Genomic DNA, 922746 nt, shown 5'->3' with positions numbered 1-922746 from the left:
GGCGAAGACGCCGCCGATGGGCTGGAATAGCTGGGATTCTTTCGCCACCACGGTCACCGAAGCGCAGACGAAAGCGCAGGCCGATTACATGGCGGCAAAGCTTAAGGCGCACGGCTGGGAATACATCGTCGTCGACATTCAGTGGTATGAACCGAACGCGACCGGCTTCAATTATCGCAAGGACGCCAAGCTCGTCCTCGATGCGAATGGTCGCCTGCTGCCCGCGGTAAATAAATTCCCGTCCGCCGCCGACAGCGCGGGCTTCAAGCCGCTCGCCGATTATGTGCATTCGCTCGGTTTAAAATTCGGCATCCACCTCATGCGCGGCATTCCGCGCCAAGCCGTCGTCGAAAATCTGCCGGTGCTCGGCACGAATGTCCGCGCCGCCGACATCGCGAACACCGCCAGCGTTTGCACGTGGAACACCGACATGTTCGGCGTCGATATGTCGAAAGCCGGCGCGCAGGAGTATTACGACTCGGTCTTCGCGCTTATCGCGTCGTGGGGCGTGGACTATGTAAAGGTCGACGATCTCAGCCGCCCGTATCACGACAACGAAAAGGAAATCGAAGCGATCCGGCGTGCCATCGACAAAACGGGCCGCCCGATGGTGCTCAGTCTTTCACCCGGCGAAACCGCCCTCACCGGTGCCGCGCACGTGCAGCAACACGCGAACCTCTGGCGCATCAGCGACGATTTTTGGGACAAGTGGCCGGAGCTCTACGCGCAATTCGCGCGGCTCGAAAAATGGAACCCACACCGCGTCAGCGGCGCGTGGCCCGACGCCGACATGCTGCCCTTCGGTGTGCTTGACATGGGGAAGCGCTCCACCCGTTTCACGCGCGACGAGCATTACACGGTGATGACGCTGTGGTCGATCGCCCGTTCCCCGCTCATGCACGGTGGCGACATGACCAAGATGGACGACTTCACGCTGTCGCTACTGACCAACGACGAAGTCCTCGCCGTTAACCAGCGCAGCTCAAACAACCGCCCGCTCTTCACTCACGACAAACTTATCGCGTGGATCGCAGATGCGCCGAATTCCGCCGACAAATACCTCGCGGTTTTCAACGCCAACGACACCTCCGCCCGCGTGCCCGTGAAGTTGAGCGAACTCGGCTTCGGCGACGATGTCACGATTCGCAATCTCTGGACCCACACCGCAGAAAAATTCTCAGGCGATCAGTTTTCCCCCGAAATCCCTGCACACGGCGCCGGCCTGTATCGCGTCACATCCGCGACGCCGTTTGCCGTCGAGATCAACGTTCACGCGGACAAATCGCGCGGCGAACTGAAACCGATCTGGCGCTACTTCGGTGCCGACGAACCGAACTATGCGACGATGAAGGACGGCCAGAAATTGCTCACTGAGCTCGGCGAACTTTCCCACGGAAACATTTATTTCCGTGCGCACAATCTCCTCACAAGCGGCGACGGAACGGCCGCGTTTAAATGGGGTTCGACCAACGCCTACACCGAAACCATCGACGGCAAACCGATCTACGATTGGCGCGGCGTTGATCACATCTTCGACACCTATCTGGCGCGCGGCGTGAAACCGCTCGCGCAAATCGGTTTTATGCCTGAAGCGATGTCGACCGAGCCGACGCCGTATCGTCACTCGTGGCGACCGGGTTTCCCGTATGAAGAAATCTACACCGGTTGGACGAAGCCGCCAAAAGACTATGCCAAGTGGGGCGAACTCGCTTATCAATGGGCCAGACACAGCGTCGAGAAATATGGCGCGGCCGAAGTGAACACGTGGTGGTGGGAAGTCTGGAACGAAGCAAACAACAATCCGAAAGGCTACTGGGGCGCCAGTTCTGAGGAGTTCCGCAAGCTGCACGACTACGCGATCGCCGGCGTGCGGCGCGCATTGCCGACCGCACGCGTTGGCGGGCCACACTCGGCCGGTCACGGCGGCCAGTTTATGAAAGATTTTCTCGAGCACTGTTTGCGCGGCACGAATTACGCGACCGGCGAAAAAGGCACGCCGCTCGACTTCGTGGCGTTTCACGCGAAAGGCTCTCCGACTTTCGTCGATGGACACGTGCGCATGGGCATCGCCAATCAACTCCGCGCAATCGAAACTGCATTCAACACCATCGGCTCTTATCCCGAGTTGAAAAACATCCCGATCATCATCGGCGAATCCGATCCCGAAGGCTGCGCCGCGTGTCAGGGGCCGCAGATGGCCTATCGCAACGGCACGATGTATTCGAGTTACACCGCCGCTAGCTTCGCGCGCAAACATGAGCTCGCCGCCGTCCACGGCGTGAATCTGGAGGGCGCGGTCACGTGGGCATTCACATTCGAAGACCAGCCGTATTTCGCCGGCTTCCGTCAACTTGCCAGCAATGGCGTGCCGCTCGCGGTTTTTAATGTGTTCCGCATGTTCTCGCTAATGGGCCCCGAGCGCCTCCACGCCACCAGCTCCGGCGAAATTGCGCTCGGCGACATCATCAAAGACGGCGTGCGCAACGCCCCTGATGTCGGCGTGCTTGCTGCGCGCGACCCCGCCAAAAAACAAATCGCCGCGATGGTCTGGCACTATCACGACGACGATCTCGCCGGCCCCGATGCCGCGGTGAAACTCGCGTTCGACGGATTGCCAACCGACGTCACCCACGCGCGCGTCACGCATTACCGCATCGATCAAACTCACGGCAACGCTTACGCGGAGTGGTTGCGTCAAGGCTCCCCCATCGCACCGAACCGGCAGCAATACGCCGCGTTGATCAAAGCGAGCGAACTCACGCGCCTCGAAGACGCACCCGACGCCGCCCAGATTGAAAACGGCCGCGCTCACCTGGAGTTTAAATTGCCGCGCCAAGGCGTCTCGTTTGTCGTCATCGAATGGAACTGAAACGAAAAATTGCGTGGCTTCTAAAAGGTAGGGCCGGATCTCCGAGCCGGCCGGAAGTTCGAATGTCCTTTTATCGTGCCCCGGCCCGCCCGGAGGTCGGGCCCTACCTTGCGTTGCTGCTGCTCACAATTACTTCAGCGTTTGCGGCGGCGCCTTGGGTGAAAGAGCAACCCGCGTCGAATGCGTTCCCGCTTTTTGACGGACGCATCGTTGCGACCATCGTGACTGCGCCGGAAGAGTTTGAAGTCGTGCAAGTCGCAAGTCGCGACCTCAGCGCCGACATCAATCGCGTCACGGGCCGTTCCGCCGAATTAAAAAGCTCCGCCGATAATGTTAAGAGTCCGGCCATCCTCGTCGGCACGCTTGGCAAAAGCCCGTTGATTGACGACCTCGTGGCGCGCAAAAAAATCGATGTTACGGAACTGCGCGGCGCGTGGGAAAGTTTTATCATCACCACCGTCGAAGCGCCTTCGCCCGGTATCGCGCAAGCGCTCGTCATCGTCGGCAGCGACCGACGCGGGACGGCGTTCGGCGTTTACGAACTCTCCCAGGCGATCGGCGTGTCGCCATGGTATTGGTGGGCGGATGTCACGCCGTCGAAAAAATCCGCGCTCTACGTCGATGCCGGCACGCGCCGGTTTGGGCCGCCATCGGTGCAATACCGCGGCATTTTTCTCAACGACGAGGACTGGGGCCTGCAACCGTGGGCCGCCAAAACGTTTGAGCCGGAAGTCGGCGATATCGGGCCGAAGACTTACGCGAAAATCTGCGAACTCCTGCTACGGTTGAAAGCCAACACGCTCTGGCCCGCGATGCACGCCTGCACGCAGGCGTTTAACCACTATCCGGAAAACAAACTCGTCGCCCACCGCTACGCGATCGTCATGGGCTCGTCGCACGCAGAGCCGATGTTGCGCAACAACGTCACCGAATGGACCGCGCCGCACGAGGACTATAATTATATCAAAAACCGAGAAGGCGTGCGCAGTTACTGGGAGCAACGCGTAAAAGAGAACGGCAAATTCGAGAACATCTACACGCTCGGCATGCGCGGCATCCATGATTCGAACATGCAGGGCGCGAAGACCGACGCCGAACGCATCGCCACGCTCGAAAAAATCTTCGCCGACCAGCGCGCGATGATTGCAAAGCATGTAAGCCCCCACGTCGAACAAGTGCCGCAGATGTTCTGCGCCTACAAGGAAGTCCTCGATCTCTACCGCCAGGGCCTGCAGGTGCCCGACGACGTCACGATTGTCTGGCCGGACGATAATTTCGGTTACATCCGCAACTTTGCGACGCCCGAGGAGCAGAAACGCAGCGGCGGCTTCGGCGTGTATTATCACATTTCGTATCTCGGCCGCCCGCTCTCGTATCTCTGGCTCAACACCACGCCGCCCGCGCTGATTTGGTCGGAGATGCACAAAGCCTACGAACACGGCGCGCGCAAACTCTGGATCGTCAACGTCGGCGATTTGAAGCCCGGAGAAATCGGCACCGAATTTTTTCTGCAAATGGCGTGGGACATTAATCGGTGGAAAGCGGACAACATTGATAAATTTCTGTCCGAGTGGGCGGCGCGCGAGTTTGGCGAAGCGAATGCTCAAAACATCGGCTTTCTCATGAGCGCCTATTATCGCTTTAATTTCCAGCGACGCCCTGAACACCTGCAATGGTGGTTATCCCGAGAGGCTCCTCAACCAAGCCCGTTTCCAAAACAAGAGGCCGGAGACCGCATTTTAAGCATGGGTCACCTGGCGATGATGGCCGACCACGTGCGCGCTTCTCTCCCACCCGATAAACAAGCGGCTTTCACGCAACTCGTGAACTACCCCGTCCGGGGATCAATGCTGGCGAATGGCCGGTATTTCTCGGGCGAGTTCGGAGAGAAAGAACGAGCCACAAAATTTGACCACGAACTCAAAGAGCTCACGCATAGTTTCAACGAGGAACTCTCCAGCGGTAAATGGCGCGGCTTCATGGCGCTCGAACCGGCGAACGACGAATGGAAGAGCATGCGCATCGCGCCGTGGAAAATGCCGGAGTTTCCACCGAAACCCGAGGACACGACCAAAACCGAAAAGATTTCCATCACCGAATTTCGGCCCGCTGCTTCAACGAGCGGGGTGCATTGGAAACCGCTGCCGGGCCTCGGCTACACATTGCTGCCTACGACTGCGTCGAGCTTTGATCGCGCTAAACTCAAGACGCATGCGCCGCAAATTTCCGCGCCCCTGACTCTGGCAGTCGGGACATATGAGGTGACCGTCCAACTTCTTCCCACTCATCCTTTGGTCACTGGGCTCGGTCTCAGTGTCGGCCTCGCCGTCAACGACGCCGAACCAACGGTGCTCACCTATTCGGGCAAAGACGGCTCCGCAGAATGGGCGCAGGGTGTGCTCAACAATTACGTCACCGTCAGCACGACGATCCGCGTGCCCTCGGCCGGTGAACACACGCTACGTCTCTACAGCATCGATGCCGGTGTGGTTGTTCGCAAAATCGAGCTTACGCCAGCTACGATTGCTACTGATACCAGTCACGCGACGCCTTGAGCCGTATTTGCAGGCTCGCCAAGCGTGCTTCGGGCATCGGAAGATGCGGGCATGACCGTTTCCGCCGGACGCAAACCTGCCGTTGGGTTTATCTTCGTCACCCTCACGCTTTCCATCGTGGGGTTCGGGCTGCTCATTCCTGTGCTGCCGAAGCTTATCGTAGGTTTCAGCGGTGGTGACATCGCTTCCGGTTCACATGCCTATGGCTGGATCATCAGCGTGTATGCGTTGATGCAGTTTATCGGTTCGCCGATTCTCGGGTCGCTTTCGGATCGTTTCGGACGTCGGCCCATCATCCTCATCGCCACCGCAGGCTCGGCGATCGACTACATGATCATGGCGTGGGCACCGAGTTATGCGTGGTTGTTCGTGGCGCGCATGATCGCGGGCTTTACGGGCGGTGTGTTGTCCACGGCTAACGCCTACATCGCTGACGTGACGCCACCCGAGAAACGCGCGGGAGCCTTCGGGTTGTTAGGCGCGGCGTTTGGCATCGGATTTGTCCTCGGGCCGGCCGCGGGCGGGTATCTCGGAAGCATCGATCTTCACCTGCCCTTCTGGGTCGCGGCGGGTTGCTCGGCGTTGAATTGGCTCTACGGCTTCTTCGTGTTGCCGGAATCCTTGAAGCCGGAAAATCGCCGCGCGTTTAGCTGGAGCCGCGCGAATCCCATCGGCGCGTTGATGGCGTTGAAACGTTTCCCGGCGGTGCTGTCGCTCGCGGAGGCGTATTTTTTCCTGATGCTGGCGCAGGGCATGATGTTCTCGATGTGGGCGCTCTACACGGATTACCGCTACCACTGGACGCCGCTGCAAGTCGGGCTGTCATTGATGCTGGCAGGCGTGTTGTCAGGCATGGTGCAGGCCACCCTCGTCAAACGCATCGTGCCAAAAATCGGCGAAACCAAGGCGGTCGTCATCGGCATGAGCATTTCGATTTTCGCGTTCACGAGCTACGGCCTGGCACCGAGCGGCGGATTTGTTTACGCGATTATCGTGATTGCCGCCTTCGCCGGCATCGCCGGTCCGGCCATGCAATCTTACATCACGAAACACGTGCCCGCCGACGAACAGGGCGCGGTGCAAGGCGTCTTTGGTGGCCTGCAAAGTCTCGCCGGCATCCCGGCGCCGTTCATCGCGACGTGGAGTTTCGGTTGGGCGATTTCCTCGGCGCGCACCGTGCAGGTTCCCGGCATCGCGTTTTTCGAGGCGGCGGCCTGCATCGCGCTCGCGTTAATCCTCGCGCTGCGCACCTTCCGCAAAAACGCGCATGAGACGATCGCCGTGACGGTGAACGCCAACTCGTGACCGCCGGTTTGTAACGTATTACATCACAAACCTGACCGGCTCACTTCGGCGGTGGTCCGCCGAAATGCGCTTTGTGCGCGGCGTAGGCGGCGGTATCGGCGAGCATGGCGTCGATGGTCGCCACGAGCGGCTCGAGGCGCACGAGGCCGGAGAACACCGCTTTGTCGCCAATCGCATCCGTCAACACAAACGATGGGCGCTGATTAAGTTGGTGGGCGAAAAATTCCGCGGTGCTTGCATCCACGCGAGTTTTTACCGCGGCAGACTCGGCGGCTTTGCGGAGTTTTTTCGCATCGAGCGTCGCGGCTTTGGCGGCGATTTTTACGGAAACAGCAATGTCGCCGACCTTCGCCCCCTCGAGGAGCGCAGCATTCGTGAGCGCGCGCCAGATGCGGTCATCATTCACGCCGAAATCACGCCCCGCTTCCGCCACGAGATTCGCGGCTTCGTAGCGGCCGGCGCGTTCGGCTTCGAACCAACCGGAGTTCAATTTGTAGCTCGAACGCATCACGGAGCCGCCACTGCGTTGATAAAACCAATCGCACTGCGCGCGCGACACGGGAAAATCCTCGGGCCTCATCGCGGCGATTTTCCACTCAAATTCCACGCGGCCCGCGTAGCGTTTTTTCAGTTCAATCCACACGGGGTCGACCCAGTGACACCATGACGAGAGCACTTCGAGATAGTAGGTGACTTTCATTGGCGCGAGTTTCTAGACGAGCCGGTTCCAACGTCAAACGCGTCACACCGAGACGAAAAACACTGTCGCACGTCTTCCACCGACACAGCCGGCTTGTCATATATTATATGACAAACGCGTCCGCGCATTTTTCTGCTTTTTCGCAGACGCTAGAGCGCGGGTAGCTTACTCGCCCTTGTTCAAAAGCTTGGTCGTGTCAGCTAGGACTTTTTGCGGCCCGAGGTAATTGCCGTCTTCGTAAGTGTCCGAAATCACTTTTCCCTTCGAGTCCACCAACACGAGGCAAGGAATCCCCGTGCCTTTGCGAAAAGACGCGAGATAGGAGCCATCATCTTTGGCTTCGTCGTATTTCACCGCCAGCCAGGTCATGCCGTCGTCCTTCATGTAATCCCGCATCGCACCGGCGGAATGATCGCGGCTGACAAAAATCACTTCAAACTGGGGGTATTTCGCTTTCATCTTATTATACGATGCCAGCAACTTCGGTGTGAACTCACGACACGGACCACACCAGCTCGCGGAATAATACAGCGCGTAATATTTCACGCCCGCGAGCGAGGAGTCGTCCGCTTTCTGGAGTTTGCCGTTCTGCATCCGCATCAATTTGCCCGCGAGTTTGCGCTGCATCAGCGAGGGCGCGCCAGACGGTGTCGCCGTTGCCGCCGTGGAAGCCACCGCCGCTGCCGGTTCAGCCATCGGCGCGACCGCGGCGGGACTGCCTGCGCGTTGCAACAAATCCGTTTTCTCAACCGGCACGCGCACCGAGGTGAGTCCCGATTTGCCGATGACACCGGTCGCCGTGACGCCGGTCACGACCAGACGTGTGCCTGCGCCGATCAACATCATGCCGCCGTCTTTGCCGTTGTTGATCACCGTGCCTTTGGCGACTGCCGTCACCGTGACTTCAGTCGGCCAGAGCTGCGGATCAGCGACGATTTCTTCGGGCGTCGCCGCGCTTGCTGCGATCACGCCAACCAGCCACATCAAAACCAGTTTCATGCCGCGTAGATTCATGGGGCGCGACCTTTGACGGTTTTCGCGCAGCCGTCACCCGCCAAATGAAGCAGACACCGCCACAGAATTGCGCTTGTCACGCCGCGCGGTCGGCACTCTGTATCTCGCACCACCCATGGCATCCAACTACACCGAAGCCAGCATCAAGACCCTCTCGTCTCTCGAGCACATTCGCCTCCGCCCCGGCATGTATATCGGCCGGCTCGGCAACGGCCAACACGCCGAGGACGGCATCTACGTGCTCCTCAAGGAAACCATCGATAACTCGATCGACGAGTTCATGATGGGCCACGGCAAGAAAATCGAAATCGAGCTCAACGAGCGCAGCCTCAAAGTGCGCGATTACGGTCGCGGCATCCCGCTCGGCAAACTCGTGGATTGCGTCTCCATCATCAACACGGGCGCGAAATACGATTCAAACACCTTCCAAAAAGCCGTCGGCCTCAACGGCGTCGGCCAGAAAGCGGTCAACGCCCTCTCCGTTTCTTACATCGCCCAAGCCGTCCGCGAAGGCGAAACGAAGGTCGTCGAATTCGAAAAAGGTAAACTCAAGAAAGAGTCGAAAATCACCAAGACCACCGACCGCAACGGCACGCTCGTCGAGTTTACGCCCGACGAAGCGCTCTTCGGCAAAGAATTCAAATTCCGCACGGAGTTCATCGAGGACATGCTTTGGAACTACGCGTTCTTGAATCGCGGCCTCACGCTCACGTTTAACGGCAAAGCCTTCAAATCCGAGAACGGCCTGAAGGATCTGCTCACCAAGGAACTCGCTGGCGAACCACTCTACCCGATCATCCACCTCGAAGCCGAGGACATCGAAGTCGCGTTCACGCACGGCAATCATTACGGCGAGGAATATTGGTCGTTCGTCAACGGCCAGCACACCACGATGGGCGGCACGCATTTGCAGGCCTTCCGCGAAGCGCTCGTCGAGACGCTGCGTAATCACTTCAAAAAAGATTTCGACGCCGCCGACGTCCGCCAGGCAATCGACGCCGCACTCGTCGTGCGCGTGCAAGAACCGGTGTTCGAATCGCAGACCAAAACTAAACTCGGCTCCGCCAACCTCGGCCCGGATGGCCCGACGATCAAGGAATTCGTCGGCAAGTTCATGCAGCAGTCGCTCGATACCTACCTGCATAAAAACCGCGAGACCGCGGAGATCATCAAAAAGAAAATCGAGGAAAACGAGCACGAGCGCAAAGAACTCGCCGGCATCCGCAACATCGCCCGCGAACGCGCCAAAAAAGCCTCGCTGCACAATCGCAAGCTCCGCGATTGCCGCCTCCACCTCGGCGACAAAAATCCGCGCGGCGAGGAAAGCACGCTCTTCATCGTTGAGGGCGATTCCGCCGCCGGTTCGCTCACCGCAACGCGCGATGTGCAGACGCAAGCCGTGTTCGCGTTGAAGGGCAAACCGCTCAACACCTACGGCCTCTCGAAAAAAGTCATCTACGAGAACGAGGAATTTCACCTCCTCCAGTCCGCGCTGAACATCGAGGAAGGCCTCGACGGGCTCCGCTACAACAAGATCGTCATCGCCACTGACGCTGACGTCGACGGCATGCACATCCGCCTGCTGTTGCTTTCGTTCTTCCTGCAGTTTTTTCCCGACGTCATCCGCAACAACCACCTCTTCATCCTCGAGACGCCGCTCTTCCGCGTGCGCAACAAGAAGAAGACGTTCTATTGCTACAACGAAGAGGAAAAGCAGAAGGCGATCGTTGAGTGCGGCGCCAGCCACGAGATCACGCGCTTCAAAGGCCTCGGCGAAATCTCCGCGAACGAGTTCAAGGATTTCATCGGCGAAAACATCCGTCTTGAGCCCGTGAATTTGAATCACCTCTCGAGCAGCGACGAACTTCTCAGCTTCTTCATGGGCAAGAATACGCCCGAGCGTCAGGACTTCATCATCGGCAACCTGAAGATCGAGAAAGACTTGGTGGAGGTTTAAGTCGTGCCGCGGTTTCCCGCGTTTTGGATTTTCGCGTTTGTCGTAGCGACGCAGCTGTTCACCGGCTGTGTCACGCGGCCGACGGAGTATCGCGAGCCGCCCGCGCTTTCGCTTAGCGAGCGCGCCACGCGTAACACGCAGACATTCGACCGCGTGTGGGAGTTGGTGAACGAAAAATATTTCGACGCTAATTTCCGCGGAGTGAACTGGCCGGCGATGCGCGAAAAACATCGCGCACACGCCGTCAACTCCGCCGATGACACTGCGCTCTATCGCGTCCTCAACGATCTCTGCGGCGAGCTAAAGGAATCGCACCTCACCGCCATTTCTCCACGCCGCGCGCACGAGCAACGCGTGGACGCCCGCGCGCTCATCGGCATCCGTTGGCGCGTCATCGACGGCCAGCGCGTCGTCAGCGACGTAATGCCCGGCGGAGCCGCGGCCGAGGCGGGCGTGCAAACTGGCTGGATTGCGATTTCGCGCGATGGCCAATCGCTCGACGAGTCGGACACGTTCGTCACCCGCCTCGGGAAAAAAGTGCGTATGGAATTCCTCGACCGCGCCACTCAACCGCGTTCGCTCGAACTCGAGCCACGCCTCCTGAATTTCCAGCACCTCGAATCACGCGAACTCGCCGGCAGCGTGCGTTACCTGCGTTTTGATCGCTTCGACACCGGGACGATGCGCTGGCTGAGCCGCGAATTGAAAACCCATCGCGCCGCGCCGGCCGTCGTTCTCGATTTTCGCCATAATCCCGGCGGCAATGCCTTCGTGCTGCAAGTCGCCGTCGCCGAGTTTTTCGATCATCGCGTGGCGACGGGTGCTTTCGTCAAACGCGACGGCGCCGAGCGCGACCAGCACGGGCTCGCTTGGTTCTCAGCGAACTACGCGGGTAAAGTCGTCATCCTCACGAGTCCCGCTAGCGGCAGTGCAGCGGAAATTTTCTCGCACGTCTTGCAGCACCACAAACGCGCGACGGTCATCGGTCAGAAAACGGCGGGCGCGGTGGTTCTATCGCGTTACTACCGGCTACCGGGCGGCGGGCTGCTTCAATTGCCGTTTCAAGATTACATCGGCCTCGACGGCCAGCGTCTGGAAGGTCGCGGCGTCACGCCCGACATTGCCACACCGCAGCCAACACTCGAAGATTTTCGAACTGGAAATGATTCGGAACTCACAACTGCGCTTCAATTTCTGGCAGCCGAACCGCAAGATTGACTTAAACTTAAAGTTCAACATCAACTTCAACTCATGAGAACCATTTCAGCCGTCGATTTACGTAATGACTTGGAAGGCATCGTGAAGCTACTTCGTAAGGGCGAACGCCTAGAATTGACCTATCGCGGTGAGCGCATTGCTGAAATGGTGCCTGCCAAACCTATCTCCAAGCTTACTCCGATGGAAGCTCTCAAGCGCGCTCAAGAAATCACGGCCCAAGACCCTGATTACCCACAGAAAGCGGAAACGTATCTGCGCGAACTACGAGAAGATCAAAAAGCGTGGGGCGAACGCGCGCCGTGATCCATCTCGACACCAACTACTTAATCCTCGCCAATCAGTCTGGCACACGGGAAGAACTCGACGTTCAACGCTGGCTACAGCGAGGCGACGCACTTTCCACATCCTCCATTGCCTGGATGGCGTTTGTCACGGGGCCGGTGCAACCCGAGGTCGTGGAAGCTATTCGTCAGGCCATCGACGACCGCGTTATCGCTTTTTCTCAAGAAGATGCCGAGCTCGCTGCTCAACTTTTCAACCTGACTGGTCGTCAGCGTGGGCTACGTTATGACTGCATGATAGCCGCTGCCGCCATCATGGCCGAAGCCCGACTAGCCACTGCAAACATTGCGGATTTCCAACTTTTCCTTCCCTACGGCCTGCGTCTGGCCACGTAAAAATTCACTCTCGACGCCGCACCTCGCTTCGTAACCTTCCCCCTTTCCAGTAATGGCTAAAAAGAAACCTTCCAAGAAATCCGATCAGCCCGAACTGCCGCTTGATGCCGCGGCAACCAACGTCGTCGTGCCCGCGACGCCGCCGGCCGCCGAACCTGTTTCGGAGTCGCTCACCGTTCCCATGGAATCTGTGTCGCTCGCGCCTACCCGCCCCAAAGGTGTCAAAGTCCAGGACGACCAGGCCCCGCTCGCGCTGCATTACCGCAATTGGTTTCTCGAATACGCCAGCTACGTCATTCTCGACCGCGCCGTCCCGCACATCGATGACGGCTTGAAGCCGGTGCAGCGCCGCATTCTCCACACGTTGTGGGAAATGGACGACGGCCGCTTCCACAAAGTCGCCAACGTCGTCGGCGCCACGATGCGCTTCCACCCGCACGGCGACGCCTCCATCGGTGCCGCACTCGTCGCGATCGGCCAGCGCGCCTGGCTCATCGAGCCGCAAGGCAACTACGGCAACATGCTCACCGGCGACGAAGCCGCTGCGCCGCGTTACATCGAGGCGCGCCTCACGAATTTCGCTAAAGACGTCCTCTTCAACCCGAAGACCACGACATGGCAGCTCAGCTACGACGGGCGCGCCAAAGAACCCGTCACGCTTCCCGCGAAGTTCCCGATCACGCTTCTCGAAGGCGCCGAAGGCATCGCCGTCGGTCTGATGACCAAGATCCTGCCGCATAATTTCAACGACCTCTGCCGCGCCGCGATCAATCACCTCCAAGGAAAAACCTTCCGCATCCTCCCCGATTTCGCCACCGGTGGCACCGCTGACTTCTCTGAATACAACGACGGCGAACGCGGCGGCAAAGTGAAGGTCCGCGCCAAGATCGAAGTCCGCAGCAAATACCTGCTCGCGATCACCGAACTTCCGTTCGGCGCCACCACCGAATCGCTCATCGAATCGATCCTCTCCGCGAACGCCAAGGGCAAGATCAAGATCAAGCACGTCGACGACAACACCGCTGACTCCGTCGAAATTCTCATTCACCTTCCCGCCGGCAGCGACCCCGATAAAATCATCCAGCAACTTTACGTGTTCACGAATTGCCAGATGCAGCTCTCGCCCGCCGCATGCGTGATCGAACACGACAAACCGCAGTTCCTCGGCGTCCGCGAAATCCTCAAACGTTCCGCTGAGAAAACGAAAGACCTGCTCAAGCAGGAACTCGATATCAAGCTCGGCGAGCTCGAACAGCAATGGCACTGGGATTCGCTGGAACGCATTTTTATCGAAGAGCGCATCTACCGGAACATCGAAAAATCGAAGACGTGGGAATCCGTCCTCGAAGAAATCCGCAGCGGCTTAAAGCCGTTCATTAAAAATCTCCGCCGTGAAGTCACCGCCGACGACATCACGCGCCTCACCGAAATCCGCATCAAGCGCATCTCCGCCTACAATCGTTTCCAGGCTGACGAGGCTATGAAGAAGATCGAGGAGAGCATGAAGGAGACGAAAGCCCACCTCAAGAACCTCACCGGTTACGCCGTCGCGTGGTTCGAGATGCTCCAGGAAAAATACGGCAAAGGCCACAAGCGCCGCACCGCCTACGACGAGATCGCGCAAATCGACGCGTCATCCGTCGTCTCCGTCAACCAGCGCCTTTACGTGAATCGCGAGGACGGTTTCATCGGCCTCAACTGGCGCCAGCACGAATTCGTCACCGAGTGCACCATTCTCGACAGCGTGCTCACGATCATGGAAGACGGCTCGCTCAAGGTCACCAAAGTCGCCGACAAAGTTTTCATGGGCCGCAACATTCGGCACATCGCGATCTGGCCAAAAGACGGCGACCAGAATTTCTACACGATGGTGTATCAGGACGGTGAAACCGGCAAAGCCTTCGCCAAGAAATTCCAGATCGGCGGCCTCTCCCGCGACAAACTCTACCCGCTCGCGAAGAGCGAAAATTCGAAGATCGTGTATCTCCACATCGCCAAATCCGAAAAAGAGATGCCGAAGAAGCTCAACGTCTTCCTCGACGGCCGCAGCGGCGCCCGCGTCCGCGAACTCGAATTCGACATGACCGCCGTCCCTGTCAGCACCCGCACGTCAAAAGGCCTCACCGTCAGCAAATGGGCCGTGAAAGAAGTGAAAAACGTAGACTGAGCGCTACGCTACGCTTCTCGGCCTCCTCGCAAAGCGCATCCAAGGGTGCGCTTTTTTGTGGCGCATAAAAACGGCAACCGCGCGCCTAAGGCTGATCAGAATCACTTACGATTTTCGGAGCCGGCACTTTGGCTTCCACCCAACGCTGCAAAAGCGACGTCACCTCACTGCCCACAATAAATTCTCCCGAGATCGCGTCACCGCTTACCCGCAACACCGAACCCAGCCACGATAAGCTGACCGAGTCCTGCCCTTGCTTCCAACCCCGGATCGTCCAACGCGTCGCCCAAAAACCAGGCGATTCAGATTCAAGACGAGCGTCCCTTAAAAAGGCGGCAATTTCACGCCGCGTGTTCTCATCCTTGAAAGACTTTCCTCGATAGAAAAGCGGATCGCTGAACTCCACCAGGATTTCATCACAAGTAAGAATCGCATCCGTGATTCGCGCCCTGATTTTCTGCTGCTGAGCTTCAGCCTGTTTTGCGTGGAGCGTTCGCTCCACGAGCACTTCTCTCTGCCCTTGCCATCGTCCCGTGAAGACACCCAACAAAGCCGTAATTGCGATCAAGGCTCCGATCATAATTCCTCGTTTCATGACAATCATGACGCACTCGCTTCACTTTTCTTAGTCGTCCCTGACAACCCGAGTGATGAGCGAAGCTCCGAAGTATAAAAAAGCACTTCGGAATACTCCCCGAGGCCGCGCAGAAGATTCTTTTCCTCGCCAGAATTCAAAACTGCGCGCAAGTCGTATGATGAGGAGTAACCGCGGCTGGCGTGCTCATGATAGCGGACTTCACGGATCTCCGACGGCGACACCCGCACTTCGCGGTGAAACGGAATCGGCCCGGTCGCGACGCGCAGCAAATCGGCGGAGACTTCGATCACCGTAGAATTAAAAAGCATTCCGAGCGACGCGTAGGTCAGCACGAGACCAAACGCCACGTGCAGCAGCGGAAACAGTAAAAGCCCCCACGAGAGGTCGCCTCGCGTGAGCCCGAAGGCATACCACATCACCAGAAACGCATCCCACACCACCGTGAAACCAACGACAATCCACGCGGCTCCCGTGCGCCATTTCCGAGTAAGCACTAAACGCTCGCCCACCAACGATCGGACTACATTTTTTGGCGCCGCGTGAGTGTGAGTTCGCATGCTCGACCAAGCTTCAAATCAATCGCGCAACGTCTTCATCCCGAGCCGTGCGATGCGATCTATTAATTGCGGATAAGATATACCAGCTTTCAACGCCGATTGCGCGAAATCTTCGTCGGGCGCGAGCGCGGGATTGGGATTCGCTTCGATGAAATACAGTTCGTTCTGCGCATTTAATCGCAGGTCGATGCGTGCGTAGCCGTCGATGGTCAGTAGGTGGTAGATACGCTTGCAGACGGACTCGATGTGACGCACGAGCGCGGGCTCCAAGCCTTCGGCAAAGCGGTTTTCCAAGCCCCATTTCGCGCGATACGCTTCGTCCCATTTCGCCCGATACGTGGCGATCTTTGGCTCGTCGGGCGGCACTTCCCGAAACACGAGTTCGCGAATCGGGAACACCTGCAAGCGGTGGTTGCCGATCACGCTGACGTAGAGCTCGCGACCGGCGATATATTCCTCCGCAATGACATCGTTGCCGCCGTTGCTCTCGTGGATGAACGCGACGCGCTCGCGGAATTGTTCATCGGTCTCGACAAACGACGCCTGCGAAATTCCGAATGACGCCTCCTCTTTGAGCGGCTTGATGAGGATCGGAAATTTGAGGTGCTTCGGTCGCACTGCCCGGCGACCGCGCGGGATCATCGCGAAGTGCGGCGTGTGGATGCGGTGATAGCTAAGAATTTTTTTGGAAATGCCCTTGTGCTTGCAGAGCGTCAGGCCGGTGGCGCCGCAACCGGTGAAGGGGATTTCGTTCATCGCGAGGAACGAGACAATGTGCTGGTCGAACGCGCGATTGTTACGGAATTGATCAGCCTGATTAAAAATCACGTCCGGCGTGAACGTCTGCAGTTTTTGCCGGAGCAGATCGAGGTCATCGAAAATCGCGAGCTGCTCGTGCTCATGGCCCAACTCCTTCAACGCGGCGAGGAGCGCGGCTTCGGTTTTCCAGTCGGGAGTTTGCAGCTCGGCGCTCAGATCTTGATCAAGCGTCATCGGACGCACGGCATCGAACAACGCGAGAACTTTGAGTTTTTTCGCCATGGTTATTTGGAGCGTTTGAATTTTCCGGTGAAGAGGTAGTTCATCACGAGCGTGGTCACGTAAGCCGCCACGGCCATGTCGGGCGGCGCCTCGCCGGGACTCAAGTGCAGCTCGAGTTGGTCGCAACGTTCGATCAGCCGCGAGAGGAGTTTGTTCACGCGGTATTTTTTTTCGTTCGAAGATTCGCAGACGGCATCCATCAGCTGGCGCCGTCGTTGGCGCAGATAAACGGAGGCTTTGCAGGCCGGGCCAGCTTCCGGCGGGCCGGCAAAAAGTTGGCGCAGGTCGCGATCATAGAAATCGGGATAGGTGTCTTCATACTGCTTCCGCTTCCGCACATAAAACGTGTTCAGCTTTAAGTTGAGGCAGTTGAAATCTTTTTCGAGATACCCGGGCTGATACGGCGGCGGCTGGCCGGCGAGCGTCTTCATGAGCTGGTCGACGTATTCGAGTTTCTCGAGCGCCTTCCAGCCTTTGAAACGCGTGCGCCAGTCGAGATCAGGCGTGAGCCACACGGCAAAGGTCTCCGCGAAATCCTCGTCGGGGTGGCTTTGCGCATACCAGTCGTCGAGGTGCACCACGTAGGAATGACTGTAAGGCCGCGGGCGATAAAATTCCGGCGTGGTTTTCACCGACGAGCGACCGAACACGCGCTGCCATTTTCGTTTTTGCGTGAGCTGGTAGGCGTAGGCGTAAGCGTGCGCCGCCTCGTGCCGGATCAGGCGCATAAACATTTTCGGAGTGTCGCCTTCAACCTCGAGCATCATCTTTGCCTCCAGTTTACGCAGGCGCTCATGCGTCAGGTAGAACGGCACAAAAATCGCCGGGATGCCCACCGGCACAAACCACTCATCGCCGACGTGACACGGCGGATGAAACACCAAGCCTTTCGCAGAGAGTTCGTCGTAGAGTTGCTGAATCAGCGGCTGGAGCGGCGTGCCCGTGAGCGTGAGCCCGAGTTGGGAAATCTTCCGCTCAAGCAGTAGCGCTTCGTCGAGATCGGGCCACGCGGGAGATTCCATCACAGAACCTTAGCGCAATCTCACGCCGCTAGAATCAAATTCTCGCGGTCACATTCCCCTACCTCAGCCGTGGGATTCTTCCGGAGAGCTGTTTTCGGAACGACGAATGCGCGCGCCAGTCAGAATAGCCGTTCAGTAATTCGAAAACCCAAAACTCAAACTATATGAAAGCCAGCACTACCAATCTCGCCCGTGGCAATGGCAACGTCGCCGCCGGTAAAGCCAAACAAGCCGTCGGCAAAGTCGTGAACAGCCCGAAGCTCCAAGTGAAAGGCGCGCTTCAGGAAGTCGGCGGCAAAATTCAAAAGGCGGTCGGCAAGGATCAAAAGTCTCGCGGCAAGTAAGCCGTTTCCCGTCCGTTTTAGAAAAGCGACAGGCGTTGTGTCCTGTCGCTTTTTTGCGTCCACGCTGAGCGCGCGCCTTGCGTATGCACCCGACCGCAGGGAGCAATGCGCCCGTCCTAAAGTCGACTCCTTGCAACAGCAAGCGGCTGTTCGTCACAAACTTGTGCTATCAGCCCCTCTGGAGTTGACCGGCTTCGATAACCGGCGCGCTATCGCCAGCCCACACACTCACCCCCCACAAAAATTCATGCTTGTTTCAACTGCCCGTAACCTCGCCGCGCTTTTGCTCGGGGCCGCGATTTTCACTGCACTACCTGCGCAAATCACCACCAGCACCGCCACGGGAACCCAAGGCACCTTCACGGTTTCCAGCACGGACCTTGCAAATGCGGGTCAACCGACCTTCGCCTCTTTGGTGATAAATATTGGCTCCGCGCTGTATGGCTCGAACGTCGCCAAGTTAAATGACGGCACCACCTACGAGGCCGCCGACAATTTAAATACGACACCTACTTTGACCCCCATGGAGGGTTCGATCATTATATTTAAGTTCAACACGTCGATCAACACCCAGGGTTACAACCTGGCCTCCATTGCGGTGCTCACAGGGTCTGGACAAGGTCGCGCCGGCCAAAACTTTGTCGCGTATTGGACTCCAGTCGGCTCAGAGTCTTTCAATCAATTGTTTAGCGTCAATCAACCCACCGGAGATATTGAGATGCGAACCAACACCTTCTTCGACGGAGGAGGCCCACTCGCAACCGGAGTCGGCAGCATGGCATTCGTTTTTCTCAACACAGGGGGCGCTGAAAGCATGTATCGCGAAATCGACATCTTCGGCACCGCCACGGGTGCGGCTCAAGCGATTCCTGAGCCCTCGACTTACGCAACGCTCATCGGCGCGATCTCGCTTGGATTGGTCTGGATGCGTCGCCGCAAGAGCTGAGTTCGGCTAATCTTCAATTTTCAACGCGAGTCCGGGAGCGATCTCCCGACTCGCGTTTTTGTTTTTTCGAAACGGCAGTTTTTATGCGAAGCGATGTCACACTTCGCGCGACTGTCTCGTCCTTGGTAATGAGCCCGGCTTTTCGGGCCGCCTTTATTACCATGAAAACCCGCCTCAATTACATCCAAGCCGCGCCCACGGTGTTCAAAGCCCAACTGGCTCTTTCTAATTTTTCCCACGAGCAGGGGCTTGAGCCTTCGCTCATCGAGCTCGTGAAAATCCGCGCGTCGCAGCTCAACGGCTGCGCCTACTGCCTCGAAATGCACACACGCGAAGCCCGCGCCGCCGGCGAAACGGACACGCGCCTGCACCTGCTCGCCGCCTGGGAGGAGTCGCCGCTCTACACCGATCGCGAACGGGCCGCGCTCGCCTGGACGGAAGCTGTCACGCTGGTCGCCACGTCACGCGTGCCGGATGCCGTTTATGAGAAAGTCCGCGCCCAGTTCAGCGAAGAAGAACTCGTCAAACTCACCCTCGCCATCGCGGTCATCAATTCGTGGAATCGTTTCGCCGTGAGCTTTCGCGCAATTCATCCCCTGCCCGCCAAAAATTAACCCCCGCATCTCACCATGGTGCAAACCCGCCAGTCCGATTTCGCCGACAGCTTCGAGCCGCATCGCGCGCACTTGATGGCGGTCGCATATCGCTTTTTGGGCACAGTGTCCGAAGCCGAGGACATCGTGCAGGAAACGTATCTGCGCTGGGCGGGGCGCGCCGAAACCGAGGTGCGCGAGCCCAAAGCCTTTCTCACCCGCATCGCCGCGCGGCTGTGCCTCGACCAGTTAAAATCCGCGCGAGTGCGCCGCGAACGTTACGTCGGTCCGTGGCTGCCTGAGCCGATCGTGCACGCGGCGGGCTTCACGACGTTGTTCGAGGAAAACCAGGCCGACGATATTTCCGTCGCACTCATGCTCGCGTTGGAACGACTCTCGCCGCTCGAGCGCGCGGCATTTGTTCTGCACGACGCATTTGGGCAGACTTTCGCAGAAGTTGCCGTCGCGCTTGACCGTTCGCCGGCCACGTGCCGGCAGCTCGCGACCCGCGCACGGGCGCACCTGCGCGCGGCGCGTCCGCGTTTCATCGTGCCGCCCGGCGAAGGCGAACGCATCGTCGAGGCGTTCATGCGCGCCACGCAGTCGGGCGAACTCACCGCGCTCACCCAACTGCTCACGGCGGACGCCGTGTTGCATTCTGATAGCGGCGGCAAAGTGCGCGCGGCCCGCCGCCACATCCTCGGGGCGGAGCGCATCGCGCGGATGTTTTCGATGCTGCGACGCAAACACGGCCCCGCGCGCAGCGTCGGCCCGGTGCTTGTCAACGGCCGGCCCGGGCTGCTCATGCAGGATGCCGCGGGCATTACCCAGACCCTTGCCTTCGATTTTCGCGACGGGTCCATCACGGCGATCTACCTCGTGCGAAATCCCGAGAAGCTCCGGCACTTGCAAACCGCGTTGGCGTGCTGACCTGCCTTATTTCCGTGAGTTCAACGAGCCGCCGACTAACTGAACGAAGGTCCATCGGTCATGACGACAATTGATCAGGGAACGGTTCACCGATCGCGCTTTTGGCAGCTAGTGATGATTATCGGAGTGATCGCAGCTGGCCTAGCCTCTCGGCGGTTTCCTGGAGTGTTGCCTTCGGTATTTGGGAAATATCCGGGAGACGTGTTGTGGGCGCTCATGGTCTACTTCGGATGGGGTCTGGTATGTTCGAAAGCGACGATCAGTAAGATCACAGGGCTAACGGCCGCGACCTGTCTCGCGATCGAATTTTTAAAACTATATCAGGCCACGTGGCTCGTGCAGGTGCGGCACACCACTTTTGGGCATTTGATTTTCGGCCATGTATTCTCCTGGCAAAATCTCGCGGCTTACAGCTTCGGCGTGATACTGGGCGTGTGCGTCGAATTTTTTGGCCCGCTGAAAAACAAAAAAGCCCGCGCTCAGTGAAGAACGCGGGCTCTGTTTCGAAACCGACGGGCGAGCGTGTGACTTTCGTCCGGACTCAACCCGCCGACTTCAAAGTGTGAAGATGAAACAACGAGAAGCTTACCACTTCTTGTCTTTCTTCATCTGTTTATGGGCATCCTTGAACTCGTCTTTGCTAAGCGAGCCATCGGCATCTTTGTCAGCAGCAGTGAACATCGCTTCGGACCCGGCGACATGTTCGGATTGTGAGAGCTGCCCGTCGCCGTTGCTATCGATGGCCGCGATCTTTTGCGAAGCAGACATTTCTTTTTTGTCGGCTTTTTTGCCTTCGCCAGCCCACGCGGCATCCATTTCCGCCGAGGTGACGTTACCGTCCATGTTGGTATCCAATTTGCTGAACATCGTCTGCGCACCGGCTGTATGCTCGGAGCGGGAAATCATGCCGTCGCTGTTGGTGTCCATCATCTTGAACTTGTCATCCGGATCGTGACCGCCGGCGAACGCCGAGACAGATCCGAGCGCGAGACCACACATGAGAGCGAGAGGAGTTTTCATCGATTTCATAACTAATCCTTTTGTTGAGGTTTCAGTTTTCGTTACGGGAAGTCTGACGCCATAACTTAGCCGCGGTTCGTTTTTTCACCACGGGGCCGGTCCCGTCGGAGGGCATCGGGCGTTTGCCCCATCCCGGTTTCGCGCACGGCGGCGCGGTAAAGTGCGATTGTGTTTTCATTGCCCGCTGCAATATTCGCCGCATGCGAAATCGTGTTTTCTCGTCGGCGCTGGCCATGGGGCTGGCGGTTATTTTTTCGTTCAATGATGTCAGCGCCGCTGAGCCGGAAAATCTCTACACGCTCAAGCAGGAGATTAACACCTACGTCGATTCCGGCGAATACACGCGTGATCTCGAGAAGGTTTCCGCCAGCGCGCACAAGTATCTCGTTAAGCGCATCGCGAAAGGCGCACCTGCCGGCAAGAAGCTCGCGATCATTTTCGACATTGACGAGACGACTTTGAGCAACATCGGGCACATCCGCACCAACGACTACGGTTACCTGCCACCGATTTGGGACACGTGGGTCGCCGAAGGCACCGCGCCCGCGATTCCTTCCGTGAAAAAAATCTACGATGCCGCCGTGGAAGGAAAAGTGACGGTGTTTTTCATCACCGGGCGGAAAGAGAGCGATCGCCGCGGCACGGCGAAAAACCTGCACGAAGCAGGCTACGCCACATGGGAAAAAGTTTATTACAAACCCAACGACGAAAAGAGCACCGCACGCGCTTTCAAGACGCGCGTGCGTGGCGAAATCGAAGCGGAAGGTTACGTGATCATCGCAAACCTCGGCGACCAGGTGAGCGATCTGGAAGGTGGCCACGCGGAAAAAACGTTCAAGCTCCCCAACCCGTTTTATATCGCCAACTGATCACGAGCTTTGCGCGAGCCATTGCGGAGGCCGGCTTGAGGAAGGGCGTTATTGGTGTGCGCTTACTACGCACGATCCGCCTCACGCCTCGAATTTTAAATATAGCAGGGACGGCACGACTCGGTGACCAACCCGTAATTGCCGCGCAGCAATTCTACCGCAGCATGCCGCCCCTGCTAAAATTGATTTAGAGCTGCTGAAAGTTGCCCGGCACCATTGGAAAAATCGGATGGCCCAAGCGTTTCGAACTCACCCGCTCCAACGTGAGCGCCACGGTGTAATTGTGGGCGACGAAGCGCAGGAATTCCTGGCGCGGGATACACAAGCAACGCGTGCCTTTGCCCGCCACGACTTGGGCGGTCGTATTGCTGTTTTGCAGCAACCCGATTTCGCCAAAGAAATTTCCGGCACGAATCGTCCCGACCTGCCGCCCTTTCGTGCTCATTATCCGGGCCTCTCCTTCGAAAATGATGAAGAAGCTTTCGCTGTAGTAGCCCTGGTTCAAGATCGTCTCGCCTTCGCGATAATCGAGCAGGCGCGATAATTCCGAGAAACGCTGGATCGCTTGCACATGCCAGTTTTGACAAAGGCTGATGCGCGAGAGGAACGGCAGCTTCTGCACTGGATTCGCGATGTCGATCGGGCCGAGCGGCGAGAGAATCATGTCCTTCGCTTGGTCCCAACTCACTTGCAGCAGCACGACTGGCGTCAGCGTGCGGTAGAGAAACACCGGATTTTTCGGATCGGCGACCGCATGCAGGCCGACGATGTCGTTTTCACACAGCACGTGGGAAAGTTCGCGGCGGCCGCTCGCGAGGCGACGGTAAACGCCCACCTTGCCCGATCGAATCAGCGACACGTTGACTGTCGGATCATCGAAGCTTTGTAGCGTCTTCCAAGCCCGTGCCGAAACCGGCGTGAGTGCATGCGCGAGCATCGCCTGCGACGGCGGCGAGAGCAAACGCAGCAGCGGCGAGCGCACCACCGCGCGCAGACGCTCCGCTTCATCATTGGCGAAACGCGCCTTGCCGAACCAGCGGGCCCACCATTGGCGCATGGTGTCGCGGCGAGCGAAGGCCCGCTCGCGTGCGAAAAGATAAAATTCCCCGCAAAGGTAAATCGCACCGAGCAGCGCGAGCGACGCTACGACGGCGAGGCCAATGGTCGGGCCGTGCTCTTCCCAGAAGACAGGTTTCCAAGGCGGCACTTCCGTGGAAGCACCGATGAGGTAGGTCACCGCAATAATCCAACCGACACCGTAACCGACTTGCAGCCACGTGCTGGAATTGCGCAATGACCGCAGGAGTAGCTTCACGCGCATACGCGCCGTTTTGTTGGGCGGGAAAATATAATCGTGCTCCGCATCGCTCAGGCGTTTACCAAAGCTGACGCGCATCATGCGGTTAATGACTCCGCTAAAAATCGGTCGCAGGTGGAAAAGCAACCCGAGCATCGGCAGGAAACCCCACGAGGAGCGATACCATGAAAGGAGCGCGGTCGTCAGCGCGAGAATCGCGAGCGGCGCGACGGCCACCCGCCGGTAATCCGCCGGCGAAATCATGCACGCGTCCTTCAGGTTGACGAAAATCTTGCGCGACACATACACCTCGCCTCCGGCTCCGCGCAGCAATGTCGCCGCCAACGCCGCACCGACAAAGGCTTTGACCACCAGCACGCCCAAGCCGATCGCCACCGCCTCGACGGTATTGGGAATCGCGGGCGGGCGCCACAGAACGAAGGCGCAGCTCACCAGAAAAATCGCCCAGAGCAATGAGCCCACCATCACGGGACGAACGGACACCGGCCAGTTGACCACTGGGTTTGGCGACGGTGTCTGGCGCGGTTCGATCAGGATGCGTGCCTCGATCGCCTTCAGCATGAGTTCGTAGAATTCGCCGAGCGCGGGACAGGTGCGATCTTCGATGATTTCCTGAAGCAACGCCGGCACGGTGCGCGGCTCGATAAATCTTTCCAGAATCGCCCACTGCTTGCGCGTCACTTTCAGGTAGGTGGCCTCGGGAATATTCTTCAGCCACAGCACGCCGCCAAACACGGGAGTGCGCTGGAGTTGCGTGGCAAGTTGCCAGCGATTCGCGGTGAGCTTGAGATTGGTTTCCACGTTAACGAATTCGCTTAGTCGCGTTTAAACTCGGCGCGCGCGGTCGCGACGAGTGCGGTGAGATCGCTGATGCGAAACGGCTTGGCGATGTAGGCGATCTCGCGCAACTCGACGGGCCACCACGCGATGTTGTTCAAATGGCCGCTCATGATGGCGAGTTTGCTGCGCTTGAGCATCGCGCTGAGTTTGCGCGCGAGCACGAGGCCGTTCGTCTCAGGCATCATGACATCCGTAAGCACCAACACCGGCTCCGTGGGCCGCTGTTTAATAATCTCCAAAGCTTCCGCTGCCCCGCCCGCCGCCACCACTTGCACTTCGGGCGTCGAAAGCGCGATGAGCAACATGCTGCGAATCGGCTCATCGTCATCGATGACGAGGATCCAGTCGTGCGAGGTCTCCGTGGGAGGCATTGGTGAGGAAGCGCGATGGCGTTAAATGGTTTAAGGGAATCCGAACCCCCTATCGATGTAGGGTTTTAACCCTACAATCAATAGGTAATCAGCCTACAAGTGGTAAACAGAGGTTTTGCGGGGGCGAACTGACTGAAAATCCGAGGCTTGCCGTTGAGCAAAGTGGCAGCTGACACTTTGTTATGCCGCTTTATGCTCTGACGATTTTCACCGGCGCGTTCCTGCTTTTTCTGGTTCAGCCGCTCATCGGTAAATACATTTTGCCTTGGTTTGGCGGCAGTCCGGGGGTTTGGACAACGTGCCTGCTATTTTTCCAAACGTTGCTTCTTGGCGGCTACGCTTACGCTCACCTGACGACCACCAAATTGCGTCCAAAACAGCAAGCAACGCTGCACCTCATCCTGCTCGTCGTGTCCCTCGCGTGGCTGCCAATCATCCCCGGAGCGAGCTGGAAACCGACGGGCGGAGAAGAGCCGACGTTGCGCATCTTGTTTATGCTCCTCGCCTGTCTCGGCATGCCGTATCTCGTGCTGTCGGCGACCGGGCCGCTACTGCAACGCTGGTTTAGCCTCACGCATCCGCACGTGCCACCGTATCGGCTCTATGCATTGTCCAACGTCGGCTCATTGCTCGCGTTGCTCGGTTATCCGTTTGTCTTCGAACCGTTGTTGTCGCGCACCGCGCAAGGTTACGGCTGGTCGGTCGCGTTGGTCGTGTTTGTGGGCTTATGCGGATTCTGCGCCTGGCAGGTGCGCAAGTTACCCGACGCGCCTGTTGCGAATCTCGCCGCGCCTTCAAATGAAACCGGCGACCTGGCCGACGCCGACTCCACGCCGAGCGCGCTCGATAAGTTCATGTGGCTCGCCCTGCCCGCGGTTGCGTCCGTGCTGTTGATGGCGACCACCAACAAACTCTGTCTCGACGTCGCGGTAGTGCCGTTTCTGTGGGTGCTGCCATTGAGCATTTATCTGCTGAGTTTCATTCTGTGTTTCGATCATCCGCGTTGGTATTCGCAGAAACTATTCGGTGCACTCTTCGCCGCGGGCTGCGGCTCCATCGTGTATCTCCTTCACGCGGGCTCGGGCATCCGGCTGCCGGTGCAGGTAAGCGTCTATTCCCTCACGCTGTTCGCTGCGTGCATGATTTGTCACGGCGAACTCTACCGCCTGAAACCCACGCCGAAACACCTCACGAAATTCTATCTCCTCATCGCGGCGGGGGGTGCGTTGGGCGGCCTCGTGGTCGCAGTGATCGCGCCGCTGATTTTTAATGAATACCGCGAACTGCAACTCGGCCTCGGCATCCTCGCCTACCTCACAGGCGTGATCTGCCTGCTTTATCGCAGTCGCTCGCTCGTGCTGGGCATTGCCGCAGGCGTGCTGGGATTGATCGTGCTAATTCCCATTTTGCGCACCGGCTTGAGCAACGACCTCGCGAAATGGTTCGGCCAACTCTACCTCGAAGGGAAATCATTCTACGCCGCGCGCTGGCGAGAAATTCTTGGGATGATCGTCGTGATGATCGTGACGTTGCGGGCGTCACGCGGCTTCCGGCTCAGCCCCGAATGGCGGCGGCGCATGGCGGCGTTTCCCCTCGTGTGCGCGTTGTTGCTGGGGGTGGTTTTCACGATCCAGGCCGCGGAAGATGCGCGCTCGGTCGTGTTGGCGAGCCGTAATTTTTACGGCACGCTGAAACTCCACGAATACAGCGCAGACGAACCCGACTCGCACTACTTGTTGCTCGCGCACGGCGAGACCACGCACGGCTTGCAGTTGCAGGCGTCGGCCTTCGCGTGGCGCACGACGAGTTATTATGGCGCGACCAGCGGCGTGGGCCGCGCGCTCGATCTCCTCAAAGGCCAGCGCCGCATCGGTCTCGTGGGCCTCGGCGTGGGCACGCTCGCCACTTACGGTCAGGAAGGCGACACGCTGCACTTCTACGAAATCAATGCCGACATCGTCTCGCTCGCACGTGAACACTTCACTTACCTCGACCAATCACCCGCGAAAGTGGAAATCGCCCTCGGCGACGCGCGTCTCGTGATGGAGCAGGAACTCGCCCGCGGCGAAAAACAAAACTTCGACCTGCTGGCCCTCGACGCGTTCAGCAGCGACGCGATCCCCGTGCATTTGTTAACGAAGGAAGCCTTCGGCATCTACCTGCAACACATGCGCCCCGGCGGCGTGATCGCGGTGCATATCTCGAATCGTTATCTCGACTTGCGTCCGGTCGTCGAAGCGCTCGCGAAACATTACCAACTCCATTTCGCCACGATCGATGACCAACCCGAACCGGATCAGTGGTGGCTCTACGGCAGCACGTGGGTGCTGCTCAGCACGGATAAAACTTTCCTCGAGCAAAGCGACATCGCCGACTCCGCGCAGGAACCACCCGACGCCACCGCCAACTACGTGCTCTGGACCGACGACCACGCGAGCATGTTGAAAGTGCTGAAATAAAAAACACGGGCACCGTAAGTTGCCCGTGTTGTTGAAACGCAGAATTTAATTCGCCGGCGCGACCGCCGCCGCCGGCTGAGCGGTCACCGGCTTCGGTTGAAACGGCCAGCTCCGCAGCCACCACGACGCCGCGACTCCGAGAACCAGGAGCACGAACAGCGTCGTCCAAATCCGTTTCTGGCGACGCACGGATTTATCCTCGTAAGGATCTTCGAGCGAACGCGTCGAACCCGGCGGAAGCGTAGCCAGATCCGTGAGCGCGGTGCCGAACGGAATGTTGATCTTCACGCGTCCATTGATCGCCCAACCGTTGCCTTCGAGAATCGGGCCGAGCGTGCGCTGACGGAGCTTGAGCCACGCAATAATCATCGAGGGTGCGGAGATCACCAGCATGAGGCCCACGAGCACGAGCGGATATTGCCACGCTTTAAGTTGAAACACGTAACCGAGGATCAAAGTAAACGCGGTGACTGCACCGGAAATGGCCACACCAATCGCGGCGACGGCCCCGACATCGACTTTCTTCGGCGTGGGCGGGGGCACGGGCGCAGCCTTGGTCTTGTCGGCGTTGGCGGCGGCATCGGCCGCGCCGGCGAGCTTCGCATTGGACTCAGCTTCGGCGGCGGCGGCGCGCTTGGCGACCTGCTCCTCGATCATGCGAATGAACTTTTTATACGGCGACCAAAACGCCTGCCGGATGCTGATCGGGTTATCGACGATGCTCGACACCGTCGCATCCCAATCGCGGCCCTTGCGGTCGTAGAAGATACCGTTGCGCCCGACGAAAAGATAATCGCTGTCACCCTGCGTCACGCACGCGGCGATTTTCATCGGCGGCAACCCAACGCGTTTGCAATCGATGTAGGCGATGTAGGCTTTGCTCATCGCCGCGAGTGGACTCACGGCGTCGACGCGCACGCACAGTTCAAGGCTGCGGCTATCGAAATACAACGTGCCCGCTTGAAACACCGCCCAGCGATCCGGTGAATAAAAATCCGCGAAGTTCACGAAATTGTGCAGCAGCGCACGCATGTCGCGATAGTAGTGGGTGAGACGGTCGACATCGCTGATGGCCTTGAATTCCGGCTCAAGCGCTTTGTCTTTCGCGAGCAACGTGGTGAGCACCGCGCGGGCTTTGCTGCTGAGCAACTCCTTCGCGCGCACGAGGCCGAGTTTCTCGACAGAGGTGCCGGCCTTGCCCCCGAGCCACGTTTCGTAAGCAGCGAACTTCGCGTTGAGCTCGCTCCACTCTTTCGCGTTGAGCGACGTTTTCGCCGCTCCAAGCACGGGCGTCACGACCGCCTTGTGCAGCGTCGCCAGCGCGGCGGTCCACGCAGGATTCACGCCTTCGATCAGCGGCAGCACGCCATCCGCGTGAACTTTAGAGAGCGGCAGGCCGGCGACTTCCTCCGCCGTGATCGACAGATCCTTCGCGGCAATCGCGAGGTATTCTTTTTCTTCGCGATTTAGCGCCGCGAGCGCGCGCGCATCGAACGCCGCCAGGCGGCAACGCGCGAAATAGTCTTCCACCTTCGTGCGCACTGCCTTGAGCGCCGCGACGGCGGCATCGGTGGCATCGCCGAGCACCGCAATGTCTTTCGAGGAACTTTGCTGCACCCAATCCAGATACGCCTGCAGCTCGACGAAGAATGCGTCGGCTTTTTCTGCACTCACGCCCGCGACGCCGGAACGGTCCGCGACGCCGCCCACGGTCGCAATGATGTCTTTGATCAGCGCCTGCGCTTCCGGATCGTCGGTGGCTTCGGGCGTAATGACGCCGTCGCCGTTCAGCGGACTCGCGGCAAAAATCTTCGCCGTGTTTGTTGTATCCGCAGGCGAGATCGTCACGGAATCTCTTTTGCCGACGTTAGCGAGAATCTGGCGCGCGGACGCGACCAGCACCTTGCCCTCGGGCGCGGAATCGTTGATCGCGGAAAGTGGCAGCGACTCCGCGCCTTTCAATAAATCACCGGTTTCTTTCAACCGCTCAGCCGCCCACTTGATGGCCGCGAGCAACTCGGGCACGCGAATGCGGCCGTCGTTATCCGTGTCGATCAGTGCGAGCGTTTTTTCATCGAGTTCGATGCCTTTGACCGGACAACCGAGCGCGACCCACAATTTCTGGTCGAGGTGCTCGAGGTTGAGCAGATCCGCACCCGTTTCGAGGGCGACTTGATCGAGTTCGCCCGTGCGAAAGAATTTCCAGTGATGTCCAGCGGGAGTTGAAGCGGCCATGATGAAGTGGGTGTGCGCCTATCACGTCAAACCCGCCTGCAATGGCAATTTCTAAGCTCGGCGCGAAAAGATTACCGGAATTTTTATCCGCCCACCGTGAACCCAATCCCGATTCGCGGGGTCTGAGTAGGCATGAAAACTCTGCTCGTCCCGATCGATTTCTCCACCGTCACCAAAAAAGTCGTGGCCGCGTCGATTGAGTTCGCACGCAGCCTGCGCGGGCGAGTCGTCTTGGTGCATGTCGTGATACCACCGCCACCCGTGACGACTGATTTTTCGCTGCCGGTCGGCACCATGCAGGAGGTCATCCTGATCGGCGAAAAGGTCGCCGCACGCCGCCTCGCTACTCTCGTTAAAAAATTCCGTGCCGCCCGCATCAAAACCGAAGCTCACGTCCTCCAAGGCCCGCCGGGTTACTGTATCGTCGAAGAAGCGAAGCGCACCAAAGCCGACTACATCATCATGGGCTCGCACGGGCACGGCAAACTCTACGACCTCCTCGTCGGCAGCACCGCGAGTAACATTCTAAAACACGCCACCTGTGGCGTCATCGTGCTCCCTCCGATCGAACGCAAAAGCACGCCGTCCACCACCAGGTAGTTTTTAAGCAGCTCGTCCCACCAGTTCAGGCACGAGCGGTTTGTCATATAATATATGACAAACGCGATTGGGTCGGATTGCTGAAATCGCGCGCTCGCGACGCGGTAACAATTCGCGGGTTGACGATACGAAAAGTTAACGTGAGCGGCGGCTTGCCGCGCCATGAAACGCGCTCCATGGTCTACGCGCTTCGCTTCGTTAACCCCTAATCCGTTTCGTTCATGCATTCCGAAATGAACCCTGTTGCCGGCGTCGATCGCCGCACGTTCGTGAAAACTCTCTCCGCTGCCGGACTCGGCATTGCTGCACTCAGTGCAGTGCCTTCGTCCCTGGCGCAGGCCGCCACCGCGCCGCGCCGCCGACGCTATGCCATCGTCGGGCTCGGCTCGCGCTATCGCATGTATCAAAGCGCCATCGAAGGCGCCTACAAGGAGCACGCCGAACTTGTCGCCGTGTGCGATCTCAACGCCGGTCGCGTGAAACTCTCGCAGAAACGCTCCGCTGCCGCCGGCGCAAAAATCCCGGCTGGCTACGCGCACACGGATTTTGAAAAGATGATCCGCGAGACGAAACCAGATTACGTCATCGTCACGACCGTCGATGCCACGCACGACGACTATCTCGTCCGCGCGATGGAACTCGGTTGCGACACGATCACGGAAAAGCCGATGACGACCACGCCGGAGAAATGCCAGCGCATCCTCGATGCCCGCCAGCGCACCGGTAAACAAGTGCGCGTGCTCTTCAATTACCGCTACTCGCCGCCGCGCACCCAGGTGAAGGATATTTTGATGTCCGGCGAAATCGGCGAAGTGCTTTCGGTCGACTTCCACTGGATGCTCAACACGACCCACGGCGCCGATTATTTCCGCCGCTGGCACGGCGAGAAAAAGAATTCCGGCGGCCTTATGATTCATAAAGCCACGCACCATTTCGATCTCGTGAACTGGTGGCTCGGCGCCGTGCCTGTCAGCGTCACCGCGACCGGCAAACGCGAATTCTACACGCCGGCGATGGCCAAACGTTTCGGCCTCCAATCGCATCACGAGCGTTGTCACACCTGCCCTGAGCAAGCCAAGTGCGGTCTCGCGCTAGACTTGAAGGGCAATGCCGAACTCAAGGAAATCTACCTCGATAACGAGAGCTACGACGGCTATTTCCGCGATCAATGCGTCTTTAATCCGCGCATCGACATCGAGGACACGATGAATGTCATCGTCGGCTACGACAACCACGCAACCCTCAGTTATTCTCTCAACGCTTTCAACGCGTGGGAAGGTTACCACATCGCCTTCAATGGCACAAAGGGCCGCCTGGAGCACACCATCGTCGAACAAGTTTACGCCAACGGCACCACGAGTCAGGACTCGCAAGGCGCCATCGCCGACGGCGGCGTGACGACGCGCATTATTCCCCTCCGTGGCGCTCCACGAAAAATCGAAGCCTGGACCGGCACCGGTTCGCACGGCGGCGGCGACAAGGTAATGCTCGACGACATGTTCCTGCCCTCGCCCCCGGCGGACAAATACCAGCGTGCTGCCGACGAACGCGCGGGGGCCAACTCCATGCTCATCGGCGCGGCAGCCAATATTTGTTTCAAAAATGGTCAGCCGGTCGACGTGCAGAAGCTCGTCAAAAATCTCGCTCGCCCCGATTACGCTCCCATGCCCTCACGCACCGGCCCAATCCCAATGCCCGAGCGTGCCAAGATCGTCCGCGGCTGATCGCCGCCTTCCTCTCGTCAGTAGTTACCTCAAACCCGGCCAGCCCAATCAGGTTTGGCTTAACACCTGCTGCCGTCATGATTCCAACCAACCACATGCATCGCGAAATTCATCACTGGCACAGTCCCCGCCTCAACAAGAACATGGAAGTCGCCGTCTACGGCCACTACGGGTTCGCCCTGCTGCTTTTCCCGACCGCCGCCGCCGACTATCTCGAATACGAACGCTTCCACGTCATCAATTCGATCTCGCACTTCATCAACAGCGGTTGGGTGAAAGTATTTTCAATCAACTCGATTAACAACGAGAGCTGGCTCAACAATCGCATGCACCCGCGCGACAAGGCGATCCGGCACCAGCAGTTCAACGCTTACGTCACCGAGGAAGTCATTCCATTCATCCACATGAAATGCGGCGGTCGCGTGCAAACCATCACTGCGGGCGCATCTTTCGGCGCATTACACAGCGCCAACCTGCTGTTCCGCCGCCCGGACTTGATCGACGGCTGCATCGCGATGAGCGGCGCGTATGATTTAAAAGATTACACCGACGGTTACTGGGACGAAGATGTCTATTTCAATTCGCCGATCGACTACCTGAAGAATCTCAACGACGACGGCACGCTCGCGCACCTGCGCGCGAAAAAACACATCCACTTTGTCGGCGGCCAAGGCGCGTATGAAAAGCCGTCTTCTGCAATCGAACTCGGCCACATCCTCACCAGCAAAGGCATCCCTCACACCATCGATCTCTGGGGGCAGGATGTAAATCACGACTGGCTGTGGTGGCGCAAAATGCTCCCGCATTACCTCGGCACGCGGTTTTAAAAAAAGTTTTTCTAAACCACGAAGGACACTAAGTTCACGAAGCAAGGCACCAAGTCAGCCTTCGTGAGATTCGTATCCTTCGTGGTTATTTTTTTGGAGCGTGCGCGCACATTTGCGAAATGAACCGTTCGACATAACCTCTGCATCCACCCACCACTTCCCATGAATCTCCAACTCGAAAATCAACTCGCCCTCGTCTCCGCCTCGACCAAAGGCATCGGTTTCGCCATCGCTCGCTCACTCGCCCGCGAGGGCGCCCGCGTAATCATTAATGGCCGCACAGCCGCGTCTGTCGATGAAGCCACTGCGCGCATCCAGTCCGAAGTGCCCGCCGCCAAGCTCGAAAAATTTCCCGGCGACCTCGCAAATGCCGCCGACGCGCAGAAGCTTTTCGCCGCGTTCCCGCAAGTCGACATCCTCGTCAACAACCTTGGCATCTTCGATCCGAAATCGTTTGCCGAAATCACCGACGCCGAATGGCAACGCTTCTTCGACGTCAATGTGCTGAGCGGCGTTCGGCTCAGTCGCCTCTATTTTGACGGCATGCTGCAACGCAATCGCGGGCGCATCGTTTTCATTTCCAGCGAAAGCGGCATTCAAATTCCCGCTGAAATGATTCACTACGGGATGACAAAAACCGCGCAAATTGCAGTGTCGCGTGGACTCGCCGAACTCACGGTTGGCACCGCCGTCACCGTCAACAGCGTGCTCCCCGGCCCCACGCGCTCTGAAGGCGTTGAGGAATTCGTCGGCAAACTCAGCGGGGGCAAGCCGTTCGCTGAGTTCGAAAAAGAGTTCTTCGAGAAAGTGCGCCCGACTTCGCTCATCAAACGTTTCGAAAGCGTCGACGAGATCGCGAGCGTGGTTACTTTCGTGTGCAGCCCCCTCGCCTCCGGCCTCAACGGTGCCGCGATCCGCGCAGAAGGCGGTTTACTGAAAGGCGCGTTCTAAAAGAGGTCGAGGGCGACCCTCCCAACAATTCCGATCAGTCCCCGAACTTAATGCCCTGTGCGAGCGGGAGCGCGTTTGAATAATTGATCGTGACCGTCTGGCGACGCATGTAGGCCTTCCACGCATCGGAGCCGCTCTCGCGACCGCCACCGGTTTCTTTTTCACCACCAAACGCACCACCAATTTCCGCGCCGCTTGTGCCGATGTTGACGTTGGCGATACCACAATCGCTGCCGCGCGCAGAAAGGAATTTTTCCGCCTCACGCAAATCTGTGGTGAAGATCGCCGAACTGAGGCCCTGCGGCACCGCGTTCTGCATCGCGATCGCATCGTCGAGTTCGCGATAACCCATCACGTAAAGAATCGGCGCAAAGGTTTCGTGCTGCACCACCGGCCAGTCGTTCTGCGCTTCGACGATACACGGTGTTACGTAATTTCCTTTAACAAGTTCGCCCCCGCAGAGCACGTTGCCGCCGAATTTCTTCACCTGCTTCAACGACGCCTGCATCATCGCGACGGCTGCTTCGTCGATCAACGGGCCAATCAGCGTCGTTTTTTCCAGCGGACTCCCAATCGGGAGTTGCGCGTAAGCTGCGACCAGCGACGCCACAAATTCCGCCTTGATCGACTCGTGCACAAAAATCCGCCGCGTGCTCGTGCAACGTTGCCCCGCCGTGCCGACCGCGCCGAACACGATCGCGCGCTTCGCGAGCTTCAAGTCAGCGGACGGCGTCACGATGATCGCGTTATTGCCGCCAAGTTCGAGCAGGCTGCGACCGAAACGTTTTGCAACCACTTCACCGACCCGCTGACCCATTCGCGTCGAACCTGTCGCTGATACCAGCGGGATGCGCCGATCGTTGCTCAGCAACTCTCCGACCGTCTTTCCCTCGCCGATGACGAGCGAGAAAATCGCGGGATCAACACCGTTCGCGCGGCACACCTTCTCGGCGATTTTAATGCACGCGATCGCGATCAGTGGGGTTTTCTCCGACGGTTTCCAGATCGTCGCATCGCCACACACCGCCGCGAGTGCGCTGTTCCATGCCCATACGGCCACGGGAAAATTAAACGCCGATATAATTCCGACCACGCCCAACGGCTGCCACTGCTCCATCATGCGATGGCCCGGGCGCTCCGAAGCAATCGTCAGTCCATGCAGTTGTCGCGAAAGACCGACAGCGAAGTCGCAGATGTCGATCATCTCCTGCACCTCGCCCTCGCCTTCGGATAAAATTTTTCCCGCTTCGAGCGAGACGATTTGGCCGAGTTCGGTTTTCAGTTCGCGCAACGCGTTACCGAGTTGGCGCACCACTTCGCCGCGCTTCGGCGCGGGCAAATCCCGCCACGCAAGAAAAGCCGCCTGCGCGGCCGTCATAGCTTTCTCATAATCCTCCGCCGAAGCCTGCTGCACGCGACCGAGCAGCGAGCCGTCGATGGGCGAGCGTTTTTCCAACACGGCACCGCTGCCGCTCCACGAACCGGAAAACACGCCGGAATTTAGTCCCTTGAGCGAGAGCCCGAGCTTGGGGAAAATTGTTTTTGCTACCAACGAGACGGTAACGGATTGAGGTTTCATAGGCTAATTAAACCACAGATGGACGCAGATGAACTCAGATAAACAAGTCCTGCCCAATATCTGTGTGTATTTGTGTCCATCTGTGGTTGGTAACGATTAATTTCCGTAAACTTTCCCGCCCCACTTCGTCGCGAGGAAGCTTTCGAGCGAAACCGATTCCTGTTTCACGAAGCCCGGGCCGAGTTTCTTTTTCGCGAACAGCTCCAGCACGCCAACGATACCCGCGGCGGTCGTGAGTTGGATGGCGTTGAGTTTGCGGCCGTGAATCACGTCGCCGTGCATTTTCTTGATGAAGCTGCGCTGCTTTAAGCCACCGCCGGCTTCGCTGCCGACTACGCTCACATAAAATACCACGACGTCGGACTCGGTCAGCGGCACTTCCTGATCGAAGATTTGCGTCACGAGTTCCTGGCGTGGCGCGAGATTCAAGTCCTGCAGCAAAAACTTCATCAGGTCGCGATGCCCTGGATAGCGCATCGTTTTGTAATTCAGATCACCCACCTTGCCAGCAAACGTCTGGCACATGGTGGCGACGCCGCCGGACGTGTTGAATGCCTCGTATTCCGTCCCGTCGATCGTGATGCGCTCCACGCCGTCGAGCGGCATCGTGGTCACGAGTTTGCCGCCGTGCAGCGCTTCGCCGACCTGACAGTATTCGTTGATGAGTCCGGCGGTGCTCCAACTCAGATAATATTTCATCTGGTTACTGGCATTGAGCGGCAACGCGCCGACGCGCATCTCGCAGTTCCGCACGAACTGCAACGATGACGCCAGCGAGCCACCGACGATGTTAATCGCACCTGGCGCGAGTCCGCATTGCGGCATGAACGTCGCTTTCGGCGCCTTGGCCGCGAGTTTCTGGATAAACGCGGTCGTCTCGACGTCCTCGGTGAGATCGAAATACGAAACGCCCGCCTTGGCGCAGGCGCTCGCGATCGTCTTGTTCAAAAAATACGGCGCCGCGCTGACCACGGCGTCCACTCCGCCGACAAACGCCGCGAGTTGCGCCGGTTTGTTCACATCGACTTGGACGAACTTCGATTTCTTCAAACCCTTCAAGTCGATGTTTTCGCGCGCATCCGCGAGCGCGATCGTTTTGCAGAATTTGCACGATTCCAACAGCGTGGCGATCGTGCCACCGACCTTACCTGCCCCGACAATGCCGATTTTCATAATTCTACTAGGATAGGGCCCGATCTCCGAGCGGGCCGATTGATTGCGTCAGTTTAGGCGGGTCGCCTCGAGGTCGGCCCCTGCTTCAATTAATTGTTAGTGCGTGGGCTGCACTTCGCGCACGTTGCGCGGGTCGACCGCTGCGATGATCGCGCTGACGGCTTTTTGGTTAAAACCTTTGAAACCGCCTTTGCGCTCAAGGTTTTCCAAGTGGCTGCCAATCGCGCCGTCTTTCACAAAAGTTTCCGCCTGTGCATTCGTAATCATGCCGCGCGTGCGCAGGAATTCGATGCGCTTCGGATCGAGCTTCCAGCGCTCGCCCTCGGTGAAAGCTTGTTTGAGAAACGGGAAATCCGAAAACGGCTTCATCGTAGTGATGCCCTCGGCGGCGAGTTGTTCTTTCAATGCAGGGTGATTGAAGCGCGCTTCCAAGTGGTGCATGCCCGATTGCAGCAGGCTGTCGCCGTGCAAGCCGCACCAGAGACCAATCGTGCGCATGAGCGGGATTTCCTCCAACGGGGCCGCCGCATAATCGATATCGACTTCATTCGGCATCAGATCGACGTCCGCAAACACCACGATGCCGACGGTCGGCGTTTCCATCACCTGCGCGCCCCAGCCCGCCTCCGAACCCGCATAAAAACGCTCACGCTTCGACAAGCCGAAGTTTTCCATGAAAATCACGAGGTCGCGAAAAAATTCCCGTGAGCAGCGGAACGTGTGGTGATCGTGATTTGCCCAACCGAGCCCGAGCAAATCCTGTCGCCGCTTCTGCACGCGTCCGGCGCGATTCTTCAACTCCCAGAAAGCGCGTTCCTCGGCGAAATACAGCTCGCACGCCACATCGACACCGACGAGTTCGATAGATTTTTTCTGCACATCGAAAAGATGCGCGATGCCGTCAGCGTCGTTCTCGAAGTTGCGTTTCCGCGCGCGCCACAGCTCACGCACTTTCAGCACTGCTTCCGAAAATCCCGGCATCGGCTCGTTCAAGAGAAAGCCACGATAACCCAACCGTTCGCACGCGCGCAGCGTCGCGCCGTTTTCTTCACCCACCGTGACGGCACGAAAACGCGCACACGGGGCACCTTCGATTTCGCCGCTTAAGTTGTGTCGCGCCATGAAATCCGCGACCGACTCCGTGCGCAGCAGTAGCGCGATCGGCGCTTCCGCCGCAGGGGAAAGCGTGCAGATCCGCACGCGCGGCAGCATGGCGTGCGGGTGAGCGAGCACGACGATGTGCGGCGGCGCTTCGACATTCTCTGTTAAAAATCCTGCGGCGCGAAACGCAGCTTCGTGGTCTTTCGACACCACAAAGCTATCCGTCCACTCGAAAATTTCCGTGCCCGTTTCTGCGTGCATCCGCTGCGCGAGTTGCGCGGCGAAGCTGTTTTTTGCGAGGAAGGCGTTGATGTAATTCGAGAGCAACGCCTCGGCTTCGTAAGCGAGCGGCCAGTTAAAATTATCGGGTGCGTTCAGCGCGGTCATGGGCGTTCGGGGTTAAATTGGACGAAGAACGCTTATGACATAAGCCTGCGCGCGAAGTTTCTCCAAGCCTCGAATCTCGTTTCGACTCCGCCGAAAGGACGAGTTCGCGCAGATGTGACGCCACCATGACTTCCTTCCTATATCGCCAAGCCGCGCGTCTGTGGTAATCTGCGGCGATGTCATCCGAAACCAGCGCAGCCCACCGCACCGGCAACCTCTACGGTTCCTTTGCGTATGCGCTCGTCGTCGTGACTTGCTATGCGGGTTTTCTGAACAACCAGCGCTACTACACCTCGGAATGGATGGTGCCGGTGGTGTTTGTGTGTGGCGCCATTTACGCGACCCTCGGCGTGCTAGGCGGAACGCTCCTCGAGTGCAATGGGCGCATGAGCCACGCGCTCTACTACCTCATTCAGTGCTCGTTATTGACCGCGATTATTTTCCTGAGCCCGGTGCGCGGATTTCTCGGCATCCTCGTGTTGCCCGCAATGAGCCAGGCCATTTTCGATCTGCGACCACGCTACGCGGCGCTGATCGGAGTTTATCTTTTCGGCATCAATATCGCGCTTTGGGCGATCCCCTACGGCTGGCAAAGCGGTTTGCAGGCCATAATCAACTACTCTGCCGCATTCACCTTCACGATCGCATTCACCCTGATCACGAAGCAGGCCCTCAACTCCCGTGAGCGCGAGGAAAAGCTGCGCCACGAACTCGAAGACGCGAATGCGCTCTTGCGCGCCAACGCTTCACAAGCGGAAGACCTCGCCACCACCCGCGAACGCAACCGCGTGGCCCGCGAAATCCACGACGGCGTCGGTCATTATCTCACAGTCGTAAAAACCCAACTCGACGCCGCCGCCGCGCTGCTTCCCGCCCATCCTGAAAAGGCGCGCGACGCTGTCGTGAAGGCTGCCAAACTCTCCGGCGACGCGCTCGACGACGTGCGTCGTTCCGTCGGTGCGCTGCGCACCGATGCGGAGCGTCCGCCTTTGCCCGAAGCGCTGCGCACGCTCACGCACGAGGCCGGTCTGCCCGTCACGTTAAAAATCGAAGGAGTTCCCCGCACGCTGCCGCCAGGCATCGAGCACGCGCTGTTTCGTTCCGCGCAGGAAGGTCTCACGAACATCCGTAAACATTCCGCCGCCACTGAATCGGAGGTCACGTTGCATTTCCGTGACGACGGACGCGTGACCCTGACGGTCGCCGATAATGGACGGGGTGCGAGCACTGTGGTCACAAACGGTTTTGGATTACTCGGTATCCGCGAGCGCATCGAGGTTCTCGGTGGTCGCGTCGCTTCCGGCAATCGCTCCACCGGCGGATTTTCCCTCAGCGTCGAGGTGCCCGCATGACAAAAAAACTCCGCATTCTTCTCGTCGACGATCAATCGCTCTTCCGCGAAGCCCTGCGCACGCTCCTTTCGCTTCAGGAGGATTTCGAGATCATCGCGGAGGCCGAAAACGGCGAGCGCGCCCTCGCGCTCGCGAAAGTGCACAAGCCCGACGTCATCCTCATGGATTTGCGCATGCCGGTGATGGGCGGCGTCGAGGCCACGCGGCGGATCAACGCCACGCTGCCAGGTTCGCGCGTCGTCGTGCTCACGACTTTCGAGGAGGACGAGGAAATTTTCGAAGCCATGCGCGCGGGCGCGTTGGGTTATCTTTTAAAAGCCTGCTCGGCCGACAAACTGTGCGAATCCGTTCGCGCCGCTGCGAAAGGCACGTCGGTGCTCGAACCGTCGGTCGCCGCGCGCATGATGGCCGAGTTGAATCGCCTCTCGGCGCGCGAGGGCAAACGTCCCGTGCAAACGCTGGCCGAGCCGCTTTCCGAACGCGAACTCGGCGTTCTGCGCCTGCTCGCGGAAGGCCGCAGCAACAAGGAGATCGGCTCCGCGCTGAATATCACCGAGGGCACCGTGAAAAACCACATGACCAACGTCCTTGGCAAACTTGGCGTGCTCGACCGCACGCAAGCCGCGTTGCGCGCGCGCGAAATGGGCCTGATTTGACGCTGATACCAGCGTGCCATCGTAAAGATTGACGGCACGAATGGCGCCGTGCTTGGTCAATGGCGCTCTCTTCCTCATGCGTTCATCCCTTCATTTTATTTTCGCGCTGATCGCTTCGAACCTGCTCACGCCAGTCTTCGCGCAAACACCCCAACAACAAGTGGCCGCGCTGTTGGAGAAAAAAGAATACCTCGCCGCCGAGCGGATCGTCGAACCTCTCGCGAATGCCAAAAACGCCGACGCGGTTTCTCTTTATCAACTCAGCGTGATTCGCTCCGCGCAGCACCGAAACCCGGAAGCCCTTAAGCTGGCCGAGCGCGCCATCAAACTCGACTCCTCGAAAGCGGAATACTTTTCTCACCTGAGCAAAACTTACGGATTTGTCGCTTCCGAAAGCACTGGTGGATTTTTCACCGATAAAATCCGCAAATCGCTCGAACAATCGCTGAAGCTCGATCCGAATCATGTGCCCGGCTTGGTGGGCATGGTGCGCTTCTACACCAACGCCACGGTGAAAGAAGGCGGCAGTTTTAAGAAAGCCCGCGAATACGCGGATCGCCTCCTCAAAGTCGATCCCGCGCAAGGAGAGCTCGAACACGGCTCCCTCGATCTGCGTCTCACGCATGTTGAAAGCGCGCTCGTGCACTTCGAGAAAGCCCTGCACCTCAAACCGAATGACGCGCTCGCCAATTATTTCACCGGGGTGGCGCTGCAAACTCTCGGTCGCAAAGTCGAAGCGCGTGCTCGGTTCACGAACGCGCTGAAACTCGATCCTTCGCTCAACGAAGTCCGCGAAGCGCTGCAAGCGCTCGATAATCAGTCGTAACGGACGCCAGTCATGCTGCGGCATGACCATGACCCTGACTTCCAGCCCATGTGCGGGAGTGCGTGATTTGTTACTGTGAGCGCCGTCAACCGCGCTCATGACTATTTTTCTCGCAGAACTCACCGCCGCCTGCCGCCACCTCCGTCGCGCGCCGGCGTTTTCCGCGCTCGCCATCGCGATGCTCGCCCTCGGCATCGGCGCCAACGTCGCGATCTTTTCGATCTTTCAATCCATCCTGCTGCGTCCGCTGCCTTATCCCGAACAGGAAGCACTCGTCGGTTTCAAATCGGTCAACGCCGCCAAGGCCATCACGCAACCCGCGCTTTCGCTGACCGACTTTCGCGACTTTAAGGAGCGCGCCCAATCCTACACCGCGCTCGGCGCGTTTCGCCCGGATTTTATCGGCTATGCGCCGCAAGGCGCCGAACCCATCCAGTTGGTCTGCGGCCAGGTCACTGAGGAATTCTTCAAAGTGCTCGCCGTCTCACCCCTGCTCGGGCGAGTTTTTAAGGACAGCGAGTTTTCCTACGGTGCCGAGCGCACGGTCGTGTTGAGCCAGACCGCGTGGCGTCGGTATTTCGAGGAGCGCGACGACGTCATCGGCCGCTCAATTATGCTCAACGATGAACCGGCCACGATCATCGGCGTAATGCCCGCCGAGTTTCGCGAACCTGAATTTGCCGACGTGTGGTTGCCGTTTCCAATCGAAGCGCCGGAAAACTTGGTGCGCGATTCACGTTTCTGGGCGACCATCGGTCGTCTTAAGCCTGACGCCACGCTCGGTGGCGCCCAAGCCGAAGCGACCACCCTCGCGACCGCGCTCGCCACGGAGTATCCGGGCACCAATCGCGGTTGGGGCGTCACGCTTCAACCGTTGCTCGAAATGCGCGTCGGCGGTATGCGCACGACGTTGCTCCTCCTGATCGGCGCGGTCGGCCTCGTGTTGCTCATCGCGTGCGTCAATCTCGCCAATCTCATGCTCGCGCGCGGCGTCGCGCGCTTGCAGGAACTCGCCGTGCGCCTCGCGCTCGGGGCCACGCCGCACACGCTCGCCCGTGGCGTGATGCTCGAGAGCCTGTTGCTCGCGCTCACGGGCGGCGCGCTCGGCATCGTGTTGGCCGCAGTCGGCCTACCGGCCATCGCACATCGTTTACCCGCCGGACTTATTCCTCGCTCGCAAACCATCAGCGTCGACAGCACCGCGTTGGCGTTCGCGGTCGGCATTTCAATTTTCACCGGGCTCGTCTTCGGCTTGTTGCCCGCGTGGCAAGTGCTGCGCGCCAACGTCAACGAAACCCTCAAATCCGGTGGCAGTCGCGGCGCGTCGGGACGTTTTGCCGCGCAAGCTCAAGGCGCGCTCATCTCGGGCCAGGTCGCCCTCACACTCGTCGTGCTCGCAGGCGCAGCGCTGCTGATGAAGAGCCTGCTGACTCTGCAACGCGCGCCGCTCGGCTTCGATGCGAGCAATATTCTCACGTTGCGCATCTCGCCGCCGCAGGCGCGCTGGGATAATTTCCAGCAGCTCGGCAACTACTACGAAACCGTGCTCGCCGAAGTGCAACGCGAACCGGGCGTCCTCAACGTCGCGCTCAACAGCAGTGCGCCGCTCACGGGCATCACGCTGCGCTATCCCTTCTGGGTCGAAGGTCGCCCCGTCGAAGAAGGCAACGCCGACGAAGCGGTGTTTAACTCAATCAGCACGGACTACTTCAAAACGCTGCGCATTCCGCTCATGCGCGGACGCTTCTTCGAAACCAGCGACGATATGAATGCTTCAAAAAATCGCCCCGTGTGCATCATCAATCAGACGCTCGCGAAACGGCTTTTTGGCGAAGCCGATCCGATCGGCCGCCGCATCCGCACGCTGCCGTGGATGGTGCGCAGCTACCGCGAAATCGTCGGCGTGGTCGGCGACGTGAAACAAGATTCGCAAGGCGACGACGCCACACCGCAACTCTATGTGCCGCAGCAACAATCGCCGTGGTTTTTCTCCACCGTGCTCGTGCGCGCGAACGGCGTCAGCGCCGCCACGATTCAAAACGCGATGCGCCGCGCCGATCCCACGCTCACGATGCGCGTAAACACTTTGGAAGAACACCTCGCGCGCAGTGCCACGCAACCGCGCCTTCGCACCGTGCTCTTCGGGATGTTCGCCGCCGTCGCGCTCGGGTTGTCGGCGTTCGGCATTTACGCGAGCATGGCCTTCACCGTTGGCCAGCGCACGCGTGAGATCGGCGTGCGCATGGCACTCGGCGCGACACCCGCAGACATTCTCCGCTGGGTATTGGTGCGCGCCGCCGTCTTCGCGGGAATCGGCGTGGCGGTCGGACTCATCGGCGCGGTCGCCGTGACGCAATTTCTGCGTGGCGTCCTCTACGGTGTCGCTCCCGCCGATCCGCTCGTGCTCGGCACGCTCGTCCTGTTCCTGCCCGCCGTCGTTACTCTCGCCGCATTTTTTCCGGCGCTGCGCGCTTCACTTTTGAAACCCACTCAAGCGCTCCAACACGAATAAAAATTTCCCCACGCATCATGAAGACAAAATCAATCCTCCTCGCGGCTTGCGCCGCTTTTTTCACCACGTTGACGTTCGCACAAACTCCCGCCGAGCCGACCGATGCCGCCGCGTTGAACAAACTCAGCCTCGAAAGCGGCCAGCAAAAGAAAACCAAGGAAGCGATCGACTACGCCGAGAAGGCCACCAAGGCAGACCCCACCAAGCCGGAATATTTTTCCCAACTCGGCATCGCGCTCGCCAACCGAATGAACGAAGTGAACTTCATGCAGATGGCCGCGCTCTCCGGTAAAATGAAGAAGGCCTTCGAGAAATCCATCGAACTCGACCCCAAGCATGTCCCGGGCTTGATCGGTCTGGCGCGTTTCTACGTCAACGCCCCGGAAATCGCCGGCGGTAGCACGGCGAAGGCCAAAACTTACGCTGAACGGATCAAGGCAATCGATCCACTCCTCGGCGAAGTCGAACTCGGCCGCATCGCGGAGAAAGATGAAAATTTTGCCGAAGCGCTCCGCCATTACGATGCGGCGCTGACCTTGAAACCCGACAGCTCCGGCATGCAATTCGCCAGCGGCCGGATGTTTTTGAAGCTCGGCAAAAAAGAAGATGCGCGGATCGCTTTCCAAGCGGCGCTGAAGCTCAAACCCGACCACGACGGCGCCAAGCAAGCCCTTGCGACGCTGGATACGCCTGTGGCGAAGTAAATTCAAACAAAGCTTCCTTCAGGGAGGGGCGGTTATTCTTAACCGCCCTTTTTCGTGCGCGAATTCTGAAGGGCCGTCAGTGCTAACCGCCCCGACCCACGTCAACACGGCCTGTTTGTGACAAGGCCACGCCTTGACTTTGCCCAAACGCTCTGCCCCAGTTTCGCCTTCTGATGCGATTTTTCGCTCTCACGCTTCTACGACTTACGTCCGCGCACGATCTCTGATTCGCCGCGTAGCGGTGCATCGTGCGCCAGCTGAGAGTTTGGTTTCCGTCGCGATTCGCGGCGTGTGTTCGTCCCTTAAAGTTGTCACCGTTAAGTCTATTTTCGCATCATGCAGTCCGCTCCTGTTAACAAATACGTTCAGTTTCCTCCGGTAAATTTGCCCAATCGCCAGTGGCCGAACCGCGTGCACACGCACGCGCCGCTCTGGTGCAGCGTCGATCTCCGCGACGGCAACCAGGCACTCGCCCAACCGATGAGCATCACCGAGAAGCTCGAATATTTCGACCTGCTCGTGAAAATCGGGTTCAAGGAAATCGAGATCGGTTTCCCGTCCGCGTCCCAGATCGAATTCGATTTCTGCCGCCGCCTCATCGATGAAAATCGCATCCCGGCCGACGTCTCCGTGCAAATCCTCTGTCAGTGTCGCGAAGACCTCATCACGCGCTCGCTCGAAGCGTTGCGCGGCGCGAAGAGCATCATTTTCCACCTCTACAACTCCACGTCGCCCAAGCAGCGCGAATACGTGTTCAGTGCAACCAAGGCTGACATCATCAAGATCGCCACGCACGCCGTGGGTTTCTTGAAAGAGAAAATGCAGCCGCTCGTCGCCGAGGGGTCGCGCATTCGCCTGCAGTATTCGCCCGAGAGTTTCACGAGCACGGAGTTGGAATTCGCGCTCGAAATCTGCGAAGCGGTTTCCGATGTCTGGCAACCCACGCCCGCGAACAAGATTATTCTCAACCTCCCCGCGACCGTCGAATACGCGACGCCCAATGTGCACGCCGATCAGATCGAGTGGATGTGCAACCACCTCACGCGCCGCGCTGCGAGCATCGTTTCTCTCCACACGCACAACGACCGCGGCACCGGCGTCGCGGCGACCGAACTCGCGTTGCTCGCGGGTGCGGATCGCGTCGAAGGCACGCTCTTCGGCAACGGCGAACGCACCGGCAATCTCGATATCGTGAACGTCGCGCTGAATCTCTACACGCACGGCATCCATCCGCAGCTCGATTTCTCGGACATCAATCACATCCGCGACGTTTACGAGCGTTGCACGAAACTTGAAGTGCCCGCGCGCCTCCCTTACGTGGGCGAACTCGTATTCACGGCGTTCAGCGGATCGCACCAGGATGCCATCAAAAAATCCTGGGATAAACAAAAGCCCAACGCGCCGTGGGACGTCCTCTACATCCCGATCGATCCCGCCGATCTTGGCCGGAGTTATCAGGCCATCATCCGCATCAATAGCCAGTCCGGCAAAGGCGGCGTCGCTTACATCCTCGAACAGGAATTCGGCTTCTCGCTGCCGAAACTCATGCACAAGGAAATCGGTCGCATCATCAACGATGTCGCTGACACGAAAGGCACCGAGCTTACGCCTGCGCAAATCTACGACGCGTTCCGCGCCGCCTACCTCGACCGCGCCGCGCCGCATATCGTGCTCGAACATTTCAAAACCGCCGAACGCGACAGCGCGGTGAAATCCGAAGCTCGCCTCGTCATCGACGGAAACCCCGCCACTCTCCACGGCGAAGGCAACGGCCCGATCGACGCTTTCGTGCGTTCGCTGGGTGCGTCATCACTCCCGAAATTCGAAGTCCTCTCCTATTCCGAACACTCGCTCGGCCAGGGCGCCGAGGCGCGCGCCGTTTCCTACATTCAGATCAAAACCGACCGCGGGCTCACCCTCTTCGGCGCCGGCATCGACACGAACATCGAACTCGCGTCGATCAAAGCCATCGTCAGCGCACTCAACCGACTGCTCGCGAAAGCCTGAGCGCACTCGAGGTCATTCTCCCCATCCTTTGCCAAGCGCAGCCGAAAGCTGCGCTTTTCTTTTTGCGCGCTTGTGGCCTTCTTAAGCAAAAAAAATCCCATGCAAATCGACCACGCCGCCCGTCGCGCCCGCATCGCTCCCGCCCTCGGCTTGCACGCTGACGAAATTCTCCTCGTCGGTGCCGGCCACCCAGTTCCTCGCCCTGAGTTGAGCGAGCAACATTTTCCATTCATCGCGCATCAGGAATACCTTTACCTCACCGGCCACGAGGAAGCGCCCGGCGGCGTCATTGCTTACGATGCGAAAGATAACACGTGGACATCGTTTGTGCCGGAAGTCACCGAGCTCGAAAAAATCTGGGACGGCACCGAACAGCTCCCCGGCGAATTCCTCGGCGCGCTGCCCGCGTGGCTCGACGCGCGCCGCGCACGCCGCGTGATCGCGCTCGGTGCCCCGCTCGCCGGAGTGCAGCCCGACGTCATCCGCACCACGCAAGTCCGCGAAACCTACAAACACGCGCGTCGCCCGAAAGAGCCCGGCGAACTCGCAATCATGCGCCGCTGCGCCACGGCAACAACCGCCGGCTACAAAGCGCTTCAACCGTTTCTCAAACCCGGCGTCAGCGAGCGCCGCATGCAGATCGAACTCGAAGCCGAATACTTCCGCCACGGCGCGCAAACCACGGGTTACAGTTCCATCGTAGGCGTCGGCGCACAGAGCGCGGTGTTTCACGGTTCCCCCTCAACTGAGCGCATCGCGAAAGACGGCGACTTTATCCTGATCGATTCCGGCGCGCAGTGGGATCGCTACGTCATCGACGTGACGCGCACGTATGTCGCCGGCACACCCACCGCGTTTCAAAAAGACTTTGCCCAAGCCGTGATTGACGCCCAGCAACGCGCCTGCGCCCGCTGCCTGCCCGGCGCCGAATGGGTCGATATTCACCTCGCGACTGCCGTCGATATGGTGAACAGCCTCATTTCGATCGGCCTTATGAAAGGAAACGCAACTGCGCTCGTGGAGCAGGAAGCGCACACCCTGTTTTTCCCGCACGGACTCGGTCACATGGTGGGCCTCGGCGTGCGCGACGCCGGCGGCGTGGAGCCCGGACGTATTAAAAACCCGCGTCCGAGCCTGAAGAGCTTGCGCATGGATTTGATCCTGCGGCCCGGCTACATCGTCACCGTGGAGCCCGGACTGTATTTCATTCCCGCATTGATTAATAACGTCTCGCTCCGCGAAAAATACCGCGACGCCGTCAACTGGCCGCTCGCGGAAAAATGCCTCGGCCTCGGCGGTGTGCGTTTCGAAGACAATCTCGTCATCACCGACGGCGAACCGGAAAATCTGACTGCGGCGATTCCGAAAACCCTCACGCCCGCACGCGAGTAACCGCAATCAGCTCTCAGAGTGAGCAAGACCAGTTTGTCATATAATATATGACAAATAATCGGGGCGCAGGAACTGAGTTTTTCAGGCATTAGCTCCATCCTGCCTCATCGCGTTTGTCATATATTATATGACAAACGCGCCAAGGTTGCGGCGAATTCAAAAGGTAGTAACGGGGCGTGCCGCGCCGGCGACGAGCAGGCTGGGAGAGTTATTATGGCGGGCCGATTGCGCCGTGGCGTCGGTGCGGCGACCGACGCCCACCTAAAGCTTAAACCGGCACCGTTTTCGCGGTGAACAACCGCGGGAAAAACACGGCAGCCAGCAAACCGATGACCAGCACGCCCATGACGATCATGAGCACGATCACGGCGAGCAACGGCCAGCCGGCGACGGCCAGCAACAATCCGCTGAACCAGCGGGATTCTTGGGCGTAGCGCGCGCGCAGGTCGTTACCCTCGCGCTCGACATAGTTCGCCACGTTATCAAGCGAGTCCATGTAGAGGTCGTAAGTGGGCCGCAGCACATCGATGTTGTGCTGGTTGGCTTCGGAAATCCTTTTGGCCCGCGCGAGCGCGAGAAATTCCAGCACCCGACTGTCGTAGATGCGGCCGGTCTCCAGCATCGTGGCGACATGTTTGTCGTCCTTGATGAGTTCCATCGAGCTGATCTCCGTCACGTGCTGCTTGGCGTTGCGACTGCCCTGCTCCATCTGGGGCAAAAGCGCCGGCCAGTCGGTTTCGTTTTGCGGATCGGAGATGCGGCGCGCGAGGCGCTGCACCGAGCCGAGTTCGCGGGTGAGCGTGCGTAGATTGTTGATGAGCGGCACACTGCGGTCGAACAGCACGGTGTAGCGCTCTTCCATTGACCGCAAAAAGTAGAGGCTGAGCACGCCGACCAGAAGATTCGACGCCAGCAAAGCGAGGATGATGACAAAGCGAAGGCGACCGAATTTCATGGAGTAAATTCCCTAAGTAAAACTGAGGGATACCAGTCGAACTTGGCAGTTAAAGACTGAAATACGTTTCGAATGGAAATCGCCATGCTTTAGCCCTGTCAGACGCGCTAATCGCGGCTAGCACGGCAGTTGTTGGGCGCGGGGGTGGCAAAGTTTCGGTTCGACAAAACCGGCGGCGCTCCCCTTCTTTTTCGCCATGGCCACGTCCGCGAAAAAGCCTTTCTCCCTCGTCACCCTCATCCTTGATCTGGCGCTCACCGCCATTGCGTTTGTCATTTTCTACTGGCTCGTGAATTCCCACGTCCCGTCGGAAGACCCGAAGATGATCATGCTTTTTGGCGGTTTGACGGCGGGCTGCATGGCCGGCGTCTTCTGGCTCGCCTGGCAGATGGTCAAAACGGTTTATCGTTTCCAGCGGGAATCGAAAAAGTAATCGCGCTGCGCCGGCTTGGGCGTCGCCTGACCACACCTGATTTTGGCCGCCGCTCAATCCAGTTCCGTCCGCGCTCGTCCGTCGGTCGCGGTTGAAGATTATCTCGAGAAAATCGAGCAGCTCATCGCGAAGAAAGGCTACGCGCGCGTGGTCGATATCGCGGCGGGGTTGAAAATTTCGCAGGCCAGCGTCACGGCCATGGTGCAACGCCTCGATGCCGAGGGCTTCATCAAATACGAGAAATACCGCGGTATGGTCCTCACCAGCAGCGGCCTCGAAGTCGCCCGCCGCATCGCGCACCGGCACCAGTTACTCACCGATTTTCTGCGCGTGATTGGCGTGGCAGATGAGAAAGTAATCTACGACGACGTCGAGGGCATGGAGCACCATATCAGCCCTGACACGTTCAAGGCGATCGAAGCGCTCACGCGCCACTTGGAAAAGAACCCCGCGATTATCGCGAAGGTTAAGTTGGAGAAGTAAGGGCAGAACGTCGAACAGCGAACGATCAACGTTGAAGTGTCGCGTTTCGCGCATGCCGTTCGGAGTTGGACGTTAAAAGTTTAGCGTTCGATGTCCTGCACTTTGAAGCCCGCCCGAAGGTCAGGCTCCACTTACGACACATTAAATATCCACCACGCCGCTTTCCTGCGCTTTCTTGCGCACGAGGTAAGCCGACACCCAGATCGCGATCTCGTAGAGCACGATCAACGGAATCGCGAAGATCGTCATGTTAAACGGATCCGGTGTCGGGGTGACGATGGCAGCGATTATAAACATCACCACGATCGCGTGACGGCGGTATTTGCGCAGCGTCGCGACTTGGATCAAGCCCATGTAAACCGCCAGCACCACGAGCAGCGGAAATTCGAAACCTGCCCCCACGCCAAGCACCAGCCAGAGGAGCAAGCTGTAGTAATTATCGGCGGTCCACATCGGGTCGACGCCCATGTAAGCGTTCATCTCATAAGCGAAGCGCACCGTGTTCGGCACGAGAATGTAGTAGCCGAACGCCGCACCGCTGAGAAACAACACGAACGCCGCCGTGCAGGTCGGAATGAGCACTTTCATTTCCTTTTTTGAAAGCGCCGGCGCGATGAATTGCGCCGCAAAGAAAAACCAAAACGGAATCGAAAGGCACACCGCGCCCATGATGCAGATGTTGATCATCATCGTGAAGATCCCCATCGGGCTGTTCGTGATCAGGCCGCTGTGAAACTGCGGAAAATCCACGCGCACCGTTTCCCACGGCAAAAGCAGCAAGGCCGACGCTTCCTGCACATAAATACCGATCAACGTCGCAAAAAGACCGAACACGACGGCGCACTTGATGAGCGTCCACCGCAACTCCTCCAGATGATCAAAAAAGCCCATGGGCTTCTCGTGCGGCGAATGCGTTTCGTCGCTATCATCGGGATTGTTCGAGGAATCTCTGCTCACAAGCCTGACCTAAATGCACGTTTGTCTGCGTGGCGCAACTCCGCGCTCAATCGCCATGTCGCACCTGTAAAGTAGGTTAGGTCACCCCTTTCCCCCGGCATCACGATAGAGCGCATCCGCTCGCTAAGCCCCAGCAGAACCGGTCTTTCCGGCCTACCCCTTAACTTCCCACGAATTCCGCATTCCGGACGCCTCCGCCGTTGACACTCCCCCTCTGAAACGCTGCTTTAACGACTCCTGTTTTCGGTCGGTAACCCTGCTCAAAATTTATCCACATGGCTAAGAAAACCACTGCTAAGAAACCCGCGGGCAAAAAGCCCGCTGCGAAGAAACCTGCTGCCAAGGCATCCGCCAAAGGCCCGAAATACGTTTACACGTGGGGCGCCGGCAAAGCTGACGGCAACGGCTCGATGAAGAACCTCCTCGGCGGCAAAGGCGCGAACCTCGCCGAGATGACGCGCATTAATTTGCCCGTGCCTCCCGGCTTCACGATCACCACGGAAGTCTGCACGTATTACTACGACAACAAGCGCACCTACCCGGCCTCGCTGCAGGCGCAGATGGAAGCGGGCGTCGTCAACATGGAGAAGATCATGGGCACGAAGTTCGGTGCCACCAATGGCATGCCGCTCCTCCTCGCCGTCCGCTCGGGCGCGCGCGACTCGATGCCGGGCATGATGGACACCATCCTCAATCTCGGTCTCAACGACCAATCCGTCCTCGCCCTCGTCGAAGCGACGAAGAACGAGCGTTTCGCGTGGGACTGCTACCGCCGCTTCATCCAGATGTTCGGTGACGTCGTCATGGGCGTGCAAAAACGCGAAGGCGAAGACCACGATCCGTTCGAGCACACTATCCACACTTTCAAGCACGAAAAATACCACGGCGACGTGGAAGACTCGAAGCTCACCGCCGCCGACCAGCAGGAACTCGTGAAGCGTTTCAAAGCGCTCGTGAAAGACCGCACCGGCAAAGCGTTCCCGAACAATCCGTGGGACCAGCTCCGCGGCGCCGCCGGCGCAGTGTTCGGTTCCTGGATGAACGACCGCGCCAAGGTTTACCGCGCGAAATACAACATTCCCTCCGAGTGGGGCACTGCCGTTAACGTCCAGGCCATGGTGTTCGGCAACACCGGCGACACGTCCGGTTCCGGCGTCGCGTTCACCCGCAACCCGGCCAACGGCGTCAACGAATTCTACGGCGAGTTCCTCATCAACGCGCAGGGCGAAGACGTCGTCGCGGGCGTCCGCACCCCGGAGCCGGTCCTCAAATTGAAGGACGCGATGCCGAAGTCCTACGCCGAACTTCTGAAGGTTCGCGCCACGCTCGAGAAACATTTCAAGGACGTGCAGGACATCGAATTCACCGTGCAGGAAGGCAAGCTGTTCATGCTGCAGACCCGCAACGGCAAGCGCACCGCCGCCGCCGCGTTGAAGTTCTCCATCGATATGGTGAAGGAAAAACTCATCTCGTGGGAAACCGCCGTGATGCGCAATCCGGCTGACCAGCTCGAGCAACTCCTCGCGCCGATCTTCGATCTGAACGAAGTCAAGAAAGCCACCGTCATCGCCACCGGCCTTCCCGCCGGCCCGGGCGCGGCGACTGGCAAGGTTTACTTCAACGCCGATCGCGCGGTGCAAGCCGCCGAGAAGGGCGAGAAGGTGCTCCTCGTGCGCGTCGAGACTTCCCCGGAAGATCTTCGCGGCATGATCGCGGCCGAAGGCATTCTCACCGCTCGCGGTGGTGTGTCCTCGCACGCGGCGCTCGTTGCCCGCCAGATGGGCAAGGTCTGCGTCTGCGGCGCCGCCTCCCTCGAAATCAACTACGACAAGAAGACCGTCACCGTCGCGGGCAAGTCCTACGGCGAAGGCGACTACCTTTCCATCGACGGCACGATCGGCGCGGTTTACGCCGGCCAGATCGCGACCGCTCCTTCGGAAATCATCGCCGGTCTCCTCAATGGCGACAAAGCCTCGCAAGCCACGGAAAAGTTCAAGAGCTACGTCCAGCTCATGAAATGGTGCGCGCAAGCCACCAAGCTCTCCGTCCGCACCAACGCCGACACCCCTGAGCAAACCCGCCAGGCCATCGCGTTCGGCGCCGTCGGCATCGGTCTCACCCGCACGGAACACATGTTCTTCGAAGGCGACCGTATCGACGCCATGCGCGAGATGATCCTCGCCGGCAACCTCGCCGACCGCGAAGCCGCCCTCGCGAAACTCCTCCCGTATCAGCGCGACGATTTCTTCGGAATCTTCAAGGCGCTCAAGGGCTTCCCGGCCACGATCCGCTTCCTCGATCCGCCCCTGCACGAGTTCCTCCCGAACTCGAAAGAGGCCCAGCTCGATCTCGCCAAGAAACTCGGCGTCGCCGTCGAGAAGATCGAACACCGCGTGCACGAGCTCCACGAGTTCAACCCGATGCTTGGTTTCCGCGGCTGCCGTCTCGGCATCAAGTTCCCGGAGATCACCCGCATGCAAGCCCGCGCTGTGCTCGAGGCCGCCGCTGACGCGACCAAGGCCGGCTTCAAGGCCAAGCCGGAAATCATGATCCCGCTCGTCGGCTTCAAGAAGGAACTCGATCTGCAAGTTGAGATCGTCCACGAAGTCGCCGCCGCCGTGCAGAAGGAGAAGAAGACCAAGATCAACTACTCCGTCGGCACCATGATCGAAATCCCGCGCGGTGCCCTCACCGCCGACGAAATCGCGCACACCGCGGAGTTCTTCAGCTTCGGCACGAACGATCTCACGCAAACCACCCTCGGCATGTCGCGCGACGACTCCGGTTCCTTCCTCGGTGCTTACCAAGAGTCCGAGATCATGAAGAAGAACCCGTTCGCTTCGATCGACCAGACCGGCGTGGGCCAGCTGATGCAGATCGCCATCGAGAAAGGCCGCCAGACCCGCCCTGACATCAAGCTCGGCATCTGCGGTGAACACGGTGGTGACCCGGATTCAGTGAAGTTCTGTCACAAGCTCGGCCTCAGCTACGTGTCCTGCTCGCCTTACCGCGTGCCGGTCGCCCGCCTCGCCGCCGCCCAAGCAGCGATCGCTGATTCGAAGAAGTAAGAATCGTTCTCGTTCTCTTACTCTTTCTCGTTCTCCGAGCCCCGCGTCTCAAAAGCGCGGGGCTTTTATTTTGTTAACCGGACCCGACCGCTTTCGTCACTCCGCCTCAGGGCGTAAGGTATATGCTTTCCATGGTCCCGACTCTCAGCTGACCGGCCAGCGTAAGTTCCACCGTGCTGTAGGTGAAGGGATAAGGTCTATCTATCACCGTGACCTCCTGATCGATATCCAACTCAGCGGTGGTGTCATCATCCAACTCGATTGGCGCTTTATCGGTGTTTACCTTGGATTCGAAGGGTGTTGAGGGTGTCATGGCGGTGGTGGGTTTAAATGATTAAGGTTGTTCCAGGCTGGCGGCAGTCGCCGCGAGTTGGGTGGCAAGTTTCTCCAGCTTGGCACGCGCCGCGCCAGGGTAGTCGGCCCAGTCGTTCTTGTCATCGGCCTTGAGCAGAGCGGCCAGCGCCGTGTGCTCATCCAGCAAAGAACGCAAGGAGGCCAGCAACTCGGCCCGCGTGGCTTTCTCACCGTTGGTAGCGCTCAGTTTGCGGGCTTCGAGGCTCATGAGGTTGAGTGACTCATCCGCCTTGCCGCTGGTGATGTCGGCGGCGGTCGGCGCGCCATAAACCTGTGCCACGATGCTGGTGGCCCGTTTGTAGATCTGGGCGTTCGCCAAGAGCAGTTGACTGGGGTCAAACGTGGCCGACTTCAGAACCGGCGTGAGCATGTTCTCAAAATAGATGATGGCGTTGTGTGTGCCCGCACTGCCTTTGCTAACGGCGGAATTGTAGGTTTTCCAGCGGCCGGGGTTACTAACGACCTGGTCGATCATCTTGCTCTGCGAGAACAACCCTTGAATCACTTCGTTCGCAATGGGCCCAAAATTGGCGCCCACGTTGACGCCGACGTAGGTCGCATCGTTAGCGGACTTGGCCGCCCGTCGGATCGCTCCGTCGATAAAACTGCCGTCCCAATAAAGCCTGAATTCACTTTCTCGGTCGATGGCGAACAACTGGCTGGCGTCGCCGTCAAATCCGAGCTTACCGATCATGCCGGCAATATTGCTCTTGGCGGTTTCGATCTGCGCTTGGGTAACCGCGTATTGCTTTTGATCAGCATCGATAAATTGCCGCTGGGATTTTTCTAACTGACGGATGAGTGAGACGGTGTGCCAGATCTGGCGCTGGACAGCCTCGGTCTGCGGCTCTCCTGGCTGCCGCAGTTCCGCCTTCGACCGAAGGGTCTCCTTGGTCAGCATGACCCGCTGCTTCGGCTGCAGAGCCAGCGGCTTCGCGTCAATCAGCAGCTTGTTCAAGTATGTCGTAATCCTCGATTGAAAGTAAGCGCCTAAGACCTCGGAGAAATCCTGAGCAACCGCCTGCGATGCCAGCCGGATGCCCAGGAGCTGCATTGCGGCGCTTTCCTGTTCTTCGGCGGAGAACACGCCGTCGCGTGAAGCCTCACTGACTTTCGCTTCGTAGGCGGAAATGGCAGCGATAGTGTTGCTAACTGCCTCGCGGCGTTGTTTGGCCTCCGCCAGCAATCCCGGCATCGTGGTCCAGAGTTTATTTTCTGCCAAGGTCGCTGCTTGCTTGATAAATCGGTCCAAGCCTTCGCCGCTGGCCTTGAGCTTCTCGCCAGCTACACCCAATTGCTGAGCGACCGCCGTCAAACCTGCGGCACTGGGCTGACTCACCGGATCTTTCAGTTCCGCCAGCAGGGCGCGCTGGCGCATTAAAGCGGTGGGTTGCTCCAGCCCGAACGCTTTTTGTCCATAATCCCAACGGATCAAAGTCTTATTGTCCGGAGCATAAATCGGCAGGGTGAAAGTCTCCCGATAGACATCAACCTTTACGCTCAGCGTGGATCGCGTGGCCGCTTGTAGCCCGAGCGGGATACCCACGGAAGCCACGCCGGTAATCCACGCCACATCCGTCACCGTGGAGGCAACACCCGGGACCGCTGCGCTGAAAGCAAGCGTCGCGACGCTGACGAGGAAAAATTTGGGTTTCATGACAGGAGTCCTCACTTGCCGGAATTATGCTGGAGCAGGTTGTAAAGTTGGGTCGCCTGGTCGAAACCCGTCGCAGGATCGTCATCGATCGGAGTGGACGAGCCGAGTTGCTTGGCGGTGGCTTGGACCAATCGCAGAAGCGCCTTGTCCACTTCTGCCGGCGCGAGCGAAGTGCGGGCCGCTTGGAAGGTGCGGACGGATGCCGCCGCCTTGTCCGCGGCAACCTTTGCGTTATCGGTGAGCACTTTTTTGGCGGCCGCGTTTTCCGCGGGCGTCTTACCCTCGACCTCCTCGAAGGCATCCACCTTGGCCTGGGCTTGCTTCGCCGCAGTATCATCTTCCGCGTTCTTGTCTGCGGCGATTTTCTCTGCCGTCACCCAACCGCTGATCGTGGTGCTCTCGGCCTTGAAATCGGCGGCAACCAGTTTCGCCTTGGCGAGTTGCTTTTTAAGATCCTGCTCGGCCGTGGCCGCCTCCCGGAATACGCCACTCCCCGCCGCCGCCGCCAGCAGACGACCGAGGGTCTGGCCCGCTTCATCCGAATCCGCATAAGCCTTGATGGCTCCTTCCAGCGCCTGCGCGTCCGCCCCGTAAATGATCGTGAACAGCTCCGAAGGTTGAACGTAACGCCACGCTTTCGTCGCTGGATCAAAGGCAAAGGCCAGTTCACCAGTATTGCGTTGGCTGTCCTGCGGCCGACTTGCCGCCCGCACTTCGCCAAAAGCATCGCGCAGCGTATTGGCATCGTAATAACCCATCCGCAGCGTCGACTTCAGATTCGATGACGACGCTTTGATCGTCAGCCGGTAGAATTTAACCGTGGGTTCGATCTTATCGATATCCGCGACGGCCAGATGCATGACCATTTTCTGCGACGATACGCAGCCGGTGCACAACCAAACGGTGCAGACGGCAACTGCGATGCACACCCGCTGCCACGTCGATCTGACAGGAATTTTATTTTGTTCGATTGGTCTCATTTGAATACTGCCTGATCTTCCCTGCTGATATTTGAAGAGTTCACTCCGCCTCTGCGCGGCCCACGTTCACCGAGATGACCGCATTTCCACCGCTCGTTGCAGGCTTGGAGTTGGGCGGCTGAACGGGCGCGGGCTGGTTTTCGCCAAAGCGCTGCACAACTTTTCCGCTCATGAGGATCCCGAGTATGGTCGTGATGCTGCTGTCAATTTTGGCGAGTTCCCCACCCCAACTGGAGGAAATCCACACCACCAACACCCCGATGGTCCAAAGTAAAAATGCGAGCCGGGTGGACGAAAAACCACCTGCGTTATCTTCCAAAAATGTGCCGAGCTTATTCATGTTGCATGGATTGCTTCGCCCTAAATCTAACTGAAAACCCTCCTCTTTCTCTCGGGACAAAAAATCCAAAGGGAGGGAATTTCTCCCGGAACGATTTTTCGACAGCCGCAAACGTGCGCCCAATTTCAAGGCGTGGCACCTTCACGCAAAACCGTCTTCGGCGCGCGTTGCGCCACGCACGTTTAATTTACTTCATCCGCCACGGCACCTTAGTTTGCCCGCAAAAATCCCCGCATTTCCCCCATAAAATCTCAGAGCCGCGCCGTCTTTTCCTACGCATGAAATCACCCTTCGTCACTACCCTGCTCGCCCTCACGCTTACGTTCACCATCTCTGCTCACGCCCAAACCGCCACCGGCGAAACCCACCCGCAACTCGCCGAACGCATCATCAAACGCCTGCGTTTCGCCGAGCCTGACAAAACTGATCGCATCATCACCGCCACCGTCGAATACCTCGACGCACTTAAAATCGTCCTCGATGCACGCCAAGTGGTGATCGACCAACTCGCCAAGGAAAGCCCGACTGGAAAACCCGACGACACCAAAGTCGCCGCCGCTTACGTCAAAACCAAAGCCGAGTATCTTCCGCTCCGTCGTGCCTACGTCGGAAAACTTGAAGCCGATCTCGTTCCATTCCTCATCGACCGCGTAAAGGATGGCCTCACCCAAGACGGCCTCCCGCGCTTCTGGCAGATGTATCAAGAAATGGTCCCGAAGCTGAAACCCGAAGAGAAAGCCCACATCTACGGCCTCCTCGTCGAAGGCCGCGAAAACGTCATGGTCGCCATCAGCGCCAAAGCGCAAAAGCAGTGGTGGGACAAATACCGCGGCATCACCAACAACTATATCGCCACCCAAGGCCACGACTTCCCCACCCTCAGCCGTGCCTGGGACGCTGCGAACGGCGTGAAATAATTCAGCCCACCACGGCTCATAAAATTAGCCTCACTTTCGAACTGTGAGCCTTTTTGCGCCTGAAAGTGTGACTCATCGTTCGTCGTCTCATAGTCGACATTACAGTAATGGCCGTGGGTGCCCGCACCTGATCCTACAGTCCGGGAATCGCAGCGTGGGAGTATGGCTGATACGGAAGAATGAGCCGAAGCTGATTCGGAAACTGCGAAAGTTTATTCCGGGAAAACAGGTATCGCAGGCCACAACTCGCGAGGCCGATGGCCCCGCCTCCAAATGGGCCAAATAAAAAAGCGCGCCGTTTCGGGCGCGCTTTTGGTAAGAGGAATTTTCGCGGCTGAATCCGTGCGCGAATGACTTTACGCCAGGCCCGGGTAATCGAGCGTGGCAAAGTGGTCGGCTAACGTTTCGGCGCGGCGGATTTGTTTCCACTGGCCATTGCCCTGCCAAAGCACTTCGGCGGAGCGGAGTTTGCCGTTGTAATTGAAACCCATCGCGTGGCCGTGGGCGCCGGTGTCGTGGATCACGACGAGGTCGCCAATCGCAGGATCGGCAATCTCACGATCGATCGCGAATTTGTCATTGTTTTCGCAGAGCGAACCGGTGACGTCGTAAACTTTGCGCACACCGCCTTCCTTGCCGGGCACGGTGATGTGGTGATACGAGCCATACATGCCGGGACGCATCAGGTTCGCCATGCACGCGTCGAGGCCGACGTAGTTTTTATACGTGGCTTTCTTGTGCAGCACGGTCGACACGAGGTAACCGTAAGGACCGGTGATCATGCGGCCGCATTCCATCGCGATGCGGATCGGGCCGAGGCCATTGGCAACAATGGTTTTGTTGTAAGCTTCCTCGATCTTCTTGCCGACGGACGCGAGGTCGACGGCAGTTTGCTCGGGCTTGTAAGGAATGCCGATGCCGCCGCCGAGATTCAGGAATTCAAATTTAATGCCGAGCTCGCGGTTCAATTCCACGACGAGATCGAACAACATCTGCGCGGTCTCGACGAAGTAGTCGGGATTGAGTTCGTTCGACGCGACCATCGTATGCAGGCCGAAACGTTTCACGCCTTTCTGCACGAGCAGGCGATAACCTTCGAAGAGTTGCTCGCGGGTGAAACCGTATTTCGCGTCCTCGGGTTTGCCGATGATCGCGTTGCCTTCTTTCAGTTTGCCCGGGTTGTAGCGGAAGCAGACCATCGCAGGCAGTTTGCCGCCGAGGGATTTTTCGAGGAAGTCGATGTGGCTGACGTCATCGAGGTTGATGATCGCGCCGAGTTCAGCCGCAGCCTGGTATTCGTAATCCGGCGTGTCGTTCGACGTGAACACGATTTTGTCGCCCGTGATGCCGACGGCTTTGCAGAGTTTGAGTTCAGCAAGGGACGAGCAGTCGCCGCCGAGGCCCTCGGCTTTGAGCGCGGCGAGCACGTGCGGATTCGGGAGCGCTTTGACGGCGTAGAAATTAATGAAACCACCCGGCACCCATTTGAACGCATCGTAGAAAGCGCGCGCGTTTTTGCGCATGGCGGCTTCGTCGTAAATGTGGAACGGCGTCGGCACCTGAGCCGCGATCGCTGCGAGTTGTGCCTGCGTGAAGGGAAGGGTCTTTTCAGTCATGGACGTAGAGGTCGAAAAGAGCCCATCAATCCCGCCAGCGTCAACGCCAGACCTGCGCCCCGCCATAAACGTTCGAAGGTCTCATGTTCTGCAAAAACGAAACGCGCATTCCCTTATTCCAGTGCGCCGTGAGCATTTGTTACCCGCGGCTGAAACTCAGGAATAAATTGCGCTAGTCGCGCTCCTAGACTTAGTTCACTCATCTCTTTTTTATGAAATTACGCTCTCTTTTCGCCATCTGTGTTCTGAGCATCGCGACCGTTCTTTCGTCCTTCGCCCAAGCCCCGGCGGCTCCCGTCCCAAGTCCCATCGTTACCGAGCTCAACGCGATTGTCGGCAAAGTGCGCACTAAAATTAGCGCCGGCAACAAAACCGCCGAAGCCCTCGCGCCGGAACTCGCAGAATTCGACGCGCTGCTCGCAAAATACGCGGAGAAGACCGAGGAAACCGCGCGCATCGCGTTCATGAAAGCGAGCCTTTACCTAGAGGTGCTCAACGATGAAGACAAAGCGCGCGAAGCGCTTAAGGGCATCGTTGCAGATTATCCGACCACCAAGATTGCCACTCAAGCCGCCCGCGTGCTCGAACAAACCAGCCCCGAAGGAAAAGCCAAAGCTGCTGCCGCTGCGGAAGCGCGCAAAGCGAAACTCGCCGGGCTCGTCGGCGCACCCGCTCCTGAATTGCATTTCAAGTGGTCGTCGAAAGGCGACCTCACGACGCTCTCTGCCCTCAAAGGCAAAGTCGTCGTCCTCGATTTCTGGGCGACGTGGTGCGGGCCGTGTATCGCGTCGTTCCCGCAAGTGCGCGAACACGTCGAACATTTCAAAGATTCCCCCGTCACCTTTATCGGCGTGACCAGCATTCAGGGTTTCGTCGCCAACATGGGCCCGCGCATCAACACCAAGGATGATCCAGCCAAGGAAATGGCGCTCATGCCTGACTTCATGAAAGCAAAAGAAATCACGTGGGACGTCGCCTTCAGCGAAGAGCAAGTGTTCAATCCCGACTACGGCATCCAAGGCATCCCTTACCTCGCGATCATCGCGCCCGACGGCACGGTCCGCCATACCGGTCTGCATCCGGGCAACAAAGCCGCCGACATCTCCGGCAAAATCGAAGCGATCTTAAAGGAGTTCAACCTGCCGCTCCCAACGAAGAAGGCCGAGTAAACTTCGGTTAATTTCCGAACTCACCCGCCCCGCGTTTTTCCACGCGGGGCTTTTTATTCTTACGCACTCAGTGCGAGGACGGCGCAGCCATCACTTGCTTGCGCACCATCGTGTGCCAGATCGCGAAACTCGCGACCGCACAGCCCGCGATGCCAATCGCCATCGGCATCGCCGTGCCGTTGTGCAATAATCCCACCATGGCGCCCGCGAGCGCGCCCACGCCAAACTGAATCGTCCCGAGCAATGCCGAAGCGCTGCCCGCGATCTCTCCAAACGGCGCCATCGCGATCGCTCCGATGTTTGGCCCGATAAATCCCGTCACGGACAAATTGAGAAACAGCAGCGCGATCACCATCGGCAGGCCGCCCCATCCAGTATTGCTCGTCACAATCAGCGCCGCGCCCACCAGCACGCTGCCCAACAACGCGCCCGAAAGCACCTGCCCCACGCGAAAGCGATTCAACAGCCAACGATTGACCTGCGACGCGAGGATCATGCCGATGCCGTTAAAACCGAACGCGAGCGCGTATTGCTGCGGCGTGAGCGCGTGTAGATCGATAAACACAAATGCCGACGCGCTCAGGTAAGTGAAAATCGTGCCTATCATAAATCCCGCCACGAGCGTCGCGCCGAGGAAGCGTTTATCTTTCAGCAGGCTCCAGTAAGTCTTCAGCGCAGATTTCAATCCGATGGTTTTCGGACGCGAATCGGGCGACGAATCCGGCAGCGCGGCCATGACCACCGCCGCGCACGCCACGCCAATCCCCGCGAGCACCCAGAAAATTCCCCGCCACCCCGTCACGCCGATCATCCAGCCGCCCAGCATCGGCGCAAAAATCGGCGAGATCCCGAGGATCAACATCAGCATGGAATACATTTTCGCGGACTCGCGCTGGTTGAACAAATCCCGCACCACCGCGCGCGGCACTACCAAGCTCGCCGCCGAACCGAGCGCCATCACCAGTCGCCACGCGAGCAGCGAGGCCATCGATTGCGCCTGTGCGCACCCAATGCACGCGACCACAAACACCGCGAGCCCGATCAACAACGGCGCGCGCCGCCCGTAACGGTCAACGATCGGCCCCATGAACGCCTGCCCCGCCGCCATGCCGATCAGGAACACTGAAAGCGTCAGCTGCACCTTGCCCACATCCACGCCGAGTTCGGTGCCGATCTGTGGCAACGCTGGCAGATACATGTCGATCGCGAACGGCGCGATCACCGTCAGCGCGCCGAGAATGAATACGAGCGATTTTCCCGGACGCGGCCGACTGGCATCGTCAGGTGAATAAGAAGAGGACGGTGCGTCCGGAATATCCATGAGCCCGTCAGAAGAGCCGGCCGCCTGCCAATTGCAACGAGCCGGATGTGATTATCACGCGTTTCACCTCGCTTAGTCGCGCCAACCACCCTCTCCATCGTTCGCGCTAATGTTTTTTCAGCGGAAATGAAAATTCAGTAAACGCCGAATCCCACCGGAAACTTCGACTGCCATAACCGAAACGCGTTGAATCGCCCTTTTCCCCGAGTTGCATAGCCGCTCCATGTTTCTCCCGCGCCCGCTGATCGTCGGCCTTTGGTTCATCCCCACGCTGCTTCTCGCCGAAAGTCCCTACCAATATCGCTACGGCTCCGCCGCCTACGAAAACGCCGTGCGCTCCAACGCCTATAACGATCGCATCAACGCGCCCGTCACCAATCGCGGCGGCTACACGCCGGATTTTTCGAACACAATTGCAGAGATTCGGAAAACGATGGGCACGAAACCAAAGTTCGATCGTCGCACTGGCCGCGAGCGTTACCAGGACGAACAAAGTGAACGGGACGCCTACGATTGGGTGAAGAGCGTCGAACGCTTCGCGCAGAGCCAGCGTGAAAATCCGCCGCCGCCGAAACCCTCGCTCGTCACGGTGCTGCGCAACGAAGCCAACGCGGGCAACGTCGAATCGATGCGTCGTCTCGGCATCCTTGAATTTTTCGCGTTCAGTTCGAATAACACCAAAGCTTCCGGCTTTGCGTGGTTGCAGCGCGCGGCTGAAGGCGGCGACAAGGAAGCGCGCAGCAAATTACTCGGCATCTACCTCGGCAAAGATGCCTACGCGAATTTCCCTGCTGCGCTGGAAATTCTCGCCGTGCTCGCGCTCGCCGGAGATCGCGATGCCACGCGCCAGCTCGCCGACGCTTACGCGACCGGCATTCCCGGCAAACTCGTCGCCGACGCGAACAAAGCGCGGCATTTCCAAGAACTCGGCGCTTCCCAAGGCATCGGCGTGTGCGCCATCGCGCTCGCGCGCGATTATCGCGACGGGATCAATTTTAAACCAGACACCCCCAAAGCCATCGCGACGTATCGCCAGCTCATCGAATTTCAGCGCGCAAATCCAAAGGTGCATGCGTATGACTACTACACGGGCGCCGCTGGCTGGGAGTGGTTCGAACTCGAACTCGCCGCGAACCCCACGCTCGCCGGCGTGCCCGCGGAGACGCTGGCACTCTGGGAATTTGCCGTTCGCCGCGACGAAGATTGCGCGCGCTCCTCGGCGCACCGGCTCGCCGCCGCGCTCGGCACTTTTTACGAGGAAGGAAAAATCCTCCCGCGTGATATCGATAAAGCGATCCTCTACCTGAGCATCGCCACTTCGGGCCATTTTAGAAACGTGAAACCGGAGTCGATGAACTCCGTGATCTTCGACGACTCGAAACAAGCGCGCGTCAAAGCTCACGTCGCTGACTTGCTGCTCACCCATCCGCTGCCGTGGCCGAACGTTTGCGTCAACGGTCAGATCCTCCCCGCCACGAAAGAACACCTCGTCCAATTCTACAGCGAAGCCGCTAATTACGCCGAGTTGTCCGGCCAGTGTTTCCCGCATCCCGTCGTGATGCTGCGCCGCTTGGTTCAGAAAAAAGATTATCCAATCCTCACGGAAAATTCCGTCTGGCTCGAGTGGACGGGCAAAGCGCTCGCGACGAAAGCCGTGCCGCTCGATCCCGCGCATCCTGATTTCGCCGAATACGGCGAACTGCTTTACGAGCACGCCACGCTATCGCGCGCCAACAGCGAAGCACTGGAGCCCGATACGCTGCACAAGCTCGCCGTGGAATATCAGCAATCCTGGACGTATGGCTTTCTGCCCGCCGCGCTGCCGCTCGCGCAACTCATCGATGATTTACGCCTGCCCGGTTTTGATCGCGAAGATGCCAAAAAAATTTGCCGCACCGCCGCTGAAAAAGGCGACGTGCTTTGCGCCGCGCAACTCGGCACTTGGTTGACCGGCGAGGTCGTCGCTCAGGAAATGCCAAATCCTGCACTCGTCGCCGAGGCCAAAAAATGGCTCGCCGTCGCCAGCGCCGCGAAGATCGCCCGCGCTACAGAAGACGCCGCCATGCTCGCGGCGGCCATCGGCGACTTTCCGCAGTCAGTCGCGTATTTCCAAACTGTCCTCGCCAAAGAGCCGACGCCCCGCAGCCAGGCCGGCTTCGCAGAACTGCTCGCGACGGGCAAAGGCGGGTTAAAAGCCGAGCCGGCGCGCGCCTTCCAACTCTTGCGCGAAGCAGCCGAGCAAGATCCGTTTCATTTCATCCGCATCGCCGAAATCATCCAGCACGCGCAATGGGGCACCACGAAAGACATGAACGAAGTCCGCGAGCTGCTCGAAACCGCGCTCTATGGTAACAACCAATGGCAAGCCGGACTGGCGCTCGCAAAACTTTATCACGACGGAATCGATCTGGAAAAAAATGAGGATCGCGCCTTCGAACTTCTCCAAGCTGCCGGCGCACGCGGCGATAACGAAACGGCGCGTGCCCTTGCGGCCGCTTTCGAGAAAGGCGAAATCATCAACCGTAGCCCGGAAGACGCGGCTCACTGGAAAAAAGCGTCCATCGAAGGCCTGCACCTCGACCCTGGTTAATTGGCCGGTTCGTTCATCGGCGTCACGGCAGGTTGTTTAACGGCGCCAGCTTTCCGCGCGACCTTGGGCGCTTGCTCCCACGCGTCTTCGAACGCTTCGCGCCACGACGGCACGATGAGCATCAAGCAAAGGGACAGCAGCCAGAGGACCCAGGGTTTCATAACGCGCGAGGATGTGTGCGCTTATTCGTAGCTCTGCAGCAACGACTCGAGCTCGCGTTTCCGCGGCAGCAACGTGCGTTGATAGTGCCAGCGCATACCGAGCAAAATTCCCGCCGACAACAACGGCCACACCACGAACGCCGGCACGATAATTTCGTTGCCCGCCTTGCCGACCCCACGCAGTTGATAGACCACCAGCGGCAACACGACGAGCAGGACGCCGTGTAACGTCGCGACGACTTTAAGGCGCGTCCGGCTGGCGTTATTTTCATCGAGCAACGCGCGCATGCTGTCCGCGAGCGAGCGGTCGAAATTCCCATGCGCGGTGCGATGACGAATCGTATTCCACGCGATCACTGCTGCGCCGGCCCAGGGAATGAGCAACAGCAGTCCCACGCCCCACTCGCGCGAGAAATCAAAATCACGCCCCGGCTCGTGCGCCCCAAACGCAAATGCCGCGAACGAAACCGTGATCGCCGTGAGCACGGTGACAATGACGCTGATAAAAATCGTGGTGCCGCGCCGACGGCGCAGCAGGTCGTTCGTGAAGTGATGTTTCATGGAGTCGAGTTGGGCCGGTGACGGCCCGTTGTGTGGCGAGCGCCACGTGGTTTGGATGTCAGCGAAGTTCATGGGAAATTTCCTGCATGGATTCGGTTAATTTTTGTTTCAGCCGCGTCAGCCGCGCGCCGACGTTGCTCTCGCTCAGGCCGTGGAGCTCAGCCATATCGGCGTAACTCACTTCATCGAGGTGCAGCAAAATCAGCGAACGATCCACCGGCGGCAATTGGCGGATGTGGGCGTAAATCGTCTCAAGCGTTTCCTGTTCACGACTCGCCACGGATGCGGCGGTTCGCGCGTCGCGCACCGTCAGCGCCTCGAAGCGATCGATGTGCTTGCGATAGTTGTGCTGCGTGCGCCGCCACGTGAGCGCGGCATTATGCACGACCCGGTAAATGAACGTCGATGCTTTGCTCCCACCTTGAAATGCCGGCACCGCCCGCCACAACGCCACCATTAGCTCCTGCAGTAAATCATCGCGATCTGTGCCGGTCGCAAAACCGTTCGCCACATGGTGGAGAATGCGCGCGTGATCGCGCATCCAGGCGTTAAAGCAGTCATGTTGTTCAGCGTGAGTCACAGGCAATCGAGTGCACCATAAGATGCCGCTCGAGGGATTTCCTTACACGAAAAAGCAACTCATCGAAAAAAACTAATTTGGAACTCAGGAAATCAGGAAAAAATTCAGCTCACTCCGGCTCGTTCCTGCTTTCCTGATTTCCACATAAATCACCTTCAGTTTTGTCCTCTAAAATTTCCGCGCTGGACAATGCGCGATTCTTCCGCCTCCTTGCTCACGAACTTCATGAACTGCTACGGCAAACAGCTCCTCAGCTCCCTCAATGGCCTCTCCGCCATTGTAGCCGTATCCGTATCCATTACGCGCACGCCGCGAGGAGCCTGATCGTTCACACGACTTTGCCCCTCCGGTGTTTTCACCGGAGGGGCTTTTTTTTGGCCTACGGTGAGACGGAGGGGAAAAGCACCACCACTTTTCCCATCATGAAAAACAAAACCAAACTCCACCGCCCGACGCGCCAGCCGCGTCGTTTCCCCACGCAAACGAATCCGACCACGCCGCAAAAGCGCGCGGGCGACCGCCACGAATTTCTCGTCCTCAGCTATTACCCTGGCATGCCTGCGCCGCAGACTCCAGTCGCGGCATGAGTCAACAACGCGTCTGGATCTTTTGCCCGCGGCGCGCCGCGCAAGCGGACGGTTTTTCGCCCGCCGGCGTTTACGCGCCAGAGCGCATGCTGGACTCCATCGCCGGATCTTGCGGGGCGGTGCTGTTCATGTGGCCGCGTTCGGCGGCGAGTGCCGCGACGTGTTCGCGGATGCTCGGGTGCTTCTTCAAGAACTGCCGGAAGTCCGCCTGATCGAGCGTGAGGAACTTGCTGTAATCGAGCGCGGTGACATCGGCCGAGCGACGTTCGCCACTGAGCAACGCCATTTCACCGAAAAAGCCGCCCGGGCTGAGCTTGATTTTGCGGCCGTCACGCAGCGCGACCTCGACCTGGCCTTCTGAAATAAAATACACGGCGTCGGCCTTGTCGCCGCGGCGGATGATGCGTTCGCCCGGCTGCGCTTCACGATTGTGAAAGTGCAGAATGAGCGTCTCGCGTTGCTCTGGAGACATCGTGCCGAACAACGGGAAATGGCTGACCAGTTCCTCCGGACTGACGGATTTGTGCGCGTGCGCTTTCTGCTCGATTTTGAGGCGCACGGCTTCGAGTTCGGCTTTGAGGCGCGCAAACGGACCGACCGCGCCATCGCGGGAATCCTCGAGCCGATGCTTCAACGCCGGATGGCGGCGCAGCCACCGGTTGCTGCGGTCCGCGAGGGTGAAGACCAGCGGGTTCAGCGGAATCGAGATCAACGCACCGGCGAGAATCAGGCTCAAACCGTCCGCTGGCATGAGCCCGTAAGTGATGCCGAGGCCGCCGAGAATGAACGAGAATTCGCCAATCTGCGCCAGCGCCGCCGAGGCCAGCACGGCGGTGCTAAACGGATAACCCACCACCCACACGATGCCGAAAGCGACCAACGATTTACCGACCAAAATAATCGACAGCACCCCGATCACTTTGAGCGGTTCTTGAAACAAGATCGCCGGATCGAATTGCATGCCCACCGAAACGAAAAACAACACGGCGAACGCGTCCTGCAACGGTAGCGAGTTGGCCGCGGCTTTATGGCTGAGTTCGGATCCGTTCAACACCACGCCCGCAAAAAACGCCCCGAGCGCAAACGACACGTCGAATAGTTTCGCCGAGGCAAACGCGATGCCGAGCGAGATCGCCAGCACGCCCAGCGTAAACAACTCACGCGAACCGGTGCGGGCGACTTGTTTTAACAACCACGGCATGACCTTCGGGCCAAAAAACATCGCGATCATCATGAACGCGGTGACCTTGATAAACGTATTAAGCAGCGTCAGCCAAAGCGGGCCGTGCGCGCCATGACCATCGTCCGGCACATGACCGCCAAGCACGCCGGCAAACGCCGGCAGCAACACGAGCGTCAGCACCATCGCGAGATCCTCCATGATGAGCCAACCGATCACGATGCGCCCATTCGGCGTCGAGACGCCGTTGCGCTCTTCGAGGGCTTTGAGCAACACCACCGTGGACGCCACGGAAAGACTTAACCCCAATACGAGCCCTGCACCGAATGACCAGCCCCACCACATCGCCATCCCGACACCAATCAACGTAGCCAGCACGATCTGGATGACCGCCCCGGGAATCGCGATGCGCCGCACCGCCAGCAAATCGGCCGCCGAAAAATGCAGGCCGACGCCGAACATCAATAACATCACGCCGATTTCGGCCAGTTGATTGGCCATTGTGGAGTCCGCCACATAACCGATCGTGAGCGGCCCGATCACAATATCCGGCGTGAACGGCCCGATTGCCACGCCCGCCAACAAGTAGCCGACGAGCGGTGGCAGGTGCACTTTGGCAACGATATACCCGAAGATGAAAGCGAGGACGAAACCGACCGCGACGGTCGAAATCAGAGTTAGATCGTGATGCATAGGCCCGTTAAGAATGAATGTTCAACTCCCAGCGGCAGCCCACGCCGCGCCAGTCGCGTAAAAAACTCGTTCTGTAAAACCTTCCCGCGCGCCCGAGTAAAGGCGCATTATTTTTGCGAGAGTTCCATGCACCACACTGCAATGAGCTTAGGTAAGGCTTTTGTGAGCCTCACCGTTCGCATCATCGTAAAATCCGAGCGCCTCAACGCACGCAAACCTCTCCCACCGAGTTTAAACCGGCGAAGGATTCCGCTCTGAAAAGAACGCCTGATGCCAATACGGATACGCCTTCGGCCGCTCGCTGGCGGCGTCGAGTTTCGCGACTTGTTCCTTGGTCAAATTCCAGCCGACGGCGCCCAGATTTTGGCGGAGTTGCTCTTCGTTACGCGCACCGATCACGATCGTGGAAACCGTCGGACGTTGCAGCAGCCAGTTGAGCGCGACCTGCGGCACGGTTTTGCCGGTTTCTGCCGCAATCGCGTCGAGCGCGTCGACGACCTGATAAAGGTATTCCTGATCAACCTGCGGGCCGGCATCGCGCGACGCCTGACCTTGCAAGCGGCTGTTTTCCGGCAACGGCTGACCACGGCGGATCTTACCTGTTAACCGTCCCCAACCGAGCGGGCTCCACACGACTGCGCCCACGCCCTGCTCAAGACCAAGCGGCATCAACTCCCATTCATAGTCACGGCCGACGAGCGAATAATAAGTCTGGTTCGCGACATAGCGCGACAGGCCGTATTTCTCCGAGGTCAGCAGCGACTTCATCAGATGCCAGCCCGAGAAATTAGAGACGCCGAGATAACGAATCTTTCCGGCGCGCACCAACCCATCGAGTGTCTGCAACGTCTCTTCGATCGGTGTCTGCGCATCGAAACCGTGGAGTTGAAACAGATCGATGTAATCCGTGCCGAGGCGCTTCAACGACCCTTCGACCGCAGCCGTCAAATGCTGACGCGACGAGCCGACCTCGTTCGGGCCTTCGCCGGAGCGGAAGGTCGCCTTGGTCGAAATGAGAGTTTTATCGCGTCGGCCTTTTATCGCCGCACCGAGAATTTTTTCGGCTTCGCCCGCAGAATAAATATCGGCGGAGTCGAACATGGTAACTCCCGCCTCGAGGCAGATATCCACGAGGCGCGTGGCCTCGGCGACATCGCTCGCGCCCCACGAGCTGAACATCGGCGGCTTGCCGCCAAATGTCCCCGTCCCGAACGTAAGCGCGGGAACCTTAAAACCTGAGTGACCGAGTCTGCGATATTCCATGATGAGTGTAGGTGGGTGAGCCGGTCACCATGCCCAGCTCATCGGAAAAAACAAACGTTCGAAATACGCCGCTGGAGCGATTTGCGAACCTCAGCCCTTCGTCGCTTCCAATTCTTCCCAGCGTGCGAATGTCACGGCGTGTTCCTTTTCGACGAGTTCGAGGCGTTTTTTCACTTCGGCGAATTTCGCGGCTTCTTTTTTGTAGAACGAAGGATCCGCGAGCTTCGCGGTGAGTTCGCCCTGTTCTTTTTCGAGCGCTTCGATCTTCGCGGGTAACGCTTCGAGTTCTTTCTGCTCCTTCGAGTTGAGTTTCCGCGCCGGCGTAACTTTCCCAGAAGCCGGTTTCGATTCAGCGCGCTGGACCGCTGGCGCAGGCAATGCCGCGCGCGCCGCCATCTTCTTTTTCTCGTGCTGCCAATCCGTGTAGCCGCCGACGTAATCGCCGATGCGCCCGTCGCCTTCGAACACGAGCGTGCTGGTCACGACTTCATCGAGAAATGCGCGATCATGGCTCACCACAAGAATCGTGCCTTTAAACTCCACGAGCAAATCCTCGAGCAGATCGAGCGTCTCTGCGTCGAGATCGTTGGTCGGTTCGTCGAGCACGAGCACATTGGCCGGCTGCGTGAACAGGCGCGCGAGCAGCAAGCGGTTGCGTTCGCCACCCGAGAGCACTTTCGCCGGCGTGCGGGCCCGCGACGGCTCGAACAGGAAGTCCTGCAGGTAGCTGATGACGTTGCGCGAGTGGCCTTCGATCGTGACGGTCGGATTACCGTTCGCGATGTTGTCGGCGACGGTTTTGTTGTCGTCGATCTGCGAGCGCAGCTGATCGAAGTAAACCACTTCGAGATTCGTGCCGTGCTTGAGCACGCCGCTCGTGGGCTGAAGTTGTCCTAAAAGTAATTTGATGAGCGTCGTCTTGCCGGCGCCGTTCGGCCCAAGGATGCCGATTTTTTCACCGCGTTGGACGATGAGGGAGAGATCGCGGATAACGACTTTCCCATCCGCCCACGCAAAGGAAACCTTCTCGGCGTCGATGACTTTTACGCCGGTGCGTTCGGCCTCGGTGACCTTAATCGTGGCGTTGCCAACGCGATCGCGACGAGCGCGCGCCTCTGCCCGCATGTCGTGCAAGGCATGGATACGCGCCGTGGCGCGGGAGCGCTGGGCCTTCACGCCGCGACGAATCCACTCTTCTTCCTGGGCGAGTTTTTTGTCGAACAACGCGCGTTGTTTTTCTTCCGCTTCGAGCACTTCCTGTTTGCGGACAAGATACGTGTCGTAATCGCACGCCCAGCCCGCGAGGCGGCCGCGGTCGAGTTCGACGATGCGCGTCGCAATCTTGCGCAGGAACGCACGATCGTGGGTCACGAAGAAAAGCGTGGGCTTTTTCTCCAACAAAAATTCTTCAAGCCAGAGAATCGATTCGAGATCGAGATGGTTGGTCGGCTCGTCGAGCAACAGCAAATCCGGCTGCGCCGCCAGCGCGCGCGCGAGCAACGCACGACGTTTCAATCCACCCGAAAGCTGCGAAAATTCCTGCTCAGGTTTCAGCCCGATGGCGGTGATCAAATCCTCCACGCGCACGTCGCGCTCCCAATCTTCCTCGTGATGGTCGTCGTTCGGGCGCAGTCCGGCGAACACGATGTCATGCACGCTGCCCGTCAGATCGGTCGGCACATCCTGGCTCAATTGGCGGTAAACCGCACCTTGCGGACGAAACACATCGCCGGTGTCCGGCTGCATGGCGCCCGTGATGACCTTCATCAGCGTGGATTTGCCCGCGCCATTGCGTCCTACCAAGCAGACGCGTTCGCCGGATTCGATTTGGAAGTTAACTTTTTCCAGAATCGCCGGGCCGCCGAAGTGGAGGTTTACGTCGAGTAAATTGAGCAGAGAAGCCATGAGAACGGTCAAAAGTAGGCTGCGGCTCGCCGTGTGCAACCCAAAGCTCGGTTTGTTTATCGACTCTACCAACGGCTCCCTTGCCGCGATCGCGGGGGCGGCCAGTCTCGCCCCACGCCCCGCCCCATGTCGCGCTTTCGCCTCCTGTTTTACCTGCTAGTCCTGCTTACCCTCGGCCTTACGGCCAACGCCCTCGACGCGCGTTACCGGCAGACGTTGTTGCAGTTGTGCGACACCCTAGTCGCCGCGCAAATCACCGATTCGACCTCGCCTGATTTCGGCGCGCTGGTGTGTCCGAGCACGAATCCGCAGCGCCACCCATTGCACTCGCGCGGCGCAGAGGCGGTTTATCCACTCGCTATCGCCTACCATGAAACCGGCGAAAGTCGCTACCGCGACGCTGCGCGGCACCTCGCAGCGTGGTTGCTTAAAATCCAACAACCCGGCGGGGCGTGGGGTGAAGAATGGCCAAATCACGATGGCTGGAAAGGCACGACTTCCGACCAACTCATCTCGCTGGCCGGCGCTTATCCGATTCTGCAACCGCATCTCTCGCTCGTGGAACGCGGCGCGTGGCAACAAGCAATGCGTCGCGCTGCCGATCATGTGGTCGCGACGTTTCCGATCACCAACATCAACTACCAACCGACCGGTTCCGTGGCGTTGTGGCTCGCGACCCAAGTCGTAGAAAATCCGCCGCCGGACTGGCTGGCCAAAGCGGACGCGTTGATGACGCTTATCGTCAACGCCACGAACGCTGACGATTTCATCGTGGGCGAAGGCTTGGGCGTCGATCTCGGTTACAACCTCGCGCAGTCCATCGGCTACATCGCGCTCTACGGCCAGCTCAAGTCAGACGAAACGCTCCGCGCGCACGCGGCGAAACTGCTCCGCGCTCATGCGACCTTTGTTTATCCCAACGGCAGCGTGGACAACTCGTGGGGCACGCGATCTTTCAAATGGACTTACGAGAGCGGCACGAAAACCGCGCCGGGCGTGTATTTTACGTTCGCGCTGCTTGCGGACCTCGATCCCACCTTCGGCCCAACCGGTGACCGGTGCCTTGATTATTTGATTCAACACAACCTGCGTGGCGGCGAAGTCATTCAAAGCCCGCAAGCGCATCGCCACGCCTCGACGCAACCACCCTGCCTCTATTCGACGTTCACGCGCGCGCAGAGCCTGGCGATGGCGCTCGCCTACGCGCCTGCGACCGCCGCTGCAGAAATAAATCCACCCGCCCGGACGCCGGTGACGTCATGGCATCGTTTTTTCCCGACTACGAAAGTCGCCGTGGTGCGCACGGAGAAATTCATGGCCACCGTGTCCGCTTACGACGGGATCGCGCGTTATGGCCGCGAACTCGTGAGCCGTGGCGGCAGCCTCACGAATCTCTGGATCCAAGGATTCGGCGCGACGGGCTTTGCGCAAACTTCCTCGGTCACCGTTTACCGGCGCGAAGAAAAAGCCCACATGCCGATCGAACAACCGCTGCGGCCGCTGACTCCGCGCATCGAATGCATCATCGACGGCGGGTATTTCACCAACTTGTTTGAAGATCAGGGACGCATGACCGTCACCGAAGAAAAAGACCACGTGCGCGTCATGACCACCGGTCGCTTACTCGCCGCTGACGGCCGCGTCAGCGATGTCGGTTACTCGCTTACGCATCGGTTTTTTGCGGGCAATCTCACCAAGGAATTCACCCTCACGTCGCCACGCGCACAGGCGATCCGCATCGTCGAGCCGTTCGTAAAACACGACGCCTTGCGGCTGGCGCAGATTTCTCCGCAGCAAATCAATCTTCAGCCCAACGCCTCGAATCAAACCTGGGCGTTGCGCGCCGATTCACAAGGTGTGCCATTTAACTTCGCCGCCGGCGCGGACGCGGACCGTTACTGGTGTCCGTTTCCTGCCCTCGAATGCGTGCCAATCGTGCTCGAAATCACCACGACGCCCGACGAGCCCACCGTCGTGACTTTGCAATTGGCGGAGACAGAAACCCGTTAAGCTTCGCCGGAAGCGCCCGAGTTGACTTGCGCGGTCCACCGCACACGCTGCGCCCCGTGAGCACGTCATCTGTAACTCCTTTCCAAAACACGCTGCGCTGGTTGTCCACGCACACTGGCTTCCCAGCGTCGCGCCTGCCCGATAAAGGTGAGTTGCTAGTGCTGATCGCGACTGCCGCTGCACAAGAAGAGCTCGATGCGAGGAAACCGGCCGTGAATGGCCAGATCCAATTCAACGCCAATTACGCCGCGCAAATGCGCAACTACACGGCACAGCGTCGCAAGACCCATATCATCTGCGACAACAGCGCGAAGACGTAACGTGGAGTGCGCTGACCCCAAGCGTGTTCGCTTGTGGCGCAAAAAAAGCCGGCGAATAATCGCCGGCGGGTTCTCGCTCCGGGCGCTTACTCGGAACTCTTTTTTGGCTTCGAGCTGCTCGACGACGAACCCTTGCCGCCATCGATGCTGAACCTGCCCGCGCCGGCGAAAAAGATCGCGACGTAACCAGCGAGGTAAATGAACGCGAGTTCGCCGTTCCCCTGGCCGGAGAGCACGCCTTTGTGCGAGATAAAAAACGCCACGCCCATCGTCACTGCCAGCGCGAAAGCCGCGAGGCGCGTGAACAAACCGAGCGCCAGCAAGAGGGCGCACACGGCTTCGGCGAACACCGCAAGAATCAAACTCGGGGTCTGGCCAATGCCCAACGGATCGGAAAATTTCGAAGAACCATTGAGCAGGTTCATGAACTTACCCGCGCCGTGCAGCCACAGCATGGAGATACCGAGCCAGAGACGAAGCGTGAGAAGCGCGAAGTCGGCGCTGGTGGGAAGGAATTCGAAGTTGAAGAGTTTTTTCATGGAAGTGGGTGTGGAGCGAACGTGGTGAGATGAAGCGCCGAAATTGCCAGATGCAAATCAGGAAAGTCTCTCCCTCCCCGGAGAATGCCCCATGCCTGACGTCGAGGAACCGCACGACTCACCACGGTGACTATAAGGCCATCTTTATGAAATCCCTCACGATTCTCTTTTTAGTCTGCGCGACCCTGTTCACCGGCTGTCAGTCGCGCACTTCTGGCAACTCCGACAAGCAAGCCGCCGAGAATCTTCCTCCACTGAAGACCGTCGCGCACGTCGACCTGCCACGCTACATGGGTGATTGGTATGTGATCGCCAACATCCCCTACTTCGCTGAAGAGGGCAAAGTCGCGAGCATCGAGCGCTACGAATTGCGTCCCGACGGCAAAATTGAAAACACCTTCATTTTCAAAAAGGACTCCTTCGACGCGAAAGAGAAGGAATGGAATGCCGTAGCTGAAATCACGAACACCACCACAAACGCAGAGTGGAACATCCAATTTTTTTGGCCGTTCAAAGTTGAGTATCGCATCATCGACCTCGCGCCCGACTACAGCTGGGCAGCCATCGGTCATCCGTCGCGCAAATACTTTTGGGTGATCGCGCGTGCGCGCACGCTCGATGAAAAAACTTATCAAGGCATCCTTGCGCGCGCTGCTGCGCAGGGTTTCAACATCAGCGAAGTCACAAAAGTGCCGCAGCCGACGAACTAAATAATTCATCCACGCATCACCCAGATGGCCCGGATTTGGAGAAGATCACAATTCACCGATGCCGCGTTCCGTATCCGTGAATCTCGTGTGATTCGTGGTTAGCTAAAAACCTGCGCCCAGTGGTGACTTTGCGTTTCTCACGGAGATGCCTAGTCTCCGCGGATGCCTGATTCTCGTCCTCCCATCGATGCCGGTGTCCGCATCGGCCACGTGCACCTCAAAGTGGCCGATCTCCACCGCGCGCTCGACTTCTATGTCGGCGTGCTCGGCTTTCAGCTTACACAACGTTACGGCGACCAAGCCGCGTTCATTTCTGCCGGCGGTTATCACCATCACATCGGCTTGAATACGTGGGAAAGTCTGGGTGGCTCGCCGCCGCCCCGCGGTTCGACCGGTTTGTTTCACACTGCGATTTTGTATCCGACGCGCGCCGCGTTGGCCGACGCGCTCCGCCGATTGATTGAAGCTGGCATTCCTCTCGATGGCGCTTCGGATCATGGTGTAAGCCAGGCGCTCTATCTCCGTGATCCCGACGAGAACGGCGTGGAGCTTTACTGGGATCGCCCGGCAACCGAATGGCCGCGCGACGAAAAAGGCGGCATCGCGATGGTCACCGCCCGACTGGATTTACAGGACCTGCTTCAAGCGAAGTAACCGCGCTTCAATTCAAGCCGGCAGCCAGAAATGCAGGAGCAGGCTCCGCTGGATGCAATTCGCCGCCGCCGAACTGCGTGACGAGTTGCCGCCCCGCTCGCTTGAATAACTCGTAGCGAGGTTCGCGCTCGGTGCCGCCATCGCGGCTCGTCTCAGTTTCAACGAGCGCGAAATTCACCAGCGTTGCTTGCGCTGACAACGCCACCACGCGAATCGAGGTCAGCATCATGCGTTCGCCGGCGATTCCCGTGCTCACGTCGATCACACCCGCCGCCGGGTGAATATCCATGTCGATCATCAACTCACCCTCGGCGGTCAGCGCCCACCAGCCGCCGCGCTGCAGATACACGCGCTCGCAAAACGTCCCGGCCCAGCGCGGCAGGTTTTCAATATTCGCGAGGAAATTAAACGCCGCGTTGCGCGGCGCGGTGAGAGTGACGGCAAACGTGCGGATCTTCATGATTTGTTCGAAGCGAGCAGAGTTCCTCAGGCTTTGGGTTTGCGGTGATGGATGCAGATGCCGTTTCCATCCGGATCTTTTACGACGACCATTTTGCATGACGGATAATCCTGAACGTCGACCGTGAAGGGCACGCCCGCGTCGCGCAGCGTGGCGACCACGCCATCGAAATCACTCACCTCCAACGCTGCCGCCGGGCCGTCGCTCGACGGTTTCCATTGCTCGCCGACTTTTACGAGGGCGAGCGTGTGCGGGCCGACATCGTATTCGATCCACGCGTGCGCTTCATCGTCGCCGCCGAAGCTCATGCTTTGCTTCAGGCCAAACAGGCCTTCATAGAAAGCGCGGGCGCGTTTGACGTTGGTGATCGGATAACCGGTGAAGGCGATTTCAGTGACTTTGCTCATGGTATTAATTGTGGGTTCGAGAATTTATTTCTGCGCGGGCGGCAACGGGAGCGAGGCTTGCCCGAAAACATATTTCCAGCCGGTCGGCGTGCGGACGTAGGTGTCGCTAAACCAGACTTTGTAATCGAACGGCTTACCGTCGGCGGTGCCTTTGCACCACAGCAACGCGGTCACGACGGCGGTGTCGCCCCACACGCGCACGGTCTGCGTGCCGGGAACTTCGTCTTGCTGCGCGTAGATGCGCTCACGTTTCCGTGCAGACACTAGGTGATCCTCACGCGTGAAAATTTTTCCGCGCCCCGTGACGAGCACCATGTCGTTTGCGAGATGCCGGCCGATCGTTTCGGCGTCGTTATTTTTCACCGCCGCCTGAAACTCGGTGTCGAGCGCAGCGACCACGCGAGCGTCATCGGCAGGGGCTACGCTCGCGCTCGCCGGCTCCACCGCCCACGCAATTCCTACAGTGAGCAAACCAATCATCGGGGCGCGACGCACGGTGGGGAATTTAATCATGCCCGCAGCTTAACACGACTCCCTGACATCGTTATGTCAGGAGTCGACGAACGCGGTGATTTTTGCGTTCAACCCAACCAATCGCGCGGCGTTGCGGGCCGTCCTCGCGTCAAACGTCCGCCGCGTGCTGCTTGGCCACTTTCTCCGCGGTTTGTCGCACGAGTTGCCGCAATTTCGGCGGCGAGACCACGCGCGCCTTGCCGCCATACGAGAGTAGCCAACGCGCCATCCAATCCAACGACCACGTGTAAAGTGAGAACTCCGCGCCGTCGCTGGTCTTTTTTTCCTCGATCAACGTCGCGTGACTTTCGCGCCGCGCGTGCGCTTGCACCTCTGACGCAAACCACACGCGCACCGCGATCGTGTCATCGCGCGTCACGGATGTTTTCATGTGCTCCGAAAGCGAAAAATCCGGTCGGTGGGAAAACTTTTCCTCCAACAATTCCAAGCGTTGAAAACGATCCACGCGAAAATGCCGAAAATCCGCGCGGAGCCGACACCACGCCACGAGATACCACGCACCGCCATAATACACCACGCCCAGCGGCTCGACTTCACGCGTGACGTTCTCCGCATGCTTCGCGCCGCGATAATCCATTTTCAACACGCGCCGCGCCACGACGCCTTGCTGCACGGTTAACAACCACCGTTGCGCCGCCGCGTCGGGCACGTGATGGCGCTCACCGTTGCCCAGCACGAGCGTCTGATTCACCAATCGTTCAACGTGGTCCTGACGCTCCCGCGGCAGCACTGCGCGCAACTTCGTCAACGCCGACGCCATCGGCGCTTGCAGCGAGGCGTCGGTAAATTGTTTCACGAGTTCACCACCCACAAACAGCGCCGTGGCCTCGTCCGCTGTAAACATCACCGGCGGCAACTGATACCCTTTCATCAAGCTGTAACCTACGCCCGCTTCGCCGATGACCGGCACCCCCGCTTCGCCGAGCGCAGAGATATCGCGATACACCGTGCGCTCCGTGATCTCAAAATGTTTTGCCAGCTCGCTCGCGCGCACGACCCGTCGCCCCTGCAAATGCAGCACCATCGCGACGAGCCGGTCGGTTCGATTCATAAGCCGACCATTCAACACACCCCGACTCACCGCGACAATCTCGTTTGCAGATTTGCCAAGCCTTTCGCGTTTTGTAACGTGGCGCCATGCTTACCTCCCCTCTTCGCCGCGTGATCTCCGCGTCGGTGCTCACCCTCGCCTTCGCGTCGATTGCCCTCGCCGCCGACACCAATCCCACGCAGGAACGCGCCGATCGCTTCCTCAACATCGTCAACTCCACCTACCAGGCAATGGTCACGCTCGAGTCGAACGCCCAGTGGGAAGCCTCCACTGATGTATCGCCCGTGCACGACGCCTCCGCGGAAACCGCCGGCAAAGCCCGCGCGGCGCTCGTCGGCAATCCGGCGATTATCAACGAAACCAAAGCGCTCCTCCTCAAACGCAGCGAACTTAACGAGCTCACCGTCCGCGAACTCGAACAACTCACGCTGATCTCGGCGGAAGGTCCGATGACGAATCCGAAGCTCGTCGCCAGTCGCATCGCGGCAGAAGTCGCGCAGGCGTCCACGTTGAACGGCTTCGAATTCAAGCTGCACGGAAAACCAATCACCGTAAACGAAATCGACAACCTGCTCTCGTCGAGCACCGACCTCGAAGAGCGTAAAGCCGTTTGGCTCGCCTCTAAGGAATCCGGCAAGGCGTTGCGCGAAGGCCTCATCAAATTGCGCGATCTCCGCAACGGCGTGGCGAAGGAGTTGGATTACCCGGATTATTTTGCCCTGAAGGTCGCCGGTTACGGCATGACCACGGAGGAGATGATGAAGATGAACGACGACTTCATTCAAGTGCTGCGCCCGCTCTACCTCCAGTTGCACACGTGGGCGAAATACAAGCTCGCTGAGAAATACAAACAGCCGGTGCCGAAGCGTATTCCGGCGCACTGGATCAACAACCGTTGGGGCCAGGAATGGGGCGGACTCGTGGAAGCCGCGGATCTCGATCCGTATTTTAAAGATAAGTCGCCCGAGTGGATCGCGAAATCCTCCGAGCAATTTTACGTCGGCCTCGGCTTTCCGAAACTGCCGCAAAGTTTCTGGGAAAAATCCGACCTCTATCCCGTGAAGGCCGGCGACACGCGGAAGAAAAATACGCACGCCTCTGCGTGGCACGTCGATCTCGATAACGATCTACGCTCGCTCCAGAGCATCGAGTCGAACCAATGGTGGTTTAACACCAATCACCACGAGTTCGGGCACATTTATTATTTCATCGGTTACACGCGTCCCGAAGTGCCGCCGCTGTTGCGCGATGGCGCGAACCCGGCGTTTCACGAAGGCTTCGGCGAACTCACTGCGCTCGCGTCGTCGCAGGTGCCCTACCTGAAATCGCTCGGCGTGCTACCCGCCGATCTCAAGACCGACGATACCGCGTTCCTCCTGAGCAACTCGCTCGGCACCGGCATTCCGTTTATTTTTTGGTCGTCCGGTGTGATGGCGCACTGGGAGGCGGATATTTACGCGAAAAATCTCCCCGCCGACCAATGGAACGCGCGTTGGTGGCAATACGTGCGCGACTTCCAAGGCATCGAACCGCCCGACGGCGTGCGCGGCGAAGAATGGTGCGACGCCGCCACCAAGACGCACATCAACGACACGCCATGTTACTACTACACTTACGCAATCGCGCAGGTGTTCAAACATCAGCTTCACGACTACATCGCGAAAAACATCCTGCACCAGCCGCCGCAAAACTGTAATTACGCCAACAACAAGGAAGTCGGCGACTGGATGCGCAAGATCATGGAAAAAGGCAAAACCGAGGACTGGCGCAAAGTCATCAAGGAAGCCACCGGCGAAGAACTCTCCACGCGCGCCATGGTCGAGTATTACGCGCCGCTCCTGAAGTGGCTCGAAGAACAAAACAAAGGCCGCCCGATCGGCTGGGAGAATTGAAGCTCGTTTGGTAGGGCCTGTCCTCCGAGCAGGCCGTCAGCGCTCCGTATCCCGAAGGCCCGCTGGGCGATCAGGTTCTAGCCGCGCCACCGTTCAGCCGTCCGATTTTTTGACTTCGACCGCATCACTTGGAACCGTTTCACTGCGAGCGCATGTCGAAAGTTTATTTCTATTACTCGGCCATGAATGCCGGCAAATCGACGGTCTTGCTTCAATCGAGCCACAACTACCATGAGCGCGGCATGCGCACGTTGCTGTTCAGTCCGGCGATCGACACGCGAGCGGGCGTCGGTCGCATCAAGTCCCGCATTGGTCTCGACGCCGCGGCGATGGCCTTGCCGGCAGACGAGAATATTTTTCACCACGTCCGCAGCGCGCACGCCGCGCAACCAGTGGCCTGCGTCCTCATCGACGAGGCGCAATTTCTTACCCGCGCCCAAGTCGAGCAATGCACCGACATCTCCGACGAACTGCACATCCCCGTGCTCTGCTACGGACTGCGCACGGATTTTCAGGCGCAACTTTTTCCGGGCAGCGCCGCGTTGCTCGCGCTCGCGGATAATCTCATCGAGTTAAAAACCATCTGTCATTGCGGTCGCAAAGCCACGATGAATCTCCGCGTCGGCCCCGACGGCCGCGGCCTCAAGGAAGGCGCGCAAGTCGAGATCGGTGGCAACGAGCGTTACGTCGCGATGTGCCGTCGACATTACAAAGAGGCGCTCGCGTGATTTCTTTATTCACTCGTTCTCGTAATCTTTCTCTTTCTCAAACTCAGGGAGAACGAGAAAGATTAAGCGCAAGAGAATGATTTTTTCGATGAATACCCTTCGTCTTACTTCCGTTAATCTGGTTTTTGGCTCATTACTCACTCTCACCATGTCCGCCGCCTCCCAACCCATATTCATCGGCACCTACACGCCCAAAGACGGCTCGAGCAAAGGCATTTACTCGCTCCACCTCGACTCGGTCACGGGCAAACTCGGCGAAGCCACCGTGGCGGCAACGACGCCCGCGCCGACGTTTCTGGAAATGCACCCGAACGGACGCGTGCTTTACGCGCTCGCCGAAGTGCCTGCCGCTGACAGCAAGATCGCCGGTGGCGTCGCTGCGTTTAGTTACGAACCAAAAACCGGCGCACTCACTTCGCTTGGAGTGCAATCCAGCGGCGGCGGCATGACGACTCATCTCGTCGCCGATGCGACTGGAAAAATGCTCATCACGGTCGCTTACGGCGGCAACCAAGTCACCGCGTTCCCGCTCAATTCCGACGGCACCGTCGGCCCGCGCACCACCGTCATCACGCACAGCGGCACGCCCGGCCCGAACACGAAGCGTCAGGACAAGCCGCATCCGCACTCCGTTACGCTTTCGCCCGACAATCGTTTCGCCTACGTCTGCGATCTCACCCTCGATAAAATCTTCTGCTACGCACTGAACACGGCCACCGCGACGCTTACGCCCGCCGGTGAGTTCGCCGCGTTGCCCGGCGCCGGCCCGCGTCACAGTAAAATTTCCAACGATGGAAAATTCTTCTACGCGATCAACGAACTCGGCAACACGCTCGCCGTATATTCGCGCGACCTTACTTCAGGCGCGCTGACGCCGTTGCAATCCGAGACCTCGCTGCCGGCCGACTTCGCCGCCGAAAGCATCACCGCCGAAGTGCGCATTCACCCGAATGGCAAATTTGTTTACGCCTCCAATCGCGGCCACGACAGCATCGCCGTTTTTTCGCGCAACCCCGACTCTGGTCTCGTCGCGTTGATCGAAGTCGTCCCTTGCGGCGGCAAACACCCGCGCAATTTCAACCTCTCGCCCGACGCGAAATGGCTCGTCTGCGCAAACCGCGACACGAACAACCTCACGGTTTTCAAAATCGACGCCATCACTGGCAAACTCACCGACACGAAACAATCTGTCACGGTGCCACAGCCGGTCTGCGTATTGTTCGCGCCCTGAGCCAGTCGCTGGTCGAAAACTACCCCTCGATGAAAACTGCATTCAGAATCCTCGTGCTGCTGCTCGGGCTCGTGTTGTTCGCCGGCATCGCACTTTATTTCGTCGGCATGGCCCTGCCGGAACGCCACACCCAGATCGCGAGCATCACCATGCACGCCAAGCGCAGCGCCGTGTGGTCGGTGATTACCGACTACGAAAAAATGCCCGAATGGTGGCCTGATGTGAAAGCAGTGCGTTTCGAAAAACGCCCCGATGGTGAAATCTGGACGTGGGAGCAAGGCTCCGATGGTGAAGAAATCGCCTTTCGCACGATTGCTGAAAAAGCACCCGAAAAACTCGTCCGTGAAATCGCGGGCGACAACCTGCCATTCGGCGGCGCGTGGACGTTTGAACTCAGCGACGTCACCGACGGTTATACGCGGCTCACCATCACGGAAGATGGCTTCGTCAAACCGCCCGTTTTCCGGGCCATCGCGAAATATTTTATCGGCCACGACAAGACGATGAAGAGCTTCATCAACAGCCTCGAAAAGCGCATCGCTGCGCAAAAATAGCGAGCGCGCTTGCCGCGGCACGTCGCGACGCTCAACCTCGCCGCCGTCGTGTCAGTGCCCGTCACCCCTCGCCCACCGTCAAAACGTCGCCGCATCGGCTGGTGGATTCTGCTCGGTGTGTTGTTTGGCTCCGTGCTGACGGTCGGCGTGTTATCGTTGCCGCCCGTGCAGGCGTGGATTTTACGACGCGCCCTGGCTACCCAGCCCGACACCGCGATGGATTTTTCGCGATTCACTTTCGGCCCGCGCGGCGCGGAAGCGACCGACGTGAAACTCCGCCTGCCCAATCTCACCGTCGAAGCGCGCGCGTTGCGATTGGCGATTTCGCCGTGGCAACTGCTCTCGCGCCGCCGGCTCGCCATCGCTGATCTGCAAGCGAAACAAATCGCGGTCCAAGCCACGCCTTCCACCGACGAATCCACGACCCCCTTCGAAGGCATCCTCGACAGTTTCCAAGCGCCACTCGCGTGGGCGTGCGATCGCGCCGAGGCCGACGGAGTAATCACTTTGCTGCAACCGGGCTCCCCGGCCATTCCAGTAAGCTTCCAACTCACCGGCGCCAGCCTCGACATGGCCAGGCCGGGCCAACTGCATTTTGATTTTTCCGCACCCGGCGAACTTGTCGCCGACTTCAAAGGACCCTGGAAATTCAAAGGCACGCTCGATTTCGTGCCCGGAGCAAACGGCCGGATTGATTCGCTCACCGTCAACGGCACGCTCACCCCCGCGCTCAGCGAAACGCTGCGCCTCCCCGCGGTCGCCGTGCGCTTTGCGACCGTGCGCACGCCGCTCGGCGAGCACTACGAGGTTTCCCTCAAGCCTGCCGGCATCGAACAAGGCTTCACTTTTTCTTCATCGGCGGATTTCAAAAAAGCAACCGGCACGCTCACCGGCGAATGGGATGTCCGCGGCGAAAGCAGTCTCGCGGCACTGCTGCTCAAGCGCACTGATCTGCCGCTAATCACCGCGAGCAATCACGGAAAATTTTCTCTCAACACCCGCACCGGCGACGCCGACGCGAGCACCACGGGCGAATTCACAGGCTCCGACTGGCAACGTTTCGAGCCCTCGCTCGCCGCCATCGGTCAGTTAAAAGGCGTCAATACCGCTCAACTGGGACGCCGTAACAATACGTGGTCGCTGGTGAAACTTGACGCCAAAGCCGACAGCGACGGCTCCGATGCGGCACTGCGCCTCACGTTGACACGCCTGGTCGCTCTTCCGCCGGGCAACGACGGCAACGCCCAACCTTGGGGCAAACTCACGCTCGAAAAATTTCCCCTGGGCTGGGCCGCCTCGACGCTCGGCGTCGCCCAACTCAGTAGCGACGGTTTTTCCGGCAGCTGGAGCATCACGTCGCCCAACGCATCGACGCTGCGCTTCGAATCGCTGGGGAAAATCGCGACCACGAACCTGCGCTTCGAGCATTCCTCGCTGCCTAAGGATAAAATTCCCCCGCTGTCAGTCGGGATGACTTCGCGACTGACGTTGACCGCGGAGGAAGCGCACGTGGAGCTGCCCGAAATTTCCATCGAGAGTGCAAAGGCCGATCGCTTCGACGCCACGGTCGATGCACGCGTGAAAATCGATTCGCTCAAGGGAGCCGTCACGGCGTCGTGGAGATCTCACCTGCCGACCTGGCTGGGCGGCGAACAAGCGCCGCGGCTGCGCGGCTCGATCACAGCGGACCTCGACACCGAAACGGCAGCCGTGCGCGCGCTGCGCGTCGAAGCCATACACGACCAGGCAAACGAAACGGCCTTCGCACTCGAACTGCTCACGCCATTTAAACTCAATTTCGAAAACCCTGCCGCCGTCGAAACGACCGAGGGTGACGTGCTGAAGTTTACGGCGCGCAACCTGCACCTCGACTGGGCGGCGCCGCTCCTGCCGGGCTTTACGCTCTCGGGCGTTGTCGCGCAGGGCTCGTCGACTCTGAGACGCGAAGGCCGTGAATTTCTCGTCGCGACCAGCACGCCGTGGACACTGCAAAACCTGAGCGTGGTGCAAGGTGGTGTGCCGCTCGTGCGCGCGTCCGAGTTCACCGCCGCACCCGAAGGACGCGTGCAACTCAACGCCGACTGGACGCCCGGAGATTTTCTCGGCTCGGTGAAATTATCCGGCCGCATCGCGGAGGTCTTCGGCCTGCGCGATCCAGCGGGAGAGTTTTCCGCGGAAGGACGTGCCACTGGCTCGCGCCGCGGCGAGGTGCTGGAACTCCGCGAATTTTCGCTCGCGGTTAACCAGCACGATGGCGCTCCGCTGCTGGAGGTCGCGACGCTACAGCCCGCAGTGCTCGGAAAGACTGCGAAGACCAACAACATCGAGCAAGCACCGGACTGGCTGCGCATCCGCAGCCGCGCGATCCCGCTCGCGTGGTTGCAGCCTTTTCTCCCCGAAGGCATGAGCGCGCGCGGCACGTTGGAGCCGACCGAATTCGCCCTGAAGATGGAATTACCCAACGCGATGCTCCGCGCCGCGAAACCGGTGGCGCTCACGATCGATGAATTACGCGACGAGTCAGGGCCGCTGTTGCGCGACACCCGCGTGGATTTCGTGCCGGGGGTCTTCGTCATCGGAATGTTTGCAGCCCTCGGCGTAGAAGATCTGCACATTTCGATGCAAGGCCGGCAGACCGGGAGCGGCGGCGCGAACCTACTCTATCTCACCAGCAGGCTCACCTTGCCGATGTCGACCCAGATCGATTTTTCGCACGAGGTCGCGGCGCTACGCGCGCAACCCGGCGCCGCCACGATGGCCCTGCCGACGGCCGGCACGGCGCGCTTCATCTACCAACACGATCTTTCCGCCAGCAAGAAACCCACCGGAACGTTCCTGCTCCAACAAGTGCCGACGGCGGATGGCTCGGGGATGTTGCCTCCACTCGGGATCCGCGTGACGCAGCTCGACAGTCAGGATCCAGCCAACCCGCGCTTTAAAATGGAATTCCAGTATCAAACCACGCCGACGTGGAGTCAGTTTAACGCCGAATTCAGCGGTCGCATGCGCGAAAAAGTCGCTGACATCAGCACGACTCTGAGTGGTGAATTTTTCGACCTCGGACAGTTCATGCGACTGGTGGACGCGTGCGTGCCCGCCACGCCAGCGCTGGGCATCACGCCAAAGAAAAGCGCTGCCGCGCCAACCGCGCCGTCTGCCGCGCCGGTGACCGAAACTCTCGCCGGACCTTTCTGGCAAACCCTGCGCGCAAAGTTCGACCTGGATTTTACCAAGCTCGTTTACGCCGACTACCAGATCGACCAACTCACCGGCCAGCTGACGGTCGACGAAGAAGGCATTCAACTGCGCAAACTTACGGGCAAGATGTTCGATGGCGAATGGAGCGGAAATTTTCGCATGGACTACGATTGGAAGAATGCCGCCACCCCTTACGGATTCACCGGCGGATTTAAAATCAAGGATTTCTCCGCCACGAAGATCGTGCAGGCGGCTTATCCCAACGAACTTGGTTCGTTCGACGTGCGCTTGAATTTTCTGTCGGAAATTTCCAGCCGCACGTGGTCACCGCTGGACGCGATCGACCAGAGCACAGCGCGCTTCGAGTTTGGCAGCAGCGAGGGAAGGTTAAAATTGAATGTCCCCTACGCCAATGTCGCCTCGGCGGGTTTGCTCGTCGGTGGCGCGATTACATTTTCGCCCGAGTTGCGCGCACTGGGGCGCTTAATCAGAAAATTCTCCGATCTGCCGGTGGACACGCTCTCAGGCAAGGGCCAGCGTGCCGCCGACGGCACGATCACGTTGGAAAGTTTCCAACTCGGCACGCCCCAACTCCGGCTTGTCGCGCATGGTAGCATTCCATTTCAGAAAGACAAAGAACTCGCCGCGCGACCGTTTGAGTTACCCGTGACGCTTTCCGCCAAGGATGAAATCGCTGTCATCATGCGCGGCATGAAGCTGCTGGAGAAGAAGCCCGACGCCGAGGGGTTCTACGCGATGACCCGAAAGCCCGCGTTGCGCGGCACGATTGGCGAGCCGGACACCACGGAGCTTTACGACACGTTCGCCCAAGCCGTCGACGCATCGTCGGGCACGTTCGGCTTCCTGATGAAGAAGGTGTTGAAAGAAGTGGAGAAAGCGCAAGCGGCTGAGGCGAAAAAGTAAATCGGGTTATCTCCGACTGTAGGTTGCCCGCTTGCGGGCAACGTGGCGTGCAAGCACGCCACCTACAAATGTCTCAATCAAAACCGCGCCGCTTCACCCGGCTCGAGCCTCGGGCGCTGGATTATTACGAGGGCGAAATAGCCGAGTGTCATCAGTGCTGCGCACACGAGAAGAAACCAATCACCGTGCTCGGTGTAGAAACTCAGCCGATGCCGCCAGCGGGCGTCGCGCGTGATGGCGATCGTTTCGGAGCCGCGAAAATAAACGCTGCCGTTCTCATCCTTGAGGGTTTTGCGGATGTAGCCGTATTCATCGATCCAGCCGCTCCAGCCGCCGTTGCCGACGCGCACGAGCGGACGGCGGTTTTCCACGGCCCGCAGCACGGAATGCGCCGCGTGTTGGTAAGCCGCGCCGCCTTCGCCGAACCATCCGTTGTTCGTGAGCACCGCGAGCAGTTCCGCGCCACTTTGCACGCTGTCGCGCGCGAGGTTCGGAAAAATATCTTCGTAGCAAATCAACACGCCCGTCGGCACGCGGTTGTCATTGCTCGCGGGCAGCATCAAGGACGTCGACTCCGTGCCGCGCTGAAAATCCCCGCCGATCGGCACGAATTTTTCCAGCCAGCCGAAAATCGGCCGCAGCGGAATGTATTCACCGAATGGCACGAGTTTGCGCTTCGCATAATTATCACCGGACACGCCGGTTTCCGGGTCGACGATGAAGGCGCCATTGAACCAGCGCTGATCCGCGTCACCTACGCCCTCGGTATAAACCGAGCCGAGGAGCAGCGGTTTTTTTGCGCGCTTGGAAACTGAACCGAGCCAGTCGGCCACCGCGGGATCGCGATACAACGCCCACGGCGTCACGGCTTCCGGCCAGATAATCACATCGCCCGCGCCGCGACGACTCGCGTCGAGCGTGACTTTTTCGATGGTGGCGAGCACGGCGTTCGCGCTGGCCGAATCCCATTTTTCATTTTGCGGGATGTAAGGCTGCACGAGCGTCGCGCGCACGAGCGGCTGGCGCTGCTGGTTAAACAGCTCGCCGAGGAAAGGAAACGACGCACTCATCAACACGAGCAGCGCGATGTTGAATTCCGGACTGCGCTTGCGGAGACCGGTCACGCGCTCAAAAAACGCGCGATGCGCATACGCCGCCGCGCCGATGTTAAAACAGATCAGCGCAAACGACACCGCCCAGCCGCCGCCGTAAGCCGCGACTTGCAGGATAAACGGGCGCTGCCATTGACTCACCGAGAGCGGCAGCCAGGGAAACCCGCCGAACAGCACCCCACGGAACCACTCCAGCAGCACCCATGCGGCGGCGAGGCCGAACACGACCAGCACGCGCACAAGCGCCTTATGCCCGAACATACGCGGAATCGCCCACCACGCCGCGAGAAACCACACCCCGACGATCGCGCCGACAAATGGCCCGAGTAGAAAAAGGCCCGGCCACGTGACATTGTGCAGCCACCACAACAGCGCGGTCCACGCCACCGCTTGCGCGGCAAACATCGTCCACGCAAAAACTTTAAACCCGGGGCGGCGAAACGCCCACAGCACGCCTGGTAACGCCAGCACGTAAGCCGCCTCACCCGTGTTGACCGGCGGAAATGAAACGTAGGTTAAAACCACCGTCGCGACAAACACCCCAATGACCCACGCGAGATTCGGGTGACGCTGCCAGAGCGTCGGTTTGGGATCGTAAGGGTCTACGTAGGGAATGGAGTCCGCCATGGTGGAAAAAAAGAGGCGCATCGGTGAGATGCGCCTCCAAGTGAGTGATCAGAATAGTTAGCCAACGCCGTGGCAGTTTTTGAACTTCTTGCCAGACCCGCACGGGCACGGATCATTGCGACCGACCTTCGGGGTTTCGCGACGGATCGTGATCGAGGGAAGTTTGATTTCTTCCTGCGGTGCCGCCGGAGCGTCACTGGCAGTCGGCGCAACGTTGCCCGTCGCTGCGGCGAGGGCCGTCGGCGCGGCGGCCGGGCCTTGCAGTTGGGCGCTACGCGAGAGGATCGCGAAGAGATTTTCGAAGGCGTCACGATTCGTCGCCGAGCGGAAGAGGCTCGTGCAAATCTGGAGACGCACGTTGTTCATCAACTCTTCGAAGAAACGAAACGCCTCGCCCTTATATTCGGAGAGCGGATCTTTCTGGCCGTAACTGCGCAGACCGATCGAGCGGCGCAACTCTTCCATCTCGGTGAGATGTTCCTGCCAGTGCTGATCGATCGCCTTGATCACGATGTAACGCTCCAGACCACCAAGCGCGGCGGGATCTTCCACCGATTCCTTGAGCGCGTAGGCCTGCCGGATGCGTTCGACGATTTCTTTTTGCAACGCATCGGCATCGCGGCGACCGGCGAACTCTTCGACTTTGGCACTGATCGGGAAATGCGAATTCAGCCAGCCGACCAAGCTTTCCATGTTGGACGCGGCCGAACCTTTTTCGTCGAGCTCGGCGGTCTCGAGACGCTTGGCGACTTCCTCGTCGATCATCTCGAAAATAATATCTTTCGGACGATCGTTATGGAGCGCGCCGTTGCGAATGCCGTAGATGACTTCGCGCTGCTTGTTGAGCACGTCGTCGTATTGCAGGAGGCGTTTGCGCTGGGCGAAATTCTGCTGCTCGACCTTCTTCTGCGCGGATTCGATGGAGCGGTTGAGCCACGGGTGCTCAAGTTCTTCACCTTCGTTCATCGCGCCTTCCATGATGCGCGAAGCGAGATTGCCTTGGAGGAAGAGACGCATGAGGTCGTCTTCGAGCGAGAGGAAGAATTTCGTGGTGCCCGGGTCGCCCTGACGCGAGCAGCGGCCGCGCAATTGGCGGTCGATGCGGCGGGATTCGTGACGCTCAGTGCCGACGACAAAAAGACCGCCGAGTTCGCGGACGCCTTCGCCGAGTTTAATATCGGTGCCGCGACCCGCCATATTGGTGGCGATCGTGACAGAACCGCGATGACCGGCGCGCGTGACGATCTCGGCTTCCTGCTCGTGGAATTTGGCGTTGAGGACGGTATGGATGACACCCGAGCGTTTGAGCATGCGGCTCAATACTTCAGATTGCTCGACGGTCACCGTGCCAACGAGCACGGGCTGGCCGCGCTGCTGCGCTTCCTGAATCTGTTTAACGACGGCGTTATACTTGTCGCGACGCGTCTTGAAGATGGAGTCGTTTTTGTCGATACGCTGCGACGGTTTGTTCGTCGGAATCTGCGTGACGGCGAGGCGATAGATTTCGTTGAACTCGCTGGCTTCGGTCTCGGCGGTGCCGGTCATGCCCGCGAGCTTCTCATACATGCGGAAGTAATTCTGGATCGTGACCGTCGCGTAGGTGCGCGTCTCGCGCTCGACGGTGACGTTTTCCTTGGCCTCGACGGCTTGGTGCAAGCCATCCGACCAACGGCGGCCATTCATGATGCGACCGGTATTTTCGTCGACGATGACGACCTTACCATCCTGCACGACGTATTCGACGTCGCGTTCGTAGAGGGAGTAAGCGCGGAGCAATTGCGAGAGCGCGTGGATGTCTTCGGAGACGACTTCGTAACGCGATTGGGCGTCACGCTTGGCCTGCTCTTTTTGCTCGGGCGTCAGCGCGGTGTCTTTTTCAATGTCGATGAAGATCGACGCAAGATCCGGCAACACGAAGGCATCAGGATCGTCGGGACGGAGTTTCTTGCGACCGACTTCAGTGAGATCGGCTTGGTGATTCTTTTCGTCGATCGTGAAGAAGAGCTCTTCCTTCCACTTGTAGAGTTCGTCCTTGTTAAAGTCGGAGTGCATCTCGACGTCGATTTTGTCGAGGGCCTTGCGCCACTCCGGACTTTCTTGAAGGCGGAGGAGCTGCTTGTTCTTCGGCATGCCCAGTTTGACTTGGAGCATCTTCATCGCGGCCGAGCGTTTTTCGTCAGCAGTAGCGTCTTTCTTTTCGAGAATATCGCTGGCTTCCTTGACGAGCTTGTTGATCAAGCGGAGCTGCACGCCCACGAGGGCTTCGACCGGAGGGCGGAGGCGCGTGAACGGCTGTTCGCGTTCGATCGGCGCCGGCCCGGAAATGATGAGCGGCGTGCGGGCTTCGTCGACGAGGATGGAATCGATTTCGTCCACGATACAAAACCAGTGATCGCGCTGAACCTGGTCTTCCTTGCGCGTGGCCATGCCGTTGTCGCGCAGGTAATCGAAACCGAATTCCGACGCGGTGCCGTAAGTGATGTCGCGGCTATACATTTCGCGACGTGTCTCGGAGTGCATCTGCTGCTGGATGCAACCGACGGAGCAACCGAGGAAATTATACAAATGCCCCATCCACTCGGAATCGCGGCGGGCGAGGTAGTCGTTGACCGTGACGAGCTGGGCGTTTTTCCCGACGAGAGAGTTGAGGTAAAGCGGTAGCGTGGCGACGAGGGTTTTGCCTTCGCCGGTGGCCATTTCGGAAATGCGGCCTTCGTGCAGGGTGATGCCACCGATGAGCTGCACGTCGAAGTGCACCATGTCCCACTTCAACTCGTGTTCGTTCACGATGATGGTGCGGCCGCACATGCGACGAGCCCCGTTCTTCACAACGGCGAACGCCTCGGGCAAAATCCCGTCGAGCGTCTCGCCGTTTTTGAGGCGCGTGCGGAACTCGTCCGTCTTGGCCCGCAACTGGTCATCAGTCAGCGACTGGTATTGCTGTTCGAGTTCGTTGATGCGCGCCACGATCGGGCGGCATTTTTCGACGTATTTACGGTGGTGACGACCGGCGAATTTCTTGAAGAAGAAGCTAAGCATTTAAGCGTGCGAATGAAAACTACGCCGGCGTGCTTGGCAAATGGCAAAATATGACCGGAAATACCCATGCAAATTGCTGGCTTCCAGCGGGCGCCCAAGAAAATTTCTGGGTTTGCACGCCGCCTGCTATTCGTAGCTTCTCTTTTCCCGCATGGCCACTACCCGCTCCCGTTCCCGCGCCCCCAGCCGTTCCGCCATTACTGCCGCGCTCCCCGAAGCCTTCCGCAAATACGTCACCGGCGAGTTTTATGACGAAATGATCGGCGGCGACGGCAAACCTCGCGCCCATTACCAGCATTTCCTCGAGCATTTCAGCGCGGTCACGCCCGAAGAATTTGAAGCCAAACGCCGCGCCGTCGACCTCGCCTTCCTCCGCCAAGGCGTGACGTTCAACGTCTACGGCGACTCGCAAGGCGCCGAGCGCGTATTCCCGTTCGACCTCGTGCCCCGCATCATTCCCGCCGACGAATGGGAACGCCTCGAAGCCGGTCTCGTGCAGCGCATCACGGCGCTGAATCTTTTCCTCCACGACATCTACCACGAGCAAAACATCATCAAGGACGGCACGATTCCCGCCCATTATGTGATGTCGGCAAAACATTTCCGCCGCGAGTTCGTGAACTGCAATGTCCCGAAGGATATCTACATTCACATCTGCGGCACGGACATCATCCGCGACGACAAAGGCCAATACCTCGTCCTCGAAGACAACGCCCGCTGCCCGTCCGGCGTCAGTTACGTGTTGGAAAACCGCCGCGCGCTCAAACGCACCTTCCCGGAAATCTTCGAGGCCGGCGGCGTGCGTCCCGTCGAGAACTACGCGACGGAGTTGCTGAAAATGCTCAACTACATCGCGCCGCCGCGCGCCGCCGAGCCCAACGTCGTGCTGCTCACGCCCGGCGCGTATAACTCCGCGTATTTCGAACACACTTACCTCGCCCGCCAGATGGGCATCGAGATCGTCGAAGGCCGCGATCTCGTCGTAAAAGATCAACACGTCTACATGCGCACCACGAAAGGCTTGCAGCCGGTGCATGTAATTTACCGCCGCATCGACGACGATTTTCTCGATCCGACGGTCTTCCGCCGCGACTCCGCGCTCGGTGTGCCCGGCCTGATCAACGCCTACCGCGCCGGCAACGTTTCGCTCGCCAACTCGATCGGCACCGGCGTCGCAGACGACAAGGTCATGTATTATTTCGTCCCGCGCATCATTAAATACTACCTCGACCAAGAGCCGTTGATCCAAAACGTGCCGACGTATCTCGCCAGCGAAGACACCGACAAGAAATACATGGTCGAAAATCTCGACAAACTCGTCGTGAAAGCCGCGAACGAAGCCGGCGGTTACGGCATGTTGATGGGCCCGCACGCCACGCAGGCCGAGCGCGATGATTTCAAACAGCGCATCCTCGCCGACCCGCGCAACTACATCGGCCAGCCGATGATTTCGCTCTCGCGCCATCCCACGCTTTGCGACGGCGAAGGCTTCGCCGGGCGCCATATCGATTTGCGTCCGTTCATTCTCTATGGAGAAAAAACGGTCGTCATTCCCGGTGGCCTCACGCGCGTCGCGCTCCGCAAAGGTTCGCTCGTCGTCAATTCGTCCCAAGGCGGCGGCTCCAAGGAAACCTGGGTGCTTTACGGCAACCACTAAGCTCTTCCGACCATGCTCTCACGCGTTGCCAACAGTCTCTACTGGATGAGTCGCTATATCGAGCGCGCCGAAAATATCGCGCGCCTCGTGGACGTGAACCTCCAGCTCCTCCTCGATTTCCGCAATCTCGACGACGCCGGCCTCGCCGCCCACTGGCTGCCGATTGTGCAGAGTTCCGGTGACGACGAGCTGTTCCAAAAACTCCACCCGCACACCACGGGGCAAACCGTCACCGAGTTTCTCGTTTTCCAAACGGAAAACCCCAACTCCATCGTCTCCTCCATTTCCCAAGCGCGCGAAAACGCCCGCATGGTGCGCGACCAGATCACCGCGGAATTATGGGAGGAGCTGAACCGCCTCTACCTTTTCCTGCGCTCCGATCGCGCTACGGAAATGTGGTTTGAGAATCCGGCGGATTTTTTCACCACGATTCGTAACGGCTCGCTGCTCCTTCAGGGCCTCACCGACGCCACCGCCGTGCGCAACGAAGGCTGGTCGTTCATCCAAGCTGGTCGCTACCTCGAACGCGCCGACAAAACGTCCCGCATCCTCGACGTCCGTCACGCTTCCCTTCCCTCGAAAGGCGTGCCCGCCGTCACCAATCAATCCGACGCGCTCGGCTGGTCCGCCGTGCTGCGTTCGTGCTCCGCGTGGGACGGCTACAAGGCGCTGCACGGCGCCGAAATCCAACCTGCGCTCGTCGCAGACTTTCTTCTATTGTCCGACGAATTTCCGCGCTCGGTGCGTTTCTGCGTCCGCCACTTGAACAACGCCCTCCGTCGGATCTCCGGCGTCGCAGAAGGTCGTTTCACGAACGACGCCGAAAAACTCGCCGGTCGCCTGCTCGCCGAATTCCAGTTCAGCACCGCCGACGACGTATTCGACATCGGCCTGCACACCTACATCGACGTCGCCCAAGCCAAGCTCAACGCCATCGGCGATGCGCTCTTCCAAGCTTACATTTTCCAACCTTTCCAAACCCCCGAAGACTACGAACTCCGCCAGCAAGAGGAACAACAGCAGCAATCTTTGTCTGAATTTCGTGTGAGCGAAACTCTCCGACAAATCCCGCGCAGCCAGCCCACGGCCACGCGACAGCGCTCTCCTCACGCATGAAGCTCCACGTCCTCCATCGGACCCGCTTCAAGTATGCCGGCACCGTTAAAGAAAGTTACAACGAAGCCCGGCTCCAACCCACCACGTCAGAGGGACAGGTTTGCCATAACTTCATCCTGAAGGTGCTGCCGACTTCGAAACTGTCGCACTACCTCGATTTCTATTTCAACTACGTCCACCTCTTCGACGTCTCGCAGCCGCACACCGAGCTCGTTGTCGAAGCGAACTCGACGGTGACGACAGTCGACACCCCCGCCCTTGGCGTCACCGCCACGCCCGCGTTGCTCGCCAACGCCGACGCCTGCGCGCGCATGGAGCGTTGCTACGATTTCCTCCAATCGAGCACCTACGTCGAATTGAACGCCGACGTGTGGCGCCTCGCGCTCGATGCGACCGATGGTCAGGCCGACATGTGGCAGGCCAGTCTCGCGATCATGCGCTACATCTATCGCGAATTTCATTACCAGCCCGCGTCCACCAATGTGCACACGCACATGCGCGAAGTGCTGAAAGCGAAACACGGCGTCTGCCAGGACTTCGCGCACGTGATGCTCGGACTTTGCCGCTCCTTGAAAATCCCCGCGCGTTACGTCAGCGGCTACCTTTATAACGGTCCCGCCGATCAGCTCAAAGGCGCGCAAGCCAGCCATGCGTGGGTGGAAGTGTATATTCCCAATCACGGTTGGTGCGGCCTCGATCCGACGAACAACCGCCTCACTTACAGCCACTACGTGAAAGTCGCCGTCGGCCGTGACTATGCCGACGTTTCCCCGCTGAAAGGCACTTACCGCGGCACTGCGAAACGCCAGCTCAGCGTCGACGTGCTCGTGACCCGCCTGGAAGACGATGCCGCAAGCGTGGCTTCACCCGCGGGCACGAAGCTCGCCCGGTAAAACATAAAAGGGCCCGGCTCACCAAAGCCGGACCCTTGCTATGCATCCCGAACCGACCCCTCGGTTCGGAAATTCAGTGTTCGCTCACGGGCGCGCCGCTTCGCGAAATCTACTTCGGCAACTTGGAGCGCTCGACCAAAGCCAGCGCCTCTTCGCGCAAACCGAGGAACGCCTGATATTGGGCCCACGTGAGCATTTTTTTCGCCTGCTCCATCGTCGCATCTGTGGTGAGCAGGCGAAAGTTTCCCATTTTCGTGAGATCATTACTTTCCGTCACCGCGTTCACGAATGCATCGAACTGCTCCGGCTGAAGCGGGTCATCGGAGTAAGCCAATCGGCGTTGCACCGCCTGCAATTCAGCAGTCATGCGCTGGGAATTTAAGTTACCAGTGAGCCGGTTAATATCGGCCTGAATTTCCCGCAATCGCTTCGCCTCCGCCGCTGTCATCTTGCCCGCCATCATCATCCCCGGCATGGCCGCCTCCAAATGCAGCTCCAGCACCTGTTCGATCACGGGCTCCGCGAGTCCGGCTTTGCGCAGCCGCGTTCCGACCGTGCGCTCCGCGTCTGCTCGCGCCATCTGCTCGAAACACTGCCGGTATTCAGGATCAGCCATGAGCTCAGGAAAAATTGTCCCCATGGCACCACGCGGTGGCCCGGGAATTTTCACCGGTGCGGATTTTTTTCATGCGCCATTTTCAAGCGCGTAATCAAATCGCCGACCGCCGGTCGCGCCCGTTCAGCCGGTGAAAGCGTCACCGTAGCTCGCGATTGCGCTTCGACAATTTTCCGCTCCAAACCGGCAATCTCCGCTCCCACCGTGGTTCGTCGCGCCTACGCATCGGCGCGCGCGCGTTGCAGCTGCGCGACCTCGTTCGCCAATTTCACGCGGTCGCGATGCACCTTTACCCAACCGCTCGCGAGAAGCACCGCTGTGATCCCAAAGAGAATCCTCACACCGATTTTCGTTTTGGAAAAACTCATGGCACCCTGATTTCAGTCGGAGCGCTGCTCTCGACGCCGTATTCCCTGGCCGATCCGGGCGTGAGTTTGAGTTTCCCGGCATACGCGGCCTGCACCGCGATATCCGTCATCCGCAGGAAAGCCTTCGTGTTGATCTGACCAGCGAGCATATTTTTGTATTCCTCCGGCGTCGCGATTGCTTTGGCCCGCTCGACAAATGCATCCGGCAGCGGCCACAGCGTGTTCGCAGAAAATTTATTTTCGTTATACTCCGACGCGTATTCGTCGAACAACGCCGCCATCGCTTCCGCGCGTTGCATCGCCTCAGGCTGGCCCAGCTGGTCGAACGGCACTTTCAAATAAGGATTATTTTCGTAGCGCAAAAATTCGCGATAGTTCGCGCTGCCGATGAGCGCCGAAATTTCCATGTCGATCTTCCGCGCCGCTTCGCGCGCAATTTCCTGCTGCTCCGCATAGGAGGCGATCACGAGATTGTCCTCCTTCGCCAACTGTTGGGCGTCGTAGATCGCCTGCTTGCGATTCACCACCATTTCCTTGAACGCATCCAAGCGCGCTGGATCGAGTTTTAGTTTCCAAAAGAGCGTGGTGTAATCGGCATCGAGTTCACCCTTGCGCACGATCAGGTCGAGGCGGCGACGTTCCAGCTTCACCGGATCGACAACTTCCGCGACGGCTGAAACGGCCAGCCGTTTCGCCACAACATCGAGCTTTGCCTGAGTGCCCTGTTCTCGCCCCAATTCGGCGCGCTCCACAGCAATGTTTTTCCGGAACTCCTCCGTCCCGACGATATCGCGATTCAGCGCGCGCACTTCGTGAGAAAGCCCCCAGCCTAACCCGACTAACACGGCAGTTGCCGCGACGTAATTTAGTTTCGCCATAATCAGTCCGCTCGCAGTTGCGCCACTCGCGAGTCCGCTCACCGTCGCCAGCGTGGTCGTAGTTACGCTCGAGGCCAAACCGGCGGGAGCCGCATGCACCGTGTTATTCGCGAGGATCAGGGTCATCGCCGTGGATGTGGTCGCGACGCCTTTCTTTCGCAGGATAATTTCGAGCTTTTCCAATGCACGCGTCACACGCATCCGGGCAGTGTTTTCCGGCACACCGAGATGCAGGGCGACGACCGCAAAAGATTGATTCTTAAAAAAACGGAGCAGCACCGCTTCGCGTTCGCTTTCACGCAGTTGATCAAGCGCCTCGTCCAGCCACGGCCGAATCTCGTGCCAGTCAGGCGTGGCGGCGTTTTCCACCTCGGCGCAGATTTCTTTAGCCGCTTGTTGCTCGTGCGCCGACCGGCGCGCTTCCGTGCGAAACAAATTGGACGCCGCCCAACTCGTGCTGCGATAGAGCCAGCCCACCAACAAGGTGTGACGAGTCAGCGACGACGCTTTTTTTGCGAGATCGATAAAGACCATTTGCGTCACTTCTTTCGCGCGATGCGGATCGCCGCGCGTGCGCCGCAGTGCCGCTGAGTAAACCAAATCGACATGCCGTTCCACCAACGTCGCAAACGCGCGCTGCGAACCGGTGTGGGCGTAATCGCGGAGGAGGTCGTTATCATCCATGGGGTGATTCATCCTTTAACATCCGGCCGACCGCAGACCGCACAAAAATTCCACTTGCCCAAAAACGAAGGGCGTTGTGCAACGGCCTTCGTTTTTCTGTCAGTTACGATCCGCTCAAACCTTCGTCTTGAAGTAAGCGATCGTCTTTTGGAGGCCTTCCTCCAACTGCACCTTCGGCTCCCAGTTCAGGTATTTCTTCGCGAGCGTGATGTCAGGGCGGCGTTGCTTCGGGTCGTCGGCCGGGAGTTCCTTGTGGATGATCTTCGACTTGCTGCCAGTGAGCTTAAGCACGGCTTGCGCGAGCTCGAGCATGGTGAACTCGCCAGGGTTGCCGATGTTCACCGGGCCGACGGTTTCGGTTTGGTTCATCAAGCGCACGAAGCCTTCGAGCAAATCGTCGACGTAACAGAACGAGCGCGTCTGTGAGCCTTCGCCATAAACAGTGAGGTCAATTCCCTTGAGCGCTTGCACAATGAAATTGGAAACGACGCGGCCGTCGTTCGGGTGCATGCGCGGGCCGTAGGTGTTAAAAATACGCACGATGCGGATATCGACTTTGTTCTCGCGGTGGTAATCGAAGAACAACGTTTCCGCGACGCGCTTGCCTTCGTCATAGCACGAACGGCGGCCAATCGGGTTGACGTTGCCCCAATAACTTTCCGGCTGCGGATGCACGCTCGGGTCGCCGTAGACCTCGGAAGTGCTCGCCTGAAACACGCGGGCTTTCACGCGTCGCGCCAGCCCGAGACAATTAATCGCGCCCATCACCGACGTCTTCGTGGTCTTGATCGGATTGTATTGGTAGTGTGGCGGCGAGGCCGGGCACGCGAGATTGTAGATCTGGTCGACCTCGTATTTGAACGGGTCGATGACATCGTGGCGGACGAACTCGAAGTTCGGATTGTCGAGCAGGTGCGCGATGTTCGATTTGCTGCCCGTGAAAAGGTTATCGAGGCAGATAATTTCGTGACCTTGCGCGATAAGCTTATCGCACAGATGACTACCGAGGAAACCGGCACCGCCGGTGATGAGAATACGCATGACGAGCAGCTTGTTAAGCTATGCCATCAAGCGTAGCCAGCAAAAGAAAACCGCTCCAAATTAAGCCAGCAAGACAGCCCCAGTCTCGGCGTCGAACACCGTCGTGCTTCTCTCTGCCAGCGTGGCAGTAAACGTTTTCCCATTCGGCAGTCGGAACGACCGCTCGCCCCCGGGAATCGTATGAATCAACAACATGCCATCGCCGAGCAATGTCGTTTCGTCGACTTCGTTAACGACCACGCAACCGGCTTGGCGCCCGATCGCGCGCCAGGTCGCCGGTGTGTTGGGCGGCAGTGCAAACGTCCACCATGTTGCGTCAGCTTCGGTGCGACACGCCGCACTCGTGGCGCCATCGGCCCAGCGTCCGACGGCTTGATCAGCACTCGCGTCAAACGCAGGCACGCCGAATTCACGCGCAAGCGATAGCTTTTCCCCGACGGCGCCAATTTCAATCGTGTGCGTGGCGTCAGCGGCTTGGTGCAATTGCGTATTAAAACCCGTCAGCGAAGCCGCGAGGTGCGGTCCGATTTTCTCGCCATCGCTCCAGCCCGCGTAGCCCAGAAACACCACGTGACGCCCGCCCGTCGCAATTTTATCACGGATGATTTCACGATGCTCCTCGGTAAGCACAACGGTCGTCGCGAACACCACGAGCTTGAAAGGCTTATAATCCAGCTTCGGCAATTCCTCGAGCAGCGCGTCCGTGTGAATGATGCCGGATTGGTGAAACGCCTCCACGACCCCATCAGTGAGCAAACGCGATACCGGATCGACGGATGAAATTGGCATGACGCCGAAAACAGTTTTCTCCGGAATATGCCGTGCGCCGGCGACGTGCGCGAACGACCACGGATCGTGGATGATCAACGCATCGCTCGGTCGCGTGAACGGACGCTCGTGCCGCGACTGCGCGAGCTTGCGAATCCCCGCCCACGTTTCTTGCAGGACCGGATGATCCCACCAACCGATATTCCCTAAGCGCGCGAACGCCGGCGTGCCGGAAATTGGTCCGAAATCAAAACACCACGCGCCGCCGTTGCGCGTCGCGGGCACGAGCAAATTGCGGCGCAACACCGCGACGTCCTCGACCAAAGCGGTGCCAAAATGTTTATCCCACGGACACGGTGCCACCACGGTCGCACGGTCCATTTCATCGATCCACAATTTCCCCGCGCGGCGCACGGCGTCGACGATTCCGCGTGAGTTCGCCGTGCCGCCCATCGGCATCGCGGTCGGCGTGTAGGCCGGCGTCGCGCACACACAGTCGAGATACGGCGATTTGATTAACCGTCCGATGCCCAGATGTCCGCCCGCCGCTTCACGCCCAAACAGACAATAAAAATAACCGAAGAACGACGCCGTCATGATAGGACGCGGCCAGTTATCCTTCACCGTCTTCGCCATCATGATGATGGTATCCGGCGTTTCCTCGTGGATGAACGTGAAATAATCGATCACGTCGCGCTGCGTCGCCGGGTCGCGCAAAATCGCCACAGCGGACGCTTCCCGTTCAGGCGATGTCGGAGCGCGCACGCCCGCGAACGTCGCGCCCGGTTTGGCCCAGACTTTCGCGAGAGTCGGTTCATCGCCGTATTTCGCCCGCAACCAACGACGAAACGCGCCTTCTGCCGCCGGACTCGTATCAGGATCGTGACAGAAAAATCCCCACTGATGCCACTCACCGTAAACGCCGTTGGCCACCTGAAGTGAGAAAATCGCATTACCTTCCGGCGTCGCCGCGAGCCCCACGCAAAAACGCGCGAGCTGACGCTGCGCCCACGCGCGCCATTTCTCCGAATAAAAACTCGCCCGCACCGGCATGTCGTTGTCACGACCGACCCAGCGCTCCAAACCCCAGCGCACTTCCGGTTGCGCCGGACCGTCCGCGTAAGCCACGCACTCATCCGGATTTTGCGCACACCACTCAGGCGGAGCGTTCAGGTGCACACGAAGCATCACATACGCGTCGGGTGCCGCCGCGAGCACGCCGGCGATCTGCTTCCGCACGAGCGCGAAATCCATCGCATCATTCTGATCGACTAGTTGCTCAAGCCAGATGTCGGCTTGGAAAAGCCGGCAGCCGCTTTTCGCGAAAAGCGCGATGTTGCGCGCCGGGACTTCCTCCCAGGTCCAGCGCGCGCCCGGACAATCCGTCAGCGCGTAGATTTGTGGCGCGTGGGGCTCACCGTTAATAACGAGCGTGGGACGGCCTAGCCGGTTTTCCACCGAAGCATGAACGGGGTTTCTCATGGGCAGGTGATGAGCATTTCCGTGGTTCGCGCACACACGCGAACTGAAAGATGATGAAAATTAAATCCTCAACCTTCGCTCGACGTAGTCCGCGATTTTCAACACCAATAAATTAACCCCATGAAAAACCCCTTTCTGGTTTCGCTGTTTGTTTTTTGCTTCAGCTGCGTTGCGCTTCGCGCGCAAACCCCGCTCCCGCGCAGTGCTCCCGAGCAACAAGGCGTGTCGTCAGTTGCCCTGCTGGAACTCATCACCGCGCTCGACGCAATCGACACCATGAACAGCGTCATGATCGTGCGAAACGGCCACGTCATCACTGAAGGCTGGTGGGCGCCCTACACCGCAGAAAGTAAGCACGAACTTTACTCACTCAGCAAAAGTTTCACTTCCACCGCAGTCGGACTGCTCATCGCGGACGGAAAGTTGAGCGTGGACGATGAAGTTCTGAAGTTTTTTCCCGAAGTCGCTCCCGCCGAGCCGAGCGCCAACCTGAAAGCCATGCGCGTGCGCGATATTCTGAGCATGGTCACCGGCCACCAGGACGAGCCACCTGTCTGGCCTCATGAGATTTCGACCAAAAGTTTTCTCGCCCAACCCGTCCCGCACAAGCCCGGCACGCATTTCAAATACAACACCGGGGCCACGTTCATGCAGTCGGCGATCGTGCAGAAACTCACAAATCAAACGGTGCTCGCTTACCTTCAGCCGCGGTTACTCGAACCGTTAGGCATCACTGGAGCCACCTGGGCGACCAACCTCGAAGGCATTTCACTCGGCGGTTACGGTTTGAAAATTCGCACAGAGGACATCGCGAAGTTCGGCCAGCTCTATCTGCAACGCGGTCAATGGAACGGCCAACAACTCGTGCCCGCGGCATGGGTCGACGCGGCGACTTCCAAACAAGTTTCCAACGGCAGCAATCCCGCCAGCGATTGGGATCAAGGTTACGGCTATCAATTCTGGCGTTGCCGCCACGGCGTCTATCGCGGCGACGGCGCATTCGGCCAGTATTGCATCGTGCTCCCCGAAGAAAATGCCGTCGTCGTCATCACGAGCGGAGTGCGCAACATGCAGGCGGTTCTCAACCTGCTCTGGGAACGCCTGCTGCCCGCGTTGCAAGCGCAGGCGATTTCTGCGGACACCACCTCTACGGCGAAGTTGAAAGAAAAAATAAAATCCCTCGCCGTGCGTTTCCCCTCCGGCACGCCGGAATCGCCACGGGCCAAAGAGATTTTTGGCCGCCAGTTTCTCATCGCAGACAACGCGCTGAAACTGCAATCGCTCACGCTTCGTCGCAGCGCCGACGGGCGCGGAGTCGAATTCGTCACCACCGTCGATGGCGTCGAAATGAACATCACGGGCGGTTTCGAAAACTGGCAGCCTGGTCGCGGTGCATTTCATTTCGCCGGTTCGCTCAGCCGTTACGATGATGAACCCCTCGCCACCAGTGCTGCGTGGGAAACCGACGACACGCTTGTCCTGAAAATCTGCGCTTACGAAACGCCGTTCTACAAAACGATCCGCCTGCGTTTCACGGGCGACACGGTGACGATTGATTCCGACCTCAACGTGGGCTTCGGGCCGACCAAGCAGCCGCAGCTGACCGGCAAGGCCCGTTGAGTTTTATTTCGCGGTTTTCGCGAGCATCGCACGTTCGCCGGCTTCGTAACGCTCCACCCACGCGCGGTGCCACGTGGCATAATCGCCGGCTTCGATGTGGGCGCGCGCTTGTGCGACCAGATCGAGATAGAAATGCAAATTGTGCATCGAGATCAGCGTGCTCGCGAGAATCTCGCCCGACATCACGAGGTGACGCAGGTAAGCGCGCGAAAAATTGCGGCACGTGTAATTGTCGAGTCCTTCGACGAGCGGCGCCGGATCATCGCGAAAACGTTCGTTGCGAAGATTGATCAGGCCATCGGGCGTGAACGCCGCGCCGTTGCGCGCCACGCGCGTCGGATGCACGCAATCGAACATGTCCACGCCCAGCGCGATCATTTTCAAAATCTGCGGCGGCGTGCCGAGACCCATCGTGTAACGCGGTTTGTCCGCCGGCATGAATGGCGTGGTCGCGCCGACTTGTTTCAACATCTCCGGCTCGGGCTCACCGACACTCACGCCACCCACGGCGTAACCCGGAAAATCCAACTCCGCCAACGTCTCCGCGGCCTCGCGCCGCAACTCGTCGAACGTCGAACCTTGCGCGATGGCGAACACGTGGTGACCGCTCGGCAGGAAACCGTTGTCGGTAGCGATTTGTTTGCACTCTTTTGCCCAGCGATAGCTGCGATCCACCGCGCGACGGCATTCTTCGAACGTGCACGGCCACGGCGGGCATTCGTCGATGACCATGGCGATGTCCGAACCGAGATTCGACTGAATCGTCATCACCTCACGCGGGCCGAGGAATAATTTTTTGCCGTCGATGTGTGACGCGAACGCGATGCCGTCGTCCCGGATGTCGCGCAACTTCGCCAAACTAAACGCCTGAAACCCGCCGCTGTCCGTGAGGATCGGGCCGTTCCAGCCCATGAATTTGTGCAACCCGCCCATGTCGCGCACGAGCTCAGAGCCGGGGCGCAGGTTGAGGTGGTAAGTGTTGCCCAACAGAATCTGCGTGCCGATTTCGCCGATCTGCGCCGGCGTGAGGGCTTTAACCGTGCCCTGCGTGCCGACGGGCATGAAAATCGGGGTCTCGATCACACCGTGCAAAGTCTTCAACCGTCCGCGCCGCGCCGCCGTGACCGTGTCGGTCTTTATTAGCTGGAAGTGTTCAGGCATCAGTAGGGGTGTCACCCTGCCCGCGCACTTGACCGTCTGTCAATGGCCCGTATCTTCGGCAAACGTGCTCCTCGTCATCGACAACTACGACTCGTTTACCTTCAACCTCGTCCAATATTTCGGGCAGTTGGGCGTGGAGATGCGCGTGTTCCGCAACGACGAAATCACTCCGGCTGAAGCGGTTAAACTTAATCCGTCGCGGGTGCTCATTTCACCCGGCCCGTGCACGCCTTCCGATGCCGGCGTCAGCATCGACATTATCAAAACGTTTGCCGGGAAAAAGCCCGTGCTCGGCGTATGCCTCGGCCATCAATCGATCGGCCAACTCTTCGGCGGTAATGTGATCCGCGCGCCGAGACAGATGCATGGCAAACTTTCGCCGATCACGCATCGCGGGACGGATATTTTTGCCGGCCTGCCCTCGCCTTTCACGGCCACGCGTTACCATTCGCTGGTGGTGGAACGTTCAAGCCTGCCCGATTGTCTTGAAATCACCGCCGAAAGCCCGGACGGCGAAATCATGGGATTGCGCCACAAACACTACGCGGTTTACGGCGTCCAATTTCATCCGGAATCCATCGCCACGGAAGGTGGCATGAAGATTCTGCAAAACTTTCTCGCCCTCAACTAATCGACCATGCGCTGCCCTAAATGCACTTCTATTGAAGACAAGGTCATCGATTCTCGCATCGGTCGCGACGGCAGTGTCACGCGTCGTCGCCGCGAATGCCTCGAATGCGGCAACCGTTTCACCACGACCGAGGTGCTCGTGCGTGACAGCCTGGTCGTCGTCAAACGCGACGGCCGCCAGGAACCGTTCGATCGCGATAAACTTTTGCGCGCCATCCGCGCCGCGTGCCACAAGCGCCCGATCGACAACGAGCAAATCACGATGCTCATCGAAGACACGCTCGACGCCGTGGAAGCGCTCTACGAAAGCCAGGTGCCGACCAGCGCGATTGGTGAACACGTCATGCAGCGCCTGCGCAAAATGGATCAGGTCGCCTACGTGCGTTTCGCCTCCGTCTACAAAGAATTTCGCGACGTCTCCGAGTTCGTGGACGAAATCACGAGTCTTGCGCCGAGCGATTCCTCCGATAATTCCAAGCTCAAGAAATGACGCGTTCCCCCAGACTGCGCCGGCTGCATTTTTTAAATTCGTTGTTCGCCCCGCTCACGGGACACGACCTCTACCTCGCGCAACAGATTGACGACGCGATCGCGACCTCGCTCGGCGAAGCCGAAGAACGCGCGCCCAACGATCCCTCGTTCGTCAAAGCAGCCTCTGAACTCTTTACGCGACTCTGCTCGGCGCAGACGAAGCACGGATTTTTCCATTGGGACGCCAGCGCTGACGCCGACACCGGTGCCGCGCCGCTCTTCGCCCGCGCCGGCGTGATGCAAGGCCTGCGCGAACTCGCAACCTTTCCGGAATCGACGTTGCTCGTCACCAATCTCCGCACCGCTCACTGCCCGCCGACCAAACGCTGGACCGAACGCCGCCGCCAGGAATACGACGAAGCCCTCGCCTTCATCCGCGACCTCGCCGCCGCCCGCTCCCGTCGCGGCGCGAACATGAATCTGCTGTTTCTGTAAGCTGGTTTTGCTTTTTACAGAAGGTAACGAAGAGAACGAAGTGTATGCATCCTCTCTTCAGTAAAGCCGATGAACTATCCCGAGTTGCAATCGCGGCAGCGATCGAGGTTCACCGCGACAAAGGCCCCGGATTGGTCGAGTCGATCTACGAATGGTGCTTGCTGCGAGAATTTGAGCTCCGCCACATCCGCGCTGCCAATCAAAAGCTGGTTTCGATATCCTACAAAGGCTTCACACGCGAAGACCCCTTGCGATTCGATGTCCTGCTTGAAGATTGTCTTCTGATCGAAGCCAAGGCGGTCGAAAGCGTTCTGCCTATCCACAAGGCGCAGCTTTTGAGTTACATGAAACTGCTTAACGTCCCCGTTGGGTTACTAATCAATTTCAACGAAGCTAAGGTGGTCGACGGCGTGAGTCGGCTAATTCTTCCCGGCTCAAACCAATAGCTTCGTTCCCTCCGTTGCCTTCTGTAAAATAAATTCTCTGCGCCTTTCATGTCCAAAACCATCTTCCAAAAAATCATCGACCGCGAGATTCCCGCGAAGCTCGCGCATGAGGATGAGCACTGCATCGCCATCCACGACATCAACCCGCAAGCGCCGGTGCATGTGCTCGTCATTCCCAAGAAATTGATTCCCCGCGTTGGCGAAGCCACGCCTGACGATCAAGTGGTGCTTGGCCATCTGTTGCTCACGGCGGGCGCACTCGCGAAAAAACTTGGCGTCGCCGAATCCGGTTACCGTCTCGTGATCAACAACGGCAAAGACGGCGCCGAAAGCGTCCCCCATCTCCACGTGCACCTACTGGGCAAACGCCAGATGTCGTGGCCGCCGGGCTAAATTTGTGCGTGGCGTGCAAGCCCGCCACCTCCACAAACAAAAAGCCCGCGATGATCGCGGGCCTCGTTTTGCGTTGGAGGCAGGGCCATCAGCCCCGCAGATTTAAACTCACGGGGCTGATGGCCCCGCCTCCCTTCATTTCACATATTTCTCCAGCCAGCCGCGCACCTCGCCATACCAATAGCGGCTGTTTTCGCCTTTGAGAATCCAGTGATTCTCCTCGGGGAAAATGAGGAATTTGCTCGGCACTTGCAGGCGTTGATTCAGCGCGAACCACATGTAGGCGTTGTTCGCCGGCACACGGTAATCGATTTCGCCCACCGTGATGAGAATCGGCGTTTTGAAGCCCGTGCCGTTGGCGTGATTGCCCGCTTGCAGCGCCGGGCTCTGCTCGCGCCACACCGGACTGTCGCCCCAGATCGGTGAGCCGGCGTTTACCTCGCGTCCGAAAATGCTGTCGCTCGTGCCCCATTGCATAATGAGATCCGCTTCGCCGGCGTGCGAGATGATCGCCTTGTAGCGCGTCGTGGTCGCCTGCAGCCAGTTCGCCAAATGTCCGCCGTAGCTCGCGCCGCCCGCGGCTAATTTCGACCCGTCGATAAATGAGTAACGTTTAACCGCTTCGTCCACCGCCTGATTTACTTGGTCAGCGGGGCCTTTGAGCGGATCGAGTTTGATGCTGCGCGCGAACGCTTCGCCATACCCGGTCGAGCCTTTGTAATCCGTGAGCAAAAGCACATAACCCGGCTGCGCGAGCAGGTGATAATTCCAGCGCAGCACAAACGAGTCGCGCCACATCGCTGCCGCTCCGCCGTGAATCACGGTGAACAGCGGATACTTCTTCGCCGCATCGAAACCCGCCGGTTTCACGATCATATTATGCACCATCTGGCCGTTCGCCGCTTTGAAGTCGAAATGCTCCACCGGCAGCCAATCGATCTGTTTCGCCTTCTCGGTGTTGATCGAGGTCAGCCGCTTCGGCGCGCCGTTGAGCGAATAGATTTCCATCGGCTCCACCGTGGAATCCCACGTGGCGACCAGCGCGGAGCCGCCGGCGGCGAGACCGCCCAGCACGCCCGTTTCAGGAGATTTTTCCGCGCGCACTTCCCCGCCGCTGTAGGCGATGGAATACAATTTCTCCAAGCCGGCGTGCTCATAGGTGAAATAGATGCGGTCGGAATTTTCCGGAGTCGCATAACCCGAAACCGAACGATCCAGCGCCGCCGTGAGCACCTTGCGCTCGTTCTTGAACGGCCAGGGAAACGCCGCGAGTCGCGATAGATCGTAAACTTCGCCGGGAGTTTCTTCCGACGTCACGCACAGCAGCCACTTACCGTCGGGCGAAAACGCGAGATTGCCGTAGCTATGCGCGTCATTCGTCAACCGCACGAACTCACCGCCCTCCACGGAAGCTTGCAGCAACTGCGTGTTAACATTCGCGAACGCCGAGTGGTCGCGATTCAGCGCCACCGCGATCACGACGGACTTCGAATCGGGGGCCCATTCGGACGTGAAATTTTCCGACGACCCGCCGAACCCGGCGCTTGCCGCGATTTTGCTTTCCGCAAAAAGATTTTTCGCTGCCGCGCCCGCTTTGACTTCCTGCACGAAAAGCGCCGTGCGCTTGTCGGTCAGCCAGCTGTCCCAGAAGCGCGCAGGAAATTGTTCGTAAGCACGCGCATTGTATTTCCGCTCTTTGCGTTCTTTGGCAGCTTTCTTGATCGCGTCTTCGTCGTTCGCGCCGGGGAAGGTATCGCTCGCAAACAAAACCAATTTCCCATCCGGACTCCACTTTGGGGCGCGCGCGCCTTGCGAGAGATTCGTGATGCGCTCCGCCTCGCCGCCCGCGGTGACATTCAACACGTAAAGTTGCGCCACTTCATCCCCGTCGCGCTTCGCGGAGAATACGACCTTCTGCGAATCCGGCGACCAGTTCGCGCCACTTTCGCCGCCTTTGCTGTAAGTGAGCCGACGCGCCGGCGTGTCGTCGGTAAGCGACTTAATCCATAAATCCGTCCACTGTTCCTTCGCGTCGTAAGCCGGATCGGTGACCGCGTAGATCACCCATTTTCCATCAGGACTCGGCGCCGGATTGCCGAGGCGCTTCATCAACCACACGTCTTCGTGCGTGATCGCTTTTTTGACCGACGCTTCAGCCGCACCGAGAGTTCCGGCGACACACGCCAGCAACGACGACAACACCAGCCAACGAATCATTTTCATAGGGGAAAGGTTAAGTTCAGACGCCTCACGTTCGAGCTACGAACGTGCCATCCCCGCGCACTGTGACGAGTTTTTTTAGCCCAACCCCGCGTATCCCGCGACCAGTTCCAGCGCAGGACTCCGCATCACTTCGCAGCAGGCGCGGCTGACGTCTTCGCCTTGGCGGCGGAAGCGGCGGCACCGCCCTGCGCGAAGGCTTTGTGCAACTTGGTCCATTCGAGCGAGCCGATATATTGCTCCACCTTCACTTTGTGCCGTTTGAAAATCGAAACGATCTCCTTGTCCGCATCGGTCAGCATTGCGGCCTCGCGCGCGAGGTGCATGCGGGCCTTGATAAATTCCTTATCTTTATCGGAAAGATCCGGCGCGATTTCCAAGTAGGAGTTGTAAGTGCGCTTCATGCCCGGGCTGCGACTCCACGCTTCCTTGACCGCATCGATCTGCTCGGGCGTCAGTTCGGCGGAAAGTTTGTTGATATAATTTTCGTAAGCGGGTTTGAGGGAAGCGTAGGTTTCCTCGATTTTTACCGCGATGATCTCGCCGGGGAATTCGTCCTTCGGCACGACTGAGCGAGCCTGATTCCATTGCGACCAAAGCGTGTTGATCTCGGCATCGTGTGCGTTGTGCCAGCTGAACAAGGTCGCGAACCACTCGTTGCCAATCGCCTTCACTTTCGCGATTTTTCCCGCGTCCGTGAGCTTGGCCGTTTCGATCAGCTTGGCGGTTTTCTGGTCGATCTTCTTCTGAAGCTTCTCGTCGGCGACTGGAACGGATGCCGTGGTCTCAGCCGCAAAGAGCTGACTGGCGGCGGGCGCGCTCAAAAAGGTAATGGTGACAAGCGTGAGGATTTTACGGTGCACGAGGGGTATTGGGTGAAAGTTAAGCCAAGGGGTTGCGCAGTCGAGTGACGCTACGCGCGCACGCGGAGTTTCACGCATCGTGTCTTAAAATCCCGGCCTATCCCCGCGCCTCGAACGATCCATCCGCGCGCTTTTGCACGAGTTTTTTGAGCTCCAAACCCATCAACGCCGCTGACACCTCGGGCGCGCGCAAGCCGGTGGCCGTCGTCAACGCATCGACGCCCAGCAGGCCGCCGCCTTTGAACGCATCCAAAATCTTCTGCTCGGTCGCGCTGAGTTGCGGCATCAACTGCGCCAGCACGCTTTCTTCGCCTGCCGTCTTGATTGCCTGTGGACGCAGTCCATCGAGGTAATTCAGTTCGCTGAGAATGTCGTCCACACTCGTTAGCAACGTCGCGCCGTCGCGGATGAGTTGGTGACATCCATTGCTCGTCGCTTGGTCGATGCGGCCCGGCACCGCAAAAATCAACCGCCCCTGCTCGCCCGCGAAACGCGCCGTGATCATCGCACCGCCGGCGGTGTCGCTTTCCACCACGACAATCGCTTCGCACATTCCGGACACCACGCGGTTGCGCATCGGGAACGTCTGTTTGTCGGCTTTACGCCCGAAGGGAAATTCCGAGAGCACCGCGCCCGTTTCGACGATGCGTCGATACAGCTCCAAGTTCTCCGGCGGATAAACAATATCAATGCCGCAGCCGAGCACCGCCGCCGTTTTCCCGCCGACGGACAACGCACCTTCATGCGCCGCCGTATCGATGCCGCGCGCCAGCCCGCTTACGACGCAGAAGCCGAGTTGCGCGAGCTGCGCGCCGAGTTTCTTCGCGACGGATTGCCCGTAAAGTGTCGTTCGCCGGCTTCCAACAATCGCGATGCACGGCGCGTCGAAAAGATAGTCCCCTTTGCGATAGAGACCGATGGGCGGGTCGTTGATTTCTTTCAGCCACTTGGGATAACCCGCGTCGCGCGCCGTGATGAACTTGGCATTCGCTTGGGCAAGCCGCTCTTCTTCGCGCGGTAAATTGAAATGCCCCTGCCACCCAATGAGCGCCGCGCTCGTTTCCGGCCCGACCCCGCGCACCGATTCGAGTCGCCGGCGATCCGCAGAGAGAATCAGCCGCGGATCATTGCCGAATTCTGCGAGCAACCGATTGAGCGTGATGGGGCCGATGTTAGGCAGGTCATTCAAGACCATGAAAGCCTGACGTTCTGTTGGGTATCTACCGCTTTCTCTACAGAAGTTGGGCCGCCCGCTGACGCGTGCGTAGGCATGTAAGCGAGGTCTATTGATATCGTTCCCTCGGTTCCCGTTCCGATGGTGATCTTCTCCGTGATGCTCTCGACCACGCTTCGGCGCTCTTCCGGTGTGAGCTTGGGCCAGCGCCCGTAAAGCGTGCCCGCTTCCGAGACAATCTCGTCGGCCGACATGCGGTTCACCTTCATGAAGTCGATCTCGGCCTCCGCCTTCGCGAGGTCGTCCTCGAGTCCCCTCTTGCGCTCTTGGAGCGGCTTGAAGAGTCCCGTGAAGTCCTCGCCCGTGAGCCTCTCGTCGACGTAGAGGCGGTAGACGCGCTCCGTCTCGCGCTGGAGCTTTTCGAGGTCCCGACGCTTGACCGCGATGAGTTCTGTCTTCTCCCCGGATTGGGAGCGAATCGGCCGCGATTTCACCTCGAGACACCAACTCAGCGAGCTTTAAGTAGTACTCAATGTCGCTGTCAGTTACTCGTAAAGCGACCGAGGGGTCACTTGAGTGCCCGCACTCACGATTTCACCTTTCGGCGCTATTCGCGAACCCTCGACGATCTCGCCCGTGCACCCGATGGCGAAATTCTGTCCTAACGGGGGTCGCTGCACGCGAATCCCGCCGCTCGCAAGTTCGCAATTCCAAGCCACCGATCGAACACATGTCCAACCGCGGCCCTCCTCATCATCATGCCTGTTACCCAAATCTAAAGCCGTTTCGATCGATGAGCCATCAACTCTGAAATTATCAAGCAAGATAGCGTGAGCCCAAGGACCAACGCTGACAAAACCTCCAATCCTATTGTCGCTAGATTGGCAATCTACAATGGCCACGCCCGAATCCCAACAGCCTCCCATGACAAACCCGTATCGAGCGCCAGTCGTCTTACATCCGCGGAATAGAACCAGCTCGGCGCCTTTGAGGCGAAACCCGTAGCCTCTTCCCGTTTCCTCGTCTTCGCAAAACGGTGCCGCCGCGGTGCATTTGTCGATAGTGATCCGACGGCAATGCCGACCGAGCTCGAAGCCGGATGTAGAATAGCCTTGGACAACAACGTTTCGGACTTCAGAATCAGCCACAGCTGAAAGCCGAATCCCTGTGCGGGTCCGGCGGTCATTATTCCCTCCGCTATCGCGAACCACAATATTAAGGTCCTCCAATAGGAACTTTCGCAGAACGGGTGACGTAGCCTTTTCGATTGTTGCACCGCTCACCGCCTGATCAAAATCTTCGTACAAAGGGGCATCGAACTCTAACCACGAACCGCTAGTCGAGGTGATGATCCTGTAATACGGAATATCGACCCAACCTGGTCGCCAGCTGTGCACGCCGTTCGTCTCGCCATTCCTGACTTGAGCAAGCCAAGCGCTCGTGCCGGGGTGCCATATAAGCACTTCATCTCCCACTTTGAAATCATGTTGCTCCGCGACATCGACACGACGTGCGCCCGCCGCTTGCGAGCTCGATATTGACAGTTTTTTCGGTTTTGTCTGAGACAGCGACGCGATTGGATCATCTTTTTTCTTCGTCTGAAAATCCGTTGGAGCGACTACTACAAGTGCTTCACCGTTTGTGCTAGTACTCACAAGCACTGTTCTTGCATTTGGATCGGTTGCCCCTCGGATAATGATGCCGCTTGCACTAATGCGAAGTGGATCACCCACCTCGTATCGCCCAGATTGAAGTTGCAGCACACCTCGCAATCCATTCGGGCTCGGTGACAGTTCGCTCAATTTGTCGATAGCATGCTGGAGGGAGCTTCGCATGTCGCCGGCCCCTGATGATACAAGCAAAACCGGAAGTCCGTCGAGTTGCCATTTCTCGCTGGCGCCGGCCGCTCCGAAATCGGGGAGAGCTGCGGAAATTTCTGGTAAAATGGTCGACCCTTGGCCGCTCACTATGCAGAGGAGAGATATGAGCAATAACTGGCCGCGCTCGTTGAACGCAAACGCGGCAACTAAACTTCGCTCGCCATCCTTGATAAGAAAGATCGAATGCTGCTCTGTTGTTCTCTCGATGTGAAAGATCTGGGTGCCGATAATCGCGCCAAACCAAATCCCGTCACGATAGAGGTAGGCGGCTAAGTGCCCGGGCCGCGAGACCTGCCACGTGCCGTCCGGCAGATGTTCTGCCACGAACGAACGATTTTTACCCAACTGAGGCGTCGGCTTTCGAATCGGAATCTCCTGGACGACGCCATCCGGTCTTTTCCACCAACGACTGTCGCGGGACGCTTCAGCTAGATACGAGGAGGAACCCAGCACGGCGATCCGGCTGAAATACCGTTCTCCATCGAAGACAAGGACGTGATTCAACATCACTGCTTCGAAAGGCGTTTGAGCCGCCGGATCAATAACCGTTCCAAGCGTCGGACGCCCGAAAGGATCAATCGGCATAGACGTGCCACCTTTTTTGTGTTCGGAAGCAACGGCCGAACACATACAGCTGAACGCCAGCACCCACGCCATGAGATGATTGTTTATAACGGTTTTCTCCTCGTGACTAGATTTAGCAACGCCGGAAGCTTTCCCCCTATGTCACGGCTCATGCCGCTCACTTCGATCACTTCGTAGCCATTTTTGATTCCCCTTAATTGCGTGTTCTCATGACTCAGATCGTCGAACTCGGGCAAAATGACTGTCAGGCTAGCGCTTGGCTGCAAGCTCTGGAGCCCATCCGTCTCGACCGGACACACCACCCACAGCGTCGCGTCTCTCGACTGCAACTTCGTGACTTCACGGGATCGGGACCCAAAAAAAAGCACTCTACCATTCACTTCAACTGCAGATATACCAGGCGGATAGATTATAACTGAGTTGAAATCGGTCCCTGCGGATTGGAACGCTCCACGCAGCCTTTGCCCATAATAAGGGCCGAGCGTTCGGAAATCTGCAAAAACTGTTGTCGTCGTCGAGGCCGGCGAGCCGGAGCGCGTTAGCTTTACCCCGCCGTCCGCCACGTGATTGGGTTGCAATCAATGAGGCGGTAAGCACGCATTCCGCGATAATTGCCAGGAAACGAAGAGCCCTCCTCCGTGCAAATAGAACCGTTGCCCAGCAATGGGGAAGAAGGCAGCAAATGGCAGCGGCTAGGTGATTCGGGTTCTCGAAAAATAAGCTAAGTCGCCCGAAAATAAACAACGAGGTCATCAGGCTCCTTTCTTCCGGCCGATTTCCTTTTGAGACTTGGTGTAAGCCTTGATCGCGTTTAATTGCTCTTTACTGAGACCACCTTGAATCTTTTCCAGTAAGTCATCATTGAGAATCCCTGACTCATAAAAATTGGAAACGGGCAGCGGGTTTTTTGTATGTTGCTGCTGAAGTTGCCTCCAAAGTTCAGTCTCTTGCTGCTTGCTTAAGTCTAAGCCTGAGAAAGCCAGTTGGTCGGAGATACCTGAAAACGATGCCTTGGCCGTCGGGGGTATAAGTTCAAACCAGCGCACGGATCTGTACGCCTCATCACTCAGTACTTCGCGCATCCGAGCGCGGATTTCATCATCGGCTTGGATGATCATATTGATATAGCTTCCGCGATCGCTAGAATCGTCTTTTATGAGCCTGGTCAGCTTTTTTTCTACAAGCATCTCTTGTAGCTTTCCCTGTTGTTCGGCGGGCAGGGCTAGAAGGCGAAACAATGGCGCATACTCGACGGCTACCCGTTCCTCATAAAAATCAGTGAGCAACCGCTGATATTCTTTGTCGCGCAGCGCAGGCTGGTATTCTATAGTTGAGGTGGCCTGCGTGGCTTCGGCGTCAGGCACTTCTAATACCCGCCCTGACCTGGCAGATGGGGTTCCTTGTCGATCCGGAGTGTAAGCGGAAACTTTTTGCGAGCGACTGAGCATTTTTTCCAGCTTTCTAGGCTGCTGCTCATCTGAAAAAAAGAGTTTCCATGTTAAAAATGCACCCAGTCCCACCAGGCAGACAAGTAATAGCCTCGGCAATCTGACGGGCGCCAATCGGTTATTGTTTTCCATCTTTGAAAACTCTTTCTCTTATCTCTTGCATACGCTTGAGGCCGTCATGAACAGCAATACTTTCTTGCAGTGCAGCCAATTGTAGCGGAGACAACGTCTGCTTAGCTTCCACCACGAAGCTCTCGCGGTTCGCAGCATGTGCGAGAATCTTTTTCAATCTCGCGGTTTGCTCCGGAGTCAGTGGCTCATCCGAATAGGAAAGTTTCGATTCAGCAGCTTCTGCCACACCAAAGCTGACACTGTTTTTCCGGTAGGCTTGGTATAGCTGTTCCCTTTCAGTCCCCAGCAATGTTGAAATGTCCTCGTCAATTGGCGCCATAATTTCCTGCTCGGCTCGAGAAATTTGCTCACTTGTCGGCCAGAAATTTCCTTGAGCTAAAAATTGCGCACGGATTCGGTCTTTGGCCATTTCACGGTCAGCTAACAATGCTCCGAGTATCGCAAATTCATTTTCAGAGAGATCGAGATATCTAAGCAAAGGCTTGAATCGTTTAATGGCGGTTGCATGCGCCACTAGTACAGCTCGCAAATTGTTATCCGGTTCAGTGCCGGTTACCACTCTCTTCGGGCTAGGGAGTTTTTGCGGTTGCTCGGAGATTTGAATCGGCGAACTTTCAATGACAGGCATCTCAGAATAACGGTGACCAAGAGGTACAAGGCCCGCATTATGTCGAAGCAACGTCAACAGGATGGCGTCCCCGAATGCAACGGCTACGACCAAGAACCATAATCGCGCTACGCGCGAATGCCTAAACATAATAGAGGAGTGCCTGCGGCGTGTTATACCGCAGGGCACTTGAAAATAAGTCTGAAAATCAGAACTCTACGACTAGCTGGGTATTAAAGTCCCAGAATGTAACCCAAGCTGTTCGCCATTCTTGAATAAGGCCGTGTCGATAAAAGTAATCAGATTCGTGATCTTCTAGTTCAACAAAGTTGTTATTCCATGGTCCTTCGTCTGGTGGGACGTACTGATACTCGGACGTACAATATTTTTCCCCTAAATTCCCTACAGAGTTGTTGTTAGCATCCTTTTTTGCCCAGTTCTTGGTATAATCGTAGAATTTTTTGGCTACTGGATTACCATTGTAGATTCGAATTGCAAATAGCGGCCTTGCAAAAAGGGCCACGAAACAAAAAACAACGAACACGGTCGCAATTTTACGCATGTTATTCATCAGATTAGATTATGTGAACGATTAATTTTGGCCCGATACGAGACTAGCTGACCTAGCACTTTAAAACCACCTGTTTTCCGGACTATTATCCCCGTATTCTAATGTATCTATAGGCGGCCGTCTGGACGAAAGATAGCGAAGCGCTGTAACGTTCGAAGATCTCGCGGGCCGACCTCGGCATCCAGATCGACTGCTCGGCGGTCGGCCGAATCGAAAACGGAGACCGACGCGTGCGAGAATTCGAGGTGAGGGCAATCGCGTCTACACTTGGCGTGCAGGTCTCCGACATCCTTCTCTAAAGGTCTGCAAATCTAAATTTGGTGGATCCGCCTTATGCCCCACCTGCTGCGATTGGTTGCCGCTCGCAAAGTGCCTCGGAGATTCGGGCGACGCTCTCGGGCGTGGGAACCACCCCGCCCTCCCAACCCACAACGGAGCAGACGTTAACTCGCAGGCGAACCGCAAGAGCTCGCTGAGTTAACCTATGCTTGAGCCGGAACGTCTGCAAGCGACTGCGCAGAGAAGCGGGGTCCGCTGCGGGCCGGGGGTCGTATCCTAGGAACTCCACAATCCCTGGCATGCACCAGAAGTCTGGTGTGTCTCCGCTGACCTCCCAATTCCAAACGGTCTGCACGTTGACGCGGAGTCTGTCCGCCACGTCCCGCTGGCGGAGGCCGAGGTCAAGGCGTCTCGAGCGAACATGGTCGCCCACGGTAACTAGCTGGCTCGGATAGGCCGAACTCCTCGGCTTCGAACACCTGAAGCCCAACTTGCAAAAGGCCAACAGACGAATGCCGTTCAGTCAGTGATTGGGACATGCGTGGAGACGAGCGCCGGCCCAAGCTGCTCTAAAAGTTGCGAGGTCTCTACGGCGACTTGCCCGCGAGCGCGAGCCAGTAAATCCGCCGCGAGCCCGTGCCACGTCACCGCGCGACACGCGGCGAGCAAAGGATACCCCGGTGTCTGCGCGAGCAACCCACCCGTTAATCCCGCGAGAATATCGCCGCTGCCACCGCGCGCGAGCACGGGCCCGCCCTGCAGGCTAAAATAGGTTTCGCGGCCGCTGAGCACCCGAGAGAGCGGCCCTTTTAAGATCACCACCGCCTGCGCGTGTTTTTTCAGCTCGTGCTCGATGCGCTGAAACTCCCCCGCATGCGGCGTGCAGACAAACGGTTTTTCTTTGAAATTCTTAACCACTTCCGGACGCAGCGCGTCCGCGTCCAGCACCACCGGCACGTGACTCAACGCGACCAGCTTCCCGGCCAGCGCGATCGTCTCGGGAGCCGCGCCCAATCCCGGCCCGATGAGCAACGCGTTCGCCCGCTTGATGCGTGCGCGCACCAGCGGGAGCGTCTTGCCATTAAGGCCGCCAGTTTTGCCGACCGGACAACCCACCCACATCACTTCCGGGTGCTCCGCCGCGTAATGCGCTACGAGTTTCTCCGGCACAAAAGCCGTCACCAATCCCGCTCCGCTCCGCAAGGCCGCGCGCACCGCCAACACCACGGCCCCCGGAAAACTCAACGAGCCACCCACGACGAAAACGTGGCCAAATTTTCGTTTATCGGTTTGCGACGAGCGCAACTTCGCGAGCGGCGCCAGCAGCGCGGGCGTCAACACGCGCGACGTTGCGGCGGGCGCGTGCTGTGCAAAGAAGCCCAATTCGAGGAAGCGCACCCGCCCCACCCATTTCGAATTCATCTCCGCCAAGACCGGCGCTTTCACGATGCCGGTCGCGTAAGTGAAATCAGCGCGAAATGCCGTGCGTGCACGCGCCTCGCTTATTCCACTCGGCAAATCGACGGCCGCGCGAAGTTGGATCGCCGGATGCGCGTTAACTTCGGACAACACAGCCGCCGTCGCCAAATCCATCGGCGCGCGAAACTGAAATCCAAACCCGCCGTCGAAACACACGGCATAATTCACCTTCGTCGCCTCCGATAGTTTCACTGATTTAACGCGCTTCGCGCCGAGGGTTCGCAACGCCTGCCACGAACGTTTCGCGAGTGGTCTAAACTTTTTTACCGGAAAAAGCAGCAGCACGTCAGCCCGCGCTTGCGGGAGCACGCGCAGAATTTCCCGCGCGGCCAAAATTGCATCGCCGCCATTGTGGCCCTTGCCAGCGAGAACCAGCACGCGGGCGTTTTGCGGCAGGCCACCGATCTCCTTAAAATCTTCTTTCACGGCCTCTGCAATCGCCGCCCCCGCGCGCTGCATCGCCTTCCATTCTGCGGCTGAGAATTTAAGCAGCGACGCTTCCCACTTCTTCGCTTCTTCACCTGTCAAAACAGGCTGAGATGTGAGCGGCGCCATGATTTAAAGAAATCAGCCGTTTTTCACCAAGGCCGCGACCGCCATCGCGTGACTGTCAATATGCGAGAGTGTGAGCCACACGTGCGTGGCACCGACGGAATGAAGCAGCGCGGTCGCCTTGGCGTCGAGGCGGACGAGCGGCTCTTTGCGTGTGCCGTGATACACTGAAACCGAGGTCCAATCGAGGTGCTCGCCAATGCCGGTGGTGAAACATTTCGAGACCGCTTCCTTCGCCGCCCAGCGCGCGGCGTAATGTTTGTGCGGGTATTTTAGTCCGCTGCAGTAGGCTTGTTCTTCCTCGGTGAAAACGCGTTTGAGAAACCGATCACCGTGGCGTTCGAGCACCGTTCGGATGCGCTCCGTTTCAATCAAATCGCAGCCAAGGCCGATCAATATGCCGCCGGGAGGAAGAGTAATCATGGGTTCATCAATTGTTTCATCGTGCTCACGGCTTCGTCGATGCCGCTGAAAAGGGCGCGACTGATGATGCTGTGACCGATGTTGAGTTCGTGCAAATGGGGAATCGTGCGCACTTCGGCGATGTTGACGTAATTGATGCCGTGGCCGGCATTCACCACGAGACCGGCGGCGTGACCTTGCTCGGCACCGCGACAGAGACGCGCAAATTCGTCGGTGCGCGCAGGCTGGTAATAAGCGTTAGCGTAAGCGCCGGTATGCAACTCGATCCAGGGCGCGCCAAGTTTAGCGGCGAGGGCGATCTGCGGTTCGTCGGCGTCGATAAAGAGGCTCGTTTTGATGCCGGCGGCGTTCATGGCGTCGGTGCAACGCGCGACTTTTTCGCGGTGTTTGACGACATCGAGCCCGCCTTCCGTCGTGATTTCCTCGCGGCTTTCCGGCACGAGGCAAACGGAGTGAGGTTTTAATTTCAGCGCAAATTCCGTCATGGCCGGCGTGCAGGCCATTTCAAGATTCAGGCGCGTGGTTTTCGAAGCGCCGAGACGCCACACGTCTTCGTCCTGAATGTGCCGGCGATCTTCGCGCAGATGCACCGTAATGCCGTCCGCGCCCGCGCGCTCGCAACGAAACGCAATCGCGACCGGATCAGGTTCGACGTAGCCGCCGTGCGTGACGCCGGCCTGCCGGTAGCGGGCTTGGCGGAGAGTGGCCGCGTGATCGATGTTTACCCCGAGCAAAATCATGAAGCCGCCAGCATGCTTAAAAGAGGAATTCAGGAAATCAGGAAATACAGGTTCGCACGTGCTTTCTTCCTTCCTGTTTTCCTGAGTTCCTCATTGCCTCGAAGGATGTCTTCCGTGCCCAAGCGCGAAAATCTCTGGCTCAACATCGGCTGCAACGTCGTCCTCCCCGGACTGATTCTCTCCAGACTGAGCACGCGACTCGGTTCAAAAGAAGCGCTGATCCTCGCCCTCGCCTTCCCGCTTGGCTACGGCATCTACGATTTGATCAAGCGCCGGAATTTCAATTTCCTGTCGGCGCTGGGTTTCGCGAGCACGCTAGCAACGGGCGGACTCGGTCTGTTGAAACTCTCACCGCTCTGGTTCGCGATCAAAGAAGCCGTCGTGCCGACGATCATCGGGTTGACGGTCATCATTTCTCAATGGACGAAAAAACCACTCGTGCGCTCGCTGCTGTTGAACGAGCAAGTCGTCGATGTGCCGCGCGTGGAGGCAGCCTTGGTGGCGCGCAATGCCCAGGTGGCGTTTAATGGGTTGATGCGGACATCGAGCGCTTTGCTGGCCTTTTCCTTCGCCGTAAGCGCCGTTCTGAATTTCGTGCTGGCGCGTTACCTCATCACCGCGATGCCGGACACGCCCGAGTTTAACGAACAACTCGGGCGCATGACGTGGATGAGTTGGCCGGTCATCGTGGTGCCGAGCATGGCGATGATGATGTTCGCACTCTGGAAACTTTTGAAAGGCATCGAAGGACTCACGGGGCTGACGCTCGAGCACATCATGCATCAGCCGGAGCTGAAGGCCAAGCCGATGACCTCGCCGGGCGAGGTGCTCGCGTCGCAGCCCGAGCCAAAGACGCCCACGGATAATTCGCAGCCTTGAGCGGAAAATAAAAAAGCGAGGCGCGGTGGCCTCGCTTGGAGTTTTCCGAGAATGACGCGCGGTTAAGCGCGTTTTGAGATCGGCACGTAATCGCGTTGCGTCGGGCCGACGTAGATTTGGCGCGGGCGGTAAATGCGGCCTTTGGCATTCGAAGCGACTTCGCGCCAGTTGGCGATCCAGCCCGGAGCGCGACCGATTGCGAACATCACGGTGAACATGCTCGTCGGAATACCGAGCGCGCGGAAGATGATGCCGGAATAAAAATCGACGTTCGGGTAAAGTTTGCGCGAGACGAAGTAGTCATCCTTGAGCGCGGCTTGCTCGAGGTTTTTCGCGATATCGAGGAGCGGGTCCGATTTGCCGAGTTTCTTGAGCACGACGTCGCACGCCGCACCGATGACTTTAGCACGCGGATCGAAATTACGATAGACGGCGTGGCCGAAGCCCATCAAGCGGTTGCCCTTCGTGCCTGATTTGGCGGCGGCGATGAAACGCGTGCCGTCGTCGCCCTCATCGTGGATCGATTGGAGCATGTGCATGACCGCGGCATTCGCACCGCCGTGCAGCGGGCCGGAGAGCGCGTTGATGCCTGCCGAAATAGAAGTGAAAAGATTCGCACCGCTGGAGCCGACCATGCGCACGGTCGAAGTGGAGCAGTTTTGCTCGTGATCGGCGTGCATGAGCAAAAGGAGATTAAGCGCCTTCGCGACTTCCGGAATCACGACGTAATCCTGATACGGCTCGGAGAACATCATGTGCAGGAAATTGTCGCAGAACGGCAAATCCTTCGGGTGCACGAATGGCAGGCCCTTCGAGTGGCGGTAAATCATCGCGCCAATCGTGCGGATCTTCGAAATCGCCATCGCTGCGGCTAGATCGAAATTCTGGAGATCCTTCTCGAAATTATTCGTCGCGAGCTCGGGATAATACGCGGCGAGCGAGTTGGCAATCGACGAGAGCATCGCCATCGGCGGAGCATCCTTCGGAAACCCTTCAAAGATGCGTTGCATCTGGGTTTCGATCACGGCGTTAGTGCGGAGCAGTGCGCCGAATTCCTTGCGTTTTTTCTCGTTCGGCAACTCGCCGTAAATCACGAGATACGCGGTCTCGATAAAATCGCTGTGTTCCGCCAGTTGGTCGATCGGATAGCCGCGGTGACGCAACACGCCGTTTTCGCCATCGAGGTAAGTCACGCTGCTCTCGCAAGAGCCGGTATTGCCGTAACCTTGATCGTAGAAAATATAGCCCGTGTCTTTGCGGAGATTGCGGGCGTCGACGGCCTTCTCGCCTTCCGAGCCAACCATGATTGGCAGACTGATTTCCTTATCGTCGATCTTGATGGAAGCGTTGGTCGTCATGGAGAAAGAAGAACTTCAAAAAAACAAAACCCAACGCCATTGCAAAGCAAAGCCTAGAGTCCATCCCCCCTAAAAATAATCATTAGGCCACTGCTTCAAGCCCGATAGAAAATGTGAAGGGCGGATGTCCGCGCTTCGTCACTTCGTTCGACTCGGCGCGCACTGCTTACTTCTGCGAAATATCGGAAGGCGCAGGGTCAAACGACGGCACCGCAAATTCACTCGCCGGTAAGGATTCATTCACCACGACCGTGTTAAAAGTAATCGTGGTGACCTGCCCATTGGGTGTTTTGTTAATCACCTTTTTCGGAAAACGGATTCCCTTCACGCGAATTTCACCTTCTTCGCGAATTTCGCCGCCATTTTCGGTTTCAGTTTTAACCAAACGCCCGGTGTCTTTGTCAAAATAACGAACGAAAACAAAACCCGAGCCGTGGTCGAACGAGAGCTTGGCGCACGCTTTGCCATCGACTGTCTCCTCACCCAAAACAGTGACCGTGCCGCCAGCTTTTTCGAGACCCGCAAAAAAGTTGAGATTCTCCCACGTATTGGCGCGCAAACGCTTGATTCCGCGCGCGTCCAGCAAGTTCAACCGCCATTGCTTGGTATTCTGGGCATTGGCATTACGCTGCCAGGCTTCGTAACTATCCAGCACCGTGGTCTCAATCACCGTGGGACGCGTAAGCACGATGCGTTGCTGGTAGGGTTTCTGGAAAACGATATCGATGGGAAATTCCACGTTCTTTTCCGTGAATTTAGTCGCGTCGCCCTCGATGGGCGTCCGCTCGACCCCGTTGAGATTACCCGTCAAATGCACCGACGTGAGTGCCGTCAACGCGCTCTCGCCGCCGAGGTAGGCACGGGCTTTGGCAATCACTTGTTCAGCGGAATCAGCGGCGCGCGATGCAACCACGAGCAGGGAGAGAGCGAGCAACGAAAAGGAAACAAGGCGCAGTTTCATACTGATTGAGGGAGACTTTTAGAGTGACGACAGGAAGACACTGAAAGTTGCCCTCAGTGCCCTGTTTCGCAACGGGAAACTCATTCCCACTCGATGGTCGCCGGGGGTTTCGAGCTAATATCAAGCACTACGCGGCTGACGCCGCGCACTTCGTTGGTGATGCGGCTCGAAATCTTTTGCAGCACATCATACGGCAGCTTCGCCCAGTCCGCCGTCATGGCATCGGTGCTTTCGACGATGCGCAGCGCGATCACGTAATCGTAAGTGCGCTCATCGCCGAAGACCCCGACCGTCTTGACGGGCAGAAACACGGCGAAGGACTGCCAGACTTTCCAATACCAACCTGAAGTCATCATCTCGTCTTGGAGCACAGCGTCAGCATTGCGGAGGATTTCGAGTTTGTCGGCGGTGATATCACCCATCACGCGCACCCCGAGCCCCGGGCCTGGGAACGGTTGACGCCAGACGACTTCTTTCGGGAGGCCGAGCGCTGCACCCACCTGACGAACCTCGTCTTTGAAGAGCTCGCGCAACGGCTCGATCAACTTGAGCTTCATGCGCTCCGGCAAGCCACCTACGTTGTGGTGAGTTTTGATGAGAGACGCCGGGTTGCCCTGAATCGAAACCGATTCAATCACGTCGGGATAAAGTGTGCCCTGTCCCAAAAATTCCGCGCCACCGATCGACTTGAGTGACTTCTCGAATACTTCAACGAACGTGCGGCCGATGATTTTGCGTTTCGTCTCAGGCTCGACGACGCCCTTGAGACGTTTCACGAAAAGCTTCGATGCATCGACAACCCGCAAGTCGATCTTGAAATTACGCGCGTAGAGCGCCTCGACGTATTCGCGTTCACCTTTGCGCAGCAGGCCGTTGTCGACGAAAACGCACGTGAGCTGCTTGCCGATCGCTTTGTGCAGCAACGCGGCGGCCACGGAGGAATCCACGCCACCCGACAAGCCGAGCAACACGCGCGACTTGCCGACCTTCTCGCGGATATCCGCGACCGCGTGCGCGATGAAATCCTTAGTCGTCCAATCCTGTTGCGCACCGCAGATGCCCACGAGGAAGTTGCGGATGATATCGACGCCGCGCTCCGTGTGGAAAACTTCGGGGTGAAATTGGATGCCATAGAAACCGCGTTTCGGATCGGCGATGCCCGAGAATGGAGAATTTTCCGACACCGCCGTCGCCACGAAACCGGGCGGTAGCTTCGTGAGCTTGTCACCGTGCGAGTTCCAGATGCGCAACTTTTTCGGCAAGCCTGCGAAAAGTTTACCCGGCTTCTTGATCGTCAGGTGACCGTGACCGTATTCGCGCGCTTTGCTGTTCGCGACGGTGCCTCCAAGGAAGTGTCCCATGAGTTGCACGCCGTAGCAAATTCCGAGCACAGGCACGCCGAGCTTAAAAATTTCCGCATCAGGATGCGGCGCGCCTTTCGCGTAAACACTTTGCGGGCCGCCCGAGAGAATGATGCCGATGACGCCATCTTCGCGCAACTTGGCCGCCGGCGTGGCGAAATGATAGATCTTCGAGTAGATCTGCGACTCGCGGATGCGACGTGCGATGACCTGCGTCAGTTGAGAACCGAAATCGAGAACAGCAATTGTCTGCGCCATGCGGGAAACTGGGCGGCTTTTTTGGGAAAAGAAACCTCAAAATCCGTCCGCGCGTGTCACGCCGCAGCACGACGGTGGGCGCGTAACGGCGATCAGTTATTGGCCAGTAAATCCAGCGCACCTGCGAGCACGGCGACGCCATTGGCGATCTCTTCCGGCGAAGAATACTCGTCTGGCCGGTGGCTGATGCCGTCTTTCGAAGGCACAAAAATCATCGAAGTCGGGCACACCTGCGCCATGAAAAGCGAATCGTGATACGCGCGACTGATCATGCGCTGTGAAGCTAAACCGAGCCGTTCCGACGACTCTTCCACCGCGGAAATAATATGTGGAGCACAGGCGGCGGGCGGATCGGCGTTGATCAACTGTTCTTTAAACCCGCACCCATAACGCTCCGCCGCAGTTTTTGCGGCCGCGCGAATCGCCACCAGCACACCGTCGCGGCGCGCACCGTCGATGTCGCGCACATCGATCTCAAGTTTCACTTCCCGCGGAATGCTGTTCACTGCGCCGGGCAACACGTGCACGAGGCCGCACGTCGCCACGGTATCGCGACTTTGCGTAGCTCGCGCCGCTTGGTCGACCGCGAGCATGATCTCGGCGGCAGCCAACGACGGATCGTGGCGATCCGTCATCAACACCGTGCCGGCGTGCCCGCCCGGCCCCGAGAGTTCGATGCGCACCGCCGCCGGGGCAGCAATCGCGGTCACGACGCCGATGGGCAATTTTTGCCGCTCCAGCAACGGGCCTTGTTCGATGTGCAGTTCGACAAACGAATCGTAGCATCCTTTCGGCAGCACCGTTTCTTCCAACGTGCCGTGCATGTAAGCGCGCGCACACGCGTCGTCGACCGACAGACCGAGAGGGTCACGCAGTGTGTTGATTTTTTCGCGCGACAATGTGCCCGCCATTAAACGACTCCCCAAGCAACCGAGCCCGAATCGCGTCGGTTCTTCGGCGGTGAACATCACGAGTTCGATCGAACGCCGCGGGCGCTTCCCTCCTCGTTGCAGCGCACGAATCGCTTCCAATCCACCCAACACGCCGACCACGCCGTCATACATGCCAGCATTCGGAATCGCGTCGATATGCGAGCCCGTCGCGACCGGCGCCGCCTCTGCATCAGTTCCGACCCAGCGAGCAAAGGTGTTGCCGACGGCATCTTCACGCACCACGAGGCCCGCGTCCGCGTAAAGTTGTTTCAACCACTCACGAGCGCGGAGATCGACTTCGCTAAATAACACCCGCGTGACCGAGGGATAAGGCGTGTCCGAAATTCGAGCGAGGTATTCAAGTTCAGCCGAAAGACGGGTGGAATCGATTTGCAGGCTCATGGTGACGCGAGCGCGAACTCGCACCTCCACCTAGCAGGACAGATGCCGAACCCATCAAAGTGTGCGTGCCGCCTGTCCGCTAAAATTTGAGTCGGGTATTTACATGCCCGCATTTGGGACACGGCGCGGTTTCAGTCCCTGCTTTCTGGGTGTAAAGGTGATCGCAGCGGATGCAGTGAAACGAAATTTTGCGCCGCTGCGCGTCGTAAAAACCGCGATCGCGCCGGTCGTAATACACCCATAGAAACGCGAACACGCCCAACACGAGCAATCCGTAGAGCAAAACCGGAAAAGTAAAATCGGGAGCGACAACCACGGCCACACGTTGGCCAAGCCAGATGAATTGGCCAAGGGGAAATAAAACTACGCGCAGCAAACGACAGACAGGCCTCCACGGCATGCCCGGTAGGTTGCGCGCTTGCGCGCCGCGTGGCCCGCGAGCGAGCCACCTACGAGGAACGCTCGAAGAGCACTAAAAAAAAAGCGCCGCTCTTTCGAGGCGGCGCGTTGAGAGTGTCGGAAGTTTTCGAGGAGCTTAGCTCTTCGCTTCGTCAGCCTTCGGGGCTTCGGCAGCGGGAGTTTCAGCGGCAGGAGCGGCTTCGGATTTCGCAGCGGCTTTTTTGCCACCGGATTTCTTCGTGCTCTTCTTGCCCTTGGACTTCGTGTAGCCCACGTCGTCAGCACCGATGAGTTCGATCAGCGCCATCTCAGCGGCGTCGCCGATACGTTGCTGGCCGAGCTTGTAGATGCGGGTGTAGCCACCCGAGCGCTTCGCGAATTGCGCAGCTTTTTCGTTGAAGAGGAGCGTGATCGCATCTTCGTCGCGGATGTCCTTGAGGGCCATACGACGGAGGTGGAGCGCGTCCGCTTTCACGGGAGCAGCGGCGGCATTCTTGGCCTTGGTGATGACCTTCTCGATGAAAGGACGGAGGGCCTTGGCTTTCGTGAGCGTGGTCTCGATACGACCGTGCTTGATGAGCGAGGCACCCATGTTGGAGAGCATCGCTTTGCGGTGCTCGCGGGTGACGCCGAGGGAGGCGTGATGTTTATTGTGACGCATTGTGGTGTTTTTTTAGGGGCTCCCGATCGGCAATCCGGTCGCAGCGTTGGGCGGCAGCGGACGGCGCGAGAGCCCGTTGAATTGATTAAGCTTCTTTCTTTGTTTCGAGGAGACGCTCGTCGAACTTCATGCCGAGTGAGAGGCCGAGGGCTTCGAGCTTTTCCTTGATTTCGTTGAGCGACTTCTTGCCGAAGTTGCGATACTTGAGCATCTCTTGCTCGGTCTTCATCGCGAGTTCGCCGACGGTGGTGATGTTCGCGTTGTTCAAGCAATTCGCCGCGCGGACGGAGAGCTCGATTTCGTTGACCGACATGTTGAGGAGCTTGCGGAGCTTGTTCTGCTCTTCGGAAACCTCAGCGGCCTGGCTCTCGAATTCGTAGGCCTCTTGCGAGACGCGATCGAACACATCGAGGTGATGCTTGAGAATGGAGGCGGATTGCTTGAGGGCGTCGTCCGGCGTGATGCGGCCGTCCGTCCAGACTTCGAGGACGAGCTTGTCGTAATCGGTGATCTGGCCGACGCGGGTGTTTTCAACGGCGTAGCGAACGAGGCGCACCGGAGAGAACAGCGAGTCGATCGGAATGACGCCGATGGCTTGCTCTTCCTTCTTGTTGTTTTCGCCGGGGCAATAGCCACGACCGGTCTTGATCTCGATCTCGGCTTCGAAGGTGCGCTTCGTGTCGAGGGTGCAGATGAGCTGCTCGGGATTGACGATCTTGATGTTGGCGTCGGCCTGGATGTCGGCGGCGGTGACGGCGCCTTCACGGTTGACCTTGAGGTGAAGTTTCACGGTCTCGCGTTTTTCGGAGACGATGAGTATCTTCTTCAGGTTGAGCACGATGTCGGTGACGTCTTCGACGACGCCGTCGACGCTCTGGAACTCGTGGTTCACGCCGTCGATCTTGATGGAGCTGATGGCGCTGCCTTCGATGGAGCTCAAGAGCACGCGGCGAAGGGAGTTACCGATGGTGTGTCCATAACCGGCCTCGAAGGGCTCAGCGATGAACTTGGCGTAGGTGGCCGTAGAGCCCTCTTCAACCTTGGTCAGTTTGGAGGGAATTTCGAACTTTCCGAGACGCTTGGGCATGGGAGTGATAGTTTTAGTAAATGTGGATGAAGCGAGCTGACGGAAACAAACTTAGAAACGCGAATAATATTCGACGATGAGTTGCTCGTTGATCCCGGGCTCCATCTCGTCGCGCGTGGGCAGGCGAGTAACGGTGCCTTTGAGGGCTTCGTCATTGCGCGTGAGCCAGGCCGGAACCACGCGGGCGCGGTTCTCTTCGATGGCCTTGGTGGCGAGTTGGCGGGAAGAATTCACATTCTTCATTTCGATCTCGTCGCCTTGAATGGCGTTGTAGGAAGCGATGTCGACCTTCTTGCCGTTGACGCGGACGTGGCCGTGATTGACCAGCTGGCGGGCGGCGGCGCGGCTCTTGGCGAAACCAAGGAGATAAACGACGCTGTCGAGACGGGTCTCGAGAAGCTGGAGGAAGCGTTCACCGGTGACGCCGCGCTCGCGCTTGGCGATGGCGAACGTGCGGCGGAACTGGCGCTCGAGCAGGCCGTAGATGAAACGGAGCTTTTGCTTTTCGTTGAGGCCGACGGCGTATTCGGAGAGCTTGCGGCGGGACTTCGGGCCGTGTTGACCAGGCGGGAAGTTGCGGCGTTCGAGCACCTTCGCGGAGCCAAGAATATATTGGCCGAAGCGACGGCTGACGCGGGTGGATGGTCCTGTGTAGCGAGCCATTTTAGTAAGTGTTTAAAGAGTTAAGAATTCGAGATGGACTCGGTCAGGTTAGACGCGACGGCGCTTGCGCGGACGGCAACCGTTGTGCGGCACCGGGGTAACGTCGATGATGGAGGAGATTTCCAAACCGATGGCTTGGAGGCCGCGGATAGCGGAGTCACGACCGAGGCCAGGACCGCTAACGCGGATCTGAACTTCTTTGAGGCCGTGCGACATGGCGTTACGGGCGGCGTCTTGAGCGACGACTTGCGCGGCGTAGGCGGTGGATTTGCGGGAGCCGCGGAAGTTGCACTTGCCGGCGGAAGACCACGCGATGACGGCACCTTTTTGGTCGGTGATCGAAACGATGGTGTTGTTGAACGTCGCCGCGATATTCGCGATGCCGGAGACGATGTTCTTCGAGCCCTTGGCCTTGCGGACCTTGACGGCGGACAACTCTTCTTTGAGCAGGTCTTCCGCGGTGAGGGCCTTTGGCACGCCACCAACGAGTTCGACCGGCTTTTCAGCGGCGGCCGGAGCAGCGCCTTCAGCACCAGCCTTGTCGGCTTTCGGAGCTTTCGGGGCCTTGGCAGGCTTGGCTTCAGCAGCCGGAGCGGCGGCGCCTTCAGCGGCAGCGACGACCTTCTTCGGGGCCTTTTCTTTTTTCGGAGCAGATTTTTCTTCAGCCATGATGTTTTAAATTTTTAAGGATTAGACTTCCTTGGCCTTCGTGACGCCAACGGTCTTGCGCGGGCCCTTGCGGGTGCGGGCGTTGGTGCTCGTGCGCTGGCCGCGGACCGGCAAGCTGCGACGGTGACGGACGCCACGGTAGCAATTGATGGCCTGGAGGCGCTTCAAGTTGCCCGCGATGTCACGGCGGAGATCGCCTTCCACCACCCACTTGTTGTCGGTGATGATGTGGAGAATCTTGTTGAGCTGCTCTTCGGAAAGATCCGAAGCGCGCATGTTGGCATCGAGACCGGCGGTTTCGATGATGAGATCAGCCCGAGCCGGGCCAATGCCGTAGATGTATCGGAGGGAGTATCCGATCTTCTTTTTGGCGGGGAGTTCTACGCCGAGGAGACGAGGCATGGTGTTTTTGGTTGAGAGTTAAGTGTTGAGAATTGAGAGAAAACGAAATGGAAAATCTTAAGAAACAGCTTTCGGAATCGTGAGGATTTCGGGGCCGGAATCGGTCGTGAGCACGGTGTGTTCGAAGTGCGCGGAAGGCAGGCCGTCCGCGGTGACGATCGTCCAGCCATCGCCCAAGGTGCGAACTTGGTAGCGGCCGGCGTTCACCATCGGTTCGATCGCGAGAGTCATACCGGATTTGATTTTTTCCAGCGTGCCTTTGCGTCCGAAGTTTGGGATTTGCGGCTCTTCGTGCATCGAACGGCCGACCCCGTGGCCGACCATTTCGCGGACTACACTAAAGCCGTGGGCTTCGACGTAGGTCTGAACGGCATTGGCGATGTCACCGATGCGATTACCGACCTGCGCTTGCTTGATGCCGAGGGCGAGGGCTTCTTCGGTCACCTTTAACAGCTGCGCTTTCTGCGGAGAGATCGCGCCGACTGGGACGGTGATGGCGTTATCGCCGATGTAGCCGTTGTATTCAACGACCACGTCGAGAGCGATAATATCACCGTCGCGCAAGATGCGCTTTAAGGAGCCGATGCCGTGGACAACCTCTTCGTTGACCGAGAGGCAGGTGTAAGCAGGGAAACGTCGCGAGTGCGATTCATAGCCGTAACAGGCGCTGCGAGCGCCGAACGAGGCGATGAGATCGCGGCCGATTTGATCCAAGTCGTAGGTCGTAATACCGGGGCGAACCTGTTCCTTCAGCCGCGCGAGAACCGTCGCGGCGATGGCACAGGATTCACGCATGCGCTTGATGGCTTCCGGATTTTTAATCGGGATCATATCAGGCGGCGGAGGCGTGGAGGACTTCCGTAAGGAGTCCTTGGGTGCGGTAGTGGGTGGCGACGGGATCAGTCGAGGACTGATCGGGCGTCAAAGCAGCGGTGAGGGTTTCACCACGGGCTTCGAGCCATTCGTCGAACACCAACGCTTGGAGCAGCGTAGCCGGGAAACCTTCGAGAAGGAATCCCGCATCGGGTTTGCGCGCCCAAAACCATTTTCGCAGGAGAGCGATTTGGAGTTGGTCGGAAGCGGCGAGGCCGCGTTTGAACGCTTGCTCGGCTTGTTGGCCGAGCGAGGTGCGTCGCGAAATCTCCTGTTGCACAAGTAGGCCAGGAGAGACGTGCTCAAGATTCAAAGAACGGATTTGGTTCATCAGTTCCGCAGAAAGCGGACCGGACAAACCAAGGAGAACAAGTTTCGCTTTCGCCGAGGCAAAAGCGGAAAAGGCGCTGGAGTGTTCACCCCCTTGCACCGAAGTAAAGGGTTAAAGAGCAAAATGCCGCACGGCCCACGCAATCAGGCCAATGGCGAGGATGACCACCATGACGGTTGTCAGCTGCATAACGGCCTTATCGCTGGCAGCTTCGCCCAAGGCGACGGTGCTGGCAGTGCTGCGGCCACGAATCCGGCCCTTTTTGAGGAAACCGTCGTAATGGCGTTGCAGAAGGAAGGTTTCGATCTGGCGCATCGTGTCGAGAATGACGCCGACGGTGATCAACATACCGGTGCCGCCGAAGAAATAGGCGACGCGCGGCGGAACATTCCACGCGAACAGCAGGATGTCAGGGATGATCGCGATGACCGTGAGGAAGATCGCGCCCGCGAGCGTGAGGCGGGTCATGATGAAATCGAGGAAGCTGGCCGTCGGTTCACCGGGGCGAACGCCGGGGATGTAGCCACCGTATTTCTTCAGATCGTCAGCGATCTGGATCGGCTTAAACATCACGGATACCCAGAAATAGCTGAAGAAAAGAATCAGCAACGTCATGAGCAGATAATAGGGCCATTGGCCGTGCACCAAGTTGTGCGAGAACTCGATCAGGAACGGCATGTTAAAGGCCGCACCGGCATACTGGAGAATTTGCTGCGGGAAGAGCAGGATCGCGCTCGCGAAGATCACCGGCATGACGCCCGAGTAGTTAACTTTGAGCGGCAGGAACGAGCTCTGGCCGCCGTAGACTTTCTGGCCGACAACACGCTTGGCGTATTGCACCGGAATCTTACGCTGACCTTGCGTGACGAGAATGATGCCCATCGTTACGACGAGGAATAGCGTGACCATCATGATGCCTTGTGGCAGGCCAAGACGGGCGACACCGATCGGAGCGAAGAACAATTGATAGGTCGCCATCGCGGCGCCCGGCAAGTCGGCAAGAATACCGATCGTGATGAGGAGCGAGACCCCGTTACCAATGCCACGCTGGGTGATTTGCTCACCGAGCCACATCAACAACATCGTGCCAGCGGTCATGTAGATCGTGGAGAACACGAGGAACGTCCACTTGCTCGCCACTACGATTTGGCCGTAGAGATTCACATCATAGCCCGGGAAAAGAATCGCCGGATTTTGCAGCGCGCGAATCAAGAGCACGCCTTGGATCAAACAGATGATCACCGTCGCATAACGCGTGTATTGCGTCAGCTTTTGGCGACCCACATCACCTTCCTGCTGCAGGCGGCTGAGCGCCGGCACGACTGCGGTGAGCAGTTGGAAGATAATCGACGCACTGATGTAAGGCATGATGCCCAACGCGCAAACCGCGCCCTTCGTGAGCGCGCCGCCGGTGAACATGTTATAGAGCCCCATCAAGCTGCCACCGCCCGCCGCCGTCTGAGCTTTGAAGAAAAGCTCAAGCGATTTCGGATCGATACCGGGCAACGGGATGTGCGCGCCGACGCGTGCGATGAAGAGCAGCGACAGCGTATAAAGAATCCGGGAGCGAAGCTCCGGAATCTTCAGTGAGTTGGCGAAAGCAGAAAACATTGTTTGGTGTGTGACGAGGTAAAGGCGTTACAAATGCGAGCCAGTGAGGCCCGCCCTACCCGGCTCAGGCTTCGATTGCCTGACCGCCAGCCTTCTCGAGCTTGGCTTTCGCCGAACCCGTGAATTTCTGAGCGGTGACTTTGAGCGCGCGGCTGATTTCGCCGTCGCCGAGCACTTTGAGCGAGGTGACGTCTTTGCGGACGAGACCGGCTTTGAAAAGCACTTCAGCGTTCACTTCGGAGATCGACGCATCGAGGCCGGCGAGATCGCCAACGTTGATGACGGCGTAGCCGGTGCGGAAATTGTAGTTGTTAAAGCCGCGATGCGGGAGTTTGCGGTAAAGGGGCATCTGGCCGCCTTCGAAACCGGGACGGATCGAGCCGCCGGAGCGACCCTTCTGGCCTTTGCCGCCGACGCCGGAAGTTTTGCCGTGGCCGCCGCCTTCGCCGCAACCTACACGCTTCTTACGGTGCACAGCACCTTTAACATTCTTGAGAGTATGGAGACGCATCTGAGTAATTCCTGTAATGGCGCCGCCTCCTTGGTGAGGGAGGCGACTCGGATTTTAATTTTTTGGTTTAGGCGCGAATCGCTTTGAAATCATCCGCGAGACGGAGCTTGCGGAGACCATTGAGCGTCGCGTGCACGACGGCGATGTGGTTCTTGGAACCCATCGATTTCGTGAGGACGTTATGCACGCCCGCAGCTTCGAGGACAGCGCGCACGCCGCCACCCGCGATCAAACCCGTGCCGGTCGTGGCCGGACGGAGAAACACTTTGCCGCCGTCGAATTGGCCGGTGACTTCATGGGGGATCGTGTCGCCCTTGAGCTTCACGAACACCATGCGCTTCTTGGCGGACTCGGTGGATTTACGGATGGCGTCGGGAACTTCGTTCGCCTTGCCGTAGCCGATGCCTACATTGCCCTTGCCGTCGCCGACGACGGAAAGTGCAGAGAAGCTGAAGCGACGACCGCCCTTGACTACCTTGGCGCAGCGATTGATGAAGACGACTTTTTCGAACATGCCCGGCTCACCGGAGTCGTCTTGGCGCGAGTTGGATTTCTGATTGTAATTCATGGGCGGAGATTAGAACTGGAGACCACCTTCACGGGCGGCATCGGCAAACGTTTTCACGCGGCCGTGGAAGAGACGACCGTTACGGTCGAACACGACGGAGGTGATGCCGGCGGCCTTGGCCTTGGCGGCGAAGGCAGCACCGAGCGATTTGGCACCGGCGACGTTGCCCTTCACGCTGGATTTGCGGGTGTCCGCATCGAGCGTGGAGAGAAACACGAGCGTCGTGCCGGCGTCGTCGTTGACGGCTTGGGCGTAGATGTGTTTGCCGGAGAATTTGACGGTGAGGCGCGGGCGAGCGGCGGTGCCGGTCACCTTTTTGCGAATGCGCCATTTGCGCTTCTGGAGGAGCTGGGCTTTGTAAACAGTTTTCATGGGTGCGGATGTTAGGCGACGGTCTTGCCTTCCTTGCGGCGGACGCGTTCTGCGTGCTCGCCAACGATACGGACGCCCTTGCCCTTATACGGCTCAGGCGGGTAGTAAGCGCGGATTTCCGCGGTGACTTGTCCGACGAGTTGCTTGTCAGCGCCTTCGATCTTCAACTTGGTCTGATCGGTGACGGTGACTTTGATGCCCTCGGGGATGTCGTGAAGAATTGCGTGCGAGTAGCCGAGCGCGAGATCGAGCTGCTTGCCTTTGAGCGCGGCTTTGAAGCCGACGCCTTGGATTTCGAGTTCCTTCAGGTAGCCGACGCTGACGCCTTTGATCATACCGGCGATCACGGAGCGGGCGGTGCCGAACATCGCGCGGGAGAAACGAGTTTCATCCGTGGGTGCGACGACGATGGAATTGTCTTTCTTCTCGATCTTCACGACGTTCGCGAAGGTCTTCGAGACTTTGCCCTTCGGACCTTCGACCGACACCGTGGTGCCGTTGATGTCGACTTTGATCTTGTCGGGAATTTGAACGGGTTGTTTGCCGATTCTGCTCATGGTGGTGGTGTCCTTTTTACCAGACGGTGCAGACGAGCTCGCCACCGAGCTTGTTGCGGCGTGCGTCCTGATCTTTCATGAGACCCTTGGACGTCGAGATGATGGAAATGCCGAGGCCGTTGAGGACGCGCGGGATTTCAGAGTAGCCGGCGTAGAGACGACGGCCGGGAGTGGAGGAACGCTTGATGCCGGTGATGACCGGGGCGGTGTCCACGTATTTCATGGCGACGATGATGGTCTTGTGACCGCGTTCATCGGTGCCGGAAGCGACGTCACGGACGTAGCCTTCAGACTTAAGGATAACCGCGAGGCTCTCCTTCATCTTGGAGTGCGGGGAAACGCACTGAGCGAGACCGGCCTTCGACGCATTGCGAAGGTGGGTCAGGAAATCACTAATTGGGTCTGTCATGGATGGATGTGTTTAAGAGGGCTGCGCGGGTCATATCCGACCCCCGTGAGCCAAATTGATTACCAGGAGGACTTGGTGATGCCCGGGATCTTGCCGGCGAGCGCGAGCTCGCGGAAAGTGATACGGGAAACACCGAAGCGGCGATGGAAGCCACGCGGGCGGCCGCTGAGTGAGCAGCGATTGCGAACGCGGACTTTGGAAGAGTTACGGGGAAGCTTGGCGAGCTTCTTCTGCGCGGCGAAGAATTCTTCGTCGGTGGTAGTCGCGTTCGCGAGGATGGCTTTCAGCTCGGCGCGTTTGACCGCGTGTTTTTCAACGAGCTTAATGCGCTTCTTGTTACGTTCGATGGCGGATGTCTTAGGCATGGCGCGTGATGATTAGTTTTTCGCAGAAGCGGCAGGGGCAGCATTTTCGATGCGGCGGAAAGGCATGCCGAGGAGCTTGAGCAATTCGCGGGCTTCGTCGTCGTTCTGGGCGGAGGTCACGAAGGTGACGTCGAGGCCCATCTGGCGCTTGTTGTTTTCAACGATGATCTCAGGGAAGATCGTGAAATCGGTGATGCCGAGGGTGTAGTTGCCCTGACCGTCGAGCTTGTTCGGCACGCCGCGAAAATCGCGAATGGTCGGGAGCGCAACCGCGAAGAAGCGCATCAGGAAGTGCCACATATTTTCACCGCGGAGGGTGACGTGGCAGCCCGTGATTTGATTGGGCTTCAGCTTGAAGTTGGCGATGGCCTTCTTCGAGCGGTTCAGCACCGGCTTTTGACCGGCGATGAGACCGATATCACGCGCCGTCTCGGCGATCGTATTTTTGTCGGCTTCAGCGCCGATACCGGTGTTGATGACGATCTTTTCAAGCTTCGGCACTTGGTGCTTATTCTTGTAGGAGCGCGAGGTGGTCAACGCGGGCACGACGGCCTCGTTGTAATGTTTCTGGAGAGGAGTGAGAGTTTTGCTCATGGTTGCGACCGGATTTCCGACCCGGATGCGGAGTGTTTATATTTTAAGTGGGATTCCCCTCGCCTGCTCAGGCTTCTTTCTTCTTCGCGGTCTTTTTGGCCGCGGTTTTCTTGGCAGGTTTTTCGGCGGGAGCAGCGGCTTCCGTCGAAGCGCTCTTGCCTTTGCCGGCTTTCGATTGCTCGAAGCGGGAAAGGAGCATCAGGTTCGAGACGTGCACAGAACCTTCGCGCTCGGCAATTTTGCCCTGCGGATTTTCCTGCGACTTCTTGAGGTGGCGCTTGATCATGGCGACGCCTTCAACGACAGCGCGTTGCTTGGCGGACAAAATCTCGAGGACTTTGCCTTGCTTGCCCTTTTGGGAGCCGGCGATAACGACCACGACGTCGTTCTTCTTGACGTGAAATTTCTGGGCCATGTTAGAGAACCTCGGGAGCGAGGGAGATGATCTTCATGTAGTTCTTGCTGCGGAGTTCGCGAGCAACGGGCCCGAAGATGCGGGTGCCCTTGGGATTGCCATCTTCACCGATGATGACGATGGCGTTAGAGTCAAAGCGCAGGTAGCTGCCATCAGCGCGGCGTAAAGGAGCGCGCGTGCGCACGATCACAGCCTTGACGACTTCACCCTTTTTAACGGTGGCGTCGGTGCTGCTCTCTTTGATGTTAACAGTGATGATATCACCCACGTGGGCGTAGCGCGACGGGTGGCCGCTCTTGCCGATCATGGACGCGCGGCGCGCGCCCGTGTTGTCGGCGATATCGAGAATGGAACGCATCTGGATCATGGTAGTAGTCTCCTGGGTGCGGGTTAGGCTTTGTTCGCCTTGGTGGTCTTCGTCGGGACGGTCTCAGCGACGTCCTTCTCGGTGACCGCGATGTCGTTCACGCCGACGGCGGCTTCGACGACGCGGATCACGCGCCAGCGCTTGAGGCGGCTGATCGGGCGGGTCTCCATGACCTCGATTTTGTCACCGATCTTGGCTTCGTTCTTTTCGTCGTGGACGTGGAGAACGGTCTTACGATTGATGACCTTGTGGTAAAGCGGGTGCGGCGTCTTGTAAGGGACGGTGACCTTGACGGACTTATCGCCCATCTTGGAGGTGACGAAACCGATGACGGTTTTGCGGGCGTTGTGGCGGACGTGAGTGGACATGGTGATGAGCGATTAGCGCCGAAGGACTCAGGCGGTCGTGGGAGTTGCTTTCTGCTTCAAGATCGTCTCGAGACGAGCAATGTCCTTGCGGTAGGTGCGGAGCAGATGCGGTTTCTCAACCTGGCCGGTATTTTTGCGCAGGCGGAGCTGGAGGAGTGCTTCGCGGGTTTCGCGAATCTTGGTGGTGATCTCAGCTGGGCTGAGGTCGCGGATTTCTTTGGAATTCATTTGGGCGGTTTCCGTATTGGGCCTTAAGCAGCGGTGTCTTCGCGCACGATGAAGCGGCAGCGGAACGGCAGCTTGGCGTCGGCGAGGCGGAACGCCTCTTTAGCGATGGTGGCAGGAACGCCGGCGAGTTCGAAAAGGACGGCGCCGGGTTTGATGACGGCAACGTAGAACTCAACGGGACCTTTACCTTGACCCATACGCACTTCGGCGGGCTTCTTGGTGACGGGTTTGTGAGGGAACACGCGGATCCAGAGCTTGCCCTTGCGTTTCAAGTGGCGGGAGATGGTGACGCGGGCGGCCTCGATTTGCTGACCGGTCATAGGACCGCGCGAAAGCGATTGAAGGCCGAATTCACCGAAGGCGAGAGTGTTGCCGCGCTTGGCATTGCCAGCGCGGGAGCCTTTCATCGTCTTGCGGTATTTGGTGCGGGCGGGAGCGAGAGCCATGGTATCAGTGGGCGTTAAGCGTTAAGCTTGGTGCCGAGTAAATGGTTAGTTGGATTCGTCTTTTTTGCAGATCCAGCATTTCACACCGATCTTGCCCCAGAGGGTCTGGGCTTCAGCGAAGCCGTAATCGATGTTCTCGCGCAGCGTGTGCAGCGGGATGCGGCCCTGGCGCTGCCATTCGCGGCGGGCGATGTCGGTGCCGCCGAGACGGCCGGAGCACTGGATCTTGATGCCGTCAATACCGAGCGCCATGGCGCTTTGGATCGACTTCTTGATGGCGCGACGGAAAGCGATGCGGCGTTCGAGCTGGAGCGCGACGTTTTCAGCGACGAGCTGAGCTTCGATTTCCGGCTTCTTCACTTCCTGGATGTCGAGGAGGACTTCCTTGCCGGTGATCTTGGCAAGTTGAGCCTTCATCAATTCGACTTCCTGTCCTTTCTTACCGATGACGATACCAGGACGGGCGGTGAAAATCTTAACGCGGACGCGGTTGCCGGCGCGCTCGATGAAGATGCGCGGCACGGAGGCCTGCTTCAGTTTTTCCATCAGCGTGGTGCGGATGACCTGATCTTCGTGGAGGAGCTTGGCGAAGTCCTTCTTGCGGGCGAACCAGCGGGATTGCCAGTTGCGACGGACGGCGAGGCGGAAGCCTGTTGGGTTTGTCTTTTGTCCCATGGTAGTAGGTTATTTGGATTTGCCGTCGGAGAGGATGATGCGGAGGTGCGACATGCGCTTGACGCGGGGCTTCGCGGAACCGCGAGCGCCGGCCTTGAAACGCTTTAGCACCGGGCCGGGTTCGACGAGCGCACGGTGAACCGTGAGCTGATCGACGGAGATGCTGTTGTTGTTCTCGGCATTGGCCACGGCGCTCTTGAGCGTCTTGACGAGAAGGCGGGCAGATTTGCGCGGGATGAGCGTGAGGAAGTCGATCGCTTCGGTCGCAGGACGACCTTGGATCTGGTTGGCGATTTCGCGCACCTTGCGGGGCGACATACGCGCATTACGGGTGAGAGCTTGGATTTCCATTGTGGTATTCCGGTTAGGCGTGAGCCTCAAATTTCCTTACGGGTCATGCCGCCGTGCGCCTTGAAGGAGCGCGTGAGGGCGAACTCGCCGAGCTTGTGCCCGACCATGTTCTCGGTGATGTAGACGGCGATGTGCGCCTTGCCGTTGTGGACGCTGATCGTTTGACCAACGAACTCGGGCGTGATCGTGGAGCGACGGCTCCAAGTCTGGATGGGCTTGCGGGAGCCGGTCGTCTTGGCCGCCTTCTGGATTTTCTCCAGGAGGTGGTAATCGACGAAGAAACCTTTCTTGATGGAACGTGCCATGGTGCGGAGTCGTTAAATTACTTCTGGCCGCGCGGCTTGCGGCCGTTGGCGCGAACGAGGATGAAGTTGCTGGAGAGCTTGGAGCGACGGCGAGTCGGGAAGCCCTTCGCGAGCTGACCCCACGGGGACACGAGATGTTGGCGACCGCCACCACCCTTCGATTTGCCCTGACCACCACCGTTCGGGTGATCGACCGGGTTCATCGCAACGCCACGCACGCGCGGGCGTTTGCCGAGCCAGCGATTACGGCCGGCTTTGCCAAGCTTGCGCTTGCTGTGGTCGGCATTGGAAACTTCGCCGATGGTCGCGCGGCAAGTGGCGTGGACGAGACGGGTCTCGCCAGAACCGAGCTTGATCTGCGCGTAACCGTCTTCGACCGCGATGAGCTCAGCGGAAGTGCCGGCTGCACGGGCCATCTGCGCACCGCGCCCAGGCAGCAGCTCAACGGCGTGCACCTTGGTGGCGGGCGGGATGACGGCCAGCGGGAAAGAGTTGCCCGGACGATAATCGTTCGAGTCGGTCTTGAGCGCGCTGTAGATGGAGTCGCCGACCTTCACACCTTGCGGGGCGAGGATGTAGGCTTTCGTGCCATCGGTGTAGGCGAGCAAAGCGAGGAGCGCGCTGCGGTTCGGATCGTATTCGATCGCTTGAACCTTAGCGGTCACGTCGAGCTTGTTGCGCTTGAAGTCGATGATGCGGTAAAGCTTCTTGTGGCCACCGCCGCGACGACGCGACGTGATGCGGCCATAGGCGTTGCGGCCACCGGTCTTGTTCTTAGGCTCGACGAGTGAACGTTCCGGGCGTTTGTCGGTGATCTCCTCCGGACGGTTCAACGTGGTGAACCGGAGAGAAGCGGTGAGAGGACGGAAGGATTTAAGGGCCATGGTGGTTTATCTCCTGGGCTCAGCTCGTGAGCTCGATTTTGTCACCGGTCTTGAGGGTGACGATGGCGCGCTTCGTGTCAGAAGCGTGGATGGGTTGACCACGGCGGGTCTTCTTCGGCTTACCGGCGCGGTTTTGGATATTCACGCGGGTAACGGTGACCTTGAACGTCTGCTCGACGGCCGCGCGCACCGTATATTTGGTGGCGGACGGGTAGATTTCGAAGGTGTATTGACCGTAGTTCGAAGAAAGCTTGTTGGATTTCTCCGTCAGACGGATGTGTTTAAGAATTTTGTCTGCTTGGATCATGACTGGCCTCCGTTGGCGCGGGCAATGATTTGCTCGAGGGCTTTGCTGGAAACCACGATCCAGCTGTAGGTGACGAGGTCGAGGGTGTTGAGCTTCGAAGCATCTTGCAGCGTGACGCGCTTGATGTTGCGAGCGGCCCGGTTGGCCTCGGTGGTGAAGGGAGCATCAACGACGAGCACTTTGCCCTTGGGGGCGATGCGGCCGATGATTTCGTTGAACAGCTTCGTCTTCGCTTGTTTCGGGGCGAAGGTCTCGATGACGCTGATGTCACCGGCGGAAGCGCGATCGAACAGGGCGCGGTTGAAAGCGAGCGCTTTCACCTTGCCGTTGATCTTCTTGGAGTAGTCACGGGGTTTCGGGCCGAACACGACACCACCGCCGCTCCAGATAGGAGAACGGGTGGAGCCAGCGCGGGCGCGACCGGTGCCTTTCTGGGCCCACGGTTTCTTACCACCGCCACGGACTTCGCCGCGGGTTTTGGTGGAGTGCGTGCCGAGGCGGGCGTTGGCGCGGTGAGCGACGACGACTTCCTTGACGGCTTGGAGACCTTTGTCGCCTTCGAACACCGGCAGGTTGAAATCCTGCTCAGAGCTGTTCGTGGCGTCGGTAGAGAAAAGTTTAAGCTTCATGTGATGATGATCTCCGTTGGTTAGGCTTTCTTGGCTTTCACGCCTGCACGGATGATCACATCGTCGCCGTTGGCACCAGGGATGGCACCTTTGACGAGGATGAGGTTTTTGTCGGCGATGATCTTCACGACGCGCAGATTTTGCACGGTGCGAGCATCAGTGCCCATGTGACCGGGCATGCGTTGGTTCTTCCACGAACGGCCGGGAGTCTGGCGCATACCGATGGAACCAATGCGGCGGTGGAACATGGAACCGTGAGTGGCAGGACCGCCGCCGACACGGAAACGTTTCACGACGCCCGCGAAGCCTTTACCTTTGGTCACGCCGAGGACATCGACGATCTGACCTTCAGAGAATGCCGCGACGGTAATCACGTCGCCGGCTTTACCGGAGAAGGCCTCGGTGAGGCGGACTTCATTCAACACGCGGGGCGTGGAATCGAGACCGGCCTTCTTGGCGTGAGCTGATTCGGCCTTGGAAGCGTTTTTCGCTTTCTGCGCGCCGAAACCCAGCTGGACTGCGTTATAACCATCGATTTCGACGGTCTTGATTTGGACAACCGGACATGGGCCGGCTTCGACCACGGTGACCGGGACTAAGACGTTTTGAGCGTCATAGACCTGAGTCATACCGATTTTTTTGCCTAATAATGTAGCGATCATGGGCTAAGTGGTAGGTGGAGCGGGGCTCCGTTTGTTTAGACCTACTTTAGCAAGGGCCGGGGTGAGCCGGCTGGCTTGGCTAAGATGTGGTTTGGTTAAAAGTTATACGTTGATAGTGATATCGACGCCGGACGGAAGGTTGAGCTTCTTGAGTTCGTCGACGGTCTGAGCGGTGGGCTCAAGAATGTCGATGAGGCGCTTGTGCGTGCGGGATTCAAATTGCTCCTGCGACTTCTTGTCGACGTGCGGGGAGCGATTGACCGTCAGCTTCACGATGTGAGTCGGGAGCGGAATTGGGCCGGAAACACGGGCGCCGGAGCGCTTGGCGGTTTCGACGATTTCCACGGCTGACTGATCGATGACTCGGTAGTCGAAGCCCTGGAGTTTGATGCGAATGCGTTGGCCTTTCATGGCGTATAAAGAACGAGGTTAAATTAGGTGCGAGCGGGAGCCTTCGAAGAAGTCTCGACGATCTTGGCAAGGAGAGCATTGGGCACCTGCGCGAAATGCGAGGGCGTGATGGAAGCACTAGCGCGACCCTTGGAGAGCGAGCGAATGTCCGTGACGTAACCGAAAAGCAGTTCGAGCGGGACGTGCGCGGTGATGATGCAAGCGCCGGATTTGTTATCCATGCCTTGGATCTGACCACGACGACGATTGATGTCGCCCATCAAGTCGCCTTGATAATCCTCAGGGGTCGTCACTTCGACGCCCATGATTGGCTCGAGCAAGATTGGGTTGGCTTTCTTCATCGCGTCCTTGAACGCGAAGATGCCGGCCATCTTAAACGCCATTTCGGACGAGTCGACGTCGTGGAACGAACCATCGACGATGCGCATGATGATATCGACGACAGGATAACCCGCGACGACACCGTTGTTGGCACCTTCGATCAAACCATCGGTTGCGGGCTTGATAAATTCTTTCGGAATAGAGCCACCGACCGTCTCGTTGATGACTTCAACGCCCTTACCTTTTTCATTCGGCTCGAGCTTGATGACGACGTGACCGTATTGACCCTTACCACCAGACTGACGGATGAATTTACCTTCGCCATCGGCAGACTTCAGAACGGTCTCACGATAAGCGATCTGCGGTTTGCCCGAGGTCGCCTCGACCTTGAACTCGCGCTTCATGCGATCGATGATGATCTCAAGGTGCAATTCGCCCATGCCGGCGAGAATCGTTTGGCCCGTGTCCAAGTCGGTCTTGACGCGGAGCGTCGGATCTTCGGCAACGAGACGTTGCAGAGCGATACCAAGCTTCTCTTGGTCAGCCTTCGAATTCGGTTCGATGGACATCGAGATAACCGGCTCCGGGAAGGACGGCGGCTCAAGACGGATATCAAAATCTTCGTCACACAACGTGTCGCCGGTGATGACATCCTTGACGCCCACGACGGCGCAAATGTCACCCGCGTAAGCGACTTCGATTTCTTCACGCTCAATGGCGCGCATAAGGACGAGACGCGAGACGCGTTCCGTGCGGCGGGTGCGCGGATTGTAGAGCGCCATGCCGCGCGGCAGCTGGCCGGTATAAACGCGGAAGAATACGAGACGGCCGACGAAAGGATCGTTCCAGAGCTTGAACGCGAGACCCGCGAGCTTGGCTTTGTCGTTAACGACGGCTTCAACCGTGTTACCATCGCTATCCTGACCTTGCATCGGCGGAACGTCGATGGGGTTCGGGAGGTAGTTAACTACGCAGTCGAGGAGACGCTGAACGCCTTTCTTCTTGAACGCAGAACCAGGAAACACACCGGTGAACTGGAGCGAGATCGTGGCCTTGCGGACCGCGAGCATCAGCTCATCAACACCGATTTCGTCACCGTTAAGGTATTTTTCGGCAAGTGTGTCGTCGAAATCAGAAACTGCTTCGATCAGCTTGTCGCGGTATTCTTTGGCCTGCGCTTTCATCGCGTCAGGAATTGCCACCGTGACTGGCTTCATGCCGAGCGGGTCGGCAGGATTATCTTCGAAAGAATAAGCAACGTTCTGCACGAGATCTACGAGACCCGTGAAGTTTTCCTCGGCACCGATCGGCAGATAGAGAGCGTGCGCGTTTGCCTTGAGCTTGTTGCGGATGTCGTCGATGCAACGGAAGAAATTCGCGCCGACGCGATCCATCTTATTGATGAACGCAATGCGCGGAACTTTGTATTTGTTCGCCTGACGCCAGACCGTTTCGGACTGGGGTTGCACGCCGGAAACGGCGTCGAACACCGCGACGGCACCGTCGAGCACGCGGAGGGAGCGTTCAACTTCAGCGGTGAAGTCAACGTGTCCGGGAGTGTCGATGATGTTGATGCGTTGCTTGATGCCCTTCCAAGGACCCCAAGAGGCGTTCCACGCGCAGGAAATAGCAGCAGCCGTGATCGTGATGCCACGCTCGCGCTCTTGCTCCATCCAGTCGGTCACCGTGGTGCCTTCGTGGACTTCGCCCATTTTATGGACAGCGCCAGAGTAGAAAAGAATACGCTCAGTCGTCGTGGTCTTGCCGGCATCGATGTGCGCGGCGATACCGATGTTACGCGTCCATTCCAACGGGAACGGGCGATCCTTCGAGTTGACAGGCGAGACTTTCGCTTTGTCGGTGACGACAGTGATATTGATGGGAGCGGACATTCTAAAAAAGTTTTCTTACCAACGGAGATGGGCGAACGCACGATTGGCTTGAGCCATCTTGTGCATTTCTTCCTTCTTCTTCACGACGGAGCCGGTGTTGTTGTAGGCGTCGATGATTTCGGAAGCGATCGCTTCGCGCATCGGGGTGCCTTTGCGGCCATTGGCGGCGTCAACAATCCAGCGGAGAGCCAAGGACTCTTGGCGCTCGAAAGAGATTTCGACCGGAACTTGATACGTGGCGCCACCGACCCGGCGGCTCTTCACTTCGAGTTTCGGACGGGCGTTTTCCATCGCGCCCATGAGCAGGTCGACCGGGTCGCCCTTCTGGAGCTTTTCGCTCACGCGCTCGAAAGCGCCGTAAACGATGCGCTCAGCGAGCGTGCGCTTGCCGCTCTTCATGATGACATTGATGAGGTGCGTGACCAACGTGCTGTTATAGCGAACGTCAGGAACGGTGGGACGGTGAGTAGCTCTGCGGCGACGTGACATGACTGATTAAAGAACGAGGGTTAGGCCTTGGCGGCTTTCGGGCGTTTGACGCCGTATTTAGAACGGGAACGACGACGCTTCTCAACGCCAGTGGCGTCGAGCGTGCCGCGAACGATGTGGTAGCGAACGCCAGGAAGATCCTTAACGCGGCCGCCGCGGACGAGCACGATGCTGTGCTCTTGAAGATTGTGGCCTTCGTCCGGGATGTAAGAAATCACTTCAGTGCCGTTCGTGAGGCGAACCTTCGCGACTTTGCGGATAGCGGAGTTCGGCTTTTTCGGCGTGCGGGTCATGACCTGCACACAGACGCCGCGACGGAAGGGATTTCCCTCGAGCGCAGGCGCCTTGGACTTCGCGACAACTTTGCGACGTCCTTTTCTCACGAGTTGGTTAATGGTGGGCATGTGTAAAGTGGATGGATGGAAAAGTAGAAAGGGGCGCGGAACCTACCGGAGACGAAGTCCCCAGCAAGCACTATTTCGCGCTTTTGGTAAAAACACAATTTTCAGAGGCGAAAACCTCCGAAACCGTGGCGTCTCAGGTGCCAGGGCAGTTTAGCTGCGACGGCTGTAAGTGACGAATGGAAGGGTTGAAAAAGCAGACGGCTTCCAATCACTTCAAGAGTTAAATAAACAAAACATGGAAAAGTTATTCACAAAACACGCCTTAGTATCTGTCGATGCAGTGCGTTTCGCCCCTTTCGTCTTTAAAATCGAATAATCAAAACTGTGTATAGCAGCGTCGAAGACTCCACCGGCTACGTCCTAATCGGGTAAAGGCTCGTCGGGACTACTCCCCTGCCTTAAAAGAATATTTTGAATCGTCTAAAGAATGACGAACGCAGCAGAAGCGATTTCGCAGGCAGGCAAAAATAAAAAAGCCGCGGAATTTCTTCCGCGGCTTTGAGAATATTTGAGGAAGCTTAGCTCGCTTCGACGACGGCCTTCGGAGCTTCGTCCATCGGGATTTCGCCACCGAGCGGGAGCGTGACCTTGAGTTTCTTGTAAGCAGGAAGGCCCGTGCCCGCCGGAATCAAGTGACCCATGATGACGTTTTCCTTGAAGCCCTTCAGCGTATCCACCTTGCCGAGGGTCGAGGCGTCGGTGAGGACGCGGGTCGTCTCTTGGAAGGAGGCTGCAGAGATGAAGGACTCGGTCTCGAGGGAAGCCTTGGTGATGCCAAGGAGGATCGGCTCAGCCTCGGCGGGTTTACCACCGGCGGCTTCGATGCGTTTGTTTTCACGGAGGAACGCAACGCGGTCGATCTGCTCGCCCCAGAACCACTCGGTGTCACCTGGGTCAGAAATGCGAACCTTGCGGAGCATCTGACGGATGATGACCTCGATGTGCTTGTCGTTAATCGACACGCCTTGGAGACGATAAACTTCCTGCACCTGGCCGATTAGGAACTCATACAGCGCGGTTGGCCCGAGGATTTCCAAGATCTCATGCGGATCGGCGGAGCCTTCCGTGAGATGCTGGCCCTTGTGGACGACGTCGCCGGCTTGCACGATGATGTGCTTGCCGTGCGGGATCAGATGTTCCTCTTCGGCACCGGATTCTTCCTGACGGACGATCAGCTTGCGCTTGCCGCGCAGAGTGCCTTCGAACGAAACGACGCCTTCGATGCGGGCCATTTCGGCGGCTTCCTTCGGACGACGGGCTTCGAAAAGCTCGGCGACGCGCGGGAGACCACCGGTGATGTCCTTCGTGACGGACGCTTGACGCGGCGTCTTGGCGAGGAGCGCGCCGGGGGTGATGATGTCACCTTCGGCGACGGAAACCTGCGCACCGGTCGGAATCGAATAAGCGGCAACAGGCTTGTTGTTGTCGTCGCGGACTTCGATCTGCGGATTGAGATCTTCCTTGTGCTCGATGACCACGGTCGCGATGCGGCCGGTGGATTCGTCGAGTTCGCGCTTCACGGTCACGCCAGGGATCATGTCCTTGAAGTGGAGCGTGCCCGCTTTTTCGGAGAGAACCGGAACGTTGTAAGGATCCCATTGCGCGATCGTCTGGCCCTTCGTGACCTTGGCGCCATCGTTCACAGAGAGGAACGTGCCGACCACAATCGGGTAGGATTCCAACTCGCGATCGTTTTCGTCGATGACTTGGAGCGAACCCGTCTTGTTGAGGACGATGTTAACGCCTTCGGAAATCGTGACCAAACGGAGACCGCGATATTTGATGATACCGCTGTTACGGATCTTGATTTCAGGATTCTTCGCACCGCCGGTGGCGACACCGCCGATGTGGAAGGTGCGCATCGTGAGCTGCGTGCCGGGTTCACCGATCGATTGGGCGGCGATGATACCGACGGAGTCACCGATCTTCGCGACTTTGTTGGTGGCGGGATTGATGCCGTAGGATTTCGCATCGAGGCCATGATCGCTGGTCGAGGTGAGCGGCGAGAGCACTTTGACGCGCTCGATGCCGGAATCGTCGATGCGCTTCGAAAGCTCTTCGGTGATAAGTTCACCGGAGCCAACGATCGCTTGCGTCGGGTTGAGCGGATCCATGACGTCATCAGCCGAGAAACGGCCGACGATACGTTCAGCGAGGGAAACGAGCATCGTTTCACCTTCGAAAATCGCGCGTTTCCAAATACCTTCGCGCGTGCCGCAATCTTCCTCGGTGACAACCGCGTCCATGGCCACATCGCAAAGCTTGCGGGTCATGTAACCGGCGTCAGCGGTCTTCAGCGCGGTGTCGGCGAGACCCTTGCGGGCGCCGTGCGTCGAGATGAAGTATTCGAGAACGGTGAGGCCTTCGCGGAACGAAGACAGAATCGGGCGTTCGATAATTTCGCCGGACGGCTTGGCCATGAGGCCGCGGAGACCGCACAGCTGACGAACCTGCTGTTTGTTACCGCGAGCGCCGGAGTCCATCATGATGTAAACCGGATTAACGTCGGGCTTGCCGTCGTTGTTCTCAAGTTTACCGAAGACCGCTTTCGCGATCTGGTCGGTGGCGGCAGTCCACAAGTCGATGACTTTGTTCTTACGCTCACCTTCCGTGATGATACCCTTTTTGTATTGGCCTTCGACTTCGTCGACCTTCTTACGGGTCGCCGCGACAATGTCCTTCTTGTTTTCAGGAATGATCATGTCGTCGATACCGATCGAGATACCGGCCTGCATGGCGGTCTGGAAGCCGAGTTCCTTGAGCTTATCAAGGGTCTCAACCGTGACGCGATCGCCGGCGACCTTGTAGGTATTGAGAATCAAATCGCCCAGCTTGCCCTTCGGCACCGGGAAATTGACGAAGCCCAAACCGGACGGCCAGATTTGGTTGAAGATAACGCGGCCAACGGTCGTGCGCAGAACTTTGCGTTCCTTGTTACCGTAGACGGTGTCCTTGCGGAAATCCGGATTCGGAACCTCGATCCAATCGTGGGTCTTGAGTGCGCCGTCAGCTTTGACGTATTGCACTTCTTGCAGACCCGAGAGCAACGGCACGCGCACACCCTTTTCAGGTTTAACGCGGGGCTCGATGGTGAGGTAGTAAGCGCCGAGCACGATGTCTTGCGACGGCGTGAGAATCGGTTTGCCGGAGGATGGCGAGAAGATGTTGTTCGTCGACATCATGAGCAGCTTACACTCGAGGATGGCCTCGAGGGAGAGCGGCACGTGAACGGCCATCTGGTCACCGTCGAAGTCGGCGTTGTAAGCCGTGCAGACGAGCGGGTGAACGCGGATGGAAGAACCTTCGATGAGCACGGGCTCAAACGCTTGAATGGACAAACGGTGGAGCGTCGGCGCGCGATTGAGCAGCACCGGGTGGCCCTTCGTGACTTCTTCAAGAATGTCCCACACTTCGGGAGACTTTTTCTCGATCATCTTGCGCGCACCGCGGACGGTGTGCACGAAACCGAGTTCCTTGAGGCGACGGATGATGAACGGTTCGAAGAGAACCAGCGCCATCTTCTTCGGGAGACCGCATTGGTGGAGCTTGAGCTCAGGACCGATGACGATGACGGAACGGCCGGAGTAATCGACGCGTTTACCGAGCAAATTCTGACGGAAGCGACCTTGCTTGCCCTTGAGCATGTCGGAGAGCGACTTCAACGCACGGTTGCCCGCGCCCGTGACCGGGCGGCCATGGCGGCCGTTGTCGAAGAGCGCGTCGACGGCTTCCTGGAGCATGCGCTTTTCGTTGTGAATGATAACGTCCGGCGTCTTCAGCTGCATCAAGTTGCGCAAACGATTATTGCGGTTGATGACGCGGCGATAGAGATCGTTGAGATCGGAGGTCGCGAAGCGGCCGCCTTCCAAAGGAACGAGCGGGCGCAAGTCCGGTGGGATGACGGGCAACACTTCGAGGACCATCCATTCCGGACGGGATTTCGAGGAGATGAAACCACCGATGACCTTGAGGCGCTTCGAGAGCTTCTTTTTGATCTGCTTCGAGCGCGTGGCGCGCATCGTCTCGTGGAGTTCGGCGACGACGGCTTCCATGTCGATTTGGGTGAGCACGTCGCGGACGGCTTCAGCGCCCATCTTGGCGGTGAAGGCATCAGCGCCGTATTCTTCGACGGCTTGCTGGTATTCGGTTTCGGTGAGGAGCTGCTTGAGCTCGAGCGGGGTTTTGCCCGCGTTGGTCACCATGTAGTTCTCGTAGTAGATGACGCGCTCGAGCGAACGAGCGGTCATGTCGAGCAAGAGACCGAGGCGGCTCGGCATGCTCTTCAAGAACCAGATGTGCGCGACCGGCACCGCGAGCTCGATATGGCCCATGCGCTCGCGACGGACGCGGGCGATGGTCACTTCGACGCCGCAGCGATCGCAGATGACATCCTTGTATTTGATGCGTTTGTATTTACCGCAGGCGCATTCGTAGTCGCGCACCGGGCCGAAGATCTTTTGACAGAAAAGACCACCCGGCTCGGGCTTGAAGGTGCGGTAATTGATCGTCTCGGGATTCTTAACTTCTCCCTTGGACCAGGAACGGATCGTTTCTGGTGAGGCGACGGTGATGGAAACGTTGTCGAACTGATTTTCATCCGATCCGAGGACGGACCGGACTTCTTCGCGGGCGTGTTCAGTGCTCATTATATGTGATGCTCCCAGTATTGCGTTAAAGATTAACCACCGAGTGCTTCGCCAAGCGCGGTGCGCTTAGCGAGTTTGATGTCGAGACCGAGGGCCTGCATTTCCTTGACCAACACGTTGAACGATTCCGGCGTGCCGGCGCTCAATGTATTATCACCCTTGACGAGTGATTCGTAGATCTTGGTGCGGCCGTTGACGTCGTCGGACTTGACCGTGAGGAGTTCCTGGAGGGTGTGCGCCGCGCCGTAAGCTTCGAGCGCCCACACTTCCATTTCGCCGAAGCGCTGGCCGCCGTATTGAGCTTTGCCGCCCAACGGTTGCTGCGTGACGAGGGAGTAAGGACCGACCGCGCGGGCGTGGATCTTGTGAGAAACCAAGTGATTCAGTTTCATCATATAGATGTAGCCCACGACGACCTCTTGATCGAGGCGCTCGCCCGTGCGACCGTCGTGAAGGACGCTCTTACCAGTAGAAGGCAGCTTAGCCTCCTTGAGGTATTCACGGACCTTCTTTTCAGGGATACCGTCGAAGACCGGCGTCGCGACTTTGATGCCGAGCTTTTTACAAGCCCAACCCAAGTGCGTCTCGAGAACCTGACCGACGTTCATGCGCGAAGGCACGCCGAGGGGGTTCAAGCAGATTTCGATCGGCGTGCCGTCCGGCAGGAACGGCATGTCGGCTTCAGGAACGATCTTCGCGACCACACCCTTGTTACCGTGACGACCGGCCATCTTGTCACCGACCTCGAGCTTTTGCTTCGTGGCGATGTAAACTTTGACCTGCTTGATGACGCCAGGACCGTTCTCGTCGCCGGTCTCGATGGTCGCGACTTTGCGTTCGCGATCGCCTTCGAGTTCGTCGAACTTCGATTGGAAGGACGCGATGATCTCCATGATCTTGATGCGAACCGGTGAAGGATCGATCTCGATGTGTTTCGCGACGGCCGCGAGTTTGCGGAGGAGCGTCTTGGTGATCTTGCGGTTGGCCGGGATGATGATTTCGCCGGATTGACCGTTGATGACGTCGAGCGGGATTTTTTCGCCGAGGAGGATGTTGGAGAGCGCCTCGGTCAACTGCTCGCGCAGTTTGTCCATTTGCGTCTTATAATCTTCCTGGATCTGCTTCACCTGGCGGCGGCGATCAGACGGGGAAAGGCGATCACGTTCCGCGTCGAGGCGGCTCGTGGAAACCTTCACATCCATGATGATGCCGTTTACACCGGAGGGAACGATCAGCGAGGTGTCCTTAACATCAGCGGCTTTTTCACCGAAGATGGCGCGGAGCAGCTTCTCTTCAGGAGCGAGCTCGGTCTCGGACTTCGGAGTGATCTTACCGACGAGGATGTCGCCGGGCTTCACTTCCGCACCGACGCGGATGACGCCGTTGTGGTCGAGATTCTTGAGTGCTTCTTCGCCGATGTTCGGGATGTCGCGGGTGATTTCTTCCGGCCCGAGCTTCGTGTCACGCGCGGTGACTTCGAACTCTTGGACGTGGATCGACGTGAAGATGTCTTCCTTAAGAACCTTCTCGGAGATGAGGATGGCGTCTTCGAAGTTGTAACCGTTCCACGGCATGAAGCCGACGAGGATGTTACGACCAAGAGCGAGTTCGCCGTGATCGGTCGAAGGACCGTCAGCGATACATTCGCCCTTCTTGACCTTCTGGCCCTTCTTGACGATCGGGCGCTGGCTGAAGCACGTGCCGGCGTTCGAGCGCATGAATTTGCGGAGCTCGTAAACGTAGGTGTGATTCTTCGGGTCGGTCTTCGGATTGCGCGGGAGTTCGCCGTCTTTGGTGACGATGATCTGTTTCGCGTCGACGGAAGCGACGACGCCCGCTTCTTCAGCGATGACGACAGTCTTCGAGTCAGCCGCGAGGCGCGCTTCGAGACCCGTGCCGACGAGCGGCGCTTCCGTTTGGAGGAGCGGCACGCCTTGGCGTTGCATGTTGGAGCCCATCAATGCGCGGTTAGCGTCATCGTGTTCCAAAAACGGAATCAAACCGGCAGCGACCGAAACGACCTGCTTCGGCGAGACGTCCATGAGGTCGACTTCGTCCGCGGCGACTTCGATGAAGTTGCCGGAGTTACGAGCCGTGACCTTGCCGATGAAGTGACCTTTGTCGTCCACTTCAGAGTTCGCTTGCGCGATGGTCTTGCCCTCTTCCTGGTCAGCCGTGAGGTAAACTACCTTGTCGGTGACGCGGCCTTTTTCTTTTTCAACGAGGCGGTAAGGCGCTTCGATGAAACCGAATTCGTTAACGCGAGCGTAGGTGGAGAGCGAGTTGATGAGACCGATGTTCGGACCTTCCGGGGTCTCGATCGGGCAGATGCGGCCGTAGTGCGACGGGTGAACGTCGCGCACTTCGAAGCCGGCACGTTCACGGTTAAGACCACCCGGCCCGAGTGCGGACAAGCGACGCTTGTGCGTGAGCTCGGCGAGCGGGTTGATCTGATCCATGAACTGCGAGAGTTGGCTGCGCGCGAAGAAATCGCGGATCACGGTCGTCAGAGCTTTCGGATTGATAAGCTTCTGCGGGGTGATCGAGTCCACGCTCTGGTCATAAAGGGTCATGCGCTCGCGAACGAGACGCTCCGTGCGGCTGAGACCGACGCGGCATTGGTTGGCGAGAAGCTCACCGACCGTGCGGACGCGGCGGGAACCCAAGTGATCGATATCGTCGACGATACCGTCAGCCTTCTTCAGGCGAACGAGGTATTTCGTAGCGGCGACCACGTCGGAAGCTTCGAGCACGCGGTTCTCAAGATCAACTTTGAGGTCGAGCTTTTGGTTGATCTTGTAGCGACCGACGCGACCGAGATCGTAACGCTTCGGGTCGAAGAACAAACGCTTCAACAACGCCTTGGCGTTCGCCGTGGTTGGCGGCTCACCTGGACGCAGTTTCTTGTAGATTTCCTTGAGCGCCTCTTCTTCGTTGCGCGTCGGGTCTTTTTTGAGGGCGCGGATGATGGCGCCTTCGTCGGAAGTCGTGTCGATGACGCGCATCGACTTGATGTCGTGCTTCTCGAACGTGCGAACGATGGCCTTGGTGAGCGGCTCGAAAGCGCGCGCGAGGACCACGCCCTTCTGGGCATCGATGACGTCTTCAACCAACACGAGCGTCGAAACGTTCTCTTGGTCGAGGGCCTTGGAAACCTTCAAATCCTGAATTGTGTAGAACAGGTTGAGGATGTCCAAATCGTTGCTGTAACCGATCGAGCGGAGCAACGTGGTGATGAGGAATTTGCGGCGACGACGACGGCGGTCGAGATAGACGTAAAGGAGATCGTTGTTGTCGAACTGCACTTCGAGCCAGGTGCCGCGGTCAGGGATGATGCGGAACGAGTGGAGCAGTTTGCCGTTCGGGTGCGTGGCAACTTCAAAGCAGATGCCGGGCGAACGGTGGAGCTGGGAGACGACGACGCGTTCAGCGCCGTTGATGATGAACGAGCCACGCTCGGTCACCATCGGGATGTCACCCATGAAAATTTCCTCGTCCTTGATGAAGTCTTCTTCGCGGAGGCGAAGCTTCACGTAGAGCGGGACGGCGTAGGTCGTGCCTTCGCGCAAGCACTCGATTTCCGAGCTCTTGGCGTCACCGATCGTGTAAGAAACGTATTCGAGCGTGAGGCGCTCGTCGTAGGAATTGATGGGGAAAACCTCGCGGAAAACCGCTTCGAGGCCGAAGGGCTTGCGCTGTTTTTCAGGAGTGTCTTTTTGCAGATACTCGAGATACGAGCTGATCTGGAGCTCGATAAGGTTCGGCGGCTGGATAACTTCGCGGAGTTTACCGAAGTTAATGCGTTCGGAATGAGTGCGGTCGGCCATGGAATTTCCCGTTTGGATGTGAGCGAAAGAAAATAAAAAACTCAGTTATTCAGCGAAGAATAACCGGCGTTGGTGCGCACGGACGCGGAGCCTCGTTGCGCGGAAAGAACGACTGAAACAAAGCCGAAAGACAGGCCGCGGTTGGACACGGCCTGTCTCGGTGAATTGAGAACTATTAAGGAACGTAACGCCAAGTGGTTACTTGATTTCCACTTTAGCGCCGGCCGCTTCGAGCTTCTTCTTGAGGTCTTCGGATTCGGCTTTGTTGACGCCTTCCTTGACATTCTTCGGAGCGCCTTCGACGAGGTCCTTGGCTTCCTTGAGGCCCAAGCCAGTGATGGCGCGGACTTCTTTGATGACGCCGATCTTGTTCGCGCCGGCTTCCTTGAGGACGACGGTGAACTCGGTCTGGGCTTCAGCAGCGGGAGCGGCGGCAGCAGCGCCGGCAGCGGCAGGAGCGGCGGCAGCGGCGGCGGAAACGCCCCATTTGCCTTCGAGGTCTTTAACGAGGGCAGCGAGTTCGAGAATCGGCTGTGCGGACAACCATTCAATGACTTGGTCTTTGGTGATATTGCTCATGGTATTTTCTCCTGAAGAGGATAGCGGCCTCGGGTGAGGTTCGTTTAAGGGACGTGTCCCCTAGCCTGCTTCGTTGGATATTTTGGATTCTCCGGCTTGCGCCGGAAAAAATTGGTTTAGTTAAGGTAGGTTTATTAAGCGGCCGGAGCAGCGGGCTGCTCGGGTTGCTCTTTCTTGATCTTGGCGTCGAGCACGCGAACGAACGCGGCACCCTGCATGGTGAGCATGCCGAGGAACATCGAGCGAAGGGCGTCGAAAGAAGGCAGGTCGGCAAGTTTAGCAAGGTCCGCAGCGGACATCAGCTTCTTGTCGAGCACGCCGACTTTGACTTCCAACTTCTTCTTTTCTTCGACGAATTTCTTCAGGGCCTTGGCGACGCCGGCGGGGTTTTTACCACCGACGACAACGGCCGTTTGGCCGCTGAGCGAAGCATCGAGATCGGGCAAGCCAAGGGCTTTGGCCGCGACGCGGAAGGAGCTGTTCTTCACGACGTGGAACTCAGCGCTCTCGGGAGCGAGGCGCTTGCGGAGTTCGGCGGTCTCGGCGACCGTCAGCGTGGTGAAGTTAGCGAGGATGACGTAGTCGGACTTTTTGAGGTGCCCGCTGACTTCATCGATCAAATATTGTTTTTCTGCTCTCATGGTGCGGGCTCCTTAGAATTTGTTGAACTCGGTGGAGGCGAGCTTGACGCCCGGGCTCATCGAGGACGAGAGCGTGACGCTCTTGATGTAGTGACCCTTGAACGCGGCCGGCTTGGCCTTGCCAATGGCATCGAGGACCGCGGACACGTTCTCGCTGATCTGTTCAGCGGTGAACGAGCGCTTGCCGACGCCGACGCCGATGTTGGCGGTCTTGTCGACTTTGAACTCAACGCGACCCGCTTTGACGGCTTTAATGCCGGCAGCGATGTCGTCGGTGACGGTGCCGGACTTCGGGTTCGGCATCAGGCCTTTCGGACCGAGGACGCGAGCGAGTGTGCGGACTTGCTTCATGGCTTCGGTAGTCGCGATCGCGACGTCGAAGTCGAGCCAGCCCTCGTTAATCTTGGTCATCAGCTCGGCGAGGCCGGCATGATCAGCACCTGCGGCGAGAGCCTTCTCCGGATCATCGGTGAAGACAACCACGCGGACTTTCTTGCCGGAACCATTGGGCAACGGCGTCGTGCCGCGAACCATCTGGTCGCCCTGGGCGGGATCTACGCCGAGGCGGAAAGACAATTCGATGGTCTCATCGAATTTGGTCTTCGGGAATTTAGAGAGGATCTCCACTGCTTCTTTCAGTGGATACTCCTTGGTGAGATCAGCGACGGAGACGGCGCTGCGGTAGCGTTTGCTTTGTTTTACGGGCATTTTTGACTCCTTGCGGTGCAGACGTTCTTGCGAACTCCCGCGGTGAGTTGCGGTTGAGGGAAATTATTCGACGACTTCGATGCCCATGTTACGGGCAGTGCCGGCGATCATGCGGATGGCGGCTTCTTCGCTGTTGGCGTTGAGGTCGGCCTTCTTGAGTTTGATGATCTCGATGATTTGTTTCTTCGTGACCTTGCCGACCTTGTCGGAATTCGGCTTGGCCGAACCGCTGGCGATACCGGCAGCCTTCTTCAGGAGCACGGAAGCCGGAGGCGACTTGAGGATGAAGGTGAAGGACTTGTCCGTGTAGACCGTGATGACCACCGGAATGATCATGCCATTCTGGTCTTTGGTCTTCGCGTTAAATTCCTTACAGAAGCCCATGATGTTGACGCCTTGGGCGCCGAGGGCTGGACCGACAGGAGGAGCTGGATTGGCCGCGCCAGCAGGGAGCTGGAGACGGACGTAACCTTGAATTTTCTTGGCCATGGTGAGCTGAGTTTGAGTAGTGGCGGTTTAGTGGGCGGCGGATCAGCTTTCAGAGGCGCGCTGGACCTGCCAGTATTCGAGTTCGACGGGCGTAAACCGTCCGAAAATGGAAACAGAAATTTTGAGCTTGCCGCGGGTTGGGTCGACCTCGTCGACGCGACCGGTGAGATTCGCGAAAGCACCATCAGTGATCTTGAGCTCTTCGCCGACTTCGAACGAGACCTTCGGGATTTCTTTACCGGAGGCCGCTTGGACGCGGTTCTTGATGTCGTCGATTTCAGCCTGACGCAGCGCGGCAGGCTTGTCGCCACCGACAAAACCGATCACGCCACCCGCATCTTTGACGAAATAGAAAGGCTTAATGATGACCTTCTTCTCAGCGTCGTAGAGACACATGTTGATGAACACGTAGCCCGGGTAGAGCTTGCGGACTTTCGTGCTCTTCTTGCCGTTCTTAACCTCGGAAATTACCTCGGTCGGCAGCAAGACCTCAAGAACGTAGTCGTCGAGTTCTTCGGCCTTTTTGAACTTCTCGATGTAGTTCTTCACCTTGTTCTCCTGACCGGAGAGCGTATGGAGGGCGAACCACTGGGCGCTGGCGGGCGCTGAAGTTTCAGTTGTCATCGCGCGAATAGGTTAACGGCTGACCAACTCGGTCACAGCGTCGACGACGTTGTAGAGTGCGAAGTCGCTGATGCTCGTGAAGAGGCCGAGCAGCAAGCAAGCGACGATCACGACGATCGTAGAATCCTTGAGTTCGGTCTTCGTGGGCCAGCTGGCCTTTTGCAACTCGCCAACGAGTTCCCCGAAGAAGATGCGGACGCTGCGGAACGGATTTGCCATGTTATTTATTCGGGCGGAAGTGGCAGGGGCGGAGGGAATCGAACCCCCAACCAACGGTTTTGGAGACCGCTACTCTACCAATTGAGCTACACCCCTGTGTTTATTTCTTTTAGACGACACAGCCGGGACCCCAAAAAGGAGCCCCGGCAGCGTCGGTCGGAAGAGGTTAAGGACGCGTTATGCGATAATCTCGGTGACACGACCGGCACCGATGGTGCGGCCGCCTTCACGGATAGCGAATTTCTGCGTCTTCTCCATGGCGATCGGCACAATCAGATCGATTTCAACAGAGATGTTGTCACCAGGCATGATCATTTCGACACCCGTCGGGAGATTTACAACGCCCGTCACGTCCGTCGTGCGGAAGTAGAATTGGGGGCGATAGCCGTTGAAGAACGGCGTGTGGCGACCACCTTCGTCCTTCGAGAGGACGTAGATTTCGGCCTTGGCCTTCTTGTGCGGGAGAATGGACTTCGGAGCAGCGATGACTTGACCGCGCTCGATGCCTTCCTTGTCGATACCGCGGAGGAGGATACCGACGTTGTCGCCAGCCTGACCTTGGTCGAGGAGCTTGCGGAACATTTCGATACCGGTAACGACCGTGCTCGTGGTGTCTTTAAGACCGACGATTTCGACGTTCTCGTTGATCTTGACGATGCCGCGCTCGATACGACCGGTGGCAACCGTGCCACGACCGGTGATGGAGAACACGTCTTCGACCGACATCAGGAAAGGCTTGTCGAGTTCGCGAGCCGGCTCGTCGATCTCAGAGTCAAGAGCTTCCATAAGCGCCTGAATAGCAGCATTGCCTTCAGGTTTGTTGTCGAGAGCAGCGGTGGCCGAGCCACGGATGATCTTGGCGGCCTTGCCGTCGAATTGATACTTCGTGAGGAGATCGCGAATTTCTTCTTCAACGAGCTCGAGCAGGTCAGGATCGTCGATCAAGTCGACCTTGTTCAAGAACACAACGAGCTTTGGCACGCCAACTTGGCGGGCAAGGAGGATGTGCTCACGGGTCTGCGGCATCGGGCCGTCAGCCGCGGAAACCACGAGGATACCGCCGTCCATTTGGGCGGCGCCAGTGATCATGTTTTTGACGAAGTCGGCGTGGCCGGGGCAGTCAACGTGCGCATAGTGGCGCTTGTCAGACTCATACTCCACGTGAGCAACCGAGATCGTTACGATCTTGGAAGCATCACGCACAGTGCCGCCCTTGGCGATGTCAGCGTAGGTCTTAACCTCAGCCAAACCTTTGCGTGCTTGGCACGCGAGGATGGAGGTGGTCAGAGTGGTCTTGCCGTGATCGACGTGGCCGATGGTGCCAACGTTAACGTGCGGCTTCTTGCGTTCGAATGTTCCTTTAGCCATGTGGGACTGGAGTATGTGGTTTTAGTTGAAGTTGTTGATCTTTATTAACGTCGGGGATCACCGACGTTGGCCTGGAGCCCAGAACCGGATTCGAACCGGCGACCTCGTCCTTACCAAGAACGTGCTCTGCCAACTGAGCTATCTGGGCAGACCAAGGCACAGACCAAAATTGAAAAGAATGTTCAGAGAATAGCTCCAAAAAATTAGCGTCAACTAGAATCTCGCAGAATTCCGGAAAATTCTACGGACCGACCACCACGCGATACCGGCCTGGCAACAGCCGTCCGCCGATTCTGAAAGTCTTCACCAAGTAATTTCTAAAAAACGTATCGACTTCTTCAATCCCCGAACCGCTGGCCAAGACCGGCTCCCCCACCGCCCCAAGCGCGTTCACCAATAACACGAACTCCACCGGCGAGAAATCCGGCGCCGGTAGGACAAGATTCACCAAGGGTTCACGAATGACTGACGTAATCCCATTAAACAGAAAAACTTCTACGAACCCCGAACGAGCCGGCAACACTGGTCTGGCGACATCAATTCGCCCAAACCCGGCAAACGGCACATCATTGCCTTGGGTTAAAACGTCCACTAACCCTTCCTTGATTGCAATCGGCGCAGAACCATAAAATCGCGGACCCGCCTCCTGAAAGGCAAACTGCGGCTCGATTCCCGCAAACATCTGCGCAGGAGTGCGTTTCGTAGAAATCAAATTCTGTTTTTGGCCGTAATTCCATTCTGTCGGGAAAAACAGCGGTGTCGGATCGAATAACTCCGACGTCTCGCTTAACACTTGGTCACTCGGATCACTCCCCTTGCCAGCCAACTGGAGGAACGACGACGACTCCGCTTTTGAAGGCATCGCCGATGGTGGTTTCGCCCGAATCCATGTCCACCACCCCACCCCAACCGCTAAAACGAGTGTGAGTCCGCCCCAAGCGAGCCGCTGAACTGAAATCTTTTTCGCGCTCACAAGTGTTTAGTTAGCCACATCCGCTTCCTCACGCGGCTCAGAAGCCACCACCACTCTGCCGAAACCCTCCTTCTTAACCATTTCAGCAAAATCAAGAAATGCCTGCATCGTGACCTGCCTGTCGATGCGCACGAGCATCACTGCGCCCGGATTCGCCTTCGCATACGCCCGCACACGCTTCTGCAAATCCGGTAACGAATAAATCGCTCCCTCAAACAAGATCACGTTATCGCGTCGGTAAGTCACCACGACCGACGCAGCCGCCGAACCGTTGGCCGCGCTGCCCGCACTTGGCAAATCCAACACGGATTTCCCACCACCCAATTGCATTTCCACTCCGGGCGACAAAATAAATCGCGATCCCAGCAACGCGAAAAAAAGCACAATCACCGCTACATTCACCCACGCCACGAAATCCAAATCCCGTGGCGGCGGACTCAGCCGCGACTCGAAATCCAGTGGCCGCGTGATCATTTCCCCTCTCCCGGATCACCCTTCTTATAATCACGCAGCAAAAAACGCATCAGTTCACTCCCGGCCCACTCCATATCTTGCACGATCGCTTTCACTCGACCGCTCAAAAAGTGCCTCGCGAGGTGCGCCGGAATCGCCACCACCAATCCTGCCGCCGCCGTGAGCAACGCTTCCCACATGCCGCCCGCCAACACCACCGGCGTCGCGTAATTACCGCTTTGGTTAAACAACCAGAACGTCTTAATCATTCCCAGCAACGTCCCGAGTAGCCCGAACAATGGCGCGACCTGTGCAATCGCCGACAGCGCACTGATGCGTCGTTCCAAAATTGGAATTTCCACCAGCGCCGCGTCCTGCATCGCGAGGCGCATCGCCTGTTCGTCTTCCGACGCGTGCCGCAATCCGGCCTTCACGGTCTTCGCGACGGGCCCCGGAGTTTCTTCGCTCAACGTCAGCGCTTCCATCAGACGCTCTTTTTGCAGCAGATTTTTAATGCCGCTCAAAAACTCCGCTGAACGAATCTGGCTGCGATGCAGATACAGCGCGCGCTCCACAAAAATAATCAGCGCGGTCAGCCCGAGCAACAGCAGCAGCCACATCACGGGGCCGCCTTTCGCGAATACACTGTAACTGAAATCACTCATGAAAGTGCGCGCATGATGCGTGGTGCGGAGGCGGCGTAAACGTCAAAGCTCATGACTTCGTCGTCTCCACCGGACGGAACCTCGCCAGTTTAGATTCGGCCAGCGCCGTGCCTTTAAGTTTATTATCGATGATCAACTGATACGCCCGCTGCGCTTCATCGAATCTTCCCGCGGCCTCGTGCAATTGCCCGAGTTCTACCAAGGCGCGCGCAACCCAGTCTCGTCCTCTGGGCCCAAGTTGTTTTGCGACATTTGCGTCGAGCAGGAAAGCATCCACCACCGACCACAATACCGTCTGAGCTTTCGCCGCCTGATCTTTCGCCACCTGGCCTTGCTGGGTCTGCGAGCGTTTCGCGAGCGCATAGCCCCACTTGAATCCGGCCTCCGCGCGCAAATCCACCGGTGCCGACGGCAAATCGCGCAACCGTTCATAGATCGCCGATGCCCCCTCGTAATTCACCGCGCTGTTCGCCGCTTGCGCAAACATGCAATCCGCGAGCGCGATCTGCGCGAGCAACACATCCGGGTGACGGCTTTCGTTGTTCACCAAATTTTCGTAGATCTGCCGCGCCGCCGCGAAATCATTTAATTTCCGCAGCAAATCGCCCTGCTTCAAACGCGCATAGAAAACCATTTCATCCCTCGGAAAATCCTGCACCAGCCGCTCGAGCACATTTTTTCCGTAAGCTTCCTGCAAATGCCGGTCGAGTCCCTGGCGCTCGAGAATCAGCGCAATCCGATAAAGCGCGAACGGCACGAACGGACTTTTCGCGTATTCCTTGGTGTCGACGAACGTCTGCAAGATGCGTTGTGCGCCCGCCAGGTCGCCGCGCTTTTCCAACTGACTCGCCTGCTCCAGAAAGGAATCCTGCGCCGCCGAGCTGCCTTGGTATTCCTTGCGCAATTTTTCCAACGTCACGAGTGCTTCCTGGTCGCGCTTCAATTCGAACAACGCCTGCCCTTTCAGGAGCAGTGACGTGCTCGCCACATCCCCGCGCAAGCCCGCCTCAAGGCCGTTCGCTTTCTCCAACACCCCGGTCAATTCGTCGGTTTGCTGCATCGCGATTTCAAATTGGCCGGTATCAAACGCGAGTCTCGCCCGCAGCCACATCAGTCGAATTCGCAAATCTTCCGGCACGCCTTGCGCACCACTCGCCAGCACTTTTTCCACGCGCGCTGCGGCCTGCGCACTGAGCCCGCGCACCTGCATCTCCTTCACCAAATTCCACTCCGCCTGCCAGCGATTGAGCGGATCAAGCGCGGGATTATTCGCCGCCGCATCTAATTGATTCGCGGCCGACTCAAGCTGGTTCGCGTGAATGTCCGACAACACGCGCTGAAAAATCAAAATCCCCGGAGCCACCACCGCCGGCGTCTCACTCAACGCAGCCCCGTAGGCATCCGACGCGCTCTTGTAATCCGACGCGCGGAAAAACGCTTCGGCCAGCAACACGCCTAATTCCGCGCGCTCTCGACCGGCCGGAAGCAGCGCCCGCAACTGCGTGCTCAAATCCGCCGCCGCCCGATAACGTTTTAAATCCCATGCGACCGCTAATCGCACGCCGAGCGCCTCGGCCTTCAACGGCGTGCCGGGAAACTGCCCCAACAACGAACGCGCGTCTTCTTCCGCCGCCGCATATTGTTTGTCGATCAAAGCGAGCTGCGCTCGCACCAATAACAAATCTTCGATGATGGGATGCGGTGTCGGCAAGCCGACTAACTCCGTCAAATCACGCCGCAGCTGCGCCCGATCCGGCTCGGTCGTCGCGCCGCGCGCCAACAGGTGCAACGCGAGGCGCTGCGTTTCCTGGCGCTGCGCGCTCTTCACCAATTCCTTCAGCGCATTCCGACCAATCGTGCTTTTTTCACCCGCAATCATGCCTAGCAAAAGCCGGAGTTGATCCGCCGTGTTGCGTTCGGTCGGCGGCACGGTCGCCAGCTGCCGTTGCAACAGCGCCTGCGCTTCCGGCACCCGTTGCGCGGTTGCTAATCCCGCCGCGTAATACCGCACATTTTCATAACCAATCCGCTGCCCCTGATAAGCATCAATGGTTTTCTTAAGATCGTTGAGCCGATTCTCATCCAAAGGGGCCCGCCGCAAAATCGCCAGATCCTGCCCGAGCGCGAAACGCGTGCGCTGCAACGCCGACACCGCCATGGCGCCCGCCTGCGCATACGCGGCATTGCGACGCTCGGTGTCATTTTCCGAATCGGCGATCTGTGCCTGCGCGAAGTGCCACCAGCCGATATCGCCTTCCGGCAATTCTTCGATCTTGCCGCTCGCCAACGCCGTTTTGGCCGGGCCGAAACGACGCTCGAAAACCGCCAGCAACGCGACGCGCAGTTGGTAAGTGGAGTTTTTCGGGCCGCTGTAAGCCTGCAGCACTTTCCCCGCTTCCGGAATTTCGCCCGCATCCAGCAACGCCGTGACCAGTGAAAGTGTCACGCGGCTTTTCGTCTCAACAGGAACTCCCGCCACACTCAAAATCTCGCGATAGCCTCCCGCTGCGGTCGCGGAGAATCCCATCTGCAACGCGATATCCGCGCGGCCTTCATCCAGCATCAACGTCGCCGGCACTGCCGCCGAAGCCGCCTGTTCGCTTGCCAGCGGACTCGGCCCCGCGACCTGCGCAACCAGTGAAACCGCCGCGAGCAAAAACGTAATCGATAAAACGTGCGCCGACTTACTCATGGATACATCGCAGCGTGCAGCCCTCCGCACACGTGGCAAGCGCGCCGTGCCGCCGCATCAAGCGACCAAGAAAATCTCCTGGTGCATGCCCATCGAAAGATCGGTCGGTTGTGTAACATGAAATTACTCGCGCTGCTCTTCGCGTCCGACATTCTCACGCTCGTTTAGTTCAAACCATCACAACCATGAGTGCCGCAATTATCGTTCTTCTCATCATCCTCGCTGTCGCCGTAGTTTTCGCAATGTGGGCCATCGGAGGCTACAACGCTCTCGTCTCACTGCGTAACCGTTTCAAAAACGCGTTCGCGCAAATCGACGTGCAGCTCAAACGCCGCTACGATCTCATCCCTAATCTCGTCGAAGTCGCCAAGGGTTACATGAAGCACGAGCGCGGCACGCTCGAAGCCGTCATCAAGGCGCGCAACATCGCCTACACCGCCTCGCAAAACGCCGCCGCGAATCCCGCCGACGCCGGCGCCGTGAAAAACCTCCTCGCCGCCGAAACCGGCCTCGCTGGTGCCATGTCACGCTTGATGGTCGTCTCGGAACAATATCCTGACCTCAAAGCCAACCAGAACATGATGCAGCTGACCGAGGAAATCACTTCCACGGAAAACAAAATCTCGTTCGCCCGCCAGGCCTACAACGATTCGGTGATGACCTATAACACCAAGCGCGAAACGTTCCCGACCAATCTCCTCGCGGGCATGTTCAACTTCAGCGAAGCGCAACTTTTCCAAATCGAAGACGCCGCCGAACGCACCGCGCCAAAAGTCAGTTTTGCTTGAGGACGCAGGCCGCCCTCAGCTTTCAGCGATCAGCTCAATCCTGACCTGGTTGATCGCTCTCATTCGTCGCTGGTTGCTGACCGCTGAAAACTGATCGCTCCCCTCCATGGATTTTTTCGAAGCCCAAGCCCGCGCGAAGAAACGCACCAACCGCCTCGTCGTGCTCTTCGCCTTTGCGGTGTTGGGCACCATCCTCGCGGGCTATGCCGGCGCGATGCTGTTCGTAAACCAACGCGAAGTTTTCAACAGCCAGCGAGACGGATATTATTCGAGTAATCCATCGACGCGGACGTCGTGGTGGAATCCGAAACTTTTTCTCATCACCGCTGGTGGCACGCTGGCCGTGGTCGGTTTCGCTTCTCTTTATAAGTGGTCGCAGATGCGCGGCGGTGGCCCCGCCATCGCCGAAATGGCCGGCGGACGTCGCGTCGATCCGCAGACCAGCGATCTGCGCGAACGCCAATTGCTCAACGTCGTCGAAGAAATGTCCATCGCCTCAGGCATTAGCGTGCCGGCGGTTTACATCCTCGACCAAGAGCCCGCGCTCAACGCTTTTGCCGCGGGTCTCAACACCAGCGACGCTGCCGTCGCCGTCACGCGCGGCACGCTCGAAAAACTCACGCGCGATGAACTGCAAGGCGTCATTGCCCACGAGTTCAGCCACATCCTCAACGGCGATATGCGGCTCAATGTCCGCATCACCGCGATCGTCTTCGGCATCCTTGTCATCGGCTTGATTGGCCGCGGCATCCTCTATTCGCTCGGACGCGGACGCGTTCGCTCCAGCGGAAAAAAAGGCGGCAACGTCGCGGCGCTGATTGGCATCGGCATCGCGCTCATGGTCGTCGGTTACATCGGCTATTTTTTCGGACGCCTCATCCAAGCCGCCGTCTCCCGCCAGCGTGAATTTCTCGCTGACGCTTCCGCCGTGCAGTTCACGCGCAATCCCACCGGCATCAGCGGCGCGTTGAAAAAAATTGGTGGCTACGCGCTCGGCGGCAACATCCTCAACGCACACGGCGCCGAACTCGGACACTTTTTCTTCAGCCAAGCTTTCAAATCCAACTTCGGCGGCCTCTGGGCGACGCATCCGCCGCTCGATGAACGCATCCGCGCGGTCGAACCCAATTGGGACGGCAAACTGTTCGAACCGAAAACCGTCGTCGATGTGAAGACCGAGAGTTTCCGCTCCGCCGGCCATAAAACCTGCCCGCTCCCGCGCACCGCGTCCGGCATTCCGCCGATCATTCCCTCCATTCCGTTCGCGCCGGCGGCGATCGTCGCCAACATCGGCGCGCTCACTGAAACGCATTTCTCGGAAGCGCAGGATATCCTGCAAACCATCCCGCCCGAACTCCGCGCCGCCACGCGCGACCCGGCCCAGGCACCCGCGTTGATCTTCGCCGCCGTGCTTGGCGCTTCAAAATCGGACAACGAAAAATCCGTCTCGCTTATCCGCACGCACGCCAGCGCCGAAGCCGCCGAGCGCGCCGCAGCGTTTGTCCCGCAACTCGCCGCGCTCCCGGAAACCGCGCGCCTGCCGCTCCTGCAACTCTGTCTGCCCGCGCTGCGCGCATTGCCGCAGCCGGAACTCGATAAATTTGCCACGGCACTCGACGAGCTCGTCCACGCCGACGCCGAAGTCACGACGTTTGAATTCGCGCTGCACAAAATGATTTTGCACCAACTCGAATCCGCCGGTCCCGCCAAATCACGCGCTGATTTCCACTCGTTCCACGCCGTCGCCGATGCGATCTCCATCATTCTTTCTTTTGTCGCTCGCACCGGTCAGCGCGATGAGGTCGCCGCCAACGCGGCTTTTTCGGTCGGCGCAAAACAGCTTCCGCTGATCGCCGACAAAGTCGCGTTGCTTCCCGCCGGCAGCGGACTCGAAGTATTTTCCGAAGCGCTTGATCGCGTCGCGCGCGGTTCGCTCCCGATCAAGAAACGCCTGCTCATCGCCGTCGCCGAAACGATCGGCGCCGACGGAAAAGTCACTGTCGAAGAGAGCGAACTCTTCCGGGCGCTCAGCGCGACGCTGGATATTCCGATGTCGTTGCCTTCTGCAGTTGCGTAAACGCATTCCATTTTCATTGTGCGCGTTGCCCCGCAATTATGAGGCAAAACGTCACCGCCACTGCTGAAAATTCCCAACGTCTGGCCACGCTGCGGTCATACGATATCCTCGATACCCCGCCCGAACAGGAATACGACGATCTCGTGGCGCTCGCCGCCCAGATTTGTGACGCCCCGACTGCGGCCATCACGCTCGTCGACGAAGCGCGACAATGGTTCAAAGCCCGCGTCGGGATCGACGCGCCGGAAACGCCGCTCGAACTTTCTTTTTGCGCCCACGCCATCGTGCCGGCTTCGGAGGAGCTTTATATCGTGCCCGACGCCAGTCGTGACCCAAATTTCCGCGACCTCTCGAACGTTACCAGCAATCCCGGTATCCGCTTCTACGCCGGCGCGCCGTTGATCGCCCCGAATGGGCACGCGCTGGGCACCTTGTGCGTGGCTGACAACAAACCACGCCAACTCACGGCCGACCAAGATCGCGCGTTGCGCATCCTGCGCCGCTACGTCGTCAACGCCATGGAACTGCGCCGCGCCGTCCGCGAACAGCGCGAAACCATCCAGCAATTGGAGATCACTCAACGCGCGCTCGAAACCGCCCGCCGCGAAGCCGAGGCCGCCACGCAAGCCAAGAGCCGTTTCCTCGCGACGATGAGTCACGAGATTCGCACGCCGATGAATGCCATCATCGGCATGTCCACGCTGCTCCGCGACACGCCGCTCAACGCCGAGCAACGCGAATTCAGCGAAACCATCCGCACCAGCGGCGAAATTCTCCTCACGCTTATCAACGACATCTTGGACTTTTCCAAGATCGAGTCCGGTCATCTCGAGTTGGAACGCATGCCGTTCATCGTCAGCGACTGCGTGCGCCGCGCGCTCGATCTCGTTTCCGGTGTCGCCAATTCCAAGGGACTCACGCTTTCATCCAAGATCGATCCCGCCGTGCCGCCGTGCATCGTCGGCGACGTCACGCGCGTCTGCCAGATTTTGGTTAACCTGCTTTCCAACGCGGCGAAGTTCACCAGTCAGGGCGGCATCGAAGTCAGCGTGGAGAGTAAATCGCTCGACGCGCGTTTTATCGAACTGCACTTCGCCGTCACCGACACTGGCATCGGCATTCCTCCGGAGAAACTCAATCGTCTCTTCCGCGAGTTCAGCCAAGTCGATGCTTCCACCACGCGCAAATACGGCGGCACCGGCCTCGGCCTCGCCATCAGCAAACTCCTCTCCGAACTGCATGGCGGCCGCATCTGGGTGGAGAGCACGGCCGGCAAAGGTTCCACGTTTCACTTCACAATCAAATCCGAGCCCTCCAACGCGGCCAGCGCCGCACCCGCGGAGGTGAAACTCGATGGCACGTTCGCCACGCGCAATCCCTGCCGCGTGCTCCTAGTCGAAGACAATCTCGTAAACCAAAAAGTCGCCGCTCGGCTGCTCGCCCGCATCGGCTACCAACCCGCGGTCGTCAGCAGCGGACGTGAAGCGCTCACGATTCTCAAAAGCCAGGATTTCGATCTCGTGTTAATGGATATCGAAATGCCCGACATGGACGGCCCGACCGCGGTGGCCCATATCCGCCGCGAACTTCCGCGCCACCGCCAGCCTGCCATCGCCGCGCTCACTGCGCACGCCGTCGGCGAAGACAAGGCCCGCTACATGGCCGCTGGCATGCAGGATTACATCGTGAAGCCGCTGCGCATCGACGACCTCACGCGCGTCATCGCCACCGTTCCGAAACTGAAAGCCGCCGTCGCGAATTGATTTCGCTCAGCTTGTCGGCCCGCGCAGCTTCGCGATTACCAGAGCGATGAGAATCGACGCCACAATCAATCCACGCGCGTAGAGCGTGCGTTTCTTTTCATCGGGAATCCACTGCGGCTCCATTTTGGCGAGAAACGAGAAAAAGAAAATCGGGACCAGAATGACGTAGAGCCAGTGCAGCCCGAGCGCGCGTAGCAATTTTGTAAAACCACCCGCAATCGACGCACCCAGCAACAGCGACGCGAACAACGCCGCAAACGTCACGCTCTTGCCCATAAAGCCACGCCACAACCACGAGATCGCGAAAGGATTCATCCGTGCATTCAAGCACCCGCGCAGTCGCTTGCAAGCCGCGCGCCGCCGGTCATCGTGGACGCGTGACCCTCGCGGAAAAACAGCAGCAGCTCATCGACGACTACGCGATCATCCCCGATATCCAGGAACGCCTTGGGGCCATCGTGGATCGCGCGCGCCGCACTCCCCCGCTTGTCGACGCCGAACGCATCGACGCCAATCGCGTCAAAGGTTGCATCTCGCAAGCCTGGGTCGTGGCCGCGCTCGTCGAAGGCCGGTGCCAATTTCGCACCGATGCCGATTCGCCGCTCGTGCGTGGGTTGCTGATGCTGATGTGCGATCTCTACAACGGCGCCACTCCCGCCGAAGTCGCCGCGACCGAACCGGTTTTGTTGGAAGAACTCGAGCTCACGAAAATCCTTTCCCCTACCCGCTTGAACGGCCTGCACAGCGTGCGCGCCAAGATTCGCGAGTTCGCCGCGCAGGTGAGCTAAAATTCTGTCGCCGATGACGGCGAAATTAGTCCGAAACCAAAGTGCGATGTCCGCGTCTCACCTTACAGCAACCCCTCGCCTATGTCCCACGATCATCACTCCCATCCGTGTTGCGGCGTTTCCACGAACATTGAGGACTACTTCCTCACGCGTCGGCAATTCCTCAGCCGAGTCGGCATGGGCATCGGCGGCCTCGGCCTCGCGACGATGTTGGATCCGCTTAACTTGATTGCCGCGCCCGGAGAAAACGCCACCCCGACGATCACCGGCTCGCTCGCGCCGCAGCAGCCGCATTTTCCGGGCAAAGCGAAAGCCGTCATCCACATCTTCGCTTCTGGTGCTCCTTCGCACATCGATACGTGGGATCCCAAACCGATGCTCACGCAGATGAACGATCGCACCATTCTCGGTTCGGACGGCGTCGCCATGGGCTCGCCCTTTAAATTCCAGCGCTACGGAAAATCCGGCACGGAGGTCAGCGATCTCTTCGCTAAAACCGCGCAGCACGTCGACGACATGACCGTCATCCGTTCGATGTATACCGATATCCCCGCGCACGAAGTCGCCACGGTCTTCATGAACACCGGCTCGGTGCGCGTGACAAAACCCAGTCTCGGCGCGTGGACTGTTTACGGACTCGGCACGGAAAACCAAAATCTGCCGGGCTTCATTTCGTTGCGCGCCGGCGGACTGCCTTCAGGCGGCGTCAGTAACTACGGCGCCGCATTTCTCCCAGGTGTTTATCAAGGCAGCAGCATCAACACGCAGGCGCAAAACGTGCAGCAGATGATCCAAAACATCCGCAACAGCTACGTTTCCCAAACCGAACAGCGCCGCCAACTGGACTTCATTCATTCGCTCAACGATCTCCACGCGCAAAATCTCCAGCGCGACGCCGCGCTCGAAACCCGACTTGAGACTTACGAAATCGCCTTCCGCATGCAGACCGAAGCAACGGACGTGTTCGATATCACCAAGGAATCCGTCGAGACCCGCGCTGCCTACGGCAATACGCAGCAAGGTAAACAACTTCTCATCGCGCGCCGCTGCATCGAACGCGGCGTGCGTTTCGTCCAAGTGTGGCACACGGGCTGGGATCACCATCAAGATTTGGAAAATCGCATGAGCGCGAAGGCCAACGAAATTGACCAACCGCTCGCCGCGCTCATGACCGATCTCAAAGAGCGCGGCCTGCTCGATTCCACCCTCGTTGTCTGGGGCGGCGAGTTTGGCCGCAAGCCCACCAAAGATCGCAACGGCGGCGAAAATCCCGGTCGCGATCACAACGCCAAAGCATTTTCCATCTGGATGGCCGGCGGCGGCGTGAAAGGCGGCATCGTTCACGGCGCGACGGACGAATTCGGCAACGCCGCCGTGCAGGACAAAGTCCACGTGCACGATCTGCACGCGACGATCCTCCACTGCCTCGGCTTCGATCACAAAAAACTCACCTACCGTTTCAACGGCCGCGATTTCCGCCTCACTGACGTCGCCGGTAACGTCGTCAAACCGCTGCTCGCGTGAAGAAATTAATCTCAGCGCGGCCGCTTATCTTGGGAGCGAGCTTGCTCGTGACGCTTACCATTCATGCCGCCGACAACAGCGCCGCCGCCACGCCACTCTCCGCGTCCGATCTCCAATTTTTCGAGAATAAAATCCGGCCCGTCCTCATCGATAATTGCTACAAATGTCACAGCGTCGAAACGCCGCGCCCCAAAGCACGCCTCGTGCTCGATACACGTGACGGCCTGCTCAAAGGCGGCGTCTCCGGCCCTGCCATCGTCGCAGGCAATCCCGACGAGAGCATCCTCATTCAAGCGATTCGTTACACCGACGCAGACCTCCGCATGCCGCCCGAAGAGCACGGCGGGAAGTTAAGCGATCAGCAAATCGCCGATCTCACTGAATGGGTGCGGCGCGGCGCACCAGATCCGCGCGTCCCTGCGATCGCTGCAAACAAGCCAACCGGCGACGCTGCACCCGCGCACAGCTACGGCGGCGACGGTCGCGACCATTGGTCGTTTCAACCGGTTAAAAATCCCGCCGTTCCTTCCGTGAAAGATTCCGGCTGGGGTCAGTCGCCGATCGACAATTTTGTCCTCGCGAAACTCGAAAACCAAAACCTTCACCCCAACGCGATCGCCGATAAACGAACCCTCATTCGCCGCGCCACGTTCGACCTCACCGGCCTGCCACCGACCGAAGACGACATTCAAAATTTTATCGCCGATGAATCGCCCGTCGCATTCGCCAAAGTCGTCGACCGTCTACTTGCCTCGCCGCACTACGGCGAACGCTGGGCGCGTTACTGGCTCGATGTTGCGCGCTACTCCGACACGAAAGGCGACCCCGCCCGCCGGGAAGACAATCGGTTTCCACACGCGTGGACGTATCGCGACTACGTGATCGACGCGTTCAACGCCGACAAACCTTACGATCAATTCATCACCGAACAGCTCACCGCGGATCGCATCGTCATCGAAGCGGAGCGCGCCGCAAAAAAGAAAAAACAGGAAGGCCCGGTAGATCAAAGCGTGCTCGCCGCGATGGGCTTTCTCACGCTCGGCAACCAATTTGACGGCCGCCGCGACGACGTCATCGCCGATCGCATCGACGTCACGACGAAAGCCTTTCTCGGCCTCACTGTCGCGTGCGCTCGCTGCCACGACCACAAATTCGACCCGATTCCCACCAAGGATTATTATTCGCTCTACGGCGTCTTCGCCAACACCGCCGATGCGCCGCGCGTCACCAGCCAGCCCATGCTGCTTACCAAACTTCCGAAGACACCCGAGTTGATCGAATATCTCATCAAGGCCGATGCCTACAAAACCGAGGAAGAAAAGGTAAAGGCCGAGTTCGCCGAACTCCGCCGCACGCGCAGCCTCACGCCAGAAATTCGCCGCGAATACCAACGCAAGGAGACACAACTCCAGCGCTCCATCACCGACCTCGAAACCTCGCATCCCGGTGCGCCCGCGCGCGCGAACGTCGTCGTCGATGTGCCGCGCTCACGTGATTACGCGGTGCTCGTCCGCGGTGAACCGCAGAACAAAGGCGACATGGTGCCGCGCCGTTTCCTTGAAATCCTTTCTCCTGATCCGAAAAAACGCCCCACTTGGAACGAGGGCTCGGGTCGCATCCAACTCGCGAAAGCCATCACCGATCCCAAAAACCCTCTCACCGCCCGCGTGATGGTGAACCGCATCTGGCAGCAACATTTTGGCGAAGGCTTCGTCAACACACCCGACGACCTCGGCACCATGTCCTCCGCGCCGGTTCATCCCGAATTGCTCGACTGGCTCGCCACGAAATTCGTCAGCTCGGGTTGGTCGCTCAAACAACTTCACCGCACCATCATGTTGAGCAGCACTTACCAGCAGAGCGGCGACGCGAACCCGACAGCCATCGCCGCCGATCCCGACAATAAGCTGCTGTGGCGCTCCAATCTCCGCCGACTCGATTTCGAAGAAATCTACGACGCCATCCTCGCGATCTCCGGCACGCTCGATTTCACCGTGGGCGGAAAATCCGTCCCGCCTTCGAGCGAAGCATTCGGCCAGCGCCGCTCGCTTTATACAATGATGGATCGGCGCAACCCGCCGGAACTCTTCACACAATTCGATTTTCCGAATCCCGACATGCCCTCGGGCAAACGTTACGACACCACGGTGCCGCAACAGGCGCTTTTCCTCATGAACAGCCCGCAGGTCGTCGAAACCGCTCGCAAGCTCACGCACCGTCCCGAGTTCACCGAACTTAAAACCGACCGGGAACGGGTCTCCTCGCTCTACCTCGCGATTTTCCAACGTCCGCCATCCGATCAAGAAGTGTCACTAGGCGTAAATTATGTCCGCGCCAATCCCGCCGGGAAAGCGCTCGAAATCAAAGAATCGCCCGCCGCCAAAACCGCGCGCGAAAAAGCCCGCGAAAAACGCCAAGCTCAACTCGCCGCCGCGAAGGCCGGCCGCTACGCCGACCAGCGCCCTATTGGCAGCAACATCGATAATCAAGGCCCCGCCGACGCGTGGACGAAACTCGCCCACGCACTGTTTCAAACCAACGAAGCCGTCTTCGTAAATTGATTCCGTTCAGGCCTGGCAATCCGCGCACGCGAAGTCCGGCCAGCGCGTGAGCGCGTAGTGCTGAACTCCCTCGATCGTCGCCTTCACGATCGGCGCAGCCTCGCCGCGCCACAACGCGCCCATCGTCACAAACGCCGGCGGCTCCAGTAACAAAGTGCGCACCTCGCGTGACTTCGCCTCGGGACTAATCATCACATTCAGGCCGATGCCGTCTCCGTTGGCCACATAGCGCGTCACCAGATCCAACGACGTGGCCTCGACCACATGCGGCCAGTTCACACCGGTTTTTTTCGACCCCTGCAAAAACTCGCGCACAAAACCATATTTCTCCGGCAGGCAAATCAACGGCTCCGTGATTTTTTTCTGCGCGAGAATCGCCGCCGCCGATTTTAGTTTTGATTTGGCGGGCACTTGTAACACGAGCGGCAGCCGCGCGAGCGGTTTCATTTTCAATCCCGCCGGCGCGCGCTCCGGCAACGGCACGAACGCGACATCGATCTGGCCTTCGCGCAGCCACTGTTCCATTTCCGATTGGAATCCGGTTGTGCGCAAACTGAAGCGCAACCCAGGGAATTCTTCGCGCACGCGCTGCATCACCGTCGGCAGGTGATCCCGTAGCACCAACTCCGCGCCGCCGATGCGCAACTCCGGCTGCGTGCCCGCGCGCATTTCTTTCTCCACCGCGCCCAAGCCTTCGAAGAACGGTTGCACATGCGCGAATAGACGCGCCCCAGCCGGAGTGAGTTGAAACGGACTGCGCTCAAACAGTTTTACCCCGACTTCTTTCTCAAGTTTTCCCATCTGTCCGCTCACCGCAGGTTGTTGAATCCCGTAAGGAATCTTTCGCACCGCCGCGCTGATGCCGCCGTGTTTCGCCACGTAGTAAAACAGCTCGAGGTGATGGACGTTCATGCGCGCTCCTAAAAGCCCGCTCGGCGCACCGCGTGCAACGCCGTTTTGCGCACGCCGTTCAGCCCATCACCAAAAACGATGCGGCGCATCAGACTTATCGAATAACGCCTCCACGGTGCTTTCGGATATTCTCAGGGCACTCCGGCCAGTTGCCGGTGCACATTCAAAAACATCATCCCATGAACACAGTGCTCACCGTTCTGTTCATCGCCCTGCAAATCGTCCTCATCGCCGCGCTCGCCGACTTCGTCGCGGGCGTCATTCACTGGCTTGAAGACGCTTACTTCACCGAAGACACGCCGATCATCGGCCCGCTTTTTATTCGTCCCAACATCGTGCACCATCACTTGCCTCGCTATTTTACCCGCAAGAATTGGTGGCAAAGCTCGCGCGACCTCGTGTTTGTCGGCGCCGCCTTGCTGCTTATCGCGTGGCCGCTCGGCTGGCTCAACTGGCAGCTGCTGCTCTTCGTCGCGATTTCGGTCAACGCCAACGAAGTTCACAAATGGTCGCATCGCACTCGTGCGGAGAACGGTCTGATCATTTCCAAACTTCAAGACTGGCACATCCTGCAAACGCCGCGTCACCACGGCCTGCACCACAAGGATCCGAAAAACACGTTCTACTGCCCGATCTTCAATTTCGTAAATCCCGTGCTGGAGCGTCTTCAATTCTGGACGCGCCTTGAAGCCGAGATCGAACAAATCACCGGCGTCGCACACCGCGAAGATACGGCAGTGCGCGGCCAAGGCCCCGGCCCGGATTGGCTCGCGGAATTCAAGCCCGCGCCCGCCGCCAGTGCTCACCAGCCCTGCGGCCGCTACTGCGCCGGCTGCCCACACTGTGCGAAACTAAAACACGCCGCTTAAACCACGCTCAGCCCGATCCGTTTGTCATATAATATATGACAAACGGGATTGGCGCTCTCTGCAAATTTGCGGTGCTGGCATCGATCGGCATCATCTCCATTTTGACGCGGAGCGGGAGATGCTTTAACTGAAACGCGTGAATCTCTACGACGCGCATCAGCATTTCCACTTTGAACAACTCACTCCGCATCGTGCACAGGTCGACCGCGATATTCGATCGGTCGGACTCAAATTTGCCGTCGTCAACGGCACCAACGAAGACGAATGGCCGCTCGTCGCCGCGTTGCCCGAAACTTACGATTGGGTGATGCCGAGTTTTGGCGTGCATCCCTGGGATAGCGGAAATCGCTCGCCGAGCTACCTCGAAACCTTACGCGCTCAACTCATCACCTGCCCGCGAGGACACGTCGGCGAGATCGGACTCGACCGCTGGATCATCGATGGTGTGCGCCCCGACGATCCGCGCATCGCCGGCCTGCGCGTCGCGTCGATCGAAGAGCAAAGCGAAGTGTTTGCCGCGCAGCTCGCACTGGCAGCCGAGTTTAACCGCGCCGCTTCAATTCACTGCGTTCAGGCGTGGGGCGCGTTGCTCGACAGCATTCGGAAAAACGCCAAACCCTCGCGCGGGTTTCTGCTCCACGGTTATCCCGGCCCGGCAGAGATGATTAAAGAGTTCACCGCGCTCGGCGCGTATTACTCGTTCAACATTCAATTGCTCGAACCGCGCTACGCTGAGCGCTTGGAAAATTTTCGCCACATCCCTGCGGACCGGCTGCTCGTGGAGACCGATGCGCCCACCAAATCGCCCACCGCCGATAAAATCCGTTTCCGTTTACCCGACGCTCCGGATCGCTCGCCCGTTAACAATCCGGCAAATGTGGTGGTCGCTTACGAAGCGCTCGCAAAACTCCGCGGCGTTACGACTGAAGCGCTCGCAGAAATCGTGGAGCTTAATTTCAACCGCTTATTCCTCAGCTAAGGCCACGCGGCGCACAATCTCACCGGCCGCCGCGAAGCCGAACGCGCCGGTGATGAACACCGCCGTGCCGAAACCAGTCGCGCAATCGAGCCGCAGGCTCGTGCCTCCCTCCGGCTCGGACGAACACGAACCGTCTGCCCAAGGATAAACCGGCTGCTCCTGCGTGGACACACACGGAATCGCGTAATGGTTACCCTCGCCTTTCGCGAAACCGTAGTCGCGTCGCAGTTTCTTCCGCACCTGACGAAGCAGTTCATCACCGTGGGAATCACCCAAGTCGGAAACTTTGATGCGCGTCGCGTCGCGTCGTCCGCCCGCCGAACCCACCGTCAGCACGCGCAGCCCTCGCTTCGTGCATTCGGCAATCAAAAGCGATTTATTCGACATGAGGTCGATGCAATCAACCACCCAATCGAATTTAGTTTCGAGCAACCGCTCCGCAGATTTTTCCGTGAAGAATTCCGATACGCAGGTCACGCGACAGCCCGGATTAATCAACTTAACGCGCTCGGCAATTGCATCGACCTTGGGCCGGCCGATATTGCCGTCGAGAGCAGGCAACTGGCGGTTGGTGTTGGTCACGCACACATCATCGAGATCAATCATCGTGATCGCACCGATGCCGGAACGCGCCAGCCCTTCCACCACCCACGAACCGACGCCACCCACGCCAACGACACACACATGCGTCGCATACAGTCGCGACAACGCATCCTTCCCATAAAGCCGGGCGAGTCCGCCAAATCTCTGCTGGTAATCTTCAGTTATCACGGCGCACTCAAAAATTTTCGCTGGTTAGTTTCACCACGCCAATCTCGAGTAACAGGTTTGCGAAACGCCGCTGCTCACCGGTCGCGATAATCAGCGTCGTGCGCGGCGAAGCGATCTGTTCGTAATATTTCCAGCGCTCCATCTCGCTCCAAGTAACGCTGGTGCCGAGTTTCTCGCGATACACCGCGTGCAATGGCGGCACATAATCCGCCGGCGGCGCCATCACCGTCGCCGCCTGGACAGGCACGCTTTCCAGCAGCACATCGAGCACGCTCACCGCGTCCACCATCCCTGGCGCGAGATTCAAATACACAATGCGGGCGTTCGGGCCGCGTCCGCTTGCGACGGGGAAATTACCATCAGCAATCAGCACTTGGGAAAAATGTCCCGAGCTCGCGAGGGCGGAGAGAACTTCCGGATGAATAAGGCGCGTCGTCAGCATGCAGCGGGTAGCTCTACGCGTCGACGCCAAGTTGGCAAACAACTTAGCGTCCACCCGATTTACTGCGACAACGCTCGATTATTTAATACCGAGAAGTTTTTTCACTTCCGCTTCCAACCGAGTTGCGCGCACGTTCGTCGAGACAAACATTCCGTTTTTATCGAAGAGCGCGGAAGCCGGCAGCGAGCGCACATTGAGTTTCTGGCTCAGTTCACCTTTGGAACCTTGCCCATCGAGCAAGACAGGCACCGCCAAGCGGGCATCTTTCATTTGTTTGATGACGGCATCTTTTGCCGCCTCCTTGTCGTGAGACACCGAAATAATTTCGAAACCGGGTTTTTTGTAGGTAAAATAAATTTCTTTCAGCGCGGCCAATTCCTTCACCGAGGCCTCGTTTGTCGTGGCCCAGAAAAAGAGGTAAACGACTTTTCCGCGGAGCTGGGCGACATCAACTGGTTTGCCATCCAACGCCGTGAACTTTAATTCCAGCGGCTGCTTGGCAATTTCGATCAGGTTTAATTCGTCCCGCGCCACCTGCACCACGGCTTTCTCAGAGTGCTTCAATAGCGCGTTGGCGTGTTGCTCCGCATTCTTCGGACTCGCCTGTTTCAGGACTTGAATGAAGGCACGCTCCTGCTCCGGTAAAAACCGACTCGCTCCCGGCAATTCCGCGAGGCGATCAATCTTTTCGCGGAACGCTTCGACGGTGGCGCGATTGGGCATCTCTTTCGCTTCCACCCCGGCGATTGACGCCGAGAGGGCCGCAAACGCAAGGCGCGCCGGCTCACTTTTGTCGCTGCCACCCTGATTAATAACTTCATACTTCAACAACGGAAGCCAGGCGGCGCGTTGCGGCGCCAACTTCTTGTCTTTGATCGTCGATCCAAACGTGGCCAGGCCAGTGATGACTCCGCTCGTGCGTTTCTCAGCCGGATATTGCGTGAGGAAACCGAGACCGCTTTTAATGATCTGCGCGAATCGCGCCTGACTCGGCACCGCGTCCTTCTCGTCGCGCAGTTTGAAAAATGCGTCAGCTGCGATGTCAGCCGGAGTTTTCTCCGCGGCATTTTTTGATTGAGACCAGACGGAGGCAACGCACGCGCAGGCGAGCAGCGCAACGCCGAGAAGACGTAAACGATTCATGGGGTTGGGGGCGGGAAGAATCCCTTGAGGTGTGTGCTGCTGAATCACCGAAACTCAGCGAACTGCGCCAGCCAAACCTGCGCGATCACCAGCGGCAAGTGAACAAACTCAGCGACCCTGCAGCAACTGCTCCACCGCTTGAATGGCCGCCGTTTCGCGCTGCGCCCAATCTCCCTGAATCAGCACGTAGGGCAGGCCACGCCGATCCAGTGCCCCTCGCCAGATGCGCATAGCTTTGTCGCGATCCTCGGGATTCGGGAAACAGCGCTGCGGATCCGGCGCGAACGGCACGTCGATATCGAGCAGCAGATAGAGCGCGTAGCTTCTGCACCGTTTCTCCGCACCACGCCGCAGTTCATCGGGCGTAGTGCCATACAGTAAATCGCTCCACAGCATCGTCGTCAGCGCATCGGTATCGCAGATCACTAAATCCCGTGCCTGCGCCACGGCGGTGTCCTCGCGCCGCCATTGTTCTTTCGCGACGGGCAACATGTCTTCGAGCGCCAGCACCCCGCCCTGATCTTCCCAGCGTTCGCGGGCGTATTCCGTGACCAGCGGACAACGAAAATGCGCCGCGAGTTTTTCCGCGAGCTGACTTTTCCCCGTCGACTCGGGGCCATACACCGCGACGCGCTTTGGATCGGTGCTCATCTTTACACCGGGAGCGTTAAACTTTTCTTCCACGCGCGCCAGCCGATCACGGCCAGCACCCAGAATACGACGTAAAGCCCCGCAGTCAGGTGCAGATCTTTCACCCAATACACGCCGATGGCGACCGAGTTGACGGAGATCCAGCCCAGCCAGTTCTCGATTTTTTTCCGGGCCTGCAGCCATTGGGCAATCAGACTGAACACGAGAATATACGCATCCCACCACGGCAACGACGCATCCGTCGTGCGGTGCATGAGCCAGCCCCAACCTGCAGTGAGCAACGCGCCGACCGCGATCCAACCTGTCAGCGCGGCCCAACTGAGCCGCGAAACGGGCAGCGCGACTTCGGCTGATCCTCGCTTACTGCGCAACCAGTGAGCCCAGCCGTAAGCCTGGATCACGAAAAACGCCGCCTGGAGAATTACATCGGAGTAGAGTTTGGCCTGGAAAAAAACCCAGGCGTAAACGGCCACTTGCACGAGGCCAACCGGCCACGTCCAGATGTTTTGCCGGATCATCAGCGTCACTCCGATGACCCCGAGCACCGTCCCGATGATTTCCCAAACGTCCATAGGTTGGCCTCATCAGTGCAATCTTCACCGCCCTGACGCAACTCCAGGCTTAATTCGCAATTCAGGAGGTTACTTCACGCGCCGCGGCAGCACGTCAACGGGCCGGCGCATATTCGGCGAGGAACTTCTCCAGCTCGGTATAAACTTTGAGTCGGCGCTTCTCGTTAGTGATGCCATGCCCTTCTTCACGCGGGGCGAAATGCACGAGCTTCTTCTTTTGTGTGCGCATCCGATCGATGAATTTTCTGACCTGCCGTTTATCGATCACTTCGTCTTCCGGCCCATACACCAAAAACACCGGAGCCTGGATCTTCGCGATCTGGTTGTTGGGTGAATGGGCCTCCATCTCGGACCGCTCCACAGCCGGGTCGCCCACGTGTTTCTTGAAATTTTCGATGTTTAAAATCCTCCAGTCTTCGCGGGAATACTGCTTGGCGTCATCTTGAAAATCGGTGAGCTGCTGCACTAAATCCGTGAGCGGAAACATCGCGATTCCCGCTCGGAACCGCGACGGGTTTTGAATCAGGCACATGAGCGTGGCGTAACCGCCGTAAGCCCCACCCGCGATCAAAAGGCATTTCGGATCGGCGATACCCTGCGCAATCGCCCAGTCCACGCTGTCGTCGAGATCGGTCTGCATCGTGCGGCCCAGTTGCTTCTTGCCCAAGGCTTCGAGCTGACGTCCATAGCCGGCGGACATGCGAAAATTCACCTGAAGCACCGCGTAGCCGCGGGTCGCGTAAAACTGCACCTCGGGATCGAAAACGCCGTAGTCTCGATTATCCCAAGGTCCACCGTGCACCATCAGCACCAGCGGCGTGCGAACGTTTTTAGCCGAATTCGGAGGACGCGTCAGATAGCCGGCGAAACAAATCCTTAACCGGCACCGGGGCCGGTGGAGCGGCGATCGTGTTACAAGCAAGCAGAGCCAATCCCAGCATCTGGGATAGATTTTTAATAAGCATACGAAGTGAAGTTGCGGCCCGCTGAGGACGATAGGCGGGAATTACCGACACTGAGCAAATAAAATCTTAAATGCTCAGGGCATCGAATCGGCCGCGGTTGCCCGCGCCCGATTCGAGCTTCTATTTCTTATGTTATTTCGAGGGACGTTACGCTTGCGCAACTGGTCATCGTCGCCCGGTGAGCCCTACTTCGCGCTTTGCACGAGGTAGGCCTCCATCGTTTCGCGCGAGATATTGTGGGCAGCGGCGCAGCGCGGACATTCGACGCGGATCATTTCACTGTCACCGAAAAGGTCCGCAAGGTCCCCGCGGGCGACCGGCGCCAGCGCGGCGAGGATTTTCTGCTGATTGCAGCCGCACTCCCAGCGATAGAGTCGCGTCTCGATTCGTCCGAGCGTTTCAGTTTCGGAAACTTTGCGAATAATCTCTGGCGTCGCTTGCTGCAGCCATGCTTCGTCACAATCAGGCTGTGAAATGAGCATCGCATAATGATCTTCGCCCATGTCGAAGAAACGCATCGGGCGCTGTTCGCTCTGTTCATAGTAATTGCTCGCAGCGGCGAACAGATCGGCCCCAGCGAAATTCACCACGCTGCGACGCGCTTCGCGTCCCCGCCGCGGCACGATGTCGCTGTAGAAAATATTTTTGTCAGCGGCTTTTACATTCTCAGTAAAGAGGCGCCCGGCGATGCCGTAGTCCTCATTATCGCCGGAGAAAAACAGATTCAGACGTGGCTCCTGCAAACCGATCGTCCACGCGAGGTGTTCGCCCTGCGGACGCGACGCGCAGTGCAACGCAAATACCGCGAGTGCATTCTTCAAGAGCTGGGCTTGCTCCGGCGTATGCTTGATCCCGTGTTCGGCGAGATGCAGGTAATAATCCACGAACAACGGACTAAGGTCGGCACGCACCAACATCACATTACGGTGGCGGATAAAATCCACCGTGACGACGGATCCATTGAGTTCAGGCTGCTGATTTTCTGACATGTGATGAGTGTAATCAAAATCCGCTAAAGTCCAGCAATGCACTCGGGACACAAAAAAACGGCGCCCGTGAAGGCGCCGTGATTGGCGGAAATCGAAGTTTTCGCTGCGCCGTTATTTCTTCGGAATGACGCCCTTCTTTTCGAGTTTCGAAACCTTGGGCTTGATCACGAAGGCGCAATATTGCCCGTTGGGATTCTTCACGAAGTAATCCTGATGGTATTTTTCCGCCGCGTAGAATTTCGGCAACGGGGAGATTTCGGTCACGATCGGATCGCTCAAGTGTGCTTGCGCGGCGGTCTTCGCACGGAGGGCGGCTTGGTGTTGCTCCTCATTGTGATAATAAATGACGGAGCGATACTGCGTGCCTTCGTCCGCGCCTTGGCGGTTCAGCGTCGTCGGATCATGGGCCTCGAAAAACACTTCGAGCACCTTCTCGTAACTCACCACCGCAGGATCGAATTCCACTTGGATTACCTCGGCGTGACCCGTTTGACCGGTGCACACTTCCTCGTAAGTGGGATTGGCATTTTTCCCGCCGGCGTAGCCGCTCACTACGGACTTCACGCCCGGCACGCGTTCGAGCACGGCTTCAGTGCACCAGAAACAACCGCCACCGACGGTCGCGAGTTCGGTTTTCGAGGCGGGTTTAGTTTCAGCGGTAAGGGTCATGGCGGTGGTGAAAGAGAGAAATAAACTCAGCAGGGATAGTTTCATGGAGTTAGGAGGACGCTAGCCACAATTTATTCCTGCGCAACCGAACGACTGGACGGCGCACAATAGTTCGCTAGTCGTAGGTGCCATGGACGATCCCCGTCTCGATAAATGGCTCTGGAGTGTGCGCGTTTTCAAAACCCGCCCTGAAGCCACCGCCGCCTGTCGCGCGGGCAAAGTTTTCATTGGCGAGCTCGAAGCAAAGCCGGGGCGCGATATCCATGTGGGTGAAACCGTGACCGTGCGCGTGGGCGTCGTCACCCGGACGTTAAAAGTCGTCGGGCTACCGAAGTCTCGCGTGGGCGCGAAACTAGTGCCTGATTTCATGCAGGACCTGACGCCGCCCGCCGAGTATGAGCGCGCCAAGCAAGCCACGCTTGAACACATGCTCGCCCGCGATCGCGGCCAAGGCCGGCCCACAAAAAAGAACCGTCGCGAAATGGGCAGGTTGTTCGGCTTCGATTAAACGCAGTCTCGACGCGTTCCGCTCAGACAACAAAAAGCCCGCGGAGTTAACCGCGGGCTTGGGTGTATGAAGATTTAAATTACGTAATTACGAAACCGTGACCGGCACGAGGGCGGCAGCGGCTTGCTGGCGCTTCACGTAGAGGCGGCGACCGACCAAGCCGGTAACAAAGAGCGCCGCGAAGCAAGCAGCGGCGGTCGACGGCTCAGGCACCGGCGTGATCACGAGCTGTTGGAAACCGAAATCGGAATTGTTGGAAATCGCCGAGCTGCTCGAGCTCGTTAAGGTGGAATAGCCGGAAGTTCCGCCCAACTGGTAGGCCGCACCGAAAGCAAAAGAATCGCGCGGGTTGCCATTGTAAGTGTCGGAAATGACTTGGAGGCCGATGCGGGTCGTCGCGCCCGGGCCAGTATTGCTCACGGCGCGGAGGATCATCGCATATGTGGCGCTCGAATTGAGCGCATTCTGACTCGGAGTGAGCGTATAGTCGTAGCCGAGGTAGTCCTCGCCATTACGATCCGTGTAGAGAGACCAGCCAACGGTGTTGGAAGCAGGAATGACTTGAAGAGTCACAGGCGACCAGATGGGGGTGCCTACGGCGCGATTGAGTGAAGGATCCCATTCCACAAAGTAAGCCTCGAGGGTGGTCGCATACGTCGTGCTGATGCTGTTGCTGACGAAACGATAGGTCATCGTTTCAACTCCCGTCACATTACGGAAAGTCTGCGTGAGCGATTGGTTGTTATTAAACTGCTGGATCGAACCATCGTAGTCTTGGACGGTTTGCAAGGTGACCATCTGCGCGTTGGCCGAGCCAATCGCGAAAGCGGCCAGAGCGGCCGCGAGAGATAATTTGATAAGCTTCTTCATACAGGGGTTATACCCTAGGAATTATAGGGCCTTCGCAAGTGTTTTTTAAGTTATTTGTTCACAACAACTGCCGCGAGATGGATTTTACAGCCCTTTTAAGGCACTGGCGTCACCAAGTCCTGGATAAGCGCCTTGAGCTCGACCGTATTGGTTGAGCCGGTGAGAAGCACCGCAACCATTTGGCCAGGCTGATCTTTACGAGCTTCCGTTACGTCGCTCCACTGCATTTTCAACCAGTCCAAGCGACTTTGAATCGCAGGCCGCGTGAGCGGTTGTCCGCGCAGCGGATCCCAAACGACGAAAGCGACCACAAATCGTTCGCTGCCGCGCCTAAACAAGAAGGTTTGAAACGGAATTTCGCCACCTGACCAAGGCACACGAATCTCACCAAGCGCCTCGACCAACTCGCACCCCACATAAGGAAGGCACACGGCGGGATTATGCAGGACCGGCACAAAACGCGCCGTTTGCCCACGCCGCCATTCTACGTAGTAAGCGCCGGCCTCTCGGTCACGTAACTGAGTCCACGTGCCTGCCGCGTAGAAATCCGGACGCAAAATATCCCGCGATACATCCGGCAGCGGCACGTCTTTAAAAGTCCGATGCGCAGACGGCAGGCGAATCGTCCACTGCGGCACGTCGCTCCGTGCGGCGCTCCCGCGTTGATACCAAATGAAATTAGTCAGCTCGATTAACAACAACCCCGCCGTCACCACCACGCACCACCGCGCCACGGAGTTCGCAATCGGAGAAACGACTCGCTGCGACAGCGTCACTTTTTCAACCGCGTGTGTCTTGGACCATCGCCACGCACACACCCCGACGAGCACCAAACTCAAACCCAGCGCGAGCCAGCCCGCGAGGTCGTGAGCATTTTGCACCGCTTCCTCACCGGCGGTTGCCCGCCAGGCGAGAAATAAAATCCGCAGAAAATTCCCCGCTAGCGCCGCACCGATGCCGACAACCACGAGCGCAATTCGGCGCTGCCATTTCAGACGCAACCACTCGCCGAAAAACAATGCCATCATCACCGACGCCTGTAACGAACGGATGCCTCCGCAGGCCTCGTCCACGCCGACCCAACCCGCGCCAAAGCGCACCGTGGTGCCGGACGCGATCGCCGGATGGCCGGTCAGATTAATTAACTCCGCCGCGATCTCCGCCAACCCTCCGCGCAACGGTTGAATAATCCCTTGGTCGATCTGTTGCGGCCACGGAATCGTGCCTGCGAGAATCAACAACGGCCCGCCGATCCAGCGCACGCCGCGTAGGCCGCCGACAAGATACGCACCCGCCATCACGAGCGACGCGACGCAACCCACGTAAATTAAAACCAACGCGGGCCACAGTGGAAAGGGCGTCACCCAAAGCCGCAGCGGCACCAGCAGGCACAAAATCGTCGCAGCACTCGTCCACCAAATTGCCGAGGCCCGCGCATTCACCGCGACTGTGGGCCGCTCATCCCATCGTTCCCAGTAAAGATAAGCGATTAAGAGTGGCGCGCCCCAACCGTGCCCCAGGTCGGTCGCCATGCCCCACGCCTTCATCAACGGCATGAGCAATGCCGCGACCACCGCGACTGCGAAAAACCACACCACAAAGACTGATCCACTTGCCGGACGCGCAGCGCTAGACGTCATTTTTTAGACGGGATCGTTTCCGCAGTGGTGGTCGAGGGCTTTGGGTTTGCCGCGAGTTCACGGGCGGCGGCAAAAAGCCGCGATTCCTCTTTTAGCAAATCCACTCCTTTCGTCGCTTCTTCGAGCGCGCCAATTTTGGCCGCCTGCCCGCCTGCCGCGTAAATGTAAGCAAGATACGGCGCACGCACCGGCCGGGCGAGTTCCTCCGCCGATACTTTCTCCAAAACCGCCGCGGCTTCCGTGCCGCGTCCGCTGCGGGCCAAGGCAAACGCATAACTGACCGCGAAATTGGGATTCGCGGGACTATCCGCCGCGAGCTTCTTCAACGTTTCTTTCGGTGGCGTCCAGGCGAGCGTGGGATCGGTGAGCAAACTCAATAACGCCCAGTCGTGTTGGTAACGTGACACCGTGGGCTCTGCTTCGCGCAGCAACGACATCACGTTGCGCATCGAATCGGCATCTTTGCGCGAACGATACGTGTTAAAAAGCAATTGATGAATCCAAGTCTGGTCCGGGTAGCTGCGCAGCGTCACCCACAACGTGCGCTCGGACTCTTCTTCCCAACCCCACCCGCTCGCGAGTTTCTGCAACACCCGCAACGACCCAAGGCTTGCATTCGTCGAGCGCACGGCTTCGTCCCACACTTGCGCGCGCAACGTTTTGTTTTCGCGCACCGGACTGACGTTCGCCGACATCGCCAGGCTGACCGTTTCTGCTTTAACCGGTCCCCACGCGCCGGCTTCGAGTAAAGGCGCGAGCCGCTCCCACTGCTTCAACGCTGCCGCGATATCGGCCTGCACCGTAATCAATGCAGCCGCCTTGCGTGACTCTTCGGGCAACCCGGCGATCCAGCGATCCGCTTCACTCACTTTACCTTGTGCCAGCAACCACTGCGTCCATTCGAGCGCATCGGTTTCTGAGGTGCCGACGGACTTCACCGTGGCCTCGTAAACTTCCTCAAACGGCCGTTGGTCGACCAGCAACGCGATATTTGCCTGATTCAACCGATCTCCCAATTTTGATTCAGGATCGGCGGCGATCTCACTGGCAAACGCCCGGGCGGCAGCGAAGTTTTTCCGGAGCAACGCTTCGTTCATCAATTCGCGTTTGATGCGTAGCCGGTATTTTGGATTCTCCGCGAGCGCGACCAACTGCTGGCGCGCCGCCTCCACGCGTTCGGCGCGGGGCGCGCGCAACGAAAGCACGAGTTGGGATATTTTTAACTCCGTGTCGTCCGGCGTGAGTTTTTTGATCTGGTCAAAAATCGCATCGGCAATCGGGGCGTTGTCCGTGGCGAGCGCATAAGCGAGTTGCGCGCGCAACGCGGGCAACTGCGACCCCTGCTCGACGGTCATGTCGCTGATCGCATCGCGCGCGGCGTTCATGTCCTTGAATTTCAGCGCCGACAGAATAAGCGCCGCGCGATCCTCGACCGAATTGGGCTGCATATCCACGACCCGACGCCGCAAACGCATCGCTTGCGGCGCGCCGACTTGCTCCAGCATCTCCGCCGCGAGCCGCCACGCATCGACGCTGTTCGGCACCGTGGTCAGAGCGAGTTCGAGCGCGATCTGCGCATTCTGCGGATCGTTTTTTTCAATAAATGTCTTCGCCTGCGCGAGCGCACGTTGCTGTTTCCACGTGCGGTATTGGTGCTTGAGCGGGCCGATCGATTTCCAACCGGCAAATAAAATTCCAGCCACGACCAACAGCTTCAAAGCCGGCAGCCATTTCGGCTTTCTCTTTTTTTTCCGCGAGAGTTGCAGCAGCGCCATGACCTAGGGCTAAAACCCTACGACCCTAAGTCCAGTGCTAATCTCTCCTAAGACTCAGCGCGTCAGCTTCCGGTATTTGATCCGGTGCGGCTGGTCGGCGTCTTTGCCTTTACGTTTCTTAAAGTCTTCGAGGTAGCTCGAATAATTTCCCGCGAACCAATGCACGTAACTGTCGCCTTCAAACGCCATGATGTGCGTCGCCACTCGGTCCAAGAACCAGCGATCGTGGGAAATAATCACCGCACATCCGGCAAAGGTTTCCAGCGCCTCTTCGAGCGCGCGAATCGAATTCACATCGAGATCGTTGGTCGGTTCGTCGAGCAGGATGAGGTTCGCGCCGCTCTTTAATACCTTCGCGAGCAACACGCGGTTGCGTTCGCCCCCGGAAAGCACGCCGACTTTTTTCTGCTGATCCGCGCCCGTGAAACCGAACTGCGCGCAATACGCGCGGCTGTTCACCGATCGATTTCCCAGCGGCATCAATTCCTGGCCGTCACTGATGACTTCCCAAATCGTTTTATTCCCTTCGAGCGAATCGCGCGATTGCTCCACGTAAGCCGACTTCACGCTCTCGCCGACCTTGAACGAGCCTGCGTCGGGCTTTTCGAGATTCGTGATAAGTTTAAACAGCGTCGTTTTGCCCGCACCGTTCGGCCCGATAATGCCCACGATGCCACCGGGCGGCAGCGAGAAAGACAGTTTTTCGAACAGCAGTTTGTCGCCATAGGCTTTCGTCACGTCCTGCCCTTGCACCACGAGCGTGCCGAGGCGCGGGCCGGGGGGGATGATGATTTCAAACTGCTTCTCCTGTTCCGCGACGTCGGCCTTCAGCATCTGTTCGTAAGCATTGATGCGCGCCTGTCCTTTCGCCTGCCGCGCCTTCGCACCCTGCCGAATCCACGCGAGTTCGCGCGCCATCGCTTTCTGGCGTTTGCTTTCCGTGCGCTCGTTGACGGCGGAGATTGCCTGCTTTTGCTCGAGCCACGACGAGTAATTACCCTTCCATGGAATCCCGTGCCCGTGGTCAAGTTCGAGAATCCAGCCCGCGACATTATCGAGGAAGTAACGATCGTGCGTCACCGCGATGACGGTGCCTTCGTAACGCGCCAGATGTTGCTCCAGCCAATGCACGCTCTCGGCGTCCAAATGATTTGTCGGCTCGTCGAGCAACAGAATCGACGGTTTCTGTAACAACAACCGCGCGAGCGCCACGCGGCGCCGTTCACCACCGGAAAGATTGTCCACGATCGCCTCACCCGGCGGACACCGCAGCGCTTCCATCGCCTGCTCGACCATCGGCGTCACATCCCACGCGCCGAGGCGCTCGATTTCTTCCTGAAGTTTCGCCTGCTTGTCGGAAATCGCGTCGCGCGCCTTGTCGTCCGCCGCTTCGGCAATTTCGTCCCAGCTCGCATCGTAAGCCGCCGTCAAATCCGTGAGGTGCTTCACTCCTTCCTCGACGCACGCGCGCACCGTGCTGCCGGGCGTCAACGCCGGTTCCTGCGGCAAAAAACCCACCGGATAACCCGGCTCGAAATGCACGTGACCATCGATGTCTTTGTCGATGCCCGCCAGGATGCGCATGAGCGACGACTTGCCGGAACCGTTCAGGCCGAGCACACCGATCTTCGCGCCGTAATAAAACGACAGCGAGATGTCGCGGAGGATTTCCTTGCGCTCGATTTTCTTCGAGACGCCGATCATCGAGAAAATGACTTTCGGGGCTGCTTCGGTTGCCATGAGTCCGCCCAGCAAACGAACGCCTCCGCCCGATGCAAACGCGAAGCGCGCTACAATTCCGCCTCCCGCGCGTTGACGCCTCCTTCGCAACTTTCCAACCTTCGCCCATGCCCTTGGATCGCCAGACGCTCATCGACACCGTGCGCGCCGCGCTCGAACCCCTCACTTTCGCGCACACCCTTTGGCTCGGCGGCTCGGTCGCGTTTAAGCGCAACGACGACTGGTCAGACGTCGATCTCCACGTCGTGGTGGACGACGATAAAATCGCCACCGCTTTCGAAGCAGTTGAAACCGCGCTCGCCCGCGTGGCGCCTGTCGACCTCATTTATTACGTGCCGGAACCGACGTGGCACGGGCACAGCCAGCGTTTTTATCGTTTCAAAGACGCGCGGCCGTGGCTGCTCCTCGATTTCTGCGTGATGCGGCTCGGCAACCCGCAGAAATTCACCGAGCGCGAATTTCATGGCGACGTGCACGTATTTTTCGACCGCAAAGCGATTTTCGCGAATACGCCGCCCGTCGATGCCGCCGCGCTGGCCGCGAAATTCCCCGCGCGCATCGCGTCGTTGCGCACGCGCGTCGACATGCTCGCGATCCTCGTGCCGAAGGAAATCTGGCGCCAGCAACCCATCGATGCCTTCAGCATGTATCACGGGCTGATCCTCGTGCCACTCGTGGAATTGCTCCGCATGAAACACGACCCGCTGCGCAGCAACTGGTCGATGCGCTACTTGCATCGCATTCTTCCGTCGACCGACGCCGCGCGTTTCACGCGACTGCTCTACGTCTCATCCCCCGCCGAGATCGAAACCAAAACCGCCGACGCTCGCGCCTGGTTCGATACGCTGGCGAACGAACTCAGCATCCCCCGCTAAAATCATTCTTCCGGCTCGACGCTTGGCTGCGTGCGCGTTGAAATCCAAGCGCGTGACCGTTTGGCTAATGAAAAAATTCTCCGGCGAATTCCTCGGCACGTTTCTTTAGATTCCCACTCCCTCGCATGAATAACGAAATCCTCTGGGTCATCCGCCTCGGTCTCGCCGAGAAGTTGTTCAGCCGCGAACAAGCGCTCGCTACCTTAAAGGCCGTCGGACGCGATGCGCAGATGATGGAATTTGCGCAACAGCTCATCGACGGCGACATCGTGCACGAACAGGAGATGAGCCGGCTCGAAACCCTCCTCGCCCAAGCCCATGAGCGCGCCCAAGTCGGCCCGCCGCCCGGCAACCCGTTGCTCGATGAAGACACGCCCGCGCCGGCTCCCGCGCCAAAATTGAGCGTCGCCAGTCACGTCGTAAAACCCGCCGCATCCGCGCCGGCCGCTCCGCCCGCCAACGTCAAGCCCTCCGGCCCGAAGCCAGAATTCGCTTTCGATAAAATCGGCACGATGGACGATGCCGCCCTCGCCGCCGGCCTGCGCAAACTTCTGATCGCCACCGGCGAACACGGCGCAAGTGACCTGCATCTTTCCGCCGGCTCGGCGCCGTTCATCCGCAAGCACCGCGCGATCACGCCGCTCAGCCCGCACCCGCTCAAACAAGAGGACGCGCTCCGCCTCAACACCGCGCTGCTCGCTTCCCACCAAAAGGAAATTTTCCTCGACCGCAAAGACTACGACTTCGCCTTGGCGCTCGATGCCGACCACCGCTACCGCGTGAACCTGATGTTTCACAAATGGGGCGCGTCCGGCTCCTACCGCATGGTGCCCGCCGGCATCCCGAAACTCGACGACCTCGGCCTGCGCAACCTCGACACGATTCGCAAACTCCTCACCTACCACAACGGCCTCATCCTGATCACCGGCCCCGTGGGCGCGGGCAAAACGACCACGCTCGCCGCGCTCGTCGCGGAATTAAATGAGAAGCGCGAAGATCACATCATCACCGTCGAAGATCCGATCGAAGTCGTGCAAATGCCGAAAGGCTGCAACGTCACGCAGCGCGAAGTCGGCCCGCACACGAAATCGTTTTTCACCGCCCTCAAAGGCGCGCTCCGCGAAGATCCCGACGTCATTGTCATCGGCGAATTGCGCGATCTCGAAACCATCGAGATGGCCATCAGCGCGTCTGAAACCGGTCACTTGGTCATCGGCACGATGCACACGAGCGACGCCGCCACGACGCTGAATCGCTTGCTCGACGTCTTCCCGCCCGCCCAACAAACGCAGATCCGTGCAAGTGTCGCGGAGAGTTTGCGCGGCATCATTTGCCAACGCCTCCTGCCCGCCCTCGACGGCGGCCTTGTGTCGGCGTGCGAGATCATGATTTCCAACACCGCCATCCAGGCGCTCATCCGCGAAGGCAAATCGCAGAGCCTCCGCAACGTCATGGAAACCGGCGTCAAGGAAGGCATGTGTATCATGGAAAACGTCGTCCTCGAACTCTATCAGCAAAAACGCATCTCTAAAGAGACGGCCCTCATCAACACCAGCACCCGCAACGTCCGCGCGAAAGTCGTTTAATCGCGCCAGCTTGGTTCGCCCCTCATCTCCCATCTTCCAACTCCCATCTCCGATTTCATGGCCGCCATCGACTCACTCCTTCGCACCATGCTCGACAAGGGCGGTTCTGATTTGCACCTGACCGTCGGTCTCCCCGCCAAGTCGCGTATCTCCGGTTCGCTCCAAGTCATCGGCGACAAGCCGCTCGACGCGAAACAAATGGAAGCCTACCTCAAGGAAATCTGCCCGCCGAAACGCTGGACGGAATTCCTGGAGAAAAAAGACCTCGACCTCGCGCACGAAGTCCCCGGCCTCGCCCGTTTCCGCGCCAACTTCCTCTACAACCACTGGGGCCAGGGCGCGGTGCTCCGCCAGATTCCCGCAAAAATTCTTTCGTTCGCGCAGCTGAATTTACCCGAGGCGCTCAAGAAACTTTGCCACCTCGACCAGGGCCTCGTCGTCGTCACCGGCCCGACCGGCTCCGGCAAATCGACCACGCTCGCCGCGATGATCGATTACATTAACGATAACCTCGCGCGCCACATCATCACGATCGAAGACCCGATCGAGTTCGTCCATCAATGCAAGAAGTCGGTCATCGTGCACCGCGAAGTCGGCGATCACACCGCGACCTTCGGTGCCGCGTTGAAAGGCGCGATGCGCCACGATCCCGACATCGTGCTCCTCGGCGAAATGCGCGAAATGGAAACCATCAAGCTCGCGCTTTCCTGCGCCTCGATGGGCATGCTCGTGTTCGGCACGCTCCACACCAACAACGCGCCGAAAACCGTCGACCGCATCATAAACACCTTTCCCGCCGAAGAACAAAACCAGGTGCGCGTCATGCTCGCCGGCGCGCTCGCGGGTGTCGTTGCCCAGCTGCTTTGCAAAAAAATTCCGAAGGGCCGCGTCGCCGTGCACGAGATTTTGCTCCAGCACGAAGCGCTGCCGAATACGATTCGCTCCGGCCAGATCGCCAACATCCGCAGCATCATCGAAAGCGGTGCGGCCGACGGCATGATCACGATGGACAACAGCCTCATGGCGCGCGTCAAAGACGGCACCGTCGAAGCCAAGGAAGCCTACATGAAAGGCTCCAACAAAGCGCTCTTCGCCCCGCTATTGAAGCCCGGCGACCTCGACGGCGACGGCCATTAATCAGGTAGGGCCCGACCTCCGGGCGGGCCGGTTAGGTAGGGGCGGTTATCCTTTGCCGGGCGACGGCCCGGACAAATCCTGGCCGGCCAGCAAGACCGGAACAGGGCTAACCGCCCTTTCGTTCAAAAATGATATCACGTTCGAGGGCGGTTAAGGATAACCGCCCCTACCTCGATGCAATCGTCACGCCCGGATTTATTTCCGGCTCAACTCCGCCACGCCCTCGATTTCCAACTTCGCGCCGTAATGCAAACCGCCGCACGGGATCACCGCGCGCGCGGGTTTGTGCGTGCCGAAAAACTGCGCGTAGACCGCATTCACTTTTGGCCAATCGGCCACGTCGGCCACGTAGATCGTGACCTTCGCGATGTCGGTTAATTTGCCGCCGGCGGCTTCGACCACGGCGCGCATATTATTCAGCGTGCGCAGCGCCTCCTCCTCAATCGTGCCCGCAACAAATTTTCCCGTCGCCGCGTCGATCGGCAACTGGCCTGAAATAAACAACAAGCCGCCCACTTGGACGCCGGGTGAATAATGACCGAGCGGAGCCGGCACGTTGGGAAGGGCGATAAATTTCATGCCGCGATTAAGACGCTACACGAGTCGCCTGCCGAGCGGCATTACGCTAAAATCGGGATTTCTCCTACGAACCGTCACTCGCCACGTCGCTCTCAAAAGCGTTTAATTTCAAAAAGTGAGTTCGACCGCCGACACCTTTCCCGCTGACGACACCAGCCACGTCCCGGCTCTTCCCGAGCACGTGCCTTTGGCATGCCCGCTCTGCGGCCAGCTCCACACCCGCATCAAACTGCGTCCCGGCGATACCAGCAAATGCGTGCGTTGCGACTCTCAGCTCGCGCGCGGGCGCGCTTCGAACTGGATCGTCACCTTCGCGTGGGTGTTGACCGGGCTGATTTTGTGGGTGCCCGCCAACCTGCTGCCCATCGTAAACGTCTCCCAACTCGGTAACGCGCACCGCAGCCAGCTCATCACCGGAGCAATCAGTTTGTGGGATCAAGGCATGCCGTGGGTTTCCGTGCTGGTGGTGCTGTGCGGCATCGTCGCGCCGCTTTTGTTACTGCTGACGTTTGGCGCCGTGCTCGTGCCGATCGTGTTCGGCCGGCCATCAGCGCGCGTGCGTTTCATGATCAGCTGGCTGCGCAGCTTCGAGTTGTGGTCAATTCCTGAAGTCTACCTGCTCGCCGTGCTGGTGGCGTTTATCAAGCTCAGTTCGCTCGCGCGGGCCGAGCCGGCGGCAGGCTTGTGGTGCTACGCGGTGATGTCGTTCGCGCTGCTCATTGCGTGGCGGCGCTTCGATATCGATGAAGCCGCCCAAGCGCTCACGACCGAAAAAATCAAAGGCCCCGTCACATGAGCCGCACCCTGCATTGCCACGCGTGCACGCTCGCGTTGACCAACGTTGCTTCCGAGGTGGAAACGCAAATCTGTCCGCGTTGCTCCAGCACGCTGCACTACCGGCAGCCTCACTCGCTCGCGCGTAGCTCGGCCTTTGCCGTCGCCGGACTCATCATGCTCGTGCCGGCTAACATTCTGCCGGTGCTCAGCATCGAACTGCTCGGCAAGGCGCGCACCGACACGATTTTCTCCGGCGTGGTCTCGTTATTTCGCGACGGCTTGTGGGGCATCGCGTTGATCGTGTTCGCCGCGTCGATACTCGTCCCGCTGCTCAAACTCGTGAGCCTCGGCATCCTCATTCACGCCGTGCACACGAAATCGATCAAACGCCGCCGCGGGCTGACGAAGCTTTATGCGTTCGTAAAATTCATCGGCCGCTGGTCGATGCTCGATGTCTTCCTCGTCGCGTTCCTCGCGGGCGCAGTGCAATTCGGCTCCATTGCCAGCGTGCGGCCTGAGCCCGGCGTGATCGCCTTCGCCGCCGCCGTCGTGCTCACGATTTTCGCCACCGAAACCTTCGATTCCCGCCTGCTCTGGGACATCGACGAAATTTCAACGCCCGACGAGCAGACCAAAGCTCCGACACCGTAGGCTATTTCTCTCACCGCTCAACTCTCAGCTCTCAACTTTCCGTCGCCCATGACTAACAAACCGCCCGCTCCCGTCATTATTCGCTCCCGCAAATCGCTTCCGCTGATTTGGATCGTGCCGCTCATCGCGCTCGTGGTCGGCGGCTGGCTCATCGCGCGCAACTCCCGCGACCACGGCCCGGAAATCATCATCCGCTTCCAAAACGGCGCCGGCATCGAACCGGGCAAAACCATTCTCGAACACAAAGGCGTCGCCGTCGGCGCAGTGCAAAGCGTCGACCTCGACGAAAAACTCGACGGCGTGCTCGTCAAAGTGCAACTCGCCAAAAACGCCGCGTCGCTCGCACGTGCCGATTCCGAGTTCTGGCTCGTGCGCCCGGAAATCGGTTTCTCCGGCATTAAGGGCCTCGACACTTTATTCAGCGGCCCGCGCCTGAAAGTCCGTCCGGGCACCGGCGGCCAACCCGCCACCGAATTCGTCGGCCTGCGTCGCGCCCCGCTCCTCGAAAACAGCGACCGCGGCCGTTCCTTCGTGCTCCGCTCTGACAAACTCGGCGCCCTCACGCCCGGAGCGCCCATTTTTTTCCGCGAAATGAAAGTCGGTTTCGTGGAGACGCATAAACTTACGCCCAATGCCGACGGCGTGCTCGTGCGCATTCGCATTCGCACCCCTTACGATCAACTTGTTCGCACCGACACCAAGTTTTGGAACTCCGGCGGCGTCTCCGTCAAAGTCGGCCTGCTCGGCGCCGAGATCCGCAGCAACTCGCTCGAATCCCTCATCACCGGCGGCGTCGCCTTCGCCACCCCGGAAACTCCCAACAGTCAGCCCGCCAACGAAGGCACCGAGTTCATCCTCGCCGACGAAATGGACAAAGACTGGCTCAAATGGAAACCGAAGATTCCGATCACCGAGTCCACCGAAGGCTGGGAAACCTCCCCCGCCGAACCGGAGCCGACGAATTAAGTGGCGACCTCACGTTGGTGATCCCACCGGCTTCACTTCGAATTTTTACTTACCGAATTCTTCTTTTTGGCGAAACCAAGTTACCAGCAAATATCCCCAAAAAATTGCCTGTGAAAGTCCGATCAGGAAACGCCAAGCGAGTTCGTTGATAGACCCAGTATTGAATAGACTATCGGAGATCAGAGATCCCAGCGATAGAGCGAGCATTGCGCTCAGTAATGCCAACACCAATCGCCAACCCAAAATGCGCTTCTTGAGCGAAACTACGGCGGCAGTGACGCAGGTTAATGATGCAGCGACAAGTAATGCTCTGGCTTGCGATGAGTGATACTTGACGACTGTGCCGCTCAACCTCGAGGACGATACCCTTTTGCCTCCGGTTGCCGCAGCAAAAGCCGAAAGGACTGCGACAAGAACGAGTAGCACGTTAATTTTATTCATCTTCAGGCTGGGTTAAGCGTTCCAGTTTACTCAAACTCAACATGGCATCCCTCGCCGCACTGCCACACATCTCATCCGTCGGTCGTAAACTGGCACACACCGCCGGACGCTCAGGTTTCCCGAAGATCGCGCAGCGCATGTCGTCCAATAATTGCACGCACGGAATCCCCGCCGGTTTGCCGTGAGGCATTCCAGGAATCGGCGAGGAAATCGACGGCGCGATGCAACACGCGCCGCAGTGCGAGCGACATTCCATGATTTTTTTAACCACGGATAACTCGGGGATACACGGATAAATTTGCCGTAGGTTCGCTCGGATCCGTGTTCATCCGCGCAATCCGTGGTCAAAACAGCCTGACATCTTTCTTGGCGCTGCCGCGCCCAGTCGCTACCAAGACAGCCACATGAGTTCACTTTCACCGGAGGCCATGACTCCGCAAAGCCTCGAGGCTTTTCTCCACGAAAAAATTCCGCTCACGCTCGCGATGGGCCTGCGCGTGGCCGAAAGCAGCCCGCACCACCTCGTGCTCGAAGCGCCACTCGCCCCGAATCGTAATCACCTCGGCACCGCGTTCGGCGGTGCGTTGCACACGATGCCGATTCTGGCGTGTTACTCCGCACTGTGGATGACGCTGCGCGACGCCGGCATCGATGCGCACGTCGTGGTGAAACGCAGCTACGCGGACTACAAGCGGCCCGTCACTGGCGCGTTGCGCGCCGTGGCCACGCGTCCGCCGCCTGGCATTTCCGCCGAGTTTATCGAAGACCTCCGCCGCCACAAAAAAGCGCGCATGGATCTGGAAGCGATCGTCGAAGGCCCGAACGGAAAAAATGCCGTCGAGTTTCACGGCAGCTTCGTGGCGTTGGTGTGAGTTTTCTAGGGCAGGCGCGCTGACGCACCGAATTACAGCAGGCTTGCTCTGGGCGAAAGGTCGCTGCGGACTTCGCGCATGTTACCCCTGCGCGCCCCTCTTCGCGTTCTCCGCGATTGCGTTCGTAAATTCGTTTCGCTGCCGGTCACCTTGGCGGCGTTCGCCAGCGCGCCGCTCTCTCTGAATACCGCGACTGCCGCCGAAACCGAAACTCATTACCTTTCCGGTCGCGGCCCGGCTGACGCCGTGCCGTGGAAATTCACGGTCACGGGCGGCCGGCGCGCCGGTGAAACGGCCACGATTCCCGTGCCGTCACACTGGGAACTCCAAGGCTTCGGTTCTTACGACTACGGCCAGGTTCATCCAAAGAAAGGCGACGAGCGCGGGTTCTACCGCACGAATTTTAAAGTGCCCGCGCAGTGGGAAGGCCGCCGCGTGCGCCTCGTGTTCGGCGCGGTGATGACCGACACCGCTGTGAAACTGAACGGCAAATCCGCGGGACCGATTCACCAAGGCGGCTTCACGCAATTCAGCTACGACGTCACGTCTCTCCTTAACTTTTCCGGCGACAACCTCCTCGAAGTCGAGGTGAGCAAAGTTTCCGCCGACGCCCTCACCGAGCGCGCCGAACGCGGCGGCGATTATTGGGTGTTCGGCGGCATCTACCGCGCCGTCTGGCTCGAAGCCACGCCCGCAAACTCCATCGAACACGTCGCGATCGACGCGCGCGCCGACGGCACGTTCACCGTCGATGTCACCCTCGGTGCGCTGCGCGACAAAGTCCGCCCCAGCGGCCCGTCGATCATCGCGGAAAGCCTCGACGCACAAATTTTCGATGCGGACAAAAAACCGGTCGGCGAAAAATTCTCCGCGAAAATCCCTGCCGGCGGCACGGGCCGCTTGCGCCTGAGCACGCGCGCCGCTTCACCGAAATTATGGACGGCGGAAACGCCCCACCTCTACACGGTGCAACTCACGCGCCGTCGCGGCGACGAAGCGCTGCACACCACGACCACACGATTCGGGTTTCGCACGTTTGAGGTGCGCGACGGCGAAGGGCTTTTCGTCAACGGCCAGCGCGTGCTCTTGAAGGGCGTCAACCGTCACAGCTTCCGTCCCGAGTCGGGTCGCGCACTGGATCGCGAAGACTGTTACGCAGACGCGCGCCTGATTCGCGCGATGAATATGAACGCCGTGCGCATGTCGCACTACCCGCCCGATAAAGCGTTTCTCGAAGCGTGCGACGAACTCGGCCTTTACGTGCTGAACGAACTCAGCGGCTGGCAAGCCGCGCACGGCACCGCCATCGGTCGCCTGCTCGTGCGTGAACTCGTCGAGCGCGACGTCAACCACCCGAGCATCATCATCTGGGACAACGGCAATGAAGGCGGCTGGAACCGCGACCTCGACGGCGACTTCGCACTCTACGATCCGCAACAGCGGCCGGTGATTCACCCGTGGGATCCGTTCGGCGGCCTCGATACTTTCCATTACACGAGCTACGCCGAGCATGCGCGCCGCTTGCAGGGCCCGAACCTTGTCATGCCCACGGAAATTCTCCACGCACTCTACGACGGCGGCGCCGGCGCGGGCTTGCACGACTATTGGGAAGCCACGCGCAAATCAAAGTTCGGCGCGGGCCTGTTCATCTGGGATTTCGCCGATGAAGCCATCGTGCGCAGCGATCGCGACGGCTCGCTTGATCCGTTCAGCACGTTCGCGCCCGACGGGATCGTCGGCCCGCATTTCGAAAAAGAGGGCAGCTACCACGCCGTGCGCCATGTGTGGTCGCCAGTGCAAATCGATGCGCCCGTGCTCGACGAGAAATTCACCGGCGCGCTCACGCTGCACAACCACTACGATTTCACTTCGCTCGCCGCATGCCGCATCGAGTGGTCGTGGCTGCGCTTCGACGGCTTCGCGCAAACCGCGCTCGCCAACGGCCACAGCGTCGGGCCGGACATCGCAGCGCACACGAGCGGCGAACTGAAATTAAATTTACCCGCCAACTGGCGCGAAGCCGACGCGCTCGCTCTCACCGTCAAAGATCCCAATGGCGAACCGCTCTGGACTTGGATGTGGGCCACGCCGGCACTCGCGGAACGCACGAACGCACTCATACCTCCCGAAAAAGCCGCGACGGCTTCCGCGCCGAAAGCAGAGAACGCCGCCGGACGCATTTCGCTTACCGCCGGGAAAACCTCCGCGACCTTCGACGCCGCGACGGGTTCGCTCGTGACGTTGCGCGCCGGTGAGAAAACTTTCGCGCTCCGCAACGGCCCGCGCCTCGCTTACGCGCGGCCAGCCACGGCAGCAGCGGTCAATTGGTTGTCGTGGCGCGAAGAATCTTTGCCCGCGAGCGCGCCGAATTCAGCGCTCACGCGCTTTCTCGCCATGCCGCAAACCGCCAGTTCGATCGAACTCGCCTTCGAAACGCCGCGAGGCACGCCTTACTCGGGTTGCCAGATCGAAATTTCTGCGGACGGAGAAAAATGGAAAACAATCTTCGACGCCTCGCGCCGCAGCACGGACGGCGCGCGTTACGAATTTCCGCCGCAGCGCGTCGCCGCCGTGCGCGTATCGAAACTTCTCCATGCCGACGGCACGCCCGCACAGGTGAAAACGCTTCGCATCGGCCACGCCGCCGGACGTTTCCCCGAGGAAAAATCCACCGCACCCACCGTGGTGACCACCGGCACGAACAGTGATGGCGCGTGGCTCGAAAGCCGCGGCGGTCTCGCAAATTTCCGTTGGACGCTGCGCGCCGACGAGACGCTGCGCCTCGACTACGATTACGCGCTCTCCGGCGAATTTATTTATCACGGCATCACCTTCGATCACGACGAAGCCGCGATGAAGTCGCTGCGCTGGCTCGGCGAAGGCCCGAACCGGGTCTGGCAAAATCGCCTGCACGGCACGTGGCTCGGCGTCCACGAAACCGCGCGCCACGTGCTCCAACCAGGCGAGTCGTTTCAGTATCCCGAATTTGAAGGTTACTTCGCCGGCGTGCGTCGCGCTCGTTTGGAAACCACCGCCGGCGCGCTCACGATCGTTTCCGCCCCACCGGAAACATTTCTGCGCCTCGGCACCTCGCGCATCAGCCATCCGAACACGACGGTGGATTTCCCCGCCGGTGACATTTCCTTCCTCCACGCGATCCCGGCGATGGGTTCAAAATTCATCAGCGCCGCCAACTCCGGCCCCAGCGGCCAACCCGCGCAAGCCAGCGGCACGTATCGCGGGACGTTGGTGTTTTTTACCAGCGAGTTGCCGAAATAAAGCTCCGCCGCGCACCGGATGATTAATTGGAGGCGGGGCCATTAGCCCCGCGGGTTCACTATTGATCGATAATGTAGGCGGCCCGCTTGCGGGCCACGTGGCGTGCAAACGCGAAACCTACAAGAGCGTAAAAACGCAATGCCTCTCAGGGCTCATGGCCCCGCCTCCACAAAAACCAAATTGGAACTGGGCTCAGATCTCGGGCTACTTCGAACCTCAAATATGTTTCGAGTCGTCGGCGTCTTTTTTCACGTAGCCGCTTTCCTGACGAGCGTGGTTCACGGCGTTCTTCTTTAAATACGCCTGGTAAACATCGTCGGGCGTCATGCCGAGCGTCTGCGCCAATGACACGAGAAAGTGAAACAGATCCACGACTTCGACCTTGGCGTTTTGCTCGTCGAATTTCTGGTATTTCGCCCACCATTTCCATGGCACGCTGTCGATTAACTCCGCCGTTTCCTGCTGCATGGCGCGGGTGTAATTGAGGATCCACTTGGCCTTTTCCTCATCCGAAGCGGGCGGAAGCGAAACGCCAATCCGCTGATTCAACGCATCTTGCATACGGAAGATCTCTTCGAGTTTGTCCATGAGTGCGGAGCTTGAAAGGGCGTTTTCCCTCTGGCAAGCCCGTGGCCGGGGAAAATTTAAGTTGCTCTCTCAGAGGGGGCGGACGACGTTGACGGCCTTATTTGCCGCTGTTTGCCGCGCGCTTGCGCGAGGCTGAGCAAGAATTTCGAGCTCCGGCTGGCATTCACATCGCGCCGCCACCCCTTGGCAGGCGCTTCTAACCAACAACATAGATAGACATGTCCTCCACAGAATCGTCCGGTGCTCCAGCCGAAGCCACCGCGACCCCTTCGGCTCCTGCAGCCGCGTTCCCTTCATTCGGCTCTACTCGCGGCTCGGGCCTGGCCCGCGGTAAACGTCCTGCGGTCGCTCCGGCGGCTGCCTCCACGGCCTCGTCCGACTACAAGCCCACCGCCATCGAAGTCGTCACTGCTCCCCGCGAATACCAAAACCCGTTCGCCCCGGCCGAAACGCCGGCTGCCGTTGCTCCTGAAGTCATCGCCGCGCCTGCCCCGCAGGCTCCCGTTGCCCCAGTGGCTCCTGTTGGTGCACCCGACAACTACGTCGCTCCTGCCGCCATCGAACCCGCCGCTGTCGCTCCCGTCCTCCCTACCGAAGACGAAAAGCCGGCCGGCCTGAACATCCTTGAGCCACTCCAACAGAAAGCCACGCCTGCCCAAACTTGGGAAAGCGAAGGTTTCCGTCCGGCTCGCGAACAACGTCAGGAACGCCCACGTCGCGAGGAATCGCGTCGTGACGAACCCCGCCGTGAAGAGCGCAGCGAACAACCCGCCGAACCCGTGGACATCTCCGCGATCCCGGCGAAGTTCCTCTACGTGCGTCCCGGCTACAATTACGTGCCGACTCCCTCGAACTTCGGCGGCGCTCCTCGTGAGCGCGCTCCGCGTGGCGAACACGCTTCCTCCGGCGCCTCGGCTCCAGCTCCGCGCACCAGCGAAGCTCCGAAACACTCGCACTCGTCCTCAACGGCTGCCAAGCCCGCGAGCGGCGGCGGTTTCTTCGGCTGGCTGAAATCGCTTTTCGGCGGCTCGTCGGAAACTCCGGCCGCTCCGCACGCGCGCACCCAAAGCGAACACCGCTCCGGCGGCGCCCGCCCGCAAGATCAGCAACGCGAAGGTGGCCAAGGTCGCGGCGACAATCGTCGTCGTCACCGTGGCGGTCGCGGTCGCAGTGGTGGCGGCGGCGGTGGTCATCGCAACAGCGGTGGCAGCCAGCAAGGTGGCGTCTAAGCCACTTCGCACTTGCCGCGCACTGAGCGCCAATCGCACTCTCAAGGCGTCCGCATTCCGCGGGCGCCTTTTTATTTTCTGCCGGGCGACTGGCCCGGATAAACACCGGGCTCGCAGCCAGCCAGCAACGGTGCGCCGGTCTGAGTTTCGCGTTTTTCAACTTTCAGCTTCTCACTTTCAACTCCCTCAATGGCCGATCTCATCATCCACGGCGGCAAACCCCTCAGCGGCACCATCACGCCCTCAGGTAACAAAAACTCGATCCTCCCGATCCTCTGCGCGACGCTGCTCACCGACGCCAAAGTCACGTTACTCAACGTGCCCAACATCACCGACGTCGAAAAACTCGTGACGTTTTTCAGCGGGCAGGGCTCGAACATCACGTGGAACCGCGCCACCAATCGCCTCGACCTCGACCACTCGGGTTTCGATGCGAAAGGCCTCAACGGCGAACTTCCCGTCGGCATGCGCTCCGCCGTATTGCTCTTCGCACCGTTGCTGCAACGCATGCGGAAAATCTCCATCCCCAGCGACGCCAAGGGCTGCTCGCTCGGCATCCGCGAAATCGATCCGCACCTGGAAATTCTCGAAAAACTCGGTGCCATCATCTCACGCGGCGACACGTTGACGATGCGCCTGAAGAAAAACTTCCACGGCGGCCGCCACTGGCCGGATTACATGTCCGTCACCGCGACGGAAAACTTCGTCATGGCCGCCGTCCTCGCCGACGGCGAATCCGTCTTGCTCAACGCCGCCAGCGAACCGCACGTGCAGGACGTCTGCGAAGTCCTCGTCGCGATGGGCGCGAAAATCGCCGGCCTCGGCACGAGCCAGCTCACCGTCACCGGCGTGAAATCGCTCAAAGGCGGCACTTTCACCATCAACACCGATCACCACGAAGTCGTCACCTTCCTCGCCCTCGGCGCGATCACCGGCGGCGAAGTGAAAGTTAAAAACTCACTCCCGCAGCACTTCGATTTGATCAACCGCTCGTTCGCCAAACTCGGCGTTAAAATCGATTACCAAGGCGACACCGCTCTCGTCCGCAAAAACCAGAAGCTCGTCGTCGAAGAACCGTTCACGACCAACCTGCTGCCAAAAATCGAAGCCGCGCCGTGGCCCTATTTTCCCGTGGACCTGCTGCCGGTCATGATCGCGCTCGGCGTGCGTTCAAAGGGCGCCGTGATGTTCTGGAATAAAGTTTACGAAGGCGGCTTCACGTGGATGTCGGAGCTTTCGAAGTTCGGCGCGCACGTTGTCGTCAGCGACCCGCACCGCATCACGGTGTTCGGCGCGAAACCGCTCCGCGCCGCGACCGTCGAGGCGCCGTATATTATTCGTGCCGCCGTCGCGCTCTACATGGTTGCCGCCAGCATCGAAGGAAAATCCGTTGTCAAAAACGCCGACACCATCAAGCGCGCCCACCCGAACTTCGTGGAAAACCTCCGCAGCCTCGGCGCCGAAGTGGAATGGAAGTAAAATCAATGATTAACCACAGAGACACAGAGAACACAGAGTTCCCATGCGTTTCTCCGTGCTCTCTGTGTCTCTGTGGTTCAATTAAAAACCATGCCTAAAGAGCCCGCCAACAAAGGCACCGATTTCCTCTCCACCGCGTTGACGTCACCCGTTTCGCCGGTCGAAGCCGCGTTGCGCCCGCTCTCGTTCAGCGATTTTGCCGGCCAACCGAAAACCGTCGAACGCCTCAAGGTCATGGTCGGCGCCGCCAAGCGTCGCGGCGAGGCCCTGAATCACATTCTGCTTTCCGGCCCGCCCGGCCTCGGCAAAACCACGCTCGCGTTCATCCTCGGTCACGAACTCGGTCGCAACGTCCGCGTCACCTCCGGCCCCGTGATCGAAAAAGCCGGCGACCTCGCCGGCCTGCTCACCAACCTCGAGGAAGGCGACATCCTCTTCATCGACGAAATCCACCGCATCCCAAAAACGGTTGAAGAATATCTTTACAGCGCGATGGAGGATTTCCGTCTCGATATTATGATCGACCAAGGCCCCAACGCCCGCAGCGTGCGCCTCTCGATTCCGCGCTTCACTCTCATCGGCGCAACCACGCGCTCGGGTTTGCTGACCGCGCCGTTGCGTTCGCGTTTCACGCTCAACACGCGCCTCGATTACTACGAACGCTCGACCCTTGAAGGGATCGTGCTGCGCAGTTGCGGATTGTTGAAAGTGGAAATCGACGCCGGCGGCGCCAAGGAAATCGCCAGCCGCGCTCGTGGCACGCCGCGCATCGCGAACAATCTCGTGAACTTTGTCCGCGACTACGCGTCCGAAAAAGCCAAAGGCAAAATCACGCAACCCGTCGCCGCCGCCGCGCTCGAACTCCTCGAGATCGACGCCGCCGGTCTCGACGAAATGGACAAACGTGTCCTGCGTCTGATGGCCGAAAATTACGGTGGCGGCCCCGTCGGCCTCGGCACCATCGCCATCGCCGTCGGCGAAGAAGCCGAAACACTCGAAGAAGTCCACGAGCCGTTTCTCATTCAGGAAGGCTACCTCGCCCGCACATCCCAAGGCCGCATTCTCACGCCCAAAGGCTACCACGCCATCGGCCTAAAAGCGTCCGCGGGCAGCAGCGACCAGCCGACGTTGTTATGATCCAGCCTTGAAGGTGGTCACCGGTCTCCGCACCGGCGACGGGGCGCGATTTTGACGATTCAATTTTCCGTTGCTTTCACGATCTGGCTATCGCGTGAGCGAATCGCTTTCCAAGTCGCTGTATAAAAGCACAACCAGGGCACAACGCTTACCAGTCCCCAAAAGTCCCCTTGCACCGCACTAAATAAAAACAGGCCGGACAGGACTACGACAGCGGCCAACACACAGATTTTCCTGATTCTCTGCCAACATTTCACGCCAGCGCCCCATTGCCCCGCTAGCATTCCGGCATTGAACAAAGCCCAGATGAGAAACGCTAAAAATATGAACGGAGCACCCATTAGCGGAATTCCAAGTGAATCGGCCCACCAAGGAAACTCACCTCGAATAGCGTCCAGGAAAAGTGAGCCAATAAACGCGCCCGTCACCACACCAGCGGCCAACGCACCCATTGATGCAATTTTCAACCACGATACGGGCCAACACGCCATGACTTTCCTCGGATTGCTCGCTGCTAAGATTAAACCAGCGAACAGCGCACACGTAACTCCGTAATCTTGAAACTTGATACTAGGCGTTAGAAATTCTGTCCGGAGGTTTGCATAGCTTTCGCTTGCATCTGCGACTTTGGGGTCAATCGACCTATAAAGGTGATCAAACTTCGCCTGATCATGATAGAGCGGCATCACCAAACCCGTAATGCCAACACCGAAGCCCAGCAAAGCGAGCAGTGTCGCCACGCGATGCGTCCGCCGGAATACATTGCCCACCGACCAACTCACGTCTTCGCCTCCTTCCCTGCTTCCTGTGAGAACCAGTCCACGTTCCGCGTGAAAAACATCACGGCGGCGAGCACCACGAACAGCGCCGTCGTTCCCGCGAGCAATGCGTAATCTTCCATCCGCAACACCACGTAGAGCACCGCGTGCACACTCGCGAGCAACGCCGCGATACTTGTCGCCCGCAGCGCGCTGCGTAGAATCGTGATGCTGTAACACACGATCAGCAGCGACGACGCCCCGGCGGCCGCAATGTAAGCCAATCCCGGCAGCATCACTTCTCCGAGCGCCAGCAACGCGAGGTAGAACAAACACAGCGCCGCGCCCACCAAGGCATAATGCACCGCGTGCAATCGCAACCCGGCGAGTGTCTCGAATAAAAAGAACGTGGTGAACACGAGCGTCAGCACCAGCGCGCCATGTTTGAGCGAACGCTCCGTCATGCGATAACCTTCCGCCGCCCGCACCGCCGGCGTGTCCGCCGCGACATCGACCGCGGTGCGCTCGGCGACTAATCGAGTGTGCACCTCCTCGCGATTGGCGCTGCGTTCCTGCCTGAGATCATTGATCAACTTCAACGGCACGTGGAGCACCAGCACGAGCGCGGCGATGAAGAGCAGTTTAAGCGTCACCGTATTCCGGCGGCGCGGCGTGTTCGTTTGAAGAAGCGGAGGTTGAGCGGCAGTTTCCATATCCAAATCCTGCACCTCCTGCGTGAACTCCTGATGAAGTCCGCATGAAATCCTGACGAAAACGCCTCTGTCCTTTGACACCTATTAAGTGTCAAACCGGATCGAGCAGCTTGATCGAAGCGCACCATGCTACGAATCGCGCACAAGCGGGAATGACACGTAATACGTGTCATGCGGATTCAGCAAAAACCTGCTCGGAGAGCAGGTTCCACCTTATAGGCACTTCACGGAGCCGCGCTCACTTGACACCTATTAAGTGTCAAACGGGCAACGTGAGCGTCGCGCGCGCGCCACCCTCCGCGCGATTTTCCAGCTTTACCTCGCCGCCGTGCAGGTGCGCGATCTCACGCACCAACGCGAGACCGAGGCCGGTGCTCTTTTTTCCGGAAGCGGGCCGCGGCAATGAATAAAAACGCTCGAACACCCGTGCCTGCGCGTAATCCGGCACGCCGGGCCCATGGTCTTCCACGACAAAACTCACGTGTCCATTCACCAGCGCACTGCGCAGTGTCACCACGCCATTCTGCGGCGAAAAATCGAGCGCGTTTTGCAGCAAGTTGACGAGCGCTTCGCGCAACAACACGCGCTCGCCACGCACCAGCGCGCGATCCGCCCTATCCTCGGCCGTCAGCGTCACTCGCGACGCTTCATATGCCGGTCGCATCGTATCCGCCACTTCACGCACCAAAGCACCGGGCTCGATCGCCTCGGTTTGCCGCAGCGCCTTGCGCGCTTCGAGGGAAGACAACTCCAGCAAACGCTCCACGATTTGCTGGATCCGCGCGGACTCGTTGCGGATGTTCGCCATGAATTTTTTTCGCTGCGCCTCCGGCATCGATTCGTCTAACAACTCCGCCGCGCCACGAATTGCCGCGAGGGGCGCTTTCACTTCATGCGCCAACACTTGCGTGTAGCGTTCGACATGCTGCCGGCCCTCGAGCGCGTCGCGCATTTCCTCGAAGGCTTGGCTGAGTTCCGCGATTTCCTTCGCACGTGATTGAATCGGAGCCGCCGCTCGCCCATCGCGCACGGTCCGCGCATACACCGTCAACCGTTCCAGCGAACGCGTGAGCTGGGCCGCGATCCACCACCCCGCGACGACCATAAATCCCGCAATGACGCCGCCCATGAACACCAGTCGCCAGCGCGCGCGCTTCACGCCGTCTTCCACCGCCGCGAGCGGACGGCCCACCCCAACCCAACCGAGGTGTTCACCGGAAAACATCACCCGCGACGCCACGCGCAATTCCCCATCCACGATCGCCACGTTGGAAACCTGATAATCTTCCGACGCCGCCCGCCCGCCTCCACGCAGCGACCACTCATAAATTTTTCCCTCGTCGTGGCCCGCGGAATCATAAGTCACGCGACCAAACTGATCGCACGCGAACACGCGCAACATCTCCGCGCGCTTCGGCAACACCGTAAATTTTTTCGTCCAGTCCTCACCTTTCGATTCGGGCGCGGCAAACGCCGCCATATACGCCGCCGTGTCACCGAGCGTGCGGCGCATCGACTCCACGTAACGCAGCCGCACATCCCGCAACACCAGCGCCATCAGCGCCGCGAGGCCGATGGCCGACGCGATCACATAAACGCCAAAGATCGCCGTGCGGATCCTCATTCGTCCTCGCGCAACGAATAACCCAGCCCGCGATGCGTCACGATCGGATCGGCGTCCGGCGCGATCTCACGCAGTTTCGCGCGCACCATTTTTACGTGCGCATCGACCGTGCGATCCAGCGCCGCGCCCGGATCGTCCCACGCCGCCGTCATCAACTGGTCGCGATTAAACACGCGCCCCGGCGACGCCAGCAACGCGGCGAGCAAGCGGTATTCGTTACGCGTCAGGTCGAGCGCCTGGCCGTGATAACTGATCCGACATTTCGCGTCATCGTGCACCCACGTCGAGACTTGAGGGCGTCTTCCTGAATCACGCACCGGAGTGGCGGGCGCGGGTGCAGTGGCCGCGCCGCCGTTTCCTTTCGAGCGCCGCAACACCGCGCGCACCCGCGCCGTGAGTTCGCGCGGGCTGAACGGTTTCGCCATGTAATCGTCCGCGCCCAGTTCCAAGCCGACAATTTTGTCCACTTCTCCGCTGCGAGCCGTGAGAAAAATTACCGGCACCGCCGCCGTGCGCTGCAACTCGCGGCACACATCGAACCCGCTCATATCCGGCAACCCTACATCGAGCACTACCAACACCACACCCGAATCAGGTTGTTTTAAAAATTCCAGAGCGTCGCGGCCCGTGGACTTCCACGTCGGAGCAAAACCCTCCGTCTGCAACGCATAGACCAACGTCTCCGCAATGGAGGCCTCATCTTCGACGACTAGAATCCCGGGGCGCGCAGGCAGCATCGAAAATGTCTGGCGCGTTGACTCGCGAAAATCAAGACGCGCCATTTCTGGCCTTGTTCCTGGGTTCCTGATTTCCAGATAAAAACAGAGCGGACAGCATTACCGCGAACCGCCGAGCACTTCCGCCACGCGCTCGCGGAGGTGTTTTACCGAGAATGGTTTTGCGAGCACCCCTTGCGGATGGATCGCGTGCGGCGGCAGGTTTGCGAGTTTCTGTGAGAAGCCGCTCATTAAAATTACCGGCACCGCGGAGTTCCATTTGTTCATCGCGGCGTGCGCTTCCAATCCATCCATGTGCGGCATGGTGATATCCATCACGACACACCGCAGCTCAGTCGCACGCGACCGGAATATCTCCACCGCTTCCACGCCGTCTTTCGCCTGCACTACTTCGAAGCCCAGCGTGGTGAGCATTTTGCCCGTCACTTCGACAATCAAGCGGTCGTCATCCACGACGAGCACCAAACCCGAGCCGCGCCAATTCGCATCGGGAGCCACGGCGATTTCCGCCGCCGGCGGGCGCGCCGCCAACGCCGGAAACGCCACGCGGAACAGCGCACCCTGACCGGGCGTGCTGATGACATTGATGGCACCGTGATGCGACCGCACCACGCCGCCCACCGCGGCAAGGCCGAGCCCCTGGCCGGCAAATTTCGTCGTAAAAAACGGTTCGAAAATCCGCGCGCGCACTTCCGGTTTCATGCCCGCTCCATTATCTTTGACTGCGAGCACCACGTAGTCACCGGGCGGGAGTTTCGCGCCGGGGAAAAGTTCGCCGAGTTCCTTCGCCTCCATCCGGGCGCTCCGCGTGGAAACAATAATCCGTCCTTCCTTGTCGCCGATCGCATCGGCGGCGTTAAGCAGCAAGTTAGTCACGACCTGCTGCAACTGCTGGCTCGCCGCGAGCATCAGCGCAAGCGGCTCGCCCCGTTCGAAGATCACGGTGACTTTTTTGTTCAACGTGGAATCGAGCAACGCGATCGTCTCGGCGACGAGCGTGTTGAGATTTAATTCAGTGAACGCGACCGGCGCGCGCCCCGCATAGGCGAGCATCTGCTGGCAAAGCGCGGCGGCCCGCGTCGCGGCATTTTCGATGCTCGCGAGCAAAGCTTGCGCGGTCTCGGCGTCGGCGGGCACCTCGTAACGCGCGAGGTTCGCGTTGCCGACGACCGCCGTCATGAGGTTGTTGAAATCATGCGCCATCCCGCCGGCGAGCACCACGAGGCTTTCGTGTTTCTGCATCTGCAAGAGCTGGCGTTCCTGCTCGATTTTCAATCCCTCGGCGCGCTTCTGCTCCGAGATGTCGCGCATGATAAACGACACCGAGCCCGCATCGCCATCGCTGCGGTGAACGATGGCGACGAGCGAGACCGGGACTTTGCGGCCGAGTCGGTCGGTGATTTCGATTTCGCCGCGCCACGTGCCGGTCGCGAGCGCCGTCGGGATCGCTTCGTTGCACAACCGGCGACCCGCGTCGCCTTCGAACACGTTGCGCACCGAGCGACCGGGCCACGGCACGCCGGACGCGGTTTGCCCCCACATGGTCAGCAGCGCGGCGTTCGCGTAGAGCACTTTGCCATCCGCATCCGTGGTGAGGATAAAATCCGGCGTCGCTTCGATAATCCTGAGCAGGCGCGTCACTTCGGCTTCTGCGCGTTTGCGATCGGTGATATCCACATGCGTGCCGGAAACACGCAACGGTTTGCCCGCGGCGTCGCGCATGACCACCGAGCCGCGCGCCTGGATCCAGCGCCACTCGCCGTTCTTCGCGCGCATGCGGAACTCGGCTTCGTAGAGTTCCGAATGCGCGCTGAGGTGTTCGTTCAACGCCATATCCACGCCCGCGTGATCGTCAGGATGGATGAGCGCGTGCCAGCGTTTGAAAAACGGCTCCGTCTCCGTCGCGGGATCGTAGCCCAGCATCGTGTAGAGGCGCGCGTTCGCATCGACGTGATTCGCAGGCACATTCCAATCCCACAAACCGAGCTTGGCGCCGGTGATGACGCGGTCGAGTTGCGCCTGACTCGCCGCGAGCTGGCGTTCGGCCTCATTGCGGCGCGTCACGAGCGTGCCGAGACCAAGGCCCACACCGGCCACCGCGACCTCGAACAACAAAAAGATGTAGGAAAAATCCCGCGTGGTTCCCGCCACCCGCATTGCGATTAACCCGATGAACATCACGAGCAACGTCGCGAGCGTCGCACCCGGCAATCCGTGGCGCACACAAATCCACACCAGGGGCAAAAAGCAGAGGTAAAACGCGCTGTGCTCGCGCAGCACCGGAATCGCGATCACCGCGAGCAGCGTGCCGAACAATACGGCCCAGCGAAACACATCGAAGACCAGCGCGCTGCCCGTGGATTTCGGCGCGCGCACCAACGGAGTGCGGCCCTGCAACCATGGTTCGACAAACACCATCACCACCGGCACCACGACCAGCAACCCGCTCGCATCCCCGATCCACCAATCCACCACGGAACGCGCAAACGTATCCGCATTCAACGTGTGGTTAAGCGTGGTCAAGTTGATGACCGAAGTGCCGACCAGCGCGGAGAACAACGGCGGCAGCGTGATCGCGAGACAAAAGATCAGCGTGGCACGTTTTCCATCGGGCAACAGGCGCGGCCCGAGATAACGCCGCACCAACCACGCGCCCGTGCCGTAGCTCAAGGTGAGCAATCCGGGGTAGAAAAAACCCGTCCACGTTTCGCGCGGCGTCGCGGTAAACCACGCTCCCGAAAAATTCACCAGATACACCAGCCAGAGGTAGCGCGGTCCGAGCAACACCAGCAGCGCGAACGCCAGCCCGCATGGCGGATACCACACGGAAACCGAAATCCCCGGGCTGACCTCAAACCAGTTAGCCGACAAATGCAGCGCGAAGTGCAACACCACGTAGGCGACGCACAGCAACAAAGGTCGGGAGGACGCAGGTTTCATCAGATCAACAAGCAAGTTTGAAGCCGCGAGCTGAACGTATTGATACACTTGTTGGCAAGCCGAGGGAGGTTCGATTGGGTAGGGAATTATCCTCAACCAACGACATCCTAACTTGGGAGGGCAGATCCTCGATGAGTCGCGGCCCCTCGGGACGACTCGGCCCACCGCAAAGGCATTTAAGCACGGCTCAATTTAGTCACCGCCGTCACAACGGCGCCGCCGTGAAATAATAAATGTTACCGTCGTCACTGCCGGCCACGACGGTGCTGCCGTCGCCGGAGATCGTGATCGGCCAGCTCATGTTACCCGACGGGCATTGCCAGCGCAGGTCTGCGGGAGAGGGCGAGGGCGTCAGCAGGCCGCTGCTGACATTTTCGAACAGGTAAAAATTGCCCGGCGTCCCGTCAGGGTGGCCGTCCGCGATCGCCATCAATCGTTTGGGCGTGTTCAGCGCCACGCAGTTCGGATTCCGCAAGGTGGGGAAACTACAGTTCAGCGTCGCGACGTTGTTCGCGTCACATTGCACGAAATACACCATGCCGCTGTCGCCTTGATTCACGACGCCGGCAAAGCCGCCGCCATCCGCTTCCACCGCCACTCCGTAGACCGCACCCGCGACGCCGGTGGCGTAGGTGTGCGTCGGCTGGCCCGTCTGGATGAAAGTTGCCCGGTTAAAGAGGTAGAAATTTCCGTTGGATCCGCCCGCGGCGAAAAAATTACCCGTCGACGCCAGATCGAGCATGTGGCAAAAATCCGAGCCTTTGCCACCGGGCACCTGCCAGGACTGGAGTTGCGTCAAGGTGCCGCCAGAATTGGAAAAAAGCGCGATATGCCCCGCATAGTCGGCGAGCACGATTGTCGTGCCGTCGCCCGAAATCCCCACGCTGACCACCCCATTCGTGTCGCCCGCGGGCATGCCTTGGTTGCTGGGCACAAACTCCGCCGCCTGCAAATAGCGGCTCGAGTTCACATCATAGCGAAACAGCAGCAAGCTCTCCGCCGCCGACACGAGCCACGTGCCGTCTTGCGAAAGCGCGACTTGGTTCACGCGCGACTGCGTGGTTTGGTTCAGCAAAATCGTGCCCGTCGCACCCTCGAACGCCTGCACGATTCCCTGCGGTGCGGTTTGCGAACCCAGTCCACCCGCCGCCGCTCGCGAGCCGTCGGCCGAAATCCCCACCCAATAAATTCCCTGCCAACCGTTGTAGGTCTGCGACCACAACAAATTACCCGCGCCATCGTAACAGTAGGTGCCGAAAATGCCGTTGTCCGTCGGCACGACGATGACGCCACTTTTGCCCGGACTCGACGCGCGACGCGGCTCGGCCTTCGGATAAACGTGGTAAAACGTGCCGCCGACCACGCGGCTGCCGTCGAACGACACCGCCACGGAGTTGATGAAATAACCGGGGGCCGGGGCGTTTTTCCAAGACGGGGTTTTGACGGCGATCAGGGGCGACGGGGAAGCGGCATCAGGAGCAGCGGAAGAGTTCATGGTAGGTGAAAAAGAAAACGTTGAAACGAAACCGACGGTGACGGGTGCGTTTCAATTTTCCGCCGCCGTGACCCGCAACGAAATTCACGAGCGGAATTTCATTCTTAACATTTCATTCACTCCCCATCGCAGAGCGCTGGCAACAAAGCCCCGCATCGGTGCTGAAATCCGCGTCCCGCACCCGCCACCACGACCTCTTGAGTCACCTCTTGACCCCGTGCGAACGCTGAGGGAATTTTGCGCGCCGTCATGTCTTCGCCGAAACCCACCATCTTCCTGAGCTACGCTTCCGAGGATCGCGCCTCGATCCGCCAGTTGCGCGACGCTTTGGTGGAGGCCGGCCTCGATCTCTGGTATGACGAAAGCGAACTCGGCGGCGGCGACGCGTGGGATCAGAAAATCCGCCGCCAGATTCGCGACTGCGATTATTTCATGCCAGTGATCTCCGCGACCACCGAGCGGCGCAAGGAAGGTTACTTCCGTCGCGAGTGGCGCATCGCCGTCGAACGCTCGCTCGACATGGCGGACGACGTGATGTTTTTGCTGCCGGTCTGCCTCGATGACACCAATGAACTCCACGCACGCGTGCCGGAGAAATTCATCTCGTTGCAATGGCTGCGCCTGCCCGGCGGCACGCCGACGCCTGCACTACATGCGCTGCTGCGCAAACTCGCCGCCGGCGATCACGCCGTGCCACCCGTGCTGGAAAAATCCGCGCCGGCAAAACGCTCCTCGCGCGCAACCCCGCCTACCCTGCCCTCCGGCAAGCAGCCCGCGGAAAATCATCACGACGGCCCGCCGCCGATGCCCGCGTTTCCGCACCTGTCTGAAAAAGCCAACATCGGCCACAGTTTCAAGTTCATTGCCGAGGTGATCTGGTGGGTGATCACGGCTGCGTGGCTGCTCATCAAACGCGCGCCCCGTTGGATCCGCATTCTCCTCTCCATTTGGTTCGTGTTTTTCGTTTTCTCCACCTGCACGCGCAACGGCAGCAGCGACAAACCCGCCAAACCCTCCGCAGAAAAATCGGCTCAAACCAAAGAAGAGAGCGATGCCAAGAAAGCCGCCGCCAACAAAGCCGTGCGCGACGCGATGGAGAAATTCTCCCAATTCACGCAGCCCAAACCGGGCACCGGCACCGAGCCGCCTTCCACGATCGGCGCCGTGGGCTCCGAAATCGCCCGCAGCATCGCATCAGGATTGGAAGGCCTCGAAAGCTACGGAAAGCAAATCGTCGTCGCGCCCTTTGCTTTCGGCAACGCCTCTGAAGCCGAGTCCAAAAAACTCAGCGACATCCTGGCCGCACTTTACGGACAGCTCGCCTTAAAGCGGCCTGAGGAGACCGCCATTAGCACGGCGCCACTCGCGACCTCCGACGAACAATCCACCGTTGCCCTCGGAAAACGATTGGGTGCCGACTACGTGCTCTGCGCGCAATTTCTCAACGACAACGGCGCCCCGACGCTCGACGTGCGCCTGTTAAAAACCTCGGACGCCAGCATCGCGTGGCAATCCACCTACCCGCTCGCCGATAAAGACGCGACCGAGCTCGGCACCCAGATCGCCACCGCCGTCCTCGCAGCCACGCCGGCGAAACCGTAACGACGCCTTTCGAAGGTGGAACCTGACCTCCGGGCAGGTTTAGAAGCGCACGCCGATCAGCCCGCCCGGAGGTCGGGCTCAACCACGAACCATCACCGCTGGAGGTTGAGAAAGTGGGTCTTGCCTCACTTGCGTGCGACGATTCGTTCAAGCTGATGAATTTCTCCAAGCATTGGGCGGCGACTCTGGATGACTATGCGATCGACCTCGCGTGGTCGCCCGATGGGAAAATCCTCGCGGCAGCTTCGACGGCGGGCACGGTGTCGTTGTTCGAGGCGGCGACGGGCGCGTTGCGCCACGCACTCGTCGGGCACGACGACGGCACGAATGCGCTTTCCTGGTCGGCCACCGGTGTGCTGCTCGCTACGGGCGGGCAGGATGGAAAGGTTAAATTCTGGAATCCTTCCAGTGGCTCGCTCGCGCACGAATACTTGCTCGGCACGGCGTGGGTTGAACATCTCGCGTGGCAGCCGGTGAAACGCGATCAGGTGTCAGCGATCAGCGGTCAGCTGTTGTTCGCGTCAGCAGGCAAAAAACTCGTCGCGTTGCGGGCGGATGGTTCGCTGGCACACGCGTTTCCCGACGCGCCGAAAACGATCACGGCGCTTGCGTGGCGGGCGGATGGCGCGGCGTGTGCGGTCGCGTATTTCGGCGGCGTGTGCGTGTGGGACGCGACGACGTTCGCGGTGCAAAAAGAATTTCCCTACGGCAACACGATCCACGCGCTCACGTGGTCGCCCGACGGCAAGTGGCTCGTCGCGGGTTGCCAGGACAACGCCGTGCACCTTTGGGTGCCGTCGGAGGACAACGAGTTTCACATGAGCGGTTACGAGACGAAGTTGAAAGAGCTCTCGTTCAGTCACGACGGCAAATGGCTCGCCACCGGTGGCGGCAAGGACGGCTGCGTGTGGGATTGCTCCGGCGCCGGCCCCGAAGGCCGCGAGCCGATGATGCTCCCGCACCAACACCGCGTGTGCGCCGTGGCGTTTCAACACCAGCACAGCTTGCTCGCGACCGCCGCAACCAACGGGGAATTTTGCCTGTGGTCGCCTTCGCGCAAAAATCCGCTCGTCGCGGAAGTAAAAATGCCGTCCGCCGCGACGCGTTTTACGTGGGTTCCGGATGACTCGTTGCTCGCGGTCGGCACCGAGAAGGGAAACATTTTCGTGTTCAAAACCGCGTAATTCGTTTCGCCGACATGAAAAAAATTGTCCTGCTCGCCGGTCTGTTCACTTCAGCGCTTTCGCTCTTCGCCCACGATACGTGGCTGCAAGCCACCGCGCCTGCTGCAAAGCCGGGTGGCGCCATTGCGCTGCAACTGACGAGCGGCAACGGGTTCAAAGGCATCGAATTCGGCCCGCAAGCCGACCGTGTCCAGCTCGCCACCCTTCACCTCGCCGGAAAATCCAGCGCGCTCACACCCGGAACGACGACGGAAAAGTTTCTTCCTTTTTCCAGCCAGCCCGCCGCGAACGGCGTGGCGGTATTTTCCGTGGAGCTGAAGCCGCGCGTGCTCGAATTGAAACCCGAGCTCATCGAGGAATATCTCGAGGAAATCCATGCGCTGCCCGCGATTCGCACCGAGTGGGAAAAAATTCCCGCGCCAAAAGTCTGGCGTGAACGCTACACGAAATCCGCAAAGACTTTCGTCCGCGTCGGCGAACCCATCGCCAGCGATCGCACGTGGGCCGAGATCACCGGACTGAGTCTGGAAATCATCCCGGAGCGCGATCCGACCACGTTGCGCGCAGGCGATGTGTTGAGTGTGCGCGTGTTGAAGCACGGTAAACCATTCGCCGGTCTCCCGCTGGGCTTTGTCGCGGACGGCGAGACGCATCACCACATCGTCACGACCGACCAAGACGGTCGCGCCGCCGCGCCCGTCAATCACCCGGGACGCTGGCTTGTGCACGGGACGGATCTTTATCGGGCGAACGAAAAAGATCTCGAATGGGAAAGCCTCTTCACGACGCTCGTCGTGGACGTGGCCCCAGCGAAGTAAGCGGCATTTCTAAAATTGGAGGCGGGGCCATCAGCCCCGCTGAGACATGACATCCGCTTTCCGCAGGGCGACGGTCCGCTCGCGCGCCACGCCTCAAAAATCCAACCCGATCATTAGCTTGAGGCGCGTGTAATCCTGCACGCGGCTGTCCGGAGTGCCGGAGCGGATTTCATGCCGGATCGCGGTGCTGAGCGTTTCGGTGAAACGTTTGCTCAACTCGAAATTATTTTCCCAACCGGAATCGCCGGACGACACCGCGTAGTAATACACCGAGCGATCCGTGAGCGTGATGCGCCACGGCAACTTCAACTCGGCTTCGACGAACGCCGACTCGATCGTGCGAGAAGTATGCGAACGAATTGCCGTCATACCCCAGGTATCAAACAAATTCTCCGACACACCGACGCGCACCGTCCGCGACGGCTTCACCACCAGACGCAGACCGATACCGATTTCTTGCTGCAACAAAAGATAGTCGGCCGGCACGCCGGATTTAAACGACGCGCGATTCCATTCCACCGTCGGACGATAAAGCGCGAACGCGCGCTCCTTGTATTCGTGACGCCACAATCCATTTGCTTTGAATGTGTCGGTCGTGGCCACGTCCTCCGTCTGGCTGTAATCGTAACGCATGGTCAGCGCCACCTCGTCGTTCTTCCACTTCCTCTTCAATTGAAGTTCCGCCGACGCCGCCGCGCGCTCAGTGGTGTCAGCGACAACCTCCGTGGAAACGGCGAATTTCCCGCGCCACGGGCCGAAAAATTCGCGCATCTTCGCCGTCAGCACGGCCGGAGAAAAACGTTCCCACATGGAAATTTTCTCCGCATCCGCGTGATCGGCGGCTTTTTTCTCGGCGGTGGCCACTTGCTCTGCGGCCGATACCGGGACGACGGGCGGCGGCTCCTTGGCTGCCGGCGCAGGCTTTTTCGCGGGAGCAAGTTTGGCCCCGGCCACGGCGGTTTCCGCAGGTTTTTCGGCTTTGATCACCACGGCACCCGTGGCGGAAACGCGCAGTTCGCCGAAACGATCCGATTGAAACACCAGCGTCTCTCCTTCCTTCGCGACTAATTTGCCCTGCACGCGATCGCCATCCTTGAACACGAGCACATCACGCGTGCTCGCCTCGGGTTCGGTCGCTGCGGCCACGCCTTTCGCCAGTGCCGGCGTAGCCACGGGCTTTTCCTGCGCAGCTGAAGCTCCCGCCACACCCCACACCACGCTCGCTGCGAAAATCGAAATTAGTTTAAGCCGGCCATACATCATTAAAGCATACGACGTATTCAGCTTCCGGATGTTTCAAATTTTTTCTTACGTTTCGTCGCATAAATTTTCCGGTGAAATTTCAGGTTAAAACCCCGCAGAAAAACTAATTCGCCTGGCCCGCCACTATCATAAGCGCCCGTGCTGACGCAAAACGCGGTTGCTTTGCCCGCGATTCTGCCCCGCATTCGCAACGTGCGTCGCAAGATTTCCATCGGTTGCCTCCTCTTCGCCTGGCTGTGTGCCAACGGCGCCGTGTGGAACACTGTGCAAGTCGTTGCGTGGGCGAAAATGTTTCACGACTACGCGCAAGTCATGCCACTGGCGCAGGCGTTGAAGGTGACGCTCGAAGGCAACGCGATGTGCGACGGCTGCGTGTTTGCCCAGGACGCCGAGGATGCCGCTCGCGAGCAACTCCCGCGAGATGCCGCGCTCGGCGGCATGGACAAATTCGTGTTCGCAACCGAGTTACCTGCGCCGATTTTTTCGATTGAACCGGAAGTTTCCTGGCCAGGCGTCGCTCACGACGTCGGCCTCACGCGCACCGAGAGTGTGCCCGTGCCGCCGCCGCGCGTGTAACGCCCGCGCTCCTGCGCACCCTTATTCCGGACTGTCGCCGCGGGTCTCGCGCGCGCAGTGCCGTTTGCCTTCCGCCGGCTCTCCGGCCTCACGCGCACACCTCCGTGCGCACTCACGCGTTACCCATGAAAAATTTTCCGATTCTCTCCCTCTGCCTTGCAACGTTCGCCGCCAGTCCGCTGGCCGCGACCCTCGATGATGGCGCGCCGACTGGCGCGACCGTTCATCTCGACGATTACCTCGTCATCGCCGACAAAGAAAAATTATTTTCCCTGCCACTCGACGCTGCGCCCGCCACGGGCTCGCGCCTCGCCCTCACCAATCGCGACCTGCCCGCGAGCGTGTCCATCATCACGCAGGAAGTGATGCAATTGCGTGGTTTTCGCACGGCAGTCGAAGCCGTCGAGGGCGCCGTCGGCATGACGGGCGGCACGCAGTTCGGCTCGATTCCGGGCTTCGCCACGCGTGGCTTCACGGGCAACAGCGTCACCGTCCTGCGCGACGGCATCCGCCAAAACACCGCGTCCCAATCCGCGCGCACCGTCGACGCATTCAACCTCGACCGCGTCGAAATCCTCAAAGGCCCCGCGTCGTTGCTCTTCGGCGAAGGCGCCATCGGCGGCGCGGTAAATTACATTTCGAAATCGCCCGACCGCGTCGCGCGCGGCGAAGTTTTCGCGAGCTACGGCGCTTGGAACAACACGCGGCTCGGCCTCGGTTACGGCGGCCCCCTCGTGAAGGATAAATTCTTTTTCCGCGCCGACGTCAGCCACACCGAACGCGACGGTTTCGTGGAGCGCAATCACCAGCGCTACACGGGTTTCAGTGGCGCACTCGGCTGGGACGTCGCGCTGGCGCTTAAGCTCACGCTCTCCACCACCTACCTCGAAGACTGGAACGAAAGTTATTACGGCAACCCCGTCATCTACGACGCCGTCGATCGCTACGATCCTGTGACCGGCACGACTACGCGATTGGTTGCGAAAGCCAACAGCGCAACCGATTCCCTCGTAAATTCCCGCGTCGACCCGGCCGCACGCCGCACCAATTACAACATCCTCGACAACTACGCGGAGACGGAAAACTCGTTTCATCGTCTCCGCGCTGAATGGACGCCCGCCTCGGAGTGGACGATCGCCAACGAAACCTACGTTACCACGCAAGTCCTCCGCTGGCGCAACCTCGAGTCGAACCTGTGGAACCCCGTCACCCAACTCGTGGAGCGCTCAGCGTTCACGCACATTTACCGCGACGATCTGCTCACCGGCAACCGCCTCGACGTCACGCACAAAGGCGAACTCTTCGGCCGCACGAACCGTTTTGTCATCGGCGGTTTCGTCGAGCATAACGATCTCACGCGGGGCGGCACGCCAGCCGGCTACGCGACGACACTGAGCAGCGTCACGCTTTTGAATCCCGATGTCGGGGTCGGTCCGGGCGACGGCGCGCGTTTTCAAAAAACCAGCAACGTCTTCATCGACACCGCCGCACTCTACTTGGAAAACGCACTCGATGTGACCGCTTCGCTGAAATTAGTGGTCGGCCTGCGCCGTGACTTCATCGCGCTTTCACGCCGCACGCTCGTCACCCCGTCGAATCCCACCGCGATCACGTTCAACAAAGACTACTCGCCGACCACCGGCCGCGCCGGCCTCGTCTGGTCGGCGACGAAACACGTGAACCTTTACGCGAGCTACAGCCGCGCCGCCGAACCTGTCACGCAACTCGTCAGCCTCAACACCGCGCAAAACGATTTCGCGCTGCAAACCGGCCGCCAGTTCGAAGCCGGCGCGAAAGGCTCGTTCGCCGAGGGCAAAATAGACTTCACCGTCGCGCTCTACGACATCGAGAAAAACAACCTCCTCTCCTCGACACTCGATCCGCTCACCGGCCTGCGCATCAGCCAGCAAATCGGCGCGCAAGTCTCCCAAGGCACTGAAATCGCCGTCGCGTATTTGCCGACGCGCGACTGGCGCTTCGAGGCGAACTTCGCGTGGACGTGGACTGCCGAGTTCAAAGACTTCCGGGAAAACCTCGGCACCGGCGTGATCTCTCGTGACGGCAACCGCCCCGCGAACGTTCCAGAAATCGTCGCCAACGCTTACGTTTCCAAAACGTTCGGCAAACACTGGCGCATCGGCGGCGGCCCGCGCTACGTCGGCGAACGCACGGCGAACAACGCGAACCTCATCTGGACGCCCGCTTACACCACGCTCGATGCTTCGCTTTCCTACGCGCTCGCGCGCTGGTCGGTGACGCTGCGCGGCCGCAACCTGCTCGACAAAAACTACGAAGAATGGGCCACCGGTTTAATGCAGCGCCTCGCCGATCCGCGCAGCGCCGAGGTCAGCGCGCGCTACCGCTTTTAACTCCTACTTCGCCCCTCGCCATGATCCTGCCAAATTTTAAGCTGACTCGCGTCACTCGTCTCATGCTCGCCCGTTCACTCCTTTTGATTGTCGTCGCCACCCTCGGGCTGCGCGCGTTCGCGCTCGAATCTCCCGCCCGCCTCGACAGCGGCGAAGCCAATCTCTTCACCGTTCCCAACGGCACGACTTATCTCACCTGGTGCGCGCCCAGTGAAACCCAACGCGCGGGCGAGCGCGTGCTCCGCTTCGCCACCCTCGCCCCGGGCGCGACCACCTGGAGTGAGCCACGCACCATCGTGAGCACGCCTGCGCTCATGGAAAACTGGGCCGATTTTCCTTCTCTCATCGTCGGCACCGACGGCCAACTCTGGGCGCAGTGGTTTCAGAAAAAAACCGACGCCGACAGTCACGGTTACTCCGGCTGGTTCGCCCGCTCGCCCGACGGCGGCGTTACGTGGTCGACACCCGCACCGCTCGGCCACGAATTCGTTTCGCTCGCACCGCTCAGCGGAGGACGCATGCTGGCGGCGTGGTTGGAAAGCACGCGCGAAACCGCAGCGCATTCTCATGCGCACGACCACGCGGCAACTTCCAGCGAACCCGCGATGAAACTCAACTCATGCCTCCTCGCGCCCGACGGCACGACGTTGCGCGAGTGGACGGTTGATCCCGACGTGTGCACATGTTGCCAGACCACGCTGACGACGCTCGACGGCGATCGCGTGTTCGTCGCGTATCGCGGCCACACGCCCGGCGAAATTCGCGATAACCACCACGCGATTTTCGACGGCACGACTTGGGGCGCCCCGCAGGCTCTTTTCAACGACCGCTGGCAAATCGCCGGCTGCCCGGTCAACGGCCCCGCGTCCGCCGCGCGCGGCAAGGCGCTCGCTGTCGCGTGGTTCACCGCGGCCGAGGGCCACGCGCGCGTGCGGGCGAAATTTTCCACCGACGGCGGCGCCACCTTCGGCGCAATGCATCGCATCGATCTCGGCCAGCCGATGGGCCGCATCGACGTCGCGATGCTCGCCGATGGCAGCGCCGTGATCACCTGGATGGAAACCAAGAGCGCCGCCAACGCCGCCGGCATCTACGCCCGCCGCCTTCACGCGGATGGCACCCTTTCGCCAGCCGCATTGATCGCCGAATCGTCGCAAGCCCGCACCAGCGGATTTCCGCGCATCGCGGTGCGTTCCACCGACACGCTCTTGCTCACCTGGACGGAAGACGCCAAACCAACCCAAGTCCGCACCGTGGAATTCAAAGCTCCTTAATTTTCTCCCACTCATGAAACTACTCTCGAAATTCACCACCCTCCTCGCCTCGGTCATTTTTGCGATCGCCTCGCTCGCCGCCGTTGCCAGTGAACCGAAATCCGCCGATTCGAAAAACTGCGGCTGTAAATGCTGCGTCGGCAAAGAAGTCTGCTGCTGCCACACGGAGGATGAGCCGGCATCGACGCCACCGGCCGCCGCGCCAATCGAAAAAGAGAAAACCGCCGGCCACGCGCTCAAAGGCGTCATCGTCGAAATCATGGCCGAACAAAAAGGCCTGCTCGTGAAACACGAAGAAATCCCCGGCGTGATGAAAGCCATGACGATGCTGCTTCGCGTCGACGAAGCCGCCCTCAAATCGGCCACTAAAAATGCCGCCGTCACCGGCTCACTCGTGCGCCGCGGCGCCGTCTGGTGGCTCGATGACGTGAAATTCGCGGTGAAATAAATCCGACAACGCGCCGCTCAGGCGCGCATGGTTTCAAGGTAAAGTTTTTCGAGATCGGTGTGGCTGATCTCGGCTGCGCTGAGTTCGCGCACGAGCTGACCGTGCCGCATGATGCCGACGCGAGTTGCGTCTTCTTTGGCGCGAAACAAATCATGCGTCGCCATGAGGATCGCGACGCCGCGTTCGCGAAGCTTGTGGAGCAGCTGGCTGAATTCGTGGCTCGCACTCGGGTCGAGGCCGCTGGTCGGCTCGTCGAGGAGCAAGGCCTTGGCTTGCTTCGCGAGTGCGATGGCGATGCCGACTTTCTGGCGCATACCTTTCGAGTAGCCGCTCACGCGACGATCGTGCGCGTCCGCTTGAAGACCTGCCTCGACGAGAAACGCGCGGAGTTGCGCGTCGTCGTAACGGTGGCCGCCGAGTTCGGCAAAATACGCGAGATTTTCCACGCCGGTGAAATGGCCGTAGAGATTCACCTGTTCCGGAATGTAAGCGAGGCGACGCTTGGTTTCGAGCGGATGCTCGACGACGTTCAGCCCGTCGATACTCGCCTGCCCGCCGTCGGGCGTGAGGAAACCGAGGAAACAATTAATCGTCGTCGTCTTGCCCGCCCCATTGGGGCCGAGCAGCGCGTAGAGTTCGCCGGCCGGAACCGTGAGATCGAGGGAGTGCAGCGCGGTGTGTTCGCCGTAGCGTTTGTGAAGTTTTTGAGCGATCAACATGGGAAAAATTAGTTGGCGGGTGAAAGGTGACGGACGCTGCGCAGCGCCCAGGTGAACAATGCCGTGGCGAGTGCGAACAGGAGTCCCCCGGCCAATGCCACGTGGCGGAGAATCGTGCCGGAGGTCTCTTCGGCGTAGCGGAAAACCGGAACTTCATCGAAGGCGGTGAATTTTTCCTTTCGCACGATTCGGGGAGTGAAAAATTCCCTCAGCCCAGCGTGGTGCGCGAGCGCTTGCTCGATGAAATCACGATGCCGCGCGAGGCCCGTGCCGGCAGCATCGGCGAGCGCGGTGTGCGCGAGCAACGCGGGCGAGAGCACGGCGAGACGCGACACGAGGACTTGTTGCTGCGCGAGCTGTTCATCATAGCGCGCGAGCACGGGCGCGAGATCCCGCTCCACCCGATCGGCGGTCGCGATGCGCAACAGTGTGAAATCAGTCCCGGCTTTCGCGTCCTTCGGGGCGAGCTCCGGATGATCCTCGTAATACGCCGCGAGCGTCTTGGAACGTTCGCCGCTGGCCGCATCGGTGGCGGCACGCATCGCGAGCACCAGATCGACGCGCGAAGGCACGGGATGCAGCGTTTTCACTGCGAGATTGATGGCCGCCGGCGCGAGCACGACAAACCCGAGCCAAAGCGCCGCCAACACCAGCGCGTGTCTCGCCGCCGTGCCCGGTCGCACGGCCACGGCCAGCGAAAGCGCGAACCAGAATAATCCATAACCCGCCGCCACGCCGAACCAGAGCAGCGTGCGCAGGCCGCCGCTCCCCGGCACGAGCGTGACAAAGGCCAGCGCAAATATCGCGAGCAAACCGATTCCCAACACCAAGCGCGGCGCAAAGCGTCCAAGCACGAGTTGGCGCCCGCGCAGCGGTTGCGCCAGGAGCAGCGCCAGCGTGCCACGTTCGCGCTCGCCGGCGAGCAACGCATACGTGAGTGCGATGATGAGCAGCGGCGCGAGGTGGATCACCACAAACGCCGCATCGAAACGCCCGAGCAAAAGGCGGTGCGGATTCTCCGCTTCGTGATTGCCCCCCAATCGCGGGTTTGTCCCCGGTGCCAGCGGCAGCACGGCGGGCAACAAGTCGCTTTGCCCGATGGACAATGCCGCGAGTGGCGTGGCCGGCAACGTGGCGAAATTAGCCATGAGGCGATTTGCATAACCCGCCGCGTCGCGCGGATCGCGCGCTGCGCCGTAGTTGGAATTATTTTCCGCATCAAGTTTCGCCGCGAGCGCGCGCGCCTCCGCCGTCGCTTTCGTTTCGGCGGACTGCGCCGTGGCGCGGAGTTGATTCAACTGCTCGAGCCAACGGCCGCCGTGGTGCAAAGCGAATCCAAGCGCCGCGAGCGCCAGCACCGTCGCCACCCAGCAGGCAGGGTCGCGGCGCAGCGAACGAATTTCCCAGCGAAAAAGAGAAGTAAACATAGTGAGCGTTTTTGAATTTCGATGCCCTCAGACCGGCCGAAGCACGGCCGCGCTGCGCAAGGCGAACCACGCGGCGAGGCCGCACCAGAGGATGAGCGCCGCCAGCGGCCATGCGTGCGCCGTGAGCACGGCGCCGGCGCCGGGCGGTTCGTAATTAAACGGCGGCACCTTGGCCCACACTTCGGGACCGGCGAGGTAAGCCGGATCGCCGGCCTTGAGCGGATTCGCCATGAGGTCTTCGTTCAAGATGACTTGCATGACGCGGCGATGCTGGTCGGCCGCGCGCATGAAGTCGCGGTGTTGCGCGAGGTCGGTGCCCGCGAGCCCCATCGAGAGCGCTTGCACCCCGAGCAACGGAAACACCGCGCCGGCGCGGGCGAGCAGCGTGTTTTGCGCCTGCATCGGCGCGAAGAGGTCGCGGTGGTGGCGGTCGAAAATTTCGTCGCTGTTTTCCTCGCTCGCTTGAAGCCGCAGGCCGACGAGGTTGACGCCGAGATCCTCGGGTTTCGTGACGCCGCGTTGTTTCATCAATTCGGCGACGCGTTGCTCGAAACGCGCCGGCGCGCCGTGGGGATCTCCCAGTTCTTCCTTGAGTCGCGCTTTGAAACTCACCGGCTCGGGCAGCGGATGCCGGGCCGCCGCGAAATCCGACAGTGCGCGCGGCGCGAGCAGGCAGTTCACCGCCCAGAAGCCGAGCAAGACAATGAGCGCGAGTCGCGGAGACGGCGCCCGCGCGGAAATGGCGAGCGTGATGAAAATAAACACCGCGAGCCACAGCACGTAGATCACCGAGAGCACTCCGAAACGCGCCGCGCCCCCCGTCGGGCCAATCAGCGCCAGCGCCGCCGATCCGAGCAGCACGGCGGGCAAAACGATGAGCCCCAACGCCGCGCCCGTGCCCGCAAGTTTTCCGAGCACGAGATCGCGCGGCCGCACGCCCGCCGCCATGAGCTGGCGCAAAGTCCCTCGCTCGCGCTCGCCGGCAAACGCACCAAACGCGAGTAACACCACGACGAGCGGCAAAACAATTTGTAGCACGAGATTCACCGTGAGATCACCGAACCGCTGCGCGATCGTCGCGTCCTCCGCGGGGCGAAAGAGCAATTCGTTCTGCTTGTGCGCCTCCAATAAAACGGTGACTCCGGTATAAGGCTCGACGCCAGGATCGAGAAACGCGGGCGCGAGCCGCGGCTTGAAAGCGTAGATGCCGTAGTGCGCGGCACTATGCGGATTTTTTTCCGTTTGGCCGAGCCAGCGAGCACGTTCGGCGGTGTCAGCCGCGCGTTGCTGGGCGACGAGGTCGCGCTGATAACGCGCCCCGGCGATGATGGCGACGACGAGTAGCGCGAGGATGATCGCGCCGGCCCAGCGGAAGCGTCCGTCGCGGACGAATTCGATAAACTCTTTACGAGCGATGGTGATGATCACGGAATTGAAAACGGGTTAAACTGGAGGGCAGCTCTCGGCGAACGCTGAAGGATACGCGTCAGCGGCGTGACGCCATGGCGACTAGGGCAAGCGCGCACGATCACAGTGCATGCGCTCAGCCCTAGGCCGCGAAACTCAAGCCCACACCGGTGGCCCGCAACTGGGCGCGTGCGCTCGCCCGGACGATTCCACCGGGAAAAAATCCACAGGCCGCACGCGCACGAGCACCCGCAACGCGAAGAGTAACACCAAAAATAAAAGCGCGAGCAGATCCGTGGCACCCGCTAGAAAAGCGGTGATCACGCAGCCCGCATCGTTATCGCCCTGCGACGCGCCCGATTCATCGTGAGCCTGGCCGTGTTGCGCGCACCCACCCGTCTCACCACTGGCCGCATGCCACGCAGCGTGCGCCATCGGATTGGCCGCCAACCACGACAATACGCCGACGAGTCCCACCCCCAGCAATGCGACCACACGCAGCCACCGGGTCGGAAAACGCGTGAATGGAAAAAGCGTGAACATGCGAGTGCGGGTGAGGGTTATACCAAACCCGTCAAGCACTGTGCATGCCAGCAGGTGGACGGCGAGAAATCTGTGGGGGCCGTTAGTAAAATCGGTGACTGCACGGAACGGCATTTTGCATCCGCATTGCTGCGTTGGCGCGCGGCGAAGGGCGCAGTCGTTTCACAACGATGAAATTTCAAGCGCCCAATAGTTTTTGTGCAAACACGCGCGTGACATGCTGACGCGTTGCAATTTTCGCCGGCGCGGTTGTGTTGAACTGCACAGCGCGCGGCTTGGCCGACTGTTGCCTGATGCCTGACCATCCACCTTCACCCATTCCACTTTCTTCCGGACTGCTCATCGCGGTCACGGGTGGGCCGGGCTCGAGCAAAACTCGCACCTTGGCAGAACTCGCGTCGAGCCAGTTAGCACGCGGCCAATATGTGGAAGGCGTGCTCGCCATCGCGGGAACCCGGCGCGAACCGAATCGTGGCGCGAGCGAATATTGGGTGCGCACGATCGGTCAGGAACAGGAATCGCTCTGGGCGGTGCGCGACGACGCGCTCGATCCGCCCTACCGCTTCGAGCCTGACACGACGTTGAAGTTACAAGCGTGGGCTAAACGCCTGAAAGATCTGCCGCCGGCGGACTTGATGGTGCTCGACGAGTTTGGAAAATTTGAAGCGCGCGGACTCGGCTTGATGCCGCTGTGGCCTGATATCGTCGCGGCGAATCCACGCATCGTCGCCATCGCGACGCGTGATATCCACATTCCCGTCATCGAACAACGCATCGGGCGGAAATTCGATTTGCAGATTTCGGCAAGTGATCCGGCTGCGCTGAGCAAACTCCAGCGTGCGTGCGAAGACTACGGTGAATGGACGCGGCTCGGTCTTTATGGCGGAGCCGCCGGTGGAATTGAGATGACGGTGGGTTCGGCGTTGCACGCCGCAAAAGTGCCGCTGCGCGGACTCGCGATGTCGTCGTTGCAAGCCGCGATGATGGTTTTCGCGGGCACCGGCCTTGCTCAACCCGGTCGCGTCGTGTGGGTGCCGTTTATTTCCGGCGGATTGAAAGCGCTCTCGCCAGCGGGCAATCGCGTGCGCCCGATGATCGCGATCATCATGCAAGGACTGCTTTTCGGCACGTCGGTGCAGGCACTCGGGTGGAATTTTTTCGCAATCGGCATCGGCGGAGCGCTCGTCGGCGCGTGGGCGGCGCTGCAGGGATTCGCGCTGCAATACCTCATGATCGGCAAGGAAATGTTCAAAGCCTACGATACGATCGTGCTTTGGCTCGCCGAGAAATGGAACATCAGCGCGCCGGGGCTGCCGTGGCTGGTGGGCGCGTGGGCGATTTTGCACGCGAGCGTGTCGTGTGGGATCGCGCTCACGGCGTGGCGGCTGCGGCGGCCGCCCGAGGCATTGCAAAAAATCATCGACCGCGAAACGACGCGCGTGGAACACGGCGTTGTAACCGAAGCCGGCCGACCGATTCGCACGGGCTGGCGGCGGCGGGTGCGGGAATTCTCGCGCTGGCAATTCTGGCTGCCGCTCGTGGTGGTCTCGGCGATCCTGCTGGGCAGTGGTGGTTCTTGGGAAACAATCGCGTGGCTCTTTTTGCGATTCATCGCCGTGAGCTGTGTGCTGATTGCGCTGATCTCGCTGCTGCGTCCGGCTCGCTGGGCGGAGAAATTGCGCCGTCGCGGCTGGTGGGGTCCGGCGGTCGCACTCGATGGCGCGATCCAACGGCGTCGCGGGAAATAATTCCCCCTGCGTAGCCCGCGGAGACACGAATTTCACAAATTACACGAAACGGGAAAATTCGGATTGGTGAAAATTCGTCACGCGCCTCACTTCGTTTCCCGCATTCCTGATTTCCACATTAAAAAAATTGGCCCCGCGCTGCCGCGGATCGCCAGCGCACGAGCGTTCGCGTTGACCGCCCAATAAAAAAGCGAGCCCAGGGTCGGGCTCGCTTTGAAAATTACGCGGAAGCGTGCGCTTACTTCCAGTTCAGGATCAGGCTGCTGAAGTAGAGTGTGTCGAGGCGCTCGATGCCGGGTTGGGGGATGCTGGTGTAGTCGTTGCTGATGCCGATCTTGAGCTTCCAGAACGAATTGGCGATCGGGGTCTCGTAGGACGATTCGTGGTGGGCGCGGTAATTCGCAAAATCTTCGAAAGCCGGCGTGTAGGTGAGCGAGTTGTTCATCTGACCGTTCTTGAATTTATACGTGTGGATGAGCGCGAGATCGAGACCGGGCGAGTCGAACTTCGTGCCGTTCGCATACGTCTCGTAAACATAGCTCACACCGAAGCGGGCTTCGAGATCCTGAATGTCTTTTTTGATGAGCTTGCGACCGATACCGAACGCCGTGGTCGAGCGAAGATCGAGGGCTTTGATGGAATCTTTTTCCAGCGACGTGCGCGCATACCACACGTTTTTCTCGGAGAAGAATGACGAGTAATCCACGCCGCCGGCCTGGCGGTTGGCGGTTTCGACGCCGTTGTCTTCGGCTTTTTCGGCGGCGAGATTGAAGATCAATTTATCCTGAGCGCTCTCGAGGGTCGCTTTGAAACCAAGCGCGCCGGAGAATTTCTCCGAACCGCCCGTGCGACCCGTGATCGCGACAGACGCTTCATACGCCCACTGGCGTTTTTGTTTGTCGGCTTGCTCCTTGAGCTTGCGGACTTGCGGGCTCTCTTTGCCCACGCGCCACACGGCAGCGACTTTGCTGGTTTCGGCGGCAAACTGGCCGTCGGTGGCGACGACCGAAATGCCAGTCGCCGTCGGCGTGACCGTGCCGATGACCGTGCTGCCCGCTTGCAGCTGGACGTTGACGGCTTCGTCAGTGCTGAAGGTTTTCACTTCTTTCTGCGCGATGTCGATCGTGCCCGCGAACACGGTCTCGAACTTGATCTTACCCTCTTCGGCAGACACGAGTTTACCCAGGATGACAGAGCCATCATTCAACTCGATGCGATCGGCGGCGAAGGCCACGGAGGACAACAACAGCGCCATCGCTGCACAGACTAGGTTTGGTAGTTTCTTCTGGTTCATAAAATTTACAGGTTGGTAGTTCAAGCAAGCCACTCCGAGCCTTTCAACCTCAAAGGTTTTGCATTGTTCCCCCGGAAAACGGCTTCGGCTTCCGGGTTGCGCGTCACTCCGACCCGCATCATCAATGGCGTCATGCCTACCCGCGCGTGGTTCTCCACTTTTATCTACAACGAACCGTTGTTCCGTTCTGGCCTCCAACGTTTTAACGACGGCCTCGCCGATGAATGCCGCAACCTGCGCGACTACGATGACGCCGGCCGCAAGTGGTCAGCGAAGAATTATCCCGGCGGCTACACGTCCTACGCGTCATTGAATCAGTTGCACAAATTCTCTTCGACGTTCGCGACATTGGAGAAAAAAATCACGCAACACGTGAAGAAATTCGCCGCCGAACTCGACATGGATCTGCGCGGCCGGACGATCACGATGACGGACTTCTGGGTGAACATCATGCCCGAGCACGCCGCGCACAGCCTGCATTTGCATCCCCTGTCTTTTATTAGCGGCACCTACTACGTCGTCACTCCGCCGGGTTGCCCGGGCCTGAAATTCGAGGATCCGCGCCTCAGCAAGTTCATGGCCGCGCCACCGAAAACCGCGAAAGTGCGGCCGGCGAATCAGCCACACATCACCTACCCGACCGCCGCCGGTAACGTGATCCTGTTCGAAAGCTGGCTCCGCCACGAAGTCGCCGCCAATCGCACGACTGAGGAGCGCATCAGCGTCAGCTTTAATTACAACTGGAGCTAAGTCGCGCGACATATCGCGCAACTTTCTCTCGACGCACGCGTCAGAATGGCGATGCACCCACGTATTTCTTTTCTGCGCGCGCTGTGCGCCGCAACCACTCTGAGTTTGCTGGTCTTCGCCGGCTGCAGCAGTGACCGCGGCCCGAAACGCGGCCCCGACGGCGAACGCTTGCGCAAAGCGAATCCGATGGCCGGGCAGGCACAGTTTTTTAACGGCCAGTTGCTCGCCAAAGTCACCGTCAGCAACAAAGGCATGCCCAAACCCGGTGCGGGTGGCGGCGGTCAAAGCGGCAGCGAGGGCGAACGTCGCGAACGAGGCGGTGGCCGGCCTCCCCGCGGCGGTGGCGGCATGGGCCCGGGTGGTGGTGGTGGCGGTTTCGGCGGCGGGCCAGGAGGCAGTGAAGGCCCGAGCGCTCGCCCCCTGATGGCCGGCCAGGGCGGCGTGCCCCAAATCATCCACGTAAGCTTCACTAACCAAGGCTCCACGCGCCTCGAAATCTGGATCAGCGACTTCACCTCGTTGCTGGGGAATTTCGCCGTGCGTCCCGAAAAGCTCGTGCTCGAACCGGGCCAGACGCTTTTCCTCGACGCGATGACCACGCAACTCGGCGGACGCTACAGCGAAGTCGATGCCACGCTCGTGCTGCGCGTCGGCGAAAACGAAGAACGCAAAACGTTCCGCCTGCACGAAACCGCCGAACTAGCCGGCGATCCTCCCCCTGCGTCGTAATCGTATTCGTCGCGCCGCCGCCCGCGCTTTTTCTGCGCTTACGACCTGCGGCTGAGTCAGGCGAAACGCCTCGACTCATGAGAGGGCGCACGTTGCGCTTTGCGGACACTCATGCCCGCCTCGCAGCCTCGCCCCGGCTTCATGGATTCCCCCCGTGCCCATCTTTTGGGGGTTGTCCTGCTCGTGGGCGCGCTGGTCGCCGCTTACGCGAATTCTTTTCGAGTCCCCTTTCTGTTCGATGACGCCGAGTCTATCGCGAACAACCCCACGATCCACCGCCTCGCGTCATCCTGGATGCCACCCGCCGGCAGGGGCATCACGACCAGCGGTCGCCCGTTGCTCAACGTTTCCTTCGCGATCAATTACGCGATCCATGGGGAAACCGTTTTCGGATATCACGTCGCCAATCTTCTCATTCACACTCTCGCGGCGCTCGTCCTGTGGGGCGTGATTCGGCGCACGCTGCTTCAGCCTGTATTCGCCGGGCGCTTCACTTCCTTGGCCAGCCCACTGGCGTGGTGCGCCGCCGCACTTTGGGCGCTGCATCCACTCCAAACCGAATCCGTCACCTATATCGTTCAACGCGCGGAGTCACTCGTCGGTCTCTTTTATTTGCTCACACTCTACGGATTCATTCGCAGCGTGGAGGCCCGCCCAGCGGGAAACCCTAATCGCTGCTGGCCGGCGTTCACGGTGATCGCCTGTCTCGCGGGCATGGCGGCGAAAGAGGTCATGGCGTCCGCCCCGCTGATCATTTTTTTCTACGACCGGACTTTTATCAGCGGCACAGTTGCGGCGAGCTGGCGGCGGCATCGTCGTTTGCATCTTTCTCTCGCCGCCACGTGGCTCATGCTCCTCGCCTGCATCGTGCAAAGCGGCGGGCGCGGCGGCTCCGTCGGTTTCGCGCAAGTCGGCTGGTGGGAATACGCGCTCACGCAAGCACCCGCGATCCTCGGCTATGTCTGGCGTGCGTTTTGGCCGGCTAATCTTATCTTCGACTACGGCGCGGTGGTGGAAAAAAATTTCGCGATCATCGTGCCGGCCGGCGCCGTGATTTTGCTCGGGCTTGCCGCAGGCGCTTGGGCGCTGCGTCAACGGCCGGTCGCGGGATTCAGCTTCGCGTGGTTTTTTCTGATTCTCGCGCCCACCTCCAGCCTCGTGCCGGTGGCCACGCAGACCGTCGCCGAACATCGCATGTATCTGCCACTCGCCGCGCTCGTTGTTCCGGCGGTATTGCTGCTTTCGCGATTCGCCGGGCGGGCGACATTCCCAATTTGTATCGCGCTCCTCGTCGCGGCGGGCATCCGCACGCAGGTGCGCAACCACGACTACCGCGACGAACTCACGATCTGGGGCGATACCGCCCGACGCCTCCCCGACAACCCCCGCGCCCGCAACAACCACGGGGCGATGTTGTTCGATGCCGGGCGCCTAGATGAAGCCATCGGCGAATTCCGCGCGGCGATCGACTACACACCGGACTACGCCGAAGCCTGGCACAATCTCGGCCGCGCCTACACGCGCGTGCGCCGTTTCGACGAGGCGATCGCTGCGTTACGGCGCGCGGTCGAGCTCAATGCCAGCCCCACGAAAGCAATTTTCCAAGGCACCCTCGGCAACGCCCTCCTCGAAGCCGGCCGCCCTGACGAAGCCATCGCGACGTATCGCCACGCGCTCGAACTTTCCCCGCACGAAGCCATCCATTCCTACAATCTCGCCAACACCCTGATGCAGGCCGGCCAAATGGAAGAGTCCGGCCGCCTCTTCGACCGCGCACGCGCACTGGATCCTCACGATCCCGAGATTCTCGGTGCTTACGCGGTCTGGCTGCGCCGCTCCGGCCGGGCGCAGGAATCCGTCGCGCTGTTGCAGGAAGCGCTGCGCTTGCAACCGGACTCCGCGCGCCTGCATTCCCACCTCGGTGTTTCGCTGCTCGCCGCCGGACGCGCGACCGAGGGCATTCGCGAATTGGAAATCGCCCTCCCGCTCAACCCCGCGCTCCCGCAAACCCGTTATCACCTCGGCCTCGCCTATGCCGAAAACGGCCTGCCCGCCGACGCCATTCCCCACTTCGAGGAAATGCTCCGCCTCAGTCCGCCGACCGCTGAACTCTTCGACAACCTCGGCACGCTTTACGCGCAGACTGGCCGTTACGCCGATGCGGTCACCGCCTTCCAAAAAGCGCTCGCCCTCGACCCCACCCACCGCAACGCCCGCGACAATCTTCAAGCGGTCCGGAATCTCCTGCGTGGTCAGGCGCGCTGAGTTCCGCCCACCGCCACGCCCATGTCCTGAATCTCGGCGGAATCAAACACGAGCACGCCGCGCTCACCGCGGCCGTAAGACGCGCGCACCATCGCCCGCGCCACGACCTCGGCGTGAATCGCGCGGTATTTCCGCAGGCCCCCCAGCATCAACGGCTCCCATAACCACAGCACCGCCGCCCAGATCCGTTCGCCCAGTCGTTTCTTTTCGGTGCGACCAAGCAGGAAACTTGGCTGAAAAATCGCGAGCGTTTCGAAATTCAAAACCTGCAACGCCGTTTCGGTTTCTCCTTTCACGCGGCTGTAAAAAATTTTGGAGTTCGCATCCGCGCCAATTGCCGTGACCACAAAAAAGCGTTTCGCGCCGGCACGTTGCGCGGCCCACGCAAACGCCAGCACCGCCACCCGATCGACCGCGTAGAACGCTTCGCGCGAACCCGCTGCCTTGATCGTCGTGCCGAGGCCGCAAAACGCGTCGTCACATCTGATTTCCGTCGCCACTTTTTCGAGCGCGGCGAAATCCACCACCACTTGCGTGAGCTTCGGATGCTCCAGCGGAAGCACGCGTCGCCCGAGCGAAATCACACGCCCATACTCGGGCGAATCGAGCAATTGCCGCAGAAGAAAACCTCCCACGAGTCCACTGCCTCCGGCGATCATTGCGGTGCGCATCCGGAGAGCCTGCGCATTCGGCGCAACGGCGCAAGCCGTGGTGACTCAATGCGATTTTGCAGGTTGCGAGCTTGCCCGCAACGTGACGCGCGACCGGGATCGCCCAGCCATCGACTTGCCAAAATCAATCCTCCCGCCAACCTTCCCGCATGCTCGTAATCCGGCGGCTCGATGACGGTAAACGGTCTTACACGGCGATATTTTTGCCGGGCGAACCGGCGAAAATTTTTCCCACCACCAACCAAGAGCACGCGCGCATCCTGCAGATTTACAAACAAGACCGCCGTTACGAAAATGTGCACAACGACTTCACCGATTACGCGATCGGTCAGGACGAATTTCCCGACAAGAAATAAACGCGGGCGAGTCAGTGAACACAGGCTGGCCGTGAATAAAGTGCGATTCGTCGCAGACCCGTTGCCGCGCGCGCAAGCATCGCCTAGTTTTCTCCCATGAAACACGTGGAGCTAAGCGAAGCAGCTTACGACGCGCTCATGCGTCTCGCGGCCGCAAAAAATATTTCTCCAGCCGACCTCCTCACCTCGTTGCTCGGTGCAGAACGTCCGCCGCTCGCCGGGGACAATTTGTTGTTTTTCTTCGCGAGCCTGGAGTTCGCCGCACAGTCCGACTCCACGGCCCGCTACCTCGCGTTGCTGTCGTGGGTGGCGAAGCACTACGCGTGCGACTTCGCAGACTTCATTGCGCATCAGGACAGTGGCCGACGTTACCTGATGTTAAGCCGTCAGGAATTCCACCATGTGCGCACGCACAACCATGCGACGCAAATCGCCGGCACCCAGTATTGGGCGGTGCTGAACATCGACGACTCCACCAAGCGCCGCTTTGTATGCCGCATGCTGGAATTCATCGGCTGCCACGACGAGACCATCGCGCACGCGTGCCGCGCGCTGGGATTTGTCGAAGGCAACGGTTCGTCTTTCCGCCTGCTGAGCGCCTGAGGTAAGGGCGGTTAAGGATAACCGCCCTACCTGAATTAGCGCAGCTGGCACCCGGCCAATTTAGGTTTGTCCGCTGGCACGGTGCCCGCTGCACTCTAGGCGTGAGCGAACAAATTCCTCCGCCCGAATCCAAGCAGCGCGACGTCGGCAATTTTTTCAAATCCGTCGGCTATGCCTTGGAAGGATTCTGGGCCGCGTTGAAACACGAGCCGTCGTTTCGTGAGGACCTGATCTTCGTCATCATCCTGGTTCCATTCGCGGTGATCCTCCCGGTCAACGCGGTTTCCAGTGCCGTGATGATCGCGTCGCTTTTGCTCATCGTGATCGCCGAGTTGCTGAATTCCGCCATCGAATGGACAATCGACGACATCTCGCTCGCGAAACGCCCGTTCGCCAAACGCGCGAAGGACATGGGCAGCGCGGCGGTCTTCATCGCCTACATCAACTCCATCGTCGTCTGGGGCCTGATTCTTTACTCGAACTGGCACCGCATCTCGACCCTCGAATTCCTCAAGTGGCCGCCGCCGATTTTTAGCTGAGTCTTAATCTGGAACTCAAAAAAATCAGGACACCCTGTCGCTGCTCCATTCCTGAGTCCCTGATCTCCAAATAAAAGATTTTAGCGCATCCGTCCGAACAGCACCGTCGCCAGGCCGGTCATCGCAAGATTCGGCATCGCTGCGGCCCACATCGGATCGAGGTAGCCCTTGCCACCCAGCAACGTCGCGATGCTCGCGAGAATGTAATACAGGAAAAACAACCCGATCGATTTCGACACGCCGACTGCGGGGTTCACGCGCACACCGGACACCGCAAACGGAATCGCAATCGCGATAATGATCAGCGGCCCAATCGTATTCGCGAGGAGCGAGTAGTAACGCACTTCGTAAGGAATGACCTTGGGGTTATTATCCGACGCGAAATATTCCGTGATGCGCTGGAGTTGGTTGAATGAGAGATTCGAGGGTTTCTGGTCGATGAGCATCATCAACGTCGGGTCTTCGCGGTAGTGCGGAATGGTTTTCTCTTTGAACGCCACCGAGCGCTGCAACTCGCCCGCTTCGGTATCGAACCACATTTCGCGTCCGTCCTTGAACGACCACGTGCGCGCCACGGGATTGTAAACCCCTTCGCGCGCCATGATCCGGGTCTTTTCGCGCCGCTGCGCATCCATCTCCGAAATCGAAACGCCATACGCCACGTTTGTGTAGCGGCTGTAGCGGTTGATGAACCACATACGGTTTTGCTTTTGGTTATCGAACGTCACACTCGGCACCAACCCCAGCGCCACGCCGGAGCCGGATTTTTGCTCTTCCGCGCGTTGTTGAAAACTTTGCAGCAAACTCGCCGATGCCTCCACTGACCACGGCACGACGCGGGAATTCAGCAGCAGCGAGATCCCGCAAAACACAATGCCCGCCAGCCAGAGCGAGCGAGTCGTCGAAAAGATGTTCAGCCCTGCCGCGCGCATCGCCGTCAGTTCGTTGTTGCGGTGCAGTTTTCCCAGCACGAACAGCAGCGACAGCAGCATCGACAACGGCAACACCACCGAAAGAAAACTCGGCGTCAGCGTGGCGAAATACAGAAAAATCTCATGCGCATTCGCGCCCGTTTGCGTGAGATCGCGAAACTCGTCGTAGAGCGACGCCATGAGCAGCAGGCCCATCGTCGCGGCGAGCAGCAAGCCGAGCATTTTCAGCCATTCGCCCAAGAGGTAGCGGTCAAACAAGTTCACTTGGCGTGGACTGAAACACCGTCCGCGCGCGGCGCAAAGCTGAATGTTCAGATATCTCACTCCGCGGGAACAAGTCCTGCTAAGCGCTTCTCTTAACCGCACTGCCAGTTGCAGGTTGAAAGACCTGCGGCGCTCCTTTTACGTCGTCACCTTGCAATTCTTCATGCCCGTCCGTTCATCGCCTCAGTTTTTGCAACGCGCGCTCGTCGCTGCGGCCATCGCTGCCACCGCGCTGTTTAATTTCTCCACGCCGCTCGTCGCGCAAGACACCATCAAGATTGGCGAGTTCGCCTCGCTGACCGGCAAGGAAGCGGTCTTCGGCCAGAACGCCCACAAAGGCACGCTGCTCGCGATCGAGGAAGCCAACGCCGCCGGCGGCGTCCTCGGGCGCAAACTCGAGCTCATCACCGAAGACGACCAGTCCAAACCGGGCGAATCCGCGACCGTGGTGAAAAAAATGATCTCGCGCGACAAGGTCATCGCCGTGCTCGGCGAAATCACTTCCGGCCGCACGCTCGAAGCCGCGCCGATCTGTCAGAACGCGAAAATCCCGCTCATCTCCCCCGGCGCCACCGCCACGGAAGTAACCAAGAAAGGAAACTACATTTTCCGCGTCTGCTTCATCGACGAATTCCAAGGCACCGTGATGGCGAAATTCGCCAGCGAAACCTTGAAGCTCAAACGCATGGCCGTGCTTTCCTCAGTCTCTTCGCCGCAAAGCGTGGGCCTGGCGAAATATTTTAAAGAGCGCTTCACGAGCGACGGCGGCACCGTGGCGCTCGAACAAAAATATTCCGAAGGCGAAAAGGATTTCCGCGCCCAACTCACCGCGATCAAAGCCGCGAGCGTCGAAGGCATTTTTATCCCCGGTTACTACGCCGAAGCCGCGCTCATCGCGAAGCAGTCGCGCGAACTCGGCCTCAAGGTCGCGCTTCTCGGCATCGACGGCTGGGAATCGCCCGAACTCATCCAGATCGGCGGTGCGGCGGTCGAAGGTTCCTACCTCTCCACGCACTACTCCCCCGAAAGCAAGGCGGCGGGCGTCAGCGGATTTAACGAGCGTTACCGCAAACGCTGGGGCATCGACACCAACGCCCTCTCCGCGCTCGGCTACGATTCCGCGATGGTTTTGATCGACGCCATCAAGCGCGCCGGCACGACCGAAGGCCCGAAGCTCCGCGACGCCATCGCCGCCACGAAAAATTTCTCCGGCGCGACCGGCAGCATCAGCTTCGACGCCCAACGCAACCCAACCAAGTCCGCCGTCGTCCTGACGGTGAAAGATGGACGTTATGCTTTTCTTCAAGACGTTAACCCCTGATCATCACTTCATGAAAACTCCTACTCTCCTCCTCGCTCTCGCCGCGCTCGCCAGCACGGCTGTCGCCCAAATCAAGATTGGCGAATACGCTTCGCTCACCGGCAAGGAAGCCGGTTTCGGCCAAACCTCGCACCATGGCGTCGTCCTCGCGCTTGAAGAAATCAACGCCGCCGGTGGCGTCCTCGGCCAGAAGCTCGAACTCGCTTACGAAGACAACCAGACGAAAGCCGGCGAATCCGCCACCGCAGCGAAAAAACTAATTTCCCGCGACAAAGTCGTCGCCCTCATCGGCGAAGTTTCCTCCGGTCGCTCGCTCGAAGCCGCGCCGATCGCGCAACAAGCCAAGATTCCGATGATCGCGCCCGCCGCGACCAATCCGAAAGTCACGCAAACCGGCAACTACATCTTCCGCGTCTGCTTTATCGATCCGTTCCAAGGCACGGTGATGGCCAAATTCGCCAAGGAAGATTTGAAGGCCAGGAAAGTCGCGATCCTCTCCAGCGTCTCGAACGCCTACAGCCTCGGCCTCGCGAAATTCTTTAAGGAAACCTTCACTGCCGGCGGCGGCGCCATCGCGACCGAGAAAAACTTCTCCGAAGGCGACAAGGATTTCCGCGCTCAGCTCACCGCCGTCAAAGCCTCCGGCGCTGACGCGATTTTCGTGCCCGGTTACTACACCGAGTCCGCGCTCATTATCCGCCAGGCCCGCGATCTGGGGATCACGGCGCCGTTCTTCGGTGGCGACGGTTGGGAAGACGAACAACTCCTGAAGATCGGCGGCGAAGCGCTGAACGGCTGCTATTACTCCACCCATTTCTCGGCTGAAAACACCGACCCGGTCGTAGCGGAATTCGCGAAGAAATACAAAGCCCGCTGGAACGGCGAAGTCCCCGGTGCGTTCTCCGCGCTCGGTTACGATGCCGTTTATGTGCTCGCTGACGCCATCAAACGCGCCGGCACCACCGACAGCGCCAAACTCCGCGACGCCCTCGCGGCCACGAAAGATTTCCCCGGCGTCAGCGGCAAGACCACCATCGACAAGGAGCGCAACGCCTCCAAGGCCGCGACGATCATCAAAATCGAAGGCGGCAAGGCGAAGTTCCACAAGACGGTCGCCCCATGAGTCTCCTTTCTCTTCCGCGCCGCCTTTTGAGCGGCGCGGTTTTGTTTCCGCTCCTCGCGTTTGCCGCCGAGCCCATTCGCATCGGCGAAATCGGCCCGCTCACCGGCAAGGAAGCCGCGTTCGGCCAGCAAGCCCACCGCGGCATCCTCATGGCGATCGACGAGATCAACGCCAAGGGCGGCGTGCTCGGCCGCCCGCTCGCCGTCGTCGCCGAGGACAACCAATCCAAGCCCGGCGACTCCGCCACCGTCGCGAAGAAACTGGTGAGCCGCGAAAAGGTCGTCGCGCTCGTCTGCACCGGCACGTCGTCCAACACGCTCGAAGTCGCCCCGCTCGCCCAAAACTCGAAAATCCCGCTCGTCGCCACGACTGCCACCGCGCCCGAAGTCACCGCCGGCCGCAGCTACGTGTTCCGCTCGTGCTTCATCGACCCATTTCAGGGCAACGTCCTCGCGAAATTCTCCATCGATTCGCTCAAGAAAAAGCGCGTTGCGATTCTCACCTCGGTTTCTTCGTCGTATAGCGTAGGTCTTTCCAAAGTATTCCGCGACCGCCTCGCCGCCCTCGGTGGCGAAATCGCGGTCGAGCAAAAATACTCCGAAGGCGACAAGGATTTCCGCGCCCAACTCACCGCGATCCGCGCCGCCAAGCCCGACGCCATCGCCGTGACGGGTTTCTACACCGAAGCTGCGCTGATCTGCAAACAAGCGCGCGATCTCGGCCTGAACGTCCCGATCTTCGGCGGCGACGGCTGGGAAGCGCCCGAACTGATCGAAATCGGCGGCAAGGCCGTCGAAGGCACGTATTACGCCAGCCATTATTCCTCCGCGAGCACCGCGCCCGAAGTGCAGGAGTTCGTGAAAAAATACCGCGAACGCTTCAGCGAGACGCCTGATTCCATGGCGCCGCTCGCCTATGATGCCGTGAAAATCATTGCCGAAGCCATCGCCCGCGCTGGCACGACCGAAGGCCCGAAACTCCGCGACGCCCTTGCGGCCACGAAGGATTTTCCCGGCGTCACGGGCAAGACCACCATCGACAAAGACCGCAACGCCTCGAAGCCCGCCGTCATGCTCATCGTCAAAGACGGCCGCCCGCAATTTATCGAAACCATCGAACCATGATTCCCGCCGCTCCTCGTCTGCTTCTCGCCCTCGCCGCGCTCGCGCTCGTGCCGTTCACGCGCGCCGCCAACGAAGACCCGATCAAAATCGGCCAATACGGCGCGTTCAGCGGCAAGGAAGCCGCGTTCGGCGTCTCCGCGCGCAAAGGCGTGATGCTCGCCTTCGACGAAGCCAACGCCAAGGGCGGCGTGCTCGGTCGTAAACTCGAATTGATCAGCGAGGACAACCAATCCAAAGCCAGCGAGTCGGCGACCATCGCCAAGAAGTTTGTTTCCCGCGACAAAGTCGTCGCCGTCCTCGGTGGCAACCCCTCAAGCAATTCTCTCGAAGCTGCGCCCGTGTTGCAGAACGCGAAGATTCCGATGATCGCGATTTCGTCGACCAACCCGCGCGTCACCGAAGTCGGCAATTACATTTTCCGCGTCTGCTTCATCGATCCGTTTCAAGGCGCGGTGCTGGCCAAATTTGCCAAGGACACGCTCAAAGCCAAACGCGTCGCCATCATCACATCGGTCAGCAACGCTTACAGCGTCGGCATCTCGAAAGTCTTCCGCGAAAAATTCACCGCTGCCGGCGGCGAGATCGCGATCGAGCAACGCCACAGCGAAGGCGACAAAGACTTCCGCGCCCAACTCACCGCGATCAAAGCTGCGGGCGTGGACGCGATTTTTCATTCCAGTAACTACACGGAAGGCGCGCTCATTTGCATTCAAGCCCGCCAACTCGGTTTCACCGGCCCGCTCTTCGGCGGCGACGCGTGGGAAGCCCCGCAACTCATCGAAATCGGCGGCAAAGCCGTCGAAGGCACGTATTACTCCACGCACGGTTCCCCCGAATCCACCGCGCCGGAAGTGCAGGGTTTCGTGAAAAAATTCCAAGCCCGCTGGAACGGCGAGACGCCCGACAGCATCGCCGCCCTCGGCTACGATGCGGCGATGTTGCTGTTCGATTCCTTGAAACGCGCCGGCACGACCGATAGCGCCGCGCTCCGCGCCGCCATCGGCCAGACCACTGATTTCCCCGGCGTCACCGGCAAGATCACGATCGACGAACACCGCAACGCCACGAAATCCGCGGTGATTCTCACGGTGAAGAATGGACGCTTTGAATACGTCGAGACGATCGATCCATGAGCGGGCGCAACGCCCGGAGTTGAAAGGTGAAAGTTGAAGGTTGAAAGATTAGGAGCGGAAAATCCCGTATGTTTAATTTCGAGAAATTGCAGGTTTGGCAGAAGAGTATCGCACTCGCCGGGCAAGTTTACGCCCTCACCAAAACGTTTCCGATTGATGAGCGTTTTGGCCTGACCAATCAGATGCGCCGCGCGGCAGTATCGATTTCCTCGAATATCGCGGAAGGCTGCTCACGTGAATCAAAGGCTGATTTCAGCCGTTTCATCGGTATCGCGACCGGCTCAGCGTTTGAGCTTGTTTCTCAAGCCCGCATCGCCCGCGACCAAGAACTGCTTTCTCCGACGGCCCACGATCTGCTTTATCGGGATTCGCTAGAGATCGTTCGTATGCTCACAGGCTTGCGCGATTCCTTGAAGGAATAAAGGCTTTCAACTTTCAACTTTCAGCTTTCAACTCTGGTTCCCTTTGTCCGAATTTCTCCAGCAACTTCTTAACGGCCTTTCGCTTGGTGCGATTTACGCGCTCATCGCGCTGGGCTACACGATGGTTTACGGCGTCCTGCGCTTCATCAATTTCGCGCACTCCGACGTCTTCATGGTCGGCTCGTTTATCGGCTACTACGCCGGCCAGCATTTGCCTGAAAACACGATTTGGGGCGGCATCCTGGTCTTGTTGATCGCGATGATCGGTTGCGCGTTGCTCGGCATGTTTATCGAACGCTTCGCGTATCGCCCGTTGCGCGGCGCGGCGACGTTGAACGTCCTCATCACGGCCATCGGCGTTTCGCTCCTCCTCGAATATTCCGGCCAGGTTTTCTTCGGCGCGACGCCGCGCACGTTCCCCGCGGTGTTTCCTTCGACGAATTTCACGCTCGGTGATCTCGTTATCTCATCCAACCAGATCCTCGTCATCGTGGTCACCACGCTGCTGATGCTCGGCCTGCAGTTTATCGTTTACCGGACGAAGATCGGCACGGCGATGCGCGCGGTTTCACTCAATCCGAAAGCCGCGCAGCTCGTCGGCGTGAACAACAATGTCGTCATCTCGTTCACCTTCGGCCTCGGTTCCGCGCTCGCGGGCGCGGGCGGCATTTTATACGCGCTGAATTATCCGTCGATCGATCCGCTCATGGGCGTGATGCCCGGCCTCAAGGCGTTCGTCGCCGCCGTCCTCGGCGGCATCGGCAATATCCCAGGCGCAGCGCTCGGCGGCTTGTTGCTCGGCACGGTGGAAACGTTTGTCAACGGCAGCCAGTGGTCGACCTACAAGGACGCCATCGCGTTCGCGATTCTCATCATCATCCTGTTGTTCCGTCCGGCGGGGCTGTTGGGCAAGTTCACGGTCGAAAAAGTCTAAGCCATGCCGCGCCCGCATATTTATCTGCTCCTTGGTTTGCTCGCGGCCTACGGATTCTCGCATTTCTCCGACCGCATCGACCCGTATCACCTCGATGTGATGATCGGCATCGGCATCAACATCATCCTCGCCGTCTCGCTTAATCTCGTAAACGGCTACACGGGCCAGTTCTCGCTCGGCCACGCCGGCTTCATGGCGGTCGGCGCTTACCTCGCCGCCGCAGTCTCAATTTTTGCCGGCCCTTCCTTTCTCGGCGAAGAAGGCGGGACGGCGCTGCAACAAGGCATCCTTTTCCTCGCGGCGCTGCTCGCGGGCGGACTGGGCGCTGCGTTCGCGGGACTCGTGGTAGGCGTGCCCTCGTTGCGCTTGAAAGGCGACTACCTCGCACTCGTGACGCTGGGCTTCGGCGAAATCATCCGCGTGATTTTTCAAAACGTCGAAGTTCTCGGCGGCGCGCTGGGCCTCAACGGCATTCCTCCTTACACAACGCCGTTCTGGGTGCTGGCCTTTGTGGCACTCAGCGTCTTCACCGTCACCTGCCTCGTAAATTCTACTTACGGGCGTGGCTTCCTCGCCACGCACGATGACGAAGTGGCTTCGGAAGCGGTCGGTCTCAACACGACGCGCTACAAGATCGTGGCGTTCGTCATCGGCGCATTTTTCGCCGGCGCGGCGGGCGGACTTTACGGACACTTCAAGATGACCATCACGCCGACTGGCTTCGATTTCACGAAAAGCATCGAGATCGTCGTCATGGTGATTCTTGGCGGCATGGGCAACACGGTCGGCGTGATCCTCGCCGCGATCTTGCTTACGCTCCTGCCCGAAGTCCTGCGCCCCATCGCGGAATACCGCATGATTATTTACTCCCTGCTCCTCATCGTCCTGATGATCGTCCGTCCGCAAGGCCTGTTTAATTTCAAGTTCGGTAAATCGAAGTCCTGATGGCCGCTCTCCTCCAACTCGACAAACTCACGATCAAGTTCGGCGGTCTCACCGCGGTGAACGCCGTCGATTTCTCGGTCGGCGAAGGCGAACTCTGCGGCCTCATCGGCCCGAACGGCGCGGGCAAAACCACCGTCTTCAATTTGATGACCGGCGTTTACCAACCGACGTCCGGCGCGGTGCTGTTAAACGGCAAACCCATCGCCGGCCACCGCGTCAACGAGATCGTCGAACTCGGCATCGCACGCACGTTTCAGAACATCCGCCTGTTCGGTTCGCTCTCGGTGTTCGATAACGTCCGCGTCGCGTGCAATCTCCACCGCGGCACCGCGCCGATTCAGGCGTTGATCCGCATGAAAGGTTTCCGCGAAGACGAGGCCGCCATCGCGAAACGCGTCGAGGAGTTGCTCGATATTTTCAACCTCCGCCGTTTCCGCGACGCGCCCGCGAAGAGCCTCCCTTACGGCGAACAACGTCGCCTCGAAATCGTGCGCTGCCTCGCGACGAAACCAAAGCTGCTTCTCCTGGACGAACCGGCCGCCGGGATGAATCCCGTCGAGAAAATCGATCTCATTCGCCTCATCCAACAGGTGCAAAAACAGTTCGGCCTCACGATCCTGCTCGTGGAACACTCGATGAAGGTCGTCATGGGTGTGTGCCAGCGCATCGCCGTGCTGGATTACGGCGTAAAAATCGCCGAGGGCACGCCCGCCGAAATCCAAGCCAACCCGAAAGTCATCGAAGCCTACCTCGGCGAAGATCACAGCACGTCCCTTTCGCATCACTAACTTTGAACCGCTAATTCACGCTCATCGGCGCTAATGACCACCTCCGCTACGTTTCCCAATTAGCGTCCATTAGCGAAAATCAGCGGTTAATCCGAATGCTCTCCGTAAAAAATCTCGAAGTCTGCTACGGCGCCATCAGCGCATTGGGCGACGTGTCGTTCGACATCGCCGCCGGCCGCATTGTCACGCTCATCGGCGCCAACGGCGCAGGCAAGACCACCACGCTGCGCACGATCTCCGGACTCCTTCGTGCGAAGCGCGGCAGCATTCACTTCAAGGGCGAAGACATTTCAAAACTTCAGCCGCACTTGATCGTCGCGCGCGGACTTTGCCACGTGCCGGAAGGCCGCATGGTGTTTTCCAATCTCACCGTCGACGAAAACCTCGCGATGGGCGCCTACCTGAAAACCGACAAGGCCAAGATCGCGCAAAACCGCGACTACGTCTTCAGCATTTTTCCGCGCCTCAAGGAACGTCTCACGCAAGCCGCCGGCACGCTCTCAGGCGGCGAGCAGCAAATGCTCGCCATCGGTCGCGCACTCATGGGCGAACCCACGTTGCTGATGCTCGACGAACCGTCACTCGGCATCGCCCCGAAGCTCATCAGCACTATTTTCGAGAAGATCGTGGAGATTAACAAAACCCAAGGCATCACGATCCTGCTCGTCGAGCAGAACGCCAATCTCGCCCTCGAAATTTCCCACGACGCCTACGTCCTGGAAACCGGCCGCGTCGTCATGCAAGGCGCCTCCGCCGAACTCCGCGCCAACCCCGAACTCAAAGCCGCCTACCTCGGCGGTTAAGGCCGAGCGATTGCGGTAGGGCCTGACCTCCGGGCAGGCAGCGACCCTTCCTGCGATGAAGGTAGGGGCCGTTATCCCTAACGGCCCTTGGAATGTAGCGCAGGTCTAACAGGACGGTTAGGGATAACCGCCGCTACCTTAAGACCGCCGACTGCTGCGTTCTTCATTTTCTCCGCATCGTTTCCCGTTTTCCGCTGTCTCATCAAAACGATGAACACCGAGGAAACGATCGTGTGGAAAGGCTCACCGTCCCAATGGACGAATTTTGGGACGTATTTGCTGTGCCTGATTCTGGCCGCCGGGATCGTGGCCGCGTATTTTCTGACGGCGATTGGCCCACTGGTTCTCGCCGGCCTCGCCGTCCCCGTGCTCTGGGCGCTCGGCGTTTCACTCGGCACCCGTTTCAACACTTACGAAATCACCACGGAACGCATCATCGTCACCACCGGCGTCCTGACGCGCCGACGCACCGAACTCGAACTCTACCGCGTGCGCGACTATCAAACCATCGAGCCGTTTGCATTGCGTTTGGTCGGTCGTGGCAATCTTCAGCTCGTCACGTCAGACCGCACCACGCCCTCGCTTTTCCTCCACGCCGTGCCCGATGTGATCGCTTTGAAAGACAAAATCCGCGCCAACACCGAGACCATGCGGCACCGGCGCGGCGTGCGCGACCTTGAGATCAATCCGGCACCGGATGTGCCGCCGTTGAATTCAAACTGAACGAAATTCCGACACTTGTCGTTCGGCTCAAGTTGCCGCGTGATACTCCGCATCATGGTGTCCCCTCGTTCTCTTTTCGCCGCTCTATTCGTTGCGTTAGCTAGTATCACCCTTTGCGCCCAAGAAACGCCGTTGTCGTGGCCCGAGATCACGCGTGAAAACAAACCGTGGACGCGTTGGTGGTGGCCCGGCAGTGCGGTCGATGAACTCAACCTCACGCGCCAGCTCGAACAATTTTCCACCGCCGGTTTGGGCGGCGTTGAAATCACGCCCATTTACGGCGCGGTCGGCGCTGAAGAACGTTACCTGAATTTTCTTTCGCCACAGTGGATGGCGGCGCTCGAACACACTGGGCGGAAAGCGCGCGACCTTGGTCTCGGCATCGACATGGCCACCGGCACCGGCTGGCCGTTCGGCGGCCCGTGGGTCAACGAAGCTGACGGCTCGCAAAAACTCGTCCTCACTAACGAGCGGCTCAGCGGCACGCCCACCAAGATGATGGTCAAACGCGCCGCGCCCGGCAACGTCGGCCTCGTCGTCGATCCTTATTCTACCGCCGCACTTGAGCGTTACCTACTGCCGTTCAGCGCCGCGTTCGCGAAATTCCCCACGGAACTTATCCGCGGACAATTCCACGATTCCTTCGAATATTACGGCGCGGAATGGACGCCGAATTTGCCCGCCATTTTTCAACAGATGCACGGCTACGATGTGCAGACTTTCGCCGGCGAGCTCAAAGGCGGCAAAGCCACCGATCCCGACACCCTCGCGCGCGTGCGCAGCGATTACCGCGAGACGCTCGCGAAGTTGCATCTCGATTATCTGAAAACCTGGATCACCTGGTCACATGGCCACGGCTTCATCGTGCGCAACCAATCGCACGGCGCGCCCGCTAACCTGCTCGATCTCTACGGAGCCGTCGACGTGCCCGAGACCGAATCCTACGGCTCCACGCCTTTTCCGATTCCCGGATTGCGCCGCGAAAAAAGTGATTTCCGTCCCGACCTCGACATCCCGGAACCGCTCGTCATGCGCATGGCTTCGTCCGCCGCACACGTCATGGGTCGCCCGCTTGCTTCGAGCGAAACCTGCACGTGGTTGCGCGAACATTGGAAAGAGGCCCTTGCCTTCACGAAGCCCGAGATCGACCGCCTCTTCGTCAACGGCATCAACCACATCTTTTACCACGGCAGCGTGTATTCGCCGCAAGACGCCGCGTGGCCCGGCTGGCTTTTCTACGCATCCACGCAGTTCAACCCGAACAACACCTGGTGGGACGACTTCAGCGCACTCAACACCTACGTCGCCCGCGTGCAATCGATTCTCCAGCGCGGCAAGCCCGACAATGAATTCCTAATCTACTGGCCGATTGCCGATGTCTGGGCTGAGCCGAAAACCCCGCTCATGCATCAACTCGGCGTGCACGACGTAAAATGGCTCACCGAGAAAACCACGGGCCAGCTCGCGCAAAAACTCATCGATCTCGGTTACAGCTTCGACTTCATCTCCGACGCCCAACTCCAGGAAACGAAAGCCGACGGTAACACGGTCACCACGCCCGGCGCACGCTACAAAGCGATCCTCGTCCCCGCGGCGCAACGCATGCCGCTTGCGACGCTCCAGCGTCTCGCGCAACTCGCCCGCGACGGTGCCACGGTGATTTTCGAAGCTTTGCCGCAAGACGTCCCGGGCTACGGTCGCCTCGCCGAACGCCGCGCCGAGTTTCAAAAAATCCTCGCCGAACCCGCGCTGCGCTCCCGCGTGCATCGCGACGTGATCGAAACCCTCACCGTGCTCGGCTTCCCGCGCGAACGCGCCACCGACAGCGGCATCAGTTTCATTCGTCGCGTCACTGACGTCGGCCACGATTATTTTTTCACCAACCTCTCCGACCGCACCGTCGATCGTTGGGTCACCCTCGGCGTGCCCGCCCGTTCGGCGGCGCTGCTTGATCCGCTTAGCGGTAACGTTGGCGTCGTGCCGCTCGGCAGCGCAGAAAACGGCTGCGCCCAAGTCTATCTCCAACTCGCACCCGGCGAGTCTTTGATCCTGCGCACCGCCCGCGAAGCCGCTGCGAGTAATCTCCCTGCATGGGCCTACCGCGAACGCGACGGCGAAGCCCTTACTTTGTCAGGCCAGTGGATGATCACCTTCCTCAAAGGCGGCCCCGAACTTCCGCCGGCGCTGCATACCGACGCACTCAAGTCATGGACCGAACTCGGCGGCGACGAAGCGAAACGTTTCGCCGGCACCGCGCGTTACACGTTGGAGTTCGACGCCCCCACCCCGAAAGCCGATGACTGGCTCCTCGATCTCGGTGATGTCCGTGAAAGCGCCCGCATCAAATTAAACGGTCAGGACGTCGCCACCGCGTGGAGCGTGCCGTTCGCGGTGCGCGTCGGCGCTCACCTTAAGCCGGGCCGCAATCTCCTCGAACTTGAAGTCACCAACCTCGCCGCCAACCGCATCCGCGACATGGATCAGAAAAAGGTGAAATGGAAGATCATGAACGAAATCAATTTCGTGAACATCAACTACAAGCCCTTCGACGCCTCAGGCTGGGATTTAACCCCCTCCGGCCTCCTCGGCCCGGTGAAACTCGTCCCGCTGAAAGGGCTGAAACCGTAAAGTCGTCAGGGTGAGGTCCGACGCTTTGACGACTTGAAGAATATGAATCAATGTCTGGCGAGCTCACGTCACTTACCGTGAATGACACGTAATACGTGTCATTCGTCTTCACCAAAAACCCTGTCCGGAGGCCAGACTGCTTGCTCGCAACGTGGCGTGCGAGCGCGCCACCAACAGGGTTGCGAAGCAGTTAACTGAGTCACTACCCCATGCACACACCCCTTGATTTTTAGCCGGTGTGCGGTAGGTTGAGCGCCCCTTTTCCCCGAGGGTTCAATCACTTTAAAACCAATAACTATGTCCACCGCTACACCGCAAAAATTCGAGTTCCAGGCTGAGATCAAGCAGCTCCTCGATATCGTCATCCACTCGCTCTACACGGAGAAGGAAATCTTCGTCCGCGAACTCGTTTCCAACGCTTCCGACGCGCTTGAGAAGCTCCGCCACACGCAGCTGACCGAAAAGGATATCTTCGAGGAATCCCAGTCACTCGAAATCAGCCTCACCACCGACGACAAAGCCAAGACGCTCACGATCCAGGATTACGGCGTCGGCATGACGCGCGAAGAGCTCGTTAAAAATCTCGGCACGATTGCCCACTCCGGTTCAAAGCAGTTCCTCAAATCGCTCAGCGAAGGCGGCCAGAAAAACTCTAACCTCATCGGCCAGTTCGGCGTCGGTTTCTATTCGGCATTCATGGTCGCGAAATCGGTGAAGGTTTACTCGCACTCGTGGAAAAAAGATGAGCCCGGCCACGTCTGGTCGAGCGACGGCTCCGGCAGCTACGAAGTCGAGCAAGTCGACGGCCTCAGCCGCGGCACGAAAATTGTCATCGAGCTCAAAGACGATTGCGGCGAATACGCCACCGAAGGCCGCGTGAAAGACATTCTCGAACGCTACAGCGCGTTCGTGTCGTTCCCGATTAATCTCAACGGCAAGCACATCAACACCGTCACGGCGCTTTGGCTGCGCTCGAAAAACGAGATCAAGGAAGAGGAATACACCGAGTTCTACAAATTCCAGTCGCACGCCTACGACGAGCCCTTGATGCGCCTGCACTTCAGCGCCGACGCCCCGCTTTCGATCAACGCGCTGCTGTTCGTGCCGAAAGAAAACACGGAGAAGCTTGGTTTCTCGCGCCTTGAACCGTCGGTCTCGCTCTATTGCCGCAAAGTGCTCATCGATGCCGCGCCGAAGGATCTGCTGCCCGAGTGGCTGCGTTTCCTGAAGGGCGTCGTCGATAGCGAGGACATCCCGCTCAACATCTCGCGCGAGACGATGCAGGACAAGGCGCTCATCGAAAAATTAAACAAGGTCATCACTAAACGCTTCCTGAAATTCCTCGACGAAGAAGCCACCCAACGTCCGGAAGAGTTCGCCAAGTTCTACGCCACGTTTGGCATTTTCCTCAAGGAAGGCGCCGCGATGGATTTCACGCACAAAGATCAGCTCGTGAAGTTGCTTCGCTTCGAATCCTCGCTCACCGAGAAAACGAAGAACACGTCGCTCGCCGAATACGTCAGCCGCATGGGCTCCGAGCAGAAAGAAATTTATTACCTCGTCGGCAAGAACCGTGCGGCGATCGAAAGCGGCCCGTATCTGGAAGGCTTTAAAGCCCGCAACCTCGAGGTGCTCTTCTGCTACGAGCCCGTCGACGAATATGTGATGAACAATGTCCGCGAGTTCGACGGCAAGAAGATCATCGCCGCCGATCACGGCGACGTGAAGCTCGCCGATATTCCGAAAGCCGAAGGCGCGCTCAGCGACGACCAAGTCAAAGAGCTCACCAAATGGCTCAAAGACACCCTCGGCGATCGTGTCGCCGAAGTGAAGTCGAGCGACCGTCTCGTCGACTCGCCCGCGCTCGCGATCAACTCCGACAAATTCATGTCTGCCCACATGCGCCGCATGATGAAGGCCATGGATAAAGACGGCGCCGACACCCCGGTGAAGGTCGACCTCGAGATCAACCCGCGCGCCGCCGTGATGAAACGTCTCTACGAATCCCACACGACATCGCCCGATCGTTCGAAACTCGTCGCCGAGCAAATCCTCGACAACGCCCTCATCAGCGCCGGCCTCCTCGAAGACGCCACGCCGATGGTCGCCCGCCTCTACAAGTTACTCGAGACGGTTTAAAGCCACACGGTTTCTCGATTCAAAGTTTCGCAAGCCGGACTCACGCGAGTCCGGCTTTTATTTTTCCCGCCAAAGCGCTCAAGGGTTGCGCCAAACCGCTCGTGTCATAAGACTGGTCTGATGCTGAAATTATTCCGCACCCTTCCGCTGCTGGCGTTGTGCGCTGGTGGTTTGTTCGCCCAAAAAGCAGATGAGTCCACGACTCGGTTGCTTCGTTTTCCGGCCACGAATGGCACGGAAATCACCTTCTCCTACGCCGGCCAACTTTACACCGTTGACGCCAAGGGCGGCACGGCCCGCCGTCTCACCGATGGTCCGGGCTACGCAATTTTCCCGCGTTATTCGGCTGACGGCAAACAACTCGCCTTCACCGCCCAATACGACGGCAACACCGAGGTTTACACGATGCCCGCACAAGGCGGCACACCGAAGCGTCTCACAACCTCCGCGACACTTGATCGCGACGACATGGCGGACCGCATGGGCCCGAACAACGTCGTCATGGGCTGGCGCAATACCGCGAGCGAAGTCGTCTTTCGCTCACGCTGGCGCACGTTCAATCCGTTTATTGGCGAACTTTTCACCGTCGGGATGGATGGCGATGTGCCCGCGCAGATTCCCGTGCCACGCGGCGGTTTCGTTTCGTATTCACCCGACGACACCAAGATCGCTTACAACCGTGTCTTCCGCGAATTCCGCACGTGGAAAAATTACCGCGGCGGCATGGCGGACGACATCTGGATTTTCGACCTAAAGTCCGGCGCGCTGGAAAACATCACGAACAATCCTGCGCAGGACATCTTCCCCATGTGGGCGGCGAATGGAAAAGTTTATTTCGTTTCTGAACGGACTGGTCGCGCGAATCTTTTTAGCTACGAGCTCGCTTCAAAGAAAACCGCGCAGCTCACGAGCTTCACCGAATACGATGTGAAATTCCCCTCGCTCGGGCGCGACAGCGTGGTGTTCGAACAAGCCGGCCAGATCTGGAAACTCGACCTCGCCACCGGAAAATCTGCCGTCGTCCCGATTGTCGTGCGCGAAGACTCCGTATCCGCGAGACCGGCGCTCGTGAATGTCAGCAAATTCACCCAGAGCCTGGATCTCTCCCCCGACGCCCAGCGCGTCACCGTGGTGGCTCGCGGCGATGTGTTCACCGCACCTGCAAAAGACGGCGCGATTCGCAATCTCACGCAGTCCAACGGCGTGCATGACCGCGACGCGGTGTGGTCGCCCGATGGCAAGTCCATCGCTTATTTCTCCGACGCCACGGGCGAATTCGAAATCTACGTCCGCGCGCAAGACGGCAAAGGCGCCGCCGTGCAACTCACGAAAGACGCTGACTCTTATCCGTCGAACCTCCAATGGTCGCCCGATTCGAAAAAACTTTCATGGGCCGACCGCAAACAGCGCCTGCGTTTCGTGACGGTTGAAACGAAAGCCGTCACCACCGTCGTCGAGAATCCTGATTCGCCAGTCGCGCAATATGCGTGGGCTCCCGATTCACAATGGATCGCCTGGGTGAAACAAGCACCCTCGGCAGCCGGCAAACTGATCTTGTTCAGCATCGCCAGCGGCAAATCAATTGAAGCCACCGACGGCTGGTATGACGTCAACAGTCCAACGTTCAGCGACGACGGTAAATGGCTGCTCTTCGCTTCCTCACGCGACTTTAACCCGATCTATTCCGACACGGAATGGAATCACGCTTACCAAAACATGGAGCGCGTCTACCTGCTCGCGCTGGCGAAAGACACCGCGTCACCCTTCGCGCCGAAGAGCGACGAAGTCGCGATCGAAGAAGAAAAGAAAGACAGCGAAGCCAAGCCCGACGCGACGAAAGCCGACGCCGCCAAACCTGAAAACAAAGCTGCCGACGCCGACAAAAAACCTGCCGCGAAAAAAACTGTCGTCGTGAAAGTCGACGCCGACGGTCTCACCGAGCGCATCCTCGGCTTGCCGATCCCCGCTTCGAATTATTCGAGCATCCACATGCTCGGCGAAAAGGTTTACTACCGGCGCGTCCCCGGCGGCCCGGTCACGGGCGGCGGCGGTGGCGAAGGGTTCGGGGCCGGCCGCGCCACACGCTCGGTGCTCGCGTTCTACAACTTGAAGGAGCGCAAGGAAACCGAACTCGGAAACTTCGACGGCTTCGACATCAGCGCCAACGGCAAGAAAATGCTCATCCGCAGCGGCCGCGATTATTCGCTCATCGATTTGCCCGCCGCAAAAGTCGAATTGAAGCCGGAACAGAAACTCGACCTCAGCGGTTTGGAAATGCGTCTAAATCGTCAGGCGGAATGGACGCAGATCTTCAACGAGAGCTGGCGCCAGATGCGCGATTTTTTCTACGCGCCCAACATGCACGGCGTCGACTGGCCCGCGCAGCAGAAGAAATATGCCGCGTTGCTCCCCTCGGTTACGAACCGCAACGACCTCACCTACGTCATCGGCGAAATGATCTCCGAGCTGCATATCGGCCACGCTTACGTCGGCGTCGGCGACCGTCCGGACACGCCGAAAATCAAAACCGGTTTGCTCGGCGCCCAAGTTTCCCGCGACAAAGCCAGCCGCGCCTACCGCATCGACAAAATTCTCCACGGTGAAAATTGGCAGACCAAAACACGTTCACCGCTCACCGAGATGGGCGTGAACGTAAAGGCCGGCGACTTCATCCTCGCGGTGAACGGCAAACCCGTCAGCGAACTCGACAACCTTTACACCGCGCTCATCGGCACCGTCGGTAAACAAGTCGTGTTGCGCGTAAACGGAAAATCTTCCGACGAAGGCGCGCGCGATATCACTATCGTCCCGATCGGCGACGAAGCTCCGCTCTACTACGAGGAATTCGTGCAGAAGAACATCGATTACGTCGCCAAGAAAACGGACGGCAAAGTCGGTTACCTCCACATCCCCGACATGGGCCCGGAAGGGTTGAACGAATTCGTCCGCCGTTTCTATCCGCAGCTCTCGCGTCAGGCGCTCGTCATCGACGTGCGCGGCAATGGCGGCGGTAACGTTTCACCCATGATTATCGAACGCCTCCGCCGCGAACTCGCGATGATCAACGTCCGCCGCAACGGCACGCCCGCCGTAAATCCGGGACAAATGTTGCTCGGCCCGAAAGTGACCTTGCTCAACGAATATTCCGCGTCCGACGGTGACCTGTTCCCTTATCGTTTCCGCGAGAGTGGCCTCGGCAAACTCGTCGGCAAACGCTCGTGGGGCGGCGTCGTCGGCATCAGCGGCTCGTTGCCGTTCACCGATGGCGGCTCGCTCAACAAGCCCGAATTCGCACCTTACTCGAAAGACGGTAAGAGCTGGGTGATCGAAGGCCACGGCGTCGATCCCGACATCGTCGTCGACAACGATCCTGCGCGCGAATTCAAGGGCGAGGATCAACAACTCGACAAAGCGATCGAGGTCGTCGTCGAAGAGTTGAAGACCAAAGGCCAGGCCCTCCCGCCGCCGCCGGCGTGGCCGGTGAAGTTGGATAAGTGAGCGTAGCTCGAATTCCTTCAAGGCGCCGATTACCCTCGGCGCCTTTTTTGTGTCCGGCTACCCCCGGTTTCGCTCTGGAAATTTTGCCACTAACCAAAACGCAAGCGCGGCGCTCACTCCCGGTAAGGCAAAATCCATCCAGCGCATCCGCCAGAGCACGGTCTCGGACTGTAGGGCGGCGTTGACGACGTCGAAGCCCGTTAAGCTGAGCAACACGCCACTCAGCAAAAACGCCACCGTGCCACCGGCTTTGATCGTCCAGCCGTAGAGCGCGGCAAACATCCCGCCGTCCCGCACGCCGGTGCGACGCTCCTCGTCATCGCAGATATCCGCGACCAGCGCGGGCGTGATCGTCCACACCGCCGCGAACGCCGCTGCCAGCGTGCCAGCGGGAATGGCAAACAGCCACGGGCGCGCCGGCGTGTAACAGAACCATTTCGCCAGGTTGCCCGCAAACGCGAGGCCGAGGAAAAATAGCAGCGTCGATTTCTTGCCCCAGCGGGAGGCAATCCGGCTGACCACCGGGCCCAGCAACAGGCTGACGATTTGATAAACCATCGTCGCCGCTCCCACCAAGATCGCACCGCGCGCGAGATCACCGCCGCACACATAGTAAATTCCGATGTAGGGATTGAGGCTGCTGATGCTGAATACGCCGAGGCACATGCTCGCGATCATCGCGGCCAGGATCCGAAACGGACGGCAGCTCATCACGCGCCGGATCGAGCGGGAAAATTCCCGCCAGCCGCGCAGATGAAAGGAAGTTTCGGGGATTTTTTTTGCGCCATCGGCGACGCCGGACATTCGGGCGAATCGCGCCGAGAAAATCCCCGAGACCAGAATCAGCACGCCGAGGGAGACTCCGACCCAGCGAGTGCCTTGCGCGGGGTCGGAAAAAATATCCCAGCGTGAAGCCGCATACGCCCAGCCGATCGCAATGCCTGCGGCCGAGCCCAAGCTGAGAGAAATGGCCATCAGCCGCGTGCGCTCGTTGGGATCGGCGGTGAGTTCGAAGCCCAATGCCTGCAGCGGCACTTGCACGACAGAAAGCGCCACGTAGGTCGCGCAGGAGAATCCCAGTAACCACAGGAAATATCCCGTGGCGGTGAGATTCGGGGGAAACATCCAGATGGCCGTGAAAAAAATCGCGCCAAACACGCTGCCCACGCCGATGAAAGAACGCCGCCCCCACCGCGCCGCAAAACGGTCTGAGAGATAGCCGACGACGGGATCGGTGATCAGGTCGACGGCCCGCGGCAGGGCAAGCGCCAGACCGATGAGCACCGGATCGACGCCGAGGCCGATGTTGAACACATAATTCGCGAGCCCGCCCACGCCATACCCGAGCACACAACACGCGATGTTACCCGATCCGTAAGCGAGAAACGGAAGCCAGGGAATTCGAGTCGCGGAGGGGGCGGCGGGACTCACACGGGGAAGCTGGCATCCGGGACGATCACTCACAAGCGCGCTTGCGGCGCGCCGAAGACATCGCGGATGGCTTTCAGGTAGGCGTAGCCATGCACCGTATCCGGCTCGAGATAACTCCCCTCAGTCCACTCGTTCCAAGCATTGATACTAAGGTGCTTCACCGGAAGTTCCTGCCGGTCGAGATGCGCCTTCGCGAGTTTCAGCGCCTCCGCGAAAGCGGCCGGCGTGTTGTTGGCGATCGTCGCCATGAAGGGATAGCCGCGATTTTCAAACGCGTCCGTTTGCACGGTGCGCGGCGAAGCATCCCAGCCCATCGAGACATTCGGAAAATACGGCATGGGATAAGTGGCGGCCGTCTTTTCCCAATACGCGGTATTCTGGCGCAGCACTTCCGCATATTCAGTCTGCGGGAAATCGAGTTGCTGGGTGTGATGAATCCACACGTAGGAAGAAATACTGTCGAACCCCAGCTGGCCCAGTGTCGCCTCGGGATCGGCCACCTGTTCATCGCTGCCCACGATTTTATTCTGCCAATGGACGAGATTGAGATGCAGCCCCGGCAGGCCGGCGGAAACCGCCAGCCGCCGAAAGCAATTCAACGCGTCCGCCGTCTCAGCGATACCGCCGAGCCCCTTGATCAGATTGGGCAGATCGTAGAAGGAAAAATAGGGGCAACCGTCGATCCGCCAATAATGCGGCGATTGGAAATAGCGCTCGATCACGTGCAGCGCGATGGCGTCGAATTGCACGCGATCCACGGTGCCCTTCAGCATGACAGGGTTATTCCCATCGAGCCGCGCCGGCTGGATGTTGAGCCAGTCGTGGTTGGCCCACATCAACGCAAACTTCACCGCCGGCGCCGGCTGGATGCCGAGATAACCTTCATCGAGGCAGCGGTTGAGGAAGGGGCCGTTTTCGTAGTAATACCAATCGAAGATGAAATGACTGATGCCGTGCGCCGCAGCCGCCTCGGCCTTCCGACGCATGACGCCGGGCAGCGCTTCATCCTCGTAACCCCAGAGCGGAATCTTGGGTTGCTGGTGCCCGGCAAAGCGCGGGGTCGCCGTTTTCAAAAGATTCCACTCGGTCCACGTCCGGCCGTGCCATTGCGAGACGAGCGGATCGTGGTGATAACCGGGGAAGTAATAGACGCCTACTTGGTAGGCTGGGGCGTTCATGCGCGGATTTTTATCGGAGGGTTGGGACGATCAGAACCACACTTCGACGCTGCCAAAAATCTGGCGCGGCGGTGCGACATTGAACGTGGCGTTGATGTAACGTTCGTCGGTCAGGTTGTTGACGGTCAGGCCGAACGTCACCGCCTTGCCGAAGACGCGCGTATTGTAACGGGCGAACGCCGTCAGGTCGGTGTAACCGCCGCGCTGGTAGATGTCGGAATAATTGCTGCTCGGCAGGAAATAGCGGACGTTGCCCAGCGTGATGACTCCGCCGCCGCCGATTTCGAACCCGGTGAGCGCCCCTGTCGTAAAGCGATATTTGCCGAGAAACGTGAAGCTGTCCTTGATCGCACCGGGCAAACGAGCGCCCTGGTTCAACGCGCCGTCCTTGGTGTCGACGGCGTTAAGGTGGGCGTAGGAGAGACTGAGTTGAGTGTTCTTAAACGGCTTCACTTGGAAGCTGGCTTCGAACCCATCGCTGTCAGCCTGGCCCGCGATCAGCACGCTGTCTCCGCCGAGGATGTTACCGTTGGAATCGATGAAGTTGGTCAGGTCCGTGAAGGCGACGTTCGTTTTTTGGATCTTAAAATATGCCACCGAGCCCTCGATCATGCCGTCGCGAAAGCTCATCTTGAGGCCGACATCGAAACCGTGCGCTTTCTCCATCGGGCGCGGCGTGGAGGTGGACGACACCGTGTTACTGACAAATCCGTTGCTGCGCATGCTTTCCGAGTAGGTCGCGTAGGCGGAGATCGATTTGGTCAGCGCGTAGATGGCGCCGATCTGCGGAATGCCCTTCGATTCGCCGACGTCATTGTAACGTTGCAGGCGGTAGCCAAGCAACACGTGCAACTTCTCGTCGAAGGCCGCGAGTTGGTCGGCAACAAACAAGCTCGGGCTACCCCAGTCCGGCGGATTCGAACTCACGACCGGGTCGGTAAAAGTGAACCACGGCACGTAGGCGGCGCGATTGCCGCGTGCGAAACGCACGGAGTCCGGCGCGGTCAACGGAACGTTGGGCGCCGCGCCGCCCGACCAGGTGAAGGCCGCGTAATTCACCGGCGCCACCGAAGCGGAGAGCCCGGTCACAAGGTTGTTCTTCACGGAGCCCCAGTCGGATTTGTAGACGAAGGTCGCTTCGTAATGTTTTTGCCGGATCCGCACGGTCTCGAGCCAGTTGAGGCTGGTGACCAGCATGTCGGCCGCCACCAATTGGTTGACCGGTTTGCGTTCGAGCCCGGGCACCGTGATGAGACCCATGAATCCGCCGGTGTCGTGCATCCGGGCGCGTTCCTCGGAAAATGCTGCTTGGAAACTGAGGTTATCGCTGAAGCTGTGGTTGAAGCGGATCTCGGCGTAAATGTGTTCGCGCCGGCTGTAATCATCCGGGCCCACCTGGCCGTAATTATACCGGCCGATCAGATCATCGAATTGCGGGGGCGTGACTTGCGGGCGATGGATGTAGGCGCCCGAGATCGGATCGTTGGTATTGAAGACAAAGAAGCCGCCGCGATTCCAGGTCCCGCGATCCAGGCGATACGTGTAATCGAAAGTGAGCGAGGTGCGCGGACTGAAATTGATGGTCAGCGTGGGGTTCAGGAAAATCGCTTTCGTGCCGACGTATTTCTGGAAGGAGTCCGCTTCGGTGATCGCAGCGGGCATGCGGAACGCGATCGTCTTCTTTTCGTTGAGCGGCTGGTTCACGTCCAATTCTAGGCGATGGTAATTGTAGGAGCCGATGGTGACCTTCGCGCTCGAAAACGCCGAGGAAGTCGGCTGCTTCGTCGTGTAGTTCACGAGGCCGCCGGGTTCGACGACGCCGTAGAGAACAGCAGCGGGACCTTTGACCACTTCCACACGCTCGACGTTCACGGTGTCGGTGACGGCGTGGAAATTAATGCCGTTGCGCAGCAGCGCGATCGTGTTGAATCCGCGAATCGAAAACGATTCGGTATCATATTCGTTTTTGAAATATTGGCCCACGCCCGCCACATACCGTGCGGCGTCGGCAACGGAAACGAGGTGGGCGTCGTTGATGAACTCGCGATTGATGACGTCGATCGTCAGTGGCAGGTTTTCGAGCGGCGTCGCGATCTTCGCGCCAGAAACCGTGCTGTTCGTGCGGTAGCCGTTATTGTCGTCGGCTGCATTCACCACAAAAGGCGAGAGCACGATGGGTTCTTCTTTCGGTGCACCCGCGGGGGCGGAGGGCTCGACCGTCTGCGCGGCCAGAGGCAGGCTGGCTAAAAATGACAGCAACGCGGCTGCCAGCGGAAATCGGGAATGACGCTTCATGGGGAGATAACTTGGGGTAAGAGGACGGCTGCGGGGATGCAGCACGGGTGATGAGCCGACTCTGTGTTTCACCGGGTGACGCGTCGCAATGATTTCACGGCTGGACTGTCTAGTGCCGCAGGAAAACGCGACACCTACTTCTGCCGCGTCGGCAGACTGGGGCCGTCGCGCCAGAACCCGTCGAACAGCACGGTCTCCGGTTTGTGAGGAATGCCATGCTGGTTCCGTCGCATCTGCTCAATGAGCAGATCGATGGCGCGCGCGGATTGCGCTTCGTCCTGCGTGTCGATGCCGGCGACGGCCTTGTCTTCCTCGCGCCAGAAAAGCGTGGCGAGGCTGACATCGCCCGGCACAGCGAAGCCCGCCTTTTCGAGCAGGCGCGCCATCGTGAAATCCGCCGAGAGGATCACGTCCGGGCGGTAAGCCTTCACCCACTTTTTCAGCTCCTGAACTTCGTCGGGCGCGATGAGCAGAAAGGGAATCTGGTCGCGCCGCGGCAAGTGGCTGAGAAAAAATTGATAGGCCGCCGCCCAGCAATGCATGGTGCGCTCATGCGCGTCCGCGGTCAGCACAAGGCCGGGCCGGCGATAGCCGCGATCGGAAACCTGTTTCAAACACTCGAACAATCCCTGGTGATGATCGTGGTCCACCGCATAGAGCCGCGGCTGCACGAGCGCCCGCCCGATGACGACGCACGCGTAGGGCGAAAGATCGAGCGGAAGTTTCGCGGGCGCTTCGGGATAATTTAACACCACGATGCCCTGCGTGCCGCGTGCATCGAGGATCTGTTCGACCCGGCGCGGCAGCATGCCAGGAGCGCGAATCCAAAACTCCTCCAAGCGATAACCCAACTCCATCGCCCGGCTGGTCAGGCCGCGATGGAAGCGGCGCAGGCCGACATCAGGGTTCAACCAGTATTGCGAGGCCGGCCAGTCGGAAAGCAGCACCAACGGCGCGGTGACCTCGCCCGCCGCGCGTTTCGCGATCGCACCCATGACCTTGGCAATCGTGGGGTCGGGTTGGTAGCCGAGTTTTTTCGCCAGCGCCTTGATGCGTTTGCGCGTGACGGGCGGGATGCTTGGGTGATCGCGCAAAGCAAGCGACACCGTGGATTTGGAAAGCCCTACCTTGCGGGCGATTTCGCGGATGTTCATGGGGTGACGGCAACCGAAGTGAGGAGCACGAAGCCCCTCGCCCACGCGAAAGCCAAACGCCCTTTCGCTAAACTGTCCAGTGTGGTCAGCTTTGCCTTCAACCCGCGCGCCTCCCTGACTACGGCGTCTTAGTTGCAATCCGCCACACCCCATCGGCGGCTGCGTTCACCTCAAACCTCCCCCTGACCATGAATGGCAAATCCACGCGTTGGATCTCCGCGGGCGTGCTCGCCCTTGTTTGCTGCCTCGGTTCGTCGCTCCCGGCAGCGACCTACTACATCAACAACCTCACCGGCTCGAACAGCAACGCCGGCACCTCCACCGGCGCTCCGTGGGCCGATTTCACCCACGTCAACACGCGCACCTTTGTCGCGGGCGACCAGATCCTGCTCGCCCGCGGCGGCACGTGGAACCAGGAACTCGTATTGCGCGGTTCGGGCGCGACAGGAAATTTCATCGTCGTCGACGCCTACGGCTCCGGCAACAAACCGAAAATCCAGCGCAACAATGTCGCGAACGATCGCACCGTGAAGATGTTCGACACCTCGTTCTGGAAAGTGCGCAACCTGGAGATTTGCAACGCGGGCGACGGCATCCGCCTCAACTACACCGCCAAGGGCAACCAAAGCGTGCATTTCGAAAATCTCTACATCCATGACATCAACCTCATCGTAAACGGCTCCCCGAGTTCGACCGACAGCGTGTATTATTCGACCGGCATCGTGATCTTTTCCGATGGCCAGGCCATCCTGCCGACGACCACCACTGACTATCTCGCCAAGGACATCATCATCGATAACTGCGAAATCGCCGGCACCACCGCACCCTTCACGTTTCTCCACCGCTGGGCCGACGTCGAAAGCCCGTGGTCTTTCGCCAACTGCAAAGTGATCAACAGCTACATCCACGATTTCAAAGCGTGCTGCTCCGTGCGCGGGCTGAACAACTCCTACATCGAGGGCAACGTGTTCGCCAACGGAGCCAACATCCCCCTGCCCCAAGGCACGTGCGGTCTCTTCGTCTTCCGCGTCGATACGGTTTACATCCAGAACAACGTCATGGACACCATTCCCAACACCGGCAGCGGCGACATGACTTGGATCGATAATGAAGCTTACTGTAACAACGTCCGCGTCATCGGTAACACCATCAAGAACACCGCCGGCTCCGGGCTCCAGTTTCTCGCCATCGGCGGCGGCACCCAGCCGCCCCGCGGCAACGACGACCACAACACCCTGAACTTCGTCGACGGAAATACCTTCAGCAACAACGCGGGTGGCGCGATGCGCGTCGTCGGCTCGACGCCCGCGCTGCCCTCAGGCACCGCCAGCAACAACACCTACACCGGCGCATTTTTCATCGGCAACAGTTCCGGGTTTACACTCACCAACAACACGCTCGGCGAAACCACCGTGAACGCCGTAGTCGGACAATCGCTCGGCGCCACCCGCAACGACTTCACGGGATCGGTCGGCTTCAAATTCACCACCGGCGCCGCGCCCGTGAAAATCCTCTCGCTTGGCCGGTTCGTGGTTTCAGGCAACACCGGCAGCCACACCGTCAAACTCGTCGACGCCAGCACCAACGCCGAAGTCGCTTCCGCCACAGTCAACACCTCCGGAAAAACCGCCGGCGAGTTTGCCTACGCCACGCTCACCAGCCCCGTGACATTGAGCGCGAGCCACAGCTACTATTTGTTAAGCGCCGAAGGCATCGGCGGCGATACCTGGCACGAATACACCACGACACTGACGACCACCAGCGCCCTCACGATCACCTCTGCAGCGTATCAATATGGCGGCGCCTACTCGACCTACTCCACCGCCGGCCACGCGTATGGCCCGGTCAGTTTCCAATACGCCGTCACCGGCGGCACCAACGCCGTGACTGGGCAGAGCTTGGGCACCGCCCGCAACGACTACACCGGCTTCGTCGGGTGCAAATTTACCACCGGCGCGGCGCCGCTCAGCGTCGTGTCGCTCGGGCGTTTCGTGCGCTCCGGCAACACTGGCGTCCATACCGTCAAAATCGTCGATGCCGCCACCGGTGCCGAGGTCGCTTCCACCGCCGTCGATACAGCCGGCAAAACCGCCGGGCAATTCAGCTATGCCCCGCTCAGCAATGCCGTCGTGCTCAGCCCCAGCCGCACTTACTATCTGCTCACGCACGAGACGAACGGCGGCGATTCCTGGTATGACCATCAAACCACTGTCACCACGACGGGCGCGCTGACCGTGAACTGCGCGGAATATTACTACGGCATCTACTACTACGATTACTCGACCGCCGGCCATACGTATGGACCGGTGAGTTTCCAATATCAGTGAGTAAACGCGCAGCGGTCTCGGCCGTGGGTTAGCGGAAAAAAGCAGCGCCGTGAAAATAGCGCTGCTTTTCGCATACGTCAGCCAACGAATCAGGAGAGCAAATGCTGCCACTGATCTTCGCGTGCGCCACGGGCGGCCTTGAGCGCGCCGACGGCGACGAAGCGTTTGTAGTCAGTCCCCGCGAGACGCACCTTCGGCGCCTCGAAACCATCTTCTTGAAGCTTCTGCTGGAGCACGGTGTCGAATCCACGGATGCGGCTACCACCGCCGGTTACCACGATGTTCTGCAACAGCTGCGCGACAGACTCCGAAGATGCGCGGCTGATGAGTGTCGTGAGCGCGGGATAAATTTTCTCCAGCAAACGATTGCAGGCGCGGCCGATGGTTTCGCCGAGCTCGATCGTGTAGCTCTTGCCGCCGATCAACACTTTCACGTCGATCGGTTTGCGAATCGGACCGACGTAAGAGTGTTCCTCTTTAATTTGGCGCACCGTCGCGCGCGACAGGCCGTTGTTCGGATACGTGCGCTGAAGATCGTCTTCGATGAGTTTGTCGACGGCATCGCCCGCGTAGGCCAAGCTGATCTGATCTTCCGGGGTTGGGAAATAGCCTTGGATCAGACAGAGGTCGCTCGTGCCGCCACCGATATCGATGAAGAGCGAATTGGTGACAGGATCGACGTAGTTGGCCTGGCCGAGGCGCGAGTCGTCGCGAAAACCCAGCGCCGCAAGAAACGGCTCGGGAATCAAAAGCACGCGATCAAACACCCCAGCGGCGCACGTGCGGATATCTTCGCGCGCTTCGTTGCCGGCATTGGCAGGCACGCCGATGACCGCACGGATTTCCGCAGAGTGAGTCGGATCGATGACCGCGCGCACCCGTTTGATAAAATCTTTGGCCGCGTCACGGTTCGCGATAATCCCGTCTTCGAGCGGCGGAATCACGCGGAGTTGCAGCCGATGGTTAAGCGCATCCTCACCGATCAGCGTGGTCGCGTTGTTGGCGATGATACCATCGACCAAACCTTCGCGCGCATAACCGACGAGCGTGGGAATGACTTTACTGACCGTAGTGTCGCGACTGTCGGCGGGGCCGGCGAGCACGCACGAAGCGTTGGTGCCGAGGTCGAAGCCCACGAAGATTTTTTTGCGATCACCGGTTTTACGCGTCGTCGTTGGCGCTTCAGCCGGACGTGCGGCATTCACGGGTTGCACGGGAGTCAAAGGGTCGGACTTTTTTTCAAGGGTGGTGGTTGTCATTTTTTATTTTGTTTTGGTGGTGTGGTTACTGGCGTTTGTTGGCCGTCGCGCGGCGGCTGTGGCGCTCGGCCGCCAGCATGGCATCGAGCAGATCGGGAATAGCGGGCGAACCCGTGGCGGGTGCCCGCGGAACTGCGGACGAATCGTCCGAAGAAAACGGAATCACTGGCGCAGTCACGGGCTCCTCCCGCGTTGCGACGTAAGTTTGGGTAACTACGGGGGCGCCCGCGCGCGCTGCCACCAATTGAGGAATTAAAATTTCCGCGAGCGCCACCGCATCAGCGATGCGCGCTTCTTCGCGCGCGAACATTTCCTGTAGCTTGCTTTCCGGCAGCGCCTCCACGCCATGCGCGAGGCGAAAATCACGCACCGCATTGCCCAAGTCGTTTGCTTGAAGCCGCGCGGCACCGTCGAAATCCCCCTGCTCGCGCAGCAAAAATATCTGCCGCATCACGCGAGCAATGCCCAGCAAGCGATCCGCTTCCGCCGGTCGTGATTGTGTGAAGTGTGCGTTCAAGAGTCGTCGCTAACGACCCATGTTTGCATTTAAGGTTCGGAAAAAATCCGATGCCTCGCTTCTTTTTTTACCTAAACTCCAATAAAACCGGGGGATTCACCCTAGCGTCGACGCGATGACTAGGCGTGCGAAAATTTTGGAGTTAAATTTGCGCGAAACCCTGCCGCGCCGATTATTTTTTGATCCCGACGTAATCCAAATAGGGCTGCTGCGACCGCGCGCGTCCGAGAAATTTTTCGACGGACTCCCCGACATCACGCGTGTGGCCGACGGCGTAAACTTCGTCCCGCAAACGCCGGCCCACTTTCTCGTCCAAAAATCCTCCGGGTGCATTTTTAAACACGCTCGCCATATCGATCGCGAGCACCTTGGCCCATTGATAACCGTAGTAACCAGCATCGTAACCCGCGAGGTGTCCAAAATACGCAACGAATGCCGTATCCGCCGGAACCGCGAGCGAAACGCGTGAGAAAACCGCATTACTCTGCGCGACCACGTCGTAGTTTTCTGCCGCCTCGAGCGAGAGGCTGTGCATCGAAAGATCGATCAAGCCAAAGGTAAGCTGGCGTCGCGTGGCGAACCCTTCCGTGGCCTGACGCGCCGCGATGAGCGCCGCGACCGTTTCGGCGGGAATTTTTTTTGCGGGATCGCGGTAGTCTGCAGCGAACGTATCGAGCACCGCTTTATCCCAGACCCAGTTTTCCAACATTTGCGAAGGGGCTTCGACGAAATCCTGAGGGACCATGAATCCACCCTGCATCATGAATTTCGAGCGACTCAGCATGCCGTGCATCACGTGGCCGAATTCGTGGAAGAGCGTCACGACGTCGTTTTGTTTGAGCAACGAAGGTTTATCGGCGGACGGCGCAGGAAAATTACAGAGCAGCGCCGCGATCGGGAGTTCGTAGCTACCCCCCGCCAGCACGCGCCCGGTCTTTAGCGGAAAGCAGGCGAAGTGATTAAATTTCCCGTCGCGCGGAAACATATCGAGGTAGAACGCGCCCATCGGCGTGCTCGTCGTAGAATCCTGCACCACGTAAAGCTGCACACCCGGTGCCCACACGTAAGGTGGCGCGACCTCGGTAAATTTTAGGCCGAAGATTTTTTGATAAATCGCGAACATGCCTTCGAGCGTCGCTTGATATGGAAAGAAATCGCGCAGCTTCTCGCCATCGACCGCGTAACGCTCTTTGAGCAGCTTATTCGTGTAGTAAGCCACGTCCCACGATTCGATCACCGCGTCCGGCTTGCCGGTGTGGGCGGCTTTCAGTTTCCGCAAGGTCTCTTGCTCGGCCGCAAATTTCGGCTGCAGGCCGGTCACGAGCGCTTCCTCGAACTTCACCGCCGTCGCGCCGTTTTTCGCCATGCGCGTCTCAATTTGGAAATCCGCCCACGTCGCGTAGCCGAGACGCTTCGCGATGTTCGCGCGCAGCACGATGAGTTTTTTCAGGACGGGCACATTAGTGTCACGCGCAAGTTGTAGGCGAGCCAGGCTCACACGACGGCGCACCTCGGCGCTTTCTGCATTCTCGGCGATGGCCGTGGCGTGCCACGTCACATTCGCCATCACGCGATATTTGCCGTCGGCCTGCTTGATGCCCGGACTGCTGAGAAAACTTTCCGGCACACCGGCGAGTTCCTCCACCGTGAAATCAAGCGGCGCGCGGGCGGCATTGATGTTCACGGCAAACTCGGTCGTGAGCGCGGCGAGTTCTTTGCGGAGCTTTTCGACTTCCGCGCGCTCCGCCGCCGGCAACGCGAGCCCCGCGCGGCGATAGTTGCGCATGAATTCGTCCACCAAACGCTGTTCCTCGGCCGAGAGCTTAGGCCGGGCATCCGCCACTTGTTTCAATACGCGATAGAGGTCTTCGCGATAATCGAGGCTCACGATCCATTCCTGCAATTTCACGTTCATCTCGTTCGCGACGTCGCGCATGGCGGCTTCGGGGCTAGACTCCGCCACCGTGGCGATCACGAGCGAGGCTTGGGTTAGTCCGCCGACGATCGCATCGCACGCGGCAAACGTGGTTGCAAACGTCAGCCTCGACCCGTCTTGCGCGGCAAGTTTGGCCAGCGCCGCATCGGCCGTCGCCATCGCCTGCGTTGCTTGAGCCTTAATTTCTTCCGGTGTGAGTGGATAAACGGGCAGCCTCAATTCTGTTTTTCCCTGCACCGCCGCGGCTTGAAACGCAGCCAGATCACCCAACGCCGCCTGACCGCCCACAGAAACCAGCAGCCCAAACGCAACCCCCGCAACACGAAGAAATAAATGCATAGAAAATATTTCCGCTAGGCTACGCGGTTATGACACGCGCTCAACCCTTAATCGGCCCGAGGGAAACCTTGAGGGATTTCCGCAGTTCGTGCGTAGTATCCGATGTGACTTCTCGAGACCCACTTTCCGACACGCTGCAGGCCTGGCCGCATCAACCCGCAACCGCCCCGCAATTTCAGGCTGAAGTGTGGGCGCGTATCCAAGCACAAGAGGCGCAGACCGCGTCGGTAAAATCATTTTATCGCTGGGCGATACCGCTCGCCGCGAGCCTGGCACTTTTCGCCGGCATCGGCACGGCCCGACAGCGTGCGCAGCAGCAACACACTGAACGCATGGCCGCCGCCTACGTGCAAAGCATCGACCCGCTGCAAATGCACGGCCCAGTCCGTCGATGAAACGCCTCCTGCTCACACTCGCACTCGTCGTCGCCGTGGGCGCGATCTCTTTCGCGGTCACCCGCGAACTCATCGTCACGCCGGTCGAAACCCACGAAACGTGGCTGCAACGGGAATTCCACCTCACCGCGCGGCAACTCGCCGCCGTGGAAAAACTCCAGGCCGACTACGAACCGGTATGCGCGGATCATTGCGCTCTCGTGATGCAGGCGAACAAACGCCTCGCGGCCAATCCGGCCGACGCCGCAGCGCACGAGGAAGTGCGCCGGCTCAAAAAAATCTGTTTTGAGGCGACGTCGAAACACTTGCGCGAAGTCGCCGCCGAGATGGACGCGGCGCAAGGTCGCCGTTTCTTGAAACTCATGGAGCCGAAACTCTCGGGGCACGATCACGCGGAACCGCTGGACTTGAAATGACGGCTCCTTCGCCCGCCAGCGATCAGGCCGACATGCTCGCGTTACAACAAGGCGAGGCGCTCGCGCTGAATCGCTTGATGGCGCGTTGGGAAATCCCGCTGCGTCGCTTTCTATTTCGTTACATGCAGAACGAACACGACGCCATGGATCTTGCGCAGGAAACTTTCGTGCGCGTTTACCAACACCGCAGTCGCTTCCGCACGAACGCAAAATTTTCCACTTGGCTGTTTCAAATCGCACTGAACCTCGCGCGTGATCTTGCCCGCCGCCAGCAACACCGTCGCACCGAGTCGCTCGACGCCGCCGCGAACGCCATCGCGCCCTCGCCTTCTGTCAATTCCGTGCTCAGTGACGCCGAAGACGTCGCCGCGGTGCGTCACGCGATTGCCGATTTGCCCGGCGAACTTCGCGAAGTGATCCTGCTTTCGGAATACGAAGAAAAGTCGCACGCAGAGATTGCCGAGATTGTCGGGGCTACGCCCAAAGCCGTGGAAACGCGGCTCTATCGCGCACGCACTTTGCTCCGCGCTGTCCTGAAAAAATTTCTGCGCGCTGCCGAAACCCAGTCGACTCGCGCCCCGCTCACTTAAGCGGCACCGGCGGAGCCGTCTGCGAATTCAAAATTTCCTGGTCGAAAATCAGGACGCATATCATCCGGTTGCCAGCGCCGCATACAAGTCTCTCCTCACTCGTAATTACGCGAGTTTGGCGCTCTCAGATAAAAGATTTAGATAAAATGGCGTGGCGAGAATAGAGACGAAACTATCCTTAGGGTTTTAAGCTAAGAGTAGTTTTTCAAAAAATTCATATTTCGAACAAAATCATCGTCATCCCACTAATACTAGACCACTCGGCGCTAATCACGGCCTTCCAATGGCAATATCGTGCGACACAAAAGCGGCACCTCACTTTCATATATAGCCTACCTCCAATTCCTTCTCGTTAATTCCTTTCATTAATTTTCTATTGCTTTTTCAAGCAGCATAGAGAAATCACTATTAAAAAATATTATAAACATAAAGAGAGTCAGAGCTCGATTGACTGATCAGATTTAAATCGCGTCATTAATTACAGAACTGTGCGCTGGGCCCCCGGTAACGGGATGTGCATTCCAAAATTATCCATGCCCTTCGCCATCTATACCGTGACCGCCACGAGCTGCATACGGCTTAGAAATGTGTCGAGGGCCAATCAACATTTGATGCCCAACGTCTAATGCCCGACAACATCCTACAGATTGACTTACATCATTACGCGCATGGCATTGGGCTCCCACCAGTTCTCAAAGGAGTGAAATTAAGTCTGGAAGGCGGAAGGCCGTATCTCGTTTTAGGTCGTTCCGGAGCTGGTAAAAGCACTTTGCTCAGTGCACTTCTCCCTGATGTGCCCGGCGTGATGTCGGGCGAAATTTTATATCGCAGCGATTTGCGCGAACTCTCGGCGCGCGAGGCATGTGAAAGAGGCTGGGTCGGATGGATGAGCCAGTCGCCCGCCCTCTTACCATGGCGTTCAATTCGGTGCAATCTGCGATTACCCTCTCAGCTAAACCCAAATCTGAGTAACCCCAACGAATCCGAACTGCTAGAAATGATGGATGCGGTCGCTCTCCCACGCGAGGTCTTAGGTCTCTATCCCCATCAGCTCAGTTTCGGCATGAAGCAGAGAATTTCTTTCGCGCGCGCTGTCATCTATAAACCACGATTTTTGATGCTAGACGAGGTCTACACCGGGTTGGATGTTGCCACGGTAAACGTCGTCGAAAAATACCTCGCAGAATATACTCGATCCACAGCAGCGGTGGCGCTTGTGGTGACCCACAATATAGAAGTAGCACAGCGGAGCGCGCACGGACTGCTGTTTGTTGATTCAGGTGGAGGCGTAGACGTCCTGCCGTCCTCCATGTCGCACCCTGAGGTGGTCGCGCGTTTCGATGCAGAACTCAAAAAATTCTGACTTATGAAATTCAAACCATCACTAGTCTTCGCTATCGTCCTCATCGCAGGGACTTCTTTACTTGTCTGGTATTCATTGCGCTCAAAGCCTGATCGCGTGCTTGCGGGCAAAAACAAGGTGAGATTCCAACTCCAATGGATCGACCAAGCGCAGTTCGCAGGTTTCTACGTCGCCGAATCAAAAGGTTTCTACAATGATGTAGGGCTCTCCGTGGATCTGGTTCCCGGAGCCTTCAACGTCAACCCAATCGCAAAAGTCGTCAGCAGGGACGTCGACATCGGGATGGCTACCGGCGACCAAGTCCTTCAGCGCTCCGCGGACGGCCTCAAAATTAAGGCGATAGGCACCGTGTTCGATCACAGCGTGGCATGCTTTGTAACCCTTGCGGAAAGCGGCATAACGACGACATCACAGTTAAGGGGAAGAAAGGTGGCGGTCTTTCCCAGCTACGACACCGACAATCTTTTGCGCGTGCTCCTGCGCCAGGCGAAGATTCCCGAATCGGAGGTGAAGATAACCGGAGCATCGGGCAACATTTCTCAACTGGTATCGAAAGAAGTCGACGCATACGGGGCTTATCTTTTCAACGAACCTCTCGAGTTGGCGCGAATGGGGCATAACGTGCGAGTCCTCTCGCCCGAGGAAAACGGGGTTAAATTCTACTCCGACACCCTCATTACAACCCCGGAATATCTATCCGAAAATCGAGATCTCGTGGTTAAATTTCTTCGAGCTTCCCAAAAGGGCTGGGAATACGCGCGAGCACATCCAGAGGAGGCCGTGCAAATCATGTTCCAACTCAAACCGCAACTCGCGCGCGACGCAGCCAACATCGAGGGGCAAAACGACATGGCACGCACCGTAGTCAAGAACCTGCAGTTATCCGGCACAAAGCCTATATTCACAATGGATCCCTCCAGATGGCGAGCCATGGCCGAATCGCTGAGTTCCGTCAACCGGCTCCCGAATGATTTTGAGAAGCGGATCGATGAAATTTGTGACTACACTTTGGTTGAGGAGGCCGGCAAATGATACGATCGCTTCTCGTTTTTTCAGGCTTAGCGCTGCTTTTTCTAGGCGGTTGCCAAGCCGCCGCGGTCTCTCCCGCTACTCGCGGCATGGTGCCTTCCCCCAAGGCAGTGACCACCTCGATCATCGCGAATCACGCTCCCCTTCTGCGGACAGCAATTGTAACATTGGGCCAGTCATCTTTAGGGTTGGTGTTCGCAATATCGGCAGCGTTCGGGTTGATCTGTGTCGCTGCGAAGTATCCGCCTTTCGAACAGGCTATTCGATCTCCTGCTTCATTACAGGCACGTGATGCTTGACCCATGGACGCTTTCCCCAACTGATGCCGAAGCGTCACTTTCCGAATTAGAGAGCCGAAAAGTAGCGAAGCGACGCGAACCATTTTACTCGCACGCAGTAAAAGACCTTCTCACTTTTCAAGCTACGCTTTCCTGCACTCAGAGTGATGCAAAAATAGCCGCATCCGCGTTGGTCTCCAAAATCAGCAACAAAGAGAATCTTGCTATTATGGATATAGGAGGCGCTGAAGGCCGCTTTTGCGGCCATTTTCTAGCGGCGTTAAAGGCTGCAAAATACACTATCGGTTCGATCCATAATATTGATCCTGCTCCACAAATTCAGTCTGAATACTCAGCGAACGTAACCGAGATCGCGGATTTAACGCCCAAGATAATCAGCAATGACCGACGTGGCGTAGAGGAAGCAGCTTTGATGGAATGCGACATACTTGTCGCGTCGCATTCACTTTATGCGATGGTCGAAAAATCCCGAAAACCTGGGGCGGCCACCATAGAGGGTCAGCTACGACGGCTTGTCACCTCCGTTCGTCTAGGAGGCGCGATGTTGGTAGTGATGTCTTCAGAAAACAGCATGGCAATCGTGACAAAGAGGAAAATCTACCGACACCTTTTCGGCGGACATTGTTTCGACACAGTCGCAGAAGATATCGAAAAATCCCTAATAACGGCGGGCCACATTGAAAGTCGCATATACAGCGACACGCTCATCGATCTCACAGAATCTCTAGGACCCTACAAGGAGAACGGATTCGTCACACAAACGTTCAAGGACTGGGCAAGCTATTTTTTGAGGCACGATGTAGCTAAATTGCCAGAACGTCATGTCCGCTTCATCGCGGACATGTTTCTAGCCAGCTCCTTCGAACTCAAAAGCCTACCCGAAAATTTTGTTCAACACGAAACCAGCGTCGCCCATCTAGCACTCACCTCGGACAGCATCGTGCTACCCCACAAAAGCCTGATCTACGTGGTCAAGCCGTTCGCATCCACAAACTCCAAGTCTCCTATCTCCCAATCTTCGCCCGCGCAATAGGCGGACTCTGGCGATCACGATCGTCGCCGCGATTTTCTGGGCGGCGCAAACCTCGGCCAGACGGCCAAACGATGGTGCGTCCCCACCGAACTGGTCATTGAGTTTATTTCAGAAGCCACATTCCTCGGCATTCTGCCCACGCAGGGAAATCGCTAACAAAAACGAGATCCCCTCAAAAGTCGGTTCGAACTTAGTGTTGCCCGAAAATCCTTGGCCCTGCCTTTCAAAAGCCCTTGGCAATACGTGTCGGAATTCAATTCCAACTCGTCGGCCGGTTTCGCCGATAATAATAACGAGTTTGCTCACTCACGTGAGAACTGGCGGAGAGGGAGGGATTCGAACCGTTGAATGGCCTTCGCGTAGTTTTAAAAACAAAAGGTTCATTTTAAGCAAATTACGCGTATGCCGCGACTTGTGGTTTTTGATCTAAAGCGCGGCGAAATGAAGCAAGATGCACCGGAATGAACCGGCGCACCCCGCTTTGACAACAGTGTGACGACACAAGCGTCATTTATCCCCTCTTCGTTGTGCGCGAAGCGATTGAAGCCGTGCGGATGCAAGACCCGAGTCCACCCCGTAAAGAGCCAGCGCCGCCGGGTGGATCTTGATGGGGCACTCGCCCTGGCAATGGGCGCGGAACTTGCGATCGACACGCCGGCGCTCACGGATCGTGTAGGCGCTGCGCTGCACGCAGTGGGCGAATTCCTGCACCGTGAGCTTTTCAAGAATGGGAGGCACGCGTTGAGCGACTGGAGCCAACGCCCGCTCAATTTCTTCACGCAGCATAAATCGAATCTTTTCGATCAGGAGTTCGTCATTCATAATTTTGGCTGATTTCACGAGCCGATCGACACAAGTTTCACTTTGTGCGTCGGGAGTGTAAGCGGAGATCCGAAACAAGCGATCGCGAGTTGCTGAACAACTTCATCCAGATTCGCTCCATCGCGTTCGACGCCCATAAGTGCCGCCGGCCACACATAAATCTGCGAATAACCTCGCAGCTTTTTCGCTTGGTTTACGACGAAGGTTTCAGGCGCGCCAACCTCGTTGTGCAAGTTGTAATGAACAAAACCAAGCATGCCATCAGCGGCCTCGATCGCTGATTCGAAACCAGGGATAGAATTTGCTGCCTGAAGCAAACGATCCTTAGCGGAATAGTTCTTATTGGTAATCAGCATCGTCTTCCCCGGCCATCGAGCCGCACGACGTGCGATTTCTACAAAAAGACTAAACTCGCTGTGACCCTCCTCCACCCATACCGCAGGCCCCCATTCAGAAAAAGGAGTGCCAGAAGTGCCGGCGCGTTTGGATAACAGAATTGTGTATGTCTTATCGGTATCTTTGCGACTAGCGGTTGCGCTCATTTTTAACCTCAAACAAAGCAGCCGCGCCTAGGTGGATTGATACGGGCCACGCAGTGGCCCTCCACGGTCGGCGCGGCTGCAAGTGTTGGACTGCGTTATTTTCCGGTATCAAGCGGAGTTCCCCACAGAGGAACGGTCGCAACCTCTAAAAAAATTTGGCCCTACGCGAGACTGAAATCAGCCGGGATCAGGACGGGCGACTTGCGCAGCGCCTGAAAGATTACGAACGACAATCCCCTTGTCAGACAAGATTCGCCGAATGTGGCTTAACTCCGAGGCGGTAGCTTTTGCGTAGTTCTCGAGAGATCCACCAGCTACTTCAATCTGTTGACCGGGAATCGACCGGCCAAGTTTATCCGAGTAGCCCGGATTAAAAAGGTAGTCGTCGACGTGCGCGCGGCGATTACGCAAGCCGTCAATCCGGTCGAGGAGAATGGGGGCCATGTATGTTCGAGTTTTCCCACCGTAGGCAACACGGCGCATCACCTCCTGGTATTCCCGCTCCAACTGAGCGATCTCTTGATTGATTTTGTCGATAGTGCGCGCTCGATAATCTTTTTCGTAACCAAGTTGATTTGCCGGATTACCAAAGGTCCGTTCGCCTCCCAGCAAAAACATCGCACCACGATCGAAGCTAGCACCAGGACCTATACCGCCACGAGCGGATCGAATGTTAGTTGGCTGCACGTTGCCGTTTGCATCCAGAATCGGCGTCCCGGCCGCGTGGACTCGCGTCATCACGCCATTCACCATTTCATAGACGTCTTGAGCGTAGGTTTTTAATTCGAAGTCGAGATCGCTCCCGGCAACTCCACTCGCGCCGACCGCCGGCGCGTTGCGCACTCTCGCCGCTTTTTCTGCAACTTGAGCTTCCGCGGCGGCAATTTCGACCAACTTTGAACGGCGAGCAATTAGCTGCTCCATTCGCGCCAACCGCTCTTTCTCAGCGGTGGCAATTTGAGAGTTCGTCTGCTCTTCTTTGAGGCGAATCTCTTCGACGTGCTGCTTGCGTAAGGAATCAGTTTCCTTCTTCTGCGCGGCCAAGTTTTTCTCGAGCTCGATTTGCTTCTGAATCCATTCCGTTGAATCCTTTTCGAAGGCGGCTTGCTGCTGCTTAAGGTCGGCTGCTTCGTTGTGAAGGATTACGAGTTTCGCTAGTTCATCGCCCTCACCAAAAGCGATATCCCGGCGAGTTTTCGCGAGTGCTTGCTCCGCGGCCTGGCGTTTCCTGACGATATCGTCATCGAATGCTTTTTTGGACTCCGCACTGAATTCATCAAGTGCCCCGCTGGCCGCGTCGACGCCATAGAATAACGAACCCAGGGCTATGCCAAATTTCTCCATGGTCCCCACCACCCACGTCCCAGCTTTTGCTTTCGTCTGTTCAAAGCGCGCCATCGAGTCACCGAAGCGACGTGTGGCATTCACATTCTCGTCCATCTCGCCTTGATACTCGCGAGAATAGTTAATGGCGGACCGGAAAAAAGAACTCATCGCGGTGACCAAGCCACCCGCGAGCAGGACTTTTTTGAGCCCTTCAAACGCCGCGCCGATACCTTTAGCTTCGCGCTGGGAATCGGCTGAGAACTTCCGCAGGCGAGCCTCGGCCGACGTTAAGCCGGAGTGAAATTTCTCTGTGTTGAGGCCTAACCGGGCAGTGATTTCAGAAGAAAAAGCCATGGCTAGATCGTCGGCAGTTCGCCCGTCGCCATATAACGCCCGTGGGCTTCCAAAGCTTCGGAAACAACCTTATCAGAATAACTAAATGAAGGCGCGCCGGCCTGCCGCTCGGCGATCGCTTTTCTATATTGAAAAACGCGGGCGAGGCGCATCTGGAGAATTTCCGTTTCTGACCACCCGGTGTGACTCGCGAGCGACATAACAACACTGCTGACTATTGACAGGGGCTCCGGCCTAGAGCCTTGGTTGGAGGGCTTGTCACCAGGTTCCACGAAAGCCACGTCAGATGCATAGAACATCCGTTTCACGTAATCGCGAATCTCACGAATTGACGAGGCGAACGAGTAAGCGGCCACATGGCGTATAAATTTACGGCGGCGCCACCATCCGCGGGGCGGAGGATCAACCAACACAGCTAAAAACTGAGCAACTCTTTCAGGAGTCACTTGACCGCCGACAACGAAAGGATTTTCCAGGCCATGCAAGATACCCAGATCGTAGGGCGTCATTCCCCTCAGCGGCAGTCCGCATACGGTGATAGGGCCCGCAACGAAAGCTTCGTCGCGCCATTGCGCATCTTGGGCCTGAAGCTTTTGTTGCTTCGGCAGAAAATACTTCGCGTAAAATTCGTCGAAGGAAATTTCCACCCGCGGTTCAGTTAGGACATCAGTCATAGTAAGGGCTTCCGACTAATTTCGAGATTGGTTTAAATTGGATCCACACCGCCGGCTTTTCCCATTGATGACTAATACGCTGACCAAATTTGAAATGGGGAGACCGGCGGCGTGGAAAAGTTGTTGAAGTTAACCGAGGCCCTGGCCGGCAGGAAAGAACTGCGATAAATTGCTCCGCGGATTCGGCGTGCGCGAAAAATCCAGTGGGCTATCGATGAAAGAATAAATGCGGGCGAGCGCGTCAGCTAAGGCGAACCCAAGCGGGCGTTGCGGAATCGCATGCGCGGGCCAGCGGCCGAGGAGTTCACCATCTAGCGCTTCGAATCGCGCGAGCTGAGTCTCGAGGTCGGCAGCGACTTGCTCATGTAAATGATTCATTGTAGGCTTAACTTTCACGGCGAGATTCGCGCAGATGCCGTCCCAGATTTGCCCGTGGGCCAGGTGGAAGGCTTCATTGACGCCGAGCACATCTCTTTCGCGTTCAGCGGCGCGCGCAGCGATTTGAAAGTAGGCCCGCGATTCAAGGTCGGAATCCAGCTGGATTCCTGCTTTGCGGAGTCGGGCAAGAGCCCGCTCAGCAAATCGAATATCGGACGCCTGATGGCGCGCGGCTTCCAGCTCATCGAATTCGGCCAAGGCTTCCATGAAGACCGTGCGAGCCTCATCATCACCACTGCGAGCGATGATCGGCTCAATGTCGAGCCGAGGGAAGTTTTCGATGTAACGGCGCGTCCCACCGGCGATTTTTTCTACGGTGACGCCGAATTTCTCGGCGCGACGGGATGCCGCTTCGGAGCGAGAAAGTGGCGTGGGAGAAGGAGGGGCGATCAGATCGGCGGAGGACCTGCTATCGGTGGAGATTCTTGGCGAGGCGAGATTCATAATGAGTTGGGTTTTACTTTTTTTGGCGCTGTTGACGGCGAGCTTCGCGCAGAATCACATCGCCATGTTTAGCGAAAAAATCGACGCGCGGCTGGCCGGAAAGGGTTACGTGATACGCAAGGATGTCTGCATCGCTGCGGAATTCCGGGAACGTTGAGCCGTTCAACTGAGGTGCACGTTGCGGCATCGCAGTAGTTGCGGCGGGCAGTGCGGCACTTTCGCGACATGCCAACGCGAGCGCGTCGTAGTTGGCCGCCGCAAAGTCCATTCGCTCATTGCCTGGCGGAAGCGATTTATAGAACGCAAGCTTCGCAGCCGGAGAATCGCCTGCGGGAACTGAACTCGTTTTACCGCTCGGAGAACTCAAGTTTCCCGAGGCTGAGAAATGCTCCCAAGGCTTATCCGCTGCAGCCGCCTTGATCATATTCAATCCCGCGTTGGCTTTCTCGAGCGACAGGAGAAAATAAGGTTTTGCAAACGCGACGATTGCCTTCCCGAGCGGCGACGCTCGATCGGCCTGCGAGGCTTTCGCGTGCGCGCTAAGCAGATTTTTAACAATATTTCCTGCTTGGCCCACCGACAAAAAATTCCCGCAAGCCAGGGTTGCGGTCACCGCCACAGAATTTTTGAGCCCTGAACTCTCTGGGAGCAGTAATGTTGCAGACGAAGCAATGTTTGCTTCGCGAAGTAGGCTGTCGCGCGCTTCATTAGCTTCGGCTAGCGTTTTCGGTAGGCGCGGGAGTTTCTCAATGGCCCGGCCTTCCGGTGATGCTTGCTCCGCCGGATAAGCATTCTGGAGGGCTGCCTGTAGTTTTGCGGTTCGATCACTCGCTTGCATGAGTGTTTTGAACTGCTCCGACGCATAGTCGGCGATGGCTTGTTTAAGTGACATGTATATGAGCTAGGGTTTGATTGATTCGATCAACCGACGTCTTCGGTCGTGATCCCGGCTCCGCCAAGGAATGCGCGGATGTCGGTGGTGCGCAGAGAGCGACGCTCGACCTGCATACAGCGCTCGCGAGCGAAGCTCATAAACGAGAACTTTTTTGGGGTTGATGAGAAACGCGTTGGAAGCGGAGCACTTCCACCGCGCGCTCAGGTTTAAACAGCGCGGTCCGGTCGCCATTTTGGAGAAGCGTAACAAAGCCGTCAGGCTGAAGCACTCCTTGGCCAACGAGGCGTTGGACGACGGATCGGTCTACACCAGCAATGCGGGCTAGGCTCGCGGCGGTCTCGAAAATAGGAACGGAGTTTTGCACTGTTACCAGTATTCGGCGTGTCAACTCGCGTTGCGCAACGCGTGCGGTTTTCTGCGATGCGAAGCGTCACGAAACGTGAATTCATCACAATGCGCGGAAATAAACGACGCGAGTCGCGCAACCTATGTAGGATGATTCGGTTAATAGATTCCTTACCTTCGGACTAAATCCTTGCGGAGCGCGTGCGGTGAAAGGCGTCAAAAGGGTTCCCCCCTTTAGGGGGGACCCTTTTGACCCTGAACCTAAGCCGCGCGCTTTGACCCCACGAAGTATGTTCCGGCAGCCCTCACCACGCACCCGTTTAATTGCGCCTCTTTCAGCAGTCGCAGTGTCGTTGATCGAGAGATGCCGGACGCTTTGGCGGCTCGCAGTATCTCGCAACGTAACGCACCCTCGTCAGGTATCAGCCCGAGCAGTTGATCCACGTTGTAAGCACGCGGCCGACCAGTTCCACCCGCCGGCACGAACTGCAGATCCAGCACGATGCGAAGCGATGGGTTCAAATCAGGTCCAAAATTCCCGTGGTGCTTTTGAGCCCACGGCATGCGCACGACGGCAGAGATGTGGAGTGGCTTCATCACGCGGCCTCCTGCTCTTCGGCGTAATGCCTGGCCAACTGCGCGCTCGACATGCGCTCTCGAGCCAAAGCGCTTTTGGCGGCCGGCGGCGCAACACGCAGCACAGTCGACCAATGCGTGACGTATGCCCTAAACCCCTCGGCGGTGATCCCCAGCTCGGCGGCAACAGATCGCAGGCTATGCGCTTTCACGAAATCCAACCGCAGAAGGAAGCACACGGCAATAAACGAAAGGCCGACCGCGCGAACCGGCTTGTTACAACTCTCCAAATCTGGGCCCTTAACGGTGAGCAGCGAAAGGAATTCAAGGAGGTCGGCGTGACCGGCTTCTACCGTGTCCTCAGGTTCTCCAAAGACTCCGCGTTCAACAGAGTCTAGGTCGAAATCAACGTGCGTTGGCAGTCGCGGCAAGGACCGCGGTGCATAGCGCTTCGGGCCCTTTATCAATTCTATATTAATCTTCCGCCTGACACGCCGCTTCTCTGTGTCGGCACTGCTTTCGTCGGTAGTGTTGGCAGGAAATTCATATTCAGGTGCCAGCCCCGACTCACTGTCGGGGCTGTTTTTATTGACGCGGTCGCCGTCAGGAAGAGCGCTCATGACCGCGCCTCCACAGAGTAATTTTGCGCCAGAAAGAGCCGGACTTTTTCAGGGTCGAAAAATACCCGACGCCCAACTTTGATAAAGGGCACCGCCCGGCGTTTCTGTTGTTCACGAAGCCACCTGAGACTAGGACGGCTATTAGATTCGAAAACTCTCAGCAAAAGAGTGGGAGCATCGACGAGTTTTAGATTTGGACTGGATTGGGCCATAATACCCTAAGACACAGCATCAACCATTTCTTAAACTTTATTCTTTTTCCACTCTGTAATGTTCTGACTTTCCAAATGCAAACACGTGCTACAGTGTGCGTTTAATGGCAAAACTTCTGACACGAAGTGAAGTTTCTAGACGATCCGGCTATAGCGCCGCACACGTTACGCTTCTAACGAAACTAAACCAAGTTCCGGGCGTGAAACGCGTCAAAGGAATGAAGCAGGTCCGATACATCGATTGCGCGGCCTTGAATCAATGGTGTCAAAAAACTTCAGCTCGGCTAGCCGATCGAAAACGCAAAGGAACATCGCGCATTGAGCATGCCCGTGCGGTTAAAGCGGAGCGCATTCTTGATAAGAAGATGAACGAATCTGAACCGCGGCCGACAGGGCCCTACTCAGGAAGTATTTATGGGTTTGCCCGCTTTTCTCGAAGAATAGACAAAGATTTCGCCCAGCTAGATGACGACCTTCTTCGCCACATCTTTGAAAATTTCAAGCCGATGACGAGACTCTGCGAACGCATCGCCACGCGGCTGAATCTGCCAAAATAATGAGGTTTCTTCTGCGGTCACAAGGTTCAGGTAATGCCGTTTGATGATGCTTTCCGAATTGCCGGCCTCGAGCGCCGCAGCGCCGAGGCTTTTAAATTTGGCCACGTGCATCGAAATGAACGTGTGCCGCAAGACGTCGGCGGTGAGTCCTAATTTCATTCGGACTTCCGTCACCCGCTTCTTCATCGACGGAATGACAATCGGGTAGCGATCGAGCGGATAACACTCAAGCCATAGGCGGAGATTTGACTGGATGGTAATTTGCCGAAGATCTCGGGTCTTGGAAACATCAGGGCTGATGCGAATTACTCCATTAGCCGAGTCCACGATACGAGGCATCTGCGCCGGCGAGATTTTCCCCAGCTTCCAAACCTCGCCACGCGGAACGGTTGGGCGAATGCCGGCGAAAAGGCACAGGGCAAAATACGGCACCAGGCTACCACCTCGCCAATTCTCCAGGAAGGCCATGACCTCCGCCGCGCGTGCGGCCGACAAAATCTCCGGTATGCCACGCGAGATACGATGCTTAATGATCGGGCCCACCGGATTCTCCTCGCACCACTTGCGGGGCGCGACTCGACAAAATTCAAAAAACGCGTGAAGCGAACCGCGTATGTTATTCCACGCTTTTTTCCCGACATGGCGCCGGGCGAGATAGGCATGCACCTCCTCCGTCGAAATAGAATGCACCTCCCGCGCGGGAAAGGCCGCGCAAAGTGCTGCCAGCTCGCGTTTGTAGTCACGAGCCACGTAGAAGCTAACAAGTGGTAGGTGTAGGTCCGTAAAGGCCTGCACGGCCTCCGCAATACCGCTCGGCGTGCTAGGCGGCCGATAGTTGGCGAGGAACCAATCGACAGCAAAGGAAAGTGTATGCTTACCCAGCCGGTGAAAAGCCGCCTCGGCCTCCCCAATCTGCTTGGCGTCCAGTCGCGTTGCGACTGCCCGGACGTCGTCGCGAACATTCGCGGCCGCTACTTCGTATCGATTTTTTGCTCCTTCAGCTTCTTCGATTGATTTGAACTGCTTGCGGATTCGCCGGCCACGCAACCAGCCGGTCAACCGATAGGTCCAATATTCGAAAGGGCCGGTCGTGATCTTTACACCGCACCGCGTATCCACGCGCTGAGGGATAAAAACGTTTTCCCGTTTGATGGTGAAATGCCCGTTTCTCAAGATGGCCTCCTTGAACAGGAGGCCGTGTCAGGTCCGCACATTGCCACACTTCTGAGCCAACAGTGCGCAACTCGTTGTAAGAATGGCGGAGAGGGAGGGATTCGAACCCCCGGTTCCTTTCGGAACACCGCATTTCGAGTGCGGCGCGATCGACCACTCTGCCACCTCTCCGTGACAAGACGCGAAAACGTAGGCTCTACCTCTGAAAACGGAAGCCGAATCTTCTCCGTCTTCGCGGGATTTTAAACGTTTTCGTCTTCCAGCGCGCTCAGTTCACGACGGTTGGCCGGCAGGTGTTGCGGCAGAAAACTATAATACAGCATGAGCTGCCAGCTGCGCGTCGATCGATAGAGCAACAGCGGCAAAAACACCGCAGCCCCAAGCGCGAGTCCGATGGCCAATTTCGGCCCTAAAACGCCGTAATACCACAGGATCGCCACCGGAGATAAAAAACCAATCACGGTGACACCGTAGTTGATCGCCATCGCGCCAAGAAAAAATCCTTCGTCCTTTTCAATCCGCAGGCCGCACGCCGAGCATTGGTCCGCGAGTTCAAACCAGGTGCCTTCTTTGAACAACGTCTTGGCTCCACAATTAGGGCAACAGTTCGTGAGACCGCGCGCAATAATCTGGCCGTGGGTGACTTTCATAAGAGCCAACTTATCCGATAATTTTCGAAGGGAAAGCGCGCACTGCATTCAGGGATAACACTCATAAGTCTTATTACGTCCTCTAGAATCATAACTCAGAGGGCACTTAAAACGGCCACCTTGATCGTCATCCTGAGCGCAGCGAAGGATCCCTCAGGAGATGAGTCACTCAGTGAAGTCTCGAAAACGCTGATGGATTCTTCGCTGCGCTCAGAATAACATGACTTTTTAGACCCACTCTCAGAAAATAAAAAAGGCGCTCCGTTGCGGAAGCGCCTTTTTCAAAAGCTTTCGGAGCGATTAAGCGCCGAGCTGATAACGCGTGAAGCGACGCACTTGGATGTTCTCGCCAAGCTTGCCGACCTGCTCAGTGAGGAGGTCTTTAATCAACTTGTCCGGGTTCTTGACGAACGGTTGTTCGAGCAAGGCAACCGTCGAGTAATACTTGTCGAGTTTACCTTCGACGATCTTTTGCACGGCTGCGGGCGGCTTGCCGGCGAGGGCGGCGGAAGCGATGTCGCGCTCTTTGGCGACGTCGGCTTCCGGCACTTCTTCGCGGCGAACGCACACCGGAGCGGCTGCGGCGATCTGCAAGCAGAGGTCGCGGCAGAACGCTTTGAAGTCGTCGGTTTTGGCGACGAAGTCGGTTTCGCAATTCACCTCGAGAAGCACGCCGACTTTGCCGCCGACGTGGATGTAGGACTCAACGAGACCTTCCTTCGTCGCGCGCGAAGCGAGCTTGTCGATTTTGTTGCCGAGCTTCTTACGAAGGATCGTGGTGGCTTCCTCGATGTTGCCCTTGGCTTCATCGAGCGCCTTCTTGACGTCGAGCAGACCGGCTCCGGTTTTTTCCCGGAGCTCGCTGATCATGGCGGTAGTAACAGTAGACATTTTTAAAAAATGCGTTGGGAGATTAAACTTCCTCGGTGCTGACGGCGGATTTCTTGGCGCCGGTGCGGGCCGGGCGCTTTTTGGCGGCAGCGTTTTTGTCTTCGACGACTTCACCCTTTTGATCGACGGAGACGTTGATCTTCTCGAGATCGACTTCGCCTTGAGCGTTCACGCCGGAGGCGGCTGCGTGGGCGTTGCGGCGGCTTTCGCGCTGGGCGAGGCCTTGCGAGATCGCGTCGACGATGGTCTCGACGATGATGCGCACGGATTTCGCGGCGTCGTCGTTACCAGGGATTGGGTAAGTGAGCTGGGTCGGGTCGGAGTTTGTATCGACGAGGCCGATGGACGGCATGCCGACGCGTTTTGCTTCCGCCACGGCGATTTCTTCGTAGTTCGTGTCGACCACGAACATCGCTTTCGGCAGCGAGGTCAGACCGATGATGCCGTCGAAATTGCGCGTCATGCGGGCCATTTCGCGACGGATGGCGGATTCTTCCTTGGAGGAGAACTTCTTCAGTTCGCCGGCCGCGTCCATCGACTGGTATTTTTTATACTTCGCGAGGGACTTTTTGATCGTCTCGAAATTGGTGAGCGTGCCGCCCATCCAGCGGGTCGTGACGAAAGGCATGCCGGTAGCGGCAGCTGCTTCTTTGATGAGTTCGACCGCCTGGCGCTTCGTGCCAACGAGGAGCACATCGCCGCCGCCAGCCACGAGCTGGACGACAAAGTCATACGCCTTCTGCAGATTGGCGTGGGTCTTTTCGAGATCGATCAGGGTGATGCCTTGACGATGGTCGAAAACATACGGCTTGGAGCGCGGGTTCCAACGCTTGGTCTGGTGACCGAGGTGGACGCCGGCATCGAGGAGGTCTTTAGGAGTGACGTTCATGATCTATGTAGTTGCTACACAGGTCGGCCAAGGAGGGCCGCCTTGCGATCGCAGTTTTTGCCAGCGTCGTCATCCTGTAAGGACGCCGCCAGCGGTTTGGTTTAGTTGGTTTTAAGGAACAGGATGGGCGAAAACAGAGAGCTTCCCTCCCCTTGGCAAGAGCGATTCTTGCGATTTCCCAGCCGGGAGCGTCGCAGCATGGAAACCCCACCTCGAAGCAGGGCTCACTTCTTTCGCAAGAAATAGCGCTGCAACAGGATAAACGTTAACAGCAGCCCGCCCACCACGATGCGCATCCACCACGAGCTCAGTCGCCCGTCGAACAGGATGGCGGCCTGAATCGTCCCGAAAATCAGCACCCCAAGCAACGTCCCGAGCATATGCCCGCGTCCGCCGCTCAACAGTGCGCCGCCGATTACGACGATCGCGATGGCGTCCAATTCCAGCCCGAGGCCCATGCTCGGATTGCCCGAACCGGTGTAAAGCGTCGCCACGATTCCCGCCAGCGCCGCGCAAAATCCGTTGAGCGCATACACACCGATTTTCGCGCGGCCAATCGGCAGCCCCATGAGCAACGCCGATTGCTCGTTCCCGCCAATCGCCAGCAACGCGCGCCCGAACCGCGTGTGATGCGCCACCACGTAGCCGGCCAGAATCACCGCGAGCAACATCAGCGCATTCGCCGGTAATACGACCGCGCCAAGCATCAGCTCAAAACCGGAAATTTTTCCGTAGAGCTCATGCGCGATGCCGACCGAATCGGTGCTGATCCAAAACCCCAGTCCTCGCGCAAAAAACATTCCCGCGAGCGTGATTAAAAACGGCGGCAACCGGAAAAAATGAATCAACGCGCCCATGCCCGCGCCCATCGCCGTGCCAGCGGTCAAACCCACGATCCACGCGAAGCCGGGCGCCACGTGATGTCTCTCGATGAGCGTCGAGACGAAAATTGAAGTAAACCCGATCACCGCGCCGACCGACAAATCGATTCCGCCCGAAAAAATCACCAGCGTCATGCCCACCGCCGCGATGCCGAGAAACGCATTATCCCCGAGGAGACTAACAAACACCGACGCCGAGAAAAAACCGTCGTAGAACTTCGAAGCCGCGCCGAACAACGCCGCAAAAATCGCCGCCGTGACAATCAACGTGAGATTCCGCGACACCAGCCGTCCGACCGCGTGGCCTCGGCGTGCCGTAGCATCTGAGTGAAGGCGACTCATGCGCTCGCCTTTTTCTTGAACAATCCGCCGAGCCAGCGCCCGACCTTATCCGATTGCAGCAACGCCACTGCGATAATGAGCAAGGCCTTCGGCACCGGCGCCACGGCCGGCGGCACGCCGAGATTATACATCGTGGTCGTGAGTGTTTGAATTAGCAGCGCACCGATCACCGTGCCAAGAATCACAAAGCGCCCTCCGCTCAACGCCGTGCCGCCCACCACCACCGCAAAAATCGCATCGAGCTCCAGGTTTTCACCCGCGCGATACGAGTCCGCCGCCTGGATATTTGCTGCCACGAGCACCCCGGCCAAGCCCGCGCACGCGCCGCAAAACACGTAAACGAGCGCCTTGATCCGCGCCGCCGCGAGACCCGCGAAACGACTCGCCGTTTCATTGTCCCCGACCGCTTCGATGAAAAGCCCGAGCGCCGTTTTCCGCACCACGAGATGCGTCAACGCGAACAACGTCAGCACGAGCACCGGCGCAAATGGCACACCCAGCACAAAGCCGTTCGCGAGAAATTCGAACGATTGATTCTTAATAATGATCACTTGCCCGTCGACGATCAGCTGCGCCACCCCGCGACCAGCGACCATCAAGATGAGTGTCGCCACGATCGGTTGCACGCCCACCCGCGCGACCAGCACGCCATTCGCCGTGCCCGCCAGCACGCCCGCGCCCATCGCCGCCGCAATCGTCAGCATCAAGCCATGTCCGCTTTGCAACAGCACCGCGCACACCGCGCCGGCAATCGCGACGACCGAGCCGACCGATAAATCCACGCCTCCGGTCGCGATCACGAGCGTCATGCCGAGCGCGACGAGCATCGTGCGCGACGCCTGCGTAAAAATATCCACCGGCACGCCGTAAAGATGTCCGTCGAGCAGCGTGATTTTCAGAAAAGCCGGATCGAAAATCGCATTGAGCACGACCAGCGCCAGCAATCCCGCCAGCGGCCACGTAACCACGCGCACTTCCCGTTTGAGTTCGGCGGTGGTCATGGGCGAAACGCGTTGGCCTCCACGCGTGGAGAAATTCGCATGCCCTGAAAACGCGCCGGGGTCAGCGCGTTCCACCTAAGACAGATTCCTTTGGTGGCGGGGCCATCAGCCCCGCGAGGCATCACAATCGCAGCCGCTAACTCGCGGGGCTGATGGCCCCGCCTCCAATTCACAACAGAGTTCCAAGAGTAATTTTGCGCGCTCATGCTTCGTGGGTGCCGGCCATCAATTGCATCAGGCGCTCCGTGTTGAGTTCCGCGCCGGTGACTTCGCCCGTCAACTTGCGTTCGCGCAACACCAGCACGCGCGAACAGTTGCGCACCACTTCCTCGATTTCCGAAGAAATGAAAACCACCGCCAGGCCGTCGTCGCGCAACTTCGCGATTAGCTGCTCAATTTCCTGTTTCGCACCAATATCGATGCCGCGCGTCGGTTCATCGAGAATGATGATCGCCGGTTGCGTCGCGAGCCACCGCGCCAACAATACTTTTTGCTGATTCCCGCCGGAGAGGTTTTTAATCGGCACTTCCGCATCGGCGGTTTTGATGCGTAGCGCGCGGATGTAGTGCTCGCACAACTGCTCTTGTTCGGTGCGACCGAGCGGCCGCAGCGCGCCACGCTTCCCTTGGAGCGCTAAAATCAAATTCTCGCGCACGGACAAATTCGGCAAAATGCCTTCGGCTTTTCGATCTTCCGAGCAAAACGCCAGCCCTTGCGCGACCGCGTCGCGCGGCGTGCGGATTTTGGCCGACGCGCCCTTCACACGCAGCTCGCCGCTGTCCGCCTGGTCGATGCCGAACAACAGCCGCGCCGTCTCCGTGCGGCCCGAGCCCAGCAATCCACCAAGTCCGACCACTTCTCCCGCCGCGATGGATAAATCCATCGGTGCAACTGCACCGCGCCGGCCGAAATTTTTGACGCCAAGCACGGACGTCGTCGCCTGCTTCGTGAAGGCTGCCGCACTCGCGGCGAAATCCGTTTCGTGCACTTCGCGTCCCAACATTTTCCCCACGAGTTGTAGCCGCGTAAGTTCCGCCGTCGAGTATTCGCCGACAAGTTGACCGTTGCGCAACACCGTTAACCGATCGGTGACGGCGTAAACCTGGTCGAGGAAATGCGTGACGAACACGAGGCCCAGACCTTCGCCGCGCAGCTTGCGCATCACTTTAAACAATTCCGCAACTTCCTTTTCGTCGAGACTCGCGGTCGGTTCGTCGAGCACGAGTAGCTTTGCCTGCGTATCGAGCGCGCGGGCAATCGCGACCATTTGCTGCATTGCGACAGAGAGCGAGCCGAGTTCGACGTCCACATCGACGTCGACTTCGAGTCGCGCGAGCGCGGCTTTCGCCCGACGCCGAATCGCGCGCCAGTTCAGAAATCCCAACGCGCCGGGCTGGCGTCCGAGCGTGATGTTTTCCGCCACCGATAGCGACGGCACCAAATTCACTTCCTGATACACGGTGCTGATGCCGAGAAGTTCAGCGTCTTTCGGCGCGCGCGGCGCGATGTTTTTTCCGTCAAAACGAATCTTGCCCTCATCGGCAGAATACACGCCAGTGAGCACTTTGATCAGCGTGGATTTACCCGCGCCATTTTCGCCGAGCAGCGCGTGAATCTCGCCCGCGCGCACCGTGAAATCCACGCCCGCCAACGCGACGACGCCAGGAAACCGTTTCCCAATTCCGCGTAATTCGAGGAGCTCGTGATTAGACACTAGTAGAGCCAAAATTATTTAACGGCTAATGAACGCTAATTTCGCTGATTAAGGAGAACTCCTCCTGAGAATTAGCGTTGATTAGCGTCAATTAGCGGATGCTGCTTTTAATACTGGCGCTTCGGCAGGGCCGCGGCGGCGTTGGTTTTGTCGAAGAGTTCGTCTTTGTTGAACGCTTTCTTCGGCACTTCCTTGCCGGCGAGAATTGCTTCGATGGTGTCGTAAACTTTCGGGCCGAAGAGCGGATTGCACTCGACGACGCAGTTGATTTTTCCGTCGGCGACAGCTTGCACGCCTTCTTTGATCGCGTCGATGGACACAATCTTGATGTCGGTGCCGGGCTTCAGGCCGGCGGCCTCAATCGCTTGAATGGCACCGAGCGCCATGTCGTCGTTGTGAGCATACACGATGTCGATGTTTTTGCCGTGCTTCTTGAGAAATGCTTCCATCACTTCTTTGCCACCTGCGCGGCGGAAGTCGCCGCTTTGCGAATCGATGATCTTCAACTCGGGAAATTTCGCGATGCCCTCAGCGAAGGCTTTGCGGCGATCATTCGCCGGCGCGGAGCCGGGCGTGCCTTGCAGTTCGACGATGCGGCCCTTGCCACCGGTCGCTTTGCCGAGCCAATCGGCGGCCATGCGGCCCTCTTCGAAAAAGTCGGAACCGATGAAACACACGAACAGCGACTCGTCGGTCGTTTGAATCGTGCGATCAGTAATGATGACAGGGATTTTCGCGCGCTTGGCTTCGCGAAGCACATTGTCCCAACCCGTCTCGACGAGCGGCGCGAGCACGATGGCGTCGACGCGTTGCGTGATAAACGAACGCACGGCCCGGATCTGGTTCTCTTGTTTGCCCTGGCCGTCGGAGAATTTGAGATCGATGCCGCGTTTTTCCGCTTCGGCCTTCATCGAATCGGAATTCGCCGTGCGCCACGCGCTTTCAGCCCCGGTTTGGGCGAAGCCAATTTTGAGTTTTTTATCAGCCGCAGAACTGAGCACCGCCGCACAAATCGCGACACCAGCAACGAAGCATTTAAAGACAGGGGAGTATTTCATAAGGGTAGAAACAGGGATAATGACACCGAACAGGCAAACATTAGCAGTGATTTCCCCCGCCTGCCGCAAACTCACAATTCCCACTCTTACATTACAGTCAGTTTTTATGCGAATGCCGTGATATTTCAGCACTGGTCTTTTTTACTCCAAACACCTTAGTTTTCGCTCCCTCCATGACCGCACCCCGCCTCCGCTCCATTTTTATTTTGGTCCTGTCTTGCGCAATTGCCGCGACCGGTTTCTCCCAGCCGGCACCGCGCGAACCGGAAACCGAACTCGCCCGCGCGATGAGCACGATCAACAGCTCGTGGCGCAAAGTCCGCCGTCAGATCACCGATCCCGCCAGCAACGCTTCCACGCTGGAACTCATCGCGAGGGTCAAGACCGCCGCCGAAAAATCCACCGAACTCGCGCCGGACAAAGCCAAGGATCTTCCTGAAGCTGACCGCGCCAAATACATCGAGGGCTACCAGAAGCAGATGAAAGCGTTCGTGGCCGAACTCGATAAACTCACCGCCGCGCTGCAAGCAAACGACAACGCCGGGGCGCAAGAAATCGTCAAAAAAATCGGCACGCTCGAGCGCGAAGGTCACAAGGAATATCGTCGCAAGGATAACTGACGGACTCGCGTCAGCGTAAACGCATCTCACGCGATATGACTGTCAGCCGGCGGCGGCATTTACCTCTTTTTCCCAACAACCTTAACTCATCTTCTCACGTGTATACCCTTGGCATTGATTACGGCACGAATTCTGTGCGCGCCCTCGTTGTTCGCTGCGCCGATGGCGCTGAACTTGGCACCGGCGTCGTCAACTACCCTTCCGGTTCGCAAGGTATCTTGCTCGATCCGAAAGACCACAATCTCGCGCGCCAAAATCCCGCCGACTACCTTTTTGGCCTCGAGAAATCCGTAAAGCTCGCGCTCGTCCAGGCGAAGAAAACCAAAGGTTTCGACTCCGCCAAAATCATCGGCATCGGCGTCGACACCACCGGCTCGTCACCGATTCCGGTCGACGACAAAAACGTGCCGCTCGCGCTCTCGAAGAAGTGGGCAAAAAATCTCCACGCCCAATGCTGGCTCTGGAAAGATCACACCAGCTGGCGCGAAGCGCGGCAGATCACCGCACTCGCCGCCGCGCACCGTCCGCAGTTCATCGCGAAGTGCGGCAACACGTATTCCTCCGAGTGGTTCTGGTCGAAAATCTGGCACTGCAAAAACGTCGCGCCGAAAGTCTTCGACGCCGCTTACTCGTGGGTGGAACTCGCCGATTGGGTGCCGTCGGTGCTCGCCGGAGCGGACTCTCCGGAAAAAGTCGTGCGCGGTGTCTGCTGCGCCGGCCACAAAGCGCTCTACGCCGACGATTGGGGCGGGCTGCCTGACAAAGAGTTTCTCACGCTGCTTGATGCCAAACTCGCGGCACTCCGCGACCGCCTTTACGAAAAAGCCTACGACGCCACCACGTCCGCCGGCGTTTTGTGTGCAGCATGGGCCAAGAAACTCGGCCTGCCCGCCGACATCCCCATCGCAATTGGCGAGATGGATGTCCACTACGGCGCCATCGGAAGCGGCGTCGCGGAAGGCACGCTCGTCAAAGTGATCGGCACCTCGACGTGCGATTGCGGCGTCGTTTCTGCAACCAAAACGGTTCCCGATATTCCCGGCATTTGCGGCATCGTCAAAGGCGCGATTCTCCCCGGATTCTACGGAATCGAAGCCGGCCAGTCCGCCGTTGGTGATATTTTCAAATGGTGGGTCGAGGTTGTCTGCAAAGGCAAACCTGAGCTCCACGCGCAACTCACGAGCGAAGCCGCGAAACTCAAGCCCGGCCAAAGTGGCTTGCTCGCGCTCGACTGGCAAAACGGCAATCGCACGATCCTCGTCGATCCGTTACTCACCGGCACGATCGTCGGTTTCACGCTGCACACGACACAGGCGGAAGTTTATCGCGCGCTGATCGAAGCGACGGCCTTCGGCGCGCGCGCGATCATCGAACGCATTAAGGAATACGGTGTGCCGATTGACCGCGTCGTCTGCGCCGGCGGCATCGCGGAGAAAAATCCGATGCTGATGCAAATCTACGCGGATATCACGGGATGCACGATGCTTGTCGCGGGTTCGTCGCAAGCCTGCGCGCTCGGCGGTGCGATTGCGGCGTCGGTGCTCGCGGGCGCGCACAAGGATTTCCCGACCGCGCAAAAGAAGATGACTTCACTCAAGAAAGTCGCCTACAAGCCAAAGCCCGCCGCGCAAAAAACTTACTCGCAGCTCTACGCGCTCTACCGCCAGCTGCACGACTCGCTCGGCGGCCTGAACAAAAACGCGGATCTGTCCGGCGTGATGAAGGATCTACTGGTGCTGAAGGGCGGCGCTTAACGGTCCGCCAATCTTTCTCCTCCCGCTTACTCTTTCTCTTCAATCGTTTCCCGCAAGCGCTTCGATCCAACCCAAAATTCCGAGAGAAAGATTAAGAGTAGGAACTAAGAGAAAGATTTTTATGATTACCCCCACCCGCCTCCTTCGCTTTGGCCTGCTCGCGCTCACGGCCACATGTTCGTTCGTTTCGTTTTCGGCGCGCGCCGCGGAATCCGGCGCGAACGCCACCCTCACTCTCAACGCGAACAAACCTGGCCCGATCATCAACCGAAACATCTACGGACATTTCGCGGAGCATTTGGGGCGCTGCATTTACGAAGGCATTTGGGTCGGCCCGGATTCGCCGATTCCCAACACACGCGGTCTGCGCAACGACGTGATCGCGGCGCTGAAAAACCTGAACATTCCCGTGCTGCGCTGGCCGGGCGGTTGTTTCGCGGACGAGTATCATTGGAAGGACGGCATCGGACCGCGCGAGTCGCGTCCGTCGGTGTTTAATTCCCATTGGGGCGGCGTCGTGGAAAACAATCACTTCGGCACGCACGAGTTCATGGACCTGTGCGAAATCCTCGGCACTGAGCCCTACATCGCCGTCAACGTCGGCAGCGGCACCGTGAAAGAAATGATGGAGTGGATCGACTACCTCACAAGCGACGCGCAAACGCCGATGGCTAACATGCGTCGCGCGCACGGCCGTGAGAAAGCGTGGAAGGTAAAATACCTCGGCATCGGCAACGAGAGCTGGGGCTGCGGCGGCAACATGCGCCCCGAGTTTTACGCCGATGTTTACCGTCAGTTTAATACCTTCGCGAAAAACTTTAACCCCGACAATCGCCTCTACCGCATTGCGTGCGGCTCCAGCGGCGAAGACCTCAACTGGACCGAGGTCATGATGAAAAACGCCGGCAAACAGATGAACGGCCTCTCGTTGCACTGGTATACGTTGCCGACCGGCAACTGGAAAACCAAAGGCTCCTCCACCGAGTTCGAAGAGGCCGCGTGGATCACGACACTGCGTCGCACGCTGCGCATGGATTACCTGGTCGCGGAGCACGGCAAGATCATGGACAAATACGACCCCGAGAAAAAAGTCGGCCTGATCGTCGACGAATGGGGCACGTGGTATGATGTCGAGCCCGGCACGAATCCCGGTTTCCTTTACCAACAAAACACGATGCGCGACGCCGTCGTGGCTGCGCTGAATTTCCATGTCTTCCACAAATACGCCGACCGCGTGACGATGGCGAACATCGCGCAGACCATCAACGTGCTCCAAGCCGTGATTCTGACCGACAAGGAAAAGATGCTACTCACGCCGACTTACCACGTGTTCGAGATGTTCAAAGTCCATCAGGACGCGACCTCGCTCGCCGTCGACTTAAAGACGCCCGACTACGCCTACAGCAGCGAAAAAATTCCTGCAGTCAGCGCCTCTGCGTCGCGCAACGCCGCCGGAAAAATTCACCTCTCGCTGGTTAACACGAACCCAACTTCGCCCATCACCGTGACGTGCACGCTCGACGGCGCGGCCACCAAAACCGTCACCGGTCGCATCCTCACCGCGCCCGCGATGAATTCGCACAACACCTTCGCCGCACCCGAGGCGGTCAAGCCTGCCACCTTCACCGGTGCAACGCTCACCGGCAACGCGCTCACGATCACCCTACCCGCCAAATCCGTCGTCGTGCTCGCGCTCGAATAAAATCATTCTCGTTCTTCGTTCTCCTTCTCGTTCTCAAAAAAATTCGAGAGAACGAGAAAAGTAAGAGAACGAAGAACGATTCCCAATCCGTCTCAACGTCGCCCGGTCTCTCAGCTCTCAACTCTCAACTTTTACTTCTTCCCATGAAACTCCTCGCCTCTCCTGAAATCTGGTTCGTCTGCGGATCGCAGCACCTCTATGGCCCCGGCCCGCTCAAGCAGGTCGCCGAAAACGCCTCCGCCGTCGTGGACGGACTTTCGAAATCGAAAAAACTCCCGTTGAAGATCGTCTTCAAAGCGCTGGTCGTCACGCCCGACGAGATCACCAACGTGATGCTCGAAGCCAACAACGCGACGAACTGTGCCGGCCTCATTCTCTGGATGCACACGTTCTCGCCGTCAAAGATGTGGATCCGCGGCCTGAGCGTGTTGAAAAAACCGTTCCTGCACCTGCACACGCAGTTCAACCGCGACCTGCCGTGGAACACGATCGACATGGATTTCATGAACCTGAACCAAGCGGCACACGGTGATCGCGAAGCGGGTTTCATCCACACGCGCATGCGCCTCGGCCGCAAAGTCGTCGTTGGCCACTGGAGCGATCCAGAAGTCCACGAACGCATCGCTGCGTGGCAACGCGCCGCGCGCGCGTGGCATGACTGGCAGGGCGCGCGCTTCGTCCGCTTCGGCGACAACATGCGCCAGGTCGCCGTCACGGAAGGCGATAAAGTCGCGACCGAAATTAAATTTGGCTACGCGGTGAACACGCACGGCGTCGGCGATCTTGTTGAAAAAGTAAACGCCGCCACCGACGCGGACGTGAACGCACTCTGCGCGGACTACGAAAAAATTTACGCCGTCGTGAAACCGCTCCGCAAAGGCGGCGCGCGTCACGAAGAACTCCGTTACAGCGCGCGCCTCGAACTCGGCATGGGCGCCTTCCTCGAAGAAGGCGGCTACAAAGGTTTCACGGACACGTTCGAAGATTTGCACGGGTTGAAACAGCTTCCCGGCATGGCCACGCAACGCCTGATGGGCCAGGGCTACGGCTTCGGTGGCGAAGGTGATTGGAAAACCGCCACGCTCGTGCGCGCGATGAAAGTCATGGCCGGCGGCGAACGCACGTCGTTCATGGAAGATTACACTTACCATATGTCGCCGAAGGGCCACCAAGTGCTCGGCTCGCACATGTTGGAAATCTGCCCGTCGATCGCATCCGGCAAAGCCGCAGTGGAAATCCACCCACTCGGCATCGGCGGCAAAGACGACCCCGTGCGCCTCGTGTTCGATGCGCCCACCGGCGAAGCGCTCAACGCCTCGCTCGTCGATCTCGGCAACCGTTTCCGTCTCATCGTCAACGAAGTCAAAGCCGTCAAAACCCCAAAGCTGCCGAAGCTCCCCGTCGCGCGTGCCGTGTGGGAATGCAAACCCGACTTCAAGACCGCGTGTGCCGCGTGGATCTACGCCGGCGGCGCGCACCACACCGGTTACAGTTACGTCGTCACGACAGAGATGCTCGAGGATTTCGCGACCATCGCCGGCATCGAAACCGTCGTCATCAACGCCGACACGACGCTGTCGCAATTGAAACAAGACCTGCGCAACAACGAGGTTTACTACCACCTCGCGCAAGGCATCCGGGTCTAATTTAAATTAACCACAGAGGCACAGAGAACACAGAGAAATCCAATTTCTCTCCGTGAACTCTGTGTCTCTGTGGTTTAAAAAAACGTCTCACCATGTTAACCGAACTTAAACGCGAAGCTTACGAAGCGAACATTGCCCTGCCAAAGCATGGCTTGATCAATCTCACTTTCGGCAACGCTTCCGCCCTCGATCGCTCTCAAGGCATCTTCGCCATCAAGCCGAGCGGAGTGGCTTACGCGGATCTGAAACCAGCCGACATGGTGCTCATCGATCTCGAAGGGACCAAGGTTGAGGGGAAATTGAACCCCTCGTCCGACACGCCGACTCATCGCCACCTGTTCCTCGCGTTTCCTGAGGTCGGCGGCGTCGTGCACACGCATTCGTCGCACGCCACGGCGTTCGCGCAGGCTGGTCGCGAAATTCCGATTTTTGGAACCACGCACGCGGATTATTTTAACGGTAACATTCCCGTGACGCGCAAAATGACTGCCGAGGAAATCAGCGGCGGTGCCTACGAATGGGAAACGGGCAAAGTAATCGTGGAGCGTTTCGTCGAAGCGAAATTCGAGCCGCTCGATTTTCCGGGAATCCTGGTAAACCGGCACGCGCCGTTTACGTGGAGTAAATCTGTCGCCAAGGCTGTCGAAGTCGCCGTCGCCGTCGAGTGCATCGCCCACCTGGCGCTCATGTCGCTCTCGCTCGAACCGAAACTCAAAACCATCGAGCCCGAGCTCCTCGCGAAACATTTCAAGCGCAAGCACGGCCCCGGCGCTTACTACGGCCAGCCGGGCAACTGCTGAAGCGCGTCAGTGGTAGGACCTGACCTCCGGGTAGACCGCAGGCAGTCAACAATGCTGACAACCTCCAGCGTTGACCATTACCCGCGCCTCCCTCGAAGTAGCGGAGCTTTCCGGCGCGTGCCGGCTTCCCGATGTCTTCTCCCCTTCGCTCACTCCTGCGCTTTCAAGAAAGTGGCTTGCTGCTCGTTATCCTCGCGCTCGGCGTGTTGCTGACCGCCTTCAGCGGCACGGTGCGCACCCCGCAATTCGAACGCGCCGCCGATGGATCCCGCGAACGCGTGTTCACCACGAATGCCGACGGCGAACGTGTGCCGGCTTTCGTTGAGAAAAATAAATTTCTTAATGCCCAGAATCTCGCGCAACTCGCCAAGGACACCAGTTTCATCGCGATCATGGCTGTCGGCATGGCGTTCGTGATCATCTCGGGCGGCATCGATCTCTCCGTCGGCTCCACCTACGCGCTCGCCTCCGTGCTCGGCGCGACAGTGCTCAATTATTACGGCCCCGCGGGCGCCGGGGCTGATTCTGGAACCCTCGGTCTCGCGCTGGGTATCGCCGCGTGTTTGGGCACGGCGGCGGCGTGTGGGGCGTTCAATGGCGGACTGATCGTCCTGCTGCGCGTGCATCCCTTTATCATCACTCTCGGCTCGATGGCGATTTTGCGCGGCATCGCGTTTGTGATTACCAAAGGGAATTCCGTCGGCGGCTTCCCCACGAGTTTGCGCGATGTGGTGCGCCTCGAAGTGGGCAACGGGCTCAGTCTCGTGCCGCTCCTGACGATGATCTTCGTGCTGATTGCAGGGTGGATCGTCCTTTCACGCATGGCGGCGGGACGTCGCGTTTACGCCGTGGGCGGCAACGAACTCGCGTCGCGCTTCAGCGGCATCCGCGTCGAGCGAGTCAAACTCGGCGTGTATCTCATCTCCGGCCTGTCTGCAGGTGTGGCCGCATTGCTTTCGCTCGGTTATTATGGCGCGGCCACTTCAGGCGATGGCCAAGGTTACGAACTCAACGTTATCGCCGCCGCGGTCGTGGGCGGCGCGAGCTTAAGCGGCGGCCGCGGTTCGGCGCTGGGTGTCGTGCTCGGGGCGCTGATTATCCAGATGATTTCCAGCGGCATCGTCATCCTCGGCATCGATCAAAATTACAGCCAAATCATCATCGGTTCCGTGGTGATCGCCGCAGTCGTCCTCGACAACGTCAACACCTGGCTCTCCAAGCGCCGTCTCACCGCCGCGAAAGTTGCGTGATGCCGCGTTCGCTCATTCTCTTTAACCACGGATCACACGGATAAAGACGGGTTCCACCGATGCTTTCAAAATCTGAAAAATCCGTGCCCTGATCCGTATCCATCCGTGAAAACCGTGGTCAAAAAAATCTCCCGTTAATCCCACCAGTTCCGCTTCCTTTCGCTCCTCAACTTTACCCGTCATGAAAAAACTACTCCTCCTCGCCGCCGTGACACTCGTCGCCGGCGCATCGCTCGCCTCGGCTGCGACTCGCACCATCACCATCGGCCTCGTCGCCAAATCCCAAGGCAATCCCGTCTTCCAAGCCGCCCGCATCGGCGCGCAAGACGCCGCCAAGGAACTCAGCAAAAAACGCGGCCTCGATATCAAAATCGATTGGCGCACGCCGAACGAAGAAGACGCTCAAAAGCAGGCCGAGGCCATCGAACAACTCGTGCTCTCCGGCGCCGAGGGCCTCGCAGTTTCCTGCTCCGACGCCAATAAACTCACCGACGCCATCAACTCCGCCGTCGCTAACGGCGTGCCCGTCGCGACGTTCGATTCCGACGCGCCGAATTCAAAACGTTTCGTGACTTACGGCGTGGACGATCTCGATTGCGGCATTCAAACGATGGCCGAACTCGCCAAGGTCATGGGCGGAAAAGGCATCGTCGCCATCCTCGCGGGCAACCAAAACGCCCCGAATCTCCAACGCCGCGTGCAAGGCGTCCGTCAGGAAGCGAAGAAATATCCCGGCATCACGATTCGCGACGTGTATTACCACAAAGAAACCCCGCAGGACGCCGCCGCCAAAGTCGAGCAAGTCATGCAGGCCAACCCTGACATCACCGGCTGGGCGATGATCGGCGGTTGGGCGCTCTTCACCGAGAACGCACTGAAGTGGCAACCCGGCACTGTGCAATGCGTCTCCGTCGACGCGCTCCCCGCGCAACTCGCCTATATCAAGAGCGGCCACGTCCCCGTGCTCCTCGCGCAACAATGCTACCAATGGGGCTACCGCTCCGTCGAATTGCTGATCGAAAAAATCGTCGACAAGAAAAATCCTCCCGCCGTGAAAGAAGTCAGCGCGCTGATTCCCGTCACCAAAGACACCGTCGACGAATTCGGCCGCAACTGGAAGAAGTGGCTGCCGAACTAATCCAATCCCCGGCTTAGATCCAGAGAACACAAAGGAGCCACCGAGCTTGCGGAGACTTTCCCTTCTCACCCCTTTGTGATCTCTGTGAAATCTCCTCTGCCTCTGTGTCGTTTATAGAATTCACTCACATCACCAAACGTTTCCCGGGCGTCGTCGCACTCGGGGGCGTGAGTTTTGGGATCGAGCGCGGCACGTGCCACGCGCTCATCGGTGAAAACGGCGCCGGCAAAAGCACGCTCGGCAAAATCCTCGCCGGCGTGCAAACCGCCGACGGCGGCGAGATCCGCCTCGACGGAAAAGTCATCGCGCCTGATTCACCGCTGGCCGCGCGCGAACTGGGCATTGCGATGGTGCACCAGGAACTCGCGTTCTGCCCGAATCTCTCCGTCGCGGAAAATCTCTGCCTTGGCGATCTCCCGCGGCGCGGCGGCTTCGTGGATCGTCCCGCGCTGCGCGAAAAAGCCCGCGTGATGCTCGCGACGATCGGCGCCGACGCGTTCATCGATCCCGACACCATCATCGGCACACTCTCGACGGGGCGCGAACAACTCGTGCAAATTGCCGCCGCGGTCGGCACCGGTGCGAAAGTCATTGTGATGGACGAGCCGTCGAGTTCGCTCTCCGCCGCCGAAACCGCCGAGCTTTTCCGTCTAGTCCGTGAATTAAAAGCTCGCGGCATCACGTTGATCTACGTCTCGCACCGCCTCGAAGAACTCTTCGCGTTGTGCGACAACATCACCGTGCTGCGCGACGGCCACCACGTCGCCACTGAACGCATCGCCGACACCACGCCGCAACGCGTCGTCACGCAAATGATCGGCCGCGAGCTGCTCATCGCCACGCCCAATCATCTCGCGAAAGCCCTCGGTGAAGAACGCCTGCGCGTCGAAGCACTGTCGTCGCCGGGAAAATTTTCCAACGTCACCCTCTCCGTCCGCGCGGGTGAAATCGTCGGCGTCGCTGGCATCGTGGGCGCCGGTCGCAGCGAAGTTGTCGAAGCCATCTTCGGCCTCGACGCCAATGCGCGCGGTCAGGTCAGCATCAAGCAACGGCCGCTCCCGCTCGGTTCACTTTCCGCCGCGCTCGCCGCCGGCGTCGGCCTCGTGCCCGAAGATCGCAAGCGTCAGGGCCTCGTGCTCGGTTTGAATTGTCGCGAAAACACGTCGCTCGCGGCGCTCCCGCTCCTCACGAAACTCGGTTGGGTCAACCGCTCCGCCGAGCACACGCTCACGCAACGTTACGCCCAGCGCCTGCGCGTGAAAGCGCCTTCACTCGAGAGCATCACCGCCGGTCTCAGCGGCGGTAACCAACAAAAAATCGCGCTCGCGAAATGGCTGGCACGTTCCTGCGACGTGCTGCTCATCGACGAACCGACGCGCGGTGTCGACGTCGGCGCGAAAGCGGAAATTTATCAGATCCTCGACGAACTCGCCTGCGAAGGCAAAGCATTGCTCGTAGTGTCCTCCGAATTACCCGAATTGATCGGCCTGTGTCGCCGCATCCTCGTCATGCGCAACGGCGCGATCGCGGGCGAAGTCCAGCGCGCCGAATTCACCGAAGCCGCCCTGATGCAACTCATGGCCGGCGTCGCTGCGGCGTAACTCTCAAGGTGGAACCCGACCTCCGGGCGGGTTTAAAATCGGCACTCTGTTAAACCGTTTTCGCGGAAGCGCTCGCCCGGAGCGTGCTGCCTTCCTTCCAAATGCCCGGAGTCAGCACGAAATGTGGTTCCGGCGGCAGGCCCAACTCGCCGCGATGGAGCATGCCCACCACCATGTCCGTCGCGAGACTGCCCAGCACGTAGGGATCGTTGTGCACGCCGGCGATTTTTTCGTCGAGGTGGTCGTTGATGAGCGTGGCGAGGCCGATGTCGCCGGGGACTGAATAACCCGCTGCGCGCAGCCAGTCATGGATCGGCTGTCCGTGCGTCGCCACCAGCGCGTCGGGGCGCCAGCGTTGCAGCCACGCGAGAAAGTTTTTTCGAAAGCCGGGGCCTGACTGGTATTCACAGGGCGGGATGCGATCTTTGGCCGGCAGGCGAAATTGTTGCCGCATGAACGCGCCGAGAAATCGATCACCCGTTCCCGGACTGTCATCCGCATCCGCAAACACAAACCCCAGCCGGCGGTAACCGCGCGCGAGGCATTGTTCGACGGTTTGGGTGCCCGCGGAAAAAGGATCTTCGACGACGTGGTGCAACGCGGGAGATTTCAGCGTGAAGCCGAGCGCAACCGAGGAAAATCGCTCCCAAAGCAGTTCCAATTGCGACTGGCCCGGCGGCAAACGCCCGAGCAGCACGCCGTTGATCGCCCGCTCGCTCAGGATGTCGCTCATGCGCGCGGGCGTCATCCCCGGCTCCGCGAGCCAGAAGTGCTCGAGCTTGTAGCCGAGTTCCATCGCGCGTTTTTGCGCTCCGGGAAAAAAATCCGGACGGTCGTGATGCGGCGGACGCCAGCCATAACGCGCGGGATAATTCGTGACGTAAGCAATGCTCACGTGTTTCACCGCGTGACCCGAACGCCGCGAACGCATGAGCGTGGCGACGAGCGGATTGACGCGATAACGCATTTCTCGCGCAAGCGCCTGAATGCGGGCGCGCACGTCAGCCGTGATGCGCGGACTGTTGCGCAGTGCGAGCGAGACCGTCGAGCGGTGCACGCCAGCGCGCTTGGCGACATCTTCCAATGTGGTTTGCGTGGGCAAAGCGGGGTGAGGACGTGGTGTTAATGCCGAGCGCGATTGGCACACTCAAGCCGGCAATGCGCAGTCGCGGGCGTCACTCGCTTAAAGCTCGACCGTAAATTTCTCGAAGTCCGCCCAACCGGCACTTGCGTCGCCGGGGACGGCAGTGGCGAAGATCCCCACTTTAGCGCCGACCCAGTAGCTTGATTTCGCCTGAAAGAGCGCACCGAGTGAGGTGAATCTTTTTCCGTCCACGCTGAACGCGAACTCGCACGCCGCGCCCGCGCCGACGCTCACGCGTAACTGCATTCGCGCACGCGATCCGAGCACAACATCGGCTGCCGCGGCCAAACTTTCCCGACCGCCTTGATGCGCGCCGACGCACGTGCGCAACGCGAGCACTACGCGTCCGTCGAGCTGCGTGAAGCCGAGCCACGCGTAATCGTGGCCGAATACCATGAGGCCCGCCGCGTCGCCGTCGTTGGCTGAGTGGAATTCAAGCGCGACCGTCGCGGTAAACGCGGGCGCGGAAAATTTCTGCAGCAACAACTGCGGCGTCAGCCAGTGCGAATCACCCGACGGCGCAGGCACGCAGCCGAGGCGCAGCGCGCCGAGGCGAGCCGTGTGCGAAGACCAACTTGGCTGCGGATTCGCCTGCCATTGCCACTGCAAACCAAGTTGTGGCGCGGCGAAATTATCGGAGGTGGCCGGCACCGCGAGCGACTGAATCGGCAGCGCAGGTTTTGCATGCGCGAGCACGGGCTCACCTTTGCCATCATCATCCTCGTCGCGCCCCATGACCGGCCAACCGTCGTCGCGCCAGCGCATCGGTTGCAAGTGCACGATGCGTCCGAACGCCGGGACTTCTTGAAAATGGAAAAACCAATGTTCGCCCGCCGGCGTGTCGACCCACGCGCCTTGGTGCGGGCCGTTTACCGGTGTCGAGCCCTGGTCGAGCACGATGCGAGATTCGTAAGGGCCCGAAATATCCCGCGCGCGAAACACCGCTTGGTAGCCCTCGGCCACGCCGCCTGCGGGCGCGAAGAGATAATAGTAACCCTCGCGCTTGTAGAATTTCGGCCCCTCAAGCGTGCGCCAGCCGGGCAGCTGGTTCGCATCGATAATAATTTTACCCGCGTCGATGACGCGCGTCGCGTCGGCACTGAGTTGGTGCAGCGTGAGCAGATTGCAAATGCCGGCGCGGCTCTTTGCCCAACCGTGCACGAGGTAAACTTGCCCATCATCATCCCACAGTGGACACGGGTCGATGAGGCCTTTGCCACTTTTCACCAATACCGGCGCTGACCACGCGCCCCGTGGATCAGTTGCCGTGATGACGTAGATGCCGAAATCCGGGTCGGGATAGAAAATCCAAAAACGTCCCGCCTGAAACCGCAATGCGGGCGCCCACACGCCTTGACCGTGCCGCGGTTGCGCAAAATGATCGACGGGCACGAGCGCGGGAAGCGCGTGATTGACGAGCGTCCAGTTGACAAGATCGCGCGAATGCAAAATCGGCAGGCCGGGCGCATGGCAAAAGCTCGACGCGGTCAGCCAATAATCATCGCCTACACGAATTGCATCGGGGTCGGAATAGTCAGCGTATAACACCGGATTGCGGTAAGTGCCGTCGCCTCGGTCAGACACCCACGGAGTAGCGGCAGAAGCGTGATTAACGGAGGACAAAGTAGAAATTGAAACTGAAGCCATGGCGTTACGCCTTTTCGCGTTGGATGCGCGGCACGAGCAATTGGAGAAGCGCGAGCGAAAGCAGATACATCATTGAGAAGTAGGCGAAGACCCACACGTAACTGCCGGTTTTTTGAAGGATGAGACCCGTGAATCCGTTCACGAAGCCGCCGGTGAAATACGCCACGAAACCGCCGAGCCCCACGACCGAGCTGATCGCTTCTTTCGGCATCGTATCGGAAACGACGCTGAACAGATTCGCCGACCACCCTTGGTGCGCCGAGCCCGCGAGCCCGATGATGATCACGGCCATCCACACTTCGCTCGCGAACGGCGCAAAGTAGATCGGCACGACCGCGATCGCGCACGCCAACAACGTGAGTTTACGCGCTTTGTTGAGCGTCCAGCCTTGGTTCATGAATTTGCCCGAAAGCCAGCCGCCCGCCACACCGCCGGCGGCGGCGAGCGCAAAAAATACCGCCGTCCAAAATCCCGTCGCGCCCAGATTGAGATGAAACCGCTTATTCAGAAAATCCGGGAGGAACGATTGATAAAATCCCCACGCCGGCCCGGCGAGGATGCTCGCGATCACATACGCCCACACCGAGCGATAGCTAAGTAATTTTAACCACGGCACGCGTTGCGGAGTTTCCTCAACAGCGGGTTGGCCGGCGCGGATGTAAGCCAGTTCGCTCGCGGAGATTTTGCGGTGCTGCTCCGGTTCATCGTAGAGCGCTTTCCACGCCACGAGCCAAAGCAGGCCGACAACGCCAGTGAGATAAAACGTCCATTCCCAACCGACCACTTTAAACAGCACTGGCACGGCGAGCGGGCACAGCACCGCGCCGACATTCGAGCCGGTGTTGAACCACCCGGTCGCGAGCGCGCGCTCTTTCACGGGAAACCACTCGGCCACGACCTTGATCGCTGCCGGAAAATTCGCGCCCTGCGTCAGCCCAAGCGCGATGCGCGCCATCACAAAACCCGCGACAGTCATCGGAATCACGAGCGTCGCCACCGCGAGGCCGCTCTCGGTTTTTTGAAACCACGGATAACTGAACGTCGCGCTCACATCGAGGTAGCGGCAGAAACCGTGGGCAATCGCCGCAAGCGTCCACAGCAGCACAAAAATCGGCAGCCCGCGTTTCGGCCCGATACGGTCGATGATTCGCCCGCCGAACAAATAACCGAACGCGTAGGAAAACGACTGCGCGGCCGCGATCATGCCGTAATCCGTTTCGCTCCATCCGAGTTCGCGACTCAACTCAGGTTTGAGAATGCTGATCGTGAGCCGGTGCAGGTAATTAACGACGATGGAAAAAAACAGGAGTCCGCAGATCACCCAGCGGAGCCGGCTGCCTCGATCAACGGGCGGAGTGTCGGCGGTCACAGGCAGGAAAAGTTAAAACTGACACGCCGGAGAGACCCCCGCCCCTCCGACGTGGAATTGTCCCAAGCCCTTACTCGAGGCAAAATCGCAGTGGTCACGCCAGCGCGCACGCGACGCAAAAAATAAAAAGTCAACATGGGGGGGTAAGGGGCGAAGCAGTCACAACCTGCAACCGACTGCACGGACAAGGCAAACGCAGAACCCAGCGCGCGCCAAATCCCCGCTTGTGCGCATTGTTGACTTCATTCGGCAAGCAGCCGACGCGCCGCACCCATTTGTTCAACAATGCGCACAACCTGCTGATTGAGTGCGCATGGTTCACTTACACGCTGCCAACCACCGCCACATGTAGGTTCAGCGCTTGAGCTGTCTGCATTACCCCAACCCCTCCCACCCCTTAGCGTCCTCACCGTGATCCTCGTGCGCTCCCTCGCGCACGGATAGAACATCGCCCGTTACCTCATGGCTACCCTCATGAAGTCGTCTCGCCGCTAACTCGGAATTACCGGGCTTCCTGCGCGCGGCCATCGCTGCCAAGTCCGCCAGCGCGAGCGCGTAAATTTTTTAGTCACACCACCAAAACCCTACATGAACCTCAGGAATCGAACCTCCCACTCGCCGCGCCGGCTTTGCTTCGCGCTGCTCTCGATCACTGCGTGGGCCAGCTCCGCGCTCGCCCAAACCGCACCCGTGGACCGCACGGCAGAAGAAACCGCCCAGTCCAAACTGACGACCGCTAACACCGCCAAGCCGGCCGGAGCACCCGCGAAAGAAGACGTGGTCGAACTTTCGCCCTTCCAAGTCACCGCGAACAACAAGGGCTATTTCTCCGCGAACTCGATGTCGGGCACGCGCATGAACTCGAAGATCGAAGACCTCGGCCAGTCGATCACGGTCATGACGAAGGAGCAGATGTCGGACTTCGCGATGCTCGATATCAACGACGTGTTCGATTACATGGCGGGCACCGAGGGCACGAATTCCTACTCTGAGTTCGTCACCGATCGCACCGGCGCGGTGGTCGACAATGTCAGCCTCAGCCCGAATACCGCCAACCGCGTCCGCGGCGTCGGCAGCGCCAATATCGCGTTCAACAACATCGCGACCTCCGGCCGCGTGCCGGTTGATCCGCTCTGGATCGACTCGCTCGAGTTGAGCCGTGGTCCGAACGCCAACATCTTCGGCCTCGGCAACGCCGGCGGCACGGTCAACCAAGTTCCTGCGACCGCCAACATCACGCGCGATTTCAACAAGGTGGAGATCCGCGCGGATAGCTACGAGGGCTACCGTGGTTCACTCGACGTGAACCGGATGCTCATCCGCAACAAGCTGGCCGTGCGCGCGAGTTACGCCTACCAGCACACCGGTTTCGTGCGGAAGCCCTCTGGTGAGGACTCCCGTCGCCTCAGCTTTCAGGTCAAAGCCCAGCCGTTCAAAAACACGACCCTGGCCGTATCGTGGTATAACTATAAAAACGCGTCCGTGCGGCCCAACTTCACCACCCCGCGCGACTACTACACCGATTGGGTCAAGGCCGGCAAACCGGGTTGGAACCCTGTCACCAATTTGGTCACGATCAACGGCCAGACCTATGGCAATGGTAACGTCCTCGGTTCCACGACGCCCTATACGGCCGCGCCGAGTTACTTCACTGGCGGTGCGGATACACGTTCCACCTTTCAAATCGGCGCCCCTGGCCAGACCCCTTACTGGACCCTGCCGCGATACACCAACCCAGCGGCGGCCGCTCCCACCGGTGCATTTGCAACCACCGATCCGTATGCCGCAGCTTACATCGGTGTCGGCCTGTTGCAAACGGGCCCCTCGGACACTTACACTGCCACGCAACAGCCGCTCTACAACTCTGTGGCCCGGCCCATCAACGATCAGTCCATCTATGACTGGACCAGCATCAATCTGGCGGGCAACAGCAAGGCGTGGGACGACGTCGACACCTACATGGCCCAGCTCGACCAGGTCATCCTCAACAGCTCCAAGCAGACCCTCGCGGCCCAAGCCACCTTCATGCGCGAAGATGCCAAGCGCAGGGAAAACCAGCCCATGGGCCCCGCGAGCGTCAACAGCAACGTCGGCCAGCTCATGGTGGACGTGAACATGGTTAACTTGGACGGCACCCCCAATCCCTATTACGGCCGTCCTTACTTGAAGACCAGCGAACCCTATCTACGCGACAAACCCTTGGTCTGGGACACCACGCGCGCCCAAGCCGTCTACCGCATTGATTTCTCCCAGGACAAGGGCTTCAGCAAGTGGCTCGGCACCCAACAGATTCTCGGCTACTACGAATACAAGAATCAGCAGAATCGCCTCTACAACTACCGGCATACCGCGTTGGGCTTGGACAAGGCTTGGCAGCAGAAATACGCGGCCTTGAATGCGCCGCTGGGCCTTCAAAGCAATGCCAACGCTGATGGCCGATACCTGAGCGCCACCGGCGCGCTGCTCGTTCCCGGCAACTACGCCCGCATCTCGGAACAATACTATGTCGGCAATACGCCCGGCGGCGGCATCGAATACGCCCCGAGTTATTTTCCCGAAGGCGCCAGTGTCCCCTATGTCTGGGGCCCCAACTCCACCTCGATGATCAGGGACGTATCCGCCATCGGCTTTACTCCGGTCTTCGGCGGCGGTCTCAACAACGTCAATACCGTCATCAAGACTGCGGGTGGCGTGTTTCAAAGCACCTTTCTCGAGGGTAAGCTGGTGGCCACTTTTGGCGCACGTGAGGACAAAGTCTACGATCGCAACGCCCCGCTCGCCTTGCTCACCTCGGATCTTCGCGAATTCGACTTCGAGGCGTCCAACCGATGGGTTTCCGACTGGCGCGCGGCCAAAGGAGACACCAAGTCCCTGTCGGTCGTGGCGCGCCCGTTCCGGGATCTCGGCTTCCTCCGACGCCGCGCAGACGGCGGGAGCGGAGCGAGCAAATTCCTGGCCGAGGTGGTCAGTGGCCTCAGCCTTACCTACAACAAGTCGGACAATTTCATCGCGCAGGGTCCAGCCTACGACCTGTTTCTCAAACAGCTGCCCAATCAAACCGGCACGAGCGAGGACATCGGCTTCTGGATCACCGCGCTCGATGGTAATCTTTCCATCCGCTACACCCACTTCGACACCAGGCAGCTCAATCTACGCAACGGCGACATCTCGACGATGGCCCAGCGCATTCTGCGCTATGAAGGCTTTGTCGCGACCGACGCTTGGAATCTGAAAACCCAAGCCGGCAACTGGATTAACGGTGTCGCCAGCGGTGGAAGCGCGAGCAATGCGCAAATCGCCGCGGCCATCAAGATGGACCTCGCCCAGTATGAAGGCTTGCAGCGCATTGGTGCCAACGGGACCTACGCCGCGGTCAATGATTTGCAGTCCAAAGGTCACGAGGTGGAAATCAACTACAACCCCACCAAATATTGGACCGTCGGTGCGTCGGTCACCAAGACCGTCTCGATTAACACCGCCGCCGGTGCCGCCGTGGACGAATACATCGCCGCACGCCTGCCCGTCTGGATGACCCTCGAAGATCCACGCTACACGCAAACGACGTATACTTTTAACGGAGTAACCACTCCCTACGCAACTGGGCCAGTTAACCTCCCGACCGGTGCCACCGGCCACTTGCTGTGGTGGAGCATCCTCGGCAGCACGTTCAGCACGGGAACCGCGTCGGCTGGCTACAACGCCACCAACTCCGCCTCGACGAATTTCGCCGGTAACGTCGATGCTCCCATGGCGGTGTTCCGCGCCTTGATCGGTCGCCCCCGGCCCCAGGCCCGCGTCTATTCCGCGAAGTTCAACACGCGCTACAATCTCGCTGGAATCAGCGACAACAAGTTCATCAAGAATACGACGGTGGGTGGCTCGGTGCGTTACTCCAGCAAAGGCTCCATCGGCTTCTATGGCCTCGGCTACACCGATGGCATGGATCTCACCCTCGCCGCGAATAAGATCCTGAAACTCGATCCGGATCGCCCGATCTACTCGCCAGCGGAATACTACGTCGATTTGTTCGTCAGCTACCGAACCAAGCTCTTCCGCGATAAGATTCGGGCGACTTTCCAATTCAACGTAAACAACGTGCAGGAAAACGGCGGCAACTTGCAGGCCACCAGTGCGTTCTTTGACGGCCGGGCTTCCACCTACCGCATCGTGGATCCGAGAATCTACAAGCTGTCGGCCTCGTTTGAATTCTAATCAGCCGAGCTGAAATTTTCCGCCATCGCCGCCACTCCCCACGTGGCGGCGATTTTTTTGAAAAAAACCGCTCACAAACCAATTGCTGTGACTTCCCGCCCGCCGCAATTTTCTCCGCGCCGATGAAGCGCTCCAGTCGTCCCGCTCCGCTCTTCGAGACGTCTTCGTCCGCGCTCGAATTTAACCGCTGGAAATTCGCCGGCCTGTTCGCCGCGATTTTTGCCGTCACGTTCATCGCTTACTTGCCCGCACTCAAAGGCGAGCTCCTGTGGGACGACATCGGCCACGTCACGAGCCCCGCACTCCAATCCTGGTCCGGTCTGCTGCGCATTTGGTTCGAACCGGGCGCCACGCAGCAATATTACCCGCTCCTGCATTCGGCGTTCTGGCTCGAACATAAACTCTGGGGCGACGCCACCGCGGGCTATCACGTGATCAATGTAATCTGGCACGCGCTTTCTGCATGCTTGCTCATTACCGTGCTGCGCCGACTCGCGATTCCCGGTGCGATCTTCGCCGGTTTACTCTTCGCGCTGCATCCGGTCTGCGTCGAATCCGTCGCCTGGATCACCGAGCAAAAAAACACGCTCTCGCTCGTGCTCTATCTCAGCGCCGCACTCGCTTACCTGTGTTTCGATCGCGAACGCTCGCCGCGCAGTTACGCTCTCGCGCTCGTCTTCTTCGCGGGCGCACTGCTCAGCAAAACCGTCACAGCTTCTCTGCCCGCCGCGCTGCTGGTGATTTTCTGGTGGCAACGCGGACGCTTGGCATGGCGCCGCGATATCGTGCCGCTCCTCCCCTGGTTCGCGCTGGGCGTGGCCAGCGGTTTATTTACCGCGCACTTCGAACGCGCGCTCATCGGCGCGCAAGGCTCCGAGTTCGCGCTCAATTTCGCCGACCGGCTCGTGCTCGCCGGACGCGTGTTTTGGTTTTATCTCGGCAAACTGATTTGGCCGGCGGAATTAATTTTCGTTTATCCGCGCTGGATCGTCGATGCGTCGATCTGGTGGCAATGGCTCTTCACGTTCGCCGGGCTCGGTCTGCTGGCCAGCCTGATTTGGTGGAGCCGGCGCAACCGCGGCCCGCTCGCTGCTGCGCTCTTGTTTGGCGGCTCGCTGTTTCCCGCCCTGGGATTTTTTAACGTTTACCCATTCCTCTTTTCCTACGTCGCCGACCACTTTCAATATCTGGCGAGCCTCGCAATCTTCGCGACCGCCGGAGTCGCGCTTACGTTCCTCCCGCGCAAAGCAGGCATCATTACCGGCGCACTGCTCACCACCGCGCTCGGCATTGTCACGTGGCATCACGCTGCGAGCTACCGCGACAACGTCACGCTCTACGAAACCACGCTCCAGCGAAATCCCGACGCGTGGCTCGCTCACCACAATCTCGCCGTCATCCTCGTCGACCGCGGCCAGTCCGCCGCCGCGCTGCCTCACCTTGAACGCACGCTCGCGCTCCGGCCAAATTATCCCGAGGCGCTGAACACTTTCGGCAACGCGCTCACGCAACTGGGCCGCGCGTCCGAAGCCATCGCTCCGCTCGACCGGGCCATTCAACTCCAGCCCCACTACGCCGAAGCGCACAACACCCTCGGAGTCGCGTTCATGGCGCTCGGTCGCGCAGAAGCAGGTCTCACTCAATTCGAAACCGCCGTGCACCTGAAACCCGACTACGCAACGGCGCATCGGAATTTCGGCCAGGCCTTGCTCAACGCCAAACGCCTGCCGGAAGCCACGCAGCATTTCACGCGAGCCGTCCAGCTCGACGCAGCGGACCTCTCTTCGCTCCTTCAACTCGGCACCGTTTTGGCGCTGCAAGGGCGCTACGCCGATGCGCTGCCGCATCTTCAAGCCGTGCTCGAAATTAATCCTGAGTCTGATCAAGCGCACCTCCGGCTTGCTTTGGCCCTTCGCTCGCTGGGCCGAACCACCGAAGCCAACGCGCACTACCAGCAAGCACTCCAGTTCAACCCCACCCTCGGTCGCTGATCGCAGCTAACGAAACCCCGTCACTCCCATGCTCCGCGCTTCCCTCCTCGCCGTATTTTTCACCACCGCCGCTTTCGCGCAGCCCGCAACAACCCTACCATTCCGCAACGCCGATCTGCCCGTTCCACAACGCGTCGACGATTTGCTTGCGCGTCTCACGCTCGAGGAGAAAATCGCACAGACGATGATGGCCACGCCGGCGATTCCCCGTCTCGGCATCGCGCAATACGATTGGTGGAACGAAGCCCTGCACGGCGTCGCGCGCAACGGCCTCGCCACCGTATTTCCCCAAGCGATCGGCCTCGCGGCGACGTGGAATCCTGAACTCCACGGAAAAATTGCCGAAATCATCGCGGTCGAAGCACGTGCAAAAAACAACGAAGCTCTCGCGCTCCAAGGTTACTCCAAACGTTACCAAGGCCTCACCATCTGGTCGCCCAACATTAATATCTTTCGCGACCCGCGGTGGGGCCGCGGCCAGGAAACTTACGGTGAAGATCCGTTTCTCACCGGCCGCTTCGGCGTCGCGTTCGTGCGCGGCTTGCAAGGCGACGATCCGCGTTACCTCAAAACCGTCGCGACGATAAAACATTACGCGGTGCACAGTGGCCCCGAGCCGGAGCGCCACCATTTCGACGCTGTCACCTCCGAGCGCGATCTCTGGGAAACGTATTTGCCCGCCTTCGAAGCCGGCATTCGCGAAGGTGGCGCGACATCCGTCATGAGCGCTTACAACGCCATCAATGGCATCCCCGCGCCGGCCCACCCCCAGCTCCTGCAAAAAATTCTCCGCGAACGCTGGGGCTTCACCGGCGCGGTCGTCGGCGATGTCGACAACGTCGCCGACCTGTGGCGCCCGAAAGCGCACCTCTTTTCCAAAGACGCCGCCGAGGCCAGCGCGCTTGCGATCAAAACCGGCAACGACCTGTGCAGCGGCATCACTTACCAGGCGCTCGGCAACGCGGTGAAACGCGGACTCGTCACCGAGGTCGACATCGATGTCGCGCTCCGCCGCCTCTTCGCGTTGCGCTTTCGCCTCGGTGAATTCGATCCGGTCGAGCGCGTGGCGTTCCGCGCGATTCCGCCGTCGGCCAACGCCACGCCCGAGCACGACCGCGTCGCGCTCGAAGCCGCGCGCCAGAGTCTCGTGCTCCTAAAAAACGACGGCACCCTTCCGTGGAACGCCCGAGATTTGAAGACCGTCGCCGTGCTAGGCCCGACTGGTTTCGAAGTGTCCACGTTGCTCGGCAACTACGAAGGAACTCCGCGTAAGCATATCACGCTCGTCGACGGACTCCGCGCCAAGTTCGAACCGCTCGGCATCAAGGTGCTCGCGGAGCCCGGGGTGTCGCTCGTGAAAGGTTTCCGCGTCAGCGGCCAGCCGTTTCCGGCGGGCGTGCTCTTCGCCGACGCCGCGCGCACACAGCCCGGACTCAAGGCCGAAGTCTTCGCAAACACTAACTACGATTACCGCAAATCTCCCCTCGAAGGCGCGCTGGCCTCGACCCGCAGCGATGCGCAGGTCGATCTCCAATGGGACGAGGCGCAACCCATCGTGGGCATCCCAATCAAAGACGCCACGGTGCGCTGGACCGGCGTCATCGTGCCACCCGTTTCCGGCGAATACGTCCTCGGCGTCGTCGCTGAAGGTGCGGTGCGACTTTTTATCGATGAGAAATCCGTTATTGATTCCTGGCGCAAAGATCCCGAGCGCCCGCTCAGCAACATTGTGACCTTCGAAGCGGGCCGTGCCTACGCGGTGCGCCTCGAATACGGTCAGACGCGTCCGAAAGGCCGCATCCAGTTTGGGTGGATCGCGCCGGGCACGGACGATTCGCTGAAGAAAGCGCTCGCCGCCGCCGAAGCCGCCGACCACCTCGTGCTCACGCTCGGCATCACGCCCAATCTCGAAGGCGAGGAAATGAGCGTCACGGCCGAAGGCTTCAAAGGCGGCGACCGGCTCACGCTCGATCTTCCCGCTACGCAGCGCGAATTGCTCGCCCGCGTGGCCGCGTTGAAAAAGCCGACTGTCGTCGTGCTCACCACCGGCAGTGCGCTCGCGCTCGATGACTCGCAGGCCAACACGGTGTTGCTCGCTTGGTATTATGGCCAACGCGGCGCCGACGCTGTCGCGCAAACGCTGCTCGGCGAAAACAATCCCGCTGGTCGCCTGCCAGTCACTTTTTACCGCGGCACCAACGACCTGCCCGCGTTCGACGATTACAGCATGCGCAACCGCACCTACCGTTACTACACCGGCAAACCGCTCTACGCTTTCGGCCACGGACTGAGCTACACGACTTTCGCCTACGAAAAAATTGCCGTCTCCTCAGCCGCCGTTCACGCCAGCGACACCCTCAACGTTGCCATCACCGTCAAAAACACCGGCCCGCGCGACGGCGACGAAGTCGTGCAACTCTACGCCACCGCCGAAAATCCTCCGGTGTCGATGCCGCTTCGCCAACTCGTCGCCTTCCAACGAGTGCCCTTGCGCGCCGGCGAAACGAAAACTCTCACGCTCACCGTCCCCATCGAACGCCTGCGCCGCTGGGACGAAACCAACGACCGCTACGTCGTCGACCCGGGCGCGTGGCACCTCGACGCCGGCCCGGCGTCCGATCGCCTGCCGCTACGCGCTACCTTGAAGATCACCCCGCAGTAATTTTCTCCCTCTTGTAACCGATGAAACGCTTTCTACCTCTGCTCACTGTTTCGCTTCTGGCCTGCCTACCTCTCGCCGAAGCCGCGCTCACACACCCGGTCGTGCCAGTTGCTCCTGCTGCGCCGAACATTCCGAGCGCACGCGTCAATCTCGCCGACTTCGGCGCCAAGCCGGATGGCGAAACGCTCAACACCGCAGCCTTTGCTCGCGCGATCTCCGCATTGTCGGAAAAAGGCGGTGGCACGCTCATCGTGCCCGCCGGCATCTGGCTCACCGGACCGGTGGAATTGCGCAGTCGCATCCGCGTCCATCTCGACGCGGGTGCACTCATCCAGTTTTCCCGTGACCACACGCTCTATCCGATGCGGGTGTTCGACGCGCGCGGCGAAAAAGAAGTCGATGTCACGTCGCCGCTCTCCGGCAATCATCTCGAAGATATCGCCATCGCCGGTGCAGGCGTAATCGACGGCGGCGGCGACGCGTGGCGCCACGTGAAAAAAGCCAAGACCACCGAAGCGTTTTGGAAAGCACTCGTCGCGTCCGGTGGCGTGGTTAACGCGAAAGGCGACGAATGGTTGCCCGCCGCGCCCGGTTTCGAAGCCCCCGCCGCGCTCAAGGCGCTCGTCGCAAGCGGCTCGCTCTCTCCGGCTGATTACGAACCTTATTGGTTTCTTCTCCGTCCGCGGCTCCTGCGTTTGCTCGAGTGCAAACGCGTGCTCATCGAAGGCGTCACGTTTCGCAACGCGCCTAACTGGACGCTGCATCCGTGGCTTTGCGAAGACGTGACGCTGCGCGATGTTAAAATCTTCAACGACCGCTGGGCGCAAAACAGCGACGCACTCGACATCGACTCGTGCCGCCGCGTCCACGTGCGCGGTTGCATCATCGATACGGGCGACGACGGCCTCTGCCTGAAATCCGGCATCAACGAATCCGGCCGACGCATCGGCGTGCCGACCGAAGACGTGTTGATCGAGGACTGCACCGTTTACGAAGGCCACGGCGGTTTTACGATCGGGAGCGAAATGTCCGGCGGCGTCCGCAATGTGCTCGTGCAAAACTGCACGTTCATCGGCACGGCGCTCGGCCTGCGTTTCAAAACCGCCCGCGGTCGCGGCGGTCTCGTGGAAAATATCCACATTCGCGGCATCCGCATGACCGGCATCGAAGGCAGTGCCATCGATTTCAATTTTTTCTATTTCAGCGAAGACCAGGCCGACGCGCCCGTGCCCGCCGTCTCGGCCGGCACGCCGACGTTTCGCAACATTCTCTTCGAAGAGATCACCTCGCGTGGTTCGAAAGCCGCATTCACATTGCGCGGCCTGCCGGAGATGCCGATCCGCGATATCACCTTCCGCGACGTGTCCCTCTCAGCCCAGCGCGGTGCCGATTTGGCTTACGCGGAAAACATCAATTTCGAACGCGTGAGCATCCGTGCCACGGAAGGCGACGCGCTGAAGACCGCTCGCGTGCTCAACTCCCAACTGGATCTCGTGCGCTAACCCCGTCGTTTCACACTCTCATGCTACCTTCGATCTCCGCACGCGCGTCAGTTGCTTTTCTGGTGGGGGCTCTCGGATTTCAGTCCGCATGCGCGACGCCCGCTGCGCTTGACGCCAAGCCTCGCGATCAAAAACCTGCTCCCCGCTATCTTTCCGAGCCGTTGATCCGCCACGTCTACACCGCCGATGCCGCGGCGCACGTGTTCGATGGACGCCTCTACCTTTACCCATCGCACGATATTCCCGGCGTCATCGACAACACCGATGGCAATCATTACGCGATGCGCGACTACCACATTTTCTCGATGGAGAAAGTCGGCGCACCGGTGACGGATCACGGTGTCGCATTTTCATTGGAAGACGTGCCATGGGCCAGCCGCCAACTCTGGGCGCCCGATGTCGCGCGCGCAAACGGTCGCTATTATTTTTATTTCCCCGCTCGTGACAAAGCGCAGGTGTTTCGTATCGGGGTCGCTGTTGGTGATTCCCCCACGGGCCCGTTCAAACCGCAGCCCGAGCCCATCGACGGCGCATTCAGCATCGATCCTGCGGCATTTCGCGATGACGACGGCACGCACTACCTTTACTTCGGAGGGCTCGCCGGCGGACAGTTGCAACGCTGGTCGAACAATCGCTACACGGCGGACGCGCCCGTCCCCACCGGCGATCAACCCGCCGCCGCCCCACGCGTCGCGCGACTCCGCGACGACCTGCTGGGCCTCGCCGAGCCTGCGCGTGAAATCGTGTTACTCGATCCGGCCGGCCGACCGTTGCTCGCCGGCGACGAAAATCGCCGATTCTTCGAGGGCGCGTGGATTCACAGGCACAACGGCGTTTACTATTTTTCCTATTCGACGGGCACCACTCACCAGATCGTTTACGCGACGGGCGACTCGCCTTACGGCCCATTTACCTACCGCGGCGTCATCCTAAAACCGGTGCAGGGCTGGACGACGCATCAATCCATCGTAAAGCACGACGGCAAATGGTGGCTGTTCTACCACGACGCGCAGCTTTCCGGTCAAAGCAACTTGCGCAACGTCAAGGTCACCGAACTGCACCACGAGGCTGACGGCAGCATCCGCGCGCTCGACCCGATGCGCGCCAACTAAGCCGCGAATAAAACTGCCGCTACGAAAGCAAATTTTCCCCAGTTATTTCACTCCCGCGGGCTTGGCGATCACGTGATGAATGCGCGTCGTGCGGATGCCGGGCTTTTCCTCGCCGGTGGGAATGATCCACGCATCGCCCCATTTTGTTGAGAGGGTCGTCACCGGACTCGACGTCGGCATCTGGCCGACGACGCGCCATGAATCCGTGCGCGGGTGGTAAGCGAGGATCTCCGCGGAGAAACCCGGGTGGCTTTCGTAAATTTTAATTTTTGCCTGCAACTCGGTGTCGATCTGTTTTTGCAACGCCGCTTGGTTCGCGCCGGGCGCAGTGAGTTCGCGGCGCAGTGCAGCGATCTTCAAATCGTGGGCTTCGAGCACGCCGAATAATTTTCCGCGGTCGCCGCCGAGCAGTAAAATTTCGTCGGAGCCTTCGACGATCGCCGTCGCACCCATGAGGCACGCGTTACCCGGAGGGGGCGAAAGCGTTTTCCACTTTTTTGTAGCAGGGTCGTAAACGTAGCCGTCGCCGAGCAGCGCCGCGGCTCCGCCCGCTTTCGGCAGGCGTCCGCTGAATAAATAAAAGCATGTATTTTTCCCGTTCGATTGCGCGGCGGCAATCGGGAGGATACGCGCCGGGCCAGGCCACGCGGGCAATTCTTCCCAGGCAAACGCCGCCGTTCCGCGCTTCGACAAATCGAGTGCGTAGAAACTATTCGCAAACTGCGCGTCTTTTACCGTGAGCTGGCCGCCCGCGACGTAAATCGTGCTGCCGATCATCGCACCGCTCATGAAACTCAGCGGCTTGGGTAGCGACGGCAGGGTCGTAGTCGTGACGGTGCGCGTCGCCGGATTCCACGCGAGCGCGAAGACATCGGCGTAGCAACGGTCATTGTCGGCGCCGCCTACGCACACGACGCCTTCAGGCGTGTTGAAACTCATCCCGTAACCCATCGCGCGCGGCAGTTTGAAACGCGCATCCGTGATCCATTCGTAGCCGCCAGCGGATTTTTTTGTGAGCACGAGAATATCGTCCCACCACGCTTTGACTCCGTTGGCCCACGGCGGGTTTACGGGGAAATTCGCGCCGCCCGCGACGAGCAAGGCGTCGTGATGCACGCCCACATACGGCCCGGCGAGGCCGGCTTGTTTCGTCTGGCCCGGCGCAGGCGGCAGCGCGGGGAGTTCTCTCCACGTGAGCCGCCATTTTTCACCGGCACAGGAAACTGAAGTGAGGGAAAGAGTGCTCATGAAAACAAAACGGTTGAGGAAGCGGCGGCCGCGGCGGAGCGGGCGCGAAAGTGTTTCAAAGAGTGCTGGGGTATTCATCAGGCTTTGGTTGCGGCGACGGACGGTTTCTTGAAAAAGAGACTGACGAGTGAGCCGAGCAGGAAACAGGTCAGCACGCCAATCAACGAATAGAGGTAAAAATGCACGCGTGTGGCGGTTTGCAAATAATACAACAGCACCGCACTCGCAATCGCGCCCGTCATCGCGCCCTGAAGATTTGCGCGCTTGTTGGCGATGCCGAGGAGGAAAAGCCCGCCGAGGCCGCTCGCAGTGAGCCCAAGCACGCGCTGAAATATGTCGAAGGCCGAATCGATTTTCGTAAACGCGAGCACGATCGCCAGCGCGACCGCGATGACGCCCATGCCGGCGGTGAGCCATTTTGCGAGCTTCAGCCAGTGCGCGTCCGGCTTTTTCGGGCCGAGGCGTTGCAGGAAATCCGTGACGATGACCGTGGACGTGCTGTTGAGGCTGGTGGAAATCGCGGATTGCGCGGCGGCGAAAATACCTGCGATCACGATACCCGCGACGCCCGCCGGCATTTCGCGCGCGATGAAGAATGGCAGGATGGCATCGTTGCGCGGCAGGCCTCCCAGGCGCTCGGCGTTGAACTGGTAATAGACATAGATGGCTGTGCCCACCGCGAGAAACACGAGGGTGTTGCCGGTATTGAGAATCGCGTTGATCCACATCGCGCGGCGCGCAGCCGGCAAATCAGTCGTGGTTTGGTAACGCTGAATGATACTCTGGTCTGAAATGTAGGGAATGAGCTGAGTAAACATGCTGCCGATGAGCACGACCCAGAGCGCATTGGTGGTGTGGTCGCCGGACCAATTGATCATCTGGAATTTGTTCTGATCCGAGGCGACCGAGACAAACGTATCGAAACCGCCGTCGAGCCGGTGGATCACGAGAAAGAAACTCATGAACGCCGCCCCGAGTAAAAAAACCGTTTGCGCAAAATCTGTCCAGATCACGCCTTCGATGCCGCCCAGTGCCGAGTAAACGGCGCTAAGCGTGCCGATGAGCAGGATGCAGACGACGAGATTGAAATCCGTGACCGCCGCGAGCGCGAGTGCCGGCATGTAGATGACGAGCGCCATGCGTCCCACCTGAAACAAGACAAACGCTGACGCTCCGTAAATGCGCGCAACGAGCCCGAAACGTTTCTCCAGATACTCGTAAGCCGACGCCGAGGTGAGGCGATTAAACACCGGCAACAACACGAAAACGACCACCGGCGCGAGCAGCAGGATCGGGAGATTGACGAAAAAAATTATCCAGTTCTCCGCGTAGGCTTTCGCGGGAATCGACATATAAGAAATCGAACTCACGTTCGAAATACTGATGCCCATCACCCACCACGGAATGCGCCGGCCCGCCGAGAAGTAATCGGTCGTGCTTTTATTTCGCTTTGTAAACCACAGCCCGATTGCCGCCGTCGCGACGAGATACAGTCCGAGGGTGATGTAGTTTAAGGTGCCGAATTCGACGTGGGCGGAGTCCATGAAACTGGGCTTGAGGGGGATTGACCAAAAATTCCGCCACGATTCACGTCGCCCGTGAGCGGGCCCGACTACTTGAGCGAATCCTTGCCATCCGTGAGCCACTCGAGATTGAAGCGCGCGACGGTCATGTAGCGGTTATTGTAATAATTGTCTGCAATCCAGCCTTGTTCATAGAGGCAAAGAATCGTTCCGTCGGGCAACACGGTGAGATCGGAATACGAAGCCCGTCCGGGTTCCAGCACCTTGGAATACGCCCACGTCTTGCCGTCGTCATAGCTGAGTTTGAGCGTGAGGTTTTCGCGGAGGCGTCCGCCCCACTTCACCACCGAGCGCGATTTGGTGCGGCTGTCGGGATTCGCGAACAGGATGCGATGTTTGCGCTCACCGCCCGTGAGTTTCAGCACGCTCGCAAAACAGATCGGCGAATACAGATCATGGTGCAGCGTGGGCTTCGTCCAATTCGTCGCGCCGTCCTTGCTGTAGGCGATCGCTTTGCGAAAGGAGGGATCTTCGTTGCGCACGAACAGCAAAACGCCGCCGTCGCTCGCTTCAACTGCGACGGTTTCATTCATATTCTTGAGCGTGTCCGGCAGGATGTCGCCGCACTGCCATGATTTGCCATGGTCGTCGCTGTAGATAACCGAGGTCACGGATGGACGGTGCGCCTTGCCCTTGCCTGATTTGTTCGGCTCACCCGGGCACAACCACACCGGCACGACGAGGCGGCCGTTTTTCAACTGGATGCCGTGACCCGGGCCCGGCGCGATGACCGACCACTTATATTTTGCCTGAAACGCCGCGAGTTGCGGCGTGATTTCTTCGGCTTTAGAAAATGTCTTCCCGCCATCGCGGCTGCGCATCGTGTAAACCCGCGCGTAGTCCACCTGATACATGAAGATTACTTCCTTGGTTTTGTCGTCCCAGATAGCGACTGGGTTATCGGCGACGCCATCGCCATGTTCAGCGACGACGCGCGCGGGCTCCCACGATTTTCCTCCGTCGGGACTGCGGCGCATTAGCAACTGAATCGTGGCCCAATCGGACACCGCCGTGCGGGCCGAGGTAAACGCGAGCACGGAACTGTCCGGCAACGCCAGCAAACACGGAATGCGAATCGAGCGGTATTTTCCCTCGGCGGTCACCTCGAAGAGATTTTCTTTTTCGATGAAAGCGTCCTCAGCATTGGGCTTCGCGTGTGCTCCGACGCAGACGAAAGCCGCGCAGGCGAGAAACGTGAGTGAGCGAATGGTGCGGCGAGTTTGGGTTAACATAAAAATCGAAGTTAAGGGTTGTGCGTGAGCCACTCGGGCGAGAGGCGCGCGAGCGTGAGGTATTTGTAGGGCCACGACGTCTTCGCGTTCTCGCCGCCGTTTTCATAAAAACAGAGAATCGTGCCGTCTGGCAGCACAGCGAGATCGCTGTAAGCACTGGGCCCATTTTGCAACAAACGGCTCACGGGCCACGTGCGACCGTCGTCATAGCTGGCTTTGACGGTGACATTTTTGCGATCACGGCGTTCGCCGGGCACGCCCTTGCCATCGGCGCGGTCGAGACTGTCGGGATTCGAGAACAGGAGAAACGGTTGCGGCGATGACCGCGTGCCCGGATGCCGCACGAGTCCCGCCATGCACACCGGTTCCAGCAACTCGGGCACGAATTCCGGTTTCGTCCAGCCGGTTGCGCCGTCTTTGCTGAAGGAAACGACGCGGCGATTCGCCAGAGCACGCGTGCGGACATTGAGCATCACGCGACCATCGCTGAGTTCGACGGCGATGTTCTCACTGGTGCCGGGCGTGTGTTGATCGTTCGGCACCGCGATCTCGCCTGCGTGCCAAGTCTGGCCTTGGTCGTCGCTGTAGATCGTCGAGCCAATCGCGTTGGCGTGCGCGGCGGCTTCCGATTTAGCCACCCACACCGGCACGACGAGACGGCCGGTTTTCAACTGAATCGCGTGGCCTGGCCCAGTCGCGATCACGCGCCACGGCCACTTCGCGCGAAACTCCTCGAAGGCCGACGTAATCTCGCGGGGCTCCGACCACGTGACGCCGTCGTCCTCGCTGCGCCTATAGAAACTTCGCATGTATTCCACGCAGTAGATGAAATGCACCGTGCCGTCGCGGTCGGCGATCATCACGGGATTATTCACCGTTTGCTCGGTCGGTCCGCCGACGCTCTTTTTGGATTTTTTGTCGGTCGCGACTGGGTTGCGTGGCAGGCGCGGGCCGGTGTGCGCGATCTGGCGCACGGGTTCGAAGGTTTTGCCACCGTCCGCACTCCGTTGCGCATGCACCTCGATTTCACCCCAATCCTGACCGGTGAATTTCCGCGCTTCGCAATATACGAGCACGGTGCCTTTCGCGGTCACCACGATGCCCGGAATGCGATAGCTCACGAAGCCGTCGGTTTTCTCTTCGAACAGGTTAATCTTTTCCGGTGGTGAAATGACCGGAGTGGCGGCTGGCAACAGCCCAGCCAATGCTAAAAAGCCGGCGCAGACCAACGCGCCAACGCGCGCACCGTTCAGGCGCGCGCTGCGAAACGAATTCTCGAAAAAACTAGTTTTGAGTGAGTGAGTCTTTGCCATCGGTGAGCCATTCGAGGTTAAAGCGGAACACGCTGAGATATTTTGTGTTGAGGTTGTTGCCTTCGATTTCCACCCGCTCGACGAGCGCGTAGATCATTCCATCCCGTCCTACGGCGATATCAGCGTAGCCACTGCGACGCGGTTCGAGGATTTTCGAAAGCTTAAAGGTTTTCCCTTCGTCGTAGCTAACGCGCACGCTGACTTTCTCGCGCGGACGCGGGCCAAACCAGCGAATGACTTCATTGTTACCTTTGCTATCCGGATGGATGTAGAGGAGGCGCGTTTTTTTGCCGTCCCCATCGCCACTCAATCGAATCGCTGTGCCGAAGCTGATCGGAGAATAAAGATCTTCATGCAACTCCGGCGTCGTCCAGTTCGTCGCACCGTCATCGGAGTAAGCGACGGCGTGCCGATACGCGGGCTCTTCGTTACGAATGAAAAGCGCGACGCGGCCGTCTTCAAGTTGCACGGCGGCGCATTCACTGGGCGAGATGAGCGACTGCTGCACGATTTCCCCGCGCTGCCAGCTTTTGCCGTGGTCGTCACTGTAGATCGTGGTCGCGACGGACGGGCGGTGAATTTTTCCGCCGTTGCACAACCACATCGGAATAACGAGTCGCCCATTTTTCATCTGCAAGCCGTGGCCAGGGCCGGGCGCCATCACGTTCCAATTATATTCAGGTTTAAACTGGTCCATCGTCCCCGTGATATCGACCGGCGCAGACCACGTCTTCCCGTCATCATCACTGCGCATATAGAAGAGCTTGGCGTAATCCTTCTGAAACAGAAAATGCACCGCGCCCGTCTCTTGATCGACGATGGCGGTCGGATTATCGACGGTGGATTTCGCTCCGGCGGCTTTCGGCGGCGAAATGATGCGGCGCTCCTCCCACGTTTTTCCCTGGTCGAGGCTGCGGCGCATCATGATGTCGATATCCGCCCAATCGGACACCGCGCGACGCGCCGAGGTGAACGCCAACACTGCGCCGCTCTTGGTGACGACGATGCAGGGGATGCGGTAAGACAGGTAGCCTTCCACGGGCACTTCCCACAAATCCGTGCGCTCAAAAATCGGCGTGGCCGGGTCAGCTGAAAGCGGCGCGGCCAACATCAGCGCGAGCGCCAACGACACGGACACCGGGCGGAGCAATGGGCGAAACTGCGAAAGCGTAAATTGCATGACGGGAAATTTTACTGGCTCTTGAGGACTTGTTTTTCACCCGACGGTTTGTCGCTCAAATCCTCGGGGTTAATGTAAACGGCGACCAAGTGGCTCTTACCCGGCGCATCGCCACGATTCGTGTAGTCCACGAGCAAGATGCGACCGTCTTTCAATTGCAGCCATGACGTGTAGCCATGGTCAGGCCGGTGTTTCGGACCGATCGGATTGGAGTGAATCTGGATCAAGCGGTCGCGTTGATATTGGTCGGGCCACTTGCCGTCTTTCACGAGCCACTGCCAGACGAAGACCGGCTGTGCAGGATTGAAGACGCGATAGGTGACACGTTGCCAGTGGCTTTTGCCTTTGTCGCCGAGCTGGCCGAACTGCGTGCGTTGCGTTGGCTCGTTACTGAGAAAATCTTTGAGGGCATACGATTCCCAGAACACCGGCGCGCTAAACGCGATTTTGTCGTCCACGTAAACTTGCAGCAGCCCGCGACGCAGCCGGATCGCGATCTCGCGATACTGCGTCATGTCCATCGCCTTTTTTTCGTCGAGCACATTGTCGGTGATCCAAAGCCCGTCAGAAGCAATTTTGAGCATCACCGGGCCTCGGAATGACTGCACGCGATTCAACGACAGAAACGCGACGGGCACTCCGGTCGGCCCTTCCACTTTCATTCGCGCGCTGAAAACGATTTCACTCTTGGACGATTCCGGTGGGAGAAAACTAAAGCGCGCGGCGTGGTCCGGTTTGTTTTCGATGACGAGCGCATCCGCCGTGAGTTGCATTGCGGCGGGAGCCGCCGGGCCACCGATTTCGTAACGGCCCGCTTCTTTCTTCAAATCCCCCACCCAGCCGAATGTGCCCAGTCCGCCCAGCATGTTGCGACCAGTGACAAGCGTGCGCCCATCCGGCAGCTGTTTCGCGTAAGGCCGGTGAAACGCGAACGGCAACATCTCCGGTTTGCCCCACGTTTTGCCGCAGTCCTTCGAAAACACCACGAAGCTCGGTTCGCCGGCAGAATGATTTTCGCGCAACACGCACGCGAGCTCCGGCGTCTTGCCTTTACCTTTGAGTTCAACGATCGCGCCTTCGCAGAAACGGTGAAATCCATCGTGCGCGACCGTCGCGCGCTTTTTCCAGTGCTGGCCCTGGTCGTCGCTCACGTAGAGCACTTGGGCAAATTCCTGCGACTCGCCGAGCATCACGTGCGCGACAAACCCGAGCGAACCGTCCGGCAGATCCATCACGTGATCCGGCTCGAAGCCTTTCACTCGCGGCATGAACTGCGGCTCGCTCCACGTGTCGCCGTTGTCAGTGCTCCAATACGCCATGATGCCTGACGGCTGGTCTTCATGAAAATGACCCCAATCGTCCTGATCGATGAGCACGATGAGCCGACCGTCTTTTAAGATGCTCAGGCGCGGCGTGACGAGCCGCTCCTCACCTTTGCGCATGTCGTGGCTGTCGACCGTCGCGTGCTTGCGCCAGGTTTTCCCCTGATCATCGCTCACAAGGATGATGAGATGCTGATCTTCGATTGAGAAATGTTTCTCGGTGTCGGAATACACCAGCATCAGTCGTCCGCTCGGCAATTCGACAATGTCGGGGTTTTTGGTGAAGCGTCCCGGATTGCGCCAGATGTCGAAGACCCGGTCGTGCAGCGATCGCGGGTGCAACACCGGCGCCGGGAAACGGGTCGCGTCGACTTCCGCAGGCTGCGCAGCAGCGCCGATTAAAGAAAACGACAAGGCGGACAGGAAAGCCAGAACGCGGCAGCGACGGATCGATTTCATGGAAACGAGGGGAAGGGACACGGAGCGAGGGGTAGAGACGCATCCAAATTTTATCCCCACACGATTCAACGCGCGACTCATGGTGCTGTCGTGGCACCATAGCTGGCCGTGATCGTGTGGCCGAGGCGTGGTGGGATACTCGACCAAGAGGCAGTTACCTCAAACGTTGTCTCCACGCGTTTGTAGTCCCTGAAAAGCCGCTGGGATTACTTGGTGCGTGGCTTTTCCAGGGGCGGTTCGGCAAGCGTCGCGCCCTTCACGTAACTCGGCATGATGCGCACATCTTTTTTCGCAATGACCTCGCCTTCGACCGTAAGCATCAGCAACCGGAACAAATGCCGCGCAAAAGTGTGCGCATTGAACGCGTAACGCGACGGCTGCGGATGCACGAAGGAAAGAAACGGATCGTCGTCCGTGCACACCAGCGAGACATCCCGCGGCACGAGCAGCCCGCGGTGCTGCAGATACGTCAGCGTCATCAAATAGTGATTTGGATTCGTGACGAGAATAGCGGTGGGCGGACGATCGTGCCCAAACATCCGCGTGAGCGCTTTAATGATGCTCGCGCTCGATCGCTGGTGTTGCACCACCTCGCCCGTGGCACCGCGCGACGACGCCATGCTCACGCCTTCGAGAAATCCTTTCTGGCTTCCAATAATGCCGGCACGATTCGACCGCTCCATGAAAAATGCCAGTCGACGATGTCCCGCCGCGATCATCTGGCCCGCCGCGTGCCGACTGAGCGCGCGATAATCGAGATCCACAAACGGCAGATCCGTTTCCGGGCTGCATGAGCCGGAGACGACGCATTTGATGCCATTCGCATAAAACCAGCTCTTCACTTCTTCGCTCGCGAGCACGAGCAACCAGCAATCGTGAGGATGCTCCGCGACCAGCTTGGCCAGCGCCCGGGCGGAACCGGCCGAGAAAAACCGATCCCCGTGATGCGTGCGCAAGCGGTAGCCGATATCTGCCAGCTGAGCGCGCAATTCATCCATGATCAACGCCACGTTCGGGCGAAACAGATCAATGGGATCCGGCGAAAGCAGTCCAACCGTGCGCGTCAATTTGCGCGGCTCGGCGCGGCCGGCGGCATTCACCACGCGCGTGCCGACAGGATGCACGGCCTGCACGCGTCCTTTTTTTTCCAGCTGGCTGATCGCCGCGCGCAGGGTGTTGCGACTGACGTGCAGCGAGTCGGAAAGTTCGCGCTCGCTGGGCAGCCACTCCTGCCAGGTGCCTTGGCCGATCCCCGTCTCCAAGATCTCAACGACCTGACTGACGAGCGAATGGCGTTTGGGAATTTGATCCATGAAGCGGGGTGTTGCGGAAAACTCTTCCTCAAACAACCGGCCTCGGAGCCTTGGTTCAATCCCGGAACCAAGACTGGTCGTGAAATTTTTATTCAATCGACGTATGCGCAGGCGCGAGCAGCCACTCGACGTTGAAACGCGCGAACTGGATTTCGTCCCAATACTTCACGGAGTTTTTCGCGCCGCGCTCATACACAATGCCGATGGAACCATCCGGGAGCACGGTCATGTCGGAATACGAACTCGTGTGCGGATAAATCACCCGGCCCGCCGTCCAATGTTTTCCGTCATCGAGGCTCCAGCGCACCGTCATGTTGTAGCGGCCGTAAGGGTGTTCTTTTTGCCGAATCGGTGCGGCGGGATTCGAAAAAAGCAGCATTTTATTCTGCGGCGATGACGCGAAATCATACACGCGCAGACCCGCGTGCACCGTCGTGGAAGCGAGAGCGTCGTCGCGATACGCGCCGTGCCACGTATCGCCGCCGTCTTTGCTGAGTTTGACGAGGCGTCGGCTGTTGTCGGGCTGGTCGTCACCGTTCGCGTTGCGCATGCTCATCATAAGCGTGCCGTCAGGGAGTTCGACCATGCGGCATTCGTTGCCGTTTTTCAAAACGTTCGGCCCGAGTTGCCACGTCGCGCCGTGGTCGTCGCTGTAAAAGATGTGGCTGAACGTCGCGCGCGCGCCGCCGGGCAATTCCTCAAGGTGGCGCGCCGGGACAATCAAGCGGCCTTTCTTCGGGCCCTGAGTCAACTGCACGCCGCCCGCACCCGGACCGATGCCGTAACGTTGAAACCAGTTTCTTTGCCAGCGCACCGCGAGCGAGCCTTGGCCGCTCTCGGGGTCGACTTGCGAGTGGGCACCCTCTTTTCCTTTCAAACCAAAGCGATCCCACTCGGCTTTTACGACCGAATCGTGCACGACGACGGGGCCTTTCCACGTCTTGCCGCTGTCGTCGCTGCTGAAGTAAGCGAACTTCTTTTTGTTTTGCAGGAAAAACGTGAAGATGCGCCCGCGCTCCTTGTCGATGACGATGGTGGTGTCAGTGCACGTGTTTTCGCCGTCGTCGAAGATCACTTGTTCCGGGCCCCATGTTTTCCCGAAGTCAGTTGAACGCACGCAGACAAGGTCGTGGTCCCCGATATCGCCGATGCCGGAGTTTCGTTTCTCGGTAAAAATAATCACGTCGCCGTTGGGCGCGGTGATGATCGCGGGAATGCGGTAGTTCGGGCGATTTTTCTCGGTGGCCGCGTGAACCGTCACGGTTTCAAACAAGGGCACGGCCGATGCGGAAACCGCGACAAGACCAAACAGGACGATCCAACAGGGAATAAGTTTCATGGGAGCAAACGGGGATAGCGGCACACCATCGGCCGACGAAAGCGGGATTCACACTCATTGCCCGACGTCGACTTCGGCCCAATCCGAGAATCATGGTTCCTTCCAAGAACCACTCGAGCGGGCTAGCGTAGCCCTCGTTTCTCAGGTTGAGTATTGCTCGCCCCACAATCCCCTGCCGGTCTTCGCCACTATGAAATTTTACGCGTTATTTCTGATCTGGTTAGTGATTTTTTCCACCGGTCACTCCGCCGAAACGGCACCCGCCAAGCCCACGCCCAAAGGGCCGAATTACGCCGGAAAGATTGCCCAAGGGCTCAAGCCGACGCGTTCGGTCGTTTACAAGAAAATCGCGGGACAGGAGCTCCGGTTGGAGCTGTTTGAGCCGCCACCAAGTTCGACCGCCAACCCAAAGCGCGTGGGCTTTATTCTGATTCATGGCGGCGGCTGGACGAGTGGTGCCCCACGGGCCATGTATCCGTTCACCGATTGGGCAGCGAAACAGGGCATGGTGGGCATCAGTGTCCAATACCGACTCTACAAACCGAACACCGAAAATACCGTCGCCCAGTGCGTGCAAGACGCGCGTTCGGCCATTCGCTATATTCGTGAGCATGCGGTCGAACTCGGCATCGATCCCCAGCGCCTCGTCGTGGGCGGCGCTTCGGCGGGCGGCCATCTCGCCGTCGCGACGGCTTTGTTCGATCAATTCGACGCGCCCGGTGAAAGCACCTCCGTCTCGTGCACCCCGGACGCACTCGTGTTGTTTTCGCCGGTCATCGACACGTCCGCCGAGGGTTACGGTCAAAAGAAAATCGGCGCGGACTGGCGCGCGCTTTCTCCGGCGCACCAAGTGAGAAAGAATCTTCCGCCCACCCTGCTTTTCCACGGCACCGGCGACACGACCACGCCGTTTAAAGGCGCAGTGCTTTTTCACGAGGCCATGCTGGCAGCGGGCAATCGTTGCGACCTGATTTCCGTCGAGGGCGCGCAACACACCTACATGTTCAAAGACGCGACGCTTTACGAACGTTCACAGACGGAAATCCAGGCATTTCTCGTTTCGATTGGATTTCTACCACCCGCCGCCGCTTCCCGGTCATGAAAGGAATCGTTGTCTCGCTCTGTCTCGGCGGGTTGTCGCTCGCGCCTGCGCTGCACGCGGACATCACCTTGCCGGCGATCTTTTCCGATCACATGGTAGTGCAATCTGGGAAGCCCGTCGCGTTCTGGGGTCGGGCCGACGCGGGTGAGAGAATCACTGTCACACTTGCCGGAAACTCCGCGCAAACCACCACCGGCGCTGACGGCAAATGGAGTGTGAAACTCGGTCCACTCGGCACCACGGCCAGCGCCCAGACCTTAACGGTGAAAGGGCGCAACACGCTCACGGTCTCCGATGTGCTCATTGGCGAAGTCTGGCTCTGCGCGGGCCAATCCAACATGGCGATGGAGATGGAAGGCCTGCACGGCCAGGTGGACAACGCCGACGCCGAGATCGCCGCTGCGAATCACCCGACGATCCGCATGTTCGCTTACTACGAATACTACAGCATCTACACGCTGCTCGAGCCGCCCGCTACGCCGCTCGCGGATCGCCCGGGCAAGTGGATCGTCTGCACTCCTGCCACCGCCGCAAAATTTATCGCGCTCGGGTATTATTTCGCGACCGGCCTGCAGCGCCAGGTCGACGCTCCCGTCGGCCTGATCGCGACCGCCGTGGGCGGAACTCCGATCGAAGCCTGGACAAGTTTGCCCGCACAACAGGCGAAGCCCGCCGTGCAACCTGTGCTCGCTGACTGGAAAAAGCGGCTGCACCACTACGACGCCGCGAAAGAACAACAGACGGCCAACGAGGCCAAAGCCGCCTGGCAACAGGCACGCGCGACCGCGACCAAAGCCGGTCAACCGATTCCGAAAGCGCCCGCCGCATTTAAAAATCTACTCGTGAGCAATCCCGCCGGCTTGTTCAACGGCATGATCGCGCCGGTCATTCCCTACGGCGTGCGCGGTGTCTTGTGGTATCAAGGCGAGCGCAATGCCGCCGGCCCGTTTACGCATTTTTACGGCGTGCAGTTGGAAACACTCATCGCCGACTGGCGCGCACACTGGGGCGAGGAATTGTATTTCGCCTGGGTGCAAATCCCGCGGTTTCAGAAAGAGCAAACTCAGCCAATGGAACCCAAGGGCTGGGGCGTCTCTGTGCGCGACGAACAACGGCGCACGCTGAAAGTTCCCCACACCGCGATGGCAATCACCATCGACTACGGCGGCGTCACTGACGGCCACCCGACCAACAAAAAAGACTACGCAGAACGCCTGCTGCTCCTGCCGCTGCACGATGTTTACGGTAAAAACTTAGCCGAATGGACCGGGCCGCTTTATCGCTCGATGGAAAAGCGCGGTCGTGAACTCGTGTTGAGTTTCGACCACGCTGCGGAGTTGCGCCCGAAAGACGGCGGCGAACTAAAAGGATTCGCGATCGCCGGTGCTGACCAAAAATTCGTCTGGGCCAAGACGCGCATCGAAGGAGATCAGGTCATCGTCTGGAGCGACGAACTCGCCGAGCCCGCGGCAGTGCGTTACGCATGGGCGTCGAACCCCAAGGTGAATCTCGTCAACTCCGCCGGCCTACCCGCCTCGCCTTTCCGCACTGACGACTGGCCGGCACCGTGACGGACAATTTGTAACGTATTACGTTACGAACTTAGAATTTTCTCCGTCGATTTATTTTCCGACCGCAGTGAAAAATCCGAGTTGCTCCAACTCAGCCCGCATCTTCGCAATCGAATCGGCGGAAGGCTGCACGAGAGGCGCACGCACTGAGCCGCAGTCGAGCCCGATGAGGCTCATGATGGCTTTGCCAGCCGGCAAGCCGCCGTGTTTCACCATCGAGGCGATTACTTGCGTGACTTTCAGCTGATGCGCGCGCGCTGCATTCAGATCCCCCGCGACGTAGGCTGCGACGACACGATTAAAGATCGGTGCCATGTAATTGTAAGTGCTCCCGACTGCGCCAGGTGCTCCGACCACGAGCGCGGACAATAGAATTTCGTCGCGTCCAAAGAGGATGTCGTAGCGGTCCTTGGCGGCGGCGAGCGTCAGCGTGTAATCCATCAAGTTTTCGTGCGTGAACTTGATGCCGGCGAAATTGGGGATGCGGGCGGCAGCGAGCGGGAGAAAGTCGGCCATCGTGCCATTCACGCCCGTCATCCCGGGCATGTGGTAATAATAGAACGGCGTTTTCGGCGCACTCTTCGCCACGGCGGCGCACCAGTCGATAATCCCCGCGAGACCTTCCGGCTTGAAAAAACTTGGCGCAAGCGTCGCCACGGCGTCGGCCCCGATGCTCTGCGCATGTTTCGCGAGTTCCTGGCTTTCGCGCAGCGAGTTGTGACCGACGTGCACGATCAACTTGAGTTTTCCTTTCGTCGCACGACGCCATGTTTCGGCGAGCTTGCGGCGCTCGTCGCTCGTTAATGACGATCCTTCGCCCGTGGTGCCGCACACGAACGCGCCATGCACGCCCGTGGCGCGCAAGTGCGCGGCGACTTTCGCGACCATTGTGTAGTTAACGGCACCCTTTGCATCGAAAGGCGTAAAAGGAGCGGCGATCAAACCGTCCAAACGAAAACGAGATTTTTTCATGGGGGTAGATTAGAAAAATTCCGGCAACTCAGCGCGCGCCACTTCACCGATGGCGCGGGCTTGCGCCTCGGGCACGTAACGATACGGCCAGCGCAACCGCGTGCTCATGCTCGGCAACCAACCGCCGGCAAACGCCGCCGCCTTGTCGGCGGCCATGTTCGACAGTCCATCCCGTGTGATGATGGGCGCGATGTTCGCCGACCAGAACGCAAGAATGCGTTTGCCCTGAGCCGCGCCGGCGGCGGGATTTTTTACGCACAGCTCATACCAGCGCTGCGCCGCCGCAGGATTGAGGCACGCGACGTTCGAATAAGCGCCGTGACCGCCCCGCGTGAGTCCGTCCGCGAGCAAATGGCCAGGGATGAACACGGAAAGTTTTTCCATCACCGGCTGCATCGCGGCATACCATGCATCGTCACCGCCGGGCACTTTCATGCCGACGACGCCAGGCACGCGCTCCGTGATCGTGGCCCATTCCACGGGAGATAATTTCCGTTTGGCGTGCGGCGGGTTGTAGAGGATGAGCGGGATCGACCCAGCTTCTGCCACCATCTTTTCCAAGAACGCTAAAATCTCAGGCATCGACGGCGGAAACCAATCCGGAAGAATCACTTGATACGCGGACGGCTTGAGCGACCTCGTGCGCCGCAGTCGCTCGCGCGCCTGTTGCGCACTCGTATGGCTGAGGCCAATTTGAAACGGGACGTTGGCGCGTGTGCATTTCTCCGCGAGCAACTGGCTCACGCGGTCGAACTCATCTTCACTCTGCGTGTAGAATTCGCCCGCGCTGCCGTTGGAATACACGCCGTTTACTTTCGCGGCGATGAAATGATCGAGTTCGGTCGCGAGCAGCGCAAAGTCGATGCTGTCGTCAGCTTGGATCGGCAGCAGAAGCGTGGCCCAGTTGCCTTTGATTTCCTTGGCGGTGAGTGGTGTCATGTCAGAAATTTTTCATCACCACGTTGCGCAGCTCCTGCCGCGCGTGGAAACGCTGAAGATTATCCACCACCAGATCGCACATGCGGCGGAATTCATGCGCAGAGCGCCCGCTGCAATGCGGCGTGATCAGCGTATTTGGCGCGCCCCACAACGCGCTCTGCGCCGGCAGCGGCTCCTGCGTGAAAACGTCGAGCCCGGCAAAACCGACCTGCCCGTTTTCGAGCGCGGTGATGAGCTCGGATTCAATGATGTGCGCGCCGCGCGCGAGCGAGTAGAGGCCCGAGCCACGTTTCATCGAAGCGAAGATGCGCGCGTTAAAACAGCCGCGCGTGATCAAGTTTAACGGCAGCACGATGAATACATGGTCCGCCCGCGCGACCGCGTCGGCGAGGTGCTCGAGCGGATAGATTTCACTCACAAGCGGATGCGGTTTGGAAGAATCCTGGCGCACGCCGATGACCTTCATGCCGAGGCCGAGGCACCGGCGTGCGAGTTCAGTGCCGATACTGCCGAGCCCGCAAATGCACGCCGTGGTGCCCGTGACTTCGCGATATGGCGGATAGCGCTCGAAATGGCAATTCACCTGATCCTGCGCGTGGCGACTGAGATTGCGCGTGCCCGCGAGCATGAGCGCGATGCCGTGCTCCGCGACGGGGATCGACATCGTGCCGGCGGAATTGCTCATCACGAAACCGGGTTTCTTCTCGAGGCCTTGCCCGATATAAGCTTCGTAACCGGTGCTGCCGCATTGGAAAAAACGGCAGCGCCCTTCCGCAATGGTCGACGACTCGGGCCAGCCGACGACGATGTCGCTCGCCAGCACGGCGTCACGGGCGGCAGGAGATTTTTCCGGCGCCATCTCGACCGTCGCCCACGCGGCGCACGATTTTTGAATACGTTCGAACCATTCGCCGCCCAAGCCGGCATGACAAAGCGTGATGCGCTGTAAGCTCATGCGGCGATTTCAGCTGATGAGCTTGCGACCTTTTGGGTGGCCCAGCACGCGATAGAAAGATCCGGGCTGATACGGATAACGCTTCTCCACGTCTTCCGGTAATTTCACTCCTAGGCCCGGCGCAGTGGGCGCTTCGATCCCGCCGTCGACCACCTTGAGCGGGTTGACTAAAAACTCCTCGCGCAACGGATACGGGTTGTTGGGCAATTCGAGGATCACGCAATTTTTCGAGGCGAACGCCGCGTGGTAATTTCCCATGATGCCGACACCGCCGGCCCACGTGTGCACCGCAAGATTCACGTTTCGGCGCGCGCACATCTCCGCGACTTGGCGGAACATCGAGAGGCCACCGAGAATCGCGGCGTCCGGTTGAAATAAATCGAGCCCGCCGGCGCCGAGATATGCCTCGGCCTCGATCAAGCTAGTGACAGTTTCGCCGCCGGCGATTGTCACAGAAGTCTGTTCACGCACTTCGGCAAAGCCAGCGTAGTCGGTGACCTCGCAGGGTTCCTCCACCCAGAGCATGCGGTAGGGTTCGATGCTGCGAATTATTTTCAGCGCTTCCTTGGCCGTCCACGGTTTGTTCGCGACCCCTTGCACGGCGTCGACGGCGAGATCCGGCTTGGGTCCGAGGACTTCGCGACAGAACGCGACTTTTTCGACGATCTGTTCCGGTCCCAGAAAGTTGATGCGAATCTTCACCGCGCGGTAACCGTCGCGCACGTAGGACTCGAGTTCGCTGCGCAGTTCGGGGAATGGCTTGTTGTTGCCACCACTCGCGTAAACCGGAATGCGTTCGTGGACTTTGCCACCCAGCAACTGGTGCACGGGCACGTTGAGCGTTTTGCCCCGCAGATCCCAAAGGGCCATTTCGATGCCGCCCATCACACTCGCGGACATGCCAAACCGGCCCCAATAATAACAGGCCAACCGCAGCAGATTGCGCAGGCTGGTGACGTCTGACGGATCTTTGCCAAGGAGCTCGATCTCGAACTGCTTCACCAATTCGCGAACCGCCTCCGGCGCAAAGACGCCCGTGTAAGTTTCGCCCAAGCCGTAGATGCCTTCGTCGGTCTCGATCTTGATGACCGAAATGGTGCGATGCCCGTTGGCGAAACAAAGTTCGCGCTCAAGGTCGCCGGGGACGGCGTAGGGACAACTCAGGAGTAAGCAACGGACAGAAGTGATTTTCACGGGGTGAAACCAAGAAAAGCATTTCGTCCAAACCACCCGCGAGCCGAGGACTATGGTAGTTTATGTGAACCATAGAGCGCCGCCGCTAACGCTATGTTTTAAATACCCCATGATGCTGCCTGCCCGCTCGCGTCTCCTGTGGTGAAACGTCGTGAATTTGCCGCCGGCAGCGCAGCTGCCCTCCCCGCGACTCGCCACGAGGCAAGTTTCACGAAAAAGATTTCATCCATCTTTAGCGCGCCCGCGGAATTCCGCCCACGTAATCTACGAGTTCGAAGTCAATGGCAGCGACGCCGAGTTCACTTTTCGCTGGAAGCGCGAGAGTTTTCAGAAACTGCGGCTGCGGCCGAAGCGCATCGTTCATCCGATCCTCATCACTTGGTTTCGGAGTCCAATCCATTCGCGACAGTTTTTGCCACGTGATGATATAGCGCCCTCGCATTGCGATACTCATCAACAAGGCCCCAGCGACGATATCCATCAGGCCCGCTACCTGGGTAACGACTGGCGTAGTCGTTAAAAGACCAGAACGAAAGTCCGCAGATCCACGGACGGGCCCGGGCGAGCGCGAGCATTTTATCAAAGTGATCGATACGCACCTGCTCCGATTTCACCTTGTCGATGCGCAATCCAAACTCTGAAATGAACACCGATTTTTTGGGCCAGCGCATATGCACCGGGTCGAGATAGCGGGCCATTTCCTCGATTGGAAAATAAACATTGGTCGAAATAAAATCGAGGTAGTCGAACGCGTGAGGCGAATTGGGGTGATTTCATAACGGGGTGAAGTTAGGGTTTGGGTCGACCGAACTCTGTGAAACTTTATGAGGCATCACAGAGCGCAGTCGCGATTCTGGGGTTACGCTCCATGTGTAAGTTTCAGGATTACCCTTTTGTTAAGACCTCCATCGGTGAAAACGTTGACTAAACGCTTTAAAAATCGCCAATGCGTGACTTTATAAAGCGAGTTTCCGACCTCAACCGCGTATTTTAGTATGCCTCGTTGCACCCTCACCAGTATCGCGCTCGCCGCCAGAGTTTCCGTCTCGACCGTCTCTTATGTGTTTCGTCGCGACCCGAAGATATCCGCTGAAACTGCGAGTCGGATTTTAAAAATCGCTGATGAACTGGGATATCGTCCCAACCCCAGCGTTTCCAACTTAATGGCGCACATTCGCTCGGGGCGCACTGTGAAGACACGCGATACAATTGCTTTCGTCTGGATCGAAAGTAAACGAAGCCAAGAGAACGAAGTTTATAATCAACAATGCCTGAAGGGAGCCCGGCAGCGAGCAGTCGAACTCGGTTTCAATTTAGACGAATTTCATCTTACAGCACCCGGGATGACTGCCTCGCGCCTCAGCAACATTCTGCGTGCACGCGGAATTACAGGAATAATTTTCTCTTCTTCGGAGAATGAATATGGAGTGAACCTCGACATGAATTGGGGCGCGCATTCAATGGCCATCATCGGAAATGCTTGCTGGAACCCCGAACTCCACCGCGCCGGCCACTACCACTACATGGGGATGCGTCGGATTATGTTGGAACTTAAAATGCGTGGCTATAAACGCCCAATGGCAATGTTTTCGCGCGCAATTAACGAACGCGCCAATCGCAGTCCTGAGGCAGCGTTCATCGCATTCCACCCTAGCGAGACTCAGTCTAGAAGACTACTGTTCCCCACCTCGGAAAACTCTCTGGGCACTATGGCGAGGCTCGTGCGCAAACATCGCCCTGATTCCGTCATTCTGACTTATGCTTTCGAAGCAAAGGCAGCAGAAGCTCTTTTAAAACGTTCCGCACCGGGCATCGGCGTGGTATGCACCCAACTCGACGAAGCACATCCTGATATGACCGGGATTGTTCCTGATCACGCGCAAGTGGCGGCAAACGCCATGGACTTGGTGCAAGGGCAACTGTATAGAAACGAGCGAGGCGTTCCCCAAAACCCAAAGGAGCTGCTTTTCGAAGGACGCTGGAACGAGGGCAAGACTTTGAGGACCAGACAAGTCAGCGCCTTGGCTCGCGTTACGCTATAGCGCGGCTTCTCGATGCATTGACTCCAGCAGCCTATGGCCAATCAATTCTGACCCGCTTGAAAGAACTCCAACGAGAGAAGCGAAATTTTGCCTGCATAAACGCTAGAGGCCACAGGCTCGCCAAGGCCTAAGATTACTTTGATTTATCAAACGGTTTTTTGGGACAAACGAAACAAATTCTCAGCAAAAGGTTCCAGCAGAGGCGTGGAACGCAATGTGCCCCAGTGATGCCGAGTTCAAAAAAAAGGCCTTGGAGTAATGCTAAGTGAATGACCGCAATCTACGGATTTCACAGCCCGCAGTTTTCAGTCTTTCAGAAAGTTGCACCGTAAAATTCTGGAACTTGAATATCGTGCAAGCGGCTCAACAAAAAGCCCTCCCGAGTAGCGGGAGGGCTTAGAAATTGGGTGCAGAGCTTGGATTTGAACCAAGGACCTTCAGGTTATGAGCCTGACGAGCTACCAGGCTGCTCCACTCTGCATCAAGGGAGGTGCATAAGTGTCCACGCTTTGGCTTCTGTCAACGGGTTTTTCCGAAATGATTTTGGCCGTCATGGAACGCCTCCCGTGCCTCGTAAGTCATTGTTATCACCGTGAAAAATGCCCGCCCTGTCACCGTCGCGACTTTTGGCGAAGCCCTCTGGGATATTCTTCCGCGCGGGATGTTTCTCGGCGGCGCGCCGCTCAACGTAGCTTATCATCTCAGTCGTCACGGCGTTCGCGCCCTGCCCATCACTGCGCTCGGTCGCGATTTTCTCGGCGACGAAATTGCGCAGCGCATCACCGCTTGGAAAATGGATCCCCGTTTCATCGCCCGACTCACGCGCTGGCCCACGGGCACCGTCCGCGCGAGCTTGAGCGCGAGCGGATCGGCCACTTACCAAATCGCCCAGCATGTCGCGTGGGATCGGATTTCCGTGCCGCCAGCGCTGCCCGCCTCACAACCACCTGCCGCGATCGTATTCGGCACGCTCGCGCTCCGCGAACCAGCTAACCGTCGGCAATTGACCCGTATCTGCGCCGCCTGGCCCACTGCCCTCCGCGTGCTCGATATCAATCTCCGCGCTCCGTTTGATCGGGCCGACGCCATCGCTTTCGCGCTCCAGCACGCGCAACTGGTGAAACTGAACGACGAGGAACTCGCGCGGTTTTCGGGGAAAAAAGTTACGACGCCCAGCCTGATGCACGCCGCTGTGGAAATTTTTGCGCACCGCAATGCGCTCACCCAAGTTTGCGTCACGGCCGGCGCGCGCGGAGCCGGACTTTATTGGAACGGCAAATGGCATTGGGAGCCCGGCCGGAAAGTCGTCGTGCGCGACACCGTGGGCGCCGGCGACGCTTTTCTGGGCGCGCTGCTCGCGGCGCTGCTGGCCCACAAACAATCCCCCCAACGCGCACTTGCCCGCGCGTGCCGCCTCGGGGAATTTATCGCCGCGCGAGACGGCGCAACGCCTCCTTATCGAGTCACCACCGCAGGAAAACCGATCGATGGGTGACGCTCTTCAGCGGCTCAAGTGAGGCGCCAATATCTTCGTCCAGATCGCGTAGCCGGCGGCGCTCATGTGCAGGCGGTCGGCGACGAAAAGTTCTTCGCGCGGTTTGCCAGCGGCGTCGAGCATCGCCGGCCCCACGTCGACGTATCTGCATAATGGATCGCGAGCGCACGTCGCCGAGATCAGCGCATTGGCTTCGGTGAACTTGGCCCAGTGTTTCTCGCGACTCGGACTTGGTTTGAGAGAAATAAAAATGACGCGCGTTCCGGGCAGGCTCGCGTGGATTTTTTTTCTAAATTCTTCGAAATCTGCCGCGACTTTCTGAGGAGTGGCGCCGGAGGCCAGGTCGTTTTCGCCAGCATACACCACCACCGCACGCGGTTTTGCCGGAACGACCAACCGGTCAATGTAGAACACACTGTCTTCCAGTTGCGAACCACCGAACCCGTGGTTGATGACATTTAGATTGGGAAAATCACTCTTCAGCGTCGACCAGCGTTTGATTGACGAGCTGCCGATAAACACGATGCCCCCGGGCGCTGGTGGATTGGCCTCCTCGGTTTTCAGCAGCTGATCGATCTCCCCTTTCCAGCGCGCCGGATCTGCGTGGACGGGCGACACCGCGAGCAGAAGCGCAGCGGCGATCGCTACGATTTTGAGTTGGGAAAACAGGGGGGCGAAGAAGTGGGATTTCATGGGGTATTCAAAAAGGGAGTATAATTACTTCAAGATCTGCTCGATTCTGGCGAGTTCATCTGCGGCGAGTGGCTGCTTCGCCAGCGCCCCATGGATATCGTCGATCTGTGACACCTTGCTCGCGCCAATGAGCACGGAAGTGATTTCGCTGCGGCGCAGGAGCCACAGCGTGGCGAGTTGCGCGAGCGTCACGCCGCGCGCGACGGCGATTTCGTTGAGCGCACGCACCTTTGCGAGGACATCGGGCGTGATTTTTCCCGCGTTGAGAAACACGCCGGATTTCACCGCGCGAGAATCTTCAGGCAGGCCGTTCAGGTAACGATTCGTGAGTAGTCCTTGCGCGAGCGGCGAAAACGGAATGCAACCCGCCCCGACATCGCTGAGCGCCGGCAGCAACTCAGGCTCCACCCAACGGTTGAACATATTATAAACCGGTTGGTGAATGAGCAGCGGCACTCCGAGGCTTTTCAAAATCGCGGCGGCCTTGCGTGTGTCGTCGGCCTTGTAATTGGAAATGCCCACGTAAAGCGCGCGACCGGAGCGCACCGCATCGGCGAGTGCCGTCATCGATTCTTCGATCGGCGTGTCTGGATCCGGGCGGTGGTGATAGAAAATATCGACGTAAGGAATTCCCATCCGCTTCAGGCTTTGATCGAGCGACGAGAGCAGATTTTTGCGCGAACCCCATTCGCCATACGGACCGGGCCACATGTAATAGCCGGCTTTCGTGGAAATGATGAGTTCGTCGCGGTGCGTGGAAAAATCTTCACGCAGCAAACGTCCGAAATTTTCTTCGGCCGAACCGGGCGGCGGGCCGTAGTTGTTCGCGAGGTCGAAATGCGTGATGCCGAGATCGAACGAACGGCGCAGCAGCGCCCGCTGGTTTTCAAGTTGATCGACGCCGCCGAAATTGTGCCAGAGCCCGAGCGAAACGCGCGGGAGCTTCAAGCCGCTGCGACCGCAGCGCGCGTAATGACCGGAATCGTAGCGATGGGGATTGGGGACGTAAGCACTCATCGCGGCCAGCTTGGCGGATTGCCCGCAGCGGCGACGAGTCTAAAGAGCTCAACTCGGTGCGTTACGTCAGAATCCGCGGTGCTCGCCGGTCTCCGCACCGGCGGCGCTGCACGCAGATATCGTGCTGAAAACCCAACCGCGTCGGTGCGGAGACCGACGCCCACCTTAGAATGCTTTCCCGTCAGCTTTGGTGCCGCAGAAGGAGACCGCGAGGCCGAGTTCGACTGCGAGCGCGGCTTTGGCATAAGCGGCCAGATCAGCTTCCTGCGCGGAGTGCGCGTAGGCGACTTGGATGTGATTCGCTTGATGCTTCGCCATCATCTGGTCGCGCGTCACGCCGTAGGTCACCGCGTGCATGATCGGCCACGCGGGGGTGGTTTCCTGCCAGCGGCGCTCGGTCTCAGCTTGCGGCAACGAAACCACTTTTGCGCGGCCGATATCCATTTTAAGTTTTCCGCCTTGCACGTAAACCCGGCTCCACACGATTTCGCCCGGCTTCGCCACGCCGCGCAATGAACCACCGCCGAGGCGAAAATACATCGGCGGTTGACGCAATGAGTCAGAGCCCGCCCAGCCATCGATGTGGTGATCCGCCGGCGCGCTGCCCGAGATGAGAAACACCCACACGTATTCCTTCGTGGTGCCGGACTTGTCCCAATCGCCCCAACGCAAATCGTGCAGCGTATTCGCGACCGGTTGACCGAGCGCGGCGTGGACGCGATTCGTGAAGAGACCGTCGAGGCCGGCGCATTCGTCAACTTCGTTGAAATGCACGATGGGCTGGCCGGCGCGGATGACTTTGCCTTGCGCATTCTTGACCGGCGGACGCTTCGAAGAATTCAGCGTGCCTTCGACGAGATCAGAGGCGGGCAGCAAATCTTTGAGGCCCTGCTGATATTGAATGCCAATTGTTTCACAGCCGAATTCGTCGGCGATGCGACACGCCGCGACATAGGTTTTGCACTGAAGCAACACCTGCGCCTTCGTGAGTTCAGTGGCTTCGTCGGTGCCGAAGTGAAACTTCAGGCCCTGCTGCACATACCATTTGTAAACTTCTTCCGCTTCCGCATCGGTGACTTGCGTGGCCGCGTAATAGAGCGCGGATTGCGAAAGGCGCTCTTTGCACACGCCGGTTTGATAAAGAAGCTCATCAGGGATGATAGCGTTATACATGCCCATGCAGCCCTCGTCGAAAATGCCCATGATGGATTTATTCACGCGCAGATCCTGCGCGATCACCTTGGCCACTTTCTTCGCTTGCGCGGGCACGGCGGCTTTCGCGAATGCCTTCACGTGCGCTGTTTTGTGTTTCGCCACGCCGGTTTTCAACCAGCTGCCGAGGCCAGTAAGGAAATAGGTGTCGTCGAAATTTTCGCTCCACAGCGTCGAATATTTAACGCCCGCTTTTGTGAGCGAGCCGTTCAAATTCAGCATACCCACCAAACCCGGCCAAGTGCCGCTCCAATTTGCGACAGTGAGGATTGGACCGCGATGCGACATCAGACCGGCGAGCACGTGGTGCGAATATTGCCACACCGACTCGGCGACGATCAGCGGCGCCTCCGGATCTAGTTTTGCGAAGATCGCGAGACCTTCTTTTTGAGACGCAATGAAACCATGCTTCACCTTCGCGTTGTAAGGATGCGCGCGTTTCAGGGTGTAGCCGAGCGACGCCACGACCGCGGTCAGCTTCGCTTCCATTTCCTTTTGCGCGGGCCAGCAGACTTCGTTGGCGGATTGACGGAGGTCGCCACTGGCGACGAGAAGAACAGTTTTCGAACGAGCCATAAAATAGAGGGGTTCCGACAACCTTGGGCCTGTCGCCAAGTCGACGCGAGTCGATTGGCATGTTTTAAATTTCAAAAAGATGGATATAATTTCCACATCGCCCATAGTTCGGTGATGCGCTCCCGTCGTTCGCAACGCACAACTCCCGACCTGCTTTCCAAGCAGGTGAGTGAGGCGGCTTACTTTTTTCTCAACCTCACGCCAACACGAGTTTCCGATTACACGGTGTGCGCGGGCGGACGTGAACGCTGCAATCCCGACTACCTCATCCGTCGCCGGAAATATGGCTACACCGTGCTTGAGTTCGTCGCCAGTGGTTTGGGGCACGTGCTGCTAGACGGGATAAAATTTCCGCTCAAAGCCGGCGCCGTTTTCAGTTACCAGCAAGACACGGTCTGCGAAATCCATACCGACCCGCACGACTGTTTAGTGAAATATTTCATCTGCCTCGCCGGGCGGAACGCCCCCACCCAACTCAAACAAGCCGGCGTGCGCACGGCCAGCGCCACCCAACTTGCTTCGCATACGGAAATCCAATCCCTGTTCGCTCACCTGGTGCGCGAAGGCCAGGCGCACACCAAATTTTCCCAGGAGATATGCGACACTTTGCTGAACCTGATCCTGCTAAAAATCCGCGAGTCGCTCGCCCAGCCCGGGACAGCTCCACAGGCTGGACGCGAAAAATTCCTTCACGTGAAACAAGTGATCGACGCGCGGGCAGCTGAGTTGAAAAGTCTCGATGAAGTTGCGCGCTTTTCCGGGGTCGCTCCCGTGGCCGCGTGTAAACTTTTCAATCAGCACCTCGGCCTCAGCCCGTTCCGCTACTTGATGCGGCGGAAGATGGAAATCGCCGCGGAGCACCTCATGCAACACGGCGGGCTGATCAAGGAAGCCGCCGCCCAAGTCGGATTCTCCGATCCCTATCATTTCTCACGTCGCTTCCGGCATGCTCACGGGGTGGCGCCGACTAAGATGCGCCGCTTGCAGCAGCACTAGCGAACCGCGAATTCGCGTAATTTATCGCGTCGCGAAGCGATACACCATCGTGTGCGTATAAACTTCGCCAGCGTGCAGGACTGCGCTCGGGAATTGCGGCTGGTTCGGAGCATCCGGGAAACGCTGCGGCTCCAAGCAGAACGCCGTCCGGAACTCGTAGGCATGGCCGTGACGTCCTTTACTTTTTCCGTCGAGAAAATTGCCCGTGTAAAGCTGCAGGCCCGCTTGATCGGATAACAGTTCCAGCACGCGACCCGACTTCGGATCTTCCACGCGAACGACCGATCGCAAGGTGGCTTCGCCGCGCAACACCCAACAATGATCGTAGCCGTTACCGAAGTTGAGCTGCTCGTCGTCCGCATCGATGCGCGCGCCAACCGACGTCGGCTTCGTGAAATCAAACGGCGTGCCAGCGACGGGCTTTCGCGCACCAGTCGGAATCAATCCCGGCGTAACCGGCAGCATCGCGTCGGCGTTGAGCTGCACTTCATGCCGCGTGATCGGTTTACGAGGATCACCAGTAAGGTTCCAGTAGGTGTGGTTGGTGAGGTTGATGATCGTCGTGCGATCCGTCGTTGCGCGATATTCGATGGTAAGTTCGTTCGCATCACTCAACCAATACGTGGTGCGCACGCTCAGGGCGCCCGGGTAGCCCTCTTCGCCGTCCGGGCTCACATACGAAAACTCCACGCCGCTCGCGCCCGGTTTCTCAATGGCGCGGCCCGACCAGAGTTTTTTGTTAAACCCTTCCTTGCCGCCGTGCAGGTGACAGGGCTGACCAGCAGGCATATTGTTTTTCGCGAGAGGATAAGTCTTCCCTTCGAGGGAAAATTTGCCGTCCGCGATCCGGTTTCCGAAACGACCAATGGTCGCGCCGAAGTAATTCGTGTCCGCCATCCAGCCCGCGAGGTCATCATAACCATGAGTGACCTCCGCGCATTTCCCTGCGCGATCGGGCAGTTCGACGCTCGCAACTGTCGCGCCGTAGTCGAGCAAAGTGACCCGCACGCCCGTCCTTCCGGTGAGGACATACTGTTTCACCGCGCGCGCGTCGGGTAGCACGCCGTAATCCGAAATTTTCGCTGAAGATGCCATTCCGCTAGATCTGAAAAATCGCCCCGTGCCGCCAGATCTTATTAGCCAAATACCAAGTTTTACCGGCCCAGTCTCGCGAAAGGATTCCCGAAAACCATGCGGCCACGCGAATTACGGGAAATGGTGGACTCAACTGGACTCGAACCAGTGACCCCCTGCGTGTGAAGCAGGTGCTCTAACCAACTGAGCTATGAGTCCCAACGAAGGGCGGAGAGTTAACGGTCACCTGCCGCGAATCAACCCTGTTTTATTACCCAGCAGTTTGTCATATATTATATGACAAACGGTTTGGCTCACTTCTTGGTTTTCACGGGACGTTTCCGCTCTGGAAACAGCGTGCGGCAGATTTCGCAGACGGTGCCATCGCAGCGGTGCGCGGTGCATTGCTCACGGCCATAGAAAATGATGCGCAAGTGCAACGCGTTCCAATGCGCCTCGGGAAACAGTTTTTTCAAATCGCGTTCCGTCTGCTCGACGTTGCGGCCTTCGGTGAGTTTCCAGCGCTGGGCGAGACGATGGATGTGCGTGTCCACCGGAAACGCCGGGTGGCCCCACGCCTGGCTCATCACGACCGACGCCGTTTTGTGGCCGACTCCCGGCAACGCTTCGAGTGCCTCAAAGGTTTTCGGCACGGCTCCGGCGTGTTGCTCGATGAGCATCTTGGACAGTCCGCTGATCGCCGCAGCTTTGCGTGGAGAGAGGCCGCAGGGGCGGATGATCGCTTGGATTTTCTCCACCGGCACGCGCGCCATGTCAGCGGGATTGTCCGCCAACGCCCACAAGTGCGGCGTGACGAGGTTCACGCGTCTGTCCGTGCATTGCGCCGACAACAACACGGCGACGAGCAAGGTGTAGGGATCGCGATGATCGAGCGGGATCGGCGTCTCGGGATAAAGTTGCTCCAGCCGCGTATCGATAAAGTCGGCACGCGCTTGCTTGGTGTTGTAAATGAAATCGCCCGGCACGCGTCGGAAACACGCAGGGCCGGGCGATGAAAACAATGTTTTAGTTTACGCGAAATTACGGGCGGACCACTTGCAGGCGGAAGAAGTTGGTCGCGGCGGAGGCGAGCGGGAAAGTTGCGCGCCATGTTTCCACGCCGCCCGCTGATGAAATCATCGTGTGGCTAACACCCGCCGTCGTCCACGTGCTGAGATCCGTCGAACGCTCCACGGTGAAGGTCACGTCCGTGCGATCCGTCGGGCGCGTGTAAGTGTAGATCCAGTTTGTCGCGTCACTCGTGGTTTCCGGAAGGCCGGTCGTGATGTTTTGCTTCGGGGTGAGGCCGAGGCCGTATTTCACGAGGTTCGACAAACCATCTTGTCCGTAAACAGCGTTGGGGCCGCTCACGTTCGAGTCGGACAATTCACCCGTCGTAAAATTACTCGCCTGCCAGCCGGCAAAACCGGTCAGGATACTGAGCGCCGCGTCGTTGGAGGTCGCCGTGCCCGCCGCATTCGTGATGACGACGTTGTAGTTATTGGCCACATCGGCAGACTGCACATTCGTCAGCGTGAGCGTCGCGGTCGTCGCGGACGCGTTTTCAGTCGAAAGATTGGTCGCTCCTTTGCGCCATTGATAGGCGAGCGGCGTTCCCGTCGCCGTGACCGAGAAAGTCGCCGTGCCGCCAGCGGCGACGGCTTGCGCGGCAGGGTGCTGCGTGATGGCCGGAGCGGTCGCGAGATTCAGGCCGATGATTACCGGATCGTGATCGGCGCTGGCGAAGGGCGTGCCCACATTGATTGCTTGTTGAGTCACACTTTTATTTTCCGTGTTGTAATCGTAGTAGGCGGGCTCGGCCGCGTTGATATGCCAGTGCGCCGCACCGCTGATTTGTGATGCCAAAGAGGCATTGGCGAGCGCGTGATCAAGGTAACCCACTTGATTGCCGAACTGGTAGGAATACCCATTCGGCTCGAACACCTGGAGCTGATCGATGAAGCCGGCGGCACGAAGGATATCGATGGGGTCTTCTTCGGCATTGGCGTTAAGGTCGCCGATGATCAGCACGTCCGGATCACCAAAAGTCGCCGCAGGATTCGAAACGAACGAGGCCAACGCCGTGGCCTGAGCCTTGCGCGAAGCGTTCGAAGCGGATTGGCCATCGTTTTGATCAGAGTCGCCGGGTAGGCTGCCGGCGCTGGCCTTGGATTTCAGGTGATTTACCACGACGGTGAATTTGGCCCCGGTCGCATTGACCTGGAAAGTTTGGGCCAGCGGCGGACGATTATGCACGCTGAGGTTGACGGTATCCGTTAGCGGCGCGCCGAGCGGAGTCACCACGGAGGACTTATAAATCAACGCGACTTGAATCAGATCCGTGCCCGCGATCGCAGTGGAATCGATGTAGCTGTAAGTGTTGGTGCCAAGCGTGGCGTTTAACCCCGCCACCAGATCGATCAGCGGCTCGTTGAGCGGCGAAGAGGTGCGGTCATTTTCAATTTCCATCAGGCCCACGATGTCGGCGTTGATGGTGGCAAGATTGGCAATCACCTTGGCTTTCTGGCGGGAAAATTCCGGTGCGGTATCGGCGCCACGACCGCCCGAACCTGAAAGCGTGACGAAATAATTAAGCACGTTCGCGCTGGCGACTTTCACTGCACCGCCAGGTGACGGCGGCGTGGCTGGACGCGGGTTGGTGTCGGCAAACGTAACCGGGCCAGTCGGATCGAGACGGAATACATTGAAACGATACGTGAGAACCCCACTGAGTCCGGTGACCGTATCGCCCAAACGGCGCGTGCCCGCTGCGTTGAGATACGGCGTCGGGTCGGGATAGCTTTTCGAGGTCGCATCATCCAACACGACGGTGGCGAGCGCATTGGCATTTTGCTGAGCAGTGACCGCGGCGACGTTCGTGTTGCCGACGGTGGTGGTGGAATTGGTGCCGCTCGCCACTACGTCGTTGGGGTCGACGAAGTTGGTTGGCTGCCGGTTGACGCGGTTGCTGGAGAGATAGACTTCACCGAACTGCCCCAAGGAAAAATTACCCGTCACCGTCAGCGTCTGCGTGAATTGCACGCGCATATTTTCATAACGCTCAAGAGCGGTGCTCGTCGCCGCGGGCAGAGTGACCGTAACCGGGGCCGGTAATGAGGCCGTGCCAGTTTTGGTGATCGCTGCCGTCGCAACTCCTTCAAGGGTGAGTTCGGTCAGACCGTTAAATTCGACGACTTTACCGACCACTGTGACGACGTCGCCAATTGCGAGCGAAGCGACCGTCGGAGCAAGTCCGGACGCGATGGTTGCGCTGGCATAGACATACACGCCTTCAGATGTTTGCGGATCGGCATCAATTTGGTCGTCCTCTTCTTGGACATAAAAACCATCACGCGTGCCGGCGCTGCCGACATAGAACCCTGTGACGACACCGCTGATGGACACCTCGTAATTCACAAACGGCGAACTGGCGCCACTGCCCTGCAACGTATGGATCGGCGCGAAACCCACGAAGTTATCATTATCGGTAACCGTCACGTCCACTGACGACACGGGCAGGGAGAGCGGGTAATTGGTCGCGTCCGCGGTCGCGGTGATCGCCTGGGTAATCGTCACGCTGTGCGCACCTTCCACGGCGCTGTCATCAATGGCGCGCACGGTGATGGTTTGCGCAGCCGCGGCGCTGAAAACGAGTTGAGCCGTAGGCCCGAACGTTACGCCATCGACACTCAGTTCAACTTGCCCACTGGCCGTCGCAGTGATTGTCACCGCCCCTGCGGGTTCGGTATTGAGGCCAATCGTGTAGGTGTCGGTCGTCGCACCAGCTTCGCTCACCGCGGTGGTTCCGCTGGATTGCAGCACTTGCGTGCCGGGCGCACTGACGCCGCCGCTGCTCACGACGATATCATCCACTCCAATCCACTCGTCGTTGCCCACAGCATTCGTGGTCATGATGCGAATCTGAACTTTTTCCTGATTCTCGACTGCAGCTGGAAGCGCGACGGACACATTCGTGGTGGTGGTGGCCAAGCTTGGGCCTGTCGAAGCGTCAGCGACATAACCCGCAGGAAGATTGGTGAAGTTGCCCGCTTCGCCTACCCGATATTGCAGCGCGAATTGCTGAATCGAATTGTCCGCCGAACCGTCTACATCCCTCAAGGTATAGCTAACGATGATCCCCGAACGTCCGAGCGTATTAATATGGAGCAGAAGATACGGTGCGTCCGCAGTGCCAGAACCCTGCAAGGCCACCGTGGGATTTGGTAAAGCATCAAACTCCGCCACCCCGCCGTTCGTCAGTGTATCCGGGGCCGTTTGATTCGCGATCACATCAGGATCATTTGCGACCGCACTCGTGCCGAGCAGCGTCTGCGGGTTGGTTCCCGTCGCCCCGGTGAGTTCCTGGCCTAAATAGCCAATGATACTTGGCACGCCACTCCAGTTATCGTTCGCCGTGATCAGGCCGGAGTTCGACCAATTTTGGGAAAAATTTCCCGTGCTGAGCGCATGGTAAGTATTATCCGCGCGCAGTGACGCTGCCGTCAGCACCACGAAAAAAACAAACAAGGAAAAACTGGAACGAGTGGAGTGACGCATAAAAGGGAAAATAAAAAAACTTCTGCCCGCGGCGATTTAGCCGCAAGCAGAAGTTATCAACAAGCCAAAGGTTAAACAGCCGAAACCTGACGCGAACGACGGCGATAAACGACCGCGCCCACCAAGGCCAAGCCGCCGAAAATCGCGGCATAGGTGGAGGGCTCGGGGATGGCGGCGGCGGCGGCTGGCGTAACCGAAGCCCACGTGGTGCCGACGCGGAGTTCGTCAAAAGCGCCCGCCGGAGAACCTGCGGCGCCACGGAGAAGGAATTGCGTAACGGCCGTCATATCGGTGCCGCCCAACGCGGTCAATGTGGCGGTCGGAGCGCTGCCTGCAGCGAACGTCGCCGGAGCCGGATTGATCCATAAAGCGGAAGTGTCATTGGCCGCGCCGGCTACAAAGGAGTATTGGCCGACCAAGAAGACCGTCTCGCCAGTCGTATAGAGCGTAGAGCTGTAGTTCGCAGCCGAGTTACTGCGGTTGGAAAGGCCAATCTCATAACCACCCGTAGCCGGGCGAAGCCAAACAGCCGCAGCATAGTTAGTGCCGCCGGTAGAAAGCGCGAAGCTGTAGGTCGCTGTGCCCGTAGGCAGACTGGAAAGATTCAGCGCCAGAGAATAATATACTGTCCCTGAAGTCACGCTAGCGACTGCGCCAAGCGCTTCCTGGAAATTGCCACCGGCAAACGAAACCGAATTGCCGGAGGACGCCTCGAGACCGGTGACTGAGAGATTGCCAGAAGCAATCACTGGAGCCGTGCCTGTATTCGCCGAGATCCAATTGGTCTGACCGGCAAGGTTTGCGCCTACAGTGTAATTGAAAGATTCGTAGGTGATCTGAGCGTTAAGAGCGCCGACGAAAACGACGGACGCGAGGAGGGACTTAATCAATGAACGGATTTGCATGGTGTGTGAATGAGTGACTCAAATCAGAGAAATACTTTGTGAGAGATCAACTCTCTGGGGTTACATCGACGTGAACACTCGGTTTAATGTTAGTTGTGTAGGGTGGATTTATTTGAGCACCTCGTATGCCAGCACGCGCCAAGATACCGATATCAGCATCGTGACGCACCCTGACATTCGAAGAAATTATGTGCGCGTAATGTCCATATTTTCTTAAGGACGAACGACGGTGAGGCGGAAGAAGAGTTTATCGCCAACGGTTAGCGGCACGCGGCCGCGCCAAGTTTCAATGCCGCCAGCGGTGGAAACCAATTCGTGCGTAACGCTCGTCGTGCTCCACGTGGTGAGGTCGATCGAACGTTCGACGGTGTAAGTCACATCGCTGCGATCCGCCGGGCGCGTGTAAGTGTAAATCCAATCGCTCGCGGTGGTCGTGATTTCAGGCAACCCGACGGTCGCGTTTACTTTCGGCAAGAGGCCGAGCGCATATTTCACGAGATTGGTCAGGCCATCCTGGCCGTAGACCGCATTCGGGCCGCTGACCGCGAGGTTGCTTTGTTCTTCGGTCGTGAAATTTTCCGCCTGCCACGAAGCGAAGCCTGCTTGCAGCGTGAGCGCGACATCACTGGAAGTCACCGAGCCGCCGGCGTTGGTCACGACGACGTTGTAGTTCCCGGCGTCGGCCGCTTGCACGTTCGTCAACGAGAGCAACGAAGTCGTGGCGGAAGGATTGCCGGTGATCGGCGTGGTGCCCTTGCGCCATTGATAACGCAGCGTGCCGGGGCCGGATGCGACGACCGCGAACATCACATTGCTACCTGCCGCCACGGTTTGCGCGACCGGTTGGGTATCGATAATCGGCGCGACGAGTTGCGCGGTGAACGAGAAATCATCCATCGAGATGGAGTCGTCGCTCAACGCATCGTTGATATCGGTCCAGCGCAGCACGAGGCGATCACCCGGCGCCCACGTGAGGCCGGTGAGCGTGGCGGTGGCGGGAGCGCGATTGGCCGCAGCGTTGCCATCCAGGGCCACGGCGCTGCCGGTGATGACTGGCGCCGTGATATCCAGAGCGAGTGCGTTGATGTAAGTGCCCGTGTTAAGATCGGTTGCGCCAATCGAGTAAGCACCGGTGGCTTTATTTACTCCACCGTCGCCACGACGCCATTGTTCGGTCATGAAATTCACGGTGATACTCGAAATCGTTTGGTCGGTGTTGTTGACAAACGTGACACCAAATCGAGGAGCAGGGTTGGAATTGCTCGCGATGGAACCGATCGCGCGTTCCGTGGAACCGATCGATCCGTAGGAGTAGATTGCACCCGAGAGACTCGTGCCAGGACTCACCGCAAAGAGGGTGTTCCCGGTGCCGCCGGCACGACTGATACTCCATCCGCCCAGATTGGTGGCACTCACCGGAGCTGCATCCAACGCATGCGGACCGACTCCGGGTAGAGAATAAGCCGCCGTGCCCGCTTCAACCGAAGGCAACGAATTGAAATCCTGCGTGTAGGTGCCACCGGTGTAGGCAATCACCCCACCCGCCGTCAGGCTAATCGTGAGCGAAGCCGCGTTGCTGGTCACGGTGTTGATGCTGTTGGTGACCACGACATCGTAGTTACCCTGATCGGCGGTTTGCACGTTGGTCAGGATAAGCGATGCGGTCGTCGCACTCGCGATCCCGGTGAGGTTCGAGCCATCTTTCCGCCATTGATAGGTGAGCGGCGCGGTGCCGGATGCGACCACGTTAAAGGTCGTCGCCCCGTTCGGGCCGACCGAGCGTGACGTCGGTTGCGTCGAAATGGTCGGCGCGGCGGGATTTACGGCGAGCGTGACTTGCGCGCTGGTGACGCTGCTCACGTTGTTCGTGATGACGACATCGTAGAGGCCAATGTCACCGGACTGGACGTTGGGCAGCGTGAGAGACGCGGTGGTGGCGGAAGCGTTGCCAGTGATGTTCGAGCTATTCTTGCGCCATTGATACGTGAACGGCGAGGTGCCGGTCACGGCGACCGTGAAGATCGCGGTCGAGCCGGCGGCATTGGTCTGCGCCGTCGGCGGCGTCGTGATGGACGGCGGCAAGCCGGTGACGATCAACTCCGCGTTATTGCTGGTCGCGGAGCCGACACTGTTGGTGACGATGACATTATAGAGGCCCACGCTACTCGCCTGGACGTTACTCACCGTCAAGGTGGTCGAAGTCGCGCCGACGATGGCGTCCTCGCCCTTGAACCATTGGTAAGAGAGCGTGGCGTTGCCCGTTGCGGTGACGGAGAAATTCGCCGTGCCGCCTACGGCGACGGTTTGATTGGCCGGTTGACCGGAAGGAGCGATCGCCGGCGCGCCCGTAACGACCTGGCCATCGACTTTAGTGCGAAGCGCCGCTGCGACCGAGGGAGAAAGACTGGTCAGGAAAGTAAACCCGGTGTCGGCTTCGATCTGGGCGATTGAGGTGAGGTATTTTGACCACGGATCACTGCGCACGCCGGCAATGTTCGGGATTTTGATCGCGATGACGCGCGTCGAGGCGTTGATGCGGTCGACCGCCGGCACGTTCGGGTCGCTGCCGATGGGCACGACGAGCACGATTTTCCAGACGTAGCCGGGGATTTTCACGCCGCTGGCAATCTGGGTGCCGGGAAAAAGACTCGGGCCGCAGATGATGAGCATCTCGTTACCGCCGCCTTGGGCTGCGATGGCGCGGGTTTCGTTTTCAAAGTTCGCCCACACGCCCTGATTGTTGTCGGGATGCTGGGGCACCATGTTCGTCATGATGAAAGTCATGTCGTTGTCCGCTTGCGTGGCCGTGCGATCAGCCGAGGGAGACATGTGCCCGCGATCGTAACCGGAGCCGGAATAACCATTCCCTTGCACCACGTTGTAGCCGGCAGGCAGCAGCGGATCGGGGATAAAATTATCGCGACGCTCACCGGGGCCGCGATCCGCCATGGTGAAGTTCCAGCTTACCCAATTCGCCTGACGCGTGTCGTTGTTATAGCTGAACGTGAATTGATCACGCTCGATGAGGTAGTTGGTGCTGTTGTTCGTCGTGGTAGTCGCGTTGCTGGGATTGCCGAGCAACAGCTGATACTGCACGCCAATCTTCGCCTGCGTATCGACGCCGGCAAATACGAGCAGCGCGACGAGGAGCGTCGAGGCGAGACGCTGGACAAAAAATTGTCCGCAACGCGCAAGATAACCAAACGAAAGGTTTTGAACGCCGTAGCGGCGCTCCCGGGAGAAGTTATGGTCTGACATGGCCCACCTCGGAGAATGCAACTCACGCGCCAGCGGGCGACCTATTAATCCACCGCTTACAAAAATTTCACCCAGCCGACACAATCGGGCTCCCGCGCACACCCAACCCGCCGGTTCGGCCCAAAGCCCTCTCGCGCTGCTCAGCTGCGCGGGTGGTTTCAGTTCAGCACTTTAAGATCATTTATCGGCCATTCGGCCTAGCAGCTTATTGCAAAAACCGTTTGCCCACCCTTGCCCCTCGCCTACCGTCCGAGGCATGTCTTTTTCCCGCGACTTGCTCGCCCCACTCGACACGTTTGAACGCCGCCACACCGGCTCTCCGGCCGCCGATGTTGCCGAAATGTTGAAGACCGTTGGCTACGAAACGGTTGACGCCCTCGCCGACGCCGCCGTGCCCGCCAACATCCGCTTGAAGCGTCCGCTGCGCCTGCCGGCCGCCGCCAGCGAAACCACTGCGCTGGCCGAACTGCGCGCCATCGCGTCGAAGAACAAAATTTTCCGCAGCTATATCGGCATGGGTTACTACGACACTGCGACACCCGGCGTCATTCAGCGAAACATTCTGGAAAATCCGGGTTGGTATACCGCTTACACGCCGTATCAGGCCGAGATTTCCCAAGGTCGCCTCGAAGCCCTCCTGAATTTCCAAACGCTCGTCACCGAACTCACCGGCCTGCAAATCGCCAACGCTTCCATGCTCGACGAAGGCACCGCCGCCGCCGAAGCCATGATGCTCGCGCACCGCGTGAAACTCGGCGACAGCCACGACACGTCGGTGTTTTTCGTCTCCGAAAAATGTCACCCGCAGACGATCGACATCGTTAAAACCCGCGCCAAGCCGCTCAACGTCGACGTCATCGTCGGCGATCACCGCACCTACGAGTTCGCGGGCAAAGTCTTCGGCGTGCTCCTGCAATATCCGGACACGACCGGCAGCATCCACGACTTCGCGGCGTTCTTCGAAAAAGCCCACGCCGCCGGCGCGCTCGCCGTCGTCGCGACCGATCTGCTCGCACTCACGTTGTTGAAAGCGCCGGGTGAATTCGGCGCCGATGTCGCGGTCGGTTCTGCGCAACGTTTCGGCGTGCCCATGGGCTTCGGCGGACCGCACGCCGGCTTCCTCGCGACGAAGGACGAATTCAAACGCCAGATGCCCGGCCGCCTCGTCGGTGTTTCCAAAGACACCCACGGCAATCCCGCGATGCGCCTCGCCCTCGGCACGCGCGAACAACACATCCGTCGCGACAAAGCCACGTCGAACATCTGCACCGCCCAAGTGCTCCTCGCGGTCATGGCATCGATGTATGCGGTCTATCACGGTCCCGAAGGCTTGAAGCGTATCGCGCAACGCACGCGCCTCCTCACGAAACTTCTCGCCGACGGCCTCGTCGCCTCCGGCGCGAAAGTAAACGCCGAGCCTGTGTTCGATACATTGACCGTCTCCGGCATCGACGCCGCGAAAGTCACCGCCGCTGCGCTCGCCGCGAAAATCAATCTCCGCGCCGTCAATGCCTCGACCGTAGGCCTGTCGCTCGACGAAACGACTTCGATCGCCGACGTGAAGACATTGCTCAGCCTCTTCGGCCGCGACGCCGCTGCCTTCGACTCTCAACTCTCAGCTCTCATCTCTCAGCTCGAAGACTACGCCCCACCCTTCGCGCGCACGAGCGATTATCTCACCGCAAAAGTGTTCAACAGCTTCCACACCGAGCACGAGATGCTCCGCTACATCAAGCGCCTCGAGCAAAAGGATCTCTCGCTGGTTCACTCGATGATCTCGCTCGGCTCGTGCACCATGAAGCTCAACGCCACGAGCGAGATGTTTCCCGTGACGTGGGCCGAATTCGGCAAACTCCACCCGTTCGCGCCCGCCGAGCAGACGAAGGGCTACGCGAAGATGTTCGACCAGCTCGAGAAATGGCTCGCCGAAATCACCGGCTTTGCGGCCGTGTCGCTCCAGCCCAACGCCGGCTCGCAGGGCGAATACGCCGGCTTGCTCGTCATCCGCGCCTACCACGAGTCGCGCGGCGAAGGTCACCGTAACATCTGTCTCATCCCGACCAGCGCGCACGGCACAAATCCTGCCAGCGCCGCGATGTGTAACTTCAAAGTAGTCCCCGTCGCCTGCGACGCCAACGGCAACATCGACGTCACCGACCTCAAAGCCAAAGTCACCGAGCACGCCGCGAATCTCGCCGCGCTCATGGTCACCTATCCGTCGACGCACGGCGTATTCGAAGTCTCCATCAAAACGATCTGCCGCCTCATTCACGAAGCCGGCGGCCAGGTTTACATGGACGGCGCCAACATGAACGCGCAAGTCGGCCTCACCTCGCCCGGTCACATCGGCGCCGACGTGTGCCATTTAAATTTGCACAAAACGTTCTGCATTCCGCACGGCGGCGGCGGCCCCGGCATGGGCCCGATCGGTGTCGCGAAACAACTCGTGCCGTTCCTGCCGAGCCACGCCGTCGTTCCGCTGCATCACGACTCCGGCGGCAACCACATGGGCGCCGTTTCGGCCGCGCCGTGGGGCAGCGCCAGCATCTTGGTCATTTCGTGGATGTATATCCGCATGATGGGACCCGACGGCCTCAAGCGCGCCACGCAATTCGCGATCCTCAACGCCAACTACATCGCCAAGCGTCTCGCGAACCACTTCCCCGTTCTCTACAAAGGCGCGAGCGAACTCGTCGCGCACGAATGCATTCTCGAGTTCCGTCCGTGGAAAAAACACGGCCTCGAAGTCGAAGACGTCGCGAAACGCCTCATGGATTACGGTTATCACGCGCCGACGATGTCGTTCCCCGTCCCCGGCACGCTCATGATCGAGCCCACCGAGAGCGAAACGAAAACCGAACTCGATCGTTTCTGCGACGCGCTCATCGCCATCCACGGCGAAATGGCCGCCGTCGCCAGCGGCGAAAGCGACAAAGCGAACAACCCGCTCAAACACGCGCCGCACACCGCTGCTGCCGTCATCGCCACCGAGTGGGCTCATCCCTACACACGCGAAACCGCCGCCTTCCCCGACAAGTGGACCCGCGCCAGCAAGTTCTGGCCCGCCGTCGGCCGCGTCGACAACGTCTATGGCGACCGCAACCTCGTCTGCAGTTGCATCGGCATGGAAGCCTACGCGTCACCCAGCGCCGCAAGTTGAGAGCTGAAAGTTGAAACCGGCAGGGCGGTTGTCCCTAACGGCCCTTTCTCCCAAGCCCCGCTTAACTCGCGGGGCTTTTTATTTCTCGTCCCGCCAAAGCGGGTGTTGCGGCCAATCCAAACTAAAACCCATTGGTTCTAATGGTTGGTTCGGAAATTCTTCGAACAAAGCCCGCACGCGCGCCGTCCAGCGCCTGCCGGGTGTAAAGGAAGCGGCCACAAAAAGGGCATCACCGCGCATTTCATAGCTTCGATCGAATCCTCATGGCATCAGCTAATTTGTGACCATGAGCGCGATTGGAGTCTCGTCAGTTTATCTCGCCTAACCCGTCACGCCTTCTCCAACTGCTTCAACAGCTCCGTGAGTTGCTGGCTTTTCGGGTGCAGCGTCAGGCCGAGGCGCAAGGCGTTTAAATGTTCCGGCTTCGGCGGCACGGTCGAGGCCGACCACGCTTTGCCGATTAGCACAAACGTGTCTTCCGATTGATCGCCTTTATCCAGCGCGGCAAATAGCGGCAGCAGCACCATGCGCAGATCGTCGGGCGAGAGTTTGTTGCCCTTCCCCGTCAAACGATCGAGCCGGCTCTCGGCGAGCAACCGGTTGCCGGTGGCGTCGAGTTTTTCGCGGCGCGCGGCATCTTCCAGAATTTCCGCAGAGCGTCCCCGATCCACCGGACGCAGCAGTTGTGCAAATTGCTGCACATAGAAAGTCGTGCGGTTCTCCGGGTTCACGTAGCCCGCCGCGAGCAAACGCCGCGCTTCGTCCTCGCGTTGCGTGGCGACGAAGACGCGCGCTTTCAGCTGAAGCACGTTCGCCTCGGGCACAGCGCTCAAGTTGAGCACGGTCGCGCGGAATGGCTCGGCCAGCTTAAAATCGAACACGGCGTAGTTGCGGTTCCGCGCATAGAGCGTGAGATCCAGTTCAAATTTTCCGGGCGAGGTCTTGAACACGTCACGAAACACTTCCGTGGGCGCGCGCTCTGGTTGCTTTTCCAATTGCTGGACAAATTGGAAAAACGCCGGGCGCCATTTTTTATTTTCGCCAAACAAACTATAGTGCGTGAAAGCCCACGCGTTCATCCGCCACGCCACCGTATCCGGCGTGGCCGCACCGAAGGTTTTCTCCAGCGGAAACACGACGCTGTCGCTCAGGAAAGTCAGGAAGTCGCTCGTGCCGCTGTAGGTGTAACGCTCTTCCTGCCTGCGCAGCAGTTCTTCGCGCGTGTGCTGTTCCAATTCATACGCGGTGGCGGTTCGGCCATCGAGGGTGACCTCCACCTGATCGCCGCGCGTGTTTTTCAAGAAACGCGCATCATCGAGATTCCCCAAGCGGCCACCGCTCGCGGCACCGGGCTGATCGTTCTTCAGCATCCCGTTCACTTGTTGCAGCGCTTCGACCGACACGGTGTTGCGTTCGTCCTGCCGCACTTTTCCCACGATCAAACTGCTGCCGCTGGCTTCGACTGAGTTGGTGATTTGCGCGAGGCCTTCCTGAAGCCAGCGCGGCAATTTGCTGTCGCGCAGCAGCGCGAGCACGTAAGCGCGGCCGACCGCGCGATGCACGGTGTCGTTGCCGCCGTTGACGAGTAACACGGTGCCGGTGGGCGAACTCACCATCGCCGTCGTGCGATCCATCGCGGCCGGGGAAATGTTTGCCCACCTCAAAAACTCGGGTTCATCCGCTGTCACGACGACCGTCACGAGCTGCCGCAACGGCGCTTTGTCCCACACCAAACCGAACGCCTCACGCGCCAATTGCAGTTGTTCGGTCACACTCTTGGCTGCGGAATTTCCGTGACTGAAAATGCGAAATCCCGGCACTTCCCCGACCTGCCAGCCCGTTTCGATGGGCTGGTAATTCGAAACCGACGTGATCACGAATTTATCTAATTCCACCGTCGGGCCAGTCAGCACCGGTTCGGCTGACCGAAGCAGGTGCGTTGCGCCGAGTGCTCCCGCGCAAAACAGCAATCGCAGTGGCGGGCGCAACGTCATGATCGTAGACCGAGACTTACTCCGTGCGACACGTGCCGCGCGCAGAGCGGTAAAGCATCGCGATGCCGCCGGCGAAAAGAATGAGGCCAATCCAGATCGCGCTGTGTTCGAACTCGGCGCTGACCACCGCGAGCGGCGCATCTTTTTCCGTGAGCCACACGACCCCGGCAAAAGCCACGCCCAGTAAACTCTCGCCGACGATTAGACCGGTTGCCGCGAGCACGCCCATCCGTTTGGCGAATTCAGGATTCGTCTGCTTGTCGGCCCAGCGCTCGTAAAGCCAGCCGAGCAACGCGCCGAGCGGGATGAGCAATGTGAGCGCCATCGGCAGATAGATGCCCATGCCCACGCAGAGAGGCGGCATGCGCATCTTTTTACCCGCGCGTAAAATTTCGTCCACGATGACCAGCGCGACCCCGAGCAACGCACCGTAACCGATGAGGTCCCAGCGGATGTCGCCTCCGAGGACACCCTTAGCCAGCGAAGAGATGAGCGCGGCCTGCGGCGCAGCGAGGGCGTTTTCGCCGGCTCCGGGCGTGCCGGCGAAACCGAAGGCTTTGTTGAGCAAGTCGAGCACCGGCGGGATGACCAATGAGCCGAAGATCACGCCGAAAATCAGCGCGAGCTGCTGCCGCCACGGCGTCGCGCCGACCAGTTGGCCAGTTTTCAAATCCTGCAAATTGTCGTTCGAAATCGTCGCGATGGAAAACACGATGGCGGTTGTGAACAGCGCGTAGGCCACGAGCGCTCTCGTCTGCTCCGGGTCGCCACCGCGCCCGTAAGCCAGCACCAGTAACACCGACGCCGCGATCACGGCGAGGATGCCAACGCCCGACACCGGACTGTTTGACGCGCCGATGAGGCCCGCCATGTAACCGCACACGCACGCGATGATGGCACCGATGACCAATACGAACACCAGCGTCGCGGCGATAGTCGGCGCGATCCCGGACGCGATCGCCGTGCCGGAGCTGAAATACCACAGCAACCCCGCGATCGGCACGAGCATGGCAATAATCGTGCCGCCCACGATGCCGATCGGAATATCGCGCTCCGTCAGCGCGAGTTCCGTGCCCGCCGAACGGGCCTTCGACGCGGCCATGGCGGCGCGAATGCCTTTGAGGATTGGGCTGATGATGCGGAACAGGCTCCACAACGCCGCGATGCCGATCACGCCCGCGCCGATGAAACGCACTTCGCTGCGGAAGGTGCTGTTGACCGCGCCAGCGACATTGTCGCCGACTTCACCCCAGGTCAGCAACGGCACGAGCCCGCCCCACGCGATCACCATGCCGACAAACATCGCGATGCCGACGGACAAACCTACGAGATGACCGACGCCGATGAGCGCCATGGCCAGGCTCGTCGAAGCCGCCGTCGCACCCGCGCCCACACGAAACGGCACCGAGACCGCCTCTGCCGCGACTTTCAAATAAGTGAGTAATTGATAACCCGCCGCCACGAGCGAGCCCATGACAATCATGCGGAGACCCTTGGCGTTTTCCGCCTTCCCTTCGGATGAACTGAAACCGACCTTCAACACTTCAGCCGCCGCGACGCCTTCCGGATAAGGCAAATCCGAACCCGTCACGAGCGCACGCCGCAGCGGCACGGAAAACATCACGCCTAAAATACCGCCCATCGCGCACACCGCGGCCGTCGTCCAATAAGGAAACCCCTGCCACCAGCCGACCATGATGAGGCCGGGCAACACGAAGATGATCGCCGAAAGTGTGCCCGCCGCAGACGCGATCGTCTGCACGATATTGTTTTCGAGAATGTTCGAATTCCCCAGCAGACGCAGCAGCGCCATCGAGATGACCGCCGCGGGAATTGAAGTCGCGAAAGTCAGGCCAACCTTCAGTCCGAGATAAACGTTGGCCGCCGTAAACAGCAGCGTGATCACTCCGCCGAGAATAATGCCCCGAATCGTGAGTTCGCGCAGACCCTGATTTTTGTGCATGGCGGACGCTGCACAGAAGCGCTTACCGCATCAAGCCTCAGGTAGAGAGGATGCCTTAAGGTAGGGCCTGACCTCCAGGCAGGCCGTCAGGATGTTTTTGTCCTCGGCCCGCTCGGAGATCGGGCCCTACCCCCAAGTCTTCACCCAAAGCACTCGAGATACTTTAGGCCCGAACCCGTATTAAAAATCACCGTCTGCTCTTCACGTTTGATCGAGCCGTCCGCGACGAGACGCTTCAACGCCGCGTAACACGCGCCGCCTTCCGGCGCGACGAACATGCCTTCGGTTTCACCGATCTCTTTCACGCCGGCGACCATCTCTTCATCCGTCACGGCGCACACGCCGCCATGCGATTTGCGAATCGCGTCGAGCATGATAAAATCACCAATCGCTTTCGGCACGCGCAGGCCCGACGCCTTCGTATGCGCGTTGGGAAACTCCGGTGCTTTCGCCAACCCTTTTTCGTAAGCACTCACGATCGGCGCGCAGCCCGCCGCCTGCACCGAGAAGATCCGCGGGCGCTTCGAGCCAATCCAGCCCATCGCCTCCATTTCTTGAAACGCCTTCCACATGCCGACGAGGCCGGTGCCGCCGCCGGTCGGATAAATCACCACGTCGGGAATCTGCCAGTCGAGCTGCTCTGCGAGTTCATAGCCGAGTGTCTTTTTGCCCTCGAGCCGGTAAGGTTCCTTGAGCGTGGAAACGTCGAACCACCCTTCCGCCTGTTTGCGCCGCGCAACTTCCGCGCCGCAATCCGTGATGAGTCCGTTGATCAGCGTGACGTGCGCACCTTGCACCTGGCACTCGATGATAAACGCGCGCGGCGTGTCCGCCGGCATAAACACAAACGCCTCGATGCCCGCCTTCGCCGCGTAAGCCGCCATCGCGCCCGCCGCATTGCCGGCGGACGGCACGGCGAGTTTTTTCACGCCAAGTTCTTTAGCCATCGAGATCGCCGTGGTCATGCCGCGCGCTTTGAAACTCGCGGTGGGATTCTGGCCTTCATCTTTGATGCGCAGATCCGCCATGCCGAGTCGTGCCCCGAGCCGCGGAGTTTTGAAGAGCGGCGTGCCGCCTTCGCCGAGCGTCACGATGTTGGCGTCGGATTTCACCGGCAGCACTTCGCGGTAACGCCACAGCGATTTCTCACGCGTCTTCAGCGACTCCTTGGTGAGCGTGCGCGCCGCAGCCGGCAAATCATACATCGACCACAGCGGCATGCCGCAGGCTTTGCAGAGATTGAGCAATTCGCCGGCGGGATGCGAGGTGCCGCACGCGGCGCAAACAAGATGAGTCAGGTTCATTTTAAAACGGGGTTCGAAGTGAAAAGTTCAGAACAGAAATTTAACCGATCCAGCCGGCCTTGATCGCCAGCAACGTGCCGACGCCCACGACCAACCACAACAGCAGACCTAGTAATAATGCGCGCCAGCCTACCGTGCGCCAGACCTTGGCACTTAACGTCAGGCCGATCAAAAAAAGCGTCAGACTCAGCAGTGAACGCGCTAGCACCGTGATCGGCGCGATGGCTCCGCTGAATCGCGGGAAGAGCGTAAAGAACGCCGACATCGCGACGAAGCCCGCGATAAACCAAGGCACGCGAAATTTTCCGCGCGTCTCCCCGCTCGCCACGAAGCGTTGAAATAAAAACCCGAGCGTCAGCGCCACCGGCACGATCCATAGTGAGCGCGCGAGTTTCACCGTCGTCGCCATCGCGACCGTGTCCGCGCCGCGCGCCATCGCCGCACCCACGACCGAACTCGTGTCATGAATCGCCAGCGCGCACCACACCGCGTATTCGTGATTCGTCAGCGCGAGCCACTGGCCGAGCGTCGGGAAAACCAGCAACGCCACCGCGTTTAAAATAAATACCGTTGAAAGCGCCGCGGACGTTTCTTCGGTTTTCGCCCCGATCGCTGGCGCCACCGCCGCAATCGCGCTACCGCCGCAAATTCCCGTGCCCGCAGAAATCATCGCCCCCATCCGCAAGCCCACTCCCAGCCAACGCATCAGCGCGAAACCGACGCCAAAGGTGAGCAACAGGCCAATCAACGTGTAGAGCAAACTGTCGCCGCCGATGCGCAACACGACGCCGACGTTCAACCCCGCGCCAAGTCCCACGACCGCGGCTTGCAACGTCCACCGCGTCACGTGTCCGAGCAACGGCCACGGCAGTCCGCCGATCAAAATCCCCAGCATGCTTCCCGCCAGCAACGCCGCCCACGCCGGCACTCCCGGCAACAACGCCAGCACCGCCCCAATCATCACGAGCGGACGAATCCACGGCGCGATGAGATTACGGATAAGGAGAAACCAGTTAAGCACTCGCTACCACGATGCCAGCACAGCGCGCGCGAGCCAGCTTGCACACAAACGCGCCTCGAATTTACGGGAGAGCCCGTAAAGTGGAGCGCGCTGACCTCAGTGCGCTTTCGCTCCCTCGCCACTTACTTTCCTTGGAGTCGGGGCCATCAGCCCCGCGAGGCAGGGTGCTCGTTACGAGGTATCGGTTGCGTGCAAGCGCGCAACCTAAAGAACCGAATAGATTTCAGCACAACCAACCCACTCAGCGCTTCTTCTTCCCCTTCGCCGCATCGCGCGCGGCGAGTTGTCGTTTGATGAGCGCATAAAGCATTTCTAAACGCGGGACGGGCACGCCGACCGATTTTGCGCGGCGCACGGGCTCGCCCCAGATTTCCTCGACCTCGATCGGCTTGCCCGCGACGAAGTCACCCAAGCTCGACGGGCTGTAGTTACCGAGCTTGGCCGTGCGCTCGAATTGCAGATCCATAAACGCACGCGGGATGTGGTGGCCAAACTTCGCCGCCGCTTCGAGCACCTCTTCCATGAGCCGCCGCGCGAGCGTGCGCAGGCCTTCGTCGGCGAGAAGCACATCTGTCGTCACGCTGCCCGCCGCAATCGCAAGGCCGTTGAACGGCACGTTCCACACGAGCTTTTTCCAGCGCAGCTCTTCGAGATTGTCCTGCGCTTCGCATTTCACGCCGGCATTTTCTAAGAGCTTGGCCACTTCGCGCGTGCGCGCCGACGCCGGGCGCCCAAACTCACCGAGCATCATCAGGCCAGCGAACGAACATTCCACGACGCCAAACGCCGTGCGCGTGACGCCCACGAAACAAATCGCGCCCAGCACGTGTTCCGCGCCGACGACTTCCGCCACGGGTTCTTCGACGCCAAGCCCATTTTGCAACGTGAGCACCAGAGTCGTCGGCCCCATGAGCGGCGGGAGAATTTTTGCGAGTGCATCGTTCGCCGTGGCCTTGACCGTAACGATTACGAGATCGCACGGCCCGATCTCGGCGGCGGTCGCGTAAGTCTGCACCTTTTTCACGTGGATGCGTTCCGTCGGCGTTTTCACGCGGATGCCGCGCGCCATGATCGCCGCCCGCCCGCTCCGCACGAGGAAATGCACATCGCCGCCGGCCTTCGCCAAACGCGCACCGTAATAACATCCGAGCGCGCCCGCCCCGATGATGGCGATGCGCGGCGCTTTGGGAAAAGGAGGAGTGCTTGCCATGCGTGAATGATTGGCTTCGCGCGGGCGAAACTCAACCCTGCAGCCACAATGATTCTGCCGAAATAAAGCAGAGCCCTGGCGCAGATAACCTCGGCAAACGAAACCGGATAAATTTCAGAAAACTCCGCCACGCCCCTCATTCTAAAGGCGAACTCACCCGCTCAATTGACACCTATTAAGTGTCAATTGTCAGGGCACGCAAAGCAGTCCGCACCCACGCTGTGGGCGATCTTCTTCACATTCGCAGTTTGCACGACTGTCACATTGGGGGCGACTCTCACGGGTGCAGGCTTCGCACCGCGCTCCGTGGCCGATTTGTCCGTTAAGAGCGTCCGTTTCGTGCGCAGTGCACGCAACGCATCGGGCTCAGTCGTCGAATGAAAAAACGTTAGACGCTAATGATTAATGCTTTAAAAATAACCGTCCGAAGTTCTTTTCTGCTCATAAGCTCAGATGCTCACATCGCCCCACGCTATTAGTTATTCAGGACACACCGGCTTCGACTGGGTTTCTCCTCTGAAAATTGCGGAAAGCGCTCCGCCTCGCCTGAGTCAATTCGAGTTAACCAACAACTTATTCACAGGCGGTTTTAAGGGCGGGCGTCGGTCTGCGCGCCGACGCTCTAACGCGTTCGCGGCCTGTCGCCGGTGCAGAGACCGACGAACACCTTCTTCGCTCACAACAACACGTTGTCCGTGAGCTTCACTTCGTCGACCCAGTAGGAAATCGCCATCAAGCAATTGCCGGGAACGATCTCACGCAGCGCGTCCATGGTATTGCGATCGACGACTGAGATATAGATGACGCGCAGCCGGCGTTTCGCGGACATGATATGCGTGACTTCCGCGACGATGCGATCCGCGCTCTTCACGCCGGACTCGACCATTTCCTTCGCGCGCTTCAACGCGCCGTAAACCGCCAGCGCTTCTTCGCGCTGCGTCGGCGTCAGGTAATTATTCCGCGCACTCACGGCGAGTCCGTCGACATCGCGCACCACTGCGCCGGTGACCACCTCGACCGGCAACAGCAGATCGCCAATGGCTTTGCGCACGACGGCGATTTGCTGCGGATCCTTTTCGCCAATCATCACGACGTGAGGCTGGACGATGTTAAATAATTTCAACCAGCACGTGAGCACGCCGCGAAACAGCACAGGCCGCGTGATGCTGCACAGCGGTTTGCTGATCACTTCCTCTAACACATGCGTCGAGAATCCACGTGGAAACATTTCCTCCTGCGCCGGCGTGAACAAGATATCCGCGCCTTCGCGCTCCGCGAGCAACGCATCCGAGACCGCCGTGCGCGGGTATTTCAAAAAATCCTCGCTCGGGCCGAATTGCAGGGGATTCACAAACGCCGACACCACGACCACGTCGGCTTGCAAGCGCGCCAGCCGGATCAAATTCGCATGGCCCGCATGCAACGCGCCGAGCGTCGGGAGAAACGCGATGCGCTTGCCACTCTCGCGGATCGCCTTCGCGGCCGCGCTCATCTCCGCAATTTTATCAATCTTCTGCATAGGGAACTGGCTTGAACTAACCCGCCCCGCCCAGCTTTATCAAGCCTTGCGTCTGTCATTGTGTAGGTGGCTCGTTCGCGCGCCACACACGCAATCAATTTTATCTGGAACTCAGGAAATCAGGAAAAATCCTCGAACCCCGATGTCTTATTCCTGCCTTCCTGAGTTCCAGATAAAAAATTACTCCTTAAATTTTCCATTTCCCAACCATGATCCGCATCAACGAACACTTCACGAAGCTCAAAGCTTCCTATCTCTTCGCCGATATCGCCAAGCGCGTTAACGCCTACGTCGCGGCCAATCCCGACAAGCCGGTCATCCGCCTTGGCATCGGCGACGTCACCGAGCCGCTCCCGCCGTCGACCATCGCCGCGCTGCACGCCGCCACCGACGAGATGGCCAATCGCGCCACGTTCAAAGGCTACGGTCCCGAGCAAGGCTACGCGTTTCTCCGCGAAGCGATCGCGCAACATGATTTCGTCGCCCACGGCGCGCATGTGGAAGCCGACGAAGTTTTCGTTTCCGACGGTTCGAAGTGCGACGTCGCGAACATCCAAGAAATTTTCGCCGCTGACACGCGCCTCGCGATTCCTGATCCGGTTTATCCCGTTTACGTCGACACCAACGTCATGGCTGGCCGCACCGGTCTAAATTCCGACGGTCGCTACGCTGGCATCACGTATCTCGAAAGCACGCCCGCCAACGGCTACGTGCCGTCCGTCCCGAGCGTCGCCACCGACCTCATTTATCTCTGTTTCCCGAACAACCCGACCGGCGCCGTCGCCACCAAAGCACAGCTCGCCGAATGGGTGGCCTACGCGAAGAAAAACAACGCGATCATCCTCTTCGACGCCGCTTACGAATCCTACATTCGCACGCCAGGAATTCCGCGCTCCATTTATGAAATCGAGGGCGCGCGCGACGTCGCCATCGAGTTCCGCAGCTATTCGAAACTCGCCGGCTTCACCGGCCTGCGTTGCGCCTACACCGTCGTCCCGAAAACACTCAAAGCCCGCGACGCCGCCGGCAACGAACACCCGATCCACGCGCTCTGGAATCGCCGCCACACGACGAAATTCAACGGCGTCTCTTACCCGGTGCAAAAAGCCGCGGCCGCTGTTTACACACCGGAAGGCAAAGCCCAGACGAAAGCGCTCACCGATTTCTACCTCGGCAACGCCAAGCTCATCCGCGAAGCCGTCACAAAACTCGGCTTCACCTCCATCGGCGGCGACAACGCGCCTTACATCTGGGTCAACACCGGCCGCGACTCTTGGGAATTTTTCGACCTGTTGCTCAACAAAGCGCAAGTCGTCACGACCCCCGGCGCCGGCTTCGGCAAATGTGGCGAAGGCCACGTCCGCATCAGCGCCTTCAACTCCCGCGAAAACGTCGAAAAAGCCCTCGCCCGCATCGCCGCCGCGCTGAAGTAATTTCCGCGGAAAATTTCATCCTTCTAAAGCCGCGTTCTCATCCGAACGCGGCTTTTTATTGGTAGGGCCCGATCTCCGAGCGGGCCGAAGGTAGGGGCGGTTATCCCTAACCGCCCTTAAAATGCTCGCGAACCTTGTCACCGGGTGAGGCTCAAACTCCGAAGGAAACGCTCTAAGCTCAAACGCAAGTAAACGAACAATGAGCTGCGCAAATCATCACGCTTACTGCCATCATGGCCATCTTCTTGGTTGGGCTTCTAGTTCGGTTCAATAACACAATTAGGCAAATCCCATGAAGAGTTCTATTTCCAAGATTGATCTGCACGTAGGCATTTGGCGCAGCAGCGATGAGTTCGGTTCCGATCTAGAATATCGTATCACGAAGAAAAAGACTGGGTATTCAGTAGTTGCTTGTGATTCCAACGACGGAGAGCTTGCGGATATTTTCGAAGAAAAGTGGGACGCAAAAACCGGAATTTTTTCTTTCGCTGCACATTGGAACTCTACAGGGAGATTTGCTCGCTATCGTTTCTTTCTTACTTCGAAAGATAAGATGACGCTAACCTACACCTATACCGACTCGGAAACACTTATCCGCTCACATGGAAAAAAGGACTAACGCTTGAGTCTGCCGAAGGCCAAAAGCCCCGCACGAATTCAGCGGTTGGTTAGATAGATGAGCTTCTATTCTCACCCCCTCAACTCCACACGTTTAATCTCCCCCACCAACCCGAGATAACAGCCAACCGCCAGCGCGGCGTGGGCGCTGACGTAAACGAGTGCCAAGTTGAAAGAACCGGTGGCGTTTAAGATGTAGCCGATGGCGATGGGCGTCACGATGCCGGCCGTGTTGCCGAAGGTGTTGAAGAGTCCGCCGCACAGACCCGTCACGGTTTTCGGCGAGGTATCGGAAATCACGGCCCAGCCGAGCGCACCGACGCCTTTGCCGAAGAACGCCAGACTCATCAGCGCGATTACGGCCCACTCAGCGGTCACGTAATTGCAGCCGACCATGCAGACCGACAACAGCAGGCCGGCGACGATCGGCACTTTGCGCGCGACGGTGAGTGAGTAACCGCGTTTCAACAGCCGGTCGGAAAACCAGCCGCCTAAAATCCCGCCGAGAAATCCGCACAGCGCCGGCAACGCGGCCACGAAGCCGACTTTCAAAATCGACATGCCGCGCTCCTTCACGAGGTAGATCGGAAACCATGTCAGGAAAAACCACGTGAGCGTGTTGATGCAGTATTGGCCGAGATAAATTCCCAGCAGCATGCGATTGCGCAGCAGCTCGCCCAGCACGCTCCACCGTGCCGGCGCCGCATTCGTGGCTTTACCGCGGGTGTCGAGATCCACGAGGCCGCCGCCGCGCGCGATGTAATCCACCTCGGCTGTGTTCGCCTTCGGATGTTCTCGCGGCGAGTGCATGATTCGCGGCCAGGCGGCGGCAAACACCAAGCCGATCGCACCCATAAACCAAAACACATACGGCCAGCCAAACGCGTGCGTGATCCAGCCCATGATCGGCGCGAACAGCACGGTCGCGAAATATTGCGCGGAGTTGAACACCGCCGACGCCGTGCCGCGCTCCGCCGTCGGAAACCACGTCGCCACGATACGCGCATTGGCCGGAAACGACGGCGACTCCGCCGCGCCGAGCAAAAATCTCAGCCCGAACAATACCATCGCCGCAAACCGCACATCGAGGCCACCAACGAATCCCTGCAACCCGGTGAAGAACGACCACAGCCCGATGCTCCACCCGTAAACGCGCCGCGACCCGAAATGATCCAGCAGCCAACCGCCTGGGATTTGTCCAAGCACATAGGCCCACGCAAATGCGGAGAACGCGTAGCCCATGCCCACCGAATCCAAACCGAGTTGCTTCGACAAATCCGTGCCGACAATCGACAGCGTCGCGCGGTCGGCATAGTTGACCGTCGTAAGCACAAACAGGATCGCGAGGATCCAATAGCGCACATTCGTGCGGGGCGACGCGAGCGGGGTAGACTCAGCGATCATCGGACGAAATTGGAAACTGGTTACTGCGGCCCGAGCGCGTGAATCAACGCGGCGAGTTTCGCCGATTCATCAGCAGAAAGATCGACGAGCGGCGGACGCACCGGCCCCGCATCGTGGCCGACGATTTTCGCCCCGGCTTTGATAATGCTCACCGCGTAACCGGGCTTACGGTTGCGAATCTCCAGATACGGCAGAAAAAAACTATCGATCAACTTGCCGACCGTCGCGTGGTCATCCGCTGCAATCGCGCGGTAGAAATCCATCGCGGTCTTCGGAATAAAATTAAACACCGCCGACGAATACACCGGCACGCCGAGCGCCTTGTAAGCCGCCGCGTAAACCTCCGCCGTGGGCAAGCCGCCAAGGTAGGCGAAGCGGTCGCCGAGCTTCCGGCGAATCGTGACCATCAATTCGATTTCGCCGATGCCGTCTTTAAACCCGATGAGGTTCGGGCAGCGATCCGCGAGCTTGAGTAACGTCTCGGCCTGCAACCGACACGCGCCGCGATTATAGATGATCACGCCAAATTTTACCGACGCGCACACTGCTTCCACATGCGCCGCGAGACCTTCCTGGCCGGCCTCGGTGAGATAGTGCGGCAGCAAAAGCACGCCCTGCGCGCCGAGCAGCTCCGCTTCCTGCGCGTAAGCGATCGCCTGCCGCGTCGGGCCGCCCGCGCCGGCAATAATCGGCACGCCGCCACGGCACGTGTCGACCGCAGTTTTCACGACTTGCGTGTAGTCCGCCGGCGTGAGCGAGAAAAATTCGCCGGTGCCGCCCGCAGCGAAGAGCACCGTGGCACCGTAAGGCATCAGCCACTCGAGGCGTTTGATATAAGTGTCGGCGCGAAAATCGCCGGCAGCGTTAAAGTCGGTCACGGGAAACGACAGCAATCCCGAGGACATGGTCACCTTCAATTCAGCGGGGCTCATACGTGGGGGTGCGCAAGAAATGTTACTCGCGCCGCGCACTGGCAAGGCCACAACACGCGCAAAATTTCACGAATGAAAATCCGCAAAGATTTTTTCGATGACTCGCTGAATGCGCGGCGTATGGTGCGCTCATGTCTGCCCCTCTGCCCTTCGCCGCGCTTGGCCGGCTGCCCGCTCCCGGCGACAATGTCGCCATCGCCATCCGCCAAATCGAAGCCGGCACCATTGTCGAATTGCCCGGCGGCCCGCAGACCATCGCGCACACGATACTAGAGGGCCACCGCTTCAGCGTGCGCGCAATCGCGGCCGGCGAACCGTTGCTCTCGTGGGGGGAAACCTTTGGTCATGCGCTCACCGCCATCGCGCCGGGCAGCTACATCTGCAACCAATCCATTCTCGACTGGCTGGTGCTGCGCCGGCTCGCGGTGACGATTCCGTCCGCGCCGAATTTCGCCGACCACCTCGTTTCGTTCGAACTCGATGAAGCCACGCTGCACCCCGCACCGCCGGTGCCGTTGCTTCGCGACGAACGCACGTTCAACGGCTACCTGCGCCCCGGTCGACGTGGCGTCGGCACGCGTAACTACATCGTCATCCTCGGCACGACGTCACGCACCGCGAGTTTCGCGCGCCAACTCACGGCGCGCCTGCAAGCGCTCGCGCGCATCCATCCGTCACTCGACGGCATCGTGGCGATCGCGCACACCGAAGGCGGCGGTCCCGGCGAGCCCCACAACGCCACCGAAGTCATCCGCGCGCTCGCCGGCTTCATGGTGCATCCGAATGTCGGCGCGATTCTCGCCGTGGATTACGGCGTCGAGCCGATCACCAATTCCCGCCTCGCCACCTACCTGCGCGAAAAAAATTATCCGCTCGCGGAGGTGCCACACGCATTCCTGAGCATCACGAACGGCCTCTCCGCCGCGCTTGTCGAAGGCGAAAAAATCGTGCGCGGCTGGCTGCCGACAATCTCGGCCGAGCGCCGCACGCCGCAACCGGTCGCGGCGTTGCGCGTCGCCCTGCAATGCGGCGGCTCGGACGCGTTTTCGGGCGTGTCGGGCAATCCGCTCGCCGGCGCCATGGTGCACGAGGTCGTGCGTCGCGGCGGCATCGGTGTGCTCTGCGAAACGGACGAACTTAGCGGCGCCGAATCCTATCTGATGAAAAACCTGCGCGACGCCGAGATTGCGCGCGCGTTGCTGATGCGCATCGCACGTTTCAAAGCCCGCCTCGACTGGCACGGCGTCACGCCCGAGAGCAATCCGTCCGCCGGCAACAAACTGCGCGGCCTCTACAACATCACGCTGAAATCTCTCGGCGCCGTGCACAAAAAAGATCCGCGCACCCGCATCGATCACGTCATCGATTACGCCGACCCGCTCACCGCGCCGGGATTTTATTTCATGGACAGCCCGGGCAACGACCTCGAAGGCATCGCCGGCCAGGTCGGCGCGGGCTGCTCGCTGTTTCTTTTCGTCACCGGCAACGGCTCGATCACCAACTTCCCGTTCGTGCCGACGCTCAAACTCACCACCACGACCCGCCGCCACCAGTTGCTCGTCCACGAAATGGACATCAACGCCGGCCGTTACCTCGACGGCGAATCCTTCGAAGCGCTCACCGCGGAATCGTTTGAATCGCTCATCGCCACCGCGTCCGGCCAGCGCACGAAAGGCGAACACGCGGGCCATTCGCAATCTTCCCTCTGGCGCAACTGGCGACAAACCGACGCCACGCAAGTCGCCGCCATCCGCGCACGTGCCGCACCTGACGGCAAACCACTGATCGCCAGCGCGACCTCGCCGACGTCAGCGCAACTCGCGCCCGCGACCGAACGTCTCGGACTCGTATTGCCCACCAGCATGTGCTCCGCACAAATCGCGCGCCTCGCCGCCGACCGCATGAATGCGAACGGCCTCGCCGCGAAGCTTGGTTACTCGCGTTTCCTCGCGCTCACGCACAGCGAAGGCTGCGGCTTCGGTGGCGAGTCGATGTATCACCTGCTGTATCGCACGTATCGCGGTTACGCCACGCACCCGAACGTCGGCGCGACGCTGCTGCTCGAGCACGGTTGCGAAAAAATCCCGAACGACGTCATGCGTCGCCAATTCGAAACCGCGAACATCCCGCTCGATCGTTTCGGTTGGGCCAGCGTGCAACTCGACGGCGGCATCGACCGCGCGCTCGCGAAAATCGAAAACTGGTTCACCACCGGCGCGGCGTCCGCAACTCCCGCGACCACGCCGCCCGATGATCCGCTGGCGCTGACCTTCGGCCTCGTATCCGCCAGCACGCTGACCAGCGGAAGTGTGGCCGCCGTCGCGGCCTTAGTTGAAAAAATCCTCGCCGCCGGTGGCTCCGTGCTACTGCCCGAGAGTGATCCGTTGCTGGCTAATTCACGTTTTCTCAGCGCGGTTCTCGGGCGCACCACCCCGCACGCCACGCTCGCCTACGGGCAGCCGTCTACCAAACCCGGTTTCCACATCGTGCAAACTGACACTGACCATTGGACGGAAAATCTTGCCGGGCTCGGCGCCTGCGGCGCGCACTTGTTTCTCGGGCTCGTCGCCGACACCCCGCAACAAGGCCACCCGATGCTCCCGCTGATCCAAATCGCGGAGTCCGCGCGCCTCGCCGCCAGTTCAGCAGGCGACGTCGACCTCGTGCTCACCGAAAACGCCGACGAAAATCACGACGCCTTGCGCGAAATCATCGCGTCCACCGTCAACGGCCAAACTGCTCCCGCCGCCACGGTCGGCGGCTTCGTGGATTTCCAACTCTCCCGCGGCCTCCTAGGCGTCTCGACCTAGGCTAAGTTTCACCAATAAGCATCGGCTCACAGTCCCATTGGCTGGAAAGAAGGTTGAGTTTAAGATGCATGACCGGTGTTTTTTGTGCGGGCCGCAACTTTACCCAGCTCAACGCAGGTTCAAAGAATGAAGATAACATTTCAGCTCACTGCCGATGACTGTATTGCCGCTCGCCGATTGGCCATGCGCCCTCGGCCATCACTACGGCGGATTGGCTATATCATATCGATTTTATTTTTACTATTCTTGCTATGTCAGGGCTATGAAGTTTTTACCCAGAAAAAGCCTCAGCATAATTTCTGGTTTATCACTGCCGTCGTCAGTTATTTTTCAGCGCTCTATTTTGTGGTCATCCCGTGGAAAACGAAACGTATTTTTTCGCAGCAAAAAACACTTCAATCCGTTACTGAGCTGGAGCTAACAGACACGCACTTCAAGGGATCTTCGGCTCACGGCACTTGCAAAATTGCTTGGGAAGAATTTCACAAATGGAAGAAGAACGAGCACTTGGTTCTGGTGTATCAATCTGAAGCTTTGATGCACATGATTCCTTTGCGTGCATTTCAAACTACAACAGACAAGGAACGACTGACTTCAATTTTGAAGCTGCACCTTGGAGAGGAGAGAGCCTAAAGAAGAGCAGTCCGCAGAATCACAACTCCGGCAGTTTTTTCCGGAGAAAGTCCGCAAACTCCGCCATGTCGCGAGTCGACGGATCAGTGCTAAGCGAAATATTCGGAACCGCGCTTATCACGGTTTGCACGGTGATGCCGTCGGTGACGCCGGCGTCGACGGCGAGGATTTTGGCGACGGCGTCGGTGCGACGTTTCACGAACTGTGGATCGTTTGGCGGCAAATCCTCGCGCAGGATCGCTTCGAGCGAACGCAAGCGGGCGACAATTGTTTTGGCGAGGTAGTCCGAGCGATCAGGCATTGCTCTCCAAGAAACTCGCGCGCGGCAAAAGCTCAAGCCCGCCACGCGCGGAATTATTTCGACGCGAATTCGAGCAGGCTTAGAGAGCCTTTGCCATCGACGGCGACGACGAGTTCAAACGGTTGCGTGGCGCGGCCCGAGTGCCGGCCTTGGTCATCGAAGAACTGCAGGCCGATGTTGCCGGCGACGCGGTAATGGCCCGACGCGCCCGCGACTTCAACGGGTTCGTCCAGTCGCAGGCTTTGGTTCACGATCACGAGCGAGCCCGCGGCTGGATGATATTCCAAACGATAGTAACGGTCGACGCGTTGCTCGGCGAAGCGTTTGATTTGCGCGAGTAACAGCGTCTGCGATTGCGCGGCGTGGAGCTGAGCTTGCTGTTGTTTTTCAGAGCTAAGCTGGGTTTTCGTCACCGAATTATTCGGCGGTGTTTTGACGGCAACCGGGCTGGCCCCAGCCGATGAATTACGCTGGATGCGCAAGCGTTTCGACGGTTCGGCATTTTCGGCCGGCGAGAAGTTCACGATCTGCTGCGCCGCATCGTAAGGCAGCTGGTCGAGTTGCTGATAGACGAGACGCCGATCCGCCAGCATCAGCACGCGACCGTTTTCCGCGTCGTAGCTTTTGACCGACACCTGGTCGAGCCGCTTGCCGCTGCGCAAAGTGAGTGACTCGAATTTCAAATTAACCGCGTGGGGCGCGGCGAAGATCGAAGCCGCCGGAATCAGCAAGAAAAGGAATTTGGTCATGGAAATCGCTGGTCGCCCAAAACAACAAAATCGCGCGGGCAACGCCAGCCCCAAGCCGCGCGCACGCTTCCAGATTACTTTTTTACGACGGCCACCGCCAGCGCGTCGCCGAATTCGTTAATCGCCTCGCGCAGCAAGCCGACGAGTGCGCCCTGATCGCCGCCCGTCCAGGTGCGCGGACTGGCGCTGAAGCTGCCGCGGCGGACTTCGCCGCTCGCGCCGACCGGGGGAGTGATTGAGTAGGTAGCCGCGAGTTGCACGGCGTTAGCTTCGGCGCGGACAAGTTCGCAACGCTGGATTTGCACCGTGACGACATTGCCGCCGCCGATCGTGCCGAGACGCGCGCGCAAGAGCTGCGTGATGGCATCGTCGAGCGACTCGGCCCAGCGAGCGTCCTCGTTGTAAATGACTTCGTTCTCGCTCACGCGAATCGCCATGGCGCGGCTGCGGAGATGCCCGGCCAGTTGCACGGGGCGCACCACCATGCCGTCGGGTAGCGCCGTCGCCGCCACCGGCCCGGTGAGCGTGAAATGGCGCGCGGTGTCAGCCTGCGGTTGCGGCAGATTGCACGCGGACAAGATCAAGCTGAGCGCTGAAAGTTGGACGCTGATCGCTGCCACTTTCCGCCATCCGTGTGTATCCGTGTTCATCTGTGGTTAAATTCGGTTACGGCGTGCCGGGTTTCTTTTTGCCCACGATGAGCGAACTCGGATTGCGCTCCAGCGTGTCGGCGAGGCGTTCGAGCGCAGCGGCGGCATCGCCGAGTTGGCGGAGCGCTTGCGTGAGTTCGTCGCCGACGTCCCCTTGCGAAGCGACGAAACGTTGCGTGGTGGTCGCCGTGGTTTCGAGCGACTTCAATGCGGACTGCGCGGCGGTGAGGGTGGTCTTCAGTTCTTCGCCGACCGGGCCGACCTGGCCGTCGATGTGGCCGAGTGTGGTGCGGATGTCACCAATCGCGCCGTTCAAGTTGGCGATCGTTTGTTTCACTTCCGGCGACGCGATAAACCCGCTCACGGAATCTGCGGCCAGACCGACCCGCTCGCCGAGGCCCTTGAGATCGAGTTCGTTGATTTTTTGATTCGTGTTCGCGAGGAGCGTTTTCACGTCCTTGGCGATGCCAGCGAAATCCACTTTTTTCACGTTGGCGACAATCTCCACGATGCTCGCCTGCACTTCCGCGATTGGCGACGGAATCGCCGGGACGACCGGCAGTGTCTCGCCTGCGTAACGCGTGAGCGCGGGATATTCCTTCGGGTCTTCGATGTTGAGTTCGACAAACAGCAAACCCGTGATGCCGGTGAAATTCAGTTTCGCGCGCAGGCCGCGATCGATGAGCGTTTGCAGCGCCTGCGGATCGGTGAGGTCAATCATCTTGCCGTTCGTGTCGGTGACGACGTTGCGGTTGATCTCACAGATGGTTTGGACGAGCGCCTTGCGACTCGTTTCATCGAAACGCGCGCTCACGGCCGCGACACGACCGACGCGGACGCCGTAAAATTTAATCGGCGCACCGGGATCGAGACCGCTCACGGACTCGTCGAAATAAATCACGAAACGCGCGGGCTTGGAGAAAATGTTCGAACCGCCAAATGACAAAAAGCCGACGATAAAGAGCAACAAAGCTCCCAAGACGAACATCCCGACGGCGGCTGGGCTGATTTTAGTTTTCACGCGTGGCGCTCCTCTTTCTGACCGGCTGGCTCGCCGCGTCTATTCAAAAAGTCCTTCACCCGCTCGTCCGGGCTCGTGTCGCGCAGCACGCGCGGGTCGCCTTCGGCGATGATTCCCTTGGTTTTACGGTCGAGCATGATGATGCGATCGGCGATGCCGTAGATACTGGCGAGTTCGTGTGACACGATGACAATGGTCGTGCCGAGCGTCTCGCGAATTTGCAGCACCAGTTCGTCGAGCTGTAGAGACGTGATCGGGTCGAGGCCGGCGGACGGTTCATCGAAAAACACAATCGATGGATCGAGTGCGAGCGCCCGCGCGAGGCCGGCGCGCTTTTTCATGCCGCCGGAAATTTCGGACGGAAAATAATCTTCGTAGCCCGCGAGACCCACCTGTGCGAGTTTCAGGCGGACGATCGCTTCGCGCTCCTTTTTCGTGAGCTCCGTGAAAAGCTCGATCGGGAGAGAGACGTTTTCCGCCAACGTCATCGAGCTCCACAACGCTCCGCTTTGGTAAAGCACGCCGAAGGTGCGCAGCAGCGCCTTGCGTTCGCGCGCGTCGGCCCACGTGAAATCTTTGCCTTCAAACTTTACCGTGCCCGCCGCCGGCGTGTGCAACCCGATCATGTGACGCAACAGCGTGCTCTTGCCGCAGCCGGAGCCGCCGATGACGAAGAAAATTTCTCCGCGCTTCACATTGAAAGTCACGTCGCGCAACACCGTGCGCTCGTCGTAGCGACATTCGAGATTGTCGACCTCGATGGCGAGCGGGTGGGCGTTGATGTGATCGTTATTCATGCGCGCCTCACCAGCCCACGATGTTGAAGAACACCGCGCAGATCGAATCGCACACGATGATCAGCAGGATGCCCGTGACCACCGCGCTCGTCGCCGCCTGGCCGACACCCACGGCGCTGCGCTCGGCTTGCATGCCGCGCCAGCAGCCTGCGAGGCCGATCAGCAAGCCGAAGATCGCCGCCTTGATGACGCCGGTATTGATGTCCGAGAGATCGACGATCGTCTGCATCTCGGCGAAATAAAGCGTCGGCGGAATGTTCAACGGCGGCGCCGCGGCAATCGCCATACCGCCAAGAATGCCCATGCAGTCCGAGTAGAGCGCCAGGAATGGCATCATCAAAAATAGCGCGAGCATGCGCGGCATCACGAGAAAATCCACCGGCGACACGCCGAGGGTGGCGAGCGCGTCGATTTCTTCGTTGGCCTTCATGTTGCCGAGCGTCGCTGCGTAGGCCGCGCCGGTGCGACCCGCGAGCACGATGGCGGCCATCATCGGCCCCATTTCGCGCGTGACCGCGAGACCCACCATGTCAGCGAGCCAGATGTCGCCGCCGTATTGGCGCACGACAATGGAGCCCGTGTAAGCGAGCGTCACCCCCACGAGGAAACTGATCAGCCCGACAATCGGCAGCGCCATCGCGCCGCACAGTTGCATTTCGTTCAAGCAATCGCGCCAGCGGAACTGCGCCTGCCCTTTGAAAAAACGACCGATGCTAAACGCGCACTCGCCCACGAGATTCGAGAGGCTTTTCGTTTCCGTCCACAACTTCACCGTCGCCACGCCGACCACGGTCACGAGTTCGGGCGCACATTCCGGCTTCGCCGTCGTCGCAGGTTTTTGCGCGAGGACTTGGGAAAGCTTTTCCGCGCCGGCCGGCATGTGTTGAACGACCACTTGCGCGCCGATTTTCTCACTCCAGACCCGCGCTTCGCGCAAATAAAGCGCCAGCGAACTGTCCCAACCCGTGATCCCACTCCCGTCGAGAATCACCTTGGCCGGATGCAGCCGAGCGGCGCTGTCCGTCCAATCCGGATGGCGCTCCGTAATCTGCCAATCGCCGCCGATGTGCACCGTCAACGTGTCCGCCTCGGTGGAGGCTTCCGCACGTGCATGCTGGGGAGAGACGACTTGGGTCATGGACGGCGTCACACTGAAGCCTGAAGCCAATCCGGCGCCAGACTGATTTTCTGCGTGCCATGCCCCGCGACGAGGCTGCAAAGTCGACCCTTCCATGCGTTTTCGCACCGTCCTCTTCGACCTCGATGGCACGCTCATCGACCACTTTAAAGCAATCCACCGCTGTCACGCCTTCGCCATGCAGCAAATCGGCCTGCCCGCGCCGACCTATCAACAGGTGTTCAATGCCGTCGGCGGCGGCCTCGACGAAGCCATCGCCAAACTCGCCGGCGTCGAAAACGTGGAAAGAATCCTGCCTATCTACACGAAGCACTGGCTCGAAACGAATCTCCAGGACGTTGAAATCCTGCCCGGTGCGCGCGAAATCCTCCAACAACTCAACGCCGCCGGCGTCCGTTGCGGCGTATTGACGAACAAACGCGGTCCCGCCGCGCGCCAAGTCTGCGACTTCCTCGGGTTCACGCCGCTGCTCGACGGGATATTCGGCGCCGGTGACGTTCCGTGGATCAAGCCCGATCCACGCTTCGCGCAGCACGCGCTTGCCGCTCTCGGTGCCGACGCCGCCACGAGCGCGCTCGTCGGCGATTCGCCGTGGGATTTTAAAGCTGCCGTTGGCGCCGGCCTCGCTTTCTACGGGGTCACGACCGGCACGCACACTGCCGAAGAACTCCGCGCTGCCGGAGCGAAACCGGAAAGCATTTTTGCCAACTTGGCCGAAGTTGATGCTGCCTTGAGGTAAGGGCCGTTATCCCTAACGGCCCTCGGGCTGACCTGCGCGAATCCTGAAAGGGCGGTTAAGGATAACCGCCCCTACCTACGACCAGAATTCACCGCGCCGCCGCGCACACGAGCGCCAACGCGATCGCCGCCGGCAGCGCTTGCACCCATAGAATTTTCCGCCCGACCGTCGCCGCACCGAAAATTCCGGCGACGATCACGCAGCCGAGAAAGAACACTTTGATTTCGGAAGCCTCCGGGCCTGCATAAATCCCCCAGCCAAGTCCCGCCGCGAGAAATCCGTTGTAGAGACCTTGGTTGGCGGCGAGCGACCGGGTGATCTCCGCCTTCTCGGGCGTGAGCTTAAACACGCGCCGCCCATACGGCGTCGTCCACAGAAACATTTCCACGACCATGAAGTAAACGTGGAGTAACGCGACCAACGCGGTGGCAATCGAGGCGGCAAGGGGCATGGGAAATTGCTATCGACCGCATCGTTTCCGGTCAACCCGTGGCCTTTTCGCGTTTTTTGTGCTTTTTGTGCCCAGTCTTTTTCCCGCACCTTTCCTCTGTGGCGTCTCCCGCTCCCTCCAGTTCCCTGACCGGCGTGCTCGAACGCATTATCTTCTTCAACGAGGAGAACCACTACACGATCGCGGAGCTGAAGCCGGATAAAAAACCCGCCGAAGCCGCCAACAACGAAACCGATCGCATCACCATCGTCGGCCCGCTGCCCGGCGCGCAGTGCGGCGAAACGCTCCAACTCACCGGCGAATGGACGCGCCACGTGCAACACGGCGCACAGTTCAAAGTCGTATCTTTTAAGAGCGAACTGCCCTCGTCAGTTTACGGCATTCGCAAATACCTCGGCAGCGGCCTCGTGCCCGGCATCGGCAAAGTTTACGCCAACAAAATCGTCGACGCGTTCGGCACCGACACGTTTCGCATCCTCAGCGAAGAATCCGGCAAGCTCCGCAAAGTCGAAGGCATCGGCAAAATGCGCGCCACCGCGATCAAAGAAGCGTGGGAGGAGCAAAAGGTGCTGCGCGAGGTGCACATTTTTCTCCAAACCTACGGCGTCACGACTTCGCAGTGCGTGAAGCTCGTCAACAAATACGGCCCCGAGGCGAAGCAAGTCGTCATCAAAGAACCTTACCGCGTCGCGCGCGAAATTGACGGCATCGGTTTTAAAACCGCCGACAAAATCGCGATCAATCTTGGCTACGCCAACGACGCGCCACCGCGCCTCGACGCCGGCCTCATCTACGCGCTCGAGACGTTACAGGAGGAAGGTCACACCGCGTTTCCTCTCGAGGATTTGATCACGCACGCGGCGACGATGCTCGAAACGTCGGCCGAGTTCATCACAGCGCGCATCACGGCGCTCGTGGAGAAAAAAGATCTGATCTGCCACGACGGTAGGGCCCGACCTCCGGGCGGGCCGGATGAACCCACGCCGACCAACGGCCTGCCCGGCTCGTCCGCCAAAGCTTTAGCGACGGGGGGAGGTCAGGACCTACCGAAAAATTCCGTCATTCAATTGCCCAACAACGACCGCGCCGAACAGAAAATCGCCGCGAGCGTGAAGCGCCTCGACGCTGTGCCGTCGGGTTTGCCGGCGATCAAAATCGACGCCGCCGTCACGTGGGCTCAGGACAAAGCCGGCTTTGCGTTCCACGAATTCCAAGCCGCCGCGATCAAAAAGGCGCTCGCCCATAAATTCTCCATCCTCACCGGTGGCCCAGGCACCGGCAAGACGACCATTTTGCGCGCGCTCGTCGAAATCCTTAAAGCGAAAAAAGTCCGCGTCACGCTCGCGGCCCCGACCGGACGCGCGGCGCAACGCCTTTCCGCGACGACGGGCGGCTTCGCTTCGACGATTCACCGCCTGCTGAAATTTGAAAACGGCGGTTTCACGGTGAACGAATCGAAACCGCTCGCGACCGACTTTCTCATCGTCGACGAAACCTCGATGCTCGACACCCGCCTCGCAGCTGCACTGCTGCAAGCCGTGCCGGTTCGCGCGCATTTGCTGCTCGTAGGCGACATCGACCAATTGCCAAGTGTCGGCGCCGGCAACGTCCTCAAGGACTTGATCGCCGTCAGCGACGCCCAAACGAGCAACAGTGGCACCGCTAACGTCACCCGCCTCTCCTTTGTTTATCGCCAAAAAGAAGAAAGCCTCATCGTCACCACCGCGCACGCGATCAACGGCGGCGAGCCGCGTCCTCCGCCCATCGTCGACGCGGTCGAGAAAGCCCAGGCGTGGAGCGATCTCAATTTCATCTCCGCCACGAGTGCCGAAGACTGCCTCGCGAAAATCGTGGAGCTCACCACGAAGTTCATTCCGCAGCACTACAAGTGGTTTCACCCGATCAACGACGTGCAAATTCTCGCGCCGATGCACAAGGGCATCGCCGGCGTCGGCAACTTGAACACGCAATTGCAGGCGGCCGTTAACTCCCACCAAAAAGGCCTGCGCGCCGTCAGCGGTGAATACCGTCCTGGCGACAAGCTCATCCAGCTGCGCAATAACTACGACAAAAACCTCTTCAACGGCGACATCGGCACCGTGAAAAGCGTCGACCTCACAAAAGGCACGCTCATCGCGAGTTTCGACGGAGAAAATAAGTTGTTCGAGCGCGGCGAATTCGGCGAAGTCGCCCTCGCGTATGCGATCAGCATCCACAAGTCGCAAGGCTCCGAATACCCCGTCGTCATCGTGCCGCTGCTTAAGGCGCATTTCATGATGCTGCAGCGAAACTTGATCTACACCGCCATCACCCGCGGCCGGAAGAAAGTCTTCATTGTCGGCGAAGTCGCCGCCTACGGCATGGCCGTGCGCAATGCCGAATCCAAATCGCGGCACACCCACCTGAAGGAAAAAATCCTGTCCGACGCGCCGCCCGCGTAGGTTAGTTGGTCGATGATTTCATCGCTTTCGGTGGGGCCTGACCTCCGGGGCGGGCCGAAAATGCACAGGTAATCAAGGTAGGGTCGGTTATCCCTAACCGACCTTCAGGACCCACGCTGTAACCATACGCGCCCATCCTCGATAGCCCGCGCGCCTTCACTCCTCCGCATCAGCCTGACGCCGCAGGCGCAACGCGGCCGCACGACCGATCAATAATTTGCCGGACATGCCTTCGATCGAGATAAACGTTTCGTCGCGGGACTTTCGCTCGACGGTGCGCACGAGTGGCATCTGCACGATCAAGGAGCGATCGATGCGCGCAAAGATTTCCGCGGGCAACAAGCGTTCCCATTCGGAAATACTGCGCAGCACAATCATCGCCGGCACATCGCGGATGCTCACCCGCGAATACGCGCCGAGCGCCTGGATCGCCACGATCTCGCGCACTTGCACGGTGCGGCGCAGTTGGCGGTCGCTCAAAGCCACCCGACTTTCCAATGTCCACGCCGCTTCGGCGGCATCGGGAAAAGGCGACTTCGATTCTTTAACCGTGAGCAGCCGACGCACCGTGAGCGCGAGGCGTTCGCGGTGCACCGGTTTCAATAGATAATCCAGCGCGCTCACGGTAAAGGCCTGCACGGCGAAATTTTCGTGCGCGGTCACAAACACAATCGCCGGTGGCGACTCCTCCGACAAACGCGGCAGCAATTCGAGGCCGTTGACCGGCGGCATTTCCACATCGAGAAAAATCACGTCCGGCTTCAACTCGGACGCGGCGGTCGAGGCGGACTCTACGCTGTCGGCTTCGCCGACGATGACGATTTCCGGGTGTTGCGTGAGCAGTTCGGCGAGGCGTTTCCGCGCCAGCCGCTCATCATCCACCAACAAGGCGCGCAACTGAGCCATCACGCGACTCCTTGCACGCTTTCAGCGGCGAGTGGGATTTCCACATCCACACTCACCCAATCGTTCGATTCGGAATGCGCGAGATTCGCTTCCACGCCGAACAGCAACTCCAGTCGGCGCTGCAAATTCGTGAGCCCGATGCCGTGCGAGCGTTCCGGGTCAAACTCGAGCCAGCGACCGGTGTTTCTCACCGCCACGCGCAGCACTTCTGCTTCGGCGTCGACCGTCGCGATGACCTTCAAATGCAACGGACCGACGCTCGTGAGGCGCCCGTATTTCATGGCGTTTTCCAGGAGCGGCTGAACGGTCGCCACCGGCACACGTTGAGCGCGCGCATAGGGATCGGCTTCAATGGTGTAGATGAGTTTCTCTTCGAAACGCGCCTTCTCGACGCGCAGGTAATGTTCGAGCGCGGTCAGTTCGTCGCCGAGTTTTTGAAAATCCCCGGAAGGCCGTAGCGAAAACCGCAAATACTCCGCGAGTTCTTGCGTGATGCGCTCCACGGCCGCGGGGTTATCTTTTTCCGCCATGACGGAGTTCAGCGCATTGAACAAAAAATGCGGATTCACCTGCGCGCGCAGCTGGCGCAGTTCGCTGGTGCGGGCTTCGGCGTCACTTTGGGCGGCGCGCAGGCGGGCCTCGGCAGCTTCGAGCCAGAGCTTGATGCCGAAATACAGGAGGCTCCAGATAACGTAAACTGAGCTGCGCAACAGCGCGCCCATCGACATGAGGAACGGGTAAACTTCCGGCGACACGCTTTCATTGATGATGATGGCCGACAAACGATGCGTCGCGATCGACTCCAGCGTGCCCGCCACGATGCACAGCACGAAGCCCACGAGCACCAATTGGCCCCACGTCCAATCGCGCCACGGAATGCGTCGGTAAATCCACCGCAGCCCGCACGTCATCGCGATGCCCCCGACCATGCGCACCGACAGAATGATTCCGGTCGAGGCCAGTCCGAAAATCTGAATCAGCGCCACCATTGCCATCGCACTCACCGCCGTCCAGCCGATCAGTTGCAACAACCAGAAGAGTCGCTCGCGTTTCGCGCCCTCCGCCTGCAACCCGCCTAAAATTACGTCCGACCAGCGTTCGCTCAGCGACCTCATACGGCGATGGATGGAGCAAACAGAGTTTTCATGGGCAGAGCAGAGGCCGGAGTTAAGGCAGATGCCGCGCCAGCGAAAAGCGCCAAACGAGTGACGCGGCCCGTTTCGTTAATTTTTTTGCCCGTTTCGTCAAAGGCCGCGTGCCGTCGAGGAACTTTTACAACAACCCCTTCGGCCTGTGCACCCACCCACCCTGTCGCGTTTCGCAAAAATCGCCGCCCGTCTCGGCTGCTTGCTTGGTTTGAGCGTGGGCGCGGGGTTGACACTTTCCGCGTTTCCGCCGGCTCCGTATCACACGATCTACGGCACGGTGCGCGATGAGCACGGCGAAAAGCTCAACGTCGCCGGTTCAGTGGTGGTGTTTTACCGCAACAACGTCGAGGTGCTGCGCCAGACGATCACCAACACGGAAGAGCGTCCTGACCAGAATTACCAAATCCGCCTGCGCATGGATATGGATCGCGCCGGCACGCGGAGTTACAGTTCCATCGCCAGCACGGCCGGGGTGACCTTTTCGCTCGCGGTGATCATCAACGACGTGACCTATCATCCGCTCGAAGTGTCCGGCCCGATCGCGCCAACCGTCGGCCAGCCCGGCGAACGTGTCCGCATCAACCTCACGCTCGGCGTGGATTCCGACGGCGACGGCCTGCCCGATGCCTGGGAAATGAGCCAACTCTACGCCGCCGGGAAACTTCCCGGCCCCAACGGCTGGGATTTTTCGCTGCTGGATCGCGACGGCGACTTCGACGGCGACGGCATCGCGAACCACGCGGAATACATCGCCGGCACTTTCGCGACTGACCCGACGGATTTCCTTTCGCTGCAAATCACCGCGCGTTTCCCGCAGAGCCTCCGTTTCCGTTTCTTCGGCATCGCCGGGAAAACCTACACGCTCGAAACGTCGACCGATCTCCAGTCGTGGGCGGAGGTGCCGGCTCATCTCAGCAATCCCGCCGACCCGGGAATCGCGACTGCTGATCTCGAATTCCCGACCGACAAATTTCGCGACGCCGAGCCGCCCGCTTCATTCCTCACGCTAAAAGCCGACTCTTCCAACTTCATCAATCTCTACGCCCCGCTCGGCGCGGACGTCCCGAGATTCTTCTACCGCCTCAAGGTTCGATGAAACTTCCCGCACCTCTCACGTCCTTGCGCGCCCTCACACGGATTTCCCTTTTCGCGCTCGTCGTCGCACTCGCGCCGGCGTTGCGCGCCCAGTGGAAAACCGAGACCTACGCGCTGCGCGGCGGTTGGAACGCCATCTATCTCCACGGCGACGCTTCGCACACGACGCCCACGGAGCTTTTCAGAAATTTCCCCACGGTGCTCCAAGTCTGGCGCTGGAATCCGAATCCTGACCGCGTCGGCTTCACGACCGCCCCGTCCGCGCCCAATGCCGCGAGCAACGAATGGACGATCTGGAACCGCAACGACACGAGCGAACAACAACTGACCGCGATGATCGGCCAGTCGGCTTACCTCGTGTATTGCAGCGGCACGTCCGCGACCGTCACCAACGTCACGATCCCCCAGCGCCCGCAACCGCCGGCTGCGATCTGGCTCGTCACGGGCGCGAATTTTCAAGGCTTCCCCGCCGACGCGAGCCGCCCGGTCTTCAATAACTATTTCGCCACGTTCCCGATCGCGACGACTTCCCCCTCCAAGATCTACAAATACATCGGTGGCGATCTTACGACGAGCAACCCGATGCAAATCGTGCCGGCCAGCGAGCCCGTGGATCGCAATCTCGCCTACTGGTTCGAGGCGACCACGGTGGGCAATTTCACCGCGCCGATTGAATACGAACTGCCCGGCACGACCGGCCTCGCGTTCGGGCGCACGAGTTCCGTCATGACCGTGGGCGTGATGAATCGCACGACCAGCGCGATGACACTGACCTTCTCGCTGCAGAATTCCGAACCCGCCCCGACCAACCAAACGGCGATCACGGGAACCGTGCCGCTCACGCGCCGCGTTTTTAACAGCACCACCAATACCTACACCGAAACGGCCATCACCGGCAGCTTCACGGTCTCAGTCCCCGCTTCCGGTCGCGTCGATTTCAGCTTTGGAATCAATCGCTCGCTCCTCACGGGCAATTCCAGCGCACACTACGCGTCGATTCTGCGCGTGAAAGATTCAGGCAACTTCACCGATGTTTACCTGCCGGTCAGCGCGCAAACCGCGAGCGCCGCCGGACTCTGGATCGGCGATGCGCAAATCAGCGCCGTCACCAGCACTGTTGTCGGCAGTCCCGGTTCGACGACGACGCGCTCATTTCCGCTGCGTATGTTAATCCATGTCGATGGCGCCGGCGTCGCCCGCCTGCTCTCTCAAGCCTACGTCGGCACGCTCAAGACCGACGGGAATCTTCCCGGCGTCACGTTACGGGAGGACAACTTGCTCCCCTCCGCGAAATCCTCGGCACTCCGCCTCGTGTCGAGTCACCTGCCGCTCGATCGCGCGATCGCCAGCACGAGTGGGAGCTTCGCGGTTGGTTCGACGCTCGTGCACAGTTTTGAAGTCCCGTTCAACGACGCCACGAATCCCTTCGTGCACCAATATCACCCCGACCACGACAACCACGACGCGCGCGGCGTCATGTTAAGCGCCGGCGTCGAAAGCTACCGCATCGTGCGCACGTGCCGGTTCACGTTCACGAGCGAACCGCCCGCCGGCACCTCCGTGAGTGGCTGGGGCACGACGATCCACGGCGGCACCTACAGCGAAACTATTGAAGGCATCAACAAACAGCCGCTCACCGTCGGCGGCATCTTCGCCCTCCGTCGTGTTTCCGAAATCGCCGAACTCCTCCCGTAATTTTCTTCGCCCAACTTTTCAATTTTTTCCCATGAAACGTCTCCTCGCCGCTCTCCTGTTACTCGCCGCCGCGAACTTCGCCTCCGCCCAAGCGCCCTCCTTGATGAGTTATCAAGGCCGCGTGACCGACTCCGCCGGTGTCGCCATCGGCAACAGCTCGCCCGTCAACCGGCTGGTCACCTTTAAATTCTACAGCCTGTCGACCGGCGGCACGCCGGTTTACGTCGAGTCACAGACCGCGACGATCTCCGGCGGTGAATTCAGCGTGCTCCTCGGCAACGGCAACGGCGTGGCCACTTTTTACGGGCCGGCCGCTCCCGCCATCAGCCCCTACCGCACGCTGGCTTCCATCCTGACCGGCCCGGTTTATCTCGGCATTACGGTCGACGATGGCACCGCCGCCGTGGACAACGAAATCAGCCCGCGCCAGCAAATCGTCTCCGCCGCCTACGCCATCCGCGCCAAAGTCGCCGAGACCGTCCTCGACGGTGCGCTCAACACCGCGATGTTGGCCAACACCTCGGTGACGACCGACAAGCTCGGCGGCGCCTCCGTCACCAACGCCAAGCTCGCCGTTGATGCAGTCAACACCACCAACATCGTCGCGGGTTCGATCACCGACACCCGCATCGCCAACGGTGCCGTCACCACGGCCAAGATCCTCGATGGCGCCGTCACTGCCGCGAAGATCGCCGACGGCGTGCTTGCCACGGTGAAACTCGCCGACAACTCCATCACCTCGGCCAAGATCGTCGATGGCGCCGTCACCAGCGCCGACATCGCCGACGGCACCATTGCCACCGCCGATATCGCCGCCAGTGCGATCACCAACGTCAAAATCGCCGACGGCGCGATCGACTTGAACAAAATCATCGACGCCGTGCGGCAATCGCTCGTTCCGGCGGGCACAATCGTGGCCTTCGGTGGCGAAACGATTCCTGCGGGTTGGCGTTTGTGCGACGGCTCACTGTTGAACCGCTCCGATTTTCCCGCGCTCTTCGCCGCCCTCGGCACGAATTTCGGCGCGGACAATACCGCCACGTTCCGCGTCCCGGATTTGCGCGGTGTATTCCTCCGTGGCCGCGATCGCGGCACGGGCCGCGACGTCGATCGCAATTCGCGCATCACGATTTATGGCGGCGGCGCGACCGGCGACCTCGTCGGTAGTTATCAACCCGACCAACTCGCGAGCCACAACCACGACTACGGCGACATCTACCACTCTGAATATCGCGGCTCGATCAGTCTGCCGGATAACCGTGGCTCTGGCGACACCGACGGTGACAACACCGGCTATGAAATCGGCCGCACCACTGGCGCCCGCGGCGGCAGCGAGACGCGCCCGAAAAACGTCATGGTTAACTACATCGTCAAACTGTGAGGCGGGCCCGTCCGCGTCTTTTTGAATCTCCGCCTCCTCGTCATTCGGCCTTCGTAATTTGTCTTTCGTTTTTTTGCCCATGAGCATTTTCCGATCTCTTCGCGCCCTCCCGCTCATGGGTGCGCTCACGCTCGGATTCGTCGGCGCCGCCCACGCGCAATACGAAATCAAAGGCGGCGCGCCCAACAACCTCAGCGTGCGAGCCGGCGGCATTCCCACCGGCAATCCCGGCACGCCTTCCGGCGAAGCGACCACCACACCGCAATTTTCCAACGTCGTCGAAACGTCCGGCTCGGGGGGCGCGATCTCCGATTCGGCGACGCTGACGTCGCGTTATCCGTCATCCGGCAGCATCCTGCTCCGCCGTGCGACCATCGGCACCACGTTTGCCTCGGGCGTGCCGCGTTATTTTCTCGGTGACCGCATCACGCCGCCCACGAGTTACCTCAACGCCAGTGGCGCGGTAATCACCGTCAGCGCCGACTTTTGGCGCGCGGAGCCGGTTCGTCCGGGCGAAGTCGTCACAGGCGCGCTCGTCGATTCCTCCGGCCACGCGATTACCAACACCGGCGGCGTGATCGTGCCCGCGCTCGCGACCGGGGTTTATCCCACTTACTATTACAGCCCGCACGCGATGTCCGTCTTCGCGCACCAACCCGGCCAAGTCGATCTCTGGTGGCGTTCGCGTGTTGCCGGCGCCAACGGCTTCGTACTCGTCCGCGAAACGTTCTCCGTTTCCTCCGCCACGTCGAATCCGGTGCGCTCGCTCTATTGGACGGAAAAAAGTTTCAACGGCCCGCGCGTCACCATCCCCAGCGGCCGCATCGTCACGGTGAATCCGGTGTTCAGCAACGTGTTCCCCGCCGCGGTCACGACGGAATACGTCAACGCTGGCACGAATCCTCCCGCCGATCCCAACGCCCAGCCCGCCGCCGAACTCCGCACGGTGTGGTTTGAAAAAAGCAACGGCATCGGCGAACTCCACGCCTACAATGTCTCGGGCCGCATCCTGATCGAATACCTCGGCACGCTCCGCGAAGACGGCACCCACGAATTTCTGGGCGCGGACGTCGTGGAAGTTTCTCAGACCGCGCCGTTCACCACGCGCACGACTTTCCTCGGCGACGAAATTCGCCCGACGGATGCCGACCCGCTGCTCTTCGCTCTCCCAGTCAACAACGGCTCCAGTTCCAACTCCGTCAATTACTACGGCAGCGTCGTCCGTCCCGACGGCACGCTCGCCTACTACGCCGAACGCGAAAACAACCTCGAAGACCGCATCGTCTTCTACTGGATGAAGACGCTCGACGCCGCCGTCCTTCCCGCCTCCGGTCTCGCGCCGGGCCTGCAACTCGACTGGCCGATCCACCTGCACAAATACCTGCAAACCTGGCCGGTCGACCTCGCTTCTTACGCGCACTACACGGTCGGCCCCGACGGCAGTTCCATCGACAACGGCACCGGCCTGCGCTTCGAAGGCGGGCGCATCCCGACCATCGTTTACCAAGACGACCTCGACCAAAACGAAAGCTCCATCGATGCGCTCACGCAGCGCCTGATCGTGAAGCTCGAAGGCGACCAGGTGAACCGCACGCTGCTCAAATTCAGCGGCGCGAACGGCGGCGTTTGGTATGTGCGTGTGCTGACGCAAGCGGACAACCGCGACGGTTTCCTCGACAGCGACATCACCACGCCGGCCACCGCCCTCGCCTACGTCGGCGATCGCATCAATCCGCCGTCCGCTGACTACACGCTCGCCGGCTACGTCGCATCCGGCACCGCGTATTCAGCGAGCGCCTACAAAAATCCATTTAACACCAGCCTCGCGATCGCCGAAACCGGCGCGATCATCCCCGTGAACGCGCTGCCCAACAACGCCTCGAAGCTCGAAATCTGGTGGTTCAAGAAAGTCGCTGCGCCTTCCGCGGAGTTCTCCAACTTCTACGTGCCCGCGAAAGTCATCCGCTACACGCTCGGCTATCGCCCCGATAATCCGAAGATCGTCCTCGCGTCGAATCTCGGCTCCGACGATCTCAGCCCCGACCAAATCGCAGGTTTCATCTACGTTCAAAACGACTCGACCAAGATCGGTTACAATCCGAACGAAGAACACGCGCTCATGTTGAACGGCCGCGCCTACGCGTTGCGCGACGACCTCAACGTCACGACCGCCGGCACGACCTTCACCTCGCAACCGCGAGTCCTCCTCGAATACACGAACACGACCGACGGCCGCCCCGCGATGACCGCGTTCGAAGTGTTGCGCGAAGACGACACGCACAAGTTCGTTTATAACATCACTGCCGGCACGATCCTGAATTCGCCGATGCCGCTGCCGCTGCTGCCGTTGCCCGTGGATTCCACGACGCGCAAATCGCGCAATCTCGAAGTCGTCCCGAATTTCGAAATCTATCCCCCCGAGACGGTATCCAGCACCGCACCGAGTCTTTATTCGTCGTTCACCTTCAAGGATCGCAAAGGTTACGACTGGGTTTACCGCGGCCCGCACAACGAAGCGGAAAACCCCAACCTGCCCGGCTCCGGCCCGCTCATGAACTTCGAGTTCAACGGCAGCTCGCGCAGTTACTGGACGCTGCAAAGCCCCGACACCAGCCCGATCACCGTGGCCAATGGCAGTATGAGTGGCACGGCGATCGGCACCGGCGATGTCTATATTTACACGAGCGGATTGCCCGCCTTCGCCGCCAACAGCGTGCCCTACCTCGAAGTGCGGATGAAAGCCTCCAGCGCACAAGGCCCGCAAATTTTCTGGGGCACCGTCGAGGTCGGTGGCATCGGCATGCCGGGCCAGGTGATCGGCGCCAGTTACACGACGCCGAATGAGTGGCAGACGGTCATCTTCCCGCTCTCCACTTCTACGGCGTGGAGCGGGAAAACCATCAACGCGCTGCGCATCGATCCAGTCGGTAGAACAGGCGACACGTTCCAAATCGACTACATCCGCACGCACGCTGCCACGCCCGCGCTCGGCATGAATTGGTATTACACGATGCGCGAAGGCTTTTACGTGCCGGGTGTCACCACGCAACCGTCCGTCGGCACCGTGTTGCCTTACCTGCGGCCGAAAAATTCCGCTGGCACCGCTTACGAAGGCGACGCCGTCACGGGCACACCGATCACCGTTACTTATCTGCCGACGTGGCCGACTTCCACGCCGTCGATGAGCGTCGGCGAAACGCTTTCGCTCCCCAACCACGGTCTCCCCGCCGTGCGCGGCCAATCGAGCACGCGCGTGCTCTACCAACAATCGATCGCCAAATCCGGCACGGCCGTGCCGAGCGTGACGTTGCACGATGCGACGCGCGCGAAAACGATTCTGCTCAACGCCGCCAACGTCGGCCTGACGACGCTGCCCGCTTCCGCCGCGACGACTATGGACGCCGGCAAAACGTATTTCCAACTGCTCCCGCCGCACCTGCAGCAGCGTTTCTATTTCGACAGCACGCTCGGCACCGTCGGCGGACTCGTGTTGATCGGCGAATTCGTCGACGAAATCGCCGGCGAAGATTACCTGAACCTCAACGCCCTGAGCGCCGCCGATCTCCTCTCGCTCAAGGGCCTCGTGGCGAACACCGACAGCGACTATCAGAAATGGGCCAATGCCATCGACGGTCTCGCCACCAAGGTCGAGACGTTCATCGAAGATCCGGCCAAGCGCGGCACCTACATCGCGGACTCCGCGCAAACCGTCACGGTCGGCGCCACTGCGCTCGCGACGATTTCGTCCGCCGACACCGCCGTCGACAGTTACGCCCTCACCGCCACCGGCACGGGCAGCGGCTACGCCTCGCTCCTCTTCGGCAACGGCGAAGCGTTCACGCCGACCGGCGAACCGGTTTCCATCTCGATCGTCAAAGTCCTCCCGCAACTCTACACCGGCGACTTGAAGGTGCTTTCCGCCTCCAACCCGCTTGATGAACAAACCTCTCTGCGCCACAGCGGCGACTTCGCCGCGCACCCGGAAAACTACGAATTCGAATGGCGCTATGCCTTGCCGCAAGACGGCGTGCAACCGGCCACCTACACTTACTCGATGGCGACGGTGCTGGGCGGTGCCGGCCAGAATTTCTGGCAGCTCGCCTACAATCCGGTCGCTCCACTCGCGTCGTCGTATTCGTCGCCTTACGAATTCCCGCGCAGCATGGCGGTGAACAATTCCGCCTATAATTACTCGTCGGGCCTGCCGGGCACGGTCGCAAAAGCGAACTCGTCGCTCACTCTTTCCGGCATCGTGCCCGCGCGTTTCATTTTCAGCGCGGAACTCGGCATCCACGACGGCTTCGTGCTCTACGTCAACGGGACCGCGGCCCTCGCGTCGCGTTTGCCCACCGGCGTCGCCACTCCCTTCGGACTGACGATCAGCGAAGCCCGCTCGGGCCTCTCCACCAGCGCGCGCACCTATCAATACGAGGTGCCATCCACGTATTTCACGCAGGGAAATAATCGCGTCGAGATCGCGCTCTACAGCTCCGCCACGGCCAACGCGCCTTCGTCGCTCGACTTCCGCCTCGAAGCATCCGTCGAAAACGATCAAGTCACCGCCAACGGTTCGCCGTGGATTCGCCCGAACGGCACGCTCTCGAATATCGTCATCGTCGGCGGCGCGGCGGATTCACCGCTCGGCAATCCGCTCCTCGTGTTCAGCGATAATTATTTCACGATGCGCTATCGCCCGAAAGCGGGCGTCACGAATGTCGCCGGCACGGGCTGGTCGCGTTGGATGCAACCGAAGCTCGTCGAATCGTGGATCAAACGCGCGCTCGACGGCATCAATCCATTCACGCAGCGCACCGACGATCTATTCAACAACCCGGTCTCGACCGACGTCTCGCTGCTCACACAAGCCGGCACGCGTTGGGAAGGCGACGTTGCACTCAACCTGAATAACATCGATTCGTTCGGCCTGATTGAGATCTACGAAACGCTCCTCAACCGCGCGAAGAAACTCTCCATCGACGCGGGCTACAACGACGCGGGCACGAACGACACGCTGCTTCTTGTCAGCGGTTATCTCAGCGATCTCTACATGGCGCTCGGCAACGAAGCGTCCAACGACGCCGACAATCCCACCATCGCCATCGATGGCACCGTCGGCTCGGTGAGCACATCGCGTTTCTCGTTCGAAGGCCAGATTCCCTCGCTCATCGAAGAAGAACTCGCGCTGCTTCGCGGCCGCGACGATTTCCTCAGCCCGGGTGTTTCCGCCGCGCCGTCCTACAATCGCCTTTATTGGAATTACATCAACGGCATCGCTTCCGGCGAATCGATCTACGCGATCAACTACGACATCAAGGAACAAGCCGGCAGCCCAACCACCAACGGCGTGCTCGATGCCGCCGACGCGCAACGCATGTTCCCGCAAGGCCACGGCGACGCTTACGGCCATTACCTAACGGCGCTCACCGGCTACTACAAACTGCTCACGTCGCCGAACTTCACGTGGACGCCGCGCAGTGAAGCGATCGCCGTGCTCGGCCAGACGTTGCAAGTCGACTATCAGGACGAACGCAAATTCGCCGCCGCCGCGGCTGCCGTGGCGCGCACCGGCGCACGCGTCGTCGATGTCACCGCGCGGGCTTCCTACCGCGACGATCCGTCCGTGGGTTGGGCACATCAACGCGACGGCAAATCGAACGACCGCACCCACACCACGCGCAACTGGGGCACCGATGAGTGGGCCTCGCGCGCGGGCCAGGGCGCTTACTACCACTGGGTGAACGCCAACGCGATGTTGCCGGACAAAGACACCAACCAAGCGCACACCGGCATTCAAATCATCGACCGCACGACGGTGCCGGAGTTGAGCGAGATCGTTTCCAGCGCCACCGCGATTCAAGCCACACTCGACGCGCAATGTGCGCACCTCAACCCGCTCGGCCTCGCGAAAGGCGCGCTCGCGTTCGACATTTCCCCGACGGAACTCAAGGCCGGCAAATCGCACTACGAGCAGATTTATTCCCGCGCGCTGCAAGCGAGCCTCAACGCCAAAGCCGCATTCGACCAGGCCTCGTTGATGAACCGTCTGCTCCGTAATCAAAACGCGACGCTCCAAACCTACAACGAAGCCGTCGCCGACCAGGAACGTGCTTACAATTACCAGCTCCTCGATCTGTTCGGCTCGCCGTATCCGGGCGACGTCGGCCCGGGGCGCCTCTACGCCCAGGGTTACACCGGCCCCGATCTGTATCGTTACTACTTCATCAACCAGCCGTCGTCGTTCGTCGACGTCACCACGAACGTCACGGTGAACTTCCGCGAGCCGATTTCGGTGAATCCCTCGACCGCGTGGTCGCTCGACAACGCTTTCAAGCAGATCAACGAGCCGACGCTCTACACGACGCGCACGTTCTCGTTCTCGCCGAATCGCCTGATGCAGTTCGCGCCGTCCACTTACGGCACGCGCGCGCAACCCGGCGCGATCCAACGCGCGCTGCTCGATGTTTACCAGGCGCAGGTCAACGCCCGCGAAGCCGCCAACACGCTCGACACGCTCAACCGCCGCTTCAACCGCGACTACCAGCTCTTCACGGAATTTCGCACGACTTACGACGACGCCAACACCGGCGCCGCCGCCAAACTCGACGAAGCCGCGTCCTACCTCACGGCGTCGTCCGCGTTGACCAACTCCGCCGCGCTCGTCGCACTCAGCGCCGATTTCATCAACGAAATCTCCGAAGCCACCGCCGAAGCGTTCCCGACCGTCGCCGGTTTCGCGGTCGATGCGACGTCGGTCGCACGCGGCCTCTCGCTCTACGCCGGCGCGACCACCGCTTACGCGCAAGGCCTCGCGGGCCTGGCGTTTGAAAACACCGTCGCGTATCTCGAAGCGAAAGCCGCGAACCTCGAAGCCGAGGCCGACGATTTCTACACTCAATACAACTGGGACAACGAAGATAAGAGCCACGTCGTCGAATTCGAACGCTTGCTCGACGATGTGCTTGCGCACCGCTTCGAACTCTCGCGTCGCCTCGCCGAATTGCAGAAGGCCAGCGAAGAAGTTTCTCGCCTCGTCGCAAAGACCAATCAAGTCCTCGCCGAACGCGAAGCCTTCCGCATCCGCGCCGCCGCCGTCATCCAGGGTTATCGCACGCGCGACCTCACCTACCGCACGTTCCGCAACGAGGAGCTCTCGCAATACCAGGCGCTCTACGATCTCGCCGCGCAATACACCTATCTCGCCGTCCAAAGCTACGATTACGAAACCGGTCTCCTCGGTTCGACCGAAGGCCAGAAAGTCGTCGATAGCGTCGTCGCAACGCGGTCGCTCGGTGATTTCAAGAGCGGCGCTCCCGTCGCCTCCACCGGCACCACGGGCGACAGCGGCCTCGCCGGATTGCTCGCCCGTTTGCAAAGCGATTGGTCGGTCGTGAAGTCCCGCCTCGGCATCAACAACCCCGACAACAACGGCACCTTGTTCTCGCTGCGTCAGGAACTCTTCCGCGTCCGCACCGATCAAGCGACCGACAACGACAACACGGAGTGGCGCCAGATTCTTGAGCAACACATCATGAGCAACGTGCTCAACGATCCGGACGTCGCGCAATACGCGCGCAACATCCGCAAGCCCGACGGTTCGTCCGTGCCCGGCATCGTGATTCCGTTCTCCACGACGGTCGAACACGGCCTGAACTTCTTCGGCCTCCCAATCGCCGCCGGCGATCACGCTTACACGCCGTCCAACTTCGCCACGAAGATCTACGCCACCGGCGTCGTGTTGAAAGGTTACATCGGCATGGACCCGTTCTCGATCGGCACGCCCAACGCCGGCGGCCCCGCCAGTTCCGACCCGCTCGCGCTCAGCGCCACACCGTATGTTTACCTGATTCCCGCCGGTCTCGACAGCATGCTCGCGCCGCCGCTCGGTATCAACGCGTCGACGTTGCGCACGTGGTCGGTCAAAGATCAGGCGATCCCGTTGCCGTTCAACCTCGGTCAGGTGCAGTATTCGTCCACCGAGTTCTTCACGCCGGAAGGTTCGCTCAACGAGCGGCTCTGGATTCCGCGCCAACACCAATCGTTCCGCCCGGTGAATGACGCCGCGTATTTCTATAGCACGATGCCGTCCGAGTTCACCAACACGCGCCTCATCGGCCGCAGCGTGCGCAACACGCAGTGGAAACTCGTGATCCCGGCCTACACGCTCTTGAGCAACGAACAGGAAGGCCTCAACCGCCTCGTGCGGAGTCTCAAGGATATCCAGGTCTTCCTCCGCACCTACTCGCACTCGGGGAATTAACTAATCGTTCTCTTTCTCGTCCTTCGTTCCCGTTCTCCCTTCATAAAAGTCCTGACGAACGAGAACGAGTAAGAGAATGAGAACGAATCAGCTCTGAACATGGATCCGTGCCCCCTGTGAAATCCGTCGTCAACAAGAACACCCTGCTCACTGTGCTCGCCGTGGCGTCGGCACTCGGCAGCTGCGTGTGGGTGTATCGCCTGCTCCCCTCGAGCCCTCAGATCACGGTATCACCCACGGCCGTGCCCGGCGAAACGTTGACCGTCAGCAAAGAGGAGGTGGAAATTTTTCGCCGCGCCTTTTGGTGGCATCCGTCGAAAGGCGACAAAATCCTTCACGCCGAACGCCGCGAATGGTCTGAAGCCAACGCTTCCGTCACGCGCTGGCAGTGGTTCATTAAAATCCGGCCGAGCTCTGAATTACTGCGAGATTTGCGCCGCGCCGAAACCTTCGGGCTCACTGAAGTCGACAAGCCCAAACCCTGGAGCCAGGTCGCACCATTGCCGCTGCCGACCTGGTTCCCCCAAGCGCCCGACACCCCATTCGAAATCCTGCAAACCGCCTCCGGCGAATTCACCGTGTTGTATCGCCCGTCCGACAACACCCTCTACGCCACCGACCACGGCCGCGGCTTCGCTCCCGCCGCTCCCCGCTGAGCGCGGTGCGGTTCAGTTTTCATTTCAACGTCCGCGCTCGCCGACAAACACCGGCTGCGTCCACGCTCTCAGTCCATTTGAATCAATGATGCTCGCGCGCACGTAGCCCTCGTCGCCTTTGATTTGATAAGACGGCTCCGAGCCCGAAATTTCGGCGAGCACTTTGCCGTCCTGGCCGATGAACTTAGTCAGAAAACGCGGGCCGTTTGGTTTCGTGTTAATTTTAACCGAAACTTCCTTGGCGGTCGCCCCGACCTGGTCGAGCACGATGCCCGTCGAAGAATAAAAATCTCCGGCCGCCAACGCCGTCGTGATGGCCTCAGCGGAAAGTTTCTCCGCGCGCACCACGACCCACGCTTTGCCGGGCCGGGTGTCGGGATTGTCTTCGGGTTTGTAAGTGTGCGCATCGTCCGCGGCGACACCCCGGATTTTTTGGCCGCGTGAAAGCAGGCGATCCCACAACGCCTCGGCAGAAGGGGCGACTTTACCATCATCGTCGATGCCGCCGAGATTATTGACCATGAAATGCCCGTTCCAAATTTCGAGCAGCGTGCCGTCGGGCAGCTCCAGCAAATCATCGAGGCGCACCGACCATTTCCAATTGGGATGGTTGACTTGAGCGACGCCGCCAGCCGCAAGGATTTCCTGGATGTTACGCGCGTAAGTCTCGGCCATCGTCACTTCGGGCGGCGCAAAGCCAAACATCTTGCCGGCTGTGCCGCCGAGAGGCACCGCCACCGCCTTCGCGTTGATCGCATTCACGTGAGCCGCCGGCCGATCCGTCGGGAAACGCGGATCGCGCGATTTGCTCAAGTGCTGCGTCACTTCCTGTCCTTGGATCACGAGAAATTCGCCGTCGCGGGCGTGCAGCGCATTCAAAGGCGCGACCTCCGTGAGATGTTCGTGGTCGGTGATGACGACAAATTGATACCCGTGATCGCGATACCACTGCGTCACGATCTCCGGCGAGGCGTTGCCATCCGAGTTGGTCGTATGAGTGTGAGTGTTACCCTTAAACCAGGCCGCGTGCGCCGACGAGGCGACCAGCGCGCAACCAACCGCAAACAGTGAAAGATGGGAAAGCATAATCCGGAGCGGGTTTGGCCGCAGTTCCCGAACAGCCTGCCGACTCGCCGCCAGTGCTCAATCGCGCTTTTGCAAATTGCTCCGCCCGCAAATTTCTCCAATTAGGTCAGACACTTCTTACTCCCATGACCCCAACCCTCCGCCTCCTCTCGCTCGCCGCGCTGTGTCTCACCTCGACCCTTTTCGCCGCTGAACCGGTCGCGCTTTTTAACGGCAAGGATCTCTCCGGCTGGACTTCGATCGTCAAAACCGGTCTCACCGCCGACGCCTCCACGTGGACGGTCGCCGATGGCGCGCTCAAGTGCAGCAGCGTGCCGTCGGGCTACTTGCGCACCGAAAAATCCTACAAAAACTACACGCTCACGCTCGAGTGGCGCTGGAGCGGCCCGATGCTCGCACCCGACGACAAAGGTCGCCCGCGCAGTCGCAACAGCGGCGTGCTCATCCACGCCCAATCGCCCGACATCGTCTGGCCCTCGAGCGTCGAAGCGCAATTGATGGAAACCAACGCCGGCGACATTTACTTCCTCGGCGAAACCGCGAAATCCGCCGAGATCACCATCGCGCGCGAAAAAGCCGTCGCCGCCGCCGGCACCAATGCCGAAGCCGTCAAACGCGCCCAGGCCCTGCGTAAACTCGCCCGCCAGCAAAACTCCTCCGAAAAGCCCGCGGGTGAATGGAATAAATACGAAATTATCTGCAAGGGCGACACGCTCACGCTGCGCGTCAACGGAGTGGAGCAAAACCACACGACCAAACTTTCCCTCAGCGAAGGCTTCATCGCGCTCCAAGCCGAAGGCGCGCCGATCGAATTCCGCAATGTGACGCTTTCTCCACTCAACTGATCTGCGCGCTCAATTAATTTTTCCGCTACGGCATCACCTTGCTCTCACGCGTCCACTTTTCCGCACTGGCCGGTCTTGCTTTGCTTTTCAGTGGATGCGGAACCGTGAGTCGTCCGCCCCCGGTGCCCGAGGCGCTCGTCGGCGAAGCCATCGTGCCCGGATTTCCGCACGACCGCCACATCCACGGCTACCGGGAAGCTGAGTTTATTGCCGATTATCAAACCGCCATGCGCGCCGCTCCGTTGAACCCTGCGGGCGTGGCGATCCTCTCGCTTTCCGGCGGCGGCCCGAACGGCGCATTCGGCGCCGGCGTGCTCGTCGGCTGGAGCGAACTCGGCACGCGACCGCAATTCCAAGTCGTGACCGGCGTGAGCACGGGCGCACTGGCCGCACCATTTGCGTTTCTGGGCCCGGCTTACGATGATCGCCTGACCAAGGCCTACACCACGATTCATGACGCCGACCTTTTCATTCCGGAAGTGAAACGCGCGTTGTTCCGCCTGTTGCGAGTCGACTCACTCACCAGCAACAAGCCGATGGATCACGTGCTCGCGGCACTCATCGATCAACCGATGCTGGAGGCAATCGGCCGCGAATACACGCGCGGTCGCCGGCTCTACGTGTGCACGCACGAAATGGTCTCGGGCCACGCCGTTTATTGGAACCTGAGCGCGATCGCCGCGAGCGGACGCCCCGATGCCTTGGAACTGTTTCTCAAAATCCTCATCGCCTCCGCTTCGCTCCCCATCGTGTTTCCTCCACAATATTTTGAAGTGGAAGTCGGCGGCGAGCGTCACACCGAAATCCACATGGACGGTGGCTTGAGCCGCCAGGCATTTTTCCACATGAACGGGGCCCGCGCCGGACTCGCACCGCGTGCCGACGGCACGTCGACCCCACTGACTGCTTACCTCATTCGCAATGGCCGCGTGCGCTCCAAATACGACGCCATCGATCCCACCGTCGTGCCCATCGCGCTCCGCACCATCGAAGCACTCGTCAACTCCGAAGGCGTGGGCGATCTCTACCGCATCTACAGCCAAACCCTCGAAGAGCAGGCGACTTATCAACTCATGATGATCCCGGACAATTTTCCTCTCAAACACCACGGCATGTTCGATCCGACCTTCATGCGTCGTCTCTTCGACGTCGGCTGCGCGTCCATCAAGTCGGCGCAACCCTGGCAACCCCGCCCACCGTTTCTCTCTTCGAAAGACGGTTCGTAGCCGTTCGCATCTTCAGTTCACCCCGGCACCGACTACCGCGGTGATCTTCTTCGATATCTCGCGCACCTTCTCGCGAATGAGCGCCGTGTTCACCGTCGTGAGCTTGCGATCTTCCATCACAATTTTGCCATGGATGATCGTCGTGCGCACATCGCGCGGACTCGCCGCGTAAACGAGCGTCGTGTAGGCGTCGTAGAACGGTGTCATCACCGTCGATTCAGATTCAAAAATAATCACGTCGGCCAGTTTGCCGGCTTCGAGCGAGCCAAGCTTGTTTTCCATGTGGATAGCCCGCGCACCGCCGAGCGTGGCCATCTCCACCACATCGATTGAAGGCATTACCGTGCGGTCTTTGTTATCAAGTTTGTGCAGTTTCGCCACGTAACCGAGCTGGCCGATGATATCGAGCGTGTTGCCGCTCATCGCGCCATCCGTGCCGAGACCGACGCGCACGCCGGCGGCCCGCATTTTAATCACCGGAGCAACGCCCTTCGCCGATTTAATATTCGCGACCATATTATGCGCCACGCCCACCTCGCACTTCGCCAGCAACGCGATGTCAGACTCCGTTAAAAAAATGCCATGCGCCGCGATAAAGCGCGGACTCAGGAGCCCGAGCGAATCGAGATACTCCATCGGCGTCTGATCATATTTTTCGCGCAGTTCCTTGAGTTCGTAATCCATTTCCGCGACATGCATCGTCACGCGCAAATCTAGTTCGGCGGAGAGTTTCGCCGCGGCGGCAATCTGTTCTCGCGTGGCTCCATACGGCGAATGCAGTCCGATGGCCGGAGTGATTAATGGATCATCGCCCCACTCCGCTGCAAATTTCCGCGCGGGCGCCAGGTCGTCTTTCACGCCATAAGGAATAATCGCCCGCATCCCGCTCTCGTGGGTCGCCTTCGCCGTCGCTTCAGGAAACGGATAACTGTCCACGAAGGTCGTCACGCCGCCCTCGATCATTTCCACCAGGCTGTGCAGCGAGCCCCAATAGACTAAATCCCCATCGACGACTTTCGCTTCGAGCGGCCAGATAAATTTACGCAAGCGATCCGCCACATCGTCCCCCAAGCCGCGAAATACCGACATCGCCGCATGCGTGTGCGTATTGATCATCCCCGGCATCACGATGCCGCCCCGCGCGTTGATCGTTTTCGCGGCGGTGTAGCGCGTCGCGATTTCCGCCGGTCCTACGGCGAGAATTTCGGAACCCTTAATCACCACCACGCCATCGGCAATAACCTCACGGCGCGCGTTCATCGTCAGCACGTGGGCATGAGTGATCAGAAGATCAGCCGGCTCGACGGCGCAGATCACTGGAGCCGAAAAAAGTGCCGCCCAACCGATCGTGATTTTCAGCGCGCGCAAAATTGATGAAACGGGGTTCATGATCATCCCCGGCATCACGATGCCGTCCCGCGCGTTAATCGTTTTCGTGGCGGCGTAGTTCGCCGCGATTTCCGCAGGCCCGACCGCGAGAATTTCGGAGCCCTTAATCACCACCACGCCATCGGCAATAACCTCACGGCGCGCGTTCATCGTCAGCACGTGGGCATGAGTGATCACAAGATCAGCCGGCTCGACCGCGCAGATCACTGGAGCCGAAAAAAGTGCCGCCCAACCGATCGTGATTTTCAGCGCGCGCAAAATTGATGAAACGGGGTTCACGCACCCTGCATAGCACAAAGCCTGCCCGCCACCAACCCGCTCTTAGCATCAAAAAAGCCCAATCCCGTTTGTCATATATTATATGACAAACGGGATTGGGCGGCGCGACGAGATCGATTTATTTTGATCGAACAGGCCTTAAATAAAAGCCGTCAACTCCGTCGCTAAACTTCACTCGGAACGCGCGGGCAGCGGGGTGTTTTCCAATTCGATGAGTTGGTGCAATTGCGCAAGGACGGCTTCTTCTTTCATCTCGATGAGGAAAACCCACGCGGCGAGCGTGCGGCGGTAGAAGAGCGTGCGCTCGGCGGCGATTTTCCGCGACAAGGTGCGCGGAGGCGGCAGCCACGGGCCCTTCGTTTTTCCATCTTTTGGCGTCGGCAATAATTTTTCTCCTGCGGCGCTCACGGCAGGATCTTTGGATTTTTTCGCCCACTCCAAAATCGCTGTGCGCCGCGCGGCGCCCCAACGCGTGACCGCCTCGGCTTTCTTTTTATCTAGTTTATCAGGGAACGGATAACCCGAACGCCAATAGAGATCGTTTAACATCGGGTTCTGCCAACCGGAGGGGAACATGTAGTTCCGGCCTTTCTCTTCCTGCGCGAGCAGGAAATTCTCGAAGACGAGCGCCTCGCCGCGCAGGCCTTTGACTTTTTTTGCTTCGACGGCGGCTTTCCACGCGGGGCGAATGGTATCCTTCCACAGGATCATGCGTTCGCTCGGGGGCGCAGGCGCTTTTGGCGCGACGCTCGGAGTCGCGGAGGCGGCTGGCCTTTTCGGGCCGATGGCTTCCTGAAGCCTTTCACGCGTGCCGTCTTTCATCAACGAGGCGGCCGCCGTGTTCTGCGTGACCATGCGTTCGAGAAAACGCTCGAACTGCGCGCGTTTCGCGGCAAACGCGGCATCGTCCGCTTGCGCGAAACCACCATCGACGGCCGCCTGATACGCCGCGACGCGGGCTTTCACTTCGGGCAACACCACGGACTCATCGGCGGAGAGTTTTTCGATGACTGTCGCCCAGCGCTCCAGAAATTGCTCCGACGTGCTGCGCGGTTTGTCGATGGTTTGATCGACGAGCACGGAAGACTCATGCGCAGCGGCGAAGGAATTCATACCGGCGTTGATTTTTTTGCCGGAGAACATGTCCACGCCGAGCCACGCCTCCGGGATGTAGCGCTCGTAACCCGCCCAACGATCCGGGTCGGGATCAGGGTCGCAACCGGCCGCGAGCGATTCTTCGTCGACCGCGGTAAATCCGGCGGCGAGCGGCAATGGTTTTTCGTCTCCGGGAATTGCCCAGTCCGGCACCGCCGAGAACCAATTGGTCGATGGCAACACCTCGCGCGGCACACCGATAAAATGAAAACCACCCGAATGGCACTGCGTCATGCAGAACACGACGCGGCCTTTGCCCAAGCCCGCCGCGAGCGCGTCGCGTAAATCGGTCACACTGAGCTCTTCCTCGGGATTCGTGCGCCAGTCGCTCTTGCCTTCGCCCGAGGTCGTCATCTGCCACATCGTCACGACGCTTTCTTTCGGATCTTTTTTTTGCAGCGAACCGTGATCGCCGATGAACAAATAGAGCGTGCCGCCCTCTTTCACACTCGGCAGCACTTCGTCGCGCAGCGCCTTGAGAAAATCTGCTTTGCGCGCCGGCCGGTTGTGTGGAAGCACGCCGGGCAACCACGTCTCGCGGATGGTGCCGTCCTTTTCTTTCACCTGACGCCGCACGTCGGCGAGTTTCACCGGTTCGCCCGGACGCGTGCCCATGCCGAAGAATACCCACACCGAGTCCGGCGGATAATTCGCCTGCAAGTGCTTCGCGACCTCGCGCGCCTGAAGGTATTGCGAGTAGTTGTTCGTGAGTGGTGTGCCACCGCCCGAAAGCAACACGTAGGCATCACGCGCCGGCGCGAGCACCGCCAGCACCACCGCCACCGTGAACGCCGCCCATCCCCGCAATGATAACATCATGAAATCAAAGTAACAGCTGCGTGGCCGAAAGTCTTTAGGCTTATCGGCCTATTCGTCCGGATTCCACGCCGCAAATTCAGCGCTTGGGCTGTTCGAGATTCAACGTGGCGATATCGGCCAGGATCAACCGCACATCGAGCGTGCCTGCACTGTAGATATTTCGAACGCGGCCGGCCTCATCGATCAGGAACACCCGCAACGTGTGGTTGAGCGGGCCCGTCGGATCAGCGGGATCGTCTTTCCGGTCAACCGCCTGATCGTAGGCCGCTAGAATCGGGCGCAGATTCTGTTGCGAAGCGGTGGTGAGAAACTGCCATTCGACTGACTTGGTGGACTCAGATCGAACCGCCGCCGCATATTCCGCCATTTTCGCTGGGGTGTCGTGCTCCGGATCGAAACTCAGGCTGATGAGCCGCACTTTATCGGCCAGGGTGGCGTCTTTGCGGACAAGTTCATTTAGCTCGAGCAACACGCCCGTCGCCATCGGACACGCGTTCGGCGAAGCGCAACGCGTGTAGATAAAACTCATAATTGTAACTTTTCCGCGCGTGAGTTCGCGCAACTGCCGCGTCTGACCCGTGGCATCGAGCACCGCGCCATCACCGGCGGCCCGAATCACCGGCAGGCGGTAACTGCCCGCGGCGGGCGTGTCGTAATCGTGTTCGGCCGTGCGCGGCAAAGTGCTTTGCGCGTTCGCTGCCGGCACGCCGCCCAACAAGATCGCTGCCGCAAAGAGTGCGCCAGCGCGTTGATGGATTTGGCTCATGGCGTCAGTTGGCGGAGACCGCCCGCTGCGCGCCGAGTTTGAGGGCCCCGAAAAGCATGTGATGCGGTCGCCCGAGTTGGAGCGCGGTGAAGTCGAGATCGAACGTCGCGGTCAAGCTGCGGCCATCCCACGTGAAACCGCGCACGTATTGATCGTTATCAGCGCCCTTCTTATCCCACTGCGTGAGCAGCGAACTGCTGAAGTAGAGGCGTTTTCCGTCCCAGCTTTGTGAAACCATGTTCAACTGCCGACCGATTTGTTTTTCGTAGATTTTCTTGGGATGATGCGGATCGGACACATCGAACACGTGGACTTTTCCATCGGTGAACCCATTCACGAAAAGCAAACGATCATCGGCGCTGAGACTGATATCGGAAGGCCCAACGCTCACGCCTTCCGGCCCGATGTGCGCGACTTCCTTGGCTGCCCACCCATCTTTTTTCGTTTCGTGAATGAGCCAGATTTTCGAAGTCGTCGCGGTGTGCGTGAACGCGTAATTGCTTTTCTCGTTCCACGCCCAGCGGACTTCGAGCGGCGTGCCGGGCACGGAAAACACCTGTCGCGGGGTGCGCGTGTGAAAATCCCAGAGCACGACCGAGTTTCCAAAATTCTTCACCGCTTCGGTGTCCTTGATGAGTTCGTCGAGATCGCGGGTGTAATTTTTCCAGCCCGTAAATGAAGTCGTCAGCATCACGTTTTTGCGCGGGAGCACACGGGCGTCGTAACCGTAACCGTCGGCGAACTCCGCGCCGGGCAAATTCGGCATCGTCTCCTTGGTCGGCATCCAGTGCGTCGCGATGTAAGTGCCGTCGTTTCCGAATTCGACCAGCGCCGTGCGCCCGCCCAAATCCTTCGAATTCGAAAGGCACGGAATCAAGACGCGCCCCGGCAACGGATAAACGCCATGCGGACCGACCGCGCCGCCGGTAATTTCCGCAAAGTTTTCAATCGTCTTCACATGCCGCGGCTTCGCGGGATCGGTGTAGATGTCGTAGATGAAAATTTTGCTCGTGCCCAACCCCGCCAACCAGAGCTGACGGCGATCATCCGTGAATCCGCCGTGGTGCGCTTCGTGCCGCCCACCGACCGAGTGGGAATGGATCACCTTGCCGTAAGTCGGCGAGCCGGGCCGCACGTCGACCGTGACAAGTTTATCGGAACCGTCGCCCATGCTTTCCTGGCCGAGCGTCCACACATAGACAAAATCCTCCTGCCCTTCGATGCGGACGAGATAAGGCGACGAGCAGGTCTCATCCGCCCGCGTCAAGAGCGCCAGCAAGGCCAGCCCGAACGCGAGGAAAAGCCCACGGATCGAAGTTAAGGAGTGATGAGAAGACGACATGGGCATCGACAGGAGATTTTGAAACAGTGAGCCCCGCGGCGCGGCGCGAGGCGTGAATCAAAAATAAAGCGCCATCGTGCGGTGGTCCGCTCAGACAAGCTGCGCTCCGAAGCTGGAGCGGACTTGGATTTGGTCAAAGCCGGAATGAGGTCATCCGCTCGACTGCGTGCGCCGCCATTCACCTGCGGCCAAGCTCACCGCAAGCACGAGCAAAAGCATAGCACGCCCTAGCGCGGGGACTGGCTGCGAGAACCAACCGAGGTCGACCGCCCCGAAACACGCGCAGTTCAAACTCAGTTCGCGCGCGATGCCTTGCCCTAGCGCGACGACAAACGTGGCGGCGAGCAAAGCCGCCAGCCCGCTCGCCGTTTCCACCCAACGATTAAAAATCAGCAGCGCACCGGTCGCGATTTCCAGCCACGGCAGAACGACCGCAATCAGCCGGACAATCGTGTCTGGCAATCCGAGTTGGTAAGAACCGAGGCCCGCGTAAACAGCCACCGGCGCGGTAAGTTTCACGATTCCCGCCAAAAGAAAAACCACTCCGAGAATCCAGCGCGCAACAATGCGAAAGCGTAATTGAAAGGGAGACGACGTCATGCGGCGAATCAGCGGAACGACTCCACGGACCGAAACTTCGGCAACGGTCGCGAAAATACCACGCGCTGATCCGATCGTAGCCAATCCACGACGAGCCCGGCCACCGTGGAAACGATCACGACGAGCAACGCTCGTTTCACGTAGATCGGGGTGCGCGGAGAAGTCATCACGGTGCCGGTTTAAGGCGACGCCAGCAGGCTGTCGAAAACTTCCCGGTAGTAAGCCAGCGGCTGCAAGTCCTCGATCACGCCTTCCGACCAGCGGCCGGTGTTGCTCAGCTTGCGCACGAGAAAAGTCGGCGTGCCGCGCACTTTCAAATGAGCGTAGTCGGAAAAATCCTCGACCACATGCGCGTGAGTGGCGGGATCGGACAGCGCTTTTTGCAGTGCCGCTTTTTGCGCAGCCTCGAGAAAGGTGAATGCGGCCAGCGGTTCTTGATCGGATTTTCCGGCAACATCAAAGAGCGCCGGCAACGATTCCCAATACACGCCTACCTGCAACGCGGCGCGGGCGGCGAGGAATACCTGCGAGTCTTGATCGCGCGGGTTATTGCTCGCGTTGATAGCGACCCAGGCGACTTTTCCGGTGTCGATATACTGCTGTTTGAGGGTCGGAAAAACAGTTTCATGAAACGTGCGGCAGTGCGCGCATTTGAAACTGAAGAATTCCACGACGACGATCGGCGCTGTTTCGCTCCCGAGAGTGGCGCGCAGTTTTTTCTTCAACGGAGCGCCCAGTCGCGCGTCGGTGTCAGTCAAGGGGGGAGTTTGCGCGAATACCGAATGGGGAAGCAGCCACGCTGCGGCCACCAAGACCAAAGCCAGGCGGGCGAATAGGTGAGATGATTTGGTCGTCTGGCTAAGAAACATAGAATGAGTGTCGCGCTCGGTGCTTTCGACTGAGCTGATATCCCGCGGGGCTGATGGCCCCGCCTCCAATAATTGAGAAGAAATAAAAACCGACGGCCACCTGCGTGGCCGTCGGCGTGTGTGTGGTGTTGGCGGCTTGATTAGCGCGCGATCAAAACAGTTTGAAGTTTACGATGACGCCGATCCAGCGCGGCACGCCCGGTTTGTAGGAATTCCAGGCGAGCAGGATGCTGTCATCGACGTTGAAGACATTCTTCGCGACGAGACTGACGTCGAAGCGCTGATCCTTGCGACCGAAGCCAATCGAGATGTCGGTCAGGCCGTAGGATTCGGTGAACGAGTAACGCGACAGCGTCGTGTCGGTGTAATATCCGCTTTGGAAATTATAATTCACGTTGGTGTGAATCACGTTGTTCCCGATCGGGTAAGTGAAGTCCGCGTAAACGTTGCCGCTGAACTTCGGTGCGCCGGGCAAGGTTTTGCCGGTGGCGTCCCAATACGCGGTCGGCGTGCCGGGGCCGCCTTGCTCGCCGGGGCGCGGCGCGAACTTGAAGTCCTTGTAAACGGCTTCCGTGTAGGCGCCCGAGATGCGGAGCGTCGTGTAAGGAATCCCGAGATACGAGGCGTCGAGCTCGATGCCTTTCGTCTGCACTTTCGGCACGTTGCCGAGGGTCGAGACGTAGGCGAGCAGGCCGTTGTTGTTCAACTGAGTTTGCACCTCGTCGTAAACGAACGTCGGCTGGATGTAGTTGTCGATGTTCTGGAGGAACGCCGTCGCATTCACGATGAACGTGCGATCGAGGAAAAAGGCGCGCGTGCCGACCTCGAATGCATCCGTGGTTTCCTTTTCAACCGGCACCGACTTTCCGCCGAGGATCGTGCCGCCGACGAGTTGGGAAATGCCGGCTTTCTCGCCGTGTTTCCACGAAGCGAACACCGTCTGCTGGTCGTTCAACTTATACGTCGCGCTGATCTCGCCGTTCGGGAGCACTTCTTCGAATGGCTCCGCGTCGGTTTGTTGGTAGAGCGAACCGATGCGCGCCGCGCGAATCGATTTCGCCGCGCCGACTTGGGCGCGTTGCGCGGCCGTGAGGCCACCGTAAGTCGCCACGCCGAAATATTTCTGCGCCACGAAATCGGCGAGCGCGAGTTGCGTGGCGCTGTTCGTGCCCGTGAGCGCGCCGGCGGCGTTCGAGCTAAAGCCGTTTAGCTGAACGTTGTTCACCGATGCCGGATTGAGTTCCGGTGCAAAACCGTCCTGCGCGATCTTGCTGTAGCCCGAGGTCTTGCGTTCTTCCTGGGTGAGACGCAGGCCGGCGGTCAACGCGAGGCGTTCGCTGATTTTCCAAGTGAGATTGGAATACGCGGCGAGGCTCGTGTTGTTGAGTTTTTCCGCGCGCTTCGTGATCAGGCCGTCCGTGGCATTCTTGAGCAACGACCAGCCGGAAGTGCTGGTGGCGTTCGGGAGCAACGGATCGACGGGATCGAGAATCGCATACTGTGCGGCGTTGGCATACCACGCGCCGCCGTCCGCGCCGTAGCGCTCGGTCTGGCTGTAGTTCGGGAAACGGCCTTCGTAGAAATAAACGCCGCCTTGATACTTCAACGCCGGATTGATTTTCCAATCGGCGCGGAATTCCTGACTGAGCTGTTCGAAACTCGTCTGCGTGCCACGCGGGGCACGCAGCCAGTCGAACGGCGTGTGCGTGCCCGCGCCTTGCGAGAACTCGTAGTCACGCCAACCGGAGATCGAAGACACCGTGAAGTTGTCGCTGAGTTCAGACTTGAGGTTCAGCGTCACGCCGCGCGTTTCGTAAGTGTTCGGATACTCGGCGATGGTGTTGGTCTCCTTCGCGTAGTAATCGTCGATGGTGTAGTCGGCGCGTTGCGCGAACCAGCGACGCTGGATTTTGCCGAAGCCATCTTCAGCGTAATCCACGGCGATGCGATTGCCGTTGGCGTCGAGACGATCGTAAAACGCCGGGGTCTTCAGGCGAAATGCGAAGCAGTTTTCGCAAATTTCACGTCCGGTCGGCGTGAGGTCGAAGCTCAGGCGCGCGGACAACTTGTCAGTCGGCAGCCACAGGAATTGCGCGCGCAAGTTGGTGCGATCCGTGTTTCGCCACGTGTAGGTCGTGTCGTTTTTATTCGGGAACGGGCCGTCCGCCGTTTCGCGATGGAGCGAGATGCGGTAAGCGAGTTCGTTTTCGATGATCGGCCCGCCGATGGTCGCCGAGCCGGTGACTGCGTTGCGCTGACCGAACAGCGCGTCGCCAAACGCCTCGGGCACGAAGCTGGCATCCTTGGTGCGGATCGAGACGCGGCCAACGTTGGAATTTTTTCCACCGTCGATGCCGTTCGGCCCGCGCGTGACGTCGACGCTTTGGATGTCGGAATAATTCGAGAGCGCGGAAATCGAAGTGATGCCGTGGCTCACGCCATCGACCGTCACGCCGACGCTCGGGTCCAGCACGCCCGCGCCGGCGGCCCAACCCACGCCGCGCACGAAGATCGAAGCGGTGTTCGGGTTTTGCCACGAGGTGCGCACGTTGCCGATGCGCTTCACGATATCGCGGAAATTATTGACGTGAAATTTCTTCAACTCGTAGCCGGTGACGACGGAAACGGATTTCGGAACTTCGCGCAGATCGGTTTCCGCGCGCACGACAATCTTGCCCAAATCCAAAGCGTCTTCCTTGGGAGGCTGCGCGGCCGTTTGCCCGACGGGCAGCGTTTGTGCGCTGGCAATGGAGGCAGACGCGACCGGAGTGCCGATGGCTTCGGCGCTTCTGGTTTCCGCGAGCAGTTTTTGAAGGCGCGCGATTTCGGCTTCGATTTGCGAGGACGTTTGCGCGCCGAGCGGCAGTGAAACCAAAATGCTGCCGAGCGTGAGCAGTGCGACCAGCTTGGATTTGGAAGGAGCGAAACGAGGGCTTCGCGGGTTGGCTGACTGATGAGATCCTGACCTGTTCATAACTTGTTGGTTTAAGGTGTGCCGCAGCGTGGCGGCGCGCGCGCATCCGCCTTGGCGACGGAGTGAGGCGCGCGAAAGAGATCGCTGCGTGGTGATGCGCGGGCTGACCGGTCGTCCGGTGCCTGCGCTTGACTGAACTTCCCGACGGTTTGCCGTGGTCGGCACAACCCTGACGTAAATTGACTGGCGCGGTGCAGCCCGGGATATGGCGACCCCAGGCTAAGTGAGGGTCGCCAACATCCCAGAGCTCTACCCCAAATTAATTACCGACGGCTTTTTCTTTTTCCGCGGTGTAAGGTCCGCGCACGATCGTGCCTTTAACCGGCTGAGAATCTTTCAGCATGTTGTAGATCGGGCAGATGGCCTCGACGGCTTTTTGCAGCGCTTCGATTTTCTCTTTTGGTTCCGGCGAACCAATGTTCACGCGGTAGGCGATGTCTTTGTAGACCGGCGGATTTGCGGTGTTGCCGAGGCGCGTCGTGAGCGTGCCTTCGACTTCGAGCTCCAATGTGTCGAGCACGACCTGGCGCTTCGAAGCTTCGATTTCGTAGATGTGCGTGAGACACGTGATCATGCGACCGAGAATGTCTTCTTCCGGGACCACGCCGATATTGTGGCCGCCGAGATAGCGCGGATAATCGTGGATGATTTGAAAATTTCCGTTGTCGGTGCGGATGTTGCGGATGCCGGTGTCGCCCTCGACTTTGACGTGCGCACGCAGCGGCGGACGCGAGTCGTCACGCTTGGGAGCGACGCGATCTTTCGTCCACTCGGGCGGCACGGCTCCTTGGGAGGCGGCATATTTATCTTCGAGAAACTCCCGGAGACCGGCGAGCACCTTGCCTTCGCGCTGCGCGGGCGTCGGCGTGAGCACCAACGTGCCGTGGCCGATGTTTTGCGCCTGCGTCACGAGATTCAGCACGGGCGAAACACGTTCCACGGTTTTGCGCAACTCTTCCAGCTGTTGGTCGGACGCCGGCGACTCGACAAAGATCGTGTAAGCGAGGCCGCGCGGATACGTCACTTGCGTGCCCGTGGTTTGCGACGGCGCGGAGCCGGGACGGCTTGTGAAGATAACTTCGAGCGAGTCGATCGGGATGCCTTTGAGCGACGCTTGCGTGAGAAAATCGCCGGCCACCGCGCTGCTCAGCGCCGAGACCACGCTCGGCCACGAGCCGGCGGCGAGATTGAACTCAGCCGTCTCGCGGCCGCCGTCGCTCAGGAGTTGGAAATTGCGGATGCGCAGGCGGCGAATGCCGGTGCGGCTCTCGGCGGTGACTTTGGCGGAAAGCTTAACGGACTTTTCGAGTTCGGGATTTCCTTTCAGGAGCGAGAGTGCGGAGCGCTGGCGGGTTTGGAAATCGCGCAGCGATTCGCCGTCGTCGAACGCGGCTGGCGTTTGCGCCCAGTCTTGGGTGGTGTGAGTCGCTTGCGCGTGAAGCGACTGCGAAGTGACGGCGAGGAGTCCCAGAGCGGCCACGCTGCTGGCGAAGAGGCTCGAGAAGTTTTTTGGTGAAGTAAGTTTCATGCGGGTGTGCACAGACTGCGCTGCTGAAGAGGAGAACGATCTGCGGAGCACGCGCTCGAGGCCGGAAGCATCGAAACGCGTAGATGGATTGCTGGTTTGCGCCGGGGGCCGGGTGTGCGGTGACGGCGATTAATTTTAAAGAGACTCCAAAGTGTCTGCCGTGGTCGGCCCGACTTACTTCTGGACAGGATTTTCGCTGCGTAGCGGTGAATCGCGGTGCATAAAGTTAATTCCTACTGGAAAGGTAAAGTATAAAACCAACGCGCGGAAAAAATCTTTTGTCATAGCGGGTCGATGCGCGGGAAAATTTATCCGCGCGGAAATTTACTGGCCGAGCGCGCGCCGGAATTTCAATCCGCCGTAAACGCCCACCACCAGCGCGATCGCAAAAATCCAACCGGATACGGCGAACGCCTGAATGCCTGAGAGCAACGTGCCGATGGAGCAGCCGATTGAAATCATCGAACCAAAGCCGAGCAGCACCCCGCCCACGAGCGCCAGCCCCACGCGCGGCCAAGTCGGGCGCTCGGGTTGGAATTGTCCCGCCGCCAGTCCGCCCGCCAGCGCTGCCGCGACTAGGCCAATCACGAAAAGCGCATTGGGCGTGAAGAGAACTTCGGTAATGTAGGCGGTGCCGCAGCCGGGAAATTCATCGAGGCCCGGCAAATTTTTCGGCACTACGCCAGCTTGCCCACCGAACTTTCGCGCCAAGCGACCGAGTTCGGACGTGACGCCCAGCGGCGTGGAACGCAGATACACCGCCGTTCCAAGTAAACCGACCAAGACACCACCGAGCCAGTGCGGCCAGCGATCGACCCACACCGCGCGCGCGAGGCCCCGCAGTGAGCGTTCCATCGCCGGACGCGGCGACGGCACGATTCCGCGTCGCCAGACCCCGAACGCGAGCGCTGCGAGCACGAGAAGTTGCAGCGCGAGCGCGCCGCCATACCCGAGATTCCGCGGGAGCCAAAGGATCGGCGCTTCGGTCAGCGCGCGCACATAGAAAAATTCCCACGCGTTAAACCCAAGAATGAAACCACCCGCCGCGCCGCCGAGCGCGACCGGCGCGAGCAGCGATCCTTCCCCGAGGCGGTAAAAGTGCGCGCTGAGGCAAGAGCCGGACAAAGCCATGCCGATGCCAAAAGTCAGGCCGCCGACGAGCAAGTGCCAGCCCGCCGGGCCGACATGCGCCCGCGGTGGAAATTGCGTCGTCTCGGGAAACGGCACCCACGCGCCGAGCACCACCGCATAACCGAGCGCGCCGACCGCCAGCGCCGCGAGCAATCCCAGCACGGGGCGCGCATCCCGCTCCTCGATGAATTCCCGTAAGCCGCAATAAAAACAGAACCGCGAGCGCTGCAGCACAAAGCCAAATACCGCGCCGCTGATCAGCGGCCATGAACTGGTGCGCCCGTAAAACACACTCCCATGCAGATACCACGCCGCCGCCATGAGCGCGGTCACGAGCAGACCAGCGCCGATCAAACCGGCCGGACGAAGAGCAGAAGTCGGAGAGGATTCAGGCATGGGAGCGGAAGCGCACAGCGCGGATACAAGCGCAGGACGACCGGCGGTTTTCGACTGGTCGTCTCAGCGGCGAGAATGGTGGCGATTACTTCCCGTTCCAGACGGTGCCGGTGGGATTGTCGATGGGCACGCCGACGGCGTTGCCGTATTCTGTCCACGAGCCGTCATACTGCTTGGCGCTGTAGTCCAGAATCTGGCTCAGCACGAACCAGCTGTGGCTCGAGCGTTCGCCGATGCGGCAGTAAGCAATGACGGGCTTGCTGCCGTCGACGCCGGCCTCGGCGTAAATTTTTTTCAACTCGGCTTTTGACTTAAAGGTGCCGTCCTCGGCGTTCACTGCTTTGGCCCACGGGACATTCACCGCGCCGGGGACGTGGCCGGCGCGCACGGAGAGTTCCTTGCTGTTCGCAGGCGCGAAAAGTTTTCCGGAATATTCATCAGGCGAACGGATATCGAGGAGCTTGGTCTCGGATTTGCCTTCGGCCACCGCGACGACATCGCCGAGCCGCGCGCGGAGTTCAGTATTCACTTTAGTCACGGCGTAGTGCGTGGCCGGCGCGTTGCCGGGAATCGGAGAATAAGGGCGTTTTTCGAGCTCCCATTTTTTGCGACCGCCATCGAGCAAACGCACGTCGGCATGGCCGTAGTAATTAAAAATCCACGCGCCCCACGCGGCGAACCAGTTGTTGTTGTCGCCGTAAAGCACGACGGTGGTGTCGGGCTTGATGCCGAGGCGCGACGCGAGCGCTTCGAATTGTTTTTTTGAAACGATGTCGCGGCGCACCGTGTCGACGAGGTCGTTGTGCCAGCTGACGTTGAAAGAGTCGGGAATATGACCTTGTTCGTAGAGACCAGGGTCAACCGAGACTTCGATGACGCGGACATTGGGTTTCGAAGCGTTTTGCGCGACCCAATCGGTGGTCACGAGGACATCTTTGGCGGCGAGACTAACCGCGAACGCACTGGCCGCGAGCGTGGTCGGGAAGGCGAATTTGAGGAAGGATTTCATGGTGAGGGAACTGGCGTAACCACCGCTCCACTGGATGAATGGTCGCGGCCGGGAAATGAACTTTAAGAGAGCCACCCCGTGTAAGGGTCGGCGGAGAAATTGAGGATAGCACAGATCGGAATGGATCGATCGCGTGCGGGTGAAGCATCGGCATCCCAGGTGCGTTGCGCCGAAAGGAATGCCTCGCTTGAGAAACCGGTGCTCGAAAAGCCCTCGGTCAGGGAATTTTCGATTCTGAATTTTTCACCTTCGCTTCGCAGTGGACTGCTGAAGGGTTTGGAAAGTGATCCGCGTTCGCTCGGTGTAGAGAAGAACGCCGACTTGGAAAATCAATCGGCTAGCCAAGGCAAACTAAAACGAGTTGGCACCGGACGTCATGACCGTGCCGGCTCCAAAAATTTTCGGCGAGCCGTGGCGGTCGCAGGATCAGTTGAAAATCCACGCACCGACTTCATGAACCCGGTGAAATTCCGTCGACCACTCGGGAATCGGCGCGAGATCCCAGCGCCAGAGTTTATCGGGTTTGGGCAGGCCGAAACGTTCGTGGAGCGTGTCGCGCTTGAGCAATTTTCCATCGGGGCCGACGTCGAGGCGCGCGGCGTCGGCGAGCAGGATGCGCACGGCGGCGGGGCGCGCGTGGAGCCATTCGAGGTGGCGTTTCGCGGCGGCCTTGGCGCAACGCTCGGGAACCTGTTTGTCTTTTTCGTAAGCGGGCAACGAGTGGCCGGGCACGAGACCGAGTTGCGAAATGCAATTCGCCGAGACAATGAAATCAGGTTCGCCGCCCGGCGGCGGGCCGGCATCGGCGCGCGCGAAATACAAATGCGCATCGGCGGGCGACAGCGTGGCCTTCACCGTCGCCAGCCCGGCGAGTGCGCCGCTGGCGTCCCACTGCTCGCAGGTCACGCGGCCACGCGACGCCCGCGCGAGCTTTTTGGCTTCGGCGCCGACGACAATATCGGCGAGCACGACGTGCTCAAAAATTGCGGCGAGTTCCGCCACCGGCACATCAAGGCAGTCGCCCGCGCCGATCACGAGCGCGCGACGACGGCGATCCGGCGGACAGAGTTGCGCCGCCTCGACGATGGCCGCGCGACTGGCCTCCAAATGCGGAGCCCACGAGGCTTGCACGCGACGATGGCGTTTCGCGATGGCCTTGTGTTCGTGCAGTAACCCAAGTTCGCGCGCCTCGGGCGAGCACTCAGCGGCGAAGCCGCGCAGGAAATCGGGGATGATGAACATGAAGGGTGTTACAAAAGGTAGGGGCGGTTAGCCTTAACCGCCCTTGAACGTGATAGCGCGGTCAACGCGAGGGCGGTTAGGGATAACCGCCCCTACCCTAGGATGCTTAATTGGTAGGGCCCGACCTCCGGGCGGGCCGCGTGCAATCGAGATTCCTGACGGCCTGCCCGGAGGTCAGGCCCTACCGTTGTGAGTTTTATTTTTTCAAATACACCGCGAGCCAGTCGAAGATGGTGTCGTGCCAGAGGCGGGAGTTTTGCGGCTTGAGCACCCAATGGCCTTCATCAGGGAAATAGAGCAGCTTCGAAGGAATGCCCTGGCGTTGCAGCGCAGTGAAGAGGCTAAGGCCTTGGTTGATCGGCACGCGGAAATCGAGTTCGTTGTGGATAATCAGATTCGGCGTCTTGAAATTTCCGGCGTAGCGATGCGGCGAGAATTTCTCCTGCTCGGAATTTTCCCACGGCTTGCCATGTTCCCATTCGTCGAACCACGTCTCCTCGGTGGTGCCATACATGCTGGAGAAATCAAACACGCCGCAATGCGTCACGAGCGTCTTGAACTTCGTCGTGTGGCCTTGGAACCAGTTCATCATGTAACCGCCGTAACTCGCGCCGGCCGACGCCATGCGCGTGGTGTCGATGTAGGGTTGCTGCTCCAGGTGCGCGAGCGCGGCCATGAGGTCTTCATACACTTTGCCGCTCCAATCCTTCGAAATGTCATCGGTAAATTTCTGGCCGAAACCGGTCGAACCGCGCGGATTCGGAAGCGCGATCACGTAACCTTGCGCGGCCCAGACGGCGGCGTTCCAGCGCGTGGACCACGAGTCGGCAAACGCGCCTTGCGGGCCGCCGTGCACCCAAAAGACGAGCGGGTATTTCTTTTTCGCATCGAAACCCGGCGGACGCAGAATCCACATCTGCACTGGATCGCCGCCCGCGCCTTTCACAGTGACGTATTCCGGCTCGGGCAAATCGAGTTGCGCGAACAGAGCGTCGTTCGTGCGCGTGAGCGGCTTCGTGGTGCCGTCGGCGAAGTTGTGAATCATCACTTCGGGCGCGCGGGTGAGTTTTGATTGCGTGAAGACCATGAAGCGCGGGTCTTGCGCGAGGCTGAACTCACCGCTCACGCCGCCGTTGACGACCTGTGTGAGTTTGCTGGTGGCGACGTCGACCGTCCACAGCGGCTTCGTGGCTTTTTCCTCGGCGTCGAATACGAGGCGTTTGCCGTCGGCGCTCCACGTGAAGGCGTGCGCGGAAATATCGACTTCCTTGGTCAGGCTCCAGTTTTCGCCGCTCGCGAGCGAGAGCACGCGGAGTTCCCATTTGTCGGCTTCGAAACCGGGGCGCGCCTGCGCGCGATACGCGACGGTTTTTCCATCCGGCGAGAAACGCGGGAATGTATCCGCCGCGGGATTGTTCGTGAGCTGGCGCTTCTGGCCGCTTTCGAGATTCACGAGCCAGATGTCGTGATTCGTGTTCCACGCCTGCTCGCGCGTGACGTGATGCGGCGCAGTGAACGCCAGCGATTTTCCATCGGGAGAAAACGCGAAATCATCCCCTTCGCTAAACGTCGACGAAGTCGGCACGGCGTCGTTTTCGCCGGGGGTCGCGTTGCGTGGTTCGCCGACGGCGGCGCCGTCCTTCACATTTACGACGAAGAGGTGTTTGCGTTTGTCGTCCACCCACGAATCCCAGTGGCGATACAGCAGCTGCGTGATGACGCGCGCCTTGACCTTGGAGGCGGTGCGGGCGTCGGATTTTTCTTTGTTCAACTTGTCCGCTTCCGCGAAGGGTTTCGCGGAAAACTCCGGAAACACAGCGGAGACGAACGCGAGTTTGTCGCCGGTCGGCGACCAAACGGCTTGCGACGCCTGCGTGGAAATCGAGGTGAGCTTCTGCGCCTCGCCGCCTGTCGCAGGCATGAGCCAGATCTGCGAGGTGCCGTCGCGCGTCGATTCGAAGGCGAGCCACTTGCCGTCGGGCGACCAGCGCGGGTGACGATCGTGTTTCGGCGAATTGGTGAGCTGGCGCGGTTCGCCGCCTGCGGTGGAAATGAGCCAGATATCGCTGTTAGTGGCGTTTTCCTCGTAAGCGACGTCGGCCACGACATACGCGACCCATTGACCGTCGGGAGACAACTGCGGATCGGAAACGCGATGAATTTTCATTAAATCATCGACCGTAATCGGACGGCCCGCCGCAAACACGGTCAACGCTGTCCAGGCCATCAACACACTCAAACCAACCTTTCGGGAAAAGAGATGCATGCGCCGAGCAAACGCTGGATTCAGCCTCGCGCAAGCCGCGAGCATGGCGTCGGTAACCGTGTCGCCATCGGCGGCTGCGCGCACGGGGCCTTTACCCTAGAGAGGGGGTTTGCCGTTGCGGCTTGGTTTCTGCTGTGAAAAGAAAGCTGTGCAGCCGGGACGCTTCAAAAAAATTTCCAGCCCAGCCACGCCATGAGTCCGCTCAACATTCTCCACTTAGAAGACAGTCCCACGGACGCCTACCTGATCGAACAGATGTTGGTGCGCAACGGCGTCAATGCGCGCTTGGTCGTCGTCGATAAGCCGGATGATTTTTGCGACAAGCTCGCGACGGGGAAATTCGATCTCGTCCTCTCCGATAGCAGCGTGCCCGGCTTTAGCGCGATTGCCGCGTTGCATCACGTGACGCTCAAGAAACCCGGCACGCCGTTCATCTGCGTCACCGGGGCTGGCGATCGCATCACTTCGCGCGTGCTCTTCACCGCCGGCGCGGCGGACTACATCGTCAAAGACGAACTCGAAAAACTTCCCGCCAGCATTCGGCAGGTGCTCGATCGTCCGAAGCCCGCTGCGCCCGCGTCCGGTTTACAACGCGGCACGCAAGTGCTCGTCGCCGCCGTGCAATCGCTTTCCCTCGCGCGCGACATCGAAACGATTCGCGAAATTGTGCGCCGTGCCGCGCGTGAACTCACCGGCGCCGACGGCGCCACGTTCGTGCTGCGCGATGGCGACCATTGCCACTACGTCGACGAAGATGCCATTTCGCCGCTCTGGAAAGGCCAGCGTTTCCCGCTGAGCACCTGCATCAGCGGTTGGGTGATGCTTAACCGGCAGTCCGCCGTCATCGACGACATCTACGCCGACGCGCGCATCCCTGCCGACGCTTACCGCCCGACGTTCGTGAAGAGTCTGGTGATGGTGCCGATCCGCACCACCGCGCCTATCGGGGCCATCGGCAATTATTGGGCTTCGCGCCATCAAGCAACGCCCGAGCAAATCGAGTTACTCCAAGCCCTCGCCAACACCACCGCGGTCGCGATGGAAAATGTGCAGGTGTATCAGGAACTCGAAAAACGCGTGCGCGATCGCACCGCGCAACTGCACTCCGCGAATCAGGAACTCGAAGCCTTTTCCTACTCCGTCTCCCACGATCTGCGCGCGCCGTTGCGCGCCATCAAGGGCTTTGCCGGCATCCTGCAACTCGACGCTTCGCAGAATCTCGACGAGACCTCGCGCCTCCACCTCTCGCGCATCCTCGAAGAATCCGCGCGCATGGGCTCGCTCATCGAGGATTTGCTGCGCCTCTCCCAAGTCACGCGCAGCGAACTGAACCGCGAATCGGTCAACTTGAGCGATCTCGTCACGCGGATTTGCAACGGCCTCGCGGTGCAGAACCCCCAGCGCCAGGTCGAACTCACCATCACGCCGCAACTCACCGCCACCTGCGATCGCGGCCTCATTACCGCCGTGCTGGAAAATCTTTTGTCCAACGCGTGGAAGTATTCTTCGAAAGTGCAAGGTGCCGCGCGCGTGCAGTTCGGCAGCGTGCACCAAGCCGACGGCACGCCGGCATTTTTCGTGCGCGATAACGGCGCCGGTTTTGACATGAACCACGCCCTGCGCCTGTTCGCGCCGTTCCAGCGCCTGCACTCCGCGGCAGAATTTCCCGGCACCGGCGTCGGCCTCGCGACGGTGCAACGCATCGTCCACCGCCACGGCGGTCGCATCTGGGCCGAAGCCCAACCCGGCAGAGGCGCGACGTTTTTCTTTACGCTGCCGCCCGCAGAGTAAGGCAGGGCCCGACCTCCGGGCGGGCCGGCTCGTTTAAACCTCAAGACAGGCGCCCGTGCTACGCCTTGTCCTGCGAAAAAATCACGAGCGAATACGCGCCGATGCCGGTCTTGATCTGATGGGTGTAACCATCGGTTGGCACTGCGGCCGCTTCGACATCGACCGCGGGATGGTCGGAGAATTCCTGCGAGTAAGCTTTGCCATCGCTGTTCAGGCGCACCTTCCAAAGTCCACCCGTTGGCACGCCTACAACGTAGTCATTCAGCGGCTGACTTGAAAGATTAACGACGATGACGACATCGTCACCCGCACCGCCTTCGCGCCAGCGGCGAAAAGCGATGACCTTGGCCTCATGATTCACGTGATTGACCTCGATGTGCTGGCCGGTGAATCCCGCGCTCACACCACTGAGATTGCGACGCAGCACGATCAAGTCGCGATAGATCTGGTTAATGCCAGCGAATTTCTCCTGCTTGCTCCAGTCGATGGGCACTACATCGCGGAACCACTCGTCTTCAAGCAATTCCTGACCTTGAAACAACATCGGGATACCCGGCGCAGTCAGCGCGAGTGCCGCCCCGAGCACGGAACGTTTCTTCGCGAAAAAACTGTCGGCTGAACCGGGCGCGATCTCGTGCGGCAACCGCGCTTTGCCATTCGCGACTTCGTCATGCGATTCGCTGTAAACCACGCGCTTGAACGCATCGCCATCGTAGCGGTTGCGCAACGCTTCCACGACCGCGTCGAGGTTACGCTGTGAATCGTCCGACACGATCATCGCTTCACGCACGGGATGCACGAACGCGGCATCCCATTGCGAATGAAACCCTGCGCCGGCATCGCCCGTGTGTTTCACGATCCATTCACTGTTCTTTAAATCTTCGGCGATCGTGATCGTGCGCGGAAATTCTTTGCGGATGTCTTCGTTGATCCACTGGAGCAGGCTCCAGCCCTCTTTCAAATCATCATCCGGGTCGCCGTGATTGCCTTTGAACGTCCGGATGTAAACCGACATGTCGAGGCGCAGGCCATCAATACCGTAGTCGCGCAGCCACATCAGCGCGTTGTCGTGGATGTAGCGACGGACTTCGTCGCGGCCGTAGTCGGGACGCGTGTCGCCCCACGGCGTATTGGCACGCCAGTCATTGTAGAAATAGATGCCGCCCATGTCGTTTTCGCTCCAGCCGTCGAACTGCCAGATCGAAAGATCGCTCGGGCCGAAGTGATTATAGACCACATCGAGAATCACCGCGATGCCGTGGTCGTGCGCGGCCCGCACGAACGCCAGCAAGCCCTCGGGGCCGCCGTAAGCGGTTTCGACCGCGAACGGATGCGCAGGATTATAGCCCCACGAAAAATCTCCCGCGAATTCCGCGACGGGCATCACTTCGATCGCGTTGATGCCGAGGTCGCGCAGATAGGGTAATTTCTCAATCGCCGACGCAAACGTGCCCGGTTGGCCGGGTTGCGTGTGGAAACTGCCGATGTGCATTTCGTAGATCACGAGCGTGTCCATCGTCGGCGGCTGAAATCGTTTTTCGTCTGCGCTGGGTGCCGGCGCCTGCCACACAATGCCGTTGCCCACCGAGTTGGTCACTTTGCGCGCCCATGGATCGATGCGCGTGAATTTGTTTTTTTCGCAGCGAAGCTCGAAGCGGTATTCGTCACCGAATTTTGCGGTCAACACCACGCCGGCCCACATGCCACCGTCTTCCTGCACGAGCGGATGCTGTTTCCATTCGTTAAAAGAGCCGACGACGCTGACGGAGTTGGCGTTGGGCGCCCACACGCGAAAACCCACGCCGCGTTCCAGAATAATCGCGCCCATACCCTCGAACGGCTGAGCCGTCTTCGGCGCGGACGGTTTGGAAGCGAGCGGTTTAGCCGATGGCAGTTTCGAGGCAGCGGCAGCACTGGCACTGACGCGTGAGGTGGATTTTTCTGCAGGCAAGGGAGAAACGGAGAGAGTAGAAGCGTGTAGCACACTCGCTCCGACCAAGCGTTCCAACCTTCGTTCTTGGCAAAGCGTCCGAAACACCTACCGGAAAAAGCCCGATGAAGGGGTTTCCTTCGGATTAGTGCTTTTGGCGGATTGGCAAAGCCGACGCCGCTCTGCTACCGTCGCCACGCTACATCCCCTCCAAACATCATGCTCAAACGTTCCTTAACCCTTCTCGCCCTCGCCCTTTCGGTCGCGACACTCCAAGCCGCTCCCGCCGTCGAAGGCTACACTCACGTCAAGTCGCTCGGCGGCATTGACGAATACACGCTGAATTCCAACGGCCTCCAAGTGCTCCTCATGCCGGATCGCTCCGCGCCGGTGGTGACGTTCATGGTCACGTATCGCGTTGGCTCGCGCGACGAAGTCACCGGCACGACTGGCGCCACCCATCTGCTCGAGCACTTGATGTTCAAAGGCTCGAAAAATTACAACAAGGCCAACGGCCAGATCATCGACCGCCTGCTCGAAAAAACCGGCGCGCAATACAACGCCTCCACCTGGCTCGACCGCACCAACTATTACCAGACCCTCGGCAGCGAGCACCTCGACATGGTCATCGGCATGGAAGCCGACCGCATGCGCAACCTCATCCTCGACGACGCCGAGCGCAAGCCCGAGATGACCGTCGTGCGCAACGAATTCGAGCGCGGCGAAAATTCCCCGTTCCAATCCCTCATCAAGGAAATGATGGCCGCCGCTTACCAAGCGCACCCGTATCACCATTCCACCATCGGCTGGCGCTCCGACATCGAAAAAGTCTCCATCGAAAAACTTCAGGCGTTCTACAACACGTATTACTGGCCCGATAATTCCACGGTGACCGTCCTCGGTGACTTCACGCCCGAGCAAGCGCTCGGCCTCGTCAAAAAATATTACGGCGCGATTCCGAAATCGCCCACGCCGATCCCGCAAGTTTACACGGAAGAGCCCGAGCAAACCGGCCCGCGTCGCGTCACGATCAAACGCGCCGGCCAACTCGGCGTTGCTGCGATCGGCTACAAATCCATCGGCGGCCTGCACGATGATTTCGCCACGCTCAATGTCCTCGGCAACATCCTCGGCGACGGCCAGAACAGCCGCCTCTATCGCGCGCTCACCGACAAGAGCCTCACGACCAGCGTCTCGCCTTACAACGGCTACTTCAAGGATCCGACCCTCTTCATCATCTTCGCGGCCCTCGCTCCCGGCGCGACACACGAACAGGTTGAAAAAATCATCATCGAAGAGATCGAAAAAATCAAAAAGGACGGCGTCACTCAGCAGGAAACCGACGCTGCCGTGGCCAAGCTGCTCACCGATGTCGCCTTCTCGCGCGACGGCTCGTTCAGCATCGCCGGCATCATCAATGAAGACATCGCCGTCGGCGACTGGCAGAATTATGTCCAACTGCCTGAGAAATATAAAAAGGTGACGCCCGCCATGGTGCAGGCCGTCGTCGCAAAATATTTCAACGAAAACCAAAGCACCACCGGCTGGTTCGTGCCGATCGTCCCCGGCGCTCCGAAACCCCCGGCACCGGCCACAGCTAAACCCGCCGAAGCGGCTGCCTCGAAGTAAACCCTCAATCATCACTTCGTCATGAAACACATTTTCTCCTCTCTCCTCGCGGCCGCCTTGGTTGTCTCCGGCTCGGCGCAAATCGCCTCGAATGCCGTGCGCTCGAAAATCGGCGACATCGAACTCATCGCTTACAAGACCGGCGTCAAAGACGTCGTCTATCTCCGCGGCGCCCTCCCCGCCGGCGACAACAAAGCGCCCGCCGACAATTCCATGCTCCCGACCCTCGTCGGCGGTATGCTCGATCGGGGCACTTTGAAACAAGATAAAGCCGCCATCACCGACCAACTCGACGCCGTCGGTGCTTCGATCAGTTTTTCGGTCAATACCGGCGTGCTCGAATTCAACGCTCGCTGCCTCGCAAAAGACGTGCCGCTCGTCGTAAAATTGCTCGCCGAGCAACTCCGCGAACCGGCGTTTTCCGCCGAGGAATTGGAAAAGTTAAAGAAGCAAAGCGTCGGCGGCCTGCAACGCGCGCTCGAAAGCACCGCCTTCCGCGCATCGGACGAGTTCTCCCGCGCCGCCTACGCGCCGGGTCACCCGAATCGTAACGCCACCGTCGAGGAGAGCATTGCCGCCGTGAACAAAACCACCGTCGACGATCTCAAAAAATTCCATGCCGCCCACTACGGCCCGGCTCACCTCACGGTCGTCGCCGTGGGCGATATCAACGCCGACCAAGTGAAATCGGAACTCACCACCGCGTTCAAAGGCTGGAGCGGCGGCAGCGCCGCGCTCGCGATCGCCAAAACCACGCCGACCGATTCCGCGCGCGTGCACGATGTCTTCATGCCGGACAAGACCAGCGTGAACATCATCATCGGTCAAACGACAGGGCTGCGTTATGGCGAAGCGGATTATATCCCGCTGCGCGTCGGCGCTTCCGTGCTCGGCGGCGCGAGCTTCTCCGGACGCTTGATGAAGACCACGCGCGAAAAAGAGGGCCTAACTTACGGCATCTATTCGAACCTCACGAACGACATGTTCAACGATGGCGATTTTCAAGTCACCGCCACCTTCGCGCCCAACTTGCTCGATAAAGGCATCGCCTCCGCGCAGAAGCATCTCGGCGAATGGTATGCCAACGGCGTCACCGAAAAAGAACTCGAGGACCACAAAGGCAACCTCACCGGCTCCTTCAAGATCGCGCTCGCGACGACCGAAGGCATGGCGCAAGCCCTGCAAAATGCCGTCAATCGCGGCAAAGACATCAGCTGGCTCGACGAATACCCGACGAAGGTAAACGCCGTTTCCCTTTCCGAAGTGAACGGCGCCATCAAGCAGCACCTGAATCCGGAAAAAATGTTCATCATCAAAGCCGGCACGATCCCGGGCGCAGTCGCGAAGTAAGTGAGGTGGGCGTCGGTCTCCGCACCGACGCCGAGCGACACTCGAATAAAAACGCGGTGCGGAGATCGGGAACCATCTCCGAGAGGCGGGATCGGCGATCCCGCCCTACAAATTCAGAAAACAAAAAAGCCCGGGCGACTTCACGCGCCCGGGCTTTCTTTTAATTTCGTCAGAGCCTGTTTGCGCAGGGTGACAAAGTGAAGGTGTTGATCAGGCCGTGTGCTGCTTACGATCGTCGAGGCCGAACACTGCGGCCATAAACGTAGCCAGACTGCCGACCGTCGGCGCCGTCATGGGCTCCATGACGCGGCGGGCGGCACGATAGCTGCGACCCGTGCTGGTCTGGAGTGGTTTGATCACATGATGGTGGATGCGACTCGGAACAGCGGTCACATCGGAGAGCAAGCGAGCACCTGCACGCTTGAGGCTGGCAGAGTTCGAGGAGGTGGTTTGCTTTTTCATAACGAGAGTAGGCGTTGAATTTTTAAGCGGTGTGCAAAGAACCGGGCTTATTTGCCGAGCATCTTGGCGACGACGAAGATCACGACGGCACCGAATAGGCCGCCACCGAAGAGAAGATAGAGCAGGGACCAGCCGGCAGCGGCGACAGGGAGGACGAGGGCGAGGGTGGAGATCATGGCAATTGGGAGTTGAGGTTGTTCGAGTAGCTTGCCCAGACAATACACCACCCCGCGTGAATCGAACATCGGGCAGATTACCGAACGCAGTGCCCTGCCTCTCCCCATCCCCGCTAGCGCCAATCCCGAAGCCCGGGTAATGGAATCGACTGTGCCTGTTGAGGAACATCAGGCGCTGCCCAGCATCTGTAGTAACATGTTCCGAGCCGCCAAAGATGCCCTGTCCAGCCGCGCCGCCCAATCGTATGTCAACACGCTCATCGCCCGTTACGGCGAAGTGCGTGATTTGAAAATCGATTCCGAAAATAAAACCGTGGAAGGCTCGTGCCTGCTGCGGGGCGAAACCGTCCCTATCCGCGTAAGCGCCAATTATGTGATCGAAACGAAAGGCGGCAAAAATTTCGTCCGCTTGAAAAACTGCAGCAGCAATAAACCCTGGTTGGAAAACCTGGTGGCCGATTACGGCCAGGAACGCAGCATTGAAGTCCCCGCGTGGGCCAGCTCGATCGTGTAACGCTTAACTTTTTTATCTGGAACTCAGGAAATCAGGAACCCTGCCCCATCATTCATTGGCCCGATCCTTTCCTGATTTCCTGAGTTCCAGATAGACCACTCTGTTTCATGCCTAAAAAAAAATCTCCCATTTCCAAAGCTGCCGTCTCCGAACCGGTGCGCATGCAGCTGGGGATTTTTTCGCGCACGGGGAAAATTCTTTGGCGCACGCTCAAGGCGTTTATTGACGACAACGTCGCGCGCCTGGGCGCGGCACTGGCGTTTTATACGACGATCGCAGTGGCTCCGCTGCTGGTGCTGGCGGTCGCAGTCGCCGGTTTCTTTCTGGGCGAAGGTGATGCGCGTGAAACCGTGATCGGTGAGATTTCCAGACTCACCGGGGCCTCGGCGGGCAAACTGCTCGAATCAATTCAAGATCCGGTGGGGCAGCGCGAGGGCGTCATCGCAACGGTGCTGGGCGGCGCGACGCTGCTGTTCGGCGCGTTCGGCGTATTTTATCATCTGCAGGTCGCGCTTAATTCCATCTGGCGCGTGCACAGCGATGAAAAAATGGAATTTCGCGACATGCTGAAGCAGCGCCTGTTTTCTTTCATCTCCGTGCTCGCCACGGGATTCCTGCTTATGGTGTCGCTCATCGCGAGCGCCGCGCTGAGTTTTCTCGGGGCGCATTTTTTCAGCTCAGCCCATCTGCCGGTGTTCGCGCTCCAGTTTCTCAACAACTCGATTTCTTTCATTGTCATCACGGCGCTGTTCGCGCTCATCTTCAAATTACTCCCCGATACCGATGTGCAATGGCGGCACGTGTGGCTCGGTTCGGTGGTGACGGCCGCACTTTTCACAGTCGGCAAAAGCCTGCTCGGTTATTACCTTGCCCACACGAGCCTCACGTCGGCGTATGGCGCCGCGGCCTCGGCCATCGCGCTGTTGCTCTGGTGTTACTATGCCGCCCAGATTTTATTTCTCGGAGCAGAGTTTACTCGCGTCACCGCCCGCAGCCATGGCGGTCGCGATTTCACCGAACTCGAAAAACCGTCTGAATTAAAACGCTCCGCGCGATAAAAAACAGACACGCGAATTTCAATCCTTCGGCTTAAGCAGTTGCTCGTAAGGCGCGTAGCCGCGCAAGCCGGCAAACTCCGGTTCGATGCGCCCAAGGTCCGACATGCCGCCTTGAAAACTGCGGAACCAAAGACCGTTCGCCACGGCTTGCTCAAGGAGATCTGTTGCGCGTTTCTTTTCGCCATTGGCCGCGGCGAGACGCGCGCGCCAGTAGAACGTCATGCCGCGCGTGTTGCGCAGATCCATTTTCGCCAGCTCCGCGTCGAGCTCGCGCCATTTGGATTCATTGCCTTGTTTTAAATAAGTGAGCGCACGGTAGCCGAGCAAATCGAGCGGCGAGCCCACTTTGCGCGCGAGGAAGTCGTCGAGTTTTTGATAGATGTAGTCGTAGCGCTTTTCCGCGATCGCCACCTGCCACGCGACCTCGGCGTAGTCATCGCGATTGCGCACGCTTTCCGGCAAATCCGCCCAGCGTTGCAGCAGGACCGCCTGCATTTCTTCCGCTTCTTTCGGGAACCCGGCGTTCAACAACACTCCATACGCGTAGTGGGCGATCGACACCGGCTCGACGCGCGCCGAACCGGGCAACGTGCCGGCTTCTGCGAGCACTTTCTTCAGCCCTGCCATATTGCCGCGCAGGGCCTGCACGCGCGCATCCACCCAAGTCACGGTCGGGATTTGCCGGCCCGCACCATAGGCGCGCAACTCCGCAGCGTGTTTCTCCGCTGCCACCAAATCACCATGGGAAATTTCCGCCGCGATCCGCGATGCATACACGCCGACCTGCGGAAAAAACTGCTGATCCACCGGCACCCGCGGCTTCAAGCGCTGCCACCACGCCTCGATTTCCTCATAAGCCACGCGCGGACGATTCAGCGCCCACAAACACGCGAGCAGTTGCGTGATCTCCGTGCGCGTGTCGCGGATGCCCAGCATCCCACGCGCCGCTTGCAGCGCCACCTCGGGATCGCCTTGCAGTAGCGCCAGATCGTAAGTGATTTCAAAAATCTCCGACTGCGAGAGCTGCGCACGCATCGCCAGTAATTCATTAAATTCTTTCTCGGCTTCCGCCGGACGATTCATCCCCCGCAACAGCCGCGCCGTCTCCACTTTTGCTTTCAGCAATTCCGGGTTCTTCGCCAGCAGCGCCTGATACGCCGCGAGCATCTCCGCCTCGGATTTTCGATTCTGCTCCGCGCGCAAGACGTTCAACTGTTGCGCGACGGACCAGCGCGGCCACGGACGCGTGTAAACCAACCCCGAAAGCCGCAGCGGTTCCGTCTCAAGATTCGCGACGACATTATTGGCACCCGTGGTCAATCGGTCCACGAACTCCGTCCATACGTCACCGCGCACGCTTTCTGGCACGATCACCGGACCGAGCGTGCCCATCGAGGTGCCCTCTTCCACCACGAAAATCTCGACACTGATCGCAAGATTCGCCCCTTCACGGAAATACGTGCCGAGGATAACTGATGCGGCATTTTCCTTTCGAGCCGCCTCGCGAGCCGCACTACGGCCTGCCGCGTCGACCGGCAACAAACGCACGTGCGGCGCCGCCGCGATCCCGCGCACCAGTTCGCCTTCGATCATGCGGGCGACGTTGTCCAGTTTCGGATCGCCGGTTAAATTTTCAAACCGCGCGAGCGCGAGCCGCGAAGCCGTGAGCTTTGGTCCATCGGTTCCTTTCGAGGTGGTGGCAGGGGCGGCCACGGCAGTCGGTGGAGGAGCCGGCGGCGATTTTTTCTTCTGACCTTGCCAGACTCCACGCACCGCAAAAATCAGCCCCACTGCGACTCCCGCCACGCCGATGATTCCCCTCGCCCACGCCGGCATGCCGTGGCGGCTGCTCCCGATACTGCCAGAGGGCGGCAGCACACCGCCGCCGCTCGCGCGCACGGGCGCGGGTGCTTCGAGCAGATTACGCACCCGGCTGACAAAGCCCGCCGGAATTTCCTTCGCGGCCAGTTTCGTCCATTGCACCCGCAAAAACGCCTCAGGCACGAACGCGTCCGATTCATTGATGCCATCGAGCGAGATCGGGAGCAGGAACGGCACGCCGTCGTCCATGTCGTGCGTGCGCTCCACCGCGAGTTTCCATTCACGCCGGAAATACCCTTCGCGCCGCGCCTGCGTCGCCGCCGACACCACGGGCAAAAACAAGGAGCATTCGCGGATCTGCCGTTTGATACTTTGATCCCACGCATCGCCGCCGCGCAATTCGCTCTGGTCAAACCACACGTCCACGCCACCCGCGCGCAACGCTTCGCAAATGCGCCGCGCCACCTCCGCGTCTTGCGAAGCATACGATATGAAAACTGCTTTGGCGGAGTCCGGCATCGCGCGAAGTGGTTAGCCACGGTCCCACCTGCTGGCAACTCTGCCTTTTGGGTGGAGCACGCTAGCCACAGTGCGCTCCGCAAAATTCAAAAGAGCCCCCCATGATTAGCGCGTTTCACCGTAAGCACTCGAAGCTTACTCCTTGCCACTCTGGCGCGGCACTGGCACCCGTTTGGGCCGTCCATGGGCGATATTTCCAGCAAACTTCCGCTGTTTCACGTCATCGGTTTTACCGGTCATCGACAAGTCGATCATCCCGAGAAAACCGTGGCGATTGTCGCCAGCACGCTGGCCGAACTCCAACGGGAATCGCCGGGAAATTGGGTCGCGCTGTCGTCCGTCGCGGCCGGCAGCGACCAAGTATTTGCGCGCGAAGCCAAAAAAGCCGGCCTCGGCTGGCACGTCGTCCTGCCGCTGCCTCGCGCGGAATTCGCCAAGGATTTCACCTCGACTGAATGGACTGCCGTCGAGGAATTGCTCGGTCAGGCCGAGCACGTCCGCGTGATTCAGGAAAACGGCACGCGCGACGACGCTTACCTCGATTGCGGCATGGAAGTCGTCAACGGCTCCGACGTGCTGCTCGCGCTTTGGGACGGCAAACCCGCCCGCGGTCGCGGCGGCACCGCCGACATCATCCACTACGCACGTGCACTCGGCCGTCCCCTCATCCTGATCGACGCCACGACCCTCGAAGTCACCAAGGAAAACTTCGCCGCGTTGCACCAAGGCGACGAACATTTCGCCGCGCTCAACAAACTGCCGGCCGCGCGCACGAGTTGGGCGACCAATCCGTTCGACGCGCCAGGCGAGATCTTCGCGTTTCAGCAAAAATGCGATTTTGCCGCGAGCCACGGTGCGCCGCAGTTTCGCCGCCTGATTGTGATGACGGTCGTGTTTCACGTGCTCGCGACGATTGTCGCGGCGGCCGCCCTCGCGTTTGATCTGCACTGGCTCGCACTGCCATGGCTCAAACTCGCGTGCTTGATCGGCGCGCTCATCGTCGCGATCGCGCTGCGCCAGCATCACCATCACCACAACTGGGTGCGCTGCCGCCTCGCCGCGGAATTCTGCCGCTCCGCGCTCGCGACCTGGGGGCTGCCGCGCGCCGCGCCGCTGTTTCAAGACATGGCGTTTGCCGGCATGCGCGGACTCACCCGCACGCTGCACATTTTGCACAGTCGCTCGGCGATCGAGCAGCCCGTGTCGTTGGAAAAATTCCGCCGCGTTTACCTCGAATACCGCATCGACGACCAACTCTCCTATTATCGCAGCCAGGAAAAACGTGCGCTGCCGCTCTACCGCCGCCTGCGACTCGGATTCGGTGTGGCGACGATTCTCGCGATCGCCTGCACCGCGCTCTACGCGATCGCGCACACGTGGCATTGGGGAATCCTTTCGCAAGCGGGCGAGGAATGGGTGTTCTATCTCCTGCCGATTATCCTGCCGGTGATCGCGGCGGCGTTCATTTCGTTCATCTCGATCAATGACCTCCAGCGCCGCGTCGCGCGCTACCGCGAGATGCGCGTGATGCTCGAAGACGCGCGCAAACAACTCTCGTTCTCGCCAACGTGGAACAGCCTCGAACGCGTCGTGCTGCGCACCGAGCGCGGGTTGCTGCAGGAAGTGCTCGAATGGCACTCGATCACGAGCTTCTCCGAATCGCATTAGTCGCTACCATGCCTGAAATTCTCTACACCGTTCGCGCCTCGTGCAAAGACGTGCCACAACGCGGCCGTTATCTCGCGTGGCTCTCGCCGAGTCATGTGATGGCAATCCGTGAGGCCGGCGCGAGTGCCGCGCGCATCGTGCTGCCTGATCGCGAAACCGACACCGCGGCTGCCGTCGTGGAAACGCACTACGTGTTCCCTTCGCGCAAAGCGTTCGACACATACCTCCGCGACCACGCGCCCGCGCTGCGTGCCGATGGATTAAAACATTTTCCGCCGGAGAGCGGGATCACGTATTCGCGGCAGGTTGCTGAAATCGCGACGGAGTTGTGAATGACGCGTGAGGGTTTTTTGACCACGGATTTCACGGATCCGGACGGATTATGGTCAGTGAATTTAAGGTAGAGGCAGTTATACTTAACTGCCCTTCGTTAGCGGATATCATTCAGGGCGGTTAAGGATAACCGCCCCTCCCTCAATTCCGTCATCGTCAAAAGTAGCATCTCCATCCGCGTGATCTGTGAAATCCGTGGGCAAAAAACCGGTCGCCACCCTCAGAAATCATTGTTTCTGCCATTGCGCCAGACCCTGCGTGGGTTAATTTTTCCGCGTTTTCTTTCATTCATGAATCAACGTCTTTTCGTCTCTGCATTCGCACTTTCGGTTTTGGTTTTTACGGGGTGTAACACCGCTAATCGCGACGCCCGCTTTACCAATCCAAATCAACCCGGGCCTGTCGTCGGCAACGCCGTCGGTGTTGCCGCGGGTGCCGTGGTGAGTAACGCCGCCGGCGTGGTCGTCGGGGCCGCCGAAGGGGCCGCCGCCGCGACCAAATCCACGTTTACAAACGACCGCCGCGTCGTCCGCACGTGGCGCACGGAAACCACTTCCGATGGCCGCACGATCCAAGTCCCCGTCGAAATCGAAGTGGACGCCAACGGTCGGCCGATCGCTGACAAGAAGTCGTAAGGCCTTCGACCGATGCGGCGTTCGATCGCAATTCCATCAGTGTTAGTCAGCGTAGTAACACGTGCTTGGGCGGCAGATTTATCTTGGGACTTCTCGCATGACGAAGATGTCCGAACGCTGATAGAAACTAAACGCGTCGTGGTTGATTCCTCCCTCTTCTTTCACGGCATCCCCAAACCTGAGATCGCGTTGGGGCGTATCTTAAAACGCGACGACTACGTTCGTCCCCTCACCTGCGCCTACAATAAAGGCACGCCAGCGACCAAAGCCTACTGCTGATGGCCTTTCGCTCGGTGGCCCCAAGTTTGTTCGAGCTTTGCAAAAAAGATATCACGGAAAAAATACAATCCGGTGATATTTTGGCAGCAGGGATGTCGCGGCACTGAAACTACTTTGCTTGGACTCGTGGCGCACATCGAGGTCGGACAGTTCGGTCGATATGCCGAACTCGGCTTAGAAAAATAAAAGCGCCGCTCCTTTCGGACGCGGCGCTGAAGTTTTTGGGAGACAGAGAATTAATAAACGGCCCGCCCGGCTTGTCCGCCCTAGCTTTTTAGCGCCGGCGAAAGCTCGGTCCCCACCATTTGCCAACCGACAGAGCTGGCGTTCTTGGTTTGCTTGGAGATTTGCATCTCTTCCGGTTCGCTGCGTTAAAGAGATTGCGGCCGCGATTCCGCCGGCGCTGATTAGTCGCATCGCCAGCTCTGCTTAATGAAAAAAAATCACCTTGCGGCAGTCGATGAGCTGCGTGGCGTAGCCATTTTAATGGTCTTTTTTTACCACGCCTTGGGCGTTTCCTTTGGCTACGGTCGGGAGCGCCAATGGTCGGGTTTATTCAGGAATTGGGATATGTCCGTCGGCCAGTTCGGTTTTCTCCCGCTTTCGTATGGTTTCCTCGGCGTATCGCTGTTTTTCGTGATCAGCGGATTTTGCATCCATTTGAGCTACTCCCAGTCCCGGGACAAATCACTGCGCGTTTTCTTTATCCGGCGCGCCTTTCGGATCTATCCGCCTTACCTGGTTGCGTTGCTGATCTTTTCTTTTTTCTACCCATTCCAACGGGTGGTCTTTTCCGAAGACGGATTATTCCAGTTCGTCAGTCACCTGACGTTACTCCACAATTGGGACGTCCATACTTTTTTCGGAATCAACGGCGCGTTTTGGAGCATCGCTGTGGAAGCCCAACTTTACCTGCTCTACCCGCTGCTGTTTTTGTTCGCGAAAAAAGCCGGTTGGGGACGCACCCTGCTCATGACGGCATTAGTCGAAATTTCCCTGCGCACCATCGCCGCCATCACGGTGTTGAGGGATCCCAGTCAAAACCTCCACCTGGAAAGCCCATTCTCATTTTGGTTTTGTTGGTGCTTGGGGGCTTATCTCGCAGAAAACTACCTTCGGGGAAAACCACTGCCCAAATCCAAGTTATCGATGGTGATCCTGGCCGGCCTGGTGGTGGGTTCTGATTTTATCAAACCCCTGAGTGTTTATATGTATCTCCTCAGCGCCTTATTCTTCGCAGGTCTGATCACTTTTCTGATTGATCGATCCGCTCAAGAATCGACCGCGAATCCTCCTTTGTGGCGAAAATTTTTCGCGCAAGTAGGCCTGCTGAGTTACAGCCTTTACCTGTTACATCAACCCCTCCTGGAGCTAATTCCCGCGATCACCAGTTATGCGGGGCCAGCATTGAGCGGCCCGCTTGTCCGTATGGGCGCCTGCATCGTCTCGTTCGTTTTCATTTATTTATGCTCAGTGATTTTCTATCGTTTCGTCGAACTTCCGAGCATTGCGTGGGGTAAAAACCATCTCGCGAAATAAAATCCTAAGGTTCTCAACGTCGCATTCTCTCCAAAAAAAACGCCGCTCGTGTGAAGAGCGGCGTAGAAGTGTTGAGCGAATCGAATCTCTGGCAGGATTTTTACCAGCCGACCGAACCGGCGTTCTTGGTTTGCTTGGCGATTTGTTTCTCTTCTTCCCAGACGGTCAGGCCGGTGCTCACTTGCACGAGCGACATCTGGAACGAATACGTGTTCTGCGTGACCTTGTTGCTGCGATCTGTCTGCTGGATGAGCTTCGCGTAGAGCGTGTAATCCGGCACGAGGACTTTGGCCTTCTTGCCGGATTGCATCTCGGCGAGCTCAGCGGCTTCGCCGGCGACCACGGCGCGTTCGCCGAGGCCCATCGTGTTTGTGACGGCGATCTTGCCGGTTTGCGTGAGGGCGACGCGGATCTTCTTAATCAGGAGATCGGTGTCGACCATCAGTGAGGTGTTGTTGAGCACGCGGTCAACGGCGAGCACAGCGGGCGTGCGCGGGGCGTTGGTGAGCGCGCCGCCGGAAAGCAGCGAGTTGACGAGTTGATCGGCGGCGCTGGCCCAGTCCTGCGAGTTGATCGCGGACGTGTTGATGGCTTGCGGGCCTTTGGCGTCGACGGTGCGGGTTTCGTTGGTGCTTTCGCAACCGGTGAAGGCGAGCGCGGCGCCGAGGGCGAGCACGCTGACGAACTTGGTAGAGCTGGATTTCATGGGTGGGTGATTAAATTATTCTTTGAACTTGAGCTTGAAGTCCACGGCGCGCGGCGAGGTGGCTACGGTGGAGATGGTGGTGGATTCGCGGCCTTGGAGCGGGAGGCTCTTCCACGTTTCGTTAGGCGAGTTGACCGCCATGCCGTCCTGATCGAACCACTCGAACTTGTAGTTAAACGTGCGCTGGCTGCTGCGAAGATTTTCGACCGTGGCCTGAATCTTGAGCAAGTTGCCCGAGACGGTGGCTTGGTTGATCGACGTTACGCGCAAAGCCCCGGCGAGGGTGTTGTCGGTGATAACGCGTTTGTCGGCGACGTAGCTGGGCGCGGCCTGCGATTCGGCGCGCTCATACGAGTTTACGTTGCTGGCGCAGCCGGTGAAGGCAAACGCGGCACCGGTCACAACGAGCGCGGCGGCCAGGCGGAAGGAGTTGGATTGGTTTTTCATTTGAGAACGAAAGCGGAGACGAGCAACGGAGCGCTCGGCGAAGCGGACTTCACATAAACAACATTCACGGCGCCGGGTTCCAACGCAACGGTCTTGGTCGTCGTGCCGGCGGTGAGCGTGAGTTCGCGATTGGCCGGGGTGGCGAGGCGGGCGTATTGGAATTCCTTGGGCAAGGAAATCCAGGTGCGTGTGTCGGCGATGTTGGTGGATGCGTTGACCGCACCCATAATCAGCCCGGCGGCAAGGCCGCCCCACATGCCGCCTTTGTCTTCGGCGACTTTTTGCACGCCGTATTGCACAATGGCTTTGGTGGCGGTGGTGATGAGGGTTTTCGTCACGACGGTCGGCCACTCGTTTTTGAAATCGTTGGCGACGACGCTGTCGATGCTCGCGACGGTGGCGGTGTTGACGGTCGATTCACCCGCGGTGACGCCGAGGCTGGCGATGTAGTCGTTGTTGTATTGGAGTTTCGGGAACGACGCGCCCACGTAGGAGAGTTTGCTGGTGACGAGGAACGTCGGGATGTCGACGCGGGTTTGGTCGCGGGTCGGCGCGGTGCCGGTTTCAAAGATCACGTAGGTGATGCCTTCGGGAGCTTTGCCTTCCGCGGCGAGCGCAGCGGCATCGAGGTCGGCCTTCAGGAACGAATTTTCCGGCACCATGCTGGCGACGCGTTCGAAGGATTTGCGACCGCGTTCGAAGTCGGAGCCGCCTTCGCCGAGCACGGTGAAAAACAAGCCGTCGAGAAACACCGAGAACGGGTTTACGTAATCGCCGTAAGGTTTCATCGGCGCGATCGACGCGTTGAGCGCGGCTTGCAGGGCCGGGCCGGTCTTCGGGTCATTGAGCGCTTTTTGAGAATCGTAAGAAGCGGATTTGCCATCCTCGTTCTTGAGTTCGCCGTTGCGGGCTTTCTCGGCGTCGCTCATCGCGGCGGCGATGCGTTTTTCGTTGGCGGCGACGGCGTCGCGTTGGCGTTGGAGCGAGCGGTTGAGTTCGACGCGGGCCTTGTCTTTTTCGCCGAGTTCAAGGTAGCTGATCGCCTTGTAAGTGTTCATCATCACCTTGTCGTAAACGCGCCCGCGATACGGCAGGGAGGCTTGGTTGCTGACCAACGCGCCGAACTCGGAGCCGACTTTCACCTTCGACTGTTCTTCCCAGAAATTTACTTTTTCTTCGGCTTGGTCGAAGGCCGCGATGGAACGGTTGAGATAATATTTCTGCACTTCCGCCCACGTGGGCACGGCAACCGGAGTGACCGGGGCCGCCGGATCGACGGGCGCGGCTTGCGGTGCGAGTGGTTGCGCCGGAGGCAACGGCACCTGGCTAAGGTCGGACAACGCGGCAAAACGCAGCGTCGCGCCCTGCTCGAAACGGTAAACGAGTTCGTCTTTTGAGCCGGTGGCTTTGTTGGCCTTCTCGTCGATTTGCGCGATCGACGAGGCAAGCCCGCCGCTCTTGGTGGCTTGCGCGAATTGTTGCGTTTGCGCCTGGTAGGTGGCGCAACCAGTGGCGAGGAAAACGAGTGCAACGGCGCTCGCGATTTGGGCGAGGCGGCTCGCCTGGCGGGTGGGTATGGATGTGTGCATGACTAAATTAACGGCGTTCGGACGAATGAAGTGGTGGCAGAGGCGGGCTTTTAGGCCTCTTCCTCGGCCTCGACATCCTGGGCGAGACGAATGACGGAGCCGCGCTCGATCCCGGTGTCTTCGATGGCTTCGCCTTGGGAATTTTGCGGCGTGACGCGGGTGATTTTCACTTTGCCGACGAGGACTTCTTCGCGGCTCTTGTCACCGGTGTCGGGGTCGACGAGCTCGTCGCCGAGCACGAAGACCTCCCAGACTTGGCCCACTTTGATGCCGGACTGGTCGTTGCGGTTGATCGTGATTACCTTCTCGCGCTTGTTCAGCACGCGGGCGGGGAACACACTGTCGGCGGCGCGACCGGCGATTTTTTGCGCCATCTCGCCGACGGCCTGGATAAGCAAATCATCGGAGGCTTCGCCCACGCGCGCGGTGGTGTTTTCGGAGCGATTCTCGGAGTCGCGGCGCGAGACTTTGAAGTTGGTGCTCGTGACGGCGCGTTGGGTGGAGACTTCGACGACTTTCGCAACGGCGGAGAGTTCGATGGTGCGGGCGCGCACGGTCTTTCCGAGCGAGGCGAGCTTGCGCTCTTCCATGCGATCGTTGAACGAGTCGACTTTGATCGTGAGGATGTAGTCGGCTTTGTTGAACGCGAAGGCTTCGCCGGTGGCACCCGCTTCTTTCGCGAGGGCATCGGCGTCGGAGCGCTCCAACACGTCGAAACGTTTGGTGTTGAGCACGCGGTCGTAGACCTGCGCGTCGAGCGCTTCGAGCACGCCCTCGAGCGAGAGCCCGACGCCCTGCTTACTCATGCGTTTGCCGACGGAATCGGTCGCGGTGATTTTCGTGATCGCGATTTTCTTTTTGCCGGCGTCCTGGGCGAAGCCAAACGGCGCGAGCAACAACGCCGCCGCAGCGACGAGAACAGAGAGTTTACCGAATTTCATGGTGAGAATTTTTAAAGAGTTAACGCGAGGCGTGGCTCAAAAGAGCGACTTGTTGGTGATTTGCGGGGCGTCCTTCGTGTCGACGCGATAACCGCTTTGTTCGAGCATCTTGGCTTCGCCTTCGATGCGCTTCACGTCGGCGTCGGTGAGCTTGGCGCCGTTTTTGAGCTCATTGATGAACGTGGTGGCATTCTGCCAGCGAGCATAGCCCGCCTCGCTCATTTCAAGGACGGCGTTGAGTTTTTGACCGTTCGAGAAATTCACGGTGCGTTCCCAGGGTTTGAAACCTTCGCGAGTGATGCGAAGTTTGTGTAGACCGCCTTTCACTTCGATGGCGCCCGGCGCGGTGCCCACGGCGATGCCGTCGACTTCCACGGTAGCATTGAGGACGGAGACTTTGAATTTGCTGTCGGAAATCGAAATCGTGTTCTCCGCACCGATGCGCACATCCGGGATGTAAACGTCGCCGAGTTCCGTCGTGAGGGTGACGGTGACGAGGCCTTGGCCGGGCGACGTGGCGGTGATGCGGCCGCGCGCGATCTGGTTTTTCAGGCTCGCGGCGACTTTGACGGCAGCTTCGTCGAGCAGATCGTTGAAGATGTTCGAGCGGTCGGTTTTGTTGCCCGAGGTTTCCTGGTAAGTGCGGCTCACGCGCACGGTGTCGGCGGCGAGGCTCGCGCCGTTGTTGCCATCGAGAATCTTGTAGGTGACCCGAACGGTGCTCAGATCGTTGGTCTGCTTCACGCCATAAGCATCGAGCGTGTTTTTCTGCGAATCCGCGCCAGCGATGCTGACTTGGAGGAGATAATTCGCACCGAGAGTCTGCGCGAGGCGGACCGCAGAAGTGCCTTGGGCGAGTTGCTTGTCGAGCTCGGTGGCCTTGGCGCCGGGCGCCAGACTGGAGACGGCATTGAGCGCAGTCTCGCCGCTGATGACGTTGAAATTCAGATCCGTGACGCGACCGGTGATGTAATCTTCAAGCGCGCCGAGATCCGCGTCGGCTTCCTTTACGCGGCTGGTCGTGAAGATCGCGACCGTGTAATTTTGCGGCTGCGGTTCGGCTTCGGTGACGACCGTGGTAACCGTGCGCTCAGTCACATTCTGGCCGTTTTGCGTATAAGTTTTCTTTTGAACCGACGACTTCGGTTCGTTCTGGGCGAACGCGGCAGCCGCACCGAGCGCGGTAAACGTGAGGGCGAAGTTCAGGAATTTAAGCATGAGGTGGGTGGGTGAAGAGTGATGCGGTGTGACGCGACAAAACGCGTTTAGGTTCAGTTAAGACGCAGCAAAGTCAGAAAATATTCACGAAAGTGGGTGCAAGTCGTTCGCAGAATTTGGTCGCCCAAAAAGTAGAGGCAAGACCCTAGCGCGTTTCATCTCTACGTAGATGTGCGTAGGCCGAAATTTCAGGAAATCCCTGAGATTAGGTATAGCTGGAGGGCAAGATCGTTGATCCGTCCTGCAAACACGGACGCTTATTTCTTTTTGTTAAGCGCGGCCGTGAACCAATCGTCGTTGAGCGACTTCGGCGGCTGCGGCGCCGCCGGGCGGGCGCCAAAATTACCGCCGCCACCCGAGCGTTGCTGGCCGGGGCCGGTGATCGGACGCCCTGCCCCGCCTGCACCGAGCGCCGGACGCGGGCCGATCTCGGGATTACTGCGCATGGAGAGCGCGATGCGATTACGCGGCAAATCGACTTCGACGACCGTCACGGTGACTTTCTGGCCCGGCTTAACGACGGTGGCGGCTTCCTTCACGAACGAGTCCGCCAGCTGGCTCACGTGCACGAGGCCGTCTTGGTGCACGCCGACATCCACGAACGCGCCAAACGCGGTCACATTCGTCACGATGCCGGGCAATTTCATGCCGGGCTTCAAATGCTCAGGTTTGCTCACGCCTTCCGTGAAACTAAACACTTCAAACTTTTCGCGCGGATCGCGGCCAGGCTTAGCAAGTTCGGCCACGATGTCCGTCAACGTCGGCAAGCCCACGCTGTCGGTCACATATTTTTCCAATTTGATTTTCGCGCGCACGCTGCCTTCGCGCATCAAGTCCGGCACCGTCGTGCCGACATCCGCGGCCATCTTCTCGACGAGCGCATACCGCTCCGGATGCACCGCGCTCGAATCGAGCGGATTGCCCGCGCCGCGAATACGCAGAAAGCCTGCGGCCTGCTCGTAAGCTTTCGGCCCGAGGCGCGGAATCTCGAGGAGCTCGGCGCGCGTCTTGAACGGGCCCTTTTCATTCCGGCGCGCGACGATGTTCGCCGCGATCGACGAATTTAGGCCGGACACATAACTGAGCAGTTGTTTCGACGCGGTGTTCACTTCCACACCGACGCCGTTCACGGTGCTGACGACGGTGTCGTCGAGTGAACGCTTCAACGCATACTGGTCGACGTCGTGTTGATACTGACCGACGCCGATGGATTTCGGATCGAGCTTCACGAGCTCCGCGAGCGGATCCATCAAGCGACGACCGATGGAAACCGCGCCACGCACCGTCAGATCGTGATCAGGAAATTCTTCGCGCGCGACTTCGCTCGCCGAGTAAATCGACGCGCCGGATTCATTGACCATCATCACTGGAATCGACGGCGGCAGGCCGAGCCCGCGCACGAACGATTCTGTTTCGCGACCCGCCGTGCCGTTGCCGATGGCGATGGCCTCGACTTTGAAAAATTTAATGAAGCCCTCGAGCTTCTCCTTCGCCTCGACCGCGTGGCGATCCGGATAGACGACATCGTTGTGGAGCAACTTGCCCTGCTGATCGAGACACACGACTTTGCACCCCGTGCGGAAACCCGGATCGATCGCCATGACGGCTTTCTGGCCGAGCGGCGCGGCGAACATCAGTTCGCGCACGTTATCGGCGAAGACCTTGATCGCGGTTTCGTCGGCGCGCTTCTTCGATTCGAGGCGCATCTCCGTTTCCATCGCGGGCGCGAGCAAACGTTTCACCGAATCGACGACGGCGAGACGCACTTGTTCGCCCGCGGGATTTTTGGCTTTCACGAACAACGGCTCGACTTCGGCCTGCGCCGCGAGCTCGTCCGGCAACGTGATGCGCATCATCAGCATCAACTCTTGTTCGCCACGGCGCATCGCGAGCACGCGATGACTCGGCGCCTTCGCCAGCGGTTCGCTCCACTCGAAATAATCCTTAAACTTCGCCGCTTCGACTTCCTTGCCCGTGAGCACTTTCGAGGAGATGACGGCGTGCTTCTGGTAAACGAGACGTAGGCGCGCGCGCGCGTCCTTGTCGTCGCTCACGCGCTCGGCGATGATGTCGCGAGCGCCGGCGAGCGCTTCGTCGATGTCCTTGATTTTTTGCGGCGTGTTTTTGCCATCGTCCGGCGTGTAGTCGCGACCGACGTATTCCTGCGCGGCGGTGGCCGGATTCGTGGCGGCGTCCTGCGCGTAAAGCAGCTCCGCGAGCGGCTCCAAACCTTTTTCTCGCGCGATCGTGGCGCGCGTGCGCTTCTTCGGCTTGAACGGCAGATAGATATCCTCGAGCGCGGTCAGCGTGGTCGCGGCATTGATGGATTTTTCCAGCACGTCGTTGAGCAGGTTGCGTTCTTTCAGTGACGACAGAATGCTCGCACGGCGCTCGTCGATGGAACGCATTTGCTCCAGGCGATCGCGAATCGCGGTGACCTGCACTTCGTCGAGCATGCCGGTGACTTCCTTGCGGTAGCGCGAGATAAACGGCACCGTCGCGTCTTCCGCGAGGAGTTGCGCCGTGGCGGCGACTTGCTGGACTTTGAGATTCAGCTCCTGCGCGAGGCGGAGCACGTGGTCGGGATTCGGGAGAGGCGTCGGCATCGAAAAGAGAGTCGATGCCAGTGTTTCAACCGGCTCGCGCAACCGCGAATTCACTGAATTCGAAAATTTATTTTATTGCCCTGAGGAACCAGACACGAATTTCACGAATCACCGAAATTTTTCAGGGAGCCAATCCGGAGAATGAGTGAAATCCGCGTCTTCCTCCGCGTCAGGCCGAGTTGGGCGTTTGTCATATAATATATGACAAACGCGCCTGGCGCCGATTCACCACACTCGGGCCACGCGATGGGCCTCGAGGGCGTTTTCGACGTTGTCGGGGAGTTCGCTCAGGAAATTCAGAGCGGTGCGGCGCTCGATTTCGTCAATGGTGGCGAGATACGCGTCGAGCTGCGCACTCGCGGTTTCCTGCGGAAAAATAAACGCCTGCGCGCGCACGCGACCGTCGCTTTCGTCGACGATGATCATGAAAAACGCCTCGGGCACAGCCACACGACGTTTCAGTCGTGCGGGATAGCGACCGAAAATCGGCCCGGCGATCACCCAGATTTCGCCGAAGCGGCCCGGATAATTTGTCGCGATTTTTTGTTCGAGCGATTTCCACAGGCCGGCATTCAAACCGTGTTTCTGCGGCGTGATGTTCGACATCAAAAACGTTTCCTCCTGGGCCTGGCCGCCGAAATACGTGGCGATGGCGAAATTGGGCGCGAGGTGCCCGCGGTCGAAGCCGCTGCGCGTGTAGTTGTCCTCGTCGATCTGCGCGACCGTGCGCGTATCAGTGGAAAACTTCTCTGGGCGCGGCGGCGCGGCGAGCGGCGTCATGTCGCGGAGCCGATACGCGGCCCACAGCGGATTGCCGAGGGCGTCGCTGTAGCCGACCGTGTAGCCGATATTTCTCAGCACTCGCACCGGCGCGGTGTTGAGCGTGGCGGTTTGCGGCAAGCCACCGTAGAGCGGCGTGTTGCCGCTCGTCGCGGTCGTGGAGACCGGTGCGTTCACGAAATCCTCGCTGTAATACAACTGCCACAAATCCCACGCCACATCCACCGCGGTCACCGATTTTTTCGAATCGAACAGATTGCCGACGAGGCGCGAGACCTCCTCCTGTCGTGGCTTCGGCTGAAACAAATACCAGCCGCCAATCACGCCCCAGAGCACGATGTTGAGGGTGAGAAATTTCTTCATCGCGCCCAAACGTTTGCCGCCCGAGCCGCCGCGTGATTTTGAAGCCGATTTCGATTTGCGAGCCATGAAAGGTAGGGGCGGTTATCCTTAACCGCCCTTCGAAGACAACATCATCCTCAAAAACGAAAAAGGGCCGTTAAGGATAACGGCCCCTACCTCGAACCAACGCTTTCCTCAGAAGCGATAGTTCGCCGTCACGCCGAACTGGCGCGGGTCGGCGCGGGATTCATAACGCGTCGTATTGTAGTCAGGGTCTTCGTTGCCGAAGAAGAACACGCGTTTCTCGTAGGTTTCGTTGAACGCATTGCGAATCCACGCGGTGAACGTCCAGTCGCCCCACGCGTAGCCGAGGCTGGCGTTGACGACGTTAGACGCGGTGCGCGTTTCGTTTTGGTTGTTCGAATCGTAGAAGCGCGTGCGGCCGACGAGTTCGACGTTGCCGAAGAATCCGCTGTCCGCGCGATAACGCGTGCCGAGTGTGTAGCCGTGTTCGGGCGTGTTCGCGAGGCGGCGCCCACCCGCGAGGCTGCCGTCGGACAGCGTGAACACCTCGAGTTCGGAATCCATCAACGCGAGCGATCCGTTGACCGACCAATTTTTGGTGAGCGCGTAAGTGCCCGCCGCTTCGAGGCCGTAAACGTAAGCGCGGTTCGCGTTGTCGGTGAAGAAACGGTAACTGCCGCCGAAGCCAGCAGAGTCGCGCACCTGCGTGTCGTGACGATCGATGTAAAACGCGGTCACTTCACCCGTCAGCTTTTGATCGAACAAGCTGCCGCGAAGGCCGGCTTCGTAGTTCCACAAATATTCCGTTTCGTAGGTGAGCGGATCGACGGCGGGATTGATGCGCGCATCGACGTTCACGCCGCCGGCTTTATAGCCGCGCGTGACGGACGCGAAGAGCACTTGGTTTTCCGTGAGGTCATGCTCAATCGTGAGTTTGCCGCCGACGAGCGTGTCGTCGAAGGAGGGCGCAAGTCTCACGACCGGATCGAACGTGCCCGGGCCTTTACGGAAACGCGTTTTGACACCGCGCCCTTCGACGTCGACTTGCTCCGCGCGCAAACCGGCAATCAGCCGCGTGCGGGCGGAGAAATCGTGCGAAATCTGGCCGAAGAGTGCGAAATTCTTCGCCTGGTAATCGGTCGTCAGGCCGCGGATGTTGCCCGGATCGGTATTCGTGTAAGCGCTGTCTTCGTCGGTATTCGAAAAATACGCGCCGAGCGTCCAGCGATCGATCCAGCCAAGCGCGTCGCGCGTGAGCGCGGAGTCGAAGCGGAGTTCCTGATTAAACACGCTGCGATCACGACGGAGATCGCTGAAGCCTTCGTAGGAAGCGGCGGTCCAATCGTCGTCGTAGCTGTAGATCGAATCGACCCACGAGCCGCTCGTGACAGTGGTGAAGCGCACGTTTTCCAAGCCCGTGTAAGTGCCGCGCAGGCTCGTGGCGACGGAGCGTTGTTCGTCCCGACCGGGCTCGTCGCTGTAAGTGAAGTAACCGTTGTTATCCAACGCGAAGTCGTCGAAGCCGTTGTTCACGTCGGAGAACAGCGCGGTGCCGTCCCATTTCCAAGCGGCGTTCGGGTTGAACGTGAGGCGCAGGCGCGCGGTGAATTCGTCGCGGGCGTTCGTGTGCTCGTTCAGCACGGCGTTTTTGCGGAAGCCATCGCTATTGGTTTGTTGCACGGCGAGGCGCACCATCAATTTTTCCGGCGCGCTCGCAATGAGCGGGCCGCCGACCGCGAACGCGCCGGTGTAGAGCGCGTCTTCGCCGACGGTCGCTTCGATCTGGCCGGTCCACACCGGCGTGGGCGCATTCGTGACGAGGCGCACCACGCCGCCCGCCGCATTCGCGCCGAACGCACCGGCTTGCGGGCCGCGGAGCACTTCGACTTGGCGCACGTCGAAGGTGCTGCCGAGCGTGCCGAGGCCGGTGAAGTCGAGATCGTCGACGAGGAAACGCACCGTCGCGTCCGGCGTTTCGCCTTCGTAGTGGGAATTTTCGCCGATGCCGCGGATTTGGAGATAACGCGGACGTGACGTGCCACCGGTCCAGGTTAAATTCGGGATCTGGTCCACGAGATCGCCGAAATGTTTAATCGAGGCGGCGCGCAACGCGGATTCGTCAAAGACGGTCACGCTGGCAGGAATGCGTTCAAGTGGCGTTTCCCACAGATCGCCGGTGACGCGCACGGTTTCGAGCGTCACGCGAGGCGCGTTGGGATCGGCGGCAGATGGCGCGGAGGGCGCCGGAGTTTGCGCAAGGGCGGCGAGCGAGGTCGCAGCGGTTGCGAGAATAGTGAGGAGGATTCGTGTCGGGATTTGCATTTTGTTTAAATGCCCGACCCAAACTGACTCCCGAGAGAAGGGGCGCCGCGCGCTCCCGACTTTAGTTGAATAAAGGCGCGAGACTTGCAGCGCCTGCTGTTTCCTTCGTCGGCATGATCCGTTCAGGTTCGAAGGGTCGAGCGGTCGAGCGCACCGCAATCTCAGTCCTCCGCGGAGGACACCCCTACAGGCAACGCGCACCAAAGACCGAACTGGGTAACGTGCAAGAAAACTTTCTGTCACCGGCTTGCGTCTGGCGGCGTCACGGCTACCAATCTGACCCTTAAATCGATGAAATTACGTATCTTCCTCACGGTGTTGGTCGCCCTCGCGGTTCTCGGCGGAATCTTTGGCTACAAAGCACTCAAAAACCGGCAGGCGCAAGCGGCGCTCGCCGCCCGCAAACCTGCCCCCTCCACGATCATCACTGCGGTGGCGTTGGCGGAAAAATGGCGCAACACGCTCCACGCCGTCGGCACGCTGCAAAGTTTTCAAGGCATCACGGTGCGCTCCGAAATCGAAGGCCGCATCACGAAAGTCGCTTTTGAATCCGGCGCGCGCGTCAAAGCCGGCGATGTGCTCCTCGAAATGGACACCATCGCCGAAGTCGCCCAACTCGCCAGCGCCGAGGCCAGCGCGAAGTTGACCAGCGCCAACCTCGAACGCGCGCGCGAACTTCAGAAAAACAACACCAACACCAAAGCCGAACTCGATGCCGCCGAAGCCAGCGCCGCGCAAGCCACGGCCCAAATCGAAAATCTCAAATCCACGCTCGCGAAAAAACGCATCGTCGCGCCGTTCGATGGCCGCGTGGGCATCCGCCTCGTGAATCTCGGCCAGTTTCTCAACAAAGCCGACGCCGTCGTGACGCTCGAAGCGATCGACACGATGTATGCCGACTTCTCGCTCCCGCAGCAGGACATCAGCGCGCTCAAGCCCGGCCTCACGGTGAACGTGAACGTCGATGCGTTTCCCGGCCGCGTGTTCGCCGGCAAAATCGAAGCCATCGATCCGCGCATCAACGAGACGACGCGCAATGTCAGGGTGCGCGCCGTATTGCCCAATAAAGACGAGGCCCTCCGCGCCGGCATGTTCGCGCGCGTCGATGTGGTGTTGCCCGAAGAGCGCGAACTCGTGGTGCTGCCGGCGACGGCGATTGTTTACAGCCCGTATGGCGACTCGGTTTACGTCGTCGTAGTCGACAAGGAAAAGAACGCGCAAATCGCGCAGCAGCGTTTCGTCACGGTCGGCCCGAAGCGCGGCGATCTGGTTTCACTCACGAAAGGCGTGAAAGCCGGCGAAGAAGTCGTCACGGGCGGCCAGGGCAAACTTCGCCCCGGCTCGCTTGTGAAGGTCAACAACACCGTCGTGCCGGCCAACAGCGCCACGCCGAAACCTTCGGAGAGCTGAGCCGATGAATTTCACCGAGATTTTTATCCGGCGCCCCGTGTTGGCGACCGTGGTTAATTTGTTCCTGCTCATCGCCGGTTATCAGGCGATCCAAGCGCTCGTCGTCCGCCAATACCCTTACACGAGCAACGCGGTCGTCACCGTGAGCGTCGCCTATCCGGGCGCCAACGCCGACCTCGTGCGCGGCTTCGTCACCACGCCGCTCGAACGCGAGATTTCCTCTGCCGACGGCATCGATTACGTCGAGTCCGTCTCGCGCCAAAACAGCGCGACGATCACCGCACGTCTCCGCCTCAACTACGACCCGAACGACGCGCTCACGCAGATCACCGCAAAAGTGAACCGGGTGAAAGGCGAACTCCCGGCCGGCGCGGAAGACCCCGTGTTCGACGTCGCGGTCGGCGAGACGACTCCGTCCGCGTTTCTCGGTTTCTCTAGCGAAGAGATGGAGGGAAATCAGATCACCGATTACCTCACGCGCGTCGTGCAGCCGAAACTCTCGACGCTCAAAGGCGTGCAGAAAGCCGAAATCCTGGGCGCGCGCACTTTCGCGATGCGCATCTGGCTGAAACCGGAACGCATGGCCGCGCTCAATCTCAGCGCCGCGCAAGTCCGCACCGCGCTCGCCGCGCAAAACTACCTTTCCGCCGTCGGCCAGACGAAGGGCTCGATGCTCAGTGTGAACTTGAACGCGCAAACCGACCTGCGCTCTGCCGACGAATTCAAGGACATCGTCATTCGCGAAAACAACGGCCAACTCATCCGCCTGCGCGACATCGCCGACGTAGTGCTGGGGGCCGAAAATTACGACTCCCAAGTCATTTTCTCCGGCGTGAACGGCGTGTTCGTCGGCATCTCCGCGCTGCCGACCGCCAACGCGATCGACGTCATCAAGGAAGTCCGCAAAGCGCTGCCCGACATCCAGGCGCAGCTTCCTCCCGGCATGAAGGGCAAGATCGTCGCCGACTTCACGGAGTTCATTAACGACTCCATCAGCGAGGTCATGCACACGCTCATCGAGGCCATGGTGATCGTCATCATCGTTATCTACCTTTTTCTCGGTTCATTCCGTTCCGTCATCATTCCGATTGTCGCGATCCCGCTTTCGCTCGTCGGCGCGTGCGCCCTCATGCTCGCGCTGGGGTTCTCGATTAACCTGCTCACGCTGCTCGCGATGGTCCTGGCCATCGGTCTCGTCGTCGACGACGCCATCGTCGTAGTTGAAAATATTCACCGCCATATCGAGGAAGGACTCTCGCCATTTAACGCGGCGATTAAAGGCGCACACGAACTCGTCGGACCCGTCATCGCGATGACCATTACGCTCGCGGCCGTGTATGCCCCGGTCGGTTTCCAAGGCGGACTTACTGGCGCGCTGTTCCGCGAGTTCGCTTTCACGCTCGCGGGCGCGGTCATCATTTCCGGTTTCGTCGCCTTGACGCTCTCGCCCGTGATGTGCGCGAAAATCCTGCGCCACAACCCGAACCCGAAAGGCTTCGAGGCGTTTCTCAATCGCACTTTCGGCAAACTCCAGAGCGCCTACGAGCGCACGTTACACGCCTCGCTCAATACGCGCGCGGCGATCTTCATTGTCTGGGCCCTCGTAACGGCGGCGCTCTACCCGTTCTTCGCAGGAATTCCCCCTTACTTCAGCGGCGCCAAGAACGATCTGGCTCCGGCTGAAGATCAAGGCGTCATCTTGATGAACGTTGAAGCCGGCGCGACCGCGACCTCTGAACAAACCCTCCTCTACGCGCAGGAAGTCGCGAAAATCATCCGCCGCGACTATCCGGATGAGACCGCGGAAATTTTCGTCATCGTCGGTCGCGGCGGCACGCCGAATTCCGCGTTTGTCGGCTGGCGTTTTAAACCATGGAGCCAGCGCACCCGCAGCACGCAACAACTGCTCCCCGAAATCCAAGCCAAGGTCGCGTCGGTCGCCGGCGCACGCGTCTCGGCTTTTTTGCGCCCTTCCCTGCCGGGCTCGTCGGGCGGTTTGCCGGTGCAGATCGTTATCGGTTCCACCGAAGCGCCGCAGCGCGTCGCGGAAGTTTCCGGCGAATTGCTGCAACGCGCGATGGGCAGCGGCCTGTTCCTCTTCGGCGATACAAACCTCAAGTTTGACCAGCCGCAGGTTAACTTGAACATCGACCGCGAAAAAGCCGCCGCGCTAGGCATTAACATGCAGACGCTCGGCGCCGATCTCGGCTCGATGCTCGGTGGCGGTTTCGTGAATCGTTTCGCGATCGACGGGCGCGCCTACAAAGTGATTCCGCAAGTCACGCGCCTCGAACGCCTGAATCCCGATCAAATCAGCGACTATTACATCTCGACCACGAAGGGTGAACTCGTGCCGCTCTCGACGATCGCGACGCTCGAAAACGTCGTGCAACCGCGCGAACTGCGCCGCTTCCAGCAGCTCAACGCGGCGACGCTTTCGTTCGCACCCGCGCCCGGTGTGACCCTCGGCGAAGCGCTCGATTGGCTGCGTAACGACTCCACTCAGTTCTTCCCGCAAGGTTTCACCATCGATTACAACGGTGACTCGCGCCAGTTCGTGCAGGAAGGCAGCACCTTTGTAGCCACCTTCATTCTCGCGGTGGTGATCATCTTTCTCGTCTTGGCTGGGCAGTATGAAAGTTTCCGCGATCCGCTCATTATCATGTTTTCCGTGCCCCTGACGATCGCGGCCGCCATGGTCTTCCTGTTCTTCGATTTCGCGACGCTCAATATCTACACCAAAGTCGGTCTCATTACGCTCGTCGGCCTCATCGCGAAGCACGGTATTCTCATCGTGGAGTTTGCGAACAAGCTTCAGGAAGAAAAAGGCATGTCGATTCGTGAAGCCGCCGAGCACGCCGCCGCCGTGCGTTTGCGTCCGATTTTGATGACCACCGCCGCCATGGTGCTCGGCGTGCTACCGTTGCTCCGCGCCAGCGGCGCCGGTGCGGAAAGTCGTTTCAGCATCGGCCTCGTCATCGCCACCGGCATGAGCATCGGCACTTTGTTCACGCTGTTCGTGGTCCCGGCCTTCTACACGCTGCTCGCAAAAGATCGCCGGAAGAAGCCCGAGACCGCTGAAGAAACCGCCAGCGGCCACGGACACAGCGCCGCGCATCACGCGTAATAGTAGAATTAATCGAATGTGTAGGTTGCGCGCTCGCGCGCAACGTGGCCCGCGAGCGGGCCACCTACATTCACGACTCGAACACGATGCCTCCAGGGCTAATAATACCCGCGCGATTCCTTAAGCCAACCAGGCGGTCAGGCTCCGCTCAATTGACACTTATTAAGTGTCAATTGTCGTAACCCACTGCCGCGTTCGTGCGCCGTGGGTCGGCGTAGCCGGTATAAGTGCCGTCGGCGTTGATTTCGACTACGTTGATGCCACCGAAATAACGTCCCGTGCCGGGTGCTTCGGGCTGCGACACCTTCCATCCGAGTTTGGTCAGCGCAGCGACCTCACTCGCGGGCAGCGATTTTTCAGCTTCGATCGTTTCCACTTCCGTCCGCCAGTTGCGTTCGAAATGGAAACGCGTGTCACCGATCGCTTCTGTGAAAGGACGATCAAAAGCCAGCCGGTCGAGCAGCGCCTGCAACAACGCCGTCGGAATGCGACCCGCGCCGGGAATGCCGATGGCGAAGACTGGTTTCCCATTTTTGAAGGCAATCGTGGGCGCAATCGTGCTGCGTGGACGTTTGCCGGGAGCAACGTAGTTCACGCCTTTCGGATCGGTCACGGCAAAATTGCTCATGGAATCGTTGAGCACCACGCCCGTGCCCGGCGCGACGACGCCGGCGCCGAAATGCAGACTCTGCGATTGGGTGGCGCAGACGATGTTGCCTTGCGCATCGACGACCGCGAAATGCGTGGTCGCCGCCGCGTAGTTTTCCGACCACCCGCTGTCATCGAACCACGCCACTTTCTGCGCGCCTTTTTCAGCACCGAACGCGGCTTGGCGGATCTCCGCGATGGAGTCTGGCGCGACGAGCTTCTCAAAATTAAACGCAGCGTCCGGCACGTCGGCGATAGCGCGCTGCACTTTGGGCTGCACCACGCGCCACACGCGGCCGATCTTGTCCAGATTTTCAGCCGAACGCAGCGGGCCGGTGAACGTTTCCGCTTCGAGCGCTTTTAGAATGGTGAGGAAAAGCGGCGCTCCATTGGTCGGTGGCGGACTCGCCAGCAGACGGTAACCGCGAAACTCGATCTGCAGCGGCTCCACGATGCGCGCTTCGTAGCCCGCGAAATCATCGAGCGTCAGCACCCCGCCGCCCTGCTTGGCGGCTGCGACGATTTTGCCGGCAATCGGACCGCGGTAAAAACCATCGCGGCCTTTTTGCGCGAATAACGTCATCGTCGCGGCAAGCTCAGGATTCGGCAGTTTCGAACCGACCACCGGTAGTTCGCCGTTGGGCAAATAGAGGCGCGCGATCTCGGCGTCGCCGCGGCGGAGTTTCTTTTCCTGCTCGGCAAAAAAGTCGCGCGTCTTTGGAAGAATTTCGAAGCCCTCACGCGCCAGCGCAATTGCGGGCGCGCACGTATCGGCCCATTTTAATTTTCCCCATTTCTGCTGCGCCGTCCACAAGCCGGCAGGCAAGCCGGGCACGGCGACGGACGTGTAACCGTAAGCACGTTGGTCATCGGTCGTCTTGAGGTAGCTCGCCACGTCAAGGGATCCGGCAGCATCCATCGCATCGACCGCGTAAGTTTTACCCGAAGATGCTTCGTAATACATCAGCATCAACTTCCCCCCGAGGCCGGATCCGTAGGGTTCGGCCACGCCGAGCGCGAGCGAGACGGCCACGGCTGCGTCGACGGCGTTGCCACCCGCGCGCAAAATCTCGACGCCCGCCTGCGCGGCCTGCGGGTGGCCGGCGACGACCATGCCGTGTTTGCCGGTCACGGGCGTGACTTTGACCGGAACCGATGCGAAAAGCGTGACGGACGCGAGTGCAGTGAACGCGAGGTAACACGATGGACGGGAAAAGCGGCTCATGACTGATGAGAGAGTATGAAGATTTTTCTTACCACGGATAATACGGATAAAGACGGATTCGACGGATCACTCATCCGTAAAAATCCGCGTGATCCGTGGTTAAAATAAAACGCGCGCTGGCTCTTAACGATTCATTCTACTTCAAGACGAGTTGCGCTTCGGGCACGGAGGCGTCGAAGGATTTGTCCCATTTCGAAACCACGAGTGTCGCGACGCTGTTGCCGATGAAGTTCGTGATCGCGCGCGCTTCCGACATGAAGCGATCGATGCCGAGGATGAGCGCCATGCCTTCGACCGGGATAGTTTTCGTCGCGGCGAGGGTCGCGGCCAGCACGATGAACCCGCTGCCCGTGACGCCCGCGGCCCCTTTCGACGTCACCAGCAAGACCGCGAGCAGACCGATCTGTTGGTAAAGCGAGAGCTGCGTGTCCGTCGCTTGCGCGATGAAAAGCGCGGCCATCGTCAGGTAGATGCACGTGCCATCGAGGTTGAAAGAATAGCCCGAGGGCACGACGACACCGACGACGGATTTTTTGCAGCCCGCCCGCTCCATTTTCGTCATGAGGCCGGGGAGGCCGGCTTCGGACGACGATGTGCCGAGGACGATCAGCAGTTCCTCGCGGATAAATTTGATGATTTTCCAGAGCGAAAAGCCGGAGAATCGCGCGATCGACCCGAGCACGATCACAATAAATAGAAAACAGGTGAGATAAACGCACGCGAGCACCTGCGCGAGGGAGGCGAGCGAACCGAGTCCGTATTTGCCGATTGTGAACGCCATCGCGCCAAACGCGGCAATCGGGGCCAGCTTGGAAACGTAGCTCACCATCGTGAAAAACACTTTCGAGACATCGTGCAGCAGGCTCACGACGGCTTCGCCGCGTGTGCCGAGATGCGCGAGCGCACAACCAAACAGCAAGGCCACCACCAGAACCTGCAACACGTCGCCTTCCACAAACGCGCTGACGAATGTGTTGGGGATGAGATGCAGCAGCCAATCCACCGTGCTGAGGTGCGCCGCGGCTTTGGTGTAGAGCGCCACATCCGCGGCGTCTTTTGCCGTCGTCACGATGTGCAAGCCATCACCGGGACGGATGAGGTTCGCGACGATGAGGCCGATCACGAGCGCGAGGGTCGTCACGATTTCGAAATATAGCAGCGCCTTCGCGCCGACCCGCCCCACCGACTTCAAGTCGCCCATGCCGCCGATGCCGGACACTACGGTGCAGAAAATGATCGGCCCGATGAGCATCTTGATGAGCTTGATAAAGCCATCGCCGAGCGGCTTGAGCGACGCCCCGAAATCGGGTTCGAAATAGCCGAGCAAGACACCTGCTACGATCGCCACGAGGACTTGCACGTAGAGGGAACGGAAAATTTTCATGCGGAGAAAGAAACGCTCAGAGGAGAAATCGACGCGAGGTGGAAGTGGGCTAGGGACTGCTTTTCAGGGCTTAACCAACCCGCATCCTCCGTGCCAAGCGAGCCCACTTGTGCGCATTCAACCAGTTGAATAAAAAATCCGCCCTCAACTGGCCCGCGCACCCGTCCTTGGTTTAAGAAAGGCAGATGCACGGGCCGAAATCGCGGGGTTAGAGTTTTTTCGTGAGTTGCACCGACCAGGAAAGGCCGCGCGCCATCAGGTTGTAGATCGCCGGATCATACCCGCGGGAATCGCTCGAGAGCGGCGGTTCTTTGTCGAAGAGGTTCACGACGCCGAGGCGAATCGTGGTGTCGTTGGTCCATTTGTTCTTCGAGCGGATGCGGTAGGAAACATTGGCGTTGTAGCTAATCGAATCCTGCACGCGATAACGGTAAACCGTGCTGCCGTTCGTGAACACCGGCACGATGTAGTCGGGATTGCCGAGCCCTTCAGTGATCGACTGCGTGGTCGTGGCGCCGGCGTCGCTGTAGTCACCGATGTAGAACGCCGAGATGCCCGCGCCCCACGCCTTGCGACGCCACGTGAGCGACGCCGTGCCACGCCACTTCGGAGTCGCCCCGCCGACATTGGCGGAGTTGCCCCACAACAACTCGGTGCGAGCCGCGCCGGCGGAGTTGTAAGCATGGAAATCGATCAACTTCGTCCACACCGTATTGAACGTGAAATTACCGATCGGCAGTTTCGGGAATTTATAGGTCAGGTCGAAATCCATGCCGTTCACGAATTCCGACGAGCGATTGAAATAGGTCGTGCGCAGGATGTCGATCGCACCGACCACCGCGCGCTGATTGCCCGGGGTGCGCGTGGAATTGTAGAGCGCAAACGCATCGCGATCCGCCTGCGTCACCGCAAGACGAACAACTGAACCGTCGCCCGCGTAATTCGCGGTGCCGGAACCGAGGTCGATGCTGCCGATGGCCTGGCCGGCGGCGAGCGCGGCTTGGGTGGCAGCGTTGAGCGCCTGCGTGTCGTCGGCGATGGAGCCGGACGCGGCGATCACGTTACTCTGGGCAATTTCCCAATAATCCACGCCGACCGAGAGGCCTTTGACTTTTGGCACTTCGATGACGATGCCGGCCGATTTGCCCTTCGATTCTTCCGGCTGCAGGCTCGGGTTACCCGAGGCGACGCTGCGGCGATTCGACGGGCCGTCCGTCGGCAAACCCGTGACTGCGCTGCGATACGTGTCGGTGCTGCCGGTGACAGTGCGAATGAGCGTGCCGGTGAAAAGTTGCGCGAGGTTGGGCGCGTGGAAACCTTCGTTGTAAGACGCGCGCACCATCGCCCACGGCAGCGGCCGCCAGTTGACGCCGAACTTCGGTTTGGTCGTGTTGCCGAAATCCGAATAATTTTCGTAACGCGCCGACGCAGACACTTCGAGCGTGTGCACGAGCGGGAGTTTGAACTGGTTGCCCACCAGCGGCAGCACGAGTTCGGCATACGCCGCGGTCACGTGGCGCGTGCCGTGCGTGTCAGAGTTGGGCGAGAAGCCGAGGAAATCGTTGGTCGACGGATCGAGGCCGGAACCGACGGGATTCAAACCCGCAAAGGCCGGGCGCATGTCGTCGTAAGCTTCGTAACGGAACTCGCCGCCGAACGCCGCGCCGATGGAGTTGCCGCCCCAGATCGGAAGCAATTCGCCGGAGGCGCGCACATCGCCGCTGCTGAGCTTGGTGATGCCTTCGCGCACGAATTGGGAGCGGAAGGTCGATTGCACGCTCTCGGGATTCACGTAATCGCCGGTGACGGCGAGCGTGCCGTTTTGCACGGCGAAGGTGCGGGTGAACGGATTGAACGCGAGCGCCGGGTCGGTTTGGTTGATCGCGGCGATGAGCTTGCTCTTGCGGCTCGGGCCTTCCTCGTCGTCGCTGACTTTCGCTTGCGAATAGAGCGCGGCGGTTTCCCACGACCAGGTGTCGAACAGTTTGCCGCGCGCGCCCGCGACGCCGCGATACACGGTGTTGGTGACGGTCGCGGTGCGATCCATGAGATCGCTGAGGCGCTTGTTGGTGATCGAGACGGCGGACGGCGTGCCTGTGAGGCGCGGCGTGCCATCAGCGTTTGGCGCGCCGGTCGGCGACCAGAAACGTGTGCCGAAGGGATTCCAGGGATTCGTCGCCGGCACGATGATGAAGCCGTCCGTGCTTTGCGTGATGCCGTCGGGTTCGCGGTAAGTGAGCGAGTCCGCGCGATATACGCTCAGGTCGGTGAACAGCGTCACTTTGGGGGTCAGGTCGTATTCGCCGCTCGTGAAAATCGTGGTGCGCTGCGATTGCGGCTGGATGACGCGATAATCGTTGTTGTTCCAATAGTAGTCATGCGTCGCGCCCGTGCGGCTCGGCGTGGCGGTGAGAAACTGCACGCCGCCCGCGCCGTTCGGTGCGAGAAAAAAGACGCCCGAGGTGGCCGCGAGCGTGGCTGGCACGCCAGTCGGGCGCGCGCCCGTGAAACCCGTCACGTTGCCAAATGCGTCAGTCGCCGTGATCGAACCAAGGAGATAGTTGCCGAACTGCGTCGTGGCGGAACGAAGATTGAAGGTGGTGTTCGTGGACACATTCCACGGCTCCGGGGCGCGGTAGCTGTTATCCGCCTCGGCCGAAAACGAACGGTCGCGCGCATACATCGCGGCGCGGTCGAAATAATCCGCCGTGAACATCACACGGCCTTTGCCCTCGGCGAAGTCGAAGCCGTGCGTGAGCGTCGCACGGTATTCCTGGCCGTCGCCATAGCGCGTTTCGCCGAAGCGCAATTGCAACTCCGTGCCGCGAAAATCGCGGTTCGTGATGTAATTGATCACGCCCGCAACGGCGTCGGTGCCGTAGATCGAGGATGCGCCGTCGCGCAACACGTCGATGCGCTCAAGGCCGCGATTGGGGAGTTGGTTCACGTTCGTCGAAAGCGTGGGCACGCCGGCTTCGGATTGGCTGATCGGATGCGGCGCGAGCCGGCGACCATTGAGCAACACGAGCGTGTTGCTCGACGGAATGCCGCGGAGGGAAATCGTGGCGTTGTCACCGCGCGCGGTGGCGCCGAGCGTGGCGGTTTCGTTGCCGGGCATGCCGGTGACTTGCGGCAACGCGGCGAGCAAATCTGACGCCTGCGAGGCGTCGCGCGCTTCCATCGCATCGCGATCGATCACGGTTACGGGGAGTGTTTTTTCCTGGTCGAGACGCTTGATGTTCGTGCCGGTCACGACGAAGCGATCCAGCTTCACGGTGTCCTCTTCGGACTCGGGAGTGACCGCGGGAGCGGGCGCTTGTTGCGCGGTAAGCGTGGAAGCGAGCAAGGCGCTGGTCAATGCGAGCGTGGCAACGAGGCGGCGGAAGGTTTGGTCAGGGTAGCTCATGGGGTCGGAGGGGTTGGCACTAAAAATTATTCGGGGAACAGCGCGCGCGTGGCAAAGGGCGCCATGTCTTTATTGGAATGCGCGACACCGGGCGCGTATGCAATCGTCCAGCCAAACGGAATGTGTTCGTCGGCCGCGAATTTTTTGGCGTGGGCGAAAAAATACACGCCGCGCGCGAAACGATACGTGCCTTGCACGTCGGCTTCCGGTGTGCGGCGCAGCGATGGATGTTTCGGGTCAGTATCCGCCGTGCCGAGCAGCACGACCACCGGACGCGCGAGCAGCGTGCGCAACGCGAGCGCGTCGACGACCGTGCCTTTCAAGCCGTAGGGAAATTCAGTGTTAAGATCGGGCAACGTATACCAACCGGCGTTGGCCGCGACCGCCCGCGAGTAACGCGCCTGCGGCATAAAATAGAGAAAACGCTGCACGAATTGCGCACCGGCCGAGTGCCCGAAAATCAAGTAAGTGCTGCTCACGTTGCCCATCCGCTTCCGCACGGCGTCGAAGATCGGCTCAATCATCGTAAACGCCCACTGGGCGCGCGGAATGGCTTTGCCGGCGGCGTCGACGGTGTTGCCGTAAATGTAGCCTTCCTCGCCGGGAAACTGCGCAGCCGAAAACTCCGGCACGACGAGCAGGAATTTTTTCTCGCGGGCCGACTCGATCCACTCGTTGAGATAATCTTCACCGTTACGGCGCACGCCGTGCATCACGAACACGATGGGCGATTTCGCCGTGGCGCCGGGTGGCTGAAAATACCAGACCTTCACCTGCTTGCCGGCCTGATCGAACAGGAAGCTGTCACGCGGAGGGGTGGCCGCAGTTTTTTCCTCAGCCGCGCGGGCCGGAAACAGGGCGATAACAAGGACGGACAAGGCGAACGGGAACAACCGTGCGAGTTTCATACAAAAAATGAGAGGAGGGGTTGCGCGTTGCTCGAGCAAACGCGCCAAGGGGAACGGTTACCTTAACCGAAGTCGCTCGCGCCGCCTAGTGGGACGCGCCGCCGCCGCGATGGCGTAGAACTACGTAATGCACGCCAGCCTTGCAGTGTGGTAAGACATATCTGTGCTGAACGCCGTCATGCCCCCGTCTGCCCCGACCTCCGCGCTGAAATTTGTCCTGGTGGACGACACGGCGACTTTTCGCGAACTCTTGAAGGAGGCGCTGCAACGCCGTTTTCAACCTCACTCGCTGCTCGATTTTGGCAAAGGCGCCGACGCGCTTGCGTCGTGTCTGCGCGAGCCGCCGGACTTGCTCATCGCCGATCTTTACCTGCGCGACATGGATGGACGCGACATCGTGCGAAAACTCCGCGAACGCGGCCACGCGACCAAAGTCGTGATGCTCACCGCGCATCCCGAAGCGCAATTGCCCGCCGAACTCGTGGCGCTCGGCGTGGCCGGCTTCGTCGATAAAAATTCCCCGCTCGATCAAATCGACCGCGCCGTGCAATGCGTGCTCGAAGGCGGCATGTTTTTCTCGGCCACGGTGCCGCCGCCCGTGCCCTCGATGGACAGCGAACCCACCCTGCCCCGCGTCGGCGCCGATGCGCTTTCGGAACGCGAACGCGAAGTCATCCGCCTCGTCGCGCGCGGTCTCGTTTCCAAGGAGGTCGGCAGCCAACTCGGCTTGAGCACGCGCACCGTCGAAAAACACCGCGCCCGCATCCTCGCCAAACTCGGCCTGCACGACGTGCCCACGCTCGTGCGTTGGTGTTTGCGGAATGGGTTGGGTTGAAATCAAACGGTAGGGCCTGACCTCCGGGCAGGCCGAGTGTTTGCGAATACTTTTGCGGCCCGCCCCGGAGGTCGGGCCCTACCCGATCTCTATGACCACCGCCGCCGGCAACAACACGCGGAACACCGCGCCACTGCCGGGCTGCGATTGGACTTCGAGGCGGCCACCTTGCAACGTGAGCAACTCTCGCGCGATAAAAAGTCCGAGACCGGTTGAGTCTTCACCTTCACCCGTCGGTTTTGCCGACAAGCGCTGAAACGGCGCAAATATTTTCGCGAAATCCGCCGGCCCAAGTCCCGGGCCGCTGTCGCGCACTTCGACAAACACCCAGCCCGACGCTTCACCAGGCACCACGGAAATCACACCGCCGGGCGGAGTGAACTTCAGCGCGTTGCCGATGAGATTATCGAACACCTGCCGCAGACGCTCCGCATCCGCCTGCACTTTAGGCAACGCCACCGCCGACTCGGCCAGCGTCAGCGTTTGTTTTTTTGCGGCAGCGACCGGTTGCAAGGTCTCGACGGCCAACCGTGCGACGTCGGGCAGATTCATCTCCGCGGGATGCAGCTGCAAATTACCATCCTCGATCGCCGATGCATCGAGAAAATCGCGCACGAGGCTGCGCATCCGCTCGGTGTCCGCTTGGATGCCCGCCGCGAGCCGGCGCACTACCACTGCCTCGTGCGGCGAACGCCCGATCAGCTCGGCCGTGGCATTCAGAGCCGACAGCGGAACCTTCAGATCGTGCGACGCCATTTGCAGCAGGCGTGATTTCAAGCGCTCCGCCGCTTCGGCCTGCACGCGCGCGCGCTCGGTGGCCGCGAGCGTTTTGCGGTCGGCCCGCTGGCGCACCAGTTGCACCACAATCACCGCGCCCAATAAAATCACGCCGCCAATCAATCCCGCCGCGAGCGCCCAGTTTTGTGAGCGACGACGCTGCAATTCCGCCGTTTGCAGTTCCTGATCGCGTTTGAGCAGCGTGATTTCCAGTTCGCGCTGTTCCTCGCGATAACGCGCGCGCAGTTCATCCATGCGCCGGCGGTCTTCCTCGCGGCGCGTTTGCTCAGTCACGGCCGCAAGTTGGCGCTGGCTTTCGAGCGCCGCCGCGAGGTCTTTGCGCGCTTCGTGCGTGAGCGCCAGTTCTTGCTGGATGTCGGCGACGACCTCAGCGCTTTCGAGCGTCTTTGCAATTTGCAGCGCGGTTTGCAGGTGCGTGAGCGCCTCGTCGGTGCGGCCCGCGTGCCGCAACACCATGCCGAGACGACGATGCGTGTTGGCGATGTAGCGCCGGTATTTCAGCGCCTCGAACGTCGTGAGCGCGCGTTGCAGATAATCGAGCGCCTTCGGATAATCGCGATTCGCGTCGGCGACGAGACCGAGATTCGTGAGCGATTCGGCAATCGCGCGGTGGTTGCCGTAGCCTTCGCGGATCTTGAGCGCCTCTTCGTGCAACGCCGTCGCGCGTTCGTATTTTCCTTCAGTGAGATAACAATTACCGAGACTGTTGAGGAGGCTGGCACGCATACGGTCGTCGCTGGCCTTCGCCGCGAGTTCGAGGCCGAGATTCAGGTGGTGAAACGCATCCTCCATCCGCCCGTAGCGATAGTAGGTTAACCCCAAGCCGCCGTGCGTGCGCGCCAGCAGCGAGGCGTCGTCCCAACGCTGCGCGAGTTTCAATTCCTCCAAATGATTCTCCAGCGACGCCGGATAATCGCTCAGATTCCAATACAGGCGTCCGAGCAGATAGAGAAAATCCACTTGCAGCCGCACATCGCCGAGTGCGCGGGCGCGCGTGAGGCCGTCGCGCGCGCCTTTCAAACCGTCCGCGTAGTCACCGCGCCGGCGCTGGAGATTAACCACGGTGACCAGCGCTTTGAGCGCGTCGGGTTCGTTCGTGGCTTTCGCGAGAATCTGGCGGGCATTTTCCCACGTTTCCTCACCGTCGGGCAAATCGCTGTCGCTCGCCGTCGAAAGCGGCGGACCCGGATCGCGCGCAGGGCGTGGCGGGTTGGATTGCGTCCAGCCGGTAGTCGCAAAAAACCCGAGCGCGACCAAAATTAGGGGAAAGCCGAAGCGGCGGTGCACGCCCGCAAACCGGCAGAGAGCGCGGCGTCTTTCAATCCTATAGCGCGGTGCAACTGTCGCGTGCCGAATCAGCATGAGGGATTGACCGATTTCCGAGCGGCCCGGAGAACATCGCGGATGTAGTCGGCCCGCCCGGAGGTCGGGCCCTACCGTTTCACGTATCCGTCCGCAACGGATGAACCCGTTTACGTGCTCGGTGCGAACTGCTGTTCCCACGCGCTCATCATTTCGTCCCAGCCTTGGGGGGCTTCGCCTTGTTGGTCGAAAATTAAACGCTGAGCGCCACGCAAACGCACTTGGTTTCCCGTGCGCTCGAAATCGTGCGACGACAATTCGCGCGTCCGCAGTCCCCACAGCAGGAGCGTGGTCAGCAACCAGCGTCCGTCGGACGTGCGCTCGAGGCGCAGCACATAGCGATCATGCAGCAAACTCACTACCCACGGCATCACCGTGGAAATCAAAATCAACCCCGCGGGCAGCAGCCACCACAGTTTTTCGCCAAACGGTTCGTGCCAGATTTCCAACGGCGCGCGCGCGATCAGCCACAGCGTGATCGGCACCGGAGAAAAGCCCGCGAGGATCGCCAGACGCAGACGCGGCTCCCGCGGCGACACGTAGAATGTCACCGGACTAAACGGGCTGCGTGATTCCTCCAAAGCGGGCATGGCACACTTTAGCGGAACGCAGGATTTCCTCCAATACGCGGACTTACGTAGCCGCCGGCGAAATCTCCGACCCTATAAACATGAAAGGCGCCCCTTGAAGGAGCGCCTTGCATGACCTAACACCAAGCAAACCGTAAGAACTACTAACAATGCCGTTCACTACACGTCATTGTCGTTACGCTAAGAAAGACGCGGGCTTTTCGAAAACGTTGAATCTTTTTTGAAAAAAGATCGAAATTATCTAAGTCGTTACAAATAAACAGGAAGCGATTTATTGCACCAACCCGGACTCATTTAAATTCCATCGTGAATTCGTTGCGCGCGTCTTTTTTCCACGCAAATGGCTGCGTGGTCGGCGAAGCGCCGAAGAGCGGCGAGAACGTCCGCACTTTCACGGTTTTGTTGTCGGGGAAAAATTCGAGGATGCGCAGCCACCCGTCGCCGCCGTTGCCGGAGCGATGGCCGCCGCCCATGGTTTGCGCGTCGAACAGGACTTGATGCACGGCTTTGCCGGCGATGTTGGTGTCGACGCGGTAGCCTTCACCGGACACGTGGCCGGACAAAGTCAGTTCGATGTTCGCGGAAGGCTGCACGAGTTTTTCCCACAACTGCTTTCCCGTGTTGGCGGTCGGGAGCGCAATCTTGGAGGATTTTTGGATCACGTTGTTGATGTTGTAAGGCTCCCAATAGAGCCAGTTCATCTGCTCCCCCTTGATGTGCTGATCCTTGTCGTTGAGGTAAGCGTGCGTGATGAAGACGACGCGGTGATTTTTATACTGCTCCAGCGCGGCAATTTTTTTCGCCCACTCGACGATGGTGTCGCGCGGCGCAAATTCCACGGTCAGAAACAGGTAATCGCGGCCGTTCAGATTTTTTAATTCGTAAGCGGAATTTTCCAGCGTCGGCTGCCACTGCTCGTTGCGGTTGTTTTGAACCAGTGCTTTTTGATTCAGGTGGTTGCGCTCGGTAGTGATGTAGTCGGAAAAGTGCGACGTGCGCACGCCCTGCGCGTTGATGCTGTAATCGTGATTTCCGGTCGCGGCGACGTAAGGCACTTTGCCGTCGAGCCGGGCGAGTGCGCGCGACACGGATTGCCACTGCTGCATCGTGGTCTGGTTGCCGTCGTAGTCGTTGATGATTTTTTCGTCGTTCTGCACGAGGTCACCGACGATCACGACCATCTTGATGTTCAGCGGGTCGATGTTCTCTTCGATCCACGCGGTCATCAGGTCGAGGATAGGCTGATTGCGGATCCACTTCACGTAGTTCTGCGTGTCGGGCACCATGATGAGCGACCACGAACCCGCTTGCTCCAACACTGGTTTCTGGAACGACGATACTGGCTCGGGAGCTTCGTCGTCAGGAGCAGCCACGCCAAGTAACAGCGTGCCGACGAACGCGAGGAAGAGATTGCGGAGGAGTTTTTTCATAAAAAGAGATCAGTTCGAATTCCCACCGAAGCGCTGGCGGAAATCCTTCAGTTCGATCGTGAATTCCTCGCGCTTGAGGTAATCGGCATCGCTCAACTTGGATTGGCCGTCGTGCGTTTTATACCACGCCGCATATTCCTTCAGTTCCGACGCAAATTTTTTGTAGAGCGTGGAATACGTGCGCACGTCGATCCGCGGCACCGGCGCATTCAAATCGAAGTTGAGCAAACGCAACCAGCCGTCGCCCACATCGGCGTCGACGCCGGCGTCTTTCGCGCTTTGTCCGCGGCCCTGATAGTCGGCCATCATTTGATAGACGTCGTGGCCAAAGCGGTTGCGATCCACGCTGAAGCTTTGCCCGCCGACATGGCCGCACAGCACGAGAAAGATCTGGTCGTGCTGGCTGATGAACTCGTCCCACATCATCTGCGGATCGTTGTCTTGAGGATCGAGCACGCTGTTCAGCGGATTGGACTTCAAATTACGTTTCCCATCACGCGCGAGATAGTCGTGCGTGCTGACAATCGTCGGCAGACCGGGAAACTGTTTAACAATGCCCGCCGCCCACTGTAGCGAGGCATCCGGCGCGTGATACTGCAACCCGAGGTGCAGCCACTGACGTCCGCCCGCACTAAACACCTGCGCGCTGTCGCCGCCGCCATCATGGGAACCGACATACCACGACTGGCCTTTGAAAAACTCCGACTCTCCGGAGAACACTGATTGATATCCACTCAGCCCACCGACATGCCGCACGCCGTCAGTTTTCTTGCCGCTATCATCTTTGCGCGGTGGATGCGCCGGATCAGTCCACAACGCATCGTAGTCGTGATTGCCGGGCACGACCGAGAACGGCAACCGACCCTTGAGCAGGCGAAAGCCCAGCACCACCGCCGGAATTTCAAACGCCCGCGTCTGCACTTTCGGCGAACGCGCCACCGTCGAGCCATGCAGGTTGGGCATCCATTTGAAACCGCGCGCTTCATGCGCCGGATCCATCCACTCGGAATAATGCTGCCACAAATCGCCGACGTGCGTGGCGAACACGATCTCGCCGCCGTTGCTCCGCGCATTCGTTGCGATCCAGTTCATCTGTTCGTAATACTGCTCGACCGCGTCGAACGGAAATCCCGCCGCTTTTTGGTGCGTGTAGTCGATGTAGTTTTGCGTGTCGGGAATCATCGCGACGGTGAACTTGCCGCGTTCGCGAGCCGGCCCGCTCGCGAACGCCAAGGTAGCTGTCGCTAACCAACTCAGCGCGAGCAGCAGAGATTTCGTTTTCATCCGAATGCACTCCGTTTCCGCTTAGAATTTATAGGTGAAATCGACCGCGAACGTTTTGTCGCGGCCCATCTCGTAGCGGTTCATCGCGTAAGGATCGAGATAGCCTTGCTCCACCGGTTCGTCGGTCAGGTTGTTCGCCTGAAACTTCACGATGAAGTTTTTCGTGATCGAATAGCGGAGCGCTACGTCGAGGCGCTCCTGTTTGCGCAGCCAGTAAGTGGTCCACGCATACGCGCCGAGCGAGATCGGGCTCTCGCCTTTCCAATTATAGGAGACGCGGATTTCACCTTTCTTCTTCGGCAGTTTGTAGAACACCGTCGCGTTCGCCAGCCAGTCGGGCTGATACTGAAGCGCGTCGAGATGCACGGTTGTGTTGCCCGACAGGTAGTCCATTTCGCCCCACAATTTCGTGTAGTTAAACGAAGCGCCCAAACGATTTTCGAGAAAGCCGGGCATGCCCGGGATCGCGTCGTGCATCACGAGAAATTCCAGGCCTTTCATCGTCGAAGCGGTGGAGTTGCGCGGCGTCGTCACCGTCCACGTGACGCCGTCGATCACTTCCTCGACGGCCCGCGTGTAGATGTCGTCCTTGATGTCTTTGTAGAATGCGCCGAGTGAAACCAGGCCGCTCTTGCTGAAGAAATATTCCAGCGCGACGTCGTAGTTGGTCGCACGGCGCGGCATCAGATCAGGATTGCCGCGCGTGATGGTGAGCGCGTCTTCATCGCGACGCTCCGCCTGGGCGATGTGATCGAATTGCGGACGGCCCAGCGACTGGCTGAACGCGGTTTTCAGACGAAGATTACGCGTGAAGGAATGCGTCACGCTCGTCGACGGCAGGAAGTGATCATAACCGCCGTCGTAAGCCGCGAACGTGCCGTCGAAGATTCCGGTGGTGTCGAGCGGCGACAGCGCGTCGAAGTTCACTTTGTCGAAACGCACGCCGCCGATGAACTTGGTTTTTTCAAGGCCGTATTTCACCGACGCATACGCGGCCATGATGCGCTCTTTGTAGAAATAATCGCCGAGCCACGAGTTGTTGTTCGAGTTGTTCGCGTTGACGACCAAGCCGGGCTTCACGTTTTGCTCGAACTTCGCGTAATCGATCCACACGACCGGATAACCGTAGTTGTCCGAAAGAAAACTCGGCACGAAACCGGCGTCGCCCAGCAGGCTGTTGTTGGACGTGTAAGTGATCGTCTTGAGATCACGCCACGCTTCGGTTTCACGGACGTTTACGCCGACGGCGAAGCCCAAGCCCTGACTGGTGCTGGCGTAGTTCTTCTTGAAATCGAGGCGGGCTTCGTTGGATCCGACTTTCGATTTCGTTTCGTTGTCCGCCGCCGCGTTCATGCGGTAGTTGGCGACGTTGGCCAGCGGGTCGTTGTTCTCGATCGTGATTTTGTCCACGAGGTCGCTCATATCGAACGTGATGAACGACGCCGGCGGGCTGTAAGCGTAGGTGGTGGTCAGATCCAAATCATAGAACTGATTGGTGTAACGCCCGGCGCGAAATTCGAGCGCCGAGTCGGCGGTCAGCTTGCCCACCGCTTTGAAAATCAATCCGCCGGTTTCCAGTTCGAAGCGATCGTAACTGTAGGACGCACGCGTGCGCCCGATCTTGAAGCGGCCTAGTTCCGGACTCGGGCGGGTCAAGCCGGTGAAGGTCTCGACGTAGAATTGGTTGAGATTCTGATCTTCGGTCTGCTTGTAACCGAAACCCAGCAGCGACAGCTGCCAGACGTTGGAAACTTTATACTCCAGCTGCGCCGAACCACCGAAAGTTTCGGTGTAATGCGTGTAGTCCATCGGACGAATCAACGTCGGAAACGGGTGCAGGCCGTCCCAGTTCGACAAGTCAGCGGCGGCAGTCGCGCCAGTGGGCGTGTAGAACACGCGACCGTTCGCGTTACGTTTGGTGTAGTCGTAATTGCGTTGCCGATAAACGCCGCTGAGCACCACGCCGAATTGGCCGTCGCGACCGAGACGTTTCACCCACAATCCTTTCACACCGCCGCCGAGCGGTTCATCTTTATATTTTCCGCGACTGTTAACGCCGGGGATGTATTTGCTCGAGCCGGTCTGCTGGGTCAGTTGCCCGGTGATGTGGCCGATTTCGCGGCCGTTGAGCGCACTGTAAGGTTCGATGTTGGTGACGCCGCCGATGGCGCCCGCGTCGAGATCAGCCGTGAAAGTTTTAAACACACTCGTCGTGCGCGAAATCTGCGTGGGAATCAGGTTTAGATCGACGCGACGCAGGCCGTCGCCATCGCTCGCCGTTGAAAACATCGCGATGCCGTCGAACGACACGAAATTCAAATCCGGCGAGATGCCGCGCGTGGAAACGTAAGACGCCTCTTGCTCGCCATAGAGCGTTTGCATCGTGCTCACGCCAGGCAGGCGAATCATGGCGTCGGCGAGATTTTCATCCGCGAGATCACCCGTGTCGTCCATCGTCAGCGTGTCGACGACGCCCAGCGCTTCGCGGCGGTTGTTGACCGCTTCCTGACTGCGCAACGCCGTGCCGGTGACCTGAATCGTGTCCAGCTTCACGACACTGTCAGAGCCGTTCGGGGCAGTTTGGGCGAGGCTGAGATTCCAGCCGGTGAACAGAAAACTCGCGGCAAAGGCGAACCGGCCAAGTTGAGAAATGGGAAGAGGAGTGGTGATCATGATGGCGAAAATTGACTGCTGATTTCGTCAACAAACCCCGCCCGCTTAACGGCGCGTCCGGTGTTCGCTGACCACGCCCATCTAAAAATAAAATTTGCCCGTTAAGAAATTAGTCGCTCACTGGATTCGTTCAGTAACTCGTTATCTATTAAATCGTAACACAAACGCCATGCAATCGACACCGCTCCGTAACATTACGCTGATGGACGTTGCCCAAGCAGCCGGATTGAGCCGCTCGGGCACGTCTTACGCGTTGCGCGGCGACCGAAGCATTCCAGTTCACACGATCGAACGCGTGCGACAATTGGCCGACGAACTGGGCTACAAACCCGACCTCCGCATCAAAGCACTCATGACGAGTGTTCGGCGCCGTGAAGCCATCAACCGGCGCGAATGCCTCGCACTGATCTGGATGCACACCCCGCGTCCGCCGGAAAAGTTGCCCACCTATCTGGCGCACTTCGCCGACACCGTCCGAGCCGGAACGAGGCGTCGAGCCGACCAACTCGGCTGCTCCATCGAAGAATTTTGGATGGACGCGAACGAGATGAACCCCGTGCGCCTGCACCGCATCCTGCGCGCACGCGGCATCACGGGACTTTTGTTGGTGACCGCCAGCAGCACCAAACCAATCACTTTGGAGTGGGATTGGTCTCAGTTCGCCGTCGCCTTCATCGGGCACACGACGTTTTCGCCGCCGCTGCATCGCGCCGCCCACCATCACTACCTTGGAGTTTGCTCGGTCTTGCGCCGGCTCCACCAAGAAGGCTGGCGACTCCCCGCCGCCGTGCTCAGCCGTTCGGTGCAAGATCGCATTCACAACATGCAAGCAGCCGCGTTCCTCGCCAACCATCCCGAGCCGGCGACCGCCGCGGACCTCTTACAATTCAGTTCACCCGCAGAATTCGGAAACCTGGAACCCTGGCCGCAGGCACGAAAACCCGATGCGTTGCTCGTCGGCTGGCAAATCCAGCCTCACGAAGCAGCCATCTTGCGCGCGAAATTCCCCAGCGCCCGCCGCCTCGTGACGCTCGATTGGTATCCGTTCGGAGTCTTGCCTGGCATCGATCCCGGCAACGGCGAACTCGCGGCCAAAGCCGTCGATCTCGTGGTCGAGCAACTGCACACCAACACGCTTGGTTTACCCGCTCAGCCGGCAAACTTGTTAGTCGAAGGAATCTGGCGCGACGCACCGACATCTCCGACCCTATAAACATGAAAGGCGCCCCCTGCGGGACGCCATTCATGACCTAACACCAAGCAAACCGTAAGAACTACCAACAATGCCGTTCTCAAAACGCTCATTGTTGTTACTAGGAAAGACGCGACCCTTTCGAAAACGTTGAATCTTTTTCTAAAGATTTTTTGTGTGAATAAGTTTTTCGGAAAAGAGCTGGTGTTTCGCCCTGGAGACCAGCTGCTTAGGCGCGGGTGAGGTTTCGGTTTTAGGGTGCAATTTCGCGCCCCGTATCGTCGTAAACTGAAAAATCCATGAACGCCTCCCTCCCCGCCCGCCCTCACCTTTTCGGCCTTTTGGCCGGTCTCGCCCTCGCCGCCGCGCTCGCTTTTGCGGCGCTCGTCGTCGCCCGCGCGTGGACTCGCATCGCCGAGTCCCAAGTCGTCAATGTCACCGGCTCCGCCCGGAAAAATGTCCGCTCCGACCTCGTCGTCTGGCGCGCGAGTTTTTCCGTGGACGCCTCCACGCTCCTCGGAGCGCAGGAAAAATTGCAGATCGATCTGGCCAAGGTCTCCGCGTTCCTCACTTCGCGTGGCCTGACCGAATTTTCCACCGCGCCGGTGCAGATCCGCGAAATCACTTCGCGCCAGCGCGACGAAGACGACGGCACCACCAGCAGCGTGCGCGTCGGCTATCGCCTCGTGCAAAGCCTCGAAGTGCGCTCCGCCGAAGTCGACCGCGTGCCCAAGCTCGCCAGCGACACGGGCGAACTGCTCCAAGCCGACGTGCTCTTCGTGTCGGAAGGATTCGAGTTTATCTACACGCAAGCCAACGAAGCCAAAGTCGAGATGATGGCCGAAGCCACGAAAGACGCCCGCACCCGCGCCGACCAGATCGCGCAACAAGGCGACCGCGCGATCAAAGAGCTCCGCAACGCCCGCCAAGGCGTCGTGCAAATCAACCCGCTCTACTCCACCGCTACGAGTTGGGAAGGAAACAACGACACGAGCTCGATTGAAAAGACCATCACCGCCACGATCAGCGCGACATTCGCGCTGAAGTGAACCGCCACTTGCTCTCGTTCTCGTAATTCATTCTCGTTCTGTCGTCTGAAAATTTGCTTCAGGTGAACGAGTAAGAGAACGAAGAACGAGAACGATTTTTTCGCTCAGAGATGAATTTCCGCCGGCAGCACCATGCCGGCGTTTTCTTTTTCAGAAATCGGGTTCGCCTTCAGCGGATAGCGGAACGTTTTTCCCTCGAAGTTTTTGAAGACCACTTCGTCGTCGGTGATTTTTTCGAGATACTCCGGATTGATCGGCACCTTGCCACCGCCGCCGGGCGCATCGATGACGTATTGCGGCACCGCGTAACCCGTCGTGTGCCCGCGCAGCGCGCGGATAATCTCGATGCCTTTGCGCACATCGACTTTGAAATGGGCACCGCCCGTGATCAGATCCATTTGGTAAATGTAATACGGCCGCACGCGCATGCGCAGCAGACGATGCACCAGCGCCTTCATCACCTCGGCGTCATCGTTCACACCTTTCAACAACACGCTTTGGTTGCCCAACGGCACGCCGGCAAATGACAGACGCTCGCACGCGTCCTTCAGCTCCTGCGTGGCTTCTTTCGGGTGATTCACGTGGATGCTCATCCAAATCGGACCGTGCTTCTTGAAAATTTCGCAGAGCTCCGGCGTGATGCGTTGCGGCAGGAAAACCGGAATGCGCGAACCAATGCGGATAAACTCCACGTGCTTGATCGCGCGTAGGCGGCTCAACAAATGATCGAGTTTTTTATCCGACAACAGCAATGGATCGCCGCCTGACAACAGCACGTCGCGAATCTCCGGATGCGCCTCGATATAGCGCAGCCCTTGCTCATATTCCGGGTGAAAATTATAGTCCTGCGCATTGCTCACGAGCCGGCTGCGCGTGCAATAACGGCAATACGACGCGCACCGATCCGTTACGAGAAACAGCACGCGATCCGGATAACGGTGAACCAGCCCCGGGACGGGGGAGTGCGAATCTTCGCCCAACGAGTCCAACATTTCGCCCGTGGAAAGCACGGCTTCGTCATGACGCGGAATCAGCTGCTTGCGAAGCGAGCAATCCGGATCGTCGCGATCGATCAGATTGAAAAAGTAAGGCGTGATCGCGAGGGCGAGTTTATCCTTGGCAAACAAGCAGCCCGCTTTTTCGGAGGGCGTCAGCGTCATGTAACGCTCGAGTTGCTCCACGCTCGTGATGCGATTCTTAAGCTGCCACACCCAGTCCTTCCAGTCGGACTCCGGAACGTGGGACCACAGACCTTGGCCCGCGAACCAAGTGGAACGGTCTTCAATGTAGGGCATGTGAGCGCCAGATTGATAGCCGAGATGCCCGTGCTGTCAAATGAGCTGAACCCCATGATTACCGGCTCCAAACCTCCGGTAATTCCCCGTAACCCATCGTCTTAACGTTTTCTTAGCGCCCGCGCGGCCGCTCTTAATTAGTCGCACGTGCCTCGGTCGCGTATTGTTGGGACATGACCGCTGCCAACTTTATTTACCTGGGCGTATTTCTCTGTGCGTTACTCGCCGTGACTCCGTTGCTGGGCCGCTGGCTCGCCGCCGTGCTGCGGGGCGACACGCCCGTATGGTTGCGCTGGCTGCAACCGATCGAACGCGGCATCTACCGCCTCGGCGGGGTGCAGGAAAATACCGACATGACGTGGCGCAGTTACGCGGTCGCGCTGATCATCTTTAACTTACTCGGCGGCGCCGCCGTGCTCGCGCTCCAACTCGCGCAAGCGCACCTGCCGCTCAACCCGCAACAATTCGCCGCCGTGCCCCTCGGCGTCGCGGTGAACACCGCCGTCTCATTTCTCACCAACACGAACTGGCAGGCGTATTCCGGCGAAGCCTCGCTCAGTTATCTCACACAAATGGCCGGGCTCGGCGTGCAAAATTTCCTCAGCGCCGCCACGGGCCTCGCCGTCATGGCCGCCCTCGCCCGCGGCCTCTCGCGCAAATCCGCCCGCGGGCTCGGCAACTTCTGGGCGGATCTCGTGCGCTCGACGCTCTATGTGCTCGTGCCGCTCTCGTTCGTCTTCGCCATCGTGCTCGTCGCGCAAGGCGTCGTGATGTCGTTCTCGCCTTACTCGACCGCGACCACGCTCGCCGGCACCGAACAAGTCATCCCGCTCGGGCCAGCCGCCTCGCAAATCGCGATCAAACAACTCGGCACGAATGGCGGCGGTTTCTTCGGCCTGAACTCCGCACATCCTTTCGAAAACCCGACGCCACTTTCGAATTTCTTGCAAATCCTCGCCATCCTCGCGCTGCCTGCCGGCTGCGTCCATGCCTACGGCTTGCTTGTTGGCGCAAAGCGCCACGCGTGGGTCGTGTATGGCGTGATGTTCGCTTTCTTCATCACCGCGCTTAGCCTCGCGTTGTGGAGCGAATATGGATCGCCCGGCGCCGCGACCCTCGCGATGGAGGGCAAGGAAACGCGCTTCGGCGTCACGCCGAGCATCCTGTGGTCAACGGCCACGACCGTCGCGTCTAACGGCTCCGTCAACGCCATGCATTCCTCGCTGTCGCCACTCGCGGGCGGACTCGCGCTCTTTAACATGCTGCTCGGCGAAATCATTTTCGGCGGCATCGGCTCCGGCCTCTACGGCATGGTGATGGTGATCGTGCTCACGGTGTTTCTCGCGGGTCTCATGGTCGGGCGCACGCCGGAATACCTCGGCAAAAAAATCGAATCGTTCGAAGTCCGCATGGCCGCCCTCGCCGTGTTGCTGCCATGCATCGCCGTGCTGATCGGTTGCGCGGTGAGCTTCGCCTCCGCCTCGGCCAGCGCCGCCGTCGGCAATGCCGGCCCGCACGCGCTCTCGGAAATTCTCTACGCGTGGGGCTCGATGACCAACAACAACGGCTCCGCGTTCGGCAGCCTCACCGCCACCGGCGAAGTTTACACGTGGGGCGGATCGGTCGCGATGTTGCTCGGACGTTTCGGCGTGATCATCCCCGTGCTCGCGCTCGCCGGTCGCCTCGCGTCGAAGAAAACCGTGCCTATTTCCAGCGGCACCTTCCCCACCGATGGCGGCCTCTTCGCACTGCTCCTCGCCGGTGTCATCATCCTCGTCGCCGCCCTCACCTATTTTCCATCCCTCGCACTCGGCCCGGTGCTCGAACACCTGCTCATGACCGCCGGCCGCACGTTTTAACCCCACGGCAATTGACACTTAATAGGTGTCAATTCCTCCCGCCACCCTCGCTCGCTCACTCTACGCGCCCGGCGCTTACCACAATTTTAAATGACACTTATTAAGTGTCATGCCCCGGAAACCCTCACTCATGAAACCTTCTGCTGTCTCCACCTGGCAACCGGCACTGTTGCGTCGCGCGGCGCTCGATGCTTTTCGCAAACTCAACCCGCGCGAACTGTGGCGCAACCCGGTCATCTTCGTCACGGCGCTTGGCGCGGTCGCGGTCACCTGCGGCGCGGCGCGCGACATTTTTGCGGGCACGCTGACGGGCTTTACGCTGCAAATCACACTCTGGCTGTGGTTCACGGTGTTGTTCGCAACCTTCGCCGAAGCACTCGCAGAAGGCCGCGGCAAGGCGCAGGCCGATTCACTGAAACGCGCGCGCTCGCAAACTTTCGCTCGCCTGCTGCGTGAAGGACGCGAGGAGTGCATCGCTGCGACCGATTTGCGCAAAGGCGACACCGTCGTCTGCGAAACGCGCGACGTCATTCCCGCTGATGGCGAAGTGATCGACGGCATCGCGAGTGTCGACGAGTCCGCCATTACCGGCGAATCCGCGCCCGTCATCCGCGAAAGCGGCGGCGATCGCAGCGCGGTCACGGGTGGCACGCGCGTGTTGAGCGATCGCATTGTCGTGCGCGTGTCCGTCGAATCGGGCGGTGGTTTTCTCGACCGCATGATCAGCCTCGTCGAAGGCGCGTCGCGGCAACGCACGCCCAACGAAATCGCGCTCGGCATTCTGCTCGTGTCGCTCACCGCGGTGTTTCTCGCCGTGTGCGCAACATTGCCGTTCTTCGCGCGCTTTAGTGAAACGCTCGCCGGTCAACCAGGCGCGGTCGACGTTTCCCTTCCCGTGCTCGTCTCGCTTTTTGTGTGTTTAATCCCGACCACCATCGGTGGCCTGCTTAGCGCCATCGGCATCAGCGGCATCGACCGGCTCATCCGGCGCAACGTCATCGCCACGTCCGGTCGCGCCGTCGAAGCCGCCGGGGACATCGACGTGCTGCTCCTCGACAAAACCGGCACCATCACGCTCGGAAATCGCCAGGCGACGGAATTTATTCCCGCGCCGAACGTCACCTCCGAGCGTCTCGCCGCCGCTGCGCAACTCGCGTCACTCGCTGACGAAACTCCGGAAGGCCGCAGCATCGTCGTGCTCGCGAAGGAAAAATTCTCGCTCCGTGAACGTGACGTCGCCTCGCCTCACGCGATCTTCGTGCCGTTCACCGCGCAGACGCGTATGAGCGGGGTCGATCTCGACGATCGCCAGATTCGCAAAGGTGCCGCCGACAACGTCCGTGCGTGGACCACCGCGCAAGGCGGCGGGTATCCGCCCGAAGTCGCGGCTGCCGTCGAACGGATCGCCAAAGCCGGCGGCACGCCGCTCGTCGTCGCGGAAAACAAAACCGTGCTCGGCGTCGTATCTTTAAAGGATGTCGTGAAAGGCGGCATTCGCGAGCGCTTCGCGGAGTTGCGTCGCATGGGCATTCGCACCGTCATGATCACCGGCGACAATCCACTCACTGCCGCTGCCATTGCCGCGGAGGCTGGCGTCGACGACTTCATCGCGCAAGCGACGCCCGAGATGAAATTAAAACGCATCCGCGACGAGCAGGCGCAAGGCCGCCTTGTCGCGATGACCGGCGATGGCACCAACGACGCGCCCGCGCTCGCTCAAGCCGATGTCGGCGTCGCGATGAATACCGGCACGCAAGCCGCGCGCGAAGCCGGCAACATGGTCGATCTCGACAGCAACCCAACGAAGCTGATCGAGATCGTCGAGATCGGCAAACAGCTGCTCATGACGCGCGGCTCGCTCACGACGTTCTCGCTCGCGAACGATGTCGCGAAATATTTCGCGATCATCCCCGCGATGTTCGCCGGCCTTTACGCGATGAGCGGCAGCAATGGCCCGCTCGCCGGGCTCAATTTGATGGCCCTGCACTCGCCGCAAAGCGCGATTCTCAGCGCCGTCATTTTCAACGCGCTCATCATCATCGCGCTCGTGCCGCTCGCGCTGCGCGGCGTCGCGTATCGCGCGTTGCCTGCAACGGCGCTGCTGCGGCGCAATCTTTTCATCTACGGTCTCGGCGGACTTGTCGCGCCCTTCATCGGCATCAAACTCATCGACCTCGCGCTGGTCGCGGTTCACCTCGCATGAAAAATCCGCGAGCATTTCCGCATGAACAACTCAAATTCGCCATCGCGCTGATCGTGCTCGCGGGGTTGGCCGCGCTCGCGTGGTGGACCGATCCGAATCGCGCCCGCAACGGCGCATCGCGCATTCCGTGGCCGGCCGCGCCAGTCGCTAAACCCTGAATTCTTCTTCTATGAAAATCTTGTTTCACTCTCTCCGCGTCTTACTCGGGCTCACGATTCTCACCGGCCTCGCCTACCCGCTTGCGGTGTGGGCAGTCGGCCATGTCTTTTTTCGTGAAGCGGCTGAAGGTTCGCTCATCACCCACCACGGGAAGCTCGTCGGCTCCACCTTGCTCGCGCAAAAAACCACCGATGCTCGCTACTTCACCTCGCGTCCGTCCACCGGTGATTACGCGACCGTTGCATCCGGTGCGAGCAACCAGGCATGGACGAGCGCCAAGCTCGCCGCGTCGATCGCCGAACGCCGCGCCGCCGTCGGCGGTGGCGACAACGTGCCGACTGATCTGCTCACCGCCAGCGGCAGCGGGCTCGATCCCGAGTTGTCGGTCGAAGCCGTGTTGTTTCAAGCGGACGCCATCGCCGCCGCGCGTCGGCTCTCGCCCATTCAACGACATGCGCTGGACGATCTCATTGCGCGCCACATTGAAAAAGGACAGTTTGGTCCGAGTCGCATTAACATTCTCGAACTCAATCTCGCGCTCGACGTCACCTTTCCTCCGCAGTGAATTCCACCCGTCCCGATCCTGATGCTTTGCTGGGCGCGCTTCACGCCGAGGAAGCGCGAGCGCGACGCGGACATTTAAAAATCTTCCTCGGGATGTGTCCCGGCGTGGGCAAGACCTACGCCATGCTGCGCGCCGGTCAACGCGAGCGCGCCGCCGGTCACGACCTCGTCGCCGGCGTCGTCGAGACGCATGGTCGCAGCGAAACCGCCGCGTTGCTCGCCGGACTCAGCGTGCTGCCACGCCGCACCCTCGACTACCGCGGCACGCAACTCACCGAGTTCGATCTCGAAGGCCTGCTCGCGCGAAAACCAAAAATCGCACTGATCGACGAACTCGCGCACACCAACGCGCCGGGCTCGCGGCACACGAAACGCTGGCAGGACGTGCTCGAATTGCTCGAAGCCGGCATCGATGTGTTCACGACGCTGAACATCCAGCACGTCGAATCACGTGCGGATGCGGTGCACCAGATTACCGGTGCCGTGCAACAGGAGACGGTGCCGGACTCGTTGCTCGATCTCGCGGACGAACTCGAACTCGTCGACCTCACGCCCGAGACGCTGCTCGAACGCCTAAACGAAGGAAAAGTTTACCTGGGCGAACGCGCCGCCGCGGCTCGTGCCAATTTTTTCCAGGAATCTCATCTCAACGCGCTGCGTGAACTGGCATTGCGTTACACGGCTGAACGCGTCGATCGCCAGCTGCGCGAGATGCGGGTCGGTGTCGCCAAACAAACGGTGTGGCGCAGTGGCGAACGACTGCTCGTGGGCGTCGGACCGAGCCCGTTTTCCACGCAACTCGTGCGCTGGACGCGTCGCCTCGCCGCCGCGCAAGGCGCGACGTGGGTCGCAGTCCACGTCGAGCGCACCGCGCCGCTGTCACCCGAGGCGCAGCGTTTACTCGACGCAAACCTTTCGCTCGCGCGCGAACTCGGGGCGGAGATGGTCATCACGCAGGGAAACGACCTTGCCGCCGCGCTCGTGCGCACCGCACTGCAACACAACGCTACGCAAATTGTCGTCGGCAAACCGCGCGACGCGTGGTGGGAACGTTTTTCGCCGCGCGGCTCGCTCGTCGATCGCATCGTTCGCCTCGGCGGAGACATCGACGTTTACGTCGTGCCCGCCGAAACCGCCGGGAAACGGCTCTCGTTCGACGACCTCGATCATGAAGTGCGCAGTGGGGCCGGCGAATACGCGCTCGCGGCGGGCATTATCGCCGGGCTCACGCTCGTGGCGCTCGTGCTTTCGCCGAAATATTATCTGGCGATCGGTTTGGTGTATTTGCTCGCGGTGATCTTGATGAGCTTGCGCGTCGGTCGCGGGCCGGTGCTCGCGGCAGGCGTGTTGAGCGCGCTGACGTGGAATATTTTATTCATCCCGCCGCGCTTCACGCTGCAGATCAGCAAAGTCGAAGATGCCACGCTGTTCGGCACCTATTTCGTTGTCGCGCTCGTGGCGGGTCAGCTCACGGCACGTATTCGCGCGCAGGCGTTAACGGAGAAGCGTCGCGAAGGCCGCGCCACGGCATTGTTTAATTTAACGCGTTCGCTCGCCGAGGCGCGCACGCTCGACGAAGCCGTTTTCGCCGCGCTCCGGCAAACCGACACGCTTTTCGGCGCAAACACCGCGCTCGTGCTCGCCGACACTCGCGGAGAAACCACGCCGCATTTCGCGGGCTCATTCGCGCTCGATGAAAAAGAGCGCGGCGTCGCGGAATGGGTGTTTCGCCATCGCCGACCGGCGGGCCGTTTTACGGACACTTTGCCGGGCGGCGCGGCGTTTTACCTTCCACTCGTGCGCGAAGACAAAGCGGTCGGCGTGCTCGGCATTGCCGTGCCGGCGGACAAAACGCTTACGCTCGCGCAACGCGATTTGCTCGAAGCCTTCGCGCGCCAACTCGCGCTCAGCGTGGAGCGCGAGCATCTCCGCGAAGCCAGCGAACGCGAAAAACTCCTCGCCGAATCCGACAAACTTCACCGGGTCTTGCTCGACAGCGTGTCGCACGAGTTGCGCACGCCGTTGGCCGTGATCACCGGTTCGCTTGAAAATCTACCGTCGTCCGACGCTGTCTTGGGAGACACACTCGTCGCTGAAGCGCGCGCGGCAGCACGACGCCTCAATCGCCTCGTCAGCAACTTGCTCGACCAAACGCGGCTCGAAAGCGGCGCACTCAAACCGCGACTCGACTGGTGCGATGCGCGCGATCTCATCAACGCCGCGCTCGACGGCGTGCGCGACGCACTCGCGGGCCATCCGCTGGAAATCGTAGTCGCGGCGGACATGCCGCCGGTGCGCGCGGATTTTGCGCTGACCGAGCAGGCGCTCGCGAACTTGTTGCTCAATGCGTCGCGGCACACGCCAGACGGCACGCCGGTATTTGTGACGGCTGGCGTGGATCGCGAGGGCGCGCGCGCGTTTTTCACGGTGGCGGATCGCGGAGCGGGATTTCCGCTGGGAATGCGCGAGCGGCTTTTCAAAAAATTCGAACGCGGTGACGCGGCGCGCGCGGGCGGATTGGGCTTGGGGTTGTCGATCGTGCGCGGGTTTATCGCGGCGCAAGGCGGCGCCGTCATGGTCGGTGAGAATCCCGGCGGCGGCGCAGTGTTCACTATTTACCTGCCGCACACCCCGCCGCAGCCTGTGCCCGCTGAATGAGCTTTGCCCGCGCCACGCCTACGTTGCTCGTCATCGACGACGAAAAATCGATCCGCCGTCTGCTGCGCGTCACGCTGGAAGCGGAGCACTACAAAGTCATTGAGGCGGAAACCGCCCAGCTCGGTTTGCAGGAAATCGCGCACCAGGCGCCCGACGGCATCATTCTCGATCTCGGTTTGCCGGATTTGGACGGTCTCGATGTGCTCAAGCGATTGCGCGAGTGGTCGAAAGCGCCCGTGCTCGTGTTGTCCGTGCGCGAAGGTGAAGACGACAAGATCGCCGCGCTCGACGCCGGTGCCGACGATTATCTGACGAAACCGTTTGGTGGCCGCGAATTGCTGGCGCGCGTCCGGGCGATTCTGCGTCGCGTGACGATCACCAGTGAACCGGCGATCGCGCGCATCGGCGACCTCGAGATCGATCAGGCCGCGCGCGTCGTGCGCCGGAATGGCGGAGAAGTTCACCTGACCGGGAAAGAATACGCGTTATTGCAACTGCTTGTGCAGCATCGTGGCAAGGTGGTGACGCATCGTCAGATTTTGCGTGAACTCTGGGGGCCGACGGCGGAGGAAAATACGCATTACCTGCGCGTGCACATGACGCACCTCCGCCAAAAATTGGAGGCTGAGCCCCACACGCCGCGGCACCTGCGGACGGAGGCGGGAATCGGTTATCGGCTAGTCGAAAACTGAGCCCGGCATAATTCTGGGGCGCAGTCTCGAAAACCACTAGACAGGCAGGGGTTAACTGCTTTTCGTGCTTCTTTAATGTCAGCTACCAAACCTGCGATTTTAGCACTCGAAGACGGCAGCGTATTCCGCGGCGTGGCCTTTGGCGCCGACGCCACCATCGCTGGCGAATGCGTTTTCAACACCTCGATGACCGGCTATCAGGAAATCCTCACGGATCCCTCCTACTTCGGCCAGATCGTGACGCTCACCGCCGTGCAAATCGGCAACTACGGCGTCAACGTGGAAGACGAGGAACATTCCGCGCCGCGCGCCAGCGGTTTGGTGGTGCGTGAGATTTCTCCGGTCGTCAGCAACTGGCGCAGCACGATGTCGCTGACGGATTACCTGAAAAAATACGGTATTCCCGGCATCAGCGAAATCGACACCCGCGCGCTGACGAAAAAGCTCCGCGTCGATGGCGCGATGAAGAGCTGTCTCAGCACACTTCCCCTCACCGACGCCGAAGCGGTCGCGAGAGCGAAGGGTTGGCAGGACATGGCCGGCAGCGACTACGTCAAAGAGACGACCTGCAAAGCGCCGTATCATTGGCGCGCGGAGGACGCCGCCCGGTTCAACGCCCAATATCTTCCCGTCGGCACGACCAGCGGCGCGACGCACACGCCCGCGAAACGTTTCAAGGTCGCCGCGTTCGATTACGGCGCGAAATACACGATTTTCCGCAAACTCGTGCGCCACGGATTCGACGTGCACGTGTTTCCGGCCACCGCGACCGCTGAACAAGTCCGCGAATACGGCGTCGATGGCGTTTTCCTTTCGAACGGTCCTGGCGATCCGGCAGCGTTGCCCTACATCCACAAAACGGTTTCCGGCCTGCTGCCAGATTACCCGATCTTCGGCATTTGCCTGGGCAACCAGATGCTCACGCACGCGCTCGGCGGCACGACGTTCAAGCTGAAGTTTGGCCACCGCGGCGGCAATCAGCCGGTCAAGAATCTCGAAACCGGCAAAGTTTCCATCACCGCGCAAAACCACGGTTTCGCCGCTGATCCGAAGTCGCTCGAAAATCGCGGCGCGATCATCACCGAGATCAACCTGAATGACAACACGGTCGAAGGCCTGCGTCACAAGGAACTCCCGGTGTTCAGCGTCCAATATCACCCGGAAGCCGCTCCCGGTCCGAACGATGCTGACCCACTTTTCACGGACTTCTACAAGCTGATCGAAAAGCGCAAGGCCGGTAAGATCTGATTTCGGAATGTGGAAATCAGGAACGCAGGAATTTAGAACGCTGCGGTCTTTAGGTAGGGGCGGTTATCCTTAATCGCCCTTTTTTTATTTTTCGAAAACCGCGCGATGTGGCGCGCAAGCGCGCCATCTAAGAGTATCCTTTGGAGACGGGGCCATTAGCCCCGCGAGTTTGCATTTTCGCACGTGATGCCTCCCGGGGCTTATGGCCCTGCCTCCAGATAATCGCTCGCTGCCTTGTTCTTGATCCCCTGAGTCCGATTAGATCAGCCCAGATGCGCCTCGAACTTCGCCGCATCATCCGGCGTGTCGACGCCGATGGTCGGGTCGGCGGTGACATCGATGGCGATCGGGTAACCGTTTTCGAGCACACGGAGCTGTTCGAGTTTTTCGATTTGCTCGAGTTGGCCCATCGGGAGCGAGGCGAACTTTTCGAGGAAGTCCGCTTTGTAAGCGTAAAGCCCAAGGTGTTTGTGACACGGATTGGCCTGCACCCACGCATCAGTGACTTTGCCGGCGAGGTCGCGCGCATACGGCATGGACGAACGCGAGAAATACAACGAGCGCCCGTTTTGCGTCATCACGACCTTCACTTGGTTGGGATTCGCGAAATCCTCCGTGCGTTTGAACGGCGTGCACAGCGTCGCCATCGGACATTCGCCTTGAATCAGCCGCGCCAGTGCATGGAGCTGACCCGCGCTCACCAGCGGTTCGTCAGCCTGCACATTTAACACGTAACTCGCACGCACCGTGCGGTTTGCCTCGGCGATGCGGTCGGTGCCACTTTGATGCTGAAGCGAAGTCTTGATCGCACGGAAGCCAGCGCTTTCGACGCATTCCCCCAGCAGATCGTCATCCACCGCAAACCACAGCGGATAATCCGGCGTCTGTGACGCGATTCGTTCCGCCACCCACAAAAGCAGGGGTTTGCCTTTGATTCTGTGCAACAGCTTGCGCGGGAAGCGGGTAGATTCCAACCGGCAGGGCACGATGATTGCAAACGCGGGCATATGGGGTCTTTATAGTTGCCAGCCACGGCATCAACCGCCTTTTAACGTTTCCTTTTAAACCGTCCCTTTTGACCAATTTCATGAGCGATCCAGCAACGTCCGCCACCCACACGAAGGAACTCCTCGTGCAAAACAAGATGGGCATTCATGCCCGTCCGGCGGCCATGATCGTGCGCGTCACGAACAAGTTTAAGTCCGAAGTGTTCGTCGAAAAAGACGAAGAACAAGTGAACGGCAAAAGCATCATGGGCCTCATGATGCTCGCCGCGGCGAAAGGCACGAAAGTGAAGTTTGTCGCGACCGGCGACGATGCCCCGCAGATGCTCACCGAACTCGAAGCGCTCTTCGCCAAGAAGTTCGACGAAGCGTAAGCACGCTTCAGTCCTGTAGGTTGGGCTCTATGCCCGACTCAGATTACGATGTCGGACATAAAGCCCGACCTACGCTAGATCACATAGAATTTCCGCGCGTTGGCCGTGCTCACCCGCGCCAGTTCTTCGTAGCTCACGCCAAACACGCCCGCGCTGAATTCCGCCGTGTGCCGCAGATACGCCGGCTCGTTCGGCTTTCCCCGATGCGGCGTAGGAGTTAGGTAAGGCGCATCGGTTTCGATCATGAAACGCCCCAAGCCTTGCGCGAGCGCCGCCGCCCGCACCATTTCAGCGCTCTTGTAAGTAATGATGCCGGTAAACGAACCATAGCCGCCGCGCTTCACCAGTTCGCTCATTTCATTCGGCCCTTCCGTGAAACAGTGAAACACCACGCGTTCCCACGCCACCCCGGACGCATCGACCATCTCGACACACTCGGCAAAGGCGCCACGCGAGTGCACCACGACCGGGCAATCCAGTTTCTTCGCCAGCCGCAGCTGCTCGGCGAATGCGCCACGCTGCCACGCGAAAATCGTCTCCGCCTCAGCAACATCTTTCGGCAAGTGAAAGCGATCCAGTCCGCACTCCCCAAGCGCAACTGGCTTCACCGCGTCATGCCAATACGCTTCGAGTTGCGCGACACTGTGCACCCACTGCTCGCCCACGCTGCACGGATGCAAGCCCGCCGTGTAATGAATGAAGCCCGCATGCTCGCGCGCAAGATTCCGGTAAAGGGCCCAATCATCCGTATCCGTGCCGATCGTCACCAACGCCTCCACGCCAGCCCCGCGCGCGCGATCCAAGATTGCCGGCAGTTCGCCGCGTTTTTCGAAGCTTTCGAGGTGCGTATGCGTATCAATCAAACCCATGCGCCCCACCATTCAGCCGCGCGCGCAAATCGTCCAAACAAAAACCACGCACCCATCTCCGCACCCATAAACGCGAGGAGCCGACACTTTCGTGCCGGCCCCCTTTGCACACACACCTGGTTTGCTAGGTGAAATTATTTCGTGCGGATCTGCACGTCGCCGCCGCTGGAGCGCAGCTTGAGTTTCGGGCCGCCGCCGTTGACCTTGCCGATGAGTTGCCGTTTGCCGATGCCGCCTTTTTCGATCGTGATCGTCAGGCCTTCGGCTTCGACATCGCCACCGCTCGTGCTGGCATCAAGATCGAACGCGGCGCTTTTCAACACCGTTACTTTTACTTCACCGCCGGAAGTCGAGAGTGTCGCATCATTCTTCAACGGCTCGGTGATCGTGGCCGTCACATCACCTCCTGACGTGGTCGCGCTGATCAGTTGAGCCACGGAATCGATATGCACATCGCCGCCTGACGTGGAAACTTCTGTCGGGCCGCCGGCGCGGGAGACTTTGATATCGCCGCCGCTGGTGCGGAGTTTCGCGCGAGCCGTGCCTTCTTTCAGCGTGATGTCGCCACCAGAAGTATGGCCGTCCACTTCGCCGGCGATACGGTCGAGGCGGAGATCGCCACCGCTGGTCTTGAGCTTCGCGTTGCCGTTGAGCGAGGCGACTTCGATGTCCCCACCGGAAGTGGTGAGGTTCACGTTAAAAAACTTCGGCACCGTCACCGTAAAACTGACTTTGACCGGCGGCCACATGCCCACGCGAAAACCAGAGCTGGGCTTCTCGTATTTCGCTTCCGCGGTGACGTCGTTGCCGTTCTGCGTAAAATCCAATGCGAGCTTCTTTAAAATCTCATCGGCTTCTGCGTCAGAATCTGTGCGAAAAAACTGCGTGGCCGTAATCCGCACTTCATTCACGTCAGCGGTGTTAATCGTGATGTCGCCCCCTTCCGTGGTCGCCTTGAACGTCCCGTTGGGTTGCACGGCGAATACTTTTTCGACGGTGCGCGTGAGCCTCGCTTGAAGTGCGCCGGGCGCGAGCAGGGTGAGTCCTAAGGCGGCAAGGGTGAGCAATGTTTTCATAGGGTGGTGTGTAGTAAAGAACACGCCGCCCGCTGAAAAGTTACCGCTTTTTTCAGGAAATCTCGCCCTTTACCCCAACGCCTCGGTCCACGCGGCTTCGTTAAATCCCACCAGCCCCACGCCTGCTCCGACGACAAACGGCCGTTTCACCAAACTTCCGTTTTGAGAAAGGAGTTTGAGCGCTTCGTCCGTTGTCAGCTTCGGCAATTTCTCCGCCATATTTAGGGCGCGGTATTCGATGCCGGAGGAATTGAACAGCTTGCCGAGTTTGCCGTCTTGCGCGGCGAGTTGGGCGCTCAGCTCGGGCAAGGTGGGCGGCGTCTCGCGAATCGGTTTTTCTGTGAACGCGACGTTATGAGCGCGCAGCCATTTCACGGCATCTTTGCACGTGCTGCACTGCTTTAGCGTATAAACGGTGACGGCGCTCATGATTTTGTTTCCGCAAAGATTTCTTTTAAGAACAACTTCAGGTGCGCCCACGAACGCTTGTCGGCGGCTTCGTTGTATCTCACGGGCAACTGGTTTTCCGCGCCGAGTTTGTCCGCTTCCGGATTAGTGAACGCGTGCGTCGCTCCCGAGTAACTCACGAATTGATAATCAAATTTCCCGTCGTTCACCGATTTCGTAAACGCCGCGATTTCGCCCGCGCTCACAAATTCGTCCGCCGCACCGTGACAAATGAGGAAGCGTGCTTTGTTTTTCGCAATCGCCTCCGCCGACGCCGGCACGAGATTGCCGTGGAAGCTCACCATCCCCGCCAACGGCGCGCCACTGTAAGCGAGCAACTGCACCGCCGTGCCGCCAAAACAATAACCGATCGCTGCGACACGTTTCGCATCCACGAATCCTGACGCGAGCAACTGCGCGAGCGCCGCTTGCGTGCGATCCACCATCAGCGACGTGCCATGAAAAGGTGCCGATAACTCGGTGGCTTTTTTCTTATCCCGCGTCGTCACGCCGCCGCCATACATATCCACCGCGAACGCGACGTAACCGAGCTTCGCGAGCTGCGTGGCGCGACCTTTCGCGAAATCGGTGAGCCCCCACCATTCCGGCACCACCAACACCCCGGGCGCCGGCTTGGCTGCGCTGACTTTTGCGTCGTCGTAAACGATCCAGCTTTCGAGCTTCACGCCGCCTTGGTCATAGGCGACTGCTTGACTGACAATCTTGGCGTGAGCCGACACTGCGGCGAACACTGCCGTCAGCACCAATGCGTATCGGGATAATTTCATCCTGCGCACGCTACGAACCACCCTGCAAAAAACAACTCCCGCCTCCGCTCCCGCCCCCCCTGAAAATCACACCGTCGGCTTCATCCAGCGCTCGAGGCATACGCGCAGTTCCGCGAGTCGCACCGGCTTCGGCAAAAAATCATCCATGCCTGCCGCCTTCGCCGCCAAGCGATCCTCTGAACGCACGTTCGCAGTCAGCGCGATGATCGGCAGGGGTTTTCCATCCAACTGCCGGCGGATGCGGCGGGTCGCTTCCAAGCCGTCGATTCCGGGCATCTGCAAATCCATCAACACCGCCACCCACGGCTCGCGCAACGCGAGGTCGATGCCTTCGGCACCGTTATCCACGATCACCGGTTCGAGTCCGGCCTTGCGCAGGAACATTTCAATCACGCGCTGATTGCCCCAATCGTCTTCGACCACGAGCACGCGACCGCGCAACGTCGGCGTGCCGATCGTCGTCTGGATTTCCCGCGGCGAACGGCGACGCGACACCGGGAACGGTAGCTCAAAATAAAATTCCGAGCCCAACTCCGGCGCGCTCGTGACTTTGATTTCCCCGCCGAGCCGGCGCACTAAGCTTTGCGAGATCGCGAGGCCCAAGCCCGAGCCCCCGTAGCGCCGCGTCATCGAGCTGTCGCCCTGGCTGAATTTCTGGAAAAGTTTTTCCTGCGTCGCCTCATCCATCCCGATGCCCGTGTCTTTTACCGAGAAACGGATTTTAACGGAGCGCGTGTCGTTGCGCACGACTTCCAGCTTGAGCTCCACGCTGCCGGCGTCGGTAAACTTCACGGCATTGCCCACGAGATTCAGCAGCACTTGCCGCAGCCGCATCGGGTCGCCGGTCACCATCAAAGGCAAACCCTCGTCCGGCCGGAAGTGCACGGGCAGATTTTTCACACTGGCGCGCGCGCTGAACAGCGCCGCAACTTCCTCGCCTACTTCCACCGGCGAAAAATCCGCTTCTTCCACGTCGAGCTGCCCGCTCTCCACTTTCGAAAGATCCAGGATGTCGTTCAGCAACCGCAGCAGCGTGTCGGCGGATTTGCCCGCGATGCCGACCTGCTGTTTTTGATCGGCCGTCATCGGCGAGTCGCCGAGCAACTGCAGCATCCCGATGATGCCATTCATCGGCGTGCGGATCTCGTGGCTCATCGTCGCAAGAAATTCGCTCTTCGCCTGGCTAGCCGCTTCGGCGCGGCGCTTCGCATCGCTCAACGTCGACACCAAATGTTCGTTCTCAAAAATCAGCCGGAAAAGCTTTCGTAAGTCTGCGTGATGCAACTGGGCCGTGTTGGAGAGAAACAGCGCATACGTGACCACGCAGCCCGCAATCGTCCAGCCGCCGCGCTCACCGCTGAACAAAAAATAGCCGACGACCGGCAACAGCGTGACCGACACATAAGCCCAGTAACACGGCCTCACCGGCGCCAATGAACGCGCCCCGCCCGCCGTCATGCCGGCCACAATCAACATCACCAAAAAGCGCGGCAGAAAATCCACCGTGTTAACAAACAGCCACGCGCCGCCGCCCCACACACAGCCCGCCACCACCGCACCGATCAGGAAATAATTTCGCCACTTGGGCAAGGTGGCGTCCGACAGCCCGCGTCGAGCGAACGCGATATTCAAACCGAGCCGCGCGCACGACACGCCCAAGCTGAGCGCCAGCCAACCCAACGTGAGCTGCACGGGAAAATAATTAAACACTCCCGCCACCAATAACAGCGCCAGCACGAAATTTGAAAACAGCCCGAACCGCGCGGAACGATAAAGCAGCCGCGTCATCTCCGCTTCGACTCGAAGAGAAATTTCTTTGTCCACCTTGGTTGCAGAGGACAGCGAGATGTGGCTTGAACTCACGCGTGCAGAAAATCTTCGCACCTAGAGCCCCTCAAGGGAATTCGCCTTAACGCATCATCGTAGCAATTCCACGACGTCGCCCGCTTGCAGCAACACTTCTCCCGCCCGAGGAGATTTCAAATTTGTAACAACCATTTTACTGCCGCGAAAAATTTTTGCAGTGCGGGCTGCTGCTCCGAGTTTTCCACTTTCCGTCGTCGCATAAAGTTTCATCCCCGATCTCCACGGCAACTCCTGGACCACTCCGCTGCTCGTATCGACGACGACGACTTTGCCCGCGCGGGCGAGCGACGCCGCTGATTCCAACGTCAGCGCCGTCACTTCGCCCGAAGACGTCACCGCCGCGGCGGCCACGCGACCGGTTGTTTTAATCGTCGCCGCCGTCACCTTTCCCGTAGCCTTGACGGTCGTCGCCGCGACCGAACCCACCGCTCCTGCCGTCGCACCCACGACCGAGCATCCGCCAAGTGCCGCGCCGACCAAAATTAAAATCAGCGCGGCAACCTTCCTCACGTCGTGAGCGCGCCGGCGATGTATTGGCGCAACGATTCCGCTTCTGCCCGGTGCGAGTTCGCCACCCAGCGCGAGACGTCGCCAATCGAGATCAACCCGATCAACTCCGCGTCCTGCATCACGGGCACATGGCGGCAGCGTTTCTCGGCAAACAAATCCATGATCTCCTGCACCGTCGTTTCCGGTGAAATTGTGATCACATTCTTTGTCATCACCTGCGTGATGGGCGTGGTGCGCGGATCGAGATTTTCCGCGACGACGCGAGTGAGCGCATCACGTTCGGTAAAAATTCCGGCGAGTTGCGGGCCGTGCATCACGAGGATCGATCCGATTCTGAAGCGGTTCATTGCTTGAACCGCTTCGGTCACAGTCACCGTGGACTGAACCGCATGCAAGGCGCGACCCTTGCCTTCCAACAACGCAGCGATGGAGGTAGTCATCTGGGGTATGGGGTGCGCTCAACGAATCCCTTTTCGCCCGCCGGGACAACGCCAAATCCTTTCCGCTACTTTCGGAAAAGTTGATCGAGCGAACTCAGGCTCTTGATCGGCGCCGCTTTTTTGCCCGCCGTCACCGGCGCAATCGACGCCGCCGCGCCCGCGGTTGGTGCAGAAACTTTTGGCTTCGCGAAATTCACATCCGTCAGCGCGCGCTCCAAGCGCACCGCCGAAACCGGTTCCGCCGTGCCCAACTCTTGCGCAAATAAGCTCACGCGAAATTCCTCCACGAGCCACCGAAACTCCATCGCCTTGTCGCCGAGCTTGCGTGCCGCCGTGACGAACGGCGCGAGTTCCGCCGCACGCTGGGTGTCTTTCGCTGCATCGCGTTTGAAACGCTCCGCGCGCGCCAACATTCCTTTCAAATAACGCGGCAGATGCTTTACGCGCTCCAAAGGCATGTGTCTCAAAAAATCCGGCGTCATCAGCGCTGCGAGATCGTCCGCCATGCCGGGATAACCCGCTTTCGTCGTCTGAATCGTAAGCCGCAACGCAAACGCCTCCTTCAGCCAATCCGTCAGCTTCATCACGACGCCGCGCAAATCCTGTTTCGCTTCCGCGAGCCGTTTCGCAAACACCGCCTCGTGCAACGGCTTCACTTCGCGCCCGCACAGCCAGCGCACAATCATCGCGAGCGCATCTTTCTGCAGCGCTTCCGAAGTCGTGAGCGTGACGTAAAGCGTGCCGATCATGCGCAACGCCTTTAAATCTTTTTCCAGCCAGCCGAGTTCATAGCGCAGTTGGGTCTCGAATAATTTCGCCAGCCCCACTCGCGTCACGGCGGCCGCTTCTTCGGGCGTCGCATAAAGCCGCACCGCCACGCCGGCCTCCATCGCGCGCAACGCGGGATACGAGAGCACGGGCACACCGTGATGCTCGCTCACGACGATTTCTTCCGGCAGGTCGCCAAATTTCCACTCGCCCGCCGGCTCGCCTTCCCACTTTTCTCGCGCTGCACGCCACGCGCTGTTGTCCACCGTCGCGGCCTGTTTACTCACGTCGCGCTGCTTCGTGTGTAATTGGTGTTGAATCTCCACGAGGTCGCGCGACGAACCGACCACGCGCTCCTTGTTATCCACGACTTCCACGCGCACGCGCAAATGATCGGGCAAACTTTTTTCGCTCCACAACACCGGATCGATGCGCACGCCGAGTCGCGGCGAAAGCAATTCCGCGAGTGCTTCCGCCAGCGTCGGCTGTTTCGGCCGCGCGCTGATTAACGCCAGATCGCGCGTTAACTTTTGCGCCGTTTCCGTCAACGGGATGAGCAAGCGCCGTAACTCCTTCGGCAGCGCCTTCAGCATCAACTCGACTTTCTCCGCCAGATGTCCCGGCACCGCCCAATCGAGCGCGGCCGGCGTGAGCGCTTCCGCCTCCGCGATGCTGACGCGCACCGTGACGCCGTCGTTTTCCTTGCCCGGTTGATACGCGTAAGCGAGCGGCAGCACTTGGTTGCTCACGGGCAGCGCCTCGGGAAACGCCTCCGCATCCGGCTCCTCGGCATCCGACGAACGTAAATCATCTTCCGACAAAAATAGAAATTTCCGATTCGTCATCTGCTGGTGTCGCACGAAATCCACCAACTCCGCGACACTGCTGACGCCAAGGTAGGGCCCGACCTCCGGGCGGGCCGCCGAATCTTTCTCTGCCCAAATCCGCTCCGAATAAAACCGATACACCGCCTCATCCAGATTCATGTAGCCCGCGTTGCGCGTGCGTGTCAGCCGCGACTCGGCCTCCTCGCGCATGCGGCGATTGTGCGCGATGAAATCCAACGGCCACGTGATCGTATCCCCGACCAATCCCTCACGAATGAAAATTTCCGTCGCGAGCTTCGGGTTGATTTTCCCAAAGCCGACCGAACGCGTTTCCAATTCGAGATTATAAAGCCGGCGACGCTCTTTCACGAGCACGCGGCCGTTCTCCGCACTCCAAAACGGTTCGCTGTGCGACACGCGAATCAAGTGCTCCGCGAGATCGAGCAACCACTGCGGATCGATCCGCGCCGCCGTGCGCGCGTAGAGCCGCGTCGTCTCCATCACTTCCGCTGCCATGATCCACTTGGCTGCCTTGGCAGGTGGAACCCGACCTCCGGTCGGGTTTGATTTAGGGGATTGTTGCTCACGCCGTTTATTGTCCGCCAGCGCCGAGCCGGGAAACACGACCACGCGACGATCATGCGCGGCCTTGTAATCACCTTCGTCGGTGCGCGTCGCGATATTGCCGAGCGTGCCCGCGAGAATCGATCGATGAATCGAGCGATACGCCGGCGTGCCGAGTGCGATATCGATTTCCGCGCCGGGTTTCACCCCGTCGAACACCGACGTGCGCTTGAAGCCATCGCGCTCGCGCAACGAATCTTCGAGTTGCTGGTGCACGTCGCGCCACTCGCGCATCCGCATGAACGACAAAAAGTGCGCCGTGCAAAACTTGCGCAGCTTGCCGAGCGTCATCGTCTCGAACTCGCCGTGGAAATCGTCCCAGATCGCCAGCAGCGCGAGAAAGTCCGAATCCGGATGCGTGAATTTCTTGTGCGCCGTGTCGGCCTTTTCCTTTTGGTCGAGTGGACGCTCGCGCGGATCCTGAATGCTCAGTCCTGACGCGATGATGAGCACTTCGCGCAACGCCTTCTCCGTGCGCGCCTGCAAAATCATCCGTCCCACCGTCGGATCGACCGGCAAGTGCGCGAGCTCGCGGCCAAGATCGGTCAACACACCCGCATCGTCGATCGCGCCAAGTTCGTGCAGCAATCCATAGCCCGCGCGAATCCCTTTCGCCGGCGGCGCATTGAGAAACGGAAACTCTTCGATGTCGCCAAGGCCGAACGCCTTCATGCGCAGAATGACATCCGCGAGATTGCTGCGTTGAATCTCCGGCTGCGTGAAACGCGGTCGATCCAGATAATCCTGCTCCGAATACAACCGGATGCACACGCCATCACTCACGCGACCGCAGCGACCCTTGCGTTGATCCGCGCTGCTCTGCGAAACCGGTTCCACCGGCAGACGCCGCGTGCGGCTCTGCGGCACATAACGGCTGAGTCGCGCCAGCCCTGTATCGATCACGAAACGAATCCCCGGAATCGTGAGCGACGTTTCCGCGATGTTCGTCGCGATGACGATTTTGCGCAGCTGACTCGGCGCGAACACCCGCTGCTGTTCGACATTCGTGAGTCGGCCGAACAACGGCACAATATCGAGCCGTCCCAGCCGCCGCCCGACCAGCAGATCTGTCGCTTCGCGAATATCGCGCTCCGTCGGCATGAACACCAATACGTCGCCCTGCGAACTTTCCAACAGCACGCGCTCCACCGCTTCCACCGCCGCATCGAGATAAGTAAATTCATCCGAACGATTCTTCCGCTGATCGCGGGACGTCAACTTACGCTCACTCTCCGGGGACGAATCTGCATCGCCGCTCTCATTCAACTCCTCTAACGGTGCGTAAATCACCTCCACCGGATAAACGCGCCCCGACACCTCGATAATCGGCGCGCCATCGAACGCCTTCGAAAACGCCTCGGTATCGATTGTCGCCGACGTGATGACAATTTTCAGCTCCGGCCGTTGTAACCGCAGCTTCCGCAGATGCCCGATAATAAAATCGATGTTGAGCGAACGCTCATGCGCCTCGTCCACGATGACTGTGTCGTATTCGCGCAACGTCGGATCGCCCTGCAACTCCGCGAGCAGCATGCCATCTGTCATGAACTTGATCACGGTCGCTTCCGACGTCTGATCCGCGAAACGAATCTTACAGCCCACTTCGCGACCCAGCGGCACATTCAACTCCTCCGCCACGCGCTTCGCGACCGAAGACGCCGCCACGCGCCGCGGCTGCGTGCATGCGATGCGCCCCAAATCGCCCCGTCCCGCCGCGAGACACATTTTCGGAATCTGCGTCGTCTTACCCGACCCCGTCTCGCCCGCCAGCACCAGCACCTGATTATCCCGAATGGCCGTAACGATCTCCTCCGCCCGCGCACTGATCGGCAGCTCCGGCGGATACTCGATCCGAAACGGCCAGGGTTTGTGACGACGGGAAGACGACATGAAGAACCGCCACTGTCACTCGACTCCCCGCCCCTGCCAAGTCTGAGTTTCTCGAGGTTCAAGGCACCTCGAGACCATACCCAATCCCGTCGAATTCGACGAGATTAGTCGTCATCTACTCGCAAAGCGACAATACGCGTGCGCCCATCAGCAAATCCATCGCAACAACTTCACGCTCACCAAAACTTTAGCTCTCTCAAGCGATTTCATCGTTGCGGGAGAAAGCCGGCTACCAATTGCTGAAGTCGCACACGTCAGCGTCGGGCCACGCTAATCGCACGAGGTGCTTCAAACCCGCGATCTGACTGTTTCACAGTATAAGCCCCTCCCACCCGCTATGAGCCAAGCCTCAAAAGCAAAAATCCGCGTCCAAGGAACCGACGTCACCATTCTCGCTTATGCCCAAGGCGATTTCATCTCGCTCACCGATATGGTAAAACCTTTCGAAGGTGGATCAGCACTGAGTGAACAGTGGCTTAAAACAAAGATATCATCCCCTTCCTTGGCGTTTGGGAGCGCATCAATAACCCGGATTTTAATTCCCTCGAATTCAAGAGAATTAACCGCGAGGCCGGACGGAATAGCTTCTTTCTCTCGGCCGAGCGATGGATTGAATGCACCTGCGCCAAACACCGATTCCACCCGCCAAGAGCGCGTCCTCGCCTTCCTAAGAGCCCAAGCCCTCCCGGCCGCGAATCATCCTCTCTTACGTCTCTCCTCTGCACAAGGCGACTCACCTAATACAGAAAATTTCGACCGTTATTTTTCCTCGTTTTTTACCGGTCTAGTTCAATCGCGGCGATTGAGTAATTAAAAGGCTTCTCCTCACCACTCTACCAAACCAAAAGGGATTGCGCGATCTCGCCCAGTGGTTCAACGCACCGGTGGAAGTCATCGCACAGCAGATGCTAGACGCGTTACTCCTTCCTCCGATTGTCGCGGTCGAAGAGGTTGTCCGGGAAAAGCCGGCTCTCAACCCAGAGCAGCAAGCTGCTGCTGAGCATCGCGGCACCGCTTACCTACTGGAAGCAGGACCAGGCACGGGAAAGACCCAGACGCTCGTTGCGCGTATCAAAGGACTGCTGACGGAGGGAGTGGATCCTCGGCGGATTCTAGTGCTGACGTTCTCGAACAAGGCAGCCGCCGAGTTGGCGGCCCGCGTTGCCCTCCAAGACAAGGAAGCTGCGGCCGCGATGTGGATCGGCACTTTCCATGCATTCGGCCTGGATCTGCTGCGGCGCTTTTACAAAGAACTCGATCTTCCTGCCGATGCGGCACTGCTCGATAAGGTCGAGGCGGCGGAGTTGCTGGAGAACGAATTCCCCAAGCTTGGTCTTTCGTTATATCGTGATCTCTATGATCCAACCCAAGTGATCTTGGACATGCTGACGGCGATCTCTCGTGCCAAGGACGAGGTTGTCGACGCTGCAGGCTATGCCGATCTCGGAGCGAGAATGAAGGAGGTTGCAGCGAGCAGCGAGGCGCAGGAACGAGCAGAGAAGGTGTGCGAGGTCGCGCGTGTCTACGCAGCCTATGAAGCCCTAAAGAACAGCAAGAATTGCTTGGATTTTGGCGACTTGGTCGCGATGCCCGTTCGACTACTGGAGAGCAACAAAGCAGTCCTCGCGCTGTGTCGGTCGAAGTATGACCACGTCCTAGTCGACGAATATCAGGACGTGAACCACAGTAGCATCCGATTATTGCTGGCCCTCAAACCAACCGGTGAAAACCTTTGGGTTGTGGGTGACGCAAGGCAGTCGATTTATCGCTTCCGCGGCGCTTCGTCGTTCAACGTCGCCCGCTTTGGCGAAGCGGATTTTCCTGGAGGAAAACGCGGTCGCCTCACACGCAATTATCGTTCGACATCTGAGATCACCGCAGCGTTCTCCAATTTCGCTGCGCAGATGACAGTGGGGGAACCCGGACATACATTAATATCGGAACGCGGAGAGGGAAACTCTGTGCCGGAACTTCGAGCGGTTGAATTGCCAGATCAACAACCCGTGGTGATCGCAGATTGCATTGAGCAAATGCGAAACGACGGCCACGCCTATCGCGATCAAGCGGTTCTGTGCACTGGCAACGATGCGATGTCGGAACTCGGCAGTCAGTTGGAACGGCTGGGCATCCCAGTGCTTTATTTGGGAAGCCTGTTTGAGCGTTCTGAAGCGAAGGACATGTTCTCGCTGCTTTCTTTACTCGTTGATCGACGTGCCATGGGACTCGCCAGAATCGGATGTATGCCGGATTTTTCGATATCCCTGCAGGACCTGACTTCGACGCTCGACCACGTCCGCGACAAAGATCTTTCTATCAGAGCATGGGCGGGCGGTTTCGAAGGCACCGTCAACATTTCGGAGGCGAGCCGTAATGCACTGCGTCGCATCGAATCGTTGCTCGTCGGATTCGGACCAGAATCGCGATCGTGGGATGTGCTTACGAGCGTCTTACTTGATCGCACCAGAATGGCAGCGCAATTTGCGGCTTCGACTAGAGTCGCAGATCGGACGCGTGGCATCGCACTTTGGCAGGTGATGAATTTCGTCCGCTCGCAGCCTGCTAACGCCGGCCTTCCAGTGCAGCGCCTGCTCGATCGCGTGCGACGGCTTTTGAGGCTGGGCGACGACCGCGACCTTCGGCAGCTACCAGTCGCCGCGCAAAGCCTCGACGCCGTCCGGCTCATGAGTATCCACGGAGCCAAGGGCCTGGAATTTCCGGTCGTGCACTTGGCGAGGATGAATCAGGGAACGCTTCCGAGGGCAGCACCGACTCACGCGTGTCCGCCGCCGGACGGGCTGGTCGCAGGAGGAACAGGGGACGGCATCACAGATGCCCGCACCGGTCATGAGCAAGAGCAGAAGTGTTTATTCTACGTCGCTGCATCCCGCGCCAAGGATCGATTTTTTCTTTATGCCTCCACAAAAATGTCCGGGGGAAAGAGAAAGTGGACGACATCGGAGTTCATCGATCAACTCGGCACTGGACTGAACCGACGCGCTATCATTCCTGATCGCACTTTGCCTCAGTCGCCGGAGGATGCGCCGATCCAGCTAGAGATTGAAGGAAACCTTCGTTTTGAGGATCGGCAGATCTCGCAATTCGAAATCTGCCCGCGACGCTTTTTTTACACACATATCCTTCGTGTAGGCGGTCGTCGCACGACTACGCCGTTCCTCAAGATGCACGAAGCGGTGCGTGCGGTGGTCGGCGACATGGTAAAGGAGGGGCCTTCTATCGATGGTCCAAGCGTCGAAGAGAGATTAGCGATGGCCTTCGAAAAGTCCGAATTATCGGACCATGGATACGCGGCTACATATCGAGATTATGCGTTAGCGATGTTGAATTTTTTCGCCGCTAGCCGTAACGCGCACACCTCGGAGGTTCCGACCGCGCTGAGCCTGAAATTTGGCCTCGAAGAGGTTGTGGTCCGGCCAGACGAAGTGTTTGTCCGCGGAGACGGGGTGCGCGTGCTGCGCAGCATTCGCACCGGGCACAAACCTTCATCTCAAAGTAAGAAAGACATGGTTGCAGCCGCTCTCATCCTTGCGGCTCAAACGGCTTTTCCCGGAGCAGTGGTCGAGCTTGTCTATCTCTCGGACGAGCGGGCGGACGAAGCCACGCTTTCATCGACTGTGCAGAGCAACCGCAGCAAGGAGCTTGCTGGATATTTCCAGCAAATCCGCGAGGGTCGCTTCCCTGCAGAGTCCAGCCGTTCCTGTCCATCGTGTCCGTCATTTTTCATCTGTGGACCTGTCGGCAAAGGATCTTTGCGAAAAAAGTTCTGACATCCTTACCGGACATCGCGAGTCACGGCGATTGATTGAGCAGCGAGGGTTCACAACTCGCTTAACTCAAAATCAAACCGAAAATGAACGCTAGAACTCAAATCGAATTGGAAGACGTGGGAGCAGCCGTGCGCGAAGGGCGTGCGTTGCGCCCAGCTCGTGGATATCTCATTCAATATGCGCAGGGCGACGCGAACTTTCGCGCGCTCACCCTGACCGACCCGGTTCCGCTTGGTCGTCAGATCCTCACCGCCGCCGGCGTCAATTCCCATGACGGATACAGCCTCTTTGGAGTGCTGCCATCCGGCGACTTCGAGGATGTCCGGCTCGACGAGCCGTTCGACCTCCGTGCGAAAGGAGCCGAACGCTTCATTGCCTTCCTCACGGATCGCGACTTCAAGCTCACCCTGAATGATCACCAGCTCGCGTGGGGAAAGCCTGCTATCAGTGGTATCGCGCTTTATGCGCTAGCAAAACCCGCGCCCGACCAAGCGATCTTCCTCGAAGTGCGAGGCGGCACTGATCGGCTGGTCGAGCCTGCGGATCTTGTAGATCTCACGGCGCCAGGCGTCGAACGGTTCATCACCGGCCCGAAGCCCGTCCGGAAGTATGAGATCATCGTAAACTCAAGGCCCGAGGTCGTTCCGGGTTCCCGCGTCACCTACGAGCAGGTCGTGCAGTTTGCGTTCCCCGGTGCGCACGGGCCGAATATCGTCTTTGCGGTGACTTACCGGCACGCAGAATCGAAGCCTCACGCCGGCGAAATGGGGCCGGGAAGCTCAGTCGGAGTGAAACAGAAAGGAACCATCTTCAATGTCACAAAAACTGATAAATCTTAATCCCGACCTGAAACGCCTACGCGACGAGGGCTACTTCGTCCAGATAGTGGGCGGGTTCCTTGTGATGCGCGAGGTTCCCTACGTGAACGCGCAACGTCAGGTCAAGCAGGCGAACTTCATCTCCAGCCTAACGTTGGCGGGAGACCTGACGCGGACGCCGGACACTCACGTCGCATACTTCGACGGGGAGTATCCGTGCCTCGCGGACGGAACCCCGATCCATCAGATCTCGCACTCGAGCGGAGATCTCGTTCTCGGAAATGGCGTGACCGCGAAGCACTCGTTCTCGAGCAAGCCGAGCGCCGGCTACTCCGACTACTACCACAAGATGACGACTTATGCCGCGCTGGTCTCCGGGCCCGCGGCCCAAGTCAAATCAGACGCGAGCGCGCGTGTGTTCCGGGTGCCGGAGGAAGAGGAGAACAGCAGTTTCCATTATACCGAAACCGCATCGGATCGAGTGGGCATCGGTGCACTTACGCAAAAGCTCGAGGGCGAGAAGATCGCGATCATCGGCGTCGGCGGCACGGGTTCCTACGTGCTCGACTTTGTGGCGAAGACACCGGTGCGGGAAATCCGCATTATCGATGGCGACGAGTTCCTTCAGCATAACGCGTTTCGCGCGCCTGGAGCTCCGACGTTGGAGGAGCTGCGCGAGGCGCCAAAGAAGGTCGATTATTTAAAGGGCATCTACGGGCGCATGCACCGAGGAATCGTGACGCATCCCGTTCAGCTCACGGCCGACAACATGCACCTCCTCGACGGCATTACTTTCGCCTTCCTCGCGATGGACGGGGGAGATGCGAAACGCAGGATAGTCGAACGGCTGGAGGCGATGGACGTTTCGTTCATCGACGTGGGCATGGGCCTCGAACTCGTCGACGGCTCGCTCGGCGGCATCGTGAGAACTACAGCGAGCGCTCCCGGAAAGCGCGATCACTTCCGCTCGCGCGTCTCGTTCGCGGACGGAGGAGAAGCCAACGTGTATTCCTCTAACATCCAAGTTGCGGACCTCAATGCGCTCAATGCGGTGATGGCCGTCATAAAGTGGAAAAAAATGCGCGGCTTCTATCGCGACCTCGAGGGTGAGCTCCACAGCTCCTACACAACGGACGGGAACATCCTGACCAACCCGGAGACGACATGATGCTCCACGATTATCTTCAGCACCGTTTCGTGACGAACATTCCCCGCCTCCTCGAGCCCGGGGTGCTCTTCATCTCCTTCGAATATGCGACCGCGGCACATAGCTGCTGCTGTGGTTGCGGCGAAGAGGTGATCACGCCGTTTACTCCCACGGACTGGGAACTCACGTTCGATGGAGAAACAATCTCCCTGTGGCCATCCATTGGGAATTGGGATTTCCCCTGCCGATCGCACTATGTGATCGAGCGAAGCAAGATTGTCCGCGCACGACCGTGGTCGGAGCGACGGATCGCTTACGGTCGAACACAGGACAAGATTGCCAAATTCAGATATTATGGAGCCGACCACAAAGACAGTAGCGATTCACAACCAAGTTCTAGCAGCGATGATGTGATCTATGAGCAAAACAAGGAGGCTTCGGGAAATTAATCAAAGCATGCATCGAGCCTCCAGACTGGGGTGCTCTGAATCCTCGGATAAAGATTTGAGCGTAACCACAACCCTTCCTTGTTGCGCAGCCCTCAGCTGATCTTACTGACCGTCTCCGCCCACTCTTCCAAGACGTCGACGGGATCGCGGTCGGGGAAGGTTCGACCCACCACGGTGAGCAAATCCGTTTCCTCGGGGAAGAGGTCCGTCAACGCCGTGCTGAGCTGAAGGACAGGATCCTCGATTCCAGCGACTTCCTCCCAGATCCGCCCGCCCCGAATTGATCGCGTGAGGGATTCGATAATCACCTCGCCGAGCGGGCCGAATCGCTCGACCGCCAACTCGCTGAGTTCGCCGCTCAGGAAGTCATCGTCGAGCTCGTGCTCCATTTCCCGGAGAATCCGCGCCATCCGGTGAGCGCTGCCAGTTTTCAGAAACTCCAGGAGCCGAGCCGCAAACCCTTCCGGATTCGCGGCGTGATACGCGCTCAGCACTTCGGCCTGGCGCACATGGGTCTGCGAATCTTGATACGAGTTAACCGCCAGTCCGCTCATCGAGTAATCGAACTGCGTCATGCCTCCTTTGTTGCGAATCACGAGCGTCAGCGAAGGATTTCCCATGTGCATCACCGTGTGAATGAAGGCGTCTTTCGGCAGAATCGGCGTGATGTCGCCGGGCACGATCAACCGCAGAGCAGTGGGCTCCAATACGCCCACTTGAAGGCCGGGCGCGGGCTCCTGATCTCGATGATACGAAAACTCCGCTTCGATCGAGTAGCCGGCGAGCACTCGGAACGCCCCGTAAAATCCATGACTGTGAATCGACGTCCGCCCGTGAAACCAGAAAAGAACCTCCGCGTAAAATCGCGGCTCCTCGTAAACCACCAACGGCGGCTCGCCGAATCCACTGTGAAAATTAACCTGCTCCGGCAAACGCTCACGTCCGAGTGCCCAATTCGCCATGAATTCGATGCCCATATCGGCCGGAATCGGAAACTCCGCCATCACTTCGGCGGCCAGCGCAGGAAAGTTATCGCCCAATTCGCCTTGGCCACAGCGGGCAGACAGTTTTTCGCCGATTGCTTTGAAGTAGTCCATAATTGGGCGTCATCCTCATTCGATTGGTCTGTGACGCAATCACCCATACCGATTCCGCAAATTTCAGACCGGCCGGCTCGGAGATCGGGCCCGACCGTCGTAATTCAACTAGAACCACAGAGGCACAGAGAACACAGAGGAGGTTCTTTATTTTCTGCTCTTTGTGATCTCTGTGCCTCTGCGGTTCCATTCATGGGCTGCGCTCTACTTTATCCGCTCTGAAGCAGTGGTCGCCACGCGAAAGTTGCTCGCCCGTCATCACCGTTCACGCAGGATGCCCGCGTGGCCGACTCCCCTGCTTCACCTTCCGAAAAAACTCTCGTGCGTGTCCTCACGATCTCGCGCGTCAACGGTTGGGGCGTAGCGGTGGTGTCGGGGTTAGGGACGCTGCTTTCGTTGGGGTTTGCGGATTGGTCGGGAGCGGCGGTGGGCGCGGTGGTGTGTTTCGCCGGGTGCTTGGAAATCAGCGGGAATCGTCAGCTTCAGCGGCGTGATGCGAACGGCATGAGTCGGTTGATCAATGCCCAGATGCTGACGCTCGCGGTGATGTTAATTTATTCTACGGTTCAGTTGCAGTTTTTCGATGTCACGACGGTTACCTCGCGCATCACGCCCGAGATGGAGGCGCTGTTCGAGGAGCGCGGATTATTTAAGGAGCAGATCCCGGAAGTCGTGCGCCTGCTCGCGACGGCGGTTTACGCGACGCTCGGCATTACCTCGATTATTTATCAGGGCGGCTTGATGTTCTATTACCGCAGCCGCCGCAGGCTCGTCACGGAAGCGCTGGCCAAACCACCGGTGCTTTAAATTCCGATGTCCAAGGAACGCGCCATCGCCGCCAAACAAAAATGGGCCGAGAAGCAGCTCGCTCAAGGCTTCACCGCCCGCACCGTCGCCGCGAGTGAACGTCTGCCGCCGGGACAAAAACTCACGACCGGTTTTCCCGTGCTCGACCTCGGCGTGCAACCGGAGATTCCGCTCGCGGAATGGACGCTGCGCATCGACGGGCTGGTGGAAAACGCGCTCACGCTTTCGTGGACGCAACTCAACGCCTTGCCGCAGGTGCGCGACGTGAGCGACTTCCACTGCGTGACCACGTGGAGCAAATACGACTGCGAGTGGAGCGGCGTGGCGTTCACGACCTTGTTCGAGCTCGCGCAGCCGAAGCCCGAGGCGCGCTTCGTGTATTTCACGAGCTACGACGGTTATTCGACGAACGTCCCGCTCGCGAATTGCCTCGATGACGACGTGCTTCTCGCCACGCAATTCAGTGGCCAGCCGCTCGCACGCGAACACGGCGGCCCCGCGCGCTTCATCATCCCCAAACTCTACGCGTGGAAAGGCGCCAAGTTCGTGAAAACAATTTCGTTTCTCGCGGAGGATCGGCCCGGGTTCTGGGAAGTGCGCGGTTATCACGGCATAGGCGATCCGTGGAAAGAAGAGCGTTACGGGTAGCATTAAAATATTTCTCGTTCTCTTACTCTTAATCTTTCTCTCAAAGCATCGAACGAGAGAACGAGAAGGAGTAAGAGAAAGAGAACGAGTTGAAAACCCACTCGACCCACCCCTCGGCCTTCGCTTGCATCGTCGCATGCAAACCAGCCCCACGTTTTTCCCCCAGGACATCATCATCAAGAAGCGCGACGGCGGCGCGTTGACGAAAGCGGAGATTGAATTCTTCGCGCGCGGCGTGGCGGACGGGACGTTTGCCGATTATCAAGCGACCGCGCTGCTCATGGCGATTTTCTGGCGCGGGATGACGCCTGAGGAAACGGCGTGGCTGACCGACGCCATGATGCGCTCCGGTGAAGTGATCGATTTGAAAGATATTCCCGGCGCGAAGGTCGACAAACACTCCACGGGCGGCGTCGGCGACAAAGTTTCCCTCATCCTCGCGCCGCTCGCCGTCGCGTGCGGTTTGAAAGTGCCGATGATGAGCGGACGCGGGCTCGGCCACACCGGCGGCACGCTCGATAAACTCGAAGCGATTCCTGGTTTCAAAGTGCAGCTCAGCGTGCCGGAGTTTCGTGCGATTCTCCAAAAAGTCGGCTGCGCGATGATCGGCCAGACGCCGCAAGTCGTGCCGACCGACCGCAAACTTTACTCGCTGCGCGACGTCACGGGCACGGTGGAATGTATTCCGCTGATCTGCGCCAGCATCATGAGCAAGAAACTCGCCGAGGGCATCGACTCGCTCGTGCTCGACGTGAAATTCGGCAAAGGCGCGTTCATGAAAAAGAAGGACGACGCGCTCACGCTCGCCAAAGCGATGGTCGCAGTCGGCAAAGCCGCCGGTAAACCAGTTTGGGCGCAGCTCACCGCGATGAATCAGCCGCTCGGTCGCGCTGCGGGCCACACCACGGAAGTAATCGAGTCCATCGAATGCTTAAAAGGCAACGGCCCGTCCGATCTCATGGAGGTCACCTACTCACTCACCGGCCACATGCTCGTTCTCGGTGGCGCGGCGACCGACCAAGCCGATGCGCGCAAGAAAATGGAAGGGGCGATTGCGGATGGTTCCGCGCTCCAAAAATTTCGTGAAATGTGCGTCGCGCAAAGCGGTGACCCGCGCGTGATCGAAGATTACTCGATTCTTCCGACCGCGAAAAAATTACTCGAAGTCAAAGCCGCGGCCAACGCGCAAGGATTCGTCAGCGAAGTCGACGCGCTCAAATGCGGCCACGCCATCATGGCCCTCGGCGGAGGTCGCGCCGCGGTTACCGACAAAGTCGACCACGCGGTCGGCATTTCGGATCTCATTAAGATTGGCGAACCCGTCAGCGCCGGCACGCGCCTGTGCGTGCTGCACATCAACGACGACGCCAAGGGCGCCCGCGCGGAAGCGTTTATCCGTGAAGCGATCAAATTGACGCCGACCGCGCCGCAACAAGAACCGTTGATTCAGGATTTGGTGAAGTGAGTTCTGTTTGATTTCGAGGTGGAATCTGACCTCCGGGCAGGTTTCCGGAATGCGCGCGTGATACTTTCATGCGCGAGTCACTCAGCCCGCTCCGAGGTCGGTCTCCACCTTCTCCCGCATCGCGCACTGAAATTTCAGTCGCTTCCCGCTTGGCTCGCGACGAGCGCGAAGGCATCCCAGTGAGGCATTCTCCGTGGCGAAAATGTTTCGCCGCAAATTACCCTGCATGAATCTCCCGCTTATCCCGCCCGATCTCGACGAATTGTTGAGCGCTCCCACGATGTTGTCGGATCCTTTTCCAGCTTACGCGCGGCTGCGCGCCGAGGCCCCGATCGCGTGGAGCGAGCGTTGGCAGGCGTGGGTCGTGTCGCGCTACAGCGACGTGCAGGTGTCGCTGAAGGATAAGGAAAATCTCTCCAACGAAAACCGGCAGGCGTTGCTCTTCGAAGGACTGCCCGCGCCGCAGAAGGAAAAACTTTGCCCGCTGCGCCATTATTTCGCGCAAAAAGATGTCATCGGCTCCGATCCGCCCGACCACACGCGGATGCGCTCGCTCGTGCAAAAAGCCTTCACGCCGCGCATGGTCGCGTCGCTGCAGCCCCGCATCGCGAAACTCGCGGACGAATTGATCACCGCGGCGGCGGCGAAACCGAAATTCGATTTCGTGCACGAGGTGGCGCACCCGTTGCCCGTCGTGTTAATTTCCGAATTGCTCGGCGCGCCGCCCGCTGACCGGCATTTGTTCAAGCGCTGGTCGTCCGACATTCTCGCGTTTCAAGGCTCAGGGCGCACCGAGTTCGAAACCGCCATGGTGTCGCAAGCGAGCCTGACGGAGATGTTCGCCTACATGACCGAGTTGATCGTCGACCGGAAAAAAAATCCGCGCGACGATTTGATCAGTGCGCTCGCGACCGCCGAGGAAAAAGGCCAGAGCCTCAGCCGTGACGAATTGCTCGCGACCTGTAACACGATTCTCACCGCCGGCCACGAAACGACCACGAATCTCCTCGGCAATCTCGTGCGCGAATTGCTCAAAGATCCGGCCAACTGGGCCGCTATCCGCGCCAACCGCAGCCTCATCGGTAATGCCGTCGAGGAGTCACTGCGACTCGACGCGCCAAAGCAGCGCAATTTCCGCCGCATCAAACGCACGCACACGTTCGGCGGCGTGACGTTGCGCGAGGGCCAGATGATTTTCCAAGTCATCGGCGCGGCCAATCGCGACCCGGCAATTTTTCCCGATCCGGACCGCTTTATCCTCACGCGACCCAATGCGAACGCTCACTTGAGTTTCGGCGCGGGCATTCATTTCTGTCTCGGTGCGCCGCTCGCGCGCACGGAAGCGATCACGGTGTTGGAAAAGTTGCTCGACCACGTTCCGAACGCGCAGTTGGTCTCGTCTGAGTCCAGCTGGCAGCAACGCATCCAGTTTCGCGGGCCGGAAGAGCTTTGGATTCAGACGTAGCGCGCAGTCGGAGGTGCCCGACTCCGGACGAACCTAGCAGGCTTTATGGTTCTTTAATAGCACCAGCGCTGCGAGATTGGGAAATTCACTGTCTTCACTACTTTTGCTGATTGTCCGGAACTGTCGCGACCTCCCCCCGCCAGTCGCTGCGCCCGCAAAATCCCCTCATGAATCAGCGTTTCGTTTCCATTTATAAACTGACGTCAGTCCTCATCAGTTTAGCTGCGGCGACGGTGTCACTCGCGGCCGCAGAGTCGGCCAAGCCTAACATCATCTTCATCCTCGCGGACGACTTGGGCTTTTCTGACATCGGCGCTTACGGACAAAAATTTGCCGAGACTCCTCACCTCGATCGCTTCGCGCAGCAGGGGGTGCGCTTCACCAACGGTTACGCGCCCGCGCCGATTTGTTCGGCCTCGCGTGCGTCGATCCTGACGGGACGCTCGCCAGCCCGCCTGCATTTCGAATTTGTTTCCAAACCCTACGCCGACCAGCCGCCGACAGATAAGCCGCTTCGCGTGCCCGCGTTTACCGCCGACTTACCGCTATCTGAAATCACGATTGCCGAAGCGTTAAAACCTGCCGGCTACATCACGGCGTTTTTCGGGAAGTGGCACCTCACGCAGGCCAACGATCGTTACCTCGGACACGGCGAGACGTTCGGTCCGAAGCAACAGGGCTTTGATTTTTCCACCGAAGAACGCGGCAGCCACCCGTATGCTTACATGACGGAGGGCAAAAAAAAGCTGCCGCCGTTTGGCTCGTTTGCACCGGGTGAATTTGCTCCTGATGCGCAGATCGACGGTGCCATCGATTTTCTCCGCCAGCACCGCGCGCAACCATTTTTCCTTTATCTGTCGCTTTACTACGTGCACGTGCCGGTGCACACGCGGCTCGAATGCCTTCATGAGAAATACCGCGCAAAAGCGGAGAAACTAGGACTGAAACTCTCCGACGCCCAGCTCCGTTACGCCGCCTCGATTGAAACCATGGATTATTTGCTCGGGCGTTTGTTTGCCTCGCTCGACGAACAAGGCCTGACGGATAAAACGCTCGTGGTGTTCACGTCCGACAACGGCAGCCACCCCGACTACGTCGTGGACAATCCGTTACGCGGCGCCAAGTGGACGCTCTACGAAGGCGGCGTGCGCGAACCGATGCTCGCGCGCTGGCCGGGCCACATCAAAGCGGGCGACACCAATGACACTCCGATTATCGCGACCGATTTTTTCCCGACATTCTGTGAACTCGCACAGGCGCCGCTTCCGAAAAACGTGGCGCTCGACGGCGTCAGTCTCGCGTCGTTGTTCACGCAACAAAGTCGCACGCTCCCGCGCGACACGCTCACGTGGCATTTTCCTTATTACCATCCGCCGGTAGTGAAAACGAAACCGATCTCTTCGATTCGGCAGGTCAATCTGAAGCTCATTTATTTCTACGAAGAGCGCCGGAGCGAACTTTACGATTTGCAAGCCGACCCGGCTGAGCAACACGACCTCGCTTCGGAAAGACCAGCGGAAGCCGCGCGTTTACGGAAAGCTCTGGAAAAAAGTTTACAGCAGCAACACGCACGCATTCCTGAACGCGCCGCACCTTGATTCTTACCGCCATGCAAAAATTATCGTCTCACGTTTTAGCCAGCGTCGCGGTTTCATGGTTTGTCGCGACGGCAGGATTCGCTGAACCGAAAACTCCGACCAAGCCCAACATCCTGTTCATCGCGATCGACGATCAAAACGATTGGGTCGGCCCGCTTAAAGGCCACCCGCTGGTCAAAACGCCAAATCTCGACCAGCTCGCGGCGCGCGGCACGACGTTTACCAACGCGCATTGCCAGGCACCGATTTGCCACCCGTCGCGCACGAGCCTCATGCTGAGCCTGCGGCCAACCACGACAGGGATTTACGGCATGTCGCCGTGGTTTCGAACTCTCGACCGCTGGAAGGATCGCGTGACGTTGCCGCAGCATTTCAAAGCCAACGGCTACCGCACGCTCACTAGCGGCAAGGTTTATCATGGCGCTCCCAAGGAAGCGAAGGCCCGTGAAAAAGAATTCGATATCTGGGGACCGTCCCAAGGCACCGGCGTCAAGCCGGCGAAAAAACTCGTCCCCGTTCCCGACGGCGAAGACCTAGGCTCGATGGAATGGGGCGTCTTCCCGCACAACGACGAAGACAAGGGCGACTACAAACTCGCTTCGTGGGCCATCGAGCAGCTCCGCACCGCACCGAAGGATCAACCGTTTTTTCTCTCCGTGGGATTTTTCCTGCCGCACGTTCCGTGTTATATCACGCAGCCTTGGTATGATTTGTATCCTGACGACGATCGCTTGTTGCCGCCCGTAAAGGCCGATGACCGCGACGACACGCCGCGGTTCGCATGGTATCTCCATTGGAGCTTGCCGGAGCCACGCCTCAAGATGGTGCAGGCCGCGAATCAATGGCGCAACTTGGTGCGCTCCTATCTCGCCTCCACGTCGTTTATCGACGCGCAGATCGGCCGCGTGCTCGCGCAACTCGAAGCCTCGGGTCTCGCGGAAAACACGGTAGTCGTCGTGTGGGGCGACAACGGCTGGCATTTTGGAGAAAAGGGCATCACCGGCAAAAACACGCTCTGGGAACGCTCGACGCGCATCCCGCTGATTTTCGCAGGACCGGGGGTTCATGCAGATTCGCGAGTCAGCCAGCCGGCGGAGTTGCTCGATATTTATCCTACGCTCGCCGAACTCGCTGGTCTGCCGGCGCGCAACGATTTGGAAGGCACCAGCCTGACTCCGCAATTGCGCGAGCCGCAGGCGAAGCGCGTGCGGCCCGCGTTAACGTCGCATAACCAAGGCAACCACGCCGTGCGCAGCGACCACTGGCGCTACATCCGCTACGCCGACGGCACCGAGGAACTTTACGACGAAAAGACCGATCCGAACGAATGGACGAACCTGGCAAACCGCCCCGAGTTTTCCAAAGTCCTCGCCGAGCACCGCCGCTGGTTGCCGCATATCGACGCGGATCTCGTGCCAAAGAGCGCGCGCCGCATCCTGACCTACGACCCCGCCACCGACGAAGCCACCTGGGAAAACAAAAAAATCACCCGCACCGATCCCATCCCGGGAATTTGAAACTAGACATGGTAAATCGCCCCGCGAATTTTAACCGCAGTTTGCGCGCCACACCCGAACCTCAACCGCTCACTTATTCATCCCCAAGGTAAATGGTAAGCCCTGACCCCTGACTCATTTCGAGGACAAGCGCCACGAGGCGGGCAAGGCGTTGGGGTGTTCAGTCTGACGTAGGCGAAGGTTTCTTCGATTTGTGAAAGTTCGATAGCCGAGAAGCTGCCCAGTGACGATTACTCAAAAGGCCGCGCATGCTGGCACACGTCACGCGCCCCGCTATGGTTGGCTCGTGGGTTCATTTTTTCTACTGTCCCCAAGACGTCGGCGTGACGCTCACTTTTCGGCTGGCTTCTCGTTCGGCTTGGCTTCTCGCGACCGGAATGTGCTAATAAAAAATCTGGTCATAGTGTAGATCAAAAAAGCTATAAGTAGCAACACGGCCTTGGGTTGACCGTCATCGGATCGCTCTAACGCCGCTACAGGTAAACCAAATACAACACGAGATAGGAGAATCAGGAACAGCCAAAACGAGAGGGTGAAAAAAGTAAACTGCGTCCTATTTTTTGATGGTAAACCGAATATAAATGCGGCCGACAGCCAACTCATCATCAAAAATAAAACGTGAATTATGAATACAAAAGTTGCGCTCATTTCAAAATGATCATTAATTAATTACATACCAAGCGCCATTCGATTATAAGGCGGGAATTAGTGGCTCGGTGCGCTATTTAATATTTTTTTGGCATTGGTTTTCTTATCTTGCCGACCAATTCGAAGAAGCCGCCCAGAAGGTCTCAACTGAAGCGCAAGCGAGACGTGTGTTGAATGATGTTCACGAGAGACTCCATGGCAGCTCAATCTCCACTGCTACCGTCAGAAACTACGGGCTTCAGTGGGTCTCGCGGAAAAAAGGCGAAGTCGCTCCCCAAACTCACGCGTCATACGAACAAGCCACAAATCACTTCATCAAATTTCTCGGAGACCACGCAGATGACGACATGGAGTTCATCGCTCCTCACACCATCGCAAGATGGAGAGATGAGAACGCGGCAAAGGCATCGGCGACGACAGCCAACAATAAACTGAAAATACTGCGAGTGTTCTTCACGTCCGCGTGGCGCGACGACGTGATTTCAGGCAACCCCGCAGCCAAAGTTTCGGTTCTTAAGACTCCCGGCAGCATTCGCAGACCGTTCACCGCGTCGGAACTCACATCGCTACTGAGAAAAGCAGAGGGAGAGTGGTTAGGAATGATTCTGTTTCGGATTTACGCCGGTCAGCGACTAAAGGACATCGCAAACCTGACATGGGCAAACGTCGATGTAGAACGCGCAGAAATAAAATTCACCACAAGCAAGACCCGAAGGCATCAGGTTATTCCGCTCCATGCAGCGGTCTTGCGCTACTTGAAGCAAAATGACGGACGCGGAGAATTTGCCGCACCGCTCTCCGTTTAAGATCACGCTATGAGTGGTGCAAAATCGTAGAGTTTAATTTGAGATACTCCGCTCATAGCTCTCGTGAAGGAAGCGAAGCCGTAATTTGTGAACAAACGTTGTCCGTGCCGCAAAAAGAGCTGCTCCTCAACGTTGTTTAAGGTCGATTCGCTACTGAACCATTAGCAACTCTCGGCGATTTTTTGCGGCTCTGTTGCCAGCCTCGTTGTCACTTGATGGCGCAAAAAAGCCAGTGAACGCGCTGGTTGCTCGTAATCACTGGCTTTACCAAAATGGTGCCCGGGCGCGGACTCGAACCGCGATGCTGTTAGGCACAGGCTTCTGAGACCTGCGTGTCTACCAATTCCACCACCCGGGCAAAAAACGAAGGGCCAATGGATAGGCTCCGACCGAGAGGGGGCAAGGAATTTGTTAGGGCCACCGCGCGGGCGTTCACCCCGTTTTAACTGCTATAAACCACAACACCCCGTGGTTTTTAACTTGGCCATTGCCCTCGGCATTCGCGGGTTCTGTCTTTGCCACGAATGAATTTCCTCACCCGCCCGCTCAAGCGCGTGCTGCAATGGCCACCGATTGCGCGGTTGCCCGTGCGGGTGCGCAGCGGGGTTGCCGAGGGTGCGCGCTGGTCGTTTTTCCCGTGGACGGCTTACTGGCGCGGCACGCATGAGCCGGAAGTCCAGAAATTGTTGGCCGAATTGTGGGATTGGAAAGGCAAACATGTGTGGGATCTGGGCAGCCATTACGGCTTGTTTGCCGTGGGCTTGGGTCGACGCGTGGGGGCGCAAGGAAGCGTGGCGGCGTTTGAGCCGAACCCGTTGAGCTATTCACGACTGCAACTGCACATAGCGAGAAACCATCTGCGTTGGGTAAAAGCGTTTCCACTGGCCTTGAGCAATGTGACCGAGTCCCAACGTTTCTTCGCCTACAAAGGCTTGGAAAGCACCTCGACGCATCTCGCCTATGAAGGCGAGACGTGGGATCCAAGCATTCCCACGATCACGGTTACCACGTGCCGTCTCGATGACTTGGTGGCCGCAGGGAAAATCCATGCGCCGGACTTCATCAAACTGGATGTCGAAGGGCACGGCCACAAGGCCCTGCTCGGAGCCGAGCAAACTCTGCGTGCGCATCGCCCCACCCTTTTGCTGGCGATTCATAGCCACGCAGAACGGGAAGGTATCAAAGCGCTGCTGGATCCTTTGCGCTATAACTACGTGCCGGTGCTGCCTGACGCGCCGCCGGATCTGCAGTGCGCGTTCGATTATCTGGCGCGACCACTTTGACGCGGATTCACGCGCGAGCGCGCCAGCGCGTGCGAAATTATTTCGCCAGGTAATCGCGGATATCAGGCACTTCTTTTTCGCGACGACCGCTGCGTTGGCGCACGAAATACGGTTCAGGCGGAAGCAAGCCGGTGTCTTCTTCGTCGAGATCTTCTTCGTCATCGTCGGTCTCAAGACCTTCGATTTCGTAAATTTCCCCTTCCTCAAAATACTGCGAGATGCGGCGCGGCGTCGGGTCGAGCAGCAAGGCAGGATTCGTGAGATCGCCTTTTTTTACGTAAACGAAATGGCACGGGAACGACTGGTCTTTGTAGTGTGCGATGAAATCGCTGAGCCATTTGTTCGCGACGCCTTCGCGATTCGCCAGAAACACGGCGTCGGCGAAATGGATGCAGGCATCGAACCACTGGCGGAGGGCCGGATTCTTTTCCGCCAGCTGGCAATCCACGGTGCAAAAAATCCGCGCGAGTTCCGCGTCTTGGGAGATAAGCCAGGGCTTCAAGGCCTCGATTTGATCCATCGGGCTCACGCGCGAATCGGCGATGAAAAAAATCGTGTCAGCACCCGCGAAATCGACCGCCGGCAATTCGGCTGGCTCGATCGAATGGGCGGGCGCGGGCGTCCATTCCCAGCGCGCCACGGCGGCATTTTTTAATTTGGCGAGCGCGGCGTCGGACTCGGCGGGCTTTTCGTTTTCGGCGAGCAGGACGAGCACTTTCTGTTCTTCCGCGAGACCGTTTTGAATCAAGTCACGCACGATTCCACGGCGGCCCGAAGCGGGCGTGCCCACGATAAAATAAACCAGCGGTTTCGAAGAACTCATCTCACCGCAAAGATGCGCAAATTGTGCAAAAGACAAGCCGCCACGGGCCGCTTAAAATTTAAACGTATGATTCTGCGCGCGATCCCTCATCCAGTGGTCGAGCAACACGAGCGCGGCCATCGCTTCCACGATGACGACCGCACGCGGCACCACACACGGATCGTGCCGCCCGCGCGCCTTCAATTCCGTCTCCGCGCCGTGCACGTCGACCGTTTGCTGCGGCTGGAGAATCGTCGCCGTCGGCTTGAACGCGGTGCGAAAAACCAGTTCCTCGCCGTTGCTGATGCCGCCTTGCACGCCGCCCGAACGATTCGAGGTGGTCACGACGCGGCCGTCGCGTTTCACGAAAGGATCATTGTGCTCCGAGCCTTTTTGCGCCGCACCCGCGAAACCGCTGCCGATTTCGAAGCCTTTTGTTGCGGGCAAAGAAAGCATCGCTTTCCCGAGGTCGGCTTCGAGGCGATCGAAAATCGGTTCGCCGAGACCGACCGGGAGATTGCGCACGCGACACTCGATGACCCCACCGACAGAATCGCCGACGCTGCGGACTTCTTTAATCCGATCGATCATGCGCGTCGCGGTTTCAGGATGCACGCAGCGCACGGCGGAGGCCTCGACTTCCGCGAGCGTGGGGAATTTTTCCGAGGCGGGCGCGACGAGGTTGTGGATCTGCGTCACATACGCGCGAATCTCGACCCCACCGGCGGCTTGGAGAATTTTTCGCGCGATTGCGCCCGCCGCCACGCGGCCAATGGTCTCACGAGCGGAAGAGCGTCCGCCGCCGCGGTGGTCGCGATGACCGTATTTAGTCTGATAAGTGTAGTCCGCATGCGACGGACGGAATTTCTCGCGCATCTCGTCGTAGGCCCCGGGACGCTGGTCGCCGCTGCGCACCATGAGTGAAATCGGCACGCCAGTCGTGAGGCCTTCGAAAACGCCCGAGAGGATTTCCACCTTATCCTCTTCCTTTCGCGGCGTGGTGATATCGCTCTGGCCGGGACGCCGGCGATCGAGATCGCCCTGAATATCTTCCACGCTCAGCGGGAGTTTTGCGGGGCAACCATCGACGACTACGCCAATGGCGGGCCCATGGCTTTCGCCCCAAGTGGTAATACGGAAGAGTTGGCCGAACGAATTAGACACAGGCCGCGAACGTTGCGCTTAGGTTATTCTCAGGCAAGCCTTAGCTGGGGCATAGCCCCGAGGAGGGAACTGGGCGCGTTTTGACGTTTCATCGCGAGCCGTGCGCACTTGGTCGCGGTCTTTGTGCAAAGTTTAGGGGATTTGGATAGGGGACTCCCCTGATTTTACCTATCAGAAAAACGGAGGTGTTACTGTGGCAGTAGAAATGCTAGCTTCGCTAGGTCGACGAAGTTGCCAACGGATTTGTCGTCACAAATTCGGGGCGTTTCGGCCGACTCTCACCGATGAACTCTACACACCAAGCATCCTCGCCGCTACGGCACAGTCTTGCCGCGCTGCTGTTAGTGTCAGTTAGCACCACGGCATTTGCCCAGATCGCCCCCACTCCCACGACTCCAGCGCCGCCCCCCGCTGAAACTGTGGTTCTCGAAAAATTCGTAACCACGGGCTCGTCGATCAAACGAACCGACACGGAAAAAGTGCTTCCGGTCACCGTGTTTTACGCCGAGCAAATCGAAGCGCGTGACTCGAGCACGACCATGGATTTGCTGCAGGGCATCCCCCAGATTACGAACATCCCGTCCAACGAAACCTCGACCAACGCGGTCGCTTCGCGCGGTGGTAACGCCGCCGCAGCGCTTCGTGGTATCGGTGCCGAAAACACCCTCGTGATGTTCAACGGACGCCGCCTGCCGATCAACGCAGTCAGTTCCCTGCCCGCCACCTCCACGGTCAACATCAACACGTTGCCCACGGTCGGCCTGGCCCAAATCGAAATTCTTCGCGACGGTGCCTCGGCCCTCTACGGTGCCGACGCGGTCGCGGGCGTGATCAATTTCATTTCGAAAAACGATGTGAACGGCGGCACGATCCAAGCCCGTTTCGGTATCACCGAACAGGGCGGCGGCGCGGAAGCCACCGGCACGATCAACTTCGGCACGCAGTTCGCCGAAGGCAAAGGCCGTTTGGTCACCACGATCAGCCTCTTCAATCGTGACGCGATCTACCTGCGCGAACGCGAAATTTCCGCTTCCTCGAACCGCCTCGACCGCGCGCGCGCTCCGTGGAATATCGACGGCAGCGTCTATGATGGTCGCTCCGCGATCACGCAGCATGCCACCTTCCGTCTCGGCACCGACGCGGTCGCCGGCACTGTCTATAGTTTGAATCTGGACGCCAGTGGCGTGCCCACGATCTCCACCGCCGCCCGTCCGCGCTCCCAATACACCGATTACAATCAGTTTGTCACCGGTCAGCCGAGCAGCACCCGCGCAAATCTGTTCAGCCATTTGGAATATGATCTGAGCCAAAACATCACCGTCTTCGGTGAAGTGCTTGGCTACCTCGCGAAATCCCGCACCGGTCGCCAGCCGATCACGCTGAATTCTTCCGACGCGCGCATCACCCTCAGCGCGGACAATCCCTACAATCCTTACGGCTCGACCTTCTACAGCCCGACCGGCGTCGGTGGCCGACTCGTCGGCACCCCGCAAGCCATCACGGTCACCACCGTCCTCATCAACGACGGCGGCAACGAAAATATCGAAGCTTCCGACGCCATGTATCGCGTGCTCGGTGGCGTGAAAGGCAAGTTCGGCGAAACCTGGTCATGGGAAACCGCTGCGATGCTCGGTGGCTACCGCATCACTGACGCCGCCACGAACAGCATTCGTGAATCGCTGCTCAAAAAATCCGCCCTCCGCACCGGCGCCGATGCGTGGAATCCGTTTGGTTACACCTTCAAGATCGTCGGTGGTGCCGTTGTTTACGACAAAGCCTACACCAATCCCGCTGAAGTGCGTGATTTCTATACCGAGTCCGCCAAACGTTTCGGTCACTCTAAGATCGCCAGCTGGGATTTCCGCACAGGCGGCGAAGTGGTTGATCTCTGGGCCGGCCCGATTGCCGCCGCCGGTGGTGTCGAATACCGCTATGAGTCCAAGGCCGACTACAAAGCTCCCTACATCAGCATGAATCCCACGACCGACACCACGGTCGAGCAGGGCAACAACGACATCTTGGTCATGTCGCCGAAGTATAATTACGAAGCCGACCGCACGATCGCCAGCGCCTACGCTGAAACCGTCGTCCCGCTCGTCGCCGACAAGAACGACATCCCGCTCACGCAATCCCTCGAGTTGACCGGCTCCGTTCGTTACGAGAAATACAGCGACTTCGGCAACGCCACGAAGCCGAAGTTCGGCATCAATTGGAAACCAGTGAAAAGCGTCATGGTGCGCGCCTCGTATAACAAAGGTTTCCGCGCTCCCGATCTCACCACGATGAATCAAGCCGCTTCCTTCACCGTCGGCACGCCTCCCGGCACGCGCGATCCGGTGCGCAGCGATTACTTCGTCCAAGCTGGCCAGGCCGTTGACGCCCAAGTGCTCAACAAGACCTACACGCTCCCGAATCCGAACCTGGCGCCCGAAGAATCTGAAGGCATCAGCGCCGGTATCGTGTTCGAAGTGCCAAAGGTCAAGGGCCTCTCCGTCAGTATCGACTATTGGGAAATCGAGCAAAACAACCTGATCATCAGCAAAACCCGTGACGCCACGGCCATCGCTGACGACCGCGCCAAGCTGCTCGCTTACACCCAAGCCCAACTCGCCGCTGGTCAGAACATCCTCGCGATCAACGTCGGTTCCCGTGTCGACCCCTCGTCCACCACGGTTTACCAAGGCAACGAATACACGCTGCGCGCTCCCGTCACCGCCGACGATATCGCCCGCTACCAAGCGACCTACGCCGTTCTCCCGCAGAACCAATGGATCGCCCCGCTCGGTCAATGGATCGGCGCTTCCACTCAGGAAGTTAACGGCACCGGCAAAGCCTTCACCAACGGTTTCGACTACGAAATCGACTACAACCTGCCGCGCACACCGATCGGTCAATTCCGCCTCACCTCCACGTGGTCGCAATTCTTGAACAAGTTCATCAAGGACAACCCGACCGACGTGAAGAACGACACCGTAGTCGCCATGCTCACGCCGGAATGGCGCTCGTCCACGACCGTTCAATGGAAGAAAGGCTCCTGGGGCGCTTCGCTCAATGCCGTGTATTCCAGCGATATTCGCACGAATGCCCAAACCACCGCGGCCCTCTACACCGCCGCTGGTTCGCCAGGCTACATCAAGGTCGTGCAGAATGACGGCACCACCTTCTACTACGAAGAAGGCGAGCCCACCCTCCAGCTCAACCTCGGCATCACCTACAAGTTCGGTCGCGATGCCAACAAGTGGATGCGCAACACCAATGTCCGTTTTGGTGTGAACAACCTCCTCGACGAAGAACCGCCGTTAGTCGCCGCCACGGAAGCCGGCACGGGTTCCAACATCCCCGGCTACTCCGGCAGCAACGGTTCCAGCCTCTGGATCGGTCGCGCCTTCTCGGTCACCCTCACCCGCGAATTCTAATCAGTTCGTCATGGGTTCTTAAAAACAGAACCAAACTCTCAGGGGAAACGTCTCACGGCGTTTCCCCTTCTTTTTTCCAAGCATCAAAAGGGAGGGGCGGTTATCCCTAACTGCCCTGATCCTCGCGCCACCACTTGCAGTTTTTTTAACCACGGATGACACGGATTTTTCCGGATAACCTCATCCGTCTGATCCGTTAAAATCCGTGTCATCCGTGGCTAAAAAATTCCCTACAAACCCCAAAAACCCGCTCTCATGAAAACCGCTCCCTGCGTTCGACTTCCTGTGCTTACCGCGCTCGCGGCGTTAAGCGCCAGCGCCGCCTTCGCCCAAACCACCAAAGACGACGTCACCAAACTCCTCGACTCGCGCACTCCGACCTACGCCGACGTCGCGATGAAAATCTGGAACTACGCCGAAGTCGGCTATCAAGAAGTCAAAAGCTCCGGCTTGCTGCAGGAGCAATTCAAACAAGCCGGCTTCACCGTCGAAGCGGGCACGGCCGGCATGCCGACCGCATTTGTCGCCAGCTACGGCAGCGGTCACCCGATCATCGGCATCCTCGGCGAATTCGACGCGCTGCCCGGCGTCTCGCAAACCGCCTCGCCCCAACGCGAGGAACGCGCCGACGCCAAAGCCGGCCACGCCTGCGGCCACCACGTTTTCGGCGCAGGCTCCACCGCGGCCGCCATCGCCGTGAAAGACTGGCTCAAAGCCACCGGCACCAAAGGCACGATTCGTTTCTACGGTTGCCCCGCGGAAGAAGGCGGCTCCGGCAAAGTTTACCTCGTGCGCGACGGCGCCTTCAAAGATGTCGACGCCGTCCTCCACTGGCACGCGGGCGACCGCAACGGCGTCACGATGTCCAGTTCGATGGCCAACAAGTCCGGCAAATTTCGTTTCAACGGCATCTCTTCTCACGCCGCGGCCGCTCCCGAGCGCGGTCGCTCCGCCCTCGACGGCGTCGAAGCGCTCGACCACATGGCCAACATGATGCGCGAACACGTGCCGTCCGACACGCGCATCCACTATGTCATCACGCGCGGTGGCGAAGCGCCAAACGTCGTGCCGGCTTTCGCCGAAGTTTACTATTACGTCCGCAGCCCCAGCCGCGCCACCGTCGCCGACGTCTGGGGTCGCATTGAGAAGGCCGCCGAAGGGGCTGCGCTCGGCACGGGCACGAAGGTCGATTGGGAAGTCACCGGTGGCGTTTACGAAATGATGCCCAACGAACCGCTCGGCCGCGTCATGCAGGCGAATCTCGAAAAAGTCGGCGGCATCACCTACGACGAAAAAGAAAAAGCCTTCGCCGAAAAAATCGGCAAGACGCTCCCCAGCGGCCGCCCCGCCGCGCTCGAACTCGCGACTCAAGTGCAGCCCTTCAACCCCAACGCCGCGCCCTTCCCTGCGTCGACCGACGTGAGCGACATCAGCTGGGTTGTCCCGACGATGGGCATCGGCACCGCCACGTGGGTGCCCGGCACGCCCGGACACAGCTGGCAAGCCGTCGCCGCCGGCGGCACCACCATCGCGACCAAAGGCATGATGGTCGCCGCAAAGACGATCGCGCTCAGTGCCATGGATCTCTTCACGAATCCGCAAATCGTCAAAGACGCGAAAGCCGATCTCGATCGCCGCCGCGGCAGCGATTTCAAATACGAATCCCTCGTCGGCACCCGCAAACCCCCACTGGACTACCGCAAATAAAAATTACGCCGCGTTCGCGCGTTTCTTTTTACCACGGATAACACGGATGATTACGGATAAATTCACGGACAAAAAATTTCCGTGCCATCCGTTTTAATCCGTCCAATCCGTGGCCAAATAAAATTACCCGCTCACCTCACCGTCCTCGCTTCCACTCACCACTCTCACACCACATGAAAAAAACTACCCTCCTCATCTCGCTCCTCGGCGCCGCGCTCGCGGCTCCCGTGTTCGCGCAGACCACGAAAGAAGACATCATCAAACAAATGGACGCCACCAAGGCGCCTTACGAAGAACTCGCGCTCAAAATCTGGAACCACGCCGAGCTCGGTTACCAGGAAATCAAAAGCTCCGCCGCGATTCAGGAGCAGCTCGCCAAAGAAGGTTTTAAAGTGGAAGCCAACGTCGCCGGCATGCCGACTGGCTTCGTCGCGAGCTATGGCAGCGGCCATCCCATCATCGGCGTGCTCGGCGAATTCGACGCACTCCCCGGCGTTTCACAAACCGCCGATCCTGTCCGCAAAGAACGCGCCGACGTCAAAGCCGGCCACGCGTGCGGCCACCATTTATTTGGCGCGGGCTCGGCTGAAGCCGTCGTCGCGGTGAAAAACTGGATGAAAGCCACCGGCCAGAAAGGCACGATTCGTTACTACGGCACGCCAGCCGAAGAAGGCGGCGCGGGCAAAGTTTACATGGTGCGCGATGGTCTTATGAAAGACGTCGACGTGGTGCTCCACTGGCACGCCGGCGATCGCAACCTCGTGACAAACTCCCAATCGCTCGCGAACAAGTCCGCGAAGTTTCGCTTTCGCGGCATCTCCTCGCACGCCGCGGCTGCGCCGGAACGCGGTCGCTCCGCGCTCGATGGCGTCGAAGCCCTCGATTTCATGATGAACATGATGCGCGAACACGTGCCGGACAGCACCCGCATCCACTACGTGATCACGCGCGGCGGCGAAGCCCCGAACGTCGTGCCCGCGTTTGCCGAAGTTTATTATTATGTCCGCAGCCCGAGCCGCGACACGGTGCAGGAAGTCTGGGGCCGCCTCGAAAAAGCTGCCGAAGGCGCTGCGCTCGGCACCGGCACGACGGTTGATCGCGAGATTATCCACGGGGTCTACGATCTGCTCCCGAACGACGCCCTCGCCGCCGTCATGCACGCCAACTTGGAAAAAGTCGGCGGCGTCACCTACGATGCGAAAGAAAAAGCCTTCGCCGCTGAAATCGGCAAAACCCTGCCCGGTGGCAAACCCGCCGCGCTGGAAATGGCTTCGTCCGTGCTCCCCTACAACTACGTGCGCGAAGGCGGCGGCTCGACCGACGTCGGCGACGTCAGTTGGAACGTCCCCACGATGGGCGTCCGCACCGCGACTTGGGTGCCCGGCACACCCGGCCACAGCTGGCAAGCCGTCGCCTGCGGCGGCACCACGATCGGTTTGAAAGGCATGCAAGTCGCCGCCAAAACCATCGCGCTGACTGCGATCGATCTCTTCCAACAACCGGAAACGATCAAAGCCGCAAAAGCCGAATTCGAGAAGCGCCGCGGTTCTGATTTCAAATACGAGTCCATGCTCGGCGATCGCAAACCGCCGCTCGATTTCCGTAACTAAGCGGTCGCATCTCACGCGGCGCGGTGCCGAGTGTGCCGTATCTTCGAACCCCGGAAGCTTTTACGGGGTTCCTCGGATATCACCTGCCCCGCCGTGTGCTCTACACTCCTGCCCCGTTGCCCACGCTGGCCGCGGCACCCACCATGGAAATTTTCAAAGAGTTGGAAAATGTGCGCACTGTGCACACCCGCATCGCCGGCGCGATCCATCGCACGCCCGTGCTCACCAGCCGAACGCTCAACCACGACAGTGGCCTCGAACTTTTTTTTAAGTGCGAAAATTTCCAGAAAACTGGCTCCTTTAAAATTCGCGGCGCGAGCAACCTGATTCTCTCGCTCACTGACGACGAAGCCAAACGCGGCGTCGCCACCCACTCTTCTGGCAATCACGGCGCGGCCATCGCGTGCGCGGCGGCCATCCGCAGCGTGCCCGCGCACATCATCATGCCCTCCAATTCGCCGCTCACCAAACAAGCGACGGTGAAACGCTACGGCGGTCTGCTGACCTTGTGCGAGCCGACCTACGCTGCACGCCAAGCCGCGTGCGCTCGGATCATGGAAGAAACCGGCGCACAACTCGCCCACTCCGCCAACGATCCTCGCGTCATCACCGGTCAAGCCACGGTCGCGGTGGAACTCGCCGCACAAGTCCCCGATCTCGATCTTATCATCGGCCCGGTCGGCGGGGGCGGTCTCGCGTCCGGCTTGGTCGTCGCAAAACACACGTTGAAACTTCGCCCCGACATCATCGCCGTCGAACCTGAGCAAGCCAACGACACCTACCTGTCCCTCAAAGACGGTAAGTTACATGCGCCTCATCCCAACACGATTGCCGACGGCCTCCGCGTCGGGCTGGCCGAACGGCCATTCAATATTCTCCACGCGACCAACACCGAAGTCGTCACGGTCTCGGAACACGCCATCGCGCAAGCGATGAAGCGACTCTGGGAAGTGCTCAAAATCGTCGTCGAACCAAGCGGTGCCACTCCCTTCGCGGCAATTCTCGAAGGAAAATTGCCGGCGCATTATCGCCGGATCGGCATCGTCGTTTCCGGCGGAAATCTCGATCTCACCAAGATTCCGTGGATCGACCACCCTGAGTTACTCGCGCCGTTGAAGCCCGCCGCGACGGCGTGAGGGTTCGCGCCGCAGCCTTGTTCGTTTTTCTGGCGGCGGCGCTTCTGTCTCGCGCCCACGAACCGGGCTTAAGCAGCCTCCATCTCGTCGGTCGTCCGGGTTGGGGCGAAGCCGTCATCCAATTCGCGCCGACCGATTTTTTATTCCTCGCGCCGATCGATACGAATAAAGACGGCGCACTTTCCCGCGCCGAATTCGAAGCCGGCCGCGCCGAGATCGAGCACACCGCGCTTTCCTGGCTGCAAGTCAACGTCAGCGGAAAACCCGCGCCGCAACGTTCGCTGGGCGTCCAATTTCAGGACAAGGAAAACAATATCGTCCTCAACGTGCTCATCGACGCCGCGCCGCTTGAAATCTGGAATCTTGAATTTCCTCGCCTGAAAGATCTGCCCGAACGGCACCGGCAATTTCTCACCGCCGCCGGCCAAAGCCGGCGCGTGGTCATGGAAACGCTCATCGCGGCGTCTTCACCGCAGGTCACCGTCAACTGGAGCGCCACCGGCGGTCGCTTGGTTGAAAACTCGCTTGAGCTCTCGCTGGACGTCGAAGGATCCGCTCAAAACAGTTCCCCGCACGCCAGTGGATCAAAAATTTTCGGCAGCTTTTTCCTGCTCGGTGTGGAGCATATTCTCATCGGCTTCGACCATTTGTTGTTTCTCGCGGGCCTGCTGCTCGCCTGCCGTGGCATCCGCGGGATGGTGGCGGTCATCACCAGTTTCACGTTGGCTCACTCGATCACCCTCGCGCTGGCGACGTTCGATCTCGTGAAAATTCCCGGCTCATTCGTCGAGCCCGCCATTGCGGCGTCGATTGTGTATGTGGGGATCGAAAACATCGTGCGTCGTGACCGCGAACGCTCGCGCTGGCTGCTCACGTTTATCCTCGGTTTGGTGCATGGCTTCGGCTTCGCCGGTGTGTTGCGCGAATTGGGCATCGGCGCAAACGGCAGCTCGTTCGCGGCCCCGCTCATCGGTTTCAATCTTGGCGTCGAAATTGGCCAGCTCGCCGTGGCCGCGATTTTCCTGCCGCTGTTATTCTGGCTGCGTCGTTACCCGTGGTTCGAACGTCGCGGCGTGATTATTCTTTCTGCGCTGGTAGCGGGGGCCGGAATTTTTTGGTTTATCCAACGCGTCTTTTTCTGAGGGAAACTGTCGTTGGTTTTACGGGGTTCCACTTAGCCGCGACGGCACGCAGCAAGCTACACTTCCATTCCAGTTACGTAGTATTGTAATTAGGGTTGGGGGCCCGGGTCAGCGGTGATCCGGGCCTTGCCGTTTTCACCAGCCATTCACGCGCGACCACACCGCCACGACGTTTCCGTTTTCCACTACGTGATAAGAATCGTAAGCCGCCGCCGTGATGCACGCGTGATTGGGCAACACGCGCACGCGGCTGCCCAGCGGGAATTTTAAAAAATCGATCGGCTCCGCTGATTTCACGACCCCGTGTTCTTGAAAAGCGTAACTCACCGTGAGTTTTTGTTTCAACGGCGTGCCGTCTTCATTCGCGATCAAACCAAAACCCATGTCGCCCGCCGGCCCGAGTGCGGCCGTGCTCCGGTCTTTTGAGAGCGCCAGCGAGCCCGCGTCGATAATCAGGCTGTTTTCCTCCGGCCGTTGACGAATCACCGTCGCCAGCACCGACACCGCGATATCGCTCATCGTGTGCGAACCGATACCCGCCTGATACAAATCGCCAAATGTGTAAACGCCGCAACGCAGCTCCGTGATTCCTGCCGAAGGCTTCGCCGCCACCGCCGTGGGCGTCGACCCCCAACTCACCACCTCGATCGCGAAACCCGCTTCGTTGAGCCGCTTGGCGGCCAGCTTGACGACGTGATGCTCATCTTCGGAAATTTTTGTCCGCGCCGCCGCATCCGTCGCGTAAGCATGCCCGCCGTGCGTGAACACACCCGAGATGCGATGTCCGCCGTCGCGCAAGATGCGCGCGATCTCCAGCAACTCCGCCGAATCCGCCTGCACGCCGCCCCGGTGTTCGCCGGAATCGATTTCAATGCGCAAGGTCAGCGCGACTTTTATTTTCGCGCTCTCCGCCACGATCTGCCGCGCCGCCTCGACGCTATCCACGCCAGCCTGAATTGAAACGCCTGCCTTCACCAACGCCGCCAGCCGCGCCACGTGCCGGCCGATAATCGACACCGCGTAAAAAATATCCACGACCCCGCGCTCCGCGAAAAACTCCGCTTCCTTCAACGTCGACACCGTGATGCCGCGCGCGCCGCGTTCCAGCGCGAGGCGGGCGACTTCGATGGACTTCGCCGTTTTCAAATGCGGGCGCAGCGCGACTCCGAGGAGATTTGCCTTCGCCTGCATGCGATCGAGGTTGCGCACGAGAATGGCCTTATCCAACACAAGCGCCGGGGTGGTGACGTCAGAAAGCGTTTTCATAAGATGATAAATTCATTCAACCGCCGGCTCCCGGGCGAGCATATCCGGTCGCACCGCGTTCCACTTGCGGTTCGTAAAGCGGCAACACGGCGGCCCGGCGCACCCAGCCTTCCGCGCCACTCCGCACTTTAATCCGGCTCCAGCCAAAGTAATGGCCCTCGATCGTCACGATCTGGCCCGCCAGCAAAGGCGTGGTCTTTTCCTGCTCCACCAATTCCGACGGCACGTTGCGCAACTCCGACGTGCGCGTGATGCACGCGGCGTTTGGTTGCGCGAGCACGCCGTAACGCCCGACGCCCGCCACGCCCGCGCCAAACCCAACGACGCCGACCAGCACCAAGCCCAGCGCCAATCGTGGCAGAATTTTTCCGCGTCCATAAAAGCCCACGACGCCGACCCCAAAGCCAAGTGCCAGCACCATCGCGGAAACTTTCGCGAGTCGCTGCCATTCGCCGGGCGACAGCACTTTGAAAACGCGCTCGTGCCACTGCCCTGCCACGATTCGCCGCAAGGTCGGATCGACGCCGTCCATTTTTTCCACGACTGCGGTTATGCCCGCACCGATCGAGGCTTCACGCGGTTGCTGCACGAATGCCGCCACCCAGTGCGCCGTCGCGGGCCCCCATAAATCCTCGGCCTGATACGAAATCGCCACATTTCGCTGCGCTGCCCAATCGCGCGGATTTGTCCGGAGGTGCTGCATCCACACTTCGCGCGCCTCGACAAAGTGCGCCTGCAACTGCGGATCTATTTTCGGCGCCGCGTTCATGTCGCCGGGAAACTCCAACGCGCCGAAAGCCACCAGCACCACTGCGCGCGGCAGCCAGTGGTGGCGTCGATTCGGCCAACGCGAAGCCACGCGCATGATCGGAGTTTTTTCGCACACGCGCACCGCGCGCTCCACCCAATCGCCGCGCACCGCACCTTGCGGAGAAAACAACGCCGCGCGCGCTTCGCTCCACAATGCCATCCACGCGATTGTGTCGGGCGCCGGCGTCAACGCGTTCACGCCGGCCTGGAAATCACGCAACGTCGGCGCGGCTCGTGGCACCGCGAACAATTGCGCGGCCAATGCACACCACCGTTCCAGTTCGGCCGGTGTCGGCACCCGATGGGCCGCACGCAAACCACGCACCAATTTCTCCAACGCACGGCGCGCTTTGCGTTGCGCGTAAGTCGCCTCGGTTCGTTCCGCGCGCACTAAAGCCAGCACCGCCCACAACAACAGCGCGGGCAACACTGCACCCGCCAGCCAAAGCAGTGTCGCAAATTCACCCGGCGCAATCGCCGATTCGCCCATCGGCAGCGGCATCAAATCCGGACTAGCCACCGCCGTGATCGCGCAACTCAGCGCTATCACACACGAAAACAAAATAGGTAGGGCCCGATCTCCGGGCGGGCCGATGATAGGGGCGGTTATCCCTAACCGCCCTTTCACAGTCATCGCCAGCCAAGGGCGGTTAAGAATTACCGCCCCTACCTTTCTAAAAAATACTGTCGAAAAAATGCGCATCAGTAATCCCGTCCATCCACCGCTTTCTGCGGACCGCCTTGTAACGATTGATGCAGAAAACCGGGTGAATCTCCTTTCGTGACCGAACGCCAGCTCTTCAGCGCGAGCGCTTTCACGCCATTCATCGGCGCAACCGGTTTGCTCTCACCGCCATCCTCGGCGAACGGTTTAATCTTAACCGGCGGACGTTCCGCTGTCACGCCAGCGCGGGGCGGCTCGTTCTTAAGCTCGCCCAGTTGCGCGTCCGTTTTCGCCGGACCGCCGCGTCCGCCGGAATCAGAAGTGGATTGCTGCGTGCTCTGCCCGGCAGACTCCGGCGGCTTGTCTTCTTCATCCCAACCCTGCTCCTCATTTTTTTTCTGCTTTTTCGCTTCTTCAGAATTCGCCGGCGGCACGAGCAATTTCTCCAGTTGAGCGCGCAGATAAGACCAATTGGCCTCTCTCGGATCGAGCCGTTCGCCCTCGTAAGTTGCTTCGATCGCATCGTGCACCACACCGGGATTCAGCGGCAACGTTTGCGTCTCGGCTTCAATTCCGTAATGAATCGTCTCCTCGACCATCTGCCGCACGTCCGCGACATCGTAACCTTTCCGCGCGAGGTGCTCGACCGTTTTGAGCAAGCGGCCCGCCGCCGTGTTCGTCACGACCGCGCGAAACGAGACGCCTTCGTCCGAGCCATCTTCATGCGCCTTCATTTCCACGCCATTAACCAGCATCGCGAGCGCAAGCATCACCGCGACTTCAACCATCCCGGTTTTCGCAGCGCTCGTCCCTCGCGAAACGGTCCGATTGCGCGGCTGCACCGCGACTTCACGCCACAGCCCGATCAACCCGCACAGCGCCGCGAATCCGAGCACCCACTGATAGCGTTCAGGGCGTTGCTCGCCGAGTTCGCGCGCGAAGCGACCTTTGCGTCCCTGCTCGACCGACTGCGCGAGCAACGCGGCGACATCGGTCGTCGCAGCTACTTGATGATACGCGCCACCCGTGCCCGCCGCGAGCGCCTGCAACGTGGCCGGCTGTAATTTCGAAAACACCGCCGCCTCTTTCGAATCGGGATCAGGTTTCGCCAGCGGAACCAATCCGCCTTCCTCGCTGCCGATGCCGAGCGCCAGCACACTCACCTGCCGTTTCGCGGCGACCATGACTTGCTCGCGCCAACCGTCCGTCGTGCTCTCACCGTCGCTGAGCACGATCAGGAAACGATCCGTTTGCTTGTCTTCGCCAAATCCATCGAGTGCCGCTTTCAGCATGCCCGTGTAATCGCTGCCGCCTTGCGGCATGTAAGCGGGTTCCAGCAGCGGGAGAAACTCGCGGATGATCTGATAATCCGAACTCAACGGCACTTGCACAAACGCGCTGCCGGCAAATACGACCAAGCCCACGCGCTCACCCTGCAGCCGCTCGAGGAGCGTGTTCACGAGTTGATGACTGCGCTTCAACCGCGTGCCGCCGACATCGTTGACGAGCATGCTCCGCGAAAGATCGATCGCGATCATCACTTCGCGCGCCTGCTCGAAAACCATCGTTTTCGGCGCCCCCCAACGCGGGCGCGCGAGCGCGACGATTGAAAGCGAGAATGCCGCCAACAACCACCACGGCGCCTGCCGCCGCATCGAACGCGCAGGATAAAGTTGTGCGCCGCCCACCGACACCCGCGAGATTCCGCGCCACGTATTCTCCGAATTCGCACGGCCACGCACAAACAACCACCCCGCCAGCGCCAGCGGTAATGCCAACAAAAATAAACCCCACGGTGCCCCCCAACTCATGCGAACACCTCCGCCGAATCTCGCCTCGCCGCAGCGCAGACGACCAGACCGATCAAGAAAACCGCTGGCGTTAAAAACCACGCGAACAAATCGTGCACGATCTCCAACGGCGGCGCGTCGAACTCCACCTTAGTCGCTGCATTGATGCCCGCAAATGCCGCTTGGATCGCATCGGAATCCGTCGCGCGGAAAAAGTAGCCGCCCGTTTTGTCCGCGATGTCCCGCAGCAGCAGCGTATCGACTTCCGATTCCCGCATCTCCGTGCCCGTGCGTTTTCCCGTATAATCAAACACCGGCATCGGCACGCGGCCTTCCGCGCCTGCACCGACGGTGAAAATCGTCACGCCTTCCTCGGCGGCGAGTTCCGCCGCCTGGCGCGGTTCAAGCGCGCCACGATTACTCGCGCCATCGGTCAGCACGACAAGAAATGCCCCGAGCCGCGCCGGACTGTCCTTGTTTTTCCGACCCTGTTTCAAACGCGACAACCCCACGCCAATCGCGTCGCCGATCGCCGTGCCGTCTTCAATCAACCCGATGGAAATACGCCCCGTCTGTTTGCGCAGCCAATCGTGATCAAAGGTCAGCGGCGCAAACGTATGCGCGCGACTCGCGAACAGCACGATGCCGATCCGGTCATCCGGACGCTGGTTGATAAACGCTTCGATGACCGGCTTGATCGCTTGCAGCCGATTCACCACGGCCCCGTCGCGCTGAAAATCCTCCGCATACATGCTCGTCGATAAATCGATCGCCAGCATGATGTCGTAGCCCGGTTTTTTTTCCTCTTTTTTGTGCTCGATGAATTGCGGTCGCGCGAGTGCGCCAAACATCAGCGCAAGTCCGGAATAGACCGCCCACGTCAGCCAACCCGTGCGACGAAGGCCGGTCGTGCGATTCCACTCCATCGCGCTGGGAATCACCAGCACTGGCAGGCGTCGCCAATAGCGCGCGATGCCGACGCCGATCAGAACGACGCAGCCGAATAGCCACCACGGATTTTGAAAGGTCCACGTGTTCACGCCCCGCCCTCTCCCTGCGGCTTGCTCGGCACGCGCTGATGCCGGCGGAAAAAATCCACCATCACGTCAAAGACCGGTTCGTCCGTGCGCGCTACCAATTGATCGCGCGAATCAGGAAATAAATTTTGGAAATAATCATCACGCCGATGCCGCCATTCTTCGTGCGCCGCGCGCTCCGCCTCGCCCGTGTGTAACGTCATCAAGCGACCCGCGAGCGGATCGAACGCCGCGAAGCGTCGCGCCTTGGGGAGTTCGAAATCCCACGGATCATCCGCGCGTGCCCCCATGATCTGATAACGCCGGCGCAACAACGCCCACTCGTCCGCCACGGGGGTTTCCAAAAACGGCCCAAGCCACACGAGAATGCTATGCGCCGCCACGCCGCGCAGCGCGAGTCGCCACGGCACCTCGACGGTGCCACCGGCATCGAGTGCGGGTGGCGGTTGCCCGAGCAACATCGACGCGGTGCGCCGGGTGTATTCTCGGCCAGGTTGTGGACGCCGCAGCCAGAAACCTTCCGGCGAACAATAAAGTAAACCGACGCGATCGCGATTCGTTGCGCCCAGCAACATCATCAACGCCGCCAGTTCGAGCAGCGTGTCGCGTCGCGTGCGGCCGGCGGAGCCGAATTGCAGCGCCGGTGAATCTTCGAACACCAGCAGCACGGTGACTTCGCGTTCCTCGACAAATTTTTTCCGGTAAGGCTCGCCGAGGCGCGCAGTGACATTCCAGTCGATGTCGCGCAAATCGTCGCCCCAATTGTATTTCAAGACTTGGTCGAACTCCATGCCGCGCCCGCGAAACGCCGATCGATAGTCGCCCGTGAGCATGGTCTGCACCGCGTGTTGCACGCGCCACTCCAGTCGCCGCAACAATGCAGGCGACGCTAACTCGCTCATCGTGATCGGCTGCTCGAAAGATTCGTCCTGTTCGCTCATGGGCTGCGTGCCGAGTGAGAATCCGACAGAGCCCAATCCCGTTTGTCATATAATATATGACAAACGGGATTGGGCCATACGGGGGCTGAAACCGTCTTTTTCTTCGAGGTGAACTTCCGTGTGCTCACGGTTCGCTCAATTCCGCGTGGCTTCAGCGGTCGCGGGCACGGGAGTGCGATCGAGGACGCCGCGAAGAATTTCGTTTTCCGTGACGCCGTCGGCCTCGGCTTCATAACTCAAGCCGATGCGGTGACGCATCACGTCGGGGAAGATTTCCTGGATGATATCCGCTGACACGTAGTCGTGTCCGCGCAGCCACGCGAGTGCCTTGCCCGCTTGATAAAGACTGAGCGACGCGCGTGGCGATGCGCCGTAGGCGAGCAGCGGTTTGTTGCTCGCGCCGCGTTTCAGCACGGCCCCTTTCGCGGGAACCGTCGCGACGACGCGTTCGCGCGTGGCGCGCACGAGCTTCAGCAAATACGATTCAATCACTTCCGAGACGTGCACGCGGTCGACTTCTTCGCGTAACGCGAGGAGTTCTTCGACGCTGGAACGCACTTCGAGCTTCGGCTGCGAAGTCACTTTTCCCCAGCGACGCACCATCTCGCGTTCGGCGGATTCCACCGGATAATCGAGCACAACTTTGAAGAGGAAGCGGTCGCGTTGCGCCTCGGGCAACGGATACGTGCCTTCTTGTTCGACCGGATTTTGTGTGGCCATCACGAAGAACGGCACGGGCAATTTATTCGAGATGCCGCCGATGGTGGCTTGGCGCTCGGCCATCGCTTCGAGCAGCGCGCTCTGCACTTTCGAGGGCGCGCGATTGATTTCGTCGGCGAGCACGAGGTTCGCAAAAATCGGCCCGAGGTGCGGCGTGAATTCGCCCGTGCGCGGCTGGAAAATCATCGTGCCGACCACGTCGCTCGGCAACAAGTCGGGCGTGAACTGGATGCGTTCGCATTTCAGCCCGAGCACGGTGCCGAGGCTTTTCACCAATAAAGTTTTGGCGAGGCCGGGCATGCCTTCGAGTAACACGTGGCCGTTGGACAGGAGCGCGACGAGCAGGCGTTCCACGACTTCTTCCTGGCCGATGACGGCGCGCCCGATTTCAGCGGAAACTTTTTTGGCCCACGGATGGACGATGGAGGTGGAAACGGGATCAGGCGTGGCGTTGGTCATGTCCGGAAAAGCAGCGGAGGCCGCAGCATGTTAGATAAAATGCAGTGAGCTCGTTCTCCAAGCCGCTTCCGCGCCATGCGGAACGAGGCGCGCGGCCTTGGCTGAAATTAGGGGATTCCCGCGTAGTTTCGAAGAAGACGTCGGCACCGCCACTGCACTCACGGGATCGGCCGCCATCACTTCGCTTATGACAACAAATGCGCGAGCTGCACGCGATTCGTCACCTGCAACTTGCGGAAAATCACCGTAAGCTGGCACTCCACCGTGCGCGCCGATTTGCCGAGCTTGGTGGCGATGACGGAATTGCTGAACCCCTGACAAACGAGTAACGCGACGCGGCGCTCGTTGGCGCTGAGGCGTTGCAGCAAATCGAGAGAAATTTTCTTCGCAGGGAGACGCGCCCCGTCGAGATTGTGCTCGGTGCAGAAAGTGATGGAGATCGTGGGCTGGAGCCAGCCCGGGCGCGACGGGTATTCGATGCGCACGCGCGCGACCATCGCGACTTCTTTGGGGTGCGTCACACGCACATCTTCCGAGCCGCGGCGCACGCCGTCAGTCGGGCCGGCCGCGATGAGCGATTGGCAAACGGCCGCGATGTCGGGCGGCAGCAGAAAACTTTTCCGCGGATGCTGGCGGCGCGCGCCTTCATGGCCGTAATTCCACACGAGCGACATTTCGAGCGCTTCTTGCGTCGCGTAGAGCAAGCGAAGGCGCGAATCGAGGAACAGCACTGGAATCGGGCAGCGACTGAAAAAGCGTTCGAGCGCACCGCGTTGTTCTTGTTGAACACCAAGCAGGCGGATGCGGTGCAAACCCGCGCTGATGACCGAATGAAAGCGCGACAACAGTTCCAATTCCGCCGGCGAGAATCTCCCCTGCGTCGGGCCGCGACGGATGCTGAAAACAGCGTCGAGCTGGTTGCGATCCCAGAATGCGAGGTGCACAAACTCAATCCAACTTTCGGGCAGCGCTTTTTGTTGTTCGTTGGCGCGATCCTGGGCCGTCGGGTCTTCGTTCAGGATCTGGCTGAACGTATACATCTTGATCTGCGGATGGCGCGAAAGGTAGTTGCTCGCGATCGTCAGGTTTGACGCGAGCTGCATGCGCGACGGCAAATCGTAGCACACGTGATGGCGCGCAGTCAGCGTGTTGGCGTCGAGGATCGCATACATCATGCTGCACGACTGCACGGGCATGGTTTGCTGGAAAAGTTGCACGACGGCTTTCCAAAAAGCATCGAGGGTGAGCGCTTCGTTTACGCGTCCGAGCAACGCGTCCATCCAGTCGTTGAGATGGATGCCGATCGGACTGACAGGACCGGCGATGGCAGGAGCAGACGTAACCGTGGTTTTTGGTGTCATTGCGGAACCCCCTTAAGCTTCAACCGTGCCACCCTGAGGTTCTGGGGGTAGCATAGCGAATCCAATCTGATAAAGATTACTTTTCATCGCTCATCGCCTCTCAGCCAGAGCTAGAAAATTTCACGCCGCTACGGGACTACCCCTAATTTGCGCACGCCGGCCGATTGAACCTCGCGCGGCCTAAAAGCGGCTCATACGCACACATTGAAGGGCCTTTACTCTCTCCATCGAGGGTGGCCTGATGAATCCTCCCGCCTCGGCGGTTCGCGGCCCACCTTATGAATTTTTCAAGGACACTCACGGTTTCGTTGTTAGTCAGCGGTTTAGTTGGCCTGACTAGCTGCAAAGAAAAAGCCGTCGCCCAAACCAAAGCCGTGGCCGCCGCGCCCCAGTCGGTCGAAGTCGTGCCCATCGAACGCCGCGATCTCGTCGAGTCGCTCGAACTCATCGGCACGGTCGCCGCCAGCGAGTCCGCGCAAATCCGCGCCGAAGTCGCCGGACTCGTGCGGGCAATCCATTTTGTCGAAGGTCAACAAGTCAAACAGGGCGCGCTGCTCATCAAGATCGACGACACCGAACTCGCCGCGCAAGTCCTCCAAGCCGAGGCCGCCCTCGAGTTGGCGAAATCCAGTTTCACGCGCAGCGAAGATCTCATGCGCACCAACGCCTCCACGAAAGCGGAACTCGAACGCGCCTCCGCCGAATACAAGACCGCGCAAGCGCAACTCGCTTTCCTCCGCAGCCGGCTCGACAAAACGGAAATCCGCGCGCCTTTCGACGGCACCGTCGGCGCGCGCACGATTTCTCCCGGCGATTACGTCACCAGCCAGTCCGCGCTCACCACGGTCGACGACCTCAGCAAACTGAAAATCGATTTCGAAGTGCCGGAACATTATTTGCGTCGCGTGAAAACCGGCACGACGTTCACCGTTTCTACGCGCGGGGCCGAAAGCCCTGATGCCACGAAAGGCGAAGTGTATTTCGTCAGCATCAGCATCAGCCGTGAAACGCGTTCGAGCGCCGTGAAAGGCCTGCTCGTCAATCCGCCTGCGGACTTGCGCCCCGGTATGTTCGCCAGCGTGTCTCTCATACTAGAGACGCGCAAAAACGCCCTCGCGATTCCCGAGAGCGCGATTCTCAACTCCACGCGCGGCACACAAATCGTCGTGGTCGATGGCCCGAAGGACGCGCCGGTGGCAAAATTCGTCCCCGTCAAACTTGGCCTGCGCACCTCTGGCGTGGTGGAGATTTTCACCGACGAATCCGTCGAGGGTAAACCCGTCGTCGCTGCCGGCGTCGGCGCACTCGCGCTCGTCCCGGGCATGAAACTCGCGCCGCGTCCCGCTAACGCCGAGATGCTCGGCCTCGCCACCGCCGCCAAGCCGAACGCGCCATGATCCTCTCCGACCTCTCGATCCGGCGTCCCGTCATCTGTCTGGTGGCGTCGATTCTGTTGGTGCTCATCGGCGTGTTGTCGTTCCGTAAACTGCCCGTGCGAGAATATCCCGTCGTCGATGTGCCGACCGTTTCCGTGCAGACGCGTTATCCCGGCGCTTCCGCGCAAGTCGTCGAAAGCAAAGTCACCGAACCGCTCGAAAAACAAGTCGCGGCCATCGAAGGCATCCGCCTCATCCGCTCTTCTTCGGGCGAAGAGTCCTCGACGATCACCGTGGAATTCAACCTCGACCGCGACATCGACCAGGCTGCCAACGATGTGCGCGACCGCGTGAGCCGCGTGCCGTTGCCGCAGGAAATCGACCCACCGCGCGTCACCAAAGCCGACCCCGACACCACGCCGACCGTCACCCTTTCGTTTAACTCTGATCGTTATACACGCCTGGAAATCGTGGAGATGATCGAGCGCTTCGTCGTGCAACGAGTGCAAACCGTGCCGGGTGTCGGCGACGTCAAAGTCGACGGCCCGCGTTTCGCGATGCGCCTGTGGATCGACAGCAATCGCCTCGCCGCCTACGGCCTCACCGTCGCCGACGTGGAAAACGCATTGCGCCGACAAAACATTGAAGCGCCGAGCGGGCGCATCGAATCGACCAACCGCGAATTCCCGATCCGTCTTCTCGCGAACATGAACGAGACGTCCGAGTTCGAGAATCTCGTGCTCGCCTCGCGCGGAAATTACCAGGTGAAGTTCCGCGACATCGGTCGCGTGGAACTCGGCGCGGAAGATTATCGCGCGGAGACGTATTTCAAAACGCGTCCGTCGGTTGGTTTGCAGGTGCTCCGCCAATCACAAGCCAACGTGCTTGAGCTCATCGCCGGCGTAAAGGCGCTGATCCCGGTATTTCGCCACGATTTACCCGAAGGCATCAACATTGAGCTGAGCAAAGACGACTCCGTTTACATCAGCCGCTCCGTCAACACGGTGTTTCACACGCTCTACGAAGCCATCGCGCTCGTCGTGCTCACCATTTTTCTGTTCCTGCGCAACTGGCGCGCGACGCTCATCCCGTTGCTCGCGATTCCCGTCTCGATCATCGGCGCCATCGCGATCATCGCGGCGATGAATTTCACGATCAACATCCTGACGCTGCTCGCCTGCGTGCTGGCCATCGGCCTCGTCGTCGATGACGCGATCGTGATGTTGGAAAATATTTTCCGACGCATCGAGGAAGGCGAATCTCCGCTTTACGCCTCGATCTTCGGCGCACGCCAAGTCGCGTTCGCCATCATCGCCACCACGCTCACGCTCGCCGCGGTGTTCCTGCCAGTGGCGTTTCAATCCGGACAGACCGGACGGTTATTCTACGAATTCGGTATTACGCTCGCCGTGGCAGTGCTCGTGTCGGCGTTCGTCGCGCTCACGCTTACGCCGATGCTGTGTTCGACGATGCTCAAGCAGGCCAAGACGGGCGGACATTTGGAGCACAGCTGGTTTTACAACAAAACCGAGCCGCTGCTCGCCGGCATGAACCGCCTCTTCGAGCGCATGCTGCGCGCCTCGATGAACCATAAGTTCATCGTGCTCGCGGCCTCGGCTGCGTTCAGCGCGCTGGGCATTTTTCTCTACACGCAACTCCAGCGCGAGCTCGTCCCCACCGAAGATCGCGGCATTATCACGGCGAACATCACCCCGCCGGTCGGTTCCACGCCGGAATACTCGCGGTATTATTCCAAGAAACTGGATAAGATGATGGTCGATCTCCCGGAAATGGATCGCACGTTCCAGCGCGCCGAAAACGACCGCGCTTACGTCACGGGCACTCTGAAATTCTGGGAAGATCGCACGCGTTCCACGCAAGCGGTGATGGCCGACCTGCGCAAACAGCTGCAAAAGGAAATGACCGGCGCCCAAGTGAGTGTCGCGACCGCGCGGCCTTTCGGCTCCAGCGGCGGTGCGCGCGGTGCGAGCGCCATCCAACTCGTGTTACAGGGCGCAGATTTCACGCAGCTCCAGACTTCGGGCAACGAGATCCTCGGCATCATCCGTCAAAACCCGATTTTCGGCACCGCTCGGCTCGATCCTTCGCCGACGAAACCGCAGCTCGACGTAAAGATTGACCGCGCCAAGGCCGCCGATCTTCACGTCAATGTCAGCGACGTCGCCAACACCCTCGAAACGCTGTTCGGCAGCCGCCGCGTCACGCAGTTCCTCCGTGGCAATCAGCAGTATTATGTCGTCGTGCAGGTCGAGGACGCCAAGCGCACGTCGCCTTCCGATCTTTCGCGGCTCTATGTCCGCTCCGAAACCGGCCACCTCGTGCAGCTCAACAACCTGGTGCAAACCATCGAGAACGCCGTGCCGGAAAGTTACCCGCATTTCAACCGCCTGCGCGCCGTCACGCTTTCCGCGCAACTCGCCGAAGGCGTCGCCATCGGCACGGGCATTGAGACGTTGCAAAAAATCGCGCGCGAAAAACTTCCGTCCGGCTACTCGTTCGCGTGGGACGGCGAAGCGCGCCAATACGTCGAAGGCTCGGCCGACACGGCGGCACTGTTCGGCCTGGCGTTGTTGTTCACGTTCCTGATTCTCGCGGCGCAGTTCGAATCGTGGATTCACCCGATCACGATTTTCACGGGCGTGGTGCTCGCAGTCGCCGGCGGCATCATCGTGCTGTATTGCACGCGCTATTTCGGCACAGCGATGACGGACAATCTCTTCTCGCGCTTCGGTCTCATCATGCTCATCGGCCTGGTCGCGAAGAACGGTATTCTCATCGTGGAGTTCGCGAACCAACTTCAGATCGAGAAAGGCATTTCGCCGGCCGACGCCGCTTTCCAATCCGCGTCGGTGCGCTTGCGTCCGATTTTAATGACGTCGATCGCCACCGTGCTCGGCGCGCTGCCGATCGCCATCTCCGGCGGCGCCGGCGCCGAGACGCGCAACCCGCTCGGGATCGTCATCGTCGGTGGCCTGGCGATCGCGACCTTCATGACGTTGTTCGTCATCCCGATCACTTACGTGTTGATGGATCGCCTTTGCCTGAAATTCACCGGCAAGACCAGTGCCGCCGGCCTGCAACGCGCCGAAGACATCGGCAAACACCTGGAACAGCTCCATAACAAGCCTGCCGCGGAATCCGCGCATTGAGCCGGCACAACGCCCGCTGACCGTCTTGGGCTATTAAAAAATAGGTCTTCCCGGTTGAGGCTGGAAATTTCTCGCGCCTACTTCGCATGATGCAACTATCGCCGCATGCGAGCACTGCACCGCATTATTTACGCTGACGATGATGAGAATGATCGTTTCTTTTTTGCCCGCGCGGTGGAAAGCGTGAAGGCGACGGTGGAAGTGCTCGAATTGAAAGACGGCGCGGAACTGAAGCAGCACCTTGCCACCGCACCCGATCTCCGAAACACGTTAATCATTTCGGACATTAAAATGCCGGTGTGCAACGGACTGGAAGCACTCGCGTGGATGCGCGAACACGGCATCACCGAAAAAACCAAGGTGATCATGCTCACTTCTTCGAGCGTCCCTGCCGATATCGAACGCGCGAGAATTCTCGGCGCGCACGCCTATTTCGAAAAACCCACCGTGCCCGACGCATTGGGCGCAATGCTCACGCAAAGTTTTGCGGAATTCGAAAACGACTCGCCCGCGGGGCCGCTGCGCATTCACGGCAACCTGCTCATCGAAACGTAATCCGCCGCGCGTCAGGCGAGCGGTAGTTCGATCCAGAAAGCGCTGCCTTGCCTGCCGTTTGAATCGACCCCGGCGCGCCCATGCATGCGTTCGACCGCCTTTCGCACGATCGCCAACCCGATGCCGGTGCCCTCGTAGCCGGTGCTATTCAGCCGCTCGAACGGCGCAAAGATTCGCTCCTGATGCTCAGGCGCGATGCCAATGCCGTTGTCTTCGAAAACGATTCTCGCGTTGCCGTCGCCCATGCTCGCGCGAATGACCACCCGCGGCGATTCCCCAGCGCGGACAAACTTAACTGCGTTCGCGATTAGGTTGGAAACCGCCTGCGTGAGCGACGGCACGTGTGCGATGACCCGCGGAATCGCAGTTTGAATTTCAATCGAAGCGCGCCCGGGTTGCATCTCAGGATGCTGGGTAATCACTTCTCGGATCAACGACTCCAAATCGACCGGCTCCAGCCGCATCTCCGCCTGGCTCACCCGACCGTAAGTCAACAGGTCACGAATCAACTGGTCCATGCGCAGGCCACTTTGCACGACGCGCTGGAGCAGTTGCACCCCTTCTTCGGGCAATTGCTCGCGGTAGTCTTCCATGACGATGCTCGCATAACTGCACATCGCGCGCACTGGGGCGCGGAGATCGTGGGAAACCGAATAAGAAAATTCCTGCATCTGCGCGATGGCCGATTGCAGCGAGACGGTGCGCTCTGCGACCAGCGACTCCAGCGCATCCGCCGCCCGCTGGCGCGTAATCGCAAACGCGACCTGGCTCGCCATCGCCAGCGCCGACTCATGCGCGGCCGCGCTAAACGTGCGCGGCTCGTCGTAATACACCATGCACTTGCCCAACAAACTATTTTCGTAAGTCAGCGGAATGAATACCAACGAGCGGATGTGCTCCGCTTCCAAGGCTTGCAGGATTTCCGGAGTAAGCGGTGCCGTCGCCGTGTTTTCGATCGCGACCGTATCGAAACGCGTCGCATCGATCGCCCACGGAGAATGTCCTTCGACCGTGGCGCGGTAGGTTTCCGAAATGCCCTGCGCGGCCACAAACTTCATGCGGCCGGCAGGATCGATGATGAGGATCGCGGCACGCGCGGTGTGTTGGGAAAGACAAAAGGATTCCAAAGCCGCCGCATACACCTCCGACACATCCGGCGCTTGATTTACCCGCGCCACCAACTTGTAGAGCGCGGCATTTTGCAGATCGCGCTCATGCAGCCGCTGCGCGTTCGTGCGCACCGCCCGAGCCACAAAATCAGTTTCCACCAAACCGCCTAAACGACCCTCCGGAATTTCGCCCCGACCCACCGACTCCACATCGCGCACCAAGCCATCGACATTGCGCACGACGGCACGCCCGATCCAGGACGCCATGATAATCGCGGTAATCGCGAGGACCACCGCAGCCGCCACCGCAGCGATGATGAGCCGGATGCCCGACGCATAAAGCTCGGCCTTCGGTGCGCCGATCACCACGCCCCAACCGGTCTTATCGGAAACCTGAAACCCGGAGATCACCGGAATATTTTCCAAGGTGCGCGAGGGCACCACGCCGCTCGACTGGCCCTTCGAAGAAGCGACGAACTCCGGTGAAGCCTGTTTTCCCACGAATTCCTGCGCACGCTGGCTACGCGTCAGCAGGACTTTGTTACGATCAAACACGCCCACAATCGCGTTCGGCGCCAGCCCGGGAATGTTGGTGATATTGACGAAAACTTTCGGATCGAAACTCAGCAACAGCACATACTTGAGTTTCCCGTCACGAAACACCGGCGACGCCACGAAAATTTCCGCCGAATGGCCGTCCAAAGCCACGCCGTAGTTGGACACAAACTCTTTGCCCGCCTGGAGATCACGCAAGGCTTCTGCGGGTAAGTTCGGCCTGACAGCGGATGCGTTCGCCGCGATCAAGCTGGCTCCTGCCGCATCGAATACTGCCAACCGGTGATCGGCAAAATTTGCGTCGGTCAGGGCGGCTTTGGCTCGATTAGCGAAGCCCGGCAAGTCGTCGTTGGCCAGGAACACCGACGAAGCAAGCGACCTGAGCAACAGCAACCGTTGATCCACATAGCTGTCGAGCAGCGCCGTGCACGCCCGCGTCGTGCCAAGGAGGTGGTTGCTCACCGAAGTTTTTTCATTGGAAAACGCGATCGCGACCAAGACCGAAGCGAGAATAAAAGCCGGCACCGTCACCGCAGCGACCAGCAGGGTCAGCCGACCGTGCACCGATTTCCAGAGACGTTGACGCCACCACTGGCGCAACGCGATCAAAGGGAAGTTCTGACCCGCAAGATTTTGATCAACAGGCTTCAAGTAATGTCACTCTTCCTGAGGTCAAATTTCGCGGCAAGCCAAAGAGCGCGCCACCGCTCCTGCATTTTCAGGGGACTCCCTGAGCGGACGAGTCGTGACGTGGCACATTCGGTGCAGTTAACTCAGCTCATCGAAGTCGCGCGCGTTGCGCGGCTGCATGCACCAACCACCACTCCCATGCGCCTGCTCCCTTCCGCGTTTGCCCTGCTGTCAATCGTCACCCCGCTCGCGGCTCAGATGGCCGGCTCGGGCGACACCACGATGGTGTTCACCGGCGACGCGATCATCAATCGTCGCCTCTCGAACTTCGTCGCGCCCAACGTCGACCAAATGTTCGCCACCATCCGCAAAGCCGACGTGGCGTTCACCAATTTCGAGACGCTCGTGCATGATTTCAAAATCCCCGGCGCCGCGCAGAGCGGCGGCACCTACATGGGCTCGCCCGCTTACGTGACCAGCGAACTCGAATGGGCCGGCTTCGACATCGTCTCCCTCGCGACTAATCACACCAATGATTACGGCATCGAAGGCCTGCGCCAAACCATCGCCGCGCTCGACGCCTCGAAACTCGTTCACGCCGGTGGCGGCGAAAACCTCGCCCGTGCGCGCAGTCCGAAATACTGGGACGCCCGCTCCGGTCGCGTCGCGCTTATTTCCCTCGCCTCCACGTTTTCCGAGGCAAGCCCTGCTGGCCCGCAACGCAAAGACATGCCCGGCCGTCCCGGCTTGAATCCGCTGCGCCACGAAGCCACTTACACCGTCGACCAAGCGACGCTCGCCTTGATGCAAAAATTCGCCGGCACCCGCGGCGCCCGCAAAACGGAGAGCGGCGAAGCCTATGTGAATTTTCTGGGCGGTAATTTCAAAGCGGGCGCCACACCCGGCACCATTAGTCGCGAGATGAACAAAACCGATTTTGAGGAGATCATGGCCAGCGTCCGCGATGCGCGCGGTCAGTCGGATTGGGTTATCGTTTCCATTCACTGCCACGAAAATCCCGGCCCCGGCCAGGACGAGCTGCCTCCTGATTTCTACATCAAGTTCGCCCGCGCCGCGATCGACAACGGCGCCGACGTCGTCGTGGGCCACGGTCCACATTTCCTGAAAGGCATCGAAGTTTATAAAAACCGCCCGATCCTTTACAGCCTCGGTAATTTCATCTTCGAAAATGACCTCGTCGAATACCAGCCCGCCGAAAACTACGACAAAACCGAGCTCACCAACGAATCGCTACCCGGGGATTATTTCTGGAAACGCACCAAAGGTGAAACGACTGGTTTCCCCGCGAATCAACACTACTGGGAAAGCGTGATTGCCGAAACGGTGTTCGGCGAAGATCGCACGCTCAAGCAAATCAACCTGCATCCCGTCGTCCTCGGCTTCGGCAAAAACCGTCAAAACCGCGGTCGCCCCTATCCCGCCAACGCCGAAGAATCCGCCAAGATCCTCGAAGACGTTCGCCGCCTCTCCGCCCCCATGGGCACGAAAGTCACTGCCGAGAACGGCATCGGTATCATTAAGTTTAATTAAGCGAGCCCGATCGTGCGGCTTCGCCACTTACGCGCGCTTCAGCTAAGCGCGCGTTTTTTTGCGCTCACCTCATCAGTTCTCCCCGACTCATCCACTCGGATGTGAAATTTATCGTGCGTCAGCAGACTGAGCTGATGCACAGCCAGTCCCAATTTCCCAAACAACAGCCCGGCGTCCAAGTCAGTCGTTTCAGTCTCCATCCGCTTTTGTGTCTGTCGGAATCGCTCGCTCAAAGAAAGGTGTTCGTCGGCATCGCCCAATGCGCGCAGCAACCGGCGAACCTTTTCCACGAGACGACGGGCTTGCGTAACCATCTGTAGTGCGACCGCAGGAGTGATGCGCTCCGCTTTAGCATCCTGGAACACCCGGCATTCGAACGTCCGACATTGCGCCGGGCGATCTGCGTAAACCTGGCAGGTGCGATCGGCGCACAACGCCACGCAGGGTTGCCGAAAGAACGTCGCTGCCGGCGCTGTGCGTGTGACCCTCACCGGCAAACCCAACGTTTTCAGTTTTTTCGCGTCGTCGCCTGCGCCAAGTCGGACGCTATCAAACAGCGTGCCGTCGCAGCAGAGGCCGCAGGCGAGGCAAAGTTGTTGAAGTGATTCCACGCCTCACCATCGGGCGACAGGCAGTCGAAGCGCAAGCCGAGGTTACGCGGCCAAAGACTGCACGTGCTCCAAATCAGGGATACGTAACGCTTTTGTTGAACGGGAAAAACTTGTCGGCGCGCGTGTGCGTGTAAGGAAGTTTATCCACTTTCACCGTGCCGAGGAATGGCTCCGGCGGCTCGACGAGGAAGATGGTCGGCGAGTAGCCGTTGTCGTCGAAACCGCGGCGGAAATGCACGCGCGACTTGATCGCGATGGCTTTGAAATCGTCACAGTTCAGCTGCAGCGGCGCGACCTGTTCGGGCTCGGTGATCTGGCAAAGATACGGACTGATCACGAGGACGTTGTTTTTGCCGAACTTCACGCTCACCCACATCTGGCCGCGCGCCGCGAGGCCGCCGATTCCGTTGGTGACGTGGAGAATCTTGCCTTTCACACGCACCGGCTGGCCGGCGGATTCGTCGGCGAGACCGCCGACATCCATGTCGAAATCGTCGCCCTCGCGCACGCCTTTAGCGCGCAGCGTATCGATGACTTTTTTATCGGCGACCGTGACGATGAGCGTATCCGAAAGATCCTGTTTGATGACTTGATCGAGCAACCAGGTCGCCGAGCCGGAACGATCGCTGTGATCGGCCAGTGTGACCGGCGTTTTGCCCGCCTTGATTGCTTCGCCGGCGAGTTTCACACCGTCGGCGATGTCGTAAACTTGGGTGCCACTCACCAATTCCTCGCGCTTGCGCCACGCGGTGTTGGCCATGTCGTCGGCGACTTTGTTGGCGAGTTCAGGGTCGCCGTTGGTCATGACTTGGAAGGTCATGCCGACGTTCTCGAGATCGGCGAAAGCGAAGCCGTAGTAGAAATTCACGAACACATCCGGCTCGCGCGCTTCCCACGTGAGCGCGCGTTGCACGAGATCCATCCACGGCGATTTGCCCGTCCATTGGAGCACCGATGCGGTGAGGATTGGCGGTTTGCGCGTGACGCTGACGGGTTTGTAAGAACCGCGAATCGAACGAATCATCGTGCGCGCGGCACGTTCCCCTTGGAGTTGCGCGTCGTAGTGCGGATAATATTTCACGCAGAACGCGAGGTTCGCGCTCTTCAGAAACTCGTCGTCCTCGTTACCATGCGGATCAAAAGTGCCAGCGATAATTGCATCGGGCCCGACGACTTCACGAATACGGCGCGCAAGATCCGCTTCGGCATCGCGCACGCCACGCACCGCCGCGGCTCCGTGCACGACCATATAAACACCGTCGAACGGGCCTTGCGCTTTCAGTTCTTCGATCATTTTCGCGGAGAAGCGTCCGTAGGCGTCCTCGGTGATCCAACCGGACGCCGTGCCGGTTTTCGGAAACAGCGGTGATTCGATGCCGACGAGTTCGACGTTGTGATGCTCACGTGCGACGCGCACGAATCCACCCATGTAACCGAAGCCATCGACGCTTAGCAGCGCTTCGCCGCGCGCGGGCGAACCTTCGTAGATGAAGTCATCGTAGGTCGTGTCGTTTTTCAGGAACGTCACGGTTTCATGCATGAAAAACACCACCGCGATGCGCACCGGTTTGTCGGTGTTAATTTTTTCCATCGCTGCGGTCGAGGTGAGTGCACCGGCGAGAATAATGAGCGCAGAGAAAAACGCGCGGAACAGAGGAAAAGCGTGTGACGATTTCATGAAGTGAACGGATTTGAGCGGGAAAACACGTGTAACCTAAAACGACGGCCCGCCCGGAGGTCGGGCCCTACCTGAAAACAAACTCAGCCTTCGCTGGGATTTTCAGCCAAGCCGGCGGCTGGGTTGTAACCCTCGGGTTTGTAGTCGATCGTTTTGTTGTGCGGATAGAATTTGTTCACATTCGTGTGTTGGTAAGGCAGCGCTTCGACGCGGATCGTGCCGAGGAACGGTTCGTCAGGCTCGGTGAGCAGGATCGTTTTTGCGTAGCCGTTGTCGTCGAACCCGCGGCGGAAATGCACGCGCGATTTGATCGCGATGACTTTGAAATCGTCGGGATTGATGCCGAGCGGAAGAAATGCGCGCGGGTCGGTGATTTGAGAAATGAACGGACTGATCACGAGGACGTTGTTGTTGCCAAATTTCACGCTCACCCAAAGCTGGCTCTTCGCCGCGCCGCGACCAATGCCGCCACTGACAGTGTTGACGACACCTTTGATGCGAACCGCCTTGCCCGCGGAGACGTCGACGAGTCCACCGATTTCCATGTCGAACGGGTCACCGACTTTCACGCCTTTCGCGCGCAGTTCGTCGATCGCTTTTTTGTCGGCGACGGTGCCGATGAGGGTGTCGGAGAGTCCTTGATTACTGATTTGCTCAAGGAGCTGAGTCGCGTAGCCCGTGCGGTCACTGTGATCGGCGAGCACGATCGGGGTTTTACCGGCGGCGAGGGCTTTCTTGGCTTCGGCGACGGCGTCTTTGTGCAGATGCACTTTGGTGCCGCTGAATAATTCTTCGCGTTTGCGCCACGCAGCCATCGCCATGTCGTTCGCGATATATTGCGCAAGCTCCGGGTTACCGTTGGTCGTGACCTCGAAACACATGCCGACATCGGGCACATCGGCGAAGGCAAAACCGTAGAAGAAGTTGACGTAAACGTCGGGCTCGCGCGCTTCCCACGTGAGGGCGCGTTGCACGATGCTCATCCATTCGTAGGAACCGGTCCATTGCAGCACGGACGGCGTAAGGATCGGCGGCTTGCGCGTGGCGGTGGTGGGTTTGTAGTCGCCGCGAATCGAACGAACCAGTGTGCGCGCCGCGCGCTCGCCCTGATGGTAACCGTCGTAGTGCGGATAATATTTGATGCAGAACGCGAGGTTGGCGTATTTCAGGAAATCTTCGTCCTCGTTGCCATGGGGATCGAAGGTGGCGGCGATGAAGGCGTTTGGCCCGACGACTTCGCGGACGCGACGGGCAAGTTCCGCTTCAGGCTTCGGAATACCGCGAACCGCCATAGCTCCGTGGAGTGACATATACACCCCGTCGAACGGGCCTTGTGCTTTCAGTTCGGAAATCATTTTGCCGACGAAATGCTCGTAAGTGTCTTCCGTAAGGAAGCCGGAAGCCGAACCACGCCGCGAACTGAGCGGGGATTCGATACCGACAAGCTCCACGCCCTCGAATTCGCGCGCGACCTTGACGAAGCCACCCATGTAACCGCGCGGGCTGGCTTGGAGGAGCGCTTCGCCGCGCGCCGGGGAGCCTTCGTAAGTGAAATCCTCGATCGTGGTGTCGAATTTCAAAAACGAAACGGTTTCGTGGCTGAATTGCAGCACCGCGATACGCATCGGCTTATTTGGCGCGGCATTGGCTTTGACCAGTGCCGAAAGCAAAGCGACGACCAGCAGCCGCGAAAGAGAGAACATGGTCTGACCGGACAAGGATGAGAAACGAGTCATGGGAGAAGGGGAAATGGGTTACGACGCGCCCGCCACACGGAGGGCAAGATGCCACGCGAAGTTTTTAACTAAAGCCCAGAACATGCCGCACACCTCAGGGTAAACCCCGATTTTTAAGTGTGGCCAGTTGACCGCGCGCATGGCCGCCGGCAGGCAATCACCTCAAATCCAGCATTTTAGAATGGTGCCCCCGCCCGGACTTGAACCGGGATGGGTGGTTTAGGAAACCACTGCTCTATCCAGTTGAGCTACGGGGACTAATCAGCGCCAAAACAGGCCTGCCAACAGATTATCGGCAAACTCAAAATGCCCGTTGACAGGTCACTCTCTGAAGCCAACCTTCCGACCTCTTTTCATTTTATGAGCAGCACCGAACAGAAGCAACAGAGCCTTACGCCCGAGCAGATCCCCTTCACCAGCCCGCAACTGATGAGCCGTTACATCACGGACACAGGCAAGATCCTCCCGCGTAAATACACCGGCATGTCCGCAAAGCAGCAGCGCAAGGTCACTTCGAAGATCAAGTCCGCGCGCAACATGCTGACGATGCAATAATGCCGTTGCCGGCACCTTTTCAAAGCCGGAGCTTATGCTCCGGCTTTTTTTTCGCCCGAAACCGATGAAGGCCAAAACCTATAAACCAACCCTGCGAAATCTTCGCTACCTCGCAGCTGAACTCAGAAAGGGCGAACTCGTCGCCATTCCCACTGAGACCGTTTATGGGTTGGCGGCTAATGCGCTCGATAGCTCGGCTTGTCGGAAAATTTTTAAAGCAAAACAGAGACCGCGTAACGATCCGTTGATTGTCCACGTGCTTGGACTCGAGCAAGCGGAGCAACTCGCAGACTTCAATCCAGCCGCGCGAAAAGTGGCAAAAAAATTCTGGCCCGGGCCGCTTACGCTCGTGCTTCCCAGAAAGGCCTGCATTCCAAGAATCGTCACTTCTGGCGGCGACACCGTCGCGATTCGTGCCCCCTTGCATGAGGTTGCGCGGAAGCTTCTAAAAATTGCGCGAGTCCCGCTCGCGGCACCGAGCGCAAATTCGTTTAGCTACATCAGCCCAACCGAAGCGGCGCACGTCACCGACGGCTTGGGAGCGAGAATTCGGCATGTAATCGATGGCGGCCCCTGCGTGCTCGGAGTGGAGTCCACAATTCTAGATTTAACCGACCCAAACAACCCACGCGTTTTGCGGCCTGGAAGCATTGGGGTTTCAGCGCTTCAAAAAGTTTTGGGGAATGAAGTGCGCGAAACGTCGGGCGCGAAATCCCAACGAGCGCGACAAGTCGCTCCCGGAATGCTTGCCAAGCATTACAGCCCACGGACTCCGCTGCGCTTAACCAACGCCATAAATACGCGCGTTAAGGAAGACACGGGAATCATCGTTTTGCGAAGGCCGAGGTCACTCGCAGCACCAAATATATTTTGGCTGAGCGAGCGCGGTTCGCTGGAAGAGATCGCTCGCAATCTTTACCGGGTGCTGAGGCACGCCGATAAGAGCGGTTTCAAAGAGATCGTAGTGGAAAAGCTTTTAGCTGAAGGCGAATTGGCGGGCGCAATTAACGACCGCCTTAAACGCGCTGCAGCTAAACGCTGACCTCACTTATCGACGGAATTGTCGTCACTACGTTTCGCCATCGTTACGTAGTAATCCTTGTAGGATTTGTCGTAATATTGGGCGTAGTAGTAACCGGAAACAGCCAAGTTCAGGCCGTTTAGCACCGCTCCAAAACACGGCACGTTAACCTCAAGGAGCTTGCGTGCGCTGAATTGGGCGGCCTTGCGACGCACACGATTGAAGAAGATCGTGAACAATGAGCCATCCATCAGAGGAAGCACGATTAGGGCATCGCTGACTGCTGCCAACGGAGGCGTATCCACAAACACGCGATCATAACGCTTTCTGAGATCCGAGATCATAACCTCGAAATTTTTGCTGTTCAGGATTTGCGTAGGATTTTTGGCGCGTCCACCGGCAGGGATAACGTCCAAGTTTGGATGCACGTTCCGAATAACGACGTCATCGATCGTTTGAGTGCCCGCACAGATATCGATGACGCCTTTGATATTTTCCAAGCGAAAGGATTTGTGAATGTTTGGCTTTCTAAGATCGCAATCGATCACCACGACTTTCTCACCATGCGAAGCAAACGTGAGCGCGAGATTGGTAGTCGTGAATGACTTACCCTCGCCAGGAATCGTGCTGGTAACGAGGATAGCTTGAGCGCGCTTACTTTCATCTTTCAGCCGCAGGCTGGAATGCAAAGTGAGGAATGACTCCACGACCTGCTTGTCCTGATTGTTGATCACGATCTGCGCCTTGTCCGGCTGATCCATACGTTTGATCTCAGGAATAATTCCCACGAGAGGAATACCGATCACGCTCTCGATATCAAAAGAGCTCTTCACTCGATCATCAATATAGGCCACGAAGAACGCAAAAGCCGTTCCCAACGCGAGCCCACCCAGAAACCCCAAGGCGAGATTGAGCGTTATGTTTGGCGAGATAGGTTTAGCCGCGGGCGCGGCGCGATCCACAATACGAGCGCTCTGGGTCTCAATCGTGCTGCTCATCGACGTCTCGCGCATGCGCGAAAGAATGTTGTTCAGCAGATGCTCATTGATACCGAGATCCCGCTCGAGGTTCGAATACTCCACCGCGTAACGATCAAGTTCCAGTGAATCCTTTTCCTGCTTCAGAAGGTTCGACCGCGCCTCGTCGTCAGCGCGTTTAGCTGTCTGGAAATCCGCTTCGATTGTCGCGGAAGTTGACTCAATCGCGCGGCTAAGCTCGCGCTCGGTTTGCGCGAGCGAATTCGCCGCCTCGATCATTTTTGGATGCCGGTCACGGTATTGCTCACGAAGCTGCGCGAGCACAATTTTCTGAGACGAAATCTGCTGCACCAGCTGAACAATCAAAGACTGGCTGGAGATGAACGTGAGGTCTAGAAGTAGCGCCGGGGTGTTTTTGCGCTCCTGAACTTGGCGCCACCGAATTTCCGACTCATTAAGGCGGGCCGTAGTAGCAGTCACATACGAACTCAGTGCCTTTAATTTTTCGGTAACGATATCTTTGCGCTGATCCAAAGACACCATGTTGTTTCTCTCACGATAACCCTGCAAACTAGTCGCAAGCTCCTCCACTTTTTTCTTTTGCTGATCAGCGCGCTCTTTGAGGTCATCGACCGCTTTCATCGAATCTTCGATGCGCTGGCGGGAGTTGTAGGAGATGTATTCGTCGATGAAGAGATTCGCAACTTTAGCGGCAATGAACTTGTCCGGATGAGAATACTGCACCTGCAAAAGTAAGCTCAAGCGCACCGGCACAATTTTCCGGTTTTTATAGACGATGGAGGCAGGATTGAGCGGTTCGGCTTTATCACCACGATCATAAGGAGCCAGAAACGCCCGAAGATCTTCGCTGTTCCCATTGAGCCGCTCAGCAACTCTTTGGACAATGGCGAAACTCTCAAGAATCTTGACCTGGGTATTCAGATCTTCCGCAGATCTGATTTCATTATCCATGACACCTTGAACCTGCATGACCACAGGGTCCCGGCGGAAAACCTGAACGCTGGCCGAGGACTGGAAGAGCGGCGTTTGTGTGAACGTGAAAATGGCAGCAGCCGAGAAAACCAAGGCAAAGACCAAAACAATATACCAAATGCGCTCGCGGAGGATCAGGACGTAATCCTGAAGGCTTCGTTGCATTTGGTTATCGCTTTGGCCAGCCATGCCATAGCCGCCATAATAAGCGTCAGGATAGGCACCACTGCCCACACCAGGTTCAACTTTAGAATGAGAATCCATGAGATTTATCAGAGAAGGCGCTCAGGCACAAAAATCACATCACCTTTGAGCAGCAACCATTGTTCACCAGACGCACCCTTCATGAGATCGTCCACGTTTATAATAAAATTTTCGGTTTTCCCGTCCGCAGAGGTGCGCGTGAGCCGAACTTTTTTAGTATCTGCTAACCGGGTATGACCTCCCGCCCGGGCCATGGCTTCCATCAAACCCATTTTTTGCTCGGGAGTGAACACGATCGAACCAGGGTTGTTCACTTGGCCAAAAACTTGAACGGTTCGAGCGGTGTAATCCAAAACCGTTAAATTAATCTGAGGATTTACGAGGTAATCCTTATCGTAAAGAGCGCGGATCATTTCCTCGGCTTGGCGAACTGTTTTGTTCGCGAGGTCTAACGTGCCAATCAAAGGCAGAGTTATCGTATATTCCTGAGAAATCCGAACCTCACGCAGCAGGTCAGGCTCCTTGAAAACAACCACTCGGATCAAATCCGATGGCTGCATAACATAGTCGAGGGTTTCAGTTCTCGCTGGAGTTTGGGACACTCCACAAGTCATGAGAACCAGGAACAATGCTGATCCAATGAAGTGTCGACTGAATACAAGTGTGGTCATTTGCGGGGAGAAATAAAAAAACGGAAGAAGATCCAAGATCTTCTTCCGTCAAGAAATTATGCCAAGAGATTAATAGCGAATATTCGCACCAAAGCTCAACACGTTATTTGTAAACTGAGCACCGCCAACGTTTGAATCATTATCCCGGTAAGTATATGATGCCGAGAAGTTTAACAGGTTACTGTAAATGTAGCTAACCCCAGCACTACCCTCGATAAAGTCGTCTTCACGCACAGCCGTCTGAATATACTCTACCGAGCGGTAATTAAGGCCCAGATTAAGTGCCCATTGCTCGGTGAAACGATTTGTGGAGTTCAAACCGATCGTAAAGTTTTTGGTAGATGAACCAAAAGCAGAATTGCTGAAATCGTTGGAAACGCTGAGCTGATAAGTCGACTTATCTGAATAAAGGTAGCTCAAAGAGCTATTTAGACCGAAAAGATCTTCTTCGCCACCGGAGTCAAAGGAACGTTGAGTATAGCCAACGCGAACCTGACCTTTAAGCTTGGGCGAAAATTCACCACGAGCACCGATATTAAAGAAGCTGTCGTCATTATCTACGCCAGCGCCACTGAGATCCGTAGTGCGATAACTGTAGCCCAAGCTCCAATCCATCTTTGGTGTCGCTTTATAATAAACATCCAAAGGAAGCGACCAGACATCGCTATCGACATAGCTCGAAGGACCGTAGTCGGTTTTAACAAAAGTGGCGCCGACAGACAGCGAGGTCTTCTGCGTAAGGCCAAACTCCAAACCACCACCGATATCAGTTACCTTGCGACGGACAATGGTCCCGACATTCGCGGGATTGATATCGTTGTCATTCTGCGCCAATTGCTTATAGGAAGCGTTAAAGCCACCCTTAGTCAGACCATTGTCATAATTAACAGCAACGCCGATGTCGGACAATTCCGTATCCTGATTGTCAGCATCTGTGTAGCGACGAATTTCTTCACGGTAATAAACGTTACCAGAAGTCGCAGCGCCTTTGCCGAAAACCAAATCCAATCCAGGCGTCAGGCTGAAAATCGTGTCGTCTTGTTCAGCTGTCGGATCCAAATAAATGTTATCATCAAATTTGATCGAGCCAGAGGCAGTGATGAACAGCTCGGCATTGTCGCCGACTGCCATAAACGGGGCAGCATGTGCTGCGAGGCACGTGAGTGCTGATAATGTAACGATGCGCGCGGTGTATTTCATAGATGGCTCCTAGGCCTTTAATTACGGTTGGTGCTGTGAAAGATGAGAAAACTACCGTTTGTTCAAGCCTATACTATGCCATTTGACAAAAATCTAACAGCTACACCAATCTTGGTTTAAGCTCCTAGGGTCACATCGTTGAAGTGCAAATTGAAACATGCGCATTCTTCTTCACAGGTTTAGTTTTAAAACAGTGATGATCACAACATTATCACTTTCGACGGCAGCCTGGATTGCCACCACGTCAGCAGCATGGAGTTTCGTTAAATATCGTCAAAAATACACCGAGGTTCGGTATAAAGATATCGTTTTCCCGAGCCGCTGGGCGGCTTCTCGAGTAGCGAAAGGGGACTTTTTTATCCGGCAGGCCGAGCGCTTGTTGCAAGAAAAAGACTTTAATCAAGCCCTCCATCTTTTGCGCTCCGGAGTAGCCGGTTCTCCGAAGAATCTCCGAGGCCGTCTGCTACTTTCCGAGGTCTATCTTGCATATGGGCGCCCCGATCTTGCCGTCGACCTACTGAGCGATGATCAAAATCTATCCGCCGATAATTTTGACGCCCTCACGCAAAGCATTTCACTCCTAATCAAATTAAGGGAAGATCAACTAGCCCTCACTCTGGCTAAAAAAAATTTATCGGCGACTAGTCCAGCCCGTTTGCCGGGAAACACTGCTTGGGTTGCGGCTCTCGGCGCGAAGGCCGCTTTAAATTTAGGTAATTTCGATGATGCCGCGGACATCGTTAAGACCTTCCTGCCACCGGAGTCCGCGGACGCCGTTGCTTTAGATGCTCAAATCGTCTGGGAAAAAGGCTATGCTGAACTCGCGCTAGTCACCCTTGAAAACCACCTCGCTTCTCACAGCGGTAATGACGCGCTCAGAGCCCTGCAGATAAATTTCTATCGCTTACTCAATCGCACTCATGAATGGGAAACCGCGGTGATTGGCCGGATGGTGGCTGATCCATTCGCGTCTGCCCCGCGCATCGACTACTTGCTTCTACACCATCAACGCGGAGACGCCCCCAAGGTAGCCAGTGAAGTCGAACACTACCTCCAGCTGTTTTCGTCAAATGAACAGGCTTTGTTGCTCCTCGCAGATTTCGCAGCATATACCGGTCAATCCTCCTTGGCACGACGGGTCCAAACTCAATTAAACCCTCAATCGGAGGCGGGCTGCGCGGTGGCGTTGATGGTCGCCGAGTCATGCGTCACCGCCGGCTCTTACCAGGAAGCGCTCGATCTCCTGACTCGCTACTCGCGTGATTTTCCCCAGTGGACGACGCAGTATGCCGCCGTGCTGTGCGGGTTAAAAACAGTCGCTTACCACGGCCTCCACCAACCCGAGGAAGCACGCTTAAACCTTGAGCTCCTTGTATCCCAAAAAAATCTTCGCGCCGAAAATTTAGTGGTTGTCTCAAACCGCTTGCTCGAACTCGGAGCCGAAGACCTTGCGTTGCTATTATTTAGCAAAGCAGCACTCGCTGACCCCCACAACGAAGCTGCCCTCACCAATCTCCTTAAATTGGAGCTGAAAACGCAGAATTTTGCCAGCCTCCCGCAGCACATCGACCAGTTTCTAAAACTCCGCAATCCCTCCCGGGAAATCGCCACAAGCGTGCGACAGTCCCTCGGCAGCGACCAGCATCTTTTTTTAAACAATCAAGCCGACCTGCTCGTCTCTCTGCGATCCGTAACCAGTCACGCAAAGCGATAGTTCCCTCAAATTACCTCAGCGAGTGTCGTGAGAAAGCGTTCATTTTGCTCCTTCGAGCCGACGGTGACGCGCACCCACTCCGGCAATCCATAAGGTTTCACCGGCCGCACGATCAACCCCCGCTCCTGCAGCGCACCGAAGACCCGCGCGCCATCGCCGACCTTCACGAGCAGGAAATTCCCCTGCCCCGGCACAAACTCCAAGCCGAGCTTCTCAAACCCTTCGCCGAGTTGCTTCAAACCCACGCGATTCGCCGCACGACACTTCGCGACAAACTCCCCGTCGTCCAACGCCGCAACCGCTGCCGCCGAGGCGATGCCGTTCACATTAAACGGCTGCCTCGCCCGCTGAATCAACGCGATCAGCTCCTTCGCCGCATAACCATAGCCCACCCGCATCGCCGCCAAGCCATAGATCTTCGAAAACGTGCGCAAGCAGATCAGCTTCGCCCCCTCAGCCACCAACGGGCGCAGATCCGGCGGCGTCTCCAGAAACTCCGCATAAGCCTCGTCAAACACCAGCACCACGTGCGGAGGCAGCGCACGCACAAATTTCTCAATCTCCTCCGCCGTATTCGTTGCCCCTACCGGATTTGCCGGGCTGGCCAAAAACACCAGTTTTGTCCGCGGCGTGATGGCCGCCAACAGAGATTCCAAGTCTTGGCGCATGTTCACCAGCGGCACTTCCACCGGTTTTGCGCCGAACATCAGCGTCACCAACTTATACACCACGAACGACGACTGATGCATCACGCACTCATCACCGGGCGACAAAAACACATGTCCCAGCAGTTCGATGATTTCGTTCGACCCATCACCGATTACAAATTGGTCCATTCCTAACCCCAGCTTTGCCGACAATTTTTGCCGCAAGGCATAATACCCGCCGTCCGGATAAAGATGCGCCTCCTTCAACGCCTTTTCCGCGGCCGCCATGGCTTTGGGCGAGGGGCCAAAGGGATTTTCGTTCGACGCCAACTTGACGATTCCCGCGGGATCCAACCCCAACTCACGCGCCACCTGCTCGATCGGCTTGCCCGGTTCATAGACCGGTTGCGTGAGAATCCCCTTATTCGCCAGCTCGGTAAAAGTCATGCCCCACCCCACCGGTTCACCTGACCCGACTCAAATCAAAACCTGCCGGCGTTTCTGCATCTTCTCCCAATCGACGCTCAACTTTTGATCCGACTATCCACGTGCACCCAAAGCATCCCCGCCGCCTCCGCCGCTTGAATGCCCGGCTGAGCATCCTCGAACACCAAACAACGCTCCGGCGGCACGCCCATTTTCTCCGCCGCGAGTAAAAACATATCCGGCGCCGGCTTGCCGTGCACCACATCTTCCGGCGTTACCACCACCGGAAACAACGGCGCGAGTCCCATCAACTCCAGCGTCGTCCGCACGATGTCGCGCGGCCCGCCTGAAGCCACGCTCACCGGCTTGCCCTGCTTAACCGCATCACGCGCGAATTGGACGACCGCCTCGATCAATTTCATTTCGGATTTCAGCTCGAGGAACAGCGCTTCTTTTTGGTGAAACACTTTTTCCACATCGACCTCGAGGCCGTAGTGTTTTCCGAAAACCGCTGCCACTTTCACGGTCGGCATGCCGCCCAACGAATAAAACAGATCCTCACTCAATTCCTCTCTTAAACCGGCGAGCTGCATCGCACGATTCCACGCTCGGTAATGCAACGGCATCGTGTCGACGAGCGTGCCATCGAGATCGAAGATGTAGCCGCCGAAATCGCCTGCAGGAATTTTAAGTTTCATCGAGAAGGCTCAACGAATCGCGCGCACCACCCCGCGCAACGCCAAACTCCACCCATCTCAGCAAACTACGCCCAATCCGTTTGTCATATATTATATGACAAACGGATTGGGCCGCGCTCGCGATTGACAGACGCGCAGCGTCTCGCGTGATTATCTAATTATTATGAATAAGCTCCTCGGCAAACGCGCCCTCGTCACCGCCGGCGCTCAAGGCATCGGTCTCGCCATCAGCCGTCAGCTGCTCGCAGCGGGCTGCGACGTCTTCGTTCACTATCGCAGCAGCGCCGAGGGCGCTCGTTCGCTCGAACCCGTCGCCGCGCAACTCGGCCGTCGTTACGCGCACGCCTCCGGCGATCTTACGTCCACCGAAGGCTGCGATCAACTCGTCGCGACCGCCACCGCGTTCCTCGGCGGCCTCGATGTGCTTATCAATAACGCCGGCTCGCTCGTCGCGCGCAAATCCCTCGCCGAAGCCGATGACGATTTCTGGGCCGAAGTCATGTCTCTCAACCTCGGCAGCACGCGCCGCATTTCGAAAGCCGCCACCCCTCATTTGATCGCCGCGGCCAACACCCGCGGCGGCGCCAGCATCGTAAATCTCTCCTCGCTTGCCGGCCGCAAAGGCGGTCACGCCGGCTCGCTGGTTTATTCCACGGCCAAAGGCGCGATTCTCACGTTCACGCGCTCGCTCGCCAGCGAACTCGGCCCGCAAGGCATCCGCGTCAACGCGCTCGCACCTGGCCTGATCCTCGGCACGAGTTTTCACACCACGCACACCACGAAACAATCCGCCGACGCCACCATCGCCGGCATTCCGCTCGGTCGCGGTGGCAGCGCTGAGGATGTCGCGCGCGCTGCGGTGTTCCTCGCAAGCGAATACGACGGCTTCATCACCGGTGCCACGCTCGACATCAACGGCGGCGTTTACGGCTGCTGAGGTAGGGGCCGTTATTCTTAACGGCCCTTCGATCACAAAAAAAGGGCGGTTAAGGATAACCGCCCCTACCAGCTAAAACATCTTAGCGGCGCTTGCTCGGCCCGCCGCGCGTGAGGCGGCTCTTGGGTTTTTCCGGAGCGGCCTGCGGCATGCCGCCGCCGTCAAAGATGCCGGAGTAAGTGTAGTTAAAACCATCGACCTTCTTCCACTCGATGCTCTGGCCGATGAAACGCTCGATGCTGCGCGCGTCGCGCCAGGTTTCTTCGGTAACGAGCGTAAACGCGTCGCCGGTTTTCTCGGCGCGACCGGTGCGGCCGATGCGATGCACGTAATCTTCTGCATTTTCCGGCACGTCGAAATTAATCACGTGCGACACGTCGGCGATATCGATGCCGCGCGCGACGAGATCGGTCGCGACGAGCACTTCGTATTTGCCGGATTTAAATCCTTTCAACGCTTCCACGCGTTCGCCCTGACTGCGGTCGGCGTGCATCACGGCGCAGGTATGGCCAGCTTGCGTGAGACGGCTCGCCACGTAGTCGGCGCCGCTCTTCGTGCGCGAGAAAATGATCACGCTGTGATACTGCGTTTGCTCCAGCAAATGCGCGAGCAGTTCAAACTTCTGCGCCTGCACCACGGGATAAAACGCGTGCGTAATGGTCGATGCCGTCGAGCGTTCGCGCGCGACCGAAATCTTAAATGGATCCTTCAACGCCCACGCGGCGAGCTGTTCGATTTCCGGCGGAAGTGTCGCGGTGAAAAACAGCGTCTGACGATTTTTCGCGACTTTCGCGACGATGCGTTTCACGTCGGGCAGGAAACCCATGTCGAGCATGCGATCAACTTCGTCGAGCACGAGGACTTCGACTTGGTCGAGTTTGATTTCGCCCTGCTCCATGTAATCGAGCAAGCGTCCCGGTGTCGCCACCAGGATGTCGGTGCCGGCCGCGAGTTCGTCGCGTTGTTTACCGTAACCGACGCCGCCGTAAACCACGGTCACGCGCAGATCGGTGTATTTGGAATACGTGTTGAACGACTCTTCGACTTGCAGCGCGAGTTCACGCGTGGGTTCGAGCACGAGACAACGCAGCGCGCCATGGCGGCCAAGTCGCTGCAAAATCGGCAGCGAAAACGCCGCCGTCTTGCCCGTGCCCGTTTGCGCGGACCCGATCACATCCTTGCCCTGCAACACCACCGGGATGGCCTGCGCCTGAATCGGCGTGGGGTTTTCGTAGCCTTTTTGTTGCACTGCGTAAGCGATGCGATCGCCAAGACCGAGCGCGGAAAAAGTCGTTTCAACCTTCGGCACATCCGGGAGCGCTCGCACGGGTTTGTGCGCGCGGGGAGCCGCAGGAGCGGGCGCAGCCGCCTTCGGCGCGGGGGCGTTGCGACGTTGACCATGAGCCGGTTGCGAAGACCGGTGAGAACCAGCGCTTTGTGCGTGGCTTCCGCCGCGAGGTTCGGGGCGCGAATGGCTGGGCTTGGCTGCGGGTTTGGCAGGTTTAGGAGTCGGTTTGGCTTCGGAACGCGTGTCTGCCTTCGTAAAAGTCTGCCGGATTTTGGTGATGAGCTTGCGCAGCATGGAATAGGTAAAGAGTGGATATCATCCTGCCATGCCTGCATTGCAATCCTGCATCTCGACCCAGCCCTGCTCCGCCCTCGCTTTAAAATGTCCACGCAACTCCGCTCCGCCCACGTCACGGATGTCCCGCTGATTCTTAATTTCATCCGCGAACTCGCCGTTTACGAAAAGCTCGCCGACGAAGTCACCGCCACGGCCGCCGAACTCGAGCGCACCCTTTTCGGCGACCAACCCGCCGCCCATGTCATCATCGCCGAACACAACGGTCAGCCCGCCGGCTTCGCGCTCTATTTTTTCAACTTTTCCACGTTCCTCGCCAAACCCGGCCTCTACCTCGAAGACCTGTTCGTAAAACCGGAATTCCGCAGCCTCGGCATCGGCAAGGCGCTGCTGCTTCACCTCGCGAAAATCGCCAACGCGCGCGGTTGCGGCCGCATGGAGTGGAGCGTGCTCGACTGGAATGAGCCCGCGAAAGGCTTTTACCGTTCGCTCGGCGCGGTCGAGATGAACGACTGGCGCGTCAACCGCCTCACCGGCGCCGCGCTCGCGCGCTACGCGTGACCAACTTTAAACGCTCTCCTCACGGAACTTCCTTTAACCCGTAAAGACCAAGCGAACACTTCACATGATTACCCGTATCGCCCTCGGTTTTATTTTATCAATTGGCGCGCTCGTCGCGCAGCCCGCTTCGACGACTTTTCGTCCGCAGCTCTTGGAAAGCGTCGCCACCAGTTATTCCTACTCGTCCGACGAAAGTCTCGAACGCAACGGCCCCGCCGGCTCCGTCGCCGTTCACCGTTACGAACTCAGCCTCTCTGGTCGCGCCGCACTCAACGACACGGATCTGTTCGCCTACGGCCTCGCTTACACCACCAACAGCCTCGATCTCGCTCCCGGCACTCCGTTGCCCGACCAACTCTCCGAACTCTCGCTCAACCTCGGCTACACGCGCAAATTTTCTCAACAGTGGAGCGGCAGCGTTTTCCTGCGCCCCGGCCTCTACGGCGACCTTGAAGACATCGATGGCAAAACCTTCAACGCGCCGCTGCTCCTGACCGCCGCGTTTGCCCAAAGCCGCGAACTCCTCTGGTTTTTCGGCCTCAACCTCAACGCCTACTCAGACAATCCCGTGCTCCCGATCGTCGGAGTCCGCTGGCAATTTGCCCCCGACTGGACCTTCAACGTCGGCTTCCCGCGCACCGGCGTGTCGTATAAACTCAGCGAAACCGTCACCTTGCACGGCGGCCTCACGTTCCAAGGCGGCACGTTCCGCATCACCGAATCGCTTGGCACCCCCGCCGGCGCGACCAGCCGCCTCGCCAACACCTTCGTTGACTACCGCGAAATCCGCGTGGGCGTTGGCGCGGATATCAAACTCCACGACCGCTGGTCGCTGAACGTCGATGTCGGTTCCATGACCGACCGCAAATTCGACTACTTCGACCGCGATTACGTGCTCAACGGCGACGCCGGCTTCTACGGCGCACTCTCGCTAAAAGCGTCATTCTAAGCGGCCCGTCATTAAATGGACGCGGGGGCCATCAGCCCCGCGGGGCGCGGCGCTCGTTTTTTTCAGTCATGGATTGTTCGCCGATTGCCGCGATGAATTGTAACTAATACAGTGCCTTAAAGCGAAAACTGTGCTGGTATCAATTTCGCCACGCTGCGACTGCCGCCCGGGAACGTTTTCCGATATCTTCGACGTTCACCCAAATCCGCCGCCATGATCCAGACTCTCCCGCCCGCGAACGCTTCGAATCCGCCGATCGCGGCGGGGCTTTCCCAGCCGCTCTACGTCGAGCTGGCCGGCTCGCTGCAATCGTTGATCGAACAAGGCACGTTGCGACCCGGTCATCGCGTGCCCTCCGTGCGCCGCATGTCGCTGCAACGCGACGTTTCCATCGCGACCGTGCTCCAAGCTTACACGGTGCTTGAAAATCGCGGCTACCTCGAAGCACGTCCGCAATCGGGCTACTACGTCCGCGCGCGCGCGCCGTTCATGAGCCCAGAGCCGCGCATGGCAAAGCCGATGGCGAAACCCGCCTACGTCGGCGTGAACGACCTCACCGCCGAAATCATGGATCGCTCCATGAACTCCGATTTCATGCCGTTCGGCGCGGCGTGCCCGCACCACAGTTTATTTCCCACGAAAAAACTCGCGCGCTTGCTCGGCTCAGTGGCGCGTCGCGATCCGACGCTCATTGGCAAACACGCCGTGAACTTCGGTTTCGAGCCGCTCACGCGCGAGATTTCCCGCCGCTACTTGCAAGGTGGCGTGCCGCTCGCGCACGACGAACTCGTTGTCACCGTCGGTTGCTCGGAAGCGCTCAACCTCTGCCTGCGCGCCGTCACCAAACCCGGCGACACCATCGCGATCGAGACGCCCGCGTATTTCGGTTTCCTGGAGATCATCCAAAGCCTCAACCTGCGCGCGCTGGAAATTCCCACCTCGTCGCGCGAAGGCATTTGCCTCGAGGAGCTTCGCGACGCCATCAAGCAAAACGACGTGAAGGCACTGCTGATCATGCCGAACTTCCACAACCCGCTCGGCAGCCTCATGCCGGACGACAAAAAGAAGAAACTCTACGAACTGCTCTGCGAATTTGATCTGCCCGCGATCGAAGACGACGTTTACGCCGACACGCATTTCGGCGACGTGCGCCCAAAGCCGCTCAAGGCCTGGGATCGCGACGGCCGCGTGATGCTGTGTTCGTCGTTCGGCAAGACGCTCGCCCCGAGTTTCCGCATCGGCTGGGCCGCGCCCGGACGTTATTTCGAACGCGTGCGTCGCCTCAAGTTCACCAACACGATGGGCACGCCGGTCGTGTTGCAAAAAACCCTCGCCGAGTTTCTCCGCGACGGCGGCTACGATCATCATCTGCGCTCGTTGCACCGCACATATCAGCAGCAACTGCACCTTACGGCGCAGACGATGCTTAAGTGTTTCCCGGAAGGCACGCGTTACAGTCGCCCCCAAGGCGGCAACTTCATCTGGGTCGAGTTACCGCCCAAAGTGGACACGCTTAAACTTCACAACGACGCGCTGAAATTCCGCATTAACACTGCGCCCGGCGTTTTGTTCTCGGTGAAAAATCGCTACAACAACTGCATGCGCATGAGTTGCGGCGTGCCGTGGTCCGACGAAGTCGAGCAAGCGATCCACAAACTCGGTGAATTGATCAAGAAGCAGCTGTGAGTGTTTTGCGCGGGGACTTGATCCGTTTATATCCGTGGTCAAAAAACCGTTCCTTACCAGCCATCACACACTTCACGCATGAAACGCCACGTCGCCATTCTCGTTTTCCCTGAAGTCGAAATCCTCGACTTCGCGGGGCCGTTTGAAGTGTTCGCCGTGACCAATGAGCTGACAGGCTTCGAAACCTTTCACACGTTCACCGTCGCAGAAAATCCCGGCAGCACGCGCGCCCGCAACGGATTAAAAATCGTTCCTGATCACACGCTCGAAACTGCCCCGCAACCGCACGTCCTCGTCGTGCCCGGCGGATTCGGCACGCGCGCCTTGTTGAAAAAACCGGGCGTGCTCGAATGGATTCGCCAACGCGCACGCAAAGCCGAACACGTCGTCTCCGTGTGCACGGGTGCGCTCGTGCTGGGACAAGCGGGCTTGCTCAACGGTCTGCGCGCGACGACGCATTTCGAAAATTTTGCCGAACTCGCCGCGGTCGCGCCGACCACCGACATCGATCACACCGCGCGCTTCACCGACAACGGCCACGTGCTCACCTCCGCGGGAATTTCCGCCGGCATCGACGTCTCGCTGCACCTCGTCGCGAAACTCCTCGGCGCAGACGCCGCCGCGCAAACCGCCCGCTACATGGAATATCCTTGGCGCAACGACGGCGGCCTCACGCGTTAAAAAATCTTTTCTCTTTCTCATAATCTTTCTCCGCTCCCGCTTCCCTCTCCTCTCCGTGTCTTCTTCCGCTCCACCTTCCTCCGCCGTCTCAAAGGCTCCCTCGCGCGCCGCCATCATCGCCGGTTTCGCCGCGATCTATTTAATCTGGGGCTCCACTTATCTCGGCATTCGCGTCGCCGTGGAAACGATTCCGCCGTTCCTGATGATCGGCACGCGTTACTTTGTCGCCGGGTTGATCATCACGGCGATCATCGCGGTTCAGCGCGGGTTTCGCGCGAAGGCCCACCAGTGGCGCGACAACGCCATCATCGGCGGCTTCCTCTGTCTCGGCGGCACCGGCTTGGTATCGTGGTCGGAACAAAAAATTCCATCCGGCATCACGACGCTCATCGTTTCGATCAGCCCGCTGTTCATCGTGCTCATGGACTGGGCGGTGTTTAATTTTTTCCGCGACGGCAAGCGCGGCTCGAAACCCAATGCCTTCACCTTCGTTGGCCTCGCGCTGGGCTTTGTCGGTCTCGTGCTCTTGGTCGGCCCCGACGTCATGAAAACCGGCGCCGGTCACCTCGATCCGCTCAGCGTGCTCGGATTAATTGGCGCGACTTTGTTCTGGGGCATCGGCTCGCTCGCCACGCGCTACGCGCACGAGCCGGCCGATCCCTACACCGCGTCCGCGATCCAGATGCTCTGCGGAAGTGTGTGGATCATGATCGTCAGTTTCTTAAACGGCGAAGTGTCCACGTTTCAACTTTCCGCGGTTAGCGCCGTGTCGGCGTGGTCATGGGTTTACCTCGTGGTGTTTGGTTCGCTCATCGGCTTCACGACTTTCGTGTGGCTCATGCAACACTGCACCCCCGCGCGGGTTTCGACTTACGCCTACGTGAATCCGATCGTCGCCGTCTTTCTCGGTTGGTGGATTCTCCAAGAACCCGTCAGCCCGCGCATTTTCGTCGCCGCAGCGATCATCATTGCCGGCGTCGCGATCATTACCATCGCCAAGAGCAAAAAGAAGACGTCGCCCATTCCCGAAGTCGCACCGACCCCACAGGCGGCTTCGCGCACCTAGGTCGAGTCCTTAAAATTACTTTGAGGGAATCCGCGTTCTGGTGCGTATTACTGGCATGAACTCTTTCCGCTCATTCTCCCGCGCCGCGCTCGCCAGTCTCGGTTTATTCATCGCCGTTACGTTCGCCCACGCCGAAACGGCCAAACCCGCCCCGGCGGCAACCGCTGAGCAAGTCGCTGCTTACCCGCTGAACATCTGCGTCGTGTCCGAGGAAAAACTTGGCGAAATGGGCAAGCCGATCGACTACGTCTATCAAAAAGAAGGTCAGCCCGACCGCCTCGTGCGCCTCTGCTGCAAAGGCTGCGTAAAAGATTTCAAGAAAGACCCCGAAAAATACCTGAAGCAGATCGACGACGCGGCCGCCGCCAAGACGAAGCAGTCGTAACGCGATGCGCGCGCTGATTCTCAGCACCGGCGCGGCCTCCGCTTTGGCGCTGCTCGCGGGTTGCTCGACGCCTGCTCCCCAAGCCGCGTTGCCCGAAACGCAGCAACAACTCACCGCACGCGGCGGCGGAAAAATTTCCTGGCCGCTCACCGACGACGATCGTGCGAAAGTGAATACCGAAGTGCAGACGTTGCTCGCCGCCGAGTTGACGGTCGATTCGTCCGTGCAAATTGCGCTGCTCAACAACCGCAAGCTGCGCGCCACCTTCGAGGAACTCGGTCTCTCACAAGCCGCCCTCACCGCGGCCAGTCGTCCGGCCAACCCTTCGTTCTCCGCCAGCGTGATGTGGCCGCACGACGCCCCGCGCGGGCCCAACGTGAGCTTCGGCCTGAGCGCGACCTTGATGGACACACTTCTGCTGCCGCTGCGTAAACGTCTCGCCGCCGATGAACTCGTGCAAACGCAGCGGCGCCTCGTTGCTGAAGTGCTCGACCTCACCGCAGAAGTAAAATCCGCCGCCTACACTGTAATGAGCGACGGTGAAATGCTGCGACGCCTGGGCGTTATTTTTGAAGTCAACGCAGCCGCGCTCGATCTTTCGCAACGCCAGCACAATGCCGGCAACATTTCCGATCTCGCGCTCGCCACGATGCAGTCCTCCGCGCAGCAGACGCGCGTTGAAATCCTCCGCGCCGAAGCCGCCGCCGCCGCCAATCGGGAAAAACTGAGCCGCCTGCTCGGCCTGTCGTCGGCGCAAGCCAGCTGGAAATTCGCCGCCCCGCTCCCCGTGTTGCCCGCGCGCGAAAAGCTGCCTGAAAACCTCGTCGAACTCGGCCAGCAACAACGCCTCGATCTCGCCGCCGCGCGCGCCGAGGCCGAACTCGCCGAACGCTCGCTCACTCTTTATCGCCGTGGCCGCATCGCCCCCGGGCTGAACATCGGCGTGGAAACCGAGCGCGAATCCGACGGCGGCCGCAAAACCGGCCCGAATGTGGAAGTGGAACTGCCGCTCTTCGATCAGGGCCAGATCGAAACCCAGCGCCTGCAAGCGAAGCTGCGTCAATCGCGCGATCTCGCTGACGCGCTCGCCGCAGAAATCGGTTCCGAAATTCGCGCCGCGCACGCGAGCCTCCTCGCCACGCACGAAGCCGCGAGTTTCTACGAGCAAACGTTGCTGCCCCAACAACGCCGCGTGTTGCGCGAAGAATTACTTCACTACAACGCCATGCAGCACAGCGTGCACGAATTGCTCGCGGCGAAAGAGCGCCAGCAACGCACCGAGCAGGACGCCGTGGAAGCCCTGCGCGACTACTGGCTCGCCCGCGTCGAACTCGAACACGCCTTGGGCACCCAACTACCATGAACGTGCGCATTTCGTTTCATCAGGGAGGGCGCGATCTCCGGGCGGGCCGCAGGCGTTCAGCACTCATTTGTTCGAAGGTAGGGGCGATTATCCCTAGCCGCCCTTCTCAGCTCGCGCGTTCCCGAGGCCGTTAAGAATAACGACCCCCTACCTCGAAAACCCTCCACCATGCCCGATCAGAAATTCACCCGCCGTCACTTCCTCGGCCTGGCCGGCAGCGCGGCCATCGCGGTGCCCGTCGCGCAGCTCATCGCGGAAGAAAAACAAAGCAAACTTCAGCCCGTCAGCACCGGTGAAACGAAACCGTTTCCTCCTCCGGCCAACTCGACTGGCGCGAACGCTTATCGACCAGTCATCACGCCGAACAGCGCGACCCTGCCTTGGAAAATTATCGAGGGCGTAAAAGTGTTTCACCTCATCGCTGAACCGGTCGTCCACGAATTCGCGCCGGGCCTCGTGGCGAACTGCTGGGGCTACAACGGCCGCGTGCACGGGCCGACGCTCGAAGCGGTCGAAGGCGACCGCGTGCGCATCTACGTGACCAATCGCCTCGACGCGCCGACGACGGTGCACTGGCACGGGATCCTGTTGCCGAGCGGCATGGACGGCGTCGGTGGGGTTTCGCAGAAGCCGATCAATCCTGGCGAGACCTACAAATACGAATTCACACTGAAGCAGCACGGCACCTACATGTATCACTCGCATCACGATGAGATGACGCAGATGCAGCTCGGCATGATGGGCATGTTTATCATTCACCCGAAAAATCCAAAAGGCCCGCTGCCCGACCGTGACTACGCGATGATGTTGAGTGAGTGGCGCATCGATGTGGGTGCGGCGCGACCCGATCCGAATGAGATGACGGACTTCAACGTCTTCACGATGAACGGCCGCAGTTTTCCCGGGACCGCGCCATTGCTCGCGAAAACCGGTGAACGCGTGCGCATCCGCATCGGCAATCTCAGCACGATGAGCCACCACGCGATTCATCTGCACGGTTACTATTTCAAAGTCGTCGCGACTGACGGCGGTGAAATTCCCGAAGCCGGTCAGTGGCCGGAGACGACCGTGCACATGCCGACCGGCAGCACGCGCACGGTGGAATTCATCGCCGACGCGCCCGGCGATTGGGTGATGCATTGCCACATGCTGCACCACGTCATGACGCAGATGGGCCACGACCTCGGCAACCTCATCGGCATCGACACCGAAGGCCTCGACCAGAAAATCCGCAAACTCATCCCCGGCTACATGACCATGGGCCAGACTGGGATGGGCGACATGGCCGAGATGGGCATGGCGAACCCTCCCAACTCGCTCCCAATGGTCGGCGGCCCTGGCCAACACGGCTACATCACGATGGGCGGCATGTTTAACTTATTAAAAGTCCGCGACGAGCTTCCCGCCGATGGCGCCGATCCCGGTTGGTATCAATCGCCCGAAGGCACGCTCGCGCTCCCCGCAGCGGAAGCCGACATGCGCCGCGATGGCATCGCGTTTGTCGCCGCCGTGGCGAAGTTGGACGCACGCACCGGCAAGCTCGCCGAAGCTTGTGATCCGACAAATCCCGTAATCCCCGCCGACAAACCCAAGCCCACCGCCCGCGTTCGCAGCGCCCATTCACGAGGCGCGGCGACTTAAGGCGCAGCAGTCCGGATTCGCTATTACGTGCCAGCGTCACGCACGGATGCTGCGCGGTAGTTTTATTCGGGCCACTGGCGTTTTCCTGAAACCGGAGTAGCTTTCGGGAGTCTTAACCTTCTATGAAAACCCGCATCTTTCTCAGCACGCTCGCGCTCGTCAGCGCGGCGTTTATCATCGGTTGTCAATCGGTCGACGACCGCATTAAGAAAAATCCCGCGGCCTTCGCGCAGCTCGATGCCGCCACCCAGGATAAAGTTAAACAAGGAGTCATCGACATCGGCATGAACGAAGACGCCGTTTACCTCGCCCTCGGCGCCCCCGATCAAAAACGCGAAACCGCAAACGCCAATGGCCGCACCACCACGTGGATTTACAACACGTATTACGATCGCTACGACGGCACGCGATTCGCCGGCTACAATCGCAACCTCTACTACGATCCCTACCTGAAAACTTACCGCGTGTATTACCAACCGGTTTACGCCGACACGTATCGCACGGAGAAAGAGGAACGCATCCGCGTCATCTTCAAGGGTGGCAAAGTCAGCACGCTTGAGCAGACCAAAGATTCCTGATCCAATCTTTGTGAATTAAACGCTTTCAAAGGCGGCGCTATTCGCGCCGCCTTTTTTGTGAATGGACGCAAAATTGGTCCGCGTGCCGGCCACGTTGCGCGCAAGCGCGCAACCTACACCAACGAATCAACCACCTGCCCGGCCAATGACACCGCCTCCACTAGACATTTGCCAACACCGCGCGCAACTTCGGCGCAATGCTGCGCGCTAGACTCGTGTTCGCATAACCGACCCACGCCACCGGCGATGTCGTGTCGAGCGGCACCCGCAGCGGTTTTCCGTCGAGTGCGGTGATCACGCAACCCAGTTCCTGCGCGATCAGCGCTACGCAAATATCATACGGATGACACGTCAGTGCCGCGGGCAGACCCAACTTCCCAAACGCCCACGGTCGCACGTCCGCGATGAAACGATCATGCCCCACCAGTAATTCGTAGAGCTGTCCGCCTGTGCTCGGATACTGGTCGTCAAACACCGCTTCGCCGGCGTCGAGCGCCACGAGCAATTTTGCTTCGACCTCCGCCATCAATAATTTCGCGGGCGGAAAAAATTTAGCGAATGACGCAAACCCGTGCTTCAGATCCTTCGCCTGCGACGGTCGCGGTAAGAATTTCGACCGCTTCCCCGTGCGCAAATCCAGTCGCTCCGCATGCACGCCGCGACCGCGCACCGCGCTGAGTTGATCCGCCACTGCACCTTTGCTCGTCGGCAGTTCCGTCATCGCGGCGACCACGATGTCATTGAGATTCGTTTTTCGCCCACGCTGCGGCGCGAGCCCGGCGAGGCACCACGCGCTACGCTTGTCATACATGATGCAACGCGTGCCATCGATTGGATCGATGATGCATTTCCACACCGTGGCCTTCACCGGCGTGCCAGGCGGAAACGTCACGTCGCCGTGTTCTTCGAGTCCTTCCATCACGAGCTGCACCGGCCAGCGCTTCGGCCAGTTTTTTTCAAACCACGCCAGCACTGCCTCCTCGCTGATCTTGTCGATCGCGTAAATCGTGTCGGCCGCCGTCACGGCCGCAACGCGCGTCAATCGGGCCGTTCCGTGTGAACGCGCGGCAATGACTGCATCGCGAATCGTATCCTGTAACCGGCACAGCAGCCGACGCGCCTGTTCAATTTCAGCGGAAGTCACGTCCGGGAGTTTTTCCTCCCGCCCCACCAAAGCCAGCCCGAAACCTTCCGACACCAAAATTCAGCCCCGGACCATTTGTCATATAATATATGACAAACGGATTGAGCGCTCAAAGCAGTTTCACCGCCGCGATTACGAGGCGCTCGAAATCCGCTGCGCCCTTCGACGCATTTTCCAAGGTGTGCGCGTGCGAGAGTTTTTCGTCGGAGAGGCCGGCGCCCATGTTAGTGATGCACGACACGCCGACTACTTTCATGCCGCAGTGACGCGCGATTAAACACTCCGGCACGCTCGACATGCCAACCGCGTCGCCGCCCCAGCCTTGCACCATGCGGATCTCCGCCGGCGTCTCGAACGACGGCCCACGAAACGCCACATACACACCGGAATGCAGTGAGATATTTTCCTGCTTCGCGGCTTCGCGGATTTTTTCGGAGCCGTCCCTGTCCCACGCGTCCGTGACCGGCACGAAACGCGGCCCAAAGCTCTCGTCGTTCGGGCCAACGAGCGGATTAAGTCCGAGAAAATTGATGTGATCCGTGATGAGCATCAACCCGCTCACCACGATGTTCGCCCGCAGGCTGCCCGCGGCGTTGGAGAGAAAAAGCGTTTCAACTCCCGCGCTCTTCAAGGCGCGAATCATCGTCTTCAGCGGATAAGCGTCATGCGTCTCGTAGAAATGCTTCCGCCCGTTCAGCACCACGACCGGCACGCCGCCAAGTTTGCCAAGGATCAAATTGCCCGCGTGACCGCTCACCGTAAGCACCGGAAACCCGGGCAACTCCGCGTAAGGAATCGTGACCGCGTCCTCGACTTGTTTCGCGAGCCCGCCGAGCCCGGAACCCAGGATGATCGCAATCTTTGGCTTTAGCCCCGCAGACGCAGCGACGATTTTTTCAGCGGACTGGCGGACATTTTCAACATGGGTCTGCGATTCGTTCATGCGTCGAACCTACGCGAAACCTCGCGTCTGCAAAGCCCTCATTTGCTGCCCGCGTGCCGCTGGCTTCAGCCGCAGTTCACGGAGCGATGCCGACGCCACGTCGCAAATCCCAGCGCACACATCCCCGCAATCGCCGCATAGGTCGAAGGCTCGGGCACCGCCGACAGGGGCGTGTAGCTGATGGTCAGAGTGTCGATGGTGATCGTCGCTTCATTCACCGGGGAAAAATTATTGAAATCAACAATCCGCGCATTGTCGGTGCTCACCTGCGCGTAGGTGCCGACGTAGTTTTGGAAGAAAAAAGTCGGATCGGGCAGCGTGCCGGCTGAAGTGTCCCAGACCAAGCCTGCAAAACTGGCGCTGATCGTAATCCGCTCCAAATCGTATCCGTTAACCGAGAGTCCCATTCCCTCCGGGTTGTTCGCGCCTACATTCAGAAATAGTCGCGAGCTGTCGGCGAAATTTTCCACCGTAATTTCTCCCAAGGGATCGGCAGCGCGCGCGAAGGTGCCATTGATGCCCGTGCCGCCCACGCTGGAAAAAAGCTGCGGGTGCGCCGTGTTGGATTCACCCCAACTGAAAATGCTGCCGCCATCTCCCCTGGGCGGAGTCGGCGCAAAATCATTAAGAGTGAAGCTGATCGTCACGGCGTGCCCGACGCTGTAACCGAGCGCCGTGGGATCCGCGTCAGTATTGATCGTGCCACGGAGCGTGAAAACGATTTGAGCGGCCGCGATCGTCGGAAAGGCGACGGCAAAAGCCGCAGTGATTAAAAGCCATGAGCGAAAGCGCGAACGAGTTTGGATATGCATGGGAGGAATGGTGGGAGCTTTAAAATATCATTTCCGCCGGCTTCCCCCAATACGCCCTTTGGCGAAGGCGAAGGGAAACCGAGAGCGCTTTTATCACGGATTAAAAGTTCAACGACGCGCTGACGTGCGCGCGGGAGTTCTCGCCGCCGCCGAGGTCCTTCAGCTGCCAGCCGTAGGCCGCGCGCACCGTGAAATATTTCCGCCATTGGTAATTCACGCCGACGCCCGCACCCGCGAGCTGCGTGTCCTCGCCACCGAGGCCGAGCGTGTAGAGTGTCGCGGCATCGAAGAAGGCGAACGGATCGAGGTGGTCGCCGGTTTTGCTCGGGGAAAAGGCCGGGAAATGCAGTTCGTTTAAACACACCACGCCGCCGTCGCCGAACGCGGAGCTTTCGCGATAACCGCGCACGGCGGACGAGCCGCCGCCGTTGAGTTGCTCGCTGCCGAGGAGTTCGCCGCTGCCGGCTTGCGCGCCAAGCGTGCTGCTTAGGGAAAAACCGTGCGGCAACGCGCGCGAATAATTCAGGTCAATCCGGCCGTAAAAATAATCCGCCGTCGCGCCCGCGCGCGAGACATCGAAAAACTCATCCTCGTTGTGAGACGACAAGCCACCCGGGCTGGCGTAGAGTGACACCGACGCGCCCAAGGATTGTTTCTGCGTGCGCTTCGACAGCGCATACGTCGCGCCGAATTGTGCGATGTGCGTCACGTTGTTCGTGATCGGAATCGCCGCGAACTCCAGGTTGTTGTCCGAGTATTTGAAATCCGGGCCGAACGACAGCGTCTGTGCCCAACCGTTTTTTAGTTTCGGCAGCGTCCAGCCGTAGCGCGTGCCGACCTGCCAGGAATGGCCGACCTGCGTCAGTGGCGCGGGCAGTTCCGATTCGATGCGCGAATATGCGCCGAATGTCGCGAGCGTATGTTTCCACGGCAGCACCGTGTTGTAATTCGCCGAGTGACTCAGCGAGTGCGCGAACGCGGGATCGGCGGTAAAGCGATACGACATTACATCGCCACGTCCAAAGGCGTTGCCCCACGTCACGCCGGCAGAAATGCGATCCTCACCCGTGACCGCGGTGCCGGTATTGTCGTAACCAAAATTGAATTTCCACGGGCGCTCCTCGTTCACGCGCAAGGTGAGACGGGTCGTGCCGGGCGCATGTCCCGCCGAAGCGCTCAGCACCGCGCGACGAAAGGGATTCTGGTTCAACGCTTCGACGGCGGTGCTCAATTTCATCGCGTCGATTTCTTCCCCCGCGGGAAGCGCCAGCGCATGTTCGTAATGGGCTTTGGGAAAATACCGCGCGCCTTCCACGCCCACGTTCCCCTCCAGCTTGGCGCGATGAATCACGGCCCGCACCACGCTGTCGGTCAGGTCCTGCGCGGGCACGTAAGCGATCACAAAGGCGTGGCCTTGCATCTGCGCGAGAAACCGCGCGACGAGGGCGATTCTCCCCAACGAAGGGAGCGACGCGGGCCGCCCCAGAAAGGGCGCAACGGCCGTCGCGACGTCGGCGTCCGCCAACAGCGGAGCGCCGGTCACCTCCACGCCGGCGAAACCAGCCGGCACAGGCTTGGTCGTTTCGAGCGGATCAGAAACAAAAATCACGCCGCGCAACGCCGCGAGGAGTTGCACTTCGTGAGGTTGGGCCGGCAGCACCAGAGCGGGATCGAGCACGCCCGAGAGTTTGGCCGCGGGACTTTCCGGCAGCTTCACCTGTGGCGGCAAGGGCGGCGGCATCACGCGGGCGAGATCCTGGGCGCACAGCCCCGTCGTCACGGCGAGAAACGCCAGGGATAAGTGGAAATTTTTCATGGGCGATTGGGTTTAGCCTCCGAATGCGGTGCCAAAAACCTGCAGGAAACTCGTCATCACTTCCGCGCGGTCGCGGTCGCTTTGCGGCACCGTTAACTCGAATCCGCGATCCATGCCGTAAGGCCGGGCTTCGTTCGCGCGGGCCAGCACTTCCTCGTAGGCGGCGCGGTTCTTGTCACTCGTTTCGATGGCATTCACCATAATCACGGTGATCGCCACCACGGCGCCGATGGCGATGCCCGGGCCGATGGCACTCACAGCCATCAAACTGGTGGAATAGGGAAAAAGTGCGGTGACCAAAGAACCCGACATCAACAACGCGCCGCTCACTGCGCCTCCGGCCACCACACCGCCGGCGACGCCACCCAGAATTGCGCCGAGCGCTTCTTGTTGCGCCCCCGAAACCACGTCGGGCACGAGGTGCTCGTTATAAAGTGCATAAAGACCGGAGGAACTCTTGCTCGCATCCAAGACTTCCCACTCCGAGTAAGCCTGTCGGGCTTTGTCCGCAATTGCGACGCGCTGCTCCGCCGCCGCATCGGACATGAAATGGACGAGTCGCTTCTCGGCGTTGCTCGCAGCTCCATTGGTCACCAAGTCCATAGCGTAGGAGCCGAAGATCGGCATGAGCATCATCTGCACGTTCGGATCGCTTTTCATGCGGGCGGCCAAGTCGGCGGGCGTAAGTTTTCCGCTGATGAAGTCCTCGACAATCTGCCGTTGCTCCGCGCTGTAATCGTTCGTGTAGGCGGTCGATTCGCGGAAGGCGGTCATCACCCCTTGCAGGCGGGCCGTGTTCCCCGTGATGATGTCAGCGAAATCGGTGGGCCCGAGCGGCGTGTTGTATTCGAGCGTGCTGACGCGAAAAATGGTTTTTTCTTTCGTCTCAAGGAGCGACGAATCGAGCGTGAACTCCTCGCTGAGCGTGAGGATTAACGGTGAGATCATCACCGGATCACCAATCGTCGGATCATAGAGCACGTGCGGCGAAGCCGATTCTGGCAGCGCTTTGATCGTCAAAAGACCGGGTTCAGACGTGATCGCATAGCGGCTGGTGATGTCGCTCAAGCTGGTGCCGGCCGCCGGCACGATGCGCAATGTAACCGGCACATCGGTGCCGGCCGGCAGGTGTTGCGCGCCACTGGGCACGCTGCCGACAATCCGAAATTGCGGCCCTCCGGCCACGAGGGTCGGTTGCGTGGGATCGAGCGCCGGCGGCACCACGCCCTCATACGTCGACACGATCGGCCCCGCGATATGCAGTTGTCTCCGGTCGACCCGCAACTCGCCGTTGACCGTGCTGATGGTGTAGTTCGCAGCCGTGCCGGCCGACGCAAACGTCACGGGATACGCGCCGACATCGGTCGTCGTGAGCAGCGAAAAATTATTGAGCTGAGTGCCCGTGAGCACCGCGGCGGTGTCGCTGTTGCGCAGCCCAAGGACATCGTAACCATTCGTGCTGAGACCCGTGCCGTATTGCGCATTGCCCGAGCGCGCCACCAATGTCAGCGGCGCGCGGGCCACGGTGAGCGAGCCGGGATTAAAAGTAATGTCGTAGAACTGGCTGTAGAAATTCGCGAGCGAGGCGTTCACCACCGCCGCGTTCACGGCATAAGTGCCTGCTCCGAGCGTCCGCGAATCAGTCAGGCCTGCACTCCACACTCCGGTAATCTGCGCGGTGTCGCCCGCGAGGAATCCCGTGAGGGCCGGCGTAAACGCAAACGGTGCATCGCCATAAACCCGATTGAACGTTCCGAAGGAAAATGTCGCCGGTGCCTTCGTGACGGTGAGCGAACCCGGCGTAAAGTTCAGCGAATAATTCTGCGCGGTCGCCGTGGCATTAATCGTGTAACGACCGGGAATCGAACCATTCGTCGCCGTGGTTGAGAAATTCAGCCCGCTCAACACGGAGGCCGTTTCACCATTTTTGAAACCGGTGACGCTCGCAAACGAGAAGGCCGGATTCGACTGCGTGTAAGTGCGCGTCGCGTCGGCGACGGTGGCATTGAGCGTGGCGCGATCGATGGTGAACGTGCCGTTGGTGAAACTGATGGCGTAGTTCGCGCCCGTCGCATTCGCGGGAACGATGCTGTAGGTGCCAACATTGCTCGCTTGCGTGGCACTCGTGGAAATCGTGAGACCCGTGTAAGCACTCACCGCGGTGTCGCTGTTGACGAGGCCCGTGTTGCTCACTGTCAGAGTCGGGTTCACGTCGCCGTAAGTGCGCGTGATGTCGTTGGCCCGGATCGTGAGCGCGGCAGGCGTAATGGTGAGCGCGCCGGGGACAAAGGTGACTTCGTAGTTATTGCTCGTGCCGGTTGGCGTGACGGCATACGTGCCCACGCCGGTGCCAGTCGCCGCCGTGGTCACGTTTAACGAAGTCAGCGCGTCGGCGCCGGTTTTGAGGCCTGTATAGACGACATCGTTGAGCGCCACCGTCGTGTCCTGGCCGTAAATCCGCGTGAACGTCGGCGCCGTCACCGTCAGCGGAGCCATGGTAATCGCCAGTGAACCGGCGGTGATCGCGCCGATGCTGTAGTTGCCCGTGCCTCCGCCCGTGTAGGCGGCGGAGACGGCGTAGTTGCCGACGTTACTCAGATTCGTGGCGCTCGTGCTGAAATCGAAATTGCCTGCAGCGGAAAGGCTCTCGCCGTTGCGCAGTCCGGTCGCGGTCAGTGAAAACGTTGGATTGGCATCGCCGTAAAGACGCGTGGCGGCGTTGACGGCGAAAGTCACCGGCGCGGTGTTGATCGTGAACGAGCCGTTCACGAAATTGAAATCATACGCCGACGATGCGAGCGTGCCTTGCGCGATGTTGATCGTGTAACTGCCGACGCTGCTCGTGGCCGTCGCCGTGGTGGAGAGCGTCGGCGCGCCAGTAACATTTGTCGCCACCGCGAGGCCCGGTTGTTCGCCGGAAACGGTAAACGCCCACGTCGGATCGGCGTAGCCGTAGTTGCGACTTGCGTTGTTCGCGCGATACGTGAGTTGCGGCAACGACGCGCCGCTCGCGCGATACAGAAAACGCGACAGCGTATCGCCGGAGTAATCGCCCGGCGGATTGCCCGTGTAGGTGCGGCTGAATTCTTCGATTCCAAACAACCCGCCCGTCACCGTTGCACCGGAGGTCCCGGAATAGATGAGAAAACGACCGTTGGAACCGTTCAAGCCGACGGCGTTGGCACCGGCCTCATTGACGAAATTTCCGCCGGTCGAAACAAAAATGACATCCGCCCCACTCGCGAAACTCATCGCACTGCCCGACTTCAAGGTCAGCGTGCCGGGCGTAATCGCGCGCACTTGAAACGTCTCCGCCTGCGTGAGCGCCATTTGCACATCGAGATCGCCCGCACCGTCGACGATATCGATTTCGCCCACGTGGCCGCCCGAGCCCGTGGTTTTGAGCGTGCCGATGGCGTTCGCCGCATTGGTCGCAAGCAGGTTAATAAAACGCCCGCTGAGATCCGCCTGCAGTGTGCCGACCTTCAAGACCCCACTCAGTTCAAACGAACCCCGGAACATGCCATTGTTGTTCGGCACATTTGCCGCGCTATTCACACCGACCGTGAGCGTGCCCGCCGTGATCGTCGAACCGGCGGCCTGGTTGATATTGCCGGTCGTGGAATTCGGGCCCTGCGTGACATCCATGCCCGCTTTTCCCGCGTAGAGCGACACGACGCTGCCCGCGCCGCCAGTGAGGCTGGCGTTCACGTTGATGTTGTTGCCGGAGTTGACGCGCAGCGTGCTCGCGGTCGCCCAAGTCACGTCGCTGGCAAATGTGACATCGCCCGCCGAAGTCGAGGTATCGAGCGTGACATTCGAAGCAGCCAGCTGGTTTTGCAGCGTGGTGATGCTCATGAACGAAGCCGCTGTGCCGGGATCAACGTTCGCCACATGCAACGCATCGGGGTCGAGCAACAGCGTGCCGTTGCGCCCGAGTTCGATCACATCCGCCGGGCGAAAATCGAGCGTCCGTTTACCGGAGATTTCCGCGAAGCCTCCGCCCGCGCCACTCGCCGAAGCGTGTCCGAGAAAGGCCGTGTGATTATCCGCCCACACGATGACCCGCCCGGCCGCGGCGCCCGCGGCGGCGGCACTGGCATCGAGTCGCGCTTCCGTTCCCACGTAAGTATTGGCGGCATTGGCCACGCTCGCGTTCGCGCCGCGAAAATCGCCGCCCACCAGGATCTCGCCGCCCGAGCCGTCGGCGTTGCGGGCCGAGGCCGTGCCACTAACGGAAACACTTCCGCCCTCCGCAGTGAGCACGATCCGACCGTTGCGGTTTTCGAAACCGCTCGCGCGAATCACGCCGCTTTGGTTGACCGCGAGGTCGTAAATGCTGCCGCCGGCGGCTTTGAGCTCCGCTTGCGCCGCTGCGATCACGCCGGAATTTTCCACGCCCGTGTTTGCCGCGGCAGTGGTGAGATTGGTTTTGACGACAAAGTTCGCCGCGTCCGGCGACGCGAGATAAACTTCCGTGCCCGCTGCGAGCCCGGCGGTGCCCTTCCCGGCGGAAATTTCGCCGGCGTTCTTCACGGTGTGCGCGATCAGGATCACGTTGCCTTCGCGCGCGATAATTTTTCCGAGGTTCACGACACCATTCGCGGAATCGCCCTTGAACGTGAGCGCGCCACTCTTGAGAAAATCCGCGTCCGCAACATCGAGCGTCGACGCGAGAAATGCCGCCGTGTCGATCACCGCGCCCGAGCCCACCACGACGCCATTCGGGTTAATGAGAAATAGTTTTCCGTCGGCCTGCAATTTGCCGAGCAACTGCGAAGGATCGCCGCCGGTCACGCGCGCCAACATCGCGGCATCGGCGCCAGATTGCAGCACGCGCACGAGTTCGTTCGCGCCAATATTGAAGCCCTGCCAGTTGACGATCGCGGCCTGCGAACCTTGCGCGATGTTCAGCGTGTTGCCGGCTTGCGAAATATCGACGCTGCCCGCGACCACCTGCGCGCCACGCGGCAGCGCGTAACCACTCGGCAGCACCGCGAGCGGCGCGATCATCGCCGCGACCAGCGGCAGCGATACCGGCGTAATGCAGCGGCGAAAAAATTCCACGAGCAACAAAGGACGGGCAAAGCGGCGGGGCGTTTTCACCGCCACACTTTAACAACAACTGCGACCGCCCTGAATACGGCTTTTGGCGTAGAGCCGGTCAGCGCACGCGCAGTCTCAGCGTTTCGCCCGTCCACTCGAGCGTCGCGCCCTGCGCGCGCGCGTTTGCCTCCAGTTGAAATCCATCCCGCAGGCCAGGTTCCTCTCGGAAGTTTTTCCCCAAACTGATCAGTTCGTAAGTTCCCGGAGCCAGCGCGTCGAAGTCGACAATCTGCACGGTCACCCGCGCGCCGTTTTCGATGAGCACCATACTGGCTTCGTTGAGCCGCCACGCGGGCGGACGCTCTGCAGACATCGCCTCCACGCTCAGCGCAATCCGACCGCGCAAAGTCAGGGTGCCCGCGTCAACCTCCAGTCGCCCGGCCAGCGCTCCCCCATTGACGACCAGCGCACTTCCGGTCTGCACACGTATCACGGAAGCAGTAAGTTCGCCTCCTTCATAAACAATCGCCGTCGCCGTGCCCGCTTCGCCGATCACACAGTCGCCGGCGACTTCAAGGTTCCCCCGAACTGTAATTTGTGCGCTCGAACCCGCCGTTTTTGCCAACCCCGCTCGCGCAACGCGCACCATGCCGCCGCGATTCACCACCAGTTCACCCGCACCCTCATAGCCAATTCCAAGTTCCCCCGTGCACGTCCACTCGCCGGCAATCTCGGCAAGTCCGGTCGAGTGGCGCTGCCGACCGACATACCCGCGTTCGCTTTTCACCCGGCCCCCGGCGGCCACTTTCATTATACCCACGCCCGCGTAGCCTATCGTCAAATCGCGTTCGCTTCGGAATTCACCCGCCACGTCGAGCCGTCCCTGCGATCCAGCGAGCGTGCCGACAAAACTGCCCGCGCCACCCGCGTCCACCGAGCCACCTTGTTCGACGGTAAAAGCACCGTCCCCACCTTGTCCAATGAAGAGGCTGCCGCGGTTTTCCCAACGTCCGCTCACCGTTGCGCGCGCGATAACCTGCGGCTCGCTGGCCACGATCCCGTCGCGCGTGCGCACGAGCCCGCCGGACGACACCATTAATTCTCCCGACGCACCGTAGCCGACTTGCAACGCATCCCGGCATTCCCATTCGCCCGCGATCACCGCCCGGCCATTCGCTCCGGCATTAAACCCCACGTAACCGGTTCGGTCGACGACCCGGCCGCCTCGCCCAATTTCCAACACCCCGAATCCATCGGTGCCGACAAACAAACCTTCCGCCAATCGCCAGAGACCGCGCACCTCGGCACGTCCACGCGCGGGCGCAAGTTGTGCGATCGAACCGCGTCGCCCAGTCACCACGCCGCCGGATTGAATCAAGAGCGTGCCCTCGCCCGAATTACCCACCACTAAATCGCTCGCCGCACCGCCCGTTAACTTTCCCGCCACTTCAAGTGTGCCTTGCGAACTCGGATGTGACGCGATGACGCCCCAGCGGGAGTGATATTCCATCTCTCCGCCAGCAGGGATGGTCACGTGCGCCCAGCCACGTTCGCCCACGCTGAACGCATTGCGATTCTCCAGCGTTCCCCGGATGTTCGCTTCCCCTCTCGCCCCCTCCGCACAACCGACCATCAACAGAAAATTTTCCACGCGTGCTCCCGGTGCCACTTCGAGTCGCCCCTGTCCGTGCAGTCCAACGGAGATCCCCGCGGCGCTTTCCCAGAAACCGGCGACCGTGACCAAGGCCTCCGCTTGTGCGTGCATGCCGATGAACACCGCGCTTTCCGACGCACTGTTCCCGTCGAAATCCAATCGGTCCAGCGTGCGCAACGCGGTCGTTTTGCCGATCAACAACGCCGGGCGGCTACCGGCGCTCGTGCCCATAACCAAACGTCCGATCTCGACGTGGCCGCCCGGAATTACCAGCGGGGTATTCTGGTCCAACACCACACTGTCCTCCTTACCCGGCAATCCTGAGGGCAGCCAGTTCCCCGATTCCGCCCAATTCGCCGCACCGGTGCGCGACTCCCGCGCAACCGCGTAACCCTCACTGAGCGCGCCCGCCCACAGCAACAATCCACTCACGAGCCAAGGCACCCGGGTGGGGCTAAAGCCAGTCGTCAGCAAACTAAAGGGAAGCGAGCGCATAAGAAGCGTCGGCTGCCAGTAAATCACCCGATCCGTGCAAAACAATGTTCATGCGCCCTGCGCATCTACGTCCTTGGACGTAGATGAGATTTGCAGGATTGAGGCACCGCCAGCCTGCCCTAGTTTCGCCTTCATGTCGTGGTTTCAGTCCAGCTCTTGGCTGCGCCGGCTTCGGGCGCAAGGCATTCGCTTGCTGCTGGCGGGAGGTGTCGTGGGCTCAAGCTTCGCGGCGATTTCCGCTCCCGATATCGTCGTAAAAACGCATTCGCTCGAAATGGGGCGCGCATCGCTTCGCGTTTTTTCCGAGGAAAATTTTCTACAAAACACCCGCTACGAATGTGCGACCGAGGATCGCGGCGGAGCGCTTTATGTGGGCAACGAAAACACGGTGCTTCGTTACGACGGCAATACGTGGTCACCTATCCCCGTCGCAAATGCCGGCACGATTTACGGACTAGACTGTGACCAATCCGATCGCATCTGGCTGGGTGCGGCTCACGAGCTCGGATACCTCGAAGACGACGGTCGCGGTGGTCGCACTTACATTTCAATCGAAGCAAAGCTTCCGCCCGACGCGCGTCCTTTGCCGGAAGTCCGCCGCGTGCATGCGGCGGACGACCACGTCTTTTTTGTCACCGCCGATCGCATCCTCACGTGGCACGCCGGAAAATTTTCCGTTGAACGCACGGGGCCGCTGCGCACCTGGTCAGCAACTGACGGCAAGTTGATCGTGCACCGCGCCGGCTCCGAAAAACTTGAAACGTGGGACGGCACTCGTTGGCGGGTCGTTTTCTCCCACGCCCAACTCGCCGCCTGGCCCGTAAGTTTCGTGACCGATCAAGCCGACGGCGCGTGGCTGATTGCTTCGGAGGCGCTCGCGCTGGATCGCTGGAGTCCAACCTCAGGCTGGCAGCATTTGGAAGTCGGTTTCAGTGAAACCTTGCGCGACCGGCGCATCGATCACGGCCGGCGTTTGCGCGACGGCAGCTTCGTCCTCGCCCTGAGATCGGGGGGCTGTGTGCAGCTTTCCTCCGCAGGTGAGCTGCGCCAGGTTTTTGGGGTCGGGGAAAGAGCGCTGTCGCTCGCCCGCCCAACCTTGTTGCACGAAGACCGGCAGGCCGGCTTGTGGGTTTCGTTACCCATTGGAATTGTGCGTTTCTCGCTCGAACCCGTCAGCATCGCCGACGAATCGCGCAACCTCGGCCATCGCTCGGTTACTGCGCTGCAACGCCACGACGGGCGCCTCTACGCCGGGACGAGAGACGGACTGTTCATGCTCGAACCTGCACGCCTCATCGGCACGACACTGCGCGCTGCCACTTGGCGCGAACTGCCCGGCCACGGCGCCGTGAGCGCCCTCGCCGCACACCCACAGGAATTAATAGTGGGCTCCGCACAAAGCATCATGCCCTTCGCATTGAGCGAAGGCCGCCGCGTCACGCTGAACTCCGGGCCAACGCTGAGCCTGCTCGTCGCATCGCAAGAAAAAGACTACGCTTATGCCGGCACCGCCAGCGGACTGGTTGCGATGCGCCGCACCAGCGAAGGCTGGCAGGAAACCGGCGCGGTTCGAGGCGTGGCTGGAGAGGTGCATCAGTTAGTGGAAACTTCCCAAGGCGAAGTCTGGGCGGCTACGACCTCACACGGATTTTATCGCGTGATCGGTCTTGCTGGCACCGCGAGCGCAGGCATGGCGTTGCGCGTCGAGCCTTACTCGGACGGGCAAGATTTATCCGACCACCGGCAACCCTTGCGAACGGGCGTGGTTCTTAGCGACGGCGCGCCGTGCTTTCTCGCGGGCAACCGACTCTATTCCTTCGATCGCGCCAACCTCCGTTTCCGAGCCCTTGAGCCACTCAACCGCGCCCTCGCCACCCAAGGCTCCGGCGCACTGGCATTATTTCCCTCGGTGACACCACGCCAAGTCTGGCTGTCCCGTGAAAATACGGTGAACGAAACCCCCACCATTCTACGCGCTGGTCTTGATGGAAAAATCGAGGTGCTTCCCTTCACGACCAGTCGTCTCGTAGGGACTTTGCTTTCCGTGCTCGAGGAGTCCGCGATCACGGGCTCAACCGTCTGGCTCGGCGGCAGCCGTGCGCTCGTTCGCACCGAACTGCCGTCCGCCTTTGCACAAGCCGGCACTTTTTCCACGCGGATCGCGAAAATCACCAACCTCGACGGAGAACGATTGCCACTTGCGCCCGCGGCAGCACTCACGCTGCCATTCGCGCGTCGCGGACTCATTTTCACGTTTGCCACCGACCGGCTCGACGAGTCGCAACTGCGCTACGAGACCAAAATCGACAACGAAGCCTGGGCGCCTTCGCGGGCCACGCCGGAATTTACGCTCGAACGTCTGCCCGCGGGGAAGCACTCGCTCACTGTTCGCGCGCACGACTCGAATGGCCAGGTGAGCGTGCCGACTGAGTTTCATTTCGCAGTGCTCGCACCGTGGTGGCAGCGCTGGTGGATTACCGTCCTTTACGCCGCCGGTTGCGGGCTCGGGATCTACGGGCTGGTGCTCTGGCGCATGCGCACCGTCCGCCGTCGTAACGCCGAACTCGAGTCACTCGTCGCGACGCGCACCCACGAGTTGCGCGACGCCATGGCCAGCGCTGAGTCCGCCAACCACGCGAAGAGCGCCTTCCTCGCCAACATGAGCCACGAGCTGCGCACGCCGCTCAACGCGATCCTCGGCTACGCGCAAATTCTCCGCAAGGAGTCCGGTCTCTCCGAAAAAGGCCGCCACCAACTCGGCATCGTTGGCCGCAACGGTGAGCATCTGCTTCAGATGATCAACGAAGTGCTCGACCTCGCGAAAATCGAAGCCGGCAAGATGACCCTGCATGCGACGACGTTTCCCCTCACACGTGTCGTGAAAAGCGCCGCCGACCTTTTTGAGCAACGCGCCACAGACAAAGGCCTCACGTTCCGTCTCGAACTGGGACCGGGGCTGCCGCGACTCGTGTCGACCGATGAACAAAAGCTGCGGCAGGTGCTATTTAACTTATTAGGCAACGCCGTGAAATTCACGCTGCGCGGCGACATCATATTGCGCACGATCCTGGTGGAAGGGCGTGTGCGTTTTGAAGTGCGTGACACCGGCCCCGGCATCGCTGCGGAACAACTCGCGGCTATTTTCCAACCGTTTCATCAGGTCATTCCAGGCAACGCCGGCATCCAGGGCACCGGCCTCGGCCTCGCGATCAGTCAGCGACTAACCGAATTGCTGGGAAGTCGCATTGCGGTCGAAAGCACACCGGGGCAAGGCAGTCGCTTCTGGTTCGATCTCACGCTGCCCGAAGTGGCTGCGACCACCCTGCCGGTCGCGGCCACATTGCGCACCGTCACCGGCCATGCTGGCCCGCGGCGCCATGTCCTCGTGACCGACGACGAAGAAACCAACCGTCACGTGTTGCGCGATTTACTCGAACCACTTGGCTTCATTATCGAACAAGCCGCCGACGGCAGGGAATGTCTTGCGGCCATCCAGGCGCGTCAGCCCGACATCGTGCTGCTTGATTTGCGCATGCCGGTGCTCGGCGGATTGGAGACGGCGGCACGTGTTCGCCAGCTTGGTTTGCCACGGCACCTGCCAATCATCGCAATTTCCGCGAGTGTGTTTGATTTCAACCGGCACGAGGCCACCAGCGCAGGTTGTGATGATTTCCTGCCCAAGCCTTTCAGTGAAGCTCAGCTGCTCGAAGCACTGGGGCGCCTCCTGGCGCTCGACTGGATCTATCGGGAAGCCAGCACGACGCCGGAAACAGCAATGCCAGCACCGGTCGTCGCTCCCGCGCCCGAAGAATTCCCACCCGCGGATGAACTCGACGCACTGATTGCGCTCGCCCGGCGCGGTGACGTGGACGCGTTGCGCGAGCGCATCGCTCACGCTATCTCCACGGGCGTAGTCGGGCAGCATTATCTTCGTCAACTCGACACTCTCGCTGCCGCTTTTCAAACCGCCGAAATTCGTCAACGCCTCACTGAAGCCCGCGCCCGCACCACCCCATGAGCACACCCGCCCGCCGTATCCTCGTCATCGATGACCGCCCTGATAACGTCGCGCTGCTGTTCGATTTCCTCCGCGACCAGAATTACAAAGTCCTTGTGAGCGAAAGTGGCGAACACGCGCTCGCCGAATTGCCGCACATCGCGCCGGACCTGATCCTGCTCGACGTCATGATGCCCGGCATCGACGGCTTCGAAACCTGTCGGCGGCTCAAAGCCGATCCATTGTGGAAAGATGTGCCCGTGTTCTTCATGACTGCGCTCGGCGATCCTGTGGATAAAGTGCGTGGCCTGGAACTCGGTGCCGTGGACTACATCACGAAACCGATTTCTCCCGCTGAAGTGCTCGCGCGCATTTCCGTTCACCTCGAACTCCGCGCGACGCAGCGCACCCTCGCCGAGCGCAACGCCGCACTCGAAGAACAAAACGAGCGACTCGACCAAGCCATCCAGCAACGCATCGCCGCCGAACGCACGCTGGAACAATCACTCGACCGCGCCGTCATCGTCGCCAGCGTGTTCGGGGCCATTCTTTTTTGTTCGGGGTCAGCGGCCCGCCTGCTCGACCGTCACCAGTTGAAAACACCGGACGGAAAACTTCCGGAAGATGTGCAAGTCTGGCTCGCCACCGGCGGTGACGACACCTTCGTGCTCGCCGAGGGCGCTGCGTTGCTCACCTTCACCCGCGTCGCACCAGGCAAGCAGCCCCAGAACCAGCAACTGGTTTATCTTTCAGAGAAATCGCCCCCACCCTCGCCCGAGATGTTGCACCCACTCGGGCTGACCCCGCGGGAAAACGAAATTCTCTTCTGGATCGCCCAAGGCAAGACGAGCCCGGAAATCGGCATCATCCTCGGCAGCGCGCCGTCGACCGTAAAAAAACACGTGGAAAACATCACCGCCAAACTCGGCGTCGAAACCCGCCTCGCCGCCGCCATCAAAGCAATGGAAGTGCTCGGGCTGCCGGGTTGAACCCCCAGCGAATCATCGTCTTCAGCCGGCAATCATCAGTTATCTGGTAGCAAGGTTTGCGCCCAGTCAGAGCGAACGCGGGCACGCCGCCCCGTTTGCATGACGATGCGATTCGCTCCGGTGCAAAGCCCGCATTTGCGCGACCGCAACTGCTATTCCGCGGGTGCAAAAAATAATTGCGCTTCGCTTGCAGCGCACGACCCGCTGCCTGTAAAACGCGCCCCTTCATTGCTCGATGCCTGCCTCCGTCACTCCTCTATCCCCAGTTGCCCCTTCGCCCGCGCTCACGGCGGCCGAGACGGCTGCGCATCGGCGACTTGACGAGGACAACCAGCAACTTGCCCGCTGGCGCGAGGAATTGAGCCTGCGCCTCGAGGAACGCAGCGATCACCAAGCCCGCCAGCGCGACCAACTCGAAGACGCGCTGGATCACCTCGAAAGCGTGCGCCAGACGATCCGCGAGCGTTCCGCCGATGCTTTCGCCGGAACCGAGCCAGCCGCGACGCCTGTTGAAGACACCGCCACCGCAAAACCTACCACGCCAACGCCTGGGGTGGCGGCTCATCTTTCAGCCCTCAACCCTCAGCTCCCGACTTCGCCCGCCCCGTTCACCGCCGAAGATCTCGCAAGCTACCAATTTCCGTCCCTCGATTTCCTGCGTCCGCCGTCGGACGCGGAGAAAAATTTCAGCAGCCCCGAAGAACTCGCGACCAACCGCCGCATCCTCCAAGACACGCTCGACAGCTTTGCCATCGACGCCTTTGTGCAAGACGCCGTGGTCGGCCCGCGCGTCACGCAATTTCGCGTCAAGCCAGGGTTCGGCGTGCGCGTTGAATCGATCGTCGCCCTCGAAAAGAACCTCGCGCTCGCCTTGTCCGCCAACGCCGTCCGCATCCAGGCACCGATTCCCGGGGAAGGTTTCGTGGGCGTGGAGATTCCCAACCGCAACGCCGCGCCGCTCGCGTTGCGCGCCTCGTTTGAATCTGCCGCGTGGCGCACTACGCCCGGCGAGATTCCGTTGATCCTCGGCGTCGACATCGCGGGTCGTCACGTGCTCTGCGATCTTGCGAAAGCTCCGCACGCGCTCATCGCCGGTGCGACGGGCTCCGGTAAATCGGTTTGTATCAGCAATCTCATCCTTTCGCTGATCTATCGTTTCCGGCCCGACGAACTCGAACTCGTCCTCATCGATCCGAAGATCGTCGAGTTCGCGATCTACCGCGAATTGCCGCACTTGATTCATCCGGTGGTCACCGACCCGAAGCAAGCGGTCCAAGCGCTCAAGTGGCTCGTGCGCGAGATGGAACGCCGCTACGCCGTGCTCGCCGAGAAATCCGTGCGCAATCTCGCCGGCTACAACGCCAAGGCGAGCGCCGAAGGTTTCGCAAAACTGCCTTACATCGTCCTCGTGATCGACGAACTCGCCGACCTCATGATGACGGCTGCGCAGGACGTCGAAACGCCGCTTGCGCGCCTCGCGCAGATGTCGCGCGCCGTCGGCATCCACACCGTCCTCGCGACGCAACGTCCGAGCGTGAACGTCATCACCGGCATCATCAAAGCGAACTACCCGACGCGCATCGCCTTCCAAGTCGCCTCGCAAATCGACTCGCGCACCGTCCTCGACGGCAAGGGCGCGGAAGCCCTCCAAGGTCGCGGCGACATGCTTTACAGCCCGCCCGGACTTGGCCGCATCCAACGCTTGCAGGCTCCCTTCGTCGACGACGGCGAAATCGAGGCGATCGTCACGTCGCTCAAAGCACAATTACAGCCGCGCTACCGCGTCGAGTTGCGCGCCGAGGATATCCCAGGCGGAACGAATAGCGTCGATGGCGACACGCTCCACGCCGGCGCTGATCCGATGATCAAGGAGGCACTCGAAATCATCGCCACCAACGGCCGCGCCAGCACGAGCTACCTGCAACGCCGCCTGAAAATCGGTTACAACCGCGCCGCGTCGCTCATGGAAGAGATGGAGCAATTGCGCTACATCGGTCCGCAAGTCGGTTCCAACCCGCGCGAAATCTACGTGCAACCCGGCGATCTCCGTCTGAGCAAAGCATGAGCGCCGAAGTCCTGACCACCGAGCTGATCGTGGAACGCCTCCGTCGCGACGGCGTGCGCAAAACGGCCAACGCGTTGCGCAAACCGCCCGTGCCTTCACGGCTGTTGCAAGAACTCGCGGATCTCGCCGAGCCGACGCTCGCGCAGCAATTCGTCGCCGCCTACCCGCTTTCGCCGAGCCACCTGCTCGAGAATCTCGCGCGCTCGGCGCAGGACCCGGAAGTGTTTCCGTTTCTCGCGACCAATCCGCGCACCCCGCCGCATTTGCTGAGCGAGTTCGCCGTGCACGAAAACCCCGAAGTGCGCACGCACGTGGCGACGCACCCGCAACTCGCGGCGCGTGAACTCCTCAACCTCGCGCAAGATCGCAACGTCACCGTCCGCCGCGCCGTCGCGACGAACTCGTCGCTCCGCATTCCACATCACGCGGCACTCGTGGCCGACGCTTCACCAGGCGTGCGGCTCCGCCTCGCCGCGCAATCCACTTTGCCCGCGGAAGTCGCGCTCGTGCTCGCCGCGGACACCAGCACGGTGGTGCGCACGCACACGATCGCCGCGTCGACTGCGAGCGATGACTTGCTGCTCGGCTGGGCCGCGAGCGATGAAGAAGACGTGCAACTCGCGCTCGCGTCGCGTCCGGATTTGCCTGCGCCGGTCACTCACCTGCTGCTGCTCTCGCCGTTCGCTTCAGTCCGCCGCACCGCCCGCGCGCTGGTCGAACCCGACACAATTGAACTGCTGCATTTCGTGACCGTTGGCGAAGCCGAGGAACGCGCGTGGGTCGCCGCGCGCGCACCGCTGGCCTTGCCGCTGCAACGCGTGCTCGCGCAAGACCCCAAGGCCAGCGTGCGACTCGCGCTCGCCGCTAATCCGTCGCTCGACGCGGACATTGCCGACTACTTCCTCGCGCTCGCGGACGAAGCGGTGTGCGTCGCGCTCGCCACGAATCCCGTGTTAAACACGGATCAGGTGCAAGCGCTCGCCGCAACGCGTTTGCCTGCCGTGCTGACGGCGCTCGCTTACCGCGATTCACTTTACGACGAGCTGGTGCCTTTCCTGCTCGAACACAGTCCGGATTTTCTCCGGCACTGGGCCATCCAACAACGCCCCGCCGTGCTCACCGACGCCGCGCTCGCGCGCCGGTTGCTCGCCCATCCGTTGCCGAGCGTGCGTGCGCTGGCGGTGGCGAGTCACGATTGGCGCCGCGCGGATTTGTATGAGTTCGCGCGCGACCGCGCCCCGGCCGTGCGCCTCGCCGCGATCCGTCACCCGCAAGCCGCCGACGAACTCATCAACGACGCCTCGCTCGACGCTTCTCCAGAAATCGCCGAGGCGGCTCAAGCCGTGCGCGCCGCTCGCGAAGTTGCCGCGCGCACCGTCAAGCCCACGAAAGGAGCCGCGCCGGTTGCCATGGTCCCGGCAACACGGGTCGAAAAATCTTCATCGCACATTCCCGCCGCGACTCGCGAATCTTTTTCCGCTCCGCTCTCGTCAGCGGCGTCTCAACCTGGACTTTTAAAACAACTCAAACGCCTCTTCTGGCAGTAAACCACCATGGCTAAAAAACCCACCACCCTCACTTTCCGTGACATCGTGCTCGGCGCCGAAGCCGACGTCATCCGTCAGGCGCTCGAAGCCCGCGTGAAAATCGACGCGCTGCTCGCTGAACGCCAAGCCGCCTACGCGCGCATCGCCGACCTCGAAGTGCAGGTCGAAACCGTGGTCGGCGAAGCGGGCATTTATCCGTTTCCGCAACCACCGTTGCCCGTCGCCGGTTTCGATCCGAAAGCCGACACCGTCAATCGCGGTGCACCCGGCGCGAAAAAATCAGCGCGCCCGACCGGCACGACTGAGACCGAAGACGAGTCTGCCGACGAAGGCGACGAAACGTCCGGGCAAGCATAAGCGGAGTTACGCTTTTTCCCGTCCTTCCATTCAATGCGCAGCGACCAACAGATTCGGGTCAACGGCCTCTTGCTTCAACGCGAGGAACTGTTCGTGCGCATCCATGAAATCGAAGGCGCCGTCTCCGCTCTGCTCGGCGAACCGTATCCGTTCACGCGCCTGTCGCTGCCGTCTGATCAGCGCGCGAAACGCAAACCCGCGACTCGCGCCAGCGCCGCGCGCGATCCGCTGCGTCGACTCGAGGGCCTCGAGGTCGCCTACCGCGTGACTTACCGTCGCGCCGGCCAAACCGTAGTCGAAGAACACGACGAAATCGACGCGCTGCGCACCTTGCTCGCGAGCCAAGGCACAAGTTTGCAGGTTACTTTAATCGAAACCACCAATCTCGCCGGCCACCGGCTCGCCGTTCTCGTAGAAGAGAACGCCGCCGTTAGTGCTTAATATCAGAACCCGTTTCCGACGCGAAACTCAGCTCGCGGGTTCGGGCGGAACGGTTGGCGCTCCAGGCGTCGCCGCCTTGGTCAATTTCGGCACCGGAATGTGCGCCGCTTGACGCAACACTTCGCCTTTCTGGACTTTTAACCGTGCCGCGATCGTGTTGAGTCGCGTGACTTCGGGCGCGGAGAGCATCGTGTTGCGATGCGTGCCATCGCGATCCACCCACTGCACCGCGTGGATTTTTTGACGCGAGGCTTTCACGACATCACGCAGAAATTGTTGTTCGTCTTCAGGCAGATCCATACGCACCAGTTGGCGCAGGCTCGCACGCCGGGTCAACGCCCTTCCCGACATTCACTTCGCCGTTGATCCGGCGGGCATCGTGACGCGGCCGCTGATGATACCCTTACTGCTGCGGTCAATCATGTGGATGATGTCTTTATCTTTCGCATCCCAACCAAATGCCTGACCGCGCGCGGGAACCGGAAACGTCGCCACCCATTCAAGCACCGGCCCGGCCTTGGGGAACTGCAAGACGTAGAGCTCGGTGTTGTCGTGGCCGGTCACATACAAAAAACCTCCCGGACCAAATGCGCCGCCCGAACAGCTGTAACCATTCCCCGCAATGTGCGCGAGCAAGTCAGCGGGCAACGCCCACGCCGCACTCGTCGGACGCCACGCGTCGTCGAACTCCACGATGCGCGTCCACTCGGGGCCTTTGCCGGGTTCGCCGCCTTTTTTTCCGTAATGCACGAAACACGCGATCCAGCGACCGTTGCGGCGCTCGATCCAAGTAAGCGATCCATCCGCGCGCCCGAAGCTGTGGCTACCGACATGCTTCAACGTTTTCGTGTCCCAAATTTCCACCGAGCTCAGCATCGGCACGCCGGGATAATTCGAGTGCGAACCGTAAAGTTTTCCCTCGTGCAAGATCCCCGCGTTCACATGCGTGAGCGGTTTGCCTTCCGGGCACGTCCATAGCGCCACGCGTTCGCCGGTGGCTTTGCGGTATTTGCCGATCGCGAAATTATTGATCGCGTAAAAATAGTCGCTGTCCGCCACAACGCCTTGGCGCGCTTCTTCGGCCGGCAGGCGATTCGTTTCGGTGTAACTCCAACCCGGCGTCGCGGGCAGGTTCGGCGCCGGCTCCGCACTGAATGCTGAAGTTGCCGCCATCAAAGAGAGGGCGAAAGCGAATGATGTTTTCATAAAGGGAGAGAAAAAGTCGCGCGGGTCGCCGCGTGAAGATTCGGGGCCGCTTGCCGGAGCGCTTCGCTGAGCGGCATGCCTCCCGGCGTGATGGCGTGTAGCGATAATCCGGGTCGCGCCACCGACGCGACTTGGCCCGCAAACACGTGCACGATTTTGCCACGCGCCAACGCGCGAGCCGCGACGGCGCCCGGGCCTTTGCCTTCAAGGGAACTCTCGTCGAAGCGGCCTTCGCCCGTGATGACTAAATCAGCTGCAGCAATCTTTCTCTCGAGATCAAGCCAAGCGGACACGAGTTCGAAGCCGGGTAACAGTTTCGCGCCGACCGCAGCCATTAAACCAAACGCGATGCCGCCCGCCGCGCCCGAGCCCGGTTCATTTTTCAAATCGGCCGAACGTCCCACGTGCGCGCACAACAGATTCGCCAGCCGCTCGCTCTCGTTCTCGATGCGGGCGTGGTCTTCCGCCCGCAGCCCTTTTTGCGGGCCATACACCGCCGCAGCCCCGCGCGCACCGAGCAGCGGATTCGTCACGTCGCACGCAATGTAAACGGGAGGAAAATGTTCAGGGACTTTTCCCCGCACCGCCGTAATCCGTGACCAGTTCGCTGGAACAGGCAGCGCCACTGCACGGCCATTCTCGTCGAAAAAACTAAATCCGAGCGCAGTCAACGCACCGAGCCCGAGGTCGTTGGTCGCGCTGCCCCCAACGCCGAGCAAAATGGCGACCGCACCTGACTCCGCAGCCTGCCGCATCAACTCACCGGTGCCAACGGTCGTGGTCTGCCACGGGTCGCGCTGGTCTTGAGCGAGCAACGCCAGCCCGCTCGCCGTCGCCATTTCGATCACCGCAACGTGGGCATCTGGCGCGAGTGCTGGATCGAGTCGCAACATCGTCCGCGCGGACACAGGAATATCTTCCACGCGCACCAACCCAAACGTCGCATCGACGACGGCACCACGCGGGCCGGCGACCGCCTTCGTCACGTCGGTGCCGCGAGCGGCCTGAGTCAAAATGGTCGCGAACCCTTCACCGCCGTCGGCGAGCGGCGCCGACTCCAGCGTCCACGTCGGCTGCACCTCGCGCAGCGCGGATGCGGCAGCTTCGCAGGCTTGAGACGCGATCATCGCGTCTTTGAATTTATCGAACGCGAGCAGGACGCGCGTCATTGGGCCGTCCACGCTTCGGGATGCGCTTTCTTGTAAGCCGTCACTTCCGCTTTCACTTCGTCCAACGCGGTGCGGAACGCCGGCACTTTCATAAATTCTTTCACGAGCGCATCACCGAGCATCCGGCCCGCCACGATGTCGCTGGGATAATGCACACCCGCCGTCACGCGCGACCACGCGACGAGTTCGGCGCGTTCGCGCAACGCCGCCCGTTGCTCCGGGAAAATTTCCGCCAACAGTCCGGCCCACAAGAACGCCTGCGTCGAGTGACCGCTTGGATACGAACCGCTCTTCGGCAACGGCGCAGTCACGCGAATGCGTTTATCGAGCAACGGCGGGCGCGGACGATTCCACACTTCCTTGCCCTTGCTGCTGATCGCGAATCGATCGGCGTAAACTTGCAGGAAAAGCTCGGACGTCTTCGGAAGGTTTACAGCCGTGAACCACGTGCCGATGGCGGCATCGTATTGAAAGACGGTGTTGTCGGCGAAATAGCCCGAGACGGCGATCTGCTCAGGCGTGCGGCGTTGCTGCACTTGATAGACCACTTCCAGATCGGCGATGGTCGTGAGCGAATCGTCTTTCGGCGCGACTGGAATCGCCTTGGTCGCATCGAAGTCGTCGGTCTTGAGGTAGCGCCCGGCGACCGGCGCCGCGAAACCCGATGTGACGAGCACACTGGTGAGCAGGAAAATTCGGAATGAGTGGAGGAGTTTCATAGGTTTAAAAATTAAAGGAGGATGAGACTGAGCACGACGACGGCCGCGATGCCCGTCACGCCTGCGATGACTGACGGGACCGTGACGAGACGGTAACCTTGTGCGATTGACATGCCGGACATCTGCGTGATGACCCAGAAATACGCATCGTTCACGTGCGAAAACACCATCGATCCACACGCGATCGCCGCCGTCGTCAGGGTCGGGCCGAATCCCGTGCTCAAGCCCATCGCGGGCAGCAGATGTGCCATCAACGAAGCGGTGGTGATCATCGCCATCGTCGACGAGCCGATTGCGATCTTCAATCCGGCCGCGACGATGAACGGGAGCAAAATATTAAAGCGCCCGAGTTGGAGCTGCGTGAGGCCTTCGCCGACGATCGTCGTCATCGACGTGTGGCGCAGCACCGCTCCGAGCGCGCCGCCTGCCGCCACGATGAGCACGACCGTGCCCGCATCGCGCAAACCGTCGCCACACCAATCGCCGAACGCGGCGCGGCCATGTCGACGCACGACCCACCACGTGAGAAAAACGCCGAGCACGAGCGCCGTTTCCGGATTTCCGATGAAACTTAAAATCGAGCGCAGCTCACCGTCGCCAAAGGGTTTTCCCGGCAACGCCGCAATCGACTCGATGGCGATTAACACAATCGGCAAAAAAATCGGCGCAAACGCCATGAGCGCACGTGGCTGCGGAAAAGCCGGCGCGCTTTCCTCCGGCTCAGGCGGCACATCGGCATTCATCGGCCCCGGCGCAACCGGATCGATCACGATCCGACGCCCGATGAACTGCGCGTAGAGATACGTCGTCGCCACAATCGGCACCGCCACGACGAGGCCGATCAAAATCACCGTGCCGAGATCCGCCCGGAGTTGTCCCGCCACGGCGAGCGGCCCCGGCGTCGGCGGCACCAAGCAGTGCGTCGCGTAAAGCCCCATGCTCAGTGCGACCGCGAAAGTCGCCATCGACTGCGCCGTCTTGCGGGCCAGCGACCGCGCCAGCGGCGCGAGAATCACGTAACCTGAATCGCAAAACACCGGGATGGAAACCAGCGCGCCGGTGCACGCCATCGCCAGGACCGAGCGTTTTTCGCCGATCCACCGCACCATCGTGTTGGCCATGAGCATCGCGCAGCCGCTTTTTTCGAGCACCACCCCGATGATGCTGCCGCACGCAATCACGATGCCGATGTGACCGACCGTTTGGCCAATGCCGCCGGTCAAAGCGGCGATCGTTTCCGCCGCGTTTAACCCCCCGCACAAACCCATCGCGTAGGCCGTCGTGATAAGCGCGAGAAACGGGTGCAGTTTAAAGCGCGTGGTCGCCACCACAATGAACGCGATGCCGCCGAGCAACACCACGAGCATCATCGGGCCGCTCAACGCGTGCGAAGGTAACTTGAACTCCGTCATGGTTCGGGGCGGCACCATGTTCAAAAAGCCGCGCTCCTTCCGCCAGAATTTGCCCGCAACCGGAGACGCAACCGTTCTTCAGGTGACCGCCAGTAATTCAAAGCATGGCAGTGCACAGGCAACCGATAAATCACGGCACCATGCCCGGAAAACAGTAGGCTTGGACGAACACAAACACGCCCACGAGCACCGCCAGCGCCAGACTGTGCCAGAAAACTTTGCGCAAAATCTCGCCTTCCCCGCCCTGCTGGCCCGTCGCGACGCCCGCGACCACGATGCTTTGCGCATCGATCATTTTGCCCATGACGCCACCGCTGCTGTTCGCGGCCGCCGCCAACACGGGCGAGATGCCGACTTGTTGCGCCGTAATTTGCTGCAAATTGCCAAACAGCACATTGGACGCCGTGTCGCTGCCGGTGAGCGCCACGCCGAGCCAACCCAAAAGCGGCGAGAAAAACGGAAACAGAAATCCGGTGCTCGCAAACGCGAGGCCGAGCGTCGAATCGAGCCCGGCGTAACGCGACGCAAACGCCAGCGCGAGCATCGTGGAAATCGTCAGCAGCGACCAGCGCACGCGCCAAATCGTATGCAGATACGTGCGCGCCAGCGTGGGAACGCCCAGACCCAATACGAGCGCCGCCAGGATCGCCGACAACAGCGGCGCGGTGCCGGTCGCGGAAAGCAAGTTGAGCACATACACGGCCGGCTCCGGTTTTAATTCGAGCGCGAGCGGCGGCGCTTTCAGCACGGCGTTGTGCAGGTAAGGAACGTTGAAACGCATTTCCCAGATACCGTTGAGCCACGTCTTCGTCACCGGCAGCGCCCACACAAAAACCACGACGGTAAGAATGAGCCACGGCGACCACGCGCGAAATAAAGTGCGGCCCGACAAAGCAGTCTGCGCCGGTGCGGCGGTGTCCTCGCCCTCCGCGAAACGCCACACGGTTTTCGGTTTCCAGAATCGCAACAGCAGCAACACCGAACCCACCGACGCGAGCGCGCTCGCCGTATCGACCAGCCACGGGCCGTGAAAATTACTCACCAAAAACTGCACGATACCGAAACTCGCACCCGCCGCGAAACACGCCGGCCACACTTGCCACATCCCGCGCCAGCCAACCATCGCCGCAATCAACCAGAACGGGACAATGAAACTGAAAAACGGCAACTGACGCCCCGTCATCGCGCTCAACTCTTGCAACGGCAACCCGGTCACCTGCGCCAACGCGATGATCGGCGTGCCGAGCGAACCGAACGCGACCGGCGCAGTATTCCCGATCAACGCCAGCGTCGCCGCGAGCAACGGGCGAAACCCGATACCAATCAGCATCGCCGCGGAAATCGCTACGGGCGCACCAAAACCCGCCGCGCCTTCGATGAACGCGCCGAAGCTAAACGCGATTAACAGCGCCTGAATGCGGCGATCCGCTGAGAGATTCGCGATCGATTGTTTCACGATTTCGAACTGCCCGGTCTTGACCGTGATGTCGTAGAGAAAGACCACGTTCAGCACGATCCAGCCGATCGGCAGCAAACCGTAGAGCGCACCATAGGCGGCGGCCGCGCCGGCGAGTTTCACCGGCATGTGGTAAATGAAAATCGCGGCGGCCAGCACCGCACCGAGTCCCGCCAGCGCCGCCCAATACGCGCGCACATGGAAAAATGCCAGCAGCGCCAGTAACACCACGACCGGCAAGGCGGCAATCACTGTGGACGCGGTCAGGCTATCTAAAAACGGCGTGTAGTTTTGAGTCCAAGTCATGAGAAAGCAATCGGCCCGGCGCGCAGTGAGAGGGGTAACGCGACCGTTTCGACACAGAGGTTGGGGTGGTAAAAGACAGAGGGATTAGATGCGCTGCAAACGGGAGTGTCCGGATTCGACGAGAAACGACGCGCGCGTCAGGCGCAACGCACCACGCCGGGAAACATATTCCACCGTGCGATAATCGGCGCGCCACGTCTTCGGCGTGACTTCGCAATACACGTAGCCGCGCTCGTTGTTGAAATATTTCACATTGGGATTTTCCGCGCGCATCTTGTCGCTGGAATATTTTCCGTGATCGCCGCCATCGCCACCGGAGGAAATTGACGTGCCGACAAACTCCACGCCGACCGGCGCGGCTTTGGCGTCATCGAAATCAGTCACGAGTTCGTTCGCCCAGTTGGAATGAATGTCGCCGGTGATCACGACCGGATTTTTGATGCGTTGGTCGCGCAACTCTCGCAGCACGCGGCGGCGCTCAAATTCGTAGCCGCCCCACTTGTCCATGCTCGTTTTCACTTCCGGGCCGGGCTCGGAATCGAGGAATCCCATCATCACTTGCTGCGCGAGCACGTTCCACTGCGCGGACGATTTTTCGAGGTTGGCATTCAACCACTCGCGCTGGCGCTGGCCGAGCATCGTGCCCGCGGGATCCATCGCGCCGGGGCCGGGAGTCTTCACGCCGTCGCCTTGCGGTTGGTCGGAACGATATTGCCGTGTGTCGAGCACGTGAAACGACGCGAGCGATCCAAACTCAAGGCGGCGATAGAGCAGCATCTCCGGGCCGCGCGGGAGCGCGCTGCGACGCAGCGGCATGTGTTCGTAATACGCCTGATAACCTGCGGCGCGACGCAGAAGGAAATCCGCGCGCGTGGTTTTATCAGGAAACTCCGGGCAATCGCCCGCGTAGTTGTTGCTCACCTCGTGGTCGTCCCACGTCACGATCCACGGCGCGACGGCGTGCGCGGCTTGCAGCGCCGGATCGGTTTTGTAGAGCGCGTAACGGGCGCGATAATCGTCGAGCGTGAAAATCTCTGGGCCATTGTGCTGGCGCACGGCTTTTTCGTCCGGACCTTTTTCGTAAATATAGTCGCCCAAGTGCACGACGAGATCGAGTTCCTCGCGCGCGAGATGTTCGAACGCAGTGTAGTAACCCGATTCGTATTTCTGGCACGACGCGAAGGCGAAGCGCAGTTTGTCCGCTTCGACACCGCTGGCCGGCATCGTGCGCGAGCGGCCTTTAGCGCTGACCTCGCTGCCGGCTTTGAACTGATACCAATACCAACGCGCTGGCTCGAGGCCGGCGACTTCGACGTGCACGGAATGGCCCCACGCCGCATCGGCGATCGCCGTGCCGGCCCGCACCACGCGCGTCATCGCTTCGTCGGAGCACACTTGCCACTGCACCGCGACCGGTTCCGCCGACATGCCGCCGCCGGGCAAAAGCGGCGTCGGAGCGAGCCGCGTCCACAACACAAAGCCATCGGGCGCAGGATCACCTGAAGCGATGCCCAACGTAAACGGATACGATGGGAATCGCGTGTTTTTTTCCAGGGCTCCGCGCAAATGCGGAGCCATGAGCGCGGCGAGAGCGAACGACGCTGTGCCGGTCACGAACGCGCGACGCGTCATCGTGCGTTCGTTGGCGAGAGGAAACAGCGGCGGTTTCACTGAGGCGTTTTGGATTAGAAGGTGAAGTTGAGACCGGCGCGCGCTTTCGATTCGTAGATTTCGTAATCGTTTTCGCGGCTGCGAATGCCGGTGTATTCGCGCAACGGTTCCTCGGTGATGTTGAGGAGTTCGGCGAAGACTTTGAACTGGCTGTTGATCCGGTAGCTCACCTTGAAGTCAACCGGCGCGCGACCGCGGACATAGATGTCCGTGTCCGTGTTGGCGCCGACGGCGTCGAGGTAATCGCCGCTGTAGGAAACCGCGACGCGGGCTTCCCACTTATATTTTTCGTAGAAGAGCGCCGCGTTCACGATGCGGTCGGATTGTTTGAAGAACGGCAGTTCGTCCGTGCGGGTGAAGAGCTTCACCGACGAGTCGATGACCGTGTAGTTGAGGTTCACGCCGAGGCCGTCGAAGGGTGACGGCAGGAATTTGAAGAACTGCTGGTAATTAAGTTCGAGACCGGTGATTTCGCCGGAGTCGGCGTTGTCGGGTTCCGTGGTGGTGAGTGTCTGGTAAAGACGGCCTTCACGCGTCACGTTCGTTTCCAAAATCACGCGACTGTAGATCGGATTTTTTAAGCGCTTGTGGAAAACGCCAGCGGACAGAATGCCGGAGTTCTTGAGGTAGTATTCGACTGAGACGTCGAAGTTCATCGATTCAAACGGCTTCAAATTCGGGTTACCCGAGCTAAGCGTGCCCGTGTAAACACCGCTGCCAACCGACGTCTCGATGGAGTCGAACGTGCCGCGCGGGGCGAGGTCAGCGTAACCGGGACGGCTGAGCGTGTTGGTCCACGCGGCGCGAATCACGGTCTTGTCGGTGGGGCGCCAATTGAAATGCAGGCCGGGGAGCACGTTGTCGTAATCCTGGCTGCCGGTGACGCGGCGCCATGTGCCGTTGAAGAGTTGGTTGGCGCCGTAGTTGGCTTCGGTCGCTTCGTAGCGAACACCGGCCAGCACGTTCATGGTCTTGTTCAGATCGAGGCTGGCCATCGCGTAGCCCGCGGCGACGTCTTCTGAAGCGTCGAAGTCGCCAGACATGGAATCGGCGAGCGTGGTGGCGGCATCGAAAGTGAAGCGACCGGGATTCGCGGCGAAGTAAGCTTTGTTCGCTTCAAGATTCAGGCCCGGGCCGTAACGGAAAAGGCCGTTGAAATAATTCGCAGGCTCAGGCGAAGCGAGACCGCCATCGGCGAGCGTGAAGAGATTCGCTGCACCCGCGGCGAGATTGTAGTTTTGATTCGTGCGATCGTCGGCTTTTTCGCGGGAAACGAATTTTGCGCCGACTTTCCAGTAGCCATTGCGCCCGGCGAGCTGCAGGTCGCGCTTGAAGTCGAGTTGACCGGAGTAAACGTCTTCCTGCTCGATGTCGGAGCGGAAACGCACGCGACGGAACGGATAATTGGCCGGATCGTAATACGCGGAGCCGGTCGGCGTGATGACGAGTTCTTCACCGGAAAGATCGTAGGTGTTGGGAAACGCGCCAGCAGCGGAGCGATATTCCCAGTCGACGCGCGTCGGAGTTTCGCGTTCGCCACGGCTGGCACCCGCTTGCCACGAGAGCAACGAGTCGCCACCGATCTTGTGTTTACCTTCAAGCGAAGCGGCGTCGATCGTGCCGGTTTGGTGATAGTCACGGAATTGACGGCTGGCGCGGCCCTGGCTGTTGGTGCCGGACGTCGCGGTTTGATTCGTGAGCGTGCCGAGGCGATATTCGTAAAGGACGCTTTGGCGGCCTTCGGTGTCGGTGAATTCGTTGTGATTCAAACGCAACGCGAGTTCGTGGCCGTCCGCTGGGCGGAATTGCAGCGCAACGTTGGCCCCGAGGCGCTCGCGCTCCACTTCGTAATCATAATTCTGCTGCGTGAGCGGCACGTAGAGGCCGTTTACTAAAGACCACGAACGGGTGTTGGCCGTCTGCGATTTGAAGTTTTTCAACGAGTAGCTCGCGCCGGCGACGAAGCCCCATTTTTTATCGTCACCGAACACATTGCCGTAAGTGAAGCTGCCACTCGGCGTGAGGGTTTTGCTGAACGTGTCGTAAAAACCGCTGATGCTACCGTAAATAAAGCGCTCGGGACGATCAAAGGCGCTTTGCGTGACGATGTTGATCGAGCCGCCGACGGCGTTGGCGTCCATGTCGGGCGTGACTGCTTTCACGACTTCGAGACGCGCAATCAAATCCGCCGGAACCGAGTCGAGCGCGATGCCGCGGTTGCCTTGTTCGGACGGCGTGCCGATGAGCTGGTTGTTTAGCGTGACGGTGTTGAGCGCGGAATTGATGCCGCGAAGCACGACGTAACGACCTTCGTCTTGATCGGTTTCGAGCGAGATGCCCGGCACGCGGCGGAGCGCTTCGGCAGCGTTGCCGTCGGGGAGCTTGCCCACCGCGTCAGCCGAGACGGCGTCCATGATGTTCGACGCGCTGCGTTTTTGTTGGAGCGCGCGGGCCTGGCCTTCGCGCGAACCTGCGATGACGAATTTGCCGAGATCGACCACGTCGGATTTGACGGCGATCTGCAGCGTCCTCGTGTCATTCTCCGCGAGCGTCACTTGTTCACTGAAATCCGCGAAACCCAGCGACGAAACGGTCACGGTGTAGGTGCCCGCAGGGACATTGCTGATCGAGAAACCACCTTCCGTTGAGGTGGTCGTCGTGCGGTCGAGTCCGCTCACCGTGACGGTGGCGCCGAGCAGGTAGGAATTGGTGTTCGAATCGCGCACACGACCGTTGATGGTCGCCGCCGATGCCAGAGTGTTAAGCAGCGCAAAGCCGAGCAGGCTGGCCGCAAGCCGACGTCCGAAAACGTGCATGGAGGGGTAGGATTTGGGGTTGGGGTAAACTGACCGCTGTAACCTGAATTGGAAAATTCTTCCCAAGTCAATTCGTTTGAGGAAGGCGCACGAGGTGCGCTCCATTTTCGATAATACGTTGGTGATTAGGTTCATATTTATATTCTTACGGGCGATTCGGAAAATTGGTCCGAAAGAATATAATAAGCAGATAGGTTACATTCCCGCGTCACTCAGGTGACAGTTGCGTGAAACTTGCCTCGGCCAAAATGACGGCGGGCCTTCCAAACAGGCGTTAAGCCAGATGCAGCGAGAGTGAGGTCGTCTCGTCGACTTCCGCGGCGGAAACATCGACTTGGCCGAGCACTTGGCCGGCGAACAACACGACGTAATGATCGGCCACCAACGTCGGTTTTAATTCTACTTCGAATCCGGCAAACGCGCGACCCACGTGAATCAGTCGGCGCTGGAACGTGAAAATTCCTTTTTCGGAAACCAGGCGCACGTCGGCTTCCGGTGCAGAAATAATTTCCGGCAACATTTCCGGCCACGCGCGCGCACTCGGGCGATACAACGAAATCGGACTGCGTTGCTGCATCGCTTCCTGACTGCCGCCGAAATTATGTTTTTCACGCAGTTGTTCGAGCAGCGTCAGCGCGGATTTTTCAGTGAGTCCGCGCGCGCCATAAAGTGGCAGCAACAAATCCGTCTTCGCGAGTCGTGACAGCGCCATGCGCTGATAAGCCGGAAGTTTTGCGAGCTGAGCCGCGAGCTGTTGGCCATCACCTTCCGAGCCGGAAGATTCATCCACCACAAAATCGACGCCAATCGCGAGTCGCATCAACCACACGGTGAGTGCCGATTGCACCCGCGGCTCCGGCAACGCGAGGCGCCACGGCAAACCTTGGTTCGCGAAAAGTTGTTCGAGAAAAATTTTCAGCCCATCTTCGCGTCGCGTCACCGGCAACAGCGAAACCGCCACGATGAAATGCGTCGTATCGTCTTTAACTAAAACCGGCAGCACGGCGCTTGCGGACAATTTCAATTCGCGCCCAAAGCGCAGCGTCCAGCGATAGTTCGGCTCGAACCGCAACGCGTCCGGATGGGCGCGAAACAACGTCGCCTGCTGCGCCGCCTGTTCACGGCGACGACGAAGAATCAAATCGATCGTGCTCGGTGCGGGGACGGGCGTGATGCCTTGGTCTTTCAACTCGGCACTGATGCGCGCCGCGCTCCATTCCGGATTTTCCCGCCGCAAGGCCAGCACTTGGTCGCTCACCGAATCAGGCGTTTTGCGCGGGCTATTTTTTGGACGGCGGCTTTGCTCGACCAAGCCCGCCTCCCCTTCCACGCGAAACCGATTGAGCCATTTGTAACCTGTTTTCCGACTCACGCCGAAATGCGCGCACACGGCGCTGAAAGGCTCATCGCCCTTCTCCGCTCGTGCTATAAATTCGCGCCACATCCTCTTCCCATCACGCAGGAATCTCGCGATTTCAACTCCCGAATAGAATTCACGTCCGCGCAAACGGCGCCGACGTCTCGCGTTTCAGCTCGCGCGTCATGAGCGCGTGCAGGGCTTCCGCGGGTTTTTTGTTTTCGTAAAGGATGGCGTAAACTTCCGCGAGGATCGGGGCGGTGATGCCGCGTTGTTTGCACAGGCCATGCAAGGCTTCCGCGGTGCGGTGGCCTTCGACGACGGTTTTGCGGCCGGCGAGTAGTTCAGAGACCGTTTTGCCCGCGCCGATTTTTTCGCCGAACTCACGGTTGCGGCTCCACTCGCCGTGGCTGGTCGCGACGAGATCGCCGAAGCCGCTGAGTCCGTAAAATGTTTCCGGCTTCGCGCCGAGAGCGGAACCGACGCGCAACATCTCCGCGACGGCGCGCGTGAGGAGCGCAGCCTTGGAGTTGTCGCCAAGTTTCAGGCCGTCGCACAAGCCGGCGGCGATCGCGTAGATGTTTTTTAAACTGCCACCGTATTCGGCACCGGCGAGATCGTCGGACGTGTAGATGCGCAGCGTCGGGCCGCTCATGGCCGCTTGCACGATGGTCACGGACGCGTCGTTGCGCGCGGCGGCCATCACCATCGCAGCGGGTAACCCGCGCGCGACTTCCGCGGCGTTGGTCGGGCCGGTGAGCGTGCCGCAATTCAAGTCCGGCAGCAGCTGCAGCATGATCTCGCTCGGTCGCAGGTGCGTGTCGATTTCGAGGCCTTTGACGAGACTGAGAAAAAGCTGGAGGCGCGATGTGTTATGGCGGGCGCGACGGATTTGTTCGCACCACGCACGCAGCGATTGCGAAGGGCACGCGATGAGCGCGACATCCGCTTCGCCGAGCGCCGCCTTCAAGCTGTCAGTCAGGACGAGTGAATCGGGAAACTTGATGCCGGCGAGATAGTCTTGGTTTTCGCGGGCGGCGTTAAGCGCGACAGCGTGCTCCGCGCGGCGCGTCACGAGCGTGGTGTGCTGGCCGCGACGCGCGAGATGGATGGCCATCGCAGTGCCCCACGCGCCGGCGCCGATGACTGCAAAATTAAGTGGGCGCGGGTCGGTCATCGGGCGTAATTCACGTTTTGAGAAAGCCGGGGATTTTTTCGCCGGCGATCAGAGCCTCGAATTTCTCGCGAGCATTGACCAGCTCGAAGCGGTCACCCGACACGAGCACTTCGGCGGGTTTGCCGCGCGTGTTGTAGCGGCTCGCCATCGTGTAGCCGTAGGCGCCGGCGCTCATAAACGCGAGCACGTCGCCCTCGCCTGCCGTCGGCAGCACGCGATCTTTGGCGAAACAATCGCCGGATTCGCAAATCGGCCCGACGATGTCGGCTTTCAATTCGGCGCGGGCGGCGTCCTGCGTGAGCGGCACGAGTTCGTGATACGCTTCATACATCGCGGGGCGCACGAGGTCGTTCATCGCGGCGTCGACCACGAGGAAGTTTTTGCCCTGCCCCTGTTTTAGATATTCGACGCGCGTGAGGAGCACGCCGGCGTTGCCGACGAGGAAGCGGCCTGGTTCGAGGAGAATTTTGAGGCCGAGCGACACAAGGAGCGGCGCGAGCACGGCGCCGTAAGCTTCCGGGGTAAGCGGACGTTCGCTTTCGGGCTTGGCGTCCCACCACGTTTTTTCCCCGCTGGCCAGCGCATCTTGATAAACGATGCCGATGCCACCCCCGATGCTGAAATACTCGATGCCGTAGCGTTTTTTGAGTTCCTGGACGAGAGGCACGACTTTCTTCACTGACTCGATGAACGGCGCGGCCGAGGTGAGCTGCGAGCCGATGTGCATTTGCACGCCTTTGAGATCGAGGTGCGGAAATTTTGACGCGGCTTCGTAAGCGGCGGCGGCGTGCGCCAGCGGTATACCGAATTTATTTTCGCTTTTGCCTGTCGTGATCTTCGCGTGGGTCTTGGCGTCGACGTCGGGGTTGATGCGGATCGCGATCGGCGCTTTGCGGCCAAGTTTTCCCGCGAGGTGGTTGATGCGGGCGAGTTCGGGTTCGCTTTCGACGTGGAACCCATAAACGCCGGCTTCGAGCGCGAGTTTGATTTCCGCTTCGGTTTTGCCGACGCCGGCAAACACACTGCGGCCGACATCGCCACCGGCCGCTTGCACGCGTTGCAATTCGCCGCCGCTCACGAGATCGAACGACGCGCCGAGGTTCGAAAACAAGCGGAGGATCGCGAGGTTCGAGTTAGCCTTCATCGCGTAGCAGATCTGCACATCGAGGCCCGCGAGGCTGGTTTTCAGGCGACGGTAATTTTCCGAGATCGTCTGCGCGCTATACACGTAGGTCGGCGTGCCGAATTCCCGCGTCACGTTCGCAAGATCCACGGACTCGCAGTGCAGCTTGGAATCTTGATAGCGGAAGTGATGCATGGACGTCCGACGGTGCGGTTTTTGCCCTGAAAAACCACTCAAAATTTCCATCGCACGATCCGCGAGCACGGTCTGGAAATTTGCCCGAAGATTTTCGCCCGATTTTCACGAGTTTGCACTTGCGCGACCCAAGCCCGCGGCAATTAGTCACCGCGTGTCTTTTCTCCGCTATCTTCTTCGCTTCCTTCCGACGCAAACGCGTCGGCGCAGCGACCGGCGTTTGAAAACGACGCGCTCCCAACACGCGCAGTTCGCGAGTTTCCTAGAAGATAGTGGCTTCCGCCGGCATCACGCGGATCATTACGAGCATGCGATGAAGCGTCGGCGCGTGGTGAAAAATTTCCTCAAACTCGCGACTTCCGTCGGAGCGATTTGGGTTGTGATCGAAAGCGCCAAGGCGCTGACGCTATTTTAAGCAACGGCTTGCGAGCCCATCGGGCTTTCTTTTGGATTAAACCGTGACGCCTTCGCCCGAACTTTATCCTTGGATCACGGTTGCCGCCATCGTGTGGGGACTGCTGGACATTTTTTTTGGGTATAAAGTTTTCAAAATCACACTCGCCGTCTTCGGCGGCTTGGTCGGTGGCGTGCTGGGGCAGACCGCCGGGGTCGCGCTGGGCTACGGATTAACCGGCCAGATAATCGGATTCGTTTTTGGTGGCTTGATCGGTGCCGGGCTCGCGTGGCTGTTGTATCTCGCGGCCGTGTTTTTGGCCGGCTTCGGTTTCGGTGCGACGCTCGCGGTGCTGCTGCTCGCGCATTTCAACCACATGGCGGCGATGCTGGGCGGTTGCGTGCTGGGCATCATCGGTGGATTCGTCGCGCTCAAGATGCAGCAAGTGCTGATTGTCCTCTCGACGTCGCTCATCGGCGCATTTCGCGTGGTGGTGGCGCTCGCTTATTTCACCAGTAAGATCGACTGGTTCTGGTATTTTCAGAATCCGCAGAACCTTCCCGCACTCATCGACAACAACACCTGGATGTTTCCCGCGATTCTAGTGCTGGCGGTGATTGGCGCAGTGGCGCAATTCGGCCTGGGCGGCTCTTCTGGCGAAAAGAAGAAAGCCCAGAAGGACTGACTTGCCGCGCGCGCCGGCAACCCCACACTGCGGAGTAATGAAGAAATTTATTGCCCCGTTGTTTCTCTTCGCGTGCAGCCTCCTGTTCTTGAGCGGTTGCGGCACCAACAGCAAAATCATCGCGGTCGGTCTGCGTCCGGAGATTTTGTCGATCGACACGAAGAACGGCGGCGTGCCGGCGGTCACTTGGCAGATCGTGAACACCAACATCGTGCCTTACCTGCTTTCGAAAGTTGAAAATAAGATCTTCGTGAACGGGCAACTGGTCGGCACGAGCAAGAGCACCAAACCCATGGCCGTGCCGCAGCAGACGAACGCGGGCAACACCGACATCCTCGAACTCGCCAGCGGTGGCGCGGGTATTTTGAGCGCGGCAGCCGGAACCAATGCCACTTACCGCGTCGAGACCACGATCATCATCCAAATTTACGGCGACACCACCGAGAAGAGCCAGATCAGCAACACCGGTTCCGTGGCCGTTAAATAAAAAGCGGCGCCGGAATTTCCGGCACCGCTGAGAGTTTTTAACTTTGCTGAGTGGGCAGCTTCGCGCGCGGTCGCGTTAAGCGGCCATTTGCATCGCCGGCGCCCGACGGGCCGGCGCCACGAGTTTCACCGGGAAACGAATCGGGCGATTCGTCGTCAGCGGGCGGGCTTCGCGGCTGTATTGTTCGATGGTCCAGGCGACGAGACCGGTGGTGAAGAGAATGGCGACGAACTCGGTGATTCCGAACGAGCGACCACTCACGAAAGACGCGACAGCCAAGAGGCTCGCGGTGATGAATGAGATAAGAGCGGTTTTCATATTACGTTTAGGTTGATACCTGAAAAACCCGGCTCGTTGCGAAAAGTTGCAGAATTCGAAAAGCGCCGTGCAACTCACTGCGCGAAAAGAAAAAGGCGCGGGAGTTAACCGCGCCTGAAAATGAATCGGCCCGCTCGGCTTGCCCGCGACGGCGGGAGCTTAGGCCCTACCTAGATGATGCGTCGCTTACTCGCCGCCGGCGGCGTTGGAGACGGGTTTGAATTTCGCTTTGAATGAGGCGACCAAGTAATCGCGGTTCATGCGCGCGATGAAATCATGCGAGATCAGCTTCGGGCACACGGCGCTGCACTCGTATTGATTCGTGCAGTTACCGAAGCCGGCTTCGTCCATGGTCTTCACCATCGCGAGCACGCGTGAATCGCGCTCCGGCTGGCCTTGCGGCATGAGGCCGAGGTGGCCGACTTTCGCGGCGACGAAAAGCATCGCGGAGGAATTTTTGCAGGCGGCCACGCACGCGCCGCAGCCGATACACGTCGCCGCATCCATCGCGAGATCGGCGTCGGGTTTCGGCACCGGAATCGAATTTGCATCCGGCGCCGCGCCCGTGCGCACGCTGATGAAACCACCGGCTTGCTGGATTTTATCGAACGCCGCGCGATCCGTGACGAGATCCTTCTGAATTGGAAACGCTTTGGCGCGGAACGGCTCGACGACGATTACGTCGCCATCGCTGAAGCTGCGCATGTAAACCTGACACGTCGCGATGCCTTTGCCCGGACCGTGCGGTTTCCCGTTGATCGTGCACGAGCAGGTGCCGCAGATGCCTTCGCGGCAATCGTGCGCAAAGGCGATCGGCTCGTCGCCGAGTTGCGTGATGTCGTCGTTGACGACGTCGAGCATCTCAAGGAACGACATGTTCGGATTGAGATCTTTTGCGGAGTAATCCTTGAACGCGCCCGCGGCATTCGGGCCAGCTTGACGCCAGACACGCAGCGTGACGGAGATAAGTTTTTTGGAGGAAGTTTCTGCGACCATGGCTTAGGCTTTGGTTTTCGCTTTGCGGGATTTTTTTAGAAGTGTGTGGAAACCCATCTCGCGCTCAGCGGCGGTGGGTGGCTCCATCAGCTCGCGGATGGCATCGAAGACGGCTTTGAATTGTTCGTCGTAACGTTTTTCGAGCGCGTTGAGCTTACGGGAAAGATTGGCGCTGGAAGCGATCATCTGGCGGAGGCGCACAAAGGCGCGCATGATCTCGATGTTCACGGCGATGGCGCGCGGGGAGTTGATCAGGCCAGAAAGCATGGCGACGCCTTGCTCGGTAAACGCGAAAGCGCTCTTCGAAAATTTCAGCCCGGAAGATGTCTCAATTTGAGATATCCTCTGTATTTCTTCGCGGGTAAGCTGAAACATGAAATCCGCTGGAAAGCGGTTCAAATTACGGCGAACAGCTTGATTCACCAAACGCGTCGTTGTGCCGTAAAGCACAGCCAAGTCCCTATCGACTAGAATTTTATGACCACGCACTAAAAAAATACGGCCATCGATTCCTTCAGGTAAGATCACGCTTACCCGGTTCGAAGATAACGAATCAGAAGATGCACCTGAGGATGTCACAAATTGAGATATCCTTACTTGTAGGAACGCACCGACATCTTGGTGAACTCGTAGTTGAGCGGCTCGACGTTGCGGAGCGGCGTCTTGTCGACGCCTTGATATTCCCAGGCCGCCACGTGCGCGAAGTTTTCGTCGTCGCGTTTGCACTCGCCATCGGGGTGCTGGTATTCTTCGCGGAAGTGACCGCCGCAGCTTTCATCACGCGTGAGCGCGTCGCGGCAAAGCAACTCGCCGAGTTCGATGAAGTCGGCGACGCGACCGGCTTGTTCTAGCGATTGGTTGAGCGTGTCGCCGGAGCCGGGAACTTTGACGTTCGCCCAGAATTCTTCGCGCAGTTCGGGGATTTTTTGGAGCGCGGTTTCGAGGCCTTCCTTCGTGCGCGCCATGCCGCAATATTCCCACATGAGTTTGCCGAGGCGTTTGTGGAAATGGCTGACCGGTTCCTTGCCCTTGTTTTCGAGCAGGCGCTGGTTCATCCAGGTGACGTTGTCTTCGGCTTCCTTGAACTCGCCGCGATCCGTCTTCGGGCGTGAGCCCGGTTTTACGTCGGCGAGATAATTACCGATCGTGTAAGGCAACACGAAGTAACCATCAGCGAGACCCTGCATGAGGGCGGACGCGCCGAGACGATTTGCGCCGTGATCAGAGAAGTTGGCCTCCCCCATCACGAAGAGGCCCGGGATGTTGGACATCAAATTGTAGTCCACCCAAAGACCGCCCATGGTGTAGTGGACCGCCGGGAAAATGCGCATCGGCGTCTTGTAGGCGTTCTCCGCGGTGATTTCGTGATAGATGTCGAAGAGGTTGCCGTAACGTTCGCGCACGGCGGGTTCGCCGAGGCGTTTGATGGCGTCCGCGAAATCGAGATAAACGCCGAGGCCGGTTTCGCCGACGCCGCGACCTTCGTTACAGGCGCGCATCGCGGCGCGCGAGGAGACGTCGCGCGGGGCGAGATTACCGAAGCTCGGATAAATGCGCTCGAGGTAATAATCGCGATCAGCTTCGGGGATCGTATTCGGATCTTTCTTCGCGTCTTCCTTGCGTTTCGGAGCCCAGATGCGGCCGTCGTTGCGCAACGACTCGGACATGAGCGTGAGCTTCGATTGGTAGTCGCCGGAAACCGGAATGCAGGTCGGGTGAATCTGCGTGTAGCAAGGATTCGCAAGACACGCGCCGCGCTTGTAAGCACGCCAGATTGCGGTGGCGTTCGAGCCGCGTGCGTAAGTGGAGAGGTTAAACACGTTGCCGTAACCGCCCGTCGCGAGCACGACGGCGTCGGCGCTGTGGCGCGTGATCGCACCCGTGATCAAGTTGCGCACGATGATGCCTTTCGCGTGACCGTCGACGAGCACGAGATCGAGCATCTCGGAGTTCGTGTGCAGTTCGACGCCGCCATCGCCGACTTTGCGCGAGAGCGCGGAGTAAGCCCCGAGGAGCAATTGCTGGCCGGTCTGGCCGCGCGCGTAGAACGTGCGGGACACTTGCGCGCCACCGAAGGAACGATTCGCGAGCAAGCCGCCGTATTCGCGAGCGAACGGCACGCCTTGCGCGGCACATTGATCGATGATGTTGACCGAGACTTCGGCCAGGCGATGGACGTTGGATTCGCGCGCGCGGTAGTCGCCGCCTTTCAGCGTGTCGTAGAAAAGACGGTGCACGCTGTCGCCGTCGTTTTGGTAATTCTTCGCGGCATTGATGCCGCCTTGCGCGGCGATCGAGTGCGCGCGACGCGGGCTGTCGTGGAAGACAAAATTCTTAACCTTGTAACCGAGTTCCGCGAGCGTGGCGGAAGCGGAGGAACCCGCGAGGCCGGCGCCGACTACGATGACCTCGTATTTGCGCTTGTTGGCAGGGTTGACGAGTTTGATCTCCGTCTTGTGCTTGCGCCATTTGTCAGCGAGCGGGCCGGAAGGAGCGTTGGATTTGAGCGTGGCCATGACGGAAAATAATTAGGCTTTGACGGTGAGGAAACCCGCGAGCACCGCGATCGGCATGGCGGCGTTGGCGAGGAAGTAGAGCCAGCAGTAACCGATGGCGAAGACGCGGATGTTTTTCGCCCACGATTCGTTTTTTAAACCGAGCGTGTGCACCGAACTCTCGATGCCGTGACTCAAGTGATAACTGAGCAAACCGACCGCGAAGATATAGAAAATCGAAACCAACGGGCTCGAGAAACCTTGCACGATCATCGTGTGCACATCGCGCACCTTGGTGATGCCATCGGCGAGCGTGTAAGTGTGCTCGTTCCATTCAGGATGGTTCACGCGCACCGTGTAGTGCAGCAAATGGAAAATCACGAACGCGAGGACGATGAGACCGCTGATCGCCATCACGCGCGATGCAAGCGTGGCGCGGTTGGTGTGATTCACCGCGTATTTTTGCGGACGCGCGGCACGATTCTCGATCGTGAGTTGAATCGTGAGCCACACGTGAATCACGAGCGCGACGAGCAAGAAGCTGCGGACGATCCAGAGAATCGGGCCGAGCGCTTCGAGTTTGTGCGCGTAAACGTTGATCAACTCGGGCGGGCCGAAGACTTGCAGGTTGCCGAGCAAGTGGCCGGTCACGAAACCGAACATCACGAGTCCGGTGAGGGCCACGAGGATTTTGCGCCCGATGGACGACTTGAAAAGCGAACCAATTAAATTCATCGCGGGGAAACTAGGGATATAACACAGCTGCTTTCGGAATTAAGAGCGTGGAAAATAAACTCGCGCCTCGTCTCAATGTAAAGGGCGCGCCTCAGGCCAGTGCGGAGTCATTAGGTCGACTAAATCAGACGAGAAGTCACGCGGTGCTCACCTCGCTAAATGCGACACCGTCTCACTGAGTTCGGGGCGCACTGCGCAACCGCGCTTCGACGCGCGCACGCGTCTCTTCGAGGAGCAACGATTCCTCGGGCAGCAGTCTTTCCGCCGCGGCCCATTCCAGCATCCGCAGACTTTCCGGCAACCGCGACGTCTCCGCGAGCACCAGCCCGTAAACAAACGCATAGCGCGGCTCGGCAAACACCGCCTTGGGCAACTCATCCAGAATTGGCGCGGCCTCGGCGAAACGTTTCGCCCGCCACAACGCGAGCGCGTGGATGATTTTCACTGCGTTATTTTTTGGTTCGCGGCGCAGCAGTTCCTGCGTCGCCTCGACCGTCGCCGCGTTACGCTGGCCGGTAAGCAAGCCGACCATCGCGGCCTCGATTTGCACGCCGACGTCACCGGGAGTGGACAGGCTGCGGTTAACATAAGTGCGCCATAACAACTGCGAATCGCGGGCGTTAATCGCATAGGAAATCAGCTCGCGCCACGCCCAGGTTTCGCGCGGAAAACCCTTGGCGATGGCCTGCAAAACCTGCTGCCTTTCGTCAGGCCATTTCCACTCTTTTGTGAGTCTGCCGAGCATCTTTAAGCCGGGTAACGAGGTGCGACATGCTTCGATGACCTCGCTCCACGCTTGCACTCCCGAGCTTTTACCACGCCCGCTGGTCTGGTAAAGTTTTAGTGCTTGGTCGTAAGCCGCGATCGGGATCGGTCCCCAAGCGCCGTCTGCAACCAGCGTGCGCAAACGCGTCCAGTCCCCCACCTCCAGAGCGGCATCCGCAGCGGCGGGTTTCACCCAACGCGAATCGAGGAGCGCAGCGTCCTGCCGGTCGAGCCAGCGCAATGCGTTCGCCGACCAATTATTCGCAGTCATCCAGCGCAAAAACACCGCGACGTCCTCTGACTGCAATCCGGGCTGACTCCGCGCATAGTCGACCAGCAAATCGAGCGCCGTCATGCGCGTGACTTCATAAACACGTGGCCCGATCGGCGGCACTATTTCCAGCACCAAGGCATTGAACTCGGCTTCGCGTTCGGGCGTGTTGCGCGGGTGACGGCGCACGACATCGGAAATCAATTCCAAGGTGGCGCGCAGGCGCACCGGATTTTGCTTCACTAATTTAATCATTTCCGCCCGCGCGGCGCGGTTCTTGACCTGGTCTTTGCTGTGAATCTGTTGCGCCACCAGCGTAAACTTGATCCGAACGTCATCGGGGAGCGCCTGCGACAACTCTTTCAAATGCTCTTCCAGCGCCACCGAATCGTAAGCCAACAGCGCTGACGCCGTCGCCAGCCGTCGATATTCGACTCCGGTTTCACCCAGCTCTTTTAATTTTTCCAACGCACGCTGGGAGGTCTTTTGATCCAGCGCTTGAATGGCCGACTTCGCCAAACCGAGCCAGTTCTCCGGGTTTTTCGGCTCCATCTGCGCGACCTCGTTCCACACCTCAAGCGCCTGCGCCTGACTCGCCCGATCATAGAAGCCTGCGAGGGCCCGACGCGCCTCGGTATTGAGTGGGTGAATTTGGATCACCTGCTCCAGGGTCAGCAATGCACGGCGATAATCTCCGGTTTGCTCAAACGTGTGGGCTTTCTTAAGGTCCCGCCGCTGACGCCAATCACCGATGGAAGACCATGAAAACCATATAATTATGGAAAAAAAAGCCAGGCTCGCCATGCCGATGACCACCAATTTTCGCAAGCGGACGCGCGCCGCTTCCTCAAACTGCCGTTCTACAGCATCAGCATCGATTTTAGTGCGAAGTCGTTTCACTTATTAGAGAAGAATTTTCTGGCGCTGTAACCCAGTTGGGTTAGGTATTTAACCCTAGATGAAGGCCCCGCAAACGCAATTTACTGTAAAGCAACTCCGCACATTTGGCCGTTTGGCTTGCGTGTTGGCGAGCCTGTTTTTTCTGACCAATGAGAGCCGTGCTCAAACGCAAGTCACCGGGCTGTCGTATGGCAGCCTCCTCGGCCCCTCTCCGACCACGGTGGGCGAGATCACTTACTATAATTACAACCGCACGGTCGCGACGATTTCCACGACGGAAGATAACTTCGCCGTAAACGGAACGATGGCGAGTAACGTCTATTTTCGCCGCACCTCCGGCGGTAATAACAACGCGACCGTTTTCTACGATTATAACAGCTATAATTCCGGACAGAGCGGCGCGGACGCAGTGGTGTATGGTAACGGTGATTCCAATCCCACGCTGCAGGAAGTGATGTTGAGCGGAAATCTCACTGAGGGCCTTCGCAACCCTTTCGCCAACACCAACGCCAGCGCTTCACTCCTCTCGAATATCGAACGTATCGATTTCTATTTTTCTGGCGGTTACACGGTAACCGGGACGGAACGGCTGGTGTTTTTCGATTTGGAAAATGCCGGTAACAAAGGCGACGGTTTTCGCATCGCCGCGTTCACGGCCGTCGACGGTTCAAACACTCCGACCGCCTACGCGAACACCGGTAAGCTGGTTAACCCAGATACGTTTGGTGATCCCGTCACCTCCCCAACACTGGGCAACAGCACTTACTTGCGCTCTTCGACCACCAACGGCGATAATCTCACCGGCACGCAGTCGATTGCCGTCCTCGACAGTAATTCCGGCGGCAGCTCGGAACTCTATCTCGTGGGCATCGCGCTCAGTTTCCAAGATCTCGGCATCAGCGTGGGCACTAAAATCTACGGTTATTCGTTGATGGCAGGCGACGTCTCGGTCGGCTCGAACTACAACAACGCGTCCCGACTGGTAAATTGGACAAACGGCTCGACCTACCTGACCAATACCGACGCTGAAACTTGGGGAAACATGGATTTCATGGGCTTCGGCGCGCAGCTCGCTAAACCTGTTCCCGAGCCGTCAACCTACGGTGTTATTTTTGTCGGCCTCTGTGCTTCGTTTTTCGCAGTTCGTCATTGGCGCAATGGGCGACAACCTCGGAATGCCGCATTGAGCAGCTAAAGTCGCCGCGTAGGACCAGCACTTCCCAAACATAGCCAAGGTAGAGCGTATTACTTAAAGGCTGTCATTTTCCTGTAAAAGCAGGACAAATGCACTATCGCGCTGGTCACCCGTTTGAGCTAGGTTATAACCCCTAGATAAATCAAGCCGATGAACACGGACTCGCTTTCCCCCTCAAGTTTACGCGCTCTGCGCTGCGCTCGGAATTTCCTCTTTGTCGCGCTGCTGGCAAGCGCTGCCCATTCGGCGTCTGCACAAGTGGGTTACGGTGTCACAGGAATCACCTATGGAACGCTCAACAACGGCGGCAATGTCACCGTAGACAATCTCACCTACCTCAACGACACCCGCGCGGTTGAGACGATGCAGATCGACGTGCTTGGTGGTTACACTGTGAGCGGTGTGACCGCGAGTAACGTTTATTTCCGCCGCGGTGCCACCGGTGGCAACCAAGGTGCAGTGCTTTATCAAAATGTCCCTGGTAATACCGCTCAGACTTACGCCAAGGGCGACTCCACCCCAACGCTTAACGAAGTCATGCTCAGCAGCGACCTCGGGCAAAGCCTTTGGAATCCGTTCAACAACACCAACACTTCCGGTGGCATACCGACTTCCAGTATTGAACGTATCGATTTCTTCTTCAGCGGCGGATATGTCGTCAAAGGCGATGAAGTGATCGTGCTGTTCGACTTCGAAAATCCGGGCAACAAAGGCGATCCGTTTCGCGTCGCGGCCTACACTGCGGTCGATGGCAGTAATACCCCTACCGCTTACGCCAGTAACGGTTTCATCGTGCAAGAAACGCCCAACGCGGTGGCCGTTCCCCCGCCCAACCAAACGAACGCGCAGTATATTCGTTCAGTCACCACGTATAACGATAATCTCTACACGAGTCCGGTCGGTAACACCAATCAAACGATTGTCGCGCGCGATACCAATGCCGGTGATACTACCGAACTTTCGCTCATCGGTCGCGCAATTCTGCTCACTGATTTAGGCGTTACCGCTGGCCAGACAATCTTCGGTTACTCCCTTATTGCCGGCGATACTCTTGTCGATGCCGGCAACGTCGCGCGCTTGGTGAATTGGCAGAACACTGCGTATTACCTCAATAATACCTCTTCCGCCACCGACGCAGGGAACATCGACTTCATGGGCTTTGGTGCCCAACTCACGCGCCGCGTTCCCGAGCCTTCGACTTACGGGATGATTTTTGTGGGAGTGCTCGGGGGGTTCTTCGCCTGGCGTCGTTATCGCGCCAATGCCACTCACTGAAATAGGCTACTACTGATGGTTGGTTGCATTAGGCTGGAAAACTAGGGTAAACACCCAGTTTCCAAGCCGCTATGACCAGCCATTTACAACAACTGCTTTCACGTCTCGCAGTTAATTTAACTGCTTTCACCAGTGTGCTGCTTATCAGCGCAGTGTCAGCTTCCGCACAAATTGCGGTCAGTCAAATCACCGCTGTCTACAGCCAAGGAGTGAACGCGCCGAACGTCAATGGCGTCGATTTTGAAGATATCACCGCGCGCATCACCACGTTCAAGGATACAGCCGGAAATATCTACGACGCCAACAGCACTGCCATTGCCGCCTATACCCGTCGCAACACGACCGCGGGTAATGCCAACAATTCCTCCGTGTGGTATTTGCAGGACACAGCCAACGCCGCAAAATTCTACGCGCCATATTCGACCACTTACGCGAATCTTCTGCTGGGTAACAATCTCCTGCGTGGTTCTGATAATACCTTTGCCAACGGCACCGGCGCGTTAGAGGGCAACATCGAGCGCCTCGATTTCGTGTTCAATGAATCCGGCATCGTCTCCAGCAACGACACTGCATTCGCTATTTTCGATCGTGGCCTCATCGGCGTTCACGATTCCGTGAAGATCGCGGTGATTACCGGATGGGATTCGGTCAACGATCGCCCCACCGCTTACGGCGGAAATTTAGTCGGCGTTGATGCAAGTGATTACGGCTCCACCAATCTTCTCGGCCAGGATTACACGTATAACCAATTCCGTTATTCCAACGGCGACAACCTTGGCTCGCCCTATTGGAACGGCAACAGCGAGACCGGCACCCAAGGCCTCGGCGGCACCATCATTTCACTCTCTGATTTGGGCATCGCCGCCGGCACCACCATCTACGGTTACTCCCTCATGGGTTACGATGTCACTGACGGCGGCAACACGGCCAACCTCGTGAACTGGCAAAACACGACTTACTACAACACCAGCACCACTCGATCCACCGGCTCTGGTGGCATCGATTTATCGGCGGTCAATGGCGTGCTCTACAACCGCCGCGTGCCCGAGCCGTCGACCTACGGTGCATTCTTAGTCAGCGCCGCGTTAGGCGCTTTCGGTTGGCGCCGCTGGCGCCAAGCCTCGCCTAAGCGCTAAAAAAATTCGCGCTCAACGCGCAGCCCTTTGCGCAAGACACGCCTCCCGCGCAAAGCAACAGAAGCAAACTTCGCGGGAAAAATCGCTCGCACCTCTTCACCGAGCACCGCTGAAGTTGGCTCACAAAGACGATCGCGAGCGCACGGGGCGACTCGATGAAAAAATTGCGCGCGCTGCAGCCACCGCGGTTCACCTTCAACGCTGCGCTTTTTTCATCTCCGTCCAAATCGGCGAAAACAAAAACAGCGCATTCAACACCAACGCATGCGTGATCCCTCCGCGATGTGCGCACGCATACACTTCGTCGACGGGCCACACGATGACTTCCAATTCCTCATCGGCATCCCATTCAAGTTCCGCCGTCCGCTGCGCATCTTCGATCAGCACAAGGTGGCAGCGATTATTCTGAATCGCCGGATTTGGATGCACGCTGCCCAGCAGACGCGCCCGGGTGCCCACATAACCCGTTTCTTCGCGCAACTCGCGCACGGCAGCCGCCATCGGATCTTCGCCGGCATCAATGACTCCACCCGGAACCTCCATTGAAAACCCGTCGATCCCGTAACGAAATTGCCTCACGAGCACCAACTCCCGCTCAACCGTGAGCGCGAGCACATTCACCCAATCGTTCGGCTGAATCACCACGAAATCCTGATCCTTCTCGCGCCGCGGATGCCGGTAAATCGCACTCACCACTTCGAATATCCGCGTCTTTAAAAGCGGCTCCGTGCGGATTTTTTGCCAACGCTGGGGCGCAGGAAAATCTTTGCTCATGTCGCACCAACGTGTGCCTTCACCCCCGCGTGACGATAAAAATTCACGCGACATCGGCCCATGGTTTCGCTCAACGGAAAAATCACTCGACCCCTCACCCTCGCAGCGAATTGAGGAATGCCGGGACCGGGGAACTGCGACGACCTGCGCCGCCTCGAAAGTGGCTTCACGAAGTCGCACTTCATAAAAGCAATCCCAGCCAAAGCCATCGCTTCAACCGTTCGCCGCACTCACCCAATAGAAAAGCCTCCCACAATGGGAGGCTTGGGAAACTTTTCTCGATTAAGGTAGCTTAGCGAATCTTGATCTTCTGGCCGACCTTCAATTTCGTCGGGTCGAGACCGGGATTCTTCGCTTCGATCGCATCAGCGCGGACGCCGAATTTACGAGCGATCTTCGTGAGGGAGTCACCGGATGCGACGGTGTAGTTACCCGCAGCGTCCACGACGCCGGTCGGAGCAGCAGCCGCACCACCGCTCGCGCCACCTTTGGCTGCTGGAGCAGCCGCGCGGGCTTTCTGAGCTTCTTCGATCTTGGTAAGGCGTTCACCAGTCGAGGTGAGCGACGCACCGATGGAATCGAGCGCGGTTTGGATACCCGAGCGCAGGCTCGCGATGGCCGTGTCGGACTTGGTGGAAGCGGCGCGCACTTCGGTTTCGAGAGTCGCGATCTTCGCGATTTCATCACCTTGCGCGGTGAGCTTTGCATTCACCTTCGTCAATTGAACGAGTGCCGCGATCGAGAGGATCAAGGCGAGACCACCGGCGATTACGCCGACAAGCGGCAAAATGCTGCCGGAACTGTTGCTGTCACGAGAAAGAGTATCCATTTTTTTGAGAGATTGAGGGGACGGATATACGAGTGCCCCGCCCGCCTACGCAAGAAGCATTTATTCACAGTTTGCAGGCCCGTTCCTGCGCATCTCCTTGGCGGAGCGAAGCCGTTTCATGAACGCCGGCTTCACTTCAATTTCTGTGGGTAACTCGGTTCGATGCCTGCACGTGCAAGCCATCGACAAAATGGTCGGGGCGATAGGATTCGAACCTACGACCTCCTGGTCCCAAACCAGGCGCTCTACCAGACTAAGCTACACCCCGACAACCGGCACGCATGGGACGGGGTGAAACCCGTTCTGTCAACGCCGGCCTCCAAAATTCGTGAGCCCCGCCGTTCGTCGTGTAACGTTAGCGTGACGCCCAGTCATTCGCTCGACTCACGAAAGATTTTTGACCTTTGTTCCACTAATTCGAGAGCACGGCGCTAAACGTGCTTAATTAGACCCACACACAGACAAACATGAAAACGCGCTACATTCTCACCACCCTCGCGGCTATTTTCTCAAGTGTTGCCGCTTTTGCACAAATAGCATACTACGATATGTCGTCGTTATCGGGAACGACCACGTCGGTCGCGTTTTCCACGAAAAATGCTAATATCCAGACTGCTTCCAATATCACCCGAGGATCGGGGCTTGCCGCAAATTCCGGCAGTGGTGTGTATGCAAGCACCTCTTGGAGCTTCGGAAGCAGTTCAATCAATCCATTAACCTCCACCGACTACGTTACTTTTACCCTAACTGCCGCTAGCGGATATACTATTTCGCTTTCCTCATTTAGCCTAAAAGTTAGCGGTAGCGGCACAGCACCCAATACAATATCTGCCTACTCAAGCACCAATGGGTTTGCATCTCTTTCCAATCAGCTGGGATCAAACCAAACTTACACAGCAACTGTCGCCGCCTCACCAAATACCTTAACATTTACTCCTGGTTCTCCCGCAACCGGAACTGCGCTTGAGATTCGCGTGTATGGTTTTGGAACGATTGGGCCGGCCGGTGGAGCTCCTGCAAACGGCGGATCCATTCGGTTCGACGATTTTACGGTAAATGGTGCGGTAAATTTAACCGCAGTGCCCGAACCTTCCACCTACGCCGCGATCTTCGGTGTGGTCGCTCTCGCGGGTGTCGTGGTTCGTCGTCGGAATCAGGCCAAGTATAACGTGGCGCGCTAAGTTTTTATTTTCCAAAAGCCCGCCGATTTTTCGGCGGGCTTTTTTGTGATCGCACACGAGAGCGTATGATCACCTTAACTTAGGTCGTATCGATTTTTCCGCTGTTTTGCGGAATGCTCTACAACTGACGCTATGAAACAGCTTCTGCGTCTTTCAGTGGTATCGGCAATTCTTGTTTTCGGCTGCGCCAATGCAGCCTTGGCCCAATTACTCGCATGGGATTTTACTGGTGAATCGCCATCAGCCACGTCCACGGCGGATATTATTGCTGCGCATTTGGACACCGGCGCTTCGTTTAATACTTTGACCCGTGGCAGCACGGCCTCGGCGAGCACGGGAGCAAATTCATTTCGCACCCAAGGGTTCCAAAACAACGGCATCTCCACGGCGAACACGGATTATTTCCAGTGGGTAATATCTGCCGCCAACGACTACACGCTTTCACTCAGTTCGATCAGCGCACGGTTTGCTGGAACCCCAGCCTATGCGGCAACTCCGGGCGTTTCCATGCAGTTTGCTTACAGCACGGACGGATCAACGTTCTCGCTGATTGGCAGTCCGTTTTCAGTCACGACAACCCCGTCAACGTCACCAACGATCGACCTGAGCAGCATCCTCGCGCTGCAAAACATCAACGCTGCGACTTCGATCACGCTGAGATTTTATGCGAGCGGCCAGACGACTACGGGAGGCTGGGGCTTTAATTCACCTTCCGCCGGCACCCATGGCCTCGTGTTAAACGGCAGCACGATTGCCGCGATTCCGGAGCCTTCCACTTATGCAGCCGTCCTCGGCACTGTTGCGCTGGTCGGCGTTTCGATGCGCCGCCGCACGCTTTCAAAGCGAGACGATAAAAAGTAAGCGCGCAATTTCGGACATGAAAAAGGCGGGATTAAAGATCCCGCCTTGCAACTTAACCGAACCCGCGGCTCGGACTCAGCTTAATTACCGAGCTTGAAGCCGGCGCCCGCAGTCGCGGGTTTCGCCGCGCCAGGCAGGCTGGCGATCAGCATCGTGGCGCGTTGGGCCCAGGGGCCGGTGGCTTCGATTTTGGAAACTTCGTCAGCGAGCTTTTTGGCTTCGTCGGTTTTGCCTGCGTCCAACGCAATCGTCGCGAGGTGATACGTGGCTTCGGCGCGGGCACCAGGGGCGAGCTTGCTGTCGGTGCTGGCGGCTTTCAGCGAGGCTTCGCCGGCGGCTTGGTCGCCACCGTTAATCTGGCTGATCGCTGCGCCGAGTTTAGCGCGGCCAAGGAGGACGTCGTTGTCCAACGACTCGGCGGCTTGCGTGTAAAGGGTGGCAGCCTGCTTGTAATCGGCGGCGGCATAGCGCTCGTCAGCAAGGCGAAGGCGCGCGACTCCAGCGAGCGTGTGCCCGGAATGTTCCGAAGCAAAAGACGCGAGCTTGGCCGTCTGGTCGCCGACTTTGGCGTATTCCGCGCGGATATCCTGCTCGCGCGAGGCCTGGAAATATTGCCAACCCTGCCAGCCGATGATGGCGACCACGACCAAGGCGAGACCACCGAGAATCAGGCCGCTGTTTTTAGCCCAGTAATCCTGGACGTGCACCTCGAAGCCGGGCTCGCTGACCGGAATGGCAGCATTGGGATCTTGGGGCGATTGGTGGGCGGGGGGAAGTTGACTCATGGAACCGTGCAGATTGAGCGGCGTCCTTGCCTCCCTCAAGGCAAAAGGCGGCAGTTAAAATCAAACCGCGACCCGAATTTCACTCATTCCCACGAATTCGAATGACGCTGAGCCAGATCGTTTCGTGAGAATTCGTGTAATTCGTATCGCGCGTTTGGTCGGTTATTCGGCTCAATAACGCTTCGCGATTTCGTTGTAGAGCGCCTGCGCATTCGGCACATCGCCGGTCACGCCATAACGCACCTTCACACTCGTGCGGTCCTTGGCCACTTCCTTGATCTTCACGACGATCAGCGTGTCCACGGAATCGCGGGCTTTGAGTTCGGCCTCGACGTATTTCTTATCGTCCTGAGTGAGGAACAACTTGCGATCCGCGATCCCCGCCTTGGCGGCCTTGTAGACGGTTTCGAAATCATGGTTCGCGAACACCTGAAGTTCACCGAGCTTCACTTCGCCCAGCGTGTTGGCGTTATTATCGACGACGACGGTGCGGCAGGCGGGCAAAGCGGCGAAGCCGATCACGGCAGCGGCAATCAGGACAGCCCGAGCAGCGGAACTACGGAGGTTATTGGTATTCATAGGTGAGGTGGGTTTGTGAGCCTACCCTAGACATGAAACCGCGCGCCGGGTTGCGAAATTTAACCCAAACCGAACAAGGAACAAAATCCGAACTGCGCCACGAATTCTACCAAACTACTCTGTTCGAAATTTCGTGGCTGTTCGTGTGATTCGTGGCCCCGCCAGGCCTGCCTTTAGCCCGACTCAGTCGAACACCACCGTTTTATTCCCGTAGACGAGAATACGATTCTCTAAATGCCAGCGCAGTGCCTGCGCGAGCACGGACTTCTCCAAATCTTTTCCCTTTCGCACCAAGTCATCGATGCTGTGGCGGTGCGTCACGCGCGCGACATCTTGCTGGATGATCGGGCCGTCGTCCAAAACCGCGGTCGCATAATGCGCGGTCGCACCAATCAATTTCACGCCCCGCTCGTGCGCTTGATGATACGGGCGACCACCGGCAAACGCAGGGAGAAACGAGTGATGGATATTGATGATTGGCTTGCCGAACTGGCGCAAAAATTCGTCCGACAGCACCTGCATGTAACGCGCGAGCACCACGAGTTCGACTTTGAGTTTTTTGAGCAACGCAAGTTGGTCGGATTCGCCGGTGATTTTTTTGCCTGGTAAAATCGGTAGATGGAAAAATTTCAGGCCGTAAGCTTCGGCGGCGGACGCAAGCTGCTCGTGATTTGAAATCACGCCCACGATATCGCACGGAAATTCTCCTGCGCGCCAACGCAGGATAATGTCGTGGAAACAATGATCTGCTTTCGAAACAAACAGTGCCACGCGAGGCCGGTGTGTCGACTCCGTGACCGTCGCCTGCATTTTTAATTCATCCCGCGCGAACGCCAAAAACTCACTCACTTCCGCGTCCACATCTTTGACCCGAGGTTTGCCCGTCGCCGTTTTTGGCGCAGCTGGAATCCATTCCAAACGCTGAAAAAATACGCCCGTCACCTCATCGCGATGTTGGTCGGCATGGAGGATATTTCCACCGCGCTCAAAAATCCAACCCGACGCGCGCGCCACCAAGCCCCGTTGATCGGGGCCGTGCAGCAAAGCGATGAGAGTAGTGACGGGAGCAGACATTTTGAAACGCTTCGCGTAAGGACAAAGCGTGGGTTAGACCATCGGCACGACGCTGCCCTTGTAGAGCTGCAGCGCGCGGACATCGACAAGTTTGGCCTTCATCGCGCGGATACCTTTCAATGCAGCCTTGGCGCCTGTGATGGTCGTCATGATGCAGACATTGTTGGCGTAAGCCGCGGCGCGGATGGCGTTCTCGTCGTTGCGCGGGATCATCCCGCGCGGCGTGTTGATCACGAGTTGGATTTCTCCGTTCTTGATCATGTCGACGCAGTTCGGGCGACCTTCGTTGAGCTTGTAGACCGTCTGCACGGTGACACCGTGCGATTGCAGCAGCTTTGTCGTGTTGGTCGTCGAGCAAAGCGTGAAGCCGAGTTCCGAGAAGCCTTTCGCGATCTCGATGACCTGTTCCTTGTCGCTGTCTTTGACGCTGATGAAGAGTTTGCCCTTGAGCGGCAGCGCAGGCTTTGCGGCCATCTGGGTTTTCGCAAACGCGATGCCAAGGTCGTCGTCCATGCCCATGACTTCGCCCGTCGAACGCATTTCGGGACTGAGCACGATCGCGGTGCCGGGGAAACGGTTAAATGGAAACACCGCTTCTTTTACGCACCAATGTTTTGGTTGCACTTCCTGCGTGAAACCAAGCTCGATGAGCTTTTTGCCGGCCATGACTTTCGCGGCGAGTTTCGCCAGCGGCACGCCGATGGCTTTCGCGACGAACGGCACGGTGCGCGACGCGCGCGGATTCACTTCCAGCACGTAGAGTTGGTTGTCCTTGATCGCGAACTGCACGTTCATCAGGCCGATGACCTTGAGTTCCTTCGCGAGCGCGTAGGTCGCTTCGCGGACGGTCTTCAACATTTCTTTCGAAAGCGTGTGCGGCGGCATCACCATCGCGGCGTCACCCGAGTGAACACCGGCGTATTCGATGTGCTCGAGCATACCGCCGACGAGCGTGGTTTCGCCGTCGCTGATACAGTCGACGTCGAGTTCGTTGGCGTCTTCGAGGAATTTATCGATCAGCACCGGCTTGCCGGGCATGACGTCGAATACCTGGCGCACGACATCCTTCATCTCAGCTTCGCTATAGAGAATGAACATGCCGCGACCACCGAGCACGAACGACGGACGCACGAGCACGGGATAACCGACTTCCTTCGCCGCCGTGAGCGCTTCCGCTTCAGACATCGCGATACGATTGGCGGGCGATTTCAGTTTCACCGCGTCGAGCACGGCCGAGAAGAGTTTACGGTCTTCCGCGGTGTCGATGCTTTCGGGCGAGGTGCCGATGATGTTTACGCCGCGGGCCTTGAGCGCGCTGGCGAGATTGAGCGGAGTCTGGCCGCCGAACTGGGCGATCGCGCCCCAGCATTTCTCCTGTTCGTAAACCTCGAGCACGTCTTCAAGCGTGAGCGGTTCGAAATACAGACGATCGCTGGTGTCGTAATCCGTCGAAACCGTTTCCGGGTTCGAATTGATCATCACGGTTTCGAAACCGATCTCGCGCAACGCGAGCGACGCATGCACGCAGCAGTAATCGAACTCTATGCCCTGACCGATGCGGTTCGGGCCACCGCCGATGATCATGATCTTTTTCTTCGTGGACGGCAGGACTTCGTTTTCGTCGCCGTAACTCGAATAATAATAAGGCGTGAACGCCTCGAACTCCGCGGCGCACGTGTCGACCAGACGGAATGTCGTGTTCACCCCGAGCTTCTTGCGATGCGCACGCATCACATCGAAATCGATTTTAAAGAAGTGCGCGAGTTGCGCGTCGGAAAAACCAAATTGCTTCGCACGCTTGAGCGCGTGGGCATCGACTTGTTCGAGCGACTGCGCCCGCAGCGAAGTCTCCATTTCGAAAAGCTCGCGGAGCTGGTGCAGGAACCATGGATCGATCTTCGTCAGATCGAAAATCTGATCGACGCTGTAGCCGGCGCGGAACGCGTGACGGAGATAATAAACGCGTTCGGCGTTCGGTGTGCCGAGTTTTTGGCGAATCGTGGCATCATCGACGACTTCGTCGCCGCCCCACTTGCCGCCGCCACCGAAACCGCGCGCGCCCGTCTCGAGCGAACGCAGACATTTTTGGAACGATTCCTTGAACGTGCGGCCGATTGCCATCGCTTCGCCGACCGACTTCATCGCGGACGTGAGCGTGGTATTGGCGCCGACGAATTTCTCGAACGCGAAACGCGGAATCTTTGTCACGACGTAATCAATCGTCGGTTCGAAGCTCGCCGGCGTAAGTCGCGTGATGTCGTTGCGGAGTTCGTCGAGCGTATAACCGATCGCGAGTTTGGCCGCGATCTTCGCAATCGGGAAACCGGTGGCTTTCGATGCCAGCGCGGACGAACGCGACACGCGCGGGTTCATCTCGATGACGACTTGGCGGCCCGTCTGCGGATCGATGGAGAACTGGATGTTAGAGCCACCCGTCTCGACGCCGATTTCGCGAATAACGGCGAACGACGCGTCGCGCATCACTTGAAATTCTTTGTCAGTTAGCGTCATTGCCGGAGCGACGGTGATCGAGTCGCCCGTGTGCACGCCCATCGGGTCGAAATTTTCAATAGAACAGATAACCACGCACTGATCCTTGTGGTCGCGCATGACCTCCATCTCGTATTCCTTCCAACCGAGGAGACATTCTTCGACGAGCACTTCATGCGTCGGCGAGGCTTCGAGGCCACCGTTGACGATCTGTTCAAATTCTTCGCGGTTGTAAGCGATACCGCCACCCGTGCCGCCGAGCGTGAAGCTCGGGCGAATAATGAGCGGCATCGTGCCGATGTAATCCGCCGCCTGACGCGCCGCGTCGAGCGTGTGAACCGTCATGGATTTCGCGACGTCCAGACCGATTTTGAGCATGCACTGCTTAAAAATTTCGCGATCTTCGCCTTTCTTGATGGCGTCGGGTTTCGCGCCGATCATCTCGACGTTATATTTGTCGAGGATGCCCGCATGATGCAGCTGCATCGAGAGATTGAGTGCGGTCTGGCCGCCGAGGGTCGGGAGCAGCGCGGACGGACGTTCCTTCGCGATGATTTTTTCCACGATCTCGACCGTCAGCGGCTCGATGTAAGTCACATCGGCGAACTCCGGATCAGTCATGATCGTCGCCGGATTCGAGTTAATGAGGATGACTTTATAACCCTCCTCTTTGAGCGCTTTACAGGCTTGGGTGCCGGAATAGTCGAATTCACAGGCTTGGCCGATGATGATAGGGCCGGCGCCGATGATCAGGATGGAGTGCAGGTCGGTGCGTTTAGGCATGCGCGTAGATTTGCCGGAGATTTGGGGGCGCCGAAACGAGCCGCAAGCGGGAATTAAGTAAATCCCCCGCGCTTTCGCTGGCATAAAATTTCTTTTCACCCTGCGGTCGGTTAATGATGCAACCTGCGGCGCGCTTGCAGGATGTAAACCGAGCCGCACTTTCGTGCCTAAGATGCTTCTACCCCTCGATTTCGACTTGGCCGCGCATGAACGTCCCCGCGTCGTGCATCTCGCCGAAGCCGTGCTTTCCACGGAGCCGCGCAGCATCACGTCCGCGGTCAACTCGCGCAGCGCCGGCGGTAGAAATGATTTTTCATCCGAAGGCGATTACTGGTGGCCGGATCCGAAGGACGCCCACGCGCCCTACGTCCAACGCGACGGCCTGACGAATCCCGATAACTTCGTTGCGCATCGGCAGCTTTTGCTGGGATTTGCGCGCGACTTCGGCGCGTTGGCCGCTGCGTATAAGTTAACCGGCGACGAACGTTTCGCCGCTGCCGCCGTGCGGCAGGCGCACGTGTGGTTTGTCGACCCGACGACGCGGATGAATCCCCACCTGCTTTACTCGCAGGCGATCAAAGGCCGCAGCACCGGTCGCAGCATCGGCGTGATCGATACTGTGCACCTCGCCGAAGTCGCCCTCGGTATCGAAGCGTTGCGTGGCTCAAAGGCTTTAATGAAAGACGAGGAAGCCGCGCTCATGGCGTGGTTTCGCGACTACCTGAAATGGATCAGCACGCACCCTTACGGCGTCGATGAAAGCAAAGCCGAGAACAACCACGGCACCTGTTGGGCGCTGCAAGCGGCGGCGTTTGCGCATCTCGTGAAAGACGATGGCGCCCTCGCGGATTGCCGGCGGCGTTTTAAGGAAATTTTGCTGCCCAATCAAATGGCACCCGACGGGAGTTTCCCGCGCGAGATGGCCCGCACCAAGCCTTACGGTTACGCGATCTTCAATCTCGACGTCATGACCGGGCTCGCTGCGGTGCTTTCCAGCGAAGACGAAAACCTCATGACATGGTCGTTGCCCGACGGGCGCAGCCTCGTGCGCGGCGTGGAATTTCTCGCCCCCTACCTCGCAAACAAATCAACCTGGCCGAAAAAACCGGACGTGATGTATTGGGATAACTGGCCGGTGCGTCAGCCGGCGTTGATTTTCGGGGCGCTTGCGACGGGCCGCCAAGACTGGCTCGAAACCTGGAAGCGCCTCGAACCCGACCCGCAAATCGAAGAAATTCGCCGCAACTTACCGATTCGCAACCCGGTTTTGTGGGTGAATTTGAAGTAAGGTAACGAGGTGGCGCCCGACCTCCGGGCGGGCTTTGCGCGAATGGGATGTCATGCGGGCATCTAGTTTCGATGCGTGAATCCTGAAAACCTTAAAGACCTGCTTTAACCCAAGCGGCTAACGTCGATGCCCAGTGCTCGCGCAGCTTTATCCTTATCGCCACCTGCTGCCTGCAACACGCGCGCGAGGTATTGTTTTTCCTGGCCGGCGAGGTAATCCGCGAGCGTCGGCCAGTTCTTGATTTCGTGCACCCGCAGGGGAAATTGCGCCGACGTGACCACGCGGGTTTCGGTCGTCGTGAGCACTTGCGAAACGAACTGCGTAAACTCGACCAAGTTACCCGGCCAGCGATACGCCTTCAGGGTCGAGAGAGCGTCGTCGGTGAACTCGATTTGTTTCGCATCGAATTTCGGGTTCGAAGAACGGCCCGCGATATTTTTGAGCAGCAGCGAAATGTCTTCCGTGCGTTCGCGCAAAGGCGGCAGTTGCACTGGCAAAGCGGCGATGCGGTAGAACAATTCTTCGTTGAAGCCGCCTTCTTCCGAAAGTTTCTCGAGATCTTCCTCGGTCGCACAGACCAGGCGGAAATTGTGGGCGTTGTTACGCAGCACGGAGACGAGTTCGCTCTGCGCTTCTTTTTGCAGGCATTGGACGTGCAAGAGAAAGAGCGTGCCGCCTTTCGCCTGTTGCACCCACGTGCCGCCCTGGCCGTTTTCGCCAAGCAAGCCGCTGCGCAAACTTTCCATCGAACTTAACCGGCAATCGATGCGCACCAAGGGGCTGTCCTTGGGCGTGCCGGCGGCGTGCAACAGCTCCGCGGCGATCTCGTGGCCGCTGCCCAACTCGCCCGAAATCAGAATTGGCGTGTGCGCAGTCGCGAGTTTCTTGAGCTGAGTAATGAGGCGTTTGTTCTTCGCGCTGTCGCCGATCAAGCGCGCCTCAAAATCGCCGGCTTTCACCGAAGGCGCGGCAATCGACGCTTCGCGCTCGGCCATCGCGCGCTTGAACTCCATGCCGCGCCGCAACGCCTGCATGAGTTCATCGACCTTGAAAGGTTTTTGCAGATAATCGAACGCACCAGACTTGAGCGCCTGGATCGCACTTTCGGTGCTCGCATACGCGGTCATGATGATGATCACCGCGCTCGGATCGTAGAGCTTCAGCTGCTTAAGCAACGTGATGCCGTCCATCGGCTTCATGTCGATATCGGCGAGCACGAGGTCGTATTTGTCGGCTTTGTAGCGAACCAGCGCCTTCTCGCCGTCAGTCGCAAACGCGGTTTGGTAACCGGTTGGCTGAATAACGGCGTCCAACATCTCGTGGATAGAGACGAGGTCGTCGACGATGAGAATGGCTGGCATGAGTAGGTCTGTTAAAACGCCGCGCGTGCAACGTAGCAATCAGAACGATTTATTGAAATCGATTACAGGCCGCCCGCAACCGTTCCGAGTTGGAAAATCGGCAGGAACATCGCCATCACGATTCCGCCCACGACCACTCCGAGAAATACGATGAGCAACGGCTCGATCAACGAAGTGAGCGCCCCGACGATGGCGTCGCACTCGGTATCGTAGAAATCGGCGATCTTGTTCATCATGCCGTCGACGTTACCCGTGGTTTCGCCGGCCTTCACCATGTGCTTCATCATCGGCGGGAAAAAGGAATTCGCCGCCATGACATCGGAAACCTGGCCGCCTTGGCTGACGTGTTTGGAAATTTCCACGCACGCATCTTCGACCTGAACTTTGCCGCTGGCGGAAGCCACGATTTCCAGCGTGCGCAGAATCGGCACGCCCGAGCGCATCAGCGTCGCGTAAGTGCGGCAAAAACGCGACAGGGCGATCTTATGCACGAGGTTGCCGAAAATCGGCGCGCGCACGAGGAACTGGTCTTTTTGCCGGCGGCCATTGGGCGTCGCGATGTATTTATTGAGCACCACGTAAGCGCCATAGAGGCCGATACCGATGGCCCACCACCACGATTGCAGGAAATTACTCAGGTCGATCAACATTTGGGTGGGCGCTGGCAGTTTTGCGCCGAAGTCCGCGAACATCGCCGCGAACACCGGAATCACGAAGATCAACAGCACGTTCACGAGCACCACCGCGAGGCCGATGACCGCCGCCGGATACGTCATCGCGGACTTCACTTTTTTGGTCAGCTTCACCGTCGATTCGAAGTAGCCGGCGACCTTGCCGAGAATTTCCGCCAAGCCGCCGGACGCTTCACCCGCTTCCACCATAGAGATGAAGAGATTCGGAAACGCGCGCGGGAATTTTTTTACCGCGCCGGAAAATGAAGTGCCGGTGGAGATGTCATTGCGCACGTCGCGGATAACAATCCGGAAAACCTGATCTTCGGTCTGATCCTGCAGCGCTTCCAAACAGGAGACGAGGGGCAGACCGGCTGTCAGCAAGGACGCGAGCTGGCTGGTGAACACCGAGAGTTCACTCAGGTCGAGCTTGTAGCTCTTGGCTTTTTTCTCGAGGGCCTTCTGCTTGGCCATCGCCTGCGCGGCTTGAACGTTGGACTTGGTCTTAGGTTTTGGGGCCGCAGTTGTCGCCATATTGCCCGCAAATTAGGTGCGGGTGCACAGGCCCGCAATCCCATTTCCCAAATCGCCGGCCGCCGCTGTAGTTTAACAAAAGCTTGAATGCCGGCGTCTCGCCTACACGCTACCGGTCATTGAGACGCGGGTGTAGTTTAGTGGTAAAACTCCTCTCTTCCAAAGAGGTATCGTCAGTTCGATTCTGTCCACCCGCTCCAAAACGCGCCATCGGCTACCACAGGAAATAATTTTCCCCGGCGCTCAGGTAACGATCACTCGGCGGCGCATACACCACGCGCCACACATCCGCGTAGCGCGACCACGGCCCCGGCACTGGCCCGTCATAGACGAGCTTGGGAATCGCGGGCGCGCTGATCGGGTGCGCATGTAAACGCGCTTTGAACAATTCATGCCCTTCCTGCGTCGCGAAAAATAAACTGCGCTGCTCCACCGCGCCAACTTCGCGGCGTGGGGTGGTGTGTGATCCTCCCGCATGGGTCAGCGCGAATTGCCGGATCGCCTGCGCGTGACGTTCCATCTCGATCGCTGCTTTCCAGCAAGCCGTCCCAAAATCCAGCGCCGCCGCGTGACCATACGCGAAGCCACCTTCTGCCAATTGTTGATAGATGATTACCGTGATGCCTGGTGCCTCCGAGCAAATCGTCGCCGCCTGGACGTCGGGCCAAGGCGACGTCGCATCGCACGCCGTAAGCCGCCCTTCCCACCAATGCATCAGGTTAAATCGCTCCGCAGCTTCCATCAACGCACTCGCTCGCGCCTGTCGCGCAAAAAGCCCGGGAAACGCCGCCATGCCGTTGCTCGAAGGATCGATGTCGAAGCCATAACGTTTTCCCTCACTATCTGCGTGCAATTGCCAGTGCGCCCAGCGCTCCAGCGCTTCCGAGATCGCCATGAACCGCGCCATCATCGGCATTTCGGACGTGCCGCTGCCGTTGGCCTGACTAAACACAGCACCGGTTCCGTCGCTCACTGCGAGATTCGGCGCGAGAAACGCGTTCGCCAGAAACTGCCTTCGGCCCATGACCATCGTATCGCCGAGTTCTATCCGAGCGATTGGCCCGCCGCGCGACACGAGCACATTACGATAACGAATGGCGGCGAGGTTCAACATAGCGACATCCCCGTGTTGGAATTAAACGCATACGTGGCGAATCGGCAGCTGACTCGGCGTAACCGTGGGATTGCTGGACACCAAAACCGATTCGCAAATCAGCTCTTCGCCCGCGATTGCCCAGACCGCTGTTTTCTCAGCGAGTCGATTTAAACCGAGTGCCAGCAGGAAAACCGAAACCGTTCCAACCGTTGTTTTTTTGAATGAGTTCATACACGCAGCATGCCTTCAAATCGCTTTCCCAACGACGGGCCAAATCACCTCTCTTTAGGCCTTGGCCGAACCATTTCCCAGTCGCTGCTCCACTAAAATAAGGCGGTAAATATCGCTGTGCATTTTTCAGACGGCGGGGTTGAATGGTGCCGCTTGGCCTCACCGCGTTCAGCTTCCCTCGGGTTTTTTCGGATTCTCGTTTTTCTCTTCGCCTATTGTTTGACCAGAGGCGCTTGGACTGGGCCCAGCGTCGGTTTGCCTAGAATCGACTTGGTTGGCACCGACACAGTGGGTGAGAGCCTGCCAAAATGGGATGTCACCCAAGATCGCCTCGGGCGGATTTTCACGGGCGACAATTCGCTCCATGTTTTCGATGGGCAGGCTTGGAAATCATTTCCCGTGCCCGGTTCGCGATCTTTGCGTCCGCTGGTCTTTGACCGCGACGGCAGGCTTTGGACCGGAGCGCTCAATGAAATGGGATACTTTGAAGAAACTTCCCTTGGCGTATTCGAATACCGTTCGCTGGTGCACCACCTCACGCCGGAAGACCGTCAACCGGGTGACATCTGGGGATGCTACCTCGTGGGGAAAAATGTCTATTTTATCGGGAAAACGAAAATTTTCCGCTGGGACGGGACAGCCTTCCAAACCTGGGATTTTCCCGGAAACTTTCGCTTGTTTTCTTTCCAGTTCGAAGGCGCCCCTTGGGTTCACCACCTCGATTCCGGCCTGTATCGCCTCACCGACCACGGCCCTGAGTTGGCCATACCCGCGCACTCATTACCTGACCGCGGCGTTTTCGCGATGAAGCGTGATTCCGAAGGAATTATTGTCGTGAGCAGCCGGGGATTTTACCGCGTTGGCCCGTCCGTCGAACCGGTTTTCGACCTGCAAATAAATCAGTTACTCAAAGAGTCCATCGTGACGTCCTGCGCGATCTTTGCCGACGGCAGTTACGGAATCGGCACGATCAACAACGGACTCGTCATCATCAATTCCGCAGGACGGCGCGTGCACGACATTAGCACGAATTCCGGATTGGGAGTGCGCTCGGTCATGTCGATTAAAGTCGATGCCAATAATTTTGCCTGGGGCACCACCGGCCGCGGAGTTTTCATGTTCGATGCCACGGGCGCAGCCACCGCGTATGACGCTCGCAACGGCCTGGCGGGGGGCACGGTTCAAAATCTGAAATTTGTCGGCGAAACCCTGTATGTTTCGAATCAACAAAACATCTCACACCTCCGTCTTTCCGCCAGTGGCTCGGCCTCCTTCGAAGTCCTGCCAGGCAACCCGCAGATTTACTTCGACCTCAAACCTTACGGCTCAAGCGGGTTGCTCGCTTCACGGCACGGAGGCATCGAAATAATCAAAAAAGACGGCCGAGATGTATCGCTTTCTTTTTTCGGCGTAAGCGTGCTCAATGTATTTCCCAGCCACGCGCGCTTCCCGGATTTTTTTGCGAGCGAATCCCGCGGCATCTCCCTGATATCGCCCAAGGCTGATGGCACCTACAGTCGGAAGGTTTTGTTTACGATGCCGGATGATTGCGGCTCCTTGCACGAGGATACCAAAGGAAAGCTTTGGGCGGCCACGGCCAGCCGCGGGGTTTTCATCTGCGACCCTGCGGCAGAACCGACCAAACGCGTGACGCAAATTTCCACGAGTTCGGACAAGCCCGGCAATGCACTCGTCCTGGGCAACGATTACGGGATTTTGGTTTTCCACTCGAACCAAGTCTTCCATGCGAACGCCGACGGCTCGAACTTGCGGCCGTTGCAAAATATCCCTGCTTTCGAAGCGAGAGCCGGCTGCTTCACCTCAAACGGCAAAAAGGCGGTGATCCTCTTCGCAAAAAAGTCCGGCTCCGAAAAACTTGCCCAAGGCGCCGGAATTCTGTCGCTCGAAGAAAATGGCCAACCCCAGTGGCGCGAACTCGATCCCGAACCGTTTACTGCCGCGGGATTTGTTCGCGACTTGGAATTTTCAACCGAAGCGGACGGCGAAATTTTATGGGCGGGCGGAAGCGACGGCGTGGCCCGAATCGAATTCGCCGCATTAGCCTATCTGCGCGCGCCCACGGCGCCGATCATCCGGCTTGATGATTCCAGACCGACAGTCGCCTCAACGAGCGACGAGAACGAGTTCGACTTCAAAAACCACCACGTGCGCTTCCAATTGTTTACGGGCGATTACCCGCGCGGAAAACTTTGGCTGTTTCAAACCCGGTTTGCGGAAAGCGATTGGTCGGCTCCGACCTCGCGCACGACTTACGAGTTCACAAACCTGTCCGAGGGAAAATACGGCTTTGAAGCGCGCGCCCTCACCCCCGAGGGAGTCGTCGGCCAGACGTCGAGTTACGCATTTAAAATTCTCCCGCCTTGGTATCGGTCAACTCCCGCGTATGCGGGCTACGCAATTCTCGCGGGGCTCACCGGATTTGGCGTGATTCGGTTTCGCGAACGTCGCAGTCGCAAACGCACGCGCCAACTGCAGGACTTGGTGAAAATCCGCACCCTCGAACTTGAAAAAGCCAGCGCCGCCAAAGACGAGTTCCTCGCGAGCGTCAGCCATGAGATCCGCAACCCGATGAACGGAGTCATCGGCATCGCCGAAACGTTTAAGACGAGTTCGCTGGACGAAGAAAGCCGGCACAAGTTCGGCCTGCTGCGCCAGTGCGCCAATCATCTTTCTTCGTTGCTAGAGGACATTCTCGATTTCTCCCGTGTGCAGGCCGGTGCCACCGAATTGGAAATCAAACCGTTCGAACCTTACATTCTCGTTCAGTCGATCGCCGCGATCACGTCCACAGAAAGCGCTGAGCGCGGGGTCATCGTGGAAATCGCCGTCTCGCCCGCAGTGCCGCGACATCTGCTCGGTGACCCACGTCGCGTGCGGCAAATCCTGCTGAATTTTGTCGGCAATGCGTTGAAGTTCGCCGGTCGCGGACGCATCGAGGTGACCGTCTGGTGCAAGGCCGCCGGCACAAATCGCACCGAATTATTTTTCGCCGTATCCGATGAAGGCCCGGGCATCACGCCAGAAGAACAGGCGAAACTCTTCACGCGCTTCGAACGCGGCACCTCGGCCCAACAACAACGCATCCCCGGAACCGGTCTCGGTCTGGCGCTCAGTAAAACCCTCGCTGAAAAAATGGGCGGCCGCATCTGGGTGGAAAGCGAATCGGGCCACGGGTCCTGCTTTTATTTTAGCGCGCCATTCGAAATCGCGCCCGCCGCCACCGCCACCGCGACGCCCACTCCCATGCTCGTCCTCAGCGGTTCTAAAACTGCTCTCGTCGTCGACGACGAAGAATACAATCGCCTCGCGCTGACCTCTCTCCTCGAAGAATTCGGCATCAAAGTGCAGTCCGCCGGCGATGGAGCCACCGCGTTGGCGATCGCGGTAAAGGAACGTTTCGATCTCGTGTTTCTCGATTACCACTTGCCGGGAATGTCGGGCTTGGAAATCGCCCGCGCGCTTCGTGCCTCTCAAAGCGCCACCGCCACTGCCGTGATTGTCGCGACTACCGCATTCAACAGCCTAGAAAAGCGCACGCAATGTCTCGATGCGGGCATGAATACTTTCCTCGAGAAACCGGTTTCGATGGAGCGTTTGCGGCAAACCCTCTCGACGCTTGGCCTAGGTTTTTCGGAAACCACAGCCACGCCCACTCCCGAACCAACCATCGATCGTCTTGCGCACCTGCGTTTACTTGTCTCGAAAAAACAGCTGAATTTTTCCGAGGAACTCACCCTGTATTTTGTGGAGCTGCGCAGCATCCACGACGAACTCCAAACCGCGCTCTCGCGGCGCAACATTCCGGACGCGTGCTATCACGCGCATCAACTGTATGGGCGCTTCGCATTTATTGGCGAAGCCGCGCTGGAACAGACGCTACGCAAAATCGAAGCCGCCGCCGCCACCGCCGATTGGGCAACCGCGGCGCAACTCGCTCACGATTTACCGCAGGAAATCACTTCGCTCCACCTTGCGGTGGTTTCGCGCGAACAAACTGCTCCGCGCGCGTGAGCCCGTGCACGATGGCGTAATGAATCAACTTCGGCGTCGAATGGATTTCCAGTTTGCGCATGATGTCGCGCCGACGTGATTGCACCGTCGAGGGACTGATCCCCAGAATGGCGGAGATTTCCTCGTCGGTTTTAGATTCTCCGATCATCGCGAGAATTCTCGTTTCGTAATCCGACAGCACCCGGATGAACGCCTTGGGATCGCGCCGGAGCGAGGCACTCGATTCGTTGACGATCGGCGTGTAATATATTTTTCCCGACATCACCGCCGCGATCGCTTCGGACAGCACTTCGGGACGCTGATCGGTTTTATCGACGAATCCATGCAAGCCGACGCGTTGCACTTTCAACATCGTCCACGGATCGCGATGCGAGGAGATCGCGAGAATTTTTGTTTTTGGAAACTCCGCGAGGATCGTTTCCGCCAGCTCCAAGCCGTCACCGTCTGGCAGCGAAATATCCAACAACACCAGCGTCGGCACGTGTTGACGGACAGCCGCCAGACCTTCACGGCACGTCGGGCAAATTTGCAGCACGGCAAAATCAAGTTTCTCACAGTGCAGCGCAAAAAATTCCGCTACCATGCGATGATCTTCAATAATGATCACCCGCCCGTTGCCGCCACCGCTGCCTGTGGTTGCCTCTGTAAGCTTAGACTGTTTCATCGCACCGTCCCCGCACAAGGCACATTGTCGCCTCAACTTTCTTCTTCATTTTGAACATCATTTTATTCGATCGTCCGGAAGTCGAGCTTCCCCTGCCTCCTAGCGACCCGCGTGCGCGACATATTTTAGATACTTTGCGCAGGAAGCCCGGCGAGCCGTTCGAGGTAGGCATCATCAATGGCCCGCGCGGCCAAGCCAAGCTGCGTGCGACCAATTCCCCATCGTTAAAACTGGATTTCGAATGGACGGCCGAACCGCTTCCGCCACCGCCGTTGCATTTAATTATTGGCCTGCCCCGTCCGCAAACCGCGCGCGACATCCTGCGCGACGCGACCACGCTCGGCGTCGCCGCAATCCATTTTGTGCGCACGGAAAAAGGTGAACCGAGTTACGCCAGTAGTTCACTCTGGCAATCGGGCGAATGGCGACGCCACCTCATCACCGGCGCGTCGCAGGCGTTTTCCACGCAACTGCCCGTTGTGCAATCCAGTCAAACGTTGGCCGAAGCCGTCGCCACGTTGCCTGCGACCAACCGCATCGTCCTCGATAACTACGAGTCCGCGGAAGTGCTTTCGAAGTGCGCGTTTGCTGCGAACCAACCCGTGACCATCGCCATCGGCTCCGAGCGCGGCTGGTCTTCGGGTGAACGCAACTTCTTCCGCGACCAACAGTTCACCTTCGCCCATCTCGGCACACGCGTGTTGCGCACCGAGACGGCGGTCGTCGCGGCGCTTACGTTGGTGAAAGCAAAGCTCGGTTGGCTCTGAAAAAATTCGCCGTCGGTTGCTGCGAGCCTTTGCCCAGCCGCTTCACGCACGTCCAGCCCACGGGCTTCAATTCGATTTCTCCGGGCATCTCGAACATCACGACCGGATCGGCTTTGCTCGCGAGCAACACGTCCATCTGCGCGAAAATCTTCGGCCCGACCTCGCGAATGATTTCATAAGGCGGATCTACAAATACCAAATCCGGCAACGTCGCGCCCGGCGGCAGTATCAGCTTTCCCGCGTCGGTGTTTATGACGTAAACTCCAGCCTCGGTGCGACCGACGCTTTTGCAGACCGCCGTGAGATTTTGTCGGATGAACGCGGCAGTTTTAGCGTTTTTCTCCACAAACGTCCCGCCAGCCGCGCCCCGACTAATCGCTTCGAGCCCGTAAGAACCGCTTCCTGCGAACAAATCCAGAAAAACCGCTCCCTCGATCCGCGCCGCCAGGCTGGAGAACACGGACTGTCGCATGGCATCCGTCGCCGGACGCACCGAGTCACCTTTCGGCAAATGGATCGGAATACCCCGGGCTTGACCGCCAGTAATACGCATAAAATCAGGTTCTGTTTCTTGACCGACCGCAGCCCAGCGTCGCCTCGGAGTTTTCCCGATGCAGGGTAAATACCGGAACACTTCTTGCTAACTGCGGTTGTAACATAGCATTTGCGCAACTGAGCCGGTGGACTAGCCTCTGCCGACGCGGTTGCAGGTCATTACTGACCTAATTGGCCTCGCGGCCGCGCAAAAGGCAACGCCTTACCTAGCACACCAAGCATGTTTTCCCGGACCACACTCTGGCTGATCGCCGCTGCCCTGACGGCTGCAGTTTCCGCGCGCGCCGATGAAGACAACGCTTGGCCGGTGTTCGTGAAACATGATTCGCCCGAGCCGCAAACCCGCTCGGTGCAATACGTCGGCCCGCTCTTCTTCGCAAAAGAAACTCCGGGAAAAAAGGTGCACGGTTTCCGGCCATTTTACATGGAGACGGTCGAGGCGGATCGCGAAACCGACCTGCTCTTTTATCCGTTCTTCAGTTGGCAAAAACGCGGCGACACGCGCGTCTTCAGTTTCTTCCAACTCGTCAACGATCGGGACGAGAAAAACTTCGAAGGCAAACCGACGCATTACTTCGACGTGTGGCCATTTTATTTTTCACGTCACTCCGGTGACGAACGCTACGACTACAAAGCGCTTTTCCCGGTCGCCGGCACGATCAAGAACCGCTTCGGCCGCGACCGTATCAACTTCTTCGTTTTCCCGCTTTACGGACACACCGAGAAAGATGGTCGCCACATCAAGCACACCCCGTGGCCTTTCGTGCGCACGATTTATGGCAACGGTCACAAAGGCTTCGAACTCTGGCCGCTCTTCGGTCACAAAGGCCGCGAAGGCGATTACCGCAGCCAGTTCTACCTCTGGCCGCTGATCTACAAAAACGAACGCAAGCTCTCCGAACCCGTGCCTTCTGTGAGCGTGGGCTTTCTGCCGTTCTACACGCGCGACACTGCACCGGGTTACATTAACGAAAACTTCGTCTGGCCATTCTTCGGTTACAGTGACCGCACCGAACCGGTAAAATATCACGAAACGCGCTACTTCTGGCCGTTCCTCGTGCAAGCACACGGCGACGTGCGCAACGTCAACCGCTGGGCACCGTTCTACACGCACTCGGTCAACAAAGGCTACGACAAGACGTGGTATCTGTGGCCGCTCGTCCGCCATGCCGAATGGACTGACGACGGCATCACGCAGGAGAAAAACCAATTTCTCTATTTCGTTTATTGGTCGCTCAAACAAACCAGCGCCACCAATCCCAACGCCGCGCCCGCGCACAAAACCCACCTCTGGCCGCTCATCAGTTCGTGGGACAACGGCGCCGGCCGCAAGCAGGCCCAAGTGCTCAGCCCGTTCGAAGTGTTCTTCCCGACCAACGAACCGATCCGCCAGCTCTACACGCCGTTCTTTGCGATCTACCGTTTTGATCAACAAGCGCCGAATCACACCCGCCACGCCGTGCTCTGGAATTTGCTCAGTTGGAAAAACACTCCCGCCGACAAAGAATTTCACCTTGGCCCGATCCTTAACGTGAAGGCGGCCGACAACCGCCAGCGCATCGCCCTCGGGCGCGGTTTGATTTCTCTACAACGCCCGCGCGGCGAACGCGTCTGGCGCCTCAAGCTTTTCGATTTCCGTTCCACTCCCGCCCCTTCGCCGGCCACCGCAGCCGCCACACCATGAAGCAACTGAACCTTATCCTCGGCCATATCGGCGGCACGCTTCTGCTGCTCGTTCGGTCGTTAAAACACCTGCCCACGCTGCCGCGCCAATGGGGGCGCTTCATCGAACAGTGTTACCTCATCGGCTACACCTCGCTGCCGATCGTCACGATCCTGACCTTCTTCATCGGCAGTGTGCTCGCCCTCCAAAGCGGTTACAGCATGGAGAATTTCGGTGCGAAGCAGTTCATCGGCACGCTCGTCGGCCTCTCCGTCGTGCGTGAACTCGGGCCGGTGATGGTCGCAATCCTGATCGCGGGCCGCGTCGGTTCTGCCATCGCCGCCGAGCTGGCTTCGATGAAAGTTTACCAAGAAGTCGACGCGCTCGTGACCATGAACATTCCGCCGGAGCGCATCCTCGTTCTCCCGCGTCTTGCGGCGATTCTTGTCATGATGCCCGCGCTGACCTTGATCGGCATCGTCTGCGGTTGGTATGGCGGCGCCATCGTCTGCCAATACACCCACATCATCTCACTCGATAGCGAAGCTTACTTCGCGGCGTTGAAAGCTTACATGAAGACCGGCGATGTGATCGACGGCCTGCTCAAGGCCGAAGTCTTTGGTTTCGTGATCGTGCTCGTGTGCTGCTACATTGGCCTCAACACGCGTGGCGGTCCGCGTGAGATCGGCGCTTCCGTCACGAAGGCGGTCGTCTCCTCCCTCATTCTCATCCTGGTGCTCGACTACTTCGTCACCAAAGCCCTCCTCTGAACGCCATGAGCACTCACGCAGCTTACACCGCCTCGCCGTTCCTCGGGAAAACCTACGGCGTCACTGTTTCCGGTCTTACCAAGAAATTTGGCAACGTCACCGTGCTCCGCGGCATCGATCTCGAAATCAAGCCCGGCGAAATTTTCTGCATCATGGGCCCCAGCGGCTCCGGCAAAACGGTTTTGCTGAAACACATCGCCGGCCTCGAACGCGCCACCAGCGGTGGCGTGAAGATCGGCGAATTCGATGCCGCCGACCCCGAGACGCGCGAAAAAATCCACCTCGCCCTCGTGTTCCAAGCCGGCGCGCTCTTCAACTCACTCAGCGTTTACGATAACCTCGCGCTTTACCCGCGCGAACACCGCCTCTGCGCCGAAGCCGGCATTCGCGAACGCGTGATGAATGCGCTGACGATTCTCTCGCTCGAAAAAGCCGCGAAGAAAATGCCGTCCGAACTCTCCGGCGGCATGCGCAAACGCGTCGCCATCGCCCGCGCGCTGGTGATGGAGCCGCAACTCCTCATCTACGACGAACCGACTTCCGAACTCGATCCCGTCATGGCCGCGACCATCGGCGAAGTCATCGCCACACTCCGCGAGCAAACCGCCGTCACGAGCATCGTCGTCACCCACGATCGCGATCTCGCGATGAACATCGCCGACCGCATCGCATTTATTTTCGACGGCAAGATCCACGCGATCGGCACGCCGGCGGATTTCAAAAACCCGAAAGATCCCGCCATCGCCAACTTCCTTAATCCGGTCATCGACCTCAAAAATCCCCGTTTCAAATTGGAGAACAACCATGAATAACAAACATCAGTCCATTCGCGTCGGGCTATTTTTCATCCTCGGCCTCGCGCTTGCCTGGATCACCTTCGAGTCGCTCAGCGGCGGCGGTGGTTTCAAGAAACAGGGCTACACGCTCGTCGCTCCCTTCGCGAGTTTGAAGGGCCTCAAGACCGGTGACGACGTCCTCATGGCCGGCGTCAAAATCGGCTCCGTAAAAGACACGCGCCTCGGCAACAAACGCGTCGAGGCCGTGCTCGCCATCGATCCGAAAGTGCAAATTCCCGTGGACGCCGTTGCTTCCGTGCAAACATCCAGCCTCCTCGGCAGCCAGCACCTCGCGGTGAGCTTCGGCGAATCCGCCACGATGCTCCAGCCTAACGCCGAACTCAAAACCCTGCCGACCGTCGACCTAAACGAAGTCATCGCGAAGCTCGGCTCCGTCGGCAACAAGCTCGAGGAACTCCTCGGCACCTTCACCGGCGGCGGCGCGGGTGGCACGGGTGGCGGCCCCGGCGGCTTGTTTCAAAAACTCGACACGCTCGTCACAGAAAACGGCCCGAAGCTTTCCGAAACCCTCGCCAACTTGCAGGAAATCTCCGGCAAAATCAAAAGCGGCGAAGGCACGCTCGGTAAGCTCATCAATGATCCAAAACTCCACGACGAACTGCTCGCCGGCGTGAGCGAAATCAAACTCGCCGCCGCCGACGCGCGCACGTTCATGAGCGACACCAAAGGCATCGTCGCCGACGTCAAAGCCGGCAAAGGCACCATCGGCATGCTGCTCTACGACGAAGCCACGGCCGACAGCGTCAAAGTCACCGCAAAAAATCTCCGCGAACTTTCCGAAAAACTTAACGGCGGCCAAGGCACGCTCGGCAAGTTGATCTCGGACGACTCGCTCTACGTCGAAGTCCAAGGCATCGTGAAGAAAGCTGATCGCGCCCTCGAAGGCCTCGGCGATCAAGGCCCGATCACCGCCGTCGGTGTCGTCGCGGGCGCGTTGTTCTAAACGAAAGAACGCCCCCCAGGAAATTTCGTTGTTCTCTCGAAGCCGGCTCATGCGAGCCGGCTTTTATTTGGCCAATTCCTAAACTGGAGGCGGGGGCATTAACCCCGCGGGACATCATTTTACCGACGTAACGTGTAGGTTGCGCGCTTGCGCGCAACGTGGTGAACGAGCGCACAACCTACAGAGCAAACCCGCGGGGCTGATGCTCTGGTCTCCAAAGAATCGCGTGCGCGAAAAAAAACAGCGGCCCCTTCCGGAGGCCGCTGCGAAGCGAATTGAACTGTGCGATGAACCTTAGAACTGGCGGCTCAGGCGCACATACCAGAAGGCGGGCTCGGCGGTGTTGATCGCCGGGTTGTAGCCGAACTGGCTGGAGATGTAGAATGGCGGATCTTCGTTGAGCACATTGCGCACGCCGACCGTCACGCGGGTCTTCCACGGAGTTTGGTAGCTGACCTGCGGATTGATGCGGATTTGGGCCTTGGTATCAGGCTCGGTGCCGGCGCCCGTGAAGAGCTGCGCGGGATAAGAACCGATGTAGTTGACGAAGATCGAAGCGGCCCATGGGCCCTTGCGCCACGCGAGAGTCGCACTGCCGCGCCACAACGGGACGCTGTCGGTGCCGTCAATGTCGATGGCAGTCGTCACGCCGAGCGAGGAAACCGTGTCGCGCTCAAAGTTACCGAGGTAGGTCGCCGTCGCGCCCAAGCTAAAGGTGCCGAGGGTCGGGAAGGTGCGGACGTAGTTCACGCCAAAATCCCAGCTCTCGTTGACCACCTTGTTGGCGTTGAACCAATCGGTGGCGACGAAGTCGATAACGCCGACCGTGAAGCCAGCCGCGATTTCAGCCGGCGTGAGTGCTTTGCGCACGACGCGACCGGCGGGCAAGACGAGTTCGTTCGTGAGCGTGAACGCCGCGGCGTCGCGCGTGATCAGATTGTCCTGATCGAACTTGATGTAGCCGATATCAAACGTGAGGCCCTTGAAAAGCTTGCCCGGAACTTCGATGACGATGCCACCGTAGGTCGCATCCGTTTCTTCAGGTTGCAAATCAGGGTTGCCGCGTCCGACGGTTTTCAACTGGCCGGAAGGTTGGTCGGGACGGCGCGGATCGAACAATTGATTGCTGGTGAATGAAACGCTGCCGGTTTGGTAGAGGAACGCCAAGTCCGGCGCCTTGAACGATTGCGAGAACGAGCCGCGCACGAGCAACCATGGGGTCGCACGCCATGCAGCAGCGGCCTTTGGCTTCGTCGTCTTGCCGAAGTCCGAATAGTCTTCGAAGCGAGCGGCGAGTTGGACTTCCACTTTCTTCAGCACCGGGATTTTCAATTCGGCGTAAGCGGACGTAACGTCACGCGCGCCCGTGTAACCGAAGCCTTCAGAACCACCCACGATGTTGCCGGTTTCGTTTTCGAGCGTGCGCACATCGATGAGTTTTTCCTGACGGTATTCAACGCCCACGGCGGCACCGACGGCGCCAGCCGGTAGGTTAAACACATCGCCACTGACTGACGCGTCGTAGAGCTCCGCGGTGAAGCGGGCCTTGGTCGGATTCGTGCCGGAGTAGTAATCCGTCACGCGGGGATCTTCCGGGCCGAACGGATTGGCGTAGAGAATCTGGCCGCCGATGTTCAAACCGTTGAGCGCTTCCTGCACGCGGCTGTCGAACGACGTGCCAGGCGAAGCGTTATCGAAGGAACCTTGGGCAAACATGTAGGCGGATTCCCACGTCCACTTGTTCGGCAATTCGCCACCGAGACCCACGATGTAGCGCGGGTAATCGGAAGTCGTGTCCACGATGCGAGGACCGGCATTCACGAGGCGGAACGTGCTAAGCTCGATCGCCTGGCCGGCGGCGCCAAAATAGCGCGTGCCGTAAGGATTGAACGGGCTGGCCGCAGGAACTACGAGGCGGCTGTTGGTGCCCGCGCCGCGATCAGTGGTGCCGAATGGCGAAGGAGCCGAAAGATTGATCGTCTCGACGCGCTTGAAGAGAAGATCGGCGAAACCGTAGAGGGTGTCAGAGAAATCGTGCTTCAAGTAGGCACCGAAACCACGGGTGGTTTGCCCCGGCAACAACGTGGAGTCTTGCTGGAAGTTATAAAAGCCCGCACCCGTCGCACGCGAAGCGGCAACCGCGCCGGCCGAGTTTGGATCGGTCGTCGGGCCCGTGAACGTGCGGATCGTCGCCGTGCCCGGAATGAAGAAACGGGCCGGGAACGTGCTGGCACTACGCAAGTCGCCACCGATGACGAGACCCGTGACCGGATCTTGTTCCACCTGATTGGGCGAGGTTTGGTCACGACGAAGATCCGCGTTATCCGAGAAATCGAGGTCGCGGTTCATCAGCATATTGCGGGAGGAATAATCCGCCGTAACGAGCAGGCTGGTTTTCTCGGTGTGTGCGCCCGCGATGACGAACGCGGTTACTTCCTGAGAATCTGTGCCGAAGGTATTGCCGAAGGAAACATCGACGCCGAGACCTTCATACGAGCGCTTCAACTGAATGTTGAGCACGCCGGCGACTGCGTCGGAACCGTAAATGGCGGACGCGCCGTCCTTCAGGATTTCGATGCTCTCGATGGCCGAGGTCGGAATCTGGCGGATATCGATGACCGATTGGAAACCGTTGAACGCACCCGCGCCCGACGGCACCGCGCGGCGACCGTTAATCAACACGAGCGTGTTATTGTTGCCGAGACCGCGGAAGTTGACCGTCGAGCTGCCCGAGGCGAAACCGGTGCCGGAGCTTTCCGGGGAAATTGTGCCGGCACTATTGAACGGCATCGCACGCAGCGCGTCTTCGACGTTCGAGAAACCGGTGTTCAGCAAATCGGCTTGGGTGATGCGAACGACCGGACTCGGCGTCTCCGCGTCGATGCGCTTGATGCGCGAACCGACGACCGAAAACGTCTCGAGTTTAACATTTTCCGTCGGCGTGCCTTGAGCGGGCGGCTGTTGGGCAAAAGCGGCCGTGGCCGCGAACGCTGGCAGGGCAAGCGCGACCAGTCGCGCCCGACCCCACGTGCGTGGAGTGCGTGTTGAGTTCATGCTTGAGTGCTGTGTGTTGGTGCGAGGGCCGCGGTGAGTCCGCGCCTTCGTTATGACACCGCAGGAGGCGAGGAATGAGGCTCAGGCTCAACGACCGTGCGACCAGCCTACACCCGCGAGATTCAAAGCGCCTTTAATACTGCCCGAGTCGCTAATGCACTGCGACCAACACCAAAAAAGCACGTCGAACTCCTAATCACCTCACAAATGCGCTTTCAAATCGTGCACGAACGTGCGGCTGACTTTGAGTTTTGTGCCGTTGGTCAACTCGACGGTGTATTCGCCGTAGAGCGCCGGACTCGCTTTTCGCATGTGCCGCAGGTTTACGATCGTCGAACGATGGATGCGCACGAAGTGGGCGGGATCGAGTTTCTCCATCATCTTATGCAGCGACATGCGCACGAAGCGCGATTTGTCCGTCACGTGCAGTCGCACGTAATCACCATCCGATTCGATCCACAAAATATCCTCCGGGGCCATCACGTGAATCTCCCCGTCGCAGCGAATAAACAAGCGCCCGTCGCTTTCGCGTGGTTTGGTGGCGGGCGCGGAACTGTCCGACTGAGTCGCCCCTTCACGCAATCGCTGCATCGCCGCGATGACTTCATCCAGCCGTTGCGAGAGGCTGTTGCGATCAAGGCTACGCACGGCGGTCTTGGCGCGATTAAGCGCTTCCGCAAAACGGGCGCGATTAAATGGTTTGAGCACGTAGTCCACGGCCTGCACTTCAAACGCCTGGAGCGCGAAGTGATCATACGCCGTGACAAACACAACCTGCGGGAGCAAATCCGACGGCAATTTTCCGAGCACGTCGAAACCGGTCATGCCCGGCATCTGCACATCGAGGAACACGAGATCCGGGCGCTGTTTCTTAATCGCCTCGACCGCTTGCGGCCCGGTGCCGCACTGGCCGATGATTTCGATTTCACTGTCGGCCTGGAGCAACACCGCGACGTTTTCTCGAGCGAGCACTTCGTCATCAATGATCAGGGTGCGAATGGTTGCAGTCATGGTTTTCATGGGGAGTTGGTTTGAAAGGGAATGATTATTTCGGCGCGCACGCCGCGCGGAAGCTGGTCGCGCAGGCGCAGGCGCGCGTCGTCGCCGTAGAGCATGTTGAGTCGCGCGATGGTGTTTTGCGTGCCGATGCCGTGCACGAGGTCTTCGTCGCTCGGCAACGCGGGGCCGTCGTTGTAAACGGAGAGCAGCAAACGCGTGCCATCTCGTTCGGCGCTGATGCGCAGGATTTGGGCGGAGGCGTCTTTCGAGATGCCATGTTTCATCGCGTTCTCCACGAGCGGTTGAAGGATCAAACTCGGCACCAACGCGCGCAGGCATTTCGGCGAGATGGCCCACTCCACTTTGAGCCTGTCTTGGAAACGGATGCTTTCGATTTCGAGGTAGCGACGGAGAAATTCCAGTTCGTGTTCGAGGGCTTCGCGCGATTCCTGCCGATGATCCAAAGCGCGGCGCAACAGCTCGCCGAGCCCGGCCACGATTTCCTCGGCTTCCCGCGTGCGCCCGTTGCGGATGAGGCTCGTGATCGAGTTGAGCGTGTTAAACAGAAAATGCGGATGCAGTTGCATCTTGAGCGCATCCAAACTCGCGCGCACGAGGCGCGTCTCCAGTTGCGCGTTTGCGACCTGTAATTCCCCGGTCAACTGCTGGCCGGCGCGCCACTCGCGGTAGAAATTCATCGCGTAGAGCGCGAGCACGAGCGCGAGGTAAAAATGTGCCGGCAGGTAATTCCAGTAGCGCAGCAACCCCAGGTCATTCACCACGACCGGCAAAAACGATGCCGGGAGATGATTCACCACCACCATCCGCGCACCTTGCAGCACGACGAAGAGCGCCGTAATCGCGAACGCGGTCAACCCATGCAACGCCACGGCCCACGCCCAATGCCGGCCGCTTCGATTGAGGTAGCGCTGCAAAAGCAAAATCAGCGGCAAAAACACCCACCACAACACCTCCAGCGGCCATCGCTTGAGATCCGTATCGCGAAATACCGCGGAAGGTTCGCCGCTGAGCCACGCATGGGCATCCCACCACAGCCACGCGATCCCCGCGACCGTGATCAGGAGCCACAAACCAAACCACAGGCGTTCGCGCCGCCACCACGCCTGCGGGGCCGATTTAATTAAATTGGTCATTGGCCCAGGGTGACGTTTGCGGACTCTCTCGCAGGCTCAGCGGTTTTCAGCCGCAAGTGTTTCAACGACTGCCGTGCAAGCGGGTCGGGATACCAGCCCTCGACTTCGCGCGCGCGCAAAACCTGCCGACGCTCAAACATCAATGGGACAACGGGCACCGCTGCCATCGCGCGACGTTCCGCTTTTTCCAGCCATTGCAGACGCTCCGCGCCCGTCTTCCGATTGGCCGTGGTCAACAAGCGCGTCGTCTCGGCGTCGCTCCACTTGGTTTCGCTATAAATCGCCGGCATCAAAAACGTGCTCAATAAGTCGCCGGCATCGGGCACGGTCGCGACCAAAGCGCCAAACGTCACATCATAATCACCCGCACCGAGCTTGCTTGTGCTTCGATCGGTGGACTGGTCATACGAAATATAGGTGCGCACGCCAAGTTCCTGAAACCATTGTTCCGTGCAGAGCGCCGGCTTTGGATTCCCCTGCAGCCAGGCCGGTAAACACATGCTCAAAACTGGAAGGCCGACTCCGTCAGGATAACCCGCTTCCGCGAGGAGGCGGCGCGCCGCCGTCACATCGCGCTTAAATAATTGCAGCCCTTTTCTTCCGGGCATATCCGGCACCCACGAACTCGCGGGCACCAAGCGGCCCACTTCGGATTCATCGATCAACTGCGAGCGCTCAATCACCAACGCCAGCGCTTGACGCACCCGCACGTCCTGCAGCGGTTCGCGCGACGTGTTGAAATAAATCGCGACGACTCCGAGCGCGAGTTCGGACTCGGTCGTGAGCGCTCGCTCCGTGGGCGGTTTGCTCTTCGACGTCGGCCCCACCGGTGAAAGCAAATCCGCTTTGCCCGAGGCGACCAATAGTGAACCCGCTGTGAGACTGTTGACGCGGAGGAAATTCACGCCCGCCAATTCGACATGGATCCGATCGTGGTATTGATCGGACGCCACCAGGCGCAGCGTGTCACCGTCGACTTCCGCCAGTTTGAACGGGCCGTTGGTGACCAAGGCGTTCGCGTTTTTGAGATAAGTTTTCTCCTGCAGCACTTGCTCCGTGGTCGCGTGCAATGGCGCGAGCAACGGATCCGCAAGTTCCGCCACCATCGTGACGCGCGGCTGATCGAGTTCGATTTGCAGCGTGCGCGCATCCAACGCGTGAACGCCGACCGCCTCCGGTTGCGTGCGATCGCCGCGATGGTAGAGCTCGGCATTTTTCAGCGGGAAAAGCGTGTAAGCGACCTCGACCCCTTGGCGCAACAGCCGCAGCCAGCCGCGCACGTAGTCGTCAGCGGTTACCGGCTCGCCGTTACTCCAACGCGCATCGGCGCGAATTTTTAACGTGAGCACGCGGTAGTCTTGCGACCATTGCCAGCTCTCCGCCGCCGCTGGCATCGCGTCACCACTCGCTGGGTCGCACTCGATCAACGGCTCCCACAGGCACAGCGTGAAATGATTATAGGTGGAGACGGGAAACATGCGGCGATGGGGATCCGGCGTGAGCGGCTGCGTGTAAACCACGCGCAGCACATTATTTTCCACCGCTGGACGCGCCTCGACCGGCAGGGATTCGCGCGGGACAACGAACACCGAGCCCAGCGCGCCGCACAGGGCAAGCAACACCAGGCCGATCCACCCATGGAATCGCGCGTTAGTTATCATTTGTGTTTCTATCTACCGACGCCGGCAAGCGAACGCAATGCACTGCTCAACGACAACGCGCGTGTGGCCCATGCGCATTACCGTGCGATGAAACCACATCTTTAAGCGCCCAGTCTCATTTCAGACGATTCAACCGAAGGAATGAATTAGTGTATTTTTAGAGGCGGGCCATCAGCCCCGCGAGGCATCACCTTCGTAAACTCAAACTCGCGGGGCTGTTCGCCCAGCCTCCATTTCGAAACCAAATTCCGTTCACAAAAAAAGCGTCTCTTTCGAGACGCCTTTGAAACGATAAATCGAAACGCGCTTACAGTTTCGGGCCGCCCTGCGCGAGATTGCGCGCGCGGAGGCGAAGACCGTTGAGGCGGATGAAGCCGGTCGCGTCGGACTGATTATACCAGCTCTTCACGCCTTCCATCGACGCGATCTTGTCGTCGTAGAGGGAATACTTCGATTTGCGACCGCAGGTGATGATGTTGCCCTTGTAGAGCTTCAAGCGAACCGTGCCGGTCACGAACTTCTGGCTCTCATCGATCATCGCCTGAAGCATCTCGCGTTCCGGTGCGAACCAGAAGCCGTTGTAAACGAGTTCGGCGTATTTCGGGATGAAACCGTCACGCAAGTGCAGCACTTCGCGATCAAGCGTGAGCGACTCCACCTGGCGGTGCGCCTGCATGAGGATCGTGCCGCCCGGGGTTTCATACACGCCGCGGCTCTTCATGCCGACGAAGCGGTTTTCCACCAAGTCGACGCGACCGATGCCGTGTTTGCCACCGAGCTTGTTGAGCGCCTTGAGCACGCCACCCGGCGTGAGCTTCTTGCCATTAACGGAAACGCAATCGCCCTTCACGAAATCGAGCTCGACGTATTCCGCCTTGTCCGGCGCGTCTTCCGGGGAAACGGAAAGCTTGAACATGCCCTTGTTTTCTTCGGTCGTCGGATCGAACCAAGGATCCTCGAGGATGCCGGCTTCGTAGGAAATGTGGAGAAGGTTACGGTCCATCGAATACGGCTTCTTGAGCGACGCTTCGACGGGAATTTTGTGTTTTTCGCAGTAAGCGATCATCTCGGCGCGGCCCGGGAACAGCGCGCGGTATTCTTCCATTTTCCACGGAGCGATAATCGTAAGGCCGGGAGCGAGCGCCATGTAGGTGAGCTCGAAACGGCACTGATCGTTACCTTTGCCGGTGGCGCCGTGGGCGACAGTGTCGGCTTTTTCTTTCTTGGCGATTTCCACCTGGGCCTTCGCGATGAGCGGACGAGCGATGGAGGTGCCGAGGTAATATTGGCCCTCGTAAATCGCGTTGGCGCGAATCATCGGGTAGATAAAGTCGCTCGCGAATTCCTCGACGAGATCGAGCGTGTAGTGCTTCGAGGCGCCGGTCTTGAGCGCTTTCTTATCGAGGCCTTTCAGCTCCTCTTCCTGACCGACGTCAGCGGCAAACGTTACGATCTCCGCGTCGTAAGTTTCTTTGAGCCATTTAACGATGACGGAGGTGTCGAGACCTCCAGAGTAGGCGAGAACGATCTTCATAATAAGTGGTGAGTCGCCAGTGTTGGTAATCGCCCGTGGCGCGCAAAATAAAAATCATTTTTTTACCACTGCTGCACCGGACGAGAATTGCGTCGCTTGGCCACCACGGCGATCATCCGGGGTCGCCATGAAACGCACCGCGCCATCACGTTATGGATTCCAAAAAGGGTTTACCCTCGTGGAAATCATGATCGTGGTCGTGATCATCGGCTTGTTGTCCGCGATGGCGATTCCCGCGTTCAAGCACGTGCGTGAGTCCGCGCAAAACAGCCGCATCACGAATGACTTTCGAATTTTCTCCCAAGCATTTGAAACGCACGCCTTGGACAATGCCGGCTGGCCGGCAAATTCGAGCGCGGGCGTAGTGCCTGCGGGAATGAGCGGCTCGTTCAGCGCCAATTCTTGGCAGGCAATCACACCGCTCGGCGGACGCTGGAATTGGGACCGCGACAACTTCGGCGTCTCCGCTGGCATTTCCATTTCAGGCTTCACCTGCACGGTCGAACAAATCACCGCACTTGATAAACGCATGGACGACGGCGACCTCTCGACCGGCCGGCTTAAACTCACCGCGAGCAACCGCGTCACTTGGGAACTCGAGCCGCAGAGCTAGTTCTTCGTTCGAAGAGATAAACCGCGAACCCGATCCGATCAGCGCATTTTCGCGAGCGTGGCGACAATCGCCTTCTGCACATGCAGCCGGTTTTCTGCTTCGTCGAAAATCACGCAGCGCGGGTGATCAAGCACGTCTTGCGTCACTTCCTCGCCAGAATGCGCAGGCAGACAATGCATGAAGAGCGCGTCCGGTTTTGCCGCGGCAAAAAGTTTTTTGTTCACTTGGAACGGCATCATACGGTCGTGGCGAATCTTCGACTCGCTCTCCTGCCCCATGCTTGCCCACACATCAGTGTAAACAATGTCCGCGTCTTTCACTGCTTCGTAAGGATCAGACGTAAACTGAAACGTGCCGCCGCTCTTGGCCGCAAGCGCTTTGATTTCCTCGCCCGGTGCATCGCTCGCCGGCCCGCCGAGGGAAACCTTCATGCCAAAAAGATTCGCACCGAGAATCCACGAGTTCGCCATGTTGAAACCGGTATCGCCGAGATAAGCAACTTTGCGGCCTTTCAACGAGGCGAACAAATCACCCGACGGCCCAGCCCAGCGTTCTGCCGCAGTAAAAGCATCGGTGAAAATCTGACACGGATGCAGAAAATCCGTGAGCGCATTCACGACCGGAATCGAACCATGTTGGGCGAGTTCTTCGACATCGCTTTGCTTGAACGTGCGGATGACGAGTCCGTGAATGAAACGCGACAGCACCTTGGCCGTATCGGAAATCGTTTCGCCACGGCCCAATTGAATATCGTTCGTGCTAAGAAAAATCGGATTGCCGCCCAGTTCATGGATGCCGACTTCAAACGACACGCGCGTGCGCGTGCTCGATTTGGCAAAAATCATCCCCCACGTCTGCCCGGCGAGCGGCTTCTCGTGCGCACCGCGGCTGCGTTTGTAATGCCGGGCCAGCTCGAAAATCTGCGCAACTTCTTCCGCCGTGAAATCCGTTTCCTTTAGAAAATGCCTCATGATTGCTTGGTTTGTTTTTTTGCGCTGAGCACGGAGCGGATGATCGCAGTGGCGCGATCGAGCTGTTCTTTGGTCGTGATGAGCGGAGGAAGCAGACGAATCGTGTTGGTTCCAGCTGCGGGCGCGAGCAGGCCTTGGTCGCGCAGCGCATTGATGTAAGCGTGTGGCTCGCCGTGCACCACGAGCCCGAGCATGTAACCGCGGCCGGTGATCTCTTTCACTTGCGTCGGAAATTCAGCGACCAGTTTCTCCAGCTCGGTTTTCCACACAGCGCCGTTAATCGTGACCTTCTGCAGCAGGTTTTCACGCGCCATCACATCGAGCACCGCGAGCGCCGCCGCGCAGGCGAGCGGTGTGCCCCCGAAGGTTGAACCATGTGAACCCGGCGTAAAGAGATCGGCGTGTTTATCGGCGGCCCAAATTGCACCCATTGGATAACCTCCGCCCAAGCCTTTCGCCATCCCGATGGCGTCGGCGCGCACGCCGGATTGCTGGAACGCGTAAAATGTGCCCGTGCGCCCAATACCGCACTGCACTTCGTCGAGCATAAGCAACAGATTATGCTGATCGCACAGCTTGCGAATGCCCCAGAGAAACTCGTCGGTGCACGGCGTCACGCCGCCTTCGCCCTGAATCGTCTCCAGAAAAATCGCCGTCGTGTTTTCGTCCACCAGATCGACGAAACTCTGCAGGTTATTAAGTTCGCCAAAAACGAAACCGGGGACGAGCGGGCGAAATCCCTTCTGGATTTTTTCCTGCGGTGTCGCGCTCATGCCGCCAAAGGTGCGGCCGTGAAACGCGTATTTTGCCCCAATGATTTTGATGCACTTCCCTTCCTCGCCGGATTTGCGCAAGCCGTGCAGACGAGCGAGCTTGATCAGCCCTTCGTTAGCTTCAGTGCCGCTGTTGCAGAAAAATACGCGGCCCGGACCGGCGTGTTCCACGAGCCGACGCGCGAGTTCGCCTTGGTTCGGATTACGGAAAAGATTGCTGACGTGAATCAGCTCGCCGGCCTGCTGACGAATCGCCGCGACCCAGCTTGGATGACAATGCCCGAGCGCGGCAACCGCGACGCCCGAGGTAAAATCCAGGTATTCTCGACCGGTGTCATCCCACACGGAAACCCCGAGTCCACGCACGAGCGTGAGCGGCGGGCGGCCGTAATTCTTCATGACGTAGGCGTCGTAAAGCTCGGCGGTGTTGGTGCGAACGATGGATGGCTGGCTCATGGAAACTAGAAATAGAAAATAGTCGTAACTCCAAAGCGCGAAACGCGCGGCGACCAGCTCAGCCCTGCACGATTTCGGTGCCTACACCCTTATCCGTGAAAATCTCGAGCAGCAAACTGTGCGGCATGCGGCCATCGACAAAATGGACACGTTGCACGCCTTCCTGCAGCGCGCGCACGGCGCTCTGCACTTTTGGACGCATGCCTTTGTCGATGATGCCTTTCTTCTTGAGACCTTCGACTTCGCTGACTTTGACGGTGGAAATGAGCGTGGACGGATTCTTGTAGTCCGCGAGCAGTCCGGGCACGTCACTCATGTAAACCAAACGACGCGCGCGCAACGCGCTCGCGACGCGACCGGCGACGGTATCGGCGTTCACGTTGTAAGGTTTGCCGTCGTAACCTTCGGCCACCGGAGAAATCACCGGCATGAACCCTTCGCCGATTTCTTTTTTGATCAGCTTCACTTTCACCTCGGTCACGTCACCGACGTAGCCGAGATCGATCGGGTTGCCGTCATCGTCGACCGTGAGTTTGTTGCACACGATCACGCTGTCGCCGGGCAAACCTTTCGGGCGCGCTTTCACCGCAGCGAGCGTCGCGCAGACTTCCTTGTTCACGATTTCGTCGAGCGTCTTCTTGACGATCGCGACCGTCGCTTCGTCAGTGACGCGAAGGCCGTTGATAAAATTAGCTTTGAGGCCGGACGCATCCATGGCGCGGTTGATGGCTTTACCACCACCATGCACGACGACGACATTGATGCCGACCGCGGCGAGGAATGCGATATCGGTGGCGACGCTTTTGCGCACCGTGGGATCTGGATCATCCATGAAGCTGCCGCCGTATTTCACGACGAACGTAGAACCATGAAAGTCCTGGATGTAGGGAAGCGCTTCGAGCAACACGCGCGCTTTGGCAATGACTTCGTTGACGTCCATCAGAGTGGTAAAACCGACAGGGAAATGAACCGCGCGTTCTTCAAGAGAGTGGGAAGAACAAATTTGTTAAGGCAACTGGCGGGGATTTCACTAAAAAAATTAGCTTCGCGGATAATGTTACAGGCTCATCCGCGAGGCGGGCGATGCATCACTCGCTCTTATTGTAGTTCACGTAACCGTCCGTGAGATCGCTCGCGAGGAGACGATACGTGGCTTTACCGAGGTGAAGATTGATCGCGATGGTGAAGCGCTTGGCTTTCACGATCTCCTTCCATTTCGGCTTAAGCTCGGGATGCGGCTTGCCGGCCGTCATCGCAGGCGTGTCGTTGTAAGCGATATCGAGTTTCGCTTCCACAAGCTTGGCGCCGGAATAGCCGGCCGCGTCAGCGAGGCGGCCCCAATTCGGGTCTTCGCCAAACCAAGATGACTTCACGAGGAGCGAGTTACCGATCGCGCGGGCGACTTTCTCAGCGTCTTGCACGGAGGCGGCGCCGCTGATTTTCAGCTCAACGACTTTGGTGATCTTTTCACCATCGGAGACGATTTTTTCGGCGAGCGCTTCGCAGACTTTCCAGACGGCTTCGGCGAACAACACGCGCAGTTCGCGCGGGCTCTTGTCGCCGACGCTGACGCCGGAGTGGCCGTTCGCGAGCATCAGCACGGTGTCGTTGGTGCTCATGTCGCCGTCGACCGTGATGCAATTAAACGTGCCGGAAACAGCCTCGGTGAGCGTCTTCTGGAGAAAACTACGCGGCACGGAAAAATCCGTCGCGAGAAACGCCAGCATCGTCGCCATATTCGGCTGAATCATGCCGGCGCCCTTGGCGATGCCGGCCACGACGTGCTTCTTGCCGTCGTAGGTGAAACTGACGGTGACGGTTTTCGCCTTCGTATCGGAGGTGAGAATCGCATCGGCGGCTTTTTTGCCGTGCGCGGGCGTGCGGCCTTTTTCGGTGACGGCGCGCTCAAGACCCTTGAGCAGTTTCGGCATCGGCATCGGCTGGCCGATGCGGCCGGTCGAACACACGAAAAACGAACCCGCCTTCAGATTAAGCGAACCGGCGGCGCGTTGAGCGGTGACGTGCGCGTCTTTCAGTCCTTCCGGGCCGGTGCAGGCGTTGGCGTTGCCGGAGTTGGCGATGATGCCGTGAAACGGCCCGCCTTCCGCAAGATTTTCCTGACACAGCAAGACCGGCGCGGCCTTGACCGCGTTGGTCGTGAACGTGCCGGCAGCGGTGCAGGGTCGCAGCGAGAAAAGCAGCGCGAGATCGAGGCGCTTCAGGTCGTTTTTGTCGCGAATATCGCAGGGCACACCGGCCGCTTCGAAGCCGGGGACATCAGTGATGCCGGCGCTGTCAGGGGTAACAATGAGTTGGGTCATTGAGGGAGGACGGAAATCAAACGAGCCCGGCGGTTTCAGGGAAACCACACCAGAGATTCATGATCTGCACAGCCTGGCCGCTGGCACCTTTCACAAGGTTATCGAGAGCCGAGGTAATCACGAAATTTCCCGTGCGCGCGTCGAGCACCGCAGACATGTCCACGCGGTTGGTGCCGGTGACATGCGCGGTATCAGGCGTCTCACCACTCGGCAGAATCGCGACGAATGGACGGCCCGCGTAGGCCGCATTCCACGCCGCGTAGAGCGACTCGATCGTCGCGCGTTGCGCGGCCGGAACCGTAATCGTCGTCGCAATGCCGCGACGCATCGGCGCGAGGTGCGGGTTGAACTGCAAAATGATTTTTGCGCCGGCGAACGTCGAAAGCTGCTCTTCGATTTCGGCGAGATGGCGGTGTTTGCCGAGGCCGTAGGCTTTCGCGCTCTCCGCGCGCTCGACGTAGAGATAGGTCTCTTCGAGTTTTTTGCCGGCGCCGCTGACGCCGCTGAAAGAGTTCACGACGATGTGCTCGCGCGAGACGATGCCCGCCTTGAGCAACGGGGCGAGCGGCACGAGTGTGCTGGTCGGGTAACAACCCGGCGCGGCCGCGAGCTTGGCGTCGTTTTTCCACTTCGCGTCGGTCAATTCCGGCAACACGAAACGCGTTTGCGGAATCAATTCCGGCGCGTGGTGGCCACCGTAATATTTCTCGTAGGTCGCGAGCTCGGCGATGCGGAAGTCGGCGCTCAGGTCGATGACTTTGCGGCCAGTCGGCACGAGTGTCTTGGCAAAATCAGCGGCGGCGCCATGCGGCAGCGCGAGAAACCAGACGTCGATATCTGTGCGCGTAGCCAGTTCGACGGGATCGGAGCCGCTAAATTTCAGCTGATCGGCGGCGGTGCCGCGCAGCGACGGGATCAGCGCCGAGAGCGGTTTGCCCGCGTGTTGGCGTGAGGTGACCGCAGCGAGTTTTGCCTGCGGATGACCGAGGAGGAGCTTTACAAGAACTTCGCCGGAGTAACCCGACGCGCCGACGATGCCGACATTCATTTAAGTGAGGAAAAAGAGTTAAGACATCCCCGCAGGGAATCGAGAAGTTTCGTGAGTGAAATCGCGCTGCTGACCATACGGCAAAAAAAGAAGCGGAGGCCGTGAGGCGCTCCGCTTCGTTGAAAACGTATTTCCGGTTCGGTGCGATTAACGCTTGGAGAACTGGAAGCGCTTGCGGGCGCCGGGTTGACCGACTTTTTTGCGCTCTTTTTCGCGAGGATCACGGGTGAGGTGACCGGCCTTCTTCAAGGTGACGCGGAGCTCAGGGTTGAATTTCAGGAGCGCACGGGCGATGCCATGGGCAACGGCGCCGGACTGGCTGCTGATGCCGCCGCCGGCGACATTCACGGAAACGTCGAACTTGTCCTTGCTGTCAGCAGTGACGAGCGGGGCAACGGCGCGACGCACGAAGTTATCGTGGGTGAAATAGGTGTCGAAATTACGGTCATTGACCGAGAGTTTGCCGGAACCGGCAACGATGCGGACGCGGGCGGTGGAGGTCTTGCGACGACCGGTGCCGAGATAAACAGAGGATTCAGCGCTCATGGATTAACCTTAAAGCTTAACAGGGTTCTGGGCTTCGTGATCGTGCGTCGCACCCGGGAACACGCGGAGCTTCGTCAGCATGTCAGCCGCGAGGCGGTTCTTCGGGAGCATGCCTTTCACAGCCTGCTTGATGATAAATTCCGGCTTTTGCTCACGGACGTCAGCGAGCTTGCGGTATTTTTCGCCACCGACGTAGCCGGAGAACGACATATACTCCGTGGTCTCTTCTTTCTTACCAGTGAGGACGACCTTGCTCGCGTTGATGACGACAACGTAATCACCGGTGTCGACGTGAGGCGTGTAAGTGGGCTTGTGACGGCCGCGGATAATGTTGGCGGCTTTGACGGCGAGACGGCCCAGCACTTTACCTTCGGCATCGATTAGAAACCACTTCGGCTGCACTGTCTCTTTTTTGGCGAGATACGTTTTCATTTACGGAAAGGGGTTGAAGGGAATGATTTCGAGAAACCCTGTCAACAGCGAACCCGACACATCATGGAAAAGTAATTCACATGATGCTAACAACTCAGAATTCGCGAGTTACGCCAAAAGTTACCCAAAAATCCGCCTCAGAGCCGGTCGAGAATGGCCCATTCACCCGCGAGCGCCCGTCGGAGTTCGTGTAATGCAGGCCCAACTCCAACGCGTAGCGACCCACATGATAAGGCAGCACCACTTCCCCACCCCAAAACGCATAACCATCCACGCGAGCCGGCGCGTTGGCATCAGGTCGCCAGTTATCGCCCGCTGACCAGCCCGCGAAAAAACTCACCTCGAGAAACGCGCCGAGCTTCGTCAACGCGATGCTGCGCGCCAGCGTCAGCTGCGTGGTGTCGGCGTCGAAACGAAAATCGCGCGCGTAACTTATCGTCGGAGAAAATTCTGCGAGCGTTAATGACGGCAACGTCGCGGCCACTCCCGCCTCGAACGCGCGATCCACGCCACCCCCCGGCACATTTTCAAACCAGGTATGTGCCGCGAAAAATTCGACGGAAAGCGCGCCGCTGACCGGCCACGTGTAGTTGGCTGCGAGCGAATAGTCGCGACAGTCATCGCGCTCAAACGGCTGGCTCGTTTCCGCGCGTGCGCGAAACTGATCTCGCGAAAATTCCAGCGCCGCGAGCGCCGACGCATTGGCCCGCTCGACGCCGTGCATGACTCGACTCGAAGCGTAGAACGCCTCGGCCCGCACACTGTTTTCACCGGCTTGCGCCCGCGCATCGACCAGTCCTGCAAATGCAGATGCGGTCGCGAGGAGCATCATTTTTCTCGTTAAAAAAAACTTCATGCGAAGAAGACTCATGGATGTGTTTGTTTTCGACCGCGATGTCCACACAGTGGTTGCACTCATGACGCCCACGCTTCGCTTCATCCTGCTCGCGGCCGCCACGCTGGGCTTTTCCGGAATCGCGCTCGGCGCCTTTGGTGCGCACGCTCTCAAAGAGACGCTCACCGCTCGCAGCCACACGAGCACGTGGCAAACTGCGGTGCTGTATCACTTGATCCACGCCGTCGCGTTGCTCGCGCTTGCGGGCGTCGCCGCAACCTGGCCGAACGCCCGCGCCATCGCGTGGTGCTGGGTGCTGGGCACCTTGTTTTTCTCCGGCTCGCTTTATTGGCTGTCGCTGGGTGGCCCGAAAATTCTCGGGCCAGTCACGCCGATCGGCGGTCTGTTGTTTCTCGTCGGCTGGGCGCTCATCGCGTGGAGCGCGCTCCAGCAAACCAAAGCATGATGCTTCCCCCGCCACTCAAAGCCGCCCTTGCTGCGCTGCGTTCCGCAGGCGGCAGGCCACGCTTGGTGGGCGGATGCGTGCGGGATTGGTTGCTCGGGCTGGAGCCCAAGGATTTCGACATCGAAGTTTATGGGCTCGACTACGACGCAATGGGGAACGCGCTCTCCGCCTTCGGGCCAACCGATATCGTGGGCCGCAGTTTTGGCGTATTGAAAGTGCGCCTCGAAGGCATCGAATACGATTTCAGTCTGCCTCGCCGCGAATCGAAAACCGGTGCCGGCCATCGTGGCTTCGCCGTCGTGCCCGATTCCACACTCACGGAAACTGAAGCCGCGGCACGGCGCGATTTCACGGTCAACGCCATCGCTTACGATCCGCTTGAAGACCAGATTCTCGATTTCCACGGCGGCCGCGAAGACTTGAAAAACAAAGTGCTGCGACACACGAGCGCGGCCTTCGTCGAAGACCCGTTGCGCGTGCTGCGCGCGTTTCAACTGGCGGCGCGTTTCGAGTTCACCCTCGCGCCCGAAACGATCGCGCTGTGCCGATCGATCCGCGCCAGCTACGCGGAATTGCCCGTCGAACGCGTCTGGGGCGAATGGGATAAATGGGCGACGAAATCCACCAAGCCTTCGCTCGGTCTCGCGGTGTTAAAACAAACCGGCTGGCTCGCTCATTTCCCGGAAGTCGCCGCGCTCGACCTCGTCCCGCAAGAACCCGAATGGCACCCCGAAGGCGATGTGCTCGTGCACACGGGGCACTGCCTCGATGCATTGGTGAAACTGCCAACCTGGCGCGAAGGCTCGGGGGAGTCGCGCCGGCTGTTAACCTTCAGCGTGCTCGCGCACGATTTCGGAAAACCCGAAACCACCAAACAAGCGGATCGCAAAGGAAAAATCCGCTGGGTCAGTCCCGAGCACGAAGCCGCCGGCGGGCCGCTCGCAGAAACATTTCTCCTCCGGATCGGCGCACCGCTGCAACTGATCGAATATGTCCGCCCGCTGGTCGTGAACCACCTGTTGCACCACACGGGCGGCTTGGAATTTCGCGATACCACCGTGCGCCGGCTCGCGCGCAAAATCTCGCCCGCCACCATCGACGATCTCATCGCCGTGATGTCAGCCGATCACCTCGGACGTCCGCCGCTGGTCTCGGCGCAAACCGCGGTGCGCTTGGAATACCTGCGCAATTCCGCGCGCCGGCTCGAACTTGAGCACGCCGCGCCGAAACCGATTTTGCTCGGCCGCCACTTGATCGCGCTCGGCTTGACGCCGAGTCCACATTTTAAACCCGCCCTCGACGCGGCGTTCGAGTCGCAACTCGATGGCGCCTTCAACGACGAGGCCGGCGCGGTCGAGTGGGTGAAAAACTATTTGCGGGCGCACCCCGCAATTTTATCGTCCCAAAACCAATCCAGTTCTCATGAGCAGCCTAAACCAACTCGAACAGCTTAAGAAATTCACCAAAGTCGTCGCCGATACGGGCGACTTTGCCAGCATGGTGCAGTATTCGCCGCTCGATGCGACGACCAACCCCAGCCTCATCCTCAAAGCCGCCGGCATCGAAGCCTACGCCGGCATCGTGACCCGCGCGATCAAGGACTCGGGTAAAAACGCGAAGATCGAAAAAATCATCGACCGCCTGCTCGTTTATTTCGGCCAGGAAATTCTCAAGATCGTCCCCGGCCGTGTCTCCACCGAAGTCGACGCGCGCCTCTCGTTCGACAAGGACGGCAGCATTAAGAAAGCCCGCGAGATCATCGCGCTCTACGAAAAACTCGGCACACCCCGCGCCCGGGTTCTCATCAAACTCGCTGCCACGTGGGAGGGCATTAAAGCCGCCGAAGTTCTCCAGAAAGAAAAAATCAACTGTAACCTCACGCTGCTCTTCTCCTTCCCGCAAGCCGTCGCCTGCGCCGACGCGAAAGTGAAACTCATCTCGCCGTTCGTTGGCCGCATCCTCGATTGGTATAAGAAGAGCACCGGCAAGGAATACACTGCTACGGAAGATCCCGGCGTGATCTCGGTGAAACAAATCTACAACTACTACAAAAAATTCGGTTACAAAACCGAAGTCATGGGCGCGTCGTTCCGCAGCAAAGGCGAAATCCTCGAACTCGCCGGCTGCGACTTGCTCACGATCAGCCCGAGCCTCCTCGGCGAACTCCTCGCTTCGAACGAGCCCGTCGAGCGCAAGCTTTCCGCCAGCAAGACCGGCCCGAAGGTGCAAAAAGTAAAGTTCGACGAAAAAGCTTTCCGCCTCGCGCTCAACGAAGACGCCATGGCGACCGAAAAACTGGCCGAAGGCATCCGCGGCTTCAACGCCGACATCGTGAAGCTCGAGAAGCTGATCGAAGAGAAGCGGAAGTAAGCGCGGTCACCACAGATTCCCAATCAAGTCTCCTCGACGGCCATCGCGAATCGATGGCCGTTTTTATTTTCCAGTTCCAGAAGCCCAGCCGGCTTCGAGGCACAAAAAAAGCGGGGCGACTCGTGAGAGCCACCCCGCTGCATTTAAACCGGTTTCGTTAAGCGAAGTTTTTTAGAACTTCTTGCTCAGCTCGACGAAATAGACGCGGCCACGGATGTCACCGATAGCGCGGTCGTATTGATTCTCGAAGCTGCTCGCGATGAACGGAGGTTGCACGTCCGTGACGTTGTTCACGCCAACGGTCAATTGAGCGTCGACCCATGGAAGCGTGTAGCCAAGGCGCACATCGACCGTGCTGTAAGAACCGACTTTATTGTCGTCGGTCGGGTCGGTGTCGTCGTTGATCTCGGTGTAGCCATCAACGTAGTTGTAGCTGACGGAGGCGAGGTAGCTGTTCTTCTTCCAGGTCAGGCTGGTGGAACCTTTCCAGATCGGGAAGCCGAAGTTACCGAGCGCGGAACCGTCCGGCCAGTAGTAGCCGAGGTAGTCGATCGAACCGGCACCGGGGAAATTTTCCTGCTCGAAGTTCAGCACTTTCGTGGCCGAAATATCGAACGTGAAATCGCCCACCGCGGTCGTCGGAACGTAATAGCTGCCGAAGAAATCGAGACCGTCCGTATGACGATCGCCGCTGTTGATCGGACCGACGTTGCGCACCTGACGGATGCTGCCGTCGACGTTCATTTCAACCTGCGCGCCGAGTGGGTTTTGAGCACTCGGAGCCGCGGTCGGGCCGAACGGATTGGCGGCATTGGTCGGACCCGCCGCGAACCATTGGTTCACGATGTATTGGTCGCTGGTGAACGGAATGTTCGTTTCGTCGATGCGGTAGTAATTGATGCCAACGGTCAGGCCCTTGACGACTTTCGGCGAATAGACTGCACCGATCAAGTAGCTGTCCGATTCACCGGGCTGGAGGCCGGCATTGCCAATCTCGATCGTGCCGGCGGTCGCTTGCGTGCGGATGCCGGTGACGGGATTGAAAATTTCGTTGAAGCTCTGCGAAGGAGAACCGGCGTCGAGGGCGGTAAGGCTCGGGGCGACGAAGCCTTGGGCCCACGAACCACGAATCGTCAGCTCTTTCGAAAGCGGTTCCCAACGGAAGGAAACGCGCGGCTTGAGGCCGGTGTTGCCTGCATCGCTGTAGTCTTCCACGCGACCGGCCAAGCCGACCGAGAAGCTCTTCACGACCGGAACATTGAGCTCCGTGTAGTAAGAAACGATTTCACGCGCGCCGCTGAACGGCGAAACGATGTTGAACGGGAAAACCGCACCCGTCTGGAGGCTGCTATCCGGGAGATCGTCCTCGGTTTCCTTGCGGTATTCAGCACCGACTGAGACCGCGATCGGGCCAGCCGGAAGGTCAAACACTTCGCCGCCGACGTTGGCGTCGACTTGGTTGGTCACGAAACGATCGGTTTCAGAAGCCGAACCGCGGAAGGTCGAGATCAACGCATCCGGATTGCCCGGGGAAGTCGTCGAGAACAACGGCGTGAAGCTGAACGGATTGAATGCCGTCGCCGCCGTGGTGCCGGCCAGCGCGGAATTATAAACCGCGGAAAGCACCCCACCGGTTTGGGTGGAGACGACCTTCAACTCATTGCGCATGTAAGCGACTTCGTAGTTCCACTTTTCGGCGAAGGTGCCTTTGAAGCCCGCCGTGATTTCGATGTCTTCGAATTTATTATAGGTGATACGCGGTCCGAGTTCGGAAGGACGGTAGCCGTAACCGAAGGAGTTACCCGCGGCGGCAGCGGCCGGGAATACCTGGCCATACCAATAATTCGTCGTCGGCACGGTGCGGCCGGAAAGCGGCGAAGGCGCCAACGCATTCGAGCTCTCGTTGCGGCTGAGCAGCACATTGCTGAAGAAGCTCAAGTTTTCCGAGATCTCGTGGTCGAACGCGAAGGTGATCGCGGTCGATTCGGCCGGACGATAGGCGTAGGTGTAGTAACCGAACGGATAACCTGCCGCGAGACCGGGCAAGAGCACTTTGTTCGGACCATAACGCACGGGCGAGCTGGCCGGGAGACCGGCATTCAGCGCGGCTTCCTGTGCATCACGCGCGGTGTTGCGGGCCGTGACCGACATCGAGGAAGGCAGCGTCAGGAAAACAGCGGGGTTGAAACCAGCCGGGACTTGGCTGGCTGCAGTCAACGCAGCGCCGGAGGTGTCGACAAACCAGCGCAGTGGGACGAGCACATTGACGTTCGTCACACCAGCGACGTGGCCGGCATCGCCCGCGATCGTGGCGTTAGCGGCGAGGCGCTGAGCGGCGGTCGAGTTCGGCGTGAGAAGACCGGGATTGGAAGTCGCGGAAACCGAGTCACCCGACGGGGTGCTGACTTCGCGATCCGGCGTCATGAGGAGGTTGCGCTCGGCGTGTTCGACCGAGACCGTGAGGCTCGTCTTGCCGTTCAAGCGCGCGCCCCAGACCAAACCGAAGCGGGTTTCACCCACATCCGTGTCGGTCGTGTTGGCGTAGCGGGCTTTGAATTCGCCGCCTTCGTAGTCACGCTTGAGTTTGACGTTAACGACACCGGCCACGGCTTCGGAGCCGTAAATGGCCGAAGCGCCATCGTTGAGGACTTCCACGCTGTCGATCGCCGTCGTCGGGATCAGATTGATGTCAGCGTTGGTGCGACGGCCGTTCAACAAGAACAGCGTGCGGCTCAACGGAAGATTGCGGAGCGAGATCGTGCCTTGGCCGCTGCCGCCGTTACCGAACGCTTCGTTGATGGTGCCGACACCACCGCCGAATTGCGGGAGCTTCTTGCGAAGCAATTCGCCGAAGTTCGAGTAGCCCGCATTCTGGGGAGCATCGATCTTGTAGAGCGAAACAGACAAGCTGCCTTCGACGGCCGCGCCGGTGAGGCGGGAACCGGTGACGGAGAACTTTTCCAATTTCACGGCTTCATCGGAGCCTTCGCTCGCGGGGGCCGGAACCGGAGACGTTTGCGCAAAAGCGGCCTGAGCCGCGAGTAGAGAAAGCCCGACGCCAAGCAGCGCCACAGGCTTCCGTAGGTTTCTTACGGACCTATTTTTCATAGTTCAGTTGTGTTGTGTTAGTTAAAACACGCCGTCGTGTTTCCTGACTGCCGTAAGAACGCTAAAAAAACGCCGCAACTTCATATCGACCAGACGCTGGAACGCACCCGCCAATCGCTTTTTTAATTCGACGAAATGCTCTTCGATTTCGAGCCCGGGCAGCGCCGAAATTGTTATTTTTAGCGGCGAGTCTGCACTAAGTTGCGGTCACTCGCGTGAAACGCGCAGGCCCATCAACTGTTTCAATTTTGCGCGATTGCCGCGGCTCAACTTCAAATTCGTCCCGTCGTTTAACAACACCGTGTAGTCCCCGTAAAGTGCCGGCGTCACTTTTTTCACGTAGTCCAGATTAACGAGCGACGAGCGGTGGATGCGCACAAACCGCGCGGGATCCAAACGCTCTTCGAGGCTTTGCAGCGTCTCCCGCACTAGCCGCGCCTGCCCCACCGAGTGCACTTTCACAAAGTCGGCTTGCGCTTCGATCCACACGATGTCCGCACTCTTGATAAAATTCAGATCACTGCCCGTTTTTAACACCAACTTATCGTTCGGTGCGCTCACCGGCGGCGGCGTGGTCGGAACGACTCCCGGTTCAGACGTCAGTTTCTTAACGTAACCGAGCAACTTCTCGAGCCGATCCGACATATCGATGTCCTTGGCTTTGCCGATCTCGGATTTGGCGCGCGCGAGCGCGGCATAAAAACGCGCATCGCGATACGGCTTCAATAGGTAATCAAACGCGAAACACTCGAACGCCTTGATCGCATACTTATCAAACGCCGTGATGAAAATAATCACCGGGCGTTCACCGGATTTCAGCGCGGCCAGCACCTCGAAGCCATTGAGGCGCGGCATTTGAATATCCAGAAAAACCAAATCCGGTTGGTGCAGGCGGATCGCTTCCAAACCCGTTTGTCCATCGCCACACAGGCCGACAATTTCGATTTCAGGATCGATCGCCAGCATCGCTTCGACGCCTTCGCGCGCGAGCGGCTCATCATCGACGATTAAAACTCGGATTTTCTTCATGCGGGAATTTTGGACACTGGCGCAAGCCGCCAAGGCAAATCAAGCACTACCACCGCGCCGCCCTCGGGACGCATCTGCCGTTCCAATAGATAATTTTCACCAAACAACTTTTCCAAACGAGCCCGCGTATTCGCTTCGCCGATCCCCGTCGAAGGCATGGCGTCGGAATTTATCGCGTCCTGGGGGTCATGTTTTTTATCTGGGCCATCGTTGATCACTTTGATTTCCAATCGTCCGAATTTACGCGCCGCGGAAATCTGCAATAAACCCGAGGTCGTGCGCTGGGAGATGCCGTGCTTGATCGCATTTTCCACGATCGGTTGAAGCAGAATGTTGGGCACCAATGCTTCCATCACCTCGGGCTCCACTTGAAAATCGATCCGCAATTTATCTCCGAAACGCACCTGCTCCAAATCGAGGTAACGTTGGATAAAATCCAACTCCTGCCGCAGCGTGACTTCTTGAAATCCGATCCGCTCGATCGCGAGCCGCAACAGCGCACTTAATTGCGCGATGATTTCCACCGCCACGTCGTTCTTCTTTTGGCGCACCAACGTGGCGAGCGCGTTAAAACTGTTAAAAAGAAAATGCGGGTGCAACTGTCCGCGCAGGGCGGCGAGTTCCGCGCGCGACAACTCGGACTCCAACCGCGCCGCGCGAATCTGCAGTTTCAACGATTCCTCCGCACGCTGCCGGTGTTTGTAGTAATAATTTACTGCAAACGAGACCGCGAAAAAGCCGCTGTAGGTCAGCAAATCGAGCGGCAGCATTCCAAACGTGTTGTAAGCGTAGGTATCGAAATCCGTCAGCCGCGCCCACGGCACGCCTTTCATGCCATCCGGAAACACGCTGAGCACGTAACGAACGTGCGTAACCACCAAATAAATCGACACACTGCCGAGCGCGAGGCCGGGCACACTCACCCAGATCCGCCCCCTCCCGGCAGGAAAGCGTCGCACCAGCATGAGCATCGCCGGAGCGGCGGCCAGCCACGTATACCAAGCCAGACCATCCCAGCCGCGGATGATGGTTTGCATGTGCTCTTCCTCCGCCTGGCGGCGCCATTCGCGCGTGCCCGGAAAGCCGATGTAGAGAAACGTGCTCAGCACGAACAAGAGCACCATCTGGACTTTCAAAACCTTACGTTCTTGCGAAGTCGTGTGCTTGTAGAGCGGCGAAAAAATACGTTTCCAGAGAGACATGGGCGGCAAAAACGAGCGGCGACATAGCGACTCGAACCGCCACAACGCAACGAACAATCGCGGATGCCCAAAAAGAAGCGGGGCGGCCCAAAGGCCGCCCCGCGAAAGGTTTTAACTAAAACTCAGCTTAGAACTTCTTGCTCAGTTCGACGTAGAGAATGCGGCCACGGATGTCCGTGATCGCACGATCAGACTGGGTCTCGAAGCTGGTCGCGATGAACGGGGGTTGTTCGTCCGTGATGTTGTTCACACCGAGGGTGAGCTTGGCTTCGATCCAGGGGATGTTGTAGCCAAGACGCACGTCGAAGGTGTCGTAGGACGGGATCTTTTTGTCGGCGTTGCCGGCTTCTTTGTAGCCGTCGACATAATTCCAGCCCACGGAGGCGGAGTAGCGGCTCTTTTCCCAAGCCACGTTGAAGGAGCCCTTCAGTTCAGGGAAACCGTAGTTACCGAGAGCAGAGCCTGACGGCCAGTAGCGACCGAGGTAATCGATCGTGCCAGCGCCAGGGAAGTTCTCTTGTTCGAAGCTCGTGACGAGCGTGAACGCGGTTTCCACCGTGAAGCGACCCACGGAGGTGTCTTGGTAGTAGCTAACGAAGGCATCGAAACCATCGGTGATGCGCTTACCCGAGTTGATCGGGCCAACGTTACGAACCTGGCGGAGGCTGCCATCAACGTTCATTTCAACCTGGGCGCCGAGCGGGTTTTGCGCACTCGGGGCGGCCGTTGGGCCGAACGGATTGGAAGCGTTGGACGGGCCAGCGGCGAACCATTCGTTGACGATGTATTGGTCGCTGGTGAACGGAATGCCGTCTTCCTCAATCTTGTAGTAGTTGAGGCCGAGGCTCAGGCCTTTGATCGCTTTGGGCGAATACACGACACCGAAGAGCCAGCTGTCGGATTCAGCCGGCTTGAGGGCCGGGTTACCGATGAAGATAGAGCCGGCGGTCGCTTGCGTGCGGACGCCAGTGACCGGATTGAACAACTCGGTGAAGCTCTGCGAAGGAGCGCTGGCGGTCAGGGCGCTGACGCCCGGCACCACGAAGCCTTGGGAGTAAGAACCGCGGATGTTCAGTTGGTCGCCAACCGGCTTCCAGCTGAAGGAGAAACGCGGCTTGAGACCCGTGCCACCCGCATCGCTGTATTCTTCCACGCGACCGGCAACTTGAACATTGAGGTTCTTGATGACCGGAAAGTCGGTCTCGGCGTAGTAGGAAACGATTTCGCGCTTAGCAGCGAACGGAGACACGATGTTGAAGGGGAACACGGTGCCGTTGATGAGGTTGCTGTCCGGGCGTTCGTCGGTCGTTTCTTTGCGCCATTCCGCACCCACTGAGACTTTGATCGCGCCAGCCGGCAGATCGAAAACTTCGCCTGCAACGTTAGCGTCAACTTGGTCCGTGGTGTAACGGCTGACCGATTGAGCCGAACCGCCGAGAGCCGCGAGGAGCGTGGTGTTAGCCGGCGCATTCGTGGTCAGGAAGGGCGTGAAGATAAACGGATTGAAGGCAGCCGCTTGGGTGCTGGCAGCCAACGCGGTGTTATAGGCACCGGAAAGCACACCACCCGTTTGGACGGAGGTGACCTTCAAGACGTCACGCATGACCGCGACTTCGTAGTTCCATTTGTCTTGGATATCACCTTTCAAGCCCGCGGTGAGAGCGGCTTGGTCGAATGTATTGTAGGTGATGCGGGAGCCGAGTTCGATCGGGCGATAGCCGAAACCGAGGGAGTTACCAGCAGCCGTGGCCGCAGGGAACACCGTGTTATACCAGTAGTTGGTCGTGGCGACCGAACGACCGGAGAGCGGCGAAGGCGCGAGGGCGTTGGAGCTCTCGTTACGACCGATGTTGAGATCAGCAAAGAACCGGAGGCTTTCGCTGATTTCGGTTTCCACGGCGAAGGCCATGGCGGTGGTCTCTTGCGGACGGAACGCGTAGGTGTAGTAACCGAACGGGAAACCGGCATTTACGCCCGGAAGGATAACCTTGTTCGGGCCATATTGCACGATGGCGCTGGAACCGAGAGCGGCGTTGCGAGTGTTTTCTTCCGCGTCACGCAACGCATTGCGTTGGGCAACCGAGAGAGCGCTCGAAGCGGTGATAAAGGCGTTCGGGACGAAGCCGGCCGGGACTTGGCTGGCAGAGGTCAACGCACCACCCGAGGTGTTCACGAACCAACGCAGAGGAACGAGGACGTTGGTGTTGGTCACACCAGCCACATGGCCGGCGTCGCCCGCTTGCGTCGCGTTAGCAGCCAAACGTTGGGCGGCAGTCGAAACAGGGGTGAAGAGACCAGGATTGGAGGTGCCGGAAACCGAGTCACCCGCAGGAACGCTGACGTCGCGTTCATAGTGCATGAGGAGATTGCGCTCGTAATGCTCGATCGTGGCCGTGAGGGACGTGTTGCCGTTCAACTTGCCACCCCAAGTGAGGCCGAAACGCTTTTCGCCCACATCGGTGTCGGTCGTGTTGGCATAGCGGGCTTTGAATTCGCCGCCCTCATAGTTGCGCTTCAGCTTGATGTTCAACACACCAGCGACCGCGTCGGAACCGTAAATAGCGGAGGCACCGTCATTCAGCACTTCGATGGAATCGACGGCGCTTTGCGGGATCAAATTGATGTCCGCATTGGTGCGACGACCGTTGACGAGGAACAAGGTGCGGCTGAGGGGAAGGTTACGCAGGGAAATCGTCGCCTGACCGCTACCACCGTTACCGAACGCTTCGTTGATCGTGCCCACACCGCCACCGAACTGCGGCAGCTTTTTGCGCATGAGTTCACCGATGTTCGAGTAACCGCTATTTTGGATGTCATCCATCTTATAGAGGGAGACCGAAAGAGGACCATCTGCCGCAGCGCCAGTGAGACGCGAGCCGGTGACTTGGAATTTTTCCAAGGCGACCGTTTCTTCTTTTTCCTTGGTCGTGACGGTGCCAGCCGGGGTGGTGGTCGTCGTCGTGGTTTGAGCAAAAGCGGCGTTTGCCGCGAATAGTGAAAGCCCGGCGCCAAGCAGCGCCAAAGGCTTCCGTAGGTTACTTACGGAGCTATTGTTCATAGTTCGGTTGTGTGTTGTGTTAGTAAGAAAGACCGATGAACGGCTAATTTCTTGCGACGAACTGAGCATTTTGCGCGCCGGGAATCAATAATTATCTCCAAACCTTCGGATGCCCTGACCAGTTGTTTTCCCTACCCACGCTATTAAAGCTGAGCGGAATAAACCACACAGAGCGCGAGAACGCACCCAACACCTGCGCCAAGGCAAAGCCTGCTAAAAACGATCTAACCCGGAGGGAGTCAGCTCTCTTACTTAGAGGCGGGATTTCAACTCGACCGCACGGTGATACGCGGTTTTCGCATCCCCCGAGACGACACTGAAATGCCCCATCTTTCGACCCGGACGCGGATCGCCTTTACCATAAAGGTGCAGTTTCGCGGATGAATCGGCGAGCAGCGCCGCCCAATTCGGTTCTCCGTTCGCCCAAGCGTCCCCAAGGATGTTCACCATCACTACCGGCGAGATGAGTTTCGTGTCGCCGAGCGGCAGACCACAGATCGCGCGGACTTGTTGCTCGAATTGGGAAGTCACGCACGCGTCCAACGTGTAATGGCCGCTGTTGTGGGTGCGCGGGGCGAGCTCGTTGATCAAGACTTCGCCCGATCTCGTCACGAAAAACTCCACGCCGAGCACCCCGACCAGATCGATTTTGGCCGCGACCGCCAACGCCAGGCTCTCAGCTCTTGCCAGCACTTCTGCGGCGACGCGGGCCGGCACGATGGAAAAATCGAGGATGTGATTCGTGTGAATATTCTCCGAAATCGGAAATACCTTCACTTCACCTGTCGTCGAGCGCGCCACGACCGCCGAGACTTCGCAGGAAAAATCGATAAACTGCTCGATGACGACCGGTTGACCGGCGAATCGCTTCAGTGCCGCCGGCACGTCCGCCTCGCTCATTACCTTCAGCTGACCTTTCCCATCGTAGCCAAAATCCGCGGTCTTTACCACGCACGGCACGCCGACTTCGCGAATCCCCGCGAGCAGATCTCCGTTCGCCGCGACTTCCGCAAACCGTGCATGGGCAAACCCGTTTCGCTTCAGCCAGTTTTTTTCGCGCGAACGATTCTGCGTTGTTTCCAACACACTCCAGTGCGGACGCAGCACTGACACCGCCTCAATCGCCTTCAAGGGCGCGGCGGGCACGTTTTCGAATTCATACGTCACCACGTCGCACTCACGCGCAAAGGCCGTGAGCGCAGCGATATCCTCGTAAGGCGCATTTACTTCTTGGTGCGACACGGTGCCCGCGGGCGAATTCGCCTGCGGCTCGTAAACGTGCATGCGGTAACCCAGCTTCGTCGCCGCTTGCGAAAGCATCCGGCCCAGCTGGCCGCCGCCGAGCACTCCGATCGTTGCTCCCGGTAAAATCGGTTTCGGGGTCACCGTCACGTCCGCGCTCACGGCAGTTTTGCTTTCAAAATCTTTTTGGTCTGCGTGACGCGGAAATTTGCCCACGCCTTCTTCGTTTTCGCGTCGCTTTGCGCGAGCAGCGACGCCGCAAAGAGTGCCGCATTGATTGCGCCGGGTTTACCGATCGCAAATGTCGCCACCGGCACGCCGCCGGGCATCTGGGCAATCGAAAGCAACGAATCGAGGCCTTTGAGCGCCTTCGATTCCACCGGGACTCCGAGCACAGGCAACGTCGTCAACGACGCCACCATCCCCGGTAAATGCGCCGCCCCACCCGCGCCGGCGATGATGAGTTTCAAGCCGCGGCTTTCGGCCGATTCCGCATATTCCACCATCAGTTTCGGCGTGCGATGCGCGCTCACGACCCGCTTTTCGTAAGGGATCCCAAGCGCTTCGAGCTGCGCCGCGGCGTGCTCCATCGTCCCCCAATCCGAGGTGCTGCCCATGATGATTCCGACGAGTGGTAAAGATGAAGCCATAAGCTTAAAGCGCTAAGCTGTAAACTCGCCCAAACATGTCCAGCAACGAAAAGGCCGGATTCGAGAAGCCGCCCGATCTTTACTTAAAGTCTGGTCAGACACCGTGCCCCATAGGCTAAAAAACAAACCACGCCAGCCGATTGCAGGCCTACGATCGACCAAAAGGTCAGTGGTTTGTTACCGCGCGCGTATCCTCGGCCCGCTCTGAGCTGCGCTATCCCACTCCGAATCCCCGAGAAAACGAGCCACCCTAAGCGCAGGACGAAACCCAAAGCCAACAGGACACCAAGAATATCAATCAAAGGATAGGGGTTCATTGCTGCGCCCACGCGTTCAAATCAACGGCGTGCCTTTCGGAACCCGCACGATGGTCGTGCCGGCGATCTTGTCGTGCCACGATTGTTTTTCGTCATCGAACGCAACCCAGATGAAGCCCAACCCGGCGACAAACAGTGAAAGAAAACCACCCAACGCTCTCACGACAGCCACGCCCCAGTCCAGCGGACGATCATCCAGGCGCACCACTTTGAGTCCGCATACGATGCCGCCGATGGTCGTGCCTTTCGTCGCCCACATGATCACGCAATAGAGGGCATACCAGAACAAGAAACCGCTGCCGAAATTATGGAAAATGCTGCTCATAAATCCACAGATCATGCCCACGAGCGCCGCATCAAGGGCCGCCGCTGCCAGCCGCAGCCAGAAACCAACGCGCGGTAACGTGATCGCAGAAATCACCGGCAATACCGGCGGCACAAAAGCGGAATGTAACGGTGGAATTTGCTCTGCTGCGCCTGCAAATGACGGCTCCGTGGCGGAAGGCGCGCCCGAGGTGAAACCCGAACTCATCGGCTGCGAGTAAATCGGCGTAGCTGCGGTCACCACGCTCGGTCCTGCCTTGGGCTTATCGCGCTTCGACGCTTGGATGAGCGCATAGACGACCATGCCGAGACCAAGAATACCGAACAGCTTCCACAGAATAAATCCAAGCACCGGAACCATGTAGAGCAGGCTGACGATCACGCCGCCGACCAACACGGCGAAGAACGGTTGGCCCGCAATCCCCTGTTCACTGGTGCCGAGGACACGCCGGCCAAACCACGCGAGCATCGCGGACATGCCAAACAGCGAGCCAAACAACAACGCGATGATCACAAACGGAATCAACACCAAGCCAATGCCCGTGACTGCGAGCAGCACGAAGGCAACGGGCACAATGATGATCGTCAAAAACGCCGCGAGGATGGTCGCGCCCGGACGTTGTTCCAACGTCTCTGCCGAGCGGACGACTCCGCGCGGGAAAATCAGCGCGAGAATCATGTAGAACGCGAGGAACGCGCCTGCGATCACCCAGATCCAACCGAGATTCTCACCGATCCACAATGGGCGCCCGTATTTCAGGCACTTTTTAATCCAGGCATGGAAGCCTTCAAAGGCCCCGCTCCCGCCGAAATTGGCGAAACTGCTGACCTCATGCACTTCGCCCAACACTTGCGCACCCTCGGCCTTCTTCAAATTGCCCATGGTCACCGTGATGTCGCCCGTCACAACGGCCTCCGGCCCGAGAATCACGTCGCCCATCACGGTCACGACATCATGCGCTCTTCCGTTGATCGTCGTGTTACCCATGATGGTAACCAATTCGTTATTTACGCGTCCGTTCACCGTGGTGTTACCGCCAATGGAAACCGCTTCGCCGACTTCACCATCGATGGTGGTGCTCCCAAAAACCGAGACCGACTCACCACGCTTCGCGCCAGCAGCGACGTGGTGGTTGCCCAACGGAATTTCATCAGAGCCGGATCTTGTGCCGTAACTGCGAGTGCCTTTCTTTTTCTTTTTGGAAGAAACCGTGGGTTCCTCCACGGGTTGGGCCGGAGCGGGTTCATTGCCCAGTTCGCGCAGCTCAGCTGATTTTTCTTCGGCCGGCTTTACCTCTTCTGGTGGGTTGGCGGCTTCGACCGTGACCGGCACTTCGGCTTCAGGCGCCGCCGGCACCACGACCGCCGCCGCTTTCTTTTCCGACTCCGACGCGGGCGTGGAAGCAGGCGCGACAACGGGCTCCTGTGCAGGCTTGGTTTCAGTTTGCGCACGCAGAGCCGGTGCCATCGTCAGAGCGACGAGGGCCAGCCAGGCGGCGATTAAGGGGTTTAACAAAAGCTTCTTCATTGGAAAAAATTAGTCAGCCGAGCGATAGAGCGTGCGGTAAGCGGCGGCCCCGAGGCCGAAAAACGCCGCATAAGTGAAGACCGCGAACGCGAGCCCGCCATACAGCCACAGCGGCGGCAGCGAGTGCACCACGGATTGGCCGAGATCAACGACCCACATGACCGCGTGATAGAATTTAGTGAACACCGCGACGCGTTGGCCAACTTCGGCCCCGACCGCGCTCGCCGTCTGTTCAGCTCCGGCAAACGCCCGGTAGCCGCCAAAAATCACCGCCGCGGCCACACTTGTGGCAAAAGCCAGGAACACGCCGCGCACAGCGACCGGCCAGTGATTCCACGATTTGTGATACCACGCGACGCTCGCTTGCGCTTCGATTGCCGCCATGACGCGCGACTCGAGTGAACGCGGCGCCTTGCGCAGCGGCAGCGCGCGCAGTTCGCGATGCACTAATTGCTGCATCGACTCCGCTTGTCCGACCGACGCCGTGACGGCAGCAGTGCGTGCCTCGACTGCGGCTTGGAGGCGGGCCTCGAAACCGGCCGGAGCCTTGCGCGGCGGGAGCGCACGCAGTTCGCGGTGGATGAATTTCTCGAGCTCCTCGGGTGTCATTTTGTTGTTCTCGTTCATGATGGCACCTTCAGGTGGCTAGAAATTTTTCGTGAGCGGTTCCGCTTTGCATGAGGACTTTGGCGAGCGCTTCGCGGGCCCGGAGGATGTCGGTTTTTACCTTGCTGAGGGACACGCGCATTTTCTTCGCGATCTCGTCGTAAGGCATTTCTTCAAAATGAAAGAGCACCAGCGGAATACGTTGGTGGTCGGGAAGTTTTTCGAGCGCGCGCTCGAGCCACTCGCGTTTTTCCCCGGAATCGACGCCGTTAAAAAACGTATCGGGCGCGGCAAACTCCACTTCCTTTTCTTCGCCTTCGTCACTGCGATGGACGAGGTCGGAAAAAAAGCTCCAGCGCTTCTTGTAGCGTTGGATGTGGTTGATCGAGAGATTCGTCGCGACCGTCTTGAGCCAGCCGCCAGCCGTCGGGCTCGTGCTCAAGTTGTCGAAATGGGCGTGCGCTTTGATGAAGACCTCCTGGGCAATATCCTCCGCTTGCGTCTCGTTGCCGATGAGACGCACGGCTGTAGAATAGACCATGTCTTGGTAGTTGCGCATGAACGTAGTGAAGTCGATCGGAGCAGTCATCTCCGGGGTTGAGGCTTGCACTGTGGGATCTTCATTCATGCTAAGAACACGGGCTGGCCGGCGTTAGTTGCAGAAATTTCATGTTACGCAACTCCCACTCCGCCATGCCGTAAGCGCGTTGCGTGGTATTCATGCCTTGGCGACGCGCTTTTTGACGCCGTCCTCCATCGCCCAATTTGCCGCCGCCAGCGCGTGTAGTTCGGTGCTGTCGAACAATGGCTGCGTCGAGTCATCCGGTTTTAACAACAGCGCGAGTTCGGACGATCCCAACACAATCGCCTGCGCCCCGCGGGCGCGCAGATCCTTCGCCACGCGCAGCAGTTTCTCTCGCGACGCCTCGCGCACGATGCCCTGGCACAATTCTGCGTAGATAATACGATCCAACTCCGCGAAATCCGTCGCGGCTGGCGCCACGATTTCGACCGGCAAGCGTCGTTTCCCCGCACCCGCCGTCGCGGCCGGTCGCTCGAACAGGAAATCGTGTTCCAACGTAAACTGCGTGCCGATCAGCCCGACTCGATTCACGCGCGCTGCGCGCAGCTCTTTTAAAATCGCATCGCCGACATGCAACAACGGCACGTCCACCGCCGCCTCCACGTGTTCCGCCACGTAATGCATCAGGTTTGAACACACGACGATCGCGTCCGCGCCCGCGCGTTCGAGCGTCGTGGCTGCGTCGGCGAGCATCGCGCCGGCGTCGTTCCAACGATTCTCTTTCACGAGCGAATCGAGGTGCTGAAACTCGATGCTATTCAAAATCAGCCGCGCCGAATACAGGCTGCCGTAATGGTTGCGCACCGCCTGATTGATCAAGCGGTAGTAGATGGCCGTAGATTCCCAACCGATGCCTCCAATGAGACCGAGACATTTCATAGCGTGTGTGGACGCAGCAAACGCCGCGCCGCGCACGTTGGCAACAAGGCAAGCGACCATTAGCAAATTCACTTGTCTCAATTAAAACCAATGAACGCCCGCTTTTCCACCCGCGCGTCCGTTGAGGCCGTTCTTTGCTCCAGCAAAGGTAGGGGCAGATCTCTGAGCGGCCCGTCAGGATCTCCGCAGCACTCGGCCCGCCCGGAGGTCGGGCCCTACCTCATTTCAACACTTACGAAATTTTTCTCCCATGTCGCCCTCCCCGTTTCTAACCCCTGACCCGAAAATCGAAGCCGCCACGCGCGCCAAAGGCGAACAGCTCTTCGCGCTCATGGATAAACAGCCGCCGCCCGCGCTGTTCTCCAAAAAAGGCGCCTACGCGCGCCTCATGGAATGGTCGATGAAAGACCCGGCCTTCAAGACGCAGCTCTTCCGTTTCGTCGACGTGCTGCCGTCGTTGCAGAGCTCCGGCGAGATCGTCCGTCACTTGCAGGAATATCTCGGCGACAAAGCCGTCGAACTTAACCCCGCGCTGAAGGCCGGCCTCGCCGCGTCGTCGTTCGCGCCCGCGCTCGTCGCCACTCCCGTGAAAGCTCAGATCGTCGACATGGCCGGACAATTCGTCGCGGGCGAAACGGGCGACGATCTCATCAAACAAATTAAGAAAAACACGAAGCTCGGCCTCGCCACGACGATCGATCTTTTGGGCGAGACCGTCGTCAACGACGCCGAAGCCGACGTTTTCCTGCGCCGTAATATCGAGGTGCTCGACTCCGTTTCCAAATTCTACGCGAAGGAAACCGAGCCGTGTGCGAGCGACATCGGCCCGAACGGCGTCGCGCTCCCGCGACTGAATCTTTCGGTCAAAGTCTCCGCGCTTACACCCGACGTTCATCCCGCCGATCCGGAAAATTCCATCGCCGCGCTCAAGGAACGCCTCCGCCCGATTCTCCGTCGTGCGACCGAAGTGGGTGCGTTGATCAACTTCGACATGGAGAGCTACAAGCTGAAGGACCTCACGCTGCAGCTCTTCAAATCCATTTTCGAAGAACCCGAATTCGCGCAAAAACCCGCCATCGGCATCGCGATCCAAGCCTACCTCCGCGATTGCGAAAAAGATCTCCGCGAACTCGTCGCGTGGGCCCGCGCGCGCAATCGTCCACTTAACGTCCGCCTCGTGAAAGGCGCGTATTGGGATTACGAAACCATCATCGCCCAACAACGCGACTGGCCGATTCCCGTCTGGCAAAAGAAACCTGAGTCCGACGCGAACTACGAAAAGCTCTCCGTATTTCTCCTCGAAAACGCCGACATCGTCACCGCGAACTTCGCTTCGCACAACGTGCGCACCGTCGCTCATGTTATCGCGCAAGCCGAGCGTCTCGGCGTGCATCCGAAAGCTTACGAATTCCAAGCGCTCTACGGCATGGCGGATGAGTTAAAGATTTCGCTCCTGCAAATGGGCCACCGTGTGCGCGAGTATTGTCCCGTCGGCGAATTGCTCCCCGGCATGGCGTATCTCGTGCGCCGCCTGCTCGAGAACACTTCGAACGAAGGTTTTCTCCGCATCAAAAACATGGGCGAAGCGACGACGGCGAAACTCCTCGATAATCCCGTCAATGCCATCGCCGCCGCACCCGAACCGCTCGCGCAAAAACCGCACGCCGCCGGCATCTTCGTCAACGCTGCCAACACCGACTACACGCTGGCGGCCAATCGCGACAAACAACGCGCCGCGCTGAAAAATTATTCTGCGCAGCTCGGCAAAAAATGGCCGCTCATCATCAACGGCAAAAAAATCTCCGACCGCGAATTCATCGCCTCCGTCAATCCCGCGAACCCGAAACAAATCATCGGCTCCTGGGCTCGAGCCACCATCGCCGACGCCGACGCCGCCGTCGCCACGTCTGTCGCCGCATTCCCGAAATGGCGCGCCACGCCCGTTGACGATCGCGCCAAGCTCCTCGAACGCGTCGCCGATCTCATGGAGTCGCGCCGCCTGGAGCTGAATGCGCTGCTCATCCTTGAAGCCGGCAAACCGTGGGTCGAAGCCGACGGTGATATTTCCGAAGCCATCGACTTCTGCCGTTTCTACGCCGTCGAGATGCGCAAGCTGGCGAAACCCGTCGTCACGCAACCCGTCCCCGGCGAACGCTGCGTGCAATCGTGGACACCGCGCGGCGTGGGCGTCGCGATTGCGCCGTGGAATTTCCCGATGGCCATCCTCACCGGCCTCGTGGTCGCGCCGCTCGTCGCGGGCAATTGCGTGATCATCAAGCCCGCCGAACAAACCACCGTGATCGGCGCGACCTTGATGGAAATCCTCGTCGAAGCGGGCGCGCCTGCGGGCGTCGTTAATTTCCTTCCCGGATTCGGCGAAGACATCGGGGCGCATCTCGTCGGGCACAAACAAGTCGATTTCGTCGGCTTCACCGGCTCGCGGGCGGTCGGTTGCAAGATTTGGGAAACCGCCGGCAAGACGCAGCCCGGCCAGCAGAACTTGAAAAAAGTCGTGTGCGAAATGGGCGGTAAAAATGCGCTCATCATCGACAACGACGCCGACCTCGACGAAGCGATTCCCGCCGCGCTCTACAGCGCGTTTGGTTTCGCCGGACAAAAATGCTCCGCTCTCTCGCGTCTCATCGTGCTCGACGAAGTCTACGATCATTTCACGGAGCGCTTCCTGATGGCGTGTGAAGCGATGCCGATCGGCGATCCTTCCCTGCCCGGCACCGTGATCGGTCCGGTGATCGATGAGGATGCGAAGAAAAAAATTGTCGGCATCATCGAGCAGGGCAAAAAGGAAGCGAAGCTCGCGTTCCAAGGCAAAGCGCCGACCGAAGGTTATTTCGTGCCCGCGACGGTCTTCACGAACGCGAAATCGGATCACGCCATCGCGCGCGAAGAAATTTTCGGCCCCGTCATTGCAATTCTGCGCGCCAAGAATCTCGACGAAGCCTTCGCGATGGTGAACGGCTCCGACTATGCGCTCACCGGCGGTTTGTTCTCGCGCAGTCCGAAAGCGCTCGCGCGCGCTGAGCAGGAATTGCTTGTCGGCAATCTCTATCTGAATCGCGGCATCACCGGCGCGATCGTCGAACGTCATCCGTTCGGCGGTTTTAAAATGTCTGGCGGCGGCACGAAAGCGGGTGGCAAAGGCTATCTCGAAAACTTTCTCTTTCCGCGCGTGATTGTCGAAAACGTGATGCGTCGCGGTTTCACGCCACCGGCGGAATAAAGAAAAGGGCGGTTAGGGATAACCGCCCCAACCTAAATCACGCGACGACGCGCTTTCGTTTTCTCCACACCATCCACGCCACCGTGCCGCCGATGAGCATTGCGCCGTAAGTGGACGGCTCGGGCACAGGCGTCGTCGGCGTGATGCTGCCGCCACCACTGTTCCAGACGACGGGATCGCTGCCGTTCACCACGACGGAGCCAAGGGTTGGCGTGCCTGGATTGGTTTGCGCAGAAAAATAGTCCACCGACGTCGACCAGTTGATGATCGAGAGCGTGGCGTCATTGGAGAGAGTGAGGTTACCGACGTTGAACGAAGAACCGCCGCCCGCAAAATCGATCACCGTGTCGCCGGTGATGGTGAGGTTGGCGATGGTTTGCGTCGTGTTGCCGAGCAGCAGCGTCGAGCCTTCGGTGAGCGTGATGTTCGCCCACGCGGTCGTCTGGCCGTTGTTGCCGAAATCGAGCGTGCCGCCCGCGTTGACGGTGATGTTGCCCGTGAGCGCAGTGCCGGAATCTTTATCTAATACCAGCGTGCCGCCGCTGATCGTGGTGTTGGAAATATTGTTCGTGCCGCTGCCGCCGAGCGTCGTGGTGCCTTCGCCGGTGATGGTGAGGTTGGTGGCGTTGATTTGCGTGTTGAACGTCGCTGCGCCGTCGCCGGTGACCGCGATCGTGCCGACGTTGATCTGCGAGCCGCTGAGAGTGGAAGAACCCGTGCCGCTGAGCGTGAGGTTGCCGCCGCCGAGATTGAGCGTGCTCGCCGCGTTGACGTTGCCGGAGCCGGAAAAAGTCAGGCCGCTGGAGTTGATTTGGCCGCCGTTGAAATTGACGTTGCCCGCGCCCGTCACCGTGACCGCGCCGCCCCCGGCATTGACGTTGCCGCTGAAAGTCGTGGTGCCGGCCGTCGTCGTGATGTTCACCGCAGAACCGTTGGTGCTGAAGTCGCCGCCGAAGCTGACGTTGCCTGAGCCGCCGATGTTGGCGGTGTTGTTGACGTTCACCGCCGCCGCAAACGTCGTGGTGCCGGTGCTGTTGATGGTGAGCCCACCGCCGCTTTGGGCCCCGACGCTTTGCGCGAAAGTGACGTTGCCTGAACCGGTGTGCGAAATGCTGCCGTTGACGTTGACCGTTCCGCTGAGCGTAGTGGTCGCGGAGTTCGTAATGGACAGCGAAGACGCGCTGCCGAGCGATGAGTTGAGGGTGGTGACACCGGAACCGCCGAGCGTCACCGCGCCGGAAGTATTGACGGTGTTGTTGAATGTTTTCGTGCCGGAGCCATCGGTCGTGAATGCACCTGAGCCGTCGATCTGGCCGCCGAAAACAAGATTACCCGCACCCGTCGTAGAGAGCGCGTGGCCCGAACCCGTCGTGCTGATCTGGCTGCCGAAAGTCAGCGTGCCCGCGGTGCTGCCGAGCACGGTCGCACCGGTGAGAGTGATTTGTGCGTTGAACGCGTTGTTGCCGGAATCGTTGACGATCGCACCGGTGCCACCCGTGCCGCTGCCGGCGACCGAAAAGCCGCCTTCGCTCACCGTGATGCCGTTTTGCAAATGCAGCGCGCCGCCCGAGGCGATGGTGTTGCCGTAGGTGCCGGCAGCGCCGAGCGCGTTGCTGTGCGTGAGGACGACATTGCCCGCGTTGAGCGCGAACACATGACCGAAGGAGTTGTTGCCTGAAAGCGTCAGCGTGCCCGAGCCATTTTTGGTGAGCGTGTTGCCGCTGGAACCGCCGGAGAGCACGCCGGAGACCGTGGTGTTGGCGCTGCCGGTGACCGTGAGGGAATTGTAATTGAGGTTCGTGTTACCGGAAATCGCGAGGGCGCCAGTGTTGGCGTTCCACGTCTGGCTCGCATTCGCCGCCAGCGCAAAATTGATCGTCTGGAGATTGCTGCTATTGTTAACGATGCCGCCGGAATCCAACGTCAGCGTGGCGCCCGCCGTGCTGCCTAAAGTAAAGGCTCCGGCGCCCGCCGCGAACGTAACCGTCCGAGCCTGCCAGTTGGTATCGAGGTTCGGGGTCAGCCGGGTCGAGCCGGCGAAGATCAGATCCGTCGTGAAATTTTTTGGCGGGACCGGCACCCCACTCCAGTTCAAGGGCGTCGACCAATCATTATTTATAGATCCCCCATTCCACGTGAACTGCGCGCGCAATCCAGAGCCGGCACTCAACAGAAAAACCATGAGCCCAATCACTTTCACCAACGAACGATGTGCGCGGATTTCAGACATTATTTACACAAACAGGACTCCCAGAACAAAGCAGGGGTTCCACCCTAGTCAACCAACGTTCCGCTAAATCACTTAACGCCAAAATTAAGCGATAAGTATCTATCACTCAATTCGTAGGTGATTTCCAAAGAAAGCGGCCTCACCTCAGGCAAAATCCGGCTGAGCGGGAGCTGAAATCGCGGGTTTATGAAGAATTTCTCCAAATTAACCAAAAAACTAAGGTCTTTTCCCAAGTTCTGCGAAATGCGATTACCGATCATTTTAAGTCGCGCCGCATCTTTTTGCGTTCCCGCCGCGCAATAGAGCGCCAGATACGCTTCCAGCCTCGCCTCCACTTCTTCCGTGCGGATGCGTTCCATGGCATCGACCGCCGCGCCCAATAACTCCGGGGATGGATATCTAATAAGATGGACCGCGAGCAGGTTTAATTCAGCGGGCGAGAGTTTCCGCGCCGGCGCGAGCAGCGCGGTAAATTCACGCGTTACCCGGGCCCTGTCGCCCATCGTTGCGTAGGTCGCGAGCGTGAGGCGCGCAAAATCTCGATCGCCCAATTCCTGCCGCGACACCGCGAGCAATTGCAGCGCATCACCCGGCAAGCCCGCGCTCAACAAGTGCTCGATCCGGAATCGCCGTTCGTAAGGGAAATCCGCGACCAACGGTGTCTGTCGGAGCAACGTATTACGGGCCGCGACATTTTTTTCGCGCAACAAACGCGCCGCGAACGCCGTGGTTTCGCGCACTGGCAACGGCCACGCGCGATCGTCCGTCGCACTCTCCAGCCATTCCGGACGCCCCGCTTTTTCGGCGGAAAAAATCAGGGCATGCGTCCACACCGCCATTTCCGCGTGCGGCGAACCAGCCAGTTGTTCGCGGGCAAGTTGCGAGACCCGCTCGAGCCGGCCGCGCGCCAACAGGCTGCGAAACCAACGGCGCGCAATCTCCGGGCGTTGCGCGGGATGATTTTCCAACAACTGGCCGTAAAGCACGTCCGCGAAACCGGGATCACCCGCCTCGTAGAACTGCGCGAGCAACATGCCCGTCTCGTAATTGTGCGGATCAATCAACCGCGCCGTGGACAATGCCTGCATCACTTCACGAATCCGGCCTTGCGCAAAATGCGCGCGCGCCTGCTCCACGAACAACTTCACGCGTGCATCCCGCAATTCCGGCCAGGCCGCCGGCCAGAAAACTTGCCGCGCCGTCACCTCGTAGCCCACCGCGCGCATGAAAAAAAACGTCCCCAGCCCCGCCGTCAGCGTCAGTAACAACGCCGCGATGCCCACCACGCCGATTGCCCGCCCCCAAAATGGACGCACTTCGCTCGCCGCCACACTGCACACCCACCCGCCTTGGCTGTTCGAAACCAACAACGGACACACGCGGCGAAAACGGCCCGGCTCATTCCAACCGGCGATCGCTTCGCAACCCGTGCGCATCGGCACGCCGGAATCGCTGGGGTTGTGACACGGGCAAACTCCCCGCCGACGCCGCAGCACGAAAAACGATTTACGCGCATTCCAGTAGGCGAGAGCCCACAGCATGCGTCCAAAATCGCTCAAACCGCTTTTCATTTCGCGAGTGAGCGATCGCTCGCAAGTCAGTGCAAGCCCGTCGTGAAGCTACGAGTTTATGGCAGAACGAGGTGGGCGTCGGTCTCCGCACCAACGCTTTAGCGTAAGCGAGTGCGGTCGCCGGGGAAGAGACCGACGGCCACCGGAATACTGCACTCTTAACGAACTGCGGCCGCCGCCTTCGCCCAGTCTGGATGGGGCGTCACACGCTTGAAGTCGCTCCAACGATATTCGACGCGCTGGCCAAATTTATTCACGACCGCGTGCATCGTGCCGTTAGGCGAACTTGCGGCAGGCTCAGCGCTTTCGCCGCCACCGGTCGGCTGCATGTGCAACTCCATGTTGAAATCGAGAATCCGCGCGAGGCCGAGCGCGACCTTGAAAGGCTCGCTGATCGTGGCATCGACCCGTTCCACGGCGCGCGCCGATTTGTTAATCGCGATCGCGAGTTGGACTTTCTCGACCGAAAACAGCCAGTTGGCCCCGCCTTTGAGCGGCACTTGGTAACGCACCGTCTGCGCGTCTTCCTGCTGAACCTTCGCGTTTTCGAAATCGAAATATTCCACCAGTGGCTTTGGGTCGCGTTTACGTTTCTTGTTTTTTCGTTTATCCCACACCGCGCGTTCGTCGGCGGTCGGTGAGCGTCCGTCGATGTTGACCAGCTCCCAGCGTTTTTCGATCGGACGGGAGGGATCGTAAGTTTCGCGGCGCTCCTGCTCCACTTGTTCGCCATCGAATTCCTTCACCGTTTGCGTGAAGGCCCAGCGATCGCGTTCGCCCGCCCAACGGGTGACCGCCTCAGTGAGCTCCGCCGGCGCTTCGGCTCGAAGATAAGAGGTAACGAGTAACGCGCACGCCGCAGCGCTCACGCGGATAAAGTCGCGAATGGGTGTGTTCACGCACGTTGTGACCCTTCAAGTCCGCGCCGGTTGCCCCGCCGACTGATGACCATGAAATACCCCCATGTCACCGATGGCAGGTTTCACCAATTCCCAATTGCAAAAAAGTGTCAGAAGTCGGTTATATACACCCATTTACATCTAGGGGAAATACCTTGTTTTATCCAGGAGTTTCGGGCTTTTGTTGTTTCCGCACACACCCCGTGAATCGAGTTTTTCAGTATTGGTTAAAAATCTACGCACTCCTGGCCACGGGCGTGGCTTTGTCGGCCCAGACCGTCACGACGACATTCAAAGATTCAACCGCGCCGGGCTGGGTGTTTGGCGGGACTGGCTACACGCCTAATCTCACTTCAGGTGGTATCGACCCGAATGGGGATGGCTGGCTGCGTCTCACCGACAACGGCCAGAATCGCGCCACTTACGCTTACTACGATACGTCGCTGAGCTCGGCCAATCGCACCATTTTCACGTCGGTGGATTTCGCCAGCTACAACGGCTCAGGTGCAGACGGGCTGGGCTTTTTTATCTTCGATGCCTCCGTGCCCTTCGGCATCGGCGCGGCCGGCGGGTCGCTGGGCTTCGCGCAAAAAACCGGCGTGGACGGGATGGACGGCGGTTATATCGGCATCGGTTTCGATGACTTCGGCAACTTCAGCAATCCGACCGAAGGCCGTATCGACGGTCCGGGCTTTATCGCCAATTCCGTCGCGGTGCGTGGTCCGGGTTCAGGGCAAACCGGCTATAGCTACTTGGGCGGCACCACCGATTTATCGGCCGCTCCCTACGGACTCGGGCAAATGGATTTCCCGGGTTCAATCACCCGCCCCGGCCAAACCGGCGTCGATTTTCGACATTTCGAGCTCATCCTCACTCCGACCAATCAGCTTTCGGTTTACCTGCAATTTGGATTCGCCGGCGCGTTAACCAAGGTGCTTGAACTCGATCTGTCGGCCTACACGCGACCCGAGGACATTAAATTCGGTTTCTTCGCCGGCACCGGTGACTCCACCGACATCCACGAAATCCGCTCGTTCACGATGGCGACCGTGGTCTCGAATCTCTGGGACAACAGTGGCGGCACCAGCACGTGGGGCAGCGCCGCAAACTGGAATCCTGATTTCCTACCCGCCTTCGGCGCAGATATTCTTTTCAACAATCAGTTTGTTTCCTCCGCGCAGACCATCGACGTCGGGGCCGCGCAAAACCGCACGGTGCGCGCGCTCACCTTCGATGCGCCGTTCAATTACACGCTCAATAACGGCACGCTCACCTTCAATAACAACGGCACGCCTGGCACCTATGGTATCTCCGCCAGCCAGCTCAACGGTTCCGCCGCCACCGCGCACACGATTAACTCTGCCGTCGTCCTCGCCAACAATATCTACACCCGCAACAGCTCCGCCGCCGAACTCAAACTCAACGGCACGGTCAATCTCGGCAGCCACACCCTCAGCGCGGAAGGCACCGGCCACACCTCGATCGGCGGAGTCGTTTCCGGCACCGGCTCGATCACCAAAATCGAAACCGGCAAACTCACCCTAAGCGGCAACAACACCTACTCGGGCGGCACGACCCTCACCGCCGGCACTATCGCCGTTGCGCACAACAACGCCCTCGGCAGCGGCGGCCTCGTGATCAACGGCGGCACGCTGGCCGTCGCTAATGATATCACCAGTAACATCACCCTCGGTAACGCGATTACGCTTCAGGGGAACGCCAGTCTCGCCAATCTATCCAATAACAGCAGTCCGATCTACACGTTCACCACTTCGGGCAACATCACGCAGACCGACGGCAGTTATACCCTCGGCCTGACCAACACCACGATCTCCGGCAACGTCGCGCTTTCGAACAACACGACCAACCGCACGCTGACCACCCAGGTCGACACCGGCACTTCGACGATTTCAGGCGTCATTGCCAACGGCGGCGGATCGACCACGGGCAGCCTCACCAAAACCGGTTCTGGCGAACTCGTCCTCTCCGGTGCCAATACTTACACCGGCACCACCACCATTTCCGACGGCATCGTCACCCTCGGGGCCAACAACCGCCTGGCCGACACCAGCAGCGTGAGCATCGGTTCTTCCGGTTCACTCAACCTCAACGGTAAATCCGAACAGATTGGCACCCTCACCGCGCTCGGCGGCGGTGCGACGCTCGATTTCGGCACTACCTCTGGCGCGAACACGTTCGTTTTCGGCAACTACGTCGCTCCACCCAGCGGCGTGCTTGTGGTCAACAATTACGAAATGAGCACGGATACGTTCGCTACGACAGTTGCTAGTCAAAACGTCAGCACGATCTACATCTCCGGTTACGGCGTTGCTCAAGAAGCCGGTTCCACCAGCAGCACCCTTTACGGCAGCGCCTATTTACTGACTCCGATCACTGCTACTTACAAGGAGTGGGACGGCAGCAGCAGTGCCGCGTGGAACACAGCCAACAACTGGACCACGCCCACCAAGCCCAGCACCACGCAAGTTGCCCTTTTCGGCAGCCTCGGCACCGCTCGCCCCAACGTTACCCTCGATGGTGCCAACACGATCGCCGGCATCAAATTCGATGCCGCCGCCACTACCAGTTACAATATCAGCGGCGCCAACGCCCTCACGCTCACTGGCACGGTTCCCTACATTCAACAGCAGGACAACAACAGCCACACGATTTCTGTAAACTCACTTGTCCTCGGCGCCAACACCGTCGCTGACATCACCAACAGCGGTAACTTGACGATCAGCTCGGTCATCAGCGGTTCTGGCCGCAGTCTTATCCGCGATGGCGACGGCACCGGTAAGCTGATCCTCAGCGGCGCAAACACGTTTACGGGTGGCCTGTTCGCCAACCAAGGCATCGTCCAAATCAGCAACAGTGCTGCGCTCGGCACGGGCGCCGCGACCATTGCCGGCGGCGCGACCCTCGAACTCGCCGGCAACATCACCGCCAGCAACGCGATCACCGTCGCGGGCGACGGCGTCGGCGGTAACGGCGCGATTCGCAACATCAGCGGCAACAACACCCTTTCCGGCGCGTTGACCCTGACAAACCACACGGAATTCGCGTCCGATGCCGGCACGTTAACATCCAGCGGCGCGATTTCCGGAGCAGGTAAAAACATTACGGTCACAGGTGCCGGCAACACCACGTTCTCTGGAGCCATCACCACCGGAACCGGTGCCACCTTCACCGCCGAGTCCACCGGCACAGTCACGCTTTCCGGCACGACGGCCAACACCTTCACGGGCACCACCACCGTCAAAAGTGGCACGCTTGTTCTCAACAAGACGGCCGGCGTCACCGCGATCGCTGGTAACATCACGGTCGGCGACGGCACTGGCACCGACACCCTCCGTCTCGGTGCGAATAACCAAATTGCCGACACCACCCACGTCACTTTGGCGGCAGGCGCCGTCTTCGATGTGAACGGCAAGACCGAGACGATTGGCAACCTGCTTTCTTCGGCGACAGATTCTTCAGTTACCCTCGGCGCCGCCGGCAATCTCACCGTCACCGTCAGCAACGCCAATAACGACAACTACGCGGGCACGTTCACCGGCACGAACACCAGCGCCTTGAACAAAGCCGGCACCGGCACGCTCACGTTGACCACCGCCAGCGCGGGCTTCCTCGGCAACACCAACGTCAACGCCGGCAATCTCTCGCTGCAAAACGGCCAGGCCGCCGGCACTGGCTTGGTGACCGTCGCCAGCGGCGCCAAAACTTCCGTGCAAGGCGGCATCACCGTCGCGAATAATTTTTCCATCAACGGCCTCGGCACCGGCGGCAGTGACGGCGCGATCGAAAACACCGCTGGCACCAACACGCTCACGGGCACCATCGCCCTCACCGGCAATTCACGCATCCGCGCCACCACCGGCACGCTCAACGTCAACGGCGCGATCAGCGGCACCAATCGCAACCTCACGGTCGGCGGCACCGGCAACATCAACGTCAACGCCGGCATCACCCTCGGCACCGGCTCCCTCACCAAGACCGATGGCGGCACCACCGTCCTCAACAATGCCACGTCTTTCACCGGCGGCGTCACCGTCGCGGGCGGCACGTTGCAACTCGGCGCGTCCAATATTTTCAATGCGGCCAACACGGTGGCCGTCGATTCCGGCGCCACTTTCCTCGTGGGCAGCAACGCCCAGACGCTGGTCGGCCTCACTGGGGCCGGCACCACGACCTTCACGACCGGCGGCAATCTTTCGCTGACTGGCATCAGCACTTACGCGGGCAATCTCACGGGCACCGGCACGCTCACCCTATCCTCCGGCTCAGCGCTCACTCTCGACACCTCCATCAGTAACACGTCGCTCGACCTCGTGCTCGCCGGCGGCACGCTAAACCTCGCCGACCCTGCGTTCAGTTTCGGCAAGCTCTCCGTCACCGCGAACTCGACGATCGATTTCGGCGGCGGCAACATCAACTTGAGCCTGCTCAATCTCGACGTGGCTTCGGGCGTCGTCCTCACGATCACCAACTGGCAGAACTCCCTCGACGCGCTCTACACGCAAGCGTGGGTCGGCGGCGTGCCGGACGTTCGCGGCATTTCTCCGAGCAATCGCGTCAACTTCGTCGGCTACGGCGGCAGCGGCAACACCATCTGGCAGGATTTTGATAAACAAGTGACGCCCGTGCCTGAACCGTCCACTTACGGGGCCATTTTCCTCGCCTGCGCCACCGGCGTATTGTTCTGGCGCCGCCAGCGCAAAGCCAAGCGCGGTTAAGAACAGCCGCCCTGCTTTTGGCGCGCTAATTTCTATAGGGCCGCGCGCTGACTCCACTCGATCAGCGCGTAATTCAACTCCAGCGACAGCCCAGGCAAGCTCGGCAGCACGCGCTCAACGCGAGGCTTTCCTTCTTCCGGAAAAAATGCGTCCGTTAAACGATTGCCCGTCGCGTAGGAAATAATTTTCGCCGTCACCGCGTCATCGCGCACCCGGTTAAAACTTTCTTTGTGCGCGCCGGCTCCCGCCGCCGCGAGCAGCGCGATGGTCGCTTCCAATTGATCCGCCGGATTCGGCAGCGCGGCGATCACCCGCCACAGGTTCACCACGGCCTCCAGCAATTCGGCATCCGGATAACGAATCAGGTGAATCGCCACCACGGTGATCTCGCTTTCTCCGGGTTGGCGCTCGGAGGCGAGCAACTGCTTCGCATCCCGCCGCCGAGCAAGCTGATCGCCGGCCACCGCCTCCGCCGCCAACGCCAGCCGCACGACTTCACGTCCCGTCAATTCCTCGCGCGACGCCGCCAGCAGCGCCAGCGCATCCTTCGGCCGCCCGAACTCCGTCAGCAACTCCGCCCGCTGCACGCGCGCATAAGGAAACTTATCCACGAGCGGTTCGCTCCGCACTAACCGCGCCGCTTCAGCCCGCGACGCGCGCCGCACGGCAAACTCCAGCGTCAGCACGGCGCGCTCTTTCGCGCCAACCGCCGGATCTTTCATCACCGCCGACAACCAATCCGGCTGTCCGGACTGCCGGACCGCAAAAATCAATCCATGCAACCACGCCACGGTGTCGTCTTTGCTGGTTTTGAGTTCGTTCGCGCAAAACGCGGCGACGCCCTCGAGGTGGCCTTGCGCGAGCAGCGAAGAAAAAAACACGCGCGCCGTTTCGCGCCGTTTCTCCGGGTAACGCCGCAGCAAGCGCGTGTAAATCCGCGTAGCCGAGTCCGGGTTGGTGACTTGATAAAATTGCGCGAGCAACATGCCGATCCGGTAGTGATCGGGATTTTGTTCGTAAGCCGTGTTCAGCGCACTCACCGCTTCGTTTGCACGCCCGGCCTGAAAATGCGCCTGCGCCTGATCGATAAATAACTGCACCTGCACCTGCCGTAACTCGCTCCACGCGGGTGGCCACACCACTTGCCGGAGCGACACTTTATAGCCGATCCCCCGCATCGCCCCAAACACCGCCACCCCTGCCACCAACGCCAGCATCAAGCCCGCCGCGCTCGCATAGCTCAACGCGCGTCCCCAAAACGGTCGCACCGCCGCCGGCTCCACACCGCACGCCCAATGGCCTCGCTGGTTTTTTGCGAGGAGCGGGCACACGCGTTTTTGAAACCGCTCCGGCTGCCGCCACTCGGCAATCGCTTCGCAACCGGTGGCCAGCGCGCGCCCGGTGTCACTGGGATTTTGACACGGACATTGGCCGCGCCGCCGGTTCAGGACGAAGAGCGTTTTGCGCGTGTTCCAATACCCGAGCGCCCACGCCGTGCGAAAAAAATCACCGAACCAGCCGTTCACGTTTGCGAGTGAGGCGTAGCCTTCAAGCAGCGCAAGGTAAAGGTGGTCGCCGGTCTCCGCACCGGCGACCCGTCAGTTCGTTTCCGTTCCTGACTTCCTGATTTCCACATTCAAAAATCAGTGCCGACATTCTCAATGCCCCGCGCCCGCCTGGTGCTCTTGAATGTATTCCTGCTTCAGGCCGAGTTTTTCCGGCGCGTGCAGCACGAGCATCTTCATGCGAATATCCTTCGGCACGGACGCGGCGGTCGCCTTCGAAACCACCACCATCAACGTGATCGCCAGTGGCACCGTCCAGATCGCGGGCTGCTCGCACAGAATGCGGAGCAACGGGTGCTCCGCCCAGAAACTGTTCAAACCGGCGAAACCGGAAAACACTTTGCCCATCGGCCCTTTGTCGAGCGCGAGCGTGGACACATTCGTCAACGCCGCTGCGACGAGCGCACACAAGCCACCGACAAGCATGCCGGTCGCCGCGCCTTTCATCGTCATGCCGCGCCACCACACACTCATGAACAACAGCGGGAAATAACTCGCCGCCGCGATCGCGAATGCCTGGCCGACCATGAAATTGATTTCCAGCAATTCGACGAAACACCCGAGCGTCACCGCGATCGCGCCAATGAGCACAGCGGCAAATTTGAATGCCCGCATGCGTTCTTCCGGAGTGGATTTCGGGCGCAAAATGCGGCCGTAAACGTCGTGGGCCAGCGCGCCCGTCATCGAAACGAGCAACCCCGAGAACGTGCTCATGAACGCCGCAAACGCGCCGGCGCACGTGATGCCGCTCAAGATCGAGCCGATGACCCCGTATTTCTGTGTGAGCAAGGTCGGCAATTCCAACACGACCTTGTCCGTGCCTTTCGCGCCGATACCGGAGTAAAGCTCGGGCATAAGGTTGCGGCCGATGACACCAAAGATCGGCGGGAACACATAAAACACGCCGATAAGAATCATCACCCACATTGTCGTGCGTTTCGCGGCGACACCGTCGGGATTCGTGTAGAAACGCACAAGAATGTGCGGCAACCCCGCCGTGCCGCACACGAGTGCGATAATCAGCGAGTAAGTGTAGAGCAGCGAATACGGTTTCTGGTGCTCGGCGAGATACGCCGCGCGTTCCTCGACCGGCAGCGCTGCAGCGGCGGCGTTAACCGCTTTCGTCGTAAGCGGCCCGAACGGAGAAACCCACGGTTGATCCTTCGGGGCTTTCTCCGGCAACGGATGCCGCGCGACTTCAGCCATCGTCACGGGCGCGATCACTTCACCCGGCGCCGTGTTCGAACCGAGGTGCGTGCCGTAGAATCCATACACCGCGGCGAGCACGAATACCGGCACGCAGATCGCGAACATCTTGATCCAATACTGCACGGCCTGCACGAGCGTGATGCCCTTCATGCCGCCAAGCGCGACGTTCAACGTGATCACCGCGCCGACAAGGACGACGCCCGCCCAATACGGAATGCCCGGAAAAATATACGCGAGCGTCACGCCCGCACCTTTCATCTGCGGCATCGTGTAGAAAAATCCGATGAACAACACGAAGCACACCGCGATCTTGCGGAACAGCGGCGAATCAAACCGGCCTTCCGCGAAATCCGGAATCGTGTAAGCCCCGAAACGACGCAGCGGCCCCGCGATGAACAAGAGCAGGAAAAGGTAACCGCACGCGTAACACACCGGATACCACAACGCGTCGTAACCGCTCGACATCACCATGCCGGCCACGCCCATGAACGATGCAGCGGAAAGATATTCGCCGGAAATCGCCGAAGCATTCCAGCCCACCGAGACGGAACGCCCCGCCACGAAAAAGTCGGACGCGGTTTTGGAAGTTTTCGCCGAGCGAAATCCCATCCACACCGTCACGACGACGGTGATAAAGGAAAACGCAAAGATCCACGGATCCACATTATCCAGGAACGCGAGAGGCAGCAGTGAAGTCGTCATGGTCGGTTAGCGTTTAACGGCTTTCACTTCGTCGTCCTCGAGCTGGATCGAGCGCTTGATGAAGCGCCACGAGATGATCCACACGAACGGGAAAAACAATACGCCGAGAATCAGCCACGTCAGCGTGAACCCCGCCACGCGCGTCGCCATGAGTTCCGGGAAAAAATAGTTCAGCAACGGCAACCCCAGCAGGGCGATGAGAAACGTGGCGGCACAGGCCACGGAAAGTTTCAACTGTCGGCGCATGAGGGTGCGAAGAAACTCTTCGCTGTGCACCGGATCCGGGGTCGTCGGGGGCATGGACATTGGGCTGCACCATGCCGCTCCATCAACCGCAAGCAATCCGGTTTTTTGCGTCTCAACTCAACCTCAGCGGGACGTCGCAAGCCGCAAGCAAAGCTTGCTTTGCAGCCCACTCTTCGACCAGATCCCCGCAGACGGGCCACCTTGTTTGTTTCTCCTGCCGGCCTCCCGGCATCACTCGATTCATGTCGCCCAAACGCCGTCTCCGCTCAAAGAAGTCTCGATCAAAGGCCAAGTCGCTCCGTTCTCCCCGCGCTCCCGCCAAGCCGGTAAAAAAAAGGGTTCGTCCTCGGCAGCCACTAGCCAAGCGCACGCGCGGGCGCAAAAACCCCTTCAACGACGCCGGCTTCGTGCTGATCTGCGACATCGTAGACTTTTCCCGTCTTCCCCACGAAAAACAGGACAAAGCAGTGACGCGTCTCTGGTCCTACCTGAAAGCCAATCATAAAAACGGCTTACTCAAGGATCCAAAAAATTATGTAGTCAACGGCACTGGCGACGGACTCATGCTGGCTTATTTCAGCCATAACACGACGATTCGACACGAGCAGTTCATCGAATTCGCCGCGGGGATGATAAAACACATGAGCAAGGGTAAAAAGCCCTTTCAGTTGCGCGTTGGAGTGACTCAAGGCCCATTTGGTTTCGTCCAACCGCCCGGCGCTCAGGCCCGGCAGGCCGTGGGCACGGGCATCAACCAATGTGCACGCCTCGTTACCGTGGGCGACAACGACACCGTGACCGTGTCCGAGGATTTCATCAACAAATGGGGCCAACGCTCGGAATCCAGCATCCAGCAACTTTTCGTCCCCACCGCTGACAAGCCCGCCCACGATGTAGTCATCAAACGCGGCGAACTCCTGAGTCTGCGTTTCTACGCACCTCAGGGCAGCGGCTTGAACTCCGCCTCCAAAAAAATCGAATCGTTCCGGGTGGTGCGCGAGCTCATCACCCGGCAACTCGACGCGATGGAAAAAGCGCTGATCGATCTGCTGCATTTCGCCCAACCAGAGCTAAGGCAGACGCCGTTGGACATTCGTATCTCTGTATTGAACGAACGTCGGCTCAACCCTTTCGCTTCAGCCCTCTGCACCACGGATTATCGCCACCATGCGGGCGGGAATGGCATCAAGGCCGGCACGGCTTACCCATTGACCGAAAAAGGCACCGGTCCGGTCGGCAGCGCTTATGCGCAGAACACTATTTGTGTGGTTCATAATCTCCCGGAATGGCTCACGAACGACTCTCATTCAAAGGAAGCGTATTACCGGCTCTATACAGAGAATCGTCCTTACGACGCTTTAGGTCGGGAACAGGTGGATGGGTTTGGTCGCCATGCCCGCGCCTTTTTGACTTTTCCATTTTCGCTGATGAAAGCTGACCCTGCCAAAAAGTTATACCCAGACGGCGCAATCTGCATCGATATTATGCAGCCCCTTCAAGGGTTTACCCGAGAGCAACTCGAGATCTTCACCGGTCAGCTTCAATCCAAATATTCAGATGCGTTGGCTCAACTTTGGCGACTTCGCGGCCAACTATGATCCCTTGAAAATTCTCTCGCAGCCCAACCTTTTTTCCCTGTTTATTTCACCCTTTAATTTTATTTCACCATGCCTCCCGCCACTGATTTGAGCATCGATAAAATCCGCGAAATCATTGACCACGCGCACAGCGAATACATGAGCAAACTGCCTCCCGTGGAACGGCCGACGCCCGCCGAGCTTCAAGAAAGCGAATCCATTTACGCCGAGAGTTCCGCCGGCAAGTAATCTACGGGATTTATCGCCGGTAGATAGCGGCCCGGCTTTTTGACGCGGCTCGAATCAGGCCGTTCCGCGTAACGCCTCAGTTCTGCAATCAACGATAGCCGGGCAGTCCAGCTGCGTCGGATCCATGCGCCAACGCCACCGCTTCGCGCACGGCGCGCGCGAAGTCCGCATCGCTCGCATCATCCCACTTCACGCGCGTGCGAAAAAAGTCCGCCCAGCGAAACTCCTGGAAATACACCTCCTTTCGCTCGTCGAATCCGCCCGCTTCCATCACCGCCCAACCCAGTCCGCGATACGGATCGCTTTTCATTGCGCGCAACGTCGTCGGTAAATCGCCCGGATCTCGGCCACTTTGCCCGCGCTCATCCGTGAGGTTCGTGTAATTGTCCGCTGCCATCCGACGCCAGAACTCGTCCGGCGAAAGCCCGGCCCAGTTCGCGATCACCGTGCCGTAAACTGTTTTGTCCGCGTGGTTCGATTCCAGCAGCGCGCGAATCGTGTGATGCCCGTCCGCCATAAATGGCACGCCGCCCGGCCCGATGACGACCGGCACATCTTTTTTCTTCAACGCCTTCGTGAGTTCTGCGCGCGAAAGTCCGTTGAATTTATCGCGCTTGAAACGCACTTCGCGAAACCCAAGCGCGAATTGCGTCGGATGCAGTTTTTCCGCCGCGATCACATAATGCGCCCCAACCTGCATCGCGGGATCAAACGGTGCGTAAGTTTTTTCCGCGGCGTGCGCCGCCGTCCAGCAGCTGCACACGCTCACCATGACCCTCCACCAAGCTCCGCGCAGATTTATCATGCGTCGATTAGGTGGCGCGTTGCCTGTCGCCTCAATCCGCGCACGTCACGTTCACGTGACAACTCCCGTGACTACGAATCGAGAAACTGGAGCGGCCCGAGTTTCACTTGGAGACGTTCGTCGTAAGATTTCACGCGCTTCCATTCCGTGCGCACGCGCTCGAACGTGCCATTGACCGGCACAAACAAAAGCGAACCGCTGAAATCTCCTTTCATCCAAAAGATCACCGGGCCGAACTGCGGATCGACCACTTGAAATTTTAAACTCACCTCGCCCTCCTTGACCTTCGCGACGAGTTTGACGCGGAACGATTCGCGCACGCGCATCTCGACACTCTCGACCTGCTTGAGCGAACGACTGACGTTCAACACCACTTGAAACTTATCCGCCGGGAGTCCCTTTTGGACCGATTTCACCGGCACTTCGAAAGCGATTTTTTGATCATCCACGCTCAACACCACCGGCGCACTCAGATCGAGCGTGACCCGATTCCCACCGATCCGCAGCGAAGGTTGCGTTGCCGTCACGCCGGGATTTTTTGCCTGCTCAGCTGCGCGCGCCACTTGCTCGCCACGTTTTTCGCCGCGCTTCCGGTATTCCTTAAGCTGTTTTTCGCTCGGAGTCTTGCCGTCGATTTTTAACGGCGTGAATTGCTCCGCGTAATGTTTCGACGGGTCGAAGCGCACCACCGTTTCGCCGCGCGGGCGACCTTTGCTTGCCACGGTGCGTTGCGTTTCGGTGTAGGCCCAGTGCTCGGTGTCCTGCGCCGTGTTGCGCATCGCTTCTTTGAACAACACTAACTCCTCCACCGACGCAGGCCGCACCTCATCCGCCGCGCACGAGACGGTCACGACACCCAGCAACCCGAGTAATAAAATCCAGCAACGCATCGCGCGACAACACCCACCTCGGCGCGTTTCGGCAACCCCAGAGCGGTGATCGCGAAATCACGGCAACCACCCCAAGCGCACGTGACGAATAACACAACGAGCACGTTGCCAGACTGTTGCGATACTTCAAAACACGTTTCACTCTTGACCGGGTTTGCTCGCTTTGAATGGTAGCGCCTCAGTGGAATTTAAGCTCTCACCCAAGCGCCGCCCCCCGTCTCCGGACGGCAGCGCTGTAGGCTCATCTCCACCCATGGGGTTGAACGACCCGCCCCCCGCTCCGGTCTTGGTCGCACCCGCCGCTCCGCCTGCGCCCGAGGAGTTGGTGGAAATTCTTCCCGCAAAACCAGCCGCGCCACTGCCGATTTTGTTTTTGCCGGACGATCCACCGGAGCCACTCGCGGAACCAGCGCCAGCACCCGCCGTTGCCGCGACTGCTTCCACGCCGCCTCTGCCGAGACCCGGCTCGACCCCGCCCATCACGCCCGAAGAAGCGCGCTCGTTTCGGCGACCTGAACGACAAAAAGTTCAGCTTTTCGGCGCATCCACTTTTATTTTTTTAGCCCTCTGCGCCTTCGGCTACTACAAATACGACGAATACAAAAATCGTCCGCCGCCGCCACCGCCGAAACAAACCGCTGCGCAACAGAAACTGAAAGACGTGCCGTCCGGCGCAAATCCTCTCGCCGCATTCAAGCAGGCCAAGGCGACCATCGACAAAGCGAACCAGAAGCAGCTCGCAACCAATAGCGCGATTCACTCGATGGACAGCGGAGCCGCGAACGATCCGACCGCGAGCATCGTTTCTGGCAACACCACGGCATCCCCGCGAGCTTCCGTGGTTCCCGTCGATACGCCAGCGATCGCAGCATTAGCGGTGGTCACCGAGTCCCGGCTCGCCGCGCAGCCCACCGAAAATCAGGTCGTTATCGATAACGTCGCGTTCATTGCCAAGATCTCCGACCCGGAAATCCCCAAGCCGAAAGAGCCCTTCATTAAGTGGGCGCAAAAAGTCCGCATCGGCGGCATGCGTTTAGGCAGCACCCCGCGCGTCTTCATTAACAATATGACTTACCACATAGGTGATCTCGTGGAGCCGCAGCTGGGCATCATTTTCGACCACTACGATCAACAACGCCGCTTCCTGCGCTTCAAAGATCGCACCGGCGCGATGATCGAGATTCGCCATTAAGCGCCTTCGCCTCGCGCAAAGAAAAAGCGGACCCTTGCGAGTCCGCTTCGGTGACCAGTTTTCCCGCCGCACTTTTTACATGCGGCAAATGAGCAACTCGCGCTCGAACATCAGTTCCTTCGGCAAGTGCGAGTGCAGATCGAGAAAGAGTTCTTCGTGGCCGAGCACTTCGTTGCGCCAGGCGGCGCGATCGAACGTCTGCAACTCTTCAAATTTTTCCTGCGAGAAGCTGAGCCCTTCCCACTCCATGTCTTTATAGCGCGGCATCCAACCGATGGGCGTTTCCTTCGCGCGGCCACCGGCACGCACGCGGTCGACGATCCATTTCAGGACGCGCATATTTTCCGAAAAGCCCGGCCAGATAAATTTTCCGTCCTTATCCTTGCGGAACCAGTTCACGTGGAAAATGCGCGGCGTCTCGCTGAGTTTGCGCTGCATGTTGATCCAGTGGCGGAAGTAATCGCCCATGTTGTAACCGCAGAATGGCAACATCGCCATCGGGTCGCGCCGCACTTTGCCAATCGTGCCGGCGGCGGCCGCAGTCATTTCGGAGCCCATCGTGGCTCCGACGTAAACGCCGCTGCTCCAATTGAACGCTTGATACACGAGCGGCATCGTCGTGGCACGACGGCCACCGAAAACGATCGCGTGAATCGGCACGCCCTCCGGATTTTCCCAATCCTTGTCCATCGTCGGACATTGCGACGCGGGCGCCGTGAAACGCGCGTTCGGGTGCGCGGCTTTCGCGCCGGTGGCTTTGGCAATTTCGGGCGTCCAGACTTTGCCCTGCCAATCGGTCGCCATCGCCGGCGGCTCTTCGGTCATGCCTTCCCACCACACACCGTTGTCCGGCGTGAGCGCGACGTTGGTGAAAATCGTGTTCTTCGAAAGCGCCTTCATGGCGTTCGGATTCGTGTTGTCGCCCGTGCCTGGCGCGACGCCGAAGAAACCCGCCTCGGGATTGATCGCGCGCAGGCGACCGTTCGCGTCGGGTTTGATCCACGCGATGTCGTCGCCGACCGTCCACACCTTCCAACCTTTGTCTTGAAAAGGCTTCGGCGGAATCATCATCGCGAAATTCGTCTTACCACACGCGCTCGGGAATGCCGCCGCGACGTAGGTCTTTTTACCCTGCGGATTCTCGACGCCGAGAATGAGCATGTGCTCGGCCATCCAACCTTCGTCGCGCGCCATCGCGGACGCGATGCGGAGCGCGAAACACTTTTTGCCGAGCAGCGCGTTGCCGCCGTAACCGGAACCGAATGACCAAATCTCACGCGTCTCGGGGAAGTGGACGATATACTTCTCTTTGTTGCACGGCCACGAGACGTCTTTCTGACCTTTCGCGAGCGGCGCGCCGACGGAGTGCACGCACGGGACGACGCGTTTGAAATCCTTGTCGATCAGCTCGAACACTTTTTTGCCGATGCGCGCCATGATGCGCATGTTCACGACGGCGTAAGCGGAGTCCGTGAGTTGCACGCCGATCTGCGACATGGGCGAACCAATCGGACCCATGCTGAACGCGATCACATACATCGTGCGGCCTTTCATGCAACCGGCGAAAAGACCTTTCAGCGTCTTGCGCATCTCGAAGGGGTTGACCCAATTGTTCGTCGGGCCCGCGGCTTCTTTGGAGAGCGCGCAGATGAACGTGCGATCTTCGACGCGCGCCACATCGGAGGCGTCGGAACGCGCGAGGTAGCAACCCGACCATTTTTTCTGGTTCAGCTTAATGAACGTGCCGCCCTCGACCATTTGCTGGCAAAGGCCGTCGTATTCCGCCTTCGAACCGTCGATCCAGTGGATCGCGTCCGGCTGGCAGAGCGCCGCCATTTTCTTCACCCACTGAATCAAATGCGGGTTTTTGCTGAGGGGTTTCGAGGATGCTTTCATGGGTGAGGATTATGACACGGCCAACCCTGAGTAAACGGGAAAGACCGGCGGTGGGCCGTGAATGAAATTACCTTCCGACCGACATTAGAGGAGAAATTTCGACCGGAATGGGTAAAAATAGGGATGTCACTACCGTAGTTCTACGCCCAGGCAGGCTTCACTGCTCAACTGCGGGCGCGGATTTTCTCGTCGCCTCGGTGCAAATTACACCGCCACCCTGCTCCTGCGTGGACAAACTTTGCATCTTCGCCGGCACGATTCTCTTTAGTTACCTCGCATGGTATCTCGGCGAGATCGCGGGCCTGGAGTTCTTCGGCTGCTTTCTTCTCAGCGGCGTCGGCTCAATCGTCGGAGTGTTTGCGGGCTGGAAAGTCGCGCAGCGGTTTAAATAACCGCGCTCAAATCATCGGCTCCACGTGCACGGACACATCCGTGACCGCGTGCGGCGACGACGCGATCAACGCGTCTTTCACCGCATGCGCGATGTCGTGGCCCGCGCGCACCGTGAGATCGCCGTCGACGCGCACTTGAATATCCACGAGATGACTCAAACCGCTTTTGCGCACCCGACATTTGTCGAGCGCCTGCACCCCCGGCACGCGCAACGCGATCGCGCGGATTTCGTTTTCAAAACTTTCCGGCACCGCCGTGTCCATGACGTCGCGCAGTGATTTGCGGAACATCGCCGCGCCGTTGAACGCAATGACCACACACGCCAGCAACGCCGCCCAATCATCCGCGGATTCGTAACCCGGCCCCGCCCATAACGCGATGCTGATGCCCACAAACGCCGCCGCCGATGTCAGCGCATCGGCCCAATGGTGCATCGCCTCGACATGTAATCCGGTGCTGCCGGTAGACTCGCCCGTGCGCGCCAGTCGGCGCGAAAACCAAAGTTTCACCGCCACCACGCCGGCGAGCAGCGGCAGCGTCCACCATTTCGGCGCGAGGTGCGGCGTGATAATCTCGTGCACCGCGTGCCAAGCGACCCACGCCGCCATCACAAAAACAAACGCCGTAACCGCGAGCCCCGCCAGCGGCTCGGCTTTGCCGTGACCGTAAGGATGACCGTCGTCTGGCGGTTTGCCCGCCACGCGCATGCCGGCCCACACGAGCAGCGACGAAAAAATATCCACCAACGATTCCGCCGCGTCCGCAATCAACGCATACGTGTGGCCGAGCACGCCGCCGGCGAATTTCACAAGCGCGAGCACTATGTTCAGCACAATCCCGCGCAGCACCAAGCGCGCACCGGCTTCGGCGCGCATCGAGGTCAACGCATGGGGATCGGGCGGCATGCGCGCATGAATACGCAAGCCGCGCATCTGCACACAACACCCATCGAATCATCTAATTGTGTTAGGCTTACCGAGGATTTGTAGGTGGCGTGCTTGCCCGCAACGTGGCGCGCGAGCGCGCCACCTCCACTCAAACAAACTCATCGCACACACAAACCCTATCATTGACCGAATTTGGCATCTGGCTAGCTTGCCCAGTGCGCATGCCCGACACATCTGCACCGATCGCCACCGATCCCGTTAAACAGTTCTCCGTATTCATCGAGAACCGCGTGGGCCGCCTGCATGACCTCGTTGCGCTGTTGGCGAAACACAACGTGCACATCATGGCGATGACGACCATCGACCAGACTGACACGGCGCTTGATCGCATGGTCGTCGATGATCCTGACCGCGCGCGCACGTTGATGAAGGAGCACAATTTTTTCTTCACGGAATGCGAAATCGTCGCCGTGGAATTTACCGACGAATCCCAACTCGCCGCCGTGCTCAGCGCGATGCTCACCGTCGAAGTGAACATCCATTACGCCTATTCATTCCTGATGCGCCCGCAGGGTAAATCCGCGCTCGCGCTCAGCGTCGAGGACAACGACCTCGCGACCTGCGCCCTCAACCAGCGTGGTTTCAAAGTCCTGACGCAGCACGATATTTCGCGCTAACGAGGCGTTGGTATCAACGGCCCGTGAGTTACGGCACGACATCAGGCCATTTCCCGGAAATCCAGTTTGTCATATAATATATGACAATTGCGATCGGCTGAAACGAGCTTCGCGCACGCAAAAAAAGCCGCCCCTTGCGAGGCGGCTTCAGTTTTTACCCCTGACCCGAAATTACAGTTCGAACGATGCCGATAGGATGAACTGGCGCGGATCGACGATGCGGAAGGCCCACGGCGTGCCGTCGGGATTGACCGCGACCGGCTTCAGTGTGCCGTCTTCGAACACGTTGTTAACGTTAAGCTGTAGTTTGCAGCGCACCTTGTCGTTGAAGAGGCGGAGACGGTAAACCGCGCTCAGATCGACGGTGGTTTCGCCTTTTTCCCAGACCGGCTTGTTCGGGTCGTATTCGCGCACGATGCCATCAGCATCGGGAGCAGCCGCGAGAAACCCAATGGAGGATTCATCGCGCCAGCGGAGAGAACCGCCGACCGTGAGCGGCTTGAGCCAGCGATTGCTGGTCAGACCGACGAGGTCGTAGTTGGTCAGCAACGAAGCTTGGTATTCGGCCGTCTGGCTGCGGCGTTTGCCTTGGAGCGCAACGGCGAGTTTCAAACTGGCGAGCACGTTCTGGGTATACCAATCGCGAGCGATAACGCCGTTGTCTTTTGGCGTGGTCCACCAGGGCAGCCCCGTCACGGGATCTTTGATGGTCGTCCACACGGGCATGCGCTCGTTGATGTATTCCTGCACCGCCGGCGACATGATGCCGTTGAGCGGGTTGGATTGCGAGGCGGTGAGCTTGATCCGCCAATGGAGGGTCGGGTTGTAAGTGATTTCGAGTTCCTTACCGCGAGAATAGGAATTGCTGGCGTCGCCGTGACCTTGGTTTAGATGGCTGCGGATGTAATCGTAGTCGGCCCCGGTAGCCGCCAACGTTTGTTGAACGGCGGTGGCTTGATCGAGGGCAGGATTCAAAAGCTGCAGGCGGGTGATATACCAGTCAGTGAGGCCCGGATCTCCCGCGCCGCTGCCGCGATCCATGCGGATGGTGCGCTGAACGATCGTGTTAAGATCACTGGTGCTGCGGCCGATGTCGACGGTCTCGAATTGCTTGAGCGAGAGGGAGAGTTTGCCATCGAACAGATTAACGGTGACACCGTAGTCCTTCGACTCGCCGCGCGGGTCGGCCAGCGGCAAACCCCACACGTCATAAGTGGTCGAGCCAGGATTGAAGCTGTTCGACTGATTATAGCTGAGGGCGAGCCATTCCTTGTTTTTCAGCGGCTTGATCACGAGGCCATAGGTGTCAGTCCGGCCTTTGTTCTTCACCCAGTCTGCGGTGCCATACTGATAGACCGGCGAGTAATCGTAGTAACCGTTGGTGGCCGCAGTCGGATTGATCGCAGCATTGGATTCGCGGGTGCGGTTATAGTCCTGGCGCACGCCATAAAGCGGAACGATGCGGCCATCCCAGAAGAAACCCTGCCACACACCGCCATAGGTGCTGAGGATGCGTTTATTGTAACGACCGGAATTATAGTAGTAGTCGTAAGTGGTCGGGTCGTTGATCCATTGGTTGGTCACGCCGTTGAAATAACGTAGCGGGAGCGTGTAGGCCGGCGTCGGGCCGGCCGCCGGGGCGTAGTCAACATTCTGGCCCGCCGCATCGCCGATGTAGTAGCGCGGATAGATGCGGTAGGGCGTGTTGTTACGCGAGGCGACGGTTCCCATCCAGGCATTGGTGGACGAAGCGGCTTCCTGAAAGCCCAAGCTGCCCCCTTCGAACGCGCGGTATTCGTTGTAGCCGGTAAAACGATTACGGCCCAACCAGCTCAAAATGTTTTTCTCCCGGGAGAGATCGAGGTCGTAGGCGAGTGTGCTGCGGAAGCTCTCTGAGTTATTGCGACCATACGTCGTGCGGGGCGGCGCGCCACCGATGTAAGGACGGAGGAAATACGGGTTGGGTGTGCCATCGAGCAGGACCTCGTTGACATCGATGTAGGGTTGCAGGTTCGCGCCACCCGTGCCGAAGAAGCGGCGGTCGAAGTTGGCAATCTTTTCCTTAAGCCACGCGCCTTCCATCGCCAGCGACTGGCGTCCGGTATTGAGAATCACCTGTTCGATTTGGACCGTGGAGGTCTCGCCTTTGCGCGAAGCAAAGTTCGGCGCCACCAAATTGAGTTCGGTCCAGTCATAGAGGCTCTGGTCGGTGATCTGCTTGGAGTTATAGAGCGGGAAAAGGTTTTGGTTACGGATGTAATAGCTGCCGTTTTGAAGGAGGCGACCCGTGCCACCGACGTTGCTGGGGCCAGTGCTGGTGGCATTCGGCAACCGGCTGATCATGAGCAATCCGACGGTGCCGTCCGGATTGATGTAAGCGCTCGGGCTGTTCTGGAAACCGGTATCGGTCAACGCGAGGCCGTAGGGCAGCAGCGCCGCTTCCTGCGCTTGGGTGACCGGGCCGATCGTCGTGCCGTTCGCCAGCCGCACGGTTTGGGTGATCGGATTCCACGTGGGTTTACCGCTGTTGATCCAATCCGTGACCGTATCGCGCGGCGTGAGAGAGTTCGGACGGTTGTTTTGATTCCGATACGATTCGAAGCTGGCGAAGATCGTCGTGTTTTTGAACGGGCGGAACGTGACGACTGGATTGAGTCGGCGCGTGATGTCTTCGGACGGCTTGCGAACGTAACCCTTGTCTTCGTAGAGCCCCAACAAGCGGAACGCCAATTTGTCCCGAATGATCATGCGGTTCAAATCGAAGCTGCCGCGATAACCGTCGTAGCTATCGACGCGCGTCGCGAAAGCGTTGGAGTCGCGCGTGGTGTTGGCGCGGGCGCGGATAAAGTTCACGCCGCCACCCGTGCTCCCTAAACCGAACACCGTGGAATTCGGGCCACGGGAAATTTCCACCGAATCCACGTTGTAGGTATCCTGCGGCAAATTCACCGTGAATCCGCCGACCGCGACGTTGGCCGAAGTCAGGCCGCGCATGCGGTTGGCGGCGGTGGGCTCGCGGGAAATATTGTCGGTGACATTGCCGCGATCGACGGTGAAATCCGTCCACTGCGACGTGCCTTCCGTGCTCAACTCATATTTAAAGATGTCGTTGATGTCGGTCGAAGCGGTGTCCTCGAGCTGCTGCTTCGTGACGACGGAGATCGGTGCCGCCAGGTCAGCTAAATCGGTTTTGAGGCGCGTGCCCGACATCGTCGACGTGGCGCGATAACCTTGGTCGCGCGTGGAAGTCACTTGGAAGGGAGAAAGCTCGATCGCGCTGTCTTCCGTTGTCGCGACCGCGGGTTTCGTATCGACCGGCACGGCTTTCTGCTCGGCTTCAGCCGGAGCGGGCGTGGTGGATTGGGCGACTTGTTGCGCCAGCGCAATCGATGCGGCGGCCAGCGTCAGGGCTCCCGACAAGAAGGCGCGGAGCGATTTGTTTCCTTTCAAGGAGAACACAGATTTCATGGTGGTAGCGGTTTGTTCGGCGGCGAAAAATGCCGGGGAACCAGCACTCAAGCCAACGGATCAGGGATAGATGGGGTCGGAAAACGCAGCACTGAGGTGAGCAGCGCGCGGAAAGAGGGCGGAACGTAGTTCGCGCGTCGCGCGAGCGTCGAATGGTTCAGATTCGTTCCGTCTGATTATTGTGTCGCGCCTATCTGAATAACTGTTCGGGATGCGCGGCATGCCCCCGGAAAAAGCGCGCCACCGTCCCACTGTCCGCACGATGGCTACGCATCTCGGCATGTCGCGCACGACTGTTTCCGAGGCGCTGCGCGATCATCCACGCGTGAACCCCGAGACACGCACGCTGGTGCAAGCGCACGCGCGCGAAGTGGGTTACCAATTTAATCCGCTCGCCAGTTCCGTGCTCAGCGAAGTTCGCCGCACGCGCCTCGACACATTTCGCGGCGTGCTCGCGACGATCGGATTGGAGGAACCGGCGCGGGTGCCATTTCTCGGCGCGTATTGGCACGACTTGCAGCGCGGCGCAGCCGAGCGCGCGGAGCAACTCGGCTTTAAGTTGGAAAAATTTATCGTCGGCGAACGTGGCGTGTCCGTCCAACGCCTCGACACCATTCTGCGCACGCGCGGCATTCGCGGCGTGCTCATCATGCCCGCGTGGAATCGTCCCGATTTCACGCAACTGAGTTGGACAAACTACAGCGGCATCTACGCGGATTACTTAATCGATCAACCCGCCCTCCACACCGTGTGCCCCGATCACCCGCGCGCGATGGGCCTGGCGATGCGCCGCGTGCAGGAACTCGGCTACAAACGCCCCGGCCTCGCGCTCATCGAACAAGAAAGCAATCGCCTCGATAATCGCTGGCTCGCCGCCTTCCTCGCCTACGCGCACCTGCATCCAGAATTAACTCCTCCTGCGCCGCTGATCATGCCGCAAGTATCCGCCGAGTTGTTCAAGAAATGGTTTCGCAAATACAAACCCGACGTCGTGATCGGTCACCGCGCGGAGATGATCAAATGGATGCAGGAATGCGGCGCTCGCGTCCCTGAGACCCACGGCTTTTGCAGCGTCAACATCGGCCTCAACACCGGCAAGCTCGCGGGTCTCGACTTGCAGCCGCGTCGCATCGGCGAGCGTGCGATCGACATGTTGATCTCGCAGATCCACCACAATTTCTCCGGCATTCCCGATCTGCCGTGTAACACCACCGTGCCCGCACTCTGGGCCGACGGCCCAACGCTGCGCGCGCAGAAGTAAATCTCTTTGGAGGCGGGACCTTTAGCCCGCGAGGCATGGCGTGAGTTGGCTTAGTTGTAGGTTGTGCGCTTGCGCACAACGGTAGGGCCCGACCTCCGGGCGGGCCGGTAGGGCGGTTAGGGATAACCGCCCCTACCTCAATTCACTTTACGGCAATTTCGCCAACCCTTCGCTGCGCACGACCCAGCCTTCTTTCGGAAAACCCGGTGCGTTGCCCGCGGGGGCGCCGTCCCACCCGCCCGCCATCAGCGCGACCGCGGAGAGCAACGATACATTCACCGGCAAATACGCGGGACAATCTTCCGGTTCTTTCGGGCGACGCACGTGACCGTTGTTCATAAAACGCGACACTTTGTTCGGATTCGTGAGAATGCTCACGGCGTGTTCCGTTTCGCCAAGATGCGCGGCCGTCATGGCAGCCTGCCCTGTGGCCCAACTCGCCCAACGATCCGCACCGTTGCGGCGGTTCACTTCAGCGAAGGTGCGGCGCACGACTTCCGTATCGACGATGTCGATCTTCGGCATGAATCCGAGAATCATGAGCATCGAAGTCGGCACGCCTCCCTCTTTCGCATACATGTCGGGAAACGTTTCAATTTCCAAATAAAGTCCATCTTTCTGCGGCAGCGGCGTGAGGCGCTTCAAAATATCGTCCCATAACGGCTCGCGTTTCAGCCCGAGCCGCTCGCGCCACGTCTGCGCGACCTGCAGCCCGTAATACCAATACGCCAGCTCGAACGTCGGATTTTGCGTCTCGTTTTGGCCGGATTTTTCACTGACGTTTTTGATCGGCGGGCCGAGCACGTAACGATTCGTCTTTGGATCAAGCGCCGCGAACGACGCCAGAAATTTCGCCGATTCTTCAACGACCTCGCGGTAGTTATCCAACGTCTCGCGGTTCGGTTTCGCGCGGTAGATGAGTTCGCTTAACGCAATCGGGTTCGGCTGATTCCAGATGATAAACGGATTGATCGAGCCCGGTCCGGTGCGGCCATCGATGCCGGACATTTTTGGCCAGCGCACGCCGTCAAACCCTTGCGCCTTCGCTTCCATTTTTCCGACCGGCAGGATTTTTTTATACCACGCGAAACTCTTCTCCAACAACTCCACGCGGCCCCATTGATAGAAATGCGACGTGTGCCAGTAATACATTTCGGAGTGATGTTTGCCGAACCATGTGATGTTCGTGAGCCCGTCTTCGCCCGGCGGCATGTCGCCGGCGTAATTCACTTTCACGAGATACAGCGAGAGAATCGTGCGGCGTTCCAATTCGTTCGCCCGCGGATCGGTGCTGCCGGCGAAATCCACGATACCGCCCTTCGTCCAATAATCGCGCCAGCCGCGTTCGCTCGATTTTTTAACGTCGGCAAATGTCAGCGCGTTTTTGTCGTCCGACGCTTTCGGCGTGAAGTCGCACGTAAACGCCAGCGCCTTCTCGCCGTTGGCCGCGAGGCGGAACGTGTGCGGAGCGACTTCGCTTAACTGTCCCGCGCCAGCCCATTCCACGCGCGCAAAGTAACCGCTCGTATCGAGGGAGCGCGCGAGTTCGGCGAAATTTTTCCCACTGCGCGCGATCGTCGTGCGATGCGCGTCGGCTTTTTCCCACTGAAACGGCGGCTTGTTGCGCGTGCTGAATTTATACGAATACGGAAAACGAAACCGCACCTCGAGCGCGCCACTAGCGACGAGCGGCGATTCGATGCGCACGCCCACCGTGCTACGCGTCGCATGCGCGGCGGTTTCGACCGTCACCGGCTGGCCCGCGAGCATATAAGTGCTACGCACCACGCCCGTCCACAAATCCAGTTGCTGATCGATCGCGGCGAGATCGGCCTCGGTCACGAGTTTGCCCTGATACCACAGGCTGATCTGCCCGAGCGCAATGGGGTGCGGGTTTTCGCGAAAATATTTCCCGGCGGGACTGTTTTGTTTGCCCGCAAATTTCACGGGACGCCCGTGGAAATTGTAAGTCGTCGACGCGTCATCGAGCGTAAGATTATCGACATTCGGAAACTCGTGCCACGCCCACGTCGAAAGTGTCTCGAGTGGAATTCCCTCCGCGTGATAACGTTTCTCGAAGGTCTGCAATCCAGTCACGTCGACCGTGAACGCGAAATCGCCATTACCGACACTGAGCGGACTTTCCGGATCGACGCTCGTGACCTTCACCGCGTGACGCGCCACGACGGCCTCGCGGTCGATGGGTTTCGCGAATGCGAACACGCACAAGAATGAAAAAATCAGCGCACGTGCGCCTGCGGAGAAACAGCGGGATAGAGGCATAGCGTTCGGGGTTGAGGTTTAACGTTACCACAATCCCCCGGCGCACGAGAGCACGCAAATCGGACAGTCTGACGTGAGCCTAAAAGGTAGGGCAGTTATCCCTAACTGTCCTTCGCTCGAATACACGATTCCGTGAAAAGGGCGGTTAAGGATAACCGCCCCTACCTAAAAACTACTCACCCTTTCACTTCGCCCATCTTCTCGCCATCGAGCAGATAGAGCCCCGTGAGGTAGCCGTTCTCATACATTTCGCCGACGCTGAGTTTGCCTTCGAACGTGATCGGGATGTCGAGCAGCGGCTTCACGCCTTTGCCGGTCATCTTCACGACGACCCACTCGTTGACCTTCGGCATCGCGCCGTAGCAACACATCATCGCGTCCTTCACCAAAAGAAATTCCTTAACCAGACCGCCTTCCATTTTGGTCGGCAGCATAAAACCCGTGACCGCCACTTTACGCTGATTGAACGCCTTCACCTTGTCCGGAATCAGGTGGGCCGCAGACGGCGGTTTCGCCGTCGACGCCGGATCATACTCCGGCGCCACGTATTCAAACGACGCCAGCACGTCGAAACTCACTTTCTCATAGGCAGCGGCTTCCTGCGCTCCGGCGATTCGCGCACTCGTCAAACCAACCGCCAACACTGCGGCGCGCAGGCCGAGTCCTAAAAGAATTCCACGTGCTTTCATGCGCTTCAACGTGCACACCTCGCAGGCAAATTCAACGCCCGCTTTCATGGGAACGCCCTGAATTTAGCAGTCGCCTAAGGTGGTCGTCGGTCTCTGCACCGGCGACAGATCCGGCGAGGGTGCTGAAGCGTCGGTGCGGAGTCCGACGCCCACCTCGGACTCAATCTCTCGACACTGGCGCGGCAGGTTCGTCTGCGTCGTTTCCTTTCGGAAAAGCAAACGCGATGTTCGCGTAGTTCTGTCCGCGAATCGTGACGCTGGTGACAACCGCCTCGAATTCCGCAGTCGTCTTTAACCACTCCCCCGTGCCGACGAAGGCCGACGTGTCGCCGATTTTTTCGCCCGTAAGCAGGTTCGGCAACGCGGCGAGCGTCAGCGGTTCGGTTTTGCCGGCAAACTTTACGGTGAGTTCAATCGCGGGCGCGGGCAGCCGCACGAACTGGCTCATGTGCGCATCGAGCACGTAAGCCGTCAACGAACCCGCCGCCGCGTCGCGCACAAACTCCAAATGGAAATCCTCGTTGCCCAAAATCACCGGCGTGCCGCCATGCGGAGGCTCGTGATGATGACCGTGGTGGCTGCTGTGGCCCGACGAAGCGGTCGATGCCGTCGGAGTTTCTTTTTTCGCGCACGCGCCGAGTCCGAAAACTGCGCACGCCCCAAAAATCAATCGAAGTAGTTTCATAAACGAATAAGCGGGATTACGACACCGGCGCGATCGTCTCGGCGACCGGCACGCGGTAGGCCTTGAACGCCGGCACGAGTCCGCCGAGCACGCACAAACCGACAAACGTCGACGGACCCCACCAGAAAACCGGGTTCCATTTCAGCGGCTCCAACACGACGCCAGTCTGCGCTTGAATCAGGTTCGCCACAAAAATCGCCAGCGCCACAAACACGCCGAATCCCGCGAGCGCGCCAAACACTCCGATAAACGCAGCTTCGCCGACGACCGCGCCAAACACCGTGCGACGCTTCGCGCCGAGCGCGCGCAGGATGGCGATGTCGCGCTGGCGCGAACTCATCGAATTATAAATACTCACGAGCACCGAACCCGCCGCCACCACCGCCACGAGCCACGCGAGGAGCGTCAGCACCTTGTCGAACCAGCCGATCTTGTTAAACAACTCCGCGACGATCGTGCCGATGGGAAATGCGAACGTGAGTTTGTTGCCCTGTTTGTTGATCGCCATGTCGAGCATCATGCCGGCCGTCGCGGCACGCAGTTGAATCAGCACGGCGCTGACGTCATTTGCCGCCTGCGCCGCGTGGCCGCTCATCGTTTGCACGCCCGCCATCGGAATCCAGATCACGCGATCCACGGGAGTATTCGTCGGTTCCAGCACGCCGACCACGGTGTAAACTTCCTCGTGCTGGTCCTCAGGATTAAACGCGATTCCGTGATACGGGCTGAACGTCGAGCCCACTTTCCAACCGAGTTTTTTCGCCGCGTAAGCGCCGACGAGCGCTTCGCGCGTGCCGGTCTTGAAGACCGCGCCACCGGCCTGCACGGCGTATTTTTTGCCGGGCGAATATTCCACGTCGTTGAAGAGCGCTTCAATCGTGCCGACGATGCGCCAGCCTTGGAAATTATCTCCGACCGCAATCGGAATCGCGGCCTTCACGGCGGGATGCCGGCGGATCTGCTCGTAGTCCTGCGCGGTAATGTTGCCCGGCGAGGCTTCGAGATGGAAAATCGCATTGAGCACGAGTTGGAGTTTCGAACCGCGCGCGCCGAGCACCGCATCGAAACCGGAATTCGTCGCCGAGAAGACGGACTGTGACTGCGTTTTCACGACCCACACCGTGAGCAAGAGCCCGCTCGCCAGCGCAATGCTCGCCGCCGTCACGACTGTGGACAAGGCGTGCTGACGAAGGGAGCGGTAGATGAGGTTGAAGAGCATTTTGATCTTACAGAAGGAAACGAAGAGAACAAAGACGATGCACCATTCTTAGTTTCCTTTGTTTCCTTCTGTTAAATTTAGTTCGTCACGCGGTTAAACGTCCCGAAGTCCTGCATGTGCTCGAACTGCGCGAGCACGCGTTCGTCGTGGCTCACGAGCAGCAGCGCCGCGCCGGTTTCGCGGCACACCTCACGAATCAGGAAAAGCGCCTCGCGTGAATTTTTCCGGTCAAGGTTTCCCGTGGGTTCGTCGGCGAGGACGAGCTTGGGTTGATTCGCGAGCGCGCGGGCGACGGCGACGCGTTGCTGCTGGCCGGTCGAAAGCTGCCGCGGGAAATGCCCGAGCTTGTCGCCGAGGCCGACGCGCTTGAGCAAACTTTCCGCCTGCGCGCGATTCACGCCGCGACCAAACGCCATGCCAAGTTCCACGTTCTCGAGAACGGTGTGGCCTTGGAGTAGATTAAACGTCTGAAAAATGTAGCCGATATTTTCCGCACGCAGACGGTCGCGACCGGCCTCGCCAAGCTTCGCGACGTCTTTGCCACCGAGGAGAATCGAGCCCGTTTCCGGCGCGAGGATGCCGGCGATGAGATGAAGAAAGGTTGTTTTGCCCGAACCGCTTTCGCCGCGTAGCGCAAGTTGCGCGCCCGCTTCGAGGGAAAATTCCCGCACATCCACAACTCGGTGCTGGCCGCCGCCGGGACGGGCGTAGGTTTTGGTCAGGCCGGTGATGTGCAGCAGCGCCATTTGAAAAAGTTGCGAGCGCCCAGACGGAAAATCAATCCCGCTGATAAGCAACTGGTTCGTTTCGGCGTCACCTAGAATTAACTGGCCTCACTATGACACGTGCGGCAGTTTCGCCGCCTTACCCCAAACCCCCAACTCGCTTATGCTTCAATCCTACCCCTGGAAGAAAGCGGCAGCACTGGCCACTGCATTGGCTGCTTCCGCAACCCCGGTCTTCGCCAGCGAAGCCGATATCAAAATCCCCGACCTCACGACGGTCTCGTTCTTCAACGGCGCGCTCTCGGGCACGAACGTCTTGATGATCGGCCTCGTGGTCTGCGTGCTCGGCACCATCTACGGCTGGATCCAATACATCCAGACGAAGAACCTGCCGGTGCACTCGTCGATGGCGGCGGTTTCCCAAATCATCTGGGAGACGTGCAAAACCTATCTCTTCCAACAAGGTAAATTTCTCGCCGCGCTCTGGGTGCTGATTGCGGCCTGTATGGTTTACTACTTCGGCGTGCTCTCGCACATGAGCGGTGGCCACGTCGTCGCGGTGCTGCTCGCCTCCGTGCTCGGCATTCTCGGCAGCTACGGTGTCGCGTGGTTCGGCATTCGCATCAACACCGTCGCCAATTCGCGCGCTGCGTTCTCCGCCTTGCAAGGCAACCCGCTCGCCACACTCCTCATTCCGCTGAAGTCCGGCATGAGCGTCGGCCTGCTGCTGGTCGCGATCGAATTGTTTTTCATGATCTGCATCCTCGCGTTTCTGCCGAGCGAGTTGGCCGGGCCGTGCTTTATCGGTTTCGCCATCGGTGAATCCCTCGGCGCCTCCGCGCTGCGCATCTGCGGCGGTATCTTCACGAAGATCGCCGACATCGGCGCCGACCTCATGAAGATCGTCTTCAAACTGCCCGAAGATGACCCGCGCAATCCCGGCGTGATCGCCGACTGCACCGGCGACAATGCCGGCGACTCCGTCGGACCGACCGCCGACGGTTTCGAAACCTACGGCGTGACCGGCGTCGCGCTCATCGCGTTTCTCGCGCTCGCGTTGGCGGCCTCGCCGGCCTTGTGCGGCGTGTTGATCGTGTGGCTCTTCGCCATGCGCATCTTGATGGTGATCACGTCGCTCGTGAGCTATTGGCTCAACGACGCCATCGCGAAAGCCGTCTGGGGAAAATCGAAGGATTTCAACCTCGAACACCCGCTCACGAATCTCGTGTGGATCACCTCGATCGTCTCGATCGCCGTGACCTACGTCGCCAGCTACCTGCTGCTCGCGCCGCTTACGGGTCATGCCGATTTGTGGTGGGTGCTTTCCACGATTATCTCGCTCGGCACGCTCGCCGGCGCGTTGATTCCGGAATTCACGAAAATCTTTACGTCCACCGAAAGCCGTCACGTGAAAGAAGTCGTCACCTCGTCCGATCAAGGCGGTGCATCGCTCAACATCCTCTCCGGCCTCGTCGCGGGCAACTTCTCCGCGTTCTGGACCGGCCTCGTGATTCTCACGCTGATGTTCGGCGCCTATTTGCTTTCCGGCCATGATGCCGTGCAAGCCATGATGCCGGCAAAATTCCTCTTCGCCGCGCCGATCTTTGCGTTCGGCCTCGTGGCGTTCGGCTTCCTCGGCATGGGCCCGGTCACGATCGCGGTGGATTCGTTCGGCCCGGTTACCGATAACGCGCAGTCGGTTTACGAACTCTCCCAAATCGAGAGCAAACCCGGCATTGCGGCGGAAATCGAACGCGACTTCAAATTCCGCCCCGACTTCGAAGGCGCGAAACACCAACTCGAAAAAGGCGACGGCGCAGGCAACACCTTCAAGGCCACCGCCAAACCCGTGCTCATCGGCACCGCCGTCGTCGGGGCGACCACGATGGTGTTCGGCATCATCATGATGTTGCAGGCGCACTACCAGGCGATCGATCCGACCTTCAACGTCCTGGAACGTCTCTCGCTCGTGCATCCTGAAGCACTCATGGGCCTCTTGATGGGCGGCGCGGTGATCTACTGGTTCACTGGGGCGAGCACGCAGGCCGTCGTCACGGGCGCATATCGCGCGGTGGTCTATATTAAAGACAACATGAAGCTCGACGCCACCACCGCGGCCGTCGAAGCCTCGAAGGAAGTCGTGAAGATCTGCACGCAATACGCGCAAAAAGGCATGATCAATATCTTCATCGTCATCTTCTGTTTCAGTCTGTCGCTCGCATTCTTCGACCCGTTCTTCTTTATCGGTTATCTCGTCGGCATGGCGTTCTTCGGACTTTTCCAAGCCATCTTCATGGCCAACGCCGGTGGCGCGTGGGACAACGCCAAGAAGATCGTCGAAGTGGAGTTAAAAATGAAGAACACCCCACTGCACGCCGCGACCGTTGTCGGCGACACCGTGGGCGATCCGTTCAAAGACACCTCGTCCGTCTCGCTGAATCCCGTGATCAAGTTCACCACGCTTTTCGGCCTGCTCGCCGTCGAGATCGCCATCGTGATGCCCGATTCGCTCAAACACACGCTCGGCGGCCTCATCTTCGTCGTCGGCCTCGTGTTCGTGTATCGCAGCTTCTACGGCATGCGCATCCCGATCGACGCCAAGAAAGCGTGAGTGGTTAAGAAAGCACCCGAAGCAACCCCTTCACACACCCTACCCCAAGCGAGGCCGCGGCATAATTGCCGCGGCCTTTTTTCCGCCTGCGGAAGGGACATAAATTACTCCGACAAAAACATTGATCCCATCCCATGTTTTGGCGCGGCCGCGGCACACTTTCTTCAGAAACGGAACCTGGGGATTTCCCCGAATCAGGACTGGGGTGACCGCCCCTTTTTTGGGCATCACGCGGAACTGTTTACAGGTTATGGCATCCGAGCCGGAACCTATGAAGAAACTCATCAGTTCCTTACTCCTCGCAACCGGTCTCGTCCTCTCCGCGCAAGCCGCTCACTTCGGCGCCAGCGCAGGCTATCTCGTGGATAGCGAAGAGGCCTATTACTCCGTCCGTGGCGGCACGACGTTGAAAGAGACCTCCGCCATGCTCCACCTCTTGGAAGTCGAACTTGGCTTCACTGAAGAACAGGAAAGCGGCATCGATGGCGAAATCATGCCGCTGACGCTGAACTACCGCGCCGAATTTTTAACCACCGGGCGCTTCACACCCTATGCCGGATTAGGCGCCGGCGTGGCCCGCGTTGAACTCGAAGGCTTCGGCTTTGACGACCGCGATACCGTGTTCGCCGCCCAAGCGTTTGCAGGCATCTCATTCAAAGCGTCCAATTCCGTCTCGTTAAATCTCGGCGCGAAATACTTGTGGCTCGATGACGCCGAGCTTTTCGGCTTCAACGCCGATCTCGGTGACGACGTCGCCATCGAAGCTGGCCTCAGCATTAAATTCTAATCGCGTCCGTTGTGAATCTCACGCCGCGGCTTTAAAGCCGCGGCTTTTTTTTAAGTCAGGCCCGCGCGCATCAACTCACCCGCGCTTTAAACTCGGCGGAGTAGCGTCGCCCCAGTTCGCCTTGTCCCACGTAAGCGGTGTGAGCCTGCCATCGGCATTTTTCATCACGAGTGGTTCGCCACGCGGGCGGCCATTAGTGCGCACGAACTGCACGGAAATATCGCCCGACTCCGTCTTGGTCCAAACTGCGTTCTCGATGGTATTGCTGAAGCTGCTTTTAACCGTGCGGAGCGTCGCGCCGCCATTGTCGCGCAGCACCAACGAGAAACGCCAGGCCGCAAGACCGTCGGCTTGCGCGCTTACGCCGGTGTAAGACTGCTCTCCCGCCCACGCGGAAACGGTCATCACAAGTCCCAACAAAATCACGCGCACAAGTTTCATGCGTTCCACGTTATCCGGTTTCCGCGAGCGCGGAAGGGCTATCCCGAAAAACTCCCCACGCACGCTGCGTTGGAAGCCATTAGGGGTTTAATACCGGCGTCGCGCCGGCGCGTTTCTGCCGCACTTCTACCCTATAGTTGTGATTCGCTGCGTGAGGTTGCACCACCAGAGTCGGGCCATAAGCTTGCCCGCACTCCTCGTCCTCGCGCGACCAATGACGGTTGCGCCCGTCTGATCCCGGCCTCGCCTCACGTCCCGCCCGTCTCATCGTCACCCCTCAATTACATGAACACGAAAACTGCCGCCCGGTTACTCGTCCTTTCAGTCTTCGTCGTTGCGCAACTCTTCGCCGCCCCGCGCGCGAAAAATGTCATCCTCTTCATCGGCGACGCGGGCGGCATTTCAACCCTCAACGCCGCGAGCCTCTATGCGCACGACAAACCGCAGAGTCTGTTCATCCAAAGCATGCCACACTTCGCGTTGTCCGACACCTCCGCGCTGAATGGCTACGTCACCGACTCCGCCGCCGGTATGACCGCCATCGTCACCGGCCGTAAAACCAACAACCTCATGCTTTCCGTCCTGCCTGACCAAGACGGCGGCGAAGGCGAAATTCTCAAAACCATTCTCGAGCATGCCGAAGAACGCGGCCTCTCGACTGGCGTCATCAGCAACATGGCGATCTGGGACGCCACGCCTGCCGCGTGCTACGCCCACGCCGCTTCGCGCAAAAGCACCGTCGAAATTTTCTCGCAAGTCCTGAAGCCGCGTTTCGGCAACGGCGTGGAGGTGCTCATCGGCGCCGATCGGATTGGACTTTACGCCGCCATGCAGAAAATCGGCGTCAATGCCGACGAAGCGCTCCAAAAAGCTGGGTTTGAAACCTTCGAAAATCCCGCCGCCATCACCACGAAAACTTCGCGCGTCGCCTCCATCTACGATCGTGGACAAATCGGCGATTTCGCGCCCATTCCCGCCGTCGACAAAACGCTCGAAATTCTCAGCCGAAACAAGAAAGGCTATTTCCTGATGGTCGAGTGGGATCTGCACACCGACAACATCAAGCGCGGCCTCGACCGCGCCATCGTCCTCGACGACTTGATCCGCCATGTCGCCAGCAAAGTCGGGAAAGACACACTCATCCTTTTCGCCGCGGACCACTCGTTCGACCTCCGCCTTCAAGGCGGCAAACCCGGCACACCGTTCGCGCAACAACACGCCGCCACCGTCGACGCCCCGCCGCCCTCGCGTCCCGTGTTGCGCATGGAAAACAAACACACCGGCGAAGAAATCCTCGTCGCCGCGAAAGGCCCCGGCGCCGAGCGTCTCCACGGTTTCATCCCCAACACCAAAATTTTCGAAATCATGATGTCCGCCTACGGCTGGAGGTGATCCACATTGCCGGCTCAGCGCGCTGATTTCGTATGCCGAGATGCACTGAGAGGAGTTTGCGGAAAGCCTGCTAGGTTTTAACTTCTTTCCACGCTTTCAACGCCGCGGCTTCCTTCTCGGGCGCGAGGCCGGCTTTGAGTTTCGCGCGGCGGTCCTCGGGTAAAGTGTTGAACCACGCGAGCGTGTCGGCGGCGGTGGTGGCGAGAGGGCGATAAGTTAACCCCGACGCCAACGCACGAGCAGTGCTGGTGCGGTGAAATCCTTCGGTCTCGCCCTGGCCGGGAATCCACACGGTGAATTCGCTCCAGGCGCGGATGTTTTGCTTTCGGACAAACTCGGCGTCGGTAAACACGAATTTCGCGGGCGAAGTGCCGGCGGCGCGGATGCCGTGCAACATCGCGGCGGTGCTGAGTTCGTAATTCGGGCCGACGCCGTTGAACGCACCGAAAGCGCGTTGCTCGACGAGGCGCACCATCCATTCCGCCAAGTCGCGGGCGTCGATCAGTTGCACAGGATCATCGGGTGGCGGCGCGAGGACTTCACCGCTTTTCGCGATCCGCACGGGCCAATACGTGAAACGATCCGTGTCGTCGCCGGGGCCGACGATGAGCGTCGGGCGCACGATCGTGGCGATGCCGGGAAATTGTTTTTCAGCTTCCGTTTCGCACGCGGCTTTCAGCGGGCCGTAGAGGTTCATATTCGCGAGCAGGGTGGCGCGCGTTTCCTTCATCACATCGGAGCCGGTGTAGCGCGCGAGCGGCGCGTCTTCCGTGAGGCCGGGTTTCGCCATGCTGGCATACGCGGAGAGAGATGAAACATACACATACTGTTTCACTTTGCCGGCGAGCGCCTGGCCCACGTCGCGCACCCAATACGGTGTGCTCGTCGGGTTGTCGATGCAGGCGTCCCACTCGCGGCCTTCGAGCGATTTCAGATCCCCGGTCTCGCGATCACCGGTCAACTCTTCGACCTCGCCCGGCCATTCTTTCGGACGACGGCCGCGGTTGAAAAGGGTCAACTTGTGCCCGCGTGCCAGCGCATACCGCACTTGGTGGGGCCCGATAAATCCGGTGCCGCCAAGAATCAGAATGCGCAGTGGCTTGGCGGCCTTTTCCACGCCGGGCAACGGCGTGATCGTCGCTACCGGCAAAGTCGGCGCAGGCACCGGTGTTTTTGCAGCGACCGGTTCCGCCCCCGCTAGTTTTCCCACCACCGAAGCCGCGCCCGCAAGAGCGCCCAATTTCAACGCATCACGACGATTCATGCGCCGCAGCTTAGCAATGTGTGGTTCGTCGCCAAGCCCGATGCGGCGAAACGCTCAGAACATGGATTACATTTAATCACGGATTACGCGAATGAACACAGATACCCGCCCAGCCGGCGGGAGCCTCGACTTGCGGAAACCATTTCGTGTTGAGCCTCGTCCGCGACTATCCGTGCAATCCGTGGTCCAAAACACGTTTCGTCGCCCCTCGCTCGACTTGGCTTCGGCCCTGCTGCAGGGTTTGCCCACTCATTCTCATGAAATTACTTCGCTTGTTTACCGCGCTGGTCGTCTCCGCCCTTTCCCTACAAGCGGCTAACCCCGCCTTCGACACCTGGCTCGATCAATTTACGGCCGACTGGGTGAAGGCCGATCCCGAGCAAGCGACCGAGAGCCAGTATTTCACCGGTGCCGAGCAAGACGCTCTCGACCGCACGCTCACGCCGGTCGACGCCAACTACCGGCGCAACGTCGCCCTCCGCGCGTTGGACGGCATCACCGCACTCGCAAAATTCGATCGCGCCACGCTTTCCTCCACGCAACGCATTTCTGCCGCCATGCTCGAGTGGCACCTGAAAGACATCGCGGAAGATGTCACGTATGATCGCTACCGTTATCCGTTGAACCAGTTCAGGGGCAAGCAGACCAACGTCCTCACCTTCCTCAACAACTCGCACCCGATCCGCAACGAGCGCGACGCCGAGAACTACCTCGCACGTCTCGCCGAAGTCGCGCCGCAGATCGACGACCTCATCCTCCAGGCGAAACAACTCGCCGCGGACGGCGTGTTGCCACCGCGCTTCATCATCGATTCTACCATCGGTCAGATGGAGCGCTATATCGCGCCCGAGCTTTCGCAAAATCTCCTCGTCAACTCGCTCACGTCACGCGTGGCCGCATTGAAAACCGTTTCTGCGGAACGTCAGGCCGAGTTCAAAACTCAGGCCGAAACCCGCGTGCGTGATAACATCATTCCTGCTTACCAACGCGCGATCGACTTGCTGCGTGAACAACGCGCCGTCGCCACCGACGCCGCCGGCGTGGGCCGTTTCCCGGGCGGCGATAAAGCCTACGCTTACTTCCTCCGCAAATACACGACGACGAGCTTCACCGCCCAGCAAGTCCACGACATCGGCCTGCAAGAAGTCGCCGCAATCGAAAAAGAAATGACCAGCTTGCTCGCGTCACTCGGTTTCAAAGACGGCTCCATCAAAGACCGCTACAACGCGCTCGAGGCCAGCCTGCAGCCGCCGGATAACGAAGCCACGCGCGAGAAATTACTCGCCGACTACACGCGTTACGTGCGCGACGCCGAGAAGCGTTGCGCGTTGATGTTCGACTTGTTGCCGAAAGCGCCGGTCGAGGTGCGCCGCGAACCTGCGTTCAGCGAAAAAACTTCCGCCGCGCACTACACGCTGCCGGCAAAAGACGGCACGCGCCCGGGCATTTTCTGGGCGCCGTTGCCGGGCCCGACCTTCCCCATCGTGTCGATGCGCTCGCTCGTGTATCACGAAGCGGTTCCCGGCCATCACTTCCAATGTGCGATCCAAGCCGAGATGACCGACCTGCCCCGTTTCCGCAGCGACACCGTGTTTGGTTTCATCTCCGCGCACGGCGAAGGCTGGGCTCTCTACGCCGAACGCCTCGCCGCCGAGGGCAACTGGTATGACGGCGATACCGTGGGCCGCATCGGCCAGCTCAACAGCTCGCTCTTTCGCGCGCGTCGTCTCGTCGTCGACACCGGCCTGCACGTAAAAAATTGGACGCGCCAGCAAGCCATCGACTACGGCATGCCCGCGTCCGAAGTGGAACGTTACGTCGTCTGGCCCGGCCAGGCGACCTCCTACAAAATCGGCGAACTCAAAATCCTCGAGCTCCGCGAAAAAGCGAAAGCCGCGCTCGGTGCGAAGTTCGACATCAAGCAATTCCACAACGTCGTCCTCCGCACCGGCGGCGTCCCGCTCGCCGTGCTCGAAACCGTCGTCGACGATTACATCGCATCTGCAAAATAAGGCAGGGCCCGACCTCTGGGCGGGCCGTCAGGACTCACAAATAAAAAACCGATCCGCGCCAGCCCCAGCAATCCCGTCTGCCAAAATCTTTTCTTCCCCATGAAACTCCGCCACCTCCTCCCCTTCCTCGCTGCCAGCACCCTCGCGTTCGCCGCGCCCGCACCCACGACTAACTTCGACGGCTGGGCCAACGACGTCGCTGCGGAGATCATGCGCGCCAACCCGTCAATGGCGACGATGCAGCAATATTTCACCGGCGACGAACAGGATTTGCTCGACCGCAAACTCACGCCGATCACGAAGGAAGCCCGCGCGGCGCGCATCGCTCAAGCGCAACGCGCCCAAAGCGTGCTCAAACAATTCAACGTTGCGAAATTGAGTTTCGAGGAACGGATTTCGGCGTCGATTATCGACTGGCAGCTCGAAACGACGATCCGCGCCGACGAGTTCAGCGACCACAGTTACATCTTCGAGCAATTCGGCGGCTTGCAGGTGCGCCTCGTGAATTTCCTCAGCCAAACACATCCCGTGCGCAACCCGCGCGACATCGAGAACTACCTTGCCCGTCTCAAACTCGTCGCCGCGCAAATGGACGAAGGTGTCACGCAGGCCCGCGAGCGCGCCACGCGCGGCTTTACGCCGCCGAAGTTCATCCTCGAATCCACCATCGCCCAATTTGACCGTTTCCTCGCCGACGCCGCAGCGAAAAACGTGCTCGTCGCCTCGCTCGATGAACGCGCTGCAAAGATCGCCGGCCTGTTGCCCGAACAACGCGCCGAAGCCGTCACCGCCGCGGAAAAAATCGTCGGTGCGGAGATCATTCCCGCCTTTCGCCGCGCGCAGGATTTGCTCAAACAACAACTCGCCACCGCGCGCGACGGCGCCGGCCTCGTCTGGCTCCCCAATGGCCAGGCCGCTTACGCTGCTGCCCTCCGCCGGTTCACGACCACCGAAATGACGCCTGACGAAGTCCACGCGCTCGGCCTCAAAGAAGTCGCTCGCATCGAAGCGACCATGGACGGCTTGTTAAAAAAGAAAGGTTACGCGGACGGCTCGATCAAAGACCGCATGGCCAAACTCGAAAACGATCTCCAACCCGCAGCCGAACCCGATCCGCGGGCCGGCTTGATCAAGCGTTATGAAGAAATCCTCGCCGATGCGCTGGTGAAATCTGCCGACGCTTTCGACGCGCGCCCGAAAGCCCCGTGCGTGGTGAAACGCGAACCTCCATTCACCGAGAAAAGCGCCGCCGCGCACTACACCGGCCCGTCACGCGATGGCACCCGCCCCGGCATTTTCTGGGCACCGCTCCCCGGCCCGTATGAAATGACCGGCATGCGCACGCTCGTGTATCACGAGGCGATTCCCGGCCATCACTTTCAAATCGCGCTGCAACGCGAGACCGAGTCCCTGCCGCGCTTCCGTCGCGACGGAATCTTCAGCGGCGGCTCCGCTTATTCGGAAGGCTGGGCGCTTTACGCCGAACAACTCGCGGTCGAACTCGGCTGGTATGGCGACGACATCGTCGGCCAACTCGGCCAGCTCGATGACGAACTTTTCCGCGCACGCCGGCTCGTCGTCGACACCGGCATCCACGCGAAAGGCTGGACGCGTCAGCAAGCGATCGATTACGGCATCAAAGTTTCTGAAGTGGAACGCTACGTCGTCAACGCGGGCCAGGCGTGCGCCTACAAAATCGGCCAGCTCAAAATCCTCGCACTCCGCGCCAAAGCAAAGGACGCGCTCGGCGCAAAGTTCGACTTGAAGAAATTTCACAATGTGGTTCTCCAAAGCGGCAATATGCCGCTCGCCGTGCTCGAACAAGTGATCGACGACTACGTCGCAGCAGCAAAGTGAGCTGATCGCAAAGGTAGGGCCCGACCTCCGGGCGGGCCGGTAGGGGCGGTTATCCTTAACCGCCCTTTTTCATGCCCGCCGACTCCTGACACCCGTCGTCGGGCATTCCCCCATGCGCGCGTCAGAGTGCTCGCATGAACCTTTTAGCCGGCGCGCATTACTAACATGAACCAATGCATGGGTAACCCTTCCCGTGCGCTTCATTAATAAACAACACTGCACCCTACACTCATTATGAATACGAAAACCATTCGCACCCTCCTCGCTGCTCCTGCGCTTGCGATTCTCGCGATCGCGCCGATCAGCATGTCCGCCAACGAAGCCTCGGCTCGCGCTGAATCCGCCTACGCCGAAGTTAAAGGCGACGCCGCTAAGCTCGCGCTCAAGGGCCTCGATGCCGAGATCGACCACGTCGAAGCGTTGATCGACAACGCCCCGACTCCTGAAGACAAGGCCGCCGCCAAAGCCCGCCTCGAAGTGCTCAAAGAACGCCGCAGCGAGCTGCGCAAAAATTACGCCCAAGCCCGTTTCGACGAGCTGAAGGCCGACGTCCGCGCCGAAGGCAATCGCGTCGGTGCCTGGACAAAGCGCACGTTCACCAAGAGCGACACCGAAAAAGCTTACGACAAAGCGGAAGACTCAGTGAAGGACGCTTCCAAGGCCGCCAAGCGTGCCGGCGACAGCGCTTATGCTTACGCCAACACGGCGGGTGCCACGACGGACATCGCCGCCTACAAGCTGCGCCCGACCGACACTAACAAGGAAGAAGCCAAGCTCGCGATCAAGGCCCTCGAAGCCAAGATCGACGAACTCGAAACCCGCGCCGACAACCTCCCGAAAGGTCCGGATCGTGACGCCGCAAAGCGCCGCGCCAAGGCTCTCGAAGAGCGCAAAGACAAACTCGAACGCGACTTCAACAAAGCACGCTTCGATGCCCTCATCGACGACGTAAAGTCCGAGTGGAACAGCTAAGCGCTGAGCCGCTTCTCTAGAAAAATCTCCGGGCGCGCGCTTCACAGCCGCGCCCGTTTTTTATGGGCCGCAACCAGCGCTAGTTCCAGTTCACGTCCAAACCCTCTCCACTATGTTTCGTTGGGCCATCATTTTCCTCATTCTCATCGTGATCTCTGCGGTGCTCGCTTTTACGACCCTCGTGACGGTGGCCGTCGGGCTCGCTAAGTTCTTCTTCTTCGTGTTCATTGCGCTGTTTTTCCTCGCACTTGCCGGCGGATTTTACGGAGCGCGCAAACTGACCAAAAAGAAGTAATCACGAATCGTTTTGCCTCGGTTTAATCCTCGCGTGAATTTCATTTCCACATGACACCCCGCTCTTCGCTTTTCTTCCTGCTCGCCGCCTGCACCGCCGCCGGAGTTTCAGGGCAGGTCATCAAGCGCGACTCCGGCAAACTCTACGCCGAGATGTGCGCTGCCTGTCACGGCGCCAAACTCCAAGGCGCGTCGGCTCCCTCGATGCTCGACGACACGTGGCTCTACGGAAACGGCGACGATGAGAGCATCGCCAAAAGCATTCGCGACGGTCACCCGGAAAAAGGCATGCCGCCTTTCGGCGCGACGCTCAGCGCGAGCGATGTTCGCGGCCTGGTGATTTTCATGCGCGAGCAACGCGCCGGTTTTGGCCGTCCCAGCCGCTCTGGCGACGCACCCACCGGAGTGATTAAGGCCAAGGATCACTCGTTCACGGTGGAAATTGTCGCCGACAAACTTTCCCATCCGTGGGCGGTCGCCTTTCTTCCGGAGAATAAAATCCTCGTCACCGAAAAACCCGGCCGCCTGCGCGTGATCGACAACGGCAAACTCTTGCCCGAAGCGATTCGCGGCACGCCCGCGGTGCGCGATGCCGGCCAAGGCGGACTCATGGAAGTCGCCCTCCATCCCGACTATGCGAAGAACGGCTGGATCTACCTCGCCTACTCGGATCCCGCGAAAGATAAAAACGGGCGCGACGTCAGCCTCACCGTCATCGTGCGCGGAAAAATCCGCGACGGTGCTTGGGTTGACCAAGAGACGATTTGGAAAGCGTCGATTGAGTTTTATCGTCCCGGCGGCGGCGTGCACTTCGGTTGCCGCATCGCGTTCGACAAAGACAATTATCTTTTCTTCTCCCACGGAGAACGCGGACGCGGTGAAGACGCGCAAGACCTCACCAAACCGAACGGAAAAATCCATCGCATCCACGACGATGGCCGCATCCCGGTCGACAATCCCTTCGTCGATAAGCCAAACGCGTTCAAAAGCATTTGGACTTACGGCAACCGCAACCCGCAAGGCCTCGACTTCGATCCACGCACCGGCGTGCTTTGGGAAACCGAACACGGTCCCCGCGGCGGCGACGAGACCAACGTGATTCGTCGCGGCCTCAACTACGGCTGGAACACGATCACCTACGGCATGAATTACGACGGCACGCCGATCACCGACAAAACCGCGCAAGAAGGCATGGAGCAACCCGCGCTGTATTGGACGCCGTCGATCGCGGTGTGCGGCATCGATTTCTACGAAGGCGACGCGTTCCCGAAATGGAAAGGCCACCTGCTCGTCACGTCGCTTGCGAAAGAAGAACTGCGCTTGCTCACGATCGATGGTGAAAAAGTCACCGGCCAGCAAACCCTCCTCGCCAACCTCGGTCGCCTCCGCGATGTCGGCAGCGGCCCGGACGGCAGCATTTACCTCGTGGTCAACGGCCCGGATCGCCTGGTGCGCTTAGTGCCGGCGAAGTAGTTCATTTTTTCCGATCACATTGCGGCCCACTGCGGCCACTGTTGCGCCACGTAGCGTCTCGATTCTTCGATGACGCCCTGCACCAGCGGCGAAGCCTCGCCGGTCCACAGTGCCGCGATTTCCAGCGATTCGAAATCATCCAGCGGCAACATCCGCACTGCCGAATCGCGCACCACTTCAGCCGCATTCACGCTGAGGCCAATGCCGTAACCGTTGGCCACGTAACGCGTGACGAGGTCCATTGAACTGGCTTCGATCGTGTGCGGCCAGTCCACTTTCCGCTTCTGCAATCCCCGCCGAAATAGTTTTGTCATCACTTCCGATTGCGGGAGTGAAATCAACGGATCTTCGATTTCACCGCGCGCCCAAAGCTCGGAGGCCGATTGCAGTCTTGATTTTTTCGGCACCAGCAACACGAGCGGAAATTGCATCAACCGCTCACACCGAATGCGGCCCGACGGTTTGCCATCGAGCGGCGTGATCGCGAGATCGACTTCGCGTTCGAGCAGCCACTTTTCCATGTCAGCCTGAAACCCAGAACGCAGGCCGAGCTTCAGACGCGGCTCCTGTTTGCGCAAGCGGGCCACCACCGCCGGCAAATAATCGCGCAATACCAATTCCGAAGCGGCGATGCGCAAGTGCGGTGCGGATTTCTGACGCAGTTTCGCGCCAACCGAGGCAAGGTTATCAAAAAATGGCCGCGCAAACGCGAACAGCTCCTCGCCCTCACGCGTGAGTTTGAACGGCGTGCGCTCGAATAATTTCACGCCGAGATCTTCTTCGAGCAGCAGAATCTGGCTGCTCACCGCCGGTTGTTGAATGCCGTAAGGCATGCTGCGCACCGCCCGGCTGATGCCGCCGTGTTTCGCGACGTAATAGAACAACTCGAGGTGATGGATGTTCATCGACGCGCCGACCGTGACACACCGCCGCTCCCCGAGGCAACGTCAATGCCCAGAGCCGCCGATCCGTTTGTCATATAATATATGACAAACGGATCTGAGCTGCGGCGTATTGGCCGTCTCAATGGACGCATCGGGTTTATCAATTAACGGCCCGCGCGCGGCTTCGGGTAAGCTCCGCGCATGTCTACACGCACCTTCAGTTCTTTCTCGTCGCGCTTCGCCGCCCTCGCGCTTCTCGCGCTGCTCTCCCTCGGCCTCACGGGCTGTGTCGGCATGTGGAGCAACTACCGCCGCCACGAAGCCAGCAGCGTCGTGAATTTCCTTTATCCTGGAAAAGAACAACCGTTCATCACGCCAACCATTCCCACGTTGCGCCTGCCTTTGCGCGTCGGCATCGCCTTCATCCCGGCCGGACACGGCGGCCCGCACAACAACCACACCTCCATCGCACCCTCGAAGTTCACGGAGTCGGAAAAAACGGCCCTGCTGCGTCGCGTGTCAGCGCAGTTCAAAACGCTGCCGTTCGTCGAATCGATTCAGATCGTGCCGACGACCTATCTGCGCGCAGGCGGCGGCTTCGACAACCTCGACCAGTTGAAAGCGCTCATGGGCATCGATGTCGTTGCACTGATTGCTTACGATCAGGCGCAGAACACCCACGACACCGAATGGAGCCTCGCTTACTGGACCATTGTCGGCGCTTACGTCGTCCCCGCGCAAAAAAACGAAACGCACACGCTGATGGAAGCGGTCGTTTACGATATCGCGAGTCGCAGCCTGCTGTTCCGTGCGCCCGGCACCAGTGCCGTCAAGGGCCACGCCACGCTCGTGCGAAACCGCGAAGAATTAAAAAACGACTCAAGCCGCGGCTTGAATGAAGCGGCGAACGACATGACCGCGCACCTCGCGCAAGAACTCGAACTCTTCAAAGTCCGCGCCAAGGAAGAACCCGACGCCGTTAAAATAGAACACCGTCCCGGCTACACGGGGGGCGGCGCACTCGATCTGTGGCTGGCCACGATGCTGGCGATCATCATCGGTGGTTGCTGGCTGAGTCGTCGCAAATGAAGGACATGAAAGAATCTTCGTTCGCGAGAGCTTCCGCTTTGGCTGTGACGCTTTTTGCGCTCCCGGCGATTGCGTTACATTTTGCTCCCGAGGACGTGCGCGCTGCGTGGCTATTCAATCGAACCGCGATTGCTGACGGCGAATGGTGGCGTGTCGTCACGGGTCACTGGATTCATTTCGGAGCCGGGCATTTAATCGTGAACCTCGCCGTAATACTCGCGGCGGGCACGCGGCTCGAGCGCTCACACCCCGGTTTGCTCGCGCGATTCTCACTCGCCGCCGCGCCGCTGGTCGGTTGCGCGTTGCTCATCATGGAGTCGGCCATGCACACCTTCGGCGGACTTTCCGGGCTCGCGTGTGGCGTGGTGACGCTGCTGGCGTTGCAGCAATTTTCCCACGCCGGGCAACACCGCATCTGGTGGGCCGCCTTGCTCGTAGTCATAGGCGTGAAAATTGCGATCGAGGTCACCACCCGCGCCGACGTCTCCTGCGTCTCCTTCGTCTCGACCGATGTGCGCGTCTCCACCTGGGCGCACGCCGCCGGGGCGTTGAGTGCGGCGGTCTTTTTTCTGTCGCGACAATTCCACCGCTCCAGTTCCCTCGCTCTCAACCGATGAACCACTCCTCTCGTAATTATCCATTGCTGCTCATCGGCCAGTTCCTCGGCGCGTTTGGTGACAACGCCATTCTCGCCGTCATCGTGGGCCAGCTCACGTATCTCCAAAAAGCCGGCACGATCAGCGCCGGTGAACTCCGCACGAGTAACACGATCTACACGAGCCTGCTCTTCGTGCCTTATGTGTTACTTGCGCCGCTCGCGGGCTATCTCAACGACCGTTACGCCAAAACCCACTGGCTCGTCGGTGGCAACACGCTCAAACTTTTTGGCACCGTGATCTGCGCGCTGAGCATTTGGCACGGCACCTGGTGGCAGGGCGTGGGTTATTTCATCGTCGGCATTGGCGCGTGCATTTACGGCCCGGCCAAATATGGCATCCTGCCGGAAATTCTCCCGCGCGAGAAACTCGTTAAGGCAAACGGCATGGTCGAACTGCTCACCTTGGTCGCAATCCTCGGGGGCGCCATCGCCGGTTCGGTCATGGCAGACGTGTTCAAAGACCGCGTGTCAGTTTCCTACGTCGTGCTCGCAGGAATATTTGCGACGGCGCTGCTGTTTAACTTTTTCATGTCCGCCACGCCGCACAAACCCGGCATCAAGCTGTCGGCGAGCGTGCATGAATTCACCAGTCACCTCGGCACTCTTTTCACGGCGGGACGGCTCGGCCGTGTGCTCATTGGCACGGCGTTATTTTGGGTCTGCGGCGCGGCGATGAAAATTAATTTCCAACCGTGGGGCCTTGAGGTGCTCAATCTGCCCGACAACACCCAAATCGCGCTGCTCGGCCTCTGGCTCAGCGTCGGCGTGATGGCCGGCAGCATTGTCGCGGGTCAGGTTCACCAAGTCGGTGATCTCACGAAGACGCGCCTCTACGGCTTCCTCCTCGCGGGCGTCCTCGCGCTGATGTTCACCGTGAATTCGTTTGGTTTCTGGAAAACGCCCACGCTGCTTCTCGGGTCGTTGCACCTGGTCGTGCCCGTGGTGTTGCTGCTCATTGCCGCCGGTTTCGCGGCAGGGCTTTTCCTAATCCCACTCAACGCCGCACTCCAAGCCGAGTGCGATCCCACCAAACTCGGCAAAACCATCGCGGTGCAAAATCTCTTCGACAATCTCGGCATGCTGCTCGCCGGCGCGTATGTTTTTATCGGCGTTAAAGCCGGTCTGAGTTCGAGCGGCATTTTCTTGGGACTCGCGCTCGGCGTCGCCGCCATCGTGACGTGGTTTAAATTCTCCGGCAAGAAATCCGCCGTCGCTTGATGAAAACGCTGCTCCGCCTGCTCTTGCGGCTGTGCTTCCGCCTCCGCGCCTACAACACCAACGCGCTCAACGCGCCCGGCCCAGTCTTGCTCGTCCCAAATCACGCGTCGTGGCTCGACTGGCTTTTCCTCGGCGTGGTGCTCGATGACGACTGGCGCTTCGTCACATCGGCCACCGTCGCAGATTCGCACTGGATTTTCCGCAAGATGATGGTGAACCGCCGCACATTCCCCATCGACAACGCCTCGCCTTACGCGGTGCGCGACATGGCCGATTATTTATCCAAAGGTGGACGCCTCGTCCTCTTTGCCGAAGGCCGCATCACCACGACCGGGAGCCTGATGAAGATCTTCGACGGCACCGGATTTCTCCAGCGCCAGGCGCACGCAAAAGTCATCACGTGTTACCTACGCGGCGCGACCCGCGTGCGTTTCGTGCGGCACTCCGGTTGGAAAAAATGGTTTCCTCACGTCACTGCGCATTTCAGCGACGCGCAAACCGCGCCGGATTTCCCGAACGTTGCCAATGCGGTCGCGCGTCAGCGCACCACCGCCTGGCTGCGCGAACGCATGACGCTCCAACAGTTCGAAGTCGAGATGGAGTATGGCGCGCAAAATCTCCTCGCCGCCGTCGTCGAAACCGCCGCGAACCAGCCCGGGAAAATCGCGATAGAAGACGCGAGTTTTAAAGAGCTCACGTATCGGCGCTTACTGGTGGGTGCTGACGTGCTCGCCGAGGTGTGGCGCAACCGTTTTGGCCGCGACGCGGGCGAGCGCATCGGGGTGTTGCTTCCGAACGTCAATACCACGCCCGTCACGTTGCTCAGCCTGTGGGCCGCGCGCAAAATTCCCGCGATGCTGAATTTCTCCACGGGCATTCCTGTGATGCTGCAGTGCGCGAAACTCGCCGGCCTGAAACACATCGTCACGTCGCAGCAGTTTCTCGACAAAGCCAAGCTCGACGTCGCTGCGCTCAAAGACGCCGGCATCAAAATCACTTACCTCGAAAAAATCGCGCCGAAGATTTCGAAATTAACGAAGCTCTCCAAGCTCGTGAAACACACGTGCGCACTCGGGGCCGATTTGCGCGACGTGCCGCTGCACGCCAACGACACCGCCGTGGTCATTTTCACGAGCGGTTCGGAAGGCGTGCCGAAAGGCGTCGAGCTCACGCATCGCAACCTGCTCGCCAACGTCCGCCAGGCGATCGCGATCATCGACGTCACCGATGAGGATCGCTTCTTTAACGCGCTGCCGCTTTTCCACAGTTTCGGCCTGATGGGCGGCACGCTGTTTCCGCTGATCCGCGGGTGTTACACGTTTCTCTATCCATCGCCGTTGCATTATCGCGTGATTCCCACGCTCGTCGCCGATCGCAACTGCACGGTGTTGATGGGCACGAATACGTTTCTCAACGGCTACGCGCGCAAAGCACATCCGTATGATTTCGCCACCTTGCGCTTCCTCGTCGCCGGTGCGGAAAAATTGCAGCCCGCCACGTTCGATCTCTACGCGAAAAAATTCGGTCTGCGCATCCTCGAGGGCTACGGCGCCACCGAGTGCAGCCCGATCATCAGCGTAAACACCCGCATGGAGCCAAGCGTCGGCACCGCGGGACGATTCGTGCCCGGGCTCGATTGGCGTCTCGAGCCCGTCGAAGGCGTGGAGGAAGGCGGGCGTCTCTTTGTCAAAGGCCCGAACGTCATGAAGGGCTACCTCAACGAGGACGCGCAGGAAAAATTCGCCGCGCTGAAGGGTTGGTATGATACTGGCGACGTCGTGTTCGTCGATGGCGACGGTTACGTGCAGATCCGCGGCCGCATGAAACGCTTTGCGAAAATCAGTGGGGAGATGGTGAGCCTAAGCGCGGTCGAAGATGCCATGGTAAACGCCTTCCCGAAGTTCGGCGCGCGCGCCACCGTCGCGATTCTTACGCAACCCGACGAGGACAAGGGTGAAAAACTCATCGCTGTCACCAACGAGTCACGCCTCACACTCGCCGACATCCGCGCCGCCGTGAAAGCGAAGGGCCTCAGCAACCTCAGCGCCCCGCGGGAACTGAAGGTCGTTGATAAGATCCCCAAGCTCGGCACAGGGAAGACGGATTACCGCGAGCTTGCGAAGATGTTCGAGAGTTGAAGGACGGGAGGGAGACACGAATTGCACTGATTTCCACGAATTGAGGAATCAGTCATTCGTGTGATTCGTGTCGCTGGATCGCATCCCGCGCACTCGCGCGTTGCAGCCCGGCTCAGCCGTTGATTTCATGGCACGATGTCGGATTCCTTGCTCATCATTTTGGTGCAAATAGCCGGTGTCTTTCATTTCGTGACGCTCACGCTCGCCTGCTTCACCCCGATTCCGACCGGCTGGACGGAGAATCTCGCAAAGCTTCCGGAGATGCACCGCCGTTTCTCGGTCGCTCAAAATTTCTCCATCGGCGCAACGATCGCAGTGCTGGGATTGCTCAGCCTCTTCCTCGCGCCGCTGCTCATCACCGGGGAACCTCTCGCGCGGGCGATCTGCGGGGTGACCGCGCTATTCTGGGGCGGCCGCGCCTGCGTGTTGCCGTGGCTGGGCGTGCGGCCGGCACTCACTTCGACCTGGTTACGCATCGGGTTTGTGCTGCTCGTGACGGAATGCGTGGTTTACGCGGCGGCTTACGCGTGGCTGGCTGTTCGGTGATGCCGGACGATTTCCAACCCAACCTCGACGCTTATTTTGCGCGCATCGGCTACACCGGCCCGCGCACGCCTACTTGGGAGACGTTGGACGGGATTCTCGCTGCGCACACCGCCAGCATTCCTTTTGAGAATCTCGACGTGTTGCTCGGACGCGGCATCAATCTCGATCCTGTCGCCGTCGAAAAGAAACTCATTCACGACCAACGCGGCGGTTACTGTTTCGAACAAAACAGCCACTTGCTCCGCGTGCTGCTCGCACTCGGTTTCCACGTCACCCCGCTCAGCGCTCGCGTGCGGGCGCAACGTCCGCGGGATTTCACGCCGCCGCGCACACACCTGTTTCTACGCGTCGACATCGACGGCGTGAGCTGGATGGCCGACGCCGGCATGGGCGCTACTTCGCTCACTACGCCGATTCGTTATCACGTCGAAGGCGAACAACTCACGCGACATGAGCCGCGGCGGTTCATCCAAGAAGAGGGCAAATTTTTCTATCAAATCCGCTACGGCGATGAATGGAGCGATGTGTTCGAATACACGGGCGAAGAAATGCCGCCGATCGATCGTGAGCTTGGCAACTGGTATACGTGCGCGCATCCGCATTCGCATTTCCGCAACCGGTTGATTGCGGCGCGCGCCACGTCGACCGGACGCATTTCGTTGCTCGATCGCGAACTCACGGTGCGCCACAAAGACGGCACTGCCGTGAAACGTGAAATCGCGAGCCCGGAAGAACTGTTGAGCGTGCTTGAGGAAAATTTTGGTCTGCGCTTCCCCGCCGGCACGCGCTTCGGCCCGCCGGGTTCGCCGTGGCCTAGTTAAGCGTTCGCGAAGAGCGAACACGCCTCGTGAGCCAACGCCCTAAAGCCGCGGCACCGCTCAACGCATAGAACCAAGCGCTGGGCGCTCCACCTCCTCCACCGCCTCCGCCTCCGCCAGTATTATTGCTCGTCGGCGGTGGCGTGACCACAAGGGCCTGCACTGTGATTTTGGCTGAGTTGCTCGTCACTGAACCCTTCAGATTACTCACGGTTACGGTATAATCGCCCGTGTCTTCATTCGCAGCCACCTTGGTGTAGATCGTGCCGGTTGCCCCATCTATTTTCACGCCGTTCTTCAGCCATTGATAAGACAAACCTCCCCCGGAGGCAGTAACAGAAACTCCGGCCGTCGATCCAGGAGTCACGGTCGAGCTTTGCGGGTGTTGCACGATGGCCGGCAGGCCGATTTCTTCCATCTGTCCGCTCATCGCCACGCCACGTTCCTGAAGAACCTTGGCATTGTTCGCCGCCTTCGGATCTGTTTCCGGGCGCCCGATGACGTGGGTGCCGAGGCTTGGATTTGTTGACCATCCCCATCCCAACATCGACGGAGTGACCGTAATCGAAATGTTCGGATTACTGAAATACGGAACATCATAGTCAGAATACGACATCACCGTGCCGGACGTCCCCACATCATAAGGATACGTCGGAAACGGCTTGGTGTTGGCCCACATTAAACCGTAGTGCCATTTACCATCGTTGTCAGGCGCCGCCGGGCCATACTGCCCGAGAGATAAAACATCCACGTGCTCGCGGTCGTGCTGACATCCAAAGTTATGGGCCAGCTCATGCAGAAACGTCATCGCAGAACTGTTCCATCGCACCACGGCGCTCGCTCGATCCGCCGACACGATGCCGGTGGTGGAAGAAGCTGCGCGACCAGCAAAATCCATGTTAGCGCCGACCATTAGCACCACTTGGTCGGCACCGCGCTTGTAACGCTCTGCTTTCACCCAATCAAAAATTGCGCCCCCTGGCACAATGGCTGAGAAATGTTTGAGTGAGTCGACGGAACCTTCGTAAGCAGGCGCAGCGACCAGCCCCAAATACCGCCACTGATAAGAAGTCACCCCGCTCTGATTGAGCACCACATTGCTGGTTTCGATGCGCGCTTTTGCCTGCGCATCAAGATAGCCAATGGGATCGGAGGGCGAAGTTTGAGCGGCGCGCTCGCGCGCCTCGGCATCATAAGCGACCAGCACATCTACCTTGGGTCCGTCGATCACCGCGTGCACCGCTTCGGGCAAAGGCTCGTGCCCCGTGGCGTAAGCGACATGCAGCACCACGGCGGAAAACTCCTTAGGGGACAGCGGCGGTTGAGCAGGGAAATTACCACACCCGTCCTCCCCGGAAGCCATTTCACTCACCGCGACCGCTTCACCTCGGACATGAAACGAGAATTCAGGGGCGCCGGGTAAAATCAGGATCGCATCGTAGCCATCGACCGTGGCGACTCCGACAAAACTCGCACCTGGCAGCTCTTTATTACGTCCAATCCAAGTGACATACTTGCCGTCCTCCTTAATCGCCACCTGCGAGAACGAGATCGGCAAGTCTGGATGAGGTGCCACCGTTAATGATTCCGGCCGAAATTTCCGCCAATCGACGACGCGCCGTTCAATGCTCGGAAACACCCGCGCAATATTCGCCGGCACTGGCTCCGGTTTTGCCGGCCGCTCATCCGAAAACACCTCGCGCGGTGCCGGCAAAGTTGGTTTCGACGCAACGGGGGCCGCGCTTGCCGGGAGAGAGCCGGTAAATTCTCCAGTTCGCACGGTCGGATTAGCCGAGGGTAAATCCCCGTCAGCTTGATCGATCCACAGTGCCACAGAGCAAATTGCTCCTGCCACTGCCAAACCAATGATAATCTTATTCCAACCGAACCGGGGTGTTTTTGTGTGCATTCAAGTGGCCCGCGGAACGGAAAGAAAGCGATCGGGCGGTGGCAAAACCTTTTCAGCAGGAAAAATCCCTAGTCCGTGACCTATACGGATCTCGACGCGCCCTTGATTCTCGCTGCGCAAAACCAAAGCAAAAGACCGAACACGTCAGTTTTTCGGAGATAACCTGAGTAGTCACCAGTGTTTGCACTCGCGATAAGCAGCGAGTCCGCCAAGCCGTGGGCGCGAAGACCGACACCCACCTGCTACGTTCCGGAATCGCGGCCTTCGTTGGCGTCGATCAGGTCGAACGTCGTGAGGAGATCCGTGCGGTGCGCGAGGGCTGAGTCTGCTTTCACTTTCGCGATGAAACTCGTGAGCCGGTCATTCCAACCCAATTTGCGCGAATGTTCATTCCACACGAGTGTCTGCGTGCGATTGGGCCGGAAGCCCTGCGCAAAAATCCATTCCGCAATCTCCGCGTCTGTGCCGCCCACGAGCACGCGAGCCTCGACGGCTTCGAATTTTACGTTGAGAAAACTACAGAGCTGTCCGTCGAGACCAACCGACAAGCCATAGTTGCGGTGATAGCCCTCGGGTAACGCGCCCGCGCCCTTTAAGCGGATCTTGTCGATCATGCGCGCGAGGTGATGTAGTCCACCGACACTTTTGTCGCGCGGAGAACGAAAGCTATCGACGGCAGCCATTTTTAGAAAACAGAAAACCGTTACGCCGCGGGCGACGCAGGAATATCTTGTGGCAGCGGGAGTGACGGAATGGGCACGGCGAGGCCTGACGGTGCTGACAACTCGGCGCGCACGGTGACAACTTTTACCGGCGTGGTTTGCACGCGACCGTAGATGGTCGTGAGCGAACAGTTCGCCGCATCGCGTCCACGGGAGATCACCACGATATCGTCCGCGGCGATTTGATCGGTCGGATCAAAAATGTGCCACTGGCCCGCGAGGTAAGCTTCGAAGCACGCATGGAAATTCATCGGATCGAGCCCGAAGGCGTAGCCGCCCACGTAACGCGCGGGAATACTCAAGGCGCGACACAGTGAAATCGCGAGGTGCGTGTAGTCGCGGCAGACGCCTTTGCGACCCTGCCAGACATCCCACGCGGAGGTGCGACCGTCGGTGGAGGCGATTTCGTAAGTGAGGTTCGCATCGACCCAGCGGCAAATCTCGCGGACTTGCTCGGCACGATTTTCTATTTTACCGAACAGCTCCCAGGCGACTTGGGCAAAACGATCGCTCTCACAGTAACGGCTCGGCAGCGTGTAGGTCAGCACCGTGAGCGGCAGGCGACCGATATTTTCCGGTTTCACTTCCGGCGGCAGCAACGGGCGAATCGTCTCCACCTGTGCGGAATAACGGAGTTGAAACGGCCCCAGCGGGGCTTCCGCACGCACGACCCGATTCCCTTTCGAACTAGAAATTTTTTCCGGCACCACCGTCGTGGGACTAAACGCGAGTTCCTCGCTCAGGATGCGTTGTTGCGCGTCGCTGTTGGCGAGGATGTTGAACGTGAAATTGGCGGTAGGTGCCAACACCTGGTAATCAAGCGTGCAGCCGACGTTGAGAATCATGCGGACGACTGTGCTCACGCCGTGGAGATCGGCAACCCTGGGAAGACTAAATTTTCTATGTCGTTAAATTGCGGGAACATAAAATGCGCGCGCATCAGTTCGCGGGTTTTTACGGCTTGAGACACTCTGTCATCACAGGAATGTGATCGCATGAAAATCGCCCCACGCCTGCTCACCGGATTATTCATCACGAGTCTTGTGTTGGGAAATCCCACAGCGCTCCGCGCGCAACGCGCCGCTGTTGAAGCGAAGCACGGCATGGTGGCTTCGGTGCATGAACTCGGTTCGCAGGCCGGCCTCGAAATTCTTCAAAAAGGCGGCAACGCGATCGACGCCGCAGTCGCCACCGGCCTCGCGCTCACCGTGGTGTTTCCTTTCGCGGGCAATATCGGTGGCGGTGGCTTTATGGTGATCCACCTCGCGGATGGTCGCGACGTGGTGATCGATTATCGCGAAACCGCGCCGGCTTCCGCCACGCGTGACATGTATCTCGCGGCGAATGGAAAAGTGGTCGAAGGCGCAGGCTCCTCGACGGTCGGTTGGAAAGCGAGCGGCGTGCCCGGCTCCGTCGCGGGTTTTGCGCTCGCGATGCAAAAATACGGTTCGGGCAAAGTCACGTGGGCCGACGTCTGCGAACCTGCACGCCGCCTCGCGGCGGAAGGTCATATCGTATCGCAAAACACCGCCGCACAACTGCGCGCGAATCACGAACACCTCGCGCAGTTCCCCGAGTCGAAGCGCATTTATCTCAAGGACGGCGCGTTGCTCGCAGCGGGTGAAAATTGGATTCAAGCCGATCTCGGCGAAACTTTTTCCCGTCTGCAAAAAAATGGGCCGCGCGAATTCTACGAAGGTGAAACCGCCCGCCGCATCGTCGCCGCCATGGAGAAAAACGGCGGCAGCATCACGCTTGCCGATCTAAAAAATTATGTTCCAGCCGAACGCGCGCCGTTGCGCGGCAAATATCGCGGCTACGACATCGTGACGATGCCGCCGCCAAGTTCGGGCGGCATCGCACTGCTCCAGATGTTCGGGATGCTTGAGCCATTCGACGTCGCGGCGATGGGTTACAACTCCGCGGCAAAATACCATCTGTTCGCGGAAGTGATGAAACGCGCGTTTCGTGATCGCGCGGAATATTTGGGCGATCCGGGTTTCGTGAATGTGCCCGTCGAAAAATTGCTTGATCCGGCCTACATCAAAAACCGCATGGCGGATTTCTCGCCCGACAAAGCCACGCCCGCCGCGAACGTGCAGCCCGGCCTCGGAAAATTTGTGACGGCCCCTGCGCGCGAGAAAATGGAAACCACGCACTTTTCCGTCGTCGATTCCGTGGGCAACGCGGTGTCGAGCACCTACACGCTCAACGGCGCTTACGGCTCGGGCGTGACGATTCCCGGCACAGGAATTCTAATGAATAACGAAATGGACGACTTCACTTCAAAAGTCGGCGTGGCGAATATGTTCGGCCTGCTGCAAGGCGAAGCGAACGCCATCGTGCCGGGCAAACGTCCGCTTTCATCGATGACGCCGACGATGGTGTTCAAGGACGGCAAACTCGTATTGCTCACGGGTTCGCCCGGCGGGCCGACGATTATCAACACCGTGTTGCTGATCATCACGAACGTCATCGATCACAAGATGCCCGTCATGCAAGCGGTCGAAGCGCCGCGTATTCATAATCAATGGATGCCCGATGTCGTGACGTTCGAGCGCTTCGGCCTGTCACCCGACACGATGGCGATTTTGAAAGCGAAAGGCCACACGCTCCCCGAGAGAAAATCCTACGAAGGCGCGTATCAAGGCGACGGCGAAACTATCGGCGTGGATTCCGAGCGCGGCGTTTTCCTCGGCGCGGCCGATCCGCGCAAGGGCGACGCGAAAGCCGTGGGGTATTGAGCAAGATCAGGTGGGCGCCGGTCTCCGCACCGGCGCCAAGTTACGAATGCGCCGAAGCGTCGGTGCGTAGACCGACGCCCACCACGAACGCGTAGAGAGCGGGTGAGCGTTTCGTGCAACTTTTTGAGCGTTCCGTGCCCTTTACGGAAACGGGGCGCGTGCATTCATAACACGCAGCAGCTTCCCCACCGCTGCCAACCCCTAACCCCGTAAGCTTATGAAACGTAATCACGCATTCATCACGTGCGCCTGTCTCGCTTTGAGCGGACAAATCGCATTTGCCCAGACCGCCGCCCCGGCCGTCGCGCCCGAAAAAGAGGTCGTCACTTTGCCGACGTTCACGATCACCGAAACGCCGGCGAATCCGTATCTCTCCAAACAAGCGCTCTCCGCGTCCCGCGTCGCGATGTCCATCCAAGACATCCCGCAAACCGTCTCGGTCGTCACGAGCGAATTCATGCAGGACTCGCAATCGTTTCGCCTGCTCGATGCCGCCAAGTATGTGACGCCGATCGTCGAGTCCACGCTGCCGTTTGGCGGTGACCGTTACACGATTCGCGGCTTCCAAGTTTCCCACGAGTTCGTCGATGGCACGGAAATTTCCGGCGCGGACGGTTACAGCATGTCGCTCGCTCCGTATAATATCGAGCGCGTCGAAATCATCAAAGGCCCGAACGCGATCCTCGTCCCCGGCGGCAGCCCCGGCGGCCAGATGAATCCGATCACGAAAGCACCGATCATGCAGGACAAGTCCTCCGTGACACTCGAGCTCGCCCAATATTTCAGCAACGCCGTCAGCGCCGACGTGAATCGCGTCATCTCCAAAGAACACGGCATCGCCGCCCGCGTCGTCGCCGCCTACTGGGATAGCGATGGCTACGCGCGTAATCACTTCCGTCGCGGTTACATGTTTGCCCCGTCGTTCTCCTGGCAACTCAGCCCGGCGCACCAACTCATCGTGAAAGCCGAGTTCGTGCAGAACCGTGAAACCAATCTCGGCGGCCTCCCGCTCGATCCGAGCATCGGCAGCGGCCAGGAAGCCGTCATTGCCCGCGGGCTGCCCCGCGACTGGTCTTTCGCGAGCGACAACGATTTCGATCAACGTCACCGCGCGACCGAGCGCATCACGTTTGAACTGCTGTCGAGTCTCGGCGACCACGTCAGCTCGCGCCTTCAATTCATGGCTAACCACGTCGTGCGCGAAGACCAAGGTGGCACCAGCGCCGCACTCACGGGCGCCGGCGGCGGCAGCCGCAATCCTTACACCGGTCTCTATGAACCCGGCGTAAACTGGAACACCGCCGCATGGACCGCCGACACGACCGGCACCGTCGTCCTCGCCGCCACGCCTGCTCCGGTAACGGATCCGTCCACGTGGAGCTACACGCGCAACTATGGTGCGGTTGACCTCTTCTACAACGAAGCCCACTTCCGCAACGACTACGCCATCAAGTTCGAGACGCCGTGGTTCAAGACGACGACCATTCCGGGCGTCTCCGCCAACTTCTCGAAAGTGCAGTTCAAGAGCTACGCGGCCAAAGCGCGTCCGACCGTGGCCGCCAATGCCCTCGCTTCCGCCACCTATCCGGATCTCGTTTATACCGAGCCGACCGTGGCTGACGCCGGTGGCAATCGCACCGGTAAACAGGAAGACCTCCAGGTGTTCGTTTATGAAAACCTGAGCCTGCTCCAAGACCGCGTGCAACTCTCCGGTGGCGTCTCTCGCTTCTATGGTCAACTCACCCGCGTCGACAACACCGGCCTGTTGCCCGCAATCGTCGCCCCGAGCTACAATATCTCCACGACGGCAAAAACGTTTGGCGCGGTCATCAAGCCGATCAAACACGTCTCGCTGTTCTACGGTTACAATACCTCGGGCGGCACGATGCCGAGCTCCCTCAATCCCGGCACTTACCTCAAGAGCTTCCGCGCCGCGGCTGGCACGCAAAAAGAATTCGGCGTCAAGACGTCGCTCCTCAACGACCGCCTCACGGCGTCGTTCTCGCACTTCGACATCCAGCAGCAAAATTACTCGGTGCCGAACAGCGACTATTACACGCTCGTCGCGCAAGGCCGCTTTGCCGAAGCCGCCGCGCTGGAAAATCCGCTCTACCTCAACCTCAACTCCAAGGGCTGGGAATTCGAGGCCACCTACGCGGTTAACCAAAACCTCACGCTCATCGGTAACTACACGCAGTTCAAAATCCGCCAGCCAGTCACCGAAGTCCGCGTGCGCGGCGTGCCGGACAAGAGCGGCGCCATCTACGCTGACTATCGCTTCAGCGAAGGCGTCTTGAAGAACTTCGGCGTCAGCGTGGGCGTGGATTTCAAGGACGACGTCGTCGGCGAAAATTCCACCGGTTACACCAGCACCCGTCCGCTGCCGACCGGCCCGCAATTCGTGCCGAACCAACCGAGCTTCATCGTCGCCGGTCGCACGCTCGTGAATGTCGGCGTCAGCTACCGCGCCAAGGATTGGACCGCCCGCTTGCAACTGAACAACGCGCTCGACGAAGACTACATCCTCGCCGCCGGTTCGCGCACGTCGGTGCTCGTCGGTGACCCGATCAACCTGAAGGCTTCCGTCACCTACAAGTTCTGATCTTTTTTCGGTAAATTAGGTTCAAGGGTATCAAAGCCGGCGCGAGTGAACGCGCCGGCTTTTTTGTGCGCAACGGCTGCTGGTCACGACAATGACGGAATGGCGCGAATTTTTTTAACCACGGATTGAACGGATGCCGACGGATGGGAACGGATCAAGGCGAGCCGTCAGTCGACTTTGCCCGGATCCGTCTTTCCGTTTTTATCCGTGTAATCCGTGGTTTAAAAAAACACCCGCACGCGGCCTGTTTCGCGTCGACGCGCGGAACTTCCACTTCGTTTCACGGCCACATCGTTAAAACTAATCTTACTGGCAGACCTTGGAGCCGATTGTGGCAATATCCGAGCGCACTAGTGATTCGTTACCCCCTCACCCCATGCTTCGTTATTTCGCCAATGGCGCGATCCGCTGGAAAAAACCCATGCGCTGCAACACGCGCACGAATTGGGAATTCTATGCCGTGATCGAAGGCCGTTGCGCCGCGACCCTGCGCGATCGCGAAAAACCGGTTTTCAAAGAAAAGACGTTGTGGGTGTTCTCGCCCGAATGCAGCCACGCGTGGCACGATGATCGTCACCGCAAGTATCACCGCATCGCCTTCCACTTCGGCAGCGTGCCCTATCCGCTCGACGAAATCGTCCGCCAAAACGGCGGCTGGCTCGAACGCAAACTCAGCGACGACGACATCGCGCGTCTCCAAGCCTTCGCCACTGCGGTTGAACCGCATTACCTGCAGCCGAATCAACTCAGCACACTCCACTTCGAAGGTCGCTTGATGGACCTCTCGTTGCTCACACTGGAAGGCAGCACCGCCGCGCAACTTTCTCCACTGCCTGATCTCGCTAACTTCAAAGTCGAGAGCGCGCTCTCGTGGTATGCCGAACACTTGATTCGCAAACCTTCGGTCAAGGAGATCGCCGACGCGGTCCACGTTTCCACCAGCCACCTGCGCCGGCTTTTCTGGCAGGTGCGCCACACGAGCCCGAAGACCGCGTTGCAACGCGTCCGCCTCGATCGCGCCCAGGAATTGATGAGCCGCACCGCGATGACACTTGAAGACGTCGCACGCCACTGCGGCTTCAACAGCTCCAGTCACTTCTGCCGCGAATACCGCGCGTTCCACAATTTCACGCCGACGCATTGGCGGAAAAAACTGATCGATCGTTTCAACAAACCGTTCCCGCCCGGCGAAATTCCGACCCGCGACCACAGCCCCCGCCCGCATGAACGGTTGATGCCGGCCTGACGCGCGCTGCGTCACGAAACGCCTCCGCGCCTACCCGACTCAATCGGCCCGCCGATTCGCGAGCGCGCGTCCCAAAGTATGGCGCAGCTTCTCCGGACGGACCGGTTTCGACTCGCACGCGGTGATGCCGCAGGCCTCGAGTTCATGCGCCGACGGACATTTTGCACCGGCGGTCAACATCACCAGCGCCGTCCCCGAAATTTCCGAATCCGCCGCAATTGTCCGGGCGAATTCCAGGCCATCGGTTCCCGGCATGCGATTTTCGAACATCACCGCATCGTAACGCGTGCCGATTTGCGTCGCTTGCCGTAAATGGATCAACGCCATCTCGGAACTATCGGCCACTTCGCACTTCATTTCCCACGCCGTGCAAAGATCGGCTAATCCATTTCGACAGCCCGCGTGCGGATCGACGATCAGCACCGAGCGACCCGCCAAGGGCAGCCAGGCCACGGCCGCAGACGCTTCCGGGGACGTCACCTCCGCCATTTCCACGCTAAACCAGAAAACTGAGCCAACTCCCGGCGCGCTCCGCACGCCGATCTCGCCCCGCATCAACTCCGCGAGCCGCTTGCAAATCGCCAGGCCCAAGCCCGTGCCGCCAAAGCGCCGCGATGTCGCGGCGTCCGCCTGCACGAAGGGTTGAAACAGTTTCGCCTGCGCAGCCGGAGGAATCCCGATGCCGGTGTCTGTGATTTCGCAGCGCAATCTTCCTTGCGGCTCGCCGGGCTCGTAACGCATTCGCAGCACCACCCCGCCACACTCGGTAAATTTCACCGCGTTGCTCATCAGATTGAGCACCATCTGGCGCAACCGCAGGGGATCGCCGCGCAACGCCGCAGGCACCTCCGGATCGAGGTGCATGACTAATTTCAATCCCTTGCGCGCTGCCTGCGAAGCCTGCAATTCGAGCGCCAGCTGCAATTCCTCGCGCACATTGAAATCGATTACTTCCAGCGCGAGACAACCGGCTTCGATTTTCGAGAAATCGAGCAGGTCGTTCATGAGCGTGACTAAACCTTCGCCACTGCGACACATGGTTTGCACCAAGTCGCGCTGTTCGTCGTTGAGCAGCGAATCATGCAACAGGTTGGCCAGTCCGATGACGCCGCTCACCGCTGTGCGAATCTCATGACTTACATTCGCGAGAAACTCGCCTTTGTTCCGGCTCACTGTCTCGGCCTTCTCGCGCGCCGCCGTCAACCCGGTGGCGAGGAATGCCTGCTGACGTAACTGCTCACGCAACCGGGTGTTTTCGCTCTCCAGCGCGTCGATGCGAGCGGCTTGAGAACAGTCGACGCCCGCCAGTCTCGAAATCGAAGAAAAGGCAGACTCGTCGCCGAATAAAACCTGGAAATAAGAAGGATTCACATTCCCCAAAGCGCAGTCCTTTGCCAAAAGGGGCCACGCAGTCGAAAAAATTTTAATTGCACAATGACTGCCCGAGTGAATTGCGCTTCTCATCACGACGGGCATCCGCCATCTCTCGCGCCGTGAAGGCCGATGACATCACCCTCGTCTTGCAGCGCGCCGGTCAGGGCGATCCGCATGCCGGCGATCAGCTGCTGCGGCTGGTTTACGAAGAGCTGCGCCAGCTCGCCGCCGCGAAACTCGCGCGCGAGCACCCGGGCCAGACGTTGCAAGCCACCGCGCTGGTGCACGAAGCCTGGCTCCGCCTCGGCGGGGAAGACCAGCCGCACTGGGCGAATCGCGCGCATTTTTTTGCCGCCGCCGCCGAAAACATGCGCCGCATCCTCGTCGACAACGCCCGCCGCAAACGCGCCATTCGCCACGGCGGCGATCTCGCGAAGCTCAGCGCGAGCGAGACTGGTTTCGATTTCGCTTCGCCCACCGCCGACGATGAGGAACTGCTGCTCGTGCACGAAGCGCTCGATGCCCTCGCCGCGCAGGACGCGCGCAAAGCGGAACTCGTTAAACAAAAATATTTCGTCGGCCTGACATTGGAAGAAGCCGCCGACGTGCTCGGCATTTCCGTGCGCACCGCCAAACGCGAGTGGGCTTACGCGCGCGCGTGGTTGTTCAACGAGGTCCAGCGCCTGCGCAGATGACGCGAGGGATTTTTTTTGCAGCGATGACCCTTTTTCACCCCGCAGCACGCTTTGAGTTCGATGTGTGATGACCTCAACCACTGACATGCCTGGCATACGTCCAGTTTCCGCCTGATGAATCGCGAAGAGGAAATCTTCGGCGACGCGATCGAATTGCCCGCGGACGAACGCGCCGCGTTTCTCGATCAAGCGTGTGCGGGCGACGGTGCATTGCGCGCCCGGCTCGCTACGCTGCTCGCCAGCCACGAAGCCGCGGACGATTTCATGGCTCGTCCGTCAGCTTCGCGCGCCGAAGCGCTGCCCGAAGAAAAACCGGGCGATCAGCTCGGACGTTATACGTTGCTGAAAAAAATCGGCGAAGGCGGCTGCGGCGTCGTCTATCTCGCTGAGCAAAGCGTCCCCGTCCGCCGCCGCGTGGCGTTGAAAGTCATCAAGCTCGGCATGGACACGCGCGAAGTCATGACGCGCTTCGAAGCCGAGCGGCAGGCGCTCGCGTTGATGGATCATCCGGATATCGCGCGCGTATTCGACGCCGGCGCGACTGACACCGGGCGGCCGTATTTCGTGATGGAATACGTCGACGGCGTGCCGATCACGAAATTCTGCGACGAACACAGCATTTCGCTGGGAGCCAGGCTGGAGCTGTTCGCCCGCGTGTGTCTCGCGCTGCAACACGCGCACCAGAAAGGCGTCATCCACCGCGACATCAAACCGTCGAACGTGCTCGTCACGTTGCAGGACGGCGTGCCCACGCCGAAGATCATCGACTTCGGCATCGCCAAAGCCACGCAAGGCCGGCTCACCGATCACACGCTGGTCACGGCGTTCGAGCAATTTATCGGCACGCCCGCCTACATGAGCCCGGAACAAGCCGAGTTGCGCGCACTCGATATCGATACGCGCAGCGACGTCTACTCGCTCGGCGTGTTGCTCTACGAACTGCTCACCGGCCAGCCGCCCTTCGATCCCAAATCGCTGATCCAAGCCGGCGTGAATGAAATCCGCCGCATCATTCGCGAAGTCGAGCCGCCGCGTCCGTCGACCCGCATCTCTACGCTGACCGACGAAGATCGCGCCACCGTCGCTCGCTTGCGCAGCGCGGCGCCCGCCCAACTCACGACCACGCTCCGTGGCGACCTCGACTGGATTATCATGCGATGCCTGGAAAAGGATCGCGAGCGGCGCTATGGCACCGCGCACGAACTCGCCGACGATGTGCGGCGCTATCTGCGGAGTGAACCGGTGGTGGCGCGCCCACCTAGCGCGGTTTATCGCACGCAACGTTTTGTGGCCCGCAACCGTCTCGCCTGCGCCAGTGGCGCCGCCGTCGCGCTCGCCCTTGTGCTCGGCACGGTGGTGAGTGTGCGTCAGGCCATTCGCGCCACGCACGCGGAACGCATCGCGCGCGCCGAACGCGACTCCGCCACTCTTGCGCAACATGCCGAAGCGCTCGCCCGCACCGACGCGCAACGCCGGCAGGATCAAGCGGAAGACCTGCTCACTTTCATGCTCGGTGATTTTCGCACCGAGTTGCAAAAAATCGGCCAGCTCAAGCTCCTCGATTCAATCGGCGCGAAGGCCCAGGCGTATTTCGCCGCGCTCGACCCACGCGATCTCACCGACGCAGCGCTCACGCGTCAGTCCAAGGCACTCACCCAGATCGGCGAGGTGCGTCTGTCGGAAGCTCGCTTGGCCGAGGCGACGGAAGCTTTCCAAAAGGCCTACGACCGCGCCGCCGCGCTGTTCGCCCGCCACCCTAAAAATGGCGACATGCTCTTCGAACGCGCGCAGGCGGAATACTGGATCGGCTTCGCTGCCCGGCGGCGCGGCGATTACGCGCAATGGCGGGAATGGTTCGTGCGTTACCGCGACTCCGCACTCGAATTGGCGGCTCTTGAGGGCAACACCACGCGCGCGCGCACCGAGGTAAGCTTCGGCCACCACAATGTCGGCACCGTCGAACTCGATCTCGGCAAACTCGACGCGGCGCGCACCGAATTCCTCGCCGCGCGCACGATGGTGGAAGCGCTGCTCGCCGAAAAGCCCGGCGACACCCAACTCAAATACCGGCTCAGCGACATCGCGTCGTGGTTGGGCACAATTGCGGAGCGCGACGGCCGTTACGACCATGCGCTCGCGGGCTACACGGAAATGGAAACGCGGATGGCAGAGCTGGTCGCGCTTGAGCCCAAAGTCGCGCGCTGGAAAACCCGTTTCGCTGAAAGCCTTTTTTTAAAAGGCCTCGCGCAGTGCCTGCTCGGTCAACGCGACGACGCTCTCCGCACCTATGAACTGGCCAAGCGCAGCCGCGAGCAACTGGTCGCCCAGGATCAGCGCAACCGCGACTGGCATCTCTCGCTGCTAAAAATCGAATTACAACAGGCGACGCTCCTCGCCGCCAACGACGACCGCGCGGCCGCACAACCCATCGTCGACTCTGCGCGCGAACGCCTCACCGCCCTCCTGAAAGAGCAAGCGTCGTCGCCGCTTTTCATGCGTTACCTCATGATCGCCTGGCGACTGGAAGCGTGGTTGCGCCTCGCCAACGCTCGCTCCGACGCCAACGCCGCGATCAACGAAGCGCTCGAGGTCGGCGAAAAGCTGCACAACGAAGATTGGGCGCGCGCTGAATTTGCCCAAACGCTGCTTTTGGCCGGCCGAATCGCCGATCGAGACCACCAACCCGACCTCGCAAAAAAACACTGGGAGCGCACTTACGCGACCGTCGCGCCTTCACTCGCCGGTTCGCGCGACTGGAAATTTCTCGACCCCGCCGCGCAAGCCTTGACCCTGCTGCATCGCTCCGACGAAGCCGCGCCCCTCCTCGCGCAGCTGAAAAAATTCCGCTACCGCTCCACCGATTCTCTGGCGGCTTCCATTCTGGAGGTTGCCATACCCACCACCTCAACCCGTCAGCCATAAATCATGTCTTCCGATCAAGCTCCCACCCTTCCCGGTCTGCCCACCGGCATGCTCACCGTCACCGTGACCCAGTTCCGTTCACTCGGCGCGCTCACCGAACTCCAAGCCACGTTAAGTGACTGGACTGGATTCTACACGGCTCCCGGCGTGCCGATGCCCCAGCCACCACCGACGCTTACATTAAGCGACAACGATGTGGCGATCAGCAGCACCGGCCCCATCCGTCTCATTTTCAACCTCCCCGACCCGCGCTACGTATTGCTCGGCGTCGCGTGGCAGGCCGATGTTCGCCAAAATAACGTCGGCGAAAAAACGTTCCCCAGCGTCTTCATCGAACGTGACGCGTGCGTGGATGCTTCGTTCAAGTCCGGCCTTTCCTCCGGAACTTTCCTGACGATCACGGACAACGCCCAGAACCCCGGGTATTACGAATATGTGCTCCTGATTCAGGATGTCTCCACCGGCGAGATCGGCATGTTCGACCCCGGCATGGACAACGAAGGTCAGGACTAAGCCGATTCGCGTTTGGGGTTTTAAATTGGTAGGGCGAATCCGGCGGATGAGCTGCGGCTCGTCGGGCAACTCGCCCTACCACTCATTTATTGTCGAAATCAGGGCGCTTTGAAAATCCCAGGCTTGACGGCGTTCTAAGTGTTCTAGTAGTGCTAGAACACTATGTTACCCTTCACGGTTGAATTTCGCTCCGGCGAGCCGGTTTACGAGCAGGTGCTCTACGCTGTGAAGAAGGCCGTTGTCGCGGGACAGTTTTCCCCGGGCGACCGTTTCCCCTCGGTGCGCGCGCTCAGCCAAGAGCTGCGGATCAATCCGAACACGGCGCACAAAATCGTCGCTGCGCTGACCGCCGACGGCGTGCTCCACGTGCAACCCGGCATCGGCACCGTCATCGCGCCACCGGTGAACGGTTCGACCGAAGACCGCGCCGCGCTCCTCAACGACGAACTTGAGCGCCTGCTGATCGAGGCTCGTCGCCTCGGGCTCGACGAGGAAAAGGTCGTCGCGGCCGTCCGCAAGCACTGGCGCAAATTTCCCAAAACCCCATGAACGCCATCGAAACCTCCCAGCTTACGCGACGCTTTGGCCGCACGTCCGCTTTGGTCGACCTGAATCTCGCCGTGCCCACCGGCAGCGTCTGCGTGCTGCTCGGGCCCAACGGCGCCGGCAAATCCACCGCCATTCGCCTGCTGCTCAATCTCCTTCGACCGACCAGCGGCAACGCGCGTGTGCTCGGTATCGACAGCACCAAACTCACCGCGCGCGATTTTCAACGCATCGGTTACGTGACCGAGGAACAAAATCTTCCGGATTGGATGACGGTGCGCCAGCTCATCAATTTTTGCCGCCCCCTTTACCCGACATGGGACGACGCGCTCGCCGCGCGACTGCTGACGCTTTTCACGCTGCCCGAAAATCGCGCGCTGAAAAAGATGTCGCGCGGCATGCGCATGAAAGCCGCGTTGCTCTCCACGCTCGCCTATCGTCCCGAGCTTTTACTGCTCGACGAACCCTTCAGCGGCCTCGATCCGCTCACGCGTGATGAATTTGTTCAAGGCCTGCTGGAGCTTCCCAACGAAGATCGGCCGACGACTACGCTGATTTCCACGCACGACATCGACGACGTCGAACGCCTCGCCGACCAAGTGGCCTTTCTCTCCGAATCGAAACTGCTCCTGTGCGAGCCCGCCGATGCGTTGCGCGCCCGTTTCCGTGCGGTCGAAATTATCGGGGCAGGCGAAGTCGGCGCATTTTCCCCGCAATCCACGTGGCTCGGCGTGCGCCAACCTTCGGATCGCGTGCTCCAGTTCACGCACAGCAGTTTCTCCCACGAAACGGAACCTGAACTCCGCAGCATTTTCCCCGGCGCAAACGTGCAAGTCCGCGCACTTACCCTGCGAGAGATCTTCCTCGCACTCGCTAAAAACGAAAAGCCGACCCGCAACGAGGAGGCCGCCGCATGAGTGCCGTGCTCCCGATCATTAAGAAAGATATCCGACGTTTCTGGCCGCTGCTCAGTCTGAGCGTTGGACTGAGTTTGTTCGCGGTGCTCAGGAACTATCACGGCTACAGCATAGAGTTCGTTCGGGACGGGTCTTCTTTCCCCGACACTTTTTTGGCGATCACGATGTTAATCTTCTGGTTTTTTTCGGTGCTGGCACTGGTGCAGGAAGATGCCCCCGGAAGCAGTAAGTCTTTCTGGCTGACGCGGCCGGTGGCACCCGCGGAACTATTCGCGGCCAAACTTGCCTTGGCCCTCGCGATCACGACGATTCCGGTCGCATTTGCCCACGGTTACCTTGCATGGCGCATCAGCGAAAGTTCCCTCTTGGGTCTGCAAGTTATGACAGGCACCGGTTTGTCCGCGGCCTTGTTTGTGGTGATCGCGATGTTTTTTTCTTCCGTCACTAACTCCGCGTTACGCACCTGTGCGGTAATTCTGCTCTGCGCTGTCGCGGGTTTGTTTTTAGGGGCGATGCTTCCTTCGCAACTCCAGCGCGAGCTCGGAATGTCCAACTCCAATCGGCGACTCATCAACTTCGCCTCAACCAATTTCGCGGCGCTTGCTGTGCTTGGCATAGGACTAACAGCGGTGATTTATCTTCAGTATCGACGCCGCGATCTGCGTCGCACCATTCCTGCCGCCGTCGCGGTGCTGTTATTCGCCCTCTGCACCAAAATCGTGTGGCCCTGGAGTATCCTACCCATCGTTTCGACTGAGCCGATCCTGCTTTATTCCGCCGGAGATTCCAAAGTGGCAATTCAGCTTAAGGGCGGTGTCGGCGAATACCGCGGCACGCCCTCCTCCACCGCTCGCCGATTGGCGCCCCATGTCGCTGGCAAAATTCAGGTCACAACTGAAGACCGGCGGCGGAGCTTCGTGGTTGGGAGTGCGACCAGCACGTTAGTGCTGCCGGACGGAGAAATGATCACGTTGCCGCAACAATTTAATCGCTACGCAAATATCAATCGCGGACTCGCACCGTGGGAACTTCGCAAAGAAGCGCCGCCGCCGGGTGCGATCACTGTGGACGCAGAGGTCACCTTGTTCGCGGCCCCGCCGGATGGAAAAATTCCCGAGACGCTGCCCGCCGGCACTTCGCTGATCAGTCAGTTGAGAGTCTTGGAACACGAACGGTTCCTCTTTTGCTCGCTGCCGTTCCGACACGGGGCCGAGCATCGGGGAGATGGATTTTTGGTGACGCTCGATAACCTGGCGGCCTACGGGAACGAAGCCCGTTGCGAACTGCGCCAGTTGCGGGCCGCCAGCTGGTTTTCCAACAACCCGAGCACGCACCCGGCGCAACGATCACCGCAACGCTTCACGAACGGGCTGCGCTTCGTGCTCTATAACGCTCGCTTGGACGAATACGCTTACGGCCGTATTACCCAAAGCCGAGTGATGGCACCGATCTTCATCGAAGAAACCGTTTACCTGTTGAAATTCACTGATCGCTTCAGCCTCCACGCGAAACTTGACGAACGCGGTCTCGATCAGGCCTGGATCAACGAAGCTGAATTGATGGTCTTCGGCGCGCGCGAAGGAGTGGAGTTTACCCACACGCTCACCGTGCCCGATTTCAAATTGCTACGTCCCGTGCCTGCAGGCGCCAGCACGAACAAAACCAATTAAGCCAACTGGGGTTGGCTTATGCATAGCAGGAAGCCCGGCTCGCTGAGAGTCGGGCTTCTCTTTTTAACGATCGTTCCGGAACGCTGCGTGCTTCTTTGCGGTCGCTTACCTATTCATGGCCGAACATCGCGTCACGCTCCGCGGCATCACTTACACGTTTCCTGATTTGCGAACCGTGCTGGCGAAAGCGACGCCCCTGCGCTCGGGTGACGAACTCGCCGGGCTCGCCGCCCCCAGCGCCATCGAACGCGTCGCCGCGCAACACGTGCTCGCCGAGGTGCCGATCACGCAGTTTCTCACCGATCACCTTGTGCCTTACGAAGCCGACGAGGTCACCCGGCTCATTATCGATACGCACGATGCTGCGGCGTTCGCTGCAGTCAAAGATCTCACCGTCGGGCAATTTCGCGACTGGCTCCTGCGTTACGAAACTACCGGTGTCGAACTCGCCGCGCTCGCACCCGGGCTCACGCCGGAAATGGTCGCCGCCGTCAGCAAGCTCATGCGCAACCAGGACCTCATTTTAGTCGCGAGCAAGTGCGAGGTCATCACCAAATTCCGCAACACCCTCGGCCTGCGCGGGCGGCTCGCGGTGCGCTTGCAACCGAATCACCCGACCGACGATCCGCACGGCGTCGCGGCGTCGATCATCGATGGACTGCTCTACGGTTGCGGCGATGCGGTCATCGGCATCAACCCCGCCACCGATTCACCCGAACGCGTCGCGACGTTGCTCAAACTCATCGACGAACTCGTGCACACCTACGCGATCCCCACGCAGTCGTGTGTGCTCGCGCACATCACGACGCAACTCGCCGCGCTCGCAAAGGGTGCGCCGCTCGACCTGATGTTTCAAAGCATCGCCGGCACCGAGGCGGCAAATAAAAGCTTCGGCGTTTCGCTTTCGCTGCTGCGCGAAGCTCACGACGCGACGCAGCGATTGAAACGCGGCACCCTCGGTCAGAACGTAATGTATTTCGAAACCGGCCAGGGCTCGTGTCTTTCCGCCGACGCGCATCATGGCGTCGATCAACAAACCTGCGAAGTTCGCGCCTACGCCGTCGCGCGCGCGTTTTCCCCGCTGCTGGTCAACACCGTCGTCGGCTTCATCGGCCCCGAATATCTTTACGACGGCAAACAAATCATTCGCGCCGGGCTCGAAGATCATTTTTGCGGCAAACTCCTTGGCCTGCCGATGGGCGTCGACGTGTGTTACACCAACCACGCCCAAGCTGATCAGGACGACATGGACACGCTACTCACGCTCCTCGGGGCCGCCGGCGTGAACTACATCATGGGCGTGCCCGGCGCTGACGACATCATGCTCGGCTACCAAAGCACGAGTTTCCACGACGCGCATTACCTACGCCAAGTGCTCGGACTGAAACCCGCGCCGGAATTCGAAACGTGGCTGGAAAAAATGCAGATCGCGCAACGCGGCTCCAATCGCTTGCTGCCCGTCTCACGCAACCACGCACTGCTCTCCCGCCATGAACTCTGAACCCGTGCCCGTCGATCCGTGGAACGCGTTGCAACGTTTCACCGCGGCCCGCATCGGTCGCGGTCGCACTGGCGGGAGCACCCTGACGCGCGAACTGCTCGCGTTCAACGCCGACCACGCCCTCGCACGCGACGCGGTGCATGCAGCATTCGAGATCGAGGCTCTGGCCGCCACGCTCGCGTCGCTTGGACTGGAAATCGTGTCGTTGCACAGCGCTGCACCTGACCGCGCCACTTACCTGCGTCGACCCGACTTGGGAAGAAAACTGGGAGAAGAGTCGGCTAAAATCCTCACCGCTCGCGCTTCCGCGCCAATCGACCTCGTAATCATCGTGGCCGATGGCCTTTCGGCGTCCGCCTCGCATGCGCAAGCGAAGCCACTCCTCACCGCGTTGCTTCCGAAACTGCACGCCGCCCACTTCTCGCTCGCGCCGCTTTGCCTCGTGCGCTTCGGCCGCGTCGGCCTGCTCAACGAAATCGGCGTGACGCTCCGTGCGCAGCTCGCGCTCATTCTCCTCGGCGAGCGCCCGGGCCTCGGCACCGCCGACAGCCTCGGTGCTTATTTCGAATTCGATCCCCGCGCCGGGCGCACTGATGCCGAGCGCAACTGCATTTCCAACATCCGGCCGGCCGGTTTACCTCCCGCGGAAGCCGCCGAAAGAATTGCCAACCTGCTCATCGCCGCCCGCGCTCAACGCACGAGCGGCATCACGCTCAAAGAAGATCGATTATTAGGCTGAGTTCCTCACTCCCCGCGCAGCGCCACCATCGGGTTTACGCGCAACGCGCGGAGCGCAGGAATGAGACACGCCAGCATGCCGGCAAAACCGAGCGTGAGCAACGTGCCGAGGAAAGTCGGCACGTCCGTCGCAGTGATGCCGTAGAGCTCATCCGTCTGTGTTTTCGCGGCGAAGAAGGCGAGCGTCAGTCCGATCGCGAGACCGATCAGCAAACGCACGCCGCCTTCGCGCAAAATCAGTCGCAGCACGTCGCCCGACGACGCGCCGAGCGCCATGCGCACGCCGATTTCCTGGGTGCGCTGGCTGACGCTGTAAGCCATCACGCCGTAAAGCCCGACGCCCGAGAGCAGCAACGCCACGCCGCCGAAGATACCGAAGATCCACGCGAACATTTTCTTAAAAAATTTCGCCTGCGCCACCATGTCGTCGAGCGTGCGCGACCAATACACCGGCAAATCCTCATCGATGCTCCGCACCGTGCTGCGCACGACGCCCGCCAGCGTGCTGACATCGCCACGCCCTTTGACGAAGAGCGTCATGAAACGCGCTTCCCTGGCCTGCGTATAAGGTGTGTAAGTTTGCGGCATTTCCTGCGCGCTGTTTTCAAACTGGCCTTGCAACGTGGGCGTCACGATGCCGACCACGGTGAGCCACGCCGCATCGTTTTTCACGCCAGTGCCGTAGCGAAAACGTTTTCCGAGAGGATCTTCGCCCGGCCAGAACTTCGCCGCGAACTGCGTGCTCACGATCGCCACTTTCTCCGCGGTGGCCGTGTCGCGCCCATCGAACACGCGGCCCGTCACGAGCGGGATGCCGAGCGCCGTGAAATAGTTTTCCGAAACCGTGGTCGTGCTCGCGCGCAGTTTCGGCGCCCGCTCATCAGCCGGCACCTTGCCTTCGATCGTGACGTCACTGCGATTATTCCACGTCGGTTGCTGCGAGGCGACCGCCACGCTTTCGACCGTGGCCTGACCCGACATCCGCTCCAGCAGCTGGCGGTAAAATTCGATTTGGTGCGACACGTCTTTGTAGCCGGCTTCAGGCAGGCCGATGCGATTGGTGAACACGCCCGCCGTGCGGAAACCGAGGTCTGCACTCTGCATTTTCAACACCGACCGCACATACAAGCCCGACAACACCAGCAGCACGCACGACAACACCACTTCGAAAATCACCATCAAGCGGGTGAATTTGCTGAGCGCAAAATTCGTCGAACCGCGGCCCCCATCTTTCAGCGACGCCGTCAAATCACCTTTCGATGCCCGCCACGCCGGCCACAAACCCGCCAGCAAGCAGGAGACAAAGGCCAGCCCGACGACATAAAACACCGAGTATAAATCCATCCGGAACACCATCCAGTAGGGCGGATTGCTCGCGGCGATGTAATGTCCAAAAATTTGAGTGAGCACAAAAGCGAGCGCTGAACCCAGCAGCGCACCGCCCACCGCGAGCACCATCGCTTCACCCAGCATCAAGCGGATGATCCGCAGCCGGCTCGAGCCGAGCGCGGTGCGCACAGCGATTTCCTTACTACGCACTGCCGCGCGCGCGAGAAGCAGGTTGGCAACATTCGCGCAGGCGATCAGCATGACTAAAAATACTGCCGCGAGCATCACCGTGAGCATGCGCTTCGCACCGTCGCCGATAAATTCGTCCTGCAACGGTTTCAGCGTCACGCCGATATTTTTGTTCGTGTCGGGATGCGCTTGCTCGAGCTGCTTGGCCACGCCTTGGAGTTCCGCGCGCGCCTGGTCGATCGTGACGCCAGGTTTCAAGCGACCCATCGCTTCAAAGTAACGGTTATCGCGCGCTTCGTCTTTCGCGTAGCGCAACGGCTTCCACGCATCACTTTCCTCGGGAAAACGAAAATCCTTCGGCGCCACGCCCACAATCGTCGCCCACTCGCCGTTTACTTTCACCGGTTTGCCGAGGATCGCCGGATCGGACTTGAAGCGATTTTGCCAGACGGTGTAGCCCAACACGACGACCGGCGCTGCGCCTGGAATGTCCTCGTCGGCGTGAAACCAGCGTCCCAAATAAACCGGTGTGCGCAGCATCGCCATGCCGCTGTAATTGATGGAGCACCCCGTGATGCGCTCGGGATCGAGGCCTTCGCTACTGAGGTTGAAGGTGCCTTCCTGATACGCCGCGAAGTTCTCGAAGGATTTTTGCCCGGCGCGCAGATCGACAAAATCGAGATGAGAAAGCCCGGAGCCGTCGCTTGGGTTGGTGATATTGTGATTCTCAACGTGAACCAGTCTGTCCGCTTCCGGAAACGGCAGGCCGCGCAACATCACGGAGCTGACGATGGAGAACATTGCGGTGTTCACTCCGATGCCGAGCGTCAGCGTGAGGAGCGCGACAAACGTAAACAGCGGGCTCTTCGCGAGAGCCCGCAAAGAAAGGCGCAGGTCGGACAACATAGGTGTGGCGTGGGTTTGCCTAACAACCCACCCATCGCGCGCGAAGTTGCAGAAACTTTAAAGCGGCGCGAAGCCCACGACCAGGCCGACCACGGCACCATACGCGACGTGACCGGCGAAATGGCTGAGGCCGATGAGCAGATCGGCCTCCTTGAATTCTTCCAACGGATGTTGATCCGCCACGACCCACACGAGCATCAAACTCACCACGATCCCGTGAAAGGCGCCCACCCCGAGCCCGACCATCAGTGCCTGCGGCATGCCCGTGTAAGCAAGCGTGACCATCAGCAACGTGTAAACAAAACCGAAGCCAATCGCCACGGTTGCATGCACGATCACGCCGACGCGCCGGGCGTTTTCGCGCGTCTTCGTAATCAAACTACCCAGCGCGAGAATCATATCGCCTTGGCCGCCGCTCGCTTTGCGAATGAGGCCCATGGCCACTTCCATTGCGAGCCCGCCGATCACACCCGCAGCGAGCGCGGTGCACAGGTATTCCACTAGAAATCTCGTCGTCATGACAAACTCCGGGGTTGGGGGTTACGCCGCCAGCGTTGCGATTCTTGCGAAGAACAACCCCAGCGGCTCTGAGGAAAAGCCTAGCGCACCCGCGCCAAAACTCACGGGAAAAATTCTGGCCACGCCGCGTCTGCCGCGTGACATTTCCACGCCACATGAATCCGCTCGCTCTGCTCGCTCCCTTGTTTCTCGTTTTCGAGATCTGGCAGCTTGTGCTCAGCGAACGCTACCTGGGCATCAAACAAATCCGCGTGAATGCCGATCCCCGCGAGTTACCCATGAAATCATGGATCGCGGCTACCTGGTCGATCGGGCTCATCGCTTATCTTATCTGGATGACCACGTTGTTGCTGCATCCTGTCGGACGCGCGCAAGGCATCGTGTTGCTGCTCGTCACGGCGGTCGGCTACGCGGCGCGCAGTTCGAACGGCCTGAAATGGGTGCTCGTCACGCTCACCTTCGAAGGTGCCGTGCGCATCGGCATGCTTATCTCGCTTTTCGCGATGTCATGGCGGCGGTTGGGAACGTGAGAAAGGCCGTCGTCGACCTCATGCGCGTTTCGGCGGCGCCCCAGCCGCATTCGACTGGGCGAAAAACTCCTGCGCGGCGGTGATCATTTTCGCGTATTTGCCATAGTCGCCCGCCCACGAATTGGGCACGCACACGCGCTTGAGGACGCCTTTGCCGATCTTATCCGGCGCATCCGTGTCCGGCGTTAATTCGAGCGTGAATTTTGGATCGTGCGTGTGCACGACGTAGTGCCGACCCCGCCCGCGACCGTCCCGATCAATCCGCACAAAATGAGGGAAGTTCATGGAAGTGCGCGGAGCTTAAATCGCGCCGCCGGTCGCTCAAGCGCGTTTCCTCCTCGGAGGAGCACTGGTTTAGCCTTGAGAAAGCGCGGGCCTCACACGAAAAACGTCCCGCGCGTCGCGCCTCCACCGCTCTATGAATTTGGAACCCGCTCCCCGTCTCAACAAGACCCCGTTTTTCCTCACCGCCGCAGGTTTGTTTGGCGCGATGCTTTTGATCGGCAGCTTCGCCCCTAACAAATTTGCCACGGTCCCCCTGACCAGCGCGGTGGTCTTGCTCCTCCTGAGCATCACCGCGATCATGATCCCCATTCTCGTCGATTTCGTCGCCGACACCAAAGAGGATCTTCGCGTCGAGCGCGAACGCGTCGCCGAGCAAGTCCAACGCCTCCACGCCGCCGGCGAGAGCCTCATGCGCGCCGCCGCCCAGATCAAAGCCGTCGAGGAAGCCGCCACGAAAAGCGCGCACGCCGCCGAAACGCTGCCCTACCGCATGCAGGAAAAACTCGCCGAGTTTACCCAGCAACTCGCGCACACCGAGGACGACGAACATGCCCGACTCACCGAAGAAGTCGCCACCCTCCGCCAATCCGAATCCGAGCGCCTTTACGAGGTCAGCGAAAAAATCCTCCAAGCCACCACCGGCTGGACCGCCCTCGAACTTGCCAGCCGCCAGCAACTCACCTCCGCGCAGGCTGCCAGCATCTCCTCTTTCGACAGCAAGATCGCCACGCTGACCGCGAACCTGGATGCCAAGGTCGCCGAAGCCACCGCTTCGCTCGAAACCAAACTCGCCACCGTCAGCACGGCTTTCGAAACAAAACTCAGCGGTGCCAGCACGTCCCTCGATGCCAAGCTCGCCAGTCTCGACACCACCCTCGGAACCAAAGTCACGGGCGTGGCCACGGCAATCGATACCCAAATCCAAGCTTCCCTCGCTACTTTAGAAGCCCGCTTCGCGGCGCTCACCACCGCACTCGACGAGAAACTCACCTCGTCCCAAACGACCAGCACCCCGGCAAAAAGCTCGCGCCGCACTGCCCCCATTCCCGCTACTGAAGAGCCGGTCACCTCGAATGAGCCGGAGCCAGCGCAGTCCAGCACCGAAGTAAATTCCGAAGCCAGCACGCCCGCAACCGAAGCGCCGGAAGCCACGGAGCCGGCCGCTTCCGAACTCGCTTCGACCGACACACCCATTGCAACCATCGCTGACGCCGAGCCGGCAATCACCGCCGAGCCCAACGCCGAAATCGCCGACGATAACGAAGAATCCAGCGAAGCCGCACCCGCCACTGCCCCAGTCGCTCAGGGCCACCCCCGACTCTCGAAAAAAGAGCGCCGCAAAGCAAAAGCCGCTGAGCGCGCCGCGGCGGCAGCCGCTAGTCAAACTCCCGTTACTCCGGCGCCCGCCGTCGAACTCTCAACGTCACCTGCAGCAGAACCGGCGGTCGAACTCAGCCCCACTCCACCAGAACCGATCGTCGAACGCCAACCTGCGCCTGCGCCCGCGCCCGCCTCCGCTCCCGCTCCCGTTTTCATTGAACCCGAGCCGGCACTCGCTCTCGAACCGGAACCCGCGGCGGTCGCCGTTGACGAGTCGTCTGCACCGGTCGCTCCTGACGATTTTTTCGAGCAACCCTCGGTCACCCGCACACCCGCCCCCATGCCACTTGAAGAACCTGCGGAAGAACTCTTCACCGAGCCGACCGAGCCCGTGGAAGCGGCCGCATCCTCCGACGGTGCTACGCGCTTGCTCGCGACTGCTTACATTGGCATCGGCAACAAACTTTTCATCCGTGGCGACGGTCCGGGCCTGAGCTGGGATAAAGGCGTCGCGATGCAATTTGTCTCCATCGGCAAATGGGGCTGGGCCTCGCACGAGGCCAACGCACCGATCCGCGCGAAGCTCTATAAAAACGACGACCTCGCCTCGCTCTCGGGAGAAATCACCTTATTCCCCGGCAAACACGTCGAAGCGACCGCGCTGTTTTGAGATCGTTGCGCGAAGGGTTGGCGCCACGATTCGTTTGAATGTTTCAATCGCGGCGTAAGGCGGCTCTAAAAAAACCGGACGCTTCTCGCGTCCGTCAATAATGCGGTGGTTTTTCGTCTGTAGGGAATGACTCGCCTTCGCCGCCGCCGGTTTGCGCGCGGGCTTGCAGCAGCTTCACCTCTTTGCGGAGGCGCGACACTTCTTCGCTGAGCGCCAGCATCGCTTTATCCTGCTCGGTTTGGTGGCGTTGCAGGTGGGCGTAACGCTCCTCCAAACGGGTTAATCGCACATCGTCACTCATGATTCACACGATGCAGGTTGCCGCCTACGAAGCAACCCGCCAGCGCGCTCCCGCCGATGCGCTCAGGGCCGATGCTCAGACTGCTCGTCGCGGTTTCCGTTTACGACATCATGCCGCACACTGCCTCCGAAAGCGGTCGCCACCACGGCCCGGCGTTCGAGCAGCGCATGAAAATTCCCATCGCGGAAAACATCCACCTCGACAATTTGCTCGGCTGCGCGCCCGGCATCACGCCCGCCGCGAACAAGGGACACGATCGGTTCGCGGCGCAAACACGCGACCACTTCTCAGAAAATAAAGAGGCCCGGTAACCAACCGGGCCTCTCTGCTATGCATAAGCCAACCCCCAGGTTGACTTAAAATGATCGTCGCGCGGAAACTTCATCCGGCTGCCGGCTCACGCGCTGAACTGCCGAAAGCTTACTCGTTTTCGCTCCCGTCGTCTTGCCACTAGAACACGGGACACCGATGTTTTAGTCCAAAGTGGACTCACATCGCCATTGGCCCTCTTTGAAGTGCGGCTGAAAAAATAATTATTCAGCCACCCATTATCCCCGTGCTCTCGTCGCAAAAATTTTCTTCATCCGTTCGCCATGCACTCACCGCCGCGCTCTTGTTTGCCAGCGGGCAGGTCGCAGCATTCGCCGAAAACGTTCCGTTCAAAGCCAGCTACAAATCACTCGAGAGTCACGCCACGCCCGAGTGGTATCACGACGCAAAACTCGGGATTTTCGTGCACTGGGGAATTTATTCCGTGCCGGCTTGGGCACCGACTACCCGGCAGTTCGGCCACGGGCCCGAGACGGAATTTTTCAAACAGAACCCGTATGCCGAATGGTATTTCAACAGCATGCGCACGATCGGATCGCCGACGCACGCGCATCATCTGAAAACTTACGGCGGGGAGTTCGATTACTATAAATTCGGGGCGGAGTTTAACCACGCGATTCAGCCGTGGAAGCCTGACGCCATGGCGAAAGTGTTTCGCGCCACGCATGCGCGTTACGTCGTGCTCACGACGAAACATCACGATGGGTTTACACTCTGGCCGAGCGCAGTGAAAAATCCGCATCACCCCGACGCGTTTGCGCAACGCGACCTCGTCGGCGAACTTTCCGCCGCCGTCACTGCTGAAGGCATGCGCATGGGTCTCTATTACTCCGGCGGCATCGACTGGAGTTTTCATCCCGTGCTGATCGACGGCACCCAGGACGGCCCGAAGGTTACACCGCCCGGCACGGACTACGCGGCTTATGCCGATGCGCAGCTGCGCGAACTGATCGCGCGCTATCGCCCGGCGATTTTGTGGAATGATATTCGTTACCCTGAAGCCAGCGGTCTCCTGCAAATCGTCGCGGACTTCTACAACGCGACGCCGGAGGGCGTGATCAACAATCGTTGGGGACGCTGGATGCCCCATGACTTCACCACGGCAGAATACAAAGTGATGCCGAAAATCGTGGATGAGAAATGGGAGGCTAATCGCGGCATCGGCCTTTCGTTCGGCTACAATCAGGCGGAAAGCGCGGAGCATTTTCTCTCGGTCGATGCGTTGGTAGATTCGTTCATCGATATCGTGAGCAAAAATGGAAATTTGCTGCTCAACGTCGGCCCGCGCGCGGACGGCTCGATTCCCGAAGAGCAACTTGTTCGCCTACGCGGCTTGGGGCGTTGGCTCGACGTAAACGAGGAAGCGATTTTCGGCACTCGACCGTGGGTCGAAGCTGACGGACGCATCCTCGAAAGCGACGGACGCGTGCGCTTCACTTATCGCGCTGATCGCAAAGGCGGTATCGTTTACGCGTTGTTGCTCGATCGGCCGGAAAATTCTCACGTGACGCTGATCGGCGTGGTTCCTCAGTCCGAAAACACCGCAATTCACCTGCTGGGTTTACCGACGCCGTTAGTGTGGCGACGCGCGGGTGACAGTGTGGAAATCGAACTGCCCGCTGAGCTACCCGAATCCTCCGCGCATGCGTTGAGCATTTCGCCTCAACCCGCCCGCTTGTTGCGCAAATAACCGCGGCCCACCGGGCGCCCGGGAGGCGACAAACGTGGAAACGGCTCTTAAAAGCTCCTCACTCTGAGCGGCGCTTAGGATTTCGTTAGTTTGGGCAGAAAATCAGGCACCCATATCCCGTATTCACGGGGCATGACATCGTGGGTGGTAAACGGTAATCTTTTGTCACCCCGCACGCCATCCCTCACGGCGCGCAACCCCCACTTCATACCCCGACACAGTCTTCAGCCCGGGACGGCCCCGGCTGATTTTCGCTTTGTCACCCTACCCACAAACCTAGCTATGCATCCCACCCCACACAGTTCGTTCGTGGCCTTACTCGGCCGCTTCCTCCCTCAACGGATGTCCCTCTTTGCGCTCATCGCAGGCGTCCTTTTGTCATTTGCCACTGGCTTCAGCCAAGAGTCCACGACCGGCACGATCACGGGCCGTGTCTTCAACGCGAGCAGCGGCGGCTACCTCAACAACGCCCGGGTGCGCGTCGAGGGCACTTCCATCGAAGCCTATACGAATTCGAACGGCGAATACACGTTGCGCTCGGTTCCCGCGGGCGAAGCGAAATTGCGCGTCACGTATTCCGGTCAGACCGACTTGCGCGCAGCGGTCGCGGTCGCGGATGGTCAGGCGGCGGAGGCGAATTTTACTTTCAACGCCAGCTCCTCCAACGCGGATGCGCAAACCGTCGTGCTCGATAAATTTGTCGTCGAAGCCCAGCGCTTTAAGAATGCGCAGGAACTCTCGATTAACGAAGAGCGCATGTCCGTGAACATCAAGTCCGTCATCGCGACCGACGCACTCGGCTACATCAAGGACGGCAACATCGGCGAATTCGTCCGCTTCCTTCCCGGCGTCGATGTCGAAAACGGTGCATTCGGCGCGGGCAGCAATCCGGACAACGCGACCACCGTCGCCGTGCGCGGCTTCGGGGCCGACAGCACGGCGGTCATGATCGACGGCGTGCCCATGGCCAGTGGTTCCACCAGCGGCCTCACCCGCGCGGTGCAGCTGGATGCGCTCTCCATCAACAACGCGAGCCGGCTCGAAATCATCAAGGTCGCGACACCCGACATGCGTCAGGACGCCCCTGGCGGCACGATCAACCTGATCACGCGGGGCGCGTTCGAACTAGCACGGCCAGTTTACGAAGTCTCCGGCGCGTTTAACTACAACACGCTGGCGCCGGACGTCTTCGAGAAAACTCCCGGGCCTTATGAACCTCGCTTCAAAACGCTGCCGAGCATCCGGGCCAGCGCATCGATCCCTCTCTCGAAAAAAATCGGTATCACCGCTTCGGCGGCTTCGGACAACAAATACTCCCTCACTCGCCGCGCCAGCATGCGCGATTGGTTTTACACCCCGCGCACCAGCACGGGCAGCGGCGTGACCGCCCAAGTTTCTAACTCTAAAGGGGCCATTAACGTCACGAACCCAGTGGTCGACCGACTCGAACTCAACGAATCCCAATGGGTGGAATACCGCCAATCGGGTAACTTCCGGGTCGACTGGCGCCCCATTCCAGAACTTGAGATTCGCGCGAATGCGCAGGTGTCCGTTTTCGAGGGCATCGGCATGAATCGCCGCACCCAATGGCGCTACAGCGGCGGCGTGGGCATCAAAGACTGGGGTGAAGATTATGTGACCGGCTATCAACGCACCGCGACTTTCAATCCCAGCGTAAGCGGTTCCATGAACGTGGATGCTCGCGACCGCGACGGCTTCACTTCACAAGGCTACATCACCGCCGCCTACAACAAAGGTCTTTGGAAGGTGTTCGCCAGCGCGACGGCGTCTGAATCGTTCAATACGGCGCCCGATCGCGCGAACAAGCACTTCTCATCGGTTGACGCCAACCTCACGGGCAGCCGCATGGACTTCGTCGGCATCAACAAAGGTGTCGTGAGCCAAATCCTGCTCTACGACGCGGCCGGCAATCCGTTGAACTACTCCCCACTGTCCGCGTGGGATACGATTTTGGTGGATGGTTTCCGCGCCCGCTCCAGCCAATCGAGCAACCGCGACTTGGTGAAGAGCTACAAGTTGGATGTATCGCGCGAACTGGATTTCCTGCCCTTCCCGATGACGGTGAAAGCGGGCAGCCTGTATGAATCAAAGAGCAACCATCGTTGGGGCCTCGGCGCGACCAACGAGATGCGTTACATCGGACCCAATATCGCCAATTCCGAAATCCAATCTCCTTACCTCAGTGAAGCCACGACGGGATATGCCCAGCCGCAAAGCTGGATGGACGGCCACAAGATCTATCAGATCTACGAGGAGCATCCCGAATATTTTACGGATCAGTATATCGCAGGCACGACCCATACTCCGGCAATCAACTACCTCTCGCGCGTGGGCAATCTCAAGGGCCTGACGGAAACGACCATCGATTATTACGGCATGGCTACCGCCAAGTTCTTCACCAATCGCCTCACCGTGATTGGCGGCGGTCGTCAGAGCCGCAAAACCCGCAAAGGTTACAACGTCTTCAACAATCCGAATTATAACTTCGTGACCAACGCTGACGGCACGCGTTACCGCGACTCGGTTTATACCGCCGGCGTGCGTTTCGACGGCAACGAAAACACCACCTACGCCGCAGGCGATTCTCGCCGGGCGGCGAACGCCGTGCTGACTGACACCGCGCTGCGCACCCGCATGCAGGCGGCGGGCGTCGATTATCTCCCCACCCAACTCTCACTCGCCCCGAACGGCGCGGCGATCTCCAACGTGAATCAAAACCTGTTCCTGGCTATGCGTAATCGTTATACGAAGTCGGTCGACGCCTCGAGAACGGAGCCCATCACTCCGCAATTCATCGTCGACTACGCCATCACCGACACCCTGAAAGCCCAGGTTTCGTGGACGAAAGAACACCGCCTGCCTGACATCGAAGGCAACAACGCTCTCCTAGTCAGCGGCGCGAATTTCCAGATCACGGAACCAGCGATTCCCGATCCCTCCGTGTTGGGCGGCAACGGCACCATCACACTCTCGAACGTCGGTGGCGAACCGGAGATCAACACATCGTATAATTTCAAATTGGCCTACTATCCGAAAAACGGTTCCGGCAAATACTCGATCTCCTACTACTACAAGATCGTGGATAACGTGTGGGAAACGATTCAGGTTTTTAACACCAGCCCCGACTACAATGCGCTGCTCGAAGCCGCTGGTTTGAGTGCTGAAGGCTACGATAATTTCCGCATCGACACCACCCTCGCCCTCGGCGTGCAGCAGATCCGCAAGGGCTTCGAAATCGAGCTGGCGCAAAACTTCGGCATCCTCGCCCCCTGGGCCCGCGGGATCGATGCGTTTGTCACCTATACTCTGCGTCCCGCCCCGATCGTGACCAGTGGTGCGACCAACCTCGGCTACATGCTCGAAGGCGACATCCGCGCCAAGTGGACCGGCGGCCTATCTTACAGTGCGCGTCGTTTCTCGGTGCGCGCCCTCGTCACCTACACCGAACCAGGCCGCACCCACGATTCCGCTCCCACGGTCACGTTACCCGATGGCACCAGCCGCGTGCTTCAACTCTATAATTTGAACGACATTCCGCCTGATGTTCGCGTCCAAGCCAACTACGTCATCAATAAAAACTTCACCGCGTTTGTGACGGCGGAGCGTTTGTTCTCTTCGAAGACCTATCAGCTTCTCGATGATTCGGTGGATCTTCTCCCAGCCTACGCCAACTACCGTCGCATGGACGACCGCGGCATCGCGATCGCTGCCGGTATCACCGCCACCTTCTAATCGAAATTAAACGTTCAACTCTCCGAGGCCCGGCGTCACTGCCGGGCCTTTTTATTTTCCTGACCGCACGAGGTCATCGTCGCCGTTAGGATAACGGCAGTGATTGCGCAAAAGCATGTAGCGACAACTCGGCAAATATCGTTTCCTTGCGGGCACCCCGATGTCGTTTCGTCGTCCCTCCCTGGCTGCGCGCGTTGCGCTCACCTTGCTCGCGTTGTTCACGGGCAATGCCAGCCCTGCGCAACGCCTCGGCGAAGCACCGTTCTACACCATGCGCAGCTGGCGACAGCCCGACGGCTTGCTCAGCAACGAAATCAGCGCGCTGTGTCAGGATCAAAACGGTTATCTCTGGATAGCGACGACTGTGGGCCTCACGCGTTTCGACGGCACGCGTTTCCTCAACTATGATTATTCTGCGCACGGGAAACTTCCGTCGGACGGCATTGCGTCAATCATCGCAGATCCCGCCTCAGACGATCTGTGGGCCGCACCGTATGCCGGCGGCTTGATGCGAGTTCGCGCCGGGAATTTCGAACCCCAAACCCTGCCGGAAAACTACACCGACAAACGCATCGCCCGACTCCACATCGCCGCCGATCACGCCTTGTGGATCGCGTTCGAAGGCGGCGACGTCATGCGGCTCAAAGAGGGCATCACGAAATATTCGGCCCGCTGGATGGCATGGGTCCGGGACGTTCCACGCAATTTGCCAGCGACGGCCAAGGCCGTGTGTGGCTGGCCAACGGCCCGCTCCTGGCGCGCTATGAAGGCGGCAAAATCCATCCACTATCCCTCGAAGGCGCGGAACAACTGCGCATCGCCTCCAGCCGCACGCAAGGCCCGTGGGTGCTTTCGCACGGCTTGCTCCGCAAAATTATCGATGGAAAAGTCGGCCTGCAGCTGCCTTTAAGCAACGGTTTCAACGGGCGCTCCGTCCAAGCGTTACTCGAGGACAACCAAGGCGTCGTCTGGATCGGCACGCGCGCGCAAGGCGTCCACCGCTTGAGATTGCCCGACGGAAAATCCGAAGCGGTGTTTGAAATTCCGGAGGACGCCGGCGTCATGCTGCAAGACGGCGACGGCAATATCTGGATTGGTTCGAACGGTCACGGCCTGCTCCGCGTGCGCGGCGGCACGGTGCGCCGTTTCGACAAGGAACACGGCCTGCTTGAACGTCACACGCTCGGCATCGCCGAGGATAACGCCCACACGATCTGGATCGCGAATCGTGACGGTGGACTCGCTTACATTAACGAACAACGGCGCGTGCGCACCCTCGCCGCACCGAAAGGCCGCGACACTTTTAGCGCGCGCTCCCTCGCTCCGTTCGGATCCGAAGGGGTGCTAGTCACGACGTCATTCGGGCTACTCCGTGCCACGCGCGATGGCTTTCTTCCGCCGGACGCTCCCTCGGCGCCGCCTCCTCCGCCCGGCATCGTCGGCGAGATGCGCGTCACTTACCTCGCGAAAAACGGCGATTTTTGGGCCGTGCTACAACCGGGCGCCTTGGGCCGCCTGCGCAATGGCGCCTGGCAGGTTTTCGATTTCAATGCCGGCCTGACGCATGGCCGCGTCCAAGCCATCAGCGAAGACTCGCAAGGCCAGCTTTGGATCGGCACCGAGACGTCGCACTTGTTTCGCTTCGAAAACGAACGCCTCGTGCCTGCGCCGCTGCCGATCGAAGCACCGGTGCAAAGCATCCACTTCGACCCGACCGGCACCGGTTGGATTGGCACCGCCACGGCCGGCGTGCTCCAAATCGGCAGCCCTCCCGGGCGCCAGCTAGGGGAGCGCCACGGGTTGCCCTCCAACAACATCGGCCAGGTGCTGAGCGATCATCTCGGCAACCTCTGGTTCGGTTCGCCAAAAGGGATTTTTAAAGTGGCGCGCGCGGAATTGGATCAATTTTTCTCCGGGAAAATCGATCGCGTCGATGCCACTCAACTTACCTCCGACGAAGGCGTGAACGAAGCGATTGGCGCCGTCGCGCATCAACCGTCCGCTTGGAAAAGCCACGACGACGTTCTCTGGTTCGCGACGCGCCAGGGGGTCATCGCCGTCGATCCCCGGCGCGAGCACGTTGCGACCACGCCGTTGCTCGCGCGCGTCGAAACCGCGCGCACCGAGCATCGCGGGTTGCCCGCCACCGCTTCAATTGAAGTGCCCGCCTTGAGTCGCGCGCTGACTTTGGAATATTCGGTGTTATGCCTTTCAAATCCCGACCGCGTGCGCGCGCGTTTCCGGCTCGAAGGCTACGAGGATAACTGGACTCCAGTCGACGCGCGCGGCTTGGCCCACTACACGCGGCTCCCGCCGGGCGAATACACGTTCGTGCTCAACGCACATCTCTCCGGCGTGGCAGGCAGTGCATCGGAAATTCGCCAGCCCATCATCGTGCTCGCCGCCTGGTGGCAAACCCTGTTGTTCCGTCTCGGAATCATCGCGCTCATATTGTTGCTCGGCGTGCTGGCGGCGCGCGCATGGTCACACCGCCGCTTGCGCGCGAAACTCGCAAAACTCGAAAGTGAAACCGCGCTCGAGCGCGAACGCACCCGCATCGCCCGCAACCTCCACGACGACCTCGGCGCCGGCCTCACGCGCATCAGCTTGCTCACGCAAACCGCGAGTCAGCACAACAAAGCGGGCCAACTCGACCGCATCTACTCCGCCGTCAGCGAACTCACCCAGTCAATGGACGCTATTGTGTGGGCCGTGAATCCGCAACACGACGACCTCGAAAGCGTCGCCAATTACATCGTGGAATTCGCGCAAGGCTTCCTCGCCGATGCCGGCCTGCGGGCGCGCGTAGTGCTGCCGGATTATCTTCCCCATTACACGCTCACCGCCCAGCACCGGCATCATCTTTTCCTGAGTTGCAAGGAAGCCTTGAACAACTGCGTCAAACACGCCCAAGCCACCGAAATCTCGCTCGCTTTCACCGTGGAAAATAACCGCCTGCAGATTGTCATTACCGACAACGGTCGTGGTTTTCCGTCCAGTCCGCCGGAATCTCCTCGCGGCAACGGCCTCGCCAACCTGCGCGCCCGCATGGCCGATCTCGGCGGCACCTGCGAAATTTCAGTCGCACCTTCCGGTGGCACTGCGCTCACTTTCGATGTGCCGCTGCCGACCGCGACCCCAACCTTATGAGCCTCCGCGTTTGCATCGTCGATGACGACGAGCCCACCCGCCAAATCCTTTCCGAACTCATCCGGGAAAGCGATCAGCTGGAGCTCGTCAACAGCTACGCCGACACCGAATCCGCGGTCGAAAATCTTCCCAAAGATTGTCCCGATGTGGTGTTGATGGATATCAATATTCCCCAAATTAACGGCATCGAATGCGTGCGCCGGTTAAAACCCACGTTGTCGCACACCCAGTTTTTGATGCTCACCGTGTATGCCGACGCGAACCACATTTTCGCCGCGCTCGCCGCAGGTGCGACCGGTTATTTGCTCAAAGGCACGCGTCGCCCCCAACTGCTCGCCTCCATCCGCCAGATCGCGCAAGGCGGTTCGCCGATGAGCGCCGCCATCGCGCGCAAAGTCGTGCAATCCTTCGCCAAAACCGAAAATGAGCGCCCGGACTTCGAGGAACTCTCCCCGCGCGAGCGCTCCGTCCTCGATCTGCTTTCAAAAGGTTATCTCTACAAGGAAATCGCCGACAACCTGAACATCAAGCTTGTGACCGTGGACACCTACGTGCGCCGCGTTTACGACAAGTTGCAGGTCAACTCCCGCTCCCAAGCGATCGCGAAATACTTGAAGCGGTGACCGCGTTTCGCGGGCGCGGGATTGCGCGCACCTCAAGCACCGCTCAACAAGCGCTGCACCGCTTCCAGAAAATCCCCGCACTCCAGCGGCTTCGAAAAAAAGCCTGATCGCGGCACCTGACGGGCCGCTTGCTGGAGCGGCCCCGATCCTCCGCTGATAAACACCACCGGCACCTCCCGTCGCCAGTGATCCCTCAATTTCTGGCACAGCTCCACGCCGGAAATATCCGGCATCTCGACATCCAGCACGACCAGATCGAAAGGCGTTTCTGCCGCCAGCTGCAACGCACCTGGCCCGTCACCCGCCATCTTCACTTCATAGCCGTAACAGCCGAGCAGATAAGCGATCATTTCCCGCGCCGGGCTGTAATCGTCCACCACCAGCACCATGCCCGTCCCGCGCAGACTCGGCGCGCTCACTCTGGGCTCGCTCATTGGTATTCCTCCGCCAACCGCCGCAGATGGCTGGCGACCTCCCCGTAGGCGCGCCGCGCCGTTGCGTCCGGCTGGAGTGTCTTCAGTTGGCCACAAATTTTCAGTAGGGTTCCGAGCAGACGAGTCGCGTGGGCCCGGCGCGTGACATCTGCTTTCGAACCCCAAGCGTTTGATTGCTTGGGCTTACGCATCGAATGAACAATAGATTTATACTGTCTAATTTTTGTCAACCAGAATGCCGGTCAGCCGACTCGTTGACAAAAAAGCCCGGGCACCTCATCCCCTTGCGCAGATGCAACACGCGCGACTCTTCCGGCAGTTGCGGGAACAGCGCGGCCTCACCCTCGACGCGCTCGCCACCCTCGCCCGCCGCCACCGTAACACCATCATCAATCTGGAGAACGGGCGCCCGGTGAAATTCCCGACCATCGCCCGCTTGATGGAAAAAATGGGGCACCCGGCCAATTCACCCGAAATGGCGCACATGGCTCTTTTGTGGGTCGAATCCATCAGCGGCCTCGACCTTTCCATGCCTGACAAGGGCGACGAAGCGCCCGCTCTCGCCACCTATCAACGCAGCACCCAAAAATCCGTCGCCGGACTGACCAAAGCCATCCGCCGCGCCGGCCTCGATGAGCGCGAAATTCGCCTGCTTGAATTCGCGGCCAGCCGCCCCGCCGTCCTCGGCATCATCGACTCAGTCCTCACCCTGCTCCAAAATGCCGAGCAGGATTCACCCGCCCTTAAAGCGGCCGAAGATAAATAAGGGCTGACCTTCAGCTCGCACCGCGCTGCAGCTGCGCGCGCAATTCGGTGACGTCAATCGTGGGCGCCTGACACGTGAAACCCTCGCATACGTAAGCAGCAGCGCGGCCGTTGATCGGTTTCATCGCGCCAATATGCGGCAATCGTTCGGCGAGCCAGCGCTGGGCTTCGCCACCGTCCGCCGCGAGAATCACGCGTTTGGGCGCGAGCGCTTCATTTAAAACTGCCGCGAGCGCACGAAAATCATCGGATTCGGGATCGCCCGCGAGCACCACGCTCCGCGGCGGCTCCAATGCAAATTCCACCGCGCACAACATCTGCGGGAGCGCTTGGGGAACGTTGGCCCACTGCTGACGCAACGCTTCGACCGTGCGCACCGCACGCGTATCACGCGAAAGCGCGCCGGCACCCGCACCAAGCATGCGTTCGAGTCGCACGAGATTCATCGCCGCGAGCGAATTGGGCGAAGGCTCGGCGCCATCGTAATCTTCCTTCAAGCGCACGATGATACTCCCGTCATCCGCGCGAGAATTGAAATAACCACCACCCGCTTCGTCCCAGAACAGTTCATCCATTTTCGCCTGCAACTGCTCCGCCCATTGCAACCAGCGGATTTCGAAACTTGCTTCGTAGAGATCGAGCAACCCTTGGATGAGCGCCGCATAATCCTCGGCAAACGCCTGAATCTCACTGCGTCCTTCGCGCCAGCTGCGATACAGCGTCTGCGTCGATGGCTCGAACAACTCACGCTGGATAAACTCCGCCGCGCGCGTCGCCGCCGTAAGGTAGGGCCCGACGTCCGGGCCGTCCGCCCTTTCGAGCACCTGCGCGCCTTTCGCAAACGCGGAAATCATCAAGCCGTTCCACGCCGTGATAATCTTATCGTCGAGATGCGGATGCGGACGCTTCGCGCGCACCGCATGCAGCAACGCATGGGCCGCGATTAATTTATCGCTTGCCGCCGAGACATCCAAACGGAACTGCGCCGCCGTGTTCACCAGCGGCTGGCGCTGCATCAGAATATTTTTCCCCACGAACTCGTTTTGCGGGTCATTCTCCACGTTGCCGCCTTCTTTCACGCCGTAGTGCGCACAGAAAAACTCCGCGTCTTCGCCCAGCGCGGCGACGATCTCGGTTTTCGTCCATACGTAGAACGCGCCTTCGGCGTGCTCCGGTTTGCCGTATTCGAGGAGGCTGTCGGCATCCTCCGCTGAATAAAAACCGCCCTGCGGGCTCGTGAGATCACGCGTGACGTAGTCGAAAATATCGCGCGCAAACCACGCGAACACTTCACGCCCGGTCGCTTGTTTTGCTTCGAGGTAACTCACGGCCAGTTGCGCCTGATCATAGAGCATTTTTTCGAAGTGCGGCACAAACCACTCCGCATCGACCGCGTAACGGTGAAACCCGCCGCCGATATGATCGTGCATTCCGCCGCCGGCCATCTTTTGCAGCGTGAATGTCGCCAGCTTCACGGCCTCGGCGCCAATTTCGCTTTGCACGCCTTGCAGGGTGGCGACGCGGAAAAGCAGATTCAGCGTGCTCGGCCGCGGGAATTTCGGCGCGCCCCCGAAGCCGCCGTTCACGGCATCGAACGCTTCGTAGAAATATTGAAACGATTTTTCAAACGCGTCGCCCGCCGCCTCGTGCAGCGGGGCCGGCTCGCCTTCCTGCACTTCGCGCGGGCGGCCTTCAGTCGCGTAACGTTGCAGCGACGCCGTCACTTCATCCGCGCCGCTCAGAATTTTTTCGCGCTGCTGACTCCAATGCGTCGCGATGAGCCGCAATACTTCCGAGAAACTCGTGCGCCCCTGCGGATTATTCTCCGGCGGAAAATACGTGCCGCCATAGAAAGGTTTCAACGTCGGCGTCAGCCACACGCTCATCGGCCAGCCACCGTGGCCGGTCGTGGCCTGGATGTAAGCCATGTAAACGCGATCCACGTCGGGCCGCTCCTCGCGATCGACTTTCACCGGCACGAAATCGCGATTCAGCACCGCGGCGACTTTGGCATCCTCGAACGACTCGTGCGCCATCACGTGACACCAATGACAGGTCGAGTAACCGATGCTCAGGAAAATGGGTTTCTGTTCCGCGCGGGCCTTTGCAAACGCCTCCTCGCCCCACGGCAGCCAATCGACCGGATTGTCCGCGTGTTGGCGGAGATAAGGCGACTTTTCGGAGGCGAGAGGGTTCGGCATGAGCCGTCAAAAAGATGTGCTCCCGCCGCAAAGGCAAAGCCGAAGGTGCCGCGCAGCTCTCGCCAATTGACACCTATTAAGTGTCAATTGGCCGCAACGCATCAACCCGCCCGCAGGTTAGCTTCCGTTTTTGGGGCCGTCGCCGCGGCCTTTTTCTTCGCGACGGGGCGGCGGGGGCGGTTGTTGGGATTTCAGCCATTTAAGACGGTTCGCCAAGTGGCGGCGAAATTCGGCGCGTTTTTCCTGCGGAAGCTCTTCGGTGATTTTTTTAACGGCGCGATCGATCTCGGCTCGGGAATCGCGACTCGATTGCTGCCGAAGCGCACGCAGATTGGCGCCCGCTTCCTTCAACGTCGCTTGCACGCGCGCCGCTTCCTCGGGCGTGAGGTCGAGTTTTTCGGTTAAGTTTTTCTCAATGCCCATCAACGCGCGCTCCATGAGCGGACGCTCGACCGCCGGGCGGTTTGGCGGCGGATTGCCGAGCAAATCACGGACCTTGTTGCCGCCAAAATAAATCGTCGAGCCCACGCCCAATGCGAAACCGATGATCACCATCGCGGCGGCGGCGATCCACGCACGCCAAGGAAAAGGACTCATTGGCCATCCTCCAGGTCGGCGTTATCCACCGAGGCGACCAATTCCATCCACGGCAAGTCGTGTTCGAGGGCGTCGTTTAAAAACCATCCACTGACGCACAGTCCGCAGGCAGCGAGCCCGCCCGCCAACCACACACGCCGACCGAAGAAGATATCAAACTCATTCGACCAACTCGGACGCGGCTGCACGCGTGCCGAGCCACGCGGCAAACTGTTTAACAACGCAGCTAGATTCACTGCCGGCGGCGTGTCGCGGCGCGCGCGTTGCACGAGGTCGTGCCAGCGGCGGTCTTTATCAGGAGAATTCGGATTCATTGGGTTCAGTTCAGTTCGGGGGTGTATTAAAATTTTTAGAGCAGCGCGCGCAATCGAGCGCGGGCGCGCCACGCGCGGAGTTTGGTGGCCGTAACCGTCCAGCCAAACTGTTCGGCGATCGTGGCGAGATCCCAGCCTTCGAGGTGGTGGAGCGTGAGCACGGCACGATCATCGGGCGGGAGCGTGGCGAGAATCTCTTTCACTTCGTCGGCGGCGGCGCGCGCCGCGGGATCCATGGCCGGATCAATGGCTTCGATTTCGGGCGCTTCCGCAGAATCTCCGAAACGCGACACCGCCGGCTCCACGCGCCAGCGGCGGCGGACGGCTTGACGCCGGTAATAATCGCGACCGGTGTTCGCGGCGATGCGGCGCAACCAGTGGGCAAAAGGTTTCTCCGCGCGCCACGTGTGCAGGTGTTTCACGAGGCGCAAAAATGTTTCCTGCACCAAATCTTCGAGCTCGCTGGATTCGCGCGCGAATTTCCAGAGTAGCCGCGACACGCCTTCGTAGTGCCGCTTCACGAGCGCATCGAGGGCCGCCGCATCGCCACGCTGGGCGAGCAACGCATCGCGCTGGTCGGCCTCGGCGGAAGTGTCGGTGGATTCATCGCCAGCGGGCGTTGAGGAAACGGAACTCACGGTTTTGTCACGATGGAGCTGACCCGGGCCGGCAAGCGCGCCGGAGGCAGGCGCGAAAAGTGACTCCAAGACTGCGCCGGTCGCAAGCATCACTTGTTGCGGATAATAATGCAGGCCACGGCTTTCGCCGTGAATCGAAACAGCATTGAGGTAAGTTTTTCCATGGCGGCACCGTGAGGCATCCTGTTAAACGCGCGGCCCAGGATTTGGTTTCTGATTAACTTCAAAACCGGGGCATTCTGGCGCTACCAAAGCCATTGACGGCCCCCTTAGGGAACGGCTCACTGACCGGTCGCCATGCTTACGATCGCTGATGTCGCCAAATCCTATGGCACCCGGGAACTGTTTTCCGAGGTGTCGCTCTTCGTTGCCCGCACCGACCGTTTCGGTCTGGTGGGCCCCAACGGCGCGGGCAAATCCACGCTGTTTAACCTGATTCTTGGCGAGGAACTGCCTGACGAAGGCACCATCGAATGGGAACGCGGCGCCGATTTCGGCTACCTGCCGCAGGAAAGCGCGCCCGTCGGCGAGGAAACCATCCTGGCTATCGCCACCAGCGGCAAAAAACTCGAGCCCGAGAACGACGACGATTGGGACATCGATTGGACGCTTGAACCTCGCGCGAAAAAAATCCTTTCCGGCCTCGGTTTCCGCGAGACCGATCACGACAAACAGGCGAAATCCTTTTCCGGCGGCTGGGTGATGCGCGCCCACTTGGCGCGACTCCTCGTCAGCGAGCCCGCGCTCCTGATGCTCGACGAGCCGACCAATCACTTGGATCTCGAAGCGCTGTTGTGGTTTCAAGACTACCTCACGCGCTATCCGGGCGGCTTGGTGATTATTTCCCACGATCGCGAATTCCTCAACGTCCTCTGCAACGGCATTCTCGAACTCCGCGGCGGCACGCTCAATAAATACACGGGCAACTACGACGACTACCTGAACGAAAAAGACGCGCGCAAAGAGCAACAGGCGGCGCAGTTTAAAAACCAACAGCGCGAAATCGCCCACTTGCAGAAGTTCGTGGATCGTTTCGGTGCCAAGGCGTCCATGGCCTCGCGCGCTAAATCCAAGGAGAAGCAAATCGAACGCCTCAAAGACGTCGCCGTCGAAGAGCCGTGGGAAGACCTTAAGAAGATTAATTTCCGTTTCCCGCAGCCACCGCGCTCGGGCTTGAAAGTCATCAACCTCAAGCACGTCGATCAAGCCTACGGCAGCCACATCGTTTACAAGGACTTGAATTTCGAAGCCGAACGCGGCCAAAAGATCGTGCTCGTCGGCCCGAACGGCGCCGGCAAATCCACGCTCCTGAAGATCCTCGCTGACGTGATCCCGATTCAGGGCGGCGTGCGTGATCTCGGCAGCAACGTCGTGCCGGGTTATTTTGCACAGAACCGCGCGGACAACCTGAAGCTCGACATGACCGTGTTCGAAAACGTCATGGAGCTGCGCACGAACGAGAACCAGCTCACCGAACAACAAGCGCGCGCGGTGCTCGGCGGTTTCCTTTTCCGCAAAGACGATGTGCACAAAAAAGTGTCCGTGCTTTCCGGCGGTGAAAAATCCCGCCTCGCCCTCGCCCGCCTGCTCGTGAATCCGCCGAACTTGCTCCTCATGGACGAGCCCACGACGCACTTGGACATCCCGTCCATCGACGCGCTCGTGAATGCGCTCAAGCAATTCGAAGGCACGTTCATCTTCATCAGCCACGACGTGTATTTCATCCGCGCGCTCGCGCAGACCGTGCTCCACGTGCACAGCGGTCGTCTCACGCCTTACTCGGGTAATTACGATTATTACCTCGAGAAATCCAAGGCCTCGAACGCCCGCGCCGCGCTCACCGCCGGCTTCACCGACGCCCGCCCGAAGCAGGAAAAAGCCGCGCCCGTCGCCGCTCCTGCTGCGAAAAAGGCGAATCCCAACGACATCAAAAAACTGCGCACCGAAGTCAGCGCGCTGGAAAAGAAAGTGTCTGAACTCGAAACGAAGCAGAACGAAATCACCGCCGCGCTCGAGTCACCGGAAACCTATTCTGACAAGGGCAAATTCCACCACTTGAACCGCGAGCTCACCGCGATCGTCGACCAAATCACGCAAGCCAACACCGCGTGGGAAAAAGCCGCCGCGCAACTTGCCGAGTTGGAAAAAGCGTAAGCACGCGGCACGATCATTCGTTCCCAAGCAGAACCCGACCGCTGAGCGGTTTCTCATTAAATTCAAGGGAGGGGCGGTTATCCTTAACCGCCCTTTTCCGTTACTTATATAAGCGCCGCGATAAAATCGCGCCTTCGTTACGTCTGGCCCGGTGGAAGCATTAACCACGACCACCACTCGTCATAGAGGGCTCGTTGCGCAGGAGTCAGCTCGGCGAGAACTTCAGCTCGGCTCGTTTTTGCGGCATTCGCCGCCGCGCTCGCCTTCTCCCGTTCGGCCGCAGACGCCGTGAAGCGGATTGCCTGCTGGCTCACACTATAACGCGCTCGTTGCTCAGGCGTGAGCGCCGCAAAGAAGGCATCACGGCGAGCCTTGTCGCGCTGGGCTATTTCTTTTTCGAACAGCTTGCCCGAAGAACTACCAGCACCACCGCCGGGCCGGATATGGACGCCAACGACGAGTCCTCTCAAAAGGTAACCGTTTAGCACTTCGGCTTGTCCTTGCCGACTGAGTTCGTCCCACACCAGAGCGAGTTCGCTCGGCACACCGCGAAATTCGTTCAGTCGCTTTATACCCTCTTTGGAAAGAATGGAATTCACCACAAAGTCTTGCAGCTCAGTCAACGCGATCGGATCGGATGTGGTCAACGCCAGCACGAGTGGCGGCTGTCCTTGGCGAACCAGGGTCACTTGCTTGTTATCCACATCGATTGTTTCCACCATCCGACGCGCCACCTGGCTGCGTTCGATAACCGCGGAAAGGTTACCATTCATCGAGAGGAAAGCGACCGGCACTCCTCCAACGCGTCCAATCCCCTCAAGCGCGAAGGTCATGTTATCTTCCCATTGTTTTTCGTCAGCCCGACGACGCTCGGCCAGCTTGGCCTGTTCCTCCGCGCTCAGTTTAGGCATCGGCGCAGGTGCGGTAATTTTAACCGCTTCTGGCAAACTCGTCATAGCGACCGATGCTCGCTCAGGGGCGGGCGTCGACATGACCTCTGTTGCGCCGACCCCCACCACACCTGTCAAAAGCGCCACCCCGACCAGGGTGCGCAGTAATGTCGGCGGGCGATGCGCCGCGATGAACATGATTCGTTTCATAAGTTGACGATGACTTTCCACGATGCCGATGACGGTCGGCAGCCGAGGCGCCGACCTCGTTCCACCGATCACGCTTAATAAAGTTTCTCCGTAAGCAACGCGCGCACTCGAATTGTCCGCATGTCGGCGCAACACCGCTTCGTCGCAGGCCAGTTCGCTGTCTTCGCGTGCCAACCGCGCCGCAAGCCAGACGAGTGGATTAAACCAATGCACCGAACACGCCACCTGCAGCCACAGCTGCGCCCATGTGTCGCGCCGCTGCCAATGCGTCAGCTCGTGTCGCACCACCCACGGAAGCTCCGTGGCCGAAACGCGGGTTTCAAATCCCACCGGGAAAAGCAGCCTCAGCCGCACGACGCCGCAGAGCGCAGGCGTTTCGACCAGTGGCGTGACAATAATCTCGGGGCTCTTTTTCAAACCAAGCTCGACTGCGATCGCTTTCACGGCGGCAACCAATCGCGCGTCGACCGGGAGCCGCGTGCGATCCAGCGCTCGCGTCAATCGGCGCAAAGCAACCACGCGCGCCGAGACGAGTGCGATGATGCCCGCCAGCCAGATCACCACCAATCCCGTGAACCACGACCGCTGCATCACCACGCGCTGGCCAAACACATTGAATCTAGCCGGCGCCACTGCCGACGAAGTCGCAGGTTTCGAGATCACTCCTGACGGAGCGGTCAGCATGAACGGCACCGCCGCCGTTACCGGTCGAACCGCGAACTCATCCTCATCACGATTTTCCATCGGCACCGACTGCCTCTGCGAGACCGGCGACGACGTCAACGGATGCCACGGCACGGGTAATCGCCACGGTAGCAACAACGCCCCCGCCACGAGCAACCAACCGGCAAAGATAAAACGTGGAGCCACCACTCGTCGCAGCGTAAAGCGCGCGATCAATGCGAGCGCGATCAACAGCGCGCCGCGCCCCGATAGACCAGCGACCGTCAAAAAAACAGTTTCGAGCGGCGTCATGGCTGGCCTTTTTTCTGGCGAAGCAATTTCTGCAACTCAGCGATCTCTGCCTCACTTAATTTCTCCTGCTGGCAAAAATGCAGCAGCAGCGGCCCCGCCGCGCCGCGAAATACCCGCTGCAAAAAATCGTCGCTCTCGCTCGCGATACAGTCTTCCCGCCGCACCCGCGGCGCAAAGACGTTCACGCCGTCGCGCTTGACCACTTTCAACGCCCCTTTGTCGGCGAGCCGCGCAAGAAATGTGTTAACTGTTTTCGGTTTCCATCCGTGATCTCCCGGCAAGCCGGCGAACACTTCGGTGGCAGCAAGCGGCGACTGCTCCCACAACACACTCATCACTTCCCACTCAGCACTAGATATTTTTGGCGGCATATTTCTTACAGATGTAGGACGATGAATCTTACACTTGTAGGAAACGTCAAGCTTCGAAAATTACGCGCGCGATTTATGGGCACGAAAACGCGCTAAGCAGGCGGCCGTCGCCCGGAGGTCGTCGGGCTCCACCTCGAAGACAAATCTTGGAATACTTTGTCAGCCTACCACGCCCTCAACCGCCACCCCGGGGCATCGATGGCGGGACCATCCCGTTGATTCCACGCACGGAGCAGCCGGCACGGTGATTCTCGGTGTGGTTTACTTCGACGAACCAGGCGATATCGGACGAGCGTTCTGTGTAGCCCTCATTCTCAGTAGCGTGCTCGGCTTGAAATTACTCAGCAAGTCTGACGCTTGATCGACCGAATCCCCCCACAGCGCTGTGGCCACGCTTAACTCCGACCAGGCATGAGAAGATTTTTGGCGATGAGAAACGGTGCGGCGGTAAAGGAGCGTTTCCGTTTTGTTGGCGTGGGAGCCGGCGGGGGGGTGGTTTTCTTTGTAGTGAGTTCGGCTTCCTGAATCTTCACCCACGTTTCGCGCCGATCTAGTTCGTCCTCCCGTTGCTGCGCGCGGGTTTCGCGATCACGGAGTGCAAGGCGGTCGTCGGCGATGCCACGGCGCGCGGCCTCAAGCAACGCGTGCGCGCGGTTGTATTTTTCCCAACCGGCGTCGAGCTGGGCGTGGTCGGAGGCCATCGACATCATAAACGGAGTCGTGCTGACCGTGGAGCGCATGGCGGGCTGTGCACTTTCAATCATGTCGCGCAAACGCTGCTCGTGCTCGCGCATGCTCGCTTCCTTGCGGTGGAGAATTTCGATGTCACTCGCGATCTGCGTGCGCAATTTTTCAAGATGCGCGGCTTCTTGTAGCTGGGCGGACGGTGTGGATTTCATCGGGTGCGCGCATCATAGCACCACGAGCACCCTCCGCCTAGCCACGCGGGAGGCATTTACTCGCGTTTACCAAATGCTCCGGCGTTTTACTCAAAAATATAAAACCGCGCAGGGTATTCACCCCACGCGGTTTTCATGACACACGCACACTGAACTAAAATTTTACGCGCGGAACATCACATCTTCGCGATTAAACATTTTTACGCAGAGTGCCAACGCGACCGCCGCATACACGCAGGTGGAACCGAAAATGATCGCGATGAAATCCCAGTTCCACGTGCCGGAAAGCATTTCTTTCGAAACGAGCGAGAGATTCAAAATCGGCACGAGCGCGGTTTTCAAATTCAGATCGATGCCCGGCAACATGCCGAACATGGCAGGAAGAATCACGACCATGATGAGTGGCCCGACATAGCTCTGCGCCTCTTTGTAGCTTTTCGCGAATAGCGACACCGTGAGCAAAATCGCGGCGAACAACACCGCGACCGGCAGAATCATCGCAAACAATCCGAGCACGCCTGCAGGATCGATCGTCGGCATAGCCGACGCAACCGACTTGGTCGCAGCCCCTGCCGTCACCGCAGCGGGTTTACTCGTTAAAAACGAGCCGCCGAGCGCCGCCGTGGCCCCCATTGAAACCAGACTGAACACCATCGTCGCCGCCGATGCCGTGACGACGGTCAGAAATTTACCGAGCACGATATTGATGCGACTGGTGGGACTGCACATCAGCGTTTCCATGGTGCCGCGCTCCTTTTCACCCGCGGTAAGATCCATCGCCGGATACATCGCTCCGACAAAGCAAAGAATGATGATGATGTAAGGGATCAGTCCGCCGATGGCCGCGCCGCCGACCTTTTCCGGCGGTGCCACATTCTGGCGGCGGATGTCGTAAGGCTTCACGAGTTCCGGCGGCAGTCCTCGCGCAGTGAGGCGCTCCGCCACGAGTTTCGTGCGGTATTTTTGGAGAAATGAATCGAGCTCGCGCGCGCCAATGCCGGATTTGATTTCGCCTTCATAGTGCAGAATCGACGCCGTGACCGCCTCGCCTTTTTGCAGCCGCGCTTCGAAGTTCTCCGGCAGCTCCAACGCGACGCGCATCTTTTTATCGGCGATACGCTGCTTGTAATCGTCCTTCTCCGGCAACACGCGGAATTTTTTATCGGCCTGCAGTTCGCTCATGAGCTGCGGCGCACCCGCCGCACCGACGACCATGACGCTCGTGCCTTCGTCCTGCGCCTTGGTGATGACCTTTTTCATCACGACGCTAACGCCGAAGAACATCAGGGGCATGAGCACAGTCGGAATCACAATCGTGGAGATGATCGTGCGACGGTCACGGAGCTGGTCTTTCAGCTCTTTGAGATAGACGACAAAAATGGATTTCCAGTTCATGGGAGCAAAAAGTTAGCGGTTAAGAGCGGCGGCCAGCGCGGCTTCGCCACCGACGGCTTTCACGAACACTTCCTCCAAGTCCTGCTCGCCGAAACGAGTGCGCAACTCGGGCAAAGTGCCTTCGGCGACGAGTTTTCCGCCGTGGATAATCCCGACGACATCGCAGAGTTTTTCCACTTCGCTCATGATATGCGTGGAGTAGATCACGGTCTTGCCGCGATTACGGCACTCTTTCACAAACTTCACGATCGCGCGCGCGGTCATCACATCGAGGCCGAGCGTGGGTTCGTCGAAAATCATCACCGCTGGATCGTGGATCAACGTCCGCGCGATGGACGTTTTTTGTTTCATGCCCGTGGAAAATTTATCGCAGCGCCGGTCAAGGAAGTCGTGCATGCCGAGTTCGTCGGCGAGCACCTTGATGCGCGCGCGAATCGCGTCGTCGGTCATGCCGTTGAGGCGGCCGAAATAGGCGATCATCTCGCGCGCGTTGAGGCGTCCGTAGAGCGCGGTGGATGCCGCCAGGAAGCCGACGTTGGCGCGCACGTCTTCAGGCGCCGTGGCGGTATCGAAGCCGGCGACGGTGCACGTGCCGCTCGTGGGTTTGAGCAAGGTCGCGAGCATGCGCAGCGTGGTGGTTTTGCCCGCACCGTTGGCGCCAAGCAGGCCGTAGATTTGGCCCGGCTGGCACGCGAAGGACACATTTTCCACGGCCACGATCGTGCCGCGTTTTTTGTCCTTAAAGGTTTTAGTCAGGTTGTGTGCTGCGATCATAAATTAGAGGGGAATATTTTTAACCACGAATGAACACGAATTCACACGAATGATTTCAAAGAATCACTCGTTCCCATTCGAGTCTGGGCTTTTTGAAATTAATAATCAGCCCGACACGAAGTTTGGTAATACGGAGATAATTGAGCATTTGGCCGCGTTCGTGATCCGTGATGTGTTCGATTACTTTCGAGTCTACGACCACCGAGCCGCCTACAACGAGATCCGGCACGTATTCGCTGACCTGAATCCCTTTATACATCACATCGTAGCGCTGCTGTTGATCAAAAGTCAGCCCACGGATGCCCATCTCCACCACCATCGCATTCTCATACGGTTTCTCGTGGAGGCCATGCCCCAACTCACGCGACACTTCGAGCGCGCACCCAACGATTTGATAAACCAAATCGCCGTGCAGCCATTTCTCTTCGTGTGCATTCGTGTCCATTCGTGGTTACCTCAATATCAGCTGCCTCATAAACTCATGCGTTCGCGGAAGTCCTGGGCTTGGCGGCGGGAGAGTTCGACTTGGAGGCCGCCTTTCAACTTCACCAGCAAACCGCCGCTGAACCATGGTTCGATACCGTCGACCCACGCGAGGTTGATGACCTGCTTGCGATTGGCGCGGAAGAAGTGTTTGGCATCGAGCCGCTCTTCCATCGCCGTGAGTGAGCGAAACAGTTGCGGTTTCTGGTCATCGAAATGCACGCGCGTGTAATTGCCCTCGGATTCGAGCAGGCGGATATTTTTCACCGGCACGAACCAGCAACGGTCGCCTTCGCGAACGAACACTTTGTCTTCCAACGTAAGCCGGTGCGCCGAAATCGCGCCCGCTTCGAAAGGCGTTTCGCTGCCACGCGGGCGGATCTTTTCGAGCGCCGCGACGAGCCGGTTGGGGTCGACGGGTTTGAGCAGATAATCGAGCGCGTTGAACTCGAAGGCTTTCACGGCGAACTCATCGTAGGCCGTCGTAAAAATCACCAGCGGCACGGGCGCGGCGAGTTGCTCGAGCAAACTGAAGCCGTCCGCGCCGGGCATTTGCACATCGAGGAAAATGAGCTCGGGTTTAAGCGCGTTCACTTTCACGAGCGCATCTTCCACGTCCACCGCTTCGCCGACGATTTCGATGTCGGCGTGGGCAGCCAGGAGGCGGCGGAGTTCGTTACGCGCGAGGCGTTCGTCGTCGACGATCAGGGCTTTCATGCGAGAGAATCGGTTAACGGAATCCGCACATCGGCGGTGACGTAACCCGGAGTTTCCGAGTGTAACGTGAGCGTAGCGCGACTGCCGAACAACAGCTTGAGCCGCTCGGACGCATTGCGCAGACCGACGCCCGTCGATGAGCCCGCCCGCGCGGCGGCCGCGCTCGACGGAGCAGCGAGATTGCCGGGATTCGTGACCCGGATGTTGAGCACGTTGGCGTTGCGTTGCGCGAGGATGAGCACTTCGCCGCCTTCGCGTCGCGTGCTGATGCCGTATTTAACCGCATTTTCCACGAGGGTTTGCAGCAACATCGGCGGCACGCTGACCAGACGCGCTTCAGGAGAAATTTCCCAACGCACCCGCAAACGTGCTTCGTGCCGAATTCCTTCCAGCGCGAGATAATCCTCCACGATGCGCAATTCGTCTTCGAACGGCACGGTCTCGAGCTGGCCGGACTGGAGCGAATAGCGCAGCATGTTCGAAAGGCGGGTCACCGCTTCCCGCGCACGCGGGGCATCTTCGTCGATGAGCGCGCGCAGGCTGTTGAGCGAGTTGAAGAGAAAATGCGGATTCACCTGCGATTTCAGCGCGCGCAGCTCGGCTTCTTTCACATTGGCCGCCAGCTGCAGTTGGTCGACTTGGAGGCGATTGAGCCGATCAAAGACGTGGTAGAAAAAATAGAAAATCAGCCACACCGCAAAAATACCGATGCCGTTCAAACACGAGAGTCCGAACACGAGCCAGATATTGAGCTTCGACGTCCACGCCACCCCGACCACGCCGTAAGTATAGAAATAGCCCAAGCCATTCCAGAGCAGCGAAAGCACGATGCTCATCGCAAACACGCGCGGAAAAATGGCCCGCCAAGCGAGTTGCTTCCATTTCCAGCGATGCATCAACGGACGGATGTAGTGCGTGAGCAAAAGGCCCGACAGCACCACCATGATCATCACCGCGAATTCCGTGACCGGATCGCGCGGCTCGACCGGTTCGGTTTTAGCGTTGGCCACGGCACGTTGCAGAAAAAGGGGAATCGCCCAGAAAAGGCCCCAGCCCACGAGCTGACAGACGACATAAAGCCGTTCTTTAGCCCGGGTAATGCGAGCGGCGGTATCGGCAACGGCGTTAACAACCATGCCGCGACCAAATGCATCACGCTGCGGGGTCGCAAGCCCATGCACTGAACTGAGGGGAGTTGCGGAAGCGGAAGGCATAACCGCAGAACGCATGCCGCGCGCCTCGCTGGCAGCGCTAAATTGACGAGCGGCACCCGCGCGGGATGAGTGGCGCGACGGCCAAGAGGCTTGCCGCTCGACGCGACCGGCGCCGACGAGGCCGCGAACGCAGCCGATTTTCTCGAAACGGCCAAGGGGCGGTGCGGAGGCCGCCGCCCACCTTATTTCGACGGCGGCTTGGTTGCCGAAGTCGGAGGCGCGGCGGCTTCTTTCTTTGCGGGCTCAGGATCGCCGCTCACCCGCCCGCCTTGGCGGCTTTCTAATTTTTCCGGCCACGGGCGCACAAAGGCGTGGCGCAAGGTGTTCATGATCGTCTGCCACACGCCGACTTTCGCATCGCCGAACTCACCGGAGAACGGCACGCGTGTAGCGAGTTGATCTTTTTCGTGGTTCTTAAACACGAACGCCACGAAGCGCACGACGCCTTCCCAGATTTGTTTGCCCAGCGAAGGATCTTCGCCCGGCAGCGCTTTGAAATCCATGTTTTCGAAAAACGGTTTGAAGTAACCGTTGAATCCGCCGTCGCGCGCGAGAACTTCGACGTAGCCCTTGAACGTGCCGGCGCTCACGTCGACGTTCGCGTAGGCGCGCAAGAATTCGTTGAGCGAAGGCATCGAGACGTTTTCAAGTTCCACCTTCAGCAGAAAATGCGGTTGCGTCGCCAATGGTTCGAGCTCGGTCGTAACGTTGAGCCGGCCGCCGCCAATCGTCTCGCCGTGCAGGTTGATGCGTGCGGGAAACTCGACTTTGTTTTCTTCGTCCGTGCGATTGCGCAGGCCAGTCGCGGTCGCTTGCATGTTCGCAACATATACGTCGACGCGCGGCGTCGTAGAATTGTTCACGTAGCGCAGCAGCCCGTCGCGAATTTGCAGGAAAGTGATGTCGATCGGGAAAATATCGTTGATCACATCCTGCCAGCGTTTGTCGGTCGCGACCTGACTGGAGGCATCGGAAGCGCCCTGAACGAAATTCAACTCAGGTTTTTCGAGATAAATATCGCTGACGACTTTCCCGCGAAACAGTTCGCGCCACGCCAGCGAGAAATCGATGGCTTCCGCTTTGAAAAACGGCTCCCGCACCTGGCCGTTTCGCTTCACAATCTCCACGCCGTGCAGGCTGTAAGCACCGCGATACAGGCTGAGATCAACGTCCGCCACTTGCCCCGAGTAATCCGGTATCTCGTTCAACCGCTTGTTAATAGACGATTTTATAAAACCCGGTAACACCAGCCGCACGACTATCAACAGAACTACAATTACGCCTAAAATGATGAACGCAGTGCGGAACCGGTGATGCTGGCGGGGGCGCTTCGTCGCAGGATCTGGGTTATCGAAATTGGCAGGCATGATCCGTGGGACAACGGGTCAGCGGCAGAGTTCGCGGGGTGATGATTTTTGCGCGGGATTGCCATGCTTACGGAACAAGTTTTGCTCGGCTCTCGTTACATGAACGGTTGGCTCGTCACAAATTTCGACTACCTCGCTTTTTTGGCGACAGCTGCGGCGATGTGGGCGGGATTGATTTGGTGGCTACGACGCACGGATCGTTTCAGCACATTGCCCCGCACCACCTGGGTGCTGCTCGCGTTGCCGTTGATCGGTGGTTGGTTCCAGGTGAATCATGCGGGAGCTAACGCTCAGAGAAACGTGCAGGAGCGCGTGCTGTTGATGCTGCCGTTTTATGTGCAGGAGTTCGAGCAACTCGGCCACGCGCGTCTCAAGGACAAGCCCGCGCAGGACGACCCGCTCTACCACGAACTCGTGCAAACGCAGATTCGCTGGCTGAAATTAAATCCGTTTATCGCCGACATTTATACGTATCGCGTGAACGCGGATGGCTCGGTGTTTTTGCTCGTCGATTCGGAAACCGACTACAACCACAACGGCGTCTACGACGAACCTCGCGAACAACGCACGGTGCCGGGCGAAATTTATCCTAGCGTCCGGACCGGTATCAAACGCGCGCTCGCCGGTGAAACGTATTTCGACACCGACATCGTCACGGATCGCTGGGGCCGCTGGGTCAGCGCCTTTGCTCCGCTGCGCGACAAAGACGGCAAAGTCGAAGCCGTGCTCGGCGTGGATCTCGATGCCGGTGAATGGATCATGCAAGGCGTCCGCGCCCGCGGCGTGTGGCTGTGGTCGGTGGCCGGCATCTTCCTCATCATCTCCGCTTCGGTGGTCGTGATCGCACTCCAGCGTCACGAACTCGACGAACGCAAACGCGCCGAGCACCAGGCGAACGAGCAAGGCCAGTTGCGCAAAATGATTTTTGACCAAGCTCCGGGTGGCGTCGCGCTCGCCAAACTCGACCACCACATCGTCGAGGTGAACGAAGCCTTTTGCCGCATCGTCGGATATTCGCGCCAGGAATTGCTGCGCATGAGCTTTGTGCAATTTACGCACCCCGAAGACGTCGACGCCACTGTCGAGCGCAACAATCTCGTGGCTAAAGGCTCGGCGGAAACCATCGAACTCGAGAAACGCTACATCCGCAAAGACGGTTCCACCGTCGAGGTCATGGTTCGCGTCGGCCTCGTGCGCGACGACGACGGCACGCCGCGCTACCTTGTGGGCCAAGTCACCGACATCACGGAGCAACGTCGCACGCAGGTCGAACTCATCGCGCGCCAGAAACAGCTCGCGGCCATCCTCACGAATACGCCCATCGTGCTCTACGCCGTCGACACACGCGGAATTTTCACGCTCTCCGAAGGCGCCGGCCTCGCCATGCTTCATTTGGAAACCGCGCAATGCGTCGGCCAGTCCGTCTTCGATCTCTACGCGAACCGTCCGGATATTCTCTCTGACATCCGGCGCGGTCTTTCCGGCGAATCCACTACCAGCCAACGCGAGATCAACGGCGCCATCTTTGAAATGCGCGGATCCCCTATCCACGACGCCGAAGGCAAAATCTCCGGCGTCATCGGCATCGCCCTGGACATCACTCCGCGCGTGCAAGCTTCGCGCGAACGCGAAAAAATCGAACGCAAGCTCCTCGAAGTGCAAAAACTCGAGAGCCTCGGCGTGCTCGCGGGCGGCGTGGCGCACGATTTCAACAACCTGCTCACCACGATCCTCGGCAACGCCAATCTCATCCGCGACGACCTCCCGGCCCAATCACCCGCGTTCGTCAGTTTAAATCAGATCGAGCAGGCTTCGCACACCGCCGCTAATCTCTGCCAGCAACTGCTCGCTTACGCCGGACGCCGGCGCATCGATACCACTTCGCTCAACCTCAGCGTGCTCGTGCGCGAGACGGCTGATTTGCTGCGCGTCTCCGTCGATGCGCACGCCGCGCTTGAATTCGAACTCGCGGAAACCTTGCCCAACGTCGCCGCCGATCCCGTGCAAGTGCGGCAAGTATTGTTGAACTTGGTGCTCAATTCCGCCGAAGCCCTCGGTCGGCGCGACGGCCTCATCCAGGTTTCCACGCGGGTGCAAACCCTCGATGGCACGTGGTTCGCCGAGGCGCGCATCGGCCAGGAACTCACAACCGGCGAATACGTGTGCCTCGAAGTGAAAGACAACGGCCCCGGCCTCGACGCCAGCACGCAGGCGCGCGTCTTCGATCCCTTTTTCTCCACCAAAGGCAGCGGTCGCGGTCTGGGGCTCGCTGCCGCGCTCGGCATCATGCGCAGTCACCACGGCGCGCTCCGCCTCACCACGCAACCCGGCCAAGGCGCGAGTTTCATTCTCTGTTTCCCGATTCAGCCCAAACCAGCGCCGGTTAAGATCGCCGCTTCCGCCGGTCGCAACTGGCGCGGCAGCGGTTACGTGCTGATCGTGGACGACGAAGATCCCGTGCGCACGGTCACCGCGCAGATGGTCGCGCATTACGGTTTCGAAGTGAAACAGGCTTCATCCGGCCAGGAAGCCATCGATCTCGCGCGCCAGCGCGGCACGCCATTCGATCTCGTGCTGCTCGACCTCACGATGCCCGTGATGGACGGCTTCGATACCTTCACCGCGCTCCGCCAGATTTACCCTGAACAACGCATCGTCGTGTTCAGCGGCTACAGCGCACAGGACGCGCGCCAGCGTTTCGCCGGGAAAAATCTCACCGGCTTCCTGCAAAAACCATTCAGCTCGGACACGCTGCGCGGGATTTTGAATCAGATTTCCCCGTAAATCGCGCGGCTCAGAACGTCATGCCGAAAAGGAAATTCACCGCCGAACTTTATACTGTCGCCTGGATTCGCTGGGTCGATCTACCGAAACCGGCGATCGATCAACTCAAGCTCCCACCCGCCGACATCAAGGGCGGCGGTGAAGGCTGGAACGCGATCCTGCGTTTCAACGACGACGTCGATCGCGTCACGCTTTTTCCCGGCAAACGCGGTCACTACAAAGTCGCGTTCAAAGCCGAGCTCGTGAAAGCCGCCGGCGTCGATGCTGGCGACACGATTTCATTTACCCTCGAGCCTGACGCTGCGACGCGCGAACCGGAAGTCCCCGAGGAAATGCGCAAAGCGTTTCAAGATCGCCCGCAGCTCGAAAAAAAATGGCTCGCCCACAGCGTCGCGATTCGCCGCCAAGTGTTGCGCTATATCGAGCAGGCCAAGACGCACGAAACCCTCGTAAAGCGCTGCTGGCTCTTCCTCGACCGCCTCGACGAAACAGGCAAACTGAGCGGCGATAATTAAGCGGTGTTAAGGTGGAGCTCGCCTCCGGCCAGGTATCAGAATTTGCATCTCCACACGTCATCCCCGCGTGGCCTCCAGGCCCGACATCGCTTCAGCGTCGGGCGGAAGGCGGATTCCACCTGAGCAACGGATTCCGGCACAGCGCATTATTTACGCGAGGAGCACAGGGGCGAAACCGGCCCGCATCGCTGGAGTTGTCGGTGCCACGGAGTAAAGTAGCCACAATTCCTTCCGCCATGAATACCTGCTGCACCGACAAACTCGCTCACGTCACCTCCGCGCCCTCTTCGCCCGCGCGCCGGCGTCGTTATGGTTTCGCGTCGCTGCTGAAAATTTTCAACCAGCCCGGGCTGCCGTCGGTGGATCTGGCCGACAGCCATCCGCCCATCGAATTACAACAACCCGTGTCGGGCGCGATCGCCGCGAAAGAAGAATTCGGCCCACTGCCCGCCTCCGGCCGGCCGGCCCACACGCGATTCATGCCGTGGCGCCTGGAGTGACCAAGCGTTTCCCCGGGCACTGGTAAAGTAATACGTTACCAGCTCACTCGCGCGAACGAAACCCCGAGGTGCGCGGCTCGAAGGTCTGGCGCGCGAACACCGGCGCGTATTGCAACAGGCCGAGCACACCGAGTAGCACGAGTTCGCGGGTATAAATTCCCCCGAGGAAAATTCCCAATATGCCGCATGCTTCCGCCGTCGCGAGGCCGACGATCACCAGCGAAAACGCGCGCACCGGCGTCATCACGCGCGGCAACATCAGCCACCGAATCACGATGCTGATAAACAGCGGGGCCACCCCGATCAGGTTGATCAACGACTGCGGCGAAGCCGAACCGGTGAAACGCGAAGCTGGCACGAGGAACGCGTAGAGGGCGCCGAGGCCGGCGAGCTGGCTCGCCCACAACACCCACCACACGAGCATGAGATTCCGCGATTCCCGCGGAGCGATCGGAATGAGCACACTCATGCGCTCACGCTCCGATCGGGTGCCACGTGGTCTTGAACTCCACGAAGTCGCGGATCTCGTAAAGGCTCTGCGCCTGGTCGGCGAACCAATCGATTTTGTCCTCGGCATGGAGCAGCTTCACGCGTTTCACGCTTTCGGCCGCACCGAGTTTGAGCGTTTTGCGGTCGTCGGCATTGACGACGCCCGAGATGGCGCGGAGGTGCGTATGCGTGGCAAACGTCGGGACCATTTCCTTGCGGAAACCGGTGAGCAAATTCACCACGCCACCGGGCAGATCGCTCGTCGCCAGCATTTCGCCCAGCACGATCGCCGGGTAAGGCTGCGTGGACGAAGCGAGCGCGATGACCGTGTTGCCACTCGTGATCGCGGGCGCGATGAGCGACACCAGCGCGAGCAACGGCGATTCATCGGGCGCAATCACGCCGATGATTCCCATCGGTTCCGTCACTGTGAAATTGAAATGCGGCGACGCCACCGGGTTTACGTTGCCGAGGACTTGTTCGTATTTGTCGGTCCAGCCGGCGTAGTAAACGAGCCGATCGATCGTCGCGGTGATTTCTTTTGCCGCGGCGGCTTTGGAAATTCCGCTCACTGCGAGCGCGTCAGCCAGGTCGGCTTTGCGCGCTTCGATCATCTCGGCGAGGCGATAAATAATCTGGCCACGATTGTAGGCCGTGCGTTTCGCCCAACCGGGGCCGGCTTTGGCGGCGGCCTCGACGGCATTACGCAGATCTTTGCGCGTGCACTGCGGGATGTTGGCGAAAAATTCACCGGACGCATCCTTGATCGGGAACACGCGCGCGCTCTCGGAACGGATGAAAGCACCGCCGACGTAAACTTTCGGGGTTTTGGTGATGGGCAGACGAGTCATAGTGAAAAGAGGTTAAGACGTTGCCGGAGTGGTTGTCTGGAATTGAGCATCGTCCTTGTAGCTACGCGCGACGAGAGCGAAGACAAACGATGCGACCATCGCCAGCACCGCGTAGAAAACAAAGTAAGCCGGGCCGCTCAGCTTCGAGGACCCATCCGGATTACCGATGAACCACTGCACGCCCGCGGTGAAGAAATTGCCCAGCGAAACAGAGAACAGATACAACGCCTGCACGACTGCCTTGAGGTGCTTGGGGGCCTGCGTGTAAGCGAACTCCAGCGCCGTAATCGATGCCATCACTTCGCCAAGTGAAAGAAGCACATAACCCGGCGCCTGCCAAAACACGCTCGGTCGCGCGCCCTGATCGATCATGACATCGATCCACGCGCTAAACAGAAACGAGACGCCGATAAGGAAAATCCCAAGACCAATTTTGCGCAGCGGGGTGAGTGGCCACACGCGGCTGATGAGCGGATAAATTACAAAATGGCACAGCGGCACAAACGCGAGGATCAGCGGGCCGTTGATCGCCTGCACTTGCGACGACATAATTTCCACGCCGAACACGACGCGGTTCATTTTCTCTGCCTGTAAGGTCCACGTGCTGCCGCATTGATCCCACAGCGCCCAGAACACCGCCATGAACGCAAAAATGAAAGCGAGACCGCCCAGCGTTTTGCCCGTCTCACGATTGAAAGTGCGTGCGAAGAAAGATTTCCCGGCCGGCGGGACGTGGATGAATTTATTGCGGCCAGCCCAAAACACAAAGACGGCAAGCACCATCAACGCGGCCGGAATTCCAAAGGCCCACGCCGGGCCATAGTTTTTCAGCAACCACGGCGTCATCACGATGGAGAACGTCGAACCGAAATTCACCGCGAGATAAAACCAGCCGAACGCTTTGCTCAGCAAAGTCTGATTTGACGGACCAAACTGATCCCCCACGTGCGACGAAACGCAGGGCTTGATGCCACCGGCGCCGAACGCGATTAGCCCGAGGCCCAGCGCAAGACCCAGCCGGGTATCATCCATCGCGAGCGCGACGCAGCCCAACGCGTAAACCAACGAGAGCCAGAAAATCGTCCGATATTTCCCGAAGAAAACGTCGGCGACGATTGCGCCAAACGCCGGCAGAAAGTAATTCGCGCTGACAAAAAGATGATACCACTTGCTCGCCTCGTGTTCGCCCATCGTCGCGAGCGCACCGTTCGACCCCATGAGGTATTGCGTCATGTAAATGACGAGGATCGCCTTCAGCCCGTAAAAATTAAACCGCTCGGCCGCTTCGTTGCCGATGATGTAAGGAATACCCGGCGGCATGCCTTGGGTGTCAGTGGGAGTGGAGCGGTAATCAGCCATGAAAAATCAGCGGAGGAAAATTCCTAGAACGAAAAGCACGATGAGGACAACGGCGACCACGAGCCAGAGTTTGCCCCTGGAGCGCGGCGCTTTGCGCTGCGGAGCATCGTCGTCGGTGAAAGCTTCTGCGGGCAGATCGAGACCGTCGTAGCGCGTGTCGTCATCGTTCCAACCGGAGCGCTCGTCCGCGCCGCAACCCGGGCAAGCCTTCGCACCACGCGGCACGCGCTCGCCACACACGGGACATTCAGAGGGAGGAACGAACTGAGAAGACATTGAGAGAATCTGGAAATCAGGAACTCAGGGATGGAGGCGCTTGGGTTCATTTCCTGATTTCCTGAGTTCCAGATAAATCACTCTGGTTTTAAACAAGCTTACAGTAATCGAGCAGGCCTTGGCGGCCGCCTTCGCGACCGAAACCGGATTCCTTATAGCCGCCGAACGGCGAGGTCGGATCGAACTTGTTGTAAGTGTTCGCCCACACCACGCCGGCTTTGAGCTCGGTCGACATCTTCAAGATGCGCGAACCCTTGTCCGTCCACACGCCGGCGCTAAGTCCGTAGGCGGTGTTGTTCGCTTTTTCGATCGCTTCGTCGAGCGTGCGGAAAGTGAGAATCGAAAGCACCGGCCCAAAGATTTCTTCGCGTGCCACGCGACTGCTCATCGAGACGTCGGAGAACAGGGTCGGGCGGAAATAAAAGCCTTTCGTCGGCAGCTTGCACGGCGGCTGATACATCGTCGCGCCTTCCTTCACGCCAGCAGCGACGAGTTTTTCGATCGTGTGGAGTTGCTCCTTGGAATTGATCGCACCGATGTCGGTGTTTTTGTCGATCGGATCGCCAACGCGGAGCGTGCGGATGCGGTTCTTCAGTTTCGCCAGCACTTCGTCGGCGACAGTTTCTTGCACGAGCAAACGCGAACCGGCGCAGCACACGTGGCCTTGATTAAAGAAGATGCCGTTGACGATGCCTTCGACGGCCTGATCGATCGGCGCGTCGTCGAACACGATGTTCGCCGCCTTACCACCGAGTTCCATGGTCATCTTTTTGTCGGTGCCCGCGAGCGAGCGCATGATGATTTTGCCCACTTCGGTCGAACCGGTGAACGCGACCTTCGCCGCCGTCGCGTGACCCATGATGGCCGCGCCGGTGTCGCCAAAACCAGTAACGATGTTAACCACACCCGGAGGCAGGCCCGCGTCCTGGAAAATTTCGGCCAACTTGAGCGCCGTGACGCTGGTTGTTTCCGCCGGCTTAATGACGACCGTGTTGCCCATCGCGAGCGCGGGCGCGAGTTTCCACGCGAGCATCAACAGCGGGAAATTCCACGGAATGACCTGACCCACGACGCCGAGCGGCGCGACTTTGCGACCGGGCGCGACGTAATCGAGTTTGTCGGCCCAACCCGCGTGATAAAAGAAATGCGCGGCGGCCATCGGCACGTCGAAGTCGCGCGATTCCTTGATCGGTTTGCCCCCGTCGAGCGTCTCCGCGACGGCGAACTCTCGCGCGCGATCCTGCAGCAAGCGCGCGATGCGGTAGAGGTATTTCGCGCGCTCCTTGCCGGGCAATTTGCCCCACGTGTGATCGAAGGCTTTTTTCGCGGCGGCGTAAGCGGCGTCGACGTCGGCAGCGTTGCCATGCGCGATTTCCGTGAGCTTTTGCTCGTTGGCCGGATTGATGGAATCGAAATATTTGCCGGAAGACGGCGCGACGAATTTGCCGTTGATGAACAGTTCGTAGCGCGCCTTCAGCTTCGGATCGGCCGTCTCAGGCGCGGGATCGAATTGCCACAAATCGCCAAAGATTAATTCGGGGGCGGGACGACCTTGGGAGCGTTTGGCAGGACGTTTAATAACGGGAGCGACAGTAGACATGATTTTGAACCACAGAGGCACAGAGTTCACGGAGGGAAGTCCGCAGGAATTACTCCGTGTGCTCTGTGCCTCCGTGGTTAAATTTTCGGGATTTTTAAATTAATAAGATTCGGCGGCTTCGCTGAAATAGTAGGGTGCTTGGTAAGCGCCGGTTTTTTCTTTTTCGAGCTGGCGGAGCACGTCGTTGAGCAACGACGACGCGCCGAAACGGTAACGCGTGTTGTTGAGCCACTCGTCACCGAGCGTTTCCTTGACGGCAATGAGGAACGTCAGCGCTTGTTTCGCCGTGCGGATGCCGCCGGCGGGTTTCATCGAAATCGGAATGCCGGTATCGAGATAGAAATCGCGAATCGCTTCGAGCATCACCTGGTTGTTGCCAAGCGTGGCATTGAGCGACGTTTTGCCGGTGCTCGTCTTGATAAAATCATTCGGGCGCAGCACGCGCATCGAGAGGAAGGAGGCGGCGCGGATGTTATCGTAGGTTTCGAGTTCGCTGACTTCGAGAATCACTTTGAGGGTCGCCTCGCCGCAGGCTTCGACCACGGCAGCGACTTCGTCCTGCACGAGTTGAAACTCGCCGGATAGAAATGCCCCGCGGTTGATCACCATGTCGATTTCGTCAGCACCGTCTTCAACCGCCGCTTTCACTTCGGCGAGCCGAGTCTTGAGCGGCGCTTGTCCGGACGGAAAGGCGGTCGCGACAGAAGCGATCCGGATCGCGGTATCTTCGCCCAACGCGCGGCGCGCGTGTTTCACCATCGCAGGATAGACGCACACCGCGGCGACCTGCGGGACATCGAGTCCCTCGTGCGGACTCATCGCCTTTTGGCAAAGCGAGGCAACTTTTCCGGGAGTGTCTTTCCCTTCGAGCGTGGTGAGATCGATCATCGACGCGGCGAGTTTGAGGCCCTGGACTTTCGCGGCCTTTTTGATGCTGCGGGTGCCGTATTTCGCCACGCGCTCTTCGATCCCGACAAAATCGACCGTGCCGATTTCGTTGAACAAACGCCGGAACGCGGCATGAGCAGTGCTTGACATGGTCCCTTCACTCTCTGGCCAAAGCCTTTTGAAAACAACGCCAAAGTCGGTCGCGCTGCTCGTCTTTCTATTTATTGCGGGCGGCATTTACGCGAGCGACACGACGGCGGGTTTTGCCGCGCCAGTCGTCGCCGGCCAACTCGCCGAACCCAAGAACCGCGAAGCCAGCGGGCTCGCCGCCTCGCATCGCACGAAAGGCTTGTTGTGGGTCGTCAATGACAGCGGCGGAGACAATGTTGTCTATGCCATCGACGACAAAGGCGCAGCCCGTGGCGCGGTGCGGCTGCAAGGAGTGAAAAACACCGATTGGGAAGACCTCACGTCGTTCGAACTCGACGGCAAGGCGATGCTCCTCGTCGCCGATACGGGAAATAATTTCAGCACGCGCACGCCGTGCGTGTTGCACGTGTTCACCGAACCCGACGTGGCGCGGCTTTCTCCCGGCCAGGAAATCACGCTCACGCCCGATTACTCCATTTATTTTGTATTCGAAGACGGCGCACGCGATTGCGAAGCCGTCACCGTGGATGCCGTGGAACGGGCCGTTTACCTGCTCTCCAAACGCGAGGTGCCAGCGAAGCTCTACCGCGTGCCGCTCCAACGCGCGCAACGCGAAATCCCCGCCGCCGCGCGTGTCGTCGGCACCGTGCCGCAGCTCCCCCAACCGCTCGGGCTGCAAAAAATGGTGCCCGCGCCGCTCTTCGGTTTGCGCGGCCAGCCCACCGCGATCGATTTCGCGCCGGACGGTCGCAGCGCGCTCGTGCTGCTCTACGGCGGGCCGTTGCTGTTCAAACGCGAGCGCAACGAATCATGGGCCGACGCTCTCGCGCGCACGCCGGTGGCGTTGCCGGCTTTCGATCTCCCGCAGGCCGAAGCGGCGTGTTTTTCGCGCGATGGCCGTTCGATTTTTGTGTGTTCGGAAAAAGTGCTGACGTTGCTGCGCTACGACAAGAAACCTTAGCTTTAGAAGATACCCCTTGCGATGATTGCTGGGGAAACTTGCCCGTCCGCGTGAGGCGTGATTGGTTTGCCCCATGACGAATCCGCCTATTTCTCCCGCGCCCACCGAACCCCAAGGGGAACTCGTGATCCGCACCATCGCGATGCCGGCGGACACCAATCCCAACGGCGATATTTTCGGCGGCTGGTTGATGTCGCAGATGGATCTCGGTGCCGCGATCTACGCACGCAATCTTTCCCGCAGTCGCGTGACCACAGTCGCGGTCGATGGCATGGCGTTCCTGAATCCCGTCAATGTCGGCGACATCGTAAACTGCCACGCGTCGATTCTGAAAGTCGGGCGCACTTCGATGAAAATAAACGTCGAGGCGTGGGTGCAGCGCAGCACGGACAGCAAACTCCTGCGCGTGACCGAGGGCGTTTTCACTTACGTGGCCATCGACGAAAACGGCCGGCCGCAACCGGTGCATCGTTAAAATTAACACGCTTCCTCATGAATCTCCGATTCCGTCTGCTGCCTTTGTTGGTTTCATTGTTTTTTGCCGCGTTCACCGCCCCGGGCCATGCCCAGCGCATGAGCATCGGCGATGGTTTGAAAGCCGCCGTGATTCGCGCCGATGAAGTGCGCATCTACGCACAACTGTCGGCGGATCTCAGTGGCCTCGATGACCTGCTCACGAAAGATTGCCTTTATGTGCACTCGTCCGGGCGCAGCCAGACGAAGGCGGAGTTCCTCGCCGATTTGAAATCGGGCGCGCTCATTTACACGAAGTTTCAATACACAGCGGCGCCGCTCGTTCGTCTTTATGAGGGCAAACTCGCGATCGTCACCGGCACCGTGAACATGGAAGCGACCACGAAAGCCGCGGGAGACGTTAAGAAAACCCTCCTCACCACCTGCATCTACATAATCCAGAATGAACGCTGGCAACTCGTGTCGTATCAATCGACCAACGCGGCTCCGTAAAACCGCATCGCGCTGAGCGCGGGCAAAGTGTGCTGCCCGTTTGCGAGTGTCAGTGCCGGGCGGTTCGGTTGACGTGGCAGTGGGTGCACCCAATCGTCAGCGCTCCTTGTCCTCAAACGAAACAGCTCAAAACGCCAGCAGGGGCGGGTTATCCGCCGCCGCCGGATTCATCGCGTGGGGCATCGTGCCCATTTATTGGAAACAACTGCACGACATCGCCGCGATCGAGCTCATCACGCATCGCCTCGTCTGGTCGCTGGTATTTCTCGTCGGCGTGCTCGCGTGGCAGAAAAATCTCGGCACCCTGCGCGCTGGTTTCACTTCGCCCCGCGTGATCGGCCTGAACCTCATCAGCAGCGTGCTGTTGACGGTGAACTGGCTGACGTATGTCTGGGGCGTGAACCAGGGATTCATCATCGAATGCAGCCTGGGTTACTTTCTCACACCGCTGTGCAACGTCGCTCTCGGCTACTTGATTTTGCATGAACGACCGCGCCCGCTCCAATGGGCCGCGATCGGCTGCGCGGCCGTGGGCGTGGGCGTTTTGCTTTTGAAGCTCGGGCACTTTCCGTGGATCGCGATCGTGATTGCGGGGACGTGGGCGACCTACGGTTTGTTGAAGAAAAAATCCGCACTCGGGCCGCTCGCGGGACTGACCGCGGAAACGTTATTGCTGCTGCCTCTCGCCGTGGGCGCGCTCCTGTGGTGGCACCACACTGGCCAAGGCGCGCTCGGTCGCGTCAACGCGTGGCAACACACCCTGATCTTAAGCGCCGGTTGGATCACCGCGATCCCGCTGTTGCTATTTGCCTACGGCGCCCAACGCGTGCGGCTCACGACGCTCGGTTTGCTGCAATACCTCGCGCCGACCGTGCAATTTCTCATCGGGCTTTTCGTTTACCACGAAGCGTTCGATACGGGACGGTTGCAGGCCTTCGCGATTATCTGGATCGGACTGCTCCTTTACACGGCGGATGGCTTTTGGACGCAGCGCCGGACGTTTCTGAAAACGGTCGCTGGTTCGTAACTGGTCTGGCGGAGTGATTTCTTGCGGTGCGAGGTCACCTGCCCAAGGTGATGCGCGTCTTTACCCGTCTACCCATGAACAAAAAACTCCGTTTCCTTGCGCCGGTTTTTGCCGGCCTTTTCTCTCTCGCGATTGCGCAGACCAGCGCGCCCGCAACGGTGCCGCCCAAGCCCGTTGATCCTACGGTCGGCATTCCGAAACGCGCAAATCCTGCTTTCTACGAATTACACGCGGAGTTTCTTAAACGCACCAAATCCGGCCCGATCGGCCTGCTTTTCATCGGCGACTCCATCACCCACGGCTGGAGAAAAGCCCCGGAAACCTGGGAGCAATACTACAGCAAATACCAGCCAGCCAACTTCGGCATCGGCGGCGACCAGACCCAACACGTCATCTGGCGCATTGAGGACGGTGAACTTGATGGCATCAAGCCAAAGGTCGTTGTCGTCATGATTGGCACGAACAACAGCGGCGCCCACACCGCGCCGCAGATCCTCGCGGCCAATACCAAAATCGTGGAACTGATCCGTGCGAAATTGCCGAAAACCAAAGTGCTCATGCTGGCGATTTTCCCGCGTGGCCCACGTAAAGATAAACAAGGCGTCGTAACCGATGACGGCGTCTCCCGCATGAACGTCATCAACGAAGTCAACGCCGGCCTGGCCAAACTCGACGACGGGAAAAATGTGCGCTTCCTCGATATCACCAAAGCCTGGCTCGGCGCAGACGGCAAAATCCCCGACAGCGTGATGCCCGACCAACTCCATCCGACCGGTCCGAGCTACAAGCTGTGGGCGGAAGCGATGGACCCGTTGCTCACCGAGATGATGAAGTAATCGCTCGCGCCATTCCTCTCACAAAAAAGGCCCGCATCACTGCAGGCCTTTTTTTATGATTTCTTAAAGTCAACGAGCTCCATCTCAAAGACGAGCGTCGCGCGGCGCGGAATCGTCGGCGGTTTGCCGCGTGCGCCGTAACCCATTTCCGGCGGCACAATGAGAATCCATTTTTCGCCCTTGTGCATGTTTTGCAGCGCTTCTTCCCAACCTTGGATGAGTTCGCCGCGACCGAGGCGAATCGTCAGCGGCGAGTTCGCGTCCTTGGATTGATCGAACACCGTTCCGTTAAGCAACATGCCTTTATAGAGCACGCTCACGACCATGCCTTTTTCCGGAGTAGCGCCGCTGGCGTCGCCCGGTTTTTCAATCACGTAGCGCAAGCCGGTGTAAGTGCGTTTGGCGGTCGGCCAGCGTTTCTCGACGAGTTCGAGATCCTCCATTGGAATCCGCTCACGTTGCGCGTGCAACGGAGCTGCACACAACGCGAGCAGGGCAAACAATGGCAGGGCAAGACGACGGATGAGGGTATTCACTTTTTCTGAGAGGGTAGGTTCAACTTGAACATCGGCTCCGCCCCAGTCGAGGCTTGTTCCTTGGCGGCCGGTTGGTCGGTTTTGACCACGGGAATCTCTTCGGGTTGCGCAGCAGGCAATGCTTTCGTCTGGGAAGTTGGCATCACTGAACCTGCCGGGATTGCTGCGAAGCCACGCTCGATCAAATCGATGGTTTTTAGGTCACGCGTCTTGGCGTCGGGGCTGCCCATCACGACGGCAATCACGCGGCGCCCGTCGCGCTGCGCGGTGGCGGCGATACAAAAACCGGCGGCCTGCGTAAACCCGGTTTTCAATCCGTCGACTCCAGCCACGCGGTTGATGAGTTTGTTGTGATTCACCATGGCAGTCACGGTGTCCGCCGTGCGTTTACCTTCGCCGAACTTTCTTGAGCGGATGCTCGTGTATTTCGTGACGTCGGTCTCGGTTAATAAATAACGGCTCAACACCGCGTAGTCACGTGGCGTGGTGAGATCGCCTTCCGCCGCCCGACGATTCGCCGGTGGCAATCCATGTGGTGAACGAAACGTGCTGTGCGTCATCCCGATCTGTTTGGCTTTTTCGTTCATCAGTTCGGCAAACGCCTGCGCCGATCCTGCTGCGGTGCGTCCGAGCGCGTGCGCGGCGTCGTTGGCCGACTGAATCATCATCGCGTAGATCAACTCCTCGACCGTGAACGTCTCGCCTTCCTTCAAATAGACCTGCGTGCCGCCCATGCTGGAGTCCAACGCGGTAACCGTGACCTGCGTGCCAAGTGTGATCGCGCCGCTCGCGAGTTTGTCGTGCAGCACGGCAAACGTCATGAGCTTGGTCATGCTCGCCGGCGGCGAGACGACATCCGCGCTTTCCTCGGCGAGCACTTTTCCCGAGGCTGCATCGATCGCGATAAAGCCTTTGTAAGGCGGGCGCGCGGCAGTTTTCGCCGCGAATCCCGTGGTGGAAACGAAGCCGCAAACGATCAACGCCGCGACGGTGAACAAACGAAAGTGACGCATAAAAAGGTGCGTCAAAGCAGCGCGGGAAATGTAGCCGTGCAACTTAATTTCACACAGAAATTGTGAGTAGAAATTGCGCCGCACCCAAACCTAGCTTGCGGCAACCGGCAGGACAAATTGAGTGGATTCACCTTATGCGCCTTCCCCTCGTTGCCATCCTTTGCCCGAAGGAATTCACGTTTAGCGATCCATCCGCCCGCATCGAGACCGCCGTGATGAACGGCGTCGCGGAGGTGCGCACGATTCATTTGGATTTCAACGAAGCGTTATCCGCCGAAGCGCTGGCCGCAGACGCGTTGATTCTCTGGCACAACATCCCAGTCGATTCCGAAGTCATTTCGAAGCTAAAGAATTGCCGCGCGCTCATCCGGAACGGCACGGGTTACGACAGCGTCGACCCGCAGGCCGCAGCGGCGCGTGGAATTCCCGTGTGTAACGTGCCCGACTACGGCACGGAAGAGGTTGCCGATCACACGCTGGCGCTGACGTTGGCGTTGTTTCGCCAGCTTTTCCCGCTCGACGCCGAAGCCAAGCGCCTGGGCTGGCAGATCAACGTCGCGGGTAAAATGCGGCGGTTGCGCGGGCTCACGTTTGGCATCGTGGGCCTGGGCCGCATCGGCACGGCGACAGCATTGCGGGCCAAAGCGTTTGGATTTCGCGTCGTGTTTTTTGATCCCTACGTCGCCAGTGGCACCCACAAAGCCATCGGCGTTGAACGAATCGAAAACTTGGACGAGTTGCTCCGCGTCGCCGATGTTGTGTCGCTGCATTGCCTGCTCAACGCAGAAACCCACGGGCTGATCGGAGAGCGCGAAATCAACCTGATGAAACGCGACGCGTTTCTCGTGAACACCGCACGCGGCGATCTGATCAAAAAAGACGCCGTGCTCGCGGCGCTCCGCGAAGGCCGAATTGCCGGCGCCGGCCTGGACGTGGTTGAAAACGAACCGCTGCGCAGCCGCGACGAAGCCGCGACGCCAAACTTGATCGTCACCTGCCACGCCGCGTTTTGCAGCCCCGAAGGCATGATCGAGATGCGCACGACTTCCGCAAAAATCGCCCGGGCCGCCGTCAGCGGACAAACCGTGTGGAATCGGGTTAACTAAAACTTCGCGCCCGCCTGTAACGCCGCCGGATGCGCCGCGATGAGTTTAAGCGCACGATTCAAGTGCGTGATGCCCGGCTCCATGCGATGCCACGTCGAAGCACCCGAAGGATGCGGCAAAGGCACGCAGTCGGTTTCGTATCCGCGGCAATTGATTCGGAGGTTTTGCCCAATCACCTCGTTCAAGGAGTTCACCGGTAAAAATTGAGAAATGGCCAGCTTGCCCACCGGCAACACCAGTTCAGGTCGCAGCAATTTGAATTCGGCTTCAAGCCAGCGAGAACAGTTCGCGATCTCCTGTTCGTCCGGCACGCGATCGCCGCCGATTAATCGTTTGCCTGGAAAGCACCGGCACACCGCGGCGAAGTAAACCCGCTCCCGCACCTGCTCTTCGTTCCAACCGAGCGCAGCATCGAACCATTTGAAAAGCGTTTTGCCCGCCGTCCACGCAAAGGGGCGACCCAACACCGGTTCCTTGTCACCCGGGGCCTGTCCGACCAATAAAATTTTACTCCGCACCGGTCGACCGACTACCGCCGGTCGATGCATGTTCGGACAAATCGTGCAGGCTCGCACCAAGGAGAGGTGTTTTTCGACGACAAGGGAAGCAGGCATGGTCGCTGTTTAAGAAAGTCGGATTTAGAAAAAGAAAAAGGCGGCACCGATAAAGGTGCCGCCTCGAAATTGTTCAATTGGTCAGTTCGCAGGTGCGAATGACAGCTTAGTAGCGACCGCCGCCACCGCCGCCGCCACCGTAACCGCCACGGCCGCCGCGACCACCGCCGCCGCCGCCGAAGCCACGACCGCCGCCGCCGCCGCCGAAGCCGCGACCGCCGCCGCCGCCACCGAAACCACCAGAAGGACGATCTTCCTTCGGACGGGCTTCGTTAACTTGGAGAGCGCGACCACCGAGATCGACACCATTGGTCTTCTCGATAGCGAGCTTGGCTTCATCAGGGGTGCCCATGGTGACGAACGCGAAACCGCGGGGGCGGCCGGTCATCTTGTCCATAGCGACATAGGTATCGGTGACAGAACCGAATTGCTCGAAGTGCGAACGGAGTTCGGTTTCCGAGGTGTTGAACGATAGGTTTCCAACGTAGAGTTTGGAATTGCTCATGTAATAATTCGTAGATCCTTCGCCATCTGCCAGTCCGTTCCCACCGTGGGTTTCGAAATCATCACTTAAGCCTGTGCTCAGCCTACGACTCACCAGATCCTGTCATCTAAACGCTATCTCTAACGAGGGCGCTAAGAACGTCCATGCGCAGGCTTTACGCAAGTGAATAGTGGCCTAAGCCGGCCAATCCCATGGCGAGCAGTGCTTTAACGACATCATACCATTAATTCAATCAGCCCACTTTCAATTACTATGACAGGCAAATCCACGAATCAGGCAGAAATCGGGCGCTTCAAAAGCCACAAAAAACGCAAAGGCGTCTTCTGGGATATCTGCGCATCACGGGACACCCTTTACCATCAGGACTCACGCCCTGACTTCCTAAACTCCTGTCGAATCCACGAGCGGAGCATTTCCTTTTCATAACGCAAACTGTCGAACGAACGCAAACTGACTGACATCATATAACTGAGATCGCGGATCTGCGCTTTGCCCTCGCGAATCACTTGGTCACCCGCACCAATGAGACGGTATTCGAGATTCACGCGAGGTGGATAGAGGTCTTTGACCACACGAATGTCATCAAATTCCGGTCCGTGCCACGGCTCGAAATCACCCGCGAGGTTAATGTCGGTGACTTTGATTTCAAGCCTCTGGCCCTCTGCGACGAGCGGCTGCGCGATGGTTTCGATGTGTTTTTTCAGCTCTGCCAACACGAAGTCGCGATGGTCTTCTGTTCGCTTGGTGGTGTCTGCCCACCCTTCTTTCAGATCCGTAAATTTTTCTGGCTCAGAAAAAACCACATTTACACGCGTCGTGCCTTTTTCAGCGGTCGCGGCAAATGCCGAAACAGCGCAAGTGACTAAACAGGCTAAAAATAGAGCTTTCATGGAATTAATCTAAATTACCCAGAAGAGAGGCATTAATAGATGAAGCGTTATGCAAAGTTTGCAAGTGCCCGATAACTCTCAAAAACGGCGCACAATTTCCTGAGCCATTAATAGCGTTGATTCAAGCGCACTTACTATCTCCCTAAATTCATTCTTGATAAAACATACACTTGTTTCATACGAACGTATGAATGCGCAATGAAGAGACTCATATCACAGCAGAGAAGATATTAAATGCAGCAGAGCGCCTATTTGCAGAAAACGGCTTCAACGGCACATCGCTTCGTCACATTACCGATGCCGCGAAGGTAAATCTGGCCTCGGTGAATTATCACTTCGGAGACAAGGAAACCCTCTACACCGAAGTCATTCATCGCCGCATCCAACCACTAAACGCGGCGCGTCTGGCAAAACTAGACCAGGTGATTGCCTTGGCTGGGGATCAGCCTCCCCCGTTGCCGCTTGTTATAGAGATTCTCGTCAAACCGGTATTTGAAATGCACCAAGATCCTGCACGCGGAGGTCAGCATATCGTGAAGCTCATCGCGCGCTGCCTCACCGAACCGTTGCCGTTCATGAGCGAACTCGTTACCACGGAATTTCAGACAACGATTGCGCGCTTCAGTCAGGCGATTCGCCGCAGCGTCGGCCATCTCACCCCTGAAGACTTTATGTGGCGCATGAGTTTCGTCGTCGGCTCGATGCAGCACACCCTCGCGACCCTGCACCAGATGGGCCAACTCACTCGCGGCATTTGCAAAAGCCACGATCACGAAGCCGCCCTTTCCCACTTTGTAACGTCAGCCGTGGCCGTATTTACGGCGCCGGCCAGTCCCACCCGCACCTCGTCGGTGAATGCCAGCGCTTAACTCACCCCATCAAGCCGTCATGACTGCATCGGTTATCGCTCAAGAGAAAGTGATGGTTGTCAGCAGCGCCCTCCCCCAGTTTTGCCGCGCCTTGAATTACGAACGCGCGAACCCTCCTCTTTAACCCATGTATCGCCTCGCACTCAAAATGCTTTTCGGCGATCACGCCAAATACTTGATGCTGATCAGCGGCATCATGTTTTCGACGATGCTCATGGCGCAGGGCTCGTCGTTGTTCTGCGGCATCATGTCGTGGACCTACGCAACCATTCGCAACGCCCGCGCAGAAATCTGGGTTGCCGATCCGAAAGTCGAACGAGTTGACGATGCGAAGCCGATGCGCGACACCGACGTCAACCGCGTGCGCTCCGTGCCGAACGTCGCATGGGCCGCGCCGCTCTACACCAGCACGATCCAAGCGCGCCTGCCGGACGGATCGTTTAAACTCATCCAACTCGTCGGCATCGATGCGACGACCTTTGCCGGCGCGCCGCATGTGATGCTCGCGGGCAATCTCGAAGATTTGCGCATGCCCAACACCGTCATCATCGACGAACTCGGCGTCCAGCGCCTCAGCGAAGGCCGCGACAAACCGGTCAGTCTCGGCGATATCTTTGAAATCAACGACCGCGAGGCGCGCATCGTCGGTATCTGCAAAGCCGCCCGCTCGTTCACGGGCGGCCCGTATGTTTACACGACTTATGATCGCGCAGTGCAGTATGCGCCGTTGCAGAGAAAAATGCTAAGCTTCATTCTCGCCGCGCCCGCCGCCGGACAAAACGCATCCGCTGTCGCCGCAGAAATCACACGCACGACCGGATTGAAGGCGTTTACCGAAGATGAGTTCATGTGGTCGACGATGTGGTGGTATATCAAAAACACCGGCATCCCGATCAACGTCGGCACGCTCGTGCTGTTGGGATTCGTGGTGGGCACCGTGATTTCCGGGCAGACGTTTTATTCGTTCGTGCACGAAAACACCCGCAACCTCGGCGCGTTAAAAGCGATGGGCACAAGCACAGGAAAATTATGCGGCATGCTGGTGCTGCAATCGCTCGCCGTCGGATTTATCGGTTACGGCATCGGGCTCGGACTCGTCGCGGTGCTCGGCAACAACTTGCTCAAACTCGGCATCGTGCCGTTTTTAATGCTCTGGCAAGTGCCCGCGATCGTCGGGATCGCCGTATTCGCGATATGCGTTTTCTCCGCACTACTCGGTATCGCGCGGATTGCGCGACTTGAACCCGCGATTGTTTTCCGCGGCTGATCGATGAACGTTTCCGAAAAAAATTCCGCCGTGAGCGCCGCCGTCGTCATGACCGGCGTCGACAAATCTTTTGGCGAAGCCGATTCGCGCACTCACGTTTTGAAGAAAACGGATTTCGAAGCGCGCCTGGGAGAACTGCTGATGCTCGTCGGGCCCTCGGGCTGCGGGAAAACCACCTTGCTCTCCATTTTGGCAGGCACGCTTGAAACGGATGACGGCAGCGTTCACGTGCTCGGGCACGATCTGCGCGCGATGAAAAAAAGCGCGATCACCAAATTCCGCGCCAGCCACATCGGGTTTATTTTTCAGCAGTTTAATCTCATCCCGACGCTATCCGTCGCGGAGAATGTCTCCGTGCCGCTCCTCATCCAAGGCGTCTCTTCAGGAAAAGCGGAAGCGAAGGCGCGCGAGATTCTCGAGCTCGTCGGCATCGGCGAGAAAGCGCGCATGCGGCCCGGCAAACTCTCCGGCGGCCAACAGCAGCGCGTCGCGATCGCGCGCGCCCTGGTTCACGAACCGGCGTTGTTGGTGTGCGACGAACCGACCTCCGCGCTCGATTCGGAAAACGGACACATCGTGATGGAGCTTTTGCGTCAGCACGCCCGGCAATCGAATCGGACCGTCATTGTGGTGACGCATGATCCGCGCATCTATAAATTCGCCGATCGCATGGCCGAGATGGAAGATGGCCGCATTTTGCGTGTGCTCGGTTCGCCTGCCGAAATCGCCGCCGCGCATCCCGGCCAACCTTAAAATTTCAACTCCCGCCCGCCATGATCTTGTTTCGCAAAATTTCTTTTTGGATCGCCCTCGCCGGCATCGGTTTCGCCGCGATGTTAGTCGTGCGATTGCGCGCAGGTCTCACCGAGCCGGTGCTGCCGCCGCCTGTCGCGCCTCCCGCCAAACCATTCACTTCCGGCATCGCCGCATCGGGACTGATCGAAGCACAGCATGAAAACACCAACGTCGGTGTGCCCATCAGCGGGCTCGTGACGCGAGTCCACGTCCGCGTGTGGGATCGCGTCGAAACGGGAGCACCGTTGCTCCAACTCGACGACCGCGAACTCCAAGCCTCGCTCCTGACACAGAAAGCGAATGTCGCTATCGCCGCCGCCACGCTTCAAAAAGCCCGTGCTCCCCTCGCGCGTATTCAAACCCTGCACAAAACCGGTGTCGCGTCTGACGATGATTACGATGCACGGGTAAACGACGTCGCTGTGGCCGAAGCCCAACTGGCCGCGACGCAGGCAATTGTAAAACAAACTGAGACCCTGATTGAGCGACTAACAGTGCGCGCACCGACCAAAGGCACCATTCTCCAAGTCAATATGCGCGCCGGCGAATACGCAAACGTGCTCTCGGCAACGCCCAGCGTGGTGCTAGGCAACATCGATGAAGTCCAACTCCGCGCCGATGTGGACGAGCAAACCGCTCCTCGCGTAAAAGCCGGCAAGAAGGCGATTGGTTACCTCAAGGGCGATACCGAGCGGCCGATTCAGATGGAATTCGTTAGGATAGAACCTTTTGTGATTCCAAAACGCTCACTCACAGGCGGCAGCATGGAGCGAGTCGATACTCGAGTGCTTCAAGTGATTTTCCGGTTTACCAATGATCCACTACACCCCGTTTATGTTGGCCAGCAAATGGATCTGTATATCGAGCAATAAAAAGCTCAGCGCGAAAACGCCGCGCTGGCTGGTATGAAACTAGCTATACCGCAGGTGTTCGTAGGGCCTAATGTCTATAACTGGCCATTGACAACCCGATTGATTGCTGAATCTTCAACCCGACCAACCGATTTTCACACGTCTACATAACTCACCATGAACTCTATCACACGCCGTTCTTTTTTCGCGATCGCCGCACTCGTCGCTTCGCTTTTCTTCACGAGCAATTCGTTCGCACAAACTCTTACTACCGAGCAACAGGCCAGCGTTGATGCGACTGCTGCCGCTGTCGCCGCTGATCCAGCTAACGCTCAGGCGATCATCGCTGCCGCTGTTGCCGCTAACCCCGGCCTCGCGACCGCGATCGTAAGCGCCTCGGTTACCGCCGCTCCTTCTGTTGCCGCCGTTATCACTTCTGCCGCTGTGACTGCTGCTCCTGCGCAAGCCGCTGCCATCACCACGGCCGCTGTTACGGCTGCTGTCGCCGCCGCTCCTAATGCCGCTGCCGCTTCTGCTGCTGCCTCTTCGGTTACCGCAGCTGCGGTCACGGCTGCTGTCGCTGCCGCTCCTGACGCTGCCGCTGCTTCTGCTGCTGCCGCTTCGGTTACTAGCGCTGCTGTCACCGCCGCTCCTCAAGCTGCCGTCGCCATCACGCAAGCCGCCGTTAACGCTGCTCCCGCTGCTGCGACTGCCATCACCGCCGCTGCCGCCGCTGTTGCTCCTGCTGCAACTGCAGAGGCTGTCGCCGCTGTAGTTGTTCAAACGCCCACTCAAGAGAACACCGCTCCTGAAGTCAGCGTCTCGTAATTAAGAAAATTTCTCAAAGCGGCTGTGGCTTCTGCTACAGCCGCTTTTTTTGCGCCGTAAACTTGCGTTCACGTGTGCTCTGGGCTTTTTATTCACCTTACGGCGTCGCTGACCACGACGTCATATCCGATTCCCATGTCCGCTTTCGCGGCCTGATGAACGGAACAACACCCGCATCCGCGCGCTCTGACCCAGTGCCGGAAGCACCAAGCAATGATTCCCGTAATTCTAGTTTTAGCACTTCTTTCTCTGCTCGTGGCGACTGAGCCCGAGCCGACCGGCTCCCCTGTGCCTCCCGCTCCGCAACCGCCTAAGCAACCTGATCGTGATTCGAAAAATGAATCCCTTGTTGATGAAGCGGAACGTTTGGCGGCGTGACGTGTTGTCGCCTCTTGGAGGACAGCGCACCCAATATTGGTCAGGAATTGCGCCATGGAAAGCACCGCGTAATTCGTATTTCAAGAAAGCCTGCTTGCGCCAGTCATGTCGCGAGACTTCCTTTTAGGCTCAACGCTATCATCACGTGAATACTGAAAAGAAATCCACTTCACCCTTCGCTTCATTGGTTCAATGGATCGATTCGGACTACTCTATCGAAGCTCCCGAGGTAATCCGGGCCCAACCGGATGGCGTTAATTTTGTTCGGTGCATTCCCTTTATTTTCCTTCACCTCGGATGCTTGGGCGTGATTTGGACGGGCTGGAGCTGGTTCGCAGTCGGTGCAGCAATCTTTCTCTATTTTTTCCGCATGTTCGCGGTAACAGGGATTTATCATCGGTATTTTTCCCACAAGACCTACAGCACCTCTCGCTTTGGGCAGTTCATTCTGGCACTTTGGGGCGCGACGACCGTGCAACGGGGCGGCCTTTGGTGGGCTTATCACCATCGCCATCACCACCAGCACTCGGATGAGGAGGAAGACGCACACTCGCCGCACGTTCACGGATTTTGGTGGTCGCACATCGGCTGGATTACGAGCCGCCGGAATTTCCCGACAGATTACTCCAAGATCAAAGACTTGGCCAAGTATCCCGAACTCGTGTGGCTGAATCGTTTCGACATCGTTGTGCCGGTGCTTTTTGCCGCCTCGCTTTTTGGACTCGGCAGCTTGCTGGAAACCTTCGCGCCGAGCCTTGGCACATCCGGTGCACAAATGCTCGTATGGGGGTTCTTCATCAGCACGACCGCGCTGTTTCACGGCACCGCTTGCATTAATTCCATGGCGCACCTGATGGGCCGTCGCCGCTTCGAAACGTCGGACGATTCGCGCAACAGTTTCATCCTCGCCATCATCACGCTCGGCGAAGGGTGGCACAATAACCACCACCGCTACCAATCCGCGACTCGCAACGGTTTTTATTGGTGGGAAATCGACCCGACTTACTACGGGCTCAAACTCCTTTCGCTCACCGGTTTCATCTGGGGCCTGAAACCCGTGCCAAAATCGATCTACGACGAAGCCGCGCAAAATGCCCATCACGACACGATTCGCCGCTTCTCCGTTTCATCCGTGCAGCAGGAGATCAACACCCTCAAACGCGTCGTGCCGACCGCTGCGGCCATCGCACTTGCCACGGTTAACTCGTCCGCAGTTGCCCCGCTCAAAAAGGCCGACGGCCCCGCTATCCATCGCAACGTCGGTGAACTGATCGTCGAAAATCCCTCGCAGCCGCCTGCATCCGCGACGGACCCTAAAGCGTAATCTCGAGGCGCCCACATCGGGCGCCTTTTTTATTATCATGGCCTCCATCGCCATCATCGGCACCGGCATCGCCGGCATGGGTTGCGCGCACTTTTTGCAGCACGAACACGCACTCACCTTGTTCGAGCAGGCCGATTACACCGGCGGCCACACCAACACCGTAACCGTTCCCGAAACCGGCACCGGCCGCCCCGTGCCCATCGATACCGGTTTCATGGTGTTCAACTACGAAACCTATCCGCAACTCACGCGTCTCTTCGCCCAGCTAAAATTGCCCGTCAAAAAGACCCAGATGTCTTTCAGCGTGCGTCACGAGGATACCGGCCTCGAGTTCGCCGGCTCGTCCTTGAACCACCTGTTTGCTCAGCGTCGGAATATTTTTCGCCCGCGCTTCATTCGCATGCTGCTCAGCATTGATCGCTTCAATCGCGAAGCCGTCGCAGCACTTGCAGATCCAGCCTGGCAGGGAGTGACACTCGGCGACTACACGAAGCAGCGCGGCTACGGTGACGATTTTTTCAATCTCTACCTCGTGCCGATGAGTTCGGCGGTGTGGTCAACCCCACCCGCCAAGATGCTCGAGTTTCCCGCCACGACGCTGCTACGTTTTTTTCATAATCACGGCTTCCTCGGCCTCAGCACGCAGCATCAATGGTGGACAATCGATGGCGGCTCGCAGGAATACGTGAAGCGCCTCGTCGCGCCCTTTCGCGACCGTATCCGTCACAACGCGAAGGTCGTTCGCGTGCGTCGAGAAAACGGCAGCGTGCTCGTGACCACTGCGGACTGCGCCACTCAACGTTTTGATCGCGCCATTCTCGCCTGCCACGGCGATCAAGCCCTATCGCTTCTCGCCGATCCCACGGCCGACGAAACTCGCGTGCTCAGCGAGTTTCATTTCCAAGCGAACACGGCCACATTGCACACCGACACTTCCGTGATGCCCCGCACCAAGCTCGCGTGGTCAGCGTGGAATTACTCCATCGCCCGTGACGCGGCGGGCAATATTTCTCCCGCTACGCACTACTGGATGAATTCTCTCCAAGGGGTCTCAGATCGCGAAAATTATTTTGTTTCGATCAATCGTCCCGATCGCGTCGATCCCGCAAAGATTCTAAAAACGATTCACTACGAACATCCGTTGTTCAGCCTCGGCGCCGTGCGCGCGCAGGCCGAACTGCCGGCTTTGCACGTTGCTGCGCGCGGCACCACCGAGACTTACTTCGCCGGCGCCTGGCAGCGTTACGGTTTTCACGAAGACGGATTTCTATCGGCGGTTAACCTCTCTGCGTTACTTCTACACCGCGATCCTTGGGAAAACCCCAACCCACCTCTGCGCAGTTAGCAAAGGTGTGACGGTTCATACCATTCGCTACGGGATTTTCCCGGGCATCGGTTCGGATGTATCCCGAACTTCCCTCTTCGTAAGGCGTTTGCTATCAAAATCATTTTGCGATTCGCTGCGTCTGCTATGCATCCTGTAGTTCGCGTGAGGCGTAGCTCTTTACGTGAATTCCTGTCTCTACGAGTGCCATGTGATGCACCACCGTTTCGCGCCGAAAGCGCACCGGTTCGTCTATCGCATTTTCATGTTCGCGCTCGATTTGGACGAACTGGAAATCCTTCACCGCAAGCTGCGCTTCTTTTCCTTAAACCGCCGTAATGCTTACAGCATCCGTGATCGTGATTTCATGCCCGTGGGTGAAACGCTGCATAACAATTCGAGCGCTTCTCTTCAGACTCCGCGCACTCCTGCCAACCTAAAAGCCCGCGTGGTCTCTTACCTTGGCGAACGCGGCATCGATCTCACGGGTGGGCGCGTCCTGCTCGTCACTTTGCCCCGGGTCTTCGGCTATTTGTTTAACCCGGTTTCGTTTTATTTCTGCCAGGATCGTCATGGCCACCAGGTCGCCGCAATCGCCGAGGTCACGAATACTTTTCGTGAAATAAAACCCTTCGTGCTCGGCTCTGACACCAAGGAGGGCTCCGCCTTTCGCCTGCGCACACCGAAATATTTCTACGTCTCGCCGTTTACGGATATGGATGTCGATTTCGATTTCACCCTCCGCACGCCCAACGAAAAACTTTCTATTCAAATCGACGACTACGACTCCGGGGTGCGCACACTCACCACCACGCTCACCGGGACCCGTCAGCCACTCACCAATGGCACGTTGGCGTGGTTTACGCTCAAATATCCGTTCATCACCCTGCGCATCATTTTCCTGATCCATTGGAACGCGCTTAAACTCTATCTGAAAAAAGTGCCGTGGTTCGCCAAAGCCGCCCGCGCCGATGTTCAGCGCGACCTCTACCGCCCGCATTCTTCAATCGCCCAACCCCCGAAAGCATGAGTTCCGATTTCGATTCTACCGTCACCGCAGCGACCGCGTCTGCCAATGCCAGTTCTCCGTCATTTTTTCAGGGTGCCGTGCTCAAGGCTTTCGACCAGATGAAGCTCGGTCGCATGCAACTCAAACTGCCTGACGGCAGCGTGCGCGAGTTCGGAGAAAAAACCACCCCGAGTTCTTTGGTTGCGCCAGGCGTTTCTAACACAGCGTTCATGCATGTTCGCCGCGCCAGCTTCTTCACGAAAAGCGCGCTCTACGGCGACATCGGTTTTGCCGAGGCGTATATCGACGGCGATTGGGATACGCCCGACCTGACTAACCTACTCGGCTGGTTCGTGCTCAACATCGAGCACGCGCCGACGCTCACGGGCTCGAAGCATGCGAAAAATATTTTCCTAAATCTGCTCCGGTTCGGCAATCGCGTCAGTCATCTCCTCCGTTCGAACACGCGCGCGAATTCGCAACGCAACATCAGCGAGCACTACGATCTCTCCAACGATTTCTTCGCGCTCTGGCTCGATCCCACCATGATGTATTCCGGCGCCCGCTGGGAAGGCGTTGAAACCCTCGAAGCCGCGCAGATCGCCAAGAACGACGCGTTGTGTCGCAAACTTCAGTTAACAGCATCCGATCACGTTCTCGAAATCGGCACGGGCTGGGGAAGTTGGAGCATGCACGCCGCAAAAAATTACGGCTGCCGCGTGACCACGCTCACGATTTCGCAGCAGCAATTCGATTTCGCCACCAAGCGCATCGCCGATGCCGGATTAAGTGACTTGATCGAAGTTCGCTTGCAGGACTACCGCGATCTCACCGGTCAATTCGACAAGATTGTCTCCATCGAAATGCTCGAAGCCGTCGGCCATCGCTTCCTCGGCGAATACGCCAAGGTCTGCGATCGGGTGCTTAAACGCGACGGCCTCATTGCGCTGCAATTCATCACGTGCCCCGACTCGCGTTACGATGAATTGCGCCGCGGCGTCGATTTCATCCAAAAACATATTTTTCCCGGATCGCTGCTGTTGTCGGTCAATCGCCTTAACCAGCTTTTCTCTGAACAGGGTAATTTCATCCTCCACAACTTCGAGGATCTCGGCCGCGACTACGCGCGCACGCTTCGTGAATGGCGTCACACGTTCCAGTCTAAATTGGATGCAGTGAAAGCCCTCGGTTTCGACGAACGCTTCGTGCGCAAATGGAGCTACTACCTCAGTTACTGCGAAGTCGGCTTCGCCATGCGCAACATCTCGGTGGTGCAGACCGTCCACACGCGATCCAATAATCTATCACTCTAAAACAACTAGCTCCGCGCCGTGATCTGGTTTCTCCGCATACTTTTTATCAGCGTCCTCGGCTCGATGCTTTGGGTGACAAGTTGGGCCAGCTTGCAGGTATCGCTTTTCGAAATCCCTCGTGAAGTCGGCGCCCACCCGTGGTTCATCGCGACGCTGTTCGACGCCTATTGGGGATTTATCACGTTCTACGTCTGGCTCGCCTACAAGGAGCCTTCGTGGCCAGCGCGAATGCTTTGGTTTCTTGCCGTGGTGTTGCTGGGTAACATCGCGATGGCAATTTACCTGCTAATCCAACTCTTCCGCGTCAGCCCAGACGCAAAACTCGAAACCGTTGTGCTCCGAAGCGAACGGCAAGTTTCCGCATGGGTGCCTGCCGTTATGATCATCACGCTCGGCGTGATCGCTTTCGTCGCCTGATTTTCGATGAGCGGCTTCTTCATTATTTTAACCGCGCTCGTCGGACTCTGCGTGGCCTTCGCCGGCGTGTATTTCATTTCGCGGAAAATCGACAACTACGGATTCGTCGACGTCGCTTGGTCTTACGCGTTTGCGGCACTCGCATTTTTTTACGCGCTAGTTGGCCCGGGCTGGCCCGTGCGGCGCGCGCTGATCAGCTCGATGGCGATTCTCTGGAGCTTGCGACTTGGCACGCATCTCTGTCGCCGTGTGGTGAGCCACCATCCGGAGGAAGACGGTCGTTACGCCCAGCTTCGCAAAGACTGGAAAGGCAATTTTGCCCCGAAGATGTTTGGTTTCTTTCAACTTCAAGCGGCTTCAGTCGTGTTGCTGGGCCTTGCCTTTTTCATCGCTTGCCTGAATCCCGAACCGCAACTGCATCTACTCGAAATTGCCGGCGCGATCCTTTGGCTTCTTTCCGTGGCCGGTGAAGCCACCGCTGACGCGCAACTTGCCGCCTTCAAACACAACAAAGCCAATAAAGGCCGCGTCTGCGATGTCGGTCTCTGGCATTTCAGCCGACACCCCAACTATTTTTTCGAGTGGATGACGTGGGTGGCCTACGCGATCTTTGCCGGGGCGTCGCCGTGGGGTTGGTTGGGAATTATCGGCCCGGCAGTCATCCTTTTCCTCTTGTTGCGCGTAACAGGTATACCGCTCACGGAAGAACAATCGGTCCGTTCAAAAGGTGAGGCGTATCGCCGCTATCAGAAAACCACGAACGCCTTCATCCCGTGGTTTCCTAAAAAATCCTCATGATTGATTCGTTGCTCGAAAAAAATCTTTTGCCCGACTGGGTAATCCGTCTCGGCATTCGCCGTTTGCTTCGCCAGCGACTTCGTGAGGAAGCTACAGCCGATCTCGAAGCGAAGTTACAGAAGTTTGCAGCGGATCTCCGCACTCAGCCGATCGCCATCAACACGACTGAATCGAAAGAACAGCACTACGAAGTGCCGACGTTGTTCTACCAGAAATCGCTCGGCCCGCACTTGAAGTATTCCAGCGGATTCTACGAACACGGCACCGAGACCCTCGCGCATGCCGAAGAAGCGATGCTCGCGCTCACGTGCCACCGGGCACGCCTCGCGGATGGATTGAACATTCTCGAGCTCGGCTGTGGCTGGGGCTCACTGACGCTTTGGATGGCCGAGCACTACCCCCGCGCGCACATCACCGGTGTCTCTCACTCGCGCACGCAACGCGAACACATCATGAGCGAGGCGAAGCGCCGCGGCCTCTACAATGTCTCAATCGTCACCTGCGACATGAACGATTTCGACATCGCCGCGCACCAGTTCGACCGCGTGGTGTCGGTGGAAATGTTTGAACACATGAAAAACTGGCCGCGCTTGATGGCCAACGTCGCGCGCTGGCTGAAAACGGGCGGCATGTTTTTCGCCCATGTGTTTGTGCACAGTAAATACGCGTATCATTTCGTCGTGCGCGATGAGACCGACTGGATGAGTAAATACTTTTTCACCGGCGGCATGATGCCTTCGCACGATCTTTTTTCCCGTTTTCAAGATGACCTGAAGCTCGTGGAGAGGTGGATCGTGAACGGAAAGCACTACGGCCAAACCTCCGAGCACTGGCTCCAACACATGGACGCAAACCGCGCAGCCATCATGCCGCTTTTCGAGCAAACCTACGGCCAGGCGCAAGCGACCAAATGGTGGGCCTACTGGCGTGTGTTTTATCTTTCCTGCGCAGAGCTGTGGAATTTCCGTGACGGCAGAGAGTGGCACGTCAGCCACTATTTATTTCTGAAACCGTGAAGCGCTTTTTGCTTTCGTGCGTAGTATTGATCAGCGCGGCCACGGCCCTGCGTGCGGTCGAAGTCGACGCACTGATCAAGGAAGCCCAAGTCGCCGAAACAAAACTGGATTCACGCCGTGCGCTTGAACTCCTGCAACAAGCCGACGCGGCGCAGCCAAACAACGCGCTTATTCTTCAAAAGATCGCGAAGCAATATTCCGACCTCGTTCTTGAACAAAAAACCGTCGCCGAGAAAAAACGTTACGCGCAAACCGCGCTTGAATACTCGCAGCGTGCCGTCGAACTCGATCCTCGCGACCCCGTAAGCGTGCTCTCACTCGCGGTGTGTCACGGCAAACTGGCCGTCTACAGCGACACCCAGACCAAGATTAAATATTCACGTCTCGTCAAAGAAGAGGCCGAGCGCGCCATCGCCTTGAAACCGGACTACGCCTGGGCGCATCACCTCCTCGGGCGCTGGCATTATGAAGTCGCTACCCTGGGCGGAGGAACCCGTTTTGCCGTGAAACTTTTTTACGGCGGCTTGCCCGATGCATCTGTCGCCACCGCCATCGCAGAGTTGAAACACGCGACCGAGCTTGAGCCCACCGAGCTCAATCACTGGCTCGAACTCGGCTTCGCTTACAAAGCCGCCGGTGATCTCAGCGCTGCCCGCGAAAACTGGAACCGCGGATTATCCATGTCCTCGCGTGGCAAACACGACGAGTCCGCCAAGATCCGCGCTCGCGAAGCACTCGGCCTTTTAAAGTAAGACGAGCAAAATCGCCGCCAGCATCAGCGTGGCTCCGACCATTCGCAGCTTCAGCAGGGTTCCCGAGAGTTTTCCCTCTTCATTGCCGAACCAGTGGCCGACCATCCAAACCAGCACCACGCTGAGCAGCCCGCGTAAGCTGTAGAGGATATTTACCGCCGTCGCACTGCCGACCAACACGATCGCGAGCACGATGCCGGCGTTAGTCAGCGCAAGCAGCAGCGCTGCCGGGCCGATCAACCGCCACGCATCTTTGCTAAGCGCCCGGAGCGAACCACTGAAGAACGGCATGAACGCAAACGACATCACGGCCACCAGTAAAAACATCGGTGGGAAATAATTTCCCACGCCCCACGCCGGCACCCACTTTTGTAGAAGCACGTCACTCACACTGAACGCGACGGCACTGAGGAACGCCAGTAGCACAGTTTGTCCGGTATTCTTTCGTTTAGCCGCATCTCCGCCGACATGCATCAAAGCGATCGCCAGCGTGCTGAGTGCCGCACCGATCCACCACAACAGCGGAACCTCGCCCGCCCGCAGCAGGTTGCTCATGAGCGCAACGAGGATCACTTTCGTGCCGAGCACCGGCGTCGTCACCGAAACATCGCCGCGGCTCAAAGCCAGAAACGTGAAAATTTGTCCGCCGAGAAACAGCACTGCCGTCACCGCCGGCTGCCAGTAGTCCGCCAGCGCGTGAAACTTGCCGCCCATGCCGAACCAAAGCGGCACAAACACCAGCGCGAGCGCCCAGTTCGAAACAAAATTAGTGCGCCACACCCCGGCACCCAGCACCGACGCCCGCTTCACCAGCAACGCGCCGATCACGTAGGTGAGCGCGCAGGCGAGTGGGATGAAAAAGCCGAAGTTGAACTGCATGGGCGAAAATAAAAAAGCCGGACAAACGTGTCCGGCTTCAAATCAATTCGCGCTGTATCGCTTATTTCAGAAAGCCTTTGAGCAAATTCTCGTAATCTTCGTGCGCCATCGAACCAACTTTCTTGTGCACGAATTTGCCTTCGCGGCTGATGATGAATGTGGTCGGAATACCTTCCACACCACCGAAGGCCGACACCACATTTTCATCGGCCATGACGACCGTGTAGTTCATGCCTTGTTTCTCGGTAAATTTCTTCACCTCGCTCGCATCTTTGCGATCAACCGAGATTCCGATAATCGCCAAATCGGAGCCGTATTTTTTTTGCAGCTCGATGTAGCCGGGAATTTCTTTGATGCACGGCGTGCACCAGGTGGCCCAAAAATCCACCACGACCACCTTGCCGGCAAACTGGCTTGAGCTGACTTCGCGCCCGTCAAGATCCAGTAGTTTCCAAGATGGAGCCGGCTGGCCGATCAACAGTGCGTCCACTGGCGAAGGGACCTGCGCTTGCAGTTTTCCATTTTGAAAAAGCACCGGGCCAAGCGCCAACGCAGCGGTGGCGGCCAGTAGAGTAATCAGGCGAGCGCGTGTCATGTTTATGGGAGACATGAAACCTAAGCTTGTTCCCGGAAAAGCAAATCGAGGGTTTCTGACGCGCGTGTTCGCCCCAGCGACCTGAAAAGTTTTTTATTCGAGCGATGGCTCGGCGTTAAGCGTGTCGATGAATTTCTTCATCGCGGGAGTGAGCACGCGGCCCTTGCGGTGCAAAATCGCAAGTGGACGGGTAAACTCTTTCCCTTTGAACAAGATCGTCACGAGCGTGCCCTGACGAACTTCCTGCACAACGGTTGCCTGCGGAACGATCGCGATGCCGTGATCGATTTCGACGGCCCGTTTCACGGTTTCGATGTTGTCGAACTCCATCACCGGCGTGATCTCGAGTTTGTTGTCGCGGAAAATCTGGTCGACGGCCTTGCGCGTCGGGATGTCGGGGTCGAAACCGATGAATTTATGTGCCGCGAGCGACTTGATGTCGACGTCGCCACCTTTCGCCAACGGATGATTCGGGTGCGCGATGACCACGAGGCGGTCGTTGCGAAATGGAATCATGTCGATCTGCCGGATTTTCTGCGGAAATGCGACGAGGCCAAAATCGACTGAATTATGAAGGATGTCTTCGTAAACGAGATTCGAGCGGCGGTATTCCACGCGCACGTTCACCGAAGGATAGTCGTGCAGGAATTTTTTGATGTAAGGCGGCAGTTCGTGCAGGCCGATCGAGTAAATCGTCGAGATGCGAATCGTGCCGCTGATCACTTTCTTCATTTCCTGCAGCTCGCTCTCGAGTTTTTCGTAGACGTGCAGGATTTCCTTGGCCGATTCGTAGATGCGTTGTCCTTCGCGCGTGAGATTGAACTGCTTTTGACTCCGATCAATCATCAGCGTCTTGAAGTTGCGCTCCATCGACCGAGCCTGCTGGCTCACCGCAGATTGCGTGATGCCATTCAACTTCGCCGCCTTGGAAAAGCTTTTCGTTTCAACTAAATCAGCGAAAATCTTGAAGTTCTCGATTTGCATACGTCGTCTGAGTTAGTGCTCAGCATAAACACAACTTATTAACTGACCACCCTAAAAGCTGCATTCATAGATGTTTATCGAATACGATCTTTTCCGCCAAAGAGCCGACGCGCTTTTGCTTCGAATAGCTGACACGTGCCGCGCTGCCGGGCGTTCGCCGCAGGAAGTGACGCTTCTGCCCGTCACAAAGACTCATCCTGCTGCTGCTGCGGACTATGCACTTCGCTACGGTTTTTCCGCAGTGGGTGAAAACCGCGTTCAGGAAGCCATCGAAAAACGGGCCCAAGCGCCTGGCGCGCTGCGTTGGGAACTGATTGGTCATCTCCAATCCAACAAAGCCAAGCTCGCCGCCGTCCACTTCGAGCGCGTGCAAAGTGTCGACAGCGAAAAGCTAATTAACGCGCTCGATCGCGCCGCGGGTGAACAGGGCAAGAAGCTCGCCGTTCTTTTGCAGATCAATGCCGGCAACGATCCTGCTAAATTCGGCGCCGAACCCGCCGACGCGGCCAAGCTCGTGGAGTGCGTGCTGGCCAAACCAAATCTTCAAGTCGACGGCCTGATGACGATCGCGCCGCTCTCGGATGATCCCGAAGTCGCCCGAAAAACCTTTGCCAACCTGCGCACCATTCGCGACGAGCTCGCCGCGCGTTTCGGCGTGTCGCTCCGCGAACTTTCGATGGGCATGAGTGGCGACCTCGAAGCTGCCATTCAGGAAGGCAGCACGATGGTGCGCGTCGGCACCGGTCTCTACGGGCCGCGTTGAAATCGATGTGCGTTTTCAGGGCAGTTTTCCGCATTGCACTGCGAGCAGATGCGCCTTGTTTGGAAACCAAGTGAAAACCCGGGCCTTCACAGTTTCGCAGCGCGCTGCGTTTGAGCAGTTGCTCGACGACCCTTCGCCAAAAGTCCGACAGGCGCTCATCGCCGAATTTACGCGTTCCAGTTTGGAAAGCGTGGATTTCCTTCGCGAGCTTTCTGCGAAACAAGACCACCCGCTCGCGCCCCACGCCGCCCACTACCTGCGCGATTTAAGTTTTGCCGACCCGGTCAGTGAATTTCGCGATTTTATCCGTTCGTTGAATTACGAATTGGAAACCGGCGCGATTTTGCTGAGTCGCACGGTGAATCCCAATCTCGACGTGGGCGCATGCTGCACGCAACTGGACGCGCTCGCTGCGCGTTGCCGTGAGCTCATCGCCGAACCCGCTTCTGCGCGCGAAAAATGCCGCGTGATCAACCGCGTGCTGTTTCACGAACACGGTTTGCGCGGCAACACCGAGCACTACGCGGATCCGCTCAACAGCTACATCGACCAAGTCCTGAAGCGCCGCAAAGGCATTCCGATTTCACTTTCGATCATCTACATTCTCGTCGCAGAACGCATCGGCTTGCAGCTCGAAGCGATCGCGTTGCCTGGGCATTTCATGGTCGGCTGCTTCGAAGAAAGCGTGCCGTTTTTCATCGATACCTTTAATGCCGGGGTCTTTCTCACGGCGGAAGAAACTTTCGACTTCGTGAAACAAGTCAGCGGCTCCGCTTCGATTACCGACCTTGCTCCGACCGCCGTGCGTGAAGTCCTCACGCGCTGCTGCCGCAACCTCGCGAATCACTACTCCGCCGCCCGTCAGTCCGACCAGGCCGCGCTGTTCGCCGGATTTGTCGCCGAGTTCGACGCGACTTACGAGCGCCACGCCGAGCCTTAAAATCGGGCTCGTTCTCGCCGTATTCTCCGGCTTTGCTCTCGCGCCTATTCATGAGCGCTGAGCCCGTCCACACCCTCGCCGACCTCGAAAACTGGTCTTTCGCCGGCACCGCGCTCACGGTCATCGGCCGGCCCGTCGCGCACTCGCTCAGCCCGGTGATTCACAACGCCGCGCTCGCCGTCATGGCGGAAACTGCGCCGGAATTCAGCATGTGGAGATATTTCAAATTCGATATCGCACCCGAAGAGTTGCCGCGCGCGCTAAAACTTTTCCATCAGAAGAATTTCCGCGGCCTCAATCTCACGGTTCCGCACAAAGCGCTCGCGATCGAACACCTCGCCAGCAGCGATGCTTTTGTCAAAGCCGCCGGTGCCGCCAACACGCTGACGCACACCGCAACCGGCTGGAGCGGAGCCAACACGGACAACTACGGTCTTTCCGCGGCACTGCGCCAGGATCTCGGCCTCGAGCTGAAAGGCGCGGATGTGATTTTGCTCGGTGCCGGCGGTGCAGCCCGCGCTGCGGCCATCGAGTGTCTGCGTCAGCACTGCAACTCGCTCTGGATCGGCAATCGCACGCAACCCACGTTGAGCGCACTGGTCGAAAATTTAAAATCACTCGCCGGCGACATCCCCGTTCATGGATTCGACCTCACCAGCCCGCCAACGGATTTGCCCGCCAACGCGCTCGTGTTGAATGCCACGTCAGTTGGTTTGAAACCTGACGACCGCGCACCGATCGATTTGCAAAAAATCGCCCGCCCGGTCGCCGTCTACGACATGATTTACCGTCCACCCCAAACCGCATTGCTGCGCCAAGCCGCCGCGCTGGGCCTGCCGACCGCGAATGGCCTTTCGATGCTCGTGCATCAAGGCGCCCGTTCACTGGAAATCTGGTCTGGCGCCAACGTGCCCGTCGACGTGATGCAAGCCGCCGCGCTCAACGCGGCAAAACCTTAAGCCATGACTTGGTTCGACGAAGTTTCGATCGCGTTGCCGTGGTTTTTTCCAATGACCGCCGCCCTTTTCGGCGCACTCATCGGCAGCTTTCTGAATGTGTGCATCTACCGCATTCCTAAAAATGAATCGGTCGTGTTCCCGGGCTCGCACTGCGGCTGCGGCAAACCGATCGCGTGGTATGACAATATCCCGATTTTCAGTTGGATGATTTTGGGCGGACGCGCCCGCTGCTGCGGACGCAAATTTAGTTTTCGTTATCCGGCCATCGAGTTCCTGACCGCCGCACTTTTCCTCGCGTGCTGGCTTTCATTTCCACCCGGTAAGGCGATTGCGGGCGCCGTGCTGTGCTCGATCGTGATCTGCGCATTTTTCATCGATCACGACCACATGATCATTCCGGACGCGTTTACGATCGGCGGGGCTGCGACGGGAGTGCTGCTCTCGATCCTCTTACCCGCGCTGCATGATCAAACGCACGAGCTCTACATGGTCGCCAGCGCACGCGCGGGGCGCGAAGCAGTGTTGGGAATGTTTGTGGGCTCAGCGCTCGTGCTGTGGATCGCGCTTTTTGCGGAAGTATTGCTCAAGAAAGAAGCGATGGGCTTCGGCGACGTAAAATTTCTCGGCGCATTGGGCGCATTCGTCGGCTGGAAAGGTGCCGTCTTCGCCGTGTTCGGTGGCGCGATGCTGGGCTGCGTGTGGCTGATCGTCGCGTTGCTCTTTCAAAAAATCTCCGGCCGCTCTTCGCAAGCCGGCTTGCGTGCCGAAACGCCCGATGGCCAACCCGCCGAACTTGGCCTCGGCGTGCACGTGCCCTTTGGTCCGATGCTCGGCGTGGCGTCGCTGCTTTATTTCTTTGGACTCAATCGCTGGATCGACGGCTACTTCGGGAGCTTGGAAATTCTGTTCTAACGCGATTCCGATTTCGGCGTTTTGTCTGATTGGAATTCCGGTGGCACGTCGCCGTTGCGGCCTTGCACGACCAGGCGCAGCAAATACGCCATGACTTCTTCGCGCGATTGACCGCGCTCAGCCGAAAGCTGGTCAGTGCGCTTGATCAATTGCCGCGCCATCGCTTCGGCCTGCGGTAACGGCGCGCCCATGCGGCGACACAGCGCGGTTAATTGCGTCAGCTCATCCACGAGCGATCACCTCCACGCTCGGCTCGCCTCCCGGCGACAGGCTGAGCCCCACCCCAGGTTTCAATCTTACCAACGACAACATCGCCATGGCGACGAATCCTCCAGCGCTTTTGGCACTCGTGCGCACTTCGCCAACTTTTTCAGCGCCCTGATACAACGGCGTCGATGATGCCGGCGGTTCACCCGCGCCGCGCACGCTATGCAGTTTCCGCCTCACCTGCCCGAGGTTTTTGAGGCGCGCCATCACTTCCTGCCCGAGGTAACAGCCTTTCGTGTAAGAAATCGCGATGCCTTCCAACTCGCCTTCGTTGGGTAAATCGGTGGGCCCGATATCGCCGGGAATTGCGGGGATGCCATCAACGATCCGCCCAGCATTGAGCTCATCCGCCCCGATTGCTGAAAAGTTCATCGCACTCAGTTGCCGCGAATAATCCGCCAAAGCGCTCACCGGCCCGACCAATTCATAATTTTCGCCAGAAATCTGTCGGCCAGAAAACACGATCACCTCCCCCACGCGCGCGAATTGCCCAGCCGCCGGCGCCGCGTGCCCGATTATCCGGGCCAAGACCTCCCCGCTCCCCGTCCCGAGCAAAGCCAGACCCGCGACCTCCGCCGTGTCGTCGGTGATCTGCACATCGTCCGCAATGATGTATGCCTCCAGTCGCTCGCGAATGACACCCGCCGAACAGCCAACGCTCGTCACCCGAAATTCATAGGGGGCGAGTCTCATCACGAAGCTATCCGCGAGCACTTTCCCCTTCTGGTTAAGCCAGAGGCCATACACGCAACTGCCTTCGGGCTGCTGGAGTTGATTCGTGAACTGCCCTTGAAGAAACGTGAACGCATCGTCCCCCGTGACCTGTAAATGGGCATTCAGACCGTAAGAATGGAATCGCACTTGTTGCAAAATCAGGATTTTTTGTATTTTAATATCATCCAAATCAACGAATTAGCACAGGATTTAATTTTCTTATAATCTTACTATTGACGAACGGGACTCCTGTGCTACGGTATCGACATTCAACACTTCTCCTCGCTTAGCGAGGAGTTTTGGGGTAACTAAGAAAGCAATGGCCGGTCGCTTAGGGGTAGGCGACCGGCCTTTTCTTTGCCCAAATTCGTAGAACACAGCAAGGTCTTGATACAAGACCGCAGAACAGCCCAACTGAGCGTTCATGCAGAAAACGTCCGACATCAATGTCGTTGAAACCCGCGCCTTGCCCTCCCCTGGAGCGATGCTGGCCGAAATTCCGAAATCCGAAGCCCAAGCCGACTTCGTTTCTCGCACTCGCCGAGAGATCCACCGGCTCATCTTCACCGACGACAAACGTTTCCTCCTGATCATTGGGCCCTGCTCGATCCACGACGCGGAAGCCGGCTTGGATTACGCGAGACGCCTCGCCGCTCTCGCCCACGAAGTCAGCGACCGAGTCATGATTGTCATGCGCGTTTACTTTGAAAAACCGCGCACGACCGTCGGCTGGAAAGGCCTCATCATGGATCCGCACCTCGACGGTTCGCACGACATCGCGACCGGCTTGCGCACCGCCCGCAAATTCCTCCGCGACGTTCTCGATCTCGGCCTGCCCACCGCCACGGAGTTGCTAGATCCGATTACTCCCCAATACATCGCCGACCTCATTTGCTGGTCGGCGATCGGCGCACGCACGACCGAATCCCAAACGCACCGCCAAATGGCTTCAGGCCTTTCGATGCCGCTCGGTTTTAAAAACGGCACCGACGGTTCAATCGGCGCCGCGACCAATGCAATCAAAGCCGCCGCCCAGCCGCAGACCTTCCTCGGCATCAATCTCGACGGCTCCGCCTCCGCCATCGTCACGCGTGGCAATCCCGATTGCCATATCGTCCTTCGTGGTGGTGCGGCCGGCCCGAATTACTCGCCCACGCACATCGCCCAGACTGAACAATTGCTGGCCAAAGCCGGCCTGCCCAAATCCATCCTCGTCGATTGCTCGCACGACAACTCCGCCAAGAAGCCCGAGCTTCAGCCTGAGGTCATGCGCGCACTGCTTGCACAAATTGTCGCGGGCAACACCTCCATCATGGGCGCGATGGTCGAGAGCAACCTCTCCGCTGGCAACCAGCCTTTCCCGCAACCCAAGGAAAATCTCCGCCGCGGCGTCTCCATCACCGACGGCTGTATCGACTGGGACACGACCGAAAAACTCGTCCGCGAAATCCACGCGACGCTTGCGCCGCAGTTCGCTTAGTTCATGTGACTTCACTCGGCAATGGGAGCGCCTGCCTGCGCTGATTAATTTATTAGAAATTGCCGGCGCCTTCCCCTTATTCTGCTCCTTCCCCGCAAATTCTTCGTGTTCTTCGTGTCCTCCGTGGTTAAACCTCTCGCCTTATGAAAGCTCCCATCCGTGTCGCAGTCACCGGCGCCGCCGGCCAAATCGGTTACGCTCTCCTCTTCCGTATCGCGTCCGGCGCGATGTTCGGCCCCGACCAGCCCGTCATTCTCCAACTCATCGAAGCTCCCGTTGAGAAAGCCCTTAAAGCGCTCGAAGGCGTCGCGATGGAACTCGATGACTGCGCGTTCCCGCTGCTCAAAGGCATCGTGCAAACCTCCGATCCCGCAGTCGGTTTCAAAGACGCCAACTGGTGCTTGCTCGTCGGTGCGAAACCGCGCGGCCCCGGCATGGAGCGCGCCGATCTTCTCAAGGACAACGGCAAGATTTTCATCGGCCAAGGTCAGATCATCGACGCTGTCGCCGCCGCGGACGCGCGCATCGCGGTCGTCGGTAACCCCGCCAACACCAACTGCATGATCGCCGCTTCGCAGGCAAAACGCCTTCCGGCCGATCGCTTCACCGCGATGGTGCGTCTCGATCAAAATCGCGCGCAAACCCAGCTCGCCAAGAAAGCCGGCGTCGACCTGACCGACGTCAAAGACATCTTCATCTACGGCAACCACAGCCCGACGATGTTTCCCTCGTTCGCGCACGCCACCATCGGCGGCAAACCCGCGCAGTCCGTCATCAACGATGACGCCTGGCTCCAAGGCCCGTTCTGCGAAACCGTCGGCAAACGCGGCGCCGCCATCATCGCCGCGCGCGGTGCATCCTCGGCCGCTTCCGCCGCCAACGCCCTCGTCGATCATGTCCGCTCGCTCGTCACGCCAGGCGCCGTTCACTCGATCGCCGTGAAGAGCAACGGTCTTTACGGTTTCGACAAAGACGTCTGGGCCGGCGTGCCCGTGCGCACCACGACTCCGGGCAGCTACGAAGTTATCACGAGCTACGTCATGGACGACTTCGCCAAATCAAAGATCGCCGCCACGAACAAAGAGCTCGTCGAAGAACGCGCCGCGGTCGTCGACATGCTGTAAGCATCGTTCTCCTACTCATTCTCGTTCTCTCAACGGCGACCTACCACGGTCGCCGTTTTTGTTTGGCGCATGCGTAGATTGCGCGCTTGCGCGCAACGTGGCCCGCAAGCGAGCCACCTCCCCGGCACGTCTCAGATCTCTTCCACCGCAAATCGCGTCGTCGGCGCCACGAACTCATCCTGTGCCGCCACGGTCAAAATTTCGCGCGAGCCTGCGTCCGCCGTGCGCTTGAGCAAACCATACGTTGAAGCCGCCGCTTCACCGAGTGCCTGCGCCGCCGAGCGACTCTTGAGATAATGCACGAAAAAGAGCGCCGCGATCGCGTCGCCCGCGCCGTTCACGCTCACCGAAAGTTTCGGCGTGCGCACGCGCCAACAGCGCCCCGCCTCGCCCACCACCAGATCGATCGCCTCCGCCGGCGTCTCGCGCGTGTGAACCGACGTCACGAGCACCACTTTGGGACCGAGTTTCCGCACGTTGTTCACGGCAACTTTCACGCTCTCATTCGTGCTGGTCGTCAGGCCCGACAGGTAATCCAACTCGAATTGATTCGGCGTAATAATATCCGCCGCCGGCACCGCGTGCTCGCGCATGAACTCCGGAATGCCCGGTCGCACAAATACGCCGCGACCGACATCGCCGATCACCGGATCGCAGCAATACAATGCCGCCGGGTTCGCCGCGCGCACTTGTTTCACCGCGCCCAGGATTGCATTGCCGATATCCGCCGAGCCCATGTAGCCCGAGAGCACCCCGTTACACGCCGGCAACACCCCGCGCGCCGCGATCCCTTCCATGAGCTCTTCAATCGCCGGTCCGTCGAACACGCGGCCTTTCCACGCGCCGTAGCCGGTGTGATTCGAAAATTGCACGGTGTGAATCGGCCACACTTCCACGCCGAGCCGTTGCATGGGAAACACCGCCGACGCGTTGCCGACATGCCCGAACGCCACGTGAGATTGAATCGAAAGGATATTCATACGCTTAAAAAATCAGCCGATCATTCCGCTGAGAGTGCGATTCTTGCTCAAAGCAAACACTGCTTTCAACACCTCGAACGAGGCGATCAATTCCGCGGGCGAACCATTTCTAGGAAAACGCATCTCCAGCGTGGCACCGTCACAAATCACCTGCGCATCGACGCCCTCCACTTTGAGCACACAGTTCCGGCAATCCGACGGATACGACACCGTGAGTCCGTCCGCCGCCTGACCACCTTCGATGGCGTCGATTACCGCTTCCACGCGCACGCCTTTCACGAGCATAAACACGATCCCCGAAAACACGCCCGCGAACAGTTCGTTAAACTCCGGCAAATCCACCATCTCGCCGCTGCGCACGTTGTGTAGCGTGCGCGTGATCTCGTAACTTGCGGCATCGTCACTTTCGAGCGCGTAGGAAATTTCGAAAACAAAGTCCTTGGTCGTCAGCGTTGCCGCGGGCGTGGCGACATCCAGCGACGCATCGGTGCGCTTGTAAGCGAGCAGCGTCTTCGCGCGCTGATAGAATTTCTCGCCTTCCTCCGCGAGTTCACCCGCACACAGCTTCCCGAGAAACGCTGAAGTGGTCGCATTGACCGCATCGGGCACCGTGTGGTGCTGTTTCTTGAAGCCGTCCAAAGTCTTCACCGCTCCCTGGCTGCGGCCAACGAGACTGAGGTGGGAAATGTAGTTACGGGCCGCGCCCGCCGCTTTCGGCATTCGTCCATTGAGTCAGTCCCTTACCCGCGATGCAAGTAAGCGGACGCAGCTTCATGGACCAAAAATAAAGCGGCGATCCCGCCACAGGATCGCCGCTTTTGCACATTATGATTACACACTAACAATTCTTATGCCGACATCGGCGGAGGCGTTGCGGTCGGCTTGTCGTTCAGTTTCTTGAACAGGGCGATGGCCCCGAGGATCGCGAGAACCGGGATCCAGATCGGCGCGAGCGCCACGACCAAACCGATCGCAAGCGCCAGCAGGACAGTGATCAAAGAAAGACCGAGCGCTCCGAGCACTGCCGCCACGATGAGTCCGATAAAAGCGCCAACAGCGATGACCGGAATGAACTTAATGGCCAAGACCGCCAGCACGACGATGAGAGTGATTTTGAGGAACGTATTCATACTTCAAGAACCCAGTCGGTTTGCAGAAGTTGCAAAAAAACAGCCCGGTCTTTCGACCGGGCTGCGCAGACCTGACTGACCAAAGCGTTAGAATTTCTTCGAAAGATTCAGATACACGAAGCGCCCGATATTGTTATGCGTGCGCGTATCGTAGCTGTCGTTGAACCCACCCGCGGCAAACGGCGCGAGTTCATCGAAAACATTGTTGGCCCCCAGTGTCACCGTGAGACCAGAGAACAATCCCTCCGCGCCGCTGAATTCATAACTCAGTTGCGTGTCGAAGGTCTTCCACGCTTCGACCATCCGGAAGCCGCCCACCTTGAGTTGCGTGCTGTCCGCAAGAAACGCGGCAAACGCAGGATCCGACTTGGGTGTGCCGGCGTCGTAAAACGCCTTCATCTTCGGCGACATCACGAACAGCGGATCGTCCTGGAACGAACCGATGTAGTTGAACGTCGCGCGCGCACTGAAGCCGTGCCAGTTCCACTGCGTCGTGAAGTTGCCTTTCCATTTCGGAATGCTGCCCGGCGAAATCGGATCGCCGACCGTGCTCACCGATTTACCAAGATAACTTACCGCCGGCAAACCGGGGCCGGAGGTTTGGTCGAACTTCACGAACTGATTCGCGGCGGCGATCAACGTCACGCGGCCCACAGTGGCGGTGTTGAGCGTGTAGGTGGCGGTGTATTCCACACCCGAGACGTCACGCGTGGCGATGTTCAGGTAATCGGAGAGCACCGCACCGCGTTGCGCCACGCCGTGGGTGTCGGCAAAACTGCCGCTGCTGTTCAAACGGCCATCGGCGGAGCGACGAATCTGATTTGCGAACGGCGCGTTGGGATTGATGGTCGCCGCGTTACCCGGAATGAAGCCGGCGCCCTGGCCGGCCGCGTTCGCGGCGAGAATCGCGTTGGCGTTGTTCGCCACGACGCCATCGACCTTGATGTTATAGAAATCGACCGCGAGCGAGAGGTTCTTGGAAAGTCCCTTCGGTTGCGCAACAAGACCGACCGACCACGCTTTTGAAACAGCAGGTTTCAAATCCGGGTTGCCGCGAATCACGAGGGTGGTTTGCGCCGCCGTCGGGAAACCGAGTGGATCTGCCAACGTCGGGTTGCTCGCGCCAGCGCTGCCAAACACGAAGCCCGAAGACGGAGCCAAGAAGCCTTTGCTGTAGGTCGCGCGCAGTTTGTAATTTTTCGTCGGCGCATACTGGAGGTTCACACTCGGATTGGTCTTATCGTAGGTGCGTGAATCGTAGAGGTCGGTGTTTCCATTGAGCCCTTTCACCACCTGCTCTTCTTTGCGGGCAAGTGCGCCGATGCTGAGATCGTGCACAAACGGCACCTGGTTATTCTCCGAGAGCAGCGGAATTTTGATTTCTGCAAAGATGGCGCGATTGAGATCTTCGCCGTAACTGTCGGCCGCCGAGGGCAAGCCGAGCACCGAGCCCGACGAGTAGATGTCATCCACATCCGCATCGTTGTCGCTGTAGGTGTATTCCACGCCCGTCGCGAGGCCAACCTTGCCAGCGGGTAATTCAAACAACGAACCGGCTACGCGGCCGTTGTAAGAGAAACCACTGATTTCAGTCCTCTGCCGCGCGGTGACTTCCGCTGCTTTGAGCGCTTTCGCGTTATCCCAGTTGTAAGTAATCCCATTCACCACCGCACTGCCCACGGAGTGCGCGAGCGCGAATGGATTGAAGCGACCGGCCTTCACTTCCGCATCCAGCAACGGCAACGACGGCACGCCGGCGTCCAGATTATCGAAGATCTCCTTGTTCACCGTGTAAGACGCTTCCCAATTCCAGTTGCTGCCAATTTCGCCGCGCAGTCCCCCGACATATTTGAAGTCGTTATAGACCTGCTCGCTGGTGCGGTTACCGAGTTCGACCGAGCGATACTGAATCCAGTCAACGCCGTCGTCCCGAAAACGCGCAGCTCCGAGCAACTCGTTATAGGGACCCCATTGCGTGAGCGCTCCCGCCGCCGGTCCTTGGGTCGGATTCACGAGCAAACGGAACGGCGCCGGCGCGAGTCCGTTGCGTGTGGCCAGGTTTGCGTAGAGCACCGTGCCGAACACTTCGAGGGCCTTGCCGTTGATCTGGTGTTCGAAACTCAGGTAGAGCGAATTCCGTTTCTGGCCCGGCGCGGAGATCGAGTAGTCGCGAAAATTGAACAGTTGGTTCGAGCTAAAGGTGTTGGTATCGAGCGGCACATAGTCGCCCGCGCCAGTCGGCGTGGCGGTTCCGCTAAAGTTTGGCCGCAACACCGACAAGCCGAGCGCGGCGGAACTCGCCACGCCTGCAAACAACGAAGAACCCGTGTTCACGCCCCCGCGCGGGCGATTGTCCGCCAGCGCAGAGTTGGGCCGCTGGCCGGCGAGCAACGTGCGGTTTTTAAAATAGCTGCCGGAAATCACGATCGAGGTTTTATCCGTCGACGCACCGGTCACAAACGACGCCTGAAACGTTTCGCGCGCCCCGGGCGATCGCGTGGAAGCGCCGCCCATCACGGAGACTTCGAGACCGCTGTAGTTTTTCTTCAGGATGATGTTCACCGCCCCGCCGATGGCTGCCGAGCCGTAGATGATGCCGGCGCCGTCGCGCAGCACTTCGATGCGCTCGATCGCTTCGATCGGCATCAACTGGATGTTCGACCACGTATTATTGCCGGCGGGACGACCATCGATGAGCACGAGCGTCTGCGCCGCGCCTTGGCCACGCAGGCTGACATACGTCGAGCCGCTCGCGCCGTTGGAGTCATTTTCAGTCGCGCCAGGATTACCGATAAACGACGGCAAGCTGCGCAGCGCCTGAATCGGCGTCATCGCGCCCGTCGCACGAATGTCGGCCTCCGTAAAAATCGCGACGGGCGCGATCGGTTCAGCGGACGCTTGGGGAATGAACGATCCAGTCACGACATATTTGTCGAGCGTGACGGCTTGATCACTGGCGGGAGTCGGCGGCGTCTGGGCGGTAATCAGTCCGGGTGTCGCCAGCAATGCGGCGATGCGCAACCCGAGCAAACGCGTGCGCGAGCTTCGCGCCGAAGTGGTGAGATTTCTTTTCAACATAGTTCGATAGGTGTTTAAAACCGAACGCACGCGCCCGTGATGGACGGTGTCCTCGGTTTCGCATCACCACATCTCCCCTCGCAACCAGCTCAATTCAGGTGCGATGAGCAGGCCGCCCGTGCGACCAGCCGTTTCGCGGCTGCGCTGTCCGACAACTAACGACCGAGCACCGCACGCAACTCTTCGCGATACGTGCGGCTCACACGCAACACCGTGCCATCCGATAATTCCAAACGGCAATCGCCCGCATGCATCGGCTTCATCCGCGAGATAAACGCGGCATTCACAATCGCGGATTTGTGCACGCGCACAAATTTTCCCGTCGAGGCGCGCGCGAGGAATTGCCCCATCGTTTCACGCACCAGCGTGCGGCCGGTCGTGCTATGAATGCGCAAATAATCGCCCTGCGCTTCGACCCACTTGATGTGCTCGGCTTTCAATACATGGATGTCGCCGCCGGATTTGACGGTGAGCCGGTTTGAATCGATCGCCTTCGCATCGGGCGGAATCGCGCCAGCGGGCATTTGCTGCAGCAGCGCTTCGACGCTTTTCGTCAGCGCAGCGATATCGGGTTGGCGCAGTTCTCCGCGCGCTCGCGCCAGCGCTTGGTGAAAGCGTTCGTCGCTGTAAGGTTTTAAAAGGAAATCCACCGCGCGACACTCGAACGCTTTTAACGCAAACGCCGAGTGCGACGTGACAAAAATTACCGCGGGGCGCTGCGCCTCCGGCAATTGTTTCAACATTTCCAGACCGGTCATGTCCGGCATCTCCATGTCGAGGAAGAGCAGGTCCGGTGACAGGTGCCGCAACAGCGCAAGCGCGGACTGGCCGTTGCCCGCCTCGCCGGCCACAGTCACGTCGGCGTGGCCGCCGAGGAGTTTCGCGATGGTGCCGCGCGCGAGCGGCTCGTCGTCGACGATGACTGCGTTGATGCGGCTCATGCGCTGAGGCGGCTGCGTTCGAGGGGAATGGTGAGCGTGACCGTGACGCCTTGCGGATCATCCGGCGCGAAATAAAAACTCGCGCTGTCGCCATACACGCCGATCAAACGCTGGCACACCGCGCGCAACCCGAAGCCGGTGCCGATTCCGACCGCGTGAGTGAGATCAGGCGGATCGTTCCGCACCATCACGCGCAAGCAATCGTCTTCATGCGTCACGCGCACGATCACGCGACTGATCCCCGTGCGTCGCGCCACGCCGTGCTTCACCGCATTTTCCACGAGCGGCTGCAGCAACAAGCTCGGTAACGGCACGCCTTCGACGTCGGCGTCGACTTCGATGGTCGCATGCAGGCGTTCGCCGAAACGCAGTTGTTCCAGGCTCAAGTAGTGCTTGATGAACATGATTTCCTCCGCGAGCGACACGAGTGTGTCGTCCGCGTGCTCGAGCAACGTGCGTTGCAGCGCGCCGAGTCGGGCAATGGCTTGCACCGCCTGATCGTTGCGGTTCTCGCGCACCAACGCGCTGATGGCGTTGAGCGCGTTGAACAGGAAGTGCGGCTGCGTGCGTTGCTGGAGCGCGAATAATTCCGACTCCGCGAGCCGCGTCCGCATTTCCGAGAGGGAAACGACCGACGCGGAGCGCGCGCGAACCCGCAGGTTAGTTGGTGGTAACCGATACATCGAACGAAAGGACGCCTTGCGCCGTTGCGAGTTGAGTGCCGCCGCCTGGAGCGATCTGCACGATGATCGTGTCTTCGCTCCGATTGGTCAGGATGCTGTAGGCCGCACCGGGGACGAGGTCGTTAATGATGAAGGTGGTGTTGCGCGCCGGCACTTGCAGGCGAACAGCCCCCGAAACGGCGGACGCGCTTCGACTGAAGGTCGCCACGGTGTTCGCCGCGGTGGTGCTCACCACGATCGCGCCTTCGACATCGCCATTCAGCACGCCGCCATTGGCCGCGCTCAATGAATCGACGAGGCCTGCGCTTTCCGCCGACGCGGAGGCATCGAACACCGTGAGCCAGCTCGTTGTGAGCGCGGGCGCGGCAGCGCGGACATTAAGACGATAGACTTTGCCGCGATTGAACAAGTTCTCCGACGTCACGACGTGGTTCGCGGGCAACACCGTGGTCACGCGACCGCGGAACAAGTTTCCACCAAACGCGGCCCGCGTATCGACCACATCGAAACGGTGCGTGCCGGCAAAACCCAGCTGCTCAGTCGGCGCGGCAGCGACGTGCCACGACATCCAGTTGTCGATCGCGGCGCTCACCATCGCAGTGCGATCGTAAACGAAGAACAATTGCGGGCGCACGTAGAGCACCGAGCGTTCCCAGCCGTTGATCGGATAGCGGGTGAAATACATTTCCTCGAGCTTGGTGCCGCGCATGAGGACGTAGCGGTTGCCTTCCTCAAAGCGCGAGAGCGTGGTGTTGGCGACGCCCGGGCCGTTCGCCGTCTGGCCGTAGTAACCGGGAATCGGCGGATGGCTCACGTTGCGGAACGCGTAGAACGTATTGAACAAGCGGCGTCCGCCCGTCACGCCGTCGGTCTGCACGCCGAACATTTCCGTGTAGAGCTGATCAAACGGCGTGAGTCCGCGCGGATTTTGCGGCGTCGGATCCATGCGCAATTCGCCGTCTTCCGTGCCGGGGGTGTGGCGGAACATCGCGCCCCACGCGTTGACGACGAACTGCACGTTGCCGCGGTGAATCACGAGCGCGCCCTTGTCGTAGAATTCCTCCGAGGAAACCGGCGCGCCAGTGTAAGGGCCGGATTGGAACGTCGCCCACACGGCATCATTTTGCCACGAGCTGCGCATCGAGACTTGGCCGTCGCCCGGCGTGCGATAACTGAGCGCGGTGCGGTAGTTCGCGCCCGATGCGTTCGCATCGAAGAATAAAAATTCCACCCACGGCTCCGCGTTTTCGCGACCGGGTTGCGCGCGTAGATCGAGCAGGTATTGCTGCATGAGCGGCGTATTGCTCGCGTTCACCATGCGCATGAGGCCGGTGTATTGTGTCGCCCACGCGGCGCTCACTCCGGAAGGATTCGACGAAGGATAAAGGAATCCGCGGTCGCTCATGCTCTTCATGTCCGGCTGCGTGAAATGCGCCACCCAGTGCGCATGGCCATTCGCCCACGTGAACGGACGCGTGCCGCTTACGAGATCGAGGCCCTTCGCGGTAAACGCCGCAGCCGCGGGACGAAGCATATTGATCGTTTCAAGTTTACCGTAGTTCCACCCATCGGGCGCGCCGCCACCCGAGAGCCATTGCGCGTGGTAAGGTTGCACCATGCCGTAGTGGATGCGGTTGAGCCAGTCGTTCCACATCGCGTCGGCTTTGGGGTTTTCCCCTTCCGTCGCGAGCGCGCCGAGGGCTTTCGCGGCGTAGTAACCCGCGAAATAATTACCATTCGGGAAATCCCGACCGAGGCCGCTCGTGTCGAACCATTCCGTCCAACGGTTGATCTCCGTGTAAATCTGCGCGCGATCGGAATCGCTCAGCGTTTCGTAGAGCCAGTCGTAACCCAGCGCGAGCGCGGGCACGTAAGCGCGGATGCTCCAACCGCTGTCGGTCGACTCGCGACCGTGACGCACAGGGTCGGACATTTTGATGAGAATTTCGCGGGCCTTCGTCGCGTAACGCACCGCGCGTTGCGGCTCGAAATCTTTCGTCACCTGGTAGCCGAGCGCGAGTTCCACGACGGGACGCATATAATCGAAGTATTGGTAGCCGCCGTGAATATAGCCCGTCGCGGGCGACTCATCCGGCCAACGCACGGGCATCGCGGCCCATTGTTCGCACGCATTGCGCAACGTAATCCAAGCCGGATCGTTCGCCGCGGCACGTTGCGCGAGTTGCGCGACGCGCGCTGGCGTGATCCACACGCGCGGATGCGCGACGCTGCCGTTGCCCGGCGTGTAGAACGTGACTTGCGCAGTCGCCGTCGTGCTGCCGATGGGGTTGGTCGCCGTGAGCGTGTAAGTGGTCGTCGCGGTGGGCGACACTTCCACGCTCGTGCCGGTGACCGCACCGGGACTCTGGCCCACGCTCGCCGTAATCGAAACTGAATCGGCACCCGAGACCGACCAGACAAGCGTGGAGCTGGCGCCACTCTGGATGAACGCCGGATTTGCCGTGAACGAACCGATCACTGGCGCCGTCGGGCCCGTGACAATCACCGCCGCCTCGCGCGTGACTTCGCCATAAGGGTTACGCGCCCGCAGCGTGTAAATCGTGTCATCAGTCGGGCTGACCGTGATGCTTGAACCGGTCACCACACCGGGGCTGGTTCCTTCGTCGGCGGTGATCGAAATCTCGTTCGCGCCGTCGACCGACCAACTCAGCGTCGTCGAGTTGCCAATGGAGATCGTGCTCGGCGAAGCGTTGAATGCATTCACAACCGGCACCGGAGCTGGGCCGACGTTGACCGTGACCGCGGCGGATTTCGAACCGTAAGTGGAATGATACGCATTGAGCACGTAACGCGTCGTCGCCATCGGGCGCACGACCACCGAGGTGCGACCGCGCATGTCACCGACATCGCCGCCGTAGCTCGCGGATAACCACAGGCTCTGCGCGTTGACCGTTTCCCACGTCAGCGTCACTTCCTCGCCGGCTTGAATGAGATCGTCGGACGCAGTGAAGGAACGGATTTCAATCGTCGGTGCGGGCGGCGCCGCCGTGACCGAAATCGTGACGGTGCTGCTCACCGAGTCGCCCGTGGCATTCGTGGCTGTCAGCGTGTAAACGGTCGTGGCCGTCGGCGTGACACTCAAGCTCGTGCCGGTGACCGCGCCGGGATTGGCGCTGATGTCGGCGGAAACAAACAACGTCGCTGCGCCGCTGACTGACCACTCAAGCGTGGACGATGCGCCGACCGCGATCGACGAAGGGGTTGCCGTGAATGAATTGATCACAGCCGGCGGGCTGACGACGGCCACATTGACCGTGCGCGTGACGCTGCCGCCACTCGAATTGGTCGCCGTGAGCGTGTAGGTCGTGCTCGCCGTGGGCGTCACCGCGACATTGCTGCCAGTGACCACGCCCGGACTCGCGCCGATGTTGGCGGCAATCGAGAGCGAGGCGGCCCCGCTCACTGACCACGTTAAGTTTGATGAACCGCCCGGAGCGATTGAAGTCGGCTCCGCCTCGAACGCGCCGATCGTCGGCAACGGCTCGGGCGTGTTGACGGTAACGGCGACGGAACGCGTGACACTGCCGCCGTCGTTGGTGGCGGTGAGGACGTAATTCGTGCTCGTCGCGGGTGTGACACTCACGCTCGTGCCGGTCACCGCGCCAATCGCGGGAGAAATCGACAGCGAGTTCGCGCCGCTCACCGACCAGTTCAAGGTGGTGGATTCACCCACGAGAATCGCCGCCGGCGTCGCGACGAACGCCGCGATTTCCGGCGGCGGCACGGTAACGTTAACAGAAACGTTGCGCGTCACGCTGCCGCTCCCGTTCGAAGCAGTGAGCGTGTAAGTCGTGCCGACGGTCGGCGTCACGGTCACGCTCGAGCCACTCACGGCACCGATGCCCGGCGAAATCGACAGCTGCGTCGCGCCCGTGACGGACCAGTTCAACGTGGTTGATTCGCCGCGCGAGATCTCCGGCGGATTCGCCGTGAAGGCCGTGATGGTTGGAGCAGGCGCGTTGACGGTGACCGAAACTGTGCGCGTAACGCTACCGCCAAGATTCGTGGCGCGCAGCGTGTAAATGGTGGTGACGGACGGCGTGACATTCACGCTCGTGCCGGTGACGACGCCGGGACTCGCGCCCGTGTTGGCGGAAATTTCCATCGTCGCGCCGCTGCTCACCGTCCACGCGAGCGTCGAAGAGGTGCCTGCGGTGATCACGTGAGGCGAAGCCGTGAAGGCCGAGATCGTCGGCGGAGGTGGCGTCGTAACTGTGACGTTGGTTTTCTTGGTCACGCTGCCGGACTCGTTGGTCGCAGTGAGCGTGTAGGTGGTCGTGGCGGTCGGGGAAAACGTGACGCTGTTGCCGGTGACGACGCCGACGCGGGGCGAGATCGACAGGGAAGTTGCTCCGTTCACGGCCCAAGTCAGCGTGGTCGGGCTGCCGTTGGGGACTGAAGCGGGTGAGGCCGTGAAGGAGGTAATGGTGGGCTTCGGCACCGGCGCGGTCACGGGAATCGTAACCGTTTGCGGAGCCGAAGAGCCGGCGGAATTATTCGCGACGAGCGTGTAGGTCGTCGTGACCTGCGGGCGCACGGTCGCGGACGTGATGCCAATCAGTTGGCCGGGCGCGGCACCCGTGGAGGAAGTGACGCGATACCACGTGGCGCCGGGCGCCGACCAATTCAGCTGCGCGGCCTGTCCTGCGACGAGTGTCTCGGGCGTGGCGGTGAACGACCCGATCACCGGCGGCGCGACTACGGTGATGGTCCTGCTTTTCGTAACCGTGCCGTTCGCGTTTTTCGCGGTGAGGACGTAGGTCATCGTGGTTTGCGGCGTGACCTGCACATAGTTCTCGCGCACGACGCCGATGTCTGGCGACACGGAAACTTCGGTGGCGTCACCGACCGACCAGTTCAACCAGAGCGATTCGCCGCGGTTGATGGTGGCCGCGCCAGTGTGGTTGAACGCATAGATCGTCGGAAGGCGGCCGGGCGCGGCGGCGTCCACGCGCGAGCCCAAGCCCGCGAGCGCCACACACGCCAGCAAGGCGTATTTAACGAGAGAACCAAACTGAGACATGATTTTCATTTTAGGTGTAAAGTGGTGTCTTCACTCTCACCTGCCGCCGTTCGTCACCGCATGCGCGCGCACCGCTCCGCGCGGCAAAAGCCGGCAGGCACACGCGTGGGCAGCAGGAAAACTTCATGGGTGGCAGGTGTGAGTGAAGTAACGCACAGAATAGCGACTGCCGCCGGCCTTGCATAATGCCGTGTTGTTGGGAGCCCCATGCCGATTGGTTATCCCCCTAGGGCGTCAAGGTGGGCGTCGGTCTCCGCACCGACGCTTCAGCGCGATCGCGCCTCACGCCGCATGTGCGAATACGACAACGCGCTCGCTGCATGTCGCCGGTGCGGAGACCGGCGACCACCCACACTCAACTCACGCGGAAACTATTTTCCGTTCGTCGCAGCCGCGGCGGCGCGGCGCGCTTCGCTCGCCAGCACCCGCGCCAATTCCCGCGCTGGAGCCGAAGCCCGCACGGTGTGCGCGGTATAAAACTCCAGCGGCACACTGGGTTTCATTTTCAAAAAAACCACTCCCGGGTGCGACACCGACTCGGCAAATGCGCTCAGGATCGCGACACCCATGCGTTTTCTCACCGCGAGCGACAGCTCCGGAAAAATCGAAGCGACATACGTGACTTGCGGCGTGAATCCGGCCTCCTCGCACGCGGCGAGAAACGCCCGGTATTTTCCCGGCGCATCCTGGTGCTTGAAGCCGATGATTTCCTCATCGCGCAAATCTTCGAGCGTAACGAAACGTTTTTTCGCCAGCCGGTGATTCTGCGCGACCACGGCCATCGAGGGAACCGTGCACGCGACTTCGGTGGTCACTCCGGGAATTTTTGCGTAGTCGCCCGTGCTCAACAACGCCACGTCGAGATGACCTTCGCGCAGATCCGCGGCGAGATGCACCGATGATTCCTCGACCATGTTTAGCGTCACATGCGGAAATTTTCGAGCGAACACCTCGAGCGCGGGCGCAAGCAGGTTTTCCCACACGCTGATGCCGTAGTAGCCGAAGCGCACCACGGTGCCTTCCTTCGAACCCATGCCGCGCGCGCTGCTCAAGGCATCGTCCACCGCGGCCAGCGCCTTCGTGCAATGATCGCGCAACGTCATGCCGGTCGCGGTGAGCCGCAATCCCGTCTGATGCCGCACGAACAGCGGATGCCCGACCATGTGTTCCAACGCATGGATCTGTCGGCTCAACGCGGGCTGCGTGACGCGCAGTTTGCGCGCAGCCGCAGAGATGCTGAGCGTTTCCGCCACGACGGCGAAAGTTCTGAGGTGTCGGAGTTCCATGAAGCGTTGGCGCCACGGAACCACTTTCCTCCCGCAGCAGAGTTGGCGTAAAAGCACCCCGACCGGCTCTTTACAAGCCAATCATTGGCGGCCCAGATGAGAACGATCAACGCAACGGCTCTGACTTTTTCGCGTTTTCAGGCTTCGTTGAGTCATTTCGTTGGGCAGAAAACTCTGCGCGCGCATCGGCAACGACCACCGTGATGCGTTTGATTTTTGCCACGAAGCCATGGGCGTTTTTCGCCGTGAGCACGTAAGTCGTCGTCGTTTGCGGCGCGATGAACACGCTCGTGCCGGTCACAACACCGATGTCGGGTGAAACGGAAACTTCGGTCGCGTTGCCGACCAGCCAGCGCAACCCAGTCGATTCGCCGCGATGGATCGTCGTCGGGCCGGAAACACTGAACGCATGGATAACCGGCAACTGGCTCGACTGGCCCGCCTTCACCCAAAGTGAACTGCCGGCCAATCCCACCATCCACAATGAACAACGCAGGAAAAAATGGATCGAGAATTGCAGGGACATCGGGGTAATCGGGTTGAAAAAAGAACCGACCGTCCGGACGCCCATCATCAGAGCACACAACACAAACCCATCCGCGATCGGTCGGTTCGAACCGGAGATTAGCAAGCCATCCCCGCGCTGGCTAATGCCATGAAGCTAGACCGGCTATGCCGTTTGCGCATCACCCCGCCGAATTAAATTCCGCGCTTTGCGCTCAGACTCTTCCCACCACGCGCCGCGCTTCCGTGCCGATCAGCTCGCCCAAATAACGCGCCGCCGTGGAATTTTCTGCATACGCGACGTAGAGGTTGAGCAGCACGCCCGGCGGTTTGATTTTTAGAAAGGCCACGCCGGGACACGGCGCATTCATCACAAAACTTCCGGCGATCCCAATCGCCTGCCGCTGGATTCCCGCCGAAATCGCCTCGGGAATACTGCTTCCTAGATACGTGATGCGCGGAGTGAATCCCACCGCCGCGCACGCCGCGATAAAGGCCGCGTTGCGACCCGGCGACGATTCTTCCGAAAGACTGATGACTTCTTCGTCGCGAATCTCCTCAAGGTCGATCTGACGTTTTTTTGCCAACCGGTGATTGCTCGGCACGAGCACCGCCGCGGGAAACTGGCACGCGAGTTCGATCGTGATTCCGGGAATGTGCGGATAATCGCCCGGCCCGAGCACGGCGACGTCAATGCGCCCTTCGCGCAATCCCGTGACGAGTTGCGCACACGTCATCTCCGAGACGGAAAATTTCGTTTCGTGAAAACGGCGTCCGATTTTATCGAGGGCCGGCACGAGAATTTTCGCCCAGGTGTCGATCGTCGCGTAGTAACCCACGTGCATCACTGCCGGTTCTTTCGTGCCTTCCTCGCGCACCGAGCGCAACGCGAGGTCGAACGCCTCGATGGCCTGGCCGCCCCGCGATTTCAGTTCCACCCCCGCTGCCGTGAGCCGCAATCCACCCGGATGCCGCACAAAAAGCGAATGCCCCACCGAGTGCTCGAGCTCGCGAATCTGCCGGCTCAGCGCGGGCTGCGTCACGCGCAGCTGTCGCGCGGCGGCGGAGATGTTAAGCGTCTCGGCCGCGACGACAAAAGTTCTGAGGTGTCTGAGTTCCATGGAAATGGCGTCCCGCGAAAGCGCATCTGGCGCACCCGGTTCGCGAGAACATCGGCCGACTTCTGGGCCGGAAGCGGCCATGGGCGCACCCATTTTGCGACAACCCGTTCCAAAAATCCCACGAGTCGCACTTGGATTTACCTGTGTCGCGACCACCCCTCGCCGAAGTCGCGAACGCAAATTCCCAATCCCTTCCATCAAAGCATTGCGAACCCACCCAGCGTGGCCATCAACGCTGGGTGTGAGTTCCTCGCCACCTATTCCCGTTGTCTGCGCGTTGATCGAGCGTGATGGCCTCGTGCTAATCGCACAACGCCCACCGCATAAATTGCTCGGACTGAAATGGGAATTTCCGGGAGGAAAAGTCGAACCTAACGAAGAAGCGACCAGCGCCATCATTCGTGAGATTCACGAAGAACTCGGTTGCACGATTCACCTCACGCGCGCCCTGCCGCGCTTCACGCACGACTACGGCACCGTCGTGATTGAAATGATTCCGTTTGTGTGTGCGCTTACCCCCGAATCGCCCCCGCCGCATCCGCACGAGCACGTCGCGATCAATTGGGTTCGCCCCGAAGCCTTGCTCAGCCACGATCTCGCCGCGGCGGATTTGCCCGTCGTCGCGAGTTATCGCTTGTCACGCACCGGGCTCGATTAATCCGTTGTTTTCGAGCTCAATTTTTCCCGGAAGGCGACGCGGTTGGCTCCAAAGGAGTAAAAAACACCTGCACCGCGTAGATAGCGTCGAGCCCGTTCGGACTTTGCCGGGCTCGCGCGCTGACTCCAAGGAATTCAAGTTCTGTGCTCACCATGTTCACTCGATGCGCGGGAGAATTCATCCACTGCTGCACCAGCGAAGCGGCCATGTTCGCATAGGTGCGCGGGAGTAGTTCACGCCGCGTCGCAGGATCCAGCAACACCGTCCGTCCATTGACGCGTTGCACAACTACGCTGCGTTCGCCGGTGTTTCCTTCGAGAATGGTCGTCGCCGCGATATTTTCCGCCGCGATTTTCAAAGTGAGGCCGGCTTTCTCAACCCGGGCTTTAAGCGTCGCCAGATCGGGCAGCGGATTACTGTGCGATACCACCTCCAGCAACGCACCCACTCCGGCTTGATAGTCCGCCGCTTGATCGAGTTTGGGCAGATGCTTCAACGCGGGTAGTTTCAACGTCGCGCGCACACGGTTGGTCTCGTGGAAAATCGCCCACGCCAGCAGCTCGCGGTTAAAATTCGCCAGATTGATACGCGCGTGCACTTCCTCACGAAGTGCAAATGTCGCGGGCGACATCGCCGTCCAGTCTTGGGCTTCAGCCACGCACATCACGCCCGCCAGCAGCACTGGAATTAGAATCCTCCGAAACACGTCAACACACTCCGCCGCGTAGGTCGCAAGTCAAACGCCTCAGTCGGATCGAACGGCAGAGCCCCGCCCCAAACCACTTCACACCAGGCCGCGTTCGATCCACGCGTGGTCGCCACGAATAATTTCTTGTGCGAGCGCGTAGCCGTGTTCGTCGGCGTTGTGCCCGATGCCGTGGAAATTCTGATCGATGCGCAGTCGGGCTTGGGCGTGAAAATCATCCACGAGCACGAAGACCTTTTCGGTCGCTTCACCGTCGTCGATCAACTTTTGCGCAAAGACGCAGGCGGCCGAAATCGCAAAAAGATCCGTGCCGATGTCCGCGATGCGTCCGAGCAGCACCTGCCGCTTTTCCAGCTTCGGGCCAAACTTGACCATCTGGTGAAACAGCGTGCGCGCCATTTTCCGACTGAGCCCGGCGACTTCGCGCAAGTGAGCCGCCAGGTGCGCGTGCATGCCCGCCGGCGCGCCGCCGCCCAGCGGCAGCCATTGTTTCGGATACCACAATAAATAGAAGCCCGCCGCGTGCAGTCCGCTTTTGAAACGCTCGCTCCATGCGCGCTCTGAATTGAGCGCTATCCCGGCGATCTTCAGGTGCGGATCCAACGCCTCGCGCATGATGAAGAGCCGCATGATCTCCGACGAGCCTTCGAAGATCATCGAAACGCGGTTATCGCGCATCATGCGTTCCACGGGATAAGGTTTTTCTCCACGCGCTTTGAGCGATTCCACGTTCTCGTAACCGCGACCGCCGCGCAGTTGCATGAGTTCGTCGATGCACATCCACGCTTTTTCCGTGCCCCACATTTTGCACATTGATGCTTCGAGACGGATGTCGGCGTGCTTGTCGCGATCCACGAGGCGCGATGTCGTGATCAACATCGCTTCCATCGCAAACGCGTGCCCCGCGATCCGGCGGATTTTTTCCGCCACCGCCGCGTGCTGTCCGATCGGCACGCCCCATTGAATGCGTTCCGCGCCCCACTCGCGCGCGATTTGCAACGAGCGTTTCGCGACACCAATCGAGGACGCCGGAATCGAAAGTCGCCCCGAGTTGAGTGTGCTCAGCGCGACCTTCAAGCCGCGCCCTTCGCCACCGACGACTTGTGATTTCGGCACGCGCACGTTCGTGAAGCGAATCACCCCGTTGTAGAGCGCGTGCAAGCCCATGAACTGGCTGCGATGCACGATCTCGAGGCCGGGTGAGTTCGCTTCGACGACAAACGTGGTGATTTGCGTGCGCGGCTTGCCATCGACGATTTTCGGCGGGGTTTTGCACGCGACAATCAGCAGGCCAGCCTGCGTGCCGTTGGAGCACCACAATTTTTCGCCGTTAATAATGAAATCGTCGCCCTCTGGCTTCGCTTCGGTCGTGAGGCGCGCCGGGTCGGAACCCACGCCGCGTTCCGTGAGCGCGAAGGCGGACAATTCGCCGCCCGCCACGCGCGGCAGGTATTTCGCTTTCTGCTCTTCGTTTCCAAACAGCAAAATCGGCTGCGGCACGCCGATCGATTGGTGCACAGAAAGGTGCGCGAAAGTATTTCCGCAGTGGCTCGCCATCAGCAAACACGCGCGACAATACGTGGTCTGCGAAAAGCCGAGGCCGCCGTATTTCTGCGGGATCTTGATACCGTAGGCACCGAGTTTGCGAAAACCGGCACGCACCGCTTCCGGAATTTCGCCGGTGCGATCGATCAAATCGGCGTCGACGTGGTCGCGCAGAAAGATGGCGAGGTTGGCGAGAAACTTTTCTGCGCGCGGTTTCTCGTCGGGATCGATCTCGCCGACCGGATAAAGTTTTTCGGGAGTCCAGCGCCCCATGAAGAGATTCGCCACGAAGCTGAGGCGATCGTCGGCGTGCGATTCACGCGCGGCTTCCGTGGCCTGGAGCGCGGCGCGCTGGCCCTCGTTCATCTGGGACATGTCGATGACGGACTTGCCGTCGTCGGGTTTTGGGGAGACCGACTTGGGTTCGTTTACGGGAGACATGAGGTTAATGCGACCACCGCGGCCGCGATTGGTTTTACCGAACTAGACTCCGCAACGCCCGGTGCGTCAACCGGAGCACCGGCGCATGCGACCGATTCGTCCTTTCGGCGGAGGCTCGTTGGATATTCACGCCGCTTGCATTCCCGCGGAGATGTGGCACGTTCCCGCTCCCATGTTCTTTGACGGTGTGCTCCACACATTCGGTCAATCTGCACATTTTCCCACTTTACGGGGGTGTTCTGGATTCGATCCTTGGTTAGAGCGCGCAGCTGCCTGTCGAGAGTGAAGGTCTCTCGTTAATCCCTCTTCGAAACAAAATAAACGGCACCTACGAAGAAATGCCCCTAGCCGCCTAAGTGCGGTTACGTTCCTACCATGACACCTGCTAGTGGATAGGAACGTCGACAGCAGGAATAGCGGAGACGGCCGTCGTGACGTCTCCGCCAGTATCTTCAACCACGGCTGGCCGAAGGAGGAGCGCGCGTTTACGCGCCCCTAAGGCGAGATCAATTCAGACGCTATACAGGTAGATGCGGCGCGTGAAGGCCAGGGACACAGGGGTTCAACTCCCCTCACCTCCACCATTTGTTAGTGCTTGATGACAAGCAGTTACACAAACTGACTTGCCTCGCGGGCGGTCACCCGCTAAATTACCCGCTAAATTGATATGGCGAACAAACCAAAAGGTTTCACCATCACGGCGGGCAAACGACCGAGCGGCGCGCCCTACTGGCTTGTGCGCGGCACCCGCGATCGAAAGCAAATTCGGCGCGAGTTCGACGTGCGGGCTGATGCCCTTTCTTTCGCGGAAAATCAGAGTAGCGAAATCAACGGAACGAAACCGAATCAGTCTCAACTCCTGACCCATCTTTCGTCCGAGCAACTCCGCATTGCGGAAGTCGCCACGTTGCAACTGCAGCGCGATTTTCCGAAAGTCGGATTACTGGATGTGACCGATTATTACCGCGCCCTGGCTCCCTCCATTCCGGCCGAGCAATTCGCACGATTGGCCAGCGCGGCGAATCGACTGCAACAGAAGTTTCCGCAAATCGACATTGGCTTCGCGTGCGATTGGTTCGCCTCAAACTATCAACCCCCTCGCAGCGCGTTGTCGTTGCGCATCGCGCTCGAGCATTATCTGGCAGACGCCGAACGACGCCGGATTAAGAATTCTCTCTCCGAGCCGCAGTTCCAACGCATCGGTTACGCGATGACCGAGCTGGAGAAATATTTCGGCTCCGAAGAGCCGCTCGCTAACTTCACAACCACTCGGCTCCACGATTATTTGAAGGAGACCACAAAAGGCAAAGATGGCGGCGCTTTTTCGAATAAGACTTGGATGAATCGACGCGGGTATCTCACGGCGTTTTTTGAATTCTGCATTCAGGAACGTTGGATTGATAAAAACCCCGCCAGCGCGATTCGCACCTACAAGAAAAAGTCCCTGAGCAAAGCCGCTCCGGCCGTTCTGACCATACAGCGTGCGCAAACCCTAATGGCGTTCTTGGAATCCTTTAAAGAAGGCCGCCTCGTTCCATTTTACGCGCTCTGTCTTTTCGCCGGCATCCGTCCGGACTGGGACAATGGCGAGATTTCGAAATTGCTCCCCGAGCATTTCGATTTGGTTAACCGCCAGCTCAAGTTGCCTGCTGAAATTACGAAAACGAAACGGGCGCGCCTCGTTCAACTACAACCCAACCTGGTCGCCTGGTTAAAACGATTCCCCTTAAATAAGTTTCCGATCATTTGCGCGAACTTCAGAAAACTACATATCGGTGTGCGCAAGCAGTTCGCGCTGGAACATGACGTCCTTCGCCACACCTACTGTTCTATGCTGGTCGGGAAATACCGCAGCGTAAGTGACGCCGCCCTGCAGGCCGGCAATTCCGAGGGCGTGATTTGGAGCAATTACCTGAATTTGACCCCGCAGAAAGAGGCAGAAAAATTCTGGGACATCATTCCTAAAAAAAAGCGTTAACCTCCTTTCGACTCCACCGCCCGGCGCTTGGATGAAGCGCGTTTTGCTGCAACGCTTCACGCGCAATGCTTAATGTGCAATTACCGTAGTGTGGGAGATGAAGCTCTTCAGGCTGGAAACTCGGAAGATGTCATTTTGTCCAACTATCTGAATTTGGTCAGAGACTCTGAAGCCAATGCGTTTTGGAATATTAATCGCCGTCGCCGCTGATGCTAGAGAAGGGCTGAGATAATTTCATAAATGGGCTCCGCTCCAGCAACTCCAGATCACGGAGGCCTTTTTCCACGTGAACATGGAGACCCTCATTTGAAATGCGTAGATACGTGAGCGCCCCGGCGATCGTCAGTTCTTCGATCATGGATGGACGGAGGCCAGTAAGCGACGCGAACTCGTCCACTGTCGCATAGATGCCCAAGTCCTCTTTCCTGATGCGTGCAGATGCATCGACTCGCGTTGTCACAGCGGTGGGAGAGAAAGGCTGTCCGCCACGTGCGCTGGCGCGGAGCCGTTCAAAAACTGTCGTGCGTTTGTGAACAGAACCCATGGCGAATTTCCCTCAAGCCTGGGGACGTTGGCGCAGAGTGGCAGCCAACGACGTGGAGCAAGACGCGCCCCACGTCGTGCCGGCTTTTCGGTTTCCAGTTTGATGCATGGTACAGTTTTAGCACACGAACCTGGCGCTAGGGATCGGTGGCTGGAGGGGCATGTCGGATGTGATCGAGGTCGGTCAGGAATGGCCCATCCAACCCTAAGAGACCTCCGATCCATGGCCAATGGTCGCGACCCAATCACCGGTGCACCGCGAGCGCTGCCCGTACAAGGCCTAAGCCGTTCAGCCCTCTGCTGACCCACGGCTCCTAGCCACCTGAACCAGTTCCGACCGCCAGTTACCGTCGCACGTCGTGCGCGGGCTAGCGCACCGCGGGCGTTCGCCTGATCGGTGCTCGAAGCCCTTCTCCAGTATTTAACAAGCCGCCTATGATCGCCCGGAATATGCGAAACCAGCGATGGAGAAGCTGCGGAAACCTCTGGGCGCGGGATCGGATAATTAGTCCAACGAAGCCGTGCGGAAGCGGGGATTTTTATCCCCCTATCGTAATTTTGCTCGAATCTTTATGCGCGACGGCCCGCATTTTCCGATCCTCCGACAATCGACGGGATTAGTCTGGCGACAGCCTCAAGGAACCCGTCGAACGACCGTTCTTAGAGGTAGTGTGAAGATGCTATATTCTTCTTATGCCCACCTATAATTATGCAGACTACCTTTCCTCGAAAGGCGCCACCCGCTCCAAGCGCCACTACTCGAAGCAGACGAAGGCCGGTCGGCGGAAAAGATCTTTATGGGTCAATCTCGAGAACGACGCAGTCGTCCTCCTGATCCGGAAACTTGACCTCGCACGGCCACTCTTGGGGCGCCTCCTACCGTCACAAGTAGATCGCTTGAAGCGGGACCTTGAGAGGGTGGTTCGCGAGTTGGGCGAGCGTGAGACTCTAACGCGCGCAGCCGAGGGCACGGCATCATTGGAGAAGCAGGACGAATTGGGCCTGTAACAAGTTTCGTCCGTTAGATTCCGACGCTCCGCTTCGCATGTGATGGCACTTGGACGAGGTGCATTCGCCGGCCTCGGCCACGTCACTTCCGCGTGAGAATCCAACGCCACCGGAAACCGAGACGAGGGCACCGTCCGCCGAACCCGTAACCGCCAATACTCGTTTTAGTATCCACCAACGTGTCGAACCCGCCGAAAAAACGACCACCGAAGTGTCAAAGCCGCTGAAAAAGTGGCCACTAAACTGTCAAACCCTCCGAAAAACGGTCCACTAAAATGTCGAACGAGTAGTGGACTTGAAAGTCGGGTTGTGGCGCAGTCCACCAAACTGCGAAACCCGCCGAAAAAACGACCACCAAAGTGTCAAACCCGCCGAAAAAGTGGCCACCAAACTGTCAAACCTGCCGAAAAACGGGCCACTAAAATGCGCGGAATGACCGATTCCCAGCGCTGCGTTAATCTATCTTGTATAGACCGGTTCAGAACCGCAGCCGCCGGCTGCCTAGTAGGCCGGGGTTCCATCGGACTACGTCAAAAGATGCGAAGTCAGAATTCCATGCACTCCATTTGGCGCAGGGCGTAGGTCGTCAGGGCGGCCTCGAGCCATCGGAAATTAAGACCGGAGCCCGCGGCGGCGACCGGGTCCACAACCCCCGGCGGGAGCTTCAGACCTGCGGCGATATTTTCGAAGTCGGAGGCCGTGTAGGGGTCGAGGACAATCCAGTCCGGGTTGAACCGGTTCAGTAACTCTGGTGGGATGACTTGGGCCCGACGGATGCGGTCGGCGACGGCCTGCGGAAGGTCCGGTCGATCGAATCCGATTCGACCAGAGCCAGGTCCATGCCACAGGTCCTGCCAAGCTCCTGCACCCACCAGGAAGGCTTTCGCTTTGAGCAAACCAAGTAGCTCGAGAGTCCATCCACCGACCCCACCCAGTTGGCCGTCCAACAGCCCGAACAGCTCCGTCAAAAGGGATCGCGACCACGGGTCTGGCGTGGCATGCACCTTGTCCAGTTCGTCGACGAAAATGATCAGACGGTCGTACTTTTCCACGGCGGCACGAAGTTCCTGAAGCGTGCTCGTCTCCGTCCGCGCGCCGCTGACAATCCATGTCCCATAGGTGACCGTGAAGACCGGGAGCCCGCCGAGTTCATCCGCCAGACGACGCGCCAGGTTGGACTTTCCTGTGCCGCTCGGCCCCACGACCAAGGGGAAGGTGCGGAGCTCCACGCCGTGCTTGGTTCGCCCTTCAAAGTGCAATCGCGCCAGTCCGACCATGCGATCCAGCCCTGCCCGCTGAGACCGGGTCAGGAACCTCGCATCCTTGGGCTTAGCCTGGCCGAAAAGGTCGAAGTAGCCGGCATCCATGGCATGCTTCTCCACCCGGTCGCGCCCCACTTCAGAAGCCCGCTCATAGGCCCGTCGGAGGACCGCTTCGAGCTCTCCTGGATGGGTGTCGGGCAACGTCCGATCGAGCATGATGGTTGCCAGCGCGAGAGGAGTCCGGCCAATGAACTCGAGGACCGCGTCGTCCAGCGATCTCTGGGCCTCAGGATCGAGTTGGGCCCTGCATTTGAGCATGCTTTGGAAGATATGGTTCGCGCGGTCCATCCCCACCGCATCGATGATTGGAGTGCCTGACTTCATACCCCAGAGATGCAACTTAGAGCTTCCGACTCAGACGCGATCGATGCGGCCGCTTGGGTATGGAAAGGCAGTCCACGGATGAGGTCGTCTACCGCGTCCTGCTCCGGCCGTAGATACATCGCAGTCACCTCCGGCGAGCTATGCGCCAAGGCCACCTGGACCTTGAGCAGACAATGGCCGCCCAGCTCATAGAGGTCACCCGCGAAAGAGCGGCGCAGGCTGTGCGGCGCCACGCCGGGAGCCAGTCCAGCCCGGGCGGCTGCTGCGGTCAAAATTGCGTGCGCATGCTGGCGACTGATGACTCCGGGCCAACGCTTGCGGCTGGCAAACACCCATGCCTCCGGCGGGGGCGGCTTCCCGCCAAATTCAGCCTGCATGTGTTCCATGATGAAGCGCCGCAGCGTTTCATTGACCACCAGCCGGTGAGACGAAACCGATTTTTTGTGGCGGCCCTTACCGCCTTTCAGGTTTCTCCGCGGCACTTCGATCGCCGGCACCGGCGTCCCATCCCAGACCAGTTGCTTCCAGCGCAACGAAAGCAGGCTCCCCACACGGAGCCCCGTGTTGAGCCCCATCTGGACGAGCAACCTGTCCCGGCTGTTCTTCAGTTCGTCTAGGAGGGCGTGACGTTCCAGTGGTTCAATAAAGCGGGCGATCATTTCCCGAAAGATGCGAACCCGCCGAAAAGATCTTTTTGTCCACGGCCTCGCACTCATTGCGCCGGCCCAAACTTACCCGCCCCGTATTTTGTCAGATTCGCAGCTAACGCGGTGTCTGCCGCTTTCTAGCACCAGCGATGGCTATCCAGTTGAAGAAATCCGGCCCAAAGGCCGAGTGCTAGGATGTAGGCATGTCCCACACGTCCCAATCCTCCAGTTCGGATAACAACGCTTCGTCGTTACACACCGGCAGTCCACCTGCTTCGGGCGGCGTGGGAGACTATATCCTTATCGTGAAGAATGGTGGCCCATCACGTCGCTTCACTGTCCGCGCCGCTTCAGAAGGCACCGACCTGGCCAAGATTAAGGAATTTGCCGGCGACCATCCGGTATCCTGCGAACTTTGCCGCCAAGAGCAGATGCAGGGCAGGATCTGCCTGTTCAAAGGCGTCGGCAACGCTGCGGCTGGCGCCCGCCGCTGGCCCGGATCGCAACATGTCTGCCCGCGTTTTCGTGGCGAACCCACCACGGCGTTTCGAGAACTGGTGGCCAAGGATATTGATGTCGCCAAACTTTGCGGCACCACGAAAGGCGCGGCCACCTTCCGACTCGTGTTGACCGACCCACTGGCGGCGAGGCGCACGAAAGCCACGCGCGAGAAAGTCGTAGGAGGTTATGCAGCGAGGGTCGCGTCGCGAATCGGGGCAACACCGTTACCGTCTCGTTCTTTGGGAGGGGCGCTCGTGGTCCTCATGGAGGAAGCCGGCTTCAACGTTTCCAACGCGAGCAGTAGAAGGTTCCTGAACGGTTTCGGAATGCTGGCAGTGCTGCAGCAGGCGGCGACGAAAACTCCTGCTTGGGTAAGGTCGATGCGACACCCCGTTCTTTTTCTGGAAGCACTAGGCTCCGCGGGGAATCTTTCGGAGAAAATCGACCAATCGCTTCAGGATTGGACCGCAACCCGGAAGAAACCGAATCGTGTGTTCTTGGTTGGCCGGCTGAAGCGCCCGACTCCCGATCCGTCCAACCCGGACAACATCATGTTCCAATTAAACGGTATGGTGTCCGATTGGATCCACATGGATCAAAAACTCTGGAACCACTGGGGACCACCGAAAGATAAGGCGCCTTGGTTCGCGCACGGGTCGCTGACGGAGCTGGTGTGTATTTGTCGCGTACAAGCCTCCGGTGGAATGATCCGCGCGTCGGACGTGGCCTTCGTCCCGGTCGACGATTACGGGATGCCTTTTCCTGAGAGTCGATTCGAACCGAAATGCGCCAGAATCTTGCGGGAGATGCGCGTGCCATTCGCAAAGCCCTGCCACGCCCTACTCAGTCTCGGCGGAAACCAGCGCGTGTGGCCTGATTTCGTTCTTTCCGAAAAGGACGGCACCACCCTCGTGATCGAAGTTGATCCGGGTGGCTTCAGCAAAAAGCCGGCGAAATTCCTTAAGCAGATTCGTTACACCACGTATGAAATCGTGGTCATTTCCTGGGATCCACTTCGGCATGACTATCCGCTCGTGGATTGGAGCAATTTCAGCCGCTTGGGCGATCTATTCTGAAGTGGGGATTAGCGACGAGTGAAAGACTCTGTCGGAAACATTTCACTGGCCCGAGAAGGGCCTACTCAAAAAATCTTGGTTCCGCTGCCAGGGCGCAACCGAACGACATGCTTTCGCCAGCGGCGTTGGTAACCCGTGCTCTCAATCGCTGGCCGCCGCGCACAGATTTGCACCGCAAATTGTGAGATTAGACATTACGCGCAGTATAAAATCTAGCGGTGGCGATCTGAACTCGCGCAGCAGACAGTGAATCACCGCTCCCCCGAGCACCGAGATTTTCCCAACGGGCACTTGGTCAGTGCAACAAATTAGGCGTAATGTCGCAGTGGTGGTGGGGTGCGTGAGCGAGGCGCGAAAAATCAGGACGCGAGCGGGAGTGCGGCGAGGATGGTCGTGATGGGATCGGCAACGCGGCCGAGACCGAGGACTAAGTCGGCGAGTTCGGATTGCGCTTCGAGGTAACGCGCGGTGGTGAGTGGCGACGCATGCTGCACGATGCGCTGCGTGCGGATGAGGTCGCGACTGGACGCAGCATAAATTGAGCGCACAAAAGTTTTACGCAGCGAATGCGTGGAGACACGCGTCGCATCAAAGCCGCAATCACGCGCGAGTTGTTTTAATATGCGGTGAGGAGGAAAATACGGAGCATTGTGCGCAGCGAGTTGAAGCGAAGTCCCGGACTGGATACGGTCCGGGATTTTTGTGCCGACAGATGAAATCGTTCCGCTACGGAATCTTTACGGCAGAGGCCTGCTTCTCGCCAAGTTTCCCAGTTTGGGCTGAAAATACTGATTAAATCGCCTGACCCTTTCAATGGTTACGGGCTCTGAGTGCCCATTCACGGAAGCCGTTAAGTAGCCTTGGAACTCTGGTCGCTCCATCGAGCTGGCAATCGAGGTGTATAGCAGGACCAAATCCACTGCACCGGAGTGCAACCATTCATCTTTGTATTGGTTAACCAAGTTTATGTGGAACGTTTTCAGCATTTCATGAATCGCTTGTTTATCGAGATCATGCCCCACCAGTGTTCCACCGGTGAAAATGCGACTGCAAGAGAGCGCGATCACGCCGATATCCTCTCCTTTTCCGTGGGCGAACCTACGCTCGAGTTGGGATCGCGCATTCCTCACACACCCTTGAATTCCCGTTTTTGACAGCGGCCGTTTAGCCTCGATGACAAATTCCCGGCCTTCGAACTCTGTGACTACATCTGTGATTCCCGTGAGGTCAATCGGCAGTCCGGCTTGTTTCAAAAAGGTCGCCACCAGTAGCTCGAAAAGCGTGTTGCGTGAGGCACCGGACGATCCGTCTTTCTCATCGCGCTCCATGTCGGGACCCGAAAAGATTTTTTTGACGCGATCGCGAAGATCCGCGCTGTTCGAATCGAGCAATGCATCGGACACGTCGTTGAATTCGTGAATGTCCGGAAGCATCTGAAAGAAATAATCAGCCTCTTCCCGCGGTATCTTGGCCGCTAACGCACGATTTCCGGCCACCGCCTGCGCGCGAATAAGCGCTCGCTCATAGCCATCGAATCTGGACCGAGACACACGATGACCGAGCTTATGCCAAGCGTCGCAATTCCGGCGAAGTTCTTCGATTAACTCCAGGTAGGTGCGAGTTCGCTGGGGAGCGTCGGGCGTATTGGACTACCGGTTCGTCAAGATCGGCTGACCCGAGCGAGTCATTTCTTTCAACCGACGCAAAATAACAAAAACGGCGTCGGACAGTTGCGTTACGGTGGAACTATCGTTGCCCAAGATTGCGAGCACTTCTTCACATCCATGAGGAAGGAACTGGCGAGGGTTCGCCTCAATTTCCTGCCAGATTTTCCTAGCCGCATGTCCTGTGGCGCCGATGGGAATTACCACGTGGCGATTCTCCTTGGCTAACTCGAACTCGGCCAGAACTCCGTCTGCAATTTCGACTCGACCTGCGCCGTCAGACTTATTCCCGGCCAAGATGATCGAGGCCCCGGATTGCGCTGCCATCTCCCGACGGTTGGCCTCGAATAACGTCGCTCGATCCGCGCTAGCCGAATGCCAATAGGGGAATGGAAATAATTTCAGTCGAGCAATCGCTTGCTTGTGAGAAGGGTTACCGAGGGCGGCATGAGCCCCAGCCAAAAGCGGACCTCCAATGCCGTGGCCAAGGCCTGTAACCAAATTGAAATCTTCTTCGATTAAGCGTCGCCCGAGCAATTCCGCGAGTGCCTGGAGACGTATATCGGGATGCGCCGATGAACCTGAGATAAGCACGTTTTGCTGTCTCGTGCGCGCGTGGAGCTCCTGGAGAATGGTGGTGATTTCTTCGTACGAATCGAGGACCAGAGTCTGAATACCGTAGCGCTTTAAGTCTCCGACTCGATGGTTGAATCGAGCAAGATTGGTCTGGTGCTGGCGACTTCGCTCCGCTATCGCCAAACCGCTATTGACATCGTTTTCTTGTGGGCGGCGAAGCATGCAATAGTGATCGCGCATGGCCCCTTGACGGTTCAGATCGGGACTGAGCAGGCGCCGCAGCCGATTAAAAGTATACTCGATGTTCGGGTCGGTGAAACTTGCACCTATGAATAAGAAACGTTTCGAGAGCAAGTGACCGAGCAAGGTGGTGACAAAAGCCCCGTGGCGCAGCTCGTAGCACTCGTAGTCATCCTTCGTCAGGGTCGCGTCGTTCGGAGAGTGTGCATCTCCGTGCATCTTATATACAGTAGCGTCGACGCCAAGTGGATGGAGGGCGAGGCTTGCGACGGTAGCCTTAACATCAGTTCGCCGATTGGCCTCCTTTAGCCCCTGTTCCAGCAGACGATCGTAATTGGTCGTCCAGAATGTGTCGACAGGAAGGCGTGCCAGCAGCCGATGATTCTCCGTTAGTATGCCTTCGCGCACGAACCACTGAATAATTGCTTGGTTCAACGAATCGCGATTTCCTTTGCGGTTGACCTCGTATTGCGCGACGGCGAGCAGGTCGGTTTCGAGATCGATTTCGAGGTGAAGGTCGCGAGCGGTTTCCGCGAGCAATTTTCTCCAATCAACGAAACCTGCCGGGATCGAGAGGCCAGCGGCGACAAAAAGTGCTGCACTGCCGTTTGCGAGTTCAGCCGAGTACCGCCGTAGAAATTCAGGTTTTTCTAAGTTCATTCGATTAACGACCGGCAATAACCGCCGCTTCTTCGATCCATGAATTTAAGTGAGCATAACCATTGTCGTCTACCCAATCATAGGAACGAAACTTGTCCGAAGCTTTACTTTTTCCGAAGAGGAGATCGAAGAACGGCAACGAACCGTCGATTTCGTGGGCATCAAGTGGGTTTTGGCCACGCTCGGCTTTTTGGCCGCGCCGGTCTTTCATTTTGTGGATAAATATCCCCAGCAGAGCATTCCCTTTCCTCAAGCTCTGCTCGATTTCGTAGTGCACAAACTTTCTCGAAGCGGTTTCAGCACCAATAAGCACGACTGTAACCCCCGTTCCTTTCAATTGCCGGTCAATCCATGCCTTTACATTCGCGTCTCCCTTTCGCTGCACCTGTTCCCACGCGGCGGCGTCCATGAACTGATTGGCTAGATGATCCTTGGTAACCCACGAATTGCGAATCTGGCTGACCCGCCAATTGTCGTTCTTATAATGGAAAGAGAAAAAGACGCGACGAGCCATACTACATCAGAGATACGTACCGGTGCTGGAATTAGGCGAGAAAAGCTGCGCGCGCTTAGTGAACGTTCCGTACGAGTAAACGCTCTCCATTTCTAGTCGCCGATAGAGGAGCAGGTATTCATTCCCGTAAAACGTTGTTCCGTCTTGAGTAGGTACGATCGCAATGTGGTCGAAGCCTTTCCTGCTATCAGCAATCCCCAGTTCCCACGGGCACCAGCGCGAAGCCATCGAGTTCGGGGTAGCGAGAAACAGAAACAAGTGACTATCGCCGATCTTGCGGCGGATGTGATCAGCAGTTTCACGGGTCGGCCGATCCGGCATGGGATCGTCAATCCAATCAACATAGAGCGAAACCCCCTGCTCTTCTAAGATCGTTTTTAAACCGATGGCGTACACTCGATCCTTGTGGGAATGGCAGAGAAACGCCGTGCGGCTGGCGGCGGCCCTCGATTCATTGACCGTGCGACGACGACCGGAAGCGAGAGATAATTCAGATAGTGTGAATGCTGTGCTCATATTAAGAAACCCAATCAGAGAAATTTTCGTAACCTTTATTTGCTACCCAATCGTAGCTAGTTGCGGAGTCAGTGAGCGCGTAACCTTTCCCACGCTTTTCGAGAGGCGCCTGGGTTTTCAGGCGATAGCCAGAATGGTCTGGGTAGGCAACCCAAGTCCCGTTTACCAGTTCCCACAAGGAAAGGTCCCAGCCGTCGACGCTATAGGTGTAACCTAAATGGGAAAACGGATTGGCCCCTGCTGCCTTTGTTTGGCGATCCTTCCCTGCGATTGCGTTGATATGTACGCCGATAAGTCGATTGCCGCGAAACATGCTGCGCATGATCTCATACTTCACCCACCGTCGCGCGTAAGTGTCGGAGCCGATTAGGACGACTGTCACCGATGTTCCATCCAGTCCGGAATTGATGAGCTCCTTGAGCTGCTCGACACCTGTCTTCTTGGTCGCTTCCCAGAGCGATTCGTCGAAATATCCTGCCTCTTCGCGATCCGGCTTAGTCAGCCAATGATTGCGGACCACGTTCGCTCGAAAGTCGATGACGTCCTGGTAGTGAAAACTAAAGAATACTTTTTTAGCCATGAGATCGCTTTGTTGTCAGGGTCAGCACCGCACTTTGCGCGCGGCGTCTCTGAAATATCGCGCTTGGAACGGTTCGATGCCGAGTTCAAGTGCGAGCTTGTGAAACTCCTCAGCGGCAGAGCTCGGTTCTAACTCGTGCTTCCGTACCAATTCACGCACGACACCCGCAATCCTCGGTAGATCACTACCGGAAAGGTAATCTACATTTCCCAAGGTGGACTTGAATGTCTCAACCACAAGCGGGGGTAATTCGGGGCCAAAGATAAAATACCGAAGATACTTGAGAAAATGCGGGTGCCCCAAGATCGCATCGCCGCTCGTACCGTTGCGCTCGAACATCTGTCGGCGGGAAGCAGACCTGCCGATGTTGAGTTCGGGATCAGTAAAATATCGCAAACGCGCATCTGGAATCACCGAACGCTTGAGGAGCGACTTCGTGAGCACGGCAGCTGAACGCCGTGCATTGTTTCCCACCGAACCATACCCTTCTCCTTGGGCGATAACTTCCGCCAAGAGGGTTTTCTCAGTCGAGGTAAGCTTAAATGTCGGTTCACGCATAGTCATGTGGCCATCGCAGCTTCACGCGTCAGATCAAGGCGCAGAACTGCCGGAGTTGTTGGATCCGGTTCAGGATTTTTCCTTTCCATCAATCGGCACGCATATTTTCGCTCACTCCATTCGACCGCGAAGGTTTCGGTAACGACGTGCCAACAACCCACCGGGTTGCCGGTGCCGTGATTCTCGCCCATGCACGAACATTCGCAATCGTGGCCCGCGGCATTCCAACAGGCCGGAGCACATTTCTGCTCTTCTCGGAATGCTTGGATGACGTATGCTTTGTTGAAACGGTTGAGAAACCGAGTAACGAGATCGTTAAACCAAGCCCGGGGCGCTTCCCAGCAACGGAATTGGTGGTTCCAGCGTGGATGGTGGCGATGGATGCCTTGAAGAAAAACTCGATTCTGGGGCGAGTATGGCAACCGCACCATCAAGCCTTGGCCTTTTCCGCGTCGAAAGATGACGGGAATATTTTTTTGCCGCCAAACCTCTCGAAGTTGTGCGTGATTGAGAATCAACTGTTGCGCAGTTTCAACCGCGCGCAGTTCATGACCATTTCGCGGTTGTTGTGAAAGCGGGGCTCGGCGGCGCACTCGCGGATCGCGTTTTCAATCTGTTGGCGGGTCTTATATGTGAACTCACCTTGCAGGACGCGGGCAGCGTAATCGACTTCGTGGGCCTGAAGGCCGGCGAGACGGGAGCGGTCACCAAGACCGCGGTAGTTAGGATTATCACTCATGTTCGGTAGGGATTAAAAATCGGGAAAGATAATCTATGGAGTTTAAGCAAGGGACTCCTATGCTCATCATGCTCTATCAGAGAGTGATGGTAATTGCTGAAAAACGAATGCCTGGTTTGCTCCCATCGCCTGCGTCTCTTTCACCAGGCGTATTTCCATCCGCGCACGATTAGCTGTGGATTTGGGAACAGCTTCGAACAGGAGACCATTGGGATCCGGATCACGCACCAATTGACTAATTTGGTGGTTCGGAGAGTAGGCGGGCAATCCCTTCCAAAGATGGAGGATAATCCAATGGGTCGGGTGGTTGTCGAAGGCTGCGAAAGCGTGCAATTCGTCGAACTCAGCCGCGCCAGCGAAAAGATTTGGCACGCGAAGTTGGCGCATGAGATCACGCACCAAGTCGTCGCCTTGAAGGACGTACATTTCGTTCGAGTTGAGTTGCCAAGCATTCATTATCCTTTGGATTTCACTTCGCTGGTTTGAATTCCCACGTATTCACTTCCAGCAACGCCGCACAGTCACCATCATCGTTCCAAACCGACGACTTGAGGCCCCAGAAGAACCGATGCACCGGCACACCCGAATCGGTTTGCCCCACCGTATTCTTACCCGGCCCTGTCCATACGGACACGAACTCGCCTTTCTTAACGTCCTTGTCGGGAAACCAAAAAACGTGTCGCAGCTTGTTGGAAACCTTACCGTCTGCCGTATAGCTGGTATCCGCGAGAAGGTATCTACCGACGTCACAGCTTTCGAGCGCCTTGAGCAGAACGTACTCCTTCTCAAAATTCCCTCGGTTATGGATGGAAACGACCTGAAGTTTCATGAATTCTCGGCTAGATTGGTTCTAGGTAAAAGGTTTGATGCGTTTATGGTTCTTTTTACTGAACCGTCAAACAGAAAAAACCCTATGGTCTTTAGGTTTGCCAAAAAGAACCGGTATTATATTAATCCCTTATGCCCACCACCGTTGGAAATCGCATCAAGAGCCTCCGTATCGAGCAGGGTTTTACACTCCCGGCTCTCGCAGATAAGGCCTCTCTCTCCAAGGGCCTACTCTACCAGATAGAGACCAGTGAGGACGCAAATCCGTCGCTGGATACGATGAGCAAGATCGCCAAGGCTCTCGGAGTCACGATCGCGCTTCTATTAGATAAGGAGACCGTCAAAGCCCGAAGAATTGTGCCGGAGTCGATCGAGCCCGGGTTGGAAGAGTATATGAAGGAATGCAAAGAGCGCGGAGATACATTGAATCAAGATACCCTCCAAGCGCTCTACGTGTTACAGCACCGCACTGGTGCTGGCGCTAAAACAAAAGAAGACTGGGCTTGGCTCTATCGCAGCATTGAGTTTTCGTTCGGCCAACGGGCCAAACGAAATGCTCCCGAAGGATGACACCCCTCCGGCGCCACCGCTTCGCGTCTGGCGCCATAAATCAGTTCTCAAGCTTCTAGCCGATCATCAGGCAACCGATCCGGTTGCGGTGATCCGGCGGTTGGCCCGGGCAAAAGTGCAGGAAGCCAAGGCGGCCTTGTGGCACGGCCCTCCCTTTGAGCCCGAACACTTGGCGAGCTGGATGGGAATCACCGTGCAGCCGGCGGTTGAAGATATTCGTGCCGACGCACGGATCTTCCCGAATGCAAACCTGGATCTGATGTTGGAATACAACCCGGCCACGCCGCGGCAGCGCATCCGGTTTTCGATCTGTCATGAAATCGTTCATACATTCTTTTCAGACTGTTATGAGATGGAAAGACGACGAGGCCAAAAGGCTGACTTTGATCCCGTGCACGCGGAATTTGAGCGCCTGTGCAATATTGGGGCGGCGGAACTACTGATGCCGTGGGACGACTTCACCGAACGGATGAATGTGCGGCCGATTGACGGTTCTTTAATCCTTCGTTTGCAGGAGGATTTTGATGTGTCGCTTGAGGCGTGCCTTAATCGGATTGTGGACCTCAGTCCCCTGCCCTGTGCGGTGGTCCTGTTCGGAGAAAAATATTCCAAGAAAGAATTGCGGCTGGGTGCCGGGTCCGTGCGAGAGTTTGATTTGGGCCTCGCGTCGCAAAGACCAAAATTGCGGGTAGCGTATTCTCGAAATTCCACGAGTTGGACGGCCTACATTCCCAAAAGCAAATCAGTCCCCCTCGCTGATTCGGCCGTCTATAAATGTATCGGGCGTTCCAGCTTCGCCAACGGCAAGGAGTATTGGGATTTTCTGAATCTGAACCTAAAAGTGTATGCGACCGAGCTTCCTCTGGTAACTCAAAAAAGTTATCCCTCCGTCGCGGCCTATATCGAACTTGTGTGAGTCCGTTAGTTTGCGGAGAACGTCAGGCTAGTTTGCGCTAGAGGTGCCAGATAGGGTGAGCCGAAGGGAAAGGGCAACGGGTTCAATTGAGGTTGCCCCAGATACTTCCGGAGGCAGGCTAGGCTGATTCCACGAGTGCTGCCTGTTCACTCCTGCCGATGCCCACCATTTTTGACAACATCGATACCCATTTTCTCGAGAATCCTCGGGCAAACGGGCTCCGTGATGCACTCAAACTGGCCTATCGCGGCGACTTCTGTGTGGGTTACTTTAACCTCCGGGGATGGAGTCGGATTGATGACGTTGTGCAAAATTGGACCGCAGGCGGACCGGATGTGCCGTGTCGCTTACTTGTCGGCATGCAGCGACTGCCCAGCGAGGAACTGGCATCGCTGTTCACGACTGAACCTGTCGAGGAACGCGTAGACTCTAAGCGAGTGGCGCAGCTGCGTCGGCAGATCGCCCAGGATTTCCGGAAGCAACTGACCATCGGGATACCGACGGGCGATGATGAAGCAGGGTTGCGTCGCTTAGCGAGGCAGCTGCGCGAAGGGCGTCTCGTTGTGAAGTTGTTCCTTCGCCATGCCCTGCATGCAAAGCTCTATCTCGCACACCGCAAGGACACCTTCACGCCGCTACTTGCCTATGTCGGCAGTAGCAACCTGACGCTGTCCGGGCTGCGGGCTCAAGGAGAACTAAACGTCGACATTCTTGAACAAGACGCGGCCATCAAGCTCCATCGGTGGTTCGAAGATCGTTGGGCGGACACCCGCTGTCTCGATATCACCGAGGAGCTAATTGCGATCATCGAAGAAAGCTGGGCAGGGGAGCGCCTTATCCCGCCACATCATATCTATCTAAAGATCGCATGGCATCTTTCGCAAGATGCTCGCGATGGCATAAAAGAATTTCGTGTGCCCCATGATATCGCGGGTGAGCTTCTACCGTTTCAGGTCAAAGCCGTGCAACTCGCCTGCCGCCATCTCAACAAACGCGGCGGCGTTTTGGTGGGCGACGTGGTAGGTCTCGGCAAAACCCGCGTCGCCTGTGCCATCGCTCGTGTAATGGGCGATGACCAGATGCTGGAATGCCTGATTCTCGCTCCAAAAAATCTTGTGACGATGTGGGAAAACTACGCCCACCAGTTTGGACTTCGTGCCCCTAAAGTCATGTCGCAGACCCGAGCGCTGCGCGAACTCGCACAGCTTCCCCGCTACCGCCTCGTGGTCATCGACGAGTCCCATAACTTCCGGAATCGTGAGGGCCGTATTTATCAGGCGATTCGCGACTATCTTGAACGCAACGATTGTCGCGTCGTCCTCTTATCGGCGACACCCTATAATAAAACTTATCTCGACCTAGCCAATCAACTACGACTCTTCCTACCGGAACAATCAGACCTTGGCATCCGGCCGGAGTCCATGCTTCGCATAGTGGGCGAAACCGAATTCAGCCTTCAGAACCCGAACGTTCCACTGTCTTCGCTGGCAGCCTTCGAGAAAAGTGAGCAGCCCGACGACTGGCGCGAGGTAATGCGTCTCTTCCTGGTGCGACGCACCCGGTCCTTTATCGTCCAAAACTACGCCGAGACGGATGAGCGCAACGGGCGGAAATTCCTGACGCTCAACAACGGAATTCGCGCCTACTTCCCTCAGCGCGTGCCGCGCACGGTCCCGTTCGCCAGCGACTCAACTTCTCCAGATGATCCGTGCGCGCGTCTACTCCGGCCCGAAGTGCTTGGCATCATCGAAGGTCTTGAACTCCCCCGCTACGGACTGAGCGGACACTTGAAACCCACGCCTCCACCGGGGCTCACCGCGATCGACATCAAAATTGTCGACGATCTCTCCCGTGCGGGCCGGCGATTGATGGGTTTCTGCAAAACAAATCTGTTTAAACGCCTCGAAAGTTCAGGTCATGCGTTCCTGCTCTCGTTACATCGTCACATCCTGCGAAATTATCTCTTTCTTCACGCGCTCAAAAACAATCTTCCCCTTCCCATCGGACAGCCGGACGCTACCACGCTAGACACTCGATTCGGCGACGAGGGCGAGGGAGAGCTGACGTTCGATAGCGGAGACGATGAAGGTGAAGAAGCCGACGAGCTGCCGGCATTCACCGATTGGGATGCCACGCACTACGAGGCACAGGCCGCCGCCCTTTACCAATTCCTATCGGATCACCAACGACGCCGTTACCGTTGGCTTCGCACCGATGTCTTCAGGAAGACGCTAGCCACCGCCCTGCGACGTGACGCCGATGCCCTGCACGGGCTGCTCGCAGGAACGGGCGCCATCCCGCCCTCTGCCGATCAGAAGCTTCAGGCGCTAATAAATCTAGTGGGCAACGAACACCTCAACCAAAAATTCCTACTGTTCACTCAGTTTGCAGACACGGCATATTACTTAGAGCGTGAGCTGAAAGCCGCCGGTATCGAGGCCGTCGATTGCGCTACCGGCCACTCTCCGGACCCGGCCCGTCAAGCGTGGCAATTCTCGCCCGAATCCAATGCTAAGCTCAGCGAATTTCCCTCTTCGCGTCAGACCCGCATTCTGATCGCCACCGACGTTCTCTCGGAAGGCCAGAACCTTCAAGATGCGGCGCGCGTGATTAACTACGACCTGCCGTGGGCTATCATCCGTCTTGTTCAACGTGCAGGCCGTGTGGATCGCATCGGACAACAGGCCGACGCGATCATCTGCTACTCATTCCTTCCTGCCGAGGGCGTCGAAGCAATTATCCGACTTCGGGAACGTCTGCAAAATCGGCTTCAGCAAAATGCTGAAGTCGTCGGCTCCGACGAGTCCTTTTTTGAACATCAAACGGCAGACGACGCCGAAGCTCTGCGCCGTCTCTATAACGAACAGTCTGGCATTCTTGATGAGCCCGCTGACGACGAAGTCGATCTCACGTCCGAAGCCTACGAAATCTGGGCACAGGCGATCAAAGAAGACCCAGCGATGCGTAAGGCCGTCGAGTCGCTGCCCGATGTCGTCTTCTCAACGAAATTCCATACGCCGGACCCCACGCACCCTGCGCACACGCCTGAGGGCGTGTTGACCTACATCCGCACGCGGCACGACACGGACGCTCTCGTTTGGATTGATCCAAACGGCCACGCGGTGTCCGAATCCCCCGTTCGTATTCTTCGCGCTGCTGCCTGCACTGCCGACAATCAAGCTCTGCCCAGACGCGATGACCACCACGTCTTGGTCGCGGCCGCAGCCAAACTCGTCCTCGAAGAACGCCGTGATTTGCAATCAGGGCAGCTCGGTTCTCGTCGCGGTGCTCGCTACCGCGCATATGAACGCCTTCAAGATTTCCTCCGGCACCGTGAGGGAGATCTTTTTCTCACGGATGCCGTGCGCGCGGCTATTCAGGCGATCTACGATCACCCCCTCACCACCGAGGCCGTGGACAAACTCAACCGTCAGCTCCGCACTGGCATCTCTGATGATGACCTTGCGGCCCTGGTAACCACATTGCACCGCGACGACCGTTTGGTCATCGCGAATCTTCACGACCACGATCTTAAAGAAGCTCGCATTCTCTGCTCGTTGGGCTTGCGCCTCGATGTTACTCCGCAGGCCCAGCCGATCGACACACTGCTCTAACTTCGCCCATGGCAGCTCCAGCATCCCAACAGCCGCGCCTTCGCACTATTGCTGCACGCGAACTGCTACAAAAATTCAATTTCACGGATCTCTTCATAGAAGAACTGGGTTGGAATAATCCTGCCCAAAGCCGGGGCGTCTCTATCAAGGACCAAAACGAGACCCTATGGCAGTCTCATGAGATAGCCCAACTCTCCGGCTTTCGTGTCTTCGAGGTGACTCCGGCGGACCGTGTCACGCCTCTTCCCGACGCTGCAACGCAGGCGACAATCTGGAAGGCCCTTGACGCTCACGCGGTTGAAAAACTCGTAATTTTCGTTGATCGCGCCCGCACGCAGTCCCTGTGGTATTGGCGGAAACGTGAAGGCTCGCGATTCCTTCCTCGTCGCCACCCTTACCTAAAGGGGCAGCCAGGCGATTTATTTCTTAGCAAACTTTCTGCCCTCGTTGTTGACCTCTCCGAACTCGATGAAAACGGCAATCTGCCGATCACCGAGACAGCCAATCGGGTCCGTGCGGCCCTCGATATCGAACAGGTCACGAAAGCCTTCTTCCGCGATTTTCAGGCCCAACATACCGCATTTCTCGAACACATTCACGGAATCACCGACGCTCGGGAACGTCGCTGGTATGCGTCCGTGCTCCTGAATCGGTTGATGTTCATCTGGTTCATGCAGGTAAAAGGGTTTCTAGATGTCGCCCGATTACCGGACGGCGACCGCCAATATCTTCCACGTCAGTTCGCAGCCGCTCAAAAGTCAGGGAAAAATCGGTTTTTTTCTCACTTTCTGCGCGACCTCTTTTTCGAGGGGTTCGCCAAGCCGGACCAAAAACGAGCCCAGATAGGAACGCTTCAACTCGGCGATATTCCTTACCTGAATGGCGGACTCTTTCTCCCTCATGGCATAGAAGCGCGCCTCGAAGGTGAGGCGCTCTTCGCCGGACCTTATCAAAGAATCAAAATCGCCGACGCCGCATTCGCAGGTCTCTTTGAACTCTTCGGACGTTACTCTTGGTCACTCAATGATACTCCAGGCGGCGACGACCGTGAGATCAATCCCGACGTTCTTGGGTATATTTTTGAGAAATACATTAATCAAAAGGAATTTGGTGCCTATTACACCCGTCCCGAGATTACCGATTACTTAACCGAACAGACAGTTCATCAGCTCTTGCTCGATGCGGCTTCCCGATGGACCGGCAATGCGATACAACTCCACGCCGCCGGGATCACGAAGGGCGTCAAGCCGTGCAACTTCGAAACAGTTGGTGATCTCTTGCTTCACGCTGATGGGCCCCTCTGCCAACACCTTTTACAGGAGACTCTACCTAAGCTTTCTCTGCTCGACCCAGCTTGCGGGTCTGGAGCATTCATCGTCGCGTGTCTGAAAACGCTGTTGAATCTCACCACCGGCCTGATCGGTCGATGCGAGGCTCTTAATCACCGACCAGTCCTGCAATGGATCGAGCACGAGCGCAAATTGCACAAAGCTCCGCCGGTTTATTGGTTAAAGAAACGAATAATCACTGAGAATTTATTCGGCGTCGATATAATGGAAGAAGCTGTAGAAATTGCGAAGCTTCGCCTGTTTCTCAATCTGGTCGCATCCGCCGACAAACGCGATCAACTCGAACCGCTTCCGAACATCGAGTTCAACTTACTCGCAGGCAATTCACTCATCGGTCTTCTTAAGGTTGATGCCAGCGCCTTTGATGCCAAGACTCGAACCGCCTCAGGTGATCAGGGAAGTGCTATACTGGCTCACGAATCTGAGCTTGGTTTTACGGTCGAATCAAAAACAGCCCCAACGGAAAAGCAAAAGGCCACCGCATTCATCGGCGAACAAAGCAAAGCGAAATATGCCGAACTACTCCGCGAGAAGAATCGCCTCGTCCGTCTTTACCGTGAATCTACTTCTCTTACACAGGATTTAGCTTCACTTCGGGAAGAGATTGAAGATCACAAGATCAAAGCTCGGCTAGTTCTGGACCGTCAGCTTCTTAAATCGTTTGTCGCGCATGGTGTTGAGTTCGCACAGGCGACTTGGGATGCACGAAAAAACGAGGAAGGTAAACCTGCCAAGCGCCCGCTGACACTCGACGACATCCGCGCGCTACATCCCTTCCATTGGGCCTACGAATTCGACGAAATATTGCATGATCGCGGGGGGTTCGACGCTATTATCACAAACCCGCCGTGGGAGGTTTTTAAACCGCAAGCCAAGGAATTCTTCAACGATTACTCGGAACTCGTTACCGTCAATAACATGACGATTAAAGAGTTCGAGGAAGAGCAAAGCCGTCTACTTCAAAATCCCAAAGTCCGTGATGCCTGGCTTGAATATCTTTCTCGTTTCCCGCACGTGTCCGCGTGGTTTCGGAGTGCAGATCAATTTCGGAATCAAATCTCTTTGGTCGATGGAAAGAAGGTCGGAACAGACATTAACCTTTACAAACTCTTTCTCGAGCAATGCCTCAGCCTGCTTTCGCCTGCAGGATTGTGCGGTATCGTAATTCCGACGGGTATCTACACGGACCTGGGCTGTAAGCAGCTTCGAGAGATGCTGTTCGTAGAGACCGCTATTACTTCACTTTTTGGCTTGGCGAATGAAAAGTTCCTTTTCGACGGCGTCCACCACGCCTTCAAAATCTGCGTGCTTACATTTCGAAAGGGCATTCCTACGAAGAAGTTTCACGCAGCCTTCCGCATCAACCCCCGTGAGGCGGTGCGCGCACAGGACCTCTATAGCCTGTTCCACAATCCCGAGATCCAGATCGAGCTAGATATTGAAGAGATCAGAAAGTTTTCTCCCGACTCACTCTCGATAGTCGAGTTTCGCGGACCTTTGGACTACGCGATTGTCGCTAAAACGTCCCGCTTTCCCCGTTTGGGAGAAGAGCTGAACGATTCTTGGAATGTTCGCCTTCAGAGCGAGTTCCACATGACAAACGACAGCCACCTTTTCCAACAAAGTCCGCTCAAAGGTTCGCGCCCACTTTTCGAGGGAAAGATGGTTCATCAATTTACGGACGAGTTTTCTCCGCCCCGCTATTGGGTCGATGAAAAAGCCGCCCGCAAGGCTCTCTTGGGACGAACTCCCGATGGCGGGCAATCCTTGGACTACCAGGCATACCGTCTAGGCATTCGTAAAATTGCACGGTCGTCAGATGAGCGCACTCTGATCGCATCTATACTTGCTCCCAGTTTTCACGCTGAAAACTTCCAAACCGTCCGGGTCTTTGATGAAGACGGAAATCGGATGATTGGAAATGACGTGTTACTTTATCTCTGCGCGATATGGAACAGCCTAGCTGTGGATTTTTTAATCCGGCTGCGGGTGAGTGCGAACGTCAACTTCTTCTACGTCTATCAACTTTCAGTCCCTCGTATCGATGCTACGAATGATGCGTTCAGGCCTCTAGTCGAGGGAGCCGCTCGCCTGATCGGAACCTCTGCAAAATTTGACGAATTGCTGAAAGAGGTCTTTGGGCCCAAAGCAAACCATCGGACTCATGGGATAGCTTCGCCTGCTGATCGACAGCAGATTCGCGCCGAATTGGATGCTCTGGTCGCACAACTCTATGGACTGACGGCCGAGGAATTCGCCCACATCCTGACCACTTTTCCCCTCGTCCCGGAAAGTGTCCGCCTCAATACCCAGCAGATTTATGCCCGGCTTCTCCGCACCGGCGTCCTGTCATGACCAAGGGTAAACATCTTCCTTTGGCTTCCGTTCAGCTTCGCAATTTTAAAGCCGTCCGAAACTCAGGCGTTATCAATTTAGGTCCGTTGACGGTGTTCATTGGGAATAATGGGTCCGGCAAAAGTTCTGTAATCGAGGGATTGGAATTCTTAAAGACGGTTGCCCTTCACGGCCTTGAACCCGCCTTAGAAGGCTGGCACAGCTTCAAGCATATTTGGAATCAAGCGGTTTCCCACGAACTGCCTGCGATGCGCAATCAGGATACAAAGGCTGCTTGGGCTCCGCAACCGATGTCATTTTCTATAACTGGTCACAATGGCGCCAAGAGTTTCGCGGCAACGTGCGAATTATCCGAAAGTCGATCACTTGGACAGGTCGGTTTCAAAAGTGAAACGTTGTCGAGGCCGCGCACGTTTTACAGAACGCGCCAAGGCAACGACCTTGTCGAGCAACCGGGCAAGGATAGAGACCCGAAGCTGACACTAGCGGCGCTCGATTCAAGCGAATCTATTTTGGGGCGAGACGGCCACATTCCATTCAACGCATGGGCATTTCTAAGTCTTGAGCCCGCGATGATGGGCGGCCCTAAAAAGCGTTCATTGCAGGGCCTGGGCCGCCCGCTAACCAAGACGGGAAGCAATCTGGCAGAGTATCTCTTGGATTTTTTTCAGGCTGACGCCGACGCCTTCTACGACCTACTCGATACCATTCGCATCGTTCTGCCCTACGCCCGCAACTTGGAGCCGACAATCTTAGAGGATATTATAGAGAAACGGGTATTCATGAAGTTCAAGGAAGGCTCGTCCCAAGGTGATTTCGACCTTCCAAGCTGGATGCTTTCCACAGGAACGCTTCGCATCCTCGCGTTGCTCGCCGCCCTCCGGCATCCAACCCGCGCGCCAAAATTGCTTGTTGTAGACGAAATCGAAAATGGATTGGACCCGCGCACCATTGGAATGCTGATCAGCGAAATCCGTTCGGCGGTAGAAAGTGGCCAGACTCAGGTCATCGTTACCACTCATTCCCCATATCTTCTCGACCAACTTACTCTTTCGCACTTGTTGCTCGTTGAACGTGACCCAGCGTCTGGTGCGCCCACGTTTAAGCGCCCAGCGGAAGACAAAGTGCTCGTCGAATGGGCTAAGAAATTCGCCCCTGGCGCACTCTATTCGATGGGAACGATGAGCAAACGTGGTGAGAGTGATCGGGGCACCGCGCCATGATTAACAAACTCGGCTTGGTGCTCGAATGCGCGAGGGAAGGCGCAGATGAAAAAGTCATGACCTGCTTGGCGCGCCGCCTCACGCCGGGCACGCGGTTGGCACGTCCCGCGTGCATGGCGAGCAAGGAATTGCTAATGAACAACGGCGCCGAAGCCGCCGAACAGCTATTGAACGCCGAACGTTGTGATCGTGTTTTTGTCGTGTGGGACTTGAAACCTGCCTGGGAGGAGGAACAACAGCTTCTCACCTGCGCAGAAGAAATCGCGCTCATGGAGGAAAAACTTACCGCACTTTCCATTCACAGCCGCGTCGATCTTTTTTGCATTACTCACATGCTAGAGACGTGGGTCATCGCTGACGACCGGGCGGTCAGCGCTCACCTGTCACGACCTACACGTCCTTATACTTTCCGACGAGTGACGAATCCGGAAAGCCACCTCGATCCCAAGGCATTATTGAATGCATGTTTTTCAGAATGCCGCCGAGGAGTCTATCGTGACCATACTGACGCCGTCAGGATCATTCAAAAAACACCGGATACGACTCGGCTTCGCAGAGCACCGACTTTCACGGCGCTTCTTCACAAACTCACTGGAAACGCGGCCACAGATTTTCATCACTGTGGTGACGTTTGCAATGACTTGTCGCGTTCGGGAAACTTTCAACCGGCGCAAGCCCCAGTGGCGGCGAGACCCTCCGAGCCGGTTGTCGTTGCTAGAAGGGGTCGTCCACGGAGATAATTGAGCATGCAGTAGAGAAGGTGAATGACCCAATGCTGCCTAACTTTCCCGAACGACAAACGTCTGATGAGCGCATTGCACTGATTCGCGAAACGCTCGATGCCAAGGTCCATGAGGTCACTCGGCTCGAACGCGAACTAAGCGAACTTTGCGCTTTATGGGGCCAGAAACTGACCATCGCGCCTCTGCCCCTTAGCCGGGCGATTGCCGAAACTTTGGGACGTCCGTATCGAAAAGTTTTGGGGTATCGATTAGAACCCGAGCCCGATCAAGCGAGTAGCTTTGTTGTCGGTCTTGTGGCTGATCTACTCGAAGCGAACGTAATTCTTCGTCGCCTACCGGAGCTGACCCCGGGCACCAAACGTGCGCTGCATACGGATCATCTGCACACCATTTTGCGGATACTTGCTTTGGGTGGGTGGGCTTTTAAGTCGGTAACACCGGGACATCGTGTCGACGATTGTCGCGGCCCGACGGATTGGACGCTGAAAATCGAAGAAATTGAAGTGCAACTCAGCGTAGAGATTTTTTTGGAGCGGCCCGGCGGCGATTGGGAAGGTCAGCTTCTCAAAACCGGACTCCGCGAAATAGCCGGAAGATTTAATTCGCCTAGGCCGAATGTGTCGCGCGTTGTTCATTTCATCCTAGGCCATCCGCCGAGGTCAGAGTTAGTGCGCGATCTCGTTGAACTTACCGCGGCGGGCACCATCGACGCGATCGTTCTTCATCCGCTAAACGGAAACCATTTCGCAGTATTTGGACAGCATGCACCACGATTGGAACCCGTAGTGGGCTGCGGTCGAGTTTTCCTCCGGCCGCCACTCGCGCCGATAGCTTTTCGGCACACGGATGCAGGCAGACCGATGTTTGGTCCGATTGTTGAAGAGCAGAAAATCCAATTGCAGCGTAGTGCAGAAACGGGTCGCGGAGCGCCTCGATGGAAGGGGCTTCCAGACGAAGGGCTCGGCCTCCTTGGATTGCTCAACCAGCAAATCCGCGAACAAACGGACGGTCACCCCGATCTCTTGCCAGACTTTGATCCTTCGCAGCCATTGCTGGCATTTTCCGACTATTCCGGGTCGCACGCTGGCGCTTCGTTTGATGCCTATTCATTTCTGCTCGTTCAGCCCGATGCGTTTGCCAGATGGCAACCGATCAGGGAGGCGGTGCGCCTAGGCTTGGGCATGTCGCATCGTCGAATGTCATTCAAGGGATTGGAAGATGGAGTAAAAGCCCGGGCACTGGTGCCTTGGCTGCGAATGTTTCAGGAGATGCCTGGTTTCCTCGCCACCGTGTTAGTCGAGAAAACTCTGGGCCCCCTCGGCCCTGTCGATCAACTGCAGAGGGATGAGCCCGTCTACGGTGCGGTTAAACGTCAGGTGCTGGAGCGCATGTTGCGGGTGTGCCATCTTCTCTCCGTGTTCATCGGTGGCCTATCTTCGCCCTACCAAAACCTCCTTTGGATTTCCGATCAGGACGAAATAGCTCCGAATCCCGAGCGATTGACGCTTCTCACAAGAACGTTCGCGCGAGTCTGTTCCGCCTACGTCCCGCATCCACTGGGGCACCTCCGCTGCGGCACCACACTCTTGGACAACGGGACCCTCGATACCGAAGACCTTACTTCGTTACCTGATCTGGTCGCTGGAACCTTGGGCGAGTTACACACCCACCGAGTGCATGATCGTCTCACGGCGAGCGGCCTTCTATTCGTCCCCCCGCCAGAAGGCCTTACGCCGAAAACCCAATTGATCTTGTCCTGGCTCGCGACCACTCGCCAACCGATGCGCCGTATGACCTTCACTCTTACTGGACAGGAAGGCGGCCTCCTCACTGTCCGGACACTCGCATTTTCCGCTGGGCCGGGGCCAAGTCCCAGCCAGTCAGTATGAGTTGATTCCTCGGTCGAATTACATCGTCGTCGGCGAATCGATCGGTGCGCTTTTCTCGCCCCGACGGACAGATCACCTCGAAGTCGTGCGTCTGACAAAGCTGCCACATGACCTTATGCACCATCGGTGATGTGGCCATGACCTTGTTGCTTGTTTGATCGATGAAATCTCGGAATATGATTCCCGCTTTGTGGCTGTCGCTCAGGAGCCGTGCGAAGTCGTTGGAAAGTGTCTCCTCACACCGCTTTTGACACTCTTCATCAAACGACATGCCCGCGATAAACTGGGTTTGGTCCAAGCTCGGCTTGAAGGAGAGCATGTCGTATCCGAGGTAGCCGTAGTGTTTGGAACGGTTCGCCTTGCTCCAGTGGATTTCGGTCATCGCTGAGCGGGCCCGGGCGCTTTGCGCCAAGTGCAACAGCCAATATCCGCGATGATTTCCTTTGGGCTCTATGTAGAATGGAGAGAAATACGCGATGCCTGTCGCCTTGTGGAATCCTTCGCCAATGTGGGACTCAACCGCGTGCTCCCAATGCCCTCCCAGATCCATTCTCAGCTTCATCATCGCAGGAATGTCCACGAAGCCGTCGAGTCCTAGGGCGTGCAGCGACTTCTCGATCGCGCCCTGCGTTTTGTCCGACAGGAAGTCGGTGAGCCAGGAAATCGCAAAATTGATGATGAATTCCGGGCGGTGGTTGAGCTTTTGAGCGAGGGTGCGGATGGTATCGGCAGAAATTTCGGTCCAACCGCATTGATCGAGGAAGAAGATGGTTCGATTGCCACCGCGTTTATGCCGGGCGTTGATGTCACCGATGATTTCTGGAGCGCACGCCATGAAGTCGGCCTTGCGCAAGTGGATGGTTTTTCCAATTCGGTCGCCGTAACCGTAAGCTTTCAGGGTCGCGTCAAGGCAGGCAAATGCATCTGCGTCCTTCTCGATGAAATAACAAATTGGGACGATGCGCGTCGGTTTCTCGCGATCTTGATTTACCAGAAAATCTGCTTCCTCCACGGCCTTCAAAATCGTGATGGGAGAGCCGAGCTTCTTCCCCTGATAAAGCCCACCGCCCGCAAAACCATCGATCAAAGTGATCTCCTGGACTTCTTTGCCGGCGGAATTCTTCAGAACTATTTGGAGATACAAGACGAGGTAGTCGCGCAGCAAATCTAGTTTCTTCTCGCTGTGGTCCTCGAGCTCGGGCAGCTGGCCCGACTGCCAATGCTCCCAATAGAATCGCTTGTGGTCGGACTTTTTGCTCATGTACCTGCTGAATCTCGGGGCAGCATGAGATAGAAGCCTGACAGTTTTCTCAGCCGCCTGCAACAGCCGGTTTTGCAGGCATGGGCCGTCATAAAGGACTCAAAAATTGAATCCCGTCTGCGGATCGGAGCCAGCGACTGCTTTGTCCCAAAACTCTTGGCCGAGAGGATGGCCGGAGGCGTAGAGTAGCAGATAAAGCGGGAGACGCTTGTTCATGTTCACGGTGACATGATTCTTTGAATACCCTAAGCCAACTGAAGCCAGCTTCTGCCGATAAAGCTCCAGATAGTTGGCAAAAAAAGTTTGTGGAGAAGGTCCCAGTATGGGCTTCCACGTTTCGTCACCCAAGAATCGGGTTAACGCACAGTCGCTGTCGGCATCGGGCTTGTATTGGTGCATGTTCATCTTAATGCCCATTGCATGCTGAATATTGATCAGTAGGTCGCACCGCGTTTTCTGCCGCAGCTTCCTAATAAGCTCGAACGGGGCATGGGCGATCCCGGTTGGATCGATGAATGCAAATGTGAGGGCGCCGGATGGGATCACCAGTCGGTCGATTGCTTCGGCGCAATCGCCGTTCCAGATTTCAACTTTGTCCGAATTGAGATGCTTCGACAATCGCTGGGCTAAAGCGGACGCAGCGGGTGTGGCGATGTCGACGAAAATGAACCGTGTAAACTCGTGGTCGATGACCTGCAGCGGCGAGCCAGGAGTTTCCGCGCCAGTATCACGGACGTGGCAGATTCCAGGTCCGGAAAACAACTCTAAGTAAACGCGGTGAGGCCATCCGCGCTTATACTCCGAGGGCTTCATGCCCGTCGCAAACATCTCCGCAAAATACACCAACGCTCTATGCTTCTCTTCGATCCAACTACCACTGTCGCGCAGCGGTAGGCCATCCTGAGCGGACACCGGACCTGTCCAAGGGGTTGGGTCGGCACTCGGTAATGTGTGGAAATCCATGGAGCAACGCGCCCGCTAATTTAGGCGGAAAGCGCTTCCTCGCGCATAGATTTTGAAGGCAGATAGGCGTCGAGAAACTTCGTTTGCTTGGAATTGAGATGCGTTTTCCAGAAGCGTTGAGTGTCCGGCCACGGAATGAAGCGGTTGTTCTTCTTCAGTCCGATGGACAGCACCTGCCACGTGAATTTTGCCCAGGACTCAGGCGAGTAATTGGTCATGCGCTCGGCTTCGGCTGGAAATTTCACGGCCAGCGCCTCGCGCATCATGGCAATATTGTCGCCCTTAGGATTGAGAACCTCGCAGAAAATCTCACGCGGATGCAACGGTTCGATCGATTGAAGCACCTCTTCCATCACCACCTCATCGTGAAACGGCATGAACGGAGCGACGCAGACATACACTTCGAGCCCACGGTCGAATGCTTTTTGCAGCATCTTCAATCGCCGAGTGGGCGCGGTCGCTCGCGGCTCTAGTGCTCGCGCCAATGCGTCGTCGAGATACGGCAAGGACGTGCCGAGCAGAACTTGCTTCTTGTGTGCGACGAGCAGGTCGAAATCACGTTCGACCAGTGCGGACCGAGTTTGCAGTCGCACTTTGTGTCCAGCTTCGAGCAGCAGTTGCAGGCACTGCCGCGTCAACTTGAACTTCGCTTCACTTGGAGTGTAACAGTCCGTTAGAAACGACATCAGCACCCATCCGTCACCCCATTCGGTCTTTTTCGCCTTATCCGGCGTGAAATTGCGGAGTTGTTCGCGTAGCGCCTCCACGATGCCGTGCTTCGGCAGAAGATACTTCCCCCAGTCACGTTGCCGGTGTCCGTCATTGTTGAACTTAACGCCTGGCATCGCCGGACAGTAGCAGTGATAGCAGCCGTGTTCGCAGCCGACATAGGGATTGATCACCCAGTCGCCTAAGCGCTTTTTCCAAAGGCCGGAGGGATTGATCGGGGTCATAGGAGGAGTTGATTGATGTTTTTGAGAGAAATAATTTTAGTGCCAAACACGACGACGGACTTCGTAGGCGGGATAGATCCACTCGAAAGCGTTTTCGCGATGTTCGAATGGGTGATACAAATCCGAATTGTAGCTGCTCAGTCTGAACCGTCGTGGTGACGTTAGGATATTGAGCATTTTGAACACGACGCCTTGGTCGCGAATTTTTGCCGCTACGAGTTGATTGGACCGCGGCTGCCGTTGGGGCATGAGGATAACCACATCGCCGGCGGAATATTTCGGCTCCATGGAGTCACCGTCTAAAATCAGACCGAAGGCTTCCTCATCCGGGCAATCCGAAGGAATGACCTCTTGCCAATCGAATGGCATCGCTTCGTAGGAAGTAGCGGCCCCCGCGCGCGCCCACGAAATAACGGGAACACCCTGGCCAATTGCCTGGCGTTTCGCTCGAACCTCGGGCCGAGCGGTAGCCTCCGCTGCTTCTTTCAGGAGAGATAGTTTCTGCACTAGCGCGTCCGAAGGCTGGCGATGCTCGTTCTCAATTTCCGACAGATAGGGACGGCTTATGTTTAAGCGCTTCGCCATCTCGGTCTGATCGAGACCCAACAGCGATCTAATCTCCAAAAATGTTAACTGAGTTGACATTTTTCTGTCGAATGAGGTCAGAAATGTAGCCTAGCAATCACACAGTCAACATCTACTCGCGTGGTCATGTAAACTAAGGCGACATAGTGTCGACTGACAGTATCGATTCTCTTCGAGACCATATCACTTATTCCTAAACTCCCGTCATGGACCACGAAGTCCAGTAGTCCGTCTCCTTTGAGCTCCGCTATGCGCTAAATGCTCCTTCTGTGAGGTCAAATTTTACTAAGCCGCACTCGGCCATCAGCGAAAGCGCGGCCGCTAGGTGATCGCGGGACAAGATGGGAAACGATGGTTTTTCTGCCAAAAACTCCAGACCATCTTCGTCGAAAGTGAATCTCAGCCGCTGGGTGCCACCATCGAAACGATAAGTCGCGAACTTCAAGTGCTGACCGATGACCCATGTCTCGACCACTTCGCAAAGCCATTCCCCGAAGGCGAGATCGCCGCGACTGGTGAAATGCCGGAGCTGGTGGGTGAGCGAGACTCGCTCGGCGCCGCCTTTGTTAAGGAAGGGCTGTGATTGATCTCCGAGTAACAGCCAGTTCGTAAGAGCGCTCGTGACGAGCAACAATCTACCAGCGATTGGCACCGCTTGATTGACGTCCTCGTCGATTGAATCGAACAGACGTGTCACGAGGTCGAAAATGCAGTCGGGACCTCCCTTGGCTGCGAGGGTAAGATATCGATCCATATCGCCGGTCGATTCAATGAATCGAGCGAGCGTTTCCTTACAGGTGATTTTCCCTTCTCGGCCGACGATTCTTACAAGTTCCGCCCGAACCATTTCGATTCGAGGGAGCGATCCCATCCGCCATTCCAACCAAGCTAGCAGTCCTTCAAGTGCCGCACGCTGAGCCTGCCTCACCTGTAGAATAAACCATTTGTGAGCGTTCAGTGCAGGCGCGTGAGACAACGTTATCTTTCGCCCGGACGGTAGACGGCGATAGGCGAGCGATGATCGGATGGCGTCTTCCGTCATCCCGCGTCCTGCCGCTCGTAGCACCTCGCGAACTGCTTGGATCGTCCCACTGCGGACCGCAATGGAAGAACCGTTCTCAAAATCGGTGTCGTCGAAATACGCCGGTAAGAATATTTTCGCCTCTGCCTTCGATGGTGCATCAACACGCCAAGCGGGAAACAACGCCTCGGCGTCCGCGCGTCGTCCTTTGCGAGGGGATAGGTCACAAATCAGATCGTAGGCACTCGTTCGTTGTAGCCTTCCATCCAATGCTTCGGCCAGTCCTTCGCCGCTTTCGGTCACGCTGTAGAGTCCATCGGCGACGGGTTCGGCGAAGCCCAGACCAAAACGACTTTTCATCGCGGGTCCATATTGCACCGGTGCCTGGAGACTCGTGTTCCGAGGACTGCGCTGCCACGCTTTGAAGCTTAGTTCGACCCATCCAGCGCTGCTCTCCGGGCATTTTGATAATCGCCCGGGAATCCCAATGCCAGCGAGTTGATGGCCCCACGTGAACAGGACTTCGGCCTTCTCTTGAAATAGAGTAATCTCTTTCGAGGAAGCCTCCCTCGCGCCGCTGCGCGCGAGTTCCGCGTGAAAGCGCCAATGCACCCAGCTCAAGACGCTGAAAGGCCTGATATGCTGGGTCGTGTTATTTATCCCGGGAAAACATTCAGCCATCAGGTCAAGATTCACCTGCCGAAGGCCGAGAAAATCGACCCCGCCACTTTCCCGTTCAAAGGGCGGAACGATGAATGGCCCGGCGGACAATGGGACGCTTGGTGTAGCGGTGATCATCGCGAAATGTGGTCCAAATCGAAATAAAACGTTTCACACGGGACGCATTGTGCGAAGCGCAACCGCTCTAGGCTCACCTGAAACTGTCGGGAAAATCCTTTGTAGCACATGGGACACACACTGGCTCCCCGTTGCAGTTCGCGCACTTTCGGCGAAGAGCCAGAACGGCGAATTTCGGCGAGTTGCCGACCATCGCTCGTTTGGAGCAACGCCATGTTCTTCGCAAACGGCTGCCGCGACTTCACTGCATCGTAAACGGCCTTCGCTTCTGATCTCCGCGTGGGAGCGCCCAGCACTCGCGCGAAGGCAGTTAAAATATCCGGCGCAGTTGGGAGCAGCGATGAAACAGCGACCTCGCGGCAACGAATCGCGCTTGGCACCGCCGAAATTCCATAATCTTCCAGGGCTTCGTGAATGCCCACGAGTTCCGACTCGTTCTTTTCATGGATCGCAATTGCGGCCAGAACGCCTGTTATCGCGAAAACGCGTTCATCAAGAATGTCCGTCGCTCGCGCCAGACGACAGGTCCGCGCGGTTTCGATTAGCCAGTGGCGCAAGAAGCCGCGCATGTCCATTGCACTGTCCTGCTGGCGCGACCGAAAAAGAGTCTCCACCACAAACCAGACATTACATAGGCCACGCGCCTTCGATGATCCCGCCAATGCTTGGATGCGTTCGCGAACGAATCCGCGGAATCGGTCTATGGCGCGCTCAAATCGGGCCGATGAACGCTTGTCGTCGGGGGAGCCATCGTCGGTCGACTCTTCCGAATCTCCATCCGATGCTGCGTCCGCGCCGGCATGGGCCTCGCTGGATTTCGCGAGATCGAATTCAAACCTGCCTAGCAGTCGCTGCAGCAATTGTTGAATTCGATTTTCTTTTCTATCCCCTGGGAGGTTAGCTGCGATCGATGCAGTGGCGTGAGGCGCGAGTTCTTCGATGGCAATCCGTTGTTCTTTCGTGGGCTCATGTTCAGCGGTTTTGGTCGGCGCCGTCGCCTCGACACGAGCAGAAGGCAAGTCGTCGAGACACGACGAAAGGAACTCCAGGACGGAAAGATCGTCGTCCTCCGCCGACTCCCCGCGAAGAAAGCGCAGAATGGAACCCGTTGGGACGTTCCGTGCTCGCGCCAATTCTAGCAGCCACTCGTTTTGCACCCACGCACGTGCGGATTCGTCATTCCGCTCAATCGACAGCTGGAGGCCGCTGGCAAAATCAAAACCTTCCGTTTTCTCCAATCGGATCTCGAAGACTCCCGACGCATCGACTTCGGCCGAAAAGGAAATCGAGTCGCCGTTCACCTGAGATAGGGTCACCCGCCACGTGCCCTCCGATTTCGGCGCGGGCAGGACGGTCGCACGGAGCACGCCCAATTCGAGAATCTTTGCATGTAGCATGAAACGGCTCCCGATGCCGGGCAGGCTTCGTTCATGAATGACATGCCGAGCTGGTATTTTGGTTTTCGTCCACCGCAGCCAGGTAGGCGCCTCGCCGGTGCGAAGGACACCCAGCTCGATGTTCTTCGTCGTGCAAAGCGATTGGGTCGTCGCGTTGATACTGCCCGTAAGCGTCACGCCCCCTTTATCCGCCACCTCGATCTCAATCCATTTTGCGTGAAGCCTACGAGCGGGTTCATCCACTACGACAAGCGCCGCGGAGACTTGGTTGGCGGACCGCTTGAAGGGATATGCAGATTGCTCCTCCTGTCCGGCGAGTAAGCCGATGGTCGTTTTCCGCGAGCCCAGCCGGGCTGTTAGAAGACGAACGGCGCCAGCGTCCGCATCGTAGTAAGGCGAGAGAACTCGTAATTCCTCAACGGCAGTCCGGGCGACGGCCGCGACGAGTTGTTCATCAACCGGGGCCTCCACGCAATGCACCAATCGCACGCTCGCTCCGGCCGGGGCACCTACGCCGGAACGATCCGCGTGATTCGCGAACAGACTGATCCAGGCGTCATCCGGACAGAATAGATCACTGCGCTTTTTCAGGGCGCGTAAGAAGTCTGCGAACTGAACGAAAATTGCCGGGTGCTCCTTTGAATGAAAAACCTCAGCCACTTCGACGTTCTTTCCATAGCCGCCAAAAGTCAGATTGCCGCTACCGACTATCAACACGTCGCCATCGGCACCGTGCAGATAGACACACTTTGGGTGAAAGACTCCGTTACGCAGGGAGATTGGCACCAAGCGATAATCTTGGCCTACGCTTAAGGCTTGGCGCTCCGCCAAACTTTGGGCGTAACCGTCGATGTCCGCCGCGACCCAGATTTCGCGACAACCGTTCTGCTTCAATCCGCGACGCAGGAGATGAGCCTCGAAAAACGACAAGCTCAAGGCGTAGGTCGTGAAGAGAGCGCATTCCCACGAGCCTTTCGTAATCGTTTCGATTGGAGCCGGACCCACTTCTTAACCCTAGAATGAAACCTTTAAGCGGGCGAATCCCAATTCGCAGAATACATCGCTTTATCCGGGCAAAACACATGCCGAGTCCAAGCTGACAACGCGTCACCGGCGACAAATTGGAGAAACGCGCCGCCGTGCTCTTCTGCTAAATCTCGAAAATGAGTGCTTGAAACACCTCTTCAGCTTCGGTCGGTGCCCGGTTTGCAGATATCCACTTAACGGAGTGAGAACTGGCGAGGCGTATTTCGCTAGTCCGACCAACCCAACCAGCTTTCAGTGTATTAGGAATTATTCGTCCTTCGCTGAGTTCAAACGGAGCGACACCCGCTGAGGCGCCAATCGTGCTCATATAATATTTGTCATTCGTAACAAAAATTCCAAAACCTTTGTCGATAGCATTGGCTTTTTTGAAGGATTCGAGCCGTTCAACATCGCGCAGCACATCATATCGTCCATTGTTCTGTGCGCCCTGATTGAGGTATTCAAAGCCCGGCTTGGTGGTCGCTCTGGTTTTGTATTTGAGCTCGATCCCGATCCTAGAGCGCTTGTGCTGGTAAAAAACGTCGAGGTATTCGCCCGTTCCAGGAACCCTCATTTCCAGTCGGGCCGTAACGCCGAGGCGCTTGAATAGTTCGATTCCTAGAGAGAGTTGAAAACTGGCTTCTGAGTAAAAAGCCGCTTCAGGACACTGAAGCAGCGCGATGTCGCGGACGATGTTTATCAGGACTGCTTTCATTTCTAGGCCCTCAATGCAGGAGCGGCACGCTTTCGGCGAGAGCCAAGAAAATCTGTGCGATCGGGGAAACGACTTTCCCCGCAGTTGTGTCTTAGCTTCGCCCTCCCATTCAAGCGGGGACACCTCGCAACGCCACGAACGAGACCGCCCAGGCTTCAGCACGCTCGCTCTCGTTGCGCCGCTCGCACTTCCGTAGAGTGAAAAGCCTGTCCCTCCCCCAGACAGATCAACGGGTGAGTTTGAGCAATGCTACCTTCACCCACCGCAACGTTACGCGCCATTTGTTGCACTGGCGATTTGCAAGCCGTAACCCTACTTCCCCTTTTGGATCAACGGGCGAATTCGCGCCGGACGCTTGTTGGAATTAATTCACGTCGCATTTTCGCCTAATGGCCCCAACGCCCAATATGTAAATCTACAGTATGCGCGGCACTCACCGCTCTTTCCGTATCCTTGGCTCTTTGTTCACGAGCATAGATTGTTGATCTCGTTATGCCGCTGAAACTATTTCTGCCTTCCGCGAGAAGGACGCAACAAATGGTGCAGGCTTTTGTCGTGGGCCACGCGTGAAATCGCACTTCTGCATCGCGGTCATCAGGTCGTCATCGTCTACAGAGAGGTACCGTTGGGTCGTGACTACACTTTGATGGTTTAGCGCGGCGGACAGAGTAGGATATCGTTGCTAGATGATCGGTAGACGTTCCGAGCCCCAAGTCTTTCTCAGGCTGTGGGTGCCCAAGCGCCCGTCGTCCTCAATACCAGCCTCCGCAAACGCACCTTTAATATATGCCGAGCCATGTCCCGCGACAACGATTTGAAGCCTCCGCCCTCGCTGGACTCACGAGACGTGAACAGCGGGATATCCGGTGTCAGTTCATAGCGAAGGCGAAGCCAGCCGAGTTGACGTTCGATCGCGCGCTTGAGTTCCGGCACGACGGGCACCCACCGCGTCTTACCGTAGCCGCCCTTCATCTGACGCGGTGCGAGCCCAATCTTCGGGACAATTTCGCGGGCCTTCAACACTGTGCTGACCGTGATCCAAAGCACTTCACTGATGCGGAATCCTGTCATCCACTGACAGGTGACCAAGCAGCCATCGCGCGGAGTCATCTTCCGCGTGACCGCGATGAGCATTCGTTCTTCGAGGGGAATAAGTGAGCGACGTCCAGCCATGATGACGAGAGCTGCGAATTCACCCCTCCCTCTCACCCTTTCCCTGCCTCGCTCCGCCCTCCCGCCAGTTCCGCGTTTCGCCTGTTATGAGGAACCGGTCGGAGCCGCATGTTTTGAAATCCGGCTACTCATTCCCGGATGATGACGGCATTCGAAGCAAACTCTCTGGGGACGGGGGCCTTCAGCGGGAAACGCCACGCCCTGACTGCTGGAGGGTTAACGCAGATGGTAAGTCGTGCTGCGCCCGCCGCTGGGGCCGGGCTCCAAGATGCCCGCCTCTACCAGTTGCTTCATGTCGCGCAGGGCCGTATCGAGCGAACATTTGGCGAGCTTAGCATACCGCGAGGTGGAGAGTTCGGGATTGCTGCCGTCCAAGAGCGCATTGAGGACAAATTTTTGGCGCTCGCCTACCTGCAAGGCCCCGTTGATCCGTTCCCACGTGGACGACTTCTGGATGATTCGGGAGAGTGAGGCGTGAGCGCCGGCAATGGCGCTGTCCAGGCAGGCGAAGAACCACACGAGCCAGTCAGTGACATCCAGCGTTCCCTTCTGTGTACGTTCGAGGATATCATAGTACTGTTTTTTCTGCGCCTCAATCTGTGTCGACATGCTATAGAAGCGAAGACCTGTGCCCTCCGCCCGTGCGAGCGCCATATCGGCGATGGCACGGCTGACACGGCCGTTGCCGTCTTCAAAAGGATGGATCGTCACAAACCAGAGATGAGCCAGGCCGGCGCGCAAAACTGCGTCCGTCGTATCGGAGGCTTCGAACCATTTCAGAAATTGGGCGACTTCATCTGGCAGCCGTTTTGCAGAGGGTGCCTCAAAGTGGATATTCTTTGGTCGAACGTGATCTCGGCTGAGTGGGCCGGAAATGACCTGCATCGGGTCCATGTCTGGAGTACGCCACTCTCCGACTAGGATCCGTTTCATACCGCTGCGCCCGGCAGGGAAAAGTGCAGACTGCCAGCCGAGCAGTCGATCGGTCGTGAGTGGTTGGTCATAGTTCTGCGTGGCATCAATGAGCATTTCGACGGCACCATCCACATCGCGACCGGCCGTGACCTCGCTAGTTGTCGGCAGCCCCATGCGTCGTGCCACGGAAGAGCGAACGGCCTCCGGATCGAACACCGTTCCCTCGATGGCACTGGATTTGATCACCTCTGCCGTGAGGTTTTCCAGTCCCGCCTCCGCCCGGAAGCGAAAGCCGAGCCCCTCCATTTGCCCCAATAGGCGTCCCTGCCGGAGCCTTACCCCGGAAAGAATAGGCAACAGCTTGGCGTCGTCCCAGTGGAACGCGGGCCATTGGGGATGTTGGTGGATATAGCGCACGAAACCTTATGCCGCATTTTATGCGGTGAATGCAAGATTATTCGCCGCATAATATGCGGTGAATAACATCCTTATTCACCGCACGCAGCCAACCTAGGGCTACGCGACTCAAAAGTCCGGCCCGGGCAGGAGATTCCAGAGCCAATGCAGCGTTGAAGAAAGCGCTGCATCGGCCGCGCGCCACCACACAGCAAGAAGAGGAAAGTGGGCACCGATCACCGCCTCAACGGCGAGCAGGCCATAGCTAATGGAGCCGACCATCCAGATATACTTCGCGTTGGCCATGTAGGCATAACCCTTCTCCCACTTTCGTTCCTGGAGTTCATCATACCACGCCTGTCCTCGAGCGTTCATCTTGGTTTGGCGCCGAGCAGCGCGTCGAAGGATGTTAAGCACCGACCAATAGCGTCCCTGCTGCCGCTGATATTCAGCATAATCAAGTGACCGCGCGTAGAGGTCCGCGGAATAGATCCGGTCATCCGTAGCGTGCGCCAAGGGCATAAAGATCATTTGGAAGAGGCAGTAGAAAACCTCTCTGATCGTTCTGAAGATGGACATCATGATGTGTATTCCCTGCGTAGTAGTATCCACGTGCTCCGGGCAAGATACGCACCGCAGACGATGTCGAATATTCCGTATTTCAAGCCGTAGACCGAAACCGCACCGGGGCGAAGATACCAGATCGCGACCAGGCAAGCCAGATAGGTGATGATCCGCAGCCAAGCAAAAGCCCGCGAAATCCCATCGGCCATGAGGGCAAACAAGACCCGGACTCGGACCTCTCCGGAAAGCCGGCGCCTCTGAGGCGCGGTGGCCACAACTTGCGGGATCTGCCGACCCAAACTTTCCTGCCTCAGGTTGCGGATAGGCCTAGGCGGGCGATACCCGGATGATGAGTTCTCATTCATATTCGGCAAGTTGGCGCAGCCGGCGCCAAGTCTCCTCGATCTCCGCGGGCGTCAGGTGAATTCCCTCTGCCCGCTGATTGCTAACCGTAAGACCGAGCAACGACTCAATTTCACTCCCCGTTCGGCGCTGAAGGATTTCCTGTCTCAGCGAACACTCAGGGAATTGGATAGTTTCCGGCACACGACCTGACTTGTGTCGGGTGGCAGTCCGCTGCTTCAGGTCGATAACAATATGTGCGGGAATCTGCGGATCCGCAGATTCCCCAGGATTAAGAATCAACGTCCGTCCAAGTTTGGCGTGCCACGAAATCGGTTGATGGACATGCCCGCAGAGCGCGATTATCGGACCGCGGCCGGAATTGCACAGCTCGCGGAATTCAAAATCCCCATGATCGAAGTTGGTATCTCTGTTTCGCGACGTAGCGGTTCCCCGTGGCGGCGAATGAATGATCCAGATGGCACCCTCACCAGCGGCAGGAAGAGGCGACAGCCAAGAATGGCACACAAATCTTTGCTTTCCGACTTTGAAACTATTCCCGTCCACCCAAACCGTTCGTCGACGAAGCTTATGAATCCAACGGGCAGATGAGCTATCGGCGCCGTCCGTAAGGTCGTGATTTCCCGAGCAAATCGCGACCGTAGTTAAGATCCTACCGAGGGCGACAGAGACTCGCTGTATCTGTTGGGGAATGGTGTGTGGCTGACTTGCATCGAGCAGGTCGCCAGCAATGCAGACTAGCTCGTAGTTCACTGCTGCGCGCGAAAGCCAATCGAACCATTTGAGATTGGAGTGAAAATCGCTGACGTGAAGAATTCTCATATGCGTAGAGATGCGCTTTGTCGCGGCCAGCTGACCACGCCTTGCGACATCGCGAACTGGGCCAACTCGAGTTGTGTACGGACTCCGACTTTTTGCATGCAGTTGCGCCGGTGCGTGCGCACGGTCTCCGCACTGATGCCAAGGCCAGAAGCCAACTCGGCATTAGTTTTACCGAGGGCCAAACCTTTCATCACCGCGATTTCCCTTTCCGAGAGAATGCGCGCAAAAAGAGAACGACGTTCTTGATCAATCAACGGGCTGATGAACATGCCGCCGGCTATCACAATTCGCAGACCATCCCGAAAATCATCGAACGAGTCGCCCCGATGAAGTATCGCGCGCACACCAAGCTTATACGCCAAATGCGCGAGATACCCGCCGCGGCACTCGGTTAGAATCACGAGTCTCGCCTGACCCGCTCGCTTTGCCAACGGAGTCAGCAGCTCGTCTATCTTTCCTTGTACCGCCTCAATATCAATTAACAGCACATCAGCAACGCCTGGACGAAATTCATCCGGCGACCGCCAGATCACGACTGACTTCGCCAGTTTCCATTCGCACAGACGCCGACCGAGTAACGTCGGTAACAGCGTATGGCTGGAGATGAGGGCGAATCGCTTGGACATGCGGGATAGCTGCGCCGTCGGCCCACAGCTGCTGCATCAGCCCATGCCATTGCCGCAGGGCACCCGAGACTGAAAAATCACGCGGAATGCGTATTCTGCATACCCCAGATGAGGTAGTGTTGGGACCCGCCTTGGCCCGAAGTCCACTGCATTTGAGACCTCCAATTTTATTGGAGCATCTGCGGACGTAGAATATTTTGATCAGCTAGCGATGATCCCGCCAGACGACAGAGAAACTTTTATCGCCGCATCCCCAGAGTGTCGCAATTCGCCGAGCTTTTCGATGGCCAGTTGCGCCTCCTCCTCATCCAAACCCAAGTAAAGTTGAGTCGTCGTGATCCACCGATGGCCCACTGCTTGTCGCGCAATATTGATGCTGCCAGTTTGGTCAAAGATACCTCGCACAAATCGCTTCCTGAGTGAATGCCCCGACCAAACGCGGTGCGGATCGAGGCCGGCATTCAGAAAGATCTTTTTAATGATGCGGACCGCCTGCTGCCGGCAGAGCGGTTGCAAGCCGGCCGCGTTGCGACTCGGGAATAGAGGACTCACTGGCGAACGAATCGTTGGTCCCAAGTGTGCGGCCAGCGCGTTTCGAGCGCGCACGTTGAGCGGAATCGTCCTCGATGAAACTAAGCGGGCGCGACAACCACGACCGCCCTTCAAATTGCGACGTGAAACGCGAAGCACCGGAAGCGGTGTCCCATTCCGCCATACATCCTGAATGCGCAACGCCAGAAGCTCCGACAACCTCAGGCCTGTCTGCACACCGAGTTCAATGAGGGCCCGGTCGCGTGGATCGCAGCAGGGTAGATGCTGATTGAGGCGTTCCCAGTCGAGGTCGGTCGGGGTGTCGGCGCGAAGCATGCCCAGAGCTGCAGCTCAACTCCGGCGGCCCACTCGATTTTTATTCAGACCGTTCCGCGAGGCCGCGGAGCGTGGTCCAGTCAATATAGAGCCAATCACCTTCACCCTCCATGGGCAGGCGATCGCGCCGCACGAGCAGGGAATCAAATTCATGATTGGCGTCCACTCGCACCACCGCCAAGAGGCTGAAGTTGCCCTTGCGCTTCACGCGCACGACCGGGCGATGCTTGTTCGGAGTGAGCGTCTTGATCTCGACTAAATCGTTGCCGAGGCGACCGTCATGGCCCTGCGCATATGCGCGGCTGAGCACGACACCGTATCTCTCCTCCACATAGAGTTCACCAATGCATCCCCATTTCGGAGAAGGGACGATGCCATTCGCCTCATCATGCTCAGCCTCCATGAGAAGCCACTGGATCTCAGGAGTAAACACCTCCCGGAAGTCCTCTTCCTCCAACTCGCCTTCCTGGATGGCAATTTGCCGATCAATATACTCCCAAGAGATCCACTCGCCGTCATCGTAGATGCCGTCGCCACTGTCCCGGAGGGATTCCGGTCATCGCGCACTGCATGAATCGCTCGCTCACGAAAACACACTGCCGGAGCTGCCGGCCGTAGTCTATCCTAGACGCACTACAGTTCCGGCCGATTTTTAGAAGCCAACCTTCCGGCAACCGGGCACTTCCAAGCCAATGTCCCACACTATCCGTTGTGGAACATTCGGACACGAAGGCCGACAATTTACATATAGTCAGAGCGCCCTAGGTCATCTCGATGCCGGATGCGTTTTTGCACCAAGCGCCGAGTTCTCGCGAGCGAGCAACAAAAGTCGCGCACGTGCCGCGTCGCCCATCAATACAATTACGGTCGACGAGAGCGGCCACCGGGACGATCGATGGCCGCTATAGCCGAATCAAACGATCTGGGAAGCTGGTACCGCGGGATAATTTCCCTGCGCATCCGTGGCCACCGTCCAATCATAGACGGCAGCACCTGGACCATCGCGCTTGATCAAGGCAATGCTGTGAAAACAATCTGATTTTCGAACATAGCTTTCCGAGCTACGCGCAATCTCCTCAGAATTAGCGCCGTAGAATATCCAATAATAACCGCCACCATTGTCTTTTTTAACACGGAAGCGGGGAGTTTGGTTAGCCATTAGGTCAAGTAAGTTGAGGTTGATTGGCCTTAGCGGGTGGAATTACCGATGCACCATGCACAGTTATCGTAACCAGCATCGCGCGCTTCCTTAAGCGTGTTGAACGGGCGGTCGTGGCCGGCCCGGATGATTTCATCGATCTGGCACTGCGATTTCTCGTTGTCCAGATCATGCACTTCCCGCTTGGAGGGACTTGCGTTCGCGAGATACCGTTCGCCGTTCATGTTTCCTTTATACCGTCTCATTGTTTTTGTCCTTTAGCTTGTAGTTCTTGTTTAGGGTTTACGCGCGAGAAGGTAGTCGAAAATTATGGGCTCGCGGGGCCCAATCTTCGTGCAGATTCTCTGGGCCAATCTGCGGAGGGCCACCGCACACACACCCCATGCAAAAGCCCCGACGCTCTCTCCGGCAGTCGCTCACTCAATTGCGCGATCTGCGTTATCAACGCCTTAAAGTCTGCACTGAAGTCGTGCACGATTGGTTCGAATTACAGCCCGTCATCAATCGGCACTCCCTATCTAAGGAACTATGGCGAGTTCACGACTGGTTGATTTCACCGTTCACCTTACAGGCTCTGGATTATCACGGATTAGCTCAGTACATCGTCGCGCTCTTACGCACTGGTAAAGACTTCGACGCCGATCTCATCTTGTTGCTCACATTAATTGAGGAACCGCCTTCAACGCGAAAGATAAGCCTCATGAAGCACCACGAAGGAAATGTCGCCGACGGACTCTATGACGGCCTGTCAAAAGAGCCGCAGCGTTATCAGGAACTGGAAATCAAGATGAAGGAAGATCCGCTTCTTCTCAGATTTTGGACGCGGATTCAAAATCGATACTCACGTCAATTTCGCCCGAACTTACGAGGCGTCATGCGTAGAACGCTCGCAAGGGAGCGCGGCTTCGACTGTCGGCGGAAATTCGATTGGCGTCGTAAACGCGACCGTTTCCAAGTCACGTTCGACGCATTGTGTCATCGCTGGTGCCTGTATGGTTTTGAAAAAGATAGTCCGTTAGCACTTAAACTCACCGCGAATCCCACGCCACATGGGACCATGATCTTTGTTCCAAGAGGGATGAGCCTGGCCGCGAATGGCACGTTTGTCTGGAGAGCAATAACGGGGATTCACAAAGCCCACGGCGCGAGTCGACAGGGCGAAATGCTCTTCGAAATCCGCATGCAGCAACGCAAGGACCGCGAACACGCAAAAAAGTATAATGCCGATGCGCAGGCACTGCGGCTTCGCGGGAGACAGCGTATCGAATACGTTCTCAAAAAAATGGGCCAACTGCCAAATCGCGAGCGATGGCTTAAGCGATTATTGAATGATTGCTGAGTTTTTCGCTCCGCGTTTCTGACGGCATAACACCCACTGCCACCAAAGAACAAATTTTCACCAAGCCGAAGCCTCGTGCCCATATTCGCACTTAAGCTTTGGACGTTGCGGCTTACGGGCGCCAACCCTCTGAACTTTGGTAGCGAACGACTGTGTTCGCTAAAGTGATTCCAGTGATACCAGCGCTTGAAATTCCTCCAATAACTCGGGATAGCGGGTATCCAAAAAACGCCGCACTTTCACGTTGTCCAACAATCGCTTCACATAGCGCTGCACCGCGTTCAAATGCAGGGCGTTTTCTCCGAACCGATCCTGATAGAGGCGATAATCTCGTTCGAGAGACTCCATTTCTTTTTCCATCCGCGATACCTCCTCTTCCGAAATCCCGTGAGTTTGCTTTCGCTTCGTCCCCTCGCGCAACTGGTCGGCAGGTGTTCCGATGATGAGAGCCTCGGCATAACTCCAGGTGTAGTTGTTCGAGCTTACCATCAAGTGGGCCATGTCAATTTGCCGAGTGGGTTTCGCCTTTCGAAATAGTCGCAGCGCGGACGCGGTGATTGGCTTTTCTTTTAAAAGTTCCACGGCCTCCGGCTCAATTCCTTCGAGAAGGTTGAGACTGGCCCTCACCTTTCCAATGTTGATGCTAAGAGCACGTGATATCTGTTCTTCCGTGACTCCGTGCTCAATCGCTTTTGCGATCATGGCGTGCTCTTGAATCAACGATAGACGATTTACCTTATCGTTGTATGTGAACGCGTCGTCATCATGCGAAATGAGGCAGAATGCTTCGCTCAAACCAATTTCCTGCATTGCCTTCAACCGCATGTGACCGTCGAGCAGCAGATAGCAATCCTTCGAACCTCGTTTCGGATGTACGATAAGCGGTTCGATGAGTCCGATCTCCCTGATCGACGCCACCACAGATTTATATTTTCCGAATGCATGGTCAGTCGGTTTGACCTGCCTGATCGGCAGAATCGACGTGAGTGACAAAGTGATGCCTTCCATTTTGAAGGCCGCGTTAACTCGAGCGTTCATAGAGAATGCTTGGCTCTTTCAGCCAAAAATTTTGGCATCGTATTTAGCTCTTCCGCGCGCAACAGGTTAACATAGTTTTCGTCCGCCACCAAAACTGCGAAAGCCGCCGATATTGAAAGTAGCCTCACCTCACACAGCTTAGCCTTTTTGACCATTACCTTCTGGCGCTGACTTTCGATCTTGTAAGCTCGGACCAGGCTTTCGGCAGTAGTGCAATGACTGCCCGACCTGCTTCTGCGTCCATAGCTGCGACCAAAATATTTTCGCTGATCAACCAGACGCTTAAATGTAGTAAGCGTTTTCTGATTCATTTCTTTTCGCTCATACGCCTCCATTAACAGACGCTGCGCTTGTTCATCTGAAGCCCCGGAAATTCCCATCGCTATGGTGAGCGGGATCCTGCCATGGAGCACGGCTTCCAACAGTCGCTCTTCACTGTTCTGTAAAAGACCCAAGATATCTTTAACATATTCTGTGCCCAAACCAGTTTTACCGGCAATTTCGGCGTAGCTTTGTCCCTGCTGATGCATCCATTGAACCATCTTAATCTGATCCAGCGTGCGGACTCTTCGCCGAGCGATATTCTCGATGAGACTAGCCAGCATACCATCAGACTTCGAAAGCCCCCTTACTAAGGCAGGGATCTCTTTTTGTCCTAATGCTATGAACGCCTCCAAACGACCCTGTCCACAGACTAAGTCAAAGGACTCATTCTCCTGACTGCTGCCAGCAGTCACAGTTACTGTTATTGGTTTTTTAAGACCGAGCGTAGAAATGCTCTCCACTATTCGATCAAACTTCCTTTTTTCTCGCGCGCGTGGGTTCACAACTCGAACTCGATCGACAGGAATCATGCGGACATTGGATTCGGCTATTCCAGTCATGCGGCATCCTCCACCGAAATTCGCTCTGCCATTTCAAAAAAGAACTCTAAATCATCGAACCGGTATGAATCAAGAAGCGCATGATTATCTTCCGCTAGTCTCATTTTTGCGTCCGATAGATCAATCGCCGGTAGCAGGTAGTAATCCTTTATTCGCTCGTTGGTTTCATCCATTCGCACCGCAATAGTAAGATCAGGCCTAAAACTCTCTTCAAACCGCAGCAACCATCGGCGCCCACCCGCGGGGCTGCAAAAACAGCGCGAAAGCACCACCGACACGGTCAATTCCTGATCTAAAACCAGAAGCTCAGACGTTGGATCTCGTTCCACAGCTATTCCCATTTTCGTTAATCGGCCAATCACTTCCTGAACGACTTCTGGATGCCGTCCGCGTAAGTATCGATTGATCTCGACGAAGGAATAGTCCGTTTGCGGTTTATACCCGATAAGTTGATACGCTCGAATCAAGCTACCGAATCTACTGCGATATGCAGCGCTGGACGGCATCGCGTCTTGTTCGTCAATTAATATTCCCGAGACCCGACCGTGTTGCTCATGCAATCGTCGCAGTGCTGAAAGCATTTCATCGTCAGAATATCGTTTAGTTCTGGAAAGAATTTCCTCCTGCACCCGGGCAAAGATCGCGGGGTCAACAATCGCGGGAAACGCGTTGTCGTTACGCACCCACATTTCGCGTGGATTGACCACATGCTTTCGCTTCAACTTGCACGAGGTTCGATGATAGATGTTGTGGCCGATGTATTTCTCGTTTGTCAGAACTTGATGCACGGTACCTCTTGTCCATACACGCCCTAGATCGGTTAACACTTTCCTTGCATTCAGTTCATCCGCGATAGTGCGTTCACTTTTTTCTTCGTCTAAAAAACTGCTGTAGATCAGGCGCACGATAATTTGCTCGTCCTCTGGTCCAGGGACCAAGACAACTCGATCTGTTTGGAGACTTTTGTGTTCTCCCGTTTTTAGAATACCCTTCTGCTGGCCCAGTTGATCGACGAGCATCCGCCTTAAACCAAATCCTGCTGACCCACCTTGCTTGAATCCCATCTGAATTAGCCGGCAAGCACCTTGAAAAACTTTAGTCGATAGTTCCCGGCTATACTCACCAGCCATCGAGCGCTTAACACTTTTGATTATGTTGGAAGTAGGACTCCCATCGTTTTCAAACTGCTCCGCACAATAGTGGACTGCAATTCCCGCCCGCTTACAGATGTATTCGTAGTATCCGCTTTCATCAGCATCTTGGAAGCGTCCCCACCTACTAACGTCATAGGCCAAAATTCCTTTGAATTCCGTCCGGCCATTTTCGACTTCTGTGATCATAGCACGAAGGCTTTCACGTCCTTTGATACTGAGTCCGCTTTTTCCTTCGTCGGCAAAGATGCGGACGATCTCCATTCCTCGTTTGGCGGCATATTCTTTAATTCGATCGAGCTGATTTTCGGTCGAGTATTTTTGGTGTTCCGTAGACATGCGCACATACGCTGCGACCGGCACCAAAACGCCGGTCGCAGCGGGAAGCGGTAGATGACTCTGTCCGCTCATAGCGTGTTAGCATCGCACGCGAACACCAGACGTGGTGGCGCGTTTGTGATGTAGACTAATCCAGATTTCTTTCCCGTAAGATGGCATGGCCGCGCAGCATGAGTGCGTGCACCTCCTTGGCTATCGCATCTTGTAACGCACATCCCGTAATCTTCGAAATGATCCCGATTCTCAGAGCGAGATTCGCGTCAATCGAATCTTGTAACGCAACGTATCGCAAAACTGCCGCTAATTTTTTGGTGAGTTTGAATCTGCGTCCAATAGAGAATGAACGGTCCTTTCTTCTCCAATATTTTGGGTTTTTTCGCCTCCATGCGCGTACCCGCTCTTTGGTGATGGGATCACGAAAATAGGCATTGCCGCCATTTTTCTTAAGCCACTTTTTTCGCGCGTTCGCTCGACTCACTTTACTACACTCCTCAGAGCTGCAGTAACGATGCCGGCGGCCAACGCGCGGATTGATAGTGAAAAACTGGCCGCAATGGGCGCAGCTTCTTGTTTTTGGTAGATGATTCTTCATCAACCACCGGCCCTCTCTGAATCGATCGCAATCGATGCGGTGGGGGCGGGAATGGGGGGTTATCTCAAAATACGAACCATAGGGTCGTGTTCGTCAAAACCAGAATACGGCCTAATGGGGCGTGGCCTCTCGTAGCTCGCATTCTCGTCCAAAAGACGCCTGGTTGAAGGCGTTGGGACGTAACGTGCGAGAGCAGCGAAAGAGCGCCAAGCTTACTCAGGAAAAGCTCGCAGAACTTGCGGATCTAGCTCCAAGAACCATTCAGAAAATTGAAGCCGGCCAGTTGGATATCATGGCATCAACCGTGCGACGCATCCGCGCCAGCATTGGGTGCAGCTATGAAGATTTGATGACGCCTTGATTTATTTTCTCGGCTACTGTTTTCGCGTAACAATAGGTAATGCTACGACAACCAGTTGATCCCGCGCGCACGGACTACACCTCCAATGTTCATTCAGCGCGCGCTGTCTCGTAAGAGTGTAGTCCTGCGCATTGATCCGCCTGTGGCGAACCCATCGCTGTTCAATACGCAGTGGGGCCGCGGAACCATTAGTTTGAGACTACATAGAAGACCACCCGCTAAATACCCGCTAAAATAGGCGAATTTTTGATATAAGTCTTCATAAGTCATTGATATTCAGCACGACACAGGGGTTCAACTCCCCTCACCTCCACCATTTGTTAGATTTCATGCTGGCTGATTTAGTCACACCTTCCAAAAAAAGAAGGTGTTGCCCATCACCGCCCTCACTCAACTTGCCGCCCGACTTAGCGGCGCGCTGCATTTCGACCACACGATGCGGACGTTGTATGCGACGGATGCGTCCGAGTATCAGGAGCTGCCGCTGGCGGTCGCGCTACCGAAAACGGAAGCCGACCTGCGCGAACTGATCGCATTCGCCAACCATCACCGCGTCGGCCTGATTCCGCGCACCGCGGGCACTTCGCTCGCCGGGCAAGTGGTTGGCTCGGGCCTCGTCGTCGATGTCGGTCGGCACCTGAATAAAATCATCAGCGTTGATCCGGCGAAACGCCGGGTGCGCGTGCAGCCGGGCGTGGTGCGCAACGAGCTAAATCTTTTTCTCGCGCCGCACGGACTTTTCTTCACGCCGGAAACCTCCACCGCGAATCGCGCGATGATTGGAGGCATGGTCGGCAATAATTCCTGCGGCGCTAACTCGATCGTCTACGGCACGACGCGCGAACACCTCGTTTCGACGCGCGGATTTCTCAGCGACGGTTCGCTCGTCACGTTTGGCCCGCTCACGCGCGACGAGTTCGCCGCGAAATGCAACGGCCCCGACAATCTGGAGTCACGCATTTACCGCTTTGTGCGCGATCTTCTCGAAAAACCCGCGAACCGCGCGCTCATCCGCGATCATTACCCGAAGCCCACCGTCACGCGGCGCAATACCGGTTACGCGCTCGACCGGCTGATGGAATGCGCGGTATTCGATTCGACTTCGGAGAAACCGTTCAACCTCTGCCAACTGCTTGCGGGCTCCGAGGGCACGCTGTTTCTCGGCGTGGAGTTTGAGTTGAACTGCGAACCGTTGCCGCCGCCCGGCGCGTTGATGTGTGCGCATTTCTCGACGGTGAACGAAGCGCTCCTCGCCACGGTCATCGCGATGAAGCATCGGCCGTTTGGCTGCGAGTTGATCGATCGCCACATCCTTGAATGCACGAAGACCAATCTCGAGCAGTCGAAAAACCGTTTTTTCGTGCAAGGCGACCCGGGCGCGGTGCTCGTCGTGGAGATTCGGCATGCGGATCGCGCGCTTATCGAAGCCGAGATGCGGGTGCTCGAAGCGGAGTTTCGCGCGGCGGGGCTCGGCCACGCGTTCCCCGTGCTGTGGGGCGACGACTGCAACAAAGTGTGGGAACTGCGCCGCGCCGGCCAAGGCATCGTCAACAACGTCATCGGCGACGCGAAGCCGCGCGAGATTGTTGAGGACACCGCCGTCGCCGTCGAAGATTTGCCGGCTTACATTGAGGAGTTCGACGCGCTCATGCAGGGCAAATACGGCATCAGCTGCATCTACTACGCGCATGCCGGCGCCGGCGAACTGCACACGCGGCCGTTATTTAATTTAAAAACCGCCGAAGGTTTAAAAATGTTTCGCGACATCGCGACGGACGTCGCAACGCTCGTTAAAAAGTATCGCGGCTCACTCTCCGGCGAACACGGCGACGGGCGCCTGCGCGGCGAATTTATCAAGTTTATGGTCGGCGCGGAGTGTTACGCGATGATGCGGCGCGTGAAAGAAACGTTCGATCCCTACACAATTTTCAACCCGGGAAAAATCATCGACACGCCGCCGATGGACACGTCGCTGCGTCACTCGCCCGACCACGCCGATCCGGATTATAAAACGATTTTTGATTTCAGCGCGTCGCAAGGCGTGTTGCGCGCCGCCGAGAAATGCACCGGCGTCGGTGACTGCCGCAAGACGCAGCTCATGGGCGGCACGATGTGCCCGAGCTACATGGCCACGCGCAACGAGCGGGACACGACGCGCGCGCGCGCGAACATGTTACGCCATGTGCTCACACATCCGCGCGAAGTCACGAATCCGTGGGACAGCGAAGAAGTGAAAGGCGTCATGGATCTCTGTCTCTCGTGTAAAGGCTGCAAATCCGAGTGTCCGTCCAACGTCGACGTCGCACGCCTGAAAGCGGAGTGGCAACAGCATTACTACGACGCCAACGGCGTGCCGTTCCGCTCGCGATTGATCGCTGGGTTCACGAAATCCATGCGCCTGGCCTCGTTCGCGCCGGCGATCTACAACTGGGTGGTCACCGCGCCCGACGTATCGCGCTGGATCAAAGACTTCTCCGGCTTCGCTCGCGCGCGCAGCATGCCGACCTTGCACCGCACGACGCTCGCGGCGTGGCATGCAAAACAGGCGAACAAAATTGGTTTCAGCGGTAGGGCCCGACCTCGGGGCGGGCCGGCGAACGGCGCCGATCATGACGGCCTGCCCGGAGGTCAGGCCCTACCTTCTTCCGAAACAACATTTTTTCCCAACGGTCGCGTGTTCCTCTTCTGCGACGAGTTCACGAATTATAACGATACCGCGATCGGCATCAAAGCAGTCGAGTTGCTCAATCGGCTGGGCTACGAAGTCGTGATTCCCGAGCACGTAGAAAGCGGTCGCGCCCATTTCTCGAAAGGCCTCGTGCGCGACGCGCAGACCTTCGCCATCCGCAACGTCGAGTTGCTAAAAGAGGTTGTCACCCCCGACGCTCCGCTCATCGGCATCGAACCGTCGGCGATTCTTTCTTTCCGCGATGAATACCCTGACTTGATGCCGACGGAGTTAAAAGACGCCGCGCGCGCCCTGTCGAAAAACGCTTTACTCATCGACGAGTTCATCGCGCGCGAAATTGACGCCGGTCGGATTACCCGCGCTGCCTTTCGCGCAAGCACCGGTTCGCAAACGATCAAGCTGCACGGACATTGTCACCAAAAAGCCCTCTCATCGCTCGTGCCCACGGTGAAAATGCTCGAACTTCCTGTTGGCAACAAAGTGCAGGTGATTCCTTCCGGCTGTTGTGGCATGGCCGGATCGTTTGGCTACGAAGCCGAGCATTTCGAACTCTCCCAGCAAATCGGCGAACTCGTGCTTTTCCCAGCCGTGCGATCCGCCAGCGAAGCCACCCTCATCGCCGCGCCTGGCACCAGTTGTCGCCATCAAATCAAGGATGGCACAGCACGCACGGCCTTGCATCCGATTGAGATTCTTCACGCAGCGCTGCATTGAGATTTCGTTTTCGCCGAAGCGCTCGCGAGCGTGGATTTCCCCTCGCCTGAAGCGCTCAATTCGCGCTGCATCGGCGCACCCCTATGAATGGTTATTTCAACGCCGGTGATTGGATCGTAATCCTCGCCTACCTCGGCGGCGTCGTGGCGCTCGGTTTGTGGTTTGGGCGCGACCAGAAAAATACGCGCGATTATTTCCTCGGGAGTAAAAACATCCCGTGGTGGGGCATCGGCGTATCGATCGTCGCGGCAGAAACGAGCGCGCTGACCATCATCGGCGTCCCCGCCATCGCTTACGGCGGCAACCTGATGTTCATCCAGATGATCATCGGTTACGTGATCGCGCGGGTGATTCTCGCGGTGGTAATGGTTCCGCACTACTTGAAAGGCGAAATCTATTCGCCTTACCAATTGCTCGAAACGCGCTTGGGCCACGCACCGCGCAAACTCGCCGCGGCGTTTTTTCTTTTTCTCGAAACGATGGCCGCCGGCGTGCGCGTGTTTGTCGCGTGCATTCCGATTCGCCTGATGTTGGGCGATCAGGTGTGCAGTCTCGGCGGACTCGTGGATCCGATTCTCGGCGCCATCCTTATTTTTGTCGGGCTGTCGCTGATCTACACTTACATCGGCGGCGTCAAAGCTGTCATCTGGACGGACGTCGTGCAATTCGGGCTCTTCCTCCTCGGGGGAATTTTTGCGCTGTGCTACATCCCCACGCTGGTCGACGGCGGCTGGTCGGGGGCGTTGGCGCAAGCAGGGGCGGCAGGAAAGCTAGCGTGGTTCAACGCGCAATTTACGTTTTCCGCCCCGGTTAATATCTGGATGGGCGTAATCGGCGGCACGGTGCTGGTGATGTCCACCCACGGCGCGGAACAACTCATCGTGCAGCGCGTGCTCGCGTGCAAAACCGTGAGCGACGGCCGCAAGGCGCTCGGCCTGAGCGCGGTTTTGGTTTTCCCGCTGTTCCTGATTTTCCTCGGCGTGGGCGTGATGCTGTGGGTGTTTTACCAAAGCCATCCGTTTCAGATCCCGCTGCCGGAGGGCCGGCCGGGCATCAAATCGTTCGATTTCATCTTCCCGGTTTTTATGCTCACGGAAGTGCCGCACATTTTGAAAGGGTTTTTGATCGTCGCGATTTTGTCGGCGGCGATGTCTTCGATCAGTTCGGCGATTACGTCGCTCGCGTCGGTTTCCACGATGGATTTTGCGAAGCAACTCATGCCGAATCGCGACGAGGATTACATCCTGCGCTTCAGTAAATACTCCACCGTGTTCTGGGCCGGCATGCTGGTGCTCACGGCATGGCTGACGCGGGAAGTGACCTTCGTGCTCAACGCAGCGTTCTCGCTGCGCGGCCTCACGAGTGGCGCGTTGCTGGGCGGATTGATCATCGCCCTCTTCGCGCAAAAACTCGGCGCGCGCGCGACAATGGCAGGCATGCTCACGGCCTTGTTTGTGATGAATTTCATATATTGGCCGGCCAATATTCCTGCGACCCGCGAGTGGTGGCTGCGCACGTTTGGCGGCGAAGTGTTCTGGCCGTGGTTCACGTTGATCGGAGCGGTGGTCACGCTGGGTGTAGCCGCGGCAACGCACACGTTTTTGCCGGAGAAAGCCAAGACGCCGTCACCCGATTTAAGTTAAACAATATAAGCATACCCCCTCAAGCGAGGGGGGTCCTCGCTCTTGCTGCGGCGCCTCGGTTTCAATCGGATAGGAGCACCCTTATGATTACCCTACGTCATCTCTTCGTGTGTTCAGTCGTATTTTTGGCTCCCGCTTTGTTCGCCGTCGAACAACCGATTCAGGAACTCGCGCGCGAGCAGTTTGCTTTCGCTGCGAAACAATACGCCGGAATTCTCAAACAGATGGAAAGCGACGCCACGCGCCTGCCGCGCACGGTCGTCGATGGAAAACTCAAGGCCGTCGGGCCCACCGATTGGACCTCAGGATTTTTCCCCGGCTCGCTTTGGTTGATCTACGAGCAGACTAAAGATCCGGCGCTGCTCGCCGCCGCGCAGGATTACACGAAGCGTGTCGAATCCATCCAGCATTTTACAAAGCACCATGATTTGGGCTTCATGCTCGGCTGCAGTTACGGCGAAGGCTGGCGCATCACGGGCGAACCCGCGTATCGCGACGTGCTCATCCAAGGCGCGCGCAGCCTCTCGACGCGCTACTCGCCGAAGACCGGCGTGATTCGTTCATGGGATTCGAAGCCGTGGATTTATCCGGTGATCATCGACAACATGATGAACCTCGGGCTGCTCTGGTTCGCGCACGTCGAGACGAAGGAGCCCGCGTTCCGCGAAATAGTCTTCAGTCACGCGGATAAGACACTCGCGAATCACTACCGCGCCGACCACAGCAGCTATCACCTGCTCGACTACGACCCCACCACCGGTGCCGTCACGCAGCGCAAAACGGTGCAAGGTTATGCTGATGATTCCACGTGGGCGCGCGGCCAGGCATGGGGCCTCGCGGGTTACGCCGCCGCCGCCCGCTTCACGAAAAATTCCGCGTATCTCAACCAGGCAAAGACGATCGCGGACTTCTTGCGCAATCACCCAAACCTGCCCGCCGACGGAATTCCGTATTGGGATTTCAACGCCCCCAATATTCCCCACGCGATCCGCGATGCCGCCGCCGGCGCGGTGATGGCGATGGGCTTGTGGGATCTCGCCTTGCAACTTGGGCCTGAAGCCGGCGCGCCGTATCGCGCCCTCGCGGAAAAACAAATCCGCAGCCTCGCCAGCCCGGCCTACCGCGCCGCGCTCAACGAAAACGGTAACTGGATCCTCATGCATTCGGTCGGCCACTTTTCGGCCAAGAGCGAAATCGATGTGCCGTTGAACTACACCGATTACTATTTCCTGAAAACACTTTCGCTCGTTCTTGGTGACAAGCCAGCGGTGAACGGCGTGCCTTGAGTCCGGCTCATCTACGACAAACCTCCACAGTGCGTCCGCGTTCCTCCGAACGATCCGCGCGGGTTTCGCCCCATAGACTGAACGCAGCGAGTAAGGCATGATGGCGAGGTTAGTTTAACCCACAACTCAACCTCTTGGAGAAATCATCCCATGGCTAAAATCAGCAGAGGCGGCCGCATGACGGCTGCCAAAAAACGTGCAGCAAAATCAGCTGGTGGCAAAGGCCCCATCAAGAACCGTCCCGCCGGCAAGCGGATCATGAGCACCTGATCTCTCGCAGATCAGTTCTCACTTATTGCTCTCTTTCAAAGACCGTCCTCAGGGGCGGTCTTTTTTTGCTTAGTCGCCGGCTGCTAGGGGTAATCCGCGAGGCGCAGTTTTTCCTCCGGCGTGAGATCAGCAGCTTCAATCCACTGCTGCGCGGTTTTGGGGGAAGCTTCCGTCCATTGGCGGAAGGCGCGTTGGAACGCGGTCTCACGAAGCTGGCGGTTTTCCAAAGAGAGTGCCCATTGCATCGTGGCGAGTGGATCGATTTTTGCCAGCTGCGGCGCCACCGTTTCCACGGCACGCGCCTGGCCTACACCGGGCGACATCGTCTTCACAAAGTCGCGCACGGTCGCGGGATCTTGCACCGACCACTTCGCAAGCATTGCGAGGCTGGTGAGTGGATCGATGGTGGAATGAAATTCCGCCGACTGGTTGGCCAGCCAGTTCATCGCGCTGGCGGCGTCTCGTTCGGCCCACGTCTGCGCCGCGCTGGCGAGGACCAAGGCTCGGGCGTCCAGCGGAGTAAGTGTTCCCGCCCACGTCAGCGCTTCCTCAGGATTTTTTCGCGTCCATACAGTGGCCACCGCAAGCGCCGTCAGTTGTTTTTCGCGGTCGGAGGTGAGTGTCGCGAGCGCGCTGGCCGCCGCTACCGGATCGGATTCCGCCCACGTGGCCGCGACTTCACGCAGGGCGCGCAGGCGGGTTTTTTCGTCCATCAACGTTTGCGCCCATGTAAATGCGCCCGCTGGATCGATTTTCGCAAACGCAGTCGCGACCTGACCGGCGGCGATTTGCTGAAAATCCCCGGCCGGGAGCGTCAGGATAATTTTTGCCGCCGTAGCCGGATCGGTGCGCATGAGTTCTTCGAGCGCGGAAGTTAAAATTCGGTCGAATTCCGGTCCTTGAAATAATTGGCCCGCGAGGCGGATAGCTTCGAGTGGTTCCGTGCGACTGAGCGCGAGCAAATCAGACTCACTGCGCGCAAGTGTGCGCACGGCTGGCGTATTCGCAGCGGTGGTTTTTTCGGCCTGCGAATTTCTGTGCCGCCCAACCACGACGCCACCGGCAACGAGCAGGGCAAGGGCAAAGCTCCCAAATAAAATAAAGAAACGTGGAGTCATGAGAGAAAAGCCCGCGCCGCGGTTTACGGCGCGGGCTGCAGGGAATTACTTCACAGTAATGTTAGTCGCGTTGACCACATCGGTGATATTCATCTGCCCGAGCGTCGTGGCGCGCGTGGTGCTGCCGGGCATGCGGATGTTTTCGAACGTAATTGTGTCGAAGCTGCGACCAGCGCTGTAGCCGTGAATAGCTCCGGCGGTCGTGCCATCGTCACGCACGTTGATGTTTTTCAGGTAGACGCTGAAGACATCGCTACCGCCCAGGCCGTCGGCGTTTTGGATGATGGAGTGAAACCAGACGCGGTGGCCGGCGTTGAAGGTCGGCACGCGCTCGATGTCGATTGATTCAAAGCGAATCGCGTTCGCGTCAGCTGTGCCCCATTTCGCATCCACCCCAATGCCAATCGACGCGGAGAACACCGTGCCGTTGACGAAACGCACGTTGCTTTGCGGTTGGTTGATGCCCTGACCGACTTTGAAACCATAACAGTAAGTGTAAGACACACAGTTTTCGAACAGCACGTCGTCGACGACCTCAGGGCTGCCGGGCCAATTCACGGTAATGCCGGTGCCCGCCCAGGTTTTCGTGGTGAAGGGATCGTCGAGCGCGATCCCAATGGCGTTGCGCACCACGACGCGCTGGCTCTCGTTCACATCGATGCCGTCGTCTTCACCGAGGTTGAGCGAGTTGAACATTTTCAGGTTGGTGAAAAGCAGATCGTTCGAACGCGCGGGGATGATGCCCCAGGTGCCGGCGTCACGAACGAGGATTCCGTCCATCGTGAAGTTGGAACACCCGAGCGGAACCACGATGTTGCACGCGAAATTATAGTTCGCGATCGAGTAGGCCGCGTTGCCATCGAGCGTGCCACGTCCGTAGATTTTCACATTGTTCGCACCAACGGAGGTTTTGATCCACCACGAGAGCCAGCGATTTTGTGAAGACTTGAACGCGTCTTGCGTGTAATTCGCCGGCGTGCCGTGGAAGCGAAACACCGCGCCCGGCTCCATGAACAGGTGCACATTGCTTTTCAGCGTGAGATTGCCGACGTAATAAACGCCACTCGGCACATAGACGATGCCGCCGCCCGCGTTGTGCGCCGCGTCGACCGCCCCTTGGATTCCCGAGGTCGCCCACCCGGAGCCGTTGTTCGGCGCGTTGAACGGTGACGCGACGACATTATAGATGCCCGCGCCCGAACTGGCGGGCTTGGTGTAAGGCGGATCAATCGCGATAACGAGACGCCGCAGGCCGTTCATCGCGATGATAAGGTAACGTTCCTGGCTTAATGTGAACGCCATCGTGCTGCCGCTCACCGTGGGTGTAATGCCAAGCTTGGCTGGACTGATCGCCCACTGGGTGATCGCACCGCTGAGCAGCGTGACGCTCAAATTCATCGAGCCGGATACACGCGAGAAATGCGCGTAGTCGTAGCCGCCATCGAATTTGATGACGGGCACGCTTACCCCATCCACCGAGAGCGAATACGTAGTGGAAGCCGGAAATACATACGGCCGGGGATACGCCTCGATAACAGCCCGGGAAACCAAAGTGGCGGACAAACTCAGGCACGTAGCCGCGAAGAATCGCAGGAGTGATATTTTCATTTTGCGGGAGGATTTGGGTTAACAGGGGAATTTTCTGAATGGCCGTGCCGATCAGGCTTCAGCGAACAGTGATGTTCGTCGCGAATTGAACGCTCGTGACATTCATCTGCGAGAGCGTGGTCGCCCGCGTGGTCTGCCCGGGCATGACGACATTTTCAAAAGTCACGGTGTCGATGCGACTCGCTGAGTTCAGTCCCTCCAACGCCGCAGCGGTGTTACCGGCGTCGCGAACTTTGATATTTTTGATGTAAACGCCTGTGATGTTGGCTCCGCCGGTGCCGTCCACGTTCTGAATCCAACCGTGCCACCAGGCCGAATTGCCCCAGGAGTTCCCGTTCACGCGCTCGATATCGATGCCCTCGAAACGGGTGTTCGTGACGGGTGCACTCCCCCATTTGGCACTGATGCCGATGCCGATCGCGCAATCGAAGGCGACGTTGTTCACGAAGCGCACGTTGTTCTGGGGTTGGTTGGTGCCTTCGCCGATTTTGTAAGCGTAGAAGTCGGACCACGCGAGGCAGTTGGTGATGAGCACATCATCGACCGGCTCCGGGCTGCCCGGCCAGTTCACCGTGATTCCAGTGCCAGCCCATGTCTTTGAGCTGAACGCATCGTCATGCGCGATGGCGAGGCAGCGATCGATGACGATATTCTGGCTTTCGTTAACGTCGATGCCGTCATTTTCCAGGAGATTCATCGAGTTGAACATTTTCACATTTCGGAAAGTGCAGTTGTTGGAGCGCGCCGGAATGACCGACCACGTGCCGGCATCACGCACCACGATTCCTTCCATGGTGAAGTTAGCGGTGCCCAGCGGAACGACGACGTTGCAGGCAAAGTTGTTTGGCCCGATTGTGTTGGTGGCGTTCGCGTCAAGTGTGCCGCGCCCGTAGATTTTCACATTGGTGGATCCCACGGTCGTCTTGATCCACCACGTGAGCCAGCGATTCTGCGAAGTCTTGAAGGCGTCGTGCGTATAGTTGGCCGACGTGCCGTGAAAGCGGAAAACCGCACCGCCTTCCATAAACAGGTGCACGTTGCTCTTGAGGGTGAGGTTGCCAACATAGTAGCGCCCGGCCGGCACATACACGATCCCGCCGCCCGCATTATGGGTGTCATTAATCGCCGCTTGAATGGCCGCCGTGGCAAAGCCCACGCCTTGATTGTTGGCGCCATATCCCGTGACAACATTGCGGATCCCGGCTCCCGAGCTGGCTGGTTTGGTGTAAGGTGGATCGATGGCAATCACCAGGCGCCGCCCATCGGTGGCGACGATCAGATACTGTTCCTGGCTCAGGGAAAAACTCAGGGTATTACCGCTCTTCGTGGCGGCGATCGGCAATTTAGCCGGGCTGATGGCCCACTGGCTGATCGCACCGTAAAGCGTTTTCACCTGCAAATTCATCGACCCGGAAACTCGCGTGAAATGCGCATAATCATACCCGCCGCCAAAACTGGTGACCTGCACGTTGATGCCGTCCACGGTCAATGCGTAGGTGGAAGACGCGGCATATTCGACGATCGGAGGCAATGGATGGGTTTCGATGACGGCTCGAGAAACCAGAGTGCCAGCGAGGGCTAGGCACGTAGCGGCGACGAATCGCAGGAGTGACATTTTCATTTTGAGGGAGGGTTTGGGTTTAACAGGGAAATTTTTTCGACGGTCGCACCGACCGGGGGTAAGTCCGGGAAAATCAATTGGGTTTGGGGTATCAGCTACAGCGGTTCGCAGGCGGCGATGAGGGCGTCCACATGACCGGTCGCGAGCGCGACGCTCGTATCGGCGGCGCCGTAATAAAGGCGCACTTCGCCGGACGTCTCATCGAGAAGCAAACCGCAGGGGAAAATCACGCTGCCGCGAAATCCATCGATTTCGTAAGCGGCCTCGGGCGCGAGCAACGGTGTGCGCATGAGTCCGCGCACACGGGAAGGATCGTCAAGATCGAGCAAAGCGAGGCCCGCAAAATACGTTTTAAACCAACCGCGTTCTTCCCAACCGCAGAGGCGTTTCGTGTCGTCTTTCCACACCGCGTGTATCGGCGTCAGCCAGCCCGCGCGCGTGCGCACGGGCGGCGCGGCCGGGCCGATCTTGTTGTTCACGTAAGGCAATTCGTCGGGCCCGAGCAGCGGCACATTTTTTCCCCAGTAGCGCAAATCCGCCGAGCGAGTCAGCCAGATCGGAAACGCCTCGGGTTGCGGTCGCATGTAAACGGGAAACGGCCGCTCGAGGCGCACGAACTCACCGCCGATTTTTTCGGGAAAGAGCACCATGTTGCGATTGTCCGGCGACGTGAGGCTGATGAACGTGTAATGCTCGAAGTCCTCGGTTTCCGCGATCACGCCGCAAATGCCGTGCGCGGTATCGACCGCGAAGCAGAGCAGTGCATGCCCTTCCATGACCGTGATGCGCGGATCGTAAATGCGTTTGATAAACCCCGGCCCGAACCGCCCCGGATACAAGTGCGCCATGCCCGCGCGGGCGCGTTCCTCGTCGAGCACCGGTTTCGATGCGACCGTCCACTTGAGGCCATCGACGCTCGTCGCGAGGCCGAGATTCGTGCCGTCGAAACGCGCATCGCCCCAGCGGCCATGATCGTTGCGAAATAACATCACGTAACGTCCCTGGTATTTCGCGACCCCGGCATTGAAGACGGTCGTCGCCGGAAACGGGCAATCGGTGTGCTGAAGAATCGGGTTCGCGGCGTGCCGCTGAAGCAGAGAGTGCATGCTAGAAAAATTAATCTCGTGCTGAATCCGTCGGCCGCAGCGCGGCGCGCAAGGTGGGCAGCATGAATTGTTCATACGCCGCGACGCTCGGATGAAGTCCGTCGGGCACGTGGCGGGAAAACTCAATTTCGCCAATCGCGAGTAATGTCGCCCACGCCGGCGCGTGATCGATCAGCAACAAGCCGCGCTCACGCGCCACGTCACGATAGCCTTGCTCGTAACGCGCAAGATTCGGCCGGTGCCCATCGTGTCCCGCCGGCCGGCCGATGACTGGATTCATCACCTGCAGCACGACGATACATTCCGGCAATGTCGCTCTCACGCGATCGATCATCGCAATCAGATTTGTGCGCGCGTCCTCAAGACTAAGCGCGAAACGCGCCACGGCGTCATTGATGGCAAACTCGATAAATAACACATCCGGGTTTGCCGCGAGCACGCGCTCATCGAGATTCTCGACTCCCCAACGCGAATGCTGGCCGTTGCTCGCGGCGTTGGTGACGACAATGCCAGAACAACGCGCCGCCAGTTCATCGGCCAAAATTTCCACCCAGCCGCCGCTTTTCGTGAGACTCGTGCCGTAGAAGACCACACGGGCCCGCGGCCGCGACAGGGCGGTTTGCAGCGCGGTGCTCATTGGATCACTTCCGTGCTGGCCGGCTTCGCGCGACCGTAAGCGCGCCACAACACCACCGCCGCCAGGGGATGAAGCAGCGATCCGATCAGGATAATCGGCGTGTAACCGAAATTCCCGACGAGCCAGCCAGCCACCAGATTAAACAACACCGATGTGATTCCACCGGTCGCACTCAACACGCCGACGCTCGTCGCCACGGCGGAACGCGGCACCAGATCGGCGACAAACACATTGGTGAGAAACAACCAAGTCCCGCACATCACATAAAGCGCGGCGAGCAACGCGATCGCCAGGCCGATGGAGGGCGAAAACGGCAGCATCCACGCCAGCGGCGCGAGCAGCGCGGTCGCGACGAGCGGCAGGCTGCGCGCGCGTTTCAACGTCCACCCCCGTTTCACGAGCCGGTCGGACACGACCCCGATCGTCACATTGCCCAGCGTGTTAAACAGCGGCGGAATCCACGCCCACTGCCCCACTTGCGTGAGCGTGAGTCCGAGATGCTCCTGCAAAAACCCCGCGTGCCAGTAGAGCAGGAAAAACCAAAACGGATCGCTCATCACGCGAACGGCGAGCAGCGGCCACAAACTGCGTTCGCGCAAAATGCGCCACGCATTCGCGCGCGGCGCATCCGTTTTCTTTGGCGCATCCGCGTAAACCGGCGCGCTGTGATCCAGCACATACCACGCAAACGCCACGCCCAAGCCGATCACACCCGGCACGATGAACGCCATGTGCCAGCCGTAGCTCAAGGTCACCCACGCGACCAGCGGCGGCGTGGCGACCTGCCCGATGGCTCCGAGCGGCGACTTGATGGAAATCGCGGTCGCGCGCAGGTGTTTCGGAAACCAGTTCACGACAAACAGAATGCTGCACGGAATGATGCCGGCTTCCGCGATCCCGAGCAGCACGCGGCCCACGAGCAGCCATTCGAACGTGCGCGAAAATCCCATGAACACCGTCGCGAGCGACATCACGCCGATAAAAATCAGCGACATCACGCGTGTGCCCCAGCGGTCGATCCACGCGCCCGTGAACAAATACATCACGGTGTAAGGCACCATGAACGCCGTGATCAGCCACCCATATTGCACATCGGTCAGTCCGATGTCGTCGCGTAGCGTAGTCTTCAGCAGCGACATCACTTGCCGATCCACGACGAACAACACCGCGGCCACTGCGACAAATCCGAGGAGAATCCACGCTCGCAACGGCGCGCGCGGCACGTCGGCCGAGAATTCTTTAGGGGTGAGGCTCAAAACGTTTTAGGAAGACCGCGGTGCGCCAAATACGTCACGGCAGTTGGGATGGATTTGCCCGGTCGCTGCATGCAATGCAATGGCCGGGCAAAGATCAGAACGCTACGCCAACCTTGAAGAAAATTTTGCGCGGATCGGAGACGCTGGTGTTACCCTCGTAATATTCTTCGTCGGTCAGATTCTGCACATTGAAGCTGAAGGTCGTTTTGCGACCACCAAGTTTTGTTTCATAGGAAACCAACGCGTCGAACGTGGTGAACGCGGGATTGACGAGCAATGACGTGAGATCGTTCGCGCGGGGTTCGATTTCATCGACATACTTGATGCCTCCGCCGAGGGAGAAGCCTTTCAGCGCGCCGGTATCGAAGACGTATTTATTCCAGAAGGAGAACATGTATTCCGGAGCGTTGCGGAGGCGGCGGCCCTGGTTGAATTGACGCTGGAAGTCGATCAATGCGGGATTGATCGCCGGATCTTTGACGACTTTGGCCGTCCACATCCACGTGGCCGAGACGAGCGCCTGGTAGCGTTTCGTCGGCGACCAGACGATGTCGAATTCGCTGCCTTGGGCGCGCTCGAGTCCTCCCGAAGTCATGTAGCGGACACTACCAGGTTGCGTGAGACCGTTCGCATTGCGCGGGTCGCTGACGTCGGCATTGAAATCCGAGCGAGGAATATTGCTGCGCTCCACTTGGAAGACGGTGAGCGAACCGGAGAGATTGAATTTTTTAGAGTCGGCTTTGAGTCCGACGTCCCAGCCCGTGCCGACCTCCACCGGAAGATCCTGCGCATTGTCGGAGGGCAGCACGCCGCCCCCGGTGATCGTGCGGAAACCGTTTGGCGCGAAATTTTCGCTGTAGCTCGCGAACGCCGAGAAGTCTTCCGTCAGCTTGAAGGTAAATCCGTAGGTCGGCGTCACCGCTTTGCGATCAAGCGTGTCCTGCCCGTTGCGGCGGCGAATATCCTGCTCACGACGCACGCCGACAAGGGTCGTGAGCCGTTTCGAGTCGAACCATTCGCCAAACCAGCTCGCGGAAATGCCTTTGGTCGGATTGATCTGATCCGCGCCCGCCACTGGCACGGAAAGCGTGGCCGGAATATTTTTTAGGTAAATCGGCGCAGCGGCGCGGGCATCGTAAAAGCGATAGAAATTCGCGCCTTCTGGCGAACCGGCCGCGTTCAACGCCAGCAAGCGCGCGACCCCGTGCGTGCGGGTGTATTGGCCGCCGATCACGAGCTTGTTTTCCACGAACGGGAAATCGAATTTGAACAACGCATCGAGTTGATGGATCCAAGCCCGCGAACGGATGCGTGAGCCTGAAGGATTCAGATTCACTGTGCCGTCACCGTTGCCGAGCGTGAGCGCAGAGCGCAGGTCACGCGTGAGTTCTTCGCCGAAGTTGGCACCGTAGCGCAGCGTGAGCCACTCGGTGGCGCGGAAGTTAGCCTCGTAAGTGGCGTTGTGCGAGGTGCGGAAAATATACTGGTCTTCGCCGCCGGTGTTAAAATAAAGACCACGCGAGGACACTTCGGGAATATAATCCGTGATGCGGAACGGCGTCACGCCGGTCACGAGCGTCGTGTCCGCGATCCATTGATTGATGTTGGTGCGCCAGCGGGCTTGCAGCTGCGCGGGCGTGAGGCCAAGCGCCGTTTGATAGGTGGTCGGCGGCGCGGCGTAATTCGCGAGGTAAGTGCGGTTGCCGATGAGCGTGTAAGGCACGAAATTACGGTCGGCCCGCACGTATTCGTATTCGAAATTCATCGAAAGACGGTCGTTCACCTTCCACGCGAGCGACGGATTGAACGTGTCCTGCTGCGTGTAGGTGAAATCACGCCAGTCGTCGGAATCCAATCGCGAGGTGAACACACGATACGCGAGGCCGGTGTTGCCAATCGGGCCGGTCAGATCGACGCGCGCTTTCTTGAAATTATCGCTACCGTAAGTGACATCGACCGAGCCCCCGAACTTCGTGCTCGGCCGGCGGGAAATAATATTCACCACGCCACCCGGTGCGGATTGGCCGAAGAAAACGGAAGCCGGGCCTTTCACGATTTCGACGCGCTCGGCGTTTTCCGTCGTGAGATTCGCCGTGCGGCGAAAGCCGTTGCGAAGAAAAACATTGGGCACGAATCCACGGATCGTGCTGCTCGTGCTGTTCGGCAGGAAAAGATTGCCTGCTTCAAAATTTGCTGAGTCGCCGCTCACGCCGGAGACGTAGCGGATCGCGTTTTGAAAATTATACGCCGCCTGGTCGTCGATGAGCTCGGCGGTGATCACCTGCACATTCAGGGGTGTCTGAATAATCGGGATGCCGATGCGAGTCGCGGTAAAGGCGGTCGTGGCGCCGTAACCGATGTCGCGCGAGGCACGCACGACGAACTCGGAGAGTTCGAGCGTGTCCTCGGCGGAAACACCGGCGGGTTTGGGGTCAGGCACGCTTTGCGCGAACGCGCTGAGCGTCGCGGCGCCGAGCAAGAGAGCGAGACGCGATGCCGCCATCGCTCCAGCGGAGGTGTGGGATAATTTCATAAGGGTTAGGGTCGGGGGTCTGGCCAGCCGTGGTCGGCTGCGGGGGTTGTGGAAATTTAATCTTCCCACGTTCGCAGCCTGCGCCGCCTGCGCCCACAAAACCAGCAAGCAGGCTTGCGCGGATTTTCCGCGATGTTACACAATTTTGCCATGCCCCATGCCAGCGGACCTTTTCTCGAACAGATTCCGCTCGCTGAATGGGCGCACCTTCACGCGCACTTGATCTGGATCTACGACGGGCCTGTGAGTGCATTCGGTCGCACGGGCCAGCGCGAGGCACCGCACCTCACGGCGTGGCTGCTGCGCGCGGGTGAAGTGGAATTAAAAGTGCGCAACCTCCACCTCACCGCATGCGCCGGGGAATGGTTGTTTCCACCGGCGGGCAAGGTCTGGCGGCGCTTCTCCGAAGACGCGCGCATCCTTTCCGTGCGCTACCGCGCGAGCTGGCCGAGCGGCGAAGAACTTTTCTCCGACGGCTTGGGGGTGAGTTTGCGCGCGAAGGAATACCCTGAACTCGAACGCGCGGCACGACCGCTCGCGCAGTTCGTCAAAAAACAATTTCCGAAACCCGATACTCACCTACTCGCGGCACCGGCCACGCTGGAGACGCACCTGCGGTTGCAAAAACTGTTTGCGGCGTGGCTCGATGCGAGCGTCAGCGCGCTCGGACGTGCCGGGTTGGTGCCCGCGCGCATGGGCCACATCGATGCGCGGCTGCTTCGCGCCGTGCAATTAGTGGAGCGACACAATCTCGCCACGCTATTTGCGGAACGCGCGCTCGCCGACGAGATCGGGTTGAGTGTAAGCCAGCTCAACCGGCTTTTCCTGCATCAGTTCGGCGTGAGTTCTCACGGTTACTACGATCGCCGGCGGCGTGAATACGCGATTGCGGCGCTGCGCGGTTCGTCGCGCACCGTGAAGGAGGTTGCCTACGAACTCGGCTTTTCGTCGCTGCCGCATTTCTCCGCGTGGGCCAAGCGACGCCTCGGCCACGCCCCCCGCGCCTACCGGTCGAAAGCCACGTCGTGACAAAATAACATAACTTTAGGCCGCGATGTCGTAAGCGGGGAAACTGGTGCGCACCTGATGGCGATTCCAATGTGAGTCACCCCATTATGCCTCTCCCCCGCTACTATCAGCCGGCCCCACTTCTTCCGCTCAACGCAGCTCCGTTGATTGTCGACCTCTGCGTTTATGGCGCAAACGCCGCCGGCGTGATGGCGGCGGTGCAGGCGCGGCGCTCCGGTTTGAGCGTGGCGCTGCTCAATCCGGCGCAACAGATCGGCGGACTCACCACCGGCGGACTCGGCTTCACGGATTTTGGCAATAAGTCTGCCGTTGGCGGACTCGCGTTGGAGTTTTATCGGCGGGTCGGGGCGCATTACGGCAAAGCGGAAGAATGGTGCTTCGAGCCCAGCGTCGCGGAGAAAGTGCTCGCCGCATTTCTCACCGAGGCGGACATCACCGTCCATCACGGACACTACATTAAATCCACCAGCGTGACGCACGATGCGTCCGGCCGGCCGCGACTCACCGAGATTGTCACGACGAGCGGGCTACGCGTGCGCGCGGCTTACTTCATCGATTGCAGTTACGAGGGCGACCTAATGGCGAAGGCCGGCGTGTCGTTTATCGTCGGTCGCGAAAGCAGCGCGCGTTACGGCGAATCGTTCAACGGTCAGCAAACATGCGCGACCCACCAGTTCGACCGGCCAGTCGATCCTTACATCGCGCCCGGTGACCCTGCAAGTGGCCTACTGCCGGGGATCGATGCGGACGCGACGTTCATTCCCGGCAGCGCCGATCGCCGCGTGCAGGCTTACAATTTCCGCATGTGCATGACGAAACGTGCAGATGTGCGGGTGCCTTTCCCGAAACCGACCGGCTACAATCGCTGTCACTATGAATTGCTCGCTCGCTATTTTGCAGCCGGCGGGGCGCGGCAGGCATTTGTGAAGTTCGAGCGCATTCAAAACGCAAAAACCGACACGAACAACCACGGCGCAGTTTCAACGGATTTTATCGGAGCTAATTGGGCCTGGCCGGAAGGTGACTACGAGACCCGCGAGAAAATTTTCCAAGCCCACGTCAGCTACCAGCAAGGTTACCACTGGTTCATGGCCAACGACCCGGCAGTGCCGGAGGAAATCCGCTCCGTGTATGCGCAGTGGGGTCTGTGTTCGGATGAATTCACCGCCACCGACCACTGGCCGCACCAGCTTTATATCCGTGAAGCGCGGCGTTTGGACGCGGAAGTCACCACCACGCAGAAGCATTGTTTCAGCATGATCGTGGAACCCGACCCAATCGCTCTCGGCGCTTACGGGATGGATTCGCACAATTGCCGGCGCTTCGTGCACCAAGGCATGGTGCTCAACGAGGGCGACGTGCAGGTGAAACTCCCGCGCCCTTACGGCATCAGTTACCGCTCGATTATTCCTCGCGCCAAGGAATGCGCCAATCTCCTCGTCCCGGTCTGCGCCAGCGCGAGCCACATCGCTTACGGCAGCCTGCGCATGGAACCTGTCTTCATGATCCTCGCGCAATCCGCGACGATCGCCGCCGCGCTCGCGCTCGACGCCAAGCATGCCTCGGTGCAAGAGGTCTCTTACCAGGACTTGAAGCTGCATCTGCTCAAAGCGGGCCAAGCCATCAACGCAAGTCCCTCGCTGCTCAACCCCACCAGCGGCAACGAATCGCTCGATTAGTTTCGCCCCAGCCCGACCTCCAGCCGCCCCTCTGCCGGACAACTCGCCCACGCCGTGCACGGCGTTTCGCGGCGCGATTTTTTTACGGGGCAATTTCAATTTCACTCACAGGGAAATCCCTGAAACGCGCAGGCTGGCCGCCAATGGAGGCTTTGCCCTCGACTGACGCTTGCGCGTGAGCAGCATCGGCGCGCGGATTCGATTTTTAATTAATGAGCAGACGCACGCATTTTTTGCACCCTTGCTGAGCACTCGTGTGCACACACTTTCGTCGCCGCTTTCACCCCACTGAAATGTCCCCCAAGCCGAGTGTATTAAGCCGAATTTCGTTGGTGCAGTGGATCCTCATCGCCGTCGTCGCGGGAATTGCCGTGGGGTTTGTGGCGCCGGGACTCGCAGTTTACCTTAAAGTAATCAGCGACGTTTTTCTGCGACTGATCCGCGTGATCATTGCACCGGTTTTATTTGGTGTCCTGGTGCGAGCGATCGGTTCAGGCGGTTCGTTGAAAGACCTTGGGCGTCTTGGCTGGAAATCGCTGATTTACTTCGAAGTCGCGTCGACGCTCGCGTTGTTAATCGGCTGGGGCGCGGGGCTGTTGTTCGAACCGGGCGCTGGTGTGCACATCCCGGCAGCGACCGTGACGACGCCGACAAATATTACGATCGCGGGCGTGATCATGAATGCCGTGCCGGTGAGCATCATCGATGCGATGGCGCGCGGAGACGTGCTGCAGATGATCGTGTTTTTCATCCTGTTCGGCATCGCATGCCTCGCGGCTGGAAAAAGCGCGGAGCCGGTGCTCGCATTCGCCGACTCGGTGGCGAACGTGGCGTTCAAGTTCATGAACATCGCCATGAAACTCGCGCCCGCCGCCGTGTTCGCGGCGATGGCCGGCACCGTGGCCAATGGCGGCCTCGATGCGCTCACGGGATTGATTCGGTTGTTTGTCGCGAGTTGGCTGGCGGAACTTCTTTTTCTGATCGTCGTGCTCGGCGGGAGTTTGGTGCTGATGCGCGTGCCGATAAAACGGTTTATCCGTTTTATGCGCGCGCCGTTCCTCGTAGCGTTCGCGACGACTTCGAGCGCAGCGGCGCTGCCGCAAACCCTGGAGCAAATCGAACGCTTCGGCGTTTCGCGTCGCGTGATCGGCATCGTCACGCCGCTAAGCCTAAGCCTCAATTTAAACGGCAGCACGCTCTACATCGGCCTCGCTACTCTGTTCGTCGCGCAAGCGGCGGGCGTTTCGCTGAGCATCGAGCAACAACTGCTCATACTGCTCACTTTAAAAATTACGACAAAAGGCGTCGCCGGCATCCCACGCGCCAATTTCGTGGTGCTGGCCGCGCTGTTCCAAAGCTTCGGCCTGCCGCTGGAAGGGCTGGCTGTGTTGCTCGGCGTGGACGCGCTCATCGACCCGATCCGCACCGGCGTAAATGTAATCTGTCACGGCACCGCGCCCACGGTCATCGCGCGCTGGGAAGGGGAAACGTTTCCCACTCACGATGCCGATCCGCCTCCAGTCGTCGAACGATCCACTGGCTGATCGATCTTGCTGAAATTATTTGGGGGCCACTTCGGTCGATTGCAGCGCGACTCGGCGGAGCACGACTGGCGTCTGCTCACTTTGCAGCATCTTCTCGAAAAACTTTCTCGGTTTTTCGTAATCAGCGGCAGGAATTTCGTTCAACCGCAGGCGAAGTTCGCGTTCAAACCGAAGCTTTCCGTCCACCAAAGTCGTTTTTGAAGTGTAGTGACCAAATTCGGATTTCAGGTCGACCGCCGCCGGCGCTTCGTCAAGTTCGAAGCCGGCAGGCAGGATGAATTCGGCGTTTTCCACAAACGCGGAGTTGCGGATTCGCACCGGCAATTCGCGGGGCTTTTTCGCGAGCTCGTTCACCTCGCGGCGCGAAACAATCGCGGGTTTGAAGACCAGCAGTTTGTCACGCATCATGCTCGCGTAGCCCGGAGCGCCAAACTCCACCGTGAGGGTGAATTTGCCTTCTTCGAAATTATCAACCGGTTCGATTTTTTCGAAACGCGCGCCAGTTAAATTTCCGCCGATGCGCCGTTCGATGATCTTCCGCAGATTATCCGCCCGCGAGCCCATGTAGGCGCTGCGCGGAGCGGCTGAAGCCAGCCCGGAATATTCTTCAACCAGTGTGCCGAAAATTTCGCCATGCGCTGAAATTTCCGCCCGCACGCGCCGGACAAGTTTTTCGTTCTCATTGCTCGCGTCGGGCAGGTCGATGAGCCCGCCCGCCTCGCCCGCGAGCAGAATGCCCTTCGTCGCCAGTCGCGACGTCTGGAGCAAGCCGGCCGGAGTGTGCTCATCCGTGGGATCGACCAACAGCAATCGCCCCAACCGAAGATCCTCGATGACCGCGGGGGCCTGCACCGAATCGGAAACTTTAACCGCGAGGATGCAGTGATTGAATTGCGCCGGCGACGGCCACGTGTCCTGAATTTTAGACGTGCTGCCAATCTGCACGATCAAGGGAAACGACGCGATGCCCTGGCTACTTAGGAGAGCCCGCAACACCGTCGTTTTATCCTTACAATCGCCGTAATTGCACTGAAACACGCGAGTCGCAGGGCGAGGAACATAGCCGCCCAGATTGGAGACATCGAGTTGAATAGAAATGTAGTTCACTTGTTGGGCGTAACGCGCGAGGCGGCGGATTTTTTCCCACTCGGTAGCGGCGCCGGCGACCAGTTGATCTGCTTTCTTCTTCATGGCCGCGTCCCATTTCGAAGGCTCATCGTAACGCGCGCTAAAAAACCGTGCGATGCTTTCCCATGAATCGACGGGGTAAAATTGATTCTTAAATTTAGCGGGCGGCACGATCGTCACGGCCATCCACGGCGCGAATAAAAACGCTGGCGGACTCATCGGCTCACGCGGGATCGCCGGCAACGCGCTCATCGTCCACTCCTGCATTCTTCCGGGCGGAGTTGCGGCCACCGCCTCGGTGTTGAAGGTCCGCGCTTCGGCGGTCCACCCCTCGGGCAATTGCACCGCGAGCGAAGACCGTTCGACTGGCAACTCTTCGCGAAACCGCCACACCACGTGCGGCGAACTGGTTTTGTCCAAAACCAACGACTCAAACGCAAAAACGGCCCCAACCGCGATTTCTTCGGAAGGGAGAATCAGCTGCTGTCGCGCCTGACCGTAAAGTTCCAGCGCGTTCGAATGCGTGGCGACATCCACTACGTCTTTTTTAGCGTAAGCCGTGACTGCGCCGGCTGGTTTTACCAACCACGCTTTGAGGGATTTCACGCTGCCGGTATCGCTGAGGTAGCTGGCATGCGCACGCGCATGTTTTTTTCCGTCGGCCTTCAAGATGCGCACGACGTGCCGCGTGCGCATCAGGCGTTCGCCTTCGCGCGTGAATTCTACCAACGCTTCATCGAGCAACACGACCGCGTCCGCATCTTTGGTTGATACTTGAACGGAGACTGCGGCGGCTCCGCTCACCCAGTCGGGGGCCATCGGCGCCGCGTAGCCCAAGACACCCGCACCCCAAAACAGGATCACGGCCAGCCGGAAAAATCGTGCGTTCATCTTAATTACTCCCGGCTTTTTACGACTGGAACAGTCGTGCTCGTTTCCACGCGCTTGAAGGTGAGCATATGGTTGTCCCGAGTCTGGATGACTTCGAAAATCTGTTTTGCCCGTTCGTAATTCGAGGCCGAGAACCCGATAAAATCCTGCCGATACGCGCGCTCATAGCTGACCAGGCGACGGTTATGCGACCAACTCAATTTCACCTTATAAGCCCCGCCGGGGCCCAAATCGAGATCGGGCGGGGCACTGCCTTCCTCGATTGCGTAGCCTTCCGGCAACGTGATGGAAACAGCGTCGAACTCGCTATAGCGGTGCGGGAAAAAGATTCCCGCCCGCCGTTTCGCTTCGATGAAGAGTGGTTTAGCTCCACGTCGAAACACACTCGGTTGGACAAACAACCGGGAGCCCGTGCGCTCGGCAAACTCTGGCACTTTGATGTGATAACTGATCCGCAGTGGCTCGATCGCGTGATCCGCGTTTTCGATTTGAACCTCGGTGATTTCCACCGACTTCAGATTATCGTCCACCATTTCCTTGAGGTATTTCTCCGCGGCTTCCTTCGAGGCCGCATCGAGGATGTTCTTATGCTGAAACTCGAACTGGCCGGTATAGCTCAGCGTGATTTTGCCTTCGAGAACCCCACTTTCATCCAAAGTGAGATCGGCAGTCTGTCGACGATGTGACTGCGCGGAGTCGCCGCCGTGAACCGGAACGATCAGCGCACCTTTGTCGTTGGCGATCGCGATCGAAGTTTCGCCGTAACGCCAGTTGATCATCGCAGCAGGCAGGTAGGTGGCGCCGGGGTCATAGTAACTCCATTGGTCACCCACTTTCACCGCGGCCATGAACTTCGTGAACGCGAACGGAACGGGAATCGTCGGCTGGTAGAGGTAGTCCGTGCGATTGTTGCCTGACGCGAGCCTCGCATCAAATCCGGCCGCTTTGGCCAGCGCGATGAACAGGTAATTAATATCGTCACTCGATCCGCTTTTATTTTTCAACACATCGGCCGCGTCGTCGTTGTTCGGCAACTTGCGTCGTTGGTCGCGGGTAAGCTTGGCGCCGTCGCGGTCGCGATTAAGAATCTTGGTCCGGCAATAGTCGTGGAGCTTGGCCAGCTTTACGTCGGGCTCGGTCGCTCCCCCGATGATTTCGGCGGCTGCCACGATCATGGGCTTAGTGACTTTGGTTTTATCGTTGGTGCGCTGATGGAGTTGTTTGCTGACATCGCCCCAAAACGCCTCCGGCTTCGCCTGGCCATCCAGGGTGTAGTAAATCAACACACTGGCCAAAAGATGCACCTCCGGCGGAGCAAAGGGCTCGAACCGACGCGACGGGAGGTTCTCCATGTGAAAACGCGAAAAGCCTTCTTTATCCGGTTGGGAGTTTTGCTGCGGACTGTTCATAAACAGCAAGCGCATCGACAAACCCGGAACCGGGATGCCGAGCGGGCGAAAAAATACCGTGGCAGATCGCGTAGGAAACTCGCCTTGGAAAAGAAACGGAAAGAAAGCGCGGTTGCGCTCGTTAAAGCTGCGATAGCGATATTCCACAATGGCGCCGGGTTCGAGTGCGGGGGGCGCGAACGACTTCACCCTGATCCGCTGATTCCCGGAGCGCACTACGACACGGTCATAAATTTCCTTTGAGGAAAGCTCTACGATCGTGCCGTCCGGTTTGATCGTGCGCGCTTCGATGGCGGACAAATGTCCGGTGCGGTCATCGTAGGGCAGTTCGATCTTCGCGTGCCGCGCCACCCCTTGATCATTAAAAATTTTGATCCGCGCGTAGTAATCGACCGACGCGCCCTCGCGCGCCGAGTCATCGAAACGTGTTTCCGAGGCCAGAATTTCGGCACCCGCGTCGGCTTCGAGGCGCGGTTTGGTTTCGGCCACTTCGGCCGGATTGGGCGGAGCCCATTTGGCGGCCAGCGCTGGCAAAGCCAGCAGCCCGGAACCAATCAGACTAAATAATGCAGGGCGAAACAGGGGAACCGACGCGCGAAGGAACATGGGGTGTGCGAAAAAAATTAATGGCTCGCGCGCCCACCGTGTCGTTTCCGCAAACTCGTGCCAATCGGATTCTCGTCAGCACCGCTCAATCGGCGTCAAAAATACCGATCCGACAGGGGAGAAAACCAAGATGCGTGGCAGACTTATTATGGAGCGATGCGGCATCCCGTTTGCGGGCTGCAGCAAACGCGGCCTCTCCTCCCGTTTCTCGTCGGGGCGCCGAAACGCCGGCGCGACTTCACTCCAGCAACACGTTCACGAGGGCGTTGCCGATACCGATTAACGCGGCTCCGGAGATCAAGCCGGCGCAGATCGGTTCGCAGCCTTCGACCCACAGCGCATGGCCTTTGGTGCCGGCGGTTTTATGTTTACGGCCGAACCACCAGAAAATCAGCGCGCCCGCGAACATCGTGAAGCAATACTCGGGCGGCAAAATCACGCCGAGGCCGATCGACACCGCAGAAAGCGGAAAACGGCCTTTGGTTTTGATCCGCAACACTTCGAAAACGACCGCCGCCACCGCCGCGAAACCCATCGCGACGAGCGCGGAAGTGGGCAGACTGCTCAGGCCGTTCGTGATGAGGTCGGCGACCCCTTTCCATTGCAGTGCGCCGGGCATCGGAAACGCATCGGATAAGATCGTGGACGCCGAGCGCACGCCGTTGCGCTCCGGGAGGAACAACAGAAAAAACAACGGCGTCGATGCGATCGCTCCAGCGAAAATGCCAATGACGTGGCCGATCGCTTGGTGGCGCGGTTTGCCGCCAAGCATGTAGCCGGGCTTGATGTCGGAGAGGAGATTGCCGGCGTTCGACGCGATCTCGGCGGTCATGCCGGCGGGAATGAGATTGTTCGCGGGATTCGCGCGATCGATGGCGCCCATCGTGAACTGCGTGATCTTCGACAGCGCGCCCGTGGGCGTCCACGACGTGAGCGCCATGGAGTTTGTGCAAATGACCGTGAGGAGAAAGATCAGCGGCAGCGAAATAAACGACATCAACCACGGCACGCCGAAAAACAGATGCGTGATCCACGCCGCGATCACACTGAACACCGGCACGCCCACATAGGAGAGCCACAACGGCAGTTCGATCCCCGCGAGCACGTCGACGCTCTTGGCGGAAGTGGCGCCGGCAATCGGAGCACTTTTCTTGCGCGTGAGATTTTTAACCGCACTCGTGAAAATTTCCGGCTTGGCCGCGAGGCACACCATCGAGCCGACGACCATCATCGTGACGCCCCACCAGAGCGCCCACTGATTGACAATTTCCGGGCGCGAAATCGCGACGAGTGCGCCGCTCGGTAACGTGTAGGATTTGATGTCGCCCCGCTGAATCATGATCGGCGCGAGCACGGCGAAGTTCACAAAGGCGCCGATGGCGCAGCTACTGGCGACGCGGATGCCCATCAGGCCGCCCACGCCGAGCATCGCGGCGTCGAGCGTGGCGCGCAGGCCGAGCGTGCGGATGTCGGTGCCGAGAATCTTTGGGGTCCACAGGCTGAATTTAGTCGCGAGCACGTAGTAGTAAGTGTCGAGCCGCTCGTGGAAATTCCACGGCTCGGTCATCCCGGCCCACTTGTCCAGGCGCAGGATTTTAAACTGTAACAGCTTCATCCAACCGTCGCTGACGATGAGTTGATACAGCGCCGTGAGGCCGCCGGTGACCCACAGAAGTTTCGCCTGAAACACGCCGGTTTTTTCTTCGCCCGTGTAGAGCGTGTCGAGCACGACGCCGCACGCGCGACCTTCGGGAAAGGGGAGTTGGTCTTCGTTGATGAAGCGGCGTTTCATCGGGAACGCCACGAGCACGCCAAGAATGGAAATGACCGCGTTCCAAATAATCATCTGCCACCACGGCACAATTTTGCCGGTGACAAGCATGTAAGCCGCGAGCGACGAGATGAGCGGCGTGATCATGTAACCCGCCGCGGTCGCGATGGATTGCGTGCAGTTGTTTTCGAGAATGGTGAAATCCTTTGCGAGGCCGCTCTTCGCGAGCATGCGGAAAATCGAAAACGCCAGGATCACCGACGTAAGCCCAACCCCAATCGTGATGCCGGTCTTGCCGCCGATGTAGAGCGCGGTCGCCGCTAGCAAACCGCCAAGCACAAATCCGGTCAGCGCGGAGCGCAGCGTGAGCTGCGGCATGTCGCCGCGATAAACATTTTTAAACCACCATTCGTCTTTCTGGGCGCGGGTCCACGTGCGGACCTGCTCTTCGCTGAGCTGTTGGAGTGCCATGAGATGTGTGTTGTGGAGGACTGACGCGCGTCACGGGTTGACCGTTACGCGCAGCGGCTGGGAAACTTTGCCGGAGTCATCACGCGCCGTGATCGAGAACTCGAAATTTCTTCCGCGCGGCAGCACGGCCTCGACCGACCACTGCTGTTCGCTCTGGCGCACGCCGGTGACGGTGATCTGGCCGCCGTCATATTTACAGGTGGCTTCGACGGCCTGCACGACGCCGTCGTCCATCGCCGCGAACTCGACCACGAGTCGGTAACGATACGGGCCGTAAGGCTCGGCGCGGCTCGCGAGGAATTGTAGCACGGGTTCGCCGGGCGGCGTGTCGACCTTCGCCTCCACGCGCGTGATCACACTGCTGGCTTGCGACGCAACGCGACGCTTGAGCGGTTGCGGCACGAAAATATCGGCGACGTTTGCGTCGGTGGCGTTGAGCGCGAGGTTGTAGCCGGTGGCAAACGACGGGGTGTAACCGAGCAGATCCATCGCGCCGTCCCCGTTGAAATCACCCGCGACAAACGTGCGATGCTCAGGGAAATTGCTGCCGTCTTTCGTCACTGGCCAAGTCGGGTTACGGCTGATGCGGCGGTAATCCGCGCCGAGGTGGATGCGCAGGCCGTTGCGCCCGCCGACGCCGATATCGAGACGTCCATCGCGATTGAAATCCGCCACGACAATCGAGGCCGTGCCGAAACCCACGCCGAGTTCGCTGCCGAGCAATTCCCACGAATCATCCAGGCCCGAGCGCCCCGAAGAACCATAGACGATGCGCACGCGTTCACCGCGATCGGCATCGTTGTCGGTCATGATGAGATCATCGCGGCCGTCGCGATCGAGGTCGTTCACGTAAAGCGCGCGGGCGAAATCATCTTTGCCGCCGACCGGCCAGAGAAACGCCTGCGTGGTCGTGTTTTGATTAAAGAAAATCCACGCACCCGTCGCGCGCCCGCGCGTTTCGGTAGCGATGGCAAGATCGGTGAAGCTGTCGCCGTCGAAATCACCCGGCACGAGTTGCACGATGCGGTCGAACTTCACCGTGAACGGCTCGTTGAGCGGCGAGAGACCGGCGTTGGACACGCTCAGCAAACGGAACGCGTTGTCACCTTCCACGACCGCGAGGCCGATCGGATTTGCGCCGGAGAAAAACTTGCCCGTGGCCACGTTGCCGAGCGGGAACTTACTGCGATACGGCTGGCTCGACGGCACGAAACGCCCGTCCGCTGTGCCAAAATAAATCTGCACGACCGGCCCGCCCACCACGATGAGATCGGTGTTGTTGTCACCATTGAGATCAGCCGCATACAGCATGCCCGGCACGTGCGTGCCGAATATGCCCAGGTCGAGCTGCGTCACCCGCGCATACGTTCCGGCCGGATCCGAGCGATAGATGGCGATGTCGTTGCCCTCCATCGCGGCGAAGCCCGCCGCGGCGGCGACTTGCGCAGGCAGCAGCACGACCTTGGCCGGGATGCGCGCCGAGGGGATGCCGCCCGTCGCGGTTTGCTTGAAATACGGCTGCGCGAGTTTGGCCTCGTTGAAACGCAACACCTCGCTTGGGTTCGTGCGCGCGAGTGGTTCGAGCCACGCGGTAAAGGTCGTCGCGCGGGCCAGCGGACGAGGCAACGCGAGGGTTTTGGAAAGCGCGAGTGCTTCGACCGCGATCTCGGCTTCGCTTTGCGCGCTGCGGGCGAGTTCGGGTTTCGGCGCTTCGTTGAGTTTGGGCGCGGCGACAAAGGGCGCCTGCACGCGCGGACGCACCACGCGGAGCTGCGTCGCCTCGACCCACTCGTCGAAACTTTCGTCTTCGCCTTCGTAAACCACGAAGTAACGGCGATCCTCGATGCGCAGCACAATCGCGCGGCGACCGGTGCCAGCTTTATCGACGATCACGCGGCTGCCGGGCTTGAGTTCACCGAGCGTGGTTTGCGCGGGCGAAGTAACCGCGCCCGCGAGCAACAGCAACGCCGTGACGGCAGCAGAGATTTTTTTTCGACGAAACGGAGAAAACATGGCCCGCCCACTATCAGCCCGAGAGCTTACGTGCTGGCAAGCTCGTCGTAGGCGACCGCGAGGTTCACCGGGAAACTGTTGCCGCGTCCCACGGGTGCGTGGAGATCCGGGAAGCCGGGCATGTTTTCCAGTTTAACAATCTCTTCCTTGGTCTTGCCGGCCTTGATTTCCTTTCCCACGTGCGCCAGCAGCGCCGAGAGGTAATCGCGAAACACGAGCAAGTCCGCCGATGTGCCGGTGACCGGGAAGTTTGGATTGCTGTGTCCAAAAATATAAATCGCATCCGCCGGATATTCCGCCGCGACGCGCTCCAACAACGGCACCCACGCGCGGATGCTCGCGCCGCCCGGCCGATCGATGACGGGATAGCGGCGGTTAAACATCAGATCGCCCATGTGAACGACGTTGGCCTTTTCAAAATGCGTGACGATGTCGCCGCGCGTGTGCGCCGGTCCGAAATATTTCAGCGCGATCGTCTCGTCGCCGAAATCCTGCCGCCATGCGTCGGTGAACGTTTTATCGGGAATCATCGCGGCATCGACGGGGCGATTATCCGCCGCGCCCCGCGCACGCATCAACTCGGGCACATTCGCGTGCGCGACGATGGTTTTCGCGGAAGGACGCAGCGTGGCATTGCCGCCGGTGTGATCGCCGTGGTGGTGCGTGTTGATCACGGCATCGAACGAGCGCGCACCGCGATTCGGCAGGTCCTTGAGAAAAATCGCCGCGGTTTCGGGAAACTGCGTATCGACGCCGACCACCGCGCCGTCGTTGACGAGCCAGCCAATCGTGCCGCCGCGCGCGGTGAACGTGCCGACGTTGCGGCGCAGGGTCTTGAATTCGCTCACTGGAGCCGGTTGCTGCACCGGCACGGTTTTGGAAGGCGGAGCGGAAGGAGCGGAGATCTGCGCGGACAGTGAGCTGCTCGAGAGAAAACTCAGCGAGACAGCCGCACCGGATTTAAGAAGGAAATCACGGCGATTCATGCGGTTAGCCTACAATCGATGCTGCTGTGCGCCAGCTCTATTCAAGAAAGCATTAGGACGGAGACACGAACTTCACGAATGCCCCTAATTTCAGAACAGCCGACAGACTCCTCATTCGTGTAATCCGTGAAATTCGTGTCTCCCCGTTCAGAGTCTCCGCCTTTCTTTAAAAAATCCCTGTAACCTTCCCGCCCTGCCTCGGTATTCACCCCTGCACGCTCCTGATTCCCTATGATCCCTTTTCATGTCCTTGGCCTCCGTCATCCAATTCCGAGTTCCCTCCGCCGCGACCGACGCTAACGTGTCCGCCTCCGTGGAACCTCTCTCCGATCACGACCTCATGATCGCCGTCCGCGCCGGGGAAATCCGCCGGCTCGGGGAACTGTTCGAGCGCTACCATCGTCCGCTCTACGGTTTCTTCCTGCGCATGACCAACCAGCCCTCCGTCGGCGAAGACCTCGTGCAGATCGTCTTCTACCGCATCCTGAAATACCGGCACACGTATCGCGACGAAGGCAAATTCACCGCGTGGATCTATCACCTCGCGCGCAAAGTCGCCGCCGATCACTTCCGTAAACACGCTCGCTCGCCGATCCCGACCGATCCCGCCGAGTTGCCGGAAACCGATTCGGACGCCGCGCATCCTTCCGACCAGGCCGAGAGCGCGGAAGACATTACTTTGCTCCGCGCCGCGATCGCGCGCCTGCCGATCGAACACCGCGAAGTCATCGTCCTCTCCCGCATCCAACACCTCGAGCACAAGGAAATCGCCCGCCTCCTCGAATGCTCCGTCGGCGCCGTCAAAGTCCGTTCCCACCGCGCGCTCAAAGAACTGCGCGAAGTTTATTTCAAAATCAGAAAGGAAAAAGCCGCATGAACTGCCAACGCGTTCAGGACAACTTCATCGACTATCAGGACGGCACGCTGCCGCCCGATGAGTCCGCCCAACTCCGCGCCCACCTGACCAACTGCCCGACGTGCCAGCGCGAGTGGTCGGCCTTGCAGGAGATCACGCGCAAGCTCGACGCCCTCCCCGCCTCGCCGGAACCTAGCACGGAGCTCCGCGAAAACTTTTACGCGATGCTCGAATCGCACCAACGCGAAGCCGACGCCCCGAGTCCGTTCGCGCTCGCCCGCAGCCGCATCGATCGCTTCTTCGCCGCGCTGCTGCCTTCGCAACCGGCGTTGCAATTCGCCTTCGCCCTCGCGCTCCTCGCCGGCGGGCTGTTCGTCGGCCAGCATTTCATGGCCAAGCCCGCGCTGGTGACGCCCACCGTCGTCGCCGCCGTCGATGACGGTTCCAAGGCCGAACTCGAAGCACTCAAAGCCCAGGTGAACAACATGGGTCTCCTCGTCACGCAGACGTTGCTCCAGCAACAAACCACGAGCAACCGCCTCCAAAACGTGCTCGCGACGATGGACCTCAAAGCGCCCGACCGCCAGGTGCTCACTGATCTCGTCGGCGCGCTGGCCTTCGATCCCTCGATCAATGTCCGCCTCTCCGCCGTCGAAGCGCTCGCGCAACATGCCGGCGACGAACTCGTCCGCGCCGGCGTCCTCAACGCGCTCTCCCGCGAACGCGCTCCGCTGGTCCAAGTCGCGATGATCGAACTCCTCGCCAACGCCCGCGAACCAAACGCGCTGCCCGTCTTCGACCAGATGTCCCGCGACGAAGCGATCGACATCAACGTCCGCGACGCCGCCCGCCGCGCCCTCGCCTCTTTACGCACACCGACGCCCGCTAGTCCCGACAACAACAACGTCCCTGCCGTCACGCAGAAAACCTCCGCCAAGCCCGTCCTTACATGAAAACCTCCGCCAACCTCTTCCGCACCCTGCTGCTCGCCAGCCTGGTCGCCAACCCGCTCACCTACGCCGCCGAGAGCACGCCTGCGACTTCGAGCGTAAAACTCTCCGACGCCAACAAGCCCGGCACGCTCCGTGTCGAAATGCCATGGGCCGACATCTCCGTCGAAGCCACCGACGGCGACACCGTGAGCGTCACCTCCACCCTCACCAATAAAAATCAAAAGGTCGATCGTCCCGGCGGCCTGCGTCGCCTCGACAACCAAACGAGCTTCGAACTCGTCGAAAAAGACAACGTCGTGTCCATCGCCCTCGTCGGCGACAGCCGCATGGTGAGCCACGACGCCGAATTCAAAATCCTGGTCCCCCGCTCGATGGCTCTCAATCTCAAGACCAACGTCGGCGGCGACGTGCGCGTGAAAAACGTCGAGGGCGACATCGAGGTCAACAACCTCAACGGCGAGGTAAAACTCGAAGGCATCTCCGGCTCCGCCGTCGTCAACACCATGAACGGCGAGGTCGACATCACCTACGCGACAGTCCCGACCAAACCCATCGCCATCACTTCGATGAACGGCGAAGTCGATCTTCGCATCCCGAGCGACACCAAGGCCAACGTCCGCATCCGTTCGCACAACGGCTCCATCCTCACCGATTTCGACGAAGATGTTCTGAAGACCAAAACCGAAGGTAAAAGCGGCAGCCAGCACAGCTATTCCTACAGTTACGGTAACAGCGAAGAAGCCCGCCGCGTCGCCCGCGAAGCCACGCAAACCGCGAAAGCCGCCGTGCACGAAGCCATGCAAATCGCGAAAGAAGTCGCCGACGAAGTCCAGCGCTCCATCGCCGAAGCCGACGCTGAAGCGGCCGCCGCGGATGCCGAAGCCCCGAAAGCACCCAAGTCGCCAAAATCCCCGCGCGCACCTCGTGCCCCGATGCCTCCCATCACCGGCGGCAAACTCGTCAGCGGCACTCTCAACGGCGGCGGCATCGATATCAACATCTCCACGATGAACGGCGAAATCACTCTCCGCCAAAAAAAGTAAGTTAAACTTTCAAAACCAATTCCCGACGCCCGGCCGCTCCAACGCGCCGGGCGTTTTGTTATTAGGCCAGCACTGCAGAGATCGCTTTCTTATATACGCGAGCGTCGTCATGCGTGCTTAAGAAAATCACCACTTCACCGGCACGGGGTCTTCTTTCGGCGCGGTGCCGTCGGACGCAGTGAGAGTGAAGTTTCCCTTGAGCCGAATGTCAGCGGAGGATGCCCCGATCATCACCGTGAAACGGCCGGGCTCGACGGTCCATTGATTCGCGCGGTCGTAGAGTGCGAGGTGTTCGGGCTTGAGCGTGAAGGTGACGGTTTTCGTTTCACCGGGCGCGAGTGCGAGGCGCTCGAAGCCGCGCAGCGATTGATCGTAAGTGGTCACACTGCTGTAGTCGTCGCGCACGTAGAGTTGCACGACTTCTGTGCCGGCATGTTTGCCGGTGTTGGTGATGTCAGCAGAAACGGTGATCGTCGCGTCAGTGCCGGCGCGTTCGGGAGAAATTTTTAGCGCGCCATAATTAAACTGCGTGTAACTCAAACCGTGGCCGAACGCGAAGAGCGGGCCTTCGACCATACCGAGGTCTTTGGCTTGCGACGCAGGTTTCGCAGGAAAGTTAAAGGGCAACTGGCCGGCGGATTTCGGGAACGTAATCGAAAGTTTTCCGGACGGGTTTTCGTCGCCGAAGAGAATATCCGCGAGCGCATCGCCGGCGGCTTCGCCGGGAAACCAGAGTTCGACGATCGCAGGCACGTGTTTCGCCGCCCAGTTCACGCTAAGCGGGCGACCGTTGCTCAACACGAGCACGACGGGCTTGCCGGTGGCGTGCAGTGCGCGGAGCAACTCCTCCTGATGGCCGGGCAAGTTGAGGCTCACGCGGCTGTGCGATTCCTGCGAAATGCCTTCGTTTTCGCCGAGCACGGCGATGATGACATCGACGTCTTTCGCCGCGGCGACGGCGGCCTCGATACCCGCGCGCACCTCGGGCGGCGTGGCTTCCTTGAAAACATCACTCTCAGGGAAATTTTTATCCACGATGCTGCAGCCTTCGACGAAACGCACATCGACCGACGCGCCGAGTTTTTTGCGAATGCCAGCGAGCGGCGTGACGAACTCGAGTTGTTGCGGGCCGTAACGCGACCACCACGCGCGCGCATTGTCGGCGAGCGGGCCGGCGACGAGCACGCGTTTCAACGTTTTCGTGAGCGGCAACGCGGCGTTTTCATTTTTCATCAAGACGATCGACTCGCGCGCCGCGCGGGCAGACGCGACCATCGCGTCGGGCGCGCGCACGATTTTTTCAACGGCGGCGGGATCGGCGACGTAGGGTTGATCGAAGAGGCCGAGCCAGAATTTCATGCGCAGCAATTCGCGCACGCGGGCGTCGACGACTTCCATTTTCAAGCGGCCCGTTTTCAAAGCTTCGCGAAGCAGTTCGCCGTGTTTTTCTGGACGCGTGAAATTCGTGCGCACATTCAGCCCCGCTTCGTGAGCCATGACGGCGGCTTCGAGCGGCGTGGGTGCGACGCGGTGTTTCGTGTGGATGTATTCCACGGCGTCGGAATCGGAAACGATGTAGCCCTTGAAACCCCATTCCTTGCGCAAAATCTCCGTGAGAAACAGGCTGCTGGCTTCGACGGGCACGCCGTCGTAATCGTTATACGACGCCATGACGCCGAGCGCGCCACCTTCTTTCACCGCGCGGCGGAACGGTTCGAGGAACATCGTTTGCACTTCGCGCCAAGTCGCTTGCGGATCGGTGCGCGCGTGGCCGTCGCGCCCGCCTTTCGGAATCGAATACACCGCAAAATGTTTCAGCGTGGAAATGACGCGGCTTTCTTGAATGCCTTTCACCTGCTCGACGCCGAGCGTGCTGATGAGAAATGGATCTTCGCCATACGTCTCGACTGTGCGGCCCCAACGCGGGTCGCGCGCGAGATCGAGGATTGGCGAGTAAACATTGGTGTAGCCGAGCGCCCGCGCTTCGCGGCCGGTGATCTGGCCAATTTTGCGCACGAGATCTTTATTCCACGTGGAAGCGACGGCGATCTGCGCGGGGAAACTGGTGGCTTTGACGTGGAGTAGGCCGCGGATGCCTTCGTTGGAAAAATCCGCCGGGACGCCGAGGCGCGTGTCTTCGATGAAGAAGCGCTGCACCTCGTTGATGAGTCGCCCGTGATTCGTCCACGGAAACGCGTTCTTCGGCATCTCGAGTTTGCCTTCGAACCCGACGTTGCCGTTGCCGTGTTCGTCGATGTTGCCGATGCCGTCTTTCCAAAAGGCGTTTTTCCATTCAGCGGTGGGCAACTCGTCTTTCACGACGCGCGGGAAACCGTAGAGCGTGACCATCTGGGCGGTCTTCTCTTCGGGCGTCATGCGCGCGAGGAGATCGTCGAGGCGTTTTTCGACGTCGAGCGAGGGATCTTCGTAGGTATCCTTAACGCCATTCTTGTTCAAATCGATCCAGCCTTCGTGATAAATTTTTGCGGCAGGTCGCGCCGTGAGAAACTCTTGCGAATCGGCAGCGGCATTGACCTCGAGCGCCAGCGCGCATGAAAACGCGGCTAAAGCGAACACGCCGCGACGCACAACACAGGACACCATATCAGGGTAACTACTCATGAGGAAATTTTTGAGGTCTGAGAAAACTTAGTCGGAATGCAGGTGATGCGAACGCGGCACAATTCAGTTCATTTGCGAAAGATTTCGCCCCGTAAGAATTTTATTAACCGTTTACACTCCGAGCGGCCTTTGGAGGTTGCCGAACGCACGAAGTGCCTAAGCCTTTTTCAGTCACTCGTTAAAAATGTAATTTTATGTAAACGCATTAAAATCGGATTCACGAGCCTCCAGAAACGTCAGCAAACACCCCAAGTAATCAGGAGCAATTTCTCGTGCGACTTTCACTAGAACGAAAGATCTCTGTCGGTTTCGCCATTGCATTCACAGTATTATTGTTAACCGGCATTTCTGCGTGGTGGAGTGCAACCCGCTACCGGGAAACGGCAGCGTGGGTCGAACACACCCATGAAGTGCTTTATCAACTCGAGTCCGGCCTCGCAGAGTTGCTGAACATGCAGACCGCTACTCGCGGGTTTCTGCTCACTGGCGAAGAACATTTTCTCGCACCGTATCAAGCGGGTCGCGTCAACGCGGCGAAAATTGCCGAAACGCTGCGCGCCAATGTCGGCGACAATCCCCAGCAAATGGCGCGGCTTACCCAGTTGCTCGATCATGGACGTCAAATCGGCGAGCTCATGAGCACGCTCATCGCCGACCGGCGCGCACGTGGTCTCGGCGCGATCGACTCGGCCCGACTAGCCCACGGCGATCAGCTGATGGCGACGATCCGAAACGTGATCCACGAAATGCAGGCCACCGAATTCGCCCTGCTTAAAATTCGTTCAGCCGAAACCACGGCGCTTTCCCGTGCCACGCTGACCATCACCATCATCTTTATCGTGTTCGCCTGCGTGCTCGTGGCGACCGCGGGCTGGATGGTGCGCCGTGATTTCGCCCGGCGCGCGCTGCTCGATCAACAGGTCAAGCAGTTGAACACCGAGCTCCAGGCCAACAACGAGCGCCTGCAAATTTCCAATCAGGAACTCGAAGCGTTTTCCTACTCCATCTCGCACGATCTGCGCGCACCGCTGCGCCACGTCACCGGGTTTGCGAGCTTGTTGGAAAAGAAACACGCGGCCGCGCTCGATCAGCAAGGCCGGCACTACCTCAGCACGATCAGCCAGGCCGCCGTGCGCATGGGGCAACTCATCGACGACTTGCTGGCTTTCTCACGCATGGGCCGCAGCACGCTCAAAGCGACGCCCGTCAACCAAACCGATCTCGTCGCCCGCGTGATCAGCGATCTAAAAACCGGCGAGCCCGCGCCCGAGTGGAAAATCGCTTCACTCCCTCCGGTCGAGGCCGACAACGCCATGCTGCGCCAGGTGTGGTTCAACCTCCTCGACAACGCGGTTAAATACAGCCGCAAAGCCGCCGCGCCCGTCATCGAGGTCGCTCATCGCTTCGACGAAAAACTCAACGAAGACATCTTCTCCATTCGCGACAACGGCGTGGGGTTCGACATGAAATACGGCGACAAGCTTTTTGGGGTGTTTTCGCGGTTACATTCCGCCGATGAGTTCGAGGGCACGGGCATCGGGCTCGCTTTGGTGCGTCGCATCATTGCCCGGCACGCCGGTCGCACGTGGGCCGAAAGCCGCCCCGGTGAAGGCGCGACCTTTTATTTTTCCCTGCCACATCACCACCACGCCGTCGCCTGACCATGAAAACGTCCGCCAAAACCATCCGTCCCATCCTGCTCGTCGACGACAGCGCGAACGACATCGAACTCACCCGCTCCGCCCTTGAAGAATCCGGCATCGCGAACGAGGTCATTATCGCCAGCGACGGCGTCGAAGCACTCGATTTTCTTTTCCGGCGCGGCACGCACAGTGGCCGCACCACGCCTGATCCCGCGGTGGTGTTACTCGACTTGAAAATGCCGCGCGTCGATGGCCACGCGGTGCTTAAGGAAATCCGCGCCGATGCCAAACTTCGGGCCCTGCCCGTCGTCATCCTCACCAGTTCAAAAGAGGAACAAGATCTCGTGCGCGGCTATGCTCAGGGCACGAACGCCTACGTCGTAAAACCCGTGCGCTTCGAAGATTTTCTCCCCGCCGTAAAACAACTCGGCGTCTTCTGGGCGCTGCTCAACGAACCGCCTCCGGGCCAGTGATGGGGTTTTTGCACACATGAAGATCCTCCACCTCGAAGACGACCCCGGCGACGTGCAACTCGTGCGCGAGCTGCTGCGCGAGGAGTGGAGTGACTGCGTGATTAACGCGGTCGCCAGTCAGGCGGAATACCTGGAGGAGCTGAAACGCGGCGACCACGATCTCATCCTTTCCGATTTCACGCTCGTGTCGTTCACCGGTCTCGACGCCTTAAAAATCGCGCGCGCCCAAACTCCTGAAACCCCTTTTGTGTTTCTTTCCGGCACCATCGGCGAAGATCGCGCACTCGACGCCATCCGCGACGGGGCGGCCGATTATGTTTTAAAAGATCGCATGAAGCGGCTCACGACCGCGGTCCGCCGGGCTTTGCGCGAGAGCGGTGAACGCCGCGCCCGCAAACTCGCGGAGCAAGCGCAGCGCCGCATCGTTTCCATCCTCGATAACACGCCCGACTTGGTGGCGATGGCGCTGACGGACGGCACATTGATTTATCTCAACGACTCCGGTCGCCGCCTGATCGGGATGATGCCCGGGGAAGCGCCTGAGTCGTATCAGCTCGCAAGTTTCTACACGATTGAAGCCAGCCGGCGCCTGACCGACGAAGCGATCCCCACCGCGATCCGCGAAGGCGTTTGGAGTGGAGAAACGGAAATCTGCGCGCGCGACGGACGCATCATACCCGTCTCACAAGTCATCATCGCGCATCACGACGCCACGCGGGCGCTTTCGCATATTTCCACCGTCGTCCGCGACATCTCCTCCGTTAAAGCGTCCGAGGCGGAATTAAAACGAAATGAAACCACGTTGCGCGCTAGCAACGAGCGTTTCGAACTCGTGGCCCGTGCGACCAACGACGTGATCTGGGACTGGAATCTCGTCACCAATCAACTGTGGTGGAACGAAGGCTACGAAATCGTCTTCGGGCGTTCGCGCACGACGGTGGCGACCGATATCAGTTCGTGGACGAGCTACATCCATCCCGAAGATCTACAACGCGCACAGGACAGCATTCACCACGCGATCGCCGAAGGCCGGGAGACGTGGACGGAGGAATATCGTTTCAAACGGGCCGACGGTTCCTACGCCGAAGTGCTCGACCGCGGTTTTATTTTGCGCGACGCAAACGGGCGCGCGCATCGCATGCTCGGCTCGATGCAGGACATCACTGCGCGCAAAGCCTCCGAAGCGCGCATTCGTGAGCAAGCTGACCTCCTGAACAAAGCGCGCGACGCCATCGTCGTGGCCGATGCCCGCAACCGGATCAGCTTTTGGAACGAAGGCGCGGCGCGCCTCATGGGTTGGTCTGTAAACGAAGCGTGCGGCAAAACCATCGCCGAAATTTTCGGCATGTTTGCCTCTCCGCAATTCAGCAAAGTGGCCCGCGACACTGAAACGGCCGGAAATTGGGAAGGCGAAGTGCGTGCTTTCACCAAAGCCGGCCACCCCCTCACGCTGGAAATGCACAGCACGCTCATTCGCGATGCGAGCGGCAACCCGAAGGCGTATTTCCACATCGTCACCGACGTGACCGAAAAGAACGCGCTCCAGGATCAACTTCTCCGCGTCCAACGCCTCGAAAGCATCGGCATGCTCGCCGCCGGCATCGCGCACGACATCAATAATATCCTCACGCCAATCCTGATGGCCGCACCGATGCTTCGTCGCCACACGACCGATCCGATGGATTTGCGCCTGCTGCAAACGCTCGAGCGTAGCGCCGAGCGCGGCGCAGGTCTCGTGCGGCAAATCCTCGCGTTCGCCCACGGCACGGCGGGAGAACCGCGCCCGACGCCGCTCAAACACCTCGTCCGCGATATCATCGATGTCGTCGAAGAAACGTTCCCAAAGCTCATCAAGCTCGACCTCGATTTCGCCGTCGACACGTGGTCGATCGTCGCAAATCCCACACAGATTCACCAAGTGCTGCTCAACCTCTGCGTGAACGCGCGCGACGCCATGCCCACCGGAGGCACGTTGCGCCTCCGCACCGCCAACGTGCGCCTCGATGACAACACCGCCACCGCCATCGTCGGGGGACGCCCCGGCGCGTTTGTGGTCATCGAAGTTTCCGACACCGGCACCGGCATCCCACCGGAAACACTCGCCCGCATGTGGGAACCATTTTTCACCACCAAGGGCGAAGGCAAAGGCACGGGCCTCGGCCTTTCCACGGTGCGCGGCATTGTGCAAACGCATCACGGTTTCATCGAACTCGAAACCAAAGTCGACCACGGCACGAAATTCCGGGTTTATCTGCCCGCCGTCGACGTGTCCGACGAAGAACTGGAGCGCGCTTCCTCGACGCCGTTTGTGACGCGCGGCAATGGCGAACTCATCCTCCTCGTCGACGACGAACAGACGAACCGCGAAGTCACTCAAGCGACCCTCGCGCGCCAAGGCTACCGCGTGCTTGCCGCCGCCAACGGCACGGAAGCCGTCGCGCTTTTCGTGCCGCGCGCTGACGAAGTGCGCCTCGTCATCTGCGATCTCAACATGCCCAAGCCCGGCGGCGTGGCCGTCTCGCGATCGCTCCAACGGCTCAAACCCGACGTAAAAGTGCTCATCATCAGCGGCCTCACCGCCGCGGCTGATCGTAAAAGCACCGCCTCCGCGCCGCCGTTCTCCGGATTCCTCGCCAAGCCGTTTTCCGCCGAAGCATTGTTGCAACACGTGAGCGCACTCTTGCACGGAAATCCGCAGGCGAAGTAGCGCGCCTCAAACCGGCGCAGTTCGACCCGGCTTTTCTTTTGCACGGAAGCTGCTCTTATCGGGCGTGTCCATGGACTCTAATTTGCCTGATGCCCTTGCGAAAGACGCTGTCATTGCCGACGCCACGGCGGCCCACGTCGTGGGAGAATCCGGCGCGCACCACGCGCCAGCGAACTCGCACTGCCTGAACTGCGCGACGCCGCTGCAAGGGAGTTATTGCCACCAGTGCGGGCAACACGACTTCGATTTCCACCGCTCGTTCTGGCATGTCTTTCTCGAGGCACTGGAAAATTTCCTGCATTTCGACACGAAGCTGTTCCGCAATATTTACACCCTGCTTTTCCGGCCCGGTCGTCTTTCGGCCGAATTCAACACCGGCAAACGCGCCGCGCAGATGCCGCCGTTCCGACTCTACGTGTTCACGGCGTTTGTATTTTTCGTCGTAATATTTGCCGGGGAAAAATCGGCTGAACTCAAACCGCAGGGCAAAAGCCCGCGCGAAGAACTCAGCGAACGAAGATCAAAAATCGTCTCCACCTCGAAACGCGAAGCCATCGCCTACACGCCCAAAGCCGCCAGCGACGAGGCGGCCAAGACCAGTGAAGAAAAATCGGAATTCGTCCGCTGGCTGGAAGAGCGCGGGCAAAACGCTTACGAACATCAGCCGGAGTTTGCGCACGCGGTGCTGCACTCGATTCCCAAGGTAATGTTGTTTTGCATGCCGCTTTTCGCGCTGCTCACGCGAATCCTGTGGCGGAAATCCGGCCTGGTTTACCTTCAGCACCTGGTGATCGCGCTGCATTTTCACACCTTCATTTACCTGTGGATGCTTTTCACGCGGGGGTGGACCGCGCTCGCCGAATTACCCGGCTGGACGGTGCTGGCGGCCATCATCGCGTTCTCCGGCCACTTGTGGATCGCCATCTATCCGATCGTGATGCTGCGCACGCTGTTTGGAAATTCCTGGAAGAAGACATTCTTCAAGACGTGTCTGCTCGCCGGCGCTTACTGGTTCACGTTGGTCGCGGGATTCATCGCCGTGGCCGCGGCTTATTTCGCGCTGCTGTGACGGCCGGCGGAGATCCCGCTGGCGGATTCACGCAACCTGTCTAGTGTTTCCCTGTCGAACCCCGTCCAACCAATGAATACTCGTTATACCCTCGTTTCCTTGCTCGCGGCCGGCCTGTTTTTTGCCGGCTGCCAATCCACGCCCAAAGTAGACAACGGCGTCGTCGCCGGCGACATCACGGTAAATTTTGAGCAGCCCGATAAATTCACCGACGCTGCCGATAACCTCGGCGGTAGCACCAGCGACTACGTGCTCAGTTCGCTCAGCGATCACTTGAAGCAAGTGGCTCCGGCCTACTTAAAAGCCGGCCAGAAACTTTCGGTGACATTTAACGACATCGACCTCGCCGGCGATATCCCGCCCAACATGCGCGCCGCCGGCCAAGACATCCGCGTGATCCGTCCGATCTTCAGCCCGCGCCAAGTCATCAAGTTCAAGCTCACCGACGCCAGCGGCGCGGTGGTCAAGGAAGGCAATCGCACGCTCTCCAACTTGAATTTCCAAGCTGATGCCATCAACCCGCGCAGCCAGAGCGAACCGTTCTTCTACGACAAACAGCTCCTCACCGACTGGCTGCGCAACGAATTCAAGTAAACGGCTGCGCCGCTCGTTCGTTTTCCCGGCGGAGATTCCCAAGCGGAGTCTCCGCTTTTTCTTTGTCGTGCGTTGGCGTGCGGCCAGCTAAGTTGCGCCATGAGTTTTTCCCGCCTGTCGATACTTGTCGCCGCGCTCGCGCTGGCTGTTTCGCTCTCCGCGCAACCTGACCGTGTCAATGGCCGCGCGTTTGCCACCCGTTCCGAAGTCATCGCGCAACACGGCATGGCCGCCACCAGCCATCCGCTCGCGTCGCAGATCGCGCTCGATGTGCTCAAAGCGGGCGGCACCGCCGTCGACGCGGCCATCGCCGCCAACGCCGCCATCGGCCTCATGGAGCCCACCGGAAACGGGATCGGCGGCGATCTCTTCGCCATCGTTTACGACGCGAAGACGAAAAAACTTTACGGCCTCAACGCCTCCGGCCGTTCGCCGCTCGGTCTTTCGCGCGAACAACTCATGGCCGAGTTGAAAAAAATTAACCGCCCGGAATCGCTGCCGATGCGCGGCTTCCTGCCGATTAGCACGCCGGGTGCAGTGGACGGTTGGTTCGAGTTGCACGGCAAGTTCGGCAAACTCCCGATGAAAGATATCCTCGGGCCCGCGATTCGCTACGCGCGTGAAGGCTTTCCCGTCACCGAATACATCGCTTACGGCTGGAGCGCGGGCGTGCGCAACGCGCAGGCGGATAAATTTCCCGGCGCATTCCTCCAAGTTTACGCGCCGAACGGTGCCGCGCCGAAGAAAGGCGAGATTTTCAAAAACCCGGCGCTCGCCGACACGCTCACGCTCATCGCCGACGGTGGGCGCGACGCTTATTACAAAGGCCCGATCGCGGACAAGATCGACGCCTTCATGCGCGCCAACGGCGGCTACCTGCGCAAAGCCGATCTTGAAAAACACACGTCGACCTGGGTCGAGCCCGCCTCGGTGAATTATCGCGGCTACGACGTCTATGAATTGCCGCCAAACTCCCAAGGCATCGCCGCGCTCCAGATGTTGAACATCCTCGAAGGCTACGACCTGAAATCGATGGGCTACAATTCGCCCGAAGCGCTGCATGTGATGATCGAAGCCAAGAAACTCGCCTTCGAAGACCGTGCGAAATTCTACGCCGACCCCGAGTTTTCGAAAATCCCGCTGCAAGGCCTGCTCTCGAAAACATACGCCGCGGAACGCCGCAAACTCATCGATCTGAAACGCGCCGGCCGCAGTTACGACGCCGGCAATCCCGCGATGCAGCAAGGCGACACCATCTACCTCACCGTCGCCGACCAGGACGGCAACATGGTGTCGCTCATCCAAAGCAATTATCGCGGCATGGGCAGCGGCATCTCTGTGCCCGGCCTCGGCTTCACGTTTCAAAATCGCGGCGAGATGTTCACGCTCCAACCCGGCCACGCCAACGACTACGCGCCGGGCAAACGTCCGTTCCAGACGATCATCCCCGCATTCGTGATGAAAGACGGAAAACCGTGGCTCTCGTTCGGCCTCATGGGCGGCGCGATGCAACCACAAGGCCACGTCCAGATCATCTGCAACCTCATCGACTGGGGCATGAACTTCCAGGAAGCAGGCGACGCTGCGCGCTGGCAGCACGAAGGTTCGAGCGACTACGATAATCCAAAGATGACCGACGGCGGCTACGTCGAAGTCGAAACCGGCGTGCCCTACGAAAGCATCCGCGCTCTCATGCAGCGCGGCCACAAAATCACGATCGGCAACGGCAGCTTCGGCGGTTATCAAGCGATCGCGCGCGACGAGAAAAACAACACCTACATCGGCGCCAGCGAATCCCGCAAAGACGGCCACGCCGCCGGATACTAAAAACTTCGCGCTTCAGCGCACTCTCTTCTTCGTCCGTTGTCGCAAATACTCATGCCCACGCAGAAAAAAACCGTCTTCAAAACTGCCGCGACCCCCGTCGCGGCCGACAAATCCAGCGAGACACTCCCGCTTTTCAACTGGTTGAAAACGCGTGGCGCGGGCGTGCTGCTCCATCCCACCTGCCTGCCGAGCAACCAAGGCTGCGGGGTGTTCGACGGCAACGTCGTGGTGTTTCTCGAATTCTTAAAAGCGTCCGGCATGAAATATTGGCAAGTCTGCCCGCTCGGGCCGACCGGTTACGGCGATTCGCCTTACCAATGCTTCTCCGCGTTCGCGGGAAATCCTTACCTCATCGATCTGTGGCCGCTGGTCCACGCGGGCCTGGTGGAAAAATCAGCCATGGATGCGTTCGCCGTGCTCCCGGTGGATCACGTGGACTACAACGCGCTCTATCACCTCAAACCGCGCCTGCTCGCGAACGCTTACGCAAAATTCAAACAAACAAAAATTACCCTGCCTTACGGTGACTTCGCGGAGTTCTGCCAACGCCACGCGCACTGGCTCGACGCGTATGCCTATTATCGCGCGCTCAAGGATCATCTTAACAACGCCGCGTGGTGGGAATGGCCGGCGGAGGTGCGCGATTTCAAGCGCGCACAAACATCCCCGCTGATCAAACAACTCGCCGACGCCATCGCCGCATATCAGTTCGGCCAGTATCTTTTCTTCGGGCAATGGGCGCAGGTGCGCGGCGCCGCGCGTGAACACGGCATCGAAATCATCGGCGATCTGCCGATCTTCGTCGCGGGTGACTCCGCTGATGCATGGTCCAATCCACAACTTTTCGAACTCGATCCGAAAACCCTGCTGCCGCTCGCGGTCGCGGGCGTGCCGCCCGATTATTTCTCCGCCGACGGCCAACTCTGGGGCAATCCGCTCTACGATTGGGCGGCCCACCAAGCCGAAGGCTACAAGTGGTGGATCGCACGCATGAGTTCGACCTTCGAGATGTGCGACATCGTGCGCATCGATCACTTCCGTGGCTTCGACGAGTATTGGCGCATTCCCTCGCCTGCGACGACTGCACGCGTCGGCGCGTGGACGCCCGGACCAGGCATCGATCTTTTCCGTGCGTTCAAAGCGGCGTTCCCGACCGCGCGCATTATCGCCGAGGATCTCGGCATCCTCACGGAATCAGTTAACGAACTCCTGCGCGCGACCGGCTTACCCGGCATGCTCGTGCTGCAATTCGCGTGGGCGAGCGATGCGGGCAACAGCTACCTCCCGCACAACGCGACGCAGAATTCCGTGATTTATCCAGGGACTCACGACAACGACACGACGCAGGGTTGGTATCGCAACGCCGCGACCGAAGTCGAAAAAGATTACGTGCGTCGCTACCTGCGCGTCTCCGGCAACGATGTCGCGTGGGATTTCATTCGCGCCGCGTATGCGAGTGTGTCGCGCCTCGCGATCGTTTCGCTCCAGGATATTCTCTCCCTTGATTCCTCCGCGCGCTTCAACACACCCGCCGTGCCCGAGGGAAACTGGCAGTGGCGCTATCGCGCGGACGCGCTCGAAAAAATTTCCGCGAGTGCGCCGAAATATTTGCGCGAGCTCGCGCAACTGTGCGCGCGGTGATGTGCGCGCGAAAAAATCGCGCGAAATGACGTCAAAACTTTTTTTCGCATAACAGAAAATTTTTAGTGCAAGCGCGCAAAATTTCTATGAAGCTTTGGCATGGCCAAAAAAGCTCCTGCTAAAAAAGCAGCCAAGAAAGCTGTTAAGAAGAAGAAGTAACGTTCGCGTTACTGCTCTTTCGTTCGTCGACGCTGAAAACCCCGTTCAGCGTTTTTTTTAAAAAACCCTGTTACCTTAAACGGTGCAGGGTTTTTTATTTTTCGCGTTTTTCAGAGGAGAAACGGTGTTCGACGCACGCCTGATTTGAGAAAATGCCTGCCATTTTTCTCCGTGTCATTTTGAGCGCAGCGAAAAAATCGATCGGCGTTTTGCTTTCTAATCGATGAATGAATTCAGATGAATTCTTCGCTGCGGTCAGAATAACAAACTCAGGAGTCGCGCCTTAAACGTCATTGGCACGCGTGCACAAAAAAGCACGAGCGGTGGGCTCGTGCTCGATTTGTTAGCAGTGCCTCGCGCGAATTACTTCACCGCGGCCCACACGCGTTGCACGTCGTCGTTGTCTTCGAGCGCCTGCAGGAACTCGCCCACTTCGGCGCGCGCGGCGTCGTCGAGATCGGGAAATTGCTTCGCTACATAACCAATTTCGCTGGTGACCACGTTCCAGCCATTCGCCTTCAGCCAGGTGGAAACGGCATGCACCGCGGTGCGCTCCGTGAGAAAACGTGCCCCGATGACACCTTCCGCAGGAATGTCGTCGTTCTCGGCATGCGTGAGCGGAGCGAAATCATTTGCGCCTGCTTCAATGGCCGCAGCTTCGAGGTCAGCCGACGCGTTCGCCGTGTGCGCTTCGACGATTCCGACGTGATCGAAGAGGAATTTGTTGCTGTGCGCCGCCCCGAGCACGCCTTTCTTGAAGAGCACGCGGATTTCCGGCGCGGTGCGCTGCTGATTGTCAGTGTAAGCCTCGACAATAACCGGCACTTTGTGCGGCGCGTAGCCCTCGAACACGATGTGATCGAGGGAGGTCTTG

General features: G+C 59.0%; 753 protein-coding genes, 9 tRNA genes, 1 other RNA gene, 1 pseudogene and 1 riboswitch (2 of these 765 running past the window's edge). Of the genes and pseudogenes, 323 read left to right on the top strand and 441 right to left on the bottom strand.

Translation table 11 applies throughout. The features are described from left to right. From ACRRQW_RS12025 to ACRRQW_RS12015, 3 genes are all read left to right on the top strand, one after another. A protein-coding gene (locus ACRRQW_RS12025; RefSeq protein ID WP_438481672.1) for a GH39 family glycosyl hydrolase crosses the window boundary here: on the top strand, window positions 1-2869 show its 3' portion. 89 nt of this gene lie to the left of the window's left edge; only the last 2869 of its 2958 coding nucleotides appear in the window; its start codon lies off the left edge, out of view; its stop codon occupies window positions 2867-2869. A gap of 62 nt (window positions 2870-2931) precedes the next feature. After that, window positions 2932-5424: a glycosyl hydrolase 115 family protein gene (locus tag ACRRQW_RS12020; protein ID WP_438481670.1), complete on the top strand. Its 2493-nt coding sequence runs from the start codon at window positions 2932-2934 to the stop codon at window positions 5422-5424. Window positions 5425-5475: 51 nt separating this feature from the next. After that, window positions 5476-6729, top strand: a complete 1254-nt coding sequence (locus tag ACRRQW_RS12015; RefSeq protein ID WP_438481668.1) for a TCR/Tet family MFS transporter — start codon at window positions 5476-5478, stop codon at window positions 6727-6729. 40 nt (window positions 6730-6769) lie between these two features. Here ACRRQW_RS12015 and ACRRQW_RS12010 read toward each other — a convergent pair whose 3' ends face one another. Beyond that, complete coding sequence (locus ACRRQW_RS12010) at window positions 6770-7429, bottom strand: DsbA family oxidoreductase (RefSeq protein ID WP_438481666.1); 660 nt, start codon at window positions 7427-7429, stop codon at window positions 6770-6772. Between the two features lie 165 nt (window positions 7430-7594). Then, window positions 7595-8443, bottom strand: coding sequence for a thioredoxin-like domain-containing protein (locus tag ACRRQW_RS12005; RefSeq protein WP_438481664.1), 849 nt, complete (start codon window positions 8441-8443; stop codon window positions 7595-7597). A gap of 115 nt (window positions 8444-8558) precedes the next feature. On the opposite strand from ACRRQW_RS12005, the gene ACRRQW_RS12000 reads away from it, so the two are divergent. The 5 genes from ACRRQW_RS12000 to ACRRQW_RS11980 are packed head-to-tail and all read left to right on the top strand — an operon-like array spanning window position 8559 to window position 14462. After that, window positions 8559-10400, top strand: a complete 1842-nt coding sequence (locus ACRRQW_RS12000) for a toprim domain-containing protein (RefSeq protein WP_438481662.1) — start codon at window positions 8559-8561, stop codon at window positions 10398-10400. 3 nt (window positions 10401-10403) lie between these two features. Further along, window positions 10404-11618: a S41 family peptidase gene (locus tag ACRRQW_RS11995; RefSeq protein WP_438481660.1), complete on the top strand. Its 1215-nt coding sequence runs from the start codon at window positions 10404-10406 to the stop codon at window positions 11616-11618. A 33-nt stretch (window positions 11619-11651) separates the two neighbouring features. Then, a complete protein-coding gene (locus ACRRQW_RS11990) occupies window positions 11652-11921 on the top strand; it encodes a type II toxin-antitoxin system Phd/YefM family antitoxin (RefSeq protein WP_438481658.1) in 270 nt (89 codons plus the stop codon). Continuing rightward, on the top strand, window positions 11918-12295 hold the full coding sequence (locus ACRRQW_RS11985) for a PIN domain-containing protein (protein WP_438481656.1): 378 nt from the start codon (window positions 11918-11920) through the stop codon (window positions 12293-12295). Before ACRRQW_RS11990 ends, ACRRQW_RS11985 begins: the two co-directional genes overlap by 4 nt. A gap of 52 nt (window positions 12296-12347) precedes the next feature. After that, window positions 12348-14462, top strand: a complete 2115-nt coding sequence (locus ACRRQW_RS11980) for a DNA gyrase/topoisomerase IV subunit A (protein ID WP_438481655.1) — start codon at window positions 12348-12350, stop codon at window positions 14460-14462. A gap of 85 nt (window positions 14463-14547) precedes the next feature. On the opposite strand, the gene ACRRQW_RS11975 is transcribed toward ACRRQW_RS11980, so the two are convergent. The 4 genes from ACRRQW_RS11975 to ACRRQW_RS11960 form a co-directional block, all read right to left on the bottom strand. Then, on the bottom strand, window positions 14548-15057 hold the full coding sequence (locus tag ACRRQW_RS11975; RefSeq protein ID WP_438481653.1) for a hypothetical protein: 510 nt from the start codon (window positions 15055-15057) through the stop codon (window positions 14548-14550). 5 nt (window positions 15058-15062) lie between these two features. Beyond that, window positions 15063-15554: a hypothetical protein gene (locus ACRRQW_RS11970; RefSeq protein ID WP_438481651.1), complete on the bottom strand. Its 492-nt coding sequence runs from the start codon at window positions 15552-15554 to the stop codon at window positions 15063-15065. Window positions 15555-15635: 81 nt separating this feature from the next. Continuing rightward, entirely contained in the window at window positions 15636-16658 is a 1023-nt protein-coding gene (locus ACRRQW_RS11965) for a D-alanine--D-alanine ligase family protein (protein WP_438481649.1), read from the bottom strand. 2 nt (window positions 16659-16660) lie between these two features. Continuing rightward, window positions 16661-17680 carry a putative zinc-binding metallopeptidase gene (locus ACRRQW_RS11960; protein ID WP_438481647.1) on the bottom strand — a complete coding sequence of 340 codons (1020 nt, stop codon included), beginning with the start codon at window positions 17678-17680 and terminating at the stop codon, window positions 16661-16663. 164 nt (window positions 17681-17844) lie between these two features. Between ACRRQW_RS11960 and ACRRQW_RS11955 the strand changes: the two genes are divergently transcribed. From ACRRQW_RS11955 to ACRRQW_RS11935, 5 genes are all read left to right on the top strand, one after another. Further along, complete coding sequence (locus tag ACRRQW_RS11955) at window positions 17845-18024, top strand: CsbD family protein (protein ID WP_438481645.1); 180 nt, start codon at window positions 17845-17847, stop codon at window positions 18022-18024. Window positions 18025-18208: 184 nt separating this feature from the next. Then, entirely contained in the window at window positions 18209-18970 is a 762-nt protein-coding gene (locus ACRRQW_RS11950) for a PEP-CTERM sorting domain-containing protein (protein WP_438481643.1), read from the top strand. 161 nt (window positions 18971-19131) lie between these two features. Further along, complete coding sequence (locus ACRRQW_RS11945; protein WP_438481641.1) at window positions 19132-19584, top strand: carboxymuconolactone decarboxylase family protein; 453 nt, start codon at window positions 19132-19134, stop codon at window positions 19582-19584. A 15-nt stretch (window positions 19585-19599) separates the two neighbouring features. Then, on the top strand, window positions 19600-20493 hold the full coding sequence (locus tag ACRRQW_RS11940; RefSeq protein ID WP_438481639.1) for a sigma-70 family RNA polymerase sigma factor: 894 nt from the start codon (window positions 19600-19602) through the stop codon (window positions 20491-20493). Window positions 20494-20658: 165 nt separating this feature from the next. Continuing rightward, window positions 20659-20979 (top strand): DUF2809 domain-containing protein, encoded by a 321-nt coding sequence (locus ACRRQW_RS11935; protein WP_438481637.1) that lies wholly within the window; start codon window positions 20659-20661, stop codon window positions 20977-20979. A 99-nt stretch (window positions 20980-21078) separates the two neighbouring features. Here ACRRQW_RS11935 and ACRRQW_RS11930 read toward each other — a convergent pair whose 3' ends face one another. Then, complete coding sequence (locus ACRRQW_RS11930) at window positions 21079-21513, bottom strand: EF-hand domain-containing protein (protein WP_438481635.1); 435 nt, start codon at window positions 21511-21513, stop codon at window positions 21079-21081. Between the two features lie 200 nt (window positions 21514-21713). On the opposite strand from ACRRQW_RS11930, the gene ACRRQW_RS11925 reads away from it, so the two are divergent. Then, entirely contained in the window at window positions 21714-22382 is a 669-nt protein-coding gene (locus ACRRQW_RS11925) for an HAD family acid phosphatase (RefSeq protein ID WP_438481633.1), read from the top strand. 187 nt (window positions 22383-22569) lie between these two features. On the opposite strand, the gene ACRRQW_RS11920 is transcribed toward ACRRQW_RS11925, so the two are convergent. Further along, complete coding sequence (locus ACRRQW_RS11920; RefSeq protein WP_438481631.1) at window positions 22570-24501, bottom strand: cyclic nucleotide-binding domain-containing protein; 1932 nt, start codon at window positions 24499-24501, stop codon at window positions 22570-22572. 14 nt (window positions 24502-24515) lie between these two features. Further along, the gene (locus ACRRQW_RS11915; protein WP_438481629.1) at window positions 24516-24911 is read right to left on the bottom strand and encodes a response regulator; all 396 of its coding nucleotides are present in this window, start codon (window positions 24909-24911) and stop codon (window positions 24516-24518) included. 182 nt (window positions 24912-25093) lie between these two features. On the opposite strand from ACRRQW_RS11915, the gene ACRRQW_RS11910 reads away from it, so the two are divergent. Continuing rightward, window positions 25094-27370, top strand: coding sequence for a spermidine synthase (locus ACRRQW_RS11910; RefSeq protein ID WP_438481627.1), 2277 nt, complete (start codon window positions 25094-25096; stop codon window positions 27368-27370). Window positions 27371-27415: 45 nt separating this feature from the next. On the opposite strand, the gene ACRRQW_RS11905 is transcribed toward ACRRQW_RS11910, so the two are convergent. Beyond that, window positions 27416-29605 carry a hypothetical protein gene (locus tag ACRRQW_RS11905; protein WP_438481625.1) on the bottom strand — a complete coding sequence of 730 codons (2190 nt, stop codon included), beginning with the start codon at window positions 29603-29605 and terminating at the stop codon, window positions 27416-27418. A 132-nt stretch (window positions 29606-29737) separates the two neighbouring features. Here ACRRQW_RS11905 and ACRRQW_RS11900 point away from each other — a divergent pair, with 132 nt between their 5' ends. The 4 genes from ACRRQW_RS11900 (at window position 29738) to ACRRQW_RS11885 (ending at window position 33707) form a co-directional block, all read left to right on the top strand. Beyond that, window positions 29738-30205 (top strand): universal stress protein, encoded by a 468-nt coding sequence (locus ACRRQW_RS11900; protein WP_438481623.1) that lies wholly within the window; start codon window positions 29738-29740, stop codon window positions 30203-30205. Between the two features lie 221 nt (window positions 30206-30426). Beyond that, window positions 30427-31929, top strand: a complete 1503-nt coding sequence (locus ACRRQW_RS11895) for a Gfo/Idh/MocA family protein (RefSeq protein ID WP_438481621.1) — start codon at window positions 30427-30429, stop codon at window positions 31927-31929. A gap of 77 nt (window positions 31930-32006) precedes the next feature. Continuing rightward, window positions 32007-32756 (top strand): esterase family protein, encoded by a 750-nt coding sequence (locus ACRRQW_RS11890; RefSeq protein ID WP_438481619.1) that lies wholly within the window; start codon window positions 32007-32009, stop codon window positions 32754-32756. 162 nt (window positions 32757-32918) lie between these two features. Next, complete coding sequence (locus tag ACRRQW_RS11885) at window positions 32919-33707, top strand: SDR family NAD(P)-dependent oxidoreductase (protein WP_438481617.1); 789 nt, start codon at window positions 32919-32921, stop codon at window positions 33705-33707. A gap of 34 nt (window positions 33708-33741) precedes the next feature. Here the strand turns inward: ACRRQW_RS11885 and amaB are convergent, their stop codons facing one another. The 3 genes from amaB to ACRRQW_RS11870 form a co-directional block, all read right to left on the bottom strand. Continuing rightward, on the bottom strand, window positions 33742-35286 hold the full coding sequence (gene amaB / locus ACRRQW_RS11880; RefSeq protein ID WP_438481615.1) for an L-piperidine-6-carboxylate dehydrogenase: 1545 nt from the start codon (window positions 35284-35286) through the stop codon (window positions 33742-33744). Window positions 35287-35382: 96 nt separating this feature from the next. Further along, entirely contained in the window at window positions 35383-36459 is a 1077-nt protein-coding gene (locus tag ACRRQW_RS11875) for a saccharopine dehydrogenase NADP-binding domain-containing protein (RefSeq protein WP_438481613.1), read from the bottom strand. 96 nt (window positions 36460-36555) lie between these two features. Beyond that, window positions 36556-37947, bottom strand: a complete 1392-nt coding sequence (locus ACRRQW_RS11870) for a hypothetical protein (RefSeq protein WP_438481611.1) — start codon at window positions 37945-37947, stop codon at window positions 36556-36558. Between the two features lie 176 nt (window positions 37948-38123). On the opposite strand from ACRRQW_RS11870, the gene ACRRQW_RS11865 reads away from it, so the two are divergent. From ACRRQW_RS11865 to ACRRQW_RS11835, 7 genes are all read left to right on the top strand, one after another. After that, entirely contained in the window at window positions 38124-39299 is a 1176-nt protein-coding gene (locus ACRRQW_RS11865) for a sensor histidine kinase (protein WP_438481609.1), read from the top strand. Beyond that, on the top strand, window positions 39296-39955 hold the full coding sequence (locus ACRRQW_RS11860; RefSeq protein ID WP_438481607.1) for a response regulator: 660 nt from the start codon (window positions 39296-39298) through the stop codon (window positions 39953-39955). The genes ACRRQW_RS11865 and ACRRQW_RS11860 overlap by 4 nt, the downstream gene beginning before the upstream one ends. A 76-nt stretch (window positions 39956-40031) precedes the next feature. Beyond that, a complete protein-coding gene (locus ACRRQW_RS11855; RefSeq protein WP_438481605.1) occupies window positions 40032-40781 on the top strand; it encodes a tetratricopeptide repeat protein in 750 nt (249 codons plus the stop codon). Between the two features lie 97 nt (window positions 40782-40878). Then, window positions 40879-43293, top strand: a complete 2415-nt coding sequence (locus ACRRQW_RS11850) for an ABC transporter permease (RefSeq protein WP_438481604.1) — start codon at window positions 40879-40881, stop codon at window positions 43291-43293. A gap of 17 nt (window positions 43294-43310) precedes the next feature. Next, window positions 43311-43997: a tetratricopeptide repeat protein gene (locus ACRRQW_RS11845; protein WP_438481603.1), complete on the top strand. Its 687-nt coding sequence runs from the start codon at window positions 43311-43313 to the stop codon at window positions 43995-43997. 336 nt (window positions 43998-44333) lie between these two features. Then, window positions 44334-46004: a 2-isopropylmalate synthase gene (gene leuA / locus ACRRQW_RS11840; RefSeq protein WP_438481602.1), complete on the top strand. Its 1671-nt coding sequence runs from the start codon at window positions 44334-44336 to the stop codon at window positions 46002-46004. Between the two features lie 99 nt (window positions 46005-46103). Continuing rightward, the gene (locus tag ACRRQW_RS11835) at window positions 46104-47396 is read left to right on the top strand and encodes an aminopeptidase P N-terminal domain-containing protein (RefSeq protein ID WP_438481601.1); all 1293 of its coding nucleotides are present in this window, start codon (window positions 46104-46106) and stop codon (window positions 47394-47396) included. 268 nt (window positions 47397-47664) lie between these two features. Here ACRRQW_RS11835 and ACRRQW_RS11830 read toward each other — a convergent pair whose 3' ends face one another. Beyond that, on the bottom strand, window positions 47665-48351 hold the full coding sequence (locus ACRRQW_RS11830; protein WP_438481600.1) for an MCP four helix bundle domain-containing protein: 687 nt from the start codon (window positions 48349-48351) through the stop codon (window positions 47665-47667). A 196-nt stretch (window positions 48352-48547) separates the two neighbouring features. On the opposite strand from ACRRQW_RS11830, the gene ACRRQW_RS11825 reads away from it, so the two are divergent. Further along, window positions 48548-48784: a hypothetical protein gene (locus tag ACRRQW_RS11825; protein ID WP_438481599.1), complete on the top strand. Its 237-nt coding sequence runs from the start codon at window positions 48548-48550 to the stop codon at window positions 48782-48784. Between the two features lie 42 nt (window positions 48785-48826). Beyond that, complete coding sequence (gene mntR, locus ACRRQW_RS11820) at window positions 48827-49267, top strand: transcriptional regulator MntR (protein ID WP_438481598.1); 441 nt, start codon at window positions 48827-48829, stop codon at window positions 49265-49267. Between the two features lie 141 nt (window positions 49268-49408). On the opposite strand, the gene tatC is transcribed toward mntR, so the two are convergent. Then, window positions 49409-50224, bottom strand: a complete 816-nt coding sequence (gene tatC / locus ACRRQW_RS11815) for a twin-arginine translocase subunit TatC (protein ID WP_438481597.1) — start codon at window positions 50222-50224, stop codon at window positions 49409-49411. Between the two features lie 275 nt (window positions 50225-50499). On the opposite strand from tatC, the gene ppdK reads away from it, so the two are divergent. Next, the gene (gene ppdK / locus ACRRQW_RS11810) at window positions 50500-53292 is read left to right on the top strand and encodes a pyruvate, phosphate dikinase (RefSeq protein ID WP_438481596.1); all 2793 of its coding nucleotides are present in this window, start codon (window positions 50500-50502) and stop codon (window positions 53290-53292) included. A 106-nt stretch (window positions 53293-53398) separates the two neighbouring features. Here ppdK and ACRRQW_RS11805 read toward each other — a convergent pair whose 3' ends face one another. The 4 genes from ACRRQW_RS11805 to ACRRQW_RS11790 form a co-directional block, all read right to left on the bottom strand. Next, the gene (locus ACRRQW_RS11805) at window positions 53399-53605 is read right to left on the bottom strand and encodes a hypothetical protein (protein WP_438481595.1); all 207 of its coding nucleotides are present in this window, start codon (window positions 53603-53605) and stop codon (window positions 53399-53401) included. 21 nt (window positions 53606-53626) lie between these two features. Next, entirely contained in the window at window positions 53627-55303 is a 1677-nt protein-coding gene (locus tag ACRRQW_RS11800) for a hypothetical protein (protein WP_438481593.1), read from the bottom strand. Window positions 55304-55314: 11 nt separating this feature from the next. After that, the gene (locus ACRRQW_RS11795) at window positions 55315-56163 is read right to left on the bottom strand and encodes a hypothetical protein (RefSeq protein WP_438481592.1); all 849 of its coding nucleotides are present in this window, start codon (window positions 56161-56163) and stop codon (window positions 55315-55317) included. A gap of 160 nt (window positions 56164-56323) precedes the next feature. Further along, a complete protein-coding gene (locus ACRRQW_RS11790; protein ID WP_438481591.1) occupies window positions 56324-56752 on the bottom strand; it encodes a hypothetical protein in 429 nt (142 codons plus the stop codon). Between the two features lie 149 nt (window positions 56753-56901). Here ACRRQW_RS11790 and ACRRQW_RS11785 point away from each other — a divergent pair, with 149 nt between their 5' ends. Next, window positions 56902-57540 (top strand): DUF3826 domain-containing protein, encoded by a 639-nt coding sequence (locus ACRRQW_RS11785; RefSeq protein WP_438481590.1) that lies wholly within the window; start codon window positions 56902-56904, stop codon window positions 57538-57540. 356 nt (window positions 57541-57896) lie between these two features. Here ACRRQW_RS11785 and ACRRQW_RS11780 read toward each other — a convergent pair whose 3' ends face one another. Next, on the bottom strand, window positions 57897-59156 hold the full coding sequence (locus tag ACRRQW_RS11780) for a diaminopimelate decarboxylase (RefSeq protein ID WP_438481589.1): 1260 nt from the start codon (window positions 59154-59156) through the stop codon (window positions 57897-57899). 212 nt (window positions 59157-59368) lie between these two features. On the opposite strand from ACRRQW_RS11780, the gene ACRRQW_RS11775 reads away from it, so the two are divergent. Further along, on the top strand, window positions 59369-60325 hold the full coding sequence (locus ACRRQW_RS11775; protein ID WP_438481588.1) for a redoxin family protein: 957 nt from the start codon (window positions 59369-59371) through the stop codon (window positions 60323-60325). 67 nt (window positions 60326-60392) lie between these two features. On the opposite strand, the gene ACRRQW_RS11770 is transcribed toward ACRRQW_RS11775, so the two are convergent. Further along, a complete protein-coding gene (locus tag ACRRQW_RS11770) occupies window positions 60393-61646 on the bottom strand; it encodes a Bcr/CflA family multidrug efflux MFS transporter (RefSeq protein WP_438481587.1) in 1254 nt (417 codons plus the stop codon). A gap of 223 nt (window positions 61647-61869) precedes the next feature. Here ACRRQW_RS11770 and ACRRQW_RS11765 point away from each other — a divergent pair, with 223 nt between their 5' ends. After that, the gene (locus ACRRQW_RS11765; RefSeq protein ID WP_438481586.1) at window positions 61870-64236 is read left to right on the top strand and encodes a tetratricopeptide repeat protein; all 2367 of its coding nucleotides are present in this window, start codon (window positions 61870-61872) and stop codon (window positions 64234-64236) included. Here the strand turns inward: ACRRQW_RS11765 and ACRRQW_RS11760 are convergent. From ACRRQW_RS11760 to ACRRQW_RS11750, 3 genes are read right to left on the bottom strand one after another with little or no spacing between them, the layout of a single operon-like run. Beyond that, window positions 64233-64397: a hypothetical protein gene (locus tag ACRRQW_RS11760; protein WP_438481585.1), complete on the bottom strand. Its 165-nt coding sequence runs from the start codon at window positions 64395-64397 to the stop codon at window positions 64233-64235. The genes ACRRQW_RS11765 and ACRRQW_RS11760 overlap by 4 nt on opposite strands. A 21-nt stretch (window positions 64398-64418) precedes the next feature. Beyond that, window positions 64419-65030, bottom strand: coding sequence for a hypothetical protein (locus ACRRQW_RS11755; protein ID WP_438481584.1), 612 nt, complete (start codon window positions 65028-65030; stop codon window positions 64419-64421). After that, entirely contained in the window at window positions 65017-65499 is a 483-nt protein-coding gene (locus ACRRQW_RS11750) for an RNA polymerase sigma factor (protein ID WP_438481583.1), read from the bottom strand. The genes ACRRQW_RS11755 and ACRRQW_RS11750 overlap by 14 nt, the downstream gene beginning before the upstream one ends. Before the next feature lie 461 nt (window positions 65500-65960). Between ACRRQW_RS11750 and ACRRQW_RS11745 the strand changes: the two genes are divergently transcribed. Continuing rightward, on the top strand, window positions 65961-66125 hold the full coding sequence (locus ACRRQW_RS11745; protein ID WP_438481582.1) for a hypothetical protein: 165 nt from the start codon (window positions 65961-65963) through the stop codon (window positions 66123-66125). A 70-nt stretch (window positions 66126-66195) separates the two neighbouring features. Here the strand turns inward: ACRRQW_RS11745 and ACRRQW_RS11740 are convergent, their stop codons facing one another. The 3 genes from ACRRQW_RS11740 to ACRRQW_RS11730 form a co-directional block, all read right to left on the bottom strand. After that, window positions 66196-67998 carry a cation:proton antiporter domain-containing protein gene (locus ACRRQW_RS11740; RefSeq protein WP_438481581.1) on the bottom strand — a complete coding sequence of 601 codons (1803 nt, stop codon included), beginning with the start codon at window positions 67996-67998 and terminating at the stop codon, window positions 66196-66198. A gap of 231 nt (window positions 67999-68229) precedes the next feature. Further along, a complete protein-coding gene (locus ACRRQW_RS11735) occupies window positions 68230-69261 on the bottom strand; it encodes an aldo/keto reductase (RefSeq protein ID WP_438481580.1) in 1032 nt (343 codons plus the stop codon). A 90-nt stretch (window positions 69262-69351) separates the two neighbouring features. Continuing rightward, window positions 69352-71166 (bottom strand): ATP-binding cassette domain-containing protein, encoded by a 1815-nt coding sequence (locus ACRRQW_RS11730; RefSeq protein ID WP_438481579.1) that lies wholly within the window; start codon window positions 71164-71166, stop codon window positions 69352-69354. 126 nt (window positions 71167-71292) lie between these two features. Here ACRRQW_RS11730 and ACRRQW_RS11725 point away from each other — a divergent pair, with 126 nt between their 5' ends. Further along, entirely contained in the window at window positions 71293-73176 is a 1884-nt protein-coding gene (locus ACRRQW_RS11725) for a pectate lyase (RefSeq protein WP_438481578.1), read from the top strand. A gap of 56 nt (window positions 73177-73232) precedes the next feature. After that, window positions 73233-73496 carry a hypothetical protein gene (locus ACRRQW_RS11720; RefSeq protein WP_438481577.1) on the top strand — a complete coding sequence of 88 codons (264 nt, stop codon included), beginning with the start codon at window positions 73233-73235 and terminating at the stop codon, window positions 73494-73496. A gap of 86 nt (window positions 73497-73582) precedes the next feature. Here the strand turns inward: ACRRQW_RS11720 and ACRRQW_RS11715 are convergent, their stop codons facing one another. Continuing rightward, window positions 73583-74035 carry a DoxX family protein gene (locus tag ACRRQW_RS11715; protein WP_438481576.1) on the bottom strand — a complete coding sequence of 151 codons (453 nt, stop codon included), beginning with the start codon at window positions 74033-74035 and terminating at the stop codon, window positions 73583-73585. A gap of 146 nt (window positions 74036-74181) precedes the next feature. Between ACRRQW_RS11715 and ACRRQW_RS11710 the strand changes: the two genes are divergently transcribed. Together ACRRQW_RS11710 and ACRRQW_RS11705 are read left to right on the top strand one after the other, a co-directional pair. Continuing rightward, entirely contained in the window at window positions 74182-74745 is a 564-nt protein-coding gene (locus tag ACRRQW_RS11710) for a lipocalin family protein (RefSeq protein WP_438481574.1), read from the top strand. Window positions 74746-74907: 162 nt separating this feature from the next. Continuing rightward, entirely contained in the window at window positions 74908-75399 is a 492-nt protein-coding gene (locus ACRRQW_RS11705; protein WP_438481573.1) for a VOC family protein, read from the top strand. 7 nt (window positions 75400-75406) lie between these two features. Here ACRRQW_RS11705 and ACRRQW_RS11700 read toward each other — a convergent pair whose 3' ends face one another. The 4 genes from ACRRQW_RS11700 to ACRRQW_RS11685 form a co-directional block, all read right to left on the bottom strand. After that, window positions 75407-75859 carry a hypothetical protein gene (locus tag ACRRQW_RS11700; protein WP_438481572.1) on the bottom strand — a complete coding sequence of 151 codons (453 nt, stop codon included), beginning with the start codon at window positions 75857-75859 and terminating at the stop codon, window positions 75407-75409. A 26-nt stretch (window positions 75860-75885) separates the two neighbouring features. Then, the gene (locus ACRRQW_RS11695; protein WP_438481570.1) at window positions 75886-76266 is read right to left on the bottom strand and encodes a VOC family protein; all 381 of its coding nucleotides are present in this window, start codon (window positions 76264-76266) and stop codon (window positions 75886-75888) included. A 24-nt stretch (window positions 76267-76290) separates the two neighbouring features. Continuing rightward, a complete protein-coding gene (locus ACRRQW_RS11690; protein ID WP_438481569.1) occupies window positions 76291-76779 on the bottom strand; it encodes a nuclear transport factor 2 family protein in 489 nt (162 codons plus the stop codon). Window positions 76780-76888: 109 nt separating this feature from the next. Continuing rightward, complete coding sequence (locus ACRRQW_RS11685; RefSeq protein ID WP_438481568.1) at window positions 76889-77851, bottom strand: helix-turn-helix transcriptional regulator; 963 nt, start codon at window positions 77849-77851, stop codon at window positions 76889-76891. 86 nt (window positions 77852-77937) lie between these two features. Between ACRRQW_RS11685 and ACRRQW_RS11680 the strand changes: the two genes are divergently transcribed. From ACRRQW_RS11680 to ACRRQW_RS11660, 5 genes are all read left to right on the top strand, one after another. Further along, complete coding sequence (locus ACRRQW_RS11680; protein WP_438481567.1) at window positions 77938-79743, top strand: M2 family metallopeptidase; 1806 nt, start codon at window positions 77938-77940, stop codon at window positions 79741-79743. Between the two features lie 152 nt (window positions 79744-79895). Further along, window positions 79896-80471 (top strand): thymidine kinase, encoded by a 576-nt coding sequence (locus ACRRQW_RS11675; protein WP_438481565.1) that lies wholly within the window; start codon window positions 79896-79898, stop codon window positions 80469-80471. 148 nt (window positions 80472-80619) lie between these two features. Next, window positions 80620-81702, top strand: coding sequence for a lactonase family protein (locus ACRRQW_RS11670; RefSeq protein WP_438481564.1), 1083 nt, complete (start codon window positions 80620-80622; stop codon window positions 81700-81702). Between the two features lie 29 nt (window positions 81703-81731). Beyond that, window positions 81732-82256 (top strand): SRPBCC family protein, encoded by a 525-nt coding sequence (locus ACRRQW_RS11665; protein ID WP_438481563.1) that lies wholly within the window; start codon window positions 81732-81734, stop codon window positions 82254-82256. A 9-nt stretch (window positions 82257-82265) separates the two neighbouring features. Next, window positions 82266-86378, top strand: coding sequence for a hypothetical protein (locus tag ACRRQW_RS11660; RefSeq protein WP_438481562.1), 4113 nt, complete (start codon window positions 82266-82268; stop codon window positions 86376-86378). A gap of 77 nt (window positions 86379-86455) precedes the next feature. Here the strand turns inward: ACRRQW_RS11660 and lnt are convergent, their stop codons facing one another. After that, window positions 86456-88117 carry an apolipoprotein N-acyltransferase gene (gene lnt, locus ACRRQW_RS11655; protein ID WP_438481561.1) on the bottom strand — a complete coding sequence of 554 codons (1662 nt, stop codon included), beginning with the start codon at window positions 88115-88117 and terminating at the stop codon, window positions 86456-86458. 57 nt (window positions 88118-88174) lie between these two features. Then, window positions 88175-91156, bottom strand: coding sequence for a preprotein translocase subunit SecA (secA, locus tag ACRRQW_RS11650; protein ID WP_438481559.1), 2982 nt, complete (start codon window positions 91154-91156; stop codon window positions 88175-88177). 256 nt (window positions 91157-91412) lie between these two features. Between secA and ACRRQW_RS11645 the strand changes: the two genes are divergently transcribed. The 3 genes from ACRRQW_RS11645 to ACRRQW_RS11635 are packed head-to-tail and all read left to right on the top strand — an operon-like array spanning window position 91413 to window position 94822. Further along, window positions 91413-92813 (top strand): circularly permuted type 2 ATP-grasp protein, encoded by a 1401-nt coding sequence (locus ACRRQW_RS11645; protein ID WP_438482357.1) that lies wholly within the window; start codon window positions 91413-91415, stop codon window positions 92811-92813. A gap of 12 nt (window positions 92814-92825) precedes the next feature. Beyond that, the gene (locus tag ACRRQW_RS11640; RefSeq protein WP_438481558.1) at window positions 92826-93929 is read left to right on the top strand and encodes an alpha-E domain-containing protein; all 1104 of its coding nucleotides are present in this window, start codon (window positions 92826-92828) and stop codon (window positions 93927-93929) included. After that, window positions 93926-94822, top strand: a complete 897-nt coding sequence (locus tag ACRRQW_RS11635; protein WP_438481557.1) for a transglutaminase family protein — start codon at window positions 93926-93928, stop codon at window positions 94820-94822. The genes ACRRQW_RS11640 and ACRRQW_RS11635 overlap by 4 nt, the downstream gene beginning before the upstream one ends. Before the next feature lie 109 nt (window positions 94823-94931). On the opposite strand, the gene ACRRQW_RS11630 is transcribed toward ACRRQW_RS11635, so the two are convergent. The 5 genes from ACRRQW_RS11630 to ACRRQW_RS11610 form a co-directional block, all read right to left on the bottom strand. Further along, complete coding sequence (locus ACRRQW_RS11630; protein ID WP_438481555.1) at window positions 94932-95438, bottom strand: hypothetical protein; 507 nt, start codon at window positions 95436-95438, stop codon at window positions 94932-94934. Between the two features lie 218 nt (window positions 95439-95656). Beyond that, entirely contained in the window at window positions 95657-95806 is a 150-nt protein-coding gene (locus tag ACRRQW_RS11625; RefSeq protein ID WP_438481554.1) for a hypothetical protein, read from the bottom strand. Then, window positions 95803-97368 carry an RNA polymerase sigma factor gene (locus ACRRQW_RS11620; protein WP_438481553.1) on the bottom strand — a complete coding sequence of 522 codons (1566 nt, stop codon included), beginning with the start codon at window positions 97366-97368 and terminating at the stop codon, window positions 95803-95805. Before ACRRQW_RS11620 ends, ACRRQW_RS11625 begins: the two co-directional genes overlap by 4 nt. 114 nt (window positions 97369-97482) lie before the next feature. Then, a complete protein-coding gene (locus ACRRQW_RS11615) occupies window positions 97483-98409 on the bottom strand; it encodes a UDP-glucuronic acid decarboxylase family protein (protein WP_438481552.1) in 927 nt (308 codons plus the stop codon). A gap of 60 nt (window positions 98410-98469) precedes the next feature. Continuing rightward, window positions 98470-100659 (bottom strand): hypothetical protein, encoded by a 2190-nt coding sequence (locus tag ACRRQW_RS11610; protein WP_438481550.1) that lies wholly within the window; start codon window positions 100657-100659, stop codon window positions 98470-98472. 120 nt (window positions 100660-100779) lie between these two features. Between ACRRQW_RS11610 and ACRRQW_RS11605 the strand changes: the two genes are divergently transcribed. Beyond that, entirely contained in the window at window positions 100780-102279 is a 1500-nt protein-coding gene (locus tag ACRRQW_RS11605) for a serine hydrolase domain-containing protein (RefSeq protein WP_438481548.1), read from the top strand. A 3-nt stretch (window positions 102280-102282) separates the two neighbouring features. Here the strand turns inward: ACRRQW_RS11605 and tgt are convergent, their stop codons facing one another. Further along, entirely contained in the window at window positions 102283-103440 is a 1158-nt protein-coding gene (gene tgt, locus ACRRQW_RS11600; protein ID WP_438481547.1) for a tRNA guanosine(34) transglycosylase Tgt, read from the bottom strand. A 64-nt stretch (window positions 103441-103504) separates the two neighbouring features. On the opposite strand from tgt, the gene ACRRQW_RS11595 reads away from it, so the two are divergent. From ACRRQW_RS11595 to ACRRQW_RS11575, 5 genes are read left to right on the top strand one after another with little or no spacing between them, the layout of a single operon-like run. Beyond that, entirely contained in the window at window positions 103505-104071 is a 567-nt protein-coding gene (locus ACRRQW_RS11595; RefSeq protein WP_438481546.1) for an anthranilate synthase component II, read from the top strand. A 6-nt stretch (window positions 104072-104077) separates the two neighbouring features. Then, window positions 104078-104560 (top strand): transcriptional regulator NrdR, encoded by a 483-nt coding sequence (gene nrdR, locus ACRRQW_RS11590; RefSeq protein WP_438481545.1) that lies wholly within the window; start codon window positions 104078-104080, stop codon window positions 104558-104560. After that, window positions 104557-105036: a hypothetical protein gene (locus ACRRQW_RS11585; protein WP_438481543.1), complete on the top strand. Its 480-nt coding sequence runs from the start codon at window positions 104557-104559 to the stop codon at window positions 105034-105036. The genes nrdR and ACRRQW_RS11585 overlap by 4 nt, the downstream gene beginning before the upstream one ends. A gap of 44 nt (window positions 105037-105080) precedes the next feature. Next, window positions 105081-105482 carry a GxxExxY protein gene (locus tag ACRRQW_RS11580; protein WP_438481542.1) on the top strand — a complete coding sequence of 134 codons (402 nt, stop codon included), beginning with the start codon at window positions 105081-105083 and terminating at the stop codon, window positions 105480-105482. A gap of 48 nt (window positions 105483-105530) precedes the next feature. Continuing rightward, the gene (locus tag ACRRQW_RS11575) at window positions 105531-105875 is read left to right on the top strand and encodes a histidine triad nucleotide-binding protein (RefSeq protein ID WP_438481541.1); all 345 of its coding nucleotides are present in this window, start codon (window positions 105531-105533) and stop codon (window positions 105873-105875) included. Window positions 105876-106010: 135 nt separating this feature from the next. On the opposite strand, the gene ACRRQW_RS11570 is transcribed toward ACRRQW_RS11575, so the two are convergent. The 11 genes from ACRRQW_RS11570 to ACRRQW_RS11520 form a co-directional block, all read right to left on the bottom strand. After that, complete coding sequence (locus ACRRQW_RS11570) at window positions 106011-108098, bottom strand: prolyl oligopeptidase family serine peptidase (protein ID WP_438481540.1); 2088 nt, start codon at window positions 108096-108098, stop codon at window positions 106011-106013. Window positions 108099-108223: 125 nt separating this feature from the next. Then, window positions 108224-108958: a DUF3826 domain-containing protein gene (locus tag ACRRQW_RS11565; RefSeq protein ID WP_438481539.1), complete on the bottom strand. Its 735-nt coding sequence runs from the start codon at window positions 108956-108958 to the stop codon at window positions 108224-108226. A 97-nt stretch (window positions 108959-109055) separates the two neighbouring features. Next, window positions 109056-110153 (bottom strand): DNA-processing protein DprA, encoded by a 1098-nt coding sequence (gene dprA, locus ACRRQW_RS11560; RefSeq protein WP_438481538.1) that lies wholly within the window; start codon window positions 110151-110153, stop codon window positions 109056-109058. Then, a complete protein-coding gene (locus ACRRQW_RS11555; protein WP_438481537.1) occupies window positions 110144-110626 on the bottom strand; it encodes a hypothetical protein in 483 nt (160 codons plus the stop codon). The genes dprA and ACRRQW_RS11555 overlap by 10 nt, the downstream gene beginning before the upstream one ends. A gap of 51 nt (window positions 110627-110677) precedes the next feature. After that, window positions 110678-112597, bottom strand: coding sequence for a right-handed parallel beta-helix repeat-containing protein (locus tag ACRRQW_RS11550; RefSeq protein WP_438481535.1), 1920 nt, complete (start codon window positions 112595-112597; stop codon window positions 110678-110680). Window positions 112598-113349: 752 nt separating this feature from the next. Beyond that, window positions 113350-114177 (bottom strand): hypothetical protein, encoded by an 828-nt coding sequence (locus tag ACRRQW_RS11545; protein ID WP_438481534.1) that lies wholly within the window; start codon window positions 114175-114177, stop codon window positions 113350-113352. Next, a complete protein-coding gene (locus ACRRQW_RS11540) occupies window positions 114164-114805 on the bottom strand; it encodes a hypothetical protein (RefSeq protein WP_438481533.1) in 642 nt (213 codons plus the stop codon). The genes ACRRQW_RS11545 and ACRRQW_RS11540 overlap by 14 nt, the downstream gene beginning before the upstream one ends. A 187-nt stretch (window positions 114806-114992) precedes the next feature. Then, complete coding sequence (locus tag ACRRQW_RS11535; protein WP_438481532.1) at window positions 114993-115355, bottom strand: hypothetical protein; 363 nt, start codon at window positions 115353-115355, stop codon at window positions 114993-114995. 798 nt (window positions 115356-116153) lie between these two features. After that, the gene (locus tag ACRRQW_RS11530) at window positions 116154-117668 is read right to left on the bottom strand and encodes an NAD(P)H-hydrate dehydratase (RefSeq protein ID WP_438481531.1); all 1515 of its coding nucleotides are present in this window, start codon (window positions 117666-117668) and stop codon (window positions 116154-116156) included. 12 nt (window positions 117669-117680) lie between these two features. Beyond that, window positions 117681-118088, bottom strand: a complete 408-nt coding sequence (acpS, locus tag ACRRQW_RS11525) for a holo-ACP synthase (RefSeq protein WP_438481530.1) — start codon at window positions 118086-118088, stop codon at window positions 117681-117683. Beyond that, entirely contained in the window at window positions 118085-118828 is a 744-nt protein-coding gene (locus tag ACRRQW_RS11520; protein ID WP_438481529.1) for a pyridoxine 5'-phosphate synthase, read from the bottom strand. The genes acpS and ACRRQW_RS11520 overlap by 4 nt, the downstream gene beginning before the upstream one ends. Window positions 118829-118933: 105 nt before the next feature. On the opposite strand from ACRRQW_RS11520, the gene ACRRQW_RS11515 reads away from it, so the two are divergent. Beyond that, the gene (locus ACRRQW_RS11515) at window positions 118934-119707 is read left to right on the top strand and encodes a VC0807 family protein (RefSeq protein WP_438481528.1); all 774 of its coding nucleotides are present in this window, start codon (window positions 118934-118936) and stop codon (window positions 119705-119707) included. A 62-nt stretch (window positions 119708-119769) separates the two neighbouring features. Here the strand turns inward: ACRRQW_RS11515 and ACRRQW_RS11510 are convergent, their stop codons facing one another. From ACRRQW_RS11510 to ACRRQW_RS11265, 50 genes are all read right to left on the bottom strand, one after another. Then, window positions 119770-121065: a citrate synthase gene (locus ACRRQW_RS11510; protein ID WP_438481526.1), complete on the bottom strand. Its 1296-nt coding sequence runs from the start codon at window positions 121063-121065 to the stop codon at window positions 119770-119772. A 166-nt stretch (window positions 121066-121231) separates the two neighbouring features. Then, complete coding sequence (locus ACRRQW_RS11505; RefSeq protein ID WP_438481525.1) at window positions 121232-122026, bottom strand: hypothetical protein; 795 nt, start codon at window positions 122024-122026, stop codon at window positions 121232-121234. 80 nt (window positions 122027-122106) lie between these two features. Beyond that, a complete protein-coding gene (guaA, locus tag ACRRQW_RS11500; RefSeq protein WP_438481524.1) occupies window positions 122107-123645 on the bottom strand; it encodes a glutamine-hydrolyzing GMP synthase in 1539 nt (512 codons plus the stop codon). Between the two features lie 92 nt (window positions 123646-123737). After that, window positions 123738-124979 carry a M20 family metallo-hydrolase gene (locus tag ACRRQW_RS11495; RefSeq protein WP_438481523.1) on the bottom strand — a complete coding sequence of 414 codons (1242 nt, stop codon included), beginning with the start codon at window positions 124977-124979 and terminating at the stop codon, window positions 123738-123740. Window positions 124980-125514: 535 nt separating this feature from the next. Beyond that, the gene (gene rplQ, locus ACRRQW_RS11490) at window positions 125515-126039 is read right to left on the bottom strand and encodes a 50S ribosomal protein L17 (protein WP_438481522.1); all 525 of its coding nucleotides are present in this window, start codon (window positions 126037-126039) and stop codon (window positions 125515-125517) included. An 85-nt stretch (window positions 126040-126124) separates the two neighbouring features. Then, a complete protein-coding gene (locus ACRRQW_RS11485; RefSeq protein WP_438481521.1) occupies window positions 126125-127126 on the bottom strand; it encodes a DNA-directed RNA polymerase subunit alpha in 1002 nt (333 codons plus the stop codon). 51 nt (window positions 127127-127177) lie between these two features. Next, on the bottom strand, window positions 127178-127789 hold the full coding sequence (gene rpsD, locus ACRRQW_RS11480) for a 30S ribosomal protein S4 (RefSeq protein ID WP_438481519.1): 612 nt from the start codon (window positions 127787-127789) through the stop codon (window positions 127178-127180). 48 nt (window positions 127790-127837) lie between these two features. Then, entirely contained in the window at window positions 127838-128458 is a 621-nt protein-coding gene (gene rpsK, locus ACRRQW_RS11475; protein WP_438481518.1) for a 30S ribosomal protein S11, read from the bottom strand. A 21-nt stretch (window positions 128459-128479) separates the two neighbouring features. Next, on the bottom strand, window positions 128480-128860 hold the full coding sequence (gene rpsM, locus ACRRQW_RS11470) for a 30S ribosomal protein S13 (protein WP_438481517.1): 381 nt from the start codon (window positions 128858-128860) through the stop codon (window positions 128480-128482). A gap of 57 nt (window positions 128861-128917) precedes the next feature. Further along, complete coding sequence (map, locus tag ACRRQW_RS11465) at window positions 128918-129691, bottom strand: type I methionyl aminopeptidase (protein ID WP_438481516.1); 774 nt, start codon at window positions 129689-129691, stop codon at window positions 128918-128920. A gap of 1 nt (window position 129692) precedes the next feature. Continuing rightward, the gene (locus ACRRQW_RS11460; RefSeq protein ID WP_438481515.1) at window positions 129693-130064 is read right to left on the bottom strand and encodes a nucleoside monophosphate kinase; all 372 of its coding nucleotides are present in this window, start codon (window positions 130062-130064) and stop codon (window positions 129693-129695) included. A gap of 111 nt (window positions 130065-130175) precedes the next feature. Next, on the bottom strand, window positions 130176-131675 hold the full coding sequence (gene secY, locus ACRRQW_RS11455) for a preprotein translocase subunit SecY (protein ID WP_438481514.1): 1500 nt from the start codon (window positions 131673-131675) through the stop codon (window positions 130176-130178). 64 nt (window positions 131676-131739) lie between these two features. Further along, window positions 131740-132186: a 50S ribosomal protein L15 gene (gene rplO / locus ACRRQW_RS11450; protein ID WP_438481513.1), complete on the bottom strand. Its 447-nt coding sequence runs from the start codon at window positions 132184-132186 to the stop codon at window positions 131740-131742. Between the two features lie 67 nt (window positions 132187-132253). Further along, entirely contained in the window at window positions 132254-132754 is a 501-nt protein-coding gene (rpsE, locus tag ACRRQW_RS11445) for a 30S ribosomal protein S5 (RefSeq protein ID WP_438481512.1), read from the bottom strand. Between the two features lie 9 nt (window positions 132755-132763). Further along, window positions 132764-133126, bottom strand: coding sequence for a 50S ribosomal protein L18 (rplR, locus tag ACRRQW_RS11440; RefSeq protein WP_438481511.1), 363 nt, complete (start codon window positions 133124-133126; stop codon window positions 132764-132766). Window positions 133127-133137: 11 nt separating this feature from the next. Next, window positions 133138-133683, bottom strand: a complete 546-nt coding sequence (gene rplF / locus ACRRQW_RS11435; RefSeq protein WP_438481510.1) for a 50S ribosomal protein L6 — start codon at window positions 133681-133683, stop codon at window positions 133138-133140. 16 nt (window positions 133684-133699) lie between these two features. Further along, a complete protein-coding gene (gene rpsH, locus ACRRQW_RS11430) occupies window positions 133700-134092 on the bottom strand; it encodes a 30S ribosomal protein S8 (protein ID WP_438481509.1) in 393 nt (130 codons plus the stop codon). 59 nt (window positions 134093-134151) lie between these two features. Then, window positions 134152-134457, bottom strand: coding sequence for a 30S ribosomal protein S14 (gene rpsN, locus ACRRQW_RS11425; RefSeq protein WP_438481508.1), 306 nt, complete (start codon window positions 134455-134457; stop codon window positions 134152-134154). Between the two features lie 12 nt (window positions 134458-134469). Further along, a complete protein-coding gene (rplE, locus tag ACRRQW_RS11420) occupies window positions 134470-135051 on the bottom strand; it encodes a 50S ribosomal protein L5 (protein WP_438481506.1) in 582 nt (193 codons plus the stop codon). A gap of 67 nt (window positions 135052-135118) precedes the next feature. After that, entirely contained in the window at window positions 135119-135466 is a 348-nt protein-coding gene (gene rplX, locus ACRRQW_RS11415) for a 50S ribosomal protein L24 (RefSeq protein WP_438481505.1), read from the bottom strand. Window position 135467: 1 nt separating this feature from the next. Next, window positions 135468-135833 carry a 50S ribosomal protein L14 gene (gene rplN, locus ACRRQW_RS11410; RefSeq protein ID WP_438481504.1) on the bottom strand — a complete coding sequence of 122 codons (366 nt, stop codon included), beginning with the start codon at window positions 135831-135833 and terminating at the stop codon, window positions 135468-135470. Between the two features lie 23 nt (window positions 135834-135856). Further along, window positions 135857-136201, bottom strand: coding sequence for a 30S ribosomal protein S17 (rpsQ, locus tag ACRRQW_RS11405; RefSeq protein WP_438481503.1), 345 nt, complete (start codon window positions 136199-136201; stop codon window positions 135857-135859). A 27-nt stretch (window positions 136202-136228) separates the two neighbouring features. Beyond that, window positions 136229-136429 carry a 50S ribosomal protein L29 gene (rpmC, locus tag ACRRQW_RS11400; protein ID WP_438481502.1) on the bottom strand — a complete coding sequence of 67 codons (201 nt, stop codon included), beginning with the start codon at window positions 136427-136429 and terminating at the stop codon, window positions 136229-136231. A 23-nt stretch (window positions 136430-136452) separates the two neighbouring features. Further along, complete coding sequence (gene rplP, locus ACRRQW_RS11395; RefSeq protein WP_438481501.1) at window positions 136453-136875, bottom strand: 50S ribosomal protein L16; 423 nt, start codon at window positions 136873-136875, stop codon at window positions 136453-136455. Window positions 136876-136920: 45 nt separating this feature from the next. Then, entirely contained in the window at window positions 136921-137550 is a 630-nt protein-coding gene (gene rpsC, locus ACRRQW_RS11390; protein ID WP_438481500.1) for a 30S ribosomal protein S3, read from the bottom strand. 9 nt (window positions 137551-137559) lie between these two features. Beyond that, on the bottom strand, window positions 137560-137901 hold the full coding sequence (gene rplV / locus ACRRQW_RS11385; protein WP_438481498.1) for a 50S ribosomal protein L22: 342 nt from the start codon (window positions 137899-137901) through the stop codon (window positions 137560-137562). A 26-nt stretch (window positions 137902-137927) separates the two neighbouring features. Then, a complete protein-coding gene (rpsS, locus tag ACRRQW_RS11380) occupies window positions 137928-138206 on the bottom strand; it encodes a 30S ribosomal protein S19 (RefSeq protein WP_438481497.1) in 279 nt (92 codons plus the stop codon). Window positions 138207-138223: 17 nt separating this feature from the next. Continuing rightward, complete coding sequence (gene rplB, locus ACRRQW_RS11375; RefSeq protein ID WP_438481496.1) at window positions 138224-139090, bottom strand: 50S ribosomal protein L2; 867 nt, start codon at window positions 139088-139090, stop codon at window positions 138224-138226. Window positions 139091-139109: 19 nt separating this feature from the next. Next, entirely contained in the window at window positions 139110-139397 is a 288-nt protein-coding gene (rplW, locus tag ACRRQW_RS11370; RefSeq protein WP_438481495.1) for a 50S ribosomal protein L23, read from the bottom strand. Then, on the bottom strand, window positions 139394-140026 hold the full coding sequence (gene rplD / locus ACRRQW_RS11365; protein ID WP_438481494.1) for a 50S ribosomal protein L4: 633 nt from the start codon (window positions 140024-140026) through the stop codon (window positions 139394-139396). The genes rplW and rplD overlap by 4 nt, the downstream gene beginning before the upstream one ends. A 20-nt stretch (window positions 140027-140046) precedes the next feature. Beyond that, window positions 140047-140688, bottom strand: coding sequence for a 50S ribosomal protein L3 (rplC, locus tag ACRRQW_RS11360; protein WP_438481493.1), 642 nt, complete (start codon window positions 140686-140688; stop codon window positions 140047-140049). Window positions 140689-140790: 102 nt separating this feature from the next. Then, on the bottom strand, window positions 140791-141099 hold the full coding sequence (rpsJ, locus tag ACRRQW_RS11355; protein WP_438481492.1) for a 30S ribosomal protein S10: 309 nt from the start codon (window positions 141097-141099) through the stop codon (window positions 140791-140793). A 23-nt stretch (window positions 141100-141122) separates the two neighbouring features. After that, a complete protein-coding gene (fusA, locus tag ACRRQW_RS11350; protein WP_438481491.1) occupies window positions 141123-143312 on the bottom strand; it encodes an elongation factor G in 2190 nt (729 codons plus the stop codon). A 15-nt stretch (window positions 143313-143327) separates the two neighbouring features. Further along, entirely contained in the window at window positions 143328-143801 is a 474-nt protein-coding gene (rpsG, locus tag ACRRQW_RS11345; protein WP_438481490.1) for a 30S ribosomal protein S7, read from the bottom strand. A gap of 20 nt (window positions 143802-143821) precedes the next feature. Beyond that, window positions 143822-144205 carry a 30S ribosomal protein S12 gene (gene rpsL, locus ACRRQW_RS11340; RefSeq protein WP_438481489.1) on the bottom strand — a complete coding sequence of 128 codons (384 nt, stop codon included), beginning with the start codon at window positions 144203-144205 and terminating at the stop codon, window positions 143822-143824. 518 nt (window positions 144206-144723) lie between these two features. Further along, entirely contained in the window at window positions 144724-148851 is a 4128-nt protein-coding gene (rpoC, locus tag ACRRQW_RS11335) for a DNA-directed RNA polymerase subunit beta' (protein ID WP_438481488.1), read from the bottom strand. A gap of 32 nt (window positions 148852-148883) precedes the next feature. Continuing rightward, a complete protein-coding gene (rpoB, locus tag ACRRQW_RS11330) occupies window positions 148884-152678 on the bottom strand; it encodes a DNA-directed RNA polymerase subunit beta (protein WP_438481487.1) in 3795 nt (1264 codons plus the stop codon). A 198-nt stretch (window positions 152679-152876) separates the two neighbouring features. Then, on the bottom strand, window positions 152877-153257 hold the full coding sequence (gene rplL, locus ACRRQW_RS11325) for a 50S ribosomal protein L7/L12 (RefSeq protein WP_438481486.1): 381 nt from the start codon (window positions 153255-153257) through the stop codon (window positions 152877-152879). Window positions 153258-153391: 134 nt separating this feature from the next. Next, window positions 153392-153898 carry a 50S ribosomal protein L10 gene (gene rplJ / locus ACRRQW_RS11320; RefSeq protein WP_438481485.1) on the bottom strand — a complete coding sequence of 169 codons (507 nt, stop codon included), beginning with the start codon at window positions 153896-153898 and terminating at the stop codon, window positions 153392-153394. Window positions 153899-153910: 12 nt separating this feature from the next. Beyond that, on the bottom strand, window positions 153911-154606 hold the full coding sequence (gene rplA / locus ACRRQW_RS11315) for a 50S ribosomal protein L1 (RefSeq protein WP_438481484.1): 696 nt from the start codon (window positions 154604-154606) through the stop codon (window positions 153911-153913). 63 nt (window positions 154607-154669) lie between these two features. Continuing rightward, complete coding sequence (gene rplK, locus ACRRQW_RS11310; RefSeq protein ID WP_438481483.1) at window positions 154670-155095, bottom strand: 50S ribosomal protein L11; 426 nt, start codon at window positions 155093-155095, stop codon at window positions 154670-154672. Between the two features lie 42 nt (window positions 155096-155137). Next, the gene (gene nusG, locus ACRRQW_RS11305; RefSeq protein WP_438481482.1) at window positions 155138-155719 is read right to left on the bottom strand and encodes a transcription termination/antitermination protein NusG; all 582 of its coding nucleotides are present in this window, start codon (window positions 155717-155719) and stop codon (window positions 155138-155140) included. Between the two features lie 12 nt (window positions 155720-155731). Then, window positions 155732-155938, bottom strand: coding sequence for a preprotein translocase subunit SecE (secE, locus tag ACRRQW_RS11300; RefSeq protein ID WP_438481480.1), 207 nt, complete (start codon window positions 155936-155938; stop codon window positions 155732-155734). Window positions 155939-155958: 20 nt separating this feature from the next. Further along, window positions 155959-156034: transfer RNA gene (locus ACRRQW_RS11295), tRNA-Trp, on the bottom strand. A gap of 81 nt (window positions 156035-156115) precedes the next feature. Continuing rightward, window positions 156116-157306 carry an elongation factor Tu gene (gene tuf / locus ACRRQW_RS11290; protein WP_438481479.1) on the bottom strand — a complete coding sequence of 397 codons (1191 nt, stop codon included), beginning with the start codon at window positions 157304-157306 and terminating at the stop codon, window positions 156116-156118. Between the two features lie 72 nt (window positions 157307-157378). Continuing rightward, window positions 157379-157454, bottom strand: a tRNA-Thr gene (locus ACRRQW_RS11285). A gap of 93 nt (window positions 157455-157547) precedes the next feature. After that, on the bottom strand, window positions 157548-158279 hold the full coding sequence (locus ACRRQW_RS11280; RefSeq protein WP_438481477.1) for a hypothetical protein: 732 nt from the start codon (window positions 158277-158279) through the stop codon (window positions 157548-157550). Between the two features lie 6 nt (window positions 158280-158285). Further along, entirely contained in the window at window positions 158286-158753 is a 468-nt protein-coding gene (locus ACRRQW_RS11275; protein WP_438481476.1) for an ExbD/TolR family protein, read from the bottom strand. After that, window positions 158750-159397: a MotA/TolQ/ExbB proton channel family protein gene (locus ACRRQW_RS11270; RefSeq protein ID WP_438481475.1), complete on the bottom strand. Its 648-nt coding sequence runs from the start codon at window positions 159395-159397 to the stop codon at window positions 158750-158752. The genes ACRRQW_RS11275 and ACRRQW_RS11270 overlap by 4 nt, the downstream gene beginning before the upstream one ends. Before the next feature lie 49 nt (window positions 159398-159446). After that, window positions 159447-162089, bottom strand: a complete 2643-nt coding sequence (locus ACRRQW_RS11265) for a tetratricopeptide repeat protein (RefSeq protein WP_438481474.1) — start codon at window positions 162087-162089, stop codon at window positions 159447-159449. 185 nt (window positions 162090-162274) lie between these two features. Here ACRRQW_RS11265 and ACRRQW_RS11260 point away from each other — a divergent pair, with 185 nt between their 5' ends. From ACRRQW_RS11260 to ACRRQW_RS11250, 3 genes are all read left to right on the top strand, one after another. Next, window positions 162275-162877 carry a LemA family protein gene (locus ACRRQW_RS11260; RefSeq protein ID WP_438481473.1) on the top strand — a complete coding sequence of 201 codons (603 nt, stop codon included), beginning with the start codon at window positions 162275-162277 and terminating at the stop codon, window positions 162875-162877. A gap of 106 nt (window positions 162878-162983) precedes the next feature. Next, complete coding sequence (locus tag ACRRQW_RS11255) at window positions 162984-164954, top strand: M48 family metallopeptidase (RefSeq protein WP_438481471.1); 1971 nt, start codon at window positions 162984-162986, stop codon at window positions 164952-164954. 38 nt (window positions 164955-164992) lie between these two features. Continuing rightward, window positions 164993-166717: an ATP-binding protein gene (locus ACRRQW_RS11250; protein ID WP_438481470.1), complete on the top strand. Its 1725-nt coding sequence runs from the start codon at window positions 164993-164995 to the stop codon at window positions 166715-166717. Window positions 166718-166723: 6 nt separating this feature from the next. Here the strand turns inward: ACRRQW_RS11250 and ACRRQW_RS11245 are convergent, their stop codons facing one another. Then, a complete protein-coding gene (locus ACRRQW_RS11245; protein ID WP_438481469.1) occupies window positions 166724-167032 on the bottom strand; it encodes a hypothetical protein in 309 nt (102 codons plus the stop codon). 2 nt (window positions 167033-167034) lie between these two features. Between ACRRQW_RS11245 and ACRRQW_RS11240 the strand changes: the two genes are divergently transcribed. The 3 genes from ACRRQW_RS11240 (at window position 167035) to ACRRQW_RS11230 (ending at window position 171590) form a co-directional block, all read left to right on the top strand. Further along, window positions 167035-167505, top strand: a complete 471-nt coding sequence (locus tag ACRRQW_RS11240; RefSeq protein ID WP_438481468.1) for a SufE family protein — start codon at window positions 167035-167037, stop codon at window positions 167503-167505. 81 nt (window positions 167506-167586) lie between these two features. After that, window positions 167587-169029, top strand: a complete 1443-nt coding sequence (locus tag ACRRQW_RS11235; protein ID WP_438481467.1) for a DUF1501 domain-containing protein — start codon at window positions 167587-167589, stop codon at window positions 169027-169029. Further along, on the top strand, window positions 169026-171590 hold the full coding sequence (locus ACRRQW_RS11230; protein ID WP_438481466.1) for a DUF1553 domain-containing protein: 2565 nt from the start codon (window positions 169026-169028) through the stop codon (window positions 171588-171590). Before ACRRQW_RS11235 ends, ACRRQW_RS11230 begins: the two co-directional genes overlap by 4 nt. Window positions 171591-171596: 6 nt before the next feature. Here the strand turns inward: ACRRQW_RS11230 and ACRRQW_RS11225 are convergent, their stop codons facing one another. Then, a complete protein-coding gene (locus ACRRQW_RS11225; protein ID WP_438481464.1) occupies window positions 171597-172502 on the bottom strand; it encodes a LysR family transcriptional regulator in 906 nt (301 codons plus the stop codon). Window positions 172503-172681: 179 nt separating this feature from the next. Between ACRRQW_RS11225 and ACRRQW_RS11220 the strand changes: the two genes are divergently transcribed. Both ACRRQW_RS11220 and ACRRQW_RS11215 read left to right on the top strand, forming a co-directional pair. Beyond that, window positions 172682-173371 (top strand): fatty acid desaturase CarF family protein, encoded by a 690-nt coding sequence (locus ACRRQW_RS11220; RefSeq protein WP_438481463.1) that lies wholly within the window; start codon window positions 172682-172684, stop codon window positions 173369-173371. Between the two features lie 136 nt (window positions 173372-173507). After that, complete coding sequence (locus tag ACRRQW_RS11215) at window positions 173508-174350, top strand: TatD family hydrolase (RefSeq protein ID WP_438481462.1); 843 nt, start codon at window positions 173508-173510, stop codon at window positions 174348-174350. Here the strand turns inward: ACRRQW_RS11215 and ACRRQW_RS11210 are convergent. The 8 genes from ACRRQW_RS11210 to msrA all read right to left on the bottom strand — a co-directional run bounded on the left by ACRRQW_RS11210 (window position 174336) and on the right by msrA (window position 180552). Then, window positions 174336-175121, bottom strand: a complete 786-nt coding sequence (locus ACRRQW_RS11210; protein ID WP_438481461.1) for a tRNA threonylcarbamoyladenosine dehydratase — start codon at window positions 175119-175121, stop codon at window positions 174336-174338. The two genes, ACRRQW_RS11215 and ACRRQW_RS11210, sit on opposite strands and share 15 nt — an antisense overlap. A 7-nt stretch (window positions 175122-175128) precedes the next feature. Next, window positions 175129-175563: an RbsD/FucU family protein gene (locus tag ACRRQW_RS11205; protein WP_438481460.1), complete on the bottom strand. Its 435-nt coding sequence runs from the start codon at window positions 175561-175563 to the stop codon at window positions 175129-175131. A gap of 78 nt (window positions 175564-175641) precedes the next feature. After that, complete coding sequence (locus tag ACRRQW_RS11200; RefSeq protein WP_438481459.1) at window positions 175642-176706, bottom strand: TlpA family protein disulfide reductase; 1065 nt, start codon at window positions 176704-176706, stop codon at window positions 175642-175644. Between the two features lie 108 nt (window positions 176707-176814). Continuing rightward, a complete protein-coding gene (locus ACRRQW_RS11195) occupies window positions 176815-177357 on the bottom strand; it encodes an AAA family ATPase (RefSeq protein ID WP_438481457.1) in 543 nt (180 codons plus the stop codon). Window positions 177358-177359: 2 nt separating this feature from the next. Further along, complete coding sequence (gene pnuC / locus ACRRQW_RS11190) at window positions 177360-177929, bottom strand: nicotinamide riboside transporter PnuC (RefSeq protein WP_438481455.1); 570 nt, start codon at window positions 177927-177929, stop codon at window positions 177360-177362. Between the two features lie 94 nt (window positions 177930-178023). Next, window positions 178024-178734 carry an alpha/beta hydrolase family protein gene (locus ACRRQW_RS11185; protein ID WP_438482356.1) on the bottom strand — a complete coding sequence of 237 codons (711 nt, stop codon included), beginning with the start codon at window positions 178732-178734 and terminating at the stop codon, window positions 178024-178026. Between the two features lie 345 nt (window positions 178735-179079). Then, entirely contained in the window at window positions 179080-179883 is an 804-nt protein-coding gene (locus ACRRQW_RS11180; protein ID WP_438481454.1) for an Hsp33 family molecular chaperone HslO, read from the bottom strand. Between the two features lie 111 nt (window positions 179884-179994). Further along, window positions 179995-180552 carry a peptide-methionine (S)-S-oxide reductase MsrA gene (msrA, locus tag ACRRQW_RS11175; protein ID WP_438482355.1) on the bottom strand — a complete coding sequence of 186 codons (558 nt, stop codon included), beginning with the start codon at window positions 180550-180552 and terminating at the stop codon, window positions 179995-179997. 130 nt (window positions 180553-180682) lie between these two features. Between msrA and ACRRQW_RS11170 the strand changes: the two genes are divergently transcribed. Then, on the top strand, window positions 180683-181060 hold the full coding sequence (locus ACRRQW_RS11170; protein WP_438481453.1) for an RNA-binding S4 domain-containing protein: 378 nt from the start codon (window positions 180683-180685) through the stop codon (window positions 181058-181060). Between the two features lie 87 nt (window positions 181061-181147). Here ACRRQW_RS11170 and ACRRQW_RS11165 read toward each other — a convergent pair whose 3' ends face one another. The 4 genes from ACRRQW_RS11165 to ettA all read right to left on the bottom strand — a co-directional run bounded on the left by ACRRQW_RS11165 (window position 181148) and on the right by ettA (window position 187085). Further along, complete coding sequence (locus ACRRQW_RS11165; protein ID WP_438481452.1) at window positions 181148-181930, bottom strand: hypothetical protein; 783 nt, start codon at window positions 181928-181930, stop codon at window positions 181148-181150. A 95-nt stretch (window positions 181931-182025) separates the two neighbouring features. Next, complete coding sequence (locus ACRRQW_RS11160) at window positions 182026-183570, bottom strand: exosortase/archaeosortase family protein (protein ID WP_438481451.1); 1545 nt, start codon at window positions 183568-183570, stop codon at window positions 182026-182028. Next, window positions 183567-185345 (bottom strand): hypothetical protein, encoded by a 1779-nt coding sequence (locus tag ACRRQW_RS11155; RefSeq protein ID WP_438481449.1) that lies wholly within the window; start codon window positions 185343-185345, stop codon window positions 183567-183569. The genes ACRRQW_RS11160 and ACRRQW_RS11155 overlap by 4 nt, the downstream gene beginning before the upstream one ends. Window positions 185346-185399: 54 nt before the next feature. Continuing rightward, complete coding sequence (ettA, locus tag ACRRQW_RS11150; RefSeq protein WP_438481448.1) at window positions 185400-187085, bottom strand: energy-dependent translational throttle protein EttA; 1686 nt, start codon at window positions 187083-187085, stop codon at window positions 185400-185402. A gap of 107 nt (window positions 187086-187192) precedes the next feature. On the opposite strand from ettA, the gene ACRRQW_RS11145 reads away from it, so the two are divergent. From ACRRQW_RS11145 to ACRRQW_RS11135, 3 genes are all read left to right on the top strand, one after another. After that, window positions 187193-187960, top strand: coding sequence for a hypothetical protein (locus ACRRQW_RS11145; protein WP_438481447.1), 768 nt, complete (start codon window positions 187193-187195; stop codon window positions 187958-187960). A gap of 125 nt (window positions 187961-188085) precedes the next feature. After that, the gene (locus ACRRQW_RS11140) at window positions 188086-189546 is read left to right on the top strand and encodes a type IV pilus twitching motility protein PilT (RefSeq protein WP_438481446.1); all 1461 of its coding nucleotides are present in this window, start codon (window positions 188086-188088) and stop codon (window positions 189544-189546) included. 57 nt (window positions 189547-189603) lie between these two features. Next, on the top strand, window positions 189604-190683 hold the full coding sequence (locus ACRRQW_RS11135; RefSeq protein WP_438481445.1) for a type IV pilus twitching motility protein PilT: 1080 nt from the start codon (window positions 189604-189606) through the stop codon (window positions 190681-190683). Between the two features lie 195 nt (window positions 190684-190878). Here the strand turns inward: ACRRQW_RS11135 and ACRRQW_RS11130 are convergent, their stop codons facing one another. Continuing rightward, a complete protein-coding gene (locus ACRRQW_RS11130; RefSeq protein ID WP_438481443.1) occupies window positions 190879-191262 on the bottom strand; it encodes a RidA family protein in 384 nt (127 codons plus the stop codon). A 115-nt stretch (window positions 191263-191377) separates the two neighbouring features. On the opposite strand from ACRRQW_RS11130, the gene ACRRQW_RS11125 reads away from it, so the two are divergent. From ACRRQW_RS11125 to ACRRQW_RS11115, 3 genes are read left to right on the top strand one after another with little or no spacing between them, the layout of a single operon-like run. Continuing rightward, window positions 191378-192058 (top strand): paraquat-inducible protein A, encoded by a 681-nt coding sequence (locus ACRRQW_RS11125; RefSeq protein WP_438481442.1) that lies wholly within the window; start codon window positions 191378-191380, stop codon window positions 192056-192058. Beyond that, window positions 192055-192690, top strand: a complete 636-nt coding sequence (locus ACRRQW_RS11120) for a paraquat-inducible protein A (RefSeq protein WP_438481441.1) — start codon at window positions 192055-192057, stop codon at window positions 192688-192690. The genes ACRRQW_RS11125 and ACRRQW_RS11120 overlap by 4 nt, the downstream gene beginning before the upstream one ends. Window positions 192691-192738: 48 nt before the next feature. Further along, window positions 192739-193656: an intermembrane transport protein PqiB gene (locus tag ACRRQW_RS11115; protein ID WP_438481440.1), complete on the top strand. Its 918-nt coding sequence runs from the start codon at window positions 192739-192741 to the stop codon at window positions 193654-193656. A 45-nt stretch (window positions 193657-193701) separates the two neighbouring features. Here ACRRQW_RS11115 and ACRRQW_RS11110 read toward each other — a convergent pair whose 3' ends face one another. Continuing rightward, window positions 193702-194097 (bottom strand): hypothetical protein, encoded by a 396-nt coding sequence (locus ACRRQW_RS11110; protein ID WP_438481439.1) that lies wholly within the window; start codon window positions 194095-194097, stop codon window positions 193702-193704. Further along, a complete protein-coding gene (locus ACRRQW_RS11105) occupies window positions 194090-194353 on the bottom strand; it encodes a YkgJ family cysteine cluster protein (protein WP_438482354.1) in 264 nt (87 codons plus the stop codon). The genes ACRRQW_RS11110 and ACRRQW_RS11105 overlap by 8 nt, the downstream gene beginning before the upstream one ends. A gap of 148 nt (window positions 194354-194501) precedes the next feature. On the opposite strand from ACRRQW_RS11105, the gene ACRRQW_RS11100 reads away from it, so the two are divergent. Further along, window positions 194502-194969: a YiiD C-terminal domain-containing protein gene (locus ACRRQW_RS11100; protein ID WP_438481438.1), complete on the top strand. Its 468-nt coding sequence runs from the start codon at window positions 194502-194504 to the stop codon at window positions 194967-194969. Window positions 194970-195047: 78 nt separating this feature from the next. Then, window positions 195048-198248 (top strand): glycoside hydrolase family 2 TIM barrel-domain containing protein, encoded by a 3201-nt coding sequence (locus tag ACRRQW_RS11095; RefSeq protein WP_438481437.1) that lies wholly within the window; start codon window positions 195048-195050, stop codon window positions 198246-198248. A gap of 216 nt (window positions 198249-198464) precedes the next feature. Here the strand turns inward: ACRRQW_RS11095 and ACRRQW_RS11090 are convergent, their stop codons facing one another. Beyond that, a complete protein-coding gene (locus tag ACRRQW_RS11090) occupies window positions 198465-198836 on the bottom strand; it encodes a dUTPase (protein ID WP_438481436.1) in 372 nt (123 codons plus the stop codon). A 218-nt stretch (window positions 198837-199054) separates the two neighbouring features. Here ACRRQW_RS11090 and ACRRQW_RS11085 point away from each other — a divergent pair, with 218 nt between their 5' ends. The 3 genes from ACRRQW_RS11085 (at window position 199055) to ruvB (ending at window position 202681) form a co-directional block, all read left to right on the top strand. Then, complete coding sequence (locus ACRRQW_RS11085; RefSeq protein WP_438481435.1) at window positions 199055-200065, top strand: hypothetical protein; 1011 nt, start codon at window positions 199055-199057, stop codon at window positions 200063-200065. Between the two features lie 189 nt (window positions 200066-200254). Continuing rightward, window positions 200255-201544 carry a UDP-N-acetylglucosamine 1-carboxyvinyltransferase gene (locus tag ACRRQW_RS11080; protein WP_438481434.1) on the top strand — a complete coding sequence of 430 codons (1290 nt, stop codon included), beginning with the start codon at window positions 200255-200257 and terminating at the stop codon, window positions 201542-201544. A 90-nt stretch (window positions 201545-201634) separates the two neighbouring features. Beyond that, a complete protein-coding gene (gene ruvB, locus ACRRQW_RS11075; RefSeq protein WP_438481433.1) occupies window positions 201635-202681 on the top strand; it encodes a Holliday junction branch migration DNA helicase RuvB in 1047 nt (348 codons plus the stop codon). Between the two features lie 59 nt (window positions 202682-202740). Here ruvB and ACRRQW_RS11070 read toward each other — a convergent pair whose 3' ends face one another. From ACRRQW_RS11070 to ACRRQW_RS11045, 6 genes are all read right to left on the bottom strand, one after another. Then, on the bottom strand, window positions 202741-203421 hold the full coding sequence (locus ACRRQW_RS11070) for a hypothetical protein (protein ID WP_438481432.1): 681 nt from the start codon (window positions 203419-203421) through the stop codon (window positions 202741-202743). Between the two features lie 38 nt (window positions 203422-203459). Beyond that, window positions 203460-204152 carry an inner membrane CreD family protein gene (locus ACRRQW_RS11065; RefSeq protein ID WP_438481431.1) on the bottom strand — a complete coding sequence of 231 codons (693 nt, stop codon included), beginning with the start codon at window positions 204150-204152 and terminating at the stop codon, window positions 203460-203462. A gap of 259 nt (window positions 204153-204411) precedes the next feature. Further along, window positions 204412-205776, bottom strand: a complete 1365-nt coding sequence (gene creC, locus ACRRQW_RS11060) for a two-component system sensor histidine kinase CreC (protein WP_438481430.1) — start codon at window positions 205774-205776, stop codon at window positions 204412-204414. Beyond that, on the bottom strand, window positions 205773-206513 hold the full coding sequence (gene creB / locus ACRRQW_RS11055) for a two-component system response regulator CreB (RefSeq protein ID WP_438481429.1): 741 nt from the start codon (window positions 206511-206513) through the stop codon (window positions 205773-205775). Before creB ends, creC begins: the two co-directional genes overlap by 4 nt. Before the next feature lie 99 nt (window positions 206514-206612). Then, window positions 206613-209453 carry a PAS domain-containing protein gene (locus ACRRQW_RS11050; protein WP_438481428.1) on the bottom strand — a complete coding sequence of 947 codons (2841 nt, stop codon included), beginning with the start codon at window positions 209451-209453 and terminating at the stop codon, window positions 206613-206615. Between the two features lie 205 nt (window positions 209454-209658). Further along, entirely contained in the window at window positions 209659-210948 is a 1290-nt protein-coding gene (locus ACRRQW_RS11045) for a WD40 repeat domain-containing protein (protein ID WP_438481427.1), read from the bottom strand. Window positions 210949-211197: 249 nt separating this feature from the next. Between ACRRQW_RS11045 and ACRRQW_RS11040 the strand changes: the two genes are divergently transcribed. From ACRRQW_RS11040 to ACRRQW_RS11030, 3 genes are all read left to right on the top strand, one after another. Further along, a complete protein-coding gene (locus ACRRQW_RS11040; protein ID WP_438481426.1) occupies window positions 211198-212550 on the top strand; it encodes a TIR domain-containing protein in 1353 nt (450 codons plus the stop codon). A gap of 155 nt (window positions 212551-212705) precedes the next feature. After that, on the top strand, window positions 212706-213734 hold the full coding sequence (locus tag ACRRQW_RS11035) for a WD40 repeat domain-containing protein (protein WP_438481425.1): 1029 nt from the start codon (window positions 212706-212708) through the stop codon (window positions 213732-213734). Window positions 213735-213748: 14 nt separating this feature from the next. Next, a complete protein-coding gene (locus tag ACRRQW_RS11030) occupies window positions 213749-214552 on the top strand; it encodes a DUF4198 domain-containing protein (protein WP_438481423.1) in 804 nt (267 codons plus the stop codon). A 93-nt stretch (window positions 214553-214645) separates the two neighbouring features. On the opposite strand, the gene ACRRQW_RS11025 is transcribed toward ACRRQW_RS11030, so the two are convergent. Continuing rightward, window positions 214646-215725: a DUF481 domain-containing protein gene (locus tag ACRRQW_RS11025; RefSeq protein ID WP_438481422.1), complete on the bottom strand. Its 1080-nt coding sequence runs from the start codon at window positions 215723-215725 to the stop codon at window positions 214646-214648. Between the two features lie 228 nt (window positions 215726-215953). Here ACRRQW_RS11025 and ACRRQW_RS11020 point away from each other — a divergent pair, with 228 nt between their 5' ends. The 4 genes from ACRRQW_RS11020 to ACRRQW_RS11005 all read left to right on the top strand — a co-directional run bounded on the left by ACRRQW_RS11020 (window position 215954) and on the right by ACRRQW_RS11005 (window position 220482). Beyond that, window positions 215954-216391 carry a hypothetical protein gene (locus ACRRQW_RS11020; RefSeq protein ID WP_438481421.1) on the top strand — a complete coding sequence of 146 codons (438 nt, stop codon included), beginning with the start codon at window positions 215954-215956 and terminating at the stop codon, window positions 216389-216391. 125 nt (window positions 216392-216516) lie between these two features. Then, window positions 216517-218760, top strand: coding sequence for a TonB-dependent receptor (locus ACRRQW_RS11015; RefSeq protein WP_438481419.1), 2244 nt, complete (start codon window positions 216517-216519; stop codon window positions 218758-218760). Window positions 218761-218822: 62 nt separating this feature from the next. After that, complete coding sequence (locus tag ACRRQW_RS11010; protein WP_438481418.1) at window positions 218823-220034, top strand: hypothetical protein; 1212 nt, start codon at window positions 218823-218825, stop codon at window positions 220032-220034. A 13-nt stretch (window positions 220035-220047) separates the two neighbouring features. Continuing rightward, on the top strand, window positions 220048-220482 hold the full coding sequence (locus ACRRQW_RS11005) for a copper-binding protein (RefSeq protein WP_438481417.1): 435 nt from the start codon (window positions 220048-220050) through the stop codon (window positions 220480-220482). Between the two features lie 17 nt (window positions 220483-220499). Here ACRRQW_RS11005 and ACRRQW_RS11000 read toward each other — a convergent pair whose 3' ends face one another. The 4 genes from ACRRQW_RS11000 to ACRRQW_RS10985 form a co-directional block, all read right to left on the bottom strand. Next, on the bottom strand, window positions 220500-221201 hold the full coding sequence (locus ACRRQW_RS11000; protein WP_438481416.1) for an ABC transporter ATP-binding protein: 702 nt from the start codon (window positions 221199-221201) through the stop codon (window positions 220500-220502). Window positions 221202-221209: 8 nt separating this feature from the next. Beyond that, window positions 221210-222628: an ABC transporter permease gene (locus ACRRQW_RS10995; RefSeq protein ID WP_438481415.1), complete on the bottom strand. Its 1419-nt coding sequence runs from the start codon at window positions 222626-222628 to the stop codon at window positions 221210-221212. Window positions 222629-222655: 27 nt separating this feature from the next. Continuing rightward, entirely contained in the window at window positions 222656-224056 is a 1401-nt protein-coding gene (locus ACRRQW_RS10990; RefSeq protein ID WP_438481414.1) for a DUF3526 domain-containing protein, read from the bottom strand. 135 nt (window positions 224057-224191) lie between these two features. Continuing rightward, the gene (locus ACRRQW_RS10985; protein WP_438481413.1) at window positions 224192-224578 is read right to left on the bottom strand and encodes a hypothetical protein; all 387 of its coding nucleotides are present in this window, start codon (window positions 224576-224578) and stop codon (window positions 224192-224194) included. A 293-nt stretch (window positions 224579-224871) separates the two neighbouring features. Here ACRRQW_RS10985 and ACRRQW_RS10980 point away from each other — a divergent pair, with 293 nt between their 5' ends. Beyond that, entirely contained in the window at window positions 224872-226326 is a 1455-nt protein-coding gene (locus tag ACRRQW_RS10980; RefSeq protein WP_438481412.1) for a hypothetical protein, read from the top strand. A gap of 238 nt (window positions 226327-226564) precedes the next feature. Here ACRRQW_RS10980 and ACRRQW_RS10975 read toward each other — a convergent pair whose 3' ends face one another. Next, complete coding sequence (locus ACRRQW_RS10975) at window positions 226565-227620, bottom strand: DUF481 domain-containing protein (protein WP_438481411.1); 1056 nt, start codon at window positions 227618-227620, stop codon at window positions 226565-226567. A 63-nt stretch (window positions 227621-227683) separates the two neighbouring features. On the opposite strand from ACRRQW_RS10975, the gene ACRRQW_RS10970 reads away from it, so the two are divergent. The 3 genes from ACRRQW_RS10970 to ACRRQW_RS10960 all read left to right on the top strand — a co-directional run bounded on the left by ACRRQW_RS10970 (window position 227684) and on the right by ACRRQW_RS10960 (window position 231364). Then, window positions 227684-228370: a TIGR02466 family protein gene (locus ACRRQW_RS10970; protein WP_438481410.1), complete on the top strand. Its 687-nt coding sequence runs from the start codon at window positions 227684-227686 to the stop codon at window positions 228368-228370. Between the two features lie 51 nt (window positions 228371-228421). Then, window positions 228422-229099 carry a hypothetical protein gene (locus ACRRQW_RS10965; RefSeq protein ID WP_438481409.1) on the top strand — a complete coding sequence of 226 codons (678 nt, stop codon included), beginning with the start codon at window positions 228422-228424 and terminating at the stop codon, window positions 229097-229099. Window positions 229100-229240: 141 nt separating this feature from the next. Beyond that, a complete protein-coding gene (locus ACRRQW_RS10960; protein WP_438481407.1) occupies window positions 229241-231364 on the top strand; it encodes a tetratricopeptide repeat protein in 2124 nt (707 codons plus the stop codon). On the opposite strand, the gene ACRRQW_RS10955 is transcribed toward ACRRQW_RS10960, so the two are convergent. Further along, on the bottom strand, window positions 231352-232035 hold the full coding sequence (locus tag ACRRQW_RS10955; protein ID WP_438481405.1) for an oxidoreductase: 684 nt from the start codon (window positions 232033-232035) through the stop codon (window positions 231352-231354). The two genes, ACRRQW_RS10960 and ACRRQW_RS10955, sit on opposite strands and share 13 nt — an antisense overlap. Window positions 232036-232184: 149 nt before the next feature. Here ACRRQW_RS10955 and ACRRQW_RS10950 point away from each other — a divergent pair, with 149 nt between their 5' ends. The 3 genes from ACRRQW_RS10950 to ACRRQW_RS10940 all read left to right on the top strand — a co-directional run bounded on the left by ACRRQW_RS10950 (window position 232185) and on the right by ACRRQW_RS10940 (window position 233533). Continuing rightward, window positions 232185-232391 (top strand): hypothetical protein, encoded by a 207-nt coding sequence (locus ACRRQW_RS10950; RefSeq protein WP_438481404.1) that lies wholly within the window; start codon window positions 232185-232187, stop codon window positions 232389-232391. A 96-nt stretch (window positions 232392-232487) separates the two neighbouring features. Then, on the top strand, window positions 232488-232994 hold the full coding sequence (locus ACRRQW_RS10945; RefSeq protein WP_438481403.1) for a hypothetical protein: 507 nt from the start codon (window positions 232488-232490) through the stop codon (window positions 232992-232994). A 101-nt stretch (window positions 232995-233095) separates the two neighbouring features. Continuing rightward, window positions 233096-233533 carry a diacylglycerol kinase gene (locus ACRRQW_RS10940; protein WP_438481402.1) on the top strand — a complete coding sequence of 146 codons (438 nt, stop codon included), beginning with the start codon at window positions 233096-233098 and terminating at the stop codon, window positions 233531-233533. 80 nt (window positions 233534-233613) lie between these two features. On the opposite strand, the gene ACRRQW_RS10935 is transcribed toward ACRRQW_RS10940, so the two are convergent. Next, a complete protein-coding gene (locus ACRRQW_RS10935) occupies window positions 233614-234729 on the bottom strand; it encodes an LptF/LptG family permease (RefSeq protein ID WP_438481401.1) in 1116 nt (371 codons plus the stop codon). Between the two features lie 163 nt (window positions 234730-234892). Here ACRRQW_RS10935 and ACRRQW_RS10930 point away from each other — a divergent pair, with 163 nt between their 5' ends. The 13 genes from ACRRQW_RS10930 to ACRRQW_RS10870 all read left to right on the top strand — a co-directional run bounded on the left by ACRRQW_RS10930 (window position 234893) and on the right by ACRRQW_RS10870 (window position 252310). Then, a complete protein-coding gene (locus ACRRQW_RS10930) occupies window positions 234893-236050 on the top strand; it encodes an ABC transporter substrate-binding protein (RefSeq protein ID WP_438481399.1) in 1158 nt (385 codons plus the stop codon). 10 nt (window positions 236051-236060) lie between these two features. Continuing rightward, window positions 236061-237173, top strand: a complete 1113-nt coding sequence (locus ACRRQW_RS10925; RefSeq protein WP_438481398.1) for an ABC transporter substrate-binding protein — start codon at window positions 236061-236063, stop codon at window positions 237171-237173. Continuing rightward, window positions 237170-238297 carry an ABC transporter substrate-binding protein gene (locus tag ACRRQW_RS10920; RefSeq protein WP_438481397.1) on the top strand — a complete coding sequence of 376 codons (1128 nt, stop codon included), beginning with the start codon at window positions 237170-237172 and terminating at the stop codon, window positions 238295-238297. Before ACRRQW_RS10925 ends, ACRRQW_RS10920 begins: the two co-directional genes overlap by 4 nt. Beyond that, window positions 238294-239430, top strand: coding sequence for an ABC transporter substrate-binding protein (locus ACRRQW_RS10915; protein WP_438481396.1), 1137 nt, complete (start codon window positions 238294-238296; stop codon window positions 239428-239430). The genes ACRRQW_RS10920 and ACRRQW_RS10915 overlap by 4 nt, the downstream gene beginning before the upstream one ends. A 68-nt stretch (window positions 239431-239498) precedes the next feature. Next, complete coding sequence (locus ACRRQW_RS10910) at window positions 239499-239852, top strand: four helix bundle protein (RefSeq protein ID WP_438481395.1); 354 nt, start codon at window positions 239499-239501, stop codon at window positions 239850-239852. 43 nt (window positions 239853-239895) lie between these two features. Further along, the gene (locus tag ACRRQW_RS10905) at window positions 239896-240786 is read left to right on the top strand and encodes a branched-chain amino acid ABC transporter permease (protein ID WP_438481394.1); all 891 of its coding nucleotides are present in this window, start codon (window positions 239896-239898) and stop codon (window positions 240784-240786) included. A gap of 3 nt (window positions 240787-240789) precedes the next feature. Continuing rightward, a complete protein-coding gene (locus ACRRQW_RS10900; protein ID WP_438481393.1) occupies window positions 240790-241731 on the top strand; it encodes a branched-chain amino acid ABC transporter permease in 942 nt (313 codons plus the stop codon). Then, the gene (locus ACRRQW_RS10895; protein ID WP_438481392.1) at window positions 241731-242519 is read left to right on the top strand and encodes an ABC transporter ATP-binding protein; all 789 of its coding nucleotides are present in this window, start codon (window positions 241731-241733) and stop codon (window positions 242517-242519) included. The genes ACRRQW_RS10900 and ACRRQW_RS10895 overlap by 1 nt, the downstream gene beginning before the upstream one ends. Before the next feature lie 95 nt (window positions 242520-242614). Further along, a complete protein-coding gene (locus ACRRQW_RS10890; protein ID WP_438481391.1) occupies window positions 242615-243322 on the top strand; it encodes an ABC transporter ATP-binding protein in 708 nt (235 codons plus the stop codon). Window positions 243323-243532: 210 nt separating this feature from the next. Further along, window positions 243533-244045, top strand: coding sequence for a PH domain-containing protein (locus tag ACRRQW_RS10885; RefSeq protein WP_438481390.1), 513 nt, complete (start codon window positions 243533-243535; stop codon window positions 244043-244045). 54 nt (window positions 244046-244099) lie between these two features. After that, window positions 244100-246673: a glycosyl hydrolase gene (locus ACRRQW_RS10880; protein ID WP_438481389.1), complete on the top strand. Its 2574-nt coding sequence runs from the start codon at window positions 244100-244102 to the stop codon at window positions 246671-246673. A 297-nt stretch (window positions 246674-246970) separates the two neighbouring features. Then, the gene (gene htpG / locus ACRRQW_RS10875; protein WP_438481388.1) at window positions 246971-248812 is read left to right on the top strand and encodes a molecular chaperone HtpG; all 1842 of its coding nucleotides are present in this window, start codon (window positions 246971-246973) and stop codon (window positions 248810-248812) included. Window positions 248813-248932: 120 nt separating this feature from the next. Beyond that, window positions 248933-252310: a S41 family peptidase gene (locus ACRRQW_RS10870; RefSeq protein WP_438481387.1), complete on the top strand. Its 3378-nt coding sequence runs from the start codon at window positions 248933-248935 to the stop codon at window positions 252308-252310. A 57-nt stretch (window positions 252311-252367) separates the two neighbouring features. Here ACRRQW_RS10870 and ACRRQW_RS10865 read toward each other — a convergent pair whose 3' ends face one another. From ACRRQW_RS10865 to ACRRQW_RS10850, 4 genes are all read right to left on the bottom strand, one after another. Beyond that, on the bottom strand, window positions 252368-253741 hold the full coding sequence (locus ACRRQW_RS10865) for an MFS transporter (RefSeq protein WP_438481386.1): 1374 nt from the start codon (window positions 253739-253741) through the stop codon (window positions 252368-252370). Between the two features lie 29 nt (window positions 253742-253770). Then, window positions 253771-254919 carry a glycosyltransferase WbsX family protein gene (locus ACRRQW_RS10860; RefSeq protein ID WP_438481385.1) on the bottom strand — a complete coding sequence of 383 codons (1149 nt, stop codon included), beginning with the start codon at window positions 254917-254919 and terminating at the stop codon, window positions 253771-253773. A gap of 30 nt (window positions 254920-254949) precedes the next feature. Beyond that, window positions 254950-257214: a TonB-dependent siderophore receptor gene (locus ACRRQW_RS10855; protein ID WP_438481384.1), complete on the bottom strand. Its 2265-nt coding sequence runs from the start codon at window positions 257212-257214 to the stop codon at window positions 254950-254952. Window positions 257215-257348: 134 nt separating this feature from the next. Continuing rightward, window positions 257349-258368, bottom strand: a complete 1020-nt coding sequence (locus tag ACRRQW_RS10850; RefSeq protein WP_438481383.1) for a LacI family DNA-binding transcriptional regulator — start codon at window positions 258366-258368, stop codon at window positions 257349-257351. Window positions 258369-258556: 188 nt separating this feature from the next. On the opposite strand from ACRRQW_RS10850, the gene ACRRQW_RS10845 reads away from it, so the two are divergent. Further along, complete coding sequence (locus ACRRQW_RS10845; protein WP_438481382.1) at window positions 258557-260695, top strand: hypothetical protein; 2139 nt, start codon at window positions 258557-258559, stop codon at window positions 260693-260695. A gap of 89 nt (window positions 260696-260784) precedes the next feature. Here ACRRQW_RS10845 and ACRRQW_RS10840 read toward each other — a convergent pair whose 3' ends face one another. From ACRRQW_RS10840 to ACRRQW_RS10830, 3 genes are all read right to left on the bottom strand, one after another. After that, window positions 260785-261954: a rod shape-determining protein gene (locus ACRRQW_RS10840; RefSeq protein ID WP_438481380.1), complete on the bottom strand. Its 1170-nt coding sequence runs from the start codon at window positions 261952-261954 to the stop codon at window positions 260785-260787. Between the two features lie 25 nt (window positions 261955-261979). Next, entirely contained in the window at window positions 261980-262471 is a 492-nt protein-coding gene (locus tag ACRRQW_RS10835; protein ID WP_438481379.1) for a hypothetical protein, read from the bottom strand. A 172-nt stretch (window positions 262472-262643) separates the two neighbouring features. Further along, window positions 262644-264746 (bottom strand): M3 family metallopeptidase, encoded by a 2103-nt coding sequence (locus ACRRQW_RS10830; protein WP_438481378.1) that lies wholly within the window; start codon window positions 264744-264746, stop codon window positions 262644-262646. Between the two features lie 104 nt (window positions 264747-264850). Here ACRRQW_RS10830 and ACRRQW_RS10825 point away from each other — a divergent pair, with 104 nt between their 5' ends. The 6 genes from ACRRQW_RS10825 to ACRRQW_RS10800 all read left to right on the top strand — a co-directional run bounded on the left by ACRRQW_RS10825 (window position 264851) and on the right by ACRRQW_RS10800 (window position 269871). After that, complete coding sequence (locus ACRRQW_RS10825; RefSeq protein WP_438481377.1) at window positions 264851-265141, top strand: hypothetical protein; 291 nt, start codon at window positions 264851-264853, stop codon at window positions 265139-265141. Then, entirely contained in the window at window positions 265138-265557 is a 420-nt protein-coding gene (locus tag ACRRQW_RS10820) for a hypothetical protein (protein WP_438481376.1), read from the top strand. The genes ACRRQW_RS10825 and ACRRQW_RS10820 overlap by 4 nt, the downstream gene beginning before the upstream one ends. Next, a complete protein-coding gene (locus ACRRQW_RS10815) occupies window positions 265554-266147 on the top strand; it encodes an RNA polymerase sigma factor (RefSeq protein WP_438481375.1) in 594 nt (197 codons plus the stop codon). Before ACRRQW_RS10820 ends, ACRRQW_RS10815 begins: the two co-directional genes overlap by 4 nt. Window positions 266148-266772: 625 nt before the next feature. After that, entirely contained in the window at window positions 266773-267510 is a 738-nt protein-coding gene (locus tag ACRRQW_RS10810; protein ID WP_438481374.1) for an ATP-binding cassette domain-containing protein, read from the top strand. Window positions 267511-267513: 3 nt separating this feature from the next. Continuing rightward, window positions 267514-268542 carry an ABC transporter substrate-binding protein gene (locus tag ACRRQW_RS10805; protein ID WP_438481373.1) on the top strand — a complete coding sequence of 343 codons (1029 nt, stop codon included), beginning with the start codon at window positions 267514-267516 and terminating at the stop codon, window positions 268540-268542. Between the two features lie 285 nt (window positions 268543-268827). Further along, window positions 268828-269871 carry a hypothetical protein gene (locus ACRRQW_RS10800; protein WP_438481372.1) on the top strand — a complete coding sequence of 348 codons (1044 nt, stop codon included), beginning with the start codon at window positions 268828-268830 and terminating at the stop codon, window positions 269869-269871. Between the two features lie 507 nt (window positions 269872-270378). Here ACRRQW_RS10800 and ACRRQW_RS10795 read toward each other — a convergent pair. The 16 genes from ACRRQW_RS10795 to ACRRQW_RS10720 form a co-directional block, all read right to left on the bottom strand. Further along, complete coding sequence (locus tag ACRRQW_RS10795) at window positions 270379-270711, bottom strand: hypothetical protein (RefSeq protein ID WP_438481371.1); 333 nt, start codon at window positions 270709-270711, stop codon at window positions 270379-270381. Further along, a complete protein-coding gene (locus ACRRQW_RS10790) occupies window positions 270708-271235 on the bottom strand; it encodes a hypothetical protein (RefSeq protein ID WP_438481370.1) in 528 nt (175 codons plus the stop codon). Before ACRRQW_RS10790 ends, ACRRQW_RS10795 begins: the two co-directional genes overlap by 4 nt. 177 nt (window positions 271236-271412) lie before the next feature. Then, window positions 271413-272915, bottom strand: a complete 1503-nt coding sequence (locus tag ACRRQW_RS10785) for a hypothetical protein (RefSeq protein WP_438481369.1) — start codon at window positions 272913-272915, stop codon at window positions 271413-271415. Between the two features lie 2 nt (window positions 272916-272917). Next, entirely contained in the window at window positions 272918-273589 is a 672-nt protein-coding gene (locus tag ACRRQW_RS10780) for a hypothetical protein (RefSeq protein ID WP_438481368.1), read from the bottom strand. A 129-nt stretch (window positions 273590-273718) separates the two neighbouring features. Beyond that, the gene (locus tag ACRRQW_RS10775; RefSeq protein WP_438481367.1) at window positions 273719-274471 is read right to left on the bottom strand and encodes a hypothetical protein; all 753 of its coding nucleotides are present in this window, start codon (window positions 274469-274471) and stop codon (window positions 273719-273721) included. 13 nt (window positions 274472-274484) lie between these two features. Further along, window positions 274485-275363, bottom strand: a complete 879-nt coding sequence (locus ACRRQW_RS10770) for a hypothetical protein (protein WP_438481366.1) — start codon at window positions 275361-275363, stop codon at window positions 274485-274487. 944 nt (window positions 275364-276307) lie between these two features. Beyond that, window positions 276308-276907: a hypothetical protein gene (locus ACRRQW_RS10765; RefSeq protein ID WP_438481365.1), complete on the bottom strand. Its 600-nt coding sequence runs from the start codon at window positions 276905-276907 to the stop codon at window positions 276308-276310. Window positions 276908-277580: 673 nt separating this feature from the next. Continuing rightward, window positions 277581-278849 (bottom strand): hypothetical protein, encoded by a 1269-nt coding sequence (locus tag ACRRQW_RS10760; RefSeq protein ID WP_438481364.1) that lies wholly within the window; start codon window positions 278847-278849, stop codon window positions 277581-277583. Window positions 278850-278932: 83 nt separating this feature from the next. Further along, window positions 278933-279020 (bottom strand) — tRNA-Ser (locus ACRRQW_RS10755). A 71-nt stretch (window positions 279021-279091) separates the two neighbouring features. Continuing rightward, window positions 279092-279499, bottom strand: coding sequence for a DUF983 domain-containing protein (locus ACRRQW_RS10750; RefSeq protein WP_438481363.1), 408 nt, complete (start codon window positions 279497-279499; stop codon window positions 279092-279094). A gap of 300 nt (window positions 279500-279799) precedes the next feature. Continuing rightward, window positions 279800-280390 carry a translation elongation factor Ts gene (locus tag ACRRQW_RS10745; protein WP_438481362.1) on the bottom strand — a complete coding sequence of 197 codons (591 nt, stop codon included), beginning with the start codon at window positions 280388-280390 and terminating at the stop codon, window positions 279800-279802. A gap of 22 nt (window positions 280391-280412) precedes the next feature. After that, a complete protein-coding gene (gene rpsB / locus ACRRQW_RS10740; RefSeq protein WP_438481361.1) occupies window positions 280413-281279 on the bottom strand; it encodes a 30S ribosomal protein S2 in 867 nt (288 codons plus the stop codon). 224 nt (window positions 281280-281503) lie between these two features. After that, window positions 281504-282502: a galactofuranose ABC transporter, permease protein YjfF gene (gene yjfF / locus ACRRQW_RS10735; RefSeq protein WP_438481360.1), complete on the bottom strand. Its 999-nt coding sequence runs from the start codon at window positions 282500-282502 to the stop codon at window positions 281504-281506. After that, entirely contained in the window at window positions 282499-283503 is a 1005-nt protein-coding gene (locus tag ACRRQW_RS10730; RefSeq protein ID WP_438481359.1) for an ABC transporter permease, read from the bottom strand. Before ACRRQW_RS10730 ends, yjfF begins: the two co-directional genes overlap by 4 nt. Window positions 283504-283705: 202 nt before the next feature. Next, window positions 283706-285217 (bottom strand): sugar ABC transporter ATP-binding protein, encoded by a 1512-nt coding sequence (locus tag ACRRQW_RS10725; protein WP_438481358.1) that lies wholly within the window; start codon window positions 285215-285217, stop codon window positions 283706-283708. Between the two features lie 107 nt (window positions 285218-285324). After that, the gene (locus tag ACRRQW_RS10720; protein WP_438481357.1) at window positions 285325-286275 is read right to left on the bottom strand and encodes an ABC transporter substrate-binding protein; all 951 of its coding nucleotides are present in this window, start codon (window positions 286273-286275) and stop codon (window positions 285325-285327) included. Between the two features lie 173 nt (window positions 286276-286448). Here ACRRQW_RS10720 and ACRRQW_RS10715 point away from each other — a divergent pair, with 173 nt between their 5' ends. The 8 genes from ACRRQW_RS10715 (at window position 286449) to ACRRQW_RS10680 (ending at window position 296786) form a co-directional block, all read left to right on the top strand. Next, window positions 286449-286895, top strand: coding sequence for a cytochrome b562 (locus tag ACRRQW_RS10715; protein WP_438481356.1), 447 nt, complete (start codon window positions 286449-286451; stop codon window positions 286893-286895). A gap of 98 nt (window positions 286896-286993) precedes the next feature. Beyond that, window positions 286994-288649: a ribulokinase gene (locus ACRRQW_RS10710; RefSeq protein ID WP_438481355.1), complete on the top strand. Its 1656-nt coding sequence runs from the start codon at window positions 286994-286996 to the stop codon at window positions 288647-288649. Window positions 288650-288770: 121 nt separating this feature from the next. Further along, window positions 288771-290351, top strand: a complete 1581-nt coding sequence (locus ACRRQW_RS10705) for an alpha-N-arabinofuranosidase (RefSeq protein ID WP_438481354.1) — start codon at window positions 288771-288773, stop codon at window positions 290349-290351. Between the two features lie 143 nt (window positions 290352-290494). Then, window positions 290495-291997 carry an L-arabinose isomerase gene (gene araA / locus ACRRQW_RS10700; RefSeq protein WP_438481353.1) on the top strand — a complete coding sequence of 501 codons (1503 nt, stop codon included), beginning with the start codon at window positions 290495-290497 and terminating at the stop codon, window positions 291995-291997. A gap of 92 nt (window positions 291998-292089) precedes the next feature. Further along, window positions 292090-292797, top strand: coding sequence for an L-ribulose-5-phosphate 4-epimerase AraD (araD, locus tag ACRRQW_RS10695; protein ID WP_438481352.1), 708 nt, complete (start codon window positions 292090-292092; stop codon window positions 292795-292797). 131 nt (window positions 292798-292928) lie between these two features. After that, window positions 292929-294047 carry an ABC transporter permease gene (locus tag ACRRQW_RS10690; protein WP_438481351.1) on the top strand — a complete coding sequence of 373 codons (1119 nt, stop codon included), beginning with the start codon at window positions 292929-292931 and terminating at the stop codon, window positions 294045-294047. Window positions 294048-294228: 181 nt separating this feature from the next. Further along, window positions 294229-295185 (top strand): substrate-binding domain-containing protein, encoded by a 957-nt coding sequence (locus tag ACRRQW_RS10685; protein WP_438481350.1) that lies wholly within the window; start codon window positions 294229-294231, stop codon window positions 295183-295185. 104 nt (window positions 295186-295289) lie between these two features. After that, window positions 295290-296786 (top strand): sugar ABC transporter ATP-binding protein, encoded by a 1497-nt coding sequence (locus tag ACRRQW_RS10680; RefSeq protein ID WP_438481349.1) that lies wholly within the window; start codon window positions 295290-295292, stop codon window positions 296784-296786. Window positions 296787-296835: 49 nt separating this feature from the next. Here the strand turns inward: ACRRQW_RS10680 and ACRRQW_RS10675 are convergent, their stop codons facing one another. The 3 genes from ACRRQW_RS10675 to ACRRQW_RS10665 form a co-directional block, all read right to left on the bottom strand. Then, window positions 296836-297888 carry a LacI family DNA-binding transcriptional regulator gene (locus ACRRQW_RS10675; protein WP_438481348.1) on the bottom strand — a complete coding sequence of 351 codons (1053 nt, stop codon included), beginning with the start codon at window positions 297886-297888 and terminating at the stop codon, window positions 296836-296838. Window positions 297889-297969: 81 nt separating this feature from the next. Next, a complete protein-coding gene (locus ACRRQW_RS10670; protein WP_438481347.1) occupies window positions 297970-299577 on the bottom strand; it encodes a glycoside hydrolase family 43 protein in 1608 nt (535 codons plus the stop codon). A gap of 4 nt (window positions 299578-299581) precedes the next feature. Further along, on the bottom strand, window positions 299582-300946 hold the full coding sequence (locus ACRRQW_RS10665) for an MFS transporter (protein ID WP_438481346.1): 1365 nt from the start codon (window positions 300944-300946) through the stop codon (window positions 299582-299584). A 588-nt stretch (window positions 300947-301534) separates the two neighbouring features. Between ACRRQW_RS10665 and ACRRQW_RS10660 the strand changes: the two genes are divergently transcribed. The 5 genes from ACRRQW_RS10660 (at window position 301535) to ACRRQW_RS10640 (ending at window position 312425) form a co-directional block, all read left to right on the top strand. Then, window positions 301535-305158 (top strand): TonB-dependent receptor plug domain-containing protein, encoded by a 3624-nt coding sequence (locus ACRRQW_RS10660; RefSeq protein ID WP_438481345.1) that lies wholly within the window; start codon window positions 301535-301537, stop codon window positions 305156-305158. A gap of 122 nt (window positions 305159-305280) precedes the next feature. Further along, complete coding sequence (locus ACRRQW_RS10655) at window positions 305281-307149, top strand: tetratricopeptide repeat protein (RefSeq protein WP_438481344.1); 1869 nt, start codon at window positions 305281-305283, stop codon at window positions 307147-307149. A gap of 28 nt (window positions 307150-307177) precedes the next feature. Further along, window positions 307178-309811: a glycoside hydrolase family 3 C-terminal domain-containing protein gene (locus ACRRQW_RS10650; protein WP_438481343.1), complete on the top strand. Its 2634-nt coding sequence runs from the start codon at window positions 307178-307180 to the stop codon at window positions 309809-309811. A 20-nt stretch (window positions 309812-309831) separates the two neighbouring features. Further along, window positions 309832-311313 (top strand): glycoside hydrolase family 28 protein, encoded by a 1482-nt coding sequence (locus tag ACRRQW_RS10645; RefSeq protein WP_438481342.1) that lies wholly within the window; start codon window positions 309832-309834, stop codon window positions 311311-311313. Between the two features lie 20 nt (window positions 311314-311333). Further along, the gene (locus tag ACRRQW_RS10640) at window positions 311334-312425 is read left to right on the top strand and encodes a glycoside hydrolase family 43 protein (RefSeq protein ID WP_438481341.1); all 1092 of its coding nucleotides are present in this window, start codon (window positions 311334-311336) and stop codon (window positions 312423-312425) included. A gap of 42 nt (window positions 312426-312467) precedes the next feature. Here the strand turns inward: ACRRQW_RS10640 and ACRRQW_RS10635 are convergent, their stop codons facing one another. The 8 genes from ACRRQW_RS10635 to ACRRQW_RS10600 form a co-directional block, all read right to left on the bottom strand. After that, window positions 312468-313673 (bottom strand): kelch repeat-containing protein, encoded by a 1206-nt coding sequence (locus tag ACRRQW_RS10635; protein WP_438481340.1) that lies wholly within the window; start codon window positions 313671-313673, stop codon window positions 312468-312470. Window positions 313674-313750: 77 nt separating this feature from the next. Continuing rightward, window positions 313751-315217, bottom strand: a complete 1467-nt coding sequence (locus ACRRQW_RS10630) for a sodium:solute symporter (protein ID WP_438481339.1) — start codon at window positions 315215-315217, stop codon at window positions 313751-313753. A gap of 68 nt (window positions 315218-315285) precedes the next feature. Beyond that, window positions 315286-316488 (bottom strand): sialidase family protein, encoded by a 1203-nt coding sequence (locus ACRRQW_RS10625; protein ID WP_438481338.1) that lies wholly within the window; start codon window positions 316486-316488, stop codon window positions 315286-315288. Between the two features lie 11 nt (window positions 316489-316499). Beyond that, window positions 316500-317681, bottom strand: a complete 1182-nt coding sequence (locus tag ACRRQW_RS10620; RefSeq protein ID WP_438481336.1) for a sialidase family protein — start codon at window positions 317679-317681, stop codon at window positions 316500-316502. Window positions 317682-317772: 91 nt separating this feature from the next. Beyond that, window positions 317773-318981: a sialidase family protein gene (locus ACRRQW_RS10615; RefSeq protein WP_438481335.1), complete on the bottom strand. Its 1209-nt coding sequence runs from the start codon at window positions 318979-318981 to the stop codon at window positions 317773-317775. Window positions 318982-318992: 11 nt separating this feature from the next. Further along, window positions 318993-320762: a sialidase family protein gene (locus ACRRQW_RS10610; protein WP_438481333.1), complete on the bottom strand. Its 1770-nt coding sequence runs from the start codon at window positions 320760-320762 to the stop codon at window positions 318993-318995. A gap of 206 nt (window positions 320763-320968) precedes the next feature. After that, window positions 320969-322075: a substrate-binding domain-containing protein gene (locus ACRRQW_RS10605; RefSeq protein WP_438481332.1), complete on the bottom strand. Its 1107-nt coding sequence runs from the start codon at window positions 322073-322075 to the stop codon at window positions 320969-320971. Between the two features lie 88 nt (window positions 322076-322163). After that, window positions 322164-323414 carry a sialidase family protein gene (locus ACRRQW_RS10600; protein ID WP_438481331.1) on the bottom strand — a complete coding sequence of 417 codons (1251 nt, stop codon included), beginning with the start codon at window positions 323412-323414 and terminating at the stop codon, window positions 322164-322166. A 190-nt stretch (window positions 323415-323604) separates the two neighbouring features. On the opposite strand from ACRRQW_RS10600, the gene ACRRQW_RS10595 reads away from it, so the two are divergent. Further along, entirely contained in the window at window positions 323605-324516 is a 912-nt protein-coding gene (locus ACRRQW_RS10595) for an alpha/beta hydrolase (protein WP_438481330.1), read from the top strand. Continuing rightward, on the top strand, window positions 324513-326087 hold the full coding sequence (locus ACRRQW_RS10590; RefSeq protein ID WP_438481329.1) for a sialate O-acetylesterase: 1575 nt from the start codon (window positions 324513-324515) through the stop codon (window positions 326085-326087). The genes ACRRQW_RS10595 and ACRRQW_RS10590 overlap by 4 nt, the downstream gene beginning before the upstream one ends. A gap of 51 nt (window positions 326088-326138) precedes the next feature. Here the strand turns inward: ACRRQW_RS10590 and ACRRQW_RS10585 are convergent, their stop codons facing one another. From ACRRQW_RS10585 to ACRRQW_RS10565, 5 genes are all read right to left on the bottom strand, one after another. After that, on the bottom strand, window positions 326139-327059 hold the full coding sequence (locus tag ACRRQW_RS10585; RefSeq protein ID WP_438481328.1) for a dihydrodipicolinate synthase family protein: 921 nt from the start codon (window positions 327057-327059) through the stop codon (window positions 326139-326141). Between the two features lie 9 nt (window positions 327060-327068). After that, a complete protein-coding gene (locus tag ACRRQW_RS10580) occupies window positions 327069-327998 on the bottom strand; it encodes a dihydrodipicolinate synthase family protein (protein WP_438481327.1) in 930 nt (309 codons plus the stop codon). A gap of 1 nt (window position 327999) precedes the next feature. Beyond that, a complete protein-coding gene (locus tag ACRRQW_RS10575; protein WP_438481325.1) occupies window positions 328000-328953 on the bottom strand; it encodes a D-2-hydroxyacid dehydrogenase in 954 nt (317 codons plus the stop codon). A 9-nt stretch (window positions 328954-328962) separates the two neighbouring features. Beyond that, window positions 328963-330147, bottom strand: coding sequence for a mandelate racemase/muconate lactonizing enzyme family protein (locus ACRRQW_RS10570; RefSeq protein ID WP_438481324.1), 1185 nt, complete (start codon window positions 330145-330147; stop codon window positions 328963-328965). A 374-nt stretch (window positions 330148-330521) separates the two neighbouring features. Beyond that, entirely contained in the window at window positions 330522-330845 is a 324-nt protein-coding gene (locus tag ACRRQW_RS10565; RefSeq protein ID WP_438481323.1) for a hypothetical protein, read from the bottom strand. A 297-nt stretch (window positions 330846-331142) separates the two neighbouring features. Between ACRRQW_RS10565 and ACRRQW_RS10560 the strand changes: the two genes are divergently transcribed. Continuing rightward, window positions 331143-332189 (top strand): LacI family DNA-binding transcriptional regulator, encoded by a 1047-nt coding sequence (locus ACRRQW_RS10560; RefSeq protein ID WP_438481322.1) that lies wholly within the window; start codon window positions 331143-331145, stop codon window positions 332187-332189. Between the two features lie 404 nt (window positions 332190-332593). Here ACRRQW_RS10560 and ACRRQW_RS10555 read toward each other — a convergent pair. Further along, window positions 332594-332670 (bottom strand) — tRNA-Met (locus tag ACRRQW_RS10555). 111 nt (window positions 332671-332781) lie between these two features. On the opposite strand from ACRRQW_RS10555, the gene ACRRQW_RS10550 reads away from it, so the two are divergent. After that, window positions 332782-333684, top strand: coding sequence for a PfkB family carbohydrate kinase (locus tag ACRRQW_RS10550; protein WP_438481321.1), 903 nt, complete (start codon window positions 332782-332784; stop codon window positions 333682-333684). A gap of 6 nt (window positions 333685-333690) precedes the next feature. Here the strand turns inward: ACRRQW_RS10550 and ACRRQW_RS10545 are convergent, their stop codons facing one another. The 3 genes from ACRRQW_RS10545 to ACRRQW_RS10535 all read right to left on the bottom strand — a co-directional run bounded on the left by ACRRQW_RS10545 (window position 333691) and on the right by ACRRQW_RS10535 (window position 337182). Next, window positions 333691-334377, bottom strand: coding sequence for an SGNH/GDSL hydrolase family protein (locus tag ACRRQW_RS10545; RefSeq protein WP_438481319.1), 687 nt, complete (start codon window positions 334375-334377; stop codon window positions 333691-333693). Between the two features lie 24 nt (window positions 334378-334401). Further along, window positions 334402-335394, bottom strand: a complete 993-nt coding sequence (gene mgrA, locus ACRRQW_RS10540; RefSeq protein ID WP_438481318.1) for an L-glyceraldehyde 3-phosphate reductase — start codon at window positions 335392-335394, stop codon at window positions 334402-334404. A gap of 165 nt (window positions 335395-335559) precedes the next feature. Continuing rightward, the gene (locus ACRRQW_RS10535) at window positions 335560-337182 is read right to left on the bottom strand and encodes a fucose isomerase (protein WP_438481317.1); all 1623 of its coding nucleotides are present in this window, start codon (window positions 337180-337182) and stop codon (window positions 335560-335562) included. A 114-nt stretch (window positions 337183-337296) separates the two neighbouring features. Here ACRRQW_RS10535 and ACRRQW_RS10530 point away from each other — a divergent pair, with 114 nt between their 5' ends. Then, the gene (locus ACRRQW_RS10530) at window positions 337297-338178 is read left to right on the top strand and encodes a helix-turn-helix domain-containing protein (RefSeq protein WP_438481316.1); all 882 of its coding nucleotides are present in this window, start codon (window positions 337297-337299) and stop codon (window positions 338176-338178) included. Between the two features lie 21 nt (window positions 338179-338199). Here the strand turns inward: ACRRQW_RS10530 and ACRRQW_RS10525 are convergent, their stop codons facing one another. From ACRRQW_RS10525 to ACRRQW_RS10500, 6 genes are all read right to left on the bottom strand, one after another. After that, on the bottom strand, window positions 338200-339273 hold the full coding sequence (locus ACRRQW_RS10525) for an aldose epimerase family protein (protein ID WP_438481315.1): 1074 nt from the start codon (window positions 339271-339273) through the stop codon (window positions 338200-338202). A 121-nt stretch (window positions 339274-339394) separates the two neighbouring features. After that, window positions 339395-339471: transfer RNA gene (locus tag ACRRQW_RS10520), tRNA-Val, on the bottom strand. 95 nt (window positions 339472-339566) lie between these two features. Next, window positions 339567-340223: an endonuclease III gene (gene nth / locus ACRRQW_RS10515; protein WP_438482353.1), complete on the bottom strand. Its 657-nt coding sequence runs from the start codon at window positions 340221-340223 to the stop codon at window positions 339567-339569. A gap of 70 nt (window positions 340224-340293) precedes the next feature. After that, window positions 340294-343809, bottom strand: coding sequence for an ExeM/NucH family extracellular endonuclease (locus tag ACRRQW_RS10510; protein ID WP_438481314.1), 3516 nt, complete (start codon window positions 343807-343809; stop codon window positions 340294-340296). 71 nt (window positions 343810-343880) lie between these two features. Beyond that, window positions 343881-344714: a PEP-CTERM sorting domain-containing protein gene (locus tag ACRRQW_RS10505; RefSeq protein WP_438481313.1), complete on the bottom strand. Its 834-nt coding sequence runs from the start codon at window positions 344712-344714 to the stop codon at window positions 343881-343883. Between the two features lie 213 nt (window positions 344715-344927). Continuing rightward, window positions 344928-347972, bottom strand: coding sequence for a DNA/RNA non-specific endonuclease (locus ACRRQW_RS10500; protein WP_438481312.1), 3045 nt, complete (start codon window positions 347970-347972; stop codon window positions 344928-344930). A gap of 256 nt (window positions 347973-348228) precedes the next feature. Between ACRRQW_RS10500 and gcvP the strand changes: the two genes are divergently transcribed. After that, complete coding sequence (gcvP, locus tag ACRRQW_RS10495; protein ID WP_438481311.1) at window positions 348229-351132, top strand: aminomethyl-transferring glycine dehydrogenase; 2904 nt, start codon at window positions 348229-348231, stop codon at window positions 351130-351132. A 329-nt stretch (window positions 351133-351461) separates the two neighbouring features. On the opposite strand, the gene ACRRQW_RS10490 is transcribed toward gcvP, so the two are convergent. The 6 genes from ACRRQW_RS10490 to panC form a co-directional block, all read right to left on the bottom strand. Beyond that, window positions 351462-353126, bottom strand: coding sequence for a hypothetical protein (locus tag ACRRQW_RS10490; protein ID WP_438481310.1), 1665 nt, complete (start codon window positions 353124-353126; stop codon window positions 351462-351464). Between the two features lie 16 nt (window positions 353127-353142). Further along, a complete protein-coding gene (locus ACRRQW_RS10485) occupies window positions 353143-355089 on the bottom strand; it encodes an OPT family oligopeptide transporter (protein WP_438481309.1) in 1947 nt (648 codons plus the stop codon). Window positions 355090-355229: 140 nt separating this feature from the next. Next, complete coding sequence (locus ACRRQW_RS10480; RefSeq protein ID WP_438481308.1) at window positions 355230-356393, bottom strand: threonine synthase; 1164 nt, start codon at window positions 356391-356393, stop codon at window positions 355230-355232. A 40-nt stretch (window positions 356394-356433) separates the two neighbouring features. After that, window positions 356434-357414, bottom strand: a complete 981-nt coding sequence (locus tag ACRRQW_RS10475; RefSeq protein ID WP_438481307.1) for a YeiH family protein — start codon at window positions 357412-357414, stop codon at window positions 356434-356436. 241 nt (window positions 357415-357655) lie between these two features. Next, window positions 357656-358624 carry a 2-dehydropantoate 2-reductase gene (locus ACRRQW_RS10470; protein WP_438481305.1) on the bottom strand — a complete coding sequence of 323 codons (969 nt, stop codon included), beginning with the start codon at window positions 358622-358624 and terminating at the stop codon, window positions 357656-357658. A gap of 676 nt (window positions 358625-359300) precedes the next feature. Next, window positions 359301-360143: a pantoate--beta-alanine ligase gene (gene panC / locus ACRRQW_RS10465; RefSeq protein WP_438481304.1), complete on the bottom strand. Its 843-nt coding sequence runs from the start codon at window positions 360141-360143 to the stop codon at window positions 359301-359303. A gap of 209 nt (window positions 360144-360352) precedes the next feature. On the opposite strand from panC, the gene ACRRQW_RS10460 reads away from it, so the two are divergent. Both ACRRQW_RS10460 and ACRRQW_RS10455 read left to right on the top strand, forming a co-directional pair. After that, a complete protein-coding gene (locus ACRRQW_RS10460; RefSeq protein WP_438481303.1) occupies window positions 360353-361576 on the top strand; it encodes an LL-diaminopimelate aminotransferase in 1224 nt (407 codons plus the stop codon). A 292-nt stretch (window positions 361577-361868) separates the two neighbouring features. After that, window positions 361869-362195, top strand: a complete 327-nt coding sequence (locus ACRRQW_RS10455) for a hypothetical protein (RefSeq protein ID WP_438481302.1) — start codon at window positions 361869-361871, stop codon at window positions 362193-362195. Between the two features lie 71 nt (window positions 362196-362266). On the opposite strand, the gene ACRRQW_RS10450 is transcribed toward ACRRQW_RS10455, so the two are convergent. Next, on the bottom strand, window positions 362267-363598 hold the full coding sequence (locus tag ACRRQW_RS10450) for an MFS transporter (RefSeq protein ID WP_438481301.1): 1332 nt from the start codon (window positions 363596-363598) through the stop codon (window positions 362267-362269). A 20-nt stretch (window positions 363599-363618) separates the two neighbouring features. Beyond that, the gene (kdgD, locus tag ACRRQW_RS10445) at window positions 363619-364530 is read right to left on the bottom strand and encodes a 5-dehydro-4-deoxyglucarate dehydratase (protein WP_438481300.1); all 912 of its coding nucleotides are present in this window, start codon (window positions 364528-364530) and stop codon (window positions 363619-363621) included. Window positions 364531-364661: 131 nt separating this feature from the next. Between kdgD and ACRRQW_RS10440 the strand changes: the two genes are divergently transcribed. Then, complete coding sequence (locus ACRRQW_RS10440) at window positions 364662-367340, top strand: UxaA family hydrolase (RefSeq protein ID WP_438481299.1); 2679 nt, start codon at window positions 364662-364664, stop codon at window positions 367338-367340. 126 nt (window positions 367341-367466) lie between these two features. Beyond that, a complete protein-coding gene (locus tag ACRRQW_RS10435) occupies window positions 367467-367973 on the top strand; it encodes a YcxB family protein (protein ID WP_438481298.1) in 507 nt (168 codons plus the stop codon). Between the two features lie 19 nt (window positions 367974-367992). On the opposite strand, the gene ACRRQW_RS10430 is transcribed toward ACRRQW_RS10435, so the two are convergent. The 6 genes from ACRRQW_RS10430 to ACRRQW_RS10405 all read right to left on the bottom strand — a co-directional run bounded on the left by ACRRQW_RS10430 (window position 367993) and on the right by ACRRQW_RS10405 (window position 372629). Further along, window positions 367993-368274 (bottom strand): hypothetical protein, encoded by a 282-nt coding sequence (locus tag ACRRQW_RS10430; protein WP_438481297.1) that lies wholly within the window; start codon window positions 368272-368274, stop codon window positions 367993-367995. A gap of 53 nt (window positions 368275-368327) precedes the next feature. Then, window positions 368328-369023: a hypothetical protein gene (locus ACRRQW_RS10425; protein ID WP_438481296.1), complete on the bottom strand. Its 696-nt coding sequence runs from the start codon at window positions 369021-369023 to the stop codon at window positions 368328-368330. A 74-nt stretch (window positions 369024-369097) separates the two neighbouring features. Next, complete coding sequence (locus ACRRQW_RS10420) at window positions 369098-369673, bottom strand: PqiC family protein (protein WP_438481295.1); 576 nt, start codon at window positions 369671-369673, stop codon at window positions 369098-369100. 16 nt (window positions 369674-369689) lie between these two features. Beyond that, window positions 369690-370694 (bottom strand): MlaD family protein, encoded by a 1005-nt coding sequence (locus ACRRQW_RS10415; protein WP_438481294.1) that lies wholly within the window; start codon window positions 370692-370694, stop codon window positions 369690-369692. Further along, window positions 370691-371491 (bottom strand): ABC transporter ATP-binding protein, encoded by an 801-nt coding sequence (locus tag ACRRQW_RS10410; protein ID WP_438481292.1) that lies wholly within the window; start codon window positions 371489-371491, stop codon window positions 370691-370693. The genes ACRRQW_RS10415 and ACRRQW_RS10410 overlap by 4 nt, the downstream gene beginning before the upstream one ends. A 7-nt stretch (window positions 371492-371498) precedes the next feature. Then, a complete protein-coding gene (locus tag ACRRQW_RS10405; protein ID WP_438481291.1) occupies window positions 371499-372629 on the bottom strand; it encodes an MlaE family ABC transporter permease in 1131 nt (376 codons plus the stop codon). A gap of 94 nt (window positions 372630-372723) precedes the next feature. On the opposite strand from ACRRQW_RS10405, the gene ACRRQW_RS10400 reads away from it, so the two are divergent. Next, window positions 372724-373368, top strand: coding sequence for an HAD family hydrolase (locus ACRRQW_RS10400; protein WP_438481290.1), 645 nt, complete (start codon window positions 372724-372726; stop codon window positions 373366-373368). A gap of 88 nt (window positions 373369-373456) precedes the next feature. Here ACRRQW_RS10400 and ACRRQW_RS10395 read toward each other — a convergent pair whose 3' ends face one another. Continuing rightward, on the bottom strand, window positions 373457-373819 hold the full coding sequence (locus ACRRQW_RS10395; protein ID WP_438481289.1) for a DUF1304 domain-containing protein: 363 nt from the start codon (window positions 373817-373819) through the stop codon (window positions 373457-373459). Window positions 373820-373917: 98 nt separating this feature from the next. Between ACRRQW_RS10395 and recD2 the strand changes: the two genes are divergently transcribed. Further along, window positions 373918-376260, top strand: a complete 2343-nt coding sequence (gene recD2, locus ACRRQW_RS10390; protein WP_438481287.1) for an SF1B family DNA helicase RecD2 — start codon at window positions 373918-373920, stop codon at window positions 376258-376260. Between the two features lie 156 nt (window positions 376261-376416). On the opposite strand, the gene ACRRQW_RS10385 is transcribed toward recD2, so the two are convergent. Beyond that, complete coding sequence (locus ACRRQW_RS10385) at window positions 376417-377166, bottom strand: LytR/AlgR family response regulator transcription factor (RefSeq protein ID WP_438481286.1); 750 nt, start codon at window positions 377164-377166, stop codon at window positions 376417-376419. Further along, entirely contained in the window at window positions 377166-378281 is a 1116-nt protein-coding gene (locus ACRRQW_RS10380; RefSeq protein ID WP_438481285.1) for a sensor histidine kinase, read from the bottom strand. Before ACRRQW_RS10380 ends, ACRRQW_RS10385 begins: the two co-directional genes overlap by 1 nt. Window positions 378282-378459: 178 nt before the next feature. On the opposite strand from ACRRQW_RS10380, the gene ACRRQW_RS10375 reads away from it, so the two are divergent. The 5 genes from ACRRQW_RS10375 (at window position 378460) to ACRRQW_RS10355 (ending at window position 391398) form a co-directional block, all read left to right on the top strand. Further along, window positions 378460-379410, top strand: coding sequence for a hypothetical protein (locus ACRRQW_RS10375; protein ID WP_438481284.1), 951 nt, complete (start codon window positions 378460-378462; stop codon window positions 379408-379410). Continuing rightward, the gene (locus ACRRQW_RS10370; RefSeq protein WP_438481283.1) at window positions 379407-381104 is read left to right on the top strand and encodes a hypothetical protein; all 1698 of its coding nucleotides are present in this window, start codon (window positions 379407-379409) and stop codon (window positions 381102-381104) included. Before ACRRQW_RS10375 ends, ACRRQW_RS10370 begins: the two co-directional genes overlap by 4 nt. A 31-nt stretch (window positions 381105-381135) precedes the next feature. Continuing rightward, window positions 381136-382485 (top strand): tail fiber protein, encoded by a 1350-nt coding sequence (locus tag ACRRQW_RS10365; RefSeq protein WP_438481282.1) that lies wholly within the window; start codon window positions 381136-381138, stop codon window positions 382483-382485. A gap of 79 nt (window positions 382486-382564) precedes the next feature. Continuing rightward, window positions 382565-390742: a hypothetical protein gene (locus ACRRQW_RS10360; RefSeq protein WP_438481280.1), complete on the top strand. Its 8178-nt coding sequence runs from the start codon at window positions 382565-382567 to the stop codon at window positions 390740-390742. A gap of 116 nt (window positions 390743-390858) precedes the next feature. Further along, window positions 390859-391398: a hypothetical protein gene (locus tag ACRRQW_RS10355; RefSeq protein WP_438481279.1), complete on the top strand. Its 540-nt coding sequence runs from the start codon at window positions 390859-390861 to the stop codon at window positions 391396-391398. Window positions 391399-391422: 24 nt separating this feature from the next. Here ACRRQW_RS10355 and ACRRQW_RS10350 read toward each other — a convergent pair whose 3' ends face one another. Then, the gene (locus tag ACRRQW_RS10350) at window positions 391423-392484 is read right to left on the bottom strand and encodes a CehA/McbA family metallohydrolase (RefSeq protein ID WP_438481278.1); all 1062 of its coding nucleotides are present in this window, start codon (window positions 392482-392484) and stop codon (window positions 391423-391425) included. A 125-nt stretch (window positions 392485-392609) separates the two neighbouring features. Between ACRRQW_RS10350 and ACRRQW_RS10345 the strand changes: the two genes are divergently transcribed. Next, window positions 392610-393329: a 3-keto-disaccharide hydrolase gene (locus tag ACRRQW_RS10345; RefSeq protein ID WP_438481277.1), complete on the top strand. Its 720-nt coding sequence runs from the start codon at window positions 392610-392612 to the stop codon at window positions 393327-393329. 104 nt (window positions 393330-393433) lie between these two features. Continuing rightward, window positions 393434-394555, top strand: coding sequence for a patatin-like phospholipase family protein (locus ACRRQW_RS10340; RefSeq protein WP_438481276.1), 1122 nt, complete (start codon window positions 393434-393436; stop codon window positions 394553-394555). Window positions 394556-394567: 12 nt separating this feature from the next. On the opposite strand, the gene ACRRQW_RS10335 is transcribed toward ACRRQW_RS10340, so the two are convergent. From ACRRQW_RS10335 to ACRRQW_RS10275, 13 genes are all read right to left on the bottom strand, one after another. Continuing rightward, window positions 394568-396223: an amidohydrolase family protein gene (locus ACRRQW_RS10335; RefSeq protein WP_438481275.1), complete on the bottom strand. Its 1656-nt coding sequence runs from the start codon at window positions 396221-396223 to the stop codon at window positions 394568-394570. Between the two features lie 171 nt (window positions 396224-396394). Continuing rightward, window positions 396395-398197: a hypothetical protein gene (locus ACRRQW_RS10330; RefSeq protein WP_438481274.1), complete on the bottom strand. Its 1803-nt coding sequence runs from the start codon at window positions 398195-398197 to the stop codon at window positions 396395-396397. A gap of 76 nt (window positions 398198-398273) precedes the next feature. Continuing rightward, window positions 398274-398963, bottom strand: a complete 690-nt coding sequence (locus ACRRQW_RS10325; RefSeq protein ID WP_438481273.1) for an SCO family protein — start codon at window positions 398961-398963, stop codon at window positions 398274-398276. A gap of 4 nt (window positions 398964-398967) precedes the next feature. Beyond that, a complete protein-coding gene (locus tag ACRRQW_RS10320) occupies window positions 398968-400305 on the bottom strand; it encodes a selenium-binding protein SBP56-related protein (protein ID WP_438481272.1) in 1338 nt (445 codons plus the stop codon). A 150-nt stretch (window positions 400306-400455) separates the two neighbouring features. After that, the gene (locus ACRRQW_RS10315) at window positions 400456-400905 is read right to left on the bottom strand and encodes a MauE/DoxX family redox-associated membrane protein (protein ID WP_438481271.1); all 450 of its coding nucleotides are present in this window, start codon (window positions 400903-400905) and stop codon (window positions 400456-400458) included. A gap of 8 nt (window positions 400906-400913) precedes the next feature. Further along, complete coding sequence (locus tag ACRRQW_RS10310; protein ID WP_438481270.1) at window positions 400914-401072, bottom strand: hypothetical protein; 159 nt, start codon at window positions 401070-401072, stop codon at window positions 400914-400916. 12 nt (window positions 401073-401084) lie between these two features. Further along, window positions 401085-401663 (bottom strand): thioredoxin domain-containing protein, encoded by a 579-nt coding sequence (locus tag ACRRQW_RS10305; RefSeq protein WP_438481269.1) that lies wholly within the window; start codon window positions 401661-401663, stop codon window positions 401085-401087. Between the two features lie 262 nt (window positions 401664-401925). Then, window positions 401926-404748, bottom strand: a complete 2823-nt coding sequence (locus ACRRQW_RS10300; RefSeq protein ID WP_438481268.1) for a TonB-dependent receptor domain-containing protein — start codon at window positions 404746-404748, stop codon at window positions 401926-401928. Window positions 404749-405007: 259 nt separating this feature from the next. Continuing rightward, window positions 405008-406276 (bottom strand): OsmC family protein, encoded by a 1269-nt coding sequence (locus tag ACRRQW_RS10295; RefSeq protein WP_438481267.1) that lies wholly within the window; start codon window positions 406274-406276, stop codon window positions 405008-405010. Window positions 406277-406600: 324 nt separating this feature from the next. Beyond that, window positions 406601-407803: a YeeE/YedE thiosulfate transporter family protein gene (locus tag ACRRQW_RS10290; RefSeq protein WP_438481266.1), complete on the bottom strand. Its 1203-nt coding sequence runs from the start codon at window positions 407801-407803 to the stop codon at window positions 406601-406603. 85 nt (window positions 407804-407888) lie between these two features. Continuing rightward, window positions 407889-408812, bottom strand: coding sequence for a sulfurtransferase (locus ACRRQW_RS10285; RefSeq protein ID WP_438481265.1), 924 nt, complete (start codon window positions 408810-408812; stop codon window positions 407889-407891). Between the two features lie 426 nt (window positions 408813-409238). Next, window positions 409239-410054 carry a hypothetical protein gene (locus tag ACRRQW_RS10280; RefSeq protein WP_438481264.1) on the bottom strand — a complete coding sequence of 272 codons (816 nt, stop codon included), beginning with the start codon at window positions 410052-410054 and terminating at the stop codon, window positions 409239-409241. A 196-nt stretch (window positions 410055-410250) separates the two neighbouring features. Continuing rightward, window positions 410251-412320 carry a prolyl oligopeptidase family serine peptidase gene (locus ACRRQW_RS10275; protein ID WP_438481263.1) on the bottom strand — a complete coding sequence of 690 codons (2070 nt, stop codon included), beginning with the start codon at window positions 412318-412320 and terminating at the stop codon, window positions 410251-410253. Window positions 412321-412512: 192 nt separating this feature from the next. On the opposite strand from ACRRQW_RS10275, the gene ACRRQW_RS10270 reads away from it, so the two are divergent. Next, a complete protein-coding gene (locus ACRRQW_RS10270; RefSeq protein WP_438481262.1) occupies window positions 412513-414111 on the top strand; it encodes an ATP-binding protein in 1599 nt (532 codons plus the stop codon). Window positions 414112-414169: 58 nt separating this feature from the next. Here ACRRQW_RS10270 and ACRRQW_RS10265 read toward each other — a convergent pair whose 3' ends face one another. Then, complete coding sequence (locus tag ACRRQW_RS10265) at window positions 414170-416062, bottom strand: alpha-amylase family glycosyl hydrolase (protein WP_438481261.1); 1893 nt, start codon at window positions 416060-416062, stop codon at window positions 414170-414172. Between the two features lie 198 nt (window positions 416063-416260). On the opposite strand from ACRRQW_RS10265, the gene ACRRQW_RS10260 reads away from it, so the two are divergent. After that, window positions 416261-417670, top strand: a complete 1410-nt coding sequence (locus ACRRQW_RS10260) for a M16 family metallopeptidase (RefSeq protein WP_438481260.1) — start codon at window positions 416261-416263, stop codon at window positions 417668-417670. A 21-nt stretch (window positions 417671-417691) separates the two neighbouring features. Continuing rightward, complete coding sequence (locus ACRRQW_RS10255) at window positions 417692-419020, top strand: M16 family metallopeptidase (RefSeq protein ID WP_438481259.1); 1329 nt, start codon at window positions 417692-417694, stop codon at window positions 419018-419020. Window positions 419021-419230: 210 nt separating this feature from the next. On the opposite strand, the gene ACRRQW_RS10250 is transcribed toward ACRRQW_RS10255, so the two are convergent. Together ACRRQW_RS10250 and ACRRQW_RS10245 are read right to left on the bottom strand one after the other, a co-directional pair. Further along, a complete protein-coding gene (locus tag ACRRQW_RS10250) occupies window positions 419231-419482 on the bottom strand; it encodes a hypothetical protein (RefSeq protein ID WP_438481258.1) in 252 nt (83 codons plus the stop codon). Window positions 419483-419529: 47 nt separating this feature from the next. Then, entirely contained in the window at window positions 419530-419658 is a 129-nt protein-coding gene (locus ACRRQW_RS10245) for a hypothetical protein (RefSeq protein WP_438481257.1), read from the bottom strand. Between the two features lie 196 nt (window positions 419659-419854). On the opposite strand from ACRRQW_RS10245, the gene ACRRQW_RS10240 reads away from it, so the two are divergent. Both ACRRQW_RS10240 and ACRRQW_RS10235 read left to right on the top strand, forming a co-directional pair. Further along, window positions 419855-420172, top strand: a complete 318-nt coding sequence (locus ACRRQW_RS10240; protein WP_438481256.1) for a hypothetical protein — start codon at window positions 419855-419857, stop codon at window positions 420170-420172. Between the two features lie 107 nt (window positions 420173-420279). Beyond that, window positions 420280-421230: a YihY/virulence factor BrkB family protein gene (locus ACRRQW_RS10235; RefSeq protein ID WP_438481255.1), complete on the top strand. Its 951-nt coding sequence runs from the start codon at window positions 420280-420282 to the stop codon at window positions 421228-421230. Between the two features lie 18 nt (window positions 421231-421248). Here ACRRQW_RS10235 and ACRRQW_RS10230 read toward each other — a convergent pair whose 3' ends face one another. Beyond that, window positions 421249-423570, bottom strand: a complete 2322-nt coding sequence (locus ACRRQW_RS10230; RefSeq protein ID WP_438481254.1) for a TIR domain-containing protein — start codon at window positions 423568-423570, stop codon at window positions 421249-421251. A gap of 183 nt (window positions 423571-423753) precedes the next feature. Here ACRRQW_RS10230 and ACRRQW_RS10225 point away from each other — a divergent pair, with 183 nt between their 5' ends. The 5 genes from ACRRQW_RS10225 (at window position 423754) to ACRRQW_RS10205 (ending at window position 428024) form a co-directional block, all read left to right on the top strand. After that, a complete protein-coding gene (locus ACRRQW_RS10225; RefSeq protein WP_438481253.1) occupies window positions 423754-425238 on the top strand; it encodes a hypothetical protein in 1485 nt (494 codons plus the stop codon). Between the two features lie 8 nt (window positions 425239-425246). Then, a complete protein-coding gene (locus tag ACRRQW_RS10220; protein ID WP_438481251.1) occupies window positions 425247-425570 on the top strand; it encodes a DUF4286 domain-containing protein in 324 nt (107 codons plus the stop codon). A 291-nt stretch (window positions 425571-425861) separates the two neighbouring features. After that, complete coding sequence (locus tag ACRRQW_RS10215) at window positions 425862-426206, top strand: flagellar motor protein MotB (protein ID WP_438481250.1); 345 nt, start codon at window positions 425862-425864, stop codon at window positions 426204-426206. A gap of 12 nt (window positions 426207-426218) precedes the next feature. After that, the gene (locus ACRRQW_RS10210; protein ID WP_438481249.1) at window positions 426219-426485 is read left to right on the top strand and encodes a hypothetical protein; all 267 of its coding nucleotides are present in this window, start codon (window positions 426219-426221) and stop codon (window positions 426483-426485) included. A gap of 432 nt (window positions 426486-426917) precedes the next feature. After that, complete coding sequence (locus ACRRQW_RS10205) at window positions 426918-428024, top strand: acyltransferase family protein (RefSeq protein ID WP_438481247.1); 1107 nt, start codon at window positions 426918-426920, stop codon at window positions 428022-428024. A 100-nt stretch (window positions 428025-428124) separates the two neighbouring features. On the opposite strand, the gene ACRRQW_RS10200 is transcribed toward ACRRQW_RS10205, so the two are convergent. The 8 genes from ACRRQW_RS10200 to ACRRQW_RS10165 all read right to left on the bottom strand — a co-directional run bounded on the left by ACRRQW_RS10200 (window position 428125) and on the right by ACRRQW_RS10165 (window position 438999). Further along, window positions 428125-428730 (bottom strand): penicillin-binding protein activator LpoB, encoded by a 606-nt coding sequence (locus tag ACRRQW_RS10200; RefSeq protein ID WP_438481246.1) that lies wholly within the window; start codon window positions 428728-428730, stop codon window positions 428125-428127. Between the two features lie 15 nt (window positions 428731-428745). Further along, window positions 428746-429177 (bottom strand): YcfL family protein, encoded by a 432-nt coding sequence (locus ACRRQW_RS10195; RefSeq protein WP_438481245.1) that lies wholly within the window; start codon window positions 429175-429177, stop codon window positions 428746-428748. Beyond that, window positions 429174-430766: a COG3014 family protein gene (locus ACRRQW_RS10190; protein ID WP_438481244.1), complete on the bottom strand. Its 1593-nt coding sequence runs from the start codon at window positions 430764-430766 to the stop codon at window positions 429174-429176. The genes ACRRQW_RS10195 and ACRRQW_RS10190 overlap by 4 nt, the downstream gene beginning before the upstream one ends. 50 nt (window positions 430767-430816) lie before the next feature. Next, a complete protein-coding gene (locus ACRRQW_RS10185) occupies window positions 430817-431707 on the bottom strand; it encodes a CsgG/HfaB family protein (RefSeq protein WP_438481242.1) in 891 nt (296 codons plus the stop codon). Between the two features lie 36 nt (window positions 431708-431743). Beyond that, window positions 431744-432925, bottom strand: coding sequence for a PEGA domain-containing protein (locus ACRRQW_RS10180; protein ID WP_438481241.1), 1182 nt, complete (start codon window positions 432923-432925; stop codon window positions 431744-431746). Window positions 432926-433182: 257 nt separating this feature from the next. Then, on the bottom strand, window positions 433183-435531 hold the full coding sequence (locus ACRRQW_RS10175) for a helix-hairpin-helix domain-containing protein (protein WP_438481240.1): 2349 nt from the start codon (window positions 435529-435531) through the stop codon (window positions 433183-433185). Window positions 435532-435756: 225 nt separating this feature from the next. Beyond that, window positions 435757-436740 (bottom strand): DNA/RNA non-specific endonuclease, encoded by a 984-nt coding sequence (locus ACRRQW_RS10170; protein ID WP_438481239.1) that lies wholly within the window; start codon window positions 436738-436740, stop codon window positions 435757-435759. A 108-nt stretch (window positions 436741-436848) separates the two neighbouring features. After that, window positions 436849-438999, bottom strand: coding sequence for a TonB-dependent receptor (locus tag ACRRQW_RS10165; RefSeq protein WP_438481238.1), 2151 nt, complete (start codon window positions 438997-438999; stop codon window positions 436849-436851). Between the two features lie 83 nt (window positions 439000-439082). After that, a riboswitch (TPP riboswitch) is annotated at window positions 439083-439195 on the bottom strand. Between the two features lie 95 nt (window positions 439196-439290). Here ACRRQW_RS10165 and ACRRQW_RS10160 point away from each other — a divergent pair. Continuing rightward, on the top strand, window positions 439291-440409 hold the full coding sequence (locus ACRRQW_RS10160) for an efflux RND transporter periplasmic adaptor subunit (protein WP_438481237.1): 1119 nt from the start codon (window positions 439291-439293) through the stop codon (window positions 440407-440409). A gap of 4 nt (window positions 440410-440413) precedes the next feature. Next, window positions 440414-443536: an efflux RND transporter permease subunit gene (locus tag ACRRQW_RS10155; RefSeq protein WP_438481236.1), complete on the top strand. Its 3123-nt coding sequence runs from the start codon at window positions 440414-440416 to the stop codon at window positions 443534-443536. Between the two features lie 169 nt (window positions 443537-443705). Here the strand turns inward: ACRRQW_RS10155 and ACRRQW_RS10150 are convergent, their stop codons facing one another. From ACRRQW_RS10150 to ACRRQW_RS10135, 4 genes are all read right to left on the bottom strand, one after another. Then, window positions 443706-445409, bottom strand: coding sequence for a gamma-glutamyltransferase family protein (locus ACRRQW_RS10150; protein ID WP_438481235.1), 1704 nt, complete (start codon window positions 445407-445409; stop codon window positions 443706-443708). Window positions 445410-445545: 136 nt separating this feature from the next. Beyond that, the gene (locus ACRRQW_RS10145; RefSeq protein ID WP_438481234.1) at window positions 445546-446793 is read right to left on the bottom strand and encodes a dicarboxylate/amino acid:cation symporter; all 1248 of its coding nucleotides are present in this window, start codon (window positions 446791-446793) and stop codon (window positions 445546-445548) included. Between the two features lie 208 nt (window positions 446794-447001). Continuing rightward, entirely contained in the window at window positions 447002-450199 is a 3198-nt protein-coding gene (locus ACRRQW_RS10140) for a TonB-dependent receptor domain-containing protein (protein WP_438481233.1), read from the bottom strand. Between the two features lie 26 nt (window positions 450200-450225). Beyond that, window positions 450226-451107, bottom strand: coding sequence for an alpha/beta hydrolase (locus ACRRQW_RS10135; protein ID WP_438481232.1), 882 nt, complete (start codon window positions 451105-451107; stop codon window positions 450226-450228). Between the two features lie 178 nt (window positions 451108-451285). On the opposite strand from ACRRQW_RS10135, the gene ACRRQW_RS10130 reads away from it, so the two are divergent. Next, window positions 451286-451942, top strand: coding sequence for a response regulator (locus ACRRQW_RS10130; protein ID WP_438481231.1), 657 nt, complete (start codon window positions 451286-451288; stop codon window positions 451940-451942). Window positions 451943-452020: 78 nt separating this feature from the next. Here ACRRQW_RS10130 and ACRRQW_RS10125 read toward each other — a convergent pair whose 3' ends face one another. The 5 genes from ACRRQW_RS10125 to ACRRQW_RS10105 all read right to left on the bottom strand — a co-directional run bounded on the left by ACRRQW_RS10125 (window position 452021) and on the right by ACRRQW_RS10105 (window position 460079). Then, entirely contained in the window at window positions 452021-454027 is a 2007-nt protein-coding gene (locus tag ACRRQW_RS10125; RefSeq protein ID WP_438481230.1) for a tetratricopeptide repeat-containing sensor histidine kinase, read from the bottom strand. Window positions 454028-454212: 185 nt separating this feature from the next. Next, window positions 454213-454692 carry a hypothetical protein gene (locus ACRRQW_RS10120; protein WP_438481229.1) on the bottom strand — a complete coding sequence of 160 codons (480 nt, stop codon included), beginning with the start codon at window positions 454690-454692 and terminating at the stop codon, window positions 454213-454215. A 290-nt stretch (window positions 454693-454982) separates the two neighbouring features. Further along, complete coding sequence (locus ACRRQW_RS10115; RefSeq protein ID WP_438481228.1) at window positions 454983-456122, bottom strand: metallophosphoesterase; 1140 nt, start codon at window positions 456120-456122, stop codon at window positions 454983-454985. A gap of 9 nt (window positions 456123-456131) precedes the next feature. Next, on the bottom strand, window positions 456132-457406 hold the full coding sequence (locus ACRRQW_RS10110) for a serine/threonine protein phosphatase (protein WP_438481226.1): 1275 nt from the start codon (window positions 457404-457406) through the stop codon (window positions 456132-456134). Window positions 457407-457427: 21 nt separating this feature from the next. Then, entirely contained in the window at window positions 457428-460079 is a 2652-nt protein-coding gene (locus ACRRQW_RS10105; protein WP_438481225.1) for a TonB-dependent receptor, read from the bottom strand. 169 nt (window positions 460080-460248) lie between these two features. Between ACRRQW_RS10105 and ACRRQW_RS10100 the strand changes: the two genes are divergently transcribed. Both ACRRQW_RS10100 and ACRRQW_RS10095 read left to right on the top strand, forming a co-directional pair. After that, the gene (locus ACRRQW_RS10100) at window positions 460249-461292 is read left to right on the top strand and encodes a LacI family DNA-binding transcriptional regulator (RefSeq protein ID WP_438481224.1); all 1044 of its coding nucleotides are present in this window, start codon (window positions 460249-460251) and stop codon (window positions 461290-461292) included. Window positions 461293-461570: 278 nt separating this feature from the next. Further along, complete coding sequence (locus ACRRQW_RS10095; RefSeq protein WP_438481223.1) at window positions 461571-462320, top strand: SIMPL domain-containing protein; 750 nt, start codon at window positions 461571-461573, stop codon at window positions 462318-462320. A 104-nt stretch (window positions 462321-462424) separates the two neighbouring features. Here the strand turns inward: ACRRQW_RS10095 and ACRRQW_RS10090 are convergent, their stop codons facing one another. After that, entirely contained in the window at window positions 462425-463615 is a 1191-nt protein-coding gene (locus tag ACRRQW_RS10090) for a KamA family radical SAM protein (protein ID WP_438481222.1), read from the bottom strand. A gap of 173 nt (window positions 463616-463788) precedes the next feature. Between ACRRQW_RS10090 and kdpA the strand changes: the two genes are divergently transcribed. The 7 genes from kdpA to carA all read left to right on the top strand — a co-directional run bounded on the left by kdpA (window position 463789) and on the right by carA (window position 472998). Then, on the top strand, window positions 463789-465474 hold the full coding sequence (gene kdpA, locus ACRRQW_RS10085) for a potassium-transporting ATPase subunit KdpA (protein WP_438481221.1): 1686 nt from the start codon (window positions 463789-463791) through the stop codon (window positions 465472-465474). A gap of 130 nt (window positions 465475-465604) precedes the next feature. Then, window positions 465605-467677 carry a potassium-transporting ATPase subunit KdpB gene (gene kdpB / locus ACRRQW_RS10080; protein WP_438481220.1) on the top strand — a complete coding sequence of 691 codons (2073 nt, stop codon included), beginning with the start codon at window positions 465605-465607 and terminating at the stop codon, window positions 467675-467677. Next, window positions 467674-467835 carry a hypothetical protein gene (locus ACRRQW_RS10075; RefSeq protein WP_438481219.1) on the top strand — a complete coding sequence of 54 codons (162 nt, stop codon included), beginning with the start codon at window positions 467674-467676 and terminating at the stop codon, window positions 467833-467835. The genes kdpB and ACRRQW_RS10075 overlap by 4 nt, the downstream gene beginning before the upstream one ends. An 11-nt stretch (window positions 467836-467846) precedes the next feature. After that, a complete protein-coding gene (locus tag ACRRQW_RS10070) occupies window positions 467847-468401 on the top strand; it encodes a potassium-transporting ATPase subunit C (protein ID WP_438481218.1) in 555 nt (184 codons plus the stop codon). Continuing rightward, complete coding sequence (locus ACRRQW_RS10065) at window positions 468398-471058, top strand: DUF4118 domain-containing protein (RefSeq protein WP_438481217.1); 2661 nt, start codon at window positions 468398-468400, stop codon at window positions 471056-471058. The genes ACRRQW_RS10070 and ACRRQW_RS10065 overlap by 4 nt, the downstream gene beginning before the upstream one ends. Next, window positions 471055-471750 carry a response regulator gene (locus tag ACRRQW_RS10060; RefSeq protein ID WP_438481216.1) on the top strand — a complete coding sequence of 232 codons (696 nt, stop codon included), beginning with the start codon at window positions 471055-471057 and terminating at the stop codon, window positions 471748-471750. The genes ACRRQW_RS10065 and ACRRQW_RS10060 overlap by 4 nt, the downstream gene beginning before the upstream one ends. Window positions 471751-471825: 75 nt before the next feature. After that, a complete protein-coding gene (gene carA / locus ACRRQW_RS10055; RefSeq protein ID WP_438481215.1) occupies window positions 471826-472998 on the top strand; it encodes a glutamine-hydrolyzing carbamoyl-phosphate synthase small subunit in 1173 nt (390 codons plus the stop codon). Window positions 472999-473261: 263 nt separating this feature from the next. Here the strand turns inward: carA and kdsB are convergent, their stop codons facing one another. Further along, window positions 473262-474005: a 3-deoxy-manno-octulosonate cytidylyltransferase gene (gene kdsB / locus ACRRQW_RS10050; RefSeq protein WP_438481214.1), complete on the bottom strand. Its 744-nt coding sequence runs from the start codon at window positions 474003-474005 to the stop codon at window positions 473262-473264. Window positions 474006-474085: 80 nt separating this feature from the next. On the opposite strand from kdsB, the gene ACRRQW_RS10045 reads away from it, so the two are divergent. Continuing rightward, window positions 474086-474376, top strand: a complete 291-nt coding sequence (locus tag ACRRQW_RS10045; protein WP_438481213.1) for an HPr family phosphocarrier protein — start codon at window positions 474086-474088, stop codon at window positions 474374-474376. Window positions 474377-474450: 74 nt separating this feature from the next. On the opposite strand, the gene ACRRQW_RS10040 is transcribed toward ACRRQW_RS10045, so the two are convergent. From ACRRQW_RS10040 to hrpA, 8 genes are all read right to left on the bottom strand, one after another. Then, a complete protein-coding gene (locus tag ACRRQW_RS10040; protein ID WP_438481212.1) occupies window positions 474451-475245 on the bottom strand; it encodes a TatD family hydrolase in 795 nt (264 codons plus the stop codon). 134 nt (window positions 475246-475379) lie between these two features. Further along, window positions 475380-476321, bottom strand: a complete 942-nt coding sequence (locus ACRRQW_RS10035) for a DUF4097 family beta strand repeat-containing protein (RefSeq protein ID WP_438481211.1) — start codon at window positions 476319-476321, stop codon at window positions 475380-475382. Window positions 476322-476390: 69 nt separating this feature from the next. Then, complete coding sequence (locus tag ACRRQW_RS10030) at window positions 476391-476750, bottom strand: Spx/MgsR family RNA polymerase-binding regulatory protein (RefSeq protein ID WP_438481210.1); 360 nt, start codon at window positions 476748-476750, stop codon at window positions 476391-476393. Then, window positions 476747-477556, bottom strand: coding sequence for a dienelactone hydrolase family protein (locus ACRRQW_RS10025; protein ID WP_438481209.1), 810 nt, complete (start codon window positions 477554-477556; stop codon window positions 476747-476749). The genes ACRRQW_RS10030 and ACRRQW_RS10025 overlap by 4 nt, the downstream gene beginning before the upstream one ends. 66 nt (window positions 477557-477622) lie before the next feature. Further along, window positions 477623-479419, bottom strand: coding sequence for an ATP-binding protein (locus ACRRQW_RS10020; protein WP_438481208.1), 1797 nt, complete (start codon window positions 479417-479419; stop codon window positions 477623-477625). A 54-nt stretch (window positions 479420-479473) separates the two neighbouring features. Next, window positions 479474-479932, bottom strand: coding sequence for a hypothetical protein (locus tag ACRRQW_RS10015; protein WP_438481207.1), 459 nt, complete (start codon window positions 479930-479932; stop codon window positions 479474-479476). Then, entirely contained in the window at window positions 479929-480372 is a 444-nt protein-coding gene (locus tag ACRRQW_RS10010) for a CBS domain-containing protein (RefSeq protein ID WP_438481205.1), read from the bottom strand. The genes ACRRQW_RS10015 and ACRRQW_RS10010 overlap by 4 nt, the downstream gene beginning before the upstream one ends. Before the next feature lie 65 nt (window positions 480373-480437). Next, window positions 480438-484481 carry an ATP-dependent RNA helicase HrpA gene (hrpA, locus tag ACRRQW_RS10005; RefSeq protein ID WP_438481204.1) on the bottom strand — a complete coding sequence of 1348 codons (4044 nt, stop codon included), beginning with the start codon at window positions 484479-484481 and terminating at the stop codon, window positions 480438-480440. Window positions 484482-484818: 337 nt separating this feature from the next. Between hrpA and ACRRQW_RS10000 the strand changes: the two genes are divergently transcribed. From ACRRQW_RS10000 to ACRRQW_RS09980, 5 genes are all read left to right on the top strand, one after another. Then, window positions 484819-485295: a hypothetical protein gene (locus ACRRQW_RS10000; RefSeq protein ID WP_438481203.1), complete on the top strand. Its 477-nt coding sequence runs from the start codon at window positions 484819-484821 to the stop codon at window positions 485293-485295. A gap of 37 nt (window positions 485296-485332) precedes the next feature. Then, on the top strand, window positions 485333-488266 hold the full coding sequence (locus ACRRQW_RS09995; protein WP_438481202.1) for an ATP-dependent DNA helicase: 2934 nt from the start codon (window positions 485333-485335) through the stop codon (window positions 488264-488266). A gap of 83 nt (window positions 488267-488349) precedes the next feature. Further along, the gene (locus tag ACRRQW_RS09990) at window positions 488350-489105 is read left to right on the top strand and encodes a multiubiquitin domain-containing protein (RefSeq protein WP_438481201.1); all 756 of its coding nucleotides are present in this window, start codon (window positions 488350-488352) and stop codon (window positions 489103-489105) included. Beyond that, window positions 489080-490252 (top strand): ThiF family adenylyltransferase, encoded by a 1173-nt coding sequence (locus ACRRQW_RS09985; RefSeq protein ID WP_438481200.1) that lies wholly within the window; start codon window positions 489080-489082, stop codon window positions 490250-490252. The genes ACRRQW_RS09990 and ACRRQW_RS09985 overlap by 26 nt, the downstream gene beginning before the upstream one ends. Further along, the gene (locus tag ACRRQW_RS09980) at window positions 490249-490680 is read left to right on the top strand and encodes a DUF6527 family protein (protein WP_438481199.1); all 432 of its coding nucleotides are present in this window, start codon (window positions 490249-490251) and stop codon (window positions 490678-490680) included. Before ACRRQW_RS09985 ends, ACRRQW_RS09980 begins: the two co-directional genes overlap by 4 nt. 92 nt (window positions 490681-490772) lie before the next feature. On the opposite strand, the gene ACRRQW_RS09975 is transcribed toward ACRRQW_RS09980, so the two are convergent. After that, complete coding sequence (locus tag ACRRQW_RS09975) at window positions 490773-491777, bottom strand: hypothetical protein (protein ID WP_438481198.1); 1005 nt, start codon at window positions 491775-491777, stop codon at window positions 490773-490775. 282 nt (window positions 491778-492059) lie between these two features. Between ACRRQW_RS09975 and ACRRQW_RS09970 the strand changes: the two genes are divergently transcribed. The 7 genes from ACRRQW_RS09970 (at window position 492060) to ACRRQW_RS09940 (ending at window position 500731) form a co-directional block, all read left to right on the top strand. Further along, the gene (locus ACRRQW_RS09970; protein ID WP_438481196.1) at window positions 492060-492584 is read left to right on the top strand and encodes a hypothetical protein; all 525 of its coding nucleotides are present in this window, start codon (window positions 492060-492062) and stop codon (window positions 492582-492584) included. A 6-nt stretch (window positions 492585-492590) separates the two neighbouring features. Further along, window positions 492591-493232, top strand: a complete 642-nt coding sequence (locus ACRRQW_RS09965; RefSeq protein WP_438481195.1) for a sulfite oxidase-like oxidoreductase — start codon at window positions 492591-492593, stop codon at window positions 493230-493232. Between the two features lie 136 nt (window positions 493233-493368). Next, the gene (locus ACRRQW_RS09960; protein WP_438481194.1) at window positions 493369-494697 is read left to right on the top strand and encodes a thymidine phosphorylase; all 1329 of its coding nucleotides are present in this window, start codon (window positions 493369-493371) and stop codon (window positions 494695-494697) included. A gap of 226 nt (window positions 494698-494923) precedes the next feature. Then, window positions 494924-496162 (top strand): cytochrome P450, encoded by a 1239-nt coding sequence (locus ACRRQW_RS09955; protein ID WP_438481193.1) that lies wholly within the window; start codon window positions 494924-494926, stop codon window positions 496160-496162. Window positions 496163-496329: 167 nt separating this feature from the next. Beyond that, window positions 496330-497760 carry a sulfatase gene (locus tag ACRRQW_RS09950; RefSeq protein ID WP_438481192.1) on the top strand — a complete coding sequence of 477 codons (1431 nt, stop codon included), beginning with the start codon at window positions 496330-496332 and terminating at the stop codon, window positions 497758-497760. Window positions 497761-497771: 11 nt separating this feature from the next. Further along, on the top strand, window positions 497772-499277 hold the full coding sequence (locus ACRRQW_RS09945) for a sulfatase (RefSeq protein WP_438481191.1): 1506 nt from the start codon (window positions 497772-497774) through the stop codon (window positions 499275-499277). A gap of 716 nt (window positions 499278-499993) precedes the next feature. Next, window positions 499994-500731, top strand: coding sequence for a tyrosine-type recombinase/integrase (locus tag ACRRQW_RS09940; RefSeq protein WP_438481190.1), 738 nt, complete (start codon window positions 499994-499996; stop codon window positions 500729-500731). A gap of 273 nt (window positions 500732-501004) precedes the next feature. On the opposite strand, the gene ACRRQW_RS09935 is transcribed toward ACRRQW_RS09940, so the two are convergent. Next, window positions 501005-501089, bottom strand: a tRNA-Leu gene (locus tag ACRRQW_RS09935). A gap of 166 nt (window positions 501090-501255) precedes the next feature. Here ACRRQW_RS09935 and ACRRQW_RS09930 point away from each other — a divergent pair. Then, window positions 501256-502014, top strand: coding sequence for an FkbM family methyltransferase (locus ACRRQW_RS09930; RefSeq protein WP_438481189.1), 759 nt, complete (start codon window positions 501256-501258; stop codon window positions 502012-502014). 37 nt (window positions 502015-502051) lie between these two features. Here the strand turns inward: ACRRQW_RS09930 and ACRRQW_RS09925 are convergent, their stop codons facing one another. Both ACRRQW_RS09925 and aroC read right to left on the bottom strand, forming a co-directional pair. After that, entirely contained in the window at window positions 502052-502837 is a 786-nt protein-coding gene (locus tag ACRRQW_RS09925; protein WP_438481188.1) for a hypothetical protein, read from the bottom strand. Between the two features lie 51 nt (window positions 502838-502888). Then, on the bottom strand, window positions 502889-503980 hold the full coding sequence (gene aroC / locus ACRRQW_RS09920) for a chorismate synthase (RefSeq protein ID WP_438481187.1): 1092 nt from the start codon (window positions 503978-503980) through the stop codon (window positions 502889-502891). A 419-nt stretch (window positions 503981-504399) separates the two neighbouring features. Here aroC and ACRRQW_RS09915 point away from each other — a divergent pair, with 419 nt between their 5' ends. The 5 genes from ACRRQW_RS09915 to ACRRQW_RS09895 all read left to right on the top strand — a co-directional run bounded on the left by ACRRQW_RS09915 (window position 504400) and on the right by ACRRQW_RS09895 (window position 512991). Beyond that, window positions 504400-507396, top strand: a complete 2997-nt coding sequence (locus ACRRQW_RS09915) for a TonB-dependent receptor plug domain-containing protein (protein ID WP_438481186.1) — start codon at window positions 504400-504402, stop codon at window positions 507394-507396. A 255-nt stretch (window positions 507397-507651) separates the two neighbouring features. Further along, a complete protein-coding gene (locus tag ACRRQW_RS09910) occupies window positions 507652-509103 on the top strand; it encodes an amidohydrolase (RefSeq protein ID WP_438481185.1) in 1452 nt (483 codons plus the stop codon). 173 nt (window positions 509104-509276) lie between these two features. Then, entirely contained in the window at window positions 509277-510713 is a 1437-nt protein-coding gene (locus ACRRQW_RS09905; RefSeq protein ID WP_438481184.1) for an amidohydrolase, read from the top strand. Between the two features lie 95 nt (window positions 510714-510808). Then, window positions 510809-511849 carry a pyridoxal-phosphate dependent enzyme gene (locus tag ACRRQW_RS09900; RefSeq protein ID WP_438481183.1) on the top strand — a complete coding sequence of 347 codons (1041 nt, stop codon included), beginning with the start codon at window positions 510809-510811 and terminating at the stop codon, window positions 511847-511849. A 17-nt stretch (window positions 511850-511866) separates the two neighbouring features. Continuing rightward, window positions 511867-512991, top strand: a complete 1125-nt coding sequence (locus tag ACRRQW_RS09895; RefSeq protein ID WP_438481182.1) for a HupE/UreJ family protein — start codon at window positions 511867-511869, stop codon at window positions 512989-512991. Between the two features lie 135 nt (window positions 512992-513126). On the opposite strand, the gene ACRRQW_RS09890 is transcribed toward ACRRQW_RS09895, so the two are convergent. From ACRRQW_RS09890 to ACRRQW_RS09860, 7 genes are all read right to left on the bottom strand, one after another. After that, a complete protein-coding gene (locus ACRRQW_RS09890) occupies window positions 513127-514257 on the bottom strand; it encodes an alanine racemase (protein ID WP_438481181.1) in 1131 nt (376 codons plus the stop codon). A gap of 16 nt (window positions 514258-514273) precedes the next feature. After that, window positions 514274-515617, bottom strand: coding sequence for a hypothetical protein (locus ACRRQW_RS09885; RefSeq protein WP_438481180.1), 1344 nt, complete (start codon window positions 515615-515617; stop codon window positions 514274-514276). A gap of 152 nt (window positions 515618-515769) precedes the next feature. Beyond that, a complete protein-coding gene (locus tag ACRRQW_RS09880) occupies window positions 515770-517542 on the bottom strand; it encodes a VWA domain-containing protein (RefSeq protein ID WP_438481179.1) in 1773 nt (590 codons plus the stop codon). Continuing rightward, complete coding sequence (locus ACRRQW_RS09875) at window positions 517539-518561, bottom strand: VWA domain-containing protein (RefSeq protein WP_438481178.1); 1023 nt, start codon at window positions 518559-518561, stop codon at window positions 517539-517541. Before ACRRQW_RS09875 ends, ACRRQW_RS09880 begins: the two co-directional genes overlap by 4 nt. Then, complete coding sequence (locus ACRRQW_RS09870; RefSeq protein WP_438481177.1) at window positions 518558-519499, bottom strand: DUF58 domain-containing protein; 942 nt, start codon at window positions 519497-519499, stop codon at window positions 518558-518560. Before ACRRQW_RS09870 ends, ACRRQW_RS09875 begins: the two co-directional genes overlap by 4 nt. A gap of 135 nt (window positions 519500-519634) precedes the next feature. Further along, window positions 519635-520678, bottom strand: coding sequence for an AAA family ATPase (locus tag ACRRQW_RS09865; RefSeq protein ID WP_438481175.1), 1044 nt, complete (start codon window positions 520676-520678; stop codon window positions 519635-519637). Between the two features lie 185 nt (window positions 520679-520863). Next, window positions 520864-522039 carry a helix-turn-helix transcriptional regulator gene (locus ACRRQW_RS09860; RefSeq protein ID WP_438481174.1) on the bottom strand — a complete coding sequence of 392 codons (1176 nt, stop codon included), beginning with the start codon at window positions 522037-522039 and terminating at the stop codon, window positions 520864-520866. A 278-nt stretch (window positions 522040-522317) separates the two neighbouring features. Between ACRRQW_RS09860 and ACRRQW_RS09855 the strand changes: the two genes are divergently transcribed. The 3 genes from ACRRQW_RS09855 (at window position 522318) to ACRRQW_RS09845 (ending at window position 527140) form a co-directional block, all read left to right on the top strand. Next, the gene (locus tag ACRRQW_RS09855) at window positions 522318-523436 is read left to right on the top strand and encodes an efflux RND transporter periplasmic adaptor subunit (RefSeq protein ID WP_438481173.1); all 1119 of its coding nucleotides are present in this window, start codon (window positions 522318-522320) and stop codon (window positions 523434-523436) included. Further along, window positions 523433-526585, top strand: a complete 3153-nt coding sequence (locus ACRRQW_RS09850) for an efflux RND transporter permease subunit (protein ID WP_438481172.1) — start codon at window positions 523433-523435, stop codon at window positions 526583-526585. Before ACRRQW_RS09855 ends, ACRRQW_RS09850 begins: the two co-directional genes overlap by 4 nt. A gap of 105 nt (window positions 526586-526690) precedes the next feature. Beyond that, window positions 526691-527140 (top strand): response regulator, encoded by a 450-nt coding sequence (locus ACRRQW_RS09845; protein ID WP_438481171.1) that lies wholly within the window; start codon window positions 526691-526693, stop codon window positions 527138-527140. A gap of 11 nt (window positions 527141-527151) precedes the next feature. Here the strand turns inward: ACRRQW_RS09845 and ACRRQW_RS09840 are convergent, their stop codons facing one another. Continuing rightward, window positions 527152-529413, bottom strand: coding sequence for a sensor histidine kinase (locus ACRRQW_RS09840; protein WP_438481170.1), 2262 nt, complete (start codon window positions 529411-529413; stop codon window positions 527152-527154). A 219-nt stretch (window positions 529414-529632) separates the two neighbouring features. On the opposite strand from ACRRQW_RS09840, the gene ACRRQW_RS09835 reads away from it, so the two are divergent. Beyond that, window positions 529633-530985: a CapA family protein gene (locus ACRRQW_RS09835; protein WP_438481169.1), complete on the top strand. Its 1353-nt coding sequence runs from the start codon at window positions 529633-529635 to the stop codon at window positions 530983-530985. A gap of 38 nt (window positions 530986-531023) precedes the next feature. Here the strand turns inward: ACRRQW_RS09835 and ACRRQW_RS09830 are convergent, their stop codons facing one another. The 4 genes from ACRRQW_RS09830 to ACRRQW_RS09815 form a co-directional block, all read right to left on the bottom strand. Further along, window positions 531024-531596 carry a YkgJ family cysteine cluster protein gene (locus tag ACRRQW_RS09830; protein WP_438481168.1) on the bottom strand — a complete coding sequence of 191 codons (573 nt, stop codon included), beginning with the start codon at window positions 531594-531596 and terminating at the stop codon, window positions 531024-531026. A gap of 73 nt (window positions 531597-531669) precedes the next feature. Then, window positions 531670-533160, bottom strand: a complete 1491-nt coding sequence (locus ACRRQW_RS09825) for a M81 family metallopeptidase (protein WP_438482352.1) — start codon at window positions 533158-533160, stop codon at window positions 531670-531672. 197 nt (window positions 533161-533357) lie between these two features. After that, a complete protein-coding gene (locus ACRRQW_RS09820; protein WP_438482351.1) occupies window positions 533358-534899 on the bottom strand; it encodes a M81 family metallopeptidase in 1542 nt (513 codons plus the stop codon). A gap of 293 nt (window positions 534900-535192) precedes the next feature. Beyond that, window positions 535193-535268: transfer RNA gene (locus ACRRQW_RS09815), tRNA-Arg, on the bottom strand. Window positions 535269-535370: 102 nt separating this feature from the next. On the opposite strand from ACRRQW_RS09815, the gene rpsR reads away from it, so the two are divergent. Continuing rightward, window positions 535371-535565, top strand: a complete 195-nt coding sequence (gene rpsR / locus ACRRQW_RS09810) for a 30S ribosomal protein S18 (protein ID WP_438481167.1) — start codon at window positions 535371-535373, stop codon at window positions 535563-535565. A gap of 64 nt (window positions 535566-535629) precedes the next feature. Further along, window positions 535630-536607, top strand: a complete 978-nt coding sequence (locus ACRRQW_RS09805) for an L-threonylcarbamoyladenylate synthase (protein ID WP_438481166.1) — start codon at window positions 535630-535632, stop codon at window positions 536605-536607. Between the two features lie 2 nt (window positions 536608-536609). Here the strand turns inward: ACRRQW_RS09805 and ACRRQW_RS09800 are convergent, their stop codons facing one another. From ACRRQW_RS09800 to ACRRQW_RS09790, 3 genes are all read right to left on the bottom strand, one after another. Then, window positions 536610-538820, bottom strand: a complete 2211-nt coding sequence (locus tag ACRRQW_RS09800) for a GumC family protein (protein WP_438481165.1) — start codon at window positions 538818-538820, stop codon at window positions 536610-536612. 8 nt (window positions 538821-538828) lie between these two features. Then, window positions 538829-539431 (bottom strand): polysaccharide biosynthesis/export family protein, encoded by a 603-nt coding sequence (locus tag ACRRQW_RS09795; protein ID WP_438481164.1) that lies wholly within the window; start codon window positions 539429-539431, stop codon window positions 538829-538831. Window positions 539432-539500: 69 nt separating this feature from the next. Further along, complete coding sequence (locus tag ACRRQW_RS09790) at window positions 539501-540631, bottom strand: outer membrane beta-barrel protein (RefSeq protein ID WP_438481163.1); 1131 nt, start codon at window positions 540629-540631, stop codon at window positions 539501-539503. Window positions 540632-540788: 157 nt separating this feature from the next. Between ACRRQW_RS09790 and ACRRQW_RS09785 the strand changes: the two genes are divergently transcribed. Then, a complete protein-coding gene (locus tag ACRRQW_RS09785; protein WP_438481162.1) occupies window positions 540789-542345 on the top strand; it encodes a tetratricopeptide repeat protein in 1557 nt (518 codons plus the stop codon). Window positions 542346-542350: 5 nt separating this feature from the next. Here the strand turns inward: ACRRQW_RS09785 and hisC are convergent, their stop codons facing one another. Continuing rightward, window positions 542351-543439, bottom strand: coding sequence for a histidinol-phosphate transaminase (hisC, locus tag ACRRQW_RS09780; protein WP_438481161.1), 1089 nt, complete (start codon window positions 543437-543439; stop codon window positions 542351-542353). 77 nt (window positions 543440-543516) lie between these two features. Then, on the bottom strand, window positions 543517-544116 hold the full coding sequence (locus tag ACRRQW_RS09775) for an HAD family hydrolase (protein WP_438481160.1): 600 nt from the start codon (window positions 544114-544116) through the stop codon (window positions 543517-543519). Between the two features lie 163 nt (window positions 544117-544279). Between ACRRQW_RS09775 and ACRRQW_RS09770 the strand changes: the two genes are divergently transcribed. After that, complete coding sequence (locus ACRRQW_RS09770) at window positions 544280-545053, top strand: SDR family NAD(P)-dependent oxidoreductase (protein WP_438481159.1); 774 nt, start codon at window positions 544280-544282, stop codon at window positions 545051-545053. Between the two features lie 82 nt (window positions 545054-545135). Here the strand turns inward: ACRRQW_RS09770 and ACRRQW_RS09765 are convergent, their stop codons facing one another. Then, on the bottom strand, window positions 545136-546635 hold the full coding sequence (locus ACRRQW_RS09765) for a DEAD/DEAH box helicase (protein WP_438481158.1): 1500 nt from the start codon (window positions 546633-546635) through the stop codon (window positions 545136-545138). An 87-nt stretch (window positions 546636-546722) separates the two neighbouring features. Here ACRRQW_RS09765 and ACRRQW_RS09760 point away from each other — a divergent pair, with 87 nt between their 5' ends. From ACRRQW_RS09760 to ACRRQW_RS09720, 9 genes are all read left to right on the top strand, one after another. Beyond that, window positions 546723-547196, top strand: coding sequence for a GNAT family N-acetyltransferase (locus ACRRQW_RS09760; RefSeq protein ID WP_438481157.1), 474 nt, complete (start codon window positions 546723-546725; stop codon window positions 547194-547196). Window positions 547197-547260: 64 nt separating this feature from the next. Then, window positions 547261-548145, top strand: a complete 885-nt coding sequence (locus tag ACRRQW_RS09755) for a DUF6268 family outer membrane beta-barrel protein (RefSeq protein ID WP_438481156.1) — start codon at window positions 547261-547263, stop codon at window positions 548143-548145. Window positions 548146-548358: 213 nt separating this feature from the next. Further along, window positions 548359-549831, top strand: a complete 1473-nt coding sequence (locus tag ACRRQW_RS09750) for a PLP-dependent aminotransferase family protein (protein WP_438481155.1) — start codon at window positions 548359-548361, stop codon at window positions 549829-549831. A 78-nt stretch (window positions 549832-549909) separates the two neighbouring features. Then, window positions 549910-550512, top strand: a complete 603-nt coding sequence (locus tag ACRRQW_RS09745; RefSeq protein WP_438481154.1) for a DJ-1/PfpI family protein — start codon at window positions 549910-549912, stop codon at window positions 550510-550512. Window positions 550513-550567: 55 nt separating this feature from the next. Beyond that, entirely contained in the window at window positions 550568-551578 is a 1011-nt protein-coding gene (locus tag ACRRQW_RS09740; protein ID WP_438481152.1) for an EamA family transporter, read from the top strand. A 55-nt stretch (window positions 551579-551633) separates the two neighbouring features. Beyond that, complete coding sequence (locus ACRRQW_RS09735; RefSeq protein WP_438481150.1) at window positions 551634-551963, top strand: hypothetical protein; 330 nt, start codon at window positions 551634-551636, stop codon at window positions 551961-551963. Between the two features lie 4 nt (window positions 551964-551967). Continuing rightward, complete coding sequence (locus ACRRQW_RS09730; RefSeq protein ID WP_438481149.1) at window positions 551968-553326, top strand: TolC family protein; 1359 nt, start codon at window positions 551968-551970, stop codon at window positions 553324-553326. 168 nt (window positions 553327-553494) lie between these two features. Next, entirely contained in the window at window positions 553495-554967 is a 1473-nt protein-coding gene (locus ACRRQW_RS09725) for a multicopper oxidase family protein (protein ID WP_438481148.1), read from the top strand. Window positions 554968-555089: 122 nt separating this feature from the next. Continuing rightward, window positions 555090-555545: a hypothetical protein gene (locus ACRRQW_RS09720; RefSeq protein ID WP_438481147.1), complete on the top strand. Its 456-nt coding sequence runs from the start codon at window positions 555090-555092 to the stop codon at window positions 555543-555545. 160 nt (window positions 555546-555705) lie between these two features. Here the strand turns inward: ACRRQW_RS09720 and ACRRQW_RS09715 are convergent, their stop codons facing one another. The 6 genes from ACRRQW_RS09715 to ACRRQW_RS09690 form a co-directional block, all read right to left on the bottom strand. Next, window positions 555706-556743 carry an inositol monophosphatase gene (locus ACRRQW_RS09715; protein WP_438481146.1) on the bottom strand — a complete coding sequence of 346 codons (1038 nt, stop codon included), beginning with the start codon at window positions 556741-556743 and terminating at the stop codon, window positions 555706-555708. Window positions 556744-556798: 55 nt separating this feature from the next. Beyond that, on the bottom strand, window positions 556799-557632 hold the full coding sequence (locus ACRRQW_RS09710; protein WP_438481145.1) for a purine-nucleoside phosphorylase: 834 nt from the start codon (window positions 557630-557632) through the stop codon (window positions 556799-556801). Between the two features lie 65 nt (window positions 557633-557697). Next, complete coding sequence (locus tag ACRRQW_RS09705; RefSeq protein WP_438481144.1) at window positions 557698-558444, bottom strand: PEP-CTERM sorting domain-containing protein; 747 nt, start codon at window positions 558442-558444, stop codon at window positions 557698-557700. Between the two features lie 100 nt (window positions 558445-558544). After that, window positions 558545-560260 carry a ShlB/FhaC/HecB family hemolysin secretion/activation protein gene (locus tag ACRRQW_RS09700; protein ID WP_438481143.1) on the bottom strand — a complete coding sequence of 572 codons (1716 nt, stop codon included), beginning with the start codon at window positions 560258-560260 and terminating at the stop codon, window positions 558545-558547. A 12-nt stretch (window positions 560261-560272) separates the two neighbouring features. Continuing rightward, a complete protein-coding gene (locus tag ACRRQW_RS09695; protein ID WP_438481142.1) occupies window positions 560273-565366 on the bottom strand; it encodes an MBG domain-containing protein in 5094 nt (1697 codons plus the stop codon). A gap of 58 nt (window positions 565367-565424) precedes the next feature. After that, complete coding sequence (locus ACRRQW_RS09690) at window positions 565425-567455, bottom strand: hypothetical protein (RefSeq protein ID WP_438481141.1); 2031 nt, start codon at window positions 567453-567455, stop codon at window positions 565425-565427. A gap of 133 nt (window positions 567456-567588) precedes the next feature. On the opposite strand from ACRRQW_RS09690, the gene ACRRQW_RS09685 reads away from it, so the two are divergent. The 6 genes from ACRRQW_RS09685 to ACRRQW_RS09660 all read left to right on the top strand — a co-directional run bounded on the left by ACRRQW_RS09685 (window position 567589) and on the right by ACRRQW_RS09660 (window position 576851). Then, window positions 567589-571473, top strand: coding sequence for an ATP-binding protein (locus ACRRQW_RS09685; protein ID WP_438481140.1), 3885 nt, complete (start codon window positions 567589-567591; stop codon window positions 571471-571473). After that, window positions 571470-572441, top strand: coding sequence for a response regulator (locus tag ACRRQW_RS09680; RefSeq protein WP_438481139.1), 972 nt, complete (start codon window positions 571470-571472; stop codon window positions 572439-572441). The genes ACRRQW_RS09685 and ACRRQW_RS09680 overlap by 4 nt, the downstream gene beginning before the upstream one ends. A 235-nt stretch (window positions 572442-572676) precedes the next feature. Next, entirely contained in the window at window positions 572677-574506 is a 1830-nt protein-coding gene (locus tag ACRRQW_RS09675) for a DNA translocase FtsK (RefSeq protein ID WP_438481138.1), read from the top strand. Beyond that, window positions 574503-576053 (top strand): hypothetical protein, encoded by a 1551-nt coding sequence (locus ACRRQW_RS09670; RefSeq protein ID WP_438481137.1) that lies wholly within the window; start codon window positions 574503-574505, stop codon window positions 576051-576053. The genes ACRRQW_RS09675 and ACRRQW_RS09670 overlap by 4 nt, the downstream gene beginning before the upstream one ends. A gap of 6 nt (window positions 576054-576059) precedes the next feature. Then, window positions 576060-576410 (top strand): hypothetical protein, encoded by a 351-nt coding sequence (locus tag ACRRQW_RS09665; protein ID WP_438481136.1) that lies wholly within the window; start codon window positions 576060-576062, stop codon window positions 576408-576410. Between the two features lie 33 nt (window positions 576411-576443). Beyond that, complete coding sequence (locus tag ACRRQW_RS09660; RefSeq protein WP_438481135.1) at window positions 576444-576851, top strand: hypothetical protein; 408 nt, start codon at window positions 576444-576446, stop codon at window positions 576849-576851. Window positions 576852-576878: 27 nt separating this feature from the next. On the opposite strand, the gene ACRRQW_RS09655 is transcribed toward ACRRQW_RS09660, so the two are convergent. From ACRRQW_RS09655 to lysA, 11 genes are all read right to left on the bottom strand, one after another. Then, complete coding sequence (locus tag ACRRQW_RS09655) at window positions 576879-577151, bottom strand: hypothetical protein (protein WP_438481134.1); 273 nt, start codon at window positions 577149-577151, stop codon at window positions 576879-576881. 51 nt (window positions 577152-577202) lie between these two features. After that, on the bottom strand, window positions 577203-578057 hold the full coding sequence (locus ACRRQW_RS09650; RefSeq protein ID WP_438481132.1) for a hypothetical protein: 855 nt from the start codon (window positions 578055-578057) through the stop codon (window positions 577203-577205). Then, on the bottom strand, window positions 578054-579226 hold the full coding sequence (locus tag ACRRQW_RS09645; RefSeq protein WP_438481130.1) for a glycerate kinase: 1173 nt from the start codon (window positions 579224-579226) through the stop codon (window positions 578054-578056). Before ACRRQW_RS09645 ends, ACRRQW_RS09650 begins: the two co-directional genes overlap by 4 nt. Next, entirely contained in the window at window positions 579223-579945 is a 723-nt protein-coding gene (locus ACRRQW_RS09640) for a phosphatase PAP2 family protein (RefSeq protein WP_438481128.1), read from the bottom strand. The genes ACRRQW_RS09645 and ACRRQW_RS09640 overlap by 4 nt, the downstream gene beginning before the upstream one ends. Window positions 579946-579956: 11 nt before the next feature. Next, window positions 579957-581375 (bottom strand): GntP family permease, encoded by a 1419-nt coding sequence (locus ACRRQW_RS09635; protein ID WP_438481126.1) that lies wholly within the window; start codon window positions 581373-581375, stop codon window positions 579957-579959. 112 nt (window positions 581376-581487) lie between these two features. Beyond that, window positions 581488-583119 (bottom strand): L-lactate permease, encoded by a 1632-nt coding sequence (locus ACRRQW_RS09630; RefSeq protein WP_438481124.1) that lies wholly within the window; start codon window positions 583117-583119, stop codon window positions 581488-581490. An 84-nt stretch (window positions 583120-583203) separates the two neighbouring features. Beyond that, window positions 583204-584790, bottom strand: a complete 1587-nt coding sequence (locus tag ACRRQW_RS09625; protein ID WP_438481122.1) for an alkaline phosphatase D family protein — start codon at window positions 584788-584790, stop codon at window positions 583204-583206. Window positions 584791-584804: 14 nt separating this feature from the next. After that, window positions 584805-587606: a TonB-dependent receptor gene (locus ACRRQW_RS09620; protein WP_438481120.1), complete on the bottom strand. Its 2802-nt coding sequence runs from the start codon at window positions 587604-587606 to the stop codon at window positions 584805-584807. A 274-nt stretch (window positions 587607-587880) separates the two neighbouring features. Next, on the bottom strand, window positions 587881-589050 hold the full coding sequence (locus ACRRQW_RS09615; protein WP_438481119.1) for a helix-turn-helix domain-containing protein: 1170 nt from the start codon (window positions 589048-589050) through the stop codon (window positions 587881-587883). A 49-nt stretch (window positions 589051-589099) separates the two neighbouring features. Continuing rightward, entirely contained in the window at window positions 589100-590140 is a 1041-nt protein-coding gene (locus ACRRQW_RS09610) for an NAD(P)H-dependent glycerol-3-phosphate dehydrogenase (RefSeq protein ID WP_438481117.1), read from the bottom strand. A 10-nt stretch (window positions 590141-590150) separates the two neighbouring features. Further along, complete coding sequence (gene lysA / locus ACRRQW_RS09605; RefSeq protein WP_438481115.1) at window positions 590151-591458, bottom strand: diaminopimelate decarboxylase; 1308 nt, start codon at window positions 591456-591458, stop codon at window positions 590151-590153. A 154-nt stretch (window positions 591459-591612) separates the two neighbouring features. On the opposite strand from lysA, the gene ACRRQW_RS09600 reads away from it, so the two are divergent. Genes ACRRQW_RS09600 through ACRRQW_RS09590 form a run of 3 tightly spaced genes read left to right on the top strand, consistent with a single transcriptional unit; the run spans window position 591613 to window position 593024 of the window. After that, entirely contained in the window at window positions 591613-591873 is a 261-nt protein-coding gene (locus ACRRQW_RS09600; protein ID WP_438481113.1) for a hypothetical protein, read from the top strand. Window positions 591874-591916: 43 nt separating this feature from the next. Then, window positions 591917-592537, top strand: coding sequence for a TM7S3/TM198-like domain-containing protein (locus ACRRQW_RS09595; protein ID WP_438481111.1), 621 nt, complete (start codon window positions 591917-591919; stop codon window positions 592535-592537). A 37-nt stretch (window positions 592538-592574) separates the two neighbouring features. Then, entirely contained in the window at window positions 592575-593024 is a 450-nt protein-coding gene (locus ACRRQW_RS09590) for a hypothetical protein (RefSeq protein ID WP_438481110.1), read from the top strand. A 75-nt stretch (window positions 593025-593099) separates the two neighbouring features. Here the strand turns inward: ACRRQW_RS09590 and ACRRQW_RS09585 are convergent, their stop codons facing one another. From ACRRQW_RS09585 to ACRRQW_RS09555, 7 genes and pseudogenes are all read right to left on the bottom strand, one after another. Continuing rightward, the gene (locus ACRRQW_RS09585) at window positions 593100-593342 is read right to left on the bottom strand and encodes a hypothetical protein (RefSeq protein ID WP_438481108.1); all 243 of its coding nucleotides are present in this window, start codon (window positions 593340-593342) and stop codon (window positions 593100-593102) included. A gap of 186 nt (window positions 593343-593528) precedes the next feature. After that, a complete protein-coding gene (locus tag ACRRQW_RS09580; protein ID WP_438482350.1) occupies window positions 593529-594308 on the bottom strand; it encodes a succinate dehydrogenase/fumarate reductase iron-sulfur subunit in 780 nt (259 codons plus the stop codon). Window positions 594309-594341: 33 nt separating this feature from the next. Next, complete coding sequence (locus ACRRQW_RS09575) at window positions 594342-594605, bottom strand: hypothetical protein (protein WP_438482364.1); 264 nt, start codon at window positions 594603-594605, stop codon at window positions 594342-594344. 3 nt (window positions 594606-594608) lie between these two features. Then, window positions 594609-594827: pseudogene (locus tag ACRRQW_RS09570) on the bottom strand (ORF6N domain-containing protein); the annotation flags it as partial. Window positions 594828-594931: 104 nt separating this feature from the next. Then, the gene (locus tag ACRRQW_RS09565) at window positions 594932-596854 is read right to left on the bottom strand and encodes a fumarate reductase/succinate dehydrogenase flavoprotein subunit (protein ID WP_438481106.1); all 1923 of its coding nucleotides are present in this window, start codon (window positions 596852-596854) and stop codon (window positions 594932-594934) included. A gap of 12 nt (window positions 596855-596866) precedes the next feature. Continuing rightward, the gene (locus tag ACRRQW_RS09560; RefSeq protein ID WP_438481104.1) at window positions 596867-597568 is read right to left on the bottom strand and encodes a succinate dehydrogenase cytochrome b subunit; all 702 of its coding nucleotides are present in this window, start codon (window positions 597566-597568) and stop codon (window positions 596867-596869) included. A gap of 172 nt (window positions 597569-597740) precedes the next feature. After that, entirely contained in the window at window positions 597741-599264 is a 1524-nt protein-coding gene (locus tag ACRRQW_RS09555; protein ID WP_438481102.1) for a tetratricopeptide repeat protein, read from the bottom strand. Window positions 599265-599562: 298 nt separating this feature from the next. Here ACRRQW_RS09555 and ACRRQW_RS09550 point away from each other — a divergent pair, with 298 nt between their 5' ends. From ACRRQW_RS09550 to ACRRQW_RS09540, 3 genes are all read left to right on the top strand, one after another. After that, a complete protein-coding gene (locus ACRRQW_RS09550; protein WP_438481100.1) occupies window positions 599563-600699 on the top strand; it encodes a PEP-CTERM sorting domain-containing protein in 1137 nt (378 codons plus the stop codon). A gap of 258 nt (window positions 600700-600957) precedes the next feature. Further along, window positions 600958-601974, top strand: a complete 1017-nt coding sequence (locus ACRRQW_RS09545; RefSeq protein ID WP_438481098.1) for a PEP-CTERM sorting domain-containing protein — start codon at window positions 600958-600960, stop codon at window positions 601972-601974. 71 nt (window positions 601975-602045) lie between these two features. Further along, window positions 602046-603110: a PEP-CTERM sorting domain-containing protein gene (locus tag ACRRQW_RS09540; RefSeq protein ID WP_438481096.1), complete on the top strand. Its 1065-nt coding sequence runs from the start codon at window positions 602046-602048 to the stop codon at window positions 603108-603110. 195 nt (window positions 603111-603305) lie between these two features. On the opposite strand, the gene ACRRQW_RS09535 is transcribed toward ACRRQW_RS09540, so the two are convergent. The 3 genes from ACRRQW_RS09535 to ACRRQW_RS09525 form a co-directional block, all read right to left on the bottom strand. After that, complete coding sequence (locus ACRRQW_RS09535) at window positions 603306-603884, bottom strand: NUDIX hydrolase (protein WP_438481094.1); 579 nt, start codon at window positions 603882-603884, stop codon at window positions 603306-603308. A 292-nt stretch (window positions 603885-604176) separates the two neighbouring features. Further along, entirely contained in the window at window positions 604177-604713 is a 537-nt protein-coding gene (locus ACRRQW_RS09530) for a LysM peptidoglycan-binding domain-containing protein (RefSeq protein ID WP_438481092.1), read from the bottom strand. Between the two features lie 191 nt (window positions 604714-604904). Next, window positions 604905-604981: transfer RNA gene (locus tag ACRRQW_RS09525), tRNA-Pro, on the bottom strand. Window positions 604982-605180: 199 nt separating this feature from the next. Here ACRRQW_RS09525 and ACRRQW_RS09520 point away from each other — a divergent pair. Together ACRRQW_RS09520 and ACRRQW_RS09515 are read left to right on the top strand one after the other, a co-directional pair. After that, complete coding sequence (locus ACRRQW_RS09520; RefSeq protein ID WP_438481090.1) at window positions 605181-605894, top strand: PEP-CTERM sorting domain-containing protein; 714 nt, start codon at window positions 605181-605183, stop codon at window positions 605892-605894. 132 nt (window positions 605895-606026) lie between these two features. Continuing rightward, the gene (locus ACRRQW_RS09515) at window positions 606027-606755 is read left to right on the top strand and encodes a PEP-CTERM sorting domain-containing protein (RefSeq protein WP_438481088.1); all 729 of its coding nucleotides are present in this window, start codon (window positions 606027-606029) and stop codon (window positions 606753-606755) included. Window positions 606756-606835: 80 nt separating this feature from the next. On the opposite strand, the gene ACRRQW_RS09510 is transcribed toward ACRRQW_RS09515, so the two are convergent. From ACRRQW_RS09510 to carB, 4 genes are all read right to left on the bottom strand, one after another. After that, a complete protein-coding gene (locus tag ACRRQW_RS09510) occupies window positions 606836-607540 on the bottom strand; it encodes a tetratricopeptide repeat protein (protein WP_438481086.1) in 705 nt (234 codons plus the stop codon). A 171-nt stretch (window positions 607541-607711) separates the two neighbouring features. After that, window positions 607712-608119: a DUF3568 family protein gene (locus ACRRQW_RS09505; RefSeq protein WP_438481084.1), complete on the bottom strand. Its 408-nt coding sequence runs from the start codon at window positions 608117-608119 to the stop codon at window positions 607712-607714. 183 nt (window positions 608120-608302) lie between these two features. Then, on the bottom strand, window positions 608303-609193 hold the full coding sequence (gene purU, locus ACRRQW_RS09500; protein ID WP_438481082.1) for a formyltetrahydrofolate deformylase: 891 nt from the start codon (window positions 609191-609193) through the stop codon (window positions 608303-608305). Window positions 609194-609226: 33 nt separating this feature from the next. Further along, the gene (carB, locus tag ACRRQW_RS09495) at window positions 609227-612466 is read right to left on the bottom strand and encodes a carbamoyl-phosphate synthase large subunit (RefSeq protein WP_438481080.1); all 3240 of its coding nucleotides are present in this window, start codon (window positions 612464-612466) and stop codon (window positions 609227-609229) included. 172 nt (window positions 612467-612638) lie between these two features. Between carB and ACRRQW_RS09490 the strand changes: the two genes are divergently transcribed. After that, on the top strand, window positions 612639-613754 hold the full coding sequence (locus ACRRQW_RS09490; RefSeq protein ID WP_438481078.1) for an alginate lyase family protein: 1116 nt from the start codon (window positions 612639-612641) through the stop codon (window positions 613752-613754). A gap of 104 nt (window positions 613755-613858) precedes the next feature. On the opposite strand, the gene ACRRQW_RS09485 is transcribed toward ACRRQW_RS09490, so the two are convergent. Both ACRRQW_RS09485 and ACRRQW_RS09480 read right to left on the bottom strand, forming a co-directional pair. Continuing rightward, window positions 613859-615115, bottom strand: coding sequence for a sigma-54-dependent transcriptional regulator (locus ACRRQW_RS09485; RefSeq protein WP_438481076.1), 1257 nt, complete (start codon window positions 615113-615115; stop codon window positions 613859-613861). Window positions 615116-615177: 62 nt separating this feature from the next. Continuing rightward, window positions 615178-616320, bottom strand: a complete 1143-nt coding sequence (locus tag ACRRQW_RS09480) for a type II secretion system F family protein (RefSeq protein WP_438481074.1) — start codon at window positions 616318-616320, stop codon at window positions 615178-615180. Window positions 616321-616446: 126 nt separating this feature from the next. Between ACRRQW_RS09480 and ACRRQW_RS09475 the strand changes: the two genes are divergently transcribed. Then, a tRNA-Gly gene (locus ACRRQW_RS09475) sits at window positions 616447-616520 on the top strand. A gap of 14 nt (window positions 616521-616534) precedes the next feature. Here ACRRQW_RS09475 and ACRRQW_RS09470 read toward each other — a convergent pair. Continuing rightward, entirely contained in the window at window positions 616535-617434 is a 900-nt protein-coding gene (locus ACRRQW_RS09470) for a hypothetical protein (RefSeq protein ID WP_438481072.1), read from the bottom strand. 483 nt (window positions 617435-617917) lie between these two features. On the opposite strand from ACRRQW_RS09470, the gene ACRRQW_RS09465 reads away from it, so the two are divergent. After that, a complete protein-coding gene (locus tag ACRRQW_RS09465) occupies window positions 617918-621679 on the top strand; it encodes an ATP-binding protein (RefSeq protein WP_438481070.1) in 3762 nt (1253 codons plus the stop codon). On the opposite strand, the gene ACRRQW_RS09460 is transcribed toward ACRRQW_RS09465, so the two are convergent. Further along, window positions 621624-622343, bottom strand: a complete 720-nt coding sequence (locus ACRRQW_RS09460) for a response regulator (protein ID WP_438481068.1) — start codon at window positions 622341-622343, stop codon at window positions 621624-621626. The genes ACRRQW_RS09465 and ACRRQW_RS09460 overlap by 56 nt on opposite strands. Before the next feature lie 50 nt (window positions 622344-622393). Here ACRRQW_RS09460 and ACRRQW_RS09455 point away from each other — a divergent pair, with 50 nt between their 5' ends. Next, complete coding sequence (locus tag ACRRQW_RS09455) at window positions 622394-623110, top strand: 16S rRNA (uracil(1498)-N(3))-methyltransferase (protein ID WP_438481066.1); 717 nt, start codon at window positions 622394-622396, stop codon at window positions 623108-623110. On the opposite strand, the gene ACRRQW_RS09450 is transcribed toward ACRRQW_RS09455, so the two are convergent. Then, on the bottom strand, window positions 623076-623663 hold the full coding sequence (locus ACRRQW_RS09450) for an RsmD family RNA methyltransferase (RefSeq protein WP_438481064.1): 588 nt from the start codon (window positions 623661-623663) through the stop codon (window positions 623076-623078). The genes ACRRQW_RS09455 and ACRRQW_RS09450 overlap by 35 nt on opposite strands. 222 nt (window positions 623664-623885) lie before the next feature. On the opposite strand from ACRRQW_RS09450, the gene ACRRQW_RS09445 reads away from it, so the two are divergent. Genes ACRRQW_RS09445 through ACRRQW_RS09430 form a run of 4 tightly spaced genes read left to right on the top strand, consistent with a single transcriptional unit; the run spans window position 623886 to window position 627898 of the window. Continuing rightward, the gene (locus ACRRQW_RS09445; protein WP_438481063.1) at window positions 623886-625349 is read left to right on the top strand and encodes a hypothetical protein; all 1464 of its coding nucleotides are present in this window, start codon (window positions 623886-623888) and stop codon (window positions 625347-625349) included. Further along, complete coding sequence (locus tag ACRRQW_RS09440; RefSeq protein WP_438481062.1) at window positions 625346-626098, top strand: MlaE family ABC transporter permease; 753 nt, start codon at window positions 625346-625348, stop codon at window positions 626096-626098. The genes ACRRQW_RS09445 and ACRRQW_RS09440 overlap by 4 nt, the downstream gene beginning before the upstream one ends. A 5-nt stretch (window positions 626099-626103) precedes the next feature. Continuing rightward, the gene (locus ACRRQW_RS09435) at window positions 626104-626910 is read left to right on the top strand and encodes an ABC transporter ATP-binding protein (RefSeq protein WP_438481060.1); all 807 of its coding nucleotides are present in this window, start codon (window positions 626104-626106) and stop codon (window positions 626908-626910) included. After that, window positions 626903-627898: an MlaD family protein gene (locus ACRRQW_RS09430; protein ID WP_438481058.1), complete on the top strand. Its 996-nt coding sequence runs from the start codon at window positions 626903-626905 to the stop codon at window positions 627896-627898. Before ACRRQW_RS09435 ends, ACRRQW_RS09430 begins: the two co-directional genes overlap by 8 nt. Window positions 627899-628192: 294 nt before the next feature. Here ACRRQW_RS09430 and ACRRQW_RS09425 read toward each other — a convergent pair whose 3' ends face one another. The 5 genes from ACRRQW_RS09425 to ACRRQW_RS09405 form a co-directional block, all read right to left on the bottom strand. Next, window positions 628193-630952, bottom strand: a complete 2760-nt coding sequence (locus tag ACRRQW_RS09425; RefSeq protein WP_438481056.1) for a TonB-dependent receptor plug domain-containing protein — start codon at window positions 630950-630952, stop codon at window positions 628193-628195. Window positions 630953-631153: 201 nt separating this feature from the next. Continuing rightward, entirely contained in the window at window positions 631154-631972 is an 819-nt protein-coding gene (locus ACRRQW_RS09420) for a LytR/AlgR family response regulator transcription factor (protein WP_438481054.1), read from the bottom strand. Next, window positions 631969-633105 (bottom strand): sensor histidine kinase, encoded by a 1137-nt coding sequence (locus ACRRQW_RS09415; protein WP_438481052.1) that lies wholly within the window; start codon window positions 633103-633105, stop codon window positions 631969-631971. The genes ACRRQW_RS09420 and ACRRQW_RS09415 overlap by 4 nt, the downstream gene beginning before the upstream one ends. Continuing rightward, complete coding sequence (locus ACRRQW_RS09410) at window positions 633102-634766, bottom strand: peptide ABC transporter substrate-binding protein (RefSeq protein ID WP_438481050.1); 1665 nt, start codon at window positions 634764-634766, stop codon at window positions 633102-633104. The genes ACRRQW_RS09415 and ACRRQW_RS09410 overlap by 4 nt, the downstream gene beginning before the upstream one ends. Window positions 634767-635073: 307 nt before the next feature. After that, on the bottom strand, window positions 635074-636300 hold the full coding sequence (locus ACRRQW_RS09405) for an argininosuccinate synthase (protein WP_438481049.1): 1227 nt from the start codon (window positions 636298-636300) through the stop codon (window positions 635074-635076). A gap of 127 nt (window positions 636301-636427) precedes the next feature. Here ACRRQW_RS09405 and ACRRQW_RS09400 point away from each other — a divergent pair, with 127 nt between their 5' ends. After that, window positions 636428-636913: a type II secretion system protein gene (locus tag ACRRQW_RS09400; RefSeq protein WP_438481048.1), complete on the top strand. Its 486-nt coding sequence runs from the start codon at window positions 636428-636430 to the stop codon at window positions 636911-636913. Between the two features lie 38 nt (window positions 636914-636951). Here the strand turns inward: ACRRQW_RS09400 and argF are convergent, their stop codons facing one another. From argF to ACRRQW_RS09360, 8 genes are all read right to left on the bottom strand, one after another. Then, a complete protein-coding gene (gene argF / locus ACRRQW_RS09395; protein ID WP_438481047.1) occupies window positions 636952-637884 on the bottom strand; it encodes an ornithine carbamoyltransferase in 933 nt (310 codons plus the stop codon). Beyond that, a complete protein-coding gene (locus ACRRQW_RS09390) occupies window positions 637881-639113 on the bottom strand; it encodes an aspartate aminotransferase family protein (protein WP_438481046.1) in 1233 nt (410 codons plus the stop codon). Before ACRRQW_RS09390 ends, argF begins: the two co-directional genes overlap by 4 nt. Window positions 639114-639171: 58 nt before the next feature. Continuing rightward, the gene (argB, locus tag ACRRQW_RS09385; protein ID WP_438481045.1) at window positions 639172-640053 is read right to left on the bottom strand and encodes an acetylglutamate kinase; all 882 of its coding nucleotides are present in this window, start codon (window positions 640051-640053) and stop codon (window positions 639172-639174) included. Between the two features lie 148 nt (window positions 640054-640201). Then, the gene (argJ, locus tag ACRRQW_RS09380; protein ID WP_438481044.1) at window positions 640202-641434 is read right to left on the bottom strand and encodes a bifunctional glutamate N-acetyltransferase/amino-acid acetyltransferase ArgJ; all 1233 of its coding nucleotides are present in this window, start codon (window positions 641432-641434) and stop codon (window positions 640202-640204) included. Window positions 641435-641450: 16 nt separating this feature from the next. Next, window positions 641451-642482, bottom strand: a complete 1032-nt coding sequence (gene argC / locus ACRRQW_RS09375) for an N-acetyl-gamma-glutamyl-phosphate reductase (protein ID WP_438481042.1) — start codon at window positions 642480-642482, stop codon at window positions 641451-641453. Window positions 642483-642629: 147 nt separating this feature from the next. Then, window positions 642630-643028, bottom strand: a complete 399-nt coding sequence (gene rpsI, locus ACRRQW_RS09370) for a 30S ribosomal protein S9 (protein ID WP_438481041.1) — start codon at window positions 643026-643028, stop codon at window positions 642630-642632. A gap of 9 nt (window positions 643029-643037) precedes the next feature. Next, window positions 643038-643460 carry a 50S ribosomal protein L13 gene (gene rplM / locus ACRRQW_RS09365; RefSeq protein ID WP_438481040.1) on the bottom strand — a complete coding sequence of 141 codons (423 nt, stop codon included), beginning with the start codon at window positions 643458-643460 and terminating at the stop codon, window positions 643038-643040. A gap of 94 nt (window positions 643461-643554) precedes the next feature. Then, window positions 643555-644316, bottom strand: coding sequence for a hypothetical protein (locus ACRRQW_RS09360; RefSeq protein WP_438481039.1), 762 nt, complete (start codon window positions 644314-644316; stop codon window positions 643555-643557). A gap of 61 nt (window positions 644317-644377) precedes the next feature. Here ACRRQW_RS09360 and ACRRQW_RS09355 point away from each other — a divergent pair, with 61 nt between their 5' ends. From ACRRQW_RS09355 to tal, 3 genes are read left to right on the top strand one after another with little or no spacing between them, the layout of a single operon-like run. After that, entirely contained in the window at window positions 644378-644761 is a 384-nt protein-coding gene (locus ACRRQW_RS09355; protein WP_438482349.1) for a DUF423 domain-containing protein, read from the top strand. After that, window positions 644758-646215, top strand: coding sequence for a CCA tRNA nucleotidyltransferase (locus tag ACRRQW_RS09350; protein ID WP_438481038.1), 1458 nt, complete (start codon window positions 644758-644760; stop codon window positions 646213-646215). Before ACRRQW_RS09355 ends, ACRRQW_RS09350 begins: the two co-directional genes overlap by 4 nt. Then, window positions 646184-647131 carry a transaldolase gene (gene tal, locus ACRRQW_RS09345; RefSeq protein ID WP_438481037.1) on the top strand — a complete coding sequence of 316 codons (948 nt, stop codon included), beginning with the start codon at window positions 646184-646186 and terminating at the stop codon, window positions 647129-647131. The genes ACRRQW_RS09350 and tal overlap by 32 nt, the downstream gene beginning before the upstream one ends. A gap of 171 nt (window positions 647132-647302) precedes the next feature. Here the strand turns inward: tal and ACRRQW_RS09340 are convergent, their stop codons facing one another. From ACRRQW_RS09340 to ACRRQW_RS09295, 10 genes are all read right to left on the bottom strand, one after another. Beyond that, the gene (locus tag ACRRQW_RS09340) at window positions 647303-650101 is read right to left on the bottom strand and encodes a TonB-dependent receptor plug domain-containing protein (protein WP_438481036.1); all 2799 of its coding nucleotides are present in this window, start codon (window positions 650099-650101) and stop codon (window positions 647303-647305) included. Between the two features lie 345 nt (window positions 650102-650446). Continuing rightward, complete coding sequence (locus ACRRQW_RS09335; protein ID WP_438481035.1) at window positions 650447-651268, bottom strand: LytR/AlgR family response regulator transcription factor; 822 nt, start codon at window positions 651266-651268, stop codon at window positions 650447-650449. Beyond that, window positions 651265-652470: a sensor histidine kinase gene (locus ACRRQW_RS09330; RefSeq protein WP_438481034.1), complete on the bottom strand. Its 1206-nt coding sequence runs from the start codon at window positions 652468-652470 to the stop codon at window positions 651265-651267. The genes ACRRQW_RS09335 and ACRRQW_RS09330 overlap by 4 nt, the downstream gene beginning before the upstream one ends. A 127-nt stretch (window positions 652471-652597) precedes the next feature. Continuing rightward, on the bottom strand, window positions 652598-655528 hold the full coding sequence (locus ACRRQW_RS09325; protein ID WP_438481033.1) for a TonB-dependent receptor domain-containing protein: 2931 nt from the start codon (window positions 655526-655528) through the stop codon (window positions 652598-652600). Window positions 655529-655780: 252 nt separating this feature from the next. After that, window positions 655781-656932 (bottom strand): 5-(carboxyamino)imidazole ribonucleotide synthase, encoded by a 1152-nt coding sequence (locus ACRRQW_RS09320; protein ID WP_438481032.1) that lies wholly within the window; start codon window positions 656930-656932, stop codon window positions 655781-655783. After that, entirely contained in the window at window positions 656929-657420 is a 492-nt protein-coding gene (purE, locus tag ACRRQW_RS09315) for a 5-(carboxyamino)imidazole ribonucleotide mutase (RefSeq protein WP_438481031.1), read from the bottom strand. Before purE ends, ACRRQW_RS09320 begins: the two co-directional genes overlap by 4 nt. Window positions 657421-657753: 333 nt before the next feature. Continuing rightward, the gene (locus ACRRQW_RS09310; RefSeq protein WP_438481030.1) at window positions 657754-659589 is read right to left on the bottom strand and encodes an RDD family protein; all 1836 of its coding nucleotides are present in this window, start codon (window positions 659587-659589) and stop codon (window positions 657754-657756) included. A 9-nt stretch (window positions 659590-659598) separates the two neighbouring features. Beyond that, window positions 659599-660216, bottom strand: a complete 618-nt coding sequence (locus tag ACRRQW_RS09305; RefSeq protein WP_438481029.1) for a hypothetical protein — start codon at window positions 660214-660216, stop codon at window positions 659599-659601. 10 nt (window positions 660217-660226) lie between these two features. Continuing rightward, window positions 660227-660823: an RNA polymerase sigma factor gene (locus tag ACRRQW_RS09300; RefSeq protein ID WP_438481028.1), complete on the bottom strand. Its 597-nt coding sequence runs from the start codon at window positions 660821-660823 to the stop codon at window positions 660227-660229. Window positions 660824-660913: 90 nt separating this feature from the next. Beyond that, a complete protein-coding gene (locus ACRRQW_RS09295; protein WP_438481027.1) occupies window positions 660914-661657 on the bottom strand; it encodes an aspartate/glutamate racemase family protein in 744 nt (247 codons plus the stop codon). Window positions 661658-661907: 250 nt separating this feature from the next. Here ACRRQW_RS09295 and ACRRQW_RS09290 point away from each other — a divergent pair, with 250 nt between their 5' ends. After that, window positions 661908-664895: a proline dehydrogenase family protein gene (locus tag ACRRQW_RS09290; protein WP_438481026.1), complete on the top strand. Its 2988-nt coding sequence runs from the start codon at window positions 661908-661910 to the stop codon at window positions 664893-664895. Between the two features lie 37 nt (window positions 664896-664932). On the opposite strand, the gene ACRRQW_RS09285 is transcribed toward ACRRQW_RS09290, so the two are convergent. The 3 genes from ACRRQW_RS09285 to ACRRQW_RS09275 form a co-directional block, all read right to left on the bottom strand. Beyond that, complete coding sequence (locus ACRRQW_RS09285) at window positions 664933-667125, bottom strand: PEP-CTERM sorting domain-containing protein (RefSeq protein ID WP_438481025.1); 2193 nt, start codon at window positions 667123-667125, stop codon at window positions 664933-664935. A gap of 68 nt (window positions 667126-667193) precedes the next feature. Then, window positions 667194-668666: a tetratricopeptide repeat protein gene (locus ACRRQW_RS09280; protein ID WP_438481024.1), complete on the bottom strand. Its 1473-nt coding sequence runs from the start codon at window positions 668664-668666 to the stop codon at window positions 667194-667196. Between the two features lie 188 nt (window positions 668667-668854). After that, on the bottom strand, window positions 668855-669595 hold the full coding sequence (locus tag ACRRQW_RS09275) for a hypothetical protein (RefSeq protein ID WP_438481023.1): 741 nt from the start codon (window positions 669593-669595) through the stop codon (window positions 668855-668857). Window positions 669596-669798: 203 nt separating this feature from the next. On the opposite strand from ACRRQW_RS09275, the gene ACRRQW_RS09270 reads away from it, so the two are divergent. Beyond that, window positions 669799-674331, top strand: a complete 4533-nt coding sequence (locus tag ACRRQW_RS09270) for a beta strand repeat-containing protein (protein ID WP_438481022.1) — start codon at window positions 669799-669801, stop codon at window positions 674329-674331. A 32-nt stretch (window positions 674332-674363) separates the two neighbouring features. Here the strand turns inward: ACRRQW_RS09270 and ACRRQW_RS09265 are convergent, their stop codons facing one another. The 3 genes from ACRRQW_RS09265 to ACRRQW_RS09255 all read right to left on the bottom strand — a co-directional run bounded on the left by ACRRQW_RS09265 (window position 674364) and on the right by ACRRQW_RS09255 (window position 678107). Continuing rightward, complete coding sequence (locus tag ACRRQW_RS09265) at window positions 674364-675857, bottom strand: tetratricopeptide repeat protein (protein WP_438481021.1); 1494 nt, start codon at window positions 675855-675857, stop codon at window positions 674364-674366. Window positions 675858-675989: 132 nt separating this feature from the next. Next, a complete protein-coding gene (locus ACRRQW_RS09260; protein WP_438481020.1) occupies window positions 675990-677807 on the bottom strand; it encodes a solute symporter family protein in 1818 nt (605 codons plus the stop codon). A gap of 6 nt (window positions 677808-677813) precedes the next feature. Further along, on the bottom strand, window positions 677814-678107 hold the full coding sequence (locus tag ACRRQW_RS09255) for a DUF485 domain-containing protein (RefSeq protein ID WP_438481019.1): 294 nt from the start codon (window positions 678105-678107) through the stop codon (window positions 677814-677816). Window positions 678108-678295: 188 nt separating this feature from the next. On the opposite strand from ACRRQW_RS09255, the gene ACRRQW_RS09250 reads away from it, so the two are divergent. Continuing rightward, window positions 678296-679651 (top strand): adenylate/guanylate cyclase domain-containing protein, encoded by a 1356-nt coding sequence (locus ACRRQW_RS09250; protein WP_438481018.1) that lies wholly within the window; start codon window positions 678296-678298, stop codon window positions 679649-679651. A gap of 69 nt (window positions 679652-679720) precedes the next feature. Then, complete coding sequence (locus ACRRQW_RS09245; RefSeq protein ID WP_438481016.1) at window positions 679721-679879, top strand: hypothetical protein; 159 nt, start codon at window positions 679721-679723, stop codon at window positions 679877-679879. 88 nt (window positions 679880-679967) lie between these two features. On the opposite strand, the gene ACRRQW_RS09240 is transcribed toward ACRRQW_RS09245, so the two are convergent. After that, window positions 679968-680684 carry a ParB-like protein gene (locus tag ACRRQW_RS09240; protein ID WP_438481015.1) on the bottom strand — a complete coding sequence of 239 codons (717 nt, stop codon included), beginning with the start codon at window positions 680682-680684 and terminating at the stop codon, window positions 679968-679970. 71 nt (window positions 680685-680755) lie between these two features. Continuing rightward, window positions 680756-681574 (bottom strand): hypothetical protein, encoded by an 819-nt coding sequence (locus ACRRQW_RS09235; RefSeq protein ID WP_438481014.1) that lies wholly within the window; start codon window positions 681572-681574, stop codon window positions 680756-680758. Between the two features lie 253 nt (window positions 681575-681827). On the opposite strand from ACRRQW_RS09235, the gene ACRRQW_RS09230 reads away from it, so the two are divergent. Beyond that, the gene (locus tag ACRRQW_RS09230) at window positions 681828-682766 is read left to right on the top strand and encodes a hypothetical protein (protein ID WP_438481013.1); all 939 of its coding nucleotides are present in this window, start codon (window positions 681828-681830) and stop codon (window positions 682764-682766) included. 75 nt (window positions 682767-682841) lie between these two features. Here ACRRQW_RS09230 and ACRRQW_RS09225 read toward each other — a convergent pair whose 3' ends face one another. Then, window positions 682842-684662, bottom strand: coding sequence for a phosphoenolpyruvate carboxykinase (GTP) (locus tag ACRRQW_RS09225; RefSeq protein WP_438481012.1), 1821 nt, complete (start codon window positions 684660-684662; stop codon window positions 682842-682844). Window positions 684663-684889: 227 nt separating this feature from the next. Between ACRRQW_RS09225 and ACRRQW_RS09220 the strand changes: the two genes are divergently transcribed. Then, on the top strand, window positions 684890-685054 hold the full coding sequence (locus ACRRQW_RS09220) for a hypothetical protein (RefSeq protein WP_438481011.1): 165 nt from the start codon (window positions 684890-684892) through the stop codon (window positions 685052-685054). Between the two features lie 6 nt (window positions 685055-685060). Here ACRRQW_RS09220 and ACRRQW_RS09215 read toward each other — a convergent pair whose 3' ends face one another. Further along, the gene (locus ACRRQW_RS09215) at window positions 685061-685960 is read right to left on the bottom strand and encodes a cation diffusion facilitator family transporter (RefSeq protein ID WP_438481010.1); all 900 of its coding nucleotides are present in this window, start codon (window positions 685958-685960) and stop codon (window positions 685061-685063) included. Between the two features lie 203 nt (window positions 685961-686163). Here ACRRQW_RS09215 and ACRRQW_RS09210 point away from each other — a divergent pair, with 203 nt between their 5' ends. Beyond that, window positions 686164-686619, top strand: a complete 456-nt coding sequence (locus ACRRQW_RS09210; RefSeq protein ID WP_438481009.1) for an acetolactate synthase — start codon at window positions 686164-686166, stop codon at window positions 686617-686619. A 171-nt stretch (window positions 686620-686790) separates the two neighbouring features. On the opposite strand, the gene ACRRQW_RS09205 is transcribed toward ACRRQW_RS09210, so the two are convergent. Further along, on the bottom strand, window positions 686791-690087 hold the full coding sequence (locus ACRRQW_RS09205) for a TonB-dependent receptor plug domain-containing protein (protein WP_438481008.1): 3297 nt from the start codon (window positions 690085-690087) through the stop codon (window positions 686791-686793). Window positions 690088-690349: 262 nt separating this feature from the next. Here ACRRQW_RS09205 and ACRRQW_RS09200 point away from each other — a divergent pair, with 262 nt between their 5' ends. After that, window positions 690350-691348 (top strand): LacI family transcriptional regulator, encoded by a 999-nt coding sequence (locus ACRRQW_RS09200; protein ID WP_438481007.1) that lies wholly within the window; start codon window positions 690350-690352, stop codon window positions 691346-691348. A gap of 147 nt (window positions 691349-691495) precedes the next feature. Here ACRRQW_RS09200 and ACRRQW_RS09195 read toward each other — a convergent pair whose 3' ends face one another. The 5 genes from ACRRQW_RS09195 to ACRRQW_RS09175 all read right to left on the bottom strand — a co-directional run bounded on the left by ACRRQW_RS09195 (window position 691496) and on the right by ACRRQW_RS09175 (window position 696970). After that, entirely contained in the window at window positions 691496-693631 is a 2136-nt protein-coding gene (locus ACRRQW_RS09195) for a hypothetical protein (protein ID WP_438481006.1), read from the bottom strand. A 176-nt stretch (window positions 693632-693807) separates the two neighbouring features. Next, the gene (locus ACRRQW_RS09190) at window positions 693808-694368 is read right to left on the bottom strand and encodes a DUF3299 domain-containing protein (RefSeq protein WP_438481005.1); all 561 of its coding nucleotides are present in this window, start codon (window positions 694366-694368) and stop codon (window positions 693808-693810) included. 112 nt (window positions 694369-694480) lie between these two features. Beyond that, window positions 694481-695005 carry a hypothetical protein gene (locus tag ACRRQW_RS09185; protein ID WP_438481004.1) on the bottom strand — a complete coding sequence of 175 codons (525 nt, stop codon included), beginning with the start codon at window positions 695003-695005 and terminating at the stop codon, window positions 694481-694483. A 16-nt stretch (window positions 695006-695021) separates the two neighbouring features. After that, window positions 695022-696224 (bottom strand): ABC transporter permease, encoded by a 1203-nt coding sequence (locus tag ACRRQW_RS09180; protein ID WP_438481003.1) that lies wholly within the window; start codon window positions 696222-696224, stop codon window positions 695022-695024. 77 nt (window positions 696225-696301) lie between these two features. After that, window positions 696302-696970 carry an ABC transporter ATP-binding protein gene (locus ACRRQW_RS09175; protein ID WP_438481002.1) on the bottom strand — a complete coding sequence of 223 codons (669 nt, stop codon included), beginning with the start codon at window positions 696968-696970 and terminating at the stop codon, window positions 696302-696304. A 142-nt stretch (window positions 696971-697112) separates the two neighbouring features. Here ACRRQW_RS09175 and ACRRQW_RS09170 point away from each other — a divergent pair, with 142 nt between their 5' ends. Together ACRRQW_RS09170 and ACRRQW_RS09165 are read left to right on the top strand one after the other, a co-directional pair. Then, complete coding sequence (locus ACRRQW_RS09170) at window positions 697113-699560, top strand: sodium-translocating pyrophosphatase (protein WP_438481001.1); 2448 nt, start codon at window positions 697113-697115, stop codon at window positions 699558-699560. Window positions 699561-699831: 271 nt separating this feature from the next. Further along, window positions 699832-700347 (top strand): outer membrane protein, encoded by a 516-nt coding sequence (locus tag ACRRQW_RS09165; RefSeq protein ID WP_438481000.1) that lies wholly within the window; start codon window positions 699832-699834, stop codon window positions 700345-700347. 75 nt (window positions 700348-700422) lie between these two features. Here the strand turns inward: ACRRQW_RS09165 and ACRRQW_RS09160 are convergent, their stop codons facing one another. Continuing rightward, entirely contained in the window at window positions 700423-700788 is a 366-nt protein-coding gene (locus ACRRQW_RS09160; protein WP_438480999.1) for a hypothetical protein, read from the bottom strand. Between the two features lie 285 nt (window positions 700789-701073). Between ACRRQW_RS09160 and ACRRQW_RS09155 the strand changes: the two genes are divergently transcribed. Then, on the top strand, window positions 701074-702180 hold the full coding sequence (locus ACRRQW_RS09155; RefSeq protein WP_438480998.1) for an alkaline phosphatase: 1107 nt from the start codon (window positions 701074-701076) through the stop codon (window positions 702178-702180). Window positions 702181-702250: 70 nt separating this feature from the next. On the opposite strand, the gene ACRRQW_RS09150 is transcribed toward ACRRQW_RS09155, so the two are convergent. Next, window positions 702251-703444 carry an NAD-dependent epimerase/dehydratase family protein gene (locus tag ACRRQW_RS09150; protein ID WP_438480997.1) on the bottom strand — a complete coding sequence of 398 codons (1194 nt, stop codon included), beginning with the start codon at window positions 703442-703444 and terminating at the stop codon, window positions 702251-702253. 257 nt (window positions 703445-703701) lie between these two features. Here ACRRQW_RS09150 and ACRRQW_RS09145 point away from each other — a divergent pair, with 257 nt between their 5' ends. The 5 genes from ACRRQW_RS09145 to ACRRQW_RS09125 all read left to right on the top strand — a co-directional run bounded on the left by ACRRQW_RS09145 (window position 703702) and on the right by ACRRQW_RS09125 (window position 710052). Further along, window positions 703702-705456, top strand: a complete 1755-nt coding sequence (locus ACRRQW_RS09145; protein ID WP_438480996.1) for a DUF885 domain-containing protein — start codon at window positions 703702-703704, stop codon at window positions 705454-705456. A 99-nt stretch (window positions 705457-705555) separates the two neighbouring features. Further along, on the top strand, window positions 705556-707313 hold the full coding sequence (locus tag ACRRQW_RS09140; RefSeq protein ID WP_438480994.1) for a DUF885 domain-containing protein: 1758 nt from the start codon (window positions 705556-705558) through the stop codon (window positions 707311-707313). Window positions 707314-707547: 234 nt separating this feature from the next. Further along, entirely contained in the window at window positions 707548-708285 is a 738-nt protein-coding gene (locus tag ACRRQW_RS09135) for a hypothetical protein (RefSeq protein WP_438480993.1), read from the top strand. A 112-nt stretch (window positions 708286-708397) separates the two neighbouring features. After that, window positions 708398-708580, top strand: coding sequence for a DUF1328 domain-containing protein (locus tag ACRRQW_RS09130; RefSeq protein WP_438480992.1), 183 nt, complete (start codon window positions 708398-708400; stop codon window positions 708578-708580). 50 nt (window positions 708581-708630) lie between these two features. Then, window positions 708631-710052 carry a PQQ-dependent sugar dehydrogenase gene (locus ACRRQW_RS09125; RefSeq protein ID WP_438480991.1) on the top strand — a complete coding sequence of 474 codons (1422 nt, stop codon included), beginning with the start codon at window positions 708631-708633 and terminating at the stop codon, window positions 710050-710052. Between the two features lie 14 nt (window positions 710053-710066). On the opposite strand, the gene ACRRQW_RS09120 is transcribed toward ACRRQW_RS09125, so the two are convergent. Continuing rightward, a complete protein-coding gene (locus tag ACRRQW_RS09120; protein ID WP_438480990.1) occupies window positions 710067-710957 on the bottom strand; it encodes a LysR family transcriptional regulator in 891 nt (296 codons plus the stop codon). Window positions 710958-711137: 180 nt separating this feature from the next. Here ACRRQW_RS09120 and rhlP point away from each other — a divergent pair, with 180 nt between their 5' ends. From rhlP to ACRRQW_RS09090, 6 genes are all read left to right on the top strand, one after another. Then, on the top strand, window positions 711138-712025 hold the full coding sequence (gene rhlP, locus ACRRQW_RS09115) for a rhombotarget lipoprotein (RefSeq protein WP_438480988.1): 888 nt from the start codon (window positions 711138-711140) through the stop codon (window positions 712023-712025). Window positions 712026-712030: 5 nt separating this feature from the next. After that, window positions 712031-712642, top strand: a complete 612-nt coding sequence (gene rrtA, locus ACRRQW_RS09110; protein WP_438480987.1) for a rhombosortase — start codon at window positions 712031-712033, stop codon at window positions 712640-712642. Then, window positions 712639-713901 (top strand): MFS transporter, encoded by a 1263-nt coding sequence (locus ACRRQW_RS09105; RefSeq protein WP_438480986.1) that lies wholly within the window; start codon window positions 712639-712641, stop codon window positions 713899-713901. Before rrtA ends, ACRRQW_RS09105 begins: the two co-directional genes overlap by 4 nt. Beyond that, window positions 713901-716039 carry an AMP-binding protein gene (locus ACRRQW_RS09100; protein ID WP_438480985.1) on the top strand — a complete coding sequence of 713 codons (2139 nt, stop codon included), beginning with the start codon at window positions 713901-713903 and terminating at the stop codon, window positions 716037-716039. The genes ACRRQW_RS09105 and ACRRQW_RS09100 overlap by 1 nt, the downstream gene beginning before the upstream one ends. Window positions 716040-716174: 135 nt before the next feature. After that, entirely contained in the window at window positions 716175-716585 is a 411-nt protein-coding gene (locus ACRRQW_RS09095; protein WP_438480983.1) for a hypothetical protein, read from the top strand. Further along, window positions 716567-717406, top strand: coding sequence for an arylamine N-acetyltransferase family protein (locus ACRRQW_RS09090; RefSeq protein ID WP_438480982.1), 840 nt, complete (start codon window positions 716567-716569; stop codon window positions 717404-717406). Before ACRRQW_RS09095 ends, ACRRQW_RS09090 begins: the two co-directional genes overlap by 19 nt. Here the strand turns inward: ACRRQW_RS09090 and ACRRQW_RS09085 are convergent. The 3 genes from ACRRQW_RS09085 to ACRRQW_RS09075 form a co-directional block, all read right to left on the bottom strand. After that, window positions 717399-719312 (bottom strand): M12 family metallo-peptidase, encoded by a 1914-nt coding sequence (locus ACRRQW_RS09085; protein ID WP_438480981.1) that lies wholly within the window; start codon window positions 719310-719312, stop codon window positions 717399-717401. The genes ACRRQW_RS09090 and ACRRQW_RS09085 overlap by 8 nt on opposite strands. Window positions 719313-719554: 242 nt before the next feature. After that, entirely contained in the window at window positions 719555-719995 is a 441-nt protein-coding gene (locus tag ACRRQW_RS09080) for a DUF5069 domain-containing protein (protein ID WP_438480979.1), read from the bottom strand. Between the two features lie 20 nt (window positions 719996-720015). Next, window positions 720016-720897, bottom strand: coding sequence for a transglutaminase-like domain-containing protein (locus ACRRQW_RS09075; RefSeq protein WP_438480978.1), 882 nt, complete (start codon window positions 720895-720897; stop codon window positions 720016-720018). Between the two features lie 132 nt (window positions 720898-721029). Between ACRRQW_RS09075 and ggt (ACRRQW_RS09070) the strand changes: the two genes are divergently transcribed. The 3 genes from ggt (ACRRQW_RS09070) (at window position 721030) to ACRRQW_RS09060 (ending at window position 726626) form a co-directional block, all read left to right on the top strand. Further along, window positions 721030-722778, top strand: a complete 1749-nt coding sequence (gene ggt / locus ACRRQW_RS09070; protein ID WP_438480976.1) for a gamma-glutamyltransferase — start codon at window positions 721030-721032, stop codon at window positions 722776-722778. Window positions 722779-722995: 217 nt separating this feature from the next. Further along, a complete protein-coding gene (locus ACRRQW_RS09065) occupies window positions 722996-725380 on the top strand; it encodes a TonB-dependent siderophore receptor (protein WP_438480975.1) in 2385 nt (794 codons plus the stop codon). Between the two features lie 376 nt (window positions 725381-725756). Next, window positions 725757-726626, top strand: a complete 870-nt coding sequence (locus ACRRQW_RS09060; protein WP_438480974.1) for a helix-turn-helix domain-containing protein — start codon at window positions 725757-725759, stop codon at window positions 726624-726626. 39 nt (window positions 726627-726665) lie between these two features. Here the strand turns inward: ACRRQW_RS09060 and ACRRQW_RS09055 are convergent, their stop codons facing one another. Beyond that, window positions 726666-727997: an ATP-binding protein gene (locus ACRRQW_RS09055; RefSeq protein ID WP_438480973.1), complete on the bottom strand. Its 1332-nt coding sequence runs from the start codon at window positions 727995-727997 to the stop codon at window positions 726666-726668. A gap of 122 nt (window positions 727998-728119) precedes the next feature. Here ACRRQW_RS09055 and ACRRQW_RS09050 point away from each other — a divergent pair, with 122 nt between their 5' ends. The 8 genes from ACRRQW_RS09050 to eutC all read left to right on the top strand — a co-directional run bounded on the left by ACRRQW_RS09050 (window position 728120) and on the right by eutC (window position 737503). Further along, the gene (locus ACRRQW_RS09050; RefSeq protein ID WP_438480972.1) at window positions 728120-728695 is read left to right on the top strand and encodes an ECF-type sigma factor; all 576 of its coding nucleotides are present in this window, start codon (window positions 728120-728122) and stop codon (window positions 728693-728695) included. Window positions 728696-728809: 114 nt separating this feature from the next. Next, a complete protein-coding gene (locus ACRRQW_RS09045) occupies window positions 728810-731617 on the top strand; it encodes a protein kinase domain-containing protein (protein ID WP_438480971.1) in 2808 nt (935 codons plus the stop codon). A gap of 3 nt (window positions 731618-731620) precedes the next feature. Continuing rightward, on the top strand, window positions 731621-732130 hold the full coding sequence (locus ACRRQW_RS09040) for a hypothetical protein (protein WP_438480970.1): 510 nt from the start codon (window positions 731621-731623) through the stop codon (window positions 732128-732130). A gap of 162 nt (window positions 732131-732292) precedes the next feature. After that, the gene (locus tag ACRRQW_RS09035) at window positions 732293-732679 is read left to right on the top strand and encodes a GntR family transcriptional regulator (RefSeq protein ID WP_438480969.1); all 387 of its coding nucleotides are present in this window, start codon (window positions 732293-732295) and stop codon (window positions 732677-732679) included. Beyond that, window positions 732676-733593, top strand: coding sequence for an ABC transporter ATP-binding protein (locus ACRRQW_RS09030; RefSeq protein ID WP_438480968.1), 918 nt, complete (start codon window positions 732676-732678; stop codon window positions 733591-733593). Before ACRRQW_RS09035 ends, ACRRQW_RS09030 begins: the two co-directional genes overlap by 4 nt. Then, window positions 733590-735263, top strand: a complete 1674-nt coding sequence (locus ACRRQW_RS09025; protein ID WP_438480967.1) for a hypothetical protein — start codon at window positions 733590-733592, stop codon at window positions 735261-735263. The genes ACRRQW_RS09030 and ACRRQW_RS09025 overlap by 4 nt, the downstream gene beginning before the upstream one ends. A 115-nt stretch (window positions 735264-735378) precedes the next feature. Then, window positions 735379-736764: an ethanolamine ammonia-lyase subunit EutB gene (locus tag ACRRQW_RS09020; RefSeq protein WP_438480966.1), complete on the top strand. Its 1386-nt coding sequence runs from the start codon at window positions 735379-735381 to the stop codon at window positions 736762-736764. Continuing rightward, complete coding sequence (eutC, locus tag ACRRQW_RS09015; RefSeq protein ID WP_438480964.1) at window positions 736754-737503, top strand: ethanolamine ammonia-lyase subunit EutC; 750 nt, start codon at window positions 736754-736756, stop codon at window positions 737501-737503. Before ACRRQW_RS09020 ends, eutC begins: the two co-directional genes overlap by 11 nt. Window positions 737504-737508: 5 nt before the next feature. Here the strand turns inward: eutC and ACRRQW_RS09010 are convergent, their stop codons facing one another. Together ACRRQW_RS09010 and ACRRQW_RS09005 are read right to left on the bottom strand one after the other, a co-directional pair. Continuing rightward, window positions 737509-739926: an ABC transporter permease gene (locus ACRRQW_RS09010; RefSeq protein WP_438480962.1), complete on the bottom strand. Its 2418-nt coding sequence runs from the start codon at window positions 739924-739926 to the stop codon at window positions 737509-737511. A 57-nt stretch (window positions 739927-739983) separates the two neighbouring features. After that, window positions 739984-740445, bottom strand: a complete 462-nt coding sequence (locus ACRRQW_RS09005; protein ID WP_438480961.1) for a hypothetical protein — start codon at window positions 740443-740445, stop codon at window positions 739984-739986. Between the two features lie 155 nt (window positions 740446-740600). On the opposite strand from ACRRQW_RS09005, the gene ACRRQW_RS09000 reads away from it, so the two are divergent. After that, window positions 740601-740975, top strand: coding sequence for a hypothetical protein (locus ACRRQW_RS09000; RefSeq protein ID WP_438480960.1), 375 nt, complete (start codon window positions 740601-740603; stop codon window positions 740973-740975). Window positions 740976-740993: 18 nt separating this feature from the next. Here the strand turns inward: ACRRQW_RS09000 and ACRRQW_RS08995 are convergent, their stop codons facing one another. After that, window positions 740994-741260, bottom strand: a complete 267-nt coding sequence (locus tag ACRRQW_RS08995) for a hypothetical protein (RefSeq protein ID WP_438480958.1) — start codon at window positions 741258-741260, stop codon at window positions 740994-740996. Window positions 741261-741393: 133 nt separating this feature from the next. Between ACRRQW_RS08995 and ACRRQW_RS08990 the strand changes: the two genes are divergently transcribed. After that, window positions 741394-743250, top strand: coding sequence for a hypothetical protein (locus ACRRQW_RS08990; protein WP_438480957.1), 1857 nt, complete (start codon window positions 741394-741396; stop codon window positions 743248-743250). 94 nt (window positions 743251-743344) lie between these two features. Here the strand turns inward: ACRRQW_RS08990 and ACRRQW_RS08985 are convergent, their stop codons facing one another. Further along, window positions 743345-743551 (bottom strand): SlyX family protein, encoded by a 207-nt coding sequence (locus ACRRQW_RS08985; RefSeq protein ID WP_438480956.1) that lies wholly within the window; start codon window positions 743549-743551, stop codon window positions 743345-743347. 71 nt (window positions 743552-743622) lie between these two features. Between ACRRQW_RS08985 and ACRRQW_RS08980 the strand changes: the two genes are divergently transcribed. From ACRRQW_RS08980 to ACRRQW_RS08955, 6 genes are all read left to right on the top strand, one after another. Then, on the top strand, window positions 743623-743862 hold the full coding sequence (locus tag ACRRQW_RS08980) for a hypothetical protein (protein ID WP_438480955.1): 240 nt from the start codon (window positions 743623-743625) through the stop codon (window positions 743860-743862). Window positions 743863-744107: 245 nt separating this feature from the next. After that, window positions 744108-745571: an alpha-L-fucosidase gene (locus ACRRQW_RS08975; RefSeq protein WP_438480954.1), complete on the top strand. Its 1464-nt coding sequence runs from the start codon at window positions 744108-744110 to the stop codon at window positions 745569-745571. Between the two features lie 282 nt (window positions 745572-745853). Then, window positions 745854-749324, top strand: coding sequence for a carboxypeptidase-like regulatory domain-containing protein (locus ACRRQW_RS08970; protein WP_438480953.1), 3471 nt, complete (start codon window positions 745854-745856; stop codon window positions 749322-749324). Window positions 749325-749484: 160 nt separating this feature from the next. After that, window positions 749485-750234, top strand: coding sequence for a ligand-binding sensor domain-containing protein (locus ACRRQW_RS08965; RefSeq protein ID WP_438480952.1), 750 nt, complete (start codon window positions 749485-749487; stop codon window positions 750232-750234). Further along, complete coding sequence (locus ACRRQW_RS08960; RefSeq protein WP_438482348.1) at window positions 750171-752474, top strand: two-component regulator propeller domain-containing protein; 2304 nt, start codon at window positions 750171-750173, stop codon at window positions 752472-752474. Before ACRRQW_RS08965 ends, ACRRQW_RS08960 begins: the two co-directional genes overlap by 64 nt. Then, window positions 752471-753097: a response regulator gene (locus ACRRQW_RS08955; protein WP_438480951.1), complete on the top strand. Its 627-nt coding sequence runs from the start codon at window positions 752471-752473 to the stop codon at window positions 753095-753097. The genes ACRRQW_RS08960 and ACRRQW_RS08955 overlap by 4 nt, the downstream gene beginning before the upstream one ends. A 32-nt stretch (window positions 753098-753129) precedes the next feature. Here the strand turns inward: ACRRQW_RS08955 and ACRRQW_RS08950 are convergent, their stop codons facing one another. Then, complete coding sequence (locus tag ACRRQW_RS08950; RefSeq protein ID WP_438480950.1) at window positions 753130-753531, bottom strand: response regulator; 402 nt, start codon at window positions 753529-753531, stop codon at window positions 753130-753132. 292 nt (window positions 753532-753823) lie between these two features. Here ACRRQW_RS08950 and ACRRQW_RS08945 point away from each other — a divergent pair, with 292 nt between their 5' ends. Next, window positions 753824-754297 (top strand): helix-turn-helix domain-containing protein, encoded by a 474-nt coding sequence (locus ACRRQW_RS08945; RefSeq protein ID WP_438480949.1) that lies wholly within the window; start codon window positions 753824-753826, stop codon window positions 754295-754297. Window positions 754298-754307: 10 nt separating this feature from the next. Here the strand turns inward: ACRRQW_RS08945 and ACRRQW_RS08940 are convergent, their stop codons facing one another. The 4 genes from ACRRQW_RS08940 to ACRRQW_RS08925 all read right to left on the bottom strand — a co-directional run bounded on the left by ACRRQW_RS08940 (window position 754308) and on the right by ACRRQW_RS08925 (window position 758046). Further along, window positions 754308-756497 (bottom strand): thioredoxin domain-containing protein, encoded by a 2190-nt coding sequence (locus ACRRQW_RS08940; protein ID WP_438480948.1) that lies wholly within the window; start codon window positions 756495-756497, stop codon window positions 754308-754310. A 117-nt stretch (window positions 756498-756614) separates the two neighbouring features. Continuing rightward, complete coding sequence (locus ACRRQW_RS08935) at window positions 756615-757094, bottom strand: hypothetical protein (RefSeq protein ID WP_438480947.1); 480 nt, start codon at window positions 757092-757094, stop codon at window positions 756615-756617. Beyond that, the gene (locus tag ACRRQW_RS08930; protein WP_438480946.1) at window positions 757091-757408 is read right to left on the bottom strand and encodes a hypothetical protein; all 318 of its coding nucleotides are present in this window, start codon (window positions 757406-757408) and stop codon (window positions 757091-757093) included. Before ACRRQW_RS08930 ends, ACRRQW_RS08935 begins: the two co-directional genes overlap by 4 nt. A gap of 35 nt (window positions 757409-757443) precedes the next feature. Beyond that, window positions 757444-758046 carry an RNA polymerase sigma factor gene (locus tag ACRRQW_RS08925; RefSeq protein WP_438480944.1) on the bottom strand — a complete coding sequence of 201 codons (603 nt, stop codon included), beginning with the start codon at window positions 758044-758046 and terminating at the stop codon, window positions 757444-757446. Between the two features lie 297 nt (window positions 758047-758343). Between ACRRQW_RS08925 and abc-f the strand changes: the two genes are divergently transcribed. After that, window positions 758344-760200: a ribosomal protection-like ABC-F family protein gene (gene abc-f, locus ACRRQW_RS08920; RefSeq protein ID WP_438480943.1), complete on the top strand. Its 1857-nt coding sequence runs from the start codon at window positions 758344-758346 to the stop codon at window positions 760198-760200. Window positions 760201-760337: 137 nt separating this feature from the next. Here the strand turns inward: abc-f and ACRRQW_RS08915 are convergent, their stop codons facing one another. From ACRRQW_RS08915 to ACRRQW_RS08875, 9 genes are all read right to left on the bottom strand, one after another. Next, window positions 760338-762275 (bottom strand): M56 family metallopeptidase, encoded by a 1938-nt coding sequence (locus ACRRQW_RS08915; RefSeq protein ID WP_438480942.1) that lies wholly within the window; start codon window positions 762273-762275, stop codon window positions 760338-760340. Further along, entirely contained in the window at window positions 762272-762646 is a 375-nt protein-coding gene (locus ACRRQW_RS08910) for a BlaI/MecI/CopY family transcriptional regulator (RefSeq protein ID WP_438480940.1), read from the bottom strand. Before ACRRQW_RS08910 ends, ACRRQW_RS08915 begins: the two co-directional genes overlap by 4 nt. Window positions 762647-763041: 395 nt before the next feature. After that, window positions 763042-763545 carry a hypothetical protein gene (locus tag ACRRQW_RS08905; RefSeq protein ID WP_438480938.1) on the bottom strand — a complete coding sequence of 168 codons (504 nt, stop codon included), beginning with the start codon at window positions 763543-763545 and terminating at the stop codon, window positions 763042-763044. A gap of 162 nt (window positions 763546-763707) precedes the next feature. Further along, a complete protein-coding gene (locus ACRRQW_RS08900; protein WP_438480937.1) occupies window positions 763708-764940 on the bottom strand; it encodes an ABC transporter permease in 1233 nt (410 codons plus the stop codon). 12 nt (window positions 764941-764952) lie between these two features. Then, entirely contained in the window at window positions 764953-765714 is a 762-nt protein-coding gene (locus ACRRQW_RS08895) for an ABC transporter ATP-binding protein (protein WP_438480936.1), read from the bottom strand. 55 nt (window positions 765715-765769) lie between these two features. Next, window positions 765770-766159, bottom strand: coding sequence for a GxxExxY protein (locus ACRRQW_RS08890; RefSeq protein ID WP_438480935.1), 390 nt, complete (start codon window positions 766157-766159; stop codon window positions 765770-765772). A 26-nt stretch (window positions 766160-766185) separates the two neighbouring features. Beyond that, entirely contained in the window at window positions 766186-766914 is a 729-nt protein-coding gene (locus tag ACRRQW_RS08885; RefSeq protein ID WP_438480934.1) for a LytR/AlgR family response regulator transcription factor, read from the bottom strand. Beyond that, entirely contained in the window at window positions 766911-768128 is a 1218-nt protein-coding gene (locus ACRRQW_RS08880) for a sensor histidine kinase (RefSeq protein WP_438480933.1), read from the bottom strand. The genes ACRRQW_RS08885 and ACRRQW_RS08880 overlap by 4 nt, the downstream gene beginning before the upstream one ends. 182 nt (window positions 768129-768310) lie before the next feature. Then, on the bottom strand, window positions 768311-769495 hold the full coding sequence (locus tag ACRRQW_RS08875) for a DUF748 domain-containing protein (RefSeq protein WP_438480932.1): 1185 nt from the start codon (window positions 769493-769495) through the stop codon (window positions 768311-768313). 63 nt (window positions 769496-769558) lie between these two features. Here ACRRQW_RS08875 and ACRRQW_RS08870 point away from each other — a divergent pair, with 63 nt between their 5' ends. From ACRRQW_RS08870 to ACRRQW_RS08860, 3 genes are all read left to right on the top strand, one after another. Further along, window positions 769559-772279, top strand: a complete 2721-nt coding sequence (locus ACRRQW_RS08870; RefSeq protein WP_438480931.1) for a PAS domain S-box protein — start codon at window positions 769559-769561, stop codon at window positions 772277-772279. Between the two features lie 20 nt (window positions 772280-772299). Further along, window positions 772300-772794: a YdeI/OmpD-associated family protein gene (locus ACRRQW_RS08865; RefSeq protein WP_438480930.1), complete on the top strand. Its 495-nt coding sequence runs from the start codon at window positions 772300-772302 to the stop codon at window positions 772792-772794. A gap of 236 nt (window positions 772795-773030) precedes the next feature. Beyond that, complete coding sequence (locus ACRRQW_RS08860; protein WP_438480929.1) at window positions 773031-773294, top strand: hypothetical protein; 264 nt, start codon at window positions 773031-773033, stop codon at window positions 773292-773294. 43 nt (window positions 773295-773337) lie between these two features. Here the strand turns inward: ACRRQW_RS08860 and ACRRQW_RS08855 are convergent, their stop codons facing one another. From ACRRQW_RS08855 to deoC, 6 genes are all read right to left on the bottom strand, one after another. Beyond that, window positions 773338-773763, bottom strand: coding sequence for a hypothetical protein (locus tag ACRRQW_RS08855; RefSeq protein ID WP_438480928.1), 426 nt, complete (start codon window positions 773761-773763; stop codon window positions 773338-773340). A 4-nt stretch (window positions 773764-773767) separates the two neighbouring features. Continuing rightward, on the bottom strand, window positions 773768-774634 hold the full coding sequence (locus ACRRQW_RS08850) for an aldehyde dehydrogenase family protein (RefSeq protein WP_438480927.1): 867 nt from the start codon (window positions 774632-774634) through the stop codon (window positions 773768-773770). A 12-nt stretch (window positions 774635-774646) separates the two neighbouring features. Continuing rightward, on the bottom strand, window positions 774647-775993 hold the full coding sequence (locus ACRRQW_RS08845; protein WP_438480926.1) for a POT family MFS transporter: 1347 nt from the start codon (window positions 775991-775993) through the stop codon (window positions 774647-774649). 6 nt (window positions 775994-775999) lie between these two features. Beyond that, window positions 776000-776269, bottom strand: coding sequence for a zinc ribbon domain-containing protein (locus ACRRQW_RS08840; protein WP_438480925.1), 270 nt, complete (start codon window positions 776267-776269; stop codon window positions 776000-776002). An 88-nt stretch (window positions 776270-776357) separates the two neighbouring features. Further along, complete coding sequence (locus tag ACRRQW_RS08835) at window positions 776358-777869, bottom strand: aldehyde dehydrogenase family protein (RefSeq protein WP_438482347.1); 1512 nt, start codon at window positions 777867-777869, stop codon at window positions 776358-776360. A 99-nt stretch (window positions 777870-777968) separates the two neighbouring features. Next, a complete protein-coding gene (gene deoC, locus ACRRQW_RS08830) occupies window positions 777969-778907 on the bottom strand; it encodes a deoxyribose-phosphate aldolase (RefSeq protein ID WP_438480924.1) in 939 nt (312 codons plus the stop codon). A 28-nt stretch (window positions 778908-778935) separates the two neighbouring features. Here deoC and ACRRQW_RS08825 point away from each other — a divergent pair, with 28 nt between their 5' ends. From ACRRQW_RS08825 to ACRRQW_RS08805, 5 genes are all read left to right on the top strand, one after another. After that, complete coding sequence (locus tag ACRRQW_RS08825) at window positions 778936-779868, top strand: hypothetical protein (RefSeq protein WP_438480923.1); 933 nt, start codon at window positions 778936-778938, stop codon at window positions 779866-779868. Between the two features lie 73 nt (window positions 779869-779941). After that, complete coding sequence (gene yciA / locus ACRRQW_RS08820; RefSeq protein ID WP_438480922.1) at window positions 779942-780343, top strand: acyl-CoA thioester hydrolase YciA; 402 nt, start codon at window positions 779942-779944, stop codon at window positions 780341-780343. Between the two features lie 17 nt (window positions 780344-780360). Then, complete coding sequence (locus ACRRQW_RS08815; protein ID WP_438480921.1) at window positions 780361-780834, top strand: nuclear transport factor 2 family protein; 474 nt, start codon at window positions 780361-780363, stop codon at window positions 780832-780834. A gap of 106 nt (window positions 780835-780940) precedes the next feature. Continuing rightward, entirely contained in the window at window positions 780941-781861 is a 921-nt protein-coding gene (gene rarD / locus ACRRQW_RS08810; RefSeq protein ID WP_438480920.1) for an EamA family transporter RarD, read from the top strand. A 74-nt stretch (window positions 781862-781935) separates the two neighbouring features. Then, on the top strand, window positions 781936-782697 hold the full coding sequence (locus ACRRQW_RS08805; protein ID WP_438480919.1) for a GDSL-type esterase/lipase family protein: 762 nt from the start codon (window positions 781936-781938) through the stop codon (window positions 782695-782697). Window positions 782698-782750: 53 nt separating this feature from the next. Here the strand turns inward: ACRRQW_RS08805 and ACRRQW_RS08800 are convergent, their stop codons facing one another. Next, on the bottom strand, window positions 782751-783233 hold the full coding sequence (locus ACRRQW_RS08800) for an FKBP-type peptidyl-prolyl cis-trans isomerase (RefSeq protein WP_438480918.1): 483 nt from the start codon (window positions 783231-783233) through the stop codon (window positions 782751-782753). After that, window positions 783230-784246 carry a D-alanyl-D-alanine carboxypeptidase family protein gene (locus ACRRQW_RS08795; protein WP_438480917.1) on the bottom strand — a complete coding sequence of 339 codons (1017 nt, stop codon included), beginning with the start codon at window positions 784244-784246 and terminating at the stop codon, window positions 783230-783232. The genes ACRRQW_RS08800 and ACRRQW_RS08795 overlap by 4 nt, the downstream gene beginning before the upstream one ends. A 134-nt stretch (window positions 784247-784380) precedes the next feature. Between ACRRQW_RS08795 and ACRRQW_RS08790 the strand changes: the two genes are divergently transcribed. Beyond that, the gene (locus ACRRQW_RS08790) at window positions 784381-785352 is read left to right on the top strand and encodes a C-terminal binding protein (protein ID WP_438480916.1); all 972 of its coding nucleotides are present in this window, start codon (window positions 784381-784383) and stop codon (window positions 785350-785352) included. Here ACRRQW_RS08790 and ACRRQW_RS08785 read toward each other — a convergent pair. From ACRRQW_RS08785 to ACRRQW_RS08775, 3 genes are all read right to left on the bottom strand, one after another. After that, entirely contained in the window at window positions 785349-785966 is a 618-nt protein-coding gene (locus tag ACRRQW_RS08785) for a uracil-DNA glycosylase family protein (protein ID WP_438480915.1), read from the bottom strand. The genes ACRRQW_RS08790 and ACRRQW_RS08785 overlap by 4 nt on opposite strands. Window positions 785967-786072: 106 nt before the next feature. Continuing rightward, a complete protein-coding gene (locus tag ACRRQW_RS08780) occupies window positions 786073-786471 on the bottom strand; it encodes an RNA recognition motif domain-containing protein (RefSeq protein WP_438480914.1) in 399 nt (132 codons plus the stop codon). A 359-nt stretch (window positions 786472-786830) separates the two neighbouring features. Beyond that, a complete protein-coding gene (locus ACRRQW_RS08775) occupies window positions 786831-787361 on the bottom strand; it encodes a DUF3016 domain-containing protein (RefSeq protein WP_438480913.1) in 531 nt (176 codons plus the stop codon). A 191-nt stretch (window positions 787362-787552) separates the two neighbouring features. Here ACRRQW_RS08775 and ACRRQW_RS08770 point away from each other — a divergent pair, with 191 nt between their 5' ends. From ACRRQW_RS08770 to ACRRQW_RS08710, 13 genes are all read left to right on the top strand, one after another. After that, the gene (locus tag ACRRQW_RS08770; RefSeq protein ID WP_438480912.1) at window positions 787553-788230 is read left to right on the top strand and encodes a TetR/AcrR family transcriptional regulator; all 678 of its coding nucleotides are present in this window, start codon (window positions 787553-787555) and stop codon (window positions 788228-788230) included. 127 nt (window positions 788231-788357) lie between these two features. Beyond that, window positions 788358-789497: an ABC transporter permease gene (locus ACRRQW_RS08765; RefSeq protein ID WP_438480911.1), complete on the top strand. Its 1140-nt coding sequence runs from the start codon at window positions 788358-788360 to the stop codon at window positions 789495-789497. Between the two features lie 3 nt (window positions 789498-789500). Next, a complete protein-coding gene (locus ACRRQW_RS08760) occupies window positions 789501-790250 on the top strand; it encodes an ABC transporter ATP-binding protein (protein ID WP_438480910.1) in 750 nt (249 codons plus the stop codon). 20 nt (window positions 790251-790270) lie between these two features. Continuing rightward, the gene (locus tag ACRRQW_RS08755) at window positions 790271-791164 is read left to right on the top strand and encodes an efflux RND transporter periplasmic adaptor subunit (RefSeq protein WP_438480909.1); all 894 of its coding nucleotides are present in this window, start codon (window positions 790271-790273) and stop codon (window positions 791162-791164) included. 156 nt (window positions 791165-791320) lie between these two features. Continuing rightward, a complete protein-coding gene (locus ACRRQW_RS08750) occupies window positions 791321-791971 on the top strand; it encodes a hypothetical protein (protein ID WP_438480908.1) in 651 nt (216 codons plus the stop codon). Between the two features lie 523 nt (window positions 791972-792494). After that, window positions 792495-793673: an acyl-CoA desaturase gene (locus ACRRQW_RS08745; protein WP_438480907.1), complete on the top strand. Its 1179-nt coding sequence runs from the start codon at window positions 792495-792497 to the stop codon at window positions 793671-793673. Between the two features lie 37 nt (window positions 793674-793710). After that, on the top strand, window positions 793711-795018 hold the full coding sequence (locus tag ACRRQW_RS08740; protein ID WP_438480906.1) for an NAD(P)/FAD-dependent oxidoreductase: 1308 nt from the start codon (window positions 793711-793713) through the stop codon (window positions 795016-795018). 163 nt (window positions 795019-795181) lie between these two features. Continuing rightward, window positions 795182-796027, top strand: coding sequence for a DUF1365 domain-containing protein (locus ACRRQW_RS08735; protein ID WP_438480904.1), 846 nt, complete (start codon window positions 795182-795184; stop codon window positions 796025-796027). Then, entirely contained in the window at window positions 796024-797319 is a 1296-nt protein-coding gene (locus ACRRQW_RS08730; RefSeq protein ID WP_438480903.1) for a class I SAM-dependent methyltransferase, read from the top strand. The genes ACRRQW_RS08735 and ACRRQW_RS08730 overlap by 4 nt, the downstream gene beginning before the upstream one ends. Window positions 797320-797337: 18 nt before the next feature. Continuing rightward, a complete protein-coding gene (locus ACRRQW_RS08725) occupies window positions 797338-797736 on the top strand; it encodes a DUF1475 family protein (RefSeq protein ID WP_438480901.1) in 399 nt (132 codons plus the stop codon). Between the two features lie 6 nt (window positions 797737-797742). Continuing rightward, window positions 797743-798534, top strand: coding sequence for a DUF1295 domain-containing protein (locus ACRRQW_RS08720; protein ID WP_438480899.1), 792 nt, complete (start codon window positions 797743-797745; stop codon window positions 798532-798534). After that, window positions 798531-799550, top strand: a complete 1020-nt coding sequence (locus tag ACRRQW_RS08715; RefSeq protein ID WP_438480898.1) for an SAM-dependent methyltransferase — start codon at window positions 798531-798533, stop codon at window positions 799548-799550. Before ACRRQW_RS08720 ends, ACRRQW_RS08715 begins: the two co-directional genes overlap by 4 nt. Beyond that, window positions 799547-800302, top strand: coding sequence for a hypothetical protein (locus ACRRQW_RS08710; RefSeq protein WP_438480897.1), 756 nt, complete (start codon window positions 799547-799549; stop codon window positions 800300-800302). Before ACRRQW_RS08715 ends, ACRRQW_RS08710 begins: the two co-directional genes overlap by 4 nt. Here ACRRQW_RS08710 and ACRRQW_RS08705 read toward each other — a convergent pair. The 3 genes from ACRRQW_RS08705 to ACRRQW_RS08695 form a co-directional block, all read right to left on the bottom strand. Further along, window positions 800294-801181: an EamA/RhaT family transporter gene (locus ACRRQW_RS08705; RefSeq protein WP_438480896.1), complete on the bottom strand. Its 888-nt coding sequence runs from the start codon at window positions 801179-801181 to the stop codon at window positions 800294-800296. The genes ACRRQW_RS08710 and ACRRQW_RS08705 overlap by 9 nt on opposite strands. A 61-nt stretch (window positions 801182-801242) precedes the next feature. Further along, on the bottom strand, window positions 801243-801776 hold the full coding sequence (locus tag ACRRQW_RS08700; protein WP_438480895.1) for a TlpA family protein disulfide reductase: 534 nt from the start codon (window positions 801774-801776) through the stop codon (window positions 801243-801245). Window positions 801777-801869: 93 nt separating this feature from the next. After that, window positions 801870-802760 (bottom strand): LysR family transcriptional regulator, encoded by an 891-nt coding sequence (locus tag ACRRQW_RS08695; RefSeq protein ID WP_438480894.1) that lies wholly within the window; start codon window positions 802758-802760, stop codon window positions 801870-801872. A gap of 70 nt (window positions 802761-802830) precedes the next feature. Between ACRRQW_RS08695 and ACRRQW_RS08690 the strand changes: the two genes are divergently transcribed. The 4 genes from ACRRQW_RS08690 (at window position 802831) to ACRRQW_RS08675 (ending at window position 806334) form a co-directional block, all read left to right on the top strand. Next, window positions 802831-803523, top strand: coding sequence for a YggS family pyridoxal phosphate-dependent enzyme (locus ACRRQW_RS08690; RefSeq protein WP_438480892.1), 693 nt, complete (start codon window positions 802831-802833; stop codon window positions 803521-803523). A gap of 70 nt (window positions 803524-803593) precedes the next feature. After that, on the top strand, window positions 803594-804463 hold the full coding sequence (locus ACRRQW_RS08685; RefSeq protein WP_438480890.1) for a transglutaminase-like domain-containing protein: 870 nt from the start codon (window positions 803594-803596) through the stop codon (window positions 804461-804463). A 50-nt stretch (window positions 804464-804513) separates the two neighbouring features. After that, the gene (locus ACRRQW_RS08680; protein WP_438480889.1) at window positions 804514-805422 is read left to right on the top strand and encodes a shikimate dehydrogenase family protein; all 909 of its coding nucleotides are present in this window, start codon (window positions 804514-804516) and stop codon (window positions 805420-805422) included. Between the two features lie 3 nt (window positions 805423-805425). Further along, window positions 805426-806334, top strand: coding sequence for a prepilin peptidase (locus tag ACRRQW_RS08675; protein WP_438480888.1), 909 nt, complete (start codon window positions 805426-805428; stop codon window positions 806332-806334). Here ACRRQW_RS08675 and ACRRQW_RS08670 read toward each other — a convergent pair. Further along, window positions 806331-806525 carry a hypothetical protein gene (locus ACRRQW_RS08670; protein ID WP_438480887.1) on the bottom strand — a complete coding sequence of 65 codons (195 nt, stop codon included), beginning with the start codon at window positions 806523-806525 and terminating at the stop codon, window positions 806331-806333. The genes ACRRQW_RS08675 and ACRRQW_RS08670 overlap by 4 nt on opposite strands. A gap of 31 nt (window positions 806526-806556) precedes the next feature. Further along, the gene (ygfZ, locus tag ACRRQW_RS08665) at window positions 806557-807462 is read right to left on the bottom strand and encodes a CAF17-like 4Fe-4S cluster assembly/insertion protein YgfZ (protein ID WP_438480886.1); all 906 of its coding nucleotides are present in this window, start codon (window positions 807460-807462) and stop codon (window positions 806557-806559) included. 277 nt (window positions 807463-807739) lie between these two features. Between ygfZ and ACRRQW_RS08660 the strand changes: the two genes are divergently transcribed. After that, the gene (locus ACRRQW_RS08660) at window positions 807740-808795 is read left to right on the top strand and encodes a 3-deoxy-7-phosphoheptulonate synthase (RefSeq protein ID WP_438480885.1); all 1056 of its coding nucleotides are present in this window, start codon (window positions 807740-807742) and stop codon (window positions 808793-808795) included. A gap of 143 nt (window positions 808796-808938) precedes the next feature. Continuing rightward, window positions 808939-809919 carry a malate dehydrogenase gene (locus ACRRQW_RS08655; protein ID WP_438480884.1) on the top strand — a complete coding sequence of 327 codons (981 nt, stop codon included), beginning with the start codon at window positions 808939-808941 and terminating at the stop codon, window positions 809917-809919. A 131-nt stretch (window positions 809920-810050) separates the two neighbouring features. Here the strand turns inward: ACRRQW_RS08655 and pdxY are convergent, their stop codons facing one another. From pdxY to ACRRQW_RS08605, 10 genes are all read right to left on the bottom strand, one after another. Next, the gene (gene pdxY / locus ACRRQW_RS08650; RefSeq protein ID WP_438480883.1) at window positions 810051-810899 is read right to left on the bottom strand and encodes a pyridoxal kinase PdxY; all 849 of its coding nucleotides are present in this window, start codon (window positions 810897-810899) and stop codon (window positions 810051-810053) included. A 12-nt stretch (window positions 810900-810911) separates the two neighbouring features. Beyond that, the gene (locus ACRRQW_RS08645) at window positions 810912-811619 is read right to left on the bottom strand and encodes a hypothetical protein (RefSeq protein WP_438480882.1); all 708 of its coding nucleotides are present in this window, start codon (window positions 811617-811619) and stop codon (window positions 810912-810914) included. A 128-nt stretch (window positions 811620-811747) separates the two neighbouring features. Beyond that, window positions 811748-812029 (bottom strand): hypothetical protein, encoded by a 282-nt coding sequence (locus ACRRQW_RS08640; protein WP_438480881.1) that lies wholly within the window; start codon window positions 812027-812029, stop codon window positions 811748-811750. Between the two features lie 87 nt (window positions 812030-812116). After that, on the bottom strand, window positions 812117-815107 hold the full coding sequence (locus tag ACRRQW_RS08635; protein ID WP_438480880.1) for a TonB-dependent receptor domain-containing protein: 2991 nt from the start codon (window positions 815105-815107) through the stop codon (window positions 812117-812119). Between the two features lie 155 nt (window positions 815108-815262). Beyond that, on the bottom strand, window positions 815263-816048 hold the full coding sequence (locus ACRRQW_RS08630; RefSeq protein ID WP_438480879.1) for a LytR/AlgR family response regulator transcription factor: 786 nt from the start codon (window positions 816046-816048) through the stop codon (window positions 815263-815265). Then, entirely contained in the window at window positions 816045-816662 is a 618-nt protein-coding gene (locus tag ACRRQW_RS08625) for a sensor histidine kinase (protein WP_438480878.1), read from the bottom strand. The genes ACRRQW_RS08630 and ACRRQW_RS08625 overlap by 4 nt, the downstream gene beginning before the upstream one ends. A gap of 46 nt (window positions 816663-816708) precedes the next feature. Then, window positions 816709-821784, bottom strand: a complete 5076-nt coding sequence (locus tag ACRRQW_RS08620; RefSeq protein ID WP_438480877.1) for a beta strand repeat-containing protein — start codon at window positions 821782-821784, stop codon at window positions 816709-816711. A 362-nt stretch (window positions 821785-822146) separates the two neighbouring features. Beyond that, a complete protein-coding gene (locus ACRRQW_RS08615) occupies window positions 822147-823061 on the bottom strand; it encodes a LysR substrate-binding domain-containing protein (RefSeq protein WP_438480876.1) in 915 nt (304 codons plus the stop codon). A 106-nt stretch (window positions 823062-823167) separates the two neighbouring features. Next, window positions 823168-823587: a hypothetical protein gene (locus tag ACRRQW_RS08610; protein ID WP_438480875.1), complete on the bottom strand. Its 420-nt coding sequence runs from the start codon at window positions 823585-823587 to the stop codon at window positions 823168-823170. 193 nt (window positions 823588-823780) lie between these two features. Beyond that, entirely contained in the window at window positions 823781-824686 is a 906-nt protein-coding gene (locus tag ACRRQW_RS08605; protein WP_438480874.1) for a LysR family transcriptional regulator, read from the bottom strand. Window positions 824687-824927: 241 nt separating this feature from the next. Between ACRRQW_RS08605 and ACRRQW_RS08600 the strand changes: the two genes are divergently transcribed. Beyond that, window positions 824928-825344: a (deoxy)nucleoside triphosphate pyrophosphohydrolase gene (locus ACRRQW_RS08600; RefSeq protein ID WP_438480873.1), complete on the top strand. Its 417-nt coding sequence runs from the start codon at window positions 824928-824930 to the stop codon at window positions 825342-825344. A gap of 16 nt (window positions 825345-825360) precedes the next feature. Here the strand turns inward: ACRRQW_RS08600 and ACRRQW_RS08595 are convergent, their stop codons facing one another. Continuing rightward, a complete protein-coding gene (locus ACRRQW_RS08595) occupies window positions 825361-826002 on the bottom strand; it encodes a CAP domain-containing protein (RefSeq protein ID WP_438480872.1) in 642 nt (213 codons plus the stop codon). A gap of 126 nt (window positions 826003-826128) precedes the next feature. Next, complete coding sequence (locus tag ACRRQW_RS08590; protein WP_438480871.1) at window positions 826129-828036, bottom strand: acyl-CoA dehydrogenase family protein; 1908 nt, start codon at window positions 828034-828036, stop codon at window positions 826129-826131. 230 nt (window positions 828037-828266) lie between these two features. Here ACRRQW_RS08590 and ssrA point away from each other — a divergent pair. Further along, window positions 828267-828620, top strand: a transfer-messenger RNA (tmRNA) gene (gene ssrA, locus ACRRQW_RS08585). Window positions 828621-829150: 530 nt separating this feature from the next. Beyond that, entirely contained in the window at window positions 829151-830014 is an 864-nt protein-coding gene (locus ACRRQW_RS08580; RefSeq protein WP_438480870.1) for a tyrosine-type recombinase/integrase, read from the top strand. 190 nt (window positions 830015-830204) lie between these two features. Here ACRRQW_RS08580 and ACRRQW_RS08575 read toward each other — a convergent pair whose 3' ends face one another. The 3 genes from ACRRQW_RS08575 to ACRRQW_RS08565 form a co-directional block, all read right to left on the bottom strand. Beyond that, window positions 830205-830558, bottom strand: a complete 354-nt coding sequence (locus tag ACRRQW_RS08575; protein WP_438480869.1) for a hypothetical protein — start codon at window positions 830556-830558, stop codon at window positions 830205-830207. Window positions 830559-832110: 1552 nt separating this feature from the next. Beyond that, window positions 832111-833211, bottom strand: a complete 1101-nt coding sequence (locus tag ACRRQW_RS08570) for an AAA family ATPase (RefSeq protein WP_438480868.1) — start codon at window positions 833209-833211, stop codon at window positions 832111-832113. Beyond that, window positions 833208-833870, bottom strand: coding sequence for a tyrosine-type recombinase/integrase (locus ACRRQW_RS08565; protein WP_438480867.1), 663 nt, complete (start codon window positions 833868-833870; stop codon window positions 833208-833210). Before ACRRQW_RS08565 ends, ACRRQW_RS08570 begins: the two co-directional genes overlap by 4 nt. Window positions 833871-834061: 191 nt before the next feature. Between ACRRQW_RS08565 and ACRRQW_RS08560 the strand changes: the two genes are divergently transcribed. Continuing rightward, on the top strand, window positions 834062-835435 hold the full coding sequence (locus ACRRQW_RS08560; protein ID WP_438480866.1) for a hypothetical protein: 1374 nt from the start codon (window positions 834062-834064) through the stop codon (window positions 835433-835435). 359 nt (window positions 835436-835794) lie between these two features. On the opposite strand, the gene ACRRQW_RS08555 is transcribed toward ACRRQW_RS08560, so the two are convergent. From ACRRQW_RS08555 to ACRRQW_RS08520, 8 genes are all read right to left on the bottom strand, one after another. Next, complete coding sequence (locus ACRRQW_RS08555; RefSeq protein WP_438480865.1) at window positions 835795-835983, bottom strand: hypothetical protein; 189 nt, start codon at window positions 835981-835983, stop codon at window positions 835795-835797. A 189-nt stretch (window positions 835984-836172) separates the two neighbouring features. Beyond that, window positions 836173-836931: a hypothetical protein gene (locus tag ACRRQW_RS08550; protein ID WP_438480864.1), complete on the bottom strand. Its 759-nt coding sequence runs from the start codon at window positions 836929-836931 to the stop codon at window positions 836173-836175. A 153-nt stretch (window positions 836932-837084) separates the two neighbouring features. Then, window positions 837085-838575, bottom strand: a complete 1491-nt coding sequence (locus tag ACRRQW_RS08545; protein ID WP_438480863.1) for an SIR2 family protein — start codon at window positions 838573-838575, stop codon at window positions 837085-837087. 4 nt (window positions 838576-838579) lie between these two features. Next, a complete protein-coding gene (locus ACRRQW_RS08540; protein ID WP_438480862.1) occupies window positions 838580-839089 on the bottom strand; it encodes a TIR domain-containing protein in 510 nt (169 codons plus the stop codon). Between the two features lie 6 nt (window positions 839090-839095). Continuing rightward, complete coding sequence (locus ACRRQW_RS08535; protein WP_438480861.1) at window positions 839096-839605, bottom strand: toll/interleukin-1 receptor domain-containing protein; 510 nt, start codon at window positions 839603-839605, stop codon at window positions 839096-839098. A gap of 1 nt (window position 839606) precedes the next feature. Further along, a complete protein-coding gene (locus ACRRQW_RS08530) occupies window positions 839607-840185 on the bottom strand; it encodes a TIR domain-containing protein (RefSeq protein WP_438480860.1) in 579 nt (192 codons plus the stop codon). A 21-nt stretch (window positions 840186-840206) separates the two neighbouring features. Beyond that, the gene (locus tag ACRRQW_RS08525; RefSeq protein ID WP_438480859.1) at window positions 840207-840749 is read right to left on the bottom strand and encodes a hypothetical protein; all 543 of its coding nucleotides are present in this window, start codon (window positions 840747-840749) and stop codon (window positions 840207-840209) included. Continuing rightward, window positions 840746-840934 carry a hypothetical protein gene (locus ACRRQW_RS08520; RefSeq protein WP_438480858.1) on the bottom strand — a complete coding sequence of 63 codons (189 nt, stop codon included), beginning with the start codon at window positions 840932-840934 and terminating at the stop codon, window positions 840746-840748. The genes ACRRQW_RS08525 and ACRRQW_RS08520 overlap by 4 nt, the downstream gene beginning before the upstream one ends. 18 nt (window positions 840935-840952) lie before the next feature. Between ACRRQW_RS08520 and ACRRQW_RS08515 the strand changes: the two genes are divergently transcribed. Then, a complete protein-coding gene (locus ACRRQW_RS08515) occupies window positions 840953-841315 on the top strand; it encodes a hypothetical protein (protein WP_438480857.1) in 363 nt (120 codons plus the stop codon). 233 nt (window positions 841316-841548) lie between these two features. On the opposite strand, the gene ACRRQW_RS08510 is transcribed toward ACRRQW_RS08515, so the two are convergent. Both ACRRQW_RS08510 and ACRRQW_RS08505 read right to left on the bottom strand, forming a co-directional pair. Continuing rightward, window positions 841549-841938, bottom strand: a complete 390-nt coding sequence (locus tag ACRRQW_RS08510) for a hypothetical protein (protein WP_438480856.1) — start codon at window positions 841936-841938, stop codon at window positions 841549-841551. A 13-nt stretch (window positions 841939-841951) separates the two neighbouring features. Then, a complete protein-coding gene (locus ACRRQW_RS08505) occupies window positions 841952-842311 on the bottom strand; it encodes a hypothetical protein (RefSeq protein WP_438480855.1) in 360 nt (119 codons plus the stop codon). A 131-nt stretch (window positions 842312-842442) separates the two neighbouring features. Between ACRRQW_RS08505 and ACRRQW_RS08500 the strand changes: the two genes are divergently transcribed. The 7 genes from ACRRQW_RS08500 to ACRRQW_RS08470 all read left to right on the top strand — a co-directional run bounded on the left by ACRRQW_RS08500 (window position 842443) and on the right by ACRRQW_RS08470 (window position 854969). After that, window positions 842443-842880 (top strand): helix-turn-helix domain-containing protein, encoded by a 438-nt coding sequence (locus ACRRQW_RS08500; RefSeq protein ID WP_438480854.1) that lies wholly within the window; start codon window positions 842443-842445, stop codon window positions 842878-842880. Then, complete coding sequence (locus ACRRQW_RS08495; protein ID WP_438480853.1) at window positions 842864-843796, top strand: ImmA/IrrE family metallo-endopeptidase; 933 nt, start codon at window positions 842864-842866, stop codon at window positions 843794-843796. The genes ACRRQW_RS08500 and ACRRQW_RS08495 overlap by 17 nt, the downstream gene beginning before the upstream one ends. A gap of 158 nt (window positions 843797-843954) precedes the next feature. Next, window positions 843955-847410 carry a helicase-related protein gene (locus tag ACRRQW_RS08490; RefSeq protein WP_438480852.1) on the top strand — a complete coding sequence of 1152 codons (3456 nt, stop codon included), beginning with the start codon at window positions 843955-843957 and terminating at the stop codon, window positions 847408-847410. A gap of 8 nt (window positions 847411-847418) precedes the next feature. Next, window positions 847419-851114 carry an Eco57I restriction-modification methylase domain-containing protein gene (locus ACRRQW_RS08485; RefSeq protein ID WP_438480851.1) on the top strand — a complete coding sequence of 1232 codons (3696 nt, stop codon included), beginning with the start codon at window positions 847419-847421 and terminating at the stop codon, window positions 851112-851114. Beyond that, complete coding sequence (locus tag ACRRQW_RS08480; RefSeq protein ID WP_438480850.1) at window positions 851111-852337, top strand: AAA family ATPase; 1227 nt, start codon at window positions 851111-851113, stop codon at window positions 852335-852337. Before ACRRQW_RS08485 ends, ACRRQW_RS08480 begins: the two co-directional genes overlap by 4 nt. Beyond that, the gene (locus ACRRQW_RS08475) at window positions 852334-853077 is read left to right on the top strand and encodes a hypothetical protein (protein WP_438480849.1); all 744 of its coding nucleotides are present in this window, start codon (window positions 852334-852336) and stop codon (window positions 853075-853077) included. Before ACRRQW_RS08480 ends, ACRRQW_RS08475 begins: the two co-directional genes overlap by 4 nt. 32 nt (window positions 853078-853109) lie before the next feature. Further along, window positions 853110-854969, top strand: coding sequence for a hypothetical protein (locus tag ACRRQW_RS08470; protein ID WP_438480848.1), 1860 nt, complete (start codon window positions 853110-853112; stop codon window positions 854967-854969). On the opposite strand, the gene ACRRQW_RS08465 is transcribed toward ACRRQW_RS08470, so the two are convergent. The 17 genes from ACRRQW_RS08465 to ACRRQW_RS08385 all read right to left on the bottom strand — a co-directional run bounded on the left by ACRRQW_RS08465 (window position 854908) and on the right by ACRRQW_RS08385 (window position 870818). Then, window positions 854908-856230: a three-Cys-motif partner protein TcmP gene (locus tag ACRRQW_RS08465; protein WP_438480847.1), complete on the bottom strand. Its 1323-nt coding sequence runs from the start codon at window positions 856228-856230 to the stop codon at window positions 854908-854910. The genes ACRRQW_RS08470 and ACRRQW_RS08465 overlap by 62 nt on opposite strands. A 99-nt stretch (window positions 856231-856329) precedes the next feature. Further along, a complete protein-coding gene (tcmP, locus tag ACRRQW_RS08460; RefSeq protein WP_438480846.1) occupies window positions 856330-857193 on the bottom strand; it encodes a three-Cys-motif partner protein TcmP in 864 nt (287 codons plus the stop codon). 20 nt (window positions 857194-857213) lie between these two features. After that, window positions 857214-858146 (bottom strand): SPL family radical SAM protein, encoded by a 933-nt coding sequence (locus ACRRQW_RS08455; protein WP_438480845.1) that lies wholly within the window; start codon window positions 858144-858146, stop codon window positions 857214-857216. 36 nt (window positions 858147-858182) lie between these two features. Further along, window positions 858183-858791 (bottom strand): helix-turn-helix domain-containing protein, encoded by a 609-nt coding sequence (locus tag ACRRQW_RS08450; protein ID WP_438480844.1) that lies wholly within the window; start codon window positions 858789-858791, stop codon window positions 858183-858185. 187 nt (window positions 858792-858978) lie between these two features. Then, window positions 858979-860550 (bottom strand): hypothetical protein, encoded by a 1572-nt coding sequence (locus tag ACRRQW_RS08445; RefSeq protein WP_438480843.1) that lies wholly within the window; start codon window positions 860548-860550, stop codon window positions 858979-858981. Then, window positions 860547-862883, bottom strand: a complete 2337-nt coding sequence (locus ACRRQW_RS08440) for a hypothetical protein (protein WP_438480842.1) — start codon at window positions 862881-862883, stop codon at window positions 860547-860549. The genes ACRRQW_RS08445 and ACRRQW_RS08440 overlap by 4 nt, the downstream gene beginning before the upstream one ends. A gap of 214 nt (window positions 862884-863097) precedes the next feature. Beyond that, window positions 863098-863688 carry a hypothetical protein gene (locus ACRRQW_RS08435; protein ID WP_438480841.1) on the bottom strand — a complete coding sequence of 197 codons (591 nt, stop codon included), beginning with the start codon at window positions 863686-863688 and terminating at the stop codon, window positions 863098-863100. 720 nt (window positions 863689-864408) lie between these two features. Further along, window positions 864409-864861, bottom strand: a complete 453-nt coding sequence (locus ACRRQW_RS08430) for a hypothetical protein (RefSeq protein ID WP_438480840.1) — start codon at window positions 864859-864861, stop codon at window positions 864409-864411. A 216-nt stretch (window positions 864862-865077) separates the two neighbouring features. Next, window positions 865078-866193: a Fic family protein gene (locus tag ACRRQW_RS08425; RefSeq protein ID WP_438480839.1), complete on the bottom strand. Its 1116-nt coding sequence runs from the start codon at window positions 866191-866193 to the stop codon at window positions 865078-865080. Between the two features lie 108 nt (window positions 866194-866301). After that, window positions 866302-866754, bottom strand: a complete 453-nt coding sequence (locus ACRRQW_RS08420; RefSeq protein ID WP_438480838.1) for a hypothetical protein — start codon at window positions 866752-866754, stop codon at window positions 866302-866304. After that, entirely contained in the window at window positions 866751-866945 is a 195-nt protein-coding gene (locus ACRRQW_RS08415) for a hypothetical protein (protein ID WP_438480837.1), read from the bottom strand. The genes ACRRQW_RS08420 and ACRRQW_RS08415 overlap by 4 nt, the downstream gene beginning before the upstream one ends. A gap of 148 nt (window positions 866946-867093) precedes the next feature. After that, window positions 867094-867921 (bottom strand): metallophosphoesterase family protein, encoded by an 828-nt coding sequence (locus ACRRQW_RS08410; RefSeq protein ID WP_438480836.1) that lies wholly within the window; start codon window positions 867919-867921, stop codon window positions 867094-867096. Continuing rightward, a complete protein-coding gene (locus ACRRQW_RS08405) occupies window positions 867918-868547 on the bottom strand; it encodes a response regulator transcription factor (protein WP_438480835.1) in 630 nt (209 codons plus the stop codon). Before ACRRQW_RS08405 ends, ACRRQW_RS08410 begins: the two co-directional genes overlap by 4 nt. 201 nt (window positions 868548-868748) lie before the next feature. Continuing rightward, window positions 868749-869414 (bottom strand): tyrosine-type recombinase/integrase, encoded by a 666-nt coding sequence (locus tag ACRRQW_RS08400; protein WP_438480834.1) that lies wholly within the window; start codon window positions 869412-869414, stop codon window positions 868749-868751. Window positions 869415-869454: 40 nt separating this feature from the next. Beyond that, on the bottom strand, window positions 869455-869847 hold the full coding sequence (locus ACRRQW_RS08395) for a hypothetical protein (protein WP_438480833.1): 393 nt from the start codon (window positions 869845-869847) through the stop codon (window positions 869455-869457). 480 nt (window positions 869848-870327) lie between these two features. Then, window positions 870328-870573 carry a YegP family protein gene (locus ACRRQW_RS08390; protein WP_438480832.1) on the bottom strand — a complete coding sequence of 82 codons (246 nt, stop codon included), beginning with the start codon at window positions 870571-870573 and terminating at the stop codon, window positions 870328-870330. 29 nt (window positions 870574-870602) lie between these two features. Beyond that, window positions 870603-870818, bottom strand: a complete 216-nt coding sequence (locus ACRRQW_RS08385) for a hypothetical protein (RefSeq protein WP_438480831.1) — start codon at window positions 870816-870818, stop codon at window positions 870603-870605. A gap of 137 nt (window positions 870819-870955) precedes the next feature. Here ACRRQW_RS08385 and ACRRQW_RS08380 point away from each other — a divergent pair, with 137 nt between their 5' ends. After that, window positions 870956-871912 carry a hypothetical protein gene (locus ACRRQW_RS08380; protein WP_438480830.1) on the top strand — a complete coding sequence of 319 codons (957 nt, stop codon included), beginning with the start codon at window positions 870956-870958 and terminating at the stop codon, window positions 871910-871912. Between the two features lie 159 nt (window positions 871913-872071). Here ACRRQW_RS08380 and ACRRQW_RS08375 read toward each other — a convergent pair whose 3' ends face one another. The 3 genes from ACRRQW_RS08375 to ACRRQW_RS08365 are packed head-to-tail and all read right to left on the bottom strand — an operon-like array spanning window position 872072 to window position 875396. Continuing rightward, window positions 872072-872920, bottom strand: a complete 849-nt coding sequence (locus ACRRQW_RS08375) for a plasmid partitioning protein RepB C-terminal domain-containing protein (protein ID WP_438480829.1) — start codon at window positions 872918-872920, stop codon at window positions 872072-872074. A 26-nt stretch (window positions 872921-872946) separates the two neighbouring features. Further along, window positions 872947-873804, bottom strand: coding sequence for a ParB/RepB/Spo0J family partition protein (locus tag ACRRQW_RS08370; protein WP_438480828.1), 858 nt, complete (start codon window positions 873802-873804; stop codon window positions 872947-872949). Window positions 873805-873830: 26 nt separating this feature from the next. Next, window positions 873831-875396 (bottom strand): recombinase family protein, encoded by a 1566-nt coding sequence (locus ACRRQW_RS08365; RefSeq protein WP_438480827.1) that lies wholly within the window; start codon window positions 875394-875396, stop codon window positions 873831-873833. A gap of 641 nt (window positions 875397-876037) precedes the next feature. Between ACRRQW_RS08365 and ACRRQW_RS08360 the strand changes: the two genes are divergently transcribed. From ACRRQW_RS08360 to ACRRQW_RS08345, 4 genes are all read left to right on the top strand, one after another. Further along, window positions 876038-876277, top strand: coding sequence for a helix-turn-helix domain-containing protein (locus ACRRQW_RS08360; RefSeq protein WP_438480826.1), 240 nt, complete (start codon window positions 876038-876040; stop codon window positions 876275-876277). A gap of 367 nt (window positions 876278-876644) precedes the next feature. Continuing rightward, window positions 876645-879680: an FAD-binding and (Fe-S)-binding domain-containing protein gene (locus ACRRQW_RS08355; RefSeq protein WP_438480825.1), complete on the top strand. Its 3036-nt coding sequence runs from the start codon at window positions 876645-876647 to the stop codon at window positions 879678-879680. Between the two features lie 83 nt (window positions 879681-879763). Beyond that, a complete protein-coding gene (locus ACRRQW_RS08350) occupies window positions 879764-881323 on the top strand; it encodes a sodium:solute symporter family transporter (protein WP_438480824.1) in 1560 nt (519 codons plus the stop codon). A gap of 83 nt (window positions 881324-881406) precedes the next feature. Continuing rightward, window positions 881407-882609, top strand: coding sequence for a glycoside hydrolase family 88 protein (locus tag ACRRQW_RS08345; RefSeq protein WP_438480823.1), 1203 nt, complete (start codon window positions 881407-881409; stop codon window positions 882607-882609). A 353-nt stretch (window positions 882610-882962) separates the two neighbouring features. On the opposite strand, the gene ACRRQW_RS08340 is transcribed toward ACRRQW_RS08345, so the two are convergent. From ACRRQW_RS08340 to ACRRQW_RS08310, 7 genes are all read right to left on the bottom strand, one after another. Further along, window positions 882963-883997, bottom strand: a complete 1035-nt coding sequence (locus ACRRQW_RS08340; protein ID WP_438480822.1) for a hypothetical protein — start codon at window positions 883995-883997, stop codon at window positions 882963-882965. 45 nt (window positions 883998-884042) lie between these two features. Further along, complete coding sequence (locus tag ACRRQW_RS08335) at window positions 884043-885605, bottom strand: glycosyl hydrolase family 28 protein (RefSeq protein ID WP_438480821.1); 1563 nt, start codon at window positions 885603-885605, stop codon at window positions 884043-884045. A gap of 58 nt (window positions 885606-885663) precedes the next feature. After that, on the bottom strand, window positions 885664-887226 hold the full coding sequence (locus tag ACRRQW_RS08330) for a glycosyl hydrolase family 28-related protein (protein WP_438480820.1): 1563 nt from the start codon (window positions 887224-887226) through the stop codon (window positions 885664-885666). Window positions 887227-887321: 95 nt separating this feature from the next. Beyond that, window positions 887322-888332: a glycoside hydrolase family 130 protein gene (locus tag ACRRQW_RS08325; RefSeq protein WP_438480819.1), complete on the bottom strand. Its 1011-nt coding sequence runs from the start codon at window positions 888330-888332 to the stop codon at window positions 887322-887324. 10 nt (window positions 888333-888342) lie between these two features. Next, window positions 888343-888969, bottom strand: a complete 627-nt coding sequence (locus tag ACRRQW_RS08320; RefSeq protein WP_438480818.1) for an SGNH/GDSL hydrolase family protein — start codon at window positions 888967-888969, stop codon at window positions 888343-888345. Continuing rightward, the gene (locus tag ACRRQW_RS08315) at window positions 888966-890225 is read right to left on the bottom strand and encodes an MFS transporter (RefSeq protein ID WP_438480817.1); all 1260 of its coding nucleotides are present in this window, start codon (window positions 890223-890225) and stop codon (window positions 888966-888968) included. Before ACRRQW_RS08315 ends, ACRRQW_RS08320 begins: the two co-directional genes overlap by 4 nt. A gap of 94 nt (window positions 890226-890319) precedes the next feature. Next, on the bottom strand, window positions 890320-892758 hold the full coding sequence (locus tag ACRRQW_RS08310; RefSeq protein ID WP_438480816.1) for a TonB-dependent siderophore receptor: 2439 nt from the start codon (window positions 892756-892758) through the stop codon (window positions 890320-890322). A 150-nt stretch (window positions 892759-892908) separates the two neighbouring features. Here ACRRQW_RS08310 and ACRRQW_RS08305 point away from each other — a divergent pair, with 150 nt between their 5' ends. From ACRRQW_RS08305 to ACRRQW_RS08295, 3 genes are all read left to right on the top strand, one after another. Next, window positions 892909-893787: a helix-turn-helix transcriptional regulator gene (locus tag ACRRQW_RS08305; protein ID WP_438480815.1), complete on the top strand. Its 879-nt coding sequence runs from the start codon at window positions 892909-892911 to the stop codon at window positions 893785-893787. 86 nt (window positions 893788-893873) lie between these two features. Next, on the top strand, window positions 893874-895466 hold the full coding sequence (locus ACRRQW_RS08300; protein ID WP_438480814.1) for an FAD-dependent oxidoreductase: 1593 nt from the start codon (window positions 893874-893876) through the stop codon (window positions 895464-895466). Between the two features lie 293 nt (window positions 895467-895759). Beyond that, complete coding sequence (locus tag ACRRQW_RS08295) at window positions 895760-897010, top strand: dicarboxylate/amino acid:cation symporter (RefSeq protein WP_438480813.1); 1251 nt, start codon at window positions 895760-895762, stop codon at window positions 897008-897010. A gap of 15 nt (window positions 897011-897025) precedes the next feature. Here the strand turns inward: ACRRQW_RS08295 and ACRRQW_RS08290 are convergent, their stop codons facing one another. From ACRRQW_RS08290 to ACRRQW_RS08270, 5 genes are all read right to left on the bottom strand, one after another. After that, entirely contained in the window at window positions 897026-899029 is a 2004-nt protein-coding gene (locus ACRRQW_RS08290; RefSeq protein WP_438480812.1) for a DUF3857 domain-containing protein, read from the bottom strand. Between the two features lie 5 nt (window positions 899030-899034). Further along, on the bottom strand, window positions 899035-901044 hold the full coding sequence (locus ACRRQW_RS08285; RefSeq protein WP_438480811.1) for a DUF3857 domain-containing transglutaminase family protein: 2010 nt from the start codon (window positions 901042-901044) through the stop codon (window positions 899035-899037). A gap of 238 nt (window positions 901045-901282) precedes the next feature. After that, entirely contained in the window at window positions 901283-903286 is a 2004-nt protein-coding gene (locus tag ACRRQW_RS08280; RefSeq protein ID WP_438480810.1) for an OPT family oligopeptide transporter, read from the bottom strand. A 30-nt stretch (window positions 903287-903316) separates the two neighbouring features. Further along, window positions 903317-905299, bottom strand: a complete 1983-nt coding sequence (locus tag ACRRQW_RS08275; RefSeq protein WP_438480809.1) for an FG-GAP-like repeat-containing protein — start codon at window positions 905297-905299, stop codon at window positions 903317-903319. Window positions 905300-905325: 26 nt separating this feature from the next. Beyond that, window positions 905326-906285, bottom strand: a complete 960-nt coding sequence (locus ACRRQW_RS08270) for an MBL fold metallo-hydrolase (RefSeq protein ID WP_438480808.1) — start codon at window positions 906283-906285, stop codon at window positions 905326-905328. Window positions 906286-906529: 244 nt separating this feature from the next. Between ACRRQW_RS08270 and ACRRQW_RS08265 the strand changes: the two genes are divergently transcribed. Genes ACRRQW_RS08265 through ACRRQW_RS08255 form a run of 3 tightly spaced genes read left to right on the top strand, consistent with a single transcriptional unit; the run spans window position 906530 to window position 909137 of the window. Continuing rightward, window positions 906530-907162, top strand: coding sequence for an RNA polymerase sigma factor (locus ACRRQW_RS08265; RefSeq protein ID WP_438480807.1), 633 nt, complete (start codon window positions 906530-906532; stop codon window positions 907160-907162). After that, window positions 907159-908094, top strand: a complete 936-nt coding sequence (locus ACRRQW_RS08260; RefSeq protein ID WP_438480806.1) for a zf-HC2 domain-containing protein — start codon at window positions 907159-907161, stop codon at window positions 908092-908094. The genes ACRRQW_RS08265 and ACRRQW_RS08260 overlap by 4 nt, the downstream gene beginning before the upstream one ends. Continuing rightward, window positions 908091-909137: a DUF4097 family beta strand repeat-containing protein gene (locus ACRRQW_RS08255; protein WP_438480805.1), complete on the top strand. Its 1047-nt coding sequence runs from the start codon at window positions 908091-908093 to the stop codon at window positions 909135-909137. Before ACRRQW_RS08260 ends, ACRRQW_RS08255 begins: the two co-directional genes overlap by 4 nt. Before the next feature lie 126 nt (window positions 909138-909263). Here the strand turns inward: ACRRQW_RS08255 and ACRRQW_RS08250 are convergent, their stop codons facing one another. Next, window positions 909264-911759, bottom strand: a complete 2496-nt coding sequence (locus tag ACRRQW_RS08250) for a glycoside hydrolase family 3 N-terminal domain-containing protein (protein WP_438480804.1) — start codon at window positions 911757-911759, stop codon at window positions 909264-909266. A gap of 272 nt (window positions 911760-912031) precedes the next feature. Between ACRRQW_RS08250 and ACRRQW_RS08245 the strand changes: the two genes are divergently transcribed. The 7 genes from ACRRQW_RS08245 to malQ all read left to right on the top strand — a co-directional run bounded on the left by ACRRQW_RS08245 (window position 912032) and on the right by malQ (window position 921713). Then, window positions 912032-913420, top strand: a complete 1389-nt coding sequence (locus ACRRQW_RS08245) for a sensor histidine kinase (RefSeq protein WP_438480803.1) — start codon at window positions 912032-912034, stop codon at window positions 913418-913420. A gap of 2 nt (window positions 913421-913422) precedes the next feature. Next, a complete protein-coding gene (locus ACRRQW_RS08240) occupies window positions 913423-913875 on the top strand; it encodes a response regulator (RefSeq protein WP_438480802.1) in 453 nt (150 codons plus the stop codon). 16 nt (window positions 913876-913891) lie between these two features. Beyond that, window positions 913892-916582 carry a PAS domain S-box protein gene (locus tag ACRRQW_RS08235; protein WP_438480801.1) on the top strand — a complete coding sequence of 897 codons (2691 nt, stop codon included), beginning with the start codon at window positions 913892-913894 and terminating at the stop codon, window positions 916580-916582. 70 nt (window positions 916583-916652) lie between these two features. Further along, window positions 916653-917651, top strand: a complete 999-nt coding sequence (locus ACRRQW_RS08230; RefSeq protein ID WP_438480800.1) for a DUF3667 domain-containing protein — start codon at window positions 916653-916655, stop codon at window positions 917649-917651. Window positions 917652-917723: 72 nt separating this feature from the next. Further along, window positions 917724-918245, top strand: a complete 522-nt coding sequence (locus ACRRQW_RS08225) for a DUF3016 domain-containing protein (RefSeq protein ID WP_438480799.1) — start codon at window positions 917724-917726, stop codon at window positions 918243-918245. Between the two features lie 99 nt (window positions 918246-918344). After that, window positions 918345-920072, top strand: a complete 1728-nt coding sequence (gene ggt / locus ACRRQW_RS08220; protein WP_438480798.1) for a gamma-glutamyltransferase — start codon at window positions 918345-918347, stop codon at window positions 920070-920072. Window positions 920073-920123: 51 nt separating this feature from the next. Continuing rightward, entirely contained in the window at window positions 920124-921713 is a 1590-nt protein-coding gene (gene malQ / locus ACRRQW_RS08215; RefSeq protein ID WP_438480797.1) for a 4-alpha-glucanotransferase, read from the top strand. Window positions 921714-922235: 522 nt separating this feature from the next. On the opposite strand, the gene ACRRQW_RS08210 is transcribed toward malQ, so the two are convergent. Continuing rightward, a protein-coding gene (locus ACRRQW_RS08210; RefSeq protein ID WP_438480796.1) for a YebC/PmpR family DNA-binding transcriptional regulator crosses the window boundary here: on the bottom strand, window positions 922236-922746 show its 3' portion. The gene runs 224 nt beyond the window's last position; 511 of the gene's 735 nt are visible here — the last part of the coding sequence; the start codon falls outside the window, past its right edge; the stop codon is at window positions 922236-922238.

The organism is Oleiharenicola lentus, from assembly GCF_051660365.1.
In the GTDB taxonomy this organism is placed as follows: Bacteria; Verrucomicrobiota; Verrucomicrobiia; order Opitutales; family Opitutaceae; genus Lacunisphaera; species Lacunisphaera lenta_A.
Note: the sequence above shows the minus strand (reverse complement) of the source record. Positions and strands in the feature narration are given on the sequence as shown.

Bases quoted from the DNA above. Each gene is read 5' to 3' on its own strand.
- ACRRQW_RS12020 (WP_438481670.1), top strand. From the start codon at position 2,932: ATGTCCTTTTATCGTGCCCCGGCCCGCCCGGAGGTCGGGCCCTACCTT.
- ACRRQW_RS12015 (WP_438481668.1), top strand. From the start codon at position 5,476: ATGACCGTTTCCGCCGGACGCAAACCTGCCGTTGGGTTTATCTTCGTC.
- ACRRQW_RS12010 (WP_438481666.1), bottom strand. From the start codon at position 7,429: ATGAAAGTCACCTACTATCTCGAAGTGCTCTCGTCATGGTGTCACTGG.
- ACRRQW_RS12005 (WP_438481664.1), bottom strand. From the start codon at position 8,443: ATGAATCTACGCGGCATGAAACTGGTTTTGATGTGGCTGGTTGGCGTG.
- ACRRQW_RS12000 (WP_438481662.1), top strand. From the start codon at position 8,559: ATGGCATCCAACTACACCGAAGCCAGCATCAAGACCCTCTCGTCTCTC.
- ACRRQW_RS11990 (WP_438481658.1), top strand. From the start codon at position 11,652: ATGAGAACCATTTCAGCCGTCGATTTACGTAATGACTTGGAAGGCATC.
- ACRRQW_RS11980 (WP_438481655.1), top strand. From the start codon at position 12,348: ATGGCTAAAAAGAAACCTTCCAAGAAATCCGATCAGCCCGAACTGCCG.
- ACRRQW_RS11975 (WP_438481653.1), bottom strand. From the start codon at position 15,057: ATGAAACGAGGAATTATGATCGGAGCCTTGATCGCAATTACGGCTTTG.
- ACRRQW_RS11965 (WP_438481649.1), bottom strand. From the start codon at position 16,658: ATGGCGAAAAAACTCAAAGTTCTCGCGTTGTTCGATGCCGTGCGTCCG.
- ACRRQW_RS11960 (WP_438481647.1), bottom strand. From the start codon at position 17,680: ATGGAATCTCCCGCGTGGCCCGATCTCGACGAAGCGCTACTGCTTGAG.
- ACRRQW_RS11955 (WP_438481645.1), top strand. From the start codon at position 17,845: ATGAAAGCCAGCACTACCAATCTCGCCCGTGGCAATGGCAACGTCGCC.
- ACRRQW_RS11945 (WP_438481641.1), top strand. From the start codon at position 19,132: ATGAAAACCCGCCTCAATTACATCCAAGCCGCGCCCACGGTGTTCAAA.
- ACRRQW_RS11940 (WP_438481639.1), top strand. From the start codon at position 19,600: ATGGTGCAAACCCGCCAGTCCGATTTCGCCGACAGCTTCGAGCCGCAT.
- ACRRQW_RS11930 (WP_438481635.1), bottom strand. From the start codon at position 21,513: ATGAAAACTCCTCTCGCTCTCATGTGTGGTCTCGCGCTCGGATCTGTC.
- ACRRQW_RS11925 (WP_438481633.1), top strand. From the start codon at position 21,714: ATGCGAAATCGTGTTTTCTCGTCGGCGCTGGCCATGGGGCTGGCGGTT.
- ACRRQW_RS11915 (WP_438481629.1), bottom strand. From the start codon at position 24,911: ATGCCTCCCACGGAGACCTCGCACGACTGGATCCTCGTCATCGATGAC.
- ACRRQW_RS11910 (WP_438481627.1), top strand. From the start codon at position 25,094: ATGCCGCTTTATGCTCTGACGATTTTCACCGGCGCGTTCCTGCTTTTT.
- ACRRQW_RS11905 (WP_438481625.1), bottom strand. From the start codon at position 29,605: ATGGCCGCTTCAACTCCCGCTGGACATCACTGGAAATTCTTTCGCACG.
- ACRRQW_RS11900 (WP_438481623.1), top strand. From the start codon at position 29,738: ATGAAAACTCTGCTCGTCCCGATCGATTTCTCCACCGTCACCAAAAAA.
- ACRRQW_RS11895 (WP_438481621.1), top strand. From the start codon at position 30,427: ATGCATTCCGAAATGAACCCTGTTGCCGGCGTCGATCGCCGCACGTTC.
- ACRRQW_RS11890 (WP_438481619.1), top strand. From the start codon at position 32,007: ATGATTCCAACCAACCACATGCATCGCGAAATTCATCACTGGCACAGT.
- ACRRQW_RS11885 (WP_438481617.1), top strand. From the start codon at position 32,919: ATGAATCTCCAACTCGAAAATCAACTCGCCCTCGTCTCCGCCTCGACC.
- amaB (WP_438481615.1), bottom strand. From the start codon at position 35,286: ATGAAACCTCAATCCGTTACCGTCTCGTTGGTAGCAAAAACAATTTTC.
- ACRRQW_RS11875 (WP_438481613.1), bottom strand. From the start codon at position 36,459: ATGAAAATCGGCATTGTCGGGGCAGGTAAGGTCGGTGGCACGATCGCC.
- ACRRQW_RS11870 (WP_438481611.1), bottom strand. From the start codon at position 37,947: ATGACCGCGCTGAACGCACCCGATAATTTTAACTGGCCGCTCGCTTAC.
- ACRRQW_RS11865 (WP_438481609.1), top strand. From the start codon at position 38,124: ATGTCATCCGAAACCAGCGCAGCCCACCGCACCGGCAACCTCTACGGT.
- ACRRQW_RS11860 (WP_438481607.1), top strand. From the start codon at position 39,296: ATGACAAAAAAACTCCGCATTCTTCTCGTCGACGATCAATCGCTCTTC.
- ACRRQW_RS11855 (WP_438481605.1), top strand. From the start codon at position 40,032: ATGCGTTCATCCCTTCATTTTATTTTCGCGCTGATCGCTTCGAACCTG.
- ACRRQW_RS11850 (WP_438481604.1), top strand. From the start codon at position 40,879: ATGACTATTTTTCTCGCAGAACTCACCGCCGCCTGCCGCCACCTCCGT.
- ACRRQW_RS11845 (WP_438481603.1), top strand. From the start codon at position 43,311: ATGAAGACAAAATCAATCCTCCTCGCGGCTTGCGCCGCTTTTTTCACC.
- leuA (WP_438481602.1), top strand. From the start codon at position 44,334: ATGCAGTCCGCTCCTGTTAACAAATACGTTCAGTTTCCTCCGGTAAAT.
- ACRRQW_RS11835 (WP_438481601.1), top strand. From the start codon at position 46,104: ATGCAAATCGACCACGCCGCCCGTCGCGCCCGCATCGCTCCCGCCCTC.
- ACRRQW_RS11830 (WP_438481600.1), bottom strand. From the start codon at position 48,351: ATGAAATTCGGTCGCCTTCGCTTTGTCATCATCCTCGCTTTGCTGGCG.
- ACRRQW_RS11825 (WP_438481599.1), top strand. From the start codon at position 48,548: ATGGCCACGTCCGCGAAAAAGCCTTTCTCCCTCGTCACCCTCATCCTT.
- ppdK (WP_438481596.1), top strand. From the start codon at position 50,500: ATGGCTAAGAAAACCACTGCTAAGAAACCCGCGGGCAAAAAGCCCGCT.
- ACRRQW_RS11805 (WP_438481595.1), bottom strand. From the start codon at position 53,605: ATGACACCCTCAACACCCTTCGAATCCAAGGTAAACACCGATAAAGCG.
- ACRRQW_RS11800 (WP_438481593.1), bottom strand. From the start codon at position 55,303: ATGAAACCCAAATTTTTCCTCGTCAGCGTCGCGACGCTTGCTTTCAGC.
- ACRRQW_RS11795 (WP_438481592.1), bottom strand. From the start codon at position 56,163: ATGCATCTGGCCGTCGCGGATATCGATAAGATCGAACCCACGGTTAAA.
- ACRRQW_RS11785 (WP_438481590.1), top strand. From the start codon at position 56,902: ATGAAATCACCCTTCGTCACTACCCTGCTCGCCCTCACGCTTACGTTC.
- ACRRQW_RS11780 (WP_438481589.1), bottom strand. From the start codon at position 59,156: ATGACTGAAAAGACCCTTCCCTTCACGCAGGCACAACTCGCAGCGATC.
- ACRRQW_RS11775 (WP_438481588.1), top strand. From the start codon at position 59,369: ATGAAATTACGCTCTCTTTTCGCCATCTGTGTTCTGAGCATCGCGACC.
- ACRRQW_RS11770 (WP_438481587.1), bottom strand. From the start codon at position 61,646: ATGGATATTCCGGACGCACCGTCCTCTTCTTATTCACCTGACGATGCC.
- ACRRQW_RS11765 (WP_438481586.1), top strand. From the start codon at position 61,870: ATGTTTCTCCCGCGCCCGCTGATCGTCGGCCTTTGGTTCATCCCCACG.
- ACRRQW_RS11760 (WP_438481585.1), bottom strand. From the start codon at position 64,397: ATGAAACCCTGGGTCCTCTGGCTGCTGTCCCTTTGCTTGATGCTCATC.
- ACRRQW_RS11755 (WP_438481584.1), bottom strand. From the start codon at position 65,030: ATGAACTTCGCTGACATCCAAACCACGTGGCGCTCGCCACACAACGGG.
- ACRRQW_RS11750 (WP_438481583.1), bottom strand. From the start codon at position 65,499: ATGCGCGATCACGCGCGCATTCTCCACCATGTGGCGAACGGTTTTGCG.
- ACRRQW_RS11745 (WP_438481582.1), top strand. From the start codon at position 65,961: ATGAAAAACAAAACCAAACTCCACCGCCCGACGCGCCAGCCGCGTCGT.
- ACRRQW_RS11740 (WP_438481581.1), bottom strand. From the start codon at position 67,998: ATGCATCACGATCTAACTCTGATTTCGACCGTCGCGGTCGGTTTCGTC.
- ACRRQW_RS11735 (WP_438481580.1), bottom strand. From the start codon at position 69,261: ATGGAATATCGCAGACTCGGTCACTCAGGTTTTAAGGTTCCCGCGCTT.
- ACRRQW_RS11730 (WP_438481579.1), bottom strand. From the start codon at position 71,166: ATGGCTTCTCTGCTCAATTTACTCGACGTAAACCTCCACTTCGGCGGC.
- ACRRQW_RS11725 (WP_438481578.1), top strand. From the start codon at position 71,293: ATGTCGCGCTTTCGCCTCCTGTTTTACCTGCTAGTCCTGCTTACCCTC.
- ACRRQW_RS11715 (WP_438481576.1), bottom strand. From the start codon at position 74,035: ATGAAAAAACTCTTCAACTTCGAATTCCTTCCCACCAGCGCCGACTTC.
- ACRRQW_RS11710 (WP_438481574.1), top strand. From the start codon at position 74,182: ATGAAATCCCTCACGATTCTCTTTTTAGTCTGCGCGACCCTGTTCACC.
- ACRRQW_RS11705 (WP_438481573.1), top strand. From the start codon at position 74,908: ATGCCTGATTCTCGTCCTCCCATCGATGCCGGTGTCCGCATCGGCCAC.
- ACRRQW_RS11700 (WP_438481572.1), bottom strand. From the start codon at position 75,859: ATGAAGATCCGCACGTTTGCCGTCACTCTCACCGCGCCGCGCAACGCG.
- ACRRQW_RS11695 (WP_438481570.1), bottom strand. From the start codon at position 76,266: ATGAGCAAAGTCACTGAAATCGCCTTCACCGGTTATCCGATCACCAAC.
- ACRRQW_RS11690 (WP_438481569.1), bottom strand. From the start codon at position 76,779: ATGATTAAATTCCCCACCGTGCGTCGCGCCCCGATGATTGGTTTGCTC.
- ACRRQW_RS11685 (WP_438481568.1), bottom strand. From the start codon at position 77,851: ATGAATCGAACCGACCGGCTCGTCGCGATGGTGCTGCATTTGCAGGGG.
- ACRRQW_RS11680 (WP_438481567.1), top strand. From the start codon at position 77,938: ATGCTTACCTCCCCTCTTCGCCGCGTGATCTCCGCGTCGGTGCTCACC.
- ACRRQW_RS11675 (WP_438481565.1), top strand. From the start codon at position 79,896: ATGTCGAAAGTTTATTTCTATTACTCGGCCATGAATGCCGGCAAATCG.
- ACRRQW_RS11670 (WP_438481564.1), top strand. From the start codon at position 80,620: ATGTCCGCCGCCTCCCAACCCATATTCATCGGCACCTACACGCCCAAA.
- ACRRQW_RS11665 (WP_438481563.1), top strand. From the start codon at position 81,732: ATGAAAACTGCATTCAGAATCCTCGTGCTGCTGCTCGGGCTCGTGTTG.
- lnt (WP_438481561.1), bottom strand. From the start codon at position 88,117: ATGGCGGACTCCATTCCCTACGTAGACCCTTACGATCCCAAACCGACG.
- secA (WP_438481559.1), bottom strand. From the start codon at position 91,156: ATGCTTAGCTTCTTCTTCAAGAAATTCGCCGGTCGTCACCACCGTAAA.
- ACRRQW_RS11645 (WP_438482357.1), top strand. From the start codon at position 91,413: ATGATCGGCGGCGACGGCAAACCTCGCGCCCATTACCAGCATTTCCTC.
- ACRRQW_RS11640 (WP_438481558.1), top strand. From the start codon at position 92,826: ATGCTCTCACGCGTTGCCAACAGTCTCTACTGGATGAGTCGCTATATC.
- ACRRQW_RS11635 (WP_438481557.1), top strand. From the start codon at position 93,926: ATGAAGCTCCACGTCCTCCATCGGACCCGCTTCAAGTATGCCGGCACC.
- ACRRQW_RS11630 (WP_438481555.1), bottom strand. From the start codon at position 95,438: ATGGCTGATCCTGAATACCGGCAGTGTTTCGAGCAGATGGCGCGAGCA.
- ACRRQW_RS11625 (WP_438481554.1), bottom strand. From the start codon at position 95,806: ATGAGTTTTTCCAAAACGAAAATCGGTGTGAGGATTCTCTTTGGGATC.
- ACRRQW_RS11620 (WP_438481553.1), bottom strand. From the start codon at position 97,368: ATGGATGATAACGACCTCCTCCGCGATTACGCCCACACCGGTTCGCAG.
- ACRRQW_RS11615 (WP_438481552.1), bottom strand. From the start codon at position 98,409: ATGCGTATTCTCATCACCGGCGGTGCCGGTTTCCTCGGTAGTCATCTG.
- ACRRQW_RS11610 (WP_438481550.1), bottom strand. From the start codon at position 100,659: ATGAGAAACCCCGTTCATGCTTCGGTGGAAAACCGGCTAGGCCGTCCC.
- ACRRQW_RS11605 (WP_438481548.1), top strand. From the start codon at position 100,780: ATGAAAAACCCCTTTCTGGTTTCGCTGTTTGTTTTTTGCTTCAGCTGC.
- tgt (WP_438481547.1), bottom strand. From the start codon at position 103,440: ATGCCTGAACACTTCCAGCTAATAAAGACCGACACGGTCACGGCGGCG.
- nrdR (WP_438481545.1), top strand. From the start codon at position 104,078: ATGCGCTGCCCTAAATGCACTTCTATTGAAGACAAGGTCATCGATTCT.
- ACRRQW_RS11585 (WP_438481543.1), top strand. From the start codon at position 104,557: ATGACGCGTTCCCCCAGACTGCGCCGGCTGCATTTTTTAAATTCGTTG.
- ACRRQW_RS11580 (WP_438481542.1), top strand. From the start codon at position 105,081: ATGCATCCTCTCTTCAGTAAAGCCGATGAACTATCCCGAGTTGCAATC.
- ACRRQW_RS11575 (WP_438481541.1), top strand. From the start codon at position 105,531: ATGTCCAAAACCATCTTCCAAAAAATCATCGACCGCGAGATTCCCGCG.
- ACRRQW_RS11570 (WP_438481540.1), bottom strand. From the start codon at position 108,098: ATGAAAATGATTCGTTGGCTGGTGTTGTCGTCGTTGCTGGCGTGTGTC.
- dprA (WP_438481538.1), bottom strand. From the start codon at position 110,153: ATGGTCTTGAATGACCTGCCTAACATCGGCCCCATCACGCTCAATCGG.
- ACRRQW_RS11550 (WP_438481535.1), bottom strand. From the start codon at position 112,597: ATGCCGATTGATCCTTTCGGGCGTCCGACGCTTGGAACGGTTATTGAT.
- ACRRQW_RS11545 (WP_438481534.1), bottom strand. From the start codon at position 114,177: ATGGAAAACAATAACCGATTGGCGCCCGTCAGATTGCCGAGGCTATTA.
- ACRRQW_RS11540 (WP_438481533.1), bottom strand. From the start codon at position 114,805: ATGCCTGTCATTGAAAGTTCGCCGATTCAAATCTCCGAGCAACCGCAA.
- ACRRQW_RS11535 (WP_438481532.1), bottom strand. From the start codon at position 115,355: ATGAATAACATGCGTAAAATTGCGACCGTGTTCGTTGTTTTTTGTTTC.
- ACRRQW_RS11530 (WP_438481531.1), bottom strand. From the start codon at position 117,668: ATGGCGCCGCTCACATCTCAGCCTGTTTTGACAGGTGAAGAAGCGAAG.
- acpS (WP_438481530.1), bottom strand. From the start codon at position 118,088: ATGATTACTCTTCCTCCCGGCGGCATATTGATCGGCCTTGGCTGCGAT.
- ACRRQW_RS11520 (WP_438481529.1), bottom strand. From the start codon at position 118,828: ATGATTTTGCTCGGGGTAAACATCGATCACGCGGCCACTCTCCGCCAA.
- ACRRQW_RS11515 (WP_438481528.1), top strand. From the start codon at position 118,934: ATGTCTTCCGTGCCCAAGCGCGAAAATCTCTGGCTCAACATCGGCTGC.
- ACRRQW_RS11510 (WP_438481526.1), bottom strand. From the start codon at position 121,065: ATGACGACCAACGCTTCCATCAAGATCGACGATAAGGAAATCAGTCTG.
- ACRRQW_RS11505 (WP_438481525.1), bottom strand. From the start codon at position 122,026: ATGAAACTGCGCCTTGTTTCCTTTTCGTTGCTCGCTCTCTCCCTGCTC.
- guaA (WP_438481524.1), bottom strand. From the start codon at position 123,645: ATGGCGCAGACAATTGCTGTTCTCGATTTCGGTTCTCAACTGACGCAG.
- ACRRQW_RS11495 (WP_438481523.1), bottom strand. From the start codon at position 124,979: ATGAGCCTGCAAATCGATTCCACCCGTCTTTCGGCTGAACTTGAATAC.
- rplQ (WP_438481522.1), bottom strand. From the start codon at position 126,039: ATGCGTCACAATAAACATCACGCCTCCCTCGGCGTCACCCGCGAGCAC.
- ACRRQW_RS11485 (WP_438481521.1), bottom strand. From the start codon at position 127,126: ATGCCCAAGCGTCTCGGAAAGTTCGAAATTCCCTCCAAACTGACCAAG.
- rpsD (WP_438481519.1), bottom strand. From the start codon at position 127,789: ATGGCTCGCTACACAGGACCATCCACCCGCGTCAGCCGTCGCTTCGGC.
- rpsK (WP_438481518.1), bottom strand. From the start codon at position 128,458: ATGGCTGAAGAAAAATCTGCTCCGAAAAAAGAAAAGGCCCCGAAGAAG.
- rpsM (WP_438481517.1), bottom strand. From the start codon at position 128,860: ATGCCTCGTCTCCTCGGCGTAGAACTCCCCGCCAAAAAGAAGATCGGA.
- map (WP_438481516.1), bottom strand. From the start codon at position 129,691: ATGATCCCGATTAAAAATCCGGAAGCCATCAAGCGCATGCGTGAATCC.
- ACRRQW_RS11460 (WP_438481515.1), bottom strand. From the start codon at position 130,064: ATGAACCAAATCCGTTCTTTGAATCTTGAGCACGTCTCTCCTGGCCTA.
- secY (WP_438481514.1), bottom strand. From the start codon at position 131,675: ATGTTTTCTGCTTTCGCCAACTCACTGAAGATTCCGGAGCTTCGCTCC.
- rplO (WP_438481513.1), bottom strand. From the start codon at position 132,186: ATGCGTCTCCATACTCTCAAGAATGTTAAAGGTGCTGTGCACCGTAAG.
- rpsE (WP_438481512.1), bottom strand. From the start codon at position 132,754: ATGAATTACAATCAGAAATCCAACTCGCGCCAAGACGACTCCGGTGAG.
- rplR (WP_438481511.1), bottom strand. From the start codon at position 133,126: ATGAAAACTGTTTACAAAGCCCAGCTCCTCCAGAAGCGCAAATGGCGC.
- rplF (WP_438481510.1), bottom strand. From the start codon at position 133,683: ATGAGCAGAATCGGCAAACAACCCGTTCAAATTCCCGACAAGATCAAA.
- rpsH (WP_438481509.1), bottom strand. From the start codon at position 134,092: ATGACAGACCCAATTAGTGATTTCCTGACCCACCTTCGCAATGCGTCG.
- rpsN (WP_438481508.1), bottom strand. From the start codon at position 134,457: ATGCCTAAGACATCCGCCATCGAACGTAACAAGAAGCGCATTAAGCTC.
- rplE (WP_438481506.1), bottom strand. From the start codon at position 135,051: ATGAGCAAAACTCTCACTCCTCTCCAGAAACATTACAACGAGGCCGTC.
- rplX (WP_438481505.1), bottom strand. From the start codon at position 135,466: ATGGCCCAGAAATTTCACGTCAAGAAGAACGACGTCGTGGTCGTTATC.
- rplN (WP_438481504.1), bottom strand. From the start codon at position 135,833: ATGATCCAGATGCGTTCCATTCTCGATATCGCCGACAACACGGGCGCG.
- rpsQ (WP_438481503.1), bottom strand. From the start codon at position 136,201: ATGTCCACTCACGTCCGCCACAACGCCCGCAAAACCGTCATCGGTTTC.
- rpmC (WP_438481502.1), bottom strand. From the start codon at position 136,429: ATGAATTCCAAAGAAATCCGCGACCTCAGCCCAGCTGAGATCACCACC.
- rplP (WP_438481501.1), bottom strand. From the start codon at position 136,875: ATGGCTCTCGCTCCCGCCCGCACCAAATACCGCAAGACGATGAAAGGC.
- rpsC (WP_438481500.1), bottom strand. From the start codon at position 137,550: ATGGGACAAAAGACAAACCCAACAGGCTTCCGCCTCGCCGTCCGTCGC.
- rplV (WP_438481498.1), bottom strand. From the start codon at position 137,901: ATGGAAATCCAAGCTCTCACCCGTAATGCGCGTATGTCGCCCCGCAAG.
- rpsS (WP_438481497.1), bottom strand. From the start codon at position 138,206: ATGGCACGTTCCATCAAGAAAGGTTTCTTCGTCGATTACCACCTCCTG.
- rplB (WP_438481496.1), bottom strand. From the start codon at position 139,090: ATGGCCCTTAAATCCTTCCGTCCTCTCACCGCTTCTCTCCGGTTCACC.
- rplW (WP_438481495.1), bottom strand. From the start codon at position 139,397: ATGATCCAAGCAGACAAAATTCTTAAACACATCCGTCTGACGGAGAAA.
- rplD (WP_438481494.1), bottom strand. From the start codon at position 140,026: ATGAAGCTTAAACTTTTCTCTACCGACGCCACGAACAGCTCTGAGCAG.
- rplC (WP_438481493.1), bottom strand. From the start codon at position 140,688: ATGATCGCTACATTATTAGGCAAAAAAATCGGTATGACTCAGGTCTAT.
- rpsJ (WP_438481492.1), bottom strand. From the start codon at position 141,099: ATGAAAGGCCAACGCATTCGCATCAAACTCCAGGGCTTCGACTACCGA.
- fusA (WP_438481491.1), bottom strand. From the start codon at position 143,312: ATGTCCGCTCCCATCAATATCACTGTCGTCACCGACAAAGCGAAAGTC.
- rpsG (WP_438481490.1), bottom strand. From the start codon at position 143,801: ATGTCACGTCGCCGCAGAGCTACTCACCGTCCCACCGTTCCTGACGTT.
- rpsL (WP_438481489.1), bottom strand. From the start codon at position 144,205: ATGCCCACCATTAACCAACTCGTGAGAAAAGGACGTCGCAAAGTTGTC.
- rpoC (WP_438481488.1), bottom strand. From the start codon at position 148,851: ATGAGCACTGAACACGCCCGCGAAGAAGTCCGGTCCGTCCTCGGATCG.
- rpoB (WP_438481487.1), bottom strand. From the start codon at position 152,678: ATGGCCGACCGCACTCATTCCGAACGCATTAACTTCGGTAAACTCCGC.
- rplL (WP_438481486.1), bottom strand. From the start codon at position 153,257: ATGAGCAATATCACCAAAGACCAAGTCATTGAATGGTTGTCCGCACAG.
- rplJ (WP_438481485.1), bottom strand. From the start codon at position 153,898: ATGAGAGCAGAAAAACAATATTTGATCGATGAAGTCAGCGGGCACCTC.
- rplA (WP_438481484.1), bottom strand. From the start codon at position 154,606: ATGCCCGTAAAACAAAGCAAACGCTACCGCAGCGCCGTCTCCGTCGCT.
- rplK (WP_438481483.1), bottom strand. From the start codon at position 155,095: ATGGCCAAGAAAATTCAAGGTTACGTCCGTCTCCAGCTCCCTGCTGGC.
- nusG (WP_438481482.1), bottom strand. From the start codon at position 155,719: ATGACAACTGAAACTTCAGCGCCCGCCAGCGCCCAGTGGTTCGCCCTC.
- secE (WP_438481480.1), bottom strand. From the start codon at position 155,938: ATGGCAAATCCGTTCCGCAGCGTCCGCATCTTCTTCGGGGAACTCGTT.
- tuf (WP_438481479.1), bottom strand. From the start codon at position 157,306: ATGGCTAAAGGAACATTCGAACGCAAGAAGCCGCACGTTAACGTTGGC.
- ACRRQW_RS11275 (WP_438481476.1), bottom strand. From the start codon at position 158,753: ATGATCACGCGGCCACTGGATTTCGAGTCGCGGCTGAGTCCGCCGCCA.
- ACRRQW_RS11270 (WP_438481475.1), bottom strand. From the start codon at position 159,397: ATGAGTGATTTCAGTTACAGTGTATTCGCGAAAGGCGGCCCCGTGATG.
- ACRRQW_RS11265 (WP_438481474.1), bottom strand. From the start codon at position 162,089: ATGAGTAAGTCGGCGCACGTTTTATCGATTACGTTTTTGCTCGCGGCG.
- ACRRQW_RS11260 (WP_438481473.1), top strand. From the start codon at position 162,275: ATGAGTGCCGCAATTATCGTTCTTCTCATCATCCTCGCTGTCGCCGTA.
- ACRRQW_RS11255 (WP_438481471.1), top strand. From the start codon at position 162,984: ATGGATTTTTTCGAAGCCCAAGCCCGCGCGAAGAAACGCACCAACCGC.
- ACRRQW_RS11250 (WP_438481470.1), top strand. From the start codon at position 164,993: ATGAGGCAAAACGTCACCGCCACTGCTGAAAATTCCCAACGTCTGGCC.
- ACRRQW_RS11245 (WP_438481469.1), bottom strand. From the start codon at position 167,032: ATGAATCCTTTCGCGATCTCGTGGTTGTGGCGTGGCTTTATGGGCAAG.
- ACRRQW_RS11235 (WP_438481467.1), top strand. From the start codon at position 167,587: ATGTCCCACGATCATCACTCCCATCCGTGTTGCGGCGTTTCCACGAAC.
- ACRRQW_RS11225 (WP_438481464.1), bottom strand. From the start codon at position 172,502: ATGAACGTCCATCACCTCGAGCTGTTTTACTACGTGGCGAAACACGGC.
- ACRRQW_RS11220 (WP_438481463.1), top strand. From the start codon at position 172,682: ATGAACACAGTGCTCACCGTTCTGTTCATCGCCCTGCAAATCGTCCTC.
- ACRRQW_RS11205 (WP_438481460.1), bottom strand. From the start codon at position 175,563: ATGCTGACGACGCGCCTTATTCATCCGGAAGTTCTCTCCGCCCTCGCG.
- ACRRQW_RS11200 (WP_438481459.1), bottom strand. From the start codon at position 176,706: ATGAATCGTTTACGTCTTCTCGGCGTTGCGCTGCTCGCCTGCGCGTGC.
- ACRRQW_RS11195 (WP_438481457.1), bottom strand. From the start codon at position 177,357: ATGAGCACCGATCCAAAGCGCGTCGCGGTGTATGGCCCCGAGTCGACG.
- pnuC (WP_438481455.1), bottom strand. From the start codon at position 177,929: ATGGACGTTTGGGAAATCATCGGGACGGTGCTCGGGGTCATCGGAGTG.
- ACRRQW_RS11185 (WP_438482356.1), bottom strand. From the start codon at position 178,734: ATGGTGCACGGTGGACCTTGGGATAATCGAGACTACGGCGTTTTCGAT.
- ACRRQW_RS11180 (WP_438481454.1), bottom strand. From the start codon at position 179,883: ATGTCAGAAAATCAGCAGCCTGAACTCAATGGATCCGTCGTCACGGTG.
- msrA (WP_438482355.1), bottom strand. From the start codon at position 180,552: ATGACCCTTACCGCTGAAACTAAACCCGCCTCGAAAACCGAACTCGCG.
- ACRRQW_RS11170 (WP_438481453.1), top strand. From the start codon at position 180,683: ATGGACGATCCCCGTCTCGATAAATGGCTCTGGAGTGTGCGCGTTTTC.
- ACRRQW_RS11165 (WP_438481452.1), bottom strand. From the start codon at position 181,930: ATGAAGAAGCTTATCAAATTATCTCTCGCGGCCGCTCTGGCCGCTTTC.
- ACRRQW_RS11160 (WP_438481451.1), bottom strand. From the start codon at position 183,570: ATGACGTCTAGCGCTGCGCGTCCGGCAAGTGGATCAGTCTTTGTGGTG.
- ACRRQW_RS11155 (WP_438481449.1), bottom strand. From the start codon at position 185,345: ATGGCGCTGCTGCAACTCTCGCGGAAAAAAAAGAGAAAGCCGAAATGG.
- ettA (WP_438481448.1), bottom strand. From the start codon at position 187,085: ATGGCAACCGAAGCAGCCCCGAAAGTCATTTTCTCGATGATCGGCGTC.
- ACRRQW_RS11145 (WP_438481447.1), top strand. From the start codon at position 187,193: ATGCCCTTGGATCGCCAGACGCTCATCGACACCGTGCGCGCCGCGCTC.
- ACRRQW_RS11140 (WP_438481446.1), top strand. From the start codon at position 188,086: ATGAATAACGAAATCCTCTGGGTCATCCGCCTCGGTCTCGCCGAGAAG.
- ACRRQW_RS11135 (WP_438481445.1), top strand. From the start codon at position 189,604: ATGGCCGCCATCGACTCACTCCTTCGCACCATGCTCGACAAGGGCGGT.
- ACRRQW_RS11130 (WP_438481443.1), bottom strand. From the start codon at position 191,262: ATGAAATTTATCGCCCTTCCCAACGTGCCGGCTCCGCTCGGTCATTAT.
- ACRRQW_RS11120 (WP_438481441.1), top strand. From the start codon at position 192,055: ATGAGCCGCACCCTGCATTGCCACGCGTGCACGCTCGCGTTGACCAAC.
- ACRRQW_RS11115 (WP_438481440.1), top strand. From the start codon at position 192,739: ATGACTAACAAACCGCCCGCTCCCGTCATTATTCGCTCCCGCAAATCG.
- ACRRQW_RS11110 (WP_438481439.1), bottom strand. From the start codon at position 194,097: ATGAATAAAATTAACGTGCTACTCGTTCTTGTCGCAGTCCTTTCGGCT.
- ACRRQW_RS11105 (WP_438482354.1), bottom strand. From the start codon at position 194,353: ATGGAATGTCGCTCGCACTGCGGCGCGTGTTGCATCGCGCCGTCGATT.
- ACRRQW_RS11100 (WP_438481438.1), top strand. From the start codon at position 194,502: ATGAGTTCACTTTCACCGGAGGCCATGACTCCGCAAAGCCTCGAGGCT.
- ACRRQW_RS11095 (WP_438481437.1), top strand. From the start codon at position 195,048: ATGTTACCCCTGCGCGCCCCTCTTCGCGTTCTCCGCGATTGCGTTCGT.
- ACRRQW_RS11090 (WP_438481436.1), bottom strand. From the start codon at position 198,836: ATGGACAAACTCGAAGAGATCTTCCGTATGCAAGATGCGTTGAATCAG.
- ACRRQW_RS11085 (WP_438481435.1), top strand. From the start codon at position 199,055: ATGTCCTCCACAGAATCGTCCGGTGCTCCAGCCGAAGCCACCGCGACC.
- ACRRQW_RS11080 (WP_438481434.1), top strand. From the start codon at position 200,255: ATGGCCGATCTCATCATCCACGGCGGCAAACCCCTCAGCGGCACCATC.
- ruvB (WP_438481433.1), top strand. From the start codon at position 201,635: ATGCCTAAAGAGCCCGCCAACAAAGGCACCGATTTCCTCTCCACCGCG.
- ACRRQW_RS11065 (WP_438481431.1), bottom strand. From the start codon at position 204,152: ATGGAAACTGCCGCTCAACCTCCGCTTCTTCAAACGAACACGCCGCGC.
- creC (WP_438481430.1), bottom strand. From the start codon at position 205,776: ATGAGGATCCGCACGGCGATCTTTGGCGTTTATGTGATCGCGTCGGCC.
- creB (WP_438481429.1), bottom strand. From the start codon at position 206,513: ATGCTGCCTGCGCGCCCCGGGATTCTAGTCGTCGAAGATGAGGCCTCC.
- ACRRQW_RS11050 (WP_438481428.1), bottom strand. From the start codon at position 209,453: ATGAAACCTGCGTCCTCCCGACCTTTGTTGCTGTGCGTCGCCTACGTG.
- ACRRQW_RS11045 (WP_438481427.1), bottom strand. From the start codon at position 210,948: ATGAACTCTTCCGCTGCTCCTGATGCCGCTTCCCCGTCGCCCCTGATC.
- ACRRQW_RS11040 (WP_438481426.1), top strand. From the start codon at position 211,198: ATGTCTTCGCCGAAACCCACCATCTTCCTGAGCTACGCTTCCGAGGAT.
- ACRRQW_RS11035 (WP_438481425.1), top strand. From the start codon at position 212,706: ATGAATTTCTCCAAGCATTGGGCGGCGACTCTGGATGACTATGCGATC.
- ACRRQW_RS11030 (WP_438481423.1), top strand. From the start codon at position 213,749: ATGAAAAAAATTGTCCTGCTCGCCGGTCTGTTCACTTCAGCGCTTTCG.
- ACRRQW_RS11015 (WP_438481419.1), top strand. From the start codon at position 216,517: ATGAAAAATTTTCCGATTCTCTCCCTCTGCCTTGCAACGTTCGCCGCC.
- ACRRQW_RS11010 (WP_438481418.1), top strand. From the start codon at position 218,823: ATGCTCGCCCGTTCACTCCTTTTGATTGTCGTCGCCACCCTCGGGCTG.
- ACRRQW_RS11005 (WP_438481417.1), top strand. From the start codon at position 220,048: ATGAAACTACTCTCGAAATTCACCACCCTCCTCGCCTCGGTCATTTTT.
- ACRRQW_RS11000 (WP_438481416.1), bottom strand. From the start codon at position 221,201: ATGTTGATCGCTCAAAAACTTCACAAACGCTACGGCGAACACACCGCG.
- ACRRQW_RS10995 (WP_438481415.1), bottom strand. From the start codon at position 222,628: ATGTTTACTTCTCTTTTTCGCTGGGAAATTCGTTCGCTGCGCCGCGAC.
- ACRRQW_RS10985 (WP_438481413.1), bottom strand. From the start codon at position 224,578: ATGTTCACGCTTTTTCCATTCACGCGTTTTCCGACCCGGTGGCTGCGT.
- ACRRQW_RS10980 (WP_438481412.1), top strand. From the start codon at position 224,872: ATGCCTGACCATCCACCTTCACCCATTCCACTTTCTTCCGGACTGCTC.
- ACRRQW_RS10975 (WP_438481411.1), bottom strand. From the start codon at position 227,620: ATGAACCAGAAGAAACTACCAAACCTAGTCTGTGCAGCGATGGCGCTG.
- ACRRQW_RS10965 (WP_438481409.1), top strand. From the start codon at position 228,422: ATGCACCCACGTATTTCTTTTCTGCGCGCGCTGTGCGCCGCAACCACT.
- ACRRQW_RS10960 (WP_438481407.1), top strand. From the start codon at position 229,241: ATGGATTCCCCCCGTGCCCATCTTTTGGGGGTTGTCCTGCTCGTGGGC.
- ACRRQW_RS10955 (WP_438481405.1), bottom strand. From the start codon at position 232,035: ATGCGCACCGCAATGATCGCCGGAGGCAGTGGACTCGTGGGAGGTTTT.
- ACRRQW_RS10950 (WP_438481404.1), top strand. From the start codon at position 232,185: ATGCTCGTAATCCGGCGGCTCGATGACGGTAAACGGTCTTACACGGCG.
- ACRRQW_RS10945 (WP_438481403.1), top strand. From the start codon at position 232,488: ATGAAACACGTGGAGCTAAGCGAAGCAGCTTACGACGCGCTCATGCGT.
- ACRRQW_RS10930 (WP_438481399.1), top strand. From the start codon at position 234,893: ATGCCCGTCCGTTCATCGCCTCAGTTTTTGCAACGCGCGCTCGTCGCT.
- ACRRQW_RS10925 (WP_438481398.1), top strand. From the start codon at position 236,061: ATGAAAACTCCTACTCTCCTCCTCGCTCTCGCCGCGCTCGCCAGCACG.
- ACRRQW_RS10920 (WP_438481397.1), top strand. From the start codon at position 237,170: ATGAGTCTCCTTTCTCTTCCGCGCCGCCTTTTGAGCGGCGCGGTTTTG.
- ACRRQW_RS10915 (WP_438481396.1), top strand. From the start codon at position 238,294: ATGATTCCCGCCGCTCCTCGTCTGCTTCTCGCCCTCGCCGCGCTCGCG.
- ACRRQW_RS10910 (WP_438481395.1), top strand. From the start codon at position 239,499: ATGTTTAATTTCGAGAAATTGCAGGTTTGGCAGAAGAGTATCGCACTC.
- ACRRQW_RS10900 (WP_438481393.1), top strand. From the start codon at position 240,790: ATGCCGCGCCCGCATATTTATCTGCTCCTTGGTTTGCTCGCGGCCTAC.
- ACRRQW_RS10895 (WP_438481392.1), top strand. From the start codon at position 241,731: ATGGCCGCTCTCCTCCAACTCGACAAACTCACGATCAAGTTCGGCGGT.
- ACRRQW_RS10890 (WP_438481391.1), top strand. From the start codon at position 242,615: ATGCTCTCCGTAAAAAATCTCGAAGTCTGCTACGGCGCCATCAGCGCA.
- ACRRQW_RS10885 (WP_438481390.1), top strand. From the start codon at position 243,533: ATGAACACCGAGGAAACGATCGTGTGGAAAGGCTCACCGTCCCAATGG.
- ACRRQW_RS10880 (WP_438481389.1), top strand. From the start codon at position 244,100: ATGGTGTCCCCTCGTTCTCTTTTCGCCGCTCTATTCGTTGCGTTAGCT.
- htpG (WP_438481388.1), top strand. From the start codon at position 246,971: ATGTCCACCGCTACACCGCAAAAATTCGAGTTCCAGGCTGAGATCAAG.
- ACRRQW_RS10870 (WP_438481387.1), top strand. From the start codon at position 248,933: ATGCTGAAATTATTCCGCACCCTTCCGCTGCTGGCGTTGTGCGCTGGT.
- ACRRQW_RS10860 (WP_438481385.1), bottom strand. From the start codon at position 254,919: ATGAACGCCCCAGCCTACCAAGTAGGCGTCTATTACTTCCCCGGTTAT.
- ACRRQW_RS10855 (WP_438481384.1), bottom strand. From the start codon at position 257,214: ATGAAGCGTCATTCCCGATTTCCGCTGGCAGCCGCGTTGCTGTCATTT.
- ACRRQW_RS10850 (WP_438481383.1), bottom strand. From the start codon at position 258,368: ATGAACATCCGCGAAATCGCCCGCAAGGTAGGGCTTTCCAAATCCACG.
- ACRRQW_RS10845 (WP_438481382.1), top strand. From the start codon at position 258,557: ATGAATGGCAAATCCACGCGTTGGATCTCCGCGGGCGTGCTCGCCCTT.
- ACRRQW_RS10840 (WP_438481380.1), bottom strand. From the start codon at position 261,954: ATGACAACCACCACCCTTGAAAAAAAGTCCGACCCTTTGACTCCCGTG.
- ACRRQW_RS10830 (WP_438481378.1), bottom strand. From the start codon at position 264,746: ATGCATTTATTTCTTCGTGTTGCGGGGGTTGCGTTTGGGCTGCTGGTT.
- ACRRQW_RS10820 (WP_438481376.1), top strand. From the start codon at position 265,138: ATGAAACGCCTCCTGCTCACACTCGCACTCGTCGTCGCCGTGGGCGCG.
- ACRRQW_RS10815 (WP_438481375.1), top strand. From the start codon at position 265,554: ATGACGGCTCCTTCGCCCGCCAGCGATCAGGCCGACATGCTCGCGTTA.
- ACRRQW_RS10810 (WP_438481374.1), top strand. From the start codon at position 266,773: ATGCCCGACAACATCCTACAGATTGACTTACATCATTACGCGCATGGC.
- ACRRQW_RS10805 (WP_438481373.1), top strand. From the start codon at position 267,514: ATGAAATTCAAACCATCACTAGTCTTCGCTATCGTCCTCATCGCAGGG.
- ACRRQW_RS10790 (WP_438481370.1), bottom strand. From the start codon at position 271,235: ATGAGCGCAACCGCTAGTCGCAAAGATACCGATAAGACATACACAATT.
- ACRRQW_RS10785 (WP_438481369.1), bottom strand. From the start codon at position 272,915: ATGGCTTTTTCTTCTGAAATCACTGCCCGGTTAGGCCTCAACACAGAG.
- ACRRQW_RS10780 (WP_438481368.1), bottom strand. From the start codon at position 273,589: ATGACTGATGTCCTAACTGAACCGCGGGTGGAAATTTCCTTCGACGAA.
- ACRRQW_RS10775 (WP_438481367.1), bottom strand. From the start codon at position 274,471: ATGAATCTCGCCTCGCCAAGAATCTCCACCGATAGCAGGTCCTCCGCC.
- ACRRQW_RS10770 (WP_438481366.1), bottom strand. From the start codon at position 275,363: ATGTCACTTAAACAAGCCATCGCCGACTATGCGTCGGAGCAGTTCAAA.
- ACRRQW_RS10765 (WP_438481365.1), bottom strand. From the start codon at position 276,907: ATGAGCGCTCTTCCTGACGGCGACCGCGTCAATAAAAACAGCCCCGAC.
- ACRRQW_RS10750 (WP_438481363.1), bottom strand. From the start codon at position 279,499: ATGAAAGTCACCCACGGCCAGATTATTGCGCGCGGTCTCACGAACTGT.
- ACRRQW_RS10745 (WP_438481362.1), bottom strand. From the start codon at position 280,390: ATGTCTACTGTTACTACCGCCATGATCAGCGAGCTCCGGGAAAAAACC.
- rpsB (WP_438481361.1), bottom strand. From the start codon at position 281,279: ATGAACGTCACTCCTAAAGACCTCCTCGATGCCGGCGTCCACCTCGGT.
- yjfF (WP_438481360.1), bottom strand. From the start codon at position 282,502: ATGAGTCGCCTTCACTCAGATGCTACGGCACGCCGAGGCCACGCGGTC.
- ACRRQW_RS10730 (WP_438481359.1), bottom strand. From the start codon at position 283,503: ATGACCACCGCCGAACTCAAACGGGAAGTGCGCGTGGTTACGTGGCCG.
- ACRRQW_RS10720 (WP_438481357.1), bottom strand. From the start codon at position 286,275: ATGAAATACTCCCCTGTCTTTAAATGCTTCGTTGCTGGTGTCGCGATT.
- ACRRQW_RS10715 (WP_438481356.1), top strand. From the start codon at position 286,449: ATGACCGCACCCCGCCTCCGCTCCATTTTTATTTTGGTCCTGTCTTGC.
- ACRRQW_RS10705 (WP_438481354.1), top strand. From the start codon at position 288,771: ATGATTACCCCCACCCGCCTCCTTCGCTTTGGCCTGCTCGCGCTCACG.
- araA (WP_438481353.1), top strand. From the start codon at position 290,495: ATGAAACTCCTCGCCTCTCCTGAAATCTGGTTCGTCTGCGGATCGCAG.
- araD (WP_438481352.1), top strand. From the start codon at position 292,090: ATGTTAACCGAACTTAAACGCGAAGCTTACGAAGCGAACATTGCCCTG.
- ACRRQW_RS10690 (WP_438481351.1), top strand. From the start codon at position 292,929: ATGTCTTCTCCCCTTCGCTCACTCCTGCGCTTTCAAGAAAGTGGCTTG.
- ACRRQW_RS10685 (WP_438481350.1), top strand. From the start codon at position 294,229: ATGAAAAAACTACTCCTCCTCGCCGCCGTGACACTCGTCGCCGGCGCA.
- ACRRQW_RS10670 (WP_438481347.1), bottom strand. From the start codon at position 299,577: ATGGCTTCAGTTTCAATTTCTACTTTGTCCTCCGTTAATCACGCTTCT.
- ACRRQW_RS10660 (WP_438481345.1), top strand. From the start codon at position 301,535: ATGAACCTCAGGAATCGAACCTCCCACTCGCCGCGCCGGCTTTGCTTC.
- ACRRQW_RS10655 (WP_438481344.1), top strand. From the start codon at position 305,281: ATGAAGCGCTCCAGTCGTCCCGCTCCGCTCTTCGAGACGTCTTCGTCC.
- ACRRQW_RS10650 (WP_438481343.1), top strand. From the start codon at position 307,178: ATGCTCCGCGCTTCCCTCCTCGCCGTATTTTTCACCACCGCCGCTTTC.
- ACRRQW_RS10645 (WP_438481342.1), top strand. From the start codon at position 309,832: ATGAAACGCTTTCTACCTCTGCTCACTGTTTCGCTTCTGGCCTGCCTA.
- ACRRQW_RS10640 (WP_438481341.1), top strand. From the start codon at position 311,334: ATGCTACCTTCGATCTCCGCACGCGCGTCAGTTGCTTTTCTGGTGGGG.
- ACRRQW_RS10635 (WP_438481340.1), bottom strand. From the start codon at position 313,673: ATGAGCACTCTTTCCCTCACTTCAGTTTCCTGTGCCGGTGAAAAATGG.
- ACRRQW_RS10630 (WP_438481339.1), bottom strand. From the start codon at position 315,217: ATGGACTCCGCCCACGTCGAATTCGGCACCTTAAACTACATCACCCTC.
- ACRRQW_RS10625 (WP_438481338.1), bottom strand. From the start codon at position 316,488: ATGTTAACCCAAACTCGCCGCACCATTCGCTCACTCACGTTTCTCGCC.
- ACRRQW_RS10615 (WP_438481335.1), bottom strand. From the start codon at position 318,981: ATGCAATTTACGCTTTCGCAGTTTCGCCCATTGCTCCGCCCGGTGTCC.
- ACRRQW_RS10610 (WP_438481333.1), bottom strand. From the start codon at position 320,762: ATGAAATCGATCCGTCGCTGCCGCGTTCTGGCTTTCCTGTCCGCCTTG.
- ACRRQW_RS10605 (WP_438481332.1), bottom strand. From the start codon at position 322,075: ATGGATCAAATTCCCAAACGCCATTCGCTCGTCAGTCAGGTCGTTGAG.
- ACRRQW_RS10600 (WP_438481331.1), bottom strand. From the start codon at position 323,414: ATGAAACTTATTCCCTGTTGGATCGTCCTGTTTGGTCTTGTCGCGGTT.
- ACRRQW_RS10595 (WP_438481330.1), top strand. From the start codon at position 323,605: ATGAAATTTTACGCGTTATTTCTGATCTGGTTAGTGATTTTTTCCACC.
- ACRRQW_RS10590 (WP_438481329.1), top strand. From the start codon at position 324,513: ATGAAAGGAATCGTTGTCTCGCTCTGTCTCGGCGGGTTGTCGCTCGCG.
- ACRRQW_RS10585 (WP_438481328.1), bottom strand. From the start codon at position 327,059: ATGAAAAAATCTCGTTTTCGTTTGGACGGTTTGATCGCCGCTCCTTTT.
- ACRRQW_RS10580 (WP_438481327.1), bottom strand. From the start codon at position 327,998: ATGACACCACTCACCGCCAAGGAAATCAAAGGCAACTGGGCCACGCTT.
- ACRRQW_RS10575 (WP_438481325.1), bottom strand. From the start codon at position 328,953: ATGAGCTTACAGCGCATCACGCTTTGTCATGCCGGCTTGGGCGGCGAA.
- ACRRQW_RS10565 (WP_438481323.1), bottom strand. From the start codon at position 330,845: ATGGCCCGCTATCTCGACCCGGTGCATATGCGCTGGCCCAAAAAATCG.
- ACRRQW_RS10560 (WP_438481322.1), top strand. From the start codon at position 331,143: ATGCCTCGTTGCACCCTCACCAGTATCGCGCTCGCCGCCAGAGTTTCC.
- ACRRQW_RS10545 (WP_438481319.1), bottom strand. From the start codon at position 334,377: ATGAAATCCCACTTCTTCGCCCCCCTGTTTTCCCAACTCAAAATCGTA.
- mgrA (WP_438481318.1), bottom strand. From the start codon at position 335,394: ATGAGTGCTTACGTCCCCAATCCCCATCGCTACGATTCCGGTCATTAC.
- ACRRQW_RS10535 (WP_438481317.1), bottom strand. From the start codon at position 337,182: ATGGCTCGTTCGAAAACTGTTCTTCTCGTCGCCAGTGGCGACCTCCGT.
- ACRRQW_RS10530 (WP_438481316.1), top strand. From the start codon at position 337,297: ATGCGCTCCCGTCGTTCGCAACGCACAACTCCCGACCTGCTTTCCAAG.
- ACRRQW_RS10525 (WP_438481315.1), bottom strand. From the start codon at position 339,273: ATGGCATCTTCAGCGAAAATTTCGGATTACGGCGTGCTACCCGACGCG.
- ACRRQW_RS10510 (WP_438481314.1), bottom strand. From the start codon at position 343,809: ATGCGTCACTCCACTCGTTCCAGTTTTTCCTTGTTTGTTTTTTTCGTG.
- ACRRQW_RS10505 (WP_438481313.1), bottom strand. From the start codon at position 344,714: ATGCAAATCCGTTCATTGATTAAGTCCCTCCTCGCGTCCGTCGTTTTC.
- ACRRQW_RS10500 (WP_438481312.1), bottom strand. From the start codon at position 347,972: ATGTCAGACCATAACTTCTCCCGGGAGCGCCGCTACGGCGTTCAAAAC.
- gcvP (WP_438481311.1), top strand. From the start codon at position 348,229: ATGTCTTTTTCCCGCGACTTGCTCGCCCCACTCGACACGTTTGAACGC.
- ACRRQW_RS10490 (WP_438481310.1), bottom strand. From the start codon at position 353,126: ATGACGTTGCGCCCGCCACTGCGATTGCTGTTTTGCGCGGGAGCACTC.
- ACRRQW_RS10485 (WP_438481309.1), bottom strand. From the start codon at position 355,089: ATGCACAAAAATCAGGGTCTGCGCGAACTCACGATTCGGGGCATTATT.
- ACRRQW_RS10480 (WP_438481308.1), bottom strand. From the start codon at position 356,393: ATGAACCTGACTCATCTTGTTTGCGCCGCGTGCGGCACCTCGCATCCC.
- ACRRQW_RS10470 (WP_438481305.1), bottom strand. From the start codon at position 358,624: ATGGCAAGCACTCCTCCTTTTCCCAAAGCGCCGCGCATCGCCATCATC.
- panC (WP_438481304.1), bottom strand. From the start codon at position 360,143: ATGCAGAAGATTGATAAAATTGCGGAGATGAGCGCGGCCGCGAAGGCG.
- ACRRQW_RS10460 (WP_438481303.1), top strand. From the start codon at position 360,353: ATGATCCGCATCAACGAACACTTCACGAAGCTCAAAGCTTCCTATCTC.
- ACRRQW_RS10455 (WP_438481302.1), top strand. From the start codon at position 361,869: ATGAAGAGTTCTATTTCCAAGATTGATCTGCACGTAGGCATTTGGCGC.
- ACRRQW_RS10450 (WP_438481301.1), bottom strand. From the start codon at position 363,598: ATGATCGCTGAGTCTACCCCGCTCGCGTCGCCCCGCACGAATGTGCGC.
- kdgD (WP_438481300.1), bottom strand. From the start codon at position 364,530: ATGAGCCCCGCTGAATTGAAGGTGACCATGTCCTCGGGATTGCTGTCG.
- ACRRQW_RS10440 (WP_438481299.1), top strand. From the start codon at position 364,662: ATGTCTGCCCCTCTGCCCTTCGCCGCGCTTGGCCGGCTGCCCGCTCCC.
- ACRRQW_RS10435 (WP_438481298.1), top strand. From the start codon at position 367,467: ATGAAGATAACATTTCAGCTCACTGCCGATGACTGTATTGCCGCTCGC.
- ACRRQW_RS10430 (WP_438481297.1), bottom strand. From the start codon at position 368,274: ATGCCTGATCGCTCGGACTACCTCGCCAAAACAATTGTCGCCCGCTTG.
- ACRRQW_RS10425 (WP_438481296.1), bottom strand. From the start codon at position 369,023: ATGACCAAATTCCTTTTCTTGCTGATTCCGGCGGCTTCGATCTTCGCC.
- ACRRQW_RS10420 (WP_438481295.1), bottom strand. From the start codon at position 369,673: ATGAACACGGATACACACGGATGGCGGAAAGTGGCAGCGATCAGCGTC.
- ACRRQW_RS10410 (WP_438481292.1), bottom strand. From the start codon at position 371,491: ATGAATAACGATCACATCAACGCCCACCCGCTCGCCATCGAGGTCGAC.
- ACRRQW_RS10405 (WP_438481291.1), bottom strand. From the start codon at position 372,629: ATGACCCAAGTCGTCTCTCCCCAGCATGCACGTGCGGAAGCCTCCACC.
- ACRRQW_RS10400 (WP_438481290.1), top strand. From the start codon at position 372,724: ATGCGTTTTCGCACCGTCCTCTTCGACCTCGATGGCACGCTCATCGAC.
- ACRRQW_RS10395 (WP_438481289.1), bottom strand. From the start codon at position 373,819: ATGCCCCTTGCCGCCTCGATTGCCACCGCGTTGGTCGCGTTACTCCAC.
- ACRRQW_RS10385 (WP_438481286.1), bottom strand. From the start codon at position 377,166: ATGGCTCAGTTGCGCGCCTTGTTGGTGGATGATGAGCGGCTGGCGCGG.
- ACRRQW_RS10380 (WP_438481285.1), bottom strand. From the start codon at position 378,281: ATGAGGTCGCTGAGCGAACGCTGGTCGGACGTAATTTTAGGCGGGTTG.
- ACRRQW_RS10370 (WP_438481283.1), top strand. From the start codon at position 379,407: ATGAAACTTCCCGCACCTCTCACGTCCTTGCGCGCCCTCACACGGATT.
- ACRRQW_RS10365 (WP_438481282.1), top strand. From the start codon at position 381,136: ATGAAACGTCTCCTCGCCGCTCTCCTGTTACTCGCCGCCGCGAACTTC.
- ACRRQW_RS10360 (WP_438481280.1), top strand. From the start codon at position 382,565: ATGAGCATTTTCCGATCTCTTCGCGCCCTCCCGCTCATGGGTGCGCTC.
- ACRRQW_RS10350 (WP_438481278.1), bottom strand. From the start codon at position 392,484: ATGCTTTCCCATCTTTCACTGTTTGCGGTTGGTTGCGCGCTGGTCGCC.
- ACRRQW_RS10345 (WP_438481277.1), top strand. From the start codon at position 392,610: ATGACCCCAACCCTCCGCCTCCTCTCGCTCGCCGCGCTGTGTCTCACC.
- ACRRQW_RS10330 (WP_438481274.1), bottom strand. From the start codon at position 398,197: ATGATGTTATCATTGCGGGGATGGGCGGCGTTCACGGTGGCGGTGGTG.
- ACRRQW_RS10325 (WP_438481273.1), bottom strand. From the start codon at position 398,963: ATGAGCCAAATCCATCAACGCGCTGGCGCACTCTTTGCGGCAGCGATC.
- ACRRQW_RS10320 (WP_438481272.1), bottom strand. From the start codon at position 400,305: ATGTCGTCTTCTCATCACTCCTTAACTTCGATCCGTGGGCTTTTCCTC.
- ACRRQW_RS10315 (WP_438481271.1), bottom strand. From the start codon at position 400,905: ATGACGTCGTCTCCCTTTCAATTACGCTTTCGCATTGTTGCGCGCTGG.
- ACRRQW_RS10310 (WP_438481270.1), bottom strand. From the start codon at position 401,072: ATGACTTCTCCGCGCACCCCGATCTACGTGAAACGAGCGTTGCTCGTC.
- ACRRQW_RS10300 (WP_438481268.1), bottom strand. From the start codon at position 404,748: ATGAACAGGTCAGGATCTCATCAGTCAGCCAACCCGCGAAGCCCTCGT.
- ACRRQW_RS10295 (WP_438481267.1), bottom strand. From the start codon at position 406,276: ATGAAACTTACTTCACCAAAAAACTTCTCGAGCCTCTTCGCCAGCAGC.
- ACRRQW_RS10290 (WP_438481266.1), bottom strand. From the start codon at position 407,803: ATGCCTGAATCCTCTCCGACTTCTGCTCTTCGTCCGGCCGGTTTGATC.
- ACRRQW_RS10285 (WP_438481265.1), bottom strand. From the start codon at position 408,812: ATGAAATCCTTCCTCAAATTCGCCTTCCCGACCACGCTCGCGGCCAGT.
- ACRRQW_RS10280 (WP_438481264.1), bottom strand. From the start codon at position 410,054: ATGTTCATCATCCCCGATTTCCTGCGCGGCTTCGCCGCTGAGTGCTCG.
- ACRRQW_RS10275 (WP_438481263.1), bottom strand. From the start codon at position 412,320: ATGCATCTCTTTTCCCGAAAGGTTGGTTTGAGTGTGTTGATGGCCTGG.
- ACRRQW_RS10270 (WP_438481262.1), top strand. From the start codon at position 412,513: ATGAGTCCGCTCAACATTCTCCACTTAGAAGACAGTCCCACGGACGCC.
- ACRRQW_RS10260 (WP_438481260.1), top strand. From the start codon at position 416,261: ATGCTCAAACGTTCCTTAACCCTTCTCGCCCTCGCCCTTTCGGTCGCG.
- ACRRQW_RS10255 (WP_438481259.1), top strand. From the start codon at position 417,692: ATGAAACACATTTTCTCCTCTCTCCTCGCGGCCGCCTTGGTTGTCTCC.
- ACRRQW_RS10250 (WP_438481258.1), bottom strand. From the start codon at position 419,482: ATGAAAAAGCAAACCACCTCCTCGAACTCTGCCAGCCTCAAGCGTGCA.
- ACRRQW_RS10245 (WP_438481257.1), bottom strand. From the start codon at position 419,658: ATGATCTCCACCCTCGCCCTCGTCCTCCCTGTCGCCGCTGCCGGCTGG.
- ACRRQW_RS10240 (WP_438481256.1), top strand. From the start codon at position 419,855: ATGTTCCGAGCCGCCAAAGATGCCCTGTCCAGCCGCGCCGCCCAATCG.
- ACRRQW_RS10235 (WP_438481255.1), top strand. From the start codon at position 420,280: ATGCCTAAAAAAAAATCTCCCATTTCCAAAGCTGCCGTCTCCGAACCG.
- ACRRQW_RS10230 (WP_438481254.1), bottom strand. From the start codon at position 423,570: ATGCCGGACTCCGCCAAAGCAGTTTTCATATCGTATGCTTCGCAAGAC.
- ACRRQW_RS10225 (WP_438481253.1), top strand. From the start codon at position 423,754: ATGGGCGATATTTCCAGCAAACTTCCGCTGTTTCACGTCATCGGTTTT.
- ACRRQW_RS10220 (WP_438481251.1), top strand. From the start codon at position 425,247: ATGCCTGAAATTCTCTACACCGTTCGCGCCTCGTGCAAAGACGTGCCA.
- ACRRQW_RS10215 (WP_438481250.1), top strand. From the start codon at position 425,862: ATGAATCAACGTCTTTTCGTCTCTGCATTCGCACTTTCGGTTTTGGTT.
- ACRRQW_RS10210 (WP_438481249.1), top strand. From the start codon at position 426,219: ATGCGGCGTTCGATCGCAATTCCATCAGTGTTAGTCAGCGTAGTAACA.
- ACRRQW_RS10205 (WP_438481247.1), top strand. From the start codon at position 426,918: ATGAAAAAAAATCACCTTGCGGCAGTCGATGAGCTGCGTGGCGTAGCC.
- ACRRQW_RS10200 (WP_438481246.1), bottom strand. From the start codon at position 428,730: ATGAAATCCAGCTCTACCAAGTTCGTCAGCGTGCTCGCCCTCGGCGCC.
- ACRRQW_RS10195 (WP_438481245.1), bottom strand. From the start codon at position 429,177: ATGAAAAACCAATCCAACTCCTTCCGCCTGGCCGCCGCGCTCGTTGTG.
- ACRRQW_RS10190 (WP_438481244.1), bottom strand. From the start codon at position 430,766: ATGCACACATCCATACCCACCCGCCAGGCGAGCCGCCTCGCCCAAATC.
- ACRRQW_RS10185 (WP_438481242.1), bottom strand. From the start codon at position 431,707: ATGAAATTCGGTAAACTCTCTGTTCTCGTCGCTGCGGCGGCGTTGTTG.
- ACRRQW_RS10180 (WP_438481241.1), bottom strand. From the start codon at position 432,925: ATGCTTAAATTCCTGAACTTCGCCCTCACGTTTACCGCGCTCGGTGCG.
- ACRRQW_RS10175 (WP_438481240.1), bottom strand. From the start codon at position 435,531: ATGCCGACGCCTCTCCCGAATCCCGACCACGTGCTCCGCCTCGCGCAG.
- ACRRQW_RS10170 (WP_438481239.1), bottom strand. From the start codon at position 436,740: ATGGCTCGCAAATCGAAATCGGCTTCAAAATCACGCGGCGGCTCGGGC.
- ACRRQW_RS10165 (WP_438481238.1), bottom strand. From the start codon at position 438,999: ATGCAAATCCCGACACGAATCCTCCTCACTATTCTCGCAACCGCTGCG.
- ACRRQW_RS10160 (WP_438481237.1), top strand. From the start codon at position 439,291: ATGAAATTACGTATCTTCCTCACGGTGTTGGTCGCCCTCGCGGTTCTC.
- ACRRQW_RS10155 (WP_438481236.1), top strand. From the start codon at position 440,414: ATGAATTTCACCGAGATTTTTATCCGGCGCCCCGTGTTGGCGACCGTG.
- ACRRQW_RS10150 (WP_438481235.1), bottom strand. From the start codon at position 445,409: ATGAGCCGCTTTTCCCGTCCATCGTGTTACCTCGCGTTCACTGCACTC.
- ACRRQW_RS10145 (WP_438481234.1), bottom strand. From the start codon at position 446,793: ATGAAAATTTTCCGTTCCCTCTACGTGCAAGTCCTCGTGGCGATCGTA.
- ACRRQW_RS10140 (WP_438481233.1), bottom strand. From the start codon at position 450,199: ATGAGCTACCCTGACCAAACCTTCCGCCGCCTCGTTGCCACGCTCGCA.
- ACRRQW_RS10135 (WP_438481232.1), bottom strand. From the start codon at position 451,107: ATGAAACTCGCACGGTTGTTCCCGTTCGCCTTGTCCGTCCTTGTTATC.
- ACRRQW_RS10130 (WP_438481231.1), top strand. From the start codon at position 451,286: ATGCCCCCGTCTGCCCCGACCTCCGCGCTGAAATTTGTCCTGGTGGAC.
- ACRRQW_RS10120 (WP_438481229.1), bottom strand. From the start codon at position 454,692: ATGCCCGCTTTGGAGGAATCACGCAGCCCGTTTAGTCCGGTGACATTC.
- ACRRQW_RS10115 (WP_438481228.1), bottom strand. From the start codon at position 456,122: ATGAAAAAACTCCTCCGCAATCTCTTCCTCGCGTTCGTCGGCACGCTG.
- ACRRQW_RS10110 (WP_438481226.1), bottom strand. From the start codon at position 457,406: ATGAAAACGAAATCTCTGCTGCTCGCGCTGAGTTGGTTAGCGACAGCT.
- ACRRQW_RS10105 (WP_438481225.1), bottom strand. From the start codon at position 460,079: ATGATCACCACTCCTCTTCCCATTTCTCAACTTGGCCGGTTCGCCTTT.
- ACRRQW_RS10100 (WP_438481224.1), top strand. From the start codon at position 460,249: ATGCAATCGACACCGCTCCGTAACATTACGCTGATGGACGTTGCCCAA.
- ACRRQW_RS10095 (WP_438481223.1), top strand. From the start codon at position 461,571: ATGAACGCCTCCCTCCCCGCCCGCCCTCACCTTTTCGGCCTTTTGGCC.
- ACRRQW_RS10090 (WP_438481222.1), bottom strand. From the start codon at position 463,615: ATGCCCTACATTGAAGACCGTTCCACTTGGTTCGCGGGCCAAGGTCTG.
- kdpA (WP_438481221.1), top strand. From the start codon at position 463,789: ATGACCGCTGCCAACTTTATTTACCTGGGCGTATTTCTCTGTGCGTTA.
- kdpB (WP_438481220.1), top strand. From the start codon at position 465,605: ATGAAACCTTCTGCTGTCTCCACCTGGCAACCGGCACTGTTGCGTCGC.
- ACRRQW_RS10075 (WP_438481219.1), top strand. From the start codon at position 467,674: ATGAAAAATCCGCGAGCATTTCCGCATGAACAACTCAAATTCGCCATC.
- ACRRQW_RS10070 (WP_438481218.1), top strand. From the start codon at position 467,847: ATGAAAATCTTGTTTCACTCTCTCCGCGTCTTACTCGGGCTCACGATT.
- ACRRQW_RS10060 (WP_438481216.1), top strand. From the start codon at position 471,055: ATGAGCTTTGCCCGCGCCACGCCTACGTTGCTCGTCATCGACGACGAA.
- carA (WP_438481215.1), top strand. From the start codon at position 471,826: ATGTCAGCTACCAAACCTGCGATTTTAGCACTCGAAGACGGCAGCGTA.
- kdsB (WP_438481214.1), bottom strand. From the start codon at position 474,005: ATGCCCGCGTTTGCAATCATCGTGCCCTGCCGGTTGGAATCTACCCGC.
- ACRRQW_RS10045 (WP_438481213.1), top strand. From the start codon at position 474,086: ATGAGCGATCCAGCAACGTCCGCCACCCACACGAAGGAACTCCTCGTG.
- ACRRQW_RS10040 (WP_438481212.1), bottom strand. From the start codon at position 475,245: ATGGGTTTGATTGATACGCATACGCACCTCGAAAGCTTCGAAAAACGC.
- ACRRQW_RS10035 (WP_438481211.1), bottom strand. From the start codon at position 476,321: ATGAAAACATTGCTCACCCTTGCCGCCTTAGGACTCACCCTGCTCGCG.
- ACRRQW_RS10030 (WP_438481210.1), bottom strand. From the start codon at position 476,750: ATGAGCGCCGTCACCGTTTATACGCTAAAGCAGTGCAGCACGTGCAAA.
- ACRRQW_RS10025 (WP_438481209.1), bottom strand. From the start codon at position 477,556: ATGAAATTATCCCGATACGCATTGGTGCTGACGGCAGTGTTCGCCGCA.
- ACRRQW_RS10010 (WP_438481205.1), bottom strand. From the start codon at position 480,372: ATGACTACCTCCATCGCTGCGTTGTTGGAAGGCAAGGGTCGCGCCTTG.
- hrpA (WP_438481204.1), bottom strand. From the start codon at position 484,481: ATGTCGTCTTCCCGTCGTCACAAACCCTGGCCGTTTCGGATCGAGTAT.
- ACRRQW_RS10000 (WP_438481203.1), top strand. From the start codon at position 484,819: ATGAGCCAAGCCTCAAAAGCAAAAATCCGCGTCCAAGGAACCGACGTC.
- ACRRQW_RS09990 (WP_438481201.1), top strand. From the start codon at position 488,350: ATGAACGCTAGAACTCAAATCGAATTGGAAGACGTGGGAGCAGCCGTG.
- ACRRQW_RS09985 (WP_438481200.1), top strand. From the start codon at position 489,080: ATGTCACAAAAACTGATAAATCTTAATCCCGACCTGAAACGCCTACGC.
- ACRRQW_RS09980 (WP_438481199.1), top strand. From the start codon at position 490,249: ATGATGCTCCACGATTATCTTCAGCACCGTTTCGTGACGAACATTCCC.
- ACRRQW_RS09975 (WP_438481198.1), bottom strand. From the start codon at position 491,777: ATGGACTACTTCAAAGCAATCGGCGAAAAACTGTCTGCCCGCTGTGGC.
- ACRRQW_RS09965 (WP_438481195.1), top strand. From the start codon at position 492,591: ATGTCCAAGGAACGCGCCATCGCCGCCAAACAAAAATGGGCCGAGAAG.
- ACRRQW_RS09960 (WP_438481194.1), top strand. From the start codon at position 493,369: ATGCAAACCAGCCCCACGTTTTTCCCCCAGGACATCATCATCAAGAAG.
- ACRRQW_RS09955 (WP_438481193.1), top strand. From the start codon at position 494,924: ATGAATCTCCCGCTTATCCCGCCCGATCTCGACGAATTGTTGAGCGCT.
- ACRRQW_RS09950 (WP_438481192.1), top strand. From the start codon at position 496,330: ATGAATCAGCGTTTCGTTTCCATTTATAAACTGACGTCAGTCCTCATC.
- ACRRQW_RS09945 (WP_438481191.1), top strand. From the start codon at position 497,772: ATGCAAAAATTATCGTCTCACGTTTTAGCCAGCGTCGCGGTTTCATGG.
- ACRRQW_RS09930 (WP_438481189.1), top strand. From the start codon at position 501,256: ATGAATTTCCTCACCCGCCCGCTCAAGCGCGTGCTGCAATGGCCACCG.
- ACRRQW_RS09925 (WP_438481188.1), bottom strand. From the start codon at position 502,837: ATGAGTTCTTCGAAACCGCTGGTTTATTTTATCGTGGGCACGCCCGCT.
- ACRRQW_RS09910 (WP_438481185.1), top strand. From the start codon at position 507,652: ATGAAAACCGCTCCCTGCGTTCGACTTCCTGTGCTTACCGCGCTCGCG.
- ACRRQW_RS09905 (WP_438481184.1), top strand. From the start codon at position 509,277: ATGAAAAAAACTACCCTCCTCATCTCGCTCCTCGGCGCCGCGCTCGCG.
- ACRRQW_RS09890 (WP_438481181.1), bottom strand. From the start codon at position 514,257: ATGAAAACGCTTTCTGACGTCACCACCCCGGCGCTTGTGTTGGATAAG.
- ACRRQW_RS09880 (WP_438481179.1), bottom strand. From the start codon at position 517,542: ATGAGTTGGGGGGCACCGTGGGGTTTATTTTTGTTGGCATTACCGCTG.
- ACRRQW_RS09870 (WP_438481177.1), bottom strand. From the start codon at position 519,499: ATGAGCGAACAGGACGAATCTTTCGAGCAGCCGATCACGATGAGCGAG.
- ACRRQW_RS09865 (WP_438481175.1), bottom strand. From the start codon at position 520,678: ATGACCAACGCCACGCCTGATCCCGTTTCCACCTCCATCGTCCATCCG.
- ACRRQW_RS09860 (WP_438481174.1), bottom strand. From the start codon at position 522,039: ATGACACCAAAAACCACGGTTACGTCTGCTCCTGCCATCGCCGGTCCT.
- ACRRQW_RS09855 (WP_438481173.1), top strand. From the start codon at position 522,318: ATGAATTTTTCAAGGACACTCACGGTTTCGTTGTTAGTCAGCGGTTTA.
- ACRRQW_RS09850 (WP_438481172.1), top strand. From the start codon at position 523,433: ATGATCCTCTCCGACCTCTCGATCCGGCGTCCCGTCATCTGTCTGGTG.
- ACRRQW_RS09845 (WP_438481171.1), top strand. From the start codon at position 526,691: ATGCGAGCACTGCACCGCATTATTTACGCTGACGATGATGAGAATGAT.
- ACRRQW_RS09835 (WP_438481169.1), top strand. From the start codon at position 529,633: ATGCGCCTGCTCCCTTCCGCGTTTGCCCTGCTGTCAATCGTCACCCCG.
- ACRRQW_RS09820 (WP_438482351.1), bottom strand. From the start codon at position 534,899: ATGCGTATCGCGGTGCTGCAATTCAGCCACGAAACCGTTTCGTTTTTG.
- rpsR (WP_438481167.1), top strand. From the start codon at position 535,371: ATGAGCAGCACCGAACAGAAGCAACAGAGCCTTACGCCCGAGCAGATC.
- ACRRQW_RS09805 (WP_438481166.1), top strand. From the start codon at position 535,630: ATGAAGGCCAAAACCTATAAACCAACCCTGCGAAATCTTCGCTACCTC.
- ACRRQW_RS09800 (WP_438481165.1), bottom strand. From the start codon at position 538,820: ATGGATTCTCATTCTAAAGTTGAACCTGGTGTGGGCAGTGGTGCCTAT.
- ACRRQW_RS09795 (WP_438481164.1), bottom strand. From the start codon at position 539,431: ATGACCACACTTGTATTCAGTCGACACTTCATTGGATCAGCATTGTTC.
- ACRRQW_RS09790 (WP_438481163.1), bottom strand. From the start codon at position 540,631: ATGAAATACACCGCGCGCATCGTTACATTATCAGCACTCACGTGCCTC.
- ACRRQW_RS09785 (WP_438481162.1), top strand. From the start codon at position 540,789: ATGCGCATTCTTCTTCACAGGTTTAGTTTTAAAACAGTGATGATCACA.
- hisC (WP_438481161.1), bottom strand. From the start codon at position 543,439: ATGACTTTTACCGAGCTGGCGAATAAGGGGATTCTCACGCAACCGGTC.
- ACRRQW_RS09775 (WP_438481160.1), bottom strand. From the start codon at position 544,116: ATGAAACTTAAAATTCCTGCAGGCGATTTCGGCGGCTACATCTTCGAT.
- ACRRQW_RS09770 (WP_438481159.1), top strand. From the start codon at position 544,280: ATGAATAAGCTCCTCGGCAAACGCGCCCTCGTCACCGCCGGCGCTCAA.
- ACRRQW_RS09765 (WP_438481158.1), bottom strand. From the start codon at position 546,635: ATGCTGCGCAAGCTCATCACCAAAATCCGGCAGACTTTTACGAAGGCA.
- ACRRQW_RS09760 (WP_438481157.1), top strand. From the start codon at position 546,723: ATGTCCACGCAACTCCGCTCCGCCCACGTCACGGATGTCCCGCTGATT.
- ACRRQW_RS09755 (WP_438481156.1), top strand. From the start codon at position 547,261: ATGATTACCCGTATCGCCCTCGGTTTTATTTTATCAATTGGCGCGCTC.
- ACRRQW_RS09750 (WP_438481155.1), top strand. From the start codon at position 548,359: ATGATCCAGACTCTCCCGCCCGCGAACGCTTCGAATCCGCCGATCGCG.
- ACRRQW_RS09745 (WP_438481154.1), top strand. From the start codon at position 549,910: ATGAAACGCCACGTCGCCATTCTCGTTTTCCCTGAAGTCGAAATCCTC.
- ACRRQW_RS09735 (WP_438481150.1), top strand. From the start codon at position 551,634: ATGAACTCTTTCCGCTCATTCTCCCGCGCCGCGCTCGCCAGTCTCGGT.
- ACRRQW_RS09730 (WP_438481149.1), top strand. From the start codon at position 551,968: ATGCGCGCGCTGATTCTCAGCACCGGCGCGGCCTCCGCTTTGGCGCTG.
- ACRRQW_RS09725 (WP_438481148.1), top strand. From the start codon at position 553,495: ATGCCCGATCAGAAATTCACCCGCCGTCACTTCCTCGGCCTGGCCGGC.
- ACRRQW_RS09720 (WP_438481147.1), top strand. From the start codon at position 555,090: ATGAAAACCCGCATCTTTCTCAGCACGCTCGCGCTCGTCAGCGCGGCG.
- ACRRQW_RS09710 (WP_438481145.1), bottom strand. From the start codon at position 557,632: ATGAACGAATCGCAGACCCATGTTGAAAATGTCCGCCAGTCCGCTGAA.
- ACRRQW_RS09705 (WP_438481144.1), bottom strand. From the start codon at position 558,444: ATGCATATCCAAACTCGTTCGCGCTTTCGCTCATGGCTTTTAATCACT.
- ACRRQW_RS09700 (WP_438481143.1), bottom strand. From the start codon at position 560,260: ATGAAAAATTTCCACTTATCCCTGGCGTTTCTCGCCGTGACGACGGGG.
- ACRRQW_RS09690 (WP_438481141.1), bottom strand. From the start codon at position 567,455: ATGCGCTCGCTTCCCTTTAGTTTGCTGACGACTGGCTTTAGCCCCACC.
- ACRRQW_RS09685 (WP_438481140.1), top strand. From the start codon at position 567,589: ATGTCGTGGTTTCAGTCCAGCTCTTGGCTGCGCCGGCTTCGGGCGCAA.
- ACRRQW_RS09680 (WP_438481139.1), top strand. From the start codon at position 571,470: ATGAGCACACCCGCCCGCCGTATCCTCGTCATCGATGACCGCCCTGAT.
- ACRRQW_RS09675 (WP_438481138.1), top strand. From the start codon at position 572,677: ATGCCTGCCTCCGTCACTCCTCTATCCCCAGTTGCCCCTTCGCCCGCG.
- ACRRQW_RS09670 (WP_438481137.1), top strand. From the start codon at position 574,503: ATGAGCGCCGAAGTCCTGACCACCGAGCTGATCGTGGAACGCCTCCGT.
- ACRRQW_RS09665 (WP_438481136.1), top strand. From the start codon at position 576,060: ATGGCTAAAAAACCCACCACCCTCACTTTCCGTGACATCGTGCTCGGC.
- ACRRQW_RS09660 (WP_438481135.1), top strand. From the start codon at position 576,444: ATGCGCAGCGACCAACAGATTCGGGTCAACGGCCTCTTGCTTCAACGC.
- ACRRQW_RS09655 (WP_438481134.1), bottom strand. From the start codon at position 577,151: ATGGATCTGCCTGAAGACGAACAACAATTTCTGCGTGATGTCGTGAAA.
- ACRRQW_RS09650 (WP_438481132.1), bottom strand. From the start codon at position 578,057: ATGAAAACATCATTCGCTTTCGCCCTCTCTTTGATGGCGGCAACTTCA.
- ACRRQW_RS09645 (WP_438481130.1), bottom strand. From the start codon at position 579,226: ATGACGCGCGTCCTGCTCGCGTTCGATAAATTCAAAGACGCGATGATC.
- ACRRQW_RS09640 (WP_438481128.1), bottom strand. From the start codon at position 579,945: ATGAAACTCCTCCACTCATTCCGAATTTTCCTGCTCACCAGTGTGCTC.
- ACRRQW_RS09635 (WP_438481126.1), bottom strand. From the start codon at position 581,375: ATGGTGCCGCCCCGAACCATGACGGAGTTCAAGTTACCTTCGCACGCG.
- ACRRQW_RS09630 (WP_438481124.1), bottom strand. From the start codon at position 583,119: ATGACTTGGACTCAAAACTACACGCCGTTTTTAGATAGCCTGACCGCG.
- ACRRQW_RS09620 (WP_438481120.1), bottom strand. From the start codon at position 587,606: ATGCACGTTTTCGGACGTCGGCTTGCGGCCAGCCTGCTCGGCTTTGCG.
- ACRRQW_RS09615 (WP_438481119.1), bottom strand. From the start codon at position 589,050: ATGTGGCGCGAATTTATAGCACGAGCGGAGAAGGGCGATGAGCCTTTC.
- ACRRQW_RS09610 (WP_438481117.1), bottom strand. From the start codon at position 590,140: ATGACCGACCCGCGCCCACTTAATTTTGCAGTCATCGGCGCCGGCGCG.
- lysA (WP_438481115.1), bottom strand. From the start codon at position 591,458: ATGCATCACTTCCGCTATCAAGATTCCAAGCTGCACTGCGAGTCCGTG.
- ACRRQW_RS09590 (WP_438481110.1), top strand. From the start codon at position 592,575: ATGAAGAAATTTATTGCCCCGTTGTTTCTCTTCGCGTGCAGCCTCCTG.
- ACRRQW_RS09585 (WP_438481108.1), bottom strand. From the start codon at position 593,342: ATGAAAACCGCTCTTATCTCATTCATCACCGCGAGCCTCTTGGCTGTC.
- ACRRQW_RS09575 (WP_438482364.1), bottom strand. From the start codon at position 594,605: ATGCTTTCTGGCCTGATCAACTCCCCGCGCGCCATCGCCGTGAACATC.
- ACRRQW_RS09565 (WP_438481106.1), bottom strand. From the start codon at position 596,854: ATGGCCACGCTCAAATCCAACGCTCCTTCCGGCCCGCTCGCTGACAAA.
- ACRRQW_RS09560 (WP_438481104.1), bottom strand. From the start codon at position 597,568: ATGAATTTAATTGGTTCGCTTTTCAAGTCGTCCATCGGGCGCAAAATC.
- ACRRQW_RS09550 (WP_438481100.1), top strand. From the start codon at position 599,563: ATGAAGGCCCCGCAAACGCAATTTACTGTAAAGCAACTCCGCACATTT.
- ACRRQW_RS09540 (WP_438481096.1), top strand. From the start codon at position 602,046: ATGACCAGCCATTTACAACAACTGCTTTCACGTCTCGCAGTTAATTTA.
- ACRRQW_RS09535 (WP_438481094.1), bottom strand. From the start codon at position 603,884: ATGAGCAAAGATTTTCCTGCGCCCCAGCGTTGGCAAAAAATCCGCACG.
- ACRRQW_RS09530 (WP_438481092.1), bottom strand. From the start codon at position 604,713: ATGGATACTCTTTCTCGTGACAGCAACAGTTCCGGCAGCATTTTGCCG.
- ACRRQW_RS09520 (WP_438481090.1), top strand. From the start codon at position 605,181: ATGAAAACGCGCTACATTCTCACCACCCTCGCGGCTATTTTCTCAAGT.
- ACRRQW_RS09515 (WP_438481088.1), top strand. From the start codon at position 606,027: ATGAAACAGCTTCTGCGTCTTTCAGTGGTATCGGCAATTCTTGTTTTC.
- ACRRQW_RS09510 (WP_438481086.1), bottom strand. From the start codon at position 607,540: ATGAGTCAACTTCCCCCCGCCCACCAATCGCCCCAAGATCCCAATGCT.
- ACRRQW_RS09505 (WP_438481084.1), bottom strand. From the start codon at position 608,119: ATGAATACCAATAACCTCCGTAGTTCCGCTGCTCGGGCTGTCCTGATT.
- purU (WP_438481082.1), bottom strand. From the start codon at position 609,193: ATGTCTGCTCCCGTCACTACTCTCATCGCTTTGCTGCACGGCCCCGAT.
- carB (WP_438481080.1), bottom strand. From the start codon at position 612,466: ATGCCTAAACGCACCGACCTGCACTCCATCCTGATCATCGGCGCCGGC.
- ACRRQW_RS09490 (WP_438481078.1), top strand. From the start codon at position 612,639: ATGCTTCTACCCCTCGATTTCGACTTGGCCGCGCATGAACGTCCCCGC.
- ACRRQW_RS09485 (WP_438481076.1), bottom strand. From the start codon at position 615,115: ATGCCAGCCATTCTCATCGTCGACGACCTCGTCTCTATCCACGAGATG.
- ACRRQW_RS09480 (WP_438481074.1), bottom strand. From the start codon at position 616,320: ATGGCGACAACTGCGGCCCCAAAACCTAAGACCAAGTCCAACGTTCAA.
- ACRRQW_RS09470 (WP_438481072.1), bottom strand. From the start codon at position 617,434: ATGTTGAACCTCGCCGCCATTCGTTATCGTAATGTGCTCGTGTCGCGC.
- ACRRQW_RS09460 (WP_438481068.1), bottom strand. From the start codon at position 622,343: ATGAAACAGTCTAAGCTTACAGAGGCAACCACAGGCAGCGGTGGCGGC.
- ACRRQW_RS09450 (WP_438481064.1), bottom strand. From the start codon at position 623,663: ATGCGTATTACTGGCGGTCAAGCCCGGGGTATTCCGATCCATTTGCCG.
- ACRRQW_RS09445 (WP_438481063.1), top strand. From the start codon at position 623,886: ATGTTTTCCCGGACCACACTCTGGCTGATCGCCGCTGCCCTGACGGCT.
- ACRRQW_RS09440 (WP_438481062.1), top strand. From the start codon at position 625,346: ATGAAGCAACTGAACCTTATCCTCGGCCATATCGGCGGCACGCTTCTG.
- ACRRQW_RS09435 (WP_438481060.1), top strand. From the start codon at position 626,104: ATGAGCACTCACGCAGCTTACACCGCCTCGCCGTTCCTCGGGAAAACC.
- ACRRQW_RS09430 (WP_438481058.1), top strand. From the start codon at position 626,903: ATGAATAACAAACATCAGTCCATTCGCGTCGGGCTATTTTTCATCCTC.
- ACRRQW_RS09425 (WP_438481056.1), bottom strand. From the start codon at position 630,952: ATGAACTCAACACGCACTCCACGCACGTGGGGTCGGGCGCGACTGGTC.
- ACRRQW_RS09420 (WP_438481054.1), bottom strand. From the start codon at position 631,972: ATGAAAACCATGACTGCAACCATTCGCACCCTGATCATTGATGACGAA.
- ACRRQW_RS09415 (WP_438481052.1), bottom strand. From the start codon at position 633,105: ATGACCAATTTAATTAAATCGGCCCCGCAGGCGTGGTGGCGGCGCGAA.
- ACRRQW_RS09410 (WP_438481050.1), bottom strand. From the start codon at position 634,766: ATGATAACTAACGCGCGATTCCATGGGTGGATCGGCCTGGTGTTGCTT.
- ACRRQW_RS09405 (WP_438481049.1), bottom strand. From the start codon at position 636,300: ATGAAGATCGTTCTCGCCTACTCTGGAGGTCTCGACACCTCCGTCATC.
- ACRRQW_RS09400 (WP_438481048.1), top strand. From the start codon at position 636,428: ATGAAACGCACCGCGCCATCACGTTATGGATTCCAAAAAGGGTTTACC.
- argF (WP_438481047.1), bottom strand. From the start codon at position 637,884: ATGAGGCATTTTCTAAAGGAAACGGATTTCACGGCGGAAGAAGTTGCG.
- ACRRQW_RS09390 (WP_438481046.1), bottom strand. From the start codon at position 639,113: ATGAGCCAGCCATCCATCGTTCGCACCAACACCGCCGAGCTTTACGAC.
- argB (WP_438481045.1), bottom strand. From the start codon at position 640,053: ATGGACGTCAACGAAGTCATTGCCAAAGCGCGCGTGTTGCTCGAAGCG.
- argJ (WP_438481044.1), bottom strand. From the start codon at position 641,434: ATGACCCAACTCATTGTTACCCCTGACAGCGCCGGCATCACTGATGTC.
- argC (WP_438481042.1), bottom strand. From the start codon at position 642,482: ATGAATGTCGGCATCGTCGGCGCGTCGGGTTACTCCGGCGAAGTTCTT.
- rpsI (WP_438481041.1), bottom strand. From the start codon at position 643,028: ATGAGCGCTGAATCCTCTGTTTATCTCGGCACCGGTCGTCGCAAGACC.
- rplM (WP_438481040.1), bottom strand. From the start codon at position 643,460: ATGAAAACGTATCTCGCCAAAAAAGAGACAGTGCAGCCGAAGTGGTTT.
- ACRRQW_RS09360 (WP_438481039.1), bottom strand. From the start codon at position 644,316: ATGAAGTTTTTTTTAACGAGAAAAATGATGCTCCTCGCGACCGCATCT.
- ACRRQW_RS09355 (WP_438482349.1), top strand. From the start codon at position 644,378: ATGACGCCCACGCTTCGCTTCATCCTGCTCGCGGCCGCCACGCTGGGC.
- ACRRQW_RS09350 (WP_438481038.1), top strand. From the start codon at position 644,758: ATGATGCTTCCCCCGCCACTCAAAGCCGCCCTTGCTGCGCTGCGTTCC.
- tal (WP_438481037.1), top strand. From the start codon at position 646,184: ATGAGCAGCCTAAACCAACTCGAACAGCTTAAGAAATTCACCAAAGTC.
- ACRRQW_RS09335 (WP_438481035.1), bottom strand. From the start codon at position 651,268: ATGAAGAAAATCCGAGTTTTAATCGTCGATGATGAGCCGCTCGCGCGC.
- ACRRQW_RS09330 (WP_438481034.1), bottom strand. From the start codon at position 652,470: ATGTCTCTCTGGAAACGTATTTTTTCGCCGCTCTACAAGCACACGACT.
- ACRRQW_RS09325 (WP_438481033.1), bottom strand. From the start codon at position 655,528: ATGAACAATAGCTCCGTAAGTAACCTACGGAAGCCTTTGGCGCTGCTT.
- purE (WP_438481031.1), bottom strand. From the start codon at position 657,420: ATGGCTTCATCTTTACCACTCGTCGGAATCATCATGGGCAGCACCTCG.
- ACRRQW_RS09310 (WP_438481030.1), bottom strand. From the start codon at position 659,589: ATGAAGAAGCTTTTGTTAAACCCCTTAATCGCCGCCTGGCTGGCCCTC.
- ACRRQW_RS09305 (WP_438481029.1), bottom strand. From the start codon at position 660,216: ATGAACGAGAACAACAAAATGACACCCGAGGAGCTCGAGAAATTCATC.
- ACRRQW_RS09300 (WP_438481028.1), bottom strand. From the start codon at position 660,823: ATGAATGAAGATCCCACAGTGCAAGCCTCAACCCCGGAGATGACTGCT.
- ACRRQW_RS09295 (WP_438481027.1), bottom strand. From the start codon at position 661,657: ATGAAATGTCTCGGTCTCATTGGAGGCATCGGTTGGGAATCTACGGCC.
- ACRRQW_RS09290 (WP_438481026.1), top strand. From the start codon at position 661,908: ATGTCGCCCTCCCCGTTTCTAACCCCTGACCCGAAAATCGAAGCCGCC.
- ACRRQW_RS09285 (WP_438481025.1), bottom strand. From the start codon at position 667,125: ATGTCTGAAATCCGCGCACATCGTTCGTTGGTGAAAGTGATTGGGCTC.
- ACRRQW_RS09280 (WP_438481024.1), bottom strand. From the start codon at position 668,666: ATGCTGTGGGCTCTCGCCTACTGGAATGCGCGTAAATCGTTTTTCGTG.
- ACRRQW_RS09260 (WP_438481020.1), bottom strand. From the start codon at position 677,807: ATGACGACTTCACTGCTGCCTCTCGCGTTCCTGGATAATGTGGATCCG.
- ACRRQW_RS09255 (WP_438481019.1), bottom strand. From the start codon at position 678,107: ATGCCCCCGACGACCCCGGATCCGGTGCACAGCGAAGAGTTTCTTCGC.
- ACRRQW_RS09250 (WP_438481018.1), top strand. From the start codon at position 678,296: ATGTCGCCCAAACGCCGTCTCCGCTCAAAGAAGTCTCGATCAAAGGCC.
- ACRRQW_RS09245 (WP_438481016.1), top strand. From the start codon at position 679,721: ATGCCTCCCGCCACTGATTTGAGCATCGATAAAATCCGCGAAATCATT.
- ACRRQW_RS09240 (WP_438481015.1), bottom strand. From the start codon at position 680,684: ATGATAAATCTGCGCGGAGCTTGGTGGAGGGTCATGGTGAGCGTGTGC.
- ACRRQW_RS09235 (WP_438481014.1), bottom strand. From the start codon at position 681,574: ATGCGTTGCTGGATTTTATTACTCGGGTTGCTGGGTGTCGTGACCGTC.
- ACRRQW_RS09230 (WP_438481013.1), top strand. From the start codon at position 681,828: ATGGGGTTGAACGACCCGCCCCCCGCTCCGGTCTTGGTCGCACCCGCC.
- ACRRQW_RS09225 (WP_438481012.1), bottom strand. From the start codon at position 684,662: ATGAAAGCATCCTCGAAACCCCTCAGCAAAAACCCGCATTTGATTCAG.
- ACRRQW_RS09215 (WP_438481010.1), bottom strand. From the start codon at position 685,960: ATGCCGCCCGATCCCCATGCGTTGACCTCGATGCGCGCCGAAGCCGGT.
- ACRRQW_RS09210 (WP_438481009.1), top strand. From the start codon at position 686,164: ATGCCCGACACATCTGCACCGATCGCCACCGATCCCGTTAAACAGTTC.
- ACRRQW_RS09205 (WP_438481008.1), bottom strand. From the start codon at position 690,087: ATGAAATCTGTGTTCTCCTTGAAAGGAAACAAATCGCTCCGCGCCTTC.
- ACRRQW_RS09200 (WP_438481007.1), top strand. From the start codon at position 690,350: ATGGCTACGCATCTCGGCATGTCGCGCACGACTGTTTCCGAGGCGCTG.
- ACRRQW_RS09195 (WP_438481006.1), bottom strand. From the start codon at position 693,631: ATGCCTCTATCCCGCTGTTTCTCCGCAGGCGCACGTGCGCTGATTTTT.
- ACRRQW_RS09190 (WP_438481005.1), bottom strand. From the start codon at position 694,368: ATGAAAGCGGGCGTTGAATTTGCCTGCGAGGTGTGCACGTTGAAGCGC.
- ACRRQW_RS09185 (WP_438481004.1), bottom strand. From the start codon at position 695,005: ATGAAACTACTTCGATTGATTTTTGGGGCGTGCGCAGTTTTCGGACTC.
- ACRRQW_RS09180 (WP_438481003.1), bottom strand. From the start codon at position 696,224: ATGCTCTTCAACCTCATCTACCGCTCCCTTCGTCAGCACGCCTTGTCC.
- ACRRQW_RS09175 (WP_438481002.1), bottom strand. From the start codon at position 696,970: ATGGCGCTGCTGCACATCACCGGCCTGACCAAAACCTACGCCCGTCCC.
- ACRRQW_RS09170 (WP_438481001.1), top strand. From the start codon at position 697,113: ATGCTTCAATCCTACCCCTGGAAGAAAGCGGCAGCACTGGCCACTGCA.
- ACRRQW_RS09165 (WP_438481000.1), top strand. From the start codon at position 699,832: ATGAAGAAACTCATCAGTTCCTTACTCCTCGCAACCGGTCTCGTCCTC.
- ACRRQW_RS09160 (WP_438480999.1), bottom strand. From the start codon at position 700,788: ATGAAACTTGTGCGCGTGATTTTGTTGGGACTTGTGATGACCGTTTCC.
- ACRRQW_RS09155 (WP_438480998.1), top strand. From the start codon at position 701,074: ATGAACACGAAAACTGCCGCCCGGTTACTCGTCCTTTCAGTCTTCGTC.
- ACRRQW_RS09150 (WP_438480997.1), bottom strand. From the start codon at position 703,444: ATGAATCGTCGTGATGCGTTGAAATTGGGCGCTCTTGCGGGCGCGGCT.
- ACRRQW_RS09145 (WP_438480996.1), top strand. From the start codon at position 703,702: ATGAAATTACTTCGCTTGTTTACCGCGCTGGTCGTCTCCGCCCTTTCC.
- ACRRQW_RS09140 (WP_438480994.1), top strand. From the start codon at position 705,556: ATGAAACTCCGCCACCTCCTCCCCTTCCTCGCTGCCAGCACCCTCGCG.
- ACRRQW_RS09135 (WP_438480993.1), top strand. From the start codon at position 707,548: ATGAATACGAAAACCATTCGCACCCTCCTCGCTGCTCCTGCGCTTGCG.
- ACRRQW_RS09130 (WP_438480992.1), top strand. From the start codon at position 708,398: ATGTTTCGTTGGGCCATCATTTTCCTCATTCTCATCGTGATCTCTGCG.
- ACRRQW_RS09125 (WP_438480991.1), top strand. From the start codon at position 708,631: ATGACACCCCGCTCTTCGCTTTTCTTCCTGCTCGCCGCCTGCACCGCC.
- ACRRQW_RS09120 (WP_438480990.1), bottom strand. From the start codon at position 710,957: ATGAACATCCATCACCTCGAGTTGTTCTATTACGTCGCGAAACACGGC.
- rhlP (WP_438480988.1), top strand. From the start codon at position 711,138: ATGTCTACACGCACCTTCAGTTCTTTCTCGTCGCGCTTCGCCGCCCTC.
- rrtA (WP_438480987.1), top strand. From the start codon at position 712,031: ATGAAAGAATCTTCGTTCGCGAGAGCTTCCGCTTTGGCTGTGACGCTT.
- ACRRQW_RS09105 (WP_438480986.1), top strand. From the start codon at position 712,639: ATGAACCACTCCTCTCGTAATTATCCATTGCTGCTCATCGGCCAGTTC.
- ACRRQW_RS09100 (WP_438480985.1), top strand. From the start codon at position 713,901: ATGAAAACGCTGCTCCGCCTGCTCTTGCGGCTGTGCTTCCGCCTCCGC.
- ACRRQW_RS09095 (WP_438480983.1), top strand. From the start codon at position 716,175: ATGTCGGATTCCTTGCTCATCATTTTGGTGCAAATAGCCGGTGTCTTT.
- ACRRQW_RS09085 (WP_438480981.1), bottom strand. From the start codon at position 719,312: ATGCACACAAAAACACCCCGGTTCGGTTGGAATAAGATTATCATTGGT.
- ACRRQW_RS09080 (WP_438480979.1), bottom strand. From the start codon at position 719,995: ATGGCTGCCGTCGATAGCTTTCGTTCTCCGCGCGACAAAAGTGTCGGT.
- ggt (WP_438480976.1), top strand. From the start codon at position 721,030: ATGAAAATCGCCCCACGCCTGCTCACCGGATTATTCATCACGAGTCTT.
- ACRRQW_RS09065 (WP_438480975.1), top strand. From the start codon at position 722,996: ATGAAACGTAATCACGCATTCATCACGTGCGCCTGTCTCGCTTTGAGC.
- ACRRQW_RS09060 (WP_438480974.1), top strand. From the start codon at position 725,757: ATGCTTCGTTATTTCGCCAATGGCGCGATCCGCTGGAAAAAACCCATG.
- ACRRQW_RS09045 (WP_438480971.1), top strand. From the start codon at position 728,810: ATGAATCGCGAAGAGGAAATCTTCGGCGACGCGATCGAATTGCCCGCG.
- ACRRQW_RS09040 (WP_438480970.1), top strand. From the start codon at position 731,621: ATGTCTTCCGATCAAGCTCCCACCCTTCCCGGTCTGCCCACCGGCATG.
- ACRRQW_RS09035 (WP_438480969.1), top strand. From the start codon at position 732,293: ATGTTACCCTTCACGGTTGAATTTCGCTCCGGCGAGCCGGTTTACGAG.
- ACRRQW_RS09030 (WP_438480968.1), top strand. From the start codon at position 732,676: ATGAACGCCATCGAAACCTCCCAGCTTACGCGACGCTTTGGCCGCACG.
- ACRRQW_RS09025 (WP_438480967.1), top strand. From the start codon at position 733,590: ATGAGTGCCGTGCTCCCGATCATTAAGAAAGATATCCGACGTTTCTGG.
- ACRRQW_RS09020 (WP_438480966.1), top strand. From the start codon at position 735,379: ATGGCCGAACATCGCGTCACGCTCCGCGGCATCACTTACACGTTTCCT.
- eutC (WP_438480964.1), top strand. From the start codon at position 736,754: ATGAACTCTGAACCCGTGCCCGTCGATCCGTGGAACGCGTTGCAACGT.
- ACRRQW_RS09010 (WP_438480962.1), bottom strand. From the start codon at position 739,926: ATGTTGTCCGACCTGCGCCTTTCTTTGCGGGCTCTCGCGAAGAGCCCG.
- ACRRQW_RS09005 (WP_438480961.1), bottom strand. From the start codon at position 740,445: ATGACGACGAGATTTCTAGTGGAATACCTGTGCACCGCGCTCGCTGCG.
- ACRRQW_RS09000 (WP_438480960.1), top strand. From the start codon at position 740,601: ATGAATCCGCTCGCTCTGCTCGCTCCCTTGTTTCTCGTTTTCGAGATC.
- ACRRQW_RS08995 (WP_438480958.1), bottom strand. From the start codon at position 741,260: ATGAACTTCCCTCATTTTGTGCGGATTGATCGGGACGGTCGCGGGCGG.
- ACRRQW_RS08990 (WP_438480957.1), top strand. From the start codon at position 741,394: ATGAATTTGGAACCCGCTCCCCGTCTCAACAAGACCCCGTTTTTCCTC.
- ACRRQW_RS08985 (WP_438480956.1), bottom strand. From the start codon at position 743,551: ATGAGTGACGATGTGCGATTAACCCGTTTGGAGGAGCGTTACGCCCAC.
- ACRRQW_RS08980 (WP_438480955.1), top strand. From the start codon at position 743,623: ATGCTCAGACTGCTCGTCGCGGTTTCCGTTTACGACATCATGCCGCAC.
- ACRRQW_RS08970 (WP_438480953.1), top strand. From the start codon at position 745,854: ATGCATCCCACCCCACACAGTTCGTTCGTGGCCTTACTCGGCCGCTTC.
- ACRRQW_RS08965 (WP_438480952.1), top strand. From the start codon at position 749,485: ATGTCGTTTCGTCGTCCCTCCCTGGCTGCGCGCGTTGCGCTCACCTTG.
- ACRRQW_RS08955 (WP_438480951.1), top strand. From the start codon at position 752,471: ATGAGCCTCCGCGTTTGCATCGTCGATGACGACGAGCCCACCCGCCAA.
- ACRRQW_RS08950 (WP_438480950.1), bottom strand. From the start codon at position 753,531: ATGAGCGAGCCCAGAGTGAGCGCGCCGAGTCTGCGCGGGACGGGCATG.
- ACRRQW_RS08945 (WP_438480949.1), top strand. From the start codon at position 753,824: ATGCAACACGCGCGACTCTTCCGGCAGTTGCGGGAACAGCGCGGCCTC.
- ACRRQW_RS08940 (WP_438480948.1), bottom strand. From the start codon at position 756,497: ATGCCGAACCCTCTCGCCTCCGAAAAGTCGCCTTATCTCCGCCAACAC.
- ACRRQW_RS08935 (WP_438480947.1), bottom strand. From the start codon at position 757,094: ATGAGTCCTTTTCCTTGGCGTGCGTGGATCGCCGCCGCCGCGATGGTG.
- ACRRQW_RS08930 (WP_438480946.1), bottom strand. From the start codon at position 757,408: ATGAATCCGAATTCTCCTGATAAAGACCGCCGCTGGCACGACCTCGTG.
- abc-f (WP_438480943.1), top strand. From the start codon at position 758,344: ATGCTTACGATCGCTGATGTCGCCAAATCCTATGGCACCCGGGAACTG.
- ACRRQW_RS08915 (WP_438480942.1), bottom strand. From the start codon at position 762,275: ATGACGCCGCTCGAAACTGTTTTTTTGACGGTCGCTGGTCTATCGGGG.
- ACRRQW_RS08910 (WP_438480940.1), bottom strand. From the start codon at position 762,646: ATGCCGCCAAAAATATCTAGTGCTGAGTGGGAAGTGATGAGTGTGTTG.
- ACRRQW_RS08905 (WP_438480938.1), bottom strand. From the start codon at position 763,545: ATGAAATCCACACCGTCCGCCCAGCTACAAGAAGCCGCGCATCTTGAA.
- ACRRQW_RS08900 (WP_438480937.1), bottom strand. From the start codon at position 764,940: ATGAACTGGAAATCCATTTTTGTCGTCTATCTCAAAGAGCTGAAAGAC.
- ACRRQW_RS08895 (WP_438480936.1), bottom strand. From the start codon at position 765,714: ATGATCGCAGCACACAACCTGACTAAAACCTTTAAGGACAAAAAACGC.
- ACRRQW_RS08890 (WP_438480935.1), bottom strand. From the start codon at position 766,159: ATGGACACGAATGCACACGAAGAGAAATGGCTGCACGGCGATTTGGTT.
- ACRRQW_RS08885 (WP_438480934.1), bottom strand. From the start codon at position 766,914: ATGAAAGCCCTGATCGTCGACGACGAACGCCTCGCGCGTAACGAACTC.
- ACRRQW_RS08880 (WP_438480933.1), bottom strand. From the start codon at position 768,128: ATGCCTTCCGCTTCCGCAACTCCCCTCAGTTCAGTGCATGGGCTTGCG.
- ACRRQW_RS08875 (WP_438480932.1), bottom strand. From the start codon at position 769,495: ATGCCTGCCAATTTCGATAACCCAGATCCTGCGACGAAGCGCCCCCGC.
- ACRRQW_RS08870 (WP_438480931.1), top strand. From the start codon at position 769,559: ATGCTTACGGAACAAGTTTTGCTCGGCTCTCGTTACATGAACGGTTGG.
- ACRRQW_RS08865 (WP_438480930.1), top strand. From the start codon at position 772,300: ATGCCGAAAAGGAAATTCACCGCCGAACTTTATACTGTCGCCTGGATT.
- ACRRQW_RS08860 (WP_438480929.1), top strand. From the start codon at position 773,031: ATGAATACCTGCTGCACCGACAAACTCGCTCACGTCACCTCCGCGCCC.
- ACRRQW_RS08855 (WP_438480928.1), bottom strand. From the start codon at position 773,763: ATGAGTGTGCTCATTCCGATCGCTCCGCGGGAATCGCGGAATCTCATG.
- ACRRQW_RS08850 (WP_438480927.1), bottom strand. From the start codon at position 774,634: ATGACTCGTCTGCCCATCACCAAAACCCCGAAAGTTTACGTCGGCGGT.
- ACRRQW_RS08845 (WP_438480926.1), bottom strand. From the start codon at position 775,993: ATGGCTGATTACCGCTCCACTCCCACTGACACCCAAGGCATGCCGCCG.
- ACRRQW_RS08840 (WP_438480925.1), bottom strand. From the start codon at position 776,269: ATGTCTTCTCAGTTCGTTCCTCCCTCTGAATGTCCCGTGTGTGGCGAG.
- ACRRQW_RS08835 (WP_438482347.1), bottom strand. From the start codon at position 777,869: ATGTCTACTGTCGCTCCCGTTATTAAACGTCCTGCCAAACGCTCCCAA.
- deoC (WP_438480924.1), bottom strand. From the start codon at position 778,907: ATGTCAAGCACTGCTCATGCCGCGTTCCGGCGTTTGTTCAACGAAATC.
- yciA (WP_438480922.1), top strand. From the start codon at position 779,942: ATGACGAATCCGCCTATTTCTCCCGCGCCCACCGAACCCCAAGGGGAA.
- ACRRQW_RS08815 (WP_438480921.1), top strand. From the start codon at position 780,361: ATGAATCTCCGATTCCGTCTGCTGCCTTTGTTGGTTTCATTGTTTTTT.
- ACRRQW_RS08805 (WP_438480919.1), top strand. From the start codon at position 781,936: ATGAACAAAAAACTCCGTTTCCTTGCGCCGGTTTTTGCCGGCCTTTTC.
- ACRRQW_RS08795 (WP_438480917.1), bottom strand. From the start codon at position 784,246: ATGCGTCACTTTCGTTTGTTCACCGTCGCGGCGTTGATCGTTTGCGGC.
- ACRRQW_RS08790 (WP_438480916.1), top strand. From the start codon at position 784,381: ATGCGCCTTCCCCTCGTTGCCATCCTTTGCCCGAAGGAATTCACGTTT.
- ACRRQW_RS08785 (WP_438480915.1), bottom strand. From the start codon at position 785,966: ATGCCTGCTTCCCTTGTCGTCGAAAAACACCTCTCCTTGGTGCGAGCC.
- ACRRQW_RS08780 (WP_438480914.1), bottom strand. From the start codon at position 786,471: ATGAGCAATTCCAAACTCTACGTTGGAAACCTATCGTTCAACACCTCG.
- ACRRQW_RS08775 (WP_438480913.1), bottom strand. From the start codon at position 787,361: ATGAAAGCTCTATTTTTAGCCTGTTTAGTCACTTGCGCTGTTTCGGCA.
- ACRRQW_RS08770 (WP_438480912.1), top strand. From the start codon at position 787,553: ATGCGCAATGAAGAGACTCATATCACAGCAGAGAAGATATTAAATGCA.
- ACRRQW_RS08765 (WP_438480911.1), top strand. From the start codon at position 788,358: ATGTATCGCCTCGCACTCAAAATGCTTTTCGGCGATCACGCCAAATAC.
- ACRRQW_RS08760 (WP_438480910.1), top strand. From the start codon at position 789,501: ATGAACGTTTCCGAAAAAAATTCCGCCGTGAGCGCCGCCGTCGTCATG.
- ACRRQW_RS08755 (WP_438480909.1), top strand. From the start codon at position 790,271: ATGATCTTGTTTCGCAAAATTTCTTTTTGGATCGCCCTCGCCGGCATC.
- ACRRQW_RS08750 (WP_438480908.1), top strand. From the start codon at position 791,321: ATGAACTCTATCACACGCCGTTCTTTTTTCGCGATCGCCGCACTCGTC.
- ACRRQW_RS08740 (WP_438480906.1), top strand. From the start codon at position 793,711: ATGGCCTCCATCGCCATCATCGGCACCGGCATCGCCGGCATGGGTTGC.
- ACRRQW_RS08730 (WP_438480903.1), top strand. From the start codon at position 796,024: ATGAGTTCCGATTTCGATTCTACCGTCACCGCAGCGACCGCGTCTGCC.
- ACRRQW_RS08720 (WP_438480899.1), top strand. From the start codon at position 797,743: ATGAGCGGCTTCTTCATTATTTTAACCGCGCTCGTCGGACTCTGCGTG.
- ACRRQW_RS08715 (WP_438480898.1), top strand. From the start codon at position 798,531: ATGATTGATTCGTTGCTCGAAAAAAATCTTTTGCCCGACTGGGTAATC.
- ACRRQW_RS08705 (WP_438480896.1), bottom strand. From the start codon at position 801,181: ATGCAGTTCAACTTCGGCTTTTTCATCCCACTCGCCTGCGCGCTCACC.
- ACRRQW_RS08700 (WP_438480895.1), bottom strand. From the start codon at position 801,776: ATGACACGCGCTCGCCTGATTACTCTACTGGCCGCCACCGCTGCGTTG.
- ACRRQW_RS08695 (WP_438480894.1), bottom strand. From the start codon at position 802,760: ATGCAAATCGAGAACTTCAAGATTTTCGCTGATTTAGTTGAAACGAAA.
- ACRRQW_RS08690 (WP_438480892.1), top strand. From the start codon at position 802,831: ATGTTTATCGAATACGATCTTTTCCGCCAAAGAGCCGACGCGCTTTTG.
- ACRRQW_RS08680 (WP_438480889.1), top strand. From the start codon at position 804,514: ATGAGCGCTGAGCCCGTCCACACCCTCGCCGACCTCGAAAACTGGTCT.
- ACRRQW_RS08675 (WP_438480888.1), top strand. From the start codon at position 805,426: ATGACTTGGTTCGACGAAGTTTCGATCGCGTTGCCGTGGTTTTTTCCA.
- ACRRQW_RS08670 (WP_438480887.1), bottom strand. From the start codon at position 806,525: ATGGGCGCGCCGTTACCGCAGGCCGAAGCGATGGCGCGGCAATTGATC.
- ACRRQW_RS08660 (WP_438480885.1), top strand. From the start codon at position 807,740: ATGCAGAAAACGTCCGACATCAATGTCGTTGAAACCCGCGCCTTGCCC.
- ACRRQW_RS08655 (WP_438480884.1), top strand. From the start codon at position 808,939: ATGAAAGCTCCCATCCGTGTCGCAGTCACCGGCGCCGCCGGCCAAATC.
- pdxY (WP_438480883.1), bottom strand. From the start codon at position 810,899: ATGAATATCCTTTCGATTCAATCTCACGTGGCGTTCGGGCATGTCGGC.
- ACRRQW_RS08645 (WP_438480882.1), bottom strand. From the start codon at position 811,619: ATGCCGAAAGCGGCGGGCGCGGCCCGTAACTACATTTCCCACCTCAGT.
- ACRRQW_RS08640 (WP_438480881.1), bottom strand. From the start codon at position 812,029: ATGAATACGTTCCTCAAAATCACTCTCATCGTCGTGCTGGCGGTCTTG.
- ACRRQW_RS08635 (WP_438480880.1), bottom strand. From the start codon at position 815,107: ATGTTGAAAAGAAATCTCACCACTTCGGCGCGAAGCTCGCGCACGCGT.
- ACRRQW_RS08630 (WP_438480879.1), bottom strand. From the start codon at position 816,048: ATGAGCCGCATCAACGCAGTCATCGTCGACGACGAGCCGCTCGCGCGC.
- ACRRQW_RS08625 (WP_438480878.1), bottom strand. From the start codon at position 816,662: ATGCGGACGCGGCTCGCGGAGTCGGAATTATTCGCGCTCCAGCAACGC.
- ACRRQW_RS08620 (WP_438480877.1), bottom strand. From the start codon at position 821,784: ATGAAAATCATGTCTCAGTTTGGTTCTCTCGTTAAATACGCCTTGCTG.
- ACRRQW_RS08615 (WP_438480876.1), bottom strand. From the start codon at position 823,061: ATGGAACTCCGACACCTCAGAACTTTCGCCGTCGTGGCGGAAACGCTC.
- ACRRQW_RS08610 (WP_438480875.1), bottom strand. From the start codon at position 823,587: ATGTCCCTGCAATTCTCGATCCATTTTTTCCTGCGTTGTTCATTGTGG.
- ACRRQW_RS08605 (WP_438480874.1), bottom strand. From the start codon at position 824,686: ATGGAACTCAGACACCTCAGAACTTTTGTCGTCGCGGCCGAGACGCTT.
- ACRRQW_RS08590 (WP_438480871.1), bottom strand. From the start codon at position 828,036: ATGTCTCCCGTAAACGAACCCAAGTCGGTCTCCCCAAAACCCGACGAC.
- ACRRQW_RS08575 (WP_438480869.1), bottom strand. From the start codon at position 830,558: ATGGGTTCTGTTCACAAACGCACGACAGTTTTTGAACGGCTCCGCGCC.
- ACRRQW_RS08570 (WP_438480868.1), bottom strand. From the start codon at position 833,211: ATGAAGTCAGGCACTCCAATCATCGATGCGGTGGGGATGGACCGCGCG.
- ACRRQW_RS08565 (WP_438480867.1), bottom strand. From the start codon at position 833,870: ATGATCGCCCGCTTTATTGAACCACTGGAACGTCACGCCCTCCTAGAC.
- ACRRQW_RS08560 (WP_438480866.1), top strand. From the start codon at position 834,062: ATGTCCCACACGTCCCAATCCTCCAGTTCGGATAACAACGCTTCGTCG.
- ACRRQW_RS08545 (WP_438480863.1), bottom strand. From the start codon at position 838,575: ATGAACTTAGAAAAACCTGAATTTCTACGGCGGTACTCGGCTGAACTC.
- ACRRQW_RS08540 (WP_438480862.1), bottom strand. From the start codon at position 839,089: ATGGCTCGTCGCGTCTTTTTCTCTTTCCATTATAAGAACGACAATTGG.
- ACRRQW_RS08535 (WP_438480861.1), bottom strand. From the start codon at position 839,605: ATGAGCACAGCATTCACACTATCTGAATTATCTCTCGCTTCCGGTCGT.
- ACRRQW_RS08530 (WP_438480860.1), bottom strand. From the start codon at position 840,185: ATGGCTAAAAAAGTATTCTTTAGTTTTCACTACCAGGACGTCATCGAC.
- ACRRQW_RS08525 (WP_438480859.1), bottom strand. From the start codon at position 840,749: ATGACTATGCGTGAACCGACATTTAAGCTTACCTCGACTGAGAAAACC.
- ACRRQW_RS08520 (WP_438480858.1), bottom strand. From the start codon at position 840,934: ATGGGCGAGAATCACGGCACCGGCAACCCGGTGGGTTGTTGGCACGTC.
- ACRRQW_RS08510 (WP_438480856.1), bottom strand. From the start codon at position 841,938: ATGAATGCTTGGCAACTCAACTCGAACGAAATGTACGTCCTTCAAGGC.
- ACRRQW_RS08505 (WP_438480855.1), bottom strand. From the start codon at position 842,311: ATGAAACTTCAGGTCGTTTCCATCCATAACCGAGGGAATTTTGAGAAG.
- ACRRQW_RS08500 (WP_438480854.1), top strand. From the start codon at position 842,443: ATGCCCACCACCGTTGGAAATCGCATCAAGAGCCTCCGTATCGAGCAG.
- ACRRQW_RS08495 (WP_438480853.1), top strand. From the start codon at position 842,864: ATGCTCCCGAAGGATGACACCCCTCCGGCGCCACCGCTTCGCGTCTGG.
- ACRRQW_RS08490 (WP_438480852.1), top strand. From the start codon at position 843,955: ATGCCCACCATTTTTGACAACATCGATACCCATTTTCTCGAGAATCCT.
- ACRRQW_RS08485 (WP_438480851.1), top strand. From the start codon at position 847,419: ATGGCAGCTCCAGCATCCCAACAGCCGCGCCTTCGCACTATTGCTGCA.
- ACRRQW_RS08480 (WP_438480850.1), top strand. From the start codon at position 851,111: ATGACCAAGGGTAAACATCTTCCTTTGGCTTCCGTTCAGCTTCGCAAT.
- ACRRQW_RS08475 (WP_438480849.1), top strand. From the start codon at position 852,334: ATGATTAACAAACTCGGCTTGGTGCTCGAATGCGCGAGGGAAGGCGCA.
- ACRRQW_RS08470 (WP_438480848.1), top strand. From the start codon at position 853,110: ATGCTGCCTAACTTTCCCGAACGACAAACGTCTGATGAGCGCATTGCA.
- ACRRQW_RS08465 (WP_438480847.1), bottom strand. From the start codon at position 856,230: ATGAGCAAAAAGTCCGACCACAAGCGATTCTATTGGGAGCATTGGCAG.
- tcmP (WP_438480846.1), bottom strand. From the start codon at position 857,193: ATGGATTTCCACACATTACCGAGTGCCGACCCAACCCCTTGGACAGGT.
- ACRRQW_RS08455 (WP_438480845.1), bottom strand. From the start codon at position 858,146: ATGACCCCGATCAATCCCTCCGGCCTTTGGAAAAAGCGCTTAGGCGAC.
- ACRRQW_RS08450 (WP_438480844.1), bottom strand. From the start codon at position 858,791: ATGTCAACTCAGTTAACATTTTTGGAGATTAGATCGCTGTTGGGTCTC.
- ACRRQW_RS08445 (WP_438480843.1), bottom strand. From the start codon at position 860,550: ATGATCACCGCTACACCAAGCGTCCCATTGTCCGCCGGGCCATTCATC.
- ACRRQW_RS08435 (WP_438480841.1), bottom strand. From the start codon at position 863,688: ATGAAAGCAGTCCTGATAAACATCGTCCGCGACATCGCGCTGCTTCAG.
- ACRRQW_RS08430 (WP_438480840.1), bottom strand. From the start codon at position 864,861: ATGGCTGGACGTCGCTCACTTATTCCCCTCGAAGAACGAATGCTCATC.
- ACRRQW_RS08420 (WP_438480838.1), bottom strand. From the start codon at position 866,754: ATGATGTCCATCTTCAGAACGATCAGAGAGGTTTTCTACTGCCTCTTC.
- ACRRQW_RS08415 (WP_438480837.1), bottom strand. From the start codon at position 866,945: ATGGCCGATGGGATTTCGCGGGCTTTTGCTTGGCTGCGGATCATCACC.
- ACRRQW_RS08410 (WP_438480836.1), bottom strand. From the start codon at position 867,921: ATGAGAATTCTTCACGTCAGCGATTTTCACTCCAATCTCAAATGGTTC.
- ACRRQW_RS08405 (WP_438480835.1), bottom strand. From the start codon at position 868,547: ATGTCCAAGCGATTCGCCCTCATCTCCAGCCATACGCTGTTACCGACG.
- ACRRQW_RS08400 (WP_438480834.1), bottom strand. From the start codon at position 869,414: ATGCTTCGCGCCGACACCCCGACCGACCTCGACTGGGAACGCCTCAAT.
- ACRRQW_RS08390 (WP_438480832.1), bottom strand. From the start codon at position 870,573: ATGGCTAACCAAACTCCCCGCTTCCGTGTTAAAAAAGACAATGGTGGC.
- ACRRQW_RS08385 (WP_438480831.1), bottom strand. From the start codon at position 870,818: ATGAGACGGTATAAAGGAAACATGAACGGCGAACGGTATCTCGCGAAC.
- ACRRQW_RS08380 (WP_438480830.1), top strand. From the start codon at position 870,956: ATGCAAAAGCCCCGACGCTCTCTCCGGCAGTCGCTCACTCAATTGCGC.
- ACRRQW_RS08375 (WP_438480829.1), bottom strand. From the start codon at position 872,920: ATGGAAGGCATCACTTTGTCACTCACGTCGATTCTGCCGATCAGGCAG.
- ACRRQW_RS08370 (WP_438480828.1), bottom strand. From the start codon at position 873,804: ATGATTCCTGTCGATCGAGTTCGAGTTGTGAACCCACGCGCGCGAGAA.
- ACRRQW_RS08365 (WP_438480827.1), bottom strand. From the start codon at position 875,396: ATGAGCGGACAGAGTCATCTACCGCTTCCCGCTGCGACCGGCGTTTTG.
- ACRRQW_RS08350 (WP_438480824.1), top strand. From the start codon at position 879,764: ATGAATGGTTATTTCAACGCCGGTGATTGGATCGTAATCCTCGCCTAC.
- ACRRQW_RS08345 (WP_438480823.1), top strand. From the start codon at position 881,407: ATGATTACCCTACGTCATCTCTTCGTGTGTTCAGTCGTATTTTTGGCT.
- ACRRQW_RS08340 (WP_438480822.1), bottom strand. From the start codon at position 883,997: ATGACTCCACGTTTCTTTATTTTATTTGGGAGCTTTGCCCTTGCCCTG.
- ACRRQW_RS08335 (WP_438480821.1), bottom strand. From the start codon at position 885,605: ATGAAAATATCACTCCTGCGATTCTTCGCGGCTACGTGCCTGAGTTTG.
- ACRRQW_RS08330 (WP_438480820.1), bottom strand. From the start codon at position 887,226: ATGAAAATGTCACTCCTGCGATTCGTCGCCGCTACGTGCCTAGCCCTC.
- ACRRQW_RS08325 (WP_438480819.1), bottom strand. From the start codon at position 888,332: ATGCACTCTCTGCTTCAGCGGCACGCCGCGAACCCGATTCTTCAGCAC.
- ACRRQW_RS08320 (WP_438480818.1), bottom strand. From the start codon at position 888,969: ATGAGCACCGCGCTGCAAACCGCCCTGTCGCGGCCGCGGGCCCGTGTG.
- ACRRQW_RS08310 (WP_438480816.1), bottom strand. From the start codon at position 892,758: ATGAAATTATCCCACACCTCCGCTGGAGCGATGGCGGCATCGCGTCTC.
- ACRRQW_RS08305 (WP_438480815.1), top strand. From the start codon at position 892,909: ATGCCCCATGCCAGCGGACCTTTTCTCGAACAGATTCCGCTCGCTGAA.
- ACRRQW_RS08300 (WP_438480814.1), top strand. From the start codon at position 893,874: ATGCCTCTCCCCCGCTACTATCAGCCGGCCCCACTTCTTCCGCTCAAC.
- ACRRQW_RS08295 (WP_438480813.1), top strand. From the start codon at position 895,760: ATGTCCCCCAAGCCGAGTGTATTAAGCCGAATTTCGTTGGTGCAGTGG.
- ACRRQW_RS08290 (WP_438480812.1), bottom strand. From the start codon at position 899,029: ATGAACGCACGATTTTTCCGGCTGGCCGTGATCCTGTTTTGGGGTGCG.
- ACRRQW_RS08285 (WP_438480811.1), bottom strand. From the start codon at position 901,044: ATGTTCCTTCGCGCGTCGGTTCCCCTGTTTCGCCCTGCATTATTTAGT.
- ACRRQW_RS08280 (WP_438480810.1), bottom strand. From the start codon at position 903,286: ATGGCACTCCAACAGCTCAGCGAAGAGCAGGTCCGCACGTGGACCCGC.
- ACRRQW_RS08275 (WP_438480809.1), bottom strand. From the start codon at position 905,299: ATGTTTTCTCCGTTTCGTCGAAAAAAAATCTCTGCTGCCGTCACGGCG.
- ACRRQW_RS08270 (WP_438480808.1), bottom strand. From the start codon at position 906,285: ATGAATCGCCGTGATTTCCTTCTTAAATCCGGTGCGGCTGTCTCGCTG.
- ACRRQW_RS08265 (WP_438480807.1), top strand. From the start codon at position 906,530: ATGTCCTTGGCCTCCGTCATCCAATTCCGAGTTCCCTCCGCCGCGACC.
- ACRRQW_RS08260 (WP_438480806.1), top strand. From the start codon at position 907,159: ATGAACTGCCAACGCGTTCAGGACAACTTCATCGACTATCAGGACGGC.
- ACRRQW_RS08255 (WP_438480805.1), top strand. From the start codon at position 908,091: ATGAAAACCTCCGCCAACCTCTTCCGCACCCTGCTGCTCGCCAGCCTG.
- ACRRQW_RS08250 (WP_438480804.1), bottom strand. From the start codon at position 911,759: ATGAGTAGTTACCCTGATATGGTGTCCTGTGTTGTGCGTCGCGGCGTG.
- ACRRQW_RS08240 (WP_438480802.1), top strand. From the start codon at position 913,423: ATGAAAACGTCCGCCAAAACCATCCGTCCCATCCTGCTCGTCGACGAC.
- ACRRQW_RS08235 (WP_438480801.1), top strand. From the start codon at position 913,892: ATGAAGATCCTCCACCTCGAAGACGACCCCGGCGACGTGCAACTCGTG.
- ACRRQW_RS08230 (WP_438480800.1), top strand. From the start codon at position 916,653: ATGGACTCTAATTTGCCTGATGCCCTTGCGAAAGACGCTGTCATTGCC.
- ACRRQW_RS08225 (WP_438480799.1), top strand. From the start codon at position 917,724: ATGAATACTCGTTATACCCTCGTTTCCTTGCTCGCGGCCGGCCTGTTT.
- ggt (WP_438480798.1), top strand. From the start codon at position 918,345: ATGAGTTTTTCCCGCCTGTCGATACTTGTCGCCGCGCTCGCGCTGGCT.
- malQ (WP_438480797.1), top strand. From the start codon at position 920,124: ATGCCCACGCAGAAAAAAACCGTCTTCAAAACTGCCGCGACCCCCGTC.